At 51.1% G+C, this 922,746-nt stretch carries 838 protein-coding genes, 1 tRNA gene, 6 pseudogenes, 2 riboswitches and 1 other annotated feature (2 of these 848 cut by a window edge); of the genes and pseudogenes, 658 read left to right on the top strand and 187 right to left on the bottom strand.

Annotated features, from left to right (window positions below):
* The 4 genes from qcrB to MKY74_RS25600 all read left to right on the top strand — a co-directional run.
* Positions 1–343 carry the 3' portion of a menaquinol-cytochrome c reductase cytochrome b subunit gene (gene qcrB, locus MKY74_RS25615; protein ID WP_076170115.1) on the top strand. Its footprint begins 329 nt before the window's first position, so the window shows 343 of its 672 coding nt (coding positions 330–672); the start codon falls outside the window, past its left edge; its stop codon occupies positions 341–343.
* Positions 344–362: 19 nt separating this feature from the next.
* Positions 363–1,238, top strand: a complete 876-nt coding sequence (locus tag MKY74_RS25610; protein ID WP_076170116.1) for a menaquinol-cytochrome c reductase cytochrome b/c subunit — start codon at positions 363–365, stop codon at positions 1,236–1,238.
* 151 nt (positions 1,239–1,389) lie between these two features.
* Positions 1,390–2,013, top strand: a complete 624-nt coding sequence (locus MKY74_RS25605) for a DUF1405 domain-containing protein (protein ID WP_076170117.1) — start codon at positions 1,390–1,392, stop codon at positions 2,011–2,013.
* Between the two features lie 61 nt (positions 2,014–2,074).
* A complete protein-coding gene (locus MKY74_RS25600) occupies positions 2,075–2,956 on the top strand; it encodes a sporulation protein YpjB (RefSeq protein ID WP_076170118.1) in 882 nt (293 codons plus the stop codon).
* Between the two features lie 84 nt (positions 2,957–3,040).
* Here MKY74_RS25600 and MKY74_RS25595 read toward each other — a convergent pair whose 3' ends face one another.
* A complete protein-coding gene (locus tag MKY74_RS25595) occupies positions 3,041–3,910 on the bottom strand; it encodes a YitT family protein (RefSeq protein WP_076170119.1) in 870 nt (289 codons plus the stop codon).
* A 187-nt stretch (positions 3,911–4,097) separates the two neighbouring features.
* On the opposite strand from MKY74_RS25595, the gene MKY74_RS25590 reads away from it, so the two are divergent.
* From MKY74_RS25590 to MKY74_RS25460, 27 genes are all read left to right on the top strand, one after another.
* On the top strand, positions 4,098–4,427 hold the full coding sequence (locus tag MKY74_RS25590; RefSeq protein ID WP_076170120.1) for a nucleotide pyrophosphohydrolase: 330 nt from the start codon (positions 4,098–4,100) through the stop codon (positions 4,425–4,427).
* A gap of 50 nt (positions 4,428–4,477) precedes the next feature.
* Positions 4,478–5,014 (top strand): tetratricopeptide repeat protein, encoded by a 537-nt coding sequence (locus MKY74_RS25585; RefSeq protein ID WP_076170121.1) that lies wholly within the window; start codon positions 4,478–4,480, stop codon positions 5,012–5,014.
* Between the two features lie 116 nt (positions 5,015–5,130).
* Positions 5,131–5,931, top strand: a complete 801-nt coding sequence (gene dapB / locus MKY74_RS25580) for a 4-hydroxy-tetrahydrodipicolinate reductase (protein WP_076170122.1) — start codon at positions 5,131–5,133, stop codon at positions 5,929–5,931.
* Between the two features lie 18 nt (positions 5,932–5,949).
* Positions 5,950–6,372, top strand: a complete 423-nt coding sequence (gene mgsA / locus MKY74_RS25575) for a methylglyoxal synthase (protein ID WP_076170123.1) — start codon at positions 5,950–5,952, stop codon at positions 6,370–6,372.
* Positions 6,369–7,082, top strand: coding sequence for a bacillithiol biosynthesis deacetylase BshB1 (gene bshB1, locus MKY74_RS25570; protein ID WP_076170124.1), 714 nt, complete (start codon positions 6,369–6,371; stop codon positions 7,080–7,082). The genes mgsA and bshB1 overlap by 4 nt, the downstream gene beginning before the upstream one ends.
* Positions 7,083–7,281: 199 nt before the next feature.
* Entirely contained in the window at positions 7,282–8,445 is a 1,164-nt protein-coding gene (bshA, locus tag MKY74_RS25565) for an N-acetyl-alpha-D-glucosaminyl L-malate synthase BshA (protein ID WP_076170125.1), read from the top strand.
* Positions 8,446–8,476: 31 nt separating this feature from the next.
* Positions 8,477–9,742: a CCA tRNA nucleotidyltransferase gene (locus MKY74_RS25560; RefSeq protein ID WP_341013163.1), complete on the top strand. Its 1,266-nt coding sequence runs from the start codon at positions 8,477–8,479 to the stop codon at positions 9,740–9,742.
* A complete protein-coding gene (locus tag MKY74_RS25555) occupies positions 9,729–10,703 on the top strand; it encodes a biotin--[acetyl-CoA-carboxylase] ligase (protein ID WP_076170861.1) in 975 nt (324 codons plus the stop codon). Before MKY74_RS25560 ends, MKY74_RS25555 begins: the two co-directional genes overlap by 14 nt.
* A gap of 272 nt (positions 10,704–10,975) precedes the next feature.
* Positions 10,976–11,848: a 3-methyl-2-oxobutanoate hydroxymethyltransferase gene (gene panB, locus MKY74_RS25550; protein WP_076170863.1), complete on the top strand. Its 873-nt coding sequence runs from the start codon at positions 10,976–10,978 to the stop codon at positions 11,846–11,848.
* On the top strand, positions 11,845–12,732 hold the full coding sequence (gene panC / locus MKY74_RS25545) for a pantoate--beta-alanine ligase (protein ID WP_076170866.1): 888 nt from the start codon (positions 11,845–11,847) through the stop codon (positions 12,730–12,732). Before panB ends, panC begins: the two co-directional genes overlap by 4 nt.
* A 3-nt stretch (positions 12,733–12,735) precedes the next feature.
* A complete protein-coding gene (gene panD / locus MKY74_RS25540; RefSeq protein ID WP_076170868.1) occupies positions 12,736–13,119 on the top strand; it encodes an aspartate 1-decarboxylase in 384 nt (127 codons plus the stop codon).
* Positions 13,120–13,254: 135 nt separating this feature from the next.
* On the top strand, positions 13,255–13,884 hold the full coding sequence (locus MKY74_RS25535) for a tetratricopeptide repeat protein (protein WP_076170870.1): 630 nt from the start codon (positions 13,255–13,257) through the stop codon (positions 13,882–13,884).
* Positions 13,885–14,037: 153 nt separating this feature from the next.
* The gene (gene dinG, locus MKY74_RS25530; protein WP_076170872.1) at positions 14,038–16,899 is read left to right on the top strand and encodes an ATP-dependent DNA helicase DinG; all 2,862 of its coding nucleotides are present in this window, start codon (positions 14,038–14,040) and stop codon (positions 16,897–16,899) included.
* Between the two features lie 116 nt (positions 16,900–17,015).
* Positions 17,016–17,702 (top strand): redox-sensing transcriptional repressor Rex, encoded by a 687-nt coding sequence (locus tag MKY74_RS25525; protein WP_076170875.1) that lies wholly within the window; start codon positions 17,016–17,018, stop codon positions 17,700–17,702.
* Positions 17,656–18,990, top strand: a complete 1,335-nt coding sequence (locus tag MKY74_RS25520) for an amidohydrolase (RefSeq protein WP_076170877.1) — start codon at positions 17,656–17,658, stop codon at positions 18,988–18,990. The genes MKY74_RS25525 and MKY74_RS25520 overlap by 47 nt, the downstream gene beginning before the upstream one ends.
* Positions 18,991–19,031: 41 nt before the next feature.
* Complete coding sequence (locus MKY74_RS25515) at positions 19,032–19,550, top strand: cell wall elongation regulator TseB-like domain-containing protein (protein ID WP_076170879.1); 519 nt, start codon at positions 19,032–19,034, stop codon at positions 19,548–19,550.
* A 462-nt stretch (positions 19,551–20,012) separates the two neighbouring features.
* Positions 20,013–20,537 carry a hypothetical protein gene (locus MKY74_RS25510; protein ID WP_076170881.1) on the top strand — a complete coding sequence of 175 codons (525 nt, stop codon included), beginning with the start codon at positions 20,013–20,015 and terminating at the stop codon, positions 20,535–20,537.
* On the top strand, positions 20,537–22,039 hold the full coding sequence (locus MKY74_RS25505; protein WP_076170883.1) for an AAA family ATPase: 1,503 nt from the start codon (positions 20,537–20,539) through the stop codon (positions 22,037–22,039). Before MKY74_RS25510 ends, MKY74_RS25505 begins: the two co-directional genes overlap by 1 nt.
* A gap of 124 nt (positions 22,040–22,163) precedes the next feature.
* Positions 22,164–23,036, top strand: coding sequence for a 3-hydroxyacyl-CoA dehydrogenase family protein (locus tag MKY74_RS25500; RefSeq protein WP_076170885.1), 873 nt, complete (start codon positions 22,164–22,166; stop codon positions 23,034–23,036).
* Positions 23,033–24,241, top strand: a complete 1,209-nt coding sequence (locus MKY74_RS25495) for an acetate/propionate family kinase (RefSeq protein WP_076170888.1) — start codon at positions 23,033–23,035, stop codon at positions 24,239–24,241. The genes MKY74_RS25500 and MKY74_RS25495 overlap by 4 nt, the downstream gene beginning before the upstream one ends.
* Positions 24,242–24,285: 44 nt before the next feature.
* Positions 24,286–25,581, top strand: coding sequence for an asparagine--tRNA ligase (gene asnS / locus MKY74_RS25490; RefSeq protein WP_076170891.1), 1,296 nt, complete (start codon positions 24,286–24,288; stop codon positions 25,579–25,581).
* A gap of 20 nt (positions 25,582–25,601) precedes the next feature.
* Positions 25,602–26,294 carry a DnaD domain-containing protein gene (locus MKY74_RS25485; protein ID WP_076170893.1) on the top strand — a complete coding sequence of 231 codons (693 nt, stop codon included), beginning with the start codon at positions 25,602–25,604 and terminating at the stop codon, positions 26,292–26,294.
* A gap of 284 nt (positions 26,295–26,578) precedes the next feature.
* Positions 26,579–27,466 (top strand): NAD-dependent epimerase/dehydratase family protein, encoded by an 888-nt coding sequence (locus tag MKY74_RS25480; protein WP_076170896.1) that lies wholly within the window; start codon positions 26,579–26,581, stop codon positions 27,464–27,466.
* A gap of 108 nt (positions 27,467–27,574) precedes the next feature.
* Positions 27,575–28,210, top strand: coding sequence for an RNA polymerase sigma factor (locus tag MKY74_RS25475; RefSeq protein WP_076170898.1), 636 nt, complete (start codon positions 27,575–27,577; stop codon positions 28,208–28,210).
* Entirely contained in the window at positions 28,207–28,662 is a 456-nt protein-coding gene (locus MKY74_RS25470) for a hypothetical protein (RefSeq protein ID WP_076170900.1), read from the top strand. The genes MKY74_RS25475 and MKY74_RS25470 overlap by 4 nt, the downstream gene beginning before the upstream one ends.
* Positions 28,663–28,704: 42 nt before the next feature.
* The gene (locus MKY74_RS25465) at positions 28,705–29,931 is read left to right on the top strand and encodes a hypothetical protein (RefSeq protein ID WP_076170902.1); all 1,227 of its coding nucleotides are present in this window, start codon (positions 28,705–28,707) and stop codon (positions 29,929–29,931) included.
* 292 nt (positions 29,932–30,223) lie between these two features.
* The gene (locus tag MKY74_RS25460) at positions 30,224–31,135 is read left to right on the top strand and encodes a phosphotransferase (protein WP_076170904.1); all 912 of its coding nucleotides are present in this window, start codon (positions 30,224–30,226) and stop codon (positions 31,133–31,135) included.
* Positions 31,136–31,269: 134 nt separating this feature from the next.
* Here the strand turns inward: MKY74_RS25460 and MKY74_RS25455 are convergent, their stop codons facing one another.
* The gene (locus MKY74_RS25455; protein ID WP_076170906.1) at positions 31,270–31,650 is read right to left on the bottom strand and encodes a hypothetical protein; all 381 of its coding nucleotides are present in this window, start codon (positions 31,648–31,650) and stop codon (positions 31,270–31,272) included.
* A gap of 183 nt (positions 31,651–31,833) precedes the next feature.
* On the opposite strand from MKY74_RS25455, the gene MKY74_RS25450 reads away from it, so the two are divergent.
* Together MKY74_RS25450 and MKY74_RS25445 are read left to right on the top strand one after the other, a co-directional pair.
* A complete protein-coding gene (locus MKY74_RS25450; protein ID WP_084203925.1) occupies positions 31,834–32,172 on the top strand; it encodes a hypothetical protein in 339 nt (112 codons plus the stop codon).
* Between the two features lie 190 nt (positions 32,173–32,362).
* A complete protein-coding gene (locus MKY74_RS25445; protein WP_076170908.1) occupies positions 32,363–32,905 on the top strand; it encodes a hypothetical protein in 543 nt (180 codons plus the stop codon).
* A 100-nt stretch (positions 32,906–33,005) separates the two neighbouring features.
* Here MKY74_RS25445 and mtnB read toward each other — a convergent pair whose 3' ends face one another.
* The 7 genes from mtnB to MKY74_RS25410 form a co-directional block, all read right to left on the bottom strand.
* Positions 33,006–33,683, bottom strand: a complete 678-nt coding sequence (mtnB, locus tag MKY74_RS25440) for a methylthioribulose 1-phosphate dehydratase (RefSeq protein WP_076170910.1) — start codon at positions 33,681–33,683, stop codon at positions 33,006–33,008.
* Positions 33,684–33,685: 2 nt separating this feature from the next.
* On the bottom strand, positions 33,686–34,360 hold the full coding sequence (locus tag MKY74_RS25435; RefSeq protein ID WP_076170912.1) for a 2-hydroxy-3-keto-5-methylthiopentenyl-1-phosphate phosphatase: 675 nt from the start codon (positions 34,358–34,360) through the stop codon (positions 33,686–33,688).
* Positions 34,357–35,580: a 2,3-diketo-5-methylthiopentyl-1-phosphate enolase gene (locus tag MKY74_RS25430; protein ID WP_076170914.1), complete on the bottom strand. Its 1,224-nt coding sequence runs from the start codon at positions 35,578–35,580 to the stop codon at positions 34,357–34,359. The genes MKY74_RS25435 and MKY74_RS25430 overlap by 4 nt, the downstream gene beginning before the upstream one ends.
* Positions 35,577–36,437 (bottom strand): pyrroline-5-carboxylate reductase, encoded by an 861-nt coding sequence (gene proC, locus MKY74_RS25425; protein WP_076170916.1) that lies wholly within the window; start codon positions 36,435–36,437, stop codon positions 35,577–35,579. The genes MKY74_RS25430 and proC overlap by 4 nt, the downstream gene beginning before the upstream one ends.
* 46 nt (positions 36,438–36,483) lie before the next feature.
* On the bottom strand, positions 36,484–37,731 hold the full coding sequence (locus MKY74_RS25420) for a glutamate-5-semialdehyde dehydrogenase (protein ID WP_076170918.1): 1,248 nt from the start codon (positions 37,729–37,731) through the stop codon (positions 36,484–36,486).
* Positions 37,732–37,768: 37 nt separating this feature from the next.
* Positions 37,769–38,872: a glutamate 5-kinase gene (gene proB, locus MKY74_RS25415; protein WP_144025430.1), complete on the bottom strand. Its 1,104-nt coding sequence runs from the start codon at positions 38,870–38,872 to the stop codon at positions 37,769–37,771.
* Between the two features lie 382 nt (positions 38,873–39,254).
* Positions 39,255–40,466: a pyridoxal phosphate-dependent aminotransferase gene (locus tag MKY74_RS25410; RefSeq protein ID WP_076170920.1), complete on the bottom strand. Its 1,212-nt coding sequence runs from the start codon at positions 40,464–40,466 to the stop codon at positions 39,255–39,257.
* Between the two features lie 175 nt (positions 40,467–40,641).
* On the opposite strand from MKY74_RS25410, the gene MKY74_RS25405 reads away from it, so the two are divergent.
* The gene (locus MKY74_RS25405; RefSeq protein ID WP_076170922.1) at positions 40,642–41,460 is read left to right on the top strand and encodes a carbon-nitrogen family hydrolase; all 819 of its coding nucleotides are present in this window, start codon (positions 40,642–40,644) and stop codon (positions 41,458–41,460) included.
* A gap of 86 nt (positions 41,461–41,546) precedes the next feature.
* Here the strand turns inward: MKY74_RS25405 and MKY74_RS25400 are convergent, their stop codons facing one another.
* On the bottom strand, positions 41,547–42,458 hold the full coding sequence (locus MKY74_RS25400) for a LysR family transcriptional regulator (RefSeq protein WP_076170924.1): 912 nt from the start codon (positions 42,456–42,458) through the stop codon (positions 41,547–41,549).
* Positions 42,459–42,662: 204 nt separating this feature from the next.
* Here MKY74_RS25400 and leuC point away from each other — a divergent pair, with 204 nt between their 5' ends.
* The 22 genes from leuC to MKY74_RS25290 all read left to right on the top strand — a co-directional run bounded on the left by leuC (position 42,663) and on the right by MKY74_RS25290 (position 73,433).
* On the top strand, positions 42,663–44,087 hold the full coding sequence (leuC, locus tag MKY74_RS25395) for a 3-isopropylmalate dehydratase large subunit (RefSeq protein ID WP_076170926.1): 1,425 nt from the start codon (positions 42,663–42,665) through the stop codon (positions 44,085–44,087).
* 14 nt (positions 44,088–44,101) lie between these two features.
* The gene (gene leuD / locus MKY74_RS25390) at positions 44,102–44,704 is read left to right on the top strand and encodes a 3-isopropylmalate dehydratase small subunit (RefSeq protein ID WP_076170928.1); all 603 of its coding nucleotides are present in this window, start codon (positions 44,102–44,104) and stop codon (positions 44,702–44,704) included.
* Between the two features lie 295 nt (positions 44,705–44,999).
* Positions 45,000–46,502: an N-acetylmuramoyl-L-alanine amidase family protein gene (locus MKY74_RS25385; RefSeq protein WP_076170930.1), complete on the top strand. Its 1,503-nt coding sequence runs from the start codon at positions 45,000–45,002 to the stop codon at positions 46,500–46,502.
* Positions 46,503–46,533: 31 nt separating this feature from the next.
* Positions 46,534–47,208 carry a GerMN domain-containing protein gene (locus MKY74_RS25380; RefSeq protein ID WP_076171722.1) on the top strand — a complete coding sequence of 225 codons (675 nt, stop codon included), beginning with the start codon at positions 46,534–46,536 and terminating at the stop codon, positions 47,206–47,208.
* Between the two features lie 280 nt (positions 47,209–47,488).
* Positions 47,489–48,934, top strand: coding sequence for an N-acetylmuramoyl-L-alanine amidase family protein (locus MKY74_RS25375; protein WP_076170932.1), 1,446 nt, complete (start codon positions 47,489–47,491; stop codon positions 48,932–48,934).
* Between the two features lie 31 nt (positions 48,935–48,965).
* The gene (locus MKY74_RS25370; RefSeq protein WP_076170934.1) at positions 48,966–49,673 is read left to right on the top strand and encodes a GerMN domain-containing protein; all 708 of its coding nucleotides are present in this window, start codon (positions 48,966–48,968) and stop codon (positions 49,671–49,673) included.
* A gap of 191 nt (positions 49,674–49,864) precedes the next feature.
* Positions 49,865–52,600: an S-layer homology domain-containing protein gene (locus tag MKY74_RS25365; protein ID WP_076170936.1), complete on the top strand. Its 2,736-nt coding sequence runs from the start codon at positions 49,865–49,867 to the stop codon at positions 52,598–52,600.
* An 89-nt stretch (positions 52,601–52,689) separates the two neighbouring features.
* On the top strand, positions 52,690–53,364 hold the full coding sequence (gene nth, locus MKY74_RS25360) for an endonuclease III (protein ID WP_076170938.1): 675 nt from the start codon (positions 52,690–52,692) through the stop codon (positions 53,362–53,364).
* A 32-nt stretch (positions 53,365–53,396) separates the two neighbouring features.
* Positions 53,397–53,669 carry an NAD/NADP transhydrogenase alpha subunit gene (locus MKY74_RS25355; protein ID WP_076170940.1) on the top strand — a complete coding sequence of 91 codons (273 nt, stop codon included), beginning with the start codon at positions 53,397–53,399 and terminating at the stop codon, positions 53,667–53,669.
* Positions 53,670–53,858: 189 nt separating this feature from the next.
* Positions 53,859–55,586 (top strand): dynamin family protein, encoded by a 1,728-nt coding sequence (locus MKY74_RS25350; RefSeq protein ID WP_341013140.1) that lies wholly within the window; start codon positions 53,859–53,861, stop codon positions 55,584–55,586.
* Positions 55,583–57,529, top strand: coding sequence for a dynamin family protein (locus MKY74_RS25345; protein ID WP_341013138.1), 1,947 nt, complete (start codon positions 55,583–55,585; stop codon positions 57,527–57,529). The genes MKY74_RS25350 and MKY74_RS25345 overlap by 4 nt, the downstream gene beginning before the upstream one ends.
* A 444-nt stretch (positions 57,530–57,973) precedes the next feature.
* A complete protein-coding gene (locus MKY74_RS25340) occupies positions 57,974–59,746 on the top strand; it encodes an ABC transporter ATP-binding protein (protein WP_076170942.1) in 1,773 nt (590 codons plus the stop codon).
* Positions 59,743–61,617 (top strand): ABC transporter ATP-binding protein, encoded by a 1,875-nt coding sequence (locus tag MKY74_RS25335; RefSeq protein WP_076170944.1) that lies wholly within the window; start codon positions 59,743–59,745, stop codon positions 61,615–61,617. Before MKY74_RS25340 ends, MKY74_RS25335 begins: the two co-directional genes overlap by 4 nt.
* A 563-nt stretch (positions 61,618–62,180) precedes the next feature.
* The gene (gene purT, locus MKY74_RS25330) at positions 62,181–63,371 is read left to right on the top strand and encodes a formate-dependent phosphoribosylglycinamide formyltransferase (protein ID WP_076171725.1); all 1,191 of its coding nucleotides are present in this window, start codon (positions 62,181–62,183) and stop codon (positions 63,369–63,371) included.
* Positions 63,361–63,822: a GNAT family N-acetyltransferase gene (locus tag MKY74_RS25325; RefSeq protein WP_234489346.1), complete on the top strand. Its 462-nt coding sequence runs from the start codon at positions 63,361–63,363 to the stop codon at positions 63,820–63,822. The genes purT and MKY74_RS25325 overlap by 11 nt, the downstream gene beginning before the upstream one ends.
* A gap of 248 nt (positions 63,823–64,070) precedes the next feature.
* A complete protein-coding gene (locus tag MKY74_RS25320; protein WP_341013135.1) occupies positions 64,071–65,741 on the top strand; it encodes a response regulator in 1,671 nt (556 codons plus the stop codon).
* Between the two features lie 44 nt (positions 65,742–65,785).
* Complete coding sequence (locus tag MKY74_RS25315; protein ID WP_076171727.1) at positions 65,786–67,540, top strand: sensor histidine kinase; 1,755 nt, start codon at positions 65,786–65,788, stop codon at positions 67,538–67,540.
* On the top strand, positions 67,537–68,517 hold the full coding sequence (locus MKY74_RS25310) for a substrate-binding domain-containing protein (RefSeq protein ID WP_076170950.1): 981 nt from the start codon (positions 67,537–67,539) through the stop codon (positions 68,515–68,517). The genes MKY74_RS25315 and MKY74_RS25310 overlap by 4 nt, the downstream gene beginning before the upstream one ends.
* Before the next feature lie 200 nt (positions 68,518–68,717).
* Complete coding sequence (locus MKY74_RS25305) at positions 68,718–69,767, top strand: galactose ABC transporter substrate-binding protein (protein WP_076170952.1); 1,050 nt, start codon at positions 68,718–68,720, stop codon at positions 69,765–69,767.
* A gap of 95 nt (positions 69,768–69,862) precedes the next feature.
* Positions 69,863–71,374 carry a sugar ABC transporter ATP-binding protein gene (locus tag MKY74_RS25300; protein ID WP_076170954.1) on the top strand — a complete coding sequence of 504 codons (1,512 nt, stop codon included), beginning with the start codon at positions 69,863–69,865 and terminating at the stop codon, positions 71,372–71,374.
* Between the two features lie 23 nt (positions 71,375–71,397).
* Positions 71,398–72,426 (top strand): galactose/methyl galactoside ABC transporter permease MglC, encoded by a 1,029-nt coding sequence (gene mglC / locus MKY74_RS25295; protein WP_076170956.1) that lies wholly within the window; start codon positions 71,398–71,400, stop codon positions 72,424–72,426.
* 257 nt (positions 72,427–72,683) lie between these two features.
* A complete protein-coding gene (locus MKY74_RS25290; protein ID WP_076170958.1) occupies positions 72,684–73,433 on the top strand; it encodes a CAP domain-containing protein in 750 nt (249 codons plus the stop codon).
* A gap of 189 nt (positions 73,434–73,622) precedes the next feature.
* Here the strand turns inward: MKY74_RS25290 and MKY74_RS25285 are convergent.
* Positions 73,623–73,695, bottom strand: a tRNA-Lys gene (locus MKY74_RS25285).
* Positions 73,696–73,824: 129 nt separating this feature from the next.
* Between MKY74_RS25285 and MKY74_RS25280 the strand changes: the two genes are divergently transcribed.
* From MKY74_RS25280 to MKY74_RS25235, 10 genes are all read left to right on the top strand, one after another.
* Complete coding sequence (locus MKY74_RS25280) at positions 73,825–74,736, top strand: GDSL-type esterase/lipase family protein (RefSeq protein ID WP_341013131.1); 912 nt, start codon at positions 73,825–73,827, stop codon at positions 74,734–74,736.
* Between the two features lie 33 nt (positions 74,737–74,769).
* Entirely contained in the window at positions 74,770–75,753 is a 984-nt protein-coding gene (locus tag MKY74_RS25275; protein WP_076170960.1) for an ABC transporter ATP-binding protein, read from the top strand.
* Positions 75,746–76,735, top strand: a complete 990-nt coding sequence (locus MKY74_RS25270) for an ABC transporter permease (RefSeq protein WP_076170962.1) — start codon at positions 75,746–75,748, stop codon at positions 76,733–76,735. Before MKY74_RS25275 ends, MKY74_RS25270 begins: the two co-directional genes overlap by 8 nt.
* Positions 76,736–76,816: 81 nt before the next feature.
* Positions 76,817–78,799, top strand: coding sequence for a DNA topoisomerase IV subunit B (gene parE / locus MKY74_RS25265; protein ID WP_076170964.1), 1,983 nt, complete (start codon positions 76,817–76,819; stop codon positions 78,797–78,799).
* An 11-nt stretch (positions 78,800–78,810) separates the two neighbouring features.
* Positions 78,811–81,276 (top strand): DNA gyrase subunit A, encoded by a 2,466-nt coding sequence (gene gyrA, locus MKY74_RS25260; protein ID WP_076170966.1) that lies wholly within the window; start codon positions 78,811–78,813, stop codon positions 81,274–81,276.
* A 276-nt stretch (positions 81,277–81,552) separates the two neighbouring features.
* Positions 81,553–81,957, top strand: coding sequence for a MarR family winged helix-turn-helix transcriptional regulator (locus tag MKY74_RS25255; RefSeq protein ID WP_076170968.1), 405 nt, complete (start codon positions 81,553–81,555; stop codon positions 81,955–81,957).
* Between the two features lie 93 nt (positions 81,958–82,050).
* On the top strand, positions 82,051–83,271 hold the full coding sequence (locus tag MKY74_RS25250) for an MFS transporter (protein WP_076170970.1): 1,221 nt from the start codon (positions 82,051–82,053) through the stop codon (positions 83,269–83,271).
* Positions 83,272–83,471: 200 nt separating this feature from the next.
* A complete protein-coding gene (locus MKY74_RS25245) occupies positions 83,472–83,816 on the top strand; it encodes a YojF family protein (RefSeq protein WP_076170972.1) in 345 nt (114 codons plus the stop codon).
* Positions 83,817–83,836: 20 nt separating this feature from the next.
* Positions 83,837–84,487, top strand: coding sequence for a bacillithiol biosynthesis deacetylase BshB2 (gene bshB2 / locus MKY74_RS25240; RefSeq protein WP_076170974.1), 651 nt, complete (start codon positions 83,837–83,839; stop codon positions 84,485–84,487).
* 226 nt (positions 84,488–84,713) lie between these two features.
* Positions 84,714–85,571, top strand: a complete 858-nt coding sequence (locus MKY74_RS25235; protein ID WP_244169278.1) for an SAM-dependent methyltransferase — start codon at positions 84,714–84,716, stop codon at positions 85,569–85,571.
* Positions 85,572–85,763: 192 nt separating this feature from the next.
* On the opposite strand, the gene MKY74_RS25230 is transcribed toward MKY74_RS25235, so the two are convergent.
* Positions 85,764–86,495, bottom strand: a complete 732-nt coding sequence (locus MKY74_RS25230) for an RluA family pseudouridine synthase (protein WP_076170976.1) — start codon at positions 86,493–86,495, stop codon at positions 85,764–85,766.
* Positions 86,496–86,498: 3 nt separating this feature from the next.
* Entirely contained in the window at positions 86,499–87,362 is an 864-nt protein-coding gene (locus MKY74_RS25225) for a class I SAM-dependent methyltransferase (RefSeq protein WP_076170978.1), read from the bottom strand.
* Between the two features lie 139 nt (positions 87,363–87,501).
* On the opposite strand from MKY74_RS25225, the gene MKY74_RS25220 reads away from it, so the two are divergent.
* On the top strand, positions 87,502–87,927 hold the full coding sequence (locus MKY74_RS25220) for a hypothetical protein (protein ID WP_076170980.1): 426 nt from the start codon (positions 87,502–87,504) through the stop codon (positions 87,925–87,927).
* Between the two features lie 84 nt (positions 87,928–88,011).
* On the opposite strand, the gene MKY74_RS25215 is transcribed toward MKY74_RS25220, so the two are convergent.
* Positions 88,012–88,761 (bottom strand): GNAT family N-acetyltransferase, encoded by a 750-nt coding sequence (locus MKY74_RS25215; protein ID WP_084203926.1) that lies wholly within the window; start codon positions 88,759–88,761, stop codon positions 88,012–88,014.
* 284 nt (positions 88,762–89,045) lie between these two features.
* Between MKY74_RS25215 and hpaB the strand changes: the two genes are divergently transcribed.
* A complete protein-coding gene (hpaB, locus tag MKY74_RS25210; protein ID WP_076170984.1) occupies positions 89,046–90,503 on the top strand; it encodes a 4-hydroxyphenylacetate 3-monooxygenase, oxygenase component in 1,458 nt (485 codons plus the stop codon).
* A gap of 357 nt (positions 90,504–90,860) precedes the next feature.
* Here the strand turns inward: hpaB and MKY74_RS25205 are convergent, their stop codons facing one another.
* On the bottom strand, positions 90,861–91,763 hold the full coding sequence (locus tag MKY74_RS25205) for a glucose 1-dehydrogenase (protein WP_076170986.1): 903 nt from the start codon (positions 91,761–91,763) through the stop codon (positions 90,861–90,863).
* Between the two features lie 222 nt (positions 91,764–91,985).
* Here MKY74_RS25205 and MKY74_RS25200 point away from each other — a divergent pair, with 222 nt between their 5' ends.
* From MKY74_RS25200 to MKY74_RS25150, 11 genes are all read left to right on the top strand, one after another.
* Complete coding sequence (locus MKY74_RS25200; protein ID WP_076171734.1) at positions 91,986–92,915, top strand: carbohydrate ABC transporter permease; 930 nt, start codon at positions 91,986–91,988, stop codon at positions 92,913–92,915.
* A gap of 65 nt (positions 92,916–92,980) precedes the next feature.
* Positions 92,981–93,847, top strand: coding sequence for a carbohydrate ABC transporter permease (locus MKY74_RS25195; RefSeq protein ID WP_076170988.1), 867 nt, complete (start codon positions 92,981–92,983; stop codon positions 93,845–93,847).
* Positions 93,848–93,927: 80 nt separating this feature from the next.
* Complete coding sequence (locus MKY74_RS25190; RefSeq protein ID WP_076170990.1) at positions 93,928–95,307, top strand: extracellular solute-binding protein; 1,380 nt, start codon at positions 93,928–93,930, stop codon at positions 95,305–95,307.
* Positions 95,308–95,459: 152 nt separating this feature from the next.
* Entirely contained in the window at positions 95,460–96,434 is a 975-nt protein-coding gene (locus MKY74_RS25185; protein ID WP_208629326.1) for a Gfo/Idh/MocA family protein, read from the top strand.
* A gap of 434 nt (positions 96,435–96,868) precedes the next feature.
* Entirely contained in the window at positions 96,869–97,810 is a 942-nt protein-coding gene (locus tag MKY74_RS25180; protein ID WP_076170998.1) for an ArsR/SmtB family transcription factor, read from the top strand.
* A gap of 297 nt (positions 97,811–98,107) precedes the next feature.
* A complete protein-coding gene (locus MKY74_RS25175; RefSeq protein ID WP_076171000.1) occupies positions 98,108–99,463 on the top strand; it encodes an ABC transporter substrate-binding protein in 1,356 nt (451 codons plus the stop codon).
* An 82-nt stretch (positions 99,464–99,545) separates the two neighbouring features.
* Positions 99,546–100,427, top strand: coding sequence for a carbohydrate ABC transporter permease (locus tag MKY74_RS25170; RefSeq protein WP_076171002.1), 882 nt, complete (start codon positions 99,546–99,548; stop codon positions 100,425–100,427).
* Between the two features lie 3 nt (positions 100,428–100,430).
* On the top strand, positions 100,431–101,237 hold the full coding sequence (locus MKY74_RS25165; RefSeq protein WP_076171004.1) for a carbohydrate ABC transporter permease: 807 nt from the start codon (positions 100,431–100,433) through the stop codon (positions 101,235–101,237).
* Positions 101,234–102,253, top strand: a complete 1,020-nt coding sequence (locus tag MKY74_RS25160; protein ID WP_076171006.1) for a hypothetical protein — start codon at positions 101,234–101,236, stop codon at positions 102,251–102,253. The genes MKY74_RS25165 and MKY74_RS25160 overlap by 4 nt, the downstream gene beginning before the upstream one ends.
* A gap of 29 nt (positions 102,254–102,282) precedes the next feature.
* The gene (locus MKY74_RS25155) at positions 102,283–104,034 is read left to right on the top strand and encodes a glycoside hydrolase family 2 protein (RefSeq protein WP_076171008.1); all 1,752 of its coding nucleotides are present in this window, start codon (positions 102,283–102,285) and stop codon (positions 104,032–104,034) included.
* Between the two features lie 247 nt (positions 104,035–104,281).
* A complete protein-coding gene (locus MKY74_RS25150) occupies positions 104,282–104,596 on the top strand; it encodes a hypothetical protein (protein ID WP_076171010.1) in 315 nt (104 codons plus the stop codon).
* A gap of 107 nt (positions 104,597–104,703) precedes the next feature.
* Here MKY74_RS25150 and MKY74_RS25145 read toward each other — a convergent pair whose 3' ends face one another.
* Entirely contained in the window at positions 104,704–105,348 is a 645-nt protein-coding gene (locus MKY74_RS25145; protein WP_076171012.1) for a cysteine hydrolase family protein, read from the bottom strand.
* Positions 105,349–105,557: 209 nt separating this feature from the next.
* Between MKY74_RS25145 and MKY74_RS25140 the strand changes: the two genes are divergently transcribed.
* Entirely contained in the window at positions 105,558–106,526 is a 969-nt protein-coding gene (locus tag MKY74_RS25140) for a LysR family transcriptional regulator (RefSeq protein ID WP_076171014.1), read from the top strand.
* Between the two features lie 104 nt (positions 106,527–106,630).
* Here the strand turns inward: MKY74_RS25140 and MKY74_RS25135 are convergent, their stop codons facing one another.
* Positions 106,631–106,888 carry a hypothetical protein gene (locus MKY74_RS25135; RefSeq protein ID WP_076171016.1) on the bottom strand — a complete coding sequence of 86 codons (258 nt, stop codon included), beginning with the start codon at positions 106,886–106,888 and terminating at the stop codon, positions 106,631–106,633.
* Positions 106,889–106,970: 82 nt separating this feature from the next.
* The gene (locus MKY74_RS25130) at positions 106,971–108,365 is read right to left on the bottom strand and encodes an Asp-tRNA(Asn)/Glu-tRNA(Gln) amidotransferase GatCAB subunit A (RefSeq protein WP_076171018.1); all 1,395 of its coding nucleotides are present in this window, start codon (positions 108,363–108,365) and stop codon (positions 106,971–106,973) included.
* 372 nt (positions 108,366–108,737) lie between these two features.
* On the opposite strand from MKY74_RS25130, the gene MKY74_RS25125 reads away from it, so the two are divergent.
* Genes MKY74_RS25125 through MKY74_RS25100 form a run of 6 tightly spaced genes read left to right on the top strand, consistent with a single transcriptional unit; the run spans position 108,738 to position 115,233 of the window.
* Positions 108,738–109,718, top strand: coding sequence for an ABC transporter ATP-binding protein (locus tag MKY74_RS25125; protein WP_341013111.1), 981 nt, complete (start codon positions 108,738–108,740; stop codon positions 109,716–109,718).
* A gap of 30 nt (positions 109,719–109,748) precedes the next feature.
* On the top strand, positions 109,749–111,368 hold the full coding sequence (locus MKY74_RS25120) for an ABC transporter substrate-binding protein (protein WP_076171022.1): 1,620 nt from the start codon (positions 109,749–109,751) through the stop codon (positions 111,366–111,368).
* 18 nt (positions 111,369–111,386) lie between these two features.
* Positions 111,387–112,331: an ABC transporter permease gene (locus MKY74_RS25115; protein WP_076171024.1), complete on the top strand. Its 945-nt coding sequence runs from the start codon at positions 111,387–111,389 to the stop codon at positions 112,329–112,331.
* A 14-nt stretch (positions 112,332–112,345) separates the two neighbouring features.
* Positions 112,346–113,245, top strand: a complete 900-nt coding sequence (locus MKY74_RS25110; protein ID WP_076171026.1) for an ABC transporter permease — start codon at positions 112,346–112,348, stop codon at positions 113,243–113,245.
* 13 nt (positions 113,246–113,258) lie between these two features.
* Positions 113,259–114,251, top strand: a complete 993-nt coding sequence (locus tag MKY74_RS25105; RefSeq protein WP_076171028.1) for an ABC transporter ATP-binding protein — start codon at positions 113,259–113,261, stop codon at positions 114,249–114,251.
* A gap of 19 nt (positions 114,252–114,270) precedes the next feature.
* Complete coding sequence (locus MKY74_RS25100) at positions 114,271–115,233, top strand: carbon-nitrogen hydrolase family protein (RefSeq protein ID WP_076171030.1); 963 nt, start codon at positions 114,271–114,273, stop codon at positions 115,231–115,233.
* A 143-nt stretch (positions 115,234–115,376) separates the two neighbouring features.
* On the opposite strand, the gene MKY74_RS25095 is transcribed toward MKY74_RS25100, so the two are convergent.
* A complete protein-coding gene (locus tag MKY74_RS25095) occupies positions 115,377–116,315 on the bottom strand; it encodes an aldo/keto reductase (protein WP_076171032.1) in 939 nt (312 codons plus the stop codon).
* 43 nt (positions 116,316–116,358) lie between these two features.
* Entirely contained in the window at positions 116,359–117,357 is a 999-nt protein-coding gene (locus MKY74_RS25090) for a Gfo/Idh/MocA family protein (protein WP_076171034.1), read from the bottom strand.
* A 128-nt stretch (positions 117,358–117,485) separates the two neighbouring features.
* On the opposite strand from MKY74_RS25090, the gene MKY74_RS25085 reads away from it, so the two are divergent.
* Complete coding sequence (locus MKY74_RS25085; RefSeq protein WP_076171036.1) at positions 117,486–118,325, top strand: helix-turn-helix transcriptional regulator; 840 nt, start codon at positions 117,486–117,488, stop codon at positions 118,323–118,325.
* A gap of 191 nt (positions 118,326–118,516) precedes the next feature.
* Here MKY74_RS25085 and MKY74_RS25080 read toward each other — a convergent pair whose 3' ends face one another.
* On the bottom strand, positions 118,517–119,587 hold the full coding sequence (locus tag MKY74_RS25080; protein WP_076171038.1) for a LacI family DNA-binding transcriptional regulator: 1,071 nt from the start codon (positions 119,585–119,587) through the stop codon (positions 118,517–118,519).
* 321 nt (positions 119,588–119,908) lie between these two features.
* Between MKY74_RS25080 and MKY74_RS25075 the strand changes: the two genes are divergently transcribed.
* The 24 genes from MKY74_RS25075 to MKY74_RS24960 all read left to right on the top strand — a co-directional run bounded on the left by MKY74_RS25075 (position 119,909) and on the right by MKY74_RS24960 (position 147,815).
* Positions 119,909–121,222 carry an ABC transporter substrate-binding protein gene (locus MKY74_RS25075; protein WP_076171040.1) on the top strand — a complete coding sequence of 438 codons (1,314 nt, stop codon included), beginning with the start codon at positions 119,909–119,911 and terminating at the stop codon, positions 121,220–121,222.
* A gap of 14 nt (positions 121,223–121,236) precedes the next feature.
* Positions 121,237–122,112, top strand: coding sequence for a carbohydrate ABC transporter permease (locus MKY74_RS25070; RefSeq protein WP_076171042.1), 876 nt, complete (start codon positions 121,237–121,239; stop codon positions 122,110–122,112).
* Complete coding sequence (locus MKY74_RS25065; RefSeq protein WP_076171045.1) at positions 122,099–122,938, top strand: carbohydrate ABC transporter permease; 840 nt, start codon at positions 122,099–122,101, stop codon at positions 122,936–122,938. The genes MKY74_RS25070 and MKY74_RS25065 overlap by 14 nt, the downstream gene beginning before the upstream one ends.
* 30 nt (positions 122,939–122,968) lie before the next feature.
* Positions 122,969–124,648 carry an alpha-glucosidase gene (locus MKY74_RS25060; protein WP_244169280.1) on the top strand — a complete coding sequence of 560 codons (1,680 nt, stop codon included), beginning with the start codon at positions 122,969–122,971 and terminating at the stop codon, positions 124,646–124,648.
* Positions 124,649–124,735: 87 nt separating this feature from the next.
* Positions 124,736–125,635 carry an MTP-1 family protein gene (locus tag MKY74_RS25055; RefSeq protein WP_076171740.1) on the top strand — a complete coding sequence of 300 codons (900 nt, stop codon included), beginning with the start codon at positions 124,736–124,738 and terminating at the stop codon, positions 125,633–125,635.
* 27 nt (positions 125,636–125,662) lie between these two features.
* The gene (locus tag MKY74_RS25050; RefSeq protein WP_076171047.1) at positions 125,663–126,736 is read left to right on the top strand and encodes a BtaManbiosPhlase; all 1,074 of its coding nucleotides are present in this window, start codon (positions 125,663–125,665) and stop codon (positions 126,734–126,736) included.
* A gap of 106 nt (positions 126,737–126,842) precedes the next feature.
* Complete coding sequence (locus tag MKY74_RS25045) at positions 126,843–129,437, top strand: beta-mannosidase (protein WP_076171049.1); 2,595 nt, start codon at positions 126,843–126,845, stop codon at positions 129,435–129,437.
* A gap of 36 nt (positions 129,438–129,473) precedes the next feature.
* Positions 129,474–130,463 carry a zinc-dependent alcohol dehydrogenase family protein gene (locus MKY74_RS25040; RefSeq protein ID WP_244169281.1) on the top strand — a complete coding sequence of 330 codons (990 nt, stop codon included), beginning with the start codon at positions 129,474–129,476 and terminating at the stop codon, positions 130,461–130,463.
* 235 nt (positions 130,464–130,698) lie between these two features.
* Complete coding sequence (locus tag MKY74_RS25035) at positions 130,699–131,553, top strand: hypothetical protein (protein WP_076171054.1); 855 nt, start codon at positions 130,699–130,701, stop codon at positions 131,551–131,553.
* 349 nt (positions 131,554–131,902) lie between these two features.
* On the top strand, positions 131,903–132,673 hold the full coding sequence (locus tag MKY74_RS25030) for a DeoR/GlpR family DNA-binding transcription regulator (protein ID WP_076171057.1): 771 nt from the start codon (positions 131,903–131,905) through the stop codon (positions 132,671–132,673).
* 145 nt (positions 132,674–132,818) lie between these two features.
* Positions 132,819–133,625, top strand: a complete 807-nt coding sequence (locus MKY74_RS25025) for an HAD-IIA family hydrolase (RefSeq protein ID WP_076171059.1) — start codon at positions 132,819–132,821, stop codon at positions 133,623–133,625.
* Positions 133,622–134,791 (top strand): sn-glycerol-1-phosphate dehydrogenase, encoded by a 1,170-nt coding sequence (locus MKY74_RS25020; protein WP_076171062.1) that lies wholly within the window; start codon positions 133,622–133,624, stop codon positions 134,789–134,791. The genes MKY74_RS25025 and MKY74_RS25020 overlap by 4 nt, the downstream gene beginning before the upstream one ends.
* 222 nt (positions 134,792–135,013) lie before the next feature.
* Positions 135,014–135,550: a sigma-70 family RNA polymerase sigma factor gene (locus tag MKY74_RS25015; protein WP_076171065.1), complete on the top strand. Its 537-nt coding sequence runs from the start codon at positions 135,014–135,016 to the stop codon at positions 135,548–135,550.
* Entirely contained in the window at positions 135,534–136,973 is a 1,440-nt protein-coding gene (locus tag MKY74_RS25010; RefSeq protein WP_076171068.1) for a DUF4179 domain-containing protein, read from the top strand. Before MKY74_RS25015 ends, MKY74_RS25010 begins: the two co-directional genes overlap by 17 nt.
* Positions 136,974–137,545: 572 nt before the next feature.
* Positions 137,546–138,460, top strand: coding sequence for an N-acetylmuramic acid 6-phosphate etherase (murQ, locus tag MKY74_RS25005; RefSeq protein WP_076171070.1), 915 nt, complete (start codon positions 137,546–137,548; stop codon positions 138,458–138,460).
* A gap of 34 nt (positions 138,461–138,494) precedes the next feature.
* Positions 138,495–139,916, top strand: a complete 1,422-nt coding sequence (locus MKY74_RS25000) for an ABC transporter substrate-binding protein (protein WP_076171073.1) — start codon at positions 138,495–138,497, stop codon at positions 139,914–139,916.
* Positions 139,917–140,006: 90 nt separating this feature from the next.
* On the top strand, positions 140,007–140,909 hold the full coding sequence (locus tag MKY74_RS24995) for a carbohydrate ABC transporter permease (protein WP_076171075.1): 903 nt from the start codon (positions 140,007–140,009) through the stop codon (positions 140,907–140,909).
* A gap of 132 nt (positions 140,910–141,041) precedes the next feature.
* On the top strand, positions 141,042–141,902 hold the full coding sequence (locus MKY74_RS24990) for a carbohydrate ABC transporter permease (protein ID WP_076171078.1): 861 nt from the start codon (positions 141,042–141,044) through the stop codon (positions 141,900–141,902).
* Position 141,903: 1 nt separating this feature from the next.
* Positions 141,904–143,106: an anhydro-N-acetylmuramic acid kinase gene (locus MKY74_RS24985; protein WP_076171081.1), complete on the top strand. Its 1,203-nt coding sequence runs from the start codon at positions 141,904–141,906 to the stop codon at positions 143,104–143,106.
* Positions 143,107–143,127: 21 nt separating this feature from the next.
* Positions 143,128–144,096 (top strand): GNAT family N-acetyltransferase, encoded by a 969-nt coding sequence (locus tag MKY74_RS24980; RefSeq protein ID WP_076171084.1) that lies wholly within the window; start codon positions 143,128–143,130, stop codon positions 144,094–144,096.
* 4 nt (positions 144,097–144,100) lie between these two features.
* Positions 144,101–144,805, top strand: coding sequence for a PIG-L deacetylase family protein (locus MKY74_RS24975; RefSeq protein WP_076171086.1), 705 nt, complete (start codon positions 144,101–144,103; stop codon positions 144,803–144,805).
* A 99-nt stretch (positions 144,806–144,904) separates the two neighbouring features.
* Positions 144,905–146,044: an exo-beta-N-acetylmuramidase NamZ family protein gene (locus tag MKY74_RS24970; protein WP_076171089.1), complete on the top strand. Its 1,140-nt coding sequence runs from the start codon at positions 144,905–144,907 to the stop codon at positions 146,042–146,044.
* Positions 146,045–146,060: 16 nt separating this feature from the next.
* Positions 146,061–146,987: an N-acetylglucosamine kinase gene (locus MKY74_RS24965; RefSeq protein ID WP_341013090.1), complete on the top strand. Its 927-nt coding sequence runs from the start codon at positions 146,061–146,063 to the stop codon at positions 146,985–146,987.
* Positions 146,988–147,299: 312 nt separating this feature from the next.
* Positions 147,300–147,815, top strand: a complete 516-nt coding sequence (locus MKY74_RS24960) for a DinB family protein (protein WP_076171095.1) — start codon at positions 147,300–147,302, stop codon at positions 147,813–147,815.
* Positions 147,816–147,832: 17 nt separating this feature from the next.
* On the opposite strand, the gene MKY74_RS24955 is transcribed toward MKY74_RS24960, so the two are convergent.
* Positions 147,833–148,441 (bottom strand): DUF1796 family putative cysteine peptidase, encoded by a 609-nt coding sequence (locus tag MKY74_RS24955; protein ID WP_076171098.1) that lies wholly within the window; start codon positions 148,439–148,441, stop codon positions 147,833–147,835.
* 156 nt (positions 148,442–148,597) lie between these two features.
* On the opposite strand from MKY74_RS24955, the gene MKY74_RS24950 reads away from it, so the two are divergent.
* Positions 148,598–149,131 (top strand): hypothetical protein, encoded by a 534-nt coding sequence (locus MKY74_RS24950; RefSeq protein ID WP_076171100.1) that lies wholly within the window; start codon positions 148,598–148,600, stop codon positions 149,129–149,131.
* A gap of 110 nt (positions 149,132–149,241) precedes the next feature.
* Here MKY74_RS24950 and MKY74_RS24945 read toward each other — a convergent pair whose 3' ends face one another.
* The gene (locus MKY74_RS24945; protein ID WP_076171102.1) at positions 149,242–149,445 is read right to left on the bottom strand and encodes a hypothetical protein; all 204 of its coding nucleotides are present in this window, start codon (positions 149,443–149,445) and stop codon (positions 149,242–149,244) included.
* Positions 149,446–149,739: 294 nt separating this feature from the next.
* Here MKY74_RS24945 and MKY74_RS24940 point away from each other — a divergent pair, with 294 nt between their 5' ends.
* Genes MKY74_RS24940 through MKY74_RS24930 form a run of 3 tightly spaced genes read left to right on the top strand, consistent with a single transcriptional unit; the run spans position 149,740 to position 154,040 of the window.
* Positions 149,740–151,986 (top strand): hypothetical protein, encoded by a 2,247-nt coding sequence (locus MKY74_RS24940; protein ID WP_076171105.1) that lies wholly within the window; start codon positions 149,740–149,742, stop codon positions 151,984–151,986.
* A 39-nt stretch (positions 151,987–152,025) separates the two neighbouring features.
* The gene (locus tag MKY74_RS24935; RefSeq protein ID WP_341013086.1) at positions 152,026–153,024 is read left to right on the top strand and encodes an SMI1/KNR4 family protein; all 999 of its coding nucleotides are present in this window, start codon (positions 152,026–152,028) and stop codon (positions 153,022–153,024) included.
* A 2-nt stretch (positions 153,025–153,026) separates the two neighbouring features.
* Entirely contained in the window at positions 153,027–154,040 is a 1,014-nt protein-coding gene (locus tag MKY74_RS24930; protein WP_076171107.1) for a phosphotransferase, read from the top strand.
* 109 nt (positions 154,041–154,149) lie between these two features.
* Here the strand turns inward: MKY74_RS24930 and MKY74_RS24925 are convergent, their stop codons facing one another.
* The 4 genes from MKY74_RS24925 to MKY74_RS24910 all read right to left on the bottom strand — a co-directional run bounded on the left by MKY74_RS24925 (position 154,150) and on the right by MKY74_RS24910 (position 157,318).
* Positions 154,150–154,857, bottom strand: a complete 708-nt coding sequence (locus MKY74_RS24925; RefSeq protein WP_076171110.1) for a hypothetical protein — start codon at positions 154,855–154,857, stop codon at positions 154,150–154,152.
* Between the two features lie 184 nt (positions 154,858–155,041).
* A complete protein-coding gene (locus tag MKY74_RS24920) occupies positions 155,042–155,269 on the bottom strand; it encodes a sulfurtransferase TusA family protein (RefSeq protein WP_076171113.1) in 228 nt (75 codons plus the stop codon).
* A 47-nt stretch (positions 155,270–155,316) separates the two neighbouring features.
* On the bottom strand, positions 155,317–156,384 hold the full coding sequence (locus MKY74_RS24915; RefSeq protein WP_076171745.1) for a YeeE/YedE family protein: 1,068 nt from the start codon (positions 156,382–156,384) through the stop codon (positions 155,317–155,319).
* A gap of 121 nt (positions 156,385–156,505) precedes the next feature.
* Positions 156,506–157,318 (bottom strand): helix-turn-helix domain-containing protein, encoded by an 813-nt coding sequence (locus MKY74_RS24910; protein WP_076171115.1) that lies wholly within the window; start codon positions 157,316–157,318, stop codon positions 156,506–156,508.
* A gap of 211 nt (positions 157,319–157,529) precedes the next feature.
* Here MKY74_RS24910 and MKY74_RS24905 point away from each other — a divergent pair, with 211 nt between their 5' ends.
* Entirely contained in the window at positions 157,530–158,996 is a 1,467-nt protein-coding gene (locus MKY74_RS24905) for a sulfatase family protein (protein WP_076171118.1), read from the top strand.
* 115 nt (positions 158,997–159,111) lie between these two features.
* On the opposite strand, the gene MKY74_RS24900 is transcribed toward MKY74_RS24905, so the two are convergent.
* The 3 genes from MKY74_RS24900 to MKY74_RS24890 all read right to left on the bottom strand — a co-directional run bounded on the left by MKY74_RS24900 (position 159,112) and on the right by MKY74_RS24890 (position 161,827).
* Positions 159,112–160,074 carry a serine hydrolase domain-containing protein gene (locus tag MKY74_RS24900; protein WP_076171120.1) on the bottom strand — a complete coding sequence of 321 codons (963 nt, stop codon included), beginning with the start codon at positions 160,072–160,074 and terminating at the stop codon, positions 159,112–159,114.
* Positions 160,075–160,290: 216 nt separating this feature from the next.
* Positions 160,291–160,881, bottom strand: a complete 591-nt coding sequence (locus MKY74_RS24895; RefSeq protein ID WP_076171123.1) for a YjgB family protein — start codon at positions 160,879–160,881, stop codon at positions 160,291–160,293.
* Positions 160,882–161,029: 148 nt separating this feature from the next.
* The gene (locus tag MKY74_RS24890; protein ID WP_084203950.1) at positions 161,030–161,827 is read right to left on the bottom strand and encodes a lipase family protein; all 798 of its coding nucleotides are present in this window, start codon (positions 161,825–161,827) and stop codon (positions 161,030–161,032) included.
* A 79-nt stretch (positions 161,828–161,906) separates the two neighbouring features.
* Here MKY74_RS24890 and MKY74_RS24885 point away from each other — a divergent pair, with 79 nt between their 5' ends.
* Positions 161,907–162,269, top strand: coding sequence for a DUF488 domain-containing protein (locus MKY74_RS24885; protein ID WP_244169282.1), 363 nt, complete (start codon positions 161,907–161,909; stop codon positions 162,267–162,269).
* Between the two features lie 183 nt (positions 162,270–162,452).
* Here the strand turns inward: MKY74_RS24885 and MKY74_RS24880 are convergent, their stop codons facing one another.
* On the bottom strand, positions 162,453–163,385 hold the full coding sequence (locus MKY74_RS24880) for an AraC family transcriptional regulator (protein ID WP_244169283.1): 933 nt from the start codon (positions 163,383–163,385) through the stop codon (positions 162,453–162,455).
* Positions 163,386–163,441: 56 nt separating this feature from the next.
* On the opposite strand from MKY74_RS24880, the gene MKY74_RS24875 reads away from it, so the two are divergent.
* Together MKY74_RS24875 and MKY74_RS24870 are read left to right on the top strand one after the other, a co-directional pair.
* Positions 163,442–164,749, top strand: a complete 1,308-nt coding sequence (locus MKY74_RS24875) for an ADP-ribosylglycohydrolase family protein (protein ID WP_076171129.1) — start codon at positions 163,442–163,444, stop codon at positions 164,747–164,749.
* Between the two features lie 178 nt (positions 164,750–164,927).
* A complete protein-coding gene (locus tag MKY74_RS24870; protein ID WP_076171132.1) occupies positions 164,928–165,752 on the top strand; it encodes a sugar phosphate isomerase/epimerase family protein in 825 nt (274 codons plus the stop codon).
* Between the two features lie 105 nt (positions 165,753–165,857).
* On the opposite strand, the gene MKY74_RS24865 is transcribed toward MKY74_RS24870, so the two are convergent.
* The gene (locus MKY74_RS24865) at positions 165,858–166,712 is read right to left on the bottom strand and encodes a helix-turn-helix transcriptional regulator (RefSeq protein ID WP_076171135.1); all 855 of its coding nucleotides are present in this window, start codon (positions 166,710–166,712) and stop codon (positions 165,858–165,860) included.
* A 198-nt stretch (positions 166,713–166,910) separates the two neighbouring features.
* On the opposite strand from MKY74_RS24865, the gene MKY74_RS24860 reads away from it, so the two are divergent.
* The 3 genes from MKY74_RS24860 (at position 166,911) to MKY74_RS24850 (ending at position 171,011) form a co-directional block, all read left to right on the top strand.
* Complete coding sequence (locus tag MKY74_RS24860; RefSeq protein WP_076171138.1) at positions 166,911–168,791, top strand: beta-L-arabinofuranosidase domain-containing protein; 1,881 nt, start codon at positions 166,911–166,913, stop codon at positions 168,789–168,791.
* A gap of 211 nt (positions 168,792–169,002) precedes the next feature.
* Positions 169,003–169,896, top strand: coding sequence for an AraC family transcriptional regulator (locus MKY74_RS24855; protein ID WP_244169284.1), 894 nt, complete (start codon positions 169,003–169,005; stop codon positions 169,894–169,896).
* A gap of 104 nt (positions 169,897–170,000) precedes the next feature.
* The gene (locus MKY74_RS24850) at positions 170,001–171,011 is read left to right on the top strand and encodes a phytanoyl-CoA dioxygenase family protein (RefSeq protein ID WP_076171140.1); all 1,011 of its coding nucleotides are present in this window, start codon (positions 170,001–170,003) and stop codon (positions 171,009–171,011) included.
* 119 nt (positions 171,012–171,130) lie between these two features.
* Here the strand turns inward: MKY74_RS24850 and hmpA are convergent, their stop codons facing one another.
* Complete coding sequence (hmpA, locus tag MKY74_RS24845; RefSeq protein ID WP_076171143.1) at positions 171,131–172,351, bottom strand: NO-inducible flavohemoprotein; 1,221 nt, start codon at positions 172,349–172,351, stop codon at positions 171,131–171,133.
* A 274-nt stretch (positions 172,352–172,625) separates the two neighbouring features.
* Here hmpA and MKY74_RS24840 point away from each other — a divergent pair, with 274 nt between their 5' ends.
* The 5 genes from MKY74_RS24840 (at position 172,626) to MKY74_RS24820 (ending at position 176,382) form a co-directional block, all read left to right on the top strand.
* Complete coding sequence (locus tag MKY74_RS24840; RefSeq protein ID WP_076171145.1) at positions 172,626–173,387, top strand: sigma-70 family RNA polymerase sigma factor; 762 nt, start codon at positions 172,626–172,628, stop codon at positions 173,385–173,387.
* A 90-nt stretch (positions 173,388–173,477) separates the two neighbouring features.
* On the top strand, positions 173,478–174,299 hold the full coding sequence (locus tag MKY74_RS24835; protein ID WP_076171148.1) for a VOC family protein: 822 nt from the start codon (positions 173,478–173,480) through the stop codon (positions 174,297–174,299).
* A complete protein-coding gene (locus tag MKY74_RS24830) occupies positions 174,286–175,101 on the top strand; it encodes a VOC family protein (protein WP_076171151.1) in 816 nt (271 codons plus the stop codon). The genes MKY74_RS24835 and MKY74_RS24830 overlap by 14 nt, the downstream gene beginning before the upstream one ends.
* Positions 175,102–175,105: 4 nt before the next feature.
* Entirely contained in the window at positions 175,106–175,885 is a 780-nt protein-coding gene (locus tag MKY74_RS24825) for a VOC family protein (protein ID WP_076171153.1), read from the top strand.
* A 2-nt stretch (positions 175,886–175,887) separates the two neighbouring features.
* Complete coding sequence (locus MKY74_RS24820) at positions 175,888–176,382, top strand: GyrI-like domain-containing protein (RefSeq protein ID WP_076171156.1); 495 nt, start codon at positions 175,888–175,890, stop codon at positions 176,380–176,382.
* 174 nt (positions 176,383–176,556) lie between these two features.
* Here MKY74_RS24820 and MKY74_RS24815 read toward each other — a convergent pair whose 3' ends face one another.
* Positions 176,557–177,366, bottom strand: a complete 810-nt coding sequence (locus tag MKY74_RS24815) for a phytanoyl-CoA dioxygenase family protein (RefSeq protein WP_076171158.1) — start codon at positions 177,364–177,366, stop codon at positions 176,557–176,559.
* 134 nt (positions 177,367–177,500) lie between these two features.
* Between MKY74_RS24815 and MKY74_RS24810 the strand changes: the two genes are divergently transcribed.
* The 5 genes from MKY74_RS24810 (at position 177,501) to MKY74_RS24790 (ending at position 182,764) form a co-directional block, all read left to right on the top strand.
* Positions 177,501–178,319 carry a helix-turn-helix domain-containing protein gene (locus MKY74_RS24810; RefSeq protein WP_244169285.1) on the top strand — a complete coding sequence of 273 codons (819 nt, stop codon included), beginning with the start codon at positions 177,501–177,503 and terminating at the stop codon, positions 178,317–178,319.
* A 151-nt stretch (positions 178,320–178,470) separates the two neighbouring features.
* Positions 178,471–179,625, top strand: coding sequence for a serine hydrolase domain-containing protein (locus MKY74_RS24805; protein ID WP_076171757.1), 1,155 nt, complete (start codon positions 178,471–178,473; stop codon positions 179,623–179,625).
* A gap of 239 nt (positions 179,626–179,864) precedes the next feature.
* On the top strand, positions 179,865–181,049 hold the full coding sequence (locus MKY74_RS24800) for a hypothetical protein (RefSeq protein ID WP_076171164.1): 1,185 nt from the start codon (positions 179,865–179,867) through the stop codon (positions 181,047–181,049).
* Positions 181,050–181,361: 312 nt separating this feature from the next.
* Entirely contained in the window at positions 181,362–181,766 is a 405-nt protein-coding gene (locus MKY74_RS24795; protein ID WP_076171166.1) for a CBS domain-containing protein, read from the top strand.
* 44 nt (positions 181,767–181,810) lie between these two features.
* On the top strand, positions 181,811–182,764 hold the full coding sequence (locus MKY74_RS24790; RefSeq protein WP_076171169.1) for an aminoglycoside phosphotransferase family protein: 954 nt from the start codon (positions 181,811–181,813) through the stop codon (positions 182,762–182,764).
* Positions 182,765–182,863: 99 nt separating this feature from the next.
* Here MKY74_RS24790 and MKY74_RS24785 read toward each other — a convergent pair whose 3' ends face one another.
* Entirely contained in the window at positions 182,864–183,127 is a 264-nt protein-coding gene (locus tag MKY74_RS24785) for a hypothetical protein (RefSeq protein WP_076171171.1), read from the bottom strand.
* A gap of 333 nt (positions 183,128–183,460) precedes the next feature.
* Here MKY74_RS24785 and pdxK point away from each other — a divergent pair, with 333 nt between their 5' ends.
* Positions 183,461–184,273 carry a pyridoxine/pyridoxal/pyridoxamine kinase gene (gene pdxK / locus MKY74_RS24780; RefSeq protein ID WP_076171174.1) on the top strand — a complete coding sequence of 271 codons (813 nt, stop codon included), beginning with the start codon at positions 183,461–183,463 and terminating at the stop codon, positions 184,271–184,273.
* Positions 184,274–184,419: 146 nt separating this feature from the next.
* Here pdxK and MKY74_RS24775 read toward each other — a convergent pair whose 3' ends face one another.
* The 5 genes from MKY74_RS24775 to MKY74_RS24755 all read right to left on the bottom strand — a co-directional run bounded on the left by MKY74_RS24775 (position 184,420) and on the right by MKY74_RS24755 (position 187,036).
* Entirely contained in the window at positions 184,420–184,716 is a 297-nt protein-coding gene (locus MKY74_RS24775; protein WP_076171759.1) for a YxcD family protein, read from the bottom strand.
* A 5-nt stretch (positions 184,717–184,721) separates the two neighbouring features.
* Positions 184,722–185,159, bottom strand: a complete 438-nt coding sequence (locus MKY74_RS24770; protein WP_076171176.1) for a hypothetical protein — start codon at positions 185,157–185,159, stop codon at positions 184,722–184,724.
* A gap of 137 nt (positions 185,160–185,296) precedes the next feature.
* Complete coding sequence (locus MKY74_RS24765; protein WP_076171178.1) at positions 185,297–185,857, bottom strand: PadR family transcriptional regulator; 561 nt, start codon at positions 185,855–185,857, stop codon at positions 185,297–185,299.
* A 243-nt stretch (positions 185,858–186,100) separates the two neighbouring features.
* Entirely contained in the window at positions 186,101–186,664 is a 564-nt protein-coding gene (locus MKY74_RS24760; RefSeq protein ID WP_076171181.1) for a beta-class carbonic anhydrase, read from the bottom strand.
* A gap of 48 nt (positions 186,665–186,712) precedes the next feature.
* Complete coding sequence (locus tag MKY74_RS24755) at positions 186,713–187,036, bottom strand: iron-sulfur cluster biosynthesis family protein (protein ID WP_076171183.1); 324 nt, start codon at positions 187,034–187,036, stop codon at positions 186,713–186,715.
* Positions 187,037–187,159: 123 nt separating this feature from the next.
* Between MKY74_RS24755 and MKY74_RS24750 the strand changes: the two genes are divergently transcribed.
* The 21 genes from MKY74_RS24750 to MKY74_RS24650 all read left to right on the top strand — a co-directional run bounded on the left by MKY74_RS24750 (position 187,160) and on the right by MKY74_RS24650 (position 212,223).
* Positions 187,160–188,677, top strand: a complete 1,518-nt coding sequence (locus MKY74_RS24750; RefSeq protein WP_076171186.1) for a carboxypeptidase M32 — start codon at positions 187,160–187,162, stop codon at positions 188,675–188,677.
* 209 nt (positions 188,678–188,886) lie between these two features.
* Positions 188,887–189,897: an ABC transporter substrate-binding protein gene (locus tag MKY74_RS24745; RefSeq protein ID WP_076171188.1), complete on the top strand. Its 1,011-nt coding sequence runs from the start codon at positions 188,887–188,889 to the stop codon at positions 189,895–189,897.
* Positions 189,898–189,924: 27 nt separating this feature from the next.
* Positions 189,925–190,695, top strand: coding sequence for an ABC transporter ATP-binding protein (locus tag MKY74_RS24740; protein ID WP_076171190.1), 771 nt, complete (start codon positions 189,925–189,927; stop codon positions 190,693–190,695).
* Between the two features lie 26 nt (positions 190,696–190,721).
* Positions 190,722–191,567 (top strand): ABC transporter permease, encoded by an 846-nt coding sequence (locus MKY74_RS24735; protein ID WP_084203930.1) that lies wholly within the window; start codon positions 190,722–190,724, stop codon positions 191,565–191,567.
* A gap of 224 nt (positions 191,568–191,791) precedes the next feature.
* Entirely contained in the window at positions 191,792–192,769 is a 978-nt protein-coding gene (locus MKY74_RS24730; protein WP_076171192.1) for an aromatic acid exporter family protein, read from the top strand.
* A gap of 265 nt (positions 192,770–193,034) precedes the next feature.
* Positions 193,035–193,595: an outer spore coat protein CotE gene (locus MKY74_RS24725; protein WP_076171194.1), complete on the top strand. Its 561-nt coding sequence runs from the start codon at positions 193,035–193,037 to the stop codon at positions 193,593–193,595.
* 114 nt (positions 193,596–193,709) lie between these two features.
* Positions 193,710–194,969, top strand: a complete 1,260-nt coding sequence (locus MKY74_RS24720; protein WP_167372882.1) for a putative amidoligase domain-containing protein — start codon at positions 193,710–193,712, stop codon at positions 194,967–194,969.
* A gap of 63 nt (positions 194,970–195,032) precedes the next feature.
* The gene (gene mutS / locus MKY74_RS24715; RefSeq protein ID WP_076171198.1) at positions 195,033–197,804 is read left to right on the top strand and encodes a DNA mismatch repair protein MutS; all 2,772 of its coding nucleotides are present in this window, start codon (positions 195,033–195,035) and stop codon (positions 197,802–197,804) included.
* Positions 197,805–197,861: 57 nt separating this feature from the next.
* On the top strand, positions 197,862–199,967 hold the full coding sequence (mutL, locus tag MKY74_RS24710) for a DNA mismatch repair endonuclease MutL (RefSeq protein WP_076171200.1): 2,106 nt from the start codon (positions 197,862–197,864) through the stop codon (positions 199,965–199,967).
* A 138-nt stretch (positions 199,968–200,105) separates the two neighbouring features.
* Entirely contained in the window at positions 200,106–200,897 is a 792-nt protein-coding gene (locus tag MKY74_RS24705; RefSeq protein WP_076171202.1) for a class I SAM-dependent methyltransferase, read from the top strand.
* On the top strand, positions 200,887–201,867 hold the full coding sequence (gene miaA / locus MKY74_RS24700) for a tRNA (adenosine(37)-N6)-dimethylallyltransferase MiaA (protein WP_076171764.1): 981 nt from the start codon (positions 200,887–200,889) through the stop codon (positions 201,865–201,867). The genes MKY74_RS24705 and miaA overlap by 11 nt, the downstream gene beginning before the upstream one ends.
* A 19-nt stretch (positions 201,868–201,886) precedes the next feature.
* Complete coding sequence (gene hfq, locus MKY74_RS24695; protein WP_076171204.1) at positions 201,887–202,126, top strand: RNA chaperone Hfq; 240 nt, start codon at positions 201,887–201,889, stop codon at positions 202,124–202,126.
* A 191-nt stretch (positions 202,127–202,317) separates the two neighbouring features.
* Positions 202,318–205,017: a penicillin-binding protein 1A gene (locus MKY74_RS24690; RefSeq protein WP_076171206.1), complete on the top strand. Its 2,700-nt coding sequence runs from the start codon at positions 202,318–202,320 to the stop codon at positions 205,015–205,017.
* A 140-nt stretch (positions 205,018–205,157) separates the two neighbouring features.
* Entirely contained in the window at positions 205,158–205,715 is a 558-nt protein-coding gene (locus MKY74_RS24685) for a DUF402 domain-containing protein (RefSeq protein ID WP_076171208.1), read from the top strand.
* Entirely contained in the window at positions 205,712–206,368 is a 657-nt protein-coding gene (locus MKY74_RS24680) for a YdcF family protein (protein ID WP_084203931.1), read from the top strand. Before MKY74_RS24685 ends, MKY74_RS24680 begins: the two co-directional genes overlap by 4 nt.
* A gap of 84 nt (positions 206,369–206,452) precedes the next feature.
* A complete protein-coding gene (locus tag MKY74_RS24675) occupies positions 206,453–207,445 on the top strand; it encodes an AAA family ATPase (RefSeq protein WP_076171213.1) in 993 nt (330 codons plus the stop codon).
* Between the two features lie 54 nt (positions 207,446–207,499).
* On the top strand, positions 207,500–208,804 hold the full coding sequence (gene hflX / locus MKY74_RS24670; RefSeq protein WP_076171215.1) for a GTPase HflX: 1,305 nt from the start codon (positions 207,500–207,502) through the stop codon (positions 208,802–208,804).
* A 22-nt stretch (positions 208,805–208,826) separates the two neighbouring features.
* Positions 208,827–210,080, top strand: coding sequence for a methionine gamma-lyase family protein (locus tag MKY74_RS24665; RefSeq protein WP_076171217.1), 1,254 nt, complete (start codon positions 208,827–208,829; stop codon positions 210,078–210,080).
* An 87-nt stretch (positions 210,081–210,167) separates the two neighbouring features.
* Positions 210,168–210,581: a MerR family transcriptional regulator gene (locus tag MKY74_RS24660; protein WP_076171220.1), complete on the top strand. Its 414-nt coding sequence runs from the start codon at positions 210,168–210,170 to the stop codon at positions 210,579–210,581.
* 33 nt (positions 210,582–210,614) lie between these two features.
* Positions 210,615–211,943, top strand: coding sequence for a type I glutamate--ammonia ligase (gene glnA / locus MKY74_RS24655; RefSeq protein ID WP_076171222.1), 1,329 nt, complete (start codon positions 210,615–210,617; stop codon positions 211,941–211,943).
* 154 nt (positions 211,944–212,097) lie between these two features.
* Entirely contained in the window at positions 212,098–212,223 is a 126-nt protein-coding gene (locus MKY74_RS24650) for a sporulation protein YjcZ (RefSeq protein WP_143811875.1), read from the top strand.
* Between the two features lie 85 nt (positions 212,224–212,308).
* Here MKY74_RS24650 and MKY74_RS24645 read toward each other — a convergent pair whose 3' ends face one another.
* Positions 212,309–212,692, bottom strand: a complete 384-nt coding sequence (locus MKY74_RS24645) for a DUF1259 domain-containing protein (protein WP_076171225.1) — start codon at positions 212,690–212,692, stop codon at positions 212,309–212,311.
* Between the two features lie 220 nt (positions 212,693–212,912).
* Between MKY74_RS24645 and catA the strand changes: the two genes are divergently transcribed.
* The 6 genes from catA (at position 212,913) to MKY74_RS24615 (ending at position 220,124) form a co-directional block, all read left to right on the top strand.
* Positions 212,913–213,563: a type A chloramphenicol O-acetyltransferase gene (catA, locus tag MKY74_RS24640; protein WP_076171227.1), complete on the top strand. Its 651-nt coding sequence runs from the start codon at positions 212,913–212,915 to the stop codon at positions 213,561–213,563.
* Between the two features lie 227 nt (positions 213,564–213,790).
* Positions 213,791–215,143 (top strand): extracellular solute-binding protein, encoded by a 1,353-nt coding sequence (locus MKY74_RS24635; protein WP_076171230.1) that lies wholly within the window; start codon positions 213,791–213,793, stop codon positions 215,141–215,143.
* Between the two features lie 134 nt (positions 215,144–215,277).
* Entirely contained in the window at positions 215,278–216,168 is an 891-nt protein-coding gene (locus tag MKY74_RS24630) for a carbohydrate ABC transporter permease (protein ID WP_076171233.1), read from the top strand.
* Between the two features lie 15 nt (positions 216,169–216,183).
* Entirely contained in the window at positions 216,184–217,062 is an 879-nt protein-coding gene (locus MKY74_RS24625) for a carbohydrate ABC transporter permease (RefSeq protein ID WP_084203932.1), read from the top strand.
* A gap of 67 nt (positions 217,063–217,129) precedes the next feature.
* Complete coding sequence (locus tag MKY74_RS24620) at positions 217,130–218,959, top strand: sensor histidine kinase (RefSeq protein WP_076171236.1); 1,830 nt, start codon at positions 217,130–217,132, stop codon at positions 218,957–218,959.
* A complete protein-coding gene (locus tag MKY74_RS24615; protein WP_076171238.1) occupies positions 218,934–220,124 on the top strand; it encodes a response regulator in 1,191 nt (396 codons plus the stop codon). Before MKY74_RS24620 ends, MKY74_RS24615 begins: the two co-directional genes overlap by 26 nt.
* A 95-nt stretch (positions 220,125–220,219) precedes the next feature.
* On the opposite strand, the gene lexA is transcribed toward MKY74_RS24615, so the two are convergent.
* On the bottom strand, positions 220,220–220,846 hold the full coding sequence (lexA, locus tag MKY74_RS24610; RefSeq protein WP_076171240.1) for a transcriptional repressor LexA: 627 nt from the start codon (positions 220,844–220,846) through the stop codon (positions 220,220–220,222).
* A 239-nt stretch (positions 220,847–221,085) separates the two neighbouring features.
* Here lexA and MKY74_RS24605 point away from each other — a divergent pair, with 239 nt between their 5' ends.
* The 5 genes from MKY74_RS24605 (at position 221,086) to MKY74_RS24585 (ending at position 223,980) form a co-directional block, all read left to right on the top strand.
* Positions 221,086–221,466, top strand: a complete 381-nt coding sequence (locus MKY74_RS24605) for a LysM peptidoglycan-binding domain-containing protein (RefSeq protein WP_076171243.1) — start codon at positions 221,086–221,088, stop codon at positions 221,464–221,466.
* A 101-nt stretch (positions 221,467–221,567) separates the two neighbouring features.
* Positions 221,568–221,750 carry a DUF896 domain-containing protein gene (locus MKY74_RS24600; protein WP_076171246.1) on the top strand — a complete coding sequence of 61 codons (183 nt, stop codon included), beginning with the start codon at positions 221,568–221,570 and terminating at the stop codon, positions 221,748–221,750.
* 237 nt (positions 221,751–221,987) lie between these two features.
* On the top strand, positions 221,988–222,503 hold the full coding sequence (locus MKY74_RS24595; protein ID WP_076171250.1) for a hypothetical protein: 516 nt from the start codon (positions 221,988–221,990) through the stop codon (positions 222,501–222,503).
* 39 nt (positions 222,504–222,542) lie between these two features.
* Positions 222,543–223,337 carry an HAD family hydrolase gene (locus tag MKY74_RS24590; protein WP_076171253.1) on the top strand — a complete coding sequence of 265 codons (795 nt, stop codon included), beginning with the start codon at positions 222,543–222,545 and terminating at the stop codon, positions 223,335–223,337.
* Between the two features lie 229 nt (positions 223,338–223,566).
* The gene (locus MKY74_RS24585; protein ID WP_076171256.1) at positions 223,567–223,980 is read left to right on the top strand and encodes a FixH family protein; all 414 of its coding nucleotides are present in this window, start codon (positions 223,567–223,569) and stop codon (positions 223,978–223,980) included.
* Positions 223,981–224,070: 90 nt separating this feature from the next.
* Here MKY74_RS24585 and MKY74_RS24580 read toward each other — a convergent pair whose 3' ends face one another.
* Complete coding sequence (locus MKY74_RS24580; RefSeq protein WP_076171258.1) at positions 224,071–224,610, bottom strand: 1,2-dihydroxy-3-keto-5-methylthiopentene dioxygenase; 540 nt, start codon at positions 224,608–224,610, stop codon at positions 224,071–224,073.
* Between the two features lie 205 nt (positions 224,611–224,815).
* Between MKY74_RS24580 and metH the strand changes: the two genes are divergently transcribed.
* The 22 genes from metH to MKY74_RS24470 all read left to right on the top strand — a co-directional run bounded on the left by metH (position 224,816) and on the right by MKY74_RS24470 (position 249,313).
* Complete coding sequence (gene metH, locus MKY74_RS24575; RefSeq protein WP_432206610.1) at positions 224,816–228,232, top strand: methionine synthase; 3,417 nt, start codon at positions 224,816–224,818, stop codon at positions 228,230–228,232.
* A gap of 102 nt (positions 228,233–228,334) precedes the next feature.
* A complete protein-coding gene (gene rnz / locus MKY74_RS24570) occupies positions 228,335–229,267 on the top strand; it encodes a ribonuclease Z (protein WP_076171264.1) in 933 nt (310 codons plus the stop codon).
* A 461-nt stretch (positions 229,268–229,728) separates the two neighbouring features.
* On the top strand, positions 229,729–230,517 hold the full coding sequence (locus MKY74_RS24565; RefSeq protein WP_076171769.1) for a TIGR01457 family HAD-type hydrolase: 789 nt from the start codon (positions 229,729–229,731) through the stop codon (positions 230,515–230,517).
* Positions 230,518–230,589: 72 nt separating this feature from the next.
* Positions 230,590–231,405, top strand: coding sequence for an Fpg/Nei family DNA glycosylase (locus MKY74_RS24560; protein WP_076171267.1), 816 nt, complete (start codon positions 230,590–230,592; stop codon positions 231,403–231,405).
* Positions 231,395–232,252 (top strand): deoxyribonuclease IV, encoded by an 858-nt coding sequence (locus MKY74_RS24555; protein WP_076171270.1) that lies wholly within the window; start codon positions 231,395–231,397, stop codon positions 232,250–232,252. The genes MKY74_RS24560 and MKY74_RS24555 overlap by 11 nt, the downstream gene beginning before the upstream one ends.
* A 40-nt stretch (positions 232,253–232,292) precedes the next feature.
* On the top strand, positions 232,293–232,634 hold the full coding sequence (locus MKY74_RS24550; protein ID WP_076171273.1) for a cyclic-phosphate processing receiver domain-containing protein: 342 nt from the start codon (positions 232,293–232,295) through the stop codon (positions 232,632–232,634).
* Positions 232,631–232,951 carry a thioredoxin family protein gene (locus tag MKY74_RS24545; RefSeq protein WP_076171275.1) on the top strand — a complete coding sequence of 107 codons (321 nt, stop codon included), beginning with the start codon at positions 232,631–232,633 and terminating at the stop codon, positions 232,949–232,951. Before MKY74_RS24550 ends, MKY74_RS24545 begins: the two co-directional genes overlap by 4 nt.
* Positions 232,948–233,721, top strand: coding sequence for an ABC transporter ATP-binding protein (locus MKY74_RS24540; RefSeq protein ID WP_076171279.1), 774 nt, complete (start codon positions 232,948–232,950; stop codon positions 233,719–233,721). Before MKY74_RS24545 ends, MKY74_RS24540 begins: the two co-directional genes overlap by 4 nt.
* A 7-nt stretch (positions 233,722–233,728) precedes the next feature.
* Positions 233,729–234,799, top strand: a complete 1,071-nt coding sequence (locus tag MKY74_RS24535) for an SAM-dependent methyltransferase (protein ID WP_144025432.1) — start codon at positions 233,729–233,731, stop codon at positions 234,797–234,799.
* Positions 234,800–235,015: 216 nt separating this feature from the next.
* Positions 235,016–236,500, top strand: coding sequence for a serine/threonine-protein kinase (locus MKY74_RS24530; protein WP_076171285.1), 1,485 nt, complete (start codon positions 235,016–235,018; stop codon positions 236,498–236,500).
* A gap of 34 nt (positions 236,501–236,534) precedes the next feature.
* On the top strand, positions 236,535–237,563 hold the full coding sequence (locus MKY74_RS24525) for an SAF domain-containing protein (RefSeq protein ID WP_076171288.1): 1,029 nt from the start codon (positions 236,535–236,537) through the stop codon (positions 237,561–237,563).
* Between the two features lie 82 nt (positions 237,564–237,645).
* The gene (locus MKY74_RS24520; protein ID WP_076171291.1) at positions 237,646–238,359 is read left to right on the top strand and encodes a hypothetical protein; all 714 of its coding nucleotides are present in this window, start codon (positions 237,646–237,648) and stop codon (positions 238,357–238,359) included.
* Positions 238,356–239,201 (top strand): hypothetical protein, encoded by an 846-nt coding sequence (locus MKY74_RS24515; protein WP_076171294.1) that lies wholly within the window; start codon positions 238,356–238,358, stop codon positions 239,199–239,201. The genes MKY74_RS24520 and MKY74_RS24515 overlap by 4 nt, the downstream gene beginning before the upstream one ends.
* Complete coding sequence (locus MKY74_RS24510) at positions 239,202–241,109, top strand: ATPase, T2SS/T4P/T4SS family (protein WP_076171297.1); 1,908 nt, start codon at positions 239,202–239,204, stop codon at positions 241,107–241,109. It begins immediately after the preceding gene.
* Complete coding sequence (locus MKY74_RS24505) at positions 241,099–243,174, top strand: hypothetical protein (RefSeq protein ID WP_076171301.1); 2,076 nt, start codon at positions 241,099–241,101, stop codon at positions 243,172–243,174. The genes MKY74_RS24510 and MKY74_RS24505 overlap by 11 nt, the downstream gene beginning before the upstream one ends.
* Before the next feature lie 14 nt (positions 243,175–243,188).
* Positions 243,189–243,671, top strand: coding sequence for an ABC transporter permease (locus tag MKY74_RS24500; protein WP_076171305.1), 483 nt, complete (start codon positions 243,189–243,191; stop codon positions 243,669–243,671).
* Positions 243,672–243,700: 29 nt separating this feature from the next.
* Positions 243,701–244,114, top strand: a complete 414-nt coding sequence (locus MKY74_RS24495) for a hypothetical protein (RefSeq protein ID WP_076171308.1) — start codon at positions 243,701–243,703, stop codon at positions 244,112–244,114.
* Positions 244,107–244,661, top strand: a complete 555-nt coding sequence (locus MKY74_RS24490) for a hypothetical protein (protein WP_076171311.1) — start codon at positions 244,107–244,109, stop codon at positions 244,659–244,661. Before MKY74_RS24495 ends, MKY74_RS24490 begins: the two co-directional genes overlap by 8 nt.
* The gene (locus tag MKY74_RS24485) at positions 244,648–245,640 is read left to right on the top strand and encodes a hypothetical protein (RefSeq protein ID WP_076171313.1); all 993 of its coding nucleotides are present in this window, start codon (positions 244,648–244,650) and stop codon (positions 245,638–245,640) included. Before MKY74_RS24490 ends, MKY74_RS24485 begins: the two co-directional genes overlap by 14 nt.
* A gap of 148 nt (positions 245,641–245,788) precedes the next feature.
* Positions 245,789–247,342 carry an ABC-F family ATP-binding cassette domain-containing protein gene (locus MKY74_RS24480; RefSeq protein ID WP_076171317.1) on the top strand — a complete coding sequence of 518 codons (1,554 nt, stop codon included), beginning with the start codon at positions 245,789–245,791 and terminating at the stop codon, positions 247,340–247,342.
* A gap of 102 nt (positions 247,343–247,444) precedes the next feature.
* Positions 247,445–248,476, top strand: coding sequence for a thiazole biosynthesis adenylyltransferase ThiF (locus MKY74_RS24475; protein WP_076171320.1), 1,032 nt, complete (start codon positions 247,445–247,447; stop codon positions 248,474–248,476).
* A gap of 147 nt (positions 248,477–248,623) precedes the next feature.
* The gene (locus tag MKY74_RS24470) at positions 248,624–249,313 is read left to right on the top strand and encodes a response regulator transcription factor (RefSeq protein WP_076171322.1); all 690 of its coding nucleotides are present in this window, start codon (positions 248,624–248,626) and stop codon (positions 249,311–249,313) included.
* A gap of 43 nt (positions 249,314–249,356) precedes the next feature.
* On the opposite strand, the gene MKY74_RS24465 is transcribed toward MKY74_RS24470, so the two are convergent.
* Both MKY74_RS24465 and MKY74_RS24460 read right to left on the bottom strand, forming a co-directional pair.
* Positions 249,357–249,875, bottom strand: a complete 519-nt coding sequence (locus tag MKY74_RS24465; RefSeq protein ID WP_076171324.1) for a C40 family peptidase — start codon at positions 249,873–249,875, stop codon at positions 249,357–249,359.
* A 276-nt stretch (positions 249,876–250,151) separates the two neighbouring features.
* Entirely contained in the window at positions 250,152–250,793 is a 642-nt protein-coding gene (locus MKY74_RS24460) for a thiamine diphosphokinase (protein WP_076171326.1), read from the bottom strand.
* 178 nt (positions 250,794–250,971) lie between these two features.
* Between MKY74_RS24460 and MKY74_RS24455 the strand changes: the two genes are divergently transcribed.
* Positions 250,972–251,625: a trimeric intracellular cation channel family protein gene (locus tag MKY74_RS24455; protein ID WP_076171771.1), complete on the top strand. Its 654-nt coding sequence runs from the start codon at positions 250,972–250,974 to the stop codon at positions 251,623–251,625.
* 21 nt (positions 251,626–251,646) lie between these two features.
* Complete coding sequence (locus MKY74_RS24450) at positions 251,647–252,111, top strand: low molecular weight protein-tyrosine-phosphatase (protein ID WP_076171328.1); 465 nt, start codon at positions 251,647–251,649, stop codon at positions 252,109–252,111.
* Between the two features lie 195 nt (positions 252,112–252,306).
* On the opposite strand, the gene MKY74_RS24445 is transcribed toward MKY74_RS24450, so the two are convergent.
* A complete protein-coding gene (locus MKY74_RS24445; protein WP_076171330.1) occupies positions 252,307–253,038 on the bottom strand; it encodes an alpha/beta hydrolase in 732 nt (243 codons plus the stop codon).
* Positions 253,039–253,297: 259 nt separating this feature from the next.
* Here MKY74_RS24445 and pdhA point away from each other — a divergent pair, with 259 nt between their 5' ends.
* The 12 genes from pdhA (at position 253,298) to MKY74_RS24385 (ending at position 266,517) form a co-directional block, all read left to right on the top strand.
* Positions 253,298–254,365: a pyruvate dehydrogenase (acetyl-transferring) E1 component subunit alpha gene (gene pdhA / locus MKY74_RS24440; protein ID WP_076171332.1), complete on the top strand. Its 1,068-nt coding sequence runs from the start codon at positions 253,298–253,300 to the stop codon at positions 254,363–254,365.
* Between the two features lie 54 nt (positions 254,366–254,419).
* Positions 254,420–255,400 (top strand): alpha-ketoacid dehydrogenase subunit beta, encoded by a 981-nt coding sequence (locus MKY74_RS24435; RefSeq protein WP_076171334.1) that lies wholly within the window; start codon positions 254,420–254,422, stop codon positions 255,398–255,400.
* A gap of 32 nt (positions 255,401–255,432) precedes the next feature.
* The gene (locus MKY74_RS24430) at positions 255,433–256,752 is read left to right on the top strand and encodes a dihydrolipoamide acetyltransferase family protein (protein WP_076171336.1); all 1,320 of its coding nucleotides are present in this window, start codon (positions 255,433–255,435) and stop codon (positions 256,750–256,752) included.
* Positions 256,753–256,755: 3 nt separating this feature from the next.
* Entirely contained in the window at positions 256,756–258,177 is a 1,422-nt protein-coding gene (gene lpdA / locus MKY74_RS24425) for a dihydrolipoyl dehydrogenase (protein WP_076171339.1), read from the top strand.
* A 293-nt stretch (positions 258,178–258,470) separates the two neighbouring features.
* The gene (locus MKY74_RS24420) at positions 258,471–259,340 is read left to right on the top strand and encodes an AraC family transcriptional regulator (protein ID WP_076171341.1); all 870 of its coding nucleotides are present in this window, start codon (positions 258,471–258,473) and stop codon (positions 259,338–259,340) included.
* A 163-nt stretch (positions 259,341–259,503) separates the two neighbouring features.
* Positions 259,504–260,778 (top strand): ABC transporter substrate-binding protein, encoded by a 1,275-nt coding sequence (locus MKY74_RS24415; RefSeq protein ID WP_244169286.1) that lies wholly within the window; start codon positions 259,504–259,506, stop codon positions 260,776–260,778.
* Positions 260,779–260,841: 63 nt separating this feature from the next.
* Positions 260,842–261,729: a carbohydrate ABC transporter permease gene (locus MKY74_RS24410; RefSeq protein WP_076171346.1), complete on the top strand. Its 888-nt coding sequence runs from the start codon at positions 260,842–260,844 to the stop codon at positions 261,727–261,729.
* Positions 261,730–261,745: 16 nt separating this feature from the next.
* Positions 261,746–262,621 (top strand): carbohydrate ABC transporter permease, encoded by an 876-nt coding sequence (locus tag MKY74_RS24405; protein ID WP_084203934.1) that lies wholly within the window; start codon positions 261,746–261,748, stop codon positions 262,619–262,621.
* Positions 262,622–262,873: 252 nt separating this feature from the next.
* Complete coding sequence (gene thyA / locus MKY74_RS24400) at positions 262,874–263,668, top strand: thymidylate synthase (RefSeq protein ID WP_076171348.1); 795 nt, start codon at positions 262,874–262,876, stop codon at positions 263,666–263,668.
* A gap of 37 nt (positions 263,669–263,705) precedes the next feature.
* Positions 263,706–264,194: a dihydrofolate reductase gene (locus tag MKY74_RS24395; RefSeq protein ID WP_076171350.1), complete on the top strand. Its 489-nt coding sequence runs from the start codon at positions 263,706–263,708 to the stop codon at positions 264,192–264,194.
* A 278-nt stretch (positions 264,195–264,472) separates the two neighbouring features.
* Entirely contained in the window at positions 264,473–265,960 is a 1,488-nt protein-coding gene (locus tag MKY74_RS24390; protein ID WP_076171352.1) for a glutamate synthase subunit beta, read from the top strand.
* Positions 265,961–266,073: 113 nt separating this feature from the next.
* On the top strand, positions 266,074–266,517 hold the full coding sequence (locus tag MKY74_RS24385) for a GNAT family N-acetyltransferase (protein WP_076171354.1): 444 nt from the start codon (positions 266,074–266,076) through the stop codon (positions 266,515–266,517).
* A 122-nt stretch (positions 266,518–266,639) separates the two neighbouring features.
* Here the strand turns inward: MKY74_RS24385 and MKY74_RS24380 are convergent, their stop codons facing one another.
* The gene (locus MKY74_RS24380) at positions 266,640–267,425 is read right to left on the bottom strand and encodes a TioE family transcriptional regulator (protein ID WP_076171356.1); all 786 of its coding nucleotides are present in this window, start codon (positions 267,423–267,425) and stop codon (positions 266,640–266,642) included.
* A gap of 211 nt (positions 267,426–267,636) precedes the next feature.
* Here MKY74_RS24380 and MKY74_RS24375 point away from each other — a divergent pair, with 211 nt between their 5' ends.
* The 3 genes from MKY74_RS24375 (at position 267,637) to MKY74_RS24365 (ending at position 271,936) form a co-directional block, all read left to right on the top strand.
* Complete coding sequence (locus MKY74_RS24375; protein ID WP_076171358.1) at positions 267,637–268,608, top strand: ATP-binding cassette domain-containing protein; 972 nt, start codon at positions 267,637–267,639, stop codon at positions 268,606–268,608.
* Positions 268,605–269,426, top strand: coding sequence for an ABC transporter permease (locus MKY74_RS24370; protein ID WP_076171360.1), 822 nt, complete (start codon positions 268,605–268,607; stop codon positions 269,424–269,426). The genes MKY74_RS24375 and MKY74_RS24370 overlap by 4 nt, the downstream gene beginning before the upstream one ends.
* A 248-nt stretch (positions 269,427–269,674) precedes the next feature.
* Positions 269,675–271,936: a type IA DNA topoisomerase gene (locus MKY74_RS24365; protein ID WP_076171362.1), complete on the top strand. Its 2,262-nt coding sequence runs from the start codon at positions 269,675–269,677 to the stop codon at positions 271,934–271,936.
* A gap of 70 nt (positions 271,937–272,006) precedes the next feature.
* On the opposite strand, the gene MKY74_RS24360 is transcribed toward MKY74_RS24365, so the two are convergent.
* Positions 272,007–272,771 carry an HAD family hydrolase gene (locus MKY74_RS24360; RefSeq protein WP_076171364.1) on the bottom strand — a complete coding sequence of 255 codons (765 nt, stop codon included), beginning with the start codon at positions 272,769–272,771 and terminating at the stop codon, positions 272,007–272,009.
* Positions 272,772–272,784: 13 nt separating this feature from the next.
* Complete coding sequence (locus MKY74_RS24355) at positions 272,785–273,702, bottom strand: ArsR/SmtB family transcription factor (RefSeq protein WP_076171367.1); 918 nt, start codon at positions 273,700–273,702, stop codon at positions 272,785–272,787.
* 121 nt (positions 273,703–273,823) lie between these two features.
* Here MKY74_RS24355 and MKY74_RS24350 point away from each other — a divergent pair, with 121 nt between their 5' ends.
* From MKY74_RS24350 to MKY74_RS24330, 5 genes are all read left to right on the top strand, one after another.
* Positions 273,824–275,011, top strand: a complete 1,188-nt coding sequence (locus MKY74_RS24350) for an MFS transporter (protein WP_208629328.1) — start codon at positions 273,824–273,826, stop codon at positions 275,009–275,011.
* Between the two features lie 117 nt (positions 275,012–275,128).
* Positions 275,129–275,854, top strand: coding sequence for a phosphonate ABC transporter ATP-binding protein (locus MKY74_RS24345; protein WP_076171370.1), 726 nt, complete (start codon positions 275,129–275,131; stop codon positions 275,852–275,854).
* A 44-nt stretch (positions 275,855–275,898) separates the two neighbouring features.
* On the top strand, positions 275,899–277,230 hold the full coding sequence (locus MKY74_RS24340; RefSeq protein ID WP_076171373.1) for an FG-GAP repeat domain-containing protein: 1,332 nt from the start codon (positions 275,899–275,901) through the stop codon (positions 277,228–277,230).
* Positions 277,223–277,921: a response regulator transcription factor gene (locus MKY74_RS24335; RefSeq protein WP_076171376.1), complete on the top strand. Its 699-nt coding sequence runs from the start codon at positions 277,223–277,225 to the stop codon at positions 277,919–277,921. Before MKY74_RS24340 ends, MKY74_RS24335 begins: the two co-directional genes overlap by 8 nt.
* A complete protein-coding gene (locus MKY74_RS24330; protein ID WP_076171378.1) occupies positions 277,918–279,366 on the top strand; it encodes a sensor histidine kinase in 1,449 nt (482 codons plus the stop codon). Before MKY74_RS24335 ends, MKY74_RS24330 begins: the two co-directional genes overlap by 4 nt.
* 71 nt (positions 279,367–279,437) lie before the next feature.
* Here MKY74_RS24330 and MKY74_RS24325 read toward each other — a convergent pair whose 3' ends face one another.
* Positions 279,438–280,658, bottom strand: coding sequence for a glucose-1-phosphate adenylyltransferase (locus MKY74_RS24325; protein WP_076171381.1), 1,221 nt, complete (start codon positions 280,656–280,658; stop codon positions 279,438–279,440).
* A gap of 196 nt (positions 280,659–280,854) precedes the next feature.
* On the opposite strand from MKY74_RS24325, the gene glgB reads away from it, so the two are divergent.
* Complete coding sequence (gene glgB, locus MKY74_RS24320) at positions 280,855–282,960, top strand: 1,4-alpha-glucan branching protein GlgB (RefSeq protein WP_076171778.1); 2,106 nt, start codon at positions 280,855–280,857, stop codon at positions 282,958–282,960.
* A gap of 12 nt (positions 282,961–282,972) precedes the next feature.
* Entirely contained in the window at positions 282,973–284,403 is a 1,431-nt protein-coding gene (glgA, locus tag MKY74_RS24315) for a glycogen synthase GlgA (RefSeq protein ID WP_076171383.1), read from the top strand.
* A 113-nt stretch (positions 284,404–284,516) separates the two neighbouring features.
* Here the strand turns inward: glgA and MKY74_RS24310 are convergent, their stop codons facing one another.
* Entirely contained in the window at positions 284,517–286,265 is a 1,749-nt protein-coding gene (locus MKY74_RS24310; protein ID WP_076171385.1) for an alpha-glycosidase, read from the bottom strand.
* Positions 286,266–286,732: 467 nt separating this feature from the next.
* Here MKY74_RS24310 and MKY74_RS24305 point away from each other — a divergent pair, with 467 nt between their 5' ends.
* The 4 genes from MKY74_RS24305 to MKY74_RS24290 all read left to right on the top strand — a co-directional run bounded on the left by MKY74_RS24305 (position 286,733) and on the right by MKY74_RS24290 (position 290,136).
* The gene (locus MKY74_RS24305) at positions 286,733–287,542 is read left to right on the top strand and encodes a transporter substrate-binding domain-containing protein (protein ID WP_076171387.1); all 810 of its coding nucleotides are present in this window, start codon (positions 286,733–286,735) and stop codon (positions 287,540–287,542) included.
* A gap of 169 nt (positions 287,543–287,711) precedes the next feature.
* A complete protein-coding gene (locus MKY74_RS24300) occupies positions 287,712–288,371 on the top strand; it encodes an amino acid ABC transporter permease (RefSeq protein WP_076171389.1) in 660 nt (219 codons plus the stop codon).
* The gene (locus tag MKY74_RS24295) at positions 288,358–289,080 is read left to right on the top strand and encodes an amino acid ABC transporter ATP-binding protein (RefSeq protein WP_076171392.1); all 723 of its coding nucleotides are present in this window, start codon (positions 288,358–288,360) and stop codon (positions 289,078–289,080) included. The genes MKY74_RS24300 and MKY74_RS24295 overlap by 14 nt, the downstream gene beginning before the upstream one ends.
* Positions 289,081–289,318: 238 nt before the next feature.
* Positions 289,319–289,473, top strand: a riboswitch (cyclic di-AMP (ydaO/yuaA leader).
* Positions 289,474–289,476: 3 nt separating this feature from the next.
* Positions 289,477–290,136: a 3D domain-containing protein gene (locus tag MKY74_RS24290; RefSeq protein ID WP_076171394.1), complete on the top strand. Its 660-nt coding sequence runs from the start codon at positions 289,477–289,479 to the stop codon at positions 290,134–290,136.
* A 73-nt stretch (positions 290,137–290,209) separates the two neighbouring features.
* Here MKY74_RS24290 and MKY74_RS24285 read toward each other — a convergent pair whose 3' ends face one another.
* Positions 290,210–291,052: a polysaccharide deacetylase family protein gene (locus tag MKY74_RS24285; protein WP_076171396.1), complete on the bottom strand. Its 843-nt coding sequence runs from the start codon at positions 291,050–291,052 to the stop codon at positions 290,210–290,212.
* 273 nt (positions 291,053–291,325) lie between these two features.
* Here MKY74_RS24285 and MKY74_RS24280 point away from each other — a divergent pair, with 273 nt between their 5' ends.
* The 7 genes from MKY74_RS24280 (at position 291,326) to mobB (ending at position 297,048) form a co-directional block, all read left to right on the top strand.
* Positions 291,326–292,348 (top strand): NADH:flavin oxidoreductase/NADH oxidase, encoded by a 1,023-nt coding sequence (locus MKY74_RS24280; RefSeq protein ID WP_076171398.1) that lies wholly within the window; start codon positions 291,326–291,328, stop codon positions 292,346–292,348.
* Between the two features lie 244 nt (positions 292,349–292,592).
* Entirely contained in the window at positions 292,593–293,261 is a 669-nt protein-coding gene (locus MKY74_RS24275) for a PspA/IM30 family protein (RefSeq protein ID WP_076171401.1), read from the top strand.
* A gap of 110 nt (positions 293,262–293,371) precedes the next feature.
* Positions 293,372–293,776 carry a DUF350 domain-containing protein gene (locus tag MKY74_RS24270; protein ID WP_076171403.1) on the top strand — a complete coding sequence of 135 codons (405 nt, stop codon included), beginning with the start codon at positions 293,372–293,374 and terminating at the stop codon, positions 293,774–293,776.
* Between the two features lie 49 nt (positions 293,777–293,825).
* Positions 293,826–294,332 (top strand): DUF4178 domain-containing protein, encoded by a 507-nt coding sequence (locus tag MKY74_RS24265; protein ID WP_076171405.1) that lies wholly within the window; start codon positions 293,826–293,828, stop codon positions 294,330–294,332.
* Positions 294,333–294,346: 14 nt separating this feature from the next.
* Positions 294,347–295,108: a DUF4247 domain-containing protein gene (locus MKY74_RS24260; RefSeq protein WP_076171407.1), complete on the top strand. Its 762-nt coding sequence runs from the start codon at positions 294,347–294,349 to the stop codon at positions 295,106–295,108.
* 129 nt (positions 295,109–295,237) lie between these two features.
* A complete protein-coding gene (locus MKY74_RS24255) occupies positions 295,238–296,512 on the top strand; it encodes a molybdopterin molybdotransferase MoeA (protein WP_076171409.1) in 1,275 nt (424 codons plus the stop codon).
* A complete protein-coding gene (gene mobB, locus MKY74_RS24250; RefSeq protein WP_076171411.1) occupies positions 296,509–297,048 on the top strand; it encodes a molybdopterin-guanine dinucleotide biosynthesis protein B in 540 nt (179 codons plus the stop codon). The genes MKY74_RS24255 and mobB overlap by 4 nt, the downstream gene beginning before the upstream one ends.
* 97 nt (positions 297,049–297,145) lie before the next feature.
* Here mobB and xerS read toward each other — a convergent pair whose 3' ends face one another.
* Positions 297,146–298,228, bottom strand: a complete 1,083-nt coding sequence (xerS, locus tag MKY74_RS24245; RefSeq protein ID WP_076171780.1) for a tyrosine recombinase XerS — start codon at positions 298,226–298,228, stop codon at positions 297,146–297,148.
* 186 nt (positions 298,229–298,414) lie between these two features.
* Between xerS and MKY74_RS24240 the strand changes: the two genes are divergently transcribed.
* Together MKY74_RS24240 and MKY74_RS24235 are read left to right on the top strand one after the other, a co-directional pair.
* Positions 298,415–298,903: a GNAT family N-acetyltransferase gene (locus MKY74_RS24240; protein ID WP_076171413.1), complete on the top strand. Its 489-nt coding sequence runs from the start codon at positions 298,415–298,417 to the stop codon at positions 298,901–298,903.
* A 199-nt stretch (positions 298,904–299,102) separates the two neighbouring features.
* Positions 299,103–299,993, top strand: a complete 891-nt coding sequence (locus MKY74_RS24235) for an aldo/keto reductase (protein WP_076171415.1) — start codon at positions 299,103–299,105, stop codon at positions 299,991–299,993.
* Between the two features lie 156 nt (positions 299,994–300,149).
* On the opposite strand, the gene MKY74_RS24230 is transcribed toward MKY74_RS24235, so the two are convergent.
* Positions 300,150–302,489, bottom strand: a complete 2,340-nt coding sequence (locus tag MKY74_RS24230) for a helix-turn-helix transcriptional regulator (protein WP_076171783.1) — start codon at positions 302,487–302,489, stop codon at positions 300,150–300,152.
* 410 nt (positions 302,490–302,899) lie between these two features.
* Here MKY74_RS24230 and MKY74_RS24225 point away from each other — a divergent pair, with 410 nt between their 5' ends.
* Genes MKY74_RS24225 through MKY74_RS24210 form a run of 4 tightly spaced genes read left to right on the top strand, consistent with a single transcriptional unit; the run spans position 302,900 to position 308,191 of the window.
* On the top strand, positions 302,900–303,889 hold the full coding sequence (locus MKY74_RS24225) for an ABC transporter permease (protein ID WP_076171418.1): 990 nt from the start codon (positions 302,900–302,902) through the stop codon (positions 303,887–303,889).
* Positions 303,890–303,919: 30 nt separating this feature from the next.
* Complete coding sequence (locus MKY74_RS24220; RefSeq protein ID WP_076171420.1) at positions 303,920–304,807, top strand: carbohydrate ABC transporter permease; 888 nt, start codon at positions 303,920–303,922, stop codon at positions 304,805–304,807.
* Between the two features lie 39 nt (positions 304,808–304,846).
* Positions 304,847–306,379 carry an extracellular solute-binding protein gene (locus MKY74_RS24215; RefSeq protein WP_084203935.1) on the top strand — a complete coding sequence of 511 codons (1,533 nt, stop codon included), beginning with the start codon at positions 304,847–304,849 and terminating at the stop codon, positions 306,377–306,379.
* A 33-nt stretch (positions 306,380–306,412) separates the two neighbouring features.
* Entirely contained in the window at positions 306,413–308,191 is a 1,779-nt protein-coding gene (locus tag MKY74_RS24210; protein WP_076171422.1) for a glycoside hydrolase family 35 protein, read from the top strand.
* A 173-nt stretch (positions 308,192–308,364) separates the two neighbouring features.
* On the opposite strand, the gene MKY74_RS24205 is transcribed toward MKY74_RS24210, so the two are convergent.
* The gene (locus MKY74_RS24205) at positions 308,365–309,447 is read right to left on the bottom strand and encodes a GntR family transcriptional regulator (protein ID WP_076171425.1); all 1,083 of its coding nucleotides are present in this window, start codon (positions 309,445–309,447) and stop codon (positions 308,365–308,367) included.
* 521 nt (positions 309,448–309,968) lie between these two features.
* Here MKY74_RS24205 and MKY74_RS24200 point away from each other — a divergent pair.
* The 8 genes from MKY74_RS24200 to MKY74_RS24165 all read left to right on the top strand — a co-directional run bounded on the left by MKY74_RS24200 (position 309,969) and on the right by MKY74_RS24165 (position 321,757).
* Positions 309,969–310,886: an ABC transporter permease gene (locus MKY74_RS24200; protein WP_076171427.1), complete on the top strand. Its 918-nt coding sequence runs from the start codon at positions 309,969–309,971 to the stop codon at positions 310,884–310,886.
* Positions 310,887–310,951: 65 nt separating this feature from the next.
* Positions 310,952–311,794, top strand: coding sequence for a carbohydrate ABC transporter permease (locus MKY74_RS24195; RefSeq protein WP_432206611.1), 843 nt, complete (start codon positions 310,952–310,954; stop codon positions 311,792–311,794).
* 81 nt (positions 311,795–311,875) lie between these two features.
* Positions 311,876–313,507: an extracellular solute-binding protein gene (locus MKY74_RS24190; RefSeq protein ID WP_076171432.1), complete on the top strand. Its 1,632-nt coding sequence runs from the start codon at positions 311,876–311,878 to the stop codon at positions 313,505–313,507.
* A 61-nt stretch (positions 313,508–313,568) separates the two neighbouring features.
* Positions 313,569–315,194 (top strand): DUF4185 domain-containing protein, encoded by a 1,626-nt coding sequence (locus MKY74_RS24185; RefSeq protein ID WP_244169288.1) that lies wholly within the window; start codon positions 313,569–313,571, stop codon positions 315,192–315,194.
* Between the two features lie 67 nt (positions 315,195–315,261).
* The gene (locus MKY74_RS24180) at positions 315,262–316,887 is read left to right on the top strand and encodes a hypothetical protein (protein ID WP_076171434.1); all 1,626 of its coding nucleotides are present in this window, start codon (positions 315,262–315,264) and stop codon (positions 316,885–316,887) included.
* Positions 316,888–316,959: 72 nt separating this feature from the next.
* Positions 316,960–317,811, top strand: a complete 852-nt coding sequence (locus MKY74_RS24175; RefSeq protein ID WP_076171437.1) for a sugar phosphate isomerase/epimerase family protein — start codon at positions 316,960–316,962, stop codon at positions 317,809–317,811.
* A 190-nt stretch (positions 317,812–318,001) separates the two neighbouring features.
* Positions 318,002–321,046 (top strand): alpha-mannosidase, encoded by a 3,045-nt coding sequence (locus MKY74_RS24170; RefSeq protein ID WP_076171439.1) that lies wholly within the window; start codon positions 318,002–318,004, stop codon positions 321,044–321,046.
* A 42-nt stretch (positions 321,047–321,088) separates the two neighbouring features.
* Positions 321,089–321,757: an SGNH/GDSL hydrolase family protein gene (locus MKY74_RS24165; protein ID WP_076171442.1), complete on the top strand. Its 669-nt coding sequence runs from the start codon at positions 321,089–321,091 to the stop codon at positions 321,755–321,757.
* A gap of 550 nt (positions 321,758–322,307) precedes the next feature.
* Here the strand turns inward: MKY74_RS24165 and MKY74_RS24160 are convergent.
* From MKY74_RS24160 to MKY74_RS24150, 3 genes are all read right to left on the bottom strand, one after another.
* Positions 322,308–323,894, bottom strand: coding sequence for a PucR family transcriptional regulator (locus MKY74_RS24160; protein ID WP_076171444.1), 1,587 nt, complete (start codon positions 323,892–323,894; stop codon positions 322,308–322,310).
* A 170-nt stretch (positions 323,895–324,064) separates the two neighbouring features.
* Positions 324,065–324,601 (bottom strand): chromate transporter, encoded by a 537-nt coding sequence (locus MKY74_RS24155; RefSeq protein WP_076171446.1) that lies wholly within the window; start codon positions 324,599–324,601, stop codon positions 324,065–324,067.
* Positions 324,585–325,184 carry a chromate transporter gene (locus MKY74_RS24150; RefSeq protein ID WP_076171448.1) on the bottom strand — a complete coding sequence of 200 codons (600 nt, stop codon included), beginning with the start codon at positions 325,182–325,184 and terminating at the stop codon, positions 324,585–324,587. Before MKY74_RS24150 ends, MKY74_RS24155 begins: the two co-directional genes overlap by 17 nt.
* A 267-nt stretch (positions 325,185–325,451) precedes the next feature.
* Between MKY74_RS24150 and ggt the strand changes: the two genes are divergently transcribed.
* The 33 genes from ggt (at position 325,452) to MKY74_RS23985 (ending at position 362,400) form a co-directional block, all read left to right on the top strand.
* Complete coding sequence (gene ggt / locus MKY74_RS24145) at positions 325,452–327,032, top strand: gamma-glutamyltransferase (protein ID WP_076171450.1); 1,581 nt, start codon at positions 325,452–325,454, stop codon at positions 327,030–327,032.
* Positions 327,033–327,221: 189 nt separating this feature from the next.
* Positions 327,222–328,901: a CocE/NonD family hydrolase gene (locus MKY74_RS24140; RefSeq protein WP_144025433.1), complete on the top strand. Its 1,680-nt coding sequence runs from the start codon at positions 327,222–327,224 to the stop codon at positions 328,899–328,901.
* Positions 328,902–329,073: 172 nt separating this feature from the next.
* Positions 329,074–330,441, top strand: coding sequence for an amidohydrolase family protein (locus MKY74_RS24135; RefSeq protein WP_076171452.1), 1,368 nt, complete (start codon positions 329,074–329,076; stop codon positions 330,439–330,441).
* Positions 330,442–330,499: 58 nt separating this feature from the next.
* On the top strand, positions 330,500–331,204 hold the full coding sequence (wrbA, locus tag MKY74_RS24130) for an NAD(P)H:quinone oxidoreductase type IV (RefSeq protein WP_076171454.1): 705 nt from the start codon (positions 330,500–330,502) through the stop codon (positions 331,202–331,204).
* Positions 331,205–331,436: 232 nt separating this feature from the next.
* A complete protein-coding gene (locus MKY74_RS24125; RefSeq protein WP_076171456.1) occupies positions 331,437–332,249 on the top strand; it encodes an ABC transporter ATP-binding protein in 813 nt (270 codons plus the stop codon).
* 91 nt (positions 332,250–332,340) lie between these two features.
* Positions 332,341–333,219, top strand: a complete 879-nt coding sequence (locus MKY74_RS24120; RefSeq protein ID WP_144025434.1) for an ABC transporter permease — start codon at positions 332,341–332,343, stop codon at positions 333,217–333,219.
* 51 nt (positions 333,220–333,270) lie between these two features.
* A complete protein-coding gene (locus tag MKY74_RS24115) occupies positions 333,271–334,053 on the top strand; it encodes a cysteine hydrolase family protein (RefSeq protein WP_076171458.1) in 783 nt (260 codons plus the stop codon).
* Positions 334,050–334,502: a cupin domain-containing protein gene (locus MKY74_RS24110; protein ID WP_076171460.1), complete on the top strand. Its 453-nt coding sequence runs from the start codon at positions 334,050–334,052 to the stop codon at positions 334,500–334,502. The genes MKY74_RS24115 and MKY74_RS24110 overlap by 4 nt, the downstream gene beginning before the upstream one ends.
* A 17-nt stretch (positions 334,503–334,519) precedes the next feature.
* Positions 334,520–335,728, top strand: a complete 1,209-nt coding sequence (locus tag MKY74_RS24105; protein ID WP_076171462.1) for an amidase — start codon at positions 334,520–334,522, stop codon at positions 335,726–335,728.
* A gap of 15 nt (positions 335,729–335,743) precedes the next feature.
* On the top strand, positions 335,744–336,574 hold the full coding sequence (locus MKY74_RS24100; protein ID WP_076171464.1) for a creatininase family protein: 831 nt from the start codon (positions 335,744–335,746) through the stop codon (positions 336,572–336,574).
* On the top strand, positions 336,571–337,452 hold the full coding sequence (locus MKY74_RS24095) for a fumarylacetoacetate hydrolase family protein (protein WP_076171466.1): 882 nt from the start codon (positions 336,571–336,573) through the stop codon (positions 337,450–337,452). The genes MKY74_RS24100 and MKY74_RS24095 overlap by 4 nt, the downstream gene beginning before the upstream one ends.
* Positions 337,453–337,528: 76 nt before the next feature.
* Positions 337,529–338,848 (top strand): FAD-binding oxidoreductase, encoded by a 1,320-nt coding sequence (locus tag MKY74_RS24090; protein ID WP_076171468.1) that lies wholly within the window; start codon positions 337,529–337,531, stop codon positions 338,846–338,848.
* Between the two features lie 93 nt (positions 338,849–338,941).
* Entirely contained in the window at positions 338,942–340,264 is a 1,323-nt protein-coding gene (locus tag MKY74_RS24085) for a 5'-deoxyadenosine deaminase (protein WP_076171797.1), read from the top strand.
* A gap of 61 nt (positions 340,265–340,325) precedes the next feature.
* Entirely contained in the window at positions 340,326–341,285 is a 960-nt protein-coding gene (locus MKY74_RS24080; RefSeq protein ID WP_076171470.1) for an XdhC family protein, read from the top strand.
* Complete coding sequence (locus MKY74_RS24075; RefSeq protein WP_076171472.1) at positions 341,282–341,938, top strand: nucleotidyltransferase family protein; 657 nt, start codon at positions 341,282–341,284, stop codon at positions 341,936–341,938. Before MKY74_RS24080 ends, MKY74_RS24075 begins: the two co-directional genes overlap by 4 nt.
* 194 nt (positions 341,939–342,132) lie before the next feature.
* Positions 342,133–343,095 (top strand): FAD binding domain-containing protein, encoded by a 963-nt coding sequence (locus MKY74_RS24070; RefSeq protein WP_076171474.1) that lies wholly within the window; start codon positions 342,133–342,135, stop codon positions 343,093–343,095.
* Positions 343,089–345,365 carry a xanthine dehydrogenase subunit D gene (gene pucD / locus MKY74_RS24065; protein WP_076171476.1) on the top strand — a complete coding sequence of 759 codons (2,277 nt, stop codon included), beginning with the start codon at positions 343,089–343,091 and terminating at the stop codon, positions 345,363–345,365. Before MKY74_RS24070 ends, pucD begins: the two co-directional genes overlap by 7 nt.
* A complete protein-coding gene (locus tag MKY74_RS24060; protein ID WP_076171478.1) occupies positions 345,362–345,892 on the top strand; it encodes a (2Fe-2S)-binding protein in 531 nt (176 codons plus the stop codon). The genes pucD and MKY74_RS24060 overlap by 4 nt, the downstream gene beginning before the upstream one ends.
* Positions 345,889–346,398, top strand: a complete 510-nt coding sequence (gene uraD, locus MKY74_RS24055) for a 2-oxo-4-hydroxy-4-carboxy-5-ureidoimidazoline decarboxylase (protein WP_076171480.1) — start codon at positions 345,889–345,891, stop codon at positions 346,396–346,398. Before MKY74_RS24060 ends, uraD begins: the two co-directional genes overlap by 4 nt.
* A 16-nt stretch (positions 346,399–346,414) precedes the next feature.
* The gene (gene pucL / locus MKY74_RS24050; protein WP_076171482.1) at positions 346,415–347,395 is read left to right on the top strand and encodes a factor-independent urate hydroxylase; all 981 of its coding nucleotides are present in this window, start codon (positions 346,415–346,417) and stop codon (positions 347,393–347,395) included.
* Positions 347,392–347,751 carry a hydroxyisourate hydrolase gene (gene uraH / locus MKY74_RS24045; RefSeq protein ID WP_076171484.1) on the top strand — a complete coding sequence of 120 codons (360 nt, stop codon included), beginning with the start codon at positions 347,392–347,394 and terminating at the stop codon, positions 347,749–347,751. Before pucL ends, uraH begins: the two co-directional genes overlap by 4 nt.
* Before the next feature lie 22 nt (positions 347,752–347,773).
* On the top strand, positions 347,774–349,195 hold the full coding sequence (allB, locus tag MKY74_RS24040) for an allantoinase AllB (protein WP_076171486.1): 1,422 nt from the start codon (positions 347,774–347,776) through the stop codon (positions 349,193–349,195).
* Positions 349,192–350,451 (top strand): Zn-dependent hydrolase, encoded by a 1,260-nt coding sequence (locus MKY74_RS24035; RefSeq protein WP_076171488.1) that lies wholly within the window; start codon positions 349,192–349,194, stop codon positions 350,449–350,451. Before allB ends, MKY74_RS24035 begins: the two co-directional genes overlap by 4 nt.
* Positions 350,448–351,719: a pyridoxal-phosphate-dependent aminotransferase family protein gene (locus MKY74_RS24030; RefSeq protein WP_279628477.1), complete on the top strand. Its 1,272-nt coding sequence runs from the start codon at positions 350,448–350,450 to the stop codon at positions 351,717–351,719. Before MKY74_RS24035 ends, MKY74_RS24030 begins: the two co-directional genes overlap by 4 nt.
* Positions 351,720–352,022: 303 nt before the next feature.
* A complete protein-coding gene (locus MKY74_RS24025) occupies positions 352,023–353,078 on the top strand; it encodes an ABC transporter substrate-binding protein (RefSeq protein ID WP_076171490.1) in 1,056 nt (351 codons plus the stop codon).
* 280 nt (positions 353,079–353,358) lie between these two features.
* Positions 353,359–354,213 (top strand): ABC transporter ATP-binding protein, encoded by an 855-nt coding sequence (locus MKY74_RS24020; protein WP_076171492.1) that lies wholly within the window; start codon positions 353,359–353,361, stop codon positions 354,211–354,213.
* Complete coding sequence (locus tag MKY74_RS24015; protein WP_076171494.1) at positions 354,206–354,862, top strand: ABC-2 transporter permease; 657 nt, start codon at positions 354,206–354,208, stop codon at positions 354,860–354,862. Before MKY74_RS24020 ends, MKY74_RS24015 begins: the two co-directional genes overlap by 8 nt.
* Positions 354,859–355,224: a GntR family transcriptional regulator gene (locus MKY74_RS24010; RefSeq protein WP_076171496.1), complete on the top strand. Its 366-nt coding sequence runs from the start codon at positions 354,859–354,861 to the stop codon at positions 355,222–355,224. The genes MKY74_RS24015 and MKY74_RS24010 overlap by 4 nt, the downstream gene beginning before the upstream one ends.
* A 259-nt stretch (positions 355,225–355,483) precedes the next feature.
* Complete coding sequence (locus tag MKY74_RS24005) at positions 355,484–357,229, top strand: sensor histidine kinase (RefSeq protein ID WP_432206612.1); 1,746 nt, start codon at positions 355,484–355,486, stop codon at positions 357,227–357,229.
* Positions 357,222–358,652, top strand: a complete 1,431-nt coding sequence (locus MKY74_RS24000) for a response regulator transcription factor (protein WP_076171498.1) — start codon at positions 357,222–357,224, stop codon at positions 358,650–358,652. The genes MKY74_RS24005 and MKY74_RS24000 overlap by 8 nt, the downstream gene beginning before the upstream one ends.
* 180 nt (positions 358,653–358,832) lie before the next feature.
* Positions 358,833–360,509: an extracellular solute-binding protein gene (locus MKY74_RS23995; protein ID WP_076171500.1), complete on the top strand. Its 1,677-nt coding sequence runs from the start codon at positions 358,833–358,835 to the stop codon at positions 360,507–360,509.
* Between the two features lie 93 nt (positions 360,510–360,602).
* Positions 360,603–361,493 (top strand): ABC transporter permease, encoded by an 891-nt coding sequence (locus tag MKY74_RS23990; protein ID WP_076171502.1) that lies wholly within the window; start codon positions 360,603–360,605, stop codon positions 361,491–361,493.
* 22 nt (positions 361,494–361,515) lie between these two features.
* Entirely contained in the window at positions 361,516–362,400 is an 885-nt protein-coding gene (locus MKY74_RS23985; protein WP_076171504.1) for a carbohydrate ABC transporter permease, read from the top strand.
* Between the two features lie 177 nt (positions 362,401–362,577).
* Here MKY74_RS23985 and MKY74_RS23980 read toward each other — a convergent pair whose 3' ends face one another.
* A complete protein-coding gene (locus MKY74_RS23980; RefSeq protein ID WP_076171506.1) occupies positions 362,578–363,954 on the bottom strand; it encodes a serine hydrolase in 1,377 nt (458 codons plus the stop codon).
* Positions 363,955–364,706: 752 nt separating this feature from the next.
* On the opposite strand from MKY74_RS23980, the gene MKY74_RS23975 reads away from it, so the two are divergent.
* The 3 genes from MKY74_RS23975 (at position 364,707) to MKY74_RS23965 (ending at position 367,847) form a co-directional block, all read left to right on the top strand.
* A complete protein-coding gene (locus MKY74_RS23975) occupies positions 364,707–366,038 on the top strand; it encodes an ABC transporter substrate-binding protein (RefSeq protein ID WP_076171508.1) in 1,332 nt (443 codons plus the stop codon).
* A gap of 79 nt (positions 366,039–366,117) precedes the next feature.
* Positions 366,118–367,011, top strand: coding sequence for a carbohydrate ABC transporter permease (locus MKY74_RS23970; RefSeq protein WP_076171510.1), 894 nt, complete (start codon positions 366,118–366,120; stop codon positions 367,009–367,011).
* Positions 367,012–367,013: 2 nt separating this feature from the next.
* Positions 367,014–367,847, top strand: a complete 834-nt coding sequence (locus tag MKY74_RS23965) for a carbohydrate ABC transporter permease (RefSeq protein ID WP_076171512.1) — start codon at positions 367,014–367,016, stop codon at positions 367,845–367,847.
* Between the two features lie 102 nt (positions 367,848–367,949).
* Here MKY74_RS23965 and MKY74_RS23960 read toward each other — a convergent pair whose 3' ends face one another.
* On the bottom strand, positions 367,950–368,861 hold the full coding sequence (locus MKY74_RS23960) for an EamA family transporter (protein WP_076171514.1): 912 nt from the start codon (positions 368,859–368,861) through the stop codon (positions 367,950–367,952).
* Positions 368,862–368,971: 110 nt separating this feature from the next.
* Between MKY74_RS23960 and MKY74_RS23955 the strand changes: the two genes are divergently transcribed.
* On the top strand, positions 368,972–369,865 hold the full coding sequence (locus tag MKY74_RS23955) for an AraC family transcriptional regulator (RefSeq protein WP_076171516.1): 894 nt from the start codon (positions 368,972–368,974) through the stop codon (positions 369,863–369,865).
* A 24-nt stretch (positions 369,866–369,889) separates the two neighbouring features.
* On the opposite strand, the gene MKY74_RS23950 is transcribed toward MKY74_RS23955, so the two are convergent.
* Entirely contained in the window at positions 369,890–370,780 is an 891-nt protein-coding gene (locus MKY74_RS23950; RefSeq protein WP_084203939.1) for a LysR family transcriptional regulator, read from the bottom strand.
* Between the two features lie 111 nt (positions 370,781–370,891).
* Between MKY74_RS23950 and aroC the strand changes: the two genes are divergently transcribed.
* The 6 genes from aroC (at position 370,892) to MKY74_RS23920 (ending at position 377,701) form a co-directional block, all read left to right on the top strand.
* Positions 370,892–371,947: a chorismate synthase gene (gene aroC / locus MKY74_RS23945; RefSeq protein ID WP_076171518.1), complete on the top strand. Its 1,056-nt coding sequence runs from the start codon at positions 370,892–370,894 to the stop codon at positions 371,945–371,947.
* Between the two features lie 65 nt (positions 371,948–372,012).
* Positions 372,013–372,792 carry a hypothetical protein gene (locus MKY74_RS23940; RefSeq protein ID WP_244169290.1) on the top strand — a complete coding sequence of 260 codons (780 nt, stop codon included), beginning with the start codon at positions 372,013–372,015 and terminating at the stop codon, positions 372,790–372,792.
* Between the two features lie 11 nt (positions 372,793–372,803).
* Positions 372,804–373,502, top strand: a complete 699-nt coding sequence (locus MKY74_RS23935; protein WP_076171523.1) for a CD3324 family protein — start codon at positions 372,804–372,806, stop codon at positions 373,500–373,502.
* 9 nt (positions 373,503–373,511) lie between these two features.
* The gene (locus tag MKY74_RS23930) at positions 373,512–374,867 is read left to right on the top strand and encodes an ATP-binding protein (protein ID WP_084203940.1); all 1,356 of its coding nucleotides are present in this window, start codon (positions 373,512–373,514) and stop codon (positions 374,865–374,867) included.
* Positions 374,868–375,032: 165 nt separating this feature from the next.
* Positions 375,033–375,986, top strand: a complete 954-nt coding sequence (mraY, locus tag MKY74_RS23925; RefSeq protein ID WP_076171528.1) for a phospho-N-acetylmuramoyl-pentapeptide-transferase — start codon at positions 375,033–375,035, stop codon at positions 375,984–375,986.
* A 122-nt stretch (positions 375,987–376,108) separates the two neighbouring features.
* Entirely contained in the window at positions 376,109–377,701 is a 1,593-nt protein-coding gene (locus MKY74_RS23920) for an amidohydrolase (protein WP_076171532.1), read from the top strand.
* A gap of 567 nt (positions 377,702–378,268) precedes the next feature.
* Here the strand turns inward: MKY74_RS23920 and MKY74_RS23915 are convergent.
* The 3 genes from MKY74_RS23915 to MKY74_RS23905 all read right to left on the bottom strand — a co-directional run bounded on the left by MKY74_RS23915 (position 378,269) and on the right by MKY74_RS23905 (position 384,171).
* Entirely contained in the window at positions 378,269–382,102 is a 3,834-nt protein-coding gene (locus tag MKY74_RS23915) for a S8 family serine peptidase (protein WP_076171534.1), read from the bottom strand.
* A 392-nt stretch (positions 382,103–382,494) separates the two neighbouring features.
* Positions 382,495–383,127 carry a GyrI-like domain-containing protein gene (locus MKY74_RS23910; RefSeq protein ID WP_076171537.1) on the bottom strand — a complete coding sequence of 211 codons (633 nt, stop codon included), beginning with the start codon at positions 383,125–383,127 and terminating at the stop codon, positions 382,495–382,497.
* A 69-nt stretch (positions 383,128–383,196) separates the two neighbouring features.
* Positions 383,197–384,171: a helix-turn-helix transcriptional regulator gene (locus tag MKY74_RS23905; protein ID WP_076171539.1), complete on the bottom strand. Its 975-nt coding sequence runs from the start codon at positions 384,169–384,171 to the stop codon at positions 383,197–383,199.
* A gap of 168 nt (positions 384,172–384,339) precedes the next feature.
* Between MKY74_RS23905 and MKY74_RS23900 the strand changes: the two genes are divergently transcribed.
* From MKY74_RS23900 to MKY74_RS23885, 4 genes are all read left to right on the top strand, one after another.
* The gene (locus tag MKY74_RS23900) at positions 384,340–384,687 is read left to right on the top strand and encodes a hypothetical protein (RefSeq protein WP_076171542.1); all 348 of its coding nucleotides are present in this window, start codon (positions 384,340–384,342) and stop codon (positions 384,685–384,687) included.
* A gap of 500 nt (positions 384,688–385,187) precedes the next feature.
* Positions 385,188–386,633: an ABC transporter substrate-binding protein gene (locus tag MKY74_RS23895; RefSeq protein ID WP_076171545.1), complete on the top strand. Its 1,446-nt coding sequence runs from the start codon at positions 385,188–385,190 to the stop codon at positions 386,631–386,633.
* Positions 386,634–386,727: 94 nt separating this feature from the next.
* Positions 386,728–387,621 carry a carbohydrate ABC transporter permease gene (locus MKY74_RS23890; RefSeq protein ID WP_076171547.1) on the top strand — a complete coding sequence of 298 codons (894 nt, stop codon included), beginning with the start codon at positions 386,728–386,730 and terminating at the stop codon, positions 387,619–387,621.
* 15 nt (positions 387,622–387,636) lie between these two features.
* Positions 387,637–388,470 (top strand): carbohydrate ABC transporter permease, encoded by an 834-nt coding sequence (locus MKY74_RS23885; RefSeq protein ID WP_076171549.1) that lies wholly within the window; start codon positions 387,637–387,639, stop codon positions 388,468–388,470.
* 195 nt (positions 388,471–388,665) lie between these two features.
* On the opposite strand, the gene MKY74_RS23880 is transcribed toward MKY74_RS23885, so the two are convergent.
* Both MKY74_RS23880 and MKY74_RS23875 read right to left on the bottom strand, forming a co-directional pair.
* Positions 388,666–389,202: a DUF1697 domain-containing protein gene (locus MKY74_RS23880; RefSeq protein WP_076171551.1), complete on the bottom strand. Its 537-nt coding sequence runs from the start codon at positions 389,200–389,202 to the stop codon at positions 388,666–388,668.
* A gap of 68 nt (positions 389,203–389,270) precedes the next feature.
* On the bottom strand, positions 389,271–390,278 hold the full coding sequence (locus MKY74_RS23875; RefSeq protein WP_076171554.1) for a tetratricopeptide repeat protein: 1,008 nt from the start codon (positions 390,276–390,278) through the stop codon (positions 389,271–389,273).
* A gap of 219 nt (positions 390,279–390,497) precedes the next feature.
* Between MKY74_RS23875 and MKY74_RS23870 the strand changes: the two genes are divergently transcribed.
* Together MKY74_RS23870 and MKY74_RS23865 are read left to right on the top strand one after the other, a co-directional pair.
* Complete coding sequence (locus MKY74_RS23870) at positions 390,498–391,073, top strand: TetR/AcrR family transcriptional regulator (protein ID WP_076171557.1); 576 nt, start codon at positions 390,498–390,500, stop codon at positions 391,071–391,073.
* A 2-nt stretch (positions 391,074–391,075) separates the two neighbouring features.
* Positions 391,076–391,894, top strand: a complete 819-nt coding sequence (locus tag MKY74_RS23865; protein ID WP_076171559.1) for a DUF2785 domain-containing protein — start codon at positions 391,076–391,078, stop codon at positions 391,892–391,894.
* Between the two features lie 117 nt (positions 391,895–392,011).
* Here MKY74_RS23865 and MKY74_RS23860 read toward each other — a convergent pair whose 3' ends face one another.
* Positions 392,012–392,953, bottom strand: a complete 942-nt coding sequence (locus tag MKY74_RS23860) for a copper amine oxidase N-terminal domain-containing protein (protein ID WP_076171562.1) — start codon at positions 392,951–392,953, stop codon at positions 392,012–392,014.
* Positions 392,954–393,117: 164 nt separating this feature from the next.
* Here MKY74_RS23860 and MKY74_RS23855 point away from each other — a divergent pair, with 164 nt between their 5' ends.
* Positions 393,118–393,732, top strand: a complete 615-nt coding sequence (locus MKY74_RS23855) for an NADPH-dependent F420 reductase (protein WP_076171564.1) — start codon at positions 393,118–393,120, stop codon at positions 393,730–393,732.
* A 65-nt stretch (positions 393,733–393,797) separates the two neighbouring features.
* On the opposite strand, the gene MKY74_RS23850 is transcribed toward MKY74_RS23855, so the two are convergent.
* On the bottom strand, positions 393,798–394,676 hold the full coding sequence (locus MKY74_RS23850) for a LysR family transcriptional regulator (protein ID WP_076171566.1): 879 nt from the start codon (positions 394,674–394,676) through the stop codon (positions 393,798–393,800).
* 107 nt (positions 394,677–394,783) lie between these two features.
* On the opposite strand from MKY74_RS23850, the gene MKY74_RS23845 reads away from it, so the two are divergent.
* The 12 genes from MKY74_RS23845 (at position 394,784) to MKY74_RS23790 (ending at position 406,472) form a co-directional block, all read left to right on the top strand.
* Positions 394,784–396,070 (top strand): adenylosuccinate synthase, encoded by a 1,287-nt coding sequence (locus MKY74_RS23845; protein ID WP_076171569.1) that lies wholly within the window; start codon positions 394,784–394,786, stop codon positions 396,068–396,070.
* Positions 396,071–396,330: 260 nt separating this feature from the next.
* On the top strand, positions 396,331–397,005 hold the full coding sequence (locus MKY74_RS23840; RefSeq protein ID WP_076171574.1) for an SOS response-associated peptidase: 675 nt from the start codon (positions 396,331–396,333) through the stop codon (positions 397,003–397,005).
* 273 nt (positions 397,006–397,278) lie between these two features.
* Positions 397,279–397,932, top strand: a complete 654-nt coding sequence (locus MKY74_RS23835) for a TetR/AcrR family transcriptional regulator (protein WP_084203943.1) — start codon at positions 397,279–397,281, stop codon at positions 397,930–397,932.
* A gap of 70 nt (positions 397,933–398,002) precedes the next feature.
* On the top strand, positions 398,003–398,530 hold the full coding sequence (locus tag MKY74_RS23830; protein WP_076171577.1) for a hypothetical protein: 528 nt from the start codon (positions 398,003–398,005) through the stop codon (positions 398,528–398,530).
* Position 398,531: 1 nt separating this feature from the next.
* Complete coding sequence (locus MKY74_RS23825) at positions 398,532–398,948, top strand: SRPBCC family protein (RefSeq protein ID WP_076171580.1); 417 nt, start codon at positions 398,532–398,534, stop codon at positions 398,946–398,948.
* A gap of 181 nt (positions 398,949–399,129) precedes the next feature.
* Complete coding sequence (locus MKY74_RS23820) at positions 399,130–399,732, top strand: nitroreductase family protein (protein ID WP_076171583.1); 603 nt, start codon at positions 399,130–399,132, stop codon at positions 399,730–399,732.
* A 175-nt stretch (positions 399,733–399,907) separates the two neighbouring features.
* Positions 399,908–401,179, top strand: a complete 1,272-nt coding sequence (locus MKY74_RS23815; protein ID WP_167372883.1) for a WD40/YVTN/BNR-like repeat-containing protein — start codon at positions 399,908–399,910, stop codon at positions 401,177–401,179.
* Between the two features lie 108 nt (positions 401,180–401,287).
* Positions 401,288–401,719 carry a DUF2500 domain-containing protein gene (locus MKY74_RS23810; protein WP_076171589.1) on the top strand — a complete coding sequence of 144 codons (432 nt, stop codon included), beginning with the start codon at positions 401,288–401,290 and terminating at the stop codon, positions 401,717–401,719.
* Between the two features lie 173 nt (positions 401,720–401,892).
* Positions 401,893–402,642 carry an SDR family NAD(P)-dependent oxidoreductase gene (locus tag MKY74_RS23805; protein WP_076171591.1) on the top strand — a complete coding sequence of 250 codons (750 nt, stop codon included), beginning with the start codon at positions 401,893–401,895 and terminating at the stop codon, positions 402,640–402,642.
* Between the two features lie 219 nt (positions 402,643–402,861).
* The gene (locus MKY74_RS23800) at positions 402,862–404,652 is read left to right on the top strand and encodes a hypothetical protein (protein ID WP_076171594.1); all 1,791 of its coding nucleotides are present in this window, start codon (positions 402,862–402,864) and stop codon (positions 404,650–404,652) included.
* Between the two features lie 88 nt (positions 404,653–404,740).
* Positions 404,741–405,844: a hypothetical protein gene (locus tag MKY74_RS23795; protein ID WP_076171596.1), complete on the top strand. Its 1,104-nt coding sequence runs from the start codon at positions 404,741–404,743 to the stop codon at positions 405,842–405,844.
* A 163-nt stretch (positions 405,845–406,007) separates the two neighbouring features.
* Positions 406,008–406,472, top strand: a complete 465-nt coding sequence (locus MKY74_RS23790; RefSeq protein WP_208629329.1) for an SRPBCC family protein — start codon at positions 406,008–406,010, stop codon at positions 406,470–406,472.
* Between the two features lie 151 nt (positions 406,473–406,623).
* Here the strand turns inward: MKY74_RS23790 and MKY74_RS23785 are convergent, their stop codons facing one another.
* From MKY74_RS23785 to MKY74_RS23775, 3 genes are all read right to left on the bottom strand, one after another.
* Positions 406,624–408,003, bottom strand: a complete 1,380-nt coding sequence (locus MKY74_RS23785; protein WP_076171602.1) for an ABC transporter substrate-binding protein — start codon at positions 408,001–408,003, stop codon at positions 406,624–406,626.
* A gap of 148 nt (positions 408,004–408,151) precedes the next feature.
* Positions 408,152–408,976, bottom strand: a complete 825-nt coding sequence (locus MKY74_RS23780) for a carbohydrate ABC transporter permease (RefSeq protein WP_076171605.1) — start codon at positions 408,974–408,976, stop codon at positions 408,152–408,154.
* Entirely contained in the window at positions 408,973–409,926 is a 954-nt protein-coding gene (locus tag MKY74_RS23775; RefSeq protein ID WP_076171607.1) for a carbohydrate ABC transporter permease, read from the bottom strand. Before MKY74_RS23775 ends, MKY74_RS23780 begins: the two co-directional genes overlap by 4 nt.
* Before the next feature lie 232 nt (positions 409,927–410,158).
* On the opposite strand from MKY74_RS23775, the gene MKY74_RS23770 reads away from it, so the two are divergent.
* The 4 genes from MKY74_RS23770 to MKY74_RS23755 all read left to right on the top strand — a co-directional run bounded on the left by MKY74_RS23770 (position 410,159) and on the right by MKY74_RS23755 (position 414,017).
* Positions 410,159–410,584, top strand: coding sequence for a cell wall hydrolase (locus MKY74_RS23770; protein WP_076171610.1), 426 nt, complete (start codon positions 410,159–410,161; stop codon positions 410,582–410,584).
* A 66-nt stretch (positions 410,585–410,650) separates the two neighbouring features.
* On the top strand, positions 410,651–411,157 hold the full coding sequence (gene gerQ, locus MKY74_RS23765; RefSeq protein ID WP_084203944.1) for a spore coat protein GerQ: 507 nt from the start codon (positions 410,651–410,653) through the stop codon (positions 411,155–411,157).
* 347 nt (positions 411,158–411,504) lie between these two features.
* A complete protein-coding gene (locus MKY74_RS23760) occupies positions 411,505–412,812 on the top strand; it encodes a hemolysin family protein (protein ID WP_076171613.1) in 1,308 nt (435 codons plus the stop codon).
* Positions 412,813–413,099: 287 nt separating this feature from the next.
* Positions 413,100–414,017 carry an ArsR/SmtB family transcription factor gene (locus MKY74_RS23755; protein ID WP_076171615.1) on the top strand — a complete coding sequence of 306 codons (918 nt, stop codon included), beginning with the start codon at positions 413,100–413,102 and terminating at the stop codon, positions 414,015–414,017.
* 163 nt (positions 414,018–414,180) lie between these two features.
* Here the strand turns inward: MKY74_RS23755 and MKY74_RS23750 are convergent, their stop codons facing one another.
* Positions 414,181–414,633 carry an SRPBCC family protein gene (locus MKY74_RS23750; RefSeq protein WP_076171618.1) on the bottom strand — a complete coding sequence of 151 codons (453 nt, stop codon included), beginning with the start codon at positions 414,631–414,633 and terminating at the stop codon, positions 414,181–414,183.
* A 288-nt stretch (positions 414,634–414,921) separates the two neighbouring features.
* Between MKY74_RS23750 and MKY74_RS23745 the strand changes: the two genes are divergently transcribed.
* From MKY74_RS23745 to MKY74_RS23720, 6 genes are all read left to right on the top strand, one after another.
* Positions 414,922–416,676 (top strand): ABC transporter substrate-binding protein, encoded by a 1,755-nt coding sequence (locus MKY74_RS23745; RefSeq protein ID WP_076171620.1) that lies wholly within the window; start codon positions 414,922–414,924, stop codon positions 416,674–416,676.
* Positions 416,677–416,757: 81 nt separating this feature from the next.
* Entirely contained in the window at positions 416,758–417,714 is a 957-nt protein-coding gene (locus MKY74_RS23740; RefSeq protein ID WP_076171622.1) for an ABC transporter permease, read from the top strand.
* Positions 417,715–417,729: 15 nt separating this feature from the next.
* Positions 417,730–418,659: an oligopeptide ABC transporter permease gene (opp4C, locus tag MKY74_RS23735; protein WP_076171625.1), complete on the top strand. Its 930-nt coding sequence runs from the start codon at positions 417,730–417,732 to the stop codon at positions 418,657–418,659.
* 14 nt (positions 418,660–418,673) lie between these two features.
* On the top strand, positions 418,674–419,657 hold the full coding sequence (locus MKY74_RS23730) for an ABC transporter ATP-binding protein (RefSeq protein WP_076171628.1): 984 nt from the start codon (positions 418,674–418,676) through the stop codon (positions 419,655–419,657).
* Positions 419,650–420,615: an ABC transporter ATP-binding protein gene (locus tag MKY74_RS23725; protein ID WP_076171631.1), complete on the top strand. Its 966-nt coding sequence runs from the start codon at positions 419,650–419,652 to the stop codon at positions 420,613–420,615. The genes MKY74_RS23730 and MKY74_RS23725 overlap by 8 nt, the downstream gene beginning before the upstream one ends.
* Positions 420,616–420,793: 178 nt before the next feature.
* Positions 420,794–421,309: a hypothetical protein gene (locus MKY74_RS23720; protein WP_076171633.1), complete on the top strand. Its 516-nt coding sequence runs from the start codon at positions 420,794–420,796 to the stop codon at positions 421,307–421,309.
* A gap of 78 nt (positions 421,310–421,387) precedes the next feature.
* On the opposite strand, the gene MKY74_RS23715 is transcribed toward MKY74_RS23720, so the two are convergent.
* Positions 421,388–422,200 (bottom strand): DUF4367 domain-containing protein, encoded by an 813-nt coding sequence (locus MKY74_RS23715; RefSeq protein ID WP_076171636.1) that lies wholly within the window; start codon positions 422,198–422,200, stop codon positions 421,388–421,390.
* Complete coding sequence (locus tag MKY74_RS23710; protein ID WP_076171639.1) at positions 422,181–422,768, bottom strand: RNA polymerase sigma factor; 588 nt, start codon at positions 422,766–422,768, stop codon at positions 422,181–422,183. Before MKY74_RS23710 ends, MKY74_RS23715 begins: the two co-directional genes overlap by 20 nt.
* Before the next feature lie 281 nt (positions 422,769–423,049).
* On the opposite strand from MKY74_RS23710, the gene MKY74_RS23705 reads away from it, so the two are divergent.
* Together MKY74_RS23705 and MKY74_RS23700 are read left to right on the top strand one after the other, a co-directional pair.
* Positions 423,050–425,332, top strand: a complete 2,283-nt coding sequence (locus tag MKY74_RS23705) for a histidine kinase (RefSeq protein WP_076171642.1) — start codon at positions 423,050–423,052, stop codon at positions 425,330–425,332.
* Positions 425,333–425,392: 60 nt separating this feature from the next.
* The gene (locus tag MKY74_RS23700) at positions 425,393–426,397 is read left to right on the top strand and encodes an aldose 1-epimerase (RefSeq protein WP_076171644.1); all 1,005 of its coding nucleotides are present in this window, start codon (positions 425,393–425,395) and stop codon (positions 426,395–426,397) included.
* Between the two features lie 99 nt (positions 426,398–426,496).
* Here the strand turns inward: MKY74_RS23700 and MKY74_RS23695 are convergent, their stop codons facing one another.
* Entirely contained in the window at positions 426,497–426,979 is a 483-nt protein-coding gene (locus MKY74_RS23695; protein WP_076171647.1) for a zinc ribbon domain-containing protein, read from the bottom strand.
* A 292-nt stretch (positions 426,980–427,271) separates the two neighbouring features.
* Here MKY74_RS23695 and MKY74_RS23690 point away from each other — a divergent pair, with 292 nt between their 5' ends.
* Genes MKY74_RS23690 through MKY74_RS23680 form a run of 3 tightly spaced genes read left to right on the top strand, consistent with a single transcriptional unit; the run spans position 427,272 to position 429,854 of the window.
* A complete protein-coding gene (locus tag MKY74_RS23690) occupies positions 427,272–428,210 on the top strand; it encodes a helix-turn-helix transcriptional regulator (RefSeq protein WP_076171649.1) in 939 nt (312 codons plus the stop codon).
* 21 nt (positions 428,211–428,231) lie between these two features.
* Entirely contained in the window at positions 428,232–428,930 is a 699-nt protein-coding gene (locus tag MKY74_RS23685; protein ID WP_084203945.1) for an AlkZ-related protein, read from the top strand.
* A 24-nt stretch (positions 428,931–428,954) separates the two neighbouring features.
* A complete protein-coding gene (locus tag MKY74_RS23680) occupies positions 428,955–429,854 on the top strand; it encodes a hypothetical protein (RefSeq protein ID WP_341013004.1) in 900 nt (299 codons plus the stop codon).
* Positions 429,855–429,963: 109 nt separating this feature from the next.
* Here the strand turns inward: MKY74_RS23680 and MKY74_RS23675 are convergent, their stop codons facing one another.
* The 3 genes from MKY74_RS23675 to MKY74_RS23665 form a co-directional block, all read right to left on the bottom strand.
* Complete coding sequence (locus MKY74_RS23675; protein ID WP_432206609.1) at positions 429,964–430,728, bottom strand: SDR family NAD(P)-dependent oxidoreductase; 765 nt, start codon at positions 430,726–430,728, stop codon at positions 429,964–429,966.
* Positions 430,729–430,906: 178 nt separating this feature from the next.
* Positions 430,907–432,136, bottom strand: coding sequence for an aminopeptidase (locus MKY74_RS23670; RefSeq protein ID WP_076171651.1), 1,230 nt, complete (start codon positions 432,134–432,136; stop codon positions 430,907–430,909).
* Positions 432,137–432,318: 182 nt separating this feature from the next.
* Positions 432,319–433,551 (bottom strand): aminopeptidase, encoded by a 1,233-nt coding sequence (locus MKY74_RS23665; protein WP_076171653.1) that lies wholly within the window; start codon positions 433,549–433,551, stop codon positions 432,319–432,321.
* A 159-nt stretch (positions 433,552–433,710) separates the two neighbouring features.
* Here MKY74_RS23665 and MKY74_RS23660 point away from each other — a divergent pair, with 159 nt between their 5' ends.
* The 5 genes from MKY74_RS23660 to MKY74_RS23640 all read left to right on the top strand — a co-directional run bounded on the left by MKY74_RS23660 (position 433,711) and on the right by MKY74_RS23640 (position 437,756).
* Positions 433,711–433,983, top strand: a complete 273-nt coding sequence (locus MKY74_RS23660) for a hypothetical protein (RefSeq protein ID WP_076171655.1) — start codon at positions 433,711–433,713, stop codon at positions 433,981–433,983.
* A 56-nt stretch (positions 433,984–434,039) separates the two neighbouring features.
* Positions 434,040–434,708, top strand: coding sequence for a sporulation-specific diadenylate cyclase CdaS (gene cdaS, locus MKY74_RS23655; protein WP_076171658.1), 669 nt, complete (start codon positions 434,040–434,042; stop codon positions 434,706–434,708).
* A gap of 201 nt (positions 434,709–434,909) precedes the next feature.
* Entirely contained in the window at positions 434,910–435,362 is a 453-nt protein-coding gene (gene lspA, locus MKY74_RS23650) for a signal peptidase II (protein WP_240913151.1), read from the top strand.
* 204 nt (positions 435,363–435,566) lie between these two features.
* A complete protein-coding gene (locus MKY74_RS23645; protein WP_167372884.1) occupies positions 435,567–436,820 on the top strand; it encodes a DUF445 domain-containing protein in 1,254 nt (417 codons plus the stop codon).
* Positions 436,821–436,847: 27 nt separating this feature from the next.
* Positions 436,848–437,756 (top strand): aldo/keto reductase, encoded by a 909-nt coding sequence (locus tag MKY74_RS23640; protein WP_076171816.1) that lies wholly within the window; start codon positions 436,848–436,850, stop codon positions 437,754–437,756.
* A 128-nt stretch (positions 437,757–437,884) separates the two neighbouring features.
* Here the strand turns inward: MKY74_RS23640 and def are convergent, their stop codons facing one another.
* A complete protein-coding gene (gene def / locus MKY74_RS23635; RefSeq protein ID WP_076171665.1) occupies positions 437,885–438,400 on the bottom strand; it encodes a peptide deformylase in 516 nt (171 codons plus the stop codon).
* A 28-nt stretch (positions 438,401–438,428) separates the two neighbouring features.
* Positions 438,429–438,668 carry a helix-turn-helix domain-containing protein gene (locus MKY74_RS23630; protein ID WP_076171668.1) on the bottom strand — a complete coding sequence of 80 codons (240 nt, stop codon included), beginning with the start codon at positions 438,666–438,668 and terminating at the stop codon, positions 438,429–438,431.
* Between the two features lie 334 nt (positions 438,669–439,002).
* Here MKY74_RS23630 and MKY74_RS23625 point away from each other — a divergent pair, with 334 nt between their 5' ends.
* From MKY74_RS23625 to MKY74_RS23605, 5 genes are all read left to right on the top strand, one after another.
* Entirely contained in the window at positions 439,003–440,697 is a 1,695-nt protein-coding gene (locus tag MKY74_RS23625; protein WP_076171671.1) for a M3 family oligoendopeptidase, read from the top strand.
* 318 nt (positions 440,698–441,015) lie between these two features.
* Complete coding sequence (locus MKY74_RS23620) at positions 441,016–442,176, top strand: type III polyketide synthase (protein WP_076171818.1); 1,161 nt, start codon at positions 441,016–441,018, stop codon at positions 442,174–442,176.
* Positions 442,163–442,897 carry a methyltransferase domain-containing protein gene (locus tag MKY74_RS23615; protein WP_076171673.1) on the top strand — a complete coding sequence of 245 codons (735 nt, stop codon included), beginning with the start codon at positions 442,163–442,165 and terminating at the stop codon, positions 442,895–442,897. Before MKY74_RS23620 ends, MKY74_RS23615 begins: the two co-directional genes overlap by 14 nt.
* Before the next feature lie 433 nt (positions 442,898–443,330).
* Positions 443,331–444,473: an NAD(P)/FAD-dependent oxidoreductase gene (locus MKY74_RS23610; protein WP_167372885.1), complete on the top strand. Its 1,143-nt coding sequence runs from the start codon at positions 443,331–443,333 to the stop codon at positions 444,471–444,473.
* A gap of 40 nt (positions 444,474–444,513) precedes the next feature.
* The gene (locus MKY74_RS23605) at positions 444,514–446,697 is read left to right on the top strand and encodes an MMPL family transporter (RefSeq protein WP_084203946.1); all 2,184 of its coding nucleotides are present in this window, start codon (positions 444,514–444,516) and stop codon (positions 446,695–446,697) included.
* On the opposite strand, the gene coaA is transcribed toward MKY74_RS23605, so the two are convergent.
* Complete coding sequence (gene coaA / locus MKY74_RS23600) at positions 446,683–447,603, bottom strand: type I pantothenate kinase (RefSeq protein ID WP_076171678.1); 921 nt, start codon at positions 447,601–447,603, stop codon at positions 446,683–446,685. The two genes, MKY74_RS23605 and coaA, sit on opposite strands and share 15 nt — an antisense overlap.
* 285 nt (positions 447,604–447,888) lie before the next feature.
* Here coaA and MKY74_RS23595 point away from each other — a divergent pair, with 285 nt between their 5' ends.
* The 7 genes from MKY74_RS23595 (at position 447,889) to MKY74_RS23565 (ending at position 455,016) form a co-directional block, all read left to right on the top strand.
* Entirely contained in the window at positions 447,889–448,824 is a 936-nt protein-coding gene (locus MKY74_RS23595) for a sugar-binding transcriptional regulator (protein WP_076171822.1), read from the top strand.
* Between the two features lie 240 nt (positions 448,825–449,064).
* Complete coding sequence (gene deoC, locus MKY74_RS23590) at positions 449,065–449,733, top strand: deoxyribose-phosphate aldolase (protein ID WP_076171681.1); 669 nt, start codon at positions 449,065–449,067, stop codon at positions 449,731–449,733.
* 170 nt (positions 449,734–449,903) lie between these two features.
* On the top strand, positions 449,904–451,082 hold the full coding sequence (locus tag MKY74_RS23585; RefSeq protein ID WP_076171683.1) for a NupC/NupG family nucleoside CNT transporter: 1,179 nt from the start codon (positions 449,904–449,906) through the stop codon (positions 451,080–451,082).
* Positions 451,083–451,129: 47 nt separating this feature from the next.
* On the top strand, positions 451,130–452,311 hold the full coding sequence (deoB, locus tag MKY74_RS23580) for a phosphopentomutase (protein ID WP_076171686.1): 1,182 nt from the start codon (positions 451,130–451,132) through the stop codon (positions 452,309–452,311).
* Between the two features lie 49 nt (positions 452,312–452,360).
* On the top strand, positions 452,361–453,068 hold the full coding sequence (gene deoD, locus MKY74_RS23575; protein ID WP_076171689.1) for a purine-nucleoside phosphorylase: 708 nt from the start codon (positions 452,361–452,363) through the stop codon (positions 453,066–453,068).
* A 63-nt stretch (positions 453,069–453,131) separates the two neighbouring features.
* A complete protein-coding gene (locus tag MKY74_RS23570; protein WP_076171692.1) occupies positions 453,132–454,433 on the top strand; it encodes a pyrimidine-nucleoside phosphorylase in 1,302 nt (433 codons plus the stop codon).
* Between the two features lie 142 nt (positions 454,434–454,575).
* Positions 454,576–455,016, top strand: coding sequence for a MarR family winged helix-turn-helix transcriptional regulator (locus tag MKY74_RS23565; RefSeq protein ID WP_076171695.1), 441 nt, complete (start codon positions 454,576–454,578; stop codon positions 455,014–455,016).
* A gap of 136 nt (positions 455,017–455,152) precedes the next feature.
* Here MKY74_RS23565 and MKY74_RS23560 read toward each other — a convergent pair whose 3' ends face one another.
* Both MKY74_RS23560 and MKY74_RS23555 read right to left on the bottom strand, forming a co-directional pair.
* The gene (locus MKY74_RS23560; RefSeq protein WP_076171824.1) at positions 455,153–455,473 is read right to left on the bottom strand and encodes a DUF4190 domain-containing protein; all 321 of its coding nucleotides are present in this window, start codon (positions 455,471–455,473) and stop codon (positions 455,153–455,155) included.
* A 230-nt stretch (positions 455,474–455,703) separates the two neighbouring features.
* Positions 455,704–456,579: an AraC family transcriptional regulator gene (locus MKY74_RS23555; protein WP_076171697.1), complete on the bottom strand. Its 876-nt coding sequence runs from the start codon at positions 456,577–456,579 to the stop codon at positions 455,704–455,706.
* Between the two features lie 233 nt (positions 456,580–456,812).
* Here MKY74_RS23555 and MKY74_RS23550 point away from each other — a divergent pair, with 233 nt between their 5' ends.
* The 3 genes from MKY74_RS23550 to MKY74_RS23540 all read left to right on the top strand — a co-directional run bounded on the left by MKY74_RS23550 (position 456,813) and on the right by MKY74_RS23540 (position 459,661).
* On the top strand, positions 456,813–457,871 hold the full coding sequence (locus MKY74_RS23550; RefSeq protein ID WP_076171700.1) for a Gfo/Idh/MocA family protein: 1,059 nt from the start codon (positions 456,813–456,815) through the stop codon (positions 457,869–457,871).
* Entirely contained in the window at positions 457,868–458,725 is an 858-nt protein-coding gene (locus MKY74_RS23545; RefSeq protein ID WP_076171703.1) for a sugar phosphate isomerase/epimerase family protein, read from the top strand. The genes MKY74_RS23550 and MKY74_RS23545 overlap by 4 nt, the downstream gene beginning before the upstream one ends.
* 63 nt (positions 458,726–458,788) lie before the next feature.
* Complete coding sequence (locus MKY74_RS23540) at positions 458,789–459,661, top strand: sugar phosphate isomerase/epimerase family protein (RefSeq protein WP_076171705.1); 873 nt, start codon at positions 458,789–458,791, stop codon at positions 459,659–459,661.
* Positions 459,662–459,759: 98 nt separating this feature from the next.
* Here MKY74_RS23540 and MKY74_RS23535 read toward each other — a convergent pair whose 3' ends face one another.
* The 5 genes from MKY74_RS23535 to MKY74_RS23515 all read right to left on the bottom strand — a co-directional run bounded on the left by MKY74_RS23535 (position 459,760) and on the right by MKY74_RS23515 (position 470,443).
* Positions 459,760–461,436: a DUF11 domain-containing protein gene (locus MKY74_RS23535; protein WP_076171707.1), complete on the bottom strand. Its 1,677-nt coding sequence runs from the start codon at positions 461,434–461,436 to the stop codon at positions 459,760–459,762.
* Positions 461,433–467,906, bottom strand: a complete 6,474-nt coding sequence (locus MKY74_RS23530) for a DUF7507 domain-containing protein (RefSeq protein WP_244169291.1) — start codon at positions 467,904–467,906, stop codon at positions 461,433–461,435. The genes MKY74_RS23535 and MKY74_RS23530 overlap by 4 nt, the downstream gene beginning before the upstream one ends.
* Positions 467,907–468,358: 452 nt before the next feature.
* Positions 468,359–468,994: a helix-turn-helix transcriptional regulator gene (locus MKY74_RS23525; protein ID WP_076171711.1), complete on the bottom strand. Its 636-nt coding sequence runs from the start codon at positions 468,992–468,994 to the stop codon at positions 468,359–468,361.
* 116 nt (positions 468,995–469,110) lie between these two features.
* On the bottom strand, positions 469,111–469,350 hold the full coding sequence (locus MKY74_RS23520; protein WP_076171713.1) for an indolepyruvate ferredoxin oxidoreductase subunit alpha: 240 nt from the start codon (positions 469,348–469,350) through the stop codon (positions 469,111–469,113).
* A gap of 22 nt (positions 469,351–469,372) precedes the next feature.
* A complete protein-coding gene (locus tag MKY74_RS23515; RefSeq protein ID WP_076171715.1) occupies positions 469,373–470,443 on the bottom strand; it encodes an Mrp/NBP35 family ATP-binding protein in 1,071 nt (356 codons plus the stop codon).
* Positions 470,444–470,897: 454 nt separating this feature from the next.
* Here MKY74_RS23515 and MKY74_RS23510 point away from each other — a divergent pair, with 454 nt between their 5' ends.
* The 5 genes from MKY74_RS23510 (at position 470,898) to mnmH (ending at position 475,423) form a co-directional block, all read left to right on the top strand.
* Positions 470,898–471,263, top strand: coding sequence for a globin domain-containing protein (locus MKY74_RS23510; protein WP_244169299.1), 366 nt, complete (start codon positions 470,898–470,900; stop codon positions 471,261–471,263).
* Between the two features lie 32 nt (positions 471,264–471,295).
* Positions 471,296–471,838 (top strand): NADPH-dependent FMN reductase, encoded by a 543-nt coding sequence (locus MKY74_RS23505; RefSeq protein ID WP_076171717.1) that lies wholly within the window; start codon positions 471,296–471,298, stop codon positions 471,836–471,838.
* 179 nt (positions 471,839–472,017) lie between these two features.
* The gene (locus MKY74_RS23500) at positions 472,018–473,043 is read left to right on the top strand and encodes a M15 family metallopeptidase (protein WP_084203948.1); all 1,026 of its coding nucleotides are present in this window, start codon (positions 472,018–472,020) and stop codon (positions 473,041–473,043) included.
* Between the two features lie 218 nt (positions 473,044–473,261).
* A complete protein-coding gene (selD, locus tag MKY74_RS23495) occupies positions 473,262–474,317 on the top strand; it encodes a selenide, water dikinase SelD (RefSeq protein WP_144025437.1) in 1,056 nt (351 codons plus the stop codon).
* 11 nt (positions 474,318–474,328) lie between these two features.
* Complete coding sequence (gene mnmH / locus MKY74_RS23490; RefSeq protein ID WP_076171720.1) at positions 474,329–475,423, top strand: tRNA 2-selenouridine(34) synthase MnmH; 1,095 nt, start codon at positions 474,329–474,331, stop codon at positions 475,421–475,423.
* A gap of 896 nt (positions 475,424–476,319) precedes the next feature.
* On the opposite strand, the gene MKY74_RS23485 is transcribed toward mnmH, so the two are convergent.
* Together MKY74_RS23485 and MKY74_RS23480 are read right to left on the bottom strand one after the other, a co-directional pair.
* Positions 476,320–477,501: an MGDG synthase family glycosyltransferase gene (locus tag MKY74_RS23485; RefSeq protein WP_076164363.1), complete on the bottom strand. Its 1,182-nt coding sequence runs from the start codon at positions 477,499–477,501 to the stop codon at positions 476,320–476,322.
* 369 nt (positions 477,502–477,870) lie between these two features.
* On the bottom strand, positions 477,871–478,419 hold the full coding sequence (locus MKY74_RS23480) for a TetR/AcrR family transcriptional regulator (protein ID WP_076164366.1): 549 nt from the start codon (positions 478,417–478,419) through the stop codon (positions 477,871–477,873).
* Positions 478,420–478,564: 145 nt separating this feature from the next.
* On the opposite strand from MKY74_RS23480, the gene MKY74_RS23475 reads away from it, so the two are divergent.
* Entirely contained in the window at positions 478,565–479,329 is a 765-nt protein-coding gene (locus tag MKY74_RS23475; RefSeq protein WP_076164369.1) for an SDR family oxidoreductase, read from the top strand.
* Between the two features lie 59 nt (positions 479,330–479,388).
* On the opposite strand, the gene MKY74_RS23470 is transcribed toward MKY74_RS23475, so the two are convergent.
* Entirely contained in the window at positions 479,389–479,562 is a 174-nt protein-coding gene (locus MKY74_RS23470; protein ID WP_167372806.1) for a hypothetical protein, read from the bottom strand.
* A 227-nt stretch (positions 479,563–479,789) separates the two neighbouring features.
* Here MKY74_RS23470 and MKY74_RS23465 point away from each other — a divergent pair, with 227 nt between their 5' ends.
* Positions 479,790–482,189 (top strand): YcdB/YcdC domain-containing protein, encoded by a 2,400-nt coding sequence (locus MKY74_RS23465; RefSeq protein ID WP_076164372.1) that lies wholly within the window; start codon positions 479,790–479,792, stop codon positions 482,187–482,189.
* A 95-nt stretch (positions 482,190–482,284) separates the two neighbouring features.
* Here the strand turns inward: MKY74_RS23465 and MKY74_RS23460 are convergent, their stop codons facing one another.
* Entirely contained in the window at positions 482,285–482,854 is a 570-nt protein-coding gene (locus tag MKY74_RS23460; protein WP_076164374.1) for an LOG family protein, read from the bottom strand.
* 234 nt (positions 482,855–483,088) lie between these two features.
* On the opposite strand from MKY74_RS23460, the gene MKY74_RS23455 reads away from it, so the two are divergent.
* From MKY74_RS23455 to MKY74_RS23445, 3 genes are all read left to right on the top strand, one after another.
* Positions 483,089–483,469: a potassium channel family protein gene (locus MKY74_RS23455; RefSeq protein WP_076164377.1), complete on the top strand. Its 381-nt coding sequence runs from the start codon at positions 483,089–483,091 to the stop codon at positions 483,467–483,469.
* Between the two features lie 147 nt (positions 483,470–483,616).
* The gene (locus MKY74_RS23450) at positions 483,617–485,011 is read left to right on the top strand and encodes a protoporphyrinogen oxidase (protein WP_076164379.1); all 1,395 of its coding nucleotides are present in this window, start codon (positions 483,617–483,619) and stop codon (positions 485,009–485,011) included.
* Between the two features lie 251 nt (positions 485,012–485,262).
* Complete coding sequence (locus MKY74_RS23445; RefSeq protein WP_076164381.1) at positions 485,263–485,805, top strand: HXXEE domain-containing protein; 543 nt, start codon at positions 485,263–485,265, stop codon at positions 485,803–485,805.
* A 104-nt stretch (positions 485,806–485,909) separates the two neighbouring features.
* On the opposite strand, the gene MKY74_RS23440 is transcribed toward MKY74_RS23445, so the two are convergent.
* Positions 485,910–486,935: a hypothetical protein gene (locus tag MKY74_RS23440; protein WP_076164383.1), complete on the bottom strand. Its 1,026-nt coding sequence runs from the start codon at positions 486,933–486,935 to the stop codon at positions 485,910–485,912.
* 122 nt (positions 486,936–487,057) lie between these two features.
* On the bottom strand, positions 487,058–487,933 hold the full coding sequence (locus tag MKY74_RS23435; protein WP_076164385.1) for a TetR/AcrR family transcriptional regulator: 876 nt from the start codon (positions 487,931–487,933) through the stop codon (positions 487,058–487,060).
* 232 nt (positions 487,934–488,165) lie between these two features.
* Between MKY74_RS23435 and MKY74_RS23430 the strand changes: the two genes are divergently transcribed.
* From MKY74_RS23430 to MKY74_RS23375, 12 genes are all read left to right on the top strand, one after another.
* Positions 488,166–488,696, top strand: coding sequence for a sigma-70 family RNA polymerase sigma factor (locus tag MKY74_RS23430; RefSeq protein WP_076169221.1), 531 nt, complete (start codon positions 488,166–488,168; stop codon positions 488,694–488,696).
* A gap of 101 nt (positions 488,697–488,797) precedes the next feature.
* A complete protein-coding gene (locus MKY74_RS23425) occupies positions 488,798–489,229 on the top strand; it encodes an NUDIX hydrolase (RefSeq protein ID WP_076164387.1) in 432 nt (143 codons plus the stop codon).
* Positions 489,230–489,416: 187 nt separating this feature from the next.
* Positions 489,417–490,046: a hypothetical protein gene (locus MKY74_RS23420; protein ID WP_076164390.1), complete on the top strand. Its 630-nt coding sequence runs from the start codon at positions 489,417–489,419 to the stop codon at positions 490,044–490,046.
* Positions 490,043–493,198, top strand: coding sequence for an ATP-binding protein (locus MKY74_RS23415; protein WP_244169116.1), 3,156 nt, complete (start codon positions 490,043–490,045; stop codon positions 493,196–493,198). The genes MKY74_RS23420 and MKY74_RS23415 overlap by 4 nt, the downstream gene beginning before the upstream one ends.
* A complete protein-coding gene (locus tag MKY74_RS23410; RefSeq protein WP_076164392.1) occupies positions 493,198–493,848 on the top strand; it encodes a response regulator transcription factor in 651 nt (216 codons plus the stop codon). Before MKY74_RS23415 ends, MKY74_RS23410 begins: the two co-directional genes overlap by 1 nt.
* Before the next feature lie 217 nt (positions 493,849–494,065).
* A complete protein-coding gene (locus MKY74_RS23405) occupies positions 494,066–495,508 on the top strand; it encodes a hypothetical protein (RefSeq protein WP_076164394.1) in 1,443 nt (480 codons plus the stop codon).
* Between the two features lie 6 nt (positions 495,509–495,514).
* Positions 495,515–496,960, top strand: coding sequence for a hypothetical protein (locus MKY74_RS23400; RefSeq protein WP_144025312.1), 1,446 nt, complete (start codon positions 495,515–495,517; stop codon positions 496,958–496,960).
* A gap of 58 nt (positions 496,961–497,018) precedes the next feature.
* Complete coding sequence (locus MKY74_RS23395) at positions 497,019–497,540, top strand: YEATS-associated helix-containing protein (RefSeq protein ID WP_076164399.1); 522 nt, start codon at positions 497,019–497,021, stop codon at positions 497,538–497,540.
* Between the two features lie 131 nt (positions 497,541–497,671).
* Positions 497,672–498,301: a hypothetical protein gene (locus tag MKY74_RS23390; RefSeq protein ID WP_076164401.1), complete on the top strand. Its 630-nt coding sequence runs from the start codon at positions 497,672–497,674 to the stop codon at positions 498,299–498,301.
* 169 nt (positions 498,302–498,470) lie between these two features.
* Positions 498,471–501,185: a LuxR C-terminal-related transcriptional regulator gene (locus MKY74_RS23385; protein ID WP_076164403.1), complete on the top strand. Its 2,715-nt coding sequence runs from the start codon at positions 498,471–498,473 to the stop codon at positions 501,183–501,185.
* Between the two features lie 297 nt (positions 501,186–501,482).
* The gene (locus MKY74_RS23380; RefSeq protein ID WP_076164405.1) at positions 501,483–502,124 is read left to right on the top strand and encodes a hypothetical protein; all 642 of its coding nucleotides are present in this window, start codon (positions 501,483–501,485) and stop codon (positions 502,122–502,124) included.
* Positions 502,125–502,155: 31 nt separating this feature from the next.
* Positions 502,156–503,124 (top strand): NAD(P)-dependent alcohol dehydrogenase, encoded by a 969-nt coding sequence (locus tag MKY74_RS23375; RefSeq protein WP_076164408.1) that lies wholly within the window; start codon positions 502,156–502,158, stop codon positions 503,122–503,124.
* Between the two features lie 21 nt (positions 503,125–503,145).
* Here MKY74_RS23375 and MKY74_RS23370 read toward each other — a convergent pair whose 3' ends face one another.
* Entirely contained in the window at positions 503,146–503,985 is an 840-nt protein-coding gene (locus MKY74_RS23370; RefSeq protein WP_076164411.1) for a helix-turn-helix transcriptional regulator, read from the bottom strand.
* A gap of 137 nt (positions 503,986–504,122) precedes the next feature.
* On the opposite strand from MKY74_RS23370, the gene MKY74_RS23365 reads away from it, so the two are divergent.
* From MKY74_RS23365 to MKY74_RS23280, 18 genes are all read left to right on the top strand, one after another.
* On the top strand, positions 504,123–506,141 hold the full coding sequence (locus MKY74_RS23365; RefSeq protein ID WP_076164413.1) for a beta-galactosidase: 2,019 nt from the start codon (positions 504,123–504,125) through the stop codon (positions 506,139–506,141).
* Positions 506,142–506,255: 114 nt separating this feature from the next.
* On the top strand, positions 506,256–506,438 hold the full coding sequence (locus MKY74_RS23360) for a DUF2524 domain-containing protein (RefSeq protein WP_076164415.1): 183 nt from the start codon (positions 506,256–506,258) through the stop codon (positions 506,436–506,438).
* 278 nt (positions 506,439–506,716) lie between these two features.
* Entirely contained in the window at positions 506,717–507,685 is a 969-nt protein-coding gene (locus tag MKY74_RS23355; RefSeq protein WP_076164417.1) for a DUF418 domain-containing protein, read from the top strand.
* A gap of 230 nt (positions 507,686–507,915) precedes the next feature.
* On the top strand, positions 507,916–508,929 hold the full coding sequence (locus MKY74_RS23350) for a serine hydrolase domain-containing protein (protein WP_244169117.1): 1,014 nt from the start codon (positions 507,916–507,918) through the stop codon (positions 508,927–508,929).
* Positions 508,877–509,251: a hypothetical protein gene (locus MKY74_RS23345; protein WP_244169118.1), complete on the top strand. Its 375-nt coding sequence runs from the start codon at positions 508,877–508,879 to the stop codon at positions 509,249–509,251. The genes MKY74_RS23350 and MKY74_RS23345 overlap by 53 nt, the downstream gene beginning before the upstream one ends.
* 61 nt (positions 509,252–509,312) lie before the next feature.
* Positions 509,313–509,663, top strand: a complete 351-nt coding sequence (locus tag MKY74_RS23340; RefSeq protein ID WP_076164419.1) for an MmcQ/YjbR family DNA-binding protein — start codon at positions 509,313–509,315, stop codon at positions 509,661–509,663.
* 132 nt (positions 509,664–509,795) lie between these two features.
* A complete protein-coding gene (locus MKY74_RS23335) occupies positions 509,796–509,924 on the top strand; it encodes a DUF6254 family protein (RefSeq protein ID WP_219845392.1) in 129 nt (42 codons plus the stop codon).
* Between the two features lie 258 nt (positions 509,925–510,182).
* Positions 510,183–510,539, top strand: coding sequence for a MarR family winged helix-turn-helix transcriptional regulator (locus MKY74_RS23330; protein WP_244169119.1), 357 nt, complete (start codon positions 510,183–510,185; stop codon positions 510,537–510,539).
* Positions 510,540–510,609: 70 nt separating this feature from the next.
* The gene (locus MKY74_RS23325; RefSeq protein WP_076164425.1) at positions 510,610–511,428 is read left to right on the top strand and encodes an SDR family oxidoreductase; all 819 of its coding nucleotides are present in this window, start codon (positions 510,610–510,612) and stop codon (positions 511,426–511,428) included.
* A 48-nt stretch (positions 511,429–511,476) separates the two neighbouring features.
* Positions 511,477–511,959, top strand: coding sequence for an anthrone oxygenase family protein (locus MKY74_RS23320; protein WP_076164427.1), 483 nt, complete (start codon positions 511,477–511,479; stop codon positions 511,957–511,959).
* A 270-nt stretch (positions 511,960–512,229) separates the two neighbouring features.
* Positions 512,230–513,402, top strand: coding sequence for a cation:proton antiporter (locus MKY74_RS23315; RefSeq protein WP_076169223.1), 1,173 nt, complete (start codon positions 512,230–512,232; stop codon positions 513,400–513,402).
* Positions 513,403–513,867: 465 nt separating this feature from the next.
* Positions 513,868–514,818 (top strand): ABC transporter permease, encoded by a 951-nt coding sequence (locus tag MKY74_RS23310; protein ID WP_076164430.1) that lies wholly within the window; start codon positions 513,868–513,870, stop codon positions 514,816–514,818.
* 18 nt (positions 514,819–514,836) lie between these two features.
* Positions 514,837–515,712, top strand: a complete 876-nt coding sequence (locus MKY74_RS23305; protein WP_084203646.1) for a carbohydrate ABC transporter permease — start codon at positions 514,837–514,839, stop codon at positions 515,710–515,712.
* A 38-nt stretch (positions 515,713–515,750) separates the two neighbouring features.
* A complete protein-coding gene (locus MKY74_RS23300; RefSeq protein ID WP_076164436.1) occupies positions 515,751–517,391 on the top strand; it encodes an extracellular solute-binding protein in 1,641 nt (546 codons plus the stop codon).
* A gap of 257 nt (positions 517,392–517,648) precedes the next feature.
* Positions 517,649–519,502: a cache domain-containing sensor histidine kinase gene (locus MKY74_RS23295; RefSeq protein WP_076164439.1), complete on the top strand. Its 1,854-nt coding sequence runs from the start codon at positions 517,649–517,651 to the stop codon at positions 519,500–519,502.
* Positions 519,495–520,301, top strand: coding sequence for a response regulator transcription factor (locus MKY74_RS23290; RefSeq protein WP_076164441.1), 807 nt, complete (start codon positions 519,495–519,497; stop codon positions 520,299–520,301). The genes MKY74_RS23295 and MKY74_RS23290 overlap by 8 nt, the downstream gene beginning before the upstream one ends.
* Before the next feature lie 21 nt (positions 520,302–520,322).
* Positions 520,323–520,676: a hypothetical protein gene (locus MKY74_RS23285; protein ID WP_144025314.1), complete on the top strand. Its 354-nt coding sequence runs from the start codon at positions 520,323–520,325 to the stop codon at positions 520,674–520,676.
* The gene (locus MKY74_RS23280; RefSeq protein ID WP_076164446.1) at positions 520,654–521,856 is read left to right on the top strand and encodes a macrolide family glycosyltransferase; all 1,203 of its coding nucleotides are present in this window, start codon (positions 520,654–520,656) and stop codon (positions 521,854–521,856) included. The genes MKY74_RS23285 and MKY74_RS23280 overlap by 23 nt, the downstream gene beginning before the upstream one ends.
* A 71-nt stretch (positions 521,857–521,927) precedes the next feature.
* On the opposite strand, the gene MKY74_RS23275 is transcribed toward MKY74_RS23280, so the two are convergent.
* The 9 genes from MKY74_RS23275 to MKY74_RS23235 all read right to left on the bottom strand — a co-directional run bounded on the left by MKY74_RS23275 (position 521,928) and on the right by MKY74_RS23235 (position 530,137).
* Positions 521,928–522,704 (bottom strand): glycerophosphodiester phosphodiesterase, encoded by a 777-nt coding sequence (locus tag MKY74_RS23275; protein WP_076164449.1) that lies wholly within the window; start codon positions 522,702–522,704, stop codon positions 521,928–521,930.
* On the bottom strand, positions 522,646–523,719 hold the full coding sequence (locus MKY74_RS23270) for a CehA/McbA family metallohydrolase (RefSeq protein ID WP_076164451.1): 1,074 nt from the start codon (positions 523,717–523,719) through the stop codon (positions 522,646–522,648). Before MKY74_RS23270 ends, MKY74_RS23275 begins: the two co-directional genes overlap by 59 nt.
* Positions 523,716–524,186, bottom strand: coding sequence for a hypothetical protein (locus MKY74_RS23265; protein ID WP_076164453.1), 471 nt, complete (start codon positions 524,184–524,186; stop codon positions 523,716–523,718). Before MKY74_RS23265 ends, MKY74_RS23270 begins: the two co-directional genes overlap by 4 nt.
* Positions 524,183–525,028, bottom strand: a complete 846-nt coding sequence (locus MKY74_RS23260; RefSeq protein WP_076164456.1) for an ABC transporter permease — start codon at positions 525,026–525,028, stop codon at positions 524,183–524,185. Before MKY74_RS23260 ends, MKY74_RS23265 begins: the two co-directional genes overlap by 4 nt.
* Positions 525,025–526,188 (bottom strand): extracellular solute-binding protein, encoded by a 1,164-nt coding sequence (locus MKY74_RS23255; protein WP_076164458.1) that lies wholly within the window; start codon positions 526,186–526,188, stop codon positions 525,025–525,027. The genes MKY74_RS23260 and MKY74_RS23255 overlap by 4 nt, the downstream gene beginning before the upstream one ends.
* Before the next feature lie 51 nt (positions 526,189–526,239).
* Positions 526,240–527,265, bottom strand: a complete 1,026-nt coding sequence (locus MKY74_RS23250; RefSeq protein ID WP_076164460.1) for an ABC transporter ATP-binding protein — start codon at positions 527,263–527,265, stop codon at positions 526,240–526,242.
* A 33-nt stretch (positions 527,266–527,298) separates the two neighbouring features.
* A complete protein-coding gene (locus tag MKY74_RS23245; RefSeq protein ID WP_076164462.1) occupies positions 527,299–528,123 on the bottom strand; it encodes an ABC transporter permease in 825 nt (274 codons plus the stop codon).
* Positions 528,124–528,157: 34 nt separating this feature from the next.
* Positions 528,158–529,162, bottom strand: coding sequence for a LacI family DNA-binding transcriptional regulator (locus MKY74_RS23240; RefSeq protein WP_076164465.1), 1,005 nt, complete (start codon positions 529,160–529,162; stop codon positions 528,158–528,160).
* Positions 529,163–529,786: 624 nt separating this feature from the next.
* Positions 529,787–530,137, bottom strand: a complete 351-nt coding sequence (locus tag MKY74_RS23235) for a helix-turn-helix domain-containing protein (protein ID WP_076164467.1) — start codon at positions 530,135–530,137, stop codon at positions 529,787–529,789.
* 133 nt (positions 530,138–530,270) lie between these two features.
* On the opposite strand from MKY74_RS23235, the gene MKY74_RS23230 reads away from it, so the two are divergent.
* The 28 genes from MKY74_RS23230 (at position 530,271) to MKY74_RS23095 (ending at position 561,737) form a co-directional block, all read left to right on the top strand.
* The gene (locus tag MKY74_RS23230) at positions 530,271–530,909 is read left to right on the top strand and encodes a nitroreductase family protein (RefSeq protein ID WP_076164469.1); all 639 of its coding nucleotides are present in this window, start codon (positions 530,271–530,273) and stop codon (positions 530,907–530,909) included.
* A 126-nt stretch (positions 530,910–531,035) separates the two neighbouring features.
* Complete coding sequence (locus tag MKY74_RS23225) at positions 531,036–531,410, top strand: winged helix-turn-helix transcriptional regulator (RefSeq protein ID WP_076164472.1); 375 nt, start codon at positions 531,036–531,038, stop codon at positions 531,408–531,410.
* Between the two features lie 72 nt (positions 531,411–531,482).
* Complete coding sequence (locus tag MKY74_RS23220; RefSeq protein ID WP_076164475.1) at positions 531,483–532,031, top strand: cysteine hydrolase family protein; 549 nt, start codon at positions 531,483–531,485, stop codon at positions 532,029–532,031.
* A 347-nt stretch (positions 532,032–532,378) separates the two neighbouring features.
* A complete protein-coding gene (locus MKY74_RS23215; protein ID WP_076164478.1) occupies positions 532,379–533,017 on the top strand; it encodes a glycoside hydrolase family 11 protein in 639 nt (212 codons plus the stop codon).
* A 158-nt stretch (positions 533,018–533,175) separates the two neighbouring features.
* Positions 533,176–534,018, top strand: coding sequence for a formylglycine-generating enzyme family protein (locus MKY74_RS23210; protein ID WP_076164480.1), 843 nt, complete (start codon positions 533,176–533,178; stop codon positions 534,016–534,018).
* Between the two features lie 167 nt (positions 534,019–534,185).
* Entirely contained in the window at positions 534,186–535,052 is an 867-nt protein-coding gene (locus MKY74_RS23205; RefSeq protein WP_076164482.1) for a phosphosulfolactate synthase, read from the top strand.
* Between the two features lie 212 nt (positions 535,053–535,264).
* A complete protein-coding gene (locus MKY74_RS23200) occupies positions 535,265–536,245 on the top strand; it encodes an aldo/keto reductase (RefSeq protein WP_076164485.1) in 981 nt (326 codons plus the stop codon).
* Between the two features lie 168 nt (positions 536,246–536,413).
* Positions 536,414–538,669, top strand: a complete 2,256-nt coding sequence (locus MKY74_RS23195) for an ATP-binding cassette domain-containing protein (protein WP_076164488.1) — start codon at positions 536,414–536,416, stop codon at positions 538,667–538,669.
* Between the two features lie 74 nt (positions 538,670–538,743).
* Positions 538,744–539,628 (top strand): DUF1963 domain-containing protein, encoded by an 885-nt coding sequence (locus MKY74_RS23190; RefSeq protein ID WP_244169120.1) that lies wholly within the window; start codon positions 538,744–538,746, stop codon positions 539,626–539,628.
* A gap of 204 nt (positions 539,629–539,832) precedes the next feature.
* Complete coding sequence (locus MKY74_RS23185; protein ID WP_076164492.1) at positions 539,833–540,129, top strand: putative quinol monooxygenase; 297 nt, start codon at positions 539,833–539,835, stop codon at positions 540,127–540,129.
* A gap of 166 nt (positions 540,130–540,295) precedes the next feature.
* Positions 540,296–541,267 (top strand): helix-turn-helix transcriptional regulator, encoded by a 972-nt coding sequence (locus MKY74_RS23180; protein WP_076164495.1) that lies wholly within the window; start codon positions 540,296–540,298, stop codon positions 541,265–541,267.
* Between the two features lie 74 nt (positions 541,268–541,341).
* On the top strand, positions 541,342–541,758 hold the full coding sequence (locus MKY74_RS23175; protein WP_076164497.1) for a RidA family protein: 417 nt from the start codon (positions 541,342–541,344) through the stop codon (positions 541,756–541,758).
* Between the two features lie 302 nt (positions 541,759–542,060).
* Positions 542,061–542,792, top strand: a complete 732-nt coding sequence (locus MKY74_RS23170) for an AzlC family ABC transporter permease (protein WP_076164499.1) — start codon at positions 542,061–542,063, stop codon at positions 542,790–542,792.
* Positions 542,783–543,109, top strand: a complete 327-nt coding sequence (locus MKY74_RS23165; protein WP_076164501.1) for an AzlD domain-containing protein — start codon at positions 542,783–542,785, stop codon at positions 543,107–543,109. Before MKY74_RS23170 ends, MKY74_RS23165 begins: the two co-directional genes overlap by 10 nt.
* Positions 543,110–543,443: 334 nt before the next feature.
* Entirely contained in the window at positions 543,444–545,198 is a 1,755-nt protein-coding gene (locus MKY74_RS23160) for a sensor histidine kinase (protein WP_076164503.1), read from the top strand.
* A complete protein-coding gene (locus MKY74_RS23155; RefSeq protein ID WP_076164506.1) occupies positions 545,195–546,880 on the top strand; it encodes a response regulator in 1,686 nt (561 codons plus the stop codon). Before MKY74_RS23160 ends, MKY74_RS23155 begins: the two co-directional genes overlap by 4 nt.
* A 212-nt stretch (positions 546,881–547,092) precedes the next feature.
* Positions 547,093–548,757: an extracellular solute-binding protein gene (locus MKY74_RS23150; protein ID WP_076164508.1), complete on the top strand. Its 1,665-nt coding sequence runs from the start codon at positions 547,093–547,095 to the stop codon at positions 548,755–548,757.
* 23 nt (positions 548,758–548,780) lie between these two features.
* The gene (locus MKY74_RS23145; protein WP_076164511.1) at positions 548,781–549,677 is read left to right on the top strand and encodes an ABC transporter permease; all 897 of its coding nucleotides are present in this window, start codon (positions 548,781–548,783) and stop codon (positions 549,675–549,677) included.
* A gap of 16 nt (positions 549,678–549,693) precedes the next feature.
* The gene (locus tag MKY74_RS23140) at positions 549,694–550,578 is read left to right on the top strand and encodes a carbohydrate ABC transporter permease (protein WP_076164514.1); all 885 of its coding nucleotides are present in this window, start codon (positions 549,694–549,696) and stop codon (positions 550,576–550,578) included.
* Between the two features lie 7 nt (positions 550,579–550,585).
* Positions 550,586–553,249, top strand: coding sequence for a glycosyl hydrolase (locus MKY74_RS23135; protein WP_076164516.1), 2,664 nt, complete (start codon positions 550,586–550,588; stop codon positions 553,247–553,249).
* A gap of 5 nt (positions 553,250–553,254) precedes the next feature.
* Entirely contained in the window at positions 553,255–555,684 is a 2,430-nt protein-coding gene (locus tag MKY74_RS23130) for a family 78 glycoside hydrolase catalytic domain (protein WP_076164518.1), read from the top strand.
* Positions 555,681–556,481, top strand: a complete 801-nt coding sequence (locus MKY74_RS23125; protein WP_076164520.1) for a sugar phosphate isomerase/epimerase family protein — start codon at positions 555,681–555,683, stop codon at positions 556,479–556,481. The genes MKY74_RS23130 and MKY74_RS23125 overlap by 4 nt, the downstream gene beginning before the upstream one ends.
* Positions 556,482–556,494: 13 nt before the next feature.
* A complete protein-coding gene (locus MKY74_RS23120) occupies positions 556,495–557,475 on the top strand; it encodes a DUF6528 family protein (protein ID WP_076164522.1) in 981 nt (326 codons plus the stop codon).
* Between the two features lie 109 nt (positions 557,476–557,584).
* Complete coding sequence (locus MKY74_RS23115; protein WP_076164524.1) at positions 557,585–558,082, top strand: DinB family protein; 498 nt, start codon at positions 557,585–557,587, stop codon at positions 558,080–558,082.
* A 210-nt stretch (positions 558,083–558,292) separates the two neighbouring features.
* Positions 558,293–559,204 (top strand): SDR family oxidoreductase, encoded by a 912-nt coding sequence (locus tag MKY74_RS23110; RefSeq protein ID WP_076164526.1) that lies wholly within the window; start codon positions 558,293–558,295, stop codon positions 559,202–559,204.
* 213 nt (positions 559,205–559,417) lie between these two features.
* Positions 559,418–559,981: a TetR/AcrR family transcriptional regulator gene (locus MKY74_RS23105; protein WP_076169224.1), complete on the top strand. Its 564-nt coding sequence runs from the start codon at positions 559,418–559,420 to the stop codon at positions 559,979–559,981.
* Between the two features lie 505 nt (positions 559,982–560,486).
* Entirely contained in the window at positions 560,487–561,368 is an 882-nt protein-coding gene (locus MKY74_RS23100; RefSeq protein ID WP_076164527.1) for an oxidoreductase, read from the top strand.
* A 39-nt stretch (positions 561,369–561,407) separates the two neighbouring features.
* On the top strand, positions 561,408–561,737 hold the full coding sequence (locus MKY74_RS23095; RefSeq protein ID WP_076164529.1) for a putative quinol monooxygenase: 330 nt from the start codon (positions 561,408–561,410) through the stop codon (positions 561,735–561,737).
* A gap of 64 nt (positions 561,738–561,801) precedes the next feature.
* Here the strand turns inward: MKY74_RS23095 and MKY74_RS23090 are convergent, their stop codons facing one another.
* Positions 561,802–562,677 carry a LysR family transcriptional regulator gene (locus MKY74_RS23090; protein ID WP_076164531.1) on the bottom strand — a complete coding sequence of 292 codons (876 nt, stop codon included), beginning with the start codon at positions 562,675–562,677 and terminating at the stop codon, positions 561,802–561,804.
* Positions 562,678–562,846: 169 nt separating this feature from the next.
* Between MKY74_RS23090 and MKY74_RS23085 the strand changes: the two genes are divergently transcribed.
* The 13 genes and pseudogenes from MKY74_RS23085 to MKY74_RS23025 all read left to right on the top strand — a co-directional run bounded on the left by MKY74_RS23085 (position 562,847) and on the right by MKY74_RS23025 (position 578,259).
* A complete protein-coding gene (locus MKY74_RS23085) occupies positions 562,847–563,641 on the top strand; it encodes an SDR family oxidoreductase (RefSeq protein WP_076164533.1) in 795 nt (264 codons plus the stop codon).
* 118 nt (positions 563,642–563,759) lie between these two features.
* Positions 563,760–564,413, top strand: coding sequence for a glycosyltransferase (locus tag MKY74_RS23080; protein ID WP_208629209.1), 654 nt, complete (start codon positions 563,760–563,762; stop codon positions 564,411–564,413).
* A 218-nt stretch (positions 564,414–564,631) separates the two neighbouring features.
* Positions 564,632–565,331, top strand: a pseudogene (gene ric, locus MKY74_RS23075) (iron-sulfur cluster repair di-iron protein).
* A 682-nt stretch (positions 565,332–566,013) separates the two neighbouring features.
* Positions 566,014–569,688 (top strand): nitrate reductase subunit alpha, encoded by a 3,675-nt coding sequence (locus MKY74_RS23070; RefSeq protein ID WP_076164537.1) that lies wholly within the window; start codon positions 566,014–566,016, stop codon positions 569,686–569,688.
* Positions 569,678–571,213, top strand: coding sequence for a nitrate reductase subunit beta (gene narH, locus MKY74_RS23065; protein WP_076164539.1), 1,536 nt, complete (start codon positions 569,678–569,680; stop codon positions 571,211–571,213). The genes MKY74_RS23070 and narH overlap by 11 nt, the downstream gene beginning before the upstream one ends.
* Complete coding sequence (gene narJ / locus MKY74_RS23060; RefSeq protein ID WP_076164542.1) at positions 571,206–571,784, top strand: nitrate reductase molybdenum cofactor assembly chaperone; 579 nt, start codon at positions 571,206–571,208, stop codon at positions 571,782–571,784. The genes narH and narJ overlap by 8 nt, the downstream gene beginning before the upstream one ends.
* On the top strand, positions 571,771–572,463 hold the full coding sequence (gene narI, locus MKY74_RS23055; RefSeq protein WP_076164544.1) for a respiratory nitrate reductase subunit gamma: 693 nt from the start codon (positions 571,771–571,773) through the stop codon (positions 572,461–572,463). The genes narJ and narI overlap by 14 nt, the downstream gene beginning before the upstream one ends.
* 50 nt (positions 572,464–572,513) lie before the next feature.
* Positions 572,514–572,978, top strand: a complete 465-nt coding sequence (locus MKY74_RS23050; RefSeq protein WP_076164546.1) for a GAF domain-containing protein — start codon at positions 572,514–572,516, stop codon at positions 572,976–572,978.
* Positions 572,975–574,060, top strand: coding sequence for a sensor histidine kinase (locus tag MKY74_RS23045; RefSeq protein ID WP_084203648.1), 1,086 nt, complete (start codon positions 572,975–572,977; stop codon positions 574,058–574,060). Before MKY74_RS23050 ends, MKY74_RS23045 begins: the two co-directional genes overlap by 4 nt.
* Positions 574,057–574,704, top strand: coding sequence for a response regulator transcription factor (locus MKY74_RS23040; RefSeq protein WP_076164548.1), 648 nt, complete (start codon positions 574,057–574,059; stop codon positions 574,702–574,704). Before MKY74_RS23045 ends, MKY74_RS23040 begins: the two co-directional genes overlap by 4 nt.
* Before the next feature lie 160 nt (positions 574,705–574,864).
* Positions 574,865–576,418 (top strand): nitrate/nitrite transporter, encoded by a 1,554-nt coding sequence (locus MKY74_RS23035; protein WP_076164550.1) that lies wholly within the window; start codon positions 574,865–574,867, stop codon positions 576,416–576,418.
* A 43-nt stretch (positions 576,419–576,461) separates the two neighbouring features.
* Entirely contained in the window at positions 576,462–577,478 is a 1,017-nt protein-coding gene (moaA, locus tag MKY74_RS23030) for a GTP 3',8-cyclase MoaA (protein WP_076169226.1), read from the top strand.
* 55 nt (positions 577,479–577,533) lie between these two features.
* Positions 577,534–578,259: a YwiC-like family protein gene (locus MKY74_RS23025; protein ID WP_076164552.1), complete on the top strand. Its 726-nt coding sequence runs from the start codon at positions 577,534–577,536 to the stop codon at positions 578,257–578,259.
* 142 nt (positions 578,260–578,401) lie between these two features.
* Here MKY74_RS23025 and MKY74_RS23020 read toward each other — a convergent pair whose 3' ends face one another.
* Positions 578,402–579,295: a ketopantoate reductase family protein gene (locus tag MKY74_RS23020; RefSeq protein ID WP_076164554.1), complete on the bottom strand. Its 894-nt coding sequence runs from the start codon at positions 579,293–579,295 to the stop codon at positions 578,402–578,404.
* 159 nt (positions 579,296–579,454) lie between these two features.
* Between MKY74_RS23020 and MKY74_RS23015 the strand changes: the two genes are divergently transcribed.
* The 3 genes from MKY74_RS23015 to MKY74_RS23005 all read left to right on the top strand — a co-directional run bounded on the left by MKY74_RS23015 (position 579,455) and on the right by MKY74_RS23005 (position 581,176).
* Positions 579,455–580,033: a TetR/AcrR family transcriptional regulator gene (locus tag MKY74_RS23015; RefSeq protein WP_076164557.1), complete on the top strand. Its 579-nt coding sequence runs from the start codon at positions 579,455–579,457 to the stop codon at positions 580,031–580,033.
* A gap of 144 nt (positions 580,034–580,177) precedes the next feature.
* Positions 580,178–580,630: a MarR family winged helix-turn-helix transcriptional regulator gene (locus MKY74_RS23010; RefSeq protein ID WP_076164559.1), complete on the top strand. Its 453-nt coding sequence runs from the start codon at positions 580,178–580,180 to the stop codon at positions 580,628–580,630.
* Positions 580,631–580,657: 27 nt separating this feature from the next.
* The gene (locus MKY74_RS23005; RefSeq protein ID WP_076164562.1) at positions 580,658–581,176 is read left to right on the top strand and encodes a GNAT family N-acetyltransferase; all 519 of its coding nucleotides are present in this window, start codon (positions 580,658–580,660) and stop codon (positions 581,174–581,176) included.
* A 28-nt stretch (positions 581,177–581,204) separates the two neighbouring features.
* Here the strand turns inward: MKY74_RS23005 and MKY74_RS23000 are convergent, their stop codons facing one another.
* Positions 581,205–582,785 carry an MFS transporter gene (locus tag MKY74_RS23000; RefSeq protein ID WP_076164564.1) on the bottom strand — a complete coding sequence of 527 codons (1,581 nt, stop codon included), beginning with the start codon at positions 582,783–582,785 and terminating at the stop codon, positions 581,205–581,207.
* 473 nt (positions 582,786–583,258) lie between these two features.
* Here MKY74_RS23000 and MKY74_RS22995 point away from each other — a divergent pair, with 473 nt between their 5' ends.
* The gene (locus tag MKY74_RS22995) at positions 583,259–584,221 is read left to right on the top strand and encodes a hypothetical protein (RefSeq protein WP_144025315.1); all 963 of its coding nucleotides are present in this window, start codon (positions 583,259–583,261) and stop codon (positions 584,219–584,221) included.
* A gap of 88 nt (positions 584,222–584,309) precedes the next feature.
* Here the strand turns inward: MKY74_RS22995 and MKY74_RS22990 are convergent, their stop codons facing one another.
* The gene (locus MKY74_RS22990; protein WP_076164568.1) at positions 584,310–585,485 is read right to left on the bottom strand and encodes a serine hydrolase domain-containing protein; all 1,176 of its coding nucleotides are present in this window, start codon (positions 585,483–585,485) and stop codon (positions 584,310–584,312) included.
* 208 nt (positions 585,486–585,693) lie between these two features.
* On the opposite strand from MKY74_RS22990, the gene MKY74_RS22985 reads away from it, so the two are divergent.
* Together MKY74_RS22985 and MKY74_RS22980 are read left to right on the top strand one after the other, a co-directional pair.
* Positions 585,694–585,834 (top strand): hypothetical protein, encoded by a 141-nt coding sequence (locus tag MKY74_RS22985; RefSeq protein WP_163875666.1) that lies wholly within the window; start codon positions 585,694–585,696, stop codon positions 585,832–585,834.
* A 228-nt stretch (positions 585,835–586,062) separates the two neighbouring features.
* Positions 586,063–587,445 (top strand): FAD-binding oxidoreductase, encoded by a 1,383-nt coding sequence (locus MKY74_RS22980; RefSeq protein WP_076164570.1) that lies wholly within the window; start codon positions 586,063–586,065, stop codon positions 587,443–587,445.
* A 100-nt stretch (positions 587,446–587,545) separates the two neighbouring features.
* Here MKY74_RS22980 and dgoD read toward each other — a convergent pair whose 3' ends face one another.
* Entirely contained in the window at positions 587,546–588,694 is a 1,149-nt protein-coding gene (dgoD, locus tag MKY74_RS22975; RefSeq protein WP_076164573.1) for a galactonate dehydratase, read from the bottom strand.
* Positions 588,695–588,926: 232 nt separating this feature from the next.
* A complete protein-coding gene (locus MKY74_RS22970; protein ID WP_076164576.1) occupies positions 588,927–589,826 on the bottom strand; it encodes a helix-turn-helix transcriptional regulator in 900 nt (299 codons plus the stop codon).
* Between the two features lie 168 nt (positions 589,827–589,994).
* On the opposite strand from MKY74_RS22970, the gene MKY74_RS22965 reads away from it, so the two are divergent.
* Positions 589,995–592,592 (top strand): glycoside hydrolase family 38 N-terminal domain-containing protein, encoded by a 2,598-nt coding sequence (locus MKY74_RS22965; RefSeq protein WP_076164578.1) that lies wholly within the window; start codon positions 589,995–589,997, stop codon positions 592,590–592,592.
* A gap of 196 nt (positions 592,593–592,788) precedes the next feature.
* Here MKY74_RS22965 and nspC read toward each other — a convergent pair whose 3' ends face one another.
* Entirely contained in the window at positions 592,789–593,916 is a 1,128-nt protein-coding gene (gene nspC / locus MKY74_RS22960) for a carboxynorspermidine decarboxylase (RefSeq protein WP_076169227.1), read from the bottom strand.
* Between the two features lies 1 nt (position 593,917).
* On the bottom strand, positions 593,918–595,156 hold the full coding sequence (locus MKY74_RS22955) for a saccharopine dehydrogenase family protein (protein ID WP_076164580.1): 1,239 nt from the start codon (positions 595,154–595,156) through the stop codon (positions 593,918–593,920).
* 664 nt (positions 595,157–595,820) lie between these two features.
* Here MKY74_RS22955 and MKY74_RS22950 point away from each other — a divergent pair.
* The 4 genes from MKY74_RS22950 (at position 595,821) to MKY74_RS22935 (ending at position 599,069) form a co-directional block, all read left to right on the top strand.
* A complete protein-coding gene (locus MKY74_RS22950) occupies positions 595,821–596,042 on the top strand; it encodes a DNA-directed RNA polymerase subunit alpha C-terminal domain-containing protein (RefSeq protein ID WP_076164582.1) in 222 nt (73 codons plus the stop codon).
* 27 nt (positions 596,043–596,069) lie between these two features.
* Positions 596,070–596,909 carry a helix-turn-helix transcriptional regulator gene (locus MKY74_RS22945; RefSeq protein ID WP_084203649.1) on the top strand — a complete coding sequence of 280 codons (840 nt, stop codon included), beginning with the start codon at positions 596,070–596,072 and terminating at the stop codon, positions 596,907–596,909.
* A gap of 121 nt (positions 596,910–597,030) precedes the next feature.
* Positions 597,031–597,852, top strand: coding sequence for a sugar phosphate isomerase/epimerase family protein (locus MKY74_RS22940; RefSeq protein ID WP_076164585.1), 822 nt, complete (start codon positions 597,031–597,033; stop codon positions 597,850–597,852).
* A 35-nt stretch (positions 597,853–597,887) separates the two neighbouring features.
* Complete coding sequence (locus tag MKY74_RS22935; protein WP_084203650.1) at positions 597,888–599,069, top strand: Gfo/Idh/MocA family protein; 1,182 nt, start codon at positions 597,888–597,890, stop codon at positions 599,067–599,069.
* Positions 599,070–599,218: 149 nt separating this feature from the next.
* On the opposite strand, the gene MKY74_RS22930 is transcribed toward MKY74_RS22935, so the two are convergent.
* On the bottom strand, positions 599,219–600,346 hold the full coding sequence (locus MKY74_RS22930; protein ID WP_076164587.1) for an ROK family transcriptional regulator: 1,128 nt from the start codon (positions 600,344–600,346) through the stop codon (positions 599,219–599,221).
* Between the two features lie 392 nt (positions 600,347–600,738).
* Here MKY74_RS22930 and MKY74_RS22925 point away from each other — a divergent pair, with 392 nt between their 5' ends.
* From MKY74_RS22925 to MKY74_RS22900, 6 genes are all read left to right on the top strand, one after another.
* Positions 600,739–601,671, top strand: coding sequence for an ABC transporter permease (locus MKY74_RS22925; RefSeq protein WP_076164589.1), 933 nt, complete (start codon positions 600,739–600,741; stop codon positions 601,669–601,671).
* 16 nt (positions 601,672–601,687) lie between these two features.
* Complete coding sequence (locus tag MKY74_RS22920; RefSeq protein WP_076164592.1) at positions 601,688–602,569, top strand: carbohydrate ABC transporter permease; 882 nt, start codon at positions 601,688–601,690, stop codon at positions 602,567–602,569.
* 94 nt (positions 602,570–602,663) lie between these two features.
* Entirely contained in the window at positions 602,664–603,455 is a 792-nt protein-coding gene (locus tag MKY74_RS22915) for a sugar phosphate isomerase/epimerase family protein (RefSeq protein ID WP_076164594.1), read from the top strand.
* Between the two features lie 20 nt (positions 603,456–603,475).
* A complete protein-coding gene (locus MKY74_RS22910) occupies positions 603,476–604,606 on the top strand; it encodes a Gfo/Idh/MocA family protein (protein WP_076164596.1) in 1,131 nt (376 codons plus the stop codon).
* Positions 604,606–605,823 carry an MFS transporter gene (locus MKY74_RS22905; protein ID WP_076164598.1) on the top strand — a complete coding sequence of 406 codons (1,218 nt, stop codon included), beginning with the start codon at positions 604,606–604,608 and terminating at the stop codon, positions 605,821–605,823. The genes MKY74_RS22910 and MKY74_RS22905 overlap by 1 nt, the downstream gene beginning before the upstream one ends.
* 113 nt (positions 605,824–605,936) lie before the next feature.
* The gene (locus MKY74_RS22900) at positions 605,937–607,457 is read left to right on the top strand and encodes an ABC transporter substrate-binding protein (protein WP_076164600.1); all 1,521 of its coding nucleotides are present in this window, start codon (positions 605,937–605,939) and stop codon (positions 607,455–607,457) included.
* 31 nt (positions 607,458–607,488) lie between these two features.
* Here the strand turns inward: MKY74_RS22900 and MKY74_RS22895 are convergent, their stop codons facing one another.
* On the bottom strand, positions 607,489–608,235 hold the full coding sequence (locus MKY74_RS22895) for an EcsC family protein (RefSeq protein WP_076164602.1): 747 nt from the start codon (positions 608,233–608,235) through the stop codon (positions 607,489–607,491).
* Between the two features lie 234 nt (positions 608,236–608,469).
* On the opposite strand from MKY74_RS22895, the gene MKY74_RS22890 reads away from it, so the two are divergent.
* Entirely contained in the window at positions 608,470–608,952 is a 483-nt protein-coding gene (locus MKY74_RS22890; protein ID WP_244169121.1) for a DinB family protein, read from the top strand.
* A gap of 289 nt (positions 608,953–609,241) precedes the next feature.
* The gene (gene ppsA / locus MKY74_RS22885) at positions 609,242–611,839 is read left to right on the top strand and encodes a phosphoenolpyruvate synthase (protein WP_076164606.1); all 2,598 of its coding nucleotides are present in this window, start codon (positions 609,242–609,244) and stop codon (positions 611,837–611,839) included.
* A gap of 14 nt (positions 611,840–611,853) precedes the next feature.
* Here ppsA and MKY74_RS22880 read toward each other — a convergent pair whose 3' ends face one another.
* The gene (locus tag MKY74_RS22880) at positions 611,854–613,122 is read right to left on the bottom strand and encodes an FAD-dependent oxidoreductase (protein WP_076164609.1); all 1,269 of its coding nucleotides are present in this window, start codon (positions 613,120–613,122) and stop codon (positions 611,854–611,856) included.
* Positions 613,123–613,230: 108 nt separating this feature from the next.
* Here MKY74_RS22880 and MKY74_RS22875 point away from each other — a divergent pair, with 108 nt between their 5' ends.
* Positions 613,231–613,680 (top strand): MarR family winged helix-turn-helix transcriptional regulator, encoded by a 450-nt coding sequence (locus tag MKY74_RS22875; protein ID WP_076164611.1) that lies wholly within the window; start codon positions 613,231–613,233, stop codon positions 613,678–613,680.
* A gap of 41 nt (positions 613,681–613,721) precedes the next feature.
* On the opposite strand, the gene MKY74_RS22870 is transcribed toward MKY74_RS22875, so the two are convergent.
* Complete coding sequence (locus MKY74_RS22870) at positions 613,722–614,684, bottom strand: helix-turn-helix transcriptional regulator (RefSeq protein WP_076164614.1); 963 nt, start codon at positions 614,682–614,684, stop codon at positions 613,722–613,724.
* Between the two features lie 112 nt (positions 614,685–614,796).
* Between MKY74_RS22870 and MKY74_RS22865 the strand changes: the two genes are divergently transcribed.
* The 4 genes from MKY74_RS22865 (at position 614,797) to MKY74_RS22850 (ending at position 618,399) form a co-directional block, all read left to right on the top strand.
* Positions 614,797–615,276 (top strand): GyrI-like domain-containing protein, encoded by a 480-nt coding sequence (locus tag MKY74_RS22865; RefSeq protein ID WP_076164616.1) that lies wholly within the window; start codon positions 614,797–614,799, stop codon positions 615,274–615,276.
* Between the two features lie 86 nt (positions 615,277–615,362).
* Positions 615,363–615,824 carry a phage tail protein gene (locus MKY74_RS22860; protein WP_076164618.1) on the top strand — a complete coding sequence of 154 codons (462 nt, stop codon included), beginning with the start codon at positions 615,363–615,365 and terminating at the stop codon, positions 615,822–615,824.
* Positions 615,825–616,704: 880 nt separating this feature from the next.
* Positions 616,705–616,974, top strand: coding sequence for a CD3324 family protein (locus MKY74_RS22855; protein WP_076164624.1), 270 nt, complete (start codon positions 616,705–616,707; stop codon positions 616,972–616,974).
* A 453-nt stretch (positions 616,975–617,427) separates the two neighbouring features.
* Positions 617,428–618,399 (top strand): alpha/beta hydrolase fold domain-containing protein, encoded by a 972-nt coding sequence (locus tag MKY74_RS22850; RefSeq protein ID WP_076164626.1) that lies wholly within the window; start codon positions 617,428–617,430, stop codon positions 618,397–618,399.
* Positions 618,400–618,517: 118 nt separating this feature from the next.
* Here MKY74_RS22850 and MKY74_RS22845 read toward each other — a convergent pair whose 3' ends face one another.
* On the bottom strand, positions 618,518–619,048 hold the full coding sequence (locus MKY74_RS22845; RefSeq protein WP_244169122.1) for a TetR/AcrR family transcriptional regulator: 531 nt from the start codon (positions 619,046–619,048) through the stop codon (positions 618,518–618,520).
* A gap of 244 nt (positions 619,049–619,292) precedes the next feature.
* Here MKY74_RS22845 and MKY74_RS22840 point away from each other — a divergent pair, with 244 nt between their 5' ends.
* On the top strand, positions 619,293–620,324 hold the full coding sequence (locus MKY74_RS22840; RefSeq protein ID WP_076164630.1) for an aldo/keto reductase: 1,032 nt from the start codon (positions 619,293–619,295) through the stop codon (positions 620,322–620,324).
* 112 nt (positions 620,325–620,436) lie between these two features.
* Here MKY74_RS22840 and MKY74_RS22835 read toward each other — a convergent pair whose 3' ends face one another.
* Positions 620,437–621,597 (bottom strand): epoxide hydrolase family protein, encoded by a 1,161-nt coding sequence (locus MKY74_RS22835; protein ID WP_076164632.1) that lies wholly within the window; start codon positions 621,595–621,597, stop codon positions 620,437–620,439.
* A 107-nt stretch (positions 621,598–621,704) separates the two neighbouring features.
* On the opposite strand from MKY74_RS22835, the gene MKY74_RS22830 reads away from it, so the two are divergent.
* The 3 genes from MKY74_RS22830 (at position 621,705) to MKY74_RS22820 (ending at position 623,358) form a co-directional block, all read left to right on the top strand.
* Entirely contained in the window at positions 621,705–622,559 is an 855-nt protein-coding gene (locus MKY74_RS22830; protein ID WP_076164635.1) for a helix-turn-helix domain-containing protein, read from the top strand.
* A gap of 99 nt (positions 622,560–622,658) precedes the next feature.
* Positions 622,659–622,967: a hypothetical protein gene (locus MKY74_RS22825; RefSeq protein WP_076164638.1), complete on the top strand. Its 309-nt coding sequence runs from the start codon at positions 622,659–622,661 to the stop codon at positions 622,965–622,967.
* A 19-nt stretch (positions 622,968–622,986) separates the two neighbouring features.
* Positions 622,987–623,358, top strand: coding sequence for an iron chaperone (locus MKY74_RS22820; RefSeq protein ID WP_076164640.1), 372 nt, complete (start codon positions 622,987–622,989; stop codon positions 623,356–623,358).
* Positions 623,359–623,464: 106 nt separating this feature from the next.
* Here MKY74_RS22820 and MKY74_RS22815 read toward each other — a convergent pair whose 3' ends face one another.
* Positions 623,465–623,980 (bottom strand): RrF2 family transcriptional regulator, encoded by a 516-nt coding sequence (locus MKY74_RS22815; RefSeq protein WP_076164643.1) that lies wholly within the window; start codon positions 623,978–623,980, stop codon positions 623,465–623,467.
* A 170-nt stretch (positions 623,981–624,150) separates the two neighbouring features.
* Here MKY74_RS22815 and MKY74_RS22810 point away from each other — a divergent pair, with 170 nt between their 5' ends.
* The 4 genes from MKY74_RS22810 (at position 624,151) to MKY74_RS22795 (ending at position 626,933) form a co-directional block, all read left to right on the top strand.
* Positions 624,151–624,810, top strand: coding sequence for an FMN-dependent NADH-azoreductase (locus MKY74_RS22810; protein ID WP_076164645.1), 660 nt, complete (start codon positions 624,151–624,153; stop codon positions 624,808–624,810).
* A gap of 93 nt (positions 624,811–624,903) precedes the next feature.
* Positions 624,904–625,344, top strand: coding sequence for an AAA family ATPase (locus tag MKY74_RS22805; RefSeq protein ID WP_076164647.1), 441 nt, complete (start codon positions 624,904–624,906; stop codon positions 625,342–625,344).
* Positions 625,345–625,744: 400 nt separating this feature from the next.
* Positions 625,745–626,350, top strand: coding sequence for a TetR/AcrR family transcriptional regulator (locus MKY74_RS22800; protein WP_076164652.1), 606 nt, complete (start codon positions 625,745–625,747; stop codon positions 626,348–626,350).
* 145 nt (positions 626,351–626,495) lie between these two features.
* The gene (locus tag MKY74_RS22795; protein WP_076164654.1) at positions 626,496–626,933 is read left to right on the top strand and encodes a VOC family protein; all 438 of its coding nucleotides are present in this window, start codon (positions 626,496–626,498) and stop codon (positions 626,931–626,933) included.
* 54 nt (positions 626,934–626,987) lie between these two features.
* On the opposite strand, the gene MKY74_RS22790 is transcribed toward MKY74_RS22795, so the two are convergent.
* Positions 626,988–627,830: an AraC family transcriptional regulator gene (locus tag MKY74_RS22790; RefSeq protein ID WP_076164657.1), complete on the bottom strand. Its 843-nt coding sequence runs from the start codon at positions 627,828–627,830 to the stop codon at positions 626,988–626,990.
* 173 nt (positions 627,831–628,003) lie between these two features.
* On the opposite strand from MKY74_RS22790, the gene MKY74_RS22785 reads away from it, so the two are divergent.
* Both MKY74_RS22785 and MKY74_RS22780 read left to right on the top strand, forming a co-directional pair.
* On the top strand, positions 628,004–629,389 hold the full coding sequence (locus MKY74_RS22785; protein WP_084203652.1) for a family 4 glycosyl hydrolase: 1,386 nt from the start codon (positions 628,004–628,006) through the stop codon (positions 629,387–629,389).
* A gap of 324 nt (positions 629,390–629,713) precedes the next feature.
* Complete coding sequence (locus MKY74_RS22780) at positions 629,714–630,898, top strand: serine hydrolase domain-containing protein (RefSeq protein WP_076169231.1); 1,185 nt, start codon at positions 629,714–629,716, stop codon at positions 630,896–630,898.
* A 50-nt stretch (positions 630,899–630,948) separates the two neighbouring features.
* Here the strand turns inward: MKY74_RS22780 and MKY74_RS22775 are convergent, their stop codons facing one another.
* The 3 genes from MKY74_RS22775 to MKY74_RS35745 are packed head-to-tail and all read right to left on the bottom strand — an operon-like array spanning position 630,949 to position 632,682.
* Positions 630,949–631,410, bottom strand: coding sequence for a hypothetical protein (locus MKY74_RS22775; RefSeq protein ID WP_076164659.1), 462 nt, complete (start codon positions 631,408–631,410; stop codon positions 630,949–630,951).
* A gap of 5 nt (positions 631,411–631,415) precedes the next feature.
* The gene (locus tag MKY74_RS22770; protein WP_076164661.1) at positions 631,416–632,207 is read right to left on the bottom strand and encodes a hypothetical protein; all 792 of its coding nucleotides are present in this window, start codon (positions 632,205–632,207) and stop codon (positions 631,416–631,418) included.
* 22 nt (positions 632,208–632,229) lie between these two features.
* Positions 632,230–632,682, bottom strand: a complete 453-nt coding sequence (locus MKY74_RS35745; RefSeq protein WP_076169232.1) for a CBO0543 family protein — start codon at positions 632,680–632,682, stop codon at positions 632,230–632,232.
* Positions 632,683–632,946: 264 nt separating this feature from the next.
* Here MKY74_RS35745 and MKY74_RS22765 point away from each other — a divergent pair, with 264 nt between their 5' ends.
* Positions 632,947–633,354: a hypothetical protein gene (locus MKY74_RS22765; RefSeq protein WP_341012948.1), complete on the top strand. Its 408-nt coding sequence runs from the start codon at positions 632,947–632,949 to the stop codon at positions 633,352–633,354.
* 97 nt (positions 633,355–633,451) lie between these two features.
* Here MKY74_RS22765 and MKY74_RS22760 read toward each other — a convergent pair whose 3' ends face one another.
* From MKY74_RS22760 to MKY74_RS22750, 3 genes are all read right to left on the bottom strand, one after another.
* Positions 633,452–634,672, bottom strand: coding sequence for an MFS transporter (locus MKY74_RS22760; RefSeq protein ID WP_167372861.1), 1,221 nt, complete (start codon positions 634,670–634,672; stop codon positions 633,452–633,454).
* Positions 634,673–635,039: 367 nt separating this feature from the next.
* Positions 635,040–637,232 carry a M56 family metallopeptidase gene (locus tag MKY74_RS22755; protein ID WP_076164667.1) on the bottom strand — a complete coding sequence of 731 codons (2,193 nt, stop codon included), beginning with the start codon at positions 637,230–637,232 and terminating at the stop codon, positions 635,040–635,042.
* Entirely contained in the window at positions 637,229–637,606 is a 378-nt protein-coding gene (locus tag MKY74_RS22750) for a BlaI/MecI/CopY family transcriptional regulator (protein ID WP_076164669.1), read from the bottom strand. Before MKY74_RS22750 ends, MKY74_RS22755 begins: the two co-directional genes overlap by 4 nt.
* A 226-nt stretch (positions 637,607–637,832) precedes the next feature.
* Between MKY74_RS22750 and MKY74_RS22745 the strand changes: the two genes are divergently transcribed.
* The gene (locus MKY74_RS22745; RefSeq protein ID WP_076164672.1) at positions 637,833–638,648 is read left to right on the top strand and encodes a nucleotidyltransferase domain-containing protein; all 816 of its coding nucleotides are present in this window, start codon (positions 637,833–637,835) and stop codon (positions 638,646–638,648) included.
* Between the two features lie 95 nt (positions 638,649–638,743).
* Here the strand turns inward: MKY74_RS22745 and MKY74_RS22740 are convergent, their stop codons facing one another.
* A complete protein-coding gene (locus MKY74_RS22740; protein ID WP_076169233.1) occupies positions 638,744–639,763 on the bottom strand; it encodes an alpha/beta fold hydrolase in 1,020 nt (339 codons plus the stop codon).
* A gap of 138 nt (positions 639,764–639,901) precedes the next feature.
* Between MKY74_RS22740 and MKY74_RS22735 the strand changes: the two genes are divergently transcribed.
* Complete coding sequence (locus MKY74_RS22735; protein WP_076164674.1) at positions 639,902–640,807, top strand: LysR family transcriptional regulator; 906 nt, start codon at positions 639,902–639,904, stop codon at positions 640,805–640,807.
* A 138-nt stretch (positions 640,808–640,945) separates the two neighbouring features.
* Here MKY74_RS22735 and MKY74_RS22730 read toward each other — a convergent pair.
* Positions 640,946–641,821 (bottom strand): annotated as a pseudogene (locus MKY74_RS22730) (aminoglycoside phosphotransferase family protein).
* Positions 641,822–642,011: 190 nt separating this feature from the next.
* Entirely contained in the window at positions 642,012–643,475 is a 1,464-nt protein-coding gene (locus MKY74_RS22725) for an alkaline phosphatase family protein (protein WP_244169123.1), read from the bottom strand.
* A 125-nt stretch (positions 643,476–643,600) separates the two neighbouring features.
* Between MKY74_RS22725 and MKY74_RS22720 the strand changes: the two genes are divergently transcribed.
* Entirely contained in the window at positions 643,601–644,494 is an 894-nt protein-coding gene (locus MKY74_RS22720) for a phosphotransferase enzyme family protein (protein ID WP_076164676.1), read from the top strand.
* 31 nt (positions 644,495–644,525) lie between these two features.
* On the opposite strand, the gene MKY74_RS22715 is transcribed toward MKY74_RS22720, so the two are convergent.
* Positions 644,526–645,422 carry an NmrA/HSCARG family protein gene (locus tag MKY74_RS22715; protein ID WP_076164679.1) on the bottom strand — a complete coding sequence of 299 codons (897 nt, stop codon included), beginning with the start codon at positions 645,420–645,422 and terminating at the stop codon, positions 644,526–644,528.
* A gap of 126 nt (positions 645,423–645,548) precedes the next feature.
* Here MKY74_RS22715 and MKY74_RS22710 point away from each other — a divergent pair, with 126 nt between their 5' ends.
* Entirely contained in the window at positions 645,549–645,881 is a 333-nt protein-coding gene (locus tag MKY74_RS22710; protein ID WP_076164681.1) for a winged helix-turn-helix transcriptional regulator, read from the top strand.
* 23 nt (positions 645,882–645,904) lie between these two features.
* Here MKY74_RS22710 and MKY74_RS22705 read toward each other — a convergent pair whose 3' ends face one another.
* A complete protein-coding gene (locus MKY74_RS22705; protein ID WP_076164683.1) occupies positions 645,905–646,282 on the bottom strand; it encodes a VOC family protein in 378 nt (125 codons plus the stop codon).
* 5 nt (positions 646,283–646,287) lie between these two features.
* Positions 646,288–647,760, bottom strand: a complete 1,473-nt coding sequence (locus tag MKY74_RS22700; RefSeq protein WP_076164686.1) for an MFS transporter — start codon at positions 647,758–647,760, stop codon at positions 646,288–646,290.
* 152 nt (positions 647,761–647,912) lie between these two features.
* Between MKY74_RS22700 and MKY74_RS22695 the strand changes: the two genes are divergently transcribed.
* The 10 genes and pseudogenes from MKY74_RS22695 (at position 647,913) to MKY74_RS22650 (ending at position 655,309) form a co-directional block, all read left to right on the top strand.
* The gene (locus MKY74_RS22695; RefSeq protein WP_076164688.1) at positions 647,913–648,743 is read left to right on the top strand and encodes a helix-turn-helix transcriptional regulator; all 831 of its coding nucleotides are present in this window, start codon (positions 647,913–647,915) and stop codon (positions 648,741–648,743) included.
* 176 nt (positions 648,744–648,919) lie between these two features.
* A complete protein-coding gene (locus tag MKY74_RS22690; RefSeq protein ID WP_076164690.1) occupies positions 648,920–649,285 on the top strand; it encodes a DUF2089 domain-containing protein in 366 nt (121 codons plus the stop codon).
* Between the two features lie 13 nt (positions 649,286–649,298).
* A pseudogene (locus MKY74_RS22685) lies at positions 649,299–649,717 on the top strand (hypothetical protein).
* 6 nt (positions 649,718–649,723) lie between these two features.
* A complete protein-coding gene (locus tag MKY74_RS22680) occupies positions 649,724–650,068 on the top strand; it encodes a hypothetical protein (protein ID WP_144025316.1) in 345 nt (114 codons plus the stop codon).
* A gap of 314 nt (positions 650,069–650,382) precedes the next feature.
* A complete protein-coding gene (locus MKY74_RS22675) occupies positions 650,383–650,712 on the top strand; it encodes a PadR family transcriptional regulator (RefSeq protein WP_076164694.1) in 330 nt (109 codons plus the stop codon).
* Between the two features lie 14 nt (positions 650,713–650,726).
* Entirely contained in the window at positions 650,727–651,590 is an 864-nt protein-coding gene (locus tag MKY74_RS22670) for a pentapeptide repeat-containing protein (RefSeq protein ID WP_076164696.1), read from the top strand.
* A 164-nt stretch (positions 651,591–651,754) separates the two neighbouring features.
* Positions 651,755–652,999 (top strand): serine hydrolase domain-containing protein, encoded by a 1,245-nt coding sequence (locus MKY74_RS22665; RefSeq protein ID WP_432206583.1) that lies wholly within the window; start codon positions 651,755–651,757, stop codon positions 652,997–652,999.
* Positions 653,000–653,443: 444 nt separating this feature from the next.
* Positions 653,444–654,454 (top strand): aldo/keto reductase, encoded by a 1,011-nt coding sequence (locus MKY74_RS22660; RefSeq protein WP_076164699.1) that lies wholly within the window; start codon positions 653,444–653,446, stop codon positions 654,452–654,454.
* 24 nt (positions 654,455–654,478) lie between these two features.
* Positions 654,479–654,595: pseudogene (locus MKY74_RS22655) on the top strand (SRPBCC family protein); the annotation flags it as partial.
* A gap of 174 nt (positions 654,596–654,769) precedes the next feature.
* Positions 654,770–655,309, top strand: coding sequence for an NUDIX hydrolase (locus tag MKY74_RS22650; protein ID WP_076169236.1), 540 nt, complete (start codon positions 654,770–654,772; stop codon positions 655,307–655,309).
* Positions 655,310–655,437: 128 nt separating this feature from the next.
* Here MKY74_RS22650 and MKY74_RS22645 read toward each other — a convergent pair whose 3' ends face one another.
* Positions 655,438–656,328, bottom strand: coding sequence for an AraC family transcriptional regulator (locus tag MKY74_RS22645; RefSeq protein ID WP_076164702.1), 891 nt, complete (start codon positions 656,326–656,328; stop codon positions 655,438–655,440).
* Positions 656,329–656,507: 179 nt separating this feature from the next.
* Here MKY74_RS22645 and MKY74_RS22640 point away from each other — a divergent pair, with 179 nt between their 5' ends.
* From MKY74_RS22640 to MKY74_RS22605, 8 genes are all read left to right on the top strand, one after another.
* Positions 656,508–658,331: a beta-L-arabinofuranosidase domain-containing protein gene (locus MKY74_RS22640; protein WP_244169221.1), complete on the top strand. Its 1,824-nt coding sequence runs from the start codon at positions 656,508–656,510 to the stop codon at positions 658,329–658,331.
* A gap of 29 nt (positions 658,332–658,360) precedes the next feature.
* Positions 658,361–659,782, top strand: coding sequence for a family 43 glycosylhydrolase (locus MKY74_RS22635; protein ID WP_076169237.1), 1,422 nt, complete (start codon positions 658,361–658,363; stop codon positions 659,780–659,782).
* Positions 659,783–659,979: 197 nt separating this feature from the next.
* Positions 659,980–660,963: an ABC transporter permease gene (locus tag MKY74_RS22630; RefSeq protein ID WP_076164706.1), complete on the top strand. Its 984-nt coding sequence runs from the start codon at positions 659,980–659,982 to the stop codon at positions 660,961–660,963.
* A 15-nt stretch (positions 660,964–660,978) separates the two neighbouring features.
* Complete coding sequence (locus tag MKY74_RS22625; RefSeq protein WP_244169124.1) at positions 660,979–661,866, top strand: carbohydrate ABC transporter permease; 888 nt, start codon at positions 660,979–660,981, stop codon at positions 661,864–661,866.
* A 63-nt stretch (positions 661,867–661,929) separates the two neighbouring features.
* Positions 661,930–663,495 (top strand): extracellular solute-binding protein, encoded by a 1,566-nt coding sequence (locus MKY74_RS22620; protein WP_076164708.1) that lies wholly within the window; start codon positions 661,930–661,932, stop codon positions 663,493–663,495.
* Positions 663,496–663,599: 104 nt separating this feature from the next.
* On the top strand, positions 663,600–665,363 hold the full coding sequence (locus MKY74_RS22615) for a sensor histidine kinase (RefSeq protein WP_076164710.1): 1,764 nt from the start codon (positions 663,600–663,602) through the stop codon (positions 665,361–665,363).
* Positions 665,341–666,087, top strand: coding sequence for a response regulator transcription factor (locus MKY74_RS22610; RefSeq protein ID WP_076164712.1), 747 nt, complete (start codon positions 665,341–665,343; stop codon positions 666,085–666,087). Before MKY74_RS22615 ends, MKY74_RS22610 begins: the two co-directional genes overlap by 23 nt.
* A gap of 90 nt (positions 666,088–666,177) precedes the next feature.
* Positions 666,178–668,463: a glycoside hydrolase family 95 protein gene (locus MKY74_RS22605; protein ID WP_144025317.1), complete on the top strand. Its 2,286-nt coding sequence runs from the start codon at positions 666,178–666,180 to the stop codon at positions 668,461–668,463.
* A 70-nt stretch (positions 668,464–668,533) separates the two neighbouring features.
* Here the strand turns inward: MKY74_RS22605 and MKY74_RS22600 are convergent, their stop codons facing one another.
* A complete protein-coding gene (locus MKY74_RS22600; protein WP_144025374.1) occupies positions 668,534–669,397 on the bottom strand; it encodes an AraC family transcriptional regulator in 864 nt (287 codons plus the stop codon).
* A gap of 235 nt (positions 669,398–669,632) precedes the next feature.
* On the opposite strand from MKY74_RS22600, the gene MKY74_RS22595 reads away from it, so the two are divergent.
* From MKY74_RS22595 to MKY74_RS22510, 18 genes are all read left to right on the top strand, one after another.
* Positions 669,633–670,508 carry a fumarylacetoacetate hydrolase family protein gene (locus tag MKY74_RS22595; protein WP_076164716.1) on the top strand — a complete coding sequence of 292 codons (876 nt, stop codon included), beginning with the start codon at positions 669,633–669,635 and terminating at the stop codon, positions 670,506–670,508.
* 21 nt (positions 670,509–670,529) lie between these two features.
* The gene (gucD, locus tag MKY74_RS22590; protein ID WP_076164718.1) at positions 670,530–671,996 is read left to right on the top strand and encodes an alpha-ketoglutaric semialdehyde dehydrogenase GucD; all 1,467 of its coding nucleotides are present in this window, start codon (positions 670,530–670,532) and stop codon (positions 671,994–671,996) included.
* A 16-nt stretch (positions 671,997–672,012) separates the two neighbouring features.
* Positions 672,013–673,989, top strand: a complete 1,977-nt coding sequence (locus MKY74_RS22585) for a YjhG/YagF family D-xylonate dehydratase (protein ID WP_076164720.1) — start codon at positions 672,013–672,015, stop codon at positions 673,987–673,989.
* A gap of 345 nt (positions 673,990–674,334) precedes the next feature.
* Positions 674,335–675,561 carry a copper amine oxidase N-terminal domain-containing protein gene (locus MKY74_RS22580; RefSeq protein ID WP_076164722.1) on the top strand — a complete coding sequence of 409 codons (1,227 nt, stop codon included), beginning with the start codon at positions 674,335–674,337 and terminating at the stop codon, positions 675,559–675,561.
* Positions 675,562–675,674: 113 nt separating this feature from the next.
* Positions 675,675–676,112: an Rrf2 family transcriptional regulator gene (locus MKY74_RS22575; protein WP_076164724.1), complete on the top strand. Its 438-nt coding sequence runs from the start codon at positions 675,675–675,677 to the stop codon at positions 676,110–676,112.
* 498 nt (positions 676,113–676,610) lie between these two features.
* The gene (locus MKY74_RS22570) at positions 676,611–677,831 is read left to right on the top strand and encodes an MFS transporter (protein ID WP_076164726.1); all 1,221 of its coding nucleotides are present in this window, start codon (positions 676,611–676,613) and stop codon (positions 677,829–677,831) included.
* A gap of 126 nt (positions 677,832–677,957) precedes the next feature.
* Entirely contained in the window at positions 677,958–678,812 is an 855-nt protein-coding gene (locus MKY74_RS22565) for an alpha/beta fold hydrolase (RefSeq protein WP_076164728.1), read from the top strand.
* A 403-nt stretch (positions 678,813–679,215) separates the two neighbouring features.
* The gene (locus tag MKY74_RS22560) at positions 679,216–680,406 is read left to right on the top strand and encodes an NAD(P)/FAD-dependent oxidoreductase (RefSeq protein ID WP_076164730.1); all 1,191 of its coding nucleotides are present in this window, start codon (positions 679,216–679,218) and stop codon (positions 680,404–680,406) included.
* A 166-nt stretch (positions 680,407–680,572) separates the two neighbouring features.
* Positions 680,573–681,043 carry a hypothetical protein gene (locus MKY74_RS22555; protein ID WP_144025318.1) on the top strand — a complete coding sequence of 157 codons (471 nt, stop codon included), beginning with the start codon at positions 680,573–680,575 and terminating at the stop codon, positions 681,041–681,043.
* A 67-nt stretch (positions 681,044–681,110) separates the two neighbouring features.
* Complete coding sequence (locus tag MKY74_RS22550; protein ID WP_076164735.1) at positions 681,111–682,295, top strand: NAD(P)/FAD-dependent oxidoreductase; 1,185 nt, start codon at positions 681,111–681,113, stop codon at positions 682,293–682,295.
* Positions 682,296–682,429: 134 nt separating this feature from the next.
* Positions 682,430–682,954 (top strand): DUF5946 family protein, encoded by a 525-nt coding sequence (locus MKY74_RS22545; RefSeq protein WP_076164737.1) that lies wholly within the window; start codon positions 682,430–682,432, stop codon positions 682,952–682,954.
* Between the two features lie 17 nt (positions 682,955–682,971).
* Positions 682,972–683,550, top strand: a complete 579-nt coding sequence (locus MKY74_RS22540; RefSeq protein WP_167372807.1) for an MBL fold metallo-hydrolase — start codon at positions 682,972–682,974, stop codon at positions 683,548–683,550.
* A 305-nt stretch (positions 683,551–683,855) separates the two neighbouring features.
* Positions 683,856–684,122, top strand: a complete 267-nt coding sequence (locus MKY74_RS22535; protein ID WP_076164741.1) for a CD3324 family protein — start codon at positions 683,856–683,858, stop codon at positions 684,120–684,122.
* A gap of 132 nt (positions 684,123–684,254) precedes the next feature.
* Complete coding sequence (locus MKY74_RS22530) at positions 684,255–685,109, top strand: GNAT family N-acetyltransferase (RefSeq protein ID WP_076164744.1); 855 nt, start codon at positions 684,255–684,257, stop codon at positions 685,107–685,109.
* A 169-nt stretch (positions 685,110–685,278) separates the two neighbouring features.
* On the top strand, positions 685,279–685,917 hold the full coding sequence (locus MKY74_RS22525) for an HD domain-containing protein (RefSeq protein ID WP_076164746.1): 639 nt from the start codon (positions 685,279–685,281) through the stop codon (positions 685,915–685,917).
* Between the two features lie 171 nt (positions 685,918–686,088).
* Positions 686,089–686,640: a hypothetical protein gene (locus tag MKY74_RS22520; RefSeq protein WP_244169125.1), complete on the top strand. Its 552-nt coding sequence runs from the start codon at positions 686,089–686,091 to the stop codon at positions 686,638–686,640.
* A 71-nt stretch (positions 686,641–686,711) separates the two neighbouring features.
* Positions 686,712–687,248 (top strand): DinB family protein, encoded by a 537-nt coding sequence (locus MKY74_RS22515; RefSeq protein ID WP_076164748.1) that lies wholly within the window; start codon positions 686,712–686,714, stop codon positions 687,246–687,248.
* Between the two features lie 314 nt (positions 687,249–687,562).
* The gene (locus MKY74_RS22510; RefSeq protein ID WP_076164750.1) at positions 687,563–689,551 is read left to right on the top strand and encodes a Na+/H+ antiporter; all 1,989 of its coding nucleotides are present in this window, start codon (positions 687,563–687,565) and stop codon (positions 689,549–689,551) included.
* Positions 689,552–689,559: 8 nt separating this feature from the next.
* Here the strand turns inward: MKY74_RS22510 and MKY74_RS22505 are convergent, their stop codons facing one another.
* Positions 689,560–690,774, bottom strand: a complete 1,215-nt coding sequence (locus tag MKY74_RS22505) for an MFS transporter (protein ID WP_076164753.1) — start codon at positions 690,772–690,774, stop codon at positions 689,560–689,562.
* 243 nt (positions 690,775–691,017) lie between these two features.
* Entirely contained in the window at positions 691,018–691,863 is an 846-nt protein-coding gene (locus MKY74_RS22500) for an SDR family oxidoreductase (protein WP_076164755.1), read from the bottom strand.
* Between the two features lie 94 nt (positions 691,864–691,957).
* Here MKY74_RS22500 and MKY74_RS22495 point away from each other — a divergent pair, with 94 nt between their 5' ends.
* Positions 691,958–692,371: a MerR family transcriptional regulator gene (locus MKY74_RS22495; protein WP_076164757.1), complete on the top strand. Its 414-nt coding sequence runs from the start codon at positions 691,958–691,960 to the stop codon at positions 692,369–692,371.
* Positions 692,372–692,406: 35 nt separating this feature from the next.
* Here MKY74_RS22495 and MKY74_RS22490 read toward each other — a convergent pair whose 3' ends face one another.
* Together MKY74_RS22490 and MKY74_RS22485 are read right to left on the bottom strand one after the other, a co-directional pair.
* Positions 692,407–693,318, bottom strand: coding sequence for a helix-turn-helix transcriptional regulator (locus tag MKY74_RS22490; RefSeq protein ID WP_076164759.1), 912 nt, complete (start codon positions 693,316–693,318; stop codon positions 692,407–692,409).
* A 205-nt stretch (positions 693,319–693,523) separates the two neighbouring features.
* On the bottom strand, positions 693,524–694,384 hold the full coding sequence (locus tag MKY74_RS22485; RefSeq protein ID WP_076164761.1) for an SDR family oxidoreductase: 861 nt from the start codon (positions 694,382–694,384) through the stop codon (positions 693,524–693,526).
* A 198-nt stretch (positions 694,385–694,582) separates the two neighbouring features.
* Here MKY74_RS22485 and MKY74_RS22480 point away from each other — a divergent pair, with 198 nt between their 5' ends.
* A complete protein-coding gene (locus tag MKY74_RS22480; RefSeq protein WP_076164763.1) occupies positions 694,583–695,176 on the top strand; it encodes a TetR family transcriptional regulator in 594 nt (197 codons plus the stop codon).
* Between the two features lie 94 nt (positions 695,177–695,270).
* Here the strand turns inward: MKY74_RS22480 and MKY74_RS22475 are convergent, their stop codons facing one another.
* Together MKY74_RS22475 and MKY74_RS22470 are read right to left on the bottom strand one after the other, a co-directional pair.
* A complete protein-coding gene (locus MKY74_RS22475) occupies positions 695,271–695,666 on the bottom strand; it encodes a hypothetical protein (protein WP_076164765.1) in 396 nt (131 codons plus the stop codon).
* 384 nt (positions 695,667–696,050) lie between these two features.
* The gene (locus tag MKY74_RS22470) at positions 696,051–697,523 is read right to left on the bottom strand and encodes an MFS transporter (protein WP_084203658.1); all 1,473 of its coding nucleotides are present in this window, start codon (positions 697,521–697,523) and stop codon (positions 696,051–696,053) included.
* A gap of 368 nt (positions 697,524–697,891) precedes the next feature.
* On the opposite strand from MKY74_RS22470, the gene MKY74_RS22465 reads away from it, so the two are divergent.
* The 4 genes from MKY74_RS22465 (at position 697,892) to MKY74_RS22450 (ending at position 702,017) form a co-directional block, all read left to right on the top strand.
* Positions 697,892–698,332 (top strand): DUF5946 family protein, encoded by a 441-nt coding sequence (locus MKY74_RS22465; RefSeq protein WP_076164767.1) that lies wholly within the window; start codon positions 697,892–697,894, stop codon positions 698,330–698,332.
* A 33-nt stretch (positions 698,333–698,365) separates the two neighbouring features.
* The gene (locus MKY74_RS22460; RefSeq protein WP_167372808.1) at positions 698,366–698,512 is read left to right on the top strand and encodes a hypothetical protein; all 147 of its coding nucleotides are present in this window, start codon (positions 698,366–698,368) and stop codon (positions 698,510–698,512) included.
* 304 nt (positions 698,513–698,816) lie between these two features.
* Positions 698,817–700,556, top strand: coding sequence for a Rieske (2Fe-2S) protein (locus tag MKY74_RS22455; protein ID WP_076164769.1), 1,740 nt, complete (start codon positions 698,817–698,819; stop codon positions 700,554–700,556).
* 237 nt (positions 700,557–700,793) lie between these two features.
* Complete coding sequence (locus MKY74_RS22450) at positions 700,794–702,017, top strand: RNA polymerase sigma factor (RefSeq protein ID WP_076164771.1); 1,224 nt, start codon at positions 700,794–700,796, stop codon at positions 702,015–702,017.
* A gap of 80 nt (positions 702,018–702,097) precedes the next feature.
* On the opposite strand, the gene MKY74_RS22445 is transcribed toward MKY74_RS22450, so the two are convergent.
* Positions 702,098–702,547 (bottom strand): MarR family winged helix-turn-helix transcriptional regulator, encoded by a 450-nt coding sequence (locus tag MKY74_RS22445; RefSeq protein WP_076164774.1) that lies wholly within the window; start codon positions 702,545–702,547, stop codon positions 702,098–702,100.
* 134 nt (positions 702,548–702,681) lie between these two features.
* Here MKY74_RS22445 and MKY74_RS22440 point away from each other — a divergent pair, with 134 nt between their 5' ends.
* The gene (locus MKY74_RS22440; protein ID WP_432206596.1) at positions 702,682–703,548 is read left to right on the top strand and encodes an SDR family NAD(P)-dependent oxidoreductase; all 867 of its coding nucleotides are present in this window, start codon (positions 702,682–702,684) and stop codon (positions 703,546–703,548) included.
* A gap of 119 nt (positions 703,549–703,667) precedes the next feature.
* Here MKY74_RS22440 and map read toward each other — a convergent pair whose 3' ends face one another.
* Positions 703,668–704,420, bottom strand: a complete 753-nt coding sequence (gene map, locus MKY74_RS22435; protein ID WP_076164778.1) for a type I methionyl aminopeptidase — start codon at positions 704,418–704,420, stop codon at positions 703,668–703,670.
* A gap of 5 nt (positions 704,421–704,425) precedes the next feature.
* Positions 704,426–705,028, bottom strand: a complete 603-nt coding sequence (locus MKY74_RS22430) for a TetR/AcrR family transcriptional regulator (RefSeq protein ID WP_076164779.1) — start codon at positions 705,026–705,028, stop codon at positions 704,426–704,428.
* 192 nt (positions 705,029–705,220) lie between these two features.
* Between MKY74_RS22430 and MKY74_RS22425 the strand changes: the two genes are divergently transcribed.
* The 6 genes from MKY74_RS22425 to MKY74_RS22400 all read left to right on the top strand — a co-directional run bounded on the left by MKY74_RS22425 (position 705,221) and on the right by MKY74_RS22400 (position 708,423).
* The gene (locus tag MKY74_RS22425) at positions 705,221–705,553 is read left to right on the top strand and encodes an iron-sulfur cluster biosynthesis family protein (protein WP_244169126.1); all 333 of its coding nucleotides are present in this window, start codon (positions 705,221–705,223) and stop codon (positions 705,551–705,553) included.
* A 312-nt stretch (positions 705,554–705,865) separates the two neighbouring features.
* A complete protein-coding gene (locus MKY74_RS22420) occupies positions 705,866–706,174 on the top strand; it encodes a PadR family transcriptional regulator (protein ID WP_279628451.1) in 309 nt (102 codons plus the stop codon).
* Positions 706,171–706,518 carry a DUF1048 domain-containing protein gene (locus MKY74_RS22415; protein WP_076164786.1) on the top strand — a complete coding sequence of 116 codons (348 nt, stop codon included), beginning with the start codon at positions 706,171–706,173 and terminating at the stop codon, positions 706,516–706,518. The genes MKY74_RS22420 and MKY74_RS22415 overlap by 4 nt, the downstream gene beginning before the upstream one ends.
* 12 nt (positions 706,519–706,530) lie before the next feature.
* Positions 706,531–706,881 carry a DUF1048 domain-containing protein gene (locus MKY74_RS22410; RefSeq protein WP_076164788.1) on the top strand — a complete coding sequence of 117 codons (351 nt, stop codon included), beginning with the start codon at positions 706,531–706,533 and terminating at the stop codon, positions 706,879–706,881.
* Positions 706,882–706,896: 15 nt separating this feature from the next.
* Entirely contained in the window at positions 706,897–707,655 is a 759-nt protein-coding gene (locus MKY74_RS22405; protein ID WP_076164790.1) for an ABC transporter ATP-binding protein, read from the top strand.
* Positions 707,656–708,423 carry an ABC transporter permease gene (locus MKY74_RS22400; protein ID WP_076164792.1) on the top strand — a complete coding sequence of 256 codons (768 nt, stop codon included), beginning with the start codon at positions 707,656–707,658 and terminating at the stop codon, positions 708,421–708,423.
* 256 nt (positions 708,424–708,679) lie between these two features.
* On the opposite strand, the gene MKY74_RS22395 is transcribed toward MKY74_RS22400, so the two are convergent.
* Positions 708,680–708,889, bottom strand: a complete 210-nt coding sequence (locus tag MKY74_RS22395; protein WP_076164794.1) for a hypothetical protein — start codon at positions 708,887–708,889, stop codon at positions 708,680–708,682.
* 204 nt (positions 708,890–709,093) lie between these two features.
* Between MKY74_RS22395 and MKY74_RS22390 the strand changes: the two genes are divergently transcribed.
* The 3 genes from MKY74_RS22390 to MKY74_RS22380 all read left to right on the top strand — a co-directional run bounded on the left by MKY74_RS22390 (position 709,094) and on the right by MKY74_RS22380 (position 710,876).
* Entirely contained in the window at positions 709,094–709,426 is a 333-nt protein-coding gene (locus MKY74_RS22390) for a winged helix-turn-helix transcriptional regulator (protein ID WP_076164796.1), read from the top strand.
* 241 nt (positions 709,427–709,667) lie between these two features.
* Positions 709,668–710,396: an NAD(P)-dependent oxidoreductase gene (locus tag MKY74_RS22385; RefSeq protein WP_076164798.1), complete on the top strand. Its 729-nt coding sequence runs from the start codon at positions 709,668–709,670 to the stop codon at positions 710,394–710,396.
* Between the two features lie 21 nt (positions 710,397–710,417).
* Positions 710,418–710,876, top strand: coding sequence for a DUF2269 family protein (locus tag MKY74_RS22380; protein WP_076169243.1), 459 nt, complete (start codon positions 710,418–710,420; stop codon positions 710,874–710,876).
* Positions 710,877–710,924: 48 nt separating this feature from the next.
* On the opposite strand, the gene MKY74_RS22375 is transcribed toward MKY74_RS22380, so the two are convergent.
* Together MKY74_RS22375 and MKY74_RS22370 are read right to left on the bottom strand one after the other, a co-directional pair.
* Positions 710,925–711,236 (bottom strand): Dabb family protein, encoded by a 312-nt coding sequence (locus tag MKY74_RS22375; protein WP_076164800.1) that lies wholly within the window; start codon positions 711,234–711,236, stop codon positions 710,925–710,927.
* Between the two features lie 21 nt (positions 711,237–711,257).
* Positions 711,258–711,827, bottom strand: coding sequence for an NADPH-dependent FMN reductase (locus tag MKY74_RS22370; protein WP_076164802.1), 570 nt, complete (start codon positions 711,825–711,827; stop codon positions 711,258–711,260).
* Positions 711,828–711,994: 167 nt separating this feature from the next.
* Between MKY74_RS22370 and MKY74_RS22365 the strand changes: the two genes are divergently transcribed.
* Positions 711,995–712,903: a helix-turn-helix transcriptional regulator gene (locus MKY74_RS22365; RefSeq protein ID WP_076169244.1), complete on the top strand. Its 909-nt coding sequence runs from the start codon at positions 711,995–711,997 to the stop codon at positions 712,901–712,903.
* Here MKY74_RS22365 and MKY74_RS35740 read toward each other — a convergent pair.
* Entirely contained in the window at positions 712,900–713,154 is a 255-nt protein-coding gene (locus MKY74_RS35740) for an EamA family transporter (protein WP_445671808.1), read from the bottom strand. The genes MKY74_RS22365 and MKY74_RS35740 overlap by 4 nt on opposite strands.
* Before the next feature lie 129 nt (positions 713,155–713,283).
* Between MKY74_RS35740 and MKY74_RS22360 the strand changes: the two genes are divergently transcribed.
* The 13 genes from MKY74_RS22360 to MKY74_RS22300 all read left to right on the top strand — a co-directional run bounded on the left by MKY74_RS22360 (position 713,284) and on the right by MKY74_RS22300 (position 729,673).
* Positions 713,284–713,745 carry a DUF6843 domain-containing protein gene (locus tag MKY74_RS22360; protein ID WP_076164807.1) on the top strand — a complete coding sequence of 154 codons (462 nt, stop codon included), beginning with the start codon at positions 713,284–713,286 and terminating at the stop codon, positions 713,743–713,745.
* Positions 713,746–714,026: 281 nt separating this feature from the next.
* Positions 714,027–715,619: an extracellular solute-binding protein gene (locus MKY74_RS22355; RefSeq protein WP_076164810.1), complete on the top strand. Its 1,593-nt coding sequence runs from the start codon at positions 714,027–714,029 to the stop codon at positions 715,617–715,619.
* Between the two features lie 70 nt (positions 715,620–715,689).
* Positions 715,690–716,652: an ABC transporter permease gene (locus MKY74_RS22350; protein WP_076164812.1), complete on the top strand. Its 963-nt coding sequence runs from the start codon at positions 715,690–715,692 to the stop codon at positions 716,650–716,652.
* A 13-nt stretch (positions 716,653–716,665) separates the two neighbouring features.
* Positions 716,666–717,547, top strand: a complete 882-nt coding sequence (locus tag MKY74_RS22345; protein WP_076164814.1) for a carbohydrate ABC transporter permease — start codon at positions 716,666–716,668, stop codon at positions 717,545–717,547.
* Positions 717,548–717,779: 232 nt separating this feature from the next.
* A complete protein-coding gene (locus MKY74_RS22340) occupies positions 717,780–720,008 on the top strand; it encodes an AraC family transcriptional regulator (RefSeq protein ID WP_341012914.1) in 2,229 nt (742 codons plus the stop codon).
* Between the two features lie 93 nt (positions 720,009–720,101).
* Positions 720,102–721,247 (top strand): enolase C-terminal domain-like protein, encoded by a 1,146-nt coding sequence (locus MKY74_RS22335; protein ID WP_244169222.1) that lies wholly within the window; start codon positions 720,102–720,104, stop codon positions 721,245–721,247.
* A gap of 264 nt (positions 721,248–721,511) precedes the next feature.
* The gene (locus MKY74_RS22330; protein WP_076164821.1) at positions 721,512–722,237 is read left to right on the top strand and encodes a stalk domain-containing protein; all 726 of its coding nucleotides are present in this window, start codon (positions 721,512–721,514) and stop codon (positions 722,235–722,237) included.
* A gap of 173 nt (positions 722,238–722,410) precedes the next feature.
* Positions 722,411–723,571, top strand: coding sequence for a GntR family transcriptional regulator (locus MKY74_RS22325; protein ID WP_076164823.1), 1,161 nt, complete (start codon positions 722,411–722,413; stop codon positions 723,569–723,571).
* A gap of 245 nt (positions 723,572–723,816) precedes the next feature.
* Positions 723,817–724,767, top strand: a complete 951-nt coding sequence (locus MKY74_RS22320) for an ABC transporter permease (RefSeq protein WP_076164825.1) — start codon at positions 723,817–723,819, stop codon at positions 724,765–724,767.
* 33 nt (positions 724,768–724,800) lie between these two features.
* Positions 724,801–725,718 (top strand): carbohydrate ABC transporter permease, encoded by a 918-nt coding sequence (locus tag MKY74_RS22315; protein WP_076164828.1) that lies wholly within the window; start codon positions 724,801–724,803, stop codon positions 725,716–725,718.
* Between the two features lie 93 nt (positions 725,719–725,811).
* A complete protein-coding gene (locus MKY74_RS22310; RefSeq protein ID WP_076164830.1) occupies positions 725,812–727,470 on the top strand; it encodes an extracellular solute-binding protein in 1,659 nt (552 codons plus the stop codon).
* 117 nt (positions 727,471–727,587) lie between these two features.
* On the top strand, positions 727,588–728,571 hold the full coding sequence (locus tag MKY74_RS22305; protein WP_076164832.1) for a Gfo/Idh/MocA family protein: 984 nt from the start codon (positions 727,588–727,590) through the stop codon (positions 728,569–728,571).
* Positions 728,572–728,590: 19 nt separating this feature from the next.
* Positions 728,591–729,673: a Gfo/Idh/MocA family protein gene (locus MKY74_RS22300; RefSeq protein WP_076164835.1), complete on the top strand. Its 1,083-nt coding sequence runs from the start codon at positions 728,591–728,593 to the stop codon at positions 729,671–729,673.
* Positions 729,674–729,776: 103 nt separating this feature from the next.
* Here MKY74_RS22300 and MKY74_RS22295 read toward each other — a convergent pair whose 3' ends face one another.
* Positions 729,777–730,817, bottom strand: coding sequence for an NAD(P)-dependent alcohol dehydrogenase (locus tag MKY74_RS22295; protein ID WP_076164836.1), 1,041 nt, complete (start codon positions 730,815–730,817; stop codon positions 729,777–729,779).
* Positions 730,818–730,964: 147 nt separating this feature from the next.
* Between MKY74_RS22295 and MKY74_RS22290 the strand changes: the two genes are divergently transcribed.
* On the top strand, positions 730,965–731,387 hold the full coding sequence (locus MKY74_RS22290; RefSeq protein WP_076164838.1) for a MerR family transcriptional regulator: 423 nt from the start codon (positions 730,965–730,967) through the stop codon (positions 731,385–731,387).
* 63 nt (positions 731,388–731,450) lie between these two features.
* On the opposite strand, the gene MKY74_RS22285 is transcribed toward MKY74_RS22290, so the two are convergent.
* Positions 731,451–731,996 (bottom strand): TetR/AcrR family transcriptional regulator, encoded by a 546-nt coding sequence (locus tag MKY74_RS22285; protein ID WP_076164840.1) that lies wholly within the window; start codon positions 731,994–731,996, stop codon positions 731,451–731,453.
* Positions 731,997–732,204: 208 nt separating this feature from the next.
* Between MKY74_RS22285 and MKY74_RS22280 the strand changes: the two genes are divergently transcribed.
* From MKY74_RS22280 to MKY74_RS22265, 4 genes are read left to right on the top strand one after another with little or no spacing between them, the layout of a single operon-like run.
* The gene (locus MKY74_RS22280) at positions 732,205–732,597 is read left to right on the top strand and encodes a DUF2255 family protein (RefSeq protein ID WP_076164843.1); all 393 of its coding nucleotides are present in this window, start codon (positions 732,205–732,207) and stop codon (positions 732,595–732,597) included.
* A gap of 25 nt (positions 732,598–732,622) precedes the next feature.
* Positions 732,623–733,378, top strand: coding sequence for a carboxymuconolactone decarboxylase family protein (locus tag MKY74_RS22275; protein WP_244169128.1), 756 nt, complete (start codon positions 732,623–732,625; stop codon positions 733,376–733,378).
* 17 nt (positions 733,379–733,395) lie between these two features.
* Entirely contained in the window at positions 733,396–734,259 is an 864-nt protein-coding gene (locus tag MKY74_RS22270; RefSeq protein ID WP_076164847.1) for an aldo/keto reductase, read from the top strand.
* Between the two features lie 49 nt (positions 734,260–734,308).
* Complete coding sequence (locus MKY74_RS22265) at positions 734,309–734,716, top strand: cupin domain-containing protein (protein ID WP_076164849.1); 408 nt, start codon at positions 734,309–734,311, stop codon at positions 734,714–734,716.
* Positions 734,717–734,803: 87 nt separating this feature from the next.
* On the opposite strand, the gene MKY74_RS22260 is transcribed toward MKY74_RS22265, so the two are convergent.
* On the bottom strand, positions 734,804–735,292 hold the full coding sequence (locus MKY74_RS22260) for a DinB family protein (protein WP_076164851.1): 489 nt from the start codon (positions 735,290–735,292) through the stop codon (positions 734,804–734,806).
* A 267-nt stretch (positions 735,293–735,559) separates the two neighbouring features.
* On the opposite strand from MKY74_RS22260, the gene MKY74_RS22255 reads away from it, so the two are divergent.
* Genes MKY74_RS22255 through MKY74_RS22245 form a run of 3 tightly spaced genes read left to right on the top strand, consistent with a single transcriptional unit; the run spans position 735,560 to position 738,161 of the window.
* Positions 735,560–736,318: a cyclase family protein gene (locus tag MKY74_RS22255; protein ID WP_076164853.1), complete on the top strand. Its 759-nt coding sequence runs from the start codon at positions 735,560–735,562 to the stop codon at positions 736,316–736,318.
* The gene (locus MKY74_RS22250; RefSeq protein WP_076164855.1) at positions 736,315–737,484 is read left to right on the top strand and encodes a hypothetical protein; all 1,170 of its coding nucleotides are present in this window, start codon (positions 736,315–736,317) and stop codon (positions 737,482–737,484) included. Before MKY74_RS22255 ends, MKY74_RS22250 begins: the two co-directional genes overlap by 4 nt.
* 53 nt (positions 737,485–737,537) lie before the next feature.
* The gene (locus MKY74_RS22245; RefSeq protein WP_244169129.1) at positions 737,538–738,161 is read left to right on the top strand and encodes a hypothetical protein; all 624 of its coding nucleotides are present in this window, start codon (positions 737,538–737,540) and stop codon (positions 738,159–738,161) included.
* Positions 738,162–738,196: 35 nt separating this feature from the next.
* Here MKY74_RS22245 and MKY74_RS22240 read toward each other — a convergent pair whose 3' ends face one another.
* Entirely contained in the window at positions 738,197–738,592 is a 396-nt protein-coding gene (locus tag MKY74_RS22240) for a DUF6220 domain-containing protein (protein WP_084203660.1), read from the bottom strand.
* A gap of 161 nt (positions 738,593–738,753) precedes the next feature.
* Between MKY74_RS22240 and MKY74_RS22235 the strand changes: the two genes are divergently transcribed.
* The gene (locus MKY74_RS22235; RefSeq protein WP_076164857.1) at positions 738,754–739,305 is read left to right on the top strand and encodes a dihydrofolate reductase family protein; all 552 of its coding nucleotides are present in this window, start codon (positions 738,754–738,756) and stop codon (positions 739,303–739,305) included.
* A gap of 175 nt (positions 739,306–739,480) precedes the next feature.
* Positions 739,481–740,572, top strand: coding sequence for a hypothetical protein (locus MKY74_RS22230; protein WP_076164860.1), 1,092 nt, complete (start codon positions 739,481–739,483; stop codon positions 740,570–740,572).
* A 181-nt stretch (positions 740,573–740,753) separates the two neighbouring features.
* Here the strand turns inward: MKY74_RS22230 and MKY74_RS22225 are convergent, their stop codons facing one another.
* Positions 740,754–743,039, bottom strand: a complete 2,286-nt coding sequence (locus tag MKY74_RS22225; protein WP_244169130.1) for a glycoside hydrolase family 127 protein — start codon at positions 743,037–743,039, stop codon at positions 740,754–740,756.
* A gap of 223 nt (positions 743,040–743,262) precedes the next feature.
* Here MKY74_RS22225 and MKY74_RS22220 point away from each other — a divergent pair, with 223 nt between their 5' ends.
* Complete coding sequence (locus MKY74_RS22220) at positions 743,263–744,114, top strand: AraC family transcriptional regulator (RefSeq protein ID WP_076164862.1); 852 nt, start codon at positions 743,263–743,265, stop codon at positions 744,112–744,114.
* A gap of 122 nt (positions 744,115–744,236) precedes the next feature.
* Here the strand turns inward: MKY74_RS22220 and MKY74_RS22215 are convergent, their stop codons facing one another.
* Both MKY74_RS22215 and MKY74_RS22210 read right to left on the bottom strand, forming a co-directional pair.
* Positions 744,237–745,007, bottom strand: coding sequence for a MerR family transcriptional regulator (locus tag MKY74_RS22215; RefSeq protein ID WP_076164865.1), 771 nt, complete (start codon positions 745,005–745,007; stop codon positions 744,237–744,239).
* Positions 744,982–745,908 (bottom strand): DUF2268 domain-containing protein, encoded by a 927-nt coding sequence (locus tag MKY74_RS22210; protein ID WP_076164867.1) that lies wholly within the window; start codon positions 745,906–745,908, stop codon positions 744,982–744,984. The genes MKY74_RS22215 and MKY74_RS22210 overlap by 26 nt, the downstream gene beginning before the upstream one ends.
* Before the next feature lie 193 nt (positions 745,909–746,101).
* On the opposite strand from MKY74_RS22210, the gene MKY74_RS22205 reads away from it, so the two are divergent.
* From MKY74_RS22205 to MKY74_RS22175, 7 genes are all read left to right on the top strand, one after another.
* Positions 746,102–747,136 (top strand): aminoglycoside phosphotransferase family protein, encoded by a 1,035-nt coding sequence (locus MKY74_RS22205; protein WP_244169131.1) that lies wholly within the window; start codon positions 746,102–746,104, stop codon positions 747,134–747,136.
* Positions 747,137–747,248: 112 nt separating this feature from the next.
* Positions 747,249–749,120 (top strand): stalk domain-containing protein, encoded by a 1,872-nt coding sequence (locus MKY74_RS22200; RefSeq protein ID WP_076164870.1) that lies wholly within the window; start codon positions 747,249–747,251, stop codon positions 749,118–749,120.
* 116 nt (positions 749,121–749,236) lie between these two features.
* Positions 749,237–749,686: a nuclear transport factor 2 family protein gene (locus MKY74_RS22195; RefSeq protein ID WP_076164871.1), complete on the top strand. Its 450-nt coding sequence runs from the start codon at positions 749,237–749,239 to the stop codon at positions 749,684–749,686.
* A 761-nt stretch (positions 749,687–750,447) separates the two neighbouring features.
* Entirely contained in the window at positions 750,448–750,891 is a 444-nt protein-coding gene (locus MKY74_RS22190) for a MarR family winged helix-turn-helix transcriptional regulator (protein ID WP_076164873.1), read from the top strand.
* A 3-nt stretch (positions 750,892–750,894) separates the two neighbouring features.
* Complete coding sequence (locus MKY74_RS22185) at positions 750,895–752,697, top strand: DHA2 family efflux MFS transporter permease subunit (protein WP_076164876.1); 1,803 nt, start codon at positions 750,895–750,897, stop codon at positions 752,695–752,697.
* A 41-nt stretch (positions 752,698–752,738) separates the two neighbouring features.
* Positions 752,739–753,302 (top strand): NAD(P)H-dependent oxidoreductase, encoded by a 564-nt coding sequence (locus tag MKY74_RS22180; protein WP_076164879.1) that lies wholly within the window; start codon positions 752,739–752,741, stop codon positions 753,300–753,302.
* A 191-nt stretch (positions 753,303–753,493) separates the two neighbouring features.
* A complete protein-coding gene (locus MKY74_RS22175; protein WP_244169132.1) occupies positions 753,494–753,985 on the top strand; it encodes an NUDIX hydrolase in 492 nt (163 codons plus the stop codon).
* A gap of 122 nt (positions 753,986–754,107) precedes the next feature.
* Here MKY74_RS22175 and MKY74_RS22170 read toward each other — a convergent pair whose 3' ends face one another.
* Positions 754,108–754,428: a hypothetical protein gene (locus MKY74_RS22170; protein ID WP_144025319.1), complete on the bottom strand. Its 321-nt coding sequence runs from the start codon at positions 754,426–754,428 to the stop codon at positions 754,108–754,110.
* Positions 754,429–754,507: 79 nt separating this feature from the next.
* On the opposite strand from MKY74_RS22170, the gene MKY74_RS22165 reads away from it, so the two are divergent.
* The 5 genes from MKY74_RS22165 to MKY74_RS22145 all read left to right on the top strand — a co-directional run bounded on the left by MKY74_RS22165 (position 754,508) and on the right by MKY74_RS22145 (position 761,211).
* The gene (locus MKY74_RS22165; protein WP_076164884.1) at positions 754,508–756,817 is read left to right on the top strand and encodes a helix-turn-helix domain-containing protein; all 2,310 of its coding nucleotides are present in this window, start codon (positions 754,508–754,510) and stop codon (positions 756,815–756,817) included.
* Positions 756,818–756,973: 156 nt separating this feature from the next.
* Positions 756,974–757,888, top strand: a complete 915-nt coding sequence (locus MKY74_RS22160; RefSeq protein ID WP_163875335.1) for an ABC transporter permease — start codon at positions 756,974–756,976, stop codon at positions 757,886–757,888.
* A 15-nt stretch (positions 757,889–757,903) separates the two neighbouring features.
* Positions 757,904–758,800 (top strand): carbohydrate ABC transporter permease, encoded by an 897-nt coding sequence (locus MKY74_RS22155; protein WP_076164886.1) that lies wholly within the window; start codon positions 757,904–757,906, stop codon positions 758,798–758,800.
* Positions 758,801–758,825: 25 nt separating this feature from the next.
* The gene (locus MKY74_RS22150; protein WP_076164889.1) at positions 758,826–760,496 is read left to right on the top strand and encodes an ABC transporter substrate-binding protein; all 1,671 of its coding nucleotides are present in this window, start codon (positions 758,826–758,828) and stop codon (positions 760,494–760,496) included.
* A gap of 265 nt (positions 760,497–760,761) precedes the next feature.
* Entirely contained in the window at positions 760,762–761,211 is a 450-nt protein-coding gene (locus MKY74_RS22145; protein ID WP_076164892.1) for a DUF1569 domain-containing protein, read from the top strand.
* 78 nt (positions 761,212–761,289) lie between these two features.
* Here MKY74_RS22145 and MKY74_RS22140 read toward each other — a convergent pair whose 3' ends face one another.
* On the bottom strand, positions 761,290–762,090 hold the full coding sequence (locus MKY74_RS22140) for a Cof-type HAD-IIB family hydrolase (RefSeq protein ID WP_076164895.1): 801 nt from the start codon (positions 762,088–762,090) through the stop codon (positions 761,290–761,292).
* A 35-nt stretch (positions 762,091–762,125) separates the two neighbouring features.
* The gene (locus tag MKY74_RS22135; protein WP_076164897.1) at positions 762,126–762,866 is read right to left on the bottom strand and encodes an SIS domain-containing protein; all 741 of its coding nucleotides are present in this window, start codon (positions 762,864–762,866) and stop codon (positions 762,126–762,128) included.
* Positions 762,867–763,078: 212 nt separating this feature from the next.
* Between MKY74_RS22135 and MKY74_RS22130 the strand changes: the two genes are divergently transcribed.
* The 19 genes from MKY74_RS22130 (at position 763,079) to MKY74_RS22040 (ending at position 787,881) form a co-directional block, all read left to right on the top strand.
* On the top strand, positions 763,079–763,852 hold the full coding sequence (locus tag MKY74_RS22130) for a DeoR/GlpR family DNA-binding transcription regulator (RefSeq protein WP_076164900.1): 774 nt from the start codon (positions 763,079–763,081) through the stop codon (positions 763,850–763,852).
* A 274-nt stretch (positions 763,853–764,126) separates the two neighbouring features.
* Positions 764,127–765,758, top strand: coding sequence for an extracellular solute-binding protein (locus tag MKY74_RS22125; protein WP_076164903.1), 1,632 nt, complete (start codon positions 764,127–764,129; stop codon positions 765,756–765,758).
* Between the two features lie 71 nt (positions 765,759–765,829).
* Positions 765,830–767,572 carry a DUF4838 domain-containing protein gene (locus MKY74_RS22120; protein ID WP_076164905.1) on the top strand — a complete coding sequence of 581 codons (1,743 nt, stop codon included), beginning with the start codon at positions 765,830–765,832 and terminating at the stop codon, positions 767,570–767,572.
* A 54-nt stretch (positions 767,573–767,626) separates the two neighbouring features.
* On the top strand, positions 767,627–768,616 hold the full coding sequence (locus MKY74_RS22115) for an ABC transporter permease (RefSeq protein ID WP_084203662.1): 990 nt from the start codon (positions 767,627–767,629) through the stop codon (positions 768,614–768,616).
* Between the two features lie 16 nt (positions 768,617–768,632).
* Complete coding sequence (locus MKY74_RS22110) at positions 768,633–769,541, top strand: carbohydrate ABC transporter permease (protein ID WP_076164910.1); 909 nt, start codon at positions 768,633–768,635, stop codon at positions 769,539–769,541.
* 22 nt (positions 769,542–769,563) lie between these two features.
* Positions 769,564–770,538, top strand: coding sequence for a BadF/BadG/BcrA/BcrD ATPase family protein (locus tag MKY74_RS22105; protein ID WP_076164913.1), 975 nt, complete (start codon positions 769,564–769,566; stop codon positions 770,536–770,538).
* Positions 770,539–770,592: 54 nt separating this feature from the next.
* On the top strand, positions 770,593–771,321 hold the full coding sequence (locus MKY74_RS22100) for a sugar isomerase domain-containing protein (protein WP_076164915.1): 729 nt from the start codon (positions 770,593–770,595) through the stop codon (positions 771,319–771,321).
* Positions 771,322–771,714: 393 nt separating this feature from the next.
* Positions 771,715–773,970 carry a glycosyl hydrolase family 95 catalytic domain-containing protein gene (locus tag MKY74_RS22095; protein ID WP_076164918.1) on the top strand — a complete coding sequence of 752 codons (2,256 nt, stop codon included), beginning with the start codon at positions 771,715–771,717 and terminating at the stop codon, positions 773,968–773,970.
* 22 nt (positions 773,971–773,992) lie between these two features.
* A complete protein-coding gene (locus MKY74_RS22090) occupies positions 773,993–776,320 on the top strand; it encodes a helix-turn-helix domain-containing protein (protein WP_167372811.1) in 2,328 nt (775 codons plus the stop codon).
* A gap of 153 nt (positions 776,321–776,473) precedes the next feature.
* A complete protein-coding gene (locus MKY74_RS22085; protein WP_076164923.1) occupies positions 776,474–778,123 on the top strand; it encodes an extracellular solute-binding protein in 1,650 nt (549 codons plus the stop codon).
* Between the two features lie 78 nt (positions 778,124–778,201).
* Positions 778,202–779,173, top strand: a complete 972-nt coding sequence (locus MKY74_RS22080; protein ID WP_084203664.1) for an ABC transporter permease — start codon at positions 778,202–778,204, stop codon at positions 779,171–779,173.
* A gap of 13 nt (positions 779,174–779,186) precedes the next feature.
* The gene (locus MKY74_RS22075; RefSeq protein ID WP_144025320.1) at positions 779,187–780,077 is read left to right on the top strand and encodes a carbohydrate ABC transporter permease; all 891 of its coding nucleotides are present in this window, start codon (positions 779,187–779,189) and stop codon (positions 780,075–780,077) included.
* 29 nt (positions 780,078–780,106) lie between these two features.
* Positions 780,107–781,231, top strand: a complete 1,125-nt coding sequence (locus MKY74_RS22070; protein ID WP_076164926.1) for a glycoside hydrolase family 88 protein — start codon at positions 780,107–780,109, stop codon at positions 781,229–781,231.
* 182 nt (positions 781,232–781,413) lie between these two features.
* Positions 781,414–783,642 carry a chondroitinase-B domain-containing protein gene (locus MKY74_RS22065; protein ID WP_076164937.1) on the top strand — a complete coding sequence of 743 codons (2,229 nt, stop codon included), beginning with the start codon at positions 781,414–781,416 and terminating at the stop codon, positions 783,640–783,642.
* Between the two features lie 245 nt (positions 783,643–783,887).
* On the top strand, positions 783,888–784,364 hold the full coding sequence (locus tag MKY74_RS22060) for a GNAT family N-acetyltransferase (RefSeq protein WP_076164940.1): 477 nt from the start codon (positions 783,888–783,890) through the stop codon (positions 784,362–784,364).
* 157 nt (positions 784,365–784,521) lie between these two features.
* Complete coding sequence (locus MKY74_RS22055) at positions 784,522–785,781, top strand: FAD-binding protein (RefSeq protein WP_076164942.1); 1,260 nt, start codon at positions 784,522–784,524, stop codon at positions 785,779–785,781.
* 217 nt (positions 785,782–785,998) lie between these two features.
* Positions 785,999–786,601 (top strand): hypothetical protein, encoded by a 603-nt coding sequence (locus tag MKY74_RS22050; RefSeq protein WP_167372812.1) that lies wholly within the window; start codon positions 785,999–786,001, stop codon positions 786,599–786,601.
* A gap of 223 nt (positions 786,602–786,824) precedes the next feature.
* On the top strand, positions 786,825–787,388 hold the full coding sequence (locus tag MKY74_RS22045) for a sigma-70 family RNA polymerase sigma factor (protein ID WP_076164947.1): 564 nt from the start codon (positions 786,825–786,827) through the stop codon (positions 787,386–787,388).
* Complete coding sequence (locus tag MKY74_RS22040; RefSeq protein WP_076164949.1) at positions 787,378–787,881, top strand: DUF3600 domain-containing protein; 504 nt, start codon at positions 787,378–787,380, stop codon at positions 787,879–787,881. The genes MKY74_RS22045 and MKY74_RS22040 overlap by 11 nt, the downstream gene beginning before the upstream one ends.
* Positions 787,882–787,971: 90 nt before the next feature.
* Here the strand turns inward: MKY74_RS22040 and MKY74_RS22035 are convergent, their stop codons facing one another.
* The gene (locus MKY74_RS22035; protein WP_076164951.1) at positions 787,972–788,529 is read right to left on the bottom strand and encodes a TetR/AcrR family transcriptional regulator; all 558 of its coding nucleotides are present in this window, start codon (positions 788,527–788,529) and stop codon (positions 787,972–787,974) included.
* Between the two features lie 142 nt (positions 788,530–788,671).
* Between MKY74_RS22035 and MKY74_RS22030 the strand changes: the two genes are divergently transcribed.
* From MKY74_RS22030 to MKY74_RS21965, 14 genes are all read left to right on the top strand, one after another.
* On the top strand, positions 788,672–789,940 hold the full coding sequence (locus MKY74_RS22030; protein WP_076164953.1) for an acyl-CoA dehydrogenase family protein: 1,269 nt from the start codon (positions 788,672–788,674) through the stop codon (positions 789,938–789,940).
* Positions 789,937–790,482 carry an NADPH-dependent FMN reductase gene (ssuE, locus tag MKY74_RS22025; RefSeq protein WP_076164955.1) on the top strand — a complete coding sequence of 182 codons (546 nt, stop codon included), beginning with the start codon at positions 789,937–789,939 and terminating at the stop codon, positions 790,480–790,482. The genes MKY74_RS22030 and ssuE overlap by 4 nt, the downstream gene beginning before the upstream one ends.
* A gap of 408 nt (positions 790,483–790,890) precedes the next feature.
* The gene (locus MKY74_RS22020; RefSeq protein WP_244169223.1) at positions 790,891–795,042 is read left to right on the top strand and encodes a carbohydrate-binding protein; all 4,152 of its coding nucleotides are present in this window, start codon (positions 790,891–790,893) and stop codon (positions 795,040–795,042) included.
* Positions 795,043–795,435: 393 nt separating this feature from the next.
* Positions 795,436–796,155, top strand: coding sequence for an endonuclease/exonuclease/phosphatase family protein (locus MKY74_RS22015; protein WP_076164958.1), 720 nt, complete (start codon positions 795,436–795,438; stop codon positions 796,153–796,155).
* 418 nt (positions 796,156–796,573) lie between these two features.
* Entirely contained in the window at positions 796,574–798,058 is a 1,485-nt protein-coding gene (locus MKY74_RS22010) for an Lsa family ABC-F type ribosomal protection protein (RefSeq protein ID WP_076164960.1), read from the top strand.
* A gap of 255 nt (positions 798,059–798,313) precedes the next feature.
* Complete coding sequence (locus MKY74_RS22005) at positions 798,314–799,255, top strand: aldo/keto reductase (protein ID WP_076164963.1); 942 nt, start codon at positions 798,314–798,316, stop codon at positions 799,253–799,255.
* Between the two features lie 540 nt (positions 799,256–799,795).
* Positions 799,796–800,614 carry a DUF2935 domain-containing protein gene (locus MKY74_RS22000; RefSeq protein WP_076164966.1) on the top strand — a complete coding sequence of 273 codons (819 nt, stop codon included), beginning with the start codon at positions 799,796–799,798 and terminating at the stop codon, positions 800,612–800,614.
* A 365-nt stretch (positions 800,615–800,979) separates the two neighbouring features.
* On the top strand, positions 800,980–802,644 hold the full coding sequence (locus tag MKY74_RS21995) for an extracellular solute-binding protein (protein WP_076164969.1): 1,665 nt from the start codon (positions 800,980–800,982) through the stop codon (positions 802,642–802,644).
* A gap of 113 nt (positions 802,645–802,757) precedes the next feature.
* Positions 802,758–803,663 (top strand): ABC transporter permease, encoded by a 906-nt coding sequence (locus MKY74_RS21990; protein WP_186320021.1) that lies wholly within the window; start codon positions 802,758–802,760, stop codon positions 803,661–803,663.
* A gap of 45 nt (positions 803,664–803,708) precedes the next feature.
* Positions 803,709–804,587: a carbohydrate ABC transporter permease gene (locus tag MKY74_RS21985; RefSeq protein WP_076164971.1), complete on the top strand. Its 879-nt coding sequence runs from the start codon at positions 803,709–803,711 to the stop codon at positions 804,585–804,587.
* Between the two features lie 39 nt (positions 804,588–804,626).
* Positions 804,627–806,357 carry a sensor histidine kinase gene (locus tag MKY74_RS21980; RefSeq protein ID WP_076164973.1) on the top strand — a complete coding sequence of 577 codons (1,731 nt, stop codon included), beginning with the start codon at positions 804,627–804,629 and terminating at the stop codon, positions 806,355–806,357.
* 12 nt (positions 806,358–806,369) lie between these two features.
* The gene (locus MKY74_RS21975; RefSeq protein ID WP_076164976.1) at positions 806,370–808,052 is read left to right on the top strand and encodes a response regulator; all 1,683 of its coding nucleotides are present in this window, start codon (positions 806,370–806,372) and stop codon (positions 808,050–808,052) included.
* A 100-nt stretch (positions 808,053–808,152) separates the two neighbouring features.
* Positions 808,153–809,427 carry a Gfo/Idh/MocA family protein gene (locus tag MKY74_RS21970; protein ID WP_076164978.1) on the top strand — a complete coding sequence of 425 codons (1,275 nt, stop codon included), beginning with the start codon at positions 808,153–808,155 and terminating at the stop codon, positions 809,425–809,427.
* Between the two features lie 284 nt (positions 809,428–809,711).
* The gene (locus tag MKY74_RS21965) at positions 809,712–813,233 is read left to right on the top strand and encodes a discoidin domain-containing protein (protein ID WP_076164981.1); all 3,522 of its coding nucleotides are present in this window, start codon (positions 809,712–809,714) and stop codon (positions 813,231–813,233) included.
* Positions 813,234–813,355: 122 nt separating this feature from the next.
* Here MKY74_RS21965 and MKY74_RS21960 read toward each other — a convergent pair whose 3' ends face one another.
* Together MKY74_RS21960 and MKY74_RS21955 are read right to left on the bottom strand one after the other, a co-directional pair.
* On the bottom strand, positions 813,356–814,171 hold the full coding sequence (locus tag MKY74_RS21960) for an alpha/beta fold hydrolase (protein ID WP_076164984.1): 816 nt from the start codon (positions 814,169–814,171) through the stop codon (positions 813,356–813,358).
* 221 nt (positions 814,172–814,392) lie between these two features.
* Positions 814,393–814,974 (bottom strand): DUF6241 domain-containing protein, encoded by a 582-nt coding sequence (locus MKY74_RS21955; RefSeq protein WP_076164987.1) that lies wholly within the window; start codon positions 814,972–814,974, stop codon positions 814,393–814,395.
* A gap of 289 nt (positions 814,975–815,263) precedes the next feature.
* On the opposite strand from MKY74_RS21955, the gene MKY74_RS21950 reads away from it, so the two are divergent.
* The 3 genes from MKY74_RS21950 (at position 815,264) to MKY74_RS21940 (ending at position 816,876) form a co-directional block, all read left to right on the top strand.
* Positions 815,264–815,743: a GyrI-like domain-containing protein gene (locus MKY74_RS21950; protein ID WP_076164990.1), complete on the top strand. Its 480-nt coding sequence runs from the start codon at positions 815,264–815,266 to the stop codon at positions 815,741–815,743.
* Between the two features lie 34 nt (positions 815,744–815,777).
* Complete coding sequence (locus MKY74_RS21945; protein WP_076164992.1) at positions 815,778–816,200, top strand: DoxX family protein; 423 nt, start codon at positions 815,778–815,780, stop codon at positions 816,198–816,200.
* A 196-nt stretch (positions 816,201–816,396) separates the two neighbouring features.
* On the top strand, positions 816,397–816,876 hold the full coding sequence (locus MKY74_RS21940; RefSeq protein WP_076164995.1) for a GyrI-like domain-containing protein: 480 nt from the start codon (positions 816,397–816,399) through the stop codon (positions 816,874–816,876).
* Positions 816,877–817,009: 133 nt separating this feature from the next.
* Here the strand turns inward: MKY74_RS21940 and MKY74_RS21935 are convergent, their stop codons facing one another.
* Entirely contained in the window at positions 817,010–819,286 is a 2,277-nt protein-coding gene (locus MKY74_RS21935; protein WP_076164998.1) for a penicillin-binding transpeptidase domain-containing protein, read from the bottom strand.
* A gap of 451 nt (positions 819,287–819,737) precedes the next feature.
* Between MKY74_RS21935 and MKY74_RS21930 the strand changes: the two genes are divergently transcribed.
* The 4 genes from MKY74_RS21930 (at position 819,738) to MKY74_RS21915 (ending at position 823,121) form a co-directional block, all read left to right on the top strand.
* Positions 819,738–820,262 carry a DUF4362 domain-containing protein gene (locus tag MKY74_RS21930; protein ID WP_167372813.1) on the top strand — a complete coding sequence of 175 codons (525 nt, stop codon included), beginning with the start codon at positions 819,738–819,740 and terminating at the stop codon, positions 820,260–820,262.
* A gap of 175 nt (positions 820,263–820,437) precedes the next feature.
* Complete coding sequence (locus MKY74_RS21925; RefSeq protein WP_076165003.1) at positions 820,438–821,013, top strand: histidine phosphatase family protein; 576 nt, start codon at positions 820,438–820,440, stop codon at positions 821,011–821,013.
* 108 nt (positions 821,014–821,121) lie between these two features.
* A complete protein-coding gene (locus tag MKY74_RS21920) occupies positions 821,122–821,952 on the top strand; it encodes a class I SAM-dependent methyltransferase (RefSeq protein WP_076165005.1) in 831 nt (276 codons plus the stop codon).
* A 245-nt stretch (positions 821,953–822,197) separates the two neighbouring features.
* Positions 822,198–823,121, top strand: a complete 924-nt coding sequence (locus MKY74_RS21915) for a helix-turn-helix transcriptional regulator (RefSeq protein WP_076165007.1) — start codon at positions 822,198–822,200, stop codon at positions 823,119–823,121.
* Positions 823,122–823,434: 313 nt separating this feature from the next.
* On the opposite strand, the gene MKY74_RS21910 is transcribed toward MKY74_RS21915, so the two are convergent.
* Positions 823,435–823,761: a hypothetical protein gene (locus MKY74_RS21910; RefSeq protein ID WP_076165009.1), complete on the bottom strand. Its 327-nt coding sequence runs from the start codon at positions 823,759–823,761 to the stop codon at positions 823,435–823,437.
* 355 nt (positions 823,762–824,116) lie between these two features.
* Between MKY74_RS21910 and MKY74_RS21905 the strand changes: the two genes are divergently transcribed.
* The 6 genes from MKY74_RS21905 (at position 824,117) to MKY74_RS21880 (ending at position 827,509) form a co-directional block, all read left to right on the top strand.
* A complete protein-coding gene (locus MKY74_RS21905; RefSeq protein WP_076165011.1) occupies positions 824,117–824,443 on the top strand; it encodes an ArsR/SmtB family transcription factor in 327 nt (108 codons plus the stop codon).
* 86 nt (positions 824,444–824,529) lie between these two features.
* Positions 824,530–825,531: an NADP-dependent oxidoreductase gene (locus MKY74_RS21900; RefSeq protein ID WP_076165014.1), complete on the top strand. Its 1,002-nt coding sequence runs from the start codon at positions 824,530–824,532 to the stop codon at positions 825,529–825,531.
* A gap of 225 nt (positions 825,532–825,756) precedes the next feature.
* Positions 825,757–826,086, top strand: a complete 330-nt coding sequence (locus MKY74_RS21895) for a helix-turn-helix domain-containing protein (RefSeq protein ID WP_076165016.1) — start codon at positions 825,757–825,759, stop codon at positions 826,084–826,086.
* A gap of 80 nt (positions 826,087–826,166) precedes the next feature.
* Positions 826,167–826,592 carry a hypothetical protein gene (locus tag MKY74_RS21890; RefSeq protein WP_144025321.1) on the top strand — a complete coding sequence of 142 codons (426 nt, stop codon included), beginning with the start codon at positions 826,167–826,169 and terminating at the stop codon, positions 826,590–826,592.
* Positions 826,593–826,774: 182 nt separating this feature from the next.
* On the top strand, positions 826,775–826,990 hold the full coding sequence (locus MKY74_RS21885; RefSeq protein ID WP_076165021.1) for a transcriptional regulator: 216 nt from the start codon (positions 826,775–826,777) through the stop codon (positions 826,988–826,990).
* Between the two features lie 30 nt (positions 826,991–827,020).
* Entirely contained in the window at positions 827,021–827,509 is a 489-nt protein-coding gene (locus MKY74_RS21880; protein WP_076165024.1) for an AAA family ATPase, read from the top strand.
* An 80-nt stretch (positions 827,510–827,589) separates the two neighbouring features.
* Here the strand turns inward: MKY74_RS21880 and MKY74_RS21875 are convergent, their stop codons facing one another.
* Positions 827,590–828,525 carry a S66 peptidase family protein gene (locus tag MKY74_RS21875; RefSeq protein WP_076165026.1) on the bottom strand — a complete coding sequence of 312 codons (936 nt, stop codon included), beginning with the start codon at positions 828,523–828,525 and terminating at the stop codon, positions 827,590–827,592.
* A gap of 260 nt (positions 828,526–828,785) precedes the next feature.
* Here MKY74_RS21875 and MKY74_RS21870 point away from each other — a divergent pair, with 260 nt between their 5' ends.
* Complete coding sequence (locus MKY74_RS21870; RefSeq protein ID WP_144025322.1) at positions 828,786–829,655, top strand: chemotaxis protein; 870 nt, start codon at positions 828,786–828,788, stop codon at positions 829,653–829,655.
* 60 nt (positions 829,656–829,715) lie between these two features.
* Here MKY74_RS21870 and MKY74_RS21865 read toward each other — a convergent pair whose 3' ends face one another.
* Positions 829,716–830,591 carry an AraC family transcriptional regulator gene (locus tag MKY74_RS21865; protein ID WP_076165031.1) on the bottom strand — a complete coding sequence of 292 codons (876 nt, stop codon included), beginning with the start codon at positions 830,589–830,591 and terminating at the stop codon, positions 829,716–829,718.
* Positions 830,592–830,742: 151 nt separating this feature from the next.
* Here MKY74_RS21865 and MKY74_RS21860 point away from each other — a divergent pair, with 151 nt between their 5' ends.
* From MKY74_RS21860 to MKY74_RS21840, 5 genes are all read left to right on the top strand, one after another.
* The gene (locus MKY74_RS21860; RefSeq protein ID WP_076165033.1) at positions 830,743–831,579 is read left to right on the top strand and encodes a phytanoyl-CoA dioxygenase family protein; all 837 of its coding nucleotides are present in this window, start codon (positions 830,743–830,745) and stop codon (positions 831,577–831,579) included.
* A gap of 179 nt (positions 831,580–831,758) precedes the next feature.
* Entirely contained in the window at positions 831,759–831,947 is a 189-nt protein-coding gene (locus MKY74_RS21855) for a hypothetical protein (RefSeq protein WP_076165035.1), read from the top strand.
* Positions 831,944–833,134, top strand: coding sequence for a winged helix-turn-helix domain-containing protein (locus tag MKY74_RS21850; RefSeq protein WP_076165038.1), 1,191 nt, complete (start codon positions 831,944–831,946; stop codon positions 833,132–833,134). The genes MKY74_RS21855 and MKY74_RS21850 overlap by 4 nt, the downstream gene beginning before the upstream one ends.
* Entirely contained in the window at positions 833,131–833,619 is a 489-nt protein-coding gene (locus MKY74_RS21845; protein ID WP_076165041.1) for a GNAT family N-acetyltransferase, read from the top strand. The genes MKY74_RS21850 and MKY74_RS21845 overlap by 4 nt, the downstream gene beginning before the upstream one ends.
* A 317-nt stretch (positions 833,620–833,936) precedes the next feature.
* Positions 833,937–835,031, top strand: coding sequence for an L-dopachrome tautomerase-related protein (locus tag MKY74_RS21840; protein WP_076165044.1), 1,095 nt, complete (start codon positions 833,937–833,939; stop codon positions 835,029–835,031).
* A 276-nt stretch (positions 835,032–835,307) separates the two neighbouring features.
* On the opposite strand, the gene MKY74_RS21835 is transcribed toward MKY74_RS21840, so the two are convergent.
* Complete coding sequence (locus MKY74_RS21835) at positions 835,308–836,042, bottom strand: DUF4241 domain-containing protein (protein WP_244169133.1); 735 nt, start codon at positions 836,040–836,042, stop codon at positions 835,308–835,310.
* Positions 836,043–836,173: 131 nt separating this feature from the next.
* Positions 836,174–837,568, bottom strand: coding sequence for an MFS transporter (locus MKY74_RS21830; protein WP_076165048.1), 1,395 nt, complete (start codon positions 837,566–837,568; stop codon positions 836,174–836,176).
* A 189-nt stretch (positions 837,569–837,757) separates the two neighbouring features.
* Here MKY74_RS21830 and MKY74_RS21825 point away from each other — a divergent pair, with 189 nt between their 5' ends.
* Positions 837,758–838,426 (top strand): TetR/AcrR family transcriptional regulator, encoded by a 669-nt coding sequence (locus MKY74_RS21825; protein WP_445671805.1) that lies wholly within the window; start codon positions 837,758–837,760, stop codon positions 838,424–838,426.
* Between the two features lie 241 nt (positions 838,427–838,667).
* Here the strand turns inward: MKY74_RS21825 and MKY74_RS21820 are convergent, their stop codons facing one another.
* Positions 838,668–839,420, bottom strand: a complete 753-nt coding sequence (locus tag MKY74_RS21820; RefSeq protein WP_076169255.1) for an SDR family oxidoreductase — start codon at positions 839,418–839,420, stop codon at positions 838,668–838,670.
* 164 nt (positions 839,421–839,584) lie between these two features.
* Here MKY74_RS21820 and MKY74_RS21815 point away from each other — a divergent pair, with 164 nt between their 5' ends.
* Positions 839,585–840,484: an AraC family transcriptional regulator gene (locus tag MKY74_RS21815; protein WP_076165050.1), complete on the top strand. Its 900-nt coding sequence runs from the start codon at positions 839,585–839,587 to the stop codon at positions 840,482–840,484.
* Between the two features lie 70 nt (positions 840,485–840,554).
* Here the strand turns inward: MKY74_RS21815 and MKY74_RS21810 are convergent, their stop codons facing one another.
* Positions 840,555–841,949: an MFS transporter gene (locus MKY74_RS21810; RefSeq protein WP_076165053.1), complete on the bottom strand. Its 1,395-nt coding sequence runs from the start codon at positions 841,947–841,949 to the stop codon at positions 840,555–840,557.
* A gap of 116 nt (positions 841,950–842,065) precedes the next feature.
* Here MKY74_RS21810 and MKY74_RS21805 point away from each other — a divergent pair, with 116 nt between their 5' ends.
* From MKY74_RS21805 to MKY74_RS21795, 3 genes are all read left to right on the top strand, one after another.
* Positions 842,066–842,953: a LysR family transcriptional regulator gene (locus MKY74_RS21805; RefSeq protein WP_076165056.1), complete on the top strand. Its 888-nt coding sequence runs from the start codon at positions 842,066–842,068 to the stop codon at positions 842,951–842,953.
* Between the two features lie 172 nt (positions 842,954–843,125).
* Positions 843,126–844,082, top strand: coding sequence for a sigma-70 family RNA polymerase sigma factor (locus MKY74_RS21800; protein WP_076165059.1), 957 nt, complete (start codon positions 843,126–843,128; stop codon positions 844,080–844,082).
* Positions 844,083–844,157: 75 nt separating this feature from the next.
* On the top strand, positions 844,158–844,583 hold the full coding sequence (locus MKY74_RS21795; protein ID WP_076165061.1) for an SRPBCC family protein: 426 nt from the start codon (positions 844,158–844,160) through the stop codon (positions 844,581–844,583).
* An 80-nt stretch (positions 844,584–844,663) separates the two neighbouring features.
* Here MKY74_RS21795 and MKY74_RS21790 read toward each other — a convergent pair whose 3' ends face one another.
* Together MKY74_RS21790 and MKY74_RS21785 are read right to left on the bottom strand one after the other, a co-directional pair.
* Complete coding sequence (locus MKY74_RS21790) at positions 844,664–845,080, bottom strand: VOC family protein (protein WP_076165064.1); 417 nt, start codon at positions 845,078–845,080, stop codon at positions 844,664–844,666.
* A 98-nt stretch (positions 845,081–845,178) separates the two neighbouring features.
* Entirely contained in the window at positions 845,179–845,730 is a 552-nt protein-coding gene (locus MKY74_RS21785) for a TetR/AcrR family transcriptional regulator (RefSeq protein ID WP_076165067.1), read from the bottom strand.
* 148 nt (positions 845,731–845,878) lie between these two features.
* Between MKY74_RS21785 and MKY74_RS21780 the strand changes: the two genes are divergently transcribed.
* Together MKY74_RS21780 and MKY74_RS21775 are read left to right on the top strand one after the other, a co-directional pair.
* Positions 845,879–846,805 carry a ketopantoate reductase family protein gene (locus MKY74_RS21780; protein WP_076165069.1) on the top strand — a complete coding sequence of 309 codons (927 nt, stop codon included), beginning with the start codon at positions 845,879–845,881 and terminating at the stop codon, positions 846,803–846,805.
* A gap of 144 nt (positions 846,806–846,949) precedes the next feature.
* Positions 846,950–847,714 (top strand): alpha/beta fold hydrolase, encoded by a 765-nt coding sequence (locus MKY74_RS21775; protein WP_076165071.1) that lies wholly within the window; start codon positions 846,950–846,952, stop codon positions 847,712–847,714.
* A gap of 100 nt (positions 847,715–847,814) precedes the next feature.
* Here MKY74_RS21775 and MKY74_RS21770 read toward each other — a convergent pair whose 3' ends face one another.
* Entirely contained in the window at positions 847,815–848,621 is an 807-nt protein-coding gene (locus MKY74_RS21770; protein ID WP_076165074.1) for an AraC family transcriptional regulator, read from the bottom strand.
* Between the two features lie 96 nt (positions 848,622–848,717).
* Here MKY74_RS21770 and MKY74_RS21765 point away from each other — a divergent pair, with 96 nt between their 5' ends.
* From MKY74_RS21765 to MKY74_RS21735, 7 genes are all read left to right on the top strand, one after another.
* A complete protein-coding gene (locus tag MKY74_RS21765; RefSeq protein ID WP_167372814.1) occupies positions 848,718–850,646 on the top strand; it encodes a glutaminase domain-containing protein in 1,929 nt (642 codons plus the stop codon).
* A gap of 311 nt (positions 850,647–850,957) precedes the next feature.
* Entirely contained in the window at positions 850,958–851,260 is a 303-nt protein-coding gene (locus MKY74_RS21760) for an IDEAL domain-containing protein (RefSeq protein ID WP_076165080.1), read from the top strand.
* Positions 851,261–851,480: 220 nt separating this feature from the next.
* A complete protein-coding gene (locus tag MKY74_RS21755) occupies positions 851,481–851,963 on the top strand; it encodes a DUF2975 domain-containing protein (protein ID WP_076165082.1) in 483 nt (160 codons plus the stop codon).
* Positions 851,964–852,073: 110 nt separating this feature from the next.
* Positions 852,074–852,952: an EamA family transporter RarD gene (rarD, locus tag MKY74_RS21750; protein ID WP_076169256.1), complete on the top strand. Its 879-nt coding sequence runs from the start codon at positions 852,074–852,076 to the stop codon at positions 852,950–852,952.
* 173 nt (positions 852,953–853,125) lie between these two features.
* Entirely contained in the window at positions 853,126–853,569 is a 444-nt protein-coding gene (locus tag MKY74_RS21745) for a MarR family winged helix-turn-helix transcriptional regulator (protein ID WP_076165084.1), read from the top strand.
* A 96-nt stretch (positions 853,570–853,665) separates the two neighbouring features.
* Complete coding sequence (locus MKY74_RS21740) at positions 853,666–854,646, top strand: aldo/keto reductase (RefSeq protein WP_076165086.1); 981 nt, start codon at positions 853,666–853,668, stop codon at positions 854,644–854,646.
* A gap of 34 nt (positions 854,647–854,680) precedes the next feature.
* On the top strand, positions 854,681–855,559 hold the full coding sequence (locus MKY74_RS21735; RefSeq protein WP_076165088.1) for an NAD(P)H-binding protein: 879 nt from the start codon (positions 854,681–854,683) through the stop codon (positions 855,557–855,559).
* Positions 855,560–855,702: 143 nt separating this feature from the next.
* Here the strand turns inward: MKY74_RS21735 and MKY74_RS21730 are convergent, their stop codons facing one another.
* Complete coding sequence (locus MKY74_RS21730; RefSeq protein WP_076165090.1) at positions 855,703–856,530, bottom strand: helix-turn-helix transcriptional regulator; 828 nt, start codon at positions 856,528–856,530, stop codon at positions 855,703–855,705.
* A gap of 218 nt (positions 856,531–856,748) precedes the next feature.
* Here MKY74_RS21730 and MKY74_RS21725 point away from each other — a divergent pair, with 218 nt between their 5' ends.
* From MKY74_RS21725 to MKY74_RS21715, 3 genes are all read left to right on the top strand, one after another.
* Positions 856,749–857,498, top strand: coding sequence for an SDR family oxidoreductase (locus MKY74_RS21725; RefSeq protein WP_076165092.1), 750 nt, complete (start codon positions 856,749–856,751; stop codon positions 857,496–857,498).
* 397 nt (positions 857,499–857,895) lie between these two features.
* Positions 857,896–858,318, top strand: coding sequence for a hypothetical protein (locus MKY74_RS21720; protein WP_076165094.1), 423 nt, complete (start codon positions 857,896–857,898; stop codon positions 858,316–858,318).
* 286 nt (positions 858,319–858,604) lie between these two features.
* Positions 858,605–860,098, top strand: coding sequence for an alpha/beta hydrolase family protein (locus MKY74_RS21715; RefSeq protein WP_076165097.1), 1,494 nt, complete (start codon positions 858,605–858,607; stop codon positions 860,096–860,098).
* An 88-nt stretch (positions 860,099–860,186) separates the two neighbouring features.
* Here the strand turns inward: MKY74_RS21715 and MKY74_RS21710 are convergent, their stop codons facing one another.
* Positions 860,187–860,897, bottom strand: a complete 711-nt coding sequence (locus tag MKY74_RS21710; protein WP_076165100.1) for an SDR family NAD(P)-dependent oxidoreductase — start codon at positions 860,895–860,897, stop codon at positions 860,187–860,189.
* Positions 860,898–861,000: 103 nt separating this feature from the next.
* Here MKY74_RS21710 and MKY74_RS21705 point away from each other — a divergent pair, with 103 nt between their 5' ends.
* Positions 861,001–861,360 (top strand): MerR family transcriptional regulator, encoded by a 360-nt coding sequence (locus tag MKY74_RS21705; RefSeq protein ID WP_076165102.1) that lies wholly within the window; start codon positions 861,001–861,003, stop codon positions 861,358–861,360.
* Between the two features lie 165 nt (positions 861,361–861,525).
* Here the strand turns inward: MKY74_RS21705 and MKY74_RS21700 are convergent, their stop codons facing one another.
* On the bottom strand, positions 861,526–862,134 hold the full coding sequence (locus MKY74_RS21700; RefSeq protein ID WP_076165104.1) for a TetR/AcrR family transcriptional regulator: 609 nt from the start codon (positions 862,132–862,134) through the stop codon (positions 861,526–861,528).
* Between the two features lie 121 nt (positions 862,135–862,255).
* On the opposite strand from MKY74_RS21700, the gene MKY74_RS21695 reads away from it, so the two are divergent.
* The 5 genes from MKY74_RS21695 (at position 862,256) to MKY74_RS21675 (ending at position 867,837) form a co-directional block, all read left to right on the top strand.
* On the top strand, positions 862,256–862,816 hold the full coding sequence (locus MKY74_RS21695) for a cysteine hydrolase family protein (protein ID WP_076165107.1): 561 nt from the start codon (positions 862,256–862,258) through the stop codon (positions 862,814–862,816).
* 16 nt (positions 862,817–862,832) lie between these two features.
* Positions 862,833–864,035, top strand: coding sequence for a multidrug efflux MFS transporter (locus MKY74_RS21690; protein ID WP_076165109.1), 1,203 nt, complete (start codon positions 862,833–862,835; stop codon positions 864,033–864,035).
* Positions 864,036–864,104: 69 nt separating this feature from the next.
* Positions 864,105–864,755, top strand: a complete 651-nt coding sequence (locus MKY74_RS21685; RefSeq protein ID WP_076165111.1) for an MBL fold metallo-hydrolase — start codon at positions 864,105–864,107, stop codon at positions 864,753–864,755.
* Positions 864,756–865,039: 284 nt separating this feature from the next.
* A complete protein-coding gene (locus MKY74_RS21680) occupies positions 865,040–866,161 on the top strand; it encodes a helix-turn-helix domain-containing protein (RefSeq protein ID WP_076165114.1) in 1,122 nt (373 codons plus the stop codon).
* Positions 866,158–867,837 (top strand): ABC transporter ATP-binding protein, encoded by a 1,680-nt coding sequence (locus MKY74_RS21675; protein ID WP_208629219.1) that lies wholly within the window; start codon positions 866,158–866,160, stop codon positions 867,835–867,837. The genes MKY74_RS21680 and MKY74_RS21675 overlap by 4 nt, the downstream gene beginning before the upstream one ends.
* A gap of 427 nt (positions 867,838–868,264) precedes the next feature.
* Here MKY74_RS21675 and MKY74_RS21670 read toward each other — a convergent pair whose 3' ends face one another.
* Both MKY74_RS21670 and MKY74_RS21665 read right to left on the bottom strand, forming a co-directional pair.
* Entirely contained in the window at positions 868,265–868,633 is a 369-nt protein-coding gene (locus tag MKY74_RS21670; RefSeq protein ID WP_076165116.1) for a MerR family transcriptional regulator, read from the bottom strand.
* A 38-nt stretch (positions 868,634–868,671) separates the two neighbouring features.
* Positions 868,672–869,577: an NAD(P)-dependent oxidoreductase gene (locus MKY74_RS21665; protein WP_076165118.1), complete on the bottom strand. Its 906-nt coding sequence runs from the start codon at positions 869,575–869,577 to the stop codon at positions 868,672–868,674.
* Positions 869,578–870,435: 858 nt separating this feature from the next.
* Here MKY74_RS21665 and MKY74_RS21655 point away from each other — a divergent pair.
* From MKY74_RS21655 to MKY74_RS21605, 11 genes are all read left to right on the top strand, one after another.
* Positions 870,436–870,888, top strand: a complete 453-nt coding sequence (locus MKY74_RS21655; RefSeq protein ID WP_076165121.1) for a DinB family protein — start codon at positions 870,436–870,438, stop codon at positions 870,886–870,888.
* Between the two features lie 271 nt (positions 870,889–871,159).
* A complete protein-coding gene (locus tag MKY74_RS21650; protein WP_076165123.1) occupies positions 871,160–871,837 on the top strand; it encodes a response regulator transcription factor in 678 nt (225 codons plus the stop codon).
* Complete coding sequence (locus tag MKY74_RS21645; protein WP_244169134.1) at positions 871,834–872,730, top strand: HAMP domain-containing sensor histidine kinase; 897 nt, start codon at positions 871,834–871,836, stop codon at positions 872,728–872,730. Before MKY74_RS21650 ends, MKY74_RS21645 begins: the two co-directional genes overlap by 4 nt.
* Before the next feature lie 205 nt (positions 872,731–872,935).
* Complete coding sequence (locus MKY74_RS21640; RefSeq protein ID WP_076165125.1) at positions 872,936–873,649, top strand: ABC transporter ATP-binding protein; 714 nt, start codon at positions 872,936–872,938, stop codon at positions 873,647–873,649.
* On the top strand, positions 873,646–874,395 hold the full coding sequence (locus tag MKY74_RS21635; RefSeq protein ID WP_076165128.1) for an ABC transporter permease: 750 nt from the start codon (positions 873,646–873,648) through the stop codon (positions 874,393–874,395). Before MKY74_RS21640 ends, MKY74_RS21635 begins: the two co-directional genes overlap by 4 nt.
* Positions 874,392–875,147, top strand: a complete 756-nt coding sequence (locus MKY74_RS21630; protein WP_076165131.1) for an ABC transporter permease — start codon at positions 874,392–874,394, stop codon at positions 875,145–875,147. The genes MKY74_RS21635 and MKY74_RS21630 overlap by 4 nt, the downstream gene beginning before the upstream one ends.
* 41 nt (positions 875,148–875,188) lie before the next feature.
* Positions 875,189–877,207: a hypothetical protein gene (locus MKY74_RS21625; RefSeq protein ID WP_208629225.1), complete on the top strand. Its 2,019-nt coding sequence runs from the start codon at positions 875,189–875,191 to the stop codon at positions 877,205–877,207.
* Positions 877,208–877,298: 91 nt separating this feature from the next.
* Positions 877,299–877,556: a hypothetical protein gene (locus MKY74_RS21620; protein WP_208629227.1), complete on the top strand. Its 258-nt coding sequence runs from the start codon at positions 877,299–877,301 to the stop codon at positions 877,554–877,556.
* The gene (locus MKY74_RS21615; protein WP_076165133.1) at positions 877,553–878,515 is read left to right on the top strand and encodes a serine hydrolase domain-containing protein; all 963 of its coding nucleotides are present in this window, start codon (positions 877,553–877,555) and stop codon (positions 878,513–878,515) included. The genes MKY74_RS21620 and MKY74_RS21615 overlap by 4 nt, the downstream gene beginning before the upstream one ends.
* 310 nt (positions 878,516–878,825) lie before the next feature.
* Positions 878,826–879,680: an AraC family transcriptional regulator gene (locus tag MKY74_RS21610; protein WP_244169135.1), complete on the top strand. Its 855-nt coding sequence runs from the start codon at positions 878,826–878,828 to the stop codon at positions 879,678–879,680.
* A gap of 193 nt (positions 879,681–879,873) precedes the next feature.
* The gene (locus MKY74_RS21605) at positions 879,874–880,794 is read left to right on the top strand and encodes an alpha/beta hydrolase (RefSeq protein ID WP_076165138.1); all 921 of its coding nucleotides are present in this window, start codon (positions 879,874–879,876) and stop codon (positions 880,792–880,794) included.
* A gap of 107 nt (positions 880,795–880,901) precedes the next feature.
* On the opposite strand, the gene MKY74_RS21600 is transcribed toward MKY74_RS21605, so the two are convergent.
* Positions 880,902–882,398 carry a monooxygenase gene (locus MKY74_RS21600; protein ID WP_076165141.1) on the bottom strand — a complete coding sequence of 499 codons (1,497 nt, stop codon included), beginning with the start codon at positions 882,396–882,398 and terminating at the stop codon, positions 880,902–880,904.
* Positions 882,399–882,422: 24 nt separating this feature from the next.
* Positions 882,423–882,824, bottom strand: coding sequence for a RidA family protein (locus tag MKY74_RS21595; RefSeq protein WP_076165144.1), 402 nt, complete (start codon positions 882,822–882,824; stop codon positions 882,423–882,425).
* A gap of 298 nt (positions 882,825–883,122) precedes the next feature.
* On the opposite strand from MKY74_RS21595, the gene MKY74_RS21590 reads away from it, so the two are divergent.
* A complete protein-coding gene (locus tag MKY74_RS21590) occupies positions 883,123–884,556 on the top strand; it encodes a PAS domain S-box protein (RefSeq protein WP_076165147.1) in 1,434 nt (477 codons plus the stop codon).
* A gap of 113 nt (positions 884,557–884,669) precedes the next feature.
* Here the strand turns inward: MKY74_RS21590 and MKY74_RS21585 are convergent, their stop codons facing one another.
* Entirely contained in the window at positions 884,670–885,041 is a 372-nt protein-coding gene (locus MKY74_RS21585) for a MerR family transcriptional regulator (RefSeq protein WP_076165148.1), read from the bottom strand.
* Positions 885,042–885,158: 117 nt separating this feature from the next.
* Here MKY74_RS21585 and MKY74_RS21580 point away from each other — a divergent pair, with 117 nt between their 5' ends.
* Together MKY74_RS21580 and MKY74_RS21575 are read left to right on the top strand one after the other, a co-directional pair.
* A complete protein-coding gene (locus MKY74_RS21580) occupies positions 885,159–886,013 on the top strand; it encodes a patatin-like phospholipase family protein (protein ID WP_076165150.1) in 855 nt (284 codons plus the stop codon).
* A 311-nt stretch (positions 886,014–886,324) separates the two neighbouring features.
* The gene (locus MKY74_RS21575) at positions 886,325–887,386 is read left to right on the top strand and encodes a DUF4037 domain-containing protein (protein ID WP_076165152.1); all 1,062 of its coding nucleotides are present in this window, start codon (positions 886,325–886,327) and stop codon (positions 887,384–887,386) included.
* Between the two features lie 189 nt (positions 887,387–887,575).
* On the opposite strand, the gene MKY74_RS21570 is transcribed toward MKY74_RS21575, so the two are convergent.
* The 3 genes from MKY74_RS21570 to MKY74_RS21560 all read right to left on the bottom strand — a co-directional run bounded on the left by MKY74_RS21570 (position 887,576) and on the right by MKY74_RS21560 (position 890,426).
* Positions 887,576–888,493 (bottom strand): AraC family transcriptional regulator, encoded by a 918-nt coding sequence (locus MKY74_RS21570; RefSeq protein WP_076165154.1) that lies wholly within the window; start codon positions 888,491–888,493, stop codon positions 887,576–887,578.
* 117 nt (positions 888,494–888,610) lie between these two features.
* Entirely contained in the window at positions 888,611–889,393 is a 783-nt protein-coding gene (locus MKY74_RS21565) for a phytanoyl-CoA dioxygenase family protein (RefSeq protein ID WP_076165155.1), read from the bottom strand.
* A gap of 193 nt (positions 889,394–889,586) precedes the next feature.
* Positions 889,587–890,426, bottom strand: a complete 840-nt coding sequence (locus tag MKY74_RS21560) for an SDR family NAD(P)-dependent oxidoreductase (RefSeq protein WP_076165157.1) — start codon at positions 890,424–890,426, stop codon at positions 889,587–889,589.
* 173 nt (positions 890,427–890,599) lie between these two features.
* Between MKY74_RS21560 and MKY74_RS21555 the strand changes: the two genes are divergently transcribed.
* Together MKY74_RS21555 and MKY74_RS21550 are read left to right on the top strand one after the other, a co-directional pair.
* Complete coding sequence (locus tag MKY74_RS21555) at positions 890,600–891,511, top strand: AraC family transcriptional regulator (RefSeq protein ID WP_076165159.1); 912 nt, start codon at positions 890,600–890,602, stop codon at positions 891,509–891,511.
* A 415-nt stretch (positions 891,512–891,926) separates the two neighbouring features.
* On the top strand, positions 891,927–893,486 hold the full coding sequence (locus MKY74_RS21550; RefSeq protein WP_076165162.1) for a heparinase II/III domain-containing protein: 1,560 nt from the start codon (positions 891,927–891,929) through the stop codon (positions 893,484–893,486).
* 218 nt (positions 893,487–893,704) lie between these two features.
* Here MKY74_RS21550 and MKY74_RS21545 read toward each other — a convergent pair whose 3' ends face one another.
* Both MKY74_RS21545 and gap read right to left on the bottom strand, forming a co-directional pair.
* Positions 893,705–894,685, bottom strand: a complete 981-nt coding sequence (locus MKY74_RS21545; protein WP_076165164.1) for an NAD-dependent epimerase/dehydratase family protein — start codon at positions 894,683–894,685, stop codon at positions 893,705–893,707.
* A gap of 227 nt (positions 894,686–894,912) precedes the next feature.
* A pseudogene (gene gap / locus MKY74_RS21540) lies at positions 894,913–895,922 on the bottom strand (type I glyceraldehyde-3-phosphate dehydrogenase).
* Positions 895,923–896,143: 221 nt separating this feature from the next.
* Here gap and MKY74_RS21535 point away from each other — a divergent pair.
* From MKY74_RS21535 to MKY74_RS21435, 21 genes are all read left to right on the top strand, one after another.
* Positions 896,144–896,743, top strand: a complete 600-nt coding sequence (locus MKY74_RS21535) for a TetR/AcrR family transcriptional regulator (protein WP_076165166.1) — start codon at positions 896,144–896,146, stop codon at positions 896,741–896,743.
* A 379-nt stretch (positions 896,744–897,122) separates the two neighbouring features.
* Complete coding sequence (locus tag MKY74_RS21530; protein WP_076165168.1) at positions 897,123–898,487, top strand: cytochrome ubiquinol oxidase subunit I; 1,365 nt, start codon at positions 897,123–897,125, stop codon at positions 898,485–898,487.
* Positions 898,484–899,500, top strand: a complete 1,017-nt coding sequence (locus MKY74_RS21525; RefSeq protein WP_076165170.1) for a cytochrome d ubiquinol oxidase subunit II — start codon at positions 898,484–898,486, stop codon at positions 899,498–899,500. The genes MKY74_RS21530 and MKY74_RS21525 overlap by 4 nt, the downstream gene beginning before the upstream one ends.
* Before the next feature lie 101 nt (positions 899,501–899,601).
* A complete protein-coding gene (gene cydD, locus MKY74_RS21520; protein WP_144025377.1) occupies positions 899,602–901,344 on the top strand; it encodes a thiol reductant ABC exporter subunit CydD in 1,743 nt (580 codons plus the stop codon).
* Entirely contained in the window at positions 901,341–903,071 is a 1,731-nt protein-coding gene (gene cydC, locus MKY74_RS21515; RefSeq protein ID WP_076165174.1) for a thiol reductant ABC exporter subunit CydC, read from the top strand. The genes cydD and cydC overlap by 4 nt, the downstream gene beginning before the upstream one ends.
* Positions 903,072–903,137: 66 nt before the next feature.
* Positions 903,138–903,872 (top strand): response regulator transcription factor, encoded by a 735-nt coding sequence (locus tag MKY74_RS21510; protein ID WP_076165176.1) that lies wholly within the window; start codon positions 903,138–903,140, stop codon positions 903,870–903,872.
* Positions 903,873–903,958: 86 nt separating this feature from the next.
* Positions 903,959–904,193 (top strand) — a binding site (T-box leader).
* A 196-nt stretch (positions 904,194–904,389) separates the two neighbouring features.
* Positions 904,390–905,256: a GNAT family N-acetyltransferase gene (locus tag MKY74_RS21505; protein WP_076165178.1), complete on the top strand. Its 867-nt coding sequence runs from the start codon at positions 904,390–904,392 to the stop codon at positions 905,254–905,256.
* 98 nt (positions 905,257–905,354) lie between these two features.
* Complete coding sequence (locus MKY74_RS21500) at positions 905,355–905,990, top strand: TVP38/TMEM64 family protein (protein WP_076165180.1); 636 nt, start codon at positions 905,355–905,357, stop codon at positions 905,988–905,990.
* A gap of 246 nt (positions 905,991–906,236) precedes the next feature.
* Entirely contained in the window at positions 906,237–907,067 is an 831-nt protein-coding gene (locus tag MKY74_RS21495) for a helix-turn-helix transcriptional regulator (RefSeq protein ID WP_244169225.1), read from the top strand.
* A gap of 183 nt (positions 907,068–907,250) precedes the next feature.
* Entirely contained in the window at positions 907,251–908,402 is a 1,152-nt protein-coding gene (locus tag MKY74_RS21490) for a Gfo/Idh/MocA family protein (protein WP_076169258.1), read from the top strand.
* 199 nt (positions 908,403–908,601) lie between these two features.
* Entirely contained in the window at positions 908,602–909,771 is a 1,170-nt protein-coding gene (locus MKY74_RS21485; protein WP_076165185.1) for a dihydrodipicolinate synthase family protein, read from the top strand.
* A 38-nt stretch (positions 909,772–909,809) separates the two neighbouring features.
* Complete coding sequence (locus MKY74_RS21480; protein WP_076165187.1) at positions 909,810–910,631, top strand: sugar phosphate isomerase/epimerase family protein; 822 nt, start codon at positions 909,810–909,812, stop codon at positions 910,629–910,631.
* A 76-nt stretch (positions 910,632–910,707) separates the two neighbouring features.
* On the top strand, positions 910,708–911,949 hold the full coding sequence (locus MKY74_RS21475; RefSeq protein ID WP_076165190.1) for a Gfo/Idh/MocA family protein: 1,242 nt from the start codon (positions 910,708–910,710) through the stop codon (positions 911,947–911,949).
* 868 nt (positions 911,950–912,817) lie between these two features.
* On the top strand, positions 912,818–913,684 hold the full coding sequence (locus tag MKY74_RS21470) for a class I SAM-dependent methyltransferase (RefSeq protein WP_076165192.1): 867 nt from the start codon (positions 912,818–912,820) through the stop codon (positions 913,682–913,684).
* A gap of 393 nt (positions 913,685–914,077) precedes the next feature.
* Complete coding sequence (locus tag MKY74_RS21465) at positions 914,078–914,959, top strand: fumarylacetoacetate hydrolase family protein (RefSeq protein ID WP_076165194.1); 882 nt, start codon at positions 914,078–914,080, stop codon at positions 914,957–914,959.
* Positions 914,960–915,285: 326 nt separating this feature from the next.
* Positions 915,286–915,798 (top strand): NUDIX hydrolase, encoded by a 513-nt coding sequence (locus tag MKY74_RS21460; RefSeq protein ID WP_432206585.1) that lies wholly within the window; start codon positions 915,286–915,288, stop codon positions 915,796–915,798.
* Between the two features lie 232 nt (positions 915,799–916,030).
* The gene (locus tag MKY74_RS21455; RefSeq protein ID WP_167372815.1) at positions 916,031–916,471 is read left to right on the top strand and encodes a DUF4871 domain-containing protein; all 441 of its coding nucleotides are present in this window, start codon (positions 916,031–916,033) and stop codon (positions 916,469–916,471) included.
* Between the two features lie 58 nt (positions 916,472–916,529).
* On the top strand, positions 916,530–916,751 hold the full coding sequence (locus MKY74_RS21450; protein ID WP_244169136.1) for a hypothetical protein: 222 nt from the start codon (positions 916,530–916,532) through the stop codon (positions 916,749–916,751).
* A 15-nt stretch (positions 916,752–916,766) separates the two neighbouring features.
* Positions 916,767–916,955, top strand: coding sequence for a TetR/AcrR family transcriptional regulator C-terminal domain-containing protein (locus MKY74_RS21445; RefSeq protein ID WP_244169137.1), 189 nt, complete (start codon positions 916,767–916,769; stop codon positions 916,953–916,955).
* A 70-nt stretch (positions 916,956–917,025) separates the two neighbouring features.
* A riboswitch (ZMP/ZTP riboswitch) is annotated at positions 917,026–917,106 on the top strand.
* A gap of 120 nt (positions 917,107–917,226) precedes the next feature.
* The gene (locus MKY74_RS21440; protein ID WP_076165196.1) at positions 917,227–917,553 is read left to right on the top strand and encodes an NIPSNAP family protein; all 327 of its coding nucleotides are present in this window, start codon (positions 917,227–917,229) and stop codon (positions 917,551–917,553) included.
* A 131-nt stretch (positions 917,554–917,684) separates the two neighbouring features.
* Positions 917,685–918,116, top strand: coding sequence for a GNAT family N-acetyltransferase (locus tag MKY74_RS21435; RefSeq protein WP_076165198.1), 432 nt, complete (start codon positions 917,685–917,687; stop codon positions 918,114–918,116).
* Positions 918,117–918,219: 103 nt separating this feature from the next.
* Here MKY74_RS21435 and MKY74_RS21430 read toward each other — a convergent pair whose 3' ends face one another.
* A complete protein-coding gene (locus MKY74_RS21430; RefSeq protein ID WP_167372816.1) occupies positions 918,220–918,369 on the bottom strand; it encodes a hypothetical protein in 150 nt (49 codons plus the stop codon).
* A 270-nt stretch (positions 918,370–918,639) separates the two neighbouring features.
* Between MKY74_RS21430 and MKY74_RS21425 the strand changes: the two genes are divergently transcribed.
* Both MKY74_RS21425 and MKY74_RS21420 read left to right on the top strand, forming a co-directional pair.
* Positions 918,640–918,891 (top strand): YolD-like family protein, encoded by a 252-nt coding sequence (locus tag MKY74_RS21425; RefSeq protein ID WP_076165200.1) that lies wholly within the window; start codon positions 918,640–918,642, stop codon positions 918,889–918,891.
* A 402-nt stretch (positions 918,892–919,293) separates the two neighbouring features.
* Positions 919,294–919,452, top strand: a pseudogene (locus MKY74_RS21420) (transposase); the annotation flags it as partial.
* 158 nt (positions 919,453–919,610) lie between these two features.
* Here the strand turns inward: MKY74_RS21420 and MKY74_RS21415 are convergent.
* Positions 919,611–919,751, bottom strand: coding sequence for a hypothetical protein (locus MKY74_RS21415; protein WP_167372817.1), 141 nt, complete (start codon positions 919,749–919,751; stop codon positions 919,611–919,613).
* Between the two features lie 570 nt (positions 919,752–920,321).
* Here MKY74_RS21415 and MKY74_RS21410 point away from each other — a divergent pair.
* Together MKY74_RS21410 and MKY74_RS21405 are read left to right on the top strand one after the other, a co-directional pair.
* The gene (locus MKY74_RS21410) at positions 920,322–921,260 is read left to right on the top strand and encodes an alpha/beta fold hydrolase (RefSeq protein WP_076165204.1); all 939 of its coding nucleotides are present in this window, start codon (positions 920,322–920,324) and stop codon (positions 921,258–921,260) included.
* Positions 921,253–921,969: an HAD family hydrolase gene (locus MKY74_RS21405; protein ID WP_076165206.1), complete on the top strand. Its 717-nt coding sequence runs from the start codon at positions 921,253–921,255 to the stop codon at positions 921,967–921,969. The genes MKY74_RS21410 and MKY74_RS21405 overlap by 8 nt, the downstream gene beginning before the upstream one ends.
* 416 nt (positions 921,970–922,385) lie before the next feature.
* Here the strand turns inward: MKY74_RS21405 and MKY74_RS21400 are convergent, their stop codons facing one another.
* A protein-coding gene (locus MKY74_RS21400) for a LacI family DNA-binding transcriptional regulator (RefSeq protein WP_076165208.1) crosses the window boundary here: on the bottom strand, positions 922,386–922,746 show its final stretch. Its footprint extends 653 nt past the window's final position; only the last 361 of its 1,014 coding nucleotides appear in the window; its start codon lies beyond the right edge, outside the window; it ends in the stop codon at positions 922,386–922,388.

The following is a 922,746-nucleotide window of genomic DNA, read 5'->3' as shown; positions in this document are numbered from 1 at the left end:
GCGCGTGTTCTTCACAGGTTCCTATAAGGCGCCTCGCGAAATGAACTGGGTTGTGGGTATGCTGATTTTCTTTATCATGCTGGGCTTGGGCCTGACAGGCTATCTCCTTCCTTGGGATAACAAAGCCTACTTTGCAACAAAGGTTACGCTGGAAATTGCGAATTCCGTTCCATGGCTTGGGCCGATCATTAAGGAATTCCTGCAGGGCGGTACGATTGTAGGTGCCGAGACGTTAACGCGTTTCTTCGCACTTCACGTCTTTTTCCTCCCGGCCGTGTTGCTCATTCTTCTGGTCGGACATTTTATCATGATCCGCAGACAGGGCATTTCCGGTCCACTATAATAAGAAGGGAGGAATATCGATGGCACACGGTAACAATTCAAAAGAAAAAGTGGTGTATGTTGGCGACTCGCGCGTCCGTAAAGGCAACGGGTTCATTACACCGCCGGACTACACGTCGTATCCAGGCAAATCGGAAGCGTTTATCCCTAACTTTCTTTTGAAAGAATGGATGGTCGGTGTTGTCGTACTTGTCGGATTTCTGGTGCTCACCATTGCGGAGCCGGCTCCACTGTGGTTCCCTGCGAACCCAAGTGCGTCCATTATCCCGATGCCTGACTGGTACTTCTTGTTCTTGTACCAATATCTGAAATTGCCGTACGCATCCGGAAGTTACGTCGTTCTCGGCACGATTGGTGTAAGCGGTGTAGCGTTTGGTTCACTGCTGCTGGCTCCTTTCCTGGACACTGGCAAAGAGCGCCGTTTTTACCGCAGACCGATCGCTTCCTCGCTGATGTTTCTCTCTTTGATCGCCGTGGTGTACCTGACGAACTCCGCATGGCACCACTACAAAGAAGAAATGGCTGCAACCGGTCAAATTCCGGAGAACATCCAGCGTGAAGAGAAAGCTGCCGAAAACAAGGCAAAAGGACTTCCGACGACCAGCGCGAACCAGCAAAAAGAGATCGCGATCGTCGATAAAGAAGATCCGGCAATGGAATCTTATAAAAAAGCTGGCTGCATTACCTGCCACGCAGCGGATATGAAAGGTGCTGCGGGTCCGTCTCTCCGTGGAGTCGGCGACAAACATAACAAAGAAGACATTCTGAAAATCATCAAAGAGGGCTATGAAGGTAAGATGCCTGCCATGTACGACTCAGCAATCGCTGCAGGCCTGACCGACAAAGACATTGATCATTTGGCAGAATGGCTTTCGAAGCAAAAGGCAGAGCAATAAGCGGCCATACTTATGAAAACCTGATCGTATTTACGATCAGGTTTTTTTAAGAGATCAGAAAGTATGCTTACATGCTAAAAACACAATGAACGAAGCTCAATAACCCAGCTTTAGCGGTAAAGGGATCGTGGGAGTACAAGGAGGGACAAGCGTGTCGATCGCTTATTTCTGGAGCCGTTCGCTCCTCGGAAACCGGGGATTTTTATGGCTCCTGTTATGGTGTAACCTGCTCGGAACAGTATACGGTTACTATTGGTATGCGGAACAAATGGAATATACCGTGGCGAACAACCCGTTCTGGCAGGTCATTTTCGTTCCGGACAGTCCGACGGCAAGCTTATTTTTTACGATCGCAGTCTATACGCTGCTGTATCCGCCTAGGACGAAGTTCGGATACGGATTCCGGCTGCTAATTGAGGCGCTGGCCGTCGTCACGTCGGTGAAATACGGCATCTGGGCGGTGAGCATCATATTTGCCGGATATGCACAGGGTTCCCCGCTGGTATGGCAGGACTGGATGCTGGTCCTCTCCCATTCAGCGATGGCCATTGAAGCGCTGCTGTACGTCCGCCTGTTCAAGTTAGGCGAGACGATGCTGATTCCGGCTGTGGCCTGGACATTCCTGAACGATACGGTGGATTATACATACGGGGTATTTCCTTGGCTGCCCGTTCAGCTGATGGACGATATCGCGAGCGTACAATATTTTACTTTCGGTTTGACGCTGTTCAGCGCGCTGCTGGCTTGGCTTGTCATCAGACAGGCAAGGCGCTGACTTGAAGTTCAGTTCTAGGGACATCCCTTCTGCCATACATATACGGTAGGAGGGATGTCCCATGTTACGTAGAGGCACGGCTGCCAGATGGAGCCTGGCGGTCATCGTGGTGCTGCTTGGACTCGGCTGCAGTCTATCCTGGGTGGCGGCGGACGCCGATACGCTGTCGGCTGCAGGAGGCTCAGACGGGAATGCTGAGGCGGTGAAGCAGGCGGAGCAGCTCGATCTGCTGGCCGACTCGCTTTATCAGCATGTACTGGAGGGTAACATCAATCTCGTCCGGCAGGAAATTCTGCAGGCCAGCGATATATTTGAGCATTCATCCTTTCAAGGCTTGACGAGTGTGGAAGGATTTCATGCCTTATCGGAGAGCTTGGTGGAAATGAAGGAAGCGACGAATCAGGCGCAAATCCAGCAGGAACAATGGCAGACGGCTTCGGCCAAATTCCGGTTGGCAGCGGACAGCTTAAGTCACCCCAAACAGCCGATGTGGATGCAGTACTACAAGGTGCTTCGTGAGGACCTGAGCGAAATGAAGGCCCGGGCGGCCGCTGCCGACTCCCGGGGGATGAAAGCGGCTTACGAGAGCCTGCAGAACCATTATGAGATCATCCGCCCGGCCGTGATCATTCAGCGTAAACCGGAGGAAATCACAGCAGCGGATGCCTGGGTATCTTATGCAGGCGGCTTGGTTCAGTCTTCATCGTCCTCGGCTGCCGAAATTCAGGATGTCGTGACTTCCGGCGAGGAAGTGTTTAACGGCTTATTCGGTAAGAAAAAAGACGATAACCCGGCCTTCGCCCCCATTGACGAGGTCAACGGACTGTGGCCGTGGACCTTCTGGGCCGGCTCGTTCATCATCCTGATCCTGACTTATACCGGTTACCGGAAATATAAAGGGGAGCGGGAAAGCTTTAAAAGCGTGAAGCCCAAAGAGCTGTAGTTCATATGGGGTACTGGGCCGCATTTGCTGTCCATTGGAAAAGCCCGCCGGCTTCAACAGCCGGGGGCTTTTTTGTGCTTTTGATTATTCTTCCTTAAAACCTTCGCCGTGAACGTCGTGCACATCACTAATGATGACGAATGCCCGCGGGTCCACCGATTTCACAATATCGTGGAGCCTGCGGATCTCCTGGCGTCCGACGACGCAGTAGGCCATATGCTTGGCCTGCTTGGAGTACGCGCCTATGGCCGGAATCAGCGTAACGCCCCGCTCCATCTCGACCGTGATTTGGTCGGCGATTTCCTGGGCGTGGTCGCTAATAATCGTAAAGGCTTTGGCTGCATAGGCACCTTCCTGGATAAAGTCAATCACCCTGGAGGCGATGAAGACGGCTACGAAGGTGTACAGGATCCGCTCTCTGGGGATGAAGAACAGGGAAGCCCCAATAATGATAATATCGATCACGAGGATAACCCGTCCCATGCTCCAGCCAAATCGCCGGTTGCAAATGCGTGCAATGATATCGGATCCGCCGGTCGTCCCGCCGAAGCGGAATACGACGCCCAGCCCGGCTCCGAGAGTGACGCCTGCATACAGGGAAGCCAATATGTAGTCTCTTTCCGTTTGAAACGGCGTGATCCACCCGGCATCAATCAGCTTTTCGATGAACCACAGAAAAAACGTCAGCGATGCGATCCCGACGCCCGTATAAATCATCTGTCTGCCGCCAAGGATCTTCCAGCCGAGAAGGAAGAGCGGGATGTTCAGTACGAGGGTCGACAGGGAAGGCGGAATGGAAAATGCATAATTCAGGAGGACCGTTACCCCTGTAACGCCCCCTTCCATCAGCTGGTTAGGGATAATGAAATAAAGCAGGCCGAAGGCATATACGGCAGAGCCCAGTATGATGGGCAATACGAGCTTGAGCTGAATAAACAACTTGGATGAACTCATGAAATCCCCCGCAATACCAGAAGTAGGAAGAAAGGTTTTTCTTCGCTCCATTCCATAGTATACCTTTTTCCCCGGCGATTAAAAAATATTTGTTTTCATTTCCGCTTTGCGATAACATATGGAGTAAACTAGCGTCCGGCGTGACGTGAAGCATTGTACATACGAAAGAGGGGGACGGTTCGGTATCATGGAGAAGTCATTGGCAGAGATGCAGCGGGAAGTCGACCGGTACATCTCCCAGTTCAAAGAAGGGTATTTCAGTCCGTTATCGATGCTGGCAAGGATGTCCGAAGAGGTCGGTGAGCTGGCCCGCGAGGTGAACCACCGGTTTGGGGAAAAGCCAAAGAAGCCTTCCGAAGCGGATAATTCCATTGAGCTTGAGCTCGGAGATATATTGTTCATAACGATGTGCTTTGCGAATTCGCTGGGGATCGACCTGACGGAAGCGCATGACAAGGTCATGCACAAATTCAATACGCGCGATAAGGACCGTTGGACGAAAAAGGACACCGATTAGGCGAAATGAACATATGCTGTAGGAAAACCGCCTGAACGGGGGGAGCAGCTATGCAGTCCGAACCTTTTGTCCAAAAGGCTTACCATTGTATTTTGCAGAATGATTTTGAAGAAGCACTTCATTGGTTTGAAGCAGCGATCGCCGAAAACCCCGAGGATGCAGAAATTCATTATAGATGCTCCGTAACCTATGCAAGAAGCAACCGGCTGGATAAGGCCATGGAACGTGCGCTAGAAGCCTCCAGGCTTGCACCCGATAAGCCGGAATACGGTTTGTATGTTCAGCATTTGCAGGCGATGCGCATCGTGCAGGATGCGAAGAAAACGATCGATTCTCCCGATGTAGCACCTGCCAATCAATTGTATGAAACGGTATCTATTTTGAAGGAAGCGGTGCGGCTCGACCCGCTCTACGGGGAGGCGTATATTTGGCTTGCGCTTGCCTACAGCCAGCTGAATGAGCACGCGCTTGCCATATCGGCTATCAAGGAAGTCATCGCCCTTCAACCCCATGACCACGGCCTGCAGGATATGCTGGAGCAGTTAAAAGGCCGGCTAAACTCGTATTTATACGATTCATCCACCTAAATAGAATGAACTAAAGTTTATCTCATGTAATGTCTGGATCCCCGGGTCATTTTTCCGTGTCAGAAAAGGACTTTCTTTAGTTCATTCTATAAATCATGAGAAAGTGGGGAGCTAACATGTCAACCATCAAAGTAGCCGTCGCAGGAGCAGCCGGCAGAATGGGCAAGGAAGTCGTCAAACTGGTACTCGAGGATCCTGATCTGGAGCTGGTTGCCGCCGTCGGACGGTCCGGAGAGGGGACGGACGCAGGCACTTTGGCCGGGCTGCCGGAATGCGGCGTGAAGCTGACCTCCGATCTAGAGATGGCACTGGTCGAAGGAAGGCCGGACGTGCTGGTGGACTTTACGACACCGCAGTTCGCATACCCCAACACGACTTTGGCCGTAGCCCATGGGGTTCGTCCCGTAATCGGCACGACGGGCTTCACCCCGGAACAAATCGAAGAGTTGGACAAGCAGTGCAAGGAGAAGGGGATCGGCGGGCTGATCGCACCGAATTTCTCCATCGGGGCCATACTGATGATGAAATTTGCCGCGCAGGCGGCCAAGTATTTCCCTCATCTCGAAATCATGGAATTCCATGGGGATCAGAAGCTCGACGCGCCTTCCGGCACCGCCATCAAAACGGCTGAGATGATTGCTCAGAACCGCCAGGAGATCCGCCAAGGAAATCCGAACGAGGAAGAGACGATTGAAGGCTCGCGCGGAGGATATTATAACGGTTTCCGCATTCACAGCGTCCGCCTTCCTGGCGTGTTCGCCCAGCAGGAGGTATTGTTTGGAGGCTTTGGCCAAACGCTGAAGATCCGCCACGATTCTTATGAGCGGGCAGGATATATGCCCGGCGTCAAAATGGCGGTCGAGAAGGTTATGACGTACGAGGGTATGGTTTACGGGTTTGACCATTTTATAGAGTAGTTCAGGAGGGGTTACAACATGCTAAAAATCGCATTCATCGCACACGACCGAAAAAAAGACGAGATGGTCAACTTTGTCACGGCTTATGAGCATGTATTTGAGGGACACCAGCTGTATTCCACAGGAACGACCGGACAGCGTATTATGGAGGGCACCAACCTGAAAATCCACCGGTTCATGTCGGGTCCGCTCGGCGGTGACCAGCAGATCGGGGCGCTCGTGGCCGAGAATGAGATGGACCTCATTATTTTCCTGCGGGATCCGCTGATGGCTCAGCCTCACGAGCCGGACATCAATGCGCTTCTCCGTCTTAGTGACGTCCAGGGGATTCCGCTTGCGACTAACATCGCAACGGCCGAAATTTTGGTCAAGGCGCTGGACCGCGGAGATTTTGCCTGGCGCGAGCTGGTACATAAATATAAGCCGGGTGCTGAAATATGAGTGAACGGCTGGATATTCTGATTTTCGGCGCCCATGCGGACGATGCCGAAATCGGGATGGGCGGCACGATCATCAAGCATGTGCAGGCCGGGCTTAAAGTGGGGATCTGCGATTTGACCTATGCGGAAATGTCCTCTAATGGAACGGTCGAGCGCAGGAAGCAGGAAGCGGCAGCCGCGGCTGGTGTTCTTGGTCTTTCCATGCGGAGCAGCCTTGGACTGCCGGACCGTGGACTGTTCATCACTCCGGAACATGTGGAGGCCATCACTGCGGAAATCCGCCGTCATGCGCCGAGGGTCGTCTTCGCTCCGTATTGGGAAGACCGCCATCCCGATCATGTAGCCTGCAGCAGGCTGGTTGAGGAAGCGGTGTTCAACGCCAAGCTGCGCCGGTACATGCCGGACGAGCCGCCTGTACAGGTGGAGCAGCTGTATTTTTACTTCATTAATGATATGGGCAGAGCCGATTTGATGGTGGATATTACCGCACAGCAGGAAATGAAGGAACAGGCGCTCCTGTGTTACCGGTCGCAGTTTGAGATGACTCCGGTTGAAGGAGAAACGGTGGTTACCCCGTTGAATCAGGGATATATCGAACGCGTCAGATCCCGCGACCGGCTGACCGGCCAGCGCAGGCTCATTCCCTACGCGGAAGGCTTTGCGATCAAGTCGCCTTACGTCGTGGACATGTTCATTTCAGGATCCGAATAATGACCGATAGACAGGACTGAAGTCAAGCGCCCAATCTTTAGGCTTGATTTCAGTTCTGACTTTTTATAAGCTGAAAGCGCGCAATCGAAATATCCGGTTGAGCGGTTGTCCGCTGTAAAATGAAACGTCGCCAGACGTTTTTAATATTCTCTGGGTACATAATATAGAGAAGGCATGTAAAGAAGGGGGGACACGAAGCTTGGGTCAATCACTTAAAATTGGCATCACCTGCTATCCGTCACTCGGAGGCTCAGGTGTAGTCGCGACCGAGCTCGGCAAGCTGCTGGCCGAAAAGGGCCACCAGGTACATTTTATTGCCCACAGCATTCCATTCCGGCTGGGAGGGCAATTCCATAAAAACATTTTTTATCATGAGGTTGAAGTCAGTGATTATTACGTATTCCGCTATCCTCCTTATGACTTATCCCTTGCGACCAAAATGGCACAAGTGGCCAATATGCAGCAGCTGGACATTTTACATGTCCATTACGCGGTTCCTCACGCGGTGTGCGCCTTCTTGGCCAAGCAGATGGTAGGAAGCAACCTGAAGGTGGTCACGACGCTTCATGGCACGGATATAACGGTACTGGCGCAGGACGAATCTTTAAAGGATCTGATTCGCCTTGCGATCAACGAAAGCGATGCGGTCACGGCGGTATCCGGAGACTTGATCCGGGAAACCCGTGAAGTGCTGGATATCAGTCGCGATATCGATCTGACGTACAATTTTGTGGATAAGCGCATCTATTATCCGCGCGATACGTCCTCGCTTCGCGGCGACTATGCCGAACCGGACGAGAAAATTTTGATGCATATTTCCAACTTCCGCCCGGTCAAACGCGTCGGTGACGTCGTGGACATCTTCGCCAAAGTCAACGAGCGGATGCCTTCCAAGCTGCTGTTCGTCGGGGAAGGTCCGGAGCTGCCGAAGGTCCAGTGCAAAATCAAGGAGCTCGGACTGGAGCATAAAGTTCACTTTTTGGGCAAACAGGACGAGATCGCACAAGTCATCTCGTTGGCTGACGTGCTTCTGCTTCCATCGGAAAAAGAAAGCTTCGGCCTGGTTGCGCTCGAAGCGATGGCATGCGGCGTTCCGACGGTGGGATCGCTCGCCGGAGGAATTCCCGAGCTGGTGGTTCACGGCGAGACCGGGTTCCTATCCCCGATCGGAGATACGGACCAGATGGCCGATCAAGTGCTGCGGCTGCTGACGGACAGCGATCTTGCCGCACGGTTCCGCGAGGCCTGTCTGACCCGGGCATGCCGGGAATTTTCCGACGCATTAATCACACGCAAGTATGAACAGATCTATTATCGCGTTCTCGGACGCGAGGTGCCCCAGCTGGATGCGGTGTGCAGATAAGAGGTAGTCATTTAGGGGGTCATGGAAAGTTATGAAATGGAAGCAGGCGGATGCCGGGATGGCGGGCTGCGCCGAGCAGGTGCTATCCGTCCTCGAAGCGCATGGGCATGAAGCGTATTGGGTCGGCGGATGCGTGCGTGATGAACTGATGGGCCGGCCGGTCAACGACATGGATATCACGACATCGGCCCGCCCCGATGAAGTGACCCGGCTCTTTGAACGGACGGTGCCTACGGGGATTGAGCACGGAACGGTCACCGTTCTGGTTGGAAACTACGCCTTTGAGGTTACTACATATCGGGTGGAGGGTTCTTACGAAAATCACCGCCGGCCGGCGGAAGTGGCCTTTGTGCGAAATCTGTCCGAGGATTTGCGCCGCCGGGATTTCACGATGAACGCGATTGCCTGTGACCGGCAGGGACGGATCGTTGACCCTTACCATGGTGAAAATGACATTCGAAAAGGGATCATCCGCTGTGTTGGAGAGGCCCGCATCCGCTTTCAGGAGGATGCCCTGCGGATGGTGCGGTGCATCCGATTTGCCTCGGTGTTCGGTTACCGCATTGCCTTTAACACCTGGAAAGGCCTTCTCCTGGAAAGAGAAGGAATTCAGTATATCGCGCTGGAGCGGATCCGGGCGGAGCTCGACAAAATGATGGAGGGCCCTAATCCTTATCTCGGCCTAAGCCTGCTGGGAAGGAGCCGATTGCTGGAAAAAGCCCGGGTACCGTTTACATCTAGCACCGTGGACGCCTCCCTGTCGAGGATCGGCGACATCCCTTCCAAGGAGACCGCTGTCAGATGGGCCCTGCTTATGCTGGCCTGCGGCTTAACCGGACAGGATGCCGGAAACCTGATGCGCCAGTATACGTTTTCCAACGATGCCCGCGAGAAGGTTGAAGCCCTTTTGTTTTTGGACGAAGAGGTAAAAGGGTTGAGTCGCGAGACCCATCTTAGAGAGCAGTGGGTAGGTCTAGTACTGAAATACGGTAAAGAATCTATCCGGCGCTGGCTCCTGCTTTGCTCAGTGCTGCCGCAGGAGAACAGGGGGACGGCAGCGGATGAGCTGCTGGCCCGCGGGCTGGAATGGATGGACGAAATGAGGATTTTCCACCTTCACGAGCTCCAGATCGGCGGCTCCGATTTGATCGCGATTTCGGGCAAGAGGGGCGGGCCTTGGGTGGGAGAACTGCTGAAGCAATTGCTGTTTAAAGCGGCGGCAGGCATGCTGCCCAATACGAAATTGGATTTGACAGAAGAAGTGAAACGGGTGATGGTTACCGATGAAAAAGGCTGAGACCCTTTTGGATATACTGCTGGATGCGGAAGAATTTGTTTCGGGCGAGGAGATCAGCCGGCGGCTGTCGGTCAGCAGAACCGCGGTCTGGAAACAGATCAACAAGCTCCGTGAGGCAGGGTACGAATTTGAAGCGGTTCCTCATAAAGGCTACCGGATTGTCAGCAAGCCGGACCTGCTGGATCAGCAGGAGCTGGCGCAGCGGATACAGTCTAAAGTGATGGGATCGCGGCTGAAAATATTGGGGACGACGGTATCGACGCAGGAAGAAGCGAAAGCGCTGGCTGAGGAGGGGGCGCCGGAAGGCACCCTGGTCATTGCCGAAGAACAGACCGGCGGCAAAGGGAGGATGGGCCGCAAATGGTTTTCGCCCTATGGAAAAGGCATCTGGATGAGCCTGGTCCTTCGGCCCGAGCAGCCGCTCCATTACACACCGCAGCTTACGCTCTTGACCGGAGTGGCGGTGTGCCGGGCGGTCCGCAAGGTGACCGGCGTCATGGCCGGTTTGAAATGGCCGAACGACCTGCTGGTCGACGGGCGGAAAATTTGCGGCATCTTGCTGGAGTCGGCGGCGGAGGACGAGCATGTCCGCTACTGCATTGCCGGCATTGGAATCAGCGCCAACCTGGACCGCGACGATTATCCGGAAGAGCTGACGGGGATCGGAACTTCCCTGAAGATCGAGGCGGGAGAGCCGATCGACCGGATGGCGCTCATCGCCACGGTGATGGAAGAGTTTGAAATGCTGTACGAGCTGTACCGCAAAGACGGATTTCAACCGGTCGCCTCGCTGTGGGAGGCACTGTCGGTAACGTTGGGCAAGCGTGTGTCGATTCAGACCGCACGCGGGCCGATCGAAGGAATGGCCGACGGGCTTGATGCAAGCGGCGCGCTTCGGGTTCGTACCGATGCGGGAGAGCAGATTCCTGTTTTTTCCGGAGATGTCGAACTTAGACGATGAAAATATAATGAATTTTTGGTATAATGACATGTAGAGGCGGTATCGACGGATGATCGAACTGCACTCTGCATGTTTTTGTTTGAAGAACACCCTCATAACTGCAAATGGAATATTGCCGTTACGTTGGATTCTGCTCTGAGCCGGAAGGACCGAGACAGAAGGGACGATCGCAAGTGACCCTTTATGCCCTTTCGGACCTTTTTAGTGACTCACTAAAAGGTTTTTTTGTTTTTATCCTATTTTTCACACCCATCGAAAGGGGAAGAAGCACAATGGCAAACAAACAACCACTGAATATCGTGAAAATGAAAAAGATGAAGGCGGATGGCATCCCGCTCTCCATGGTAACCGCCTATGACTATCCTTCGGCGAGCTTGGCGGAGGAAGCCGGCGTGGACATGATTCTGGTCGGAGATTCGCTCGGGAACGTGGTGCTCGGTTATGATTCCACGCTGCCAGTGACGATCGACGACATGGTGTACCATACGAGATCGGTTGTCAGAGGCGCCGGGCATACATTTATCGTGGCTGATATGCCGTTTATGACGTATCACGGAAGCATCGACAGCACGCTGGACAACGTCAAACGCCTGATGCAGGACGGTCATGCCCATGCCGTGAAAATGGAAGGCGGACGCGAAATCTGCACCGCGGTGGAAACGATCGTCAAAGCCGGCGTTCCCGTGCTTGGCCACATCGGCTTAACGCCGCAGTCGGTGAACCAGATCGGGGGTTACCGCATTCAAGGTAAAGACGAGGCGGATGCCGCCAGATTGCTGGAAGATGCGAAGGCTCTCGAAAAAGCAGGGGCCTTCGGCGTTGTGCTTGAACTGGTAACGGAGGAAGTAGCCCGCTTTATTTCCGAGCAGCTGTCGATTCCGACCATCGGGATTGGCGCCGGGCGGTATGTCGACGGCCAGGTGCTCGTATTCCATGATTTGTTTAAGTACGCATCCCCGTATCGCGACAAGCGTTTTGTCAAAACCTATGGTGACATCGGAACGATCGTTCGCGACGGGATCAGCCAGTACGTTCATGACGTGAAGAGCCGCTCTTTTCCGGATGAGACCCATGTATTTACGGCAGACGATCAGGTCGTCGAGAACTTGTACGGCAAAGGAAAGGAGAAGGTGGGACGCGCATGAAAGCTGTAAGAACGATTGAAGAACTGCGCAGCGGTATACGGGCGCTACAAATAAATTTGGGACCGGAAGCCACGGTCGGCCTGGTTCCAACGATGGGTTATTTGCATGAGGGGCATGCCAGCTTAATCCGCCGTGCCCGCAAAGATAACGGAATTGTCGTCGTCAGCATCTTCGTCAACCCGATCCAGTTCGGTCCGGGCGAAGACTACGAAACTTATCCGCGTGACGAAGCAAGAGATCTGGCACTGGCCGAAGCGGAAGGAGCGGATCTGGTCTTCCTTCCGTCGGTGGAGACGATGTATCCGCAGCCGACCAAGACCAAAATCATGGTGTCGGACATTACGACCCGTTTGTGCGGCGCCTCCCGTCCGGGACATTTTGACGGCGTGACGACGGTGGTGAGCAAGCTGTTCAACATCGTTCAGCCCGATAAAGGTTATTTTGGCATGAAAGATGTACAGCAGGTCGCCGTGCTTCAGCAGATGGTACAGGATCTCAACATGAACGTGGAGATTGTTCCCTGCCCGATCGTACGCGAGGAAGACGGCCTGGCTCTAAGCTCGCGCAACGTGTACCTGAGCGAAGAGGAACGCCGGCAGGCGCTCGTGCTGTCACGCTCTCTGCGCGAGGCTGCGGCCGCTGTGAGCGAGGGGACGGCGGTAACCGCCGGGGACATTCGAAACCTCCTGAAGCGCGTCATCAGCCAGTCTCCGCTGGCCGATATCGAATACGCCGAGGTCGTGTCTTTCCCTGGGCTGCAGCCTTATCCCGATGACGAAGAAATCAGCCGGAAGGACGAGGCCGTCCTGATGGCCCTAGCCGTCCGTTTCGGTCGGACGCGCCTGATCGATAACCGTTTATTTAATCCCAAGGAGGCGAATTGACCGATGTACAGAACGATGATGAAATCCAAAATCCACCGTGCGACCGTAACCGAAGCGAATTTGAATTATGTGGGAAGCATAACGATCGATGAAGATTTGATGGAAGCCGCCGACCTGCTGGAGAACGAAAAGGTCCAAGTGGTGGATAACAATAACGGGGCGCGTCTGGAAACTTATGTCATCCCAGGTCCCCGCGGGAGCGGTGTGATTTGTTTAAACGGGGCGGCAGCCCGCATGGTTCAGCCCGGCGACACCGTCATTATTATATCCTACGCCGTCATGTCCGATGAGGAAATCAAAAGCCACAAGCCGACGGTAGTTTTTGTGAATGAATCCAACAAGCCGATGAACACGATGAGCAAAGAGGTTCACGCCACGATTATTTAAGGACTCGTCGGGTATGCGCGGGGAAGCTAAGACAAGGAATGGCAGCCCGGAGCGGGAATGAAAAAGCCCGGGTTAACAAAAAATGAGTTCAGGTGACCGCACTGATTTCATTTTTGTTTAAGGTGGGATGCAGCCATGTTTCAGCATGTATTCGCGGAAATGAACAACATGTTAGACGAAATCGTGAAACATTACCCCACAGCGCAGGAGGCCCAAAAGCATCAGCTGATCCAAAAGTGGAATTTGCTCAAAACGATGAGCGACGGCATCATAGAAGAATGGTTGTCTTTTGAAGAGAAAATGGGCGCTTTCCGGGAGCAGGCCAAGATCGCGCCTGTATTTCCGCAGCATGAAACGCCCGAGGTCGAGATGGATTCCTTTATCCGGGGGCAGGGATATTTCAAGCTGCTGATGTACAGGCAGGCGGCCCAGCAATTTGCGCAGGTGATCCTCGAATTTCCCGACAGCTATTTGGCCCGGATGTACTTGGCTATGGCGTATTTGCACCTGGAGGAGCCGGCGGAAGCCCGCCATCATTTCCAGTGGATTCTGCCGCTTGCCCAGCATCCCAAGCTGAAGGCGATGGTGCTGAATGCGCTTGGCTGTGTCGAGGCGATGCAAGGGCAGCTTGGCAAGGCCCAGGATTATTTTACGCTGGCGCTTTCGCATGATCCCTCGTTCCCGGATCCGCTAATGAATCTGCAGGTTTGCCAGCAACAGTGTGGTCAGCTTCATTATGGAAGCCAGTTAATATCGCTGATGTAATGCATGTGAGAAGACGATGCCCGCTGCACGGAAAGCGCCGGGTGTCGTCTTTTTCTATAGAACCGGAAGTTCAAGTTTTTCCTTCCTTGAATTTTCAAATGTGAAATCTTCTGTTATGCTGTTAAGGAGACTGGACGAAAGGATTTAGGAATCATGAAATTTGCCGTACTTGACTTCGAAACGACAGGCAACCAGTCCGCAGACGAAATTATTCAAGTTGGACTTGCCATTATAGAAGAGGATGGGACGATTTCAAAGGTGTATGGCTCTTATGTCAACCCGGGTATCGAAATCCCTCCGTTTATTACGGGACTTACCGGCATTACGAATGAGGATGTGGCCGCAGCTCCGGCCCTGGAAGAAATGATGATGGAGCTCGTGCCGCTGCTCGACGATGTGGTCCTGGTAGGGCATAATGTAGCATTCGATTTTAATTTTTTGCAAAACGCACTCGACCGGTGCGGCTATTTGCCGTTCTCTGGGCGGATTCTGGACACGCTCGACCTGCTCAAAATATGCTTCCCTTCGCTGACTTCCTATCAGCTGGGCATGGTGACCGGACACTTCGGTCTTCAGCATGACCGGCCGCATCAGGCCGACAGCGACGCTTTGGCGACGGCATACGTTCTGCTGAAGTGCCTGGATGAGCTGAACAGCCTGCCGTTGATTACGCTGCAGCGGCTGGCCGAGCTGTTTGCCGATGAGGACAGCGACCTCGGCTGGTATTTCGACGGTCTCTGCCAGGAGAAGGAGCGGGAACCCGCTCAAGATCTGAACAGCCACACCTTTTACCGCCAGCTGGCGCTTAAGGTGGAAGACTGGACCGAAATGGCCCCGCCGCGCGACGACGTGGACGACAATCCGCTCAAAGGCGTCGAGTTTAAGGAATATTTGGCCGAGATCGAAAAACGGCTGCGCGATATTATGCCTCATTACGAGGAGCGCGAGCCGCAGACGATCATGTTCGACCAGGTGATGAATGCGCTGGATCAGGACAAGCATCTGCTGATCGAAGCCGGGACCGGGACGGGCAAGTCGCTCGGCTACTTGATCCCCTCGATTTATCAGAGCGTGAAGCAGGACCAGAAGGTGATGGTCAGCACGCATACGATCAACCTGCAGGAGCAGCTCCGGGAGCGGGATATCCCACTCTTGACACAGGTCGTGCCATTTCCTTTCAAGGCTGCCGTGTTCAAAGGCAGACAGCACTATTTGTGTTTGAGAAAATTTGAACATAAAATAAACAGAAGAGACTTTATCAATCCGAAGGAAGACACCATCACAGCCGCCCAGATGATCGTCTGGCTCGCCCAGACCGAATCGGGTGATGACGAGGAGCTGAGCCTCGGCGGCCGTGCGGGAGACTTCTGGGAGACCGTAAGCAGCGACTCGGACTCCTGTCAGGGCCGTGCCTGCCCTTGGTTCCGCAAATGCTATTACCATCGGGCCAAGCATGAAGCCGGAATCGCGGATGTCGTCATAACGAACCATTCCAAGCTGTTTACGGACGTCAAGGCAGGCCATCAGCTGCTGCCATCCTACGAGCGGCTCGTGATCGACGAAGCCCATCACCTGGAAGACGTTGCCGGCAAGCATCTCGGACTTCATTTGAAGTACTTTACGGTCGTCCATACGCTGACACGGCTCTATAAGGACGCCCGGAGCGGGCAGCTGCCGGCGCTTCGCCAGCTGCTTCAATCGTCGGCCTATGAGCAGGCCGGTGAATGGACCGCCGTGATCGACCGGATGAGCGAGGATTTGGTCGATGTCAAAGAGCACTGGGACAAGCTGAGCGAATTGCTCTTCGGCCTGCTTCCGGAACGGAGCGACGCTGCTCCCGGCGACGGCGGCCAGTATACGCTGCGCCTTCAGCCGGGGAAAAAGCCGAAAGAGTGGGAGACGCTGGCGGCGCTCGAAAACCAGATCTTTGTCACGATAGGGGAAATCGTCCGCAAAGGCGAAAAGATGCTGGCCGAATACAAGGAGGAGCAGGATGATTATGGTTCCGACAGCCTGATCACCGATATCGGCGGGCTGCTCAAGGACCTCAGCTCCGAGCGGGAGAATCTCCGCTTCTTTATGACGCTGAACGACGAAACCGTCGTGTACTGGATGGAAGCGAGCGGCCATTTCCGCAGCAAATCGCTCCAGCTGTACGCTGTTCCGGTTGACGTCAGCAAGCAGCTCAAGGAGCTGTTTTTTGATAAGAAAAAGAGCGTCATCCTAACGTCCGCCACCTTATCCGTAGATAAATCGTTCCAGTATATGATCGATAACCTTGGGCTGCAGGAGGACCAGGACAGCGGACGCCTTGTGACGGTCCAGCTTCCGTCCCCGTTCCGGTACAGGGACCAGGCGCTGCTCGTCATTCCGCGGGATTTTCCAAGCGTGAAGGGAAGCGTCGGGGACGCCCTGTTTGTCGAAACGCTGGCCCGCTCACTGGCGGACGCCGCGATCGCGACCCACGGCCGGATGCTGGTGCTGTTCACCTCGTACCGCATGCTGCGTCAGGTATACGAGCCGCTGAAAGAAGCCCTCGCACAAAGCGACATCGCCGTGCTTGGACAGGGCGTAGACAGCGGCAGCCGCACGAAGCTGATCCGGCGGTTTACGGACAGCAGCGCTTCGGTGCTGCTTGGAACGAGCAGCTTCTGGGAAGGCGTGGACATCCCGGGTGAAGCGCTGACTTGCCTGGCCATCGTCCGGCTCCCGTTTCAGCCGCCGAACCATCCGCTGGTGGAAGCGAAGAGCGAGCTGCTGCAGCGCCAGAAGAAGAACCCGTTCATGAAGCTGTCGGTCCCGCAGGCCGTCATCCGCTTCAAGCAGGGCTTCGGGCGGCTGGTCCGCACCGCCCATGACCGGGGCATCGTCATCGTATACGATACGCGCGTTATCGAATCGTATTACGGGAAGTACTTCCTGTACTCGCTGCCTGGACCGAAAATGGAGCATATGCAGACAGACCAGATGGTTCCGCGCATCTCTGAATGGCTTCATCAGGACGGTGTGTCTTAAATGAGTCCATTAGATAGATTGAACTAAAGCGGTTAGAACAGGAAATTCAATGCAAAACTTTAGTTCAATCTATATAACCAAATAAATATTCAAGCCGTTCAATAGGGGGAACATGCATGAAATCGGAGAAAATATCCGAGGCGGTTGTCCGCAGATTGCCTATATATCTTAGATATCTAAATGAGCTGAACAAGCGGGAGGTGGCCACAGTCTCCTCCCAGGAGCTCGGGCAGAAGCTGGATCTCAACCCGGCGCAGATCCGCAAGGATTTGGCGTATTTCGGGGATTTTGGCCGTAAGGGGATAGGGTATGACGTGTCCTATCTCATCGAGAAGATCCGTCAAATTCTGAATTTGGATCAGCAGATCAACGCGGTGCTGGTCGGAGCGGGGAATCTTGGTCAAGCTTTGTCCAACTATAACTTTTACCTGAAGGAAAATATGAAGATCGTGGCCGTGTTTGACGCCAATCCGTCCAAAATCGGCACACGGATCAACACCTTGACGGTACAGGCCATGGATGAGCTGAAAGAAACGATACAAAGCAAAAATATCCGGATCGGGATCATTACCGTCCCGGATTTCGAAGCACAAAACGTCGCCGATCAGCTGATTGCGGCCGGGATCGAGGCGATTCTGAATTTTGCGCCGACGATTCTGAAGGCGCCGGCTAGCATCCGGATCCATGCTGCCGATTTTACGACGGATTTGCTCAGCCTCGCTTATTATTTGAACAACGGAAAGGACGACACGGAAGATGACGGACAATTTGAAGAGCTCCAGCAGCCGGAGCGCCAATCCTAAATGGGCCATCAAGAACGGCAGCTTTGCCGTTTTGCGGCCGGAGCAGCCGGTATTATACGGCTGGATGGTCATTGAGGGCGACCGCATCACCTATATCGGTGAAGAGGAGCCGCAGCTGGAGGAGGGCGTACAGGTCGTCGACGGCACGCATTTATTTTTTATGCCGGGCCTGATCAACACCCATGGACATACCGCCATGTCGCTGCTGCGAGGTTACGGAGATGACATGGTGCTCCAGGAATGGCTGCAGGAAAAAATGTGGCCGATGGAAGCGAAATTCACGTCCAGTGACGTCTACTGGGGGACTTCGCTGTCCGTGCTTGAAATGCTGAAGGGCGGCACGACGACGTTCCTCGATATGTACGATCATATGGATCAGGTGGGCAAAGTGGTGACTGAATCCGGCATGCGCGCTGCCCTGACCCGCGGTGTCATCGGTCTGTGCCCGGAGGATGTGCAGCGGCACAAGCTGAACGAAGCCATTCAGTTCGCCAAGGACTGGCACGGGCAGGCAGACGGCCGGATCACGGCGATGATTTCTCCGCATGCCCCGTACACATGCCCTCCTGATTTTATCGAGAAGTTCGTTCAGGCGGCGCATGACCTGGATCTGCCGATGCATACGCATATGTCGGAGACCAAGGCGGAAGTGGAGCAGAATGTACGCGATTATGGAACGCGTCCGGCGATTCATTTGGAGAAGCTCGGCATGTTCTCACGGCCGACGATTCTGGCACACGCGGTCCATTTAACAGACGAGGAAATCGACATTTTGGCGAAGCATCACGTGACGGTATCACACAACCCTGGCAGCAACCTGAAGCTGGCGAGCGGTGTGGCCCGCGTTACCGACATGATGCAGGCAGGCATTACGGTTTCCCTGGGAACCGACAGTGCGGCGAGCAACAACAATTTGGACATGTTTGAAGAAATGCGCCTTGCCGCTTTGATACATAAGGGCGTCTCGGGAGATCCGACGGCGGTTCCCGCGGCGGAAGCACTGCGTATGGGCACGATCTACGGAGCCCAATCCTTGTTCCTGAAGGGAGTCGGTGCACTTGAGGCCGGGATGAAGGCGGATTTTATCGCGGTGAATACGGATCAGGCTCATTTTCTGCCGCGTACGGACTTCATTTCACACGTCATTTATTCGGCCAGCGCGAAGGACGTTGAGCATGTCTGGGTGGACGGGAAGCAGGTCGTGAAGCACGGCAGCTGTCTCACCCTGGACGAGGAACGCATCCGCAGGGAAGCCCAAGCGGCTTTTGAAGGTCTTCTCTCCCGATAAGACCGGGATGATTAGCTCACCTTTCAGAAAGGAAGTTCAGGTTGAAGAACAAGAAAAAATGGATCTTTCTCGGCATTGTCGCCCTGCTGCTGATCATTTTCGGCGCTTACCGTTATTTTATTTACGTGCTGCAGGATCAATGGAGCGAAAAGGACACCGCTATTGCCAAAGCGAAGCAGGAAGCCGGAATCGTGTCGGTCGCCGATGCCCAAAAGTCGGTGTGGGACCAGAACAGCATCTACTGGGTCGTGGAAGGGACGAACAAGACGGGCCAGGAGGTCATGGTCTGGGTGCAGTTCACCGATCAGGGAAAACCCAAGGAAGGCCAGAATACCGTGCATCAAGAGCTTTTGAGCAGCGGTATGTCCAAAGAGAAGATGAAGGCCAAAATCAAAAGCTCCATTCCCGGCATCAAAGATATGCGCCTCGTACCGGGTGTTTATAACGGAGAATACGTATGGCAGCTGTTCTACAAGGTGAAAGATCACTATTACTATCAATTTTACCGGTTCAGCGACGGAGCGGAAATCGGCAGCCCGTTCACGCTGCCCAATCGATGATTTTGTTTAAACGGCCATATCATGCAGAAAGAACCCCATCCTCAAATGGGGTTCTTTGGCTTACAAAGGATAATATTTAAAATATATTCACACTTTACCTTCGATTTAGTATATACAATGTGATATACTCTTATTTGTATTGAAGAGATATATATGACGAACAGCCCGGATTGTACTATAATTAGAGGATAGCGTTTTTCAGTAAAATTCAGAAGCCCGCTTCAGATTGGAAGAAGATTTTTCTGCTCTTTATTGAAAAACAGGTATATAGAAGTGCGGTCAGATGCGTGTATCAAACGAAGAGATGCTTGTGTTTCGCGACAAGCGCAAAACCATCCATCGAATCGGACTGGAACAAAAGCATGGTGACGACCAATGGACTTGAACCGCTAACGAAATATTTATTTTTGTCATCTAAAGTTTACTTTTTTTTGCTTTACCATTTCGAAAGGGGGACAACAAGTGAAATTGCGTCCATTGCCTATTATTATAACTGTTGTGGTTTCGGTAGCCGTACTGTTTGGCGGCTGGTTCTTTTATCGGCAAACGACCCTGCAGGGTCCGCTGCAAAAAATCGTCAGCAATTATCAGGGCGTGAATAACGCACATATTAATATTACCCGTGATCAGGTGGATTTGAAACTCGATTTGAAGCCGAATGTAAATTTGGCTGATTTGGCGGATAAAATCTCCACTGAAGGCAAATCCGTCGTCGGCACCCGGACGCTGAAGTTCGATTTTGTGGATCATTCATCGGACAAGCTGAACCAGTATTGGGATAAAGCGATGTTCTCTGTAGCCGAAGCGATGGAAAACAAGCGCTATACGGAAATTCCGGTCAAGCTGCAGGATCTGGCTAAGGGTACCGGAATTCAGACGAAAGCCGAAATGGACACGAAAAATGTCTATATCACGCTGACGGACGGCAGCTCAAGCAAGTTTCTTGTTCTGCCCCGTGATCCCGGCAAGATGGGAGTGTGGGAATAATGCCTAAATTGCTGAAGGAAATTTTGATCGGATTTGTGCCGGTATTATTCATCTTTCTAGCTTTTGTAGGGGTCAATGTCATCCCTCTCATTATCGCCGGCCTGATGATAGGCGGACTCCTGTTTATGACCAACATGAGAGGCGGACTGACGGTAGGTGCTGCTTCGGAACGCAAGCGTAAAAAGGGCGGGCCGAAGAAGCTCACTTTTGAAGAAATCGGCGGCCAGGATAATGCCAAGCAGGAACTGCGCGAGGCGCTGGACTTCCTGATCCGTCATGATGAAATCCAGAAGCTCGGCATTCGCCCGTTGAAAGGAATTCTGCTGACGGGACCTCCCGGAACAGGGAAGACGCTGATGGCCAAAGCGGCCGCACATTACACGGATTCGGTATTCGTTGCCGCATCCGGCAGTGAGTTCGTAGAAATGTACGTCGGCGTCGGCGCGGGCCGCGTCCGGGATCTGTTCCGCGATGCGAGAAACCGGGCAGCCAAGGAGAACAAGCAGAGCGCTATCATTTTCATCGATGAGATCGACGTCATCGGCGGCAAGCGCGAAGGCGGGCAGCAGCGCGAATACGATCAGACGCTGAACCAGCTGCTGACCGAGATGGACGGCATTTATTCGTCGGACAGCCCGAGAATCCTTTTGATTGCGGCGACCAACCGCAAGGAGATGCTGGACAGCGCGCTGCTTCGTCCGGGACGGTTCGACCGTCATATTCAGGTGGACCTGCCTGACAAGAAGGGACGCAAGCACATCCTGGAGCTGCATGCGAAGAACAAGCCGCTGCACGAGAATGTCAACCTCGATAAAATCGCCGAGGAATCTTACGGCTTCTCCGGCGCCCAACTGGAGAGCGTTATGAACGAAGCCGCGATCTACACGATGCGTGAAGGTCTGAAAGAGATCGAGCAGCGCCATCTGTCCATGTCCATCGACAAGGTGATGATGGGTGAGCGCACCGACCGTGAATCGACGATCGAAGAGAAGAAACGCGTCGCCATCCATGAGCTTGGACATGCCATCATGGCAGAGCTGGTACGTCCGGGCAGTGTCAGCCAGGTGGCCCTCAGCCCACGCGGCAAGGCGCTCGGTTACGTGCGCCATAACCCGCAGTCGGAGCAGTACCTGTACACGAAATCGTTCCTGGAAGAGCAGATCATGATTGCTCTCGGCGGCGCGGCGTCGGAGGAAATTTTCTACGGCGGACGCAGTACCGGTTCGAGCAACGACTTTGAACAGGCGCTCGACATCGTCAAGACGATGATGAGATCCGGCCTTACGTCTCTTGGCATCGTAAACATGGATATGGTTACGACCGAAGAGCTGATGAAGGTGAACAATGAGATTCTGGAAGACCTGATGGGCAGAACGCGCAGCCTTCTGGAGAACCACCGGATCATTTTCGACAAATCTCTGGATATTTTGCTGGCAGAAGAAACGCTGTCCGGCGAACAATTCCGCAAGCTGTTTCATGAGTTTTCACTACTGCCAGCCTGATGCGCTGGCTCTTTTTTTTACTTTTTTTTAATGCTGCGTTATTATTATAAGTTGGGTCGTAAATGTATTTTTCGACAAGAAGGGTACAATAAATATAGAAGACCATGGAAGGTGGAGCAGAAACATGTACTTTAAAAAAATTGGTGTTATCGGCGGGGGGACGATGGGCCAAGGCATAGCCGAAATGCTGGCCGCCAGAGGCCTGGACGTTCTGCTGGTCGAGAAAACGCCGGAGAAACTCGATTATTCGTACAGCATGATCGAAACGAGTCTCGATAAGCAGCTGGAGAAATGGGCGATCACCCAGGCGGAGAAAAAGCTCATTTTGGGCCGAATCCAAAAGGTGGTCCATTTTGCTGAGCTGGGAAGCTGCGATATGGTCATTGAGACCATTTCGGAGGATCTTGAAGCGAAGAAGGAAGTATTTGCCCAGCTGGATCAAGTGTGTCCTAATCATATTATTCTCGCCAGCAATACTTCTACGCTCAGCTTAACGGAGCTTGCGAGCACGACGATGTATCCGGAGCGTGTCATCGGCCTGCACTTTATCCATCCTGTCAGCAAGGTTGACCTCGTGGAAATTATCCGCGGCTTGAAGACGTCTGATTCCACGTTCGGGGAAACGAAGCGTTTTGTGGAGGAAGTCGTGGACAAGAAAGGGATCATGGTCTATGAGTCCCCAGGCTTTGTGACGAGCCGCATGATCTGCCTGATGATTAACGAAGCGCTGCATATTCTGCAGGAAGGCGTCGCCTCCGCGGAAGATATTGACGATGCTATGCGGATCGGCTATTCGTTCCAGCACGGACCGCTCGAAATGGCGGACCGCTTCGGTCTGGATTCGGTCCTGGCCGCTCTGGAGCGCATGTTCCGCGAGTTCGGCGAATTGAAATACCGTCCGTCCATCGTGCTGAAGAAAATGGTTCGTGCCGGGCATTTGGGCGTGAAAACGGGAGTAGGCTTCTTCAAGTATGATAAGGATGGTGACCGCGTATGAAAATTTTGGTGATTAATGCTGGCAGCTCTTCGCTGAAATACCAGCTGTATGATATGACAGACGAAAGCGTACTTGCAAAAGGACTCGTAGAACGGATCGGCATGGACTCATCCATCGTTACCCATAAACCTACCGGCCGTCCGGACGTGACCGAGGTCAGCGAAATTTTGGAGCATACGACGGCGATCCGCAAAGTGCTTGCCCTGCTGACGGATAAAGAGAACGGCGTGATCGAATCCGTGGATGAAATCCAGGCGGTCGGCCACCGGGTCGTGCACGGGGGAGAATTCTTCAAGGAATCCGCTCTGGTGGATGCGGAAGCTAAGTCTAAAATCCGCCAGCTGTTTGATCTGGCGCCGCTTCATAACCCTGCATCCATGCTGGGGATCAAAGCAACGGAGGCGAATATGCCTGGTGTTCCGCAGGTTGTCGTGTTTGATACCGCCTTCCATCAGACCATGCCGGAGACGGCTTATTTGTATGCCATTCCGAGAGTGCTGTACAACAAATACAAAGTCAGACGTTACGGTATGCACGGCACCTCGCATGATTTTGTCAGCAAAGCTGCGGCTGACTTCCTGGGCCGGCCGCTGGAAGATCTGAAGATCATTACCTGCCACATCGGTAACGGGGCGAGCCTAACCGCCGTGGATGGCGGAAAATCGGTCGACACCTCCATGGGCATGACACCGCTCGAAGGCTTGATGATGGGTACGCGCAGCGGTGACCTGGATCCGGCGATCGTTCCTTACGTGATGAACAAGGAAGAGCTGACGGTCAACGAAGTGAACTCCATGCTGAACAAGCACAGCGGTCTATTGGCCATTTCCGGCATCAGCAGCGACATGCGAGAAATTACCGAAGGGATGGAGAAGGGCGATGCCCATTCCAAGCTGGCCTTTGACATGTACGAATACCGTCTGCGCAAGTACATCGGTTCATACGCAGCCGCGCTGAACGGCGTAGACGTGATCGTCTTTACGGCGGGCGTCGGTGAGAATTCGGTTGTTTTGCGTAAAAAAGTATGCGAAAATTTGACTTACCTGGGCGTGGAATTGGACGAAGAACTGAACGCCGTCCGTTCCGGCGAACCGCGCCGCATTTCTTCCAGGAACTCCAAGGTGGAAGTGCTGGTCGTTCCGACGAACGAGGAACTGGTGATCGCCCGCGATACCAACCGGATCGTTCAATCCTTGAACGCCTAGGCTGAAGGGATACAGGCAAGTAAAGTTAAGGGAGAGATTGAAGCATGGCCACCAAATGTGTAATTCGTGACGTAAGCAAGCACGTGGGCGAAACCGTCACGATTGGCAGCTGGATCAACAACAAGCGTTCCAGCGGTAAAATTCAATTTTTGCAGCTGCGCGACGGCACCGGATACATCCAGGGCGTCGTCGTCAAGAGCGAAGTCACCGATAAAGTGTGGGAAGACGCGAAAAGCTTGACGCAGGAGAGCTCCCTGTATGTCACAGGCGTCGTGCGCGAAGAACCGCGCAGCCCGTCCGGTTATGAAATGACGGTAACGGATGTGGAAATCATTCATCTGACGGAGAACTATCCGATTACGCCGAAAGAGCATGGCGTCGACTTCTTGATGGATCACCGCCACCTGTGGCTCAGATCGTCCAAGCAGCGGGCGATCCTGGTGATCCGCGCCGAAATTATCCGCGCTGTGCAGGAGTTCTTTGACCAGAACGGCTTCACTCTGGTGGACCCGCCGATCTTGACGCCGACGTCGGCCGAAGGGACAACGAACCTGTTCCACACGAAATACTTCGAGGAGGACGCCTATCTCACACAGAGCGGTCAGCTGTACATGGAAGCCGCGGCGATGGCCCTCGGGAAAGTGTATTCGTTCGGACCGACTTTCCGTGCCGAGAAGTCCAAAACCCGCCGCCATTTGATCGAGTTCTGGATGATCGAGCCGGAAATGGCATTTACGGATCACGAAGAGAGCCTTCGTGTGCAGGAGCAGTTCATTACGCATGTGGTGCAGTCCGTCGTCAAAAACTGCCGGGCAGAGCTGGAAGCGGTAGGACGCGATGTATCCAAGCTGGAGAACATCCAGGCGCCGTTCCCGCGCATCACGTACGATGAAGCGATCGAATTTTTGCATGGACAAGGCTTCGATATTCCTTGGGGCGAGGATTTTGGCGCTCCGCATGAAACGGCGATTGCCGAAAATTACGACAAGCCGGTGTTCATTACGCACTATCCGGTCGGCATCAAGGCGTTCTATATGAAGCCGGATCCGAACCGTCCGGACGTCGTGCTGTGTGCCGACATGATCGCTCCGGAAGGATACGGCGAAATTATAGGCGGCTCGCAGCGGATCGACGATCCGGAGCTGCTCGAGGAACGCTTCAAGGAGCATGAGCTGTCCACGGACGCCTACCAATGGTACCTGGACCTGCGTAAATACGGTACTGTGCCGCATTCCGGATTTGGTCTCGGACTGGAACGGACGGTAGCCTGGATTTGCGGTCTGGATCATGTTCGCGAGACGATTCCGTTCCCGCGGACGCTGTACCGCTTGTACCCATAATGCCGGAAGAGGTGGAGCTCATGGACAATGCAGGTTGGAAGACATGGGCCGAGGGAGCATCATCCGGACTCGGGGCAGGCATGGCGGTCATTCCGTATGTGCTGCTTCGCCATTACCGCAAGCTGAAGCTGACGGATAGCGAAGCGATGCTGCTCGTTCACCTGATCGCGTTCAAGCAGGTCGAGCAGAAGGACTTTCCGACGATGGAGGAGCTGGAGGAGGTTACGGGATCCGGCGCCCAGTCGATTGCGGAGTCGCTGCAGAAGCTGATGAGGGCAGGGTTCATCGCCATCGATGAGGAGCTGGACGAGCTGCGCGGTATTCAATATGAACGGTACAACTTGTCCGGTCTGTATCATCAGCTGAGCCTGTGCCTGGCGAGCGAGGAGAAGCAGCGGACCCAGGCTGCGAACAGACGGACGAAGAAGGCGGCCAAGCCGGAGACGGACAGCAGCAATATGTTTACCGTTTTCGAAAAGGAATTCGGCCGTCCTCTCTCACCGATGGAATGCGAAACGATTTCGGGTTGGATGGACCAGGACCGTTACCCTGAAGAGCTCATCCGCATGGCGCTGAAGGAGGCGGTCTTTGCCGGTAAGGTCCATTTTCGGTACATAGACCGGATCCTGCTGGAATGGAGCCGCAACCGGGTGCGTAGTGCCGAGGACGCCAGAGCCTACACGCAGAAGTTCCGCGGCGGCGGCAGAGCCTGACATCAGAGAGTTGAAAGCGTGCCTTTCCGGTTAAACGGAAAGGTACGCTTTTTTAGCGTCTGAACAGAACGATTAGCCGTGTGTTTGAATCTGGTAAGGACAGCTGCTGCTTGGAAGCGGTTTGGTTTCCGTCTGAATATGCGACGGTTCGATGGACGTTTCCATATAAAAAAGGCGGATCGGCGGGCGGCGGGAACATGATCGGCAGGCAGGAGTATGGTACAATATTTCATAGTGTTTAAGAAGCTGGGCTGTAAGCTTTTATAGGTTAAAGGAGGATATCCATGAAGAACATACTGATCCTTGGCGGTACCCGTTTTTTCGGCAAACGGCTTGTTGAGCGGCTGCTGGAGGATGGGCATGAAGTCACCATCGCGACAAGAGGAAACACGCCGGATCCCTTTGGCGACAGGGTAGAGCGGCTGGTGCTGGATCGTGAGAATAAGGAATCTCTGGCCCAGGCCGTGGCAGACGGCAGGGTGTGGGAAGTCGTATATGACAACATCTGCTACTCTCCTCAAGCGGCCCAGGATGCCTGTGACGTATTTCAGGGAAAAGTCAAAAGATACATACTTACCTCGTCTCTGTCGGTGTACGATCCTTCTTCGCACCGGAATCAGGAGAAGGACGTCAATCCGTACATTTATCCGATCACGATGGGAGGCAAGGATGATTTCTCCTATGCGGAAGGCAAGAGGCTCGCCGAGGCTGTCTTTTTCCAAAAGGCCGACTTCCCGGTATGCGCCGTCCGCTTCCCGATCGTGCTGGGGGAGGATGATTACACGGAGCGGCTTGAATTCCATATCCGGCGGATCCAAAGCGGTACGCCGATCGGCATGCCGAATCTGAGCGCCAAGTTAGCGTTGATCGATTCTGAAGAGGCCGCCTCTTTCCTGGGCTGGCTGAGAACCCAGCGTGTGGAAGGGCCAATCAATGCCTGCTCGCAGGGGGATGTCAAACTGTCGGACATCATCGGCTGGATCGAGAAGGAAACGGGACGCAAAGCCATCATCCAGCGGGAGTCGGCGAAAGAAAATGCTTCCCCTTTTGGCGTACCGGAGTCCTGGACGATGGATACCTCCAAGGCGGAACGGCTGGGATATTCGTTTAAGCCGATCCGCTCGTGGGTTCCGGCTTTGATCAAGCAGCTATCTCAGCAGGAGAATGTTTAGAAAATCATTTGCGGCGCTTCAGCTGGCCTGGGGCAGCCAAGCACGGATTCATTCAACCGGCCATTTAGGGCAGCCTCTTCCTTCGGGGAGGGGCTGTTTTTCTTTTGGATGATATTGGCACGAATTTTTTTTGAAAAAGATGCAGGGTTAACCCGGAGGGCCGGCGTCTATAGATACGGGAAGGAGGAGAGAGTTATTGACGAGGAAGCATTGATCGAGCAAATTCGTGATGGCGACCAAAGCGCGTTCCGCACGCTCGTGGAGCGTTACGGACAGCATGTGTTCCATACGGCCTACTCGGTGCTGAAAGATGCCAAGGAAGCCGAGGACGCGGCCCAGGAAGCCTTTATACAAGTGTATAAATCTCTCTCCGAATACCGGTCCCAAGGATTCAAGACGTGGTTGACCCGCATTGCTTTACATAAAGCCATCGATGCTAAAAGAAAGCTGGGCAGGCGCAGGGAAGACCAGCTTGCGGATGCAGAGCAGCTGAACCAGTGGCCTTCCGGTGAAGCGGATCTGCTGGCCCAGCTGGTCAAGAAGGAGAAAAAAGAGACGCTGGAGCGGAGGTTACATCGCCTGCCGCAGCAGCATCGCGAAATTTTGATTCATTTTTATATTCAGGAAAAAAATTACGAGCAGATCGCCAAGGAGCAGGGAATTGCCGTCAAAACGGTGGAATCCCGGCTGTACCGGGCGAGAAGCTGGGTCCGCACCCATTGGAAGGAGGAGGAGTGGAAATGAGTCACAAAGGACGCTCCCAGCCGGTGACGCAGGATTGGGTGGAGTACATTCAGGGGGATTGCTCCCCGGAAAAAGCGGATTCGCTGGAGTCGCTGCTGCTGGAGGACGATTCGGCCCTGGCGGCATACATGCAGGTCATGAATGATCTGGGGCCGAAGCTGCCCGGTCTCGAATATGAGCAGCGGTTCATCGACAACGTCATGGGTGCTCTTCCTTCCGAAGATAAGGATGCGGAGCGCGGAGCAAACGAAAATTGGCGCCGGCGGTGGTACGAGCATCGCATGTTCCATTACGCCGTGGCGGCCTGCATTACGCTCGTATTCCTGTCGACCGGATGGTTCGACAAGCTGGGCCCGGAAACGCTGCACAAGGCGGGGACCGGCGGTCAGCCGACGTATGGTGAAAAGCTCGTTCATGTGACGACAGGCTGGCTGGACCGGCTGAAGCCATAAAAAGAGGGAACAGATGACCATTCAGAACAGAGGAAAGGAACGATGACTTTGTATCCACAACGCAGTAAGATGGCTGCTTTTATTCTCAATTTCATCCCGGGCCTCGGCCACTATTACATGGGACGGAAGCTGAGAGGGGTTATATACCCCATGCTGTTTTTTGGAGGCATTTTGTTTGGAGTAATGGTGGCGATCGCACTGGGTGAAGGCGGCATGTTTTTTGCTTTTACCCTGCTGTGTGCGGCTATACTATGGGGGATCTGCATGCTGGACCTGATCGTGTATCTGGTGCGCATGCCTGCTCTGCAACCGGGGTATCCGCCGCAGCCTTATCCTCCGCATTGGGAACCGGGGGCCGGTCCTTATCCGGGAGGATATAGCGGGCAGGGGCAGCCTGGGTTTCCGGGGAATGGACCCGAATTTGCCCAGGAAGGAATGTATGCGCAGCAGCCGTACCCTCCTTATCCGCAGCCCAGCCCGGAGAACGAGCGCTTCTTTACCATTCTACTCTCCTTTATTCCGGGGCTAGGACATCTTCATATGGGATTGATGCAGCGGGGCCTGTCGTTCCTGATCGCCTTTTTTGGGCTGGGGACCGTCATGTTCTTCCTGACCGGCCTGACCAGCCATGCGTTCTTTATGCTGTTCCTCGGCATCCTGCCGATCATCTGGCTGTACTGCATGTTTGACGCCGTGCAGCTGATCCACCGCAAGCAGGCCGGCGAACGGGTTGAGGACCGCACCCTGTTCGACGAGATGGAGGCCGGCCGGGCGGAAGGACGCCGCAGCAAAGTGCTCGCCACGCTGCTGTCTGCTTTTCCGGGAGCCGGACATATGTATCTGGGCCTGCAAAAAAGAGGGCTGCAGCTGATGGTAATTTTCCTAGGGAGCGTCTACATTTTGGATTTGCTGCGTCTGTCCCTGTTCATGTTTCTCATTCCGCTCATCTGGTTTTACGCCTTCTTCGACGGGCTGCAGCAGACGAGCCGATACGGGCGGGAGCCCCTTATCGACCGGCCTGTCATTGAAGGCATCAAGCTGCACCAGAAGTGGCTTGGCATTGGCCTAATGGCACTCGGCGTGTATTATATCGCCACGAGCCTGATCATTCCCGAGCTTGAAGCACGTTTTCCAGAGTTCCATATCGATTACCGGATTTCGCATTACTTGAAAACAGCCATCGTGGCCCTGCTGCTGATCGGCGTAGGCATCCGGCTGTTAACCGGGCCCAAACCTAGCGGCCGGGAGAGAAGCCAAGGGGATTTTTAAACGGATATTCACTCTAAAATACTGTTCGGCACTTCATGCAGCCTGACTTGAGTCAGGCTGTTTTTTTTATGGGGATTAAAGAGGATAGATATGGTGGCATTGGGGCCTTACGAGCAAATGACTTATAGCGGTAACCAATGGAGCACGATATCGATTGCTTTCCTGTTTCAGGAAATGGTATGATAGCCCATGCTCTAGCATGAGTTCGGGGCGGAATCGGGTATGAAGGTTTCTATCATGGAAGCCCGCAGCTTGCCCAGGACATAACTGAGATGGAGGTGTTATCGTACGTATGAACCAGTGGGATGCCGATATTCACATCACGGACGCTTTGGTCTGCGAGCTGATCGAAAGCCAGTTCCCGGATCTGGCGGGACTTCGGATCAGGCAGATTGGGGAAGGCTGGGACAACGCCGTTTATCGGGTGGGAGACCGCTATACGTTCCGTTTTCCAAGAAGAAGCATCGCCGTAGAATTTCTGCGCACAGAAGGGAGGCTGCTGCCGCTCCTTCGTGATTACATTACGTTTCCCTATCCCAAACCGGTGTTTTACGGACTGGAAAGCGAGGCATATCCGTTTCCGTTTCTGGGTTACACTTATATTCCCGGAACGTTTCCCGTTGGACTGACCGATGAACAGCGGCGTTTATCGGCGGCTTCTTTAGGAAGCTTTCTGCGTAAACTTCATTCGTTTCCGGTGGGAATTGCGAGGGAAGCGGGGGCTTCGGAAGACCACCGGAACCTGACGGACGTAACTTCACGCAAGATGAAAATGGTAGACATCCTGTCCAGCCTGAAGCCTCATCTGCCAAGGGAGGAGCATGATGCCATCCAGAAATATTTGAACCACCATGTTACCGTGGACCGGATTACCCCGAAGGAAGTAATGCTCCATGGCGATCTGCACTTTAAAAATATGCTGGCAGACGAGCGTGGACAAATCAGCGGCGTGATCGACTGGGGAGATCTGAATGTCGGCCATCCGGGCTGCGATCTCAATATCGCTTACAGCTTTTTGGGGCCGGCAGAGAGGCAGTTGTTCTTCGAACAGTATGGCGAAGTGGATGAGGAAACCAGGCTGCTGGCCAAGCTGATCGGCGTGTTTATTCCGATGCTCCTTTTGGCTCAGGCGGTTCAAATCAAGGATGCCGGGGTGGCGGAAGAAGCGCGGGCCAGTATTCGCCGGGCTTTGTCCGGTGATTGAAGCGGCCGATAATGATCCTCGGGAAGCGTATGGTCGTGGTCCAACGGGACGGATGAAACTTTTTTGAAAAGCGCCCCCCAGCCTGTTAAGAATGTTGGTGCCAGCTGCCCCAGTGTTAGGCAGTAAACCTCGACTTAACTGTCGGGGATTTTGGTTAGCTCAAACCGGCTGCCCCATCTTTGGGTAGTGGCGATGAGGGTGCGGTCTCCTTTCGTAAAAAAATAGCCGCTCCCTTCATGCTCCTTATAGTCCCACCCCTGCTTCTCCAGCATGGAAATGATGCGCTGACCATTCTGCTGAGAATTGAGCCGGCTGATATACCAAGTATTTTCCCCATCTGACAGCAGGACAGCAGGCGTATCGCCGGACTGCATGCCCTGATTCCATGCCGTCTTTTTGTCGATCCCTTGAAGCGGAAAAGCCGGGTATAGAAGATGGGTCTGAAGCATGAGCCACAGTATAATGGATAGCAGAACCAAGGCTCCCGACGCACCGATGAACCATGTTTTCAACATTGTATATCCTCCCTCCTTTAAATTATCAAATGAAGTGACTGTGCCAGAATTTTCCTTTGTCCCATTATAGCCCGGATTCTCGATGTCTTAACAGGCCTACATAAAGGAATCAGGCGTTACTTTCCTCTCACTTAAAGCGTTTTATATAAAGAAAATGACGGATCGTTTGAAGGGGGCGCTCTTTTGAAAAGTATAATGACTGCTTTCCTGCTAGTTGTGTTCATCTTAGCGGGCTGCAGTCCAGAGAAAGATACGTTCAGCACCCCGCTGTATCAAGGCCGAAGCTTGAAGATTGGAGTGATCGGCGAAGTTCCGACGGTACGGGAGAGTAATGTTACTTTTAAGCAAATTACGTTTGATGATTTGGAAAAAGGAGGTTCGTTCTTATCCTCATACGACGCCGTTTTTATCATGAAAGAGGAGCTGCCGACAGCCGCATCGCCGCAGTACGCCAAAATATATAAACTTGCTGGAATTCCGTTTTTTTCTTCGAATCTTCCAAATATCTTGCCACCTATATAGATGCTACGATTTCTTACGAGGATTGGCCTGACATGGGGCCCGGTTTCTTCGTACTTGGATACGATGGAGGGACACGGCACCAGTTTGGCACAGGTTTGTACAACGACACCAAAAACGAGACGAATGTCAAAAGCGCTTACTCCGATATCTTCAGGCAGATCGAAACCGGGCTATAGATGGTAATATCGTATTGAATAAGGAGGAACATGTCCTGAAAATCATCGGCTGCTCGCTGTTAGTGCTTCTACTGTTACTTACCGGATGTGCTCCCGTCCCCCAATCTTACAGCATGCCTGAGTATAAGGGCAGAAGCTTAACGATCGGAGTGGTTGGAGGGGCGCCTTCTGTAAGGGAGAACAACGTTAGCTTTGTAACCTTAAATAAAGCAGATCTGGAGAAAGGTACCGCGAATTTAACCCGCTATGATGCCGTTTTTATCATGAAGAAGCATGTGTCTCATTTTGAGGCTCTCATGGAAAAAAATGAACTGAACTTAGAGGACGGCGTTCCGATCTTTTTTTTACAATCTTCGAATATACCGGATCCTCTCTTGAGCGGCGAGGGCTTGCTCCGGAAGAATACTTCCGAATCTAATGAATTTGCGTTAGGTTATGTGAAGAAGGGAGAGCAGAATAAAACATTTTCCTTGGTCTTGGACGAACAAAACGACCCTTTCTCAAACCTGGAGAACGCCTATACCATCCTTTTCAAAACAATCGAATCGGGTATTTAACCGGACAAAAAAATCCTTATTCCGACGCCGGCAGATCCGGTATGGAATAAGGATTTTTTGCTTGTTTCATCAAGAGCAGCAAGGCTGCTTCCGCGGTTGCTTAACGCCGGCCATCCAGCGTAAGCGGGGCGGCACTGTTCTGAAGAAGCATGCTGCGGTACAAATATTCAAAAATGAATTCAAACGCCTCCAGATGCTTTTTCGCTTCAAACGCGTTTTTACCCCACGCATAAATGCCGTGGTTGCGCAGCAGGATTCCCGGTACGGCCGGGTTCAGCACGCCTTCCACGAGTTCGGCAATGCGGGGAATATCCGCATAGTTCGGAAGCACAGGGATGGAAATCGGCGCATTTTCCTCCCAAATGTTGAACGCTTTAATCAACTCGATGCCCTGAGCCGGCACGGCTCCGGCCTCCCCGAACCATTCGCTGATCAGGTTGTTAAAGATCGTATGCACATGGAACACGGCGCCGCAGCCGGTGAGACGGTATATTTCGCAATGGATTTGCGTCTCCGCGCTGGGCTTCAGCGAGGTCGTTTCCACCGCCCGGCCGCTTTTGTCCACGAACAAAAAGTCTTCCGGCGTCGTCAGCGACTTGTCTTTACCGCTCGCCGTAATGGCGAAATAAAAGGCTTCCGGGTCAAATTCGCCCACCCGCATCGAAAGATTGCCGCTGGTCCCCGGGAACCAGTTCTTCGCGGCAAACTGCTGTTTGATCAGGCTCAACTCTCCGAGAACCTGCTGCTTATGCTCCAGGCTAATGCCGGCAAAGGTCATGTCTACAGCACTCCTTGTCGTTGTTTCTTCTTCATGTCCTCGATAATGTCAAAAAAGGTTTCAAAAGGAACATGCTTCACGCCAAGCTCCGCGCATTTGTCCGTCAGGATGGAGCGGGAGTAGACGAGGTCGGCGATTTTGGCGCCTTCGAAGTCGGTAAGGCTGTCGCCGATCAGAATCCGCTCGTATTCGTCTTCCGGGAACCGCCGCATGACCGTCGTTTTGCACATCCCGCAGCCGTTATGGCAGGGATCCTGGCAAGGGTGCGGCCAGAGGATCTTGATCCGCTCTCCGCTGAAATCGGCGCTGTTGCAGAATATATGGTCGGACGGAATTCCGAACGGCTCGAGGAGCGGATCGATAAAAAAGTCCATGCCGCCGCTGGTCACGTAAAAGCCGATATTTTCCTCTCTGGCATAGTCCAGAAATTCACGGAAGCCGTCGCGAATGCCCGCCCGGCTTAAGACGTAGCTGACAATTTCGTCCTTCATCGAAGAAGGCAGCAGGGCGAACATGGCGCCGACGCCTTCGCGCAGGGTGATCTTCTGGCTGACCGTATCTTCCATGATCGGCTTGTACCCGGCCGGGTCAAAATGCTTCATGATCGCCACGATGTTATCCGACAGTGTGATCGTGCCGTCAAAATCGCAAAAGATTACGCGTTTCTTGGCTTTCATCGTTCGCCTCCCCAGGCGTCCAGGGCGGCCTTCAGCTCAGGATGGCCGTCTTCGGCATACTGGGCGAGCGGAATGGACTGCTGCGCCGCAGCAATCGCCTGCACAAACGCCCGTCCGCCAGCCTCCGTACCCATCGGATGGCCGTGAATGCCGCCGCCGGCGTTCACGACGACGTCGGTTCCGAAATCCCGCAGGATGAGCGGCACGAGTCCGGGATGGATTCCCGCCGAAGGCACCGGCATGCTGGCCTTCATTGGCAGTTCCCGGCTGATCAGCTCGTCACGGATCGCCATGTTTTCCGCCTTAGGCATCGTCACGGATCCGTAAGGGGAAGGGAAGAGCACCAGATCCGCGCCGGCGAGCCGCATAAGCTGGCCGAGCAGCACCGAAGCCGAGATACCATAATGCGGCGACGGGTAGAAGGCTCCCGCGAGCGCCGGATGCGCGGCGATCGGTACGTTGATCTCCGGATCGCTGCTCAGTTCATGCAGCACGTCGTAGCCGTAGGACAAAACGTTGAACAGCAGCGCGTTCGCGCCGGCGCCGATCGCCTTCTTCGCTTGGCTCTTCAAGCTGGACGTCGGTCCGGTCAAATTGGCCGCATACAGCAGCTTCTTGCCTGTTTCTTTCTGCGCCGCTTCTGCCGCCTTCAGGCATACTTCCACGCGCTTTTCGATCGGCGTCAGTTCGTTTTCGAACAGGATCTCGTCGTCTTTAATCAGATCGACTCCCGCGAGGGCTTGTCTCAGAAACTGCTCGCGCAGCTCGTCCGCATTCAGGCCGATGACGGACTTGAAAATGCTCATCAGAAGCGGCCGGTCATGGACGCCGAGAATGTCCCGAATGCCGGCGATGCCGAATTTGGGGCCGGGGAAACCCTGCACGAAATGATCTGAAAAGCCGAGGCGGTTCAGCTTGATTTTGCCGTCCATCGAGATTTTGCCGAAAACGGTGACAAGCAGGGCCGGAATGTCGCGGCTGAAGTTGATGTCCGGGTACGCGATGGTGACATCGGCGTACCGCTCGCCGGGTGCGGCGCCTTCCGGCTCATGAACGTCCACCTGAAGCACTTCGCCAAGATGCTTCTGCATCGATTCCCGCTTTGCTTGGGGAAGCTCGGTCCAGCTGCCGACGGTCATGCCGACAGCGATCGATTCGGCCTTTTTACGAAAGTCGGCCTTGTCGTCATACAGCCGGTACGTGGCTGTGCAGCGGCTCATGAAATTCCCTCCTTCAGCGCGGCCCCCATTTCCCGGGAGCGTTCCGCGCAGCGGTTCACGGCAGCGATCACTGTTTCGAAGAAATCACCTTTGTCAAGCGTTTCCAGTGCCGCCTGGGTGGAGCCGTTCGGCGATGTCACCTTCGCCCGGAGGGCGGCAGGCTCTTCGCCAGTCTGCTGCACCATCCGTGCGGCGCCAAGAACCGTCTGCACCGTAAGTTCCTTGCACTGCTGCGGCGTCAGTCCGCCGCGGATGCCGGCAGCCATCATCGCTTCCATCATGTAATAGATATAAGCGGGGCCGCTGCCGGAGATGCCGGTCAAAATTTCCAGCTTGTCTTCTTCCACGACCGTTACCGTACCGACAGCCTGGAACAGCGTCATGACCGTCTGGCGGTCCTGGTCGTTGATTTCCTTGGAGAAGGAGACGCCGGTTGCACCGAGGCCGATGGAGCTGGAGGTGTTCGGCATCGTGCGGGCGACGGGCTGCTTGCGTCCGAGCAGATCCTGGATCGTGCGAATGGTGAGACCTGCGATGACGGATACGATCAGCGTGTTATCGGAGAGCAGCGGACCGAGTTTGCGCAGCACGTTAGCCGCATCCTTCGGCTTGATAGCGAGCACGATAATCGGAGATTCGCGCAAAATTTCCGTCGTTTCCGCCGGGTCATTGTTCGTTTTGACATTGTAGCGGTGCTTGAGCTCTTCGAGCCGCCCCGAGTTGGAGCGGTTCAGCATGGTCAGGCTTCCGGCATTGACGACCGATCTTCCGATCAAACCTCTGACGATGGCTTCCGCCATCGCTCCTGCACCGTAAAAGGTAATGGGCTGGGCAATCATGGCCTGTTGTTGACTCATTATAATTCCTCCTTGCGCGGCAAGCCGGTATTGTAGAGCTCCGGTATTACCCGCGAATTTGTCCATTTCCATGGATGATGTATTTCGTGGAAGTCAGAGCCGGCAGGCCCATCGGGCCGCGGGCGTGCAGCTTTTGCGTGCTGATGCCGATCTCCGCGCCAAATCCGAATTCGAAGCCGTCCGTAAAGCGGGTGGAAGCGTTATGGTATACGGCGGCAGCGTCCACTTCGTGAAGGAAACGTTCGGCATGGCGCTGATCGGCGGTAACGATGCATTCGGAATGCTTGGTACCGTAAGCAGCAATGTGCTGCATGGCCTCATCTATCGATTCTACAATTTTTACGTTCAAAATGTAATCATTGTACTCCGTTGCATAATCTTCTTCTGTGACCGGGAGAGCCCAGTCGACGATTCTGCGGGTTTCTTCGTCGCCGCGCAGCTCGACGCCGGCTTCCTTGAATGTTCCTGCCAGTGCCAAAAGATGTTCCCGGGCAAACGCCTGGTGCACGATCAGCGTCTCCATCGAATTGCAGACCGACGGGCGCTGTACCTTGGCATTGATCGAGATCTCCTCGGCCATCACGGGATCGGCCGTCTCATCCAGATACGTATGGCAGATGCCGGCGCCCGTTTCGATGACCGGCACGGTGGCGTTTTCCACTACGGTGCGGATGAGCGAGCTGCCGCCGCGAGGTATAACGACGTCGAGCAGGCCGTTCAGCTTCAGCATCTCGTCAACCGAGGAACGGTTCGGATCCTCGATCAGCTGCAGTGCCTCCGGCGGAATCGCGGTGGAGGCGAGGGCGCCATGGAGCACCTCGACGATTTTGCGGTTGGAGGAGAGGGCGGAGGAACCGCCCCGCAGCACCACGGCATTGCCTGTCTTCAGACACAGGCCGGCGGCGTCGACGGTCACGTTCGGGCGCGCTTCGTAAATGATGCCGATAACGCCAAGCGGTACGCGGTATTTGCGGATGCGGAGCCCGTTTGGCCGTTCGATATTCTCCAGCTCGTCGCCGACCGGATCGGGGAGCTCGACGATTTGCTCGAGCCCTGCGGCGATGGCGTCGATCCGCTGCGGATTAAGCGCCAGGCGGTCGAGCAGAGAGGATGAAGTTCCCTGCTGGCGACCGCGCTCAAGATCCTCGGCATTGGCCGCGATAATGTCATCCTGCTTCTGACGCAGCGCCTCTGCCATGCGAAGCAGCGCCTGATTTTTCTCGTCGGTGCTCAGCCGGTTTAATACGGCGGCAGCAGCGCCGGCGCGTTCTGCTTTTGATCTTACTTCACTCATATCATAAATGCCTCCTTGTCCTTATTATGTGAGTAACCTATTTTAAGGTAATCCACTCATCCCTATGAATCACTTCGAGCCGGTGAATGGTATCCAGCGTCCGGATCACTTCAGCGCTGCCCAAGCCCTGAATCCGCCTGAGCTGCTCATCGTCATAATTGACGATGCCGCGGCCGCAGACCGTCCCTTCCAGGTTCAGCACCTCGACGACGTCGCCGGCATGAAACTGGCCTTCGACCTGCTTCACGCCAACGGGGAGAAGGCTGTGGCCGCCATGAACGAGCGCTTCCTCTGCTCCCCGGTCCACGTAGAGAGTGCCGAGCGGCGTGGACATGAATCCGAGCCACTGCTTCTTCATCGGCAGCGAGTGCAGCTCGGTGTCGAAGTAGGTTCCTTTGCCGCGGCCTTCCATGGCGCTGCGAAGATCGCCGTTCTCGGTCACGCGGCCCACGAAGACCGGCACGCCGCCGCGGGTGGCGATTTTGGCTGCATCTACTTTGGAACGCATACCGCCCGTACCGACGGATGAACCGGCGCCGCCGGCAATGGAGTAGATCTCCTCGGTAATTTCTCCGACATGGTCAAACCGGATCGCATTCGGATTATTCCGCGGATCGGCCGTATAAAGACCGTCCGTATCGGTCAGGATCAGCAGGTGCTGGGCTTTGACCAGGTTGGCGACGAGCGCTGACAGCGTGTCGTTGTCGCCGAATTTCAGCTCATCAACCGAAACGGTATCGTTCTCGTTGAATATGGGGACCGCCCCCTGCTTCAGCAGCTCCTCGACGGTCATGCTGGCATTGTTCATGCGCTTCCGGCTGCAAAAGTCGGTGCGGGTCAGCAGGATTTGCGCGGCGGTGATGCCGTGCGAGGCGAATGCTTCCTGGTACGCCTGCATAAGCAGCGCCTGGCCGACGGAGGCTGCGGCCTGCTTTTCGTGCAAAAGCTTGGGCCGGAAGCTGTAGCCGATCGCCCGGAAACCGGCCGCGACGGCACCGGAGGTGACGAGCAGCACTTCGCATCCGGCTTTGATGAGTGCTGCAATTTCGCCCGCAAAGAAAGCGACCGCATCGCGGTTCAGTCCGCCTTCAACGCTAGTGAGCGAGCTGCTGCCGATTTTGACGACGACTCGAGATGGCATAGGATATCACGTTCCTTTTCTAATATAAGACTGCTCTGTTTTCCTCATAAAAACTTCCTGGTACAACAAAAAAACTTTCGTCCTTTGGAGTAAAGGACGAAAGTTTATACTTCCGCGGTACCACCTTTATTGATGATTGGATCATCCGGCTTTGGGCCCTGTAACAGAAGGCACTGTCCTGCACACAGGCAGGCCGCTCAGGGGTAGGTTTCGGAAGGGCTCGCGGTAAATTCTTTCAGCCGGTGGAATTTACTCTCTGGGCGCGAGTTGCCGTTCTTACTGGTCCCGTCAACGCGTTTCATTATGTTTCAACGATGCTTCCTTTGGTTCATCCGCTTTATTTTCACCTAGAATACCACGAAGCGGCGGTCTTTGCAAAAGGTTATACGAACAGATTCAGCCGTCCGATCCGCCCGGCAGCTTCCTGCAGCCTCTCCTCGGAGGTCAGCAGCCCGACGCGGACGTAGCCTTCGCCATGCCGGCCGAAACCGATGCCGGGAGCAACGGCCACCTTGGCTTCTTTCAGCAGGAGGTCGGCAAACGACTCCGACGTAAAGCCATTGGGCACCGGCAGCCAGCTGAAGAAGGAACCGCCCGGCTTCTCCGCCGTCCAGCCGATGCGGCCGAGACCGTCGAAAAAGGCGTTGCGACGTAATTCATACCGCTGCACGAGCTGCTGTACGCAGTCCTGGGAGGAGGTGAGCGCCGCAGCGGCCGCGGCTTGGATGCCGCCGAACAGGCTGACGTAGATATGATCCTGCAGGTTGTTGATGAGCGAAATCACGTCCCTGTTGCCCAGCGCAAATCCGACGCGCCAGCCAGCCATGTTGTACGTTTTGGACAGGGTGTAAAATTCGATGCCGACTTCCTTGGCGCCCGGTGCCTGCAGGAAGCTGACGGGGCGCTCGCCTTCAAAGCCGATGGCACCGTAAGCGAAGTCGCTTGCGACGACGATGCCGTTCTCTCTGGCGAAGCGGACCGTGTCCTCATAGAAGCTTAGCGGGGCGACGGCCGATGTCGGATTGTTCGGATAATTCAGGAACATCAGCTTGGCGCGTGCCCGGTCCGCCGGGCTGATCCGGCCGTAATCCGGCAGGAAGGCGTTGTCCGCCAGCAGCGGCATAAACGACATTTCGGCTTTGGCCAGCGCTACGCCGGACCAGTAATCGGGGTATCCCGGATCCGGAACGAGGCACAGATCGCCGGGATTGAGCAAAATCTGCGGGAGCTGCACGAGTCCCGTTTTGCCGCCGAACAAAATGGCAACCTCTTTCTCAGGGTCAAGCTCCACGCCATAATCAACGAGATAGCGCTTCGCGATCGCTTCCTTTAAAAAGGCAAAGCCGGTAAACGGCGAATATTTATGATAGAGCGGGTTGGCTGCCGCCTCCTGCAGCGCGGATACGATGTGTCCCGGCGTGGGTGTATCGGGATTGCCCTGCCCCAGATTGATGACGTCATGCCCAGCGGCGATTTCCCGGTTCACCTTCTGCACGAGGGTAGCGAAAAACTGGGTCGGCAGCTGGGTCATCACTTCGGCGGGTACGATTGGAAAAGCGGATGTCGGACGTGCCTTGTCCTCTGATGAATGCATATCAAATCACTCCGGTCTGGACTCGAGAATAATATGTTTAAATCTATCACGATTTATCAGGGCTGTATAGAGGGAAATGACTGCTTGCACGCGGAATGGGCAGGGACTATGATGGTATACAAATGAGATTTGCGGATCAAGCCGTACGCGCCATGATCCAGGGGAGGAACCAATCATGCCTTTAAATGAACGCGTGGTGCTGCGAGCCGCTTTAATACAGGCCGATATTCAAATCGGCCAGCCGGAGGCGAACCGCCGCCATATGGAAGACCTGCTGGAACGGGCGGTGTCTGCGGAGCCGAAGCCGGAACTGCTGGTGCTGCCCGAAATGTGGAATACCGGTTACGCGCTGGAGCAGATCCAGGAGCTTGCGGATCCGGATGGCAGGGAGAGCCGGGAATGGTTATCGGCTTTTGCCAAGCGGCACGGGGTGACGATCGTTGGTGGCTCCATCGCGGAGAAGAAGGACGGCGGCATCTACAACACGATGTACGTTTTTAATGAACAAGGTGACACGACGGCCCAATATTCCAAGATTCACCTGTTCCGGCTGATGGACGAGGAGAAGCATCTAGAGGCCGGCGATGAAATCGTCAGCTTTACATTGCGTGAGGGCTTTCAGGCCGGCGCTTCAATCTGCTACGACATCCGTTTTCCGGAGCTGGCCCGCACCCAGGCGCTGAACGGGGTAAAGGTGCTGATCGTGCCTGCCGAATGGCCGCATCCGCGCCTTCACCACTGGCGCACGCTGCTGATGGCCCGGGCGATCGAGAACCAGATGTATGTCATCGCCTGCAACCGCGTCGGGGTGAGCGGAAGCACCGAGTTCTTCGGACATTCGCTCATCATCGACCCCTGGGGCGAGATTGTGGCTGAGGGCGGCGAAGGCGAAGAGATCGTGACCGGTGAACTCGATCTTGGGCTGGTCGATGAAGTGAGAGGCCGGATTCCGGTGTTCGAGGACCGCCGCCCCGATATTTACCGTAAACCGTAACCTCAAACCTCAAACCTCAATCATCAAACCGGAAACCGCACATGGAAAAAAGGTCCGGGCTCTCCGCCCGGGCCTTTACACGTTTTTTAGACCAGATCATTCAGCGTATCCTTGAACGTTTCGATAAAAGCCTCCGCGGCTTTGGACAAATACCGTCCGCGCCGGTATGCGACCACAAGTGTCCGGCTCGGCACCGGCTCGGCAAGGGGAAGGTATACCGGCACGAATTCGCTTCGCGGTGCCCGCGCGATAAAACGCGGTACCAGCGTGATGCCCATGCCCGTGGCGACGAGCGACTGGATCGTCTCCATGTTGTTGCTCTCAAAGACGACCTTGGGCTCGAAACCGGCCTGCTGGCACAGGTCGAAGGTTATTTTGCGGAAGCCCTGTCCCTTTTTGAGCACGATAAACGATTCCCCGCTCAGCTCATCGATCCGGACCGGAACCGGCTTCCCGGCTTTGGCTCTGGCAGCGAGCGGATGCGATTCCGGTACGGCGAGGTCGATCTTTTCTTCGCCGATTACCTCGTATGTCAGCGAAGGCTCCTGCAGCGGCAGGGAGAGCAGGCTGAGGTCCGACTTGCCTCCCGCCGTAAGCTTTTCCAGGTTCATGGAGGAGTCCTCCAGCAGGGTGATTTCGATGTCAGGGTACTGGCGTTTGAATGTGGGAAGCACATGCGGAAGCAAGTGCGCGCCTGTAATCGGCATGCTGCCGATGACCACCTTGCCGCTCTTCAGCTGGGATATATCAGCCATTTCCTGGCGCAGCAGCTCCACGGCGTCTATAATTTTTTGGGCCTGCTCCATGAAGGAAGCCCCGGCATGCGTTAGCTCCACTGTGCTTGTATTGCGCTGGAACAGCAGCACCCCGAGCTCTTTCTCCAGCTTGGACAGCTGTTGGCTCAAGGAGGGCTGGGCGATGTGCAGCTTCTCGGCGGCCCGGGAAAAATTTCGCTCTTGGGCGATTTGGAGTGCGTATTGCAGCTGTCTAAGTTCCATGAGACACCTTCCTTTGCTTTCTATAAAGTAGCGGATAAACCACGCTTTGCTTGATAGTTAATTCCTATTACTTTTATAGATATTATATCTTGGATCAATTAAGCTGCAAATGCTATATTTAGTTTAATTCAAGAGGCTGCCGGGCTGAATCGACTTCTGTCCGGCGTCTCTTCCAAGGAACGAAACCATGAAGAGGTGACAGTGATGAGTAAAAGAACGATGTTTGAGAAAATCTGGGATAACCACGTGATTCATCAGGAAGAAGGCAAGCCGAGCATTTTGTACATCGATTTGCACCTCGTCCACGAGGTAACGTCCCCACAAGCCTTCGAGGGCCTGCGCCTGAGCGGCCGCAAGGTGCGCCGTCCGGAGCTAACGTTCGCAACGATGGACCATAACGTACCGACGAAGGACCGCTTTAACATTAAAGACCCGATCTCCAAGCAGCAGATCGACACGCTGTCGCAGAACTGCCGCGACTTCGGCGTCACCCTCTTTGATCTGGATACGATTGATCAAGGGGTCGTGCACGTTATGGGGCCGGAACTCGGTCTGACCCATCCGGGCAAAACGATCGTCTGCGGCGACAGCCACACCTCGACTCACGGCGCATTCGGCGCTCTGGCGTTCGGGATCGGCACAAGCGAAGTGGAACACGTGCTGGCTACCCAATGCTTGCAGCAGGCCAAAGCGAAGACGATGGAAGTGCGCTTCGTCGGCAAGCGCAACCCCGGCGTAACGGCGAAAGACATGATCCTCGGCGTCATTGCCAAGTATGGCACGGATTTTGCTACAGGTTATGTCATTGAGTACACGGGCGAAGCGATTCGCGAGCTGTCGATGGAAGAGCGCATGACCGTCTGCAACATGTCGATCGAAGGCGGTGCGAGAGCGGGCATGATCGCTCCGGATGAAACGACATTCGAATACTTGCGCGGACGCCAATACGTGCAGCAAGGCAGCGACTTTGACCAAGCGGTGGAGCAGTGGAAGCAGCTCGTCACCGACGAAGGCGCAGCATACGACCGCGTTGTAGAGTTTGACGTGGAAACCCTGATCCCGCAAGTGACCTGGGGAACGAGCCCGGGTATGGGTACGGACATTACGTCTCGCGTGCCGGTGCCGGCGGAACTGCCGACCGAAAACGAACGCAAAGCAGCTGAAAAAGCGATTGAATATATGGGCCTGACGCCGGGAACGCCGATGTCGGAAATCGAAATCGACTACGTGTTTATCGGTTCCTGCACCAACGGCCGGATCGAGGATCTGCGCGCTGCGGCCCAGGTAGCCAAGGGGCACAAAGTGTCCGACCGGGTAACGGCGATCGTCGTTCCGGGTTCGGGACGCGTCAAGATCCAGGCGGAGAAGGAAGGACTGGACAAAATTTTCACCGAAGCGGGCTTCGAATGGCGCGATGCCGGATGCAGCATGTGCCTGGCGATGAACCCGGACGTTCTCCAACCGGGACAGCGCTGCGCATCGACGTCCAACCGGAACTTCGAAGGCCGTCAAGGCCGCGGCGGACGCACGCACCTCGTGTCTCCGGCAATGGCTGCAGCAGCAGCGATCAAGGGTCGGTTCACGGATGTCCGTGATTGGAACTTCAAAACGGAAGCGGTCAGCAGCTAAGGAGGAGAATAAACATGGAAGCTTTTACGAAATTAACAGGTCTCGTCGCTCCGGTAGACCGGGTGAACGTGGATACGGATGCCATCATTCCTAAACAATTTTTGAAGCGGATCGAACGTACCGGTTTCGGACAATTTCTGTTCTATGAATGGAGATTCGATGAGCAGGGCAACGACATCCCGCAGTTTTCGCTGAACCAGCCGCGCTATAAAGGAGCTTCGGTTCTGATCTCCAGAGCGAACTTCGGCTGCGGTTCTTCCCGTGAGCATGCGCCATGGGCGATCATGGATTACGGGTTCAGATGCATCATCGCTCCATCGTTCGCAGACATTTTCTACAACAACTGCTTTAAGAACGGCATTCTGCCGATCAAACTGTCGGAAGAGCAGGTGGAAGACCTGTTCCAGCGTACGGCAGCAAATGAAGGCTACGAGCTGAACGTCGACCTGGAAAACAAAACGATCACGGATGCCCAAGGACTGCGTATCGATTTCGACCTGGATGAGCACCGCCGGCAATTCCTGCTGCAAGGCCTGGACGATATCGGCCTGACCCTTCAGCATGAAGACGCCATCTCCGCCTATGAGCAAAAGCACGCGGATCGCTTGTTCGCGTAACTTATCCAGCCGGATGGGCACTGCCCTTCATTATAAGCTCCCATGCTCCGATAAGGAGTGTGGGGGCTTTTTTGCTGGGCGCTGGAGTATACCCGAGGAGCCGAAGGAGTCAAGGGAGGTCGATATTTGGATAAATCGGGAAACAAAACAGGTAAAAATTTGTAAAATCAAGCAGGAATATAAGCTTAGCGCACAGAAATTGTTACAGGTCAAATACCGTTAATGTTTTTTTCATACATACATTCTGCGGCTTGTCACGAGCAGCAGCAAAAAATCAGTTTGTCAGAGGTGGAACATGAAGAAATTTGGCTTTTTACTGTTTTTATTGATGTTCGCCTTTATTGTCGGCGCCCAGGCGCCGTCGGTATCGGCGGCAAGCGGCACGGAGATCGTGCTGGACGGGAAACAACTGGACATGCCTGCAGACGCAGGAGTTGTCAACGTGAACGGGAGCATTATGGTTCCCTTCCGCGTGGTCGGTGAAAATCTTGGATTTGCCGTAGATTGGGAGCAGAAGTCGCAGAAGGTCACGATTCAGAAAGGCAGCACCAAGATGCTGCTTGTCGTCAAGCAGAAATCGGCAACCGTGAACGGCAAAAAGGTGAGCCTGGATCAGCCGCCGCTCCTGCAGAAGGGCAGCGTCGTTGTGCCGATCCGGTTCGTGAGCGAACAAATGGGTCTTGCGGTCAGTTGGGACGGCGTCAACAAAACTGTGTATCTGTCGACGGATGGATCGAATCCGTCGGGAGCCGATCCGGGAACAGGAGCAGGCAGTGGAGGTACGATACCGGTTCCTGATACGGGGAGCGGCAATCCGGAAGGCACCGCTCCGTCAGGCGGTTCTGAAGGATCCGGCGTGACCGGCCAGGAGGGGATTGCCGAGCTGACTGGCATCAGCTTTAGCGACAACCGCCTGATGATCGCTACCTCCGGTAACGGAAATGTGGTCCCGAAAGTGTTTACGATGAAAAATCCGGACCGCATCGTCGTGGATCTGCCGCAGACCCAATTCTCAGGAGCACTGGGCGAGACGCTTCCCTTGAGCGCTGACGCTCAAGGGAAGCTGGACGTCAGCGGGTATCCCGACGTTTCCGGGATCCGGTATTCGTTGTTCAGCAGCAGTCCGTCCACCGTTCGGATCGTGATCGATTTGAACTATGCCAAAAACTATGCCGCATACCCGGATCCGTCCGGAAGCGGGATGTTTATCGTCGATTTGAATTTAGCTTCGGAGACGCCGTCGGTTCCGGTCGGGGGCAGCGGGAAGAAGGTCGTCGTGATCGACGCCGGGCACGGTGCCAAGGATCCCGGGACGATCGGCTATTCGAAAACGAAGGAGAAGGACTTCAACTTGGCGGTTGCCCTAAAAGTCGGACAGCTTCTCGGGAGTGAGCCGAATATCGATTTTGTTCTGACGAGAAGCGATGACACTTTCCTCGAGTTGAAGGACCGTGTTAAAATAGCCAACGATCTGAATGCCGACGTATTTGTATCCATCCATGCGAACAGCGCGGGCTCGTCTGCGGCGAGCGGCAGCGAAACCTATTATCAGCGTGATGCAAGCAAATCGCTGGCGAACGTGCTGCACAAGTATTTGGTTCAGGCTACCGGCCTGGCGGACCGGGGAGTGAAATACGGCAACTTCCACGTCATTCGGGAGACCAAAATGCCGGCTGTTCTCCTGGAGGTTGGTTATTTGAGCAATCCGAAGGATGAGGCAACCTTGTTCTCCGAAAACGTTCAGCAGTCCGTCGCGCAGGGGATCGTGAGCGGCATTAAGGAATATTTGGGATTATAGAATTCGGAACTTGGCTGAAAGGAGTGTTATGGTGAATAAAAAAATATGGTGCGCAGTTCTTCTGTCCGCCGTGATGATTGTAGGAGCAGGCTGCGGTCAGAAAGCGAAGACGGCTCCTCCTCCGCCAGCGAGCGCTTCCGAGCCGAGCTCGGTTCAAGCGGACGAGAGCACATCACCGCCGGTTACGGAAGGTACTGCTCCGGATGACAGTACGGCAGGCAGCAATTCGGGCAATGACAGCAGTGGAGGGACCGGGGAAACCAAGGGTGAATCAACCGGTGAGGCAGCTAAGGATCAACCCAGCTTTCAGAAATTGACCATTGATGTATATTACACCGACCCGCAGGAAATGGAGCTGAAGAAAGCCCAGAAGGAGATCAGCTACCAGGTTCCTCTTGAGAAATACGTTGAGGCGTTCAAAGCGCTTCAAGACAGCGGCAGCACCGACCTCGTTCCGCTGTGGGGTAAAATCGAATTGACCAAAATGTCGCTGGACACAGATACGGGACTGCTGCATATGGATATTCATATCCCGGACGAAGCCCGGCTGGGATCGGGCGGGGAACAATTTGCCCTCGACTCGCTCAAGCAAACGATGTTTCAATTCGACGAAATCAAAGCGATCGACATCCTCGTCGACGGCCAAGCCGTGGAGAGTCTGATGGGCCACATGGATCTCGACCATCCGATCAAGAGAGGCGAGTAGATCATCGTTTCAATCATAACGAACAAGCATGCCGATTCCTATTGGGAGTCGGCATGCTTTTTTGCGGAAACCATGCTTTTCAGCAGGGGTGTTTGAATCGATAATACATAAAATCCCGGTTTTGTCCATCCAAAGTCATAGTAAAACTTTTGCATATAGAGGAATATATTCGCAACTTTTCAGGGGGGCTCGCGTCTAATAAATGTCTGGTGATGTCGAAGATGCCGAAGCCGAAACGTCAAAAAGCAGTTGAAAAATTTGAGAATGGTAGGGGTGAATAATGAAGAAGTTTGGTTTTTTGTTTGCGTTTATATTTGTCTTCATTTTGGCGTTTCCTCATAATGGACAGGCTGCGGCAGGGAGCACAAAGATTTTTTTGAATGACAATGAGCTGAAGCTAACAGGTAATGCAGTGGTTGAAAATGTGAAGGGTAATACGATGATCCCATTTCGCGTGGTCGGAGAGAGTCTGGGATTTGATGTCGCATGGGAGCAGAAGACCGGCACGGTAACCATACAAAAGGGCTCGACAGTCATAAAGCTTGTTGTTAATCAAAAGAATGCTACGGTTAACGGCAGTAAGGTTGCACTTAATATCGCGCCGATTCTGCGCACCGACACGGTCATCGTCCCGCTTCGCTTTGTGAGTGAGCAAATGGGACTGACCGTCAGCTGGGATAATGTGAAGAAAGTGGTATATTTAATTACCCCGGATTCGAATTCCGGAAACAGCGGAAATGCCGGCACCGGTGCTGGCAATGGCGGGACAACCGTACCCGGCAACGGCAGCGGCGATAACGACAGCAGCGTCGGGCTCGTCAATGGACTCAGCTTCAGCGACAACCGGCTGCTGATCGCAACCAGCGGGTCGGTTAAGGCCAGCAGTTTTAAAATGACCGGTCCCGATCGGGTCGTCATCGATCTGACGAACGCGAAATTTTCGGATCAATTCAGCGGTTCTTCTCCGCTGGACAGCAATTATAACGGCTCAATCAACGTCAGCGGCTATCCGGATGTATCCAAAGTCCGTTACTCGCTGTATAACGATAATCCTTCCACGGTACGCGTGGTCATTGATCTGAATTATGCGAAAAATTATAAGCTGACCAATGAAAACGGGATGTATATCATCGACTTGAACACATCAGACAGCGGCACTCCTTCCACTCCAGTTGGCGGAGGCGGCAAAAAAATCGTCGTCATTGATGCAGGCCATGGCGATCAGGATCCTGGCGCATCAGGCGTTTCCGGCAAAAAAGAAAAAGCGTTTAACTTGGCGGTTGCCCTCAAAGTAGGGGCTCTGCTCAAAAATGATCCTAACATCGATGTCGTTCTTACCCGCAGCGACGATACGTTCCTTGAACTGAGCGAACGGGTAAAGATCGCCAACGATTTGAAGGCGGATGTGTTTATTTCCATCCATGCGAACAGTGCAGGCTCCTCTGTGGCAACAGGAAGTGAAACCTACTATCAGCGGGATGCCAGCAAGGCGCTGGCCAACGTGATGCATAAGTACCTGGTACAAGCCACCGGACTGAAGGACCGCGGCGTTCGCTACGGCAATTTCCACGTCATTCGCGAAACGAAGATGCCGGCTGTGCTGCTGGAAGTTGGTTATCTGAGCAACAAAAACGACGAGGCTGCCCTTTTCTCGGAAAGCTTCCAGCAGCGGGTTGCCAAAGGCATTGTCAGTGGTATCAAAGAGTATTTAGGTGTGAAATCATGATGAATCGCAGGAACAAGGAGGCGGGAAGTCAATGAATAAAAAAGTTTGGTGTGCAGGGGTTCTGGCTCTGGCGTTGGTTGCTTTGGCAGGCTGCGGCCAGAAGCCGACCGCCGCACCAGATCAGCAACAGGAGACGGCCTCCGATCAGCAGGTGACTGGAAGCGGCGGAGATACGGCAGCCGGAGAAACGGGAACCGAAGGCACCAACGGTGCCGTTACTTCCGACAGCGGGCAGGACCAAGGTTCAGACCAAGGTCAGACCTCATCCGGTTCGCAAGGGCAAGGACAGGGTCAAGAGGCGACTGGCCAGGGCCAATCCACGTCCACGCAAACGACGAATTCGAACCAAAAAAGCTTGAATATCGATGTCTATTATACGGATCCTGAGGAGCTGGATTTGCACAAAGCCCAGAAGGAAATCAGCTTCAGCAGCGAAGATGAAAAGTATAAGAAGGCGTTCGAAGCGCTGCAGGCCAGCGACAAATCGGACCTCGTTCCTCTGTGGGGCAAGGTGGAACTTAAATCGCTGAGCATGAAGGACGGTCAGCTCACCATCGACATTCATATGCCGGATGAGGCCCGTCTTGGTGCAGGGGGAGAGCAGTTTGCCCTGGACGCACTCGACAACACGCTGTTCCAGTTTGACGAAGTGAAGTCGATCGAGCTGCTGGTTGACGGCGCCAAGGTGGAAAGCCTGATGGGGCATGTCGATTTGGAGCATCCGATGACAAGACACTGATTTTTTTGGGGAAATTCAGGAAATATAGCAGGAGCTCGGCTCCTGGATGTCGAATTATATACAGCTAGAGAAAGGCTGATAGTATCGAACTAAAGTTGGAGCGTCGCGCATCCTTTGTGGGAGCTATGATTCCCGGGGAACGGGCGCCTCCGCTTTAGTTCTTTCTATTTATTTCAGAGAGGGGCACTATCATGGTTCAGAAACGCAGCAATCATTCCTTACCTTCTAAAAAAGTCGTCTCCGCCGTCCTGGTCGGTATGATGGCATTAAGCTCGGGCACAGCCGTATTCGCGGATACCCCGGCCACGACCGGAGCAAGCGTAACAGCAGCTTCCGTCGGCCAGTTCAGTGACGTCAAGAGCGGATTCTGGGCTGAGAAGCATATATACAAGCTTGCTGCCCAAGGCATCATCCTCGGCGATAAAGGGCTGTTCCGTCCAAACGATTATGTGACCCAGCAGGAAGCCGTTACGATGGCGATCCGTTTTGCCGGGCTTCAGAACAAGCTGAGCACGGACACGGCCGTTGCGCTGCCGGAGAATGTCGTCGTAAATAATTATTTCAAGCCATACGTTGCACTCGCTTTCCAGCAAAGCCTGCTGAACAAGGCGTCCGAAAGCGCGGCCACCGGTCAAAAGGGAACCTGGGGCGAGCGGAAGGCGAGCCGGGAGTGGATCACCGAAGTGCTGGTCCGCGCTCTGGGCAAGGAAAGCCAAGCTTCCGCCGCAGCCTCGAAGGCCACAACGTTTGCCGATAACGGCAAAATTTCCGCTTCAAAACGCGGCTTTGTGAACGTGGCGCTGGAGCTGGGCTTGACGAACGGTGTGGATGGTAACCGTTTTGATCCGCAAGGTTCGGTTACGCGTGCCCAGCTGGCGACCTTTTTCAGCCGGGCGGAAGCCTACAACAACATTAAGTACGACAACTCCGCCGAAGGCATCATTACCGGGCTGAGCGATAATAAGCTTGATTTGTATGTAGACGGCAGTGTGAAGAGCTACGCCATTGATGCGTCAACCGGATATTTTACAAAGGATTCGGAAACGAAGATTGCCTTTACGGAACTGAAGCCGTACACCAAAGTGATGGTCATCGGCAGCGGGACGAAGGCAGGGTATGTGGAAGTGACGGATCCAACCGTTCAACTGGAAAGTACGGAAGGAACGTTCCAGAAGCTGTCTCCTGGGAACATTCTCTGGATCGAAACGAACAGCACGTTCCAGCAGTTTACATATGATGCGGGTACGACGTTCCTGGATCAGAACGGTGCGAAGATCGATCCTTCCGCCATCGCGGTCGGCAGCAAGGTATCTGTATCTCGTGAAACGTTTAGCTCCGCCAAGAAAACGGTCATCGTTCAAGTGAAATCGGGGATCGTGAACAAGACGGGCACCGGAACGCTGCAGAGCATCGATACGGCCACCAAGTCGCTCGTCATCAAAAATGACGCGGGCAATCTCGAAAGCTACACTTGGGATGCCAACTCGTTCTTCAGTTACCAGAATGAGATTCTGTCTCCGTCCGAACTGAAAGCGGGTTCGACCATTAATTACACGATCAAGAATAACATGATTCAATCCATTGAATTAAAACAGGGAGTGGAGCGTACGATCCGCGGATCCTTGTATGAGGTTGGAGCAAACGGCTCGACCATCACCTACAAGCGGGACGGCGGAGCACTTGAAGTGAAGCTTCTTGCCAGCAAGCCGGAAATTGTCATCAGCGGCATCAGCGCACCGCTTCTTAGCGATCTGATCGCGGATTCCACCGCTGGCGACCAGGTGCAAATTACGCTGAATCCTGACGAGCAGGTAACCAAAATCGAAGTGCTGAACCGTCAGATGGAGCAAAAACGCGGAGCCTCGGTCGTATCCTATGAACCGAAGACGAAGCTGCTCACGCTGATGGACGCGAACAAAAAACCGTTCGTTGTGACGCTCGACGATAAAACCAAGCTGGTGTACAACACGGCCAATCCGACGCTGTCCGGCATCGAATCGCTGCTGACGACCGGCCGTAAAGTGAACGTCAGCTATCTGACGAACCGGGCGCTGTCGCTTGAGGTCATCTACCAGTACGACGGCAAGGTAACCGCGATCGATACGGCTGCCAAGAAGATGACTGTGGTCACCCCTGGCGGGGAAACACTCGTACTGCCTTACAGTAATCCGGCTGTACAGGCATACGGCAAGAGCAACGCGTCGCTGTCCGACGTGAAGATCGGCAGTGATGTCGCCCTCGTGCTGAATGCGACGCAGGATGCCATTTCGTCCATTCTATTGAAATCGACGGTTCAATTTGAAGTCGTGGACATGAACTATACCAGCAGCCGAATTACGGTGAAGAAGGATGGCGTGACGAGCCAGTTCTATCTGGACAAAGCCGCACTGACAGGAGATAACGGACAGGCGGTGGAGCTGGCGGATATTCGTGCCGGACAGATTCTCAACGTGACGTTTAACGGAACAAACGCGGCTGCCGCACAAATCGTGAAGCTGACGACGGGCCAAATCACGGCGGTGGATTCTTCTGCGGCATCGCCAAGCATTACGGTGAAGGATTATGCCGGCACGACGGAAACGTTCAAGCTGGGAACCGGGTCGAAAATCGTCAATGACGCCGGCAGCGCGCTGAGCCTGGGGAACCTGGCGGCGGGCAACCGCGTCGAAGTCCGCAAGGACGAAAGCGGCAATGCCGTGGTCAAGGTGCTGAATGTAACGACCCAGACCTACTGGAAATATGACAGTTATGCGAAGGAAATATATGTGAAACGGCAAAATGTCAATGATGCCAACCAATACACGCTTTCGCCTGGAGCATATATTCACCAAGGTGACACGATATTGACCGTGCAATCCCTGAAAGAAAATGATACTATTGTATTGTATTTAAACAATGGAACGATTGTAGAAATACAGAAACAATAGTATGCTTTGGGAATGGTCATAAGATACACCGTCTTGATGCGGGGTTCTTACCCGCGTCAGGACGTTTTTTTTTGCAGGAGGTACTTCGCATGAAGGCTGAAACCGTTCGCTATATTTTGGACACGATCGGAGCGATGTTCCCTGATGCGCATTGTGAATTAAACCACAGCAATGCGTTCGAGCTGACGATCGCGGTTCTGTTGTCCGCCCAGTGTACGGACGAAACGGTAAACAAGGTAACCAAGGATCTTTTTCAAAAGTATAAAACGCCTGAGGATTATGTTTCGGTTCCCTTGGAGGAGCTCGAACAGGATATCCGCCGGATCGGCCTGTACCGGAACAAAGCCAAGCACATCCACAATCTGTGCCGCATTCTGATCGAACAGTACGGCGGAGAGGTTCCACGAGAGCATGACAAGCTGGTACAGCTTCCCGGCGTAGGACGCAAGACGGCCAATGTGGTGGTGTCGAATGCTTTTGACGTTCCGGCGATTGCGGTGGATACGCACGTCGAGCGGGTATCCAAGCGGCTTGCTCTGGCGGGCTGGAAGGACTCGGTGCTCGAAGTGGAGAAAAAGCTGATGAAGCGGGTGCCCAAGGATGAGTGGACGATCACGCACCACAGGCTCATCTTCTTCGGCCGGTATCACTGCAAGGCACAGAATCCGAAATGTCAGGTATGTCCGCTGCTCGATGTGTGCCGTGAAGGAAAAAAACGTATGAAGACGTCCCAAATCAGAAAAGATAAGGAACATACAGGATAGGAAGAACAAAGATGGAGAAGGATGGGATTTAGATGAAATGCATTTCGGTGTACACAGACAATTTTGAAATGTTTTCCGATATTTTTGATGCGGTTGTGGAAAGCAAACTGAGCGAAAACGAAGAGAAGGAAGTCGAAGGAATCACGGTGAGCCATTCGGGCGACGTGCCTGAGCATTACCTGGACCGGATGTCCGTTAAGCCTGAAGTCGTTGTCATGAAGGACAAGTCCCGGGGTTTGACGATTTTGCAGCACGGCAAAGTCTTTGAAATTTTGATTCCGGAACTGGAAAGCGCGTCGATTTAACGGCCTGTATATGCAGCGTAAGGCCCAGGATAAAACCGAATGGTATTCGGTTTTATTTTTTTTTGTCCGGCAAAGTGATTTCCAACCCATCGGTGGAATGTTAAAATAAAACTATTTGAATGGGTTTTTCGGCAAAAAGCGTCATGAGCCGCCTCATTCGGTCAATTGACACAAGGGAGAGTAGTCAGCATGTCGTTCACTGTCCAAACTACAGCTAGCCAAGGATCTATTGCGCTGCAGCCTCTGAAGGAGCAGCTTGCCGCTTTGGGCGATGCGAGATCGGCGAGTCTCATCGACGATTTAATACATAAAGCAGACGCCGGGGAAATGACCATCGCCTTTTGCGGCCATTTCTCGGCGGGAAAATCCAGCCTGATCAATTCCTTATGCGGACAAAAGGTGCTTCCATCCGGTCCGGTGCCGACCAGCGCCAACGTCGTCTCCATCCGCAATGGCGAGCCGCGCGCCCTGATCTATCCGGCCGCAGGTGCAGGGGATGAAGCCCCGAAAGAGACCGCGGACCCGCTTCAAGTCTCGCTTAAGGAACTGTACGAGTACTGCACCAACGGTGGTGACTATTCATCGGTGGAGGTGTGGGATCATGTTCCTCTGCTTGGGGAGCACGGCGTCTTCATGGATACACCAGGGGTGGATTCGACGGACGACGGCCATCAAAAAGCGACCCACTCCGCGCTTCATTTGGCGGATGTCGTTCTGTATGTGATGGACTATAACCATGTCCAGTCCGAAAACAATTTGGTGTTTGCCAAGAGTCTGTCGGATTGGGGCAAACCGCTGTACCTGATCGTCAACCAAATCGATAAGCACCGGGAGCGGGAGCTATCCTTTGATACCTACCGCCAGGAAGTGGAGGCGGCTTTCAAGCGGTGGCAGGTGCATTACGAGAATTTGCTGTTTATCTCGCTGAAGAATCCGGAGCATCCGTATAACCAGCGGGCTCAGCTGGATGGCCTGGTGCAGGAGCTGATCGCCCAGCGGGGACCGCTATTGTCTTACAGCATCGACTGTTCCGCTCGTCATATCGCCGAGCAGCATACGGCGCAGTTCGCCGATTCGCTGCAGGAGGACATGGAGCAGCTGCTGCAGGAGATGGGCGGCGCGGAGAAGGCGGCGGAGCTGGAACGGGAGATGGGCGCCCTCAGGGAGGAGATCGACCGGTTAGAGAATATCCGGCAGCTGGAGCGGGAAGCGGTCCGCCGTGAGGCGGAAGGACTGCTCGAGAATGCCAACCTGACCCCGGCCGATCTGCGGGACAGGGCGCAGCTGTTTCTCGAAAGCCGCAAGCCGGGCTTCAAGAAGGGCTTTCTGTTCGCCGGGGCGAAGACGGAGCAGGAGAAGCAGGAGCGCTTGGAAGGCTTTCTGTCTTCGCTGCGGGAGCAGTGCGCCTCCCAGATCGGGTGGCATCTTCAGGAGCTGCTGCGCCGCTGGGGACAGTCCCACCGGATTTGGAACGAGGAACGCGATCAGCAGCTTGCCGATCGGATGCCGGTCATCGGGCCGGAACTGCTGGAGGGCACGGTGGAGCCGGGAGCGGTGCTGTCCGGCGAATACCTGCTGAATTACTGCCGCAAGCTGTCGGCAGAAATCAAGGCGCTGTACCGCCGCGCTGCGCTGGACGCGGTGGAAGAGATGCTGGCGGATGTCGAGGCATCCGCCGCGCCCGCCAAGCAGCGCGCACAGCAGGATCTGGCCGCGCTGCAGGAGCAGTCCGCCGCGATGGCCCGCTACACGGAGCTGGCAGCGGCCATCGCGGCGCGCAAGGAAGCGGCGGCGCGCCTGCTGCCGCCGCACCAGGCGCTCACCCCCGGCACTCTGCCGCGGGTGAGCGCCCCAACCCGGCCGGCTGTGCAGCCGGCCGGGGAAGACGCGGGCGCGCCGCTGGCGGCGCCGCTGTGAAGCCCGCCCCGCATGGCGGGGCGGGGCCGCAGGGCGGCGCGGCCAAGGGCCGCCGCCAGCGGCTTGACGCGGCCGCGGCGCAGCTGCGCGAAGCGGCTGCGCTGCTGGGGCGCCATCCCGCGCTGGCTTCCGCCGCGCGGGGGCTGGAGGGCCGAGCCGAGGCGCTGGCCGGCGGCTCGTTCACGATGGCACTGTTCGGCGCGTTCAGTGCCGGCAAGTCTTCGTTCGCCAACGCTCTGCTTGGCGACAGCGTGCTGCCCGTCTCGCCGCATCCGACGACAGCGGCGATCAACCGCATCCTGGCGCCGGAGGGCGAGTATGCGCACGGGACGGCCAGGGTGCAAATGAAGTCGGCCGAGGCCTTCCAGGACGATTTGGCATATTCCTTCTCGATCCTCCAGCTCAGCAAGCCGGAAGGCGACGGCTGGCTTGAGGCGGTACGTTCCATGAAGCCGGAAGGTGTGCATCCGGCCGGCCTGCCGCATTACGGATTTCTCAAGGCGGCCGCCGCGGGCTGGGAACTGGCGAAACCGCTGCTGGGCAGCGTTCAGACCGTTGATATGCCGGAGTACCGCTCTTTTGTAGCCGATGAGACTAAATCTTGCTTTGTCGACCGGATTGATCTGTATTACAGCTCTCCGTTGACGGAGCAGGGAATCGTGCTCGTGGATACGCCGGGGGCTGACTCACTGCACGCCCGCCATACCGGCGTGACGTTCCAATATATGAAGCAGGCGGACGCCATCGTTTTTGTAACGTATTATAATCACGCGTTTTCCAAGGGCGACAGGCAGTTCCTGACCCAGCTCGGCCGGGTGAAGGACAGCTTTGCCCTCGATAAAATGTTTTTCATCGTCAACGCGGCCGATCTGGCTGCTTCCCCGGAAGAGCTGGAGCAGGTCGTCAAGCATGTGGACGGCAACCTGAAAGCCCGGGGCATCCGGCTGCCGCATATTTACCCCCTCTCCAGCATGACCGCGCTCGAGGCGAAGCTGGGCGGAGATGAAGCCATGCTGGCGCAATCGGGACTCGGCGCATTTGAGGATGCGCTCGGAGTCTTCGCCGGGGAAGAGCTTCCCAAGCTGTCCCTCCAAGCCGCCGCATCCGAGGTGTCGGCTGCGCGGAAAAGGGCGGAGGAATGGGCGCGTCTGTCCCGGCAGGATGCAGGCAGCAGGCAGCGGCGCAAGCAGGAGCTGGTCCGGACAGCCGAGCAGGCCAAGGGGCTTGTCGGGCAGTTTGCTTCAATGCAGCAGGGGAACCTGATTGCACAGGAAACGAAAGAGCTGCTGTTCCACGTCAGACAGCGGATCGGTTTTGGAATGGGTGACTTTTTTAACGAAACGTTTCATCCTTCCGTTCTGCGTGAAGATGCGGGGCAGCTGAAGCGGGTGTTTGCCGGGTGCGGACGCGAGCTGGAACGGACGCTCGTCCGTGAGCTGGAACAGGAGCTGCTGGCCACGACGCTTCGATTGGAGAACAAAGGCAAACAAATCGTGCATGCGGCCGCCGTACAGACGACAGAGGATATATCCGCACTGGATGCCGGTTTGGTTCTGAATCCGCCGGAGGAAAAGGAGTGGGAAACGCCGGAGCTTAAGGAAGTTCAGCTGGAAGGCATCGTCGACTGGAACGCGGCCTGGGGATATTTTAAATCGCCGAAGGCTTTCTTTGAAGGCGGAGGACGCGAAAAAATGCGTTCGGCTGTAGAAGAACAGATCAAAGAAGCGCTGAGCCGCGAAGTATCCGCTCAGGAAGGGCTGCTGACTGATTTTTACGCGCAGCGGATGGGGGATGCCCAGCATAGGCAAGCCGGCGCCCTGCAGGAGCAGCTGAAGGAAACGGTCGATGCGCTGACCGCCTCGCTGGAACAGGGCGAACGGCCGGAGACGTGGGATACCCTCGCAGCCGAACTGCTTCATATTGAGAAACGCATGACATCTTAGGAAACCGCACGGTCACGGAGCAGGACACCGATTCGTGTAAATACTCCATCACCGGCTAGCCGGTAATTTCTATGCCGAAGTCCCTGTTACAGGGGCTTTTTTATTTTCAATATGTAGGGGTGGCAAGTCCAGGTACTGACCGTAACGCTAACCTCTTGAAGACCGTTTCGGACACCGAAAAATGGAAGCTTTCCCCCAAGTCAGGAAGCGCTTTTACAGCACCACCCGGCTTTTTATCGGGAAGCGCAGAGATTGAGAGGATTTGGCATGATTTGATAAGTAAACCCGGATTATATCCAGTTAATGCCGAACCATTGACAAAGCGGCGAAAATATGCGCTGTTATCCTCTTTGCCGCCTCTGAGAGACGGTGTTAAACTTCATAAATGTTCACAACTTACGCGAATGATTTTCAAGCATTCACATGACTCGAAGGAGGAGAACCATGAATGTTCTCAGGCAAATGCAGGGCTTTTTTTGGGTGAAGCGCAGTTTTCTTTATTTATCTATACTCTGCCTCGCCATAGCTACTGCGCTGGGGCTTGTTACCCCGAATTTGCTCCGGAAGCTGATCGACGAAGCGATCGTTCCGCAGCATTTTGAGCTCGTTCCCGCTCTGGCGCTCACCGTCATCGGTGTCGTCACCCTTAAAGCCGTCATGCAGTTTCTAAGCGGCATGCTCGGCGGAAGACTAGGGAACTATCTGGCATACCGTTTGCGTAACGGCTGCTATGAGAAGCTGCAAGTCTTGTCTTTCCGCTATTACGACACGGCCAGAACAGGCGACCTGATGTCCCGTCTGACCGGGGATCTCGAAGCGATCCGGCAATTTATCGCCTTCGGCATCCCGCAAATTTTGAACACGATCCTCATGGTTGTGTTCGGAGCGGTCATGATGCTGTCGATCAGCTGGCAGCTGACGCTCGCTACCATGATCAGCATCCCGTTCCTGGTGTTTGTCGCCCTGAAGTTCGAAGGCAAGATCCACCCGGCGTTCCAGGAAATGCGCCTGGCGCTGAGTGCGCTGACGACTTCGGTACAAGAGAACATTACAGGTGTTCGTACGGTCAAATCATTTGCGCGTGAGCCTCACGAAGTCGACAAGTTTTCCGTGCGTAACGAACGCTACAAAAACAACCAGATCTTCGCTTCAGGTCTGTGGAGCCGCTACTTTCCGGTCATGGAGCTTCTCGCGTCCATCTGCGTTGTGCTGCTCCTCGGTGTCGGAGGCACGCTGGTCATTCACCAATCGCTGTCGCTGGGCGAGCTCGTTGCCTTCTTCAGCTTGATCTGGTACATTATCGGACCGATGTGGAATATCGGTTATCTCATCAACAACTACACGCAGTCGGAAGCTTCGGGGGAGCGGGTGCTCGAACTCCTGAACCAGCCGATTGACGTCAAGGATAAAGACAATGCCGTCGCTCTGTCTTCCGACGAAGTGAAAGGGCATGTCACCTTTGAACATGTTACCTTTGCTTATGGCAATAAGTTGGCCGCCATCCAGGACATTAATTTGGATGCGCCTCCAGGATCGGTCATCGGCCTGCTCGGCGGAACCGGATCAGGGAAATCGACGATCATCCAGCTGCTGATGCATGCGTATAACGTCAATAGTGGCAGCATCAAGCTGGACGGCAAGAACATCAATGATATTCAAGTCCGGAGCCTGCGCAGCCAAATCGCGTCGGTGTTCCAGGAGACGTTCCTGTTCTCGTCCAGCATCCGCAATAACATCGCCTACGGCCTGAAGGACGTAACGATGGACGAGATCATCCGGGCCGCCAAGCTGGCCAAAGCCCACGATTTCATTATGGAAATGCCGGACGGTTACGATACGGTGGTCGGCGAACGGGGCATGGGCCTCTCCGGAGGGCAGAAGCAGCGGATCGCGATTGCGCGCGCGCTGCTGAAAAATCCGAAGATCCTCATCCTCGATGACGCGACGAGCGCCGTCGACATGGAGACCGAGCACGAAATCCAGTCGGGCTTCCAGGAAGTTATGAAGGGACGGACGACGTTCATCATCGCCCACCGGATCTCTTCCCTGCGGCATGCCGACGAGATTCTCGTACTGAACGAGGGCAAAATCGTGCAGCGCGGCAAGCATGAAGAGTTAATCACGGTGCCTGGCCCTTACCAGGATGTATACCATATTCAATATGCAGACCACATTGCCCGGATGAATGGGAATGCAGGAGAGCAGGTGAGCTCATGAATCCCGCAGCGGAAACGAATAAACAGCGGCCGGGAGCCGCAAATAAGAACAACCCGAAGGGGAAGACGCCAGGTGTAACCGGCGAACGCTTCGTGTATCAGGATGACGAAGTCATCGAAAAGCCGTTTAACTGGTCCCAGCTGACCCGGCTGTTCGCTTATATGAAGCCTTATGCCAAGCAAATGCTGCCGCTCGTCCTGCTGATGATGGTCCTCGGGACGATTACGAAACTGACCGTTCCGTTCCTGACCAGTCAGGCGATCGACAAGGCGATCGCGCCGAAAGACGGTAATACGAACCTGACGCTCTTGTATCTGCTTACGGCAGCGGCACTTGTTCTTTACATTATTCAGTGGATCGCGAGTACGTACCGGATCCGCCTGACCAACATTATCGGACAGCGCGTCATCTACGACCTGCGTTCGCATTTGTTCCAGCACATCCAGAAGTTGTCCTTCAACTTCTTTGACAAGCGGCCCGCAGGCTCCGTGCTCGTGCGTATCACCAACGACGTCAACTCCCTGCAGGAGCTGTTCACCAACGGCGTCGTCAACCTGATGATCGACTGTGTCCAGCTGGTCGGGATCGTGGTCATTTTGATGCTGATCAACTGGAAACTCGGACTTGCGGTTGTTCTGACCGTGCCGATCATGTTTTTCATCTCCACAAAGCTGCGGGTCAAGATCCGCCGCGCCTGGCAGGAAGTGCGCATGAAGAACTCCCGGATCAACTCGCATTTGAACGAATCGATCCAGGGGATCCGCGTTACGCAGGCTTACACACAGGAGCAGGAGAACATCAAGTTTTTCGACAAAATGAACATGGACAGCAAAAAGTCGTGGGACCGTGCGTCCACGCTGAACCAAGGGTTCGGCCCGCTGATCGAAATCACAGGGGGCATCGGCACCTTGATCCTGTTCTGGTTCGGGGCTTACCTGATACAGGAGGGCCAGCTGACCGTTGGTCTCCTGGTCGCCTTCTCCAGCTATGTCGGCAACTTCTGGGAGCCGATCAACCGGCTCGGCCAAATGTACAATCAGCTGCTGGTGGCGATGGCTTCCTCGGAGCGGATCTTCGAATTTATCGATGAGAAGCCGCATATCGACGACAAGCCGAATGCCCGGCCGATGCCGAAAATTAACGGCGATATCAAGCTTGAGAACGTCGTGTTCGAATACGAGAAGGGCCGGCCGGCACTCAAGGGTATCAACCTTGACGTCAAGGCAGGTCAAACGATCGCCCTCGTCGGGCATACCGGTTCAGGAAAAAGTACAATCATTAATTTGCTCAGCCGGTTCTATGATATAACAGGGGGCAAAATTACGATTGACGGTCTGGACATCCGGGACGTGAAGCTGGATACGCTCCGCAGCCAAATCGGAATCGTGCTGCAGGACACGTTCATTTTCTCGGGAACGATCCGCGATAACATTCGCTTTGGCCGGTTGGACGCGACCGACGAGGAGATCGAGGAAGTATCCAAGGCCGTCGACGCTCATGAATTTATTATGAAGCTGCCGAACGGTTACGATACGGAGGTCGAGGAGCGTGGGAACATGCTCTCCATGGGGCAGCGGCAGCTGCTGTCCTTCGCCCGGGCGCTTCTGGCCGATCCGCGCATTCTTATTCTTGATGAGGCGACGGCCAGCATCGATACGGAGACCGAGCTGAAAATTCAGGAAGCGCTGAAGGTGCTCCTGAAAGGCCGGACTTCCTTTATCGTCGCGCACCGGTTGTCGACGATCCGCCATGCGGACAAAATCGTCGTACTGGATCACGGCGAGATCAAGGAGGAAGGCAACCACCAGGAACTGATGCAGAAGCAGGGAACGTACCATGGTCTGATCGAAGCGCAGTTCCGGTTTGTCTGAGGATGATATAATATATAAGTTGACCTAAAGAATTCGATGCCAGCAAGGGAGTAAAATGATTCCGAAGAAGCGAAGCGGTCTTAAGAGCTTTCAAAAGGAAAGCTAACATCGGACGCATATGCTTTGGCTTTCGGACTTTCTGCCTCACGTAGGTTCCATAAAATCAAGAAATCCGAAAACAAGAGAGATCGTAGGAACATTTTACGTACTTGCTACCATCATCATTCATTTTTAAAACTTATATAGGCTTTCAGCCGAGCTGAATTGTTCTGGCCGAAAGATAAACTTCCGCATAAAAATGGACTGTCTTCCGTAGGTACATCGTTGGAGATATTATATTTCCCCCGGTCGCCGAAAGTTAACGGTGCGTTTACAGCCAATTAACAAACAACCAAAATTGTAAAATCAAGCAAGCTTCTCCAATGATCGCCATTCAAATAAGGAGAGATTGTGAATTTTGCAGGAAAATGTCGGAGCACTCTTGCATTCTTCCTTCGGAACCCCGAAAATGATAGAGAGGTATACATTTGTGGTATACATTAGTAGGGGGGAATTGGGAAGTGGTGTGGGGTGCTCCTTTTTCTGCACATGCTACAAAACTGCTGCTTCTAGGCAGCGGTGAATTGGGAAAAGAAGTAGTTCTCGAGGCTCAGCGTTTGGGCGTAGAAACCATTGCCGTGGACCGATATGAACACGCCCCTGCGATGCAGGTGGCCCATCGAAGCCATGTCATTGATATGCTCGATCCCGAATCGCTGAAGCGGATTATTCATCAGGAACATCCGGACATCATCGTCCCGGAAATTGAAGCTATAGCTACACAGGCTCTCCTTGAGCTGGAAGAGGAAGGGTACCGCGTCATTCCGACGGCTCGCGCCGCCCGGCTGACGATGGACCGCGAAGGGATTCGCCGCCTTGCTGCGGAAGATCTCGGACTTCCCACGGCGGATTATCGATTCGCCGACAGTCTGGAGGAGCTGCAAGAAGCGGTAGCCGTGCTTGGCACGCCCTGCGTGGTTAAGCCGATCATGAGCTCATCCGGTAAAGGGCAGAGCGTTTGCCGCACACCAGAAGATGCGGAAGAATGCTGGAATGCAGCCCTGGAAGGCGGACGAGCGAAGAGCACCCGCGTGATCGTTGAAGCATTTGTTACGTTTGAGAGCGAAATTACGCTCTTGACGGTCCGCTCTGTGAGCGGAACCACATTTTGCCCGCCGATTGGACATATTCAAAAGGACGGGGATTATGTAGAATCCTGGCAGCCTCATGTCATTAGTGAAGAGCAGCTGCGGGAGGCAGAGTCCATTGCCAAAGCCATCACAGACGAGCTCGGGGGATATGGCATTTTCGGAGTGGAACTGTTTGTTACCAAGCAAGGCATCATATTCAGTGAAGTATCCCCGCGTCCGCATGACACCGGCATGGTGACCATGGTGACGCAGGATTTATCGGAGTTCGCCCTGCATGTCAGAGCGATTCTCGGACTTCCGGTTACGTCGGTTGAACTGCTGACACCGGGAGCTTCGGCAACTTTGAAAGCGGTGAATGCAAGTACGAATTTTGCCGTCAGCGGTGTAGAGGAAGCACTGAGCCTTCCCCGGACACAGGTTCGGATTTTCGGCAAGCCTGAAACGAAGATCGGCCGGAGGATGGCGGTAGCGTTAAGCACTGACCCGGATATTCAGAAAGCACGGAACACGGCTAAGCAAGCCGCCAGTCTTTTAAAAGTGGAGGAATATGATCATGAACAGTAATTTGTCGGCTCCTACTTTGCAAATCCGTAAATCGAACTGCAATTGCGATCTGGAGTCTGTAACGGCGTTAATGCGCGAGCTCAACTATCCAACGACGATCAACGTTATGCGCGAACGGATGGAAGCCTCGGAAGACAATCCGAAACTGTGCACGATGGTAGCAGAGCTGGACGGAGAAGTTGTCGGCATGGTGGCGTTGAATCAGGTTCACTCCTATGCCACAGGCGAGACGGCGACTCAGGTATCCGCTTTGATCGTGTCCGAGAAACACCGCGGCCAAGGGATCGGCAAGCGCCTGATCCGCAGCAGCGAAGAATGGGGAAGAGCCCACGGCAGCCAGGTTCTGTTTTTGACGAGCGGCAACCGTGTGGAACGTGCCCCGGCCCATGCCTTCTATGAACATATCGGTTTTGATAAAGTCGGCTACCGCTTCATCAGAAAGCTGAAATAATACCGATTTCCAACATACCGGCCCCCCTGCAGAGGAGGGCTTTTTTCTATTTTCTGTATCCTTGAGTACCGAAGTATTCTACAAAAATGTTCAATATTTACAATACATATGAATTGATATACAATACGTGAGTGATATTTCGAAAGCGGTTACATTTTTCGACAAGACCAATGAAGTCTGCGGCTGCAGAAGCCGATTGTTCATGTTCTGACAAGTGTGAGTACAAATTTGGAACAGCCGAGGGATGAATGATGTATAAACTGCTGCTTGTGGAAGACGAAGAAGACGTCCGGGATGGGCTGGTCGAAGAAATCAACTGGGAGCTGCACGGCTTTCAGGTGACGGGTACTGCCGAAAACGGACGCGAAGCGCTGGAATGGATGGAAAAGGAGATGCCGGATATCGTCGTGACCGACATCCAAATGCCCTTTATGAACGGCTTGGAGCTGGCCGCGTGGATCCGAGAGCATGCCCCGTCCACCAAAATCATTATTTTGACCGGATACGATGAGTTTGAGTATGCCCAAAAAGCGATTAAGCTGCAGATTGACGAATATGTGCTCAAGCCGTTTTCTTCCCGGGAGCTTGTGGATGTGCTGCTGAAGGTGAAGACGCATATGGATGCCGAGCGGGCTGAAAAGGAAAACGTCCAGCTGCTGATGGAGCATTACCGGAAAAGCATACCTGTACTCAGGGAGCTTTTTTTGTCTTCCCTGGTGACCCGGAGGCTTACGCCTGAGGAATACATCGAGAAAGGAGCCAGTTACGGGATCAGCCTGGAAGGACAAACCTTTATGGCTTCGATCATTCGTCCCGATCCAGTGCAGAGAGAACGGGATGTCCGGGAGGAAGCGGAGGATCCGGCATCAGCGCTGTCGCTAAAATACTCGGAGGACCGGTACCTGCTGCTGTTTGCCGTGTACAACGTGGCGGCAGAGATTTGCCAATTGCGGCAAGGGTTCAAGGCGTTTATTCACCATAACGACTGCGTCCTCCTGTCAGTGCTGCCCGATGCGGATGAGAGTGCGGCGGCGCAGCGGACGCTGGAGCTGCTGGAGGAAATCCGTCTGAACGTGAACAAATATTTGAAGCTGACGGTGACGGCAGGGGCCGGCTCTGTATACCGGTCGTTAGGCGATGTGTTCGATTCTTATGCGGAAGCGTCGCAGGCGCTGGACTATCGTCCTATTCTCGGCAACAACCGGGTCATTTGGATCGATGATGTGGAACAGCGGAAGGCGGATCCGCTCGTATTCGACAGCCAGAAGGAGCAGGAGCTCGTCCGGAGCATCCGCGTAGGCACGGCGGAAGAGCTGGAGGAGACGGTAAGGCGGATGTTTGACGGCCTGGAGTCGTCCAAGGTCAGCGTGCAGGACTGCCAAGTGTATATCATCGGCGTGTTGACCGCCGTCATCCGGGTGGCGAAGGAGTTCGGCATCGAGCTTGAAGAGGTGTTTGGCCGTGGATCGCTGCCGTTCGCCGACATGTACCATTACAACAATTTACAGGAACTGCGGGAGTGGATACACCGGGTATCCTCAAGGCTGATGATAACGATCGCGCAGGGAAGGCAGTCCGGATATAACCAGCTTGTTGAGGATGCCAAAACGTATATTCATGAGCATTACCGGGAAAGCGACATTTCCATCAACAAAGTATGCCGGCATCTGCACATCAGCACCGGGTATTTCAGCAGCATTTTTAAAAAGGAAATGAAGATGACCTTCGTAGCCTACTTGCTGCATGTACGCATGGAAGCGGCCAAGGAGATGCTGCGATCGACGTCGCTGAAAGCGTTCGAAATCGCCGAAACGCTTGGGTTCGCGGATCCGAACTACTTTAGCTTCTGCTTCCGCAAGAAGTTCGGCATTACGCCCAAAGAATACCGCAGCGGCCACGGAGGAGGCGAATCGGCTTGAAGATTCCGCATCGTCGCCTGAAGCCCCGCGCTCCCCGGCTGCCCATGTCCTTCCGGCTGCGGAGCATTCAAACGATCATCACCGCGACCTTTGCCGGTATGACGGTGCTCGTCGTCATCCTGGTCAGCATCATGTTGTACAACAAATTTTCCAAGACGGCTGAGGAGAACGCCTACCTCAATATTCAGCAAATTATCGAGCAGGTCAATTACCACCTGGAGCTGTATGTCAAAGGGATGCAGGATATTTATGCCGTAGTCGAGCAGCAGATTGATCAAACGGCTGACGTCAGCAGCGGGGTGCTCCGCGAGCAGCTGACGACACTGCTTCATACCCGGGAAGACCTTGTATCCGTAGCGCTGTTTACGCCCGAAGGCCGGCTGGTGCTGGACATTCCGAATGCCGAAATGCGCCGGAACACCAAGCTGACCGAACAGAGCTGGTACGAATCGGCCCGGGAGGTGCCGCAGAAGCTGTCTTTTTCCCCGCCGCACATCCAAAATTTATACAAGGGCCAGTACAAGTGGGTCGTATCGTTAAGCCGCATGATCGAATACCGGGACCAGGGAAAAGTAAAGCGCGGAATTCTGCTCGTTGATGTCAACTTCCGGACGATTGATGAGCTGAGCCGCAAAGTGAGCCTTGGCAAGCAGGGTTATGCTTACATCATCGACGAGCTGGGGAACATCGTCTACCATCCGCAGCAGCAGCTGATCTATGCCGGTTTGAAGTACGAAAATCTGGAGCCCGTGTTTGACTATGCCTATGGCAGCTATATCGATAAATCGACCGGCGTGCCGCGGTATATCACGATCCGGACGGTACAGCCCATCGGCTGGAAAATCGTCGGGGTCGCCTTTCCGGACGAAATTGTGACGACCAAGCAGGACCTGAATCAGTTTATTTTCTGGTTTCTCGTGGTCGTCATTACGGCTGTGGTACTCCTCGCTGTCTTCATCTCGGCGAAAATATCCCAGCCGCTCCGCCGCTTGGAGCGGTCGGTCCAAAGCGTCGGACAGGGGGATTTCAGCACGCCGATTTACGTCAGCGGCGCTTATGAAGTGGTGCAGCTGTCCAAGCGGTTTAATTTTATGCTGCACCGCATCCGCCAGCTGATGGACCAGATCATTCACGAGCAGGAAGCGAAGCGGAAAAGCGAGCTGGATGTGCTGCAGTCGCAAATCAATCCCCATTTTCTCTACAATACGCTGAATTCGGTGATCCGGCTGGCGGAAAAAGGCAAAAAGGAAGAGGTCGTGACGACGATCACTTCGCTTTCCAAGTTTTTTCGGATCAGTCTGAGCAAAGGGAACACGATCATCACCGTGGAAGAAGAGCTGGAGCATGTGCGCCATTATTTGATCATCCAGAAGATCCGCTACAAGCATAAGTTCAATTATGAGATTCAGTGTGATGAAGCCGCACGCTCCTGCAGGACGCTGAAGCTGATCCTGCAGCCGATCGTAGAGAACGCCATTTATCATGGAATCGAGAAAATGCCGGACGAAGGCTGGATCTCCATCTCGGCGGCGGTTCAGGGAGAGCAGCTCGTCTTGACCGTCAAGGACAACGGGCTTGGCATGACCCCGCAGGTGATGGATCAGATTCTCAGCGGTAACCACCGCAGCGGCAGCGGATCGGGTGTCGGCGTGAAGAACGTGAACGAGCGCATCCGGCTGTGCTACGGCAAGCCTTACGGTCTGCATTTTGCGAGCGAACTGGAAGAAGGGACAAGTGTTACGATCACGCTGCCGGCGGTATCGGACCGTGCGGAGGAACTGGAGAGGGGGATATCATGAGCTTAAGCCAAGGAATCGTCCGAGCAGCGCTGCTGCTTGCCATCTTGCTCCTCACGGGCTCTTGTTCCTCGTCGCCTCCGAATCTCCGCGCCTCAGGCAAGCCGCGGACCATCGACATGATCGTCAAGATGAACCACGGCGACTACTGGAATACGGTGAAAATGGGCGCCGAGGTGGCGGCCAAAGAATTCAACGTTCAGCTGACGTTTAAGGCGCCTGACAACGAAAGCGATATCGGCGGGCAAATTCAGCTGATGGATCAGTCCATCCAAAACAAGGCGGATGCCATCATTCTGTCTGCGAGCGACTACATGAAGCTGGCCCAGGTGACCGACCGCGCGGCCTATTACAAAATCCCGGTCATCTCAATGGATTCCGAGGTTGCATCGGCCCGGGTCAAAACGTTCGTGGGCACGAACAACTACGAAGCGGGCCAGAAGGCGGCGGAGCGGATGGTCGCCCTAACCGGAACGAACAGCCGCATCGGCGTGATGAATTTTGTGCAGGGCTCCAAAAACGGCGACGAGCGCGAGGAGGGCTTTATGGATTATATCGCCCGGTTTCCCGGGGTTCAGGTCGTGGCCGTGGAATACTGCCAGTCCAATGAACAGCTGGCGCGTGAGCTTACCCGCAAAATGCTGAACGAGCATCCCAATATAAACGGGATTGTGGCGCTTAACGAAGTGGCGTCGATCGGCACCGGAGAAGAGATACAGAAGCTGGGGGCCGGCGGACGCGTGAAGCTGATCACGTTCGACAGCCCGGCGAAAGTGATGGAACTGCTGCAGGAGGGGACCGTGCAGGCGACGGTCATCCAGAACCCGTTTAACAACGGTTATTTGGCTGTGCAGTACGCAGTTGAAGCGATGGAGGGCCTGGACGTCCCTGAGCGCATCGATACCAAGTCCAAAATTATCGATCTCGACAATATGCTCTGGCCGGATAATCAGAAGCAGCTGTTTCCGTTTGTCCGCTGAGCTATTGGTGAACCGAGTGCCGCACCTCCTTAAGCGGCACTTTTTTTGCGTTCATCGCATCATGCTCCCCACGTCATGAGAATTTTCATAGAACACATGAGAATTTTATATTCGAATCCGCCCGCGGATACAGCATAATGTAAACGTATCCAAGAGATACGAGAGGCACGTTAAAGAGAATATCAGGAGGTCTGTGAACGATGAAAAAAATCACTTCCGTCATCCTAGCCGGTGCGCTGCTGGGTACGGTCATGGCCGGCTGCTCGAACTCCGGCGACAAATCCTCGGGGGCTTCGGGCGGCAGCGCGGACAGCGGCAAGGAGCCGTCCATCGGGGTAGCCATTTATAAATTCGACGATACGTTCATGACGGGTGTACGTAATGCCATCAAAACCAATGCGGAAGGCAAGGCAAAGGTGGATATTGTGGACAGCCAGAACTCCCAGCCGACCCAAAACGACAAGGTCGATCTGTTCATTACCAAAAAGACCGATGCGCTGCTGATCAACCCGGTGGACCGCACGGCGGCCGGCGTCATTATCGACAAAGCCAAAACGGCCAGCATCCCGGTCGTCTTCCTGAACCGTGAGCCGCTGCCCGAAGACATGAAGAAATGGGACAAAGTGTATTACGTCGGCGCCAAGGCAGAAGAATCCGGCACGATGTCCGGGGAACTGATCGCGGACTATTGGAAGGCCCATCCGGAAGCGGATAAAAACAAGGACGGTGTCCTGCAGTACGTCATGCTCAAAGGAGAACCCGGACACCAGGATGCGGAGCTGCGCACCAAGTACTCGATCCAGGCGATCGAAGACGCAGGCATCAAGGTCGAGAAGCTGGCGGAAGACACCGCGATGTGGGATCGTGTGAAAGGGCAGGAGAAGATGGCCGCTTTCCTTGGCTCGCATGGTGATAAAATCGAAGCCGTTCTCGCGAACAACGACGACATGGCGCTTGGCGCGATCGAGGCGCTGAAAGCGGCAGGCTACTTCACGGGCGGAAAAACGATGCCGGTTGTCGGCGTCGATGCTACGGCGCCGGCACTTCAAGCACTGCAGGACGGCACGCTGCTCGGCACAGTGCTGAACGATGCGAACAACCAGGGCAAAGCTTCCGTGACGCTGGCCACGCTGCTGGCCAAGGGCGAAACGCCGACCAAGGAGAACGTCGGATTCGACATTACGGATAATCAATACGTGTGGATTCCTTACAAAAAAATTACCAAAGACAACATCGACGATGCGAAGTAAGCCGACAGGCTGGACTTAAACTAACCATCCCCGGAAAGGGCGGACGAGAAGTGCGGTCCGTCCTTTCCTCTGGATGAGGGCAGGGAGCGGAAGTTATGGCTGAGCGTGAATTTTTACTGGAAATGAACCGGATCAGCAAAGAGTTTCCCGGCGTTAAGGCGCTGGACGGGGTTACGCTGCAGGTAAGGCCCGGTACGGTTCATGCCCTGATGGGGGAGAACGGTGCCGGCAAGTCCACTTTAATGAAATGCCTGTACGGCATTTATTCGCCGGACGCGGGCGAAATTCTGCTGGACGGCAATAAGGTCCAGATCAACAATTCCAAGGATGCGCTGAACCTGGGGATTTCGATGATTCATCAGGAGCTGCATCCGGTGCCTTTTCGCAATGTGATGGAAAATATTTGGCTGGGGCGTTTTCCGACAAAGGGCGCGGGATTCATCCGGTTTATCGACCATAAAAAAATGTGCCGGGACACGAAGGAGCTGTTCAAGCAGCTGGACATTGATATTGATCCGGACGTGATGGTCGGCAAGCTGTCGGTCTCCAAAATCCAGTCCATCGAAATCGCTAAGGCAGTATCCTTTCATGCGCGGGTCATCATCATGGACGAACCGACGTCGTCCTTGACTGGTGTGGAAGTCGAGCATTTATTCCGCATCATCCGTGATCTTAAGAAACGCGGGGTGGCCATCATTTACATCTCGCACAAAATGGAGGAAATTTTGCAAATTTCCGACGATGTCACGATTATGCGCGACGGCAGCAAAATCGGCACATGGCCGGCCAGCGAGCTGACCACAGAGATGATTATCGCGAAGATGGTCGGACGGGACCTGACACACCGGTTTCCGGAGAAGGAAAACGTGCCTGGCGAAGTGATTTTGAAGGTTGAGGGCGTGACTTCGCCCATTCCGAAATCGTTTAAAGACATTTCTTTTGAGCTGCGCAAAGGGGAAATTCTCGGCATCGGGGGATTGGTCGGCGCCCAGCGTACCGAGCTGATCGAAGCGCTGTTCGGGCTGAGGGACATCGCCTCGGGCTCCGTTTCCCTGAACGGCAGACCGGTCAAGATCAAGTCGCCGGAGGACGCGAAGAAGCTCGGTATGGCGCTGCTGACGGAAGAACGGCGGGCCACCGGCATCTTCTCCGTTCTGCCTGTGCACGAAAACGCGGCAATCGCCAATTTGGGGAGATATCGCAAAGCGTTGTTCCTGCTGGACGGCAAACGCAAAAAGCAGGAAGCCGATCAAATGGTGGAGAAGCTGCGCACCAAAACGCCGACCACCCGGGCGCTGATCATGAACTTGTCCGGCGGTAACCAGCAGAAGGTGCTGCTGGCCAGATGGCTTTTGACCGAACCCGAAATTCTGCTGCTGGATGAGCCGACAAGGGGTATCGACGTCGGAGCGAAGTTTGAAATCTATACGATCATCAAAGACCTGGCGAAACAGGGGAAAAGCATCATCATGATCTCCTCCGAAATGCCGGAGCTGCTCGGTATGTCGGACCGGATTATGGTGATGTCTGAAGGACGGCTGACCGGCATCGTGGACGGAAGCAGCGCCACGGAAGAAGAAATCATGCGTCTGGCCGCCCAGCATTAGGGAAAGCCGAAGGAGGAACTAACATGCTGAACACCAATAAAATCAACACAGGCAGGAGATTTCAGGGATTTGCCTCGCAGTATGCGATTTACATCGTGCTGGTGCTGCTGGTCATCGGGATTACGATCTACAATCCTTCTTTTCTGTCCGTAAACTCGCTGCGGGACATTCTTATCCAGTCATCGACCCGCGCCATCATCGCGCTTGGCGTTGCGTTCATTTTGATCACAGCCGGAACCGACTTGTCGGCTGGCCGAATCGTCGGCCTGACCGCGGTTATCTCGGCATCGATGCTGCAGAGCTCGGACTATGCTGCGCGTTTTTTTCCGAATCTGCCACATTTGCATGTATTGCTGCCCATTGTCCTGGCCATTATCGTCGGCCTGCTGTGCGGATTGGTTAACGGGCTGGTCGTCTCGAAGCTGAACGTTCCGCCGTTTATCGCAACGCTTGGCACGATGGTTGCCGTGTACGGCCTGAACTCGCTGTATTTTGATATGGAGCCGAATAACTCCCAGCCAATCGGGGGTCTGCGCAAAGATTTCACAGCGATCGGTACAGGATATATCGGCGAAGGGCAATATTCCGTGCCTTATATCGTGCTGATCGCCATTTTCGTGGCGTTCATCGTGTGGGTCATTTTCACGAAAACGAAGCTTGGAAAATACATGTACGCGATCGGCGGCAACATCCAGGCGGCTAAAGTATCGGGCATCAACGTCGCCAAGTACCTGATTTATATCTATGCTATCGCAGGCGCCCTCTACGGGCTGGCGGGAGTGCTCGAAGCCTCCAGAACCGGCGGCGCAACGAACAACTACGGGAATATGTACGAGCTGGACGCCATTGCGGCCTGCGTCGTCGGCGGGGTGTCGACCACCGGCGGCATTGGCACGGTGCCCGGCGTCATGGTGGGCGTGCTGATCTTCACGATCATCAACTATGGCTTGACCTTTATCGGCATCAGCCCTTACTGGCAGCTCATCATTAAGGGATTGATCATCGTAGCGGCCGTCGCTTTCGACATGCGGAAGTATGCTGCCAAAAAGTAATAGGCCATAAAGGAATCGATCTTCTCGTTATGCAAACAAGCTGCGGCATTTCATGCTGCGGCTTATTTGTGCTGGAGCTGGAGTAGTTCGGCTGAAAGAAGGACGGATGGTTGATGTAAGAAGGTTTACCAATATTTGAGGCGTAGCCAGAAGAAACAAACATGTTACAATGTGAGGGTAGATTGTTTACAACTTTGTAACCTGTGTAAACGAAATCAACTTACGATAATTCACTGCGAAAAGGAGATGTTTGCAAGATGAAAAACAGAATGATGAAGACCATCGCCGGAGGAGCTTTCGCTGCCGTACTGGCTGCAGGACTGATCGGGTCCGGATCTGCATCAGCCGCTTCTGCCACCTCCGCTCCTCAAAAACAAGATCTCGGCAGCCTGCAGGCTTACCTGGAGCAGCTGCTGCAAAATAACGGCGGTTCTTTGAATTGGAACTTCGTGTACGAGCTGCCTTCCAATGGGCAAGTAAACGTACCGACAACGGGAACGGACAAGCCAACGACGACCAAACCTTCCACGCCGCAAACAAGCAAGCCTTCGGCTCCACAGACGAGCAAGCCGTCGACGCCAACGACTACGACGCCTTCGACTCCGTCCAACAACAGCGGAAGCAACACGGCTGACAAGTCCGGCTATGCCGCTCAAGTGATCAAGCTGGTTAACCAGGAACGTGCGAAAGCCGGCCTTGGTGCGCTGAAGGAAAATACGAAGCTGTCCGGTATGGCGATGGACAAAGCGAAAGACATGTACAGCAACAATTACTTTGACCACAATTCTCCAACGTACGGATCTCCGTTTGACATGATGAAGAAGTACGGCATTTCTTACAGCTATGCTGGCGAGAACATCGCCAAAGGCCAAAAGGATCCGGCTGACGTCATGAATGCGTGGATGAACAGCGAAGGCCACCGCGCGAACATTTTGAACAGCCATTACACCACGATCGGCGTGGCCTACTATAATGGGGTCTGGGTTCAAGAGTTTATTGCGAACTAATCATTCATATATCATCTAAACAAAAGGGGTGCCCCATGGCCGTTCGGCAGGGGTACCCTTTTATTTTAAGAAAAGTTCGGTCAATCCCTCGGGAATATGGAAAACCGGGTCAGGGCGGTGAGTCCGATGATTGCATAGGAATTGAAAAAAGCAGAACCCGCATGCTTCAGCATACGAATTCTGCTTTGATGGGTTATGCAGGGGTCGAACCTGCGACCTGCCGATTAAGAGTCGGCTGCTCTACCAGCTAAGCTAATAACCCGCGTCGTCTAACAGGGAATATTATAACTCCGTTTCTCCCCGATATCCACTATGTTCACAAAATCGACAAAAAAGACTGGCGTTAAAACCGGGAATATGGCATGATTTGCAAATTGCCGGGAGAAGTTTTATGTTTATGTACATAACGTTTACGGAAACGACCGTTCAGATTGATCTGTGGAGGGATTATGTCTTGAGTTCATCGAAGTGGATTTGGCGGATTATCGGCATTCTGTCCATCGCGGCAACGCTCCTCCTCATCGCCGGCTTCGCATACGCGGTACAGGATATCAACCATCCCCAAGGCAGCAAGCTAAACCTGTCGGCTCCTTCCGCTAAACCTGAAGGAACGGCACCGGGCAATATTGAACAGAAAAAAGAGCTGAAGGCTGCGGTCATTGGAGATTCCCTGGCCAAAGGAACCGGCGACAGCACCGGGAGCGGCTTCGCGCGGCGAAGTGTGACCAAGCTTGCGGAGGCTACGGGCAAAAAGGTGACCCTGCTGAACAATCTTGGCATTAACGGGCTGACCACATCCGGATTGCTTCCGAAGTTAAAGGAACAAGGGACCCGGTACGTGCTTGGCGAGGCGGACATCATTCTGTTGTCCATCGGGGGCAATGATTTGTTCCAGGGGGCGGATCTGCTGTCAGGCAGCCAGACCGGTACCGCGGGCAACGACGGAGAGGCTGCGGATCTGGACCCTGATGAGCTGCTGGAAGCGCTGCCCCAGGCGAAGAAACAGCTGCAGCAAATTTTGGAGCAAATCCGGAAGATCAACCCGGATGCGCTCATCATTTACGTCGGGCTCTATAATCCGTTTGTAGACGTGAAGGATCTTAAAGTGGCCGGTAATCAGGCCGTTTCGGAGTGGAACAGTGCCGCACTCACGGTCATCAATAAATATGACAACATGACGTTTGTTCCGACGTTCGACCTGTTTCAGCACAGTTTGAACAAGTATTTGTCGACGGATCATTTCCATCCGAACGATCAAGGATATGAGCGGATTGCAGAGCGAATTGTACAGGGAATGTTGTGAGAAAGAAGCGGGAAAGGGGCGTCAGGCGCGCATATGTCTGAAGGAAGCATCTTGAAATCGCAGGATGACGTCGTTCTGTCGGTGGAGCATGTGAAGAAGAAGATCGGACGGAAGTGGATCATTCACGATGTCACCTTCGACGTCCGGGAGGGCGAAGTGTTCGGCTTTCTGGGCCCGAACGGGGCTGGCAAAACGACGACCATCCGCATGCTGGTGGATTTGATCAAGCCGACCAGCGGTACCATCCGGGTGTGCGGATACGACGTGAACAAGAATCAGGAGCAGGCGCTCCGGTTTGTAGGCTCGATCGTCGAAAACCCGGAGGCGTATACTTATTTGACAGGATGGGAGAACCTTGAGCATTTTGCCCGGATGCAGCGCGGTATAGACCGTCAGCGTATCCAGGAAGTGGTTGACATCGTCAGGCTCGACCAGCGCATTCATGACAAGGTCAGCACGTATTCGCTCGGGATGAGGCAGCGGCTTGGAATCGCCCAAGCCCTTCTGGGACGGCCCAAGCTGCTGATCCTGGATGAGCCGACCAACGGGCTCGATCCGAAAGGAATCAAGGAGCTGAGACAGTTTATCCGTCAGCTGGCCGATGAAGGGCTCGCCGTATTTGTGTCCAGCCACCTGCTGAGCGAAATTCAGCTGCTGTGCGACCGGGTAGCCATCATCAGCAAGGGTCGCGTACTGGCCGTGGGTCCTGTTGAAGAGCTGGTATCGGAAAATGCCCAATATGTCATATGGGATCTCTCTTCCGTGGGAGAAGGCAGGTCCTTACTCAGCCGGCAGGCAGGCGTAGAGGTGATTTCGGACGCCGAAGAGGTGCTCGATGACGCCATCATCGCCGGTATGGGGCAGGAAGCGATCGTGACCCGGATGGACGAACAGCTTGTCGCCTCCATCGTCAGACAGCTCGTTTCAGCAGGGATTGAAGTCAATGGCGTGCATAAAATTAATCCGACTCTGGAACAGCTGTTCCTCAAAATGACGGAAGGTGAGAGCATTGATTAACCTGCTTCCGCTGGTCAAAAACGAAACGATCAAAATTATCAAAAAGAAACGGTTTTATGTCGTATTGCTCATCCTGGTCGTCCTGGTGCCCATGTTCACCTATGCCCAGATGCGCTCGGCCGAACGGACGCGCGAGAAGTTTCACGGCGATTGGCGGCTTGAAGTTCAGCAGCAGATCACCGATAATGAAAATTCACTCAGCAGCGACCGCGTTCCGGATGAATGGAAAAAGTTCCGGAAAATTTTTATCCAGCAGCTGCAGTATTACCTGGACCATGACGTGAACCCGAACGAGCCGAACGGCGTCACCTTTACCCGCGAGTTTTTGGACAACTCCATTTCCTTGTTCATTCCTCTGTTGGTAATGGCGATCGCCTCGGATATCGTATCGGGCGAGAGGACATCGGGCACGATCAAAATGCTGCTGACCCGGCCGGTCAAAAGGTGGAAGGTGCTGCTCAGTAAACTAATCGCGCTGGTCATGTACAATTCGTTAATCGTCGTGGCGACGGTCATCATCACTTATTTGATTTCGGGCGCGGTATTTGGCTACAAAGGCTTTACGATTCCGGTGTTCACTGGCTTTCTTATCCGCGGCTCGGAAGTGGATATGACCGCCGTTCATGCCGTCCCGCAGTGGGAATACCTGCTGATGCAGGCGGGTCTAGCCTGGTTCGTCAGCCTTGTCGTCGGGGTGCTCGCATTTATGGTGTCCGTGCTTGTCCGCAGTACCGCCGCCAGTATCGTCGTCATGATGGCGGCGCTCATTGCCGGCTCTATATTGACGAACATGGCGTCCGCATGGAACAGCGCCAAATATTTGTTTATGGTCAACCTGCAGCTGACCAACTACCTGTCGGGCACACCGGCGCCGATCGAGGGCATGAGCTTGACGTTTTCCCTCATCGTGCTGACGGTTTGGGGGGCTGCTGCGATTGCAATCTCTTTCCTTGTCTTTACGAAAAGGGATATCTTGAATTAAAATGGACAAGGATAACAAAACATCTGTTTGCATTTTGGATGAAATTCATCCTACATAAAGAAACACAAAGGGGGAGCATGAATGGTCGAGCAGATCGATATGTTTGCAGAGTCATCAAAGGGCGGCCCGAACGGCCAAACCGGATACGATGCTGACGACATTCAAGTGCTCGAAGGCCTGGTTGCGGTTCGCAAACGGCCAGGTATGTATATTGGCAGCACCAGCTCATCCGGACTTCATCATCTGGTATGGGAAATTGTTGATAATGCTGTAGACGAGCATTTAGCCAAATACTGCACGAGAATTGATATTACGGTACACAAAGACGGATCTATCACCGTTTTGGACAACGGACGGGGGATACCGACAGGAATGCACAAGACGGGTATCCCTACGCCGCAGGTAGTATATACCATCCTGCATGCCGGCGGTAAATTTGGCGGATCGGGTTACAAGAAGTCCGGCGGTTTGCACGGAGTAGGCGCTTCGGTGACCAACGCACTGTCGGAATGGCTTGAGGTGGAAATTTACCGGGAAGGCAAGATTCACCGGATGCGTTTTGAATATTGGCAGGACAAGAACGGCAAGGAGCACGTCGGCGAGCCGGTGACCGGCCTGGAAGTGCTGGGCAATACGAACAAGACCGGCACCAAGGTGACGTTTAAGCCTGACGCGCGTGTGTTTCAGGGCGGTATCAACGTAACTTACGATACCCTCGCCGAACGGCTTCAGGAAATTGCGTTCTTGAACTCCGGGCTGCGGATCGTCCTGAAGGACGAGCGTGCGGACCGCCAGGACGAGTTTTTCTATGAAGGCGGCGCCAGCCAGTTCGTCGAATTTCTGAACGAAGGCAAAGACGTCATGCATGACGTCATTCACTTTTATGGGGAAAAGGAAGACGTCGAGGTCGAGGTGGCCCTGCAGTACAACGCAGGATATACCGAAACGATCGCTTCTTTCGTTAACTCGATTCCGACTCGCGGCGGCGGTACGCATGAAACAGGCTTTAAAACGGCCTACACGCGCGTGATGAACGATTATGCCCGCAAAAATCACCTGCTGAAAGAAAAGGACAAAAACCTTGAGGGGAACGATCTGCGCGAAGGCATGATGGCGGTCATCAGCGTTAAGATGGCCGAGGTCGAATTCGTGGGTCAGACCAAGGACCAGCTCGGCAGCGCTTCCGCGCGGAGCACCGTCGATGCGGTCGTTTCGGAGAAAATGCAGATTTTCCTCGAGGAAAATCCGCAGGTGGCGCAGACGCTGATCAAAAAGGCGATCCAGGCCTCCAAAGCGAGGGAAGCCGCACGGAAAGCGCGCGACGACATGCGCAGCGGCAAGAAGCGCAGCGAGAGCTCGAATCTGGGCGGCAAGCTGGCGCCGGCACAGTCGAAGGATTTTACCCGTACGGAGCTGTTTGTCGTGGAAGGGAACTCTGCGGGCGGATCGGCCAAGCAGGGCCGGGATTCCAAAATTCAGGCCATCCTTCCGCTGAAGGGGAAGCCGATGAATCCGGAGAAGGCGAAGCTCGCCGACATTATGAAGAACGAAGAATACCGGATGATCATTTCCGCCATCGGGGCCGGCATCGGCAACGAGTTTGAAATCGAAGACAGCAATTACTCCAAAATTATTATTATGACCGACGCAGACACGGACGGAGCGCACATTCAAGTGCTGCTGCTGACCTTTTTCTACCGTTACATGAAGCCGCTGATCGATGCCGGAAGAGTGTATATCGCTCAGCCTCCGCTGTACAAAATTACGCGGAAATCCGGCAAGCTGGAGACGATCCGTTATGCATATAACGACGAGCAGCTGCAAAACTATCTGAAAGAGTTCGGTAAAAACTACGAGCTTCAGCGCTACAAGGGACTCGGCGAAATGAACCCCGAACAGCTGTGGGAAACGACGATGAACCCGGATACCAGAACGCTGCTGCAGGTGCAGATCGAGGATGCCGCCAAGGCCGAACGGCGCGTCTCCACGCTGATGGGCGACAAGATTGATCCGCGCAAGCGCTGGATCGTGGAAAACGTGGACTTTAGAGAGTTCGAGGAATAGAAGGTGAATGGATGAGCTTATCGGAACAATTTTTGCCGGCCTTTCTGGAGGAGGTCGTCGGCGACCGCTTTGGCCGGTACTCCAAATATATTATTCAGGACCGGGCCATTCCCGACGTGCGGGACGGCCTGAAGCCTGTTCAGCGCCGGATTCTGTATGCAATGTACGATTCGGGCAACACACCGGATAAACCTTACCGCAAATCCGCCAAAACCGTCGGGGACGTCATGGGCAACTATCATCCCCACGGGGACGCGTCCATCTATGACGGCATGGTCCGGATGGCCCAGCCTTGGAAGATGGGGCATGTGCTGGTGGACGGTCACGGCAACTGGGGTTCGATTGACGATGACCCGGCCGCAGCGATGCGTTACACGGAAGCGCGCCTGTCGCCGATCGCCATGGAGCTGCTGCGGGATATTGAGAAGCGCACCGTACAGTTCAAGGACAACTTTGATAATACCGCCAAGGAGCCGGTCGTTCTTCCTTCCAGATATCCGAATCTGCTGGTCAACGGGGTCAGCGGCATTTCCGCCGGTTTTGCAACCGAAATTCCGCCGCACAACCTGCGCGAGGTGATCGACGCATGCATCGCCGTCATGCAGAAGCCGGAAATCGAACTGGACGAGATTATGACCTTTATCAAAGGTCCGGACTTTCCGACGGGCGGCCTGATCATGGGCGGAGACGGAATCAAGGAAGCGTACCAGACGGGCAAGGGGCGGATTTATCTCCGGTCTAAAGCGGACATTGAGTTTTTGCGCGGCGGCAAGCAGCAAATCGTCATTACCGAAATTCCGTACCAGGTCGTCAAATCGCGGCTGGTGACACAAATGGAGAATATTCGACTCGAGAAAAAAATCGAGGGAATTTCGGAGGTTCGTGACGAAAGCGGCCGCGAAGGATTGCGCATCGTTGTCGAAATCAAGAAGGAAGCGGATGCCCAGGGCATTCTGGCGTACCTGCTTAAGAAGACCGATTTGCAGGTGACGTACAACTTTAACATGGTTTCCATCGTCAACAAGGCGCCGCAGCAGCTTGGACTGAAAGCGATGCTGCAGGCCTACATCGAGCATCAGCGCGAGGTCGTGACGTACCGGACGCAGTTTGACCTCGAGAAGGCGGAGGCCAGAGCCCATGTGCTCGAAGGGCTTGTCAAGGCACTGAACATTCTGGACGAAGTCATCGCGGCGATCAAGGCTTCCAGCAACCGTCAGGATGCGCAGAACAACCTGCAGTGGATGTTCGGGTTTACGGAGCGTCAGGCCGATGCGATTCTGACCCTGCAGCTGTACCGTCTGACCAACCTGGAGATCACGACGCTGCAGAAGGAGCTGGACGAGCTGCATAAGAAGATCGCCCAGTACCAGGCGATTCTGGAGAGCGACAAGAAGCTGATCGCGCTGATCCGCAAGGAGTTGCTCGAAATCCGCGATAAGTACGGCGTGGACCGGCGCTCTTCGATCCAGGGCGAGGTTGAAGAAATCAAGGTCAACCTGGAAGTCATGGTCAGCTCGGAGGATGTGCTCGTAACTCTGTCCAACGATGGATACATCAAGCGGACGAGCATGCTGTCGTTTACGCGTTCCGGCGGGGAGCTGGACAGCTCCGGGGTGAAGGAGGGCGATTATGTCAACAGGGTGCTGGAGGTCAACACGCTGGATAATCTGCTGATCTTTACGCAGCGAGGCCAGTTCTTCCTGCTGCCGGTGCATCAGGTGCCGGAGTTCAAGTGGAAGGACCCGGGAACCGCGATCGTCAACGTCATTAACCTGGCGAAGGAAGACGAGATTGTCGGGGCCATCCCTGTCAACAATTTTGATCAGCCGGATAAATCGCTCGTCTTTGTGACTCGCAAGGGCCAAGTGAAGCGGACGGAGCTGAAAGAATACATGACAAACCGCTCCAGCGCGGTTGCCGCTTGCAAGGTCGGCAGCGACGATGCGGTTCTGACGGTAACGATGAGCAATAACGACAAAGACATTTTGCTGGTCAGCAGGGACGGCATGAGCATCCGCTTCAAGGAGCAGGAGGTTAATGCGATGGGCCGCGTATCCGCCGGGGTGCGCGGAATTCAGCTCAAGGAAGGCGATGAGGTCGTATCCGCCCTGTGGGTAGAAGAGGACGAGGGCGAAATCCTCACCCTGACGGATCTGGGCTACGGCAAACGGACGCTGCTGGCGGACTATCTGCCGCAGAGCCGCGGCGGCAAGGGACTGGCTACGTTCGAGTTCAAGGAAGGCAAGCGGGTGAAGCCGAACGGATCCCGCATCGCGGGAGCTTTTTATTGCCGCGAGCCGCTTGAGATCACGGCCATGACCCAAGCCGGCCAAAGCTTCAGCTTCAATTCGGAGCAGGCGCCGCTCGCCGAGCGGAAATCGATCGGCAAGCTGCTCGTGCATGTGGAGAAGAAAGACGAGATTGTCGATTTGCTCGTGACCGGCTCTGAGCCGAGCCGGACGGAGTCCAAATCATAAATTATTGCTCAAAGGGCATCCCGGGCTGCGGGATGCCCTTTGTTTTTAACCGAAAATTTTTAAAAATTTCGAGGCTCCCCGAAAAGGTTCTAAATGGGCACGGGAAGGCCATCGGAGCCGCGTTTTAGGGGATGTTTTTCCTGTAAATTTACACAGTTTTCACGAACCAAGCAAAGAAATTTTTCATGGTGAAGAAGGAATTGCTTTAAATTGCGCGAAACTTAATCATGTAAATCATGACGATTACAAGATACTGAGCGAAAGGAAGGATATACAGTGCAGACTTCCGAATTTGCGAAAATGTGGTCTAAACTAAGCAAAGATTACAAATTACATATGGAAAACGAGCTCGCTCCGGCCCTGACAGAGTCTCAGCTAACTGTACTTGAAGTGCTGAGCGATCAGGAACGGATGAAGCCTTCGGATTTGACCCCGCTGCTGGCGACAAGCCCTGCCGCGGTCACCATGCTGCTGGACCGCATGGAGAAGAACGGGCTGATCCAGCGCGAGCGGGATTTGAACGATCGGCGGATCGTGTGGGTGTCCATTTCGGAAAAGGGCAAGAACGAAGTGCTCCGCGGTCTGCAGATCCGCGATGCGTTCCTGTCCGGCGTGCTGAGCCGAATCTCGCTTCACAACCAGCAGCTGCTGGTGTATCTATTGGGCAAAATCACGGCCTAAACCGCGCCGGGCGTGTTGGAAGGCGCCGTTTAGGGCATCGTATGGATAACGATGCTTGTACCCCTATTATTTCTTCAAGAGGAGTCATCATGGATGAGTAAGTTGGAGCTTTTGCGCCACCCCAAGCAAAGAAAGCTGCTCTTTAGCGCCGGCTTCAGCTGGTTGTTCGACGCTATGGATGTCGGCATCATATCGTTTATCGTAACGGCATTAACAGCCGAATGGAAGCTGTCACCGCAGCAGGTCGGGGTCCTGACCAGCATGAACTCCGTCGGCATGGTCATCGGAGCGGCTGCTGCCGGTTATATGGCCGACCGGTTCGGACGCAAGACGATCCTGCTGTGGACCCTGCTCATTTTTTCGGTGGCGAGCGGCTTGTCCGCGTTGGCTGCAAGCTTTGCCGTGCTGTGCCTGCTGCGGTTTATTACCGGTATCGGTCTTGGCGGCGAGCTGCCGGTGGCTTCAACGCTCGTCTCGGAGTCGATGCCGGCACGTGACCGCGGCAGAGCCGTCGTCCTGCTGGAAAGCTTCTGGGCGGGAGGATGGCTGGTCGCTGCGCTGGTGTCTTACTTCGTCATTCCGAAGTACGGATGGCAGATTGCGTTTGTCATCGGGGCCTTACCTGCGCTGTATGCCATATATTTACGTAAATCCATCGAAGATGCGCCGCGTTTCAAGGAACAGCAGGCAAGCGTCTCCAAGCTGTCCTTCGGGAGCAAATTCAAGTCGATTTGGGCTAAAGAGCACAGCCGCTCTACGCTGATGCTTTGGATTCTGTGGTTTACCGTCGTGTTTTCCTATTACGGCATGTTTTTGTGGCTGCCGTCGGTCATGGTTCTCAAAGGCTTCAGTTTGGTCAAAAGTTTTGAATACGTGCTGATCATGACGATCGCCCAGCTGCCCGGTTATTTTACCGCGGCTTACTTCATCGAGAAGTTCGGACGCAAGTTCGTCATGGTCACTTATTTGACGCTGACGGCGCTGAGTGCGCTGTGGTTCGGTTATGCGGATACCGAAGGCATGCTGATTGCCGCGGGCATCTGCTTGTCCTTCTTCAACCTCGGTGCGTGGGGCGGCATGTATGCCTATACGCCGGAGCTGTACCCGACCCGGGTGCGGTCCACCGGCGTGGGGCTGGCCACCTCGGTTGGCCGGGTCGGCGGCGTAATTGCCCCGCTGCTCGTAGGCGTCATGGTTGGCAAGGGCATCAGCATCGATACCATTTTCGGCATGTTTTTTGTCATTGTGCTGATTGGTGCAATCGGAGTGCTGCTTCTCGGTAAGGAAACCAAAGGCAGGGAACTGGCCGATTAAACGGCAATAAATATGTCATGTGTTGAAGAAGCTGTCATGGGCAGCTTCTTTCCTTTTTCGTCATGCATATTTTTGGACTTTGCCACGCCCGTTCTTCCGCCCAAGATGACTAAATCTACGGGTTTGATTGTGATTTCCCGTTGTTTTGAATTATAATAAATAATGTTGCAGTTAGACGCTATCAGAATGGGGGAAGGAATATGCAGCTGATCAATCCCGGCATGGTCCAGGAGATGCTAGATTCACTGAAAAACCAGGACCTTTATATACACCTTGAAATGACAACGGGTGCTTACGCTTCGCACAACGATTCATCCAAATTTACCGCATCGACGTTTATCCATAACGGCGTCGTCCGATATTCGCAAGGCTCCATCGCCGGCTTTGGCCCTTACCGGGTCGGCCTCAAGATGGAGCAGGGCTGGGTTTATTCCCAAGGCTTGACCCATTTTGAAGAAACGGAAACGGATCGGCTGATCATGGCCGGACATGACAGCGACGGCAAGCTCGTCGTGGCGCTTCAGCTGAGCCGCCAACCATTTTAACGAGAGAGAAGGTTAGACATATGGAAAAACATATCCTTGTGGTGTTTCCCCACCCCGATGATGAGTCGTTCGGCACGTCGGGGACGCTGGCTAAGCATATCCAGGCCGGAACCCAGGTGACGTACGCCTGTTTAACCCTGGGGGAAATGGCCCGCAACATGGGCAATCCCATCTTGGCGAACCGCGTGACGCTTCCCGAGCTGCGCCGGAAGGAGCTGAAAGAGTCCTGCCGGGCGATCGGCATCCAGGATCTTCGCCTCATGGGTCTGCATGACAAGACGGTGGAGTTTGAGGATCAGGAGATGCTCACCAGCCGTCTGCGCGCGCTGATTGACGAAGTGAAGCCGTCGCTGATCATCACTTTTTATCCGGGGTACGCGGTTCATCCGGACCATGACGCGACCGGAGCCGCGGTTATCCGGACCGTGACGGCCATGTCGAAGAAGGATCGGCCGAAAGTGCACTGCCTGGCGTTCTCCAACGGGTGCGAGAAGATCCTTGGCAAACCGGATGTCCTCGTGGATGTGCGCGATTTTTTACCGCAGAAGTTTGCCTCGATCCGCGCCCATCAGTCGCAGTTCCGCTGGGAGACGAGCGGACAGTCGGAGCTGGATAAAGCCGTGCTGGAGCGCTTCAGCCAAGAGCGGTTCTGGACTTATCACTTTGAATAATAGCATGAATTCCAAGACAAGCCGGACGGGCTGCTGCCATCATTGCAGCGCCCGTCTTTTTTTGTGCAGCATTATCGAAGCCGTAGGCCGGCTCTTGTTGCGAAAGCACATCAAGCGCGTCTTGGCCCCAATGGAGGATATTGACAACATGGGGCTCCGGCGGATACAATTTGTGAAATCCTGTTAGGGATTTAACATGTGAGCAGAAAGGTGTGTGGCCCTGGAGATGAGCCGAGAAGAGTTGAGAAGAGCAGAGTTTGCGAGCGGAGATCGTACCGAAGAAGTCGGTACCAGAGAAGAGGGTCCCGGAGAAGCGGCGGCCGTGGCTGAGCCGTTAAACAGAGGGCTGGCCGATGAGGAGCCAAGCCGTGATCAGATTAGCCTTTCCGAAGGAAAGGCGGGGGACATCCGGCTGGAGCGGATCGTCTTCATTGGAAGAACCTATGACGAATATTTGCGGATGTTTCATTTGAATCCCGGGGACTTGAAGGGACGAACCGTCCTGGACTGCCCCGGCGGGGCATGCTCGTTTACGGCTAAAGCGAGGCAGATCGGCATTGAAGCCGTTGCTGTGGATATAGCCTATCAGTTTGACCCTGCGGCACTTGAGGCGAAGGGAAGGCTCGATATCGGGCATGCGGTGCAGCATGTGGAGAGCCTGGGCGATCATTATCGGTGGGACGAATTCGGTGGTCCCGAAGGACTTCGTGCTGAGCGTACGAGGGCATTGAACGCCACAGTCCAGGATATGAAGCAGCACCCTGATCGTTACATTGCTGCGGTTTTGCCGGTGCTGCCGTTTGCAGACCGGCAGTTTGACATGACGCTGTCGGCGCATTTCTTGTTTATGTACAGCGACAAGCTGGATTACGCATTTCATGAGCAGACGGTGGCTGAGTTGATGCGGGTGACGAAGGATGAAATCCGGATTTTTCCGCTGGTGGACCAGAGCAGCTGCAGGTACAAGGACATAGGGAAGCTGCTGACGTTCGCTGCCGGAAACGGATGGTCGGCCGAGGAACGGCCGTCGGACTACGAATTCCAACGGGGGGCTGCCTCAATGCTGGTGCTGACAAGAAGCTGACGGGAAAAAGAATGGCGGAACGAGAAGGTCGTTGGATGCCGGCAAAATGCCGAAGTTGGATCGTAACCGTCTTTTGTCAGTTCCGCAGAACTTATTCTTATTAAATCATAAAAAAGCCGGAGAGCCTGCGTATGCAGGGCTCTCCGGCTTTTATACTGTTTGCGGCCGATTGCAGCCGCCGGGCGGGATGAATTATGATTCCTTGTCCGTCAAAGCGTTCAGGGTCGCTTCCGGCCACAAATTCCAGGGATGCTCGGCAGGCGGAAGCGAGGCAAGAACGATCTCTTCCTTTGTGACGGGATGAGGGACGCCGACGATGACAGACCACAGTGCGATCTGCTGCCCCGGCTTATTTACCCCATTGCCGTATTTCTGATCGCCGTAGAGCGGACAGCCGGCATGGCTCATCTGAACCCGAATCTGATGGGACCGGCCGGTATGGAGCTCCACCTTGACCAAGCTATAGCGGTCCGTCTCTGCGATCACTTCGTAATCCAGCAGCGCTTCCTTCGCGCCGGTTGTTCCCGGCTTCACCACAGACACGGTATTGGTCTTGGCATCCTTGAGCAGGAAGTCTTTCAGGCTTCCTGTCGGCGCAGGCAGCTTCCCATGTACGACGGCCGCGTAAACTTTGCGGAACTTGCGGGAGCGTACCGTTTCCGAAAGCCGAGAGGCGGCCTTGGATGTCTTGGCAAACACCATCGCCCCGCCGACGGGGCGATCCAGCCGGTGCACCAGGCCGACAAATACGTTGCCGGGCTTGTTATACCGGATCTTGATGTCCTCCTTGAGCAGGCTGACCAGATCGGCGTCCCCGGAGGCATCTTCCTGCGTAGGAACGTTGACCGGCTTCACGATGCCTAATAAATGATTGTCCTCATACAAAATCGGAATGCGGACGTCCTGACCATCGGCTCTGCTCATGGTTTAAGACTCCCATCTTCCCAAAATACCGCACGGCAGATTCAGTCCGGAGGCGGTAATCGGCAGTCCGAGCTCGCCGCAGGAAATGCTTCCTCCAAACCGGCGGGCTGCCGTCATGGACAGGATGTTATGCAGTACGGTCGGCGAAATACCGGTCGTATACGAATTAATGAGCATAAACAATGGGTTGTCCGACATGATGCTCATGCAGCTCTCGACGAAGGGATAGAGGCTCTGCTCCAGCTTCCACATTTCCCCGCCGGGTCCACGGCCGTAGGATGGCGGGTCCATGATGATCGCGTCGTATTTATTGCCACGGCGCTGTTCGCGCTGCACGAATTTGAACACGTCGTCCGTTATGAAACGGACCGGACGGTCTCCGAGGCCGGACAGCTGCAGGTTCTCCTTGGCCCATTGAACCATGCCTTTTGCGGCGTCGACATGGACGACTTGGGCGCCTGCGGAAGCTGCCGCCACGCTGGCTCCGCCGGTATAGGCGAACAGGTTCAGCACCTGGATCGGCCGGCCCGCCCCGGCAATCTTGTCCATCATCCAGCGCCAGTTGGCTGCTTGCTCGGGGAACAAACCGGTATGTTTAAAGTTGGTAGGGCGGATATGGAACTTCAGCTTGTCGTAGGAAATGGTCCAGCGGTCGGGGATCGGCTTTTTCATGTCCCATTGGCCGCCGCCCGAAGAGCTTCGGTGGTAATGCCCGTGAACTTGGCGCCACTGCCCCGTTTCGTTGGTGAGCGGCCATATAATCTGCGGGTCGGGTCTGCGGAGAATGACGTCTCCCCAACGCTCCAGCTTTTCCCCGTCCCCGGTATCAATCAATTCATAATCCTGCCAATCGCGTGCTACATACATGAATGCATTCCATCCTTCTGTTCTTTAATTTCATTTAGCTTATATTGTACAACATTTCATACATACAATGCACTTTCTTCATACTCGGTGCGGGTAAAGGTATAATAAAGATAACCCCTCGCGAAAGGAGGACTTGCCGGTGAGCAGCAGACGGAAAATATCGTGGATTCTCACTTGGTTTGGCTTGTTTTGCGGCATTCTTTATGTCAATCTGGCGGTCCGTGGCGGCACGAAGGATTGGTTTGGCTTTCTTGTCTTCGCCGTGCTTCCGCTTGGAATCGGACTTATACTGCGCACGAAAACGAAAAAAGCGAGAGCATGGATGGAGATCACCCCCGAGATGGAGAAGAGCATTCTTCACCTGGCTGCGGAGCAGGAAAACCTGCTGACCGCAGCGGACGTCGCCTTGAATACGACGCTCAGCATGGAGCAGGCCGGCGAGGCGCTGGAAGCGATGCGCCGCAAAGGACAGGTCCATTTACGTGTAGCGGATAACGGGGCGCTGGTCTATGAATTCCAGGCCGTTCTATCGATGGAAGCCAAGCTGAATGCGGAGCGGGTGTAAAACCGCGCCTACTCCGCCCCGCACAACGCAATAAACCGGCTGCGCCTTGGACATGCCAAGCGCAGCCGGTTTTTCTTGTGGCGATTATTGGGACGCCATGTACTCGTAGTAGTCCTGCTGTCTCATCACTTTGAATCCGCAGGACTCATACAGCCGGAGCGCATTGGGGTTCTGAACCGCCACCTCCAGCCATATGTCCCGCCCCCGTGCTATCGCTTCGGATACGATGAGCATCAGTGTGCTGCGGCCGATCCCCTGACCCCGAACAGATGCTTTCACCGCAAAGCCGTATATCCACGTATCGGATCCTGTATCTTCAAGAGATACCTTGCCGACGGTAACCCCATCCCGCTTAATGATGAGCGGCCGGGTTCCCGTTTCCTGCAGCAGCGATGAGTAGATTTCGGCTGATTCCTCCCGGCTCATCTCGAATCCTTCCTGATCGATGGCGATGATGTCCTCCATGTCGGCAAGCTCCGCGCTTCGCAGCTGGACCGACGGGTACGCTTCCGCGACAGTTTGGCCGTCGTCATGCCATTTCATTTGATACTCCGAATGGCAGAACACCCCTCCTTGGGACTCGATGAAGCCTATGCCGCTGGAAGAGGAAGCCGGGGTATTCAGAAGGATGGTCTTATAGGCTGAAACGTTAGCCGAGCGGATGGCGTCCTTCCATAGATTCGTAAATATTCCCTGACGCCGGTAATCCGGATGTACCATGCCGCATACCTCGAGACCGCCGCCGAGCGGATATAAGGCGAGAAAACCGGTCAGCATATCGCCGGAATAATGAAAAAAGTCCAGCTTTGCGTCCGCGGGACGGGACTTCAGCATGCTCCAGTTTAATTTCAGAGTGATGGCATCGGCCCGCTCGCACAGCTCCTGCAGAGCGGAGATATCGCCTAGTTGACTTGGATTAAGAATAGTCTGCTTCCCCCATATTCGTTATTTTCTGCTATCATATCATGTTCCTATTTCGCGTTAAAGAGAGTGAATTGCACTTTATGCAAGGTTTTTTTGTTCATGCGAAGCCTCCATCATTAGGCGGTCATACCTCACTTCATACAGCGGCACGGAATAGGATGAATGTAACATTTCCTAGGAAGGGAGCCATCCGTATGCCGGTGAAAAACGGTAAGGAGTATATAGAGCGGATCGACCAGGCACAGCCGGAGGTTTGGCTTCGAGGTAAGCAAATCCAAGGAAAGCTGTCCGACCATGCGGCTTTCCGCGGGTTAATGAGCACTCAGGCGTCACTGTACGATATGCAGGTCGCGGAGGGGTATGCGCAGCTTCTGACATACACATCTCCGGAAACCGGGGAGCCGGTAGGCTTATCGTACTTACAGCCGAAGACGAAGGAAGATTTGGCCAGACGCAGGAGCGCGATGACGCTGTGGGGTGAGCGGCATTTCGGCCTACTCGGCAGATCGCCGGATTATATGAACACGGCCGTTATGGCCTACGCTGCCGCCTCGGAGCTGCTGGCTGAAGCGGATGCGAAGTATGCGGACAACATGCGGAATTACTACCGGTACTGCTCAGAGAATGACATTACGCTATCCCACGCCTTCGTGCAGCCGGCGGCGAGCCGTACCGCCGAAATGCTTGATGACGGAACGATCGTCAATACCGCGGCACGCATCGTCGACCAGACGACAGAAGGCGTCATCGTGTCAGGCGCGTTTCTGCTGGCGACCCAGGGAGTCACAGCGGATGAAATACTTGTGTATCCGCCGGCATCGTTCGTGTTTCAGGAGGAAGACAATCCTGAAACTTTTGCTTTTGCCGTCCCGAACAACCTGCCGGGGATGAAGTGGATAAGCCGGGAAAGCCTGGTCGGCGGCGATTCGGGTTACGATTATCCGCTCAGCTCGCGATTTGAGGAAATGGACACTCTCGTCATTTTCGATCACGTGCTCGTTCCATGGGAGCGTATATTCATTCTTGGCAACGACAGCCTGTCCATACGCTTCTTTGCACAGAGCGGCTTTCACGTGCATGCAGCGCACCAGGTTTGCTGCCGATACGTGGCGAAGACCGAGTTTGTACTTGGAATCATTCTGTCCATTGTCGACGCACTGGAAAGAACCGGAAGCGTGGTCACCGAACAAGTGACAGAGGTGATCGTAAATCTGGAGTTGCTCAAGGCGCTGCTGCTCGCCTCCGAAGCGGGTGCAAAGGTGGACCGGTGGGGAAGCATGATGCCCGACTATAAGCCGCTCTGGTCCGCTGCCGTCGTCTATCCCCAAATGTATGCACGGATGATGGAAATTATCCAGCTGCTCGGGTCCAGCAACGTCATTATGATTCCGTCAGAGCAGGATTTTGAGGCACCCGGGATTGCTCCCTATTTATCGGCTTATCTCAAAGGCAGCAGCATGGACGCGCGGGATAAGACTGCGCTGTTCCGGCTGGCCTGGGAGCTGAGCAGCAGCGGTTTCGGTGGGCGGCAGCAGCTCTACGAACGCTTTTTCTTCGGGGGACAGCAGGTAACCAGCAACAGGCTGTTTCAAGGCTATTTGGATAAGGAGAAATACAAGGAGCGGGTTCAGCAATTTCTGCGGGATTTATAATCGCCGTTCTATGGATCGGTCATATTCCACCCGGCCCGCTCATATATCTGTAATGGGGAACGTACGCAAGCAGCACGGGAGAGAGAAGCCGTCTGGGAAGAGCCATCCTTGCACAGAGGAGGCGGGCGGCGATGACGATCGATCAGCTGATCGCTTTATTGGCACTTGTCGTCATGATCATTGGACTTGTCAGCGGAAAAGGAAAATCATAAGCTGCAAAAAAAGAGAGCTGTCTTTCAGCTCTCTTTTTTTGCATGCAAACCGCTTGACGCTTCTGACTGACCCAGGACCTCCGTCCCGTAAAGATCGAATTTCATCGATGCTAAAGCGCCGCCTCTTTGCGATGCTGCCTCAGCACTAATCAGTAACCATTTGCCCTCCGTTGATATGGATCGTCGTTCCGGTGATATACGACCCGTCGTCCGAAGCCAGCAGCACATACGTGGGTGCCAGCTCGTAAGGCTGGGCGGCACGCCCCAGCGGCACGTCGCGGCCGAAGACGGCAACCCGCTCAGGAGGTATCGAAGCGGGATTGAGAGGTGTCCATACGGGACCCGGAGCAACCGCGTTAACCCGGATGCATTGAGGGGCAAGATTTCGGGCGAGAGCGCGGGTGAAGCTGACGATCGCACCTTTAGTCGAGGAGTAGTCCATGAGCGTATCATTGCCGAGATACGCAGTCACGGAAGCGGTGTTTACGATGCTGCTTCCCGGCCGGAGGTGGGGGAGGACCGCCTTGGTCAGAAGGATAAAGGACAAAATGTTTACCTCGAACGTATTTCGCAGCTGTTCTTCGGAAATGTCCAGCAGTGAGGTTTGGAAGTACTGAACCCCGGCATTGTTAATGAGAATGTCGATTTTCCCGAATGCCTTCAGAGTGCTGTCTACGATATACGATGCAAAACCCGGCGACCGCACGTCAACGGGAAGCAGAAGGCATTTTCTGCCGAGCTGGCGGATTCGCCGCTCCGTGTCCTGCGCGTCCCTGTGCTCATTAAGATATACGATCACAAGGTCGGCGCCTTCTTTGGCAAAAGCGATGGCGACCGCACGGCCGATACCGCTGTCTCCTCCGGTGATGATCGCCACCTTGCCCTTTAATTTACCGGTTCCGACATAGTTCGGATTCTCAGAGATAGGGAGCGGGTTCATCACATATTCAATCCCCGGCTGCCCGTGCTGGTGCTGATCCGGCGGAAAAGCCACCGGAATGTCCTTGCACTGGTGAATGACGCCATATTTAGCATACGGATAGTTCATCGGCCAATCCTTCCTTAACCTTTTGATGGTACACAGTCTATTCACGGGATGGGCGAGTGTGCCAGTTATTTTTAAGTCTTACATCGAAATAACAAACGAACATAAACGGCTGTCCCGGACATAAATATGTACCAAAGCTGATGATCACCCAATGATGACGCATGTTGTTGGCATTAGGGATCCTTTTGGAAGGAGGAGGGCCGATTGATAGTAAGCAATGAGATGAATGCTGACAAGAGAATGACACCCAAACGAAAAAGATGGTTCACGCGCAATGATTGGACCGGCTATTTGTTCAGCGCCCCATTAATTATCGGCGTGCTCGCATTTGCCATCTATCCGATGTTTGCCGCATTGTTTATCAGCTTTCACCAGACGTCGGGCCTGTCGCTAAACGGAAAGTGGGTGGGGCTCAGCAATTACCGGTATGCCCTGGAGGATCCGGTCTTCTGGCAAGCGCTTACAAATACGTTTTTGATGGGCGTCTTGTCCGTGGTGCTCGGCATCGTATTATCCTTTGTGCTGGCGAGCCTGATCAACAATCTCAAATGGAACTTCGGCAAAAACTTTTTTAAGGCCGTCTATTTTCTGCCGAACGTCGTGTCGGCGGTAGCGACCAGTCTCCTGTTCTCGTTTCTGTTTTTCCCATCGAAAGAAGGGCTGCTGAACTTTGTGCTGAGCTGGTTCGGGGTACACCATCCCATCGGCTGGTTTACGAATCCGGAGGTGTCGCGCTACAGCATCGTGCTGATGAGCCTGTGGGGGGCGCTTGGCTACAACACAATCATTTTTCTGGCAGGCCTGCAAAGCGTGCCGCGCGACCTGTACGAAGCCGCTGAAGTCGATGGGGCGGGCGGGTACAAGAAATGGCTCCATATCACCATCCCTTATTTACGTCCGATCTTCGTCTTTATGCTCATCATGGGCACGATCGGCGGCATGAAGCGGTTCACTGACGTGTGGCTGATCGGCGGTACGGCAGGCAATCCGGGCGGAAGCCTGATGACGGTGGTGCTGTACATATACCGGAACGCATTTTTGGCATCGCAAATGGGTCTGGCCACAGCCGCTTCTTATCTGCTGTTCATCATCATTTTGGTGCTGACCGCAGTTATGATGCTGTTAAACCGCCGCAAAGACAGCCTCGACTGACGCACTAGGGCCAATACCGACGTCATATCAGAACTACATGATACTTAAGCAAAGGAGGTCCCGCCATGATCCAAACGGCCGATTCCAAGGCGCTGCGCCGTAAAAAAATCCCTGTCAGTCAGTGGATTCTCGCCATCGTGCTGTTTCTCGGCTCCTTTATCATGATCGTGCCATTTCTGTGGATGCTCGTGACCAGCTTCGACTGGGGGGCCCGGCTGAACATTACGTTTCCGCCGAAAATTTGGCCGGAAGAGCCGTCCATACGCACGTATGAAGTGGCCTTTACGAACATTAAAATGTTCCGTTATATCATCAATTCCATCATCGTCAGCGCAGGCGTCATCGTTGTCAGCTCCCTGTCCGCGCTGCTGTCCGGTTATGCCCTCTCCAAGCTGCGGTTCAAAGGGGCGAGCCTGGTGCTTCTGCTGGCACTGAGTACGATGATGATTCCGTTTGAAATGACCATGATTCCGCAGTACCTGCTCTTCAGCAAGCTGGGGCTTCTGGACAATTATCTGGCTTTTTATTTACCGGCACTTAACTATGCCTTCGGCACGTTTTTGGCCAAAGCCTTCATCGACCAGCTGCCATCCAGTCTGCGCGAAGCCGCCATTCTCGACGGCGCCGGGGAGTTCACCGTGTTCGGCCGGGTGTATTTGCCGCTCTGCACGCCGATTATCGCCACCATGATCATCCTCCTGTTCCTGGGCGTGTGGAACGAAATGCTGTGGCCGCTGCTGGTGCTGAAGAACGCTGCCAAATATACGATCCAGATCGGCCTGGCGATGTTTACGTATAACAACGGCATCAACCAACAGCCCTCGATCATTATGGCTGCAACGGCGGTCAGTCTCATTCCTGTCGTCGTCGTATATATGTTTTTGCAGCGTTACATTATCGAAAGCATTGCTTTGTCCGGGATCAAGCAGTAAACCCGGCGAAGCGCGGCCTTGGGGCCGCACGGCACCAATGATGATTGCGAACACACTGATGATGAAAAGGGGGAACACGCATGAAAAAATGGCTTCTGCTCCTGCTGTCCTGCACGCTCGTATTCACGCTGGCAGCCTGCTCTGAAGGGTCAGGCAAAGACGTGACCGGCGGCGTGGAAATCAAGCAAGTCTCCGACATGAAAGGAACCGTCCGGGTGGCGCTGGCCGGCTGGCAGCTCGACAACGGCATCAACGCGCAGACGGGCAATCCGACGATCGGGCTGACCGAGTACATGGATAAGACGTTCAAGAAAATGTACCCGAATATCAAGGTGGAGCTGTACCAAATTCCTTGGGAGAACGTAAAGGCCAAGCAAACGGCGATGCTCATGTCGGGGGATGCCGACGTGCTGTACACCGGGGGAGCTTTTGCCTCCCAATGGTATCAGGACGGACTGCTGCGTGATCTGGACGACCTGATCAAAGAAGACACATCGTTTGATCCCGGCATTTATCTGGACGGCATCATGAACAATTCCTACAGCACCAAGTCGCCGGACGGATCCAAGCAGTTCGGCATTCCTGCCGTGCTGGGCCGCCGCATGACGATCTATGACAAAAAGCTGTTCAGCGACTGGGGCGTCGAAGGCTTGACAGAGAAAGCGACCCCGGAAGAAATTTTGGAAAAAGCCAAAAAGATGACCGGCAAAAATCCGAAAACCGGCGAGCAGAACTACGGCGTATACTGGTCGGGCAACTCGCTGAACGGCTCCACTTTTGTGGCGCTGACCCTGGCTTTCGGAGCGAAAGGGGCCGAAGGCTCGCTGAAAGACGTAAAGTCGATCAAATGGCATCTGAACACCCCGGAAATGGTCAAGGTCATGGAATGGCTGAAGGAGGCCGCAAAGCTGCCGCCGGCCGGCTTTATCACAGCCCAGGGAGCGGAAAACTTCGGGCTTGAGAAGAACAACATCGCGATTGCGCTGGACAGCACCGGCGGCGCGACGATGAACGAATTTATCGCAAACAATAACAAGGATTTGCTGGACCGGTTCGAGCCGGTGATGAATATGGGCCCGAAAGGCGAAGGCTGGGTGGCCGTGGATCCGTTCGTCATGGCGAAGAACGCCAAGGACGTGAAAGCTTCCTGGGAAGTTCTCAAATTCCTGACCAGCCCGATGACGCAAAAATATACGTATGAGAACTTCGCGATGACACCGACGATCAAGCAGGCCGATTTTGTGAAGCCGGAAGACAAATATGTGAAAAAGGCGCTGGACATCGCCAATGTCGGGCACTCCGAGCTGATGGATGAAGCCAATCCGTTCTATATGAGCGACATCGTCCCGGCCGTCAACGGCTTTATCAGCAAGGCGGCTTCCGGCAACGCGCCGGACATCCAGCAGTTCCTGGACGAACTGCAGGACCGCGCGGAGAAATGGTCCGCCAATCTGAAGTGACAGGTTAAAGCGAGTGCAGGGCCCTTCACGGGGCCTTTGCACTTCCTTTTTACCAGGAGACGCAAGGACGATATTCGAAATTGTAGCTGCCTAGCGGCAGGAGCAAATGATCCCATTACGTGTGTTTGAAAAACAGTATGTAAGGAGGTCCCATGATGGTTCGTGTTGGTTTGGTCGGGGCAGGCGGAATCGCCTCCGAGCATTTGAAGCATATTGACGATCATGATCAGGCGGAGCTGGTCGCCGTGTGCGATATTTCCGCGAAGCAGGCGGAACAAGCCGTAAAACGGCATGGTGGAGTCGCCTATACGGATATCCGGCGGATGCTGGCGAACGAGCAGCTGGATGCACTCTTTGTATGCGTCCCTCCTTTTGCCCATGGTGATATTGAAGAGCAGGCGGCAGGAAGAGGCATTCATCTGCTGGTGGAAAAGCCGCTGGGTCTGGATATGGGCATTGTACGGCAAAAAGCGGATTTCATCCGGAAAGCGGGCGTCATGACGGCCACAGGCTACTGCCTAAGGTATATGGAGCCGGTACAGAAGGCGAAACAGTACCTGGCCGGCAAAGAAATCGCCATGGTGCGGGCCCACAGGTTCGGCGGGCTGCCGGATACCCCTTGGTGGGTGGATCATGCCAAATCGGGCGGACAGCTGGTAGAGCAGACGACCCATAATGTGGATCTTATGCTGTACTTGGCCGGAACAGTCCACAAGGTCAGTGCTGACATGGCCCTGCTGCTGAACAGAGACGTTCCCGGGATCACGACGCCGGATGCCGCTTCGGTCAACCTGGTGTTCGATTCGGGCGCAATCGGTCACATTGACACCGGTTTTCTACCCCAGCCGGACAGCCGTTCCTCCCTGGAGATCATTGGAAGGGATTTCAGATTGACGCTCGAAGGAACGTCGCTTACCATTCTGGAACCGGAGCAGACGATCATTCTTCGCGGCAATTCCGATTTCTACAAAGTCCAGGACGACGCTTTCATTCGGGCCGTTGCCACGGGTGACCAGAGCTTGATTCTGGCTCCGTATGAAGAAGCGATGCATACGCTGGAAGTGACGCTGGCTGCCAACGAATCGGCACAAAGCGGATTGCCGGTAACCATAACCAAGAGGGGGTAAATCTAGAGCCCCTCCAGGAGCCTGCGGGCTCCTTTTTTGCGTATCCGGATTGCTGTAAGCCGTGCATAAACATATCGATGCCGTGCATAATCACGCCTTTTCCATAATCAGGATATGACGGTGTGATCCAGAATAGAATCTGGTAAACCGTATTCGATCTATCAATTTGGATTTTTTGGATTCAGTGATTGTATACGTCAATTCGATGAAGGAAACAGTCAAAATTAAGCCAATTTGTATCATCATTACGACGGGGACAACGCCTTCTAAAAGAAAAAAATTCCGGATCGAAGGCTCCATTCTCTATCAGGAAACGGGATTCCCGGCTTTCCCTAATTCTTGTTTTCTTGCGAAGATCTTGCTTCTGCTGTCCCAAACAAGGTAAACTCAAACTTAGGCATAAAAAAGAGCTGGAACAAGAAGGAAGGATTAGCATGTTGGATCTGAATGTGAATGAGCCGGATCAGCTGGTTCAGGTTGCTCATGCATTGTCCACCCGGGCGAGGGTGGATATGCTGAAACTGCTCTACACGCGGAGCATGAATATCATCGAAATTTCGGAAGCACTCAAGCTGCCGGTGTCGACAGTGGCGAACAACGTCAAAATTTTGGAGGCCGCCAAGCTGCTGACGACAGAGCTTCTGCCCGCGGCCCGGGGGGCGATGAAGGTATGCACCCGCAGTTATGATGACATCCATATCAGTCTCAACCCGGCGATCCAATCGACCAAGGAAAATTACGGCGTGTATGAGGTCGAAATTCCGATCGGATTGTACAGCGATTGCGAAGTATACCCGACCTGCGGCATGGCGAGCGGCACCGAAATGATCATCCGGGAAGACGAGCCGGCGAGCTTCTACCATCCGAAGCATATCGATGCACAGATCATCTGGTTCCGCAAAGGTTACTTGGAGTACATTTTGCCGCTGGAGCTTCCGCAAAACGTCAAAATCAAATCGCTTGAGCTGTCCATGGAAATCTGCTCGGAGGCGCCCAACTTCGATAACGATTGGCCCTCGGACATATCGGTCTGGGTGAACGGGCTTGAGATCGGGATGTGGACGAGTCCGGGGGATTTCGGGGACCGCCGCGGCAGGCTGAACCCCTCCTGGTGGCTCGATTGGACGACGCAGTACGGCCTCTTGAAAACGTGGCGGGTCGATGAGGACCGGACGACGCTGGATATGAAAAAGGTATCGGATGTAGGCATCAACGATCTTCAGCTGGAAGGGCGTCCGAATTTGCGCCTGCGAATCGGCGTGGATCCAAATGCGGTCCATAAAGGCGGGGTGAACATCTTTGGGCGGCAGTTCGGCGATTATGAGCAGGACATCAAGATGCGTATCCAATATGTTCCCCTCACGGACGAAGCGTAAAACCATTGTTACAACAAGTTTGTAACAATGGTTTTTTTGTTTCTGTTACGGGGCTTGTGGATTTTTATGGGAGAAGAGCATGGTTAGGCAATTTATTCTTGCTGGTAAAGCGACGAAGCCCATTTGATATGCACGAGAATAGAAACAACTCAAAATTTTTATTACAAAAAAATGAAATGAATGCGTTGACAAAATAGAAGTTTAGCCGTAATATAGCCCCATAAGAACAATAAAGTTGTAATAAAACAATAACGTTGTTCTTTAGAACGACTACGGTGACGAAAATGGGGGGTACGTATGAGAAGAAAATTCAGCTTCATGTGGATCACATTACTGTCTCTGACCTTATTGCTCAGCGCCTGCGGCAGCGGTGGCAGCGGCAGCAGTGGCGGGGCGGACAGTGCAGGCGGAGACGCGTCCGGCGGTACTGGTGAAAGCGCTTCGACGGATACGGGCGGCGGCAGCGGCGAGAAAGTGAACCTTTCCTTCTGGACGCTGTTTGACGGCGGAGACGGTGATAACATGCAGGCGATGGTAGACCAGTTCAATAAAGAGCATCCCGATATTCAGGTGAAAAATACGAAGCTCGTCTGGGGCGAGTATTATACGAAGCTGATCACAGCGGTTGGCGCAGGCAACGGACCGGATGTGGGCATCTCCCATATTTCCCGTCTTCCCGACCTGATCAATCAGGGGGTTGCAACCGAACTGGACGATTCGGCAAAGGATGCCAACATCGACTGGAGCACGTTCAACCAGAACATTCTGGAAGCTTCCGTTTACGATGACAAGCATTATGCGGTTCCGATCGATACACATCCGTTTATTATGTACTACAACAAAAAGCTGCTTAAAGATGCAGGGTTGCTCGGCGAAGACGGCAAGCCGGTTCTGGAGCAATCTGGCGAGGGATTCATCAAGTTTCTGACAACGCTGAAAGAGAAGCTTCCGAAAGGCAAATATCCGTTTGCGCTCTCGAGCTCCAACGACGATCCATTCCGTTTCTGGTGGGCACTTTATTCGCAGCAGGGCGGCAATGACGTCGTATCCGACGACCTGAAATCAGCCGACATCGACAAAGAAAAAGCAGTAAAAGCCGCGGATTATATTAAGGACTTATACCATAAGTACAATTTCATCAAGCTGAACGACCCGGATTTCTATAAAACGTTCCAAAGCGGGAATGCGGCGATTATGATGACCGGCGTGTGGGCGACCGGAACGTGGGAGAAAACGAAAGGGCTGGAATTCGGAGCCATGCCGATCCCTAAAGTATTCGATCAGGAAGCGACATGGGGCGATTCGCATACGATCATTCTGCCGGCAACGAGCAATGAAGATCCGGAAAAGCGCAAAGCTGCTCTGATTTTCGCCAACTGGATCGCCGACCACGGAGAAATCTGGGCGAAAGCGGGCCATATCCCTTCGAAGCCGGCCGTATTCGACAAGCCGGAATTCAAAGAGATGCCGTACCGGAGCGACTATGTCTCGGTGGCAAGCACAGTTAAATTCAACAAGCATTCCGACAAGAACTGGCAGATCCGCGATAACGCGCTCTTTAAATATTTGAACGAAGTTTGGTCCAACAAGATGTCGAGCTCGGATGCCGTTGACAAGATGCAGACCGAGATCGGTAAAGTTTTAAGCGAGTAACCATGAGGGTATGATCCATCAGACAGGTTTGGGGCGGCTGGCTCCAAGCCTGCCTGAGCGATGCGGGAGAGGAAGGTGAGTCATGAAGAAGCTTCGGATCGACTTGCAGGCACTGATTTTTTTACTGCCCTTTCTGATTGTGTATGTGTTGTTTACGATCTGGCCGATGATTAAGGGCGCGCAGATGAGCTTTTATAAATGGACCCTGATCCGGAAGATGAAATATGTCGGGTGGGACAATTTCCAGCGCATGTTTCATGACGACCAGTTCTGGGCTGCGGTATGGCATTCTACGATTTTCGTTTTTCTGACGACGCCGACCATGATCGTGCTGGCCATCGCGCTGGCACTTATCGCGAACCGGAAATCCAAGCTGCAGAAGCTGTACCGCAGTGCGTTTTTTCTGCCGAGCATTCTTTCGGTTTCGGTGGCATCGTATTTGGGGTTGTTTATGTTCCAGCCCTATACCGGCTTCATTAACGGGATTCTGCATGGACTCGGCATCCTGGCGGAAGGGAAAGAGATCTTCTGGCTCACTGAGCCGTCGCTGGCCTGGATTGCGGTCGCCGCTCTGACGCTGTGGTGGACGGTGGGGTTCAACTTTATTTTGTATCTGTCCGCCATGCAGGAAATCCCGGACGAAATTTATGAGGCGGCATCGCTGGACGGAGCGGCCAAAGGGCAGATGTTCTGGCGGATCACGCTGCCGATGATGAATTCGATCACACGGATGATTCTGATGCTGCAAATTATCGCTTCCTATAAAGTGTTCATGCAAATTTACATCATTACGGGCGGCGGACCGCTGGATTCGACAAGGCCGATCATCCAGTACATTTACCAGAGCGGTTTCAAAAAAAATGACCTGGGTTACGCGGCGACGATGTCCTATATGCTGTTTGCGATTTTGCTCGTATTGTCGATTATCCAGTATGTCGTTAACAACCGGAAGGAGGCGGCTTAAGGCATGAAATGGGTATACCGGATCGTTTCTGTCATCGCGGCGTGCGTGTTTCTGATACCGCTGGTCTGGATGCTGGTCGTATCGATCAAGCAGGAAGGGATGAAGGTCTCCGGTTTGTTCGACTGGTTTACGCCGCCATATTCTTTCGCGGTGTACGGACAAATTATCAGCGGCACCAAGCTGATGCAGTGGGTATGGAACAGCTTCTTCGTCGCAGGCGTCGTCACGGTTCTGACCGTTCTAGTTGCGGCTATGGCGGCTTATGCGTTGTCCAAAATTCCTTTCCGGTTTAAAGCCATCATGTTCTTTTTCATTTTGGCAGGTCTTCTCGTTCCCGGCGAAGCAACCATCATTCCGCTGTATCAGGTCGCCAAGGACATGCATTTGCTGAATTCGTACCAGGGGCTGATCGTCACAGCGCTGGCTTCGCCGATGGCGGTCATCGTGCTTAAAGGATTTTTTGACGGCATCCCGAACGACCTGATTGAGAGCGTGCAGATGGATGGAGGCGGCGTGTGGAAAATATTCGCGGTGATCATGCTGCCGCTGACCCGGCCGGCGCTCGCGTCGATGGCGATTCTGACCTTTATCGGCTCGTGGAACAATTTCCTATGGCCATTCCTGTCGCTGACAAACGACAAGCTGTTTACGCTGCCGATGGGAATTCCGACCTTGATGAGCCAGTACTCGGAGGATTACGTGAAGCCGATGGTTGTGAACACGCTGTCTTCCATCCCGATCATTATTCTGTTTGTGATCTTTGAACGGCAAATCATCAAGGGGATCAGCCTGTCGGGGATTAAAGGGTGAGCGGCGTTGCCGTAGCCGGGATTGAGCCGAAGCGGCGCGAGCGTGCCATCGATCTGTTCAAAGGAGTGCTGATCGTCGGAATGGTGTACTGCCACACGCTGCAATTTTTCAGCGATCCGGTCGTGTACCCGTCCATCAGCCGCTGGATCGATTTCTTCAACCTCATCACCTTCTCGGGGTTTGTGTTCAGCTTCGGGTATGTATCGCAGCTTGCTTATTATTCCAAGCCGTTTCGCAGCGCTTGCCCGCGGATGTTGGCAGCCGCGCTGAAAACACTGCTGGCCTTTTATGTATCCGGAACGGCGTTCAGGGTGTTCCATGACGGAGCGCCGCTCCAGTGGGACACGATTCGGCCGATCATGCTGCTGAAGGATATCCCGGGCTGGTCTGAGTTCTTGGTGTCTTTTACGTATTTGATGGTCCTCGGCTTGGTGCTGTTCGTTCCGCTGCGCTGGCTATCCGGGCGAAAGTGGCTTGGTTTTCTGGCGGCCGGCCTGCTGCTTGCAGGGACGCTGTTTCCTTATGGAGCGGTTCACATTCCCCAGCTTGGGTTATTGGTCGGCACGAGGGATTTCGCCTCGTTTCCGCCTGTTCAATATTTTCCGTATTACCTGCTTGGGATCTTGTTCGCCAAATACCGGATTCGCTTCGACTGGCTCGTTCTCGCCGGATCGGTGCTTGCAACCGGACTGTTTGCGGCAAATTGGCGGTATGCCGGGGAGCTTCCCTCGCGGTTTCCGCCTTCGTTGTTCTGGATAATCGGTGCTGCCTTCATATTATATGGTTATTATTTGCTGGCCGGGGTATTGGAACGCATTCCGTACGCGTTTGGCTTTCTGGAGTCGATGGGGCGGAACGTGCTTTTGTATCTGGTGCTCAGCAATTTGCTGATTTTTACGGTAAAAAGCAGCCGGCCGGATCTTCTCGTCGGAAGCGGCGGCGGCTTGCTGTACGCGGCAGGATGGCTCGCCGTATGCGGATTTTGCAGCTGGATCGTTACCAAGCGTACGCGCTAAATGTGATTACTTCAAAGGAGTAGAGAGAAATGACAGAGATGCTGCGCGGCGAATATCCTCGCCCACAATTGGTTAGAGCGGATTGGCTCAACCTTAACGGAGTATGGAATTTTGAATTTGATGACGAAGCGGCCGGCGAGAGGGAAAAATGGTACGAGCATCCTTCCTTCTCGCGGACCATTCGGGTTCCGTTTTGCTATCAGAGCAAGCTGAGCGGAATCGGAGATCCTTCGTTCCATGATATCGTGTGGTACCATCGGACCTTTACGGTGCCAACAGCGTACCAAGGCAAGCGGCTGATTTTGCATTTCGGTGCCGTGGATTATGAATGCAAAGTATGGGTGAACGGCAGGCTCGCCGCTATCCACGAAGGCGGTCATACGCCGTTTGATGCGGATATTACGGACCTGCTTCAGGGTGCGGACAACTCGATCGTGGTCAAAGCCGTCGATTACAGCCGGGACGCGGCGCTTCCGCGGGGCAAGCAATACTGGGAAGAAACATCGGCCGGGATCTTCTATACGAGAACGACGGGGATTTGGCAGACGGTGTGGATCGAACCTGTGCATGACCTCCATATCCGTAGGATTCGGCTGACGCCGGATATCGATACGAATGAAGTGTCCCTGCAGGCTTTCGTTCAGGGCTGGGACACCCGGGCCAAGCTTCATTTAAAGTCGGTTATTTCTTTCGCGGGGCAAGTCGTTTCCGAAGATTCCTTTTCGGTGACGGGGAAAGACGAGATGCGCCGCATCCGCCTGCACGATTTTAACGATCATGGCTTGGGGCGCTGGTGGTCGCCTGAACGTCCAAATCTGTACGATTTGGAGCTGACTCTCCTGGTGGACGGAGAAGTGGTGGATACTGTCGCGAGTTACTTCGGCATGCGGAAAATTTCGATTGAGGACGGCGTCGTGCTGCTTAATAACCGCCCATATTATATGAAAATGGTGCTGGACCAGGGGTATTTTCCGGATGGCCTGCTGACCGCTCCTTCCGATGAAGCGCTGAAAAAAGACATTGAGCTGACGAAGGAAATGGGATTCAACGGCGCCCGAAAGCACCAAAAGATCGAAGACCCCCGTTACCTGTACTGGGCGGACCGTTTGGGCCTGCTTGTCTGGGGAGAAATGGCCAACGCGTTCCGGTTCACGGAAACCTATGCCGGGCAGATCACCCGGGAATGGCTGCAGGCGGTGGAGCGGGATTATAATCATCCCTGCATCGTAGCCTGGGTTCCGCTCAATGAAAGCTGGGGCGTAACGAATATATTGGTGAGTCCTGCCGAGCAGCAGCATGCGCTGGCGCTGTATCACATGACTAAATCGCTGGACATGTCACGTCCGGTCATCTCTAACGACGGCTGGGAACTGGTCAAAACCGACCTGGTTACTATTCATGATTACGAATGGCGTAAAGAAGTGCTGGCGGACCGCTATTCGACCGTGGAGCAGGCGCTTCAGGCAAAACCGGGCAACCGCTGGATTCTGGTGCCGGGGTATCCTTATGAAGGACAGCCGCTGCTGCTTACCGAATTCGGCGGAATCTCATTCCAGAAAGGGAACCAGGAAGGGTGGGGTTATTCCGGAGCGTCGAATGAGGAAGATTTCGAACGGCGCCTGGCCGACGTGGTTCAGGGCGCTCTCGCTTCGCCCGTGCTTCAGGGCTTCTGCTACACGCAGCTGACGGACGTCGAACAGGAAATTAACGGTTTGCTGACGTACGACCGGAAGCCGAAGATTCCGCTGGAGAAGATCCGCGAGATTGTGCAGGGACGTTGATACAGCTTTTAAAATAGAGTGGCTAATAAGTAAATAAAGAGTGAAGAGGGCCCCGTTTCGGGGCTTTCTTTTTTTGTAAATGGTGGCATCGCCTAGTTAATCGGTATAAAGACTGTTATAATACAAAAGACAAAGATATGATTGATCAGGATAAAGTGGGCCCTTTCTTTGTTTAGAACCATCGCGTGACCAATGGAACTCAGGGTCCGAACAAAACCATGGTGATACAGGAAAAGGGGAATGAGAAATGGAAATGAAGCTGATTTTTACAAACAAAGGCAAAAATGCCATCGGGAACTTCGAAAACGAGGAGCTGATCGAAGTGTTCACGAGGTACAGTAAGACATTGATGAAAAAGTACGATCTTGTCGTGTCGGTTCCCTCTGAAGATAATCGCGACATTACGGCCGACGGTACCATCAATGTACATCTGAACGACGTTAAATGCGATGTTCAAACGTTTTTCAAGGAACTGGCCAGAGATGTGAAGGTTCCGTTAAAGAAACGGCTGGACGCCGGCGAGACGCTGGATGGCGTGTTTAAAGCGGAGCTGGTCAAATAAGGCATTAGAATAATCGTTAATGAAAAAAAGGGAGCCGGCGGGCTCCCTTTTTTTGATGATCGAGCGAAAACCACACAAATAACAGCTTAGCCTTTTAGAGCGGATATTCATCCGTTCACGGCTGCAGCACCGGCTGTTAATTCCGACCAGACCGCCTTCACGTCTCCGGCATTCATGATTTTTCCGAAGTACTGCCCAATGTTCGATAGGGTCATTTCGTGGGCCTCGGCAGAGGAACCGGCGCAGGCGTCCTCGACGAGCGTCACGTTATAGTCGAGCATGAATGCGTCCCTGGCGGTCGACTCCACGCATACGTTTGTGAGGACGCCGGTCAGGACAACAGATCTGCACCCGAGAGAGCGCAGCATCAAATCGAGGTTGGTGCCGATAAATGCGCTGTACCGATGCTTTTCCACCACGTAATCGCCCTCCTTGGGTTCCAGCCCGTACAGCTCCGTGCCCCAGCTTCCCTTCTCGACGATCCGAAGCGGGTTGCCGTTGGCCGTATGCTGCAGCTCCCATGCCTGGGAGGTAGTGCCCGCATCCAACGTCATTTGTACGTAGATGACCGGCACCCCGCTTGCCCTCGCTTGACCGGTAAGGTCATGGATGGGCCGCACACAAGCCTGGAACGCCGGGATATCGACGATTCCCGCGCGGCCGCAGGCTCCGTTTTCGTGGCAAAAATCGTTTTGCATGTCGATGATGATCAGGGCGGTATCCTCCGGATGAAGCCATGCATGGGTACTCAAATGAAATCCCTCCAAAATAAATATTGTTGTGTTTATGTAAAATAATATAACATTAAAACTCCGAATACAGGATATCGCACTTTTTTATACCCTGAATCACATGAAATATGATATAAATAGGATAATATATGTTATTTATTCTTACACAATCAGGAATTCCTCCGACCTGCTGATCGGTAAAACCAATTTTTATGGAAGGTGGGGATGGAATGGATCTGGAAGGTCTGCATTCATTTGCAACGATCGCCAAGGAGAAGAGCATTTCCAAGGCTGCCCAGACGCTGCATGTCACCCAGCCGACGCTTAGCGCGAGAATACGCAAGCTGGAGGAGGGGATGGGAGTCAAGCTGCTGGACCGGGGGTGGGACGGAGTGAAGCTGACACAGGAAGGGCATTATTTTCTGTATTATGCGATCCAAATGGTAAGCCAGTTCAACAATGCCTCCGCGATGCTGAACAAAGCAGACCTGCTGAAGTTCGATCGTTCCCTTGCCGAAGTGACCCGCATGGACCGGATGGTGATCGGCGTTGACACCGGACTGTCCAGCAGGTTCGTGTACCCTCTGGTTGCCGAATTGCAGCGCATTCGCCCCGATCTGAAGTGCAAGTATGTTTCCCGTTCGTCCATGCTGCTCATTGATCTGATCGAGTACGGGGTCATCGATATCGGGCTGTTTTATGATGTGAAGGAATGCCGCCATTTGCAGCCGGTGCATCTTCTGGACGACGAATGGGTGCTGCTGTGTTCGGAAGAAGCTTACCGGGGCGTGATCCGCAAGGATGATGACCTTATCGATGTGCTCAAGCATGACATGTTCGTGCTGTTCGAAAATCCGATCGCCACCTACGTAAATGTATGGGAGGTGCTGTCCAGACTGTTTGGGTCCACGCCCGATAAGTTCCAAATCGTGGACAGCAGCGATATGATGCTGGGGGTCGTGGCCAACGGCCAGGGATACACGTTCGTACCTAAATGCTACGTCCCTGAGCTGTACCTGGAGGCCTATCCCATCCGAATGATCCCTTTTGGTTCCATGCTGCCGGCTCTGCCGGTATACATGGCATACTCGGAAACCGTCCAGCTCGACGTGCCGATCGGCGAATTGCAGCGCAGGCTGCTTGCCAGATACAAGCCGGGCGCAGGGCACACCGCCGCTTCCGGCGGTTTGAATGGATAAGGAGACAATACAAAATAGGAGCACCCTCCAGGATGAAATGAGCCGGGAGGGTGCTTTTTTGCCTGTGCGGATTCAGACGAAGAAGTTGATCAGGCACGGATTCATCATGATGCGGGTACAGCGAGTGCAGCTGTCATACTGTTTCTGAACATCGGCTGAATGACGGGCTCGATGCCCTCGACATCAATGTCATACAAAGTGCCAAGAAGCGAAAGGAGCGGAATGGCGGCAGACGCTGCCGCTTCTATACGCTCTTTGGCCATCGGGATGCCGATGATCGCTGCCTGCAGAACCTCCGCGGTGCTTTCTTCCGCATCCCTTTCTTTTCGGGTAGTGGCTGTTAGCTTGTATTCGTTATCCATGGTATTCCTCCTCTGGTATGGTATGTAGCGGTCTGATCCGTCTGTCCACTGATCAGGTGATGTACGGAAACCGGTTTTTCGACTAGTCCAGCTCCGGATGATGGAAATGCCAATCGGTGCTTTGTTCATACGCGTGGCCGATGCCGAGCAGTTCCGCTTCGGCAAACGGTTTGCCGATGAGCTGCATGCTGATCGGCATCCCTGCAGCCGAAAAGCCGCAGGGTATGGCGAGGCTCGGCAGGCCGGTTACGTTCGTCGGCATGGTCAGTTCAGCGAAGCGCATGCTGATTTCGACGTCGTGGATGCCGGGCGCAGTTGCCGGGAGGGTCGGGGTAAGCAGGACGTCGGCTGCAGACAGCGCCTGCATATACTCCTGCTGCAGGAGCCGGCGCGCCCGCTGTGCCTGCAAATAGTGGACGGCCGGGATCAGGCGGGCGCCTTCGATCATTCCCCGGACATCCGGTCCGTACTGCTCCGGCTGTTCCCGGTACCACTTCTCGTGAATGGAGGCGACCTCACCCATACAAATGCCGTTGCCGATTGCGCTGACACGGCTTAGGAGCGGGATCTCCACTTCAATGACATTCGCTCCAAGCAGCTTGAACTGTCCCATGGCTGCCTGGAGGGCGGCCTCCACCTCCGGATCAATGCCGTCGTAGTAAAAGGACGAGGGAATCCCGATGGTAATGCCGTGCAGATCGCCGCGCAGCATGCCGGTGAAATCCGGGACCGATACGTCGGCCGACGTATCGTCCAGCGGGTCATACCCCGCCATAGCCTGAAGGCAGATGGCGGCGTCTTGGGTCGAGCGGGTCAGCGGGCCGGCGTGGTCCAGCGACCACGACAGCGGAAAAATGCCATGGCGGCTGACCCTGCCGTATGTCGGCTTCAGGCCGACGATGCCGCAGGCTGCTGCGGGAATGCGGACTGAGCCGCCGGTGTCCGTGCCTGTGCCCATGTAGGCAAGTCCGGCCGCTACGGCCGATCCCGAGCCACCGCTTGAGCCGCCCGGCGATTTCTCCAGGTTCCACGGATTGTGGCAGGGACCGAAATGAGGGCTGTTCGTCAGCGTCCCGGCGGCAAACTCATGGGTCTGCACTTTGCCGAGCAGGACCGCGCCTGCTTCTCCTAGCTTACGGACGACGGTGGCATCCGTATCCGGCACGAATGTTTCGAGGATTTTGGAGCCGACAGCCGTCCGGATTCCCTGGGTATTGTAAATATCTTTGTGGGCGATAGGAATGCCGTGAAGCGGACCTCTGTACTCTCCTTTCATGATTTCAACTTCGGCCGCTTTGGCCTGGGCGAGCGCGAGATCGGCCGTAACCGTTACGTACGCATTCAGCCGGGGATTGAGCGTTTCAATCCGTTCGAGAAGCATCTGCGTAATTTCGACGGGTGAAATGCGGCGGCTGCGGATCCGTTCCGATAAGCCGGCGATCGTATCATACAGCAGCTCCTGATGCAGGGTGGTCATAGATAACATCTCCTTTGCGAAAAAAAATGTGGATGAGTACTCTACCTCTCGAATGACTTGAACAAATGGATTCTTTAAGGATATTCACCCATAGTTGATTTACCTTCAATTTGTGTCATTTCTATGGAAGAATAATGGTCCTCGAACGCAAAAATCCAATCGTTTTTTGTAAATAGGGAGGTAATTGTTAAGAAACATAACATATTTTCACCGAAAAGGGGCTAAAACAAGGTATAGAATGTTTCGATATCCTAACATTGCAGAATTTATGTTAGTATTTATCACACAAGCAGCGTTCCTGGCATGCTACAACAAAACCGATTGATTAAAGGCCGGGAAGATCCATTTTTCTGAAGCTGCGAAGGAGGGAATATGATGTCAAATCTTTTGGAAATCGACAGCCTTGTCACCTCATTTTCGACCAAGAAAGGGATGGTGGATGCCGTCAGGGGAGTCACCCTGCGGGTCAAAAAAGGCAAGACGACGGTTATTCTCGGGGAATCGGGTTCGGGGAAGAGCGTCATGCTCCGTTCCATACTGCGGCTGACGCAGCGCGGTTCGAATGTTGCCGGCAGCGTCCGGCTCGAAGGAGAAGACTTGCTGGGCAAATCGCCGAAAGAAATGGTGGCGATCCGCGGGAACCGGGTGGCGATGATATTCCAGGACGCCCTCTCGGCGCTCGACCCGCTGTACCGGGTCGGCGACCAGCTGAAGGAAACGATCAGGGCGCACCATAAGGTGGGGAGAAGGGAAGCGAAGGATAGGGTCATCGAGCTGTTCCGTAAGGTCGGCATTCCTTCGCCGGAAGAAAGGGTGCGTGCCTACCCGCACGAGATGAGCGGCGGCATGCGGCAGAGGGCGGTCATTGCGATGGCGCTCGGCTGCCGTCCCGATCTGCTTCTTGCCGATGAACCGACCACCGCCCTGGACGTTACCATTCAGGCGCAAATCCTCCGGCTGTTCAAGGAGCTTCAGGCCGAGTTCGGAATGTCGATCGTGCTGGTCACCCATGATATCGGCGTGGCCGCCGAAATGGCCGACGAGATCGCCGTCATGTATGCCGGCAAAATCGTCGAGTATGGATCGGCGGAGGAGGTTCTGACCAGACCGATGCATCCCTACACAGCCGGGCTGATTGCTGCTACGCCTCAGAGCAAGCAAACGGGAAGGCTGTCCACCATCCCAGGACAGCCGCCGCTCATTACGGAAATGCCGCCGGGATGCGCTTTTGCACAGCGCTGTCCTTATGCCGAGAGCCGGTGCACGGAGAGTGTCCCGGATTACGTAAGCGCGGGACGATCGCAGCAGGCGGCCTGCTTCCAGCTTGCCGGCCGGGAAAGATACGCCCAATAAAAATAATGGAACCCTGTGGAGGTGCCGGAGATGAAACCATACTCAAGCTTGAAAAAAACGTACGCCATCACTCTACTGCTGCTTATCCTGTGCCTCTCAATGGTTCTTAGCGGGTGCGGCAGAGGCGGAGCGGCCGCCGAAGGCTCGGCGGCGAAAGGGACTTTGGTGATTGCCATGTCCGCCGCGAACATCCCGGTACCGGACACGATGCCGACCGAAGGTTACGAAGGGATGCGTTTTGTCGGGTATCAGCTGTACGACGCGCTGGTGAAATGGGATTTGACGCAGGGCGACAAGCCGGCCGAACTCACGGGCGGCCTGGCCGAATCGTGGGAACATTCGAACAGCGATCCGACCGAGTGGACCTTTCATCTGCGCCAAGGGGTTGAGTTCCATGACGGAACGCCGTTTAATGCGGATTCGGTCATCTTTGCCCTCGACCGTCTGTTGAAGCCGGATTCCCCGTATTACGATGCAAAAATTGCTGGTTCCACCGGCAGCTCGCTTCGTTTTATCGCGAAGTACGCCAAGGCTGACGAAAACACGGTTCGAATCTATACCAACGGACCATACAGCTTTCTGCTGTACGACTTGGCCAGCATCTTGATACCAAGCCCGGAAGCGGTCAAGAAATACGGCGGGGATTATGCGAATCATCCCACCGGAACAGGGCCCTTTAAATTCGTGAGCATGAAGCAGGGGCAGGAATTGGTTATGGATAAGAACGACAAGTACTGGGGCACGGCCCCGAAACTGGAACGGGTGGTGCTCCGGCCGATCAGCGATCCGTCCGCCCGGCTCGCGGCTATACAGTCCGGGGAGGTCAACTGGGCCGAGATTCCGCCAACCGAATCGATTGAGCAGCTGAAAAGCATGGGATTCCAGGTGCTGACCAATACGTACCCGCACATTTGGCCGTATGTCCTGAACACGGCCGATGGCCCATGGAAAGACAAAAGGGTGCGGCAGGCGGCGAATTACGCCATCGACCGAGAGGGCATGAGCGCCGACTTGCTGGGTGGCGCCTCCATCCCGGCGACGCAGCTGATGTACAAAGGGCATGCTTGGTACAGTTCCGATGCGGAGCCGTATGCCTATGACCCGGACAAAGCCAAGAAGCTGCTGGCGGAAGCGGGTTATCCCAATGGCTTCTCAACCACCTTCCTGGTCCCGACAAGCGGATCCGGCAACATGTGGCCGGTGCAGATGAACGAATACGTTCAGAAGGACCTGAAGGCTGTGGGGATCGACGTGAAAATCGAATCTATCGAGTGGCAGTCGCTGCTGACCCAGTATCTTCAAGGGTTCCCCAAAGACAAGGAGGTGGGCGCAATAAATATTTCCCTTCCGACCATTGCTCCGAACTCCTTCCCGAACTTCTTCTCGTCGGCGGCTCTGTTTCCGAAAGGCTTGAATATCGGCGGATACTCCAATCCGGAGCTGGATCGGATATTGAACGAGGCGCAGACCAGCTTCGACGCCGGTAAGCGGGATGTGCTGCTGAAGCAGGCCTCGGCGATCATTGCGGAGGACGCCCCTTGGATCTTCGTCGTGCATGACCTGAACTTGAGGGTGCTCGCGCCGGATATTCACGGCTTTGTTCAGCCTCAGTCCTGGTTTGCGGATCTGACGGGCATCTCCATCGAGTAAAAAAGGGGGTATACGCGCATGGTTGCTTTTATCAGTAAACGTCTGCTTCTGTTCATCCCCACGCTGTTTGGCGTATCCGTCATCGTGTTTCTGATGCTCCAAATGGTCCCCGGCGATCCCGTCAACACGATCGTTCCTGCGGATGCGACCGAGGAAGAGCGGATGCAGGTAACACGAGAGCTTGGGCTCGACAAGCCGATTTATGTGCAGTTCATCTATTGGCTCGTCCATATGTTTCAAGGGGATATGGGAACCTCTATCATCAAGCGGCTGCCGGTCAGCGAACTGCTGCTCCCGGCTGTAGGAAATACGCTGCTGCTGGCGGCGGCTTCCGCCGTCGTATCGTTCGGCCTCGGCCTGGCCATCGGCGTTTACAGCGCATACCGTCCCAAATCGTGGGCGGCTTCCCTGTTCAACGTGCTGGGACTCGCCGGAATCGGAATGCCGAATTTCTGGGCCGCGCTGATTCTGATTGGGATATTCTCCGTCAGTCTCGGCTGGCTCCCTTCCTCCGGGATGCAGAGTATCGGGGGTGGAGGGCTGCTGGATACCTTCAGACACCTGATCCTCCCGACGATTGCGGCTTCCCTGACGACGCTTGGCGTTATGACCCGGATGGTGCGCAGTACGATCGCGGGTTTGCTCCAGCAGGACTTCGTATTCGCGCTGCAGGCCAAAGGTGCACCGGCAGGCAAAGTGCTGCGCCATGTGCTCAAGAACGGCATGCCGACCATTTTGACGGTGGCCGGGCTCCAATTCGGCTATTTGATCGGCGGCTCCGTCCTGGTGGAAACGGTCTTTGCCTGGCCCGGCATCGGCCAGTTGATCTACCAGGCGATCGGGCAGCGGGACTTTCCCATCGTCCAATCGGGCGTTCTTGTGGTAGCTGTCGCTTTTGTTCTCATCAATCTGGCAGTCGACTCACTGCATGCGGTTCTTGATCCAAGAGTAAGGCATTCTTGAAAGGAGTGGGCAGCATGGCTACCAATGTTCAATCCATTGTTCCCGATGCGGCTTCGGCCGCTAGTTTGCCAAAACAGCCCTCGCAGGCTGCCGAACGATGGCGGGCGTTCTGCAGGCGGAGAGCGGCGCTGGTCGCGCTGGTCATTCTCGCCGCGATCGTCCTCGCCTGCATCGCCGCCCCGTGGCTGTCCCCGTATGATCCTTACGCGGGTAACGTCAAAGAGAGGCTTCTCCCTGTCGGGTCGGCGGGACATCTTCTTGGCACGGATGAACAAGGCAGGGATTTGCTCACCCGGATCTTGTACGGGGGGCGGCTGAGCCTGCTGTCAGGCATCGTCCCGGTCATCATCGCCGTTATCCTAGGAGGCGGGCTTGGAATCATTGCCGGATATTTTAAAGGTATCGTCAACACGCTCATCATGCGCACGCTGGATATTTTGTTCTCGTTCCCGGCGATTCTGCTGGCCATCGGCATCTCCGCTTCGCTCGGTCCGGGCATCAGCAACATCATGATCTCGGCGACGATCGTCTTCATTCCGCCGATTGCCCGCATTGCCGAAACGGCCGTGAAGGAGGTGAAGAAGGAGGAGTATATCGAAGCCGCGCTGTCCAGCGGGGCCGGAACGGGGCTCATCATCCGTTTTCATGTTCTAAACAACATTTTTTCCCGACTTTTTGTCTACAGCACGACCCAGATCGGCATCTGCCTCATGCTCGCGTCCGGTCTGAGCTTTCTGGGACTCGGCGTATCGCCGCCGACGCCGGAGTGGGGATTTATGCTCAACAATTTGAAACAAGTCATATTTATTGAGCCCATCGTTACGATCGTCCCAGGCATCTTTATATTCGTCACATCGCTTGCGCTCAACATCGTATCCGACGCCTTGTCGGATGTACTGGACAGCAAAGGTTAAGGAGGGATAACAGATGGAGCACATTCTTGAAGTGGCCGATGTCAGCAAGACCTTTCCTCTGCGGGGGATGTTCGGACAGAGCAAGGGAGGGGTGTCCGCCGTCAACGGGGTATCCTTCACGCTGAAATCCCAGGGTACGCTCGGCATCGTGGGCGAGTCCGGATGCGGAAAGTCTACTTTGGCCCGGCTGATCATGAGGCTGATTGAGCCTGACCAAGGGCAGGTCCGATACAAAAACGAGGATTTGCTGAAGCTCGGCGGTTCCGATTTGAAGAAAATGAGGAAACGGATTCAAATGGTGTTTCAAAATCCTTATTCTTCGCTGAATCCGAAGCTGACCATTCTGGACAATGTGGCGTTCCCGCTGTGGGCGAATGGAACCGGGCGGGCTGCCGCCAGTACGCAGGCATACCGTTATTTGGATGCGGTAGGCTTGCCCAAATCCTATGCCGCGAAGTATCCGCATCATTTAAGCGGCGGGCAGAGGCAGCGCGTGGCCATTGCCAGGGCGCTTGTGCTCGAACCGGACATCGTCATTGCCGACGAGGCGGTGTCGGCGCTGGACAAATCGGTGCAGGCCCAGGTGCTGAACCTGTTTCAAGATCTGAAAAAGGAGTTCGACCTGTCGCTGATCTTTATTTCCCACGATCTGCACGTGGTGGAATATATGAGCGACGATGTCATGGTGATGTATTTGGGCGGCGTCGTGGAGAAGGGGCCGAAGGAAGAAGTTTTCGCGAATCCACGGCATCCTTACACGCAGGCGCTTCTCAAGTCGGTGCCCTCGGTGGACCTGGCCGTTCGCAAGGCGCCGGAAACCGTGCTGCTGAAGGGTGACCTCCCGAGTCCGCTGAATCCGCCGTCCGGCTGCCGCTTCCGGACGCGGTGCATGTTCACCGAAGCGCGCTGCGCACAGAATGTGCCGGCTCTCGTTGAGGTAGGTGAGGGTCATCACGCGGCGTGCTTGCTGGTACACGAAGGAATGGCGGCCGTTCAAAATTTGTAGAAGGGTGTGTGAATATACGATGACAAATCCAAAGTTCGGCTCTAGCGAGGTTCAGGACATCGTTACGGTAGCTGCGATAAATTTTCATCCCATATGGGGGGACAAGGCGGATAATTTGAAGCGCATGAAAGGCTATGTGCGGACGGCGGCGAAGCAGGGCGCGGATTTGATATTGTTCCCGGAAACCGCGCTGACCGGCTACGGTGTCAAGGATGACGACACTGAAATGCAGAGCAAGAATGCCGAAACGGTGCCCGGCGAATCGACGCTGGCCCTTGCTGAGCTGTCCAAGGAATACGGTGTGTATGTCGTGCTTGGGATGCCGGAGCGGGATGCGGCGGACCCGGATATCATCTACAACTCCGCGGCCGTGATCGGTCCGGAAGGCGTAATCGGCGCCTACCGCAAAATCCATCCGGCAGCCAAGGAGTCGCTGTGGGCGACAAAGGGCAGCGAGCCGCTCATGTTCGACACGCCATGGGGACCGGTGGGGGTCGGCATCTGTTACGATTCCTACTGCTTCCCTGAACTGGTCCGGTATTATACCGCGCTTGGTTCGCGGATATATTTGAATCCGACGGCGATCCACAATGTGGAGGGATGGCAGGACCTGTATTACACGACGCTCAAATCGAGATCGCTGGAGAACGGCACGTTTATCGTCAGCTCGAACCTTGTCGGCCAGGATTACGATTCGTATTTTCCCGGCGGCAGCATGATCGTTGGTCCTGCAAGCCACATCGGCTCGGAATACAAGGGGGCGCCGGTCGAGGACAAGGAGGCGGTCGTGCTGGCGACCCTCGATTTGAGCCAGGCGGGAGGCCGGCTCCCGTTGTTTGAGCACAATCCGCTGACCGGTGTGCCGGACTGGAGGCCTGACATATACCTGCACATGCTGAGCGGCATAACCCGGAACGGCAAGTGGGCCGGCAGCTCGGAAAATAAGCTGCTCCCTAAGCCGCAGGCCGCCGTCATCGTGTAAACTCGTCTGCCGATAACGAACAAAAGCCGCCCTCTGCCTGGTCTGTTAGACTAGGGAGAAGGCGGCTTGTTGTTATGCTTGACATGCTCGTCGTCGGAACGACTTGGATGCCGCGGAACGCAGCTTACCAGCTGCTGTATAGCTTAGCGTTCGTCCGAAGTCAGGTCCAGCCAGTCAAGCTCCGCACGGCTCAGCTGAATCCGGGAGCCCTCATCGCAGGAACGCAGCTCTTCAGCTGACTGGGCGCCGATCAGGGCGCAGGTCGGGAACGGCTGGTTCAGCACGTAAGCGAGGGCGATTTGGATGGCGGTCACGCCGCGCTCCGCGCCGAGCTGCTTCGCACGCTCCAGGCGCTCCCAGTTGGCGTCGCTGTAGAACACGCGGACCAGGTCGGCGTTGTCGCGGACTTCCGGCGTAAACCGGCCGGTAAAGAAGCCTCTTGCCTGGGAAGACCAGGAGAAGAGCGGAAACTGCTCGGCTTCATGCCAGGCGCAGGTTTCGGCATCGGCCGAGACGCAGCCTTTCCAGAACGGCTCGTTCGGCTTGGCAAGGCTGAGGTTCGGGCTGCTGAAGGTAAAGCCGGTCAAGCCTTTCTCGGCCGCGTAATCGTTGGCTTCCTTGATCCGCTGCCAAGTCCAGTTGGAACAGCCGATGGCGCCGACGGTACCTGACTTGACATATTCGTTCAAAATTTCGATCACTTCGCCGGCAGGCACGTTCGGATCGTCCCGGTGCAGCGCGTACAGATCGATAAAATCGGTTTGCAGCCGCTTCAGGCTGGTCGTAATATCGTGCCGGATGGCTTCCTTGTTGACGCGCGGACCGTTCTGGTCGTGATGGGCGCCCTTGGTCAGGATAACGATCTGATCCCGGTTGCCGCGCTCCTTCATGTAACGGCCCAGCACTTCTTCGCTTTCGCCGCCGCAGTAGATGTGAGCGGAGTCGACGGAATTGCCGCCGATGGCCAGATACGCGTCCATGTTGGCAGCGGCTTTATCGTACGAATTGTGGAAAAAGTAGTCCGTGCCTTTCATCAAACGGGAAACCTTTTTATCCAGACCTTTGACGGAAATGTATTCCATGGATAATACCCTCCTAAGCTATTGTGGTTTTTTTTATGGCTCGTTACAGCGCAACCCGGGTATGCTCGCGAGCAGACAGCAAGCAGGCGTCAATCACCTTCATGTTGTTAATCGCATCATCGGGCTGGAACTGCAGCGGCGTTTTGTTCATAATGGCCCGGGCGAGCTGATCGGCCTGCAGGCTGTATGCGTTTACATGAGGAACCTCGATTTCGCTCCGCTCCCCGCGTACGGTCAAGAAGAAGTTGCCGCTGCCCGGCGTCGGTGTAACGTAGGCTGAAGGCACCTCGATGATGCCGTCCGTGCCGAGGATTTCCAGCGGATTGCGCGACGCGGCCCACATGGCGCAGTCGAAGGTCAGTGCGACGGAGCCGTCAAATTCGATGAGGCCGGAGGCCATCATATCGACATCGTCATGCTCCGGTGAGAAGAAGGCGTTCACCGTGACGGCGATCGGTTCCTTGCCGAGCAGCAGCCGAGCCGCGTTGATCGGATAGCATCCGACGTCGTAGATCGAGCCGCCGCCCCAATCCTTGCGGTAGCGGACGTTCGTTTTGTCGCCGGCGTTGTTAAAAGTAAAGGCGCTGCGGATGCCGCGGACTTCGCCGATTTGGCCCGAGTCGATAATCTGCTTAATCTTGTCGTAGCGGGGGTGGTAGCGGTACATGAAGGCTTCGGACAAGTACACGCCCGCTTTGGCGGCGGCTTCAGCCATTTCGGCGGCTTCGCTTTCGGTCAGGGCCAGCGGCTTCTCGCATAGGATATGCTTGCCGGCTTCCGCCGCGCGGATTGTCCACTCTTTATGAAGATGATTCGGCAAAGGAATGTATACGACGTCGATGGACGGATCCTCAAGCAGCTCCTCGTAGCTTCCGTGAGCGACCGGAATATTCAGGTCCGCCGCCGTCTGCTTTGCTTTCTCCTCGTTCCGGCTGGCGATGGCGGCGACTTCATTCAGCTCGGACTGCTGCACCCCGGGAATGACCGAGCGCTTGGCGATGCCCGCGCAGCCCAGTACGCCCCATTTCAATTTCTGGCTCATGTTCGTGTATCATCTCCTCAAGAAGGTTATTTATGATTATATTGCGATTATAGAAGATTGTATTTAAAATTAATATAATACGATTTTGCAATGCATTATAACAATATTGTCATTTGGGGTGAGGACAGGTGAAGCGGCAAAGCCATTTGCTGACCCTTCCGTCGATGCCGTTTTTCTGTTTTCCTGAATCGGTCGGCTTTTACCGGAACGATCCGGGTCACAGCGTATTCCGGGAGGCGGGGGCCTTGAACAATTTCAACATTCATTACGTGGCTGCAGGCAGAGGGTACGTAGAAGTGGAGGATGTGGTCTATGAGCTGGGGCCGGGAGAGGCCGTGCTGTATTTTCCCATGCAGCGCCAGCGGTACTACAGCAGCGAGGAAGACCCGTGGGATATCCGCTGGTTTCACTTCTACGGGAGCGGTCTGCAGGATTATTTGATCGAACGCGGTCTGCATCACAGCCTCTTATGGACGATCCGCCAATCGGCTTCGTTTGAGCAGGCGCACGAAAATTTGCTGCTGGAGGCAGAAGAGCACCGGATGCTCCACCCGGTCCGCCTCTCGACACTTACTTACGCGCTGCTGGCCGAATTTATCGAGCATGCCACTCCGTTGTCTCCGGTCAAATCGAACAATTCGGGCAGCCGGATCCTGGAGCTGCTTCCGGTCATGCAGCAGGAGGCGGTCAAGCCGTTCATCCTGGAGGATTGGGCGGGCAGACTTGGCATATCCACCTACTACTTCTGCAAGCTGTTCCGCAGCGTAACCGAGATGACGCCGATGGAGTTCATCACGCGCTGCCGCCTGCAGATGGCGAAGCAGTGGCTGCTCGAGCGAAAGAGTGCGACGATCGGGCAGATCGCAGAGGACGCGGGATATCCAAGCGTGAGCTATTTCAACAAGCGTTTTATGGAGCATGAGGGGATGACGCCCTCGGCTTACCGGCGGTTATACGGGGGGGCGTAAACGTAGGGGATCGTTCGGCGGTAATCTGCGAGGATAACATTTGTCCCATAATTGAGGTCTTTCCTGCCACCTGACCGAATACCACCGTTACTCCTAGCAATTTTAAAAAGTAAAGCAATAAAGCCGGTCCCTCGCAAGTTGAGGGACCGGCTTTTTTGCTTTGATTTCAGTTCTTCGCTGTCTTTTTACGGTTATTTCCCGTTCCTGTTCGCTGTTTCATAACCCTCCAGCTTCTCCATATCGGCGCTAGGCGCTGGACCGCTGGACCCGCGCTTCAGCAGTTTGGTGGGCAAGAGCAGTTCGGTATACGGATGCTCGGGATGATCCATCCGCCAGAACAGCTGCTCCACGGCCTTGCGTCCGTACAGCTTCAGATCCACATCCATCGTCGTGATTTGGGGCGTGGACACCTGGGACAAATAGCCGTTGTCGAAGCTGACGACGGAGACGTCCTCCGGCACGCTGTAACCCGATTGCTGCAGGGCCGAATTCAGGTAAAAGCCGAGCCCGTCGTTGACGCAGAACCAAGCCGTCGGGAGCTGTGGCAGCGTTTTTATTTTTTGCAAAATATAATCCGTGTTCTCTACAGCATCCTTGATTACCCATGGCTCGTGGATCTCCAGCCCGAAGTCGTTCATCGCCAGTACGTATCCTTCCCAGCGCTCGTAATAACTTGGCGAAAACGAAGTGTTGGCCAGCAGGCCGATCTTTCGATGTCCCAGCTCTGTCAAGTGACGGACGGCCTCATAAGCGCTAAACCGGTTGTTGGTTAAAATGCAGTCAGCATGGATAGAGGGATGGTGATGGTCGATGAGAACCGTCGGTTTACCCATGTTTGTAATGGTATTGATATAGTCAGTTGTAATGTGAGACAGAATGAGGATGCCGTCCACGGATTGATTGAGCAGAAACGAAGGGAGAGCCAGCTTATCAGCCGACTGCTTGCTGACCGATTGGATCAGGAGATTTTTTCCCCTGCGCACCGTTTCCTGTTCGATACTCAAATAAATTTCACCAAAGAAACTTTTCATAGAAAAGGCAAAATCAGAAGCGATCAGCGCAATATTTCCGGTCTGTTCCAGCTCGCCGGAGCGGCGCTTACGACTTTGCGAATACACATATCCCATACGGTGTGCCGTTTCGAGGATCAGCTTCCGCGTATCTTCGCTGACCCCGTCTTTTCCCGACAGCGCCTGGGACACGGAATTCTTCGATATATTCAGCTGCTCTGCAATATCCTGCATGGTTACTTTATCCTTCATATGACACCTCAATCTTTGTTTTGCCTGCATAATTGGAGTTCTTTCTAAGAAACTTAAAAAGAAGCCTGTCTTGCAATAAATCACATTACGATAAATTGTAACGTTACAAGTTCTATAAGTAAAGAGCCTTTATATAAAAAGATTATTCCGTCTTTAATAAAGTGTTGACAAGGTTTTTGTAATGCACAATAATAGGGTTACACAAACGCTTACAAAATATTGAGTAATCTTAATTTGTAACGTTACAAAATAATGTTTCGAGTCTTTGGAATGATGCTTTCAATCTTTCGAGACAATTTTTTTGAGGAGGTCAACGATTCGATGAAAAGAAAAATGCTCGGACTTCTGGCTTTGGTGTTGGTGTTATCCTCCATGCTCGCGGCCTGCGGTTCCAAAAAGCAAAGCGCAACGACGGCGGATGGTGTGACGACCATTGAGTTTTGGGCGGCAGCCAATCCGACGCAGCAAGCCTTCTGGGAGAAGATGGCCAAGGCGTACGAACAGACCAATTCCAAAGTGAAAATCAACGTCAGCGTCATCAAGGAATCTCCAAGCTCCGAGGCCAGCATTCAGGCTGCGATTGCCGGGGGAAGCGCCCCGACCATTTCGGAAAACATCAACCGCGGTTTTGCCGCCCAGCTTGCAAACAGCAAGGCACTGGTGCCGCTTGATACGCTAAGCGGATTTAACGATATCGTCACCACCCGTAATATGAAAAATACGATTGAACCATGGAAGTTCGCCGACGGGCATCAATACGTGCTCCCGATTTACTCCAATGCGATGCTGTTCGGCTGGCGCCTTGACCTGCTGAAGGAACTGGGGTACAACGAGCCGCCTAAAACGTACAGCGAAGCGCTTGAAGTGAATAAGAAGCTGAAAGCGAAATATCCGGACAAATACTTTTGGGCCAAAGCGGACCTCGCCGATCCGACGGCATGGAAGAGATGGTTTGACTTCTTCATGCTGTATAACGCGGCTTCCGGCGGCAATAAATTCATTGAAGGCAACAAGTTCGTCGGGGATGAGAAGGCGGGCGTCGAAACGCTGAAGTTTATTGACGATCTCCGCAAGGACAAGGGCATCCTGGCGCAAAACGTACAGGATCCGTTCGAGACCGGCACAAGCCTGTTTATCGACCTCGGTCCTTGGACCTTTACGAACTGGGCCGAGAAGTTCCCGGACATGAAATACAACCAGAACTACACGCTGAGCATGCCTCCGGTACCTGACGGCGTAGACCCGAAAGATTCCAAAACGTTTGCCGATACGAAAGGGCTTGTGATCTATGCGTCGGCCACCAAGGAGCAGCAGCAGGCGGCGATGGATTTTGTGAAGTGGGTCTATTCGGATGCGAAAAACGACGCCCAGTGGTTTGATGAAACGAAGCTGCCTCCGGCTCGTGACGACCTGACCACCAACGAATCCTTCAAGGCGATTTTGGACAAAAACCCGGAACTGAAGCCTTATGCTGAAAATGTGCCGAATGCGGTGCCGCCGATGGATAATCCGAAATATAACGACCTGCAGACCTTTATTGGACAAGAATGCTGGAATAAAGTCGTCCGCGGGGAGATCGATCCGGCAGCCGGATGGGCGAACATGAAGAAAGCCATTGAAGGGGAACTTCAATAAAAGGAGTCTTCTAAATGAAAGAAAACAATAACCGGTTGGGCTGGCTGTTTGCCAGTCCCTACCTGATTTACTCCCTTGTATTTTTCCTGATTCCGCTCGTTTGGTCTTTTTATTTGTCTTTTACGAACTGGGATCTGATCGCTCCCGAATATGACTTTGTCGGCTTTGACAATTTTGCCAAGGCACTCAAATCGCCCGGCGTGCACGCCGCGTTTTGGGTGACATACAAATTCATGATGGTGTTTGTGCCGCTAGTGATCGTGCTGTCGCTCGTCGTTTCGGTTCTGGTGCACAGTCTTCCGCGTTTGAAAAGCTTATTTCTCATCGGCTTTTTCCTGCCGTACCTGTCTTCCGGCGTCGTATCGGCGCTGATTGTAAAAGGTTTGCTGTCTTTCAACAGCCCGGTCAACACGGCGCTGCGCAAAATCGGCATTAACATCGACTGGCTGGGGACTTCCTGGTCGGCACTTCTGATCGTCGGCATGATTATGGCTTGGAAATTTACCGGGTACTACGCGCTCATTCTGACGTCGGGCCTGGAAAGCATAGATCACGAAGTATACGAAGCGGCTGCCATCGACGGAGTTACCGGCCGGCAGCGCTTCTGGAAAATTACGCTTCCGCTGCTGTACCCTGCGCTCTATACGACGCTGATTCTCGCTTTCGGCGTCACTTTCGGCATCTTCACCGAGGTATACCAGCTGACAGGCGGAGGTCCAAACAATGCCACCAATACGTGGCAGATGGAAATTTACAGCCAGGCGTTCAAAAATCTGCAGGCCGGTTATGCGTCTGCGGTGGCGCTGCTCGCTTCGGTAGCTACCTTTATTTCGATCTTTATCATCCGGAAACTGCTAGAAAAGTGGGGTGCGCGAAATGGTTGGGTCTAAACGCAGCCGCAAGTCCAGTCTGGCCATCCGCTATATCATCGCAGGAGTATTGCTGCTCGTGATGGTGTATCCGTATTTGTACATGGTGCTGAATTCGTTTGCCGACTGGACACAGGTGGATCGAAAGCTGATTCCGAGCTCGTATACGCTGAAGTCGTACACCTGGCTGTTTACAGGCGGGGAGACGGGAATCACGCGGCCCTGGCTGGGCGCTTTTGTAAACAGTATCATCGTGTCGCTGCTGTCGACCTTCCTCATGATGATGTTCGGAGTGATGGTCGCTTATGCCCTTTCGAAGCTGAAATGGCGCGGCAGGGATACCGTCAACAACTTCATTTTGTTCCATATGTTTTTTCCGGCCATCATTCTGCTGATTCCGAGCTTTCTCATTATTCAAAAGCTGGGCTGGTACGACACCTATTGGGCTCTGATCATTCCGAAAGGGGTCAGCCTGTGGGCGATCTTCATGTACACGAACTTCTTCAAGGCGGTGCCATCCGTCTTTATTGAAGCGGCCAAGCTGGACGGAGCAAGGGATTTTCAAATTTTGTACAAAATCATGATGCCGATGTCCAAGTCCATCACCAGCGTCGTCTTCCTGTTCCTGCTGATGGAGCGCTGGACCGAGCTGCTGTGGGATATGATCATGGTTCGCAGCGACGGGATGCTGACGCTGAACGTCCTGCTTTCGCAGATGTTCGGTCCGTACGGATCGTATCCGGGTCCGCTGTACGCGGGATCGGTGCTGCTGTCCCTGCCGATCATCATCCTGTTCATCATCTTCGGCAAAAACTTCCAGAAGGGCATGCAGGTCAGCTTGAAATAAGCGCTGCGCGATAGGAAGGAGCGGATCTCCATGGGGGAGAAGACGGTGGCTGCAGAGACACCCTGGTGGAAAAGCAGCGTTTTTTATGAAATCTACATGCCAAGCTTTTGTGACGGCAACGGGGATGGCACCGGCGATTTCCAGGGATTGACCTCCAAGCTGGATTACTTGCGGGAACTTGGAATCGGGGCCATCTGGCTGACCCCGTTTTATCCTTCGCCGCGCGTAGATAACGGCTATGACATCTCGGATTATTACGGGGTGGATCCGGTGTTCGGTACGCTGGATGACTTTGACCATTTCGTCCGGGAAGCCCACCGCCGCGGCATTCGCGTGATCGCGGATCTGGTGCTGAATCATACATCCGCCGAGCATCCCTGGTTCATGGAGTCCCGGTCATCACGGACGAGTCCAAAGCGGGATTGGTACATCTGGAAGGATGCCGTGGACGGCGGCACACCGAACAATTGGGAGTCCTTTTTCGGAGGGACGGCATGGGAATGGGATGAGGCGACCGGGCAGTATTATTACCATGCCTTCGCCAAAGAGCAGGTAGATCTCAACTGGGCGAATCCCGAGGTCAGGGAGGCCATGAAGGAAGTGATGTCGTTTTGGCTCGGCCGCGGGATTGACGGTTTCCGGCTGGACGTCATTAATTTCCTGAAGGTGTCCGGGCAGTTTAAGGAAAACCCGGTCACGGCGGATGGCGAACAGGATCACCGGTTCGACCAAAATCAGGAGGGCATCGTGGAGGCCATCCGCGATATTTGCGAATTCGTGCGGTCTCAGAACAAAGATGTATTGATGGTAGGCGAAGTCGGTTCCGAGGATATGGAGGTGCTGCGCCGATACAGCGGCGGGGACCTGCTGGACGTGGTGTTTAATTTTAACCTGGGCAGCCGCAAGGAACTGAAGGTCCATGAGATGTTTGCCGAGCTTGTTCGGATGGAGGAGCTTCACCGGCCGGAGCAGGTGCCCACGATTTTCTTCAGCAGCCATGACATGCCGCGGCATTATAGCCGCTTTTCTTCTGGAGACGATTCCGTGGACCTGTGCACCGCCAAGCTGATGGCTGCATTGCTGCTGACCGCCAAAGGCGTTCCCTTCATTTATTACGGTGATGAAATCGGCATGCGGGACTTCGTGCCGGCGGACATCGGGCAAATGCGCGATATTCAGGGGCTGACCGCATACCGGATGGCAAAAGAATCGGGGATGCCCGAGGCCGATGCGCTTGCCGCCGCCATCCTTCGAAGCCGGGATCACTCCAGAACGCCGATGCAGTGGGATGGGAGCCGTTACGGCGGATTTTCACTTCACGGATCGTGGATACCCCTCGGCCCGTCGTCCCGGCAGGTTCACGTCCAGAAGCAGTGGGGGAGCAAGGACTCACTGCTGGAATTTTACCGCTCCCTCATCCGGCTGCGTGGTAAGCATAAGGCACTCCAAACCGGTAAGTACACCTTTTTGAAGCGGAAAGGGGAGTGTATTTACTACGGCCGTCGATCGGAGGAGGAAGAGATTTGGGTTGCGCTTAATTTCGGGAACCGACCGTGCGATTTGAGCCATTTGGCTGCCGACGCGGCTTTGTACCGGTTACTGCTGACCAGCAAAGAAACGTCCGCGGATCCGAATCGCTGTCATTCACTGGTTATTGATCCCTTTGAGGCTGCGGTCTGGGCAACGAACACGAACCATAACATGCAATGAATTTAACTTCGACCAGGTAGGGGGATCATCGTGTTAAACGTGAATAAAACGGAAGTAAAAACATGCCGTGTGCTGCTGGAACAGTACATGGCGGGGCGGGAGAGAACCGCCCCTGCTCACAAGGCGGAGAAGCTGGTTTTTACTGGCGTCGGAGACCGGGATGTATATAACATCACGGCTCCGTTCGAGGATGATGGGCGGACCGTCATCGCGGGCCGGGTGGAATCCCGGGACAGTGAGCATTCCCAGGTCGTGTTCTTCGTGGAAAACGACGGTGCCTGGGTGCCGCTTGAAGGAGCGCCGGTGCTCGAACTGCAGGACCCGTTTCATACCCGTATCGGCGGAGAGCTGATCATGGGCGGAGTTCAGATTTATCCGCACCCGGAGAAAGAGGGAGCGCTCATGTGGCGCACGGCAATTTACCGGGGCGGCCGCATCGCGGATTTAAAGCTGTTTTTCACCGGTCCGGACGGCATGAAGGATCTGCGGCTCACCGGACTTCCGGACGGCGGGATCGGCGTGTTCACCCGCCCGCAGGGCGATAAAGGCGGGCGCGGCCAGATCGGTTATTTCCAGACCACATCACTGGACGACTTGACTGTACAGGCGATTGAGGAAGCCCCGCTCCTGGAAGGCCAGTTTATCCCCGAAGAATGGGGAGGGGCCAATGAAATCCACGTGCTAAGCAACGGCCTTCTAGGCGTGCTGGGACATACGGCCTGTTACGATGCCGAAGGCGATCGTCATTATTATCCCATGATTTTTGTACTCGATCCGCAGACGGCTGCGTTTTCCGATATGATGCTGATTGCGGTGCGGGCTGATTTTCTGCCGGGTCCGGCCAAGCGCGAAGACCTTCAGGACGTCGTATTCAGCGGCGGCATCCTGCGCCGGGGCGACGGGACGGCGGTGCTGTATGCGGGAATAAGCGATGCGGAGGCACAACGTCTGATCATAGCCGATCCTTTTGCGAGATTCGAATCCTAGTTAATACAATGAAGGAGCTTGATCCGAATGAACATTTATCGATATCCTGAAAATCCTTTAATCACCCCTGCCGACGTCAAGCCTCACCGCGAGGGCTTTGAGGTGATCGGTGCATTTAATGCTGGCATCGCCGAGTATCAAGGGGAAACACTGATGCTGCTGCGTGTGGCGGAGCGTCCGGTCAGCGGCGATCCGAACGTCGTCATCGCTCCTGTATTCAATGCGGAGCGTGGTGATCTTGAACTGATTCCTTTCCGCAAAGACGATGACCGGTACGATTTCTCCGACCCGCGGGTGATCCGCAATAAATCCAAAAACGGCACGTTTGAGTATTTGACATCCCTTTCCTACATCCGAATCGCCCGCAGCAGGGACGGCCACCACTTCACGGTGGACGATCAGCCGTTCATTTATCCTTCCAACGAACAGGAAGCGTTCGGCATCGAGGATCCGCGGGTCACGCAGATCGGCGATACTTACTACATTTATTTTTCCGTCGTGTCTCCCGTAGGGATCGGTGAATCGCTTGTGTCGACCACCGACTTTGTGACGACCCGGCATCACGGCATGATCTTCGGTCCGGACAATAAGGACGTGCTCATTTTCCCGGAAAAGATCAACGGCAAATACTACGCTCTCCATCGTCCGACCATGAAAAGCATCGGAAATCCGGAAATTTGGATCGCGGAATCCGACAATTTGCTCTATTGGGGCAATCATAAGCATCTGCTCGGCCTCCGGGACGGGATGTGGGACAGCGGCCGGATCGGCGGCGGCGCCGTGCCGTTCAAGACCGACAAAGGCTGGCTTGAGCTGTATCACGGAGCGACATCGGATCACCGCTACTGCATGGGTGCCGTGCTTCTCGATCTGAACGATCCGACGCGGGTGATCGCCCGATCCGGGAAGCCGGTGATGGAGCCTGAGGCGGAATATGAAAAGCAGGGCTTTTTTGGGGACGTGGTGTTTTCCTGCGGCGCCGTCATTGACGGTGACACGGTGAAAATGTTCTATGGTGTTGCGGACACCTCCATGGCCTGTGCGGAGCTCAGCGTGAAGGAAATATTGGACAGCCTCGAATACCTCGAAGCCAAAGTTTAGGATCGGGACACGGAACGCCAAAACAAATCATTGTTTTGGCGTTCTATTACATCAGGCCCGGACGAGCCGGTTCGGCTTGCAGCAAGGGCGAAGTGAGGGGAACAGCATGATCATCAAAGACCATTGGAAGCTGCGGGATTTCAGGGAAGGGGAGGCGAAGGATCTTGAAGTGGCCTCGCCGCTGTATGACGATTACTTTTGGATGTCGGCGGAGGTCCCGGGCGACGTCCATACCACACTGATTCGCCATGGACTGATCGACGATCCGTTCTATGGGCACAACGACCAGAAGTGCCGGTGGGTGGAGGAGCGGATCTGGTGGTACCGGACCGTTTTTACACTGGACGAGGCACCGCGGCCGGACGACAAAATGCTGCTGGTGTTCGAAGGCCTGGACACCTTTGCGACCGTGTATTTGAACGGTGCGGAGCTTGGTTCGACGGACAACATGTTTATCAGCCATACGTTCGAAGTCAGCCGCGAGCTGAAGCCGGGCAAAAATGTCATCGCCGTCAAATTTGACCCGGTCCATGCGAAAGTGGGCGGGAAGGCCGTCTCCACATTCTGGTCCGGTTTTAGCAAGGAACGGGTCTGGACCCGTAAAAACCAAAGCCATTTCGGCTGGGATTGGGGGCCACCGCTCCTGTGCGCTGGAATCTGGAAGGAAGTCCGGCTCGAGAAATACGATGCTGTCAGAATAGAGCATGTCTATGCTCGGACGGCGGAGGTTGGCGAGATGGAGGCGCTGGTTGATATTTCGGTGGAATTGACTTCATGGGACCGCCGGAAAACATACAGTGTTCTTGTTGAGCTCCTCGACGGGGAGAGCGGGGAGGTGGCGGCTGCAGAAACGTTGGAGATCAGCGGAACCGCCGGCAGCGGGCTGTCCGGATTGGCCGGCGGCATGAGCCTAGCGGGCGGAACGAAACTTCGCGTATCGAAGCCCAAACTGTGGTGGACCCATGATCTCGGCACGCCCCATTTATATGAGCTGCGGATTTCGGTGCACGCGGACGGGATCACCCTGGACAAGCGCAGCCAGAAGCTGGGGATTCGCACGCTGGAGCTGAAGCAGCGGGATGCCGATGGAAAACCTGCCTTTACTTTTATGCTGAACGGCGTTCCTGTATTTTCCAAGGGAGCTAACTGGATCCCGATCGACAGCTTTATCGGCGCGGTGCCGGATGTCCGTTATTCCCGCCTGATCGGCATGGCGAAGGCAGCGAACATGAATATGCTCCGGGTCTGGGGAGGGGGCATTTACGAACGGGATATTTTCTATGATGAGTGTGACCGCCTGGGAATTTTGGTATGGCAGGACTTTATGTTTGCCTGTGCCCTGTATCCCGACTATAACCGCAATTTTATGGATAACGTCGCGGAAGAAGTGCAGCAGGTCGTCAAGCGGCTGCGCAGCCGGACATGCCTGGCCCTGTGGTGCGGCAATAACGAAAATGACTGGCTGTATGAGGCACTGCATGCGAGCGGAGACATCCCGCATCCTTTTTACGGCGAGAAAATCAATCATGAACTGATGCCTGCGCTTCTGGAGCAGCTGGATCCTTCCCGGACATTCTGGCCGAGCTCTCCTTACGGAGGGAACGACCACAATTCCCGTGAGGAAGGGGACACGCATAACTGGCAGGTCTGGCACGGCAATATCGAGCCGAGGGTATTCGGCGAGCCCCAGCTTCAGGACTACAGCGTGGAAGGGTTGTCGTTCAAGAAATTCAAGGAGGACCGCACGAAGTTCGCCAGCGAGTTCGGCATGCATGCTTCCGCCAATTTGTACACGCTGCAGCGGAACGTGCCGCAGACGGAGCTGGTGCTTGGCAGTGCGGAAATGATGAACCGCAACAAGGATATCAATCATCTCAAGGGCGTTATGCTGATGGAGGGATACACCGGGATTCCGGGCAACTTGGAGGAATACATCGATTTTTCCATGCTGACACAGGCCGAAGGCCTTAAATACGGTATCGAGCATTACCGAAGAAACAAGCCGGAGACGAGCGGGGCGTTGTTCTGGCAGTTCAACGACTGCTGGCCCGGCACCAGCTGGTCTGTCATCGACTATTACGGTCTGCCGAAAGCGGCTTACCATTACGCCCGCAAGTTTTATCATCCGCTGTTGTTGACGGCAGAGTATACGCCCGGGGATGCGGAACTCGTGCTGTGGGGCGTGAACGATGCGCGGGAAACTGTATCCAAGACGGCGGAGCTGGTTGTCTACGGCATGGACGGCCGTCAGGTATATGCCCGGACGTTCGCTGCCGAGATTGAGGCATGCGGGAAACAGCGCATCGCAGTGGTGAAGCTGGACGACCTGCTTCAAGGTCTCGACGCCGCTGAAGCCGTCTGCATTGTTCGCTGGATGGACGGCTGCGGGGAAGACAACTTTTATTATTTTTGCGACCATAAAGATATGAACTTCCGGCCCGTTAACTTGAACGTTCAGGTGAATCCCGAGGAAGGGAGCGTAACGGTATCCTCCGACTATGCCGCCCGAATGGTAAGGCTTGAGATGGACGAAGCCTGGCTGGATTGGGAGGATAATTATTTCGACCTGCTGCCGGGACAGACGCGAGTCATCCATGTCGGACAGAAGGAAGGCAAGGAGATTCCGTGGAATACATTGAGGGTATCGGCATTAAACGGCGCGTCGGTCGCGTTGAATAGACGACAGCCGGTTACGGAATGAGGAAGGGGAGAATTGGCGATGAGGGCGGCAGTGCTTATGGAGCAGGAAATAATGGATGTTAAGGAACAGAAGACCCCGGAGGCCGGCACCGGCGAGGTGCTGATTCGGGTGCGCAGCTGCGGCATTTGCGGAACGGACCAGCACATTTACCACGGCCATCCGGGTTCGGCGGAAGTGCATCCGCCGATCGTACTCGGGCATGAGCTGTCCGGCGAGGTGGTGGCGGTCGGGCAGGGCGTTAGCAGCTTAAAGGAAGGGGACCGGGTTTCGGTCGACCCGAATATATACTGCGGAAGCTGCGAATACTGCCGCAGCGGCAGGCTTCACTTATGCGACCGGCTGCAGGCAGTCGGCGTAACGCGGGACGGCGGCATGGCTGAATTCTGTCTTGTCCCTGCGGAAAATTGTTACATCATCCCGGACGCGATGAGCTATGAAGAAGCGGCCCTGCTTGAACCGCTCGGCTGCGTGCTGCACGGGTTTCGCAAGCTCGATATCCGGCCGCAGCATCAGGTGCTGATCATTGGCGGCGGATTTATCGGGCAGATCTTTCTGCAGCTCGTTCGCGAGCGCGGGGTTTCGCGGATTACGGTCAGCGAACCGGCGTCCTACAAGCATGAGACGCTGCGCGGCTTGGGTGCGGATGCGGTCGTATCGCCTCTCGATCCGGATACCGCGGACGTGCTGGCTTCCAGTTCCGATGTCGTGATCGAATGCGTCGGCCGGCCGGATTCTGTACAGACGGCCGTTCGCGCCGCCCGCAAGGGAGGGCAGGTGCTGCTGTTTGGCGTGGCCGCTCCGGATGCGGAGGCCGCCATCCGTCCTTTCGACATTTTTTCGAAGGAGCTGCGGATCATGGGTTCGTTCATCAATCCGTTTACCCACACGGATGCGATCCAGCTGGTATCCCGCGGCAAGGTCCGGCTCGCGCCTCTCATCAGCCACCGCTTCACACTGGAGCAGCTGCCGGATGCGATGCGGAATTACCCTCAGCTGGGGGTCAGCAAAGGCATCGTTCAAATCTAAAAGATGAAAGCGGGTTAGCCGGAATAGACACTGATAGAATCGGTGTCTATTTTTCCATTTTTGGGTAATCTATGATTGTTATCATCAAAAATTGATTTATTGACTGAAAAAAGAAAGATTACCAGCTTTGACCAAGCATTTTTGGTCATTTTTTCACGAACTAACATAATTGACCGTCCGTTAATTTAACTATATACTTCTTATAATATAAAGATTAGCGAAGGAGGAAATCGGATTGGAAGACAGATCCATGACCGTAAAGATTGAGATAGATACGCTGGTAACGATGCTGAAAATGGCCTTCTCCTTTGAGAATTGGGATAACATGATTAAAATTTCTACCGAACTTTATGAGTCCGCTTACGAGATGTATGTCGAACAAAAGGAACGGAATCGACGGCTTCAGGTTACGGAACGCCCGATCGTCTATTATTTCGGGTACAGCCATCTCATGAAGGGGCTTGCCTACCAAAAGAAGAAAATGTACCAAGAGGCTAAACAGTGCATAGCCAACTATGAAGATCTAAGCTACATGTCTGACGGTTCTCCTGCCAACAATCAGGCTGTCGAAAACTTCCGTTTTTTCGCAAGAGCCAATATGTTTACGCTTAACATTCTTTCAGGGAATTTGGACTGCCTGGAGGATTATTCAGCGTTTATACAGGAAAATCCATCCGAAACTCTCCCTGGACTAATCACGATTTTAGAGGCAGCAAATATACATAACTATGACGTCGATCATATCCTGGATATTCTTGTCGTCGAAGATTCGCAGCTCATTCCGATTGACCAAAATCCCGTAGATCTCTCCTATTATATTTCTTTTTTGTATTTGCTGGCGGTTTATAGATTTAAAAAAGAAAATCACGCAGAAGCGCTCGATAGGACTTTACAAGCTTTGACATTATCTGATAAACTTGAAGATGACAAAATTTTCAAAAAATGCGTCGCCTTATTCGAATCTTTCAGATCTTATGCTTCACAGTCTCAACTAGAATCGTACTCGTCTATCCAAAAAAACATTCTCAAAGGAGCGATTGAAGATGAAGAAGGTATTGTTTTCGACGGTAGTAGCATTAGGACTATTTAGTGTTAGTCTGCTGACAGCATCCGCCTTTACGACGCTGAACCACGGTGCCAACTATGATACGGCCAACCATGGAGCCAACTATTCGATCCAGAACCACGGTGCAAACTATTAATCGGTTTTGCTAGCGGAGGTTAAGATACTTTATAGACGATTTAGAAGAACAGCCCGACACCTTGTTGGGCTGTTTTTTTGTTTCCCTTATGCCTGTTTGTGTCGAATGTGGCCCCCGAGCTGTTGAACCATGGAGGGGCATCGAATGCAGACGGCCTGATGCTTCGTTTTGAATTGACGTTTGTTGTTATATCTTGTCATTTGTATTTATAATGAAGAAAAACGGTTGGAGGTTACTATGTTTGCAACCCAGCGAAGAGAAAAAATACTGGAGGCGCTTCAGCGCGATAAGCAAATTGTGGTGAAGCAGCTGGCTCGCGAGCTGCAGGTGTCTGAGGGGACCCTACGGACGGATTTGCGGATGCTGGAAGAAGAGGGCGTCCTGGAGCGTACTCACGGCGGAGCGGTTCCGGCGAGGACCAAACCGGTGCCGGCCGAGCCCCGGTATCCGAGCCGCAGCGAGCTGAACTACGAGGAGAAGCGGGCGATCGGGACAAAGGCTGCCGAACTCGTAACCCGGGGCCAATGCATTATTCTGGATGCCAGCTCCAGCGTGCTGGAGCTGGCAAAGGCGCTGGTGGAGCATGATTATCTCACCGTCGTAACGAATGGACTGGAGGCTGCCACCATCCTGAACCAGAATCCGCGGATCAACGTCATTTTGGTCGGCGGGATCCTCCGCTCCGGCTCCAAAACGATCGAGGGGGTTCTGGGAAAAAGCATTTTGGAAGGGATTCATTCCGACCTGTTCTTTACTTCTGCGGAGGGGCTGAGCGTCAGGGAGGGCATGACCGATTTCAGCCTGTACGAGGCGGAGCTGAAGAAGCTGATGATTGCAAGCTCGAGCAAAACGGTTGCGCTGGTGGACCACACCAAGCTGGGCCGGCGGTCGATCGCCACATCCGCCAAAATGGAGGACATCGACGTGCTCATCACCGATGAAGGGGCAGACCCGGAGTTTCTGCGTCAGCTGGGTACGACGGAAGTGTTGATCGCTCCCTATTTATAATACGGCGGTCCGTGATCGTGTCTGACTGAATTTATATCGTCATTTATTGCCATTTAAAAACGTTCATAAAAGCAAACAATCGTTGACAAACGCTGACAATCACAGGGAGAATGAACATATAAGAACACGGCGGGAGGATCTAAAAATGAGTTTGGAGACGGTGGACGGTTTTATTATTGATTTGGACGGGACGGTATACCGGGGGGCGCAAGCCATTCCGGGGGCCAAGGAGAGCATTGCGCTGCTCCGATCGCAGGGCAAACGGATGGTTTTCCTCAGCAACCGGGGGAACATTTCACGGGCGATGTGCCATCAGAAGCTGCTTTCCATGGGGATCGACGTGCCTGCGGAAGAGATCCTGCTTACTTCCACGGTAACAGCCCGGTACCTTCAGCAGCACCACCCTGGAAGCCAGGCTTGGGTGCTGGGGCCGGACGGACTGCGGGATGAACTGGTACTGGCCGGCATCGGGCTGGCTGAGAAACCCGAGAATGCCGAGTGGCTCGTCATCACGCTGCACGAGGAGCTGACTTATGCGGAGCTGAATCAGGCGTTCCGGGCCGTGCGGAACGGCGCCCGCATCATCGCGACCAATGACGATAAATCGTTCCCAGGGGATGACGGGGAGTGCATCGACGTCGGCGGCATGATCGCCGCCATCGTAGCCACGGCGGGTCAAGAGGTCGAAGTGGTCATCGGCAAGCCGTCGGCCTTGATGGCCGAAGCGGCTTTACAGGTGCTGGGACTGCCGCCGCAGCAGTGCTTGGTGATCGGGGACAGCCTGGGCTCGGACATCCAGCTCGGCCGCCGTGCAGGCATCCGCACCGCGCTGGTGCTGAGCGGATCGGCAACAAGGCTGGATGCGGAGACGGCCGCAGAAGGCCCGGACATGGTCTGGGAGTCGCTGGCCGAGCTTCAGCATCTCTTGAAGGGAAAGGAAGGAATCAAATGACGGATTGGTTGAAGGATATCAGGGAAGCGGCGGGACGTATGGATGACGCGGATGAGCGACTCGCCGACATTTGTCCGGTCGTGCTGGAAAGCGGTGCGATCCGGAAGGCGGGCGCTTTTTTAAAAGATCAGGATTACCACCGCGTAATCGTCACGGCTGACAAGAATACCTTTGCAGCCGCCGGCGAACAGCTGATGGAATCCGTTACGGAAGCAGGGGTTAACGCAAGCGTTACGTTCATTTCCCCTGATGAGCAGGGCGATGTCATCGCCGACGAGCGGTCAATTGTGCAGCTGCTGCTTGACGTGAAATCCACTAAGGCGGATGCGGTGGTTGCGCTCGGATCAGGAACGCTGCACGACGTATCCAGATTTGCCGCATACTCGGCAAGTATCCCGTTTGTATCCGTGCCGACCGCCCCGTCGGTGGACGGATTTAATTCCAAGGGAGCGCCGCTCATTATCCGCGGCGAGAAAATTACGATTCAATCGATCGGCCCGGCGGCGATTTTCGCCGATCTGGATATTTTGACGGCTGCGCCGCGGACGATGGTCGCCGCCGGCTTCGGGGACATGCTGGGCAAATGCACGTCGCTGTTCGATTGGAAATTCGGGAGTCTGACGGCCGATGAGCCTTATTCCGAAATTGTGGCGGAGATGACGACCAAAGCGCTGCAGCAGTGTGTGGATCACATCGATGCGATCGCGGACCGCACGCCGGAAGGAATCCGGGTGCTGACGCAGGCGCTGATCGAGTCCGGTTTTGCCATGCTGCTGTTCGGCCAGTCGCACCCGGCTTCCGGAGCGGAACACCATTTATCCCATTATTGGGAAATGGCGTTTTTACGTGAAGGCAGAAGGGCGGTACTGCATGGGGCCAAGGTCGGCGTCGCCTGTGCGGAAATTTCGCAGTTGTACCACCGGCTGGACGCGGAAAATTCCCTCCCGGTAGCTGAGGAGCAGTTGGAGCGCGTCCGCGCGGAACTGGCCAAGGTGCCGTCACCTGAGACGCTGAGGGCCTGGCTGCGCAAGGTGGGAGGTCCCGCTTCCATTCAGGAGCTGGACATCGATCCGGAGCTGCTGAAGCGAAGCCTCGCGGAGGCCGACCAGATCCGTCCGAACCGCCATACCCTGCTGCGGGCGGTGAATGATCAGCGGCGAAAGTGATTTGTTGGGAAACGTAGCAGTGATCACGGTCGGGTGAAAAAAACGCGTGAATAATTGACTATACTTAAATGAGGGCCGCCGGTATGGCGGCTTTTTTGCGATTTCATTGACCATGGTCTGTTTGTTCATTTGTTTTTGCTCTGGACCGAAAAAAATAAAACGTTTGGAGGACAACCTCCCGTCTATAAGTCAGACAACAAAAATGATTCCAGGGAGGGCGTCATGACAGAACAAGAGCTGGCCGCAGCGGCTTGCGCAGGAGACGAAGAAGCTTTCTTCAGCTTCTTATCCATTCATAAGCGCAAGCTCTACGGCATTGCATACAGCTACATGCACAACGAATCCGATGCGCTAGATATGCTTCAGGAAGGAGCTTATAAAGGGTGGTTGAAGTGCCATACGCTGAAAGACCCGGCAGCCATGCTGCCCTGGCTTATCCGCATCTTGATCCGCTGCTGCATCGAAGAAATCAGGCGGCGAAAACGCAGGCCGCCGATCGTGATGGAGCAAGCGTATCGAAACAGCCCTGAGATGGTAAGCGTGGCAAAGCTCGATATGGAGAATGCGCTGAATCGTCTCAAGCCGAAGTACCGGCACGTGATTATCCTTAGATACTACAATGATATGACTATACCGGAGATTGCCAAGGCCCTTGGGAAGGCCGAAGGAACGGTCAAGACGTGGCTGCATCAAGGTTTGAAACAGCTTCGCGGCAAAATAAATTACGGAGGTGAACTTCGGTATGACCAACAATCATGAGGAATGGATGCTGGAGCAAGAGTGGCAGGAAATGCGGCGGGAAACAGGAAAAGTATCGGATCAAAGGCTGGACGAGGTACTTTGGCAAGGCGTCCGAAAAGCCTCCACCGAACGGGCGCGCCGCTTGTCCAAGCACCGGACCGCAAAAAGGTTACGGATCACCGCTGCGATCTTGGCGGTTGTTGTGGCAGGCGGGGCAAGCGCTGCGGGCAGCCGTATGCTGCATCTGACGCCTGCCAAGGAACAGGAATGGAGTCAAGATCAGCTTCCCTCCTATACAGAACGCATTTTTCAGGAACCCGATAATTTTCTGCAGATGGTCAAGCAAGCCGCCGAACACGGGCTCTATCATGAGATGAACCAATCCGTAAACGCAGGAGGATATACGCTCAAAATCGAAGGGATCGCAGCAGACAGCCGCAGAATCATTATGTTCTACACCGCAGAGAACGGGAACGGGAACCTCCCTTTACGCCTGAGCTATAACCATCCTCCGAAGCTTCTCGACGGGCAGGGAAGAGCATTGCAAGGAACCTTCACTTGGGGTACCTATGCCAAGCTGCCGAAGGATCAGCCTCTGACTCAGGGCGTGATGGTTTTTGATTTCGATACGCCCGGACAGCTGCCGGTGAGTTTCCAGATTGAAACGACGTGGTCACAGCTGAAACCTGAGGGAAGCAAGGAACAGACAAGAACCGAAACGCTTGTGGCCCCAGTTACCCTTCAACAGAGTTTGCATGCAGCGGATTTGGAGGAGCGGCCGATCCATGTCGAAATCAATCAGGGCGAACAGCAGGTCACCTTTACTAAAATGGTGCAGAGTCCCTTGCGCACGGACCTCGTATTCAATTACAAGAGCGATACCGGTACACCGATGGACAAGATCGAGGCCACGCTGGAGCTCGTCTCCAAACAAATCAGCTCAAAGCAGCGCTTGGATTTCCATACCATGCTCAGGTACGATCGTACGCAGCTGACACCTAATGGAGGAACGATTTACCTGACGAGCAACTACTACTCAGAGCATCGAGAATTATGGCTGAACTTTTATTATGCGAGCTTTCAACCCAACCATGAGGTGGAGATTACCGTCGATCCGGACAAGGGGACAATAAGCGACTCCCCGGATGCCAAGATTTTGATCAAGCAAGTGGCGGAGAAAAGCTCTGAGCAATCCTTGGAACTGCGCCTGCTGTACGGATCGAAACAACCGATTGAAGACGGATACTTCGAACTGAAGGATACTTTTACGGATGCGGCGGGACAAAGTCATCCCTTGGTTCAGGAATATCAGGCGGGAAAAGGCACCTACCTCTCGATTCCGAACTACAGGCAGTATCCCGGACCTTACCGCTTCGTCATTCGAAAATATGAGGGTAACGTTGTTCAAATGAAGGAAGCCGAAGAACAGCGTATACGGTGACTGTATGTTTCTGTATATTTCATTCCTCGCCTCAAAGTGTATTCGCTAGGCGTGTAATCTTCTTTAATCTAAGATGCGAAGGGCTCCTTTCTAATAGAGAAAAGAGCCTTTTCTATAGTGAAATATTATTTCACGGACCTAGGAGCGGATTTGTTGTATTCACTCGGTTTGAGGAAAGGACGAGGTAGGGTTTAGCCCCTGAACCTAAGGCAGTGTAGTGTTGCCAGGCAGTGAGTAGGCAGTGAGTTAATACTCACTGCCTTATGTTTTTTCTGTACAGAGCAAAGCGATTGTACAGCAGTATTGCCCCCTACAGCAGCGAGTGTTTGGAGGGTCGAGCGCCTTTGGCTTTGTGCGAAACACAAAACAAGAAAGCGAGACCGGCCAAACAGGAGCAGCCCCCAAACAGGAGCAGCCCCCAAACAGGAGCAGCCTGCACTTTTTTACAATTACCATAAAAGAATATTATTACTTCCGAAATAAAATATTATTTCAAAAACCGTTGACCGGAATGAAATTTATCGTTATTATGAAATCAAGAAATAGAAGTCAACACGGATAGGGGGATGGCTATGGATGAGTATCTGGCGGGGTTAACGACAGAAGGGATCAACGATAAAACATTGAGTATAGATGAATGTTCAACCGAAGAGATGGTTCGCCTGATGAATGAACAGGATTCCAAGGTTCCGGCTGCAGTCGCTGCAGAGATACCGCAAATTGTGAGGGCGGTGGACACACTCCATCATGTGCTGAAGAATGGTGGAAGAATGTTTTACGTTGGGGCTGGATCTTCCGGCAGGCTCGGTGTGCTGGACGCTTCTGAATGTCCTCCCACGTTCGGCGTGGATCCCTTGCTGGTACAAGGACATATTGCCGGAGGAGACGGAGCACTGAGAACTGCTGTTGAGGGTTATGAAGACAATGCTGAGGAGGGGGTCGCTTTAATTGAAAGGTGCGGCGTGACAGACAAGGATGCGGTTATCGGCATCAGCGCCAGCGGAAGCGCGACATTCGTCATCGCTGCCTTGAAGAAGGCAGGGGAAATCGGAGCCGCTACGATCGGCGTCGTCAATAACAAAAATTCCAAAGTGGAGCACGTCTGCGACGTATGCATAGCACCTGTCGTAGGGCCGGAAGTGATCATGGGATCAACCAGATTAAAAGCGGGGACTGCACAGAAAATGGTCCTGAACATGCTGACCACCTGTACGATGGTGAAGCTGGGCAAGACCTACAACAATCTCATGGTGGACTTGAAAGCAAGCAATATCAAGCTGCGGGACCGATCGGTGCGTATCATAAAGACAGCAACCGGGGTCGATGACAAGACGGCACTTTCCTATTTGGAAAGCGCTTCCATGAATTGCAAGCTGGCCATTATGATGATCAAAACCGGCTTGGACGCCAAGGCGGCGGAACAAGCGCTGGATCAAGCCGAGGGGAGCCTGAAGAGGGCGATCCGCAATTTTTCGAAAGTGGTCTAATACCAGAGGATATCCTTGAGGAGGCATGTTGTTCATGAAGAAAAGAATGCGTGTATTAGCATCCGTATTTGCCGTAAGCATGGCGCTGACCACACTGACGGCCTGCGGCGGCAAAGGCGATTCCAAATCGGCCGAAGCGTCCGATCCGAACGCGAAAGATACCATTACGGCGCTGCTGCCGCCGGTATCTGGCAATTTCCAGGACACCTTTGCGGACATTCAAAAGGAATTTACGGAGAAATATCCGAACCTGACGCTGAAAATCGAACCGGCCAGCTGGGAGGACATGACGCAGAAGCTTGATACCCAGGTGAACGCCGGCAGCCCTCCGGACATTGCGTTTATCGGTTCCGACGGCATCTCCAAATACGTTGACCAAGGCATGGCGCTTGACATCAAGGACATCGCCACACCGGAAATGATCAACGATTACGACAAAGGACCGCTGGAATACATGAAGAAGGGCGACGGCCTGTACGGCTTCCCGGCTTATATGGAAGTCCACGCGCTGGGCGGCAACCGCGAGTTCCTCGAGAAGGCGGGCATCGACTGGAAAAAGGTACAGCAGCAAGGATGGACCTTCGATGAGTTCCGTGAAGCCATCAAGAAAGGCGTCGTTTCCGAAGGCGGCAAAACGTCCCGTTACGGCTTCGTATTTGCTACCGCCGGCGTCACTTCGAAAGACTACTTAGGCATTCTGATCAAAAATGCAGGCATGCCTTCCGCATTTACGCAAGATTTGAAATACGCGTACACCAGCAAAAACTATCTTGAAGTACTTAAGGATATCCGCGCATTGATCGACGACGGCTCCATGCCGAAGGAATTGAGCTCCATTGACGCGGGTAAACGTTGGAACATGTTCCTGACCGGCCAAACGATGATTACCGGTAAAGGGATGGCGACCTTCGAAAAATCCGCAAATACGAACAATGAGAAAATCAAAGCCAACGACGGCAGCGCGGTCAAAGGCAGCATTCCTGTGACTTACACGGTTCTCCCGGTTCCATCCTTCCTTGGTGAAAAAGCCGTTTCCAGCGTAGCGGTCGACGGTTACGTCGCATTCCGCGGCAAAAAGGAACCAAGCGAAGCCCATAAGCAAAACGTCGTGAAGGCGCTGTACTTCCTGGCCAGCGGCAAAGTAGCCGCAACCACGAACAACGATCTGTTCGTCGCTCAAATTACGGAAAGCGGCAGAAAAGCGGCGGAAAGCATGCCGGTTGAACGCGACGCGGACAACAAGGCAGCCGTTGAAACGATGCTGAAGAACGCGGCACCGGCCCGCCCGGACATCCCGGCTGAGCTGGAAGCCAAAGCCATCAAGCTGGAGGACGAAGTGATCGTTCCGAAGCTGCAGGCACTCATTGCCGGCGAGATCAAGCCGGAAGAGATGTACGATGCCGTCAAATCCGCCGCAGTTTCCGCGTTCGGTGAAGACGGAGTAGTGAAAGACTAATCCCTGAATTAAGCGGATAGCCGTGTGCGGGTCACGCGGCTATCCGATATATAGGCTGTAAGAAGGGATAGGAAAGGAGTTTCGCAAAAGATGGCTCAACTAGCTAAACCGGCCAAAAGACGCAGAATTAGGGGAGACGGAGCCTGGGCGTATGCTTTTATCGCCGTTGCTTTGGTGGTCTTCGCCATGTTTACCGCTTATCCGGTCGTGAGCGCGTTTATTATCAGCTTCCAGAAATACAAGCCGATCGGCTCGGAGTATGTGGGGTTCGATAACTACATCGCCACATTCAAGGATTCCTTGTTTTGGAAATCAGTGGTCAACACGGTCGTGTACACGATTCTAACCGTCCCCGTATCGTTAATTATCTCCTTCGCCATTGCGATTCTGATCCTGCCGCTGAAGAAAAAGCTGCAGACGACGTTCAAGGCGGTCTATTACCTGCCTGCAGTCGCTTCAGGTGTTGCGCTGTCGGTGGTATGGCTGTGGATCTTCGATCCGATGCCGGAAGGCATTTTCAACAAGCTGATCAGCTTGTTCGGCATCAGCAACCAGAACTGGCTTGGCTCCAGCGCCACGTCGATGTTCTCGCTGGTCCTGATGGCCTGGCTGTCCAGCCACGGCACCAGCATTATCATTTACTTGGCCGCGCTGCTCGGCATCGATTCCAGCTATTATGAAGCCGCCGATTTGGATGGCGCCAACTTTTTTCAGAAGCTGTGGTACATCGTCATTCCGAGCCTGAAGCCGACGACACTGTTCCTGCTGGTTACCGGGGTTATCGGTTCCTTCCAGGTGTTCCAGAATGCGTACCTCATGACAGGCGGCGGCCCGGACAACTCGACGACGATGGTAGGTCTCCTGATCTTTAACAACGCCTTCAAGTACTTCGAATTCGGCAAAGCGGCAGCCCAGTCCCTCGTGCTCGCGGCGATTATCGCCCTGATCTCGCTGGTGCAGTTCAAGTTTATGGGCAAAGACGTGGAATATTAAGAAATACGTCGCTAAGACGTCATTTCACAGAAGACAGACCGCGCTTCGCGGAAGTTTTTCTTGCGAGATCAGGATGCTTAAGCGAAAGAAGTTATACTTTCTGATCTCTTAAGTAAGGAGGAAGATCCGAACATGGCACTTTACAGCGAACATACCGGAAAGCCGGCGGCAAAGCGCGCCAGAAACGGTGTGATCATTATCATTTTGATCCTATTTGCATTAGCAACGATTTTCCCCATTTATTTCATGATCATGTCGTCCTTTGGCGATCCGATCGAAGCGGGGGCGGCGAACTATTCCCTGTTTCCGACCAAATTCACGCTGGACTCCTATAAATTCTTTTTTGATTACAGCGAATATTCGTACCGCTGGCTGCTGAACTCGCTGATCGTGGCGACGACGGTTATGGTATCGAATGTGTTTTTCGCCAGCCTGGCGGGTTACGCGTTTTCCAAAATCAAGTTTAAGGGGAGAACGGTTCTGTTTACGATCCTGCTGATCGCCATGATGATCCCTTATCAGGTGACTCAGGTTCCGCTCTACATTTTGATCGTCAACATTTTCAATATTCAAAACACGTACAGCGCCTTGATTTTGCCGGGCCTGGTCACGGTCTACAACATTTTCTTGGCCAAACAGTTCATGGGCAGCATTCCGGGGGAAATCCTTGAATGTGCCAAAATCGAAGGCTGCAACCAGTTCCAGATTTATTTCCGGATCATTCTGCCATTGTCCAAAACGGTGCTGGCGGTTATGGCCATCCTGACCTTTATGGACAGCTGGAACACGTTCTTCTGGCCGTTCCTCGTGACAAACACGATGGATATGCAGACGATTCAGGTCGGTCTGAAAAACTTCCGGTTTGCGAATACGACCTATTTTGCGCCGATGATGGCGGGTGCCACCATTTCCGCGCTGCCGATGTTCATCCTCTTCTTCAGCCTGCAAAAGTACTTCCTGGAAGGAGTCACGGTGGGAGCCGTGAAGGGCTGATATGGGGACAAAGGGAGAAAAAGCGGAGCTTCGATGTCCCCGGTATGCCGTTGGTCTGATGTCCGGGACGTCGGTGGACGGCATCGATGCGGCAGTCGTGGAAATCAACGGCAATCGGGAGGAGCCTCCAGGCGTGCGTCTGGTCGCTTTTGAAAATTCGCCTTACCCGGCGGGTGTCAGGGAAGACATTTTTGCTTTATTCGATCCATGCAACGCAACCGTTGACCGAGTTGGAAAAATGAATGTGCTTTTGGGAGAACTGTATGCCGAGGCGGCTTTGTCCGTGATTGGAAAGGCGGGGCTGTCCGCCGAGGACGTTTCAGTGATCGGTTCACACGGTCAGACGATCTACCACGCTCCAAGCATGGAGCCGTACCATGGCCGTAACGTGCATTACACCGTGCAGATCGGAGAAGGTGCGGTCATCGCGGCAAGAACAGGGATTCCTTGCGTGTCGGACTTCCGGCCGGCGGACATGGCTGTCGGCGGTCAGGGAGCGCCGCTGGTTCCCTTTACCGAATATTTGCTGTACCGGGAGGAACACCGGACACTGCTGCTGCAGAACATCGGCGGCATCGGGAACATGACGGTGATTCCGGCCGGATGCAGCCCCGGTGAGGTATATGCTTTCGACACAGGCCCGGGAAACATGATCATCGACGGGGTCGTGGAACGGCTGTATCCGGGACAATTAACGATGGATATTGGAGGAGCGATCGCACGGTCGGGCACCGCCGATCCGCGTCTGCTGGGCCGGCTGCAGCAGGAGGCTTACTATTCGCAGCCGCTGCCGAAATCGACGGGCCGCGAGCTGTTCGGTTCCTCTTATATAGATAAGCTTCTGCATGATGCCGAAGCGCTAGGCATGCAGGCGGAAGACATTGTCGCCACAGTGACGATGCTGACCGCCTGGTCGATCGGCGACGCCTATCGCAGATATGTGATGGCAGGCCATCCGGCCGATGCGATGATCGTTGGCGGCGGAGGCAGCTACAATCCGGTGCTCATGGAATGGATCCGCAAGGAGATGGCGAAGGAAGGCGTTCAAGTGCTGACACAGGAGGCCATCGGCCATAACAGCGATGCGAAGGAAGCCGTAGCGTTTGCCGTTCTGGCGGATTATGCGATCACCAACCGGCCGAATAACCTTCCGCATGTGACCGGCGCTTCCAGACCTGTCGTCATGGGCAAAATCAGCTATTAAAGGGATGGAGGAACTCACCAGATGGTTGTAACCACTTGGAGTGACCAATACACCGGTGCTGTCATTGACTTGTGGAACACGGTAGCTGTGCGGGACGGCTACAAGGAGATGACGGAGGCAAGCTTCAGCGGTATATTTACGGATAATCGCTATTTCGATCCAGAGAACACGTTTGTTCTCGTGGAAGAAGGTGAAGTGAAGGGCTTTGCCTGCGGCTGCACCGGCGGTGATCTGCCGCTTGGAGATCATGCGGGGTACATCACCTGCATCGTGCTTGCCGACGAAGCCTGCACGGATGACAACTACAAGATGATGCTGGAGCATCTGGAAGGGCGCTTTCAGTCGCTGGGCAAAAAGCAGGCCGACGTGCTGTTTTTCAATCCGATGATGCTGCCCTGGTACATACCGGATACGCCGCGCCACGAGCATAACAATGCGCCCGGTGTGCCGACAGGCAGCAGGCTCCATTCGTTTTTGCTGGGCCAGGGATACGTCGAGAGGGCGCAGGAATGCGCGATGTACCTTAACCTGTCTTCGTTCTCGATCCCGCAAGAGGTTCGCGGGAAAGAAGAGAAGGCCCATGCCGAGGGATACACGGTGGAGCTGTTTGACCAAGGCAAGCATCACGGCGTTAAGGACATGCTGCAGGGCTTTGATAATCCGCTGTGGCAGAAGGAAATCGCCCAATCGACCGAGGACGGGGTGCCTGTCGTCGTGGCGGCGAACCACGGTAAGGTGGTCGGATTTGCCGGTCCGGTTATCCGCCAGGAGAGCGGGCGCGGCTATTTTGCCGGCATCGGCGTTCATCCCGAGCATGAGGGACACGGACTCGGCAGCATCCTTTTTTTTAAGCTGTGCGAAGCATTTCAGCAGATCGGGACGGATTATATGTCCCTGTATACCGGCAGCACCAATCCGGCCATCCGGATTTACGAGAAGGCAGGGTTTAAGACGGTCCGGACATTTTCGATCATGAGAAGGGAGTTTTAAAGCGATGAGCGAACAGAAATTGACGATTATGGCGATTGGCGGCCATGTTGGGGATGCGGAACTGACGGCGGGCGGTGTGCTTGCCAGCCATTCCTTGAAGGGCGACCGCATCGTCACGCTGGCACTGACGGCAGGAGAACGCGGCGTGCCTGCGGGTCAGGATATGGCGGAGTACCGCCAGCAAAAGGTGAACGAGGCCAAGGTGTTTGCCGACATGCTGGGGGGCGAGTCCATCGTGTTCGACATTCCCGACGGCGAGCTGAAGGATACCGAGGACATGCGTCTGAGAGTATGCGACGAAATCCGGCGCGTGAAGCCGAACATCATCATTACCCACTGGAAGAACAGCATGCACAAGGACCACGCGACGACGCATAACATCGTGAACGATGCGCGCTTTTTTGCCGGCCTGGCGTCCTTTGAGCGGGAACTGCCCGCGTTTTTCGCTTCCAAGCTCTACTATGCGGAAAACTGGGAGGATGCAGTGGATTACAAGCCGTACGTGTACGTGGACTTTTCACAGGAGGCTTTTGACCTGTGGGTGAAAGCGGTATCGCAGCATTGGTTCGTCACGAACAGCAAGTCCTTCCCATATCTCGAGTACTATAAGCATCTGGCACGCGTGCGCGGAATCGAGGCGCGTAAGGAGTACGCGGAAACGTTTATGATTCCGGCGGAAACGATGCGCCTGCGCCAAAGCGAACTGTAAGCGGAGTCAGGCATTTCATGCCCGCTTGTGACTGTGACGATACCTCGGTTACAGTCATTTTTTTAGGGGCGTACACTAATTTCTTACCAGGAGGTCGCAATGATCGCTAACGGAATTGACCGGATCCAAGATTATGCCCATCTGCTCCAAGGGAAGCGGCTCGGGCTGATTACGTCACCGACGGGCTTAAACCGTAAATTTGAATCCACCATTCAAATCCTGCATGAGCGGTTCCAGCTGACGGCGCTGTTTTCGCCGGAACACGGGGTTCGGGGGGATCAGGCAGCAGGGGCGCAGGTTGAAACCTACCGGGACCCGATTACCGGCGTGCCGGTGTACAGTCTGTACCGCAAGGACTCCAAGCGGCTGAGCGCGGAAATGCTGGATGAAGTGGACGCCGTCGTTTACGATATCCAGGATGTGGGCGTGCGCTACTATACGTTCATTTATACGATGCTGTACGCCCTGGAGGATTGCGCCAATGCGGGAAAAGAGTTCATCGTCCTCGACCGGATCAACCCGCTGGACGGGGTGACGGTGGAAGGCAACGTCCTGAAGCCCGGCTTTGAATCGTTCGTCGGCAATTACCCGCTCGCCGTCCGCTATGGCTTGACAGCCGGCGAGGTGGCGTCGATGGCGAACGAGCAAATGGGCTGGAACGCTCAACTGCATGTCGTTCCATGCGGCGGCTGGGACCGGAACATGCTGTTTTCCGAGACGGGAAACCTCTGGGTCATGCCGTCGCTCGGGCTGCCGCGCTTTGACAGCGCGCTCCTCTACCCGGGAACCTGTTTGTTCGAGGGTACGAACCTGTCCGAAGGACGGGGGACGACGGCGCCTTTTGAAATCGTTGGCGCACCGTTTGTTGAGGCAGAGAAGCTGGCGGACGAGATGAACGGCATGAAGCTGCCCGGCGTTATTTTCCGGCCGGTTTATTTCAAGCCGACGTTCTCCAAGCATGAGGGCGAGCAGTGCGGCGGCGTGCAGCTGCATATTACCGACCAGCGGGCGCTTCAGCCGCTTGAGACGGGAATCCGGCTGATGTATACGCTGAAGCGGAACTATGAAGCATTCGAATTTTTGCCGCCGCACAAGGGCAACAAGCTGCCGTTTATCGACCTTTTGGGCGGGGATGATCTGTACCGGAGCGAGCCGCTGGATCTGCCGGCCTTGCTGGAACAGTTCCGTGAGGAAGCCCGCTCGTTTGCCGACATGAAGCAGCAGTATCATATCTATTAGACAGACGAAGGAAGGGATGACGATGCGGTACGTAGCCGGGCTGGATGGCGGCGGAACGAAAACGGCGGTCGCCGTCGCCGATGAGAGCGGCGAAGTAATCGCCGCCTTCGAATCCGGCGGCATCAATTACAACGGACAGGACGAGGCCAGCATCGAAGCCAGCCTGCGCGACATGCTTGGGCGGATCGGCGAGGCCGCCGGCGGGCTGGACCGCTGCGCCTATCTGTGCATCGGTGCCGCAGGGGTTAGCAATCCCGCCGTGAGCGCCCGCCTGACCGCCAAGGTCAGGGAAAGCGGCTATGCGGGCGGCCTCCTGATCACCGGCGATCAGGAAACGGCATTGAGCGGCGCGCATGAAAGCGAGTACGGCATGATCCTGATCGCGGGCACGGGGTCGATCTGTTTCGGCCGCAACGAACGCGGCGAGACCCATCGCACCGGCGGATGCGGTCACCTGATCGATGATGAAGGAAGCGGGTATGCGATCGGCCGGGATCTGCTGTCGGTTCTGGTCCGGGCCCATGACGGCCGGCTGCCGGAAACGGTCATTACGGACCTGGTCTACGGCAAGCTGGGCCTGAAATCGGTACGGGACATCATCGGCTACGTGTACGATCCAGCCCGGAGCAAAAAGGACATCGCCGCGTTGGCGCCGCTGCTGACCCGGGCATGCGAGCTCGGCGACTCTGCTGCTCTGGGCATTGCGCAGCGCAGCGCGGCTTCGCTCGCCGAACTGGTAGCGCCCGTTGCCGAGAAGCTGGCGCTGCAGACAGGGGCGCTGGCCATGGCCGGAAGCGTGCTGCTTAACAACGTGTATATCCGGGACGCTTTTCTGGAGCGGCTGCAGGAACGCTATCCGGAAATCACCTGCATCACGCCCAAAAAAGACGCGGCCAACGGCGCGGTGCTGATGGCGCTGAATCGTCTGCGGGGAGCAAAATAGCCGCATGACCAACGGTGAACCGTGAAGTCGACCGCCAACCGGCGCCAATAGCAAAACCTCCTTTCCTTGCGGCATATGCCGGCATGATAAAGGAGGTTTTTTCGTTGTAACCCTTAAGATAAAGATGCGTTTCTCATACCTTCGTTTGGAAAGGAATCGTCATGCCGGCGGGGCTCCATGTCTGTCCGAACCATCACGACGGACACCTGAACGATCTGCAGAAAGCAGGATATTTCAGCAATACGGAAGAAATAGGTAGGCACGAGGGGCGTATAATGCAAAGGAAAATCGGAATGAGGTGCGCATTTACATATGGATGACTTTGAGTTGATTGAAGGATACCGCCTTGATTTGCAAAAGTATTCCGCCTGGCAGCTGCGGTACATTCCCGGACCCGAGATCTGGTCGATCGGCCAGATGTACGATCATCTGATCGCCGTTGCCATGGAGTACCTCGACTTTGTCCAAATTTGTGCAGAGAGTACGGAGGAACAGCCGCTGGGCAGAACACCGGCTGGAGATGACGTGTTCCGGCGCGGCGGCTTTCCGCCGGTCAAGATCAAGCTGGAAGGAGCGCAGGCCGCCAGTCCGAATAACGCGTTAAGCGGCGAAGAACTGGACGAGGGGCTGGCGAAGGTGATGGCAAGAATGCGGGAGTGGGAGCTGAAATTGGAAGAGATTCATCCGGGCGGCAAAGTCCGGCACGGCGGCTTCGGCTGGCTGAATGCCCAGGAATGGTACCGGCTGATCGGCATGCACTTCCGCCACCATTTGCGGCAGCAAGCGGAGCTGGAAGAGCGGCTGCCAGCGCATCCCGGGGAAATTTAAAAAGGATGATTACCGGGTCAACTGCGGATCGAATAGGGAGCAAGCACCTTTTTCCAAGCTTCGGCATCCCCTTCCCAGGTCGACCCGGCGGGCATCCGAACGATGCGGATCCGCGGGTGTCCCGAATCGATCTCGGCTGTATCCGGATCACTGCTGTGCAATACAAATAAATATCGGAGATGTGGATTGGAGTAGCTGTTCTCGATCGTCTCGAATATGCGGAAGGCATCTTCGGTATGCTTGACCGTCCGGATCAGCAGCACGTCTTGGACGGATGAGAGGCAGCGGTTGAAGCGTTCGATCCGGCGTTCCAGCCTGTCGCGGAATTCTGGATAATCGAAGAGCGGGGGCAACTTTGGATCGTATTTAAAATCGTGAAAGGACAGGCAGTTGCTGGCCTTATCCCGAACATAGTGGCAGTTGACCGAATGGCTGTAGACCTCCAGGTTCGGCAGCAGCATAAACCGTTCAAATCGCGATTCAAGCACCTGGCAGAAGCCCGGGGTTGAGGCGAAGTTGAACCAGTCGAAAGGACCGGCAGCCGTGCGCAGCCCGCTCCTCCGCAGCTGGGAGGCGACCTGGCAGCTGCTGCCTAGACTGAATATGGCATCGAAGGACTTAACCATGGTCAATTCCCCCTTTCTGAGTACAGGACTGAATCTATCATATTCGCGACGCTCTTTATCGGAAACGGCATGAATCTATTTTCTACCAAAATGCTGTGACGATAAATTTGCTATAATACTAGAGATTACACCGATAAAGGAGCCAGAGAAATTAACATGACGGAATCCAAAACGTTGGGAAAAACCCAATTTCAGCAGGTCCGCGAGTTTCATGTGGGCTTTGACTGCCCCGCTCCGGAAGAGCCGCAGGCTTTGAACGACAAGCTGGCGATGAACCGCGCCGCCTTTATTATGGAGGAAGTGATTGAACTGCTGCATGCCACGGCCGGCAATGACGAAAGGTTCCAGGCATTTTTCGCCGAGCTGATGGAACGGGCGCAGGATACATACCGCAAGCAGCAGCAAAAAGCCTATCCGGAGGACAAGCTGATCGGCCAGATCGATGCGTTCACCGACATTCTGTACTTTGCCAACGGCGGATTCGTCGAAGCGGGCGTGGAGCCGGACCGGATTTTTGAGCATGTCCATACCGCCAACATGGGCAAGCTCTTTCCGGACGGAAAGCCGCATTATAACGACGTGGGCAAAGTGATCAAGCCGGACCATTGGGAGCGGGACTTCGCTCCGGAACCGAAAATCGCGGCGGAGATCACCCGGCAGATCGAGCTCGGTCCGAAGCGGTTCAAGTAAGGCTGCAGGGGATTGGGAACCAAGAGAAAAACGGCTCATGGCGGATGGAATATCCGTTCATGAGCCGTTTCCCTTTATCTAAGTATGACCACCAATTATGAAAGTAAAACTTAGTAGTTAGCGCCGTGATTGAACGGCTTGATTGCGTCCTTCGTGTCGTAATTAGCGCCGTGATTAAACGGCTTGATTGCATCCTGTGTGCCGTAGTTTGCACCGTGATTGAACGGCTTGATTGCATCCGCCGAAGCCACCGCCGCTAAGAGTCCGCTAAGAAGTCCAAGCAAGATTACTGTCGAGAGAATCGTTTTTTTCATCTTTTAATTCACTCCCATAGGTAATTTTATTAGACAACGGTGTAGTCAAATCTGCAAACCTCTGATTAGCTTGTCTACGACAATATTATCAGAAAATGTAAAAGTCTGTAAAGGGTTATCGACAAAAAAATTCAACTTTTTCTTTCCGTAATTCGTATAACAAGAAGAATGCTCCGGACAGCTGCAAAAGAAGCCGGAAATTGTCCGGTAGGGCGGTAAAAATATTGTCATTACCTGGCATTCGCAGCCGCGTCTATGATAAGTTCATAGGGAATGGATAAAGGGGAGGAATCGATGAAGAAAAGGATCAACCTGCTGAATCTCGTATTTTTTGTGCCCGCGGTCATTTTGAGCTTCGCGGTTTGGAACGATTACAAGCAGGACGTAGCCCGTGTTGAGGACCGTCTGCAGACGGTGGAGGGTTTGTTTTACCTGGATGGGGGAAGCAAGGTCATCAGCCTGACGGATGGCGCTGAAGGTATGGATGCTATTCTTTATGATGCGGCGACGCATCAGGAAGTAACTACGATCCATTTGCGCTCCAACATACATAATCAGTTTGTAGGCTCCTATCAGATAGGGAATCTTGTGATTGCTACGACGGATGACAGTTCCGGGCTGCAGCTAAACGTCATTGGCCCCGGCGGCCATGTGGAGGAGCTTGTTCAAGGTACGCTGGAATTTGACGGCTTTTTAACATCGGCCGTTCATCATTGGAATGGCCGCATGCTGGTCGGTGGGGAAACGGTAAATGACACCTTCGTCGTTGGCGAGGTGAAGGACGGAGTATTCCAAACGGCTTATCTCAACGAAGACACCGGACTGCCCGCAAGGCCGACGTCAATGTCCGAAGTCATGGGCAGTTTTAACGACAGCCGCGCCGTCCCCCTCTATGAACTGGATCTGAAAGATGGCAGCACCGCGTACGTCAGCGGCCTATTGAATGCACAGCACAAAGCGGCCATACGGATCAGGCCGGAGGGAGGATCTGGCTTTGACGCAGAGGATCTAGCGGAGCAGCAGTTTGCCGCACTTGCCGGTGTGGATCCTGCCCGGCTGTGGAGGACCGAATCCGGTGAACCGAAGCAGGTGCGGACCTACGATGCGGTCAAAGGTGATTGGGGGAGTGTCGTTAATACCCCTGCTCCGATATATCAGGCAGCCGTCTTTCCGCTGAACGACCGCGAGACGCTCATCTTCGGTTCGACGGCAAAGGACGAACGGAAAGGCCGAGTCACCGGATATCTCTACGACCGGCAGACTCGGTCGTTTATAGACTTGTCTCAGCCATTGTCTAGCCTGGAACCGGAGGATGTAAGCAGCGGTACGCTGTCCTTTTTCAAGGAAACCGGAGATGCGACGCTGTACTTTACCGACGGAGAAAAGTCGGCCGGCTGGCTGAACGTTAAAGGGGGCACGCTTACCCGCATGACCGGCGAAGCGCTGCAAACCTGGCAGATGGCCGAAGGCGCCGACCGGATCTCCTGGACAAGCTTCGCTCATTATTTGAAGCGCGGCAATGCGCTTGTCATCAACTGGGCAATTTGGCTGCTGATCCCGCTGGTGCTGTTTGGCGGTCTCGGTCTGCTGATCCGGATCATGACAGCCAGACAGAAGAAGTTTACGGCCGAAGGAACGATTGTGCAGGGAACGGTAACCCGACTGCAAGAGACCGGAACCTACGTAAACGAACAACCGATGATCCGCTTTGACATCCGTTTCGAGGATGAAGGAAGGATGAAGGAAACGAGCATTAAGAAAGTGGCTTCATACCTTCATGCCCCGCGCGTGGGCGATCCCGTGCTGATCAGCTACAGCCGCAAAAAAAATCGCGCGGTATTCGTGACCGATGACGAGCTGCCACAAACCGCGCCCGAGGTCATCCGGGACGCCGTCCTGACGCGGATCGACAGCTATGGCAAGGCAGGCCGCGGTGAAGCGCTATTGCTTCATTTCGATACCGGCGGACAAACTTGGGCCATCCCGGTAGTGCAGGCGAACGGGTTTGTCTACCGGACCGGGGATAAGGCGGATCTCATGCAAATCGGCGGCGTCACCCGGCTGTACAATTACAACAGGACACGTGACATGAGAGGGGCGGACCAGCTGACGCTGGAAGGTGAGGTGATCCGGATCGAGCATATTCCCGTGGAGATCGTGAACAGACAGCTGATACTGTTCGAGCTGCTGCTTTCCCATGGCGATCAACGGTCGCGCAAGGTGAACAGCCAGTTCGTGCCGGTTCGCCTGCCAATTGCGGTAGGTGCCGTCATCCCGGTGTCGGTGAACAAGGGGGAGTATGAACAAGAGCTTCGCCTCCTTCAGGGCAAGCAGGGCAGCGCCAACGTGACGGCAGTACAGTTTGATGGCACCGTCGGCGAACGTCCATTTGCCCGCATTACCGTTACAAAAAACGGAATTTCGTACCGAATTGAGCAGTCCATCGAACCGTTATACGGCGTGGAAGTCGGCGATGACCTTTGGATCGCTTATGATGAAGAGACAAGGGAAGCCGTGATCGTACAATACGCCTCTGCGTAAATAAACATCGCCGGTGTTGGGAGAGGAGAGAGAACGACGATGAATAATGAAGCTGCACAGCTGCTGCTGAAATGCCATGCTTTTACCCATAACCGCATAGAGCATTGGAAAATGGAAAACGGCTTTCTGGGCAGCCTAAGGCCCTTCCGCGGGGAGCTGCGCGAGGGGAACCTTCATGAGGTTATGACCGCCTTGCGCGCGCTGTCGGACGAGCTTGGCCGGGATCAGGTGAACCGGGAACTGATATCCAGCCTGTGGGGCCTCTACCATTTGGCCCGGGCCTGGGCTTTGGAGCCGGAAGGCATGCTGCGTTCGAACGGCCTGCTTTCGAAGGCACAGATCGAAACGATGGAAACGTGGCTGAACCTGATATCCTATGCCGTCATGATCCTGCTGGAAAATGGCGGTGAGGAGGAAGCGTTCCAAGGTTACCGGGAATACGTGCGCAGCCGGGTTCTTCCCCTGAAAAAAGAGCTGGAAGCACTGCTCCCCGGCAAAATCCAGGACGAGGAAATCCTCGGTCTATATGATCAATATAGGGATCATGGCGGGGCGGCACCTTCGCGTCTGGATGAGTTTGAGAAGAAATTCAGCATCCTTCTGCCGGAGGATTTTCGCGCCTTTTATGAACAAAAAGACGGAAGCGGCTATGCCTTTCATATCCTGTATCCGGGTGAGGACGCGGAAGAGGCGGCTCCTTTTTATCTCATGTCCCTCGCCGAAATGGAGGACGTCAAGCGGTATTTCTGCGAGAGGGATGAACTGCTGGAGGAATATTATTCGCCGGAGGAGATCGCCAAGCTGGATCGCGAACTCAAGCCCTACCTGTTCCACCGCCAGTGGTACCCATTTGCGAGCATGGCCGGAGGGTCGCTTTATCTGATGCTGGACCTGGATCCGAGCGATGAGGGGACGTATGGGCAGATCATCAGCTACATCCATGATCCGGATTTCGTGTATTACACGGCCGACTCGTTCACGTCCCTGCTGCGGGAGTCCAACCGCAATCTGGCCCAATTGGAGGAAATCGAATACTGATCATGCTGACATCGATATTAAATAAATATCATTCCTCCTGGAGAGGAGAGATTACACAGGGAGCAAGCGGCTGGAACAATACGACCCGGTTTATTGAAGGAGCGGAGGGGCGCGGCGTCCTGCGAATTTACGAAACGCATCGGGAAATCGATAAAATCCGGTTTGAGCACGCCGTGCTGGCATCGCTTGCCCGGGACAAACTGGACTTCCGCACACCTGTACCGATACCTGCCCTGACGGGCGATACGATCGTCCAGCTGGATGACGGGAGCGGACGTTATGCTTGCCTGTTCAAATACATTGACGGCATCCGACCCGAATCCACCGGTTTTCGGGCCGCGTATTCCTTCGGGGAAGCGGCGGGCTGCCTCTCCGATGCGCTCAGCCGGCTCGTGGTTGCTCCGTCACCCGCCTACCGGCCCTACTATGAGCTGGCACATTCGTATCCGGGGTGCAGCCCGGAGCGGGTGGGGCAGTTTTGCATCGCGCCGCCTGAGCCCTTCCGCGGCTTGGAGGGCCCGCTTCGCAGGATCGGGGAAGCTCACAGAGAGGTCATCCGCGAACTTGAAGGGCTGGAGCGCCTGCCGCAGCAGCTTGTGCACGGAGACCTAAATGCTTCCAATTTGCTGGTGGGTGCAGACAAGCCTGAGCAGGTCACGGCGCTGCTCGACTTTGAATTTTGCACCCGTGACGTTCGGGCAATGGAGCCCGCGGTCATCCTACCGGGGCTGCTTGGGGACGATCCCGATACCGGCATGGAGGCGGCCGTTCAGTTTTGCCGCGGCTTCGGCAGCCGCGTCCGCCTGGCTCCGGATGAAATCCGGGCGATCCCGGTGCTGATGAAGCTGCGGAACGTGGACGTGTTCCTGCATTTTATGACCCGGTATGAAGAAGGTACGGACGGCCCCGAGGTGCTGCACGAGCAGATTCCGGCCATTGGTGCCGAACTCGCACGGCTTGAACGGGACAGAAGAGCGGTTGAAGCTCTGCTGGAACGATACCTGCGCCCGGAATGACAGCAAAGGCGATCTCCCCAGTTAATGGGAAGGTCGCCTTTATTTTCGGGAAGATCATACCTAACTTAAGAACCATTTGCCATTTTGCGATGATTGTAAGGGTCGTTTCCTATTCATGCGGAGCAGCAGACGTTGATGCTTGTCGACCAGGGCCTCGATCGAACGATAGGGATAAAAATTGTTGCGTGTATTTCTGTGCTTCTTCAAACCTCTTCCTGTTTCTGCAGTAGCGGGAAAGCATCATGAGAATCGACAGGTAGATGGTCTGCTCTTCCGGGCGCATATCGTCATGCTGATAAGCATCAAAGCGCTCCGTCAAAGGTGCGATATACTCATCGACGTTAAGCTCCTGGGAAAGGGCACATTCTAAAAGGGTCAGCAATCCGGATAGGGTTTCGGATGGATGTTGATTTAGAAATTGGACGTACTCCTCGATTTTTGTAAGATTTCCTGATAGAAGGTGTACAGACAGAGAATTGGCATAAGCATAAAAAGCATATTGGTCCAGTATCCGCTGGCTGCGTTCGCTTCCGTCCAAAAACCGTCTAAGATCTTTATACTGATCAATACACTTCAGCGATTCCCCGTATTGCTTGTCTTTTTGATAGCCGATTCCCTTCATCAGCAGACTGTATCCTATATAATAAATAATCGGTTTTTGTGCCTGAATATTGTGAATAAAGGATTGATACGCGTCGTTATAGAGCTGATCCGACCGCCGAATCAGAAGTGTCCAATTTTCTAATGAATAGGCGTAGTTCAAGGCGGATACGGCCGTATCCAAATTCATATCTCCATCATTTGCGCAATCGTCCATGGGGTCCTCCTAGCATTCCTATTTCTTCCAATGAGTAGAGTATATAAGGTAGGCCGGTTACGGTCAATTTATTGAAAAAAGAACACCGGGCGTGGTCGCTGCGATTTTTGCGGTTCAACAATCCAATACATGCAAAAAGGCGGCCTCCCCAATATGACGGAAGGTCGCCTGCTTATGCGTTACATTATTTCTTTTGCACCGTAATCGTCCAGGATGCATCGTCGATCTGTTCGAAATTCGTGACGGTGTGGCCGGCTTCTGCTGCCCAGCGCGGTATGGCTTCGGTGGCCTGCGTGCAGTCGAAGTCGATGACCAGCTCGTCGCCGCTGTTCAGCTCTTCGATCGCCTGCTTGGCTTCAATTAACGGGAACGGACAGACCATGCCCAGAACGGCTAGTTTTTGTTGTTTCATGGAAGTAACCTCCTTAAGATGTGACTAGTTTAACGTAAAGCTCCTAATTAGGTTGTCGTGGTTTGCAGCGAAGCGGACTGCTTCAGCTTGGCTTTGGTGCGAGGGCGGACGTACACGAAATAAGAAGCCGTCCATGTGCCCAAAATCATAAACACGAGGGATACCCAGCCCTGCCATGTCATCATGGCGGTCATGACGAGACCGTTACCGATCGAGCAGCCGCCTGCCCAGCTGGCGCCGAAGCCCATCAGGATGCCGCCGGCAAAGCTCGAAACCGCCGTCTTAGCATCCGGAGCGCGGAAGCGGAATTCCCGGCTGCCTTTGGCGGCGATAAAGGATCCGACAAGGATACCCAGCACCAGGAACATGCCCCAGTTCACATACTTATCGCTGTCACCCGTAACCAAGTACTGCAAAATGTTAGCGGAAGGCGTCGTGATCCCAAGACCCGACATGCGTCCGGTCGCCTCGCTCAGCGGCCAGGCCAGCAGGGCGATCAGGCCGACTAGAATGGCGGTAAAGAACGGATGCCAGCGTTTTTCGAACAGCAGATGGCTGAGTCCGGAACGCTTCGGCTTCATCGCCGGAATGGCTACCTTCGGTTTGCGCAGTGTACGGATGACCATCACGATCGTAATGATAGCTAGAAGGACGATAAACGGCCAAACCGAAATGCCGAAGGTGTCCGGAATGGAGTTGGCCGGAGCCTCTACTTTCTTGATTCCGTTATTGAGCGGCGCCAAGGCACCTGATTTCATCGTGGCGCTCATCGCCATATAACCGAACAGGGCGATCCAGCTGCCGATCAGTCCTTCACCGGCCCGGTACCAGGTTCCTGTCGCACATCCCCCGGCTAAAATAATACCAATCCCAAATATAAACGAGCCGACCACGGTAGCCACCCATGGGAACGTGCCGGCGCTGAATTCGATGAGTCCAAGCTGGATCAGCGCAAACACGCCGATGCTCTGAATCGAAATGGCGATCAGCAGGGCATAAAACATGCGGTTGTCCTTGGTCAGATACATGTCCCTGAATCCGCCTGTCAGGCAGAAGCGTCCACGCTGCATGACGAAGCCGAGCAGGGCGCCGCACAGCAAGCCTGTTAACATCAACATGACGTCATTCTCCTCCTTTTCGTATATACGAGTAATTCACTTTGTTTTATAGGTATTTATGATTCTAACAAACGGGCAGGAGAAGTCAATGGAGAAATGTTCCAATGAGGCTGACATATCATGTGATCGTGTTGATGAGCGGAGGCATGCCTGACCGCTGCGACTGTGCAACGTATTCGGTAGGGGAGAGGCCGCAGTATTTTTTGAATACCCGGTGGAAATACGAAGTATCGTAGTAACCGAGGTACTGCGATATGCCCGCGACCGTCATATTTGAGCCCAGCAGCAGGCTGCAGGCCTCCTGCATGCGCAGCTCATGCATATAGCGGATCGGAGAACGGCCATACACTTCTTTGAAGACGGCGGTTACGTAATTGGGGGAGCGGCCGATCAAAGCAGCCAGCCGGGCAATCTCGATCTGCTCCCGGTAATGCTCCAGCAGATAGGCTTTGACCGCTTCGGCATATTTCAGCTTGCTCGGTGTCAGTGCGGGCTGTTCGAGTTCCCGGGCAATCATGCCAAGGAGCTCCTGCAATATTCCAAGACAGATGATGGAACGGTAGCTTTTCCCGCCACGCATCTCTTCGTACAGCCTGTCGCAGCGGTGATAGGCGTATTGGCTTGGGGAGAGCCTGAACTTGATGAAATGTCCTTGATCCACGAACGGAATTCCCGTCTCAGCCCCGGGCTCGCATGTAAATAAAACGGTATGTTTTTGGTGGGGAATGCCGTCCTTGTTCTCTCCTGAACGGCGGGCTCCGCGGGGAATGAAGAGCACGTCCTCCGCCTCGGCGATCACAACATTGCCATTAATCTCGTACCGGACCTGGCCCTGCCGGACGACGACCAGAACGTTGTACGGAATCGTCTCAAGGTTGGTCCTCCATTGGGGGATTTCATTGTCGAAATTTACACTCATGATTTGAAGCATGCGCTGCACCTCTTTATTCCAAAACTTAATAAAACCCTATCATAATGCAGACTTCTCGTAAATTATGCTTCCTTGCAATCGGCATAAATCTTATAAATTGCGATAGAAATATACATCAGATCAATGAAATGTACATGGACGCATATGGAGCGTCACGCCTATAATTCAGCTGCAAAGGCATTTCATATTATCCGGAGAGGACGGATGGACGATGAGAGTGTTACTGCTGGATTTGGATTCAACGAGACCGGACCACCTTGGCTGTTATGGCTACCACCGCAATACGTCGCCGCATATCGACCGGGTCGCGGCCGAAGGCGTACGCTTTGACAACTACTATACATCAGACGCTCCGTGCTTCCCGTCGCGTACGGCATTGATGACGGGCCGTTTCGGCATACATAACGGCGTCGTGGGACACGGCGGGACCGCGGCGGACGTCCGGTATGAAGGCGCTGACCGCGATTTCCACGACAAACTCGCGTCAGAGAGCTTCCCGGCGGTCTTCCGCCGCGCGGGCATGCGGACGGCCCTAGTCAGCCCATTTGGGGAGCGGCATTCTGCCTGGACCTTTTATGCAGGATTCAACGAAATTTACAATACGGGCAAGGGCGGGATGGAGTCGGCCGAGGAGGTCACCCCCGTTGTGCTGGATTGGATCGAGCGGAACGCAGATCAGGAAGACTGGCTGCTGTACGTGAACTACTGGGATCCGCACACCCCTTACCGGGCGCCGGCATCGTTCGGCAATCCGTTTCAGGACGAACCGCTTCCGGAGTGGATCACCGAAGAAGTGCTGGAGCGCCACAAGCAAAAGGTTGGCCCGCACGGCGCGAACGAAATCAATATGTATAACAGCAGCACGTCGCCTCATTTCCCCCGCCATCCCGGCGACATTCAGAACATGGACGATTTGCGGAGGATGATCGATGGCTATGACTGCGGCATCCGGCATATGGATGACAACATCGGGATGATTTTCGATCGTTTGACGGAGAAGGGGGTCATGGACGACCTGGTGATCATCATCACCGCCGACCATGGCGAAAACATGGGCGAGCTCGGCATTTACGGCGAGCACGGTACCGCCGACCAGGGCACCTGCCGGATCCCGATGATCATCCGGTGGCCGGGGATGCAGAAGGGGATTTCTGATGATTCCCTGCACTATCATCTCGATCTGGTGCCGACCGTCGCGGAACTGCTGGGCGTTCAACCTGCGCCTAGCTGGGACGGCCGCAGCTACGCCGGTGCGCTCCGCAGCGAAGAGTCCGGCGGAAGGGAGTACCTCGTCGTCTCGCAGTGCGCCCACGTATGCCAGCGCAGCGTACGGTTCGGGGACTGGCTGTATACCCGCACGTACCATGACGGATATCACCTTTTTGACAAGGAGATGCTGTTCAATATTACCGAGGATGCCCACGAGCAGAACAACCTGGCTCAGGAACGGAGAGACCTGTGCAGGGAAGCGGTCTACTTGCTGAACGAGTGGCATGACGAGATGATGATGACGATGAAGTTTGACGTCGATCCGCTGTGGACGGTCATTCAGGAAGGCGGGCCGTATCATGCGAAAGGGCATCTGCCGATGTACATCGAGCGGCTGGAACAGACCGGGAGAGGGCATGCCGTGGACGAGCTGAAGCGCCGCCATCCGCGGGAGTTTGCACAGAAATAAGCGGCATGCGGCGGGAATGAAGACAAGGGGCTATCGATTGGCGATAGCCCCTTTCTATATTGCCTGTCGGCGCTGACCATGCTGGCAACAGCGGTTTACCATGCATCGGCGCAGCTTAGTTCAAATCTTCGAGCAGCAGCGGTGCGATGAAATCGCGGAACACATTCGCCGGATGCCGCTCTTTTTTACGCTTGTCATCGGTCAGGACCACTACCGTCTCCAGGATGGGGACGATATAGATGAACTGTCCCGCATATCCGCGTGCGTAAAAATAGTCAAATGAAAGCGGGGATGCAGCAGCGGAATGACCACCAAGCCCGGCTCCAAAAGTATCCGTCCACCAATGCCAGCCGTAGAAGCCGCGGTTTGGCGGACCAGCGGGGATGGACGGCTGTACGGACCGGTTCACAAGCTCACGGGGGATCAGCTGCCGCTGCTCCCAGCGTCCCTGCTGCAGATACAGCTGCCCGAACCTCAGCAAATCCCCGGGACGGAGCCATAAGCCGTAGCCTCCGGTGTGGATCCCCTGGGGGTCGGACTCCCAGCGATAGTCTTCGATGCCCAGTGGTCCAAACAGATTTTCCTCGGCGTACCGGGCCGTTGACTTGCCGGCGGCTTGAACCAGGATCGCGGACAGAAGCTGGGAGCAACCCGAGCTGTACTCCATCCGGGTCCCAGGTGTTTCGGAAATCGGCTGCTCGAGCACAAATTCGACCCAATTGCCGGTTCTGGTCATGCGCGGAAACGATTTGATCCCGCCGAATTCGCTCCATTCAAAGCCGGCTGACATCGTCAGCAGATGCTCCAGCGTAATCTCCCGCTTGCGTGGATCGGAAGCGGAACGTAGCTGCGGGAAAAATTCGATGATCGGCGTCTCCGCACCCGGCAGGATGCCTTGGTCCATTGCGATGCAGATCAGGGCTGATAAAAAGCTTTTGGTGCAGGAATTGACCTTCGCCTTTTCGTCAGGGATGCGGGGATGACGGTAGTGCTCAAACACCAGCCTGCCGTTTTGGCTGATCAGGCAGCTTCTCAGGTCGACCGGTGCGATCATTGAAGCGAGTGCAGATATATTCATGGGAATCTTCCTTTGTTAAGTATGGCTTTTGTGGCATGAAGCCGCCTATCCATTATTGCAAACTGACGCCTCCCGGACAAGGTTCGGACGATGCTCCAATGGCTATTTTCGATCGAAGGACCATCACGTATAATGAATACTTAGCCTGCTTGAACCTCATCCATACACGCAAAAAGACAGCGGCTCCAGGTGAACCACTGTCTTCGGCGAAGGCTGTTATTTGGTTAAAAGGTTAACATGATCAAGCTCCGTGCTGCTGTTGAAAATAAACTCAAGTTTATAGTTGCCGCGGTTGTACGTCAGCTTGGTCTGTGTCTTCTTCCCGGTTTTGAAGGTGGACACCGAACTTGGTGCATACCAGTTCTGCTTCAGCATCTTCATCGTAATGCCGCCGATATTGGTCTGGCGTTCGACGTTGGTGCCGAAGTAGCGCATTTCACGGATTTTGCCGAGCTTATAATGGATTGCGTAGCCGGGATTGCCCATATTCGCGCTGTATACATCGAACCCATCGGCATCCTTCATCGGATTTTCGGGTTCCCCGATCTTGTGCAGGACATCCTGCCGGGTGCTCTTACCAACGCTGAGACCGCTAACCGCCCCCGGGAACTGGCCTTTCAGCGCCGGTTTGTAGAAACTGTTCAGCGTCTGGAGTGCCTGCTTGGATGCGTAACCTGCATCGGCTGCCGCAGCAGCGTTTGCTTGATGTACGGAATATGTCGTGCCTGCGCCAACGGCTCCCAGGCCTACCATGCCGGCCACGGTTATGGTCATGATTGCTTTTTTTGCCGGTTTTGTGATGTTCATGCTGTATCCTCTCCTTGTAACTTCTGGGGTCTCTATGTTTTTATTACCCATTCTGCGTAAGATTCAATTCTTCTACAGCATAATAGAACCCGAAGGAGATTGGGTTACGATTCCGTGAAAGAATATGTCAATTTTGACACAGATGGCGTTAAAGGACGCGTTCAGGGAACGGACAGAAGCCAGGATTGGCTGAGGACAGCATCTTGGTATATTCCGGCTGAAGCTTGGATAACTCGTTGAAATAGCTGGAGATGACGTGGTTCCCTCCAAAGGATCCGAGCTGAAAATGCCGGGGTGACAAGTTCTTTACATGGCTGTAATAAAATGATTTGGACCGTTTCGGCAGTTTGTATACGGTAGGGGGCGCATGGGTCACGACATCAAACAGATTGGCGATGCGAAAGCTGTTGGGGACATAGCTGGCACAAGCCTTGGCAAAGGCCGGATCGCCTACCCGCGGTGAACCGAATGTGAACAGGTAAGGGGAGCGGAAGCCGGTGTTGGCTGCAACATCGACCGCGCATAAGGTCGCCAGCGCCGCACCCAGGCTGTGACCGGTAATAAACAGCGTCTTTCCGCGGGATACCTTAGCCAGTGTCGAGATAATGCGGGTCCTTGCGGAGGCATAAATGTCCGTGAAGCCCCGATGCGTCAAACAGTCTTCTTTAATGTATTTGTATTTCTTCTGAGATGCGATCAGGTCCGCGATCCAGTTGGTCGTCGTGCTGGTTCCCCGAAATGCAATGATGACCTCTTGATCCGAATCGAGAATAAAACCGAAGCGTTCCCAATCGTTCGTAATGGACCTGGCCTCAATCGTCTCAAGCCGTGTGTATGGAGAAGGGACGACAAACGACCCGTCCGCATTCTCAAATTGAGCATAGGTCTGTCCGCAGATGGCCGCCAGAAAAATGGTACGCTGCTGCAAATCGTCTGCCTTGCTCATACGCATCCCGCCTTTCACTCCTACACTATATTAAGAGGATGAGGATCGGGTGCTTGGGCATGAATAGTCTAATAAGGAGGTGTCCACCATTCCGATTCGTATCAAACGGGTCTATGAAAAGCCTGAGGCATCAGACGGCAAACGAATCCTGGTTGACCGTCTTTGGCCAAGGGGACTCACGAAAGAGCAGGCCGCGGTCGACGAATGGATGAAAGAGATCGCGCCCAGTCATGAGCTGAGAAAATGGTACGCGCATCGGCTGGAGCATTACGAGAAATTCAAAGAGCTCTACCTGCAGGAGCTGCAGCAGGACAAGCCTTCCCAGCTTTTACGGCAAATCCGGGAGTTGGCGGAGGATTGCACGGTTACGCTGTTATATGCCGCGAAGGATACCACCATGAACCAGGCGGTCGTGCTCAAAGAAATTATTGAAACGTCGTAAGCACCGCGGGCTGGCCGGATCGTTGTAGTAGCTTACTCTCATAAATCATTCCGGTGACCGTCATGGCGCCTCCTTAAACCCAAGGGCTGCAGGGGGCGCCATTTTGAGTTGGTTGAGCCGCACCTCTAATTGCCTGCCAAACACAAATGATTTTGCCGCAGCGCAAAATATTTGCTGCCTCTGTCATCTGTTTTTGGACCGCCATTGGCTCGGGGCTTCGCCCATCAGCCGCTTGAAGTGCCGGTTGAAGCTGGATAAGGTCGCATAGCCGACCTCCTCGGAAATAGCCAAAATGCTGCTGCCGCTATGGCACAGCAGGGCAGCCGCAACCTGAATGCGCACGTTGTTGATATAGTCCAGCGGAGCCATGCCCATGCATTTGTGGAAAATGCGCCGGAAATGGGTGACGCTGAGGCAGCATAGCTCGGCTAACCGGTGGATCGGGACCGGTTCCATATAGTGCTGGGAAATGTACTCGAGCGCTTTTGAAATTTGCTGCATCGCCCGCCGGTCGGCCCCGCCAGCCGCAGTTTCTGCGGTGCCGCTCTCTTGAAGCAGCAGCTGCCTGCCGATCAGCGTCAGGAGCGTCCAGATGTATCCTTTTACAGCCGATTCATATCCCGGCCCGTGTTTCTCCAGCTCTTTCATCGCGCGATCTGTCAGCCAGACGACCTCAGCGTGATCATCCGGGGTGACGATGTTGTTGAACCGGGAATACGTATCGGTTTTGACCCGGTCCCAGAATCCGGAAGACAGCTGGTCAGACGAAAAGAGGGCGTCCGGATCAATAAAGCAGAAATGCCACCTGCTTTCTTTTCCCTTTAAGCTTTGGGCAAGATGCAGCTGATTCGGAAAGATGATGCTCACATCCCCTTGGGTGTAGGGCAGGATTTTGTCTTCAACGAAAAAGACGCCTGAGCCTTCCAGACAGTAGCCGATCTCAATGCAGTTGTGAAAGTGCAAATACGTAATCTCGTTGTCTCCCTGGATATAATTGCTGAGCCAATCCACGGGGAAATCGGAAGGAAGCATATAAAGCTGGGAGACGACTTTATAATCAAATGGTCGATTCTGCACAGTTTTCAGTCCTTTTTCGGCGGAAGTCATTGTTTTCATTATAATAAACTATCCTTGAACGAAAATCATTGATCTTGGGAAAGGAGTTTATTGATATGGCTTATCCTAAGGAACCGAGGATCCACGAACTGGCAGGCAAAATTATTGAGTACGGGCGGCTCGCGCACGAATACGGAGGACGGGGCGTGGCCGATGCCTGGAACGACGTGGAAGAGAAGATGAAAGAAACGTTGGAGAGACTGCAGGGATTACCCATTGACGCCGAGCTTAAGGAGCGGGAGCCGGACGATCTGCCGTCCATTCGAGCGCAGCGAACTGAAGGACCAAGAAGGCTGTGGGGATCGTTTGACAAGGCGGTCTACAAGGAAAAGCTCGAAGGGGCGATGCTCGCCCGTTTTGCCGGATGCACGCTGGGAGCGCCGGTGGAATTCTGGGATGTGAGCGACATGGAGAAATGGGCCGCATATATCGGGGATGCCTTTCCTCCACAGCATTATTGGTCCAAAATCAAAAATCCGAACGATCTCCGTTACGGCAAAAGCACCTTTTATGAATATACCTTGGAAGGCTTATTCCAAGTCCCTGTCGATGACGATATTACTTATACGATCCTCGGACTGCTTATTGCCGAAGAGCATGGCCTCAACTTCACGACAGAGGATGTGGGAAAGAGCTGGCTCAAGTACCTGCCGGTTGCTTGTACTGCGGAGGAGGCTGCGCTCAACAATTTGAAGGCGGGCATCCCGGCGATGCAAGCAGCTGACGTCAACAATCCGTTCTGCCAGTGGATCGGTGCGGATATCCGCTCGGATCCCTGGGCTTACATGGCTCCGGCGTACCCGGCGAAAGCGGCGGAATACGCCTATCGGGATGCTTATTTGAGCCATCGGCGGAACGGGATTTACGGGGAGATGTTTTTCAGCGCTGCGCAGTCCGCGGCGTTCGCCGTCGATCATCCCGATCAGGCGCTCCGCATCGGCTTGACCGAAATTCCGAAGGAATGCAGCCTTTACAAGGATGTGGAGTGGGCGCTTGCCGTAAGCGGTGAAATCCATGATTACAAGGAAGCCAGGGCGGCGGTCGATGAGCGCTTCAAGGGAATGTCGGGCGTGCACACCAACAACAACGCCTGCTTGACGGTGTTCGGCCTGATGATCGGGGGGACCGATGTGTCCAAGGTGATTTCGGAGACGGTTGCCATGGGACTGGACAACGACTGTACGGCTGCGACGGCCGGCAGCATCGTTGGCGCGATCGTCGGGAAATCCGGCGTACCGGAGCATTGGGTTGAGCCGTTTCACGATACGGTCACAACGTATATGACGAACGCGGAGAAGTTTCAGATCAGCGACCTGGTCGACCGATTTACCCTCCTTGCCGGCAAAACGCATCACGAATCGTAACTTGGCGACGTAGGCCGTATTTCTTTGTAAGAACGATCCAGCGTGAATCCGTATGTGATCGAACAAAAGACATATCAAATCCATCCACGAATCATGCCCTTGGATCCATGGACAACTGGCGGAGGATCGGAAACAATGGGGGAAACGGTGTCCAATCAACCGGGAGAGGTGGAAAAGGATGAAACTCAAATTGATCAAGGCGTTGTGGGGCATGGAGGGAACGGGTACATTGGAAGAGCAGGTGGGGCGTATCGCTTCCGCCGGTTATGATGGCGTTGAGGCGCCCCTGCCGGCACCTGACGACGAACAGCGGTTTAAGGAGCTCCTCGCAAGCCATAAACTTGATTATGTAGCGATGATTTTTACCGAAGGGCCGGACCACTATGCTTCTTTCGAAGCACAATTGGAACGGGCAACGTCGTTTGGGCCGATCCATGTTACTGCGCATTCCTTAAAGGACTATGTCCCGCTGGAGGAGCAGATCGATTATTTCCGGCGGGCCGTTCAGCTTGAGCAGCAGCTTGGCGTCAAGGTGGGCCATGAAACCCACCGGGGCAGAGCTTTATTTAATCCCTGGGATACGGGGAAGGTGCTGAATGCGGTCCCTGGACTTGGACTGACGGCCGATTTTAGCCATTGGTGCTGCGTTACCGAATCGACGCTGGAACATTTCGAGAGTGAGCTGGACCTGGCTATCGCCCGCACCGTACATATCCATGGGCGTGTCGGTTATGCGCAGGGCCCTCAAGTTCCGGATCCGCGGGCACCCGAGTACGCGCATGAAGTCGCTCGGCATTTTGACTGGTGGAACCGGATCGCCGATGCGAGGCAGCAAGCCGGTGCCTCCGAATTGACCTTTACGCCGGAATACGGTCCGCCGGGTTATCTTCACACGCTGCCTTTTACCAATCAGCCGGTGACGGATTTGTGGCAGGTATGTAAGTGGACGGTAGAACAATACCGTGAAAACTTTGAACGAACCCAATCCGTGAAAGCCACCTGACAAACATAAGTGAAGCTATGTAAAAGAATGCAAAAAAGGCTGCCGCAGTGCTTCAACCGCATGCGGGCAGCCTTTTGTCATGGATACAGGTACCTCTGGCCGAAATTATTTTCGGTAGAGCTGCCGGAAAGACTTCGGGGTATGACCGGTATATCTCGCAAAGCTCCTAACGAAATAAGGAAAGGATCCGAAACCCGTCTGCTCGGCGACGCGTCCGATCGGATCGTCGGTATGGATTAGAGTTTGCTTGGCCTGCTCGATCCTGTGCCGCGTTAAATACTCCAGCGGCGTACAGCCGAACGTCTTTTTCATACATATAGCGATGTAGTTGGAATGAAAGTGCAGGGCTTCCGACATCCGCTTATAGCTGATGGGCTCCCGGTAATGCCGGCGAAGATATTCGCCCGCCAGTTCCGCCACCTTCAGATGTGGATTCTGTACTTCTCCCCCTTCCGTCTGCTGCAGCATGGACAGCAGGTCCTGAAAGCAGATCTGCTGCTTCCAGCGGGCGGATACTGTTTGTTCCGGGTGCAGCAGCATCAGCCTGCGGAGGAGCTCTTCCACTTGACCTGGGAGAAGCGGAGCTCCTTGCTGGGAAATATAGATTGAGAATTTCTCGATCTGATAGAGGGGATGGCCTTCAAATGCCGGTAAAGAGGAATCCTGCTCGGAAACTTCGTTCCAGCTGCCCAAGGTTTGAAAATGCAGCCAGTAAAAATGCGTTTCTTCCAAACAGGGCCGGGCGGTCCGGTGCGACCGGTCGGGCCGAAGGATGGCGTAATGTCCCGCCGAGACGGTGAGCATCGTAAGCTCTTCCTCCAGAAACAGGCAACCCCTCGTCACGAAGATCAGGTCAAAGACCCCGATGCCGCTGCGGTCCGGATGGATTCCGCCAATCGGGTAGATGTCCTCCCCGCAGGTAATGTAATGGGGCAGAGGCGGAGCGATGAATTGAAACATGGCGATCCTCCTTCCTTCGAATCGAATTGCTTCTATCATAAAGGATTGCATATGGCGAAGCCATATGTTTTGCCTGCATGATGAGGTTGTGATCGGACAAAAACATGTTGATATCCGGTATCGGTAAATAGCGGGGGACATGGTATATTTCATAGCGTTAGCCGAAGTAATCCGAAGATGAAAAGGGAGTGGCGAGCTATGAAATTCGTTAAAACCGCTTTTGAACAACTGCCGCTTGGCGCGGTTAAACCTTCCGGTTGGCTTAAGGAGCAACTGATGATTCAAGCAAAAGGTCTTACCGGGCATTTGGAGGAGCATTGGGCGGATGTCGGGCCCGAAAACGGGTGGATCGGAGGCAGCGGAGAAAGCTGGGAACGCGGACCGTACTACTTGGACGGACTTCTTCCGCTTGCCTATTTGCTAGAAGATGAAAGGTTGATCGCCAAAGCCAACCGGTGGGTTGAATGGTCGCTCGCGAGTCAACAGGACGATGGCCACTTCGGTCCGAAACGGATCGAAACTGTCAACCGTGAGGTCGATAAAAAGCACGATTGGTGGCATTACATGATCATGCTGAAGGTCATGATGCAGCATGAAGAAGCGACGAAAGATGAGAGGATCGTTCCCTTTCTGACGAAATTTTTCGGCTACGTCCGCCGCACCATTGAAGAGAATCCGCTTCAAGGCTGGGCGAAAACCCGGGGAGCAGAAATGCTGCTCTGCCTGGTATGGCTGTATAAAAGGACGCAGGATCCTTTGCTGCTGGAAGTGGCGGAGATCGTGGCCAAGCAGACGACAGACTGGTCCGATATTTTTTACGACTTCCCGTTCTGGCGCAAGGTAGAGGAGTGGGACTGGACGACGCATGTGGTCAATGTGGCGATGGGGATCAAGACGCCGGGTGTTTTGTACGAACTGACCGGAGATGCCGTCTTAAGGGAGGCTGTGCACCGCGGAATCGATTCGCTGATGACATACCACGGTCAGGCACATGGCATGTTTTCGGGTGACGAGTGGCTCTCTGGTACGCACCCGAGTCAGGGTGTCGAGCTGTGCGCCGTGGTGGAATACATGTTTTCGATGGAGCAGCTGACGCGGATATTTGGCGACGGCAGGTTCGGCGACATTCTTGAGAAAGTGGCGTTTAATGCGCTGCCGGCGGCAATCTCTCCGGATTGGACTTCCCATCAGTACGATCAGCAGGTGAACCAGATTTTGTGCAACGTCGCTCCCCGCAGCTGGGTGAACGGGCCTGACGCGAACCTTTTCGGCCTGGAGCCGCATTTCGGCTGCTGCACCGCGAATATGCACCAAGGATGGCCCAAGCTGACGTCGCATTTGTGGATGAAGGACCATGAGGGTGGGCTTGCAGCCGTTTCCTATGCGCCGTGTACTGTCGAGACCCCGGTTGGCAACGGTTCCTTGGCCAAGCTGGCTGTCAGCGGAGAATATCCCTTCCGGGACCGTGTCTCCATTTCAATCACTTTGGAGCGCCCGGAAACATTTACGATTTCCTTGCGGATCCCGTCCTGGTGTACACAGCCTGAAATCCAGATCAACGGTACACTGGTGAACGTTCAGACTGAGAACGGCTATGCCAAAATCAACCGCGAGTGGGCGAGTGGAGACGGGATCGAACTGACGCTGCCGATGACCGTCAACACGACGTCGCGCAACCTTTATGCGGTCAGCGTAGAGAGGGGACCACTTGTCTATGTGCTGCCGGTCCGGGAGCAATGGCAGATGGTGCGGGAGCGTGAAATGTTCCATGATTGGGAACTGTATCCGGGATCGGCCTGGAAATACGGCCTGTTGGCCGATACCGGCTTTGAGGTAACCGAGACGGATATTCCAAGCCAGCCGTTCTCCGCGGATGGAGCCCCCGTGCGGATCACAGCATCGGGACAGCTGGTCAAAGACTGGAAGATGGAAGGCAACAATGCAGGCACACCGCCCATTCATCCCGACTGTAACGGTCAGCCTGTGGCGGAGCTTGAGCTGATCCCTTACGGTAGCGCGCGGCTGCGGATCGGTGAGTTCCCGCTCATCGGCAGCCGGAAGCGGTTCAAGGAGCGATAAGATAAGCTCTGCTAGACAGGGCTTCTCACCCTGCACGGCAAGGCGTGCGGAATCCGTCCCGGGTTCGCTCTAAAGAGAGAGATGCCGCAGGGCATGCGGTCATCTCTCTTTTTTGGGCTGCAGGGCGCGGTTTAATCGTGTATCATGCTATTAAAACGAGCGGTTCCGATCCGGCAGCGAGAGGGCCAGAGACTAGGGAGGTTGTGCATCGTTGCTTACATTACCCGTCATTCATGCTATGGGAGACATCGCCGTGAAGCCGGGATCCGTTCTCGGGATGCGTACGATCGACGATTTCGAATTGGTATACTTCCCGGCAGGAACCCGATCCGTTTACGAAATCGACCGGGGGCCGTTTGCGCTGGACCGTCCGGGAGTCGTGTTCACCTGCCCCGGAGAACCGCACCGGTACCGGTTTGATCCTAGCCTTCCCACAAGGCACTTATTCGTTCACTTCGAATTTGCTGCATTTCGGGAAGCCTTCTGCAGGCCGTACCACGATCGGGAACATTTCCGTGACTGGTCGGTCATTGCCGGAGGGAGCCTGATTCCCTCCATGCTTAAGCAGATGCTGAAGATCGCGCATATCAAGCCGGCCGGCTGGCAGCGAAGGGCGTCCGTTTTGCTGATGGGCGTCCTTGAGGAATGGCAGGCGATTGAGGAAGACGAGTCGATGTCGGCCGCTTCGCTGCCCGCCCCCATCATGCGGGCCATGGATTATATGGAGCAGCAGCTTCACCGCCAGATTACCATTGAAGAAATTGCGGCCAGCTCGGGCTGGACCCATGAGCATTTCACCCGGATGTTCGTCCGCTGGATGGGCATTCCGCCTCAGAAGGCGCTGCTGGAACGCCGCCTCCGGAGAGCTGAACAGCTCCTTATTCAGGCAGAGCGGACCATCAAGCAGATCGCTTACGACGTCGGATTCACCGATGAGCATTATTTCTCCCGCATGTTCAAGCGAACCCGTGGAATGACGGCCCTGGAGTTTCGTGACCGGTTCGCGGATCCGTTGTTCCGGCATTTGGCCGTCATCGAGGAAGAGGAGGCCGCGTATCCTTTGAACCGGCATTTTGTCGTACTGGATCACGGTGATTCCCGGTAAAGCGGATATCAAATCCGTCCACCGTTTTCCGTGTCCTCTCCATTGAGAACGCTTACGAAATCCTTCACACTTAAGATAATCAATGCGTGTGGAGGGGATCAACCATGGGGCAGACGTATGTGCCGAAAGCCAAATTAAGAGAGGACCGTTATTATGTAACGGTGGAAGAGTATAAGCAGTATCACAGGGACGGATTCGTCATCGTCCGGGGGCTGCTGGATCCGAAAGAAATTGAACAGTACGCCGTGTGGGCAGAACGGCTGCGGATCGAGAATGAAGGAAAGCGCAAGCAGGCTTCCGAGGAGGATACCGACCCGCTCAAAGCGGAGTTCGCCGAAAAAACGCGGGTTCATATGATCTCCCGCCTCTACCCGGAAGGGGAGCAGCTGATGCTGCATCCCCGAATACTCGACGTGCTTGAGGCGCTTACGGGTCCGGATGTGTATGCCCTGCAGTCCATGATCTTTTTTAATCCTCCGGGAAAAGGGGGACAGGGATGGCATCAGGACGCATACTACATCAAAACCCATCCCGACACGTTGATCGGAGCCTGGATCGCGCTTGAGGACGCCGATGAAGAGAACGGCTGCCTGTGGGTGGTTCCCGGCTCCAACCATGAGCCGATTTATCCGCCGCCGGGAGATCATGGCGGAAACGTTCACGCCAGGGAGGCGTTTTCCAATCTCCATTCCGTTGAGCATGTCAGTCACCTGGATGACGAAGTCAACACGCTGTCGAAGGTGGTGTCCCATTATCCTGACCCGATTCCGGTTCCGTTAAAGCCTGGGGACGTGCTGTTCTTCCATTCACACCTGTTTCACCGCTCCTACCCGAATCGAACGACGGACCGTTACCGCCGATCGTATGTGTGCCATTACTGCAATGCCCGTTCGTTTGTTCCATGGGACCATGACGGCTACGAGGGTGACAGCGGGAATTACCGCCAAATCTTGGCGCGCGGACGGACGCATCTGGCATATGCCGAACCGCTATTCGATACGCCGGTTGATATTACGCAGCATGATGAGATTTCCGAGTCCACCAGCGTGACGATGATGGGGATGGACGACGGCATGATGATGCCGGTCGTTCAGGAAAAAGGCGAACAGGACTGAATCACGGTACCTGGACTTTTTTGGAGTCATGAATCTAGCCTTCTGTATTTTTCATAAACAAGAGCCCGGCACCTGTGCCGCGCTCTTGTTTGTTTTGAAGGCGTTTGCCCCAAACCCCGCTATTCCTCATCCAGTATGGCGATCGGACTGAAGGCTTCATAATGAATGCGCTCCTTAGGGATTTCCAGCTCTTTCAATGCTTGATTGATCGCTTTCATGAAGGAGACGGATCCGCAGAAATAATACAGCGCCGGCCCGGACGGAAGAATGGAGCGCAGCCACGCTGCATCAACATATCCCTTGTGTGAAAAGCTTTCTGAGCCCAGGTCTTTCTCGGTTGGAGAAGAATACGCCGTGAAGCAGCGCAGGTTCGGGTGGCTGTTGGCCAGCCTGGCAAGATGCTCCTTGAACGGATGGTTGTTCCCGTTCGCGGCCGCTTGCACAAAGGTTACTTCGCGGCCTGGAGATTGATCGGCAACGGTATTGATCATGCTCATCAAGGGAGTAACTCCGATTCCTCCGCCGATGAGGACTAGATGGTCGTCGGTATGGTCCAAGGTGAAATCACCTGCCGGCGCAGAAAAGAGGAGAGAATCCCCTTCTTGAATGCGGTCATGCAGATCGTTGGATACGATCCCGGCCGGCTTCCCCTCGTTCGAACGCTCCCGCTTCACGCTGATCCGGTAATAGCTTTTGCCCGGGGCGTCCGAAAGGCTGTAATGGCGAATGTGCGTATACTTTTCGCCCGGAACTTGCGCTTTGATCGTTAGATATTGGCCGGGTTCAAAGCCAGCAAGAGCCTGTTTGTCCGAAGGCTCTAGGTAGAAGGAGGTCACATCGTCGCTTTCCGCTACTTTCCGGGTAACCGTAAAGCTGCGGAAACCTTCCCATCCTCCGGCTTGTTCTTTTGATTCTTTATAAAGGTCCTGTTCGATTTGAATAAAGGCCTCGGCAATATATTCGTATGCCTTACCCCACGCACCGATAATTTCATCGGTAGCTGCACTTCCGAGCACCTCCTTGACTGCCTCGAGAAGCGTCTCTCCGACCAACGGGTATTGCTCCGGTTTTACGCCGATAGCCCGGTGCTTTTGGGTGACCCTGGTAATGACCGGCATGATGGCATCCAGATTCGTAATATGTTCACCCGCGGCGTATACCGCATAACCCAATGCCTCCTGCTGCAGCCCGCGCTTCTGGTTGGTCTGGTTAAAAAGGTTGTAAAGATCCGGAGCCTTGGCAAACAACAATTCGTAAAACTTTTTTCCGATTTGCTCGCTGTGCTGCTTAAGAACAGGAGCAGTCGATTGAACGATCTCGATCGTTTTAGAGTCAAGCATGTCTGTTGAGCCTCCATCCATATTTCATTGCCAACCATTAGCTTGACCGATTTCATTTTGCATTAATCAAAATTTTTCCAAACGATGGGGGCTGTATGAAAGGCGGTACAGGGAGGGGGCGAGATCAGAATATTTTTTTGAGAAAAAGAGGAAAAAGCAAAACAAAGGTAGAATAACTTGGATAGGAACGTTTGTTTGCGTGTTGTTTTTTTATTAACAATCCCAAATAGGCAGGTCATATGCGGCGTTGGGACAGGGGAGCGAGGTGAGTTATATGACGGAAACAGCCCTTAATTCTTCCTTTCCGGGGGAATTTGCCGGATTATTGGCCGAAGTGAGACCCCAGCTGCTGCAGTACTGCCGATCGCTGACCCATCGGGAATGGGAGGCCGAGGACCTGGTTCAGGATACCATGGTCAGATTGATGAACCGGTGTATACAAATGCCAGAGATGACCCTGAGCAAGCCGTATATGTTTCGCACGGCCCGCAATCTTTGGATCGACCGCTGCAGGTCCAGCCGGAGGCTCGTCACCATGTCGGTCGAACAATTTGAATCGGCTTACGGAAGTGAACCGGAACCCTTCGCGGACAACCTGATCACGCGCGATCTGCTGGAAGAGCTGATGTACCAGCTGAAGCCGAAGGCATTCGTCATGGTTCTTCTGTGCGACGTATTCGGGCTTACCGCCAAGGAAGCGGGAAACTGCATCAACATGGCGGAGGGGGCCGTTCAGGTCGCCCTTTCCCGGGCGCGCAAACGGCTGCGCCTGCTGGCGCTCCATACGCCGGAAGGGATTTGGAGCGATGCACGCTCGCCGCAGAGCCGGCCGGGCGATCCCAAGTCGGCAGCCAAGCTTCTGGAAGCGGTTGCCGCTGCTTTTATCCGCCATGATCCCCACATGATTTATGAAGCTTATCTCCGGGTGTACGAGAACGGCTGCCGCATTGCGGACATCCGGACCCGAGATGGTCGATTTTATTTTACTTTTCAGGATCCGGACGGCAATGTTTTTATGGTGAGCGAAACATTTTAATCATCATCTTAGGCGATTGTGTATGGTTGCAGGCAGCTTCATCGTTATTTACATGTGAGGGCATTTAAGCTAGAGAGGAGGTAGAGATTCATGCCATCAGGCGGCGCTTCATTTGTATGCATCGACAGAGTCTTTCTGCCGGTCCCTGATGCCAAGGCGGCCGCGGAATGGTACATCAACGAGTTTGAATTCAGGATCGGGCGCAGAGGCAGTAAGGAGATCGACTTGCGGATACAAGATGGTGAAACATTGCTTACGCTGACGGAACATTCCGGAAACCAGCGTTATCAGCCGCTTATCCACCTGGACGCCTCTGGCCACATTCCATGCTTCAACTTCTATTGTCATTGGGACGATTTGCACAGCGGCTGGCTTCGTTCCAGGAACATTTCGGTCACGTCAACGATGCAGACGGATCACATGAACGTTTGCGAGATGATCGACCCATACGGAAACGTGACCGGGATCTGCCATGAAAAAAGCAATTCGCTCTTCTACACACCGGCTCCCGGACCGGTTCCCCCGATGTTTCACCGGATTCTCGCCGTTTTTCTTCCCGTTATAGATTTGGAGTCCTCGATCCGATGGTACGTGGATATGCTTGGTTTTGAGCTGGTAAACCATTGGGGGCAGGGGGCGGATCTCAAAATCGGCAGGGGAGAAACGATTGTCACAATGATTGTTATGGACGAAGAGCTGCACCGTCATGCCTTGCTGAGGCTGAACGGCCAGGCTTATTATTCGCTGCAAACGCCCAGCATTCACGATGCTTACCGGCAGCTGTCCCAATTAGGCGTCCCGGCCGGATCATGCCGGGAACAGGATGGAGTCAACAGGTTTCACATTTGTTCTCCGGAAGGTTTAATCATCCGTATATCGGAAAAGGAGCTGATTCAAATTGTCTCAACATGAAGAAATGAATCGCACTACCGCGATCCCGTTCGAGAACCGGATTGCGAGCGTGTTTGTGCATGTCACGAATCTTCGGCAATCTGCCGAGTGGTACAGCCGCCTGCTGGGTCTTCCGATCAAGGAAGAACGGTTAAACGGCGGACCGGTGTATTGGTTTGATTTTCAAGGTACGCATCTCATCCTGGATTCCAATTCGGGGAACAGGCAAAATCCGGATTGGAGGGAAGACATGATGCCGCGCATGATGTTGCCTGCCAAGGATATTGACGCGGCATACCTTTTTATTCGGAAACAAGGCACGCCTCTCTCTGAACCGGAAAGACACGGGCCGATGGCATACTTTAACTTCCGCGATCCGGAGGGGAACGTACAGATGGCATGCTGGGCCGAGAACCGCGAGGAAGACTCATCATTGGCAGGATTAAGCCGAAGTCCGATTTTGCCGAGAATCGGCGGCGTATTTGTTGACGTGAAGCATATGCCTGCGGCTGCCCGGTGGTACTCGGGACTGCTTGGTGTGGAATATGATGAAGCGGCCGCCGAGCAGCGGATTTATTCCGTTCCGACGGCATCCGGTGCCGCGCTTCTGCTTGACCATAACCGTCATCTGAACGGGGAGTCGTTTTCGGAGCTGTTTTATTTCGAAACAGAGGATTTTGACGGGGCACTCCAATTTGTAAAGTCTAACGGCTTTGAGTTGGCCGGTGAACCGCAAATCTTTCCTGACCTGAGCGAGTTCGCCCTTCTGGACCCGGATGGGAACCGGATCGTCATTGCACAAATGAACGAGGAAGGACAATGACGGCATGCCAAAACAAATCAGCAGTTCGCTAACCGTGTTATCCGTTTCGGATGTGGCCCGATCCAGAGCCTATTACCGTGACGTGCTCGGCTTTGACGTGACAGATTGGTGGGCCCAGCGTGACGGATTATCCGGGCTTGCGCTCAAGCTTCATCAATCACCGGATCCTGCCCGGATTTATCCCAATCCTCCGGAACCCGGCTCCGAACTCGGAATCGACGTCTCGGCTTACGTTGACACCTGGGCAGCGCTGGACAGTCTGTATGAGGAGTTCAAGTCCAAAGGGGCCGTCTTCGCCATGGAGCCGACGATTTTTGCGGATGGCGGCCCATGGAAGGAGTTTGTGGTCGAAGATCCGGACGGATATCATCTGGCGTTCGGCGGCGTGGACGGAAGCCGTGCCCACTGCAGCATCGATCCTCATATCCAATCTGTTTTTTTATGTGTGAGGGACCTTAACCGCGCGGTGGAACGCTATTCACAGCTGTTGGGGCTTGAGGTGCGGAAACAGGACCGATATCGCCATCTTCATGTGTTTCGTCTTGACAACGGTTCAGAGCTCATGCTGGATTCCAACGGTATGGAGGATGTTCCTATAGCCGAGAAGGGGCCGGTTCTTTTTAAACTGAGTACATATGACATCGATCAAGCCGCAAAGGAAGCGCAGGAGATCGGTTTCGACATCGTATACGGCATCCAGCGGCTTCCGCAAGTATCCTTCTTCAATATCAGGGATGAGGACGGCAACACGATCATGATTTGCCAGGAGCATACGGGGGTGTAGTCATGAACATAGAAATCGTGGAAAGGCCGGAATTGAAGGCGGCCGTGCTGCAAATTCCGAGAGACGGACGCCTTGTGCGGGATGCCTGGGCCCAAGTGTCTGCAAGGCTTAAACATCACCCTGGGGTTGCGGATCGGGAGCATGGATACGTATTTATTCCGGAGTGGCAGTGGTCAACGGAAGTGACCACGTTATGGGTCGGCATGGTGGTGGACCATTTCGAAGGACTGCCTTCAGAACTTCAGCAAATCACCATTCCGGCGAAACGCTATGCCAAGCTCACCGTCCGTGGGAATCGAACTCATATGGAAGAAGCGTACGGCGCGTTGTTCGGCTGGTTTGAGCAAGGGCCTTATGAAAGGGATGTACGTGATGGCTCATTTGGCTATGAAATGAACCGGCTTCAACCGGTAAATCCCTTTGAGATTCCTGCCGATGACATCGACTACTTTGATTATGATATTTATGCGCCGATCAAGGACGAAACGGAATTATAGATATACTCATACCGATCGTATCGTGATTTCGCGGAACTGAAGGGGCAGACCCTCCAAGCGTTTGCTTGGGGGGATCCGCTGTGAATACCGCCCCTGTCAGCGTGGCCAGAACGGCTGCTAATCTCGTAATTCATCCTGCACGCTTGTTTGCCACATGAAGAATTCATTGATTCATTAGTGCGGGTAAGCGGTGCCGAATTCGATGCCGCAAGGACCGCCGTCCGGATTGACATCGAGATCGACCTCGCTTCCGTCCCTGCGGAACAACGGCCGATAAAATGAACTGATCTGGGTAGCGGAAGCGTTGGCATAATGGCAAATAAAAGCACGCCGGAAACGATTCTGCGATTTGTTGCGGTAAGACCCGTGGATCAGATTACCGTTGAAGAACAGAACGTCTCCCCGGTCCATGATGGCGGGAACGGCTTTCCTGTCTTTTGGCGGCTTGACCAGATGAGTCGTAAACGATTCGCTGGAGTCTGCTTCCTCCGGGCATACCAGCGCATAATCGCTCGTTTTGGGAACGATGAGCATTCCGCCGTTTTCTTCATCCGCCGGGTCGATGGCGGTCCAGGCCGCAATGCAGTTACCCGGTTCGACCTGCAAGTAGAAGTTGTCCTGATGCAGCGCTTGCCCGCGTGAGCCCGGCGGTTTGTAATAAAACATGCTTTGTGCCGCCAATGCCTCCTCGCCGTACAAATCGGCGAGCACATCCATCACGGGTTTATGCAGCATATACTTTTTTGCGGTAGCGTTGAACCGGTGGGGATGCATGACGCGAGGATATCGCTTCAGCGGATCGCCAGCTTCCTGATCGAGCACCGGCTCGAAGTGTCCGGGTACGACGGTGTTGCCGATCTCTTCGAAGGTAGCGTCAATGTCTCTCAATTCTTCCGGCTGAAAAAGCCCCTTTACAATTAAATACCCTTCCGTTTCAAACATTCGCAGCTGTTCTTCCGTCAAAACTTGCGGATTCGTCTGCATGGGGTGTCCCTCCCTGATTCGTAATGGATACTGATTGACAATAGCATACGGTAACTCTATGTTAAGGAGAAGGCTGAAATCTGCTATTAAGTCACGGAATCCTGCTATCATCCGAAATGAGGGGAGGTGCGAATGTGTCAGGGTTTATTCGTCAACCAGACGTCCTTGAAGGTACTGGCGCAGCAATATTCGGTGACCATTTTGAAAAAGATGACACCTACAGACTTCACCGGCCAGACGGGATGCGGGACTGGCTGCTGGTCTATACGCTTAGCGGCGAGGGTTACTTCCTGACACCCGGCGGAAAGAAGAGGTGCGGAGCCGGGCAGCTCGGCCTGCTCCGGTCAGGCGTGCCGCATGAATACGGGACGGTCCGCGGATCATGGTGGAATTTTTTATGGATCCATTATCCCGGACTCCCGGAAAACGCTTATCTGCCCGAAGATGACATCCTGATTGAAACGCTGTCCGAAGAACGCATTAAAGACCGGATCGAGCGGGCGTTTCGCAACGTCCTTCAGGATTCGCGCGACAGATCCGTTTTGTGGAAGCCCTTGTGCGAGAACACGATTCGTGAAGTACTGCTTCTGCTTGCGCAGCGGACGAAGAAACGGTTTGATCCCAGAATCGAACAGACGCTGGGCATCCTCTCCAGCCGGATGAAGGAGGAGATCAGGGTTGATTTGTTGGCCCGGGAGGTGGGGCTGTCCCCTTCACGCCTGGCCCATTTGTTTAAGGCAGAGACGGGCCGCACCATTGTGCAGCATGTCAATCAAATGCGCATCCGTCAAGCAGCTTTGCTGATGAAGCATTCCGGGAGGCTGGCGGTAGAAGCCGCCATAGAGGTCGGTTTCGGTAACTACAACCACTTTGCCGACCAATTTCGCAAATATTACGGAGTTACGCCCCGTGAGTACCGCAATCCGTCCCCTACGATGGACAAGGGCTTTTAACGTTGAAGACCGATGGTTGAATCGGGTAGTAAAAGAGTGGTATATATGAACGAGATAGGCGGCCGCAAGTCGGCGTTCTTGACCCAGCAATGCGGGAGGCGGCATGATGACACACTGCGGAGCGCTACATTTTGTGAAAGGGGAAATGGCTATGAGCAGTTTCGAACGTTTGACCCCGCTGTTCAAAAGGTATATGGAACAGGGAGGACCTGCCGGTTGCGCCTGTTTGGTGATGCGCAGAGGTGAAACGGTCTATGATGAGAAATTCGGATATGCGAATTTGGAAACGAAGCAGCTTATCCAATCGGACACCATCTATCGCATATATTCCATGACGAAAGTCATCACATGCACAGCAGCTCTCCAACTGTATGAACGTGGATTGTACCTGCTTGATGATCCGCTGGAGGAATATTTGCCCGAGTTCAAGAACCCGTCGGTATTTCGTCAAGATGAAAGCGGTAACATGGTGGCCGGCCCAGCAGCGGGTCCGATTCGCATCAGGGATCTCTTTACGATGACGTCCGGTCTCACCTATGGCGGCAGCGGATCGGAAACGGAGCGGTTAACGGGGCCGATTTATCAAAAAGCGCCGACGTCGATGGACGTGCGTGCTTTCACCCGCGCGCTGGCGGAAGTTCCGCTCGCCTTCGATCCCGGAACACGCTGGCAGTACGGCCTGAGCCACGATGTGCTCGGGGCGCTGATTGAAGTGCTGTCCGGACAGACGTTCGAACAATACTTGAAGCGGGAAATATTCGACCCGCTGGGTATGAAAGACACCTCTTTCCGGATTAGTGAAGGCAAGCGGGATCGTCTTGCCGTGATGTACAATCTTGCGGAAGACGGAACGCTAACGCCCAACAACTCGCTCGAAACCCCGTATCAACCGGAATGCCGGTTCGAGAGCGGCGGGGGAGGGCTGTTGTCGACGATCGGTGATTACGCCCGTTTCGCACAGGCTCTCGTTCGTGGCGGGGAACTGGACGGCTACCGGCTGCTGAGTCCAAAGACCGTTCAATTGATGGCGACAAATCATTTAACCCCACAACAGATGAATGATTACAATTGGGGGCATTTAAACGGATATGGTTACGGACTTGGCGTTCGGGTGATGATCGATCCGGCAGCGGGCGGCACAGGCAGCTCGATCGGGGAATGCGGCTGGGCCGGCATGGCCGGTTCCTGGGTTATGATTGACCCGCAGGAAGACTTGACCCTCGTGTATATGCAGCAGATGCTGCCGAGCCGCGAGCCTTATATTGCGAACCGGATCCGCAACGTCGTTTACAGCGCGTTGGATTAAACAACCTAGAGATACGTTTTCGGTCTTTTTAATATTTTTACTGCGGCTTACGTCATCCACTGGACGTAAGCCGTTTCTATTTCCGGGAGATGGCATAGTAGGTACCTTATATTAGTCAAAATGTACTTGTGTATTGGTCAGTTTGGCAGGGGGGCGATCCAGCCCTTTTGCCGCTTGTTGGAGAGCGAATCACCGCCCATAATGGAAACGGGTCCCAATTCTGACAAGGAGCTGATGAAATGATGATGACGATCACTAAACGGTCCAGTAAACCATCGAATGTCCGCAAATGGCTGTTAGGTGCAGCTGTTGGCCTATGGGGCATAATCGCCGGCAGCCATGTATTTGCGGAGCCGTCCGCCCAGAACCCACCGGAGATGCTTTCTTACTCAGACTTGAATGTTCATGCTGGTGAGGTTTTTGAACACGGGACGAATGCGATTTTCTATGCCGGAATTGAAGGAGAACAGGTTGTCGTCCATTCGATCGGCGCCTATGGTCAAATCAAGAAGGAAATCAGCTTTCCCAAACATGAGCTTGAATATATCGCGGAGTTTCATCACACCCAGGATCAGGGGTATATCGCTGGAGGTGGATCACAGATATTAAAGGTAGGAGAAAAAGGGCAAAAGGAGTGGGCTTATACCCTGGAGAAGGCGGACAGTTATATCGTTTCGGTGGATCAACTGAAAAACGGAAAGTATGCGGCTGCAGTGGATACACCTGGAAGCACCTCCAATAGCCATATGCTGCATTGGATCGTATTTTCCGAAGCGGGAAAAGCCTTGCATGAAGGAGATCTGGTAGACGTTGCCTTCGAACGGATTCATTCCGTGCAGCACACGTCGGATGGAGGGTTTCTCGTATCCGGCAGTGAGTACCGGGATGGGGAGAAGGGGCATGTGGTGCTGGCCAAATTCGCTCCATCGGGTCAAGTGAAGTGGAAGCAATCGACCGCGGTGGCAGACGATTCCCAGAACGTTGAAGTTTTGTCGCTCGCCGAAGGACATGACGGCAGTATCGTGGCCGCCGGCTATTATAACCATCCGAACCCGAACGATCCGATCCGGTATTTGACTACAGGTTTTGCGCTGTCGGTGGATCGCAGCGGCACGCTGCAATGGACAACGATACTTGATTCTGCGTTTGACCGCAGCATGGTGAACGATATCCAGCTTGCATCAGACGGCGGATTTATCGCGACGGGGAAGGTGAATGAGGATTGGCACGGGACGGTATCCCGACAAGGGATTTGGGGAATCGGTCCTGACGGGAATGCGACTTGGACGAAAGTGATTAACCGTGCCAGCTACAATGCCGGTGAACTCGTACAGACTTTACAGAATGGGCAGACGCTGCTTATTGGCACTGCGGACGGAGCTTACAAACTAATAAAGCTTGGTGCCGCCGCCCTTCAGAACTAGTGAAATCCGCTGAAGTTTGACGATGTATACGCAAAAAAATGATCAAAACAAAGTGCCCATTCCATGGAGTTATCGACGCCGAATGGGCTTTTTGCTTATGCGGACTCTGTCTGCTTATTAGAGTTGCTCACTTCCCATTTCGAATGTCCGCGGACCGCGGCTTCATTTGTCTTGCGCAGGATCGAAAGTTTTTTCTTTTTTTCGAGTATGCTACACTTACAACAAAGGCACAGAGCGAGCGGCAAATCGCTCCTGTCCACTACAGACGCACTAGCAGCGGCGCAAATTGAATGAGAAGGGAGCTTTTGTTCGATGGAAATATCCGATTTTCTGTTCCCCAAAGACAAAGTGGCTTACATTCATTCTTCTTCCACAATGCAGGAGGCTATGGACAAGCTGGAGCAAAGCCAGTATTCGGCGATCCCCGTCATCGATGAAGAGGGGAAATACGCAGGCACGCTGGCCGAAGGGGATCTATTGTGGAAAATGAAGAATACCCCCGGGCTGAGCTTTCAAAATTTGGATACCGTCAAGGTCCATGAGATTAAGCGCCGGATTAAAAATGAATGCGTTTCAATCCATGCGCATCTGGAAGATATGCTGGAGTTGGCCGCCGACCAAAACTTTGTTCCCGTCGTAGATGAAAACGAGATCTTTATCGGCATTATCCGCCGCAAGGTTATTATAGAGTATTACACGAGTAACATTAGTGATTGATCATTCGGTCAGATCAAGACCGGAACAACGGGTGAATGAATCTTATGAACAAGTTCACTGCCATCCTGAGCAAGTATTACGGACTGGAGCAGGTGGAGGTTCTCCGGCAGAAGGGCGGATGGGCCGCGCTGGCCTATAAGGTGACGGAACCGGAAAGCCGCCGCTCCTACTTTTTGAAGGTATATGAAAAAGACAGATCGTCCACGCCCAAATGGACCGCGCGGATTGATCAATATGTACCCATCACGAGCTGGCTTGAGCAGACTACAGGGCTGCATGGAAAAATACCTGTTCCGATGATGACGACCCATGGCCATTACCGTTGTGAAGATGATTATGGCATCTATCTCCTCTATGACTATATTGATGGTGAGACCATTGGGGACAAACCGCTAACACAGGAACAAATTTGCCAGCTCGCGGCAATTGTAGCCGAGCTGCATAGCTGCGGTAAAGAGCTGCCTGTTCAGTCCGAAAATATCGTGGAAAATTTCGAGCTGCCGTTTGCATTAAGCTTGAAAAATATCCTGATGACTAAGGGTGCCGGTCTTCCAGGCGATGTATATGATCTGCTGGGGCCATACGTTGAAGCGTTAAACCGGATGATCTTCAATGCTGATGAACTATCAGCCGTGCTAAAACAGAGCCACCTTCCGCTTGCGCTGTGTCATACGGATATCCATCCTTGGAATGTAATGCAGTCTCAAAGCCGCCGTCAACTGATGCTAATTGACTGGGAAAGTCTAAAGCTAGCTCCTGTGGAAGCGGACCTGATGTTTGTGGTTGACCAATCCTACTTTAATGAATTTATGCAGATTTACCGGCAATTTCATCCCGATTTCACGCTGAATGGCAGGACACTGACGTTCTACCAAATCAGAAGGAAGCTGGAGGATATATGGGAGTTTATTGAACAGCTGTTATTTGACCGTCAATCACCGTCAGAACGAACATCGACCCTTCAGAGTTTAGAGAAAGAACTGCTGGAAATAAAATGATCCAACGATGACTGAAATTTTCATCTTGGATGTTGATATATTCATACACGAGCTGAAAAGAGGAGGAAGCCAACCGGCTTCCTCCTCTTTCATAAAAGATTAATTGCGCTGCAGCAGCAGGTACCCGCTGATATCGGAAGTCATTTTGCGGAATACGATTTTAAATCCTACATCATGATCCAGTAGACAAGCCAATGCAGTGCTGAGCAGCGCATTGGGTCTTAAGTCTTGCCTGCAGGGAGCGGCGCTGCCAATGACGCGAGCAGCGACGATTCTGCGTGCAGAACTGGGAACCAGCGGGTTTCTGGACCAGCTGATCAGTACAAGGTCCGGCTGCCGGACAGCCTTCACACGACGGGGCATAGCGTCTCACCTCTTTTCTAGTAGTTCGCTATATTCAATGCAGTGGAGATAGAAAACGTACTAGACAGGAACCTCACAAGACACGGGGATCTCTATCGCTTGCTTATATAAGGATAAAAGCTGCAATAGATTGGCATTGCTTTAAGTTTTCAGGGGTAGGTTCATCAGTTCCATACAGCTATTGTTGAGGGGATGCCAACGATCCGGCTATTTTGAATGCTTTGGGTCCATCCTAAAATGGAGGCCGCAGGAATAACGCATTCGACAATTTTCTGGTATAATCAACTCAGTTTCAGAAAATAAGCATTCACGCAGAACAAAGGGGAAATTCACATGCCGAAGATTATGAAGACGTTAACCATTGCCGGCAGCGACTCCAGCGGGGGCGCAGGCATTCAGGCGGATTTGAAAACTTTCGAAGAGTACGGCACTTATGGATTCAGCGCGCTGACCACGATCGTGACTATGGACCCGGACAACGGCTGGCACCATAACGTATATCCGGTGGATTCGGCCTTGGTTGCGGAGCAGCTGAAGACGATCTTTGCCGGTGGACCGGTGGACGCCATGAAGACAGGCATGCTCGGCAGCGTGGACATCGTCCGCGTAGCGGAGCAGGCGATCAAAAGCAACCAGCAGAAAAACGTGGTCATTGACCCGGTCATGGTCTGCAAAGGCGAAGACGAAGTGCTGAATCCCGAAAGCGCAGAGGCGATTCGCGACCTGCTTCTTCCGCTGGCCACGGTGGTTACGCCCAATCTGTTTGAAGCCGGCGTCCTGTCCGGTCTGGGCAAGCTGACCAGCGTCGAGGATATGAAGGAGGCGGCCCGCAAAATTCACGGCCTCGGCGCCCAAAACGTCGTTGTCAAAGGCGGCAAGGCGCTCGGTGGAGACCGTGCGATCGACGTCTTCTTCGACGGCAAGGACTTTACCGTCCTGGAGACGGACAAGATCGAACCGGCCTACAACCACGGTGCCGGCTGTACTTTCGCCGCGGCGATTACGGGCGGACTGGCGAATGGACTATCTGTTGCAGATGCGGTGGCCAAAGCCAAGGATTTTGTGTCGGCGGCCATCCGCAGCGGATACCAGTTCAACGAATACGTGGGGCCGGTCTTCCACGGCGGGTATCGTCTGAACCGGTAATTTCGAAGCCGATGGGCAGCGGCTGCTTTGGAGCAATGAAGAAAAAGGATGCACATTCCCGGAATGTGCATCCTTTTTTATTTTGTTTTTATGACATCAAAAAGAAGGCCGGGCATCCAAAACGGACACCCAGCCTTCGGTATAAATTAATACGCCTGTTCAACCTCAACATCAACGTGAGCCGTGATTTCTTCATCCAAATCCAGCGTCACCTGCTCGCGGTAAGCCCGAATGTTATATTCGCTGTAGAGGTAACGCAGGATGGCTTCAATCATGTTGGACTCGACCAAATACTGGCTCCGTCCCTGTGCCCAAACCTCTGCGGAATATCCCGTTTCCTCGTCCCAGCTCAGCTCCACCTGCACATCCGTCGGACGGATCTGCTTACGCTCGGCGGTATGAAGACAAATCGCGTTCACGATTTCATCCATGGTCAGAATCAACATGATTAATACCGTCCATCATTCGGATTCGGTCGCTTCCGGTTGCGGTACGCTCGGTATCCGGCCCGGATGAGCGAGAAGAGAACGTAAATGGCCAGCAGGTTGATGATCAATCCGAAGAAATCGCCCATGAATCCCATGTTGCTGAACATGCCGCCGAACAGAAGTCCGGCCAATCCGCCGATCATGAGTCCCTTCATAAAGCTGCCGCCGCTGAAGAAGCCGCGTTTTGCCGTTGTGCCGGCTGTACTCGAGGTGTTGTTGGTCGACTTTTTGACGTTGCTGTTCGGCGTCGACTTGCTCGGCGTGTTCGTGTAGGATCTTGTGCCGGATTTAAATCCACCGCCTGCACGTCTGGCGTCCGCGTTATCCGGTACGGTAACGGCGAAGAAGAACGTAAACGCCAAAGCAATCAGCATCCACTTCTGTAAAGATTTTTTCATGGTTTGAAATATACCTCCCTGAGAATGGTGAAAGCATGTCTATCTCATAATACATTACGTACCAAATATCTTAAGGTTTCAAAATTAATTAAATTAATTTTTGCCGATAAAAGATGAATAATGTCAGATCATTCAGTTTACGGTTTGACTAATGCCGGAGGCTCCGAATAATCGCATTCTCTCAATATGCCCAGAACCCAATTGCACCATTCCAAGCCGGCTGCCGCATTAAAGATGCCTTTCTGGATCAGCAGGTGATCGTAAAACTCCCGGGTACCGAATTTCTTATGTTCCTCCGTCACTTTGCCCTGCATCGATTGGAACGATTCCAGCCGGCGGATGAAGTAAGATTTGCGGGTTTCCACGATATCGATGGCGTTATCCCTGTCGGTCATCCACATGCAGAAGGTTTTCATCGATAATTCGTCGCGGGTCACCGGATCGGGAAGCGGTTTGTACATCCATTCCTTGAGCTTGCGGATGCCGCTGTCCGTAATGGAGTATACCTTCTTATCCGGTTTGTCGCATTGTTTCACCCAATGGGAGCTCAGCAGCTCGTTCTCTTCCATCTGCGCCAGCAGCGGATAGATTTGGCTGTGCTTAGCCTGCCAGAACGGCTGAATCTTGAGCATCACATCATATCCTGATCCGGGTTCCCGTGCAAGGAAAGCTAGTAGTCCATAGGAAAGTGTATTCATTAGCATATCTCCTATACGTGAGATGGTCTTTTCAACCAAAGTGTACACTTAAACTGTATGGTTTTCAACCTGAGCTCATGACTGAAAAGCATGGACCGGAACGGAAAAAGAAAATGATGTTCGTCTAACACTGATAAATCGAGTTTAAAGGAGCCGGTTCGGCGCTGGACCGCTGCCCGCTGTTCACAAAATAGAAAAAACACGGATGATGATCATCCGTGTTTTTGCAAATCTAAGCGTATTCTACTTATCGTAACCGTCGACAACCAGCTCGAGATGGCCTGTTTTCGGATCGATGACCATGCCGTGAACGCTGCAGCCCGGCGGAAGAAGCGGGTGATTTTTGATCAGGCCCACGGTTCCTTTTACGCCTTCCTGTACGTTATCGAATCCACGCAGCCAATCGTTCAGATTGATGCCGGAGTTCTCCAGCGTCGACAGCACCTCATCGGAGATGCCGCGCTCCTTCATATGCTCGATCATGACGTCTGCGTTGAGCGCCGCCATGCCGCAGTCCAGATGCCCGACGACGATGACTTCGTCAGCTTTCAGTTCATACAGAGCGACGAGAACGCTCCGCATGACGCTGCCGAACGGATGCGAGATGATCGCACCGGCGTTTTTGATGAGCTTCACGTCGCCGTTGCGGACGTTCATCGCTTTGGGCAGAAGCTCTACGAGGCGCGTATCCATGCAGGTGACGATAACGAGCTTTTTCTCGGGAAACTTGCCGGTAATGTATTTTTCGTACTCTTTACTTTCTACGAATTGCTGGTTAAACTCCAAAATCTGCGAAACGGTTGTCATAATGAATTGCTCCTTCCATAGTTGGGTAATGATGCATGATGTAAGGCGTCAACGCTTATCCACAAGCCTGATGTTTTGACCGTACAGCTGCCCGTCACCGGAAAGCCGGAACGATGGATAGTTTTTTTCGGAGTCAAGGTATAGTTGCTCTTCGAAAAAAACCGCCTGCAGGCGGTGAATAATAAAATGCAGATGATGACTCTGTATTTCCACATCATCGGCTTCTTTGGCGGAAACGATCCAGAGTGCCGGCAGCCCGTTGACGCCGCAGCCGCAGCCTTCGGAATCGTAGGCAAGCCGGATGATGGCTGACTCCGACCCGGCAAGCGACTCGATATGCTTTTTGGCAGTTTCGGTAACTTGGATAACCACGGCGGGTTTCAGGCTCCTTCCCTATGTAAAAAGGATAATAGCGTCTATTAAATATTGATTATACTTTCCAGTAAAAGTATCATCAAGAAGGAAGAAAAAATTCGGCGTGAGGTGAACCTAATTATGGAAAAAGAAGCAAAAGCGACATTGGACTCATTTCTCGGACTGGTCCGCAAAATCAGAAGCTATGACGAAGCCATCGGCTTGATGCACTGGGACTTGCGGACGGGCGCACCTCGTAAAGGAGCAGAGCAGCGTTCCGAGGTGATCGGGATGCTGTCGGCGGAAGATTTCAAACTCCGAATTTCGGATGAAATGGGCTCGTATTTGGAGGCGTTGACCCGACCTGATACATATGAGGGGCTGGACGATATTTCCAGAAGGATCGTTGACGAGTGTAAAAAGGAATATGACGAGAACAAAAGCATCCCGGCGGAAAAGTTTCAGGAATTTATGGTGCTGTCATCCCATTCCCAGACGATTTGGGAGGAAGCGAAGGCGAAGAGCGACTTTGCCATGCTGGAGCCGAACTTGACGAAGCTCGTGGGCATGCTGAAGGAATTCATCGGATATTGGGGCGTCAAAGGAACGCCATATGACACGCTGCTGGACCGTTATGAGCCGGATATGACGGTTGAGAAGCTGGACCAGGTGTTCAGCAAGCTTCGTGACCGGCTGGTGCCGCTCGTGGAGGCGATTGCGGCATCTCCGAACAAACCGGATACGTCGTTCCTGGACCAGCTGTTTGAGCAGGAGCAGCAGGCGAAGATGAGCCGCTTCATTCTGGGCGAAATGGGGTACGATTTCGAAGCCGGGCGCCTCGATGAGAGCGTACACCCGTTTGCGACCGGCTTGAACCCGGGAGATGTGCGGATTACGACCCATTATTTGCAGGACGATGTGACGAGCGCGCTGTTCAGCTCCCTGCATGAAGGCGGCCACGCCCTGTACGAACAAAACGTGAGCAAGGAGCTGGCCGGAACGCCGCTCGCCCAAGGAACGTCCATGGGCATTCACGAATCGCAGTCCCGCCTGTGGGAAAATATGATCGGACGCAGCCGCGCCTTCTGGGAACGCTACTATGCCGATCTGCAGCAGCATTTCCCGCAGCAGCTGAAGGACGTGCAGCTGGATGATTTCTACCGGGCCGTCAACCGCGTGGAGAACTCCCTGATCCGGATCGAATCTGATGAGCTGACGTATAACCTGCACATTATTATCCGCTATGAAATCGAGAAGTTGCTGTTTAATGAAGGGCTTGAGGTCAAGGACCTGCCTAAGGTATGGAACGAGAAGTACGAGCAGTACCTCGGCATTACGCCGCCAAGCGACAGCCTGGGCGTCCTGCAGGACGTGCACTGGTCCGGCGGGGATTTCGGTTACTTCGCCTCCTATTCGCTCGGCAACATGTATGCTGCGCAAATCATGAACACGCTGCGCAAGGAGATGCCAGAGCTGGATCAGCATATTAAGGAAGGCAATCTGGCACCGATCCGCGAATGGCTGACGGAGAAGATTTACCGCTACGGCAAGAGCCGCAAGCCGTCCGAGATTATTTTGCAGGTGACCGGCGAAGAGCTGAACCCGGACTATTTGGCCGATTACCTGGAAACGAAGTATAAGGAAATTTATCAATTGTAATGCAGCGCAGGAACGCTTGACATCAGATCCAACCATCCAAGCGTAAGCACAGAAGCACCCCTGTCACTTCCGTAAAGAAGCCCCGAGGCTGCTTGAGGAAATGGCGGGGGTATTTTTGTGTTCGTCCGTGGCCATGTTTAACCCTTTGCTGGGCGCATGCATAAGATGGCATATGGCTGGAACGCGAAGAAGGATGGAGGACAATGACAATGAGAAAGGGTAAACGTGGATTCGCCCTGGTGCTTGCGGCGGTTCTCCTTTGCGCAGCCGTGCTGTCCGGTTGCTCCGGAAGCAAGGGTGACGTGAAGGTCAAAATCGGCGAAGTGACGCGCTCGGTATTTTACGCTCCGGAATATGTGGCGCTTGGGAAAGGCTTTTTTAAGGAAGAAGGACTGGATGTGGAGCTGCAGACGATTCCCGGCGGTGATAAAACGATGACGGCACTGCTCTCGGGTGCTATCGATGTGGCCCTGGTCGGATCCGAGACCTCGATTTACGTATATCAGCAAGGTTCGGACGATCCCGTGATCAACTTCGGTCAGGTGACGCAGACGGACGGCACGTTCCTCGTCTCAAGGCAGGATGAAGGAGAGCTGGACTGGAATCAGCTGAAAGGGAAAACGTTCCTCGGTCAGCGCAAGGGCGGCATGCCGCAGATGGCCGGCGAGTTTACGCTGAGAAAGCATGGCATCGATCCGCATCAGGATCTGAACCTGATCCAAAACATCGATTTTGCCAATATTGCTTCGGCGTTTTTGTCCGGAACGGGTGAATACGTGCAGCTGTTTGAGCCGCAGGCCTCGATTTTTGAAAAAGAAGGCAAAGGGCATGTCGTCGCCTCATTCGGAGTGGAGAGCGGACATCTGCCCTATACGGTCTTTATGAGCAAGCAGAGCTTTATCAAGAAGAACGGCGAAACGGTTCAGAAATTTACGAACGCCCTCCAGAAAGCCCAAAATTGGGTCCAGCAGCACACTCCCGAGGAGATCGCCGACGTCATTCTTCCTTATTTTAAGGACACCGATAAGGATATCGTTGTCTCGGCGGTCAAACGGTATAAGGATCAGGGAACGTACGCGACAGATCCCGTCGTGGATGAGACGGAGTGGAACAACCTGCTGGACGTCATGAATCAGGCTGGCGAACTGAAAGAGAAGGTGCCTGCCTCCGCCATCGTGGACAACAGTTTTGCCGAAAAGGCCAAATCGTCCGTGAAATAATGGTTATGGAAAGGAGAGATCGTGCGCATGGAGCCGGTAGTCGAACTTAAAAATTTGACGCATGTATACGTTAACGACCGAGAAGCTTCGCTTGCTGTCGAAGGACTGAATCTGACGGTACATCCCGGAGAGTTCATCAGCCTGGTCGGACCGAGCGGATGCGGAAAAACGACGATTCTGTCCATGATCGCCGGGCTCTTGCATCCGACGAACGGCGAGGTGCTTGTCTATGGGCGGAAGGTGGAGGGGCCTTCCCCGGATGTCGGGTATATGCTGCAGCAGGATTATTTGTTCCCTTGGCGCACAATCCTTCAGAACGCGGCCATCGGGCTTGAGGTAACCGGGCGCCTGCAGCGGGAATCGATGGATCACCTGACGCAGCTGCTTGACGAAATGGGACTGGAAGGAACGGGGAGCCTATACCCGCAGCAGCTGTCGGGTGGGATGAGGCAGCGGGTTGCCTTGGTACGGACGCTGTCGACCGATCCCGGACTGCTGCTGCTCGATGAGCCCTTCTCGGCGCTTGACTATCAGACCAAACTGCAGCTTGAAGATTTAATTGCCGGGACGCTGCGGGAAAAGAACAAGACGGCAATTCTGGTCACGCACGATTTATCCGAGGCCGTGGCCGTCAGCGACCGGGTCGTTCTGCTGGGTAAAAATCCCGGCCGAATTCGCCGTACCTTTGAAGTGCCCGGGCACATCCGGGAGACACAGCCTTTCTATGCCAGAAAGGAGGAAGGTTTCAATGAATTGTTTCACGAAATCTGGCGCGAGATGGAGTCGGAGGAAGATTGACATATGGAAGAAGGGAGGCGGCGCGTATGAACAGTGTGCTTAGATCGGATGAAGTGATCCGGAGGGACCGGGGTTCCAGCCTCGATGCTCTGCATCAAGCTTATTTGCGCCGCCAGCGCAAGCTGCGGGCACAGGTCCTGTCCGTTCAGATGGCCATTCTGGTGCTGTTCTTTGCCTTGTGGGAAGTCGCCGGACGTTTGAAATGGATCGACGTGCTGCTGTTCAGCTATCCGAGCAAGGTATTCGCGCAAATTTGGAAGGATGCGGTCAGCGGAGAGCTGTGGGGACATTTGGGCGTGACGGTAGGCGAGACAGTCGTCGGATTTTTGCTGGGAACGATCGTGGGGACGCTGCTTGCTGTCTTAATCTGGTGGTCGCCGTTTCTTTCAAAAGTGCTGGATCCGTATATGGTCGTGTTCAACAGCATGCCGAAGGTGGCGCTTGGTCCGATCTTCATCGTGATGTTCGGGGCAGGCTTTATGGCCATCACCATTACGACGCTGTCGATTACCGTCATTGTGACAACGCTGGTCGTTTATAACGCATTCAAGGAAGTGGACCCGAACCTGGTCAAGGTCGTCCGCACGTTCGGCGGAACCCGGAGGCAGATATTCAACCAGGTCATCCTCCCTGCGTCGTTTCCGACCATCATTTCCACGCTGAAGGTTAATGTGGGCATGGCGTGGGTCGGCGTGATCGTCGGCGAGTTTCTTGTCGCAAAAATAGGTCTCGGTTATTTGATCATTTACGGATTCCAGGTGTTCAACTTTACGCTGGTACTTGCCAGCCTGATGATCATCGCAGTTGTCGCCACGGCTATGTACCAGCTGGTCGTTTATATTGAAAGAAAGCTGCTTGCGCATCGGCAGTAGGGAGCAGCCTGGAAGGGCCGGGACTGCAGGGACGGGAAAGAGAAGATAGGTGCGGATATACTTGCTGTGGCATAGAGCCTTTGCCCTTTCCCGGACCGCAGCCTCACCGGCTTTTGATTAACATTGAATGTATTTCTGAAAATTTCATATCCATGTCACGTTGTGTGAAGCATCAAAATCAAGTACCATGAAATACGTCAACATGTATAGAGAGAGGCGGTTTCATGGGTTTTCGTATTATTAAAACGGCTATTGCGACGCTGATGGCCATTCTGGTCTCGGATGCGTGCGGCGTGACGGGACCGCTGTCGGCGGGGATCCTGGCCGTGCTCGGGGTCGATGTGACGCGAAAAAGGAGCCTGAAGACGGTATCCGCACGTTTTTTCGCCTCGCTGCTTGGACTGTTCTTTGCCTGCATTTTATTTGAACTGCTTGGTTTCCATTACTGGGTGCTCGCGATATATATTCTGATCGCCTTTCCGGCCATCACCCGGGCGAACTTCAAGGAAGGCATCGTTACGAGCTCGGTCGTAGTGTTCCGGGTTTTTGGCAGTGCGGAAGTCAGCACGGATGTCATCGTGACGCAAGTTGAGCTGCTCGTGATCGGGCTTGGCTCGGCCATGCTCGTCAACATGGTGTACATGCCCCCGGCTTCTGAGCAAATGACGTCGATCCGCAGGCGGGTGGATGAGCAGTTTTCAAAAATCTTCAGACAGATCGCACTAACCCTTCGCGACCCTTCCTACGTATGGGACGGGCATGAACTCATCGCCGCGGGAAAAGCGATTCAGAGCGGCAAGGAAGCCGCGAGCCGGGAGATGGAAAACCAGGTGCTGCACCCTGACGAGTCGTGGACCATCTATTTTTATATGAGAAAAGAGCAGCTGGAGTCGATCCAAAATATGCTGCAGCTCATTTCCCACGTCTATCAGAAGCTCCCGCAGGCGGATGACGTGGCCGAGCTGTTCGAACAGCTCAGCCGGGACGTAACGGAGGAAAACTACACGGGACGCACGGAGAAGCTGCTGGTCGCCCTCGAGAAGGAATTTAAGGAAATGGAGCTTCCGGCGACGCGGGAGGAGTTTGAAGTCAGATCGGCCATTTTGCAGCTGATTCGTGAGCTGGGACAATATTTGAAAATCGCGAAAAAAAATAAGACGCCGGCACCGGGCAAGTTGCGAAAACCCTCTGCCGAGTCCTGAAAACGCAAAGAAACCCCTTGGCAGCTGCCAAGGGGTTTTTATACAATGAAAGCCGCATAAAGTAGAGTGACGAAAAGTTTCAGACTAGATTATAAGGGCCGTAAAATGCAGGCCAGCCAAGGTATTTCGGCGCTCGCGTCATAGCATTATTCCTATTCTAGCCGGGCGATCACAATAATATTTCATTCATTTATGCTCGTTTAATCAACAAATGCCTATGTCCTGCATACACTTAAGTGAATGATTGTATGGAGGAGGTTCAAAGATGTCATTAAGCGATAAACATCAATGTAGAGAGATCATCACGAAAGCGATCTGCGGCAAGGGTCGTAAGTTCTCTACCGTAACACATACCGTGACTCCGCCTCATAATCCTACCAGTATTTTGGGGGCATGGATTATAAACCATCAGTACGAAGCGGTTGCCGCAGGCGACGGAATTGAAGTTATTGGTACTTACGATTGCAACATCTGGTATTCCTACGACAAAAACTCCCAAACTGACGTTGCCAAAGAAACGGTATCTTATGTAGAATTCGTACCGCTGTCTTACCTGGATCCGAAACACCGGGCTTCAACCGTCGAAGTCTCTGCGGAGGCCACGCAGGAGCCGAGCTGCGTTGAAGCCAGTGTCTCTTCGGGAGGCGGCAATGTCATCATCCGCGTGGAGCGGGAATTTTCGGTCGAGCTCGTCGCCGAGACCAAGGTGCGTGTTTTGGTGTGCAGCCGCGGCCATGGCGACTACGACGACAAAGAATTCGAGTTCGATGGCGACGATGGGGACTATGAGGATCTCGATCCCGATTCCCTTGATGATGAGCTGTAATTCGTAGAGCAAGGAAAAGAGGTATGATGTACTATATGCCGGGAGAGCGGCGGCGAAGAGGGCGGATGCCCTCCTTTTTTTATTTTATTTTCAGCGGGTGAGGGGGGGATGAGGGTGACAGAGGAGGAAAAAGAAGCCCGGTATGCCGGCTGGCCCGACCGGGTCAAGCATGCCCGTCTGGTCCGTTCCGGCATCAGCTCCCTCCTGCTGCCGGAAGAGGACGCGGCTGCCCGGGAGTCCGCCCGATACCGGCGAAGATACGCCGTTAACGTCACTTGCCTGCAAGCCGTTGACTTGAAGCGCGTCGAGGGAAGCGCAGACGGCTTGCGTGTTCCCGTCGGTTCGGCCCACGCGGGTGAGGCACCGCTCATCGGGCTGTATGCCCGCCTGGAGAAGGCGGCGGTGCGGGCCCTTTATACGCTTGGTCTCGACTCGGGCGAAGTCGTGCTGGCTTCCTCCGGAGAGCGGAAGTTCGGCGTTGAGCGTGTCACGCCTTCCTCCGGAATCAAAGATCCACGCATCAAGGCGCGTTATGACCGGGCGGAGACGGAGCTTGCCCGCCGGCTGCGGCGGGAAGAGGAGGAAGGGATCCGCCTCGTGATGGGCATGGATCCGGAGTTTGTGCTTGTGGATGCGGGCAGCAACGAGATGGTTCCCGCATCCCGGTTTTTGGACCGGGAGGGGGAGGTCGGCTGCGACGCCGTTCACGGCGAGGGCTTTACGACCTTCCCAATCGCCGAGCTTCGCCCGGATCCAAGCGGGGACCCCACCGGTCTGCTGAGGCGCCTGATGTTCACGATGCAGGCCGCCGGCCGGATGATCGGGGACCGGTCGCTCATCTGGCAGGCGGGGGGTATGCCCAGACCCGGTTTGCCGCTGGGCGGGCATCTGCATTTCAGCGGCATTGTGCTTACCCCGGAGCTGCTGCGGGCGCTGGATAACTACTTGACGCTGCCCGTCTCACTGCTCGAAGACGAGAACAGCCGGGCGCGGCGGCCCAAATACGGCTATTTGGGCGACTTTCGCCTCCAGCCGCACGGCGGCTTCGAATACCGCACGCTGCCGAGCTTTCTCGTGTCCCCCCTGCTGGCCAAAGGGGTGGTGTACCTCTCCTATTTGATCGTCAGCCATTACAGAGCGCTGAAGATGCGGCCGCTGGACGCGAGCGAGCGGGTGCACCGGGCGTATTACCGGGGTGACCGCGAGGTGCTGAAGCCAGCTGTTCGGCCGCTGTTCGGTGAGATCCGGCAGCTGCCGGATTACGGCAATTACGCCGGCTCTATCGAACCGCTCCTGGCGCATATCGAGCGGGGAACAACATGGAACGAGAGCAGGGATATCCGGCCGCTGTGGAACATTCCGGTCGAACCTTGATTCCCGCCCACTTACTTTCTGTTATAATAGGGCGTGAGCACAAGTGAAGTCTGGAGGTACCTCATGGCCAAGTATACGCCAATGATTGAACAATATTTGGAAATCAAGCAGCAAGCCCAGGATGCGTTTTTGTTTTTCCGCCTGGGCGATTTTTACGAAATGTTTTTCGAGGACGCCTTAAAGGCCTCCCGGGAACTGGAAATTACGTTAACCGGCCGGGAAGGCGGCGGGGACGAAAAAATCCCGATGTGCGGGGTTCCCTACCATTCGGCTGAGAGTTACATACAGCGGCTGATCGAGAAGGGCTACAAAGTAGCCATTTGCGAGCAGCTGGAGGACCCGGCGGTGACCAAAGGCATGGTCAAGCGCGGCATCGTCCGCGTCGTGACGCCGGGGACGATCATGGAAGGCAAAAACGTAGCCGACAAATCCAACAACTATTTGGTATGCGTGACCGAGACCGACCGCATGATGTCGCTGGCGGCCTGCGATCTGACGACAGGCGAGCTGTACGTGACTTCCATGCCCGCATCCGTGGAGTGGCTGCGCGACGAAATCGGCATCTACGAACCGGCGGAAGTGATCGGGGACCCGAAAATGCTGGATTTGATCAAGGCGGAACAGCTCCAGTGGAGCCGGCCGGTCGTCTACACGTCATGGGAGAAAAGGGAGGAGCAGACGGTCCGCGCGCAGTTCGGCGAATCGGCCTGGGCCCGGCTCGATCCGGAGCGGCAGGCATGCGTGGCCGTGCTTATTTCATACCTGAGCGAGACGCAGCGGCGTTCGCTCGGCCAGTTGACGCAAATTTCGCCCTATGAACCCGGCCATTACATGATTCTCGATCCGTTCACGCGGCGAAACCTGGAGCTCGTCGAGACGGTGCGCGACCGATCCAAGAAAGGGTCGCTGCTCTGGCTGCTGGACCGGACCGAAACGTCGATGGGGGCCCGGCTGCTGCGCAGATGGATTGACAAGCCCCTTCTGCACCGCGGGCCGATCGAAGAGCGCCTGGAAGCCGTGGAGCATCTCTACAACCAGTTTATCCTGCGGGAAGACCTGCGGGCTGCGCTGAAAGACATTTACGATCTGGAGCGGCTGGTCGCAAGAATCGCTTTCGGCAATGCGAACGGGCGGGACCTGAACGCCCTCAAGCTGTCGCTGGCGCAAATTCCTTCCTTGAAGGAGCTGTGCGCGTCGTCAGCGTCTTCCACCCTGCGGAAGCTGGCGGCGGAGATGGACGAATGCCGCGATCTTTATGAAGCGATCGACGCGGCGATCGTCGACGATCCGCCCGTATCTGTGAGGGACGGCGGTTTGATCAAGCCGGGCTATCACGATCATCTGGACGAGCTCAGAGAAGCCAGCGTGAACGGCAAACGCTGGATCGCCGAGCTTGAGGCCAAGGAGCGTGAAGCGACGGGCATCCGCTCGCTGAAGGTCGGATTCAACAAAGTGTTCGGGTATTACATTGAAGTGACCAAATCGAATCTGGGCACCCTCCCGGAAGGCCGGTACGAACGGAAGCAGACGCTGGCCAATGCCGAGCGGTTCGTAACGCCGGAATTGAAGGAGAAAGAGGGGCTCATTCTCGAAGCCCAGGACAAAATGGTGGACCTCGAATATTCCCTCTTCAGCGGACTAAGGGACCGGCTGAGCGCGGAAATCCCGCGGCTGCAGGCACTCGCCGAGAAGGTCGCCGTCACCGACGTCTATCAGTCGCTGGCAGCCGTCAGCGCGGAGCAGGGCTTTGTGAAGCCCAAGCTGACCGAAGGTTATGACCTGGTCGTAGAGAACGGGCGCCATCCGGTGGTCGAGGCGGTGATGAAGGACGCCTCCTTCATTGCCAACGGGACCCGGCTGACCCGGGAGGAAGCGGCGATTCTGCTCATTACCGGGCCGAATATGGCCGGAAAGAGTACGTATATGCGGCAGGTGGCGCTGATCTCGATCATGGCGCAAATCGGGTGTTTCGTGCCGGCCAAGGCGGCGGAAATTCCGCTCGTGGACCGGATCTTTACCCGGATCGGAGCGGCGGATGACCTGATCGGCGGCCAGAGCACGTTCATGGTGGAAATGGCCGACATTCAGGTCATGACCGAAAAAGCGACGCCGCGCAGCTTGATCATTATCGACGAGCTGGGCCGGGGAACGTCGACCAGCGAAGGCATGGCTATCGCCCAGGCGGTGATCGAATATGTCCATGATACGATCGGCTGCAAGGCGCTCGTATCGACCCATTTTCACGAGCTTGCGCATTTGGAGGACAGCCTGCAGAGCCTGCGCAATTACTCCATGGCGGTGCAGGAGAGCGGCGACAAGGTTCACTTCCTGCGGAAGCTGATCGCCGGGCCAGCCGGCAGCAGCTACGGCATCTACTGCGCCCGGCTGGCCGGGCTGCCGTCGTCCATTATAGGACGGGCGTACACGCTGCTGCAGGGCCTTGAGGAAAGCGCAGCCCAGACCGCTGCGGCCGCAGAAGCGACCAAGGCTGAACCGCCGGTACAGCTCAGGGAGCGGGCGGATGCTGGCGAATGGGAACGTTCGCTGACGGATGCGGAAGCAGGGCACGCCGAACCGGCTGTCGGAGCTTCCGTTCAGGAGCCGGCTTCAGGCCGGGGAGAGTTAAGCGTTGCGGAAGTCGTACAGCTCTCGATATTCGGGGATGAAGAGCTGGAGCCGGTGAAACGAAGCGCTGCCGCTCCTGAACCGCAGCCGGTTCATCCAGCGGTAACGCAAATTTTGGAGTCGGTGAAAAGCGCCGACGTCATGAACATGACGCCGCTGCAGGCCATGCAGCTGCTGAACGAGCTGAAAATGAAGGCAAAGGATCTGTAAACAAGTGGGACAAGGCCGATTGTCCGTTCATATCTTTTTTTGAAATGGGGGAACGGTATGGCGAAAATTCGCGTTTTGGACGAGCACATAGCCAACCAGATAGCGGCTGGTGAAGTGGTTGAGCGTCCCGCCTCGGTTGTGAAAGAACTGGTGGAGAACGCCATTGATGCCGGAAGCTCTCGAATCGAGGTCACAGTGGAGGAGGGCGGGCTTGAAAGCATCCGCGTAACCGACGACGGCTCGGGGATCGAGCCGGAGGACGTTAGCACCGCCTTTTACCGCCATGCGACGAGCAAAATCGAAAACAGCAGGGATCTGTTCAACATCACGAGCCTCGGGTTCCGCGGCGAGGCGCTGCCGAGCATCGCCGCCGTGGCCAAAGTGGAATTGGTCACGGCGAGCGCCGATAACGGGCTCGGGCGGCGAATCGTCATCGAAGGCGGCAGGCTCGTGACCGAAGAGGACACGGCGGCGCCGAAGGGTACCGACTTGACGGTCCGGGAACTCTTCTACAACACGCCGGCACGGTTAAAATATATGAAGACGATCCAGACGGAACTGGGGCATATTTCCGATTACATGTACCGCATCGCCCTGTCGCATCCGGAGATCGCGATTACGCTGCGGCATAACGGAAACGTGCTGCTGCAGACCGTCGGGAACGGGGATCTGCTGCAGGTGGTCGCCGCCATATACGGCCGGCAGGCCGCCAAGGCATTGCTGCCGATCCATGCGGAGAACCTGGACTTTACGATCGATGGGTACGTCAGCCGTCCGGATTGGACCCGCTCGAACCGGAATGGGATCTCGATCATCGTCAACGGGAGGTACATCCGCAGCTACGGCCTGAATCAGGCCATTCAGCGGGCGTACCATACGCTGCTGCCGATCAACCGCTACCCGCTCGCCGTCCTGGAAGTCAAGATGCATCCATCCCTGGTGGACGTCAACGTGCATCCGGCCAAGCTGGAGGTGCGCTTCAGCAAAGAGCAGGAGCTGTTCCCGTTCGTGGAGAGCAGTATCCATCAGGTGCTCCGGCAGGAAGTGCTCATTCCGCAGCCGGTTAAGCAGAGCATCGGCGATAAGGATAAAGGATCGTTTATTCAGGAGCAGTTTCACTTCTCCAAAAGCCCGGCCCCGCAGGCCGGTCCGATGGACGGGCTCATGGACGGCGGGGAAGCCCCGCTGCCGCAGGATCCCGGCCCAGCCGGTCACACCGCAAATTCGGTTGCTGACGGCTCCCTCACTCCGGTGAGCGCATCAGGCAGCTTGCCGGTGAAGTCTCCTCTGGCTGCCGGGCCGGAAGGCGCCGGCACGGGCTTCTCCGGCCCGCGTGCACAGGCGCCGGCGCAGCAAGGCTATTCCGGTCAGAGCAGCCCGAATGCAGGAAGCGTGCGCAACCCCGGTGAAGCTGCCTATGCGCAGCAGAAGCTTCCGTATTCTGCGCGCGAAACGGTACGCGAAAATACGGTTCCCGGCTACCGGCTGAACTTGTCGCAGAGCGGGCGGGTATCGCAGAGCTCGAACCCAGCGCTGGCCAGCCGGCTGCTGGCGGGCACAGAGGCGCCGCCCGAAATTCCGCCTTTTCCGGAGCTGACGCTGATCGGCCAGCATCACGGGACGTATCTGATCGCCCAGAACGCGGACGGGCTGTTCCTGATCGACCAGCACGCAGCGCATGAGCGGATCAATTACGAATTCTATTACGAGAAATTCGGCCGTCCGGCTGATGCTTCCCAGGAGCTGCTGCTGCCGATCACGCTGGAGTTTACGCCGTCGGAGTCGGAGCAGCTGACGCAGAAACTGCACTGGTTCGAGCAGGTCGGCGTATATCTGGAGCATTTCGGCGGGCAGACCTTCCGCGTGGTTTCCCATCCATACTGGTTCCCTAAAGGGGAGGAGAAAGCGCTGATCGAAGAGATGGCCGAATGGGTCCTCAGCGAGCGGAGCATCGATCTGGCCAAGCTCCGCGAGACGTCGTCCATTCTCTGCTCCTGCAAAGCTTCAATCAAGGCGAACCAGAAGCTGACCGAGCAGGAAGCGACGACGCTGCTGGACCGCCTTGCGGCATGCCGTCAACCTTATACCTGCCCACACGGACGGCCGATCGTCGTTTCCTTTTCGACCTATGACCTGGAAAAACTGTTTAAGCGCGTTATGTAACGCGGCAGGCGGTTCAACATCGTGGCCAGCGGAAAGTGACGGAGAAGGACGGTTCATAAAACGAATTAAGGTGTATAACTAAACCAACAGCTCATTTGCTTGGCTGGTGCCCGATTTTATACAGGATTGGAGATTGTCATGATTATTACGACGGGGGATAAAGCGGCTGAATCGATCGTAGGCAGGGCGGTCGCCCTGGCCAACGAGACGGGGGGCAAATATGTCCCGAGAAGCCACACCCCATTAACAAGAATGGCCAAAATGCACGGCGATGACGAAATCATCGTCGTGCTGGACGGTGGAGCGAGGCTTGTCAGGCCGGGAAGTCCGCCGATGGAGTTTCATCCCAGCATGGGCTTTGTCCGCGCCAAGCGGCTGCTCAAGGGCGAGAGCGACCCGATGCTGGACGCGGCGTCGATGACTGCGGGGGACACGGTGCTCGACTGTACGGCAGGCCTCGGGTCGGATTCGCTCGTATTTGCGGTCCAAGGAGGGCCCGGCGCGCATGTCACCGCGGTTGAAAGCTCGCCGGCCCTGGCGGCGTTGCTTGCCGAAGGGCTGGCTCACTACCGTTCCGGCCTGGCCGAGGTGGATGACGCCATGCGCCGGATCCGGGTGGCCTGCGGCCATCATCTGGACGTGCTGCGCAAACAGCCGGACAACAGCGTGGACATTGTATACTTCGACCCGATGTTCCGCGAGCCGTTGATGGATTCTTCGTCCATCAGTCCGCTGCGCGGGTTTGCCAACAGCGACCCGCTGCAGCCGGAGAGCATCCGCGAAGCCGTCCGGGTCGCGCGCAAGACCGTTGTGCTGAAGGAGAAAAAAGGCAGCGGCGAATTTGCCCGTCTCGGCTTCGTGCCGGTCGACCGGCCGCATTCAAAAATTTCGTATGGAGTGATATGTGTTGACCGACCGCTTGACAACTGAGACGAAGCCGCGGCTGCTGGTGCTGATCGGCCCCACGGCCGTCGGCAAAACCAAAATGAGCATTGAGATCGCCAAGGCGCTGGGCTGCGAGATTATCTCCGGGGATTCCATGCAGGTCTACCGCCAGATGGACATCGGGACAGCCAAAATTACCAAAGAAGAGATGCAGGGCATCCCTCATCACCTGATCGACATACACGAGCCGGACGAAGCCTACTCGGTCGCCGAGTTTCAGGAAGAATGTTCCCGGCTGATCGCGGATATCCATGCCAGGGGCAAGCTGCCTTTTATCGTCGGGGGAACCGGTCTGTACGTCGAATCGGTCTGCTACGGTTTTCAGTTTGCCGAAGCGGGAGAGGACAAGGCGTTCAGGCAGGAGCAGGCCGACTATGCGGAGCGTTACGGTGCAGAGGCACTTCATGCCCGGCTGGCGGAAGTCGACCCGGAGAGCGCCCTGAGGCTGCATCCCCATGACCAAAGGCGCATTATCCGGGCGCTTGAGATCTATCATTTGACGGGTATCCCTCTTTCGGCCCAGTTGAAGAGCCAAACCCGGGAATCGCCGTATCAATTATGCCTGGTCGGTTTGACAATGGATAGGCAAATGCTATATAAACGTATTGAAGCCCGTATCGATGAGATGCTGGAGCAGGGTTTGGTAGAAGAGGTTTCTTCTCTGCTGGATAAGGGCTACGGACCGGATCTGGTCTCGATGCAGGGACTGGGTTACAAACAGATCATCTCATATTTGCAGGGTGAAGCTACCCTGGAAGAGGCTGTTGCAATTTTGAAGAGAGATACGCGCAGGTTTGCCAAACGCCAGCTGTCCTGGTTCCGCCACATGAAGGAAATCCAGTGGGTGGACGTCACGGACACGGGAAATTTTCTCGCGAATTTCGCCGCAATCCGTGATATAATAGCAGGAAAGTTTCTCTTAAATCTTGAATATACTTCAAAACAATCTAATTGAATCGTTGGGGGTACGGCTAATGAACAAATCCATCAATATCCAAGATACATTTTTAAACCAGCTTCGCAAAGAAAACATCCCTGTCACCATTTTTCTTGTGAACGGATTTCAAATCAGAGGCTTAATCAAGGCGTTTGACAACTTCACCGTCGTGGTGGATACGGACGGCAAGCAGCAAATGCTGTTCAAGCATGCGATTTCAACGGTTACGCCTCAACGCAATGTATCCCTGATGCAGGAAACCCAGAACGAGGTATAATTTAACAGGACAAGCCTCATAGCTGAAACTTTTTCAAATGACTTTCGTTAAAGAGTATAGAATGGCGGGGATGCGGGTAAATCCGTTATAGACGTTCATTCTGTAAGCATAGGAAATGGAGCGGAGCAACCTGCAAGGGTTGTTCTTTTCATTCCGAGCTTAGAAATCAAAAAGGGAGTCAGGAGGGTACCATGGACAACAACAAGCTGTCGAGGTCTGATAGAAACAAAGAACAGCCCAAGACAATGAAAAAGACAACCAAGAATAAAAAGAAAAAAATATCCGGAAAGCGCGTGTTTTGGACGTTATTTTTCACCTGTGCATTTGCTATCTTCTGTGCGCTTGCCGGATATTTGTATATTACGGTCAACGGGGAGCGTCTGCTGCAGGCGAACAAGGATAAGCTGACCGTACACGAAACATCTAAGGTATTCGACCGCAACGGCAATCTGATGGGCGAGCTGTCCCTGCAGAAGAGCGATCCGGTCCAGAGCGAGGATATTCCGAAGCTGCTGAAGGAGGCTTTTGTGGCGACAGAGGACAAACGCTTCTATGAGCACAGCGGCGTCGATCTGTGGTCGATCGGCCGGGCGGCCGTCAAGGACGTCATCGCCAGATCCAAGGTCGAAGGCGGCAGTACCATTACGCAGCAGCTCGCCAAAAACATTTTTCTGACCCGGGACAAAACGTTCTTCCGGAAGGCGACCGAGGTGTCCATCGCCATGGCGCTGGAACGGAACATGAACAAGGACGACATCATTACGATGTACTTGAACCGGATCAATTTCGGCGGGCAAATCTACGGAATCAAGGAAGCGTCGAAGTATTATTTCGGCGTAAGCGATTTGAATCAGTTGAAGGTTTGGCAAATGGCCACCTTGGCGGCTATGCCAAAGGGTCCTTCGAAATACAATCCGGTGCGCAATCCGGACTTGTCTATGCAGCGCCGCGCCGTCGTGCTGAACCTGATGGCCCAGGAAGGGTACATCACGCAGGAAGAGGCCGACGCTGCGAAAAAAGTCGAATATACGTATAAACCGCCGAAAAAACAGCTGCAGTATCAGAACTTCATGGACTATGTCATGAATGAGGCGGAAGACGTTACCGGGCTCAGCGAAGACGATCTGAACATCGGCGGATACAAAATTTATACGACGATGGATGCGAATGCCCAGAAAGTGCTGGAGAAAGAGTTTGCAGACGAATCGAACTTCGAGAAAAGCCCGGATGACCAGCCGGTGCAGGGCTCCATGGTCATCATGAACCAGGAGTCGGGAGCGCTCGTCGCTCTGCTCGGCGGACGGGATTATACGCGCGGCGGCTACAGCCGTGTCACGAACAGCCGCAGGCAGCCGGGGTCGGCCTTTAAGCCGATCGTCTCGTACGCGCCTGCACTGGAAAGCGGCAAGTTTGATATGTACTCGTCGCTCAGCAACAAGAAGCAATGCTTCGGCAGCTACTGCCCAGGCAACCTGCACGGATACTCGGATACGATCGGCATGGCCGAAGCGATCCAGAAATCCGAGAACATTCCGGCTGTATGGCTGCTGAACCAAATCGGGGTAAATACCGGCTTCAAATTCGCGGAATCCCTCGGCATCCAGCTGACCGAAGATGACAAGAACCTTGCGATGGCGCTCGGCGGTATCAGCAAGGGAACGAACACGCTGGAAATGGCTCAGGCGTACAGCGCCTTTGCCAACGGCGGCAAGATGAACGAGGCGTACTCGATCAAGAAGATCGTCGACAGCGACGAAAAGCCGGTTTATGAGCATAAAGACAGCGCCAAGAAAGTCATGAGCGAAAATACCGCATACCAAATGACCGAAATGATGAAAAAGGTCGTTGAAGACGGTACGGGCCGGAAAGCCAGAATCGACCGTCCGGTAGCGGGTAAGACAGGCACAACGCAAAGCGGTTATACCGGTGTCAAATCGAACCGCGACGTATGGTTCGTCGGCTACACGCCTGAACTGACCGCTGCGGTTTGGATGGGTTATGACAAGCCGGACAAAACGCATCTGCTGCACAACAGCAGTCCGCTGGCGGCGGCTTTCTGGGGCAAGGTCATGGACCAGGTCGTGAAGGACTTCCCTCAGAAGGAGTTCCCGGTTCCGGACAAAGTCAAAGATCAGGAGCCGGTGAAGGAACCTGAGCAGGATCAGAACCAGGGCCACGTAAGCGGCTTGAGCGCGGATTACAACATCGACACGCAGACGGTTACGCTGGGCTGGAACGGCGTAGATTCCGGCGACGCCCAGTACCGTATCTACCGCAAAGAATCGTCCGAAGCGAACTACTCGCTGATTCTGGATGGCGTAGCCGGCACGACGGCCCAGGATATGGGAGCACTGCCGGGTATGACGTACGAATACTATGTCACGGCATACTTCCCGGATTCGGGTACCGAGTCGGATCCGTCCAATACGGTGCAGATTACGATCGATACACCGCCTGATGAACAAACCCCGCCTGATCAGAACAACGGAGATAACGGTCAGGACGGAAACGGTAACCCGGATAACGGCAATACCGACAACGGCCAGGGCGGAGATAACGGCGATATGGGTAACGGAAATGGGAGCGATAACGGTAATAATGGAAATTGGAATGACGGCGGCCCGGGCAATAACGGCAATGGAAACGGCAACGGGAACGGCGGTTCCAATGGCAACAACGGCAGTGGCCATGGAGGCGGCGCCAATAACGGCAGCGACGGATCTAGCGGGGATACAACCGGCGATAGCGGCACAGGTACGATAACCCCGCCAGAGAACGGCGGAACGACCGACAATGGCAGCAGTGACGGAACAGGGAGCACCAACGGAACGACCTTCCAAAACCCGGGTGATTCCAGTTCCGGCAGCACAGGAACCGTGACCACTCCGTAACCGAATAGAATAAGTTTTGTTTTAGACCCCTTTCATTTGGGGGTCTTTTTTTTGCTGCCCGCACCTCTGTCAGGCAATATTTTGAGTGTGATTCCCAAATGTGATAAGCTGAAGACACCATATTGGAGAGGGAATTTTCCATGAAACGAAAATTTGGAGATCGAGCGAACTGGCGCCGGATTTCCCGCCGCCGCTTCGCCTGCCGTTATGTTGAGAGCGATGCATTCACAGGCTATATTACGCTGTACACGATTTACAACCTGAAAGAGCCGCTCTGGAAAAACTACGGAAATCACACTTACCGCATCGCGGATAAAGGATACTCATGGCTGCAGTACTTTCCACATAACAGCCATTATATTGTCACGGCGATGTTCGACGAACGGAGCGAAATTATCCAATGGTACATCGACACCTGCAAAACGCAGGGGGTCACGGAACAAGGCGTGCCTTGGTTTGACGATTTGTATCTGGATGTGGTCGTCCTTCGAAACGGAGAGGTGTTCCTGCTGGATGAGGACGAACTGGATGATGCGCTGACCCGTGGGGATATCACCAGGGAAGACTACCAATTGGCAATCTCAACGGCGAAGAACGTAATGAAAGCCATTGATGCGCATCAGTTTCCGTACTTCCTCATGTCCCTTGAGGACCGGAAGCGATTATTTGACAACGGTGAATTCAGGAGGAAGTCATGAACGTCCGCAGCGGGGGGCCGGTGGCCGTAACCAAGCATAAGAAAATGTCCGTGCTTCGAAAGCTGCTCATTGCCTTCGCCGTTCTGGTCCTGCTCGGACTGCTGTGGGTCGGGTATGCATGGCGGCTCATGAACGGGGCCCACAGCTCCGTACCGGCATCGGCAAGCGATGTCGGCATTATTCTCGGCGCATCGATGTGGGGGGACTCGCCGAGCCCCGGTCTCCGGGAACGCTTGGACGAAGGGCTCCGCCTCTATCAGGAAGGCAAGTTTCCGTATATTATCGTCACCGGAGGCCTGGACCGGGCGGATTACAAGTATACCGAAGCCGAAGGCATGCGGAATTACCTGGTGGACCACGGCGTGCCGGCATCCGCTATTATTCTGGAAAACAAGGCGACGAGTACCTATGAAAATTTGCTGTTCAGCCGGGAGATTATGAGAGAACGGGGATGGCAAAGCGCCGTCATCGTTACGCATCAATACCATGGCATGCGCTCATTGGACATTGCGAAATTTTTGGACTACACCCGACCGGCCCTTGGTTTAACAGAGTCCAGAACGCTTCAGATGAAGTATCACAAGCCGCGGGAAGTGCTGGCCTACACCAAATGGAAGCTGGATGAGCTGCTGCTGCTGACAGGCCTGAAATAGATGGGAAACTGCTAATAACGCCTGGGCAAGTAGAATACATTGAATAGAGAATACATCTCTGTAGATAAATGAGGTGATGGATGCATGAACGGGCGTATAGCGGCCGCGAACGGCCGGCCGGAGGGCAGGCCATCCAGACAAATCAATGTGATTTTGCGCAGCCAGGAGCCTCCTGTCGTCAGCAGCGCCGTTCCGGAGAAGGAATCGGTCCCTGCCCAGAAGAATACAGCTCAGCACAGCCTGTATCAGGAAATTCAAAAAGAGCTGGATCAGCTGGTAGGGCTGGACAGCATCAAGGATTTCGTGTTTGAAATTTACGCCATGCTCCAAATCGCCCATATGCGTCAGGAAGCGGGGCTGGCCAGCGGCGGACATGTATATCATATGGTGTTTAAAGGGAACCCCGGCACGGGTAAAACCACAGTAGCACGAATCATCGCCAAGCTGTTTCAAAAAATGGGTGTGCTGAGCAAAGGCCACCTGATCGAAGTGGAACGCGCCGACCTTGTCGGTGAGTATATTGGACATACCGCGCAGAAAACCAGGGACTTGGTCAAGAAGGCGCTTGGCGGCATTCTTTTTATCGATGAAGCGTACAGTCTGGCCAGAGGCGGCGAGAAGGATTTCGGCAAAGAGGCAATCGATACGCTGGTCAAGGCGATGGAAGACCACAAAAATCAGTTCATTCTGATTCTTGCCGGATATTCCGAGGAGATTGACTTTTTTCTGCAAACGAATCCGGGGCTGCCGTCGCGTTTTCCGATTCAGGTCGATTTCCCCGATTATACGATCGATCAGCTGATCCAGATCTCCGAGCTGATGGCCAAGGAGCGGGACTACATCCTGATGCCGCAGGCGATACTAAAATTGAGGCAGCACCTGATTCAGGAGAAAGGCGAAAGCGAGCACGCCTTCAGCAATGCGAGGTACGTACGCAACACGATCGAGAAGTCCATCCGGAATCAGGCTGTGCGGCTGCTGAATCATTATGCGCACAGCAACCCGGGTAAGCTGGAGCTTATGACGCTCCGGACCGAGGATTTTAAGCTGGAAGCCAAAGGCGCGCCCGGCAGTTAGAACTGATCTTTATTTTGCAGCAATGGACGCTGAAGCGAAAAGGAGCAGATCATCATGGCAAACCAAACGTATGACACGAATCATGAAATTCCGGACCGGGCCGTACTGGTCAGCCTGGTGACCGACGAGGTGAAGAGATCCGGCATGAACACGGAGCACTCGCTTCAAGAGCTCGTCCGGCTGGCCGAGACGGCCGGCGTGGAAGTGCTGGAAATGCTAGTGCAGAACCGGGATGTGCCGGATGCGAGATGGTTTATCGGCAAGGGCAAGGTGGAAGAGCTGAAGCAGGCCCTGGAAATGCATGGCGGCAATACGGCCATCTTTGATCAGGAGCTCTCCGGCGCCCAGGTCCGGAACCTGGAGGAGGCCCTCGATGCCAAAATCATCGACCGCACCCAGCTTATCCTGGATATTTTCGCCCAGCGCGCCAAAACGCGCGAAGGGATTATCCAGGTGGAGCTGGCTCAGCTGACGTACCTGCTTCCACGGCTGTCCGGACACGGCAAGAACCTTTCCCGTCTCGGCGGAGGAATCGGGACGCGGGGACCGGGGGAAAGCAAGCTGGAAACCGACCGCCGGCACATCCGCGGTCGAATCGGCGACCTGAAACGCCAGCTTGAAGAGGTTACCAAGCACCGGAAGCTGCACCGCGGCCGCCGGCAGAAGAGCGGGGTGGTCCAGGTCGCGCTGGTGGGCTACACGAACGCGGGCAAGTCAACGCTGCTCAAACAGCTGACCAACGCTGACGTCTATATCGAAAACCAGCTGTTTGCGACGCTGGATCCAACCTCGCGCATCATGAAGCTGCCCGGCGGCAGTGAAGTGATCCTGACCGACACGGTCGGCTTCATCCAGAACCTCCCGCATGACCTCGTCGCCGCGTTCCGCGCCACGCTGGAGGAAGTGAATGAGGCTGATCTCGTGCTGCACGTCGTAGACGCATCGTCGGAGATGCGCGATGAACAAATGCGGGTGGTGGATTCTATTCTGGAAGAGCTGGGGGCGGCTGACAAGCCGCAGCTGATCCTTTTTAACAAAAAAGACGCCTGCACCCCGGAACAGCTGGAGATGCTGCCGTCCGGGACGGGTTATTTAAAAATCAGCGCTTTTGCGGAAGGAGATCTGCTGGCTGTTCGCGAAGCAGTACAGACTAGGTTGACGGGAGATACATTAACCTTCCGCGTACCTGCCGGACGCGGTGATATATTATCCCAGCTGCACCGGGTCGGCGAAGTGATTGGCCAGGATGCCGACAATGATGATATGATTTATACGGTGCAGGTGCACAAGCCTGACTATGAGAAGTACGGTTACATCGTAGAGAGCTATAAAGAACAGGTCAGACCTTCTGACCAATGAGAAGTGAGGAGAAACCGGGAACATGGTAACATTTGCAGATGAACTTATACAGTGGAAAGATACAGCCGAGCGGCGGATCGAAGATCAGCTCCGGACGGTGGACGGAATCGTGGACCATAATCAGTGGAAGGTCATCGAAGCGTTCCAGCGCCATCAGGTGAGCGATTTTCATTTCGCCGGCTCAACCGGTTATGCCTATAACGACCGAGGAAGAGAAGTGCTTGACTTGGTGTATGCGGACGTATTCGGAGCCGAAGCCGCTCTGGTACGCCCGCATTTTGCTTCCGGGACCCATACAATTTCAACGGCCTTGTTCGGGGTGCTCCGCCCTGGCGACGAGCTGTTCTACATTACCGGACGGCCGTATGACACATTACATAAGGTGATCGGCCGCAAAGGGGATGGTACGGGCTCCCTGGCCGATTTCGGGATTACTTACCGCGAAGCTGCCTTGGCTGCGTCAGGAGACGTAGACTGGGAGGCTGTAGAAGCAGGCATTTCCGGCTCAACGAAGGTGATCGGCATCCAGCGGTCGCGCGGATATGACTGGCGTTCCTCGTTCACGGTGGAGCAGATTGGTGAAATGGTCCGGCGCGTAAAGCGAATCAAGCCGGATGTGATCGTGTTCGTGGACAACTGCTACGGCGAATTTACGGAGGAAATAGAGCCGACGCAGGTCGGAGTAGATCTGATGGCGGGCTCGCTGATCAAAAACCCCGGCGGGGGTATTGCCGAAACCGGCGGCTATATTTGCGGCAGACAAGCCCTCGTCGATCTTGCAGCCTATCGGCTGACCGCCCCGGGCATCGGCGGTGAGGTGGGAGCGATGCTGGGAGCGACCCGGGGGATTTACCAGGGACTCTTCTTGGCGCCGACGCTTGTGGGACAAGCGGTCAAGGGCAGCATTTTCGCAGCCGCGATGTTTGAGCAGGCGGGGTTCGAGAGCAAGCCGGCATGGAACGAGAAGCGCACCGACCTGATCCAGGCCATTTCCTTTACCGGACCGGATCATTTGATCGCTTTCGTTCAGGGGATCCAGCGCGCAGCAGCGGTCGACAGCCACGTCGTACCCGAACCGTGGGACATGCCCGGCTACGAGCATCCGGTCATTATGGCGGCCGGGACGTTCATTCAAGGGGGAAGCCTGGAGCTGTCTGCAGACGCGCCGATCCGCGAGCCTTATATCGGATACATGCAGGGCGGACTCACCTATTCACACGTCAAATATGGCGTAATGATGGCGTTACAGACGATGAAAAATCGAAAATTATTGTAAGTTTATCTGACACGTTATTGACGTGTGATATCATGAAATGTACAATGGAACATGAGAAATAGTTCATGTGGAAGGTTGAGATGAGTCATGGGTGATGAAATTCGCAGAAACATGGCATTATTCCCGATAGGTATCGTCATGAAGCTGACCGATTTGTCCGCGCGGCAGATCCGGTATTACGAACAGCACAATTTGATCGTGCCTGCGCGCACCTCCGGCAACCAGCGGTTGTTCTCGTTTAACGATGTGGAGAGATTGCTGGAGATTAAGGCGCTCATTGAGAAGGGCGTCAACATCGCGGGAATCAAGCAGGTCATGAATCCTGTGTCCAAAGAGTCTGAGGAAGCCACTGTCCTTAATGCCGACACCGAGGTAAAGCGCAGAGAACTGTCGGAATCTCAGCTGCACCGTTTGCTGAAGCAGCAGCTGGTATCTGGTAAGAGACCGGGTCAGGTCTCATTGATTCAAGGCGAGCTGTCCCGGTTTTTTAATAAAAAATAACAGGAATCACATGTGAGAAAGGGAGAGGATATCGTGAGTTATACTAAAGAGGATATTCTGCGTATTGCGGAGGAAGAGAACGTCCGTTTTATCCGTCTTCAATTCACGGACTTGCTGGGAACGATCAAAAATGTGGAGATTCCCGTCAGCCAGCTGAAGAAGGCGCTCGACAATAAAATGATGTTCGATGGATCTTCTATCGAAGGTTATGTGCGCATCGAGGAATCCGATATGTACCTGTATCCGGATTTGGACACTTGGGTCATTTTCCCTTGGGTGACGGAAGACCGCGTTGCGCGTCTCATCTGTGACATTTATATGCCGGATGGCACTCCGTTTGCCGGAGACCCTCGCGGTATTCTGAAACGCAACCTGAAAGAAGCGGAAGCGATGGGCTACACGTCCATGAACGTAGGTCCGGAGCCGGAATTTTTCCTGTTCAAGACTGACGAGAAAGGCAATCCGACGACGGAACTGAACGACCAGGGCGGATATTTTGACCTGGCCCCGACAGACCTCGGCGAGAACTGCCGCCGCGAGATCGTATTGACACTGGAAGAAATGGGATTTGAAATCGAGGCTTCCCACCACGAAGTGGCACCGGGACAGCACGAGATCGACTTTAAATACGAGAACGCCGTGAAGGCAGCAGACCAGATCCAAACGTTCAAACTGGTCGTTAAAACGATTGCCCGTCAGCATGGTCTGCATGCGACCTTTATGCCGAAGCCGCTGTTCGGCGTGAACGGTTCCGGTATGCACTGCCACCAGTCGCTGTTCAAAGGCAACGAGAACGCCTTCTACGACGAGTCCGACGAGCTGGGCCTGAGCGCCACCGCCCGCTATTACATGGCAGGCGTGCTGAAGCATGCCCGCGCCATGGCAGCCATCACGAACCCGACGGTCAACTCTTACAAGCGCCTCGTTCCAGGTTATGAAGCTCCGTGCTACGTAGCTTGGTCCGGCAGCAACCGCAGCCCGATGATCCGGATTCCGGCTTCCCGCGGTTTGAGCACACGCGTTGAAGTTCGTAACCCGGATCCTGCAGCGAACCCGTACCTGGCACTTGCCGTTATGCTGAGAGCCGGCCTTGACGGCATCAGCAACGAGCTGAAGCTGCCGGCGCCGATCGACCGCAACATCTACGTGATGTCCGAAGAAGAGCGCATTGAAGAAGGCATCCCAAGCCTGCCGGCCGACCTGAAGGAAGCCCTCGGCGAACTCATTCGCGACGAAGTCATCATCGACGCGCTCGGCGAGCATGCCCTGGCTCACTTCTACGAGCTGAAGGAAATCGAATGGGATATGTACAGAACACAAGTTCATCAATGGGAACGCGATCAATACATCACGCTGTACTAAGAGTGGACAATCCCTGCACCTGACCGGTGCGGGGGATTTTTTTGCGGCTGACAGGCCGCTGCCCAATCTCACTGTTCTTACCATTTAGCCTATACCTCTTTATGCTTTTCGCCATATGAATATGGTGTACCTTATAAATCAAGGAGGTTATCACATGAGCGATGGCGTTGGAGGCGTTGGAGTAGGATACGGTTATGGTGGTTTGTGGGGCGGAGGCGTAGGAGCAATCCTGGTCCTCTTCATCCTGCTGGTCATCATCACAAAAGCCTTTATTTACTAAAATAAAGGAACTGAAAGCCCGTTGGCATCTGCCGGCGGGCTTTTCTTGTCGTGACCGGCATCATCCTTTCAGCGATGCACACAGATCACTTTTTCAGCACATGTAAAGCCGCTCTTAATTTTCTGGCAAACGTAACGGGGTTCTCGACGGTTTCCAAATGAAGGTACATCAATCTCGGCTTTTCAAAGAGCCAGTGATTGTGGATGGCGGTCACTTTAAAACCCTGCTTGCGGGCGGCACTGGTAAAGCGCTGGACTTCCGACTGAAGCAGCGTGATTTCCGCTGTGTTGAGCGTTGTGCCGTTTTTCAAAGATTGAATCGTGATTTCGTGTTCGGTTTCATAGTTTCTGCCGAGAATTTTGGCATTCAGCTTTCTCTCGATCATGATGGAGCAGCTTTTTCCGTCCGACGTGCCTTTTCCCCCGAGAATGGCGGCCAATCGGTCGCACAGCGATTTGGAGATGTTCATAAACGGATTTCTCCTTCCCTCTCTCGTTGCTCTATCTTATGCAATAGAGCGGTTGGAAGGTAAAGCAGGAGTCTATAACTCTATAAAATTGTTTTGTTGTCCTGCGAAATTGGATACAATGGCATAGTAACCAATCCTGTATATGGAGTGAGTGTCGTGGTGAAATCCGTTGATTTACCCTCCTAAAATCGCGAAATACACATTTTAGGAGGGTTCATACATGAAATTTATTCCGATCCAAAACGGGCAGTGGGACAGACAGCCTTATTTTGACCACTATTTCAAACAGAACCGGTGCACCTTCAGCATGACAGCCAACATCGAAATCACCTTGCTGCTGGGCGAGCTGAAAAAGAGGGGGATGAAGCTGTACCCCGCCTTTTTGTACATGCTGTCCAGAATCGTAAATGCGCATGTGGAGTTTCGGATGGATATTCGGGAGGAGAAGGTTGGCTACTGGGAGCAGATGAGTCCGTGTTATACAATTTTTCATCCGGAAAACCATACCTTCTCCGCGATCTGGACGGAGTACAGCAGCAGCTGCCGGAGCTTTATGGAACTTTACCGGGAGGATCAGCTCCGTTATGGGGAGAGTATGGGGCTGTTTACGAAAAAAGACATGCCGCCTCATACCTTCTCCGTATCCATGATTCCATGGGTCAGTTTTACCGGCTTTAACCTGAATCTGGATCATGGCGGAAGCTACCTGCTGCCGATCATCACAGGGGGCAAGTATTTTCGGGAAGGGAAGCACGTTCTGCTTCCGGTTTCGCTGCAGGTGCATCATGCCGTCTGTGACGGGTATCATGCCGGGATGTTCCTGCAAGAGCTGCAGCAGCTCGCCGACACCTGCACCGATTGGATGGATTGAGGGATGTACACGCTATAAATGAGGATGAAAGGATTCTCAGGGGACCCTTACAGGGTTCCTTTTTTTGTCGATTGTTCAGCAATGCCTCGTTTATAATATTGCATTGTCTGGGGCAATCATTTAAGGGGACCTTTAGAAATTAAACCTATTTCCTGAATTTCTCACCTCCCTTTTCGAGTCGAATCGCGGCATAATGAACCCATACCAAACAAAAAGGGGATAACAAGATGGCAAAGATGTCGAAATTATTAAGCATCGTGCTTACAGGCACCTTGGCGCTTAGTCTTACGGCTTGTGGAAGCGGTAACAAGGAGGATTCTGGCAGCAGTGCATCGGGCGCGGCCGGATCCAACAGCAGCACATCCGACACATCGAAGGATAAGAACATTACGATTACTTTCCAAAACATCTATCCGGACCCGACGGATCCGAAGAACAAGATCATGAACAAGATTGTGGACCAGTATGAGAAGGATCACCCGAATATCAAAATCGAACTGGATTCGCTCAACACCGACCAGCAGAAGCTGAAGCTGAAAACGCAGGCGGCCTCCAAGGAAATTCCGGACATTACGGTCGTGAACCCGGCGGCGCAAATGCAGCCTTTTGTCGATGCCAAGCTGCTGGCTCCGCTTGATGATATGCTGGCCGAAAACGGTCTGAAGGACACGTTCCAGGACGGGCTGCTGGACTGGTACAGCTTTGACGGCAGCACGTATGCGGTACCGGATGGCAACAACATCGGCGTGGTGTACTACAATAAAGAACTGTTTGAAAAAGGCGGCGTGAAGGTTCCAAGCACGTTTGAGGAAATGGTCGACGTCGTCAAAACGCTGAAATCCAAAGGCATCCAGCCAATGGCCATCGGCGAGAAAGACACCTGGACGGGTTCGTTCCTGTTCATGAACATGCTGCTCCGCACGAACAACGGCCCTGGATTCCTGAAGGACGTTCTCGACAAGAAAAAGACATTTGAAGATCCAGCCTTCGTAGAGGCGGTAGACGCGTTCCAGAACCTCGTACAGGCTGGAGCTTTCCAGGAAGGTGCAACATCCTTCGACTACAATGCCGGCGAGAACCTGTTCAAAACCGGTAAAGCAGCGATGTACTACATGGGAACGTGGGCAACGGGCGGCATTGAATCGTCATCCGTTAACGGCAAAGTCGGCGTCTTCAAATTCCCGACGATCGGCGGCAAGGGCAACCCGGACGAATTCATGCTGGCACCAGGTAGTGGTTTCGCTATTGCAGCGGACAGCAAGCATCTTGCCGAAACGAAGGAGTTCCTCAACTACTTCATGCTGAACTTCCCGAAAGAAGCCTTTGAAGCTAAAGGCGCGGTCGGGATCGGCCAGAAAGTGGACGGCGACTTCAAGGCTGCAGGATATTCCGACATGGCGATGGACGTGCTGAACATGTTCAAGGATGTCAAAGGCGGAGACCTGGCGTTTGACAACACGATGAATCCGGGCACGGCCCAGGTTCACCTCTCCAGCATTCAAAACCTGTTCGCCCAGAAGAAAAATTCGGCGGACGTGGCCAAAGAGCATCAAGCCGGGTTCGAAGATAACAATCAATAATCAACGGATACAAATCCAGCTTCTTATAGAGAGAACAGGTATTTAAACATGAAGGGGACGCATTTCGGATGCCGTTCCCTTCAATTCCCATGAGGAATATTGCAGCCAAGAAGGAGAAGGAGGAGAGGTAAGTCGTGAACGTGCTGAAGGTCTCCCGCTGGACGATTGCCGCGTTTGTGCTTCCTTGCTTAATCATCTATATCGGTATTGTGTTTGTTCCCATCCTCGTATCCATGTACAGCGGTATGCTGGACTGGAACGGGATCGGCGAATCGACGTTCGTGGGTCTGGCCAATTTCAAAAAGCTGCTGTTCCACGACTCGGTATTTTGGCCGTCGGTGCGGAGAACGTTGATGTTTGCGGTGTTCTCCATGGCCGAGATTCCGATCGCACTGCTTGTAGCCATACTGCTGAAGCGTTACGTGCGAAAACCGAATTTTTTGGTTTCCAGTTACTTTTTACCGGTCATCTTGTCCGTGGTCGTCGTCGGCCAGCTGTGGAAAACGATCTATAACCCGGCTTCGATGGGCGGTATGCTGAATCAAATCCTGGATGCAGTCGGACTGCATTCCTGGGGCAAAGCCTGGCTCACCGATCCTTCGGTCGCCATGTATTCGCTGTATTTCGTCGCCCTGTGGCAGTACCTGGGTTACCACACCCTCATTCAATTTACAGGCATTTCGAATGTCCCGGACGATGTGTACGAAGCGGCCCGTATCGACGGTGCCGAAGGCTTTAAAGCGGATTGGCACATTACGTTTCCGCTGATTGTCCCGATTTTCAAAATTTCCATCGTGCTGGCCTTCATCGGCTCGCTGCAGGCATTCGACATGATCATGGTCATGACGGGCGGCGGACCGGCGCATGCCACGGACGTCATTTCCACGCACATGTACAATATGTCGTTCACGTCCATGAAATACGGTTACGGCAGCTCGATCGCCGCATTCCTGGTGGTGCTCTGTCTGGCCGCCACATTCTGCATCAACTTCATTTTCAACAAACTGGAGAAACGATACTCGTAAAGGAGGAAACCGCCAATGAACACAAGCACAGCCGTCGCTTTGAACAAGCAGGTGGCCGTAACCAGACGCAAACGGTTTTCCGTTACGAAAGCCATCGTGTTTCTGGTGCTGGGCATTCTGTTTGTAACCCAGGTGTATCCACTGTTGTGGCTGCTCCTGTATTCCTTGAAATCCAATGAAGAAATTTTGTCGGGCAGCTTCTTTGCCCTTCCGCATTCGCCGCAGTGGGCCAATTACAGCGCTGCGCTGGAGGGCAACTATTTCCGCTATTTGTTGAACAGCATCTTTGTCACATCCGTGACGATGATTGCGGTCATTATTCTCAGCTCCCTGTGCGCCTATGCGATCAGCCGTTTCCGGTGGCGTTTTGGCGGGGCGGTCATGGTCGTATTCTTGATCGGGATGATGATCCCGATGCAGGCGACGCTGCTGCCGCTCATGATCATTTTCAAAAACATGCATATTCTGAATACGCATCTGTCGATCATTTTGCCGTATGTGGCATTTTCCATGCCGATCGCCATCTTTATTCTGAGCGGGTTCATGAAAACCATTCCGCATGAAATCGAAGAATCCGCGGTGGTGGACGGAGCGGGGATCGGACGCATATTCTCGAGCATCATCCTGCCGATCTCGGTTCCGCCGGTGATGACGGTGTGTATCCTGACATTCATCAACATCTGGAACGAATATATTTTGGCGGCGACGTTTATCTCATCGGAAAAGCTGAAAACACTGCCGTTCGGCGTCAACAGCTTCGTCAGCCAATACTCGGTCAACTACGGGGCCATCGGCGCATTTCTTGTGCTGGGCGCGCTCCCGGTTATCATTATCTACTTCCTACTCGCCGACAAGATCACCCAGGGTATGGTAGCAGGTGCAGTAAAAGGTTAGTAGGGCAAAGACGGTTTCTGTGATAGAATGACAAATGGATGACCGGATACGAAAGGGGATTGTATCTGTGGGGCGACATTTTCGTTCGATTCACAGCCGTCTTTTTCTGCTGTTTCTATGCTGCATGACCGGCATATTGATATTGATCAGCGTTGTGTATTATTACCGCACGATTTCCATTATTCATACCAAGGTGAATGATATCGCCGAGAAGAACATTTCGCAGACCGCCGGACTGTTCAACTCGCTGCTTCAAGGCTACAACAGTCTCTCCAAGTCGCTCAACAGCAACTACGAGCTGACCCGGCTGCTTCAGGAGACCCATGTAAAAGAGACCGTCGCCATCGAAAACGAACGAACGATTACGAATATTATCGGGGCGGCTTACTATTCAAGGAACGATATTACTGGCATCCATATTCTGACCGACAGGGGCAAAGTGTACAGCTATGAGCGCCAGTTCGCCGGGGTCATCGACAACAATTACGCCCAGACGTCCTGGTACAACGAGCTGAACGCCTCGTCGGGCAATATGGTCTGGCTCGGGATGATGCCGGGATCGCCGATCAACACGCTGCAGCAGAAAGAGAACGTCTTTGTGTTCGGCCGGAAGCTGTACGATCTGAACACGCACAAGCAGCTTGGCATCATGGTCATCGAAGCGAATCCTTCGTCCATCATGGAGGCGATGTCCAATGTGACGATCAGCCCGGGAAGCCGCGTGTACCTGATCGATCAGAACAACAACATCATCGCTTCGACCGGTAAAAAAGGGACGGAGGCGCCGCACTTTGCCAGCATTCCGAAGCCGGGTGCCGAGGACGGTATTCTGGTGGATGACAGCTCAAGCCAGCTGGTGGTCGCTGCCAATACGCCTATGGCGGGCTGGACGATCTACGGTTTTACCCCGAAGCACGACATTCAGGCGGAAGTGAACCAGACGACCCAATACCTCGTTATCGTCCTAATCGTGCTGATTATCGTCTCCACGGTTCTGGCCACGCTGGTATCGCGCAACATTGCTTCCCCGCTGAAGCTGCTTATCCGGGAAATGAAAAAGGTGGAGATGGGCAATTTCAGCGGTTCGGTTAATGTCGACTCGTTTGACGAAATCAACAGCCTGGTGTCTTCCTTCAACCGGATGGTGCACCGGATGGATGAGCTGATTGAGACGATCAAGGTCACGACCGTCAGCGAGAAAAACGCGCAGCTGCAGGCGCTGCAGTCCCAGGTGAATCCGCATTTTTTGTACAACACGCTGGACATGATTTACTGGATGCTGGATGAAAAAGGGAATGAACGCCTCAGCAGGGTCATTTTGTCACTGTCGCAAATGTTCCGTTACAGCAGCAACTGGGAAGAGGCTTCCCGGACGACGCTGCGTCAGGAATTGGAACAGATCCGGCATTATTTGACGATTATCGAGAACCGGCTGGAGGATAGGCTTGTACCGAAGATCGATGTGGATCCACAGTGGATGGACGTCACGCTGCCGAAAATGACGATTCAGCCGATTATTGAAAACGCTGTAAAATATGGACTGGAGCCGCTGGATCGGCAGGGCATGCTGCTCGTTACGGCGGAGCAGGTCATGGACGATCTCCATGTCGTCGTTCGGGATAACGGGAAGGGAATGAACGAAGACACGCTGATGCGGGTCAGAAGCTTGCTGGAGGGCGGCAACCGCACGTCGCCCAAAGCGGAGGACAGAGACGGCCCCGTGCTTCGCCGTGGCATCGGTTTGAGCAATGTGCATGAGCGGATCCGAATGATGTTCGGCAGTCCGCACGGTTTATACTTGGACAGTCAAGAAGGGGAAGGAACGACGGTAACCATCCGTTTACCAATCCGGCACCAAGGAGGAATGGAAGATGAACATTTTAGTCGTGGACGATGAGCATGTGATCCGTGACGGAATTAAGCGCACCATCCACCGGGCCTATCCGCAGCATTATGTTCACCTGGCGGCGAATCCGGAGGAAGCGGTACAGCAGCTGCGCAAACACCGGATTGATCTGGTGCTGACCGATATCCTCATGCCGGGAATGACGGGCCTTGAATTGATGCAGCTGTGCCAAGGCAGTTATCCGCATATCAAATGGGTCATTATTTCGGCTTATTCCGAGTTTTCCTACGCCCAGGAAGCCGTCAAGCTTGGGGCTAAGAACTATATGCTCAAGCCGATCGGGAAAGAGCTGCTGCTCTCCATGATATCCGGACTTGCTCAGGAGATGGATCGGGAGAACGAAATCGTGCGCGAGGCGGAGCTGCTGAAGTCTAACCTGAAGTATTTGCGTGAGGCTGTATTTCAGCGCTGGGCGAGCGGACTCGATACCGGGCGCCTTGACGTCGCGTCTATAATTGAGAGCTACCCCGCATTCCAACTGGTGATGGTTAAGATGGAGAGCGACGCACCGGTGCATCTGGAGCATTTTATTATTGAAAATGTGCTTGGTGAGCTGATTGAAGCGCACGGCTGCGGATTTGTGACAAGCATGGACGAAACGAGCCTGATCGGCCTCGTCTCGCTGGGGGAAGAGGGAGGCATGAAACGCCTGACGGATGAGCTGCGCGCTAACTTGAAACGATTCGTCAAGGTGCCTTTCCAGATTCAGTCGACGGGACTCATCACAGACATTCACCGGGTGCCGGAGGAAGTGCGGCGGATGCGCCAGGAATCGGCATCGCTGGAGTACGAATACAACAACCCGGGCGGTAACCGAGCGATCGAGGTTGCGGTGCAGTACATCAAAGCGCACTACCATACGGATCTGTCCCTGGAAAAGGTAGCTTCGGTCGTGTTCCTGAATCCGGTCTACTTCAGCCAGCTGTTTAAGCAGAAGACGGGAAGCGGCTTCAAGGAATACGTCACCAATTTGAGGATCGAACAAGCCTCCAAGCTGCTGCTGCAAACGCATTTAAAGCTGGCCGACATTTCGGACAAAGTCGGATATGTGGACGTCAAGCATTTTACCCAGGTGTTCCGCAAAAAAACGGGAAAAACGCCGACGGAGTACCGTCTGGAGCAAACGGCGGATTCACGTGAGGTGTGTCCCACCTGAATCATCCTGCCTTGATCCCAACGCCGAAAAGAGCCCTTGACCTTCCTGAGTAAGGAAGAGCAAGGGCTCTATTGCTGCTTGTCCAGCATCATCTGCTAGTGAATATCGCGGAACAGCCCGACGACTTTGCCCAGAATGGTGACATGGTTCAGACGCAAAGGTTCGTAAGCCGGGTTCTCCGGTTGGAGCCGGATATGGTCCTTCTCCTTGTAAAACGTCTTCACGGTTGCTTCATCCTCATCCGTCATGGCAACGACGATGTCCCCGTTATCGGCTGTCTGCTGCTGTCTCACGATGACGTAGTCACCGTTATGAATGCCCGCCTCAATCATACTGTCTCCAACGACGGAAAGCATAAATACTTTCTCATCTCCGACATAGTGCTGCGGCAGAGGGAAGTAATCTTCAATGTTCTCCGTTGCCGTGATCGGCACCCCAGCTGTGACCTTGCCTACTACGGGAACTCTGGCGATCGTATGCGTGAACAGATTGCTGCTCTCGGATTCTTCTTGTCCCAACAGTTCAATGGCACGAGGCTTCGTAGGGTCTCTGCGGATCAAGCCTTTCTTCTCCAGTCGGTCCAAATGGCCGTGTACGGTCGAGCTGGAAGCCAACCCTACCGCCTCACCGATCTCACGGACGGACGGAGGATAACCCTTGGCGCGGACTTCATTTCTGATAAATTCCAATATCGCTTGCTGCCGGCTAGATATCTTTGACATTCCCCATCAACCCCATTTAGTAACGTTTGGTAAAATTATAACATAGAACTGCCGTTCGTACAAACATAAGTTCTAAATGATTTTGCTTTGATGGAGCGGGATTTTTACGGCTTCTGAATGAAGGAAACCCGCCTCTAAAAACATAGGAACAATTGTTCGAAAAAAGTATTGAACAAAACAAATGTTCGTGTTATATTGTTCTCATAAAACAAGAACAAACGTTTGGAGGCGTAATATTTATGCTGAAGCACACTACATACCAAAGTATTTATAATAACTCATCCGTTAACCCATCCATCAATGAAGCTATAGCATCTCCTTGGTTGAAGAAAGTACAGTCCTTCGTGCCAGGCCCTGCTTTGATCAAACTGATCTTGGCGGCCCTGATTATTTTGGTGGGATGCACAGGTGTCGTTCGCGTATTCGCGGGAACCTCGGATGATGTTCGGTTAGAGAAAAATGTCATCGTTCAGCAAGGCGATACGCTGTGGGGAATCGCTTCTGCCCATAAGCCGGAAGACATGGATATCCGCGCATACATTATGGCGGTGAAGAAGTATAACGATTTAACCAGCAGCGAAATTCAAGCCGGAGAAGTATTGGCACTCCCACAATATTAATAGAAGATAAATGATCAAGAGCTTGGAAAGGTGTGAACCTTGACAAGCTCTTTTTATCATGGCAAAGTTAGGTATGACTTGAATATTGGAGGAGTAATTGTATGGATATCGACAGCGTTGTAGAGAGAATTAATGAGCTTGCGCGCAAGCAAAAGGAATCCGGTTTAACCGAAGAGGAAATCGAAGAACGGGCCAAGCTTCGTGAGAGATACCTTCAGAATGTCCGCAGAAATTTCAGACAGCAGCTGGACTCGATTGAATGGGTGGATGAAGAGAAGAAATAACACCCGCTGCTGGATTAGACTCATACATTCGATTATGGTATAGACTGACTCAAGGTTTTGTATGGCTCACTACCGAGAACAGAATGCTTCTATGTAAGCGCACCAAGTTTTCCTTCATTTGCTTTCTATTATATAGAATGTGAAACTACAGGAATAATTGCTGTAAGCAGTATTGGGCCGTTATATATGAGGAAGTAAATAACTATATAGCCGAAAGCATTTTGAGGAGGTTCGTGAATGGCCCGTTCATGGGAAAGACAGGTAAGAAAAAATTCAGCGCAGCTGAACAAGCAGAGAAAGAAAGAGGGAAAGCCATCCATCTATAGCACGGGAGGTCCATCGGCTGACATTTATAAAGGAAGAAACTATGTGCTTCCGATTACGATGGTCGCTCTGGCCGCGGTTTACTTCCTGCTCGGAATGCTCGGACAGGAGGGTACGGCGGGAAACAGCGGCATGACCTGGATCATTATGGCCATGTACGTGTTCCTGGGCTTGATGATCTTTTTGCGCAGACCTTTCCTGCGCGTGGAGAAAAACGCCGTATCGACGATCAAGTTCAACCGGGATCGGCGACTGACCGCAGACAATATCGCCAAGATCAAGCTGGCCAAAGGCTCTGTCGTGATTGAGCCGAAGGGCAAAGGCGGCAACTGGGTGTTCACGCGCCTGATCAACCGCTACGATACCGATGCCATAGGGGAACGTCTGGAGCGTTTTGCACAGACCCACAATATCCCTTTGGAAAAATAAACAAATATAAGAGATAGCAGATGGAGAGGATGGAAGAGGATGCCGGTACAAGCTGTTTTTTTCGATTTGGACGATACGCTGTTGTGGGATGAGCGCAGCGTGAAGGAATCCTTTGAAGCGGTATGCGAGACGGCCGCCATGGCGAAGGGCATTGACGCCAAGGAGCTGGAGGAAGCGGTCCGCAATGAGGCAAGGGCGTTATATCAATCCTATGACACGTTTGCCTTTACCCAAATGATTGGAATTAACCCGTTTGAAGGACTGTGGGCCAACTTCAGCGCAGGCGAACAACCTGAATTTCGCAGACTTGAGGAGCTCGCTCCAGGCTATCGCAAGGAATCATGGCGGCGCGGTCTGCTGAAGCTTGGGGTTGACGATGAACAGCTGGCAGGAGAATTGGCCGAGCAATTTGCCGCCGAGCGCCGCTCCCGCCCCCATGTATATGAAGAGACCTTCCAAGTGCTGGACGAATTGAAAGGAAACAAGAAGCTGCTTCTTCTGACGAACGGCTGTCCTGCGCTCCAGCAGGAGAAGATCTCTGGCGTACCTGAACTTGCCCCATATTTTGACGAGATCGTCATTTCCGGCACATTCGGCAAAGGCAAACCGGATCCGACCATCTTCGAACATGCGCTTTCATTACTTGGATTAACACCGGAACAGACGCTCATGGTCGGCGACAAGCAGACAACCGACATCAAAGGCGGAAATAGCGCCGGACTGACCACAGTATGGATCAACCGCACCGGAAAAATGAAAGATCCGTCCATTGAGCCTGATTACGAAATCAAGCATCTGTCTGAACTGCATCGCATCATCGCCGAACGTTCTTGAGTCGGTCTTATATGCTAGCCTGCCCAGAGGGGAATCCTTCGTCCGGCAGGCTTTTAATATTCCTTGTGCATATGAATGCCCTGTTTGCTGAGCAAGCTTGACCGCTTTCCGGTCAATTTGTTCCATTTTGTTAACAGATGGATGGTTTGGGTGAGGCGATAATTATGTATAATGATGAAGAATATGGACAAACAGCATACATAGATAGACGTATAGGGAGTGACTTCGCTTGAGAAAGTACGGTTTTGTTGCTCTGCTGCTGCTGGCGGTATGGAGCATAGCAGGCTGCGGCAGCGGCGGCGGTGGTCATGCGGGCATGGACATGAGCGAGAGCATGATGGATCCGGTGCAGGTGGATCTTAGCTGGACGCCCGAGCAGGCCAAGGTAGGTAACCAAGTTACCATCGAGGTGAACGTAACGCAAAAGGATAAACCAGTCGATAAGGCCGATGAGGTTATGATTGAAATCTCGAAGGAAGGCGACAGCAGCAGCCATGAAAAGGTGGCCGCCCAGAATGCAGGCGGAGGGAAGTATACGCTCGATAAAACCTTCGATCAGGCGGGCACCTACAGCATCACGTCCCATGTTACGGTAGGACCACAGCATACGATGCCGACGAAAAAGCTGACCGTGACGGAATAATCAGCATCATGATTCGTTTGATAACGACAAGCAACCCCCGTTCTTCCTGGCGAAGGCGGGGGTTGCTGCGTATATCGCTATATTTATGGATTAGGACTGAAAGCTTGGGTCCTGAACCGGATGGGCGACCCAGCCGTTTTCCTCGATAAAGAGGCGGACGGCGATAATTTTACGGTTGTCCATCAGCGTAAAGAAGTGGTTTGTATTTTCCGGAACGGAGATGACATCACCGGCTTCGAGCTCGACATTGAAGTAGCCGATGTCGCCTGCGCCCTTGATTACGAATATGCCTTTGCCGCCCACGATCGCCCGGATTTCGTCTTCCGTGTGGGTATGAACCTCTTCGAACTTATTCAGCAGGTCTTCCAGGTTCGGCGTAGCGTCGGACAGCGTGATGACGTCCCAGATCTTGTAGCCGCGGCGGGCGGCCAGATCACGGATCTCCTCATCGTAGGTATCCAGGATTTGCTTTTTCTGCTCGTCGTTCAGTTGAAAATTGGTTTGAAGCTCCAGAGGCAGCTTGGAAGCATCCCATTTTTCATAAAGAACGTTTTGATTGTTGAGGAACTCACGAACATTATCGTCGCCGGTAATCCGTTCGTTCGTATTGCGAATCACGATTTCAGCCATCTCTAAACCCTCTTTTCCACTTGGATTAATTCATATTATAACGAACGATACTTTTGTTGTCGATTATATATTACACGAAAATCAGGAGCAAAACCCTGCCTTAAGGCATTTCTTGCACTTTTCTAATAAGGGCTATTCTGATAAACTAAGATTTAACGTTTGGCAGGGGGGACATACAGTGAACAGACCTGACTTGAAGGAATTAATGAAAGAACGAATATTGATATTGGACGGTGCCATGGGTACCATGATCCAGCAGGTCGACCTTGGCCCTCAGGATTTTGGTGGAGAAGAGCTGGAAGGCTGTAATGAAATGCTGGTCATTACCCGTCCCGATGTGATCGAACAGATCCACGAGAAGTATCTGGAAGCCGGGGCGGATCTCATAGAGACGAATACGTTCGGCGCTACCTCGGTCGTATTGTCTGAATACGATATTCCCGAGAAGGCGCGGGAGATTAATCTGCTTGCTGCGGAAATTGCCCGCAGAGCGGCGGATAAATTCAGCACGCCGGACAAGCCCAGGTACGTGATCGGCGCGATCGGCCCGACGACGAAGACGCTGTCGGTAACCGGGGGCGTAACTTTTGAAGAGCTCGTGAGCAGCTATGAGGAGCAGGCGGTTGCCCTGATCGAGGGCAACGTCGACGCCCTGTTGCTTGAAACGAGCCAGGATACACTGAATGTTAAGGCCGGCAGCATCGGAATCCGGAATGCCTTTGCAAGCACTGGGATCACGCTGCCGATTATGATTTCCGGTACGATCGAACCGATGGGGACGACCCTGGCCGGGCAGAACATTGAAGCGTTCTACATTTCACTGGAGCACCTGAATCCGATTTCGGTCGGCCTTAACTGTGCGACAGGTCCTGAATTCATGCGCGATCACATCCGTTCGCTCGCCTCCATGGCCAAAACGGCGGTCAGCTGCTATCCAAATGCCGGCCTTCCGGATGAGAACGGGCATTACCATGAATCTCCGGAGTCTCTAGCCCGGAAGATGGAAGACTTTGCGGAGCAGGGCTGGCTCAATATTGCCGGCGGCTGCTGCGGAACGACCCCGGATCATATCCGGGCATTGAACGAGGTCATGAAGGGTTACCAGCCGCGTCAAATGGAAGGAAGCCATCCGCCGGCGCTATCCGGGATTGAGCCCGTGTACATTGAGTCGGACAACCGGCCTTATATGGTGGGAGAGCGGACCAACGTGCTCGGCTCCCGCAAATTCAAGCGCCTGATCGTGGAAGGGAAGTACGAGGAAGCTTCGGAGATCGCACGGGCCCAGGTCAAAAACGGAGCTCATGTCATCGACGTGTGCGTGCAGGATCCGGACCGGGATGAAGCGGAGGATATCAAACAGTTCCTGGAGCTGGTGGTGAAAAAGGTCAAAGTGCCGCTCATGATCGACACGACCGATCCGAAGGTCATCGACCTTGCGCTCAAATATTCTCAGGGCAAAGCGATTATTAACTCCATTAACCTTGAAGACGGTGAAGAAAAGTTCGAACATGTGGCTCCGCTCATCCACAAATACGGGGCTGCCGTCGTGGTGGGGACCATCGATGAGAGCGGACAGGCCATTGACCGAAACGACAAGCTGAATGTGGCCAAGCGATCCTACGATCTGCTCGTTCATAAATACGGCATTCCCGCTGAGGACCTGATTTTCGACACGCTGGTGTTCCCGGTTGGTACCGGTGATGAGCAGTACATCGGTTCCGCCAAGGAAACGATTGAAGGGATCCGTTTGATCAAGGAAGCGATGCCGGAGTGCCATACGATCCTTGGCATCAGCAACGTCTCGTTCGGTTTGCCGGAAGCGGGCCGCGAAGTATTGAACTCCGTTTTCCTGTACGAGTGTACGAAAGCGGGCCTGGACTATGCCATCGTGAATACCGAGAAGCTGGAGCGCTATGCCTCGATTCCAGAAGCGGAGCGGAAGCTGGCCGAAGAGCTGATTTACAATACGAACGATGAAACGTTGGCCGCATTTGTGGCGGCGTTCCGGAATAAAAAGGTCGAGAAGAAAGAGAAAATTTCGAACTTGTCGCTGGAAGAACGGCTGGCTACCTATATCGTTGAAGGCACCAAGGAAGGGCTGATTCCCGACCTGGATGCTGCACTGCAGAAGTACGGCGCCTTGGAGATCATCAACGGGCCGCTCATGGACGGCATGTCCGAAGTCGGTCGTCTGTTCAACAACAACGAGCTGATCGTGGCGGAGGTGCTGCAGAGCGCCGAGGTGATGAAAGCGTCCGTGTCCTATCTGGAGCCTTTTATGGAAAAGAACGAAACGTCCGTCAAAGGGAAGATGCTGCTGGCCACCGTTAAAGGCGACGTGCATGATATCGGTAAAAACCTGGTCGAGATTATCCTCTCGAACAATGGTTACCAAATCGTCAATTTGGGTATAAAAGTACCACCGGAGACGATCATCGAGGCTTACCGGAAGGAGCAGGCCGATTTGATCGGACTATCCGGTCTGCTGGTGAAATCCGCACAGCAAATGGTCGTGACCGCGCAGGACTTGAAAAATGCCGGCGTGAAGGTGCCGATTATGGTTGGCGGAGCGGCATTGACCCGCAGGTTTACCAAAACGCGGATCCGGCCGGAGTATGAAGGCATGGTCGTGTACGCGAAGGACGCCATGGATGGGCTTGACCTGGCAAACAAGCTGATGGATCCCGAGCAGCGCAGTCTGATGCAGGCTGAAATGGACGCGGAGCTCGAAGCGCTATTGGCGGAAGCTGAAAAGCCGGTTGAGCTGCCGGAACTGACCCGTGCGGCCAAGTCCAACGTGTCGACGGATGTCCCGGTCTTTAACCCGCCCGATTTGGAGCGGCACATCATCCGCAACTATCCGATCAGCCACATCATCCCATACATGAACATGCAGATGCTGCTTGGACATCATTTGGGGTTGCGTGGTCAGGTCGAGCAGCTGCTGGAGAAAGGTGACGAAAAAGCGCTGGATTTGAAAGCAACCGTCGATGACGTACTGGATCAGGCCGCCCGCGAGGGGATTATCCAGGCGCATGCGATGTACCGCTTCTTCCCTGCGCAGTCGAGGGGCAACGACATTGTCATTTACGATCCGGAGGATCACACCAAGGTACTGCATACGTTTACGTTCCCGCGCCAGCACGTGGCACCGTTCCTCTGCCTCGCCGATTTCCTGAAATCGGTCGACAGCGGTAAGATGGACTATGTCGGCTTCCTGGTCGTCACCGCGGGACAAGGCATTTCGAAGCTGTCTTCGGAGTGGAAGGATAAGGGGGACTATCTGAAGTCCCATGTCCTGCAATCGGTGGCCCTTGAGACTGCCGAAGCGCTGGCCGAGCGCGTTCACCATATGATGCGCGATACGTGGGGCTTCCCTGACCCGGCCGATATGACGATGAAGCAGCGTCACGGGGCAAGGTATCAAGGCATCCGCGTCTCCTTCGGATATCCGGCATGTCCGGATCTGGAGGATCAGGAGCCGCTCTTCAAGCTGATGCAGCCGGAGGATATCGGCGTACATCTGACCGAAGGCTTTATGATGGAGCCTGAAGCTTCGGTGTCGGCGATGGTGTTTGCCCATCCGGAAGCACGGTATTTTAATGTCGACAAGGTAAAATAATATATATTCGGTTCATAGCCGAACCGAAGCAAATGTCAGCAAAACCCTCCGATTGTTCGGGGGTTTTTTGCTGGCGCATTCTTGGAAAGAAGGTATAGCGTTATGGAACTGGAGTTTTTGGGTACCAATGCGGGGGTTCCTTCTCTGCAGCGGAACGTGACATCGATGGCGCTTCGGATGTACGAGGAGCGGCGCAGCTTCTGGATGTTCGATTGCGGCGAAGGCACGCAGCATCAAATTCTGCGGTCTTCATTAAAGCTGAGCAAGCTGGAGAAAATTTTCATTACCCACCTGCACGGTGATCATATATTCGGTCTTCCCGGGCTGCTCTCCAGCAGGTCCAACCAGGGCGGCACCACGCCCTTGCAGCTGTACGGACCGCCGGGGATCAAAAAATACATAGACACGTCACTTACCCTCAGCCAGTCGCGAATCGAGTTTGAACTTGAGGTGAATGAGCACACGGGGGGAGTCATTTTTGAAGACGGGGAGGTCCGGGTTGAATCCCGTCTGCTGGAGCACCGCATTGACAGCTATGGATACCGGATCATGGAAAAAGACAAGCCAGGCAGCTTGGACTTGAAACGGATGGCCGAGTACGGGTTAAAACCGGGGCCGATTTACGGCCGTTTGAAGCGCGGGGAGAGCATCGACCTGGAAGACGGCCGGGTGCTGACACCGGCAGACGTGCTTGGTGCGCCGAAGAAGGGGCGCGTCGTTACGATCTTGGGCGATACCCGCCCTTGTGCCAACGTTCTGCCGCTGGCCGAACAGGCGGATCTGCTCGTTCATGAGGCCACGTTTCTGCATGAGCTTCATGAGACCGCACACAATTATCATCACAGCACGGCGCTTCAAGCCGCAGAAGCTGCCCGCGACGCGGGGGCCAAGGAGCTCATTATTACGCACTTCAGCTCACGTTACAAGGATATGGAGCACCTGCAGCCTCTATTGGCGGAAGCCAGGTCACTCTTTCCAAAAACGCTGCTGGCCGAAGAATTGGTGCTGTTTCCGGTGACCCGCCACGAAGATTAGTGAAGACATAGGGCAGGCGATAATGGTATGAAGGCTCCGGGCGAGCCTTTTTTCTTTAAGATTATAGAATTTATAAATTTCAGCGAAGCTGAACCATTCTATAATCGCAAGAAAAACTTCAGCTAAACGCGGTCTGTCTTCTTTGAAGGTACGTCGATAGACGTTTTTCTTACTGCAGCGGTTCATTTCCCGGATAATCATTATTTTCCGGGAAAGCGCAGGAAATGACACAACTTTGCACAATTGGACTTCCCGTGATAGGTTTCAGGGTAAACGCATGACGAAATAATGGAGATAAACGTCCTTGTCGTCGTGCTTCCGGTTGCCACATTCCTCCGTTTTCTTTTACAATGGAACAAGCTGGGTTACAGGAAGCCTGAAAATCGACTGTTGCAGCGGGAGCCAGGCTTTTCGCAGCCAAAAGTTTTACTAGATGAAACGAGGTATGTCCATTGAACACGCTGAAAACTACCCGCGGTCTGCTGATTGACCTGGACGGAACGTTATATCATGGGAAACATATGATACCCGGAGCGGACATTCTGATTCGAACGCTGCAATCGCGGGAAATCCCTTATTTATTCGTGACGAACAATTCTTCGAAAACGCCGGAAATGGTGGCTGCTCATTTGAACGAAATGGGTGTTCCCGCCGACAAAGAGAAGGTTTGCACCTCGTCACTGGCCGCTGCGCGGTATATCGCTGAAGAATCTCCTGGGGCCAGAGTGGCTATGCTAGGGGAAGATGGGCTTCGGCAGGCTTTGATTGAGGAAGGGCTCAAGCTCGTCGACGATGCGCCTGAATTTGTCGTGCAAGGGATCGACCGCTCTTTTACTTACGATACGCTCGCCCAGGCCGTTCGCTGGATCCGTGAAGGCGCCCGTTCTGTGCTGACCAATCCCGACCTTCTGCTTCCTTCCGATCACGGGCTTGTCCCGGGGGCCGGATCGCTTGGAGCAGCAATTGAAGCGGCTTCCGGTGTCAAACCGGTGATTATCGGGAAGCCTTCGAGCCACTTGATGAAATATGCTACGGACCGGCTGCAGCTGTCCCCGACCGAAGCCACTGTGATCGGTGATAATATGCGTACGGACATTGCGGCAGGGGCTGCCGCGGGATGTCAGACGATTTTGGTCCTGACGGGGCTGACGACGGAGAGCAACTTGCAGATGCACGTCGATGCAGCCGGCATCTCTCCGGACATCATTTGCCGTGATCTGACCGAGCTGACTCAGCTGTTGTGTCCTTGACACCTTCAGGGACCGTTTTATATACATTTACATGAACATCCGTGATGGATTTTGAAAGGATAGATGAACAAGATGCCGGAACTGCCGGAAATGGAAAATTACCGAAGATTGCTGTCAGAACTGATTATCAATGCTCCGATTACGAACGTGGTCGTCAACCGGGAGAAATCCATTAATGTTCCCGTTGAAAGCTTCAAAGAGGAGCTGCTTGGTACGAGAACGATTTTTGTGGAGCGGCGCGGAAAGCACCTCATTTTCCACCTGAACAACGGCCGCAGGCTGCTCCTGCATCTGATGCTGGGCGGCTTGATGTATTACGGAACCGAAGAGGATCGCCCGAAACGTTCTACCCAGATTGAAATTTCGTTTGGAGACCGGACGCTCTATTTTATCGGCCTTCGGCTAGGCCATCTTCATCTGCATTCGGCAAAAGAAGTCGATGAGCTGTTCGCTCCCCTCGGACCGGAACCACTGGACCGCCGGATGACCCCGGAAAAGTTTGCAGGAATATTGCAGGGGCGGCGCGGATCTTTAAAATCGCTGCTGGTCAACCAGCATGTCATTGCCGGCATCGGGAACTGCTATGCGGATGAAATCTCGTATGAAGCCGGTCTTCTGCCTTCGGTGAAGGTTCAGGACTTGACGGAAGCATCGGTTGCGAGGCTGTATGATGCCATGCAGAAAGTGCTGCGGGAAGCCCTTGAAGGCGGGGGCTATATGGATACTCCGTTTATGGTGGGAGACCAGTTAACCGGCGGCTATGACAATCAGTGCAAAGTGTATGACCGTGAAGGGGAAGCATGCTACCGCTGCGGCGGTACGATCAACAAATCCGAATTAAACGGGCGGAAGGTTTTTTATTGTCCGTCCTGCCAGCATGAGCAGTAACCAGCTGCTCATCGGCTGCCATGTCAGCACGCGCGGCGGTTATGGGAGAGCTGCCCGGCGGGCATGGGAAATCGGAGCGAGATCGTTTCAATATTTTCCGAAAAATCCCCGCGGCATGTCGATCAAAACGCTGGATGCAACTGCGGCGGCGGACTGCCTTACCTTTTGCCGGGAGCACGGCATGCCAAGCATCGCCCACACCCCGTATCCGATCAACATCGCAATCGGCGACAGCCGGGGCCGGGAGCTGTACGAGCTGACCGTCAAGTCACTGCAGAACGATCTGATCATCGCCGAGGCTTGCGGCACGGTCGGCATCGTGGTCCACTTCGGACATTTCAAAGGACGCGATGCATTACAAGGCTACAAAAATATAATACAATGTTTAAACGAGACGCTGTCAGGCTGGCAGGGCAGCGCGAAGATTTTGCTGGAAAACCAGGCCGGCACCCCGGGCTCAATGGGCATTACGCTTGATGAGCTGGTAAACATCAGGCGGCTGAGCGATTACCCGGAGAAAATCGGCTTTTGCCTGGATACTTGCCATGCATACGCATCAGGCGTGTGGGATCCGCGTACGACGGATGCCCTCGTTGAGCGGGGCAGAGAGCTTGGATACTGGAGCGATCTGGCCGCAGTTCACCTGAACGATTCCAAATACCCGCTCGGGTCGGGAAAAGACCGCCATGAGCGGATCGGTCAGGGGTATATTGGCGAGGAAGCCTTTCAGGCGCTGCTGTCATATCCGGAATTCCATGGCAAGGCGCTCGTACTGGAGACGGACGCAGGCGAAGACGGTACGCACCGCGGCGATATCGCCAAGGTGAAAAGCTGGCCGCTCGATTAGCCGTTTCGTTTTGTTTTTTTAGGGAAGGAGGGACCCGAGCGTGATCCATCTGTTTTTGGATGACTACCGCCGCTGTCCGCAAGGCTTTACCCTCGCTCGCAATGCGGAGGAATGCCTTCTGATGCTTAAGGAATGCGAGGTTGGCATATTATCGCTTGATTTTGACTTGGGACCCGGGGAAATGACCGGCAAGGACGTGGTCAAGCATATGATTACGGACGCCTTATTCCCGCAGGAGATTTATTTGCATACGTCGAGTATGTGGGGGAAAAAGGAAATGTATGAGCTGCTCTATCATCATAAGCCAGAGCATGTCGTGCTTCATAATGGCCCAATGCCTCCGGATGTGCTTGAGCGGATTGCGGGAGGGGAAACGCAATGAGGCATCTAAGTGAGCAGGAGCTGCTTAAGGAGCTTTGGACTAAGGGGCAGCCGCTGGCCGTCTTTTTGTATACTCCTTTCTGCGGCACGTGTAAAGCAGCCAGACGAATGCTTGAAGTGGCGGAGCATTTGCTGCCGGAGGGCATCGTGGCGGATGCGGACGTGAACATGCTGCCGCAGGTCGTTCAGCAGTATCAGATCCGCAGCGTGCCTGCGCTCCTCGTTACCGACGCGAATCGCAGCGCCAAACCGTCCATCCGGTACAACATGGGCTCCGTGGAGGACCTGCTGCAGGAAATTAGGGGAGTGATATCATGATTTCGATGAAGGACGTGACGCTGAGAAGAGAGGACAACCTCATTCTTGACCATGTGTCTCTCGAAATAAAACCCGGGGAGCATTGGGCGATTCTCGGGAGAAACGGCTCGGGTAAAACGACGATGCTGGAAATGATGACGGGTTATCTTTTTCCCAGCTCGGGTACAATTGAAGTACTGGGTAATGTATATGGCGAGTGCGACGTCCGGGAAGTGCGCAAAGAAATCGGCTATATCAGCCCTTCGCTGATCGAAAGGCTGTCGCTCAGCGACCCGGTTTGGGAAGTAGTGGCGACCGGCGCGTACGCTTTTTTGCGGTTTTATCAGGAGATTCCGGCGGACGTAAAAGAGAAGGCTTATAGTCTGCTGAAGGATATGCACTTGGGAGGACATGCGGAGCATCCCTTCGGCACGCTCTCTCAGGGCGAACGGAAAAAGGTACTGCTGGCACGCTGCTTGATGGCAGACCCCAAGCTGCTGATCATGGACGAGCCATGTGCGGGCCTGGACTTATATGAACGGGAAAAGATGCTGGCCGAGGTTGACCGGCTTCGCCAGCGGAATATGACCGTAGTGTATGTGACCCACCATGTGGAAGAGATCGTGCCTCTATTCACCCATGTGGCGCTGATCCGTGACGGCAAAATCGCCGGTTCCGGTCCAAAGCAAGAGGTGCTGACTAACGAATTGATCAAGCGGACTTACGACATTCCTGCCAAACTGGAATGGGAAGAAGGACGTCCATGGATTAAAGTGATTTCTGGAGGGTAAACCCATTTTGACTGATCATAACTTATCGAATAATGAAAATAGCGAGGAATCGGGAGATTCCATCTCAAGATTTATATGCACGGCAAACCACGGCTTCGCTCCTTATGCCCAGGAAGAGCTGCGCCGCAAATTCGGCAGCCTAAAAAGCCGCGTGCTCGTGTCGGGAGAAGTGTTCCTGTTAACGCTAAATGAAGAAGCCGGCCGGGCCGTAGACATGATTATCAGCAGCCCGCCGATCTTTCTGCGTCACATCCAGCCTGTGCAGCTGGAGCAAAATGCAGAAGACATGGATCAGGCGGTCCGTGAGGTCAGCGCCTTCCTGCGGAACCGGAAGGAGCTTCATGGCGCAGCCGTGTCGCTTCAGGTTCGGAAAGCCGACGACAGCCTGTGGCAGGACAGCGCGGGCAAACTGCGCGAAACGCTGGCCGAGATGCTGAGCGACCTCGGGGCGGATTTCGTCGTGCAGGATCCGGAGTGGATCATTTCTATTTTTGCTGCCGGAAGCATGCTGTACGCCGGGGTTTCACGGCCAGCCGACAACTTGTCGGATTGGAGCGGCGGAGCAATCCGCTTTCAGCGTGAGGAAGGACAGATCTCCAGGGCCAAATTCAAGCTGCTCGAAGCCGAGCACAGCTTTGGCATCGATTTCACCGCTTTTCACAAGGCGCTTGATATCGGAGCGGCGCCTGGAGGCTGGACGTCCTTTTTGCTGGAGCGCGGTTTACAGGTTACAGCCGTGGACCCGGCGGTCATGCATGAGTCGCTGCAGGGGCATCCCGCGCTGCGGATCCTCCGGAAAAATGCCTCAGAGGTACAATTCAAGGATGAGGAATTTGATCTTCTTGTATGCGATATGAGCTGGAGTCCGAAACAGATGGTGAAGCTGGTGAAGGAGCTGCTGCCAAGCCTGGCTGCGGGAGGAACGGCGGTTGTAACGGTGAAGCTGATGCATAAGAAACCGATGGCATTAATTGATGATGTCATTTCGTCGTTTGAGCAGGCTGAGATGCAGGTTCAGAGAGCCAAGCAGCTGTTTCACAATCGGGACGAGATCACACTTTATATGATAAAATATTAAGGTTGTTAATGATGTAGTACCGGTTTGCCAGTATTTGTCGCAATGATGCAGTTTGGAAAATATTTCTTGCGAGATCCGACAATTTATTTTATACTAGAACCAAAATTAACCAAACGATAATATAGGGAAAGCATCCCGGAGTACGATCGTGGCCCAGGCCACGTCGTCATCCGAGGGTGCTTTCCTTTTTTGTCGTTCAGAAAGGTTGTGTATTCGATGAGTCATCCTTCCAGGCTGCGTCCCGGACAAAGGATTGGAGGGAGGTATGAAGTAATCGCCAGCATTGGTGAAGGGGGTATGAGCCGGGTATACCTGGCAGCGGACCTGAAGCTTCCAGGCAAGCAGTGGGCCGTCAAGGAGACACCGTCGAGGCCCGAGCTGCTTCAGGGCTTGCAGGATGAGGCTGAGCTTCTCATCTCATTGAACCATCCCCGTCTCCCGCGAATCGTCGATTTTTTCGCATCGGATGAAGAAGGGTTCGCTTATTTGGTCATGGACTTCATTCAGGGTGTCACGCTCGAGAAGTATTTTAAGGAGAACCAATACAGGCTCCCGGCTGGAACTATTCTGCAGATCGCGAATCAGCTGCTGGAAGTGCTGGAGTATCTGCATGAGCATGAACCCGCGGTCATTTTTCGCGACTTGAAGCCATCCAACATTATGCTTGCCCGCCAGCTGGAAGTCCGATTGATCGATTTTGGGATCGCCAGAAATTACAAGCAGGATCAATATCAGGACACCGTTAAGCTCGGTACGGTCGGATTTGCGGCCCCGGAGCAGTATGGATTGGGGCAAAGCGACGCAAGGTCGGACTTGTACGGCTTGGGCGCCTTGATGCTGTATTTGTCCACCGGCGGCAAATGCAGCGAATGGAAGGAAGGGGTACAGGAACTGATCCGCCCCGATATTCCGAAAGGCATGATCCCTATTATCCGCCGCTTGCTGAGCATTGAACCCGAAGACAGGTACCAATCGGCCAAGGAGGTAAGCTCAGTCCTGGATTCCATCGGGATGCTGGGTACAGGACCGGTGAGACTGAAAGCGGGGAGGAAGCCGGGATTTCCGGGAACGCTGGTGATCGCGGTCATGGGGGCCGGCAGCGGCACGGGGACAACCCATACGGCGATTGCCGTCGCGCATTATTTGGCCCGAAGCTACGGCAAAGTGGCCCTTGTCGAGATGAATCTGCAATCTCCGGCGTTCGGCCGGATTCAGAGAATCGCGGCCGGCAGGACAGATCGCGTGCAAACGGGTGAGCGCAAGTTTGAGGTACAGGGCGTGGATTACTGGCGCCAAACCGGGAGGGCTGACGTGATCTCCCTGCTTGGTGGAAGTTACGACTTTGTGGTGATGGATCTGGGAGCTTATTTCGGTAATGACCGGCTGGAGGAATTTCTGCGTGCGGATATTCCCATTATTGTCGGATCGGGAGCGGAGTGGAAGCACCAGGATTTGGCCGGGCTCGTCCAGCAATTGTCCAGTCATCCGCAGCATAAGTGGATGTACTTTCTTCCGCTCGCACCGCAGGACGCTGTGCACCGGCTGCGGCGTACGCTGGGCACGTCCCGGGTATTTTCCATCCCGCTTCAGGTGGATCCTTTTGACCAATGCGATGAGATGGACCGGGCATTTGTCCGGATATTCCAAGGGCTGCTGCCGGTCGCGGAGCGCAGACGAAAGTTCAGGTTTGGCTTAAGCTGAGAGGCGACGATGAAGGAGGGAGTAATCGGGAAGTATGTCAAAGTTAAGGCAGCGAACGAAACACTTGATTTATGCAGGCCTGGCAGGCGCTTCGGCGATGGGGCTGCTGTTTGCAGGCTATGCGGTCTGGAACACGATGGAGCACAACAAACGGGAGGGAGCGATAGAGCGCCACTACCAGCGGCAAATCGCCGATTTGGAGGAGGCTCAGCTCCAGTCGCAGAAGTCGATGGCATCCGGGTGGACCATCTCCCGCGATGTTGCTCCCGGAGAGACGATCAAGCAGGGCGATCTGATGCAGATCAGGCTTCCGCTCGAGGCTGCCCCTGGCAACCTGATCACGGACAAGGACGGAGCTGCGGGAAGGACGGCCAAGATCGAGCTGGGCAAAGGTACGCCTCTAACCGAAGCGATGCTGTATGAAGGCCAGCCGACCGCACCGGATTTAAGAAACCGGGAGATGAAGGCGGTCTCACTGCCCTCCAACCTGAGGCAAGGGGATTCCGTCGACATACGGATCCAGTTTCCTTCCGGTCAGGACTACATCGTGCTGTCCAAGAAAAAGATAGATAAGCTTGCTTCACCAACGATGTGGATCAAGATGAATGAGCAGGAGATTTTGTCTTTGTCGAGCGCCATGGTGGATGCCTATTTGCATGATGCCGCATTATATGCGCTCACTTACGTTGAACCGGAAATGCAGAGCAGGGCGGTCCCGACCTATCCGGTAAATAAAGCCGTGATGAAACTGATCGCGAGCGACCCTAACATCGTAAATAAAGCGGAGCAGACGCTGGCTGAGGCCGTGCGCACAGCGCTGGAGAGCGACCTTGCCCGCGCGGATGCACAATCTCCAGGGAACGGCTCATTTTCGGCGTCGGAATATTCTTCAGGGTATGGTCAGGCCACAGGATCTTCCTCCGGCACGCCAAGCTCGTTCCAGACGGACGGTTCAACCCCTGCCGGGGAGTCAGAGGACTCGTTTACGTTGGACCAACCGCAGCAGAACAAGCTGCTTGAACAGGCAGTGAAAGAGGGTGGAAGTTCAACGGATCAACCATAGTTAAGAGCAGCCGGAGCTGTATGTAAGTAAAGCCACACGATGCGTGAACTTTTGAAAAAATCGACTGGCCAGGGGTGATGAGGTGAAGACGTGGATCTTTGCCGGGATATGTGACAAGAGCGAGCTTTTGCTCTATGTGTGCATGCTGCTTCGTGCGGCAGGGCAAAAGGTATTGCTGGTGGATGCTACCGAGAAGCATAAATATCCGCTGTATATCGGGCAGCTGGACAAACCGCTGTCTGTAACGGAATTTTCCGGCTTTGATGTCGCTTCAGGTTTTGCGGATGAATCCGAACTGAGGGAACATCTATCGATAGTCGGGACATCGATCGAGCAATACGACGTAGTTGTATTTGATATGGAGCAGGCGGAATTTTGTCCCCGTGATTCCTGGGAAAGCGCCGCTGCGTTGGTATGGGTCAGCGATTATGAGATTTGGACGCTGGAGCAGGGAAGGGATTGGTTGGAAGACCTGCTACGCGGGCATCTCGGCAGTACGCCGCTGGAGTTCTATAAAGTGTACGTCCGGGCAGTGGATGATTTTTTTGACGAAGGGTACGCGGAAGGATATTTCGGCAGCCTCCCTGTGCTATGGAAGGAAGCATCTGTCGTCATCCCGTGGGTCGAGACGGATTATGCTTTGAAGCTGCAGAACGATCATACCCGGAAGGTACGGATCAGACGCCTAAGCCGAATATATAAAAAAAATCTATGCCTGCTGTTGAGACTTCTGACAGATATGGAACCGAAAACAATTCATCGCGCCTTACGGAGCGCAGAAAGGAGCAAAGTATGAGTACAGTAGCATTTTGGAGCCCGTTAGAGGGAGGGAGCGGAAGTTCGGCGCACGCAGCAGCGGCTGCGGCTTGCCTTGGTTTGGAATATCGCCTGCGAGTCCTTCTCGGTCACGGTGGTACGGCGGGGGAACGTGTAGAAGGGGCGTTCCGAAGCAGCAGGCTGGTGCTCGACCATTCCCTCGTGTCGTTTCACGATCACGGTATGGACGCGTTGGAAAGGCTTGCGGTTAACCGGCGTTTATTCAGGGACAATTTCCGGGATTACACGATTCCTGTGCTGCCTGAGCGTCTCGACCTCGTCCAGGGAAATGACCGTCGGGGAGGAACGCTGCCGGGTTATCGCGGGCAATCGGTGCAGTCCATCGTAACGATCGCCAACCAATGTTATGATCTGGTGCTGCTGGATGCCGGGTGCGGGATGGGGGCAGCCGGGGATCCGGGGGACGGGACGATGCTGGAGCAGGCGGATCTGATCGTCATCAGCCTGACGCAGAGCGTTCAGGGATTGGAACACTTTTTCAGCGGGAGACACTATCCCGACCAGTTAAAGGATAAGCCGGTTATCCTTGTCCTTGGGCGCTACGACAAAGAATCCCACTGCACGCTTCACAACATTAAACGCAGATTCGGGTATAAGGGCATTCTTCATGGTGTTCCTTACAATACGGATTTCATGGATGCGTGGAACATGCATGGTGTCATGAACTATATGCAGCGCAGCCGCAATCTAAACGATCGGCACCCAGCGGCACACTTCTACGGCAGCATAAGGCAGCTGGCCAAAGACCTGATGAATATGCTTGAAATACCCGCTTTGAAAATGGTGGGAAGGGGAGCTTGAATGTTTTCCGGACCGCTGTTCAACATATTGTTTATGGCAATCATTCTATTATTTGCAGCTCTTTTCATTTACTTGAGATGGCTTGATCTGCGCAAACGGCCTTCTGTATCCGGGACAACCGGCGTAGAATTTACGATCGAAGCGATGACATCCTTCGTCAAACAGACCCTTCATGAGCTGACCCACAGTCAACTAACCGACCTGGGACTGCATGAAGAAGAATACAAGCGCAGGCTGAATCAGCGCAGTGAACTGCGCAAAGCGCTGAAGAACTGCATTTCCGGAGATGTTCATGAAAAGCAATACGTGAAGCAGTTTATGGCCGATTTGCTGGTCAAAAGTTATGGCGTGACGGAGGGCAACATAGATCAGGCGATTCCGTTTGCGGATCCGAGGCTTTTGAACTTACAGGATCAATTCGAAATCATCTTTTATTTATACAAACTGCAGTATGGCCAGGACGCGCTGTCGATGATGCTCGAACTGCATGGTCTAGCCGACCTGCGCGTGCTTCCTGGTTATGGGGATGAGCCAGTTTATGCTGTAACCGCCAGCGATGTGGAACAAATGTATACTAATGAATCCCGAAGCCTGACGTTTTCGGAGAAGCTGGAGATTGTCGTTCAGCGTATTTACCAGCAGTTTAAAGGGTTTTCGGTTATCGATGAGCTCAGGGATCAGCGGATTGACGGCGTCAGCGGCGGTGTGAGCGGTATTTTGGCTGACGAGTCATTCGCCGCCTCCTATGGACTGGACCCGCTGCGTATGCTGCAAGCTTCGGTTCAGCCGGATCGTAAAGCCAGAATGACCGAAAGCGTGTGGATATTTTACAGGGGCAAAACGATTCATATGGCCTGCCTGTCCTTCGGGACAGAGCTTGAGCTGAAGCGTGTCTGCCAGAACATTTATAAATACAACCACCCCGGCCAGCTGTCGGAAGCTAACGGCTACAAAGTAAACGAAATGAAGGACGGGTCGCGCGTCGTGGTGGTCAGGCCGCCGTTTTCGGAGTCATGGGCTTTTTTCGTCCGTAAGTTTGACATCCGCAGCGCGACGCTGGAGCAGCTGGTCACCGGGGAGAACGCCCAGCTTCCGATCCAAATGCTGCGCTATCTCATGAAAGGGAGCCGAATTACGGCCATCACGGGAGCCCAGGGCTCTGGTAAGACGACGCTGCTGATGGCGATGATCGAGCATATCTACCCGACCTATACACTCCGGGTGCAGGAAATGGCGTTCGAGCTCCACCTCCGGAAGATCTACAGCCGCAGAAACATTTTATCGTTCCGGGAGACAGATCGCATTACCGGACAGGAAGGATTGGACCTTCAGAAAAAGACGGACGGCACGGTCAATATATTGGGCGAGGTGGCCAGCGACGGGGTTTCCTCCTGGATGATCCAAATGTCCCAGGTCGCCAGCTTGTTTACCGTATTTACACATCACGCCAAGACGTTCCGCGATTTGATCTTCTCCCTGCGGAATTCCCTGCTGAAGAGCGGTGTGTTTCACCATGAAGCCGTTGCTGAACAGCAGGTGGTTCAAGTCATCAACTTTGACATTCATTTGAAACGGGATGCTGCCGGCAACCGGTACATCGAACGGATTACCGAATGCATCCCCAAGGAGAAGGAGCCGCTGGGCATGATTGAAGGGGGCACCCACGGGAGTGTCAGGAAGATGCTTGGCCAATTCATGCAACTGCAGGCGGAATATTATCGCCGCGTTCATGACCAGAGCTCCTTTTCCTCCCGGAACATCATCGAGTTTCGCGATGGAGGATATGTGGCCGCAGAACCTATTTCCGATAGGAATTTCAGGGAAATGGCCGAGCAGATGAGCGTGGAAGATGCGGTCATGTTCAAGGATTTTGCTCAGACGAATTGGGGGAATGGGTATGGGAATTAGGCGTCTGCTGTTCCTGATCCTGATCATTTCTCTGGCGTTGTTTGCGGTAGTCTATGCCGTCATGATGTGGCTGAATAACAGGTCGCGGCGAAACCGGCTGGAGCTGCTGAGCGATCCTGCACGTCCGAAGGATGAATTGATGCTGCGCAAACGATGGCAGCAATTTCTTCAAACCGCTTATATCGTAGGTTGTTCTGTACCGCTTCTTTCAGCCTATATACGAAAAGTACGGAAACGGGTAAGCGGCGTTCATGCTTATGAGGAATTTCTTCTCCGCCATGAGGTCATGAAAGTTACGTTTTCCATACTGGGGACACTGGGCATTTCAGTTGCGGTGCTGTTTTTGCTGAACCCAAGCTTAAGTTTCCTTCTGCTGGTTCTGCTTACTGCGGTGGTGATCAACAGCCTGTTGATCGACATGGTGGTTAACCGGCTGGAGCGGCAGCTGCTCGTCCAAATGCTCGATCTGTTTTCAGACATCCGCCACCGGTATCATCAGCACGGGATGGTGGATGAAGCGCTGCAGGAGGCGGCTGAATCGGCAGAGGACGAGGCAGGCCTTCATACCCGAAAAATTGCCGAGGCGCTGATCAGCAACAATCCTTCCGAAGAATTGGAAAAGTACTATGAAGCTGCACCCAACCGTTTTTTAAAAGCATTTGCCGGTATTTCTTACATGATCATGGAGTTTGGCGACAAGGTGAAGGAGCAGGGCTCCATCTATTTGCAGGGACTTAGCGGTCTGACGAAGGAGATCCATCTGGAAATTTTGCGGCGAAGCAAGCTCGATTATTTGTTAAAAGGCCTCAACGTGATCGCGTTAGTTCCCCTATTTTTTACCAAGCCGATCGAGCGATGGGCCAGAAGCAGCTTTCCGGCGATGGATGAGTTTTATATGAGCAAGCTCGGGTATGCGGCCAAAATTCTCATTTATATCGTGATTATCCTGTCGTTTGTTTTGCTGCAAAAGCTTCAGCAGAATGATGAAACTACATACCGGGCGGGAAGAAACAGCCGCCCATGGGAGAAAGCAATATCGCGTGTTCCGTTATTCCGGGTTATGGCCGCATGGGCTGCCCCCCATCCGGGAAGCGCTGATTATTCCAAAGTGGTCCGCTTGATGAAGGAAACCGGAACCGAGCTGACCTATGAATGGTTTTACATCCGGCGGGTCGTCTACAGCCTCATTGTATTTGCGGTTACGCTGACGATGACTTTGTATCTTCATCAGATGTCCAGGAATCACATCATGTACGATCCGGTGGTTCAGGACAGCTTCTTCGGGCAGACCACCATCACCCAGCAAGAGGAAGGCAAGCGTCTCAGCAGCCGGGATCTAGATGTCATGAGAAGGGTGAACATGTCGCCGGAAGCTACCTATGCGGAGATTGCCGAACAGCTGCAGCAGGCTGAAAGCAAAGGTCTCGGCAAAGACGAGCTTGTAGACTCGGCTAACCGGATCCTCGGCAAGCTTCAGGCTTATCACAACGAGTATTTTAAATGGTGGGAGCTTGTGTTGTGCCTCTTCGCCAGCATGCTTGGATACAAATGGCCTTTCTGGCTGCTTCTGTTCCAGAGGAAGCTCCGCTATATGGACATGCGGCATGAAGTCTACCAGTACCAGACTGTCATTTCGATGCTGAGGGAGATGGACCGGATTTCGGTGGAGGAAATTTTAGAGTGGATGGACCGTTTTGCCGTCATATTCAAAATTCCGATTCAGAAGTGTCTCATCCATTATGACCACGGCGGGGAAATGGCTCTCCAGCAATTGAAGGAGGAGGTGCGGTTCACCGAGTTTCAAAGAATCGTGGACAAGCTGCTCCTTTCCGTGGAAAAAATACCGATCAGCCAGGCTTTCGACGATTTGGAAGGCGAGATGTCCTTTTATTTTGAGCAGCGAAAACAGGATTATGAGCGGATCATTGATACAAAAGCGGGTCTTGGCAGGCTGATCGGCTTTGCACCCATGTACTCCTTGATTTTCATCTATTTGGTCATCCCGCTGATTGCGATGAGCTTCATGCAGATGAACATCTATTACGAGCAAATTCAAAAAATATAAGGAGATGTAAACCTATGAACAACGCGTCCAGTGCATTAAAAGTAGCCGCAGGCATTTTTCTGACGATCGCCCTCATTACGATTGTCGTCATTCTGTTTATATCGGCGCAGGAAGCCACAAAAACCGCGCAAAACAATTTCTCGGACATTCAGACCGAGCTGTCCCAGGCTTCGTTTACGGTTTACGACGGAACAAGCATCAGCGGTTCCCAGGTGACGAATGCACTGCGAAAGTTCAAGGATAAGGACCAATTCGGCATTTTGGTGAAAACGGGCAAAAACAGGCAGGGTCAGTGGTACGGCAATCAGCTCAACATCAGCGCCGATATTGCGAGCGACAATTACGGTTCGGTGATCAATACAGGGCAGCGTGTAGGAAACTTGACGGAAACTGCCAACGAGTCGAGCAATGAGTATGTCAATCCAAGCGGAAAGTTTAAGGCAAGTATCGTGAAGGACAGCTCCAATGTGGTACGGGGACTTATATTTGAGCAGTAGGCAGGGACGGTGAAGGAGTGGCTTAGGTTATGAATCAGCATGCAGAAAGCATGATTTCCGTCAGTTTAGCCTTCATTTTGTTTATTAGCGCCTGCATCTTCGCTCTAGGCTTGACCGGAGAACTGAACCGTGCCGTGAACGGGGTAGGGCGCGCCGCCCAGGGACAGTTGAGAAGCGTACAGCCCGTTTTTGAAGCATCGCATGAGGATTGGGTGAGCGGCTCTCAAGTTGTGTTCAGTATAATGGAGCTTAACGATCCGGATGTCCGGATTTCAGTAGACGGTGCAAATGTTCCCGGAGGTCCGTGGGAGGATGGGTTTGATTTCTCAATGATCGGGATCGGCGCGCTGTACTCTGTTGCTTATGAGTGGGACGGCTCCGGCGTCCTGACCGGTATCCATTTTGCAAAGTCGGAGAATAGGGAGAAGACCAGCCATGAGTAACGCCATCTCGAAGTTTGCGGCGGTGCTGCTGGCTGTGGTCGTCATGTATATTTATCCGGCAGCGGAAGCTTCGCAGCGGCAGGACGACCTGGCCCGCATCGTCGTCTATAATGCAGTGACGCAGTTCGTGGATGCCGTAAGGAACAAGGGCTATATCAGTCCGGTGATGTATGAGCAGTTTCTGGAAGAAATTCAGGCGACGGGCAACGAGTTCGACGTGCAGATGGAGCATCTTCACAAGAAATATCATCCGGAATATATCGACGCGGCTGACCCGGGTACGTTTCAAAACAAGTTCAGCACCGTTTATGACGGATATTATACCTCTGACATTATGGATCATATATTTCCCAACACTACGGTTGCCAAAGACGATGAATCGAGAATCTACAAGCTCACGGCCGGAGACTTTTTTAAAGTTACGGTCAAAAATGTGAACCGGACGGCGGGAACGGTTATGTTCGATTTCGTGACAGGGGCATTGACCGGTGAGGCCGCAGTGATCGCTTTTCCGTACGGAGGCATGGTACTTAATGAAGATTACTGATTTTTGCCTCGTATTCATCGTCATATTCTTTCCGGTCTTTTTGATCATGGGTTACCACGTTCAGGATCAGCGTAATGTTCGTTTTACCGAGCTGAAGTACGTTACAGCCTTGAGAACAGCCGTTCAGGACGCGGGGAGCATGCTGAACGTCAATGAGCGGCAGGAGTTTGAGTCAGGCTACGGCTCGGCTAAATTTTTTAAAGCGGATAAGGAGCTGGCCCTTGATACGTTTTACCATACCCTGTATGCCAATTTGGGGATCGAAGAGGATGCGGCTGCCCAGCAGGCGCTGGACCGTTACATTCCGGCCGTAGTTGTGATCGATTACGACGGATACTGGGTGTATGCGGAGGAGGAATATAAGGGAGCTGACGGCATGGCTTATGCCAAGCATCTATGGCTTCCGAAAAAGCCGTATAGTTACAGCGACCGGGCAGGCAATATGGTCCATTTTACGCTCGATAATGTCGTAGAAGCTTATCAAGCCGGCTCGGGCACATGGATCCGGGGACTTCAAAGGGAGCTCGGACCGACTTCGTCCATTCCTTTGCTGCAAGATAGGATCAGGTATGAGCAGGTAAGAAGAACGACTATCGTTCAGGCGATCGAGGACGATCTGGCCAATGTTATTAACAGGCATAATGAAAAGGCAGTCCGAAACGGCGCATCGTACTTGTTTACGCTTCCGCTCATCTCGCAGGAGGAGTGGAATAACTCGATCGACGATATCGGCATCTTGGCGTTTATCCAAGGCATCCCTATTGGCGAGCAAGCACTGAACAATTACGCGCTGGGCAGCGGACGTTTGGTCAGGTCCAACGTTATCAAGGCGGGGGTGGATCACCGAACAGGTATCCGTTATTATTCCCGAGATGACTGCGCCGATGATTTGGACGCTGCGGAGACCTTCACGAGCCCCAAAGAAGCGGCTGCAAACGGCTATTTTGAGAAACCGTGCACACGGGCTTTTGATCCGTAATGGGTTCTTCAATTAAGAAACCATGATTTCGTGGATTTCTGTTTTACGGCCGGCTCCTACTTATGATAAAATGATGTCTTGAATGTCATTTCAATGACTTGATGCTAAAAATGAATTTTTATCATAGATAGGAGCGCAAAAAGCAGCTATGAGCTTATTGACAGTCGAAAACGTCTCCCACAATTTCGGGGAACGCACGTTGTTTAAAAACGTATCCTTCCGCCTCTTGGCCGGCGAACATGTAGGTCTCGTCGGTGCCAACGGTGTCGGAAAGTCAACCTTGATGAATATTTTGACGGGGCAGCTGCTGAAGGACAGCGGCAAGGTGGAATGGACGCCAAAGGTCCGCTACGGCTATCTAGACCAGCATACGAAGCTGACGCCGGGCAAAACGATCCGCGATGTGCTTAAGGATGCCTTCCTGCCACTGCTCGAGCTGGAAAAAGAGATGATGGAGATCACCGAGAAAATGGCCGATGCTTCTCCCGAAGAGCTGGAGCTGCTGCTTGAGCAGATGGGCGATATTCAGGAACAGCTGGATATCGGCGATTTCTACATGCTCGACGTCAAAGTGGAAGAGATGGCAAACGGTCTTGGCCTGAATGCGATTGGGCTGGACAGGGACGTAGCCGCCCTCAGCGGTGGTCAGCGCACCAAGGTGCTGCTGGCCAAGCTGCTGCTCGAGAAACCGAACGTTCTTCTTCTCGACGAGCCAACCAACTATTTGGACGTGGAGCATATCGAGTGGCTGACCCAGTATCTGAAGGATTATCCGCATGCCTTTATCTTGATCTCCCACGATACGGAGTTCATGAACCAGGTCGTCGATGTCATTTACCATCTGGAATTCGCTAAACTGACACGGTATTCGGCCAATTACGAGAAGTTTTTGGAGATGGCGGATATTTCAAAAAATCAGCATATCGACGCCTATGAGAAGCAGCAGGAATTTATCAAGAAGCAGGAAGACTTTATCCAGCGGAATAAGGCGCGTTATTCGACCTCCGGCCGGGCGAAGAGCCGGGAGAAGCAGCTGGAGCGCATCGAGCGGATCGATCGTCCGGAAGAAGCGGCCAAGCCGGTGTTTAACTTTAAAGAGGCACGGGCCAGCGGCAAGACGGTGTTTGAAGGGATCGATTTCGAGATCGGTTATACCCACGCCCTGCTTCCCAAAATGAGCATGACGATCGAACGCGGGGAAAAAATCGCTATCGTCGGCTGCAACGGCGTCGGCAAATCGACGCTCCTGAAGACGATCATGGGTAAAATCCCGCCGATCAGCGGCAAAACGTACCTTGGCGATTTTCTGTATCCGGCGTACTTTGAGCAGGAGGTCCGCCCCGGCAACATCACGCCGATTGACGACGTATGGAATGAGTTCTCGTCTTTGAACCAGCACGAAGTCCGTGCTCACTTGGCCCGCTGCGGCCTGAAGAACGAACACATTACGCGTCCGCTCAATATGCTCAGCGGCGGCGAGCAGGCGAAGGTGCGGCTGTGCAAGCTGATGATGCGTGAAGCGAACTGGATCCTCTTTGACGAACCGACAAACCATCTTGACGTCGTGGCCAAAGCCGAGCTGAAGCGCGCCCTTCAAGAATTTAAGGGGACGGTGCTGCTCGTTTCCCACGAACCGGATTTTTATGAGGATTGGGTCACCAAAATTTGGAACGTGGAAGAGTGGTCCGCGCAGCGGGCTTAACTGCCTTGTAAATATCGAGCACTCGCCACAAACAATAACCAAAAGCATATGATAGCCGCTTTCCTTCGGGATTGCGGCTTTTTATGAAAGGAACGATGAGCGATGCAACATACAGGAGACCGTTACTCCCGGCAGGAGCGGTTTGCCCCCTTGGGCAGGGAAGGCCAGCAGAGGCTGGCGGGCAGCCACGTTCTCATTATCGGCGCGGGGGCGCTTGGCACTTCGATCGTCGAGACGCTGGCCCGTTCCGGGGTGGGGCATCTGACGATCGCCGACAGGGATTACGTGGAATGGAGCAACCTTCAGCGGCAGCAGCTGTTTTCCGAGGAAGACGCCCGGCGGCGGCTGCCGAAGGCGGTAGCGGCCAAGCAGCGCCTAGAGGCGATCAATTCGGAGATTGTCATTGACAGCCACATTATGGATGTGCGCGTCGATGAGCTGGAGGAGCTGGTCCGCGGAGTGGATCTGATCATGGACGGTACCGATAATTTCGATACCCGTCTCCTGATCAACGATCTGGCTCACAAGCATGACCTTCCCTGGATATATGGGGGCTGTGTCGGCAGCTATGGCATCACCTACACCATTCTTCCCGGCAAGACGCCATGTCTGAACTGCTTGCTGGGCACAGTCCCGCTCGGTGGAGACACCTGCGACACAGCGGGCATCATTCCACAGGCTGTACAGATGGTGACGGCCCATCAGACTGCGGAGGCTATGAAGCTATTAAGCGGGCATCCCGAGGCGCTATCGAACAAACTGGTGTCCTTTGACCTATGGCGCAACGAGTGGATCACAATCGGCGTTGACCATGCAAAAATGGAGGATTGCCCGACCTGTGGTCATCAGCGGACATACCCCTACCTGTCAGCCTCGAATCTGGAGAAAACCGACGTACTCTGCGGGCGCGACACCGTCCAAATCCGTCCAGGAAGCAAGCGGTTCCTCGATTTGGCGGAAACGGCCGACAGGCTGTCCAAGCTCGGAGAGGGCATCGTCGACGCCAACCCTTTTCTGGTATCATTTCAATTGGAATCGAAGCGGATGGTCATCTTTGCCGACGGGAGGGTGCTGGTGCACGGCACCAAGGATATTCCCGAGGCCAGGTCGCTGTATCATCGGTATTTTGGGTAGAAGGTATCATTTTCAAATTCAGGCCATTCCGTACTCCGGAATGGTTTTTTATTTTGTGGCCACCCTAAAGGGAAGCAATCGGCGTGCTCGCCGGAGCAAGCGGTACTGACCGCACGTCATTAATACTAAAAAAGTCGGTGGGCTGACATGCACGAAAGCATCCTGGCTATGGGGCTGGCGAGGGAAAGTGAGGTCGTTGACGCTCTTCTGGAAGAGCGGTTCGAAATATATATTGCCGAGGACGAAGAAGAAGCTGCTCAATACGCGCGCAGCCATCCGGTCGACCTGCTGCTCATGGATTTGACCGACTCCGCTGTGCCTTTAACCCGGCTCATTCGCACCGTCCAGCGTGAGCAGAAGGGCCGGCGGTTCCCAGCCGTCGTTTTGACGCCGTCCGATATGGACCTGCCTGTGTCCAGGCTTTTCCGTGCAGGCGCAAACGACGTGCTGAAAAAGCCTGCCGACACCGACGAACTGCTGGCCCGGATCCGCAATTTACTGTCGCTGTTCGGGCTGATCGAAGAGCAGTACGGACAGACGGTCACCATTGCCGACCTGGACATCGAACCCAAGAGCCGGACGGTAACGCGCGGTGGAATCCCTATTGAACTGACCGCAAAAGAATATGACCTGCTGCTGTATCTGGCCAGGCACGTCAACCAAGTGTGCAGCCGTGAGGACATCTTGAAGTATGTATGGGAATTCGAATTTCATATGGTGACCAATGTCGTGGATGTATATATCCGGCATTTGAGGAAAAAGGTTGACCGCGGATTTAAGCAAAAACTGATTCACACCGTGCGCGGAGTGGGTTATATAATAAAAGAAGGCCAATAGTCCTACAGGACTACCAGCCTTCCACGTTGATTTGTATTATAACCTACAGTACGCGGCGTGCTTTCAGATAAGTTCTCTTCCAGTTGCCGGAGTTCAGATTGGAAATCGTTACGCCGGGAGAACCGTACGTGTGCAGAATTTTACCGTTGCCGGCATACACCGCCACGTGAGTTACGTTATGTCCGTTGGCTCTGCTGCCGCTGGAGAAGAATACGAGATCTCCGGGCTTCAGGTTTGCTTTCGATACGGCTTTTCCGACTTTGGATTGCGCCACAGAAGTACGCGGCAAGTTTACGCCGTACTTCTTAAAGATATGCTTCATAAAAGAAGAGCAGTCAAAATTTCTTGTTGTGCTGGTCGAAGCGCCGAACTTGTATGGAGTACCCATATATTGTTTACCGTAATTTACGACTTTTTGACCAGTCGTTGTCGATGTCGTTGCAACTTGAGTGTTAGCTGCAGAGGCTTCCGTTACCTGTGCGGTCGTTGCGATCATTCCACCAAATCCTATAGATGCACATAACCCTACGGTTACTAATTTTTGGATCATTTGTTTGTTCATGTTGTAATACCTCCAAATTTCGTTTTCTTTCAGGCTCGTCTCCGAGTATAACAGCTTTGTAACAGCCTAAATTATGGATGTGGTGTAACAAAACGTTGGGGCTGTAAGAGAAATGGGCTTTTATTAAAAAACGATTAAAAGTTACAAAAAATTAAGAAATACATATACCCACCTTTGAAGCAAATAAAAAACCCTTGATGTATCAAGGGTTTTCATTGTTTTTTGCAATTTTCATTTCGGTTACAAAATTGTTGTCAAACCAAAGCTGCGGCTTTCTTAATCATTGCTTTGGATGACAAGCAGGAGTCCGCCTTCCACGGTAATTGTGCCTTGGGAACCGGTTAATTGGTTGCTGATGCCGAGGGATTCTCCCATTTTAAGCGTGGCGTTATCCAAGGGGTATTGGAATCCTGTTAATGTAATTCCGGTCACTTCGGGGGTCATAGGCAGCAGAGAAACATACTTGTACCCTCTGTCCTGGACCTCAATGGAAGAGCCGGTGAGTGTCATATAATTGTTACGATCCAGCAGGGCGCAGGAGATGTGGTGCTGCAATACCCGGTTCATCATCTGGATATTGGCTAACGTGTGGTCGAGCCTCGATCCTGTCACTCCCATCAGCAGAATGATATCCGGCTGTTCTTTGATAGCAAGGTCCAGCGCAAGCTCCGTATCGGTCAAATCCTTGTCGATGGGATCGCAATCAATGAGCTGCTTGCTGCCGCTCCTAACCTTTTGCAAATCGGCCGGAGATATGGAGTCAAAATCGCCTACAGCCAGATCAGGCTTATAATTGTTTTCTATTAAAAATAACGCTCCCCGGTCGGCACCGATCAAAAAGTCGGAAGGCCTGATTTCCTTCAAGTACTGCTTGTGCAGATCGCCTCCGGAAAAGATCAATACCCGTTTCTGTTCCATCCTATTTACCTCCGATTGTCGCATTGACGGCTCTTGGCAAGCCCTTTAATTCGCTGTTTATCGAAAGGGCTTGGAAGTTATTCTAGTATAAATCAGAATAGATGGTTGCACAATTCGGCCGGCAGCGGCTACAATGGATGACAGCATATGTTAGGGAGAGGTCAGAAATAAAGTGGACATGCACGTTTTTGAACTATTCAGCATGATCGGCACCATCGCTTTCGCCATGTCCGGTGCGCTCGTAGCCATGGAGGAAGAGTACGACATTTTGGGAATCCTGGTTCTCGGCCTGGTGACTGCCTTCGGCGGCGGGGTCATCCGCAATGTGCTGATCGGTGTGCCGGTGACGACGCTCTGGAGCCAGGGACTGCTGATCAAATTGGCGATCGTGGCGGTGATCGTCGCTTTCCTGCTGCCTGTAAACTGGATCAGGCACTGGAAAAGGGCGGAGGCGCTGCTGGATGCGGTGGGATTGTCAGCCTTCGCGATCCAAGGCGCATTGTATGCAGCCAACATGCATCATCCGCTCAGCGCGGTCGTTGTTGCCGCCGTGTTGACAGGCATTGGGGGAGGAATTATCCGGGACCTGCTCGCCGGAAGGAAGCCGCTTGTGCTTCGAGATGAAATATATGCCGTGTGGGCGATGCTGGCCGGGGTAGCCATCGGACTGCATTGGATCCAGACTACACTGGAAGTGATCGTTTTGTTTGCGGCGGTGGTGGTGTTCCGGATGCTGTCTGTTTTCTATAAATGGAAGCTCCCGCGGCGTTCGCTGCAGCCATCTGCCCTACAGCCCGTCATCCGCGACGAACGGCACAAGGAATCAGCATAAAGCTAGGAGGACGAGACTGACATGATTTCCGTTTTATTTGTTTGTTTGGGCAACATTTGCCGCTCACCGATGGCTGAGGCGATCCTGAGACATAAAGTGGGAGAGGCAGGGCTGGAAGGGAAGATCAGCGTGGATTCCGCCGGCACGGGAGACTGGCACCTCGGCAAGATTCCGCATGAAGGAACCCGGCGGATGCTGGATCAGTACAAGATCAGTTATGCGGGAATGAAGGCGAGGCAGGTCGCGAGCAGCGATTTCGAAACTTTCGACTACATCGTCTGCATGGATGACAGCAACGCGGCGAACCTGCGCAAGCTTCCGGGGGGAGAACAGGCGACCGTCCTGAAGTTTATGGACCTGCTGCCGGATCATGAGCTTCGCGAAGTGCCGGACCCTTATTATACGGGGAATTTCGAGCTGGTTTACGAATTGATGGACGCGGGCTGCCAGGTACTTTTGGACAAAATATGCCAAGAAAAGCTATAATAGAAAAGACACGCCCGAACGAGGCTATGATCAAAAAGGAAAGCGGCAGGCGCACTGCCGTTTTTTCAGGCTGGAATTGAAAGCGTAACCACTTGCGGGGATAAAAAAGGTGAACGTCGGCTGAGCTGTGGCTGCTGCATTAGCATTCATACCGGAACATGTTCACCTTTGTGCTGTTCAATAGAGGGTAATGGGTCAGGCGCGAAGAAAATAGAGCAGTGCATCCGGCAGTTCTTTTTGCCAGAAGCCCCAAATATGCTTGCCGTCTTTCTCGGTATACCGAACGGTTGCACCGCGGTCCAACAGCAGTTCTTTCATGCTTCGGTTAATCTCGACGAAGTTGTAGACTCCAAGGTCGCTCTCGAAATGGGTTTCCTGCAGGCCGACGATCATGTAGACATCGAGCCAGGACAAGTCGTCGCTTTCGGCTACGATTTCCTGGGTGTCCGTATAGTAAGCGCCGGACAAGCTGATAATCCGGTGGAACATCTCCGGATAGTTCATAGCCAGGTGGAGCGAAACGCATCCTCCCAGCGAGTCGCCGGCCAGTACGCGCTGCCCGGGGTCTTGCCGCACGGGATATTTTTGCTCGATGAAGGGAATAATTTCTTCGGCAAAGCACCGGGTGTAGGCCTCGAACCGGCTTCCGAACGGCGCATATTCTTCGGTTCGCACGGAGGTGTCGACCTCGACGCCTACGACGATGAAGGGTTCGGCGAGATCGTCCAGAATCAGCTGATTGGCGATGGTCGCGATCCGGCCGAAATTAAAAAATTCCTCGCCATCCTGGCAGTAGACGACCGGATAGCTGACGACCTCGTGGTAGCCAGGCGGGAGATACACGCGCAGGTTACGGCTTTCGTTCAAAAAGCGGCTCTCCAGTTGTTCCTTGTGAATGGTTCGTTTCAAGTATTTTGAATCCGTCATTCATGATCACCTTTCGTGCGGTTAATTTTTGCAATCGGGAAAACAATAAGTTACTATAACCCATGTTTGCCGATTTTGTACCTGTTCCAGTCAAAGCTTTCTGTCTGTTATACAAAATACATTCGCCTGTTATACATACAAAGCGCAAATATTTTGAAATTTAATCCGCAATAGCTTTGACGAAACGAATAAAACAGGTGTATAATAATTCTATAACAGCGGAACTTGATATTCAAATTTTTTTGTTGAGGTGAAGAGAATGAGCAAGGTTCCTTATGAAGTGTACACCGAGGAAGTCGAAGCGCTTTCCGTGCTTTCTCCGGACGGTGAAATTGTTAATGAAGCGAAAATGCCTAAACTTACTGATGATCAGTTAAAAGAAATTATGTACCGTATGGTATTTACACGTACTTGGGATGACCGTGCTGTTAACCTTGGACGTCAGGGCCGTCTCGGCTTTTACGCACCGGTTTCCGGTCAGGAAGCGACGATGGTCGGCAGTGAATTCGCGCTGGAGAAAGATGACTTTATTTGCCCGGGCTACCGCGACATGCCGCAGATCGTATGGCACGGACTTCCGCTATACCAAGCATTCCTGTACTCCCGCGGACATCAAGAAGGCGGCCGCATTCCTGAGGGCGTTAACGTCTTGATGCCACAAATTATTATCGGTGCGCAAATTTTGCACGCGATGGGTATTGCCATGGGCTACAAGCTGAAGAAGCAGAAGCAAGTGGTCATTACGTACACAGGTGACGGCGGATCTTCCGAGGGCGACTTCTACGAAGGCCTGAACTATGCCGGACGCTTCAAACTTCCTGTCATTTTCTTCGTACAAAACAACGGCTACGCCATTACGACTCCTTTCGCAAAACAAACGGCAGCCTTGTCGATCGCACACAAAGCGGTTGCAGCCGGTATCCGCGGCGTAAAAGTCGACGGTATGGACGTGCTTGCCGTTATTAGTGCTGTTCAAGAAGCTGCTGAGCTCGCGCGTAACGGCGAAGGTGCAACTTTGATCGAAGGTGTAACTTACCGGTACCGTCCGCACTCCTTGTCCGACGATGCAACCAAATACCGCACGAAGGACGAAGAAGGCGAATGGAACGCGAAGGATCCGATTACGCGCCTTGGCAAGTACCTGGAGAAGAAAGGCCTGTGGTCGGAAGAAGACACAGCCCGCGTGAAAGAGGAAGCCAAAGCGAAAGTAAACGAAGAGATCAAAAAAGCGGAACAGACGCAAAAAATGACCGTTCCCGGCCTGATCGACAGCATGTTCGAACAAACACCGAAACATTTGGAAGAACAAAAGGCCGATTTCCAATAAATCGTTTGATCCGTTTTGCGTAGTTTAACGAATGTTTAAGGAGGAAATGAAGCAATGGCACAAATGAATATGAAGGAAGCAATCCGCGATGCGCTGCGCGTGGAACTCAAGCGTGACCCGAACGTGATTGTGTTTGGTGAGGACGTAGGTAATGTCGGCGGCGTATTCCGTGCGACGGAAGGGTTGCAAAAAGAATTCGGAGAGGAACGCGTCTTTGACACGCCTCTGGCTGAATCCGCGATCGGCGGCCTGGCTGTAGGCCTCGGTATCCAAGGCTTCCGTCCGGTAGCCGAAATCCAGTTTGTCGGCTTTATCTTTGAAGCGCTCGACCAAATGTTTGTACAGGCAGCCCGCATGCGTTTCCGTTCCGGCGGACGCTACAACGCGCCGATCGTATTCCGCACACCGTTTGGCGGCGGGGTTAAAGCGGCTGAGCTTCACACCGATTCCCTGGAAGGTTTGGCCGTTCAAACACCGGGTATTAAAGTGGTAGTGCCGTCGAACCCTTACGACGCCAAAGGCCTCATGATTGCGGCGATCCGCGACAACGATCCGGTGTTCTTCATGGAGCACTTGAACCTGTACCACGCGTTCCGCGCCGAAGTTCCTGAAGAGGACTACGTCGTTGAGCTGGGTAAGGCTAACGTGGTCCGCGAAGGTTCCGACGTGACGATCATCGCCTACGGCATGATGGTTCATACCGCTACGAAAGCAGCGGAAGAGCTTGAGAAAACAAAAGGCATCAAAGCCGAAATCATCGACCTGCGTACGCTGAATCCTTTGGATATCGATACGATCGTTGCATCGATCAAGAAAACTAACCGTGCCATCGTCGTGCAGGAAGCGCAAAAAACTTCCGGCGTAGCGGCTGAGGTCATTGCTCAAATCAACGAAAAAGCGATTCTTCACCTGGAAGCTCCGGTACTGCGCGTAGCTGGACCTGACACGGTATATCCTTTTGCCCAAATCGAAGATACATGGCTTCCTACACCGGCTCGAGTCATCGCTGCAGTCAACAAAGTCATGGAATTCTAAGAATCGCAGTCATTCAATAGGGAGGTAGTAACGTGGCAAAATTTGAATATCGGTTCCCCGAACTGGGAGAGGGCTTGCATGAAGGCGAAATTATCAAAATGCATATCAAGCCCGGCGATAAAGTAACAGACGACGACATCATTATGGAAGTGCAGAACGACAAGGCGGTTGTAGAAGTGCCTTGTCCGGTGAACGGCACAGTACAGGAAGTATTCACGAAGGACGGACAGGTGTGCCGTGTGGGCGAAGTAGTCGCCATTATCGATGCGGAAGGCGAAGTGCCTGAGCAGGAAGCTCCTGCCGGCGATCACGGCGCCCAAGAAGCAGACGCAGCAAAAGGCAGCGCGGATACAACTTCTTCCCCTGCAGCAAGCAGCCCTGCTGATGCCAAAGAAGGCGGCGCTGACCAAGCTCCGGCTCCTGCAGCTCCGAACAAAGAAGTGCTGGCTACGCCAAGCGTGCGCAAGTTTGCGCGTGAGCAAGGCGTTGACATCACGCAAGTGAGCGGAACGGGCAACAACGGTAAAGTGACTAAAGAAGACGTCGAAGCCTTCAAGAACGGCGGCGGTCAAGCGGCAGCACCTGCAGCAGCTAAGGCTGATGAGAAGGCAGCAGCACCTGCAGCGGCAGCAGCAGCTGCGGATCCGCGTGCTGAAGAAGAGCGCGTACCGTTCAAAGGAATCCGTAAAGCGATCGCTAACGCCATGGTGAAATCGGCTTATACAGCTCCGCACGTTACGATCATGGACGAAGTGGACGTAACCGAGCTGGTGGCATTCCGCACCCGCATGAAACCGATCGCCGAGAAGAAAGGCACGAAGGTCACTTATCTGCCGTTCATCGTCAAAGCGCTTGTGGCGGCCAGCCGTCAATTCCCTGCTTTGAACGCGACGATCGACGAAGAAAACAACGAAATCGTCTACAAGAAGTACTACAACATCGGTATCGCAACCGATACGGATAACGGTCTGATCGTACCGGTCATCAAAGATGCCGACCGTAAGAGTATCTGGATGATCGCTGACGCGATCCGCGACCTCGCGGCACGCGGCCGTGACGGCAAACTGGCTCCGGCAGAAATGAAAGGCAGCACGATCTCCATCACCAATATCGGTTCCGCCGGCGGCATGTTCTTTACTCCGATCATCAACTTCCCTGAAGTGGCGATCCTGGGTACCGGACGCATTACCGAAAAACCTGTCGTGAAGAACGGCGAAATCGTGGCAGCTCCAGTTATGGCCCTGTCCCTGAGCTTTGACCACCGCATCATCGATGGTGCTACAGCCCAAAACTTTATGAACTATATTAAATCACTGCTCAGCAACCCTGAGCTGCTGGTTATGGAGGTGTAAGATATGGTAGTAGGTGACGCTTCTCTCGATATCGATACATTAGTGATTGGTGCTGGTCCCGGCGGTTACGTGGCAGCCATCCGTGCTGCACAGCTAGGACAAAAGGTTCTGATTGTGGATAAATCCGAAGTGGGCGGCGTGTGCTTGAACCGCGGATGTATCCCTTCCAAAGCCCTGATTGCAGCTGCTCATCAATATGAGTCTGCCGTTCACGGCGAATCTTTCGGCGTAACTGCTGAGAACGTGAAAGTGGACTTTAGCAAAACCCAGGAATTCAAAAACGGCGTTGTGAAAAAGCTGACCGGCGGCGTTGCCGGCCTGCTCAAAGGCAACAAGGTTGAAATTTTCAACGGCGAGTGCATGTTCATCAACGAAAACGAGGCGCGCGTGTTCAACGAACACGAGTCCCCTCGCTACCGTTTCAAAAACTGCATCATCGCTACCGGCTCCCGTCCGATCGAGCTCAAAGCGTTCCCGTTCGGCGGCCGCATCCTGTCTTCGACAGAAGCGCTGAGCCTGCCTGAAATTCCGAAGAGCATGGTTGTCATCGGCGGCGGATACATCGGTGCCGAGCTTGGCCAAATGTACTCTAAATTCGGAACAAAAGTAACGATCATCGAAGGACTGGATTCCATCCTGAACGGATTCGATCCGGACATGACGAAGCTCGTTGTGAAGAGCATGACCAAAACCGGCGTGGAAATCATCACAAACGCCAAAGCGGAAAGCGCGACGCAAACCGACAGCGAAGTTACGGTGAAATACTCCGTGAACGGCGAAACGAAAGAAGTGACTGCCGACTACCTGCTCGTTACGGTTGGTCGCCGTCCAAACACCGACGGAGAGCTCGGACTCGACCTGATCGGTATCGAATTGGATGACCGCGGTCTGATCAAAGTCGATCATCAAGGACGTACGAACAAGCCGCATATCTTTGCAATCGGCGACATCGTTAAAGGCCCTGCGCTGGCACACAAAGCTTCCTACGAAGGTAAAGTAGCGGCTGAAGCCATCGCCGGACATCCTTCCGTCGTGGACTACAAAGTCGTCCCTGCCGTAGCATTCGTCGATCCTGAATGCGCGAGCGTAGGCTACACCGAAAAAGAAGCAAAAGAAAAAGGCTATAAAGCAAAAGCAGCGAAGTTCCCGTTTGCGGGCAACGGACGCGCCTTGTCCCTCAATGCTGCGGACGGCTTCGTGAAGCTGGTGTTTGACGAGGAAACTCAGCTTGTGCTGGGATGCCACATCGCCGGGGTGGAAGCTTCCAACCTGATCGCTGAGCTGGGCCTCGCTATCGAAATGGGCGCCACGCTGGAAGATATCGCTTTGACGATCCATGCGCATCCAACGCTGGGCGAAATCGTGATGGAAACCGCCGAGCTTGCGCTGGGCAATCCGATTCACGTGATCGCACCACGCCGCTAAGTTATCATCATAGTATAGAAGTAACTCAAGGAAAGAGCCGCATCATGCGGCTCTTTCTTTTTTTATAGAAGGGACTTCGTCATTTCAGGCATTAGCGCCAAAGGAGCCGGATCCATTAACCGCTGTAAATAATCATCTAGAAGGGGCTGTTTTGCAATCCACCCATATCATATTAAGAGGGATATGTTGTTTTTCTAATTATGGGATCATCTGGGTGATGATGCTGACCGGTCTAGGATTTTGCTACAATAGAAAGAGCAGAACGTTTCATTCTAGGGAAGGTGGGGGATGTTATGGGAACGATGACCTCATTTCTGGAAAGAGGACTGATGGACGAAGATTTTCCGATTCGTGTGGTTCAGACAGAAGAAACGTTTCTTTTTGCGCCGCATTGGCATGAAGAAGTCGAAATTGTATATGTGGCCGAAAGCGGGGCGCGCATCGAACTGAACCATCACTTATGTGAGCTGAAGAAAGGGGAGATTTTGATGATCAAGCCGGGTGAAGTCCATTCTTTTCTGCCCGGCACCGGCAAGCTGCTGATTATCGTATTTCGCATGCACTTTTTAACAGGAACGAACCCCAGCGGCCCGGATGAGCAAAGCTTAAAGTTGCTCGTTTCGCACAATACCGTCATTCCGGCACATCAAGTGCAGAAGGCAAATTTGGCGCTGATGATGAAAGCGATTGCTGAAGAAGAATCGGGCAGGCAGCCCGGTTATAAATGGTCTATGAAAGCAAGGCTGTACGACCTGATCGTTCGTTTGATCCGGCTCAAGCCGGGGCAAATGGAGGATGATTATCCAGGTGGCGCCAGCTCCGAGAGCAAAAAATTCGCCTTTATTGAGGCGGTGTGCGAGTACATGGAAAGGCACTACGACCAGCCGCTGAAGCTGGATGACATTGCCGACCATACGAACTTTAACAAATTTTATTTATGCAAGCTGTTTAAGGAAGCCCGCGGCATGACGGTTATGGATTACTTGAATCAATACCGGATTGCACAGGCTAAATGGGAGCTGCTTGGCGGTTCTGAATCCATTCTGCAGATCGCTGTGCGGAACGGATTTAACAACCTGAACTCGTTTAACCGCATTTTTAAAAAGTACAATGGCTGCACGCCATCCGAATTTCGCAAGCGAAGCGGCAGGACTGCGCAATAAATGAACAATCCAGACCAATATCCGATGAGCCCGGCCGGCAAAAATCCCATAAAATGATAACAAACTTAGATGTAAGCGTTTCCTTTTTAATCGTGGATGAGGGGGGACTAGTTGTTATCCTGGGATTGACCAACATCAAGCGAAAAGCAAAGGACGGGTGCTCATGAGAAGAAATCATTGGGGATATACCTTTATGCTGAGTCTGCTGGGCTTGTCCATCCTGCTGGCCGGGTGTACGGTCTCGGGCAAAGGAACGGGCTCAAGCCAGGAAATTACCGTATGGAGCTTTACCGATGAGGCGAATTACGCCATTGATAAGTTTGAGAAGAAGTACCCCGGGGTCAAGGTGAACTTCGTCAACATCCCCGGCAACTTTTACATCACCAAGCTGAAATCCGCCTTGCAGACGGCTTCCAAAGCACCGGACGTGTTCATGCTCGAAAACGGGAACATCCGTGAGTTGATCGACGTTCCCTACCTGGAGAACCTGTCTGCGGCTCCGTACGATGCAAACAAGCTCATTCCTGAGCAGTATTCCTTCGTGCAAGCCAACGAAAAGGACTCTGAAGGGAACGTCAAGGCACTGGGTTACCAGGCGACACCTGGAGGCATTTATTACCGCCGGGACCTGGCTAAACAATATTTGGGCACAGACGATCCGGAGGAAGTCAGCAAGCAGATTGACTCCTGGGACAAAATTTTCGACATCGGCGAAAGGGTTGCCAAAGAAAGCGGGGGCAAAGTGCACGCCCTGGCGAATTGGAACGCCATTTCCGTCTCATATGAAGGCATTCCATGGGTCAAGGACAACAAGCTTGTCATCAACGACGCTTACCTGAAGGTGCTCGATATGGTGAGGGAAGCGCGGCAGCGGCATGTGCTGGCCGAATTTGACGACGGGAGCGCCGGATATGCCGCTTCCATGCAAAAGGGCGAGGTGATGTTCTATCCGGGCGCAAGCTGGGCGCTGCAATACACGTTCAAGGCGAATGCACCGGATACGTCGGGAAAATGGGGACTTGCGCACGGCCCGGCCTCGTTCAGCTCCGGGGGAACGTATATCGCTATGTACAGCAAAAGCAAAAACAAGGATCTGGCGTGGAAATTTATCCACTTCTACAATTTCGACCACGAGTTTTTGACCGAGCTGGCCCATGACCAAGACTACTTTACGAGCAATCGGGTCGTGGACGACCAGCTGGCTCCGACGCTGACTTCCGCTTACCTGGGGAATCAGAAGCACTTCGAGTTCTTTTCCGAGGAAGCGAAAAACGTGCCGAGCTATCAGCGGACGCCTTTTGATACAGTGATCAACAATGACATTTACAAAAATGTGCTGCAGCTGTACCTGAACAACAAGATGAAGACGAAAGAAGAAGCCATCCAAAGAATTAAACGGGACGTCAAGCTCAGGTACCCCGAGCTGGAGGTGGATTGACGCTTAGCGGTTGATTATTCGGCTGCAACAACGTTGGAACAACCTATACCAGGAGGTGCGTCCATGTTTGCCAAATCGATACGGAAGGACCATTACGGTTATTTTTTCATTGCACCGTTTTTTATCATCTTTCTGCTGTTCGGATTGTATCCGATCCTATACTCTCTGTATATCAGCTTTACGAACTGGGACGGGATCCGGACGCCGGAATTCGTGGGGCTGGGTAACTACGTTGCGGTATTCCACGACCCGATATTTTACAAAACCTTTCTCAACACGCTGTTTATTTGGGGCGTGTCCGTCATCCCTCAGCTGACCGTTTCGCTTGTGCTTGCTTTTATTTTAAACGAGAAGTTCGTCAAGGGAAGAAACATATTCCGTGCCGTCTACTTCTTCCCGCATATCGTCACCGCCGCTTCGCTGGGGCTGCTGGTAAGCCTGATCTTCGACTGGCAGTCGGGCGGGCTGAACCACTTTCTCGTCGAGAGCGGAATCATCCACGATCCGATCAACTGGAAGAACAATGCCTGGTTCATGCGGCTGATCGTGTCCTCGATTTTGTTCTTTCAATACTTCGGCTACTCCATGATCATTTATTTGGCCGGATTGCAGGGAATCGATCCTTCGCTGACCGAGGCCGCCCAAATCGACGGGGCCACGAAAAAGCATGTTTTCCTGCACATTACGGTTCCGATGCTGAAACCGATCATTTTGTTCCAGGTCATTACCTCGATCATCGGCGGGATGCAGATCTTCGATCAGCCCTTTACCCTCACCAATGGCACGGGAGCGCCAGACCGCGCATCCATGACCAGCATCATGTACCTGTACAACGTCGCGTTTCAGAGCACGCGGTTTGGCTACGGAGCCGCCATCGCGTTTTGCCTGTTCATCATTATCATTCTGTTCTCCGTCCTGTCGTTTGTGCTGACGAACCGGAAGAAGGCTTGAGGAAGGAGTCGATAACATGGAAGCGATTAGACCGATCCGGCGGGAACTTCCGTATGCCGCCAAGCCGAAACGCCGCCTGTCCGCCGGCATGGTGCTGCTGTATATTTTTCTGATCGGGTTTGCCATCATCTGTATCATCCCGTTTTATCTCATGCTGATCTACTCCAGCCACAGCAATGCCGACATCGCCTCATCGTTCATCTTTCTGCCGGGGAAGGATCTGTGGGCGAACTACAGCAACATGGCCGCAAAAATCAACATTTGGCGGGGATTCATGAACAGCTTCTTCATTGCGGGGTCCACGACGGTGCTGTCCCTGTACATCGGGGCGCTGACGGCCTACGGCTTCGCCAAATTCCGGTTTAAAGGCAACAAGCAGCTGTTCTTCGCTCTGCTGGCCACGATGATGGTGCCCGGGCAGCTGGCCCTGATTGGGGTATACCGGCTGTTCAGCACATTCGGCCTGCTCGACAGCTACGCGGCTATCATTCTGCCGGCGGCAGCGAACGCCTTTAACGTCTTTTTCATCAAGCAATTTATCGACGGAAGCATTCCGGACGAAATCATCGAATCGTCGCGGGTCGACGGTGCGGGCGAGTTCCGGACATTCAACCAGATCATCCTGCCGATTCTGGGTCCTGCGGTTTCCGCACTCGGCATCTTCACGTTCATCGGCTCCTGGAACAACTTCCTCGGCCCGCTCGTCCTGTTCTTCTCGCAGAGCAAATATCCGCTGCCGGTACTGGTCGCGCTCGTGCAGGGTTATTACGGGATGGACTACGGTCTGTTGTACCTGGGTGTGGCGATTTCCATCGTGCCGATCATCATCGTGTTTGCGGTCTTTTCCAAGCAGATCATCGGGAGCGTGGCGATTGGAGCCGTTAAAGGGTAACGCTGCGTCTGTCATATGAATAATCTCGGGATGATGTAACGGCAACAAGGCTTTGGCATGGCACGGTTCTTGGGGGAAGACCCTGGGAACCGTTTTTTTTGTAGTGAGTTCCCGTACGTGGCAAGCGGGCGGATTCTGGTCACTGGGGATGGACTTTTTTAGGTGTTTATCAACCATGCCCCCACATGGTAAACTAGAATATACACAATCAACAGATATTTAGACATTCGGCATTGAGAGGAAGGATACAAAGTGCGAAACTATTTGGAGCTGCTGCAGGACATACTGGAACACGGTACCCCCAAGGAGGACCGGACCGGAACCGGCACGATTTCCGTCTTCGGACGACAGCTGCGGTTCGATCTGTCCCAGGGGTTCCCGCTGGTGACGACGAAGCGCATCCATTTGAAATCGGTCGTCCATGAGCTGCTGTGGTTTTTGAGCGGCGATACGAATATCCGGTACCTGAAAGAAAACGGCGTTTCCATATGGGACGAGTGGGCTGACGAGAACGGGGATTTGGGACCGGTGTACGGCTCTCAGTGGCGGAACTGGGAGGCACCGGACGGCACCCATATCGACCAGATTGCGAATGTGATCGAATCGATCAAGCGGAATCCGGATTCCCGCAGACATATCGTGAGCGCATGGAATGTGGCGGAGATTGAGAACATGAAGCTTCCTCCTTGCCATTTCGTATTCCAATTCTATGTGGCCGGGGGCAAATTGTCCTGCATGCTGACGATGCGTTCGGTCGACACGTTCCTCGGTCTGCCGTTTAATATTGCCAGCTACGCGCTGCTGACGCACATGGTAGCCCAGCAGTGCGGGCTAGAAGTCGGCGAATTCATTTGGTCCGGCGGCGACGTGCATATTTATTCAAACCATTTGGAGCAAGTCAAAACCCAGCTGGAGCGCGAGCCATTCGAGCTGCCTCAGCTTGTGATCAAACGGAAGCCCGAATCGATTTTCGACTATAAGTTCGAGGATTTCGAGTTCGTGAATTATCAGCATCATCCAGGCATTAAGGCGCCGGTCGCCATCTAGCCGGCTTTCATTTTATGTTGAAGGGAGCTTTTTGACCATGACAATGACGTTTATCTGGGCCATGGGCTCAAACGGAGTAATAGGGCGGGACAACAAGCTTCCTTGGCGGCTTCCGCGGGATATGGCTTTTTTCAAGGAAAAGACGATGGGCAAAACGGTCCTCATGGGCCGCAAAACGTGGGAATCCTTCGGCGGTAAGCCGCTGCCTGGACGCGACAACGTCGTCCTGACCCGCGACCCGGATTACGAGGCACCGGGAGCCCAGATCATTCATACGATAGAAGAAGCGGTTGAGCTCGGCAAGAATAAAGAGATCATGGTGATCGGAGGAGCCGAAATTTACTATAAGCTGCTTCCGGTAGCGGACTGCCTGATCGTCACCCGGATCGACGAGACGTTTGAAGGCGACACCTACTTCCCTGAAGTAGACTTCGGGGACTGGATTCTGCAAGAAGAGATCGAAGGGATCACGGATGAGAAAAACCCGTATTCCTACCGTTTCTGCACCTATATCCGCAAAAGTTAACCGAAATTCATGTTATCATGACATGTGATCTCGATGTGAAATAGTACAAATAATTATGCGGATAATCCATTTAATATTCAAAGTTTCAAATGATACTATAATTGAAATATCTATGTAGAATGAACTTGAGCGTATGATGCTCTAACACGAAAGCTGCGCCGTGGTCAGGGGATAATACATGCACAGGCTCGGGTTCAATCTATCTACGTGTCGTTAATGTGATAGATAGGAAGTAACTTTCAACAAGATAGAAAAGAACGGATGGGGGAAAATGCGTCATGTCAACACCAACAGGCTTTATGGAGTACAGCCGCCAGCTTCCGGCGGATCGCGATCCTGCAGAGCGGATTAAGGATTGGGAAGAGTTCCATAAACATATGTCCGAAGAAGAACTGCGCACCCAGGGCGCACGCTGTATGGATTGCGGAACACCTTACTGTCATACGGGAATCGATATGGCTGGAGGCACCTCGGGCTGCCCGGTCAACAATTTGATTCCGGAATGGAACAACCTCATCTACCGCGGCTTGTGGAGAGAAGCGCTGGAGCGCCTGCATAAAACGAACAACTTTCCGGAGTTCACCGGCCGGATTTGTCCTGCTCCATGCGAAGGCTCTTGTACCGTCGGCCTGATCGGCCAGCCGGTAACGATCAAGACGATCGAGCAGGCCATTATTGATAAAGGATTTGAAGAAGGATGGGTTGTGCCGAACCCACCGGAGAAACGTACAGGCAAACGCGTGGCGGTCGTGGGCTCGGGCCCGGCAGGACTGGCCGCGGCAGCACAGCTGAACAAAGCGGGCCACAGCGTGACGGTGTACGAGCGTGCGGACCGCATCGGCGGCCTGCTGATGTACGGCATCCCGTCGATGAAGCTCGACAAATCCGTCGTTCAGCGCCGTGTGGACCTGCTCGCAGCGGAAGGCATCCAGTTTATTACGAATACCGAAATCGGCAAGGACATTCCTGCACAGCAGCTCGTTGACGACTACGATGCAGTCGTGTTGTGCGGCGGAGCTACCAAACCGCGCGAATTCAACATTGAAGGCAGCGATCTGAACGGGGTTCATTATGCCATGACGTACTTGAACGGTACGATCAAGAGCTTCCTGGACTCGGGTCTTGCCGACGGGAACTACATTTCCGCAGAAGGCAAAGACGTCATCGTGATCGGCGGCGGCGACACCGGTTCGGACTGCGTCGCAACAGCACTTCGTCATGGCTGTGCAAGCGTAACGCAGTTTGGCACCCATGAGAAGGCACCGCTGGAGCGCGATCCGATCAACAACCCTTGGCCGCAGTTCCCGAACGTATACACACTGGATTACGCCCAGGAAGAAGCGAAAGCGGTCTTCGGCAGCGATCCGCGCGAATTTTCCATCATGACTACCAAATTTGTGGGTGATGACGAAGGAAACCTCCAAGAGCTGCACACCGTTCAAATTCAGCGGATGGTGGACGAAACCGGGCGTAAAATCTACCAGCCGATTCCGGGAACGGAGCGGGTATTCAAAGCGCAAATGGCGCTGATCGCCATCGGTTTCGACGGACCGGAGCAGACGATTACCGAACAGCTCGGCCTTGAAACGGACCGCCGCTCGAACGTAAAGGCGCGGAAGGGTAAATACAACACAAACGTGGACAAAGTTTTCGCAGCCGGCGACATGCGCCGCGGCCAAAGCTTGGTCGTATGGGCCATCAACGAAGGCCGCGAAGCTGCCCGTGAAGTGGACAAATATTTGATGGGCTCGACAGTGCTGGTATAAGATCGTCGGCTCATAATCCGGGTATGATAGGACAGCAGCTCCGCATTGTTGGCGGGGCTGCTGTTTTTTCTGTATCAGGTCAAATACCGATGTAAGTTAGGAGGCAGCAATCGATGGGACAAATAACGGCTTATCTGGAAGAGGATCATGATTATTTGGTAGAGTTGTGGTACCGGGCGGTTCGTGAGACGCATGCTTTTTTAACCGAGGCAGATATCGCGTTTTACCGCCGGATTGTAGACGAGCAGGCGCTGAAGCACGTGGAGGTGTGGGTGGAAAAGGATGACAGCGGCGTCCCCTTGGGCTTCATTGGGCTGGACGGCAGTATGGTGGAAATGCTGTTCGTCGATCCCGACCGGCATGGACAAGGCATCGGCACCCGTTTACTCCGGTATGCGGAGCAGCTGAAGGGAAGCCGGCTGCGGGTCGACGTCAACGAGCAGAACGATGGGGCATACGCGTTTTATCAGCGGTATGGATTTGTACGGACGGGACGGTCCGAGCTGGACGGCTCCGGACGGCCGTTCCCGCTCCTGCATTTGGAGCTGAAACGGTAAACGGGCAGGCTCAACCTGCCTCTTTAAAAACATCAAGCTCTCCTAAGGTCAGGGATTATCAAATCGGGAGCTGCTGATACATATTTAAGTTAATAAATGCATCCGAAGTGAGGGCTCCCTTTTCATGGAGCTTCGCCGGGTGCTTTTTCCGCTTTGGCTTTTTGGAAATAATCAAACCACAAGCCTTTAATGTATTCTACCGGATCGATCAGTCCTTCTTCGATGCACAGCTCGACCAGCAAGTGAACCCCGAAGAACTGCCGCCGGTTTCGGTCATGGATACTCGATAATGCCTCCAGCGTCACCTTCTTCGCTTTTTCAACGCTGTGCTGCTCGACGCCATGCACAATTTCTTTCATGTTTTCCAGCACATAAACCGTCTTCCTTAATGTGCGGATCAGCAAAATTTGCCGGACATGCGTGGGGGTAAACAGCCTGTACCCGTTTTCGGGATCCCGTTCCGGCTGGATCAGCCCTTCTTTTTCCCAATGCCGGATCGCCGAGGGCTGCACATCCGTAAGCTCAGCTGCTTCGCCGATCGTCATGCGGCCCTTCAATCGTTTGCCAGAGACAAGCGGCAGTTCGGGATTCTGGAGTAAGGCTAGGGTTTGTTCGGCAACCGTTTTTTCATGCTGGAGACGAGCCTGCTCCTGATTGACGAGCCAGAAGGCTCCGTCCATGTCACGCTGTTGAATCAAGCGAAGCACTTCAGAGGTAATCCCGACGCCGAATCCTGAGAACATAGCCCGCAGGCAGCGGAAATAGGCCAGGTGCAGCTGCGTGTACAGGCGGTACCCGTTATCCGACCGCTCCGGCTCGGGGACGACCCCCCAAGATTCATAGTGGCGCAGGGCGCTTGTGCTGATATACAATTCCCTGGCGATTTCGATCGGCTTATAATAACGCATTTCCCTTCCCCCTTATGCGCTTGGACTATCTTCACTCCCCCAAGGATAACATGCCGGCAAACACTGCACAAAAAGCTTTAAGTGACATGATAATGTTCTGTTGCAGGGTTACTGTGATTTCAAGCGAAAATTTAAGCCTGCCTTCCCATTTGCATGAGTGTTATAAAATTTGGGTGTAAGTTGAATTTCAATCGCAAGTAGGAGGTAGAACATGGAACAAGAAGCAGCCGTTGACGTGCGTGGGCTAAGGAAAGCTTACGGCAATGAGGATGTTCTGAAGGGATTGGACCTGCGGGTTGAGCAGGGAACCGTGTACGGCGTACTCGGCCCCAACGGGGCAGGCAAGACGACGCTGATCAGCATATTGTCCACGCTGCTCGCGCCGGATTCCGGTTCGGTCCGGATCTTTGGACTCGACGTCGTGCGGGAAGCCGATGCCGTGCGCCGAAGGATTGGGCTCACCGGGCAATTCGCCGCGGTGGACGAGGGGATGAGCGGCCGCGATAATTTGGTCCTCTTCGGCAGGCTGGCGGGTTATTCCGCCAAAACGGCCAAAGTGCGGGCCGAACAGCTGCTGGATGCATTTGGCCTGACCGATGCGGCCGGGCGTTCGGCCGGAAAGTATTCGGGGGGCATGCGGAGGAGGCTGGATATTGCTGCGGCGATGCTCGTCGCCCCGGACCTTCTGTTTTTGGACGAACCGACGACCGGTCTGGATCCGCGGAGCCGCAGCGAAGTGTGGGATATCGTGCGCGCTTTGGTGGACCATGGCACAACCGTGGTGTTGACGACCCAGTATCTGGAGGAAGCGGACCAGCTTGCGGACCGCGTGGCAGTGATCGGCGAGGGCGCCGTCATCGCCGAAGGAACGCCCGCCGAACTAAAGGCTTCCATCGGCTCAGGCTCGATTCAAATCCGGCTGGCCGACCCGAAGCAGCGGGGAGAAGCCGAGCAGGTCCTGCGGCGCGTGCTTCAAACAGAAGCCAGGCTTCATGCGAATCCCGCCGAACTGTCGGCTCAAGTCTCCGATCCGCGGCAGGCTGCACTGGCGCTGACGGAACTGAGTGAGGCAGGCATTTATACGCACCAATATTCGCTTGGAGAGCCTAGTCTTGATGAGGTTTTTCTCACGCTGACCGGCAGGAGCGCTCAAGCAGAACCTTTGAAGGAGGAGAACCGATGAGTGAACCACAGTCCAGAATGCTGGCCGCCCTGAACCTGAGGGAGCGTCCGCCGCGGCCGAGCGGGCCGCAGGCGGTAATGACCTTTATTTGGCGCTCATGGCGGAAAACGAGCGGCAACGCGGCATATTTAGCGATCGATTCGATCATTTTCCCGGCGGTCTTTCTGCTGATCTTTACGTATTTGTTCGGCGGCGCCATCTCCGGATCAACGGGAAATTACCTGCAGTATCTGCTGCCGGGCATGATGGTGTATACCGTCACCACCATGACGGTGTACATCGGCATCAATCTCAAAACAGATATCGAACGCGGTGTCTTCAACCGATTCCGAACGCTTCCGTTCTGGCAGCCCGCTGCGATCATCGGCACGATGGCCATCAACCTCATCTCCTTCGCCGTGGGACTCATCACGACGTTAGGGCTCGGAATGCTGCTCGGATTCCGCCCGGAAGCGGGATGGTCTGGGGTGCTGCTGTCCATGCTGCTCGTCATGCTTTATGCTTTCAGTTTCAGCTGGATCTTTGCCTGCCTGGGACTGACCGTACGGAAAACCGAGTCGCTCACGACAATGTCCTATCTCGTGTTGTATCCACTCATGTTTACGAGCAACGTGTTTGCCGATACGTCCACCATGCCGGATTGGCTGGGTCCGGTCGTTGCTTACAACCCTGTCAGCCTGGCTTCTTCATCGGCCCGGGCATTGATGCACGGTACGGCGGATACGGCTGCCCTGACCACCACGCTGATAAGCTTGGGATGTATCATTGCCGTGTTTATGCCGCTTGCATTTCAGCTTTACCGCAAAAAAAGCAAATGACCGAAACCAAAGAAAACATCGCCAGGGAATGGCGACGCTTTGGTTGTAACCCTCCTTGATCCTTGGAGCGGGAAGCCCGCCGCTAAGAGATGACTCTCCAAAGGCTTTCCCGCTTGCATTGAAAAACGGGCCTCCCGTATGCTATCATAATTTAGAGTCAATTCTATCAGAACGTGGAAGTTATCCATGAATAAACCGGCCGGGAGCAGCTATTCTCGGCCTTTTTCCATGCGGGGAGCGAATGATTGTTGAAAACTCTAGTCATAGCAGAAAAACCGGATATGGGGCGCAACATTGCCGCGGTTATTGAGCCGAGGGCGAAGAATGCCCGTTCCTATCTGGAGGGGGAGCAGTATATTATTACCTGGGCCATCGGACATCTCGTCGGTTTGGCAGAGCCGGATGCCTATGATGACCGGTACAAGAAATGGAACTTTCGTGATCTGCCAATTATGCCCGACCAATTCAAAATCGTGCCGCATTATAAAACGAAAGACCAGCTGAAAACGATCGGGGAGCTGGCAAAACGCTGCGACCGGATCGTTAATGCCTGCGACGCGGGGCGGGAGGGGCAGTACATCTTTGCGCTGATTCAGCAGCAGCTGAAGCTGAAGCAGCCCGTCCGGCGGCTGTGGATTTCGGACCTGACCGCGGAGAGCATCGCCCAGGGCTTCAGGGAGCTGCGCGCCGCCGAGGAGTTCGAAAATTTGACGCAGGCCGCCAGGGCCCGCAGCGAGGCCGACTGGCTTATCGGCATGAACGCGACCCGGGCGTTTACGACCAAGCATAACACCCTGCTGTCCGTCGGACGGGTTCAGACGCCCGTACTGGCGCTCATTTATGACCGGCAGAAGGAAATCGAGTCGTTTGAATCGCTGACGTATTACGAGGTGAAGGCTCATTTTCGTCAAGAGGCGCTGGAGTACACGGGAACGTGGCAGGGGGACCGGCTGACCTCCAAGGAGAAGGCCGAGGCGATTGCCGCCAGGGTCAAAGGGAAGGAAGGCAAAATCGCCAAATACGAAGTCAAAGATACGAAGGAGTATCCTTTTAAGCTGTATGACTTGACGCTGCTGCAGCGGGACGCAAACGCCAAGTTCGGCTTCTCCGCGAAGAAGACGCTGGACATCGCGCAGGCATTGTATGAACGGCATAAGGTAATTTCATATCCGCGGACCAACTCCAATTACGTCAATGAGCAAAATATTGAAGGGATGCATAAGGCGCTGCATATGCTGAAATCCACTTCATATAAGGAACAGGCTGAAGGGGCCAACGCATCCCTGGTACACAAGAACAACAAGGCGATCTGCAATCCGGAGAAGGTCGAGGATCACCATGCCATCCTGCCGACGCTTAAGCGGCCCGGCCAGCTGGGCAAGGAGGAACAGCAACTGTACGACCTGATCATTCTGCGGTTTTTGTCCCAGTTCTATCCGCCCGCCTTGTACAAGCAGCATACAGTCCTGACCGAAGTAGAGGGGGACCTGTTCAAAACGAACGTGAAGGAGCTGCTGTCGCTGGGATGGAAGGTGCTGATGCCGAGCACCGATAAGAGCGGGAAGAAAACGAAATCCGCAAAGCAGGAGGAAGAGGAAGAAAATCTGGAGTGGAATGACCGGGCTTTCGATCTGGATCCCGAGAAGCCGGTGAAATGCGGCAAGAGCGAAGCCAAAGAGAAAGCTACGCAGCCGCCGAAGAGCTATACGGAGGGCACCCTGCTGAAGGCGATGGAAAGCGCGGGCCGGACGATTGAAAACGACGAGCTGCGGGACGCGATGAAGGACAGCGGTCTCGGCACGCCGGCCACCCGGGCGGCGACGATCGAACGGCTGAAGAAGGTCGGATATATCGCTATGCAGGGCAAAAAGATCACGATTACCCAGAAGGGCAGGACGGCGGTCGAGCTCATTCGCCAGGCAGGCGTTGAGCTGCTGACTTCTCCCGAGATGACCGGACAATGGGAGCGGCGTCTGCATCAAATATCCAAGGGCGAGGCAGCCTCGGTTAAATTTATGGACAATGTCCGCAAATTTACGGTCTCCATCATCGAGAAGGTTGGTGTCCAGCAGGCGGCGCCATCTTCGCTCTTCGGTACGGATCAGGAGCAGGGCCGGGGAAAGCCGCGCTCAAGGTCGGCGGCAGGGAAGGGCAAACGGGGTACAGGAACCGCTTCGCGAACGGCCCGCACGGAAACGGCCGCTGCTGCCGCGCCCCCCGCACCGCCGGGGGAACGGCTGACACATGGGCCATGTCCGCGGCCGGGCTGCCACGGCCAGATAATCGAAGGCAAAAAGGGTTACGGCTGTACCGCATTCAAAGACGGATGCGGATTTGTGATCTGGAAGGAGTTCTCCGGCAAAAAAATCAGCGCCAACATGCTGAAATCGCTGCTGGCTTCCGGCCGTACGCAGCTGCTGTCCTTCAGCGGAACCGGGGGACCGTATAAAGCGCGGATCGTGCTGCAGGATCGAAGTTCCGGTAAGCTGAACATCGAGCGTTCGACTTAAAACAAACCAAAAAGAACGGACCCTGGCGGGCCCGCTCTTTTTTTGCCTATTTTGTACCGAGGCGGCACATTCACTGTCTCAAGGCGTTTGCAGAAGTTACGATGCTCTTGCTGTGGATAACCTCGGGAACTTCCTCGATGCTTGTGACCGTGTAAAGGGAGCTGTCCGGCTTCTTCTGCAGCTCCACCATGTTATAAATCCATTCGTTCTGCTGTTTGATATAGATGCTATGGATTCCTGCCGATAATGCCGGCATCACATCGGTGCGCAGGGAGTTGCCGATCATCCAGGTGGAAGGACGGTAGAAGCCGCCCTGCTTCAGGATGTTCTCCAGCGTCGCTTCGTTTTTGTGCTGCGTAATGTAGATCCGGTCGTCAAAGTACTGGCTCAGCTTCATCTGGTCAATCTTCCGCTGTTGTATCGCCGTTTCTCCGCCGGTGTACAGGTACAGATGATGTCCCTGTGATTTCAGCGAATCCAGCGTCTCTACCATGCCCGGATAGGGCTCCACTTCCTGCTCGTACACGCTCAAGCCGAGCTCCATCAGCTGTTTTTCTTCGTCCGGCTGAACGGGGCGGTTAAACTTGCGGCTGAAGAAGCGGTATGTTTCGATCAGCGATTTGGGGAAGATGCCGCTGCTGAAGCCAGCTTGGCTGACGGCCGCAACGTCGATCTCGATCTGCTTGCTGCGAATCTCTTCTGTCTTGATCTGGTGGGGCTCAAACCATTGTTGTACCCATTCAAAAAACTCCCCGAGGACGATGCCGAAATACTTGTTGCAGTGGATCAGCGTGTCATCCAGATCGAACAGAATATGCTGCTCAGTTGCTTTCACGTTAGGTCACTCCTTAAAGACGGATGTAGGACTCCAGAAACATCTGAAGCTCCGCCGCTCCGTCCGGACGAATGCTGAATTTCTCGGTGTTGAAGGAACCCAAATGGATGCGCAGCAGACCCGCTACCCTGAGGATCATCAAATGGTGCTTAAGCAGCTCCTGGGTCTGGTTCAGATCCCGCATCATATCGTCCAGGGAACGCGGCTTCTCCGCCGCATACCGCAGCAGGCGCAGCCGCTTCGGATCAGCCAGCGCATGCGTCATGCGCAGCAGGCAGGTCGGCGGCTCATCCTCCTGTTCTTCAGGGACGTCAACAGGATACTGGATCAGCATCATTTTCCGGTAAAAGCAGTAAGCGTTGATCGGGCGGTTGTGAACGGTCGGGAATAACACGATGGTTTCCAGCCCGGGAACATCTTCAACCACCAGTCCGCCGGAAGCGTACTCTACCAGGCTTTGAGGCTCCATCTTGGTCAGCAGCATGCGCTTCTCCTCCGCATCCTCTTCGATCAGCGGGATAATGGCGGGTTCCTCATGCTTGAAATAATGCTCATACCATAACTCGAGCAGCGGTGTATATGAATCACGAATTCGTTCAGCTTCCTTTACGGTTAAAGAAGGCAGGTAAGGGGAGGCGGCTTGGTACAGCACCTCTGCCGGCGTTTCATGCAGGCAATCCAAAAAGGCGCGGACGGTATCGCCGTTTGCGCGGTGAATCGCCCAGGCATACAGCACGTCGTAATCGTCGAATGGCCAAGCTGCGGCCGGGCCTAAGGCGGACGTCACTTCAGGTGGAAGCTTGCCGCTCACTTCACCGATCCATTCGGGCCCGATGTCGAGGTTGCGAATCCATTTCTTCGAAATGTACACCATAAAGCTGCTAAGCAGCTCGTAAATCGGTGAAACGTCAACCTTTACTTCATAGTTCATGAAACCAATAACCTCCTATGAAATCTGTGCGCTCATTCCATTATGGCTTGTTGATAGCAGGGTTGTCCACTATAATGTTCAGGGAGTTTGAACGGATTTGCACTCAAGGAGGATATTTTCATTGTCAACACAGAACGACAGCAATCGCGGATTATCTATTCATTACCTCATTCTGATCACCGTGATCGTTGCGGCAGGGCTCAGTCAGGGGCTGCTGCTGCCGGTCCTGTCCATATTTTTGGAGCAAATGGGCGTATCGTCTTCCGTCAACGGATTAAACGCAGCCGCCCTGTACGTCGGATCGTTCGCCATGACGCTTGTCGCCGAGCGGACGCTGGGCGCGCTTGGCTTTAAGAAGCTGGTGAGCGCCGGCCTCGTGCTCGTGCTCGTCTCCGTCATATTGTTTCCGCTTGTGCCGAGCGTGAAAGTGTGGTTTGTCTTAAGGCTGCTCGTCGGCATCGGAGACAGCGCCGTTCATTATGCTGCCCAATTATGGGTGCTGATGGTCACGCCGGCCGAATACCGGGGCCGAAACCTCTCGCTGTACGGCATGTCGTATGGCCTGGGATTCAGCTTCGGGCCGCTGGGTATCCAGCTCCTGAAGTATGGAAATGCGGTGCCCTTCATCGTGCTGGCGCTGCTGATGCTGCTCGTGCTTGTGCTGGTCTGGGCGAAGCTGCCCGATTTCCGCCCGGAGCGGACGGAAGGGGAGGCGCAGCCTCCGCGGCGCTTCCGCCGAAGCTATGCACTCGCCTGGTACGCCCTTCTACCCGCATTGCTGTACGGGTACATGGAAGCCGGGATTAACAGCAATTTTCCGGTCTACGGGCTACGAACAGGGATGGGCGAGTCCCAGATCGCGTTCCTGCTTCCGTTCATCGGCATCGGCGGATTGATTCTGCAGCTGCCGCTCGGCATGCTGAGCGACCGCTTCGGCCGCAAAAACGTGCTTATCGCCTGCGGCCTCATCGGCGGCGCCGCTTTTATGGCCGTGCCGCTGGCAGGAACGGCGACAGCCTGGCTCGTTCTGCTCCTGTGCCTGGCGGGGGGCATGGTCGGCTCGTTTTTTTCGCTGGGCCTGGCCTACGCGGCGGATATTCTCCCGAAGGCGCTGCTTCCCGCAGCGAATGTCGTCGCATCCTTTCATTTTAATATAGGCAGCATCGCCGGGCCGAACATCGGGGGGATCCTGATGCAGTATGGGTGGAACGGAGGCGTGTTCGTTGTGATGGGCCTCGCCTTCGCCTTATTCGGCGCCGTCGGCACCGCCTTTCGGACTTCGGGTGGACGCAGTCAGGAGCCGCTATAGAATAGTTTTTCCCAAAAGGTTCAATAATGTGCGAAAACTCTATATAATCGATATAATAGAAACGTATTGTTCAAAGCCAAGAAGAGATAGAGATCACAGGACAAGAGGAGAAATGTCATGATACGAATTCAGCATTTAACCAAGTCAGTCGGTGTGGACAGAATTCCGATACTCAAAGGGGTATCCCTCGATATCCAGAAGGGCGAGCTTATCGCCGTTGTCGGTGCCAGTGGAAGCGGCAAGAGCATGCTGCTGCGGTGCCTGGCGCTGAAGGAAAAATGGGACGGAGGGACGTTTGTCATCGACGGCCAGGATGTGCTGAAGGAACCTCTCGGCGGAAAACGAAAAATTAGACGCGAATGGGCATACTTAGAGCAGAATCCTCAGCTCTATCCGAACCGGACCGGCCTGAAGAACGTGCTGATCGGCCAAGCCAGTCAGACGCCGCTTTGGCGCATGGTGACGGGGATGGTCCGCTCGGACGATTATATGGGCGCGATGGACGTCATCGAGCAGATGGGTCTCTTGGATAAAGCCCGTATGAAGGCGGGCACGCTGAGCGGCGGTGAAAAGCAGCGCATCGCCATCGCAAGAGCTTTGGTTCATGGGGCCAAGGTTATTCTCGCCGATGAGCCGGTGGTCGGGCTGGACCCGAAATCGGCGGAAAGCGTCATGGAAACGCTGAAAAATCTGTGCGAGGAGGAGCGCGTCACCGTCATTTCCGTGCTTCCGATTGAGCTCGCCGAAAAATTTGCCACCCGTATCGTCGGGTTGTCTGGCGGGGAGGTCGCATTCGACATCCGCGGCCGCCGTCTGACGATGAGGGAAAAAAATATGATTTAGACTTTGCGCCCGCTTGCGGGCTTGGTATAGAAAAGAGTGATGCAATGCATTTGTTGAAGACAAACTGGATACGTGCTGCAGCTGCGGTCCTGCTGACGTTTGTGCTGGGCGGCTGCACGTTTATCAGCGACCCCGTCAGCTTGATGAAGACGCCGATGCTGTCTGCGGATAAAGAGACGCTGAGCTCGATCATCCACGCGCAGCTTCCCGATGGAGCGGATCTCATCCGCTCGAGGGAAGAAACCGACACCAACCTGATCCATTTCGTCGATCTGGACGGAGACAAGGTCAACGAAGCGGTCGTATTCTACGAAACACCGGATCAGCAGGTGGTCATTCACTGCATGATTTTCAAGTTGGTCAACGGAACGTGGACGAAGGTAACATCTTTCGACGGAGAGGGCAGGGTACTGGAATCTCTTCAGTTCAAGGACCTGAACAATGACGGCAAACCGGATATTATCGCCGGATATTCCAGAAGGGACGAAAACCCTGTGAACCGTTTGTACGTCTATACGTACACGGAGGGCAGCATCAAGAAAGACCTGATGCAGGATTACACCAATTTCGTCATTATGGACCTGAACGGGGACAAAAAGAACGACTTGACGATTATTAGCCTGAAGCAGAATGATCAGGCGTTTGTGGCGACATACCAGTATGAAGAAGGCAGCTATGTCGAAATTGACAAGCTGGATATGGATCCGTACGTTTCGAATTATTACAATATTGTCGCAGGTAATGTCTATAAGGATCCAGAAGGTAAAGCCAAGGAAGGCATTGTGATCGACACCTCGATCGGCGGGGGAGACGCCTCTTATTCCAACATCATCGTGATGGAGGACGGGAAGCTGAAGTCCGTGTTCGGAGGCAATCAGGACACCACGTTCAAGGATCTGCCGGTCAAGAGCGGCGACGTGAACAATGACGGGATCATCGAAATCGGATCCGTAGAGCCGCCGATCGGCTGGAACTATTTCAAGCCGGATGAAATTCCGAACTTCTTCGTATATTCGCAGTGGGACGGCAAACAAGGACTAAAATTCGTCGCCGAGCAATATCGTGATTTACAGAACGGCTTCGAGCTGGGCTTCTTCCCGCCGGAGTGGCATAACAAGGTGACGGTGGACACCAAGTCCATCAAGAACCAGTATTTGCGCTTCGTTATGGTCGATACCGGCAAAACGGTGGCCGAGATCAAATTTTTCACCCTGGCCGAGTGGGATAAACAGCATGATGAATGGAAGTACCTGTACCGGACGAACGACAAGGTGATCGGCTACAAGAAATACGGGGACTTTGATATCGATAACAGCAAGAAGCAGCTGAAGAACGAGGTACCCCCGATTGAAAGGAAGGAAAAGATCAGTGAGTAAAGTTTTAATTTTGGAAGACGAGGATTCCATCCGCAGTTTTATTGTGATCAACTTGAAACGCAACGGCTTCGATGTGCTGGAGGCGGCAAACGGGAACGAGGCGCTCGATAAATTGACGTCCAATCCCGATATCGATATCGCACTGCTGGACGTTATGGTTCCGGGGATCGACGGTTTTGAGGTGTGCCGCCGCATCCGGGAAACGAACGAACGGATCGGTATTATCTTTTTGACAGCGAAAGTGCAGGAACAGGACAAGGTGTACGCTCTGTCCGTCGGCGCGGACGACCATGTGAGCAAGCCGTTCAGTCCGACCGAATTAATCGCACGGATTCAATCGCTGCTGCGCCGGGTGAACGTTCACCGCGAAACGACGGCGAAGGTCAGCTTTCATTCCGGTCCGTTCAGCCTGGACCTGATCTCCAAGCAGTTCAAGAAGAACGGGCATGCGATCGAACTGACGCCGACGGAATTTTCGCTGATCCAATTTTTCCTCGAAAAAGAAAATACGCCTCTCAGCAGGGACGTACTGCTCGATCATGTATGGGGCAAAGAATATATGGGCGATCCTAAGATCGTGGACGTGAATATCCGCCGTCTCCGCCAAAAAATCGAGGAGAATCCGTCGGACCCCGAGTTTTTACAGACCGTATGGGGCCACGGTTATAAATGGAAGGGTCAGGGACAATGATCAAGAAAGGCATACGCAGGCAGATTGTCCTGCACTACTTTATCGTAGTGTTCTCGGCGCTTCTGCTGGCGGAAGTCATTTTTTTATTAGCCATACGAACGTATTATTATGACAGCATTTATAGTCATATTAAAAACCATATCGACAATGTCGAGGATTATTATTACCAGCGGATCAACCCGGGGCTTGACGGGAACCGCGACCTGGCTTCCATGCTGACCTACTACGATCTGAACTCGGCCAATGTGCAAATTCTGGATACCCAGGGTAACGTGCTGATCAACTCTTCCGAGTTTCAGCCCGATATGTCTGTGAAGACGGCCGATATTTCCCAGGCGCTGTCCGGAAACGTCGGCCGTTGGGTCGGGCGTCAGGCCAGCACCGGCGAGAATGTCATGGCCGTGTCGAAGCTGGAGCAGAGTAGCGGGCAGGATGGCTATATCGTCCGTTATGTCACCTCGCTGGAAACGGTCAACGATAAATTGTTTAATCTAACCATGCTGGCCACGGGCGTAGGAGCGGCTGTACTCGCTATCGTGCTCGTATTCAGTATGGGTCTTGCCAACTCCATCGTGCAGCCGTTGAACACGATTACGGCCGTCTCCGCCGAGATGGCCCGCGGTAAGTTCAACCAGCGGATCAAGGGCGACTACAAATACGAGCTTGGCGAGCTGGCATCCACGCTGAACTATATGGCCCAGGAGATCGTCCGGAGCAATCAGGTCAAGGACGATTTCATTTCGTCGATTTCGCACGAGCTGCGGACGCCGCTGACGAGTATTAAAGGGTGGAGCGAAACGATCAATTCGGGAGGCTATGACCCCGAGGAGACCCGGATCGGCATGGAGATCATTACGAAGGAGACTGAGCGCCTGATTGGCCTCGTTGAGGAAATCCTCGACTTCTCCAAACTGCAGCAGAATGAGATGAAGATTGCGATTGGCCGGGTCGACATCAAAGAGCTGCTCCAGGAAATCATGTTGAACCTGTGGACGAAGGCGGAGAGCAGGCAAATCGAGCTCCGGCTGAAGTCCGAGGACAGACCGCTCGTGGCCGGGGACGCGAACCGCTTGAAGCAGGTGTTCCTGAACCTGGTGGACAATGCGATCAAATTTTCGCATGAGCATTCGGCAATCGATCTGGTCGTGTACTTTGAAGGCGACAATGTCGTAACCGAAGTGAGGGATACGGGGATCGGGATCAGCGAGGACCACTTGGTCAAAGTGCGCGACCGGTTCTTTCAGGTGGATCCGCTTAACGGCGGCACCGGTCTTGGGCTTGCCATCTCCCAGCAGCTGGTTGAGCTTCATAAAGGAATTTTGCTCATCCAGAGCACGTTAGGGGAGGGGACGACGATCGTCGTGTCCCTGCCTCGGCTGCCGGAGAATACCGCTCAAACGGACGGTGCACCCGAGCTGCCTCCCGCAGACGAGAAGCTTTCATGAAGTTCATACACATCAAAGAGCGAACTCCCGGAAAAAAGGAGTTCGCTCTTTATATATTCACACATATTGTATTAAGAGGATAAGCCTTCGGCACGCAGGCGTCCGGTTTTCTCGTATACATCCTGCAGGAGTCGGGAAGGCTGGGTACGAATGCTTGGTTTCGGCATAACGGTTTCGTAAGGGCCGACTACCGTCACCTGACCCGGCGTTCCTTTGATGACCGCGCCGTCTTTAATGATCGCTCCTTCGCCAATAATGGCATGCTCGATCTGCACGTTGCGTCCGATCCGGACGTTCGGCATCACGACGCTGTCCTTAATCTCGGACATTTTGCCGACTTCTACACCACAGAACATCACGGATTGATGCGCTATGCCGTCCAACGTGCACGTTTCGGAGATCAGGCAGTTGGTCGCCATCACGCTGCGGTTCCGTGTCGATCCTAGCTTCGTACGCCAAGGACGGGTGTACATTGGCCATTCGCTGTTATGCAGCTTCCAATCCAGATCGTCGGACAGGAGGTCCATGTGTGCTTCCCAGAGGCTGGCAACGGTGCCGACATCTCTCCAATATCCGTCAAAGCGATACGCGAACAGTTCATCCTGATCCGCCAGCATCTTCGGAATAATATCCTTGCCGAAATCATGGCTTGAGGCATCATTCGCAGCGTCCTCCATCAAATGTCTGCGGAGGTACTCCCATTCAAACAAATAGATGCCCATGGATGCCAGGTTACTTTCGGGTTCGGCCGGTTTCTCGGCAAAGTCCGAGATGCGCAGCGATTCGTCCACGCTCATGACCCCGAAACGGCTGGCTTCCTCCCAAGGCACCTCCATGACAGAGATGGTGGCTTTGGCGCCGTTCTTTTGATGAAATTGAAGCATTTGATTATAATCCATGTGGTAAATATGGTCACCGGACAAAACCAGTACATGTTCCGGCTGGTGACGGTCAATATATTCGATATTTTTATAAATGGCATCAGCAGTTCCCAAGTATTCCGAGGATCCTGTATTGTAAGAAGGCAGCAGGGTGATTCCGTCCTCTCCATTTTTTTGGAGGCCCCATGGTTCGCCTTCCCCGATATGCAGATGAAGCGATTCAGCCTCGTACTGCGTCAGCACACCGATGGTGTCAATGCCTGAGTTTACGCAGTTACTGAGAGGAAAATCGATAATACGGTAACGGCCGCCGAACGGAACAGCGGGCTTTGCCAGTTTCGATGTCAGAGGTGATAATCTGCGCCCTTCACCTCCGGCAAGCAACATGGCGATGCATTCTTTTCTCTTCATGTCGTTTCCTCCCATTCAAAATTGTAAATGTAGTACATAAATAAACGACTATCGCCCATCTGAAACGATTATATTGAAATATCACTGAAAAATTACAATTTTATCTTTCAGCGGTCATTTTTATTTTCATTTTGGCTACAATGGGGTAATGGTTTACATGCACTATATTCCTAAAGCAGGTGATCATTTGGAGAACATGAATAAGGCGCCGGGTCAGCCGCTGTCCGCGGAAGACATCTATTTGTTTCATGAAGGGACCTCCTATCACAGTCACAGGATGTTGGGCGCTCATCCTGCTGTGGAAGAAGGCGAGGAAGGCGTCCGGTTCACCGTCTGGGCGCCCCATGCCCAGGCTGTAGGCTTGGCGGCAGACTGGAACAACTGGAACGGAGAAAAGGATTCGTTATATAAGATACCCGATTCAGGTTTTTGGACTCGCTTTTTCCCCGGAATCCGTTCAGGTACTTTTTACAAATATGACATGACCGGACCTGGTGGAGAACGGTTTCTGAAGGCCGATCCTTATGCGTTTCAGTCGGAGCTGCGCCCGGCCACCGCGTCAGTGGTCACGGATCTTGCCGGATATGTATGGAATGACGGTCCCTGGCGTAGAAAGAGAAAAGCACCTTACCGCAAGCCGCTGAACATATATGAGATCCATTTCGGTACGTGGCGGCAGAAAGAGGACGGGACTTTTTATACATACCGGGAAATGGCTGATCTTCTTATTCCTTATTTGAAGGAAATGCACTATACCCATGTCGAGTTTATGCCGCTTGCGGAGCATCCATACGATTTATCTTGGGGATATCAGGGAACGGGCTATTTCGCCGTGACGAGCCGCTATGGGACGCCGCATGACTTTATGTATTTGGTCGACGCCCTGCACCAGGCCGATATCGGCGTCATCCTGGACTGGGTGCCATCCCATTTCGCCAAGGATGCCCACGGACTCCGCCGGTTTGACGGGACGCCGCTGTTTGAATACAGCGATGCCTATAAAGCAGAAAAACCCGGCTGGGGCACGCTCAGCTTTGACTTCGGCAAACCGGAGGTCCGCTCGTTTCTGATTTCCAACGCGTTGTTCTGGCTGGACGTGTTCCACATTGACGGGCTCCGGGTTGACGCGGTCACCAGCATGCTGCGGCTTGATTTCGAAAAGCAGGAAGGACAGTTCCAGCGCAACGAGAACGGTGGTCTTGAGAACACCGAGGCGATCGCTTTCCTGCAGCAGCTGAACACCGTGGTGTTCAGCTATTTCCCAAATACGCTGATGATGGCCGAAGAATCCAGCGCTTGGCCCGGGGTTACCGCACCCGTGCACGAAGGCGGGCTGGGCTTTAATTACAAATGGAACATGGGCTGGATGAACGACACGCTGGATTATGTGGAAACGCCGTTTGAACAGCGGCCCGGGCGGCATCATCTGCTGACATTCCCGATTGCTTATGCTTATTCTGAGAATTACGCGCTGCCTTTATCCCATGATGAAGTTGTTCACGGCAAAAAATCGCTGCTCAGCAAAATGCCTGGGGATTACGGGCAGAAGTTCGCCGGGCTTCGGCTGCTGCTTGGGTACCAGATGACCCATCCAGGGAAAAAGCTGTTGTTCATGGGCGGGGAGTTTGGCCAGTTTATCGAATGGAAGGACCAGGAGCAGCTTGACTGGCTGCTCCTGGATTACGAGAGCCACCGCAGTTTGCATCGGTATACCGCGGAATTAAACCGGCTGTATCTGAACGAACCGGCGCTGTGGGAGCGGGATCATGAGCTTGAAGGGTACCGATGGATCACGCCGCATGACAACACGCAAAGCGTCATTTCGTACCTCAGAAAAGGGAAGAAAGCCGGTGACACCCTTGTCGTCATTATTAATTTTCAACCGGTGCGGCGCGAGCATTACCGAATCGGGATTGCCAAGTCCGGCACGTACGTGCCCGTGTTCTGCAGCGAGGATTCCCAATATGGCGGAAGCGGCGAGTTTAACGCCGAACCCGTGCAGACGGAGAAGATCCCTTGGCATGAACAAACGTGCAGTCTGGAATTAACCCTGCCGCCGCTCAGTATGCTGATATATAAAAGGGAGCAGCCTCGTACGAAAAAGGCGGTTCCGGGAAAAGAGAGTAAGCCAAGCAAGCGAAGTGCCGCGTCAAAGTCCGGCAAATCCGGTGAAACCACCCGGGTGTCGGCGTCCAAAGCCAAGGAAGGGTTAAAGATGCCTACTGCAGAGACAAAGAAAAGATCGGGCAGAGGTACCGGAAGGAAACCGGTGACGGAAGACGGCCCGCGGATCAATGAATAGGAGGCAGGAGAGATGAAAGTCATATTTGCAGCAGCGGAATCGACACCGTTTATTAAAACAGGGGGACTTGCCGATGTCATCGGCGCCCTGCCCAAAGCGCTCAAGCGAAGCGGCGCGGATGTGCAGGTCATTTTGCCCAAACATAAAGGGATACCACAGCAATTTAGGGATGAAATGCAGCATCTCACGGAAATCAAAGTGCCGGTCGGCTGGAGAAATCAATACTGCGGCATCGAAAAGCTCGTGTACGACGGCATTCCGGTATATTTTCTCGATAACGAATACTATTTCGGACGGGATGGCGTGTACGGATACATGGACGACGGCGAACGCTTCGCCTTTTTCAACCGGGCCGTGCTTGAAGTGCTTCCGCTGATCGGTACCGAGCCGGACGTGCTCCACTGCCATGACTGGCATACGGCGCTAATTCCGGTGTTGCTGCAGGCGCACTACCGCCATAACGAGTACTACCAGCACATCCGTACCGTGTTTACGATACATAATTTGCTGTACCAGGGAATTTATCCTTACGAGGTACTTGGCGAACTGCTGGAGCTGGGGCATCAATATTTTACGCCAGAAGGCCTTGAGTTTTACGGAAATGTCAACTTTATGAAAGGCGGGATCGTATACGCCGATCACGTGACGACAGTGAGTCCGACCTACGCCAGGGAGATTCAGACGGCCCATTACGGATATGGGTTGGAAGGGCTGCTGTATTCGCTCGGTGACCGGCTGAGCGGGATCGTAAACGGAGTAGACACGAAGAGTTACAATCCCGCTAACGATACGAGCCTCTATGTAAAATACCGGTCGAACCTGGCGAAAAAGAGAGAAAACAAAGCAGGGCTCCAGCAGGAGCTCGGCTTGCCGGTTAAACCGGACGTGCCGCTCATTGCAATGGTGACCCGGCTGGTGGAGTCCAAGGGACTGGATCTCGTGACGCGGGTGCTGGACGAAATGCTGGATCACGACGACTTCCAGTTCGTCTTGCTCGGCACGGGCGACTCCGCCTACGAGCATTGGTTCCGCGAAGCGGCAGGGCGGCATCCGGACAACATGTCGGCGCAGATTACGTTCAGCGACGCCCTGTCACGCAAAATATATGCAGGCAGCGACATGTTCCTCATGCCGTCGAAGTTCGAGCCATGCGGCATCAGCCAGCTGCTGGCGCTGCGGTACGGCAGCATCCCGATCGTTCGCGAGACCGGGGGGCTGAACGACACCGTGCAGTCTTACAACGAGTTTACGGGCGAGGGCAACGGTTTCAGCTTCACGGCGTTCAACGCCCACGACATGATGCATACGATCCGCCGCGCAGCAGCGTTTTACCAACAGCCGGAGCATTGGAGCAAAATCGTGAAGAATGCCTTTGCCGGGGATTACAGCTGGAACATGTCCGCCAAGGAGTATATGGACATTTATGAACGCGTCACCGTTTAAAGCAAACGGAGCTGGTCCAGGCCGGCTCCGTGGTCATATTCACAGCCGCTAAGAATCCATATGGAAAAAGCCTTCCGGAACTCCGGAAGGCTTTTCGTTATGAAGAAACCGATTTATTTGGTGAGATTTCGGTACAAAATCCGGTACCCGTAAGGGTCCAGACTGACGTTCATCGTTCCGTTCTGTGTAGGCACATTGTCGCCCGATAAGGCGTCCTTCCAGTCATTCGTAACCATCGGGTGGGACAGCACTTGCGGCTTGTCGGTGTTGTTCATCCAGATGGTGAAATGAACCCGGCTGTCCATGCGCTCGTAAATAATGTTGGGATTGCCCGGTTCCGCCTTCAAAAAGCGGAAGCGGCCTTCGCGGAGCGCTTTGTTTTTTTTGCGCAGACCGATGAGCAGCTTGTAAAAATCGTACAGCTCGCGGTCCTGCTTCTTCGGATCCCACTCCATGCATTTACGGCAGTCCGGATCGCCGCCTCCGGTAAGGCCCACCTCATCACCGTAGAAGATGCATGGCGTCCCCATGAACGTGAACAGGAAGACGACCGCCAGCTTCATCCGGCGCTTGTCGTTGCCGACTCGCGTCAAGAGGCGCGGCGTATCATGGCTGCACAGCATGTTGAACACCACTTCGTTCGTCTGCTGCGGATAGCGCATCAGGATGGTGCCCATTTTGTTGGCGAACGTCAGTCCGTCCATGCCTCCGTTGAAAAACTCCAGCACCTTGTCGGCAAAAGGGTAGTTCATGACAGAGTCGAACTGGTCGCCCACCAGCCAGGCGAGGGAATCGCTCCACACTTCTCCGACGATATATGCGTCCGGATTGGCGTTTTTGACGACCATGCGGAAGTCCCGCCAAAAATGGTGGTCGACCTCGTTCGCCACGTCCAGCCTCCAGCCGTCCAGCTTGATTTCCTTAATCCAGTACTCGGCAACGTCCAGCAAATACTGCTTCACCTCGGGATTGGCCGTGTTGAACTTGGGCATATTGCCAAAGAAACCAAACGTGTCATACGTGGCGATCCCGTTCTCAACCCGAGCCGGAAACTGGTTGATATGAAACCAATCGGCGTATTTGGACTTTTCCCCATGCTTCAGGACGTCCTGGAACGGTGGAAACAGTTCGCTGCAGTGGTTGAACACGGCATCGAGCATGACGCGGATCCCTTTGCTGTGACAGGCTTCCACGACCTGCTTGAGCAGCTCGTTGTCCCCAAAATGCGGATCAACCTGCTTATAATCGACGATGTCGTATTTATGGTTCGACGGCGACGTGAACAAAGGTGTGAAATATATCGCATTAATGCCCAGATCGAGTAGGTCGTCCAAATGATCCAGGACGCCCTGCAGGTCGCCGCCGAAGAAATTGTCTGTTGTCGGCTGTCCTCCCCAAGGCTGTGTCCCTTTCGGATCATTGCTTGGATCCCCGTTTGCAAAACGTTCCGGCATAATTTGGTAAAAAATAGCATCCTTTGCCCAATCCGGCACCTTAAATACGTCGATCTCATGTATGTAAGAAAATTCGTAATAGCCGCCCGTCGGCGCCGGACAATTTCGGTACAGCCCGTTGTCGAGCATGTAAATCGTTTCTTTGCCGGAAGTGATCCGGAACGCATAGCTAAGACGCTTGTATTTAGGCAGCACGGCAGCTTCCCAATAATCGAACATCTCGTCGGTCGCGGCTTTTTCCATCGTAATTTCAAAATAGGTCGAATCCCAGTCGTATTTGTCTCCGGTCATCGCAACCACCGTATCCACGTCGTTTCGTTTGGTGCGGACACGCAGATGTATCGTCTTCGGATCGTATGCATAGGCCCATTTGTCCCGGGGGACATGGTATAAAGCTTCCAGCAGCATGACTACACCTCCATCAAATATCTAGCTATTTAATACCTCATTCCCGGAATGATGAACCATGGCTGCCGCCTTAATCTGACGTTTCGGTGAACTTTTTGCGTAGGAGTCCCCATTGCGTGTAATTACATAATAAGAAGCTTTTCTTTCAAAGGGTGCAGGTTTTTGAAGGGATTTATGCATCGGATTAGGAAGGAGACGGGCCTTGAAACGGTAAATACATATTTATTCCGAAAAAGAAGGGGAGGTGACTAAAAGAAACAATAGAACTAGGAATAAATGGTATTAAAAAGCTATAATCCGCATTATTCTGGCTATTTTGAAATGTATTGACCACTGTATGAAAATGTCATTGCATAATCATGCATTTTTATTGTATGATTAGAACCGTGGTTTTTCGGGCTGGGCCGGATACGGATCATGCCTTTGAACAACAATAAGTATCATTGAAATGGACAGGAGAGATAGATATGAAAAAATGGGGTATTCTAACGGCATGCATTCTGCTGGCAGGCTCCCTGCTTGCCGGATGCGGAAGCAAACCTTCGACTGAGGGCAGCACGGCAGCGGGCGAACAGCCGGCCAGCGGCAAGACGATCGTGCTTGGTACTAGCGCGGACTTCCCGCCGTACGAATTTCATAAAATGGTGAACGGCAAGGACCAAATCGTCGGCTTCGATATCGAAATCGCCAAGGAAATCGCCAAAGACATGGGGGCGCAGCTTGAAGTCAAGGACATGAGCTTTGATGCGCTTCTCGGCGAGCTGTCCACCGGCCGGGTAGATTTTGTCATTTCTGGCCTTACACCAAACGAAGAACGCAAGAAACAAATCGATTTTTCGAACAACTACTATAAGGCAGAGCAGGCCGTTGTCGTCAGAGAGGCTGACAAAGACAAATACAGCACGATGAAAGCTCTGGAAGGAGCTTCGCTCGGCATTCAGAAGGGTTCGATCCAGGAGGACATTGCCAAGACGATTCCGGGGGCGAAGATCACCGGCCTGGGCAAAATTTCCGACATTGTGCTTCAGCTGAATTCGAGCCGCGTGGATGCCTCCATCATGGAGAAACCGGTTGCCGAAGCATACATCAAGAACGTCAAAGGTTTGGTAATTGCGGATGCGGTTCCTGATTATAAGGAAGACGGCTACGCGATCGGGATCAAAAAAGGCAACACCGAGCTCGTGAACCAAATCAATAAAACGCTGGACCGTCTGAAATCCGAAAACAAGATTGAGCAGTACGTCGCCGAAGCGAGCGATTTGGCTGCACAGAAATAGAGGTTAAGCTGTCTGTTCTCATTTTATACATCGGATAAAATAGCGAAGCGAATTCGCTATTTTTTCTGTTCAATGATGGGTACCTTGTTTCAAATATGTCCCGATCTGTTGTATACAGGGAAAGGATGGGACAGGCAGGTATGATGACAAAGGAGGTTCTTGGGTCTTTATGAATATGTTCTCCGTTTTTTGGGATTACCGGACGTATTTTGCGACAGGTATCCAGTATACACTGCTCCTGGCGGCCATCGGCGTCTTCTGCGGCTTCGTGCTGGGCATTCTTATATCCTTGATGCGGATGTCCCGCTTTTGGCTGCCGAAGCTAATCGGTTCGGTATGGGTGGAAGTTCTCCGCGGTACCCCGATGGTTGTTCAGCTGTTTATTATTCACTACGGCCTCGTGGCCTTCGGGGTCAAATTTACGCCGATCGAGTCCGGTGCAATTACGCTGTCCATTAACAGCTCCGCGTACCTTGCGGAAGTGTTCCGTGCCGGAATCCAGGGGGTGGACCGTGGCCAGTCGGAAGCGGCCCGTTCCCTCGGAATGACGCGCAGCATGACGATGCGGTACATCGTGCTGCCCCAAGCTGTTAAAAGCGTGCTGCCGGCCATCGGCAATGAGTTTATTACGATTATCAAGGAATCATCCATCGTATCGTTTATCGGCGTCACCGACTTGATGTACCAGTCGGGGGCTATCCAAGGGATTACGTATGATTACCTCAGTCCGCTGCTGGTCATTGCGGCCATCTACTTCATTATGACGTTTACCCTGTCCAAGCTGCTAGGGGTATTCGAAAGGAGGCTGAATACCGATGATCAGCGTTAAAGATCTGCGCAAATCGTTCGGCAAGCTGGAGATTCTGAAAGGGATCGACATCGACATCGCCAAAGGCGAGGTCGTCGTCGTGATCGGCCCCAGCGGCTCGGGGAAAAGTACCTTTCTCCGCTGCCTGAATCTGCTCGAAACGCCAACAGGGGGGCAGATCACGTTTGAAGGCGAGCCGATTACGGACAAACGCCACAACATCAATGCCACCCGCGAAAAAATGGGCATGGTGTTCCAGCATTTCAATCTGTTCCCGCATAAATCGGTGCTGCAGAACCTCATGCTAGCCCCGGTTAAGGTGAAAAAGCAGCCGCCGGCCGAGGCGGAACGGATTGCCCTTGACCTGCTGCGCACGGTCGGATTATCCGACAAGAAGGATGCGTATCCGTCCCAGCTGTCAGGCGGGCAGAAGCAGCGGATCGCCATCGCGCGGGCGCTGGCCATGCAGCCCCACGTCATGCTCTTTGACGAGCCGACTTCGGCCCTGGACCCCGAAATGGTCGGCGAAGTGCTGGAGGTCATGAAGAAGCTTGCGGAGGGCGGCATGACGATGGTCATCGTAACCCATGAAATGGGGTTTGCCCGGGAAGTCGGCGACCGGATCGTCTTTATGGACGGCGGACAAATCGTCGAGCAGGGGACGCCTGCGGAAGTGTTCGGTAACCCACAAAACAGCCGCACGAAAGATTTTCTGAGCAAGGTTCTTTGACAAAGTGCCTGCATATAAAAATGATAAAGCCCTGGACGAGAATATTACTCATCCAGGGCTTTTTATGTACCTTTTCATGAATAAATTGTTAAAATGAATGAGGATTTTGTAACTATTTTAAAAGGAATTGAGCTGCTGCTCCCTTGCTTAAGTCAGCTAACAACCCTAAATAAAGCCTGATAATTCAAGACTTTTGGATTGGTAACATTTTCATGCGCACAGGTTACAAAATTGTGATATATTTGTTGAGCCGAAACTTTTCTAAGGTAAAGTGCGGGGGATGTAATTTGTGTACATAGTACGCTTGGGGTGAATCGCACCAATAGGGCGTAGGGTTGTCTCCTCAATCCGAATCCGACAGCTAACTTCGCAGGCATCACGACTTAAGGAGGAACCATGAAAAGATTTAAAGGAATCAAGACACTTGCAGCCATCATCGGCATTTCTCTGGCGGTACAAGCGGTACCCACGTTTGCGGACTCGGTCCATGTAGCGAAGGATGGAGACACCTTCTATACATTATCTAAACAATATGGCGTTAATTTGAATCAGCTGATGAATGCAAATCCGAGCGTAGAAGCAACCAATATTTATCCAGGCCTGAAATTAAACGTTCCCGGAGCAAGCACAGCCAAGGCATTTGCCGCAGAGGACAACGGCTCCATCATCACAGCAGCTTCCCTGAACGTCAACGGCGATGACAAAGTCGTGGAAGCATGGGGTAAAACCTTCAATTACTCCAAAACGCTGGACGTCCGAGCTACGGCTTATTCATCTGCCGCTAGCGAAAACGGCAAGTGGGGAGCAGTGGACTACTTCGGCAACCCGCTGAAGCTGGGAACGATCGCGGTTGACCCTTCCGTTATCCCGTTGGGAACGAAAGTGCTGGTTACCGGTCACAGCTTCCAAGGCCTTCCGAAGAAAGCCTTCGTAGCGACAGCTAAGGATACCGGCAGTGCGATTAAGGGGAAACGCATCGACATTTTCGTGCCGGGCAGCCCGGAAAGCGTTAGTGCCTTCGGGTTCCAGGACGTTGAGCTGTACTTCATTAAATAGTCAATGCTATTCATAATAACACGGAAAAACCGGCTTTTGTACTCAAGCCGGTTTTTTTTGTACGCTCAGCGCGTTACTTGTCTTTTGGAACGTGAAGTAACCTCGGCAGCGTGACGAATGAATAGCCTTTATTTTTCAAAGTCTGAATAATGTCCGGAAGGGCATCGATCGTACCGCTGAGATTGGACGTGGTTCCGCCTCCCGCATGCTGAAGAATGATCGAGCCTTGCCCAACGGTGGACAGCACGTTGCGCTTGACCGCTTCCTTGCTGATTCCTTTCCAATCCAGCGAATCGACGTTCCAGTTTACGATTTTGTAGCCCTGCTGCTTGGCCCAGCGCAGTTGGCGTTCCGTGATGTCTCCATAAGGCGGCCTGATCAGCTTGGGCTTATAGCCGACGATGCCGTAAAGCGTGTTCTCCGTCCGCTTAATCTCGGCTACATATTCGTCCATCTCCAATTTGTGAAACACGGGATGATTATAGGAGTGGTTTCCGATCACATGTCCTTCACGGACAATGCGCTCGACCAGCTCGGGATGCTTCTTCGCCCGGCTGCCCATCACAAAAAAGGTGGCTTTAATATGATGGGCTTTGAGCACATCCAGGATCTGAGGAGTAAACCTGGGATCCGGCACGTCATCAAAGGTTAGGGCCACCTCTTTGACGCGCGGACCGTGAATTTTGAACGTTTCGGGATATTTTTTGATCAGCTGGCCTAGCGTAAGGATCTGCTGTTCCTTCCGCTTTTCTTTCGCCTCCCGGCTGCTGGTTTCCCGTGCAGGTTCGGAACCTGACGAATGTTCCGGGGGTTCACCGCCTTGAGCGGCGGCTGCCGGCCACCCGGACTGCCAAGGACAGATCAACAACAAGATCAGCAGGGAAGACAGCAATGTGCATAACAGCTTCTTTTTCATCCGTCTCGACTCCTTTCCACCGCGGACAAACAGCGAAAGCATGATTTATCCTTGTTATGTCCATAAGTTGATGCAATTATGTTGCTTTAAATCAGTTGCTGGGCCACATTTTCATATCGTTCGGCAAAGCGTGTATAATAGAACTGATGGATTACGGTCGCTGTTCGTTGGCCGTAACCGCGAGGTATGGACGATTGAACGGCGGCGCTGCAATCATATAACCCTGTTGTCATATAGGCTTAATCACATACAACATAAAGGAGACACGAAGCAATGGCAGATCTATTTACACCTTATGTACTTAAAGGATTATCTCTGAAAAACCGGATTGTTATGCCTCCGATGTGCCAATATTCGGTACAGGCTGAGGACGGGATCCCTAACAATTGGCATTATGTCCATTATGTATCCCGCGCAGTCGGCGGAGCCGGATTGATTATCGTAGAGATGACGGGGGTTCACCCGGACGGACGGATTACGAACCGGGATACGGGAATATGGGATGACGGGCAGATCCCTGCTTACCGCAAAATCGTCGACGAAGTGCACGCCCATGGCGCAAGGATCGGCATCCAGTTGGGCCATGCCGGCCGCAAGGCGGAGGACGCGAACCCGCCCGTAGCCCCATCGGCCATCCGTTTTGACGAGAAATATAAAATTCCGAGGGCTTTGTCCACCGAAGAGGCCCAGAGTCTGGTTACCGCCTATGGGGAAGCGGCCCGGCGCGCGGTGGAAGCCGGCTTTGATACCGTCGAGATACACGGCGCTCACGGCTATTTAATCCATCAGTTCCATTCTCCGCTGACCAACCGAAGAGACGATGCGTATGGAAAAGACCTGGCGTTGTTCGGAGAAGAAGTTGTTAAAGCCGTCAAGAAGGCGGTCCCTGAAGACATGCCTGTTCTGATGAGAGTGTCAGCCAAGGAGTACGTGGACGGCGGTTATGACGTCGATTACTGCGCGGAAATCTGCCAACGATACCGGGATGCGGGCGTGGACGTATTCCATATTTCCTCCGGCGGTGAAGGTCATATCGGATCGAACGGCGGACCGAAGGCCGGCTCGGGGTACCAGGTGGAATTGGCGGAGCAAATGAAGGCAAAGCTGGATGTACCGGTAATCGCTGTCGGCCGCTTGGAAAATTACGAGGAAGCGCAGCAGGTGGTGCTGGAAGGAAAGGCGGATCTGGTCGCAGTCGGCAGAGGCATGCTGAAGGATCCTTATTGGGCGCTTCATGCGGCCCAAGAGTTGAACGGAGAACAGAAGATCCCGAAACAGTACTTGCGCGCTTTTTAACTTAGGCATTGCGGAAATAAGCTAATCAAGCATTCACAACAAAACGCTGGAGTCAGATCCGTAGGATCGGCTCCCGCGTTTTTTAAACGGTAAACATACCCTTGAATGAAGGCTCCTTACTGCTATATTATGGAAGATGAACAAACGCCGAAAAAATTTTGGCGATTTTTGAAACGGTCCTAAAACTGCTGCGTAAAAGAGTATCAAGAAGAACACATTAACCTTTCAGGAGGAACAAGAAACCATGGCTATTTTCAAAAGACTGCGCGATTTAACAATGTCCAATATTAATGCGATTATTGATAAGGCAGAAGACCCGATCAAGATGACGGACCAATACATCCGCGATATGACCGAAGATTTGGAAGACGCGGAGAAGGCTGTAGCCGCTCAAATCGCCATCGAGAAAAAATTCAAGCAGCTGTACGAAGAGCAGCAGGCGCTCGTTGAGAAGCGTACCCAGCAGGCACACACCGCAGCCCAGGCACAGAACATTGAGCTGGCCCGCCGTGCGCTGGAAGAGAAAAAATCGGCTGAGCAGAAAATGAACGAATACAAAGCAAGCTACGACCAGAACAAGGCTTCGGCCGACAATCTCCGTGCCAAGCTTGAGGAAATGCGCAAGCAGCTCACCGAAATGAAGAACAAAAGAGAGACGCTGGTAGCCCGCTATAATGCGGCCAAAGCGCAAACCGAAATCAACAAGGCGATGAACGGCTTCAGCACCGATTCTGCGACGAACGGCATGAAGCGGATGGAAGAGAAGATGCTGCAGATGGAGGCGCAAGCCGAGGCCAGCAACGAAATGTCCGCCAAAGGCAAATCGCTCGACGATGAGTTCGAACAGCTCGGCAAGGACAAAGAAGTTGAAGATGAGCTGGCAGCGCTCATGAAGCAGTACGAGAACAAATAATCTGCCATAAACCGGGTATGATGAATAGCGAAGGGGAACATTTGTCATATTTCTCCTTCGCTTTTATTATGTATGAGTGAGACGTTGAGAAGATGTGGAGGCTAAGGTAGATGGATTTTAATATCATTAAAGGGATTCTGGTATGGACAGGTTCCGGGGCGATCCTGCTCTTTATTTTGATGTTTGTGGATTCGCTGTTTACCAAGTACAAAGATTTTGAAGAAGTGAAGGCAGGCAACATGGCGGTCACCTCGCGCCTGGTCATCAAGCTGCTGTCCCAGGGTTACATTCTGTCCGTTTCGATTCGGACCTCGAATAACCTGCTGGAAGCGCTTGTCGTATCGATCGTCTCCTTCTTGATCTTACTCGTGCTGGAAGCGATCGTGCGCGTCTTGATGAGATGGTGGGCAAAGCTTGACCTGGATACAGGTACACAGCAGGGCAAAGTGGGTTACGGCCTGTTTGCCGGTACGATCCATTTGGTGGGCGCCCTCATCATTACCGCCTGCCTGTAGCACGACCCCAATATATATTAAAGTTTGATTACCTAAGGAGTTATAGCATATGAGTGTATTTAAAAGAATAGGCAACCTGTTTGCCAAGCCGGAACCGCCGAAACCGGAGAAAAGCATGCTGGCGCTGATGCCGGGAGATATTTGCGAGGTATCGCTGGTCACGTACGAAGTCATCGGACGCGTGCACAACCGCGGAAGAAACGCCGTTCTGCTCACGCTCCGGGACGGGAACACGATCGCTTACCTTCATATTGAAGAGCGCGAGACCGTGGAGTATGAATTGTACGCTCCGATCGACGGCCGGCTTGACAATCCTGCAGAAGTACCGACCGAGATCGACCTGGACGACCGGGTTTACTATATGGAAGAAGAATACATCGGTCATGTGTTGATTCAAGGCAAAACCCCGTTTACGCAAGGGGGAGAGCAGCATGTATGGCAGTACCAATCCGACGATTACCATCTGCTGCGGATCGAGTGGCAGAACGGACGCTTTATGCTGTATGAAGGAGAGAAAGTAATCCCAGGTGATGTGAAAGTCATCCGGGCCAATTAGAGGTGGGGCACATGATGGGTAAGAAGAGAAGCAGGTTTCTCGGCCTGAAGCTTCTGCTTGTCGCCAGCCTTGTGCTGTCTCTGCTGACCGGATGCGGCATCGGCTCGCCAAACGTCAAGGAGACCTATCCGCTGGAGTCGGTGAACCGTGACGGTAACGCTACGTCGTATGTGTACAGGGCCGCAGACAAGACGGTTCCCGAGGTTGCGAAGGAGCTGACGGACGAGAAGAAGCCCGACCAGATGTCGCCGGAAGATGCCGACCGGATGTTCCTGGTGTACGGTAACGAATGGTACCATCTGCAGAAAGATACCGCCAAGCCAAGCGATACGCTGATCGAAATCGACTCGCAGCAGTATGTGCAGCGGAATTACGATTCAAGCTTTCTCCAGGGCTATCTGACGGCCGCGCTCATCGGACAACTCTTTGATTCGTTCGGCGGGGGAGGCTCTTACCGGGGGTATACGAGCAGAGACATTTATCAGCCGAAGCAGGGAACGTACCACAAGCCGACGACCAACGATAAAAAAGTGGCGCCGCCGCTGACGGTTGAGAAGAAGGGCTCGATTCTCCGCCGCGGCAAAAACAGCGACACGAATCCGAGCGTCGGTTCCGGAGGCAGCATTTTTGACCGGAAGAAAGATACCAAGACTCCGAGCAGGGGCAGCATTTCAAGGGGCGGCAGCAGCGGCTCCGGCCTGTTTGATGCACCGAAGCGGTCGTATACGAAGCCGAAAACCCGTGTCGGATCTGGCAAGATCACAAGGCGCAGGTGACGGCTGGCCGCAAGCGAATAACCTGATGCCGTGTTCACGGCGGACGAAAACGCACGAAGCATGGATTCGTGCGTTTTTTTGTGTCATGATAGACAGTGGAGACATTCAGCAACGGAAGGATGATACATAATGGATCAGACACGAACCGATTACGATAAATTTCACCGGAAACCGATGCAGGTCAAGGATGCCCAAAGGCTGATCGCCGGGTATGTAGAGGCAGGCGCTGTAGAAACGGTACCGCTGGCGGAGAGCGTCGAACGCTTTCTGGCCGAGCCCGTTACCGCCCCGCATCCGTTTCCGCGGTTCCGCCGCTCCGGAATGGACGGGTACGCGATTCGGTCTGCTGACACGGCTTCTTGCAGCTCGGACGATCCGGTCTGGCTGGAAGTCATTGACGAGATTCCTTGCGGCAGCGTGTCCAGCCAAGTGATCCGTCCGGGGACGGCTGCGCGGATCATGACGGGCGCCGAAGTGCCGGACGGCGCGGACGCCGTCGTCATGCTGGAAATGACGGAGCAGCAGGAAAAGGACGGACGTGCCCGGGTTGGACTGAAGCGAAAAATCCAGGAGGGGCAAAACATAACCCCGATCGGCCTGGAGGTTCAGGAAGGACAGCTGCTGCTGAGCCCGGGGACCCGGATTTCGGCCGGGGAAATCTCGGTGCTGGCGACGTTCGGCATTCACCGTGTCCCGGTGTACCGCAAGCCGCGGATCGCGATTTTCTCGACGGGGTCGGAGCTGCTGTCTGTCGAAGAGCCGCTTCAGCCGGGGAAAATCCGCAACAGCAACACGTACATGCTCGCGGCCCAGGTGCGGGAAGCGGGGGGCGAGCCCTTTATCTTGGAAGCCATTATGGACGATTTGCAGCTGGCACAAGCACGGGTCGAGTCGGCTCTCCGGGAATATGATGCCGTCGTGACCAGCGGCGGTGTGTCAGTCGGCGACTACGACATTATGGGCGACCTCGTCCGCGGCGGCGGGGTGGAGATGCTGTATAACAAAATCGCCATGCGTCCCGGCAGCGTCACGACGGCGGCCGTAAAAGACGGCAAACTGCTCTTTGCGCTGTCGGGCAATCCCGGCGCCTGCTTCGTCGGCTTTGAGCTGTTCGTCCGGCCGACAATCCAGGGCATGATGGGAAGAAAGGATGCCTACCTTAAGGAGTGGACAGCCGTCCTAGACGTCGACTATACGAAGGTGAACGCCTTTACCCGCTACGTTCGCGGAAGAATGGAAGTCCGCGATGGATTGGTGTATGCCGTTCCGGCAGCGGTGGACGAATCGAGCGTCATGGTGACGATCAAGGACAGCGATTGCCTGATCGTCATTCCGCCCGCCAAGGCAGTCACACCGGCCGGATCCAAGGTGCAAATTTTGCTGCTTAAAGAGGGATCGAGATGAGCCGGCAAGATGTGAAACCGCCCGTATGGCAAATCGTCGGGTATAAGAACAGCGGCAAGACGACGCTCGTCTGCAGTCTCGTCGAGAGGCTTGCGGTCAAAGGCATACGGACAGCGGTGATTAAGCATGACGCTCACGATTTCGACATCGATCATCCGGGAACGGACTCGTACCGGCACCGGAAATCGGGAGCAGGTGCAGTCGCCCTAGTGTCCTTGCAGCGTACGGCCGTGATCGAGGAAGCGGAAACCGGGCTGGACGAGCTCATCGGGCGGTTTTCCGCATACGACATGATTTTAGTGGAGGGCTTCAAGCAGGCGGAGTACCCCAAACTCGTGATGGTCCGCAGCCAGGAAGAACATTCGCTCGTTTCCGAATTAACATCCGTGAATGCGATCGTCTCCTGGCTTACCGATGACAAGGTGAAGGGGAACATGGATGTGCATCCGGGTTCCGTTCCGGTATTTGGCGTCAATGACACCGGCCGGATCACAGAATGGCTGCTTCACCATAGTAAGCACGGTACGACGGAATGAACGGAAACTAACCGTTTTGCAATAAAAAACAGCACGCCCATCCTGAATATACCGGATGCGGCAGTGCTGTTTTTTATTGTGACCTCGCCTAAAGCCGTTACGGTTCAAGCCTACGCTCAATCGCCTCGGACATCGTTTTGTCCGTGAGATGGGCGTACACCTCCGTCGTTTCGGTTGAGGCGTGGCCGAGCTGTTCCTTCGTTTTGTAAATATCGTTTTGCAAATAATAGTCGGTGGCAAAGGAATGCCGGAGCTTATGTACGGTGAGATAAGGCTTGCCGAAGCGCTTGGCATACTTGATGATCATCGCCTGGATCGCCCGCTTGGTCATGCGTCCGCCTTCCTGATGCCCGTTCGGAAGCGCTGCAAACAGCGCTTTTTCCCGCTTGGGCACCTTGTATCTGGACTGACGCAGGGTAAGGTACTGGGCCAAATCATCCCTTGCCTGCTCGCGGAAATAGACCGGGGTCTTGAACGTCTCGTCGTTATTGCCTTTCCGGTACACATACAGCATCTTGTTGTTCATGTCCAGATCATCGACATTCAGGTTAACGACCTCGGACACCCGAAGCCCCGAATTCAAAATCAGGCTGGCAATGCAGGCATCGCGTTCCTTATTCAGCTCATGGGCGTAGAGCGCCTGCTTGTTATTGGCGACATCCTTGGCATAGCCGTCCATAATATAACCGATAAACTCCAGCAGCTCGTCTTCCTCGAGGATCTTTCCTTTTAGTTTGGCGGCCGTGTCTTTCGGTTTGTGGATCCGTTTGATCTCCACCTTCGCCATAATGTTGCGCTTCAGGAGCGGATAAAAGTTGTCATCCTCGGCAATTTGGCTTAAGTAATGAAACAGGGAGCGCATGGAAGAAAGCTTGCGGGAGACGGTAATTTTGGAGTTGGCACTCTCCCGGCGGGTCGTTAAATACAAGCGGTAGCTGACGACGTCTTCCATCCGCAGCACCTCCAGCTCTTCCAGCGTTACCTTGCCGTTGTCCGGCGCAGCGGACAATCCTTCGGCACGGAGCCAGTTGAAGAACGTTTCGTAATCCCGGATATATTCAAGCAAAGTGGACGGCGACAGATCAGGCAGCTTGTAATCGATAAATTGCTGGACGTACCAAGGCATGGTCAGCACTTTGTCGTCGAGCTTTTTCCGGTCTTGTTCCTTTTGAACGTTCATCGTCATCCCTCATCTTTCCTTTTCTTCGTATCTTTTTATATTAACACAATGGGCGAACAGATGTCCGCTTCAATTACGTATATGTCAGTAAATCCGTCCGTGTATAACCTTGCCCGTCCGTTGACAAAGTTATATAGTGGAAATGAAGTTTAGGATCGTGAACAGGAAAATAGGAAGGTGAAGTTAATGGAGTTCAGGCTGGACCTGGTTCCGCACAAGCGCAGGCAAGTGATCTACAATTTGATGCAGCTGTATATGTACGATTTTTCCCGCTACCAGGATATCGTGGTGGACGATAACGGCAAATTTCCCGAGTACCCGGGAATCGACGAGTACTGGCGCAGGGGAACCGGCAAGCATGCTTTTTTGATTTCGTACGATAAGGTGCCGGCCGGTTTTGCGCTGGTGGACCGGCTGTACGACCCGATCGAAGGCGACTTTTACATGACGGAGTTTTTTATTATGCAAAAATACCGCCGCACCGGCATGGGAACCTGGGCTGCGCAGTCGCTGTTCGATCGGTTCAAGGGCAGATGGAAAGTGACCCAGATCAAAAACAATCTGCCGGCTCAGGCCTTCTGGCGGAAAGTGATCGGCAGCTACACGAACGAGCGGTATTCGGAAAAGGTTCACCCGCAGTATGGCAATATCAGCCAATATTTTAGCAGTTTATAAATGGAACTGAATACATAGGCTCTCGTTGACTGGGAAGCGAGCATTTCTTGAATCGGAGCGGGCCGGGGAGGAAGAACCGTCCATGCCAGCGGTTTGGCGGCCCTCCGTTTTGGGTAAACATCTCATATACTGCGTAAAAGTCACTTCGTATCTATGAACTATGAACGTATCCAATTATGAAACCAGGGAGGATTTCATTATGGAAAGACGGGCATTCGGCAAGACAGGCATGGAAGTGAGTATTTTGGGCTTTGGCGGCGCGGAGATCGGCAAGGAAACGGACCTTTCCAAAGTCGAGCAGCTGCTGGGCAGCGCGCTTGATGCGGGCCTGAACATGATCGATACAGCGGAGTGCTACGGCGACAGCGAGGAGCTGATCGGCAAAACGATGGCGAACCGCCGCAGCGAATATTATTTATTCACCAAGTGTGGACATGCTTCCGGCTTGGATTATAAAGATTGGGACCCTGAGCTGCTGGAGAAAAGCATCGACCGCAGCCTGAAGCGGCTGCAGACCGATTATGTCGACTGCATCCATCTGCACAGCTGCTCGGAGGATGTGCTGAGACAGGGCGCGGTGATCGAAGTGCTGCAAAAGGCCAAGCAGCAGGGAAAGACGCGGTTTATCGGATACAGCGGCGATTCGATTGACGCATTGTATGCGGTGCAAATCGGCGTGTTTGACAGCTTGATGGTGTCGCTCAATATCGCCGACCAGGAAGTGATCGACCTGACGCTGCCCGAAGCGCGCAAGCGGGGAATGGGGATCATCGCCAAGCGGCCGATCGCCAACGTAGCCTGGACTTACGACAAGCTCCCCGAGAACGCCTACCCGTATAAATACTGGCAGCGGCTGAAGGAGCTGCAGTATGACTTTCTGCGGGACAACGAGCAGGCGGTGGCGGATGCCCTTCATTTTACGCTGGATACACCCGGGGTGGATACCGCGATCGTGGGAACGAACAAGCCGGGGCGCTGGTCGCAGAACGCTGAGATGCTTGCAAGCACGAGCCTGAGTCATGATAAGTACCAAGAGATCCGGGCGCGCTGGAAGGAAGTGGCCCCGCGGGATTGGGTGGGTCTGACGTAAGAGATCGGCTTGACGTAAGGCGTTCCGGGGCTAAATGGCTCATGACGAAGCGCAATTAACCTTAATGAATTGCCCGATAGAGAAGGCTCCCTTGGAACACTTCAAGTTCCGGAAGGGAGCCTTTTTTGCATGCACGGAGACCGGGAGAACCACCCTTTATTCGGCCTTTCCGAGCTTCGTTTCGCTAAATTGAAGACGGTACTGCCCTGGCGTCATCCCCTCAAGCTTTTTAAACATCCGGTTGAAATACGGCGGCTGATAGCCTACCGATTTGGCGATTTCGTTCATTTTGAGGTCGGTCGTCAGCAGAAGCTTTTTGCAGCGGCCGATTTTGAGCGCCGTTAAATAATCAATGTAATTCGAGCCGGTCATTTGGCGGAACGCCTTGCTGAGATGCGACACGCTGACTCCGGCTTCCATGGCGAACGTCTCGAGGGAGATATCACACATGTAATTGTCGTGAATGGTTGCCAGCACCTGATCGACGATATCCTTCATGGCATGCTGGTAGCTCTTGGACAGCATGTCGATGTACGGCCGAATTACCCGTTTGCCGAACCACTGGATACACGCCTCAGCGTCCCTCAGCGTCCTCAGTTCTTCTTCCAGCTGGACGCCGTCAAAGAGGGCGTACGGGTTATGTCCCGACTGCAGCATGGACCGGTACAGGCTGCTCTTCAGGCGCATCAGTCCCTGGTGGACGACCCATTCCGGCGCGCCTTCATTTTTCAGCGCGGTCACGAACCGCTCCAGGATGTCCGCTGCCTCGCGTTCCAGCCCGAGGTTCAGTGTATGCGTAAATTCCTGCTCCAGATCGTACGGAAAATCGACTTCGGGATTCGCCTGCTCCAGCACGGCGGTTGCATCCAGCAGCTGGCTCTCCGACGTAAACGTGCGGTAGCTGAGCGCTTTGCGCGACTGTTCCAGCAGATAAGGAATGTCCATCCACAGCGACGCCGGGCCGTTCACGACGATCGTTGACGGCATGCGCAGCACATGCTCCAGCGCACGGAGCATATCCCTGCCAAGCCGAAGCAGTTCATCCCGCGCATCCATGGCGGAGGTTTCAGGAAATATCAGCACCGCGGCAATCGAACCGTCGAGCAAATCAAGCGTATGCACATAGGTTGCCGACGCCTCCGACATTTCGCCGACGATGTTGATGGCCGCGTAGGTGATGAGCTGGCTGTCCTTTTCTGTCAGGGGGGCCTTGTGACCGTCAAGTCCGTGCAGCTGGCAGACCACGACCGAAAACAGGCAGCCTGTCACGTCGAGCTGCAGGGCGCGAAGCTTTTCGATCATTTCCGTCTCCGATAAATGGGCGGCTTGTCCCAGCACAAACTGGTTGATCAGCGCTTCCCTGACTTTGGGAGTGGATTGATCCAGCCGGCTCTGCAGCGACTCGTTGGCGAACCGGTACTGCTGCCATTTTGCCTCAATGTAGGCCATTTCGTCGGACGGGTCGGCGTCTTCATCCGTTTTGCCGTCCCTGACCAGATCCATCACTTTGCGGAACGGCTGGTAGAAGCGGTTGGACGCAAACCAGCTCAGCCCGAGCGCGGCGATGAGAGACAGAACCCAGTAGACGACCACCACATGCGTATAGGCACTGTTGGGCGCGGTGACTTTGGATGACGGGGTACCCGTCACAAAGGTCCAGATCCGGTTCATTTTCTCAAAAGAAACCGCATTCATGAGGAACTGCTCATGATCCGCACGGATTTGAAAGCGCGACTGGCTGTCATACGTGCGCTTGGTCGAGCCGAGCTGTTCCATGATCCGTGGCAGCAGCTCGGGATACGACTTGGCGGCATCCGACTGACCAATGACCACGTCGCTGCCATCGAGAACATAGGCGGCCTGGTCGGGGGTCACGTTCAATTGGAGCATGGCCGGGTTGACGTACAGGACGAGCGCCCCGTAAGAGGTTTGGCCGTTAAAAGGCAGCTTCATGACGATCGCATGCTTGGAGCCGCTGCGTCCAAACGGCCGGGTGAGATGATTCGTCCAGAAAATACCCTTATCCCCGTTCATGAGACTGTTCCAAACGGCACGATCCGCCGGATCGTCCAGCGTGCGCAGGCCGAGGACCGGCTGCAGCAGCACATTCTGCTTCGGTATGTACAAATAAGCCTGATCGATCAGCGATTCCCCGTTTTCGATCAGCGACATCGTGTCCAGCAGTTCCTGGGTCTTTTCGAACTCATCGACATAGTTCATGTCAGCGATCGCAGGCTTAAAGATGGGGTTGGCCATCATGTGCAGGGCGTACTGTACCAGCTGGGCGAACTGGCCGTCGATTCTGCGCACCGATTCCCGCAGCATGATCTCGTTATTTTGCTGATACTGCTGGATCAGGTACCGGTTGCCGACATACCCGCCAATGCAGCTGACGATCGTGATCGGAATACAGGTCAGCAGGATCGCAAGCGCGATGCTTCTCCAGTATACGGTCCCTTTCGATGCGAACCTTTTCGCCAAGTAGTCTCTCAACATGGTATCCACTCCCGCTTGTTTGCTTCCGCCCTGAATCTTGATCATGACGATAGTATGTCTATCATAACGAACGGCAGCGGGGTTGAATAGACCTGTAACCCATGAATTTCCGCCAGTCAAAAAAGTGCAATCCCCAGAAACGGACACGCGGAAATGATTGATCGAAAGCTTCCTCAGCAGCTTCGCTTAAAGAATTGGACATGACCAAGGGTGTGGCGCCTGTTCTGACGGGAAAGAAAATCGAATTGCCGGAAATCCGGCGGCCCCCTAACATGATTCACATAAGCGGCCGCAGGGCGGCAGGCTCACAACCACCGGATGGATATCAACCCGGGCAGCGGCCAGCCATCCCGATTGCCGCGGACTAGCTAGCAGGGGACCGACATTTTTGAAGAAAGAGAGGGAGCGCGATGAGCGAAACATCGATGGGCGGGCAGTCCGAGGGGCGATCCGCCCCGGGGAAATCTGCTCCGCTAAGGGAGATCACGCTGAAGAAGCGGAGGCTGTGGCCGGATCTTCGGCGCGACAAGTATTTGTATTTACTGGCCATGCCGGGGCTGCTGTTTTTCATTATTTTTAAGTACATCCCCATTACGAATCTGGTCATTGGCTTCCAGGATTATTCCCCTTACCTTGGGATCATGGGCAGCAAGTGGGTCGGATTTGAGCACTTTGTCCGCTTTTTCTCCAACCCCGATTTCTGGATGCTGCTCCGCAATACGCTGGGCATCAGTCTGATGAATCTGGTGTTCTTCTTCCCGGCTCCGATTATTCTGGCCCTGATGATGAACGAAGTGAGAAATCAGATCATGAAGCGGTCGGTTCAGTCGCTGATCTATATTCCGCATTTTCTGTCCTGGGTGCTGATTTACGGGCTGACGTACTTGATGTTCTCCCAGTCAGAAGGGCTGATCAACAAGCTGCTGGAGGCAAGCGGGAGGAGCACCGTCGATATTTTATCGAATCCGCATTATTTCTGGGGCATGCTGACGGTTCAGTCCATTTGGAAGGAAGTAGGGTGGGGCACGATCATCTTCCTCGCGGCGATCGCGGGCGTCGATCCCCAGCAGTATGAAGCAGCTGTCATGGACGGTGCCGGGCGGTTCCGCCGAATGTGGCATATTACGCTGCCCGCGATGCGCAATGTCATTATGATCCTGTTCATTTTGCGCCTCGGCACGATTATGGATACCGGCTTCGAGCAGGTGTACCTGATGATGAACGCGGCGGTAACGGAGGTGGCCGAAGTGTTCGATACCTATGTATACCGGGTCGGCATCCGCCAAGGCGAGTTCAGCTACAGCACGGCCATCGGCCTGTTCAAATCGGTCGTCGGCGTCGTCCTGGTCGTCCTTGCGAACAAGGCGGCTAAACGCCTGGGTCAAGACAGCTTGTATTAAGGTAAAACTTCGAAAGGAGAGTTGCAGCGGATGGAACTGTCCCTGACCTGGAAAGACCGCCTGTTCAGCCTGTCCAACGGCGGGCTGCTGATTTTGTTCAGCCTGGCCATGGTGTTTCCGATTTATTATACGATTGTGCTTTCGTTTACGGACCCGACGGAGTATTATACGAGGGATTTGATTTTGTGGCCGCATCACTGGTCGCTGGACGCGTACCGCTATCTGCTCGGCAACGGCTTGTTCGTCAATTCGGTGCTGATCAGCCTGTTTCTGGCGACCGTGGGCACGCTGCTGAGCTTGCTGGTGACCGGGGGACTGGCCTATGCCATCTCGGTCCGCCGGCTCCGGTTCCGCAAGACGATGATGGTCATGATCCTGATTACATTTTTGTTTACGCCGGGACTTGTGCCGCTGTACATGGTGGTCCGAAACCTCGGCCTGATCGACAGCGTCTGGTCGCTGATTTTGCCGTCGCTGACGAGCGGCTGGTACGTGCTGCTGATGAAAGGCTTTTTCGACAGCATCCCGGACAGCCTGGAAGAGGCCGCGCGGATCGACGGCTGCACCGAAATCAGCGTGTTCTGGCGGATTATCATTCCGTTGTCGCTGCCGGCGGTGGTCGCTTTCGGGCTGTTTTTTGCGGTGGGGTACTGGAACACCTATTTCAACGCGATCATGTTCATGAATGAGCAGAACAAATGGCCGCTGCAGGTGCTCCTGCAAAATATGCTCGTCGATCCGACGACGATGGGCGGCGGCGAGAACGCCAATATCAGCGTTACCATGAACCGGCAGATGCCGACGGAGACGCTCAAAATGGCCGCCGTGGTCATTGCGACGGTTCCGATTATGCTCGTATATCCGTTCCTCCAGAAGCACTTCGCCAAAGGGGCGATGGTGGGCTCGGTCAAGGAATGAAGATATAGTACAGGGTAAATCCAAAGGAGGTTATTCTCTATGAAAAGACAAGCAGAACAGAGAGCAAGGCAATGGTTCATCAAAACGCTCGTTGTGGCGGTGGGCACCAGCCTGCTGCTGTCCGCCTGCGGCGGCGGGGGGAAAAGCGGCTCGGCGGATTCTTCGGCCCCGACCAAGATACAGATGCAAACGCTGAATTACGCGACAGAGTTTATCGACAATACGAATCCGATCTGGAAGGAATTTGAGAAGCGCACGAACACGCAGCTGGATATTACCTGGCTGTCGCCGACAACGTCCGAGGAGAAGATCAACGTCATGCTGGCATCCGGCGATCTGCCGGAGGTGACGTTCGTGGAATCGCTGCTGAATCCGCAGCTGCAAAAAATGATAGGCCAAGGCGTGTTCTGGGATCTGACCCCGTTCATCAAGGATTACCCGAATCTGAGCCAGCCCGCGCTCGCCGAAATGTGGACGGATTCGAAGGTCGACGGCAAAAATTACAGCATTCCCCGCTATTACCCGAGTTATGGAGGAGGGGCGTTCCCGATTCTGCGAAAGGATTGGATGGACAAGTTGGGACTGCAGACCCCGACCACCATGGACCAATTTTTCGACGTGCTGAAGGCGTTCAAGGAGAAGGATCCGAACGGAAACGGCCAGGCGGACGAAATTCCGTATGCCGCCAACAGCGATACGATGGGCTTTGTGTATGGAGTGTTCAATGGCGTGCAGGGTGCCTGGAAGCTGAAGGATGACAAGCTGGTGCCGACGATTACGGAAGACGCGTCGCGGGATGCGCTCCTCTGGATCAAAAAAGCGTATGACGCCGGACTGTTCCCGAAAGATTTCGCGATCCTGAAGTACTCCCAGACGGTCGACCTGATCCGCGGCGGCAAATCGGGCGGCACGTCGCAGTCGATGAACCACGCCTGGGTGACGGGCTCCAAAATCAGGGAAGTGGTGCCGACGGCCGATTACATGCCGATTACCTACCTGCAAAACGCGGAAGGGGAGAAATATACGCCATCCGGATCGCCGTATTACGGCGTGTACCTGATCCCGAAAAAAGTGCCGGAAGCCAAGGTGAAGAAAATCCTTGAATTTTTCGATTACGCGTACGGCAAGGAAGGCAATGAGCTTGCAACTTACGGCATTGAGGGCGTCGACTACACGGTCGAGAACGGCCGCAAAATCCCGACGCCACAGGCAGCCAAGGACCAGGTGGGCGACGGCAACATGAACAACCTGATCCACCTCATCAGCGACGATATGTCGATCGGAGCGGTCGGCATGCCGGACGACGTATACAACCGTAATGTGGAAATCGTCAATGAGCGCAAACAAATCAAAACACCGAACCCGGGCAACGAGCTGTACTCCGAAGCTTACAATAAATACTATCCGGAAATTTCGAAAAAAGTGAGCGATATGCGCACCAAAGTGATCATCGGCAAGGATACGATCGAAAACTACGACAAGCTCATCGAGCAGCTCCGAAGCGATCCGACACTGAAACAGGTTGCGGATGAGATGACAGAGGCTTATCATAAAAAAATGGAAAGCAAGTAACCTCCAAATCCCATTCATGAGAGAGGCGAAACGATGAGTGTACTAAGCGTTCAAGGCAAGCAGTTTGTGTGGGACGGCAAGCCCATCCGCCTGGTTTCCGGGGCGATCCATTATTTTCGGGTCGTTCCCGAGTATTGGCGGGACCGGTTAACGAAGCTCAAGGCTTGCGGCTTTAACACGGTGGAGACCTATGTGGCCTGGAATATCCATGAGCCCAGAAAAGGGGAGTTCGTGTTCGATCACGGGGCGGATCTCGTCCGCTTCGTCGAAACGGCCGGTGAACTTGGCCTGCATGTCATCGTAAGGCCCAGCCCGTATATTTGCGCCGAATGGGAATTCGGCGGTCTGCCCGCCTGGCTGCTCAAGGAACCGGGCATCCGGCTGCGCTGCAATGACCACCGGTATTTGAGCCACGTCGATGCTTATTATGACGTGCTGATTCCGAAGCTGGTTCCGCTGCTCAGCACGAACGGCGGGCCGATCATTGCGATGCAGATTGAGAACGAATACGGCAGCTACGGCAATGACAAGGCGTATCTGAACCATTTGAAGAAAGGGCTTACATCCCGCGGTGTGGACGTGCTGCTGTTCACCTCGGACGGGCCGGGAGATTTTATGCTGCAGGGCGGCATGGTGGAGGGCGTGCTGGAGACGGTCAACTTCGGGTCCCGTGCGGTTGAAGCCTTTCAGGAACTGGAAGCCTATCAGCCGGACAAGCCGTATATGTGCATGGAGTTCTGGAACGGATGGTTTGACCATTGGGGCAAGCCGCATCATACCCGCGATGCGGCGGATGCTGCGCGCGTGTTCGAGGACATGCTGGCGGCCGGCGCTTCGGTCAACTTCTATATGTTCCATGGCGGGACGAACTTCGGCTTTTACAACGGCGCGAACTGCGGGGAAGAAGGGTACGCGCCGACCGTCACCAGCTATGATTATGATTCTCCGCTGAATGAATGGGGAGAGCCGACAGAGAAATTTTATGCGGTCCGGGACGTTCTATCGAAGTACGTGGACCTGCCGGAACTGCAGCTTCCCGATCCGATCGAGCGGAAGAGCTACGGCGAGGTCCGCCTGACCGACCGGGTCGGCTTATTCGACTCGCTCTCCGACCTGTCGAACGCGGTGGAGCGGGCTGTGCCGGAAACGATGGAGCAGCTGGATCAGGACTACGGCTTTATCCTGTACACGACCTTCGTCTCCGGGCCGCGCGGCGAAGCCGACCTGATCCTGCAGGAGGTGCAGGACCGTGCACTCATTTTTGTCGACGGGGAGTACCGGGGCGTCGTGCAGCGCTGGGATGAGCAGCGCAGCCTGAAGCTGACGATTCCGGCCGGCGGCGCGAAGCTGCAAATTTTGGTGGAGAACCTCGGAAGGGTCAATTACGGGCCGTACATGCACGACCCGAAAGGGATTACCGAAGGGGTCCGGTTAGGCAACCAGTTTTTGTTCGGATGGACGATCCACACGCTTCCGCTGAACAACCTGGACCAGTTGGCCTTTGTTCCGCATCTGAAGGAAGAAGAGGCCGCCGGCTTGGATGCTGCAAGCCAGAATACCCCTACATTTTACAGAGGCACCTTTGAGGTAAGCGGAACCGCCGATACCTTCTTGGACGTCACAGGCTGGACAAAAGGCGTCGCTTATATTAACGGGTTTAACCTCGGCCGGTACTGGGAGGTTGGGCCGCAGTCCACACTGTATATCCCGGCACCGCTGCTGCGCGAAGGCCGGAACGAAATCATACTGTTCGAGCTGCACGGTACGCGGCAGCCGTCCGTCACGCTGGCGGATCAGGCAAAGCTGGGTTAAAGCGAACAAAGTTAATTCCTGCGAGAAAGACAGTATTATATGAACTTATCATATAGATCAGGATCATCATCATCTGAACGGGAAAAGGGAACGGCCTTAGGCGGCCGTTCCCTTTTTGATTTGTGGTTAGCTCATTCATTATGTGAAAAATTCATAACAGAAAAAGCAGAGCGTCAGGGCTCTACGTTGGACCGGATCGACTCGCGGATGACGAGCTCCGTGGACAGCAATATTTTTTTGGATCCGCCGGACAAATCTTTGCTGCTCTCAAACAGCAGTTTTGCCCCTTCATAGCCCAGCATCTCGAAGGGCTGATTGACGGTGCTCAAAGATACTTTGGCATATTTCGAGCTTTCTACGTCATCGAATCCCATGATCGATATTTGCTCCGGAATGCTGACCCCTTGCTGCGTAAGCTGCCCGATCACTTCGAGCGCGCGTCTGTCGTTGACGCAAAACAGGGCGGTGAGCTCGCCTCTTTCAATTTGCCGCAGCAGCTTCGCATAATCTAATTCCCGCTGAAGAAACAAGACATCGTCATCCGGCCCGAGCGAAGCGTCTGCCATGGCATGGCGGTATCCGTTGTACCGTTCGACCTCGGTACTCAGATGAAAATCATATGCGGCGAAGCCGATCTTCCGGTGGCCCTGGGCGATTAAATACGCAACAGCCTCATAAGCGCCGTCATGGTTATTGCATGTAATGCAGTTGACCGGATAACCGGCAGGAAAGCGGTCGAGCATGACGAACGGGATCGACTTCTTCCGGATCTCGTTGAGGTACTCCCTTGCCGCGTCGGGATTGGCAGAATAAATCAGCAGCCCGCGGTTCTCGGACTGAATCAGCTTCAGGATCAGCTCCCGCTCCTGTTCGACATCATTTTCCACAAATTCAATGATAAGTTTGCATCCCTGCTGGTTCAGAAAGGATTGCACGCCTTTGATAATCTTCATATACGAACTGTCGTACATATCGTTGCCGGAAATGATAAAGGTCACGTAATTGGACGTTTGGTTGACTGTTTCCGCCGGATTGGCGACAAAGCTGCCTTTTCCCCTGATCCGGTAGATGACGCCTTCATTGACGAGCTCCGCCAGTGCTTTCCTTACTGTAATGGAGCTGACATCCAGCAGCTTGGAGAACTCCGATTCGCTCGGAATCCGGTCATCCTTGCCAAGCTCGTTATTCTCGATTTGCGACAGTACATAATCTTTCACCAGCTGGTACTTGGGCAATGTTGTATCGTTCTTGCTCATGCAGGGTCACCTCTTATATAGACATATACTTACTTATAGTGCGTTGTTTGTTAAATAGTATACCAAGCAGTGCGTACTAACTCAACTTTATTGTATGATTCTGGGTTAAGCAGATGGGGTATCTATGCGATTTATCTTGAAATTTGTTGATTTTATCCGGAAATATCAGATTTGTGCTGGTGTGGATGGATAGTATACTAACAACATTGTGTCAAAATCATAAATCTATATATTGACGACCAAATTAGTATGTGTTATCCTTCGCTTAGCATAAGAACTCCGGGGAAAATGCATATGGTTTTACCTGCTTGATGAGTACGTTTAAGTTATGTCTAACCGTCTTTACCGTTGTAGTGACTCAAGCTTGCACACCTAATTGAAAGCGTTTCGATCTCGGGAAGTAGGTATTTAACAGCATGTATTGAATGCGCTTTCAAAAATGAACGTATCCGATGCGGTTTTTCGGTGAAGAACGGCCGGAGTTCAAGCGATGATTTGAAGTAACTAGAAAAGGGGTGTTTATGTTGGCGGCAACCAATAAAAAGCGATGGTCCAAACTGTGGAAACACCGATATCTGTACCTGATGGTGTTGCCCGGTATGATCACGGTGCTGGTCTTCAGCTACTTTCCGATGTATGGAATCACCATCGCCTTCAAGGATTACAACGCATCAAAGGGGATCATGGGAAGCCCTTGGGTCGGCTTTAAATATTTCACCACGTTTTTTCATGACCCGATGGCCTTCCGCGTATTAAAAAACACGCTGCTTCTGGGGCTGTATACGCTGCTGTGGTCGTTCCCTGCGCCTATTATCCTCGCCTTGTTGTTTAACGAACTGAGGAATAAGCATTTTAAAAAATTCGTCCAAACCGTTTCTTACTTCCCGCATTTTATTTCGGTAGTGATCGTTGCAGGGATGCTGAAGGACTTTACGGCGAGAGACGGCCTCTTCAACCAAATCATTACATACTTCGGCGGCACCCCGATCATGTTTCTGCTGGAGCCGGGTTATTTCCGGACGATCTTCATCTCTTCCGGCATATGGCAGGGAGTTGGCTTTGGAACAATCATCTACCTTGCCGCTTTGAGCGGGATCGATCCGACCTATTACGATGTGGCGGAAGTGGACGGAGCGAGCCGGTGGAAAAAGATCGTGCACATTACCTGGCCCTCGATCAAACCGACGACGATCATCCTGCTGATTTTCGCCTTGGGCGGAATTCTCGGATCCGATTTTCAGAAAATTATTCTGCTGTATTCGCCTGAAACTTACAGCGTGGCTGACGTCATCGGATCGTATGTATACCGTCAGGGGATCCTCGGCGCAAGATACGAGTACACCACGGCCATCGGATTATTTATGTCGGTCATCTCCTTTGTCATTTTGTATATTACCAATTGGGTCAGCCGCAAAGTCTCGGAGACGAGTTTGTTTTAGGGGGGATAATCTTGAGAAAAATCAGCTTCAGTTCCAGAGTTTTTGACGCCTTTAACATTTTCATCATGCTGTTGATCCTTGTCGTTGTGCTGTACCCTATTCTGAATATTATTGCGACCTCCTTCAGCAGCGGAAAGTACATCGCCTCGGGAAGCGTTACGATCTGGCCGAAAGGCTTTACCGTACAGGCTTACGCCGACGTATTTAAAGATTCGCTCATTTATAAGGGGTATCTGAATTCCATCCTTTACGCGGTAGGTTCTACCGGTATTATGCTGCTGTTTACCTCGCTGCTGGCTTATCCGCTGACCATTCCCGGATTTGCGGGAAAGAAATTTATCACCATCTTTCTGATGATTACGATGTTTTTCAGCGGGGGCTTAATTCCTACTTACCTGCTGATGCGCAGTCTGCATCTGCTTGACACCGTTTGGGTCATGATCCTTCCCGGCGCGGTTGGAGCTTACAATGTGTTTTTGTTCCGGACCTTCTTTTCGAATGTGCCGGCAGAGCTGAAAGAATCGGCGGTCATGGATGGAGCCAACGATGTCGTCGTCCTGTTCCGGATCGTCCTGCCGTTGTCGAAGGCACTGCTTGCGACATTTGCCTTGTTTGGTTTGGTAGGAAGCTGGAACAGCTGGTTTGAAGCGCTCATCTATCTGAAGGATCAGGATAAGTATCCGCTGCAAATGATTCTGCGAAACTATTTGTTTGCGCTGGATACCAACGCGATCCAAGGCAGGGTAGGTGCCGGTAACGTGGCCATCAATTCTTCGGGATCCTCGCTTGACCCGAAGGCGATCCGAATGAGCGTGATCATCATTACGATGTTCCCTATTATGGCGATTTACCCATTCTTTCAAAAGCACTTTACGAAGGGCGTATTAGTGGGAGCGATTAAGGGCTGACAACATATGTTCACCATGGATGTAAGAGGAAAAATTCTTTTACGCCATATTAAAATAATCAAATGTACAGGAGGAATTGGGATGGTTAAAAAAGCAAAAATGCTCAGCCTGATCCTGGCTTGCATGCTGGCCTTTTCCGTCACGGCCTGCTCCAAGTCCGACGAGACTTCCAAGGATTCTGCGGATGGCGACACGTTATCTTTTTCCGTAACGCTTCCGTCGAGCGGGGTGGACAACGAGAACAGCATGATCGGCAAGGAATGGAAAAAGCAGATGGAAGCCAAACTGGGCAAAAAACTGAATATTAAGTTTAATTATATTCCGTCATCGGAATATGACGAAAAAGTAAAGCTCATGATTGCGAGCGACGATTTGACGGATTTTTTCGTCACGCCATTATTTTACGATATCACGGACATGGCTGAACAAGGCCAAATTCTTGAGCTCAGCCAGTATAAGGATTTAATGCCCAACTATATGAACTATCTCAGCAAGGTGAAGAACGGCATGGCGCGTGTGACCAACTCTGAAGGAAAAATGTACTCTTTCAAGGAAACTTCGACGCCCAGATTTCCTCAGGATAAAGGCTTGCTGATTCAAAACGTATCCGCCTACAGATACGATGTATTCAAGGAGAAGAACATCAAAATTCCGGAAACGCTGGATGAATTTTATGACGCGGCCAAAAAGCTGAAACAGCTGTATCCCGATAAGTACCCGGTGGATACGAAGTGGAACAGTTTGAGATCGCTCTTCTCGGCGAATCACATCAAGGATGACATTTACTGGGATGGCAGCAAATACGTGTACGGCATTTTTAATGAAGGATATAAAGACGCCCTTCAGTTCGCGAACAAGCTGTATTCGGAGCAGCTGCTGGATCCCGAGTACACGATCGATACGGACGATACGATCCGGAAGAAGGCGATGAATGGCGATACTTTCATGTGGCTGACCCAGTGGTTTACGGAGCCGGGAGATTACACAAGAAACGCGGATGACGGCAAAATATTTGCAGTTTCGCTGTACCCGGACAATCCGAAGTACGGAAAGGCGTGGCAGGAAGCGACAAACGGAAATACACCGGACCTGGGCTGGGCCACGTTCTGCATCAGCTCCAAAGCCAAAAATCCGGAAGAATTAATCAAGCTGATCGATTTACAATATTCCGACGAAAACATCAGGCTCGTGACTTGGGGGATTGAAGGAACGACCTACAAAATCGGAGAAGACGGCAATCCGACCTTTATGGATTCGTTTAAAACGGCGAAGGATCCATGGCTGGAAGGGGATAAGTACGGGATCCGGGCAAGCAAAAATTATAACCCGGGTTTGCAAATGGTGAACGATGCCAGAGCATTCGTAGATTTTGCCGCAACGGATTATACCGTATTTAACGGCAAGTATGAGGAAGTCCCGCTTGAAAAGTCGCCTTATCTGACAAATCTGCCAATGCCGAACAACGATTATGTCCCTTCGTGGTACAGCGAGCCGGCCATCCAGTTCACACCGGACGAAAGCCAGGAAATATCAGAGATCATGAACCCGATCAAGACATTCGTTACGGAAGAGCAGGCAAAGTTTGTCGCCGGGAAGCAGAGCTTTGACAACTGGCCGAAATTTATCGACCAGGTAAAAAAAATGGGCGATATCGACAAAGTGTTGAAAATTTACAACGATGCGGCCCAAAGAGTTCTGTCCAAAACGTCCTAACCAACAGCATCGAGACCATTCCACCAATGACAAATCGACAAGAAGTCGGGAGGAAGCCGAGATGGTAGTGAAGATGAAAATGTGGAAGCAGGCGGGTGTATGGACCTGCGCCGCGCTGCTGTTAGTTACAATGGCACCGGGCGTTACGCCGGTCCAGGCTGCCGGAAACAGCGCCGAGCAAAAAGCAGGCAGCTCGTTAAATCAGGTGCAGGAGCCGTTCATGATCAAAGTCGTGGACGCCGAGACGGGCCGGGGTATTCCGCTGGTGGAGCTGAAGACGACGAATAACATTTTGTATTATACGGACAGCGCAGGCGTCGTGGCATTCGACGAACCGGGGCTGATGGATACGACGGTCTTCTTCCATATGTCCAGCGACGGCTACGAAATTCCCGCCGACATGTTCGGCAACCGCGGGCAGGCAGTCGAGGTTACGCCTGGCGGCAGTGTCACGCTGCAGATGAACCGGGTCAACATCGCCGAGCGGCTGTACCGGGTGACCGGCCAGGGCATTTACCGTGACAGTCTGCTGCTCGGTTTGAATACGCCGATTCAACAGCCCGTCATCAACGGTCTGATTATGGGCCAGGATTCCGTGCAGACGATCGAATACAACGGGAAGCTGTACTGGTTCTGGGGCGATACGGACAGACCCGCGTACCCGCTGGGAAATTTCCGCACGACAGGTGCGACGTCGGAATTGCCGCAAAACGGCGGACTTGATCCGGATGTCGGCGTGAACCTGAAGTATTTTACCAAAGAGGACGGATTTGCCAAGAGCATGGTGCCGACGCTTCCCGACGGGGGAAACATGGCTTGGATTTTCGGTTTGATGACGGCAAAGGACAGCACGGGAAAAGAGCGTCTGCTTACAGGTTACACGACGCTAAATCCGGACATCGTTGCGCGCGGCATCCTGGTCTTCAACGATCAGACGGAGCAGTTTGAACAGGCCGTCCAGTTCCCTTCCAAGGACGATTGGCGCCATCCGGGCGGTCAGGCAACCTATTACGAGGAGAACGGCAAGGGCTACTGGCTGTTTACCGAGCACCGGATTCCGAACTTACGTGTGGCCGCCAGCTACGACGCCATCACCGACTATACTCAATACGAGTCGTTTACGTGCCTGACGCCGGGAGCGGCTTACGACGGCGCGAATACGTCCCTCGAGCGCGACCAGAACGGCAAGTTGGTATGGGGCTGGAAGAAGAACACCCCGGTGCTGACCCAGGATCAAGAAAAAGAATTAATCGGGTTTGGCCTGATCAAGGCGGACGACCCGCGCTACTATCAGCTGAAAGATGCCGATACCGGCGAAGAGGTTTCGCTGGCCCAAAGCTCCGTCGAATGGAATGATTACCGGCAGCGTTACGTGATGATCGGGCAGCAGGTGATGGGCAAAACTTCAGTTCTCGGGGAAATGTGGTACGCGGAAGCAGACTCGCCCCAAGGCCCCTGGACGACGGCGAAGAAGATCATTACGCATAACAACTATACCTTCTATAACCCGGCCCAGCACAAGTTCTTCTTTAAAGACGGCGGACGCGTCATTTACTTCGAGGCGACCTATACGAATACGTATACAGACCATACTCCAACCCCGCGCTACAACTACAACCAGGTCATGTACAAGCTGAATCTTGACGATCCGCGGCTTGGTCTTGAGCCAGTTCAGAACCGCAAGTGACGGCTGATGAGGAAGCGGACATGATTCGCCGATCCCAATAGGGCACTCCGCCCAGGAGGTAAACGAAATGAAATGGAAGCCTTGGAAAAGCGCGGGCATCTGGACCTGTGTCATGCTGACGGTCATGACGGCGCCGGGCGCCGCGATGGCGGCTCAGGCGGAAGGGAATAGCGCCATGCCTGATGTAAGCAGCGCTAAGAAAATGGTTCAGAAGCCGTTTATGATCAAAGTCGTGGATGCCGAGACGGGTCGGGGGATTCCGCTGGTCGAGCTGAAGACGACGAACAATATGTTGTACTATACGGACAGCGCAGGTGTCGTGGCTTTCAATGAGCCGGGCTTGATGGATCAAACGGTCTTTTTCCATATGTCGAGCGACGGCTATGAGGTGCCGACAGACATGTTCGGTTACCGCGGCCAAGCTGTTGAAGTGACGCCCGGCGGAAGCGTGACGCTGAACATGGACCGGGTCAACATTGCTGAGCGGTTATACCGGGTCACCGGTCAGGGCATCTACCGGGACAGCGTCCTGCTTGGCCAGAAGCCGCCGGTCAAGGAGCCGCTCCTGAACGGGCTCGTGATGGGTCAGGACTCTGTCCAAACGATAAAGTACCGCAATCGGCTGTACTGGTTCTGGGGCGATACAGACAGACCCGCTTATCCCCTCGGGAACTTCCGTGTGACGGGTGCCACATCGAAGCTGCCGGAAAAAGGCGGTCTAGATCCCGATACCGGCATCGATCTGGATTACTTTACGAAAGAGGACGGTTTCGTTAAAAGTCTGGTTCCCCAGCTGCCTGACGGTGCCGGCATCGCCTGGGTGTTCGGCTTGATGACCGCCAAAGACGGCAGCGGGCAGGAACGCCTGCTCGCCGGTTACAGCACGCACAATCCCGAGCTCAGCGCCTTCGGCATTCTTGCCTTTAACGACGAGAAGAAGGAGTTCGAGCAGGTCGTTCAATTCCCTTCCAAAGACGATTGGCGCCATCCGGGCGGCCAGGCGGCTTATTACGAGGAGGACGGCAAGGGCTACTGGCTCTTTACCGAACACCGGATGCCGAACCTGCGCGTGGCGGCAAGCTATGATGCCATCACCGACTATACGCAATACGAGTCGTTTACGTGCCTGACGCCGGGAACAACTTACAACGGGGCCCAAACGTCCCTTGAACGCGGCGCGGACGGCAAGCTCGTATGGGGCTGGAAGAAAAACACCCCGCCGCTCACCCAGGTGCAAGAGAAGGAGCTGATCGATGCCGGGCTGATCCAGGCGGACGAACCGACCTACTTTCAATTAAAAGACGCCGATACCGGCGAAGAGGTTCAAATCGCTTCAAGCTCTGTCGAATGGAACGATTACCGGCAGCGTTACGTGATGATCGGGCAGCAGACGCAAGGCAAGTCCTCAGTGCTCGGAGAAATCTGGTACGCGGAAGCTCCCGCACCTCAAGGTCCTTGGACCACGGCTAAAAAGATCGTCACGCATAACAACTATACTTTTTATAATGTGGCCCAGCATAAGTTTTTCAATAAGGAGGGCGGCCGGATCATCTACTTCGAGGGCACGTATACGAATACGTTCACAAATCATGTCCCGACGCCGCGTTATAACTACAATCAGGTCATGTATAAGCTCGACTTGGCCAATCCGAAGCTTGGGCTGACGCCGGTCCAGGGAACGAGTGGTTCATAGAGCGTCGGGCTGCTCAGGCAGATTGCAATGGGATGGAGATTTTTTTCAAACAACAGTGAGGAGGAATATCACATGCTGAAGGGATTGACGCTTGCCGGTTTGGGAGCAGTCGAAAGTGAAGAGAGGTTCATCGAATTGGCGGGTGAGGGCGGTTTTCAAGCGGTTGACATCGATGCCCGGGGATTGATCGAGCGGCTGGGAACAGAGGGGGCTGCGGCTAAGCTTGAGTCGCACGGAGTCGTCATTGGCGCGATCGGCCTGCCTGTGGAATGGAGGGCGGGCGAGGACGAGTTCCTCGCCGGGCTGCCCGGCCTGACGGAAGCTGCTGCCGCAGCCCGGGCGCTGGGCTGTACGCGCTGCTGCACGTACATTCTGCCATCGACCGACGCCAAACCGGCGCACTTCATGGCGGTCGCCACCCGGCGCCTGCGCATCTGCGCCCAAATTCTCGGAGCCTATGGCATCAGGCTCGGACTGGAATTCGTTGGTCCGCATCATCTGCGGACGGCCTGGAAATACCCTTTTATCTGGACGATGGAAGAGACGCTGGACTGGGTCGAAGCGATCGGCGAGCCGAATGTCGGCCTGCTGCTGGATGCGTATCATTGGCATACGAACGGTCTCTCTGTAGACGACATCGAGCGGCTGCAGCCGCAGCAGATCGTTCATGTGCATATCAACGACGCACCGGATCTGCCGGTCGAGGCCGTGCTGGATAACGGGCGCCTGTACCCTGGGGAAGGCGTCATCGACCTGGAGGGCTTTTTAAGAGGGCTGCAGCGCATCGGATATGACGGTATCGTATCGCAGGAAGTGCTGACGCCGGCCATGCCGGAAGACACGCCGGAACAGCTGATTCGCCGCTCCAAAGCCGGGTTCGATCGCGTATTCTCCGCTGCCGGAATCGGTGCGGGAGGCAGATGAATCCGATGGAGCGGGCGGTAACATCGTATTTTGTACACGGATACCACGGCGGGATTAAGGGGCATATGCCCCTTGGATCCTGACCAGACCTCTCGTGTGAACCTGTCGCTGCAGCAGCATGGTCTTGCCACGCTCCGGTACAGCGGCATCCGCTGCAACCCAGATCAATTCATAGGATGTGATCCGTCATTTGGATAAGAGAAAAGAGATTCTATACCATGTTGAGAAGCTGCTGAAAGATAAAAACCGTTACATCTATACCGTGGTCTCGCCGGTCGATTTTACCTGCTTTGTCACGAGGGAGCGGCTATCCTGCGGGGAAATAGAGAGTAAACGATTTGAGGCGATCGAGCCGGGCGACCGGTGGGGCGGAGACTGGACGTATGCATGGCTCCGCTCTTCCGTTACCGCTCCCATGGAAGCCGAGGGCAAACGTTTGGTCATCCGGGCCGATTTCGGTTCGGAGGCGACGGTCTACGTGAACGGAATCGTACGGGGGGCGCTGGATCTTCAGCACCATGACGTGACGTTGACACGCAGCGCTAAGGCCGGCGAGCGGTTTGAAGTCGCTGCCGAGGCGTATGCCGGCCATTCGGGCATCCAGCCGGTGTTTGGCGAATCGCAGCTTTGCCTTTTTGAAGAGGAAATCTATCAATTTTATATCGATTTGGAATGTTTGGTTCAGGTCAGAAATCATATCGATCCGGATTCGCTGCGCGCGGCAGAAATCGACCGCGGGCTGACGGAGGTTGTCCGGACGATCGACTGGGGGCTTGCGAAGGATGCGCTGACGGATAACGTTCGCAAGTGCCGGCAGCGGATGGCGCCGCTCCTGGAATGCGTTAACGGATCGACGGCGCCCTTGCTGTACCTCATGGGGCAGTCCCATCTCGATATTGCCTGGTTGTGGCCGATGGAGGAAACGAAGCGGAAAATCGCCCGGACGATGTCCAATCAGCTTGCCCTCATGGAGGAGTATCCCGATTACCGCTACGTCCAGAGCCAGCCGTACTTGTTCCAGCTTGCCAAGGACCTGTATCCCGAGTTATACGCTCGCATCCAACAAGCGGTGAACGAGGGTCGGATCATTCCGGAAGGCGGCATGTGGGTGGAATCCGATACGAATCTGCCCGGCGGGGAGAGCCTGATCCGGCAAATACTGCACGGCAAGCGCTTTTTCAAGGAGGAGTTCGGCAAGGAAAACGAAATGCTGTGGCTTCCCGATGTGTTCGGATACTCCGGCAACATGCCGCAAATAATGAAGGGCTGCGGGCTCCGGTACTTTGCTTCCGTGAAAATGTTCCAGACGTACGAGAATGTGTCGGACCCGTTTCCGTACAATACTTTTCTTTGGGAAGGGATCGACGGCTCGCAGGTGCTGACCCATCTGCTGGATTATGGCGATTTTCCGATTCGGGTCAATCCGTCGTTTCTCATCAGACAATGGAATGATCGGGTTCAGAAGGACGGCATTGCGACAAGACTCGTACAGTTCGGCCATGGCGACGGCGGCGGCGGGGCGAACCGGGACGACTTGGAATTCCTCCGCCGGCTTGAAAATTTGGAGGGCGTGCCGCGTACGGTGCACGGCTCACCGATCGACTATTTTGAGGATCAGATCGAAAGAGGTGTTCCGGATGCCAAATATGTCGGGGAGCTGTACTATCCGGCGCACCGGGGAACCTATACGACGCAGGCTCAGATCAAGCGGTTAAACCGGAAGGCGGAGGTCGGGCTTCACGAGGCTGAAATGTGGGGTGCCGCAGCCAGCCTGCTTCAGCGCCGGGCCTATCCGTACGAGGAGATGGACCGGTTGTGGAAGAAGCTGCTGCTGCATCAGTTCCATGATATTTTGCCGGGCACGTCCATTCACCGTGTCCATGAGGAAGCGCAGGCTGAGCTGACGGAATTGAACGGGCTCGTCGATGCGATGGCTTCCGGCGCAAGAGAGGTGCTTGCGGGTAGCGGACGTTCCGGTGTTACGGTGTTTAACTCGCTCTCCTGGGCAAGGAAAGAGCTGGTTGCCCTGCCCGAAGGCGTAGAAGGTATCTCGGACCGGGACGGAAAAACGCTCCCTGTGCAGCGGCATGGCGGCAAATGTTACGCGGAAGTCGAAACGCCGTCTGCGGGATGGGCAGCATACTCGGTTACTGCGGATGACGTAACACCGGAAGCGCCGGGACAAGCTGTCCTAACCGCTACGAAGTCGCATCTTGAGAACGAGTACTTAGCCATGGGGATAAATGAATACGGTGAGATCGTCAGCATCCTGGACAAGGAAACCGGAACGGAATGGACGGCGGGACATTGCAACGCCATGAAGATGTACCGCGATCAGCCGTCGGCGTTCGATGCGTGGGAAATCGACCGCGGCTATCAGACTGCTCCAGTCGCGTTGGATGAGAAGGCCGAAGTCTATGTCACCGCAGAAGGGCCCCTGTTTGCCAATATCCGCGTTGAGCGCATGCTTCATCGATCCAAATTAATCCAGGATATCCGGATCCGGGCCGGCAGCCGCCGCGTTGAGTTTCATACGACGGTACATTGGCACGAGAAGAACAAAATGCTGCGCGTCGATTTTCCTGTACGTGTCCATGCGAACGAATCGTTACAGGAAATTCAGTTCGGTTACGTCAAACGGCCAAATCATGCTTCCAGGCCCCACGATGCCGACCGGTTCGAAGTATGCCAGCATAAGTGGGCAGTGCTTGCGGAGACGAACCGCAGCTTTGCGCTACTGAACGATTGCAAGTACGGGATCGCCGTGCAGGACAACACGATGAGCTTGACACTGCTTCGTTCGCCGACGCATCCGGACGAAATGTCGGATCAGGGAACGCACAAGTTTACGTACGGATTCTTTGTATGGAACGGGTCATTTCTGGACAGTCCCGTCGTTCAGGAAGCGTATGAGCTGAACTATCCGGTAAGCCTCGTGCACAGCGGAAACCAGGTGGGTCATAAATCTTTCCTGCAAACGGATCAAGCCAGCGTAATTACAGAGACGGTCAAGCTTGCCGAAGACGGAACGGGAGACTGGATCATCCGGGCCTATGAGTGCAAAGGTGCCACCGTATCATGCGGATTCACCTTTAACCTCCCCGTCAAAACAGCGTACGAAACCAATATGCTGGAGGAAGTGACGGCCGATTTGCCGGTTGCTGAAGGGAAGCTCAAGCTGGATTTCCGCCCTTTTGAAGTGAAAACGATTCGGCTTGTGCTGCTTGATGCGTAGAAGAAGGAGTAAAAGGAACAAAAGACGGGAGGAATGGCGAAGATGAAGATGGACAAAGGACAGCGCCTGGTCATGATCGGCGATTCGATTACGGACTGCGAGCGTAAATTCCCTTACGGGGAAGGGTTGTTTCAAGGCGTAGGCAAAGGGTATGTGTCGCTCGTGGACACCCTGCTTCAGACAGCGTATCCGGAGCTGAACCTGCGGGTCACGAACATGGGAATCGGCGGCAACACGGTCAGGGATTTGAAAGAAAGGTGGCAGACGGACGTACTGGATCTGAAGCCGGATTGGCTGTCCATTATGATCGGTATCAACGACGTGTGGCGGCAGTTCGACCAGCCGGCGATTCCGGAATCGCATGTGCTGTTGGAAGAGTATGAACATACTTTGGTGGAATTGGCGGAGCAGGCGCTCCCCGGCCTCAAAGGGCTTGTCATCATGACTCCGTTTTATATCGAACCGAACTCCGGAGACGGGATGAGACGGCGGATGGATGAGTACGGCCGGGCGGCCCAGAGGGTTGCCGAGCGCGTCGGTGCGTTATTCGTAGACACACAAGCGGTGTTTGAGCCGATGTTGGGCTACGTACATCCTACTGCAATCGCATCGGACCGGGTGCATCCGAGCCTGACCGGCCACATGCTGATCGCACGAGCCTTCCTGCAGGCAATCGGCTTCGATTGGAAGCGTATGAGCGGTGAGGTTTGACTTCGATAACGGTCAGGAGATGAAAGAACAGATTCAGAATCAAGCATCGGGAAGTGATCGCAGCTGGCTACGATGTTAATATAGCATTATGTGAAAAATTCACAACAACCCCAGCTTAAGGGGCGAGCGTATTTCATACGCTTGCCTTTTCCTGCTTATATACTCCGGTTTATTTACTGATAGCTAAAACGGTCATGTTTCTTTGGCGCCGATCACGAAGGAAGAATACGAAACAACGGTGAACGTGCTCAGCCGCTTGATCCGACACATGAACGCGACGATCACTAAGGACTAACCGGATTAAATATATTAAAAAATCAATATATGAAAAATTCATAATAGTAAACATGATCATATTCGTATCTAGACCATACCTGCTTAAACCATCATTTCTGCGGATCTATACCGGTAAAAAAGGCGGCTTGCGCCTGATATTTACCGCCTTATCGCAAAAGCATCCTCCTGACCGGAGCGGCCGGTCTAAGGGGATGCTTTGTTGCGAATTTATAACGTGCTTGCTTGTGGGGCAGCGGGACCGTCCCGCTTCCGTTTACGTGCGCAGCATATCCCGGAACATTAGGACCAGTTTCAGCCGCAGTAGATGGTGATAATCCTTGAAGTCGACCTGAAGCAGCTCACTGATTTTCTCGAGCCGGTAGGCGGCGGTGTTGCGGTGTATAAACAGCTGCTTGGCGGTTTCGTGGATCTGTCCGTTGTTCGCCATGTACAGCTCCAGCGTTCGCAGCAGCTCTTGGGCGGAGTCGGGGGCTCGGTCCTGAAGCGGGGCCAATGCCATTTCGACGAACTGCCGCATTTTATGAACCGGAACGGATTGGAAAATATAAGAGATTTCCACGTTGGCAAACTCGACGACAAAAGCGTCCAGGTTGAGCCGGGCGGCCGTGTCGCGGGCGTTCTGGCATTCACGGTAAGCCGCTTCCAACTGATCGGGCCGGGTTTTGATATGGCTCACCGTCATGCGCAGATGCCTGCCGGCTTTGGCGGCCTGCTCGAAAAAGACACGTGTCAACAGCTGAGGCAGCTTGCCGGAGCTTCGCGGGAGCTCAGAAGGAAAGATCGAGAGAATGGTGTCCTCGAGTTGAAAATGCAAAGGTGATAAATCCTTGAGCATCGGATGATAATGGAATTCCTGCTTGACACTCTTGAGCAGATGGTCGGCCCGGCCGGTGTATTCGGGATCGCATGTGGTAAGCACGCATTGGAAAGAACCGCTGCCGAAAGGGATGCCGTGGCTGGAAGCACAGGCAACGAGCGCTTCGGCGGAGACTTGCTGCTTGAGGTAGTTTTTCAGCATTGCCGCAAATTCGTTCTGGGTCGATTGGGTGAGATCGTTGCGTTCGACCGCGTTCAAATGGTAGCCGATAATTTCGGCCGCCTGATGGTACAGCCCTTCCTCCTCCTTCATCGGAATGCCGGGAGGGAGCCGGAAAATCGCCCGGCTGTTAAAATCATGCTCCTGGCCGGGGCTTTTCAGGGGCACGCACAGCAGTCTTCCCTGCTCGCAGCGGAGCCACTGCGGCGTATCTTTGAGCTGGCGTTTTTTGAGCAGCTGCATTTCGTCTGTGGTCAGGGTGCTGAAGAGCGTTTGGCCGCGCATGCCGGTGACGGCCAGAGGCACGCCGAGAATCTCGCGGATCCGGTCAAACAGGCGGCCCGTATCAACAGGGGATAGGGCGAAGCGGATGAGCTCCTTTTGTTTGTCCAGGACGTTTTGCAGGAGGAGCGTGTTCTTTTGCAGTTCGGCATTGAACAAGCCTTTCATTTGATCCGAGAACGTAAACGGAAAGGGAAGCTCGATGAGGGGAAAACCGAGGCGGTCTGCTTCCTGCAGCATTTCGTCGGGGACCGAAGCCCAGAATCGTCCAAGCTTGATCCCGATTCCCGCCGCCCCTTTGTCAACCAGCTTCTGCAGCAGGCGGACCCCATCCGCGGGATTGTCCTTGATCAAATAAGCCGTCGTGAACAAGATATCCCCTTCCCGGACCCAGTCCGAAATATCGGGTGCATCCATCACGTTGACCGATTTGACGATGCGGTTCAAACCGCTGCGGCCTGCGGTCAGTTTACCTTCAGAAAGCGGGTAAATGGTGAGTGCATCTTCGATGGTCAAATACATACAGTCATCATCCTTTCGCAACTGAACTCTGTCGAAACCCGAAACGTACAAGGTAAGCCCTTAGGGAAGGGCTGTACCGGATTGAATTCAATCATCGGGAAAGGCGGTTACTGCAACAGGGGATAGAATCGGACGGCCGTCCGGGTTCGCCAGGGCTACGGAGGGAAGGACTATCTTCCCAGAAAGATGCCTCCGTAAACAAAAGCGCCCACGATGACGAGCGCGGGATGAACTTTGCGGCGCTGCATCAGCCAGTAAGAGATGAGGGCGATAGCGCCGAATTGGATCCAGCCGATGGAGAGTATCGACTCTTTGGAGCTTTGAATGGTGAGCTGCAGCATCATGACGGCAATGACAGGCTGCACGAGCAGCGTCATGCCCTTGACGGCCTGGGACTGCTTGTATTTCTGCAAAATTCGCATCAATACGATCAGGGCGACCGCGGAAGGCACGACGGTGGCGGCTTCGGCGGCAAGCACCCCCATCCATCCGGCCGCATCATAGCCCACGTAAGCGGCGATCTTCGTCGCGATCGGTCCGGGGAGCGAATTGCCGAGAGCGAGCATGTTGGAAAATTCGGCGCCCGACAGCCAGTGGTAATGCGGCACGATCTCCCGGTACATGAGCGGGATGGAGGAGGGGCCGCCGCCGTAGCCGAATACGTTGGCTAGAAAGAAGCCGATGAGGAGTTCAATCCATGTCTCCATGGCGGCGTTCCTCCTTCCGCTTGCGGGTTTCTTTCAGCTTGCCCATAACTTTAAAGTGTACCGAGCCATAGGCCAGCGCGATTGCAATCAGGATCGCCGGGTGCAGCTGCACCCACTCCAGCAGGACAAACGCGATGACCCCGCAGGCGAGCGCCATATATTTGCCAAGGCCTTTGACTGCCTTTTCGCCGAACTCGTAACACATTTGACCCAGCATGACGGCCACGACCGGAACGACTGCTTCGATCATGCCATGGATGATGCGGGACGAACTGAATACGTCGATAAAGGAGACTAGGGCGATCATCGCAACCGCAGTGGGTAGAATATGGGCGAGCAGCCCGACCAGCGCACCGAGCGTTCCTTTCAGGCGGTAGCCGAGATAAGCGGCCAACTTGGTCGCAATCGGACCGGGCAGCGTGTTGGCGATGGCCAGCACCTCCCCGAATTCCTCATCAGCCATCCACCTGTACCGGGAGACGGCCTCGTGCCGGATGAGGGGGACGGTCGACGGACCGCCGCCATACCCGAGAATTCCGGTCCGGAACATGGCGAGGGATAATTCTGCGTATGTTTTCAGCATGGTGCACTTCCTTCCTTGTCTATCAACTATTCTGACATTTCATCTCGGATTCGGGTAGGATGCGAGGGTCGCATTCTATAGGCACAGCTCTGGCATCATGGGAAAGGGAGCTGGACCGTTCCGATGCTGATGAACATCCGTGCGGCACTGATGTTATTTAAATTTACACTATAACGGTTTTCCTTCAGGATGAAAAGTAGTTATTGCCAAAAAATCCTGCTGCATGTTAATTTAGTTAACAATTTAAGGATGCAGGAGGGATGAGTGATGAGGCAGGCTTCAATCGGCACGAAAACGATGGTGGTCAGCCCCCATGCACTGGCATCGGCCGCAGGTGCCCGAATATTGGAAAAGGGCGGGAATGCCTTCGACGCTGCGGTTGCCGTCAGCAGTACCCTGGCGGTCGTGTATCCGCATATGACCGGGCTGGGCGGCGATTCATTCTGGCTGTTGTACAGTTCCGGAGAGGGTGCAGTCCGGGGTTACAACGGAAGCGGCCGCTCGGGGTATAGGGCAGTGCCGGAAGCATATGCCGGCGAGCAGGCCATCCCGACGCGGGGGATCCGCAGCGTACTGACCGTTCCCGGCATGGTGGACAGCTGGAGCGCTATTCTGCGCGAGTATGGTACCCTGCCGCTTGGGGACGTCCTCGAGCCGGCAATGACTTACGCCGGAGCGGGCTATCCGGTATCCCGCAGCCAGTACGCCAATACGAAGCTGTGCGCCGGGCTGCTGGCAGCGAATCCCTATTCGGCTGCAGCGTATTTGCGAGGCGGCGGTGTCCCGCCGGCAGGCACCCGCTGGATCCAAAGCGGCTTGGCCCAAAGTTTGCGCCGGATCGCGTCGAATGGCCGGGACGAATTTTACCGGGGCGGATTAGCCCGGGACATCACGTCATACATCCGGAAGTCCGGCGGGCTGCTGCTGGCGGACGATTTCGCCGATCATGAGGGCAATTGGGTTACCCCGCTCTCCGGTTCCTATCGCGATCTTGAGCTGTATCAGCTTCCTCCGAATTCGCAAGGGTTTACGGGCATCGTGATCGCCCAAATGCTCGAACATTTTGATTTTAACAGTATTCCGCACGGTTCGGTAGCATTTTACCACGTACTGGTCGAGGCGGTGAAGCTGGCTTTCCGCGACCGCAACCTCGAGCTCACCGATCCGGATTTCCGAAATATTCCGGTGGAGCGATTTCTGGATAAGGCCTACTGCAGGGAATTGGCGGGACGCATAAGCCGCGATTCGGCCGCTCCGCTCACCGCCGAACCGCTCGGCAGCGATACGGCGTATGCCGCCGTAGTGGATGGGGACGGCAACGCCGTTTCTTTTATCCAAAGCCTGTACTTTGAATTTGGATCGGGCGTGACGGCTGGGGAAACGGGCATTCTGCTGCAGAATCGCGGCTCATTTTTCTCCCTGGACGACTCTTCCGCCAACCGGCTTGAACCGCGGAAACGGACGTTTCATACCCTGATGCCTGCCCTCGCGCTCAAGGACGAGAAGCCTTATTTGCTCTACGGCTCGATGGGAGGGGAGGGGCAGCCGCAGACGCAGACGGCGCTCCTGACCCGGATCGTCGATTACCGAATGGACCCTCAGGAAGCGATTAACGAACCTCGATGGGTGTGGGGAAGGACATGGGGCGAAGCCTCCACGGAATTGAAGATGGAAGCCAGGGTGGGGGAGCAGGTGCTCGGCGGGCTTGCCGCCATGGGGCATGAGGTTCGAAAAATCGGCGACTGGGATGCCTTGACCGGGCATGCGCAGGCGATCCTTCTGGACGCTCACGGTTTTCGGATCGGCGGCTCGGACCCCCGCTCCGACGGAGCGGCGATCGGCTGGTAGTTCACCATATCATAAAGAAGTTATGAAATATGACATAGATAAACGGGTTCCTTGTGGCCGATGTCCAAACATCGGCCTATTTATTGTGCTTCGTCACAAAGATGCCTTCCGAACCGTTGTAGACTCCTGTATTGTTTGTTATAAAATGTAACATCTAACGAAAAACAGAATCGCAATGGGGGGACAGCTGTGGAATTCGGACATGTGAAAGTGGAGAGGAAAGCAGCCTGCGTCATGCGGGACGGCATCACGCTGTATGCCGACATTTACCGTCCGGCGGAGGAAGGAACATACCCGGTACTGCTGATGCGGCACCCGTACGGCCGGAAAATCGCCTCAACGGTTACATACGCCCATCCCGTTTGGTATGCTGCGCGGGGGTATATCGTCGTCATTCAGGACGTACGGGGGCGCGGGGATTCGGAGGGAGAGTTCACGCCATTCGTGAGCGAAGCCGAAGACGGGTATGATACGGTCGAATGGGCCGCCGGGTTGGAAGGGGCCAGCGGAAAGGTCGGCATGTACGGCTTTTCCTACCAGGGAGCGACGCAGTGGGCTGCCGCTTCGCAGCATCCGCCGCATTTGGCTGCCATCGCGCCTGCGATGACGGCGGCCGACCTGTACCACGGCTGGATGTACACATTCGGCAGCTTTGATCTGCAGAGCTGCCTGCCCTGGGCCTATCAGCTGGCCAGGGATACGGCGAGAAGGAAGGGCGACACGGAAGCCGAAGCGGCGTGTTCCCGCGTAATGAGCGATCCTTCCGGTGTGCTGGCCCAACTGCCGTTGGCCCAGGGGCACCCACTGCTCGAAGCTTACCTCCCCGCTTATTTCGATTGGCTGGGTCATCCCGCGTATGATGAGTATTGGTCCCGGCTGAACTGGCTGGACGCCTTCAAGGAACAGCCGGTTCCGGCGCTGCATATCGCGGGCTGGTACGATTTTCTGCTGGAAGGTACGCTGCAGTCTTACAATGCACTGCAAGCACAGGAGAGCAGGCCGGACTGCTTTCACCGTTTGGTGGTCGGGCCATGGACGCATATTCCGTGGGGCCGCAAAGCAGGCGGAACGGACTACGGACCGAAGGCGGACGGCAATATCCACCTGGAACAGCTTGCCTGGTTCGACTATTGGCTGAAGGGCGAAGGCGGATCAGCCCTGAAGGAGCGGCAGCCGGTCCGTTATTATGAAGCCGGCAGCGGCGTTTGGGTCGAAGCCGAAGCGTATCCGGCCGGAGTGGAGGGCGACAGCCGGTGGTATTTAACCGGAACGCGGCTGCCTGCGAACGGGGCTTCCGGCGGCGGTCGGCTCGCTGCGGATGCAGGCGTGGAGCCTGGCCGGGCGGCGGACGTGTTCGTCTACGACGCGCGCCTGCCGATGCCGCTTCGCTCGGTGCTGCCGCAGGACCGGAGCGCCCAGCAGGACCGCTTCGAAATCCTGGTGTATACCGGGGAGCCTGCCGGCGCGCCGCTGCGGATCCTCGGCGCCCCTGAGGTAACCGTCTCCTGCCAGGTAATGGACGGTCCTACCGACCTTACCGCCATCCTCACGCAGGTCACACCAGCGGGCGAAGCGAGGTTTCTGTCCGTGGGGCGCACGGAGATCGGCGCATCCGGCGGCATCAGCGGCTGGGAGACGGTGACGATCCGGATGCGGCCGCTGGCCGCCGAGCTCCCGGCCGGTTCGATGCTCCGGCTGGAGCTGAGCGGCAGCGCATACCCGCTGCTGCTTCGCCACCCCAACGGTATTCCGCTGCAGGAAGCCGCAAGCCAAGGGCCGGATGCGCTGCAGATTGCCACAGTGGCGGTGGATGCCAGTGGAGGCGCCTCGTGGCTTCAGCTGCCGATTCTTGGTGACACCTCGGAATAAAGCGGACTATGAAATGAACCTTTGGCGTGACAAACGGAGCGGGAGCCTGCATTCAAACGCTTATTGCCCAGCCGGGTCGAACGCATACGCCCTTTATGTCCTCACAGCCTGGCACACGAGAGTGCAGAAGTAGAAAACATAAATACCGACGGATGAAAGGAGTGGGATTGATATGGAACAAGAAGTGGTGATCTTCAACGCCTCCCTGCCGCTGCAATCGGAGGAGACGCTGTACACGCTGGCCATCGGCGGCGGAAAGTGGACGTCGGTGACGGCCCAAACCGGTGAAGTGGAGGCTCCTGAAGCGGTGTGCCTGGACAAATGGAACGGATCCTCTGCGGATGCGCGGCTGCTGCTCGACGCAAAGGGGAAAATCGTTCTGCCGGGTTTCGTGGATGCCCATATGCATCTGGATAAAGCTTTTTCGCTCCCGCATGTCGGGAATGTCTCCGGCACGCTTGGCGAAGCGGTCGTCAATTACGCCGCAGCCGCCCCAAGGTTTTCCAAGGCAGAGATCAAAGCACGCATCATGCGCTCGGCGCTGCAGTCCATTTCTTATGGAACGGTAGTGCTGCGCAGCCATCTCGATTTTCACATCAAGCATGGAAAAGACGTCGCGATGCGTACCATCGAAGCTGCGCTCGAAGTCAAAGAGGAGCTGAAGCCGTATGCTGAGCTGCAGCTGTTCCCGCTGCTCCCTTATTTTGAGCTCAGTGAAGCGGCGCTGGATACGGCCGAGGAATCTGTTGCGATGGGCGTGACGGGATTGGGCGGCGCCCCTCATCTTTCTCCCAACCCGGAGCCCGACATCGACAGGCTGTTCGCCTTGGCCGATAAGCTGGGCTGCCCGGTTGATCTGCATACGGACGAGAGCGACGATCCGAACCAGCGGACGGCAATCCATATCGCCCGGCGCGCGATGGAATACGGCTGGAGGGGAAAGGTCACGGCAGGGCACTTATGCTCCTTAGCCGCCATGAAGGACGAGGATGCCGCCATGATCATTGGACTTATGGCCGAGGCAGGTATGGGCGCCGTTACGCTTCCCGGCGCGAATCTGTACCTGCAGGGCCGGCATGACGCCTTCCCGGTGCGCAGGGGAGTCACCCGAGTCAAGGAACTGCTTGCGGCCGGCATTCCGCTGGCGGCGGCTTCAGACAATATGCATGACCCGTTTCATCCGTTCGGAAGGGGCGACCTGCTGCTGATCGGCCTGGTTACTGCCTATGCCGCCCATATGGGCAGTCCTGCCGAGATGCGCGAAGTGCTGCGGATGATCACCGAATACCCGGCCAGGGTAACGGGTGCTGACGGTTACGGCATCCTGCCGGGGAACCCGGCCCATTTTGTGGCGCTCGATGCCAGGACGCCGGAGGAACTGCTGACCATGCTGCCGGAACGCCGCTGGGTATGGCGCGGCGGCACCTGTCTGAAAGCAGCCCCGTCGAAGGAGAAATGGAGCTCCGCATTGTTACAGGGCTATTGGGAAGACTCGTGCGAACGGGTCGACTTTGTCCAGAAACGTGCGCTCACGCTTTGATTCGATCCGTTTGAAAGGATGCTCCGTTTCCACCATGCAGCAATGAGGAGGTATGAGGATGAGCCGCACATTGGTTCTTTATTACAGCGCATACGGCCATGTTTTGGACATGGCGCTGGCGGCCGCTGATGGAGCGCGTAGGGCGGGAGCCGAGGTCCGCCTCTGCCGTATTCCCGAGCTGGAATCAGAGCGTAACCGGACCCCTTATCAGGATAAGCACTCCACCGGGGAGCCAGGCGAAACTTCGCAGCTGAAGACCCGTTTTAAGACGGTTGACCGCTTCGCCAAATACGAAGAAACAATGCGCCGGCAGCAGGACATACCTGTGGCCACGAACGAAGATTTAAGATGGGCGGACGGCATCGTCTGGGGATTTCCGACGTATTACGGCTCCATGCCCGCGCAGGTCAAACTGTTTCTGGAATTTGCCGGGGACCTGTGCGCCGACGGGAGCCTGGAAGGCAAACCGGCGGGTCTGCTGACGAGCACCGGATCGATCCATACCGGGCACGAAGCGAATGTGCTGACGTCGATGGTGCCGCTGTTTCATTTCGGCATGATCATGGTCGGGCTGCCCTATTCCGAAAATCCGGAATACTTGACCGCCGATCCGATCGGCTGCTCTCCTTACGGAGCTTCCACATTGGCGGGTCCTGACAGCAGCCTCAAACCGGATGAACGCGAACTGGTGATGGCCGGCCGGCTCGGACGGCGCGTGGCGCTGTGCGCGGAGGCCCTGAAGGCCCAAAGTTTTTTGAAATAACCCGTAAACGGCAGAGGGTGGCATCGAACACCGAGGTATTTCATGAAAGTCCGGATGAATTCCGGGCTTTTTTTGTGTTAGATAACGTTACATAAATGATCATCCCTTTCGTAAATAAACCCAAAAGAATTACGCATTATTGTAATTGACCACAAAAACAACGGATATTTATTGAGCGGCATAGGCATAGATGTTATTTATTATTACATAAAGGATTAGAGGAGGGCTGGAAATGTATACAGCACAGCAAACCGCAGCAAATCCGCGGCGGCCCGGAAGTCCCGGCGCTCCCGAGCTTTTGGTCGGCATGGACCAGATCGGCAAGGTATACCCGAATGGAACGATTGCCGTTCAGCAGGTCAATCTGCAAGCGGGGGAGGGTGAGTTCCTCTGTTTTGTCGGACCGTCGGGATGCGGAAAATCGACCATGTTTAACATGATTGCCGGCTTGACCGAGCCGTCGACCGGCCAGCTTTCGGTCCTCGGTACGACGCCGAGCGAAGCGCGGAAGCAGAACGAAATCGCTTTTGTGTTCCAGGAGCACACCCTGCTGCCTTGGGCGAAGCTTCTGGACAACGTGACGATGCCGCTGACCCTCCGCGGCGTTTCGAAAAAGGCTCGCAACGAAGAAGGCGAACGCGTGCTGGAATTGGTTGGGCTCAAGGATTACCGGAAAGTACTGCCGAGACAGCTCTCGGGAGGCATGAAGATGCGGGCGTCGATCGCCCGTGCGCTCATAGCCCGGCCGAAGCTGCTGCTGATGGACGAACCGTTCGGGGCGCTGGACGAAATCACCCGCCAGACGCTGCAGGATGAACTGCTGGGCATTTGGCGCCAGGATCAGAAGATGACCGTACTTTTCATTACCCATAACGTGTTCGAAGCGGTTTTTCTATCCACCCGGGTTGTCGTCATGACGCCGCGGCCGGGGAAGATTTCCGATATCGTGCCGATTGAGGCGCCTTATCCGCGTACGGATGAATTCCGGACCACGTCCGAGTTCGGCAAATATGTGCGCAGCATAACCGAAGTGCTGAATCACTGAGGCTCGCAGAAGCCGGTGCTTGCTTTCCTGGATAATGGGAAATTTAGAGGTGCATGGAAACATGCCACTTACGAAAGGAGTCGTTGAGGTCATGGAAAAAGCAGCAGTGAGCGCGGTTACCGATGCGGCGAAACAGGCTTCGCCGGCCGCGCCTATGGTCAGGAGGAGTGTCGGCAGCGGCAGCCACGTCTGGGGGAAAATGGTGTCTCGGGTCGTACCGCCGCTGAGCGTATTCGTCTTCGTCGTCTTTGTATGGGAAATGGTACTGCGGCTGACCGGCACCCCGGAGTACTTGCTGCCCAAGCCGTCCGATATCGTTCAAGCGGTGTCGCAGAACGGGCACAATCTGGTGGTGTCGGTGAGCACGACCATCATGGAGGCAGTCTTGGGATTTGCCCTTAGCGCCATTCTCGGCGTGGCCGTCGCGATTTTGCTTGCGCTGTCCAAAACGGTCGAACGGAGCGTGTATCCTTACGCGATCATTTTGCAGACGATCCCGATCGTGGCGATTGCGCCCATTATCGTCATCTGGTTTGGGGCTGGCATGAACGCCATCGTTATTATCGCCTTTCTGATCAGTTTCTTTCCGATTTTGTCCAATACGCTGATCGGGCTAAACTCGACCGAGCAGAACATGAAAAATCTGTTCTATCTGTACAACGCCACGAAGATGCAGACGATCTGGAGGCTCAGACTCCCGGCAGCGCTGCCCTACATTTTGGCCGGCTTCAAAATCTCCTGCTCCCTGTCGGTCGTCGGGGCCATCGTCGGCGAGTATATCGCAGGCATCGGCGGGCTGAACGGCGGGCTCGGTTACGCGATTACGGTCGCGGCGACGCGGATGCAGACGGCGTATTTGTTCGCCTGCGGCTTGTCGGCCGCCGTGGTCGGCATCGTCTTTTTCCTGCTGATCAATGCCCTGTCGAACCGGCTTCTGCGTTCTTGGCATGACTCGGCCATCGCCGGCTAACTGCATCCGCCAAACCGAGCGGCAAGTTTGCAGCAAAGGAGGGGGGTTCCCATGCACAGACTGGGGAATTCGAAAAATTACTGGAACGTGTCGGAGGAGCTGGCCGATTTGTCCAGGAGCGATCCCAAACCGCTCGTCACCGTGACCCTGCCGGCGCTGCCGCAGCGGATCACGCTGGATCTCGCCAAAACCGCCATCGTCATCATTGATATGCAGAACGATTTTTGCAGCCCGGGCGGATGGTTGGACTCGATCGGAGTCAATACCGCCCCGCTGCTGGCTCCCGCCAAGCCGCTTCAGCGGCTGCTTCCGGCCCTTCGCGAACAGGGGGTTCCGGTGCTGTGGGTCAACTGGGGCAATCGGGAGGACCGGATGAATCTAAGCCCTTCGGTGCTCCACGTATATAATCCGGACGGTGTCAGCCATGGGATCGGCAGCCCGCTGCCGGATACAGGCTCGAAGGTGCTGGAACAGGGGAGCTGGGGCGCGGCGCTGATTGATCGGATGGTACCGGAGCCCGGGGATATCCGGGTCGATAAATACCGTATCAGCGGTTTTTGGGATACGCCGCTGGACAGCATTCTCCGCAATTTGGACGTGAAGACGCTGCTGTTTGCCGGCGTCAACCTTGACCAGTGCGTGATGCATACGCTTCAGGACGCCGTATGCCTCGGATATGACGCCATTCTCCTGGAAGACTGCTGCGCGACAAGTTCTCCGGCTTACTGCACGGAGGCCGCCTTATACAATATCAAACAGTGCTATGGCTTTGTTGCCGGTTCCGAGGATCTGCTGCAGGCCTGCACACGAAAAGAAAGGGATGAAGTGATATGATCGATGGTCTGGTTCTGGGGCATTTCGAGCAATGCGAGGTACGCAAAATTTCAAGCAAGGATTCCAACAAGTTTGTCATGCTGTGCGACGGGACACAGGTGCCGTTCGTGTCCGTAGTGGAAATTTTCGACGCCGGCGGACAGACGCCGCCGAACGAGCACAGCGGAGCGTATGAGTATTTTTACGTGCTGGCCGGAGAAGGGATTGCCATCGTTGGCGATATAGAAACCGGGATTCGCACAGGTTCGTTCTTCGTCGTTCCGCCCGGCAACAACCATCAGGTCAAAAATACCGGTGAGGGCAGGCTCTATGTTCTGACGACCATGGTGCCCGACGAGAAGTTTTCCGATTTAATCAAGTCAGGTCCGGCGGCAAGCCTGGACGAGGAGGATTTGGCGGTGCTGCGCGGAGCGGCTTTCCCGGGAGCGGCCGCTCCCGCGAACTCATAACGATTGGAGGAACTTGTATGCAGCCAGAATGCACGCCGTGGATACGGTTGGGAATGGAGGCGAGACACGCGGAAGGCGGTCTCCTTCAAGGGCTCAACTTTGCCGTAAAGGACGTGTTTGCCGTTGCAGGACACACCAATGCTGCCGGCAATCCCGATTGGCTTAACACGCACAAGCCTGCCGTGAAGCATTCGGCCGCCGTGGAACGTCTGCTCGGCAGCGGAGCAAAGCTTCATGGAATGACTCACACCGATGAGCTGATGTTCAGCCTGAACGGGGAAAATGTGCATTACGGCACGCCGCCGAACCCTATCGCTCCAGGACATATTCCCGGCGGTTCCTCAAGCGGCTCGGCGTCCGCCGTTGCCTCCGGGGAAGTGGACTTTGGCCTTGGCACCGATACGGCCGGTTCGGTGCGGATTCCTTCCTCTTTTTGCGGTATTTGCGGATTTCGCCCGACGCACGGCGGCGTGCCCATGGACGGCGTCATCCCGCTGGCTCCGGCCTTTGACACGGTCGGCTGGATGGCACGCCGGGCAAGTAGCTTGCTTCAGGTCGGCCGCGTGCTTCTCGAGGAACCGCTCGATGACGGCGGGGGATTCGCCCGAATGATGCTGCCGGTTGAAGCGTGGGCGGCTGCCGAGCCCGGCTGCGCCGAGTCGCTCCGCGGTGCGCTTGAATCATTCGGATTGCTGGGAGCGTTCGAATCCATCCATTTGACGGACGGGGAACTCGCGGCGTGGGCCGGCATTTTCCGCACGATTCAGGGGTACGAAATATGGTCCGCCCATGGCGCATGGATCACGGCGCAGCATCCCCGATTCGGTCCCGGCATCGCCGAAAGATTTGCCTGGACCGCCACGATTTCCGAGGGAGCGTACCGGGAAGCAAGCCAGCTTCAGCAAGCGATTGCTGCCCGGCTTGAGGCGCTTCTCGGAAGCGAAGGCGTGCTCGTCATCCCGACAGCGCCTTGCGGAGCCCCCGTTATCGGGCTGCCCGGCGAGGAAATTGAAATGACGCGCACACGGATCCTGCAGCTGTCCTGCATTGCCGGGCTGGGCGGGCTGCCGCAGGTTACACTGCCGCTGGCTAAGACGGACGGTCTGCCGGTCGGGCTGTCGCTCATTGCCGGCAGAGGCCAGGACCTGAAGCTGCTTCGATGGGCAGCGGATATCGAGGCGTCGATGCAGCCCGCGGCCGCGACCGTGATCAACCAAATCCAATAGCAAAGGAACATGCCGATGTTTACACGATACGAAGGAGCAGCCTGGGAGGAGAGATTCCTGCCAAGGCTGACCAGCAAACAGGTCAAGGAGCTTCCCAAGGAAAGCACGCTGGTCATTCTGCCGGTCGGCGCGATCGAACAGCATGGACCGCATCTGCCGGTCATGACCGATACGCTGATCGGGGAGGCTACGGTGACCCTGGCGCTCGAAAAGCTGAAGCCCGATGCGCGGGTGTGGCTGCTGCCGCCGGTTTCGTACGGCAAAAGCAATGAGCATCTCGGCCTGCCAGGAACCATTTCGCTGTCGGCAACGACCCTGCAGAGCGTGATCCTGGATATCGCGGAAAGCCTGCGGCTGAGCGGTTTCCATAAGCTGCTGCTGTTTAATACGCATGGCGGCAATACCGACTTGCTGAACGTGGTGTCCCGGGAAATCCGCATTCGCCACGATATGCTCGTCTTTTATTTATCGCCCTCCTCCCTGGGAGGTGCGGAGGATCTCATGCCCGCCGATGAACTGGAATACGGCATTCATGGCGGGGACTACGAAACGTCGATCGTGAAGGCCATCAAACCGGGATGGGTGCAGGATCAATGGCTCGTCTCGGAGACCCCGTCCATGACCGGGCAGAAATTTTTGACCCTTGAGGGGAAAATACGCTTCGCCTGGCGGATGGCGGACATTTCCGACAGCGGTATATGCGGCGATGCGACACAGGCGACGGCAGCCAAAGGCAGCATCATTCAGGAGCGGGTGACCGACATTTTAGCGGAGGTGTTTCGTGAGCTGAGCGAATTCGAGTTCAGCGATCTCCGGGCCAAGGCGAAAGCGGGAGCCGAGCGATGAGGCTCGTAACTTTGGCGGGAAGCGGGCCAGGCAGCGCGGGCATCGTTGCAGGCAATCGGATATTTCCCTTAACCGGGATCAATGAATCGCTTGGAACGGCTTGGCCGACGACCGTTCTGGAACTGCTGCGGACCGGCGAGGCGGCGGCGCTGTCCGGATGGCTGCGGGAACGAGGGCAGGAGGTGCTGACCGCCATTCCCTCCGTTCCCCTGGAGCAGGCAAATCTTGGCCCCTTGTATCATGGTGCGGTCAATGTCTGGGGCGTTGGCGCGAATTTCCGGAAAAAGGCCGCAGATATGGCCGTGGTGCCGCCGGAGCAAGAGCCTATCTGCTTCTTGAAGCCGGCAAGCACGATGATCGGCCCGGGCGAAGCCATTCTTCTTCCGGACGGGGCCGGACGCATTACCGCCGAGGCGGAGATCGGCCTGGTGATCGGTAAGACCTGCAAGCACGTCAGCCCCGAAGAGGCGCCGCACGTACTTGCCGGCATCGTTCCGACGCTGGATATGACTGCCCAGGACATCCACGCCCGCAACCCGCGGTTTCTTGGTCGCTCGAAAAGTTACGACACCTTCTTCAGTTTCGGACCGGAGCTGGTCAGCATGGACGAAATCGGGGATCTGGATGCACTGGATATACAGACCGTGCTTAACGGATCGGTCCGGTACAGAAGTAGTGTATCCGATATGATCTATTCCCCTTGGTTGATTCTCTCGTATTTCTCGCGGATGATGACCCTTTATCCCGGCGACATCATCATGACCGGGACACCGGGATCGGTAGACATCCAGGATGGGGATACGGCCGAATGCCGGATCGGCTCCCTGCTTCCCTTGCGGAATCCGGTCGTTCAGGAACGGATTAGCACCGTTTTTTGAAATCGAAAGATTGTCCTCACGAAATTGTTCTTCTATATGGAGTGAGCTGTGAATACAAAGAAAGCGGGTGGTTCTCATGTCAATGGTATGGAAGCCTGAAATGCCTGAAGCGTTCAGCGCACTGAGGCTGCTTACCGACGAAACGGCGGTCGAAAAGCTGTCGAAGGATTTTTATTGGTATTCCCCCGTGCTGAGCGGAAAACTGAAGGACAAAAAAGCGGATGCCGTTCTCGTGCCAGCTACAGTCGATGAAATCCGTGAAGCGCTGCGGATTGCTTACCGGCATCGGATCCCCGTCACTGTCCGCGGAGCGGGAACCGGGAACTACGGACAGGCGATCCCGCTCGAAGGCGGCCTGGTGCTGGACCTCAGCGGCATGAACGAAATCTTGGAGATTGGCAGCGGCTATGCCCGTGTACAGTGCGGCGTCAAGCTCGGCGTCCTGGAGAAGACGGCCCGGGAGCAGGGACAGGAGCTGCGGATTTACCCGAGCACTTTCGCCAAGGCGACGGTCGGCGGGTTTGTGTGCGGCGGTTCCGGGGGCGTCGGGTCGATTACCTGGGGCGACCTGTGGGACGGCAACGTGCTGGAGGCGACCGTCCTGACGATGGAAGAGGAGCCGCAGGTTTTCCGAGTCCACGGCGAGGAACTCAAGGACTATATTCATAACTATGGGACGACGGGCATCGTCACCGAGCTGGTCATTCCTTTGGCACCCCGGACCGAGTGGGCACAGGTGGTGGTGAACTTCGATCGCTTGGAAGACGCGGTCCGATTCGGGGAAGCGCTGGCGGAGGAAGCGGCCATCCCCAAACGGCTGATCACGCCGATGGAGTGGCCGATTCCCTCCTTCTTCAAGCCGCTGGAAAAAGTGCTCGCACACGGCAAATCGGTGGTTTTTACCGAAATCGCCGGGCATGCTGCCGAAGCGCTGCCGGCACTCGCCGCAGCTTTCGGCGGGGAAATCGGCTATGTCATTGACCCTGAGAAGTACCGCAAATCGATCGGGCTGTCCGATTTTACCTGGAACCATACGACGCTCTGGGCGCTGAAGCGTGATCCGGCTTATACCTACCTGCAAGCAGGTTTCAAGCGGGACTGCTACTTGGAGCAGATCCGGACGCTGAAATCGATGTTCGGGGACGAAATGCTGCTGCATTTTGAATGGATCCGCTCGAGGGGCAAACTCCAGCCGAACGGCCTGCCCGTCGTCCGCTACAGCACGGAAGAACGGCTGTACCATATCATAGACACCTGCCGGTCCATCGGCGTGGAAATTTATGATCCCCATACCTGGCTGCTGGACAATGGTGGACGCGGGGCAATACCCGGCATGCAGGAACGTAAGAGGCATAATGATCCGCTCGGTCTCCTGAATCCGGGGAAAATGGGCTGAGCAGCCCGGCGATACGAGGAAGAATCGTGTCCGGGAGAAGCGGCATCCGTGCGGCATCTCCCGGACTTTCCGTACAAGAAGGGGGAAGCGCCTTTGACAACGACGATCATACGCAATGCCATCATCATGACAATGAATCCGGCCGACGAAATTATCCATGGCGATGTTCGGATTGAGGACAACCGCATTACTCATATTGGACCCGGCGCGCCGAGCGAAGCCGACCGGGTGATCGAAGCCGGGGGCAAAGTATTGCTGCCCGGCTTTGTGCAAACGCACATCCATTTATGCCAGACGCTCTTTCGCGGACGGGCCGACGACCTGGAGCTGATTGATTGGCTAAAACAAAAAATTTGGCCGCTAGAAGCCGCACATGACGAGGAGTCGGTGTACTATTCGGCGCTGCTTGGCCTTGGAGAGCTCATCCGCAGCGGGACGACGACCATTCTCGATATGGAGACCGTACACCATACCTCTATGGCTTTTCAGGCGATCGAGGAAAGCGGCATTCGGGCGTTTTCCGGCAAAGTGATGATGGATCACGGCGATGAGGTGCCCCTGGCGCTGCAGGAGGATACGGATCGTTCCCTCCGGGAAAGCGTCGATTTGCTGCAAGTGTGGGACGGGGCTGCCGGAGGGCGGATCCGTTATGCGTTCTGCCCGCGTTTTGTCGTCTCCTGCACCGAGCGCCTTCTGACCGAAGTCCGGGATTTGGCAGAGCATTACGGTGTTCTGGTGCACACGCACGCATCGGAAAACCGGGGCGAGATCGCCATGGTCGAGGCCGAACGGGGGATGCGGAACGTGATTTATCTGGACCATATCGGCCTTGCCCGACCGAATCTCGTGCTCGCGCACAGCATTTGGCTCGATGACGAGGAAAAGCGGATCATCCGTGAGCGCGGCGTCAAAGTCACCCACTGTCCGGGATCCAACCTGAAGCTGGCATCCGGGATTGCAGAAGTGCCGGAATTGATGCGAAGCGGTATCCCGGTGGGTCTCGGCGCGGACGGAGCCCCGTGCAACAACAACCTTGACATGTTTCAGGAAATGAGATTATCCGCATACATGCAGAAGGTGGAGCACGGCCCGACGGTTATGAACGCGAGGACCGTGCTGCGAATGGCCACGATTGGCGGAGCGGAAGTGCTTGGCATGGAACGGAAGATCGGAAGCATTGAGACGGGAAAACTTGCAGACCTGATTTTGCTGGACCTGGAAGATTATCATGTCTATCCTTCCTTTGACGCGGATTGGTTCTCACGGGTCGTCTATGCCGCCACCCGCGGGGATGTTGAAATGGTGATGATCGACGGTCATGTTGTGATGGAAGGCAGGCAGGTGCTGACCCTGGATAAGCCGCGGGTACTCGACGGAGCGAACCGGGCCTTGCAAAAGCTGCTCCGTAGACTGTAATCCTACTTCAAGGAACAGGATCACTGTATTTATAGGAAAATGCATGTAAGGAGGAGTTCGGATGGAGACGGAAAGCATTCTCCGGTACGTGCAGAAAGAAGAGGGGATGGCGGTGCTTGCGAGCCTGGTATCGGTGCGCGGCCATGCTTACCGCAAGTCCGGAGCCATGATGCTGATGGCCGCGGATGGACACCGCATCGGCAGCATCAGCCCCGGCTGCCTGGAAGCGGATCTCGCTGCTAGGGTTCCCCGGATTCTCGAGCGCGGCCGGTTCGAATGGGTGAGTTATAACACCGAGCCTGGCGTCGACCCGATCTGGGGAGAGGAAATGGGCTGCGGAGGCGAGCTGGTCATATTGCTGGAGCCGATCGAAGGCCGTCTTCAGGCAGTGCTTCTGGATGCGGCCAAAATCGTCCTACAGGGGACGGCTGTCCGGCTCGTTCGGGAACTCCGCCCGGATCAAGAGATGGATTACCGGCTGGAGGAAGACGGCCCCATACAGGATTCGGTTGCAAGGCAGGGAGTGTTCTTCTATGCGACCCGGCTGGCTCCGAGCCGCCGGCTTATCATTTTCGGCGCCGGGGAGGAAGCGGCGGCGCTGGAGGCGATGGCGCGCTCCATCGGATTTGCGACAGTGGTGGCGGATTGGCGCGAGGATTGGTGCAGCAGGGAGCGGTTCCCGCTGGCCCGAACGGTTGTTGGCGATGCCGGCAGGATCGTTGAGGAGCTGCGCATCGGCATCCGCGATTACGTCATCCTTGCCAGCCATCATTTGCGCCGCGACCGGGAGATGCTGCAGCGCCTTCTCCCGCTGCAGCCGGAGTATGTCGGCGTCATCGGCTCTGCACGGAGGATCGGGCTGCTCTTTGGTGAGCTGCCGATCCCGGACTTCGTGGATGCTCCTGCAGGTCTTCCCATTGGTGCGGAAGGCGCCGCCGAAATCGCCGTCAGCATCGCGGCCCGGCTGGTGAAGTGGAAGAGCGGCGCTGAGGCGGCTGTTCGGGAGAGGCGGCATGCATGAGCATCATGGGCGTATACCTTGCGGCGGGAAGCAGCCGGAGAATGGGCTGCCGCAAACAGTCCTTGGAGCTTGCACCAGGTATGCATCTGGCCGGCAGCGGCTTGGCGGCGCTTCGGGACAGCGGCCTGAGCGGGTTGATCGTAGTCGTTCATCCTGAAGACCCGTTGGTATGGCTGGACGCCAGCCTCCTGGCAGACCAAGCGGACGGCCCTAGCATTGTCGTCGCTGTCTGCCTGGAAGCGGATCAAGGCATGGCGCTCTCGCTGCAGTCCGGCATCCGTGCTGCTTCCGATGCAGGCGCCGATGCTGTGCTTGTGGCGTTGGCCGACCAGCCGTACGTGTCGCCGGCTTGGCTGATGCAGCTGATCGACGCGTGGCGATCAGCTCCCGGGCTGGATTATGTGATGAGCGAGGCGGGAAGGGAGGCGATGCCGCCCGCGGTTCTGTCGGCAACAATGTTTGAGGCGGCTGCCGGGCTGAAAGGGGATCAGGGGGCGAAGCGCCTTCTGGATTCTTCACGGTTTCAAGGGCTCCGCTTGGCCCCTGCCGATCCTTTGCTTGTTCTGGATATCGACACGCCGGAAGAGTGGGCGGAGGCAAAACAAATATGGACGCTTCAAACGAACCAGCATCTCCCTGTGTGTAAGAAATGATGACATAATTTTGATGGGTCATGCCCAATTTTGGCATCGGGCACAACGCAAATGAACCGGATTGTGCATGACTCCTAAATCGAAGTTAAGTTTATTTACACAAACACGGTGGCGGCGTATAGTGTGAAAAACCAACCAATCGATTCCATTTAAGCACCAGGATGCATTCAAGACACTGCAAAGGAGAGATGGCCATGGATGCTACCTTCAACCCGGTGATGAGTGCACCGACTGTATGGCATCCGGCAGATGCCCGGGAAGCCTACTTGCTGAAACGCCGTTTTGGTCAGCAAGCGGACTATGTCGCTGGCGGCACACTCCTCCGCACGGAATGGGAAGCCGGAACACGGAGCGTTTCCCCGCATTGGATCGACCTGCAGCGTGTGATCGGCTTACGTGAGGTGTTCATGCAGGCCGGGGGATTGTGCATCGGTTCCCAGGTAACCCTCGGGACATGCCGGAGACATCCGAGCCTAGCGAACCTTTATCCTTTGGTAGGGGAAGCTATCCGCAGCACGGCAGCGTCGTCCGTACGAAACGTGGCGACGCTCGGGGGTAACGTATGCTCCGGCGTGGGGGACGTGCTGCCGGCGCTGCTCCTCTACGACGCAGAGCTGGAATGGCAGGATGAACACGGCCCCGTGGCGCCGCTGCCTTTGACGGAATGGCTGGAGCTTCGTGCCGCCGATGCCGTGGACCCGGACCGGATCCTGCTGACGATCAAGCTTCCTGCAAGGGCGGATGTGACCGGGATCCAACAGGCATCGGGCGTCGATAACAGCTTGCCTTCGCTGCCTCGGATCGCGGTCTACCACAAAGTAGGGAGACGCGAAGCCTTCTCCCCGTCGCTCGTTACGACGGCAGTGTCTGCGGAAATCGATGCCGCCGGCTGTTTCCAGCAGGTGAAGATCGCGACAGGCGGCGGGAAAGCAAAGCCTGCCCGCCTTGGCGCTCTTGAAGCATGGCTGGAAGGGAGCAATGCAGACCAGTGCCGGCTTCCGGACGTTTATGAACGGGTCATGGAAGAGTACAGACCGGCTGGCGATATATTCGCCGGAGAATCCTACCGCCGCAAGACGGCAGCATCGCTGATCACCGCAGCTTTGTGGCAGCTGCTTCAACAGACTGCATCCGAAGGAGGGGAGACGCTATGCTGAACCGATCCAGCAGCGGAACGCGCTGGAGGGTGCGTCCGGACGGCCCGGATAAAGTGACGGGGCAGCTCAAGTATTTGACGGACCTGAGCGCGCCGGATATGCTATACGGCCGGGTGCTGCGTTCGGCTTATCCCCATGCGGCCATCCGGTCCGTGCGGACGGAACGGGCGTTGGCGCTGCCCGGCGTGGAGGCGGTCCTGACCTGGAAGGATGTGCCGGGGCTGAACCGTTTCGGCATCGCCCGCGCCGATCAGCCGGTCTTCTGCGAGGACCGGGTCCGGTATACGGGCGATGCCGTGGCGGCCGTCGCCGCGGCTACGCCGGAAGTCGCCGAATACGCCCTTCAGCTGATCGAGGTGGATTACGAGCCGCTCCGGGTTCTTACCGAGCCCGATGAAGCTTTGGCCGAAGGTGCGCCGCAGCTTCATCAGGACGGCAACCTGCTTCACCGGAGCGAGTACCGCCGTGGCGATGCCGACGAGGCGTTCGGGATGTGCACTCATATCGTGGAGGCGACCTACCGGACGCCGCGCCAGATGCACACCTATATGGAAACGGAAGGCGGGCTGTTCGTTCCGGGAGAAGACGGGAGACTTACCGTCTACTCTCCCACACAGCACGGCCTGATGGACCGGCTGCAGCTGGCGCGGATTTTGGCGGTCCCGCCGGAGTCGATCCGGGTCGTGTCCAGCCCGATCGGGGGCTCCTTCGGCGGGAAGGACGAATTAAACGTCCAGCCGTACGGGGCGCTTCTCGCCAGGGTGACGGGCAAACCGGTGAAGATTCACCAATCCCGCATGGAATCGGTACGGGCCGGCCTGAAGCGCCATCCGATGACCATCCGCATGAAAACCGGTACGGACGCATCGGGACGTATCCTTGCCCATCAGGTCAGGGTTCTGGCCGATACGGGCCCTTACGCCACGCTGGGTGCGGAGGTGCTGAACTTTGCGACGGAGCATGCCGTTGGTTCTTATGCCTTCGGCGCCGTCGATGCCGTAAGCATCTCGGTGTTCACAAACAACGGCATGTCCGGCGAGTTCCGGGGATTTGGCGGCAATCAGGCGCTGTTTGCGCTGGAGGGTCAGATGGACCGTCTCGCCGAGGCGCTCGGGATGGACCCATGGGAATTCCGCCGCATCAACCTGCTTCCGCCGGACGGGACCGGACCCTTCGGTCAGCCGATTTCGGTGACTGGCGGGGCACTCAAAGTATGGAATGCCTTGAAGGAATCACGGTTGTGGCAGGAACGGGAACATCTCACGGAAAGCGGGAACCGGCCGCCCTGGATTCAGACCGGCGTCGGAGCTGCTTTCGTCATGCATGGTGCAGGCCTTGGTTATGGCATTCCCGACCCGTCGGGCGGCCGGCTTCTACTCACGCAAGACGGGAAGGTGGAGGTCGCGTTCGGTTTCGAAGAATGCGGACAGGGACTGCTCGCGACGCTGGAGCAAATGCTGGTCGAGATGTACGGTCTGGACGCTTCCGATCTCAGGCTCGTCATCGGGGATACCGATGCGGTGCCGGACAGCGGCTCCAGCACTGCGTCCCGTGCGACCAGCATGATGTGGCAGGCACTGAAGCGTATGCAGAAGCCGTTTACAGAACGGCTGCTGGCCGCCGCTGCCGAAGCAGCGAGCGTGTCGGCGGAATGTCTCCGGATCGGTAACGGAGGTATTTACGACATTTACACGCAGAAGCGGGTGATGACGTACCAGGAACTGGCCGCCGCCGGGAAGGATCCCATCCGTGCCGAAACGAGCTTTGCATACCCTGTGTCCCCTACCGAGCGGATCGGAGCTCACTATTTATATTCGTATGCCGCGGTTTGTGTCAGGATCGAGGTGAACCGGTTGACCGGGCGCATTCGACTGCTGGACCAGTTCCATGCCGTGGCCGCAGGCCCGGTCATGAACCCGCAGGGCTATCTCGGCCAAATCGAGGGAGGGAGCGGGATGGCGCTAGGCTTTACGCTGAGTGAGGATGCCGTCATGGAGGAAGGAAAATACAAAACCGGCAACCTTGACACCTATCTCATTCCGACCGTAACCGACTTGGCTGGTCCCGTCGAAGTGCTGCCGATCGAGGATCTGCCGGAAGGCGACGAGCACGGACCGAGAGGGGTTGGCGAGATCGGCTCTGTCGGGCTTGCGCCGGCCATCGCAGCCGCTGTCCGGCAGGCGACGGGAGTTTGGCTGGAGAAACTCCCTGCGAATCCGGCTTTGCTTCAAGATGCATCCTTCCTTGGGAGAAAGGGGGAGACGGTATGAAATCCGAAAAGGATCGTATCCGGCTGAAGCCGTGGACCTGCGAGATCAATGGCGGGCGGGTGTCGTTAAACATATCGCCGTCCAGACGGCTCCTCGACATTCTCCGCGACGATTTGGGCATGACCGGAACGAAACGGTCATGCGACATCGGTCGGTGCGGCGCCTGTATGGTGCATATGGACGGCGTGCCGGTCAACAGCTGCCTGATCCCTGCGTATCAGGCGGAGAGCCGGTCCATTACGACGATCGAAGGCATCGGACGGGATGGACTCCATCCCGTACAGCAGGCCTTTTTGGAGGAAGGGGGCTTTCAATGCGGTTACTGCACGCCGGGAATGATCATGACCGTCATTGCGCTGCTTGATGAACATCCCGATCCGGAGCCGGAGCAGGTAGAGGAAGCGCTGTCCGGCAATCTGTGCCGTTGTACGGGATACGCGGCGATTCTAAGGTCGGTCCGGAGAGCATCGGAACGGATCATCTGGGAAAGGCGCGGTCCCGGAGGGAAGGAGGATGCGCGCATATGATCACGATCAACGAACTGAACGAAGGGACGGCCGAATCGTTCGTCCGGCACCTGGGCGGCGTCTTCGAGCATTCGCCTTGGGTGGCACAGCAGGTATGGGAGCTGCGGCCGTTCGCATCGGCTGCGGAGCTGCACGAGCGGATGATGGAGCAGGTGTATGCGGCGTCTGAGTCCCAGGTGCTGGCGTTGCTTCAGGCGCACCCCGACCTTGCCACGCGCATGCAAGTCACAGCATTTTCGGCTCAAGAGCAGCGGGGCGCGGGTTTGGATCAGCTGACCGGAGAGGAATACGAAGCCTTTGCATCCATGAATGCACAGTATGTAAGCAAATTCGGTTTTCCTTTCATTATGGCCGTAACCGGATGCACCAAAGACGACATCGCGCAAGCGATGCGGCAAAGAATGGATCATGATCCGGAGCGCGAATGGACGCAAGCGCTGCGCGAGATTGCCCGAATTACGCGAATCAGGCTGGAGCGGATCGTAACGGATCGCAGCCAGGAATAGAAAGGATGATCTAATCATGCTGAAAATAAACTCCGGACGCACGCTTTATTACGGAAAAGGAGACGTCCTTGTTTACAGGACTTACGCAGAGCCGTTGGAAGCGGCCCCAATACCAGAATCTCCCTTTGTGGGGGAGGATAATATTTTGTTTGCCCATAACATTCGTTTTGCGGTCAGCGGTGACGCTCTGCTGACTTCGTTCACCGACGGGGACAACGCGCAGCTGGTGGCCACCGATTCCATGAAAAATTTTATTTTGCGCCAAGCTGCAACCTTTGCAGGAGGGACGACGGAAGCGCTGCTGCATTTTTTGGCCGTACGGTTTATGGAGACTTACAGCCATATCGACACTGTGCGGCTGTCGGCCAACCGGATTCCCTTTCTTCCTCTGCCGGTGCCGGGCCCCGGAGGGTTTCTGGATAACCGTCTCGTGTACAGGCGTTCCTACAACGATCATGCCTCCGCGGAGATGAAACTGGCGCGCGGCGCCGAGGGGTATGATCTCGACGAGGCGTGGAGTGGCCTGTCGGACCTGCAGCTGATCAAAGTCAGCGGCAGCTCGTTCTATGGCTTTATACGCGATGAATACACGACGCTGCCTGATGCCTATGACCGGCCGCTCTTTATATTTCTCGATATCCGCTGGAGGTATGAAGACCCGCAGGATGCGATCCATCCGGAGGCAGGCAAGCATGTGCCCGTCCAGCAGATACGAGACATTGCGCAGAACGTCTTTTATGAATTTGCGACCCCGTCGATCCAGCATTTAATCTGGTTGATCGGGCAGCGGATTCTGATCCGGTTTCCGCAGCTGGCCGAGGTCCGATTTGAAACGAGCAACCGGACATGGGAGACGGTCGTGGAACCTGCGGACGGCTTGTCATCCGGGGTCTTTACCGAGCCGCGCCCGCCATTCGGCTTTCAGGGTTTTTCGATGACCCGGGAAGATCTAATTGCCGCACCGGAGCCGGCTGAAGGCGCCGTCAGTTCCGGATGAGCGGGCGGATTTCGACACATGTGCTCGATACGTCCCGCGCGGTGCCTGCAAGCGGTCTTAAGGTAGAACTCTGGCTGCTGGGGCGGGATGCGGAAGGGGGACGGCTGCTGGCATCCGGTATAACGGCAGCTGATGGGCGTCTTTCGCAGCCGCTGTGGGACGGCGATTTGGTACCCGGGGGCGAATACGAGCTGACGTTTTGGGTTGGCGATTATTTCCGTCAACAGGCGGCGGCCGACGGGATTTCGTTTCTGGACCTTGTTCCGATCCGGTTCAGGGTGTCTCACGGCAATGAAAATTACCATATTCCGCTGCTGCTGGCGCCGGGAGGGTACAGCACGTACCGCGGAAGCTGATAGAAAAAGGGGTGGGCGAAGCATGGATGCGCACGAAGAATGGATCATACGCGGCGGAAACGTCGTGCTTGAGGACGAAGTCGCAAAGATGGATATCGCCATCCGCGATGGAAAGATCGCCGAAATCAAAGACCGCATCTCGGGGATGTCCGCTTCGAGAATCGTAGAAGCGGACGGCCAGATCGTCATGGCCGGCGTGGTGGATATGCATGTCCATCTCAATGAGCCAAACTTTGGACATTGGGAGGGGTTTGAGACGGGCTCTGCCGCTCTCGCGGCCGGCGGCTGCACGGCGTACGCGGATATGCCGCTGAACGGAAACCCGCCGACGGTTACGCTGGACGCGCTGCGGCACAAAGAACGATTGGCCCAAGGCCGGTCGGCGGTGGATTATGCCTTGTGGGGCGGACTGGTGCCAGGGCGAATGGACCAGCTGCGAGCGCTGGCCGATGCCGGCGTCATCGCATTCAAGGCGTTCATGTCAAATCCCGGCGGGGAAGGGGAGGGACGATTCCGTGAGGTAGGGGCGGACGAACTGAGGGAAGGGATGCGGCGCATTGCCGGTCTCGGTGGCCTCCTTGCACTGCATGCCGAAAGCGACGAAATGACGTCACGCCTGACCACCGAGGCCCTTGCCGCAGGGCGGACCGATGCGGCAGCTTATGCGCTGACCCGCCCGGTCGAAGCCGAGCTCGAGGCGGTAGCCTCCGCACTTGCCCTTGCGGAAGAGACGGAATGCCCCCTGCATTTTGTTCACATCAGCAGCCCTGAAGCGGTGGATCTGATTCAGGATGCCAAACAGCGCGGCCTTGACGTAACGCTGGAGACCTGCCCGCATTATCTGACTTTGAGCGAGGAGGATATGATCCGCATCGGACCGGCGGCCAAATGTGCGCCGCCGCTCCGTTCAGCCTTTCTAATAGAAGGCATGTGGGAACGTCTTAAGGCGGGTGCGATTGATTTCATTGCTTCCGACCACTCACCCTGCCCGGAAGCGATGAAGGCCGTGACCGACGAAGGCGGCTTCTTTGGAGCATGGGGCGGCATCGCCGGTGCCCAGAGCACCCTGCTGCTGATGCTGGAGGAGGGCTGGATCAAGCGGGGAATTCCGCTTCCGCAGCTCTCGAAGCTGTTGTCGGAACGTCCGGCCGGAAGATTTGGCCTTGGCCGCCGCAAAGGCAAAATTCAGGTGGGAATGGATGCCGATTTGGTGCTGATTCAGCCATCGTCTCCGCACGTCTTGCGCAGAGAGGATCTGCTGCAGCGCCACCGGCACAGCCCATATATCGGCAGGATTTTCAGCTGCTCCGTAGCTGCGACTTACTGCCGGGGCCGCCTGGTCTACACGTCGGAAGGAGGAATCGTAAGTCCGGGTGACGGCCGGCGGCTGACACCGCTGAAGCCGCACACTGCCGGCCGCAGCGAGGAGGTTGTGGCGCCATGAATATTGCCGCTGAATCTGGTGCTTTTGCCGATATGATGCGTCTGCTGGAAGATCTGGGCCGGATCGGGCGCGAACCCGGGGGCGGCGTCACCCGGCTGCTGTATTCTCCGTCCTGGCAGGAGGCGCAGCGGCTGCTGGCCGGCCGCATGGCAGATGCGGGGCTGGAGGTGCGTTATGACCGGGTCGGGAACCTCTACGGCCGGCTGCCGGGTACCCGTCCCGATCTACCCGTGGTTCTGACTGGCTCCCACGTGGATACCGTCCGCGCCGGCGGAGACTACGACGGAGCCGGCGGCATCGCCGCCGGTATCGCCGCGCTGTCCTATTTGAAGCGGAGGTTCGGGATGCCTGTCCGTACGCTCGAAGTGGTCTCCTTCTGCGAGGAAGAAGGCAGCCGGTTCCCCTTAACGTACTGGGGCTCGGGCAGTATTGGCGGCCGCTACCGGATCGGCGATGGAACCGGCATTTACGACGCGGAGGGGGTATCGCTGGATGAGGCCATGAAAGCGGCTGGCTTCGGACACGGGAGCCAACCCGACTGCTGCCGAAGGGACATCGGCGATTACGTTGAGCTGCACATCGAACAGGGCGTCGTGCTGGAGGCAGCCGGACGGCGAATCGGCGTGGTCGAATCGATCGTCGGACAGCGCCGGTACGGGATTGCGGTGACGGGCAACAGCAACCATGCGGGAACGACGCCGATGTCCTACCGTGCCGATGCGCTGGCCGGAGCGGCCGACATGATCGTCCGGGTGGAGGAAATGGCGAAGCAGGCCGGTAACGGAGTGGTAGCGACCGTCGGGCGTATCGAAGCCTTGCCTAATACTCCGAACGTCATTCCCGGTGAGGTACGCTTCTCCTTGGATATCCGCCATACCGAGAGTTGGATGCTGAACGAGTTCAGCGAGTCTGCTCTTGAAACGTTCCAACGGATAGCCGCCGCAAGAAAGCTGCTGGTGAAGGCCGACTGCTGGCTGAAGACAGAGCCTGTCCCGATGGACGGTACGCTGGCGGGACGGATCGAGCGGCTGTGCATGGAGGCGGGGCTTCCGTACCTCCGCATGGTCAGCGGCGCGGGTCACGACGCGCAAATGATGGCCGCCGTCAGCCGCGCGGCCATGCTGTTCGTTCCGAGCCGGGGTGGGATCAGCCATGCCAAGGAGGAATACACGGAGCCGGCTTACCTTGCGGAAGGAGCGGCAGTTTTAGCTGCCTGCCTGCATGAGCTTGCCTATACGACAGGAGTGGATGGATGATGAATAGGGTACTCGGAGGAAGCTGGAATGAATTTGTGCCGGTTTCGCGCATCATTATGACGCCGGGACCGGTAGAAGCCGACCCGCGCGTGCTGCGGGCCATGTCTTATCCGATTCTTGGTCAATTCGATCCGGCATTTACGGAGCTGATGAATGAAACGATGGGAATGCTTCGCGAATTGTTTCGCACGGACAACTGGTGGGCGTATCCCGTCGACGGGACGTCGAGGTCCGGGATTGAGGCTGTGATGGCAAGCCTGATCGAGCCGGGGGACCGGGTGCTCGTTCCGATCTACGGGCGTTTCGGCCATCTGCTGCACGAAATCGCCGAGCGGTGCGGCGGCAGGGTTATTACACAGGAGAAGCCGTGGGGTACTGTGTTCGACCCTGCCGAATTGATCGAAGCCATCGGCCGCGAGCAGCCGGATGTCGTCGCCATGGTGCACGGGGAGACTTCCACGGGCAGGATGCAGCCGCTGGCCGGGATCGGCGAAGCCTGTCGTCGCCACGGCGCGCTGCTGATCGTCGACGCTGTAGCAACCATTGGCGGCACGGCGGTCGATACGGACGCATTGCAGCTCGACGCGGTCATCGGCGGCACGCAAAAATGCCTGTCCGTTCCGTCAGGCATGGCGCCGATAACGTATAACGACCGCGCAGAGCGGAAAATTGTTGCCCGCAAACGCATTGAGCGGGGACTGCGCAGCAATACCGCTTCCCTCCCGTTACAGGAGGCTCCGCCGGGGCCTAGTCCTATCCAGAGCAATTATCTGGATTTGGCCCAGCTGCAGGATTACTGGAGCCCCAAGCGGCTGAACCATCATACGGAGATGACCTCCATGCTGTATGCGCTTCATGAAGGGCTTCGCCTGGTGCTGGCCGAGGGACTGGAGGCGCGTTTCAAGCGGCACCGTCTGCACGAATCCGCGTTGATGGCCGGGCTGACCTCGATGGGACTGTCCATGTACGGCGACCCGCTGTCCAAGCTGCCGATGGTGACCTGCGTGCAAATTCCGGAGGGCGTAGACGGGGAGACAGTACGTGCGATGCTGCTGCACCAATTCGGCATCGAAATTGCCAGCTCCTTTGGGCCGCTCGCGGGTCAGATTTGGCGGATCGGCACCATGGGATACAGCTGCAGGCAGACGAATATCCTGCACCTGCTGGGTGCGCTGGAGGCGGTACTGCTCCGGGCCGGCGTCAAGCTGCCGGCAGGTGAAGCGGTGCAGGCGGCATTAGACGCGTATGAAGAAGCGCGAGTGGGTTAGGTTCAGGCACCATCCATCCGTTTGCCTTTCGACTAAGGGTGTCGAAAAGCGCAAACGGTTTTTTGTATTGAGCCAATGGAATTTAAGGGGGCCCGGACGGGTAAAGACAAATACAATTTTGGTCAGGTTCATGTAAGTATAATTCACAAATTAGACGTAGTAATGTTAGTGGATAGGCGTTCGTTACACATTTAATTTGATTTTTTGTTCGTGATTACAAAATGACGGCATATTTGTTGACGCTAATTTGACGTATCTCCTATGATAGGCATAGAAAGTCAAGTCCTAAGGGGGATGGGTAACATGGCAACGAAAATGACAGCGAACAAACGCAGTGTTAAGAAAATGATGGCATTGTCCTTATGCGCCGTATTGATGACGGGAATGCTGGCCGCCTGTTCGGGGAAAACGGCAGCTCCGGAAACAGCATCCTCCGGGGAAAAGACGGGGACGGCTTCCGCAGAGCCGAAGCTGGAGAAATCCACCTTGGTTCTCAACTGGTTCGCCGAACCGGAACACGGCGGCAATTTCGCGGCCGTCCAACAAGGCTTCTATAAGGACGCGGGACTGGACATGACGCTGACACCTGGGGGTCCGCAGGTATCCTCCACACAGATCGTAGCTTCCGGCAAAGCCGATTTCGGCATTGCGAACGGCGACGACATTCTGGTCGCAAGGCAGGAGGGCATTCCGATCGTAGCCATCGCAGCCTCGTTTCAGAAGAGCCCGCAGGTGCTGATTTATCATAAGGAAGCGGGAATCCAGGACTTCTCCAACCTGAACGGACATGCGGTTTACGTCGCTCCGACGGCGAGTTTCTGGCTGTACATGAAAAGCAAATATGAGCTGGATCAGGTCAAGGAGCTGAAGTATACGGGATCGTTGGTCAATTTTGTGAACGATCCTAACGCTTTGACGCAGGGATACATCACATCCGAGCCTTATACTTTGGAAAAACAGGGAGTGAACGTCGGCACGCTGCTGATCGCGGATTCCGGGTATAACCTTTACGCCAACGTCTATTTTACGACCGAGAAGATGATCAAGGAGCATCCGGACAAAGTCAAAGCGTTCGTTGAAGCTACGGTAAAAGGGTGGGATTACTACAAGAGCCACGCCGAGGAAATCAATCCAGCCATCCACGAGCAAAACCCGGATATGGATCTGGATATGATGAAATACAGCGCCGAAAAGGAGATGGATCTCGTATTCAGCGGTGACGCGGCGGAGCAGGGCGTTGGTACCATGACGAAGGAGCGGTGGGAAGAGGTGCAGAAGCAGCTCATCGAAGTCGGCGTTTTGAAGGAAGCGGAGCCGGTCGCCAACGTATTTACCACCGAGTTTTTACCGGCCAAATAAAGCAACTCCGGCCATTCCGCCGTATCCTTCCTCTCGCCAGTCCAGAACAAGGAGCGGCCAATATGATCCCTTTAGACCCAAAGAAAAGCAGTGCCGATGCGGCAATGCTTTTCTTTTTTTTGAATGTGATACAACCTTTGGAGAACGCCGGGCGGTTTTAAATTCATGCCTTTTGGATAAAAATCTTTTCAACATTCCGCCTTCCATCCATTGACTTCATCCAAGGTGCGATGATATATTGTGCATACACGATATACACAATTTATCGAGGAGGAACGGTATGCTGGCATTAGACATTCGAAACTTAAGCAAAACCTATCCGAATTTCCAGTTGAAAGACGTGACGTTTCAGCTGGAAAAAGGTTATATTATGGGTTTTATCGGCGCCAATGGGGCGGGGAAGACGACGACGATCAAATCGATTTTGAATCTGATTCATATCGACAGCGGCGAAGTGCGGATATTCGGCAAGAACATTGCCGAACACGAAATCGAATTGAAGCAGGACATCGGATATGCGTTTGGCGGCATCGATTTTTATACCCGGAGCAAAATAAGAGCCTTGACGGAAGTAGTAAAAAAGTTCTATACCAACTGGGATGATGAAATTTATTCGTATTATTTAAGAAGATTCAAATTGGATGAAAACAAAAAAATCGTCGAGTTGTCGACAGGGATGAGAGTAAAGTACAGTTTGGCCCTTGCCTTATCCCATGGCGCAAAGCTTCTGATTCTCGATGAACCGACAAGCGGGCTGGATCCGATCGCCAGAGACGATCTGCTCGATCTTTTTCAATCGCTCGTCGCAGAGGGTGAAATCAGCATCCTGTTCTCAACGCATATTACATCGGATTTGGAAAAGTGCGCGGATTACATTACCTATATCCATAACGGAAGAATCATCAACAGTGCCGTGAAAGAAGAGTTTATTGAATCCTACCTTTTACTGAACGGTAGCGTGAGTCAGCTGGACCTGGTGAAGGCGCAGCTGATTTCCTACAAAACGAATTCGTTCGGCTTTACGGGATTGATCCATGCCAAAGACTTCGATCCTTCCTTAGATGTGAAAGCGGCCCGGCCCACTCTTGAGGAGATTATGATTTATTTCGCGAAAAAGGAGGATATGTATGTATAACTTGGTAATGAAGGATTTAAAATTGGGGATCAATCCGTTGTTTTTTTTGGTGCCTGTCGTTTTGGGCGCGTTGATGCTCATACCGGGCTGGTTGTATTTTATCGTGCTGCTGTATTTTTGCTGGATCACGGTCCCTAATACATTTGGCCAGTTCCGGTCACAAAACGATTTGATGTTTACTTCGATGATGCCTGTCACCAAAACAGATATGGTCAAGGCCAGGGTGCTTGTCATTGTCATCCTGGAAATGCTTCATATGCTGATGGCCATCATCTTTGGTATCATCAATATTCGTCTCTATGGGGAAATACACAACGTTTTCTTCGGACCGTATCCGGGTTTTTGGGGACTGTGCTTTGTGATGTTTGCGGTTTTCAACGTGTTCTTTATCCCCATGTTTTACAAAACGGCGTATAAATTTGGCGGGGCGGCGCTGGCGGGCATTACCGGAGCGATGGTTTTTGCCGGACTCGCGCAATGGATCGGAATCCAGAATTCCTATGTGTCCAACATGTTTAATGGCAGCGGCGTCCACAATGTGGCACTTCAAGCATCCTTAATGATCGCCGGAATCGTTATTTTCATCGCACTCACTGTGATTGCTTACCGGATTGCGGTTAAACGTTTCCACAAAGTGGAGATCCAATGAACATTGCGATTTCGAACAACTCCGAAAAACCGATCTACCAGCAGCTTTTCGAACAAATCAGCGCCCAAATTTTGAAAGGGGAACTGGAAAGCGGATATAGTTTACCGCCGATCCGGCAAGCGGCCCAGGAGCTGCGTGTTAGCGTCATCACCGTAAAGAAGGCTTGGGAAGAACTCGAGCGATGCGGTTTGATCAACACGGTCACGGGAAAAGGGTGCTTTGTCGCCGATTTCTCACCCGAAGACAAGCTGCGTCTACGCGATGAAATGATTTTGAAGCAGATGGTAAACGATACTGCATACTACAAATCCTTCGGCCTTACCCTGGATGAAGTGATGGAACTGATGAAGAAGATTTATTAAGTACCGCCTGATTGAGCTTGAAAAAAGTCACCGTAAAAGCCCAGCGGAACAGCGAATGAACGATCGCCGTTTCTGCCGGGCTTTTTTGCCGTTGTCTACGCAGTTACCGCATGCAGAGTATTTTCCTGGGCTAACGCGATAAATCGTTAATGCATGCCTGGCTTCGCCTGTGTTAACCTACATCTGATCTTCTCCCATTTCATATTCCAAGACCTGAAGGAGGGGCCAAGCCAAGCATGAGAAAAGAGGGACTGCCATGATGAATGCCATGAAAACAAGGTGGAAGGCACGTATCTATCATTATTTGACCTTGAAACGAAGGATTATGATCATTTTTCTGTTCAGCTCATTGATTCCGTTTGTCAGCATCGTGCTCATCTCGTATTTCACCATTTACTCCATCCTCACCAACAAAATCCAAAACGGTATCCAGAGCAACCTCAAGCAGGTCGAGCTCTCCCTGGAAAACTCCATCAACAACCTCAACCATGTGTCGCAGCAGTTCGCCGTAGGCGGAAGCGTCGGAAACAAGCTGAGTGAAATGCTGTCGGCAGAGGAGCCGTTCGAACGGGCGAAAACGCTCAGCGATTTGAAGGAGGAGCTCGGCCTGATTACGTTCACCAACCCCAGTATCGGACTGGCCATGTATTATTTTATGAACGACCGTCACTATGAACTGGAGAATACGGGCGTCAAGGACAGCTTCGCTCCAGAGAAGCTCCCCCTGCTGGCCCAGTACAGCCAAATTTCGTACTACGGACCGCATGTGAGCAACAGCCGTTTTGACAACCAATACGTGCTTTCGGCCATGCGCAAAGTGGATCTGCCTAACCTGGACGGCGTGTACATTTACATGGAGACCGGCTTCAAGCTGACGCAGAACATATTGAATAATGATGCCGTCGGCGGGATGGCTTCCCATGTGTTTGTGGATAACGACGGGCGGATCGCCTACAGCGACGCCCCGGATTCGTTCCAGGTCGGAACGAAGTTTCCGCATTTCGACCAGGCCAAGTCGTCGGGCACGGAACAAGGCTATTACTGGTTTAAAGAAACAAGCAATCAAGGCTGGAGCATCGTCTCGTTAACGTCCAAGGCGGACTATAACCGCGAAATGAACCGCTGGTTCGTGCAGATCGGCCTGTTTTCGCTGCTGTTTCTCGGCATGAGCCTGCTGCTGGGTTGGCTGTTGTGGAAAATGGTGTACCGCCCGCTTCGCGGCTTTCACCGGGAAATCGAACAGATGGCCGACAGCCGCATCGGCAGTCCGGCCGCCCGCACCCATATTCCGGAATTCGACCTGCTGGTGCGGCGGTTTCAGCAAATGAAGCATCAAATTTGGGAATTGTTCCGGGAAGTCGAGGCCAAGGAAAAACGGCGCGCGGATCTGGAGGTGGAGAAGCTGCTGTATCAGATCAACCCGCATTTTCTGATGAACAGCCTGGATACCGTCCGCTGGATCGCGGTCATGAACGGGCAGGATGAAATCGACAGGCTTGTCTCTTCCTTGAACAAACTGCTTCATTACAATCTGGGAAAGCTCGGCCAGACGTCCACCATTCAGGAGGAGATCGATGCGGTAAAGCAGTACCTGATTTTGCAGCAAATCCGCTACGATTTCCAGTTCGACGTCCATATCCACGTCGATCAGGAGGTGCTGAATGTGCCCATTCCCCGGTTTATTTTGCAGCCGCTCGTCGAGAACGCCCTCTATCACGGATTGGACGACGACGGCTATATCCAGGTGGATGTACGGCAGTCGGATCAAATCGAGATCTCCATCCGGGATAACGGAGCGGGCATTCCCGAGGACAAAATCGAGGCGCTGCTGTCCGCGGAGGGCGGTAACCGGAGTGCCGGCATGGGCATCGGGATGAGTTACGTCAACCGGATCATCGGGATGCATTACGGCGAAAGGGCCAAGCTCGGTGTATCGAGCAGGCTCGGAGAAGGGACGACGATCAAGCTTAGCTTACCTAATGAAGGAGGTGCTGATCATGATTAAAGTGCTCGTGGTCGATGACGATAAACTGGTTCGGAAGGGGCTCATTTCGGTGATGCCCTGGCAGGATTTCGAGATGGAGGTGATCGGGGAGGCGAATAACGGAGCAAAAGCGCTGGAATTTCTGGACAATCATGAAGTCGATCTGCTGCTGACGGATCTGGAAATGCCGGTTATGTCCGGCATGGAGCTGATGCGCTTGGTGCGTGAACGGCATCCGGAGGTTTACATTGCGGTGCTGACCCTGCATCAGGATTTCGAATACATCCAGGAAGCGATCCGGCTGGGAGCGATTGATTATATCGCCAAGGTCCAGCTGGAGAAGGAGCGGTTCGAGGAGGTGCTTGGGCGGATTCATCGCCGCATCACAGAGCAGGAAGGGCGGCTTCGGAAGCTGCGCATACTGCCTGGGGCAAGCAGCCCTGATGAATCCTTTGCGACGGACCGGGGTTATGCGCTGCTGTCAGTGGTTCGCGCTCCGGAACAAGGTGCTGTGGTAGAGTGGGCGGTCCGGCATGCGGAGCATTTTGCTGAATTGGGGCGCCAAGTCTTGTTCTTTACCTTCGGGGGAGGGGAGAAGGGGGAGGAGGGACTGGATGAACTGGTACGATTGGCTTCAGCGGACGCCGGGTGGACGCTGATCCGGTTAAAGGGTATCCAGGGCCGAATGCCTTCCGAAGTGTATGACCAGGTGCGGAGGTACTGCGAAGGGGAGTTTTTTTACGAATATGACCCGGCCGTAAAGGTCATGGATCGATCCTTGTCAGAGCTCGTGCAGAGCGTGAATCCCGTAAATGATGATCTTACACTCACCGTAATGGCCCAGTGGCTCTCGCCGGGCTGGATCTACCGGGAAGGTTTGTTTCAGGCAAATCTGCAGGAGCTGAAAGAACTGCGGCTGCCGCAGGCGGAGCTCTCGGGGCGGCTGTACGTGCTGGCCGACCGGTTGGACCAGCTGGCCGGTAAAACCGGAACGACTCGCATTCGCCTGCCCGCCCCGCTGAATTCCTGGTTCGAGGTCGAAGCGTGGTTTGACGGCGTCCGCAAACAGCTTCGCGAAGAATGGGGCAGGGCGCCGTATTCACCCGAAGTCGTTCAGAGCGTGATGACGGCTGTATCCATGCTGCACGAGGAGCTGGACCAGCCGGTGACGGCGGCGGACATCGCCCGCAGGGTCAGCATGAGCCGCAGCTATTTCAGCCAGTGCTTCAAGGAAATTGTCGGGACCAACTTCAACGCCTACCTGCGACGCATCCGTCTGGATCAAGCCAAACATTACTTGCGGAATACGACCAAAACCGTCCTCTGGATCGCGCAGCATGTCGGCTATGAGGATGAAAAGTACTTCAGCCGGTCTTTCCGGGAGTATACTGGGCTGCTGCCGAGCGAATATCGGAATCAATCGGATCAGGATAGAGAAGGGTAGAGAAATGTCCTCCGGCAAGTAGGAAATTCGTCGAAAACGCTTCAGTGAAACCGCTGACATCCTCCCGATTGAAGTCAATTGTCTATCCCAACCTGAAACTTCCGTCTAACCGGGAAAAGCGGAATCCTGTGTTACCTTAAAGGTGCAAGCAAACCAAGAGCGAAAGAAGGGGCGAAGAAGATGAGAGCAAAATCCATGATGAGCCTGGCGATAGCGGGCCTGATGCTGGTTCTGTCGGCCTGCGGCAGCGGCGGCGCAACGGAGAAGGAAGCCGACGTATCCAAAGATCCGGTGGACCCGTTCGGCAAGTACAGCGAAACCGTTACGATCAACATCGGCAAAGAGGTGGACTCGGCAGACAAGAGCCTTCCACCAGGAGACTCACCGGAAAACAACGTGTATACCCGGTACGTCAAGGACAACCTCAATATCGATACGAAGATTATTTGGCAGGCCGGCGTCGGCAAGGATTATCAGCAAAAGGTAAATCTGGCCATCGCCAGCAACGACCTTCCGGATGCGCTCGTCGTGACGGACACGCAGCTGCGGCAGATGGTCAAGAGCAACCAGCTGGCCGACCTGTCGGAAGTATACGAGCAGTATGCCTCCCCTGTGCTGAAAAAGATCATCGATTCGACGGATGGGCTTGCGATGAAATCCGTCACCTTCGACGGAAAAATGTATGCGCTGCCAAACGTAACGGCGGAATCGGACATGCAGCATATTATGTGGATTCGCAAAGACTGGCTCGACAAGCTCGGTCTCGAGGTCCCGCGTAACGTCGATGAGCTGGAGAAGGTCGCCAAAGCCTTTGTGGAACAGGATCCGGACGGTAATGGCAAAAACGACACCATCGGCATCAGCGGCCCCCAATCCGGCGGACTGCTCAATGCGGATTTCATCAATCCGAACAACAACAACTACGGATTTGATCCGATCTTCGGCGCCTATCACGCGTATCCGGGCTTTTGGCTGAAGGGTGCGGACGGGAATCCAACCTACGGATCCATCGAGCCCGAAACGAAGGAGGCGCTCGCCAAGCTGCGGGACCTGTATGCCAAAGGGCTGATCGATCCGGAAATGAGCATCCGCAAGGACGCGCAGGAGCTGATCAAGAACGGCACATCCGGGATCTACTTCGGCCTGTGGTGGGCAGGAGGGTACGGCCCGCTGGCGGACGCCATCAAAAACAATCCGAAAGCGAACTGGCAGGCCTACACACTTCTCGACAAGAACGGGGAGTTCACACCTCATATGGGAACGCCGTCCAATCAATATCTCGTTGTCCGCAAAGGCTACAAGCATCCGGAAGCTGCGATTAAAATGGAAAACCTTTTGCTCCGCGACGAATCCAAATTCGACGTCAGCGTCGGCATCGGGAATTACCCGCTGCGCATCGTGTTTGCGCCAATGGACGAAATGTACGTGACCTACAACGCGATGAAAGAAGTGCTCGCCGGCACCAAAAAGCCGGAGGAGCTCGATCTGCCGGGTTACAAGCTGCTGAAGGCCGATGCCGAGAACATTAAGAAGGTGAAGCTCGAACCGTACGATAAAATGGACATCCAGTATTGGGACCCGAATGCGGATCTGGGCGCCTGGAAGCGGCTCTACTCCACCTTGGTCGGCATTGCGCCGCTGATGGAGCCCTACAAAAAGACGTACAGCCTGACTTATTCCCAAACGAAAACGATGGAGAGCAAGTGGGCGACGCTCGACAAGATGGAGAAGGAAACGTTCCTGAAAATCATTATGGGAGCAGCCCCGCTGGATACCTTTGATCAGTTCGTGAAGGACTGGCGGAAGCAGGGCGGAGACGACATTCTCAAAGAAGTCGCGGAAATCGCGCAGCAGTAGGCTTTTAACACTCCAAGTAAAGGCGGGTGCCGGGAACCGTTCCGGCGCCTCCCTTATTTAAGCATATGACCCGGAAAAGGAAGGAGCTGCAAGATGATTAACAAGGGATTCGCCAAGCACTATTACTTGATGCTTCTCCCCGGAATGATCTGGCTGACCCTGTTCAGCATCGTTCCGATGTTCGGCATCGTCATGGCTTTTCAGGATTACAACCCGGGCCTCGGAATTCTGCATTCGGAATGGGTCGGTCTTGAAAACTTCAAATATATGTTTTCCTTGAACGACAGCGTCACGATTCTGGTCAACACCCTGGTGATCGCCGTGCTCAAAATTGTAGGTAATCTGGTCATCCCGCTTTTCTTTGCCCTGCTGCTGAATGAGCTACGGCTGCGTTATTTGAAGCGCTGGATTCAGACGATCGTATACCTGCCGCATTTTTTGTCCTGGGTAATCCTTTCGGGGATTCTGCTCGATATTTTCGGCTACACCGGTCCGGTGAACCAAATCCTGTCGGTGTTTCATATCAAGCCGATCCTGTTCTTCGGGCGGGCGGACCTGTTTCCGGCCCTGATCGTGGGAAGCGACGTGTGGAAGGAATTCGGGTTTAACACGATCATTTATTTGGCCGCGCTGACCGGCATCAACCCGGCTCTGTACGAGGCGGCTGCGATCGACGGGGCGACCCGGTTCAAGCGGATGCTGCACGTGACGCTTCCCGGCATCGTCTCGGCGATCGTGCTGCTCTCGGTGCTCAGCCTTGGCAACGTGCTGAACGCGGGCTTTGAGCAGATCTTCAATCTGTACAACCCGCTGGTCTATTCCAGCGGCGACATTATCGACACCTGGGTCTACCGGACGGGGCTGGTCAATCTGCAGTTCAGCCTGGCGACCGCCATGGGCCTGCTCAAATCGGTGGTCAGCTTCCTGATGATCACGATCTCCTATTATCTCGCTTACCGGTTTGCCAACTACCGTATCTTTTGATGACAAAAGGAGTGCATGTTCAATGGTAAAAGACAACACAGCAGGCTCCCGGCTGTTTGATATTGCGCTGATCGTGATCCTGGTAGGCATCGCAATCTTATGCATCCTGCCCATCTGGTACACCCTTGCCGTATCCCTAAGCAACAATGCAGCGGCAAGCTCGGGCCGGGTCGGGCTGTGGCCCGTCGGTTTCAACCTCGGTTCTTACCAGGAGCTGATGGGAGACCGCAAATTTTTTAACTCGTTCTGGATATCCGTGCAGCGAGTCATCCTCGGGGCGGGGCTGAACTTTGTGGTCATTCTGCTGATGGCGTATCCTTTATCCAAAAATGCCAAGGAGCTACCGTATCGCAATGTTCTCATGTGGATCCTCGTGTTTACGATGCTGTTTAACGGCGGACTGATTCCTTGGTACATGACGGTAAAGTCGCTGGGGCTCATCAACAACATTTGGGCGCTCGTTCTCGGCAACAGCGTGCCCGTATTCAGCGTCATCCTTGTCATTAACTTTTTCCGCAATCTGCCAAAAGAGTTGGAGGAGGCAGCGCTTGTCGACGGTGCGGGTCCCTGGCGGATGATGATCCAGATCTTTGTCCCGCTCGCGGGGCCGGTCATTGCTACGGTTACGCTGTTCAGCATCGTGTACCATTGGAACGAATTTTTTAACGGGCTCGTGCTGATGTCGGCGGCGGACCATTATCCGCTCCAGACCTATATCCAGCAGATGGTGGTGGTGATCGATGCCAACACGATGACGGCCGAACAGATTCAGCGGATGAGCGAACTGTCGAACCGGACGCTGAATGCGGCCAAAATTTTCATAGCGATGATTCCCGTGCTGGTCATCTATCCGTTTCTGCAGCGGTTCTTTATTACGGGGATTACGCTGGGATCCGTGAAGGAATGAGGCGGATGCTGGCAAAATGGATCAGGGAACAGCCGCTGATCCAGTATCGTCCTTACGTGCTAAGCCAGACGAAAAAGCAAGGAATAAAGACAAAAGGGATGCCCTTACGCCGATATGACGGCAGGGCATCCCTTTGTGTGTTGAATAAAGCAGCAGCTTAGATGAAGCCTGACCGGATCAGCGAGTAAAGCTCCACATGCCGGTGATGAATCGGGACCCGTCCTGCCGGTTTGCAGGTTGGTCCGTCCTTCGCGCTGCAGCAGGCTCCATCATTCCTAATTGGAGAGCTTGGCTGACATAACCTGCGGCCCAGGAGGGAACGGTGCCTTCGTTAGCTTCGGGAGCTTCCCCTGATGCGGAGGCTTCGCGGTGAATGAACATATAGGCGCGAACCGCAATCGCAGCCATTTCAGCACGAGTGATTGGAGCAGACCCATTGAACAAGCCCTCACCGGTTCCGCGCACGAGGCCAGCTTGACGGGCTGCGGCGATATCGCCTGCAAACGGATTGTCGTCACGGATATCGTGAAATTGGCTGGATTGATCCGCAGCGGATGCCAGGCCAAGTTCCCGGGCGACCAGGGAAGTGAACTCCGCGCGGGTGAGCGGACTGCCGGCGGATGCTTTCTGATCCTTGACCTGCTCGCTGTAGATGGCTCTGGCGGCCTGTTGCACGATGGGATTGCCGATCCGCTGCGCTTCGTCGAAATCTTGGGTTGTCGTTACCTGCAGCAGCACGGAGACGGCGAGCTCATGTCCCGGTACCAGGAAATACCCGGCATCGTGGGTGACGTTGGCGTTTTCCCCGGTTTTATGAGCGATTGGCGCATCAGGCAGCGCAGCTCCAAACTTGGTGTTGACCTCCTGCCGGGCCATCCAGGCGATGATCTGGTTTCTGGAGGAGACGCTGAGGAAGGAACCCTGATAGATTTGGCCGAGCAGCTCCGTCAAATCCGCGGCGTCGATGTAATTGTCCTGGGCGGGGGAGGGGGCAGCCGCAAACATTTTGCGTCCAAGGTGCATCGTCCGCAGGTCCAATTGGTCCATCAGCTGCTGGACCCTGTCCATGCCGACCTTGTCGATGAGCACGTTGGTCGCCGTGTTGTCCGACTGGGTGATCATCAGACGGGCAAGGCGTTCCAGCGTAAGGTCCTGCGGAAAGCTTTCGGTCTGCAGCGATCCGCTGCCGCCCACGACGTCTTCGGGCGTTACCCTGACCTGATCGGCCAGGGACAGCTCGCCCCGGTCAACCTGCTTCATTAATGCGGATACGACGGCAAGCTTGATCGTACTGGCCGGCATGTAGGGTTCTCGCGACCCAAGCAGCAGCGTTTCATGCCCGTAGTAGCCGCTGAGGTCGCGGATGCCGACCGACATGCGAATCCCGTCCTTCTCCGCCTGCTGGAGGATGGGAGTCAGGGCTGACGCGATAGCAGATAAGCCCTTTTCCGGAGAAGCATCGGACGCTGCCGGAAGCAAGCTGGTCAGCAGGGCAGTAGCGGCAATCGTCGTCATCAGGGTTCTTCTTAATACCGGTTTCCGTCTGCGGGTCATCAAACATCCCTCCACAAAAGAAATGTTATATAAAATGACATGATCGGTTGATGTATACCTCTTATTATAAATGGATGTAATATTAGTTTACAATCTGATTTTGTGAGCGTTCACTTTTTGTTCATAACATTCTGTCGATGCCGTGGATTTGACAAAATTACTTACATAAACCCGAAAAAAAGCGGTGCGCAGACTCTGTTTTTTTATTTTACAAAAACATAAAATAGTAGGGACGACAGAAGAAACGTGCGGAAAAATGTCGATTGGTTGGGGTGGAATGCAGACAATGAGGATAACGATCAGCTAAGTAAAGGGATAAAAGAGCTAGTTTGGGCAGCTAAATGAAGAAAAGGACGTATTGGAGCTAAATGTGACTCCTGTTATTATGTTTTAAAAAAATATAAAATGTTTTAGATTTTATATTTACAACTCCATTTCCTGTATGTTATTTTATACTTGCAAACGGATTCATTCAATATGTATTGAATTATTTTAGAAAACATTAAAACCGAGGAGGTCATCTTCGCAGCAACCTATCGAAGCTGCCCCGGTTCAGCTTGCGGGAGTCGCCCGGAAGAATGGTTCCTGAGATGAGGAGCCGCCGGACCCGGCAGGAGAGTTGAAATCAGACACAAATGAAAGCGCTTTATTCATGTTTTTAGGTCACCCGTTCTTGGTCAGTCAGATTTGTTTTGTCCTGCAAGTGCTTGGCGGCAAGAAAAATCATTGAAACTTAAGGGAGGATCCTGGATATGAAGAAAAAATGGCTGATGCTGCTGCTGGTCGTCACGATGACGACGATGTTGTGGGGATGCGGCAAGTCTTCCAATAGTGCGGAAGGCAAAACGTCCGTCCTGGACGGAGGGGCCGGCGACACGGCAACCGAGCTGTCCTATTGGACATTTGTGGAGCTGCACGGGCAGCATTTCAAGAAGATGCTGGAGAAGTGGAACGCGGCGAACCCGGACCGCCAGATCAAGCTGAACGTCACGGTCATGCCGTATGACGACATGCATAACAAGCTCTCGATCGCGGTACAGACAGGCGTTGGGGCACCGGATATTGCAGACATTGAGATCGGCAAGTTTCCCGATTTTCTGAAAGGCACCCCTCAGCTGGAGCCTCTGAACGACGTGGTCGAGCCTTACAAAGATACCATCGTCCAGTCCCAGATCGATATGTACAGCAAGGAAGGAAAGGTTTACGGACTCTCGACTCACGTCGGTGCGTCGGTTGCGTTCTATAACACCGAAATTCTAAAGGAAGCCGGCGTGGACTACAAATCGATCGTCACCTGGGACGATTTCAAGAAGGCAGGCATGCAGGTGTACGAGAAGACCGGCAAATACATGGGCACGGCGGATACGAGCGCCGGTTGGGAGGCATCGATGATGCTGGCTCAGCAGAAAAGCGATTTTACCGATGATGCGGGCAATCCGATCGTCAATTCGGACGCCATGGTTAAAGGATTGAAGGTGCTGAAAGACCTGCAGGATAACAACGTCATCGCTACAATTGCCGGTGGACAGCCTGACACGGAGGAAGCGTACGGCGAGTTTAACGAAGGAAAATATGCGACGGCTTTCATGCCGCTGTGGATGATGTCGCGTTACACGAACTACATGCCTGACCTGTCTGGTAAAATCGCACTTGCGCCGATTCCGGTCATGGAAAAAGGAATGCCGCGCTCTTACGGCGGAGGCGGAACCGGTACCGTCGTCACCAAAACGGCCAAAGACGTTCAGCTGGCCAAAGACTTCATTGCTTACGCCAAGCTGTCCCTCGACGCGAACATCGAAATCTGGAACACGCTCGGCTTTGACCCGATCAATATGGACGTTTGGAATATGAAGGACGTGACGCATAATCCCGAAAACCAATTCGTGAAATATTTCGTCAACAACCCGTTTGACGTGCTGAACGATATCAAGGATGAAATCCGTCTGATCAAATCGACGCCGGCTTCGCCGACGATCAACAACGTGCTGTACACGACGACGCTCAACGAAATTTTCGAAGACGGACGGGACATAAAGGAAGCGCTGGACGATGCGCAGGCACAGATCGAACAGGAACTGAAATAGCCCGCCGGCATGCCCGGAATCAGAGCTGCTCTTGTCTTTTCGGGGAGCGGCTCTTTTTCAAACAGAAAGGAGTAGAGACATGATCAAGCGTTTTATATATTCGCAAAAGGTCGCCCCGTACGTGTTCGTGTTCCCGTTTGTCGCCATTTTTCTGGTGTTCTGGGTTTACCCGCTGCTCAGCTCGTTCGGCATGAGTTTCCAGCATGTCACCCTGGGGCAGGAGGCCGAGTGGACAGGGATGGACAACTATCAGAAGCTGATGGGGGACGGCGTGTTCCTGAAGTCGATCGGCAACAGCGCGCTGTATATGGTGCTGACGCTGGTCATTCTGATTCCGTTTCCGATGCTGCTTGCGGTGCTGATCAACAACAAATGGATGTGGGGCCGCGAATTTTTTAAGTCGGCTTTCTTCTTTCCTGCACTGACATCCGTGGTGGTGGCGGGGACGATCTTCCGCCTGATGTTCGGGGAGATGGAAGGGTCGCTGATCAACAGCGTCCTTGGTGTCTTCGGGATCGAGCCGGTGAAATTTCTGAAAGGGCAACTGACCGGTTTTGTTGCGCTGCTCGCCCTGGCGACCTGGCGGTGGACGGGAGTTAACATCCTTTACTTCCTGTCGGGTCTCAAAAATATTCCGGAGGAATACTACGAAGCCGCCTCGATCGACGGCGCCTCTGCATTCCAGAAATTCACGAGAATCACGATGCCGCTGCTGAAACCGACCACAATATATGTGCTTACGATCAGCATTTATGCGGGACTGGCCATGTTTATCGAAAGCCTCATGCTGTGGAACGGCAACAACTCGCCGAAAAACATCGGCCTCACGATCGTCGGCTACTTGTACCGCCAAGGGATCGAGAAGAACAACCTCGGCTACGCCGCCGCGGTCGGCATTGTGCTGCTCGCCGTGACGATGATCATTAATCTGACGCAGCTGGCGTTCTCCGGCATGTTTAAGAAGGAGGATTAGGGATGAAAAAGAACACCGCGCTCAACATCGTCCTCGTCGTCATTTTCGCCGTCATCTGCTTCCTGATCCTGCTGCCGTTCTACGCTATAACGCTCGCTTCCTTCAAGCCCGGCGAAGAGCTGATCCGGTACGGATTGAACCTGAAGCTTGATTTCTCGGTCATGAGCCTGGACAACTTTGTCTTTTTGTTCACGGGGGATCACGCGTATTTTACGTGGTTCTTCAACTCGCTGCTGCTGACCGTGGTACAGGTCGTTCTGACGCTGCTGGTCAGCGCAACGGTAGCTTACGGCTTTGCCGCTTATGATTTTAAAGGAAAAAATATCCTTTTTATCTGCGTACTGCTGATCATGATGGTTCCCTTTGAAATACTGCTGCTTCCTTTATACACGCTTACTTTTAACCTTGGCATGATGAACTCCTACTCGGCGATTATTTTGCCGGGCATTGCCAATGCGGCGACGATCTTTTTCTTCAGACAATACCTGTCCGGAATCCCTAAAGAGATTATCGCCTCCGGCCGGGTGGACGGTGCGAGCGAGTACGGCATTTACGCCAGGCTGATCCTTCCTGTCATGAAGCCTTCCTTCGCGGCGATGGCCATTCTCAACGGCATGAACAGCTGGAACAACTTTTTGTGGCCGTTTATGGTGCTGAGCGATTCGCACAAGTATACGCTGCCGATCGGTTTGAAGACGCTGCTGACGCCGTACGGCAACAACTATGACCTGCTCATCGTCGGCTCGTTCTTTTCGATTCTGCCGATCTTTATCCTGTTTGTGGCCTTCCAAAAGTACTTCATCGACGGCATGACAGCCGGTGCGGTGAAAGGGTAGATTCGTTTCGGAAATAGCTGCATACGACCCGCGAGTACCGGCAAATTTGCCGGTTTTTCTTTTGAACTACATATGAGAAATTCGATATATGAAAAAATCACACTAGTCGGATGAAGGTTTCTTAACCCATGCCAGAAGCAAAATCAGTCCGATGATACACGCCGTACCCAGCCACTGAAAAAAACCAAAAGGCTCTTTTAACCAAAATACGGTTGTGATCACGGCGGCCAGCGGCTCCAAACTGCCTAAAAGGCTCGTTTCTTTGGGGGATAGGCTTTGTAAGCTTTCGATATAAAACCAAAATGCGACCATCGTGCCGAAAATGACCACGAAACCAAGGTATAGATAGGTGTCGATCGTCAAGCCTGTAAAGTCGGTGTGCCATGGCGGATGGATCACACTTAAGCCCAAACCGCCGATGATCATCGCCCAACCGACAATGACGAGGGAATCGTATTGCTTCAGCAGCGGGACGGCATATAAGGTGTAGAACGCCAAGGCCGCGCCTGATAAAACACCCCAAACTACGGCTGGAACTGGCACGGAAAGCTCCGAGATCGAGCCGTTGGTTAATAAGAAGAAGCAGCCCGCTAAAGCCAGGATCACGGTGAGCAAGTCTTTTCGCGTGAAAACCATTTGCTTCCGCAGCATTAAATAGAGGATGATCATGACAGGCGCCAAATACTGCAGCAGTGTTGCCACAGCGGCATTTCCATGCTGAATCGATGCCATATACGTATATTGAACCGATAGCATGCCAACCCATCCGAAAACAATGAGCCGCAAAGCGGTCCGACGGTTTCTCCATACCCCAACGATTTGCGAGCGGTCTTTGACCCAAAATTGAATGGTTAACAGTAAAATACCGGCGATGAGCAGGCGTACCGTGACCAGTCCGTTAACATCGATTGCGGTTTGCTCAAAGAGCTTTTTGGCGACGGTGCCGCTCACTCCCCAAAATATCGCTCCTGTAATGACAAGAAATAACCCTTTTCTTCTAGCTGTTGGATTCATCGATCGATTCTCCGCTTCTAATATAATAATAGTGTTATAATAGGTAAAAAATCTCGTTCGGAATACCGGAATTGGATATAAAAATATAACAATATTGAGGTGGGGGTTATTTGCAAATTAAAGATTTCAGGATTGGCGGCAATTTGAAGGAATTAACCGAGCACCGGACGGTCGTGCTTCCGGTTGCATGCTACGAAACGACGATTAACCAAAACATACACGGACATATTCCGCTTCATTGGCATGATGAATTGCAATTCGTTCGGGTTGTCCAAGGGGAAGCCGAGTTCCAAATTAACGAAGAGAAGCTCGTTGTTCGGCAAGGGGAAGGGGTCTTCATCAACAGCGGCTGCCTGCACATGGCGGAAGATCGGAACGCATCGGGCTGCGTGTATATTTGCCTCAATGTCTCACCTGACTTTGTCGTATCACGGGAGCTATATGCAGCCTATGTGGCTCCATATATTCAAGCGACCAATCTGCCTTATTTATACATCGACCCTAATCAGGCTTGGGGCGCCAATATTTTAGATGCCTTGGTGAACATTCATCAATGGATTCAGCGTCAACCGCCATACTTTGAACTGGATATGACGATGCAGCTGACTTTCATTTGGAAAAACCTGATCCTGAACGGATTTCAACTGCAATATGACCAGGTGGAAGCTGTAAAAAACGAGCGGATGAAGCAGATGTTGAGCTGGATCGATAACCATTACGCCGAAAAAATCGCGTTAAATGATATTGCCAGAGCCGGTCAATTGAGTCGCTCGGAATGCTGCCGCTATTTTAAGCGAATGCTCCATACGACTCCGCTGAATTATGTGACTGATTATAGACTTCAGAAAAGCGCAGTCCTTCTGCAGCGAGCCGATTCCAGCATTACCGAGGTGGCCTACCAAGTTGGATTTAACAGCACCAGCTACTTTATAGAAAAATTCAGAAAGGCAATGAAGATGACACCACTTGCTTACAGGAAATCAAAAATGGATGCACGTTCATAATCGGAACGGGGCGAGGACAGCCGGTCAAAGAGACCGGCTGCTTTGTATGTTTAAAAAGGCCTCTGCGGCGAGCGACAAAGACGAATGCTTTCTGACAGCTACGCCTACGTGCCGGTCCGGGAGCGGAACTTCCATAGAAAGCTCCAATAAAGCGCCCTCATCGATTTTAGAAGCTACAAACGCTCTCGGCAAAATAGCTGCGCCATACCCCCGCTCGGCAAACTCCGCCAGCATATCCAAGCTGTTCAGCTCGAAATCGGCCGCTGCTTCCACGCCCTGGGATTGAAACCAGGCTTCGATATAGGAGCGGGTCGCACTTCCCTGGGACAGCATTAACAGGGGAAGCTCGGCCAATTGTGCAGCGGACAAGGGGGCTTCTGCCAGAGCGGCAAAGGGTTTCCCCGCCACCACACCATACGGCGAGACAAAAGTATCCACGACCTGAATTTCCGCATCCTTCACCGGAAGATAAACGTAGCCCAGATCAAGTAAGCCCTGCTGTAACTGCTCCAATATCTGACCGGTCTTTTGCTGCGAGACTTGAACCCGGATGTTGGGGTATTGGGACCGGAAAATATCGAGTAGAGGAACGATATAGTCGCGGATGATCGCTCCGTTGGCACCGATCCGCAACCGCCCTTCGTTCAGCTGTCCCAACTGCTTCATGTATCGTTCGGCGTAATCCAGTTTATCGAATACTTGTCTGACTTGATCGTACAAGGCATGCCCTTCTTCTGTTAAAACGATTCCTTTGGATAAGCGGTCGAACAGCTTAACTCCAAGCGCGTCTTCCAGCTGCTTGATCGCATAACTGACGGAGGGCTGTGTCATATTTAAGCGCTGGGCGGCTTTCGTCATATTCAAGGTTTCCGAAGCGTGAAGAAAAATCCGGTACCATTCCGTGTTAATCATCATTTGGCATCAATCCATTCTATGGCAAGAGTCGAATATTACAATTTCATTTATTACAAGTATACCTCTAAACTAGTACATAACGACACTACATGATATATGAGGGGGATTTTTATGCCGGGAAGTACTTTTGGTGAACGGTTTAAAATGACGACGTTTGGTGAATCGCATGGAGAAGCCATTGGCGTCATTATTGAAGGCGTCACTCCAGGCCTTGAACTGAACGAGGACGATATTCAGGTTCAGATGGACCGCAGAAAGCCGGGACAGTCTTCGGTCACAACGCCGCGTAAAGAATATGATAAGGTCCGGATTTTATCCGGTGTGTTTGAAGGCCGGACAACAGGGACTCCGCTCAGCGTGATGTTGAACAATACGGACATGCGTCCGTCCGCATACGATGACATCAAACAGATGTATCGCCCGGGGCACGCGGACTTTTCTTACGATCAGAAATATGGCATTCGGGACTACCGGGGCAGCGGGAGGGCTTCCGGAAGGGAAACTGCGGCACGGGTTGCGGCCGGAGCGGTTGCGCGGAAACTGCTGGAACGGCGGGGAGTCTCCGTCATGGCCTACACGACCGAGGTCGCCGGAATCCGCTGCGAAGCCTTCCATCCCGATGCCATCGAACGAAATCCTGTTCGCGCCTGTGATCCTGAAGCGGCGGCGAAGATGATTGAGCGGATCGAACAACTCGCGGCAGAGGGCGACAGCTGCGGCGGCATCGTTGAATGCCGGATCAGCGGCGCTGCGACAGGGCTTGGGGAGCCTGTGTTTGATAAGCTGGACGCTGATCTGGCCAAGGCCATGCTTTCGATCGGCGCGATCAAAGGGATCGAGTTCGGAACCGGTTTCCAGGCGGCATCCATGCTGGGAAGCGAACACAACGATCAAATGGACGAGAACGGGTTCATCACGAACCATGCCGGAGGCGTTATCGGTGGAATCAGCACCGGGGCAGACATCATTTTCCGGGTTGTCGTGAAACCGACTTCGTCGATTTCCAAGCCCCAGCGAACCGTAGATACGGAAGGAAACGAAAGGGAAATCACCACGATCGGAAGGCATGATCCGTGCATCTGTCCGCGGGTTGTACCCGTGATTGAAGCAATGGCCTGTATGGTGATCGAAGATCACTATAAAAGACAAGCGGCGCTGCTGTACTAGCCTCATTCGCGGGTAAAGTTGACTTAACCTATTCATTGCCTATATCCGTTACATGATCAAGTGGTATGATGACGACAGATCAGGGGCGCGCAGCTGATACTGAAACATCAATCATTTGTGTATGTAAAGGAGATCTGCACATGAGTAAAGATCATATCATTAAGTCCATGCTTTCCGAACAGGTGAGCATGACACCAAACGGATTTCTCGCCGATGCGTTAAATCCGCAGCAATTTGCCAAAGTCTACGAATTGTTTTTTGACAGCATCTTAAAAATCAGCGCATCAGATATAACGGGCGTCGAAGGCTACGGTGAGTTCAATGAGAATTGTAAAACGGAGTACAGCACCTGCAGGGAGTTTCTCGTTGACACATTCGCGGATGATAAAGAAGGATATTGGTATCATTGGAAGGAGCTCTATGATACGACGCTTCTGGATCGTGAATTTGTCGAAAAATACTTGATGGAGATGGAAGCCAGAATCGAGTATTGTGAAGACAGACGTTATTTAGTAAACAATAATACGTTTTTTGAAATTATGATCACCGATGGGAAAACGCAGGTTGGTTTCCCTGACTGGAGCCGGTCGGGTATATGCGATTTCCTTCTGGATTTTGCCATTATGGACTTAAATAAGCCCTATTTGAACATCCCTGAATTGTTATTCGATTATTGCGGTAAACGAAACATCGTCATCCCGGATTTTAAAGAAAGATTTTTATGTATGGCGTATTATAAGGGAATCGATGTGTTGCGGTGGCATGCGTCGATCGATGACGAGGAATCGTGCATGTCCATCATGAAATCCATCAACGAACTGAAGGATCGAATTTACGCTATATAAAAGGTGATCGTATGAAATATGAAAATGCCGGCGAGGTCCTGCCTGAGGAGCTGCTGAAAGAAATCCAGAAATACGCCGCCGGGAAACTGCTGTATATACCGAAGGGTGAGGAGAAAAAAGGCTGGGGAGAAACGTCCGGCTACCGGGATCGCCTGCAGAGGCGAAATGTGATGATCCGCAACAAATATGCCAACGGGATGACGGTTTCGGAGCTTGCGGACGAGTACTTCTTATCCCTGGATTCCATAAAGAAAATCATTTATTCGAAGAAACATGACAGGCATATCACTTATGCTCCGACGGTACGCTCGGCAGTACAATATGCGAATAACGGGCTGCTGGAAGAATGGATTCAGTGCTACCTGATGCTTACGAGGCAGGTGGCTTCGGCTCTGCATGATTATTCAGGAGAGAAGAATCATTATTTTGGCGTCGTCAAGTTTCCATTACGCCTGATCCAGATGGATGGAATAAAGCTAGAGGCAGATGATTCGGCTGAAGCGGATGATCACGCTGCGGATCTTCCGCCTCTTCTTATTGAATATGAAAGTGGCAAATTTTACTGTATCGAACAGAAAGGACTGTTCGCCAGACTAAAACGGCGAAAAGTAAATGCTTATTCCACAATCATTGTCTTAAAGGAATCGGCCGATTATAAAAGGTTCATGAAGCACTATGGTCACGCGCTGTTTTTTATTGATCATGCATAATGAGCGCGGATGCGGAAAAATTTACAATTTAATGAGAAGGAATTTATCCTGGGCCCCGAGAATGCTTATTTACCACAATCGAAGGGGCTACAGGGAATGCATATCGAATCCAACCTAATCCTCAATGTATTCATTATATTACTGCCTATCATGTTCTACCGTTTTGTGTGTAAATCGAATAAAACCGTGCTCTATTTCCTGCTGTTTCTTATACCTATAATTATTACAATGTCATTCCCCGTCAAAGTGTTTAATACGTTTTTAGATTTGCGGGGAATACCGCTTGTGGTGGGCTCCTTATACGGCGGGGTGTACAGCGCCTTACTGTTATTCGCCAGCGCAATTATTTATCGACAAGTATTGGGTGACATTCATATTGTTTATTATACGCTGTCCCTATTGCCTACATTGGTGCTCGTATGCCTGGCGATTCCAGCATTTAACCGTGGGAGCTTCATGAAGCGGATGCTGATCGTGTTGGGCCTTTGCTTTTTTCTACGGATTACCGTCTTAAATATTTATTATTTGCTTGATGGCAATCCATCGTATTTCCTGCACTCCTTTGTGCCATCCTTGCCAATCGTTCTGATGCAGTGCGCGATATCGGTTCTATTGGTGTACATATTGGAAACGGTCCGTCGCGACGTCAAAATTCAAGAAGAGATGATCGAAGCCGAGAAGCTGAAGGTCGTCAGCGAAATCGCCGCATCGGTCGCTCATGAAGTACGAAATCCGCTCACGACTGTGCGGGGATTTGTTCAACTATTGGGTGAGCCGTCCTTAACGGATCAGAAGCGTAAAGAATTTTCCCTCATTACCCTCGTGGAATTGGATCGGGCGGGATCGATCATTTCCGATTACCTGTCGTTAGCCAAACCTCAAAACCAGAAATTGGAGCCGATTTCACTGAACGAAGAGTTTTTGGAAACCTCCCATGTGCTGAGCTCCTATGCTAATTTACAAAATGTGAAAATGGTCACCGAATTTCATTCATCCGGTACCATTTATGGAGACAAATCCAAGTTAAGGCAAGCTATCATTAATCTGTGCAAAAATGCGGTTGAAGCGATGCCTGACGGCGGTACATTAACGATTAAATACTTTGTGGACGAAAGCGACAACAAAGCCAGAATCTATATCTCGGATACAGGTGTAGGCATGACGAAAGAGCAGATTCAAAGACTGGGATCCCCCTATTACTCCACCAAGTTAAAAGGCACGGGGCTCGGAACCATGGTCACTTTCAATATCATACGCGAGATGAATGGACAGATTTCGATTGAAAGCAAAGAAGGCGAAGGAACTACTTTTATCATTACATTGCCGCTGTATACCGTAAAAGAGGACGCTGACCATAGTAAGTAACGGATGATGTAGAAGGGTACATATCAAGGTACATATTTTCCATAGATGGCTTTCACAAGCAAAATGATCGCTAAGAGATTTTGACTTCGGGGAATGTTTGTCTACCTATCCGAATTATTTATAATGTAAGGAAACCATATTTTTCAATGAGAAGGGGTTCGTCATATGTATGGAATTATGGCTGTTTCCGGCTTATCTTTCCTTCTGGTTGCCGTACTGACGCCATTGCTGATTTGGACCTTGCGCAGGCTGAAGCTGACGCAGCCGATCCGCGCTGAGCTTCCGGCAGATCATCAAGCCAAACGTGGTACGCCGCTGATGGCCGGATTAATCCTGCTGATCGGGGTAGCGATTTCGCTGCAATCACAACCGGCATCCCTTATGCTGCTCCTGTGCGCTGCGTTTCTGTTGTTCAGCTCGGTCGGCTTTCTCGATGACTTTAAAAAAGCCTTCTGGCAAGACCCGGCCGGCATCTCCGGTCGTACGAAGCTGGTGCTACAATTTGCTTTTACGGGAATCCTCTTGTATGTATTGCTCCATTCGTTTGGCGTAACGAGTGATATCGCGTTGTTTCAAGGATACCATCTGCAGCTGCCTGTTTACGTATATGTGGCCATCATACTGCTGTTTGTGGTAGGTTCTGCGAATGCGATCAACTTTACGGATGGATTGGACGGGCTGCTGATCAATGTGGCGATCCCGACTTATTTTTTCTTCTTTTTGATTTCGGACAAACCTGAGGTGCAGACTTTTTCGCTGGTCATGATCGGCTGTCTGCTTGGACTTTTTCTTTACAACATCTATCCGGCAAGGGCGTTTATGGGGGACACGGGATCGATGGCGATCGGAGGGTCGCTTTCCATTTTGGCCGTCATTGAAAAGGTTGAAATATTGATCCCGATCCTGTTTTTTATCTATCTTGCGGAGCAGTTGTCGGTCATTTTGCAGGTATGGTATTACAAAAAGACGAAGCTGCGGTTATTTCGAATGACCCCGATCCATTTCCATTTCAGTCTGAAATATGGATGGAGCGAAAATAAAATCGTTACGATCTTCGGTTTTATTTCGTGGATTTGTGTGCTGATATGCTGGCTGATCTGGAAATACATCATGCATTGAGCGATAGATTCATCTAAATGAGGAAGCAGCGGTCAAGGGACCGGCTGCTTTTTTTGTGCTATTCTTGTAGCAGTCAGATATATCGATGATTGAGCAATGTAAGCGATAGAGGAGGGAGCGTCATGGCCAAGTGCTGGACGAACGGAACCATCTACACGATGGAACAGGAACGTAAGACGGTTGAAGCGGTAATGACCGAAGGAGGACGCATCCTTGATGCTGGCGATACACGGGAACTGAAAGAGAGATTTCACGGCCGGATCGACGAGGTGATCGATCTTGGCGGGGGCACCCTGTTCCCTGGATTTGTGGACAGTCATATTCACCTGATCGGTCACGGGGAGACCTTTCTCAAGCTGCAGCTTTCCGGTTTGAAGCACCGGGGCGAGCTGCTGGACAAGATTGCCGGACAAGCCCGGCGCCTTCCGCCAGGCACGTGGATCATCGGGGAAGGATGGAACGAAAATGAGTGGGAGGAAGCGCTTCTCCCGACAAGGGTGGAACTGGACCGGGCCGCCCCAAATCACCCCGTGATGCTGCGGCGCGTCTGCCGGCACGTGCTGACCGTGAATACACTGGCCCTGCAGGAGACCGGCGTTAATGAAGACACAGAGGTGCCAAGCGGCGGCGTCGCGGGAAAAGGCAGTAACGGACGCTTAAACGGTATTTTTAAGGAGCAGGCCCAGGATCTGATCCTGCATCGGATGCCCGGCGTGACTCAGAGCTACCTGGAGACTGCGCTGACAATGGCCATTGAAGACTGCTGGAGACAGGGGATCACCGGCTGCCATACGGAAGATCTGAGCTACTATGGCGGCTGTACCCGAACGCTGCAAGCGTTCCAAAAGGTCATTATGGAGGGGCAAAAGAAATTCAGAACGCATCTTCTGATCCACCATCTTGCGCTCGATGAATGGCTCGAGGAAGGAAGGCACCTTGTGCCGGAATCCGAGTTCCTCGAATACGGGGCGATGAAGCTGTTTGCGGACGGATCCCTGGGCGGAAGAACGGCCTTGCTCAGCCGCCCCTACGCAGATGATCCAGCCACGAGCGGCGTGGCCGTTCATTCGGATGAGGAGCTGGACCGGCTGGTGGCCAAGGCAAGAAGCGCTGGGCTTGCGGCGGCTGCGCATGCCATTGGCGACGGGGCCGCAGAGAAGGTGCTGCACGCATTGGCCGCACATCCATGCCCGGCGGGCAGGAGGGACCGGCTGATTCACGGGCAGATTTTGCGGGATGAGCTGCTGGCGCAGCTGAAGGAGCTGCCTGCTATCGTCGACATTCAGCCGAGCTTTGTCACCTCTGATTTTCCGTGGGTGCTGGACCGGGTCGGCGATGCGAAGGGGCTGCATGTATACGCTTGGCAGACACTGCTTCGCAGCGGGATTCCTTGTGCCGGCGGATCGGATGCGCCGATCGAAAGCGTCTCGCCTCTTCTTGGCATATACGCTGCCGTAACCCGTATGAAGCCGGGGGATGCTCAAAAGACCGTGTATGGTTCAGATGAGCGGCTCAGCATGTTTGAAGCGATCTCGCTGTATACGACAGGCAGTGCCTATGCAGCAGGGCATGAACTAGACCGGGGACGGATTCAGTCGGGATACGCCGCTGATTTTACCGTTCTGGAACGGGACCCGTTCGGCGAACCGCCGGAATCCATTTTGGAAAATAAAGTTCGGATGACGGTTGTCGATGAAACGATCGTATACGGATAGCCTGGTGGGAAGGAACACGGCTGTTGAAGGCGATAGAAGCGTACTTTTGCTGCTAGGTCAACTTAAAACTGAGTAAATTGAAGCTATTTTGTTCCAAAAACTCACTATATGAAAAATTCACAATAGAAAAATCGGCACAACACCGACCCTAGATGATCCGAGCTATATCACCATTACAACGTACTTAACAGCAAATCATTTGGAAAAAGGAGCTGCGAAAAACCATAATTCATATGATGTTAATATAAAGATCAAGCGTAAATGTGGGTACTCGAGCACTCCGATTATAATGGCTTAAATATTCTGATGGAGAAAGGTTCCGAGGGGTACTTTGTTTCACCGTGCTCGACTGGGAGGAGGCATTTGCCTGGAACCGGCATGCGGACCTGGGCAATATGCTGCGTTATGAGGCGGACGATTCGTGGATCGAACAGCTCTTCATAAAGGCTTACGGGGCGGGGGAGAATAAAATATCCACCTTTACAAAAAAAGACACAGGCGTTTTGGAGAGTTACTCCAGGACTGCCTGTGTCTTTTTCAAAAGCGAATCAAGTCTTATTCGAATGTTTACTTTCCTTGGCTTTCAGTATTGGTATCTGCACCGGCTGCTGCATTGCTGTCTGCAGCTGGTGTTTGGTTTGCTGCTCCTGTGTTTGCGCCCTCACCGGCAGGGATTGAACCCTGTTGTGCGCCATCACCCGACTGAGCCGGTTGCTGGCTGTTATCCGGCATCTGGGCAGGATCGGTTTCTGGTGAATCTGGCTGGTTATCATCCGTAACTGGACTTTGATCAGGGCTCTGGGTTCCATCCGTGCTTTGAGAACCATCCGGGCTTTGTGCCTGGTCTGGGCTTTGATCTTCATCCGTTGTTACGTTGTCATCAAGATTTTGTGCATCGTCGGAATTGGAGACTTTGCCAGGTTTTTTGCCGCCGGTGACTTCTACGCTGGTACCGGTCAATTTTCCGGATAGAACGGGCTGCTGATTTGAATCGAGCATCGTGACGCTGCTGATCTCAAAATCGTAGGTGCCTGCATCCGAAGCGGTGAAGGAGAAATCCACCAGGGTACCACTCTTGACTGGTTTGTTGAATTCAATGCCGAACACGGCCCGTTTTTTGCCAGTCTGTGCCAAAGATGCTTCCGCATCGGTTGCCGTGACATCATTTTGGATTTTAACCTGCTTGGAAGAAGGTGTAATCTTGTTTAGTTTTAATTTAGCATCGTAAGTTACCTCAACCGTCATAAATTGCACGGCTTGTTTACCTTTGAATTCGACGGAAACGTTAAAGGGTTTACCTGTTTTGATCTTGCCTTGCTTGGCAGACAATTCTACATCTGTGCTTGGGGTCTCCTCCGGCTTGTATTTATACTTATAGGATTTGGCCGCTTTAGCTGTTCCGTTGCCGGCATCGTCAGAAATATACAGGTCGATGTTGTTCGTTCCGTTCTCAAGCGGAACTTCTACGGTGTAATTACCGTACTCGTCGATTGTTCCCTGATATTCGTTATCTTTGCCTTTTACGGAATTGACCGCCTTCACATGGATCAGATCCTGCAGATTCGTGCCGTCGTAGAAGTAATCCAGCAGCAAATCTCCATTAATCGTTCCTTGAAGCAAGCCGACGTTCGGCTTATCCGGATTGACGACCAGTTCATCCGGCACCGAAGCATCCGGTGCAGTGTTGTCGACCAGGAACTGCGACAGCGAGTCGGTCACTACTTCGGCGGTTTTGTCGCCTTCCTCGACCGTTACCGGAACGATGCCGTATACACCTTCCGGATCAAGGTACACGCGTTTCTTTCCTGGTGTGGTAGCGATATCCACCTTGCCGTCCCATTCATAGGAGTAATAGAACGGGTCCAGCTTGTTCTGGAAGTCGCGGTCATAGATATATCCTACGTACTCGCCGTTCCCTTCGCCATCAAAACGGTAGACGTCGAATTCGTAATCTACCAATTTTTTATTGAGTGCATAATAAAGGGTTGAGCCTTTGCCATCGTTGGTGCTGGACAGATAGATCGGATCGAGTTCTACGTTCGAAATATCGGCTAGGTTATAAGTTTCGCCGACATACACGCTGAACGGCACATGAAGGACATGCCCGTTTCCGGCTTGTGTAAAGATCAGCTGACCGTCATACAGGCCATCTGCGGTTCCTTCCGGAATGTTCAGGGATACGTTCAGATCGGCAGTCGATTGACCTGCGGACAGGCTTACCGATTCCGCTGCCGGTGTCAACACTGGCCCTCCGCCGTGATTCCATTTGACCTCAATCGAATAGGACTGATCCGTATTCGCAATATTTTCCACCGTCAGCTTGCGGGTGACGTCCGCTCCTGCACCCTGCAGACCGAAAGAAATGCTGCCGGAGTACGAGGTTTGGTGGGTATCGTCCTGAAGCTGAGCCGGAAGCGATTCTTCCACCTTAACGATGGCATCCGCCTCGGAAGAATTTTTCAGGTCAACGCGGCCGGCGCCTTGCTCGTTGGTGCCATACTCACGGTTATCCCGGTCTTTAATCAGAACCGCATTGTTCGTAAGCAGAGCCTTCACGTCATCTGGCTTCAGCTGAAGACCTTCTTCGCGCGTCTTCTCCAGCATGAGGGCAGCCGAACCCGCCACATGCGGAGCGGCCATGCTTGTGCCTTGCAGTTCCTCGTAAGCGTTGGTATAGTCACCGCCAAACGCTGGAATGGAAGACTTGATGCCCACGCCAGGTGCGGTAATGTCCGGCTTGATCGTATAATTCGGCAGAGCAGGACCTCTGGAGCTTAGGTCTGCGAGCAGGTCGACTTCGGCTTTATAGCCGAACGTTACGTGGTTATTGCCTTTGGCAATCTCGCTCTTCAGCTTCTTGCCGCTTTCCTGGCTGATCGTGTACGCTGGCACGACATCTTCGGCGCCATTCAGCGTAGCTCCGCCGATTTCGCCTGGCACGTTATTGTAAATAATGACGGCCACGGCGCCGTTGGCGGCCGCGTTTTGCGCTTTCTCAGCGAAGGAGATTTCTCCGCGCTGCACAAACGCCGTTTTGCCCTTGACGTCAATGTTGGCGTAATCGGAAGGACGGCCGAGGCCGGCGTCCACAAGCTCCAGGTCCGCGCCTACCGTTTCCAGCTTCGGCGATGTCGCCGCCAGCTGGGCGTAAGTAATGCCGATGGTGTCGGATGTGAAAATCGGCGTTTGGAGCGGCGGCGTCGAGGCGCCAACGGAAATGGCCAGCTGTGCCGCAGCCGGGCTGCCAACCGTTTCCGCATCCGGTCCTTCATTGCCGTTGGAGATAACGACGGTGACTCCCGCCAGCGCCGCGTTGTCCGCTGCGATGGCATCCGGCGTATACGAGTTGTTCATATTGGAACCCAGCGACAGGTTAATGACATCCATTCCGTCGCTGACTGCCTTTTCAATCCCGGCAATGACGTTTTCGGTCGAGCCGCTGCCATAAGGACCGAGTACGCGGTATACGTACAGATCCGATCCCGGCGCTACGCCGCGGACCCAGCCCTTGCCCGCATCGGGGTGCTCAGGGTCGCCTCGTCCGGCAACCGTTCCGGAGACATGCGTTCCATGATACGTATCATAGGTGTTGCCATTGCTGTCGAGCGGCTTGCTTGGATCCGGGAGCGTCTCCATCGGATCGGCATCGTTGTCGACAAAGTCATATCCGCCTTTGTAGGCGTCCTTCAAGCTGGGATGATTGTAGTCGATACCAGTATCAATGACGCCGACCTTAACGCCTTCTCCGTCATATCCCGAATCCCACATGTCTTCCGCACCGATCAGCGGAGCGCTTTCATCCATGTTCGGCGTCATTTCATGCCCGTCCGCAACCGGCAGGGCGTGCATTTCCTCATTCGGGAAGACCGCTTTGACGTTCGGCAATGTCAGCAGCTTGTCCACTTCGTTCGCCGGGAGCGTCACGGAATAACCGTTAAACACTTTGGAATATTCCCGTTTGAATTTGGCGCCGGTTTTCGATAAAGCTGCCGATTTAAAGGCGCTGTGCTCCTGATTCAAAATGCTGTTGTAACTGCCGAGGGATGAACGGGCCTGTGCTCCCGGTTTGGCCTCATAGACCTTAAGCGGATCGTTCTTCAGCTGAACGATGACCGTTACCGGTTCGCTGCTGTCCGATGGATCTACGAAGTTTTGGGGCTCATCCGGCGCCGCAGCCGCCAGGCTTTGAACAGGGGATGAAGTACCTTGGGCCGGAGGGTTAAGCTTCCAGTCCCCTTGGCGCAGGGAAGATTCCAGATGAATGGCCGAATGGTCGGCCGAACGTAGATCGGGTGCAGCAGCCGCCGACACGCTGGCGTTCGGATAGGCGACACCAATAGCCAGCAAGGCACTTAACAACAGCGTCGAATAAGTACGGATGGTCGATGAACCTTTTTTCAAAAGATGTCCTCCTTTATCGAATGAGATAGGAAATCATGCCGAAAAAACGATCCTCCTTTGCGCGAAACTAATTGAACACTAGTAAAATACATTTTTCATTTTACAATTTTTGCATTCTATTGGGATGAGACAAAAGGTTGATAGGTACTTTGGGCAGGGTGGGCGTTTGCTGTCGAGCAGAGGTGTCGAAATGCTCCAAAACGGCGCTTTCTATGGCATAACGGATATTTTTTGCCTTATCCCATCGGTTAGATAGGTTTATAGAATCGTTATCGTAGGACTAAAGAAAGAGGGAAATGCGAAAGGCTGAAAGACAAAAATCCTCTTGATCTCCCATGAGACGGGAGGCCAAGAGGATCGAAAAGTCCCCCTGCGGGGCTCAGGGGACCTGATCAGTTCTCCTGCTGGGTGACAGGATGCCGCAGGATGGTTCTCATTTTATGGGGGGGTGTTCTGCGCGGATCCGACAAATAAATTTCGTGATGCCGCCCTTTAGGTGTCAGGCGCTGGGCCTCGATATACTCGGAAATCTGGCGGATCGTTTCCGGCTCGGCACTGAACGGACCGACATGCAGCATCTGCACACAATCGCCCTCATACAGGCGTTCGAAGCTCACGAAGCGAAGGGGGGCAAGATGCGGTTTCTTGTTCACTGCCAGCATCCGGGCTTCTTCGAATCGTTCGGCCGATACATAGTCCGGTATCCGGATCAGCAGCTTCCACATCCAATCCTCCCTGGAAGCGTACATGGCGTCTTGTCCGGAATGGGACCTTGCCCACCAAAGCCCTTCGAGTTTGGCCACGGTAAAATCCTGGTCCTCCTGTTTACACATCCCTTTGATGCTATAAGCTACGGTGTAGAGGGCTTCGGTCGCTTCAGCAAATCCTGGTCCGTTTGGATCGCCTTCGCCGTCGATCGTGAGATAGGGAATCTCATCAAAATAGCATTTTTGCGGTTCTCGAGGCGCGGAATAATACGAGGGGTTCGCTTTGGTCAAATCCAGCTTGCGGTTATCCAGTTTCATAAGGTTATACTCCTTTCTTGTATTACAGGATAACCGCATCATACGACAACTTCCCTGACAGCTAGATTGTCAGGGAAGTTTAGGGCTTGTATGATGTTCGGCAATTTCGTGACAAAGTTCGGAGATCCGTTCTCCCAGCAGGGACGGTTCCAGCACAGATACCAGCGTACCGAAGGAAAGAAGAAGGTGGGGCATATAGGTCAGCATCACGGAGGGCGGCATTTCAAACCGAAGCTCCCGGTCCATGTGTTTGGTCAGAAACGGCTGCACGAAATATTGATTCCCGATGGACTCCAATACATCCGAATCGCCGCCAATTCGCACCGTAACCCAGGATGCATCCGTTTTCGAATAACCGGCCAAGGTATCTCTGGCCAGCTCAATAAACGTAACATCCTCCGGCCTCGCAAACGTTTCTTCCGTTACCTCCAGCTGCTCAATCCGGTCGACGCGAAACATTCGGACAGAACCCCGCAGCTCACAGTAAGCAGCGACATACCAGCGGTTCGTCCGGTAAGCCAAGCGGTAGGGATGGATGTGGCGCATCCGCTCAGCATCTCCAGTCGTGTTGGCATATTGAATGCAGCACACACGGGAATGGGCGGCCGCTTCTTCAAGGTCGGAAAGTAACCGCTTAATCTCCCGGCTGGTTGAATAGGGGACGGCTTCCAGCCCGGCCTGATGGCGCCTTAATTGTTCTCCTTGGTCCTCATTCAGCCGGTGGCTGATTTTATCGAGCGCATGTTCCAGAGCGTCCGCAAACGGATACCCTGCCTGGGAAGCGATCCGCGCGCTGTGAGCCATCGCTTTCAATTCATTGGTGTCAAAAAACAGCGGCGACTCCCGAAAGGAGTCCGGAAGCGTGAATCCGCCCCCATGACCCGGTTCCGCGACGACCGGAACGCCGCTCTGACATAGGAGGTCGACATAACGGTAGACGGTGCGGACGCTGATTTCCAACGCTTCGGCCAATTGTTCCGCCGTCATTTTACCCCTCGACCGCAAAAGCCACAGCAGCGACAGCATGTAATCCAGTTTGGGCATATGATGAGCCAGCCTTCCATTTTCATAGTAACAATACAAATAAATGGGATATTCTTCCGTTCCCCGTTTGTATGATATTCCCACAGTACCATGGGCGCGTCCGCGATGCAAAATCCATCCTAAAACCGCTTCGGCGCACATATGGTGTAGGTAGAAGGGAGTGGGAAGATGGACAAGATCGTAGACAGGTATTACCTGCTGAAGCAGCGGCAGAGAGAAACGGAGCAGGAATTGAAGCAGCTTCGCGAAGAAATTACAGCCTATTGTGAGAAGCAGCAGGCCGAGCAGCTGGAGATTGGTGCCTACAAGGTGAAGCTGGTATCGCAAATCCGCAAGGAATACGACGATCAGAAGCTGTACGAAGCGCTGCCGGACCCGGATTTGTGGCGGCTGATGTCCAAAGCGGACGGATCGAAAATTTCCAGTCTGGTCCGCCTGCGTGTTATCCCGGAAGAGAGGCTGGAGGATACGTACGAGGTCAAGCAAATCAAGCTGCTGCATGTGGATAAAATATAACTTCGAGATAGGAGGCTGCCCGGGTAAGGGCAGTCTTTTTCTTGATCCCGTATAGCTTCTCACACCAAGCCAAACAGCCTCTCCGAAGAGAAGCTGTTAGTTGCGTACCATATCGCAATCGATCGCAGCCAGCCGCTTACGACTTCAACAGACGTTACTTCTTCTCAGGCATCCTCCGCTTTTTCAAATGTCAACTAAAATTCATGCCCATTATAGATATCGCTTACATTTGGTGGCAATCAATGATTCGTGCAGCGGGTGTGCAATACGCGGAATTGGGAGAAGGTGTTGAATTTGTTGATGCAGCAGCGGATTGGTTTGTTGAAAGCGGAGATCGAAGAGATTTGCAGGTATCCTGTAAGTGAAATGGTTCTGTCCGGCCATCCCCAAAATGTTGTTATGAAAACCTGAAATGCTAATACACATACATAGTAAAGCGCTTTACTCCAAGGCTTCAAGGCAGAGATCCCAAGGCTTTACATCAAAAAGGAGGGGCAAGCATGGTCAAAGGGAAAAAGAAATGGCTGCTCGGATCCACCGCGCTCTTCTGCGCGTTAACGGTGGCGATGGCAGGCTGCTCAAGCGGCAGCGGCGGCACGAAGACGGCGGAGCCGGGAACGGATACGACGACGACCACGACCACCGGCAATACGGGTTCTTCAGGCGAAGGAACCGCCAAGACGAAAACGACGATATCGATCACTTACCGGGACGACGGAATCGGGGAGAAGGGCACGTTCTACAAATGGCTGAAAGAGCTGTCCGAATCGTATCCGAACAAGGATGTGGAAATCAAGCCGACGCCGATCCAGGCATCCGAGGGGGATTATTTTGCCAAGGTCGCTCTGGCGCTGAAGTCCAAGGATACCGCTCCGGATATCGTTACGGAGGATACATTTATCCTCAATTCCGATGCCAGCGCCGGTTACCTGGAACCGCTGGATGATAAGGTCAAGGCTTGGGAGGACTGGACGAACGGCTCCTTTATCGAGGCGATGAAAAAAGGGGTTACGGCCAGCGACGGCAAGGTGTACGGAGTACCGTACAACACCGATTCGCGGGGACTGTGGTACAACAAAGAGATTTTCAAACAAGCGGGACTTCCCGAGGACTGGCAGCCGAAAACGTGGGACGACGTGCTGAACGCGGCCCGGACGATCAAAGAGAAAACGAAGGATGTCGTGCCGATCTGGATGAACATGGGCAAGGCGACAGGGGAAGCCACCTCGATGCAAACGTACGAAATGCTGCTGTACGGCACCGGGGAGCGTCTCTATGACAACGATACCAGCAAATGGATCATCAAAAGCCAAGGCATCATCGACGCGTTGACTTTCATCCAGACGGTCAACAAGGAGAAGCTCGGACCTCCGCTGTCCAAAGTGCTGAACGGCCAGGCGGGCAACACCGCGTCCCGCGAATATTTGCCGAAAGGCAAGCTGGCGATTTCGCTCGACGGATCGTGGATTACCGGCAACTACTTTGATACCGGAGCTGCGCCTTGGCCGGAGTATAAAGACGTGCTGGGCTTTGCCCCGATGCCGACCAGCAAAGGCCAGGATCCGGGTTCCATCACGCTCGCCGGCGGCTGGGCGCTGTCGATCCCGAGCAACGCGCAGCATAAGGACGAAGCATGGGACTTCATTAAGTACGCTTTGAACAAGGACAACACGAAAAAGCTGGTCATCGCTTCCGGCAACATTACCGTTCGTGCGGACGTCGCCAAGGATCCCGAATATACGGCTCAGCCGTTTAACGGTATCGCTACCGAATACCTGCAGCACGCCGAATTCAGACCGGCGCAGGACAAATATCCGGAAGTGTCCACGCAGATCCAGACGATGGTTGAGAGCGTCGCCACCGGAACCTCTCCTGCGGATGCTGCGAAGAAATACGCGCAGGACGTAACCCGGATTGTCGGTGAGGACCATATCGTAGAGAAGTAACGTATCAAAGCTTGCTCATGCTGCAGCTTCCGGCGGGAAGAGCGCGTGGGCAAGCGGTTTTATTTTCAGCTTAGGGGAAGGAGACGTAACCTGGATGAGCAGTTTGACCGTATCTTCGGTGTACAAAAAAGGAAAGTCGTATACATGGCTCTACTTCCTGCTTCCTTCAATCGCGATCATGCTCGTGTTTTTCATTTATCCGATCCTGTTAACGTTTTTCTATTCATTCACCAACCTGGCGTTGACGGGGGAAGCGGCCAAGGAACTGAAATTCGTCGGCTTCGACAACTATGCCCGCATGTTCCATGACCCCACGGTCCGGGTGAGCATTTGGAACACGCTGATCTTCCTGATCGGCTCGGCTGTCATCGGCCAGCAGGTGCTCGGATTTATCATCGCGCTCTTGATGAAGCACAAAAACCGGCTGTTTCGCCGGGTCATCGGCACGATCGTATTGGCTGGATGGGTCACGCCGGAAATCGTCTGCGCGCTGTGTTTATACAGCTTCTTCGGCGATGAAGGGACGCTGAATGCCATTCTCTCCTTCGTCGGGATCTCCGATGTGACCTGGCTTTATACCGTACCGATGCTGACCATCATTTTAGCGAACATTTGGCACGGCACCGCCTTTTCGATGCTGGTATTCCAGGCTGCACTCGACGACGTGCCGACGGAGATCGAAGAAGCGGCCGTCGTCGACGGCGCCTCCCGGCTGCAAATTTTGTTCCGGATCACCATCCCTTACATAAAGGACACCATTCTGACCAATATGATGCTCGTTACGCTGCAGACGCTGGGCGTTTTTGGCCTGATCTATGCGATGACGGGCGGTGGACCGGGAACGTCGACAACGACGCTGCCGATTTTTATGTACAACCAGGCCTTCGTCAATTACCAGCTCGGGTACGGCACGGCCATATCGCTGCTGCTCCTCCTGCTGGGCATCGTGCTGAGCTTGTTCTACATCCGCTCGATGAAAGAGCAATAAATAAGGAGACTTCGTATGAACGCGAAACAACGCAATCTCATCTACCGTATTTTGCCGTATTTGATCCTTACCGTCATCGGGATCTGCTTTTTGCTTCCGCTGCTGTGGGTGCTGGTCGCGTCCGTCGATTCCAATGCGCTGCAGTCGCTCAAAATGCCAACTCGTTTCACCGGTGCGAACTATGGCGCCGTAATTACGAATGGCGAGAACCAGCGCGCCTTCCTGATCGGTCTCTTCATGTCGCTCGGCCAAGCCGTCATCGTTGTCATTCTCGGTCTGCTGGCCGCCTATCCGCTGTCCCGGTATCAAATGAAGTATAAGAAACCGTTTATGCTGACCATTCTGTTCATGACTTCGCTGCCGATTACGGCGGTCATGGTTCCCGTGTATCAGCTGTTTCTCAGCCTGAAGCTGTACAACAACATCTTTGGCGTCATTCTGTTCTATGTCGCTTCCTCGATGCCGTACGGCATCTGGATGCTGAAAAATTTCATGGATTCCGTGCCGAACGATATGGAGGAGGCCGCATGGGTCGACGGCGCCTCGGTGTTCACCGGCATTCGCAAGGTAGTAGCCCCGCTTATGATCCCCGGGATCTGCACCGTAGCCATCTTTACGTTCTCTGGAAGCTGGGGCAATTTCTTCGTCCCTTACATCCTGCTGCAATCCCCGGAAAACTTTCCGGCGTCGCTCAAGCTGTATCAGTTTTTCGGCCAATACGGCATGGCGGATTATGGCAAGCTGGCGGCATTCTCGGTCCTTTATGCGCTTCCGTCGGTCGTGCTGTATATTTTGTCGCAACAGTTTATGTCCAAAGGATTTGGGCTGCAGGGAGGTACAAAAGGGTAAACGGTGCGTTTTGTATTTAGTTGGGCTGGGTCGAGTCTACTTGCCGGGTCTATGTCACAAGACGTGAAAAAGCAGGCAGCGGAACGGGAACGTTCCTTTGCCTGCTTTTTTTGGTAAAGGGGGGTGTTTCCGGCGTGATAGCTTCTTCATAGCTTCTTCGTTAGATAGATTTCCAGTGGACGGGCAACTGGCTGCTTACAACGTTTTGGCCAGCTCGTTCAGCTTATTCATCGTATTCCAGTTTCGCGACGTAGCCGGAGCGTCAGCCTTGGACAAATTCGCGGCAAGCTTGGAGTCCCGGATACTTTGCCGAAGCATCAGGTATACGACATCGCCGTCGGTGTGGAAGTCATCTCCGCCTTTGTCTAAGGCCGCCAGCTTGTCCAGCGCTTCTTGGCTGGGCTGGGTGGTGCGAATAGAAACATGGATGCTTTCACCTTCGCCCAAAGCAGAGGCGTCATATGGACATCCCGCAATGATCTTCTGCATTTCCTCCGCAGATTTCAGGGCGACCGATACCGGCTTGCCGATCGCCTTTTCTAAAAACTGCTCCATTTTGGACTTCAGTCCAAGCGGCTCTTCATCGCTTTTAAATAAGACGTTCCCGCTTTGAATATACGTTTTAACATCGTGGAAGCCCATGTCCTCGAACATTTTCTTGAGCTCGGTCATTTTTACCAGATTATGTCCGCCAACGTTAATGCCCCGCAGCAGTGCGATATATACTGTCATCCATCGGCCGCCCCCGTTTCGTTTTTTATCCAGTATACCATACATTTACTGGAATTCCGCTTAGGGATTCACGTGTGATCGCTCAGTCGTTCCAGCCTTTCCTCTGCTCTGTGAACGGACAGTGGGAGCTTGAGTTCATGCCCTAAATGGAGAGCTTTTTCATAATAGGTACGGGCGGCATCAACCCTTTGTTGGACGAGTTCAATATCGCCGAGGGTGAGGCAGGAGGAGGACACCGTTCTTAGATATCCCATCTCCTCTCCCAAGCGGATGGCGGTTTCAGCATGCTGCCGAGCCGTTTCGATCTGGCCGCGTTTGAGGTAAATGTCGCTCAGCAGCAAATGATCCAGCGGCAGATGGGGCTTGAACCCTGCTGTTTCTCGCATGAATAAAGCGTGCTGTGCAAACCTTAACGCTTCGTCCAGGTCTCCGGATTGAAACGCATGGAAAGCAAAGTGGCGTGCAGGCTCGCTCTGCTCTAAAGGAAAATGGTGCTCCTCAGCGATTCGGGCTGCCTGGGCGTAATAATTCAGGGCCATCTCTTTCTTTTGCCAGCGTTCATACACGGTACCGATTTGAAAATACGATTCGCTTATACCGCGGTTGTCCTGAAGCTCGACCCTCAGCTGTAATGCCTGCTCATGGTAATTCAGAGCCTCCCTATATTGCCCTGTGGTGTTCTCGATCGTTGAGCTCGCATTCAGTTCAACAAAATAGTGGGCCGTACCAAGGGAACTTAGCGCATCGGCCAGGCCTTTTCGGTCATTGGATTGCTCAGCGAGCAGCTTGGCTTCGTTCAATATGGAAAACATAGCTTCCGGATCGACGTTGGTGTAGACATATTCATTGGCTTGTATTTTGCCAAGCTGCAGCAAAATCGGAAGACGCAGGTCCTGCGCCTCAAGAATGCCGGTTATCGGGAGAAGCTGATTTAGGATGTGCAGCGCCTCCTTGGACCGACCATTCCAAAAGTATGCCGTGGTGATTTCAACAAGTTCTGTTATCGCGTTGTTGAATCTGCCGCCAAGATCACGTTGTGCTTCATACTTTGTGTCCGCTGCATATTCTTCCACCATTAAATTTCCCCTTTCATAGTTGAACGTAGATATTCACAAGAACATAAGGCGATATCCCTTTCTTCGCAGAAGTCAATTGAGATATGATTATTTTAGGTCGGTGCAAGGCAGTGAACCATATACAAATTGCAGCCAGTGTTCAGTTTTGAACAGTAAGGGAGAATTGTTCAGCAGTAGGTCATTGATCATGAACGATATCCAACTATGGGAGTGATAGATATGGCATCCACAGATAAAAACGGTGATCGCAGAATCGAGCGCACACGTCAGCTGCTTCGGGAAGGTTTCGTCGAGATGATTCGGGAAAAGGGCTTTTCCGCCATGAGCGTGCAGGACATCGCGGAAAGGGCGAATGTGAGCCGGGGGACGTTTTACATCCATTACACGGATAAATATATGCTCCTGGAACATGTCATCCGGGACAACTTCGGCAAGCTGCTGATGAATGCCGTTTCGCCGAATTCTCCGTGGAACCGCGAAACAGCACGAAAGATCGTGATTGCCGTTCTTCAGTGCTTTGAGGGTAAATATAGCCACCGGCAGCCATCCAGCAGGGTACCGGTTTCAATTTTGGAGGAGACCATCCATGAAGAATTAACCCGTTATATCTCAGGGTTGATGAGGAATGATCCTGGATATCCGCTTGTTGATCCATTGCAGCTTAAGGCACGGGCAAGGGCCGTTAGTTGGGCTATTTTTGGTCCGGCCATTCAGTGGGCGCGAGAGCCGCGGACTATGTCCGATGAACAGATGGCAGAGGTTATTTTGTCCGTGGTGGAAGTGGGGAGGAGGTAGCCTTGAAAAGGCGGCTTGAGGAGTTAATAGCCATATCAAAGGAGTCGATGACGCTTGAATTGGCCAACGAAATGATCTCCTTTATGCTGGAGAACATCGGTGCGACTGATCCCCGGCTTCGAGAGGAGCTCATATACAGAACACTAGCCCGATGGATACATAACGATTTTTTTAACGAAGACCAACGGGAGCATATGCTTACTAAAGCTATTGATGATAACCATTTATTTTATCAAATTGGTGAAGTGTGCACAGATTCGGTGTTTAAACGTTCATTTTCGGCACTTGCTGCTGCAGCCGTATTACAGAAAGATCAGATTGATGTCCGACTTGACCAAGATACCGTAAGCAGGCTCCTTGAACGGGTCTGCCAGTATCTCGAAATGGAGCAGGATACGAGAGGATATGTGGAAGGGAAGGGTTGGGCTCACGCGATAGCACATGGGGCGGATTTATTGGCAGCGGCCGTAAGACATCCGCTTAGTCCTGTTGATGAAGCAGGTTGGCGAGTCTTAAATGTTGTGGGTCAAACCCTGTTCAAAGGCTACGTTTACTCAGATGACGAGGACGAAAGATTGATCCAAGTTTTAACAGCTCTACTTTATCGAAAAGATAGCGTAGAAGTGAATCTCGGCCTGTGGCTGCAAGGGATCGCTCATGATCTAGTTCGGATTCATGCTGATGAGGGAGCCACGTTATACTTTTTTCGCTCAAGAACGAATGTCATGAACTTTTTCAAGACTTTGTATTTTTATCCGGCTGGTGAGGAGTACCGCAAAAATCTTGAAGGCCATATATTGATGCTTCAAAATATGATTTAAAAGCAAAAGTGCACTTAATCAGCCCAACCGAGCTGAAATTCGGCAGAATGGCTGAGTTCAGTGCACTTTTGCATTAGAGACCGCGCTTAAATACCTACATGTAGCTTATTACAGCGATCATTTCTTCACATCTGTCCGGACCTCATCAGGGAGCTTTAGAGTAAGAGTTCCGGACTGCTCCCGAATCTCTCCGTCTTGCGTCTGCTTATATGCCAGTTTGTTCAGCTTTCCATCCGGATCCAGACGTCCCGCCGTGTACGTATTGATGTTCACAATGCTCCCTTCGCGGTAATAAAAATAGGTCGTATCCTTCCAGGGTAACGGTCCGGTTGCGTCCGTAAATTTCTGCTGTGCAAACAGCTCCTCCACAGGTCTCACGCCCGGCGAGATGTGCGCCTGCCAGGTGACGATCTGCATTCCACCTTTTAACTCGATCCTAGACACCAGGTTGTCGGAGATGACGTAATACCGGGTGCCCACCCCTTGAGGGAAGAGAAGGATGGTGCTGAACCCTTCGGAAGTATGCTCGCTGCTCAAGGCTTCATGCTCATAATGCAGGCGACTGTTCATATCGAGCATCATCCGGCGGGCGTCGGCCAGGTCACCTGAATTCAGCACAGCCAGCTGCATCGGATTCAGCGGAGACTGAAACGATACCGTCGTGCCCTTCACCTCCAGACGGTACCCCAGCCATTCGCTCCACAATCGCAGCGGTACATACATTTGATTGTGAATTTTCTGCATAGGCACATCCAGCTTGATTTTCGTCGACCCATCTCCCTGTTTCACCACAGCTGCGTTTTTACCAAGCGGAATCACTACCTTCTCCGACCATTTGCGGACGGTGGCTGTTTGGGTTTTGGCATCCCAGGATACCGACGCATGGATGGAATTGGCTAAGGTACGCAAGGGGACCAGCACCCGTCCGTCTTTCAGCACAGGTGCTGCATTCGGAACTTCTACATTTTCCATATATACCTTGTCCGGAACAGCCCCATAGACAGACGAGCCTGACATGAGCAAGCATGCCGCAGTGATCACCCCAATGATCTTTTTCATACAAAGTTCACTCCTTTTTATCTAAGACGTCTGAATAGGGGAAGAGGTTACCCGGATTAAAAATGTTGATGTCATGACTTGCGCTGGAGACGGCTCCAGCGATTAGAATGCTTGAGAGAGGGGCTTGCTCCCCCTCAATCTATCCATCGAAAAGGAGAATGACCATGAAAATAGGTGTGATCGGAACGGGACACATGGGTGGAACGCTCGGAAAAAAATGGGCCGCAGAGGGGCATGAGGTAATGTTCGGCACTCGGGATCCGCATCATGAGCGAATTCAAGCTCTGCTTCAGGAGGCCGGCCCTCAGGCACAGGCGGGAACCGTTCGGGAAGCAGCTGCTTTTGGCGAAGTCATCCTGCTGGCCGTGATGGCGGACGATGTGGAAAGGGTGCTGGCGGAAGCCGGGGCTCTGGCCGGCAAAGTTTTGATCAACTGCACCATCCGTTTTGACGGGCAGTCGGCCGATTTGGAGGTGCGTAGACTGGCGCAGGAGGCTAGGGTTGTCCGGGCATTCCATACCCTTACTTGGGAAGTGCTTGCCCAGCCCCGATACGAGGAGGGCAATGCCACCGTTTATATCAGCGGGGAGGATGCCGAAGCAAAGGATACGGTTGCCTGGTTGTCCCGCGACATCGGGTTGGATCCGGTGGATGTCGGCGATTCCGAAAACATGGAACGGATAGATGCCGGGATCGGCATGCTGTGGCAGGCACTGTCGCCCTTGTTCGGACGCGATTTCGGCTTTCGTCTGCTCCGGCGGGAATCGATGGATGCTTAAATCCGGGAGCGGGTCCATCATTACTCATCCGTGAACGGTATATCAGGCAGTATTCCAGTTTTAAGCTACGACAAAAAGCCAATAAACCGTTTGGATGCAGCCGAAAGAGGAACGTTTTTGAGCGTCGCAATCCCGATGTGCCGAAGTGGAATCGGAGGTGTCAAAGGGATCTCCACCAGCTTGCCCGAGGCTAACTCTTCGGTGATGAATTGGCGCGTAATGAAGGTGAGCCCAAATCCGCTCTGGGCAAACTGGACTAAGAGATCGAGGCTGCCAAGCTCGAATTCAGGATGAAGGGTCGTGCCATGCGCCCCGGCGTAGCTGTCAAGAAATCGGCGCGTACTTCCACCCGGTTCCAGAAGCAGCAGCGGATACTGGTGAAGCTCCGCCAAAGGCAGCGGCTGCCGTGCCAATTCCGCATACTTCGGATGCCCGACAAGGCAGTCCTGCTGGGGAGCGCTTGGCCGAAAATCGATTTTGGGATCCTCCGCAGGCAGGTTTACGATCCCGAAGTCGATTTTTCCTTCTTTTAACAATGTGATCGTCTCCGGCGTCGTCCGGTTCGTGACATGCACCCGGATGTCCGGATACTGCTGGTGGAACTGTTCGAGGCATGGCAGCAGGTAGTGTTTGCACAAGGTGTCGCTCGCTCCGATATGGATTTCCCCAAGCAGCAGATTTTGCATCTCGGCCATCTTTTTCTCCCCGATGTCCAGCATCTGCATGGCCTGTTCCACATAGCTGTACAACACTTCGCCTTCTGCGGTTAATGTGACTCCTTTTGCTGACCGGAAAAATAAAGCCCCGCCAAGAGCACCTTCCAATTGCTTTAACGTATGGCTGACCGCAGGCTGGGTAATATGCAGCTGCTCTGCCGCCTTTGTCAAACTGCCAAGCTTGGCCGTCCAGTAAAAAACACGGTACCATTCCATTTGAATATTCATTGTCATTACCTCAATTTATATCAATCATTATTAATATCAATTTTACTTATGTAACTAATCCAAATTATAATGATCGCTGTAAAGGAAAACAAGAGGAGGCCAAACCATTGACCGTAACAGCGATTGTTGGAGCCAACTGGGGCGATGAAGGAAAGGGCAAGATGACGGACGTGCTGGCAGCCAAATCATCTTACGTGGTGAGATATCAGGGCGGAAGCAATGCCGGGCACACGATTATTAACGAATACGGGAAGTTCGGCCTGCATATGCTGCCTTCCGGCGTATTTTATCCGCATGTGACGAACGTGATTGGAACGGGAACGGCGCTGGACGTAAACGTGTTGGTGAGCGAACGGGAAGCTTTGCTGTCAAGAGGCGTCCCCGAACCGAAACTGGCCATATCGGATCGGGCGCAAGTCGTCCTGCCGATTCACCGGCTGCTGGATGAGCTGGAAGAGGAACGGTTGGGGGCACGCAGCTTTGGATCGACGAAGCAGGGGATTGCTCCGTTTTACGCCGATAAATACGCTAAGCTCGGTGTGCAGGTGGCCGATTTGTACGATGAAGAAAGACTTCGGCGCCGGCTGCAACAGATGCTGGAAGCCAAAAATGTTCTGCTGACACATCTTTATGGCCATCAGCCTCTAACTCCGGAGGATCTCATGCCTGAATTACTGGAACAGGGCGAGAAGATTCGTCCGTTCGTGTGCGATACGGCCCAAATGCTGAATGAGGCCTACCGCAAAGGGGAAGGCATTTTGCTGGAAGGGCAGCTCGGAGCGCTGCGGGACCCGGATCACGGCATTTACCCGTTCTCCACGTCCTCCTCAACGTTAGCGGGATTCGCACCGGTTGGTGCCGGCCTTCCGCCGTATGCCATATCCCAAGTGGTGGCGGTGGTCAAAGCTTATTCGAGCTGCGTCGGTGCCGGCCCGTTCGTGACCGAGCTGGCAGGCGAAGAAGCGGAGGAGCTGCGCCGGCGCGGAGGCGATGCGGGCGAATACGGCGTATTAACCGGACGTCCGAGACGCGTGGGCTGGTTCGATGCGGTAGCAACCCGCTACGGCTGCATGATCCAGGGAGCCACCGAGATCGCGTTAACGAATCTGGACGTACTCGGGTACCTGGACCAAATCCCTGTATGCATCGGGTATCAGCTTGCAGACGGGACGGTAACCGACCAGTTTCCAGTGAGTGCTAAGCTGGATGAGGCCAAGCCGGTTCTGCAGCATCACAAGGGCTGGAAATGTGACATTACCGGCATTCGTTCCTTTGAAGAGCTGCCTGAGGCGGCGAAGCGGTATATTGAGATCATCGAAGTGACCGCAAGGGTGAAAGTAAAATACGTATCCGTAGGGCCTAAACGGGATCAGCTGATCACACGTAATCTATAGAGCTTGATCGATCCTCCGATGGAGCTGCTTCAGCCCGAACTCTTTGGGCGGCCTGGAAGCGGCTGCTTCATAAGAAAGATGATAAAGAAAATAATCACGCGAGAACCTGACCGAAACTCCGGCAGTGTTTTCCGAGTAACCAAACGTCAGAACGGTTCCCTCCGCGAAGGGGGCCGTTTTTTTTGCTGTGCAAGCGGCGGGCACATGAATAATTTCCCTCCAATGGCAAACAATACGGGGTAAAGGGAGGCTGATGCTTCATGTGTCAACGTTTTTCCATGGCCGCCGAGCTGCCGGAGGTTCAGGAGCATTTTCAAATCGAACGGGTGATGTATTACTATAAAAACCGCTACAACATCAGTCCGACGCAGCATATGCCGGTGGTGCTCCAGCAGGACGGGGCGCGGATTCTGGATGAATTCCGCTGGGGCTTTATCCCTTATTGGGGAAAAGACGCAATCAATGCGGATCTCAGGAATGTGCACCAGAACCCCAGCTACCGGAAAATGGTGGACAAGCAGCGCTGCGTGATCCCCTGCAACGGATTTTACTACTGGAAGAGAGAAGGCAAGAAGTCTTATCCTGTCCGTGTAGTGATGAAAAACCGCGGCATGTTCGGCGTGGCCGGATTGTATGAAATATGGCGGGATACCCGTGGAGAGCCGCTGCGCACCTGCACGTTGGTCATGACGGATGCCAATCCGCTGATCGGTGAATTCGACGCCCGGATGCCGGCGATTCTATCTCCCGGGGACATGGAGCGCTGGCTGGATGAAAGTACGATGGATCTGGATGCGCTGGATCCGATTCTGCGTACCCATTCGGCGGAAGAAATGCATGCATATGCGGTCACGCCGCTTATCGACAATGACACGCACGACACGGAGGAATGTATTCAGGAAATGAACCTGGAGCGGGCCTGGGTGAAACGATAAGTTTATCACTGCTTACGAAAAAGCCTTGCGGCTGAGCAGCGGGAGGGGATCTATCGCCTTTTCGAGCTGAATCAGCCCTAAGGCTTTTTGAGTTTGCGGCCAATAGCCGGCAAATTGACAACCCGATATGCTTCTCCTATAATTTCGACTAGTATCTATATAGAATGAACTGAAGAAATGAATGTTATAGGCATATTTGGCCGTTATCATAGGATGTTCAATTGCGAATACTTTAGTTCAATCTATCTAAGCCAACGAAAAGGTGGACGTATCATGTCTCCGCGCACCAAAGAACAAAATGAGGAAATCCGCAGGCAGCGGCAGCAGGAAATATTGCAGGCAGCCATGCGCGTGTATGTTGAGAAGGGGTATGCGGCTTCGGAAGTCAGCGACATTGCGGATCGGGCCGGGCTCGCCCACGGACTTGTATTCTATTATTTTAAAAATAAGAAAAACCTGTTCAGAGCGCTGTATGAGCACATGATGGAGGAATCCCGGCGCTACACCGATGCATTTTTTGCACAGAATCTTCCCGTGTTGGAGCTGCTCGAAACCTATGCGCGAATCGTTTGCGAACGGGTTCTGGAAAATCCGGTGATGTCCCGTTTTTACATGCGGATCAGTCACGATATCCATTTCCTCTATACGCCGGATGAGATTTCACCGTTTGATTGGGTGAAGGGATTTATGCTCCCGATGACCCGCACAATTGACAGAGGCATCGCGGAAGGCGAGATCAGGAAGGGTGACGCACACTTGATGGCGATGCAGTTTTGGGGTTCGGTGAGCCAGGGGATGGCTTATTTGGATCAATCCAAGCAGGAGATGGAAGCCCAAGGGATGCCTGATGCCGAGGTCAAAATAAAGCTGACCGGGATGCTCCATCAAATCGTGGATTCATCGGTTTCCTTGATCAAAGGAGGCTGATGTTTTTTTTGATTTTAATATTGACTTATAAATCAGTCAAAAATAAAATGAAGGCAAGGAGAGTGATATTTTGAAATTAGTGGAAATGAAGAAGCAGGCATTTGATGCGTTAACCGATGCGGAGCTTGTTCTGGCTTGTACTGAACCAGCAGTCAGTGCGTTGCAGGGAAAAGAGGGTGCCGATAAGGCAAGTGTGATTCGATCGCTTCATCCGGATCAGCAGCAGGTGTTCATGATCAGGCTGCTGTACCCAGCATGCCATTCGGAACCGGACTTCCAAGCCTGGATCCGGTATTTGCTTGATACACCTGGATACTGGCAGGGCGTTCAAGGCGGATTGCATTTTTTGGGCGAAACCGAACTCATTCGGATGCTGGACAAAGCCAAGGAAGCGATCGAAGGACATGTCCCCCTTTCGCGCACGAATGCCGCGATCCCTCATTCAGAAATCTCTCCTTTATATGAACAATTCCAATCTGCATTCGACGACACCATGCAGCGGATTAGCCGATACATTCGGAGTCATCCGGGTTCATTCGTACAATTCGTTTCCTCGAATGCCCAATCGGCCCAACCATGGAATGGAGGCGGATGCTGAGATGGCAACGATTTATAAAGAAATTTGGATCGAAGCATCTCCGGAACTCGTGTGGGACGTCGTCCGTGACGCCGGCGCCGTGCATAAGCGGTTCGTGCCGGATTACACGGCTGAGACGTATTTTGACGGAGTGAATCGGTTGATCCATTTCAGCAACGGCAATATTGTGAAAGAACTGATCGTCACCCGGGATGATGAGCGGAGAAGAATGGCTTATGCGGTGGTGGAAACGAAAATGCCGCTGCAGCATCATCATGCTTCGTTTCAGGTGTTTGAGGACAGCGGGGGCCGGTGCCGCCTCGTGTGGATTACGGATTTTTTGCCCGATCAGTTGGCAGCAGAAATCCAGATCCGGGTCGACCGGGGGGCAGAGGTTATGAAGCGTACTATTGAAACCGAAGCCCGGAACAACGTGTAACTAACAGGCAGGTCCATTCGTGATATCAGCGGATGGGCCTGCCTTTTTGATACAAACAATCCCAGCGGGTCCGAATATTAAAAAAGCCGGCTGGGAAAGTTAACCGGTAACGGCCAAAGTTCATTTTCCTTGGTCCAGGCACATTGTCGCCAGATATATAACATGGAGGTAAGAGAGAGCGATGCCCAAGGATTTTATCGAAGCACTGAAAAGAAGACGTTCCATCTATACCATCAGCAAACAGAACGTGACCACCGATGAGCGTATTCAGGAAATCGTGGAGGACGCAGTCAAGCATGCGCCTTCCTCGTTCAATTCCCAAACCTCCCGCGCGGTCGTTCTGCTCGGGTCCAACCATGACCGCTTATGGGATATTACGGAGGATATTTTGCGCGAGGTCGTCAACAATCCGGAGGCGTTTAAATCGACTGAGCAAAAGATCGGTTCGTTCCGCAGCGGCTACGGCACCGTTTTATTCTATGAAGACATGGACGTCGTTCGCAAATTTCAGGACCAATTCGCCGCCTACAGCGAAAACTTCCCGATATGGTCCAATCAAACCTCGGGGATGGTGCAGCTGATCGTTTGGACGGCGCTTGAGCTTGAAGGCTTCGGCGCTTCGCTTCAGCATTACAACCCGCTGATCGACGAGCGTGTCCGGGGTGAATGGAACCTTCCCGAATCCTGGAAGCTGATCGCCCAAATGCCTTTCGGCAAACCGACGGCGCCGGCAGGGGACAAGGAGTTCCAGCCGATTGCGGAGCGCGTAAAAGTGGTTCGCTGATCCATTGCGCTCATACTAGTCAACAATGCCCGGTGTCCTTCATGAGGATGCCGGGTATTTTTGTGTACCATTGCATACCAGTCGTATCCGACTGGCGTGAGCACCTCTTTATGTTATAATATTTATTTTAGAAGATGACTTGAGTGTAAGGGTCCTCAGCGAAGGAGGAATGAGAATGAAACGGTGGAAACAATGGACGGGCATGGGTCTCCTGTTCTGTTTATTGCTCTCTGCCTGCACAACAGAGAAGGAAGAACCCGCGTCTGTACCTGTCCCGAATCCCGAGCCTGCAGAGCTGGGGCAAACGCTGACCGTGGTGCCGACAGAATCAGCCAAGGCCGCTGCGGAAGATCCATCCCAATACCAAATACAGACCCGCTTGACGGACTTCCAGCTCCTAAGCGGGACGACGGGCATCGCGTGGGGACTGACGAGAAATGAACTGCGGATGTACCTTACGGAAGACAACGGAAAAACGTGGGTCAACATTTCGCCGGCTTCCAATGTACAATTTCCCGACAATTTAAAATATGGAAGAGACCTGTATTTCAAGGACCGGATGAACGGCTGGGTAGTCCGCAACGCTTCCGGCACGTCGGAGACGATCGTGCTGCATACGTCGGACGGAGGCGGTTCCTGGAAAGTAGCCTCCATCCCGGACAAGAACAAGGTGACCTCGATCTTTTTCGATTCCGATCATGTCGGCTGGATTATGCTGACTGCGGAATCATCGACAGGCAAACAGGATAAAACGCTGTATAAAACCGAAGACGGCGGAGCCAAATGGAAAATGGTGATGCATAATTATATCAGCAGCAATCAGACGTCGACGCAGGGTGCTATTCCGCCGCTCGGCTATGCGATGGGCATGACCTTTACCAGCCCGGCAAAAGGCTTTGCGATGATTCAGGAGCTTGGGGTGCCGAAGCTGTACCGTACACAGGATGGGGGCGGCGAGTGGAGTGAAGGACCGGCGTTTTTTAACCGGGACAAGCTGGCGTCCTGCAGCGGATTTATTCCGTCAAGCCCGGAATTTTTCGATACGTCCAATACGGAAGGCTGGATTCCCGTCGGCTGCCAGGTTGGCGATTCAGCTAAATACAACGGCTTTTTCACGAAAGACCAAGGCCAGACCTGGACTTTTGCCCCTTTTAACCTCGGATGGAATAAGGGGGTAAACCAGTCGCTTCGTCCTTCATTTATTAATTCTACACAAGGCTGGGCTCTGGTCGGCAATCTAATGTACCACACCGAAGACCAAGGGAAGACGTGGATGCCGCTGCCCGCAAGCCGCGTGCTGACCAGTATATTAAAGGAATATCCCGAAGTCGGTAAGCTGCAGTTCAGCTCCCAGCGCGTCGGCTGGATGCTCGTTATGAAAAATGACGAAATGCGATCGCGGCTCCTTCAGACGATTGATGGGGGAATTACATGGAAAGTGCTCTGATCCCGTAAGATTGGCATCAAGTTCTTCAAATGGACGCATATACTGTTAATGACCATGCTATGCGTGTCACTGTGAAGCTTGAAGCTGGTGGATGGAAGGGGGAAGAGCATGGGAGATACGTCTTTCTGGATGTTCGATTTCTTCGGAAAGGTCATGCCGATCTTTTTTGTCGTTGTTATCGGAATTATTGTACTGTCTGCCGGAAAAGGTATTCTGCAGTGGGGGCGCAACAACAAGCAGCCCGTGCTCACCGTGGATTCCCGGATTGTCAGCAAACGCAGTCAGGTCAGCCATCATCAGCATCAAGATACCAATGACCATCTATCCAGCTATACGAAAACGACCTATTACCTTACTTTCGAAGTGGAGAGCGGCGACCGGATGGAATTTACGGTTAGCGGCGAACAGTACGGTTTATGCGCCGAGGGCGACGCCGGCCGACTTACCTTCCAGGGAACGAGATACCTGGGATTTCAGCGCTACATGCGCGTATCCGGAGAAGAAGGCACCCCCGGCGCTTTTCGGAGCATGAACCCATAGTTTCGGAACACGAATCCAAAGCATTGAATGGATGCGTCTTCGGCAGATCGCTCTGCCGTAGGCGCTTTTTTTCTGATTTGAGCAGGCGGCGTGCAGCACGTCCGTTTCTTGATTCCCCGGCTGCGTTAAGGTTAAATAGAGACATTGAGATTAGATCTAAAGGAGGAATGGTCATGTCATTCGAAGGAAAAGTCGTCGTGGTGACCGGGGCGGCGCAGGGAATCGGAGAAGGGGTTGCACGGGCTTTTGCCCGGCATGGCGCGCTGGTCGTCCTGGGTGATCAACATGAGGAGAAAGGTGCGGCGGCTGCTGCCTCCATCCGCCAGGATGGGGGACAAGCTGTGTTCTGCCCGTGCGACGTGCGAAACGAAGCGGATATCAAGCGGCTGATGCAGACGGCGCTGGACGAATACGGGAGACTTGACGTCGTGATCAACAATGCCGGCGTGTCACGCTGGAAGTCGCCGTACGATCTGACGGTGGACGAATGGGATGACGTGCTGAACACGAATGTCCGCAGCTGTTTTCTGGCGACCAGGGAAGCGGCCCGGATTATGAAGGAGAAGGGGAATCATGGATCTGTTGTGAACATGGCCTCGACCCGTTCACTCATGTCGGAGCCGAATTCCGAGGCGTATGCCGCCTCCAAAGGAGCGATCGTGGCCTTGACCCATGCGATGGCCGTCTCCCTTGGGCCGGACGGGGTCCGTGTCAACTGCATCAGCCCGGGCTGGATCGAAACGGGAGACTACTCCGCCCTGCGGGAGGAGGACCACAGTCAGCATCCGGCGGGAAGAGTAGGTAAACCGGATGATATCGCCCGGGCTTGTCTATATTTGGCAGATCCGGACAATTCATTTGTAACCGGGACCCACCTCGTAGTCGATGGGGGCATGACCCGCAAAATGATATATGAACCGTAACTTTTCGACTAATCAAAAGGTACTAATCCTTTCCAATTTTTCTCTATAGCCTTGTAAAAGGAAAAAAATACCTGGAGAATTTAGTTCCTTCTATGCAGTCGGGAAACCTGCTGCCCGAGGTGAGCCCAGCCTAATAAGGACTTGGGCTCATCTCTTTTTTCGACATCAATGCTATAATTACTCCGTTCTGCTAGAGATCTATAGGAATGGAGGGAAATTATGATTGTCAAAAGTTCTCGAATCCTGCTGACCGCGCTGATGTGCCTTTCGGCTTGGCTGCTGATGGGGTTTTCTTCCCCGTCCGGACCGGTCAAAGCCACATGGGTATGGCAGACGGAGCTGATCGAGGATGGCGGGAAGAACCTGCTTGACTTTGCCCAAAACCAAGGAATCAACTTGATTTACTTACAGATTAATCGGGACATGCCGGCAAGCGAATATGAAGCTTTCATAAAAAATGCTCATGCTGACAACATTGCCGTGCATGCGCTCGGTGGTGACCCGGGTTGGGCACAGACCAAGCACCGAGACCGGCTTGTGGGCCTGGTGGATTGGGTAAACGATTACAACAACGCTGAAGCGTCTGACGCCCAGTTCGACGGTATCCATCTGGACATCGAACCTTATGTTCTTCCGGAATGGGGCACCGACGCGGAAGGCGTCATCGGGACATGGATCAATAATATACAAGCCTTCCTGGATGCAGCGCACGCATCCGGCTCCAAGCTGGACCTCGGGATCGATCTCCCGTTCTGGTTTGACGGGTATACCGTCCCGGACCAGGGCGACGAGAAGCTGACCGAATGGTTTATGAAGTCGTTTGACCATGTGACGGTTCTGGCTTACCGCAATACGGTCGATTCGGAGCACGGCATCGTGGAACTGGCCAGGGACGAGATGGAATCCGCCCAGCGGCTCGGCACCAAAGTCCTCGTGGCCGTCAACACGAAGCAAATGCCCGGTGAGGAATATACGTCCTTCTACGGAAGCGGGAAGAGCGAAATGGATCAATCGCTTGAATCGCTGTCGGGCGCGCTGGAATCCTATACCTCGTATGGTGGCATCGCGATTCACGACTTCCGCAACTGGGAGAACATGCCGGACGGTGGAGAGCCGGGAGGCACCAATCCGGATCCCGCACCTAATCCAGATCCGGAGCCTGAGACACCTTCGGACGGCCAAGTGCCGGACCCGGATCCGGTTGACAGGGATAAGCAGGTGCGCGGCACGTACGTATGGGAAGCCAATCAGGTTATGGAGCACGGCCAGGAAATTATCGAATTTGCCAAGGAGAAGAAGCTGAACTGGCTGTTCGTCCGCCTGGACCTTCAGCAGCCGGTCGAAGCGTATCGTTCGTTTGTGAAGGAAGCCTCGGCCGCTGGCATCGAAGTCCACGCCATGGGTGGTCACCCGATTTGGGCACTGACGGAGAGCCGGCCGAAGATGATGAAACTGGTGAATTATGTGAAGAAATATAACCAAGAGGTGGCAGGGGACGAGCGTTTCCATGGTATCCATCTGGATATCGAGCCGTACGTGCTGCCGGAATGGAGAAAGGATCCGGGTCATCTCCTTGAGGAATGGACAGGGAATTTGAGCGCTTTTGTCCAGGAAATCAAAAAGGATTCGAATCTGCAGGCCAGCATGGATTTGGCCGTTTGGCTGGACAAATACAAGGTCCCCGGCACGGAAGAATCCATCAGCAAGTGGATGATCGACAAGATGGATTTTGTATCCCTGATGGCATTCCGCGATACGGCGGGAGGAACGAACGGGATCGCAGCCGTCTCCAAGGAAGAGATTGCCTTTGCCAATGAGCTTGGCAAGCCAATTCTCATCTCTGTCGAAATGAAGGACAGCGGGGAAGGGAACCATATTACTTTTGCCGAGGAAGGATCCGCCTACATGGAGGAAGAACTCGCGAAGCTGCCTAGGCTGCTGGCCGACTCGCCGTCCTATACCGGAAACGTTGTTCACGCTTACGACTACTGGAGAACCGCGAAGCCTTAACCTGTTTCCCTAGGCATTCACACAGATCTGCCGCCATGCATAACATAGGATGTAAACATTTTCGGACGACAAAGGAGTGTTGACCCGTATGGCGGATCAAGTGAAGCATTATTTTGCGAGGGGAAATACGGCGGACGGTTTATATACGCTGTTTGATTCGGTGCTGAGCGGCTTGGATACGGTCTTCGTACTGCAGGGCCGGGCAGGGACGGCGGTCTCGGCATTTCTCTCGGAGCTTGCGGAAGCATGGAGCCAAAAGGGCTGGAGCCTTCATTATATTCATCATCCGTTGAACCGAGACTGGCTGGAAGGCCTCATCCTGAAGGATATCGGCATCGGGGTTGTCGACGGCAACGCCTGGAGCGCCGATCCGGTTCTCGAAGGAACCGAAATCCGCATGATCGATCTGGAGGATGCGATATCCACGGAGCTGCTGAACGAGCATGCCGGCGAAATGGAAGAAGCCGAGCGGCAAACGAGCGCGCTCTACAGCGAAGCCTACGATACGTTCCAAAAAACGCTGCGGATCCATGATGAATGGGAGGCCTTCTATATCCAGAATCTGGACCGGGCTGTCATGGACCGGCTTGCCGAAGAGTGGGCGGAAGAACATCTCGTTCCGATCCAGCCCAGACGCGCCCATGCCGTTCACCGCTTCCTTGGCGCGGCTACCTGTGAAGGGGCTGTCGATTATGTTCTGAATTTAACGGACGGCCTGGAGAAGCGCGTCTTTGTCAAAGGCCGTCCGGGTTCCGGCAAATCGACGCTGTTTAAACGCCTTGCCAAAGCGGCGGAGGAGCGAGGGGTCGACACGGAAATCTATCACTGCGGCTTTGATCCGAACAGCCTGGACATGATTATTTTCCCGCAGCAGAGCCTGGCGATCTTTGACAGCACGGCGCCCCATGAGCATTTTCCGAGCCGTGAGGGCGATGAAATTCTCGATGTTTACGAACTGGCGATTACGGCGGGAACCGACGAACGGTATGAGGATCAGATCGCCGAAATTCGCGGCCGCTACTCCCGCTCGATGAAGGAAGCGATCGCCCTGCTGGCCACAATCAGAGAAGTTCAGGAGCCCGTTCTGCGAATTTATGACCAGGCAGTCGACCGGGAGGCCATCCGCCGTTTGGCTGAAGGAATCTCGGCTGAAGTGGATGCCTTGACGAACTCGTCGGTCGTTGGCGATTAATTACGGTTACCCGCGTCTTTGCATCATAGGAAAGCCCCGGTTTCCAAATCATTGGGAACGGGGCTTTTTGGTGCATGGCTATCCCTCAGCGGCTCTACTTGACTTGCCTATGTCTGCTGTCTATGATGATACAAGCTCCGCAATCCATGAGAAGAGGGAGGAAATGAACCGAATGGACACGCGCTCCTTTGTTTATGTCACCTATATTGCTGCGACGCCCGAGAACCTTTGGCAAGCATTGACCGATGGCGACCTGACCGAGAAATACTTCTTCGGAACACGGGTGGAATCCGAGTGGACAGTCGGATCAGCCGTGAACTATCTGCGAGGCGGCGAGGTAACCGATTATGGTGAGGTGCTGGCGTCTGATGCGCCCAGACAGCTGTCTTTTACTTGGACCTATAAAGGGGACAACACGCCCCGGAACAGCACGGGCGTCGTCACCTTCGAGCTGCAGCCCATGGGTCCGGTTGTGAAGCTGATTCTCCGGCACGAGAACTTGCTGGACAGCGACTTTGTTGATGAAGAACGGACCTTTGAAGGGTATAACAACGGCTGGCCGGCGATTCTCAGCAATCTCAAAACCTTTTTGGAAACAGGTGAGACGATGCCGCCGATTTCTCTATAACGGCTTGCGGACAATAACTCCTTCAAAAGACAAAACGAAAGCCGGAATTCTCGAAAAGAGAACTTCCGGCTTTTCCTGTTTGTTTCTGCTATAAGCGCTGTCTTCGCCAACATAAGAGGGTCATGCTAAGGGTTCAAGCTATTAGTTGACCTTAATGGCCAACCGTTTTGTTATATTCCTCGATCTTGCTCGTAATTTCCTTGGCGGCATCATCCAATGCCTGCTTGGACGTTTTCTTGTTGTTAAGCACTTCCTCGATCGCCGTTTCCGTCAGCTGGCGCGCTTCGGGGAACACACCCATCACCGCGCCCTGGGTAGCGAGGCTTGGTTCGGTTTGGTGCAGCTGATCTACGGCCGTCTGGAACTGCGGGTACTGCTTCATATTGTCTTTCACGTTCTGTTCGTCATAAGCTTTGGTCGTGATCGGGAAGTAGCCGGTATTGATATGCCATTCCGCTTGAGATTTCGGCTCGGCCAGAAATTTAATGAACTCCCAGGCTGCTTTTTGTTCGGCTTCCGGCCGATTGTTCAAGATCCAGTTGCTCGCCCCGCCGACAATGACTCCGCCTTTCGTTGCGGCGTCCGGCTTCGGCAGGAAGGCGGTGCCGACTTCAAACTTGTCCCCAGCAGCCTTAACGATACTGCGCAGCGAAGCTGTGGAATCGAGCGTCATGGCGATTTGGCCGGCGGCAAATGCCTTGGACGTATCATCCGTCTTGCGACCGAGGTTCAAGAGCGACTTGTCGTCCACCATTTGCTTCCACCAATCGAGCGTCTTGACGGCCGCGTCACTGTTCAGCTGCGAGGCGGTGGCCATACTCGTTCTGCCGTTGCCGTTGTTCAGGAGCTCTGCGCCCTGATTGGCCAGCAGCTGCTCCATAAACCAGCCGTAGATCGCGAAGGAACCGCCGGCTTGTCCCTGCTTGGTGAGCTTCTTCGCCGCTTCCGCCACTTCGGCGTACGTGGCCGGCGGCTTCTCAGGGTCCAGTCCGGCTGCTTTGAACGCGTCTTTGTTGTAGTACAAAATCGGGTTGGACGTGTTAAACGGCATGGAGTACAGCTTGTCGTCAAATTTGTAATAGTTCAAAATGTTCGGTTCGAGGCTGGAAATGTCAAATTGGTCCGCATCAATGAACTGCTGTACGGGTGTAATCGCCTTGGTGTCGATCATGAAGCGGCTTCCGATCTCGTACACCTGAATCAGGGAAGGACCGCTGTCCGAGCCGAGCGAAGCTTTGAGCTTGTTCAGGCTCTCGTCGTACGTCCCCTGGTATTCCGCCTGAACGACGATATCTTTATGAGAAGCGTTAAATTCATCCACCAGCTGCTGTGCCGCTTTTCCCACATCCCCGCTCATGGAATGCCACCAGACCACCTTTACAGGGCTGCTGTCGCCGGAAGCGGAAGCCGCGGCATTTGCCTTATCTTCCCCGGAAGCTTGGCCGCCGCTGGATGTTCCGCATGCCGCCGTAAGCAGCATCATGCAGGACAGCAGCATCATGGCGAGTGATTTCTTGCCGAATGGTTTCATCTTCAACAATCTCTCCCTTTTTGAAATCGTTAATTGATATCGGAAATTATAAGCCGGCCGGAACGCCAACCGGCTTATAACAACGATCCGGTTCATTGAGTGCAAATGGACTGAATGTGCGTCGATAGACTTTTTCCTCATGCCACTACTAGCCTTTGAGCGCACCTGCCGTAATACCCCGCACTAACGGCTTCAGACCGATGATCAGGAGCAGGAGGGACGGCAGCAGAAGCACCACGATGCCGGCCATGACGACGTTCCAGGCGGTGACTTCCTCAAACTGCAGCATGCCGATGCCGATCTGTACGGTCCGCATGCTTTCCTTGTTTGTAATGAGCAGGGGCCACAAATAATTGCTCCAATTCGTCAGAAAGGAATAGACGGCAAGGGTCGCCAGGGCCGGCGCCGACAAAGGCAGCACCAACCGGGAAAAGATGCGGAGATGGCCGCAGCCGTCCATTTTTGCCGCCTCGAACAGTTCTTTCGGCAGCTGCAAAAAGTACTGTCTGAGCAGGAACGTGCCGAACGCCGAAGCGATAAAGGGAACGATCAAGCCTTGATACGTATCGACCCAATGCCAGCTGCGGACGGTCAAATAATTGGGAATCATCGTGACTTCCCATGGAATCATCATCGTCGACAGAAACAGGGAGAACAGCAGCGCCTTGCCGGGAAAGCGCAAGAACGCGAAGGCATACGCCGCCAGGCTGGCCGTAATTAGCTGGCCGAGCATGATGGCCGTGGCGACGACGAAGCTGTTGCCGATGAACCGGGCCACCGGAATGGTCTCGAACACCTGAACGAAGTTGGCGAAATGCAGTCCCGACGGAAGCAGCCTGGGCGGGTACGCCGCTGACTCAGCGCTGCTCATGAAAGCTGACGACAGCGTGTACAGCAGCGGAAACAAAACCGCCAGAGACGCCAGGATCAGGAGAAGGTACAGCAGCGGCTGCTGGATTCTGCTAAGGGTCATTGGTAATGCACCTTCTTTTCGCCGAATTTAAACTGCAGGATCGTCAGCGCCGTGATCAAGACGAACAGGATCAGCGCCTGCGCACTGCCGCTGCCGAATCGATAGTTGATGAATGCATCCTGATAAATGTTGTACACGAGCACGTCGGTGCTGTTCATGGGGCCGCCTTTGGTCAAAATGTTGATTTGGGCAAAGGATTGGAACGCGCTGATGATCGACACGACCCCAACGAAGAAAAGGGATGGGGAGATCAGCGGCATCGAGATCCGGAAGAACGTTCGAACCGATCCGGAGCCGTCGATCTTGGCGCTTTCGTACAGGTCGTCCGGAACGCCCTGCAGGCCGCTCAGCAGCACGATGTAGTTAAAGCCGAGGTTCAGCCAGACGGTCATCATCGCGATCGAAGGCAGGGCCCACTTCGGATCGGTCAGCCATTGGATCGCCGGGATACCGAGAAAGCTGAGCCCGTAATTCAGAATGCTGAGGGTCGGGTGGTACAGAATCATCCAGATGACAGAGCCTGTTCCGACCGAGACGGCCATCGGCAGAGAAAAGATGAAACGGAAGATCTTCATGCCTCTAAGCTTCTGGTGGGACAAGGCGGCAAGCAGCAGGGCGGCCGCCGCACCGGTCGGCACGGTGAACAGGATGTATTTTACGGTGACCCACAGGCTGTTATAGAACTGGTCCGAGCTCAACACGGCCTTGAAATTGTCGATTCCGACGAATTCGGCAATCCGGCCCTGCGGATCCGTCAAAAACAAGCTCAGGTAGACGGATTTACCAAGGGGGTAAAACAGGAAGATGCCGAAAACGATCAGAGAAGGAGCCAGGAAGCCATAGGCCAGCAGCCGTTCTTTCCAGCGGGAAACGCGCAGCGATTTCAGCGGGATGGCCCCGGCACGGGCGCGGGATCGGGGAGGATTGGGTAGCGTCATGTCTTTTTCCATCAGCCTGCTTCGACCTCACTTTATAAGGATGTGGACTTTCCTTACCCAGTATAGAGAGGCGTTGTTAACGGGAAATCAGACGAATGTAAAGCTTTCCTGCGGAACGGACAACTTTGTCAAATGCTTGTAAATGAGCTGCAAGAAAGGACAAGAAGCGCAATTTTTCTGGTCACCAACTGGGCGGATGCACATACACTGTAGAGGAAAACATCGAAGCAAGGAGGATGGACCTTTGGCTGTCATCAAAACCAATTCGGAGCAAACCAGGCTTCTGGCACGGCTTATGAGAGCGGAAGCGGAATCTGAGGGAGACCTGGGCATGCTGATGGTCGGCAATGTCGGGGTGAACCGGGTGCTCGGCAACTGCCTGGATTTCAACAATATCCGCAGCATTCGGGATATGGTGTTTCAAAGTCCCGGCGGGTTTGAGTCCACGCAAAAAGGGTACTTCTATCAAAGAGCTAGAGACGCCGACATCAGGCTCGCAAGGCGGTCGATTAACGGTGAAAGAACCTGGCCGGCATCCAATGCGCTGTGGTTCTTCCGTCCGACGGGAGAATGCCCGCCGACCTGGTTCAACCAGCAACAAACCGGACGTTTTAAATCCCACTGCTTCTTCAGCCCAACCGCCGCGGACTGCCCACGAGTCTATGGATAGACCTTCAAGCAGCACATGGGACATGGTTTTCCAATTTGCCATATATAAAGGAGGATGCAAAACACAATGATACCGCAACCGTTCCGACCTGTTACGTATTCTGGAGGAGGTTATCCCGGGGTCTCTGGCATGGGGCCGATGGGCCAGCACGGAATGATGGGTCCAATGGGGCAGCAGGGGATGATGGGTCATCAGGGGATGATGGGACAGCCCGGAACTACGGGAACCGTTCCTCCACCAGTGACCAGCGGCAGCCCGATCACACAGACCGGCGCTGTCATCCAGGCACCGCCTTCCCAGCAGTTTGAGCAGTCGTACGTTGAGAACATACTTCGCCTGAATCTGGGCAAAACGGGCACCTTTTACATGACATACGAAAACAACTCGCAGTGGAATGCAAAAATATTCACCGGCGTCATCGAGGCGGCAGGCCGTGACCACATCATCATCAGCGAACGTTCGACAGGCAAACGGATTATTTTGCTGACGATCAACCTGGACTACATTACATTTGACGAGCCGCTGATCTATCAATATCCGGGTGTTATCGGCAACCCGCCGACAACCCGTTAAACCGCATTACGCCCATAAAACCTATAGCAAATGACGAAAAAGCCGTCCCTGGTGTCTGAATTGACAAGGGACGGCTCTTTTAGCCTGGCAACCGCTCGATTGCTTGAAATATCAGGCCGTCCCTGAATGATGCAGTCATACCTTGCCGTTTGACTGTGTAGTGTATAATTATATAATTAAGTATAGTGTATAAATTAAGCTAAAGATTTCGTTTATTTGAAGGGAGATGAATCCATTGGGAAGTTGACGGCCTATTCGCAGCAGTGGATAACGGTGGTTCACCATTTTAACTTACGAAGGAGGTGTACCTATTTGCCGGTCAAGGATGACGGTGAATAGGAAGCAGATTGGGAGACCCCTTACCGAGTTTGATATGGGTTTTTATACTCGTATTATTGAACGGTTTTTTTGTATCGGTTGAATTTGCCATGGTCAAGGTCCGGAGCAGCCGGGTAGAGACCTTGGTGGAAGAAGGACGACGAGGCGCGGTGTATGCCCGCAAGATCGTCAACAATTTGGATGCGTATTTGTCCGCATGCCAGCTGGGCATTACGCTCGCTTCGCTGGGGCTTGGATGGCTCGGCGAACCGGCGGTCGCGACGCTTCTCAGACCTTTGCTTCATTCGCTAGGTTTTGGCGAAGCAGCTGTACACGGCATTGCGGTCGTCATTGCATTCCTGCTCATTACGATTCTCCATATTGTGCTTGGAGAACTGGCGCCGAAGACGATGGCCATCCGCAAGGCGGAATCGGTCGTGCTCATGTCGTCGGCCATCATGATCTATTTCAACAAATTGATGTACCCGTTCATTTGGGTATTGAACGGATTGGCAGGCAGCCTGCTGCGGGTGTTCCGTGTCGCCCCGGCTTCCGAGTCGGACTCGGCGCATACGGAGGAAGAAATCCGCATTCTGATGAAAGAAAGCAACAAAAACGGACTCATTGACAATACGGAAATGGCACTGGTTGATAACATATTCGAATTTGCGGAAACGACCGGACGGGAAATCATGATTCCCCGAACGGAGATGATCTGTCTGAATACTCAGCTGTCCCGGGAGGAGAATCTCGAGATCGCTTATGAAGGCATGCGGACCCGGTACCCTGTCTGTGACGGGGATAAGGACCATATCATCGGCTTCCTGCACATTAAAGACTTATTACATTCCACAACGCTTGAATACAATACTTTGATACGTCCGATCCTGACTGTGCCCGAATCCATCCAGATCAGCGCATTGCTGAAACTGATGCAGCGGGGCAAAACCCAGATCGCCATCCTGATTGACGAATATGGAGGCACATCCGGGCTGGTTACCCTGGAAGACATTATGGAAGAGATCGTCGGTGAAATTCAGGACGAATTCGACGAGGAACGTCCGGGAATCGAGAAAATCCGCGACGACGAATATTCGATTGACGGATTGATGCTGATTGAAGAAATTAACGAACGCTTTGGTCTGGAGCTGGATACATCCGATTACGATACGATCGGCGGCTGGCTGTACTCACGCATCGAGGCGATTCCTCCGCAGCGAGGACTGTCGGCAGAACTGGACGGCCACATTTTCATAGTGGAAGAAACGGATAATAAGCGCATTTCAAGGATTAAGCTCCTGAAGCCAGAGGTCATGGTCGAGGAAGCGGGCGCGTAGAGTTGTAACATATAGGGAGAAGTTCACGGGAGCAGTCCGCGGATTGGCGGGTGCTTTCTAAAGGGCACAGTGCTGCGGCGCTGTGCTCTTTATATTCACAGGTTGGGTCTTCAATTTTTCTTAGTAAATCGATAAGAAATCCTTATATTGAGTTCCATTATGTGCTGAAAAGGCAGCATTTCGAACGAATGCCGTTTGGACTATCGCACGGTGATTCGTTAAAGGAGTGGAACATCACGGAGCATTCACGTTATAATGATTACTAATTTGAGAGGGGGAACCGAGGATTGGATTACCGCATTGACATCAAATTCGAGCCCGTACATGAATTTATGAACAGCCTTCATACCTATATTTGCCGGGCGTCCTACAAAAAGATCGATCTGTCCCCTTCGTGGGCAACGGCCACCAAAAAACAGCTCAAGCCGGAATTTGCCGCCATGCTGGACGAGATGCTCGTGAATGGCGACTGGTGGAGCTTCGCTTACCTGCTGGGCCTCCTCGTTCCGGAGGGCAGGGGCGTCGAGGGATTCCTGGACTGGCTGGAGAACCTGACGATTCAGGACCTGGTCCAGCTGTTTACGGCGAACGGCAATGAGTTTCCGGACGAGGATCTGGAGGTTTTCCTGGCCCGGACGCGGTCGATGTTTGAGCAGTGGTACGAGCAGTACTTCCGGAACGTGGATCCGGCCATTCTGCAGGCGCTGGAACGGGAGAAAGAGGAGCGGCTGCAGCAGCTGACGGACGCGGACCGGGCGGATTTTGTCGACGAGACGACCAACGGCATGCTGTTCAAACCGGTGGACAGCGCGGACGAGCTGGTGCTCATTCCGCAGTACCATTTTCAACCGGTCAACATGGTGACTCATTATGGACGGAAAATATACTGCCATTATAATTCCCGCATTTATTTGGGAGACGATGATTATATTCCGACCCATGACCTGCGGATGATCCGCAGTCTCGGCGAGAAAAGCCGGCTTAAAATTTTGCGCTTTCTGCATGGAGGACCGCGGACGTTTACGGAAATCGTCAGTCATGTCCAGCTGTCTAAAGGCATTACCCACGACCACATCTCAAAGCTGCGCACCGCCGGGTTGATCTACGCCCATTTTGAAGGGGAGAACCTGACCGAATACAGCCTGAGAAAACGCGCCATCCATCAGATGCAGGAGCGACTGCTCGGGTACATAGAAGAAGGCTGAAGCTTCGATACCAATTGGAACAGCAGAGCATGAGGGACCGGACCATAGTACACGAAGGGGTCATTCGGCAGCAGGGTCGTATAGACAGATACGAGCAGATATCATTATAAAAAATAGCCTGGCCGTAGATGTTACGGAACCAGGCTATTTGTACGTTAACCATTTACGGCCGGCTAAGTATATGATCTTCGGACTCTATTCCCGCTTTGAGCTCGTCCAGCAGCTGAAGCCACGTACGGACATGCCACTGCCTTGCAGCCATGCCTTGCGGGGTATTTTTCCATCCGATATGCATCACGCTAAGGCGGGTAAGGTCCTCCAGCTGTTTGAAATTGACCTGCACCATGGTTAAATCCCCGTCCAGATTCATCGTCTCCGCAAAAATTTCAGGTCCTTTCCACTCAAACTGCAGCACCCGCGGTTTCTCATATTTGAGCAGCTTGCATCCGGTCGGTGTCTGATCATTCGGGTTAGGGTACAGCTCGTATCTGCCGCCTTCCCATGGTTCAATCCGTGCTGCAGGAGCCAGCCACGCCTTAACGCGGTCTTCTTCCGTCCAAGCCCTCCATACCAGATCCAGCTCTTTTTCAATGAGTATTTCGTGTTTAATGGTCACTGTAATGAAGTCTCCTTTGGCCAGTCGTCAATGAATCTATGATTTACCTTATCCTAGCATATTTTTAAGGCCGAAGTCATGCCAAAACGGGAACAAACAGGGGACATCTCCTCAACGTTGAAACGGGCTATTTCCCTTACAGAAAACGCATATGACAAACTTTCAGAAAAAAACTTTTAGTTCTCTATTTACAGAACTCGAAATGGTTTCTATAATAACGATATCATCTACAAATATAAATCATACTTAATTCATCGGAATGGTGAGTAAAAACGGGAGGTTATGATGATGAAAAAAGGAGTGTACTTGCTAACTTCGCTGTTGATCGTCGGATCAATGCTGGTTACGGCATGCTCGAACAATAGTGATGACACGGGTTCATCCAGCGGAACGGCTCAAACGGAGCAGGGTACAAAAGATACAGCGGCTTCGTCCGATGCCGGAGGAACCTCTGCACTGACCGAGCCTTATACGGCAGCCGACTTGTCCAAACTGCCCGATGTGGCCAAGCAGCGTACGGACACGATTATCGTGGCGCTGACCGACCCAAGCGGTGCGTTCACACCTTATTTTACCCAGAGCGGTTATGACGGCAACGTCAACTCCCTGCTGTTCGGTTCGCTGGTGACGGTGGACGATAAGGGATTGCCGGTTCCGGACCTTGCAGAGAAATGGGATATTTCCGAAGATCAGAAGACGATTACATATCATCTGCGGAAGGATCTGAAATTCAGCGACGGTTCGCCAATGACGGCTGACGATGTTGCGTTTACATGGACGATCCTCTTCGACCCGTCCTATGACGGCGATTCGATCATCCCGAGCACGATCGCGATCCAGGGCGCGCAGGATTATAAGGATGGCAAGGCGAAGAGCATTTCCGGCATCAAGGTGGTCGATCCGCAGACGATTTCCGTCACGCTGGATAAGCCGAACGCAACGGCGCTCGTCACGCTCGGCTCGAACATTTTGTCCAAGGCATACTACGGCAAGGATTATAAGTTCGGCAACCTGAGCTACATCAAAAACCTGCATCAAACGCCGGTCGGCAACGGCCCATACAAGCTGGAGAAATTCATTCCAGGCCAGGAAGTCCGTTTTGTCGCCAATGAGAACTACTATAAAGGCAAGCCGAAAACAGAGCACTTCATTTATAAAACGTCCGAAGGCGACGCTTGGCAGTACCTGGAGACCGGAGAAATTGACTACACTTCGTTCCCGGCTACAACCGAAAATATCGAGAAGCTGAAGTCCCTCGGCTTCACCAACATTTTGCCTTACACGGCCAGCAACTACGGTTACCTGCAGGTCAACCTGGAACACGAAGCGCTGAAGGATAAAAAAGTACGCCAAGCGATCGCTTACGGCCTTGACCGTCAAAGCATCTACGTGGACGCGAACGAAGGCGCCGGGGCAGTAGCCAACATTCCGGCTCCGCCGATCTCCTGGGCTTACACCGAAGACGGCATTAACCCGTACAAATTTGATTCGGAAAAAGCCAAGCAGCTGCTGGACGAAGCCGGCTGGAAAGTGGGCGCAGGCGGCATCCGCGAGAAAGACGGCAAGAAGCTGACGATCCACTACCTGGGCTCGAAGAGCAAGCAGACGGATATCTTTATTCCGGTAGCTAAAGAGAACTTCCAGGCGATCGGTGTCGACTTCCAGCCGGAAGTGTTCGCCGACTTCAACTCCCTCGTGTCCAAAGTGGAGAGCGGGGATTACGATCTCGTATCCTTCTCGACTCCGCTGCTGCAGGATCCGTCGGACGGCGTCATGCAGTTTATCGACGGCGAGATCAAAGCCTACGACAATCCGAAGGTGAAAGAGCTCTATGACAAAGCGCTCGCGACTTCCGACATCGAAGAGCGCAAGGCTATCTACAAAGAGCTGTTCCAGCTGCTGAACGACGAGCTGCCGGTCATCTTCACGAACTACAAGAAGACGGTGTACGGTTACAACGGCCGCATCGAGAACCTGAAGGTCAGCCCGTTCGTCGGACTTGCCAACAGCTTGCCTGACTGGTCGCTGAAGCCGGTACAATAATCAGAAGGACCCACAATGGAGTCCCCCGACCGCGAAGCAGCCGCTTCTGCGGCGGGGGACCATGTAATTAGGAGGCGAATGATGGGCACTTATTTGACGAAGCGTATCATTTACATGATCGTCATCCTGTTTGCGGCATCCTTTTTGATCTTCAGCCTCTACGCGCTGACTCCGGGGGATTTCATCAGCAGCAACATCAAGCTGAGCCCGGAACGTAAAGCGGAGTTAAGGGAGATTTACGGACTGAGCAAGCCGCTGCTGGAACGGTACGGCATATGGATGAACAACGTATTTCACGGAGATTTCGGTTTCTCGCTGGCGCAGCAGCAGCCGGTGCTGAAGCTGTTTAACCAGTATATTTGGAACTCCTTCCTGCTGGCGGTCGTATCCACGTTTTTGACCTGGGTTATCGCCGTGATTATCGGGGTCGTTTCCGCTTATAAGCAGTATTCGTGGTTTGACACGATCGTGATGGTGGCTATTTTTGCCGCTATGTCGATCCCTTCCTTCTTCATAGGCCTGTTCCTGATCAAGATTCTGGCCGTCGACCTGAAATGGCTGCCGCCGGGCGGGATGTTAACGACGGGAAGCAACGCGACCGGATGGGCTTATATTAAGGAAGTCATCCATCATATGACGCTGCCTGTGATCGTCATGACGCTGCTCGGCGTCGGCTCGCTGACGCGTTATTTCCGCAGCAATATGATCGATGTCATCAAGCAGGATTATATCCGCACGGCTCGGGCGAAAGGGCTGAAGGAAGACAAAGTGCTGTTCAGACACGCTCTGCGCAATGCGCTCCTGCCGGCCATCACCCTGGTTGGCTTTGAACTGCCGGCCTTGTTCGGCGGATCGATTATTATCGAAAAAATCTTTAACTGGCCGGGGATCGGCCAGCTGTACATGCAGTCCTTCAGCCTGCGGGACTATCCGCTGCTCATGGGCTTCACGATGCTGCTGGCGATTCTGACGGTCATCGGCACGCTGCTGTCGGATGTGCTCTATCACATCGCCGATCCGCGCGTGCGGCTGCATTAGGGAGGGGAGACGCTTATGGCCATTAACAGTACACCAATGACCGATGCCGTTCCGGCTCCAACAACGACGCCGAAGTCTTCCTCCTTATTTAAACAGTCGATGCGGAGACTGCTGCACAACAAGCTGGCGATTTTTGGACTTGTCGTCGTGGTCATCATGTTTATCGCTTGTTTCCTGGGGCCCGTATTTTCGCCTTATGCCGATAACAAGATTCATATGAATGTGATGAACAAAGCGCCAAGCATGAAGCACTGGCTCGGTACCGATGCCCTCGGGCGTGACGTGCTTACGCGGGTACTTCAGGCCGGTCGCATTTCCTTGACGGTAGGTCTGGCTTCCATGTTCCTGTCCGTGTTTATCGGTGCGCTGCTCGGCGCGATCGCCGGCTATTACCGGGGAATCGTGGACCAAATCATTATGCGGATCGCTGATTTGCTCCTGACCATTCCGGGACTGCCGCTGCTGTTTATTTTCGGCGCGCTGCTGTCGGAATGGAAGGTGCCGACGAATTACCGCATGTATATCGTTATGCTGATGCTCGGCCTCGTCAACTGGCCGGGACTTGCTCGGATGGTCCGGGGGCAGATGCTCAGCCTTCGCGAACGCGAATTCATGCAGGCCGCCGTGGTGCTCGGTCTGCGCGACCGCCGCAAGCTGTTCAACCACCTGCTGCCGAATATCGTTCCGCTCCTGATCGTCATTGCGACGCTTAATATTGGCGGTTCGATCCTCAGCGAGTCGGTGCTGAGCTTCTTCGGCCTCGGCGTCATGCCGCCGACACCGACCTGGGGGAATATGATCGACGCGGCGAACAATTTGATCGATTTTCAGGAGCATCCATGGCTGTGGATTCCTCCAGGATTCTCTATTTTTATTACGGTCATTGCCATTAACATATTTGGAGACGGACTCCGGGATGTGCTGGATCCCAAACAGAAGAGGTAGGTGAACAGCGTTCTATGAAAGATCTCATTAAAATCGACCATCTGCGCACGCATTTCTTCAGCGACAAAAACGTGATCAAAGCCGTAAATGACGTCAGCCTCCGCGTCCGGGAAGGCGAAACGGTATGCGTCGTCGGCGAGTCGGGCTGCGGTAAAAGCGTTACCGCCATGTCCATCATGGGTCTGATTGAGGAACCGGGAGGTAAAGTGGTTGGCGGAAGCATTGAGTTTGACGGCCGGGACCTGCTGAAGCTCAGCAAAAACGAGCTGCGTACGATCCGCGGGAATGACATCTCCATGATCTTTCAGGAGCCGATGTCTTCGCTGAACCCGGTTCTGAAAATTGGCCAGCAAATTATGGAGCCGCTTATGGTGCACCAGAAGCTGAGCAAGAAGGAGGCCCGCGCCCGTGCGATCGAACTGATCGAGCAGGTGGGGATCTCGCGGGCGGAGCAAATCGCCGATTCCTATCCGCATGAATTGAGTGGCGGTATGCTGCAGCGGATCATGATCGCGATTGCGATCTCCTGCGGTCCGAAGCTGCTGATCGCCGATGAGCCGACGACGGCGCTGGACGTTACGATCCAGGCTCAAATTCTGGATATGCTGCGCGAATTTAAAAAGAAGTCGAACATGTCGATGATGCTGATCACCCATGATCTGGGCGTCGTGGCCGAAATGGCGGATTACGTCGTTGTCATGTACGCCGGCAAAGTCGTGGAAGAAGGCGAAGTGGTGAAGCTGTTCGAGTCGCCGAAGCATCCTTATACGCAGGGTCTGCTCAAGTCCAAGCCGATCATTAATCAGCGGCAGGATGAGCTGTATTCGATCCCGGGGCAGGTGCCGAATCCGCTGGATCTGACCGAATCGTGCTATTTCCATGACCGCTGTGCGCACTGCATGGACATTTGCAGAACGAAACAGCCGGCGCTTAAGGAAGTTGCGGATCAGCAAAAAGCCGCTTGCTGGCTGTATGAGGAGGCGGTTGTTCATGTCTGATGCATTGCTTGAAATCAGCCATTTGAAAAAATATTTTCCGATCCAGAAAGGCCTGCTGAACCGCACCGTCGGTCACGTGAAGGCCGTTGACGATATCAGCATCACGATCCGGCCGGGTGAAACGTTCGGGCTGGTCGGCGAGTCCGGAAGCGGCAAAAGCACGGTTGGCCGCACGGCCATCCGCCTGATCGAGAAGACGTCAGGAGAGGTCAAGTTTAAAGGCATCAATATTTACGACCTCCCTCCCGAGGAACTGCGCAAGCTCCGGCCGAGCATGCAGCTGATTTTTCAAGATCCGTACAGCTCCCTGAACCCGCGGATCCGCGTCGGAGACGCCATTGGCGAAGCGCTGCTGGATCACGGCCTGGTGCCCAAAGCCGAGATTCGCGACCGGGTGCTGGAAGTGCTCCAATCCTGTGGATTGTCCTCTTACCATATCGACCGGTTCCCGCATGAATTTTCGGGCGGTCAGCGGCAGCGGATCGGAATAGCCCGGGCACTGGTGCTCAATCCGGATCTCATTATTGCCGATGAGCCCGTCTCAGCGCTGGACGTATCCATCCAGGCACAGATCATCAACCTGTTCCGCAAGCTGCAGGAAACGCGCGGGCTGGCGTACTTGTTCATTTCCCACGACCTCAGCGTCGTGGAGCATTTATGCACGCGGATCGGCGTCATGTACCTGGGCTCCATGGTTGAGACGGCGACCCGGGATGAGCTGTTTAAAAATCCGCTGCATCCGTATACGAAGGCGCTGCTGTCAGCCGTGCCGGTTCCGATTCCGAAGCTGAAGCGGGAGCGCATCGTGCTGAAGGGCGACATTCCGAGCCCTTCCAATCCGCCTTCGGGCTGCAAGTTCCACACGCGCTGCCCGTTTGCGGTGGCCCGCTGCAAAGAAGAGGTGCCGGAATTCCGCGATGCGGGCGGCGGTCACTTCGTTGCCTGTCACCTGGTGTAACTGCCCCTTGTTAGGGGAAGGGAAACCCCCGTTTCGATCGAAACGGGGGTTTTTTAGTGCTTTTAATGAAAATGTGAGAAAAACCAAAGAAAATGATGAAAAAATGATGAAACCTCTGAAAGGAGACCGCCGTTAATAGTAGTGAAATTCAATATTTCCTAAAGGAAAGGTGAGAGTCATGACGAAGAAATGGATTAACCACAAACTGCTAGCCATTATTGCCGCCACTACCGTACTCAGTGTGCTTCTCTCGACCGGGGCGGGTGCCGAACCAGCCGGATCCGATGATGCGGACATTTCCGCAGCCGCCGTAAAAGAACCGGGAGCCTTAACCACTCCTCCGCCTCCTGAACACTTCATCACGAGCTTCGCGTCTTTCACATACTTGAACAACTGCTATGCGTCGGCCTCGCTCGTCAATAGCACAACCGTGGCTTTAAAGGCCAGTACTTTCGCCAAACAGAGCGTTGACAAGATTGGTGTCGATCTAACCCTGCAACGCTGGACTGGATCCGCATGGGTCGATATGGAAACGAGACGGTTCCTGGACACTGGAAACAGCACGATATCCGGGGAGTACAACGGCACGGTGATCACGGGATATTATTACCGCGCCAAAGCCTACCATACCGTATATCAAGGATCTGCTTTCGAACAGACCACCACGTATTCCCCACAAGTGTTGGCCAAATAGGATAACAAATAAAAGTGACCGCCTGCGGGCGGTCACTTTTGGGTCACGTTGAATAGGGATATGCCAACAAATTAATCATTAGGGAAGAGGCTCGACCAAGTTGAGAATTTCCTCTTTACTCGCCTTTGTCATGATGATCAGCTGCACCTTATTATATTTCATGATCAGCGAATTCATGTTGCTTTCGGTGTAATAGGCTTCATAACCGTTCTTGAGCTTGATCTTGACAGGTTCACCGTTCGTGAAATAGCCTGTGCCAGAATTCGGGAGAATCCGGCTCACAGTAATGAACAGATTATCGTCTTCCTTTGGCCCGGTATAAAGCATGGTAATTTCGTTATATTTCTTTGTTTCGAGATCTTTTGCTATGACGGTGGATTGCTTGAAATGATAACGCTCGGGAATTCGGCCGCTAAAATCCGGAATGGTAAAGCTCAATTCTTTCTGCACTTCACTGAGCGGGCGCGTTGTTGGGACACCCTGTTCCGAAGAAATGATTTTCCCATCCCCTAGGGGCGGTTCCGGCTCCCCGTCCAGATAATTTGGCGGGGGAGGGGTTTTCGCGATCCCTCCCGTATCAGACTGGTCGTCTTGGAAAAAAACCACATTCTTAACGCCGTCTCCCCAGTCAACAATGGAGTCGAGCAGGGGAGAAATTGCCTTCGTCACGGCTGTGGAGCTAAAAATGACCGCTCCGGCCACGAAAGATGCGGCCACCACACCACCAAGCTGCAGGTGCCGATTACGTCTGCGGGAACGGTTCACTTCGTTCAGCCGGGCTTGAACCTTGTTCCAAGATGCCTTCTTGCTATCTTCGGACGTCAAGGAAGTTGAAGAGGCTGCCTTCTCGAAGGCGGAATCGAACCAATCTTCAAATTTTTCGCTTTTCATCCTTTACCCCCCACTCCTTAAAGAGCATTTTCTTGATACTTTCACGTGCCCGGTACAGACGTTGTTTGACGGCATCCTCGGTAACTTCAAGCAGATCGGCGATTTCCCGGTACGACAGGCCTTTGCGCCAGCGATACTCGACCAGAACCCGGTATTCCGGTTTCAATTCTCTTAAATACTGAATAATCGATTCTTCCATGAATTTCGTTTCTACCGTATTTTCGATCGACACCGTCGGCTGCGCAATCTCTTCTTTATACATAAAGACACCTTCCACATCGACTTGGTTACGGTACTTTTTATTTTTTCGTAAATAATTTATGGTCGTGTTGCGCGTCACGACTTTGAGCCAGGCTTTCAGCTTGGCTTCATTTTCAAACACGGGTTTGCTTTTGATGATCTTAATGAAAGCATCCTGGATAATATCTTCCACCACGGAATGGTTTTTCACGATATACATGATCATGCCATAGGCATAATCGTAGTACTCATAATAGATTTCTTCCTGTAAATCCCGGCTGAGATCGTTGTAATCCGTAGACACAAGAAGCCGGATCATGTTCGGCATGGTTTTCCCCTCTTTCCCATTCGCCCGTCTCTCGTCTGTTTTATCTCATCTTTCCCATTTTACATGATATGTCCAGTTTAGCCTATTCTTTCATGTGAAACGGATACGGAAGAGACAGGGTGAAACAGGCACAAATAGCCGTATTTTCTTCCGAAAAAGACGCTAAATCGGGCAATACCAATACAGGGTGATCCAAAAACGGCGGTGAACGATTTTACAAAGATGACTGTGAACAGGTAAGATTCTCCACATATCAACAATGTGCAGAAGGGGCATGAGCCATGGGGGACTACAGACGCAAATCGCCGGAAGAAATTCTCGAAGAAATCCAAAGACTGCGGCGGGGGCGGCTCAAAATCATCATCGGGGCGGTGACCGGTTCCGGGAAAACCTATCACATGCTCCGCGAGGGTCAAACCCTGAAGTCCCAGGGAATTGACGTCGTCATATGCGCGGTGTCCACGCTGCAGCGTACGGAAACGAAAAAGCAGCTCGCCGACCTGGAGAGGGTGCCCAGCATTCACTGGAATGAAGGAGAAACGGAGCACAAGGATTTGAATCTGCCGGGCATTGTTAGCCGAAATCCTGAAGTTGTGCTTGTGGACGGATTGGCTCATCGAAACCGCAAGGACGCCGAACATCGAACCCGGCTGGAAGATATCCAGTTTCTGCTGAATCACGGCATCAGCGTCATCACGACCGTCAATGTGTATGAAATTGAAAGCATTCATGAACTTGCCCGCAAATGGACCGGGGTAGAGGTCAGGGAAACCGTTCCGCTAACGACGCTGGGTATGGCCGATGAGGTTCGGCTGATCGACGTTTCTCCGGAAACGCTCATCTCTCGGTTGAACGAAGGCCATCTGCAGAGCAGCCGGGACGGGGCGTCATTTACCCGCAAGGATTTGGCCCTCCTTCGGGAGCTTGCGCTGCGCTTGATGGCCGACGATGTGAATCAGTCGCTGGAGAAGTTCCGCGAGCACGAGGGCATCAGCGGTCCTTCCGGTGCCTCGGAGCGTATTCTGGTGGCGGCGCAATACCATTGGAACGGTTCGATCTATGTGCGGCGCGGACAGCAAATCGCAAAGCGCCTGAACGGCGAACTGCTCGTCGTTGTCTTTACGCGGCCCAAGCCGTCACTGTCACGCGAGCAAGAGGCATTTAAGCGTTCTTTGCACAAAATGGCGGACAAGACGGACGCCAAGCTGGAGGAGCTGCCTTTGTCGGCTCCAAGACGGTTTGCCAAGTCGCTGATCCGGTATGCTTTTGATAAAAAAGTGACCCGGATCGTGCTGGGGCATTCCCGGAAAAGCGCTTGGCAGGAACTGTGGCAGGGTTCGGTCACGAACGGCATTCTGAAGCATGCGCATGGCATCGACGTGTTCTGGGTAGCCGACCGCACGGCGCAAGGGGAACCGCGGATTCTGCCGGCCCGCCGAACGCAAAACAAGCAGGGGAAGGGTTATCACCGTCTCAGCCGCGAGGAAATGAACGAGAAAGTGAAGCGGATCGAGCGCGGACGGTTCAAAATTTATATTGGCGCTGCCCCCGGCGTAGGCAAAACGTACACCATGCTTCGTGAGGGGAATGACATATTGGCCAAGGGAACGGATGTGGTTATCGGGTGGCTCGAGACGCATGGGCGCGCGGAGACGGCGGCGCAGGTCGGCAGTTTGCCTGTTATTTCACCGAAGGAGATTACCTATAAAGGCACTACGCTGTACGAAATGGATACTGAGGCGCTGCTGGCAAGAAGCCCGGAGCTTGTGCTCGTCGATGAGCTGCCTCACACCAACATGCCCGGCAGCCGTTTTCGCAAACGGTATGAAGATATTTTGCTTCTGCTGGAGAACGGAATTTCGGTTATAACAACCTTGAATGTTCAGCATCTGGAGAGCCTCAACGATGCCGTCGAGCGCATCGCGGGCATCCGGGTCTCCGAGACGGTTCCGGACACGCTGCTGTCAATGGCCGATGAGGTGGAGCTGATTGACGTTACGCCGCAATCGCTGCAGGAGCGGATGAGGGAAGGGAAAATTTATGCGGCGGACAAGGTCGATCAGGCGCTGGGCTCCTTTTTCCGAACAGGGAACCTGATCGCGCTAAGGGAGCTGGCCCTCCGGGAACTGGCCGACGATGTGGACGAGCGGCTGGAGTCCTGGCAGCGGAATATGTCCCTTCGCGGACCCTGGAGAAAGGAGGAGGTGATCTTTGTGTGTATCCTCCCCGGGACCTCTGCCGAGCGCCTCATCCGGCGCGGATTTCGGATCGCTTACCGCCTCAAGGCCGCGCTTCACGTGACTTGCGTCCGCATGGAAGGCCGGGATTGTGACCTGGGGCGGTGGCAGGGGTTGACCGAAAGCTTGCAGGGGCATTTCGGCATTCTTGAAACAGACGGGTGGAAAGGACTGCCGGCCAAAGTGTTGGGACAGGCCGAACAGATCCATGCCACTCAGATGATTCTAGGACGCTCAGAAGAAGGAATCATGACTAGATATGCACGCCGAAGAATGCTGAAACGGCTGATTCATGGGGCAAGCCGGATCGATGTGCTTCTCGTATAATGCCACAAATGGTATATTAGAAGAACATTCCTTTTTAATCATGAACAGGAGGAGAACAAGTTGACACAATTTGCGGCATTTGAAGGCGATTTTAATGGGGAAAAGGCGATCTGGCTGAAGCATGGAAAATACGAAGCGGCAGTGCTGCCGGAAATCGGCGCCAATCTGATTTTATTCCGGGATACCGAGCAAAACTTCAAGTTTTTGCGGGAACCGGAAGCCGGTGAAATGGAAGATTTCAAGGCGAATCCGGGTGTTTACGGCATTCCGGTACTGTTTCCGCCCAACCGTTACGATGGCGGTAAATTCGAATGGGAGGGCAAAGTCTACCAATTCCCAATCAATGAAGAAGCCACGGGCAACCAGCTGCACGGATACATGCATACGATCCCATGGACCGTGGATTACATAACCAGCGACGATTATGAAAGCGCAGTCGTTGTATCCCAGCGCGTAGGAGAAGGGCATTTGTATAAAAAGTACCTGCCTTTCGATTTCACGATTACGCTGCGATATTCCCTGAACCGGGAAGGGCTGCGGCAGCAGGTCACGATCACCAATGACGGCAAGGAAAAAATGCCTGTGCTTCTGGCGTTCCATACGGCGGTCAATGCCCCGTTCGTGCCGGGAAGCGAAGCGAAGGATTACCGGGTTAAAATTACGATCGGCCAGCGGCGAGAGCTGGATGACCGGATGCTGCCGACAGGTGCTTTCCAGCCGCTGTCTCCGGAAGAGGAGCAGCTCAAAGGAGAAGGCGTGTTCCCTTACTTCACTGAAATGGACTTCCATTATACGGCTGAACCGCAGGACGGACGCAACCGGATGGAGCTCACGGATACACGCACTGGCGACGTGCTGATTTACGACGTAGGTACCAGCTATAAGCACTGGATGGTTTGGAACCAGTTCGCCGGCGGCAAATTTTTCTGCCCTGAGCCTCAGATCAACCTCGTCAACGCTCCGAATATCAAAAACATTCCCGCAGAGGAAATGGGACTGTTCGGCTTGACCCCGGGCGAGAAGTGGGAAGAGACGAGCTTTCTGTATGCGCTCAAAAGAAATTAAGCATCGCGGCCGGGCCTCCTGATCCACTCTTGAATAAACGACAAAACGCCGTGTCCCTGCTGCAGTAAGGGATACGGCGTTCTCTGATTTACAGATAAATTACTCGTGCTGAAGCTTATGACCGCAGCTGCGGCAGAAATGATCTGAAAATGAGGCCGGTTCTCCGCATTTGGTGCAGTAGGCGCTTTTAGGAATCGAGCTCGAAACGGCTGCCGGCTGAACGACCACCGTATGGAACTGCTGTCCGCAGAACGGGCAGTAGGTTGCGTCCGCGGGAAGCATTTTGCCGCATCCGCATTCCTTCAGGTTTTGCAGGTGCTGGATTTTCCGCTGCAGCTCTTCCACTTCTTCTTCCAAGGCAAAAATGGCCTCCCGGTATTTCTGGATCTCCGCGCTGGGGATCGTGCCGTCCGGTTTCTCCAAGGATTGATGGACGATACGGCCGATTTCCGTATAGTTTTTTTCGATTTCCTTTTCCTTCGCCGCCGCTTGAAACTTCAGGGTTGTGGATTCAACCGTGTTCTGCGCTTTCTTGCCGGCATCCGAAACGCCCTGCTTGATTTTGTTGAAAAAGTTGGACATGACGGGTATTCTCCTCCTTACGTCCATGTTCTGATGAAGCCGCCGCGTCGGTCACAGCGTTTCTTCATATCCTGTCCAGTCGTTTGACTCGCTTTTATGCTATTGTATGGCTCTTCCCAATGCATTATAACTGAGCCGAGGCTGAAGGGAAAGTCCCGCCAGCGCCTTAAACGGCGACATTCGACAACTTTTGCATTATGTTGAAAAAGAAAATTCGGCCAAACATTAGTGACATCCAAGTTGTCACCAATAGGCTGATACAATGATTCTACAGCGTGAAGAGGTGAAAAACATGAACCGTATGGACCGCCTGATGGCGATACTCATCGCGCTTCAGCAGGGAAATCAGACGGCTGCGGGGCTAGCCGCCAAGCTTGAAGTGTCGCGGAGGACCATTTTGCGGGATATGCAGGCCCTCTCTGAAATGGGTATCCCGCTTGCCGCGGTGAGCGGCCCCCAAGGCGGCTATTATCTGATGGAGGGCTATCAGCTGCCGCCGCTGCAGCTCAATTCCCGCGAAGCCCTCTGCCTGCTGTTCGCGCTGGAAGGGCTGACCCGTTACGCGGACACGCCATTCAATTCGGAGCGGTGGACCGTAATGGACAAAATCAAGGCCATCTTGCCCCGGGAAACTGCGGAGACGGTCCATCCGATGCTGGATCGCCTGGAAGTGGAGGTGCCCAAGCGTAAGTATACCGTTCCGCACTTGAACGAGCTGCTGGATTATGCCTCCAGCAATCAATGGGTATCGGTGTTTTACCATTCGATGAACAACCGCCGCAGGCTGCTGATCCATCCGCTGAGGATTTACGCCGCCAACGGGTTTTGGTACTGCGATGCCTACTCGCAAACCCACGGGGAGCAGCGGATCTTCCGGATCGACCGGATGACGGAGCTTCGTCCGGAAGACCCGCCTGAAGTTGGTGAAGGCGATGGCGATCGTCATCAAGGAAAGTCGGAGCCGCAGACGGTCCATATCCGGGCGAAGCTAACCTATCGCGGAATGCTTCAGGTCGAGCGGGACGAGCATGTCGGAGAGCAAATCAGCGCGGTCGGAAACGAAGAGTGGCTGGCGGATTTTCATCTGCCGGTGTCGGAGTGGCATTGGGCCGTGCAGCTTTTTTACGCGCTTGGTACGGAGGCGGAGGTGCTTGAGCCCGAGGCTCTTCGCCGGGAGGTTTGCGCCAAGGCTGCGGGTCTGCTGGCTGCCTATGAGGCAAACCATACATAAGACGTTGGAGGAGATGATCAATTGCTCAAGGAAAATGAACAAAAACCGCTGCACATCGAACGCTACGAGGACGCTTGCGATTTGATCGCCCGCATCGGCATCCTGCCGCTGGCCGGCTTGATCCCGGGACATCCGTCCCTGGACGGGGTCACTCCCAAGGAGAATTGGCATACGGGAACCGAACGGGATCCCTGGCTGTGGCGCGCCCGGTTTCCCGGCGACGGGACGGCGGCTTACGGCAAATTCATCAAAAAGAAGGCGGTGCTGATCGCGGCGGATTGGTTTCCGCCGGTGAAACGGGTGCTTGGCAGTGAGGAGGATCCCGAGAAGCTTTACCGGGACGGCTTGCTATCCAAGCCGGCATGGGAGCTGTACCAGCTGATCCGGGACGACGAAGGAATCGAGACGAGGGAGCTGCGGGCCCGCGCGGGCATGAAATCACCGGACCGGAAAAAGGAGTTCGATCAAGCGCTGGCGGAGCTGCAGGGGCAACTCGCCATCGTCATTTCCGGTGTCAAGGAGAAGCGGAACCTGCTCGGAGAGAAAAACGGCTGGAGCAGCACTTCCTACCTGACGGCAGAAGATTGGATGCGTCAGTATGGTATCGAGCGGTTCCGGGGAACGAGAGAGCAGGCGCAGACTGAGCTGAAGATGAAAATGGAGGATGCATGTACACCGGAAGCAGCAGCGTACATGCATAAAGCGTTCGGCATCCGTTAATCAGAATTAAAGGAGGAACTGTTGATGGGAGCAATGGAAGGAAGGGCAGCCCGTCTGGAAAAAGCCAGAGCATTCGTGCTTGCCAACGCGCGGCTGCTGGACCGGCGGCGTTATGAATTGGGGCTCGAAGGAGGTTCCGCGGATGGGGTTATTGCTGCGCTCAAAGCCTATCAAAATCCTGACGGCGGGTTCGGGAACGCCTTGGAGCCTGATATGCGCACATCCGCAAGTCAGCCTGTGGCGGTGGAGCAGGCGCTCTGGATCATGGACGAGGCGAACCGGTTTGATGCGGATATCATCGCGGGAATCGCGGCATATCTCAAATCGATTACCGTCCCGGCCACAGGCGGTTTCCCCCGGGCGCTGCTGTCCGTTAATGATGCTCCACATGCTCCTTGGTGGATAACGGAGGACGACCAGCAGGCATCGCTGAATCCAACCGGAAATATTCTTGGTCTGCTCTACAAGCAGACGGCTGTGAACGATTTCAAGCAAGAGGAATGGTTCACGCGAAGCGCGGAATTCATCTGGAACCGGATTCCCCAGGCTGATCAGACGGATTATCATGACCTGCACCAATGCATTACCTTTTTGCAATATGCCCCCGATCGGGGAAGGGCATCTGCGTTGCAGGAGGAGTTGAATCGCTGGCTACGCCAGCCGGGCGTCATCGAGCTTGACCCCCAGGCGGAAGGCTATGTCCATAAAGTGCTGGACTGGGCGCCTGTTCCGGCCAGCTACGCCGCGGAGCTGATCTCCCCGGCGGATATTGAGCGCCACCTGGACGATTTGGAAAAACAGCAGGAGGCCGATGGCGGATGGAAGGTGTCTTTCCCATCCATCAGCCCGGGCAATGGGACGGAGTGGCGGGGGCTGATCACGGTCAACCGGCTGATCACACTGCAGGCATACGGCAGGCTGTAGCAGCGTCTTTTCATATAGAAAATAGGAATGATATATGACAAACAGTAAAAGGACAGCATCCGGCTGTCCTTTTGCTGTCCATGCTTTGATAAAGTTTAGTATGTAGCATCTAAATGGCCGGCATGACGTTGCCGCCGTTCACCGGAATGTAAGCCCCGGTGATAAAGCTCGACAAGTCGGACGCCAGGAACAGTACCGCATTGGCAATTTCCTGGTCGGTGCCCCGGCGCTTGAGGGGAACGCTGCTCGAATACCCTTCGCTGATCTCGGTGTTATTCTCCCGGTCGCGGTCGCTGATGGTCCACCCGGGAGCGATCTGATTGACCGTGATGTTATGCTCGCCGACCTCCTTCGCAAGCACGCGGTACACGCCGTCCATACCGCGCTTGCCGGCAACGTAAGCGGACTGGCCGGGGAAGTTCTGCATGGAGCACTCGGTGTTGATCCCGATCATCCGACCTTGCTTGCGCTCGATCATGGCCGGGATGAAGGCTTTGGCCAAAAGAACGTTCTGCAGCACGCAGGATTCGAACTGGCTCCGGTAATCCTCGGCCGGCTGATTCAGCACGCTGGTCCATTCATACTGAATGACAGCGTTTGCGACAACGATGTCAATGGCCTGCCACTCTCCCAACAGGCGGTCTCTCATCGCCGTAACTGATGCGGCATCGGTGATGTCGGCCTGAACGGCGATGCAGCGCCGGCCCAGCGCCTCAATTTCCTGCTTCAGCTCCAGCGCTTTCTGTTCGTTGCCGCGGTAGTGGACGGCTATGTCGGCCCCGGCACGGGCCAGTGTACGGGCCATGACCCGTCCAAGCTGGCCGGAGGCGCCGGTGATCAAAGCGTTTTTCCCCGTAAGATCTATGGATATCATTGAACGGATTGCTCCTCTCCCCTGGTAGGTAAATTCGTACAAATCGTACCACCGGGATCCGAGAGCGTCAAATGGAATCCATGTTTATACCTGAACGGGAGGTGGGGAGGGGGCGGCATTTTGTAAACAAAAAAAGCACCCCGTCGGTCATGCGACTGTCAGGGGTACTGCCAGAGAATTAAGCCCAGTTTCCGTTGACAAACACCGGTTCTTCTTTGCCATCATGGGTGATTCCGGTAATGTTCATTTCGGGAGAACCCATCATGAAGTCGACGTGTGTGATGCTCTGGTTCATGCCATGGGACTCAAGCTCTTCCTGGGACATCGTCTTACCACCCTGTATATTGAAGGCGTAAGAGCTGCCGATTGCCAGGTGGCAGGAAGCATTCTCATCAAACAAAGTCGTATAGTACAGGATGTTGCTTTGTGAAATCGGAGACTGGAACGGTACAAGGGCTACCTCGCCAAGATAGTGGGAGCCTTCGTCCATCTCGATCAGGCGTGCGAGCGTGTCCTGGCCTTCTTCCGCTTTGTAATCTACGATACGGCCGTTTTCGAATGTCAGAGTAAAGCGGTCGATGATGTTGCCGCCGTAGCTGAGCGGTTTGGTGCTGCTCACGGTTCCGTTCACGCTGGTTTTGAGCGGGGCTGTAAACACCTCTTCAGTCGGGATGTTGGCGACAAACGCCGTACCCTGCTCATTGACGCTGCCCGCCTGGGCCCAAATATGGCCTTCGGGAAGCTCGATCGTCAAATCCGTGCCCGGCGCCGTAAAATGCAGCTTTTGATACTTTTTGGCGTTCAGCTCATCCGATTTTTTCTGCAGCGTATCGATATGCTCTTCCCAAGCGGCGATCGGATCTTCGCGGTCCGCGCGGCACGCATGGAAGATGGCGTCCCACAACTTGCCGACCTGCTGATCCTTCGGCGCATCCGGGAACACCTTCGCGGCCCAGTCCGGGGAAGGGAAGGCAACGCCCGTCCAGCTCATTTTATCCGCCTGCTGAAACTGGCGGTATTTCGCCATCGCCTGACCATAAGTGCGCTGATAATCGGCGATTCTTCCAGGCTCTACTCCTTTGAGCAGGTCGGGACTGGAGGAGAGAACGGTCAGGAAAGCGGCTCCGTTCTCAGCGAGCTCGGTCATTTCACCCGCATACCAAGTCGGGGCTTCAAGGAAAGATTCCGCCGGTGCCAGATCGTACCGGAGCCGGGTGACCGCCTCGTCGGTATAATTGACTCTGACGAGCTTGGCGCCGATCTCATACGCCTTGCGGACGATCAGGCGAACGAGCGGGGCGGCGTCGATCGTTGCATTCACGACCAGCGTTTGTCCGGGCTGCACGTTTGCACCGATTTTGACGGCAAGCTCGGCATAATTGTTTAATTTGTCTTCGAACGAGAGCATAGGCTCTACCTCCACATATGTATTCAATTCTTCCCCATTATAAATTAACCACTGGATAAATAAAACACCTGACTACAAAAGAGCCCTCCTGTCATCGCTTCAGGAAGGCTCTTGCGGCTCCAATATTTCATCGTATGCAGAACAAGGATTCACAGCATTAATGGACCGATTGGAGTCAGTCCTTAAAATGCCCAGTTTCCGTTTTTAAATACAGGCTCTTCCGAACCGTCGGCGTTAACGCCGAAAATGTCCATTTCCCCCGAGCCGATCATAAAGTCGACATGGGTTACGCTTGTGTTCAGACCGCGCTCAGCAAGCTGCTCCTGATTCATGTCCTTGCCGCCTTCAACACAGAAGGCGTAGGCGCTGCCGATCGCCAAATGGTTGGAGGCGTTTTCGTCAAAAAGCGTATTGAAGTACAAAATGTTCGACTCGGAAATCGGTGATTGATGCGGAACCAGCGCAACCTCGCCGAGGTAGTGCGCGCCTTCGTCCATTTCGACGAGATGCTCCAGCGTTTCCTGCCCCTGTTCGGCGCTGACGCTTACGATCCGGCCATTCTCAAATGTAATGGAGAAGTTCTCGATGATGTTGCCTCCATAGCTCAGCGGCTTGGTGCTGCGCACCGTGCCGTTTACGCCCGTCTTCAGCGGCGCGGTGAACACTTCCTCAGTCGGCATATTGGCGACGAAGCTGTGTCCTTTCTCGTTGATGCTCTCGCCGGCTGCCCAAATATGTCCTTCCGGAAGCTCGATGGTCAGATCGGTTCCCGGTGCGATATAGTGGAGCTTCTTATATTTTTTGGCGTTCAGGATGTTCGATTTATCCTCCAGCGTGGCCAGATGCTGTTTCCAGGCACCGACCGGGTCTTCCTGATCGATGCGAACTGTATGGAAAATCGCTTCCCACAGCTTCTGCACCCGTTCGGATTCGGGAGCGTCAGGGAACACCTTTGCAGCCCATTCCGGCGAAGGGACAGCCACGATTGACCAGCTGAACTTGTCCGCCTGTTGGTAAGCGCGGTAAGGAGCCATCGCCTGGCCGCGTGTTTTTTGGTTCATGGCGATCCGTTCCTGCTTGATCCCCTTCAGCAAATCCGGGTTCTCGGCAATCACGTGCAGCACGGCTGCCCCGTTTTCCACGAGTTCGATCATTTCCCCTGCAAACCATTTCGGTGGAATCGCGAAAACTTCATCGTCGGCCCGTTCATACTGCAGACGGGTAACGATTTCGTCGCTCCAATTGACTTTGACGAGCTTGGCGCCCGCATCATACGCTTTTTCCACAATTAAGCGGACAAATTCCGCCGACTGGATCGATGCGTTGACGACCAGCGTTTGGCCCTTCTGGACGTTGACGCCTACACGGACGGCAAGATCGGCATATTTGTTTAATTGACTGATGAAATCGGTCATGGATTCATCCCTCCAGATACTGGTTATCAACTGACACAAGTAGTATTGTACTAAATTGTTCCGCATAATGAAAACATAAGCTCTGCCGTTTGATGGAAACGGCCGCCTCCATGGTATACTATAGTATCAAATACACCACTTAGAAGGAGCAATGGATTCATGGACTTTACAATTATCGAAGCCGGGATGAAGCTGGACGAGGAACGACACTACGTGGGGCACACCATTTTTACTTTGGAGGGGCATAAGTCCAAGTATGAAGTTACCTTTTTCAGCAAGAAGGGCGATGATTGGGATTATAGCCTGAACTATGCGGACGAGTCGGGCATCGAAGAGGAGATGCTTCAGGCCGATGCGCGGCTGGAAGAGGACGACGACCTGTTTGATGCACTGCTTGATGCCGCGATGGATACGATGGAAGACGCCGAATAGTCGGAAGGCTGAACGGAGCAGTCTATATTTTAAGCCATAAGGAAAGGTGAGCCGACGTGAACAATGAAGATGAGCTGGGTCTGTCTGAAACGATACAGGTCCATCTGAAAAAGAGCCTGTCCACTATTAAGGCGGAAATCGAGAGCATGCTGGCGACGATCGACCAGAAGGAATGCTGTATTTTGAATGAGTTTGAGCAGATCCACAGCGTCTTTACCGACATGCAGATGACGGCCGCATCCTATTATCTGAATGCGTATCTGTCGCCTTATACAGATCGCTACGTAGCGTTGTCCACGGCGCTGCAGCATCTGTCGGAGCGGAATCACGGGGCGCTCATCGTCGTCAAAAGAAACGATGCGCTCCCGCCGCTGGTGCATTCCGGCATACCGGTTGGGGCAGACGTGTCGCATACCCTGCTGGAATCGATTTTTTATCCGGGGGGACCGCTGCACGACGGGGCAGTGCTGGTCGACAAGAACCAAATCGTCTCCGCCGGCAATGTGCTCCCGGTTTCCAAAGCGCTGCGCGAGGGGAAACTTGGAACCCGTCACCGGGCTGCGTTGGGGCTGTCAGAAATATGCGATGCGCTGATCCTTGTCGTTTCGGAGGAGACGGGCAGGGTTTCTTTTGCGCTGAACGGAACGCTCTACCCGGTACGCCCGGGGGAAATGGATTCGCGGCCGGTGTTCAGCCCGGATGTAGCCGTCCCTGGAGGGGATTGAGGCAAGTTCGTGGCAGCCAGCAGATGCAGGATGAGAGTGAAACTTGTGTACGCAGAGCGATCTGACGCATAATGGACATACAGGCATGCTGCATGACTCCATCAGAAAGGGTCAGCATCGGCGTCTCTACCCATTTTGTTCCTTCGCTGAACAAGGGGAAATGAGACAACGGACGCAGAGGGAAAGAGGTGCATCATTATTTTGTTTTACATCATATCGCTGATCGTCATTGCGATCGACCAACTGAGCAAGCTCTGGGTCCGCTCATCCATGGTTGTCGGAGGTTCGAGGCCTTTTCTTGACCCGTACGTTCATTTTGAGTACTACCAAAATACCGGAGCCGCGTTCAGCTCGTTCCAGGGCTACGGCAAGTTATTTGTCGTATTTGCGGTGTTTGTTACGGCCGTCATTATCTATTACCGGACCAAAGGCGTGCTTAAGGGGACATGGATGGAGCTGGCCACGGGCTTTCTCGTCGGCGGGGCGATCGGCAATGCGATCGACCGGGTGCTGTTCGGCAAGGTTACCGATTTTATCGTCCTCGGCCGCATGACAGGCATTATGAATATCGCGGATATCGCGATTAATATCGGCATCGTGGCCATTATTCTGTCCGTGATTTTCCGCCGCGAGCCCAAGCAATCTTATTCCTGATGCCCTGTTAACCGGACATTTGGAATCATGATGTGCAGACAGCAGACTCCCGGGAAGCCGGGAGTTTTTCGCGAGCCCGGGTTTTTCGGCTGTAAACGAAACAAATGGGCTACAATATGGTTAATAGTTTGATAGCGTGATCGGTCATTGAAGCAAGTCGAATCGACGCCATCATGGTATACGTTACATATGGGGGTATGCAGATTGAAATCCAGATACTTGGCCGGGTATTCCCTGGCTGTTATGGGCGCGGGCTTTCTCGTCATGCTTTTCCTGCCGCAAAATTCGTGGGTTAAGCTGCTGCTGGGAGGCTTTGAAGCCGGACTCGTCGGCGGATTTGCCGACTGGTTTGCGGTCACCGCCTTGTTTCGCCATCCGATGGGGATTCCGATCCCCCACACGTCGCTGCTGCTTAAAAACCGCAACAAAATCGTCAATTCGCTCATTTCCGCATTGGAAACCGAACTTTTGAATAAGGAAAGCATCACGTCCAGACTTCGGCAGATGAAGCTGTTCCAGTCTGTGTCGACCGGGCTGTTCAAGCTGATCCGGCGGAAAGAGGTCCGCATGAAGCTCCTGTCTTCGCTGGAGCAGGCCGTTCGCGAACTGCCGCTGGAGAAAGCGGCCCCGCACATCCGGGACATGGTGCTTCGGTACATTCATAGCCGGAACATCACCGAATTGTTAAACCGTGTGGTCAAAGAGACGGAAGCGCACCAATTGGACGAGAAGGTATTGGACTACGGACTGCTGTACGCCGCAGAATGGGTGAACAACCCGGATAACGAAATGATGCTCGGCAAGCTGGCGCATGCCAAACTGGACGAGCTTCAGCTTGGAGGAATGAAGGGCTTTGCCGTGCAGGCGATGCTGGGCTTTATGAATGAGGAGAAAATGGGAGCTATTCTGAAGAAGCTGATCCTCTCGGCATTGCTTGAAGTGGCGAATCCGGAAAGTCCATACCGGGAACGGGTTGTCAAAGGCATCCGGGAGCGTTTGGCCCAAGTAGCCGACAGTCCGGAAACGGAAAGCCGCGTAAAGGGTTGGCTGGATGACAAGCTGAGCTCTGAGAACGCGGAAGTATGGATCGCCGGCCAACTGATCCATTTGCGTGAACGACTGCTGCAGTGGATGGAAGCCGAACGGGAGCGCGGAGGGCGTATATGGATTCGTCTGTTCCGCTGGTGCCATGATTTATTGAAATCCAAGGAAGAGTTAACCCACCGGTGGGAACAAGGGGTTCTGGCAATGATCGTTCAGCTGGTGGAATCCAATTATTACCGGATCGGCGTGCTGGTTCGGGAAAATCTGGACAAGCTGGACGATCAGACGCTCGTCAACATGCTGGAGGAGAAGGTCGGCAGTGACCTGCAGTGGATCCGGGTCAACGGCGCGATTTGCGGATTCGTGATCGGCATCGTGCTGAGCGCCATTCATTTGTTGATTTTAAACGGGTAATTTCAGGGGAAGGGACAGGTGAAATTAATGAAAAGGAACCAATTGGGAACATCGGAACTGAATATCAGCGAGATCGGGCTGGGCTGCATGTCCTTGGGAACCGATGAGGCGCAGGCTGAGCGAATCGTTCATGCGGCGCTGGAGCGGGGCGTGAATTTTTTGGACACCGCGGATCTCTACGACAGCGGCAGAAACGAAGAAATTGTCGGTAAGGCGATCCGCGGACGCCGGCAGGAGGTTGTTCTGGCGACGAAGGTAGGAAACCGGAGAATTCCTGGTAAAGAAGGTTGGGTATGGGACCCTTCCAAAGCGTATATCCGCTCCGCGGTAAAAGAAAGCCTTCGCCGCCTCCAAACGGATTATATCGATTTGTACCAGCTCCATGGCGGTACCCTGGACGATCCGATTGACGAGACGATCGAGGCGTTTGAGGAGCTGAAGCAGGAGGGCGTGATCCGCTATTACGGCATTTCGTCGATCCGTCCGAACGTGATCCGGGAATACGTAAAGCGTTCCGGAATCGTCAGCGTCATGAGCCAGTACAGCATTCTGGACCGCCGCCCGGAGGAAGAGGTGCTGCCTTTACTGGCCGATAACCATATCAGTGTCATCGCCCGCGGTCCGGTGGCTTCCGGTGTCCTGACCGAGCAGGGCGGAGCCAAAGTGGCGAAGGGGTACCTGGATTACAGCCCCGAAGAACTGATCCAGATCCGCGAGCAATTGCAGCGCCTGGTCAAGAATGACCGGAGTATGGGGCAGACCGCGATCCGGTATGCCTTGGCGAATTCGGTCGTGGCGACGGCCATCGCAGGAGCAAGCTCCCTTGAGCAGCTGATCCACAATACTGCGGCTGGAGACGCTCCGGCGCTCACCGACGAGGAGATCGAGCAGATCCGCAGCTTTAGTAAGGCGAATCAGTATACAGCGCACCGTTAATAACATTATTTTTCCTTATAAAAAGGAGCCGTCCCCGGGTCGTGAATGACCTTTGGACAGCTCCTTATTTTTATGTGGGGACTTATAAAGAGACTTTATGGGATGTGAATAAGAGCATAGAAGTGCAGCTAAACGTTCTGAGTCAGCTTTAAGGCAGCCATCAAATCCGCTCTGCGTTCCGTCCGATTGACAAACAGCTCCCCGTTTTGGATATGATCAATGTACAAAATCCCGTCGAGATGGTCCATCTCATGCTGAATGCAGCGTGCCAAATAATCCTCTGCCTCCATTACAATCGTTTTACCCTCACGGGTTAACGTACGGATCTTCACGTATTTCGCCCGCTTCACGATACCGGTATACCCGGGGTAGGATAAGCAGGCTTCCGGTCCGGTCTGCTCCCCGGCTTGCTCGAGCAGCACCGGATTGATCAGCTCAATGAGCCCGTCCCCGCAGTCCATGACGATCACCCTGCGGAGAATGCCGATCTGCGGTGCGGCCAGGCCGGCTCTGCCTTCTTCCGCGTACAGGGTATCTGCCATATCATCCAGCAGCTTGTGAATTCTCGGCGTTATTTCCGTAACGGGTTTGGCTTTTTTGCGGAGAATCGGATCTCCGAAGGGAAGAATTTCTTTTTCCGACATGCTTGTTACCTCCAGTTTCAATCAACGTCTAGGCCCCTCTAACGTTCGATGGGGTATGATGCCATAAGTCGCTAGGAGTGCAGTCGAGAGCCGTGCACAGCGCATCCATCGTATCGGCCTTGATCTGCTTCGGATTGCCGTTCAGCAGGGCGCTGATCGAGGGGGGAGACAGCTCGTAGCCGGCTTTGTCTTTCAGTAAACGGGCCAGTGCGGCTCCCGTCCAAATTCCGCGTTCTGCCATCACTTGGCGCAGCATCCATATGAGCATCGCTTTCAAACCACCTTTTGTATGTTCAGTATATGTATATTCAACCATTTAGGTGATGCCTAATATTTTTAGGTACGAACTAATATAACACAACCGATGGCAAAAGGGAAGAACGAGGATATAAGCATAAGGGCGGTTATTATTGGGCAATTATCGTAACCTTGCTATGGATTCCTCTGTAAAATATAGCCATTCCATGCAGGGAAGCTTGTAGAATTTTGACTAACGGTAAGTGCTTTCACGAACATTAAATTTTTTTTGACGTATCTGTTGTCTAAGCCTGATTCTCTAGTATAATGGTAACGAAAGCCAATCAAGAAGGGATGCGTGATGCATGAAGTTCAGCGAGTACGAATACAAGCGGCCAGACGTGAAAGAAATTGAACAACGGTTTAAACAACTGATCCAGCAGTTCGAGCAGGCGGCTTCCTTTGAAGAGCAGGACAAGGCCATGTCCGATATCAACAAGCTGCGCAGCGAATTCGAAAGCATGGCAGAGATTGCCGTCATTCGCCATTCCATCGATACGAACGATGAATTTTACAAGGCCGAACAAGAATACATCGATGAAGCGAGTCCGGTCTATCAAGAATACATAACCGATTATTATAAAGCGCTGGTAGAGTCCAAATTCAGAAGTGAACTCGAAGCCAAGTGGGGAACGCAGCTGTTCAAGCTTGCCGAGCTGGCGCTTAAGGCCTTCCATCCGGATATCATCGAAGATATGCAGCTCAATAACAAGCTGGCCACCGAGTACAGCCAGCTGATTGCCTCTGCGAAGATTCCGTTCGAAGGCGAGGAGCGGACGCTATCCCAGCTGCTGCCGTTTGAGTTGTCGCCGGACCGCGACCTGCGCCGGAGAGCGTCGGAAGCGAGATATTCCTTCATGGCGGAGCATGAGCAGGATTTTGACCGGATCTACGATGAACTCGTGAAAACCCGGACGCGCATGGCTCAAAAGCTCGGTTATAAAAATTACGTTGAGCTTGCCTATATTCGCATGAACCGTACGGACTATGACGCCGACATGGTGGCCAACTTCCGGAAGCAAGTGCTGGAACACATCGTACCCGTAGCCCAGAAGCTGAAGGAACGCCAGCGCGAGCGGATCGGCGTCGATTCCCTGCGGATCTATGATGACAATTTCAGCTTCAAGACCGGAAATGCGACGCCGAAAGGGGATGCGGACTGGATTCTTGAGCAAGGGAAGAAGATGTACGCGGAGCTGTCTCCGGAAACCGACGAATTTTTCAAATTCATGGTAGACCGGGAGCTGATGGATCTCGTCAGCAAAAAGGGCAAGCAAAGCGGCGGATACTGCACGTTTATCAGCAAATACGAATCGCCGTTCATTTTCTCCAATTTCAACGGCACTTCCGGAGATATTGACGTTCTCACGCACGAAGCCGGCCACGCCTTCCAGGTCTATTCCAGCCGTCATTTTCAGGTGCCGGAATACCTGTGGCCTACGTATGAATCGGCCGAAATCCATTCCATGAGCATGGAGTTCTTCACGTGGCCTTGGATGGATAACTTCTTTAAGGAAGACACGGAAAAATACCATTTTGACCATCTGTCCAGTGCGCTTCTCTTCATTCCATACGGGGTATCCGTAGACGAATTCCAGCACTTCGTGTATGAGAATCCGGACGCGACGCCGGAGGAGCGCAAACGCGCTTGGCGCGAAATCGAGAAGAAGTATTTGCCGCACCGGCAGTACCCGGACAATGAATACCTGGAGCGGGGCGGCTTCTGGCACAAACAGGGGCATATCTTCCAGGCGCCGTTCTATTACATCGATTATACGCTGGCGCAAATTTGCGCGTTCCAGTTCTGGAAGAAGATGAACGAGGACCGCGAAGCGGCATGGGCGGATTACCTGAGACTGTGCCAGGCAGGAGGAAGCCGTTCCTTTACCGGGCTTGTGGAGCTTGCCGGACTGCAGTCGCCGTTTAAAGACGGCACCGTCGCTTCGGTGATCGGCGTCATTGAGAACTGGTTGAACAGTGTGGACGACAAAGCGCTGTAAAAGTACGTAATTGCGATTAAAAATGTAAAAAGCAGGCATGGGGGATTAGCCCTATGCCTGCTTTTTGTGTATGCCGTAATTTGGTGCACACGTTTTCCGCTGTCCGGAATCGGGTAAGCATCAGTAGCAGGAGGGTGGTTTTCCCTTTGAAGCCGGAGATTTCTGTTCAAAGCGATCCAACCGGTTTCTACCACCTAAAGCAGGCAAACAGGTATTTGTCCTCACGGAGCATATGCGTTATTACGGTGAATATACTTGTTCTAAGGCTTATGTGCGTAAATGGGACTTAAATGAATGAATGGAGGTGATCTTTTGACGATGGTCAGTGAACATGGTGCAGGCAGGGCATTGATTCAGGGCATCGGTACGGCGCTTCCGCCTCACCGTCTTTGCCAGGATGACGTATTTGCGAAAATCGAAGCTTCGTTAAGGGAAGATCCTCACGCGCTAAGGTGGGCGAAAAGAATATTTAAGCAGTGCGGAGTCCAGGTCAGGTACACCTGTGAGGAGGATTTCCTCAAACCTGCCGATCAGTGCACGTATCTGTCCACGGACAAGCAGCAGGCTGCCCCTTCGACCTCCAAGCGGATGGAGGTGTACCGGAGAGAATCGGTCCCTTTGGCGGAGAAGGCGGCGGAAGAAGCCATTCGTGATGCGGGTGTTGAAGCTTCCGGAATCACTCACATTCTGACGGTAAGCTGTACCGGTCAATTTCTTCCCGGATTAGACACCGTTTTGATTCATCGGCTTGGATTGTCTGCGCGGATTCAGCGGATCCCGCTTACCTTTCAAGGTTGCGCCGCCGGTTTGAGGGCGATTCAGTTAGCACAGCAAATCGTGTCCGCCAGCCCGGCCGCGACGGTGCTCATCGTTTGCGTCGAACTGTGCACCATCCACTTGCAGCCTTCGGGATCCCGTGAAGCCTTGTTCGGTGCTTCGTTTTTTGGGGACGGGGCTTCGGCATGCATCGTAAGCTCCGGTGAAGCCGACCAACAGGGAGGGTTCCAACTCGGCGGAGGACACTCTGTGCTCCTTCCGGACTCTGCAGACGAAATGATTTGGGAGGTCGGGGACACCGGTTTTGATTTATACCTCTCCCCCAATATCCCCAAGCTGCTCAGAACGTTCCTGCGGGATGAAGTGGACCGGCTGCTGGACGGAGGAGCACTTCCGCCATTATGGGCGATTCATCCGGGAGGACGGGGCATCGTAGATGCCGTCCAGGATTTATTCGGGCTGGAGGACAGCCAGACCGAATTCAGCCGGAACGTGCTGCGGGACTTCGGGAATTTATCTTCGGCGACGCTGCTGTTCGTTCTAAAAGGGATGAGAGAGCGTTTGAGGGAACAAGGCGAGGGTGAACGGTCCGGAGTGGCACTGGCGTTTGGCCCGGGCTTGACTGCAGAACTTCTTCGATTTACGTATGTTCCTTCATTCGTTACGAAACGGGAGTCAAGTTATGAGTATGCCGGCCTTTAAGCGGTTAAACCGGCGGGCCATGGAAGAGGAATACATGGACGACTTCAGCACGGGCGGTGACGAGCTGCTGGAAGCGCTGCGCCATTTGCGACGACTGAACCGGATCTTTGGTGCTTCGTCTCCATCCTTATACGGGTTCAAGCAATTGTGGCGTCAATCCGGCCGACCGGACAGGGTATCGGTGCTGGATATTGGCGCCGGCTCGGGAGATGTGAACCGCCGCATTCTGCGCTGGGCTGCCCGAAACGGGGTCGATGTCCGGATTACATTAGTGGACATTACGGAAGAAGCCTGCGAAGAGGCCAGAAACCTGTACCAAGGGGTACCGAATATTACGGTCAGACGCTGCGATTTGTTTGACCTTCCGGAAGGTAGCGCCGATATCGTCATGTCATCGCAGTTCCTTCACCACTTTGACGACGTCCGGCTTCCCGAAGTGGTCGGGCAGATGCTGAAGGCATCCCGTCTGGGCGTGGTGATCAGCGATATTCACCGGCACTGGATTTCGTGGTCCGCCGTTTGGGTCGTGGCGCACCTGGTTTCAGACAACCGTTATATACGGCATGACGGGCCCCTGTCGGTAGCGAAGGGTTTCAAGTCTTCCGATTGGATCAGGCTGAGACAGCGGCTGCAGGAGCGGGATGGGCAAGCGGACCTGCTGTACAGCTGGAAGCCGTTATTCCGTTATGTGGCCGTTGTTCATAAAACGGGAAAAGTATAAGTACGTGTTCAAAAAGGTCGGTTTTCAGCACCGAGAAGATTGGATGAAGCTAGAGACTGAGGAGCAGAGCGTACGTAGTGGGTACGGTGAGCACCGGAAGGCCCGGCTGAATTCAAGATTCGATGCCGAATCAGCTTCCCGATTTACTTCGTGTTAGATATAGAATTTATTCGTTATCAGCAGAGCTGATGAAATTCTATATCGCAAGAAAACCTACATTTTAATCGCGGTCACTCATCCTTGATTGGCCTCGATTGGTTTTCTTATAATATCAGAAAGTATAAACATCCAGAGCCTTTGCTTCCTGATATTGCAAGAAAAGTTACCTTTAAACGCGGTCTGTCTTCTTTGAAGGTACGTCGATAGACGGTTTTCTTATCAAAAGCGGACTTTTTGAACAACCTCTATAAAACAGCGAAAGGAGATGATTCCCATGCAGGATGCGGTCATCATCGGAGCTGGCCTAGCCGGCTGCAGTTTAGCTATCCGGCTGTCCGCTCAAGGGTGGAAGACCGTGCTCATAGATCGTCAGTATTTTCCCCGTCATAAGCCATGCGGGGAATTTCTGTCTCCGGAGGCGAGGGAGACGCTGGCCAGCCTTGGTGTAGCGGAGGCTGTCGAGCGAATGGAGCCGAATCCGATTGACCGGGCCCGCCTAGTGCTGAGACATGGACAGGTGCTGGAAGCAGCGCTCCCCGGTACAGGCTGGGGCATCAGCCGGTATACGCTGGATGCCGGCCTGCACCGGGCTGCACGGGAGGCGGGCGTGGAAATACGGGACGCGACGACGGTCACAAGCATTCATGCCCGTGAGGATGGAGGCGGATATATCGTCGGGACCCGGACCGGTGGACTCAGCGATACGCTGGAGGCGAGGACGGTCATTGCCGCCTGGGGCTGTCACCGCCGGCCGGATTTGATCGATTATGAAGAAATGGGGCAGGACGGACATGCCTACATCGGGATTAAAACGCATATGACCGGGCTCGCAGGGACGGAAGCCGTGGAACTATATTTGGTTCCCGGAGGCTACATCGGGATCGCCCCTGTGGAAGCGGGCACCTATAATGTAGCCGCGCTTCTGCGCCGGGACCGGTTGAAAGGCGCGGGAGTGAAGATGAAGGAGCTGCTGGATTTTGCAGCAAGCGGCAATCCCCTACTTGCCCGCCGATTGTCGGAAGGAACGCCGACGGACGGGACGATGATCTCGACCGCGCCGGTATATTTGTCCCGCCGGCCTCAGCCTTGGCGGATGATTCCGCATGCCGGAGATGCCTGCGCCATGATTCCGCCGCTCTTCGGAGACGGGATGAGCGCCGCCCTGCGCTCAGGCATTCTGTGCGCCTCTTTTGCAGACCGCTATTTGCGGGGCGAGCTGAGCATGCAGGACTGGGAGCGGCTGTATACCGAGGCTGTGCACCGTGAATTCAGCGGTATTTTGCGAAAAGGGCGCTACTTGCAGGCGATCAGCGGCCGGCCCTCTGCCGGAAGGATTCTGTCAGGCTTTGCCCGGCTGTTCCCGCCTGTCGCCGATTCATTGGTCAAAGCGACGCGGCTGAAGAACACGATGTCTTAGTTAGACTGCAGACCGCCTGCCGACAGGAGGAGGGAATCGGGTGATTTACCGTTTCATAACCGGACTTGCTCTCCGCTATCCTGCGTGGGTGCTGGCGTGCTGGACTGCGCTGCTCGTCCTGTGCGGTTCGGCAGCGATATCACTGCCTTCCATCCTGAAGGATCACGGGCTGCGTACGGAGGGAACTTCCGCACAGGTCGAGCGGATCCTGTCGGAAGATTACCAACTCCCCAGTGAACCGGCCGTTGTCGTCTTCGAACGGGAGCCCGGAGTCTCCCGCGCTTCGTTTGAATCGGGAATCCAGGCGGTATTGGAACATCTCCGTCGGGTGGACGGCAGCCTGACCGTTATTTCACCGCTGGAGCATGAGGGGATGATGGACAACCAGGCCGCCTATGCCCTGTTGGGGTTGAACACCCAGCATCAGACCGCCGGGAAGGGGCTTGACGCCATTCGCTCAGCATTGCCCGAGCCGCCTGGTGTGAAGATCACGCTGACCGGCAAGCCTGTCGTGCAGGACGATGTCAACCGGGCGAGCATGCATGACTTGAAGAGGGCGGAGATGATCGGTCTGCCGCTGGCCTTTCTGATCTTGTTCTACGCGTTCGGCGGCTGGATCTATGCCCTCATCCCGATCGCAGCAGGGTGCACGGCCGTAGGCGTTTCGATGGGGATTCTTTATTGGCTTGGGAGCGGCCTGCAGCTGGAGCTGTCCAACTTCGTGCTGAACGTCATACCCATGGTCGGCCTGGCGCTCGGCATCGATTTTGGACTGATTCTTGTCAGCCGCTTCCGTGAGGAATGGAGGGCATCCAGCGGCCGCGTGGAGCAGGCACTGTCGGTCACCATTAGGCAGGCTGGCAGGGCTGTGCTCTATTCGGCCGCCTGCGTGATCCTGGGGCTCATCGCCATAACATTCATCCGGATGCCGATGTTCCGATCGGTCGCCATCGGGGCGATGGTCGTCGTTTTTGTATCGGCCTTGGTGAACTTAACGCTTGTCCCTGCCTTTTTGACCTTATGGTCACCGGTAATCCCGATTCGGCGGGGTTCCGCAGCGGCAGCAGCCACCTTCAAGCCCGGACTGATGCAGCGATGGACCGGCTACGTCATGCAGAGGCCTGTCCGGATGACGCTGGTGTCCGCAGCGCTTCTGCTGACAAGCATCCTGCCGATACGCTACTTGCAGACCTCCGTTCCAGATGCCGCCTCTCTGCCGTCAAGCTATGCTTCACGGCTTGGTGCCGAACTGGTGGATTTCCGTTTCAACGCCCCCTTTACCTCGGAGATCCCGATGGTGGTGCTGGGACGCGGAGATGTCTTGTCGGCAGTGGAATGGAGCGCAGCTTACGAGCTGTGGCAAAGGTTGAAGACGGACCGGGATGTGCTCCGGGTTGACTCCATCTTTTCCAATATCCCCAAGTTCAATGATCAGCCGGGGGTCTTGTTAAGCCCCAGAATGCTGCAGCAGCTGCCACAGAATACGAGTCAACCGTTCGTTCGTGAGGGCAGCCTGTTGATGTCAGTAACGCTTCGGCCAGGCATGGATGATAAGCAAACCGAGGCATGGCTGCAGAAGTGGGAAATTCAGGGACAGAATGAGAGGGGTATTCGGATACTGATTGGGGGAGAAGCCAAGTACCGGCTGGAAGTAAGCGAAGAGATCAAAGCCAGGCTTCCTTCGGTGCTTTTTTGGATGGCTATAACCAATTTTGTGGTGCTGTTCGCAGGTTTTCGTTCGATTATCATACCGGTCAAAGCACTGCTAATGAACCTGCTCAGCCTTACAGCGTCGTTCGGGGTGTTGGTGTACTTTTTTCAAGATGGAATGCTGGGGGGCGGATCAGGCAGCATCGCTGTCATGATCCCGGTATTTATCTTCGGATTGGTGTTCGGGGTTAGTATGGATTACGGCGTTTTCCTGCTGTCCCGAATGACCGAGGTGTATCATCGCACAGGAAATGCGGAAAAAGCGATAGCTGCGGGACTCTCTTCCACGGGAAAAGTGATCACCTCAGCGGCAGCCATCATGATCGCCGTCACTTTGCCGTTTACCGCAGGGGACGTGGAGGGAGTCAGGCAGCTTGGGTTCGGTATCGCTGCGGCGATCCTGATCGATGCGACCCTGATCCGCTTTATGCTCGTTCCAGCGTTAATGAAGCTGATGGGGCATGTCAATTGGTGGCTGCCGCATCAGCTTCGCCGCTGGTTATTTACGGAGTAACACCTGCTGGATCTGATGATCCGGCCCTTTTTTTAAGATGAGCTTGGCACGCGCCTTCGTAGGCAGAATGTTCTCCATTAAATTTTTCAGATTGATCGTTCTCCAGATTTCCGACGCGTTCTGCACGGCTTCCTCTTCGGAGAGACTGGCAAATTTGTGAAAGTAGGACCTTGGATCTTGAAAGGCGGTATCGCGCAGCAGTTGGTAACGCTCGATATACCAGCTGCGGATATCCTGCTCCTCGGCGTCGATGTAGATCGAGAAATCAAAGAAGTCGCTGATAAAGACCGGCGCCTCCGTATTGACCTGAAGGACGTTAATCCCTTCCAGAATGAGGATATCCGGCTGGTCGATCAGCTGCTCCTCGTCCGCCAGAATATCATAGGCCAGGTGCGAATAGACCGGGGCCTTCAGCGCAGGCTGTCCGGATTTGACGCTGCTGATAAACTGCATCAGCTTTTTGATGTCGTAGCTCTCCGGAAATCCCTTTTTGTTCATGATCCCTTTTTCCTCAAGAACGCGGTTCGGGTACAGAAAGCCGTCCGTTGTGACCAGATCCACGCGCGGATGCTCCTGCCATCTGGACAGCAGCGTTTGCAGCAGGCGTGCGGTCGTGCTTTTGCCTACGGCTACGCTGCCGGCGATTCCGATGATATAAGGCGATTTGGGCGCTCGGATGCCGGTGAAGGTGTTCATCTTTTCTTGAAGCTGCTGGAAAGCACTTACATACAAATGAATGAGGCGGGTCAGCGGAAGATAAATGTCGCGCACTTCCCGCAGCGAAATTTTCTCGTTCAAGCCTTTGAGGCGTTCAAATTCCTCTTCCGTCAGCGGAAGCTTCGAGTCCTCTTGTGCCGCCTTCCAGTCCTTCCGGTCAAATGTATAATAAGGGGAGTATGTGTTCATGGTACACTCGCTTTCTAAACAAAGTAGGGCCATGCCAAACCAGCTCCTGTCGTTTCAAGAGTATGTAAACGGGAAGTGAATCCCAAAATAAACTGTGACATTGCGCGTTACTAATGCGAACTGAATTATAGCATGTTAAGCGGCTTAAATAAACCTTAGGGTTAAAAATGAGATACCAGAAAAACCGTTCAATCGACAAAAGGGTTTGGGCTTTCGGGAACAAGAGGTATAATAGGATCAGTGCAAGCCAAATCATGCGAGAGCGGGACAAGTGAGCTGAAGACGATGGACATTGAAAGACAAAGATTAGCAATTGAGGCAGCCAGACTGTATTACCAGTCCGATTACAGCCAGCAGGATATCGCCGAGCGGCTTGGCGTTTCCAGGCCGACGGTATCGAGATTGCTTCAGCATGCCAAGGAACAAGGATACGTGCGGATCGAAATTGTCGACCCTGGCGAAGATTTAAACGTACTGGGCCGGAAGCTGAAGCGCAAATACGGCTTGGATACGGTACAGGTCTGTTATTCCCCGTTAAATCAATACGAGGAAATCAAGAAGCATATCAGTAAAAAGGCAGCCGAATTCCTCCACGAGATCGTCCAGGACAAGGATATTATCGGGGTCACTTGGGGGACCACCATGCATGCTGTCGCGCTTCAGCTTGCGCCCAAGCAGGTAAAAGGCGTCGAAGTCGTGCAGCTGAAGGGCGGTGTCAGCCATTCCCACGTCAACACCTATGCGGCAGAGACGGTGAATCTGTTTGCAGAGGCGTTCCAGACGGTAGCGAGATACCTGCCGCTGCCGGTCATCTTCGACAACATCGAGCTGAAGCGGATCGTGGAGGAAGACCGGCATATCAGCCGGATCATCGAGCTTGGCAAACAGGCGAACATTGCCGTGTTCACGGTCGGTACGGTGAAGGAAGACGCGCTGCTTTTCCGGCTGGGATATTTTAACGAGCAGGAGCAGGAGCTGCTGAAGAAGTCCGGTGCCGGAGACATCTGTTCACGTTTTTTTGATGAAACGGGCCAGATCTGCAGCGAAGAGATCAATAACCGGACGGTTGGTATCGACCTTCATGAGCTTCAAAAGAAGGAAAAGTCCATTCTGGTTGCCGGTGGAGAACGCAAGGTGGAGGCCATTCAAGCGGCCCTCGCGGGGAATTACGCGAACATTTTGATCACGGATCAGTTTACAGCGCAGGCTCTGATCTCTTAGAAAATCATTCATTTCATATCGATTGCTTCTTTTGAATTCCGTCCGGATTACATAGGGCGGATTTTTTTTGTGCACATTACGGGAGTGGGCAGAACGATTTGTGAACATAATTTCACGATCTATTTACATATGTTCAAGCCGGTGTTATGATAGTCGTGCAGCTTGAAAGAAAAGCTTTTCAATTCCAGGGAATTGGATAAATAAAAGAATAACCCATCATGAATCAAGGAGTGGATCAGAATGACAAATTTGGCGGGAATGATCGATCATACCCTGCTTAAGGCAGATGCCACCCGGGCCGAGATCAGTAAGCTGATTGACGAGGCGAAGAAGTATGAATTCGCATCGGTGTGCGTAAATCCGACCTGGGTCAAATTCGCTGCAGAACAGCTGAAGGATTCCAAAGTGAAGGTTTGTACGGTCATCGGTTTTCCTCTGGGAGCCACGACTTCGGCCGTCAAAGCATTTGAAGCGAAGGACGCGATCGCTGGCGGCGCCACGGAAGTCGACATGGTTATCAATATCGGCGCGCTGAAGGACGGCGAGGACGATTTCGTGGAAGCCGACATCAAAGCGGTGGTAGATGCGGCTGCCGGCAAGGCTCTGGTCAAAGTCATTATTGAAACCTGCCTGCTGACGGACGAAGAGAAGGAACGCGCAAGCCGCTTGGCGGTTAAGGCGGGAGCCGATTTCGTTAAAACTTCGACGGGCTTCTCCACGGGCGGTGCTACGCCGGAAGACGTTCGCTTGATGCGCCAAACGGTAGGCCCGAACATCGGTGTCAAAGCATCCGGCGGCGTACGCAGCCTCGAGGACATGAACAAAATGATCGAAGCGGGCGCAAGCCGTATCGGTGCTAGCTCTGGCGTCAAGATTATGGAGGGCGGCCAATCCTCGGCTTCCTATTAATAAGGAAGAGAAGAATCTCGCGCTGAAGCAAAAGTGTGCATGAAATGAACGGAAGCGGTTCACATCGGAATATGGCAAACCGGGCGGGAAGCTTCCGTTTCTATTAATACCAAGCCTGTAAGCGCTTAATAGATTTGGTTTCATAAAAAATTTCAACTGGGGAGACAGCTATGAAATATTTGATTGCGGTACTAGGGTTACTTGTTGTTTTCGCCCTGTCTTTCGTGGCCAGCAACGACAAGCGGAAGATTCGCTACCGCCCGCTGGTGATCATGATCATTCTCCAGATTATTCTGGGGTACGTTCTGCTCAACACCGTTCTCGGCACCGTGCTGATCAAAGGCTTTTCCGGTATTTTTGAAAAGCTGCTGGTCTATGCCGGAGAAGGGGTCAACTTCGTGTTCGGCGGTATCGCCAACGAAGGACAGGCGCCGTTCTTCCTCGGCGTGCTGCTGCCGATCATTTTCATATCGGCACTGATCGGCATCCTGCAGTATTTTCGCATCCTGCCGTTTATTATCCGGTACATCGGCCTCGTGCTGAGCAAAGTGAACGGGATGGGCAAGCTGGAATCGTATAACGCGGTCGCTTCCGCGATCCTGGGCCAATCCGAAGTGTTCATTTCCGTGAAAAAGCAGATCGGCCTGCTGCCGAAGCACCGGCTGTACACGCTCTGCGCCTCGGCCATGTCCACCGTTTCGATGTCGATCGTAGGCGCCTATATGACGATGATCGATCCGAAATACGTGGTCACCGCGCTGGTGCTGAACCTGTTCGGCGGGTTTATTATCGCTTCGATTTTGAACCCATATAAGGTGACCAAGGAAGAAGATGAACTTGTCGTTCAGGATGAAGAGAAGCAGTCCTTCTTCGAGATGCTGGGCGAATACATTATGGACGGTTTCAAAGTCGCCATTACGGTTGCTGCGATGCTGATCGGCTTCGTCGCCTTGATCGCCCTGATCAATGGCATATTTGACGGCATCTTCGGCATTTCGTTCCAGGAACTGCTGGGCTACATCTTTGCACCATTTGCCTTTGTTATGGGCGTTCCATGGAAGGAAGCGGTGGAAGCGGGAAGCATTATGGCCACCAAAATGGTGTCCAACGAGTTTGTTGCCATGCTGGAACTCGGCAAGCATACCGCATTGTCCGCACGCACGACAGGCATCGTATCCGTGTTCCTCGTTTCCTTTGCGAACTTCTCATCCATCGGCATTATCGCTGGTGCTGTCAAAGGCCTGCATGAGAAGCAGGGTAACGTCGTCGCGCGTTTCGGCTTGAAGCTGCTGTACGGGGCGACGCTGGTCAGCGTCTTGTCCGCGATCATCGCCGGACTGTTTCTATAAAAGACTTGCGTCATGTATACTCAAGGATGAAGGAGTGATAGAAACTTATGCCAAACTTTAAACGTATCCACCTGATTGTTATGGACTCCGTGGGGATCGGCGAAGCGCCGGATGCCGCCCAGTTCGACGATTTTGACGTCGATACCTTCGGGCATATCGCCCGTGAGCGCGGCGGCTTGAACATGCCGAATATGGGCAAGCTCGGCCTGTCCAATATCCGCGAAATCGAAGGGATTGCCAAAGCGGACAAGCCGCTGGCGTATTATACAAAAATGCAGGAAAAATCCGCAGGGAAAGACACGATGACCGGCCACTGGGAGATCATGGGGCTGTACATCGATACGCCGTTCCGGGTGTTCCCCGATGGCTTTCCCGACGAGTTGATTCAGCGTATCGAAGAGAAGACAGGCCGCAAAGTCATCGGCAACAAGCCGGCGAGCGGCACTGAAATTATCGACGAGCTCGGGGAAGAACATATGAAGACGGGAGCGCTCATCATCTACACCTCGGCGGATTCCGTGCTTCAAATCGCGGCTCACGAAGAGATCGTGCCGTTGAAAGAACTCTATGAAATTTGCGAATTCTGCCGGGAAATTACGCTGGACGATCCGTACATGCTGGGCCGGATTATTGCCCGTCCGTTCGTGGGCCAGCCTGGATCCTTCAAGCGTACCGCGAACCGTCATGACTATGCGTTGAAGCCGTTTCATCGCACCGTGATGAACGAGCTGAAGGATGCGAATTTCGACGTAATCGCGATCGGCAAAATATCCGACATTTATGACGGGGAAGGCGTGACCAAGGCGATCCGCACCACATCTAACATGGACGGCATGGACAAGATCATCGGTGTTATGGAAGATGACTTTACAGGACTCAGCTTCCTGAACCTGGTGGACTTTGATGCGCTGTACGGCCACCGCCGCGATCCGCAAGGATACGGGCAAGCCTTGGAAGAGTACGATGCGCGTCTGCCGGAAATGTTTGCCAAGATGTCGGATGACGACCTACTGATCATCACAGCGGACCACGGCAACGATCCGACATACCGCGGCACCGATCATACGCGTGAATACGTACCACTGCTGGTATACTCGCCGCGCTTCACCAATGGCGGCAGTGAGCTTGCGCTGCGGAAGACGTTTGCCGATATCGGTGCAACTGTAGCCGAGAACTTTGGCGTCACGATGCCGAAATACGGCACCAGCTTCCTGGGAGACCTGAAGTAGCACGATTTTACAATATACATGAATCCATGACCTATGGGGAGGAAAAGAAATGAGCACTCATATTGGAGCCAAGGCAGGAGAAATCGCAGAAACGATCCTTTTACCGGGGGATCCGCTGCGGGCCAAATTCATCGCGGAAACGTATTTGCAGGATGTGCAATGCTACAACGAAGTGAGAGGCATGCTCGGTTTTACAGGCACGTACAAGGGGCAGCGTATTTCTGTGCAGGGAACCGGGATGGGGATTCCGTCGATCAGCATATACGTCAATGAACTGATCCGCGAGTACGGTGTTAAAAATTTGATGCGCGTCGGCACATGCGGCAGCATGCAGGAGCATGTTCATGTGCGTGACGTCATCCTTGCGCAGGCTTCCTGCACCGATTCAGGCGCCAACCGCCACCAATTCGGAGGATACGATTTTTCGCCGATCGCAAGCTTTAACCTGCTGAAATCCGCGTACGATAAAGGGATTGAAAAAGGCTTGAAGCTGCATGTGGGCAACGTATTCAGCTCCGACATCTTCTACCGTGACGATAAATCCATCGTTGAGAAGCTGATGGAGCACGGCGTTCTGGCCGTTGAGATGGAAACGACAGCCCTGTACACGCTGGCAGCCAAGTTTGGCGTCAATGCATTGACCCTGCTGACCGTTAGCGACCACCTTCTGACCGGTGAAGAAACGAGTGCCGAGGAGCGCCAAACTACGTTTAACGACATGATGGAAGTGGCTTTGGAAACGGCGATCGGACTGTAAAGGCAGCATTCTTTCATCCCATTCACAGACTAACAATCCCATGGAAAGCGAGGCAGACATCCAATGAGAATGGTTGACTTGATTGAGAAGAAACGGGACGGCGGCGAGCTGTCCACGGAAGAAATTAATTTCATTATTGATGGATATACCAAAGGGGATATCCCCGATTACCAAATGAGCGCGTGGGCCATGGCTGTATTTTTCCAGAACATGACGCAGCGCGAGCGCGCCGATCTCACCATGGCTATGGTGAATTCCGGCGACACGATTGACCTGTCCGCCATCGAAGGCGTTAAGGTCGACAAGCACTCCACCGGCGGTGTGGGCGATACGACGACGCTGGTGCTGGCACCGCTCGTAGCGGCGCTGGACATTCCGGTGGCCAAAATGTCGGGCCGCGGTCTGGGCCATACCGGCGGTACGATCGACAAGCTGGAGGCGATTGAAGGCTTCCACGTGGAGATCGACCGCGAAGAATTTGTTCGCCTGGTGAATCAGGACAAAATCGCCGTCATCGGGCAGACCGGCAACCTGACGCCGGCCGACAAGAAGCTGTATGCACTGCGCGACGTGACCGGCACGGTCAACTCGATCCCGCTGATCGCTTCCTCGATCATGAGCAAAAAAATAGCCGCAGGCTCAGACGCCATCGTGCTCGACGTTAAGACGGGCGCCGGCGCTTTCATGAAAACGGTGGACGATGCCAAGGAACTGGCTCACGCCATGGTCAGCATCGGCAACAACGTCGGCCGCAAAACGATGGCCGTCATCTCCGACATGAGCCAGCCGCTCGGCTTCGCGATCGGCAATGCGCTGGAAGTTAAGGAAGCCATTGATACGCTGCAGGGCAAAGGACCGAAGGATCTTGAAGAGCTCTGCCTCGCCCTGGGCCGCCAAATGGTGTTCCTGGCGAACAAAGCCAGCTCCTTGGAAGAAGCCGAAGAGAAGCTGAAGGAAGTCATCCAGAACGGCAAAGCGCTGGAGAAATTCAAGGAGTTCATCAAGAACCAGGGCGGCAACCCGGATGTCGTCGACCATCCGGAGAATCTCCCGCAGGCCAAATACCAGATCGAAGTACCGGCGAAGGAAGACGGCGTAGTCGCCGAAATCGTCGCCGACGAGATCGGTACAGCGGCCATGTGGCTGGGTGCCGGCCGCGCGACCAAGGAATCCGAGATCGATCTGGCCGTCGGCCTGATGCTGAACAAAAAGATCGGGGATTCCGTGAAGAAGGGTGAGTCGCTCGTCACGATCCATGCGAACCGTGAAAACGTGGACGACGTCATCGGCAAAATTTACGAAAATATCCGAATCTCCGATCATGCCGAAGCGCCAACACTGGTGTACGGCATCATCACAGAATAGGCCCTACAGGCTGGAGCCTGGAACTTGCAGAAGTTCCAGGCTTTTTATATTGCTCCTTGGTTTCATTGACCAAGCCGATAAATCAAGGTATACTTCAGCATATGTAGTTGATTAGTAAACAATTATTTCGAGGTGAAGAGTAATGGAGGAGACAGGCAGTGTTTCCAGGTGGATATCGGTGCTGCACCGCCAGTTTCAAATCTATTTGAACCGGGAATTGAAGGAGTATGACATTAATTCGTCGGAGTACATTTTCCTGGTCAACTTGTATATCGAGGACGGGGTATCGCAGGAGAAGCTGTCGGCCAACCTGTTTATCAACAAAGCGGCGACAGCACGGGCCATCAGCAGGCTGGAGGCGCTCGGTTATGTCAAGCGGATCCGGGATCCTCAGGACAGCCGGGCATATTTGGTGACCCTGACCGAGAAAGGGCTGGAGAAGCGGAAGTTTATCAGGTCGAAGCTGAAGGCGTGGACGGAGATCATTTCGAGCGGCCTGAGCTCCGAGGAGACCGATGACATGATCCGCAAATTAAAAATCATGTCCGCCAATGCGGTCGCGGAGACGAAGGGATTGACATAAATCAGCCGGCCGAGCAACGCTGCGCTCTGACATGGAACGCCAAACAGCGCAGAAAAACGCATAAAATTTTTAAAACAGAAAAAGGAATGGGCTACGGGATGCCTCATTCCTTTTTGTGTACCCGTTTGGACGGGAGTTATGCCGTTTTCACTCTTGGTACGGTAGACATAACGTCATATAAAGTGGACGAGTCGATATCCGACCCGAAGAACGCGACCGCGAGCACGACGAAGAGCAGAATCAGGCCCCATAGGAGCACGCCGATAATACCGCACACGAGCCCGGCAATCGCCATGCCTTTTCCTTGTTCATACCCCCGTTTGAGTTCCTTAAAAGAAAGGGCGGCAAAGATGATCGCCAGAATCCCCAGGATAAATCCTATGTACAAAATCATTACGCTTAGGATGCCGAGCACCATTGAGGCAATGGCTTTGCCATTCGTCTTGGGCGGCGTCATTGGCGGCTGCGGCTGAAAATGTTGATACGGGTCTGGTGAATGTGGATCCAACTGTGATTTCCTCCTCCTGCATTTGGCAGAACGCTTTATGTTTATATATTCTGCTTAACATGTCTATTATCACTTAGCCGGACGTATTTGTCGATATTTTTTCGGACGAAATTCCCAGATTTGACGCACGTTTACCTGTTTTATCTGAACACAGGAAGCATTCATGAAGCCAGTGCTTTCTATACGCTGAAGCTCTTTCGGAGCTCCGAGGGGGATACATGCTTGTATTTTTTGAAGGCCCGGCTGAAATAATAGATGTCCTTGAAACCGGAAGACAGGGCAATCTCCGAAATGTTCATTCTGGAATTGCGCAGCAGGTATTCGGATTTGTTGATCCTAAGCGTATTGACGTATTCAGTTACCGTACGCGCCGTAAGCTCCTTGAATAGGCGGCTGAAATGAAAACGGCTGAGACCGGCCAGTCCGGCAAGCAGATCGACGGACAGTTCTTCTTGGTAATGCTCCTCAATATATTGGAAAATAGGGGTAAACCGCTCCAAATTTTTCAGCCTGTACAGGCTCTCTTCCGGAGAAAGCGTATCTTTGCCGTAGCGGCGCAGCAGTATGGCGAGCAGACGGTACAGATAGGATTTGATCGACAGCTCATAGCCGAGTTCCCGTTCGTCCATTTCCCGGATCAGGGACGTGGCGCACTCGGTAATTTCCGGATCGCCGGAAATTTTGCTGGCGAACATAATCTGGTTCTGCGTAATCGGCGTAATAAACTTCGTTTCGACGGCGTCCGGCGTCTGGCTCTGCAGCAGCTTGATATCGACGATCATCGCATAATAGACCAAATCATCGGACAGGCACACCCCGTAATGCAGGTCGTTGCTGTTCACGACCACCATCTCACCCGCTTGAACTTCATAAGGAACCGAGTTCAGCTCGATGAGCGCGGAGCCTTTGGTAAAATACAGAAACTCCATATGGTTGTGCCAATGGTGGGTAAACAGCGTTTTCCCGTATTCCTTGGCGGTACAATAATGGATCTTCATCGGAAAAAAACGGTCGGGCATATCCATCGGCTCCAGCAGAGCAAGGGGTCTATCCATCCAAGTCACCTCAAAATCGCACAATAAGATAAATTATTAGCATAGCTCTTCATGGCAGTTCCGCCTGTTCTTATTATAATTCAATATATATAGGTTGAACTAATTTTTTTACACCTTAATGGCCTGATCGTGCTTGCCTTTTTATGGGTGACATTCACGCGCAGGAAGGGCTGCACGGGTTCAATCTACATTTGGAAGCCAAATGCGAGAACCAAAAGGAGAGTTGAAAACGCATGGATAAAGTAAGAGTAGCTGTAATCGGAGCAGGGTCCATTTCGGAGTCCCATTTGAACTCGTATCAAAACAACCCGGAGGCGGAGATCGTGGCGATCTGCGATTTGAACGGGGAAAGAGCCAAGGCCGCTGCCCAGAAATACGGAGCTCAGAAAACATATACCGACTATCATGAACTGCTGGCTGACCCTGAAGTCGATGCCGTGAGCATCTGCACGTGGAACAACCAGCATGCCGAAATCAGCATTGCGGCCGCCAAAGCGGGCAAGCATGTCCTGGTGGAAAAGCCGCTGTGCAGAACGGTTGAGGAAGCGCTTCAGATCCAGGAAGCCGCGCATGCCGGCGGAAAGGTGTTCCAAGTGGGCTATGTGCGCCGCTTTGACCCGAACGTCGCAGTGCTGCAGAGCTTTATGGAGAGCGGCGAAATCGGTGAGCTGTACTACGCCAAAGCCTCGCTCCTGCGCCGTGTAGGCAATCCGGGCGGCTGGTTCGCCGACAAGGAGCGCTCCGGCGGCGGGCCGCTGATCGACATCGGCGTGCATGCAATTGACCTGTGCTGGTATATGATGGGCAAGCCGAAAGTGAAATCGGTGTCCGGCAACGTATACCATAAGCTGGGCAACCGCAGCCATGTGAAGAACTATTCTTTTTACAAAGCGGCCGACTATGACGCCAGCAAAAACACCGTAGAAGATATGGCGAACGCCTTGATCCGTTTTGAGAACGGAGCGTCGCTGCTCGTGGACGTAAGCTTTTCCCTGCATGCGAAGCAGGATGAAGCGGCGATCAAGCTGTTTGGTACGAACGGCGGCTTCGAAATCGATCCGGCTCTGGTCATCGTCACGGAGAAAAACGATACGATCCTGAACATCGAGCCGCAGGTGGACCATAAAGGCTTTAACTTTGCCGCCGCGTTCCAAAACGAAATCAATCATTTTATCGAAAATATTAAAAACGGCACGGAGCCGATCGCCACGGTCGACGACGGCGTGGAAATGATGAAGATTCTGAACGGCATTTACGAATCCTCTGAGAAGGGAGTCGAAATTCAGCTATGAAAATCGGAGTAAGCACATACAGCCTGTACCGTCCGATTCAATCGGGTGAAATCACGGTTCTGGGCGCGATTGAGAAAATCGCCGAGATGGGCGGAGAACACGTGGAAATCGTTCCGATCGGATACACCTTGACCGGGAATCCGGAGCTCGTGGATCAGATCGTGGCCAAGGCGAAGGAAGTCGGGATTGATGTATCCAACTATGCGATCGGCGCTAACTTCGCTGTGGACACCGAGGAGGCTTACCGTAAGGAAATCGAGCGCGTCAAAGGAGAAGTGGACATCGCCGCACGCCTTGGCGTGAAGCTGATGCGCCATGACGTAGCCAGCCGCCAAGACACGTCCATCAAACAGTTTAACCAGGAGGTTGGACGTTTGGCGGAGGCATGCCGCGAAATCGCCGATTATGCGGCGCAGTATGGCATTACGACAAGCGTGGAAAACCACGGCTATTATATCCAGGCAAGCGACAGGGTACAGACACTGGTTCAAGCCGTGGACCGGCCGAACTTCCGGACGACGCTGGACGTGGGCAATTTTATGTGCGCGGACGAAGATCCGGTGGCCGCCGTCAAGAACAACATTCCTTATGCTTCCATGGTGCACATCAAGGACTTTTATTTGCGGCCAGCCGCTCTTAATCCGGGTGACGGTTGGTTCCGCACGGCCAGCGGGAATTTCCTGAGAGGCGCCATTGCGGGGCACGGAGACATCAACCTGCGCGAATCGATTCGGATCATCAAGGAATCCGGATTTGACGGGTATTTCTCGATCGAGTTTGAAGGAATGGAAGACAGCTTTCAGGGGACAAAAATCGGCCTGGAGAACGTCAAACGCTTCTGGAACGAGGTATAGGCCAGGAATCAAAGCAGCCAATCTTTTAAATGATTTAGCATAAACAAGGGAGAGGTGACTGGAATGAACAATAAAATCGGCGTTATTGTCGACAGCTTCCGGGTCGGGGTCCGGGAAGGACTGGCCAAGGCGAAGAAGGTAGGAGCGGACGGCGTGCAGATCTATGCCGTGAGCGGTGAAATGGATCCGGCTAACCTGTCTGCGGCGCAGCGCAAGGAACTGAAGAGCTATATCGAGTCCTTGGGACTGGAAATTTCGGCGCTCGTGGGCGACCTCGGCGGATACGGTTTCCAAGATAAGACGGTCAACGCGGAGAAAATCGAGAAGTCCAAGCGGATTCTCGATCTGGCGGTAGAACTCGGAACCAGCGTAGTAACGACGCATATCGGACTTGTACCGGAGGACAAAAACAGCGAAATCTACCAAACGATGCACGATGCATGCGAGGAACTGGCTTCTTATGCCACCAGCATGAACGCTTTCTTTGCGATCGAAACAGGCCCTGAGCCTTCCGCACGACTGAAGGATTTCCTCGACGGACTTGGCTCGAAAGGCGTATCCGTCAACTTCGACCCGGCAAACATGGTCATGGTGACCGGCGACGATCCGGCTGAAGGGGTGCACAACCTGAAGGATTACATCGTACATACCCACGCTAAAGACGGTATCCGTTTAAAAGAAGTACCTGCTTATTACATCTATGAGACACTTGGCTTCGAGCCGCCGGCCAACGAGAACAATACATTTGTTCCCGGGGAAGGGCAGTATTTCCGCGAAGTGCCGCTGGGCGAAGGCAGCGTAAACTGGCAGAGCTATTTGCAGGCGCTGGAAGATATCGGCTATCAAGGATACTTGACCATTGAGCGCGAGGTCGGGGAGGATCCGGAGGCGGACATTTCCAAAGCGGTGCAATTTTTGAAGCAGTTCCGGGGATAATCAGCCACTTGGCAATGTATGAACCACTCCTCGAAAAATGAACGAATGACAAAACAGCGAATGCGATCGATAGGATCGGCATTCGCTGTTTTTTACTTTTATTCATCTTCTGTGTTGACGGCAATGCTGAGCGTCTCGGATACCCATTCCCGTTCATAGACGCATCCGTCGACTTCCGCCAGGGTCCGGAACAGAAAATAGCCGTTTATTTCTTCAAGCTGTCCGTCCACCGGATCGGGAACCTTGGCTGTATACCTGAACGTCAGTGAACCGCCAGGGTCCACGGAGCCCAACAGGACATCCTGGGGAGGATTAACCGCTTTGCCGTTTACGATCACGGTGCCTGCCTGAAAAAGAATGGGATCCTGCATCCAGCCGATGAGAACCACGGACGCTCCTAAGCTTCCACTGTTATACAGTTTGACGGTAATCAGCAGTTCATCCCCTGGCTCAAGTACGTAATGGGCGGCATGAGCCGTTGCGGTCAGGCTGGGGGCCAGCAGCTCAACCATGGCCGTCTCAGGTGAGGTGCGCTGGCGGACGATCCGGCCGTCGGGCAGGTGGAAGGCGTAAGATACGGTTGCTTCGTTTGGTACGCGCAGCGGGGCTGCAGACGGTATAAACGGGTCAACGCTTGCTTCATAAGTGATGCTTACTTGCTGCCCCGGAGAAAGGGTCCCCAGGAAGAGCCCATCCATCAATGGTGACCCTTCCAAGTTTTGACCATTTAGCCGGACGCTGCCCGGAACGAGGGATAATCCCTGGGGAAACGCATCCTGCAGCGTCGCATCTACCGCTTGGTTGCTCGTATTTTGCACCGTACATTCGTAACCGATCATACAGCCGATGGTTGCCCGGTTTCTGTTAGACTTTTTGCTGAGACTGACGTCAGGGTCGATCACGTTCACTTGAAGCTCATTGGCCATGGCCTTATACTCCATCCCATCAATGTAATACTTCAAGCAGCTTTGGATGACCACGGAATCAGTGTCCACCATCCCTACTCTTAAGCTAACCCTGATGCGGATGGAAGCGCCGGGAGCGATCGTTCCGATCGGAATTCCATTTTCGGGCTGCACGTCCGGGTACAGGACGCCATTGATGACGACACTGCCCTGTACAAATGTTAATCCCGGTGGGAGCGTAATAAAGATCACCGCTTGGGATAGCGGTACACTCCCTTGATTTGTCACCAGAAGTTCGTAGAACAGTATATCCCCGATAAACGTTTGGAAGGTGCTGATGTCGGCGATTAGCGATACGGAAGAAGGTAGCACGGACAGCGTCACCGGGTTGGAGGCGATGGAGCCGCGTACCGTTCTTCCCCCGAGGGATTGGAACGAGTACTCAGCACGTCCTTCATTGGTGATTTGCAGCGATGGGGGGATCGCCACCACGATCGCCTGAAACACAACATACACCGAAGCATCAGGCCCCAGCATGCCGAGATCGATACCTAAACCGGGTTGAGCCCCCGGGACGGGGGCGCCGTTCTTCAAGACACTATTCGGAATAAACGACAAACCGGCTGGCAGCGGATCGTACAATATCAAGCCGGCTTCGCGGTTGCCATCATTGCGTATTGAAAAGCTGTAGGTCACCATTTGGTTCAGCGAAACGACGCTATTTTGGACAAACTTGCTGAACTTCAGCAGCGGGCCGATCCATGGCGTATCGACGGTATTGGAGTAGGCTACCGACTCGGCTCCACCAACGCTAAAGCGGACCATGGTTTGATTTTTTAAAATAAAATCAGATGTCAGCCCGGACTTCATAGGGTCGTCACCTGTACCTGGAACGTCACGATCACGGTGTCTCCAGCCCCGATGATGCCGACTGTGATGCCTGTATTCGGATTGGCGGTCGGTCTAGGCGTTCCGGCGACCGTAACACTGCCTGGTACAAACGCCGAACCTGTCGGTACCGGGTCAACAAGCACAACGTTGTTGACGGCTTCGATTCCGTTATTTGTAACGGCAATAGAGTACGTAATGATGTCTCCGACGACCGCGTCAACGGACGGTGTGCTTTTGACGACGGAAACGTCAGGCGACGAGACCGGAATCGTCAGCACGTTGGATAGGGAAGTTCCGGTAACGACCACCCCGTCCGGACGTGTAAAGGAGAAGTTTACGGTTGCTTGGTTCACGAGCTGCTGCGGGTTTGGCAGAGTATCGACCGTCACTTCCATGGTAACGGTCACTTGGACGGTCTGGCCAGGATTGATTGTGCCGACGGAGAATCCGGTTGACGGGTCCGCACCTGGCAGCGGCACGCCATTTACCTGAATACTGTTAGGGACAAAGACAGCTCCGTTCGGAACAGGGTCGGTTAATGTTCCTGCCGCCGCAATGTTACCTGTATTCGTCAGCGTTACCGTGTAGACGATCGTATCTCCAACCGTGGCGTTCGTCGTATTGGCCGTTTTGTTGGCACTGATCATTGCCTGATAGACAGGGACGGACGTAACGTTGGAGAACGCGGTGCCGGTGAATGCGCCAGAGTTGAACGTTACGGACGATTGGTTGGTCAGGTTGCCGTCGTCAGGGATGGACAGGACGGTTACGTTAAACGTCACGGTTACTACTGCACCAGGGGCGATCGTACCCAGCTGAATGCCAGCCGCCGGATTGGCCGAGGGCTGGGCTGTTCCGTTAACCGTTACGCTGCCCGTTACAAACTGGCTCCCTGCGGCGATCATATCCGAGAAGACTGCATTGGTGACATTTTCAATTCCATTGTTGGTTACAGTGATGGTATAAGGAACCACCGTGCCCACCGAAGCTTCAGCAGCACCGGAAGCTTTGACGACGGCGACGTTTGGCGCAGATACCGGAATCGACAGCGTATTGGAGGCAAAGGAGCCATTGATGACCCGGGAGTCCGGGAGCGTGAAGGTAAAGGCTGCGGTCGCTTGGTTGGTCAGCTGCTGGGTCGGCGGTACCGCATCAATAACTGCCGAGAACGTGACGACGGCACCTGTCACGATAACACCAAGGGGAATTCCCGCGGCCGGATCGGCTCCCGGCATCGGCTGGCCGTTGAGAATTACGCTGTTTGGCACAAAAGTCGTTCCGGCAGGAAGTGTGTCCGTTAAGGTGACGGCCGCGCCGAAATTGCCTGCATTGTTCATGCTAACAGTAAATACGACCGTATCACCGACGGTTGCATTGGTCGTGTTGGCGGTCTTTTGCGCAGTGAAGATCGGCTGAAATACCGGAGTGGTAACGGTATTGGAGAAGGTGACCCCAGAGAAGGTACCCGACGTAAAGCTGACCGAAGACGTATTTGCGAGCTGAGCAGGCGTTGGAAGGGAGGTCACCGTGATGTTAAAAGACACAGTAACCGTGGCCCCAGTAGCAATCGTGCCGATGATGATGCCTGTGGCCGGATTGGCCGCAGGCCGGGGTGCACCGTCGACCGTGACGGAACCGGGCACTAAGGCGGCACCTGGCGGAATCGGGTCGGTGAACAAGACACTGCTGACCGTTTCAATACCGTTGTTTGTGATCGTCGTCGTGTAAGTCGCCGTATCGCCGACCGTCAGCGCGGTTGACGGCGTGCTTTTGACGACCGTAACGTTGGGAGCGGATACCGGGATGGTCAGTATATTGGATACGGCTGTCCGGGTAAAGGAACGGCCGTCCGGAAGAATAAAAGTGCCTGAGACGGCGCCTTGGTTTACAATCTGCTGCGGGGATGGCAGCGAAGTGATATTAACCGAAAATACGGCTGTCGCCGCCTGTCCCGGATTGACGACGCCGACAGGTATGCCCGTGCTAGGACTTGCCCCCGGAATCGGTGCCCCGTTAACCAGAACGCTGTTTGCGACGAAAATAGTCCCTGACGGAATGTTGTCCGTTAACGTGATCTGAGCAGGATAATTTCCTGTGTTTCCGATCGAGAACGTATACGTGACGGTATCGCCTACAGTGGCATTTGCGGTGCTTGCCGTCTTGGCCACAGTTGGCACGGCGTTGAATACCGGAGTGGTCACGCTGTTAGAGTTGGCAAGTCCCGAGAAACTCCCTGACGTAAACGTGACAGTTGCCTGATTGCTTATGATCCCGCTGACGGGAACGGAATTTACGGTGATGCTGAAATTTACCGTGATAGTGGCGCCGGGATCTAGTGGTCCGAGCGAAATGCCGGCGGACGGATTCGCTGTTGGGGCAGGCGTGCCGTTAATCGTTACACTGCCGGTCACAAATGACGCGCCCGCCGGAATACTGTCGGTAAACTGGACGTTGTTGACCGTTTCGATCCCTTGATTGGTGACCGCCACAGAGTAGACGATGGTATCCCCAACGGTCGTCGAAGTCGTGGCCGTCGTTTTGACCACACTCACGTTCGGCGCGGATACGGGAATCGTAACGGTGTTGGATAATGCCGATCCACTTAGCGTCCTGCCGTCAGGCGGCGTATACGTAAAATTGGCCGTCGCCTGGTTCGTGATGAATTGCGGGCTCGGCAGCGAGTTGATCACCACCACAAACGTCACAACTGTGCTTGCTCCGGGCGCGAGAGTCCCTAGATCGATGCCGGCTGCCGGGGACGCGCCCGGTATTGGAAATCCGTTTACGATGACGCTGTTGGGAGTAAACGTAGTCGAAGCCGGAATCGTATCCGTCAGCGTAACCGCTGCTCCGAGATTGCCGCTATTACTGACCGTTACCGTGTACGTAACGGAATCCCCGACGGTGGCATTGTTCGTATTGGCACTTTTGGTCACAGCGATTTGCGGTTGTATGATAGGCGTCGTCGTAATGTTCGAAGACGCGGTTCCTGAGAACGTGCCAGATGTAAAGCTTACGGTTGACTGGTTGTTGATTTGCGATGGAATCGGCATGGTTATCCTCACCTCAAAAGTTACGGTAGCCGCAGAACCAGGGGTCAGGGTACCGATTGAAATGCCCTCGGACGGAACTGCTGACGGGCGCGAAGTACCGTTAACAATTACGCTTTGAGGAATAAACGAAGCGTTTGAAGGGACGTTGTCGATCAGATTGACGTTGTTGACATTGGACGTTCCGTTATTCGTGACCGTGCTTGAAAAAGTCAGGACGTCCCCAACGACAACATTCGGCCTCGAGGCTGTTTTGACAACGCTAACGTTCGGAAGCGCTACAGGAATCGTTACTGTATTGGACGCTGCAGATCCCGTAACTTGCCTGCCGCCCGGTAATGTATATGTATAGGATGCCGCCGCCTGATCCGTAAGCTGTCTCGAAGCGGGCAGGGAAGTAATCGTAACAACAAAGCTGACCGTCACCGCAGTGCTTGCCGCGAGAGAACCCAGAGGGATTCCGGTCACGGGACTAACGCCTGGAACGGGATTGCCGTTAATGAGCACGCTGTTTTCAATAAATACGGAGCCAGGCGGAATGTTATCAGTCAGCGTGACGGCAGCAGCCGTGTTGCCGATATTACTTACTTGAAACTGGTAGGAAAACGTGTCTCCGACCGTGGCGTTTAGCGTACTGGCCGATTTCACGATGTTGATGAGCGCCAAGAAGACGGGGATGACCAGCGTGTTGGACAGGGAGGTACCGCCAAAGGTGCCGGACGTAAAAGCGACGCTGGCCCGGTTACTCAGCTGCCCTGTGCCTGTCAGGGAATTGACGCGGACTTGGAACGTTACGACGGCAGAGGCCCCTGCACCCAAAGATCCGACGGACACGCCGCTCGCGGGATTTCCGCCGGGAACCGGGGTTCCGCCTACCGTCACGCTCCCGCTGATCAACGATGTCCCCTCTGGTATCGGGTCCGATACGATGACATTGCTCACAGGCCCGATCCCGTTATTGGTCGCTGTAATGGTGTAGGTTATAACGTCCGATACGGTTGCTGCCGACGTGTTGGCGCTCTTGACCACCGTCACGTTTGGCGCCGAGGCCGGAATCGTCAGCGTGTTGGAGGTCGCCGATCCCGACAGGCTGCGCCCGCTTGGCAGCTGGTAGTTATAACTGGCTGCTGCCGTATTGGCCAGCGACGGCGGAGAAGGGAGCGAGTTCAGCACGACCTGGAAAGTGACGGTAACGGAGCCCCCTGCTCCCACGGTCCCTGCGTTTATGCCTCCGGTTGGAGTGGCCCCTGGCACTGCCGCCCCTCCAACCGTAACCGAGTTCGCTACGAAGCTGGTTCCTGAAGGAATGTTATCGGTTAGTGTAACCTGGGCTGCCCGGTTCCCGCTGTTCCGAACCAAAAGCGTGTACGTAATCGTGTCGCCAACCGTGGCGCTTGAGGTTGAGGCGCTTTTGGCAATCGTGATGACCGGCTGATAGACGGGGGTCGTCATCGTGTTCGACACCGCCGTCCCTTGAAAGGCACCTGAGCTGTACGCTACGATCGACTGGTTCGACAAGGCCCCGGATGCGGGGACGGATTGAACAGCAATCTGAAAAGTTACCGCAACGGAGCTTCCTGCTGCCAGAGTTCCCAGGGATACGCCGCTGGCGGGATTAGCTGATGTCACCGCTGTGCCGCCGACGGTTACACTGCCGGGTACGAAGGCGGCACCGGAAGGGATGGCATCGGTGAATACAGCATTCGTTACGGCTTCTGTACCGTTATTGGCTACTGCAGACGTATAGGAGAGCGTCTCTCCTACAGCAATATCCGAGAAATTAGCGCTCTTCGTAACCGTAATATTCGGCAGGGTTACCGGGAGCGTGAGCGTGTTCGACGATGCAGAACCCGATATCGTTCTTCCCGCTGAAGGCGTGAACGTATATGCAGCAACGGCCTGGTCGACAAACTGCGGTGGAGAAGGCAGAGAGTTCACCTGTACCCGAAACGTTACCGTCGCAGATGATCCCGCACCAATACTGCCAATCGCAACGCCTGCCGCCGGATTCGCCCCTGCAATGACGGTTCCATTAACCGTAAACGTGCCGGTAACGAAGGAACTGCCTGTCGGGATGTTGTCGGTGAGCGTGACATTTGCGGCGATATTTCCGGAATTGGCCACCAAAATGGTGTATGTAACGGTGGAGCCTACCGTCGCATTGGTCCGGTTGGAGCTTTTGGTCAGCGTAAGGGCAGGCGACACGACGGTAACAGTGACCGCATTCGATGGGATTACGCCGGTAATCGTCGACCCGCCGGCAACGCTTTGGAAGGAGAAGGAGGCGTTCGCTGTGTTGACTAACTGGTTGGTGGATGGTTGTGCCGTTACCGTTGCCCGATAAGTGACCGTTACTGAAGTGCCAAAGTTTAACGTCCCTAGCGGTGCTCCTGCAACAATATCGTAGGTCGGGCGGGATACGCCTCCAACCGTTACGCTGCCGCTGACGAAGCTCAGTCCCGCCGGCAGTGTATCCGAAAGGACAACACTGTTGGCATTAGCGGTACCTGTATTGCTTACCGTCACCGTATACGTGATGACATCGCCGACAACGGCAGTCGTCGTGCTGGTGCTCTTGGCTGCGGTGATGGCCGGCGCGTTGATGTCCACTTGAATGGCATTCGCGTTTACCGCATAAGCATCTCCTGAGGTCGTGAGGATCAGTACGGCTGATGACTGGTTGTTGGCAAGCCGGGAGGAGACGTCGACATTCGTGATATCCCAGCCCTGACGTCCCCCAATGATGTTGCTTCCGGGCGCGCCGTTGGTCTGATTGCGGGTCCCGAACGTCCCGGTCGTATTCAATTGGCCAGCATCGTTGTTAATCTGGGATGCGAAAAAGTTGTTGGCAAAGTTGTTGGGGCCTGACAAGGCTGAAGCCGTGTTAGATGTCGGGCCGAACAACGCCTGATCTCCGGTCCGGTTGGCATCGCCTTCCTGGGCACTGAACAGCGCTCTGCCGCCCAGCGCGCCCGAAACCGGGGTAGCAAACCCCGTCAGGGTCGTCGTAACCGGGTCGGAGTTGGCCTGAACCAGGACGGCGCCCGCACGGATCGACATGTTCCGGAAGGGAAGGGAGGGATTCTGGTAAATGACGCCCAGCGTCCATCCGGCGTGATTACCTGTAGGATCGTTAGCGATGACGATGGTTCCCACAACGCCGCCGGTCGTATAAGTACCTGCACCTCCTTGCTGAACCAGCGATGTAACATTCGCGGACCGGACGTACGCCGTCATTCCGTTTCCGAAATCTATGGAATTGGCGGTTGCCGGATCGGGAGTAACGCTGTTCGTTCCTGCCGGCGTAATAAACGTAACGGGATTGTTAATTGAGCTGCTGAGATTAACGCTGCCTGAAATAATGTAAGATCCGCCCCAGATCAGTTCGGCATATAACACCGTACTTCCAGTGGGAAGGGATAATACAGCTGAAGAGCTGTTGCTCTGAAAAGCGTTCGTCGTTCCTGCCGGATAGCTTCCAAAAACCGAGCTGGTGTTGGTCGTCGCAAACGCGCCAATACTGTCGAGCGTTCCCGGAACGCCCGTCGTGTCCGATCGGCTGAGCCCGAGGGTATTCCCGGTAAACGTGATCGCTCCCGTAGCATTGAAAGTTGCTCTAACGATTAGAGGAATATGATCACCCCCTTTGTGTCAAATCCGGAAGAGACGAAAGAAAGGACCTGAATAACAGAATGGCACAATTCAAGGTATGAAGAATGAACCGGGGGTATGTAAAATTGCGGGGCTGAAATAAAAAAACTTATCATTCCGATCGCACAAAAAAGATCCGCAAGCTTATCCACACACAGCGATCTCATCCAAAATGAGAGGTTTGTGGCAGACCTTGCGGATCATCGGTGGGCTTTGCGGATTTTATAGACACATTTTCGGTCGCCCATGGCGAGACACTCGTCGCGGGATACCTCGGCCCCAAGCAGCGATTCGAACAGCTTCAGCTCGCAGGCGCATGCATGATTGTATTTTTTCGCAATTTGCGATATCGGACAATTATGCTCGAATAAGGTATATTCATCTTCATTGTTTTTTTGAAGCTCAACCATATAGCCGTTTTCGTTTTGAATTTCGGCCAGCTGTTCGACCTTTTCGGCAAAGTCCTTGCCTTCCATTTTACCGGTATGGTTTTTCAGCAGCGATTCGCCCCGACGGTCAAAGAGGTGGTTCACCATTTCCGTCCCTGCATCCTGCTCGAGTTCCCCGAGAAGATCCAGCGTAAGCGAATGATACTTGTTGGGAAAAAAATCTTCAGCCTGCTCTGTCAGACGATAGATCGCGGAAGGCCTTCCCATCGGCTGCCGAATCGTCTTGGATTCGATCAAGCCTTCTTTTTCTAGCGTGTTGATATGGCGTCTGACCGCCATGCTGGTGATACCAATAAACTCCGTAATTTCCTTTGCACTGAGTTCGCCTTTGGTTTTCAGCATCTGCAGTATTTTGTCCCTGGTTGAAATATCCAGCTGTTGATTCATGTTAACACCGCCTATTCACTGATCCGGGCCATACATTTCTTTGTAAAAATGAATTCAAAGTATAAACAGCCTGTCGATTTGGAAATCAACAGGCTGAACCAATCGCAAATCGTCAATTATTTGGATTTGTAGAAGTTTTCCGCTTTTTGGATCATATGTTTTTCTTCTTCCGGAAGATCGGTATCATAGTATACCGCACCTACCGGGCAGGCAACTTCGCAAGCACCGCATTCGATGCAAATATCCGAGTCAATAAAATATTGATCCGGACCTTCCTCGATACAATCGACAGGACATACATCCACGCAATCAGCCGCTTTTTCGTCTATGCAGGCCGAAGTAATTACATAAGACATTTGTTTCACCCTTTCAAATTAATTAAATATCATGGTTAATAATTCTCTGAGCCAAATTCATAAAAATACGCCATTGCTCGCTGTCATCCCCGAATACGGCCGGGGACTTCTCCGGGTCCGCCGACTGGCCGGGCGCAGAAAGCGGGATCTCGGCCAGCAGCCTGGTGTTGAGCTGCTCCGCGAGAGCAGCTCCGCCGCCTGTGCCGAACAGATCATGCCGCTGACCGGAGGGGTCGGTAAAATAAGACATGTTCTCGATGACTCCGAGGATCGGATGGTTGGTCTGAATCGCCATCTCACCGGCCCTTGCAGCAACATGATTGGCAGTAGGGTGGGGCGTGGTCACCAAAATTTCCGAGCACTGCGGAATTTTATTGTGAACATCCAAGGCAATATCACCTGTGCCCGGAGGAAGGTCCAACACGATGAAATCGAGCTGACCCCATTCCACTTCATTCAGGAACGTGCTGAGCATCTTGCCCAGCATCGGGCCGCGCCAGACGACGGGCTTGTTGCCTTGTACGAAAAATCCGGTCGAAATAACCTTGATTCCGTGCCGTTCTACCGGTACGATTCGGTTATTATGCTTCTTCGGAAGATCATGAATTCCCATCATTTCCGGAATACTGTAACCATAGACATCCGCGTCGATGATTCCTACGCGTTTACCCTGCTTGGCCAGTGCCGCAGCCAGGTTGACGGTTACCGTAGATTTGCCGACACCGCCTTTGCCGCTGGCGATCGCGATGAACGTTACGCCAGAATCGGCGGCGACGAGCGGGGAATTCATCAGCGTTGGTGCACGGCGTACCGATTTATTCAGCTTAATTGCTATAATATCATTTTTTTCTTCATTTGAAATGGCTTTAAACCGGATATGCACGTCCGCGATGCCGATTCCCTTCAAGGCGCTGACAATCTGTTCCCCGATGCTCTCTTTGCTTGCGGACATGTCGGGATCCAGAAGGACCGATAGAGCGGCATGATCCTTATTGATTGTAATATCGCGGATCAAGCCGAGCTCAGCAAGGGGGCGCTCATGCTCATGGTCTTTCAAATGGGTCAGGGCAGCGACCAGGTCTTCTTTGGTCATGGTTGATCACCTTCATTCTCTATCTATGATAGATTGAACTGGTGCATGAAACGTAAGTTTCTTCAGTCCATTCTATCCCTATTACAGTATGGCTCAAAACAGCAGTACAGACCTCCTGTAGATAAAACCGGCGATTTCGAGCCCTTTTACGGATCTGTTCCCGTCGTGTTTTCCCAATACAGAACAGGTATGTACTATTATCAGAGTAATTGTAGTTCACACGGGTAATATAGTCAACATATATGTATATAAAGTAAAGAATATTTACGGAACAAGTATTGACAAAGGGAACGCTCAATTATAATAATTAGTATACGTTTATGTTTACTAATTAGGTGGTCACACCCGTGAAGGGAGGTTCAATTCCCCATTGGACTCGAATATGAATCAGGATCCCGGACAACGGGCGGATCAGGGGAACCGGGAAGCGCGCCCGACGTCTTTTTATGAGCAAATGGGCGGGGCAGACACGATGAAGGCGCTGGTGGAAGCCTTTTATCCCAAAGTGGTGGAGCACCCGCTGCTTGCTCCGCTGTTTCCGGAGAATATATTGCCTGTCATGAAGAAGCAGGAAATGTTTTTGACCCAGTATTTCGGAGGACCTCAGTTATACACGATGCAGATGGGCCATCCCCGCATGCGGGCTAGGCATCTTCCGTTTGCCATCACGCCAAAGCGCGCGGAAGCCTGGATCGGCTGCATGCAGCAGGCCATGGAAGAGGTTATTGAGGATGAAATGCTGCGCCAGCAAATGATGGAGCGGCTTGCGATGACCGCATTCTTTTTCGTCAATACGGATGAAAGCGAAGTCGAATATTAAGGAAAACTACAAACAGAAAAGGAGTTAACATCATGAAGCTGGTTGGAATATCTGGCGCGATCATCGGCAGCAAGACGGCTCTTGTGGTGAACAAAGTGCTGGAAGAGGTCAAGAAGCAGTATCCCGATGTGGAGACGGAGCTGCTCGATATGAAAGATTACGATGTGCAGTTCTGTGACGGACGCGATCCAGCGGCATATACTGGCGACACGAAAAAAGTGATCGATGCGGTCATTTCCAGCGATTTTTGCTTGATCGGCACACCGATCTATCAGGCGTCGATGTCCGGCGTGCTGAAAAACCTGTTCGACCTGATTCCGGTCACGGCGCTGCAGCAAAAGGTCGTAGGATTCGTCGCCACAGGCGGAACGTACCAGCATTATCTGGTGATTGAGAACCAGCTGAAGCCGATCGCTGGATTTTTCCGTTCTTATGTGGCACCAGGCTATGTCTACGTCCATGATGATCATTTTAACGAATATAAAGAGATTACGGATCCGAACGTGTTGGAGCGGATTGAGCGGCTGGCCCACGAGCTTGTCTTTATGCAAAAACGGCTGAAAGGTTCGGAATAAGGCCTGTCCCCTAAGGAGCGTACATATTTTAGCGTTGGATGAGTCCTGATCGAAAAGATCGGGGCTTTTTTTGTCGTATCTTCCTCCAATATGTCGTATAATAGATCCGGGTATGATAGATTTATAGACTGATAGAAAGCCGTGGTCTTGAATCACGCGGTATTATTTGAGGTGAACAGATGCGAAAATGGGCAACATTGATCGTCGCGGTCATCATTGTCGGCGGCGCGCTGATCTATTTTGCGAACAGCAGAGGAACGGCCAAGGATGAGGCGACCGTACAGAATCCTCCGGCTCTCGCCCAGCAGGGCGGCGGAGACCAAAGCGATAATGGCGGTACAGTAGATCCGGAAGGCACGAGCGGAGACGGAGATACTGCATCGGATAACGGCAGCACATTGGATACGGAAGGCACGAGCGGTACCGGCAGCGATGCAACGGGAGGCGACGGTGACGGCACGACCGGTCAGAATGCCGGACAACCGGATGATGGCAAGGATTCCGCTGCAACCGGCGGCAATTCAGGCCAGGACACTGGAAAGGGAGCAGACGAGCAGACTGGCGGTGCGCCTTCCAGCAGTGATTTTGTCAATACGTACGACGTTGAGCATGTCGTATCCAATCCGACGAGCGATACGGTACTCGTCAACAAAACGTACCGTTTGCCGGAAGGTTACGTTCCGCCGGATCTCGTCTATCCGGATGTGCCTTTCACGTTTTCGGAAAAAATAGATAAGCGCAAAATGCGCAAAGTGGCTGCAGATGCTCTGAAAGAGCTGTTTGACGCTGCCAAGCAGGACGGCGTATACTTGGCCGGTGTATCGGGCTACCGTTCCGAATCCCGTCAGACGACGCTGTATAATAACTATGTGGATCGGGACGGCGTCAAAGCGGCGGATACCTACAGCGCTCGGCCGGGCCACAGCGAGCATCAAACCGGTCTGACCATCGACGTGTCGGGAACCGATGGCAAATGCGCCGCAGAGAGCTGCTTTGCCGGCACGAAGGAAGCGAAATGGCTGGCTGACCATGCTTACGAATATGGCTTTATAATCCGTTATCCGGAAGGAAAAGAATCGATTACCGGCTACAAATACGAGCCGTGGCATATCCGCTACGTCGGCAAAGACATTGCCGAAGACGTGACGAAGAAGGATATCACGCTCGAGCAGTACTTTGGAAGCGCGGTTCCGGTATCCAGATAAAGCAGGCTGCAATAAACAGCAGAAAGTTATGAAGGGAGCCCAGTTTATGCTTCTGATCATGACATTCTGCTGTTCTTTGTTGGGTTTGTCCAAATGGAAGCTGTATCGCACCAGGGCAAGGCTCATTTGCGTTTTTTTTCAGCGATGTGTACGATGGAATTTGCGGGTTTAACAAAATATCAGGCTGATGCCAATGTTGAATATAGAAGGGTTGTGTCATGATTATGGATTCCGATTTGAATATTAAGTTAACATCTTATTCCAGCAAGGGCGGATGCGGCTGTAAAATCGGCCCTGCCGATCTGAGCCAGGTGCTTCGCGGCCTGCCGCCGGCAGCGCATGATCCGAATCTGCTGGTCGGGCTCGATACGAGCGATGACGCAGGCGTATACAAGCTGAATGACGATTTGGCGCTTGTACAGACGCTTGATTTCTTCACGCCGATCGTGGATGATCCGTATTCTTTTGGTCAAATCGCCGCGGCGAATGCGTTAAGCGATATTTATGCGATGGGCGGAAAACCGCTGACGGTGCTCAATATCGTCGCCTTCCCGATCTCCACGCTGGATAAACGCGTGCTGACCGAAATTCTCCGCGGAGCGGGGGACAAAGTCAAGGAAGCGGGCGCCACGCTCGTTGGCGGACATTCGATTGACGACAAAGAGCCGAAATTCGGTTTATCGGTCACCGGACTGGTGCATCCTGATAAAGTAAGAAGCAACGCGGGAGCGCGGCCCGGAGACAAGCTCATCCTGACCAAGCCGATCGGCGTGGGCATCATGACTACTTCAATCAAGAAAGATCAGCTCACCCCGGAAGAAATCCGGCGGGTGACGGAGGTCATGTCGACGCTGAACAAGAAAGCGGCAGAAATTATGGACGGCTATGAAGTCCATGCCTGCACCGATGTCACCGGGTTTGGCTTAATGGGCCACTCGCTTGAGATGGCCAAAGGCAGCGGGGTGGAAATCCGGATTCGCAAGCAGGATGTTCCCGTCCTGCCGCGGGTTCGTGAGCTTGCGGAGCAGGGACTGGTTCCAGGCGGATCCAAAAATAACTATGCGCATGTGCAGGACCATGTGATTTTCCCGGAAGCGATGGACGAGACGGACCGGTACATTTTGTGCGACGCGGTTACCTCCGGCGGCTTGCTCATTTCCGTAGGCCCGGATGAAGCGGAGCGTCTGCTTCAGGAGCTGGTGGATGCCGGCGTGGAAGCGAAACTTATAGGTGAGGTTACCGCAAAACATAGCGGGCAAATTGTGATTGAGTAAGGAGCTGTATCATGTTTCAGGATATACAGATCGAGAAGCTTAATGAACTGAGAGCGAAAAATGAAATCACCGTCATCGATGTCCGGTCCCCGTCCGAGTATGCGGAATCAACGATTCCGGGAAGCATCAACATCCCTTTCTTCAATGATGAAGAGCGGGCGGAGATCGGCACGCTGTACAAGCAGGTGAGCACCCAGGCTGCAAAGGAGCGGGGCCTCGAGATTGTGTCCGCAAAGCTGCCTTCCTTCGTAAAGCAATTTGCTGAAATTCAAGGGAATAAGGCGGTATTCTGCTGGCGCGGCGGCATGCGGAGCCGTACGACGGCGACGGTGCTGTCCCTGATGGGCATTCATGTACACCGGCTTGAAGGCGGCTACCGGACTTACCGGAAATGGGTGGTCGACACGCTTCAGAGCATGGAATTTGCTCCGGACGTGTACGTGATCCATGGCAACACCGGAACGGGGAAAACCTTGATTCTCCGGGAACTGCAGGAGAGGGGCTACCCGGTCGTTGATCTTGAAGGGATGGCGGGGCACCGCGGTTCCATTTTCGGCGAGATTGGCCTGAAGAGCAGCAACCAGAAGACCTTCGATGCCCTGCTGGTGGAGTCCCTGATCCGATATCAGGATTCTCCGTACATTCTGCTTGAGGCGGAGAGCAAGCGGATCGGAAAGGTGGTCCTGCCTGAATTTCTGGTCCAGAAGAAAGAGCTGGGGCGGCATATCGTGCTCGAAGCGCCGGTTGAGCTGCGGGTGAAGCACATTTTGGACGATTACCGCCCGTGGGAGTATCCTGCGGAAAGCCTGCTTGCTTTCTCAAAGATCAAGTCGCGGATTCATACGCCGATCGCCCAGGAAATCGAATTCAGCATGCAGCAAGGAAATTATGGGGCAGCTGTGAGACTGCTGCTGGAATACTATTACGATCCGAGATATGCGCATACTACCGAGGCTTACGGCGAAGCTTTTCATCAGGAACCGGTACTTGCCATCAAGTCGGTTGAGCAGGCGGTACAGCTGGTCGAGGAACGGATTCAGAGAGACCAAGAGCATGTCCAGGCAGCGGCGGAAGATGTACAAGTGAAAAAGCATCAATCCGTATAAAATGTTAGGAATGGGAAGGGCCAGGGGACTGGTTCACCACGTGTACTGCAAAAAGAAGGAATGCGCTGATGAGCGCATTCCTTCTTTGTTTAAGAGATCAGAAAGTATAAGTTTCGGAGCTTCTGCTTCCTGATCTCGCAAGAAAAACTTCAGCTAAACGCGGTCTGTCTTCTTTGAAGTTACGTCGATAGACGTTTTTCTTAAGAGATCAGAAAAGTATAAGTTTCGGAGCTTCTGCTTCCTGATCTCGCACGAAAAACTTCCTTTAGACGCGGTCTGTCTTCTTTGAAGGTACGTCGATAGACGTTTTTTTTAAGAGATCAGAAAAGTATAGGTTTCGGAGCTTCTGCTTCCTGATCTCGCAAGAAAAACTTCCTCTAGACGCGGTCTGACTTCTTTGAAGTTACGTCGATAGACGTTTTTTTTAAGAGATCAGAAAAGTATAAGTTTCGGAGCTTCTGCTTCCTGATCTCGCAAGAAAAACTTCAGCTAAACGCGGTCTGTCTTCTTTGAAGGTACGTCGATAGACGTTTTTCTTAAGAGTTCAGAAAAGTATAAGTTTCGGAGATTCTGCTTCCTGATCTCGCAAGAAAAACTTCAGCTGAACGCGGTCTGTCTTCTTTGAAGTTACGTCGATAGATGTTTTTCTTAAGAGATCAGAAAAGTATAAGTTTCGGAGCTTCTGCTTCCTGATCTCGCAAGAAAAACTTCCTCTAGACGCGGTCTGACTTCTTTGAAGGTACGTCGATAGACGTTTTTTTTAAGAGATCAGAAAAGTATAAGTTTCGGAGCTCTGCTTCCTGATCTCGCAAGAAAAACTTCAGCTGAACGCGGTCTGTCTTCTTTGAAGTTACGTCGATAGATGTTTTTCTTATGATCGTAAGCACGGATCAGCGTTACATGCTGGCCCAGAGACTGCGTCGCAGCTCCGCCGGTCTTGCGCCGGCCGTGCGTGCGTTCAGCAGTTCTACGAGCTCCTCCGCGCACCGTTCCGGCCGGTAAACCTCGCGTGGAGCGGAATGGTACGGGCTCATGCGGAAGCCGTGAGGTGCGGCAGCGGTACCGCCGGAGCTGATGGCATGCAGCCACCGGTCCAGGACAAGCGGGCTCAGGACTTCCCCATAGCCGCCGCTGACAAAATATTCGCAGTTTTTCTCCTCTTGGCCCGGAATCGACTCACAGAACAGCATGGGCAGCCCTTTGGCCATCGCTTCGGTGCAGGTCATCCCGCCCGGCTTTGTAATGAGCAGGTCGGAGGCATCCATCCATTTGCTGACTTCCTTCGTCTGCCCGATCACTACGATATTCGGATGCGAGAATGCAGGCGAGCTCTTTAATTTGGTTAGCAGCTTCTGGTTATTCCCAACACAGAACACGAGCTGTACGCGGTCCTTCCACTGGGCGAGCTGGTAGAACAGCTCCTTGTTTGCGACCAATCCCCAGCCTCCGCCCATAATGAAGACTGTCGGCATGTTTTTCAGCTTCAGCTTCCGCCTTACAATCGCTTTATCTTCCTTCGTCCAAAACGTCGGATGGACCGGGATGCCGGTTACGTTCACGCTGTTTGGATGAACCCCGCGTTTCAACAAAATCCGGCGGACGGATTCCGTCGATACGAGAAACTGGTCCACCTGACGGTTCATCCAGGAGCCGTGTGCGTCGTAATCGGTAATGACAGTGCAGAGCGGAACGTCCAGTCCGGAAGCCTTCAGCCGTCCGATGATTGCGCTGGGGATCGGATGGGTGCAGACGATGAGGTCGGGTCTCAGCTGACGGATCACATCAGCCGTATGATTGTAGAACAATTTATGGAGCGCCAAAGCGGTCAGACGCTTCAGCGGTTTGTCATGCTGTTTTCGATAAAGCATGCCGACAAGGGCCGGATTGGTGCTTACCGTGAGACGGTAGGCCGACAAGATCCATGGAGCTACGGTAGGATTCAGAAAAGAGCCAAGCTCGATTACCTTCGTATGCACATTGGGTTGAATTTCCTTCATGCCAGCAGCCAGCGCATAACCCGCCTGGGTATGACCGCTGCCGAATCCCTCGGATAATATGAGTACACGCTTCTTTTGCACGATTGTTCACCTTCTACCTAGATTAATTTTGGGCTTCGCTAGAGAGCGAGCCTCGTTTCTATAAAAAAGTTTGCTTATGTTATAAGTGGGTAAGCTTATGTAATTGAACCTGCTATAGTAACAGTGTATGCTTTCATGCGTTCAAACAAAACGGCCCGTGGACCAGTCTCAAACTGGACTTAAGTCGGGGGGGCGCTGCTCACGATCCACTTCACTGCCGTTGACCAGTGACATCATATTCATTAGACGCTTGAGAGCCACGGCAGCCCTGCAAATGGATTATAGAAACTGGATTCATAGGTTTGTGATCAAGTTCGGCTAGCATTCATTGAGAAGGGTGCAGAAGGGGATAAAGGTCGGTCCTGCGGGTTACGCCTCCGGCCGATTCAGCGGATACAGCGCGGCGCGCGTGAGCCATAGGGCCATCTCCACAGCCGTTTCTTGCATTTGATGGTTCAGCCAATAGTAGATGAGCCCCATCATCCCGCCGGAGGAGAAGGAAGCCTGGAGCGCGTCTGTCGTGAAAGCGAGCAATTCGCTCTTGATCACCTGGTCCAGCTGGACAGGGAAATCCTTAACATTCATCATGATGGTGTAGAATGCCGCATGCTGACGGATATGCTCAAACAAGGCAACGGCTGAAGAAATCGGTTTACCGGATTCCTCATAATCCTTCCTGGCCGACTCATGGGTATAGGAAGGATTGCGCATCGCGCTGCGAAGCGCCGTAAGAATGCCGGATGCGGTTTGGTTCAACAGGTCATCCTTGTCGTAATAATGAAGATAGAAGGTCGAACGGTTTACGCCCGCTTTTTCCACAATGTTACGGATGGTGATTGATGCGTAGTCCTTTTCCGCCATAAGGCTGATTAAAGCCTCGGATAGATAGTGCTGGGTGTAGGTGACTCGTTTGTTCATATGTCTAATATCCTCCAGATGATATTGAAAACGCTGTAAAATAGACATTTTCGGCCAGATTGACGTTTGATCGCCAAATTGGACGGGCGCTATAATGATTATAGACAATGTGTTGTCTAATTCAAAGGTTGGAGGTAGGTTGGTCATGAAGCTACAAGACAAAGTAACGGTTATTACAGGTGCCGGATCAGGAATGGGAAAGGAAATGGCTCTTTTATTTGCTAAGGAAGGCGCCAAACTGGTTCTCGCTGATATCTCCCAGGCCTCTCTTGACCAAGTCGTTGCAGAAATTCAGCAGCAGGGCGGTACCGCAGTTGGGGTCATCGCGAATGTTGCCAAGGAAGAAGATGTGCAGAATATGATCGATACCGCAGTGAATCAGTACGGATCGCTGGACGTGCTGGTCAACAATGCGGGAATTATGGATAAAATGGTGGCGGCGGCCGAAGTGACCGACGAACTGTGGGAGCGTGTCTTCGCCGTCAATACGACAGGCCCGATGCGGGCGATCCGCAAAGCGCTTCCAATTATGGTCAAGCAGGGAAAAGGCGTCATCGTCAATACGGCATCTGTCGGCGGATTGTTTGGCTCCCGGGCAGGGGCAGCTTATACGGCGTCCAAGCATGCCGTGATCGGTTTAACCAAAAATGTCGGCTACCAGTACGCGAAGCTCGGCATTCGCTGCAACGCGATCGCCCCGGGCGGTGTGGAGACCAACATTATGTCCGATACGCCTAGTATGGATATGAATGCGCTTGGTGTGCAGCAAGCGATGGCCGGCATGGGCGTGAATCCAAGAACCGGCAAGCCGGATGAAATCGCGAAGGTCGCTTTGTTCCTCGCCTCGGACGATTCCAGCTTTGTAAACGGTACGGTTATTACAGCGGACGCCGGCTGGACGGCTTATTAATCCCGCTTCGTCCTGGATGGTTCGATTCATACGCTAAATGTATATTCTCTGATTTCCCATTAAAAAAGCGCCGTCGTCCGTCCTTTTCGGCACCACGATCGGCGCTGTTCTGCTTTCTTATTGCTGACTACCAGTGTCATCGGTTTGCGGCTCCAGGATTTACGCCCCCCGAGAACCGGATCGCTGGAAACCTTTTGCGGCTTCCCGGAATCGATCGTCTTCATTCTTTTCATCTGTAGATTCCTCCATCGTTATCATGTTCGCCTGGAAACCGGTGTCTAACTTCACGGTAAATCTAAGCTTCCGGCGTTCAACTGATTATAGCATAAACGGTCTTTCTGCTTAGCACAAGATGCTGCGGCACAAAATTTTCCTGGAAAATCCAAATTGGCAGCCAATTCTCTAACGTCCCATGTTATAATCAAAATGGTTTATATTGGTATAACAGGGAGGAAGAAGGATGGACGAACAACAACATGCCGCGGGCATGCCAAAAAATCAGGCAAAGGAGAGGAGCTTAAGAAACACATCTGTAGCCAAAAAGGTGCTTGCAGGCACACTTGGACTCAGTCTTCTGCAGGTGCCTTTGTTGGCATCAGCGGATACAGCCAGCGGGACTTCCGTTGTGAAGGATTCCGTAGTTTCAGCGTCCCAGGACAGCGGCTCTACAGCTTCGAAGGGACTCAATCCGGCCGACGCCAAAATTACGAAAGCCCAAGCGGAATCGCGTGTAAAGGATTTGTTCCCGGTGCTCAAGGAGGCAAGACTGGATGGAGTAACCTATGGGGAGCAGAACGTGTCCCCGCCCAACACGAAGAAGGTATGGGTGCAGAATTGGACGATACAGAAGGGAAACCACTCGACGGGCTTCAGTACCGAAGTGGACGCGATTACGGGGGATATCCTGAACTATTATTATCCATATTCGTATCCGTTTGACGATTCCAACACAGCCTATTACCCGCCGGCGGTTTCCGAGCAGGAAGCTCAGAAAATCGCCGAGGCGTTTATACCCAAAGCAGCTCCTTCTATTAAAGCAGGTACGATGAAACCGTCAAACCAGAACCTCTATTTATCCAACAAGGCGTTGTTCGGACCGGTTCAGTATTCATTTTCGTACACGATTGACGTCAATGGGATTCCTGCAGACAATGAGTCTGTGAGCCTGGATGTGGACGGCAACGGAAATATCGTCCGCTTTAACCGCAATACTAACCAGGGGGATTATCCAGCGGCCAAAGCCACCATCAGCAAGGAAGATGCGGAGAAGAGGCTTGAGCAGGGCTTGTCCGTAACGCTTGCATACATACCGTCCACCTCGCTGTACGATACGTCCGCCAACCGGGAATGGAAGATCGGCTATGTTCCTGACCGGACATTGGAGCCGATGGATGCCAATTCCGGGAAGCGGATCGATACCATTTTTGGCAAGGATTTGGATGGCCCAAGCCAAGCGGTTAGCTATACCGCATTAAAGGCTTCCGGTAAATTGTTCACCCCGAATAAAGGCGGGCAGCTGACCTCGGACGAAGTGCTGCAGCGGCTTCAAGGCATTGCCCCGGGCTCGGATTACCAGATCCAATCCAATCTCGGAAATTATTGGGGCGGCACCGGTAAGCAAGCTTGGAGCCTGAACTGGAACAAAAGAACTGCCGGGATATACCGCGATGACAGCAAGTATGCGTACGTGGACGCCGACACAGGGCAGCTGCTGAGCTACCATGAGTTCCAGTATCCGGATGCCGAACCGGCCAAAGCCACCGCTCCGTCCGTGACGGAAGCCCAGGCACAAGCGAAAGCCATTGAGCTGGTGCTGGCCCATTATCCGAATGCCGCCGAAGCTCTGAAACTGTCAGACGCCAAAACGTTGAATACGGCAACAAAGACGGTTTATCAATTTGTGTTCCAGCGTTTCTACAAGGACTTGCCTGTTAACGGAATGACGGTGAACGTCTCTATCGACGGCAGCGGCAAGTTGGTGAACTACAATGCGGATACTTCCCTTTCGGATAAAGATATCAAAGCGTTGGACAATTTGACAGCAAAAGTTGATCCGAAAGACGCACAGCAGCGCCTGCTGGACGATCTCAGCGTGGAGCTGCGGTACATCAGCAGCGGCGGTTACACAGTGGATAACACGTACGTGGAACCGAAAGTTCGATTGGCGTATGTTCCAACGCTGAACGGAGACCGGAACGTAGGATATATCGATGGGGTTACAGGGAAAACCGAAGCATCAAGTCTGCTGCCCGTTTCGAACAAGGACAAGAGCGCTGCGCTTCCGAGCGATGCGGCAAACCACGCGGCAAGCAAGGATTTGGCGACGCTGCTCGAATACCGCGTGTTGTCGCCTGGTGAAGATGGCTTGCTCCATCCCGAAGCGGAGCTGACTTTGGGGGACTGGATCCAAATGATGGCGAAAGGGGTTTACCCAGATCAAGGCTATTATGGGGGCCAGTATCAACCGATCTTTACCGACGTTCCAGCCGACAGTCCGATCTCTGGAGCGGTACAGCTGTTCTTGGATAAAGGCTGGCTGAAAGACGAGAAATCGTCGGAGCTGCATCCGGAGCAGAAGCTGACCCGTGAAGCGGTGGCCACCAGCCTGACCACGGCTCTGCATTACAACCGCCTGTCCAAGTTCTTCCAGCAGGATGCACAGGCGTTGTCCCTATCGGACGCGAATGCGATCCAGGACAAAGGCGCCGTTGCGCTTATGCTGAAGCTCGGACTGATGGACGCCGCGGGGGGCAAATTCGACCCGGCGAAGCCGGTCACCAAGGCTGAAGCGGCGACGATTATGGTCCGCTTGGCACATCTCCAAAGCAAAGTGGATACCCCGCTTAACCAAAGATACTAGTCATTTTACGTGATCGAGCTTGGGGTTGCCATTACCCGTGTGCCTCTTGAACAACAGCCGCAGTCTCCGGACTGCGGCTGTCTGTATGTTAAGGCTTATTTGCCGTAACTTTTAACGGCGGGGGCTTCATATTTACTCATCATGTCCAGCAATACAGACACATTTGGCTCAATGATGGCCATGGATTGGTACTGTGGCTGCATGAACTGTTCCCGTACCATATGCTCAAACAGGGAGATCATCGGATCGTAATAACGATTCACGTTCAGCATGCCAATGGGCTTGCGGTGAATGCCGATCTGGGCCCACGTGAACGCCTCGAAAAACTCCTCCATCGTGCCCGGTCCACCCGGAAGCACGAGGAATGCGTCGGCGAGCTCCGCCATTTTAAACTTCCGGTCATGCATCGTGCCGACCACATGAAGCTCGGTCAACCCTTGATGCGAAATTTCCCGGTCTACCAGCACCTGTGGAATGACGCCGATGGTCTGCCCGCCTTCAGCAATGACCGTATCGGCCAGTACGCCCATGATCCCTACGCTGGATCCCCCATAAACCAGGGTTAACCCGCGCCGGACCATTTCTTTGCCCAGCTCGACTGCTGCTTCCCGATACGCCGGCGACGCACCGTAACTTGATCCGCAATACACAGCTAAATGTTTCATAACATAACTCCCTTCCTACGAGCCTTCTCTGTTTAGGTCTTTTTCATTATAAATGATTTTCCGGACCCATGGTCGTGAAAATCTCCTCCGTTAGGTTAAGCCAAAGTAAAAAACGCTACCCCAAAGTTCGTGCTCAAGTCACGGTTTATTGGATGGCAAAAGGGGAATATTAAGGGAGAATCACCACCCGAACGCGGACTCATTTATCAAAATCTATGACGAGGCGGAATAACCATGATATCCTTTGTCTTGACCTTGAAACGGCTGCTGACCGGACTGTTTCATGCGTTTAAACTGAAAAATTTCCAGGTTTTCTTTGTCTTAATTGTTCTGCTGCTTGTTTCTGGCACGATTTTTTATACCACGGAAGAAAACTTAAGCGTCATAGACGCGCTATATTTCTGTATCACGACGCTGAGTACGGTAGGTCATCCGGACTTCATGCCCAAGACGGGACTCGGCAAAATTTTTACGATGATTTATATCGTGGTAGGCACCGGCACCTTTATGGGGCTGCTCAGTTATGTTGCTTACGGGGTCGTTCAGAGCAATCAAAAGGACGGCGATATTGATACGGAACGTGACCGTTTTAAGAAGAAGGCCAAGCATAAATAATATGAAGCAGGCGAAAATCTCCGCGGGATTCCGCGGTTTTTTTGTACGATTAACGTCACGAATGAGGAAGTCCGGGTACGAAGCACTATGTTATAATTTACGGGAAGGTTGAACATGCAGTCATCTTGGAAGCAGGAGTGAAGCGTCTTGAAAACAGTCGTCATTATCGGCGGGGGGATTACGGGGTTGTCGGCCGCGTATTATTTGCGCCGGACCTTAAATCAATACAGCGGGCAGACGGAGCCGGCGAACATCATTCTCGTTGAAGCGGAACAGACGCTGGGCGGAAAAATGCGGACCGTATACGACGGCGGTTTTACGATGGAATCCGGCGCCGATTCGATCGTGACCCGGAAAACGAATGTGGCTCCGCTGATTCAGGAACTGAACCTGGCGGATCAGGTCGTCTATAATGCGACGGGAATTTCCTACATCTATACGGACGGCAGGCTGAAGCAGATACCGAAGGATGCCGTCTTTGGGATTCCGACCAGCATCGAATCGCTTGCCACAACCGAGCTGGTATCCGCGGAGGGCAAGGTGGAAGCCCTGAAAGACCTGTATACCCCCAATGAGCATTTCACAAAAAATGATTCGGTCGGTGCGTTTCTGGAAGCCTTTCTTGGAAAGGAGTTCGTGGAGAAGCAGATCGCGCCCGTCTTGTCAGGCGTTTATTCAGGCAAACTGAGCGATTTGACGATCGCATCAACGCTGCCTTACTTGATCGATTATAAAAACGAATACGGAAGCCTGATCAAAGGGCTGTCCGAAAATCGCGCAAAATTTCAAAGCGGCGGGCAAAAAAAATTCATGTCCTTCCAAAACGGTGTTTCTGCGTTGATTGATGCCTTAGAGCAGCAGCTGACCGGAACGGAGATCGTGAAGGGGGTACGGGCCGAATCCGTGGCCAAGGATGGAAGCCGTTATGCGGTGACGCTGGCAGACGGCCGCGTGATTGATGCTGACTATGTGGTGCTCGGCACGATGCACTATGCGGCGCAGCAGCTGCTTGCGGATCCGGTATTGGACCAGGAGTTCAACCAGCTGAAGAACAGCTCCATGATCAGTGTTTACGTCGGTTTCGATCTTCCGGATGCCGAGCTGCCTGCAGACGGCACGGGCTTTATTACGGCCGATGGCAGCGACATTACGTGCAATGCCTGCACATGGACAAGCCGGAAATGGGAGCATACCTCCCGTGAACGTAAGCTGCTCGTCAGACTCTTTTACAAAAGCAGCAATCCACGCTACGATGAGCTGGTTCAGCTAAGCGAGGGAGAGCTGCTGAACGTTGCGCTGGAAGATATCCGTAAGAGCCTGGGGATTACCGGCGATCCGGTCACCCACGAGGTCACGAAGTGGCATAATGTGATGCCGAATTATCATATCAAGCACCACAGCATCGTCAAGGATCTGGAACAGAAAATGGCCGAGCGGTTCCCGAACATCTATCTGGCCGGATGTTCCTATTATGGCGTCGGCATTCCGGATTGTATTGCTAACGGCGAGCAAACGGCATATAAAATCGCTGCACAACTGTAAGCTTAAAAACGATCAAAAAGCGAATACAAGCGAATAGAGCGAATATGCGCGAACAGCCGCCCGAAAGGGCGGCTGTTTTAACGATAGACATGCATCCAATTCCATTTTCCCTGCCAAAGTGAATAGAATTCAGCTCTAGCATTGCCTTTCACATCAAAGGCTTGGAGAACGATACGCTGCTTGAGCATTTTCCCGCCTAGCCCGATAATATATTTAGCTAGACTTTGGCAGAAACGGGGGAGAAGCTTGTTATGTTAGAAGCTATCGACGAAGCAGTAAGCATCAATTCGCTCATTTGGTTGTTTCTTGCTGCATTTATGATTCACGATTTTGAAGAAATCATTACGGTGGAAGGCTGGATGAGGCGAAATTATGATCAGGTCAGCCGGATCGTCCCTGACCGCGCGGGCCGGATCCTCAAAGATTTTTCCAATATCACCGGTTCCCAGTTTGCCGTAGCCGTATTTTTCGAGTTTATCTTGTTTATCCCATTTACATACTTGGCCGCCGAGCATCGTTGGATGCTTTTGTTTACAGGCTTTAATACGATTATGTTTATCCATGTATTTACGCATGTGGGGCAGAGCATATACCTTCGGAGATATACGCCTGGCGTGGTGACCGCGGTGCTGGTTACACTGCCATATTCAATGTACTTATTTTACCGCCTGCTGGATGCAGGCTTGGTAAATGGCTCAGACCTCGCCTGGAGCATCCCCGTTGGTGCTGCTACCGTGCTGCCTGTCGTGTGGATCGGTCATCAGTGTGCGCGGCGGATTGCGCCGAACAGGTAAGGGGGATGGACGACTCTGTTAGGGTATTTTGACCTGAGCACGTTCCGTTCTGGCTCATCCGTTCTCTGGCAGCAAAAAAGGAGCCCTAAGGCTCCTGCCGGAGATCAGTTTCGAATCCCGTTCACCGGTGTCATCTGGAGGAAATAAAACTTTCCTTTTTTATTAATCTTTCCGGTAATGGTGGCTGCGCCTTTCTTTGTAAAGATGTATTCGTTCTTCTTGATCTGCACCGAGTACCCTTTCATTTGAATCCCGAACACAGCCTTGGCTTTGGGCTTGATCGCGGAAAGGGCCTGGTTTTTGCTGAGAACGGGCTTGGCAAAGGATTTGGCGAAGTCCTGGTCGTTCGTCCAATCCTGGCCGAGTAAATTTTGGATCTCCCAGACCTTACCGGTTTTTGCCCCGATAACGACGTAATTGTTATCCTCATCGTCCCGGAAGTTCCAGACAAATTTCTTGTCCCCGGTTTTTTCGCGCAGCACATATTCGAACGGTTTGGTGAGGCTGATGCCCAACGTCTTCAGGGACTGATTCGCTTTATTGGCAAGCTGTGCTTTGACGGAGGCTAATGAATAAGTCATGCTGGCCGATATTTGGTTCCCTTGATCCAGATCGATGTACAGGCTCTGATTGTTTCCCCAGAGAACCCAATAATTTCGGGGAGCATTATCCTGGTAAGGGGAGTGAACACGCCAGATGGCTTCTGTTTTGAACTTGTGATCGGTGTCATAGGTTTTCAAGAAGGCAGCCGTTTTATTGGCCAGGGCTGCACCGATAACCGCATTGGTATTCGAAGATTTATAGATGATGCTGGTCGATTCCACCCGTTTCTTTGCCGGATTATACTGCTGGTTAAACTCGGCATCGATTTGACCGCTGAGTTTTCCGTAAATAAACAGGGGCTGGCCGTTTGCATCCTTATCCACGCTCGTAAATTCGATCTTGGTGCTGCCTGAGAGTTTGTTCAGAGCTTTTGTCAATTGAGCTTCAACTGCAGGATCCAAGCTTATGGAAGATGCTTCGATTTGCGCTTCAGCAGGCATGGATGGGGGTGCCGCATAGATCGGGGCAGCAGACAGCAGCAGCGAAAGGGCGGCGGCCGATAGGGTGATAGAACTCCATTTTTTCATTTGTTGTTTTCCCTCCTGTGTCTTGTATCCAAATGGTTTAGGTATTCATGCACTAGACGTCGTGAAATATGAAAATGTTTCAAGATATGGATTTTTTTATAAATATTTATTGAATTTATAGCTTAAATCAAGGGAAGAAGCTGCTTCGCATAAAAGGAAAGCTCGCTTTCCGATTCTAAATCGCGAAGGAGCGCAAGCTGAAGAAAACGTCTCGGCTGGTCCTTCGCGGATTCTTCCCGAAGCATGGCGGCGACCTCCGCCAGTTCATTCTTTCTCTGGTTCGGTACGGCGATATCCGGAATGATCGACGCTATTTTTTGGATCAGCGCATCTTTTCTCCCTTCGCGGGATGCAAACAGGCCCTTGAGATCGATTTGGGAATATTCCGTCATGAGCTCGTCGGTAAGCAGGGAGGGAACCGGCCGTTTTGCCAACCCCTCCATCAGATCGTCCATCCGCTCAGCGATGAACACAGCTAACCTTTTTTTGTCGATTGGCAAATAACCGAACAACAGGTGAAAGGTATACTCTCGAATTAGACCGCTCAGCATTGCAGTGGCATCCCACTTCCACTCCTCGATGCCAGGCCCGTACCGGCGGAGCAGAATATCTTGATAGTACAGGAACATGCTCCTTCTCATTCCGTTCAGAACGCTTTCGATTTTATCGTTATTAACCGGAGGCAGCTCGTTATGGTCACGCGAAATATAGTACCCGTGCTCCATATAAAAATCGAACTGATAGGCAAGCTCCTCCAGGTAGGTTTCTTTCGTCGGCAGCTGCATTTTCCGGATATGATCGACCGCATCGATCATGTCCTGCTGGCGCTTCTCCAATATGCTGATGTACAGTTCCTCTTTCGAACTGAAATGCTTGTACAGCGAGCCTTTGGCGATGCTGCAATCATCGGCGATATCCTGTATTGAAGTCGCCTGGTAACCTTTTTCCGCAAAAAGCCGGATGGCCGACTCCAAAATTTTCTCCTTCAGCACACTCATTCGTGCCGCCTCCTTCGTTGGCGCTCAATCACTACTCATGTCTAGCTCAGATATGTTTCCGAACGCGATGTCCGGTTACGGGAATGACCATAAGGTTCTTGTAAAAACTAATGAGTCACATTACAATTATCTTATCGGCCTACAACATTGGTGTCAAATCCAAGTCACGCTTTATATGGCCGATCCATCTTAATGATGGTGCTTGAAAAGGAGAGAAAACAACTTGCTGGATATGGTAGTGGAAGTCAAAAAAGCTCAAGAGGGCGATCTCGATACTTTTGTCAAGCTTATACGCCAACTGGAATCACGGCTGTATGGCTTGGCCAAGTCTATAGTGAAGCGTGACGAGGATTGTGCGGATGCAATCCAGGAAACGCTGCTTAAGGCTTATAAGTCATTAAATACGTTGAAGAAGCCCGAATTTTTCAATACTTGGATCATCCGGATTTTGATCAACGAATGCAATCAAGTGCTGCGGCTCCGAAAACGAACCATCGTGATGGGGGAGCTGCCCGAAACGAACTACCCAATCGCTGCTCATGGCGCAGATCATCAAACGAGCGACCTGCAGGAGGCGGTTGACCGGTTAAACGATACGCTAAGACTGGTTGTGCATTTGTTTTATTATCAGGACCTGTCGGTCAAGCAAATCGCGGAAATCCTTGAAATTTCGGAAGGCGCCGTCAGGGCAAGGCTGCATCGGGCAAGAGGCGTACTTGCGGATTGGATGAACTCAATGCGAATGAACTTTGCGGGGATTTGAAAAACGATAATAATCACTCAGAAACGGTAAGAATAGATACTTATACAGGAGCATCGTATAGATAAAATAAATGATCCACGCCAGGAAAGGAACATGTTGATATGCCTGCAACATCCGTCGGAGTCATCATCACGAACCGTACCGTATTCCTCGCCTGCCATTCCACGGGCAATACGTTTTACGATCTGCCCAAAGGTATGCCAGAGGAGGGAGAGACACTGGAGCAGACCGCATGCCGGGAAGTTCTGGAGGAAAGCGGCCTTAACATTCTACCCGATCAAATCAAGGATTTAGGCGTGTTCCCGTATAACCGGGCCAAAAACCTTCATCTGTTCTTATGGGAAGCGGAATCTCTCCCCCCGATAGAGGAAATGGCCTGTACTTCTACGTTTATTGACCGGTACAGCGGTCAGGCGAAGCCGGAGGTAGACAGTTACGAATACATCGGTTTCGATCAAGCTGATAACATGATGACAGCGAATATGGCACGCGTAATCCGTGATGCGGAGCAGCGTATTCGGGAAATGTCCTGAGTTTAATCCAGACAACGAAGCCACCTCTAGCAGGCGGCTTTTTTGCTGCGTGATCACGTCCTCTGCGAAGCTTTCTGGAGTAATGGTAACGCCCGGTTCTATCAAGTTATTGACAATTGTCAGGCTGGGTTTACTATAAACATGGAAGGAAAAAATTAGGTATTTCATATACCGGCAGGGGGGCTGGATGAAATTGTTAACGGTTACTTATCAAGACATTGAACCTAAGCTGCAAACGGGGGATATTCTGCTGGCACACGGCGTCGCCAAAGGCAGTCAGCGGATCGAAGAGCTGGAGCATTGTCCATGGTCGCACGTGGCGATGGTGGTCAGGGCGCCGGACGGTGAAGCGCTGCTGTGGGAATCCACATCACTGGATAATCTGGAGGATACTTGGCTGCATGTCAAGAAATCCGGTCCCCAGCTCGTTAAGCTTCGTGACCGCCTGTCTACGGACGTCGGGAACCATTATGACTCGATTTTCGCAATCCGTCAGCTTCAAGCTGATCGTACACCGGAGATGCAGGCTATGCTCGATCGCTTCATTGGAGAAGTGCATGGTGCAGTTTTTCCCGACAAGAAAAGAATGTATTGGGAAATTATAGAGGGAAAGTTCGGGATAACTTCTTCATTCCGCGACTTTTTTTGCAGCAAATTGTTAGCTGAAACGTATATCCGGCTCAAACTGCTGTCCTCCACCAAAGCCCCTAACAGTTACGAACCTAGAGATTTCACATCGAAGCATCGTTTGTCATTGCTTGGAGACGCCAGACTCGGCGACGAAATTTACTTGGACGCCTCTTCGTTTCGTGCATGAGTTGGCGTCGCCGCATCAGAGCTGCCGTCTTTGCTGTGCTGGTCTTCACTGCAGCCTGGAATCCGGCGGTAATCTCCGCTTCGTCTTCGCTGACAGTGAAGAATGGCGAAATGCAGCTCTCCGGATGGGACTTTAGAAGCGATGGATCCATCGAATTGAACGGGACTTGGGAATTTTACTGGAAGCAGCTCTTGTGGCCGGAGGATTTGCAGAGCACAACGTCACCGGAGGTCAGCGGATATGTGGAAGTCCCCGGCTACTGGACGAATCACAGGCTGAACGGATCACCGCTTCCGCCGGACGGCTATGCAACGTATCGTATGGTGATTCGCGGGCTTCACCCGTCGGACGATGTGGCCATTAAACTGCGGAATATGTATTCTTCTTACGCTTTGTGGGTGAATGACGAACTGGAGGCGTCATCCGGACAACCCGGAACGACGCCCGAAAACACATCTCCAAAGTATGGTGCCTCCATCGTCGTACCGGTTAAACCCAGCCCGGAAGGGAGCTTGACACTGCTGATCCAGGTGTCCAATTTCACTTATCCCAAGGGAGGAATCAACAATTCTCTCGAGCTGGGAGATGCCAAGCTGCTTCAGAAGGAGAGGTCAGGAGAGCTGGTTCAGGACAGCCTGGTCATCGGGGCGCTGCTTGTCATGGGAATCTACCATCTGTTCTTGTATGGATTCAGGCGAAAAGATGTGACCCCGCTGTATTTCGGGTTGTTCTGCATGTGCATCGCCTTTCGAACGATGCTGGTCGGTTCGAGATACATTCTGGAGATCCTTCCCGGTTTTTCGTGGGAATGGTTCGCCAAAGCCTCCTATTTAACGGTTTACGTGGGCGAATTTTTCTTGATCTCATTTATTTATTATTTGTTTCCTCAATATTTGTCGCGTTCCGTTCGACGCGTTACCCAAATGTTTACCCTCATCTTGACTTTGCTTGTGCTTACCACGGATATACGGATTTACGACTATTCGCTGCTGCCCTTTGAGATTTATTCGATCGGCCTCGTGCTGTACGCCATTTATGCTTCTTACCGGATCGCCCGTCAGCGCCAGGAAGGGTCTCTGCTGCTCATTCTCGGGTTTAGTTTGATCTTTGTGACCGCACTGAATGATACGCTGAACCGGAAAGGCATTCTCGATACCCCGGCACTGCTGCAATTTGGCGTACTTAGCTTTGTTTTTATGCAATCCCTGCTTATATCCAAAAAATTTTCCCGTGCTTTCTCCCAGGTCGAGAGCTTATCGGAGCGCTTGTTAACGCTGGATAAGCTGAAAGATGAATTTTTGGCCAAAACATCTCATGAACTCCGGACACCGCTGCACGGGATTATCGGACTGGCGGATTCGCTGATCGACGGAAGCTCCGGCAAGCTCCCTCTGCCCGTGATTGAGCTGCTGCGGCTCATGAAAATCAGCGGGCAAAGGCTGGCCCATCTGGTGAACGACATCCTGGATTTCTCCAAGCTCAAACACCAGGAGATTACTTTGCACAAAGTAACGGTGGATTTGCGCCTTGCCGTCGACCTGACTCTTCAAGTCCTTAAGCCTCTGGCCGTAAACAAGGGACTCCATATGGAAAATAAGCTGCCGGACGATCTGTATGTAATAGCCGACGAGAACAGGCTCCAGCAAATATTGCATAACTTGATCGGCAATGCCATTGCGTATACGGAATCCGGAACCGTCACGATCACGGGACGCAAGTCGCACGGTCAAGCCAAAATTCAGATCAAGGATTCGGGAATCGGCATTGCGGAGTCGGACTTGTCCCGCATTTTCGAATCGTTTGAGCAGGTCCGTCCCATGAACGGTCCTCAGCAGGGCGGAACCGGTATTGGGCTGTCTATTACGAAGAAGCTGATTGAACTGCATGAAGGCGAGATCGAAGTGGTGTCCAAATTGGGCGAGGGCTCAACGTTCAGCTTTACGCTTCCGCTGGCGATGCCGCAAACGCCGCGGATTCAGCCGAGGACGGCGCTCACTTCACAGGACACCGGGGTGCAGGATCGGCATACGGATTGGAGCATGATCCGGACTACCGCGGAACCCGCGGAAGCCCAGATGCATCTGCCTTCAGTGCTTATCGTCGATGACGACCCGATCAACGTCCAGGTGCTGCTGCAATTTCTCGGAGGGAAATATGCGCTTAAGTCAACGGGAAGCGGGCAAGAAGCCGTGGAATGGATCAGGAACGGCTACAAGCCGGACATCGCTCTGCTGGATGTGATGATGCCGTTTGTGTCGGGGCTTCAGGTGGGCCAAGAGATACGCCGGCATTACAATTCCGGGGAGCTGCCGATGATTTTCCTCAGCGCTAGGAGTCAAATGACCGACCTCGTTGCAGGCTTTGAGCATGGCGGCAACGATTATCTTGTGAAGCCGGTCGACAAACAGGAGCTGTTGGCCAGGCTGGAATTGCATCTGCAGTTGGTCCGCTGGAACCAGACCCTGGAGCGCGAGGTTGAAGCAAGAACGATTGAGCTGGAGCATTCGCTTGAGGAGCGGGCAAGAGCGATGTCCGAAGTCTCGGTCCTCGCCGAGCGCAACCGGATTGCCGGTGAAATCCACGATCATGTGGGGCATATTCTTACGGCGAGCATCGTTCAGCTTCAAGCCGGTCTGAAAATGTTATCCATGAGCGCCCCTGAATCGGTCGACAAATTGAATCTAGCATCAGAATTGGTTCGCAAAGGGCTCCATGAAATGAGGAAATCGGTACATATGCTGGGCGAGGAAGCAGCGGCCGCATCCTCGTTCCCGGATTCCCTGCTGCAGATCATAGAAGATTCGGAAAAATACGCTGAGGTGACACTGGAGCACATCATTGAAATCACGGATGGCCGTCTTGAGCCGGAAGCGGAAAAGCTGATCCGCCATGCGCTGCAGGAAGGAATCACAAACGGCATCAGGCATGGCCGGTGTACGCATTTTCGGTTCGAGCTGGTGGAAGAGGACGGCTTGGTCCGGTTCACACTGGAGAACAACGGCTTGCCATTTGCATCGGATCGGCTAGGTTTCGGTCTGACCATGATGCGGCAAACGATCCGCCGAAGGGGTGGAACCTTCCGGATCGGCACCAATGAAGGTGCAGGCTGCCTATTGGTGCTCACCCTGCCAAGTAGAAGGGAGGATCAATGATGTCAAAATTAACGATACTTATCGCAGAAGATCAGACGCTTGTGCGGGAAGGCCTTGAGACCATACTTAATCTGGAATCCGACATAGAGGTTGTAGCAACAACCGACAACGGCCAAACCGCCTATGAGCTTACTAAGAGCTTGAGGCCGCAGCTCGTGCTGATGGACATCGAAATGCCGGTGATGAACGGGATTACGGCGACCCGGCTGATTAAGGAGTCGAGCCCGGAGACGATTGTTCTGATTTTAACGACGTTTACCAATGAAGATTATATTATTGAGGGTCTTGCCAGCGGAGCGTCCGGCTACCTGCTCAAAGACTTTTCATCCGACAAACTGATTCACTCATTGAAAGAGGCGGTTCGGGGCGAACTGATGCTGCCCTCCAAGCTGGCGGCCAAGTTTGCTGCCCGTATGCGCACAGCAGCAGCCCCCAGGCAGCCCGGAATCGATTATGGGCTGACCCCGAGGGAGCTTGAGATCGCCAAGCTGATTACGGCACATAAGAACAACCGGGAAATTGCCGATACGCTGTACATCACCGAAGGGACGGTGAAAAACTACATCAGCGTAATTTATGAGAAAATCGGGACGAATGACCGGACCAAGGCCATCCTGCTGCTGAAGCATGCCTTGGAGGCTGTAAACTAAATGAAAATGAAGTTCTCACCAGCACCGTTTCCTCTTCAAAGGAAGCGGTGTTTTTTTATTCCATAAGTATATCGGTGAACCAGGATCCCGTACAGTTACTTTCGTCATATCCCGGTCATATGACAAAATGTACACTTCAGTCACTTATCGACAGTAAGGAATGCCCGTTATGATGGAGGCGTTGAGAGCATAACCGAATCGAAGGAGGAATTTAAAAGTGACGACGGTGAACACCAATTTAAACGGAACGGACGCCGGTTCAATTTTTGATCCAAATACGACGGATCCGGATAAGCTGAAAATGCAGGCGGACGCGATGCTGTTCGTATCTGACCTGCAGGTCAACCAGGTGCTGAAGCAGCAGTGGACTTCGCTCTTGGCCAATATCAAATCGAAAATCGACGAGAATCCCCCGGCCGGCAGCGACAAAGAGACCGTATATAAGGAAAAGCTTAAAATCATCAACAACTTTTTGGCGCAAAAAGGGTATGAAACCACTTCAGTGTATGTGCTTGAGCTAACCCGTACCGATTTTTACGAAGACCATGTGAAGGAAAGCGAACCGAATGCGGAGTCCGACCGTTTCGTCCAGGACATCCTGGCGAAGACCGCGCTTCTGGCCGGCTGGCAGGATGCGATGCAAAAGGCAACGGATACCGATACGTCCGCGCCGGATCAGTTCCTGGCTCAGCACGGCTATAAATGTACCGCGAAGCAGGTCAACGCTTCTTTTAAGGCGATGCGGAATGTAGACATGAAGTTCTGGACAGGTATTTATGGCAATACGGTGATGACCACATCCGACGGCAAAACGGATACGGGACCCGTAGTCATTATTTACGACAGCCTCGACGGGATCTCGATTGGCAGCGATATGCTGGATAAAGATTTGAATAAAGTCACTTACAAGGACGGCATACTCAGCTGGACGAAGGATGACTTTACGGTGAATCATTCGGGTCAGCTGACATTCAGCCAGGTTACCCGGGCAGCCAAAGACGATAAAGATGCATACGTCGGCAATGAGTTTTTCGGTACGATTACGTATTCCAACAGCGACGGCACCGAAAAGAAGGAAAGCATATTTGGACGGATCGGCAAGCCGCCGGAAGGTTCTTCGGGCAGTCACGACGGAAATCGGAAATCGTGCCCTACTCCGCCATCCGTACAACTGTCCGTCGTTGATAAAGCGATGAAATACCTCGGTTACTTTATGGCTGCGGTGTTTGTCGTGGATTTCATCGCCTCTGTACCTAAGCGGTTTAAGGCCATATCAGAATTCGTAGAAAAAATCAAAAAGCCGAACGAACCGAATAAACCGGAAGTCGAGAAGAAGCTCGACAGCACCAAAGAGGAAATCAAGGAATCCAGTGATCCGAAAGCGCTCGAGGAGAACGGTTCGTTTGTGGACAATATCGACAATGTGCAGCCGGAAAATTTCAACAATGAGCAGGGACTCGACTTCATTAATAACGAGCAGCTGCCGCCGGCAAGCGATGTTCAGGCGATGGAGCAAGGCATTGAAAACATGAACGAAAACGGAGAAATCAATCAAAACGAGGAAAATGTTCAAGAGGATCCAAATCCGGTTGACGATAAATTTAAAGGCAATGAGGAAAACGAATTTGAGGGCTTAGCTGAGCTGTTTGGGGAGGCGTAAATGGTGATGAGCAATAATGCGGTGGCACAGGACCAGGCACGTTTTTGGCAATTGTTCGTTCAGGCGATATCCGGGCATCTGCCGGGCAGCGATCCAAAAAATTTCATAGCCGCGGCCGGGCGGGTGGACTCCCATCTCGGCAGCGACGAAGAGGTCGTCGCGCTGACGGACGCCTATAATGTAGGCAATACGATCCCTTCCTGGGGGTTAACGTGGAGCGGCGCGTTCAATAATAAGCTGTTTGATATTTACCAACAATGGGTCCGGGATATCGTCCCTGCCGGCAGCGGCGATTCGGGAAGCGGCGGCTCGTCTTCCGGCGGGGGATCGGCCGATCCGCTGGACACGCAAATCGAGGATCTCCGGTCGAAAATCGCGCTCCTCAGCAGCGACGTTTCCAAAATCAACCAAGGCATCTATTCGGACTGGCTGAACGAAGTTTGTGCGGAGCTCGACTCAACGGGAAAAGCGTGCAGCGTATATTTTACCAACCCGCCGGATCCGACCTGGGCTAACTTCCGTACCCAGCAAATGGGAACCGAAGATTATAAGGCAAAGGTAGAATCGCTGCAAACGACATATGGCGCCCTGCTTGGCGGAATGACTGAACAGCTGAACGCTCTGCTGCTGAAAAAGTTCGGACCCGGCTACCAGGAGCTGGCCGATGCGACCGAAGCGGTCGCACTCGCCGATCCTTTCGAGCCTCATTCAGCGGATGAGCTGCAAAAAACGGCTCAGTTCCAAATGACGATCAAGGAGAACGATACGACAGCAAGCGTTCCCCGGTTTAAAACGAGCGAGCTTAAAGACGTCCGGCAATGGCTTATCAAGCAAAATGGCATCGCTACGAAGAACGGAGGTCCGCTGTTCGCAGAGCAGGCAAACGTACAAATCGCATTAAATGATCAGCAGCAGACCGAAAGGGACAGCTCATGGAAATTCAGTGCCAACGTGGGCATTCCCATCGACTGGTTCTGGCTTGGCGGAAGCACCAATGATTCCGGATCCACACAGTTTAAAGAGGATTATTCTTACGATATTCTGATCACGTATCAAGATGTGATTACCGTGAATATCAACCCGGGGGATTGGTTCTTCGAAGGACTGCTGTCCACGTATAAGGATTACACCAACTGGCCGCAGGGCAGTATGTTTGCAGGTAAACCGCTCTGGGGCGAATCTGGACTCATGAATGTTGTCGTCAAGGGAGTCGTCCTAGGATACGCGCCTTACTTGAGATTCTCATCCAAAGACTGGACCAACACAACGACGCAATCCCAATGGTCCGCCAAAGCAACGTTTGGCATCGGCCCGTTCAACTTCGAGTCGGCGTCCGCTTCCGGTTCCGACTACAGCTCGATGACGACCCAGCTCCAGGACGGTTTCGAAGTACGCGATACGAGCGGAATTCCGAAAATCATTGGTTTAATTGTGGATACCCCCAATGGATGATCCATCCACTCCGATACATGCTCCCTTAGCTTCATCCCCGATGCTGGATTCAGCCCCTATGGCCGTTCAGCAGCCGTCTTCCCAAGAGGCGGCTGCTCCCCAGCCAACGAAGGAGCCGCTATGGCTGATCAATGTCGATGCGGCGTTTAAGGTCGGCTGTCTTGTGGCATTGCTGCTGATCTTGTGGTATTTGGCACGCCTTGTCTTTTTTCAGGCGCTGTCGGAAGGAGAGATTTATTTTCTGACCATGACGCTGTGCGGGTCCGTAGGAGGTGTAACCAGCTTCCTGCTGGTTAAAAACACGGATACCGATACCGGGATGCACTTTAGGGACAATAAGTCGTTCTACCTGCTGGTCACCGCGGTGTTCTGCGGAAATATTGCTTCCTTTTCCGTACCGCTGCTGCTGAATTTCATTCAATTGGAGAATGTGATCAGCACGCAGGTACCGCAAATATTTGTATTCATCGGGGTGTGCCTGATCGCAAGTACGTTTTCCGCACGGATCATAGGCAGCATTTCATCCCGGATCATTAAATTGAATGAACAATCAACGATTAATATCAATAATAGGTGTTAAGTGATAGGAGAGTGCTGGCATGCTGCGGCGCTCTTCTTTTTTTGTCTGCCGTCAGCATCACAGCGGATTCTAATCGGTTTTTAATCTTGTTCTTTTATAGTGAAGTCAATTCTCTATGAAAGGTGCAGCCCATGAAAACAAAAAAGGTCTGGATCCCTGCAATCATAGCAGCTGTTGCTGCCGTCCTGCTCTTAGCTTACTATTTCTATACTTCTTCTTTTCATAGCAATGGTGATCACCTGTTAACATCCCCGGAAGAACGTGCGTTGAGCGTGCATTCACACGGAGAAGAGCGGCCTGAAGGTGGCGCGGAAATTTTTAAGTTCCTGGGAACGCTCGCCGTGTTCCTCGGTGCGGCTAGCTTCTCTTGGGTCTGGTTTAAAAAGAAAATGAAATCCCCTTCGGTGCTGGTGCGTAAAACCGGAAAATGTCTGTACGGCGTGCACAAGCTTTTGGGTTGGATAACCTTAACGATCGTCACGGCTCACGGTTTATATTTTTTGATAACCAAGCCAGATGATCATAAAATATTTACCGGTCTTTCCGCATTCACGATCCTATTGATGATCGCCGGTTACGGGTTCTTCATAAAAAGAATTCGTAACAAGAGGATGCGCGTGGTGCATCGTTATCTCGGCATTCTGTGGGCTCCATTGCTGCTTCTGCACGCCGGCGGATCAGCCATCGTTGCAATCATTGCAACGCTTGCAGTATGGGCAGTGATACGAATGCTGGAAAGAATGCCGCGGTCATCGTCGTAGAACCGTAGAACCATCCACTGAAGATGGTAAAAGCAGCCGTTTATCCGTTTAATTTTTAGTGGTGGAAACATCCGATTAAAGATATCATGATGGATATAAATCATAGAATGGAGCCATCTCGGATGCGGATTGATATGAGCAAAAATGGGTTTAACGAGGGATTATATCCATGAATATTCCGGAACTTCCTGTATTATCTACTAAACTATACATCCCGCAGCCACGAACGAGGCTTGTCGCTAGGCCGCGTCTGATTGAGCGGCTGAAGGCGGGGATGGGGCGCAAGTTGACCTTAATCTCTGCTTCCGCCGGCTTTGGCAAGACGACAATGATCAGCGAATGGGCTGCCGGGTGTGAACGGCCTGTCGCTTGGGTATCTTTAGACGAAAGGGATAAGGATAGTCTGCGTCTGCTTACGCTCCTAGTCGCTGCGTTGCAGACAATAGAGCAGCATTTCGGAGAAGCCGTAATGCGTGCAATCCAATTCCAACCGCCACCGGAAGCCGAATCGATGCTCACAATGCTGCTGAATGAAATTTCAACAATGCCGTTTGAATTCGTCCTTGTGCTGGACGATTATCATGCTGTAGGAGACAGGCAGATCGATTATACCATTGCGTTCCTGGTCGAGCATTTACCACCGCAGATGCACCTGGTGATCGCGACTCGGGAAAACCCGCAGCTTTCCCTCAGCCGGCTTCGCGCCGGCGGCCATTTAACCGAATTGCACGACACGGACCTGCGCTTTACTGCAGGCGAAGCAGCCGAGTTCCTTAATCAGGTGATGGGGCTGCATCTGTCTGCAGAGGATATTGACGCGCTGGAACATCGTACCGAGGGCTGGATTGCGGGGCTGCAGCTCGCGGCTCTTTCGATGCAGGGACGTAATGATATTCCCGCTTTTATCCGTTCCTTCGCCGGAGACAACCGGTACATCGTCGACTATCTGGTCGAGGAGGTTCTTCAGCGTCAGCCGGCCGATGTCCGCAATTTCCTGCTTCAGACCTCGATTCTGGATCGGCTGCATGGCCCGCTGTGCGATGCCGTTACCGGCCAGAACGAAGGGGCAGCTCGGCTTCAATCGCTGGAGCAGGGCAGCTTCTTTATCGTTCCCCTGGATGACAGGCGGCAGTGGTATCGCTATCACCATCTCTTTGGTGAAGTGCTGTCCATACATTTAAGAACGGATCAGCCTGACCTCATTCCTGAACTGCATCGGCGTGCGAGTGAGTGGTATGGACGGCACGGCTCCTACGCTGAAGCAATAGGGCACGCGTTGGCTGCCGAAGACTTCCCCCGAGCGGCGGATCTGATCGAGCAGGCTTGGGCAACCATGCGCAGGAGCAGGCAGGAATCCGCAGTGCTCGGGTGGATTCAGGCGCTTCCCAAGGAAATCATTCGCCATAGGCCCGTTCTCAGCGTTGAATATGCATGGGCGTTACTTGCCGTCGGCCAGGTCGAAGGGGCAGAGGAACGGCTGCGCGATGCCGAACGGTGTCTGGAGAATTCCTCATTGGATAGGACGTCGGAAACTTCAGCAACCGATATGTGTTACGTAGACGAGGAAGAATTTCGCCGTCTTCCGGGCACCATTGCCGGATACCGCGCCGCTTATGCCCAAGCCATGGGGGATATACCCGCCGCCATTACATATTCGAAGAGAGTACTTGAACTCGTTCCAGCGGATGATCATTTAAGGCGCGGCGCGGCAGCCGCGCTCCTTGGTCTTGCGGCATGGACGAGCGGAGATCTTCAGGAGGCGTACCGGATGTTCAGTGAGGGAATGGCGAATGTCCGGCGGGCAGGGAACATCTCAGACGCGATCGGGGGCTCCATTGCTCTGGCCGATATAAACATAGCGTTGGGGCGGCTACGCCAGGCCATGGATATCTTTCAGAATGGATTACTGCTTGCTGCGGAGATGGGTACTCCTGAAACGCGGGGCACAGCGGACATGTACGTCGGAATGAGCGAGCTAAGCCGTGAGCAGGGGGACTTGGACGCCGCTATGCAGCATCTGCATCGAAGTCAGGAGTTGGGTGAGCCAATGGGACTGCCCCAATATCCGTATCGCTGGCGGGTAGCTATGGCGCGTATTCGGCAATCGCAAGGAGACTTGGATGGCGCGCTTGAACTGCTTCAAGAGGCTGAGCAGCGGTATGTCGGTGATTTTTTTCCCAACGTGCGTCCGGTATGGGCCTTGAAAGCACGCGTGTGGCTCGCTCTGAATAGATGGAGTGAGGCTGCGGAGTGGGTACATGAGCAGGGTCTCTCCACAACGGATGACCTGCACTATCTGCGCGAATTTGAGCACATAACCCTGGCCCGGGTACTTTTGCACCGGCATCCAAGTAACCTTGCACCTATTCAGGAAACGTTGGATTTCCTGGAACGCCTATCCCAAGCAGCGGCAAACAGCGGAAGGACGGGGAGCCAGATCGAAATTTTGATCCTTCAAGCCCTTGCTCATCACAGCCGGGGTGACATGTCTTCCGCACTTGCATCGCTGGAACGAGCACTGACACTGGCAGAGCCGGAAAGGTACGTTCGGATGTTTGCAGACGAAGGCCAACCGATGGCCGCATTGCTGGAAGCAGCATGGAATGGAGGGATCTGTCCAAACTATGTGCGGCTTCTTCTGCTATCCTTTGGCAAGGAGGGAAGCGGATCGGCTGCGAAAAAGGCAGTTGGAGAGCCGCTGAGCGAACGGGAGCGGGACGTGCTGCGTCTGCTCAAAACCGATTTGAGCGGGCCTGAAATCGCGCGAGAGCTCCACGTCTCGCTGAATACGCTGCGAACTCATACCAAAAACATTTATGACAAGCTTGAGGTGAACAACCGTCGGGCAGCCGTTAGGCGCGCAGAAGAGCTTGATGACTTGTGACATAGCAATTTCCGTATAGCTCCGGACCTGGAAGAAGGAATAAGCCCAGGATCGGGGCTCTTTTTTATGCCGCTTACTTCGAATGAATGTACCGTGACCTTTTAAAATCACCACATCTGGTGATGCCGTCTCACCACATCATCCTGTATCTTCAATTTAGGAACGGAGCCGCACGATGAAAGGGGACTGACCACGACATCAGATTAATAAAGCACAAGAAGGCTGACAGTAAATATACCGGAGTGAACAGAACTTGCTAATCGTCGACAAGAATAAAAACAAAAAGGAGAAAACGATATGAACATCACAGCTTCTCGCGTCATTCGTTGGAGCGGTTTATCCGCCATCTTGGCTGGCATTCTTTTTATCGTCATCCAGGCAATTCATCCGCCTGAACTTCTATCATCCGTTACCACAAAGGCTTGGGCCATCGTCCATTACTTGACCCTCGCGATGTCTCTGCTCGGACTGCTCGGCATAATCGGAATTTATACAAGGCAAGTCCATGCAGCCGGATGGACCGGATTGGCCGGTTTTCTTCTGTTTGGTCTCTTTTGGACGGCTACAACGGCTTTCACCTTTGTAGAAGCTTTTGTTTTACCGGTTATCGCTGCGGATGCACCGAGTTTCGTGGAGGGGTACTTAGGGATTTTTGCCGGATCATCAGCCGTGTCCAACCTTGGCCTCCTGCCTGGAGTAGCACCTGTAGGTGGTGGGCTGTATGTGCTCGGCGGTCTGCTGCTTGGCATCGCTACGTTCCGCGCCGGGATTCTCCCGCGCTGGACAGCTGTTCTGTTGGCTTGCGCCGCTGTGTCGACTCTGGCTTCATCACTGCTTCCACACCCGCTGGATCGGGTATTGGCGGTCCCAATGGGAATCGCTCTCGCAGGTATGGGTTATGCGGTTTGGTCAGAACGGGGTCTTGAAGCAGCGCAGTGACGGGTCCGAAACCAACACAGGGGGAGAAAAAATGAGAGCCATCGCATATGAACAATACGGACCGCCACATGTGCTTCAGCTCATGGAAATAACCAAGCCGGCCCCTAAAGCCGGCGACATATTAATCAAGGTCTACGCTACAACCGCTGCAGCAGGAGATTGGCGATTACGCAGGGCGGACCCTTTTCTGGCAAGAATGTTCAACGGATTGTGGAGACCAAAGCGCATCCGGATTCTCGGATTTGAATTGGCCGGTGTGGTCGAATCCACGGGATCAAGCGTTACCCGCTTCAAGCCAGGGGATGCCGTCTACGCAGCCTGTGGCAACAGCTTTGGGGCATATGCGGAATACAAATGCCTGCCCGAGGAGGGGAGCGTTGCGCTAAAGCCGGAGAATATGACGTTTGAAGAGGCGGCTGCCGTTCCGGTTGGCGCCCTCACTGCGCTCCAGTTTCTCAGAGCAGGGAAAATAAAAAGCGGCATGCGTGTACTCGTATATGGTGCTTCAGGCAGCGTCGGGACGTATGCCGTGCAGCTGGCAAAGCACTTTGGAGCGGAAGTCACCGGAGTATGCAGCGCTTCGAATGCAGAGCTGGTGACGTCAATCGGAGCCGATCGGGTTTTGGATTATACGAAACAGCAGCTGCCTAATGACGGCCCGCCTTACGATATTATTTTCGACACGGTGGGAAAAAGCCCCTTTAGTGTATGCGTCAAGCTTCTGGCATCAGACGGTGTCTACCTTCGGGCTTATCATGTGAACCCGGTGATCATCGTTCGCGGGCTGTGGGCCAGCTTGACGAGCAGCAAGAAGGTGATTGGCGGAAATATGAAGGAAAACGCGGAAGATTTGGTGTTTCTGAAGGAACGGATCGAAGCGGGTCAGCTCCGGGCGGTTATCGACCGTCGTTACCGGCTGGAGCAAGCCGCCGATGCACATGCCTATGTTGAGCTAGGCCACAAGAAAGGCAACGTAGTTCTAACCGTCTGTGAGGATTGAGGCGTCAGTTAATAACGCGCATCACTTGACGTGAACACCACGAAGTTCCCGAAACTGCTCTGGCGTCATGCCTTCGTTTTTGCGGAAACGCTGAATAAAGTACGTACTGCTGGCAAATCCGACCGTCTCCGCGACCTTTTTCACGGTCCAACCGGTTGAAATCAGCAGGGATTTGGATTGAAGAATACGGCATTCGTTCAAAAATTCGATCGGCGTTTTGCCGAACAAACCGTGAAACTGCCTGCTGAAATGGGAGGGACTGTACTCTGCCTGGTTCGCCATTTGCTCGAGCGTAAGGGGCTGATGGCTGTGAGTGCGAATCCACTGCGCCGTCTCCATCAGCTTGGTGCGCATCCCCGGCTGAGGACGTTCTTCCGAACCGTCTACGTACATGATGAACTCGGCAAGCATCTCGTACAGCATCGCGGACAACCGCGCTTCGCCGTCTTGCAGCGGGTGAATGCCGGTGGCCAGGAGATCCGACCACAGCCGGTCAAGCCGGTCCGCGCCCTCCCACGAAAATACCCATGCCTCCCGTTCACCTCTCCCTTGAAGTAACGTACGAAGACCAGGACCCGTAAAATGAACCCACCGGATATCCCAAGGCTCGTCTTGATCGGCATAATACCGCTGGGGAACACCGGGGCCGCATAGAAAGCCGGTACCTTGGCCAAGTTCCAGCATAGTTTCACCGACTTGAATATATCCTTTCCCACCGCGTACGATATGCCAGTTATAGGTGGAGAGTCCGTGCGTCCGGTTTTCACTGTGTGATGGCTCATCTGCATAATGTCCGAACGACTCGGGATAACAAATGAGGTTCGTGAAGCGCGGGCTCGGAATGAAGTAATTGATTCTCATATCTCAGCTTCCTTTTAGCATAATTGTTATACGTGATTATCAAAATCTTACGATTTAAGCCCTATATGATTAATAATATAATAGGTTCAAGAAGATGTTATCAAGCAAAATATTGATACATATTGGAGGATATGCCCATGTATTTCGGCGTGGATTATTACCCTGAGCATTGGCCCGAAGAACGTTGGGCCGTTGATGCCCGAATGATGCGGGAAGCGAATATCAACATTGTCCGGCTGGCGGAATTCGCCTGGGCCAAACTGGAGCCGGAGGAAGGACGGTACGACTTTGCGTGGCTCGACCATGTCATTGAAGTGCTCGCAAGGGAAGGGATCAAGATCATTTTGGGAACACCGACGGCGGCGGCTCCCAAGTGGCTGATGGACAAATATCCGGATATGTACCCCGTCGATGTCCATGGACTGACCAAAGGCTTTGGTACACGGAGGCATTATTGCGTTAATCATCCGGTGTATCAGAAGTATTCCGCAACCATTGCCCGGGTCATGGCCGAGCATTACAAAGACAATGAGCACGTCGTTGCTTGGCAGATCGATAACGAATTCGGCGGTCCGTGCTACTGCCAGAGCGATCTGCATGCCTTTCGGATCTGGCTCCGCGAAAAGTATGGGACCGTCGACAAGCTAAATGAAGAGTGGGGAACCGTGTTCTGGAGCCATACTTACCGCAGCTGGGAAGAAATTATGCTTCCCACGTATGCCGCAAGCGACGGCTTCAGCCAAGGCGGTTCCGGCGGATTGATGTCTACCCCATATAACCATAATCCGGGTATGCAGCTCGATTACCGCCGATTCTATTCCGATTCGACGGCCGCCTATCAACAGCTCCAAATTGAAGAAATTCGTGCATGCAGCTCCCTGCCGATCACCCATAACTTGATGGGTCATTTCAGCGAGATTGATTACTTCGATTTAGGCAAGGATCTTGACTTTATTTCTTGGGATAACTATCCGAATAATATGTGGGGCAAATCTTCGCCTCTGACCGTGGCCATGGCCCATGATCTGATGCGCGGCATCAAAAATCAAAACTACTGGATGATGGAACAGCAGAGCGGTCCGTGCGGCTGGCACTCGTTGGGCGATACGCCGGAGCCGGGACAACTCCGTTTATGGACCTATCAGGCGATCGCGCATGGAGCGGATGCCATGGTCTATTTCCGCTGGCGGGCCTGCACGGTTGGCATTGAACAGTATTGGCACGGCATCCTTGATCATGACGGCGTCGGCCGGAGACGGTACCGGGAGATCACCGCGATCGGACATGAACTCAAAGAACTGTCACCCCTGTTCGTAGGGGCCGCCAACAACAATACCGTAGCCATCATTAAAAGCTATGATCAGGTGTGGAGCCACCGCGCTCAGCCTCATAACCGGAACTTCAGTTATGAAGCTCTGCTGGCAGGCTACTACGATGCAGTTGCCGGGCAGCACGTCGGCGTAGACGTGGTCAGCGTGGAAATTGACTTTACGCCGTACAAGCTTGTTCTGATGCCGGCATTCAATTTGATGACGGAGGAGATCGCAGACAAATGTGAGGCATATGTGGCAGGCGGCGGTTCGCTGCTCATCACGTTCCGGTCGGGAACACGTACATGGAATAACCGCATGACGACTTTGACACTGCCTGGCTTATTCCGGACACTGGCGGGCGTTGAACTGGAAGAGTATGACTCGGTTAATTTCGGCCGGACCGTATCCGTGAGCGGAGAGTTCGGGGACGGCACCGCTTCCATGTGGTGCGATGTGCTTAAGCTGGAAGGGGCTGAGAGCCTCGCGGATTATGAGAGTCATTATTACAGCGGAACACCGGCAGTTACTGTGCACACCTATGGTAAAGGGAAGGTTTATTACGTCGGGTGCGACCTGGATGACCGGGCGATGGAGAGCTTGATGAAGCTGGTTCTGGAAAGGGAGGGCGCTGTCCCATCCTTGCCCCAAAAATATGATGGAGTCGAGGCAGTAGAAAGAGAAAAGGATGGCAAAAGCTACCTTATGCTGCTGAATCATCGCAGTGAATCCGTCGAAGTAGAACTGGGGAGCACGTATACAGATGCCCTGAGCAAGCAAACCATGGAAGGTCGCATTCTCCTGGAACCATACGCCGTGCATGTGCTTGTAAACCAAGGGATCTAGAGTGTTATTCGTACAGGAACGTAACCCGTTTCTTTGCTGACTCCATTCTGAATAATTTCGGGTGAAACCTCCATAATAGGGAAGTACATCCAAGAGAAAATGGAGGAAAAGCATATGCTCGAAAACCTGGAAAGTAACTATGACTGCAGCAATGCCGGGGAGGATTTGCATCAGCTGAAGCAGGAGCTCGCCTCGCTCCGGGGCATGGGCAAGGAAGACCCCAAGACGCAGGAAGATATTAACCGCCTCGAGAATCAGATCGCATTTATTATGAACAAATGTGACATTAATCATTAGTTTGGCAGCAGCACTCCTAAACCCGGTATGTACCTATACCGTGTCGAGGGGTGCTTTTTTTCATGGATTAAGCTTGCGGAAAATACATCGTTTGCACCCGGCATTGCCGTGATTAAAGACGGTCGTTCCTATTAGGGATGATCGTCTTTTCGTATGAGGAAATGATTCCCTTACTAAAGTGTAAGGCATATGTAAGGCTTTCTCTATTCAAATCATTTTCAAATTAGCTTACATTAGCGAGGTGCGACGGAAGACAGCAAGATGAGGAGTGATACAGGATGAATCAGGATGAGGGGACCAAAAACAGAATAGCAGTGCTGGATGCCTTAAGGGGCTTCGCCATCTTGGGCATTTTACTTGTGAATATAACGAGTATCATGGAGGCGGCGTTCCCCTCAAGAGGTACGTTGGATTGGGGGCTGAGCCGATTTTACGATTATGCGGTAGAGCAGCGGTTCTATGTGATTTTCTCGTTATTGTTCGGAACCGGATTTTATATTTTCATTTCACGGTCAAAGGCGAGGGGGGACAACGCGGTCGTTCTGTTCATGAGGCGGCTTGCCGCGCTGCTGGTCTTCGGAGTCGCTCATTTTATTTTTCAACCGGGAGAAGCGCTGCATGTTTATGCTGTCATTGGCTTTTTATTGATTCCGTTTTATAACGGAAAGCCTGCTTTCAATTTCGCCGCTATGCTGGCCGCTCTTGGGCTGAGCCTCGTTCTGGGTGAATATGCCGTAACGCTAGCGATGTTTTTGCTGGGGCTTTTACTCGGACAAATCGAATTTTTTACGAGGATTGACGAATTTGTGCCCCAATTACGGCTGACGGCATGGGTCTGCCTCGCACTGACACCGGGGGCGATTTACCTGCAGTACAGAACATTCCCGACAATCTGGTATGAAGAAGGAGCGAATGTAGCCGGCTTGGTCATGGCAGCCTTCTATGTCTCGACTTTTCTGCTTTTGTACCGGAACCGGCGCATTCAGCAGTTGCTGAAACCGTTGGCTGCTTTCGGCCGAACAGCATTAACGAACTATCTTGGCCAAACAGCCATCATTGTGGTGATTCTATTCTTGTTTGATCTGAAGCAGAAGGTCAGTGTGTCGGAAACAACTCTCATCGCACTTTGCATCTATGCCGTTCAGATTCCGCTCAGTCTCCTGTGGCTCAAACGGTTTCGTATGGGGCCTATGGAATGGCTATGGCGGCTGCTGACTTACGGTAAAAGGATACCCATCAGAAAATAAGTAAATCGCAATCGACACATGAAGCCAGGCAGATGTCAATGAACTAGGTAGAGAAAAAGAATGAACGCAAATCATGGATCAAAATGGGCTTGTTATTACTTGCAGCCGTTATGACCATCAGCAGTATCGCTCCAGGAATCGTGTGGGCAGAGTCAAACGATAAGATCCGGAAGATCGAACAGTACGTTAAGAACTAGCAAAGCATCAGTAAAATACCCGGAATCTCTTTGGTGATTGTCGAGAAAGGGGAGACGGTGTATCAAAAAGGCTTTGGATACGCGAACGTAAAGACGAAAACTCCCGTAACTTCCGATACCTTATTTGAACTCGGTTCGACGACCAAAGCTTTTACGGGTTTAGCGATTTTGCAGCTGGAGAAGGAAGGGCTGCTGCATCGGACGGATGATGTTCAAAAATACATCCCATGGTTAGAGTTAACTTATCACGGTGAGCCGCAAAAGATAACGATTAACGAGTTGCTGCATCATACCAGCGGCATCCCCTCCAATACGATCACCCGGATCCCTGAAAGCAAAGCGGACAACGCGCTTGAGCTGACGGTAAAAACATTGCAGGGCCAGACGCTGAACCGAAATCCGGGGAGTTCCTTTGAATACGCAACGATAAACTACGACGTGCTGGGCCTAATTATCGAAGGGGTCTCCAACCTGCCCTATGATCAGTACATGAAGCAGTACATTTTAGATCGGATTGGCATGACTAGCTCGTTCGTAGGTGTACCGTCGACTCAACCAGACCATATGGCTTCCGGCTATAAAATCGGATGGATGAATCATAGGCCATTCACATCTCCGATTTATCGGGGCAACACCCCTGCGGGTTATATCGTCAGCAACGCGAATAATATCGCGAAATGGATCAAGCTCCAGCTAAAAAGCGCTCCTGAACAAGTCATCGATCCCAAACTGATTGAAGAGTCGCACAATCCGGACAAGTCGGTAAATCCTTTTGACCAGAATACGTATTATGCCAACGGATGGGCTGTCATGAGCAAAAGCAAGGAAAAAGTTATTTTTCATGCCGGTGAGAATCCGTCATTTACGTCGTATTTTATTTTGCAGCCGGATCAACAGCTGGGTGTGGCGATTCTCGCCAATATGAACACGAGCTTTACAACGGCAATTGGACAAGGTAGGCGTGATGGACTTGTGGAAGGGGCAGGCTCCGGCGGTGAATCATACCGACAGCTATCAACTGCTGGATCGCATCGTGAGTATTCTTGAAATCATCGTCATTTTATTCGGTGTATTATGGGTTGCCTTGTCAGCCCGTATTGTGAGAAAGCTAACCGTTAAACAACGCAGGAGAAGCCCTTTAACCGGAAAAAGAAAGCTGCTGCTCATCCATATTTGTATGGTTGCTGCCGTTCTAATATTTATAAGCATGCTGCCGAACCTCCTGCTTGGAGGATTACCTTGGGCATTCATTCAAGTATGGGCGCCGACGTCTATTCCTGTGTTTCTGTATAGCGTCGTCACGGCGTGCATCCTTTATTTTATCTACGGATTGCTTCTACTCTTCACAAAAAATATGAAAAACCAATAGGGCTCGATTATAATAAGTAATCATGTCAATTGCAAAAAAAATCAAGCAGTGAGGGAAACCCATGACGATCGATGAAATCATTGAATACTGTCTGTCCTATCCGGCCTGTTTTGAAGACCATCCGTTTGGAGCAGAATGGACCGTAATCCGCCATAAAGGGAACAAAAAGAGCTTTGCGCTGATTTTTCATCACAACGATCACTTGTGCGTAAATTTGAAATGCGAACCGAGCCGGGCCGATTTTTTGCGCAGTGTGTTCCAAGAAGTGACGCCGGCGTATCACATGAATAAGGAACACTGGAATACGGTGATTTTGGATGGGGACCTCCAGGATGATGATATCCATGAGATGGTAAAGCACAGCTATGAATTGACGAAGCCCAAGATCCGATTGAGAAAGGCTAAACAATGAAGTGCGCTGCTTGAACGCCGTCATGAGTTGTTCCGGGATTGAGACTGTTTCTTTTCACGAATGAACAGGGCCCTGGAATGACAACATAAGGAAGTGGTATACAACTCACTTTTCCAGAGGAGGATATCTGTCATGGCTCACCAGAAAAGAAGAAATGAAGCAGCCTGGAAGTCACGCAAGCAAGAACAGCATCCCCATGGCAAAATCAAATCGCTGAAGGAATTGTCCAGCGAATATGATGAGGAGCATACTGCGAAGTAGGGAAGAGGAGACTGTACGGGCACCATTGTCCGGCAGTCTTCCTTTTTTTCCACGATGGCAAGAAGGCAATAACGTGCCATTGCTCAAAATGTGCAAGTCACTTGACATTTCCAGTCTTTACAAGTTGGAAAAAGTGTATTATATTTGTTTGTGCAAACATTAATTTGAACATTGAATCGAGGCAGCGACATGTTGGACACTTATTTTAAAGAATGCTTGTATTTCACAGCCAATCGCCTCAGCAGGATTATTACCAAGATGGCCGAAGATGAATTTGCACCAAGTGGACTAAACCCAACTTCTGCATTTCTGATGCTGACGGTGCTGGAGAAGGACGGCATTTCCCAGAAGGAAATCGGCCAAAGCCTCCATCTTAAGCCTTCCACCATTACGCGGCTCATCGAGAGCCTTCAAGCCAAAGGACTTCTCAGCAGCCGCCAGGACGGCAGAATGTCCTTGATTTACGCAACAGACCGGGGAAGAGAGATGGAGAGTCAAATCCACGAATGTTGGCAAAAGCTGCGGCAGCGTTATAACACGATATTAGACAGTCAGGACGATGAACTATCGCTTCAGCTGAACGAGGTAAGCAACCGCTTGGAAAGTGCCGAATGACATGAGCATTCGGTTTTTCAATCGCACAACGTTTGCTTGTGCAACTAAATAAAATATTGGAGGAGATTGAATGAATCAGCCGGTTCTTATCGTAGGTGGTACGGGGAAAACAGGGCGTCGGGTATCAGAGAAGCTGCTGCAAAAGGGAATACCGGTCCGTTCCGGATCACGTTCCGCTGAGCAGCCCTTTGATTGGAGCGATTCGTCCACATGGGAGCCTGTACTGCAAGGGACAAGGGCAGCGTATATTACCTATTATCCGGACTTGGCCGTTCCGGGTGCTGCTCAAGCGATCGGTTCGTTCGCGAGATTGGCCGTAGAAACCGGTGTGCGCCGATTAATTCTTTTGTCCGGCCGTGGTGAGGAGGAAGCCCAGCGGAGCGAACTTGCGCTGCAAAATTCCGGCGCCGACTGGACGATCCTCCGCTGCAGCTGGTTTTGCCAGAATTTCAGCGAGAGCTTCCTGTATGACATGGTACAAGCGGGAGTGGTAGCACTGCCGGCAGGAAGCGTGAGAGAACCGTTCATTGATGCAGACGATATTGCAGATGCAGTCGTCTCGGCTTTGACAGATGACCGGCATATCGGGCAGCGGTATGAATTGACGGGTCCGCAGGCGATTACTTTTGCAGAAGCTGCGTCCTTGATCGCTCAAGCCTGTCAGCGGAATATTCGGTATGTCGAGCTTACTTCCGAACAATTCCTATCCATGCTTACCCAACAACAAGTACCTGATGAGTATATAACACTGCTGTCTTATTTGTTCTCCACCGTGCTGGATGGCCGAAACGAGATTCCGGCGGACGGTGTGGAGCAAATACTAGGAAGAAAGCCAAGGGATTTCTTCGACTTTGCACGGCAAGTGGCTGCAGACGGAGCTTGGGGTTAAAACAGTAGTTTATCAAAGTGGTCCATCAAATCGTAGGAGGACATAACCGTGGTGAATTTTTTATATTATCTGACCTTCGCGTCTACGTTAGGATCCGGATTGCTGGCCGGCGTATTTTTCACCTTTTCGGCATTCGTGATGACGTCGCTTTCCCGGCTTCCAGCAGAGCAGAGCATATCTGCCATGCAGTCGATCAATTCGACGATACTGCAATCGTTGTTTATGCTCGTTTTTATGGGAACCACCATCCTAAGCGTCGTTTTGGGCGTTGCTTCGTTCTTCAAATCGGGCAACCATAGCGCGGTCTATGTCATCATTGGCAGCTTGTTTATTTTTGTCGGAGTGTTTCTGGTAACGGCCATCTTCAATGTCCCGCTTAATAATTCTCTAGCAGCTGTAAGTCCGGGGGTTGCCGCGGGAGCGCAAGTATGGAGCGAGTATATTGCCGGCTGGGTACCCTGGAATCATGTAAGAACGATTTCCTCCATCGCTGCGCTGATTTCCTTTATGATCGCTATCCGTAAATGGTAATCCTGTTCACATCAATGCAATTCCGGGATGATGTGGTTTAACAACAGTTTATTCATTTTGGTGGCAGATTGCATAAATGCCTCAAATCATGTATAATATAAGAAATTCATACATCGGAACACCGGAGGAGCCTGTCACGACAGGCTCTTTCTGCGTTTTTATAGGAGAGCCCTGTCGTTGACGGGCTCTTTTTGTGCTTTTTTCCGGATATGGATGGCTGAATTCAAGGCTGGTCACAATATATTCATACTCGAAGGAGGCGCTTAAATGTTGGAAATTATGCTATACTTGGCTATTATTTTGCTCGCTACCAAACTGCTTGGGGACTTGTTCGTCAGGCTAGGTCAGCCTGCTGTTCTAGGAAAGCTGCTTGCTGGCATTCTTATCGGTCCCGCTGTGCTTGGCTGGATTCATCCAAATGAATTTATATCCATTTTCTCTGAAATCGGCGTACTGCTGTTGATGTTTATGGCGGGTCTGGAAACCGATTTGGAACAGCTGCGAAAAAATTGGAAGTCGGCGTTCGCCGTAGCGGTTGGAGGCATTATACTGCCGTTTATCGGCGGCTATGGAGCCGCATCTGTTTTTGGCCTGAGCAATAACCAGGGACTTTTCCTGGGCTTGCTGCTGTGTGCCACTTCGGTTAGCATATCCGTTCAGACGCTGAAAGAAATGGACCGGCTGAACACAAAGGAAGGCACGACGATCCTGGGTGCAGCGGTTGTGGATGATGTCATCGTCGTCGTCCTGCTGGCTGTGATGATGAGCTTGCTTGGCACCGGTCACGACATCTCCCTTGGCCTGCTCATCGGCAAAAAGCTGCTGTTTTTTGTCGTTGCCATCGTTGTCGGTTGGCTGGCCGTCCCTTGGTTCTTGAAGTTATTTGCACCTCTGCGCGTAACAGAAGCCGTCATCAGCGGAGCGCTTATCGTGTGCTTTGCCTTATCGTATTTTGCCGATCTCATGGGGGTAGCCGCCATTATTGGCGCTTTTGCGGCGGGCATCGCCGTTTCCCAGACTCCTTTCAAGCATGATGTGGAGGACCGTCTGGAGCCGGTGGCTTATTCCATCTTCGTCCCCGTATTTTTTGTCAGCATCGGTCTCAACATTACGTTTGAAGGTGCTGCTAATCAACTGCTGTTCATGGGCGTCATCACAGTCGTGGCCGTTCTGACCAAACTGCTCGGAGGCGGGCTGGGCGCCAAGCTCACCGGGTTTAACGGCCGCTCATCGCTTGCGATTGGGTCGGGAATGATTTCTCGCGGAGAGGTAGCTCTCATTATAGCGGCAACAGGTCTGGAGTCCGGACTGCTGCAGCAGAAATATTTTACCTCCGTTGTCATTGTTGTGATTTTGACGACGCTTATTACGCCGCCTTTGTTGAAGATGTTTTTTTCGGGCGAAAAAAAGAGAGGAAACCAAGCGTCAAAGGAGAATGGATAAATGGAACCTGCATCGCATGGAAGATAACTTTGGAGGTCCCCTAAGGAACTTGATAAGGCTTAAAATGTTGGTCACAAAACGATCCCCGCTTGTTGAGCGGGGATCGTTGCGGTTGGAATCAGGATGACCTGAAGCAGCTGATAATATCTAATTCATATCGTGCTGGCCGTTCAGTCAGGCTGCTATTACTATAATCTTAGAAAATCATTGTCAGATTTCCGACTTTTCCCCGGTATTATCATCCTTCGCTCCGGTTTTCCACGTTCAAGGAAGCCGGTATTCTTAAATATGTAAGCACTTCCATTCTGGAAGGCAGCGGCGGAACAGGAATCGGTGTGCATCCCGCAGACCGCCGTTCTTGCAACGAATGGATTGGCGCAACTGGCAAATTCACAAGCGGCAAGTGTACAACCGGGAGAGGCAAATGCGGATTGCCGGAGCAGAAAGAAGGATGGAGGAGGGACGATGGAAATCGTTACTGCGGGAATTCCCGCTAGAACGGAAAAGCCGCGAAGGCGGCTGCTAATGACGATATGGAAATACAAATGGCTGTACGCCTTGCTGCTGCCTGCACTGGCCTGGGTCATTGTGTTCGATTACTTGCCTTTGTACGGCATCAGCATCGCGTTCATGGACTACAACGTCATCCAGGGATTCGGGGCCAGTAAGTGGGTGGGTTTCGCACATTTCCGGGAGCTGTTTGCGTCGGAGATGTTCCTGAACGCTTTTCGCAATACACTGCTTATCAGCCTGTACAAGATGATCAGCGGATTTATCTGTCCCATTTTGTTAGCGCTGTCGCTCAACGAAATTCGGACCAAGTGGTTCAAGAAGTCGCTGCAGACGGCCGTCTATCTGCCGCGTTTCGTGTCCTGGGTTGTCTACGGCGGTATCATTACGCTGCTGCTTTCGCCGGAGACCGGCGTGATCAACAAAATCGTCGAGTGGTTTGGCGGCAAACCCGTATATCTGCTCGTCGAGCCTGCGTATTTCCGGATCATTCTTGTCGTCACCGATGCCATGAAAGAGATGGGCTGGGCAGCGATCATTTATTTGGCCGCCATCGCCGGGCTGAATCCCGAAGTGTACGAAGCCGCGGTGATGGACGGAGCGACGAGGTTTCAACGCATCATCCACATCACGCTCCCCGGCATATCGAGCACGATTATCGTCATTTTCATCCTCAGGGTCGGCTATCTGATGAGTGCCGGGTTGGACCAGGTGCTCAACCTGTACAACCCGATGGTGTTCGAAGTTGGCGACATTCTCGACACCTACATCTATAGGGTAGGCATCGAGCAGTTCAGCCTCAGTCTCGCGGCGGCGGCAGACGTCATCAAGGGAATCATCGGCTTCGCCATGGTGCTGATCGCCAATCAGATCGCGAAGCGAATCAATGATTCCGGCATTTTCTGACAAAGGAGAATCCGAATCGTGAAGCTCACTCGAGGCGAATCCATTTTTATCGCTACCAACTATTTCGTACTGTCGCTCATTACGCTCATTATCATGATTCCGTTCTGGTATGTTCTATGCGTGTCCGTAACGCCATACTCGATCTTCAGCGAAAAGAACGGTCTGGTGCTGTTTCCGACATCGCTCAGCTTCGATTATTTCGCCTACTTGCTCAAGAAGGGATCTCTCATCTATAACGCTTATGGGGTGACGATCCGTAATACAGCCGCCGGTGTCCTGCTAGCGCTTATGCTCACGGCTGCGGCTGCTTACTCCCTGGCGGAGAAGAAGCTGCCCGGCCGGCGGATCATCATGCTGATCTTCGTGTTCACGATGTTGTTCAAGGGCGGTTTAATTCCGACATATATCACGATCAAAAATTTAGGTCTGCTGAACACGGATTACGTACTGATCTTGGTCATGGCCTATAGCGCCTTTAATATGATCATTATGAAATCCTTCTTCGAAGGTATTCCAGACAGTCTGAAGGAATCTGCTGCAATTGACGGGGCATCCGAGATCAGGACGCTGCGTTCGATCGTTCTCCCGATGTCGATGCCGGTCATTGCCTCGATCGGCTTGCTCTACATGGTGACGTACTGGAACGATTTCTTCAATGCGCTTCTGTATGTCACGGACTGGCACAAAGCGCCGGTGCAGCTCGTATTGCGCACCATCATCGCGAGTTCCAGCCTGCCGCCTGAATTGCTCGAAGCGGCAGGGAGAACGCCGCCGCCCACGATCGGAATCCAGATGGCGGCCATTGTCATCGTAGCGCTGCCGATGATGGTTCTGTATCCGTTCATTCAGAAATATTTTGAACAGGGCATGCTGATCGGTTCAGTTAAAGGGTAATCAACCATTTAAGTGAAATTACAGGGGGATGTCTGTATATGTCAAAGACAGTTAAACATTGGGGTTACGGCGTACTCGCCGCCTTTCTCTTGGGAACGCTTACGCTGTCGGGATGCGGCAGCAACAACGATGGAGGCGGGAGCGCAAGTCCCGAGCCGGGAAATCCGTCAGGTACGTCTGAAGCGACTGCGGAACATTCGCCTTACGAGCTGAAGTGGTTGAAGGCACAGGATATTTCACTGCCATATGACCCTTCTAAGGACGCGGTGAAACAAGCGATCGAGGCCAAGCTGAATATTAAGATCATCCCGGAGATGGTCGATGTCCAGCAATACAAAACGAAGCTGAATCTGAAGATGGCGAGCAGCGACATTCCTGACGTGACGAAGATCGATTTTGCCGATGACTTTCAGAAATACGCGCAGCAAGGCGCTTTCGTTGATCTGACCGACCTCATTAACGAAAAGGACACGCCGAATATTATGAAGGAAGTACCGCCGGATGTGTTCGAGCAGGCGAAAGTGAACGGCCGCATTTACGGGATTCCGTATCAGGGCGGGCCGGGGGCGGGGTATCGCTGGGACCTGGTCCTGCGTAAGGACTACATGGAGCAGGCAGGCGTACCCGTACCAAAGACGCTTGACGAATATTATAACTTGCTGAAAAAGGTCAAGGAGCAGCATCCGGAGGTCATTCCGCTCGGCGGTTATACGTCCCAGATCGGACAGGTAAAATTCGCGAACAATTCCTTCGACAACGTGTTCGGCGCGTTCGGCGTCACACCCGGTTTTTTCACAGAGAAGGATGGAAAATTCAGCAACTATGACATCGATCCCCGGATGCGGGACGCGCTGCTGTTTCTGCAGAAGATGTACAAGGAAGGGCTTATCGACAAGGAGTTTTCAACGATTAAGGAAGAGCAGCTGCGGGCAAAGATTTTCAGCGGCAAGGTGTTCTCCTGGATGGGCTGGTGGTCGACGGCCAGCGATTACGACACGCAGATCGAGACCAATGAGCTGATCAAGAGCGGCAAACTGGCCAAGGACGGATCGCTCCCGAACCAGGCTGAGGAGCCCTTCAAATATTTGACTTTGACCGGGTCACTGCTGGGGACGGACGGTACGGCCGTTGCGCCAATGGGGGCACCGTTCTCGCAGATGAATGCCATTAGCGCAAAAACAAAAGACCCGAAGCGCGTACTGTCGATCATCGAGGATTCGCTATCCGAGGAGAACCAGATGTTGACCGTCTGGGGCATTGAAGGCGAAGACTATTCCCTCGTAGACGGGAAGCTTAAGACGAACACGACCCTCGTCGACCCGAAGACACAGCAGGATCCCGATGGCAACTTTAGAGGCACGCAGAGCTACCTATTTGCTCCTGGCCTGAAGGGCTGGCCGCATTACCTTGAGTCGCTGCCGCTGCGGTTCTCCGAAGCACTCGGCGTCGCGATCAACAATGAGCATCAAATCACCGACGCTTCCAATTACCTTGAATCGCCGACGAAAATCGCCAAGCTGACAGAGCTGGATACGATGCGTGACTCGGTATTCACCCAAATCATTATGGGTGCCGACATCAAGAAGTTCGACGAATTCGTAGAGAAGTGGAAGTCGCAAGGGGGCAATCAAATTTTGAGCGAATTAGAAGCTTCCTATCAGAAAAAAGCAGGCAAGTAAAAACGTAGAACGTCAGCAGCCTTCCTGGTGTAATCCGGCCATGCCGGAAGCATTGGGGAGGTGCTTTGCCGTTTGAATAGAGAACGTCTCGGTTTTGGGGAACGCAGCGGGTAAAAGCCGCCAGCATCTCACGATATTGCAGGAAATTTAGGCGGAGAGAGGGAAGAAGCTAAATAAAGCGTTCCCCTCCACGATGATTACAGATCGTGATTTACTTGGAGGTTAAAGAAAACAATTTGGCAAGGGAGGATTTGGTGATGGTCACGAATAAGCGCCACACCAGCTTGCTGGCCCGGATCAGTCTGCCGGTCTTTGCGCTGGTCGTGACGGTCATCGCCCTGTTCGCCGCTTCGGCAAGCTACATTCTCATCCGGGTGCAAAATGAACACACGCGTCAGATGGCGGAACAATCAATGAAGTTCGTGCACCGCAATCTGGAATATCAGCTGGACACGATGAACAATATGGCCGCGTTTCTGCTGTCCAACCAATCGATCGAAAATTTGCTCGAGACGGAGCATTCAGCGCCCTACGAAGCGGTCAACGACTTCTTCACCCTGCAGACGAATTTGCAGAATCTGTCTCTCTTATCACTGCTGAATGATGCCCATTCCGGCAGTATCGTTCAACAGACATATGTCGTCGCCGTCGCGTTGGAGCCGGAGAGCGGCCTGTATACCCTCGCGACCGACCACTTCGACCCGGTGACCGGCATTTACAAATCGACGGACCTGCTGAACGAGAGCTGGTATCGTGATCTGATCTCCGGAGGGCGTCGCAACGTCTGGTGGGGACAGAAGGCCGGACGTTCGGGGACAGCGATGATCTATTCGGCAACCAAGAAAATTAGCACCAAGGACGGCCGCGTGATCGGCACCGTCATGATCGGGGCGGATACCGGAAGCATCCGGAGCCTGTTCGAGAACGCTGCGCTGACATCAGGCTTTCACCTTTTGGTGGATGAAGAAGGCCGCGTCATTTACAGCGAACGGTATGCATTTCTCGAACCGGCCGGCGGGCTTCCGTTCGTTCGATCGGCCAACTGCGATGGAAGCTCGGCCGACGCGAAAGTCGAAGGGACGGTGCACCGTGTCACGTGCGTAAAAATGGACAATGGCTGGAAGCTTTTGACCGCCGTCCCAAAGAGCCACTTCGGAAGATACACGTTTGCCATCTCGGCGATCGGCGCTTTGGCTGCGATGGCAGCCGTACTGATCGCGGGACTGTGGCTGCGGCGTATCGTCATACGGGTAACCGTTCCGATTACCCGGCTCGTTAACGCTGTTCAGCGTCCCGAAGTGCTTGCATTCCGTGAGCCGCTGCCTAAATTGAAGTCAGGCATTCACGAAGTCGAGACGCTGAACGAGAAATTCGCGTCCATGCTGGTTACGCTTCACGGCCTGATCGAGAAGAGCTTTGAGGAGGAGATTGAGCGCCGCCAGCTTCAGTTGGAACTGCTGAATGCCCAGATCAATCCTCATTTTCTATACAATACACTCGATCTGATCAATTGCCGTGCCATTTTGGCCGGAGACCGGGAGACAAGCGCGATCGTGCGTTCGCTGGCCAATGTGTTCCGATTCGGTTTGAACCGGGGCCGAACGTGGATCTCCTTGGACAATGAGATCAAGCAAGTAGAAGCCTATTTACACATCCAGCAAATGATGCACGACGATCTGCTCGCCGAGTTTCATATTGCTTCCGACCTGCAGGACATCGTCATTCCTCACTTTATTCTGCAGCCGCTTGCGGAGAATGCCATCGTTCACGGCTTTGCCGGGCGAACGGACGATTGCCGTATCGCGATTACCGCACAGGTGGAAGGGAATGCGCTTATTCTGCGCGTAGAAGACAACGGAAAGGGCTGCAACATAGAGGAGCGCAACCGTGTGCTGCGGGAGCAGGAGGCGGGGGAACACAGCTTAACCTCGGACTCGTCTGCCGAGAACGGCTATGGAACGCTGAACGTGCATCGGCGGATACAACTGCACTGCGGGCCAGGCTTTGGCCTGCGCTACGTGCCCGTGGACGAAGGAACATGCGTTGAAGTTGTACTCCCGCTGCGTTCCCATGTTCAAATCGACCCTGAGGAGGAATCGCCTGATGTATAAACTGCTGATTGCCGAGGACGTCAAACTCGTCCGGGAGACGCTGTCGCGCTCCATCGATTGGGAGCGGCTCGGCATTGAACTCGTCGGAGCCGCCAAGAACGGGGAGGAAGCGCTCGAATGGCTGAAGCGCGATCCTCCGGATCTGCTGCTTACCGATATCGGCATGCCGAAGGGGAATGGCCTGGAGCTGATTGAGGCGTTCCGGGCCAGCAAGCCGGACACGAGGTGCATCATCCTGTCGGGGCTGAACGAATTCGAGTACGCGCGGCAGGCGATCAAGCTGCAGGTGCAGGAATACATCATGAAGCCGATTGATCCGGAGGAGATCGAGGAAGTATTTACCAGAATCGTTGCAGAGCTGCACAAGGAGCGGGAGGAACAGCGCGGTGTCGAGCTTATGGAACAAAGGCTTCGAGATCGCCTGCCCAATTTGGCCCAGACATTGCCAATGGCTGAGTGGACCGGCAGCATCAAGAAGAAGAAGCTCGTCGAACAAGCGATCCAGACCATTCGTGAAAATTATTCGCGGAAGGATCTGTCGCTTTGGGACGTTGCAAGTGGGGTTGGCCTTAGCGAGAAGTATGTAAACGCGCTGGTCAAGGAAGTGACCGGCATGACGATCAACCATTGGATCGTCAAACTCCGTATGGAAGAGGCGGCCCGGCTGCTGAAGGATCCCGCAAATCGGATTTACGAGGTGTGTGACCGGATCGGTTATGTTGACCAGGACCATTTTCGCGAAACGTTTAAGAAGCAGTTTGGACTGACCCCTACAGACTATCGAAACAACTACATATAAAGGAGCGAAGAGGGAATGCAAATGGAGCAAACGGACCTGAAGGCTGCGGCGGACCGCGTCTACCGCTATCTGATGTTCAGCAATCCGGAGAGCTGGGGCGGACACGAATGGGCTGAATGGGCGATGGACCGGAATCGCTGGGATTGGCCAGGGGCTCGTTCTGCTGCTGTTTGTGGAGAAGCTGCGGATGATCGCTTCAGCATGACGATGTCGCTGGATGGATACATTAATGACGCGAATAGGCGAAATCTGGTTGACTTGCAGAGCATCCCCAAGAAGACGAGGCTTGTTGAAACAGACCAGCTTACTGACATAGGGTTTACCACTGTAATACAGGAAAGGAGTATTGAATATGGCACGCGTTCTATTTATTAATGCCGGGTCCGAAGGGCATATCAATCCGACGATTGGCGTTGTCCAGGAGCTGACCTCACGCGGGGAAGAGGTTGTGTACTTTTGCATCGAAGCTTATAGGGAGAGGTTGGAGAAAGCGGGAGCGGTCGTACGGACAATTGACGACCAGAAATTTATCAAAGCCTTTATCTCCGGCGGAAGAAACTATTTGCTGGAAAGGGTCAACGGTCTCTTGCTGACGGCTGATGTCGTGATCCCCAGCGTTCTTGAACAGATCCAGGGAGAGCATTTTGACTATCTCATCCATGACTCCATGTTCGGCTGCGGACGTTTGCTGGCGGAGATTCTTAAACTTCCCGCCATCAGCTCTTGCAGTACTTTTGCAGAGTCCAAACCATCTTTCGAACATACGATGGAACAATTTTTCAACGATGTTCCTGAAGAGATCACTAAACCGATCAACGATAAGTATCAAAGCCTGACGGCCATGATCCAGCAAAAATACAGCGTCGAGATCCATTCTCCTTACGAAGCGTTTTGTAATCCTGCATCACTTACGATTGTCTATACAGCAAGGGAGTTCCAGCCGGGAGGGGAAACATTCGATCCGTCGTATAAATTTGTGGGTCCATCCATCACTTCGCGGTCCATGGAAGATGACCTTGACCTTTCTGAAATCCAGGGGAAAAGCCCGATCTACATTTCACTGGGCACCGTCATGAACCAGGCGCTGGATTTCTATAAGCTTTGTTTTGAGGCATTTGGAAATTCCGATCATACGGTTGTCATGTCGATCGGGAGTAAGACCCCGATATCCGATTTAGGAGACATCCCGGATCATTTCATCGTCAAAAGTTATGTTCCGCAAACGGAAGTGCTGCAGCACGCCCAGCTATTTATTACACACGGCGGGATGAACAGTGCCCATGAAGGCCTTTACTTCGGGGTACCGCTCATTGTCCTCCCGCTCAGCGCGGATCAGCCGGTCATCGCGGGGCAAGTCGCCCGGACCGGTGCAGGCTTGACCTTAGACATGCAGAGCTTGACGGCCCATCAGCTGCGGGAAGCGGCAGACCTGGTATTAAGCCGAGGTTCTTTCAAGGAAGCAGCCGCAAGGATGGGCGAATCCTTTCGCAAATCAGGTGGTTACCGGCAAGCGGTCGATGATATTTTCGAATTTAGAGATCGGCATTCGGACTAAGGCGGAAAATCTCCGTATATCTGCTGCGGATGGAGCGGCAAAATGAGATCGTACAGCAAAAGGTCCCGGAATTATTCCGGGACCTTTGTTGTTTCCGTAGTCAGACTTCTCTTGAGCCGGACCAAAGCATCGACGTTCCGCGTTGTAATGGAGGCGATTCCCATACTTGCGAACCGCTCCATCAATGTCTCCTCATTGACGGTCCAGACGAAAACCGGGAGCGAGCGGGCTGCAGCCTGTTCCAACAGTTCCTCCCTGACCAGCTGGTACGGAACATTGAGGCCGATGCAAGCTGCGGCAGCTGCATCCTCACAGGTACGACGGACTGCATCCGTATACTCTTGGGTTAGAAAAAGCTCCGTGTCGACATTGAGCAGCTTTCTAAGCTCCGGATGCGTTTGCTGTACAAGCATGGCCCGGTCGGGTCCGCAGCCTGTCAGCAAGACTTGGTCCGCCATCTTGTAGTGATGAATGAGCGCCGCAGCCGCTTCGACGCTGTCATCGGTTTTGAGATCCAGATTCGCGGTGATACCGGCAGCCTGGACCCTGGCCAGCATCTCATCCAGCCTTGCGATCGTCATCGTCCCGGATTTGCCGGCGTAGTCTACGCTGAGAACCAGCTCCTGCAGTTCTGCTATACTCATTTTCGAAATATGAATGAGCCTGCCGTCCTCCGTTCGCCATTCATCGTCATGGGCAAGCACGGCGATCCCGTCCCTGGTGACCCGGATGTCTTCTTCAATAATGTCCGCACCAAGCCGGATGCCGGTCTCGATCGAGGATAGCGTATTATCGAGCGTATCCATACAGCCGCTGTGTGCCGTGATCAGTGGAAATGGTGCTGTCATTGCGCGTTATTGCACCTCCCGGTTCATCAAAATAAATGGGGTTGGTAAAGGCAATCATCGTGCGGACCCCGCGGATTGTTCCCCACAGCTCCGCACGCACCCACCGCAATCCTTCGCGTGAATGCGTCACATTGCAGCCCTTGCTATCTGCAGCATAGGGGATTTCCGATACCATACCAAGATTGCTGTGAAAGCGCAAGGTATAGATTTGTTCCGGCAGCTCCCAATGCTCTTTCCGTGCCTCGAAATCGGCAGCTGCCTGCAGTTCGATCGTGTGATCAGGCGAAGTTCCTTCTGGGACGGCATCCCCTATGACGTAATGTTGGCCGCAGAAATGGACGCCAAGATCGAGCCGCGGACCAAGGGTGACGGAGGCTCTTCCAGCGGAAAGGGCGGCGACCGCCTTGTCGGTGATCGAGCCACCATGCTCTTCCATAAGCAGATACGTGACGGACAGCGGTTCATCCGTCTGTTCCTGGCGGTGCCAATCCCGGCCGGAAGTCGCCGCGATCCGGAAGCCTTCGTTCAGCTTGTCGGTCCAGAGGCGAAAAGCGCGGGCGTTGTTATTTTTCAACGGGGCAAAGGTCGTGGACCACACTTCGATATAATCAAGGTCATTCCAGTCGCGGAGCTCGAATTCCCAATAGCAGCCGGTGCACATGGGACTGCCGGGGCGAAATGGGTGGGCCATGCCGGCGATCCCGCCTTGCTCGTGCACTCGGGCGAGTCCAGCGTGAATGTCACCAGGACCTACCGGACGCCAATCGATATAGTCCTTCACGCCAAGCGTCACCATATGTCCGAAGAAGGTGGTCCATTCCATGCCTTGAATGATGTTCATGTCCGTCTGCTGCTCAACCGTGTCTTTATTCCATAAGCCGGACATCGTGTTGTGGTCCGTCAGGGCGATGCAGTCAAATCCAAGAGCTTTTGCGCCCGCAGCCAATTCTTTCAGGCTCTGACTTCCGTCACTGTGGAAGGTATGGGTATGAAGCTCACAAGCCATCCAGTTCATCCATGGTCCTCCTCATGCCAAATTTGCAGCGAGTAGCGGCAGTCGTCCGTCACGACGGCATGCAGGCTCAGGGTAACCGTCCACATGCCGGCTTGCAGAGCCCCTTCGCTCAGACCGGGAGACGATTCAAGTCCGGAAATAAACAGATGCTGCTCCGGATCATGGCGGTGGGCAGCCCCGCGGTGACCGAACGGATCGTCAACGGACAGCGTGATCAAATTTTTGAGCGGAAGGTAGGACTGCCATTTGGATTTGGCCTGTTCCCTGAGTTCATCTTCAACATATCGATCAAGGCCCTGCTCAATCAGCATTTTCGCCTTGGCGCCATCCTCTAGATTTTTCGGACTATAGGAAAAGTCGATTTTCATCCGCCCTCCGGTTTTGGCCAGAAAAAAACGGTAAGCGATATGCGTCTTGGAGCACTCCGGCGTTACAGCTCCCTGTACGTTAACGAGTAAAGTATTCATGATGAACGCACGCTTTCTTCTTTGATCATGGAGCGGATATAGAAATATCCGACAAAAGAACAAAGCAGGAAGGTAAAGAAAGCTGTGGCCGCCGCCAGCTGGCGGTCTTGAAACACACTGAAAATTTGCTCCATAGACACGCCCAGCATTTGCGGCGCGTTGGGTCCAATCAGAAAGGGAGCGGTGAAGGAACCGATCACACCCATAAATACAAAGGTAAGGGCGACGAGCAGCGTCTTGAACGTCAGCGGCAGAATGAGCCGGAAAAAGATTCTCATCCGTCCGGCCCCCACATCTTTTGCGCTTTCAATGACTGCATCGGGTACCCCCGACAAGGCCGAGCCGAGCAGCATCGTCGTAAACGGAATATTAAACCAAAGATTCGCGAGAATGATGCCCTTCATGTCAAATATAATCCTTGGAAAGCTGTCCGTACCCAGATGGTACAGGATCCTTGCCATCCAGCCATGGTTGCCGAGAAGCTGAATCAGGCCGTACGTCGCAATGACCGATGGGATAAAGATCGGTATCATGTAGGTGCGCCGGATCCACCGTACCGCAAAGCCGTTATTGAACCGCATATACACAGCCAGCGAATAGCTGATAAGCAAAACCAGGATGGAGGAAACAATGGTAATTTCCAAGGTGAAAATAATGTTGGAGCGCATCAATTTGTCCGTGAACAAATAGGTGTAATTGGATAAATCATACCCGCCGTTATCATTCTTCAAGCTTTCGCGGAGTGAACTAATGATCGGGATGACGACAATCAGCACCAGCACGAGAAAGGAGGGAAGGACCATGGAAATGCCCAGGATCCCTCTTTTGAATGATTTACTCATTGTGCAGCCACTTCGCTTTGCCAGCGTTTGTTGATGTCTTTGTCCAGATCGCCAATATTGAACGAACGGAATCCTTCGGAAGCGCCTTTAAAGGAATCCTGAACCTCCTGAGACATGTTCGTCAGCTTGATGCCCGGGAAGCCGTGCATTTTATCGACGACGACATTCTGGGCTTCAGGCGACAGCACAAAATCAAGGAATTTGTATACGGCGTCTTTCTTCTCGGATAACTTCGGTACCATCAAGTAAGTCGGACCGCCGTTAAATCCAGGTGTGATTTGCGTAATTTTTGTCGTTTCCGGGAGCTGCCCTTTGTCCAGCTGATCCAGTACCATGTCAGACCAGGCCGGAATCATGTCGACTTCGCCGCTCGTCAGCAGATCAAGCGTGCCTTGGTTTTTCTTCGGATAGATGCCCTTGCCGTACATGTATTTGCCCAGATCCTTCAAGAGAGAGAACCCTTGATCCCATTGGCTTTCAATGCTGGGATCCGTGTTGTGAATCGCGTCTTCGGGCAAAAATTTATAGATGCTGGTCGTGACGAAGGAGCTTCCTGCACCGCCTGTCGACGGATCGTTGTAGGCAAACCGCTCCGGATGGCTGCGGATCCACTCATATACGTCGTCCAGCGTTTTCGGCACATCTTTGACGGTTTCGCTGTTATAGGCAAGGACAACCGCCGAGGAGCGATAAGGGATCGCGAGGTTAGACACATCGTTCAGCGTGTTTTGGTCCACGTTGTTCAAATTAGGAATATGGTCCGTGCTTAAATTGTCCCATAAATCGTCCTTTTGCCCTTTGGTCACCACGCCGAGGCCATCTTCAAAGAGGTCAATATCACCCGAGCCTTTGCCGGATTGCTTCGCGGCAAGGATGCGGTCATAGGTCGGCTGCGCTCCGGTACCCGACGGCACGTAGACGGCTTTAACCTTGATGTCGGGATTCTTTTCTTCGAACATCGGAATCAAATTTTTCCACAAATCGTCCACGTTCTGCGATCCGGAATAATAAAACGAAAATTCGACCTGTTTGCTTGACGTACCTGTACCTTCAGCAGCCGAACTCGCGCCGCTGTCCTTACTGCTGCCGCAGCCGGACAGCAGGGAGGCCGCAAGGACAAAGGAAGTAACAAATGCAAATGCCGATTTCTTATTCAACATGGAAGTAAACCCTCCTATAAGTTTGTAAAGTTGGTTGATTCCAATTACGCCTTACGGATACGCGATAACCTTCGCAAACTGAACGGAAACGGACTGCCCGTTAGACAGTTCATTGATTTGATCGCGCGCCTGGAAGGCGCGGATGGTGCCATAACCTTGTACATCGACGGAAACTTCGGCATAATGCCCGAGGATCATGATTTGCTTGACTGTGCCCGGCAGACCGCTGCCGCCGGCCTGATCCAGAATTATATCTTCCGGCCTTACAGCAACCGTGACATTGCCCGAAAGACGGGAGGGGTTCGGGAAGCGGATAGAACCAACCGTAATTTGATCTGCGTCAATCACCCCCTTTACGAAGTTCATTTTCCCAATGAACTGGGCCACATAGAGCGACTTCGGCGCATCGTAGATCTCCTGGGGGGAGGCGATTTGTTCAATGTTGCCGTGATTCATAACGACAATCCGGTCCGAAATCGATAATGCCTCTTCCTGATCGTGGGTGACAAAAACCATGGTCAGGCCGGTATTGGCCTGAATTTCCCGCAGTTCCTCGCGCATCTCGTGCCGAAGCTTCGCGTCCAGTGCCGAGAAAGGCTCATCGAGCAGCAGGACGGCGGGATTCAGCAGGAGCGACCTGGCAACGGCAATCCGCTGCTGCTGGCCTCCGGACAGCTGTGCTGGGAATTTGCTGCCGGCTCCCGGAAGACGAACCAGCTCCAGCACGTCCTGGATCGCTTTTTCCCTGTCCTTTTTTTTGATTTTGCGGATTTTCAGGCCAAACGCGAGGTTATCATGGACCGACATATGCGGCCACAAATTGTAGCCTTGAAATACCATGGAGGTTGGCCGTTTCTCCGGGGGAACCTTGACCACGCTCTTTCCTTCGATTAAGATGTCTCCCGAGTCCGGCTCCAGAAAACCGCCGATGCTGCGAAGCACGGTCGTTTTCCCACATCCGGATGGCCCGAGCAGGGTGATCAACTCTCCTTTCTGCACGTCCAGCGAGATATCCGATACGCCATCGCCGGTTTTATAGCGTTTGGACAGGTTTTGAATCGATAACTGAATGTTCATAGGGACCTCCTTAATACATCTATCGCTATCTATTTATTTGATCTGGAAACCGCTCGCCAGCACGTCCGCACTGACGAAACGCTGGGCAGCCACCAGCAGAATAATGGAAGGCGCTGTTAAAATGATGGAGAACACCGCGCCGGCATACGCCGGGTAATCGCTGATGATCGAATACATGACGATCGGCATCGTTTTGAAATCGGGAATACCGACCAGGAAGGTGCCCTGTGCTTCATCGAGGGAATTCAAAAAAGTAAAGATCGAAGCCACCAGAATCCCGGGCAGGGCCATCGGCAGCGTAATGCTGCGGAACACGCGGAACGGGCTGGCGCCGACGTCTCTCGCAGATTCTTCCTGTGCCGTATGAACGTTCCGGAACGCGGAAGTCGGGATCCAGGTCATGAACATCAGCACATTAATAATGTGGATCAGGATGACTCCAGCCAGCGTGTTCATCAGACCAAACTTATAGAACAGCACGGCGATCGACACGTACAGGCCCATTTTGGGGAAAGCATGGGTGAGGAGGAAGGAGAACAGGAAAAAACGGCTTAACGGAAAACGGATCCGGGCAAATGCGTATGCCGCCGGGATGCAGAGCACAATCGATATGCCCGTCACCAGTGCTGCGATCACAAAGGAAAGCCCGATGGATTTGGCGATGTCCTGCTGCTGAAAGACGAAGGTCCACCATTTGAGCGACCAAACGGAGGGAAGCAGATCGGGATAATTCCATTTGCCTGTAAAGGCCAGAATCGCCAAATTGAGCAGCGGCCCCATAAAAAAGATGACAAACACGACAAGTGCGACAAATTCAAAGATTTTCTTTGGTCCGATGGCTTTGAAATACCAGCGCATGGATCAATCTCCTTTCGAGTTTACTTATATGGATTTAAGTAGATTGACGAATAATCAGTTCGGGCACCAGCTCAATGTCCAGCTCGTTAACCGGCTGCTGATCAATCAGCTTGTCCAGGAGGGTGCAGGCGGTTCTGCCCATCGCTTCCGTGTCCACCTTGATGGTCGTTAGGGAAGGGGTATAAATGGAGGCGACGTCGATGCCATCAAAACCGATAACAGCCACTTGGTCGGGAATGCGGACCGATTGCTCAATCAGAAATTTCATCGCACCGAGCGCAATCATGTCATTCGTCGCAAAGAGGGCCGTATAGCCTCCTGACTTGAAATCAGGCCAATGCTGCCGCATCATTTCGTATCCTTGCTCAAAGGTGGATGCCTGCGGGTAGGCGAGCGATGACGGATCGAGAGGAGATCCATTTCCATTCAAATAATCGCGAAAGCCGTGCAGCCTTAAATAATGGCTCCGGTGGGTCTGCGGTCCGGCCAACACGAAGATTCGCCTGTGCCCTAGACCAGTCAAATATTCGGCTGCCATCATGCCTCCGTCCTGATCCCGGTTAACGACATGTACCACATTGTCGACATCGGTAGATCCGTTCACCATGACGTAAGGAATGCCGAAGTTGTGAATATAATCGATCACATTTTGCTGCAGCCTGCTGATCAAAATGAGTCCGTCCACGCGTTTCTCCAGCATAAAATCGGCGGATCGAAGCGACATCTCATGATCCGTCGTCACAAAAACGGAATAGTTCATGCGGGCCGCGGTCGCCAGAATGGCATCCACAATTTTGCCGTAAAACGGGTGGGAGGCAATCGGGTATTCCCTGCGGTAAATCAGGACTCCGATGTTGTGCGTCCGCTGGGATACCATGGCCCTGGCTACAGCGTTCGGCTTATATTGCAGTTTTTCAATGACTTTAAGCACCGCGTCCCTTGTTTCCGGGTGGATATACCCTTTTCCCGAAATGACTCTGGATACGGTTGACTTGGACACCCCGGCTAGCTGGGCAATTTCCCGGATCGTATGACTCATGTCTAACCCCGCTTTCTGAATGTGAGACCGTTCCCACATCCCAAGATTAACTCGTGAATGTAAGCCGCGTATGAAACGAATTGGCGATCATTATAAAAGCCAATCTCGATGAAAGCCTTTTAATAATCCATATTTAGGGAAAATGACATTAGAACCGCTTCGTTAAGCTTTACATCCGGAAGGAGCAGCATCGTGCCCGGAACGCTTCAAGGCCCAATACATGAATGCTTAAGCTCATTTCGGTTCGATCCGGAACGAGAGGAGCTGGCTAAACGTGGAATTTGTAAATTGTCGAATTGTAAAACATTCGTAAAATGGATTTCTGATGTCGTGGAACCCATTCGATCGAACCAAAACTGTCGATATCGGACCATTCAAAGAGAAGCCAAGGGCTTCCCTTCTATGAATGTTTAGACCAGGTTCGCATTTGAGATGGTGAAATGAAAGTGATATGAAAGGGGGAGTTTACTCTTTGAAAATAAGCATGCCGGGTAAGAGGGAGAATGAAGGAACTGCAGCAGGTAAGGGTAGATGGAGACGAGTTGTATAATGCTGCGAAAAGAGAAAGGAGAAGCATCTAAATCTATCGGAACTCGTTGCGGTAGGAGGCGACCTGATGGTTTGTTACCAGGTGCAGTCCTCTGCCGACTGTAGGGAGTCTTGAAGAAAGTGCTTTGCATCGTCTAATTTTTTCTGTAATTGTTCAATTTCATTCATTTTCTCTTTGATGATATCCAACTGTTGTTCTCGCGCAAGTTCTTTTCGGGAAAGGATATCCTTAATCTCATGAATCGAAAAGCCAGCTGAGAGTAATGATTTTAGACTCATTATGAATGGGATTATTTGTTCGTCATAGGCCCGGTAATTATTTTCATCTCTTACCAAGTAGGTCTCCGGGATAATCCCCTTTTTTTCATAGTATCGGAGGGTTGAAATCGGCAAATCCACCGTTTTGGAAACGTCGCTAATCTTCATCGAAATCACGTCTAATCCTTTCTTGCTATGAACTATAGTTCATAGTTTATGCTTTCCTCATGATAACTTAATAAATTTCAAAGGGTCAAATGAGTTATCAGAATACACATAAAAAAAGAGGAGAGATATCCATATGACCACTACGATGAAAAACAATGGTTTTACCCATATCATGAAAGGGAGACGTTCGATTCGTGCCTATGACCCCGCTTTTAAAATATCCAGAGAAGAGCTTAAAGAGATCATTGAAGAAGCTGCCACGGCTCCATCTTCAGCAAATTTGCAGCCTTGGCGCATCGTTGTCGTTGAAAGCGAAGAAGGGAAAAATACGTTGCGGCCTTTGATCCGCTTCAATACCCAGCAAAATGACACATCATCTGCCATGCTGCTGATCTTTGGGGACATGAAATCGTATGAGTATGCGGAAGAGATTTTCAATACGGCGGTGGAACAGGGGAAGATGCCGCCGGAAGTCCGGGACCGGCAATTGGAAAGCATTCTTACGATTTATCCTACGCTTCCTAAAGAAGTTGTTAATGATATTGTAAAAGTGGATAGTGGATTGCTGGCCATGCAGCTCATGCTCACCGCCAGAGCTCATGGTTATGATACCAATCCCATCGGCGGATTTGAGACGGATCAAATCGCAGCAGCTTTCGGATTAGATCCGGAGAGATATACTCCGGTACTCATTCTTGCCATCGGTAAAGCGGAAGAAGAAGGGTATGAGTCCGTTCGTTTGAGCGCTGATAAGATCACCTTTTGGAAATAAGTAGTTTATGTTTTGCCGTAAAATAAACAAAGGCCTGGGTTACGAATCCAGGTCTTTGTTTGTTAATATGAAGAAGAACGAATGAAGATCTGACCCAGACAGAGAACATGGATGGAGGTGAATTTCATGATGATTCGGGAGCAGTGCACCTGCCCATTAGAGGTTGTCCATGACATCATCAAAGGGAAATGGAAAACGATGATCATTTATCAATTGAAAGACGGAAATACGTCCCTGGCCCAACTGGAACGGGATATTGACCAGATCACCCAAAAGATGCTGCTGCAGCATCTTAAAGAACTGATTTCCAGCGGGATCGTGGATAAAATCAAAACGGAAGGGTACCCGCTGCATGTAGAATATTTTCTGACGGAGCGGGGAAGAAGGCTGTTGGATGCAGTACTCATTATGCAGGAGATCGGAATTGATTATATGGTGGAACGGGGACAGACGGAGCTTCTGGACCGCAAAGGCATCCCATACCCACAAAAAAGTGGGTAATTCACCATTCATGATACCGATATTATAATGCGGTAAGAAACTACTCTTACAAATTAAAGGAGACCATGACCCATGAATACCGCATTCATAATGGTAGACATTCAGAAGGATTATTTTAAAGGAGGCCGAAACGAGTTATTCCGTGCTGAAGAGGCACTAACCCATGCGCAGGAAGCTTTAACTCTGTTCCGGGGCAAGAAGTTACCGATCGTTCATATTCAGTGTATTCTTCTCGATGACAACGCCACATTTTTTCTTCCCGGTACGGAAGGGATTCAACCGCATGAAGGCATTTTACCCGAGCCTGGCGAAAAAGTGATCATCAAGCATACGCCGGACAGCTTTTTCCAAACGGAATTACAGCAGCATCTTGAATCGCTGAATGTAACCCGGTTAGTCATTTGCGGCATGATGAGCCACATTTGTATCGATTCTACGGTAAGAACCGCAAACCGTCTGGGATATGAAGTTCTCGTGCTTGATGATGCCTGCACAACCAGAGATTTACTCTGGGATGGTACCGTGATTCCTGCACAAACCGTTCATCATACGTTTATGGCATCCTTGGATGGCACTTTTGCTCAAGTGATCCCAACCAGCAGTCTCTACGAGCGGATCTAAGCTTCATACATAGACTTTAATTAGTCGACACGTACAATAGATTCAAGGGGTTACCAAAAATATTCTCTATTAACCTGCCCATGGCCCAAAAGCTTGAAAAAGCGTGGTCCATGGGTATTTTTTTGTGCCCATTTTTCCCGGATGGTCCGTTGGTTTCTAAAAATTGTAAGAAAATCTATATATCATGTTTAATTTGCGAAGTGTTATGTAACCACTGTCATTTTATAATTTTCACAGAAAGGAGGAAAGGAAAAAGAGAAGGACTAGCCGTGTTGAGCACAGCAGAGCCAAGAGAATCCAATGGCAGACGGTTGTAAGGTGCAAAAATAAACATGAGGAGGCAGTTTATGTTGAAACGGAGTAAAAAATGGTTAACGGTCGTTCTTGCAGCTTCCATGAGTCTTGGGTTATTTGCAGCTACCTCAAATGCAGCCACGACGGACTATTGGCAAAATTGGACCGATGGCGGGGGCACGGTGAATGCCGTCAACGGTTCCGGCGGAAATTACAGCGTGACCTGGCAAAATTCCGGGAACTTCGTTGTCGGCAAGGGCTGGAATACCGGATCGCCTAACCGGACGATTAACTATAATGCCGGCGTCTGGGCGCCGTCCGGAAATGGATATTTGACGCTCTATGGATGGACGAGAAACTCCCTCATTGAATATTACGTCGTGGACAGCTGGGGAACTTACCGGCCTACCGGAACCTACAAAGGAACGGTGACGAGTGACGGGGGCACCTATGATATTTATACGACCATGCGGTATAACGCGCCATCCATTGACGGCACACAAACCTTCCAGCAGTTCTGGAGTGTCCGGCAATCGAAAAGAGCGACCGGGGTCAATTCTTCCATCACGTTCAGCAATCACGTTAACGCATGGAAGAACGCAGGCATGAATTTAGGCAGCAGCTGGGCTTATCAGGTATTGGCAACGGAGGGATACCAGAGCAGCGGTAGCTCTAACGTAACCGTGTGGTAATCAGCATGAAGCTGCTTTTCATAAGTTATACACTTTAATCAATCCAGACATGTTGAAGGCCGTTTGCCATCAGACGAACGGTCTTCGACGTTGACGGATACCGGCATCGGTCCGCCGCGGTCTGTCTTTTTCCTATTCGTCCTAAAGGAGAAATCCCTATGAGAAAGCTATGGGTTTGTATTTTACTAGCAGCTATGTTTTTGGCCAGCGCTTGTTCACAAGAAGAAACGGGCAAGCAGGAAGATATGGTGTACGTTAAAGGCGGGACTTTTAAGAGCAGTGGCTCCAACTATACTGAAACAAGCATGACCCTTTCAGACTTTTATATCGGCAAATACGAGGTTACACAAGCGGAGTGGGCCAACGTCATGGGCGGCAACCCCTCAGCATTCAAAGGCGATCAGCTGCCGGTAGAGATGGTAAGCTGGTATGACGCCGTGGAGTATTGCAACAAAAGAAGTATCCAGGAGGGCTTAAAACCGTTTTACAACATAGACAAGGATCGTAAAGATCCGAACAACATAAACGAAAACGATCAAATAAAATGGACCGTAACGGTCAATCAAGGCGCGAACGGTTACCGGCTGCCTACAGAAGCAGAGTGGGAATATGCCGCAAGCGGAGGTCTGGAGGGCAAAGGTTTCAAATACAGCGGAAGCAATAAAGCCGAGGATGTCGCATGGTATTGGAGAAACGCCGGGGATAAATATTTATCAGGGGATTGGAACTGGCCGGTCATTGAGAGCAATCATAACCGGACAAAACCGGTCGGCACCCGGAAATCCAACGAGCTGGGTCTTTACGATATGTCCGGCAATGTAAGGGAATGGTGCTGGGACTGGTATGGCGACAGCACGGTTCGTCAAGGCGGTTCCTTCCGGGTGGTGAAGGGGGGCGGCTGGATCGGGGATATCAGCAACACTGAAGTTTCATTTCGAGGCAAATTCGATCCCAACGGGTACGGACCCGATCAGGGTTTTCGTGTCGTCCGCGGGAAATAGGAGGGAAAGCCCTCTTTTTTTGTTGAGGAGCCAACCGTCTAATTCTCCGAAGCATTCGTCATGGAATAGATCACTCGGACCTGGGCACGTGTCATGCGTCTCCCGCATATGATATGCATGTCATGGGATTCAAACGACAAACCAAAAAGAATTGAGGGAGATCCAACATGAACAACTCCATGCGTGCGGTGTGGCCCAGGGAGTTACGTGACCCGAGCGGGACACGCTTCGATTCCGACAAGGAAAAGAAAGATGCAGCCGTCTCTCGGGATCCGGACCGGGGATTGACGATGGTCATCGATAAAGGCCTCGGCAGAAATACGTTCGCAGATGTGATCGAAACCGCCTCACCTTACATCGACTGCATCAAATTTGGATTTGGAACGGCACCGCTGTATAGGACGGATATGCTTCTGTATAAAATCGACCTTGCCAAACAGCACGGCATATCCGTAATGACAGGCGGCACTTTGCTGGAAATTGCCGTTCAGCAGGGTATCGTGCCTGCGTTCTTTGATACGGTGTGCAATCTTGGTTTTAATGCGCTCGAAGTATCCGACGGTACGATTGAACTGTCACGCCAAAAACGCACGGAGCTGATCCAGGAAGGAAAGAAGCGCGGACTGCGGGTCTTTTCCGAATTTGGAAAGAAGCTGTCCGGTTCCTTGATTGATGCCGCTATTCTTGCAGATACTGTGGAATTGGATCTGGCTGCAGGCGCCGAATATGTAACGGTCGAAGCCCGCGAGTCGGGGGTCAGTGTCGGCATTTTCGATAAACACGGGGAATGCAGGGAAGATGTGGTGGACGACATCCTCAAATTCGTTCCGGATCACCGGACACTGATTTGGGAGGCGCCCCTTAAAAACCAACAGGCCATGCTCCTGCACAAATTCGGCTCCAATGTTCACCTGGGAAATATCGCTCCGACCGAAGTCATGGCTCTCGAGACACTCCGGCGCGGACTTCGCCAAGACACGTTTGAATTCGGCCTCAAGGAGAAAACGCCGGATGAATTTTGTTATATGATTTAAAAAGTGCTGCGGCCGCGTAAATCGCGGCTTGTTTTTTTGTGAGGACATCCCTAAATCCTATAAAGACCATAAAAAATAATGAACAATCTCGACAAATCCGTTCAGTATGAAACAAATCCCGTACATTTAACAATTGCAAGTTCGTTCATGGGAATTATAATGGAAGTCGACGATTAGCGCTTACATAACAATCCGAAACGGAGGCCTGATTTATGGATTACATGAAGCTCGGTAATACGGGGATGGATGTCTCGCGGATATGCCTTGGTTGTATGAGCTTCGGCGAAGTGCAGCCGGGAGGGCATCAATGGGTGCTTGATGAGGAGCAAAGCCGCCTGATCATTAAAAGGGCGCTGGAGCTCGGGATCAACTTTTTTGATACAGCGAATGTCTATTCCGGGGGAACCAGCGAAGAGATCACTGGACGCGCATTAAAGGATTATGCGAATCGGGACGAGATTGTCCTCGCTACCAAGGTCTGGGGGCGAATGCATCCTGGCCCCAACGGTGGGGGGCTCTCCCGGAAGGCGATTATGAGCGAAATCGATAAAAGCCTGAAAAGACTAGGCACCGACTATGTAGATCTTTACATTATCCACCGCTGGGATTACAACACGCCGATTGAAGAAACGATGGAAGCCCTGCATGATGTAGTGAAGGCCGGAAAGGCAAGATATATCGGTGCTTCCGCCATGTATGCGTGGCAGTTTCAAAAGGCGCTGTATACGGCAGAGAAGCATGGCTGGATGCGCTTTGTCTCCATGCAAAATCACCTGAACCTCATTTATCGCGAAGAGGAACGGGAGATGATGCCACTGTGCAAAGATCAAAAAATAGCGGTGACCCCTTACAGTCCATTAGCATCGGGAAGGCTGATCCGCGATTGGTCGGAAACGACGCATAGATCGGAGACCGATCAAGTCCAAAAATCCAAGTACGATGCGACGGCGGATGTAGACCGGCTGGTCGTAGAGCGAGTAGCCTCGATTGCAGAGAAACGCGGTGTACCCCGTATCCATATCGCGCTAGCCTGGCTGCTGCAAAAGGAATCGGTAGCTGCTCCAATCATAGGGGCGACGAAAATCGGCCAGGTTGAAGATGCTGTAGGTGCACTATCCGTTAAATTATCTCCGGAAGAGATTGCATTTCTGGAAGAACCGTATGTTCCGCATCCGGTCGTTGGAGCGCAGTAAAAAAAAGAAAAGGCAGCTCACTTGCTGAGCTGTCTTTTTTGTGTGGATCAGCAATTTATTCCATTTAATACGACTCCTTTTGCACGATTCATAGACTTTCTTTGGGCAATGAATGGTACAATACGAATGGAATAAATAGAAATGATCACGAACGGAAGGATGTTAGCCATGAGCGAATCGAATCAGGAATATATCGTCATCTCGGCTGCGAGGGAAAACAATCTCAAAAACGTTTCCCTGCAAATACCCAAACGGAAAATTTCGATATTCACCGGGGTATCCGGATCAGGCAAGTCATCGATCGTTTTCGATACGATTGCCGCAGAATCTACGCGATTGTTGAATGAGAATTTCAGCATGTTTGTACGGACGTTCCTGCCCAAATATCCGCAGCCGGATGCGGATGCGATCGAAAACCTGAGCATGGCTGTCATAGTCGATCAGAAGCGGCTGGGCGGAGGTTCCCACTCCACAATGGGAACCATTACCGATATTTCACCCATACTCCGGCTGCTTTTCTCCAGAGTGGGTCAGCCTTATGTCGGAGGAGCGAACATGTTCTCGTTTAACGATCCGCAAGGCATGTGTCCCGAATGTAACGGAATTGGCCGCAGCCTCGGCATCGACATGAGCAAAGCGGTGGATATGTCCAAGTCGCTCCGGGAAGGGGCCATTATGCTGCCGGGATATACGGTGGACGGATGGGAATGGAACATGCTCATCCAGTCGGGTTCCTTTGATCCGGATAAGAAGCTCAGCGACTATTCGGATGAAGACTTGGATCTGCTGCTGTATGGCAAGGCAAGGAAAGTGAAAATGGATTTCGCCGGTAAGGCAACCAATATTACCGTCGAAGGCATCATTGAGAAGTTCACCAACAAATACATCAAACAGGACGTGAAAACGAAGTCCGAACGCACGCAGCAGACCGTCGCTCCGTTCATGACCGAGGGGCCCTGCTCCAGCTGTCACGGCGCAAGGCTTAGTCAAGCGGCGCTGGGCTGCAAAATTAATGGACACAACATTGCGGAGCTGTCTTCCATGGAAGTCGGGCATCTCATTCGCGTAATTCGCGAGATTGACGATGCCGCGGCGGCGCCGATGGTCAAGTCGCTGACGGAACGGCTGCAGCATCTGGTGGATATCGGCCTTGATTACTTGACGCTGGACCGTGAGACAGATACCTTATCCGGTGGAGAGTCGCAGCGCGTCAAAATGGTGAAGCACTTGAGCGGGAGCTTGGTGGATGTCACTTATATTTTCGATGAGCCCAGTGTCGGACTTCATCCTCGCGATGTGCACCGGTTAAATGAACTGCTTCAGAAGCTGCGCGACAAAGGCAACACCGTCCTGGTAGTTGAGCATGATCCCGATGTCATCAAAGTAGCGGATCATATCGTCGACGTAGGTCCACATGCCGGCAGCCGCGGAGGAACCATCGTCTATGAAGGAAGTTACCCCGGTCTGTTGGAATCCGGCACATTGACGGGTACTCATATGAAGCGTCAGCTCCAGCTCAAGCAAGACTGCAGGCAGCCATCCGGCAAGCTGTCCATCCGGAATGCCAATCCGCATAACTTGCAGAACGTAAATGTCGATATACCAACCGGGGTTCTGAATGTTATAACCGGCGTCGCCGGCTCTGGGAAAAGTACCCTTATTAACGACGTATTCCTCAGTCAGCATCCGGACGCCATCGTCATCGACCAATCGGCGATCGGCGTGTCGACACGCTCAAACCCTGCGACCTATACGGGCATACTGGATGATGTGCGCAAGGCATTTGCTTCCGCGAACAAGGTGAGTCCAAGCTTATTCAGCTTTAACTCCAAGGGGGCCTGCGAGAATTGCCAAGGGCTGGGCGTCGTGTACTTGGATCTATCGTTCTTCGATAGCGTGAAGCTGCCATGCGAAGTCTGCGGAGGGAAACGGTTTAAGGAAGAAGTGCTCGAATACAAGCTGAATGGCAAGTCCATAGCCGAAGTGCTGGAGATGACGGTCGAGCAGGCTTTGGAATTTTTCCAGATCAAAGAGGTCGTCCGCAAGCTCCAGGCCATGAGCGATGTGGGACTGAACTACATCACCCTCGGCCAGCCGCTCAGCACGCTATCTGGCGGGGAATGCCAGCGTATCAAGCTGGCTAGCGAGCTGCACAAGAAAGGCAGCATCTACGTGATGGACGAGCCGACGACCGGCCTGCATATGTCGGATATCGGCCACCTGCTTGGGATCATGAACCGCCTGGTGGATACCGGAAATACGGTGATCGTCATTGAGCATAACCTGGAAGTGATCAGCCAAGCGGACTGGATTATCGATATGGGGCCGGACGGAGGCAGCAAGGGCGGACAGGTGGTGTTCGAAGGCACGCCGCAAGAGATTATCCATGCGGAGCAGTCGATCACGGGAAAATACTTGAGGTAACCATCCAATAAACAAACGACGGCTTGATCATAGGGTATCTAAATAACATCACAGCAATGAGGAGGTGGCAATCGGTGTTAAGTGAGAACAACGAAAATAAACTAAAGCGGGTCATCCATGAACAGCAATTCGGGCATGCATTGGATTATCTAATGGAGACCGTTCGCCAAGGCATTCGTTTGAGTAAAAGTAGGGTAGAAGATTACAAGGCAGCGGGATGTTCCAGGATCGGTGGTGATCCGGATCTCCCGGCTGATGTGGAATGGCCTGTGGATTCAAAGGGGACTCCCATGACGTTCCTTGCCCAGCTTAGGCTGCGTGAGCTGATTGATGATGACGAAGCTTCCCGACTTCCGGCAAACGGCGCGCTTTATTTTTTCATTGGAATCGATGAACCGGCTTATGACATTGAGCATAAAGTGCTCTATTTGCAGGAGGAGCAGCTTCAAGCAGCGCAGCGGCGGCATGCACCGGAAGTGACGGCACTCGAAGATGCATTTACGGGTTATCAGGTGTCGGCAAGGTCCACTCTGGAGCCGCCTAATTACGGTTATGTGGATTACGAACAGGTGGAAGACGATGAGCATGATTACGAGCATTACGAGGAGCTTTGCTTCGAGCTGACCGGATACAGCTCTATTGACCTGGCGACGATGTTCGGCTATCCCGGAACCCAGCATGGCGATTGCGAATACGAAGCGGCACTGAAGCTGTTGACCGGCGAAAAATACAACTATTCCGAAACGGAGGCGCTGAAGCAGATCACCCGGCACCTGAACGGTGATTCGGATCGGGCACAGCAGGAAATCAGGGATACCCTGTTGCTGTTGGCACTAGATTCGGACGATGATGTAGGTTTTTGCTGGTGGGATGCCGGCGAACTGCAGTTTTTCATCCGGAAGGAAGATTTGCTTGCCGGCAATTTTGATCGTACATACTGCTCCCTTTATTCGAGTTAGGGGGCAGCGGTTCGAGTAGAATAAAGCATTGAAATTCGAAAGAAATGACCAAATCCTGCCTGCAGAAGGCTGCGCAAGTCGATGCCTAAAGATTTTAACGATTGGGAAATAGCAAATTTAGAGGATATGCTTACCCGATTGCAGTAATAATATAAGCCAATACTGAATAGGCACTATAAAACATCAAGGAAGGAAGTACACATCATGATCATCGTTCATGCCAAACTTGACATCTTGCCGGAGCAAGAGGAACGCTTTTTGAAGGAAGCCAATAGCCTGCTTGCTGCTACCAGAGCGGAAGAGGGGAATATCAGCTATGAATTGTTCAAATCCGTGGAGCAAGAACACTATTATACAATGGTGGAGATTTGGAAGGATTTTGGAGCCGTTCAGGCGCACAACAGCAGCGACCATTTCCAGGCATTCGTACAGACGGCCAAAACGCTACTGGCTTCTCCAATGGAGTTGAAAGTTTTTCAGGGCGAGCCTGTGCAGGCTTAACGAAAGTGAAGTGAATCAATCCCTAACCTCCCCAATGTGGAGGTTGGGGATTTTTTGTTATCTGTTAAAATGTCATTCAGCGGCAATTCCTTACAAAGAGACTTCCTCCGCACTCATTTCAACGGTATACTTTTGGAAGAATACGGTTTGGAAGGAGTACCTCATCTTGGCAAAATGGGATAATATGCTGTCCATCCTTTGGATGCTTAAATCCAGAAAAAAGCTGACCGCCGCGCAAATAGCGGATCAATTGGAGATCAGCGTCCGGACGGTTTACCGCTATATCGATGCATTAAGCGCCAGTGGCGTTCCGATTGTTGCTGATTCAGGGCATGACGGAGGGTTCTATATATTGGAGACCTTCAGGGAAACGCCTTTATTTTTTCGGTCGGTAGAACTCAAGGCGATCGTAGACGCATCGAAGTTTGCGAAGGGGGTCGGGTATCCGTATACGGATGAACTCGAGCAAGCCCTGGAAAAAATCGAACACAGTTTGAATGAAGAACAAATGCTGGATCTGCAGCGTCTGACGAGCGGCTTCAGTGTAATCTCTTCCGCGTCCCATCCAGGTATTGTTCCTATGCTCCGGCAGTTGGAGCAGGCCATTTTGGACGGACAGACGCTTCTCATCGCTTACCGTAAAGAAAACTCCGATTCGGCCAAAGAGCGGAGTATCGATCCCTATGGGTTGACCTTACGCAGAAACGAATGGTATCTCATCGCATTCTGCCACCAATCTTCCGAAATTCGGACTTTCCGTGTGGACCGGGTCGAGAGTGTATTCCGGACGGAAGCCTTTTTCACCATGCCGGAGAACTTCTCGACTGAGGATTATTTCCGCGAACAATCGCACAAGGAGCGAGAAGCGGAAGGACCGATGGTGTTAATCCGAATTGAAGGAGATACGAGGAGTCTGGATGCGATATGCAGCCACTGGCATATGCATCACTATTTGACGGAACGTACCGACGCCGAAGCGCGGTTCCTCATCGACACCCCAACGATTGACAAATATCTTCCGAGATATCTGCTTACCTTTGGAACAAGCATCCGGGTGTTGGAGCCGATCGCGTTGAAAAATCAAATCAAAGCAATGGCCAGTCAAATCGCCGAACTGTATGCGGATGATGAAAATTGAGCTTCACTGACGGGGGCTGTCAGTGAAGATGCCTATAATGAATGTAAAACATGAATCTTAAAGGAGGAAGATGAATGTCTACATTCAGAATGGAGCATAAAAACCCGGAGGGGTTATTCCAATCCAAAGCATTCAGTCAGGCGATTACAGTAAGCGGAAAGGCAAAGACGATTTATATCGGTGGGCAAAATGCCGTTAATGCGTCAGGCGAACTCGTCGGCCCCGGTGATTTGGAAGTACAGACCAAGCAGGCGCTGCATAATATCGCAACGATTCTAGCATCTGAACATGCAAGTTTCGCCAATTTGGTTAAACTCAATATTTATTTAGTCAGCGGCAGCGATCCCCGAGTTGGCTACAAGGCTTTTCTGGAGATAGCGGGTGAATTAGAACATCCTCCTCTGGTCACGGTTCTATTTGTTTCGGAATTTGCCCGCCCATCCGTTCTCCTTGAAATCGATGGGATTGCCGTCATTGAAGATAACGATTAAGCAGCGGATCAATCAGACTCCGGCTCCATTTCGTACTGGGTACGAAGGGGGGCCGTTTTTTTGATTTTGCTTGGGTTACAGGATCAATAGAAGAGGGGCAGGAAAGCCCGAATGGAATCTGAAATTATCTCAACTCCATCCAAGTTTAATACACCGCACCCGATATATTGTGTGTTATAATGTACAAAAAGGATGGTATAACGCACGAATTGACCGGGCTGTGACCACACTTAGAGACGTATCGTTATTTTATTTTCCGGCTCAACAACGAACATCACAGTAAAGAATTGAGGATAAAAGACGTGTCAGAGAATGTTCAACATCATCAACAAGAAATCGAAGTGAAAGAAGACAGCTTGCTGCAGGGGATCAGAGACTGCATCCCCACGCTGCTGGGTTACTTAAGCATTGGATTCGCCGCAGGTGTTGTAGGCAAAACCTCCGGTTTATCCGTCCTCGAAATTACCTTGATGTCCACCCTGATTTATGCCGGCTCGGCACAATTTATTATGGCGGGCATGATTGCGGCGCATGGGTCGGCGGCAGCCATCATTCTAACGGTATTCATCGTCAATTTGCGCCACCTGCTGCTCAGCGCAGCGATGTCGCCTTATTTCCGCCACCTGTCCGCATTCAAGACGATGTTCGTCGGCGTGCTGCTTACAGACGAAACCTTCGGGGTCGCCATGAATAAGGCGATGAATCGCAGCTCACTCAGTGAAAAATGGATGCACGGCCTCAATATTACCGCATATTTGAATTGGATCATCGCCACCATTGCGGGAGCGTTTTTCGGGAAGTGGATTACCGATCCTGAGAAATACGGACTTGATTTTGCACTGACCGCCATGTTTATCGGACTGCTTGTCCTCCAGATGATCAGCAGAAAGATCATCCGGAAAGATCTCATCGTAGCCGTCTGCGCGGTTCTGATCGTGCTCGGAGCGGGCTCCTTTGTATCCGGGAGTGTGGCCGTTATTATAGCAACCATCGTGGCGGCTGCCATTGGAATGGTGGTGGAAAAATGGAAATAAGATGGCACATCCTGCTGGCGATCATGGGCGCCTCCGTCGTCACGCTTCTTCCGCGCGTTCTTCCGCTCGTGTTGCTGAGCCGTATGCAGTTGCCTGAGTGGACCATGCGCTGGCTCAATTACGTACCTGTTGCCGTTATGGCGGCATTAATCGCGCAGGAGCTGTTCACGACAGACGGAAAGGTCCATATTTTACAGCATTACGTTGAAATTTTGGCTGCCATCCCTACCTTTGCGACGGCGATCCTGACGCGAAGCTTATTAGGAACGGTAGTGGTGGGCATTCTTTCCTTAATGGTACTCCGGTTTGTACTGTAAGCGGATGACGGGGAACGGAACTGCTCAAAGGATAAGACTGTCGGTGATTTTCATTTACCGGCAGTCTTTTTCATGGTCATTTGGCGTATATCCGGAAAGAACTCCAAATCGGACAACAGAACACGAATTATTATTATGGTGATTTTCTGGAACACAATTTACAATGAAGGCGCAAGTCTTGGATTGCAATAAAACAACCTCCGACATCCATCAGCTGGTATACAGCCGGCGGATGTTTCTTTATCTTTTCTAAATATTCCTGCGGCGATAGAATGAATGTTGAGATCCTTACCATCATTGTCCATGGCGGACAAGCTGAAAAGCGGGGGTGCCCATGTCGTTGATCAAACGTCCCAAACTGAGCATTTATTTGAGGCTGGTGCTTACTTTTCTGTTTATCGTGGCTCCTCTCTATGCAGTCAGCGCCCAGATGAACCGGGTCGGGCAGAACTCCGTCAAGGAGGAAATCTCCAGCTCCATGCTGGCTAAAGTACATTTTTACTTGGCTTCGCTGGACCAGGACTTCAGTAAAACGATCAAGCTCGGCAGAGAGTATATTACGGACGATGATATCGGTAAGCTCAGCGTGGCTGCCTCGATCATGCCGGATTACGAGCGCACGAAGGCGATGCTGCGCCTACAGAAGCAGATGCTGCTCCTGAAGGCATCCAGCAGTTACATCACCAATGCAAGCATTCATATTTCGATGCTGGATCGGACCATCTCATCCAACAGTGGTGTGGATATCATCCCCAAGGATGAATTCAACGTGCTGAGCACATCGGAACAACGCGGGTATTCGCCGTTTATCGCCTGGAAAAACCGCTTGTTTATCAGTATGCCTTACCCCGAAAACATTCTGTCCGAAGAAGAACCCTCTTATCTCGTCGATATAGAAATTGATCAAAAGGAGATCGTCAAGGCGCTGGGTGACATGATTGACAACGCTCAAGGCGGCGCCCTGCTGATCGACGACCGCAACCAATGGAGCCTCTCGAGCCTGCATCGTCCTGAGACGGAAACGGGCTTGCGTGATTGGGTTACGGGTAAAATCAGCTCCGGGTCCAAGAAAGGGGTGGAGTCGATTGAAATCGGATCGAAAGTCTATTTTATCAGTTATGAGCACTCCTCGACCATGAATGCTGTCCTTCTTACCTATTTGCCTCAGGACAGCGTACTGGGACCTTTGAATACCTACCGGTTCTGGTTTCGCCTTTTTTCCATCATTTCGATTTTTATCATTGCGTATTTTTCCTATATCATTTACCGATTGATACATCAGCCATTGCGGACATTGGTGAAGGCGTTTCGTTCGGTCGAACACGGGAATTTCAACCACGTAGTTTCCTACCGCTTCAAGGATGAATTTTCATACCTTTACATTCAATTCAATGCGATGCTGGAACATATCCGCGTGTTGATTCACGAAGTGTACGAGCAGAAATACCGGGCAAAGGTGTCGGAGTTCCGGCAGCTGCAGTCGCAGATTAACCCCCACTTTTTATACAACAGTTTCTTTACGCTCTCACGCATTGCCAAAAACGAGGATTACGAAGGTGTGACTACGTTCGCTCAATACTTGGGGCAATACTTCCAATTCGTCACGCGCGACGGCGACGGGGAAGTGACGCTCGAGGCGGAATGGATGTTTGTCAAGACGTATGTCGATATTCAATCGTTCCGGTTTTCGAACCGTATTTCCGTACAGCTGGGTGAGCTGCCGTCTGCTTACAAGAAGCGGGAAGTTCCAAGACTGATTCTTCAACCGATCGTCGAAAATGTGTATAACCATGGGCTAATGAACAAAAAGAAGGACGGCATGATCGAAATCACCTTTGAAGACGCCGCCAATTGCATTGTGATCGCTGTGGAGGATAATGGGGACGAATTGACGGATGAACGTTTAAGAGAGCTGCAGTCCAAGCTTGGGTCGGAACAACCCCCGCTTGAGACGACAGGACTGGTCAATGTCCATCGAAGAATTCAAATCAAATTCGGTGATCGCTATGGTCTCCGGATGTCAAGAGGCAAGCTGGGCGGGTTAAGGGTCGAAATGACAATTCCTTCGGAGGGTGAGGACAGAATATGAATCGTTTGCTGATCGTTGATGACGAACCCATTATCGTTGACGGAATCTATCGTCTTCTGCAGGAGGAAGAAGAACTGCAATTGGATCTGCACCGCGCTTATGGCGGAGATGAAGCCTTGGAGAAGCTGAATGCGATCCGGTTTGACATCGTGCTGTCGGATATATGGATGCCCGGGATGACCGGCCTTGAGCTGCAGGAGCATATCAACGAGAGATGGCCGGCCTGCAAAATCATTTTTTTGACCGGGCACCCGGATTTCAATTACGCGCAGACGGCCATTCGTAATCAGTGTATGGATTACATTCTCAAGACCGAAAGCGACGAAACGCTGCTGCGCAGCGTCCGAAAGGCGATCGAGCTGCTGCAAACCGAACGAATGAATGCCGGATTTCTCGATAAAGCTTCGGAGCAGTTTCAGCTAGCCGTACCGGCGCTGCAGAGAGAAATTCTTCAAGGATTTTGCGAAGGAACCCAGCCGCTGAAATCGCTGAAGCCCGAGCTGCTGAAGAGTCTATCCATACCGCTTACGCTTGACGGGAAGGTCATGCTGGTGATGGGGAGGGTCGACCGCTGGCCTATTCAAATGACAAAAGCTGCGGATAAAGCGCATATGATGTTTGCCATCCATAATATTGCGAAGGAATACCTGTCTTCCTGTGCGCTTCAATCCGTCGATGTAGAGCATAACCGCTTTTTCTGGCTGATCCAGCCTAAAGTGCTGTTGGAATGGGGTTCAACTCATGCAGCAGCCCCTGAGGATGAGTGGTCCCGAACGATCAGGTTTGTTCATGGCACCCTGGAAATGATCCAGTCGACGAGCCTGGAGCTGTTGAAGATTCCTCTTTCGCTTGCGGCTGCAAAAGAAGGGGTGGAATGGAGAGAAATCCCGGCCCGATATCAGAAGCTGCGCGCAGGCCTAAGCCGTGGGCTGGGAATCGGCCAGGAGACCATCCTGATCGAAGGCCAGCAATCGGGAGATTTTTCGGTGGATGAAAGCGAAATTCAGAAGCAAACGATACGTCAATTGATTCGAAAATGGTCGGGGAACGACTATGTCTCCGAAGATGAGAAGCAGGAAATGTATAAGCTGCTTTCCTTACTGTCCGATATGATGGACCCGTTTTACGAGGATGTTGGTTTTTTTCTCGAAATTTACTACGCCATCGCTTCGCATCTGTTGACTCAATTGAATCGGTGGGCTGTGGATCATGCGGCGCTAGAGGAAGTAGAGATGGACCGGGTGTCTCATTATCAGCTGCACGCGACCAGAAAAGACGCATTCCATTATTTAATTCATGCGGCGCTGCGGCTGATCGAAGCGCGTGATGATGAGAAAAAGGAGTTTACGAATCAAGTGGTATCCAGGTTGAACCGCTATGTGGAAGAACATCTGGACTCCGACTTGTCCCTGACGACGCTCTCGGATCTTGTACATCTGAATCCCTATTATATGTCGAGATTGTACAAACAAATGACCGGCGTGAATTTGCCTGATTATATCACCGACGAACGGATCAAAAAAGCAAAAGAACTGGTCGTCGAATCCCATCTGAAGATGCATGAAATCTGCAAAAAAGTAGGGTTTGAATCCCCTGCCTATTTTACGCGGATTTTTAAAAAGAAAACGGGCAGTACGCCCCAGGAGTTCAGAGAAAAGCACCAGCCGACCAGATTTAAATAAATGATGCAGCTGGTGTTTCGCAGCAGTGCTCCATGTCGTGCAATTCGAGCAAGTAATGTGCAATTCTTATTATGGGATGGCTAAATACGTCACTTTATAATATGGGTAAGGCCTAGAATCACCGGTCGACAGGCCGCTTGTCCAGAGCTCGGCAAGTGGTTACCCGTGGATCACGAGGGCTGAAAAGCGATAACAGAAATGGGAGGGTACTCATGAAGTCAGTCAAAGCTATGCTGGCGCTTCTCGCGGTCAGCTCGATGATTGTCGTATCGGCCTGCGGGTCTTCCACAAACGAATCTTCGGATACCAAGCCAGATGCCGGCTCGGATAAGGCTGCTTCCACAGCAGCTTCTGCAGGGCCGCTCAGCAAGTACACGTCGCCAATCGAAGTGACTACGGTGAGAACCGCGGATGCTTCGGTAAAGTTTGCCGGCAGCGATACCCTTGAGAATAACGAGTGGACCCGTGCCTATAAGGACGAACTTGGCATCAATCTGAAATTTAAATGGATCGCTACCAGCGGTGATGATGCGACCCAGAAAATGAACGTCATGATTGCATCAGGAGATCTTCCCGACATTATTCCGGTTAACGCAAATCAGCTCAAACAATTGGTAGACGCCGATATGATCGAAGATTTGTCGAGTGTTTATGAAAAGTATGCAACTCCGCTGGCCAAACAATTTATGGATGGTGCACAGCTCGATTCCGCTAAATTTGATGGTAAGCTGATGGCCATTCCGAATACGAACTCCTCCATTGATGGAGCGAACGTCCTTTGGGTACGGACCGACTGGCTCAAGAAGCTGAAGCTGCCGGAGCCGAAAACGATGGATGACGTCTATACAATCGCAGAGGCCTTTGCCAAGCAGGATCCTGATGGAAACGGAAAAAACGACACCTTCGGACTGGGGATCAACAAGGGCATTGTCGGCGGCGGTATCATGGGTCTGGGCGGCTTCTTTAACGGTTTTCACGCTTATCCCGGAGCGTGGATTAAGGATAGTTCCGGCAGCTTAGTCTATGGTTCCATCCTTCCTGAGACAAGGGAGACGCTGCTGAAGCTGCAGGAAATGTACAAAGCGGGGCTGCTGGATAAGGAGTTTGGCGTGAAGGACGGAAACAAGACGGGCGAGGATGCGGTTGCAGGAAAAATCGGGCTGTATTACGGAGCGATGTGGAACCCGATCAATCCGCTCCAGAAAGGTAAAGACCTGGATCCGCAGATGGAGTGGGAGGCCTATAAAATCGTCTCCGTTGATTCCGATCCGGCAAGGCCCCAAGTCGGAAATCCGGTATTCGCGTATTATGCAGTCAAAAAAGGCGCCAAAAATCCCGAAGCGGTCATGCAGATGGTCAACTTGTTTATCGAAAAGGGTTGGGGCGAGAAGGCGGATTTCAGCCACTTCTTCAGTTCCCCGGATGGCATCGAGCTGTTTAAGCATGCGCCGTTCAATGCCTGGTCTCCAACGAAAAACCTGGATGTACACCTGTCTGTCATCGAGAGCTTAAAAACCGGGGACACATCCAAGCTGAACGGAGAACAACTGACGACTTATGAGAAGATCAAGCAATTTAATAACGGTGACAATAAGCAATGGAATCAGGCGAGGGTGTTCGGCGAGTCCAGCTCATTCGCGGTCATCAACCAATATCAAAAGGAAAACCTGCCGCTCATGAACGAGTTTTTCGGAGCACCGACCAAGAGCATGGGGGACAAGAAAGCGACGCTGGATAAAATGGAACTGGAGACATTTACCAAGATTATTATGGGCGAACCGATCAGTACGTTCGATAAATTTGTCGAGGATTGGAAAAAGCTTGGCGGAACCGATATGACAAATGAGGTTAACGAGTGGGCCAAATCGGTCAAGTAAATCAGAGAAGGGCAGGCGATGAAATGACATTCAAGAAATGGAGGCATGAACTGCCGCTTCACTTTATGCTTCTGCCGGCGCTTGTCCTCCTTGCCGTGTTCAGCTATTGGCCGATGGTAGGCATCGTCATCGCTTTTCAGAAATTTTACCCGAATAAGGGCTTTTTCGGCTCGGATTGGGTCGGCTTAGACAATTTTCTCTATGTGTATCATCTTCCCGGCATCTCCCAAATCGTATTCAACACGATCTTTATTGCCGTCATGAAAATTATCGCAGGCCTTGTGGTTCCGATCACGGTGGCGCTCCTTCTGAATGAGATGGCGAGAGAGAGGATCAAGCGGATGATCCAGACACTGATCTATTTGCCCCACTTTTTGTCATGGGTCATCTTGGGAGGCGTTTTGATCGATGTGTTGTCGCTGAAGGGGATTCTCAATCAGTTTCTCGGATGGTTTGGAATGGACCCGGTTTATTTTCTGGGCGACAATCACTGGTTTCCGTATGTGCTGGTTGCCACGGATACGTGGAAGGATTTTGGCTTCGGTACGATTGTATATTTGGCAGCGCTTACCGGAATTGATCAGTCGCTGTACGAAGCGGCAGAGATCGACGGTGCAAGCCGTTGGCGGCAGACACTGAACATAACGATCCCCGGTATTTTGCCGGTCGTCGTCCTGATGACCACGCTAAGTCTGGGAAATGTGCTGAATGCCGGATTCGACCAGGTGTTCAATCTGTACAGTCCGCAGGTGTATGAAAGCGGGGATATCATCGACACGTTCGTATACCGGATCGGATTGATCGATGCACAATACAGCGTGGCGACGGCCGTAGGCTTATTCAAATCTGTGGTGTCCCTTGTGCTGATCTCTTCATCATACCTGTTGGCTTACCGGTTTGCCGGATACCGGATCTTTTGACGGAGGAGGGGACTTCATGGTTCAAAAACGGGGGATCGGCCGCACCTTGTTTGTGGCTTTCAATTACACGTTTCTTCTCGCTATCTCCGTCCTGTGCCTGCTGCCGCTTGTTCACGTGCTTTCAGTATCATTTAGCTCCAGTGCAGCGGCGATGGGCGGATTGGTCAAATTATGGCCGGTTCAATTTACGCCGAACGCTTACGAATACGTATTGAAAAAGCCCGAATTTCTAACTGCGTTATGGATTACGTTGAAACGTGTCGTGCTAGGCGTATCCATCAGCATGTTTCTCACCATTCTGACCGCATATCCGCTGGCAAAAGAGAAATCGAAATTCAAATGGAGAACGATGTACGCGTGGCTGCTCGTCCTGACGATGCTGTTCAACGGCGGCCTCATCCCCTGGTATATGACGATAAAGTCTCTGGGGATGCTCGATTCGATTTGGGCGCTCGTATTACCGGGGGCGGTTCCGGTTTTTAATGTGATCCTGCTGCTGAATTTTTACCGGGGGCTGCCCAAGGAACTGGAGGAGTCCGCCTTTATGGACGGAGCCGGCCATTGGACGACGCTTTGGCGCATTTATGCGCCGCTGTCTTTGCCGGCGCTGGCGACGATCGGGCTGTTCACAATTGTCAGCCATTGGAACAGCTGGTTTGACGGTCTCATCTTGATGAATTCACCGGAAAATTACCCGCTCCAGAGCTATTTGAGAACTATTATTGTTGGCCAGGACCTCACGATGCTGACTTCAACCGATTTGTCGCTGCTTCAGGATTTATCGGAGCAAACGGTGAAAACGGCCCAGATTTTTCTCGGGGCACTGCCGATCATTCTGGTGTACCCGTTCCTGCAGCGCTTCTTTATTAAAGGGATAGTTATGGGCAGCGTGAAAGGATGACGAAACAATGACAACGAACATGCGTGTACCTGATTCATGGAGCCATCACTTTCTGGAGCCTCCGAAGTTGACGGGAACCTTATTTTGGCTGCATGGCACGGAAAGTCCTGAAGAGCTCCGGAAGACATTCGACTTGGCCGTCGGGTCGGGAATCGGAGAGCTGACGCTGGAGTCGAGACCCCATTGGGACTATCTTGGGCCGAAGTGGTGGTCGGACTTGAAGCTGATTCTGGGATGGTGCCGGGAAGCCGGGGTAAGTGCCTACCTGTTCGATGAAAAATGGTATCCGAGCGGCGTGGCCGGTAATACGATCCAGAAGCTCGACCCGGCGTTTCGGCGCTCGTCGATCCGCCTCCAATATATACGCTACCGCGGGCCGCTGAACCGGGTAAGCCTGATGCCTCCATGGACGCACCGGAGCCGGTCCGTTGTGATGAGCGTCTTTGCCTACCCGATGTCGGAAGGGGTGATCGGTTACGAGCAGGGTGTTGATTTGACCGAACGCCTGCACCGCCCCGATTCACCGCACATGCACGGGATCGTGCACGGCATCCACTGGGACGTCCCTTCGGGAGAGTGGATCGTCTGCTTTGTCATCGAAGATAAGGCCGATAACTACATCGATCCCCTTCACCCGGGAGCCGTGCAAGCTTTCATTGACCGTGTGTATGAATCGTCGAAAAGAGAAGTCGGGGCGTATTTCGGCAATCCGGTCCGAGGTTTTTTCTTTGACGAACCGGCTTATTTCAATCATGAACAGGAAATACCTTGGGGCTATGAGCTGCGTCGACGGTTTATTGAAGCGAAAGGATACGATCCGATACGATTTTTGCCGGCATTATGGTTGAAAGGGGAGAGCAAGGGCAGCGAATATTTCATTTACGATTACTATGATTTTCTGAATAAAGCATACGCGGATACGTACTGCCGACCGATTCACGAATGGTGTCGCAATCATGGGCTGAAATATATCGGGCATTGGTACGAACACGAAGCGAGCCCGAATCATGGGGAAAGGTACATGTTCCATGAGCGGACCACGGAGGGACCGGGCGACTTTTTTGAAGTTTCCCGGTTTGCAGATGAAGGCGGGATTGACGTCGTTTGCAACCAGATTATTCCGGGCCACCGGAATAGGGATTACTGGGGGCTGCCTAAGCTGGCCAGCTCCGCCGCCCATATCTATGGATTGAAAGACGATTTGGCCATGTCGGAGACATTTGGGGCCTACGGCTGGCATCTGGGCCTCAGAATGATGAAGTGGCTGACCGATTGGCAGGCCGTGCGGGGGATCAATCATTTTATACTGCATGCTTTTAACCCGAAGTGGCCCGATCTGGACTGCCCGCCTTATTTCTATGACGGGGGACTAAATCCGCAATGGCCTTATTTTCCGGCCTATATCCAGTATGTGAACCGGCTCTCTTATTTTTTTCGCGAAGGCAAGCATGTCGCATCGCTGCTGCTTCTATATCCAGGGGCTCTCGGCCATGCCGGCGAATCGATCCCGATCGAGGATGTCCAGCAGGTGCTCCAGGAGAATCAATACGACTACGATCTCGTACCACAGGATGAGCTGCTGCTGTCCCGAATCGCCGGGGGCCGGCTGGAGATACGTAGCGAGAGCTACGCAGCGGTCGTTGTTCCCGGGATGGAGGTCGTAACGGAAATGCTGCTTCATAAGCTTCATGAGGTGGTTCAGTCGGGCGTTCCCGTGGTGTTTGTAAATCGTCAACCGATTGGGGTGTTGAAACGTAAGCAGGAAGCAATGCCGCTGTCACCGTTTCTGTCAGGGCCGGGCATGCATCTGGCAGGCGACCCGTCCGATTTGCCGGAATTGCTTCGCCACAGCGGTATATCAGCGCAGCTCTCTTTTGAAGGAAGCGGCCGGGAGAACCTGCGCATCCTTCACCGGATAAGGGAGGACCAATCTCTATGGATGGTCAGCAATGAAGATGTAGAAACCGTTGTTGACGGATGGATCCGCCTGCCAGGGGAACCGGATGTAAACGCCCTGCATGCCTGGGAGCCATTGACTGGCGAACGATGGCATCTGCGGTCACGGATTTCACCAGACACAGCTAATGAGCGGGAATTTCACCTGCGGATTCCGCCTTACCGTTCGCTGATTCTGATTCCGTCTGTGCTCGATGTCCAGGAAGAAGTGCAGGGTCCCGTTCCGGCGGCCTATATCCGCAGCGGGCAGCAACACGGCGTCATCGATATAGACAGCGCGCAGATTCACTTTGACTGGCAGGGAGAAGCGAGGAGCGGGTTACCGCCGTGGCTCCGCTTGGATCCTTCTTATTCCGGTACACTTGCATATTCCTGGACCATGGATATACCGCCGTCCGAGCTGGAGGCTTTGAACCGGGTTATTCTGGATCTCGGTCAGGTGGAGGAAATTGCGGAGGTGGAGGTGAACGGCACATCAGCCGGATTCAGCTTTGTTCCGCCATATCGCTTTGATGTGATGCCATGGCTGGCCCCCGGCTTGAATCGGTTTCAGGTATGCGTAACCAATGTCGTATCGAACCGCATGAGCAAGGCGGAAGTACTCGAGGACGCGGGCCCGGATTGGAAAGAGCGCCGTGAACAGTTCTCGGTCCCGGAGGATGGCGGGCTTCTCGGGCCGGTTCGGCTGGAATTCCATCATATCGATTGGAAGTGAACGCAATGGATATCGTCAGTAAACTTACGGACGCTTGGTGGTTATCTGCCCGGGGCTCGGATGCAGATCACGTAAATAAACATTACGCTGCACGCAACGAGGTTGCCTATTTCCGCCGTTCGTTTTCACTGGTCAAACCGGCCACGCTTGTGCTGTCAATCAGCGCCCACAGCCGCTTCCGCTTATGGATCAACGGGCAAGCCGTTCTTTCAGGTCCTTGCAAGGGGGATCGCTGGCGTCATTACTACGAAACGATTAACGTAAGCTCATATTTGACTGCAGGCGACAACGTCCTTGCCGTAAAAGTGGTGGCATACAGCCCGTATGAAGCACAGCCGCCAGGCTGGGGAGGACCCTTCAGCGTAACGTCCAACGCAGCAGGCCCTTGCCTGATCGCCAGCGGACGCTGCGTTGCGGAAGACGGGGAAATATTGGCGGATCTTGCAACAGGTAAGCCTGGGGACGAATGGCTGGTCTGTTTGGATGACGCGGTTTCCTGGGAAGCGTATGGGCCCACCCATTTTATGGGGGGAATGGAGCGGGTCGATGGCGCGCGGCTGCCTCATCACTGGAACCTTCCGGGGAGTACGGAGAACGGGAAATGGCATATTCCTATCCGAAGATGGAAGGCGGACGGCAGACCTTACGGCATCATTCCGCCGTTTCCGCTGATAGAGCGTCCCATCCCGCTCCTCTATGAGACGAGTCGCCGGTTCAGGAGTGAAGTTGATGTAATGAAAGGGAACGGTGAGCTGTTTTCGTTCATTGAAGGCGCAGCGGAGCCCCAGCCGGCTGTCATCCCCCCGCATTCCAAGCGGAAGGTGGTTCTTGACGCTGGCGAGCTTATGACAGGTTATATCATCCTTCCCTTGTCAGGCGGGCAGGACAGCCGGGTTACACTGTTGTACGCTGAAAGCTTTTCCAAGCACCGGGAAGGCGGCTTCCCGCTAAAGGGCAAGCGGGACGATGCAAAGCGGTATGAACTGATCGGGCAGCAGGATGTGTACCTTCCATCAGGCGGCAGGGAGACTTACGAGCCGTTCTGGTTCCGGACCTTCCGCTTCATGCAAATTGAGGTGGAGACCTGTGACGAGCCATTGGTCATTGACTCTCCGGAGATCCGGGAAACGGGATATCCGTTGAATGTCCAATCATCGGCTGTGTCCTCCACCGCCTGGATTCGTCCATTATGGGACGTAAGCGTCAGAACACTGCAGCGATGCATGCATGAAACCTATGAAGATTGCCCTTATTACGAGCAATTACAGTATGCCATGGATACCCGGCTGCAAATTCTTTTCACCTATGCCGTCAGCGGGGACACCCGCCTAGCCCTGCGGGCGATCGACGATTACCATGCTTCACTTCTGCCGGAGGGGATTCTCCAAGCGCGGTATCCATGCATGGAGTCGCAGGTCATTCCTGCCTTTTCGCTCCATTGGATTTTCATGGTTGAAGATTATTACTGGCAAACCGGTGATCCGTCGGTTGCCGTGCGTTACCGGGCTACGATCGACTCGGTTCTGGACTGGTACGACCGCAAGCTCGGGCCGCAGGGGCTCGTACACCGGTTAGGCTACTGGGAATTTATCGATTGGGTCGAAGCATGGGATGAACTGCACGGCGCGCCGACGGCGACGCTTACCGGTCCTTCTACGATCCATAATCTCCTGTATGTCTATGCGCTGCAGTCCGCGGCAAGATTAAGCCGACTCGGGAATCGCTTTGAGGTTGCAGACGAATATGAGGCGCGGGCCGGGCATGTGCTCCAGGCTTTGCAGCAGTTATGTTGGTCGGAATCTTCAGGATTGTACCGTGAAGGTCCCGAATGCGAACAGTACAGCCAACACGCCCAAATCTGGGCCGTCCTGACCGGCCTCGCTTCCGGAGAGCAGGGACGGCAGTTAATTCGGCGGATGATGGATCGGGATGATCTGCTGCAGTGCTCGTATGCGATGTCTTTTTATTTATTCAGGGCGATAGAGAAGGTAGGACTATACGAAGAGACGGAGCAGATGTGGAAGCCGTGGCGGGACCTGTTGGAACTGAACCTGACCACCTGGCCCGAGGACCCCTTCATGCAGCGCAGTGACTGTCATGGCTGGGGCGCCCTGCCTCTGTATGAATTCACCCGCTGTTTGCTGGGGGTGAAGCCCGGAGCACCCGGCTGGGAAACGATCCGGATCGAACCCCATTGCTTGTCGCTGCAGGATATGCGGGGGCAAGCGATAACCCCAAAAGGAATGGTTCGAGTGAATTGGTTCATCGATGACGGCGCCATTCATATTTCCGGCGAATCGCCGGAAGGTACGCCGCTTCTCGTTGCTATGCCAGATGGCAGCAGCTGCAGTATGCCGCAGGGTGGAGCTTTCCGTCTGTCATGCCCCGCTGCTGGAAATTCTGAAACGAGTTTGGATCGGGAGGGAAATGCATGAACCGCAAACCGGGAAATTGGAAGCTGGGCACCTCGTACAGCCTGGCCAACCCGATCGATTTGAAACAAGCGGCCGAATCTGGGATCCAGTGCATCGAACTGACGTGGCAGCCGCTGGATATTTTCGATCCGGAAGTCAAAATGAAGTGTGATGAGGTGGTAGCCGCTGCCCGGCGTCTTGGAATCGACGTCTGGTCGTTGCACATTCCTTTCGGCACGGCGTGGGACCCGTCCAGTCTGGATCAGGATACCCTGGAACAAGTCGTCGCCAAAGTCCGGCATCTGTTCCGTTATGCTGCGGACTGGGGGATCGGGACGCTGGTATACCACCCTAGCTGGGAGCCGGTTCCACCGGAAGAAAGAGCACTCCGTTTAAAAACTTCCAAACAAACGCTCGCTCTGCTTGCTCAAGAAGCGGCCGCTAGCGGGCTTCGTCTGGCGGCGGAGTGCCTCCCGCGCACTTGTCTCGGGCATTCGGCGGATGAAATGGAGTATTTGACCGAAGAGAATCCGGAGCTCGGCGTATGCTGTGACGTCAATCATTTATTTAAGGAAAAACCGCAGCACTTCATTGAGAAGCTGGGCGGCCGGATTGTGACGACGCATATTTCGGATAATGACGGAACGGACGAAAAGCATTGGATGCCGGGAACAGGTAACCTGGAATGGAATGAAATCCTTAATGCATTTGCTGCAGCAGGCTACCGGGGACCCATGATGCATGAAGTCAGAAACCCGGATCCGGAGGCCATCACAGTTAATTGGCACCATATCCTTGACGCAAGTTCTAACCCATGAGGAGGTTATAAACATGAGTATTCGAAAATTCAGCATTAAGTCCCGCCTGCTGCTTCTGATGATGACCGCGGTAACGTTCACGATGGTGAATCACCATGCTTCAGCCAATCCCGGTCTGCACAAGGATTATTGGATTGCCGTGACGGATCAGGGTTCGGAGGAAATTCGTGTTTACGATCCCGAGAAGGAAGACTGGAACCAGTCCAACGCACTGAAATGGTCTTGGGCGCCCACGGATAAAAACGGTTTTGGCGGACTGCTGCAAGGCTGGGGTCTGCCATCCGACGTGAAGCTGCGGGAAGGTACAACGGGGGGCAAATTTATGGTCGTGACCGACTCCAGAGGGCTTGCAGCGCTTGTTCCGTATCCTTCCGGCAACAGCAGAGCATGGGGCGTCATCGTAGGCGGCAACCCGCATGCAGCCGAGCTGCTGCCGGACGGCAACGTAGCGGTTGCGGCGAGTGCCGGCGGTTGGGTGCGGGTCTATACGGCTTCGCAGGGAGCCGATTCTTCAACGTATACCGAATTTTCACTGCCTGGTGCGCACGGCGTGCTGTGGGATCCGGCTCAAGACGTACTGTGGGCCGTCGGCGACTACGACTTAATTGCCTTGAAAGTGAAAGGAACACCGGCAGCGCCTATTCTGGAGGAAGTTCACAGAAAGCGGCTGCCCACCAATTGGGGCCACGACCTCTTTGCGGTCTATGGAGATACCGACAAGTTGTGGGTGACCTCTAATACGCAGGTGTATCAGTATAGTAAATCCACGGATTCCTGGTCTGAAGATTATCCGGGGGCCGCTGAGATCAATCACCATTGGGTGAAAAGTGTAGGCAACCAGCCTTCCGGGCAAGTGGTGATGACCAACCAGAAGGAAGGAACTAAGTATACTTGGACCACGGATGCGGTTGACTTGTACCAGCCGGCAGATCAGCGTCTCGTTACAGGCGGAGCCTTCTATAAAGCCCGGATTTGGAATTCGGATTATCAATAAAAACGAATGTGCGGGGAGGAGCCAAGAGCTCTTTCCCGCTTTTTACTCTCACCTTTCCTCTTACAGGGTGTTATAGTATGCTTGTCTTATAAGAAAGGAGAGGGAATTCATGGTAAAACAATTGATTATCGGTGATGCAAAACATGAGTTGGCCATTACGCGCCGCATCCTGGAGCGCCTGCCCGAGGAGCATATGACATGGAAGCCGCATGAGAAATCGATGACGCTTGGCGGACTGACCACGCACCTGATCAACCTGCTGAACTGGCAGGTCGCGATTTTTCTTAGCCCGGAATTGGATTTATCGACCGTGCCGCTTCGGCGGGAAGCTCTGACAAGCCGTCAGGACATCCTGGATGAATTTGATGCAAACGTCGTCAAGCTGGAACAGCTGTTAGACGAATGTGACGAACAAGCACTTGGCGAGGAGTGGACCTTGCGTAACGGCGACCATATCATCCTTCGCCAACCTCGTGCCAACGCTCTCCGTACTTTCGGATTAAGCCATATGATCCATCACCGGGCGCAGCTCGGGGTATATTTGCGGCTTCTCGATATTCCGGTACCAGGCCTCTATGGTCCTTCGGCCGACGAAAATGGCAATTAATATAGAAGACTAAGATTGCAGTCGCAGAGCTTCGGCGTGAATCGCCGTACGCTGCGGCTGTTTTTTTGGCCGAATGTTATGATGTCTTCCTGGCGACAATGTAGTTCGTCTCATGCGAAATTCTTCTTTTATATACGACAAGGTTTGACGTAATTGGGATATATCATGGACATTGAACGTTAGATCAACGATAGGAGAGTGATTCGTCATATGAAACCACTACGTGGAAAAGTTGCTTTGGTCGCTGGAGCAACACGAGGCGCCGGCAGAGGCATTGCTGTCGAATTAGGGGCAGCGGGGGCAACCGTATACGTCACAGGAAGAACGACGCGCCAACAACGATCCGAATACAACCGTCCTGAAACGATTGAGGAAACGGCAGAACTGGTAACTGCTGCGGGAGGACAAGGAATAGCCGTTCAAGTCGATCATCTCCAGCCTGAACAGGTCCAGGCCCTTATCGCCCGTATTGAAAAAGAACAGGGAAGATTGGATGTTCTGGTCAATGACGTATGGGGCGCTGAAAATTTGGCAGACTGGAATGTGCCTGTATGGGACCACTCCCTTGAACGTGGATTTCGTATGCTTCGCCTTGGCATCGACACGCATTTGATTACAAGCCACTTTGCACTGCCGTTGTTGATCAGAAATAAGAACGGGCTGGTGGTCGAAATGACGGATGGTACCGCTGAGTACAATTATAAAAATTACCGCATATCGATGTTCTATGATTTAGTCAAGAACTCAGTCATTCGTATGGCACAATCACTTGCGCATGAACTCGCACCCTATCAGTGTACCGCGGTGGCCATGACGCCGGGTTGGATGCGTTCTGAAATCATGCTGGATCATTTCGGTGTGAAGGAAGAAAACTGGCGTGATGCTGCCGAAAAGGAACCCCATTTCATCATATCGGAATCTCCGCGTTATGTAGGCCGTGCGGTTGCAGCATTAGCTGGCGATCCGGAAGCTGCCCGGTGGAATGGGAAGTCTTTGTCAAGCGGTCAGCTCGCAAAAGTCTATGGTTTCACGGACCTCGACGGTTCGCAGCCAGACTGCTGGCGGTACCTTGTAGAAGTTCAGGAGGCAGGCAAACCAGCAGATGCCTCTGGATATCGATAATCGCTGTTAGTTTGATGTCAAGAAAAGCACACTTTAAGAGCCGCATAAACTGCGGCCTTTTTTTCGTTTAACAATATGAGGAATCTCGGATATCCGACATACATCTTGACCCTTCTCGGCAATCATGTCATGCCGCACAACATCGTTATTAGGTGGTGTGAACTTGACATCTCCCTCAAGCCCGTACTAATGTTGTTTCAAGAGGTGGAATACATGAGCAAGAAGCAGGACATAATGGCGGCCACGCTGGATTTGATCCATGAAGAGGGGCTGCAGTCGGTAACCTTTTCCAAAATATTCAAGAAAGCCAACGTAGGTTCCGGCACGGTATATAACTATTTTGCCAATAAAGAAGAGTTGGTGAATGCGGTTTACAAAGAAGCGCGGACACATATGGGGGAGTACCTCCTTCGCGGTTATAACCCGGATGCCAGTCTGTATGAACGATTTAAATGCTTGCAGCTGAACAGGTTGAAGTTCGGCATCGATTCACCCAAAGAGTTTCTGTTTATCGACAGCTTTTCCTTCTCCCCGTATATTTCGCCGGAGCTGCGGAACATGGGCGATGCCCTCCATTCGAGTGACGTGGTCATTTCTTTGATCGTTGAGGGTCAGAAGCAGGGAATCATGAAAGAGATGGACCCCCATTTATGCCATCAGCTCATCCATGGGATCATTTCTTCCATCGTGAAAGGGTACTATATTCAGAAATATCCATTAGACGAGGTCCAGGTTCAGCAAGTGCTGGAAGCCTCATGGAAAGCTATACTCGTGTAGAAACAGCCTTTTTGGACGCTGCGGTCCTTAAAAGGCTGTTTTCATGTTGTCTTGACTCCTCCGATTCATGAATTTCTTATCAAATATAACTTCAGCTGCCCTCATCTGTTATCCACATCGGCTCTTTTTGGGGACTTTACCGTGTCGTTTCCGGCGAACACAAAGTGCTGAGAATCGGAATGTATATTCCAATCTGGGCAATATCAGTACTTTGAAACCAAAACACTTGATTGGAATTTATATTCCATATTTCTTATTTTCCTTATCTACTATGTGGATTGTAATACAATAAAACAGGGGAATGATCCAGCCTTCCACACTTTAAGAACTTACCGTTCATCATGTTTACAGAACAATTTCAGTGATCTAACCTTCGGATTGTAAATAGAGTCAAACTTGTTCGAATGGAATGTATATTCCAAAAACTCTTGACTTACGAAAATGTCTGAGTTATATTTGTTTTGGAACAAACATTCCAAACCTATGTTGAGGAGGCATTTTTGATATGAGTAAAGTTTGGCTGATTACAGGCAGTTCCCGGGGATTTGGACGCAGTCTTGCAGAAGCGGTACTGGCAAAAGGAGATCAGTTGGTGGCAACAGCCCGCAATACAGAACAAATCGCCGATCTTGCAGCACGATATGGCAGCCAAGTCCACATCGTTGAGCTGGATGTAACCCGGTTCGAGCAGGCTGAGGCTGCCGTGCAAGCCGCCTTCGAAACGTTTGGGCGTTTGGATGTACTTGTGAATAATGCGGGATACGGCAATATCTCTTCGATTGAACAAACTCCGATGGATGACTTCCGGGCTCAATTGGAAACGAACCTGTGGGGTGTTATTAACGTAACGAAAGCAGCGCTGCCGCACCTGAGAGAGCAGGGTCACGGACATATTGTCCAGTTCTCCTCGATCGGCGGCCGCATCGGCGCGCCCGGTCTAGGACCATACCAAACGGCAAAATGGGCGGTAGAGGGCTTCTCTGAGGTGCTTTCCAAAGAAGTTGGCCCCCTTGGTGTAAAGGTTACGCTGATCGAACCGGGCGGTTTTCGTACCGATTGGGCAGGTTCATCAATGAAGCATATCGAGCCTATCGACGATTATAAGGACACGGTCGGTAACCATTTGAAGCATGCCCGGGAGACTACCGGCAGGGAGAACGGTGATCCGGATAAAGCTGCGCAAGCGATCATTTCTATTGTTAATGAAGATAACCCGCCGCTCCGCTTACTGCTCGGAAGCGATGCCGTTGCGATTGCGAACGCGGTAGATAAGGGCAAATTGGAAGAAACCAAGCGTTGGGAGAAACTTAGCCTGTCCACGGACTACCGGGCAAAAGAATTGGATCCGGAGGTTTTGCGCATGATTCAAGCGCTTCCGGAGTCATGATATAAGCGAATCCACTTATAACAACAGGGAGTTGACATCTTGACTCAAATATCATGGAATAACCAGGTTCTGACACTGATCAATGTATTTACCGTTGATCCGGCAAATCAGGAACGGCTGATCAAACTGCTGACCGACGCAACGAATGTTTCCGTCCGACACGCCCCAGGATTTATAACATGTATTCTCCATCGAGGTACGGATGGAACGAAAGTTACGATGTATTCCCAATGGAGAAGCGCAGAGGATTATCAAGCCATGCGAAATGACCCTAGGCCGCTTCCGTATCTGCAGGAAGCTTTGAAAATAGCGAAGTTTGAGCCGGGGATGTACGAAATTGTCACGACATTTGAAGCAGCCGGCGAATAAAAAACGATAAAAAAGATACCGTGCACATCGCGGTATCTTTTTTCTGATCCATCAACAACGTCCTTCACTTGGATGCTGTATCCATATACTCAATAAACCTCTTGGCAGCTGGCGATAAATAGTGGTCTTTTCGCCACTTCAGCCCGACTTCCCAATCCCAGCCTTCCTCCTGAATAGGGATCCATACCAGACCGTCTAACATAAGCCCTAATGTTTGCGGCAGCACCGACACGCCCAGACCCGCTTTAATAAAACCGGCGACGGTAATCAAATCTTCGGCGTCATAAGTGGAGGCCAGTTCAAAATTCGTATGCTGAAAACGGGAGGTGATGGTCGCCTTAAGGCCGCAATTTCTCTTGAGTCCCACAAAAGGCTCACCGGATAATTCAAACAAGCTTAGGCTGGAGCGGCTTGCAAAGGGGTGATCTGCGGAAACAACGATAAACAGCGGTAATTTGCGGATCACAATCCACTCATGATTGTCCAGCGTCGTTTCCCTCGAAGTGATCATCATGTCCGCCGTACCCTTATCCAAATACTCATCGATATCCCCGTGATCTCCTTGGTACAGTTCAAAACGGACCTGGGGATGATGAACCTGGTAATCCCGAACCATAGAAGGGACCAAATCCACGCCCAAAATATTCAAATAGGAGATGTGAATCACACCCGTTTCGGGATTGGACCACTCCTCAATTTCCTGTATGCCGTTTTGGATGTTGTTTAAGGCCGTCTCAACCCATCTGCCGAACATTTTTCCATAGCGATTTAATTCGACATTCCGGCCGTTTCGCTCGAAAAGGGGAACTCCCAGTTCGGTCTCCAGCTTGGCAATCGCGTGGCTTAAGGCTGGTTGAGTAATATTCAATGCCTTCGAAGCCATCGTCATATGCTGCAGCCGGGCAACGGTTAAAAAGTATTCGAGTTGTGTCAGCTCCATCTTGGCACCCGCTTATATAAATTTTATTCATAAATTTAATGAAAACTATAAATTAGACGCTGAGGTCCGTCAAGCTTACAATAAGGTTGTTCTCAGGGGACGTTCACTGTATCAAGCGGCGTTCTTGATTTCTAACCAACCCAATCATTTATGCTCAGGAGGAAACAACATGGCTGTAACTTATGCAAATCCAATGACGGAATATCAAGGCAAAAAAGTGCTGGTAACCGGCGGTACAAAAGGGATGGGGGAAGCTATAGCAAAAAGATTTGCATCGGCTGGTGCTGAGGTAATGACAACAGCGCGTTCTGTGCCGGCGGACCTGGCTGATCCGGAACGGTTCGTGGAAGCTGATTTATCCTCAATGGAAGGAACGGCAAAGGTCGTCGAAGCCGTTAAAGAGCGGTTCGGCACGATCGATATCGTCGTCAATAACGTCGGGGGGAGCAGCACACCTCCGGGAGGTTTTCTTGCGGCAAGTGACGAACATTGGCTCGAAGCACTAAACTTGAATCTTTTGGCTGCTGTACGCTTGGATCGGGGACTGCTCCCGTTGATGCTCAAAAAAAGGAAGGGAGTCATCATCCATATCTCATCCATCCAGCGGGTATTGCCCCTGGTTGAATCTACAATTCCTTATGCAGCTGCAAAGGCGGCACTAAGCAACTACAGCAAAAGCCTTTCAAAAGAATTCTCTCCACAAGGCATTCGTGTAAACCGCGTTGCTCCCGGCTTTATTCAAACGACTGCAGCAGACGCGATGATGGAGAATATCGCGCAGGTAACAGGCAGCTTCGAAAGCGCACTCCAATCGGTCATGGATGCATTGGGAGGAATTCCCGTTGGACGACCTGGATTACCGGAAGAGGTTGGCGAACTTGTCGCTTTTCTGGCGTCAGAACGTGCCGCCTCAATTACGGGCGCTGAATATGTCATTGATGGAGGAACTATCCCTACCGTCTAATTAGAAGGAATCAACGAAGCAATCAGAAATGAAGCTGCTCCTCTGTATAAAATCGGGTATTTTTTATCCATATTAAGACAGCCTGATATATTCCAAACGTATAGAGGAGCAGATAACAGTGAAAAACAAACGGCTTAAGGCTTTACTTATAACCTTGACGCTTATTTTCAGCGTGATTCAGATCGCAGCACCTGCACAAGCCATGGTGGATGGGAAGAAGAATCCGGTTTGTATCAGCCCTAAAATGGTGCAGCTGAAAACCGATATGCAGAAAGCTTGGATCGACCATACCATCTGGACGAGAAGTTATATTGTCAGCGCCATATCGAACCGTCCGGATCAGCAGGACGTATTGGACCGGCTCCTGCGGAACCAGCAGGACATCGGAAATGTGATCAAACCCTATTACGGGGAAGCTGCCGGTAATAAGCTGGCTGAGATTCTAAGAGAACATATTCTCATTGCAGGGAAAATTGTCGCCGCCGCCAAAGCGGGTAACCAGGCGGATGTGCAAAAGCTAGAAGCGGATTGGCATCGTAACGCCGACGACATCGCCAAATTTTTAAGCGCTGCGAATCCGAATTGGTCGTTTAAAGAGCTGCAGGATATGCTGTACACGCACCTTCAGCTGATCACGGAAATCGTCCTTGACTGCCTCAAGGGAGACTGGAAAGCGGATATCGCGGCAACCGACAAAAACGAGATCCATATGATTCATTTGGCGGACATCCTGACAGAAGGCATTGTTAAACAGTTTCCCGAGAAATTTTAAACAACCTAAACAGGCGATGCAAATCAATTTAGCTTTTCATATCCTCCGTTCGGGAGGGTGTGGGAAGCTTTTTTTTTCTGCCGTGGATGTTTTCACATTTCGTTTGCTTTTGGTATGACTGGAATCACAAGGCAGGCTTCGAAGATTCCTTATACTGGGGCTGTAAATGAGTTCTGCATCACGATATCGGAATGAATTCACTACAGGAGGTCCTTTCAATGAGTCAATTAACGCTTCAAACGCACGTTGCCGACATCGTCACAGCCGTACCGCAGTCAGCCGATCTGTTCCGCGCATTGCGCATCGATTTTTGCTGTGGAGGCAAAATCCCTCTGGAGGAAGCAGCGATTACACGGAAGCTCGATTCCAGCGCGGTTCTGGATCAAATCCGGACACTGGAGACGAAAGGCGGAGTATCAGGACAGCCGGCCTGGAGATCTGGCGGAACCGGAGCTGATCGAATACATTCAGAACAAGCATCACGCTTTTTTGCGCGAAGAACTTCCCGCGTTAACGCCTTATATGACAAAGCTGGCCCGCGTCCATGGAGAACGTCATCCGGAGCTGCTGCGGGTGCAGAAATTGTTCGCGGATTTGAAAAGTGAACTGCAGGAGCATACGGAGGACGAAGATCACAACGTATTTCCGCAGATCCTGAAATCTATGGCGAATCCGAATCCGCAGCATTTGGAGGAACTTCGGCCGCTGCTGTCCGGGCTGGAGGAGGAGCATGAGCAGGCCGGAAATCTGCTGAAGGAGCTGCGGGAAGTGACCGGCGATTTCGCCCTCCCGGCAGATGCCTGCGGCACGTATCGGCTTGTCTACCAGCGGCTTGGACTGCTGGAAAAGGACACCTTCGAGCACATCCACTTGGAAAATAACGTGCTGTTCGAGCGGATTCGCGAGCGGTGCAGCTGATCCGGATAACGGTGGTTTAGAAGCCCCTTTCTTCACAAGGTGAAGAGGGGCTTTTTTTGGGAGGAAGGGGAGTACTCCATTCGGTTGCCGAAGTTCGCATGAAAGAGCGGGGCTCTGGCATTCTGAGGGATGTCGATAATGAAAAGAGGACTTACGAGGTAGATCAATGGAGTCAATCAAGCAGAAGGTGAACGAAGAATACTACCGGGCGAACAAACGTTCAAGGAAGAGGGAGATCAAGAGGGGAGAAAACCACAGGCAGACGCTCAATTAAGGAACTGCACGAGAAGCCGTAAATGGGTCTAAATTCATTAAAGGTTTTCGCTTTCGTAACTGTATCTCCAAATAGGGAATGGATTCGGGGTGGAAAGTTTACGTGCCGCCTTTGAATCCGTGTTCCTACATCCCTATCAAATCTAGGGAACGCGGATTCAACAGCGGCTGGAACCCGGAATCCATCCCCACCCCATGGACTAAAGTAGAAGACATTTCCCGATCCTTTAATTTCATTCTTCTCGGCAAAAGCGAAGCTCTTCCCCACCAATAAAGGGATTTCTCGCCCCGATATAGGAGTTTCCCTGATACCAAACGCAGCAGCAGGCTCTCATAATTAAGTCATACGAATGGACGACACATTGATTCCCCGATCATGGTCATTCACGTAAAGGAGTTGAACCGTCCTATGAAACGGAAGAAGGGACTGAAGTTCTTCAAACGATTGGAAAGCTATTCGGACAACTGGTCCGTTCTTGAAGAGAAAAGCCGGGACTGGGAGGACATGTACCGCAAGCGCTGGTCCCATGACAAAGTCGTGCGCACGACGCACGGCGTTAACTGTACAGGCTCCTGCAGCTGGAAGGTGTTTGTAAAAAACGGCATCATCACCTGGGAAAATCAGCAGATCGATTATCCGTCCTGCGGACCCGATATGCCGGAATTCGAGCCGCGCGGCTGTCCGCGCGGAGCCTCGTTCTCCTGGTACGAATACAGCCCGCTCCGCGTGAAATATCCGTATATGCGCGGCAAGCTGTGGCACATGTGGAATGAAGCGCTGAACCAGCATGGCGACCCGGTCGCAGCCTGGGCCAGCATCGTGGAAGACCCCGAAAAAGCAAGAACCTACAAAAAAGCGCGTGGCAAAGGCGGTCATGTACGCGTCTCTTGGGCGGATGCGACCAAGCTGATCTCCGCGCAGCTGATCTATACGATCCGCAAATACGGACCGGACCGCATTGCCGGCTTCACCCCGATTCCGGCCATGTCGATGATCAGCTACGCATCGGGAGCGAGATTCATTTCCCTGCTCGGAGGCGAAATGCTGAGCTTTTACGACTGGTATGCCGACCTGCCGCCGGCTTCCCCGCAAATTTGGGGCGAGCAAACCGACGTGCCGGAATCCAGTGATTGGTACAATGCCGGCTACTTGATCATGTGGGGCTCGAACGTGCCTTTAACGCGGACGCCGGACGCCCACTTTATGACGGAAGTGCGCTACAAAGGCACGAAGGTCGTATCGGTAGCGCCGGATTATGCGGAGAACGTCAAGTTCGCCGATAACTGGCTTGCCCCGTATCCGGGAACGGATGCGGCGGTCGCTCAGGCGATGACGCATGTCATTTTGAAAGAGTTTTATCAAGATCGTCAGGAACCGATGTTCCTGAATTACGCCAAGCAGTATACAGACATGCCGTTCCTTCTTCTGCTGGATGAGCATGAGGGCAGATATAAGGCCGGTCGATTCCTGCGCGCAAGCGATCTGGGTGATACGACCCCGCATGCGGAGTGGAAGCCGGTGATTTACGACGAAAACAAAAGTGAAATCACGATTCCGAACGGTACGATGGGACAGCGCTGGGAGCCAGGCAAGAAGTGGAACCTGATGCTGGAACGCGAGGACGGATCGGTCATTGCGCCGGCGCTTTCCGTGGAATCCCTGGGAGCAGAGCGGCAGACGATTTGCTTCCCGTTCTTCGACAATAACGCCAACGGTACGTTCGAACGCCAAATCCCGGCGAAGAAGATTCAGCTCGCCGACGGGACCGAACGCCTCGTGGCAACGGTATACGACCTGATGTTAAGCCAATACGGTATTGTCTCAACCGACAGCGAGTCACATGGGGGCGGATACGACGATGCGGATTCCTTCTACACCCCGGCCTGGCAGGAGAAAATTACCGGCGTGAAGGCTTCGATCGTCGTGCAGATAGCCAGGGAATTCGCGCAAAACGCGCTGGATACCGGCGGCCGTTCCATGATCATCATGGGCGCGGGCATCAACCACTGGTTCAACAGCGACACGATCTATCGCTCGATTCTGAACCTGGTCATTTTGACGGCTTCCCAAGGTGTGAACGGCGGCGGCTGGGCACATTACGTCGGCCAGGAAAAATGCCGCCCGATCGAGGGTTGGTCCACAATCGCCTTCGCCAAAGACTGGCAGGGGCCGCCGCGGCAGCAAAATGCGACGTCGTTCTTTTATTTTGCGACCGACCAGTGGAAGTACGAAGAAATGGGTGCCGATTCCTTGAAATCGCCTACGGGCGGGGACATCCGTTACCAGCATCCGGCGGATTATAACGTCCTTGCCGCGAGACTCGGCTGGCTGCCGTCCTATCCGCAGTTCAACAAGAACAGCCTGGCGTTCGCGGAGGAAGCGGCCAACCGTGGGAAGACGACCAACGAGGAGATCGTGAAGCATGCGTTAACGCAAATCGTCTCTGGAGATACCAAGTTCGCCGCCGAAGATCCCGATGCGCCGGAAAACTTCCCGAGATCGCTGTTCGTATGGCGCTCGAACCTCATTTCCAGCTCCGCCAAAGGGCAGGAGTATTTCATGAAGCATTTGCTTGGCGCTTCGGACAGCCTGCTCTCGACGCCGAACGAAGACGAGAAGCCGGAAGAAATGGTGTGGCGCGAAAACGTGGAAGGCAAACTGGACCTGCTGGTCGCGCTCGACTTCCGGATGACCTCAACGCCGATGTATGCCGACGTGGTGCTGCCGGCAGCGACCTGGTACGAGAAAACCGACTTGTCCTCCACCGACATGCATCCATTCGTCCATCCGTTCAATCCGGCGGTGGATCCGCTGTGGGAATCGCGCTCGGACTGGGACATTTACCGGACGATTGCACAAACCTTCTCGGAGATGGCCAAAACGCATCTTCCCGGCGTATACAAGGACCTCGTGGCCAGCCCGCTGGCGCATGATTCGATCAGCGAAATTGCCCAGCCTTACGGCAGGGTGCTCGATTGGCGCAAGGGCGAGATCGAAGCGGTTCCGGGTAAAACGATGCCGAACCTGACCGTTGTCGAACGCGACTATACGAAAATTTACGATAAATTCGTGACGCTCGGCCCGAGCCTGGCGGCAGGCAAAATCGGGGCGCACGGCGTCAGCTTCTCGGTGGCCGAGGAGTACGAAGAGCTGAAGCGCATGAACGGAAGCTATGACGACGACACGATCAAAAACGGCCTGCCAAAGCTGCATACCGCCAGAAATGCGGCGGACGCCATTCTTCATATCTCTTCGGCGACGAACGGCAAAGTATCACAGCGAGCCTGGGAGTCGGCGGAGAATGACACCGGCGTAAGCCTGAAAGACATCTCCGCGGACCGCGCGGCGGAGCGCATCACGTTTCAGAGCATCACGGCCCAGCCGCGGGAAGTCATCCCGACGCCGGTGTTCAGCGGCTCGAACAAAATGGGGAGAAGATATTCGCCGTTCACGACGAATATCGAGCGGCATGTGCCCTTCCGGACGCTGACGGGCAGACAGCATTTCTATATCGATCACGAAATTTTCCTGCAATTCGGCGAAGCGCTGCCGGTCTATAAGCCGACGCTGCCGCCGATGGTATTCGGTCCGCGCGACAAGCAGATTACCGGCGGTAAAGACACACTCGTGCTCCGCTATCTGACGCCGCACGGCAAATGGAACATCCACAGCACATACCAGGATAACCTGCACATGCTGACGCTGTTCCGCGGCGGGCCGACGGTATGGATCAACAATGACGATGCGGCGGCAAACGACATCCAGGACAACGATTGGCTGGAAGTCTACAACCGCAACGGCGTCGTCACCGCCCGTGCCGTCGTCAGCCACCGGATGCCGAAAGGCACGATGTACATGTATCATGCGCAGGATAAGCACATCAACGTGCCAGGCTCGGAAATCACGAAGGACCGCGGCGGCAGTCACAACGCACCGACGCGAATTCACGTGAAGCCGACCCAGATGGTCGGAGGTTACGCCCAGCTCAGCTATGGATTCAATTACTACGGACCGATCGGCAATCAGCGGGATGTGTACGTGGCTGTCCGCAAAATGAAAGAGGTGGATTGGCTTGAAGATTAAAGCGCAAGTCGCCATGGTCATGAATTTGGATAAATGCATCGGCTGCCATACGTGCAGCGTCACCTGCAAGAGCACCTGGACGAACCGTCCTGGCGCGGAATATATGTGGTTCAACAATGTGGAAACGAAGCCGGGCGTCGGCTACCCGGTACGCTGGGAGGACCAGGAGAAATACAAGGGAGGCTGGACGCTGAAAAAGGGCAAGCTGCAGCTGAAATCCGGCAGCAAGCTGTCCAAAATCGCGCTCGGCAAAATTTTCTACAATCCCGATATGCCGGAAATGAAGGATTACTACGAGCCATGGACCTATAACTATGAGCATCTGACCAACTCCGGTGAGAAGAAGCATCAGCCTGTGGCCCGCCCGAAATCGGCGGTGACCGGCGAAACGATGAACCTAGAATGGGGCCCGAACTGGGAGGATGATCTGGCAGGCGCCCATGTAACGGGTCCGAAGGATCCGAATATCGAAAAGATCGAGGAAGAGATCAAGTTCAATTTCGAGCAGACGTTCATGATGTATTTGCCCCGCCTGTGCGAGCACTGCCTGAACCCCAGCTGTGTAGCGTCCTGCCCTTCGGGCGCAATGTACAAGCGGGACGAGGACGGCATCGTGCTCGTGGACCAGGAAGCGTGTCGGGGCTGGCGCTACTGCATGACCGGCTGCCCATACAAAAAGGTGTACTTTAACTGGAAAACGAACAAGGCCGAGAAGTGCACCTTCTGTTTTCCAAGAATCGAAGCAGGGCTGCCGACGGTATGCTCGGAGACCTGCACCGGCCGCATCCGGTATTTGGGTGTGATGCTGTATGACGCCGACCGCGTGCAGGAAGCGGCCTCGATGCCGGATGAAAAGGATCTGTACCAGGCGCAATGCAGCCTGTTCCTTGATCCGCATGATCCGGCGGTGATCGAGCAGGCGCGCAAAGACGGACTGTCCGAGGAATGGATCGAGGCAGCCCAAAACTCGCCGGTCTATAAACTCGCCATCGAATACAAGCTGGCCTTCCCGCTTCATCCGGAGTACCGGACGCTGCCGATGGTATGGTACGTGCCGCCGCTCAGCCCGATCATGAACTACTTTGAAGGCAGGGATTCGATCGAAAATCCGGACATGATCTTCCCGGCGATCGAGGAGATGCGCACGCCGATTCAGTACCTCGCCAACCTGCTGACGGCAGGGGATACGACAACGGTGAAGGATGCTCTGCAGAAGATGGCAATGATGCGCTCCTACATGCGGGCCCAGTCGTCCGGTGCCGAATTTGACGAAGCGAGGCTGGCGCGGGTCGGCCTGACGGCAGGTCAAATGAAGCAGATGTACCGGCTGCTTGCCATTGCCAAATACGATGACCGGTTTGTTGTACCGACATCGCACAAAGAAAGCCATATGGATGTGTACCGCTCCCAAGGCCTCGAAGGCTTCAGCATGGGCTGCAGCGGCTGCGGACCGGCAAGCCCGCAGGGCAAAACCGGCAAGGAACTGTACGAAGAAAATTTCTATGGGGGGATCTGGCGTGATTAATCTCGAAAAGCTGCAGAACGATCAAACCGTATTCGGATTTTTCGCCCAGATGCTGACTTACCCGGAGAAGCTGGATTTCCACCCGTCTGTGCTGGCGGAGTCGCTGGACTCCAAACATCCGGCCTATCCTTCGGTCCGTACATTCTGGGACCTGATGCATGAATACAGCATGGAGCAGATCGAGGAGATGTACGTTCAGACGTTCGATTTTCAGAAAAAAACGACTTTGTACATGACCTTCCATAAATTTGAGGACAGCCGGGACAGGGGACAAATGCTGGCCAAGCTCAAGGAGACGTATCAGCTGTACGGCCTCGATATCGCCGGCTCCGAGCTGTCCGATTACCTGCCCCTCATGTGCGAATTCGTCTATGCGGCCAACTGGCAGGGGCATGAAAAGCAAGCGGCAGAGAGCCTGGATCTCATGCTGGCGGTCATGGAGGACGGCACCTACCATCTGCTGAAGGAGCTGGAGAAGTCCGGCAGTCCGTACGCTCATCTGATCCGCGGCCTGCGCGAAACATTTAAAGCATGTATCCAGCAGGAAACGGAGGCGCATGAGCATGATTAACCAGTTTCTATGGGTCATATTCCCCTATGTGTGCCTCGCGGTGTTTGTCGTCGGACATATTTACCGGTACCGTACCGACCAGTTCAACTGGACGGCCAAGTCTAGTGAGTTTATCGAGAAAAAGCAGCTGAGGCTGGGCAGCCTGATGTTCCATCTGGGCATCATCCCCGTGATCGGAGGCCATGTCGCCGGCCTGGTTATTCCCCAATCGTGGATGGAAGCAGCGGGAGTCAGCGACCATATGTACCATATCGGCGCGGTATATATCGGCAGCGCCTTTGGCCTGCTGACCTTGGGCGGCATGATTCTGCTGACCTCGCGCCGGTTCACGATCCGTCATGTCCGCAGGCTCAGCTCCGCGTCGGACATGATCGTCAATGTGCTGCTGCTGTTCATTGTGTTCATGGGCATGTACAGTACGCTGGTGACGAACGCTGTCCAGCCGGAGTTCAACTACCGGGAGAGCATTTCTGTCTGGTTCCGGGATTTGTTTATGCTGCGCCCGGATGCGGCGCTGATGGTAAATGTGCCGCTGTCGTTCAAGATTCACATCTTGGCCGGATTCGGGATTTTCGCGCTGTGGCCGTTTACCCGGCTCGTGCACGTATGGAGCGTTCCGTTGAATTATGTAGGCAGAAGATATATCCTTTATAGGAAGCACCGCAATTATGAATCGTAGACCAAAGAAGGCGAACAGCCTTCTTTTCTACATCAAGGGGAGCTATGGCCATGAAGAATCAGCCGAACTATCAATACCAAGCGGAAATCGAAAAGCTCCGGGACCGGTTTCAATTCGATTTCGTGTCCCTGGCTCTGGTTCAGCCGGCTGAGGACCGATTCGTATTGACCTGGCAATATGCCTCCGGCAACATGAACGATCGCTATAAGCGGATTGTCCTGCATTCAGGGAAAGGCATTGCGGGCATCGTGTTCAAAACCGGCAAACCGATGCTGATCCAAAATGTGAACACCGATATCGAATCCCGGGATTTGTTCAATTATCCGATCATCGTGGCGGAGCAGCTGAAGAGCCTCGGGGCCATCCCGCTATGGGAAGCAGCGCGGGTTCAAGGCGTCTTGCTGGTGGGCTACCGTGCGGAGAACCGCCTGACCCAAGCAGCCTTCGACCAGTTCCAGGAGGGACTTGGCAGGGAATTTGGCGCTTTTCATGCGGGGGAGGTGGGACAGCCTTGATTCGGATGACAGATGAACATTTAAATGATCTGCTGAAGAAGATGTATGCGAACAGCATGGAGGCGATCTTTTTTATCAATGAAAAAGGCAGTGTCGTCGCCATGAACCCGGCCGCGGAGAACATTCTGGATATCGACGTGATCGAACGGATGCAGTCCGGCGTCGACGATTCCTTCTGCCAGGCGTGCAAGGGCTACACGGATGAAAAAGACCAGATTTCGTGCTCCAAATGCTATTTGGACTATCCGAAAGGGGATTTTTCCTCGTTCCAGGTCTATCTCCAAACCCGGGGCGAAGGCGTCGTCCCTTATGCAGCCAGCTATCATACCATTGACGAGGAGCGGGGAATCCGCGTGCTCATGCTGTTGGACCTGACTAAACAGCAGAAGACGCAGGAGATGCTCCAGCGCTCGAATCTGCTGAAATACGTCATTAAAGCGCAGGAGGACGAGCGAAAGCGGATTTCCCGGGAACTGCATGACAGTGTCGCCCAGGAGCTGCTCAGCTCGCTTGTGGACCTGCGCGTGGTCAAATATATGGAGGTTGGCGAAGATGTACTGAAGAAGCTGCAGCAGACCGAAGTGTCGCTGACGCGGCTGCTGGACGACATCCGCCATTTGTCCGTGGAGCTGCGGCCGGCCTCGCTCGATGACCTGGGGCTGGAAGCGGCGTTCCGCTCGCATTTCAAATGGATCGAGAAAAACTACGGCCTGCTCGTCGATTTCTCGGCGGAGCTGTCCGCAGCCCGATACGGCAGCGAGATCGAGACCGTGGTCTACCGCGTATGCCAGGAAGCCGTCCTGAACGCGCTGAAATACGCCGGTACCGACGAGGTGTACGTCCGGTTATGCGAAGAGGACGGAGTCCTTCAGCTGACCGTCAAGGATGACGGAACAGGATTCAATATGAATGAGAATGAAGCCAAGGGCACCGGCCTTGGCCTATACGGGATGCGTGAGCGCGCCGAGCTTGTCGGCGGCCAGTTCATGCTGTATTCGGCCATCGGCGGAGGGACAAAGGTGGAGCTGCGCATTCCGTGTTCAGAGGATAACGAGAGGGAGAGGGAGACCGATACACGATGAAAATTGTCATAGCGGATGATCATGCGGTGGTCCGGAGCGGCTTTTCCATGATTCTGAACTACCAGGAGGATATGGAAGTCGTCGCGACGGCCGCTGACGGCATGGAGGCTTACGCCATGGTAGCCAAGCACCAACCGGACGTGCTGCTGATGGACCTCAGCATGCCTCCGGGCGAGAGCGGCCTGATTGCCACGGGCAAGATCAGCAATGATTTTCCGAATACGAAAATACTTATCCTCACCATGTATGATGACGATGACTATTTGTTCCATGTGCTGAAAAACGGCGCCTCCGGTTACGTGCTCAAAAACGCGCCGGATGAAGAGCTGGTCTCGGCCATCCGGATGGTGCACAAGGGAGGAACCTACATCCATCCGCAAATGGCCACGTCCCTGGTTCGGGAGTATATTAAAAAGGACAGCGAGAGCGCGGACAACGATCCGTTTAACAGCCTCTCCCCCCGGGAAATCGAGATTTTGCCGCTCATCGCCAAAGGCTACGGCAACAAAGAGATTGCGGAGAAGCTGTATGTCTCCGTCAAAACGGTGGAGGCCCATAAGGCCAAAATTATGGAGAAGCTGAACCTGAAAAGCCGGCCGGAGCTGGTGGAGTATGCACTAAAGAAAAAACTGCTGGATTTCTAGCATTTTTAAGGATACCGGGTGTTCCAGCCACAGAATATAGGGAAGTTCCCCTGACGAATTCAGGGAACTTCCCTATTATCTTTGTGAATATCGTCACGTACAATAAGGCATGGGGATCAATGAAGTCAGCCATTTATCATGTTCAGAAAAGGTGGTTGAAATGATCAAAAAAGCGCAGCTGCCGCTGCAGACGATGAATTTGGTGCTTGGATTTATGGTATGGGTCATCATTTCCGCATTGCTGCCGTTCATTCGGGAGGACATATCCATCCCGGCCGACCGGCTGGCGATCCTGACCGCGATCCCGGTGGTGCTGGGCTCGGTGCTCCGTTTGCCGCTGGGATACTACGCCAACGTCCTGGGTGCACGGATCGTGTTTATCGCAAGCTTTATTCTGCTGCTGTTCCCGGTTTATTTTATCAGCACGGCCACATCCTTTACGCATCTTGTGATCGGCGGCCTGTTCTTGGGTATCGGAGGAGCCGTCTTCTCGGTAGGTGTCACCTCGCTCCCTAAATATTATTCGAAAGAAAAGCTGGGCTTGGTCAATGGAATTTATGGAATGGGCAATGTCGGTACAGCCATTACCACCTTTGCCGCACCTGTCATTGCTACGCAAATCGGGTGGGAGCGTACCGTCCAGCTGTATTTAATTCTGCTGCTCGCGTTTGCGGTGCTGAACGTATTCCTGGGTGACCGCAAAGAAACGAAGGTCAAAACGCCGCTCATGGAGCAGATCAAAGGCGTCTATAAAAACGATAAGCTGTGGTATTTTTCATTGTTCTATTTCATCACCTTCGGTTCGTTCGTTGCGTTTACGGTTTACCTTCCCAACTTCCTGGTTACGAATTTTGAGCTGGCGAAGGTGGATGCGGGGATGCGCACGGCCGGTTTCATCGTGGTGGCGACCTTCCTGCGACCGGTGGGCGGGTGGCTGGCGGACCGTTTTAAGCCGCTGTTCCTGTTAATGGGTGTATTCGTCGGACTTACGATTGCAGCCATCATCTTGGCGTTCTCTCCGTCGATCGGCCTCTATACCGTGGGTTGCTTAACCATCGCGGTAGGCGCCGGACTTGGCAACGGGATCATTTTTAAACTGGTGCCGCTGTATTTCAACAAGCAGGCGGGGATCGTGAACGGGATCGTGTCCATGATGGGCGGCCTTGGCGGCTTCTTCCCGCCGCTGATGCTTTCCTTCATTCATTCGGTGACCGGGCAGTATTCCATCGGGTTCATGGCGCTATCCCAGGTAGCGCTCGCCAGCCTCGTCATCGTTGTCTGGATGTTTTATCAAGATAAACTGGCCGTTTCCTCGGAGGTGTTCAATTCCACAGGGCAAGGCATTCTCGTGACGGACCTGAGCGGAAAGATCCATGCCGTGAACCCGGCATTCACGAAGCTGACGGGCTACACGGAGGAGGAAGTGATCGGCAAAAATCCGAGCATCCTGAAGTCCGGCCGTCAATCCGGTGATTTCTACAGCACCATGTGGGCGGAAATCAAGGAGCGGGGAAGCTGGCAGGGGGAGATCTGGAACCGGCGAAAAAATGGCGAGGAGTATTTAGAGTTATTAATCATTAATGCAGTTAAAGATGATGCCGGAGACGTTATCCAATATGTCGGAACGTTCAGCGATATTACGAACAAGCCTACAAACGACCGCTATGGAGGCGGAAGCTCAAAGCTGAAAAGCAGTCCGCAGCTGCAAGGATAAAGCGGGCTGAAGCATGTACGGCTATACGAAGGAGGAAGGAAACATGGCGGCGAACCCCCAGTTGGATCAGCTGGCTAGACCGATGCGCGACCTGAGGATTTCCGTGACGGACCGATGCAATTTCCGATGCACATACTGCATGCCGAAGGAGATCTTCGGGGATGATTATGCCTTCATGCCCAAGGAGCAGCTGCTGTCATTTGAGGAAATTACACGGGCAGCCAAGGTATACGCATCGCTTGGCGTGCGAAAGATCCGCCTGACCGGCGGTGAGCCCCTGCTGCGCCGTGGACTTCCCGAGCTCATTCGTATGCTTGCTGCTATTCCGGGGATCGATGATATCGGGCTGACAACGAACGGCCTACTGCTTGGGGGGCAGGCAGAGAGCCTCCATCATGCCGGGCTTCGCCGGGTGAATGTAAGCCTGGATGCGCTCGATCCGGAACGCTTCGGCCTTATCAACGGAAGGGGCATACAGCCGTCTATCATTATCGTCAACATGGAACGCGCTCGCAGCATCGGAATCGAGGTTAGAGTAAATATGGTCGTGCAGAAAGACCTCAACGATCAGGAGATCGTCCCGATGGCGGCTTTTTTTAAAAAACTCGGCATCACGCTCTGCTTCATCGAATTTATGGACGTGGGAAACGACAACGGCTGGCGTATGCAGCAGGTCCTGACGAAGCGGGACATCTTCGAACGCCTAGGTGGCGATGCCGAGCTGACGCCGGTCTCTCCGCGTTATCCCGGGGAAGTATCCAAACGGTACCGCTACAAAGACGGGGAGAGCGAGGTTTGCTTTATCTCGTCCGTATCGGAGGCATTCTGCTCTTCCTGCACACGGGTCCGTTTGTCTTCGGACGGTAAAATGTATTCCTGTCTGTTTGCTTCCAAAGGGTTCGATCTCCGAACCCTGCTGCGATCCGGCGCATCGGATGAACAGCTGCTTGCGGCCATCCGCGGCGTGTGGGAGAAGCGGGAAGACCGGTATTCGGAAGAGCGAACGGAACAAACGGCGATGAGCCGGAAAAAGATTGGTATGTCCTATATCGGCGGCTGAGCGGCCTGAACCCAAAGTCGTGAACAGCCAGCCATGGAAAAGGAGCAGAAGGCGTATGAAAAAAATAAGCATGGTCATTCCACGGGAGCACGGGGGCTGGGCGATGGTCAGCATTCCCTTTATCATCGGCATGATGGCGGCGAACCCCGTTCTTCTGCATCTCCCCTTGTTCCTTGCCTGGCTGTTCCTGTATTTGTCATCCTATCCGCTGCTGCAGGCTTTAAAACAGACGACCAAGCGGACCTGGTTGCTTAAATGGGGGGCAGGTTATGCGGCGGTGGCCCTCCTGTGCCTCATTCCGGTGCTGCTTCAGGAGTTATGGCTGTTCTGGTTCGCTCCGGTACTTATCCTGCTTCTCGCCGTAAATATCTGGCATGTGCGGCGAAAGTCCGAGCGGGCGCTGCTGAACGATGTTTGCGCCATTCTGCTGTTCTGCACCGCTGGCGCGGCGGCTTATCTGCTGGGTGGCGGAACATGGGGCGGGGAACTGGCGGAGGTTCTGCTGTACAACTTCCTGTACTTTATGGGAACCGTTTTTTTCGTTAAATCCGTATTTCGTGAGCGGAAAAATAAACGGTGGACCATCTATGCGAAGGTATATCATCTCATCGCGCTGATACTGCCGCTGCTTTTGCTCAGCCCTTGGATGTGCTTGCCATTTGTTTATCCGCTGATCAAGACATGGATGTACTCCGGCAAACCGTTAAAGCCGATGAGGGTAGGCATCATGGAAATTGTCGGTTCCGTGCAATTTGTAATTCTAACGCTGATCCTGCTGTAAGCGAAAAAAGCCGTCCGAAAACGCAGCAGTACCAATTTCATCTAAAATGCCTATTTGTTATGAAGAGCGGCAGACTAGGGCTCGTAAGTCCTAGACTGCCGCTTCTTGTTGCATGGGATTAACCGGGCTAGCCGACCTGGTGTTATTGCCCCACAGAAAACTTTTCATGAAATTTCTCATCTAACAGCATAATTTCTGCTCTTTGACTGATAGCATGATCCCCGAGCATGACATCAATGATAAAATCATTGCTCAGCATCTGGCGGTACATCGCAGTAAGATCTTGTTCCGGCATTTCCCCCATGGCCTTCGTTTCGGTCGGTATGACCGGGATTCCGGCCAGCTCGACCAAGCGAAGATTTTGTTTAATATCAGCCGCGATCTTGCTGAGCGTGCGTTCGCTTCTTGCAGTCTCCAGATCGACCACACCCTCGTCCGTATAGAAATGCTTGTTGCCCACGGCAACCGCAGCATGCGAAACATGGAATGCATACATATCGTGTTGGATCTCATAATGCAAACCTGCCGTTTCAAGTATTTCGACCAATTCTTTGACCCTTTCGCTCGTCTGCCCATTGATTTCACCAAAAATGGTCCCTTGATGTTTTTCCGAGCCGAATTGGGCGTATAGTACATCCTCTTTCATGTCTCCACCTGCCCCGGGAAATCCGGGGAGCAGCCGGTCACCCACGATATCAAGCCAGGATTCATAACTGACGGTGTTGGTCAAAGTGACAATCGTTTGGCTCTGGTTATTTTTGATCGCAGACAGGGCGGATTCGGCTTGATCAAACCGTACCGGAACAAAGATAAAATCGTAAATATCGTCGTCCTCAAGCTTCCCGATCGTCTTGATCGACATTTGTTTTATCGTGCAGTGATCGTTGTAACGCAGCCCGTTCTTTTGAATGGCGTCCAGCCTCTTTCCCCGAGCCAACAGTGTGACATCCAGACCCGATTGGGCAAACCGGAGCGCGTATATGCTGCCAACGATACCTGCGCCAAATATTAAAAGTCTCTTTTTTATCGTATTCAACAAGATCTACCCCTTCCATGAATTAGTCAGAGATTGCTTAAGCAACATCTGTTGGGTAAGATGATAGTATGGCAAGCTTCTGATTTCAATCGGCAGATGAAGCGGAACGTTGCATAGACAACACATTTTGAAATTTGATGTTTTAACAGGAGGCTGGATATGGTAAATCAGCAGGATCCGAGGGTATTGCGCACACGGCAGTTAATCAGGGAAGCGTTCAGGGAGCTGCTCCGAAAGAAAGATTTTGATTCCATAACCATTAACGATATCGCACAAAGAGCAACGATTAACCGCGCTACCTTCTATGCGCATTATGAAGATAAATACGCTTTGCTGGAAGAAATCACGGAGCAGGCTTTTCGCGATCGAATTCCTGATCAAGTGCTGAATGCACGCGACTTTACGGATGAAATCTGTGACGGGCTGATCATGATGACTTACCACTACATAATGGATTTTTATCAGATATACAGAATGGATTCCAAACCGATTGCATCGCTCGTCGATGAGAAAATCAAGCAGCTGCTGCAGCAATCCATTGAGAACATTTTACGGAGAGGGAATCTTCATTTTATGGAAGACAGACAAACGAAAATCATCTCGGCGATGACTGCCTCTGCGATTTATGGCGCTGCGCATGCTTGGTTAACGGTGGGAGAGAATGACCGAACCGATTTACTTGTGGGCATTGTTCGCCCCTATGTCATGAACGGCCTGGATCTGCCGAAAGCGCCTTAAGGTTACGCTCTAAACAATCTGATGTTGTATTTAACTAATAACTACTTAAATCATTCGCACTTTTCGTTTTGTTGCAAATGCAATAAAAATAATATAATATGGATCAAGAACGATTGATCAGTTGAAAAGGATGAGGAGCTGCCCATGAAAGAAATTCTGCGTGAAATCGGAATGATTGCCAGGGCGTTGGATTCAATTAGCAACATCGAATTTAAGGAATATGACCTGACGAAAGGGCAATATTTGTATCTTGTCCGGATTTGCGAGAGCCCGGGGATCATTCAAGAAAAGTTAGCCGAAATGATTAAGGTAGATCGGACTACTGCAGCCCGTGCCATACAAAAGCTTGAAACGAATGGCTTTATTGAGAAAAAGGCGGACGAGCATAACCGAAAGATCAAAAAACTTTTTCCGACGGAAAAAGGGCAATCGGTGTATCCTTTTATCCAAAGAGAACATGATCATTCGAATCGGGTCGCGTTAGCAGGATTTTCGGAAGAAGAAACAGATACCATTTTTAAACTTCTGCAAAGGGTTAGAAAGAATATCGAAGTGGATTGGGAATACGTCAAAAAGGGGAACAAGAGGGGTTATTGATTTTCGACAAAGGAGCCTTCGACTAACATGACAGTAAGCATAACCAAGTGCAGCCGTGAAGATTTACCGCGGCTCCAGGAAATCAGCATCGAAACATTTACGGACACATTTAAAGACCAGAATTCACCGGAGAATTTGATGGCCTATTTGGAGAAGGCATTTAACGAGGAACAGTTGGAAAAAGAATTGGCTCATAGCTCTTCGGAGTTCTATTTCGTCTATTTCCAAGATGAACTTGCCGGATTATTAAAGGTCAATATGAATGATGCCCAGACCGAACCCATGGGCGATGAGTCGCTTGAAATTGAACGGATTTATATTCGAAGCAAGTTTCAAAGAAAAGGGCTTGGCCAATATTTAATCAACCAAGCGATGGATATCGCTAAAACTCATAACAAAAAGAGATTGTGGCTCGGAGTTTGGGAAAAGAACGAGAACGCCATTCACTTTTACAAAAAGATAGGTTTTGTTCAAACCGGTGCGCACTCTTTTTATATGGGTGATGAAGAACAAACGGATTTTATTATGCAAATAGCCTTGGCCTAATGCCAAGGCTATTCTAGATCATTATTCATTAGAGCAGGGAATGCTCTGTTTCGGGAATACGTTCGGCTTGGACAGGTTGGTTCTCTCCAATCGGCCGTAAGTGACGGAACTGGATCGCGACCAAAACGATGATACCAAGCATGATGACTCCACTAACCGCCGCAATCGCGTGAAACCCGCCCATAAAAGCTTTGCTTGCCCCCTCGACGAGCGAAGTACCGGCTTCCAATGTGAGACTTTTTGCTGTCTCGATCGCCCCGGTCAAACTGTCGCGAGAGAGTTGTGCAGAGGATTCCGGGAGGTTGGCAGGGATCGAGCTCGTCACCTGGCTGCGGTATACGACGGTGCCGATGCTGCCCAAAACGGCAATGCCCAGCGCAAACGCAAATTCTCCGCTTGTTTGCAGCATGGCTGCGGCCGATCCTGCCTTTGCCGGCGAGACCGAGCCGATCACCAGATCGCTGGACAGGCTCGGTAATGGAGCAGCTCCCAAGTTGAACAGCATATACCCGATGACAAGATAGGTGAGTCCGGAATCACTGCCCACCTGAGTGAGGAACAGACATCCTGCCGCGGAGATCAACAGGCCTCCTCCGATCAGGCGAGCCGGGCGCACCAGGCGTGCGGCAAGCGGTGAGAGTAACATCCCGGCCATGGAGGCGATGGCTCCGGGGAGCATAAATAACCCTGCTTCAAGCGGAGACAGCCCCTTTACGAATTGCAAATACTGCCCGATATAGAGCATCGTTGCTCCCGTAAATGTGATGCAGAACATGCCTCCAAGCGCGGAGCTGAATCCCCGGTTCGCAAATAGACGCAGATCCAGCAATGGACTGGTCAACCTTTTCTGCCTCGCAATAAAAAATGCGCCAAAGATTAAGCCAGCGAATACAAGCAGTAATGGTACAATTTGCAGGCCGTATTTGGCTATTTGTTTAAGTCCATAGATGACCGGCAAAATAGTAAGCAACGACAACAAAACACTTGTTACATCCAGAGGGCCGGTTTGGGGATGACGATATTCCGGCAGCAGAACGGGTCCGGTAAGGACCAAAATCAACATGATGGGCAAGGAAAGCAGGAATACCGAGCCCCACCAAAAGTGATTTAACAGCATGCCGCCGAAAACCGGACCAAGCGCCATGCCGCCCATGGAGCACATCATCCATATGCCAATGGCGAGAGAGCGCTGCTTGGGATTGCGGAACATGCTGCTGATTAAAGCTAAAGTCGAGGGAGCGACCGTTGACCCGGCGATTCCCAGCAGCGCACGTGCTCCAATCAGAGTCCAGGCGTTTGGAGCAAAGGCGGCTAATAAGGACGCTGCCGCAAAAGAGATTCCGCCGATCATCAGCAGCTTCCTGCGGCCGATCCGGTCTCCCAGCGAGCCCATCGTGATTAGAAATCCGGAGAGCATAAATCCGTAGATGTCGATGATCCATAATTGCTGAGCGCTATCTGCGCCCAGGTCGGCGCTGATATGCGGCAGCGCGAGGATCATCACGGAGAGATCAATCGAGACCAGAAGGGCGGGCAGAGCCAGTACGGCAAGTCCGATCCATTCCTTTAGGCCGGCGTTCAGCCCATTGCTGTATGATGTGCTGCTCATTTTGAACCCACTCCTCGTCTTGCATCCTTAAAAAACGGTGTGCTGTGTTGAAGTTGCCGTTTCGTCATCATCATCGATCTCCCTTTTTAATTTTTTGCCGGCAATTGAATCTTAGGACATGACGCTGCGTAAGGTTCAAGGAGAAATTTTACATCTGAGTACCAGCTATGAAACGGGTCTGATGATGAGAATACGTTCTGAGGTAACGCTACAAGTATTTTACTTGAATCACAACAACCAGGGGGACAAAAGGATCAGGCCCAGAACTACCCTGATTTAGGACTATAATGACTTGAATGAGCATGGATTCAGGTTAAACTACAATAGAACGATCCATTCCTTGCCGGAATTCCATTAAACAGCTGCTCTATATTATGGAGGTTGGCAGGTAGGAAACTGATTTCATTCATACAGACAACATAACATCAATTTTATGGAGGTGTCCGTGTATGAAGTGGAGGTTTACGGAAAGGATGGCAGCAATAATCCAGATTTGGAGGAGCAGCAAACGTCTGACTTTATTTATCGCTATTCTTCTCTGCGCATCCATGCTGGTGCCTGTTGCAGCCAGTGCAGCATATTACAACACGTATTCCACCGTCGCCACGCTGGGCAATGCCAATGATTGCTATGCCGCTCAGGGATTTGCCGTGGGATCAACCTACGTCTATTCTGTAAAAGTCAATGGCGACAACAATAAAGCGGTCATTTATCGCACCAAAATGAGTGACGGCACCACAACGCTCATGACCAACGGGGATAACGGATCTTCTTACGCAACCTATCTCGGCCATGCCAATGATGTCGTTCTCAGCTCCAACGACGGCAATTATTATATGTTCGTCGTCACCATGAACGCTGGCAGTATGAGTCTCGTGAAACTGAAATATGTAGGAACGACTTACTACAAAGTAGGCAATTACACTATTAAATACGATGGTGCAGACAAGGCGATGTCGGGTGTGAAAATTACGAGCAAAGACGCGAGCAGCATAAACTTTTTATTCAAATCCGGACGAGCCTTGTACAGAGGTTCGCTGCCGCTAACCGCAACCAGTGGAACGATCAATGTCACGAATAGCTTCTCTCTGAATATTGAAGATGCCAAGGTCAACGGCAGCACGATATCCAATATCACTTCGTATGCTTTCCAAGGCTTCGGTTATTATAACAACACGATCTATGTTCCGATGACTTATAAAAACGTCAGCATTGTGCTCGTTTATCGTAATATTTCTACGGCTTCGGGTACTATCCAGGCGGATCCCAATCTATCGTTCCGCGTGACGTCTTCGGCATTTCCTGATCTGTTTGAAATTGAGGGCGTCGGAGTGGCGAACGGAGATAAGCTATGGTTCAGCACCAACCGAAGAACCGCACCCGGCGATACGGCGCATGACGGCGTGCACTATTTTAAAGATTTCAGCGCTTCCTGATGGAGAGCTGTCCACCTTTAGTCCATTCTTCGTGAAAAAATAGAACCGCACATGGAGCTCTGCTCCCGTGCGGTTCTTTCGTTTGCCCTTACAAGGTGCTGAACACGATATTACGCAGCTTGCGTGTAATTGGCATCGTGCCGCCATCTTTTTTCTGGATCATAAACAAGATCGTCAGTCCGTCCCGTGGGCTGTTGCTGAAGTAAGCCCCCAGCCAGCCGTCCCAGCCGTATTCGCCCGGGCTGCCGATAAATCCGGCTTTTCCGGGATCGGTCATGATGCGCATCTGGTTGCCATAGCTGTGGCCGCGCAAGGTGTGCCACGTATCGAAGCCTTTTTGCTGCCACTCGGTTAATGCCGCCGACGTCATATATTGAACCGTTCTTGGCTTTAACAGTTGAACACCGTTGAAGCTGCCTTGATTCATCAGCATCGCCGTGAACTTGGCAGCGTCGTCAATCGTGGATGCCAGGCCGGCTCCGCCGGACTCGAATGCCGGATCACGGTCCAGCTGATGGGCGATGCCTAGGTGGCTGTGCGAGTACAGCTTTAAGCCGCCTTCGCCATCATCCTGATAGGTTTTCACAAGGCGCTGCCTTTTTTCTTCAGGCAGCCAGAATCCGGTATCCTTCATGCCCAGCGGCTCGAATATTTCCTTTTTCAAAAATTGTCCGTACCGCATACCGCTCACCGCTTCTACAACCGCACCAAGCACATCGGCCGACGTTCCGTACTGCCAGTACGAGCCCGGCTCGAACGAAAGCGGGATCTGGCCCAGGCGGTTCGCGAACTCCAGCGTGCTCATCGGGTTATCACCGTTCAACCGGCTGCCCAGCTCCTGGAACAATGCATCCGTTTGCTGTCCGCCTTGGTTGGTTCCGCCATATACCAATCCAGATGTCATATTCAATAAATCGTGAATGTTGACTTCCCGGCCGGCCGGAACCAGTTCGCCGTTTTTCTCAACCTGCTGGTTTTTGAAACCCGGAATGTAACGGCTTACAGGATCGAACAAATCGATAGCCCCACGCTCCAGCAGCATCATGATGGAGGTGGAAGTCACCGGCTTCGTCATCGAATATAACCGGAAAATCGAATCCCTTGTTATCGGGCGCCCCGACTCAAGGTCAGCTAATCCGTCTTCATGGTAAAAAACTTCGTTTCCGTCCTTGAGCACCATGAAGTTCGCGCCGGCGATCTCCTTGTTATCAATACTTGCTTTCAGCGTATTTTTCAATAAGTTGGTGATGTTTGGTTCCAGCATGCCTCTGATGACTCCTTCTCGAATAAGTTCACTGCAACGATTGCGGATTTGAAACAACTCGCTATTGAAAATATTAAGCGCTTTTGGAGCGGTTGTATAGTGCCGGGTTCAAAGCAATCTGCAAAAAGGACCCGATTTTAAGTTCGGATGAAGTAACAGGGTATGAAAACAAGGTCAGGCGCTCATGTTATGGATGGAGGTGAGCGTCATGACTGGAAGAAACAACAAGCCAAAAAACGATGGCCCTGCATCTTCGCCAGAACGGCTGGATCAATTTGGAGAGAAGCTGGCTGAAACCGGGGGAAATCAACCGATGAATCCAGGCAAGAAGAGTGGCAAGAACTGCTGAGTGAAGCAGTACCGCAAAAAAACGGCTTCCGTAAAGCGGAGCCGTTTTTCTTTCCTGCATGTTGATTCGCTAAATACACGACATCAGAGGTGACATGATTTTCGGAAAAAGCTAAGGTTACTATCCAAAGCGCCTATAAGGCAGGTGCCGTTGCCAGGTCAATTGCCCCGACATAGGAATAAGCAGATGAGTACAGCTTACTCCATGATCGAGGATGGTGGACATATAATGACACAAAAGCGGAATACAGCCGGTACCCCATTGACCGGAAGAATCGTGGTACCTGGCAATCCGTCTTACAATGCGGCCAGAATGGAATACAACAGGCGCTTTTCCAAGTTTCCACGGATCATCGTGTTTTGCCAACGAACGCAGGACGTTATCAACGCAGTCAAATGGGCTCGTGAGCGAGGCGTACGGTTTAGAGTCCGCAGCGGGAGGCACAGCTATGAAGGATTTTCGTCTGTTAATGGCGGGTTAATTATCGATGTAAGCGAAATGAACAGCGTGAAGGTGGATCGCAAAAACATGGTGGCCCGCATACAAACAGGCAATCCGCTTGCCCGTGTATACAGAAAACTGTGGGATAAGCGGGTATCCCTGCCGGGTGGAACGGCGCCAGATGTGGGCATTGCCGGCCTTACCCTGGGAGGCGGAATCGGGCTGCTCTCGCGAAAGTACGGACTTACCTGCGATAACCTGAAACAGGTGAAGATGGTTGTGGCTTCAGGACGGCGCGGGGCGAAGCCGATCATCGCCAACGAGAAGAAACATTCCGATCTGTTCTGGGCATCACGAGGGGGCGGGGGAGGGAACTTTGGGATTGCTACCGAATATACGTTTCGGGTAAGACCCATCCAGAACGTCTCCATCTACAGCATCACCTGGAAATGGCGCGATCTGGAGAAGGTATTTCCGGCTTGGCAGCGCTGGGCTCCTGCGGTTACGAACCGCTTAACTTCAACCATCGAGGTCGCCGCGAAACAGGTGGGGACCATCGTGTCTACCGGACAGCTGCTGGGAAGCGCGGAAGAACTGCGGCGATTAATCCAGCCTTTGTTGCAAACAGGAAACCCGGTTAAGGTGATGGTAAGGACAGTACCTTTTATCGAAGCGACCCAATTTTTTGCCCAAGGGGATCTCAATCTGGAGCCGAAGTTTAAAATTACCGGAGCATTCGGGTTTAAGCCGCTGCCTCGCGAAGGGGTGCGAGTGATTCGTGATTTTCTGTCCCATGCGCCTAATCAGCATGCTACTGTGTGGTGTCAAAGCTTAGGCGGGGCAGGAAGTGCGGTAAGCCGGATATCCCCGACTGCGACCGCCTATCCACATCGGAAGGCAGAGACAGTCTATGAGCTGTCGGCAAGATGGAGGAACGACGGCGAGCAGCAGCGGAATATCCAGTGGGTGACAAGGTTCCGCAAAGCGTTACGTCCCTTTGTCAAAGGGGATTATGTAAACTTCCCCGATCTGCAAATCAAAAACTGGCCCAAGGCGTATTATGGAGTGAATGTTAACAGACTGAAGCGGGTCAAGCGGAAATATGATCCCCATAATGTATTTCGTTTTGCCCAAAGTATCCCGGTGGGGAAGAAGTCACGGTCAAACTGAGCATACTCGCCAATTTTGAGACAAATAAAGATCGCCCCCCATCGTGAGAGGAACGATCTTTTTGATTTGTTGATCCACATGAGATTCGCAAGGAGCGGTTCTACCACTCGGCTACGCTTCCGTCCTTGTGGCGCCACAGCGGATTTTGCCATTGATGGCCTATTTTCGCCATTTCGCGCACCTTTTCTTCGTTAATCTCGATCCCTAAGCCAGGGCCGTCCGGGATCTTAACGTAACCGTTTTCATAATGGAAAACAGCGGGATCGATCAAATAATCAAGCAGATCATTTCCTTGGTTGTAGTGGATGCCTAAGCTCTGCTCCTGGATGAAGGCATTGTGGGCGGTGGCATCGACCTGTAAGCAGGCGGCCAATGCAATCGGACCTAACGGACAATGGGGAGCAGCCGCGATATCGTAGGCTTCCGCCATGCTGATGATTTTCTTGCATTCCGTGATGCCTCCGGCATGGGATAAATCAGGCTGAATGATATCCACGTAACCGCCGGACAGCAGATGCTTAAAATCCCATCTTGAGAACATCCGCTCTCCCGTCGCAATCGGAGTGGAGGTTAACGATGCGATCTCTTTTAATGCCTCATTATGTTCAGGTAACACAGGTTCCTCTAAAAACATGGGTCGAAACACTTCGAGCTCTTTAGCCAGTACTTTTGCCATGGGCTTATGTACGCGGCCGTGAAAATCGATTCCGATTCCGATGTGGTTCCCGACAGCGGTCCGAATCGCCGCTACGTTTTCCAACACTTTCTCAACCTTGTCAAAGGAATCGATGTATTGCAATTCTTCAGTTGCATTCATTTTGACGGCTTGAAAACCTTTTTTCACACACTCCAGCGCCATTTGTGCCGTTTCGCTTGGGCGATCCCCGCCGATCCAGGAATACACTTTCATCGAGTCCCGGCAAGCGCCGCCGATCAACTGATAGACTGGTGCATGATAGAACTTTCCTTTAATATCCCACAGTGCCTGGTCTATGCCGGCAATCGCACTCATCAGGATCGGGCCGCCGCGGTAGAATCCGGCACGGTACATCACATTCCAGTGATCTTCAATGCGCAAAGGATCCTTGCCGATCAAATAAGTCATCAGCTCCTCGACCGCCGTTTTTACCGTTGCGGCTTTCCCTTCAATAACAGGCTCTCCCCAACCCGCAATGCCCTCATCCGTTTCGACTTTTAAAAATAACCAGCGTGGTGGTACAAGGAATAATTCATAACCTGTAATTTTCATTCATAACCCACCTTATTTCATATTTTTAATGAGCCGCAGAAAAGATTTGCTTTACGTTATCAGATCATCTCACCTCGCATCATGTCATTCCTGTTAGAGTCGAAATCTGCAAATTACGCTGCGATGAACTTGGCTGTATACCAAGAGTATACTAAAAAGTCCGCCAAAAGCGGTCTTTTTTTAATTAGCATTTCGAACAAGAGGGAGCTCACTGGCAGAGTCACGCCCCTGACTATGGTACAAAAACTTCTACCTGCCTCAATCCCTCGCTGATATAAGCTGCGCGGTACTCTTTTGGCGGCGTTCCCGTTAACTGCTTGAACAGCTTAGAGAAATAATGAACTGACGAGAAGCCGTATTTCTCGGAAATTTCCGTGATGCTCAAATGGGAGAACCGCAGATCATCTTTGGCACGGTTAATCCGGAAATGGTTCATATATTGCGTGGGTGATAAGCCGGTGGCCTGATGGAATTTTTCGAAAAAATAGCCGCGGCTGATGTGAAGGTCCCGGAAATACACTTCCAGCGGCTTCACGCTGCCGGTCATCAGGTCTTGATCCAGCCGTTCTAAAAGATGAAGCATTCGCGGATCGGGGATATTGTTCTCCTTGAGAGCGAAGTTGAGGAAGTACTCCATGAACTGCTGGAAATTGGATTGAATCTTCAGGCCCCGATAATAGGTTCGCTCGTTTATGTATTCATTGTTATTAAAAAAAGTCTCAAACCCATCCATCCAGATTCGCAGCTTGCTTACCGTCATCAATTCGGGAATCGGCACAGGAAACGCAGGCCCAATGAGCGAAGGCTGCAGTTGAGAAAGGTCGAAACAGATCATGTTGGGCGTCGAGAAGGCTTCTCTGCGATCGATATACATCCAATCAAAATAGCAGCAATAGTGAACCATTGGCTCTTCCAAATCTGCATACCAGTCGTGAAGCAAGCCCGGCGGCATGTATACAAGAGAACCGGGAACGACCGGGTGGTCTTCTCCCCGAAAGCGAATGATGCCCTTACCCTCGCTGATCAGATAGAGCGATGAAGCGTAGCAAGTACGCGACAGGCTGTTCTGGCCTTTGGAAAATGGATATAGGCAGGCATGGTAGACGTAAGGATGAAGATTGGCAAAATCCATTACAGACCATCTCCTTTTCTCCGAAAAATAGGCATGACGATTGTATAAAAGATATACGTTTCTGTAAATACGCAGCCTACAGAACTTGATACAATTTTTAAGAGATTTATCATTTAACCCTGAAGATGAAGGATGACGAATGCATAAAGTTTTAGGAGCGTGACAGGAATGGCGAAAATCAAAGAAATATTGTGTTTGCACCATAGTCACCTGGATATCGGCTACACGCATCCCCAGCCGTTACTGCTGGAGCTGCAGAAAGACTATATTGATGAAGCAATCCGGCTGTGTCTTCAATCGGAGCATGAGCCCGAGGACTCAAAATTCCGCTGGACCTGCGAGGCCACGTATCCCGTGATGCAGTGGCTGGAGACAGCCGCCTCTGAGCAAATTTCCGATTTCCGCAGATTGCTGCACAATGGACAGATCAGTATAGCTGCACTTCCTATGCATACGACGCCGCTTGTACATACGGATCAGCTTGCACGAATGCTTCAGCCGGTTCGCGAGCTGCGGGAGCGATTTGGCGTCTCCATCAAAACGGCAATAAATCATGATGTCAACGGGCAGCCATGGCCGCTCAGCCAGGTATTGCTCGATGCGGGAATCGAGTTTTATATTACAGGGATTAACGTCCATTTCGGGGGCATACCGCTGCCACGTCCTGCCGTGTTTAACTGGACAACCCCCGACAACCGCCAGCTGCTGACGTTCCTGGGCGAGCATTATTCTCTGTTCAGCCAGTTTTTCCACACGAGTCAGGATGATACCCAGCTGATGGCGCAAGGGATTAGGGACTATATCGACCGTTTGGAAGGAGGGGACTATCCATACGATTTCGTGTACTTAACGGCTACCAATCCGCCGCTGTATGACAATAACTGCCCGGACCCGAACCTGCTGTCGCTGATCCGCCGATACAATGCAGAAGGACATGACCAGAAGGTGATATTCGCGACCCCGGAGATGCTTCTGGAACGGGTTCGCCGGATGCCGAAAGAACAAATCGAGACTCATTCGGGCGATTGGACAGACTACTGGAATTTCGGTGCGGGAAGTTCCGCGAAAGAAACTAAGATCGTTCGCCAAACGAAGCAAAATCTGAAGAAGGCGGATTTTCTTGAAGCGATCCAAGGGGCGCCAAACCTGCAGTACACGAAAGCGAAAACCGAGGCATGGGAGCAGGCGCTGCTGTATGATGAGCATACCTGGGGTTCTTGGGGCTCGGTTAACCTTCCTGACCATCCGCTTTCGATTTCGATGCAGCTGCACAAGAGGGTGACGGCGTACAAATCGGCAGATCTGTCTGCTTACGTGTATGCCAAACAAATGGAAACGGTTGCAGCGAACCCGCTGCAATCCCATGAGCCTGGCGGAGTCATGCTGGTCAACACCTCAAGTGAAACGCAGTATGCAGAGGTCAAGGTCCCTGAATATTACCTCGGCAGCGGTCGTCATTTAGCCGCTTCGCGCGTCATGGATTTCTTGCCGTACATGCAGGAGGTACAGAGCTATAAATCGTATGGAACGGTAGAGATGGCGCCATTTTCGTGGAAAAAGATCCCTTTTGCCCGGCTAGAAGCCCGGCTGACCGCCTCGTCCAACCGTATTTCGGTCACGGAAGAGATGATCGAAACGCCATTTTACCGGATGACATTCAACCCTGTTAGCGGAAGAATTGTGCAGTTATTCGATAAGATACATCAGTGGCCTATGCTCGACGAAAAGAGCCCATGGACGTTATTTGAGTTTGTTCAGGAGTCGATCGACGGACGCCACAATCCTGAGCATCGAAGCACCTTGTTCCCACGGAATGTCGACAAAGGGAATCGCAGCATATCCGTCTGGAATCATGAATGGAAAGCAAAGCGTGCCGGTGCCAACCGGCTGCAAGCTTATTCGGTCGAACAAACCAGTGATTCGGTGACGTATGTCTTGCAGCTTGAAGCGCCGGGGGTTTCCCGGCTGGAACAGCGGATTACCTTTTCTGCCATCCATCCCCGGATCTGTCTTTACGCGTCCATGAATAAATCGGATATAAGGACGCCTGAGTCGATCTATTTCGCCTTTCCGCTGCAGATGGATCAAGGCTGGCGCGCCCATTATGATACAGCCGGCTTGTTAGTCGAGCTTGACAGGGAGCAGCTTGGCACCGCTTGCCGAGACTGGGTGACCGTTGACCAGACGGTATCCATCTATGATCAGCAGAAGGGGATCACCTTAGCTTGTCCCGATGCACCGCTCGTTCAAATCGGCGATTTTCATTTCGGCAAGGAGAGTAAGCAGATCGACCGCCAGGAAAATCCGCTGCTGCTTGCATGGGCCATGAACAATTATTGGGATACCAACTTCTGGGCCAGTCAACCTGGAGAGATCGTTTTGCATTATGAGCTAAGTCCGTTCGGGCAATTTGATCCCGTTGAGGCATATCGTGCGGGCATAGCCGCTGCGGATCCTATAGCCATGAATGCGGCGGTGATGTGTGATCGGGAGGAAGAAGGGCAGTGGTTTAGCCAGTCAAGCGGTACGGTCGTCCTGCTATACGTGAAACCGGCTGTGGATGGGAATGGGTTTATTCTGACCCTGCGAAATGCCGGAACTGAGCCGTCCGAGTATACCTTTAGCGTAATGGATAGAGAAGTCGAGGCTGCCTGCTTGGTTAATCCGCTGGAGGAAGTGGTTCGCCAGATCCCAAGCAGCGGTAAAGATTCACAAATGATCATGCAGCCAGGGGAATTAGCCTATTTGAAGGTTATTCTTAAGTAAGCCTATACGAGGCTTTATCTTAAAAAGAGAACGTTAAACCAAAAAGCCTTAACCCTCTCACAAGGGTTAAGGCTTTGCTTAAGAGATCAGAAAGTATAAGTTTCGGAGCTTCTGATTCCTGATCTCGCAAGAAAAACTTCCTCTAGACGCGGTCTGTCTTCTTTGAAGGTACGTCGATAGACGTTTTTCTTATTCATCAAGCAAGTCTCATCTTGAAATCCTGATAGCCGAACTCGCGCACGACACGGCAGCTGCCGTCTTTCTCCTGCACGGCGATGGCCGGCAGCGGCATGCCGTTGAAGGTATTCGTTTTGACCATGGAGTAGATCGCCATGTCCTCGAATACCAATCGGTCGCCGCTCTGAAGCGGCTGATCGAAGGAGTAGTCTCCGATGACGTCGCCCGTAAGGCAGGTCGGACCGCCGAGCCGGTAGGTGTACGGCTTCTCACCGGCTTCGCCTGAACCGATCAGCGGCGGACGGTACGGCATTTCCAGCACATCCGGCATATGGCAGGTGGCTGAGGTGTCCACGATGGCGATCTCGATGCCGTTGCGATGGATATCCAGCACGGAAGTGACCATATAGCCCGCATTCAGCGCGATGGCTTCTCCGGGTTCGAGGTAGACTTCCAAGCCGTATTTGGATTGCATTCGAGTAATACAAGCCTCGAGTCTCGGAATATCGTAGTCGTCTCTCGTGATGTGGTGGCCGCCGCCGAAATTGATCCATTCCATTTGCGGCAGCCATTGTCCAAACTTATCTTCGACCGCATTCAGCGTGGTTTCCAAATCGTCGGAGTTCTGCTGGCACAGGGTATGGAAGTGCAGTCCCGTAACACCTTCAAGCAGTTCCGGCTGGAAATCCTCCCGCTTCACGCCGAATCTTGACCCCGGGGAACAGGGATCGTAGATTTCATGTCCCACTTGCGTCGAGCATTCCGGATTGATGCGAATGCCAACTTTTCTGCCGGCTGCAAGAGCTTTATCCTTATACTTTGCCAGCTGGGAGAAGGAGTTGAAAATGATATGGTCGCAAATGGAAACAATTTCGTCGATCTCATCTTCACGGTAAGCGGGGGCAAAGACATGATTCTCTTTGCCCATTTCCTCATGGCCCAGCCGTGCCTCGAATAATCCGCTGGCGGTCGTACCGCTTAAGTATTTTCCGATAAGCGGGTACATCTCGGTCATGGAAAAAGCCTTTTGCGCAAGCACGATCTTGGCTCCCGTACGCTGCATGACACCGTTCAAAATGTTCAGGTTTTTCTCAATGAGTTCTTCACTGACTACAAAACAGGGTGTAGGTAACTCCTCGAACCGCATCTTAACGAACAAGCTCCGGCTCTCTTGCTTCTTCAGGCAAGGCGTCAACAAGCACCGGGTTAAAGTCTTCTACCCATGGCAGTCCCCATTTGTTCAGCTCTTCCATGAATGGATCCGGATCGAACTCTTCGACGTTGTATACGCCCGGTTTGTTCCATTTGCCGGTGAGGACCATCGCAGCGCCGATCATGGCAGGAACGCCAGTTGTATAAGAAATTGCTTGGGAGCCGACTTCTTTGTAGCACTCTTGGTGGTCGCAAACATTGTAGACATAGTAAGTTTTATCTTGGCCGTCTTTTTTTCCTTTGAAAATACAGCCGATGTTGGTTTTGCCCACGGTACGAGGTCCGAGGGAAGCCGGGTCCGGAAGCACGGCCTTCAGGAATTGCAGCGGAATGATTTGTTTTCCTTCGAATTCGATCGGTTCGATGGAGGTCATTCCTACGTTTTCAAGCGCCTTGAGGTGCATCAGGTAGCTTTGGCCGAACGTCATGAAGAAGCGGATGCGCTTCAGTCCAGGGATGTTTTGCGCAAGGGATTCCAGCTCCTCATGGTACAGCAGGTACATATCTTTTTGGCCGACTTCAGCGAAGTTATACTCGCGTTTGATTTCCATCGGTTTCGTTTCGATCCATTCCCCGTTTTCCCAGTAGCGGCCGTTAGCGGACACTTCACGGATGTTGATCTCCGGGTTGAAGTTGGTGGCGAAAGGATAGCCGTGATCTCCGCCGTTGCAATCCAGAATGTCGATGTATTCAATTTCGTCAAAATAGTGCTTGAGCGCGTAAGCCGAGAATACGCCGGTAACACCTGGGTCGAATCCGCTGCCGAGCAGAGCTGTAATACCTGCTTGTTCGAAGCGCTCGCGGTATTCCCACTGCCATTTATATTCAAATTTCGCCGTATCTTCCGGCTCATAGTTAGCGGTATCCATGTAGTGTGTTTTGGTTGCCAGGCAAGCATCCATGATCGTCAGATCTTGGTAAGGAAGGGCCAGGTTCATTACGATATCCGGCTTCACTTCGTTAATCAGAGCGATCAGCTCATCCACGTTGTTGGCATCGACCTGTGCGGTCGTAATTTTGGTTTTTCCACCGTCAAGTTTTGCTTTCAGTTCATCGCATTTGGACTTGGTACGGCTGGCAATGCAGATTTCTTCGAAGACATCGCTGTTTTGAACGCATTTATGAACTGCTACAGATGCTACGCCACCGGCGCCGATGATTAGTGCTTTTCCCATTTTTCAATCAATCTCCTCATCCAATTCAATTTTTTCTGTAAAAACGGCAACAAAAAAGCAAGCGAAACACGCACCATGCGCATCACACTTGCTTGATATAGTCAAATAATAAGAAATTCCAATAAGCATGACCGGACAAACCCCTAGTGTGCTTATCAGTCAGCCATAAAACGTTACGTTTCATGGAAGGGCTCTTAATATTCAAATATACTTTGTTAGGATCAGAGTCTATATAGCAAATAATTACTTTTACCACTCTTATTGACCGTTTCACAAGTTGTGTGCGTCAGCACTGGTTATAAAGTTACCAACTTATAAAATTTGAGCTTTTAACTCAATCAATAAGGCAACGAAAGTTGCCAGTCGGCATTTGACCCGGCTGTCCGTATGGCCTTAACTTCCCGAGGGGAAGTGGTCAAAGTTTATCTGCTTGGAAAGATCCTAATATATCCGAATATTTCGCTTTCCAAAATTTACGCTTCTCCATAATAGCAGGATAGGCAATATTGAGCAAGAGGAAATTTAAAACAAATGAGATCGTTTTACACTGGACAAGCTCTGAACGATGTGTATGAGCGTTGAGAATGAGCAAATCAGAAGAAATTGTTACTCCTAATAAGTGTTAATATTGTGGTGACACAAACGTATCGAAGGGGATGAAACCATGGCGAAAAAACATGAGGAAGAGCGTAACCCTGACCAAGGATTTCTGTCACTGCTCGCTTCACCGGCAAGAAACGCACTGCAGCATCACGGGATCACTTCTTTGGAAGAACTCTCCAAATATACGGAAAAAGAGATTTTAAAAATTCACGGAATGGGGCCGAAATCCTTACCCATCCTTAGAACCGCTTTAGAAGAAAATGGATTGTCATTCAAAAGTTGAGAAAGTCCCTGGATCGGAGGCAGCGATGTGGAACCTGCTTATCTGCTGAAATATGAATATTTAAAACGCGTCCCGGTAACGGCAGGGAATTTTCAATCCCACGATCACTATGAAATCTTTTATTTCCATGAGGGCAAAGGGCAATATTTGATCGGCGACAAAATTCATGTTCTCAAACCAGGTACACTCATCGTGATGCATGGTTTGACTCTGCATATGCCGAAGAGCTTTGAAGGACATCCCTATGTGCGGACGCTTCTGAATTTTGATCCCGGTTACTTTCGCGCTGCATCCGAGCATGTATTCTCGATCAATCCCCTGCAGCCTTTCGAAAGACTTCGAAACTACAAAGTTCAGCTCAGCATGGAGGAGCAGGGTGAATTCGAAGAAATGCTGCGTAAATTGAACCGCTTATATTCCGCACCGGATGCCGTCTCCCATGAGCGGTTTCGGGTCTTGTGTCTGGATGCGCTTTTTTTCATTTGCCAAGTGCTGATGAAGCCGGTGACAGAAGAAGCCGGTTTCCCGTCCGAAAAAGAGCAGCACGTTCAGAACGCGTTGTCCTATATCGAAAATCATTATATGACCGATATTCGTCTCGACCAATTGCAAGAGAACCTGCATATCAACAAGTATTATTTGGTGCGCATTTTTCAAGAAGTGACGGGGATGACGATATTTCATTACATTTACAGAAGACGGATCAATCAGGCCAAAATCCTGTTTCTGCTCGACCCGGAGAAATCGGTGACGGATATTTGTTATGAAACGGGCTTTAAAAATCATTCCCATTTCAGCAAGGTGTTCAAGCAATGGGAGGGTAAAACACCGACGCAGTACAGACGCTTGGTAAAAAGTCAATTTTAGAACATTTAGGATATCAACCTGGTCAACCGGAAAGTACCTTCAGCTGCTCGCCGCCTGCTACACTAATCCATATCGACAGTTAGGCCTAGTCGCTGCGAATTTAAGGAGAGGTGATGCAAGAGTGCTGGTACTAACCGGTTTTGCCGATGAAATTTCCGATCGTTTGGAGGAACAGCTCGACGTGCTCGTGTCCGAAGGTATTTCCTATTTGGAGCTCCGGAGCGTGTATGGTAAAAATGTACTGGAATTGACCGATGAAGAATTGGTCCGATTGAAATCTGCATTAAGCAAAACAAGTATTCGCGTGTCCTCCATTGGCTCGCCAATCGGTAAATACCCGATTCAAGCCCCCTTTGCCCCCGAACTTGAGAAATTGAAGCGCGCATCGGATATCGCCAAACAATTGGATGCCCGCTATATCCGCGTATTTTCTTATTACATCCCCGACAATGAAGAGCCGGAGAACTACCGCGGCGAAGTGCTCTCCCGTATGAAGATGCTGACCAGAACAGCTGAGGAGGAACATATTACGCTGCTGATGGAAAATGATAGCGGCGTTTACGGAGATACCGATGCGCGCTGCTTGAGCATTCTGCAGCATTGTGACTCTCCTTGCCTGAGACTTGCCTTTGATCCCGGCAATTTTGTCATGAACCGGGTGATGCCGATGAGTGAGGCGTACCCGCAGCTGTCAACTTACCTCGAATATGTACATATCAAGGATGCGGACCAACAGTCGCGCATGTTTGTCCCGGCAGGCGAAGGAGACGGCGAGTTTTCAGCGTTTGTTAAAGCACTGAAGGAGAGAAGCTTTTCCGGATTTTTATCCATCGAGCCTCATCTGCACCGTGCATTCCCGGAACAAGAAGGACCCGAGCGATTTAGAATAGCGGCACAAGCCTTAAAAAGGCTGCTGTTAAATGAAGGCTTGGCTTGGTCGTAATCGTATCGAATACTCAAAGGAGAGGGGCTATAAGCATGAGCGTGCAGAAAGTGAAGCTCGGATTGGTCGGTTTAGGAAACATCGGAAGAACGCATATCCATAATATAAAGTCGATGGAGCAAATTGAGCTTGTAGGCTTGTGTGATACGGTTCAAGAGCGGGCGGACAGGTTTGCTGCCGAATGCAGCACAAAGGCCTATTATAGCCATCTGGAGCTGTTTGAGCAATCCGGGCTCGAGGCGGTCATTATAGCGGTGCCGCATTACAGCCACCCGGCCATTGCAAGTGATGCGTTCGAACGCGGAATCCATGTGCTCTGCGAGAAGCCATTGGCCGTTCATGTCAATGACGCCAAGCTCACCATCGATGCTTATGCCGAGGCCAAGGAGAAGTTTCCGGATCTGGTGTTCGGCATGATGTTCCAGGAACGGACGCTTCCCTATTATAAAAAAATCAAGGAAGTGGTTGGCAGCGGTGAACTGGGGCAGCTGACGAGAGCCACTTGGATCAATACTGCTTGGTTCCGATCACAGTCCTATTACGACAGCGGTGATTGGCGTGCGACCTGGGCGGGGGAGGGAGGCGGCATCCTGACCAATCAATGCCCGCACAATCTCGATTTCTATCAATGGGTCTTCGGGATCCCGGCAAGAATCAGCGGACATGCCCATATCGGCAAGTATCACCATATTGAAGTGGAAGACGAAGTCACCGCTTATTTCGAGCATGATAACGGCATGATCGGGCATTTTATCGTGACGACTGCCGAGTCACCGGGTGTGAACCGTCTGGAGATCGTTGGGGAGAACGGAAGACTTCTGTACGAAAACAATAAGCTTCGGATCTACCGCAATCATATTTCCATGCTGAAGCATCTGCGCGAAACGCAGGACGGGTTCGGGAACGTGGAGTATGAAGAAGAGGAGATCGAAGTGGATACAAACGTGGAATCAGGGCATAAGGTGGTCACAGAAAAGTTCATTCAAAGAATAAGCACAGGGGAGGGCGAGCTGATTGCGGAAGGGACGGAAGGGATCCGGTCGGTCACCATCGCCAACGGAATCATCCTCTCATCGTTCACTAAGCAAATGGTAGCCGTGCCATTTGACGCGGATCAATACGAGGAGCTGCTTCGAGAGCTGATTTCGACTTCCAAGTTTCAAAAGTCCGTGTCTAAAGAGCTGAAAACGGATATGACGCAGTCATTTTCCAAATAAGCGAACCTTTTGCAGGACGAGACTAGTGCGCGTTAAAAACAGCAGCAGTCGGCGCAGCGGTTTGATGGTACTTCCTCGACAACGATATGTTCATGTCCGGCAGCGCTGGGCATGAACATATATTGCTGTAAAGGACCGACAGCATAAAGTTATTGTACCGTTTTCTTCTTGAAAATTTCATGCAGTCCAAGCATCGCCGCCCCCAAGGCAGACCCGTACTCTTTCCAGTGGAATACGACGATCGGTGTGTCCCCATAGGGGGAGTGGTCAGCTTCGTGAATCGCATGCACGAGACGGTTGAAAAATGCCGCATTGTCAGTAATCCAGCCGCCCAGAATCATTTTTTGCGGGTTGAGCATTTCCAGCATTTTTCCGCAATAATCGGCAATATCACGGATAATGAGCTCTCCTTGGTCACTGAAGGGCTGGACGCCGGCGAGAACCAGGTCCATAAAGGCATGAACCGTTGCTTCCGGCGACATGGATCCGAATTCCTCCGGATGGTTCGCGCGAAGTCTTTCCGCAAGGATGGGCGTGCAATACGGAGAGAGGTGAGTGGTTCGTCCTGCCGCTCCGCTGGAGCCGTGATAAATCTCCCCGTTCAGGACAAGTCCAGCTCCTGTGCCTTGGCCGATCAGCAGAAAAATAATGGTATGCTCATTTTTGGCGGCTCCGCTGAATCGTTCGGCAAAGCCGGCAGCGTCCAAATCGTTAGTCAGCAGTACTGGAATCGAGAGTTCTTGCTCCAACGCTTGACGCATAGGGAACTGTTCCAGCTGCAAATATTTAGAAGAGATGACGATGCTTTGCGTCTCATCGAGTCTCCCCGGTAGGGAAATGCCGATGCGTCTGATGAGCTCATGGGGAATCCGCTGCTTATGGACGAATTGCTGCAGCTGTTTCACCAGTGAAGTTCGAATTTGGTCCTGGCCGCGCACTGATTCCAGGCTTTGGCTGGCTACCAGCTGACCGTTTAAGTCGAGCAGCACGCAATGCGCCGGCGAGCTTGAAATATCCACGCCAATGACATATCCGCCGTCAGCGCGAATATTCAGCAGGGTCATTTTTCGACCGACACCTTTACCGGCCATACCGGTCTCGTGCACAAGCTGTTCGCGGATGAGCTCCTCGATCAGCACGGAAACGGTCGTTGGGCTCAGCTTGGTTTTTCGCGATAATTCGACACGGGATATCGGTCCATGCTCAAAAATCATATGCAGCAGTGTCGATACGTTGATCTCCCGCAGCATCTGCTGATTTCCTACTTTATTCGTCATCGCATTCTCCTACTTTCGGAAGTTATGATTGGCCGAGTCCCCGTCAGGACAGGAGTGCTGACCCTGGCGGCTAGGCTGAAAGAGGGCATAGGAACGGGAGTGTAGCCTATTGTTGTGTCAATGCGATTATAGAAAAATGTCCATTATGCTGTCAACGAGTCCCAGTCAAGGCGGGGCGGTGGAAGGAATGGTAAATAAAATAAAAAAACACATTGACAGGGCTGTAAAGGCGTCCCTATAATGATCACAAACGTGCCCCAAGGAGGCGTATTTTTTTCGTTAATTAATTCGTCCGGTGGAAAAATTAATCGAAGTGGAGGAGGATGCCGAGTTCAATCTTTGAGAATCCCGCTAGGCGTGCAGCAGTCATTTATTCCGAGGAGGGGTATTACATGACATCCCGGTTGGACCGCACAGTTCTCAAAAAGGCCAAAAAATACAAAATCCTGTACCTGATGATTCTCCCCGGTATTGTCTACTTGCTCATCAATAACTATATTCCCATGTTTGGCATCATCATCGCTTTTAAGGAAATCGACTTCTCCAAAGGGGTCTTCGGCGGGGATTGGATAGGTTTTCGAAACTTCGAGTACCTCTTCAAGACGTCCGAAGCCTACATCATCACCCGGAACACCATCCTCTACAACGTTGTATTCATCATACTCAATCTTGTCTTCGCCGTTGCGCTGGCCATTTTGCTGGCCGAAGTGAAACAGCGGTTTTTAAAGCGATTTTACCAAAGTGCCATTTTGCTGCCCTATCTTATCTCAACGGTCATTGTCGGTTACCTGGTATTTTCGTTATTAAGCATGGAAACGGGTTTCATGAACAAATCGGTCCTTCCGTTTCTCGGACTGGAACCCGTCATGTGGTATACGGAACCGAAATACTGGCCGGTCATCCTCACCATCGTCAAGCTGTGGCACAGCGTCGGCTATTTGTGCATCATTTACTTTGCCGCCATCGTCGGCATCGACCAAGAGTATTATGAGGCCGCCACCTTGGATGGGGCAGGGAAGTTCAAGCAAATTTTTCACATCACCCTGCCGTCCCTTACCCCCGTCATCACCATCATGACTCTAATGCAGATCGGGCGGATTTTCTATGCGGACTTCGGTCTGTTCTACCAAGTGACGCTTGACTCCGGGCCGCTCCTGCCAACAACCAATGTGCTGGATACATACGTATATCGGGCGCTGCTCAAGAGCGGGGACATCGGAATGGCTTCCGCCGCAGGCTTCTACCAATCCGTGATTGGCTTCGCGCTAATCCTCATTACCAATTTTGTTGTGAAGAAGATAAACCCCGACAACTCATTGTTCTAATAAGGAGGCGAAGTCCTTGAGAAGAACACGGATTGAACAAGTCGTTATCCATTTTATTTTCTGGCTGATTGTCGCGTTTTGCCTGGTGCCGTTTCTGCTGCTGATTACGGCCTCGTTCACCGATGAGGATGCGATCATCCGGGAAGGCTACTCGTTTTTTCCCAGTGAATGGAGCCTGGATAGTTATGTATTCATTTTTCAAAAATCGGGGGAGATCCTGAATTCTTACGGCATCTCCGTCGTTGTGACTATTTTAGGTACACTGGCCAGTCTGGTTCTGATGACTTTGCTCGCATATCCGCTGTCAAAGAAGGATTTACCGCTGCGCAATTTCTTTTCATTTATCGTCTTCTTCACGATGCTCTTCAACGGAGGACTTGTTCCGACCTATTTAATCTACTCGAATGTTTTTCATATTACCAATACCTTGCTTGCGCTGATCGTCCCGGGTCTTCTGGTCAGTGCCTTCTATGTTATTTTGCTGCGGACGTTTTTTACCGTATCGGTTCCGGAAGCGGTACTCGAGTCGGCGAACATGGATGGAGCAGGGGAATTTCGGATATTCGTGCAAATGGCGCTGCCTCTGTCTCTTCCCGTGCTGGCAACTGTCGGACTATTTCAGGTGATTAATTATTGGAACGACTGGTTTAACGGACTCATTTACATTTCAGACTCCAGGCTGTACAGCATTCAGGTGCTTCTGAATACCATTTTGCTGAACGTACAATATTTGCTGGATAATGTAGACTATTCTTCAAGGATGGACGGCAGTTCCATCCCGACCCAGGGCGTCCGTCTGGCTATTGCCGTCATCGGCGCGCTGCCGATTGTGTTAACGTATCCGTTCTTTCAGAGATTTTTCGTTAAAGGGCTGACCGTCGGGGCGGTTAAAGGATGATTTCCCTGCAGCATGTTAAGGAGGTGATGAAGAGCTGCCAGAGGTTGCAGGACGTGGTTACAAAAAATAGAAACCAAATCAGGGAGGCAAATCCATGAAAATCAGCATTGGCGGTTTTTCTTTTTTCAATATGATCCGGGAAGGGAAGATGGATACGTTCGGGTACCTGGAATCGTCCAAGTACAGATACCATCTCGATACCGTTGATTTGTGGAACGGGACCTTTGAAGGGGTTAAGGACGACATTTTTTCACTGCCTGATGAAGCTTATATTCAACGTCTGGCCGAAGCGATACGTGAAAAAGAAATGACGATTATCAACATCGCGGTGGACGGGGCGCATTTATGGGATGCAGATCCTGACAAGCGCAGCAGGCTTTATGAAAACGCTGTCGCCTACCTATCCATTGCTGAGAAGCTTGGAGCGCGAACCATCCGCATCGATGCGGGAGATCAAAGCTCGGCGCCCGGGACGGAAGAGCAGTTCGAATATGTTGTGAACAAGTTCGAAGCGTTGAGCCGGAGAGCGGCTGACCTTGGTCTCATCGTCGGGCCTGAAAATCATATGGGAACTTCCAAAGATCCAAAATACTTAAAAAAAGTGGCCGAAGCGGTCAATCACCCGAACTTTGGCATACTGCTCCATATGGGCCGGTGGGAGACGGATGAAGACATTGGCGACACGTTGGTCGCGCCGTGGGTCTATCATACGCATTTTGACGGCAAGACGGTAGGATCACCAAAGGGCGAACACATGGTGAAGACACTGCTGGATGCCGGCTATGACGGATACTGGGGCATCGAGTACAACGCGCCGGACAATCAATACGCAGAGATGGAATGGGCAATCGCTTCCGTGAAGCGGATGTTGAACCGTTTAAATTAAAAAAAGAAGGGATGATCGAAATGGGAAGAACCGTTCGCATTGGCATGATTGGGGCAGGGTTGATCGGCAAAGCTCACCTGAGAAATTACGCGAATATGGAGGATGTTCAGATCGTGTCCATCTGCGACATCAATGAACAGGAAGCCCTCAAGGTGGCGCATGAGTTTCATATTCCCCACGTCTATACCGATTTCAGAGAAATGCTGAAGCGCGATGACATTGAAGCTGTTGATGTCTGCCTGCATAACAATTTGCATGCCCCCGTGACGATTGCCGCTTTCGAGGCAGGCAAGGACGTATACTGCGAGAAACCGATCGCCGGGACTTACCGGGACGGGCTGACCATGCTTGAAGCGGCAGAAGATTACGGCAAGAAGCTGCATATTCAGCTTGGCACCTTGTATCGAAAAGAGACCAAGGCGGCAAAAGCGCTGATCGACGGGGGCATGCTCGGCAAGCTGTATCATGCCAGGGCTACCGGCCATCGCCGGAGAGGACGCCCTTATATTGACGGATATGGCACCCCGGCTTTTCTAAACAAACAAATCGCCGCCGGGGGGGCGCTGATCGACATGGGGGTTTATCATATCGCGCAAATGCTGTACCTGCTTGGCACACCGAAGGTGGATCGGATTTCGGGTAAAGGCTACCGGGAGATGGATGTGGATGCCGGACGTGCCGGGCAGGCGGTCTTTGACGTGGAAGAGCTGGGGCTGGGGTTCATAAAATTCGAAGGCGGCGCGACGCTCGATATTATTGAAGCGTGGAGCATTCACCTTGGAAGCATCGAAGGCTGCTCTGTGGTGGGGGATAAAGGGGGCATCAAGCTGCCGGCCTATTCGGATCAGCAAATAATGGCCCCGTTCAGTTTTCATACGACGATTTGCGATATGGATATCAACGGCAGCGTCAACCTGGATGAGATGGACGGCCGCTGGAATCATTTGAAGCCGAATTATGACGCATACCAGTCCTCGCAGCATCACTGGGTCGCCGCGCTGCAGGGAAGAGTGGAGCTGCTTCCCACGGCCCACATCGCTTCACAGACGATGCTGATTAGCGAAGGCATTTATTTATCCGACCGGCTTGGGCGGGAAGTAAGCAGCGACGAGATTATCGAACAATCCCTGTCGAAAGCGATCCAGCTCTAATGCTGCCTTTAAGGAAGAGGGAGGTCCATCCGGCGGCCGGCCATTCCTCCGGATCGTTGTCGGCACTGAAACGTTTCAACTTTTTCCTGTATGGCACGATTGCGATTTTGACTTCATTCTTTCCCTTATATTTTCAAAACATCGGACTCAGTAAAGTGGAAATTGGCATGATTATGGCCGGTGGGCCCTTCATTTCCATCTTCGCCAATCCATTCTGGGGTTATTGGAGCGACCGGCTGCAGAATGTGAAACGTATTCTCATTTTTCTTCTGACCGGGAATTTGTTAGCGACGATCGTGGTGTTTCAGCTCCGTGAATATGCCGTCATTTTCGCCTTCATGCTGATCTTCTTTTTCTTCAACAGTCCCACGTTCTCGCAGAGCAACAGCCTGATTCTGAATGCCATCGAGAACACGAACCACAAGTTTGGCGCATTTCGCCTTTGGGGTTCGCTGGGATGGGCGATCATCGCCGCGCTGGCCGGACCGGTTCTCAGCTGGATGGGGCTGGTGAATCTTTGGATGTTGTACGGGATCATGATGCTGATCTCACTGGCATTTACCATCGGACTCCCTCAGGGCAGAGTGACTTCCAAGCCGAAGACCGAGAGACAGAGCTATTGGAAAGTGATGCTGTCGAGCAAGCTGTTCTTTGTATTCGTTATCCTTGGCATCCTCATCTCGGTTCCGAACTCGATCAACCAAACGTTCGTCACACTGTACATTTCCAACCTGGGAGGCTCCAACGAATTGATTGGCTGGTCGGTGTTCCTGTCGGCGATTTTTGAAATTCCAGTATTTCTGCTGTTTGACCGGTTCCTGAAAAAGTCGGCAAGGATGATGCTGGGTGGGCTGGTCATCGTAAGTATCCTGTTCGTGATCCGCTGGTTATTGATGTCGGTTGCCGGCGGACCGGTCCAGGTCATCTTTATCCAAGTGCTGCATTGTATTACGTTCGGTGGCTACTATTATATCGGAACCAGTCTGACCGCATTATTAATACCAGCCGAGTACAGAGCCACCGGTCAGGCCATTTATGCCCTGACGTGGGGTGGGATTTCCGGCATCATCGCGGGTCTGTTCGGCGGTTGGATGTTCGATTATTTGGGTCCCCAAACGATGTATTCGATTTGCGCAATCATATCTGTAGCAGGGGTGGCAGGTTTTACGTTCATGTGGATGAAATACCGCAAGCAGTCCGAGTTGGCGGCATCATGAAGATCGGGATCGGACGAATGCCGCTGTGACGCGGCATTCGTCACCCTTTCTGCTGCACATTTAGCTCCAAGCGTGGAGATTCGATATTGAAGATCCTGGGAGGTCAAAAGCCTATGTGGAAAAAGTCGGTTCATTCCTTGTTGTTCTTTGTGCTGGCTGTTACCGTCGTTCTGAGCGGATGTTCAAGCTCCTCTTCGAACGGTGAGAAGAAGCCGTCGTCGTCATCGCAAGAAGGGTCTGGTGACGGTAAACTTGCCCCTTATGAAATTACGATCGCTTTCTGGGGACCGGATCAGCGTGATCTTGGTCTTGTGGAGCAGGAAATCAGCAAGATTACGAAAGAAAAAATCAATGCAACCGTCAAACTGAAACGCATTGAGGCGGCTGCGTGGACACAGCAAAAAGTGCTGATGTTCTCCGGCAATGAGAAACTCGACCTGGTGTTCACTGGGGAAGACCAATATATTTCGGAAGTCGCGCAAAAAAAGCTGCTGCCTGTCGATGACCTGCTTCAGTCCCATGGTCAGGATATCCTTGCTGCCTTCGATCCTGACGTACTGGCTGCGGCAAAAATTGACGGCAAAATATACGGCGTTCCAACGATCCGGGACTTTGCCGCTTATCCGACTATTCTGATGCGAACGGATTGGTTAAAAGAAAGCAATATGGACGTCAGCCAGGTGAAAACAATCGAGGATTTAGAGCCGATTTTTGAAAGCGTTAAAAAGAAGCATCCGGAAGCCAATATGCTGGGTAAAGCGTCAGGGGGAGGTTCCATTGCCTATCCACTGCTGCAGACGACGATTGACCCGCTTGGCGACATGATCGGTGTACTTACCGATCCGAATCAGCTGAAGGTCGTTAATTTGTATGAGAGCGAGGAATATGCGAAGTTCATCGGGGTGATTCGTCAATGGTTCCTGGCAGGATACATCCCCAAGGACATTGCAACGACCTCGCAAACCGGCCGGGATTATATCAAGGCAAACATCGGGTTCGCGACACCGAATAAAGGCAAGCCGGGGATCACGACGCAGACGGGAGCATGGGCCGGCAAGGAGCTGACGGAAGTCGCACTCGCGCCGCCCAAAATGAATACGCTGACGATTATGAACGCAATGCTTGCCATTGCGGCCAAGTCCAAAAATCCCGAGCGCGCGATGATGTTTCTGAATTTGCTCTACTCGGACAAACAAATCATCAATTTGCTGGATTGGGGGATTGAAGGAAAGCACTATCAAGTGAAGGAAGACGGGACGATTGACTTTCCTAGTGGTGTGGATGCGACGAACAGCGGCTACAACATGAGACAAGGTTGGATGTTCGGGAATCAGCTGCTGTCTTATCCGTGGTCGACGGACAGTCCGGATATATGGAAGCAAATGGAGGCGTTTAACCAAAGTGCGGAGAAGTCTGCAGCGCTCGGATTCACCTATAACTCGGAGCCGGTCAAAACCGAATTGGCCGCGATCCAGAATGTCGTTCAGCAATATTCAAAAGCGCTGGAGACAGGAACTCTGGATCCGGATGTCTATCTGCCGAAATTTAACGCAGCATTAAAATCGGCCGGAATCGATAAAGTGATCGCCGAAAAACAAAGGCAGCTGGATGTGTGGGCTGCAAACAATAAGTGAAGGACCTCTCAGTACGAAGAAAAAATATTCATTACGATCTAACCTCGAAATCATCGTGCAATCTGCGCAGGCGGTAAGCGTTCATGGCGGATTCGCGCAGCTCCTCAAGAATGGTGTAATTCGCCCATGCCCCTGCGATCGCGCCGATCCCTGGCAGCATCTGCAGCATTTTCCGGAAATCGATCGCATCGCGATACTCGATCTGAAAAGTCTCCCAGTCCATCGTCCTGGAATATTCGGTATCAGACAGCCATTGTTCCTTTTCTATATGCCAATTTTTGATGGAATCGAGCAGCTTGGCACGGTTATCCGGCCCCGAAAATGTCATTTGAAACACCTTGAGAATAAACACCCGCTCGGAGAAATGTTTCGTGTCATAACCGTAAACATGCGCCAGCTCGAACAAAAATTTCATCTTGATTGCGATGAGAGCCGGAAAGTCTACCATGCCAAGGATGATGCCGCCGGCTCCCGTTCCAGCACCTTCAGCAACCGCAATTTTTTGGTACAGGGCAAACAGGTCTTTGGCTTCTTGATCGGCAGCTTCCAGATCCATCGTACTTTGCACCGGGCGCCTAGGGGTGTATTCCGCGCCGAACAGTGCCGTGCGCACGATCGACCGGATGGTGGTCGTGATGACGTTTTGCACCTTTGGGGGAATCAAATGGTTGATCCGGCCGCCGACGGTTTTCGATGCTTTTTCCACCCATCCCGGCGGCTTGAACATCTTTTGTTCCCAATCGGCAACTTCCCTCTGGACTTTATGTTCGTAATTCATGATCCATCGCTCCTCCAATGTGCTTGCTTTATTCTATTGTAACGAATAACGCCGTCATTTGGACCAGACTGCAGCAGGTTTCTGACCTCGACTAAAGTCCAGCACCGCAAAGAGGTTAGTCATGACCTGACCCTGACATTCACGATTCCGCAATTCTGAAGAAATCTTCCCGCGCATGGCGTTATAGGATGAAGGTATGAATGGCGTTAGCCAGAGGAGGAGATCACCATAAACATGATTGAAGATTGGATTCGTGAATTAAAAAGGGAAGCCGAATCGACACGTTTGCTTCTTGAAAGGCTGCCTGAGGACAAACTTTCTTGGCGGCCGCACCCGAGGTCGATGTCTCTGGGACAGCTCGCCCTGCATGCTGCGGGAGTTCCCGGAGGGCTGGCTCTATTGCTGGACGAAGCGGTCAGCGAGGCTCCGGTTGTTCCTCTGCCGGAGCCGACCACCCGGCAAGAATTGCTTGAGGCACTGGAATTGAGCGTGTCTCTTGCCGGGAGCAAGCTTCGGGAATGGGGAGAAGATGGGCTAAGGAATTCCTGGAAGCTCGTCAGCAAAGGAGAGACCATCTTGGAAGCACCCCGAATCGATATGGCCCGTACGCTGATGTTCAATCACGTGTACCATCATCGGGGACAGTTGACAGTTTATCTGCGACTGCTCGGGATATCCGTTCCTGGGATGTACGGACCCAGCGCGGACGATCAATAACGAAAGTTTAGAGAAGAGTCCTATGGAGAGCAAGGCGATGGAACCCGATGGAACGTCTTGGATGACGATATCGACCCTCGGAGTGGGATGCTGTAAAACAAAAAAAGAACCTGGATAAAATCCCAGGTTCTTTCTTATTGCGCAAAAAAAGACGTGATGATATAATCAGATCACGACTGTTCATGTTATAAAGTTATAAATATCTTATTTTACATTTTAAGTGTAACATGCCAGTTAAACTCTTGTCAAATGTTTTTTTTCTCAATCAAATGGTTAGGGAGATGGTCGAATGAGTTCCATGGTTCTTGGGTTTCATGAAATCGAAAAATCGCAGCTTTATCTCGTTGGCGGAAAAGGGTTGAATTTAGGAGAATTATCTAAAATTGACGGAATCCAGGTCCCCGAAGGATTCTGTATTACAACCGCGGGGTATCAAAAAGCCATCGGACAAAACGAAACGTATCATGCATTACTCCAACAACTAACCATGCTAAACGCAGATGATCGGGACCAAATAGGTGAGATCAGCGGGAAGATCCGGCAGACCATTACTGAAGCAGAAATTCCTTCCGATGTTGTGGAGTCAGTAACTCACTATCTCTCCCGGTTCGGCGAGGAACATGCTTACGCTGTGCGTTCTAGTGCAACCGCCGAAGATTTGCCGCACGCTTCTTTTGCAGGGCAGCAGGATACTTATTTAAATATCATCGGTGTTGATGCCATTCTGCAGCATATCAGCAAATGCTGGGCCTCCTTATTTACGGATCGCGCAGTCATCTACCGTATACAAAATGGATTTGATCACCGTCACATTTACTTATCCGTGATCATTCAAAAGATGGTATTCCCGCATGCTTCGGGAATATTGTTCACCGCTGATCCAATGAGCGGAAACCGGAAGCAGTTGTCCATCGATGCCAGTTTTGGACTTGGGGAAGCACTGGTCTCCGGCTTGGTATCCGCTGATAATTATAAAGTACAAGGAGGGGAAATCGTCGATAAGAAGATAGCAGCCAAAACATTGGCGATCTATGGACGAAAAGAAGGCGGAACCGAAACACGCCAAATCGGTCCGACACAGCAAAAGGCTCAAACCCTTACTGACGAACACATTGTGCAGCTGGAACGGATCGGAAGAAAAGTCGAAGCTTATTTCGGCCAGCCGCAGGACATCGAATGGTGTTTGGCTGATGATACATTTTATATTGTTCAGAGCCGGCCGATTACAACGCTATACCCAATCCCTGAAGCAAATGATCAGGATAATCACGTCTATCTGTCTGTTGGCCATCAACAAATGATGACAGATCCGATCAAACCGTTGGGACTGTCTTTTTATCTGTTAATTACTCCTGCACCTATGCGTACAGCGGGCGGAAGGCTGTTCATTGATATTGCGCCTAGGCTGACTACCACTGCCGGCCGGGAAGCTTTATTAAAAAACTTGGAATCCGATCCACTTTTCATAGGCGCAATCGAAAACGTAATCGAGCGAGACTTTGTCAAATTGGTACCGAATGATCAAACCGCACCCATTCCCGCTAAAAGTAATACAGATAAGCCGGCAGCCTTTGAGAACGATCCATCTATCGTTACTGACTTGATCCAGCGGAATCAAGCCTCGATTGCAGCTTTAAAACAAAAGATCCAAATGAAATCCGGGGCAGAATTGTTCGATTTCATCCTCGAAGACATCCAGGAATTAAAGAGGATTTTATTTGATCCGCAAAGTACGGCAGTGTTTATGTCTGCTATAAATGCTACATTCTGGATCAATGAACATATGAACAAATGGTTGGGCGAAAAAAACGCAGCCGATACACTTTCTCAATCCGTGCCAAACAATATTACTTCGGAAATGGGCTTGGCGCTGCTGGATGTCGCGGATGTGATTCGCCCTTATCCGGAAGTGATTGATTATTTGCAGCATGTAACAGAAGATCACTTTCTGGACGAACTGGTGAAGTTTGATGGAGGAAGGGAAGCCCGGGAAGCGATCTATGATTACTTGAGCAAATACGGCATGCGGTGTACTGGAGAAATCGATATCAGCCGTACCCGTTGGAGCGAAAAACCGATTACGCTGGTCCCATTGATCCTGAGCAACATCAAAAACTTTGAGCCTCATGAGAGCCGCCGGAAATTCGAGCAGGGTCGCCAGGAAGCTTTGGCCAAAGAACAAGAATTGTTAAATCGGCTGAGACAGCTGCCGGATGGCGATCAAAAAGCCGACGAAACGAAACGGATGATCGATCTCGTCCGAAATTTCATCGGGTATCGGGAATACCCTAAATATGGCTGGGTGAGCCGCTACTTTGTTTATAAGCAGGCTTTACTGAAAGAAGCCGAACGACTCGTGCAAGCCGGTGTCATTCATGATATCGAAGATATATACTACCTAACTTTTGAAGAGCTTCACGAAGCCGTTCGCACCAATATGCTGGATGATCGGATCATCAGCAAACGCAAAGACGAGTATAAAGTATATGAAAAACTGACCCCACCGCGTGTCATCACGTCTGATGGCGAAATGTTTAGAGGTTCGTACAAACGGGGAGATCTCCCGGCCGATGCGATTTTAGGTCTGCCTGTTTCTTCTGGAGTGATCGAAGGAAGAGCTCGTGTCATTTTAAGCATGGAAGATGCTGCTTTGGAAGAAGGAGATATCTTGGTTACCGCATTTACGGATCCAAGCTGGACCCCATTGTTTGTATCCATCAAAGGTTTAATTACGGAAGTAGGCGGCCTGATGACCCATGGAGCCGTGATCGCGCGTGAATATGGCCTGCCGGCCGTAGTCGGAGTGGATCATGCGACCAAGCTCATCAAAGACGGGCAGCGAATTCGTGTGAATGGAACAGAAGGGTACATTGAAATATTGGAATAGCTGGCGTCGTCAAGTTATTCTGTTGTTGTTAACGGCTTGTTTTTTAAGGAACGAATCCAGGGCATTGCACGTAACATGACCCAGCTCATGAATGGGTTATGAATGGAGAAGCGCTTCAGCATCGCCTTGGCTGCTTCCACCTCACGAAATGCATACTGGCTCATCTCTGTTTGATAAGATGCAATGGCTTCCTCTAAAGGTTTGCCTCGGGATACTGCTGCTTTAAGTTTTTCAGCGAGAAGAGCTGCATCTCGTAGAGCTGTGTTGCCTCCATGAGATCCAGTGGGTGGCATAACATGTACTGCATCGCCCATTAAAGTGATTCGCGACACCGGCCAGGAAGACGGCTTCCTGGCCGCTTTTAATTTTACCAGCATGGTGCAATCTGTATCGGCTAGATTCACGAACCGCCGCAGCACGGGATGAAAGTCCAGGGCAGTCTCTAGTGCAAAGCGATGCAGTATTTCGGAATCAAGTTTCTCTTGAGATACCGGAAACAATTCTTTGGGCAAGAGAAGAGCCCACATGACATAATCGTCAGAAATGGGAGGTAATTGCTCTGCTCCAAATCGAGAAAAAGCCGCTTGCGGAGCTTCGCGAAAGTTCATCGTCGTAAAGAAAAAGCCTTTACCCGCTTTTCCAATGGCGTATACGCCGCTCGTTTTCAGTGGAGCAGGAACGATGGACTGCCCATTATGCAGAAGAGGCGTGCGACCATAAATTCCCCAGCTGTTCGCATCCTCCGGGTCACAGTCGGGCAGCAGCTGCTTGCGTAATGCCGAGTTTACACCATCGGCACCGATGACGAGTGAAGCATGTGTATAACTTCCGTCAGAAAAGTGAAGGGTGGCGCCATCCGCTGCTGTATCGGCCCGAACCGCCTTTTTTCCATAATGAATCCGATCCTGCAGCCCTTCGAGCATAATCGTACGCAGGGTTTGGCGATCGGTTTGACGCGGCGTTCGTAAATCGGTACCACTCCGATCCCCTTTGAATGTGAGCTTGAAGACCTCTCCAAGGTCTTGATTTGTAACTCGAAAGTAAGAATCTTCGTCAGTGGGCGATGTGGTCGCCAAAAACAACTCGAATAAACGCGGCGGAAGGCACTTTTGAAGTCCTGCCATCCCATACTCGTCTAACGTGACCCGATACCCCTGGCGGCGTGCAAACGGTTCCGGATCACTTTCGTACACTTGCACATCGAACCCGGCACGAAGTAAAGAATGGGCCAAACACAATCCGCTTAACCCGGCTCCAGCAATGGCTACTGAAATTTGGGACATATTTATCAGCCTCTTTTCATTTGCTCTTCGGCAATATTATTGATACAATGAAAGCAGCAAAACATTTTATCTCACGAGATAAGATAAATATAAAAGAGGATGATTTATATGTCAACAAGCAAAAACATCAATATTCTTACTGATGAATTACGGAATAACAGTACGGCCACGATCCTGTTTCACCAAGCCATTGCTGCAAAGTTAGGAATCAATTCCACGGATCACAAATGCTTGGATGTCATTATGAAGAACCAACCGTTAACAGCCGGTCAGCTTGCTGCATTGACTGGATTGACAACGGGAGCGGTCACGGGCGTTTTGGACAGGCTGGAAAAGGTAGGCTATATTTTTCGTGAACAAGATCCGGAAGACAAGAGAAGGGTCAACATTTACATGAACCAAGAAAATGCAGAAAAGAACATTGTCCCGCTCTTCAGTTCATTTGCAGCGGAAATGAATCAACTGCTATCTAATTATGATGATAAGGAACTTGAGTTCATCATTGATTTTATTAGACAGTGCAATCGTGTGTTAATGAAATTTACTGAAAAACACTAATTCGATGCCAGACTGAAAAGAGGGGGCTTTACCGGCTCAGTTTATGGAAGGTACAAGCCCATTCTTTCCTGGATCACCTCCAAGACTTCTTTCGGCATCTCCCTGACCTTGATATCTCCACCCAGAAAAAGCAGCCAATTGGTTAGTTCGGTTATTTCTTCGGCTTTATCGACATGAATATATGTCCTTAAAATGGCTGTCGTCTGGTAAGGATTCGTATAGGAAAGGGATACTTTTATGGGATGGTATTTTCTGAACTGCGCAATCGCTTTTGGACCCAGTTCAATGACCAGGTTGATGATTTCATCCTGCTTACGCAGTTGTTCTTGGATCTTTTTCTTACTTATTCTTTTTTTCAAAGGGTACGGCTCTACATTGGTAAGGTCATCAACAGGAATAATCCTTCTCTTTTCTTCCTTCAAATCAAATCCCTCGATCAGCCACACGCTTTTCTCACGATAGAGGTGCAGGAGATAAATGGGATAGGACTTGATTTCCATCTCTTCTTGGATGGTGATCCATAAATATTCGTCCTTGAGAAGGACTTGGATGAGCTTTTCCAGCATCGGATGGGGGAGGTCCGACAGGTCGAGCAGGTCGGGATTATTGGGGTTGGTTCCTTCAAACAGCAAAATTTGATTCAACAGGACAAGGTCATCCTGCTGGTTTTTTGAAATCAGGCCAAGCAATTTCTCGGCCAGCGATTGGCGGCTTTTCAGATAAGGGAGCTGCTGATTTCTTGTGGCCATGAAGCCAATGAACAAGGCTTTAATTTCGTTATCGGTAAAGCGCACCGTGGGCAGGATCGAGTTGTTCATGACGAAATACCCTCCATCCCTGCCGACTTCTGCAACAAGCGGCATCCCCATCGCTTCGATTTCCCGAATATCCCGGATCGCCGTCGATCGGGAGATGTTAAATTCCCGCATAATTTCGGAAATCGTAAAGTGGGCACGATTGTTGATATACCGCATGATGGTATTAATCCGTTCAACTTTTTTCATAGGAGTCTCCTAAACAGTATCACTTTTTGACATGATTCAAGGTTATTATAAACCTATCAAGTGAAAACACAAATCATTTGAACAAAATTTTAAAAAAGGAAGGTAATCAAATATGGCACAATTTACGTTGGAAGAAAAGGACAGCTTTATCGTTTTAGGGATTGGAACGGAACTGAAGAGCGATTACACAGACTACGCCGGCATCAACAAAGAAAAAGCAGAATTCTGGTCGGCCGTCGAAGAAGACGGAAGGCTGGATACGTTAAAATCCATCGCCGCTAATGATTTCATTTTTGCCGTGAACGAAGCGGTGAACAACAAGATGATGTACTATGCCGGCGTCATGACGGATGCTTCGCTGCCGGAGGCAACGAGAATGATCCAATTCCCTCAGGGCGAATACCTCGTTGTTAAAGGGGAAGCGCCGACATCCAATGATCTGAGCAATCAGCTTGCTGGCTTTGCGTTTGGTCAAGTGCTGCCGGAAGCGAAAGATTATGCTTATGTTGGAGGACCGAATGCAACCGTTGAGATGGGGCAGCGAGACGGCGTCGTATTTGGCGAAATGTGGATTCCTGTTGTAAAGAAGTAAGTATATTCGTGAAGTAAACGGGGCGGATTTTGCCCGAAGTGAGTTCTAAGGTGTAACGCCTTGCAAAACTTTTAGGAGGGATAGAAATGTCGTATATCGTTGATTTTAAAGATGTGTCTACCGTTGGGGTTGAGTCTTCTCCAGTAGCAGAAGCGCTCGCTGGGCTTCGGGCGAATGAGGCCCGTTACTTCATGAACAAGTATAAGCACAAATTTACGGTCGTACCCGCCAGCGAAAGCCAGGAGACTCTGGATTATGTGAACCGGATTTTGAAAGAAGAACGAGAGATCGAGTTTGCAGCCAAGCCTTTGGAAACGTCGCAATTCCAAGTCGAAAATATTCAATTCACCTATGTCTTTTATGAAGATGGTCTGGGGCTCAATGTGATGTATACGGTGGATGACCCGAAGAAGCGGGCCGTTGGTTTTAAGCTTTCGGACGGAATGGAGGAACCGAAGGAGCTGGAAAAGTTTAAGTTTGCCCGGCAGAAGTCTAAATTAGCTGGAACGATCCGGGGCTCGTTTTTTGTCATCAAGAAAGAGTATTAAACTACTTATGAAAAAGCCGTAAAGATGCGGCTTTTTTGCATTTTATTTTACATATACCATTGGATGAAACAGATACTGGATCTAAAAAAAGCGTAGTGCAGTGGGTTGAGTATACATGGATGGACTCCTTTGAATGAGTTCGGTGTAAGTTGTTGTTACGTTCATGGATGATCGCTAGAAGTGCCCGTATTTTCGTAACAGAAGAACGACTACTCCAATCAAAATAAATATGATTCCGCCAAACATTTCAGTGGAACCATTTGAGCGTACTTGTTGGACTTCGGTATCATTCTTGGGAGCACGTCGCAAAAATTTAAGAAGTTTGGAATTCGGATTTTTATAATCGTACAGGCCTAATACAATCATGAATATACCGAGTACAATCATCCCCATTTGATTTTTCTCCTTTTCACGAAAAGTTCCTCCAATCCATAAGTAAAGTTCATATAAAAAAACAACTATATAGATTGAACTAAAGTTTAGCTTTGAACATCCTGTTATACGGTCCCATACGTCTCTATAACAATTAAATTCTTTAGTTCATTCTATCTAACATGTTAAGAAGTTCTTGGTTTTAGGAAAATATCCTTTTTTCTTCAAAGGACCAGACCGTCGCTGATTAAGCGTTATTGGAAAAGAACGGTTGACTAGAAACCATAATGACGGGAACCGCCCATCTGAAATATGGTATACTGTGAACGTTAAGGGGGTGCTTTACTGATGGAGAATCGATCAAGATTGTCTGTGACTTCTTTCACTCATGCAAAGCCAGTATTGGAGAAGCGTTACTTTGCATGGGGCGGAATTTTAACTAACGCTGAATAAGCTTTTCTAATATTTTGGCTTTGCACCTTATTTTCAAAATAAGGAGTGAAGCGAATTGAAATATACGAATGCTAAAAAAATACTACCTGACAAGCTAATTATAGAAATTCAAAAGTATGTCCAGGGAGAGACGATCTACATTCCGAAGCAGCAGAAGGAATATCAGCATTGGGGGAGCTTGAGCGGCGGAAGGCAATGGCTGGATCAGCGAAATGCTGAGATAAGACAGGCATATAAGAATAATAGCAGTATCGAGCAGCTGGCTGAGGACTATTTTCTCTCCATTGAAACGATTAAGAAAATTGTATATTCGGGAAATAAATAACGAACGGCACTGATGAAGATAATCTTCATCAGTTTTTTTAAGAGATCAGAAAGTATAAGCTTCGGAGCTTCTGTTTCCTGATCTCGCAAGAAAAACTTCCTTTAGACGCGGTCTGTCTTCTTTGAAGGTACGTCGATAGACGTTTTTCTTAAGAGATCAGAAAGTATAAGTTTCGGGGCTTCTGTTTCCTGATCTCGCAAGAAAAACTTCCTTTAGACGCGGTCTGTCTTCGTTGAAGGTACGTCGATAGACGTTTTTTTCATGTCGAAAACGATTCTAAGTCATTGTTTACATAGGAATTGCTTAATGCGCTCTTTTAGAATTTGAATAGGCGGAGGAACAATCCGCTGGTGCGGAAGATCGATATAACAACTTATGAAATCGATCCCAACGGGGAATGCTGGACCACATCATCCTTCGAAGGATTCTATAAGAAAGCGGGGAAACGTAACGATGAACGAACAAAAAAGCAGAAGCAGGCATCTGGTCGATCCGGAGATTATAAGTGTACTTGATTTATTTCCAACAAGCGATCTGACTGGTGCAACCCTTATGGAATCACGGGAAAATCAAGCAAAAATGATTCCGCAAATGGATGTAACGCAGCTGTTTCCTGTCACATGGGAAGAAAGAGCGGTGCCGAGTTATTTTGGCGGACCCGATATACGCATAGAAATCATTAAACCTCGTGAGCTCAAGTACGATAAAATGCCGTTATATTATTCGATTCACGGTGGCGGAATGGTTATGGGCAGTACGGTCGGCGATCGCTCAGCGAATGCAGCCTTGGCGGCGCAGCATGGTTTTTGCTGCGTATCTGTGGATTACCGACTCGCGCCGGAACATATTCAGCCAAGTCAGTTGCATGACTGTTATTCAGGACTGAAATGGTGCATTGAACATGCCGAAGAATTAGGGATCGATATTCAGAAAGTCGCGGTTGGTGGGAGCAGCGCAGGTGCCGGGCTTGCGGCAGGGCTAGCCCTATACATTCGCGATCAAAAAGAATTCGACATTCATCATCTAAGGCTGCGCAGCCCGATGCTCGATGACCGTACGAGTATTTCGTCGGATCATCCCTATGCCGGCGAGTTTGTGTGGACAAATCGCAGCAATTATTTTGGATGGAAATCGGTACTAGGGCACGAACCCGGTCAAGAGGGGACCAGCGAGTATTACGTGCCTGCACGTGCGAAATCGTTGGCTGGTTTACCGCCCACGTATATCAGCATTGGCAGCATTGATTTGTTCATAGATGAAGCGATATTATTTGCCAAACAGCTGGCCTTTGACGGTGTCTTGGTGGAGCTGCATGTATATCCTGGATATCATCATTTGGCTCCAGCATTTCCGAATGCGCATTATTCGCAAGAAGGCGCCAAATCCAGTGAATACGCCTTGCTAAAAGCACTGGAGCTAGTTTGATTTTATTTTCTCGAGTATGATCTTAAAAGTAAAAGCAGCAGTTCAAAACTTTGAACCGCTGCTTTTTTTGTTGCATAATATCGGATGCTCAAATCTAACTGCAGGTACCATACAAATTTCAACCTTCGTTATCAAGACATGGTGTATTGCGTATATATCTGGTCAACATTCTCGCTATATCTTCGGGAGGAATGGAACGATCCGCCGTAAACCAATGTTGAATCATTCCAAACTGTGCATTTCCCAAATAAGCAATTGCATAATCCGTAAATAGGTTTTCAGAATGATCGTCTTGATTTCGTTTCAGATTTTCATACAAACGTGTCCCCACTAAATACTGGAGCCGTTCTTTTAACTCTGCTGGAGCATCCGAATGGAATAGCGCTTTAAAAAAGCTGGCATGCTTATGCATGTATTGGAAGGCCTTGGTAATCGGAGGATAAGCTCCCTCATGATCAGGATAGCGCATGAGCTTTTGAAGATTGAGAGGTTCGAATACGCTCAATAATTCTTGAATAAATACAGTTTCCTCAATGAGATGAAAAATATCATTATAATGCAAATAAAAAGTGCCACGATTAATTCCTGCTGTTTCACATAGGTTTTTAACCGTAAGCCCTTTAATCCCTTTATTTTCTAAAATAGACAACAATGCGTTCTCCATTAACGTGCGACTGCGGACGACTCTCAAATCCGTCCTATTTTGGCTCATTTGTTTACCCCCATGATGAATGTTGGTGTTTATCAACAATTTTGACGTTGTATCTATTAATCAACACTTGGCCTTTTATGTTCATTGAACTCCCCGTTATGCCTGATTATAATTGCTTCTATAGCCTTAATCAACACGTGTTCATTACATTTGGGCTGTATCAATTTTAAGGAGGAAAACCATGGAATATAGATATCTTGGAAAAACGGGGACAAAAGTCAGCGCGTTTGCATTAGGCGGATCAAGTTTTGGATCAAGGACAAGTGAAGAAGATAGCATAAAAATGATTGATGAAGCATTGGACTTTGGCATCAATCTGATTGATACATCTAACAGATACGGAAATGGGGAATCGGAACTCATTATCGGAAAAGCGATTAAAGCCAGGCGGCAAAATGTCATATTAGCTTCTAAATTTGGTGCGGAGGCTACTCATGAATTAAATCATAGTGGTGCATCTCGCCGCTCAATACGAGCTGCTGTTGAACAAAGTCTGTTACGTTTGCAGACCGACTATATAGACCTTTATCAACTCCATCTTCCTTTTGAATTTGTTGCTTATGAGGAGATTCTATTAACGTTGAACGATTTGGTGAAAGAAGGGAAAATTCATCATATCGGTACTTCAAATCACCTGGGTTGGCAAATGGTTCAGGCACAAGCCATTAGCGATCGATATCATATTCAGCGATTTGTAAGTGAACAAACACCATATTCTATGATCAATCGGCAAATGGAATTTGAACTTGCTGAAGTCGCTAAACAATATGATCTTTCTCTATTCGTGTACAGTCCCTTATCTGGTGGCTTACTGACAGGAAAGTACAAAGCAGGTCAGGCCGCGCTAAGCGATTCTCGCGCTGCGACATTAAAAGGGTATGCAGATGCGTTAGATCCTGAGCTAGCTGAAAACGAATATAAGTTTAAGATCATTGAAAAGCTGCAACAACTTGCGAATGAAGCGGGGATTCTACTAGCGGATATGGCAGTAGCTTTTACCCAAAGTCATCCATCCGTCACGTCAACTCTCTGGGGACCGCGCACTTCAGAACAATTAAAAGCCTATATTGCCGGTGCAGAATTGAGGCTCGGCACGGATGTGTTGGATGCGATCGATGCGATTGTTCCACCAGGCAAACGGATCGATGACAAAGAGCAAACGTGGAGTCCTGAGTGGATGAGTGCCGAACGGCGCAGACGACACGTTAGTTGAAAAATCATTGGAGAGGAACCTTGCGAAATCAAACAACGGCAGCCGATCACGCGATCGGCTGCCGTTGTTTATCGTAGTATTGGGGAGTGCGCGTTTTGGATCATCATGAATATCAATGATTTATTTTCCCTCTTAACGGCTTATAGAAGGCACGAATGTCTTGTGCCAAGAGCTCGGGTTCTTCCAATGCGGTAAAATGTCCGCCACGGGGCAGCGTAGTCCAGCGGGTTACATTTAGGTTGCGTACAGCCCATTCTCTGGGCGGCAGCAATATATCTGCTGGGAACAACGCGATGCCTGTCGGCACCTCAATGTAGCCCAATGGCGGCAAGGAATGAGAATTCTCATAGTAGATGTTCGCTGCCGACATGGCCGTGTTTGTCACCCAATAAATCATCATATGCGTGATCAATTCATCCTCACTAAATTTTTGCTCAAGATTACCGTTACAATCGCTCCATGCCCGGAATTTTTCAATGATCCAGCTTGCCAAGCCGACCGGTGAATCGGATAGTCCATACGCCAGTGTTTGGGGTCGGGTCGATTGAAGGGACATATAGCCACCTTCTTCAGCAATCCATGCCGATGCGTTTTTCTTATATCGCAGTTCTTCTTCCGACAGCTTTGCCTGATCTGTTGCCGTCATCAGATCTCTAATAATGCCGATATCGGTCAAGTGGATTCCGAATAACAGTTCCGGATGGTTGGCTGCCAGGTACCTTGTAACACCGGAGCCGATATCCCCGCCGGCGGCAGCAAATTTACTGTAACCTAAGTGCTGCGTCATCAGCTTAGCCCACATTTCCGAGACACGAAAATTGTTGACACCGGAGTGTTTAGGGCGGCTTGAGAACCCAAAACCAGGTAATGACGGGACAATCACATCAAATGAGTCTTCAGGGTTTCCGTCGTAGCTGGCTGGATCCGTAAGCAGAGGAATGATTTTTTCATAACGAAGGTAACTGTCGGGCCAACCGTGGGTAAGAATGATGGGCAGAGGGTTAGATCCTTTACCACGCTCATGTACAAAGTGCACATCGATCCCGTCAATATGGCAGCAATACTGGGAAAAGCGGTTCAACTCGGATTCCTTAGCTCGCCAATCATAATGGTCCTTCCAGTACGACACGAGAGACTTTAAGTAACTTAATTCCGTGCCTCGTTCCCATCCATCGTTATCTACTTGTTCCGGCCAGCGAATATGATCCAGTCTGTATTTTAGATCGTCCAAAATTTCGTCTGCGACATGAATGTGAAAACGCTCAATCGTCATCGTGCTTTCCCTCCTTTTGTCGTTGCATCGCCATTATATCCTTTGTGCTGGTATGTTACACTGGCATAAACGAAGCATCTAACTATAAAATTTGATAGGTGATGGCTATGCCGCAAATAGATCGACACAAACATCGTATCGTGAATATTGAGTTTGCCGCCGTGGAGGATCTCAGCATGCTTCCTTATCCTGAGCGTTATACGCTCATTCTCTTCACATCAGGAAGGATGAGCGGGACGTTAAACGAACGGCCGATATCGATTTCCGCTCCTGGTATCCTTTGCTTGGCCGAGGATGATGAGATGGAAGTGACAGAAAAACAAAACGTTGCTGCACAATCCTTTCGTTTTCATCCCGAATTTCTTAACACGATCACTCTCTCTGAAACACGGGACTATTTCCCGACGAGTCCGAGAATACAAGCAGGCCGTTCCCTTTTTCAAAGGGAGGATTCATATACAGCCGTACCCCGTATCACCGAGAAAGCATTCCCGCGATTATTTGAATGGTTTTTCATACTTGGCATGGAAGTGCAGGCGCAAAGCGATGCCCGCTGGGTGTGCAGAATAAAGAAATACCTCATCCAGATTTTAGGTTTGCTCGAGGATTTAAACCGGAATGGCGAACATTCCCCTGTCGATTTGGTGCTAGAGTATATTCACACGAACTATTCCAGAAAGATTTCTTTGGAAGATCTGACGAGCTGCGCTCATTTAAACCGAATAACGCTGAATAAGCTGTTTCAGGAAAGATGCGGTCATACAGCCATGGGTTACTTGCTGTCATACCGTTTAAAAGTTGCAAGTGAACTTTTAACGCACACCGGGATGAAGCTTGATGAAATTGCTCACGCTGCCGGATTTGAGTATGACACTCACTTGATCAAGCAATTTACGGCTAAAAAAGGCATTTCACCTACAAAATACAGGAACATCTCCCGCCAGTTCTCCACGGTTCAATAAAAGACAGAGAGCCTTTGAGCTTCCATTGACAGTGATCCGCTTAACGATTAAGGTAGTGGAGGATATGAAGTAGAAAGTCATTTATTGTGGAGGATATTTATGAATCAACGCTTTCGAATTACGAGATCAATGCAGCCGGACTCCGGTGATCAAGACATTTCATTGGAAGAATGCAAAGCTTATTTTTCAACCAAGGCTGATTTTACTTACCAAACGGTGCTGACTGTACAAGGGGAAGAAAGTACCATGTCGATCGAAGGGGATTTCTTTATGTGGCGGCATGGAGACACCCTCATTCCTTTTAGGCACTATATGGGGGAGTTGTATGCGGCTGTCTCTCATCAAGACGTCGTACCCCTTATGATCGAAATTGCAGGAGATTTGCGGGCGGACATCGTGGAAGGGTAATGGGCATAGGAGGGAGACTATGGAAGTTTTTGAAGAATACTTAACACGGATCGATAACCTCGAGCACCGTGCCCGATTGGAAGAAATACTGGGCTGGATCACGAAAACATTCCCGAATTTAACGCCTAAGATTGCATGGAATCAGCCTATGTTTACCGATCACGGCACATTTATCATCGGCTTCAGCGTTGCCAAGCATCATCTTGCTGTTGCTCCTGAAAGGGCGGGAATTGTACGTTTTTCCGATGAAATGGTACAATCTGGCTATGATCACACCAAGGAGTTGGTGCGGATCCGCTGGGATCGTCCTGTTGATTACTCCTTACTTGAGAAAATGATCAAATTTAACATTATGGATAAAGCAGACTGCACAACGTTTTGGCGGGCATAGCTTATTCATAAAGTGCAAATCACTAGATTTCGAGAATACACATTAGTTAAAAAAGCCGCAGCTGCGCGGCTTTTTTGTATTTTATATCCAATTGCAAAAACCTGTCCTACTTAACCTTGATGTTCTTCTTAAAATAGGCGCGCGCATCTTCCCGGGTTTCCTTGGGCAAGGTGCGCTCCAGTTCCTCGTTCATCCACTGCAGTGTCCGGCTTCGTAAAGAATCCCGCATTTTCTCCTCCGCATCCAGCATGACCATGTTGATCAGGCAATCCGAAGGCGTACAGGAAGCGCACGCATCGTTGTTCTCCTTGCTTCGGTAGAAATAATTTTTATCTTTAATGTTCTGGCATTGAAAAATGGGCTGATCTCCTTCGACGGCCGTGACGACGTCCCAGAAAGTTATCGCATCCGGGGATTTGGCCAGCTTGTAGCCGCCCTTGACCCCTGGTACCGAATCCACAATACCCGCTTTGGACAGCTTCCCGAAAATTTTGGACAAATACGTCTCCGACAAACCTTGGTAGGCGGAAAGTTCTTTGATCCCGATCGGACTGTCCACCGGAAGATCAATCAAATATACGAGGCAATGCAAAGCATATTCGACCCCGATACTATACTGCATGCAAGCCACCTGCCTCCCGACAAATTCACTAACCATAATGTTAAAAGCAAACATTTTTGATGTCAAACGTAACGCGATTGACAAACGGAATGATGCAGGTTATAATGTCGACAGAACCAATCGACGATTGATGTTATCGACAATTATAGATGAGTAGGAGAGGATGCATCATGAATAAAATGCTGGTTCTAAATGCACATCCGGACGTAGAATCCACCACCTCGGTGACTTTAAACGTGCTCGAGTCTTTTTTACAGCGTTACAGAGAGCTTGTCCCGGATGGTGAGGTCGAACAACTCAATCTTTATCGAGACGAGATACCTCTGCTGGATCACGTTGCTCTAGCGGCCCGCAGCAAGTCCGCTGCAGGACAATTGCTCACACCGGAGGAGCAGGCAGTTACGGACCGGACGAACGAACTGCTGCGGCAGTTCAAAGATGCGAAGAACATCGTCATTGCGATGCCGATGCATAATTTCAATATCCCGTCCAAACTTAAAGACTACATGGACGCCATTCTCATTCCGCGGGAAACGTACACGTTTACCCATTCGGGATCCGTAGGCTTGCTCAAAGACGGACGGAGCGTACTCGTTATTCAGGGAAGCGGATCGATATACACCAATAACGACTGGTACACAGAAGTGGAGTATTCCCATCAATATCTGCGATCGATGTTTACCTTTATGGGATTTGACAGCTACGAGATCATTCGCGCGCAGGGAAACGCTGTTTTACCGAAAGAGAACGTATTGGAGCGGGCTAAGCAGGAGGCCCTTCAGGCGGCCGAACGTTTCGCACATCGCATGTCTGGCAGCGTGACGAGATAAGGGCTCGTATTAAAGATCGTGCTGGGGGATACGATAAAGATCAAAGCGGATCTGAAACGCCCCGCCATCTTTAGGCCAGGAAGGAAAACCGTCATGGAATGCGTCATTTTCACTGGGATACAAGCTTCCGGAAAATCAACATTTTACAAGGAAAGGTTCTTTGCAACTCATATGAGGATTAATCTGGATATGTTGAGAACAAGACACCGGGAGAATGTTTTTCTGGAAGCATCCGTCCGAACGATGCAATCCTTTGTGGTAGACAATACGAATCCCACCGTGGAGGATCGGAAAAAATATATCGATTTCGTGAAAAAACATCATTATAAGGTTATAGGGTATTATTTCGAACCTGACTATGAATTATCCCAAGAGCGTAACAACAAGAGAGAAGGGAAAGAAAAGGTTCCTGAGATCGGTATGATAAGCACTTTGAAGAAGCTGCAACGACCGTCCTATTGTGAGGGTTTTGATGAGCTGTATATCGTCAAGTCGCTAAACGATGGGTTTGAAATTCAAAAATTACCTTTATGAAGGATAACGCAATCTACCGTGCGCCGTTAGGCGGCACGGTTTTTTTGCTTTGCTAATCCTTTCCGGTCAACAATCGTCTTCCCAGCTGCAGCCTCGCTTCAAGCTCAATCCGGTTTTTGCAATCCTCGCAGTAATGCATTCCATTTCTGTTTCGTTTCGCGCGGTCGTAAGCTGAGGTGCCCTCGAAGGCGATAAATGCCCTTTTGCACCCATGACAGATCAGTTGCACACGAAATCCTTTAGATTGCTCCTGCACAGAATTCCCCCTTCTGTAATTGATAAAAAGTCCAGCTCCCTTGACTTGGTAACCAAGGCACGGTATAACTGAAAAATGAAATAACACACTGTGCTATTTATTATAATACAGTGTGTTAAAATAAAATCAAGGGGCGTTTTCACCGTGCCAAAAATTGTGGACCATGACCAAAAAAGAAAACTGATCGCCGAATCGGCATGGAAAATTATTGAAACAAAGGGGATCGAGCATGCGTCAATCCGCGCCGTCGCCGCTGCGGCAGGAGTGTCGCCTGGAGCCTTACGTCATTATTTTTCAACGCAGGACGAGCTGCTGTTATTTATCGTGGACTATTATTTAACGAGAGGAGCCGACAGAGCAAAAGGAATCGAGATAAGCCGTATTCCGATGAAAGCCGCACTGGAAGTGGTTTTAGAACTCCTTCCCATGGATTCGGACAAACGAACGGCAGCCGGCGTCTGGTGGGTATTCGCCATCCGTTCCCTCACGAGTTCGGCGTTACAAGATAAAAAGGATGAGCTCACGGACGGGCTTCTTGACCTGAGCAGAACCGTCCTTGATCTTCTGGCTAAGGCAGAGCTTCTTCCCTCATCCATCGACATGGAACTCGAAACCTTGAGATTGGCCGCGGTGATTGAAGGCTTGACGGTCCTCGCGTTGCTTCGGCCGGAGATCTACGCGCCGGAGACCATTGAACGGATCATCGTCCGCCACCTTCAGGAGCTGTGTGGTCAAGCCATGAGTGAGTAAACAAGATGAGGAACTTTTTCACCAAACTCAACTTAGCAATTGAAAAGAAATCACAATCGTTGATATACGTTAATATTAGTTTGAGCTTATTGCGTCATTCTAAAGCGATCTGAATCATTATTCTAGGATGAAGGAGATGTGCGAGATGAAGGTTAATAAAATAGATCATGTAAGTATAAACGTAAATGATCTCTCAGCCGCCAAAGCGTTTTTTCTCGATATAGGCTTTGAGGTGCGAGCGGAATGGGAGATGGAAGGCGAGCTGTTGGATCGGGTCCTAGGGCTCCGCGATGCAAAAACAGCCTGCGTAGCACTGGGGGCACCAGGGAGCCAGGCATGGATCGAGCTGGTCAAATATTATCATCCGTCAGACGAAACCGAAATTCAGCAGTCATATCCATTTACGCTCGGTATCCGGCATATGGCCATTGAGGTTGAAGACATTGAAGCCATCGTATCCACATTGAAACAGAAGGGCACGGAAACCTTCAGTGAGATCCAGCAATATGAACAAAGTTACAAGTTATGCTATGTTCGTGGGCCGGAGGGAATCATTTTGGAGTTGGCAGAGAAGGTCAAATGACGGGAGCTCACGTCTCTGTCGTACGGAAGGGATTGCAGGCGCAGAGAACCAGGGTTACTCGAATTTCGAAGGAGGCACGTTGTAATATTTTTTGAAGGCTTTTGAAAAGGTAAACGGATCAGGATACCCGAGAAAGCCTGCGATCTGTTGGATCGTGTATTTTTTGGCGTAGAGATAGTCTCGTGCCCGGTTCATTTTGATTTGGAAAATGTACTGTCCCGGCGTAATGCCTACGCTTTTCTTGAAAAAGGAGATAAAATACTTCTCGGATACGCCGACAAGCGCAGCTAGCTCATTCATCCGAACGGAACGGTGCAGGTTTGCATCCACGTATTGAAATACGTCCTGCAGCACACTTAGGCTTCCTTCGGTTTTACCCGGTTTCTTTCCTTTGAGGAATGTGCCGGTGTAGGTGCCATGCCCGTGAAGCTCAAGGATCTTTGCAATGACCGCTAGGAGGCATGCTTTCAAGTAAAGCTGATTCCCCGGTGTGCCGCTGACCTGTTTCAACCGGCGATAGGCCTGCGTGAACAATACCGCTTCCTCCTGGATCAGGCAGCTGGGCACGATTCCAGGGAGTTCGAACTTACCTAGTATTCGCTGTTGTTCGCCGATACCGAAATTGAAATGAATGTAAATGAATCGGCAGCCGTCCTCGGTCGTCGAAGCGATATAAGGCATATCGGGATAAAAAAACACCGCATCTCCCGGACCCGCCGTATGTTCGGACCCGCCGATCGTTACCCTCACGAAGCCCGATTGAATGAACCATAGATCGTAATCGGGATGGGACTTGTGCTCGATCCAATTCTTATCGTGAGCTTGTTCTAAATAAGAGCTTATGCCGAGCGTGACATACTCCGAGAGTTCGTTGAGAATACTCATGTTTGCATTCATCGGGTTGCATAACCTCCTCTACCGAATGACATCTAAGATTTTAAACTTAGTATAACAAAGGGCTTGCGAGTTGTTAATGATATTACTTTTTGACATGTACTTGAAACGATCTCACATTCCGTTTTCCGGTCATCCTCCTATAATGGATTTATATCATACGAGGAGGGCTATTTGTGAACGGTGTGAACATGCAGCAGCCGAAGGTCGTCGTCATTGGAGCAGGCAGCCTGTTTTTCGGTCGTCAGTCCATTTGGCAGATGGTCCATTCAGCATACTTGAATCAGGGAACGCTTGCTTTGGTGGATACGGACGAGGAACGATTATCGAAAATGGTCAAACTGGCGGAGATGGTGGCCAGGGAGAACAACGTATCTTTGAAAGTGGAGGGCTCAACGGACCGAAGACAGGTGCTTCCGGGGGCTGACTTTGTCGTACTCAGCTTTGCGGAGCAATCGGTCAAATACCGGGGCATCGACTGCCAAGTGTCATTAAAATACGGCATTCGCATGTGCTCCGGGGACACGATCGGTCCAGGCGGTATATTTCGGGCGATGCGGGAGCTGCCGGTCATTATGGAATGTGCTAGAGATGTTGAAGAGCTGTGCCCCGACGCCTGGGTGATCAACTATATTAACCCGTCTACCGTAAACGGGATCGCTTTACACCGGTATGCGCCGAAGCTGAAATCGTTCGCGCTGTGCGACAGCCACCATATGCCGCATAAAAAAGCCTATTACGCCGTACGGGCGGGAATTATCGGGGACAGAAGCGGGTTCAACGAGGAGATCGACAGGAAGTTCGACTTCCGCGTCGCCGGCGTCAACCATTTCACGTGGCTTTTGAAAGCGGAGTTCGAAGGCAAGGATGTCATGCCCATGATCGCGGAGGCGATGCGCAAAGCGGCTGGCGAGGAGAACAACGGGGGAGACCGCGGGGCAAAGGCGCTTCATAACGACGCCATTACATATGCGCTGTACGATATTTTCGGGTATATCCCTACGTGTACGGCCCATACCAAGGAATACGTCCGTTATTGGCAAGGTCACGGCAAGACGCCGGACGCCATTCCGCCGTTATCGATATGGGAGACGGAGGACCGGTATCAGCGGCACGACGAGATGTGGCGGCAGGTCGACGACTTCCTCACGGGGAATGTTCCGATTGCCGATTACATGAGTACCTTCGGCCCGGATCACGCGACGGACATTATCGAAAATATGGTAGGCAACTTGGGGAAACGGTTCTTCATCAATACGCTGAATCGCGGCGCGGTCACAAATATGAGCGACGACTCGTTCCTGGAACTGCTGTGCGACGTGAGCATGGACGGGGCGAAGCCCGTTCATGTAGGCGAGATGCCGCGGGGAATCCGGGGCATGCAGGAGCTTGTGCTGGATACGCATGAGCTTACGGCAGAGGCCGTCGTGGAGCAGAGCTACGAGAAGTTGAGGAGAGCGATGCTGACGGATCCGCTCGTGAACTCGATCAGCGACGCAGACCAGATCATCAAAGAACTGCTGACACTGGAGCGGGAGATGATCCCTGATGCCTGGTATTAAGCTTGACAATCCAAACCCAAACCAGGTTCAGCGTCAGTATATGTAGGAGAAAGCCGGGCGCAGTAGGCTGAGAAAGTTCCATGATTGAACCTTCGTGCCCGTACAACAACAAGCAAGCGAGCTGGCGCATTATGCGCAGCTCGTTTGTTGTTTATGGATAATCAAGCCTCCGATCGTTCTGGATTTATCGTTTCGGTCTGGGGTACATCACCATCACGCCAATTATACACATGAATCTTTAATAACACCTTATTATATAGAAGATATGTATTCAGATAAAATATGATTGAGGGGTATATAAAGAAGAAGGGATGGTGGAAAATAATGAATTTTACGAAGCTCACTGCGTATCTGGATACTTTTTATAATGAAAAAAACATTCCTGGTTTAGGTGTCGCTATGTATCACAAACACCAGCCTGTTTACGAACATTATACCGGGTTTTCAGACGTAGAGAATCAGGTTCCATTTAGAAGGGACAGCATTTTCAAATTGTATTCTGCAACAAAGGTCGTGACCTGTACAGCACTGCTGCAGCTGCTAGAGCGAGAAAAATATAAGCTCACGGATCCTTTGTATGAGTACATCCCAGAGTTTAAGCACATGCTTGTTCGTCATTCGCTGCCAGATGGAACAGTCGACCTGCTTCCTTCACAAAATCCAATTACCATCGAGCATTTGTTTACAATGACAGCAGGAATCGAAACGATTCATACGGATGCAGTTCATAAGGCTGTAGCCGAGAGCAGCAGTGAGGGCCGGACACTTGCTGTGATCAAGACAGTGGCGCAGGAGCCGTTAGCCTTTGAACCGGGCTCGCATTTTAAATATACGGCGTGCCACGATGTGCTGGGTGCATTGCTCGAGGTCATAACAGGGCGAAGCTTTGGACAATATGTACAGGAGAATATTTTCGATCCGCTAGGGATGAAAGATACCTCATTCCAGCTAAAGGATGAGAGCCGCTTTTGCAAGCTGTACAATCGATTTAATGGTAAGACGCACACGGCAGAAAGCGTTGGAGAAACCTTTAAGCTTAAGCCAGGTCCAGCTTATGAAAGCGGCGGCGGCGGATTATATTCGACAGTGTCAGACTATATTATATTTGCAGAGGCATTATGCAACTACGGATTGGCACCGAATGGCGTGCGCATCCTTAAACCGGACACAGTGGATGCTATGCGAAGCAACCGCCTGTCGCCTACTGCGCAGCAGGATTTTGCCAAATTCGGCGGGGGAAGCAAACTGGGCTATAGCTATGGCTTAGGCGTAAGAACCTTAGTGAATCCTGAAGATAACAATGCACTTAGCCAACATGGGGAATTTGGCTGGGATGGCGCTAGAGGCTGTTACGTTGTCATGGACCCTGAATCGGAAGTCACGCTGTTCTATGCGCAGCAGGAACATGGTTCGGAGTGGTATCGCTGGCACGGTACGATACGGAACTATGCCTATGCGAGCATTTGGGATGCAGGATGCCGCCAACCCAATAACAAAGCCGCCGTTTAGAGGATTTGTGAGGCGAAAAAAGCCGCATGGTTGCGGCTTTTTATGTTTTCTTAAACGACTCTTGCTGTTCCAAATGCATAATGATGCCATAAAATATCTTCCACCGTATCCGCCTGCTCCTCCTCGCACTCAATCAAGAGGATCACTTCCGAATTTTTGCCCCGTAACAGACGCCGCTGCTTTTTAATGACTTTGTAGTAAAACAAGTCGATGCAAACCCCAAGGATAAAACCAGCTGACGTGCCAATCAGGCCGCAGTAGATCGGTCCCCAAGCCAGCTTAAAACCGATACTGGCACCAATGACGGCAAACGCCGTTCCAAGCGCAGCTCCTGTGCTGACCAATGAAATGCCGTCCGCGTTGTGAATGCTGTCAAACAATCGCCGCTCTGTTTTGCGGTTCGTTAAAGGTACAGCGAAAATGTTCTCTTTATGGATTCCGTTTTTCTCCAGAACCGTGATCGCTAATTCCAAATTGGTGGAATGCTCAAACGTTGAAAATATTTGTACCATCCGGTTTATTTCACTACCTTTCCCTTTTTTACTTGAAACGAAGGGCTTTGGTAATGCTTGATCAGGAAGCTCTTCTGCTCGTTGTTAAACAGCTTGTTGTTTTCCACGGTGTTTGCATACGAATCGTACGCTGCGAATCCCCACATAGAGGGCATAAACAGCAGCCATTGTTTGTCAAGCACGGCCGTTGACTCCGTTAATTGACCAAGGAACAGGTATTGGACGGACAGAAGCAGTTTGGAGAAATATAAAAATGCGATCGTCCAAGCAAGTGCGAAAAACGCGGTGACGATGCGGTGAATGTGCAGCTGTCCAAGCCCTGGCATAAATAAGGACCAGATGACCGACATGACGGGTTGCCGTTTATCCAAATAATTAATCTCCATCGCTCCGATGGTAAAAGAGTTAAATGGCGCATTTTCTTTTTCAGCGAGCAAATAAACTTTGTTCATATCGACCGATGTCCGGTAACTGTCCCAAATGCCAAACAGATAAACCGGGATATACATGAGCATCCACCTTGAATCCAGCACCTCTTTCGCTGCCTCAATATTCCCGCAAAACGAATGTACCATCGCCAGATTAATCTTTGCGTTGTAATTGACAATCACTTCCCATATAAACAAGGTGAGCCCACGTAAATATTTGCTTAACAGGAGGTGCCCAAAACCCGGAAATGCTGCAGACCACCAAGCAATGACATACGGATTGCGGATATGAAACTGGGTGGTGCCGGCTATGGAAATATGGGCTTTGTAGCGGCGGAATTTGTTTTCGACATTCCTGTAATTATCCACGAATGATCCTCCATAAATACACTTAACGATTGGCTATTTGCCTTCTCACGAGTTTCAAATTACATACAAGAATTAAGAATATAAAGGGATATAACACAGCTGAATACCACAGCTTCCAACCGTTGTAATAAAAAAAGTCAGTCTGCAAGGTTAGCCATTCAAAGCTGATCGAAAATGCGGACCACGCTAAAATATATATGATTTTGGACCAGTTTCTCTTATGGAAAGGGAAAAAATTCAAGAACAGAAAGCTGACGGACGGGAAATACATGATAATTGCCAACATAGATAACCACTGGAATCCAGGGGATAGATAGCCATAGAGATCATAATGCAGGTCAAACACCACATCCGTGGTAAGACCGAATGCGTAGGCAAAAAAGGAAGTCGCATAAACCTCAATCCTGCTTAAATTTTTGGGGACAAAAAAAGACACAATGTTCAGAAATAAAAAAAATACAAATATATAGACCATGCTTATTGACCACTTCCCATTTTGATCCGGCGCAGTTCTGTGCCTGATTAGCATTATGGGATGATTCAGATGATTATAAACCCCCTTCACTGAAGACAGTAAAAAGCAACTCGGCGATGGTAACAAGGACTTATCGAATTTTTGATAGGCATTACTAGTCTCCCAAAAAGATCATACTTTTGGCCGGGCCGTGTTTCTACCCAAGCATTACCATAGGGACAGCATACATTAATAGAGTCAACTTATGATGATTAAGGAGGAGATATGATGGGGAACAACAATATTCACGGCTGTCCCGCTCCACAGAATATTACATTGGTGCAGCGCTTGCAGGCGCTTGTGGGACGAACGGTTACGGTGTTCCAGCCCGGGTTTCCGAGATTAACCAAAACAACAGGCAAGCTCTCCAATGTGACCAAGTCCTCGTTTACAGTTGGCAAGACTGTAGTCGCAATCCAAACCTCCTTCTATATCGTTACGAACGAAAAGGTTATACGGACGAAACCCTTTGACTTGACAGCCACCGCAGAAGATATCGGCGAATTGAACGGGATTTTAATCCGCGTGGGCCGGGGGTTTGTCGAGTTTGTCCAGACCCCGGGACGAAGAGTGCCTACCATTTTCCCATTGAATATATTTACTGAAGTGATTTGCGAAAGCGAAGAGGAGTAAGAGCCGGACCAAAGCGAAAACCTTCAATCCGTGGCATGGATTGAAGGTTTTTTGAGTTTAGATGCTACTATTAAATTGTAAGATGCAATGCAGTTTTTTACCCTTCTTCCGTCGAGTAGGTCTTCAGGTTCCGAAGAACCGGGAAAAGCCAATACATCCAGATTACGGCAACAGCAAGGGTACCAACGCCGCCGATGATGGTTGCCGGCACGGCACCGACCAACCCGGCCATCGTGCCGGATTCGAATTCGCCGAGCTGATTGGAAGTGCCGATGAAGAGCGAGTTAACGGCATTGACCCGGCCCTGCATCTCTTGGGGCGTGTTCACCTGTACAAGCGTCGAACGGATCACGACGCTGACGACATCGGCTGCGCCGGTGAGAAACAACGCGAAGAGCGAAAGCCAGATACTGCGGGAGATGCCAAACAGGATGGTCGCCAAGGCGAACACCACGAGCGAGGCAAACAGCGTTTTGCCAATGGCTTTCTCAATCGAAATTCGCGTGAGAATTAGCGAAACAACGATCGCGCCGACTGCTGGCGCGGCGCGAAGCAGACCGAGACCGGTCGGACCGGTCTTCAGGATTTCGTCGGCAAAGATGGGCAGCAATGCTGTCGCGCCGCCGAGCAGAACGGCGAACAGATCGAGTGAGATGGTGCCCAGGATGATTTTACGGGCGAATACGAACCGCAGACCGCTGAAAAAGGTGTCGATCCCGACGGCATCCAGCTTTTTAACGAAATGAACGGTCTTCACGAAGAAAATCAATACGACGGATATAAGGAGTGCGACCAGCGTTGTGATGTAGGCCGTAGAGATGCCCCAGATCACGAGTACGCCTCCGAGCGACGGGCCGACGATCATCGCCGTTTGCATTCCCGAGGCGGACCAGGCGGCTGCCTGCGGCAGCTGCTCGCGGTCGACGATATCCGGCACGAGGGCGGCAGAAGCCGGGCCCTCGAAGGTACGGCAAGCTCCAAGTATGGCAGCGGCGATCAACAAATGGACAGAGGTGATCCAGCCCTCAATGCTGCTGATGACGAGAAAGACGACGACAGCGCACTCCATGAGTTGGCAAATATAGACGATGGTACGGCGATCATAGCGGTCCGCCGTCTGCCCGGCCGGCAGCGTCAGCAGCAGCATAGGCAGGAACTGGGCCAGGCCGACAAAGCCGAGCTGAAAGGCGCTGTCCGTCAGTGCGTACATCTGCCAACCAATGACGACGGACAGAATTTGAAACGCGCTGGCCGAGAAAATCCGAGCAATCCATAAGTGCAAAAATGAGCGGTTATGGAGCACGGACGAAGTGTTCACATTCAATGCAAGTCATCCTTTCTTGTTGTGGAAAAATACCGAACGTATAGTTTCGGTAAAGCGAAACTATGTATTTGCTTACATAGTGCTCATTCATTTTATATGAAATGAAAAAAAGAAGGAAGGGAGGGGGAGAAAAACATTCTCAGAACCGCCAAGGGCTGTCTTATACTTGGATGCCACTGGAGATGTGAGGCATGCGTTACTTTGGACGATTCAAAATTTAGGGGATGTTAAAGTAAACCGGATCTTAAGCATCAACGGCGAACTATAATGTGAAGATTACAAGCAAGCCCCTCACGATAATGATCGAGAGGGGCTTGCTTATTATTCGTGCTATTTCCGAAAGTTACCTTTTCCCCAGGGACTATTGCAATGGAGCAGAAATCATAGCTTTCAGGCTGTCTTCCGGGAGTTTGTCCATGCCCCAGAAAACGGCACTATAATAAATATCGTTCTGGTTCCATAAGTAATAAGGAAGTTTAAGGTTATTGTCGGATGATAAGTAGACATGATTCTTATCTTCATAAGCTGAAACTTCCACGCCGTCCACCTCCAGTGTCCGGGTGAGCGAGAGTTGGGACGCGTCGAAAAGCGGCTCTTTGCTCTGATATAGCGAGACACCGGTTGAGGAATCGGAAGGTCCGTGATAAGTTGTCCATAGTGCGTCCGCCGCTGGTCTGAAACCATACCTGGTATTCTGGTCGCCGGCTCTAAGCAGTACCGAACCGCTCAGTTTATGTTCGGGCAATTCCTGAGGGATTTTCACCTTAAAGCCGAGAATGTTCTTCGCCGCAAGCAAATCTTTCTCATCATACAGGGGAAATGAGTTTCCAGCTCCGTCGTAGCGGACATGCTGTACTTCCTTCGGCATGACAAAAGATTGCACCATTTTGGTGAGATCTTCCAGCGACATATACTCGCTATAATAATTGATTGCGTACCATACGTGGTCATCCTGCCAGTAGAAGCTTCTGCCGGTTTCCGGCCTTTTCTTGTCGCGTCTCATTTCCGTGAATAACGTGCCTTTGACATTGCCGACCGTCACAGCTTCCTGTCGGTATTCAAGCGGCTTGTTCGGATTTGGGGGAATCTGAGAATAAGTAGCTCCCTGCAATTCACCTTCCTCCAACAAATTTCCCTTGCCCTTGGAAGCCTTGACCTCTATGGTTTGTTCATTTTTTTGGTCAAAGTTAGATACAAAAGTAACGGATACTCCGTCGATAATAGGATCGGTATCATGAATGTTGGTGACGTTCTTAAAATATAATATATCCTCCAATTGATAACCTTCAGGAAGATAGTCAGGCACTTTATAGTTATACTTCGGAAAATCAAGTGCCCGATCGATACTATGAAACCATCTGAATCTGTCGTTGTATGTAGGATATAGGTTCAAACCCGTGTTTACGGATGGTTCCGCCATATCCAGCCTAGTATCCTTCCCGGCATCCGACGCATTGGTGAGCAAGATGGCTCCCAAGACGATAACCAAAAGAATCGCAGCGGCGGATAGCTTGTACGAACCTTCCTTAAACTTGGCAATCATCATCATTCTCCGTTTCGCTTCATATTTACTGTCCCCAAAATGCGACAGGTTGATGCCAGGAGGAGGTTGTTGGGAAAATGAACGCGACAGCATGAGTAACGTCTTGCCATAAGGCAAAGCTTCACGCTCTCCCAATGTTTCAAGAACTCTTGCGTCGCAGGCCACCTCCTGATCGGCTTTCATTTTTCGAACGGAATGCCACACCAAAGGGTTGTACCAATGCATTCCTACGGAAAGAGCCCACAGAGAGTTGAACCACAGGTCTTTATGCTTGTAGTGAATCAGCTCATGCATCAGGATATGCGTTAGCTGGTTTGAATCAGCGATCGTGCTGACATCTTCGGGCAAATAAATCCTTGGCTTCCATAAGCCATAAAGACAAGGACTGCGAAGATAGCTTGTTTCATAGGCGTATATTCGTTTTTTTATGTTCAGCTTTCGTTTACACGCTTCAAGAACGTCGAGTACTTTAGTGTTCTCAATCTTTATGGAGTTTTCAAATCTTTTTCTGAAAATGAGCGCGCTCAGCAGGTAATGTCCTCCTAAGCATAGAAGCCCTACAAGCCATACCAGCGAGCCGATCGATAGCCAAGTCAGTCCATTCGTAATGCCTGTGGAATGGTCTTGAGAAGAACGTGTTATGAAGGAAGACCCAAGTTCCTCTGCCGGATTTGGAGTGAGTTCAGGAAGCTGGTTTTTTACATCAGTTTCATTGTATTGAATTTCCGTGCTTGATCCGTTCTCACTTTGATGAGTAGGTTGTATACTTTGCTGATCCGAATTTCGTTCCATCGGGAACATTTGCGGCAGCACATTAAACAGGCTCATCGGACTCTGCGGAGCAATGGGAACCAGAAGCTTAATTAACACAAGAAACCACAATATATAAACAACTCTAGGTTTAAGATGCTTTTGGAACAGCTTCCGGATTATAAGCAGCAACAGTAGGATTACTGTCGATGCCACTGACGCTGTGAACAGAAGAGTGAAGGCCGTTTCCAGATACTTCATGACTTCTTCTTGTTCTCCAAGATTTGTTGAAGCTCCTCAATATCTTTCTCCGAAAGTGTCTCTTCTTCGAGAAATTTTGCGCACAGCATCCCTACAGCTCCTTTATAAACTCTATTCAGGAATGAGCGATTCTCGGCTTTCAAGTATTCATCATGCGAAACCAGCGGATAGTAGAGGTAATTCCGGCCGGATTTTTCAAATCGAATGGCCTTTTTCTTGTGAAGCCTATTCAGGAAGGTTTTAACTGTCTGGTCTGACCATTGCATTTGCTGGGTTAATTCGGAAATGATCTCGCTGGCGGACATAGGCTCCTTTTGCCAGAGAAGCTTCATCACTTCGCTTTCGGCTTCGGTAATGTGCGGGGATTCGTGCATAGTATTCACCTTTCTTGTTTTTTGTTTACAGCTGTAAACGATATTTAAAGTTTACAAGTGTAAACGTAACATGTCAAGTTAATTCGAGCCACCTGAAGGCAACAAAATACTCATACTTTTAACGCCCGCATCCTTTGACAACGGAATACAGTTGACGATCCATCTTTGTAAATGTTATTTTGTAATAATACCCATTTTATGGGTCACAAATGAAGGGGTGCTTGGCATGAAGTTACCTTTACACGATCGATTCATTAAACAAGCGATTGAACATGTAAGCAAAGATCAACGTTTTATGGGCCTGCTCGCGGGCGGATCTATGATGTATGGAGAAATGGATGAGTATAGTGATCTGGATTTAATAATCGTCTACGACGATGCTTTTCAAAAAGAGATCATGGAACAACGCATCCCATTTGCCGAAAGGCTTGGTCATTTACTGTCTGCATTCACAGGCGAGCATGTTGGGGAACCCCGATTGCTTATTTGTTTATATGGACCAGCCCCTCTCCATGTCGATTTAAAATTTGTTCATTTGGAAGAGCTCGAATCCCGGATCGAGAACCCACTGATTCTTTGGGAGAGAGGTAGTGGAATTTCAACAATACTCCATAATACAAGTGCATCGTTCCCCTCCCCTCAGCCTCAATGGATCGAAGATCGCTTCTGGGTATGGGTTCATTACTGTGCTGCAAAATTAGGGAGAGGCGAATTATTCGAAGTGATTGATACGATAACATTTATGCGGAATACAGTGTTAGGACCATTGGTACTCATCCACAACGGTCATTCCCCGAGAGGAGTCCGAAAGCTCGAGAAATATGCCCTCAAGGAAATGGAGGAATTACAAGGAACGGTCCCTATCCATAGCTTTGAAAGCTGCTATCATGCGTTAAAAAATACGATCAAGATGTATCAGCGACTACGCCAAGGTTCGGATATTGTGCCAAGGAACGAAGCAGAACGCGTTTCCATCGAGTTTCTTGATGGTATCTATTCAGAAAATTCCAATGGAAGCTCGTTCAACGAACGGAAACTATAGCTCAGCATGAACACAACAGCAGCCGATCCAACGGATCGGCTGCTGTTATTACTGTCACAAGGGTTTGTTCGATGAGGCGTCATGATTTTAATGAACTATTCATTTATACTCATCGCCAACAAGCGTTTGAGATTGTCATCAATAAATTGATTATCGGCAGAGTTGATTCCACGGCCGGCAAAATGGCCCCAGATCGACTCGATCGGTTTAAAAACCGCATGAGGTATAAGCTTAGCCTCATATTCATTATCGTCCGCGGGACAGAAGAGATCTGTACTTCCCGGCATGATGCAGGCATGCGCCTTAATGCTTCCCAGCGCCTTATCGAAATCTCCGTTATAGGAGGGGTTTGCACTAATATCCGCATGTTGGCCGGTCCATAACATGGCTAGTACGTTGTGCGGATCCATCTTCATAAAGCTATCTTCCCAGACGCCAGCCATAAAATCTGCCAAAGAGCTGAATCCCATCTCACGATAAATTTCCTCTCTGTAAAAGGCCTGAGATACGCCCCATCCCGCATAGACATCGCCAACGGCGCGCATGTCAGCAGAAGTCAACCCGTCAAGTTTGCTGGAATCGAACCGGACTGCAGCCATGAGCGCGGCTTTCATTCCGCCCAGGACCACATACGTTTGGGGCCAGGTCTTTGCTACTCCGGCGAAAGGAGCGATTCGTTCCACCATGTCGGGATAGCTTGCCCCCCATTGGTAGGCTTGAATGCCTCCCATGGACCAACCGACAACGAGAGCAATCTTCTCAATGCCGAATTTTTCGGTCACCAGCCGATGCTGGAATGTAACGTTGTCATAGATCGTTACCTGCGGAAAATTCGCCCGGTCGAATGGAGGAGGCGTGTTGCTGGGAGAGGAGGATAATCCGTTGCCCAGCAGATTGGGAACGATGATGAAATATTCTCGCGGATCCAGCGCCATGCCGTCTCCGATCAACCATTCATTTTGAACATGCTGGTCGCCAAATGCCGTTGGATAGACGATGACATTATCTTTATTTTCATTCAATTTTCCATAAGTCTTATAAGCAAGAAAAGCGCTCGGTAACGTCACTCCCGATTGCAAGGTTACGTCACCCAAATCAAAAATTTCATAATCCATCATATCGTTTGCTCCTTTCAAGTTGAAACCAATAGATTGTATTTCTTGTTGTCAGTATAGTTCTGTGTTACTCTCAATAAAAGTGAATAGAATTCAAAGCAGTGTTCAATATTATTGAAAATGAAAGGGGAGCGTGTGATGGAATTGCGCCAGCTGAATACGTTCCGTACGGTTGCATCCACATTAAATTTCAGTCGGGCTGCGGAAGTGCTAAACTACGTCCCCTCCAACGTTACGATGCAAATAAAAGCATTGGAAGATGAGCTTGGGGTTCGTCTCTTTGACCGCTTGGGCAAGCAGCTTGTTCTCACGACGGCGGGGAAACGCTTTTTAACTCACATTCAAGGTGTTCTGGACAAGCTGGACGAAGCTCGCAGCGTGATTCATGACAATGAAGATTTAACCGGCACCCTGACGATCAGTGCCAATGAGGTCGTGTGCGCCTATCGGCTCCCAGCTGTCTTTCAACGATTTCGCTCGCAGCATCCGGGGGTTCGTCTGATATTCCGCTCCGTTCCTAATCTAGAGCTCAAGCAAGCACTATTTGAGGGAACTGCCGACGTCGTCTTTATGCTGGATGAGCCCATTCGCTCGAGCGGACTTGCCGTGGAGCCGTTGGTGGAAGAGAGGTTTCGTCTCTTTGCTGCTCCCGACCATCCTCTCGCCAAAAGAAAACTGCTGCAGCTGGAAGATTTTCACGGAGAAGTGTTCCTGACGAATGAAAAGGGCTGTCCTTACCGAACCATGTTCGACCGGTCATTTGAGAAAGAGGGAATAGATAGTATTACGTATTTAGAGTTTCAAAGTGCTGAAGCGATTAAACAATGTGCCGTTTCGGGAATCGGTATTGCCTTCCTTCCTGAAATCGTAACAGAAGCTGAAGTTGATCGGGGCGACCTTGTTGCTCTTCCATGGGAAATTCCGGATCTGCACGTGTATACCCAGATGTCTTGGCATAAAGACAAGTGGCTTTCACCAATCATAGAATCTTTTATAGGGACGGCAGGAGAAGTGCTTGCAAATTCCCCTATTCATGCCGTGTAGTTCGCAGAACCATTTATTAAACAAAAAAACAAATTCTCGTCTTTTTCGAAAGACAAGAACTTGTTTGGTTAGGATGAATTGTGGGGGAACGTATCATATGGATAGAAGGGATTGGCTAGAGGCACTAAGGTTCTTTCCTTACAACCGCTTGTAGTCCTGGACAATAGTGTCCACCACATGCTTTCCCCAATCCGCAGTTTCCGAGCCCTTTTCATTCCAATCATAAGTGATGAGCCCTTTCCATAGGGCCCAGCCGCGAGCGCGATGAATGGTGTCCTCATCAAAATCCATCCGCTTCAGGAAGTGGCCGCGGCTGGCTTCATCAAAAAAGTTCCAGGCCATCACAAGGTCGCTCGAAGGATCGCCTACGCCCATCGTTCCAAAATCAATAACGCCGCACAGTCGTCCATCCCTCACGAGCAAATTGCCTACGGCAACATCACCATGCAGCCACAGCGGCTCTGATTGGTATCTTGTCGCCAGGGCAAGCTCCCATATTTCCGTTAGCAGCTTGTGATCGTATTGCCCGGATAGCTTTTCGATGATCGTTCTTGTATCATCATCATATACCGCAAGATTTCCCCCACGATGAAAGTTCTGGACCCCTGCCGGGACACCTCGGCTTGCGTCGATCGCCTCCAACTCTTGTAAAAAACTGGCGAGGTCTTCGGCAAATTGGTTGTGATCGGATATGTTGTTGTGCGTGACCGTGTCGCCGTCAATCCAAAGGTTCACGGACCAGGGAAGAGGATATTCGTCCGTGGGCGCTCCTTTGGCAACCGGAACCGGAATGGGGACGGAAAGAAGCGGCTTGAAAACGGGAAGTCAGGTCAGTTCTTTTTCAACAGCCGAGGCGTAGCGTTCATGACTTGGTAAACGGACGGTCATTTCACTGCCCAGCCGGTAAGTACGGTTATCGTGGCCGCTTTTTTCTACAGGCTTTATCTCTAAATTCGCCCATTCCGGAAATTGGCTATCGATTAATCGGCGTACCAGCTCACAGGTAATCTCCATCTTCTCACCGCTTTCTAAAAAATGGTAATTAAATTATAACCTTTCACCTGCATCTCCTCAAGGGTTGGAGAAACCGAGAAATAAGAACGTAAAAAAACCGGGATATGTATAGCCCGGCTAGCGTTATTTTTGATCATGTCTTTATGAAATCAGACCAATCACCTTGGGGCAGAGCAATGTTATAATCAGCTCAAACCTTTAAAAGTTGAAGAAAATAAGATTTTAAATCGACGACCCGCAGTGACTCCGGTTTATGGTCTGTGCCGGCAATTATTAGAGGAACGAGCGACTCCGCTTGACTTATGCCCCCGTGCCCTGCGCCTCCTATATGGGTGGGTGAACTGCCGTACTTCAATTCATATCCCGGCTTTGCGGTTACGACCATGTATTCCCCATGATGTGAATGTAAGGCAGCGGACAATCGCCGGAGGACATCGGGGTAATGTCCATATTCCACCGTATGCTTTTGGGTATTGATTTGTAAATCAAGCACTTCGGGATCTTCGGCCAATGTCCATGATTGATGATAGGGATCAACCAGGTCTCCTTGTGACCGATAGGCGAATTTCTTGGATGATCCAGATCGAACAACGCGAATCCAATCATCATCTTTCCAAGCCAATATATCGATTCTTTCGTCAGCCTTCAATACCTCTGATATTTGCTCAAAAGAATTTTGTGAGGTTAGCTTATACAGATAAGCCATTCTATCATTGATGGCAAGAATAAGCTCGGTCTGGTCCGTGACGGCGCCACCCTGCCGTAAAATACGGTATCCGTTCAAAGCTTGCCCTAAATCAATGACCGGTTGGCGATTTTTCGGGTGGACGTGAGCCATTCCGTTATCCCCCATGATGATGATTACGGCTTTTTCCAGAGCCTCTTCCGGTGAACCAAATGCCTGCAGCAAGGTCTTCAATTGGTGATCGGTGCGGATCACGCCATCCAAATCCGACGGCCCTTTTTTATGTATTTTTTGGTCCAGATCAGGTAAATAGACATACAGAAAATCAGGCAATTGCTCGTTTTGAATGAGATGCGTCACCATTCTGAGCGAATATTCATTGTTAAAGCCGAACTTACCGATGGGGCTCACCGGCAAGCTTTTCACGCTTTTCAGCGGATTTGAAAATGCTCCATAGGCAAACAAATCCGGACCTTTGACCGTGATATTTTTAGGTAATGTTGTCGGCATATGAATCCAAAAAGGAAAATTCAGCTGGTGATCGGCGCTTCCCCGATAGATCAAACCATTAACGGACCCCGATTGTAACCCCATACGGTCCAATTCTTCAAAAATGGTCGGTATTTGCGGATTCAGGTGGTCGCCGTTCATACGGATTAAGGCATCATTCAAATATTGGTTGATTCCGTTCCTGTAGATTTCCCAAAATCCGCTGCCATAATTAATGACTTTTTTGTCTTGTGCTGAGTACCAGACCAGTCCCGGTACACGATGTTCATCCGGATACGTTCCCGTCAGCAGAGTGCAGTCAATCGACACGGACATGGTGGGAAATGAGGTGACGACATTCTTATAGTATTGACCGTGTTCCATCAAGAACTGAAAAGTTGGAAGTTTGTTTTGCCCGATTCCCTTATCAATCGCCTGGCTCATTAACGTATCGACACAAATGAAGATAATGTGCTGCAACCTGTTCACCTGCCAATTTTTTCTGCAAGCCTATTCTTAAGCCACATTATTTGCTTTCAGTATTCAAAATATTCGGCAAGCGGAATGTCATGTAGGATGACATTTGTATCGAAGGGGGAGTAGAAGTGAGCGATCGCGCGGATTTGGCGCTGCCATTGGATAAGCTTTTTGAACAGTTTCATATCAAAGTGGTCTCTCCATTAGGCGGGAGACTCAACCAGCACTGGCTGGTAAATTTCAAGAACGACCACCTTGTATTACGGCGCTGGTACAAAGAAACTCATTTGGATGAGATCGATTATGAGGTGAAATTGCTTAAAAGCATAGCTGAGCTTGGATGGCCTGTGGCTTCCGTTATTGAAGGGCCGTTCGAGATGGATGGGTATATCTGGGGTTTGTTCCCTTATCTTTACGGTGAATCGCCATCTGTCGACAACCGGGCGGCCGAACAGCGTGCAAGGGGGCGGCTTATGGGTCAGTTTCATTCAGACCTTGGCAAACTCAGTGGAATCGGTCAGCGCAAGGATTGGCGGCGGTGCGAAGAGATTCTATTTGACTCTGAGCTGGATCGATTGCTGTCACGAAATGAAAAGCAGCGCCCTGAGGAAATACGGATTCTGTGGTGGCATTTGGAGCGTGCCCGCAGGCGGGTGGAGGAGCTGAAACTTCATTCCAGACCCGGGATCGTGATCCACGGGGATTTTACACCCTGGAACCTGCGATTCCAGGATGGGAAGCTCTCCGGCATACTCGATTTTGAGCTTGCGCACTGGGATCATCGAGTAGGCGACTTTGCTCTTTCTTGGCGGGGAAAGTACGACGAGGTGATTTATGGGTATAATGAAGTATCACCTCTTGAGCTGGAGGAGTGGGAACTGATTACGCCCATATGGTGGGCGGGGTTGATTGAGAATGCATGCAGGCACCTGAAGGAAGGAACTTGGGACGACGGCTGGATTGTCAGGAAATTGTTAGAGCGTTCACCGTTGATGGGGCAGGACGCCGTCCCGTTCCGTTAAATGCGGCTGTTAGACTTCAGGATGATAAACTTTAATTGGTTTGGTTCGTTTGAAAAAGCACTTCGAACATCGCTTTCCCTTTCTTCTCCAGCCAAGTGTCAAAATCCATAAGACCGGGGTGTAAGCTGCGCAATGTTGGATAATCGACTTCGTAGCAATCTCCGTTTAACCATTCATAGATCCGCGCCAAGGTTTCGTTGTGCTGACGTATCGTTTCTATGGGAATTTGGACATAGCTTATCGGTCGGCCTGTCGCACGAGTGATGGCTGCGGCAATGCTAGGCGGAGTCCGTGCGTCACCGGCGATTTCGATCGTCTTACCCAGAAATTTGCCGGGATGTTTGAAGGCCAGTTTGACGAATGCACCGATGTCATCCACAGCTATGCAATGTACAGGCACGTCCGGGTTGGTGGCTTCAGCCAATGTCCCATGCTGAGTACCATAAAATGGACTGGCGTAACTTTCCATAAATCCCGACGGGCGCAAGATCGTTGCAGGAAGGCCAAGCGTCGTAATGTATTGTTCAATTTCCCACTTGGCAAAATAACGAAAGCGGGACTGTACGTCAGCACCGCTATTCGATGAATAAACGAAATGCTGAACCCCGGCATCTTTCGCCGCATCGGCTGCATTTTTACCCCAACGAATTTCTTCGGCCGTTCTTTCATCGCTTGGCTCCCACGTAGGTGGTTGAACGCTGAAGACCCCGTGCACTCCTTGCATGGCAGCATCCAGCGATGCGCGATCTTCCAAATCCCCCCGGAACAATTGAGCACCAGCTTGAGCAAGGGTTTGGGCTGCCTTACTCGAAGGATCACGGGTGAAAGCACGCACCTGCCAGCCATCAGCAAGCAGATGTGACGCTGCCGCACCCCCTTGCTGGCCTGTGGCTCCTAGAACCAAAATCGTCTTCTGAAGTGTAGTCATATGCTTCCTCCTTCAAGGTAATGGAATAACTAATTGAAAGTGTAAATCATATATGATTCCTTTGTAAGGAGACACTTTGTTGAGTTATACTTACGAATAGTAAGTAATTGGTGAGGAAGTGATTGCTTGAACCCAAGTGATAAACAAAAATGCCTATCCGCGGTTAACGAAGCGTTACAAGTAATAGGCAGCAAATGGGCTTTCCTGGTAATCTCTCAATTGTATTATGGTCCTCAGCGCTTTAATCAGCTGCGCCGGAATTTGAGCACCATCAGCATCAAATCTTTAACCGATATTTTGCGGCATTTAGAACATTATAAAATCGTAAATCGTCAGGTTTACCCAACAAATCCTATTAGCGTCGAGTACTCTTTAACGGAAAAAGGGAGAGAGTATAGGGAAGTACTTTTTCAAATGCGCCAATGGGGAGAAAAATGGGGCTCCACCCCAAATGAATAACAAGGTTGTCAACCATCGATGCTTTAATGATTAACTTTCAGGACAGAGTACTTATGTCCATCAGGATCAATAAACCCAAAGAAGCGGCCAAAGTCTTCATTGCGGATGGGTGTAACCGGAACGCCTTTTTCACAAAGAAAGCGATAGAGCCTATCAATTTGATGAGTCTCAAGTCCGATCATAGGAACAGCTTTTCCTTCCGTGCTTATTTTTCCATGGGATGACCTGTTATCAGATCGGGTAAGAATTAATCCTGGACCGCGCTCCAAACGTAATATTCCGATATCGTCATTTTTATATTGAACATCAAATCCGAGAACGGACTGATACCATTCAATCGAATACTCCAGATCTGATACCGGGATATCATTGAAACGGATTTGATTCAGGTAGCTGGCCATACGAATCAACCCCTCTGCCCCGAAGCACTGACAGCTTTTTCAGGGTGCCGTTGCTGTCCCGCTTTCAGTAAGAATATCAGCAGGAATGCATAGATGACGGACAAGATCAGAACAAATTCCAGCGCGATGGTAAAGGCGTGTGCATAACGGGCATGCGAGTCAGGCAAAGCTGAAATATCCAAAGCACGATAGAAGAAGATTCCGACGAAACATACGCCAAGCGCGGTGCTGAGCTGGGTTGCAGTCGTCAAAACACCGGAAGCCGCCCCGATATTCACCTGACGGACTTTGGACAGAATAGTTCCGATGAGCGGCGCCGCGCAGGTGCCTTGCCCAATGCCAATGATAAACAAGCTCGGCCAAAGCGCCATCCAAACCAGATGGCCGCCGTGATGATGGACAATTTCCAGAGTGTAACCGATGCCGCCTGCCGTAATTATAGCTCCGACTAACAGAACAGCCGGTCCGAACCTGCTCACGAGCTTAGGTGATGCCAGTGAAGCGAGGAAGAAGCCGATTCCCAGGGGCAAATAGGTTAACCCCGACGTTAAAGCAGAATAGCCGAAGCCCTGCTGGAGCATAACCGCCAACGTGAAGAACAATGCCGAAGCGATCGCATAAAAGACGAGTATGAGCGATATGCCGAGGCTAAAGGAACGATCCCGGAAAAGTGAAGGAGAGAGCAGTGGCGATTTTCCATTTTCAAGCATTTTGCGCTCATATATAATAAACAGTGTCAAACCTGCCGGGAAGCAGGCAAGCAAGATGAACGACCATGCGGGCCATCCAGCCTCACGGCCTTGAACAAGTGGAAATGCCAGCGCCAACAGGCTTGCTGTTAAAATGATTGCGCCGGCCAGATCAAGCCGTTTGGCTGAAGGGTTGCGCGACTCTTGAAGCAGCGGGATTCCGGCCAGTAATGCAGCCACACCAATGGGGACGTTCACGAGAAACACGGAACGCCATCCCAAGCCGAACAGATTTTGGCTGATAAGGTAACCCCCGAGCAGCTGCCCGGATACGGTGGCGATGCCGATGGTCGCACCATACAAACCGATGGCTTTCGCTTTTTCATGCTCGGGAAAACTCACTTGGATCATAGCGAGCACTTGCGGCATCATGGCCGCCGCCGTTATGCCCTGAAGCACGCGAAACAGGATCAGGTACAGCGAGGAGGGAGCCGCACCGCATAGCGCCGAAGCGACTACGAATCCTAACATCCCTATGAGAAACAGACGTTTTCGCCCAAACATATCGCCGAGCCGGCTCCCGGTAATGAGCAGAACGGCATAAGCCAGCGTATAGCCCGCAAGAATAAACTGAATGTCCGAGGCGCTTGCCCGTAAATCGGCTTGGATGGACGGAATCGCAACGTTAACGATAAACGAATCAAGCAAAGCCATAAATGTCGCTGCCAACACCACCGCCAAAGCCCACCATCTGCGAGAATCGACGCGCTCTCCACTAGTCTTAGTCATTTCAATCACCTTTCTCCATCAAGTTATATCTCTATCCTAGATGAAAAAGGTCTTTTCGTAAGAATACCGTTTATACGATTATAAAAAATAATACCTAGCAGGAATGCACGTGAAAAATAATTTCATATTGCAGATAGAGCGGAGGGAAGAGCATGGAAGAAGATTTGAAACGCCGCAAAGAGTTAGGCGCATTCTTGAAATCGCGCCGAACGCGCATATCCCCGGCCGACCTTGGTATCCAAAGCGCACCGCATCGGAGGGCCAAGGGTCTTCGCCGTGAAGAAGTGGCAGACATCGCCGGGGTCAGCAACATATGGTATACGTGGCTGGAACAGGGACGGGACGTCCGGCCTTCTGCACAGGTTCTTGATAGTTTGGGCAAAGCGCTCCAATTGAACCGGTATGAGCTGCTGCATTTGTATACGCTTGCGGAACACCGTCCACCCGCCAAGGATTGGATGTCCGACATTCACATGGATCCGTCCCTGCAGCGTATGCTGGATAAACTAGAGCCTTTTCCCGCTTACATAAGAGGACCCCGATGGGACACGCTTGCTTGGAATCATGCGGCTTGCGAGCTGTTTGGCGACTTTAACCAAATGAACGTTCTGGAAAGAAACAGTTTGTGGCGAATGTTTGCCCGTCCCGATTACCCCGATTTGCTTCCGGACTGGCCGTATGTAGCCCAGAGCCTCTTAGCCCAATTTCGGACCAGCTACGGACAGCATATTGGCGATCCTTCGTTCGAAGAGTTGGTTGATCTGCTCAAGAAGACGAGCGAAATGTTCAATCAATGGTGGGATCATCATGAAGTGCTCGGTATCCCGCTGGGACTTAAAAGGTTCAATCACCCAAGGCTCGGTGAGCTCGCTTTCGAGCACCAGTCGCTTACGGTTGCCGATTACCCCGACTTGAAAATGACTGTATATATCCCGGTTCAAGTGGATACTTCTCGGGTTGAGAAAGGACCAGGGGAAAGCTAAATATCATGCCTATGGATCCGTGGTGATTTTCAATTTTATTAAAATTAAACTTTAAAATTTTTTTATAAGCACAAAAAAAATCAATAATTTTAACCTAGATATTAAAATTATTGATTTTTTTGGTTTTACAAATTGAACATGTTGTTTTATAATTCAAAAAAAGAAAGGGGTAGAGTATGAAGTATCCCATCATCACACAGTGTCCTGTATGTGACCATCCGCTGCACGCAGTCAAGCTGGAATGTGGACATTGCCGGACGACGATTGAGAACACGTTTGAATTATCAAAGCTGGCTCTACTCTCACCTGAACAGCTCCATTTTGTAATCAACTTTCTTGTGAACAGGGGCAACATCAAGGAAGTAGAGAAAGAGCTCGGCATATCTTACCCGACAGTTCGCGGCAAGCTCAATGATATCATCACGGCCCTCGGTTACGATACGCGCAAGAAGCAGGAAGTCGATGAGAAAAAGGTCATTTCCATGCTGGAGAATGGCGAAATTACCGCAGACGAAGCGGTCAGAATGTTGAAGGATGAATAAGGAGGAAGAAACGATGAGAGAAGAAATCAGCAAAGTGCTCTCCATGATGCAGGAAGGCAAAATTGAACGGAGTTGATTAATGCACTGCAGGAGAAGCAAATGGCATATCCATCGCAAGCCGTGCAGGTACTTGGGAAACCAGACTATTCGAAGAAATTGTCATCGGGTTCCGGCCGTTATTTAGACAAAACGTTGAAAATTCGAGTAACAACTGAAGAAAACGATAATGTCAGCATTAATTTACCGATTAAACTGGTGAAGGCGGTTCTCGGAGCGGGGCACAGCATCGCATCTAATATTCCGCAATCCGCGGAATATGTGAAGAATATCGATATCGATCTGCTGATCGATGCAATCGAAAACGAGCTTGACGGGCAAATCGTTGATGTCCGTATGGGTGACGGGAATACCGTCGCCGTAGTGATTGAGTAATTGGCCATGATAACTGTTAAGGTTAAGAGCAAAGGGTATGCTTTTGTGATTCCGGTCCCTTATGCCGTATTGCGCATGGGAAGTGGTATTCTGACTTCCGGTTTAGTTCAGCGCAAAATGAAGGATTGGATGAACAAGTCTGGCGGACATGCGGGTGGGGACCCGAGCCGGAATCAGGATTTCGATTCGGACGGCAGACGATTCGTGACTGAATTGCTGCTGTCAATTCTTGAGAACGCAAGCACGCAGCAAGCGATCAGGCAGCTCATCAAGGAGCTGCAGCGGTGCAAAGGGACGGTTCTGGTCGATGTCCAGGCTCAGGACGGTACGAAAGTGTTGATTAAATTGTAGGCAAAGCTTTTAATTACAGCATCATCGTGCTAGAGAGAAGTGGCCTATGCTGAATCAAAGCACGTAAGACGACATGAGCATATACGCGTAATAGCCGCGGCGCTGCGGCTTTTTGTGTTTTAACAAGATACGATTTTTCAAAACCGAAAGCAAAGAACAAATATCACGTTGACGAGAAAAAAAACATGGAGCTTATTTGGTTAACCATAATTTAATTATGTAAACCAAGAACTTTGATTGGGAGTGTCTCAATAAATTAATTACCTTGACAGTCATAGTAGTGTATTGTATTATGCAGATATGGAGGTGATTGTATGAGTGACAACAAAATCACATCCGACCTGCTGCGAGGCCATACCGACACGATGATTTTACGATTATTATCCGAAGCGGACCGCTACGGTTATGAAATTGTCAAGCTGATTGCCGAACGTTCGGGAGGTGAGTACGAACTAAAGGAAGCCACGATGTATTCCAGCGTCCGGAGGCTTGAAGGGGACGGAGATATCGAGTGGTATTGGGGTGATGAATCGCAGGGCGGACGGCGCAAATATTTTCGAATTACCGAGAAGGGCAAGGAAACGTACGAGCGCAACAAAAGCAACTGGGAGTACGCCAAGCGTGTGCTTGAGAACTTGTTATAAGGGGAGTCGATGGGGTGAACGAGAAATTGACGAACTATCTGAATGGGGTTTTTGCACCTTACGACGGGGTGAAGAGCGTCAGCGAATTAAAGGCGGACCTGCATTCCGATTTACAGGAGCGGTTCCGTGAATTGAAAGCCGAGGGGAAGGACGATGAAACGGCATTTGAAATGACCATCGACAGTATCGGCGACATTGAACAAACCGTACTGGAGGTGGCAAACCTCTCCCGGTCGCTCGAGCGGAAGGTGCTGACGAACCTCAGTGCGAGCAACTTGAAGGATAGCGACTTTGCGGGTGTTACTGCCCATCAGGGTAATTTTACAGCAAGTGCGCTCCGGGGCTCCGACTTTACGAACGCGGACTTGACCGGCAGTTCTTTTAAGAACAGCGACGTGAGAGAAGCCCGTTTCGACGGCGCCAATCTGACCGACTGCAACTTATCCACCCTGGACCTTGCGAATGCAAGCTTCAATAAATCCATCCTCGTGCGTACGAACTTCAGCAAATCATGGCTGGCCGGAGCAAAATTTACAGGCGTTCATCTGACTGACGTCAACCTGACGATGACGCCTCTCACCAAAACCGTTTTTGAAAACTGTGTTTTCGACGGGGTGGACTTCACGTCCTCCGATCTGACAGGGCAGCGCTTCGATGGTCAAATCTTCGTCGGCGTCAAGTTCGATAAAGCTGGATTGAAAGAAGTTTCATTCAAGGGCGCGACGCTCAAGAATGTATCTTTCCAAGGATCTATGTTGACCAAGAAATATTACCGCGCGATCAAAACCGTTTGTTTTGACGGGGCGACGATGGATAAGCTGACCTTTGCCGCACTCAAAGGCTTCGATGCTAATTTGTCCAAGGTTACGGTGATCTAGTACATATCGCGATTGGATATCCGGAACAGGAGGTGAGCCATCTTTTACTTGCCGATATTTCGTCTCGTTGATGCAGCTAATATACCTTTTTGACAAAGGGCTTTAAAGCATGAATGACAAGAGAGAATCATAGGGCTGATAACAAGTAAAGAGAGGTCATCCAAATGGAAAAGATGATATCGGGAAAAAGCAGCAGCGGCTTCTCCGAAACCGGGCTGCAAAGAATGCGTGACGTGCTGGCGCGGCATGTTGAATCGGGGAAAATTCCCGGGCTCGTTGCCCTGGTCAGCCGGAACGGTGAAACGCACGTCGAAGCGATCGGCACGATGCGCCATGACGGTGGCGTACCGATGCGCCGGGATACGATCTTCCGGATGGCGTCCACTTCCAAGCCGGTCACGATGGCTGCGGCGATGGTCTTGCTTGACGAGTGCAGGCTGCGGCTGGACGATGTGGTAGATCCGTGGCTGCCCGAACTCGCCGACCGGCGGGTGCTGAAGAGAGCCGACGGCCCGCTGGACGATACCGTGCCGGCGCGGCGTCCGATCACCGTAAGGGACATTTTGACTTCCACATTCGGGCTTGGTATGGATATGATGTCGCTGGGCACGCCGATCATGAACGCGATTTTCGAGCAGGGGCTCACGCCTGATCTGCCGGAACCGATGCCCGAGCCGGATGAGTGGATGCGCCGTCTTGGTGCGCTTCCACTGATGCACCAGCCCGGAGAGCGCTGGCAGTACCACATCAGCAACGATCTGCTCGGCGTACTCGTGGCCAGGGTCACGGGTCAATCATTTGAGACATTTCTGCGCGAACGCATCTTCGATCCCCTCGGCATGAAAGACACCAGCTTCCATGTGCCCGCCGACAAGATCGACCGTCTGCCGCCCCTTTATGCCCCCAACCCGCAGACCGGTGAGTTCACCGTGTGGGACGAAGCCGAAGGGGGACGCTACAGCCAGCCTCCGGCGTTCCAGGGCGGCGGAGGCGGACTTTGCTCCACTGTTGATGACTACCACGCGTACTTTCAAATGCTGTTGAATCAGGGGATGCACGGGAACACACGGATCCTGTCCCGGCCCGCCGTTGAGCTGATGACCACCAACCGCCTTACGCCCGAGCAGCAAGCCGCCCGACACGCCATGGCCACGAACAATGTCCACGTGTCATTCGGTCAAGGGCAGCACGGCGGCTGGGGCTTCGGGATGGCGGTGCGCACCTACCGTGGTGACTACGCGCCCATCGGCCAATTTGGCTGGGACGGCGGAAGCGGCACCTCGACCTACGCCGACCCGCACAACCAGCTCACGGGTATTCTTCTCACCCAAGTCGGGATGTCTACTCCGGATTCAGCGCGGCTTATCCACGACTTCTGGACTACGGTCTATCAGGCCATCGAAGACTGACACCTCGGTAACATTAGCCTCGATGTACCACCTCAAGAAAGGGTACAGAGCCTTTCGGAAAATTTTCCATCCATTTGAGATTCCGGGAATCGATCAGCATATTCAATAATGAAGCAGGTTAGAAGGCGGCCGTCATGATAATCGGCTGTCTTTTTATTTGCACGTACGTATCACACTTAGAAGCCGCATCATTGCGGTTATTTGTTTTTTTACGATATACGTTACCGGACAAAACCGAGGACCAGAACAAATAGACGGATGTAGGGAGTAGAGTACTTTTTGGTGCCTATAGTACTTCAAAGTGCGTACTTTCCTTCTCTGTTTAAATGCTTCATAATCTATCTTTGTCAGACGAAAAAATGACATTTGTTGATTTGAATAGGCATTAGTTTCCATATCGATGCACTATCAAATTGAATTATATATACTAGGAGGACATCTTAGATGAGAAATATACTGCAAGGAAAAATTGGATTTGGTACGGCGCCGCTAGGCAATATGTATCGCAATATCCCGGAGGAAGAAGCTATAGCCACTGTAGATGCAGCTTGGGAGAGCGGCATCCGTTACTTTGACACAGCTCCGCTGTATGGATCTGGCTTGGCGGAGATTCGTCTGGGTGAAGCACTGTCGAAAAGAAACAGGGATGAGTACGTTTTAAGTACAAAAGTAGGCCGAATTATTTCGGATGAATTGGAAGATCCATCTGCACGTGATTTAGGGGAAAAAGGGGGACTTTTCGAATTCGGCCGTAAGAATAAAATCATCAACGACTACAGTGCGGATGCGACTCTTCGCTCGATCGAGGATAGTTTGAAACGTTTAAAAACAGATCGTCTGGACTTTGTTTATATCCATGATGTGGCGCAAGACTTTTATGGTGATGAGTGGATTTCGCAATTTGAAGCGGCCCGAACCGGGGCATTCCGTGCGCTCACACGTTTACGTGAAGAAGGAGTCATTAAGGGCTGGGGACTTGGAGTAAACCGGGTAGAGTCGATCGAACTCATGCTGGAATTGGAAGAAGCCAAGCCGGATGTATCTTTGCTGGCTGGTCGGTACACCTTATTGGACCATGAGCGTGCGCTGCAACGAGTTATGCCTGCGGCAGTAAAACATCAGATGGACATTGTTGTCGGCGGACCCTATAGCTCAGGTGTTCTTGCTGGAGGTACCCACTTCGAGTATCAAAAAGCGACACCGGAAATTGTGGCAAAAGTTGAGAACATCAAAAATATTGCAGATCGTCATCAAATCAGCATCAAGGCGGCTGCTTTACAATTTTCGCTGGCTAATCCGGCGGTTGCAGCCGTCATTCCCGGTGCAAGTCGTCCTGAGCGGATTGCAGAAGACAAAGCTGCATTGAATACAGTCATTCCGGCTGCTTTCTGGGAAGAAATGCGCGAACAAAAACTGGTAGCACCCCATGCACCGCTGCCTATCGACATGAAATAAATGGGAGAGTAATGAACATGGCACATACGGCTGTCTGGCAGTTTCACCCCGGCAGGGGTCAGTGATCAAGAGGCTATTGATCTGTTCCATGGGATCTATCAAGACGGCTTAGAGGCATTACGACAAGCATTTTTAGATTGAAGATTTAATAAGTAAAAGAGGCGTGTATCTGAGGCGAAATTTGAACTTGGATACACTCTTTTTTTGTTCGCTCAAATACAGAAGCGTTCATAAAATATGCCCAAGTATGATTTGCTGTGCTCAAGGTTCGAACTTGTGGGTCATATCATCCTTTCCATAAAAGCAGGAAAGTGCATGAAGCAAGAGGAATACATAGACAAATCATCAAGCGAAGGAGGTCATGAAGTGGCGTTTCCGACACATATCGTATCTGCAGGCGGTATTGTAGAAGATGGAAAGGGAAATATCCTATTAGTAAAAGCCCATGACGACGGTTGGGTATATCCTGGGGGAATCACTGAAGTTGGCGAAAACCTGATGGATGGCGTGATCCGTGAAATCAAAGAGGAAAGTGGAATAGACGCCACGGTTAGCCATTTAATCAGTGTGGTTTCAAATACAGCGATCCATAAGTGGTATGACGGTGTAACCGATGTTCCTACGAAGGTCATGTTTGATTTCGTGTGTACAGCTGTGGGGGGAGAGTTAGCGACGTCTGAGGAGACGAGCGAATGCAGGTGGGTTCCCAAAGAAAATGTTTTGGATTTGATCACCTTACCCGCAATCCGCATGCGGTACGAAGCTTATTTGAACTTTAACGGCTCTGTGAATTATATGGAGTACGTCACTGCAACAACGTCTGAATGTCAGGTTAAACTTCAAAGAAACATTTAGTTGTACGTGCCATTAAATCCTTTCATTTGAATAGCCGCATGATTGCGGCTTTTTGAAGTTCTCCTCCTATTGTGCCGGCGCGGCGGCTAAGAACTCAAGGCTAATGTTGAAGAAAGCATCCTACTGTTCTACATTCCGGAATAATAGGATTTAAACTGTGAAGGCGTCATATTCATATAGAACCTGAACCATTTGGAAAAATAACTGACATGCTGATAGCCAGACTCCAGAGCAGCCTCAAGCACATTGTACGATCCTGTGCTCAGCAAATTAGCAGCTTTGTTGATGCGGATAAAATTCAGAAATTCCATCGGCCGCATCCCGGTCTGCGTTTTGAAAAATTTGCAAAAATGGGAGCGGCTGAGAGAAACTACGCCAGCCAACTGGTCCAATGCTAGCTTTTCGTGAGAATGCTCTTCCATAAAAGCCAGCACTTTTTTAATTTGCTGGTTATATTCGTTTCCGGGGCTGTTTCGCGGCTCTGCTCTTTGTTCCATCATTCCGAACTGGCACATATCTGCAATCAGTTGCAGGAGAAGGCCCTTCAAGCTCAGCTCGTAAGCGGGTGAACGGTTCTCGTAACGAACAAGGATCTGTTTTATATAGCCCAACAATTCGGGAGGCGTGCCGCCTGAAACCGATAATAAGTCGGGAAGTCGGAGTTCCCCAAGCAGGATTGGCCCAAGGAATAGCTCCTGGATTCGATCCGCTTGGAGCGAAGACAACCAGGATAACTTAAATACGATCGAGTAATAGCATATCCCCATATCTTGATCGTTAATTCCCGAATGGAGTTCGCCTGGGTGAACGACGAGCGCTTCTCCTTCACGGATAGCAAACTCCCGGCTTTCGATTCGGAATGTGGCCGTTCCCTTGGACAAATAAATGATTTCCATCTCATTATGCCAATGGACGGGGAGAATGGAATGAACCCCGGCTTGATGCTCCACTTTGTATATATACAGGGGGAAGCCGGGAACTCCGTGCAGCTTGTTTTCTCGGTACCGGTGCTCGTACATTTGGGCTCTCCTAAAAATCGTAATATAGTGACGATAGTACGCGATTAAATGCTAGATCATTCAAAAACAACAATAATATCATTATATTAAATCACATCCTTAGGGAAAGGAGTAGTGATATTCATAAAATTCGGGTTTCATACATTTTTATGGTATGGATCATAACCGATGGAAAAGAGGTGACCGGTTTGTTTACCAACTTTCGCCTTGATGAAGTAAGGTTGACAGACAGTTCCTTTGCATTTCGCAGACAACTTGTAAAAAAGTATATTGTTGAATTTGATCTGAACCGGCTTATGCATACGTTCAAAATGAACGCTGGGCTTCCGTCCAACGCGGAGCCCTTGGGCGGGTGGGAAAGCGAAGATGGCGGTCTCCGAGGACATTTCGTTGGGCATTATCTGTCTGCCTGTTCTAAATTTGCCTTTGCCGATCAGGACGAGGGGTTGAAATCAAAAGCAAATGAAATCGTCGATATGATGGAGTTATGCGCTAAGCCTAACGGATATTTGAGCGCTTTCGAAGAGGAGAAGCTCGATACGCTCGAATTCGAGGAAAATCGAAATGTATGGGCGCCGTACTACACCCTGCACAAGATTATCCAGGGGTTAGTCGATTGCTATGCGTATCTCGGCAGTGAAAAAGCCCTGGCTCTTTCCGTAAACCTGGCCCACTACATTCACGGACGTTTTGAAAAGCTTTCCTTCTGGAAAATCGATGGGATTCTCCGTTGTACGAAGGTGAACCCTGTAAATGAGTACGGTGGGATCGGCGATGCCCTGTACACCCTGTATGACATCACCGGCGATGCCAAAATACTTGAGCTGGCCCAACTCTTCGACAGGGATTATTTCCTGGATCATCTTGCGGACGGCAAGGATGTGCTTGAAAATCTGCACGCAAACACTCACCTGCCGATGATTATAGCGGCAATGCACCGGTTTGACCTTACGGGCGAGGAAAAATATCGAACGGCGGCCTTGAATTTTTATGATTACTTAAAGGGAAGAACTTTTGCCAATGGAAACAACAGCTCAAAGGCCACCCATTTTATCAAAGGCGGAGTTTCCGAAAAATCGGAGCACTGGGGAGGCTACGGACAACTGGCAGATGCTTTGACCGGCGGCGAAAGCGAGAGTTGCTGCGCGCATAATACGGAAAGGATTCTGGAGCGGTTGTTTGAATGGTACGGGGCGGTTGAGTATCTGGATCATATGGAATCGCTGAAATACAATGCGGTGTTGAATAGCGCCAGCGATGAAACGGGCCTTTCGCAATACCACCAGCCGATGGGCAGCTGCGCGATCAAAAAATTCAGCGATCCGTACGATTCCTTCTGGTGTTGTACCGCCTCAGGCATCGAGGCAATGAGCGAACTGCAGGAGAACATCTGGTTTAAAAACGGGGATGCTCTGCTGATGAATGCCTTTATTCCATCTGCTGTGGTTTGGAAAGAAAAGCATGTCACAATCACACAGCATACGGAATTCCCCGATGGGCTTACGTCCAAGCTCGTGGTTGATGCAGCTGGACCGTCAGCTTTCAAATTAATGCTCAAGGAAAAAGCAGTTAAAGCTGTAAAAATCAATTCCGCTCCGATCGAACTTATCAGGGAAAACGGGTACGTCGGGATTCAACGTGTTTTTCAGGATCAGGATACGATTGAAATTGAAATAGAGGCTTCCCTGCATTTGGTTCCGCTCCAAGGTTCAGACCGTTTGGCAGCGGTGATGTTTGGCACCGTGTTACTGGCTCAAATCGGGCAAGGTTCGCTTTTGCAAGGGATGTCAAATGCAAATATCAACGAAAGATTCGTCAGGGCGGAAAAGAAGCAACTGGAGTTTGCCCTTGACCATGACCAAGTCAAACAAGCGAAACTCATACCGCTATTCAGAGTTGAGGAAGAAGCGTATTCCGTATATTTGGACTTAGAAGAGGATTCCAGCCTTAACCGCCGTTTTTCCTTTGCTAAAGATGGCAGCTCGGCGTATGAAGAAGCGTGAAGGCATATTTAAAGGAGTGAACATTTATGATGAAAAAACAAGGGCTAAACCCCTATCTCCCATCGTGGGAATACATACCTGACGGGGAACCGTACGTTTTTAACGACAGAGTTTATGTATATGGCTCGCATGACCGCTTTAACGGACATGTGTTTTGTTTAAACGACTACGCTTGCTGGTCGGCACCCGTGAATGATCTAGGCGACTGGCGGTACGAGGGCGTGATCTACACCAAAACGGATGACCCGCTAAATCCTGATGGCAGAATGTGTCTTTATGCGCCCGACGTTACCGTCGGACCGGATGGTCGTTATTATCTTTATTATGTCCTGGATAAGGTTCCGGTTGTTTCGGTTGCCGTCTGCGAAACACCTGCTGGAAAGTATGAATTTTACGGATACGTAAGGTACGCGGACGGTACACGCTTGGGCGAAAGAGAAGGAGACGAGCCCCAGTTTGATCCGGGTGTATTGACAGTAGGGAAGAAGACGTACTTATATACCGGCTTCTGTGCACCCAAGGATAAATCCAGACATGGCGCAATGGCCACGGTGCTTGGTGAAGATATGCTTACCATTGTGGAGGAACCTGTATTTGTCGCCCCAAGTGAACCTTACAGTACGGGAAGCGGGTTTGAAGGGCATGAATTTTTTGAGGCTCCCTCCATCCGAAAGAAGGGTGATACCTATTATCTTGTCTATTCATCGATTGTCATGCATGAATTATGTTATGCCACCAGTAAATTTCCGACAAAAGGCTTCGTTTATCAGGGCGTCATCATAAGCAACAATGATCTTCACATCGATTCCTACAAACCGGCGGACAAACCGATGTATTACGGCGGTAATAACCATGGAAGCATTGTGGAAATGAACGATAGATGGTTCATTTTTTATCATCGCCATACCAACGGTACGGCTTTTAGCCGGCAGGGCTGCATCGAACCGATCGTCATTCGGGAGGATGGAACGATTCCTCAAGTGGAAATGACCTCTTGCGGTCCTAATGACGGCCCGCTTGTGGGTCGCGGTGAATACCACGCCTACTTGGCATGTAATCTGTTCTGTAAAGACGAAGAATTGTATACAGGCGGTTTTGGCTCAGGGGCATGGATGGACAGCCGTTTTCCGAAAATCACGCAGGAGGGAAGAGACGGGGACGAAGAGATCGGATACATCGCAAACATGACAGACTCCGCTACTGCCGGTTTCAAGTATTTCGACTGCCAAGGGATCCGGAAGGTGACAATCAAGGTGCGTGGTTATTGCCAGGGCAACTTTGAAATTAAAACGGCTTGGGACGGCCCGGCTCTCGGTAAAATACCTGTTAACTTTACGAATATATGGACGGAATATTCAACGGATCTCGTCATTCCGGATGGCATACAGGCTCTATATTTTACGTACACAGGCAGCGGAAGCGCGGATCTGGCTTCGTTTATTTTAGAGTAAGCCGCCCGGGAACCAGCTTCCCAAAAAAATACGCAAGCAGTTCCGAGCATTTTCCGGAACTGCTTTTTGGTTTGTGTGATCTTTTAATGATAAAGCCATGGGGGCCGAGTATTAAAAAATGACAACGCTTTCTTAAGAATGTTGGCTTACGAGCAGGTGGGTCAAGAGGATAGACTAGCAATAAAGGAGGAGCGCATATGGATTTGGATGCACAGTTTACGAGAACTGCGGATCACGGCGGCCAGCAGCACCAATTATGGAAGCGGTTCAAAAAGCAAAAAGTACTGCATGTATTTGTAGGGCTGGGTATGATCTTTCTGCTGATTTTCTCGTACACGCCGATGTTCGGTATTCTTATGGCGTTTAAAGACTACAGTATTTCAAATGGTATCAAGGGGATCTTTACCAGCGAGTGGGTCGGTTTGAAATATTTCGATGAATTCATTCATGATTATCAGTTTGCCACGATTGTACGCAACACGCTTGTCCTGAGCTTACTGAAGGTCATCTTCGCTTTTCCCGCACCGATTTTGCTTGCGATCCTGTTGAATGAAGTGAAAAATATGGCGTTCAAGCGATTCGTTCAGACGATCAGCTACCTGCCGCATTTTATTTCCTGGGTTGTTGTCGTCGGAGTATCCTACGCCTTCCTGTCTGCGGATGTTGGCATGGTAAACCGGGCCCTGGTCGAAACCGGGCTGATTGACAAACCGCTCAACATTTTGACGAGTCCGAACTATTTCTGGGGGCTTGCCGTCGGCAGTGCGATTTGGAAGGAAATGGGCTGGTGGACGATCATCTTCCTGGCCGCCATCACCGGGATTAATCCTTCGCTTTACGAAGCTGCCGAGATGGATGGTGCCGGAAGGCTGGCACGGATCCGATATATCACACTTCCGGGAATCAGAGGAACGATCGTCGTCGTGCTGGTGTTGACCATTGGCAGTATTCTCGGAGGCGGCCTGGTTGGCTCCAACTTCGAACAAGCCTACTTATACGGCAACAGTATCAACAATCCGACATCGGAAATTGTTCAGACGTACGCATTCAAGGTTGGTCTGAGTGACGGGCGATTCTCCTACGCGGCAGCAATCGATCTCATTCAGTCCGTCATCTCGGTCATTTTGATATTTTCCAGTAACTTCATTGCCAAGCGGGTGTCAGGGTCAAGCTTATTCTAAAAAGGAGGGCTGGTGGTGCTGAAGAGCCAAAGACAGAAGGATGTTATTTTTGACAGCTTTATTTACATCATGTTGTTTATATTGATGCTCATCATGCTGTATCCATTCTATTATGTATTCATCGCCTCGTTCAACAAAGGCTCCGATACGCTATTGGGAGGCATTTATTTGTGGCCCCGAAACGTAACTCTGGAAAATTACAAAATTTTTCTGGAAGATCCGAAGTGGTATCGAGCCTTTTTGGTCACGGTTGCCCGGACGATATCGGGTACGGCATTGGGACTGCTGCTGACAAGCCTGGTCGCTTACGCCCTTTCGCACCGTGATTTGTTGTTCAGCAAAACGTATTTTACGGTCATCATTTTCGCGATGTACTTTTCCGGCGGATTGATTCCTTATTATGTCGTGCTGCGCTCGATTGGATTGCTTAATTCATTTGCAGTATACATCGTGCCGTCCATGCTCAACACGTTTTTCCTGCTCATTGCCATCTCGTTCTTCCGCGAAATCCCGGGCGAACTCAAAGAATCGGCGCATATCGACGGCGCTGGCGAACTCAAGATCTTTTTTCGGATCATCCTGCCGGTCTCGACGCCGGTACTCGCCACGATGGCGTTATTTATGGGCGTCGGCCAATGGAATTCGTGGCTGGACTCCGCCTATTTCGTGCAATCGGAAAACTTGCGAACGCTTACTTTCCGGATGATGGAAGTGATCAACAAGAGCAACACGCCGCTGGATTCCATTGCCGTAGCAAACAGTGCCTCGGCTACGGCCGGAGTGACGAGCTTCTCGCTGCAGGTGACGGCGATGGTCATCTCCATCGTGCCGATCATATGCGTATACCCTTTTCTGCAAAAATATTTTGTGCATGGAATTATGTTAGGATCTGTGAAAGGGTAAATCGTTGTTTCTATGTTTAACCGCTTACATTAAAATACCAGTATATTCATTGGAGGGGTACACTTGAAAACAATCAAGAGCTATAAGCTGCTCGCTGCGGCACTGTCTGCGGTGCTTGCCTTTACAATGCTGTCTGCCTGCGGCGGCAACGGTAACGGCGGGGACTCGGCCGTGAAGCAGAACGGTGATTCGTCGGCATCATCAGGGGGCGTGAAGGAATTATCGCTGTTCATCGATGCGCCGTGGTATCCGGTTAAGGAATGGAAAGGCCCGGTAGCCGAGAAGATCACCGAAAAGACAGGAGTCAAGCTGAATGTCACTGTAGCAACCGACGATAAGCAGCTGCCGCTGATGATCGCTTCAGGAGATTTGCCGGATCTCGTCTTCACGTATGCTAACATCGATCGGCTGTCGGACTCGAAGCTGTCCTATCCCTGGAATGAGTTGATCGAAAAATATGCACCCGATTTCAAAATCGACAAAACGAGAATCGCGATCCATACGATGGACGACGGCAATTTCTATACGGTGCGGAATTCCTTCGCTACGCAGGAGGAAATGGCTCAAAACAAATATTCGATTGGCAGCGACGGCCATCCAGGTGTTGCCGTTCGGGAAGATATTCTGAAGGAGCTCGGCAATCCGCCGATCCAATCGCTGGACGATTTTGTAAAAGTTTTAGGCATGGTCAAGCAGAAGCATCCGGAGATGGTTCCGCTGGTTCTGGATAAGGAATGGGTTGAGCAGTACTTTATGCAGCAGTTCGGCACGGAAGCACTCATTGACGGCTGGTATGAACGAGACGGCAAAATCGATTATGCGATCAGACAACCGAAGATGCTGGAGTATTTCAAGTTTATGAACAGCTTATATCGCAACGGATACATTCTCGCGGAAAATTTTGCTTTTGCGAATGATCAGATTGACGATCAATATGTGACAAGCGGCAAAGCTTTTGCTCACGGCTACACCGTTTCCGCTGCGGAAGCGGACAACAATAAAATCAAGAGTAACGGGGGCGCCTTTACGTTGAAAATGCTTCCGAGCGCATTGTCGAAGGATGCCAAAGCTGTGAGTACGGGTCTGGGATTTGCGGGTACCTTCATCACGAAGAAAAATAAGGATCCGGAAGCATCCATCAAGTTTATTCAATACCTGGCAAGCGACGAAGGCAAAAAATTGACCATGTTTGGTGTCGAAGGCGAACATTGGACCTGGAATGAAGCGGGTTATCCAAATCTGAAATACGACCCATCGGATGCCGATTTCGTTAACGGCAACGGAATCAAATGGTGGTACTTGTACAATGACGGGGTCACCGAAGGCATGTTGTCCTATGTTCCCGGAGCGCAGAAAACACAGGCGTTAATGGAGACGAAGGCCATCACGACCTATAAACCGGCGATCGGTCTTATCCAAACGCAGCCGGATTCCAAAGAAAAGACGCTCAAAACAAAAATCGACGAGATGATCAAGAATGAGAAGGTCAAGATTTACTTGGCGAAATCCGAAGAAGAGGCGGTTGCCAACTACGAGAACATGGTGAAGACCGCCGAGAATATGGGCTTGCAGCAGCTTGTCGATTGGGCAAATGAGACATACCAGAAGAAGAAAAGTTTGTTTGAGTAACACGATGCCATTAAAAACCGGTAGGGACGTAAAATCTCTACCGGATTTTGCTTGCTCATGGTACGTTTAGTAGAAATAAACCGGCAGCGGGGGGATTCAAGACCGTGAGTATCGTGCGCAAAATTATTATCGGATATATTTTCTTTGTCTTTATCCCGGTCGTTACGTTTGGATATTACTACTACGTACAAATCTACGGCAATCTGACCCAGCAATTCGTAGAAAGCCGGCAAAAGATCCTGGAGCAGGCCAAGGCAAATATGAAAGCGGATTTGACCCGCATCGAATCCGTCCATCGCTTGCTGCAATATAACCCGTATGTCACGGACTACCTGGGCGGAGTTTATGGATCCGACGCCGAAAGCATATATGCCTACAACCGTTATATCAGTCCGATCATGACACAATCGCTATTTGCCAATCCGGAAATCGAGTCGCTTCGAATCTATAAAACCAAGAAACAAGCGCTTCGAATTACCGACCGTTTTCTCGATATGTCATCTCTTGATGCACAGGGCAAGAAGATAGCAAGTTCATTAAAACCCGGTCAAGGAGGATGGATTGTCCAAAATCCGGAGGCTCAAGAACCGCGGCTTGCTTTTTATCAGAACATTTATAACCCGGAGTTTACCGAAATTATCGGGCTTCTGGAGCTGCGCATTGGCGGCAGTCTTATGCAGAAATTTTACAAGGCTATCGGCATAGAAGGTGACTGGGAGGCGATTCTGTTACCGTTTGGTGAGGAGGCAGCGGAGGACACGGCTTCCGGAATGGATGAGGAGACGCTCAAACTGCTCGGCGGAAGTGACAATAAGCCCTTTTTCATTAACCGGAAAACGATCGTGAATCAGCTCGCCTTTGAGGAGCTTGGGGTCAGAGTTGTTGTGATTGGAAAAGTAGACGTCGTGTTTCACGCGATCAAGCGCAAAGAGATGATTCTGATCTCAACCGTCATCGTTTTTTTGGCGGCATTGTCGCTAGCGTATTATGTACTCGCTTCCACAATCACCAAGCGCATTCTTCGCCTGGCCAGACACATGCGTAACCTAGACGACAACAATATGAGACCGTATATCAGCAAGCACGACAGTCCGAACCGTCTGGATGAGATTGGCTTTCTGATCATGACTTACAATTCGATGATTCAGCGGATGGACGAATTGATTAACAATGTCCACCGGGCCGAGCTGCGAAATAAAGAAGCGGCCTATAAAGTGCTTCAGGCTCAAATCAAACCGCATTTTCTTTATAATACGCTCGAAACGATCAGGATGCTGGCCGAGTCCAATAACGATAAGGAGGTAGCCGACATTTCCTTTTGGTTCGGGAAGCTGATGCGTTACAGCTTGTCCTCCAAGGAGGATCATACGGTTCTCGCCCAGGAAATCGAGACGGTCATCTTCTATCTTAAGATTCACAAGATGCGGCTCCGAAACAGACTGAGCTACGATCTGGACATCGATGTGGATGCAGATCGGATTGATTGTCCCCGGTTTATGCTCCAGCCCTTGATCGAGAACAGCATCGTCCACGGAGCTGCAGCAACACTTCGGCCCGTCCATATCAGGCTGCGTGCGTATGAAACGGCTGACGAAGTTCGGATCTCCATATCTGACAGTGGGGCAGGCATGCCGGAGGACAAGCTGTCCAGGCTACGTTCACTGCTCATGGGGAATAGTGACAACTATTCCAGCAGAGAGACCGAGGGCGGTGGTGTGGGCCTGATTAACGTCAGCGAACGGGTGAAATCCTTTTTCGGCGGTGATTCACGGCTGGTTATTGATAGTGAGCAAGGAGTGGGAACATGTCTCACGATCATCATAACGAAAGGGGCGGCGGTTAACGATGAAACTATTGATTGTAGATGATGAGCCGATTATTCTTGAGGGATTAGTCAAGGTCATCAAGGACGCGGCTCCGCTCGGTACGGAGGTGCGAGAGGCAGGCAACGCTTTTGAGGCTCTTGAAGTCATGAAGGGTTTTATGCCGGATGTCACGGTAACGGATCTTCATATGCCGGAAAAAAACGGGTTCGAGTTGATGGAGGAGGCGAAAGGGAACGGGCTGTGTAAGCGGTTTATTATTCTGACTGGCTATGACGAATTTGAATACGTAAGAAGAGCACTGCGCAGCGGCGTCGTGGATTATTTACTTAAACCGCTGGACAAAGACGAAATTGCTAACCTGCTAGCACTTATCGATGAAGAGCTGCCCTCCGAAGCCGATTCCGACTGTGAACGGCACACGAAACGCATTCTTGCTTACACGCAAACGAATTTTATGAACGATCTTTCCTTGGATCACCTTGCCGATTTGATGAACCTTCATCCGAATTACATCAGCAGCCTGTTCAAGAAGGTGACAGGAGACACGTTTATAAATTATTTGAACGCATTTCGGATCAAGGAAGCGCAAAAATTGCTGAGGACGCATCGGCATCTTTCCGTAAGCGAGGTCGGTCGGCGGGCGGGGTTTGAAAATAAACATTATTTCACCAAAGTCTTCAAAAAGTATACAGGGATCACACCGGGTGCCTACCGTGAAACAGATGATATGGATAATATAGAGGTGGATTCTAAGGAAAGCTGCTAAACTGGGAGATGACTCATGGTCATTAAAACGTTGATTGAACTGGATTGAACAAACCATTTTTTCGCCGGTGAGGCGGATTGGAGGAAAAGCATGACGAATATGAATCCCACGGAGACCGTGGAACAGAAACAGCGATTATGGTACCTCAAGCCTGCCGCAGAGTGGAACGAGGCACTGCCGATTGGGAACGGCCGGCTCGGCGCCATGATCTTTGGTGGAATAACCGAGGAGAAGCTGCAGCTGAACGAAGATTCTGTATGGTATGGCGGTCCGCGTGATCGCAATAACGAAGACGCCCTGGCGCATCTGCCGGAAATCCGCAAACTGATTATGGAGGGACGCCTGAAGGAGGCGGAGGCACTTGCGGGGATGACGATGGCGGGGCAGCCCGAATCGCAGAGACACTACTTGCCGCTCGGCGATCTTCTGATTTCGTTCGATCATCATGAGAAGGCCGTGGATTACGTACGGGAGCTGGATTTGGAACGCGGCGTTTCCCGGGTCAGCTACCGGATCGGAGATGTCCGGTATATCCGTGAGCTGTTTGCCAGTTACCCGGATCAGGCGATCATGATGCGGATTTCTGCTGACAAGAAGGGGGCGCTGTCCTTAAAGGCAAGGTTTAACCGCCGAAACTGGAGATACATGGAGAAGACTGAAAAATGGGGCCAGCAGGGACTTGTGATGCAAGGGGAATGCGGAGGTAAAGGAGGCAGCTCGTTCCGCGCCATCGTGAAGGCGCTTCCAGAAGGCGGAGAGTGCAAGACCATAGGCGAATATTTGTTGGTTGAAAATGCGGATGCGGTTACGCTGCTGCTTACCGCAGGTACCACCTTCCGGCATCCCGATCCGGTGTTTTACGGCAAACGACAGTTAGAGGAATTGAGCCGGGTTTCCTATACCGAGCTGCTTGCCCGGCATGTAAAAGATTACTTTGAATTGTTCGGGCGGGTTACCCTGAGGCTGCCGGAAAGTCCAGGCAAAAACGCGCTGCCGACCGATGAAAGACTGAAGCGGTTCCGGGAGGGCGAAGAGGATAACGGGCTGCTCGAAACGTATTTTCAATTTGGCCGATACTTGCTTATTTCCTCCAGCCGGCCGGGTTCCCTGCCTGCGAACCTTCAAGGGATCTGGAACGATAGTTTTACTCCGCCTTGGGACAGTAAATTCACGATTAATATTAACACGCAGATGAACTACTGGCCGGCGGAAAACTGCAATCTGTCCGAATGCCATGAGCCATTGTTCGATTTGATCGAAAGGATGCGTGAGCCCGGGCGGGTCACGGCCAGCGTCATGTATGGCTGCCGGGGATTCGCGGCGCATCACAATACGGATATTTGGGCGGATACGGCGCCGCAGGACACATATCTTCCGGCATCCTTCTGGCCGATGGGCGCTGCCTGGCTGTGCCTGCATTTGTGGGAGCATTATCGCTTCAGCCAGGATCGTTATTTTCTTGCGCGTGCCTATGAGACGATGAAAGAGGCAGCGTTGTTCCTGCTCGATTATTTAATCGAGGATAACGAGGGACGCCTGATGACTTGTCCGTCGGTCTCCCCTGAGAACAGCTACAGACTGCCCAATGGCGAAACAGGAGTTCTCTGTGCCGGAGCCACCATGGATTTTCAGATCATCGAAGCGCTTTTTGACGCTTGTATCCGCAGCGGGGAAATCATTGAAAGAGATGAGGCGTTTCGAGAGGAGCTCGCTGCCGCCTTGAAGCGGCTGCCCAAACCGCAAATCGGCAGACATGGACAAATTCAGGAGTGGATGGAGGATTACGAGGAGGTGGAGCCGGGACACCGCCACATCTCCCATCTATTCGGGCTTTATCCGGGCGAAGGCATTAACGTGGATTCCACACCGGAGCTGGCCGCAGCGGCTCGTACGACATTGGAGCGCAGGCTGGCTAATGGCGGCGGACACACCGGCTGGAGCCGGGCGTGGATCATCAACTTCTGGGCCCGGCTGTTGGATGCGGACAAGGCTTACGACAACGTAAGAGCGATGCTCCAACATTCCACGCTGCCTAACCTGTTCGACAATCATCCGCCGTTCCAAATCGACGGCAATTTCGGCGGCACGGCAGGCATAGCCGAGATGCTGCTGCAAAGCCACGCCGGTTTGATCCGGCTGCTGCCCGCTTTGCCTGACAGCTGGAGTGACGGGGAAGTCAGAGGGCTGCGGGCTCGGGGCGGCTTCACCGTGAATTTCACCTGGACGAAGGGCCAGGTTACTGAAGCGGTCGTAACCTGCGCAGTTTCCGGTCCATGCCGTCTGGAAGCACCTGGTCTTGATCCCGTTTCGTTTGAGGGAGAAGCCGGCCGCTCCTACACGTTCACCAAACGATTGAGTAATGAAGTAACACCTTAATTGCTTGTGACTGTTTAAAAACTTATGACCGGATCATAGAGGAAGGCGATTATAGGATATCGTTAAAGAGTTACTGATCCGGCTCATAAGCTAGAGGCTGCTGCTGGACTTGGTTTCGGTACTCGCTGGGAGCCATCCCCGTCCACCGCTTGAACTGGCGGCTGAAATGCGAATTGGTTTTATACCCGAGAATCATGGCGATATGGTCAATCCCCAAATCGGTTTGCAGCAGCAACCGCTGTGCTTCGTTCAACAGCGTTTCGGACATAAACTTACGCGGGGCTTTCCCGTAGATCTGCTTAAAGATGCGGTTCACTTGCGAAGGACTCATATGAACCGACTTGGCAATGTCCTGAATCCAGGTTCGTTCGTTTTCCCGAATCTCTCCGTGAAGGAGAATGTATTTTACGGAATCTTCTATTTGCTCGGCGATCTGCTGGGCAAGTGATTCCTTTTTGGATCGGGCGACGGTTGCAGTCTCTGACAGTTGGCCAACCAGGGATCCAAGAAGCTCGAAGACAGCTGCATGGACCTTCATCTGTTTGGATGTTGGGAGCGGGCTGCGCAGGTGCTCTGCCGCAAGACGGTACAGCGTCGATAGAGACGGAGACAGCCCCTGGACCAACGACGAGTCTGACGGATAATAAAATTCCTTGCAGCGGTTGAGCTCCTTGCAAAAGGATGTATCGTCTACGCTGAAGTGAACGGAAAAGTAGGTGAAACCCTGGGATCCGGCACGGGTGCAGGAATGCGTCATACCCGGATGGATGAATAGCAGGTCCCCCCGGGACTGCCGGTATTTTCGCCCATTAATCACCATGTCCATTTCTCCCTCCACGACCCAGTGGATCTCGTACATGGGATGCTCGTGGGAAGGATAGGTCCAGCGGGAATCCACTTTTCGCGCATGCAGCCCCAACAGCTGAAATGACATACGGACATCGGGAAGACGGCCAACATAGACTCCGGGAAGCTCGGTCACGGAGATACCCTCCTCTGTATGGTACAAGTTTAGTTGTCAATTTGTTACGATTATAGCTTGATCCTTCCGGAAAAGAAATGCGTGAAAAGGGTAAATCGAAGTGAAGATTAGCGTATCGTCAAGGGTCTTAGGCGATGATATGGTAGTATTATCAACCCTTATAGGGAGAAATTGGGGGCAATATTGAATGCGAATTATTCGATATTTGGACGGACGGCAGACGAGGCTCGCGGCGGTTACGGATGATGAGAGGGCTTATCCATTGCCTCACTCTGATTTGATATCGTTGATCGATGAGGCCAGGGCGAAAGGCGTTTCACCTGTCCGAATTGTTGAAAGCGCTATTACACCGCAAAATGAGCTGACTGCCGCATGGCCGTCATTGCAGCTGCTTACTCCAGTAGATGCGCCGGAGGTCTGGGCAGCCGGCGTTACCTATCAGCGCAGCCGGGAGGCGAGGAATTATGAAGCCACTGGCGGAAGAATGGATGCGGAGACGTTCTACGACAAAGTCTATGACGCCGTGAGACCAGAAATATTTTTGAAATCCACGGCAGCACGCACGGTCGGACCGAATCAGGATGTAACGCTGCGCAGTGATTCGGTATGGCAAATCCCCGAGCCTGAGCTTGGCTTGGTGCTTGCCGGCGACGGGACCATCGTGGGATACACGGCTGGCAATGACATGAGCTGCCGCGATATTGAGGGAGAGAACCCGCTATATCTGCCGCAGGCAAAAATATGGCGGAAGTCCTGCTCGATCGGGCCCGCAATCCGGCTCGCGGATACCGTGGAAGACCCCTACGATTTCAGAATCGTCTGTCAAATTTACCGCGAAGGCCTCGTTGTGGTGGAAAGTGAGGCAAGCACAAGTCAGTTAAACCGCAAGCTGGATGAACTGGTCCGCTTCCTGGCGGCGGACAACGATTTGTTTGACGGTACCGTTCTGTTGACGGGCACAGCTATTGTGCCGCCGGCCGACTTCACGCTTGCTCCCGGCGACCGCATCGAGATCTCGATTAGCGGGATCGGGACGTTGGTGAACCACGTTATATCAAACTAGGTATTTGGGGAGGAGATTGTAATGACATCATTCCAGGGAGAACAGATTTATCGCAATTTCATCAATGGAGAATGGACGGAGGCTTCCACCGGACAAACGGAGCCCAGCATCAACCCCGCTAATCGCCATGAAGTGGTCGGTTATGTACCGGTTTCCACAGAAGAGGATGTGAACCGAGCCGTCGCAGCAGCTACAGCAGCCCGGCGGGCTTGGCGCAGCCTGCCCGGATCGGAACGCGGCAATATCCTGTTTCGTGCGGCCAGCGTATTGGAACGGCGGGCTGATGAGGTTGCCGAGGCAATGACAAGAGAAATGGGCAAGACGCTGGCGGAAGCCAAGGGGGAGACGATGCGCGGAGTCGCTATCTTGCGGTACTACGCCGGTGAGGGGATGCGCAAGTCCGGTGACGTGATACCTTCGACGGATAGCGAGGCGCTGATGTTCACGACCCGGGTGCCGCTGGGGGTTGTCGGTGTGATCGCCCCGTGGAATTTCCCCGTAGCCATCCCCCTCTGGAAGACTGCGCCGGCTCTGATATACGGCAACACCGTTGTGTTGAAACCGGCCCAGGAAACGGCTGTGACCGCAGCCAAATTGGCCGAATGCTTCGAGGAGGCGGGAATTCCGGCGGGTGTCTTCAATCTTGTATGCGGCAGCGGTTCGGTGGTCGGTTCGGCGCTTGTGGAGCATCCGGACGTGGGCGGTATCACTTTCACGGGCTCCAACGAAGTTGGGAAGCGCGTCGGCGCGGCCGCACTGGCCCGAGGAGCCAAGTACCAGCTCGAGATGGGCGGCAAAAACCCGATTATTGTCGCGGCGGATGCCAATTTGGATTTGGCGGTGGAAGCGACGATCAGCGGCGGCTTGAAATCCACCGGTCAAAAGTGCACGGCGACCAGCCGGGTGATCGTTGTACGAGAAGTGTATGAAGCCTTTAAAGCGAAGCTGCTCTCCCAAATCGAGGGCATTCGGCTTGGTGACGGCATGTTGCCCGAGACCTGGATGGGGCCCTGCGCTAATGAAAGGCAGCTGGAAACGGTGCTGCACTACATCCAAAAAGGGCTGGATGAAGGAGCCGTATTGCTGACCGGAGGGGCAAGGGCGAGCGGCCCGGCACTTGAGGACGGGTTCTACGTCCAGCCGACCGTATTTGACGGGGTGACTCCTCAAATGTCCATTGCCAGGGAGGAAATTTTCGGTCCGGTGCTTGCCCTGATTGCCGTGAACAGCCTTGAAGAAGCGATAGCGACGGCCAACGATAGCGATTATGGCTTGAGTGCCTCCATCTATACGCAAAATATAGGCGCCATGCTGTCCTTTATTCAGGACATGGATGCCGGGCTGGTCCGGGTGAATGCGGAAACAGCTGGTGTTGAGCTGCAGGCCCCGTTCGGCGGGATGAAAATGTCGAGCTCGCACTCCAGGGAACAGGGGCAGGCGGCTATCGAATTTTTCACTTCCATCAAAACGGTTTTCGTGAAGCCATAATCTTGGGGAGGGTGCCATGCACAATTCGATCAAGTCGATCATGGGGAAGGATGACCTGGCAAGCGGTGACATTACAACGCATGCCCCCGGGGTACAGGGAAGGCTGCCATTAACAGATGATCTGCTGAGAAATGCTCCAAGCGGAGACCTGTTTGGCATGTCCCAAAACGTCGGGATGGGCTGGAAGCCGGGAGAACTGAACGGAAAGCAGTTTCTGATTCTGAGCACGCAGGGAGGGATTCGCCAAGAGGACGGCAGTCCCGTAGCCCTGGGTTATCACACAGGACACTGGGAGGTTGGCTTGCTGATGAAGGCTGCGGCGGAGGAAATTTCCGGCCGCGGTGGTATCCCGTTCGCCGGCTACGTGAGCGACCCCTGTGACGGCAGGTCACAGGGAACGTCGGGTATGTTCGATTCGCTCCCCTACCGGAACGACGCAGCCCTCGTGTTTCGCCGGCTTATCCGCTCGTTGCCTACGCGAAAAGGTGTTATTGGCGTTGCCACCTGTGATAAAGGGCTGCCTGCCATGATGCTTGCGCTTGCGGGCATGCCGAAGATTCCGGGAATTATCGTACCCGGAGGGGTAACGCTTCCGCCGACCGAAGGGGAGGATGCCGGCAAAATTCAAACGATCGGCGCCAGGTACTCAAGCGGCGAACTCACGCTGGAAGCAGCGGCGGAGCTTGGCTGCCGGGCCTGTGCGACGCCTGGAGGAGGATGCCAGTTTCTCGGTACGGCGGCAACGGCCCAAGTTGTCGCCGAGGCGCTTGGCATGACGGTTCCTCATGCCGCTCTTGCGCCTTCGGGCCAGCCGATCTGGGAGGAAATGGCCCGCCAATCCTCCCGTGCACTGATGGCGATGGAGTCTCAAGGACTGCGGATGGGTGACATCCTCACAGATGCGGCGGTACGAAATGCCATGGTCGTTCATGCTGCGTTCGGAGGCTCGACCAATCTGCTGCTCCACATCCCCGCGATCGCCCACGCTGCTGGATTACAGGTGCCGGCGGTCCAGGATTGGATCCAAGTCAACCGGGATGTACCGCGCATCGTCAGCGTACTGCCGAACGGCCCGGTTTTTCACCCAACCGTTCGGGTATTTATGGCCGGAGGCGTGCCGGAAGTGATGCTGCACCTCAGACGTCTCGGCGTACTGGATGAATCGGTGCTTACAGTAACAGGCTCCTCACTGGGAGAAGTTCTTGATTGGTGGGAATCGTCGGAGCGTCGTCATCGGCTGCGCAAGCAGCTTAAGGAAAAGGACGGAATCGATCCGGACAGTGTCATTATGAGCCCGGAACAATCGAGGCTCCTTGGCATCACTTCCACCGTCACGTTTCCAACCGGGAATATCGCTCCGGAAGGCTCTGTGATCAAATCCACATCAATAGACCCTTCCGTCCTGAATGAGGAAGGCATATATCATCATAAAGGCAGGGCCAAGGTGTTTACAACCGAACGCGACGCGATCCGTGCGATTAAGAACGGGGGTATTCAGGCAGGGGATATCATGGTTCTCATTGGCAGGGGACCGTCCGGAACGGGCATGGAGGAAACGTATCAGCTCACGTCCGCGCTTAAGCACCTGTCCTTCGGTAAATATGTGTCGCTTATCACTGATGCCCGTTTTTCCGGCGTTTCAACCGGCGCGTGCATCGGTCATGTCGGCCCTGAAGCGCTGGCAGGCGGACCGATCGGCAAGCTCAAGGACGGCGATTGGATTGAAATTGTCGTTGACCGGAACCGGCTGGAAGGGCGGGTTGATTTTATCGGAGAAGGGGACCAGGAGATAACGCCGGATGAAGGGGCCCGATTGTTGGCCCAGCGGCCATTTCACCCAGGAATGCGTCCCGATGATGACCTCCCGGACGACACGAAGCTATGGGCTGCTCTGCAAGCCGTCAGCGGAGGTACATGGAAAGGCAATGTATATGATGTGGAGCGAATCGTCACAGCTATCGAAGCCGGAAAAAAGGCGCTTGGTTGGAACTAAAACCTAGTAAACCTGATCAAAATTCTGTAAGGAAATTATGGGATGATCATTGCTTTCATATCAATAGAAGGACTGCTGATTATTTCGGTGGTCCTTTTGTTATTGAAGTAAAGGGCTGTTATTCAAGACAGGGACATCAAGCCTAACGGAGGTAAGGAACAACAGAGATATGCATAGGGGAATAAGAGCTGGCCGAGATAGCTTCTGGTAGAGGTGCTCTTGTGGGTTAAGCGTAATTTGCCCGTTGAGCTTGTTACCAATTATTACATACCGTATAATTTCAATGTGCGGCCAAGTGTGCGCAATGTGGTAAAGAACAAATTTAATAAGATAAGGAAGTCACTCATGAGAAAATGGTTAGTATGCACGTTAGCGATCATGCTGAGCTTAGGTGCATTTTCCCCCGCAATCTACGCTTCTGAAATCCGTGTATCCGTGGATGGGCGTGAAGTACAATTTCCGGACGGACACCCCTATGTCGATCAAAAATCCAGCCTTACGATGGTTCCGCTTGCTTTTGTATCCGACAAGCTCGGAGCGACAACGAAATGGAACGGAAGTTTAAAACAAATCACGATCTCGCTTAACCGTGACATCATTATTTTGGTGATTGGCCATAGTTATGCACTGGTGAATGGGAAAAGGGTGGACTTTGCAGGGTCGGCGGTGCTTAAAAATGGCCGCACGATGGTTCCGCTGCGCTTTATTAGTGAAGCTCTGCACTCCAACGTGGATTGGCAGCCTTCGAGCAATCTGGTGAGCATCATGTCTTCGGTGGCCCGGGTTCCGAAAGGAACATGGATATGGGACAGTCACATTCTCAAACAGGATCAAGATCAAATACTAAATTTCGCAAAAGTAAAAAGTGTAACATCCATTTACCTTCAAATCGACAGAGATCTAGATCCGGCAATTTATGAAGGGTTCATCCGGAAAGCGAAGAAGGAAGGAATTCAAGTGGAGGCACTTGAGGGCCGTCCCGAATGGGCGAAAAAGTCTGCTCAGGGGGATATTCAAAAATTTATAGCGTGGGTGAAAGCCTATAATTCTTCTGTTGGCCCGGAAGCAGGCTTCACGGGATTGCATTTCGATATTGAGCCTTATGGTCTTAGCGAATGGACCACGGACAATAAGACCATTCTTGAAAGCTGGATGGACAATTTGCGACTGATTGAGAAAGAAAGCAAAGGAAGCGGCTTGAACATCGCGATCGACGTTCCGTATTGGCTGAATACGATTAAATTACCGGGAAAGGATTACAGCATGAGTGCATGGATGCTGGAGAAGTTCGATTCCCTTGTTATCATGAATTATCGGAATCATGCGTTGGGCGGTAATGGCATTGTGGAAAATGCACAGGCCATGCTGAGGGAAGCTTCCACGCTGAACAAGAAGATTGTTATTGCTGTCGAAACGGTCAAAAGCAATGAGGGTCCGCGGGTCTCCTTCTATTCCATGAGCAGCGATATGATGGATAAAGAGCTGCAGTCCGCCCATAATCAATTGGCTCATTATGCAAGCTATGCCGGCTTCGCCATTCACGATTTCAAAAGCTGGCAGGATATGAAGTAAGAAGCCAATCCCATTACAAAGTACACCTTATAGCTGCTGAAAAGAGAAAGGGAGCCGTTGACGGGGGGCGTTCAATGAAACTATAATGGTTTTATTGAAAGGGGATGCCGAAAATGGCTATCGTAAGCCGCTACACCGTTGCGCTTCATATATTAACTTGGCTGGCTTATTGGTCGGAGAAGGACGAATTTTTCCCTTCCGACCGGATTGCGAACAGCGTGGGAACGAGCCCGGTTTTTCTGAGACGGATTCTCGGCCAGCTCGCGAAAGCAGGCCTGGTTCTGGTGCAGCACGGAGGGACAGGGGCTGGATGGAAGCTTGCGCGCCTTCCGGAGGAGATCAGCCTGCTGGACGTGTACGAAGCCGTTGTGCAGACGCCACTATTCGAGCTGCATCACAGCCAGCCGAACCCGAGCTGTATTATCGGCCATGGCATTCAGCCGGCTCTGCAATCGGTTTACGAGGACAGCGAGGAAGCGTTGAAGCGCCGGCTGGCACAGGAATCGATCCGTGATCTGGTCACCTCGTCGCTGGAGCAAGGGAAGCGGTGATGCCGCCGCAACGGCAGGCATTCTTCGAGAATCGCTTGCCGGAGTGGGCCAGATTAACGGCCAGCAGCTGCTGGGTCCGAGATTCCGGCCTCCGGAAACCCCGGGTGAGAAAGCTGTCCGGCCGTTTGACAAACCCGCGTGTTTTTTTTGCTCCTCAATGTAACTGATCTAGTTTCAATGAGAGGGGGTGGCAGGCGACTGCTCACGTTCATGTGAGGATGGAAGTGTGGGAAGGCCGTATAGTGAAATAACACCTGCCTGATCGCGGGCGCGAGGGAGAAGCAGGTATGATATTGGACTGTCCTTCAGCTGGTGGTTTGTCCGAGGTGTGTATCGAATCGGCTGGATGTGGGCTCATTACGGTGTTTAATGTAACCGATTCGGTTGTAATGATGATGAGAAAAATTTAAGAAACCGAAATTGAGCTTTTTTTGCTTCTCAATGTAACTGATTCGGTTCTATTGACAAGACGAATCTAAAAAAAAGGAGAGGGTTTTCATGGACAAACGGATTTTTTGGCTGGCGCTTGGGTCGTTTGCGGTCGGCACGGAAGGGTATATGATCGGCGGGCTGCTGCCGACACTGGCGGCGGCAATGCACGTGTCGACGGCGCTTGCCGGACAGCTGGTGACGGCGTTTGCGCTCGTGTACGCTGTATCGTCGCCGCTGTTGACGACTCTGACAGCGAGGATGGAGCGCAGGAAACTGCTATTCGGTTCGCTGCTGCTGCTCACTGTCGGAAACGTGCTGTGCGGGTTCGCCTCTTCTTATGGCTTGATGATGACCGGGCGGATTGTCGCCGCGCTGGGGGCTGGCCTGTTCTCGCCGGGGGCCGTCGCCGTCGCCTCCACGCTGGCCCCGGCTGAGAAAAGAGGGCGTGCGGTGTCGATCGTCGTTGCTGGGCAGACCGTCTCCCTGATCCTGGGCGTCCCCTTCGGGATGTGGGTCGCCCTGACGTTCGACTGGCGTACGACGTTTTGGATCGTCGGCGGGGTGGCGCTGCTCGCCGCACTTGCCATCCGGCTGCTGTTCCCGCAGGTGGCGCCGGGCGCGGCGATCGGCATACGGGAACGCCTTTCGTATCTGAAGAAGCCGGAGCTGCTATCCGCCTTGCTGATTACGCTCGCTTGGGCCACCGGTATTTTTGCGCTCTTTACGTATGTTTCCGAACTTTTTTCCGGCTATGGTGCCGGCGGCCGGACGATCAGCATGGTGCTGTGTCTCTCCGGTATCGCCAGCTTCATCGGGGTGCGGACAGGCGGCTTGGCCGCAGACCGGATCGGACCGAACCGGGCGATTCCGCTGGCGCTGACTCTGCTCACAGCCGCGCTTATCTTGATGTCGGCGTTATACGGTTTCGCCGGCCGGCCTGGTATTCTCGCCATGGCGGTGGCTGCTATGGCACTGTTCGGCTTCAGCGGCTACATGTTCAATCCTGCGCAGCAGCACCGTCTGATCGGGCTGTCGGGGCCTTCGTCCGGCATCGTCCTGTCGCTGCAGTCTTCCGTCCTGTACGTCGGCAGTGCCTTGGGCGCATCGGCCGGAGGAGCTGTTGTGCGCTTCGCTACCGTCGGTGAAATTGGCTATTTCGCAGGGGCTATGACGGCGCTGTCGCTCGTCTTGTTTGCGGTTAGCCTGCGTCTGGAGCGTCGTATGAAGCGGCGGGCAGCCGTAACGGGGCATGCGCACGCTGCAGACGAGTCGGGTGCCGCCGGCTAAGCTCAGCTGGCTTTTACATCCGTCCGCATTTTGTAAATACGATGTGTCAATGGTGACGAGATGTTGTCATATTTTGAATGCTACGATGAAGAGGTGATCAGAAAATTTCGATAGGAGTGAGAAGGTTTGTTCACACACCGGGAAGTACGTGTCAAAGAAGTCCCGATCCATGCAGTCGAAGCCGGTCCCATATCAAAGCCAACTGTGTTTTTGATTCATGGTTGGCCGACCTGTTGGCTGGAATTTGAAGGCGTGATGCATAGGCTTGCCGAAGAGTACCATGTTATCGCCATCGACATCCCCGGGATCGGGAATTCAGTCATTCCTCTGCAGTCATACAGCAAACGCAATATAGCCGAGTATGTTCGGGGAATTATGGATCATATGAATTTACAAGATGTGACGTTGGTAGGGTGTGATGCTGGGGGCCAGGTGACGTATGCTTTTCTGAAGAGCTTTCCTGACAGGTTATCGCGCGCGGTAATTATGAATGTCGCCATTCCTGGAGTTGATCCGTGGAACGAGGTGAAAAGTAATCCTTACATCTGGCATTTTGGTTTTCATAACGTGCCCGAATTGCCCGAGATACTGGTTTCAGGCAAAGAACTTCCTTACTTCTCCTTTTTCTATGACGTGCTGGCCGGAAAGGGCAAGCGAATGAGTGATGCCCGCAGAAAATCATATGCCGAAGCCTATTCCCGTTTGGACGCATTGAAAGCAGGATTTGATTTATACAGAAGTTTTCATGAAGATGAACAGGATAATGCCGCGTTAAAACATGTTGCCGTGTCAACGCCAGTTCTGTACTTACGAGGATCGGATGAAAACGCAGATATTGAAAAATACCTTGCCGGATTTAGGGAAAATGGCCTGCAACATATCCAAGCCACAACCATCGAAAATTGCGGTCATTTTTCAGCAGAAGAACAGCCTGAACGAGTTGCACTGGCCATAAAGGAATTTATCCTTAGTTCTTTGTAACGTTAAATGGCTTGGCTAACAGTACGATGGTACATGGCAAAGTTGTAAGACAACCAGAACAAAAAAAATCACTTAAGAGCCGCATTGTTGCGGCTTTTTATCATTTCTCGGCCTATGATGTGACTTTACCTATAATTTTGCCGCCTCTTGAATCATAAGTTTGCCATTACTTCGTCTAGATTCTTTAGAAACGACCCCCAAATAATCTCAATGCATCCAAAAGCCGAATACTCTCATCTAATGTTCCAAAGCACTTCTTCTGGGGACTGCACATAAATACGGTAAAAGTTAACAGGTAAATTTACTCATTGATTAATCGGGCTCAATAGGGGGAATCGTTTCCGAAGTCACATATCATTGCCTTAGATCGTTATATGTGCAAAACGAGAAGGAGCTGAGGAAAATGAGCGACTTGACTTGTATCATCATCGGAGGCGGCCATGCAGGGCTTGCAGCGCTAAAAGCAATAAAGGAAACGACCCGAGGCATGGCTAACGGGCGGCGGATTCGGTTTGTTCTATTCGACAAGCAGCCCGGTCATGTGCGCAAAATATTGTTATTCCGACCGGCCGCGGGCGGGGAAGAGATTGTAATTCCCTGGACGCATTATGAGTTTTCTGAAGGAGTCGAATTCGTGCACAGTACAGTTATTTCTGTGGATCGTAGGGAAAAACAGATCCGATATGAGGATGTGCAAGGAAAGGATGCTCGCATGCAGTATGACCTTTTAGTCGTGGCGGTTGGCAGCGTCGTTCGGCAACCGGGTCCTGAGCAGGGTGGTATTTCTTTAACCGATCTGCAAACCGCAGCAGTCATCCGGGAGCGCTGGCGTGCCAATTTGCGGCAAGCTGCCCATGAGAAAAATCCGAAAGAACGAAAGCGACTGATGACAGTTGCAGTTACGGGTGCGGGCATAAGCGGCATCGAGACGTCATCTGAACTGGCACTTGAAATGCAGAAGGAAGCCTCGTCACTAGGACTGAGCCCGTCCGATATTTCTGTTTATTTAGTGAGTGGACAGGAACGATTGTTCATGGAAGGACCCAAGAAAGTTGGACGAAAATTGGATCAGATGCTCAGCGAATGTGGAGTGACGGTGGTTTACAACCGTAAGGTGATGCGGGAGGAAGCCGGAGTGGTGACGCTCAACAATGGGGATCGTCTGTCGGTCGGCCTATGCATTTGGACAATAGGTCTGATTCCAAATCCAGCCCTTCGCACGATGGGTTTGCCGCTTACTCCTGATGGCCAAGTGCTGGTGGATGAATCCTATCGCGTTCAAGGGGCGCCGGGTGTATATAGCATTGGCGACTGTGCGAGAATCGTTGACCCAAAAACCGGCAAGGCAGCTCTGATGAGGTGCGCAGAACTTGCTCTACAAGATGATCGACTGGGCAAAATCATGTTGGCAGATCTGGAGGGCCGCCCTGCGCCAGTCCACAAATCAGCGCCAATAGATCTCTACTGCATCGGTCTGGGAAAAAATCGCGGATTGGTATGGGGACGCAAATGGGGACTTAGCATGATTGTAACGGGAAAGCTTGCGTGGAAATTCAGGAAAGTTGCATGGGATGCAGGCAGTAAGCTTCGATAGGAACTAGATACCAACCAACAGCTAGAAATGGCGAGACGGGGATTGGAGGAACGGCGTTTCCTTATTTCAGCCCTTATGGCTCGCATGTATCGCCTGCTCGGCAATCCTTTTTATAACCGTCAGTAAATTATCGATTAAGACCCGAAGAGAGAGCCTGGTATCGAAGTTGCTGCATATCCTGATGGGCGCCGTCACAGCTCTTTTGGTTGGATTCGGACTAACCTTCCTTGCGCATGGAATGCTGGATCTAGATATTCCTAAATTTTCGGATACCGCGCTGTTCTTATCCGTTACGTTTTTCAGTTTTTTCCTTATGATAACAGCTGTATTGTCTATATTGGGGATCAGTGGTGTTGCAATATTTGCCTTATTGCTTTTCTTCGGTGCATCTTTGCTGGCTTTGGCACCAGAAATGATGTCTTCTTTCTATCGCGGGTGGATTCATCCTTGGCTCCCCATGCGCTTTATGGTCGATGGTCTTCGACAATTGTTCTTCTTTGGAAAAGGATTTGGTTGGAATGCTCCCGTAGCCGCTCTTACATGGATCTCATTGGTAAGCGGCATCGTCATTCTGGGCACCGCAGTAAAGGTTCGTGTACAGAAAATCGATAGAACAGCAACGGCTTCAAGGCCATAGTAGCCAGTAAATCATATCGAAACCAAATTTCTTTGAAGATAACGACTTGTTAAGGAGATGCAGAGAGATGAACGACTTGACATGTATTATCATTGGAGGCGGCCATGCAGGGCTTGGTGCGCTCAAAGCTATAAAGAAAGAGACCCGGGGGATGGCGAACGGACGGCGCATTCGGTTTCTTCTAATCGACAAGCAGCCCGGTCATGTACGCAAAGTGATGTTGTTCCGGCAAGCCGCAGACGGGGAAGAGATTATGATTCCCTGGAGTCATTATTGTTCAGAAGGAGTCGAATTCTTGCAAGGTACAGTTACTTGCGTAGATGATGAGGCCAAACGGGTTCAATATACGGATTCACAAGGAAATGATGCCCGAATTCATTATGACCTTTTAGTAGTTGGCGTCGGAAGCATTGTTCGTCGACCTGATCCCGATAAGGGAGGGATCGCCTTGACGGACCCGCAAGCGGCGGCAGACATCCGGGAGCGCTGGCGTGCCAATCTGCGGAAGGCTGCCGTCGAGACGAACCCGGATAAACGAAAGCGACTAATGACAATCGCGGTTGCGGGAGCGGGCATCAGCGGTATCGAAACGTCCGCCGAGCTGATGCTTGCCATGCGAAAGGAAGCAGCGGCGCTGAGTCTGAATTCGTCCGATGCCTCCGTTTATTTGCTCAATGCGCAGGAACAGCTGTTCCCGGAAGGGCCGGAGAAGGTTAGACGGAAGTTGGAGCGGTTGCTCAGCGAATGTGGGGTGACAGTGCTTCACAATAGTAAGGCAATGCGGGAGCAAGCAGGAGTGTTGACGCTAAGCAATGGTGATCATCTGCCGGTTGGCCTATGTGTATGGACGATTGGTCTGATACCGAATCCGGCGCTTCATAGCATGGGCTTGCCACTATCTTCTGGAAGTCAAGTACTGGTGGATGAATGTTATCGCGTCCAAGGGATGTCGGGCGTATACAGCATTGGCGATTGTGCGAGAATCGTCGATCCAGGTACCGGCAAGGCGGATCAGATGACATGCAAAGAAGCTGGACCACAGGCTTTAAGGCTGGGGAAAATCGTAACGGCCGATCTGGAGGGCCGTTCGGCACCGGTTCACAAATCGTTTGTGGATACCTTCGGCTTCGGCCTAGGGCAAAATCGCGGGTTGATCTGGGTACGTAAATGGGGACTTGATATCATCATTACGGGGAAGCTTGCGTGGAAAGTGAAAAAGGTGGGATGGGATTTTGCGAGCTGGCTCCGATAGAAACAAAGGGATCAAGTTGTATGAAACCCGGATAATAGCTTATTGACCTTAACGTTACGTCAACCCTTAAAATGATCACAAAAGGGCGATTCAGATTTTCAGGGGTCTGTGTTCACGAAGGGAAGGTGAGTTCTATGCAAAATATAGAGCGACAAGCCCAGAAAAAGGGGATCGAGTTGAAGGATTACGGCAGATGCCAATTTTGCGGGTCGAATACCAGGGGTGGAGTATTTGAATGCTTTGATGTTTTCAACGATCTGGCAATGACCTTTATGGAAGGAAATCATCTATTCACATTTATATATGCCGATGCACATTGTTTGCAGCATTCGGAGGTTCATGGGGGATGGAACAACAATTTGCATCTCACTAGACAGTATTTAATCCTTGAACAAGCTATAGCATGGGAGTATGCAAAGACAAGCCAGCTGAGCAATATTCTGGATCAATACAAACGGACACACCCGGATATTTTGATTCCTGCATTGCCGCTGCAGCAAAGAGGACATTTAACGGTTACAGACTTAATCGGACTGAAGCAGAAAGAACTTGAATCCATGGTATTCAAGTGGGCAATGGATGTCTACCATTCATATGATCGGTACCATACAAATGCAAAAGTTGTGGGAGACCTATATATCAACAAATATGAACGATAACAATGGGGGAAGGCGAGATGAATGTAATAAATATTGGCTACGGTTCGACCAATTATTATGCGATCGGCTTCCAGGAAAAGTACCTTCTCATTGATGTGGGGTTACCCGGTACGTTGGGGAAGATGGCCAGCCAATTGCGAAAATATAACATCCCATGGAGTGACATTCACTATTTAATGGTTACGCATTTTCACCCTGATCATTGCGGAATCGCACAAGAGATACAATCCATGGGTGTTGAGCTTATTATCAGCCGAACGCAGTCGGATTTTCTTGAAAGTGCAAACGAGACCATGAAAAAGTTCTCCAGTTTTAAAGAAATAAAGGTGGAAGCCCATAATATTATCAATGAACATGATCAGGCCGTCCTCACTAAAAAAATGGGCATTCCAGGATATATTCTTCATACACCCGGTCACTCGGATGATTCCATTAGTATTGTTATCGAGGGGCTGGGTATTTTTACAGGGGATTTACCCTATAACCACCATATGAGTATGGAAACGAATGAAAAGGTTGATCAAAGCTGGTCACGGTTAAGAAATACAAACGAACACAAGGTATTCCCTGGGCATGGCCAGCCCCTCATGCTTTGAAATATGACAGTTAGGCGCAGTTCCAGACATTTACATGAAGTGGAGAAATCGGTAAAATAAACATATTATCGATTGTAATCTTTGGTACTGATTAGACACCGATCATATTTTTGAAAGTGAGGTCTCGAATGATGAGAAAATCTACGATTAGCTCCATGCAAAGTCTTGTACTATAAACAACGGCGGTTGTTTGTATGGAGCTCAGAATTCATTTTTACCGCCTGAATATCAGCGTTCATGATAATTGTTTATAGGATAGGCTTTGCAACCTTAAATTTTAATAAATTTTAAGGAGCAGAGCTATCATGAAGTATGTAAACGCAGATATCGTTTTTCCGGAAGAGCTTTTAAAGGAAATACAGAAATATATCCACGGAAGCATGGTTTACATCCCAACCCCTGAAGGACAACGGAAGAAATGGGGCGAAAATTCAGGAAGCCGAAAACATTTGAGCCTCAGAAACGAAACGATACGTCAGCAATATATCGATGGTGCAACGATCGATGAACTTTCTGATCAATTCTGCCTTTCCATCGATAGTATTAAAAAAATCATTTATTCCAAAATATAAGCCGTAGAAATCACATCATAGGTTATGATGTGATTTTTTGTGTAATGAATGATTCTGAAAGATCTTTTATATATTTATAAACGGTTTCCTTTGCTACGATTGGAGAAACACCATTCAGAGAGGGGCATTTGGATGTCATTACAAGTTCGTCCATATCGTTCTGATTTTGAGGAAACGGTAAAAAACTTAAGTCACAAAGCATGGATCCTTTTTAAATATAATCAAGATTACAATCATCAGAGGATGAGCTGCGTATTTAACGAGGACGGGAATTTAATATGTGTGGGATATTTACGACACGGAATTGCGGATAATCATGATGTATTCGAAGTCGAAATGCCCACGAATGAATTAGCTTTAAACCGCATGGATGAAGTGAGAGCAGCTCTTTTCCCTACTTTTATGGAAACCTGTCAAAAGCTGCGTAATCCTAACAAGAAAACGAAGCTGGTTGCGTGGAAGGACTTTTATGGTGACAGAGCGTTTTACGAAGAGAAGGGCTTTAGCCCTTTTCAAACCTATTACATAGCACGGCGTTCCCTTGAAGAATCCATACCTGAAGTCAGAACGCCTGTTGGAGTGAATGTCCAATACCACCCGATGGAATCCAGAGAAGAAAGAATCCAATATACCGAGCTGGAAAATCAATTTTATCAAGGTGTAGTATACCGGAGTGTAAATATGTTGGAATGGATGATGGGTGGTCCGGAGTTACATACCATTTCTGCCTTTGAAGGTGATGAGCTGGTTGGCAGCGTAATGTGTTGGCAAACCGGGGCAGTCGAGAGGTTATTCGTCATTCCACGTTGGCGTAATAAAGGGCTGGGTAGGGTTCTCATCACGAAGGGATTTGAGTATCACCTGAAGAACGGCCGAAACGAAGCGGAGACGCTGGTTCATGAACAGAACAAGGAAGCTATGTCGTTGTTAGAGTCAATGGGGTATACCTTTCATGTAAAATTAGTACTTATGTCAATGGATATTTAGAAAAAGAATCTGCAGCGCCCCCGGGAATATTCGAATGTCTTAAGGGGATACTGGAAATAGGTAGGAGATCATTCATTTGGTCGATAATGATCATAGAAACACCCGCATTGATCTCCATTCCATGAAACCCTAGTATAAGCTTAACGACATAAATAGGGGGCGCTTAGCGATGTCCATGTCAATCGCAGATATCCAAATACCTGATAGCAAACTGGCCAAGGAAGCGGCCGAATTACTCCGGGAACATGGCGATGATTTGCTGTGGAACCATTCAAACCGGGTATTTCTTTTCGCAGCATTCAAAGGCAACCTGAATCAATTGAAGTATGATCCGGAATTGCTCTATATCAGTTCTCTTTTCCACGATTTAGGCCTTACGCCTGCATTCCGCAGTCCTGATAAGCGCTTTGAAGTCGACGGCGCGAATGCCGCTCGAGATTTCCTGCAAAGCCGTGGCGTGCCGGAAGAATCCATCCGATTGGTGTGGGATGCCGTCGCCCTGCATACTACGATCGGAATCGTCGAATATAAAGAAACCGAAGCGGCCCTGATGAATTTTGGCGTCGGTTACGACGTCGTGGGGAAAAACTTCGAACTGATCTCGGAAGAAATTCGCCGGCAAATCGTTGATGCGTTCCCGCGAAACCGGTTTAAGCACAACATTCTGCGCGCCTTCTTTGAAGGCTTTAAGCATAAACCAGAAACGACCTACGGCACGATTAACGCCGATATATGCGAGCTGTTTCTGCCGGGCTATAAACGGCCTAATTTTTGCCATCACGTGCTTCATTCCAGATGGGATGAATAACAACGCACGTTCAATCAGCCTAAGTCATGGACCTGGACTAGAGCATACACAATTCATAGCCGCGTAACTGCGGCTTTTTGTGTTTTAAGAAGAATGTATGCTGAAGTATGATGCAACAAATTGGAAATTTTTAACGTCTAAGCAGTGACGCTAGGATAGGAGGGGCTGGACATGAAGAGGATTGCCATGCTGATCATTTTGGCTTTTTCGTATATGACTTTAGTTGGCTGTTCGAGCACATTAACAAGCGGTAAGGACGTAGTCGTTGAAAAACAATTAACGGGGGAACCAGAACAAGTACCAGAAAAGCAACCAGAGAGAAAATCAGATTTAAAGAAACCTCCTAAGGCTGACATTGTGATAGGGGAAAGGGTATATCCGACTAAACTCGGCACCTATTGCTGGACCTCAACCAATCAAAGTATATGTGTGGATACCGCTGGACCGGTTGAACTTTTAAAAGATGTAGCTCCTGTTTCCGTACAGCCCGGTGAAGTCGTGAAGTTTGCAATGAATGTTGAGCCTAAGCCCAACAAATATCACGTCACGCAAATGACGGCGGAGGGAAGTTCAATAGACGTTGCGGTGAAAGAGAATAGTTTTCATGCCCCCGCACAAAAAGGGACTTATTATTACTCTTACGGCGTATGGTGGATGGACGAGCTTATCGAAAATCAATCGAATGGTGATGCTTTTTATTGTTTTGTCTTACAAGTCATTTAAAGAATCAGGAGACGATCGTAATCTGTATTAAGACTCCCAAATATGAATCATCGAGGAGAGAGAGAGAGCAAATGAATATGAAACAGATAGATATTTTTCGTATGCAATTTGACTTTGTTTGGGATACGGAGACCTGGTTTTTACCCTTAGAATCAGCTCTTGCGGGTTTAAATTCGACCGATGCAAGCTGGCAGCCCCCTGGAGGAGGGAATACCATTTGGCAAACGGTAAACCATTTAAATTATTACAACGCCCTGCTTGTCAGACAACTTCATGACACAACGCCTGGAACAGAGGCATCTGAACGCAAGCCTACATATGGAGATATCGGAGAACCCCCTGATTCTAAATGGGAGGCCGTTTTGGCGGAAGATACATTTGGAGGGCCTGGGGACCCGGAGGATTCTGACAAATGGGCGGCAACCGTGGCAGAAACCAGCCGAATTTGTGAAGATTTACGTCAATCGCTGGCACAAATGAACGACAGTCAGCTGGATGTGGAGCGTGTTGGGAGGCTGGCCCGTCAAATGCTGCACAACGTATACCACATTGGACAAATCGTATTCATTCGCAAACAGCAAGGTTCTTGGCCAAAGGAGCGGGAATAATTTGTATATTCGTTTATGCGCCCAATAATGAATACCAAAGCCTAATTTTTCACCAAATAACGGGAAATTAGGCTTTTTCACGCTTAATAGCCATATCTGGTGAAGAACAAATGGAAAGTAGGGTGTATTAAAGAAGCTGTCGGTAATTCCGATGATAATACCTATGGGTACTATAGAATATTGCTCTGGGCTTAAGTGCAAAGCGATTCACATACAGTTCATAAATTTACTTTACAATAAGCTGAATCGTTTGTGAGGGCCTTGAATTTACGACAAGTTGATGAATACAGATCGATAATGGAGGTAAGAATCGTTTGGAATTGTTTGAGTTTATTTTGCTAATGCTGGCGGCGGTGTCTTTATCCAATTTAATGAACCGGTTTATCCCCTCGGTCTCCGTGCCTATTATTCAAATCGTGCTGGGGATGTTGATCACTTGGCTGCCGTTACACTTTGAACTGAAATTAAATCCAGAGCTGTTTTTGCTCCTGTTCATTGCCCCGCTGCTGTTCAATGATGGAAGGCATGCGGATAAGGAAGCGCTCTGGAAGCTGAAGAAACCAATCCTTTTGCTGGCACTGGGTCTGGTGTTCGTCACGGTAGCCGTGGTTGGTTATTTCCTGAACTGGCTCCTTCCGGTGATTCCGCTGGCGGCATCTTTTGCACTGGCGGCTGCATTAGCGCCTACTGATGCTGTGGCCGTGGGTGCACTGGAGCAGAAAGTAAAAATCCCTCATCAGACGATGCAAATTCTGGAGGGGGAGTCCTTAATCAATGACGCATCGGGGCTCGTGTCATTTCAGTTTGCCGTAGCCGCGATGATCACCGGTGTGTTCTCTTTCAAAACGGCCAGCATCAGCTTTATTTCCATCTCACTTGGCGGTGTAGTGCTGGGCCTGCTGCTCACGCTTGTCAAATATGCGGTGGTGAAATGGCTGCGCAGATTGGGGATGGAGAATGTTACGCTCCACATGCTGATTGAAATCCTGACCCCTTTTGTGATTTTCATGGCGGCCGAGGAATTAGGGGTTAACGGTATCCTGGCCGTCGTCGCCGCAGGAATCGCCCATTCTTTCGGTTACAAGAAAATGAATCCCGAGGTAGCCAAGCTGCGGGTTGTATCCAAAAGCACTTGGTCGGTCATTGTTTTTGTTCTGAACGGACTGGTTTTCCTGCTGCTTGGCACACAGCTTCCTGATATTATCCAGACGATTTGGAACAGCGCGGAAATCGGAAATCTGAAAGTCATCATGTACACCCTGTTATTGACCGCAGCTGTACTTGGGCTGCGCTTCATCTGGGCGATTCTGATGGATATGGTCGAAGGGACCAAACCGCGCGGCCCTTGGCGGCTCAGGGTTAAGAAGGCCCTGATCCTCAGCCTATCAGGCGTCCGGGGGACGATCACCCTGGCGAGTACGATGTCACTGCCATTATTTCTTCGTGATGGCACCGCGTTTCCGGCGAGGGATCTGATCATTTTCCTTGCGGCTGGCGTTATCGTGTGGTCCCTTCTTGCGTCCAACTATCTGCTGCCGCTTTTATTGGGGAAAGAAACGCAAACGGAGCAGGAAGAGGAGGAGGTTCAGGCAAAAATTGAAATTCTGAGGAATGTGGTGAACGGATTAAACGAACTGAGCACGGATCAGAACCGGCTGGCGATTGCCCAGATCATCAATACGTATACTTCCCGAATCAAATCGCTCAGAAAAGAGGACAAGAACGATAAAGTACAGCGGGCCTTGGGCTTGTCTATCCTGAAATGGGAAAGGGAGAACACGCTGCACGCGGTTCAGAAGAAAGAAGTGAATCCAGTCACAGCGTACCGTTACCTTAAAAGAATAAATCAGCTGTTATTCATGCACACAGGAGATGTCCGTTATAAAAAAGAGCTTTTCCCTGTGAAGCAATGGATTGAAGTGTTCGGAATGCTGCATCCGGCCCGCCTGAGTATCCGAGAGAGACGCGCCGAATTGGCCAAGCTCAGAATTCAAAATACAGCTTACGTCTTAAAGGAGCTGAACGCGCTGCTTGCAAAAGGGGAGACGGATATGGAGTCGGTCAGCTCGCTGATTTTGCAATATGAACGTACGCTGCTTCTTCTGACCCGAAACGAATCGGACACCTACAACCGGGAAGAGTTCGACATCCTGATGCAGGAGCTCGCACGGGTCGGGATTCAGCTGGAGAGAGACAACATCCAAACTATGTTCGAGACCGGACGGATATCCAGACAGGGCATGAAGGAAATGAAACGTGATATTCTCTTCATGGAGCATGACTTGAGAGAAGAGATGGGTTGAGAATCATCCTATTGATTTATGCTGCCTGTTAACGGGTTTGTAGACGCCGATGACGATTTTTTATTCAATTTTCTTACCGAGACTAGACTGCTTGCAAGCAGAACAAATGCGCCAAAAAGATAAGGCAAGTCGATATGAATTTCATATAAGATCCCTGCGAGTAACGGTCCAAAGATCGTACCAAGGCTCGTATAGGCATTATTCATCCCTGCGACGAATCCTTGGTCCTCTCCAGCTTCTTTGGATAGGAGGGTGTTGATGGTTGGACGCAAAATATTATTGAATGAAAAAAATAGCATGGTGATGATCATGACATAATAGTAATTGCCTGAGAAAAGCAATGATGCGAGCGTGAAAGCGGATAGCAAAAGCATGGCGACGATAACCCGCTTTTCCCCGAACCGGCGGGTGATCCGATCGGTCAGGAGCACTTGGTTCAGCGTGCCAATCAAAGAGCATACGGTAAGTAAAATGGCGATTTGCTGCGTAGTGAAACCGTAACCCTGAACGACAAAAAGCGGAAAAATGGCTTCAAAATGCGTCAGACCAAACGTCATGGCGAAAACAATAAGCAGCAGGATAAAATAACGGGATTTTACGGAAAGACCAATTTGACGAAAGATATTGTCTTTCTTGTCCTGCACAGATTGGCGAAGCCGGCGGATCTCAGGCGACAGCGGCTCGGGGAGCATCCACATACTGCATATCATAGCCAGCAGACCAACGGATGCGGAAGCGAAGAAAGGCATTTTGATGCCCCATTCCGCAAGCAATCCTCCTACACCCGGCCCGATAATAAACCCTGAAGTCATCGATGCGCCTAACCAAGACATAGCCTTGCTGCGCTGGGCATCTTCTGTAATATCCGCAACGTAAGCAATAATCGCAGGGACCAGAGCGGCTGACCCGATTCCGCCGATCAGTCTCGACACGAATAATAAGGTTAAATCGCCTGCAAACGCCGCCAGTAAATTAGATATGGCAAATAAAATCAACCCTGTAATGATCATCGGTTTACGACCGTACCTATCGGACAAATTTCCTGCGAAGGGTGAGAATAGAAACTGTGTCAAACCGAAGCAAGAGACGAGATAGCCGGCGGCTTGGCCGCTTGCTGAAAACATTTCGAGCAGTTCCGGCACGATCGGAATGACGAGGCCCATGCTCAGATTGGCGAGAAACATATTCAATAGAAGTAATGGGAATGCGGACCTTGGTAACATCAATGATCTCCTCTGTAGTCAATATATAACGATGGAAACAGGATAAACGGATCCCTTCATTAATGTTAGCATGCATTAGTCCGCTTGAATAATATGAATAATATTTACGACAGGAATCATTTTTATATAGATGGCTATTCATATCCGATGAACAAAAGAGGCATAACAAGCGAATAACGATACCCTTTACTGCAAATAAAAAGGGTGTCCCTAGCCAATTAAGGCGTGGGACACCCTCCTATTTTATGCAAAATAATGCCCTTCCTTGAGATCGGCGATGAGTCCGGGCTGCATCGGTTTCCAACCCAGAAGCTCCCGTGTTGCCTGACTCGCTTGCGCAGTGTTATACAAGCTTGTAATGTCGAGGGCGGCAATGGCACCGAGAAAACCGAAATGGGCGGCAGCTTCTTCAGATGTGATGCTGACCGCCGGCACGTTCAATTGCCGTCCGATGACCTCGGCGATCTCGCGGAGCGGAATGCCTTCATCGCCGGCGCCAAGCAGCCGTGAGCCCGCCGGGGCAGATTCCAGCGCCAGACGGTACAGAACTGCCGCGTCCAGGCGGTGAACCGCCGGCCAGCGGTTCGTTCCATCACCGATGTAGGCGGCGAAGCCCTTCGTCCGGGCGATGCTGATCATCATCGGGACAAAGCCCTTATCGCCTTCGCCGTGTACGGACGGTGCAAGCGAGACGATCGATGCCCGGATACCCCGCTTCGCCATCGCGAGCACGGCTTGATCCACGGCATGGCCATTGGCGTGTGCTGTGGTAATGAACGGCTTCCCGGAGCCTTCGAGTGCCGCTCCCATGACTTCTACAGCCCGCAAATCCAGAGCCAGCGCACCTTCAAAGTCGGAAAAATCGTTGGTGAACGCCAGATGAATCACGCCGTCCGCAGCCGCGGCGGCGCTGCTGAGCGTATCGAGGTCGTCCAGCGTGCCGTACAGCGGTTCGGCTCCCGCTGCCTTTAATCCCGCGGCTTTCTCTTCTGAGCGGCAAAGACCCGTTACGGTGTGTCCTGCACCGATCAGTTCCTTGACAACCGCGGAGCCGACATACCCTGTTGCTCCTGTAACAAAAACATGCATTTTGATATCCTCCTTCATGAGTTGACTGCTTGAACATGTTAAGCATAAACTATGAAGTGAACTCTAGGGCAAGCGGTCCAAAGGAGAAATGACGATGAAAATTCAGGAACTGGCGGATAAGATGGGATTAACGATTCATACGATCCGCTATTATGAAAAGGAAGGCTTGCTGGATGATCGGCATGTCCGCCGAGAAAGCAACAATTACCGCAACTATTCGGATGAGGCTGTCGAGCGGTTGAAGCTCATCAAGAAGTTCCAGTCCATCGGCTGTTCACTGGCTGAACTGAAGGAAGTGCTGCAGGACCACGACGCCAACACGCACACGAACCAGCAGATCATCGATTGGATTCGCGGCAAGAAAAAGGAGATCGAAGGCAAGAAGGAAGAATATGACCAAATGCTGGTCACTCTTAACTGGATGCTGGAGTATCGGACTCTACTCATGGACGATCCGCAAAAAGCACAAGAGATGCTAAAGGCTTGGCATGCTGGCTCATCCGATTGAGCTGCTGACGCGTCTCGTCTCCTTTTGGCGGCCATTTAGGAATATTGATTCACCATGTCAAGTAAATAATTTCGAAATTGTTCAGCATACGATGGGGGCTCCACGACTTTTAGGTTTGTGCCGAAGCTTGCTAAAAATTGAAATCCGATGTGGCTTTGAGGAACGTGGATGGTTGCCAAGAATAAGTCAGAACTATAATTTTCAATACTTTTACGGCCATACCTTTCAATGAATTGATCCTTTACGCTGGGCAAAATCAACGCTCTTACAGCGACCAGTTCCGGTTGGTAACTTGACTCATATTCATGATCTAAGGAATAATCTCTAGGGTTAAACGTTTTTTCATCCACTTGAAGCTGGTCGATCCGGGATAATTTAAACGTTCTATACCTCATGCGATGCAGACAGAATCCTTTCAAATACCAACTCGTTTCGCTAAAATGAAGCTGATACGGCTCGACCATTCTGTCCGTGATCATGCCGTTTTTATCAATATACTCAAATGAAATCAACCGTCTTGCTAATATTGCTTCCTGACACTTCTTCAAGGTTTGACGAATTTCAGACCTGCCCTCCCAATCATAAAATGACAGCTGAACTGAACTTTTGGGAGCCAACGGGCTAACCATGGCCTCTATTTTTTTTATAGTCACATCCACTTCTTCGCTGATCAGAATTTGTTCCAATCCACTGAGTGCCGTTAAAATATTCTCCAAATCGGTGCTGCTTAAAAGGCGTTTATCAACCTTATACTCGTCCATAATACCGTAGCCGCCATGAACTCCGTTGACCGAATAGATGGGGATGTTGGATACACTCAATGTTTCCATATCACGCAGAATCGTTCTTTTGGTAACGTTGAACAATTGTGCGAATTCTGTGGTTGAAACGACATCCTTTTTCAGCAGGATCATGATGATCGATATTAATCTCTCAACCTTTTCCATATGTACTCCTTCTTTTAGATCGTTGATTTATAAATGGTGACATCATACTGTCACCTCTTTGTCATTATACTATATACAAGAAGGAGGTTTTACTACATGTCGGCGATTGTCTATTATAGACAAAAAAATGGAGCAAAGGAAAATTAAATGGTCAAGAACGGATCAGGCCATCCAAAGTGGACAGCCCTTATCCGAGGTTTATCATTTAAGCGTTAATTAAACTGTCTTTTAAAAAATCCGAAAAATTTACTGGGGATCTGCCAATCAGATGTTCCAATGCGGGATTGGTTTGCGAAAAATCTCCGAGTCGACTTGCCTGAAACATCCCCGTAAGCATGTCGACCATCGCTTTCGGCAGTCCCCGGGACACCAAGTGGATCCGATATTCATCATCCGACACGACAATTCGCCGAATGGGTCGATCCAAAGCCTTGGAAGCTATCGATGCGATTCCACTCATGTCCATCGCTTCAGAAGCCGTAAGGGGAGGAGTGATACCGTCATATCTCTGCTCTGTCAGGATGACCGCTGCGGCTTCAGCCAGGTCGGAATGGGTGGTCCAGGCGACTGGACCATCTTCGGGAGCAATCAATTCGCCTGTTTCCAAGGCATCACCCATCCACATGATCGCTGATGCGGCATAAAATCCGTTTCGGAGCGACGTAAATGCCATTCCTGAAGATTGTAGCATCTCTTCTGTAGCAGCATGAACGTTCATGGGAGAAAAGTGTGATGTTGCCGATGAAAACATTTGGCTTGTATACAGCAGTCGACCAACTCCAGCCTTCTTTGCCGCGTCGATTGCGGTTTGATGCTGACGAACAGCAGCTTCTCCCAGGGAGTGGGACGAGATCATGAGAACTTGAGATGCTTCCTCAAAAGCGTAAAGAAGACTTTCGGAATCTTCGAAATTTCCTTGCCGAACACGGACTCCGCGTTCTTGTAGATCACGAACCTTGTCCACATCCCGGACACTGACACCAACATCCCCGGCAGGAAGACGCTTCAGAAGTTCCTCTACGACCTTACGGCCCAATTTTCCATTCGCTCCAGTAACGACAATCATTTCTAACTCATCCTTTCGTCTGCAAATCAGATTAAGCGTTTCTTGCCATACGATTTTGCATGTGCAATCATAATCGTATAAGTTTAGTAAAAAGGAATGAGCCCGTGCGAACAACCTGCAAATCGCTGTTTTTGTCCTGTTCCCAACATAGTTGTCCTTTTGTCTGTTATTTGAGTTCAAGAGAAAGAGGGGGTACACATGTCTGTAAATCCCGAAGATCCGCGTGTTATAAGAACCCGTCAATTGTTCGTGCAGGCATTTAACGATTTGGTAGAGAAAAAGAGAAACCTCTACTCCATATCTGTGCAAGATATCACGAAACAAGCAGCTGTAAATCGAACAACATTTTATGCTCATTTTCAGGACAAATATGACTTTCTTGAATATTGGATGAAGGAAAAATTCCAGATGGCAATTAGGGATAGACTGCCGGAAGAAACAAGATGCAGTGCGAACAATTTGCGAACCCTTCTTCAAACCCTATTCGAGTTTCTTTTGCGGTTTCAACAATGTAGTACGCCGGGAGACAAACCGTTTGAAGCGATGCTTGAAAATGTGATACATCAGGATCTTCATCGACTCCTGCTTAAACGGGTCAATGAAATGGATATACAGGGCTTTTCGCCAGAAAAATTAGAAGCTGCAGCACTCGTTATCAGTTGGGGCATGTTCGGAACGGTTTTACTGTGGAGCCGGAACCCTCAAGATCACTCAGTGGAAACGATGTTTGAAGAGGTTGTTGAGGTTTTATCCGTCAATTTGGCTCCATTTTGGGAGCAAACAGCCAGTTGAAGAGAACCAAAAAGTCATAAACACATCATTGTGTTTATGACTTTTTAGCGTATAGGGGGGATTGAAATGATCCTATCGTCAAAATGGAGACGGCTTAGTAGAGAATATTTGGACTTTTATAGGAGGGGAAGAGTATTTTCCATTTGCCATTAAACTTTTTCAGCGTGAAAGTAATATCTCTGGGGCTTGGTTTATTTTGCCCGGTTAATGCAACTAAGGCAACGTAACTATCTTTTCCTAAAACAAAGAACTTTTTAATGGAGTAGCTCACGATTTGGTTTGAAATCGCATTTCGTTTATAACTTTCGAATGGCTCAGCAAATCCATTTTCAAAAACAATACATTGATAAGCTTCTTCGATATGTAATTGTTTTAGACTTCTAAGGTAGAAATCTAGGGTCTTTTCTGGATCAGACTTATGAATATAATCAAAAAATATAAACGCTATTGCAATAACAATGATGACTCCAATGACTCTTTTAGTTGTCACAACCACCTCCGTTTCAGTGATATCGCCCCATGTGATTATACATAATTTCTTGCATAACTTGTATAAAACTAGAGAAGAGATTGCAAAGAATGGAATACCACTTGAATTCGGTCACACGTTGGAGCAGCAATTGGAGGGTCAAATCGATGCCGGTTTTGTCATTGCCGGGTTTTGCGAAGATACCTTCGGAGGGGAAAAGCTCTTGGACCGCTATACGAACAGCTTTATTGCAACACGAGCCGTAAAACCTAAAGCATAATGGGTGTTTCTATATGTTGTTATAGGGCTAATCGGTGGGCTTTGTTTACGATTACAAGAACCGGATTCTCCTAGGGAAGGGATCCGGTTCTTTACTTTTCTTTTTGTATTTCCTTGTATTTGCGATCATTCAAACTCTATCTTTTCCGAATTTTTAATCGGGCGAATCCCTTGCCGTTTTCTTTGCGTGCCCAGTAAAAACAGTCCAAGCAGGATGGCGAGTGCAAGAAAGGCTGCGAACAACCGAAAACCAACATTCGTCGCATGAATAAGGGCATCCCTTGATGAACTCATGTTATGATTCTGGGCCCCCGACAACAAATGAGAAGCAACGTCGGACTTCGCCACCCATTGAATGATGACGAGAACAAGCGCTTGGCTGATCGCACGGCACATATTGTAAACGGTCCAGAACACTCCTGATGCAGGTCCGGCTTGATTTTGTGGAGCCGCTGACAGCACTGCTTTCGCAAGCGATGGCCAGGAGAGCCCGGTTGCTGCAGATATAATCATAAGCGGAATGATGACAGCTGCTCTCGACATCTCGGGGCCGAGCTGTCCGAGTAATAGGATGGAAAGAACGATTAGAAACGAACCGAGCAATATCATTCTTGCCGGGCCGAAACGGTCCGCAAGTTTGCCTCCTAATGGAGCCGTGAACAGTTGGGGTACGGATAAAGGGATCAACATGAGCCCTGCTTCCAAGGGACTGAGGTGTTGAGCACCTTGCAAATACAGTGTCAATAGAATGGAAACAGCAAAATAACCGATGCAATAGCTCGCCGTGATTCCAAGCCCAATTGTATAATCCCGATAGCCGAGGAGACCTAGATCAAACAAAGGGTGTCGGACTTTTTTCTCAATGAAAACGAATGCGGTCCAAAGGAGAATTCCAAGCGCGAGCAGCCCAAGTGTTATCATCGTTGCCCAACCCCAGGATTGCGCTTCGGACAAGACAATGAGAAGAGCGGTTAATCCTGTCCCATAGGTAAGTAAGCCTGGCCAGTCCGTCCTAGCTTTTTGCAATTCCGCAGATTCTCTTAAAATAAAAAATCCGGCGATCAAGCCCAAGATTCCGAGCGGAACGATAACGTAGAACATGGAGCGCCAGCCGAACCCGCCGATGAGTGCCCCTCCGACAACAGGGCCGAGAAGAGAACCGGTCACCCATGCGATGTTGTTGATGCCAAGGGCTCTTCCAAGTTCTTGGGGAGGAAAGGTCCGCATCAGAATCGGGGTGGATGCTGCCATCGCCATAGCGGCCCCTGCTCCTTGCAGCAGACGAGCGAGGATCAACATCGTACCGGAACCTGCCATACCACAAAGAGCGGTAGCTATAGTGAATAAAGCAAATCCCCATAGAAAAATCCGTTTCGTTCCAAACATGTCTGACCAACGGCCGGAAGGAAGCAAAAATACAGTACTTGTGATGTAGAACGAGGTAAGCGTCCACATTCCAAGTTCCAGCGAAAGATGCAAATCCTCCATGAGTGGTGGGAGACCATTGACCACAATCGTCGCATCCAGATTCGTGATAAAGGACACTAGCGTGACGACAAACAATACGGACCATTTACCCGATTTCCCACGTGTGATCATAAAGGCACCTCCTCGTTGGAATTGTTCCTCCCATGGTCCAGCAGCCAGGATTTTTTTCGATTAGCACCTGATCATACGTATGTTTCAAGTCAGCCGATATCATGCTACTCCTCCTTAACGCTTTTTTCATCTTGCTTGAGGCTTTGCACAATTTTAACACTTCAGAAAATGAATGCCGCCGAAAATGGAGCATCTATTTTTGAGCTGTCTACACGCATTAGCTATTGACTCTCTCGCAAGGTGAAGGTTTATGATTACGGAGAAGGAAGAAGTCAGCGGCATCTAATAATATGATTTGAAAAAATAAGGATTAGAAAGACGCTTAACATTAAGGGGTTATTAATGCGAGTGGATGAGGAGAAAAATACATGCCGAATACTTGTGTTTTATGCAACGCCGTTCTGCCGCAGGGGATTACCTGCGAATCGATTTTCAACGAATTTTTGGCACTTGAATTCAACGATCCCAGCTATGGACGGGTTCACTTTCTCACCGTTGCCTCCTACATGGTCCAACACCAAGGTTATAGCGATGAGATGTACGCTTGGGTCCAATCCGCATTACAGAAGCATTTGGAGGAAGGCTACGCTACGGAGTTGATTCGCCAAGATATGGCCAAAGGACCCGGAAGCACGAAGGGGATTCGAAGGCCATTGGATGCGCAGCCTCTCCCCAAAATATATTGGACCATGACGATCGCTGACGTGGCGGCGCAGATGTATGACGCCGAAAGCTATTGCAAGCTCATCGAGCAGTGGGGACGTACTACGCTGAAAGAGATGGGACCCCTTGTTTTGAAAAAGATTTAAAACTTTTAATCATGAGCTAAGGAAAGCATCTAATTGTCGACATATCTTTTCCCTGTCCAGGACAGCTCCTGTCAGTTCCTGAGCGTATTTACCCCTGACTTGAAGGACGGCTCGGTGGAGCGTCTGGTTATCTTGGCGGATCAGTCGCTGAAGCAAACATCTGCCGTCTTGAAAGGGTAGGAATTGACCGAAAAGAACTTTCAAGGTACTGCAAAGTTTTAAGTGAGCCTGAGAACGATAAATTGCTTGTTAAGATCAGGGTATGAAGAAAGACCAGTTCACAGTTCACGCTGTGAAACTGGTCTTTTTGTTCTGGTGTTGCAAGCTAAGAGAGCAGCATCAGAGGACAAGAGCATGTAGGTTATCTGAAATCAAAATAGTAAAAAATTTATCAACTTTTTAAATAAAAATGTTTAATAAGTGTTTGGAATCATATAATCTGTATACAAGGAAAGCAAATGAATTCAAAAATGGAGGCGTTTTCATGAATGGTTGGATTCAGGCGGGTTCGGTAGAAGAGCTTCGAAATCAAGGGCCGAAGCTGATCAAAGGGGGCATCGTTGTTTTTTATCACGAGGATCAAGTGCATGCGCTTGATAACCGATGTCCACACCTCGGTTTTCCTCTCCATATGGGCAGTCTGTGCAATGGAATTTTGACATGCCACTGGCATCATGCAAGGTTTGATGTATGCAGCGGGGGAACGCTCGACCCTTGGGCGGACGATGTTCCTGTACACGATCTTACCGTTCATGACGGATTGATTTGGGTCAATCCAAGCTCCCGAAACGGCAATCAAGTACAACTGTATAAGGATCGGCTTCTAAGCGGACTTGAGCAAAATATCGGTCTTGTCATCGCTAAGGCCATCGTCGGATTAATGGAGGCGGGCGTTCCGGGGAAGGAAATCGCGGCGGTCGGGATCGAATTTGGAGTCAAACAGCGCAGGGAAGGATGGGGCTCCGGATTAACGATTCTGACTGCGATGACCAACATTCTGCCTAAGCTGGATAAGCAAGGCCAGATCCTTGCGTTGTTTCAAGGATTGCTGCACACGGCGCGCGATTCAGCCGGAAGCGGAACGCGCTTCTTGCTCGATCCGCTTCCGAATACAGACGTCTCCATTGAACGGTTAACAGAGTGGTACTGCGAGTGCATCGAGGTTCGGGATACGCGCGGCGCGGAACGGGTGCTTCTGACCGCCGTTCAGGCGGGGGCGGATGAGAGCCGGTTATTCTCCATGATGAGCATGGCGGCAACGGACCATTTTTATATTAATGGAGGCCACACACTGGATTTCCACAATAAAGCTTTTGAGAGCTTGAAGTATGTCGGACACGAACAGCGTGCGGATGTCCTCGCTTCGCTCGTTCCGATGTTTGGGAACGCATCGCGCAGTGAGGAGCTTCATAGCTGGCAATCTCCAGTCAATTTGGTTCAGCCGTTGAAGGAAGCGTTCGAGGAGTTATCCAGTAAGGGAATTTCATCTGGAAAAGGGGGCCCCGGCATTGGCGAGGAGGAACTGCTTCAAGCGCTGCTCGGAGACGATCCGCTTCGGACGATTCGCTTGTTAAAGGAGGCTTTGCTCGGTGGCGCCTCTCCGGTGCGTATATCACAAATTGCCGCATTGGCTGCGGCTGAACGGATCGTCCGCTTCCATATCCATAACGATTTCGGAGACTGGATTTCGGTACTGCACACGTTCACGCATGCTCACGCGGTTCATGAAGGCTTGATTCGTTCCGCCGATCCAGGGCTGGTTCGGGGGATTTTTCATACGGCGGTTACCATTTACCTCGACCGGTTTTTGAATATCCCGGCTGCCCCGAGACCAAGTGAAGTTAGCGCGAGCGAAGAAGTGCCGCAGCCCTTGGAACTGTTGGAGATTCTCGATAAGCAGCAGCAAGTGGCGCCGGCTGCGGCATGGGTGATCCGTTACCTGCACAGCGGCGGTAAGCCGGAGCCATTATTCAACGTCCTGGGTCATGCACTGCTGCGAGAGGATGCGGAATTCCACTCCTTCCAGATGTACGAGGCAGCCGTAGCGGAATATGACCGTTGGGCATCCGAGTCTGGGCCGTTTGCTGAGAAGGCGTGCGAAACGCTGATCCTTGCAGCTACCCGTTATTTGGCAGCGCATGCTCCGACTTCCCGTGAGCTGCCTCATACAGCGAAAATTGCATGGCGGCTCCATCGCGGAGAGAAATTGTTCGAGGAAGAATAGGTGATTCGGTGACGATGTCATTCCTATAATGTAGAATGAATGGTGCTGAAAATAGGCTTTCGATATCATCGGTGGCCTATTTTCTTTTGTATAGGAAAGAGATCATGTACTATTGAGAGCTGATTTAAGCTGTAAAAGATATAGCGATGTAATTACATAATATTTTTTTGTAATGTACGTGGCTTTTTGGCTCCCTCTGGTGTCTAATTCATTGTAAATCAAGAGGAGGTTCTCATCATGTCAGGAGCTCACGACACAAAACCTGTTTATCCGGATGAACAGGCGATCATCAAAAGCTTTGAAAGGGCGTATGAGCAGTATCGTCAAAGAATCCGCAACTATTTCTCGCTGAAATTAAACCCGATGGTTGCGGATGACTTGACTCAACAGGTATTTTTGAAAGCTGTCGAAAACATTCAGAGCTTTAAAGGCAGCTCTAATTTGTTCACGTGGATATTTAAGATTGCTCAGAATACGGTCAAAAACGAATACCGGAGGTTGTCACGAAAAAAAGAATCTCCTTTTGATTTTACAGAGTATGAGTCTCAGTCGATCTCCCTAGAGTTTACAAAATTTGTTGATTTTCGGATGGATATTGGGGCTGCGCTAAAAGAATTAGATGAGGTTGACCAAGAAATAATTTCACTACGTTTTTTTGTGGATTGTACCTTATCTGAAATCTCCAAAATCGTTGGAATGCGTGAGAGTGCCGTAAAGAACAGATTGTACAGATCACTGGAAAGACTAAAAAAGGAATTGAAAGAATGGGGGGAAATTACCATCATGTCTATTCAAGATTTGATTTCCTTTGTAGATAAGGGTGGCAGTGATAGCACGAGCAAACGTTTGAAAAAGGTTCAACAAGATTTGTTTGCTGAACTCAGCAATAATGTAGAGCGTATCTCGACAAAATACAACCACCATCCATCGCAAAAGATAGTGATTGAAATATACCCGGATCTTCCAACGTTTCATCGAGCTGTAGGCGAAGCCGATGCACCCAAATGGTTTATGGGCACATATGAAGGACATATTCTTAAAATCGTATCACCGTTGAATCCAGGACCTGAGCATACGTATCAATCCATTCTGAAAAGCACGGTCCATCTGTTCACCATGTGGTTAATCAATGAAATTAATCCAGCGGCTCCGAAATGGATAAGGCAGGGGATAGGCGGATACGAAGCGAAACAAATGACTCAAGACTTTATTAAAGGCTCGACAGAAGATGCCATCCGCAATTTGGCGATCCCGTCATTTGATGAGTTAAATAACGATACTTGGGATTTTGAAACGATGAAAGGATTCCAGTTCTCCTATATGTTCGTCGAATTTGTTGTTGAGCAATATGGAATGGATACATTAAACAAAGTGATCCGTTATCCGCATGATTTTAACGGAATTTTTCAATGTTCTGAATTGGAACTGCATAAGAAAATGGTTGAGTATATCAGTGGATGATTGCCCGTATGAGGGTACCATCTGAGGTTGAAAATCACCGGCACGCATGCCGGTGATTTTTTTTTGTTGAGCGTTCTATTTTACAAACCATTAAAGCGCTTAAGCATCTGAATAAAAGCCTCCAGGCTGGAGTCGTCCCAGCCCGAAATGCGGTCATAAAATTCAGCTCCTTTTTCATTCATGGCCAGAACGGCTTTGTCGCGTCCCAAATCAGTTACAGACAGCACGACGCCGCGGCGATCATGGGGGTCAGGTTCACTATGAACATAACCTGCTTTTTTGAGCTGGGCGACGAGTCTGCTTACGGAGCTGCGGTCCATAGCCAAGGAATCAGCCAATGAGGTAGCGCTGGACGGACCGTAGGCTAGAAGCCATCGAACCAGCAGAAACGCAGCGGGCTGCAAATTCGGATCAAATACAGCCGCCGTTTTTACGTGAAGGGCATGGGATGCGCTTAACAGGGCATTTAACTGCTGACCAAGATGAAGTTCCAGCTGCGCTCTCCCGGTTTCGTGATTGTTGTTGTCCATAATAAACTCCCATCGATTCCAAAATAGTTGACATATATCAAATAAATAAATATAGTTGAGATATATCAATTATATGAAAGATATAAGCACTCATCAAGTTCAATGCATCCAAGGAAGGAATCGGGGAGGAATGAATCATGTCAGAGCCAATTATTGCGATAACAGGGGCGACGAGAGGCTTAGGACAATTGGCAGCCATTAGCCTGGCTAAGCAAGGCGCCCATCTCATATTAACGGCGAGGAGCGAAAGGGCAGCGGAAATAACGAGAGATATACTTAGCCAGCATGCCCCCAACGCAAAGGTGGACTTTTTTTTCGGTGATCTTTCACTCATGGACCAAGTCAGACAGGTAGGGGATGAAATACGCTCTGCTTATCCTAAAATTGATGTATTGGTAAACAATGCGGGCTTGCATGGTTTCGAGCAACGTATTACCAAGGATGGATACCCGGAGATGGTAGCGGTCAACTATTTAGCGCCGTGGCTGCTGACGCATCTGCTGCTTCCTTCACTGAAGAATGCTGAGCAAGCAAGAATTATTAATGTAGCTTCCGAAGCCTCCCGCCATCACGGGGAACTTAAGCTGCCCCAAGACCTTACGGACACCGCGGAGTTTTCGCGATGGGGTTCCTCCAAAATCTATGGTAAGACGAAGCTGTTGAATATCATGTTTACGGGTGAAATGTCGCGGCGGTTGGAAGGAACAAGCATCACGGTGAATGCGCTGAATCCCGGTTTCAACGTAACGGGTCTGGGACGTGAGCTAGCGTTTTCGTCAATTCTCGAGAAAGCATTGCCATTTTTAAAAATTGGGGATCCGCGGAGAGGTGCGGGGATCATCGTTCAATTGGTCTCGGATTCAAGGTATCGGGGCGTTACTGGCGGGTATTTTAATGTCGGTTCCGGGAAAGCGATCACTCCAGTGCATCCCAGCGGGGATTCCAACACGCAAAGGCTGTTATGGAATGCCACTGAATCATTGTTAAAGCCCTATTTATAAAAAACTTTGAGATCATCTTGCTGAGATGGTGCGTTTTACAATTACGATGAAAGGGGAAGGGCGATCATTAAGAAAGACGAAAACCCTGCCGGCTATGTGCTGGCAGGGTTTTGTTGAATCTAATTCTTTTGCTCGGTCAATATGATCGGTCCATCCGCAGTGATGGCGATCGTATGCTCGTACTGCGCAGAAAGTGAGCCGTCGGCAGTTCTGGCAGTCCATCCGTCGGCATCAACCGTCATGAATGCTTTTCCGGCATTGATCATCGGCTCAATCGTCATAACCATTCCTTCCTTCAAGCGGAACCCTTTGCCCGGCTTCCCTACATGGGGATAATTAGGTTCCTCGTGCATCTCCCGTCCCACGCCGTGACCGAGCAGATCCCGAACCACCGAGTATCCGTTGCGCTCCGCATGGCTTTGAACCGCGTGCATCACATCGCCGATCCGGTTTCCGACGACGGCCTTTTCGATACCAAGGTATAAGCACTCCTTCGTTACCCGCATTAAATTACGGGCTTCTTCCGATACCTCGCCAACTGCATAGCTCCAAGCCGAATCGCCGATCCAGCCATCCGCTTCTGCGACGATATCGATGGTGACGATGTCGCCTTCCTTGAGCGGCTTAGGGCTTGGAAAACCGTGCGCAATGACGTCGTTGACAGACGCACAAATCGCATACGGATATCCGTTGTAGCCGACCGTATAAGCCCTGGCGTTATTCTCCTTCAGGAACCGCACAGCGAACAACTCAATGTCGAGTGTTGTGACTCCCGGCCGGATCATTCCCGCAATGGCTTGATGAAAAGCAGCGACAATTCGGCCGGCTTTTCTCATTTGTTCAATTTCCGCTTTCGATTTCAGGGTGATCATTCCGTTTATCTCTCCTTTGCCTGTATGCCTGAAAAAATCACGTCAACGATGCCTTCGACATCCATCTCGTTGCGCATATTGTGGTGGATGTTCAATGCTGCACAGCCAACCAGCGAGCCAAATATCAGATTAGCTGTCTTCTCCGATGACTTGGAACCGATTCCTTCACGGATCATTTCCGCAAACGGCATATAGATCCGCTCCTGAAAATGGTCAGACAGCTTGATAAACCGGTTACCAGGGAAGTGATGAAAATTATCCGCAACCGTCTTAAGCAATATAAAGACGGAGGGATCTTGAATGCATTCCTTCAAGAGCAGCCTGGAGAACGATTCCGCTTTATGCAAACTGTTGCCGTCTCCGGTCAAAACGGGCTGTACTGCCGACTCCGTTCGATACAGGGCATCCCATAATAAATCTTCCAAAAGCATGTGCTTATTTTTGTAGTAATGATACACGGTTCCGTAGCCGAGCTCAGCCTTGACCGCAACATCGCGTATTTCCAATTGGATACCCTTCTCCAAATATACTTCCGCCGCTGCCTGCATGATTTGGTTCATCCGCATCTCGCGGATCGCGTCATTCTGTTCTTTGGTACGAGGTGACATGGCTCCTCCTTTTTTAGACCTGCAGTAATGTCAATGTAAAAACAATATACATCATGTGATGGATTTGCGCAATCAGAAAGAAATGCTCACAAAGTCTATTCTGACAACAGACGGCCATAGAAATTCACATCATCTCATGGTACATTGTAAGACGACGAGAACATGAACAGCAGTGCAAGCAGGAGGTCAAATGTGAATATATTAATGGATTCCTATCCGGAAGAAAAATTAGCGCAAAGCTTAGCAGGACGTCCCGGTTTTTTTAAGCTTTTTTATGATACCGAGGACTGCGGGTGTAACGGGGTGCTGGCCATCGAGATTCTTGAGCAGCCGCTTGACACCGATATTAAGGTTACAGTAGAAAAATTTACTTTTCTGGTCGACAGGCAGCAGGAAAGCTTATTCGACAACGTGTTGAAGCTGGAAGCGGACCGAGCATATCCTTCGTTTAAGGTGTCCAGCGATTCGGCATTGTACAGTACCAATGTCAGAATCAGAGACGCCAGGGACAGTGCTGCAAAGTAGTTTTTTGTAGTCTGGATTCAAAAAATGTAAGACGACAAGAACATACACAGAGAATAGCCGCATAACTGCGGCTTTTTTTGTTTTTAACAATGCCTGGGTTACAGGACGTTGTTTCAGCATCCGGAATACCCGACAATAAGAGGCTTCACAGCTTGTGATGGAAAATCAAATGTAAGCCTATTTTTGATAATGCGTCGGGAAACGCGTTGACAATACCAGCTACTACGTGTTACTTTATAGCGGTAGTAAGTATTACTTCATACCAGTCTCACAGAATAGCAAGGAGCGATTGTGTTGGAAAATTTAACGGAAATGCTTAAAGGCGTGCTTGAGGGCTGCGTCCTTGAAATCATAAGCCGCCAAGAAACCTACGGCTACGAAATTACGCGGCAGCTGAACGCCCTCGGCTTCACAGATGTTGTGGAAGGAACGGTATACACCATTCTGATCCGGCTTGAAAAAAACAAGTTGGTGGAGATCACCAAGAAACCCTCCGACATGGGACCGCCGCGAAAGTTTTTCGCGATCAACGACGCAGGGCGTGAGGAGCTGAAGAAGTTCTGGGGAAAATGGGAGTTTGTATCGTCCAAAATAAACGAGTTAAAGGAGAAGAAAAAATGAATTTTTGGGAAAAAATCACCGGCAGCGACATGACCAAAGAAATGAAAGCTTTTGAATCGCGGGCCCAAAAGCTGCCTGCCGATTATCAAGCGGCGTGGAAAAAAATAAATGCCAACCTTTGGGTGCATTCCGACTTCACCGGCCGCAACCTCATGCCGATTCTTGACGGTGTGCTAGGCCTGCTTGAAGAAACTGCGGCGGACGGCCAGAGTGTTCAAGAGGTTTTGGGTGACGATATCCAAGGCTTCTGTTCAGCGCTGGCCGGCGAAGAAGGGGCAAAGTCTTTTCGTGACAAGTGGCGCGAGCAGCTCAACCATAATATCGCCAAAAAATTAGGCAAATAGGAGGAGGATCACATGAGTATACGAGATATCATCGAAGGCAAAAAAGAGTGGCGGGCGCACGTGGCGCGAGTCAAAGCGCTCCCGCGGGATTATCAGATTGTGTATAAGGAGATTCAAAAATATCTCTTTAAAGTAGGCCCTGTTGAGCTAACCGAAGGGACCGGCTTACTCTCGGGAATCGTCGATCTTTTTGAAGAGGGCGCAGCTGTGGGGAAAGGCGTGCTCGAAGTGACGGGAAGAGATGTAGCGGCTTTCTGCGACGATCTCATCAAAGATTCAAAAACTTACGCTGACATCTACCAGGAAGCGGTTGCCCGAGAAAGTAACAAGGCCATAAAAAAGGCAACGGATAAAACAAAGTAAAAGAGGGATATCCGAATGGAAAAACCAATTGAAGTGAAAGGTCTGCGAAAATCTTTTAAGGACACAGAAGTTCTAAAAGGCGTCGATCTTGAAGTGGGGCGAGGTGAGATTTTCGCCCTGCTTGGCTCCAACGGGGCGGGCAAGACGACGATGGTCAGAATCCTCACCACGCTCCTCAAACCGGACGGGGGGACCGCCACCGTAAACGGCTGTGACGTCGCATCAAAGCCCGACCGGGTACGACAATCGATCAGCCTGACTGGACAGTTTGCCGCCGTGGACGAAATATTGACGGGACGGGAAAATCTGATTATGATCGCCAAGCTGCGGCACCTCAAAAATCCGCGCCAGGTCGCGGATAGTATGCTGCAACGCTTCGGCTTGACGGACGCCGCTGACCGCAAGGCATCTACTTATTCGGGAGGGATGCGCCGCAGGCTCGACATCGCTTTGAGCCTTGTGGGCAATCCGCAGATCATCTTCCTCGACGAGCCGACTACCGGACTTGACCCAGAGGCCCGTATCGAAGTTTGGAAAACCGTCAAGGAACTTGCCGGCGGTGGCACGACGATCTTCCTGACCACGCAATATTTGGAGGAAGCTGAGCAGCTCGCCGACCGTATAGCCATTCTGCATGAAGGCCGGATTATTGCGAGCGGCACGCTCTCTGAGCTGAAAAAGCTGTTCCCATCCGCAAAGGTGGAGTATGTAGAAAAACAGCCGACATTAGAAGAGATATTCCTCGCAATCGTTGGAAAGAAGGAGGCTATGTAAATGGAGACAGTCAAAAATCACTTTTTTAGCGATATGGGCGTTATGCTTGGACGTTCCATGCGTCATATATTCCGCAGCATGGACACCATCATTACGGTCTGCATCACACCGATTGCGATGATGCTGCTGTTTGTCTATGTGTTTGGCGGCGCAATTCACACCGGAACGGAAAACTATGTGAACTACCTGCTGCCCGGCATCCTGCTGATTGCGATTGCGAGCGGGATATCCTATACGGCTTACCGCCTGTTTATGGATAAGCAGCGGGGCATCATTGAGCGGTTCCACTCCATGCCGATTTCGCGTTCCGCCGTGCTGTGGGGGCATGTGCTGACCTCGCTGGTATCCAATATGATTTCTCTTGTCGTCATCATACTCGTAGCGCTCATCATGGGCTTTCGTTCCTCGGCAGGGGTTCTGCCATGGCTCGCTGTAACCGGTATACTCTTGCTGTTTACACTGGCTTTGACATGGGTCGCAGCGATTGCCGGATTGTCCGGAAAATCGGTCGAAGGGGCCAGCGCATTTTCCTATCCGCTGATCTTCCTGCCATTTATCAGCTCGGCCTTTGTGCCGACCGATTCGATGCCGAAGGTCGTTCGCGCTTTTGCCGAAAACCAGCCGGTCACCTCTATTGTTGAAACCATCCGTGCACTATTGTCCAATCAACCGGTAGGCAATGATATCTGGATCGCTCTGGCGTGGTGCGTCGGCATTATGCTCGTCGCTTATGTCTTTGCGATGAGGGCGTATAAAAAGCGGGCGTAAATTAGTAATCACCATCCTTTTCTCCGTCGCGAATTTCAGCAAACCCTCCATTAAGACGGAACATTGCATACATTTTTATTCTCGGCTTCTGGGCTGCGGTCTACCAGGTAATCGTAGATTACGGATGGCACTGACGCGGGCTTTTAATAAAACAGCAGCAGTCTGGATTATTGTTTTCTCGTCCTTGGCTGCTGCTTATTTATTGGTGACAATAGGGGGTTTTTGCTTGCGCCCAGGCACCACTGCCGGACATCATTTATCGAATACGGAAGAAAACACCAATGTTTTTCTGTTCCGTAATGACAAACCCGTTTTTAAGCAGACAGAGCACCGCATCTTTTACGGGTGCGCCTACTTTTAAAGTACTGAGGCAAGGGGACGCGCTACCTATAATACGTACTTTGCCGATGTTGGCAAAATTTTTTTTGCTTCTGACGATAATGACCACATCCGGAAAACGGCTCATGATATCAGCTCCTAACTTGAAGTGGATATTATAAGGTATTCCGCTTCATGCAGGAATGCTTGGACACCGTGAAGTACTCGGGATGGGAGGTGCCAATACGGTTCAGACGGTTATGGATTGACTTGATTGTAGAGGCTAATGTAAAATTTTGTTATGTTCATTGTAGTTAATGTACTTACTTACAGGTAAGGGGATGATTCATCAATGATTCATCAGCGTGAATGTCCGATTGAGACCATCATTCATGTATTAAGTGGCAAATGGAAGCCGATGATTTTATGGCTTTTGATTGATTCTACAAAGCGATTCAGCGATCTGGAAAAGCTTATCCCTGATGTTTCGCAAAAAATGCTTGCACAACATCTCCGGGATTTGGAACGAGAAGGCGTAGTCGATCGAACGGTTTACCCGACAGTCCCTCCAAGAGTAGAATATTCCCTTAGTAAATACGGTCAAACCTTGATTCCTGTTGCGGAAGTCATGTGTGCTTGGGGAGAGAATCATAATAAGCGGAAGTATGAAGAGCCGGCGTCATAAAGCGGAATTAATGAACTTGTACACGAATTCAATCCACTCCAAATAAAAGCTGCTACGGGATTTCCGGGCAGCTTTTTGCTTCCCTGCAGTCACACTACTGAAAAAAAGCATGGTATCCCTTTCCGTCATACTTACTTTTAAGTAAGTCCCCTACTTTAAAGTGGGTTCTTAACATCCTTTTGAAGCGATGCTAAGCTTGAGCTAACCAAATATTGGGACCCATGAAGAGGAGGACATAACGATGAAAATCATTGTTTTTGGAGCGACGGGGAATACAGGGAAAAGAGTGTTGGCACAAGGGATACAAATGGGGCATGAAATGACCGCATTTGTGCGAAATGCTGAGAAACTTTACGATCAGCTGGGTGAGCATTCCGCTCAGCATGTAAGAGTGATCGTGGACGATACGATGGACCCGGTGAGCGTTCGTGAGGCACTTGTGGATCAAGACGCCGCTATTATTGCAGCCGGCCATGCGGGGCAGGGAGAAGAGTTTGTCCGTATCGTCGATAACATTGTAAGCCAGTGTGAATTGGAGCCTAGTTTCTCCGGGCGGGTATGGGTTATGGGAGGAGCCGGCCTGCTGGATATTCCATATACTGATTGGATCGGCAACAATTTACCCGGCTTTCCGCCTGAGTATAAAAATCATAACCGGAATTTCGAAAGGCTGCAGCGGACGGACCTCGATTGGACCATGATGTGTCCGGGAACCATGACAGATTCGAGAGAGCATGCAGATTCTGCTCATCTGCATGTCACAACGGAGATCTTGCCCGTTCCGATGCAGGAGACGATCAAGGACTTTTCCGAAGCAGAGGTAGCCGGTCACTTGTTCAGCAGATTTCAAGAACTGAATGTGGCTTATGACGATGTCGTCATGTGTATGTTAGACCATCTTGAACTCGACGGATCGTTTAAAAGAAAAAGGGTCGGTCTAGCCTATCAAAGCAATATTGCAGTGAGCTGAGGAGGAGGGGATGATGGGATGATGGGTCTATTTGGATTCCTGCTCGTTTTGCATATATTGTCTTCGATCGCTTTTATCGGCCCCGCTTTCGTAACGCCCATCATTCGGAGATCCGCCAGAACGGTCGGCCAGCTGCACTTTGTATTAGGTATAACGGCCAAACTGGCCATCATGCCTAAAATTGGCGGAACCGGACTTATTCTGACCGGGGTTGGGCTTATGATCATCACCAAGATGGGGTTATCCCAAATGTGGCTGAATGTATCCATTCTCTTAGCGCTGCTTATGGTTGGACTGATCGACGGATGGATCGAGCCGCGTATGAAAAAGATCAGAAAAACCATTTCTGAGCGTCAAGACCAAAGTAATGACATACCCGCCGAATTCGGACTGCAGTTAAAAAAGATCGTGCCCATCGAGATGGCAGCCATGCTGCTGATGATTGCCGTATTGGTGCTCATGGTCGTTAAGCCATTTTAAAAGCCGCATAACTGCGGCTTTTTTTAATAACAAAATATGTGTATTCTTCTAATCCTGACCTTTCCAGGGGTAGTCCATAACGATGATCCCTTCAACATTTGGGCCAATCGTCTGCAAAAACTCTTGATGCAGGGGATGCTGAATATAGTCCTGGCAAGCCTGTTGATTCTCAAAAGAGACGCGGATTCCCAGCGTATACCCCTGCATATGCTCCTTCTCCTCCGTAACGTTTATTCCAGCGGTAATTTCTGTAATACCCGGAATGTTTCCCTTAAAGTCATAAACTTGCATGACGGCTTCTTCTTTTTTTGCAGTCGAAACATCGGGCTTAAATTTCAATAGTACAATATGCTCAAACATCTTTTTCCTCCAGATTCTCGTTTATACTTGACTTTGCAGCTGCTTTAATCGGGATTGTTCTTTTGCCCATTTCACGAAATTCCCGGATACGAGATCCAGGTACTTAATCGTAGGTTCATCGGTCAACTCACCCTTCTCGTTCATTTTCTCATGCACAAGGCCAATGTATACTTCATTTCCCGGTAACAGCGGCGATGAAATGCCGGAAGAAAACAATATATCACGTAGATGGCCCTGCGCTTTCACCGATCCCAGCAGACCCATGGAAGAGCCTACGATCCAAGAGGGCTTACCGACCATCACTTGGTCAACGCGGGATAACCAGTCAATCGCATTTACCATAACACCTGGAATGGTTGAATTATACTCAGGAGTGACCCATAACACCGCGTCGGCTTCAGCGACTCTGCCCTTGAAATCGATAACCGTCTGCGGCGGAGCGGACTCCGTATCTTGATCGTAAAAAGGAAGATCCCGGATATTCAACACATCCAATTGGAAAAGATGCTTATAACGATGTTGAATATAGTAAGCTAGTTTTAAATTAAAAGATTCCTTGCGGATGCTGCCGACAATGGCGGCTACTTTCATTGTCATCACCTCAATCAGATTGGTTCGAATGGAAAAGAACAGGTTGGGGCGACCACTGTCTTATCCATTCTTGCTTTTCCTCCTATGGAGGACATAAACTGAGTTTAATGAAACCTGAAGAGGCTAGGAAGAGATCTGGTTATCGTAGGATTGGGAATCCTACGTTCATGAATATAGTAGGGGGCATGGGGATTATGTCAAAGAGATTGGACCGATACGAGGAATTATCTCGATTTTTACGCTCACGGCGAGAAAGGATAACACCTAAGCAAGCAGGATTACAGGATTCCGGACGCAGACGTACACCTGGACTTCGCCGAGGAGAGGTGGCTCTGTTGGCAGGTGTGGGATTGGATTGGTATACCTACTTGGAACAGGGGCGTCATATTAACGTATCCGTAGAAGTCCTTGATCGGATAGCAGAAGTGCTCCGGTTAGATGAATCGGAACGCAGACATCTGTACCATCTGGCCCGTAAGCAATATCCCTTGGTTGAAACAAAGAAAACATCTCAGGTTACACCGGAACTGCAACGCTTTCTAGATAGCCAAAACCTGTCCGCGGCAAATGTCATGGATGCTCGTATGAACATCATTGCCTGGAATGAAGCTTATTGCGCGTTGAATGGGGAGCTGGCCGCTGTGTCAGATCGGGAGCGGAATTTCGTATGGATGACGTTTACGTCACCCCGCTTCCGTTACGCTAAAGGAGAACAATGGGAACTGCATGCCAGGCGGATTGTCGCTAATTTTCATGCCGGTTATGCGCGTCACGGTGACGACCCCTGGTGGTCTGAACAGTTCGAGGCTTTGTCTCAAGTTAGCAGGGAGTTTCGGGAGTTTTGGGACGATCATGAAGTACTCGATGCCATAGATGCTCCAAAGACGCTGCACTGTCCGAATCTCGGGAAGTTGAATTTTGATCTTGTTTCGTTTCAGTATTTACATGATCCGAATTTGACCGTTTCCATTCATGTTCCTCATCAAGATGGCACGATGGAAAAAATGCAGCGTTTATTAAGTGATTATCAGAGCAGCAGGCATGCTGAGGCACTTGAAACTTCACGAAGAGTTTAGTTGTGAGGGCCGGGAGCGGTGACGGTTGGCTTTTGCCCATGATTTCCACTCGGCTCCGTTCGTTTTGTCCGTACTGCGGTGACGACACCCAATATGACCATGAAGGTACCGACGACATGAACCCAACCTACCGGCTGCCCCATCAGTACCGAAATCATCAGCGTTACGACAGGAACCAGGTTGAAGAATACGGAGGTACGGTTTGCACCTACTTTCTGCTTTATTTTGTACAAAAGAACCACAGTTGAAATTGAGATGGACCTGCCTGCAAATGCGGAAGCAATCGAAAAGGGGGATGAAATGGATCAAGATCACGGATATAATAAAAGACGTAGATGAATGTGACGAATTTCACTTATTATGCAAGGGTGGGGACACTGATGAAAAATCGATATTTATTAAGCATGGCGCTATTAGCCAGTATAGCTTTTGTTTTATTATCAGCTTGTACTTTCTCACCTAAAAACCATAATGTTTATTTGATTCCTAAAGGCTATACCGGGTGGGTTTTTATTATCTATCACCAAAATAGTGCGTCCGAAATCATTGCGCAAGACGGTACATACCAATACAAGATTGGATCAAACGGAGTTCTTAAAACAGCTACTGAAGATGTAAGGTATGGCATTACTACAGATGATTATTTCTATATTGACGAAGAAAACAACAGGATCGGTTTAGATCCAGATGAGCTCATTCATTCGCATACAGTTACAAAGGCAGAAACTCAAGGGGGACTCCAGTATCCGGCAGTCGAATCTTTTTTTGTTGGAACTGAAGCTCAGTTAAGCAAAAACCCGAAAGTGGTTTATCCCCCAGATGTGAAACCCATAAACGATTAAGATGAAGATAAAAGCCGCACACCTGCGGCTTTTTATTTTTTCACGATAGATGTTCCTGTCAAATCCGACGACAACAACAGGTTACGCAGCCGAAAAAAGACAAGGAAACCAACGCGTTTTCGTCTATATTCATTAATATGGTCGATTCAGTTTTATTTTCGCAAGTAGTCGATCTTAATAACGGCAAACCTTTTCTGATTTTGTACGATTTCGGGAGAAACCACCATCCTTTATGCTAAATATGGCAAAAGCACATCTAAATTGAGGAGGAGCTACGATTGATGCAGATGAGCAGGAAAATAATCAATAAGCTTGCACCCGTTTTATGTTTGGGGCTAGCCGCCATAGCGATGGCCGGCTGCAGCAGTGAGGATACGGCAAAGGGGAGTACGAAATCCGCAGAGACAACCGAACCTTTGAGCCACTTATCGTATTGGAAAGAGATGCATAAGGACGCAGCGGCTATTATGAAAAGCTATGGAGAGATTACCGCTATTAAAGAAATCGAAAAGAACACCGGTGTCACCATCGATTATCAACACCCGGCCCAAGGCCAAGGTGGGGAACAATTCAACTTGATGATGGCCTCGAAATCACTGCCGGATGTCGTGGAGTATTCTTGGAATAACTATCCGGGAGGCGCTCAAAAAGCGATTCGGGATGGTAAGATCATTCCATTAAACGACTATTTGGATGATGCGCCTAACTTCAAAAAGCTGCTGGACGAGAACCCGGAATGGAGAAGGCAAGCATCTACTGACAAAGGTGATATTATCGGCTTCCCGTTCATCCGCCCCGTTAGAAAACTGCAAACCCACGACGGCCCGGTTATCCGTAAAGATTGGCTGGACAAGTTGGGGTTGCCTATTCCTAAAACGATCGACGAATGGTACACCGTTTTGAAAGCGTTTAAGGAGCAAGATCCCAACGGCAACGGGAAGGCGGATGAAATTCCGATCATGGTCGGAGCAGGCGAGCTTGCTTTTACTGGAGTTTTTGGAATCCCGAACGGCTTTTATCATGAAGGAAATACAGTCAAATATGGCCCCGTTCAACCCGAATATAAGGAATACCTTACCACCATGAACCGTTGGTACAATGAGGGCTTGCTGGACAAAGACTTTGCAGCCAATGACAGCAAAATGTACGATGCCAAAATGACAGGCAATCAGGTCGGTGCGGCTGTGATGGCAGTAGGCGGCGGCTTGGGCAGATTTATGGATTTAATGGAGTCCAAGGAACCGCAATTCAAGCTTGTTGCCACACCTTATCCGACATTGAAGTCCGGCGATAAACCGATATTCGGTCAAATGGACAATCAAATTGTAGGCATATTCACGGCTATTACCGGAAGCAACAAGCATGTAAAAGAAACTGTAAAATTCCTCGATTACTTCTATAGTGAAGAAGGACGAATGATCATGAACTTCGGTAAAGAAGGCGTCTCCTATACGATGGAGAACGGTTATCCGAAGTATACGGACTCGGTCATGAACAATCCGGATGGATTGCCGCTTGCGCAATCCCTTAAGCAGCATGTCTTGTCCGCTGATGCCGGTCCGTTCTTGCAGGATGTACGCTACATGGAGCAATATGCGGCCAGACCGGAGCAGCAAGAGGCTTTAACCGTCTGGGCAGAACCTTCGAATGAAAAGAGAATGCCTCCGATCACGATCGCCAGGGAAGACAACAGCCGATATGCCTCGATCATGAACGATGTTGACACCTACAAAAATGAAATGATCGTGAAATTTATTATGGGCGCAGAATCGCTAAATAAGTTCGATGAGTATGTCGCTACCCTGAAAAGCATGGGGCTCGACGATGCGATCAAAATGCAGCAATCCGGATTGGAACGCTACAACAACCGCTAAAAAGCCTACTAAACTGGAGGCGGAAAGCTTACGGCTTGCCGTTCTCCCGTGTTCAAAGAAGGAGTAAGCCATGCCTAATGTACAGGGAAATATGGTGACGACGGCAGCGGGGAACCGGGCAGACACGAAATGGAGCATCATTAAAAGGGACATGATCCGAAATCGCTACATTTATCTTATACTGCTGCCTGTCATTGCCTACTATATCGTTTTTCATTACGGACCGATGTATGGTCTGCAAATTGCTTTTAAAGATTACGGGCTTGCAGACGGCATTTGGGGAAGTCCGTGGGTTGGTTTTGACCATTTTAAAAGCTTTTTTGGAAATTACTATTTTTGGAGACTGATTCGGAACACCTTGTTGATCAATATTTATGAATTGCTGTTCGCATTTCCCGCTTCGATTATCCTTGCGTTATTGCTTAATGAAATTCGGAAGGGCTTTTTTAAACGGATCGTACAGACGATAAGCTACCTCCCGCACTTTATCTCCATCGTCGTTGTGGTAGGGATGATGATCGATTTCTTTGCCCGAGACGGTCTGGTGAATAACCTTCTCCTCATGATTGGACTTCAACCGATTGCTTTCATGCAGGAGCCGGAATGGTTTCGGTTCATGTACATTTCCTCGGGGATCTGGCAGGGAATCGGATGGGGCTCGATCATCTATCTCGCATCCATTGCCAATATCGATCCGACGCTTTATGATGCGGCCCGGATTGACGGAGCAGGGCGATGGAAACAGACCTTGCATATTACCTTAACCGGAATTATGCCAACCATTGTGATCATGTTCATCCTCAATATTGGATCCATGCTTTCCGTCGGGAGCGAGAAAATTATCCTCATGTACAATCCGATAACCTACGAGACGGCCGATGTCATCTCCACCTATGTATACAGAAAAGGTATTCTTGGAGCCGATTTCGGTTATACCGCTGCCGTGGGGCTGTTCAATTCGGTCATCAGCTTCGTTCTGATCGTACTCGCCAATTCCATTAGCAAACGAGTGAGTGAACATAAATTATGGTAAAAGGAGAAACGGTATGCTTCACAAACGCAGCCTGGGTGAATGGATATTTTCCGGCGTCAACACATGCTTCATGATTCTGCTTTGCTTCGTCACGCTTTACCCGTTCCTATACGTATTGTTCGCCTCTTTGAGCGATCCTACAGAAATGGCCCGATTTCGCGGCATGCTGTTTTACCCTAAAGGATTTAACTTGGAGGCATATAAAGCCGTAATGGATAATCCGATGATCCTGACGGGTTACCGAAACACGATTTTTTATGTCGCTGGCGGTACAGCCATCAACTTATTCATGACAACACTTGGAGCCTATGCCCTTTCTCGCCGCAACGTCTATTTCAGCAATTCCATCATGTTCATGATTGTGATCACGATGGTGTTCAATGGGGGGCTCATTCCATCGTTTCTGCTGGTGAACAGTCTCGGCATGCTGGATACGCCTTGGGCACTTCTCTTGCCTGGGGCAGTCAGTTCATTTAACTTGATCATTATGCGAACCGCATTTCAAGCGGTACCCGTAAGTCTGGAGGAATCCGCGCGGATCGACGGAGCGAACGACTGGACCATCATGAGCCGGATCATTGTTCCTCTCTCGATGCCCGTGATAGCCGTCATGATTTTGTGGTATGCCGTCGGACATTGGAATTCGTACTTTAGCGCATTGATTTATTTGCGTGACCGGGAGTTATTTCCCCTGCAACTGGTTCTCCGTGAAATTCTGATCTCCAACAGTACGGACAGCATGACGACCGATGCAGCGGCCTCAGATCGGTTAGACATCGGAATCACGATCAAGTATGCGACAATTATCATTTCTACACTTCCGATATTATGTCTGTATCCGTTTCTGCAAAAGTATTTTGTGCACGGTGTCCTGATCGGTGCGTTAAAAGAATGATCGTCACACGAATCGGTCATCCAACGAAGGGAGTAAGCTTGCTCTTCCCGAATAATAGGGAGTGAGCAAGCTTTTCTATACTAGGAGGATCGCAATGTTTTCATTCATCCGAAAAAAGAATGCCGGGAGCAAAAGAAGAAGCCTATTCATCAGAATGCTCGTATCCAATTGTCTGCTGCTCCTGCTTCCCATCATCATCTGGTTTTTTTTCTATACCCAGTTTGAACATATCATGAAAGCCAATGCGGAACGTTCCAATCTTGGCATGCTGGAGCAAATGCGTCTCAATATAGACAGCAATCTTAGAGATATCGAACATTTATCCAATCAAATGATACTCAATCCTAAGCTGCGTTATTTATTGGATACGCCGAGTAAAAACTTATCCGAACGATATCATCTGGTACAGTTTTCAAGAGACTATTTAAAAATGTACTCCCACATGACCAACAATTTTGTTTACGATTTCTATATTTTTTTGGACCGAAGTGATTCTGTGATCAAACCGAACCTCGTGACCGATTCGCACAGCTTTTACGATAAATATTATAGCTTTGATCATCTTACCTATGAAGAATGGCGTAAACAGATGATCAGCTACCATAGTCAAACTTACCTGCCGGCCGCAACCTTACAGCGAAACAGCAGCCTGAAGAATGATCCTATGAAAGTCATTACCTTTATGCAATCGCTGCCTGTCGAAGACACCTCCACGATTAAAGGGAGTCTTGTCGTTCTGATCGATGAAGCCGAAATTCACGAAATGACACGAAAAATCGAGTCCGCCAACGGGAGCTCCGTTTATATCGTGGACCAAAATCATGAACTCATCAGCAGTACACCCGGTGCCAGCCCTTTATCAAAATCCATATTGAACGAACTGAAGTCGAATACCGGTCTACTCAATACCCATCTGAACGGTCAAGATGTGATGGTATCATTCACCACCTCGGAACAAGTCGGATGGTACTATATTGATGTGATGCCATTGAATTTATATCTGCATAAATTAAAACAAATGGAGCATCTTGCGCTGTGGCTTCTCTTGTTATGCATCCTCGTAGGGAGCGCAGCAGCGTATGGAATCACATATAGAAATTATTTTCCAATCAAAAGAATTGTAGAGGCGATACCGGCCGGAAAGTTCCATCCCCGGAAAGCGGCTGGTGATGAATTCGACTACATCATGGAAATGATGAAGGTTTCCTGGGACGAGGAGAGAAGTATAAAGAACAAGCTTACCCAGCAGCTGCCCTTGCTTCGTTCCAATTATTTGCATCGTGTGCTTCAGGGCTATTACGAGCCTCCAGAGCAAATGAAACAATCGCTGGAATTTATGGGTATCCAGTTTCCGTTTCCTCATTTTGCCGTCATTCTCGTTCAAGTGGACGACTTGACCCGGTTCGCACCGAACCAAAGTGAAAAACAATGGGCATTGGTCCGATTTATTATCTCCAATTTGGCTGAAGATTCGATCTACGACTTGCATACGATACATACTATAGACCTGGAGAAAAACCGGCTGGCCCTGCTCGTCAATCTGTTGCCGGATCAGTTGGGGCACCCGGCTTGCCGGGTTAAGGACATCGTCTCTGAATTGCACCGCATTCTCGAGACCCGATTCAAGCTGGAGATCAGTATAGCCATAAGCGGAGTTCATGAGGGGCAGCATCAGATTGGAGAAGCCTATTTGGAGGCGGCTGCCGCCTTGGAGTACAGGATGGTAAATGGGCAGCTGTCGATCTTTTATTATCATGATATCCGCCAGCAAAAGCTGCAATATTATTACCCCGTCGAAACCGAGCTGCAGTTAATCAATTGTGTTCGAAGCGGTGACAAAGAGCAGGTTGTCCTTCTGCTCAAACAGCTGTTCGATATGAATTTTAGCGACGAATCTATCACTCCTGAGCTGGGGAGATGCCTATTATTCAGTCTCGCCAGTACCCTGCTGCGTATTATGACTTCGGATACTCCGGCGTACCGCAGGCTTACAGAGGGCGACATCCATCCTGTACGTTTCCTGCTCTCCTGTAAAACAACCGATGAAATGTTTGAAAAAGCGAAGGATCTGTATTTATCGGCTGCCGAATCATTCAAACTGGAACGGAGTGACCACAGTGAACAGCTCCTTCTGCAAATACAGGCTTGTATTCAAGCGAATTACGCCGATCCCAACATGAGCCTGAATTTATTGTCTGAGCATTTGCAAATCACACCGCAATATATCTCACAATTTTTTAAAAGGGTAAGCGGGCAGAACTTAAACGACTACCTGACCGTCGTACGGATGGATCACGCCAAGGAACTGATGTCGGATCCCGGGCTGACCAACGCACAGATCGCCAAGATGGTCGGCTATACAAGTGACAGCGTTTTCATTAGAGTTTTTAAGAAAGTCGAAGGGATTACTCCTGGTAAATATAGAGAGAGTATGACGAAATGTGATAGACGAATACCATAGGCTGCTAACCATATAGTCTTTTAATGTGGTCAACGATTTGAATCATTGGGAAATGAAACCGCCGAGTTGATGAAGGAGGGGGATCCTGTGAATATGACGGGTATACAATCGGATTGGATCGTGGAAAAGATCGAATTCGCCAAGTTAAGGGGAGAACGTGCCAGAAACGCCGGGGCCAATGGCAGAATCGGCATTCATGGCAAAAGCTGTACAGTCGATATCGCCAGAATTACGATCGATGGACAAACGGGTTACGGCAGCTCGCTACATATGACGCCGGAGTGGGCCGAAGGCATCATAGGCCGTAGATTGCTTGACTTATTTGATGACAAGGGCAGACTGCGCGAAGCGTATCGCTTGCCATTGGAATATCCGGTGTTAGATTGGTTAGGACGGAGACAAGGCAAACCAGTATATGACTTGGTATCGGATGCCAACCTGGAAAGGGGAGTCCCATTTGTTGTCCCATGTTATGACACCTCTCTATACTTCGACGATTTGCATCTTTCCGATGAGCAGGCAGCCGTCGCATTGATGCAAGAAGAAGCGATACAAGGCTTTGCGAAGGGCCAGCGTCATTTTAAAATTAAGGTTGGCCGAGGCGGACGCCATATGCCGCTTTGGGAAGGGACGAAACGGGATATTGCGATCGTACGCGGGATTGCAGAAGTGGCGGGTCCCACAGGCAAAATTATGATCGATGCTAATAATGCGTATAATTTGAACCTAACCAAAGAGGTATTGGCGGCTTTGTCGGATGTGAACCTGTATTGGCTGGAAGAAGCGTTTCATGAGGATGAAGCCTTGTACGAGGACCTGAAGGAATGGCTCCGGCAACGCGGGCAGAATGTGCTTATCGCAGACGGGGAAGGGCTTGCCTCACCGCATCTCGTGGAGTGGGCGATTCGCGGATGTGTCGATGTGCTACAGTACGATATCATCTCGCCGGGTTTCACACATTGGATGGAATTAGGCGAAAAGCTGGATGCCCATGGTTTGCGGTCCGCGCCTCATTGTTACGGCAATGCTTACGGGATTTACGCGTCGGGGCATTTGTCGGCTGCGGTGCAAAACTTCGAATTTGTGGAATATGACGACATTATCATTGAAGGCATGGATGTATCAGGTTATCGAATCGAAACCGGAGAGATTCATATTCCGGCGACCCCCGGTTTCGGAATCGTCTTCGACGATGAGCTTGTCACCAGCCTGATCCAGCAATCCGGATGGTCCCTTTAAAACCTCAGAATAAGCCGAGAATATATTCAAGTTGCAAGGAGGCTGCCGCATGGCGGCCTTTTTTAGTTCTCTTGATTTCGACCAAAATGTTTACAAGTCGGATACAATTCGGAGATAGTTTGGAGATAAAGTCGCTTTATAGTTAGGTACATAAGGAACCCCCGCCTTAAACAAGATAAACGGGGATATGAAGAAGGTTTGAGTTCTACCAAGGTAAGACATCGCGTTTGCTTCGGCAATAAAACAACAAGGGAGAGAATAATTATGAAAAATCGTGTAAAAGGAACCATTATGGCTGCACTTGTCGTAGGAATGACCGTTTCCGGAGCGGCAGGCGTCTACGCCGGTGCCAACCTGCAGAAAATTTCCGCCTACCTCAATCACAACATCAGTTTCAAAATCGATGGAAAAACGTTTGTACCGACGGATGCAAAAGGGAACAAATTGGCTCCAATCGTATATAACGATTCGACTTATCTTCCGGTTCGTGCCCTGTCTGAGGCATTGAAGGCATCGGTTGATTATAATAGCCGTACCGGTGTCATCACCATTGGTACACCTTCTGCGCCTAACAATGGGAATACAGGAAACCATACAGGAGCCGATCTTGTGGCTGTTACGTATTCGACTTCTCAAATTCAGGCGATTAAGAAAGAATTCGCGAAATTTGACGGCTTTACTACGGCTTATGCGCCAATGCAGGCGGTGAAAAATGATAGTTTCCAGAAAGTAGCTGCTGGTGGGGATTCGGTCAAGTTCACATTTAAGCACATGAACGTAGAGGTATCGCCGCGGGACTACGCTTTCGAATATGATGGTAAAAACGTCACGCTCTCCAATGGGGTGCAGGCTAAATGGTATACACCAAGCGATACTGCGATGCTGACATTTAAACTCGATGACCGATTTGTTACGCTCTACTCGCAGGATCATTCCCTCTCAAACGCGCAGTTGGAGAAGGTAGCCGTATCCGTCGCTAAATTGAAATAAATCATTGATGACGATTTTGTTTAACTTAACAAGCAGATCGATGAAGCAGCAGGCTTCCGAAATATCGGGAGCCTGCTATTTGTGTATCCAACAAAGAATGGACATGGAATAAATCGATCTCGTCATTCGTATTTTATATATTGAATATATTGATATGAAATGTGGTGATTCGGATGAACTCAGCGGACAGAATACCTTTGTATCAGATGGTTCAAGAGTATATACGTGATTTGGTCACGTCCCAGGTATTGAAGGTTGGAGACCGTATCCCTACGGAAAAGGAACTTATGGAGCGTTTCGGAGTAAGCAAAATTACTGTCGTTCATGCCTTATCCGGCTTGGTTAATGAACGAATCATTACAAGAGTTCCCGGAAAGGGGTCCTTTGTAAGCGATCCGGAATATGAAATGCCGACGGTATCTCCTAAAAGTGCGGCACAGCAAACTAATCAAACCAGCGGAGAAATGCAGACGAGGCTGATCGGTCTGATTATGCCCAGCATTTATGATTATTTTACCATTAGACTTGTCCAGGGGATTCAGCAAGCACTAAATGAAAACGATTACCGTTTCGTGATCTATTTATCGGAGGGCAGCATTGAGAAGGAAAAAGAGGCGATCCAGACCTGCAGTAAAATTGGAGTGGAGGGGCTGCTGATTTTCCCGGTGGACGAGGAACTATTCAATGAAGAAATCTTAAGCATGAAATTTGCGGGATTTCCGTTTGTTCTCATCGACCGTTACCTTCCAGGGGTGGAAACTCACTATATCGCATCCGACGGTAGGCTTGGCGCTAACCTGGCTGTCAATTACTTATGGGATCTGGGGCACCGTGAAATCGCCATTTGCTCTGATTCGCCCATACAAACCGTTACCGTTCAAGAGCGGATCGACGGATATATGAATGCCTTAAAGGAAAAGGGATCCCTCATTAACCCGGCCCACATCGTAACCGGTTTTGAAATCGGAAGTCTTGAGCAAGCTGAAGCACATCCACTGTACCGATATATCCAAAATCGAATGGCATCGGCCTATATTACCCTAAACGGAAGTCTTGGTGTGAAAATCCATCAGATGGCACGTCAAGCCGGTTTGAAGGTGCCTGAGGACATATCCATCATCAGTTTTGACGATCCGACTTCCATCATCGAAGGATACAGCACATTCACACATGTTAAACAGTTTGAACGAGATATGGGCTACCGGGCGGCAAACACGCTGCTTGAGGTCATAAACAGTGATGACGGCCAACCCGGAAAATACATTAAAACTCTCGTGGAGCCGGAATTGGTGATTGGCGAGACGACGGGAAAGTACATTTTCTCCACATCATGATATCCGCCCGTCCCCGCCACGGGAACAGCACCATTTTCTGACCTGAAGATAACTTTGATGTGAATGAAGAAATTATGGAATGATTCCTACACCATATTGAATATATTTGAATCATACAAATGAAACCGCTTGCAATAAAGGAGGGGAAACCGTGCGATATGCCTTACGCAAATGTGAGACCGGAATGTGTGAAATCCATGCGATATAAAGCCTGATACGACGAAGATGTAGGAGGTGTTCGGAGAATGGTACCCAAAGGTGCTGTTATCCCTAGATATGAACGACTAAAAAAGAACCGAAAATTAGTTAAAATATGGCAATTTAGATATATATACTTATTTATTCTTCCTGCGATCCTATGGTTTCTGGTTTTTGCCTACTATCCGATGTACGGCATTCTGATCGCGTTCAAAGATTACAAATTCAATCTGGGGATCTTGGGGAGTCCGTGGGCAGGCTTTAAATATTTCGAGCAGTTTTTAAACGATTCCAGCTTTTACGATGTTCTCCGAAATACGTTGTCCATTAGTGCCCTTAAGCTGATTTTCGGATTTCCAGCTCCATTGGTCCTGGCCTTGATGCTTAATGGAATCATGCACAAAAAAATCAAAAGGGTTTTTCAAACGATTTCCTATCTGCCGCACTTCGTGTCGTGGGTCGTCGTCGTTACTTTACTTCAAAAAATCCTGTCTCCGAACGTAGGTCTCATCAATGATATTCGGTACCAGATGGGTTTGGATCCGATCTTTTTTATGGGGAAGCCGGAATTGTTCTATCCATTGGTCATCATTTCCGATATCTGGAAAGGTGTAGGCTGGGGTTCGATCATTTATTTAGCCGCGTTAACGAATATCGATCCGCACCTGTATGAGGCAGCCGAAATCGACGGGGCAGGCCGGTGGAGCAAACTATTTAAGATCACGCTTCCATCCCTTACGCCAACGATCGGCATATTGCTCATATTTTCCCTCAGCGGAATACTGAATGCGGGCTTTGACCAAATCTGGCTGATGCAGTCCCCCGCAACATTAAGCGTCTCGGAGATATTGGACACGTATGTCTTAAAAACTGGCCTGCAGCAAGGGCAATTAGCCTATTCCACGGCCATTGGTTTATTTAAGTCTGCGATCTCGCTGCTTCTCATCGTGGTTGTCAACAAAGTATCCAAACGTGTGAGTGATGTATCGTTGTGGTAAACAGCTGGCGCTGAAGATTGAGGAGGTGTGTGTATGGGGGAAAGAAGGCTGACGCCGGCAGATAAAATGTATGCGACGCTGAACTATTCGGTGCTGCTTTTATTCTGCGCTACGGCACTCTATCCATTTATCTATTTTCTGGCCCTTTCTTTCAATGACGGCTACGACGCGATGAAGGGCGGAATCTATCTTTTTCCTAGAGTGTTTACATTAGAAAACTATGCGAAAGCTTTTAGCAATCCCTTAATCTTAAATTCGTTTTATATTTCCATTTCCCGGACCCTGATCGTAACGGTTGGCTCCGTATTTTTGACGGCGTTATTAGCCTACGCCCTGTCGCGGAAAGGGCTGCCCGGAAGAAAATATATTGTATTCTTCTTTTTCTTCACCACGTTGTTCAGCGGAGGCCTTATTCCGACCTTTATCCTGTACCGGGAACTGCACATCCTGAATACGTTCTGGGTGTTGGTACTGCCGTCTCTGTATAACTTTTTCAATGCGATTATTATGAAAACCTTCTTCGACGGGATCCCGGAAGGTCTGTCGGAATCGGCCCGAATCGACGGAGCAAGTGAGTTGGCGGTATTCGCAAGAATCATCCTGCCTCTTTCGATGCCGGTGCTTGCTACGATTGCCTTGTTTGTCGGGGTTGGCGTGTGGAATGACTGGTTTACCGGTCAGTTTTTCATACAGAACGAAAAACTGCAGCCTGCGGCTACATTCCTGAACAAGATGATCAGCGAAGCGTCTTTCCAGTCGATGACGTCGTCGGGAAATAGCGGATCAGCGATCCAAAACATGACCCAGTCTCAGATGGAGCTGCGAGGTGTAACGCCGGAAGCTTTGCGTATGACCTTCGTCATTATTATCACGACCCCGATCATCTGTGTGTATCCATTCCTTCAGAAATATTTCGTCAAAGGCGTATTGGTAGGTTCGCTTAAGGAGTAGTTGGTATAAAAGGCTAAGCCTTTTATATATAAACTTCCAATGGAAGGGGATTGTAGGATGAGGAAGAACAGGCGGCGTAGGAGCGTTCTTGCGATGACACTAATCGCTTTACTGCTGTTAGTGACCATGACGGCATGTACGGGAACAGGCAAAGAAGAGGACGCAGGCACGGTTGACCCGGGTCCGAATAAGTCAGGTACTGAAGAAATAAAGCCGGTAACCTTGACTTTCCTCAGTGCTTGGAACGGCGGAGGAGCCGGTTTCCCGCAGGACCAGAAAAATAATCCGGTGGCCCAAAAAATCAGGGAAAAAACCGGGGTGACGTTAAACCTGGAATCCATCACGACAAGCGAAGTAGAGAAACTGAATACGATCTTCGCTTCCGGTACGGTCCCGGATATTGTTAACGCACCGTTCTGGTCTACTACAGGAGGAGAAGGGCAAGTCATCAAGAAGGCAGCCATGGAAGGACAGCTTCTGGATTTAACCCCTTATCTCGATAAATACCCGAATATTAAAAGACTGGTGACGACCGGGATTGCGAAGGATTTTGCCGAGTTCGATCTCAATAGTCCCGATTTTGAAGGCAAGACGTATCTCATTCCAACGGAGACCCCGGACGGAACCCCAGAGAGCATTCATAATTGGAATTACGGCCTTTTTGCCAGGGGAGATATCCTGAAAGCTCTAAATGTAAAAGCGGAGGATATTGATACGCAGGATGAACTGTACGATCTATTGGTCAAGATCAGAGATGGCGGTTTCAAAGATATTGGCGGGAAGCCGGTCATCCCGGCCGGAACGATGTGGAATGGATGGGATTACGGGCAGTTCCTTGCCGGATGGTCGGATTATTCGATTTCGGACTTCCGTGAAGTGGACGGAAAACTGATTCACTGGACGCAATCCAAGGATTATGAAGCCAAGTTGTTATACATGAGAAAGCTGCTAAAAGAAGGATTGTTTGATCTTGAAGCCTTCAGCAATACGAGTACGACAGCGAATGAAAAGCTCACGACGGGCAAGATGGCTGTATTCGGTGCCCAACCGATGTTAGCTGATTTACAAAAAACGCTGTATAAGACGAATCCGGAAATGCAATATGAACTACTCGGCCCGATGAAGAATAAGAACGGAGACATTCGAACGCAAGTTGAAAAACCCGGCCGTTCCGGTTTCCCTGTCCTTTTCTTGAGCGCGAACATCAAAGATCCCGATGCGGCATTGCGGTACATTGATTATGTCAACAGCGAAGAAGGGCGATTGCTTGCGTATTTCGGAATTGAAGGAACGCACTATACTATGGAAAACGGGATACCTCAATGGATTCCGGATGTGAAAAAACAATTCGATGAAAACCCGGATCTGAAGAGAGACGCAGGGCTCAATTTTCTTCCAGGAAGATTCATCGGGGCATTCTCCAATGAAGTCACTTGGCCAACGCCCGAAGATCAAAAAACGCAGTGGCAAAAGTTGGAGGAGAGCTTCTCGGCAAAAATGCCTATCAAAATCATAGACAAAGTAAGCGCCAGCTACCTTGCAAGAGAATGGCCCAAATACCAGGATTTTATCAGTAAAACCAGCAGCTTGAATTTCGATGACGAATTTAAGAAAGCACTGTTTGCTTCGTCAGATGAAGAAGCTCTAAATCTTCTTCATAGTGTTCAAGAAAAATATAAAGCCGCAGGCGTGGATGAAATGGCGGAGTTCGTAGCTCAAAAAGCTGCGGAAAGAGATGATGTAGGGTTCTAGATCGTTCAATCTATATCGTGAACCATTTTGGGGTGGCGTTACTGCCATCCCAATTCACTTTCTAACGAATGCTCAAACGCATACGACGACCATTAACCGATTACGGAGGGGAAAAGGATGTTGAACGTTGCGATGTTAAGCAAGTGGCATGTGCATGCAGCTGATTACGCCAGAAGGCTGCAAAATCATGGAAACGTGAAGATTACAGCCGTCTGGGACGAACAGCCTGAACGCGGAAGCGAATGGGCTGCCCAATTGGGAGCGGATTTTGAAGCGGATTTGGACAATTTGCTGAAACGGGAAGACGTCGATGGCGTCGTCGTGGACGCCCCTACAAGCATGCACGCAGACGTCATGGTAGCAGCCGCTCAGGCCGGCAAACACATTTTTACCGAGAAAGCCATGGCTCTTACCGTAGAAGAATGCGACCGGATTTCTGCAGCGGTACGCAAAGCAGACGTCAAGTTTTGCATTTCATTTCCTGCTCTTACAAGACCACACCAATTGTTCGCTAAACAATTGATCGACGACCATATACTAGGGGACATTACGCTTTTACGCATTCGTAACGGCCACGACGGTGCTTTAAACAATTGGCTGCCGGAATACTGGTATGATGAGAAACAAACCGGGGGCGGAGCCATGATGGATTTGGGCTGTCATCCGATGTACATCGCAAGTATGCTGCTCGGTAAGCCCAAAAGAATCACCTCCATGTTTCATTACTTCACCCATCGAGCAGTGGAAGATAATGCGCAGTGCTCGATTGAGTTCATTAGCAACGCGGTCGCCCTTGTCGAAACAAGCCTTGTGACGTTCAAAACTCCTTCCGCCCTTGAGATTTACGGCACGGAGGGCACCTTGATGATCTCAGATGATTCCGTTAGAGTCATCTCGAAGAAGCTAGATTTGCCTTTCTCCGGATGGATTTCTCCGAACCAACTCCCTAAAGAGCAGCCGCTTCCGATCATCCAATGGGCAGATGCATTGCTTCATAACAAGCCGATGCCCTTCGGACTGGAACAGGGGACAAAATTGACGGAGCTATTGGAAGCGGCATACACCGCTCATAAGGAAAACCGGACGGTAGAGTTCAAATAGCGTGGGGGAGGGAATTCAGATGAGAACTGTAAAAGTAGGAATCATCGGCTGCGGCATGATCGCGGGCGGGAAGCATATGCCGTGTTTGTCCAAGTTAGATCATGTACAGATGGTGGCCTTCTGTGACTTGAAGCCGGAAAGGGCCGAGGAAGCGGCGCAAAAATACGGCACGCCAGATGCAAAGGTGTTTACCAATTACAAAGATCTGCTTGCGATAGAGGATATTGAGGTCGTACATGTATTGACACCGAACAGCGCTCACGCGTCGATATCCATTGATGCTCTCGAAAGCGGCAAACATGTCATGTGCGAAAAACCGATGGCAGTCACGGGTGCGGAGGCTAAAGCGATGTACGAAGCCCACTTGCGAACAGGCAAGAAGCTAACCGTCGGGTATCAGAATCGCTCCAACGCGAGAAGCCAGCTGTTAAAAAAGATGATTACCAATGGGGAACTTGGAGATATCTATTTTGCCAAAGCGGTTGCGACCCGGAGAAGAGGCGTACCTACATGGGGCGTGTTCCTGGATAAAGAGAAACAGGGAGGCGGTCCTATGATTGATATTGGAACCCATTCCCTTGATCTGATTCTGTGGTTGATGGATAACTATGAACCGGTTAGTGTCGTCGGCAGCGTCTTCCATAAACTGAAGTATACCGAAAATGCCGCAAACGAATGGGGATCCTGGGATCCAAACGAATTCGAGGTAGAAGATTCGGCGTTCGGGTATGTGAAATTTAAAAATGGAGCGACGGTCATCATTGAAACCAGCTGGGCCCTTAACATTGCAGAAGGTGGCGGCAACCTGTTGTGTGGAACGAAGGGAGGAGCGGATTTTGCTAAAAATGAGCTGCGGATCAATGGCGAGAGGGACGGGAGCCTGTTCCTGAATAAAATCGATGTGAATCCGAATGCGAGAGAACGATTCAGCGGAGAAGCAATGACCGATTTCGAGTATGAAGCCAAGCAATGGATTGACAGTATCGTGAACGATACCGAACCTTTGGTTAAACCGAGGGAAGCGATGGTTGTATCGCAAATCTTAGAGGCGGTGTATATATCCGCAGAAACGGGAAAAACCATTTATTTTGATGAGGAATAAGGACGTGGAATGAAGATCATAGAATAAAGCGAAGGTGCCCAAAAGCTTGCTTTTGAGGCACCTTCAACATGTAATCACTTATGGAACAAATGTGGTACGCAGCTTACATCGTGCTAATATCAATGACGAATCTGTATTTCACATCCGAGGCTAATACACGTTTGTAGGCTTCGTCAATCTGGTCGGCCGAGATCACTTCGATCTTAGGAACGATGCTGTGCTGTGCACAGAAGTCCAACATTTCCTGTGTCTCGCGGATGCCTCCAATCATGGAGCCAGCAAATGAACGCCGATGTCCGATGAGGGACATGACATTCAGCGACAACGGCTCCCCAGGGGCACCGACGTTTACCAAAGTTCCGTCAAGCGTAAGCAGTGAGAAATAAGCATCCATATTGATGCTGGCACTCACCGTATTAATCATCAGATCAAAGCGGCCGGCGAGTTTTTCGAAGGTTTCCGGATCGCTAGTGGCGTAGTAGTGGTCTGCACCCAATTGCAGGCCATCTTCTTTTTTACTTAAGGTTTGGGACAAAACCGTGACCTCGGCACCCATCGCATGCGCAATTTGAACAGCCATATGCCCGAGGCCGCCCATACCGACTACAGCTACTTTTTTGCCTGGGCCGGCCCCCCAATGATTAAGCGGGGAATAGGTAGTAATACCCGCGCAAAGCAATGGCGCCGCGGCATCAAGCTCGATGCTGTCAGGAATTCTGACTACGAAATCTTCAGTGACGACAATGTGGGTGGAATAGCCGCCTTGAGTTGGCTCGCCGTATTTGTCAACACCCGCGTAGGTCGGTACGTTTCCTTTGAGGCAGTATTGTTCTTCCCCTTTACGGCAGTTCTCGCATTCGCCACAGGAATCAACCATACAGCCAACCCCTACACGGTCACCGACTTTGTATTTTGTGACATAAGGGCCAACAGCCGTAACAATTCCTGCAATCTCATGTCCAGGCACAAGCGGATAGTTGACAGGTCCCCATTCGCCGTGAGCCGTATGGATATCGGAATGGCATATTCCCGCAAATTTAATTTCAATTAAAATATCCTGCGAATCCAGATCGCGCCGTTTAATTTCAGCTGCTCGGAACGGTTTGTCAGGACCGTCGACAGCTCTTGCTTTAGCAGTAATCATCTCGAAATCCTCCTATCAATGATTGTTCAAATGTTGCAAAATCAATTTTATTCCCTAGAGTTAACTCTAGGTCAAGCACTGATTTTATGATAATATCAAAAAAGGTATAAACGACAGAGCCATATCGCAAAGAAAGGAAGATCCCTGTTGAAGACATTTTCAATCAGTGAAGCTGCCAAGCAATTGAACCTTACTATATATACGTTGCGTTACTACGACAAAGAGGGACTTTTGCCTTTTGTAGAACGTACAGCCAGCGGAACACGCTTGTTTAAAGAATCCGATATTGAGGCTTTAAAAGTAATCGAATGTTTGAAAACTACGGGGATGCCGATTAAGGAAATTAAAAATTTTATTAATTGGTGTTCAGAAGGGGATACGACTCTGAAACAAAGATATGATATGTTTCTGGAACGGAAAGCTGCTGTAGAGGCGCAGATGGAAGAACTTAAAAAAACGATGGAAGTCATCGAACATAAATGCTTTTATTACAAGACCGCGCTGGATGCCGGAACGGAAGATGTTCATAAGCACAACAAAATTGGGAGTAACTTCGCCTCGACTTATTAATAGAAAACCACCTGTAATCCATAGATTTCTATATGAATTACAGGTGGTTTTGTTATTCAGAGGTTATAAATTTCGATCCAGCAAGATCCCTGTCTGTTCTGCCATGACACGAGGGGGAACAGGCATACCATTCCTGAACCACCATTCCACGGCCCCCACGACGGCTGCCCCGAAAAATTGCAGGATAACTTCTTGATTTAAGCCTTGATTTTTCCCTTCGGTTACATCGACTTCAACTTTATACTCTTGAACGACTAAATCAAGGAAACGGCTGCGGAAATGAGCCGCGCTTTTGGTATTCAGCATAATTGAAAAAAACAAATGATGCTCTGCAAAATATTCGAACCAGACATAATTTCCTTCTTGGAAGCTCATTTCGGATGCAGATCGGCAAAGTTCGCTGAGATTACTGATGTGTTCTTCGATAATTTTATCCAGCAGGTCGTATTTATCCAAATAGTGCAGGTATACCGTACCTCGATTCACATTGGCCCTGTCGGAAATATCACGGATGGTAATGTCATCAAAGTTTTTTTCTGCCATCAGTTCCAGAATGGCCTTCTTGATCGCTTCTTGGGATTTGACTACCCTTCGATCCACTTTAGTCATTTTTATAACGTCCTCCATCTTAAGATAATCGGCAATTATAGATCATTTGTTGAGTAACGCACACATAGTGAGGAAATGACCATTGTAAGCATGGGGGTTCTGTATAAAATTATAAACACGAGTTGATTAAACAATCAATGTTCATTTTTGCTGCTGTAGTTCATTCTATGTGCATGCTTAATATCAAGCTTTAAGGAGGATCCCATTCATGAGTACGTGGCCGAAAGAAGAATTGAACAGGATCGCTGAGTCCGATGATCTTCACATCTCACCTTTCCGGGAAGACGGCGTTACCTATGGTACCCCGACCTGGATTTGGTCTGTTGTGGTTGGCGGCTCACTCTATGTACGCGCCTACTACGGGCAGAACTCCCGTTGGTACCAGGCAGCAGTACAGCAGAAGGCGGGGCGCATCACGGTGGCTGGCATGACGAAGGAGGTTGCGTTTGAACCGGTTGAAGGGGAGATCGGCGACCTCATCGACAATGCATATCGTACGAAATATAAGGGAAGTCCTTATCTGAACTCGATGATCAGTATGCGAGCCCGTTCAGCCACAGTGAAGGTTGTGCCGCTTACCGTACATGAATCATACGTTTGAATTTGTCCCATGGATAGGAGGCTGTATGATGAATCGAATTGAGAAGAGCCAAGAAACGTACAAGCAGCTATTCGGCGATGGAGTGCCTGCCGCATATGCCACGGATCCCGATTTTCAGGATATTTTGAGCCGGTTTATTTTCGGGGAGGTCTTTCATCAAGGCAGCCTGGATGACAAAATGAGGGAGCTCATCACCTTAGTGGTGCTAACCACAAACCAAACCTTGCCTCAGCTCAAGGCACATGTCCATGCCGCCCTGAACGTCGGACTTACGCCGATCGAAATCAAGGAAGCCGTGTATCAATGCGCGCCTTACGTCGGTTTTCCCAAAACGCTGAATGCCATGACGGAGGTCAACGACGTTTTCAATGCAAGAAACATCGCATTGCCGCTGGAGAGTCAACAACAGGTTGAAGAAGAGACACGGTTTGATAAGGGACTTGCCGTGCAGGTGGACATTTTCGGCGACATCATTACCAAAAACCGGGAGAATTCTCCGATCAATCAAAAGCATATTCAGGATTATCTTTCCGCCTTTTGCTTTGGCGACTTCTATACCCGTGGAGGCCTGGATTTGAAAACGCGGGAGCTGCTGACGCTCAGCATCATCAGCGCACTCGGGGGTGCGGATCATCAGGTCAAGGCACATGTACAAGGCAATTTAAATGTCGGCAATGACAAGGAAACGATGATTACCGCCATCACGCATTGTCTTCCTTATATAGGATTCCCTAGAACGTTAAATGCTTTGAGCTGCATCAATGAAATCATTGCGGAATAGTAAAGGAGACAAAACCAATGTTTAACGAAACATTCAAATTATCGAATGGTATTGAAATTCCTAAATTAGGATTGGGCACTTGGCTTCTCGACGATGAACAGGCGGCACAGGCCGTGCGGGATGCGGTATCTCTAGGATATCGCCATATGGATACGGCTCAGGCCTATATGAATGAGGCTGGAGTAGGCGAAGCAATCCGTACCTGTGGTGTCGCGAGAGAAAAACTTTTCATTACGACAAAGGTTGCTGCAGAAGCAAAAAGCTATGATGCCGTTACGCAGTCCATCCATGAGTCCTTAGCCAAGTTGGGACTGGAATACATTGACCTTCTGATTATTCACAGTCCACAACCCTGGACGGAGTTCCGTGAGGAGAAGCGTTACTTCGAGGAAAACAAAGAAGTATGGAAAGCGATGGAGGATGCTTATAGAACAGGCAAAGTAAAGGCCATCGGTCTGTCTAACTTTCTTCAGGATGATATTGAGAATATACTTGCAGCCTGTGAGATCAAGCCTATGGTCAATCAGATCTTGGCACATGTGAGCAACACGCCCTTGGAGCTCATTGAATTCTGCCAAAAGAATGACATCTTGGTGGAGGCATATTCACCCATTGCACACGGTGCAATCCTTGGTAATACTGAGGTTAAGTCAATAGCAGATAAGTATGGGGTATCCGTTGCCCAGCTTTGCCTGCGTTATGATATCCAGCTTGGTCTTGTCGTACTTCCGAAGACGGCAAATCCTGATCACATGAGAAACAATGCAGAGCTGGATTTTGTTATCGGCGATGCAGATATGGAGACATTGAAGAACGCAGAGCAGATCCAAGATTATGGCGAGCACAGCTTCTTTCCGGTATTTGGCGGGAAATTGAAGTAAACAGAGCCAGAGGATACGAATCCTAATAATGTTTAATGGAGGAACCCAAGTGGCCAAACATGAAGAAGTAAAAAACGGCATAATTTTCCCTGTGGGAGAGAAGAACGAAGGATTTGCCAAATATTTTGTCGGACAAAGTTACCTGCAGACGTTGGTTGCCGATCCCAGCGTTCCTGTTGGCGTTGGCAACGTAACCTTTGAACCGGGATGCCGGAATAACTGGCATATTCATCGTGATGGGTATCAGATTCTATTGGTAACCGGCGGCGAAGGCTGGTACCAGGAAGAAGGAAAGGCCGCTCAGTTCCTGAAAGCCGGTGATGTTGTTGTTACGCGTGATGGTGTAAAACACTGGCATGGTGCAGCAAAAGACAGCTGGTTTGAACATATTGCCATCACCGCTGGTAAGCCGGAATGGCTGGAACCCGTTACGGATGAGCATTACGACAAATTGTAATACAGGTGAAGGCTAGGACCACTTGTTCAGGTATAAAAAACGGGATCGTCCGAATTTGGACGCTCCCGTTTTTATTTATGAAGTTTTTTAAAATCTGCGTTTACCTGCCAAAGTTCCCTGCATTTTAGTTAAGAATACAATTTGCCCAATATGATATGCGTCGTGCATTGCTAAACTCTTTAGTTCGAGCACCAATGATCTTTCTCCAGGGATCGGTCTATACAAATCTTCTTCTTCTGATTTTGCTAGTATTTTTTCAAGTTCGCGATGAACGTAAACGTATTCTTGTTTTGTTTCCTTCCAATTTTGAAGCGTTTCAGCTGGTAATCGAAATGTAGATTTATTGTCTTCGGCTTGTGGTTCATTGCCTGTCTCACCAAGAAATCGCATCAGAAGTCTCTTTTCATAGAAAAGTAAATGACAAACTAACTCCCAAATGGAATTCATTGAATCAACGGGTTTCCAAATTGCCTGTTCAAACGTAACATCCTCTAGCACTTTTTCAAGTGGTGGAAACCAGTCTTCTTGATCTAAGCAGCTTGCCCATTGCTGCAGCAAAAGCGTTTTTACATCCATTTTTACCCTCCAATACATTTTATGGTCACAATTCATTTGCGAAGTGTTGCAGGTGGTTATGAAATGAGCCTTATTACGGAACAATGAACGACACATTATTTTGAAAAACTCTGTTACCAATAGATTATCACAAGTTGTGTTTACCAAGAAATAACAACTATCTAGAGTCTTATAGGGATGGGACATACCGCCACGTTGGCCTATCGGTTATATGTACAATTTAGTATAATGTGGATGATTCGAGATGAGAGGGGAGAAATAATCATCATGAAGCTTATTGACTTGAGCGTGCCGATCAGCCCGCGTATCCGCGAGCCGCTGCCGGCGAAAATCGAATATGCGACCCATGAAGATGGTGCGCGGCAAGCAGCCGAGATACTGGGACTGAAGCAGGAGGATTTTCCAGAGAGCAAGGCGTGGGCAACGGAAATGGTGACCCTGAATACGCATTCGGGTACCCATATCGACGCGCCATGGCATTACTGGCCGGTCTCGGAAGGGAAGCAAGCAAGGACGATCGACGAACTGCCGCTCGAATGGTTTTATTCTGACGGCGTGGTGCTCGATTTCAGTGCGAAGCCGCCAGGTTATGAGATTACAACGGATGACTTGATCGCTGAACTGAAACGGATCGAGTATACGCTGAAACCTTTTGATATCGTTCTCATTCGGAGCGATGCGGACAAACGGCTGTATCACGAGCATTATGCATTTCTTCATGCCGGGGTATCGGCTGAAGCTACGCTGTGGCTTCTGGACCAAGGCATCAAGGTAGTCGGCACTGACGGCTGGGGCTGGGATATTCCGCTCAACCTGCAGGCTGAAGCGTATAAAAAGCAGCCGCGGGAAGGCGTACTGTGGGCGGCGCATTACGTCGGCAAGGACAAAGAATATTGCCAGATTGAGAAGCTGGCCAATTTGGACAAAATACCGAAACCGTATGGCTTTAAAGTATGCTGCTTTCCGATTAAGGTTGAAAAGGCAAGCGGCGGCTGGGCCCGGCCGGTCGCCATCGTGGAAGAATGAAACAAGATGGCCGCTATCCCATCAACCTGACAGGTCTTCGCAGCCACACGCTTGTGATGCGACCCGGGGTGGGGAGCTTATCCATTGGCCCGTCGTACTTAGGGAAAAAGGCGGATCTTCACGTCGAGCCCGACGCGCGTATCGATTGGACCGTATTCGATGCCTTTGCTACGCCAGCCGGCTCACCTTGGCCGCGTTATCTGCGCTATACAGGCAGTGACGCAGGCTTCTTGGATTGGGCACAGAAGCGTCCTATTGAAGAAATGACGTGGGCCCCAATCCTGTCGGCAGACACGGTGGCGGATGCCAGCCTGTCCATTTTGCATGGCTTGCACATCGAGTTGGGACCGTCCGGAGGGTGTCTGAACCTAAAACTTCCGATAACGCCTTGCCGCTTGAATGTGTCCGGAAATCTATCACGCCTCTTGGCCACTGGTAACATACCGTCTTCTCTGACACTAGCGCCTCACACAAGTAGACGCAAGAATGATCCCCCCTTCTTGATGCCTGACCTAGGTGAGCTGCACCAGGTGACGAGCCTGGCGTTACAGAATACGCCGATGGGACAGCCGGTCTCGCTGGAGTGTCTGAACCGCTTTCCGAACCTGAATTCACTGAGTTTATGGGGGAACTTCTGCGATATGGACGTGTTGGCCCGTCAGGCCCGGTTAACGAATCTGGAGCTGCGTTTCATGCCGGATCTGGAAGATTTGCCCCCGTTAGACACGTGGCCGATGCTTGATAGGTTTATCGCATACAACGTGGAAGAGATGACGGGTAAACGTCTGAAGCAGCAAATGAAAGCCCGCGCGAAAATCCGGCCGTGGAGCGGTCATGCTTCAGTGAGTCAATTGCGCAAGCCCGAGTGGTGGTCGACCGAGTTCGGGCGTCCATTCTCGTCCTGGCCTAAACGTCTGGCCAAGGTGGCTAACGAGGCTTACAACGTTGCACAGGCAAGCTTATTGCAGGCCCGCAGCTTCGCCGATGCCGAGGCAGCCATTACCGCCTTCACCGTGCGCTTCAATACCCTCAAAGGTATAGAAACGACTGAGAGAGAGGACCTCGGCGAAGCAGTATGGCAGCTCAGCCAGTCCGATCACCTGATCGGCCAGCCTATCACGGAAGAAATGGCTCAACGCTGGTTCGATGCTGCGCGCAATTACTGAAGCATCAACTCCGTATTTTGCTGTGCCAAGTTTATAGAAGGAGTGATGGCGCCATGACTTTAAATCAACAGCATTGTCAGGAATCGATGAGGTACTTAGCGAATGCCCCCTTTCGCGAAAATGATCCGAAGTTTATCGGCGCAATAAATGAAGTAGACTATGAGTTGTTAACAGCAAATGAGGCAGATTTCATAGAGGTGCTGTATTTTAAACTGAAAAATATCGCCCTGCGCAATAGAATTCTGCATGGTTTAATCCGGTGCAAGGAATTGGAGCTGAAGGATTTTTTTCAGAAAGCCTATAAGAAGGAACGATATTTGGACATGAGACTGCTCGCCATCCATGGATTAGCGCATTCTGCCACAGAAGAAGAGATCGACAAGGTCATCGATCATTTCCTTAAGATTTTGATGAAGCGGCCGGAGACTACACCCTACAACTACCAGGAATATGAGTTTTTAAGATCCGCCTTCGGGCTGCCTCTCCTCATTAAAAAATACGGGTATCCCTGTTTTGAGAAAGCACTTCAACAAGTCGAGAAACAATATGATGCTATGCCTGAAGCGTTTAAGGGGCATTTTACCTTTGATGAAAATGGAAAGGCAGTCCAGTTGAGGAGTCCCCACGAAACGAAACAAATGATTGAACGTTTTTTTGCGGCACAGAACGGTCGCTAATCAGCTTATCCGCGGTGTCGTAAAGTGGCTTAATTTTATTTTTTCTTCATTAAAAACGGGTAAGAACTTCGAACCAAGGCAAGAGAGCCCCAAAACAAGGCGAGCGCCAGAACGGGATGCAGCGCGCCTGCAATATGGAGAGCCGTAATATATTGAAGACTGATCAGGGCGAACAGTCCAAGACTTCCCCAGATCATGCTCCGGTTGAGTTTCCCGACGATGCCGAGGATGAACAGGATGAGCGAGATCGATCCAAATAGGGGAACGAACGACCGATGATATTTCCAAAGTTCCGAATCCCCGAACAAAGCCATTCCGGCCAGATATACTTGCACAACGATACAGATCAAAAATACGAACGCAAGGATGGCATACGCCGAGCGGTAATATTTCACTGTGGAAGACTCCTTTTTAATCGCTTCAACGTTCAATGTTCCAGCTCCTTTCATCAGATGTAATGGTCATACGTCAATTTTTGAACTACACATAAGACGCTGAAGGGCTCTGGATTGTGACAGCGGAAACGAACAAGGAAATGAAACCGGCAAGTAGAATAAATAAGGAACATATATTTTTGGGGAGGGATGACTGAATGGCTGAACTGATTTATCATGTTGCCGTTTCATTAGATAACTTTATTGCGGATCAAGGTATGATGGATGGAGATATTCATGAGTCAAGCTTTTTATTTGAAGGGGATCATGTTCCAGACTTTTTAACAGATATTCAACAATACGATGCCGTATTGATGGGTGGAAAAACATATGAGTTTGGGTTTCAATTCGGTGCTAAACCAGGTGAACCGGGTTATAAGGGCATTAAACATTACATATTTTCAAAATCCATGCAATTTGAGTCAAACGAAGAGGTCGAACTTATCCGTGGTGATGCAATAGAATTTATTAAGAATCTCAAACAACAAGGGAACGGTAAAATTTGGCTATGTGGAGGCGGGGAATTAGCGGGGTCGTTGATTAAACATAAACTCATTGATCAATTAGTACTGAAGGTTAATCCAATTATTGTGGGTGAAGGTGTTCCTCTCTTCGGAAGCGTAAAGCCACGTCTTAACTTGAAATTAGTGGACATGAAACAGTACTCTAATGGAGTTACCAAACCGACGTACAACATTATTTATACATAGGATGATTCTGGAGAACTCCTTTGTTAAGCTAGTTTAGCCGGCTGTTTTTCATTTCTCAATATATACAGAGGAAAAAGTGAAGCTTACAAATGGCTGCAACCTATTTGAAGCCGCTTCCGTCTGATGGAGTGTTAGCAGGTAGACGTCATCCATCTGGATCGGAAGGAGCTTTTTTATGAACAAGAAACGAGCTAAACTAACGGTATTATTCACTTTGGCGGGGGTACTCGGCACAACGGCCGCAGTCGAAGCTGACGCTTTAGTTGAAAAGGTTACAGGTTACCTTCAAAAAGATACAAAGGTTCTTATTAATGGACAAGACAGCATGCTTACGCCTGTATCTATTGATGGTAAACTGTATATTCCAGTCCGTGATGCTGCGGCCAAGCTTGGATATACATTAAATTACGATGAAGCGAGCAAAGAAATTGAGCTCGGCGAAGCGGTTGACCTGATGCGTGCCTCCGGTGTAATCGTAAGCGTGCAGGCCCATGAAGACGGGAAGTACCGGATCGAGCTGCTCGGCAGCACATGGGTCATATTGACGGTAGACAAATCGACGGCTATTAAAAGCCTGGACGGCAAAATGCTAACCCCAGCCGATTTGAAAGCCGGCACACAAATCGATGCAGAATTCGGACCAGCTATGGCAATGAGCTTCCCTGGCCAAGCGCAGGCCGTAAGTGTTCAAGTTCACGCAGATCGCGTCGTCAAAGAAGATACCATCAAAGCCGTGAAACACACGGATGACGGCTGGCAGGTTCAATTAGGCGACAATTTGGTATTAAACGCGGGTAAGGAAACGCGTGTCATGACATCTCAAGGGGAGTCCTTGAATTGGGAGGACCTGAAGGCTGGTACGAAAGTAACAGCGTATTACGGCCCACTCATGATGCAAAGCTTTCCTCCACAAAGTCCGCTTTTTCTCCTAGTGGTACAGGCTCAAGCACCTGCTGCAGGCGGACTGAAAATGTCGCCGGAGACAGCGCAGGAATACCGCAACTTGGCATGGGCGCAGGTGAGTGCGCAAGTTTCCCATATTACGACAAAGCAAGACGAGGCACCTGTTCAAATTGTCTCCTCTAAAGAGGTTGGTGTACTAGCTGCTACGGCCGAGCAGAAGAAATTGCTTGAAGTCGTCCAGGCTGCGAACGGAAGCGTTGTGACGGTGACTTACAACACGGACCAAGACGAGCTGCTTGGGCCGCTGACCGCCGTGTTCGATTTCAACACAAAAGCTTTTATCGGATTCAACGCTAGAAGATAAAATGATTTCTAAGCTGCCATGAAATTCAATCGCCTTGAATTTCATGGTTTTTTTATTTACCGGATGAAGTTGTTAAATGAGATGATCTTCTTCATATGTTACGGATATGTATAAAAAGCCTCCCGACAGGAAGGCTTTTCAGGTCATTCGATGTTAAGCATTAGCATGTATAATTAGCTTGTCACAGCTTCACAGACCGTAACATGCCATAGATGCCGTTTAAATTCTGGATCGGGGAGAACTTTACTTCAACCGCTGCTTTGCCTGCGGTCATTTCAGCAGGGATTTCAAACATTTTGTCATAAAAAGCCCTTTTTCTTTCCAACGGAACCGATTCTGTAGCAAGCTGTTTTCCGTCCACCCAAATCTCGACGCCCCCGGCTCTGGACCCGTGGCTGAAAGTAACAGAGAGACCGTTTTTTACTTCCGGGTCTACCTTTAATTCATAGCTGAACCAACCGCCCGGTTCCGCTCTTCTCCCATTCAGGCCTTCCCAAGTTCCGGCATGGGTCCGTTCACCCTTAACTTGATGCTGCAGCTCATATTGGTCGTTTCCAATCTGGATACCGTCGATCGTGGCTTCCCTGATCAGCTGCTCTTGCTGAGATTTCTCCAGGTGTTCGTGCAGGCTGTTCGAATCGGCTTCAACGAACCTCCAATAGATGCCGTATCTCTCGCTATGCTGCTTGAAGTGTGGGGTAAAGATCAATCGATTGTCTTCATCCGTATTTCGGAGCACAAAGGAAAGCTCGCCGTCTTTTTGGATGAAATGCCGGTCGAAGCCCGCAAACCATTCCTGAACGCTCATGCCTTGCGGGATGACGAAATCTTTCATGAGCATTCGCCGGGTAGGGATACTAACGTTAACCCCTGTTTTCGATTCAACCCAATCATCTTGGCCCAATCCGGCACTTAGAACGACCGGACCATAACGAAATCCCACCACATTTGGTGCATCAGGCAAACTGTAGTAATCGGCTTTCATCGGGATGCGGATATGTAACGAGTCGCCATCTTTCCATAACCGATCAATGATTGCATAACCGTCCATGACTTCCGGTTGAATGTTCGCTCCGTTCAGGGATATGGTTGGTTCGCCTGCGGTCCAATAAGGGATGCGAATACGAACGGACAAGCGCCGTTCCTTCTTGCAGGTATCGGTCAGCTCAAAAGACAGTTGAACCGTATCGCTGAATGGAACGTCAGAGTTTTGTGTGATCTTCACCTGCTGCTCCGCCCAATCCAGTGTACTGCTTATAAATTGATTGACATACAACCGGTCACCCGAGTGAAAATAAAGGCTGTCGTTCAATTTGGTGAAGCTCTCCATGCCGGTCCCGGTGCAGCACCAGAAATGCTCAAACGGAGAGCTGTACACCTTGAAATAACCAGTCGCCATCGGCTGAAAATACATCGTCATTCCTGTGTCCGGGTTTTGGGAGGAAAGGATAGCGTTGATATATGTTGTCTCGTAAAAATCAGCGTATTTCACATCCTGGGTAAGCTTGAATAGCTCCCGTGTCAGCTTCAACATATTGTAGCTATTGCAGGTTTCGCATGTGATATCGGACCGTCTGGCATCGAGCTGATCAGGCTGTCCGAAATGCTCGGATTCGCTGTTGCCTCCTGTTATGTAGCTGTGGTGGTATACGACCATGTCCCAGAATCTTTCGGCAGCCTCCCGATAAAAAACTTCGCTTTCTCCCAATGTTAAATATCGGTTCAGGGCTCCTACAAATTTGGGGATCATTGTATTGGCGTGCTTGCCCTTCAATATATCTTTGCCTTCCCAAATGGCCTGAAACAGGTTGATTTCGTCAAATTGATGGGCGGCTTCCGCATGGCGGGGATTTCCGGTCAATTGATACAAGTTGTACAGACAATCGTTCATCCCGCCGTATTCCACAGCAAGCACGGTTGATTGCAATTCTTTGGACCAACGGGAAGTCCGATCCGCTGCCCAATCGCCCAGTTTATTGACGAGGTCATAAGCGGCTTGTATTCGGGTCGATTGATAAACGTCGATGAGTCCGGCGATGATCTTGTGCATCGTGTACCACGGCACCCAAGCGGGTATCCGATTTTCCACGTTATCGAACAGCGTTTCGGGAAATGCTGACAAATACCCGTTATCCAACTGGCAACCGGCCAATTCGGATACAAGATACTCTAAATTAGCGAGGATCCTGTCGTTCCGGCTCTGGGCATAGGCCTGCGCGCATGCCGACAGATAGTGGCCCATGGTATGGCCGCGAATCTCCGTTTTTTCCCAACCAGGGTAAGTCTCGGCTGTGGACGGGAGTCCCGCAACTTCCCGGAATCCGGCCAGCAGGCGATTTGGATCGTAGCTTAATAAATAAGCGACCTCTTTTGTAAAGGCATTCACAAGATAATCTCCAGTCAGCACGACCTGATTCAAACCAAAATCGTGTAATCTCATTTCCCCGATCGGTCCTTTCTGTACCAAGTTTCTCCTTCAGTGGAGAGTACATCAAGTGTACCTTTTCCTCACTTTCCGTTAAATAATAGAAGGTCGCTTTTTGTGTCAAAATGTCAGCAGTTTAAGCATGCATCTGCTTCAGCATGATTTTTAAATTTACTTGAAAATATCATGGATAAACCTATCCAAGTTTGGTATCTTATTCATACGCTTAGTGTATAAAGGTTTGATCGCAAGGGAGAGACCGACGATGAATTATTTTCGCTTCCGGGTGGATGGCCCGGTGAAAATGGTGATGACCGGGAAATTTATGTCTCCGTCTCCGGAGTGGCAGCATATGAACCGGATCTTAATGGAGTATGAGTTGTTTATCCAGACTCGCGGAACGTTGTACATTTCATGCAATGCGAAGAAATTTGCCTTGAGAGAAGGGGAATTCCTGCTGATGCCGCCTCGATCGCATCAATACGGCTATCAGGCGTCGGACTGCAGTTTTTACTGGCTGCATTTCTCGGCGCGCGGGGAAACGGAAAGCATCACTGCCGATGAACTTGAGCAAGCCTGTGATCCTGAGGTCATCGCGATTCCAGAGTACGGCACCCTGCGCAGCCCCAACAAACTGACCGTTATGCTCAAGCAATTGCAGGATTCCGTCAGGAGCTACCGAGAACCAAACTTGAACAATTATTTGACAACAGGTGTCTTGTGTGAGATTTACAATCAGATGTTTTTCGTTCAGAATCAACCCGCCAAACCGGAGAAGCAGCAGCTGTACAATGACATTGTGGATTACATCAAGTGGTATAAGGAAGAAAATTTGAAGGTTGAACATTTGGCCAAGCATTTCGGGTATAACGCCAAATACTTGACGGGCTTGTTTTCTTCCATAGCGGGCATTTCCTTGAAGCAGTACATCATGCAGGAAAAGATGGAGGCGGCCAAGTTTCTGCTAACGGATACGAATCGGAAGATTACCGAAATCGCCAACCAATTGGGATTTTCAAACAGCCATTCGTTCATGAAAGCATTCAAGAAAAAAACAAGTCTGACCCCATCGGAATACCGCAATGCTTACGCTACCCGCTTGCTTTATTATAAGTAAAAAAAATCCGCTCCAGAGCCCTGATGGCTTACTCTATATCAGCAGCAGAGGCGAATTTTATAAATGAAACCGCAAGATATGACATTGATGTCATGCATCCTGCGGTTTCCGTAGTGGACTTATTACTTGTCTGTTTCAGCATCGCTCAACCGATTGACATGGTACATGATTGCACGGTAAAGAAAATCTGCTAAATCCTCAGTACTATATTGATTAAAGTAGCTTGCGAATCGTGTATCGAATTTATAAGTATTGGCAATGCAAGCCAGTAACTCCGCATCACAAGGCATGAATTGCAGTAAAATTTTTTTCCACTCTTCGATGAATCGCTGCACTTCTTCGGAGGAAGGATCCTGATGGATACAAGCCGCCATTTGTTTGAATATTTCCTCCATGGCTGAAAAACGTTCCTCTTTTTCTTCGGGTGAGCATGCTTCCAACGTTTCATTGTACACTTGATACGCCTCTGTCTCACCGTAAATGAATCTTGCCTCATTTGCATATTGTTCTCTCAATGGCAGAGCGGAAGTACTGTTGAAGATTTGCAAATGACTAGTATCATTCCCCGACACATATTCTTCGAGAGCCGCCATGATGTTTTCCAGTCTTTGCTTTTTCGATAATAGGGTTTGTCCTTGCTTCTTTAATATTTGTTTCTGTTCTTGCTTAGTCAGCTTTAAAATGTCGGCAATTTCTTTCAATGAAAAATCCAATTCCTTTAAGAACAAAATCGTTTGTAGTTTTTCCAAACTGCTTCGGTCGTATAGTCGGTACCCTTTTTCCGTAAGATGTGTCGGTTTAAATACATGAATTCTATCGTAATAATGCAGGGTCCGTGCTGTAATGCCTGTAATCTGAACAATATCATTAACCGTTAATAATGGTTTCTTCATCCCAAAATCCTTCGACTTCATCTAGTATTTGAGCAGCGGGCGTTATGGTTGCCTCAAAGATCGTTTTTCCTGTTCTCCTTAAATAATATTGGATTAAATAATATCCGCAAGCGTAACCAGCGCTATAAGGCATATTGACCGGTTTAAAGTTTTGAAGTTTTGCGATCTCGTCGCCGTAAAGATACGGAGCGATTTGATCAAAACCTGTTACGTGCAATTTCTCTCTAATCACAGGCTTAATGTGCCTGTTAAGGGTGTCTGCGTTTGTTTTCGTTACCCAAGGGCCGAGCCATTCTTCACCAAACATGAACGCAGCATAGTTTTCAGCTAATCCTTCACTGACAATGAGCTCGCCTAAATGAACGGTGTGATCCCACTGAATAAATTGATATCTCACATTATGGTTGCATTCGTGCGCCAGCGCAACCTTCATTCGAGGTATGGTGTATTCATTTGGCAAGAGCGTGCCCCAGATAAACCCGGGAATGCCCCCAAAGCCGCTATATCCTTCGTTAATGGTTAGAGCACGGCTTTCCGGATTCCCTAGCTGCACGGTAAACAAATATTCGGATACGGGGAGGTCAATTCCATGCTCTGCAAATAGATCCAGGCTTTTCTTCACAGCATGCTCACATTCTAACCAAAAAGATTCGGACGAAATCTGCTCGATCTCTGCCGTTATCTGAGGGGTAATCTGATCCGGGGATCGATGCATCATGCTGTTAAACGCAATAACGTCAAAACCATTCGCCTCTTCAGCTCTAAAAGGGATCTGTTGAATTTGCCATTGTTTCATAAAGGGAGCCATCATTTCGTTTCTGAATAATTCGAGTTTGTCCTCGGGCAATGCTTGGGCAACTTTCTGATAAATACGATCTGAGCGCAGTGTTCTTATATTCATTTCTCTCACCCCAATTAATTTATAGTGAGAATTATGCACTATGACCTTACGTCATAGTCAAGTACATCGGATCAAAAATCCCCATTCAGGGGAAGTTTTTTTAAAATTACTTTTTCCCTTCATTTGTACAGGAGGGCAGCCTAAACTTGAAGTACGACAAAGGGTTACCTTGTTCAATCGATTGGAGGACTTCATGATGAGTGGGATTAAAGCCGAAACGCTGACAAAAGTTCTAAGCCAAATGCTCGGTACTGAAATCATCTGTGCCGATATCCAGACCAAACCATTAGATGGCGGTACAGTAGGTAATGTACAGCTTGTAACGGGCATTGCCAAAACCACAGATGGCAGTGAAATCACCTATAACATCGTTGTAAAAACGCAGAGAAAATGGGAACGCTACAGGGATCCCGATTCATGGCGCAGAGAATATGATTTTTATAAGTCCAATTTTGGCGCCTTGTTTTCTGAATCATTCCGTTGGCCCGAATGTTATCACGTGGAAATGAACGAAGAAGAGAACGAAACACAGATATGGATGGAATATACCGACGGCATATCGGGTTTGGACCTCACTGGCGATATGTATGAACGGGCAGCCGAGGAATTAGGACGGTTCCAGGGCAAGTTATATGCCGAACAGCCAGCTTTTTTACAAAATATGTCCAATCTGAGCAGAGTGGAGTATATGAAGGATATCTATCTTCATTACCGGTCATGGAATCGAGTGTATGATTATATCCGTTCCGACGATTGCGGTATCCCGAAGCATCTATGTAAAATGCTCATCGACATAGATGAAAGCGCAGACGAAATATTCAACCGTATTGAAAAGCTGCCCATCGTGCTTTGCCATAGGGATTTTTGGGTGACAAACATCATTTATTCAGACGGTAACATTATACTCATCGACTGGGATACTACGGGGTGGGGCTATTTAGGTGAAGATTTGGCAAGCCTTATCGCGGACGAAGCCGATATTGAACACATGGTTGAATACTACCATAGATGTATCCCGGCGTATTACAAGGGCTTTTCGGAACAAGCGGATATTTCGCACATAACGGATAACTGCGTTTATGAGATGATTCTCCTTTTGTTCGGTTATAGGCTGGTAGAAGGTTATATGGATGCAGGATCGGGAGACCAACTCCAGGAAACGGATCATGAAAAAACGCTGCACATTCGTACCCTGCAAAAAATCTTTGAGATCAAAAATGAACAATAGTTTCGCAACAAAGCGGGAGAATGACCGTCTATATGATACATAAAGGGGACAGCGGCGGTTCAGCGCAACCGGCGTAAGGTTCGAATGAATGTGTTTGGAGGCGGGGATATCGATGATGAGGAAGAAAAGTGTGAAGCGGTGGCTGCAGGCTACTGTAGCTACTGCCATACTGATAGCAGTGACTCAAGCGTATAGCGAAACGTCTGTACTTGCTGAACCAAATGGCTATGCGGAAACCATTCAGGGCTATACGGAAAATCCCGAAGATCATGTTACGCTAGAGCCAGGGTTCGGCTACTATAACTATTTTATGAGACCGATGGCTGAACAATTATACCTGCATAGTACGGTTACCGCGTTTTTACCGACCCGGTTGCCGGATTCGGCTTGGCAGTATTACGGTTACAAGAGCCGGCTCACATCGGACGGCTATGAAATACTAGGTTATCGGACGCCGGAGCTGCAGGCGGTTAAAGATACGCTGCCGGTATCGGCAGCGCAAGCCGATTCTGCGAAAGTGCTGCAAGCCCCTAATGTTCTGTTTCGGCTAAAGGCGGGACAAGCCGGATCGGCCAAGCTGCAAATTCCGTCGACGGCCTCGCTGCTGCTCAATAAGGACGGATGGGATTACTATGCGGAGGGAGAGGCTTCTGGTCAAACATTGCAGGCCAGCAGCAATCCGCAGGCCAATCCACTCTATCAAATGTTTAGCAGCCTAGCGAAATCAGGTGCTCCGGTAGCCGGCTCTAAAGGCACGGTACTTATAACGGGACAGGGGACTTCTAACGTCACCTATGCCGCAAGCTGGACCGTGGATGGCTCAACGTTCTACTCCTTTGTATTGACTGGAGCAGTCCAGTCCGATTTTACATCCATGCTGACAAGCTTCCGGCCGGTTATTAATTTGCTGGATTATGCAAGCGTTATTTTGCTTCCGGTGGATAAGCAGCTCAATCTGCAAATTGGGCGCGACCAAATGTTTATGCCTTATGAAAACCGATTTATCCGGCTAGATCATAAACCGGTTGTTTATAATGGATCGGTATTTTTGCCGCTGCGGGATATCGTGCATGTGATCGGTGGCGAAATCCAGTATGTGAGCAATGAAGGAGCCGTCTATTTGTCACAAAACGGTTGGCATAACGAGTTGAAGCTAAATTTAAAGACAGGTGAGGTTGATCGCAGCGGCAAGAAGATCGCCACCCTGCCGATCCGGGTGGAAGCGGGCACGACGCTTGTTCCGCTCCGTTTTATGACCGAGCAGTTCGGCCTGCCGATCGATTACAACGCCGCGCTCAAGCAGATTACGGTTCATGATCGCCACTGGGCTGGGAACTATCGGCTGCTGCAAACGAGCGATCAGGCAGATTATCCGGTCTCCGTGCTCAGCGTCGGAGGGCCTTCCTTTACGTACAGCAACAGCCGCTACAGCCGGGACGGCAGCTGGAATGGCTGGAGTTATGTGCAGCACAAACCGCCGGTTGGCTATAACAGCCTCAAATATAACGTTGCTGATATCAGTATTGCACTGCTTCCCGGCGATAACGAGCTTGTGCTGCAAGATTTGCAGACGAAGCAGGTTATTATGAACGTGCCGATCAAGGCTGATCTTTCGCCGAATCAAATTCCGTTTCGTTATAGCGGTATCCCGTATTATGATGGTTTGAAGACGGAGCTTAAGCTGCAGTCCTCCGACGGTATTGCTTGGCCGGCCGGGTATGCGGAGACGAACGAGTCCGGCTATGTTACCATTCAGGGCAAGCTGAACGGATTATCCTTCGATTCGCTTCGCCTCAGCTACCATGTGGATAAAGTCGATAGTAAGACTGTCACTGTTCCTTTAAAGGATGGTGCTTTCTCGTACCGATTCAAGCCGGAGAAGGGACCCGGAACGTACTACATCACGCTCTATAACCCGCCAAATTCACTGCCGAAGACGGATATGGCGGCGATCGTAACATTCGTTATTGTTGTGAAAAATTAGCTTCTATTTGCTGCACCTTTTTCAATTAGGCGGGATATCACAGCAACAAATCGAAAGATCCTTTGTTCTATAATCACAGATGAAGCGGAGGTTAATATGAACGGAGGATAATATGAATGGATAATACATGGAGTGATAACAACAATAAGGCAATGGAAATATTGGATCGAATGTTTTCAGCCGAAATGGAATTTATGCGTTCGGATGGAAATGACTTTAGCGGTATAACATCTGTTTTTCACCCCGATATCGTTGTTCATGAGCCTGCATCCCTGCCTTATCCGGGCGATTGGTGTGGTTATAAAGATCTTGGAAAACTCTTTAATACGATGCATAATACTTGGAGTTCCATGAATGTTGAGAACATCGTTGCCACATTAGATGGTGACACCCTTTTTATGGGGGGGACTTTAGTGGCAAAGGCTAGACAATCTGAGAAAGAAGTTCAATTACCTTTCGCTCAAATCTTAAAAATTAAGGACGATTTAGTCGTAGAAGCATTTCCTTATTATTTTGATACTTCTTTAATTAACGCAGCACTTGGCCATTCAGAAATTAATAAATAAGCTTTAAGCTAACGGAGGACAATAGACCATACAGCACAACAGCAGCCGGCAAATCTTAGGCTGCTTTTTTTGTTGGTATAAAAGGGCAGTATGGTTCTGATTGCTGATGAATGGGGTAACTGTATGATGACTTGACATGCTGATTGAACAGCAGTCAAACTAACGGGTGCTTTGGTGCTGCCCAAGAATACTGCGGGCACGAAAAGATGTAGTCCCTTTTATCCATGGTGATGGAGTGATACCCAGACACATGACAGTGTCAGGTTACATGGGATCATTTTGAAATTTCTCAAGAGTCTGCAGTAACCTTTTTTACATGGATTTTCCTGCTGAAAATGCTCACATTCTAATGATCATTGGTGTTTTATTTTTTGGCAGATTAGAGATATTAATTCCGTTAAGGGAAATATTAGGATGAATGGAGAGGTGGAAGTGCCTGTATAATAATGTTAGACGACAAGAACATACACGCTGGGTAGCCGCGTAGCTGCGGTTTTTTTTATAACCATAAAACCATTTAGAGCCTTACTTGAACGTGTCATCCTAAGGGTTCATTGCTCCCGTTGATTAAGCCCTTATCCTATCGATTGATACCACATTAAAGTCAGATTTGTCCTATCCAGAAGGTGTAACCTGTACAATGACAGTCATTGTTGAACAGATCGTTCGTGACTACATTTACTACTATGAACTTATTGACATATCGATTAAATGGTTAGATAATAGTTCGCATGCGAAATATTTGCGAAGGGAGCTTAACGTTGCAAGAACAACGGATCCTGGAAATATTCCAAAGCTACCGTGAGGTCCATCAGGCGTTCTTCCAGCTGATGACCAAAGCGGCGAGTAAGCATAAACTCACTGCGCTGCAGCTGATCGTGTTGAGGGTGCTGCGGGAGCACCCTGAGATCCGCCTTTCGGACCTTGCCGAAAAGGTGAAGCTCGGCAACAGCACGACCAGCGGCATCGTCGATCGGATGGTCAAGGCCGGTCTCGTGGACCGGGAGAGGACTGAAACCGACAGGCGAGCGATGACGCTGACCCTTTCCGAGAAAGGGATGGCGCTCTGGCGCGAGACGGAAGCCACCCGCTTGCACATGATGCGGTCCCTGCTTGAGCTGCCTGAGGAAGACCAGAGGGAGCTTGACCGCATCCAGCAAAAAGTACTGCAACTTTTAAGAAATTATAGAGAGGAAGAAGCTTAAGCCATGACCACTATGGTATCCAATCACTTGCGCAAGGGGCCGATCATGGCCTCCTTGCTCATCGCCGCGTTTGTGGCGCTGTTAAGCCAAACGGTGCTTAACGTCGCGCTACCGAAAATGATGGCGGATCTCAATGTAACGGAAAGCACGATCCAGTGGCTGTCTAACGGTTATATGCTGGTTAACGGCGTACTTGTGCCCGTCAGTGCCTTCCTGATTAACCGGTTTACAACCCGGAAATTGTTTCTGGTGGCCTCATCCATGTTTGCACTGGGCACGGTCATCTGTGCGTTATCCGGCGATTTCAGCTGGCTGCTGGCCGGCCGTCTCGTGCAGGCTTGCGGTGCCGGCATTCTAATGCCGCTTATGACGGTCGTCACGCTGACCATCTTCCCGGTCGAGGAACGTGGTAAAGCAATGGGCCTGATGGGGGTCGCAATGATTTTCGCGCCGGCCATCGGACCAACGCTCTCCGGCTGGATCGTCGAGAATTATGACTGGCACGTGCTGTTCTACATCGTGCTGCCGCTTGCGATCATCGCCGTGATTTTCGGCGCCTTCTCGATGAAGGACGTCATCAAGACGTCCCGTCCGAAGCTCGACGTCCTGAGCGTGATCCTGTCGACACTCGGGTTCGGCGGACTGCTGTACGGCTTCAGTGAAGCCGGTACGAAAGGCTGGGACTCGGAGGAAGTCATCATCTGCCTGGCCGTCGGCGCAGTAGCGCTCATCCTGTTCATTGTGCGCTCGATCATGGTGAAGAATCCGCTGCTCGAAATGCGCGTGTTCAAATATTCCATGTTCTCGCTCACGTCCCTGATTAACGCCATCATTACCATGGCGATGTTTTCCGGCATGATCCTGCTGCCAATCTTCTTACAGAACATCCGCCACTTTTCGCCGCTTGATTCCGGTCTCCTGCTGCTGCCGGGGGCTATTCTGATGGGTATCATGTCCCCGATCACGGGCATGGTGTTCGACAAAATCGGCGCGCGCTGGCTGGCCGTCGCCGGTCTTATCATCACAACGATCACGACGTACGAGTTCAGCCATCTGGAAGCCGATTCATCATACAACCATATGATGCTCATTTATACGGCGCGGATGTTCGGGATGTCCATGCTGATGATGCCGATCCAGACAGCAGGCCTCAACCAGCTGCCGCGCCGCCTGAACGCGCACGGCTCGGCGATGTCCCAGACGCTCCGGAACGTATCAGGCGCGCTCGGAACCGCCTTGCTCGTCACGGTCATGACGAACAGAGCAGCCTCGCATGGGAAAGAGCTCGTCATCGCAGGCCATATCAACCCGAAAGACGCGGTCAAGATGGCCGAGGTCACGCAGCAGGCGACCATTTACGGCATCAACCAGTCCTTCGTCGTGGCCACCTGGCTGACTGTCGCTGCGCTTGTCCTGGCGTTCTTCATCCGCAAGGTGAAGCCGCAAGAGGATACGTTGCAGGCACCGGTTAAAGCGCCCGAGGCGAGTGAGTCGACGGCCCAACCGGCGCCAGCTGCAGCTGTAGCCCAACCGGTAGAACAACCGGCACTCGCGGAGGTAGCGGCTCACGCGGACATGCAAAACAAGGATAGCGAATTCCGAAATGCCATTCGAGGGTTTTTAACCCCGTCTCAGCCTGAGAAAGACGAAGGGCAATTCACCGATAAAGAGTACCGGAAGGCGCTGCTGAAACTGAAGGATGCCACTAACCAGGAGGTGGCGGAACCGGATGAAGAAATGTCCCCCGACCAAGCTTACCGGGAAACGCTCAAGAAATTGAACGGGCTCTTAAAGGAAAACAAATAAAGAAGCGCGTTTGAACAGCGATCAAGAGAGGAGATCAATCGATGAAAATCTATATTGTGTATGATAGTGAAGCGGGGCATACAGAACAGCTGGCCCGTTCCATTGCCAAAGGCGCCCAAAGCGTGGAAGGCACGGAGGTGTTCATCAATCACGTAAGTAAGGCAAACGTCAAAGATCTTGCCGATATGGATGCGATTATTTGGGGATGCCCCGGACACTTCGGCACGATTAGCTCCGGCTTAAAGGAGTGGATCGATAAGCTCGGATATTTGTGGGCAAACGGGACGTTGGTTGATAAAATCGGCGCAGTATTTTGTACGACGGCAACCATTCATGGCGGGATCGAGGCGACCTTGCTAAACCTGGTTACACCGATGCTGCATCAAGGCATGATGGTTGTCGGCTTGCCGGCTAATATTCCGGAGAATGCACTGTACGGCAGTTATTATGGGGTCGGAGTGACATCCCCTGTTGAAGATACCCGCGATGACCTGATCCAATCGCTATTTACGAAGGGGCTCGGACTGGGAGAAGCCCTTGGAAAACGTGTGGCGAATACAGCAAACACCATTGCGGCAGGCAAGAAATTGCTGAGTAACCTTTAAGTGACCTAATGCAAGTACCCGCTGAGGACATCCTCAGCGGGCTCATATCAACGAGAGCGCAGTCCCATTGTTATGGACCGCGCTCTTCTTTTTGATTGAACGAGTAAACATTAATCCTCGAGACATTGAACCATGTTAGGCCGAAAATAAAATGGTAGGCATAATTACAGATAGCTTGGGGGAATGGCAGGGTGGCTGAAATCAATGACAATTTTCATCGGCATGTGGGGGTTTATGGAATTTGTACAACTGATCACTGTATCTTAGTTATTCGAAAGGTATTAGGTCCCTACACTGGGAAATATGATTTGCCTGGTGGCCGATTAGAGAAAATGGAGACTTTAGAGCAAGGGATCATAAGAGAACTCCGGGAAGAAACGGGATACACAGTTCGAAAGCTTAAAAATATTGGGGTTTGTGATTTTTCTGTGATGTGGACCTTACAAGATCATACAATAGAACATTTACATCATATTGCCATTCTATATGAAGTTGATGTTGATTCAGAAGAGATCGCTAATGCCATTGAATCGTTTGAAGGACAAGATTCAGAAGGGGCTATTTGGCTGGACTTTGATGAAGTCAATGGTAACAATTCATCGCCTTTGGTATTGCAGGCAATGAAATGGGTACGTACTGGTACCATTGCAGCTGCGGGTGGTTCTTTTGATTATAGAATTTAAGTTTTACATGAAGTACATATTTACCGAAATTTCCATTCTTAAGGGGACAGGAAGAACAAGCAGAAGCCGCAGACAGATTTTATCGTCCGCAGCTGTTACGAATTGGGGTTCTCAAGTTCCTTTCAAATAGCGTCGAAAGCCGGCTTTAGAACCGTTTCGGCCCAATGGCAGAAGCTGGTGGGTGAGGTGTTTTCAGGCGTACGGTGAAGCGCGTTGAAGATCCCGTCCGCTCCGGCTATGTCCATGTCCATCATCCTCTCGGACATGGCCTCCGTATAGCCCACGCCAAGAAATAAATGCTTGTAGCTGTCGAGTGCCATCTGCTCAAAGCGAATCGGCGTTCCGAGCGCCTCGGTCAGAAGCTTTGCCATATCCTCGCAGGAGAGGTCTTCCGGTCCGAGCACAGCCAGGTTGTCCTGTTTCTCCATGCCTTTTCGGTGCATAATCTTCATTAGTAATGACGGGTTACGAGGTTCTTGCTATATTGGAGTTACCGATAACTCTAGAAAGGATGGAACCCATTTGAAAGAAGCATCAGGTAGCCATGCAGTGCTGTTATTCCGCTTATTTGTGCCGTACGCCGTCATTTTATTGGCCTCGCTACTGGTTGGTTGGTTTGCTTATCACAAAACATCCGAGCTGGTTGAGAGTGAATCGCGGGAAAGGAATTCAGCAGTACTGGGCCAAGTCAGGAAATCGCTTGATCGACGGTTTGCCGAAATCGAGACGATCGCTCGGCAAATGTCCAGCGAGTCCAAAGTGCTCTCGTTTCAGTTTGTTAAATCACCCTTTTCCGATACGCATCCCTACAGGCTCTGGGAACTCGAAAAAAGCCTGTTCGATTATCAGGTCTTCAATCATTTTATCGTGGACTATTATATCGCCTACAAAAACAGCGGTATGGTCGTTTCGCCGGGAAAGGTATACACAAGCAGGCAGCTTTATGATCTGCAGCTTCATTATGAAGGGTTATCTTATGAGGATTGGTATAAGCAATTGTTCAATGAATTTCATTATAAGACCTACATGCCTGGAACTGAGGTAAAGTATGAAGGCAAAGCCTATTCAGTAGTGAGTTACATGCAGTCTTTCGGGAGCAGGGACAGCCAGGGAATGATTACGGTGTTAATCGATAATAAGCAGATTCAGGAGATGCTGGGCCACATCGATATAGAGCAAGGGGGCTTTGCTTACATTGCGGATCAGAACGGGAGGGTGATCAGCCAAATTGGAGATGTATTTCCGGATTCAAATTTGAAAGCGCTTGCAGTTAGAGAAGGTTTTTCCAGAGGCCAGTGGAAGGGCGAAGATATGCTGATCACTCAAACAACCTCCGGATACAATGGATGGACCTATGTGGCGGCACAGCCCGAGGCAGTCGTACTCAGAAAGGCACATTACATCAAAGAGCTGACGCTAAGTGTGTTCACGGCGTCGCTGGCTTTGGGGCTTGCCGCGGCCTTTGTTCTGGCTTACCGCAGCAGCACTCCCGTCATCAAGCTCCAGCGGATGCTTCCTTCGGCCGACAGAAGGGGGACGAATCGGAACCGCTTGCTCCGGCTAAACGCGATGGAGGATATCCACCATTCGGTATCTGCGCTGATTGACAGCCGTGAAGAGTTAAGACGCAGGCTGGATGAGCAACTCCCGCTCATGCAAAACGTGTTTTTTGACAGGCTTCTAAAGGGCGGCTTTACCTCTATGGAAGACGTGGAGAACGCTATGGATCATGCCAAGATTTCCATATGCGGCAGCTGCCATACGCTGGCGGTCATCCGGCTGGGGGGATATCAGGCACCTTATAATGAGGGGATGCTCACTGAGCTCGATATTGTAAAGCTGGCGGTCTCCGACCGGATTTCAGGGATGGAACCCGACTCGTTAAAAATTCATGATCTTGGAGAAAACCAGCTTGCCTTATTGCTAAGCAGCCATGCAGACACGGAAGAGCAGTGCCGCGAAGAAGTCAAACGCCGGTTGACCCGTATTTTTGATCAAATCCTTAGTCTGCACCAAGCCGGAATCACCATTGCGGTCGGCGGACAGCAGAGCCGGTTGACGGAAATTTACCGTTCTTTTGGGGAGGCCATATTCGTCCAAAATCATGCCTATTGGGGCGGAACAGAACAGATTATATTTCATGATGACATGAAGTTGACGGTTCCTGCATACTACTTCCCTTCCGACGTAGAGCAGAGGCTGATTCAGATGGTGAAATCCGGGAATTACCAGGAAACTCAACAGCTGATCCAGATGATTCGGGATAAAAACAATGTAGAGTTGCAGCCATCCCTTGCTGTAGAACGCATCCTGTCACAGGAACTCTGTGGAACCCTTTTGAAATGCCGCGAACGGGGGCAGCAGGGACCGGACGATATGATGCCGGAGATAGATACCATTCTGAAGGCAGCCGACCCCCGCATGGATCCGGCTTCTTTGATAGAAATGGTTCAACGGGCACTGCTTGAGCTGTGCAGACAGAACGAGCAGCGTAAAAAAAGCCATAATGATAAGCTCGCCGTCCAACTCGCCTCCTTTATCCACGAACATTTTCATGATCCGGACCTCAGTCTGGCTATGCTGGCGAGGGAGGCACGTACTTCCGAGGCATACGTATCCTACTTTTTTAAAGAGCACATAGGGCTTAACTTTTCCGACTACTTGGAAGATATCCGTATGAACAGGGCCAAAGCCTTACTCGCCGGAGAAAACAGGCCTATTAGTGAAATCGCCCTCTCCGTCGGCTACCTTTCCCTTAATTCTTTCAGTCGTGCGTTTAAACGGGCCAATGGAGTAAGCGCGACCGAATACAGGCGTTTAAATCAAGCCTAATCCTTGCATCACTTGAGATTTGTATAGTCCATAAATCGGGAATAATGCCTTTTCTAAAATTTCGCATAGTCCAAAAAACGTGCAGATTTACCCGGAATTCCTCCCCGTTCTATACTTCGATCACCGGCCGGTACCACATGGCAAAGTAAGGGGGGGATGAAGCTGAAGACGTTGAAGGAGTTGAGAAAAGGCTGGCAGTTGTACGCACTTTTTTTGCTGCCGCTGCTGTATATCATCATTTTTAAATACGTGCCGATGTATGGTGCCCAAATCGCATTCAAGGAATTTAATGTGACCAAAGGGATTACGGGGAGCCCTTGGGTCGGGTTTGGGCAGTTTGAACGATTCTTCCGGTCTCATGAGTTCTGGAGGCTGCTGAAAAATACGCTTTCCATCAGTTTCTACACATTACTGGCGAGCTTCCCGTTTCCGATTGCCCTTGCACTCGGTCTGAATTACGTCAGGAACCGCCGTTTCAAAAATACGGTTCAAATGGTGACCTATGCTCCTTATTTCATTTCACTGGTTGTACTGGTAGGACTGCTGCTGCAGTTCCTCGATCCGCGGACAGGAATGATTAACACGGTGCTTGGATGGGCAGGGCTTGGGCCCTACCATTTTATGGCCAAGGCTTCCTGGTTTCAATCGATCTACGTATGGTCTAACGTATGGCAAAATACGGGTTTTTCCTGCATTATTTACCTGGCTGCGCTTTCAGGGATTGATCCCGCGCTGCATGAAGCAGCCGTGATGGACGGGGCTACCAAGGTTCAGCGCATGCGGCATATCGATCTCCCGGGGATTATGCCCATTGCGGTCATCCTGTTGATTCTGAATACAGGTCAGATGATGGAGACAGGCTTTGAGAAAATTTTGCTTATGCAAAATTCACTGAACCTCCGTTCCTCGGAAGTCATTGACACTTATGTGTATAAAGTCGGCCTGGTCTCGCAGGCCATGAACTTCTCCTATGCAACGGCGATCGGACTTTTCAAGTCTGTCATCGGCTTTATTCTGCTGCTAGTCGTGAATCAGACCGCGAAGAAACTGAAGCAAGAAAGCTTATGGTAGAAGGGGATGCAAGTTATGAAACCATCCATAATGAAGGAAGCTGGGGCCGACCGATGGTTCACCCTACTGAATTATGCCGTGTTATCCATTATTTTGATCGTTGTCCTGTACCCGCTCATATTTGTCGTCAGTGCGTCATTTAGTTCCAGCACGGCTGTTTTATCCGGCAGGGTGTGGCTATGGCCGGTTGAGCCTACTTTAGAAGGCTATCGGGCTGTCTTCAAAAATGCCATGGTCGTTAAAGGCTTTTTGAACACGATGTTTTATACCGTTGCCGGGACCGGGATCAATTTGGTATTCAGTGTGATGGCAGCCTATCCGCTGTCCCGCAAGGATTTTCGAGGAAGAAATGGTTTTATGCTGCTCTTCGTATTCACGATGATGTTTAGCGGGGGACTCATTCCTTCGTATTTGCTTGTCAAAGATCTAGGCATGATCGACACTGTATGGGCGATGCTGCTTCCAGCTGCTCTTTCCGTTTGGAATGTGATCATTATGCGGACTTACTTTCAGACGACGATTCCGGATGAACTCCTCGAAGCATCTCAACTGGACGGGTGCAGCGATTTACGATTCCTGCTCCGCATCGTTCTCCCTTTGTCCGGACCCATACTAGCGGTTATTGCCTTGTTTTATGCAGTAGGCCACTGGAATCAATATTTTAACGCGATGATTTATTTGAAACGGGCGGAATTGTATCCGCTTCAATTGGTTCTCCGCGACATCCTGGTTCAAAACGAGGTCAATATTGACATGCTCGGAGATGCCAAAACCGCTGCTGCACGGCAGGGATTGCGGGAGCTGCTAAAATATTCGCTCATTGTGGTCACATCCTTTCCGCTGCTTGTCGTATACCCGTTTGTGCAGAAATTTTTTGTCAAAGGGGTCATGATCGGATCGTTGAAAGGCTAATACCCCAATATGATGGAGGGCTGTTATGAGGAACTTCGTGAAAAAAACGATTGGTTTGGCTGCAGTTCTGAGCTTGCTGCTGGCAGGATGCTCTACGGAATCTGGATCCAAGCCAGCTGAACCGGATCGGAATGCATCCGGAACGGACATTCAACTGACATCGCCAGGCACCTACCCGCTGGTCCAAGAGAAGACAACACTTAAGGTCATGGTGCGCGGCAACCCGCTGGTCGAAAATTTCGAAACGAACGAATTCACGAAATGGTATGAGGAAAAAACGAATGTGCATATAGAATGGGAAGTCGTCCCGGAGCAAAGCATGCAGGAAAAACTGAACCTTGTACTGGCGAGTGAAGATTATCCCGACGTGATTATGGGCCTGAACATTTCTCCGTCACAGCAAATGATTTATGGCTCGCAGGGCGCTTTTCTTCCATTGAATGATCTGATTGAGAAGCAGGGGCAGCAAACGAAAAAAATGTTTCAAGATAATCCGGAAATTAAATCCATGATCACAGCTATAGATGGAAACATTTATGCACTGCCGGAAGTCAATGACTGCTATCATTGTTCCATGAGCCAAAAGATGTGGATCTACGAGCCTTGGCTCAAAAAATTGAATCTGAAGATGCCTGAAACGACGGAGGACCTGTACCAGGTACTGAAGGCGTTCAAAGAACAGGATCCGAATGGGAACGGCAAAAAAGATGAAATTCCGCTGGCTATCACTCAAAAGTCGTGGAGATCCTCGATCGACGCTTTCCTCATGAACTCGTTTATCTATAACCCGATCTATGGATCAGGCTATAAGCATATGTTCGTCAAGGAGGGCAAGGTCGACGTCGGCTATAACAAGCCGGAGTGGCGTGAAGGCCTTCGGTATATTCAAAAGCTGTACCAAGAGGGCCTGATTGCTCAAGAATCTTTTACCCAGGACGAAAACCAGCTGATTCAGCTGGGCGAAAATCAGGATGCCGTCATCATGGGAGCATCCACGGGCGGGCACCAAGGGGTGTTTACCCAACTGCTTGGCGACAGCGGCCGATGGCTTGAATATAAAGCTGTCCCTCCATTAAAAGGGCCGGAAGGCAAGCGGTTTGCAGCCGTGGATACTACCGCATTGACTCCAGGCGCGTTTGTGATTACGAAAAAAGCGAAGAATCCCGAGCTGGCGATGCGCTGGGCGGATGGGTTATACGAAAAAGAGCAGACACTGCGCAGCGTTTACGGCCGTCCTGGGCAGGAGTGGCGTGATGCGGAGAAAGGGGAGATTGGCATTAACGGCAAGCCGGCGGTATGGTCTGAGCTTAAATCGTTCGGCACCGTGCAAAATGTGAACTGGGCACAGACGGGCCCGGCGCTCCGTACCAATGACTTCCGATTGTCTGCGGTTGCAAAAGGGGACGACGATCTGGAGGTTATATTATATCAGGAAACGAAAAATAAATATGAACCCTATAAGCCGACGGATGTGAGTACACTTCCTCCGCTCTTCTTGACCAATGAGCAGGCAACCGAGGCTGCGGATTTGGCCAAGACGATCAACGATTATGTCGATGAAATGATCGCCCGCTTCGTGATTGGCGATGCAAGTTTGGATCAGGACTGGGATAGCTATGTCAGCCAATTGGATGCTATGAATCTGAAGCGGTATCTCGAAATTTATCAGACGGCATATGATAGCCGCAGTAAATAAAACAGACGAAGAGCATGACCATCGATAAGGGGAAGTACCAAGGGTATATGAAGGTCGGTGAACAATAGCTCATTCATGACACGACGGCAGCCGGCCCAAATCATCGGCTGCCATCGTTATGTTATCAGGCAGTAGACGTTTGCAGGCAAAGGTTGCTGTAATGGAATAGCAATCCCGAAGAAATCGAGTATGCGAATAAAGGTATAATAAGCTTTGTAACTGTCCAGCTGTTCATTTGTCAGTCAATAAATTGAAGGAGTCTGTGATGAAAAACTTCTTTAATCAAACGGACACTATGGAGATCTTGAGCCGAATAGACAAATTGAGTCCAAATTCACGCGCTCAATGGGGTAAGATGGATGTTGCCCAAATGCTAGCTCATTGCTCATCGTTCCATGACATTGCAATGGGCAATACCTTTCCCCCAAGAGGTTGGTTAGGCATATTCATTGGAACGTTCGTGAAACCAATGTTTTATAATGACAAGCCACCAGCCCGTAACATGTCCACGATTCCTACAATTATGATTGTAGAAGAAAAAGAATTTGAAACAGAAAAAGTAAAATTAAAACAAAAAATTGTAACATTCCAAAGCAATGGCCCGGAAAAATGTACGTCTCACCCACATCCCTTTTTTGGAAAACTGACTCCTGAGCAATGGGGAAAAGGATTATACAAGCACCTAGACCATCACTTAAATCAATTTGGTGTTTAGTCATTAACAGAAGTATCAAGGTCTGCCAAGATAAAGCCCTCACCTATCAGGTTATTGTAGGTGAGGGTTTTAACGTGTTTAGATGATAGGATCCATGCGGCATATTCCGAGTTGGGCCAGAGCGTAAGCGACGCCATCTTCTTCACAGTGCCGTGTCACCATATGTGCCCGTTCCTGAACGTAAGCTGGCGCGTTAGCAACGGCTACCGCATAGCCGGACTCGGCAAACATCGGCATATCGTTATCATGGTTGCCGATGGCAAGCACGTCCTCCGTGGCTATCTGAAGATGCTGTTTGAGGAAACGAAGCGCTTCTCCTTTGTTAGCCTTCGCGTTGGTGATTTCAATGTTGTGGTTATCGCTTGGATGGATTTGCAGCGGGAGAGACTGGAGATCTCGGGCAATAGCGGCTAGCTTGTCATCATCATCCTGCACGTAAATTTTATAATAAGTCTCGCTCAGGGGAATCGGACCGATGAAGACAGGCAGGTTCGGATAATCCCTTCGAATTGAATCGACAAGATGGGATTCCTCCGTCGCGAACATGGCATCACGTGTGTACATGCGGTAGAGCGCCCGGTGCTTTTCGATCGTATGTATAATTGGGGGAAGATGCTCCGCTCGAATCGGAAAAGAGATCAGTTCTTTCTGGCCCGGAATATCGTACACGTTAGCACCATTGCTGGCGAACAAGTAGGCTGAGCCTTGAAACCTTTCTGCGAAGGGCAGCGCGGCGGCGAACATTTTTCCTGTTATAATGGCCACGATGCTCCCCTGGCGTATAACGTCGTTTACGGCATCACGGTTTGCGTCGCTGAGATGCAGCCGGCGGTCAATGGTGGTGCCGTCCAGGTCCAGCGCGATCAGCTTGAATTTCATGGTTCCTCCTTGCGTGTAGCAGGCTGCCCGATCGATTATTGGTAATGAATTTGGTTTCGGTATTGCTCCAGCAACCTCATATTGTGCTCATCTCCTCCTTCGAGGTTGGCTGATAGGAAGACCGGTGGAGTCAAGCCTCGATGAATCAACAGCTCGATCGTCTGCGAAATGACCGCATGCATCATCGTAATTCCGGTCACCGTGGAGAGCGGGGCCGTTTTGACCTGCAATCCGTTGATCGACAGCGCCGCATCGCCCTTTTCCCCCATGACGTCCAAAATGAAATCTGCGAGCTCAAACAAGCGCTTGCCGCTGGAATGCCGGCTTGAGACATCGGAAGAATAGGCGATCGACGTAAGCGCAATGACTTTCACGCCATGATTCTTTGCCCACAACGCCAGTTCGACGGGGACGGTGTTGCGCCCGGAGACAGAAGCGATAATGAGCACATCGCCCTGCCTGAGAGGCGTTTCCGATAGCACAGCCTCGGCCAGCCCGGATATGCGTTCGAATTTGGTGGTGCGCGTGGAAGGAAAGGTCTCCAAGGTCATACCCGGTAAAAAAATGGGATTCATCAGAATAAAGCCCCCCGCTCTGTAAAACACCTCCTGCGCGAAGAGGCTTGAATGGCTGCATCCTGTGATATAGATGGAGCCTCCCTGCTCCACGGTGTCCGCCAATACACGCGAGGTCTGCTGCATTGCCTCCTGCTGCTCTTGCAAGACTTGAACCAGGTTATCCGTTACGGCCTGAAAATAACGCATAATTTGCAGCATAGTATATCCTCCCCGTTACACTTCAGCTCAATCATACGATCCAAGCTTCAGTAACTTTCGATTCGCTTTCCTTGTGACTTGATTTTATCTTCGGTTAATTTCATTGTCAAACAGTTTTCTTTCGGTTTATTTCCTGTTATAGTAGTTATATCTGTATATTGAAACGATAAGCAGAACCTATTATATACATAAAACAGAGGTGGAGAGAGAAGATGCATGCTATGCAGCGCAGAAGCGAAATCTTGAAGATGGTGCGAGAGAATGGATTTAAAAGGGTTTCGGAGCTAAGGGATATATTCCAAGTATCCGAGGTGACTATCCGTTCTGATCTGCGAACGCTGGAGGAAGAAGGGAAGATTGAGCGCAGTTACGGGGGAGCGATGGTGAAGGATGAGCAGGAATCACCTACTTTTTCAGAGACCTCCTTGCTTCTGAGCGAAACAAAGTCGGCCATCGCCAAAGCTGCCGTCGATTTGATCCAACCGGGGGACAGCCTTTTTCTGGACGGAAGCTCAACGACAGTACTGTTGGCCAATCTGGCACGGCATATCGAGAATGTGACGATCATCAGCAACTCCATCCCCATATTCGAACAGCTCAAAGAAATGACGACGGCCACGCTTATAGGGATCCCCGGCACGCTAAATCCTAGAACTCAAACGTTCGTTGGACCGTATGCAGAGAAGATGATCAACGATCTTCGAGCTACCAAAACCTTCATCAGTCCCAAAGGTGTCCTGTTGGAGGGATTACGAGACATCACGATGGTGGAGGCGGATATCCGCAAACGGATGATGGATTCCGGCAGCGAGGTCATCGTACTGGCGGACCATAGCAAATTCAACAACAACCGTACCTTGATTGGAATCGACAGCTTCGACGGGGTAAACACCATCATTACCGATCGGCGACCGGATGAATCGTACATGAGTATTTTTGATGAGAAGGCTATACGGGTGATCATCGCAGAGGCGATAGATGAATAACAATGTCATACTTTATTCCATAGGCGTCTGGCCCCTTGAGTACAGGAGTGTACTTAAGGGGTTATTTTTTTCTTGCATTCGCAAAACGAAAAGAAAAAAAGAGGATTTATTTTCGTTAATCTTTCTTTTAAAAATATAAATTTATTCTTATTGACAGTCCGATAAATTCCAATCTATAATCGAAACAAATTCGAAAACAAATTTAATTTTTGGATTTCGTTTATTTTCGAATCCGAAAGTTGTTTTCGAAAAACTGTCCTTAAGGGGGAATAAAATGAAGAAGAAAGCGTTGTTGATCTCTTCCTTTTTTCTGATTGTTGTTCTGACTTTGGTGGGTTGTTCAGGTAAGGACAACACCGAAGATGAAGCGGGTGACCCGGCGAAGAACGACCAACCGGTGGAACAAACCAGCAATATTACAAGCTGGGACAGCCCGGACTTGGCCTGGAAAAAGAGCACCGATCCCGTAGCTTTCGATACATACATCGATTTCGACTGGTACCCCGTCGATACGTGGGGGAAGGATGATGTATCCAAAGAGATCACGAAGAGGACCGGCGTCTCCCTGAACGTAACGAAAGGCAGTGACCTCAACCAGCTCCAGGTATTGATCGCTGCCAATGAATTGCCCGATCTCGTCTTCACTTCCAATCTGGTAGAACGCTTCTACAATACGGACATCGCTTATCCACTCGATGAATTGATCAAGAAATATGCCCCCGAAATGATGAATCTACTTGACCCCGTAGAAATTGCTAACAACACCCAGCCCGACGGACATTTTTACGCCTTAAAAACGCACTATAACAACGACGAAGCCTGGAATGACCCAAGAAACCTCCCATCTCCCGGTGACGCGGGGTTCTACGTCCGGCAGGATATCATGCAGGAGATAGGCAATCCGCCGCTAGAATCTCTTGAGGATTTGCTGAACGTCTATCAGCTGGTCAAGGAAAAGCACCCTGACATGATCATCTACCTCCCACATCCGACATGGACGAACCCGCTGATGGAAATGATGGGATTGACCGACCAGAATCCCTATACAGACGAAGCAGGCAAAGTGCACTTAGGCTTCAGTAACCCCGGGTTCAAGGATTATTTCAAATACATGAACTCACTGTACCGTAGCGGATACTTAAGCGCGGAAAGCTTCGCCTACAAGCCGGAGCAGTTCTCGCAGATCATGAAGAGCGGCAATGTATTTTCGGCTTCCTACAACAGTGGTTTAGCCGATGAAATGAACAAAGTGTATGACGACAATGGAATTCAAGCGCATCTGGTGCCTGTATTGAAAGCGCTCACCTTTAAGGGGGAGGCGAAGCTGAAGCCCGTAGATGCTTCTATTGGCTGGGCCAGCCTGTTCGTTCCAAAAACGAATAAAAATCCTGAGCGCGCAATCCAATACATCGAGTTTCTCAAAAGCCCCGAAGGCGATGCCTTGACACAATGGGGAATCGAAGGCAAGCACTACACCTTGAACGAGGATAAGCTGCTGGTGCGTCCGGAAGGTTTCAATCAATTGAAGGTGACGGATACAGGGATCGGGCCTTGGTATTTCGAGGCGAGCGGGCTCGGGGAAGGCGTTGCCGTTTCCTCGGGGGCGCTCAGTAATCCGAAATACAGCTCTTCTGTTGACTTGCTGAAGTTCAGAAAGGCGCTGTACGTGCGCAATCCGGCACTGGCGTTCGTCAAGCCGAAGGCAGATACGGATGAGTTCAATATCAACGTGAAGCTGTCGGAGCTGTACACCAACGCCAAAGTCGAAATCATCACGGCTGCCAGTGAGGATGAAGCCGCGAAGCGATATGACAAGCTGATGTCCGACGCGAACAAAATCGGTCTGGAACGACTGGAAACCTACATGAATGAAGCTTATCAGGAAGCCTTGAAGAAATACGAGTAGAACAAAGCGGCAAGTACGGGAGGGGACTTTCCCTCCCGTATGATCAGAATTCAGGAAATGAGGGAAGATCCATGAAGAACGAATGGGTAATCATCGAGAACGGCTCGACGGATTGGACGATTGTTATTGGAGAGCAGGCCTCGCCTTCAGAGGTGTATGCAGGGGCTGAACTGCAGGCGTATTTGCGTGAAATTACCGGCGTAACGGTGCCGATCAAAAACGACGACGGTCCGCTCACGCCCCATGAAATCGTCGTGGGCTTCAATCTGCATATGGCCGATCTGGCGTCATCCATCGATTTTGAGAGGTTAGGCAATGACGGGTTCGTAATCCGCACGGCCGGCAGCCGGCTTGTCATTGCCGGCGGAGCGCTGCGCGGGACACTGTACGGAGTGTACACCTTCCTGGAGGATCGCTTAGGTTGCAGATGGTTCAGCTCCAAGGTAAGCCGCATTCCGAAGCGAAGCCGCGTATCGCTGGGCCATATCGATATCGAGCAGGTTCCCGTGCTGGAATATCGCGAACCGTTTTTCTTCTGTGCCTTTGACGGCGATTGGGCGGCGAGAAACAAATCGAACGGCAACTTCCCTGAACTGGAAACCCGTCATGGGGGCAAGACGGAATACACTTCCTTGTTCGTACATACCTTTGATCACTTCATCCCGGTAAAAGAGCATTTCGATGCGCATCCTGAATACTTCTCGGAGGTTGGCGGCGAGCGGATTTCCGAAAAGACGCAGCTTTGTTTGACGAATCCCGAGGTACAGGAGCTGATGATCAACCGGGTCAAGGAGTATCTTGGCCAGCATCCGGAAACCCGCATTCTGTCCGTATCGCAAAATGACTGGTACAATCCCTGCCAATGCGCCGATTGCCGGGCAGTGGACGAATACGAAGACAGCTACAGCGGCAGCCTCATCCGGTTTGTGAATCGGGTAGCCGAAGCCATTGAGCACGAATATCCGGAGGTAGCCATTGATACGCTGGCTTACCAATATACTCGGAAGCCGCCGAAGTATGTACGTCCACGCCATAACGTGATCGTCAGGCTGTGCAGCATCGAATGCTGCTTTTCACATCCGCTGGAATCATGCCAGGAGCTGGCGTCTTTCAAAAGCCGGGCAGAATCCGGGGTTTCATTCGCTCAAGATCTCATTGAATGGGGCAAGGTATGCGGCCGTGTGTATATATGGGATTACGTTACGAACTTCTCGAATTATGTCATGCCATTTCCGAATATTCGGGTCCTGCAGCCTAACATCCAATTTTTCATTCGCAATCAAGTGAAGGGCATCTTCGAACAGGGCAGCTACGAAAAGGGAGGCGGCGGCGAATTTGCCGAACTGAGGGCATACGTGTTATCCAAGCTTCTGTGGAATCCGGATAGCGACGTCGATACGGCGATCAATGAATTTATGACCGGGTATTACGGCATGGCGGCAACGCCGCTGCGCCAATATATCGATATGCTGCATGACAAAGTGGAGCGGGAGCATATCCACACCGGAATTTACGATCCGCCGACGAGCGAGTATTTGTCGAAGGACCTGATCGAGCAAGCGGTGGCGCTGTTCGACCGGGCCGAAATGCTTGCCGATGACGAGGAAATCCTGCACCGGGTTCATGTTGCCAGACTTCCAATTCGCTACGTTCAGCTGTCCGCCATGCCGCAGGATGTCCCGAACCGGCAGGAGCTAATCGATCAGTTCTTCGCCGACGTTCAGGCTGAGGGCATTACCGCCTTATGGGAAGGACGCAGCCTGGAGAAATCCAAACAGATGATGGAAGAGGGATCCGTTTTTGTGCATGCATAGCAGGCGGGACATGAGGAACAATCGATGATCGGTATTGGATTCTGAGTCCAGGAGGTGGGGAGCTTGCCTGCAAATCATCAATCGGAAGTGCTTGCGAATTCGGGCTCTGCGAAACGGGTGTGGAGAACACTTCGGCAGCAAAAGTTCTATCAAATAAGCGTTTTGATCGGCATCGCATATCTGCTTGTTTTTGCCTATGTGCCCATGGTCGGGCTCATCATTGCCTTCAAGAATTTCAAGTTATCGTCGGGAATTCCCGGATTTTTCACCAGTGAATGGGTCGGGTTTAAATGGTTTTTGGAGTTTTACCGCGACATCAGCTTTTGGCAGATTATCCGCAATACGGTCGTCATCAGTCTGCTGAAAATCCTGTTTACTTTCCCGATTCCGATCCTGTTTGCGATAGCGCTGAATGAAGTAAGAAAAGAAGGCTTGAAGCGCTTTGCGCAAACCGCAAGCTATCTGCCTCACTTTATATCATGGGTCGTGGTCTCGGGCATGCTGTTCTCCTTCCTGAACTCCCAAAACGGGGTCGTTAACCAGCTGCTAATGGTTGTCGGTCTGATCGATAAACCGATATCCTTTTTGGCGAGCGCTTCGTATTTTTGGCCGATGCTGGTGCTCAGCGATATTTGGAAGGAGATGGGCTGGTGGACGATCATATTTCTGGCGGCCATAGCCGGAGTCGATCCCACACTGCATGAGGCAGCGGTCGTGGATGGCGCGGGACGCATGCAGCGGATCTTGTACGTGACGCTTCCCAGCATTAAAACAACCATTATCGTCGTGCTGATCCTAGCATTAGGCAACCTGTTCGGCGGCGGGCTGGGCGGATCCAACTTTGAGCAGGCGTATTTGCTGGGGAATCCGGTGAATAACAGCGTTTCGGAGATCATACAGACCTATACCTTAAAAATGGGCCTGGCTCAAGGCAGATACTCATATGCGACAGCGATCGGCCTGATTCAATCCGTGATCTCGCTCACGCTGATTCTGGTCAGCAATTATTCCGCCAAAAAGGCGTCTGGCGTGGGACTTTTCTAACCGGGGGGAATAACCGATGAAACGCGGATTTCGACGTACCAGGGAAGATTACGTGATCGACGGCATCGTGTATACCATCTTGATCGTGGTTATGATCGCAACCATCTACCCATTCTACTATTCGCTCATTATTTCGCTGAATAACGGCATCGATGCCTCGCGGGGCGGGATCTTTTTATGGCCGCGCATGTTTACCTGGGATAACTATGAGGCGGTATTCTCTAATGACCAGCTAATCAAAGCGTACGGAGTCACGATTGCCAGAACACTGATCGGTACCGTATCCAGCCTTGCTTTTACCGCGCTGGTTGCCTACTGTCTCGCTCATAAGGGACTCATGTTCAAAAACTATTATTTTCTATTCTTTATCATTGCGATGTATTTCTCAGGCGGACTTATTCCTTACTTCATTCTGATTAAAAAGCTGCACTTGATGAACACGTTCGCCGTGTATATTATCCCGGACTTATTAAGCGTGTTTAATGTCATCATCATGATGTCCTTCTTTCGTGAACTGCCGGAGGCGCTGAAGGAATCCGCCAGGATCGACGGGGCGAGCGACTTGCGAACTTTTCTCAGGATCATGCTGCCGCTCTCCGCGCCTGTGCTTGCGACCATTGCCCTGTTCAACGGAGTGGGTCATTGGAATGCCTGGTTCGATTCCGCGTATTTCGTGAATGACAAAAGCTTGAAGACGGTATCGTTTATGCTGATGGAGCTGATCAACAAAGCGAACCTCACAGCAGTGACGGGCGCCAATACGGTGGATGCGCAGCGCAGTGCCACTTATGCAGCTCAGACTTTTACCGCGGAATCCATTCGCATGGCCACGATGATTATTGTTGTCATCCCGATTATATGCGTATATCCTTTCCTGCAAAAATATTTCGTCAAGGGCATCATGGTAGGTTCTGTGAAGGGCTGATGCTGGAAAGAGGGGGAGCGCCGTGGGATACTGCCTGAGCGTGGACGGCGGCGGAACGAAAATTATCGCTGTATTGTTCGATCACGATTGGAATTGCCTGGCCGTAGGTCGAAGCGGACCGATTAATCCGAATTTTACGAGGCTCAAAAAGGTCGAGGCCAATATGGAGGCATGCATCCGGGAATGCTTGAAGGAGCATCTACATATCAAGCTGGAGACAGTTTATGCGGCGATGCCCGGTCCAATCGATTTGCTCGCCGATGTCATAGGAAAATATGCACATGTCGGAGAGATGCATGCTTTCAGTGAAGGATATATGTGCTTGCTGGCAGGAATTCAGCGCCGACGAGGTATTGTAGCCTTGGCCGGTACAGGCTCCGGGATATTCGGCGTCAGGGAGGAAATCCAAACCCATCTTGGCGGATGGGGAAGTCATCTTGGCGATGAAGGCAGCGGATACGATATCGGGAGGCAGGGAATGATGGCCGCCATTCAAAGCTTTGAAGGCCGCGGGCCTGTGACGATGCTTCAGGAACTGATCATGCAGCGATGGCAGTTGAAGCATATGGGCGACATCATTTCCGTCATTTATGGCACGTCCGATACCCGTGAAGTCATTTCTTCATGTTCGCTGCTTGTTTCCAAAGCGGCGATGTCAGGGGACGAAGTGGCGCAGGGCATTTTTGCGGCAGCTGGAGAGAGCCTCGCCCTGCAAGTATGCGCGCTGATGAACCGGGACGCGTTCGATGAACAGACATGGGTCATGGCGGCGGGCAGCGTCTGGAAGGGGCATCCGCTCATGTTCACAAGGTTCAGGGAAGTCATTTGGGAGAAGCACCCGAAAACCGTGGCGGAAATGCCGTTGTTTGAGCCCGTCATGGGGGGCGTCGTCCATGAAGCGATGGGTACGGGAGCGGGCGACCCTTTGGATGGTCCGATGCTGCAGTGGTTGAAGTCGGCGTTCGAAGCGTTTCTCTATCAGCCGAAAGATATATAAAGAGCCGTAAGATTCAACCTTACCGCGCTTACTTATGATATGGAGGGGAAGAATATGAGAGGTCAATATTTTCAGAAGCTGAACAGCCTGATTGCCCAAATCGAACAAACCCAGGGGGAGGCCATGGGAGAAGCGGCTCAGGCAATCGCAAACGCGATGGAGGCCGGAAAATGCGTGCATTTGTTCGACACGGGACATATGCTGGATAGCGAGCTCGTCAACCGTGCGGGCGGACTCACCGCTTTTCGGGCTATGCGCTTTCAATTCGACGTGAACAACGAGGTTCGAGAGCGCGAAGAGGAGAAAGAGAAAGACCGCAGCCTCGAAGGGCTGATGGAGTACGTTCTCCGGGCAAGCCGGCTTCTTCCGGGCGATGTGCTCATTGTCGGCAGCGTATCCGGAAAAACGGTCTTTCCGGTCGATATAGCGCTTCATGCAAAGCAGATGGGAGCTTATGTCATCGCCTTAACGAGCATCACTTACTCCTCACTGCTGAAGAGCGAGCATTCCAGCGGGAAAAGATTATTCGAGGTTGCCGATCTTGTGATCGATAACTGCGCTCCTCCGCTGGACGCGATGCTGGAGGTGCCGGAATTAAACGCGTCCATCTGCCCGGCATCCGGTATCGCGGCCGCTTCCATCATGTGGGCCATCGAGGCCGAAGTGGTCGAACTTCTGCTACGGCAAAACTTGAAACCGTCGGTGTTGAAATCCATCAACTTCCCGGGAAGCGCGGAGTATAATGAAACAGCTTATCAAGCCTATGCCGAGACTTCATGTTAAACGGTCTGCGTTTAAAAATTCGAGCCGCCATTGGCGGCTTTTTTATGTTTTCACAATATATGTTCTTGTCAAAACCAGACGACAAGAACATATATGGTTAACCGTAATTGATATAGACTATCTATTACTTTATAAGAAAGCATCCTTAATAGGATAAGACAATGACCTTCAGCAAAAGTGTAAAAAACTCCAAAGAAATTCGTGACTTTTAGGATCCTGATACAAAAACCAAAACTGCCAGTAAACCAGAAGATGTATAATGTATTGGATAAGTAAAACCAACTTGGATGAAGGTCGAGTCTTTTGGGTTGACTGAATATGTAAGCGGATACATATTGTAAGGCAGGTCTTAAAGGTTATTACAACTACCCGAAAATAGAGGAGGAAAAGCAAATGAGCATGTGCATTCAAACCCACATCGATTGGCCCGCATTCTTGTCCCGTCACGATATGTTATGGCAAACCAAACCTATAAGCTGGGATGAAGGAGTTTTTATAGGCAACGGTCTTCTTGGAGCCATGATATATAGCGAGGAGCATCGGGATCAACGACATGTGCTGAGGTTCGTGCTGGGACGGACCGACGTGACGGCTTCGCGTGAAGGAGGGGCTAAGGCGTTTCCTGTACGGGTCCCTATTGGTGAGATCGCGTTGGAAATGGAGGGTTGGATCTATCAGCCTTGTGAGATTCGGCTTGATCTTTGGAATGCTGAAATGCGCGCGGTGATCCCTACGACGAAGGGAGAAGTCAGATTAAGGGCATTGATCCATGCCCTATATCCGGTTCTGGCCATTGAACTTGATAGCGATGAAGGTGAGCAGAGGGCGGAAATGAGATGGTATTCCTATCCTGAGGTCGATCCCATTCTGAAGAATGCCGATGGAATCAACCTGAACCAATACATACCGGAGATCACTGTCGAACGGACGGAAGAGGAAGGGACTGGCATCGGTGTTCAATCCTATGGAAAGGGCGAAGGCTGCACAACGGCTTGGAAGGTGCACAATTACGGAAGAGTGAAGGAAGGTAGCGGAGAATGCGAAAATGATGTGAGGTATCACCGTTTATGCCTGTTGACGGTGGTCAACGGAATATCAAATGAAGACAGGGAAATTGCACGCCATGAACTTGAGAATGTGCCCCAGGAAGATTTGACTTCGTGGATAGCCGAACATCGCCGTTGGTGGCATGACTATTATCCGGCAAGCTTTATCTCGATTCCGGACACGCAGCTCGAGAGCTTTTATTGGATCCAAATGTACAAACTGGCCTCTGCAACAAGAAAAGATCTCCTTCCAATAGATAACCAGGGCCCGTGGATGACCTCAACGCCATGGCCTGGATTATGGTTTAATATGAACGTTCAGATGAGCTATTCACCGGTATATACCGCGAACCGTCTTGAGCTCGGACAATCCCTTATTTCTTCGCTGCGGCAGCATCAGGAGCAATTAATTCGTAACGTTGACGAATCTTTCCGCAGCGATTCGGCTGGCCTGGGGCGAAGCAGCAGCTATGATCTGAACAGCCCGGTTGAAGATGAGGTCGGAAATTTAACGTGGATCATGCATAATTGCTGGAGGCAGTACCGCTATTCGATGGACGAGACGCTGCTCCGTGATTTTGTTTATCCGCTGTTGCGGCGAAGCATCTGCCTCTATATGCATCTTCTGGAGGAAGGTACGGACGGCAGACTCCATCTGCCACCCACGGTATCGCCTGAATACGGCTCGTTTAAACAACTCAAGACCCCCGATGCTCATTACGACCTCTCCCTGCTGCGCTGGGGCTGCGAAACACTGTTGTATGCTGCCAAAAGAATGGGGATCGAAGATCCGCTGCAGGCGCGCTGGGCCGATATTCTTGCCAGGCTAACGCCGCTGCCGGTAGACCAAACAGGATACAAAATCGGAAGGGATCTCAGCCTGGAATTCGGCCATCGTCATTTCAGTCATTTGCTGGCTGTATTCCCGCTGCATATTACCGGAAATTCTGAGGAGGAACGGCAGCTCGCCATTCGTTCCCTCAGACATTGGATAGCCAAGGAAGGTGATCTGCGCGGGTTCAGCTTCACCGGAGCCGCTTCTATTGCAGCAGCCATGGGTCTGGGCGATGAAGCACTAGCCTATTTGCGAAGCTTAATGCATTTGATTAAACCAAATACGATGTATAAAGAGGCGGGTCCGGTCATCGAGACGCCTTTAGCCGGGGCGGAAGCGATTCATGACATGCTGCTGCAAAGTTGGGGGAACATCATTCGGGTATTTCCTGCGGTTCCGGAGACGTGGCAGGAGGCTGTTTTTCACAATTTGCGTGCTGAAGGAGGATTCCTTGTAAGCGCTGCCTCGAAGGCGGGACAAACGGTTTTTATCCGCATCCAGAGTCTTGCCGGGGAGCCATGCAGATTGCTAACAGATCTTGCATATTCGGAGCAAGGGTTTGTGATCGAAGTTCAAGGTAAGAGGGCCCAATATATATTACATGAGGATAGATCGATCGAAATTGTGCTGAAATCTGGCGATGAGGCCGTGCTGTATATTTCAGACGGTGAGGAGCCACGGGTAATTGCACCTGTGCCGGCTGAGCCGGGCATGCAGCACTTTTTTGGAAGCAGGAAGCCATGGCGATTGTATGGATTCCCGAAATAAGCCCAGGGAGGCATGAATGATCATGTTTAAGCAGCTGCGCAAGTACAACCGAAGCGTGATAGTGACTTGGCTCATTTCCTATATTACCGTGTTAATGGTGCCGATTCTCATCAGTATTGTTCTGTACTTCATCACCTATCAACAGGTCAAGACGGAAACAAACCGTTCGAATGCGTTGTTATTGGAACAGATGGAGATGTCGATTGACAGCAAGCTGAAAGGGCTGGAGCAGCTGAGCCTGGAGATTGCTTTAAACCGGAATATCTCCAGCTTCTCGAGTGTCGATCCCCCGCTCAGCGATGCTCATTATTATGATTTGTTCCAAATTTCCGAAAGCCTGCGCACGTATAAAAATGCGAATGATTACATTGAGCAAATTTATGTCATATATACAAACAGTGATACGGTGATCTCCACCTACGATCATATGAACCGCCAGGGTTTGTTTCAAAAGCTGCGCCAGCAGGACGATACCTCTTTTGAACAATGGAATAGCTTATTTGAGCGAAAATATGTAAACGGCTATACGCCGATGACGTTTTGGGATGGAGGGACTTCAACGCCGGTTGTTGTGTTTGCAAGATCCCTTGTTTTTAACACACCGGGGCAGCCGCCGGCAATCGTACTGTTTGTCATGAAGGATTCGAAATTAATCGAAAGCGCCCCGCGGCATCCGGATGCAAGGATGTTCATTCTGGATACAGAGAGCCGGTATATCGCTGCTCGGACAGATCCAGGTCTCCTGCCGCAGCATCTCACCTACGGGGAGCTTCGGGATCAGCAGGGCATCGTGTATAAAGATGTGCAGGAGCAGCAAGCAGCCGTTTCCTATATCACTTCAAAAATAACGGGCTGGAAATACGTTTCCGTATTACCGGCATCCCTCTTTAACGAGAAAATGCAGTATATGCGCAAGCTCATATGGATCAGTATCGGAATGTGCTTCCTGGTTGGAGGCGTAATTTGCGTCCTTTTTCTGCGGAAAAATTATATGCCGATCCAAGTGATGCTCCAAAGTCTTTCGCATAAATTCGGATTGCGTTTTGACGGAGGTTCAAGTGAATATTCCTTCCTACAAGGGGCCATTCAACATTATTTTACGGAGAAGGAAGATATGCGTGCCCGTTTAGACCAGCATCGTAACACGATTCGGGCCCATCTCATCCGCAGGCTTCTTAAGGGATCCATAGAAAAGGAGGCTCTTCTTCACGAATCCCTTGCTGCCCATCATATTGAGTTCTCATCCGACCGCTTTGTGGTCATTCTCATGTCCGTGGACGGTTTCGGGAAATTCGAACAGTACGGCCAGAACGGCCTGTCGGATCAAAAGGAGCAGATGCTGCATTTTATTCTGACAAATGTCCTGGTGGATGCAGCAGCGGATGATGCCGCTATATACACGACGGAAATGAATGATGTTCTTGCATGTATTGTGAATTTTCATAAAAGCGATTCTGAAGAGCGGGAGCGGCTTACTCTGCATCGCATATCCGCTCAGGTTCGTGAATTTATGCAGGAACAGATGCAGGTTGAGCTGACAATCGCGGTTGGAGAGGTTTATTCAGACATCTATGGAATCGCGCAGTCCTATCATGAGGCACTGGATGCCCTGGAGTATCGGATTGTACTTGGAAGCGGACAGTTCATCCGGTATCGGGATACACAATTGAATCAGGCGCCGCCGCATCATTATTATTTCCCACTCAGCGTCGAACAGCAGCTCATCTATGTAGTGAAGAGCGGAAATTACGCGAAGGCTGAGGCACTGATCGAAGATATTTTCCAGAAAAACTTCACGGGACACCCGGTATCCGTTCCACTTGCCAAATGCTTAATGTATAACATGGCCAGCACGATGCTTAATACGGTTGATGAAGTCAGCGTTACCGGCAAACGATCGCTGGAGGCGCATCTCTTGGATGTAGAACCGCTCCTTTCATGTGAGCATGTCCCGCAAATGAAGGAACAATTGAAGGTCAAGCTGAGTCAGGTCTGCAGCTGGATTCAAGCCGAGAAGCGGGATCACCACCGCTATTTAATTGAAGATGTACAGCGCTACATAGAGAACCATCTACACGATCCGAATTTGAATATTTCCATGATCGGAGATGTATTCCGGATGACCCCGTCCTATATCTCGCGTCTTTATAAAGATCATACGGGAGAAGCGCTGCTGGACACGATTAACCGTTCGCGTCTGGCCGAAGCCAAAAACCTCCTGAAGCATAACAAGCTGACCGTCAATGAAGTCGCTGGCCGTGTCGGTTATGCGGATGTCAGCACGTTTGTACGAACCTTTAAAAAGTTTGAAGGCATGACTCCCGGAGCATTCCAAAAGGCGGCGCAATGACGCCGAGGACAGACAAGATCACGGTTTTTTCAAGAATTGCCTATCATTTTATGTTTTGTCTATGTTCACTTTCGCGGATTTGTTGAACAATGGCTTCGGATACTTTGTTTTGAAAGGGTATTCATCATACTATCCTGAATCGGGGGAATGGCAATGGATCGACGTTTGCGGATAGGCAAAATCTTAATAAGGCGTTTTAAAGCGGGTGTCTCTTCTGTCCTGATCATGAGTTTGATCCTGGCGGGATGCTCAACAGGAAGCACCGAGGAGGGTGAACCGAAAGATCAAGCGGGCGCATCCTCAGATATCGGTTCGACCTATCCGCTGAAGACGAGGGAAGGGTTCACATCATGGGAAGCTTTGAACAATAATGCCGTTACCTTCTATTCCAATCTAGCCGAAACACCGTTTGGAAAGGCGCTTGCGGAGAAAACAGGGGTGAACGTGAAGTATGTCCATCCGAATGATCAGCAGACGAAGGAACAATTTAATCTGATGATCGCTTCTGATGAGCTGCCGGATACGGTCGAATATGACTGGACCGGGCGAAGCGCAGGCTCCTATCCGGGGGGACCGGAGAAGGCAATCAAAGATGGGGTCATTCTGGAACTCAATGATCTCATTGACAAGTATGCGCCAAACCTCAAGAAAAAGCTGGAAGCAGACAAGGAACTCGACAAGATGGTGAAAACGGACAGCGGCAAATATTACGTATTTCCGATGATCCGCAATCCGTCCGGGCTGGTGTTCCGGGGTCCGATCATTCGAAAAGACTGGCTCGACGACTTGAATTTGCCTGTACCTACCACAGTTGCGGAATGGGAAACCACGTTAAAAGCTTTCAAAGATCAGAAAGGGGCGAAAGCTCCGCTTAGCGTCACGTACACGGGAGGAAATTTTGAAATCCGGGATGCTTTTATCGGTGCCTATCATACGTCCAACTCATTTTATATTGATGACGAGGGCAAGGTGAAGTATGGCCCGGTCGATCCACAGTACAAGGATTTTCTGGCGTTGTTCCGCAAATGGTTTGCCGAAGGCTTGTTCGATAAGGATTTTGCACTTACGGACGGCAAAGCTCTGGATAACAAGATTTTGACCGGCCAGACCGGAGCAACGGTATCGCTGCTGAGCGGCGGCCTTGGAAAGTGGATGGATGCTATGAAGAAACAGGACCCGAAGTTTAAATTGGTGGGTGCCCCTTATCCAACGATTCAGAAAGGTGAGGTTCCGTTTACGGGTCAGCGTGATTTCAAATACAACCCCGGTCCAAGCAAAGCGATTACAACCGCCGCCAAAAATCCGGAATTGGTCGCAAGGTGGCTGGACTATGCATACAGCGATGAAGGTGCCATGCTGTTCAATTTCGGCATTGAAGGCGAGAGCTATTCGATGGACAACGGAACTCCGGTGTATACCGATTTGATCAAAAATAACGAGAAATACAGCCTGCAGCAAATGGTATCCCAATACTCCAAACCGAATGGTCCGTATGAAGCGGATGAGCGCCGCAATTGGAATACGTTCCCTGAGCAGGATGAGGCCGTTAAAATATGGTCTCAGACAGACGCGGAAAAGCACACACTGCCCGCTTTCCTCACCCCAACGGACGAGGAGAGCAAGGAGCTCGGCAAAATCTTGACGGACGTAAGCAACTATAAGGAAGAGATGTTCGTGAAATTCATCGTTGGGAAGGAACCGATGGAGAATTATGATGCTTACGTCACACAGATTAAGAAGCTCGGGATTGATCGGGCGGTCGAAATCTATCAGAACGCGCTGGATCGGTATAACGAGCGGTAAGTGTTGATCAGCCCGGAGGAGGGCGATAACCGCCCGATTCTTCTGGGCTTTAGATTGATCATGAGGAGTGACAACGGGATGGCGAAACATCCGCCTCAAGAGCAGCATGCGGCTCTATTGACTACTTCCGGAAGCAGGAGCCTGATCCACTGGGGAATTCTGAAGGATATCCGAAGAAATCCTTGGCTCTATATCATGCTGACACCGGTGCTGCTCTATTTCACTATTTTTCACTATTATCCGATGTACGGCGCCCTGATAGCTTTCAAAGATTTTTCCCCGCGATTAGGAATCATGGGAAGTCCATGGGTAGGCTGGGAACACTTCGAGTCCTTTTTTGAAGGCATTTATTTCTGGCGTGTCATTAAAAATACGTTATTAATCAGCTTCTATGAGCTGCTATTTGGATTTCCCGCTCCCCTGATTCTCGCCCTTCTGCTGAATGAAGTGAGAAAGACGGTATTTAAACGGACCGTCCAGACCTTTACCTATATGCCTCATTTTATATCGCTTGTTGTCGTATGCGGCATGATCAAAGAGTTTACGATGAGTGATGGGATCATTAACGACCTGCTGGCGTTGTTGGGCTGGGAGCGGGTTTCTTTACTGCTTGAATCCCAATATTTCCGTACGATCTTTGTCTCATCAGGAATTTGGCAAAATATCGGATGGGGGACCATTATCTATTTGGCGGCGTTAGCCGGTATCGACCAGGAGCAGTATGAAGCGGCAAAAATGGATGGCGCAAGCCGCTGGAAGCAAATGCTCCATGTGACATTGCCGGGAATTATGCCCACCATCATCATCCTGTTCATTCTGGAAATGGGAAGAGTCATGAATGTGGGAGGGGAGAAGATCATTCTCCTATACAATCCGTCCACCTATGAAACCGCGGATGTGATTAGTTCTTATGTGTACCGTGTAGGACTGCAGGAGTTCGATTACAGCTTCAGTTCGGCCGTAGGACTGTTCAATTCCGCCATCAACTTTATGCTGGTCATCTGCTCCAACTGGTTGAGCCGGAAGATGAACAATACGGGCTTATGGTAGGAGGAACTTGCTCATGAAACGAAGAATCGGCCGACCATCCCTAGGTGAGAGAGCATTCGATGCCTTTAACTATACTTTATTAACGGTTATCACCATCTTTACGGTTTACCCTCTGGTCTATGTTTTATTCGCTTCTCTAAGCGATCCGACGCTGTACATGCAGCATTCCGGGATATTATGGAGACCGTTAAAATTCAGTTTCCATGCTTACGAGCTGGTGTTTGAAAACCCGATGATTGTTAAGGGCTATGTCAATACCATCATTATTCTTGCCGGCGGACTTGTCCTCAATATCATCTTAACAGCCTTTGGGGCTTATGCGTTATCGCGCAAGGGACTACGTTATCGTAAGCCGCTCATGCTGTTTATCGTATTTACGATGTTTTTTAATGGAGGCCTGATTCCGCTATATTTCACGGTGAAAGGGCTTGGCCTGACGAACTCGCTGTGGTCTCTGATGATCCCCCAGGCGATTTCGGCCTTTAATCTGATTATTATGAGGACGGCGTTCGAGGCTGTGCCTGACAGCCTGGAGGAATCGGCAAAGATCGATGGGGCGAATGAGTTCGTTATTCTCTTCCGGATCATGATCCCGCTCTGTATGCCGGTGATGGCCGTGATGCTGCTTTACTATGGGGTCAGCCACTGGAATTCATGGTTTAACGCAATGATCTATCTGCAGGACCGATCCCTATACCCGCTTCAGTTGGTACTCCGCGAGCTGCTGCTGCTCAATGATGCCAGCTCCATGGCCACCGGAGCCAGCGGTGGAGAGGTTGCCGTTATCGGTGAAACGCTCAAGCACGCGACGATTATCGTGGCTACCGTTCCGATTCTGCTGGTCTATCCATTTCTGCAGAAGTATTTTGTCAAAGGGGCCTTGATTGGGGCGATTAAGGGATAAAAAAGTTGAGTAGGCAAGGGAGGTTTACGATGAATAAGCTCGGAAGCGTAAATGACAAGTATTTGGAGACATGGTGGAGACAGGCTCAGCAAAAAGTGGAACGTTTGATGCAAAAGGAACCCCTGCTTGCGCCGCATGCGGCAAAATCCGGAGAATACGACGGGTTGACATTGGATAACTGGATATCGGGGTTTTGGCCGGGAATGCTGTGGATTTATTACGATATGACAGGAGATCAAAGGTACCTAGATGCAGCTTGGGACTGGGACATCCGAATGGAGCGGCTGACGCTGGAGGAGAACCGTTTTCATCATGATGTCGGATTTCAATATTTGCCGACCTCGATTCTGAAATATAAGCTAACCGGCGACGCCGATGGCAGAAGGAGGGGTTTGGCAGCTGCCAACTTTCTGGCAGGCCGGTTCAACCTGGCTGGCCAGTACCTGCGGGCTTGGAACCGCGATCTCCCGGGATGGGCAATCATCGATTGCCTCATGAATTTGTCCATTCTGTTGTGGGCGGCAGACGAGAGCGGGGATCCGAGATTCAGCCATATAGCCAAAGCGCATGCCGACATGGCCTTACGGCATATGGTCCGGCCCGACGGTTCTACCTGCCATGTGGCCGTGTTTGATCCCGCGAGCGGCGAGCTGCTGGAATATAAAGGCGGGCAGGGCTATGCTCCGGATTCCTGCTGGTCCAGAGGGAATGCTTGGGCATTATACGGCATGGCAAACCTATACCGGTACACGAGGGAACACGAATATCTGCAGGCATCGCAGCGGGTGGCACATCACTTTATCGCTTCATTGCCGGAGGATATGGTTCCGCCTTGGGATTTCCGTGTTCCGAACCAGGAGACCGAGCCTCGGGATACCTCTGCTGCGGCCATTGCCGCTTCAGGTCTGCTGGAGCTTGCGGAATTAACATCTCCTGAAGTGGGGGCTGTATATCATCATGCAGCCACGCGTATTATCGCTTCTTTATCTGAACGCTATTCCACTTTCGGCGACGATGAGCACGAAGGGATTCTGCATAGCGCGACAGGGCATAAGCCGGAAGGCGTCAATGTCAATGTATCCTTGATCTACGGGGATTATTATTATGTGGAGGCGCTCGCGAAACTACGGGGCTGGTCTCACCGTGTATTTTAGTGCTTTACATCGTTAATTAAAGAAAGAGGTGGAGCGTGTTGAGTACGTTACTGAAAAAAACGATCAGGCAGAGGCTTACGGGCAGAGTAGGGATAGGACTTTTACTGACGTTGTTATTAGGGTCATTAACGTTACAACCTTCACAGGTGAATGGAGCAGCGAATGAAACGGGAGGCAGCCATATGAAACTAGCAGTGAGCGGTGTGACGGCCAGCTCATACCAGCCGAACACGAATTATGTACCTGAAAAGGTCGTGGATGGGATCTGGGGAGAAGACACAGACAGCCAGCAAAGCCGCTGGTCAGCATCCGGGCAAGGGGAATGGCTTCAGTTTGACCTGGGGCAGCCGCAAAAGGTAACTTATGCGAACATCGCTTTTTTAAACTCACGGGAACGGCTTTCCAGCTTTGAAATCACTGCATCGGATACGCCTGATTTCGAGACGGGGACCGTCGTTCTTGGCAGGCAGTCCAGCCGTCAGCTCCAGCCGGAGGAGAGCATCCTGCAGACCTATGTGTTTGATCAGCCGGTGAAGGCGAGATACCTCCGTCTTACGGGATATGGAAACAGTGCCAGCGGAAGCTCGGGAAATTGGAACAGCATTATGGAAGTGGAGCTGTATGCAGGAAACCCGCCAGAGACAGGGGAACCGGCCCCTCCTCCATCTGACGCGGGAAGTGTTAAGGAAGGGGAGGTCAAACCTCCTGAATTCAATCATATTAAGGTCCGGACGGCCAAGGAGCTGCAGTCGGCCCTTGATGAAGCCGTCAGCGGAACATGGATTGAGCTTCAGCATGGCAGCTATGAACAAAATGGCCCGTTCGTCATTAAAGAAAAGCATGGTACCGCAGCGTATCCGATCCGGGTAACGGCAGCGAAATCCGGCAAAGCGGTGATTACAGGGAACAGCTACATGCACATTGAGAATTCCAGCTACATTGAGGTAACGGGACTCCAATTCCGGAATGGCATCGGAGATGAGACGGGAGATCAAACCCTGGTCGAACGCGGATTAGAAAACCGCTCCTTGACGGGTGTCCATCCTGGCGTGCAGCTGCAGAGCTCCAGCCATATCTCCATTGTGGGGAACACCTTCGCGCTCGATGAGACCGGTCAGCCGTACCGGTTCAAGGCAGATAAGCGTTCCGTGTGGTGCCTGGTCAACATCAAGGGGAGCTGCCGCTATGGAGAAAACAGCTATGATCCGAGCGGTGAAGTTTATAGCGGGTCGACACCGTATGAAGATGATAAGCTGCTAACCGACAATGGAACCAACCGACATTATATCCGGGTCGAAGGTACGAGCAGCCATAACCGGATCGCTTATAACGACATCGGTCCCAAGAAGGGATTTGGCGCTGTGGTGATCTATGACGGCGAGGGCCACAGCGGGCAGAGCATTTCGCAATACGATGTGATTGAATACAATCATTTTCACGATATCGGCCCCCGGGTCAGCAACGGCCTGGAAGCGATTCGCCTCGGGTTATCCAGCTTGTCATTATCCTCAGGCTATGTGACAATCCAGCATAATCTATTTGACGGGTTAAACGGCGAAGACGAAATTATTTCGGTAAAAAGCAGCGATAACATTATCCGCTACAATACGGTGCGCAATTCGTATGGCGGGATCGTATCCCGTCACGGGAACCGCAACCGCTTCTATGGCAATTTTATTCTCGGCGATGGAAAAACGGCTGGGCTCAGCGGCTTCCGGATCTATGGCAACGACCATCAAATCTTCAACAATTACATGGAGGGGCTAACGGATAAAATTATCCGCCTTGACGGCGGCACGCATGACGGGGGACCGGAAGGCGGAACGAACCCGACCGTCCGCTGGGGCGGAGAGAATGAACAAACCGCTGTGTTAAACAGCCTTCCGGAAGAGGAAAGAACAGAGCTGCTGCGTGGGCACTGGCGGCAGTATAACGTCCAAATCTACCATAATACGATTGTGAATGTCGGCAACAACACGCCTGTGTTTACCCTCGGTGGAAGAACGTATCAGCCGGTTGGGACGAAGATCTATAACAATCTGATCTTCAGCCATGCGGGCACCATGTTTACTGAGACGGAAGCTATGATGAAAGCACCGGCTCAGGAACGACCCGAATACAAAGGGAACAAGGTAGAAGGCATTGCGCCTATTTCGAACAATTCCGTTGTTGGCGGGGCAATCCGCAAAGAGGATCTGAGGCTGGTCCGCGGTAATGACGGGTTAATCCGGTTGTCGGAATACAGTCCGGCCATCGATGCGGCCATCAGCCCGCTGCTGGCTCTGGACGACATGGGCGGCCAGATGAGATACGCGCCGGATGTGGGCGCAGATGAATATAGCTCCGGCAAATCCATAACCAATCGGCCGCTCACGACCATTGATGTTGGACCCCGGGCATTAATGAAATAACGCGCTTCCAACGGCAAGTAAATGAAATTCCGTAGCAATACAGAATGCAGTTAGTAAATGAAAAGGCCAACTCGGTTAACGAGTTGGCCTTTATTTTTGTAAATCCTTACCACAGCATGTGGTGACACCTATTTGGACACATACATGCCATCCAGACAAAAATGTAACTTGGCCGCTAATCTGCATTATAATCGTCAACCCAGGGTAATAAGAAATATCTGTGCCGTGTAAGGGAGGAACTAGATATGCATTGGAAAATAAGAGAGGCGAAACCGGAGGACTTTGATGCGATCAACGAGCTCGTTGGTCAATTATACAGCATCCATGCAAAGAACCGGCCGGACATCTACAGACCTTGCGATAAACCGCTCGATTACGATTATTATATTTCAATGTTGAACGACGACAACGTAAAGGTCTTCATCGGGGAAGACGGTGACCGAATAATCGCCTACACCATTATAAATTTCATGGATGCACCTAAGAGGGCCGCTTATGTAAAACGAAGATATATCGAATTAGACCATATCTGTGTGTCAGAAGAATACCGAGGGAAGGATATCGGAAGCAAGTTTATCAACTATATTAAAGAGCTCGCAAAATCGCAGCAGTTTAGCAGTATCGAATTGCATGTAGCGGAATTCAATGAAGATGCGATCGGATTTTATGAGGCCAAAGGATTCAAACCGAGAAGCAGGACGCTGGAATTGCCTATCGTATAAATCGCGAGACTAACCAAGTACAAGGTTCGAGTTTAATCATGACTACTACTTTCATAGGTTAATGAAGCTACCGGGCAGGATTGTGGAACGCTATGCCGAATACCTCAATAATCAAGTTGATTCAGACAAAAATTCGCATCTTAAATAGGAGAGTCGTATGGGAGATCAGTTGAACTGGGCCGGGAACTATCGCTACAGCTCGTTGGAGCTGCTTGAGCCTAAAAATCTGGAAGAGGTTAAGGATCTGGTAGTTAACCGCAGAAGCATACGCGTGCTTGGGTCGCGGCACTCTTTTAACGGGATTGCCGATACCGGTGGCAGCCATCTCTCGCTTCGAAAGATGGATCGGGTCATCGATCTCGACCGTGAACAGAACATCGTAACTGTCGAGGGTGGCATTCGGTATGGCGATCTGTGCCGCTATTTAAATGATCGTGGCTGCGCATTGCATAATTTAGCGTCGCTTCCGCACATTAGTGTGGCTGGTGCCGTCGCGACAGCTACCCACGGCTCGGGCGTCCATAATGCAAGCCTGGCGTCTTCTGTCCGTGCTATTGAGCTAATCAAATCGGATGGAGAAGTTACGGTGCTTACGCGAGGGGTTGATCCCGAGTTTGATGGGGCGGTCGTCGGGCTTGGCGGACTGGGAGTCGTCACTAAGCTTACACTGGACTTAGTACCTTCGTTTCAGGTAAGTCAGACCGTATATGAACGTCTTCCTTTTTCTGCACTGGAGAGTGACATCGAAGACATTTTATCTGCTGCATACAGTGTCAGCTTGTTTACGAATTGGGCAGAGCCCATGTTCAATCAAGTGTGGGTAAAACGAAAGCTGGGAGCAAACGGGGAAGATGAGGCACCATCCCATTTCTTCGGGGCTATACCCGCTCCGGAAAAACGGCATATGGTTTCTGGCCAATCTGTCGTAAACTGTAGCGAGCAGTTAGGCGCTCCGGGACCATGGTACGAACGGCTGCCTCATTTCCGCATGGATTTTACCCCCAGTGCGGGCAACGAACTGCAAAGTGAATATTTCATTCCGAGGCGCCATGCGCTCGAAGCGATACATGCGCTAGGCAAATTGCGTGATCGAATTGCGCCTCTGCTCTTCATTTCCGAGATACGAACAATTGCTTCGGACACATTCTGGACGAGCCCATGCTACCATCAAGACAGCGTTGGTTTGCATTTTACATGGAAGCCGGATTGGGAGCGGGTACGCCAGTTACTTCCGCTTATCGAACATGAACTGGAACCGTTTGGAGTACGACCGCATTGGGCGAAGCTGTTTACGATGGAGCCGGAAAGATTACAAGCCCGGTATGAGCGGTTGGCGGATTTCCGTCAGTTGCTGCTTCGATACGATCCAACCGGGAAGTTTCGGAATTCGTTCCTGGATCATTACATTATGAATTAATGTAAAGTATTAATGACTTATCTAGAAAATGTGATTGACCTCCACTTCTTGCAATAAGGGATGGAGGTTTTTGAGTTTGTAAGCTACGAAAGAATCCATTTGATCAATAAGCTAATAGGTAGATGAGTGTAACTTTCTATTATTTGGATGCGTTTAATAATTATTACTACTATAAAGTGAAGAGCGAGGAAATGTTTAGGAGTGAACAAATGTGAGGATGTATTTTACAAGCATTAGAAAAGTGTTTGTTGTTGGTTGTATTGTTTTTGTAGTGGCTAGTGCCATGGTATTCCAAAGCACGGATGCTAAACGTACAATGATTCAAAGCAACACAACTTCTCTGAACTACCCTGAAAATGAACATGGGCAAACATACGGTTCAGCTCAAGAGGACAACTCCGCTGATATGCTGCCTGATTTAATCCATGCAGGAAGTGTGAATGGTATTCAAGGGTATTTGCTGAAAAAAGATTACCTCGGTGAACCTGGCGATGTTCCACTGTATGATGTTGATGGGAAAACGGTAATTGGTACTTTTCATGTTGGCGCCAAGAATTTGAACTTTCCTAAAAATAAACACGGACAGACGTACGGTTCTAGCGCAGATGCTGCTTCTCCTGGTATGGAACCTGAATTAATCAGGGCTATTGGTGTAGATGGCACTGAAGGATATGTGCTGAAGAAAGATTTAGATGGTGAGCTACCTAAATCACCCGAGGAAGCCATTGCGATACAGAACAGTAGATCACCAGATGGTCGTGATATTCCGCTGTATGACGTTGATGGTGAATCCGTAATTGGTGTGTTTCATGTTGATTGAGTGCAACGTTTATTCCGATAAAATTCAAAAGCTTCCGATAAACACATACATATTAAAGCCGCGTAGCAGCGGCTATTTTTGTTTCACAATATAGGTGTGAAAATCCTATAACGGTCATCCTGAAGAATTTCCTATAACATCGCCAAAAAATTTTATTCTCGTACTGAACCTTTTTCCCCATGAGAGCGAATTAAGGGTTGTAACACGTTCAGGAGGGGCCCCCATGAAAGATAATGAGTTACTATCGTGGCTTGAAAAAGCGAAGTTGGGTGACGAGTCGGCCTTTGAGCTTGTTTATCAGGCGACTCACCAAGACGTCTATCGGACGGTTGCTTTTCTCGTCTACAACAAACAGGATATTGAGGATATCGTGAATGAAGTGTACATGAGCATGTGGCGGACGTTTCAAACCTACGACCCGAACCGGCCGTTCCGGTTTTGGCTGCACGGGATTACTGTCCGTCTAGTCCAAGACTGGAAAAGAAAGACATGGCGGCGAATTCGCCTCTTTGAACGAAACCGCCGGATGACATGTGAACATTTCGACGGGACGGACAAAGCTGTGCTGCAGTTCGAGATGCAGCATGAACTTTTCAGCCTTGTCCGCCAATTATCGTACAAATTACGTGTGGTCGTCATCCTTCGCTATTTTCACGACTACGCTCTGGAAGAAATTGCAGACATTCTACAGATCCCCGTTGGCACAGTGAAATCCAGGCATCACCTGGCAATGAAAGAACTCCGGAAACGGATCGAAATGACGGGAGGAGACGCGTATGTCCATTGAGAAGGAATTGCGTGAAGAGCTTCGCCAGGTGGCGGATTCGATGCAGTGCCCACCCGAATTGTATGGTCGTGTCCGACAATCCTATCATCAGTATGCAAACGATAAGAGAGGTAGATCTCCCATGAAAAAACGAGTGCTCGCAGGTATTGCCGCAGTAGCCATCCTGATTCCGTCCGTGGTTTTTGCTTCTTCCTATCTAGCCGATGATCTATTCGGTTCTGTTTCAACCATTGAACAGCACGGCGGCACACAGGAAGATTATCAAGAGATTGAAGGAATGCTGCAGGCAGCAAAAGGCAAGCTTACGGAAGATGAATTTAAGGAGTATCAGGTGCTGATAAAGCAGTTGATTCAATTAAAGCTGAAGATCACCGATGAAAAAGGGGTCAAACATGAGGAGAAGCTGACCCAAGAAGAACAGCAGCGGTTAGAGCAGCTAGCATCTAAACTGGCACCATACTTCGAGAAGATAAACAAAAATGCCAATCCGTAAAAGGAATGAAGTAAGGACCGATCCCATGTGGAGGGGTCCTTTTTTTGTCAGATTGGGAGATTAACCGAACGAAAATAGAACCATTCGAGATTATTCGGCGAAATTCCATCCTGTAAAGATATTCATTTTGGTATATATTTCTTCTTCATCAATAGACATGTTGTTCTCAAACCACCAATTTAGGACACCTAAAACGGCTCCGATATAGGCCTCTATTTTAATTTGTATTTCGATGGAATTTACTTCAATGGCGTGCTGTTCGGCCAAATATTTCTTCATGCCTTTCCCCATATCCCTCCGCAACAAATTCCTTAGGGAATCCCTTTCTTCAAATAGAAGCTGTGAAAATAAGGTTTTATGTTTCGCTGCTATAGAAAACAATTCCCGGAAATTATCCGATGGAGAAAGGGATACTTCGGCAAAGTTCCGAAATTCCTCCTCAGCAATTTGCATCACGGCATGTGAAAGTAAATCAAATTTATCCTGAAAATGCGTATAGAACGTAGTTCGGTGCACCATCGCTAAATCACAAATTTGCTTCACTGTGATTTGTTCGAAGGAGTGTTTTTCCATTAGATCAAACAGAGCATTGTACAGAAGCTTGTGGGTTCTTCGGACTCTGAGGTCGTCCGTTGTTTTGTTAACCATGACAGATTCCTTTCCGTGTATCGTTTTTCGACATATTCGCGATTTTATCGGTTGATGAGGTACATTATACAACATATCATTTAATCTACAAAGGCAGTTTAAATATACATCTGTCTAATTTAATTTTGTAGGAGTGATAAATATGGCCAACTTAAGCACAGATCATCAACTCACTGCACTTGAAAAGCAATTACTAAACAACGCAACAGCGTTAGTTCCCTATCTTCAAAAATTCGGAAGGCTTATAGATGAGGAAAGACATATTCCCGAAGAGGTGATTCAAAAAGTTTCGGATGCAGGTTTGTTTAAACTTGGCACACCCAAAAAGTACGGAGGTCATGAGGTTAGTATTCGTGCCATGGTTGAAATTATTTCGGAGGTAGCTAAGGGGAACGGTTCTGTTGGCTGGGTCGTTCAAATCATCAACGGGAACAATTATACCGCTTCATTATCTTTCCCTTCCCAAGTATTAGACTCGCTCTTCAGCCAGGAAGAGGAGGTGCGTTTTTGTTCTGTCTTAGCAGCACGCAAAGCTGTTGTAAAAAAAGTAGACGGCGGTTATTGGGTAGAAGAGGGCTTTTGGGGATTCGGTTCAGGTTCTAAGCATGCAACCCATGCTTTGTTAAATTTGAATGAAGTGAAGTCCATGCAAGAAAGTGGAAATTTGGGAATGACGTTGGCTATAGTACCGATGAGTGAAGTTACCATTGTAGATGATTGGTATACGATGAGCTTAAAAGGATCTGCAAGTAACAGTTTGGAATTAAAAAATGTCTTTATTCCAGATCAATATGTCGTCACCCAGGACACAGAACAGATAAGTTCTTTGTCTGCCGAATTAAAAGGGCGTGACAGATATAGACCCTATGTTCAGCTTATAACAAGCATTACAACAGGGATCAGCGCGATCCTCGGGCTTGCCAGGGGGGCCGTTGAATATTTTGTTGAAAAGGCGCCACTTAAAGGTATTACGATGACTGTCCATACCTCTCAAGCGGCAGTAGGTCATATTCAGTATAAAGTAGGGCTCGCGGCCATGAAGGTTGAATCCGCGCATCTTCATATCAGTCGGGCGATCGATCATATGGAGCGGCATGTACAAAATGCGGAAATATTCAGTCTAAAAGAGCTTGCTCAGCTTCAAACGGATATGACTTATGCAGCGATGTTATGCTGGGAAGCTGTAGACATGCTAATGGCTGAGAGTGGAGGGAGTGTTATTGCCGATTCCAATCGCTTGTCCCAAATCTTCCGCGACATTCGAGGCGGCTCCAATCATGCGCTGACTACTGCATCCACGGGACTTGAGTTATACGGAAGAGTACTGTTGGGCTTACCGCCACAGCATGGTATGACGTTAGCTTACGTATCTTCTCTAAGAACAACTACTGGAGCTGAAGCAAACTCATGAGTAAAATAGCGATCATTTCCGGAAGTCTCAACCATAAATCCCGAGTAAACGGCATGATCAACTATGCCAAGCTGAAATTGGAGCAACAAGGTTGCGAAGTGGCGATCATTGATGTTTCTTCCTTGCCTCCCGCTGATTTGATGCACGCCAATTTCAATAGCAGACTGATATTAAGTGCACACGCTAAAGTGGAAGAAGCGTCCGGCATCATTATTGCAAGTCCGGTTTATAAAACGACTTATACAGGCGTCCTAAAAGCTTACGTTGATTTATTACCGCAAAACGGCTTTAAAGATAAAATCGTAGCTGCTTTTTTCGTAGGAGGCACCATTTCGAACTTACTTTCGATTGACTATGCGTTAAAACCCCTTTTAGCTTCAATGGGAACGAAGTCTTTTGCGGAAAATGTATTTGCGATCGACAGTCAAATCGAACGGATTGAGGATAGCGAACAAAACACTCGTTTCCAATTGGCTGACGAAATCCAGCAACGAATTGATGCTTCAATGCTGGATCTGGTTTACTACACCAAATGTATCTGACGGAGGTTTATCAAACCTACGAGTACAAAGTTACCGCTCATGGTGAAAGCGGGCTTATGAGTCATGAATGTCTGCCGTACAGGAGTTTTGTTGATGATGTTGATTGATCTTGAAGGAGCTGTCGTGGACAGCTCCTTTTGATATTTGCATGGGTGTAATCACCTACCGTTTAACTGCCCATAGCGATCTCATTTATTACATTAATTTTGTATGATAAGCTAAAAAAACAGATATTTCTTTAAATATTACAAGATAATTGAAATAAACCGTTGACTTTGCCTGGATAATGCCGATATACTCACGATGTATTACAAATATATTGGATGAATGGAGGTGATAGGATATCGGTGGCAGGAGAAGATCGATACGATCATTTTACTATGTAAGCGTTTTAATAAAATCAGTGAGGTGATAAGTTTGATATTAAAACGGAGTATTGCGGTCGTGATGTGTGTGCTGCTCTTGTTTGCCCCTCAGGCGGCATTCGCCTATAAGAACCCGGCATCGCTGCCGGACGAATGGGGGCAATATGGACTTGGCGACCCTTACGTGCTGAAGTTTAACGGTACATATTATTTGTATGTGAGCACAAGAGACACCGATGTCGGGGTCAAAGTGTGGAGCTCTCCTGACCTTGTCAACTGGAGCTATGGAGGACTGGCCACAACCGATCCGGTTACGAAGGGAGCCTACGCTCCTGAAGTCGTTTATTGGAACGGATATTTTTACATGTATACCTCTCCTGCCGGCAATGGTCATTATGTGCTGCGCAGTGAAAGCCCGACGGGTCCGTTCACGGTTCAAACGGGCAATTTGGGACATTCGATTGATGGCAACGTCTTCATTGACGATGATGGCAAGTGGTATTTCTATCATGCGAACGGAGAAGGAATTCTCGCAGCTGAAATGCCTACGCCGACGACGATCGGTAACAGCGTCAATACGGGGGCAAACATGAACGGTTGGACGGAAGGTTCTACGCTGTTCAAACGCAACGGCAAATACTATATGACGTATACCGGCAACCATGTATTCAGCAAAGGCTATCGAGTCGACTACGCGGTCAGCACAAACCCGCTCAAGGGATTCGTGCGTGATACGGACAACCCGCTTCTGATCAGCACGGAAGGTCCGACCGTCGGTCTCGGCCATAATACGGTCGTCGTTGGCCCGAACCTGGATGCCCGCTATATTATTTACCACAATCTCGAAGGAAAAGGCATTGTCGGACCTCTTCGCCATATGGGGATGGACCGGATCGTGTTCAACGGTGACAAAATGTCCGTGCTCGGACCGACGGCAACCGAACAGCCGGATCCGGAGATGCCGGATTTTGAGGACCGGTTCAAAGGTACGGAACTCAGCACGGCGTGGACGAATGCAGACGGTGTTAACTGGAGCATGGATTCGGGACTTCTGCATCAACAAGCTGCCGGTACAAGCAGGCTGTTGACTACTGTTGAGGCCGGAAGCAGCTATACGGCAGAATTTAACCTGCAGCTGGCTGAGTCAAGCAAAGCCGAAGGCCAGCGGCTCGGGGCCGTGTTCTCCTACAAGGGAGATAACGATTTCGGTACAGCGCTGTTAGATCCGGTGAGCAATTCGCTGAAGACACAGTTCCGGGTGAACGGCGCCGATCTGGGATGGGAGGAGAGCACGCTTCCGGAAGGATACGATTATACAAAACTGCATAATATCCGGGTTGAGAAAGCAGGGGACGCGTTCAAGATCTACGTCGACGGCATGCTGAAGCAGACGCGCAGCGCCAAGCTAGGCGGCGGCAGTATCGGTTACGTCACAGAAAATGCGAAGGCTAATTTCGGTTATGTTGCTTTCAGCAACGACGTGAACGGAAGCAGCGATTTTGATGCTGCGAAACCGGTTCCGGGTCAAGTTGAAGCCGTTCATTACCTGCCGGGCGGCGAAGGAGCCGGATATCACGACGAGACGCCGGGTACCATCGGCAAATACCGTGGAGATGGCGTGGATACGGACACAGCAGATGACAGCACTTCACATGTCACCGCTTTCGAGAAAGGCGAATGGCTGCAATACCGGCTGAACATCGCGGAGACAGGCAAATACGATATAGATCTCTCTTATGCAGATGCATCTCTGGGCAGCAAAGTACAGCTCACTTTGGATGGTGGACAGCCGCTGGGCGAGTTTGAGCTGACAGGTGACCCTAACGCTGCTGATGCAGGATGGCAAACCGCGCAGCTGAATGGGGTAGATTTGCCGGCAGGTGAGCATATTTTGAAGGTCACTGCCGCCTCGGGCACGACTTCGCTGGACAAGCTTTCGTTCCACCGGCACGCGGAAGTTCCGGTTCTCTATGATAACTTCGATGATGGACAAGACGACGGCTGGCAGCGGTATGAAGGCTTCTGGAGCGTGAAGTCCGACATTGCCGAGGAGGAGCACGCTTATGACGCCTATCATCCGATCCCGGGTACGATTGGCACGGTCCACTATATCTCTGGTGGAGAGGGTGTAGGTTATCATGAGAATACACTCCAAAACATCGGCGGCGAGTACCGGGGAGATTCGGTCGACATTCGCTCCAATCCGGCCAGCGGCGGTTACAATGTCGGCTGGAACCAGACGGGAGAATGGCTGAAGTTTAACATTGACGTAGCGGAAGCCGGAACCTATAACGCAGAATTCAAAGTGGCTACTACGATGGATGGAGGTCAAATCCGGCTCTGGCTGGACGACACGACGGATCTTACCGGCACCGTAGACATTCCGAAGACCGGTGACTGGAATATCTGGAATGTGGTGCGCAAATCCGGTGTTACTCTGCCGGCAGGCAAGCATACGCTAAAAGCGGAGACGGTCCGCGGAGAATTCGATTTTGCAAGCATAGCGTTAACGAGGAGTGATCAGCCGATACCCGTGCCCGGCGTCGTCGAGGCTGAGCATTACAAGCCCGGCGGTGAAGGCGTAGGCTATCATGACTTGACGCCGGAGAACATTGGGGGCAAATACCGCAGCGATAGCGTCGACATTCGATCCGCTGCAACCGGCGATCAGATCGTAGGCTGGAATCAAACCGGCGAATGGCTGAAGTACAACATCCGCGTCGCGGAAGAGGGATTGTACGATCTCGACTTGTGGGCAGCTACGACGTTTAAGGATGCACAAGTCCGGCTGTGGCTGGATGACACGACCGATTTGACTGGTATACTGAACGTTCCTGCTTCCGGCGACTGGAATAAGTGGAAGTCGGTGACGAAATCCGGTATCCAGCTGCCGGCCGGTGATCATGAACTGAAGGTCGAAATTGTCAAAGGCGAGTTTGACATGACGAGACTATCGCTCACCCAGTTCGATAAGCCGCACGTGCTGCCCGGATTTATCCAGGCTGCTGATTATAAGGCAGGCGGCGAAGGTACGGGCTACCATGATCTGACTCCCGCTAACATCGGTACTGAATACCGAAATGATGCGGTCGACATCCGCCGGAATGCGGGCGGCAGCTACAATGTGGGGTGGAACGCTACCGGCGAATGGCTGGCCTACAACGTAGATGTTGCCAAGGCCGGCGTGTATAACGTCGATTTCGTGACCGCTACATCGATGGATGGGGCGATAGTCAGGCTGTGGCTCGACGATACAACCGATCTGACCGGTGAAGTCAATATCCCGAATTCCGTCACGTGGGAGAACTGGGCGACAACAACGAAGCAAGGCATTTATCTCCCGGCGGGCGCACATACCTTGAAGGTCGAAACTGTGGTAGGTGAATTCGACTTCCAGGGAATACGAATTCATCAGAATCCGATCGAACCGAAAGCTGCTCATGCTGGTGAATATCAAGCAGCGGTCGGCAGCTTCGGGAAAACCTTGATCGGAGACGCCAATTGGTCGGATTACAGCGTGGAGTCTGATATCAAGCTGATTAGCGATACAGGCGACGGAGGCATTCTGATCCGGGCGAGCAACCCGGCTCACGGCAAGGAGCTGAACCAGAACAACGCGGATTTCGTGCAGGGATATGTCGCGTACCTGAACAAACAGGGCGTTCATCTCGGCAAGCTGAATTACGGCTGGACCTATTTGACAGGGGAGCCGCTCGAGGTGAAATCAGGCGAATGGAAGCATGTAAAAGTCGTAGCGCAGGGTGCTCGCATTCAAGTATTTGTCGATGATATGAGCAAGCCGGTTATCGATTATACGGACCGCAGCGGCAGACCATTTACACACGGTAAGGTCGGCATGCGGACGTACATGAATGAAACGAGTTACGACAATTTCACGGTTCTCCCCGCTCCCATTAACGCTCCTGCCATCGGCAAGCTGCTGGAGGAGTTTGGCTCAACCGGACAGTTAGACGAGAAGATCCGGAAGCAGCTGGATAAGGAGCTTGAGCATGCCGCCGATGCGGTAAGCAAGAAGAAGCCGGACTGGAAGCAGGGGATCAAGCATCTGGAGAATTTGCTGAAGCAGCTGAATAAAGAGCAGAAGCAGAATGGCGTTTCTGATCAAGCAAAAACAACGCTCAATCGGAGCGTACAAGCACTTATTGAAATGTGGAGCGCTAATTTGGGCAAGTAGCAGGCCAAGCAATGATCTAATACCGACGTCCCCGTACCGAAAGAGCTTCGGTGCGGGGACGTTTTGCGTTATTTTATCGTGTGCCGAAAAAGACAAGAATACGTATGCCTAGCCGAAATTAAAAGGATTATCAATGGCGTGGTTGGCGCATAAATGTTACTGCAAATCAGGTGAAGGATGTAACGGGTAGGATTGGTGAGGGGAAATATTGAAATCAAAGCCCATTATTAAAGTCCACATGTTTGCAGGCTTTTTTGTTTTCGCTTTAGGTGTACACCCTGATATTTACGGAACATGCTGTTAAGAATAAAATGGAATCATGCACGATTCTGGCCATTGCTACGTTCAACAAACTCAAACGTTCATTTCAAAACAGAAAGACAGGGGATTCAATTGCAGATCAAGGTTGTCACTTTCAATATTCATCATGGGAAAGGGACGGATGGAAAAATAAACCTGAACAGAATTGCCGAAGCTATAGAAGAAAGTGAGCCTGACCTTATCGCTCTAAATGAAGTCGACAGGTATTTTTCCAAAAGAAGCCATTACTTGGATCAAGTATCATGGTTAGCCGGACGATTAAAGATGAATGCGGCTTTTGGGGCAGCGATCACCATCAAGAAAAAGAAGGGTAACATGATCAGACAGTATGGAAATGTCCTTTTGTCTCGTTATCCCATTGTATCGGAGAAAAATCATCCTATGAAATCTGGTATGATCGAAGGCCGATCTTTATTGGAAGCAGATGTACTCATAAATGATAAGCCACTCAAAATGTATGTCACCCATCTCAGTTTGAATCCACGCAGACGTAATAAACAAATTGAATTTATTGCGAGCAAAATTAAGGAGGATCGTTCACCTGTTGTCATTGCGGGGGATTGGAATATGAAACGGGGAGGTAAGGCATGGAGTACCATAGCGGGAATTGTTCAGGATTGTTATATGGCGGCCAAAACGCCTAGCAATACATTTCCGTCGTTACGTCCCGTTTTGCAGCTTGATTACATTTTCACCACCCGGAATATAGAGATTACTTCCGTCGAAGTCATTAACAAGATTCCGGCTGCCTCAGACCATCTACCGTTAATGGCAACATTGAGCCTGAATTGATGCTGTATCCTTAACCGCGCAGAACTTTTTAATAAACAGTTTACTTCCAAAGGAACGGAATCTTGACCTCAGTGAACGGATATGCTAAGTTGTGTTCATATTCATGAGATCTTGAGGGGAGGGATAAAGCGATGTCCGAATTAGAGGTTGTAGATGTTCAAGTGAACCTGTCATATCCGCGTTTTTTTGGCATGGTTCACCGAATAAACAATCAGTTACCGGAGCTTTATCCCCCATGTATACATCTGCCAAGCGATTTTTGAATGAATGTCGCTCGGTTTATTTATTGTATGGTCGGGTTCGTATAAGCGCCGAGAAGCACTGGTTGGACTGGTGTTTTTTCGGCGTTTTTTGTTGGCTTCCGGTAACGGGCAGGAACGGTTTATGTTCTGCCTACACTTAACTGGAGGTTGATTTGATGTCACAGATTTATGTTTCAAACCTGACGTTTGCCTATGAGGGCAGTTATGACAACATTTTTGAGAACGTCCATTTTCAGATCGATACCGATTGGAAATTAGGGTTTACGGGCAGGAATGGAAGAGGGAAAACGACATTTCTCCGTCTGATGCAGGGGCAGCTCGAATACAGCGGGACCATATCCGCGAACGTCGAATTCGATTATTTCCCGTTCGAGGTACAACATAAGGAATACCTTACTATAGACGTAATCAGCGAGGTTTATCCAGACTTTCTTCAATGGAAACTGATTCGAGAGCTGAACTGGCTGAAGGTATCGGAGGATGTGCTGTACCGCCCGTTTAATACGTTGTCGAACGGAGAGCAGACGAAGGTGCTGCTGGCAGCCTTATTCATCAAGGACAACCATTTCTTACTTATTGACGAGCCGACAAATCATCTCGACTCGCATGCGAGAAAGCTGGTCGCCGATTATCTCAACCGAAAGAGCGGGTTTATTTTGGTTTCCCACGACCGGGCCTTTCTGGATCGGTGCGTCGATCATATTTTGTCCATCAACAAAACCAATATCGAGATCCAGAAGGGCAATTTCTCGACCTGGTGGGAGAACAAGCAGAGGCAGGACCAGTTCGAGCTGGCTCAGAACGAAAAGCTGAAACGGGACGTTCAACGCTTATCAGATTCTGCCAAGCGGACGAGCGGCTGGTCGCATGAAGTAGAAAGTACCAAAAACGGCACGAGAAATTCCGGCTCCAAAGTGGACAAGGGGTATATCGGTCATAAAGCAGCCAAAATGATGAAACGCTCAAAAGCAATTCAGCAGCGGCAACTCTCTGCCATTGAGGAGAAAAGTAAGCTTCTCAAAAATATCGAGAACACGGAGAGTCTCCAAATTTCCCCGCTTCCATTTTACAAAGAGCGCCTTGCCGAGCTAGATCATATCTCGGTTTCATACGGGGCGAACCCGGTATGCGAAGACGTGACCTTTGAGATTCAACAAGGGGAGCGGATTGCGCTATCCGGTGCAAACGGTTCAGGCAAGTCCAGTATTTTGAAGCTGGTCTGCGGCGAGGATATCCCATACAACGGAGGCTTCCATAAGGACGCCCAGCTAAAAATATCATACGTAGCCCAGGATACGTCCCATCTTCGGGGCGATTTGTCCGAATATGCGAAAAGCTGCGGGATTGATGAAAGCCTGTTTAAGTCGATATTGCGGAAGCTTGATTTCTCGAGACTGCAATTTGAAAAGGACATCTCAACCTACAGCGGCGGGCAAAAGAAGAAGGTATTGATCGCTAGAAGTCTCAGCGAAAGAGCCCATTTGTATATTTGGGACGAGCCGCTTAATTTCGTTGATGTCATCTCCCGCATCCAAATTGAAGAACTGCTGCTCGAATACACACCGACGCTTCTGTTTGTTGAGCATGACAGCGAATTTGTGAGCAACATTGCCACCAAGGTCGTTGAACTATCCGGGTGATGGATGGATTTATACCGACCCGCCTTGAGAGGAGTTGGCTGGGGATGTAAGGAGACAAGAACAGAACATATTCTCTTCATAGCCGCGTAACTGCGGCTTTTTTTGTTAGCCGTAATGGATATGCTTATCTACTTGCCCTTATAAAATTATCTTAATTCAGCTAACAGGCAGGATCGCTTAATCGATTCGCGAATATGAAAATATAGGTTGTACTCGATCCTGTACATATCGATTCGAGAGAGGAGTAGATGTCTTATGAAGTACGCAAAACTCGGCAGAACAGACATGGAAGTGTCACGCATTACGTACGGCGCAATGGAACTGGGAGGGGGCAATGCCTTCTCAGGCGGATTGACTCGTTGGGAGCTGAAGCCCGAAGAGGACAACATCCGGCTTCTCCGTCAAGCTTTTGAGCACGGGGTCAATTCATTCGATACCGCTGAGCTCTATGGGGCCGGACGTTCAGAGTTTATTGTAGGAAAAGCCTTGGCCAATGTAAGAAAACAGTGCGTAATCGCAACGAAGATAAGCGCTCATCATCTTCGGCCCAAAGATATCCGTACGGCCCTGTGGCAAAGCATGTTCCGGCTGAACACGGACTATATCGACTTGTATTACATCCATACGCCCAGTAACGACATCCCAATCGAGGAAACTATGGGAGAGCTGAGCAAGTTGAAAGAAGAAGGCGTAATTCGTGCAATCGGTGTCTCCAATTTCTCTCTGGCTCAACTGAGAGAAGCGATGCAATATGGACGGGTTGACGCGATCCAGCCGGAGTATCATATGCTCCAGCGCAGCATTGAAGACGAATTGCTTGACTATTGTTTGCAAAACGACATCAGCATCATGAGCTACAACTCCCTCGCTAAGGGGATTTTGACCGGAATTTTCCACAAAGGCAAAGAAGTTACGGATTTTCGCAAGGAGAGGCCTTTATTCCAATCAGAAAACCTGCGGAAGACGGAGGACCTCATCCGTCTCTTAGGGGAAATCGCAGCAGCCAAAGGTGCCACTCTCTCGCAAATCGCAATTAGCTGGCTGCTAGGCCGGAATGGCCTGACCTCGGCCATCGTGGGCACACAGAACGAGAAGCATTTCTTTGAGAACCTGCATTCCACTGACATAGAATTGACCGAAGAGGAAGCGACCAAGCTGGACGACTTAAGTAAACAGACACTAAAAAATCTCGACTAAACATCTAACCATTTGTTCAGCGTAGGCATCGGATTTTCTTATAACTGCTGAATGTACTAATAAGGCGACCAGGGGTTGGTTGCCTTTTTTTTATTATGGAATGAAGATCTAGATTTAAATCAAGCATTGAAATTAATTAAAGGCTAAGGGAGATGTTTGAGAAAGCAAACAAGCAGCCACCAAGGGAGAGGAGAGGACACGCTGATTAAAGTGGATTTGTAAAACGACAAAAACATACACTCTTAATAGCCGCGTAGACGCGGCTTTTTTGTTTTAACTGATATATGTTCTTGAAAAATTATCAGGTTAATTATTTGTCGATCTCACGATCGTCGTTGATCAAGTAATGAGTGTGTTAAGAACCAAAGTCACCGAGTTGATCGAACAAGAACTCATGGAGAGGCTCCGTTAATTTCGAGCTGCTTATGCTACTGATTTTTAAGGAAATAAAAAAACACCTCATCAGCATATTGGAACAAGCAAACGCCATATATTCTGCGTATAATCCGATTCATTGGCCTCTAAGAAGGAGGGATATATTTGCCAGACGTATTTGTAGAACGGTCATTAGACGAAATTCGATTCTGGTCACGTATCATGAAGGAACATTCGTTTTTCCTTCGATTAGGTTTTAGAAGTGAAGATACACAACTAATTAACGAAGCTAACCAATTCCAAGCCATTTTTGAAGATATCGAAAGAAGAGCGTATTCATTTTCTGTAAACACAGATCCTCAAACCATTAGGGAATTCAACGTAGAGGTACACAATGCAGCGGCTCATATTTGGGCATTTAAAAGAAAGGTATTGGGGCTAATCCTGCAGTGCAAGTTGCCAGGACAGAATAATTTTCCTTTACTTGTTGATCATATTAGCCGGGAAGCCAACTATTTTAGAAACCGACTGGAAGAACTGAATTCCGGAAGGCTTGAGCCTTTACATGATGCCATTATTGATGAGAATGTTTTCTTCCTCAAAATCATGGCTGATCACGCTAAATTTATAGGACACCTTCTAGATCCTTCGGAAAGAAAGCTTGTTGAACAAGCTAGAGAGTTCAGCCATGAATTTGATACCCTTATGTACCAAGCGATCGATTTAAGTTCAATGCGGCCCCAATCCCAGACGATTCCATTATTGAGTCAGTTTGTTGATGAGAACCGGGTCTCCGTTAAGTCATTACGGGATTTTAAGAAGACAGCCCGAGATTTAATCGAGGAATGCCGTATAAAAAGTATCATTCATCCCCTGCTGGCAGATCATGTATTTCGGGAAGCTGAGAGGTTTTTGTTTATTCTGGATATGTTTGAACGGTCGCTATCCGGTGAGAAGGTAAACAAAAGGGAAATATTGTTCTAACTCTATTGTTTGATGGCAGCCCTATCGTAAAACAAATCCTTTCATAATATAATCTAAATGGATTTGTTGCTTAGGCGGATCATGAAGCAAAATGTTATAGATAAACACTCGAAAAAGGTCACCGTAATGGTGGCTTTTTTTGCTGAACCATTCCATAATCATCTAAAAAAATCACCGGCACATATGCCGGTGATTTTTTGTTGATACACTTCATTTATTGATTTTTGCCCGGTGTCAAGAGGAGTATACGAAAGTAAAAATCAGTATATAGAACCGCGGGGAGCTTCTTTCTATACTAGGATTATGAAAGCCAGCAGTGCAATTTGCAGCGAAAACTAAAACGAAATATACCGGAGGGGTAAAATGTGAAGAGCAAAAAGGCACTTGCTATCGTCTCCTTGACGCTTGCATTGGCGATGTCAGGCTGCAGCAGCAAAACGTCGTCTGAGACAAACCATTCATCTGGAAATGCCAAGGAACCGATCGAAGCGACAGGCACAGGAAACGGCAATGATATGATAGAGGTTTCAACGGTTTCGCCAAGCGATCCTTACTTGAAATTTGACGAAGGTGAAAGCTTCGACAAAAACTCAGTTTATGATGCTTATGAAAAAGATATCGGTGTCAAAATTACAAACAAATGGGTTGCGGATATAAGCCAATTTAAAGAGAGGGTAAAAATAGCCATCGCATCCAACGATCTTCCGGATTTCTTGCCTGTAAACGCTACACAGCTTAAAGAGCTTACGGAAGCGGATATGATCATGGATTTGACCGAAATTTATGATCAGTATGCTACGGAAGAAACGAAAAAGTTTCTGACCATGGACGGCGGCATGCAAATGAAAACAGCGATGATCGACGGGAAAATGATGGGGATTCCGAGCTCATACAACCCATTCAACTATCAATTTTTGTTCGTTCGTACGGACTGGCTGAAGGAGCTGGGCCTGCCTGAACCTAAAACAATGGATGATTTCTTGAAAATTGCCGAAGCGTTCAAAGCGAAGAACCCTGGCGGCACCAAGGAAGCTTTCGGTATTGCGGTCAGCAAGAGCCCATTTAGTTTAGAGACAGGCGTTACCGGTCTGAGAGCTTTCTTGAACGGCTATCATGCTTATGAAAACATTTGGATGGAAGACGGAAACGGCGGTTTGATGAACAGTGATATTCAGCCCGAGATGAAGAAGGCGCTTGCAGCGCTGCAAGACATGTTCAAAAAAGGGTTGATCGATCCTGAGTTTTCGGTTAAAGATACGGAAAAAGCTGCTGAGCTCATCTACGACGGCAGCATCGGTATGGTATTTGGCGCTTCCTGGACACCGGCGCAGCTTGCGAAAGGGGCTGTGAAAGACGGCAAGGTTGTTCAAGAATGGGGTGTGTTCCCGATCCCTTCAATTGATAACAAGCCTACATTAAATCAAATTGGTCTTGGCGTTGATGAATACTATGTTATCTCTAAACAAGCTAAGCATCCGGAAGGCGTGATCCGTTTGTTAAACCAATGGATCGTCGCTGACAATCATCCGACAGAAGAGCAGAAAGTATATGGGTATGGTAAAGACCGAGTTGAAAAAGGCAACAACTACTGGCTGCTTAATCCGCTTCGAGTCGGCAAACAATTTGACAATAACGGCGAAATCCTGCCCAAAGCCATTGAAAACAAAGACGAAAGCATTCTTGAGACAGCAGACCAAAAAACGCGTTATGCACGCGCCATGCAATACGTTGAAGGCGATACAAGCATGTGGTGGGAGTATATAATCTCTGGTCCTCATGGAGCCTTTTCGCATATTCCAGAAATTCAAAATAACAAGCAATACCTCCAAAACAAATTCTACGGGGCGCCTACTCCGACGATGGCAGACCGTCAAGAAATTTTAACGAAGAAACGTGATGAAATATTCATCAAAATCATAATGAACCAAGTATCCGTAGACGAGTTTGATAAATTCGTTGCAGAGTGGAAGAAGCTTGGCGGCGATGAAATCACGAAAGAAGTTAACGAGTGGTATAAATCGCTTAAATAGGATCTGCAGCGCAGGGAGGGATTGAATCGATGCAATCCCTCTTTTTTTCTGGAATAACCAGGTTCTTGAGCAAGGTATGCACAGCTTGAAAAGTGAATCAGCGAGGTGAAGGTATGTATAGTCTGATGCGAATGTGGAAGAAGGAATGGCCGCTTCATTTGATGCTGCTGCCGGGTTTGGCTCTGATTATTATTTTTAGTTACATTCCGATGACTGGAATTATGATGGCTTTTCAAAAATATGTACCGAATAAAGGACTGCTCGGCTCCCCGTTTATCGGGTGGAGGAACTTCCAATTGTTAATGGATTATCCGGATATCGGCCGTATTTTCTTTAACACGGTATATATTGCTGTCATGAAAATCGTAGCTGGTTTGTTCGTGCCGATCGCCATTGCCATTTTACTTAATGAACTGCGTAGAGAATGGATGAAAAGAACGTTCCAAACCCTGGTCTATCTGCCCCATTTTTTATCCTGGGTCCTGCTGAGCGGTATTTTGATCGATATTTTGTCTCCTTCCTCCGGCATATTGAACCAGGTGCTTGGATGGTTCGGTATGAAGCCGATCTTCTTTCTTGGCGACAATAACTGGTTCCCCTACGTCATGGTCGTCTCCGATGTATGGAAGGAATTTGGATTTGGCACCATTGTATATTTGGCAGCGCTGACCGGAATTAACCCTACGCTATATGAAGCCGCTGAAATGGATGGCGCGGGACGCTGGAAACAAACGCTTCACGTGACGCTGCCGGGCATGATGCCGATCATCGTTCTGATGCTTACACTTAATATCGGGAATGTGCTGAACGCCGGATTTGATCAAATATTTAACTTGTACAGCGCGCCGGTTTATGAAAGTGCCGATATCATTGATACTTTCGTCTACCGCATGGGGATCCAGCAAGCCCAGTTCGGATTTGCCACAGCTGTCGGCTTATTGAAATCAGTCGTATCTTTTATTTTCATTTCCGTATCCTACGTACTCGCATACCGACTAGCGAATTACCGCATTTTCTAAGAGAGTGGAAAAGTCGGTGATTCAGAAAGGAGACAGATCGTAGTCATGAAACCGTCATTCGGAAGAAGGGCTTTTCTAGTTAGCAATCTACTCTTTCTTGTTCTTGTATCTCTTTTATGCTTAATGCCGATTATTCATATTTTGGCGATTTCCTTTAGCTCGGGTTCGGCGGCAGCAGCCGGCAAGGTTGCACTGTGGCCTGTAGAATTTACAACGGCAGCTTATGATAATGTGTTCGGTAAGCCTGAATATTTAAGAGCCTTTGGCGTTTCTATAGAGCGGGTTGTAGCAGGGACGGCATTAAGCATGCTGTTAACGATTGTTACAGCTTATCCTTTATCCAAGGACCGCAATGCGTTTCGTCTAAGAACCGTTTATGCCTGGATCTTTGTGTTTACAATTTTGTTCAACGGAGGACTTATTCCTACTTATTTGACCATTAAAAGCTTGGGACTTATTGATTCTCTCGGGGCGCTGGTGTTACCTGCGGCGATCAATGTGTTCAACGTCATCCTGCTATTGAACTTTTACCGCAATTTGCCCAAGGAGCTTGAGGATGCTTCGCGGATTGACGGAGCCGGGCATTTTGCAACACTTTGGAAAATCTATGTTCCGCTATCGTTGCCTGCACTGGCGACTACGGGGCTTTTCACGATGGTAGGGCATTGGAATAGCTGGTTTGATGGCATGCTCTATATGAATCATCCGGAAAATTATCCGCTGCAAACCTTTTTGCAAACCGTTATTATTAAGATGGATTTTCGATTTATTAAATCAGAAAATGTGGAACTCATGCTCAAGCTGTCTGACCGTACAAGCAGGGCGGCACAAATCTTCGTTGCGGCTTTCCCGATTCTTATTGTCTATCCATTCTTGCAGCGGTTTTTCATTAAAGGCATTGTAATGGGAAGTGTAAAAGAATAGGCAGGAAGGTCGTAGATCTCGGGCACAGGAGAACAAACGATGAAAAGTATATTCTTTTTACAGGATTCCTCTATATTCAAAAAAATAATGGCCGCCTTTTTGGCGGCCTTGCTGCCGCTTATGGCTATTACCTGGATGATGAATGAGCAAGGGGCCGATCATATCCGCAGTGAAATATCCGATTCGATTTTGAATACGACACGGTTTTATCTAGACTCTCTGGATCAGGAAGCAGACCGGATCAGCCGATATTTACCCAACTACGTCATGGACAGGGACTTAATGGAAGTGGCTGCGACAGGTGAGCAGATGAACTTCTATGAGCGGTCTTATAAAATATTGGATATTCAGCACCGCTTGGATTTAATGAAAAATTCCAGTCCGTTTATTCGTGAGTCGAAGGCGTACATTCCGCAGATCGATCGCACGGTGCTGAGCAACAGCTATGAAACCAAGCTGAATGCGGAAGAATATGAAGCGATGCAGCCAGACAAGAAGCTGTATACGGGGCCTTTTATTTATTGGCAGGACCGGTTGTTTATTACGATGCAGTACCCTGCAGGCAAAAAAGACCCGCTCTATGTGGTAGGCGTAGAGCTCTCAACCGGCAAAATTAAAGAGACCTTAGCGCAAATCGGCAATAGCAGGGGAGGACAGACCGTATTGTTTAATCTGGAGCGCGATTGGGAAATCAATAGCGGCCCCGACCTTGAATTGCATGATCTGATGAAGCAGCTGGCTTTTGAGAAGCAGGCAGCGAACGTGGATGAAGGGTATGATACGATCCATTATAAAAGTAAGCGATTTCTAACTGTATTCAAATATTCCAGTCTCTGGAATTGTTACATGGTAACGAGCATTCCGGAAGAGATGATTCTCGGTTCGCTGCAGGTATATAAAGCTTTATTTTGGTGGGCCTGCGTGCTTGCCGTTATTATTGTATTTTTCTTTACCTACTTTTTAATCCGGTTAATCTACCGTCCATTGATCAAGCTGGTGCGTTCTTTCCGCCGCATGCAGCAAAACGAGCTGGAGCCGATCCTGATCGACCGCAGGAAGGATGAGTTCGGCTATTTATACCAGGCTTTTAACGATACGGTGAAATCTTTGAAAACACTGATTGAGGAAAATTATGAGCAGCAAATTCGCACGCAGCGTTCGGAGCTGAAAAGATTGCAATCGCAAATTAATCCTCATTTTTTATATAACTGCTTTTTCGTGCTTTGCCGTTTGATTAAATCCGATACCCAGAAGGAAAAAGCCTACCAGTTTTGTTTATACATCGGGCAATATTTTCAGTTTATTACTCGCCATAATGATGACGACATTCCGCTGGAGATGGAGCTTGAGCATTCCCGCACTTATGTGGAGATGCAGTCGATCTGTTACGGGGATCGAATACAAGTGCTGTTTGACGTCGATGCCCAGCCGATTGAAGTGCCCCGATTGATTTTGCAGCCTATTATTGAGAATGCTTATAAGTACGCGCTCGGCAATATGCTGGGCACGGGTGAGTTATGGGTGCACAGCAAGCTGCGAAATGATGCTTTGTACATATATGTAGAAGATAACGGCGAGTTCATTACGGACGAGGAGATCGAAGCGCTAGGCAAGAAGCTGCGTTATTCAACAAACCAGATGGAGGAGACAACCGGCCTGTTTAATGTTCATCGCAGAATTCAGCTTCGTTATGGAGAAGAGTTTGGGATTACCGTATCGCGCTCTGAGCTTGGCGGGCTTCAAGCTATTATTAAACTGAGCATGAGCTAAGGAGGAATCGCCATGTACAGGCTTCTAATCGTAGATGATCTGCCGATTATCGTTGATGGTCTTCTGGAGTTGTTCGAGAAGACGGACCATTTGGAGCTTGAAGTCATGAAAGCCTATTCAGGCGATGAGGCATTGGAGGTACTATCTCATCACCGAATGGATATTGTGATTTCGGATATTAAGATGTCTGGCATAGAGGGTATTGAGCTGCTGCAGGAAATAAAATCGCAGTGGCCGAAGTGCAAAGTTATTTTATTGACAGGGTACAATGATTTTCACTATGCGAAGAGCGCCCTAACGTTTGGGGCTTTTGATTATTTGCTGAAAGTGGAAAGCGACGAGAAGATTATTCATACCGTTAAACGGGCGATAGAGGAAATTGAAGAGGAACAGGATCAGGCGCAAATGATCATGCGGGCCCAGTCCAAAATGAGAAAAGCGCTGCCCTCCTTGCAGAAGGAATATATTTGGGGCTTATTTCAAGGCAAGATGATGACAGAGCAGCAGCTTCGGGACGCTTTTGCGGAAATGGACATTCCGCTCGACGCATCGCTGCCGGTCTATTTGCTGATTGGCCGGATCGATGCCTGGAAGGAAATATTCACGGCGCCGGACAAGGCTTTGCTCGCTTACGCTCTTCAAAATATCGCTGATGAGTATTTATCCGCCCATTTGCGCTGCTTCTCCGTCGTATTTGACATGAACAAAATGGTATGGATCTTTCAGCCCAAAGCCAGTCCGGAGCTAACGGCGGATACCGGTGCGATGGAATGGACCCGGGCATACCGCTATGTGAGCGGCAATTTGGAGACGATACAGGCTACCAGCAAAAAGCTGCTGAGCCTCTCCGTATCTTTTCTCATTGGCAGCGAGGCCGTTCCATGGAATCGGCTGTCGGATCGTTTTCATGCGATGAAATACGGTCTTATGCAAGGCCGTGGCTTGTTCCATGAAATCATTATGACCGATCAGGATATTCAGAAGTCCGAAGAAAAAGAGAGGGCAAAAAGCTATCATGACGGCATGTTCCACGCTCGAGTACAGCTGCTGATGAGCTGTCTGGAAAATAATCACCGGGAGCAGTTCAATAAACTGTTTGTTGAATTGACAGACAGCTGGAAAGATCCGGATACTCCGGATGGTCGAAAGGTTGAGCTGTACCATTCACTATCTGCGGTATTTCTGGCGCATTTGCACAAAAATAAAGAGATGCGAGATTACATTAATACCCAGATGAATTTGGATTTGCTGTTCCGCCAGGAGAAAACAGCTTCATGGACGGAGCTCATTCTTTACTATTGGCAAATTGCGGACTGCTATTTTGAATGGAATGCGATCAGGGGAACAGAGTTGCCCGCAGAGGTCGTCAATAAAGTGCATCGCTATATAGAGGAGCATATTGCGGATGATATATCCCTTACCGCGCTTGGAGATTATGTCAGTTTGAATCCATCCTATTTATCAAGGCTTTACAAGCAGATCACGGGCATTGGACTGTCTACATACGTAAATGATTACCGCAATGTCATGGCAAAGGACATGCTGCTCAATACATCCATGAAGGTCAATGAAATTGCCGCCAAGCTCGGCTATAATTCAGCGCTTGCCTTTATCCGCTTCTTTAAGAAGCAAAATGATATGACACCTCAGGATTTTCGTACGGCCCGTGCCGAAACGATGCAGCAAGGTCAATAAATGTATATGGGATGTAATCAATGATCTCTTTTGATGCGCGGGGTCACCCCTTACAATGAAATCATGATCGATGCCATTGTATAGGCAAGGGGGAAGAACATTGAAAGCATTAACGGCTGTACTATTAGGCGCAGGCAGCAGAGGAAGATACATCTATGGACCATATGCGGAAAAATTCCCGAATGAGCTGAAGTTTGTTGCAGTTGCCGAGCCGGATGATGAACGCAGACAACATTTTGCCGAGATTCATCAAATCGCTGAAGAGCATGTTTATCATTCATGGGAACAAGCATTCGAGCAGGGAAAAATAGCCGACGTGATGATCATCTGCACGCTTGATCGGATGCATTATATACCCGCATTGAAGGCGCTGGAGCTTGGCTACCATGTCATGCTGGAGAAACCGATGTCACCGAATGTGCAGGAATGCATCGAACTGGAGCAAGCTTCCCTGAAGCATAAGCGTTTGCTGGCGGTCACGCATGTACTTCGTTATTCCCCGTTCTGGTCGGGCATCAAGAAATGCATCGAGGATGGGGAGCTGGGGGCAATAGGCACCATTCAGCTGACAGAGAACGTAGGCTATCACCATATGATTCATAGCTACGTACGCGGCAACTGGCGCAATTCCGAGGAAACAAGCCCGATGATTCTGGCTAAATCCTGCCATGACCTGGACCTCATTTCCTGGCTGATGGATGAGCCGTGCACAGCGGTCAGCTCCTTTGGCTCATTGCTTCATTTTAAAGCCGAGAACGCGCCGGAGGGTGCAGCCGACCGCTGCATCGCTGGCTGCGAAGCAGAGAGGGAATGTGCCTTTTCAGCGATTAAAATGTATTTGGAGCAGCCTGCCGATCATTGGGCGCGCTATATGACGCACGATTTATCACAGGAAGGCATTATCCGGGCCCTTAAAGGAGGACCGTTCGGCCGCTGCGTCTATCGCTGCGATAACAATGTTGTCGACCATCAGGTCGTCAATATGGAATTTGCCAGCGGTGCCAACGCTAGCTTTATTATGTCAGGATTGACCAAGAGCGCTACTCGCCGTGTGCAGATTATGGGCACGCAGGGTGAGATCATTGGCGATATGGATAAGGGCTCATTTACGCTGTACCGCTATACGACGGGAGAAGAGGTTGAAATTAAATGCAGCGTTCAGGGAGACGGTCACGGCGGAGGGGATGAGCGCATGGTGAGTTCCTTCCTCCAAAATGTACATAAGTTTGATCGCAACATGACCCAAGGCCTTACATCGGCTACAGCTTCCCTGCAAAGCCATTTGATGGCCTTCGCTTCCGAACGATCTCGTCTGCAGCAGGGCAGAAGCATCAAGCTGACAGAGATGTATCAGAAGGAAGAAGCGGGCGTTTGATTGTTGAAATCTGTGAGACGATGTGGGAAAGCCTAATATTCAACAGAATCACTCGCTGCGAAGTAATCATGGCGGACATCCGCGGCGTCCGGGCTTGCGAAGTGTGTGCCCAGGATGCTGCGTAAGTTCGCGAGTAAAGAAGGAAATGGGAACGAGAGTTTTCTTTTTTTTGAAAGCGGTTTCAATATAAGGCATGTTCCGAATTCCGTGAAAGGGGGGATCTATTCGTTTGACGAGATAATATAAGGCTTTTCCATCAAACTAAATTATGCATGGAGGGACCAATGAAGAAAACAAAAATGAAAGCCTTTTCTGTACTGCTAGCTGCTGCCGTTTTGCTTACACCTGTCGTTCAACCGACAGCCGCGCTCGCGAAGCCCGTAACTCAGGACATCATGCATGCTTCAGCTGTCGGGCCAAATGATCTGCCGCCTCAACTGCAAGAAGAAAATGGCGATAAGCCCCCAAATGTCACCGATGCCGTTTACGGCGAGGATCCCGGTACGCTCCCACAGGTGCCCCAAGAGGATGAAGCCGCTAGTCTGATGGCTGCATCCTCCACATTCAGCGGAACCAATTTGGCTCTGAATAAACCGGTTTTCGCTTCCGGCAACGAAGTGGACTATTTGAATCCGGAGCTTGCCGTGGACGGGAAAGGAAACACCAGATGGTCTTCCGCAATAGAAGATGACCAGTGGTTTTACGTTGATCTTGGCGAACCGCAGGATATCGACCGCGTCGTCATTCGCTGGCAAACCCCTGCCGACACTTACAAAATCCTCGTGTCAGTTGACGGTGAGAACTGGGAGAACGTCAGGGATAATGACGGCATTATTCAATGCAGAGGTGGCGTCGAAAGTATCGACTTCTCTGTGCGAGAGGCAAGGTACGTAAAATTCCAGGGTGTCAAACGGGCGCCTGTCGAAGGTACGCTGTACGGATACTCTTTTTATGAGTTCGAAGTGTACCAATTACATGATTTGCAAACGATCATCGACAATGTCTCTGCGTCATTGAAAGTCCAGCCTGGACAAACGAAACTCGATTGGTCGGATGTGGACGTGCCCGAGGGTTATCAAGTCAGTCTGTATGGAAGCGACCGCCAGCCTGTTATCGACCAGGACGGCCAAATCCGTACACCGCTGGTGGATGCCAAAGTCAATCTCATCGTACAAGTGGAAGATGAGAAGGACCCGAACCGGAAGCTGATTTCGGGGAATATTCCCGTCGTGGTGCCGGGACTGCATAAGCAAACTCCGGACCGGAACGCCGAACCGGACGTCATTCCGTCCCTGCAGGAATGGTACGGGGATACCGGCGAGTTTAGGCTAAAAAACTCTTCGCGCATCGTCGTGAATCCGCAAGACGAATCCGCTTTGCGGAATACGGCCGAGCTGACCCGCCGGGATTTGCTGGATTTGACCGGATATGATCTCAAGATTGTGGCCGGCAAACCGAAAGCCGGTGATTTGTACTTGTCCATCGATCCATCCCTGACAAGGCTCGGCGAAGAAGGCAACCGTTTCAAGGTCGGCGATTACGTTTCGATCGCTTCCGTGTCCGCCAAAGGAGCGTTTTACGGTACGAGAACCGCGCTGCAAATTATCAAGCAGCATCCGGACCGGACGATTCCGAGAGGCGAAGCCATGGATTATCCGAAATACGCCCAGCGCGGATTGATGATCGATGTCGCGCGCAAGTTTTATACGATCGATTTTCTCCGAAATTACGTGAAATTGTTGTCCTGGTACAAAATGAACACATTCCAAATCCATTTGAACGATGACGTCGGTACACCGTTTGCGGACGGCACGACGGCCGCCTTCCGTCTCGAAAGCACCACCTATCCAGGGCTGGCAAGTCCGAACGGCCATTATACGAAGCAGGAATTTAAGGATCTGCAACTGCTGGGCATGGAATACGGCATAAACATCATTCCGGAAATCGATACGCCGGGACATTCCCGAGCATTCACTTCCTACAATCCGGCGCTTGGAAATGACCGGGGGCTCGATATTACCAAACCGGAAACCGTTCAGTTCGTCAAATCTTTATGGGATGAATATGTGGAAGGAAATGATCCGACGTTCATCGGTCCGGACGTCAACATCGGTACAGACGAATACGGCGGAAATACCGAAGTGTTCCGCGGTTATATGGATACGATGATCAAGCATATCAACAGCAAAGGCAAACATCCGCATTTGTGGGGCGAACTTACACAACATAACGGCACGACGCCGATCAGCACCGACGCTACCATGAACATATGGCATGAACCTTATGGTTCTCCGCAGCAGGCAGTGGATCTCGGCTATGACGTCATCAACACCCAAAACGTATTCCTGTACATCGTCCCTACTCTATACGGAGACTATTTGAATTCCCAATTCATCTACAATGAGTGGGAGCCGGTGAAGTGGGAATCGACGACACTTCCTTACGGCCATCCGCGCGTCAAGGGCGGTATGTTCTGCTTATGGAATGACGTGTCCGAAGCCAACGGCCTGTCGATGGACGATTCGCATGAGCGTTTGCTTCCGGGAATTCAAGCAGTTTCGGAAAAAATGTGGACCGGAACGAGGGATGACCGATCCTATGAGAAATTCGAGCAGCGGGCGAAGGCAATCGCCGATGCGCCAAACGCCGACATGTCCCACAAAATCACCGTAAGCAACAATGATAACAAAGTTATTTCGTATCTTTTTGAGAACAAATTCAAGGACGAATCCGGAAACCGCTTTGACGGCAAGGGCGTGAACGTCAATATGACGGAAGGAAAATACGGCAATGGTGTTCGACTGAATGGCGGGAAGAGCTACATTCAAACGCCGATCGATGCCTTAGGTTTCGGCTGGACGGTTTCGATGTGGATCAAACCTGACAAAAACAACCCCGATAACGCTGTATTGATGGAATCTCCGGCCGGAACGCTAAAATTGAAACAAGGCAGCAGCGGCAAGCTTGGTTTCACAAAGGAGCATTACGACAGTACGTTTAACTACTCGGTTCCGGAAGGCAAGTGGACGCATATCACGCTGAAGGGCGACAAAAAAGGCGTGACACTGTTCGTTAATTTGGACGAATACGTGGAAAGGCTGGAGGAACAATATCCGAAATTATATACGCTTGTGCTGCCGACGCTGCGGATCGGAAGCGAAACGAATGCGTATCAGGGCGTATTGGATAACGTCATGATCTACAATAAACCGATCGAGCTGCTGAGCGGCGATAATTTGGCGCTCCATCAGGCCGCGGAGTCGTCCGAACTCGAATTCCCGTATTACTCTTCTGACAAGGCGGTTGACGGGGATATGTCTCCACTGTCCAGATGGTCGAGCGCTTACGTGGATGACGCGTGGTTTATCGTCGATCTGGGCAAGCCAAAAGACGTCGGCAAGGTCATCATCAAGTGGCAAGGAGCCTACGCCGAAAAATACCAGCTGCTCGTATCTACGGACAAAACGAATTGGACGAATGTGTCCGGCGGTGACGGAGTGATCACCTCTAAGGGCAATCTTCTGGATATCATTACGTTCGATCCGCAGCAGGCGCGTTACGTCAAATTCCAGGGTGTGAAACGTGCCACCGTATTCGGAAACTCCTTCTTTGAATTCGAGGTGTACGGACCCGATCATATTCAGGAGTATAAGCAGCTGATTGCGCAAGTGGAAGATCTGCTGAAGAAAACGGACGACGGAACGCTGCGTAAACTGCTGCTGCAGGTGCTGAATCGTTATCCGTACGACGCGACGGCCGACCTGGGGCCGCTGCGAGATTTGGTGAACCGCATGCATTCCAAATGATTTTATAGAGTTCTTTGTGAGGGTTGAGACACCTTCTTTGACTAACTTGTGCATCATCAGGGAAACGAAAAAACGACAACCGGCATAAAGGCTGTCGTTTTTTCGATTTGCCTATCGTGCTGCTATTGCGGTACCTGCCGCGGGGCGAGCCGTGTATTCCCGACGAACTCCTGCACGACCTCATTAAACTTGTCGCGTTCGTCGTAGAATGAGCCGTGGCCGCTGTACATGAACGGCACAAGCTGCGAATGGGGGATTAACCGCTGCATCTCCTCCGCCTGGCTGAATGGAATGACCTGGTCGTGAATGCCATGCACGATCAGCGTTGGAACCTGGATGTGTGACAGGTCGGCGGTTAAATCAAAGTCCCGCAGCATGATGATGATCGCGGCCGTCGACCACCCGGCAGCCTGCATGCCCATCTGAACAAACCAGTCCGCGAATGGCTTGCTGATGTACCGGAAGAAGAAAATGTCGGTCACGCCACGCATCATGTTTGCCCGGTCGTTTAACGACTGCTTCAGCAGCTGCGCTGCCGTCTCTTTGGTGAAACCGCGCGGCGCGGCCGCGTCGATCAGTACGAGTTTGGATACGCCGCCGCCATTGTACCGCACGACGTATTTGATCGCGATCGCTCCACCGGTCGAATGCCCGGCGAGCACGAAGTCTTTCAGCTGCAGCGCATCAACGACGGCGCGAATATCGTCCGCAAGCCGTTCTAAATGATATCCACCGTAGGGTCGGTCCGACTTGCCGAAGCCACGCCAGTCGATGCCGATGCAGCGGTAACCCATGCCCGGCAGCACGTTGAACTGATATTCGAACTGGTCATGATTAAGCGGCCAGCCATGAAGAAACACGATTGTTTTGCTTCCTGCGGGGTTAATGTCCTCCACGTAGAGTTGTACCCCCGGCTCAACTGTCACATAGTATCCCACTGTCCATGCCTCCGTAAATCATAATCCTTTCCCGATAGGATACGCGCCCAGCGCCCAAACGTGAATGCCCTGTCGCGGCATAGCCGCATGCCGGAAGCATGGCAGAACCGTGGGGTGTATTTTTCGTTCCACTAATGGCTGGATAGACCGATAGTGAGAAGGGGCTGCCTTGCAGAAGACAGCCTTTTTTATGGGCAAAAAAAGGAGCCGCTGAGGGCTCCTTATTCATTATGAAATGTATTCTTGATGAATTCCTGTTCCTCTTTCTCCGTAAGAACGCCTTTCGCTTTCCCGATCGACCCATTTTCGATCATCCAAAAGAAGTTATGATCCTCATCGACGGTAGAAAAGTCGCCGGCCTCCCATTTCTTTGCGATATCGAGCATCCTTGCGTAATTAATCCAACTCGTCCCCTTGACTTGAATGATCTGTTCCAGCAGCTGCACCCGTTCCGGCGTCATTTCGATTGAGATCCACTTTTCCTTGGCTTTTACCTTTTGATGGGTCATATGGTGCATCATATTGACGACGTCACTCTCTGCAACAACGATCTCGGGCTTTAAAGCGTCTTTCAGCAGTAGATCTACTTTGTCATTGTCATCTGTGCGAAGGTTCCCAAGGTCGGTTCGGGTTTGCCCAGGTTTCGGAGAAGGTGCAGGAGTCAGATTCTCGGCTTGTTTACGATCATCCGGGTCACTCACTAGAGCATCTATGAAGTGTTTGACAAAAAGGCCAGTTCCAACAATGACGGCAATGGCTGCCACGACAACAACCGTGATAACCCATTTCTTTTTAGTGGACATTTCAAGATTCTCCCGTTAAGTTTGTGTACTTCGTACATAAATACACTATAGATTTCGGACTATATCCCGTCAATAGCCTGGGAACTTAGAAAAGAAGCTGATGATGTAGCTCTTAAAGTCAATGGAGAGCGCTGTAAGAAGGCAGATTTGTTGGGTCAGGCAGGTCAGAATTGTGGATTTCGTTATCGGGCTCTCTAAACAGTATCATATTATGACATGATTCATCGTTATGATTAACCCATCAAGAAAAACAAATGATTTGATCAAAACAAAAAAAGGAGCTGGGATGATGGCAGCATTTATTCTTGAGGAGAAAGACAGCTTAATCGTGGTAGGGATTGGAACGGAACTGAAGAGCGAGTACACGGACTATGCGGGCATGAACAAGGAGAAGGAAAACTTCCGGCGAACCGTGGAGCAGGATGGAAGGCTTGACACTTTAAAGGCTGTCGCTGCGAACGACTACATCTTCGCTGTAAACGAACTGGTAAACGGCAAGCGGATGTATTATGTCGGTGTCATGACAGAAGCATCATTATCGGAAGAACACAGAGAGATCCAATTCCCTAAAGGACCATACCTCGTCATCAAAGGCGAAGGGAAAACGGCAGACGATTTAACTCGTACGCTTACCGGCATTGCCTTTGGTCAAATCTTACCCGAAGCCGAAAACTTCGCGTATGTCGGCGGGCCCAACGCCACGGTCGAGATGGGGCACCATGACAACCTTGTACATGGGGAAATGTGGATCCCGGTTGTGAAGAAGTAAATAAAACAAAAATAAAACCTTAGGAGGAATGGAAATGAATACGATTACCAGTAATGAAAAAATAACGAAGGTTGAATCCCGTCGGATCGGAAAGACGGCCGCTTATTGGACTGTCACCATCATTCTCGCATTCTCTATTGCATTAAGCGGGATCGGGCAATTGATGCGATTGGGTGGCAATGTCGATTTAGTGACTCATATTGGTTTCCCGTTATATATTACTTACATTCTCGGTACTTGGAAATTGCTTGGAATCCTTGCGATCGTCATACCAGGCTTCCCCCGTCTTAAGGAATGGGCTTATAGCGGTATCTTTTTTCTAATGACAGGTGCGGCCTTGTCTCATGTGTTCGCTCATGATTATGGGGTTGGTGGATTCAATGTAATTCTTCCGCTTTTTTATGCCGCGCTTGGCATGGCCTCCTGGGCGCTGCGTCCGAAAAGCCGCAGACTCTAATTAAGGCGTGACATGACGCTACCTCATTCATGATCCGATAGACTTCCCCTGCCTAATATTAGGTAGGGGAGCTGCGGAGGAGGACAATTGGTTGCCCTCTAAACAGTATCATGTTTTGACATGATTTATGGTTATGATAAGCCTGTCAAGTGATTAAACCAATGAATTGATCCATTCAAAAAAAGGAGCTGGAATGATGGCAACGTATACCTTTGAGGAAAAAGACAGCTTTAGCGTTCTTGGTATTGGAACGGAGCTGAAGAGCGATTACACGGATTATGCAGGCATGAACAAGGAGAAGGAGAACTTTTGGCGGTCCGTGGAACAGGATGGAAGACTTGAAACGTTAAAGGCTATTGCAGCGAACGACTATATTTTTGCGGTAAACGAAGCGGTAAATCACAAGATGATGTATTATGCTGGCGTCATGACAGATTCCTCGATCCCGGAAGAACACAGGGTGATCCAATTCCCAAAGGGACAATATCTTGTCGTTAAAGGCGAAGGGAAGTCGGCTGATGAGTTGAGTAATATACTTACTGGGATTGCCTTTGGTCAAGTTCTGCCAGCAGCCGAACATTACGCTTATGTTGGCGGACCCAATGCAACGGTTGAGATAGGGCAGCGAGACGGTTTAGTATATGGGGAAATGTGGATTCCGGTTGTCGAGAAGTAAACGAGATTAGCAAGAAGCATGAGGAGCTTTCTTATACGCTAAAAAACCCCACTTCTATGAAAAGAAGCGGGGTTAGTTTATTTTTCACTTCACTAGATAATCGCACTAAAGGTTGAGTAATCTGTGCCGCCTATCAGTTATCGCCAGCTTCTTTACCGGCCTTGCCGGCGGCCAAATCGTCAGCTGACGTATCTTCCGAAATGGAACCATCCTCCGTGGAGGTGGATGAAGCATCCTGCGATACCTCTTCATCCTTGACCGGCTTCAGCGTCAGCTGGACGGAACGCTTGCCATTCTTGTCCGTGACGAGCTGCTCGCTGACGTATCCTTCCCCTTGGACGGTAACCGAGCATTTCAGCAAGGTCAAAATATCCAGCGCATCGCGCAGCGATTCGCCTTTTAGGTCCGGCACCGTCATCTTATCGGTCTCCTCCGTGAGCAGGTAGATGCGCTGACCCGGACTCATCGGCGTCCCCGCTGCCGGGAACTGCCGGATGACCGAGGCACCCTTGCCGATCGTTTCGAAGTCGATGCCTGCGTTCAGCAGCTTGTGCTTCGCGTCCTTCACGGCCAGCTTCGCCAGCGTCGGAGCCGCAGGACGTTCCACCGTCGTTTTGCCATCGGACGTTTTTTTGGTGTTTGACTTCGGCACACCCATATACGGCAGGGCCAGGGACACGATTTTTTTGAAAATCGGAGCTGCCACCTTGCCGCCGCCGGCCTTCGGATCGTTTGGCTCGTCCACGATGACAATCAGGGCGATCTTCGGATCGTTCACTGGCGCGAAGCCGATAAAGGAAACGACGGATTTCGTATAATCCGGTTTTAAGTCCGGGCCGTATTTGACCGCAGTACCTGTTTTACCAGCAACGCGGTATCCATCGATATAGGCCTCTCGTCCGGTACCGATCACCCGGTCTGCCACAACCTGCTCCAGATAGCTGCTCGTTTCCTTGGCGGCTTCCGGGGAAATAACCTGCCGGACGACCTCGGTATTGGTAGATTTGATAACTTTGCCATTATCCGGATCTGTGATTTCTTTTATAATATGAGGTTTTAAAAGCTTTCCACCGTTTGCTACCGCGCTGATCGCCGCCAGCTGCTGAATCGGCGTCACGGACACGCCGTGGCCGTAAGAAGCCGTTGCCACTTCGACAGGACCCGGAAGGTTGATCGTCTTGGATATTTCGCCGGGAAGCTCAATGTCTGTCTTCTGGCCGAAACCGAAGTCGTTGATATATTTCAGCAGCCGGTCTTTCCCGAGCATTTCCGAACCCAGCTTGACAAACGCAACGTTACTGGAGCGCTTCACGCCTTCCAGGTACGTGATCTGCCCCCATCCCGAGCGGACTATGTCATGAAGGGGCGTATGAGTCCCTTTGACATAAATTTGTCCGGACTGGTATAGGGCGTTCGGGTTAAACAGTTTCTCCTGCACCGCACCGGCGAGCGTCACGATCTTGAACGTGGAGCCCGGCTCGTACGTAGCCTTTACGGCATAGTTGAAAAAGTCCTTCTGATCCGTCGTGGGATCCCAATACGTATTCGGGTTAAACGTCGGCAGGTTCGCCATCCCGAGAATTTCCATCGTTTTCGGATCGGCCGCAATAACTGTCATGCTGATGGGCTTGTACTGCTCATACGTTTCTTTCATCGCGTCTTCGATATAATACTGGATCGTATCGTCGATCGTCAGCTTTACATTTTTACCATTAACAGCCGGCTTGTACACCATATTTGCTTGGGGAAGCTGGTCTCCTTGCCGGTCGCTCTCGTATTTCATTTCTCCGGGCGTACCTTTGAGGTAATCATCTTTGTATGCCTCAAGACCGGCGACAGCCTCACCGTTCCGGTCGGTATACCCCAAAATATGAGCCGCAAGTGTTTCCTTCGGATAATACCGCTTCTGCTCCTTAAGCAAGCCCAACCCGGTTTCCATTCCTTTTTTTTCTTTCTCAAGATGGTCCATTAACTCTTTGTTGAAATCATCGATCTGAGCCTTTTTCGTTTCGTCAATTTTCCACCCTTCATTCCGAACCTCCCGGCCAGTACGGTATTTCCCATCCTTTTTAGCATTTACAAGTGCCTTAAGCTCGCTTTCATCCTTGCCCAAAATGTTGTGCAGTCCTTCGATAATTTCGTTCTCCAATCCGTTCTCGTGAATGACGGCCGGATTGACGATAACGGTATAGGCCGGAATGTCGGAAGCCAGCACATCGCCGTTCCGATCCGTGATCATGCCGCGGGATGCCGGAATCGTGACATTTCTCGTCCACTGGAATACCGCCCGCTCGTGCCAGTCTTGTCCTTTGACAACCTGCAGCGTAAATACCCGAATCAACAGAACAACAAAGAGAAGGGTAATAAATCCTCCTATGAGCAGCGCGCGAAGCTTTATTCTTTTAATCATACTCAGCCCTCACAAGTTCTGTACCCCCAATGTAAATGTTAAATTTCTCTCCGTGTTTCTTATGAATATCCTTTTGTTCTTTGCAGATCTGGCTTTTGAAATTGCTTTCAGTACGGTTTAATTTTGCCATAATATCACCCCAGGACAATTTTAATAGAAAAATCCCTAATTGGCTATACTTGGAAATCGAGTTTCATCAAAGGCGGACGGAGACACAAAGTAAAACTGGCTTCAGGCATGAAGGTATGTGATAGCGTGTATGTGTAAGAACATCACAGTGTTGGGAATCCTTACTAAATACATGGAGGTCATAGTATACGGAACATTTTAATTCAACAAATAGAATAGTCTAGTGCTCGCGTATGCGATTGAAACATTCATACTCGCTATAGCGTTGTTAAATGTGAGGTGATGATTCATGATCAAATGGGTGTTAATATTAGCAGCTGGGTTGGTTTTGCTATCGGGCTGCAGTGAGAAGTCGGGCGGATCTATCGACAATACGACCACTCCTTCCACTGCTCCTGCACTAGGGGAGACGATTTCACTGCCATCGAAGCCGAAAGCGTTCCCCGCTGTGTCTGACCCTTATGATGCTGACAAAGCAGCCGCGAATGGTGATATCGTGAACGTTCATGGGAAGATGTACAATTTAGAGAAGTGGAAGCTGTTTCTGGGGAATCTCGACATGGGTGTGCCGAATCAGGTGCGCATTACACAGTACACGGATGAAGGCGATCCAATCTTCTATGAACTGGTCTATGATGGGGCCGAGGCAATTGTGTATACGTATGACAATTCGAGGGACGGGTTTGGCAGTGATGCAGGTCGTCCAAGCACGGTGTGCCGTGGTATTGAACTCGAGAAGAATAAAGAGTACGGGTCTCATTACAAGCTAACCGGGTGCGATAATGAAACTAGCGATACGTTCTGGTTCACGGATGTAGAGGAGGAAGCTGAGCAGGGCAGCCAATAAACACATAAAATACATAACTAAGCCGGGGGTTCAGAATTAACTGATCAGTAATAGGGGCGTTTTTTCATTAGTCGGCAGGTGGTCGGCTGCCAGTTTTGTCACAATAATTATGATGTTTTTGTTTGGGTAGGGAGTAAAGGGAAGAAGAGCGCTCAATAAGGAGGGTAGAGCAGGAATGGCAACCACAATAGGGCTCATTCGGCATGGGGTTACCGAGTGGAATAAACTTGGCAAGGCCCAAGGTATATCCGATATTCCTCTAAACGAAACAGGAATAAAACAAGTAACGGCATTGGCCAATAGACTTAAAAGTGAAAAATGGGACATTATTTTCTCCAGTAATCTGATCAGAGCTAGGCAAACTGCTGAAATAATACGGAAATTTTTGGGAGTAGTCTCTGTGTTCACTGATGAACGTATTAGAGAAATAAATTGCGGGCTAATTGAAGGTACCACCGAGGAAGAACGTATTGCTCGGTGGGGAGTGATGTGGCGCGAGCAAAAACTTGAGATGGAAGATTTCAAAATGGTTGCTAAGCGGGGGCTATCTTTTCTCGAAGAAGTGAGTGTCGGTCATGCTGGAAAGAAAATTTTAGTTGTAAGTCATGGAGCATTGATTGGTTTGTCATTGCAACATCTTTTGCCGCAACTGTTCGAGAAAACATATATAGATAACGCTTCATTAACTGTTCTTACGCATGTAGAAAACGAGTGGGAATGTCAATTGTATAACTGCACCAAACACTTTTAGTAACTATGAGAATAATATAACGGTGTTGTTAGGAACTGATCAAAATAACCGATTTTGATAAATTAACGGACGGAGCCAGATTTGAGTTTAAAAATGGGAGGGGAAAGCATGAAGGATCAGCGTTCAACCTACAATATCCAAAGTGCTGTATTAGGGTTTCAAGAGGAAATCGAGCGGTTGAAAGTACAAGCAACGATGGGTTGGCAGAAAGAGTTGCGAGCCTTAAAATGGTATGGATTGCATAATGGTATGAGTGTGTTGGAAGTTGGCAGCGGACCTGGATATATAACTGAGCAATTACTTAATAGCTTACCCGACAGTCATATTACCTCTCTCGAAATCGATAGTACTTTACTCGAACAAGCAAAAAAATTACTAAGTGATGTCCCACCTGAACGAATAAAATTTGTGGAATCGTCGGTTTATCATACGGATCTACCCAATGATTCTTTTGACTTTGTAGTAGCAAGATTAATTTTTCTCCACTTAAACAATCCACTTGAAGCGGCACAAGAGATTTATCGAGTACTAAAGCCTGGTGGAAAACTAGTAATCACTGATATTGACGATGGAATGTTTGGTACGGTAAACCCGGAAATCCCATCATTACATAATATACTAAAGAAAATCTCGGATTATATTGCACAGAAAGGTGGAAATCGATTCATAGGCAGAAGTCTACCACGTCTCTTATTAAAGAGTGGATTTATTGATATAGATATTGATTCAGTAATTCAACATAGCGATGTACATGGTATTGATGGGTTTAAACGACAATTGGATATGAATCGTTTTGTACATTTTTATAAAAATGGTGTAATAAATTCAGATGAATTTGAACAAATGAAACTGGCTTCTGAGGCCATTAATAATAATTCGCCTGATGCATATGTGATGATGAATTTTATTACTGCATGTGGTACAAAGCAGAATTATTAAAAAATGAATAGCAACCAATTGAGCTGAACGGGAACCGAATAGCTTAAGTGGATTTCGCCTGCAGATGATACTGGACATTTGGCTGGCCTCTCCAGCGAATATCAATCCGGGCAATTCTACCGGCAGTTGAATAAAGCGGAGTGTGCCCATTCAACCAACGCTTGATAGGATGACGTTTTTGGAAATGTTATGCTGTTATCGACAGTGCGCACTGTACATTTTGTTTAATCGGAGGTAGGTATACGATGCTCGACTTACGTAAAATTGGAGCTTATATTTCGAAGCTTCGCAAAGACCGTGATCTGACACAATTGGAGCTTGCCGATCAACTGAATGTAAGCCATCAAGCTGTATCGAAATGGGAACGGGGCGACTCGCTACCGGATATCGGAACGCTTCCGCAGTTGGCTAGATTATTCGGCAAAACAGTAGACGACATTTTAAATGCAGGAGATCACACAGAAGTTCGGGAACACCTGCACCTAGGAACGATCGTGGAGGAGATCGCAGAGAATAAGCCGGAACAAGTTGCAGAGAGAGTTAATGCCGGTGAGGTGGAACTGGAAGAGCTTGTAGAAGTAGCGCCGTTTGTAAAAGCAAGCGCTTTGCATAAGGTGACCGAACGATTAGACAGCAGTGTGCTTAAGTTAGACGTGATCTTGAGTCTGGCGCCGTTCCTCGGAACAGATACATTAGATGAACTGGTTCGTCAAGTAGAAGGAAGCGAAATTCTATGGGACGCCATTACAGGACTTGCTCCGTTCGTTAGCAGTGACACATTAAACCGACTTGTAGATAAATCGATTGACGGCTCCATAGAAGTGCATCGTCTTGTTGAAATTGCTCCGTTTCTTGGAAGAGAACAAGTAGATCGGTTGGTACAACATGTCGAAGAGGGTGGCTTGAGCTGGCATTTGATCCAAGAGCTGGCACCTTTCATCAGCAAAGAGACTTTAAATCGTTTGGTAGACCGGGTTGTTGACGGCACCATCGATGCGAACCGGATCGTAAGCCTCGCCCCTTTTCTGGGCAGGGAAAATCTCGAAAAGTTGATTGCTGGAGTCGAAGTTGAACATCTTAGCCCAGATTTGCTGGCGAGTCTTGCTCCTTTTATCGATCAAGGGACATTGAGCAGAATGGTAACAAACTTATTAAATAAAGTAAAATAGCCGCGGAGGTCGGAGCTTATTGATCCAGAGACCGTCGCCGATCCCTAGAGGTACCCGCTTGAAATCCGGTTTTTCATCGATTTTGGATCATTGAACCAGCAAGGTGCTGGTTGGTCAACTAGGTAACCATGTTAAGTTAACGGGGAGCAATACGACGGCATCCGGACAAAATCATCGGCTGCCGTCGCAATGTTAAAAAGGCGTGATCGTACAACATTCGGTTGACGAAGATGTCACGCGCTGAATATAACAACTGGTGCTACAACCGCATAAACCAAGGCGGATCCTGCGTCTCAATCAGATCCTAAATCGTTTAACTTTGCCTACTGTCGGCGGATGTAACTACTTGAATTCGGTATTTTATATCCCTGATCGAATCTGGGTTTATCGCGGGTTCCATTGCACTACGCAAACCATTTTGAATGGCACGATCCCATTCCATTTCATTCTCCTGTAAGTATTTATATACCTCATTCGGGAGATCTACGACTAACTGGACCTGTTTAGGATCCCGGACGGGATTGATTTTAGGCAACCACTCAAGCTCGTTTTCAGATGCATTGATATGGACTGGTTTTTTACGGGATTTAGGCAGGGGTGAGACCCTTTTTGATCGGACCTTATCTTTTTTGTTCGCCATAATCCTTCTCCTCCTTACTCACATTGGATAAATCAGTCTATGCATCCGATGGGATTTTGGGCCGGGCGAGAGGGCTCTTATTGTAACCATGGCATGGACGGGCATGAGGAAGTTGCGGATGCAGTATCACATCCAACGAAAGATAATGACATAAAAGGCCTCCCCCTTAAAGGCATAGAAAGAGGAAAGGCCTTCAAAATAAATTGAAATCGGATGAGTAAAATGGCTCATTCAGATGAAACTTATCACAAAGGCACAAGTTATAGGTGTGGTTTTGCCTCAGCTTGATTTTGTTATTAAAAGCTCTATAATTATGTTTAATAGATTAAACCAATGAACTTAAGGGGTGAATGGCATGAGCCAGCAAACGGAGGATATTCTACAACAATTTAAAGATTGCATCCCTCTATTGGAAGTGCTGACCGATGTAAACCGTCAAGCTATGATTATGCTGTTAGCACAGAACAAATCGGGACTTAATGTGAATACAATAGCAGGGCATATCAATTTGTCCAGACCGGCGGTATCCCATCATTTAAAGGTATTGAAACAGTCTGGTTTTATTAAACCCGAAAAAAAAGGTGTAGAAAACTACTATGTGTTGACTGTCCGTAAACCACTTGAACAACTCAAGTCATTAATTACTGCCGTTGAAGACGAATGCGATGGTCTCAGTGATTAACCAAAAGAGTTAAGTTCTAGTGAGCTTTTTTCAACATTTGGTTCAATCGTTTAAACTAATAATCATATTATTAGGAGTGGTATGAAATGAAGGCTATGACCATTAACAAGTACGGAAAAAATGTTCCATTAGTCATGACAGAACAACCAATGCCGAGTATCGGAGAACATGATGTGCTAGTAGAAATACATGCAGCCAGCTTAAATCCTATTGACTATAAAATTAAGGAAGGGAAAATGAAATTATTATTGAATTACAAGTTTCCTCTAATTTTGGGGAATGATTTCTCAGGAGTTGTAGTCAAGGTTGGCAGCCGGGTCAATACATTTAAACCTGGAGATGAAGTTTACGGAAGACCACGCAAGAACCGGATCGGAACTTTAGCTGAGTTTATTGCAGTTCATGAGGAAGATATTTGTCTGAAGCCGGTGAATCTCACCTTTGAAGAGGCGGCATCGATACCGCTGATTGGACTTACGACTTACCAAGCATTTGTTGATATTTTAAAGCTTCAAAAAGGCCAAAAAATCTTGATTCACGCAGGTTCGGGAGGCGTAGGAACCTTCGCTATCCAACTAGCCAAGCTAATGGGGGCATTTGTTGCTACAACTGCAAGTGAAAAAGGCTATGACTTGGTAAATTCGTTGGGAGCCGATCTGATTATTAATTATAAAAAAGAGAATTTTGAAGAAATCCTTAACGGGTATGACGCGGTTTTTGATACTTTAGGTGGAGAAGCTTTGGACAAATCATTCCGCATACTGAAACCAGGCGGACAAATTGTATCCATTTCCGGCATGCCGAACCCCAGATTTGGAAGAGAGGCGAAACTGGGTTGGGTGAAAACAACCATTTTGTCGATCGCGAGCCGTAGAATCAAAGCCCATGAGAAAAAAAGCCAAACGACGTATCACTTCCTTTTTATGAAACCGAGCGGAGAACAATTAAAGGTAATAAAGGGGTATATTGAAGGCGGACTCATTAAGCCTATTATTGATAAGGTGTATCTTTTGAAAGATGCCGCGCAAGCATTTCATTACCTGGAAAGCGGAAGGGCCAAGGGGAAAGTAGTTATTAGTTTAAAGTAATGTACGATGACAAGAACATAAGCTGGCTCATTTCAGTTTGTTATGAAAACACTTAAGGCGCCCCAATGCCCATTTTGATGTAAGTAAAAAGTTAATAGCTCAAAGCAACGCTTTAGCGGGACAAGGATAATTTTACGGAGCTTACCATGGGACTTTTTCGATTTTTGTGCGTTCTATCTTTAGACGATACAGTCTATAGAATTTCTATGGAGGAGTGGCCGATGCATGGCAAAGACGCAATTGGAGGATATCGCCGTACGTTTACGCAACGCCCGTATTAACCGTAAACTAACGCAAATGGAAGTATTTCGTCTGACGCAGATCAACAATAAAACCTTGAGCGCGTATGAAACCGCAAAGACCGAACCGGATCTGGTATCGCTGTCCAGGCTGGCCGACCTGTACAAGGTGTCCACCGATTGGATTATTACCGGATTTGAGTTCAAAGGAACAGGCAGGTCAGAAGATGCAGAGGCCGAAATTGGCCGGCTCAAGGACAAGCTTAAGGCACGGGAGCGGATCATCCGGGGAATCCGGGAACTTGTCTCGGAGTGAAAATCAAATAATAGTTAGCCTTAATTGAAATGAATTACCAATACAAGGTGGGCGCTTATAACACAGAGGTGAGGTTAAATTTGCTGCGTACTTTACATCTATTCATAATCCTGGTTCTGTTTGCGTCCGTTTCGATTATTGCGGGCTGCCAAGGGGAAAGCAATAAGGATACTTTTCCAGAAGTCGGACAACGTTTGTCCAAAAGTATGAAACAAATGGATAAACAACCTGGCATACTTTTAACGGGGTTCGCTGCCGACCCCAAAGTGAAACTATATAAAGTTGGAATTGAATATGATCCGGGTCAAATAAGCAATGAACAATTAAAACAGATTGTTACTGATTATCTCAGCCATGCGGCTTCAAATTTGTCGCCTCCCAACAATTGGGAAGAGATGCTTAAACCATATCAATTGCGCATTGAAAAGTTAGGTGATGCTCAAAAAACACCCGTGATCGCTGAAAAAGAGATCGGCTCAACAGAAATAAAATGGTTTTTTGAATAGAATAACACTGCTTTACAGATTAAACTAAGGGACGATAGCCCGTCGATGGAACTCACCCTTCCAATTGGGCAAACGAATGTGGAATCTTATCGTTCAGGCCCCATTATAAAGTATACTCTGGCTGGCAATGGACAACGCTTAAGGTTAAATAACTATTTTCTTACGCGGGAGGTCATCGCTAATTGAAATTTGAACTTGGACGTTGCTTGCTGAATGAACGATTGATGGAATCCGGAAAGTCAGCGGAATGGCTGGCGAAAGACTTGCTTTTTAAACCGGAACGGGTTTATGACTTTATGGAAAACAAAAGAGTGATGCCACTCAAAATTGCCATATCGATCGCAGATTCCATCGGCTGTGATGTTCGTGACTTGTATGAATTAATTCCAAACGAATAAGAAGTAAAGGGAGAATGAGAGGGTCTAGCCATGGGCATTAGGAATGATCTGATTGAAGGCGTCTCTGGCACCGGCAAAACTTCGGTCTGCATAGAATTGCAGCGGCGCAGCTACCATGCCATTCATGGTGACCGTGAATTGGCTTATCAAGGCGATCCGGAAACGGGGATACGGACGGATGGTATCACGCATGAGCACCACATTTGGCATGTCGATAAAGTAAAAGCTCTGGTCACCAATCAGGATGAAGCGGCAACATTTTTCTGCGGTGGTTCTAGGAACTTATCGGAATTCATAGATCTATTTGACGGCGTGTTTGTCCTTGATGTCGACCTTGACACATTGAACCGGCGGCTTGACGAGCGACCGGAGAATGAGTGTGGTGGAAAGCCATCCGAACGGAAACTCATTACGAGATTGCACCAAACGAAAGAAGACTTTCCGAAAAACGGAATTATCATTTACGCCACCGCGCCGATCGAGCACGTCGTTGACGAGATCATCTGTCATGTCAAATAAAATAATCGTCGACGAGAGTAAATTACTGACACTTACGGATTGCCATAGACCAATACACCGTCGCACCTGGATACGAATTGTCATAACGATTGCATAACGCTGATGGTAGGTTCAACTATAGTTATTCTATTATTGACTGAATCGAGATTAACCGTTGCGCCAATTGGCAAAGCAGCTTTATAAAAGCCATGACCTGTGGCAAGGTTCGTTATCAGCGGCTTACCGAGAGGTACAACAAATTCGTTGATTAAATCCTCATAGGATTTACCATAAGCCGCCTGGCAGCCTGAGCACTCGCCCATAATAATGCCGATGCAGTCACGAAATTTTCCGGCAAGCTTTAAATGATTCAAGTACCTGTATACGGTATTGGTAGGTTCGTGTGTTTCTTCAAGTACGAGAATTTTATCCCTTGTATCGATTTCGAAAGGCGTACCCAACGTATCGACAAAGGATGTCAGATTACCGCCCACAAGCTGCCCAGTAACGTTGCCCGGAACACGGCTGATCAGTGGCATCCCCGGCGGATTGAAGAGGGTCCGGGTTGATGAATACACGGATGTCGCAGAGAAAAACTGATCGAAATTATAAGCGGGCGTATCGGGTTTGAAGTCAATGAGCAGCAGACTATGGAATGTTATTAAATCTACATATTGATGCATTACGTTTAATAGTACCGTTATATCGCTGTAACCTGTCACAATTTTTGGGTTATTGCGGATCACCGTATAATCAAGGTAAGGAAGAATTCCCGCCACTCCTGTACCGCCTCTGGTGGGTAGGATCATTTTAACCCGGTCGTCTTGGAACATCATCATCAAATCAGAAGCCCGCTGCTCGTCTGTGCCGGCAAGAAACCCGTTTTGTGCATATACATATTGACCCAATACAACATTGAATCCCATTGCTCTCAAAATTTCGATCCGTGCATTAATTACGTCTGCAGCGAGCGGACTCCCCAAAGTAACGACTCCAACAGTATCGCCCCTCTGCAGCATTGGCGGACTTATCGGCATGTGCTGATCTTCCTTCCTGAAAATCGAAGAAGCCATTGTCATATCATATCTTTAGAGTATATTGGCAAAATCCCAAGCACAGTACTGAAAAGGAACTTGAATGAACGAGAAACCCTCTTTCTTCATTTCCGGCCATGCTCCTCGAGCACACAGCCTTTCTCCAGAGCGGCACCTGTTCTTTGTTGGATCGGGCCTCATGCTCTCCCTTATAATTAGAATGATATGGAAGTTGAATTGCGATGAAGGTGGTGGGGAATTCGATGAAAATCGCGGTAGGGTTTGTACACGGCATTGGTAAGCAAAAAGAACATTTTCATGCGGCGATGGCAGGGCTCATTAGCAAGCGGTTAGGTGAAATATGTCCAGCGGTGGAGCTGGTCAGCAAGGGGATTTATTGGGCGGACATCACGGACCGGCTGGAAGATGAGCTCAAGGAAAAGCTTGCGCCTGACCATCTGCACTGGAACAAGTGGATCGATGCTCGGGGGTACGCCATCAGCTTTCTAGGTGACGCGATTGCCTATCAACCGCTGCCCCACAAAGCAGGTGACGATGATCGGAACTACATCTACACCGCAATTCACGAACGATTTTATGAAAAGCTGCAGGAGCTCGCGCAGTGCACAGGACCCAGTGCCCCGCTGTGCATCATAAGCCACAGTCTTGGCACGATCATCGCGAGTAACTTCATATACGACCTGCAAAACGGCAGGCTGCCAAGCGGCAAGCTTGCATCAATAAGTGAGGATCCTTCTGCACTCGTTCGTGGCGATACGCTAACACATTTTTACACAATGGGAAGCCCGATCGCGATCTGGACGATGCGGTATAACGACTTTGGGAAGCCTATTTCTTTTCCTTCGCCTGCTCTTTTGGCCGAAGGGCTCCCATACGGCGAATGGGTTAATTTCTACGATAAAGATGATGTGATCGCCTATCCGCTCAAGCGTCTAAGCGCGGAGTATGATGCGGCCGTGACAGAAGATGTGGAGGTCAGAAACCCGGGTTTTCTGGCCAGCACCCCACTTAATTCACACGGCGGGTATTACCGTTCTAGGACGGTCATCGAGCGGATTGCCAAATCGCTTGCAGAACTTTACGACCAAACAACCCGACAACCGATTCGTTAAGCCAGCGCCGGCAGCCGGTAATGATGAAAGGCTAAGCTATTCCAACGATGGCCAAAAGCGCTATCCATCTCCGCCGGTCCGGCCGTTCATTCGGAATTCCGTCGGCGTGAGTCCTGTCTCCTGCTTGAATTGATAACTGAAATAGTGAAGGCTCTTAAAACCGAATCTTTCCGCGATCCATTCCAGCTTCTCGCCCTGCAGAAGCGCGAGCTTCGCCCGTTTGATCCTTTCTCTGATAATAAAATGCTTCGGTGTCACCCCCATTTCATGTTTGAACAGCTTGGTGAAATGTACCGGATGATAGCCGCACAAGTTCGCAAGTGCGGCAACCGACCAGTTTATGCCGGGCTCATCCTGCATCGCTTGAATGGCCGGTTCGATCTTGTTCCTCGAACCCTGTATGGAGTCGTTTCCGAGCAGCTGTCGACAGATCAGCGTAATCGCCTGCATCATAAGCGAACGCAGTGTCAGCGTATATCCCGGGAGCTCGGATTCGTATTCATTAACCATTTTAGACAGGATCGGTTCCAGTCCGGCAATGGTTAGCAGGGTTGGAACCTTCACTTCTCCGTAAGACGGTATATGAAAAACGGACAGTTGCGGGGCACTGAACGAACCCGGATCGCCATATTTGATTTGGAGTCCGGGATGGACAGGCAAAGGAGAAGAGGCGTGCCAATGGAAATGAACGCTGATATAATCAGTCGTTCGAATAGCCGTCAGCTTCGTTTGGCATTCCGGACCGTAACAAACGCATTCTCCCGGCAAAATGGCTACTTTTTGTCCTCCAATCTCGAGCTCTGCGCAGCCGGACACGACATAGAAAAGCTGATTGTCGGGGATCTTCCGATACCCCCAGTCCGTTCCCGCCTCTGCCGTTGCCCTGGCAGAAAAATTGACCGTTGGCGTAATCATGTCTAATGTTCCAGTATACATGACCAATCTCCTCCGTCTGAAGCTTAAACTTGCAAATACCCAAAAAGATGATGGATTTCGGAAAATACAATAATGAGCACACCATCTATGATAAACCTATAGGAAGGCGTTTACATCCATCATTATAAAACGGGCGGGAGCGTGAGCTAAGTTGCTGAATGCAAATCAATTGGCCGAATTCGAGAAAAACGGTTTTGTGAAGGGCGGCATTGTCTTAAACGACCAGGAAGTGGAGCGACTGCGAGAAGAGCTTGATTTAGTCATGGAAGGGAAGTCGGTGAATAAACCGGTACTGAACCGAAACATGCTCGCGGAAAGCAGCGATTCCCTTCATGAGGGGATGAAAATGACGGTCAGTGAGAAAGTGGTGCAAATCGTCAACATTTGGATGGCCAGCGACGCTTTCTTTCAGCACGCCGCTCACCCAGTCATTTGTGAGGAGATCGCCCAGCTGTGCGGCACCGATACGCTGCGGATATGGCATGATCAAATCCAATACAAACCACCTGTCTCCGGCGGTCCGACACTCTGGCACCAGGACCACCCGCTTTGGCCGATCATTCAGCCCGCGGACTTGGTCAGCGCTTGGGTCGCGCTCGACGATGCGGTCATCGAGAACGGCTGCATGTGGATGGTGCCCGGCAGCCATAAGTGGGGGAATCATCAACACGATTTGGCGAACACGCCCGATTTCATGCCTTACCATCGTCAGCCGGAGCTGCTGCCGAAGGAAGCAAAAGTGGAAGCGGTTCCGTTTGAAATCAAGAAGGGGCAGGTTGGCTACCACCATTGCCTCACTTGGCACGGAAGCCCCCACAACCGTTCGGAGCGCAAACGGCGGGCAATCGCCGTTCACTACATGCCGGGACATACCCGTTACGAACCGGACGGCAGCCATCCGATGCTGTCATATGTCACGGTTAACAAAGGGGACATTCTGATGGGCGATCATTTCCCGGTCGTCTATTCATCAGCTGCCAACGGGTGATGAAGGCTTGGTAATAGAGGTTGAAGGGGCACTCGAAATCGGGTGCCCCTTTTCCTTGGAAGATCCGATCTGACGAGGGTTATTTTTCAATCCATATTGTTTTTATTCTCTAGATAATGGTAAAATATATAGGAACGTGTGTTTGTTTTTTGCGTTTTCCACAGATAGGGGGAATAGGCGTGGTTGGAATCGTTGAAAAAGAGCCATTTTCGGTATTAGGAAGCAGGATTGCAGACGAAGTTCCCGAATGGATTCCGCCATTATGGCAAGAAGTAAATCATGACTATATTGAGATAAGCAACCTCGCCATCCGTCATCTTGTGCACTCGGCTCCCGAATGTTTCGTTAAGGAGTCGATGCGTTCATGATCGAATTGACAAACCGCCAGGCAAGACAATTTCTGTTATTGAAGCACGGGCTCCTAGGTGAATATCAATTTGCTGGAAAGGAGGGAGTATTGGATTTTGTGCGGCAAGTCGGCTGTATTCAATACGATCCCATTGATGTTTGCGGAAAAAACGCCGAATTGGTGCTGCAGTCGCGAATCAAAGGATTCACCAAGAACATGCTCGACGAGCTGCTGTATAAAGATAGATACCTGATCGATTATCCTGACAAGAATCTGGCTATTATACCTCTCGAGGACTGGCCGTATTTTGAGCGGTACAGGCAGGCCGCCCGACAACATGCCAAGCGCTACCCCGGAATGGAAGAGTTGACTGAGCAAGTGCGGGTTCACATCCACAATCACGGTGCACTAAGCTCGGATGATCTACAATTGGATGGGAATTTCTCGTGGCAATCGGCCATCCACTGGAGCAGCGGAAACAATACGTCCCGGTCGGTGCTGGAACAGATGTACTCGACAGGCGAGTTGATTATCCATCACAAAAAAGGAACACGTAAATATTACGATATTGCCGAGAAATACATACCGCCAAATCTGCTGAATGCGCCGGAGCCGCTGATGGCCGAGCTTGATCATCACAAGTGGCGGGTACTGCGCCGGATCGGTGCTGTTGGCCTGTTATGGAATCGGGCATCCGATGCTTGGCTGAACATATGGGGATTGAAAGCGGTGCAGCGTAACGAGGTTTTCCGGCAGTTGTTGGACGAAGCTCGTATTGTTGCTATTGCCGTAGAGCAATTGAAGGATACGCTGTACTGCCGCGCAGAGGACTTGCCGCTCATTGAAGCCGTCCTGCAAAATCCGAATCCGAAATTTCGCTGTGAGCTGATTGCCCCGCTGGACAATTTGATTTGGGACAGAAAGCTGATCAGCGAATTGTTTGGCTTCGATTACACCTGGGAGATTTACACGCCCGCAATCAAACGGAAATTCGGATATTATGTGCTGCCTCTATTATACGGAGAAAGCCTAATCGGACGAGCCGAAATCATCGCGGAGCGAAAAACCGGAACACTCGTTGTTAAAAACATATGGTACGAGAACGGCATACAGCCAACAAAGCAGTTGCGAACAGCAATGAACCATTGTTTCCAACGTTTCGCATTTTTCAACGGATGCGGGACGATTAGTGAGGTGGAAATATGAATAACGAAGTGATATTGCGAGACGTGAATAAAGAGGACTTGCCGATCTTTTTTGAGCAGCAATTGGACAAGACTGCCAACCATATGGCTGCCTTTACTGCCAAAGATCCAACGGACAAGATCGCCTTTATGTCCCACTGGCACAAGATATTAGACGATGATCGGATTATAAAAAAGACCGTGCTTTTTAACGATCAAGTGGCGGGGCATGTTTCGAGTTTTGAACAGTTCGGTGAACCAGAAGTCAGCTACTGGATCGGACGAGAGTATTGGGGAAGAGGTATTGCAACTAGATCCCTTTCTCAACTTCTTGAGTATGTAAGCATTCGTCCTTTATTTGCTCGTGCAGCAAAAGATAATACAGCTTCTATTCGGGTATTGGAAAAATGTGGATTTAAGATTTGTGGTGAAGACAAGGGGTTTTCCAATGCACGCGCTGAGGAAGTCGAAGAATATGTTTTAAAGCTGCCTATTAAGGCAGAGTAGCAATCTCAATATTTCTCAGCTAACGGAATACGTTAGCTCAATGAACATTGAAGGCAGCCGCCCCCAAAAGCCGGCTGTCTTTTTCCTAACTTACAGAAAGATAGAACATGTCTGTTGCCATTAAAAATAACAGCGTTTGCAAAAAAAGACAGATTTGAATTAGCCATTGCAACAGTTGAAAAAAGTGGCTGAAGTTGAACAAAACAAGCAAACCCACAGTATCCATCACGATAGATCAATTTAACAAGAACCAGGCACTACATCAAATTTTCATCATATATAGGTGATATCCGTTTAGATTTGATGAGGAGGATATCATGCAGCCTAAGTTACCTATGGAAAAGTATTTTGGGCAGTTTGAGCTAGTGCATGCTTTTTATGGGGCTATGCCTACTGGTGTCAGTGTTTCGGAAACCGGTCGTATGTTTGTATGCTTTCCAAAATGGGGAGACGATGTCCAATTTACTGTGGCGGAAATTGTAAAGGGTGAGTTGCAGCCTTATCCCAATTTAGAAACCAATTTGGTTAAAACTGCGAATATTACGATGTCTTTCGTCAGTGTCCAAAGTATCGTCGCTGACGGAAGAGGAACACTCTGGGTACTGGATACAGGGGCACCAAATTTTTCTGAACCTATTCAAGGGGGAGCAAAATTAGTTGCTGTTGATTTAAGCACGAACACAATAAGGAGAGTATATACCTTTACTGAAGATGTTGTTTTGCCAACAACTTATCTGAATGACGTCCGTTTGGATTTTCGGGTAGGCAGAGCAGGCTATGCATATATAACGGATTCTTCTTCCAGAGGGCCAGGGGCTATTATCGTCGTGGATTTAGACAATGGAAACGCGTTTAGACGGTTAAATGGGGCAGTATCAACTTCGCCTGATTCTTATTTTTCACCAAAAGTAGAAGGTAGAATTTTGATGAATCGAAACCCGGACGGCTCAACTTCCCCTTTTAGAATGGCTTCCGATAGTTTAGCGATTTCTGTTGATGGCAAGGTTTTATTTTATGCTCCGCTAAGCAGCCGTCAACTGTTCTCGATCTCAACAGAAGCCCTAAGAGACAGAAGGATTCAGGACATGAATTTATCTCAATATGTGCAGTATTGGGGCGAAAAAGGTGCGTCTGATGGAATGATCACCGGCTCAAAAGGAACTGTTTATGCAGGAGACTATGAAAATAATAGCATCCGGAAAATCTTACCGAATGGCGCAATGGAAACCATCGCACATGATCCGAGAATTTTATGGCCGGATACTTTTTCGATTGGCCCCGATCAATACTTATATGTCATTGTGAATCAATTACATCGGCAGGCGAGATTTCATTATGGGAGAGACCTGCGGGAAAAACCATATAGTTTACTTCGGTTCAGAATTGATGAATTCCCTGCTCCTACCTTCTGATAATCATCGTAAACGAGCAAAAGACTGATTTTATTCACAGCATATCCTCTTTGTAAAATCATACCAGTGTATGTGAGGAGTAAGGAGGTCTGGTACATATGTAACAAGCAGGGGTAATCCTCTGTATTCACTGTAGTGATGAATTTATCGAGGCTCCTCATCCGGAATTTTTGGTGTTGTGGCCTCAGCGAAGCTTACGTACAGCAGGTAGCAAGAGGAAGATTCAGTATGACGAGAAGGAGAACGCCTATGACGGCCGTTCTCCTTTGAACTGACTTACATATATGCCAATTGAATGTCAATAAACTGAACGACGATTTGGCAAATTTCACCTGCTTGATCGTATCCCCAATAAACTGGATAAGCGCCATCGCCGAAACCGGATTGAAACATGGGGACATGGTACTCGGTATCAGGGATTGTCCAGTTTAGCCAATCACCACCACTGCGTTGATACTGTGGATTTTCGCGATAACTCTTGGCAAACAGGGCTGCAAAATAATCATCGTAAAGATTGCCATCAGGATGTTCTTGATGCCACCGACTAGCAAAGTCGCAAAAAGCTTGATGCGCCTGCTTATCGCAAATACATGCCAGACCGGCGTCTACATTGAAGCCAAAAAACTCTCCGTCCCCCATCCCTGAAATATCTTCATGTCCAATCAGAGCTTCCTCGAACCGGACGGCAGGAACATCGGAAAATCGCAGACGAACGGCGGCATAACGGGCACAGTCACCATCCTCGTCCGGCTTCACCACACAGGCTTCGGCTGAGTACGTTCCAACGGACGCCGTTTGGAAATAAGGCTGCTCCTTTATACTCCCCAAATAACATAGCGGATCGCGGACAAGAATTTGGCCGGTAGGAATGGAGGTGGGACCGAAATCTATAATTGCCAGCTGCTTGCCTGCTATTTCAGGCAAAATAAAATAATCATTCAAATCTACAGGGCATTTCAATTTGTCACGCTGCTGCTCCCACTGGGACAGCCATTCACTGGTTGGGATCATGGGCATTTACCTCCTGATATAGGCTTGTAAAAGTAGGGCGTTTTGAGAGTATTGAAGTTACAGGCATTAACACCAAAGTGGCATCCTCCCTATGTTAGAACAGCAACTCGACTTGAATCAACTGCACTTTGCTAAGATGAAGATGAAGATGAAGATGTGGCTTTTGGGGCTATTCGTCTTAGGTACAAAAAGGCACACAAATTGGATATAGCCGCCACCACGGCAAGCCCCCAGAATAGGTTGGCATACGTCTGGCTAGGCGGAAGATGCTTTTGCCATTCCATTGCACTGGACATCACCGCAATGCTGAATGCGCCGCCGATAAACTGCATCAGTTGGTACAATCCCGTTCCTGAACCCATCTGAGAAGAGGGAAGTATGCACGAAATTTCGTTAGAAACGCTGCTGCTAATGATAGCAAAGCCTAAATTCATCATCATGTACACAAAAACATTGGCCACCCAAAAGTGGGTGCCCAGTCCTGCGAATAATACGGCCGCCAATAATACGAGCATAGGAGTCGTACGCAGCATTCTGCTGCTTCCCCGCTCGTCGATCATCGCCCCGACCCTTCTTGATAGCAATGTAGACAAAATAGCACCTGGAAAAATAACAAATCCGGCATGACTTGCACTCAAACCAAAATGTTTCAATAGCATTTGCGGTAGCAAAAAAAGCGTTGCAAAGTTGCATAAATAGGCTAAGACCCCGATGAAAGCAAGCATTAGATAGGTTCTGTTAGCTAGTAATGACGGCAGCACAAACGGATGCTTCGCTCGGCGGATATGCAGAGTAAAGACGATTATCCCTGAAATTCCGATCAACAAGGCAACGGGATGATAGTTGGTGAAAAATAGCAGCAGACCTGCTGTTCCTGCACTCAGTGTCACTGCTCCTATTACATCGAAAGACCGTTTGGACTTCGACTCTTTTGGAATCAAACACATTAGGAGCGGGGCAATACACAACAGCGAGGATGTAATGGCAAAAAGATATTTCCATCCGAGATATTGCACCACAAAGCCGCCAATGACCGGGCCAAGTCCAAAACCCAGTGACACGGAGGACATGATGAACGTCATCGATTTCCCCCTGCGTACCTGAGGTATGTAACGGGCTAGGAGCACTATGGACAGGGAGAGTGCCGCCCCGGCCCCGGCAGCTTGCACGATGCGGGCAGTTAGCAGCACCCAGAAATGGTTACTCAGCATCGCCCCAACCGAGGCGCCTCCCGTCAAAACCAGACTCATGCCGAACAATCGGTTAAGCGGAACCAAATCAGACAACCGGCTGTAGGTGGTCGAGGAGATGGCGAACATGATAGAATAGCCGGTGACGGTCAACGAAACGATAGATGAAGGCAGGTTGTAATCATGGCTTAAATCGCTTAATGCCAAATTAAACATGGCCGTATTCATTGTGACTAACACAACAGTAATGCAAAGCAACGTAATAATAAAGCCTTCACGGGGAAGCAAGAGAACTTCATTTTTCTCGGTCTTCGTATTGTGGAGAGCATCCTCCATGAGATTTCCTTCTTTCCTTCTTATATTGTGAGAGGTTACATATCTAGCGATCTAATGCCACTTCTACTCATTGAACACTCCTCCTAAAAAGTTTCTTTATTCCAAACCCAGCGCTATTTCATTTTGGAATGGCTTGCTGTACAATAAAGATACCGAACGGTATCTTTTATATTATCAGGATTCTAGTAAATGACAAGGCCAGATATGTATAATTTATTTAAAACCATTGAAATAAAAGAAGTTCATACGGAGGAGCACATGAAAAAAGGGGATCGAACACGGGAATTTATCATTATGAAATCGGCTGAAATTTTTAACCAGAGAGGATATGCCGGCACATCGCTAAACGATATCATTGCCGACACAGGAATTAAGAAGGGGGGCATCTATCGACATTTTGCCAGTAAAGACGAGATCGCGCTGGAAGCTTACAATTACGCTGCCGGCATGGTCAACAGAAAATTTTCTGAGGCGATCGACCAAGAGCAGTCTGCTTCAGGAAAGTTAATGGCTTTTTTTCGTGTCTATGAGGATGTTGTAAACAATCCACCATTTATCGGCGGATGTCCTATGCAGAATACAGCTGTAGAAAGTGACGATACGCATTCAGAGCTTTGTGGTCGGGCAAGACAAGGTTTGCATACGTTCTTGGATATGATGAAAAGTATCATTCGTGACGGCATTCAAGCTGGGGAGTTTAGAGAGGATCTGGATGTGGATGCGCTAGCATCATTTGCATTCTCCTTGTTGGAGGGAGGGATTTTGCTGAGCAAGCTGGATGGAGATAACAAACACATGCTAATGAATACAAAAATCTTCTCGTCCTATTTGCAGCAGTGCTGCTTAAAGACACATTAATCTGGTGTCTGGCACATCGCAATTTTGAACCGGCTGCTGTTTTGGGAAAGAAGAATTGTTAAATAAGCTGTTATAAAGAAGGGCGTACCGAAACCGCAACGCAGTGCAGTGGTACGTCCTTTTACTGGTAGATGAAACCTGACTCATGTATGTGATCTAAAACTATTCCTTACTTTTGAGCAATTTTAAGGTAACGATAAATGGTGGCTTCCTGATGTTTTTAGTCAGCATGATCCGTCTCCTATCCTTGCGCTGTGGGGCGGACCACGATTTCACTGACATCCACGTCATGGGGCTGCTCAATTGCGAACGCAATAGCTTTAGCGATAGAGTAGGGGGATAACCCAATATTCTGATAAGCTTCGAGTTTGGCTTTCATCTCTGGGTCCCTTATAGCGTCCAGAGCATCCGATTGCATGGATCCAGGTGTGTTTGTGAATCCGGGTGAAACAATCGTTACGCGAAGCTTATCGCCGGCCTCTTGACGCAGACCTTCTGAGATCGCACGAACGGCAAGCTTTGTCCCTGCATAAACCGACATATTAGGCAAAATCCGATAAGCTGCCGTGGAAGCAATGTTAATAAAATGTCCTGAGCCCTGATTCCGAAAAGTGGGTAGTGCCGCTGCTATCCCATATAGAACTCCTTTAACATTGATGTCGATCATGTCTTCCCACTCCTGGACCCGCAGATCGTCAAAGGGAGACAAGGGCATGAAACCCGCATTATTAATAAGAACATCAAGCTTGCCGAATTTCTCGCTTGCCAATTGGACAAGGTTTGAAAGGTCTTCGGACCGCTTCACGTCAGTAACGAGATAAGCAGCCTTACCGCCAGACTTCTCAATCCGGTTAGCTATAGCTTCAAGCTGATCCGATCGCCGCGCGCCAAGTACAACTTGGGCTCCTCTCTCGGCAAGCAGCATTGCAGTTGCTTCACCGATCCCGCCGCTTGCGCCTGTTATTACAATGACTTTATCTTGTATTCCGGACACACTCACCACTTCTTTCTTCTATAATAAATGTCTCTTACACATTTCATTTTAAGAAAAGTGGGTGTTCAACCGGTAGATCATTCATGCCCGTTCCTTGCCTAATCCCGCCAGAGAAGTATAATGGGTTTAACTGATTTTTGAACAAAAGAGGTTGGTGCATAAACTTGAAAGAGCTCATTTCTGAGTTAGTCCGGTACATTGATCATCATACACCGATGGATGGCGTACACAGCATGGCAATTCCTGAGCTTTATTTCAGACGTCAATCTCAGCAGTCAGGGCCAGTGTACAGCAACAGCCATCCTTCCCTTTACATCGTTGTCCAAGGTTCTAAAACGGTGGAATTAGCCGAGGAAAGATATAATGTGGACCCAGGGAGCTATTTGGTCTCTCCGGTACATCTGCCTGTGGTCGGACAAATTACTGAAGCATCGCCAAGCCATCCGTACCTAAGTTTACAACTGACCTTCGATCCGGATCTTCTTCTCGATATATCGAAAACATCCAGTCCTTCGAAGAAGATGACGACTGAACGAGGAATCCTGCTCAATCCGTCTACCTCGGACTTGCTCAAAGCGGTTTTACGCCTTGTAGAACTTCTGGAGACCCCCTCTGATATTGAGGTGCTGGTTCCCTTGATCGTTAAGGAAATATTTTATAGGGTTCTTCAAGGCGAGAAGGGAGAGCTGCTGAAGCAATTTGCCGTGATCGGAAGCTATGCTCAATGTATATCCGAAGCCATACAATGGATCAGAAATCATTATTCCGAGCCTCTAATCATTGAAGAGCTGGCTAAGACGGTCAAGATGAGTCCGAGGAGCTTGCATAGACATTTCAAGAAAGTAACGGCCATGAGTCCGCTTCAATATCAAAAGATCATTCGCTTGCAAACAGCAAGACGACTCCTGCTTACGGAAAACCTGGATGCAGCTAACGCAGGATTCCGTGTTGGATATGAAAGTCCTTCACAATTTAATCGAGAGTACGCCCGGTTATTTGGACGTCCCCCGATAAGGGATATTCAAGACTTGCGTGAATTTTCCTTCAAGAACATACACACTTAACAGCCGCATTGATGCGGCTTTTTTTAGTTTCTGTTGAAGTAACGAAGGGTAAGCTACATCTTTCAGATAACTAGGACTCATGCAGCTGCCCGGACTCCTTGTGACGCCAATTTACGAATACCAAGGACAATGAAATTAACGTGAGGATAATCCCAAGTACTCGAAATCCCTCGAAGCTGAAGTTATCTCCCATTACGCTGCTAATGAGTAATGAAGAGAGAATGGTTCCCAGGTATCTTGAGGTATTAAATATTCCAGATGCTACACCTATAATTTCTTTTGGTGAACTTTGGAATAAGGCCGCTTGCATAGCGACACTGTTTAACCCGTTGCTAATACCGAATGCAGCTAAAGCCACACACACACTGATAACCGGTGAAGTCTGATCCAGTGACATGATCACGATCCATACGGACCCAAATGTCATCAGCACTCCGGACATAAGCAGTGCTGGTCGAGGTCCTGATTTATCGATCCATCGTCCTGCCATCGGAGAAGCAACGAGCGAGCACAAGCCTAAGCTTAGCATGAGCATCCCGGTATGGAACTCGCTGACATGACGTACGATTTGCAAGTAGGAAGGAAGTCCGAAAAAGAGAGAGTAAAAAAGTAAGTTAACGACCATGAATTCGACATTGACCCAAGTCATTGCAGGATATTTAGCGAATGTGCGTAAAGGAAAAAAGGGTGCCTTCGCTTTTAACTCATGTCGCACGAAAGCTGCCAGTCCAACGAAGCCAATCAGCCCGACAATAACGTTACTAAATGAAATTTGACCAGATGATTTTGCGGACAATAATCCAACGAGCAGAGCAACCAGACCCACAGTGAATAGCAGAACTCCTGGCGCATCAATCCAATCAGACCATCTGCGAAAGGACATGTTGCGAGCAACGGATGTCATAGACGGAACATCATTAGGAATATGCCTCCAAGCTAATAAAAAGCTTGTCACTACGAAGGGGATATTAACCAAAAAGATAGCAGGCCAGCCCCACCAGTGAATGATGACCCCGCCAATAAAGGGGCCAATCGCTGCCGCTCCGGATAGGAATATGGACAAGACTGACAGTGCAGTCGCTTGTTTCTCCCTAATATGAATTCGCACAATGGCCATTCCAACCGCAACCATCATGCTTGTTCCGATGGATTGCACAATGCGGAACACGATGAGCCAACCAAAGTTTAGGGATAGTGGAGCTAATAATGATGCAACGAAGGATACAACAAGCCCGCTAAGAAATATCCTCCTCCGACCGAATAAATCGCTGGCTTTTCCCATGATAGGTTGAGCGATAGCACTTGCAATGTAGAAAGAAAAAATGATCCAGGATACCACTGTATAGTCGAGTTGGAACACATGTTGTAGCCTTGGGATAGCAACTGAAACCATTGAAGAATTTAATGGGTTCAATAGAATCCCTAGTCCAACGGAGATCATCAACCACCTATTGCGAATACTCATTTTTATCCCTCCGATCTGTATGTTAGTGTCATCATCGTACTTGAAATCATTTATTTATTCCAACGCATTTTATGTTATGATTTCATTGACTCAAAGGAATAAAAGGAGAGTGTGAAATGGAACTTCTTCAACTGAAATATTTTCTCGAGGTAGCTCGTTTGGAACATATGACTGAAGCAGCACGAAGTCTGCATGTCACTCAATCGTCACTAAGCAAAACGATTGGGCGCTTGGAGGAGGATTTGGGGGTCCCGTTATTCGATCGAATAGGGAGGAAACTGCGATTGAATGAATTTGGAAGCAAATTCTATCGCCGTGCTGAAAGGGCGTTGTTTGAATTGGAACAGGGGAAGCAGGAGATTAGCGATGTGTCCAGACAAGAACATGGCACACTCGAATTGGCGGTGACCACCGCAAGCACATTGCCACAGATCCTTAAAGAGTTTCGGAACAAGCGTCCCGATATCCAATTTCATGTGCAAATGCTCACCACGCAGGAAATGGTTACGCTTCTTCATAGAGGAGAGGTTGATTTTTGCTTGTCCTCACCGCCTATACAAGGGGAAGACATTGAATGTCAAATCATGTTCATCGACCCGATTCTTGTAGCTGTTCCCCAAGGGCATCGGCTTGCTAACCGAAACAGCATATCTTTGACTGAGCTAAGGGATGAATGTTTTGTTGGTGTAAAAAGAGGCTACGGTACTCGTGATCTGGTGGATTCTATATGCAAATCGGTTGGATTTGAACCTACATATGTGTATGAGGGTGACGAACCTGCAAGGCTAAGTTCTCTAGTAGAAGCGGGAATTGGCATAGCCTTTATACCAAGTACGGCAAGGTATTCTGGGGAACATATCAAATATCTCAAAGTAGAGAATCATGAATTGGTTCGGGAGATAGCTTTGTTATGGCACAGGAGTCGGTACATTTCGCGGGCTGCTCTCGAATTCCGTGAGGTAGTTGTGGAATATTTCGGGACGATATCCAAACAAACAAATTAATTATCCTTCATAAAACCCAGAGAAGCAGTTCACCATCATGATCGTCTGCTTTTGTTGAACTAGCGGGCAGGTTAGATTAACAAAGAATGCACAGAAACGTTGATGAATTAGACCGCTTCATTGCATATAATGAAGGTACTGCCCTTCGGGGAGATCGTTAAAGGAGGACACGATGAACGAGAAAGCATTTGACGAACCATTATTTGCAAGCTTGAAGCCGGGCTTAACCTCGTTCTGTTACCGAATGCTAGGCTCCATGGACGATGCGGAAGATGCTGTTCAGGAGACGAGTATTCGGGTCTGGCAGAGCTGGAGCACGTTCAGACAGGATTCCTCGTTCAAAACGTGGGTCTATCGGATTGCCTCCAACCTGTGCTTGGACAAGCTGAGGCAATCCAAACGCCGCGCGCTTCCCGTTGACCTGTTCGACCCGGCCGTCGCCATCGTCGAGCCGCGCCACACGCTGCCAGACTCTGCCTGGATCTGGCCGTCTTCCGACTTTGGGGGCAATCCGGAGGATCGACTCGTCCGCAGAGATACCCTTCAACTGTGCTTCATTGCTCTCCTGCAGACCTTGCCTCCGCGGCAGCGTGCGGTACTCATTTTAAAGGATGTATTTGAATGGTCCTCCAAGCAGATCGCAGAAACGTTGGCGATGTCGCCGGCAGCTGTGAACAGCGCCTTACAGAGAGCACGTGAGACGATGGACCGGGCGCAGCTTCGCTCGGATGAGCTCAGCAGCATGGACGTTCAACCGGAGCAAGAGCTGCTGTCCCGGTATGTGGAGGCCTTCGAGCAATTCGATATTGCTGCGCTCGTAGCGCTGTTCCACGAGGAAGGCTGCATGTCGATGCCGCCCTTCGAGATGTGGATCCACGGCAAGGAAGATTTGTCCGCCTTCTATTCGCTTACTCGCTGGCATTGCGAAGGTTCGCGTTTTGTGCCCATTACGGTGAATGGCGGTTATCCGGCGTTGGCCCAGTATATGCCGGACAAAGACGGCTCCGGCCTGGTTCCCTGGGGCATCCACGTCATCGAAATCAAAGAAAATCAAATCCTGCACGTTCAAAACTTCATCAATACAAAATTATTTTCGCGATTTGGGCTGCCTGAGCGACTCGACCGATGAATTTTGTATTTGGCATTCGTCTATATCATTGAGATTAACCAAACGACGAATATGATGAGAGAGGTGTCCAATCCAATGGAAACGAATCAACCAACGAAAGTAACTGTACAAACCGTCATTCAAGCTCCCGTCGAGAAAGTATGGCGCTATTGGTCCGAGCCGGAGCACATCACGAAGTGGAATCAAGCGTCCGAGGACTGGCATGCGCCGAGAGCGGAAAACGATCTACGGGTTGGCGGCAAGTTTTCGACACGGATGGAAGCGAAGGATGGCAGCATGGGCTTTGATTTTGGCGGCGTCTACGATGTTGTGAATCGGCATGAGGCGATCGGCTACACGATGGAAGACGGAAGAAGAGTAGATATTGCTTTCGTCGATCAAGGGAATGAGACGAAGGTCATTGAAACGTTCGACGCGGAAAGCTCCAATCCCGTTGAGTTCCAGCAAGCAGGCTGGCAAGCGATCATGGACAATTTCAAAGCCTATACCGAACAAAACTAATCATCGCGAAGAAGACGCCGGGGAAGATGCCCGCCGTCTTTTCTTTTTAAACCCTGGTATGAGCATGCTCCCCGTTAGCCTTAACCTTGTGCCGCATCCATGTTCATGTAGTTAATGGCCCACAGATGGCCGTCCAAGTCCACGAAGCCCCAATGATACATGATCCCATGATCTTCAGGTTCAGCGTGCAATTTCCCGCCCAAGGAGAGCGCGGTATTCACGATTTCATCGACCTTTTCCCGGCTCTCGAAGGCCAGCGCGATCGTCATCTGCGCATACTTGCTCGTATCGACGATTTCCCTCTCCGTGAGCGTAGTAAAGAATGCTTGATTGATCAGCATGACCTGCAGGTTGTCGCCGATGATGATGGCTGCCGAGTTCTCGTTATCGGGGAATTGCGGATTGAGATCGAATCCGAGTCCAGTGAAGAACGCTTTCGATTGTGCTACGTTTTTTACAGGCAGGTTGAAGCTCGTGAATGCGGACATTAATGCCATTTTTAAAACTCCTCTTCGTCAAATTAGTTTGTGTTCGTTTACGCCTTCGCTTATATAGACGACAGCCGATCCGGGAATTCATCGGTCTGAATACAGACTCATTCTTTAAAATAGGGCGTAATCCCGCTTGAATATAAGTTCTCCACTAGCTTGAAAAATTGTTCTGACGATAAATCCTTTTGACGCTGGATCCAAAGACGAAATAAAGAAAGGGACGTTGTCAGGTAAAACTCAATGAAGTATGGCGTTAAGGTATGGTTTTGCGGAACGTTTAATTCTAATTGCCCCACAATGATTTCTTTTTTTAAGCGTTTTATAAACCGGGCGCTTCCATAATCTCCTAAAAGAGCATTAAGAACCAGGAGATGTTCTCTTTTGTCCAAACAATAGAGCGTATCTTGAAACGTATGCATCGAGAGCTCTTGATTCGCCAATTCTTTTTTCATGTCATTCAATAAGTCATTTTCAACCGAGTCTAACAATTCGTAAATGTCAGTAAAGTATTGATAAAAGGTGCTGCGGTTATATCCTGACTTATTCGCAATTTCCTGAACCGAAATTTTCTCAATCGGCTTTTGGCTATATAACTCACAAAAAACTTCTATAAACGTTTGTCTTGTTTTCTCCGTTATTTGCGGTTGCTTTTTCATGTTACCCTCCTACTAGCCAATAAAAATATCATCCGACAAATTCTAAAATACTGATGGTTGATCAAGGAATAATAAAGATTTATGATCACATCATACAACACGTTGTCTGATTGTCCAAAGGAAATGTTAATAAGTAGGGGTGGTTTTCATGTCAGCAAAACAAGATAGAATTTTAATTTTTGGTGCAGGTGTCATCGGCAGCATGTACGCAATGAAGTTTATTGAAGCAGGGTTTGATGTTACCCTGTTTGCCCATTCTAAAAGATTTAAATCATTAAGCGAAAATGGTCTGCAGTATAAAGAACAAGGTTCAGTTAAATCGATACAAGTGAAGGTCATTGATACGCTCGAAAATGATGATATTTACGATTTTATTTTCGTCACCGTTCGTTATGACCGGTCCGAATCAGCGTTGTTAGCGCTAAAAGATAATCAAAGCAAACATATCGTTACGATGACTAGTAATTCAATTGGGTTTTCTTCGTGGCTGGATATTGTAGGGGATCGACTTTTACCTGCTTTTCCCGGCTTTGGCGGACAGATGAAAGATGGAGTTTTGCATGCTCGATTTCTACCAAAGATTATAGCGGCAACTGCATTTGGAGAAGTGAATGGTGAAGTGACAGAACGCATCGATAAACTCGCAAAATTATTTAAAACAGCAAAGCTTCCCTACGTTATTAAAAAGGATATGCAAGCTTATCTCATCACACATTCGGTATCCGACATTGCCATGTTGGGCGTTATACATTCTGAGAATAAAATAATTGACAAAAAAACATTCAGAACCAGAAAGACGGCACGCCAAATAACAGTCACTTTAAAAGAGTATCTAAGGGCCATACAAAATGCAGGCGTTTCAATTGATCCACCCATGCTTAAAGTGGTGCTTAAATTTCCAAACTTATTATTGGATCTGTTCTTTATGACATGGCTACGAACTAAAATGGTTCGCGATATGATGTTACCGGACTATGCGAATCGTGCTAACCATGAGATTGTGCAGCTGAGTCGTGATTTAATGAAATTTTTAAGTCAAAAGGATATCAAATCGGCTGCGCATTTATCTGAATAGATGGAAGACGACAAGAACATGGTTGAAGATAGCAATCCAAAAGAACTTGGAAACTTTTGCTGTGATACTATTAAAAATACCAGTCGTCCGTTGGTCGAAACTTGAATGGAATTTCTTACAAATACAACGCTAGGAGGCTTAAGCATGAATGGGAAAAAATGTGGTTACGAGAAAGTAAATGGACTACATATGTATTATGAAATCCATGGGAGTGGTAAACCACTAATTTTGCTCCATGGCCAGTTTGCGACTGCCAGCATGTTCGATCCCATATTACCGGAGTTGGCTCTTCACCGCCAGGTAGTATTAATTGAACAGCAAGGCCATGGTCATACCGCAGACATTAACCGCCCCTTAAGTTTTGCTCAAATGGGTCGTGACACCGCTGAACTTGTGAGTCAGCTAGGAATCACGGAAGCAGATGTGTTTGGATATAGTGCTGGTGGCACAGTCGCACTGCATCTGGCGAAGTCTAATCCTCACCTTGTTCGCAAGCTGGCACTAGCCTCGACTATTTATAGTATGGATGGCTATTTTCCCTATATCGTCGAAGGCATAAAGCATGCTTCTGCCGATGCTTTTCCATTACAGATGAGGCAAGAATACGAACGTGTAGCTCCCCATCCTGATAACTGGTCCAAACTTATTGCCAAAGGTGCAGAAATGGCGAATAACCCGAATACAGAGGATTTTCTTGAGCCGACGCAATTGCAACAAATTACCGCGCCCGTTCTGCTTGTCATTGGAGACAGAGATATTATTCGCCCAGAGTACGCCAATGAAATGGCAGAGCTACTTCACACCAACCTCATCGTAGTGCCTGGAGATCATGTTTCGTATATTTCTGCTCAACCTCAGATTTTGCTCGGTCATCTAATAAAATTTTTCGAGTTATCCCATATCCAGTAAAGCCTAAAGCCTATGGTATCACCGCAGCGGCTTCTGATGATGTCAGGGTTAAATCCGGCGAATCCAGCGATGGGTAGAGAGCCTTGGTCGTCATTCTTTATTATTTAATCTGCCGATACTCTGAAGGGGAAACACCGGCGACAGATTTGAAGACAGAGGAGAAATAATGTTGATCGGCGAAATTTAGCTTGTTTGAAATTTCGTTAATGCTGAGATGGGTATTCAGTAAATATTGCTCGGCCAATTCAATTTTATGTTTGCGAAAATAGGCGTAAGGCGTGATCCCGTACGTTTCCCGAAACATCTTGATCATATGATTTTTCGAATAGCCGAGTTGTTCACTCAGATCGTCCAAATCCACTTTATTCTCGATATTGCCGTCCAGATACGATTTGATCTGCTCGGATACGGTTGGCGCTTTATGTTTTAAATGGTTCTTTAAGCGCAATACGATTTTAAGAAGAAGGACGGTTACTTCGTCTATAAAGCTGGAGTAGTCCATGTGTGTGGCCGACGAAAGACTAATGATTTCATTCATATAGGAGAGAATGTTGCACTCCTTGATGAGATACGTATTTTCAGGGAGATATTGTTTGAATAAAGATTCGGCAAAATCACCATTAAAAATAATCCAAATTTTAATCCAGGGCTGATCTTCGCTGGAATAATAGATATGGTCGCTGTTTTTAGTCAATATGTAAACGTCGTTTTTCTGAGGGTACAGCGTTTGGGAATTAATCTCTAGAACGCCGCTGCCGTCGATGATGTATTCAAACGAGTACAGGTTTTCTCCATGGCGTTCGATCCGGTAATTCTTATCACAGTAAGAGATGCCCGACATGAGCACATTGAGTGGAAGCTTGGAATCATTAAGATGCCAAAAATTGAAAATGGTTTCGTTCATCATGATAATCCTCACATTTACAATGATAAATCCTATTAAATTACGTTTTGGAACATGATAAATTATACACTAAGAAACGCATTAATGGGAGGAATCCAAATGAATCTTCGTGCACCAGCTGTTCCGCTGATTACGGTTGACCCTTATTTTTCCATCTGGTCCATGGCAGACAAGCTCAATGAATCGGACACTAAGCATTGGACGGGCAAACCTCACCGGATGACCGGCACTGTGCTGGTTGATGGGAAAGAATATGTTTTCATGGGCATTAAGCCGGATAGCCTGCTTATGGAGCAGACAAAATTGGATATTCATGCTTTGTCAAGCCAATACGAGTTTGCATGCGATGAGATTCGGCTAACCGTTACGTTCACGACTCCATTGCTGTTGGATGATTTGAAGCTCATGTCCAGACCGGTGTCTTATATACATGTGACAACCGAGTCGAACGACGGGAAAAAACATGACGTCACAGTTGCCATCACTGTAGATGCAGAGTTATGCCAAAACTTGAAATACGAGTTTCCGACCGTGTATACGAATCTGAGCGAACCTGGTTTTACTTGCGGCAAAGTGGGCAGCAGCATTCAGCATCCGTTAACCAGAAGCGGGGATGATCTTCGAATTAACTGGGGCTACGTCTATCTCGCATCCAATCATAGCGGCGCTTCAGTAAGCGCTTCCGAAGATATAAACCTCTACGGAACCGTAAATCATGCCATGGGGCTATCGATCGTTCTGGATACGGAGCAGAATGCAGAAGGGCTTTTTGCAGTCGGCTATGACGATATTAAATCGATCGAATATTTTCACGAAAAGCTGGATGCCTATTGGAGAAAAGACGGGGAGACGATCGAAGAGGCGATAAAGCAGGCGCTAAAAGAATATGATACATTGTATAAAAAATGCGAACGGTTTGCTGAAAAATTGTATCAAGACGCCTCGGCATCGGGAAGCGAAAAGTATGCAGACCTGGTATCCCTCGCTTACCGGCAAGCGATTGCCGCCCACAAAATCGTAGCGGGTCCGGATGGAGAAGTTCTGTTCATTTCCAAGGAGAACTTCAGCAATGGCTGTGCGGCTACGCTTGACGTGACTTACCCATCCATTCCACAATTTTTGCTATATAATCCAGAATTGGTGAAAGGGATGCTTCGGCCGATATTTAAGTACGCATCAACCGATGTTTGGCATTTTGACTTTGCTCCCCACGATGTGGGCACTTACCCGCTTCTGAATGGGCAAGTATACAGCAACGGAACTACGCCCGACTGGCAAATGCCGGTTGAAGAATGCGGCAATATGTTAATATGCGCTGCGGCTGTTGCGATAGCGGAGCAGGATGTTTCATTTGCGCAAGAAAACTGGGGACATCTTGAAACTTGGTGTCAGTACTTGATCCAAAACGGCATCGATCCGGATAACCAGCTGTGTACGGACGATTTTGCAGGGCACCTGGCCCATAACTGCAACTTGTCGCTTAAAGCGATTATGGGTATCGCCAGCTTTTCTATCTTGAACCGCATGGCAGGAAACGAGGAAAAGGCAGAGGAACTCATGGAACTCGCCCGATCGATGGCGGAGCAATGGAAGTCTATGGCTGCAAACGATGACGGTACGTTCCGTCTGGCATTCGATCGCCCCGGCTCTTTTAGCATGAAGTATAATGCCATCTGGGATAAAATCTTCGGCCTGAACTTATTTCCTGAAGATACGTTCAAGGCAGAGACGCAAGCCTATATCGAGAAGCATTCGGGTACCTACGGCCTTATGCTGGACAATCGCAACACCTACACCAAATCCGATTGGATCGTGTGGAGTGCCGCGCTCTGTGAAGACAAGGATGATTTCAATACGATCGTCGATCGGTTATGGCTCGCTTACGATCAATCGGAGAGCCGCGTTCCGATGACCGATTGGTACCAGACGACCGACGCGAAGATGGTTGGTTTCCAGAACAGATCGGTACAAGGCGGGTTATTTATCAAGCTTCTTATGGATAAGGAGATTTGCAAGCTTCAATCGTAGTCAACGACTTGCATTAGAATAGCTAAATAGTCAAATCCCCCTTTGAGTATTTATTCTGAAGGGGGATTTGCTTTCTTCAGAGGACAAGGTAGATATCAGCTGGAAAATCACATTGCGTGCCAAGAAAGCCAATGGTGACAACGTTGATTTGAGTTAGAGATCCGCGTTCCAATAATATAAACTGACCAGACGCTAACCAAAGGTAGCTTGGAATAATAAGGGGCTTTTTTCTAATTTGATGACATGAAGCATAAACATAAACAAAGGCGATCCTTTAATTCTAAGTAACAGATTCATTGGAGGCTGATGGGATGATGACCGAAGGAGATTGGGTATTTGCCAGCTACAGAGGGCAGAAGGTAACCGGCTTTTTGTTGCTGATGCGGGAATCCACGGTTTTGGTTCAAGCCACAATTCCACATGATTTGGGAATTATCGAAGTTTCTACGGATCGGGTTTCTTGGAATAACAACGCTGTAATATGTATCGACGATTTACCGGGACTTATAGATCTCTCCTTGGATTGGAAAGATAAAGAGTGGTTTGAGAAGTGGACACACGAACTATCGTTATGTAAGCGGTTAACGGATCAAAATGTATCAATGAGGTCGTGAATGAGCTGGTCCGGTGTTAAACCGATGCTATATCTGAGCTGCAGGCGTTAAGCTAACGGACAGTTCGTTGAATGAGTTGTAAATTTAACATTTTAAAGGAAGAGCATTTCTTTATAATGAGAAATGCTTTTTTGTTTTTATAAAAACGATATTAATTTATTGTAAAACAATAAATTATGTGGCAAAGTAAAAACTGACATCAAATAAGTGAGGTGCACTTATGAAACGAGGAACAACACTCTTTTTGAAGATGGCTGTTATTATGATTGGGATACCCATTCTCGCATTTTGCATATTTTTAGTGCCTAAGATCGGGAATTTTGCTGGAGAATTGTATCCCAAAATAGCTTATATGAAATCTCTCGTTTTAATGGATATGTACGCAGCAGCGATTCCATTTTACTTTGCTCTGTATCATGCCTTTACACTTTTAAGCTATATTGACAAGAACCAAGCGTTCTCGGAATTATCGGTAAAAGCATTAAAAAATATAAGATACTGTGCCATCACAATCAGTACCCTGTACCTGTTAGGTATGCCACTCTACTATCTCTTGGGAAGGAGAGTTGACCCTCCAAGTTTCATACCTATGGGATGGGTCATTATTTTCGCCTCTTTGGTGATCGCCGTGTTTGCTGCGGTTCTCCAAAGACTTTTACAAGAAGCTATTCATATAAAATCAGAAAATGATTTAACGGTCTGAAGTGGAGCATATGGCGATTTACTTGGGCCAAAATATTAATCCCTTTACTTAAACGATGATCGAGGCGTATAATCCGTTAAGACATAGGAGTAAGGAGAGGGAAGTTGATGATGAACAACGGGTTGGTTAATGCAATTATCGCGTATATCATGTGGGGGGTTCTCCCGCTTTATTGGAAGTTGTTTAACGATGTGCCGGCAGGCGAGATACTGTCACATCGGGTTGTCTGGTCGTTCGTCTTTATGGGTATTTTCGTCGCAGTCCAGCGTCGCTGGGGTGACATGAAACGGATTGCGGCTAGCCGCTCGCTCCTGCTGTCGCTCACCGCTAGCGGACTGCTGATCGCTGCCAATTGGCTCATCTTCATTTGGGCGGTCAACAACGACCATGTCGTTGAGACAAGTCTTGGCTATTATTTGAACCCGTTGGTGAACGTGCTGCTTGCGGTTGTCTTCCTTCGTGAGAAGCCAAACCGTGGCCAATGGCTCGCGATTGCCATTGCTGGCGCCGCGGTGCTCATCATCGCCATCGACTACGGACGGTTCCCATGGATTTCAATCTCACTGGCCGCGACGTTTGGCTTGTACGGCCTCGCGAAGAAGAAGATCGGACAAGACGCTTCTGTAGGCTTGCTGTCGGAGACAGCTGTAGTCCTGCCCGTTGCGCTTGGCTACTGGATCTATTTGGCCGCCGTGGGAAAAACGACGGCATGGACGCTGCCTGTGTCCACATTCGTCGAACTGCTTCTTTCCGGCGTGGTAACAGCGTTACCGCTGCTTTTCTTTGCGCGTGCGGCCGCCCGGATGGCCCTGTCTACACTCGGCTTCGTACAATATATCGGGCCGACGATCATGCTGTTACTGAGCGTATTCGTGTTCAAAGAATCGGTCTCGCCGGTTCTTCTTATCGGCTTTGCGCTCATCTGGACAGCGCTTGTCGTATACGCTACAGCATCGGTTCGCGGCACGAAACTCGCGAAGGCTCGATGACGGCGGCAAAATGTCTACCCGGTACCGTTATATCAGCCATTTCCGTCCGCTGGGGGGAGATGGCTGTTTTCAGTTCGGGGTTAAACGAACGGCGTACAATTCTTACGTGTTATTGACAAAAATAAATACCCCATATATAGTGTAGTCATCTACATGAATTCAAGGAGAAACCTATGCCAAGCGTTTTCGAAATGTACCCCTATAGCCTATACATCAAAGTCATTGCACAACGGGTCCGGGAAATTATCGACCAGCTTCTGAAGGACCACGGCTTGAATAGCTCGCAAGCGATTCTTCTCTCGCATATTCATCAATCCATAGAGGAGCATATAGAGATCAATCGAAAGTATCTTGAAAAAACAATGGCTTTAAGCGGTCCGTCTGTGACGAATTTATTGAACGGTTTGGAAAAGTCCGGATTCATTACGCGTAATAGCAACCCTAAGGATGGACGCAACCTCCGTATTGACATAACAGATAAAGCCAAACAATTTCTTAGCGAGAGGAGTGATGCCTTCTCGAAATCTGAAGAATTGATCACACAAGGGATGTCTGATGCCGAAAAAGCCATGTTTGTTTCTTTGCTGACCCGTGCTTTTGAAAACGTCGAAAAATAGCCGCCGAACGGATGAGTTTACCACATTTGATTATTTTTTTGAACAAATATGTAGACGGCTACATAATTTTATTTTAAAGTTCAGGAGGTTTCCATAATGAATGATCAACCAAGCGGACTGGAGCTATCCGGAATCGGACTCGGCTGCGGCCATATGTCAAATGTCAATGAAGCTGTCAAAAGTGCAGGCGTTGCTGCTATTCATACCGCTTTTGAGAGTGGAATCAATCATCTCAACACTGGGGACTTTTACGGTGCCGGCCGAAGCGAGATGGTCATCGCCGAAGCGCTCAAGGGGTACAAAAGGGATGACTATTTTATATCACTGAAGTTCGGTGCATTGAATACGCCGAGCGGCTCCTTGTACGGACTGGATGTTTCCCCCCATCATGTTAAAAACTTTCTTGCCTATTCGCTCACACGACTCAATCTTGACTATATTGATCTGTATCAGCCCGCAAGAATTGATCTGGGTATTCCTGTAGAAGAAACGATCGGCGCCATTTCCGATCTGGTTAAGGCCGGCTATGTCAGACAGATTGGAGTCAGCCAGGTTGACGCAGAAACGTTGAGAAGAGCGCATGCCACGCATCCGATCAGCTGGGTGGAAGTCGAATACTCGCTTTTTAACCGAAGCATCGAGAAAGAACTTTTGCCGACTGCGAGGGAATTGGGCATCGGCGTAGTTGCTTTTGGGGCATTGGCTCATGGTCTTCTTGCCGGCCAATGGACAGATGAGCGGATCGAAAAGAGCAAGGGCGGCTATGTTCCGTTGTTTTTTGAAGAGAATATAGGAAAGAACGTTGCCCTGGCCAAAAAACTGGAAGAGATCGCCGTAAAAAAACAAATGACGTTATCCCAACTGGCGTTTGCATGGATACTATCCAAAGGGGAAGACATCATACCGCTTATCGGTACCGTATCGCCGGTTCATCTTCAAGAAGCTTTGCGATCACTCGATATTCATTTGACCGAAGAAGATATCAGGGAAATAGAAGATGCAATACCAGAACAGGAGATCGCCGGCGCTTCTTTTCCCAATATGCAATTTAGAAACGGGAAGACTGTTTCCGTATAAACACGATCATACAAATGAAAGGATGTTGTTTGTTATGATTATCGTTACCGGAGCCAATGGGAAAGTGGGGCGGGTCGTGGTAGAACAGCTACTTATGCGTGTACCTGCCGAGGAGATTGGTGTCAGCGTCCGCGATCCGAATCAAGCACAAGAGCTTCGAGAACGTGGAGTTCGTGTCCGTCGGGGCGACTACGACGATGCCGAGAGTCTGCACCATGCTTTTGAGGGGGCGTCACAGGTTCTCATCGTTTCGTCAGGCATCATGGGCGAGGCTGACATCCCGCATGGCATTCAGCAGCATCAAACCGCGATTGACACGGCAAAGAGGGCAGGAGTTACTCGGGTGCTATACACAAGTCATATAGGTTCTTCCCCAACATCACACTTCGCCCCTATGATTCACCATGCGGCTACGGAAAAACTGCTGAAAGCTTCAGGTATGGCCTTCACATCGCTCCGTAATGGCTACTACGCCGCATCGGCACTCCTGTTGATCGGTGGAGCCATAAAAACAGGGGAACTGATCGCTCCTGAGGATGGTCCGGTTGCTTGGACAGCCCACTCCGATTTGGCCGAGGCTGCGGCGGCGATCATCAGCGAGCAGAAACTGGATGGCATAACCCCCAATCTCACGGGATCCGAGGCCATTGACATGGAAGGGATTGCATCAATCGCTTCCGAGGTCTTGGGGCGGACCATCCGCCGAATCGTTGTGTCGGACGAAGAGTTTCGAGACCGCATGATGGCTCAAGGCGTGTCGGAAGCGAGTATAGATATGCGGATGGGGATGTTTCTGGCAAGCCGGCAGGGCGACTTCGCACAAGTCGATCCGGTTCTGGCTGATTTGATCGGCCGGCCTCCGAAAAGTTTTAGAGAGGTCCTGAAAGAGTCGATTTCTCAACAGCAAGGTTGATTGCGTTAAAAATGAAGGAGCAGTTTTGCCGGCGGCAGCTGCTCCTTTATTCAGTTGATGGGCAGAAAAGTTTAAAGATTAGATAGATCATTATTGTAAATGAATTTTGTTCCCAAAGAAAAAACAAAATCGGGATCATGAACTTACTTAAGCAACTCTTCCAACTGTTCTTCGGTTCCCGAGTTTTCAAGTGGCGTGAACACCCTCATTGCAAAAGCGCTGCTTTCAGAAATTGTAAACGTATGGTAACGGAAAGTCAGCTGGCCAGCTTCAGGAAGATGGATTATTTGTTCTCCTTCCAAAATACCGGAAACATCTTGTCGATCCCATAACGTCCTGAACTCCTCGCTCCTGTCATATAACTTGTCGAATAGCTCTTGGAACCACGAATCGTTCATGTACAAGGCAAACCGATTTCTGAAAAAAGCCACCATCGTAGAGGAGACATTCTCCCAGTTAACGATGCGGGACTTGTTGTCTTCGACCTCGAAGACGCGCCAGAGCATATTTCTTTCGAGCTCCGGGGCTCGGTTTAAGTCTCCGCATAACGTACCCGATATTCGGTTCCAAGCAAGAACGTTCCAGTGCCTGTCGATAATGTAGGCCGGGTAAGTTCCCATTCTGTCCAGAATCCGCTGAAGAGAAGTGGGAACGGAATCATCCGTTTTCGGCTGAGGAAGTGAGGAATGATTGGCCAATACGAACAGATGGTTACGTTCGTCGCTGCTAAGCCGTAATGTTCGTACCAAGCTTTCCAAGACTTGTTCAGACACATGAATGTCCCGGCCTTGCTCCAGTGCGGTATACCACGGCAAGGAGATGCCTGATAAGCTTGCCACTTCCTCCCGTCTTAAGCCCGTTATGCGACGGCGCGATGTTTCAACCAGCAACCCCGCCTCTCTTGGGGATAAACGCAAGCGGCGTGACCGGAGAAAGTCAGCCAATTGTTTACGTCTTCTTTCATCATTCATCACGAAGTTCCCTCTCCATATGGTGATAGAATTTATAGCAGTATAAATTCAGATCTATTTGTTGGTACTATGACTCATTATAATCTACTTATCTTCCGTCGTGAAGGAGAGTCGGAGACAAGACAAGCTGTATCGAAATTCGCATTGAGCAGCTGTTCGCGGCTGAAGAGAATCATATTGCAAGGTCGGTCCAACTATTGAAAACGGAGGAGAATATTATGGTGAAATCGGAACAGAACGAACGTAGGCATTGTTTCAAGGGAAAGCGTGTTGTTGTTCTTGGAGGAACGTCCGGAATCGGGTTTGCGGCAGCCGAAGCCGCTGCACGGGAAGGGGCATCCTTGGTCGTAGTGTCCAGTCAAAAAGAAAGAGTGGACCGTGCTGTTTCACGTTTGCCTGAAGGTACCCAGGGATATGCGGTTGATATAACAAATGAGGAACAAGTTCGTCAATTTTTCAGCGAAATCGGGGAATTCGATCACTTGGTCTTTACTGCCGGCGATCCATTGATGGTTGAAAGTCTGGACGCCACCGACGTCGACACAGCGCAACGATGGTTTAACGTGCGATACTGGGGAGCGTTTATGGCCGCCAAATACGGCAGCCGAAATATCAGACGGGGAGGGTCAATCACGTTGACTTCCGGTGTTGCCGGAGTTCGTCCACAGAAGGGATTTACTGTCTCAGCCAGCATATGCGGCGCCGTTGAGTCGCTCACCAGGGCGTTGGCCGTCGAGCTGAGCTCGCTTCGCGTCAACGCCGTTTGCTTCGGACTTATGCGCACCGAGTTGTGGGACGATATTCCTGAGGAACAACGGAACGCAATGTATGAACATACTGGGAAATCATTACCTGTTGGGCGAGTCGGTGAACCGGAGGACGGCGCTGAGGCGTTTCTCTACTTAATGCGCGAGAAATATTCCACCGGTCAGATCATTGTCGTAGATGGCGGTTCTACGCTGGTTTAAGTTACTTGAAATATGAACGGTTAACGTAAGCCTCTTCCATAAAAACCCACCCGGAAGAGGCTTTACCTCAAATTATCTCCGCTTTACTCTTACACAAATCGTTAATTCCCTACGATGTATCGTTAGCTAGAGGGCTCCTGGAAAGTAATTGGAATAAGCATTCAAGTGTTACATTAACTTTCAGGCGAGAGCATTGGCTGAAGGGATATAACGGGTCACAACAAGAAGAGCCCCGGGAAAACCGGAGCTCTTCATCATCACTGCCAATTCCGCTTATAAAGCACAACGTACGCTAACGGGCAGGATAGCGTGATGACTTTCTCGAAATACTTCATCTAAGATTATCTGCCCATACCGTTGAAGCAGAGTAAACAAGGAGGAAAAGATAATAGAGTTTATGAAAAATCAATTAGAACAAGACATTATTTCAACAGCGGAGAGCTTTGCGGAAAATTTTTCGGATCGGGGTCATTTTGATTTTAGTATCCAAAGTCTACGAAAGCTAGACGATATTCTCGAAGAGTTATGTGATTATAAACTGGATAACGACGCATTGAATTCTGTTTCATCTATGGCTGGAAGCTACATCTTTGAAGTGGCAAGAAGGAATTATGGAGGCCAATACTACTGGGTACAGGATAGAGACCAACCGGTTTTGGTTACCGGTGAGCCTGATTATTCAATTTCTATATTTGCATTCGATAAAGTTAAAGGCAGAATCCAGAACGGTAAAGAAGATGAGATTCCATATTATTTTGACGGCTATATTGAGGCAGTTAAAAAAGGTAAGAAAACCGGATACCGTGCTACTATAGTTTAGAACTCATGATCCCAATACAGTACAAGAGTTCGTGGTTACATTCGATATGGATGTGCAAGCGAACAGTCGCAGCAATAGGCAGAGAAACTAGTACCTCATTACATTCAGGGCTTTTACACTGACCTCGATTCATGATCGGGGCTTTTTTGTTTTGTATGGATGATTGCGTAGACAGTAAGCGTCTTACTAATTTGAAAGGGAGATGTAAGGAAAGTCGATAGCTTAGGCCAGCCTCACAGGATAACATTGGAGCAAACGAAAAGATTTTCTTAATGGAGGAATCGAGATGAGGCTGTTTGAACTGTTGCTTTTGTTGTCAAACATCGGCTTGTTTATCATAACAGTCCTATTGAAAGAAGGACGGCGTAGAGTTCCAGTATTCGTTGTAAGCGGGATCGCCACACTTGTACTGGTCATTCATTGGACGGTGGAAGGATACAGAGTTCAGCTCTTATTCTCGTATGGTTTAACGATCATGTTTTTAGCCATATCAGGTTATCGTTATTTTAATAAAAAAGGTCCAAAGAAAATCCCGCGATTTATGATGGGTTCAGTTTATACCGCTATAGTGATCATGCTGGTCGTCACAGCGGGTCTCATGTATGCTTTCCCGGTGTTTAAACTACCTGAGCCGACAGGCAATTTTAAGGTGGGCACGCAAACTTTTCATCTCGTGGATACAAAAAGAGAAGAGATTTTCGACGAAGCTAGAGATCGTAAGAGAGAATTGATGGTTCAGGTATGGTATCCAGCTCAAGAAGGTACTGGCAAATACGCTCCCTTTATTCCCAATACCCCGATTTTACGATATATGGCTGCGAACTATGGCCTTCCCGGGTTTACATTTCAACACCTGAAGTATGTATCCAGTCATGCTTATTCAGATGCTGATATTTCTTCGGCACAGACATCATACCCGCTGATCCTTGCGAATCCCGGCAACGGTTCTTCCAGGTTCCTCCACACGTCGCAAGCCGAAAATCTCGCGAGCCACGGATATATCGTAGCCGTGATCGACCACACCTACAATACATTTGCAACCGAGTTTCCGGACGGTCGAATCACGACCAGCACAACCGACCATTTATTCTCGCCCGACCATGATTACGCGACGGAAAGAGGGAATCGCGACAAGTTGGGAAAAGTGTTAACCGACGATGTGGCTTTTGTGCTGGACCAATTCGAGCTCATCCAGTCGGGGCAGATACCAAGTCAACTACATGGGAGGATTGATCTCGGTCATGTCGGAGTGTTCGGTCATTCCATCGGCGGAGCGACGGCCTATGATGCTGCTTACGATCCGCGCATTGCGGTGGGAATAGACCTTGATGGAGGGCTTTATCGTCTACGTGACAAAGAGAGGCTGCGAAAGCCATTTTTATTCATCAACTCGGAAAGCTATTTCGAACAATTAACAAGGGTGATGAATAACCGGGCCTACACGGATGAAGAGCTTAACCGTATGGGGTCAACAAGAGAGTGGGAGGATCAAGTAGCGGCGGATAAAAAAGTGGAGCTTGAACGGATGCGCGAAACAGTCGAGGAAGGGGGACAAGTCTTCTATATCGAGAATACGGAGCATTTGAATTTTACTGACATACAGTTCATTTCTCCGATTTTTAAGATGCTGGGCATTACAGGAAAGATAGCCCCGGAAAGAGCGAACACCGTTATCAATGCCTATATGCTGGATTTCTTCGATATGTATCTGAAAAATCAAGGCGGAAAGTTAATGAAAGGAGCGGATAGCCGCTTTCCGGAGGTGAACCGGATGCGATAATGAAGAAGGGAAATCCATCTAGGATCTCCCTTCTCTGAACTACATTCTTTAGCCAATGATCTTACTAAACGCAAGGCTTAGAAGTTGATTACCAAGCGTAAATGCCTTTCTCATCCAGAAACTCGCCGTTATGACGTTTGCCATCTATGGCATAACCCACGATAATGGCAGCAGCAGCTTCCTTGGATTTACCGCCTGCGGCATTGCCGTTGAGATCGGTGGTTGTGAACCCAGGCGTTACCGCAAATACTTGGGCACCGCTGTTTCTAACTTCATAAGCCATCGATAAGGTCATGGCATTGTTTGCCGTTTTGGAGGAATTATAATCAAAAGCGTTTAGAGTGGATTCCGCATTTTGCATATGATCCAGGGAGGCCATGTCGGTTGAGACGTTGATGATGGTTCCTTCGTTGTTCTTGATCAACGGGAACAGACGCTGGTTCAAACGGAAAGTACCGAAAAAGTTAACTTCAAAGGCGTTCCGCAAATTCTCCTCTTTAGTATCCGTAAACGAGCGTGAGAATGCACCAGGCATGCCAGCGTTGTTAATCAGCAGCTTCAGGTCAGGATAGTTTTGTTGGATCGTATTGGCAGCTTGTTCGATAGACTCTAAGGATTCCATATCTACTTGTACAAATTCTACGTCGAGCCCTTTGGAAGTCAACTCAGATACGGCTGCTTCGCCGCGTTCGGCGCTGCGGGCGCCTAGAATGACTTTCCAGCCGGCTTCACTCAGCTGCTTAACGATTTCAAATCCGATTCCTTTATTGGCTCCGGTTACGAAGGCGGTTTTTTTCATTCAAATCCCTCTTTCTGTATATTGGTTATGCTACCTGATTTATAAGTTACTATGCTACACTTAGTGTAGGTCAACATAAACTTTTTTATAAATGAGGGGTTATATGCTTACAATCGGAGAAGTAGCAAAATCAGTCGGAATCAACATCGGTGCGATCCGTTTTTATGAGAGAAAAGGACTGCTGGAACCGGCTGCGCGCAGCGAGCAGAATAACCGTTTATATACGGAGAACGAGTTGAATTGGCTGGTGTTTATCAAATGTCTGCGTGAAACCGGAATGAGTGTGGAAGATATCAAAATGTATTATGACAAGGTCAAAGAGGGTACCTCAACCCTTCCGGAACGAATTCAGCTGATTCAAGACCAGAAGCAAAAGCTGCTGGATGACATTGAAGCGAAAAAAAACCAGCTCGTCCATTTGGAGCAAAAGCTGGAACGGTATTATCGCGGGGAAAATTATTAGAACTCTGGGGTGAAAACCAGTATAAGAAAGATACCTTTTGAGGGAAATGAATAAGGAATGGATACGAGCTTTTAGATAAACTGCCCCTAGACTTGAACGTAACTGTTCGAGCGCTAGGGGTTTTTTATTAGGGAGAGCTATTCGGAGGGTTCTCAAGAGTTTTCATCATAAGTGGAACATGAAGCAGATCTGTTCAAATATCGACTCGGGCGAAAGGCCGCGGACATCTCTTTGGATAGAATAAAAGTCACGGCTAAGCACCATCTGGAGCATATCGGCTTTAAAAACACTGTCACTGTCTGCACTTAATGTCTCGGAAGCTGCCATCTTATCGAATAACGACACAAAAATTTTGTTCAGCTCATTGTAGATGGGGCTGCTTGTCCGCGACTTGGGTCGGTTTGTCTGCGAGGAGTCCTCGACGCCGATCAAGAGCTGCGATTTCTTCTCCCGGAACCGGATGAACAAACGGATAAAATATTTCAACTGCTCTTGCGCCGGCTCCGTGCGGTGTTGTTCCAAGTAGGACTCGTATTCCTCGAATAGAAGGTCGGCGCTGTCGCGGATCAAATCCAGGCACAATTCACTTTTGTTTTTGTATCGGCGATAGAGCGTTCCAGGCCCGACCTGCGCTTCCGATGCGATCTGGTTCATGCTGACGGCTTCTACACCATGCTGTTCAAACAGCCGAAGCGCCGCATCCAAGATGCGCTGACGATTCGCCGCCGCGTCGCGGCGTTCGGAACGGGGTGGGGATGTATCGGTTTCTTTCATCTGTACATCACGTCCTTGAATTCGATTTCGATCACGGTTGACAAGTGGAGATGTCTCCGCTTAATATGAAGTGGAGGGTTCTCCGCTTAATCATATCATATGGACTAGGAGTGTTCAACGAATGACACAGATCAATTCTGCTTTGTTAGTTATGGACTTGCAGAACGCTATTGCCGGGCACCTTGGCGACAAGCAAGCGCTGTTCCCGTACAAGATAGCGCTGGAAGCCGCACGCAATCACAACATTCCGGTCATCTTCGTGCGAGTTGCCTTCCGCGAAGGCTATCCGGAGATCAGCCCGATGAACCGAATGTTCGCGAGAGCGGCTCAATACGGCGGCATGACGGTGAACGACGAGACGACGCAAATTCATCCGGAGCTGGCGCCTCAGCCAGGAGAGCCGATCGTTACTAAGAAGCGCGTCAGTGCCTTCGCTGGCAGCGATCTGGAGATGATTCTTCGCGCTAAGGGCATCAACCAGCTTATTCTGAGCGGCATCTCCACAAGCGGCGTTGTACTGTCGACGTTGACGGAAGCAGCGGATAAAGATTATCAGCTTACCGTTCTATCCGATGCTTGCTTCGATCCCGATCCAGAAGTGCACCGCGTTCTGCTCGAGAAAGTATTCACCAAACGGGCGGATGTTGTGACGGTAGACGCGTGGGTCGATACTTTGGTGTAAAGAAGGCGCATTTGTAATGCAGATATGGAAAAGAAATTTATGGGTCTGCTGGTTCGGCATGTTTATGACGGGTGTAGGCATGAGCCAGATCGCGCCTGTTTTACCTCTCTTCATTAAGCAGCTCGGCGTTGAGAACGCATCCTGGATCTCCCAATTGTCTGGCGTCGCATTCGGTGTGACTTATATTATCTCCGCTATATTCTCGCCGATCTGGGGACGCGCGGCAGACAAATATGGTCGCAAGCCTATGCTGCTCAGAGCCAGCCTTGGCATGGCGATCGTCATCGGCTGCATGGGTTTCGCGCCGAATGTCTACTGGCTGATCGGCTTAAGGTTGCTGCAAGGCGTCATTACAGGCTATGGCACGGCCTGCACAACGTTGATCGCGACCCAGACAAGCAAGGAACATTCGGGTTGGGCTCTGGGCACGCTATCAACGGCCAACATCGCGGGCTCCCTGCTCGGACCGTTGATCGGCGGCTTAATCGAAGAGCATTTCGGGATGCAGAACATTTTCTACATCACAGGTGGCTTCATGTTCATCGCCTTCCTGACGACCTTATTCTTCGTGAAAGAGACGTTCGTCCGTACGGAAAAAAAGGTGCCGAGCTTCAAGGAAGTCTGGGCTCAAGTTCCGCAGCCAAGCTTAACGATCACCTTGTTCGTTACGTACTTCGTAATGTCAATCGCCACGTATTCGGTCCAACCGGTGCTTACGGTCTTTGTCGATCAGATTGCACATGATCTGGGCCACGTCGCATTGATCTCAGGAGCGATTTTCTCGGCTTCGGGATTGGCTACTATCATTGCTGCTCCTCGGTTGGGGAAGCTGTCAGATAAGATCGGGGCACATCAGATCATGCTCTTCACGCTGATCGTGGCAGGTATATTGTTCATCCCGCAGGCGTTCGTCCATAATCCTTGGGAACTGATGGCGCTTCGCTTCCTGCTAGGATTGGCGGCAGGCGGGCTAAATCCATCGGTTAACGTCTTACTGAAGAAGATCACGCCGTCCAATCTGACCGGCCGCGTGTTCGGATTGAATATGTCGGCTGCCTATCTCGGCGTCTTTGGCGGTTCGGTGCTTGGCGGTCAAATCGCAGGGCATCTTGGTGTCCGATATGTTTTCCTTGTCACTGGCGGATTGCTGTTGATGAATGCTATTTGGGTTTACTTCAAAGTGTACGGCAAGCTGCAGAGGGGAAAATTACTAGAATAACATCCAGAAACAAAGCTCAGAACAAGGGGCAGAGTCGCGACCCGATAAACGAAAGGAGCGCATAAAATCATGCAGATCAAGTGGTATGGCCATTCGTCATTCCAGTTCACCTCGGACGCCGGAACCAGGATTCTTGTCGATCCCTACTACAAGTTCCTCGGCTACCGCATGCCGATCCCGATCGAATCGGACATCGTCGTCGTGACCCACGATCACGGTGATCACAATAAGATTCAAGCCGCCTCAGGCGATTATTTGGTCGTGAACGAGCCGAAGGAGTACAGTGTAGGAGACGTGGATATTAGCGGCTTCCGCACGTTCCACGACAAGGTGAACGGTCAGAAAAGAGGCCCGAACATCGTGTTCCGCTTCCGGATGGACGGGTTGACGATCTGCCACTGCGGGGATCTGGGCCATCTGCTAACGGAGGAGCAAGCGAACGCCATCGGCCCAGTGGATGTCCTCCTCGTTCCCGTGGGCGGAAGGATGACGCTGAACGGGGCGGAGGCGGCACAGGTGATGCGGCAATTGCAGGCGACCGTGGCGATTCCGATGCACTACAGCACGAAGGCGCTCGGCCTACTCGGACGATTGTTCTTCGCTAAGGAGGATAAGTTTATCCAGGCTGTAGGGGTTAAGACGACTCACGTTCAGACGCTGAACTTATCCAAGGAGAACGTGGCCCAATATGCCGGGATCGTGACGATGGAGTATAAATAGCAGCCAACCAGCTTCCGCGCGGAAGCTGGTTTTTTCCTTTTCCTCAAGCTTGGCTGTTGCCTAGGAATGAACTATGCGAAGATGTGGGGCAACCTTCTAAGCCGATCGGTCTCCCTGATCCCGGCTTTGTTTGAGCTCGATCCTAAGTGAAGCAAGAATTATGGATGCATCGTTCGGTTTAACCAAAGTTTCATGTTAGTTGATTTTTTTAACTGAAATTAATTACGACTCCATTGTCATCATTCCACTCCTTTCGTTAGACTTATTAACGGAAGGTGATGATAATGAGAGAAATCAATATCGCCGAGGTGCTTGCTCGAAAACGAAAAGAAAAGGGCATGACCCAGGAGGATGTCTCCAATTTTATAGGAGTATCGAAAGCCTCGGTCTCCAAATGGGAAACAGGCCAAAGTTACCCGGATATTACAATGCTGCCGCTTCTTGCCTCATTCTTTAATACAACCATTGATGATTTAATGGATTATCGACCGCAATTAGAACCGGATGATATTCGAAAACTATGCGATCAGTTATCCAGTGCTTTCGATTCACAACCATTGGATGAAGCTTTGAACCAATGCCGTGAAATAACGAAGAAATACTGCGCCTGCTTTCCGTTGCTAAAAAAAGTGGGAATGTTGATCCTAAACCACAGTACACTCTTGCAAGATGTTTCTGAGATGAACGTGTTGATCCAAGAGGCAAAGAGGCTTTTTGTACGAGTAAAAGAAGAAAGTGACGACATAGAACTCATCCATCAAGCCGTGTATTTGGAAGCAAGCTGCTGCATGGCCCTTGGCGATCCTAATAAGGCACTGGACCTGCTTGGGGAAATGAACCCGCCACTCATGCCCGTCGAATGGATCAAATCTTTCGCATACCAAATGCTTGGCAACACGGATAACTCGAAAGCTTTCCTGCAAATGGGCATGTACCGGCATGTCACTACATTGTTCGGACTTATGATCTCTTACTTAATGTCTTCGGTGGATCACATTAAAACATTCGAGGAGATCTATCGACGAGCACTTGCCCTAGCGGAAGCCTTCGATTTTAAGCATCTAAACCCTAACCTGTATGCAAACCTTTTTCTTACAGCTGCTCTAGGGTATACGACTCTGGGAGATAAAGAACAGGCGCTGGATAACCTCAAACGATTCACAGAACTCGCAGCTCGTCATCAGAAGCGGACTGCAGCAGGCGGGGACTCCTTTTTTGACTTGATCCATGATCAGTTAGCAGAGTGGGGCTCGGGGATGTGGTTCATGGGCAATACACAGCACCAGCGAAAAAAGATGTACGAAATGATTGCGAATCATCCTGAGCTATCTGCGTTTCTGGATGATCCCCGTTTCAAAAAAGTATTGGAGAAGCTCATCTGCAACGTTTGGGGGGAATTCCGTTGAATTTGACAATCCCCGCAAATGTCATGAGTAGAATCGGACCGTGGAGGAATCTTTTTAAACTAGTTCCCTTTATCGGAAAGTACCGACTGTCCTTTATGTTCGGGGTAGGCGCTGTTCTGGCGAGTTCGATTTTGACAGTTCCCATCCCGTATCTAACAGGGATATTGCTTGATCGGGTTTTATTAAAAGATAAGAACATCAACGACATGTTTTTGTTGTTAGGCATGATGGCTGTTCTATATCTGGTGCAGTATGCATGTTCTCTTTTATCTGGACGGTTGTTTGTAAAAATAAGTTATTCGATCGTTAATGAGTTAAAGTATTTGGTCATGTCAAAAGTATTATCATTGCCAATGAGTTACCTCTCAACCACTGAAAAAGGATACCTTCAGGGACGAGTGGCTGAATGCAATTCAGTTGGAAATGCCTTTTCGCCAGTCATTATCAGTATGGTGCTTAGCGTATTAAATGCCATGTTTGCAGTGATCACGATGTTCGCCATTAATTATAAAATATCTTGCGTAGTTATTGTTTTAGTACCTGTCTTCATTTTTTTATCCAAATCATCCAACAAAAAATTTTTGAACAGCACAAGGGAAATGATGGAGTCGTCCGCTGTTTTAAGCGGGGAAGTCTTTGAATCCATGAATGGCATCGAGGACATTAAAATTCTCGGCGGTAAAGAGACGCAGCTCTTCAAATTTAAATCCAAGATGAATGAGCTGTTTCACCATAGCGTCAAACAAAACAAGTCATTGATTTTTTTAACTGAAAACGTCAGCTTGTTAAACAACCTGTTCACCCTAATCATATTGTTAATCTCCGGCATCCTCATCTTAAAAGGGCAATTTACGGTTGGAATGTACACATCTTTTTCCCTATACACCACAAAAGTGTTTGCCAGTGCACAAAGTCTCACATCCTTAAATACGATTTTGAAACCGGTTTGCTTGAGTGTCGAAAGAATTTACCAGCTATTGGACATGGAGGACGAAAACAGCGGTAAGGTAGTCGAGTTGGATTCAAGGATTGAAACGATAGAATTCCTCCGTGTAGGATATCGGTATCGATCGGATCTTCCTCTGGTCTTTAATGACTTGACTTTCTCGTTCACGAGAGGGGATAAGGTCCTTCTTCTTGGGGATAACGGTACGGGAAAAACGACGCTTATTAAACTTTTATTAGGGTTGTACCAGCCTGCGTACGGAATCATTTCCTTTAACGGTATCCATGCCTCATCGATTCAAAGCGACTCCTTAAGGCAAAGAATTGGTGTGGTATCCCAGAGTACCTTTCTGTTCCGTGGGACTGTGTTAGACAATATTTTATACGGGCAAAATTGTAACCGCAGCACTGTTGAAAACCTGATTGACGAACTTGGGTTGAAAGAGTATATAGACAGGATGCCAAAAGGACTGGATACCGAAATCAATCAAAACACTTCAGGTGTCTCGGGTGGTCAGGCTCAAATCATCGCTTTTATACGAGCCATGCTTGCCGACAAGGATGTATTAATATTAGATGAACCCACAGCTAACGTCGACGAAGAGACTCGACGCATCATAATTCACTCCTTACGGGAACAGCGATATATGGGTATATTGATTGTGATCTCGCATCAAATGGAAGGAATGGACTTTTTCAATAAAACCATTCATTTGACGAAGACCTTATAAAACCGAGAGAACTCCTTAATGGGGCTCATTTACAGAATCAACGGCAATTGGTCAAACAATCAGTTGCCGTTAATAGCCGCGTAAAATGCGGCTTTTTCCGTAGCCGATAAAGTCACTGTGGTGAATAATAGCCTACTCCTGTTACCCGCATAAACGGAGTTACAACGCTAACTGGCTACATGCGTTAAGCTAACGGGCAGGATCGTTCAAGACCATATAGGTAAAAGATCCGAAAATATCGTGGGAATTCATGATGTGGTAGAGAAGTAGTCATAATGTTTTTTTCACTAATGCTGGACAATTTCTAAATGGGTGGACTTAAACAAAAACAAAAAATCCTTTCGAAAGCACGCTCCGAAGGATTTTGATGTCTGTTCTATCGAAGCCTAATTCAACATTATATCAAAGCGAATGCAATCAGTAATGTTTAGCTATATAAGCTTTCCTTCATTTGCCGGACTTGCTCTTCCATCTCTTGCTTGACGACAGCCAATGCATTCATTTTTCTGTTGACTTCTAGCAGCATTTCTTCATACATTTGGATCATTTCCCGACAAACCTTCTCTGCTTCATCTTTATAATACCCGTCCGTACACTTTAAGGTTTTTTCTATTTGTTTTGTCGTCAATCCTAAGTTCAAGTAAGTTTTGATCGTTTTGATGCGCTCTATGGAAGCTTCATCGAACTCCCGAAAACCATTTTTTAGACGGGAAGCAGTGAGTAAATTGGTTGCTTCATAATGTCGGATTGATCGGGTACTAGCGCCGGTTATTTTAGACAATTGGCTTATTTTCATAGAAATGGCTCCTTTCAAGTGGTATGCTCGGACTAACGTTAGTTATCGTGAGGTTTACGAATCAGCTCTGCTAAATACGAGAAATCTTGCTTGCCGTAGCCCAAATCGATCGCCTGACGGACAAGATTTTTCGCGGCGATTAGTACTCCAACTTCGATGCCGCGGGCTTTGGATGCATGGATAATGTTATCCATTACAGCCTCGGTGGAGATGAGGTTGGATTCAATTCCTGGGTAATGGCTGTTGTCGACCTGATTTGCAAATTCAACCATTATATCGGGCATCATGCCGATGATTTTTCTAGCATAAGGCACGAGATCCGTCGCCGTGATATTCTCCGCACTGGCAATGGCAAGGGCGTGGATGTAACCGGTCATCGATGTCCAGAAAATATCCAGTAATGCTACATCGTATGCTGCTGCACGGCCTGGATCAATACTAAGATATGAGGAAGTGCCTCCCAGACTCATTAGTGTTCTCTGGTGTGTAAGATAAGCATTCTCAGAACCGCTGTACAAAATAGACGCTTCCGGTTGACCAACTGCAGGGACTATAATCGCACCGTCGAGGTAGTTAAATCCGCCTTTTGCAGCCCATGCAGCCATTTGCCTCGCTCCATCCGGGGAACCACTGGTGAGATTTACCAAAGTTCGACCTTTCAGAGAAGCAGCCGAATACTCAAGAATAGAGTATACGGCATTGTAATCGAGTACACAAACGATTACCAACGGGCTTGCCGCAACCGCATCGGCAACCGTATCTGCAACAGTCGCTCCTTGGCTGACAAGCTCGTCTGCTTTACCTTTGGTGCGGTTCCATAACGTAGTCGGATGGCCATTTTGTAAAAATGCAGCAGCCAACATTCGGCCCATTGGACCAAGACCAATGACCGTAACCGGAGAGCGATCAGCAGGGGGGTTCATCGTTTGGTTATTATCATACATACAAATATCTCCTCTCCAACTATTGTTCAGAGTTAATTGTAAATTATGACACTAATGTAATAGCAACGGTAAAGTGCGATGTGAAATATCTATCTCAATCAAAGAGGATTATTGGGCCAATGCCTTCTGAAATAGCTTTAATTATTTCTGAGGCAATAAGACAAGGATGGAAACCCAAGGAGCAAGGTGCTTTATTAAGTTCAAACTTTCTGAAAACAAGCTTATGGCGCTAAACTAAGGGAAAAAGTTAGCTGTAGTCCGTTACGCTAACGCAATATGATTACTGAATAATAAGTATAGCATTCACAACCCGACGTTATGGAAATGGCAGCGTCAATACAAACTGTACGGTTGCAAAGGATTGGAGAATCGTAAGCTACAGGCGGTGCTGGATTATAAGGTGGTTTGTCTAAGTACCAGGTTATCGAAAACACTGTCTTGCAGGCAGCCCCAGGAAGCAAGCCAATGCTTCATAGCGACAGCGGTTTCCAATACACATCGCTGGACTTTAAAGCGCTCTTGGACGAAAGCGAACTGTCTCAGAGCATGTCTCGAGTTGGGCGATGCATCGATAATGGCCCCATGCAATCATTTTGGGAAACTCTAAAATGCGAGAAGTATTATTTGCATACGTACCACACTTTTGATGAGATCGAAAAGGACATTATTTCATATATCCACTTTAGGTGAATTAGAAGTTATTTTTTGGGGGACGGAAGTTTTACTGGCATAATAAATCTTTGAATTTGGTAAGGGCAGGATCGTTTATTTATAAGTGATCTCTACTTTTCACTTTAAAACAATAGCGTTGTTAATGGATAAATTATCTTATCCCATATCTGAAATGGAGGTTAATAAATGAGTAATAAAGCAGCTTTAAGTTATGATCGGACAGCAGAAGAAATACTAAAGTATAAAGAATTCGATGAACAACGCCTTCTTGAGCCAATAAGTGAAGGGAAGTGGTCAGTCAAGGAAATCATAGGACATCTATATTATTGGGATAAGTTTATTTTACAGAATCATGTCCCCTATATGAATGAGGGTTCCAACTTGAACGCTTTCCCTAATCATGACTCACATAATAGAGAAGCCATCGAATACATAAGTGTTTTTACAACAACTGGTTCTTTAATAGATGAGTTTGTCCTGAATCGAAGAATATTAATTAAAGCGATATCTGGAATCGACAGTAATGCTAAGTTCACCATTGGTTCTGGAAAACGTCAGTTTACAGTGGATAAATACTTGAAGATATTCATTGACCACGATTTTCATCACCTTAAACAAATGAATGAACGACTAAGCTAACGGGATACCATAGTTAAAAAACTTACAAGTAAGAAGCTGCCGAAAGCTGATCGGCAGCTTCATTTTTGAGGTATCACATGATCCTGATGTATTTGCCCTTCAGAAGTAAAAAACATTTTTGAGGGTGAGGATAATCCCGAAAAATGAATCAGCAGCATTAAAGTAAGAAAACAAGAGTAAGCGAACGATAAGATTGTCTTACCTGGAAACGATTATTTATATTGTGTTAATCTGGCTAGTAGTGTACTCAATATAGAGAGGGGGATGTTACTTGAAAAGAACCGTATTATATATAGAAGATAATGAAAAGATAGGCAGTTTGGTAAAAGAAGAATTGGAAAAACGAGGATTTTCAGTTCAGTGGCTGCTTTCTGGTGAAGGAGCCGAAAAAGAAGTAAATCAGCATGAGATCGTTATATTGGATATCATGTTACCTGGTTTAGATGGTTTTACTGTGGGAAAACGATTAAAAAAGGCAGCTCCTGCTGTTCCTATTTTGCTGTTATCCGCTCGAACATCGATCGATGATAAGGTAGATGGCTTACAATTTGCTGATGACTATTTAACGAAACCATTCCATACGGATGAATTAGTTGCAAGATTGGAAGTATTAATCCGTCGAAGTGGTGTCACACATTCCGAACGCATTTTATTAGGAAATCATATTGAAGTAGATCCGGAAGGCCAAATGGTATTTGACAAACGCACAGGTGAAGAAATTATATTGACGGGGAAACAACATCAAATTTTAATGTATTTCTTACGCCATCCTAATCAAGTTTTACCTAAAGAACAAATTTATGAAGCAATTTGGCAAGAAGCTTATATAACTGGTGATAAAACAGTAATGGTGCATATCCGTCGGCTACGTCAAAAGTTGGAACGTAATCCAGATTCCCCAGAGATTATCGAAACGTTGAAGGGAATAGGCTACCGGGTGAAACTATGAAACAGAACAGATCATTATTTCGTCGGTTTCTAAAAGTACATTTTCTATTTATCTTTCTTCCTCCGATAATGCTGATTTTCATCAGTGCGTTTTTTGGGGTTTCAAATACACATGAAAAAAATGTGAATACGTTAAATCTGTTTTACATTTCCGTGCTATTGTTTGGTTTTATTATGGTCGCATTTGTTATATTATCTTGGCTGTTCTTCTTGAAACTTCAAAAACGTCTCGCTCACTTACAGGAAGTCATGTCATCTTCAGCTAAAAATAACTCATTTCCTAAACCCATATCTGTTCAAGCGGCTCGTATGGATGAGATAGACCAGTTAGGAAGTTCTTTTAATTGGATGATTCAGCGGCTTGAAGACAGTCGTAAGCGGGAATATGAAGAGGAGTTATTACGACATCGACTCATTGCGAATTTATCTCACGATTTACGAACACCACTTACTATTTTGAGAGGACACGTCACCAGATTAAATAAAGAATCTATAAGTTTAGATGGACAGAATTCATTAACAGAGATAAATCATACGATTACTAGAGTCGGAGATCTAATGGATGATTTATTTTCCTACACATTGCTTACATCAGGGAAACATCCTTTTCAATCCACTTCAACAGATATTGGACGTTTAGTAAGAGCATCTGTTGCTGCGTGGTATCCTCTATTTGAAGAAAAAGAAATTCAGCTCGATGTTGATTTACCGACAGAGGAGACTTTTTATTGGGAAGCAGATCCTAAATGGATGACACGAATTCTGGATAATTTATTTCAGAATATTATTCGCCATGCAGCAGAGGGAAAATATATAAACATTGTGGTTGATGTAGAAAAAGAACAGATTATTGTTGCAGACAGAGGTCCAGGTATGGATAACTCATCCTACTAGGGCGGAGCGGGGATTGGTTTATCGACTTCAAATTATATGTTAAAAAAAATGAAGCTGAAAGCTGATTTTACATCCAATGAAAATGGAACAAGAGTAGCTATTGGCAGAGCTTAACCTAGAGTTAACCCAGAAGTAAACAGCATGATAACCGAGATGTAACCTTGCTTCTTTATAATTGGACCATAACAGAAAGGAAGTGTTATGGTTGCTTATCATTAATAACTTAGTCAAACATCGCGGAACTCAAGAAATCTTATCAGGTATCAGTTTTAAAGCTAGACCAGGTAGAGTAACGGGTTTTTTAGGTCCAAACGGGGCAGGTAAAAGTTCTACACTACGGATCCTGCTTGGGTTAGATCGTGCCACCTCAGGAAATGCACTAATTGATGGGAAGCCATTCGCAGAGTTACATAATCCTCTAACAACAATAGGTGCCGCACTTGATGGATCTGGAGCTCATCGTATGCGAACAGGACGGGCGCACTTGCGTTGGATGGCACATGCCGCAGGATTGTCTCGCTCACGTGTTGAAGAAGTGCTGGATATAGTAGGTCTTACGAATGCAGCCGGTAAAAGAGTCGGGAAGTATTCCCTCGGTATGGGGAGAAGACTTGGGATGGCAGCTGCACTGCTTGGCGATCCCAAAATATTGGTTTTAGATGAGCCCGTAAACGGCCTCGACCCGGAAGGAATTCGCTGGATTCGGACATTTTTACGTGAACGTGCTGCGTCTGGTAATACGGTGTTACTATCCAGTCATCTTATGGGAGAGCTTGCAGAGACTGTTGATGATGTGGTGATTATTCATCACGGAAAAATCGTTGCAGATGGAACATTGGAAGAAGTAATAGGTAACCGTTCCACGCTAGAGGAAGCCTTTTTTGCCCTGACATCTGGACTTGCAGGTGATGTTGTATGAGAGCGTTCAACGCGGAATTATCTAAATTGTTCTCCCTGCCGGGCATTTGGCTTGCCTTTCTTATTGGAGCAGTAGCCCCAGCGGTCATTGCTGCTTTGGATAGTACCGCACAAAAAGAAGAGATTATAGCTGGAGTTGGCACACGGCTATCGGAAGTTGGCTACATTGGATTAGGTCTTGGTGTACAAGGCGTCATTATTCTCGGTGTGCTTGCCGTCAGCAGCGAGTATTTGGCAGAGGGCAATGAATCCGGCGGAGGACAGCAGATTACAACAAGTTTAACGGTTGTTTCATCAAGGATTCATTTTTTGTTGGCAAAAGCAGGCGCTGTGACAGTGATCAGCATATTGCTTAGTGTTGTGGCTATTATGACAACGGTGTCTGCTACGCATCTTGTTCTTGGCGAGTACACCCCTGCATTTGAATGGCCTAAACTGCTCGGTGCAGTTTGTTACTGGGCATTCACTGCTCTTTTAGCATTTGGGATTACTGTTCTAACAAAGCATGGCATGATCCCGCTTGCTGTGCTCATCATAAATACATCCTTTGTATCATTCAGCTTCCTTCTTTCTAAGGTTACAAAGTTGGCGTTATACTTACCGGATCGGGCCGGCTTTGAAATGTTTATGTTTCTGAGCAATAGATTTCTCACCCCGTTCACAGGCGGTTTAGTCATGTTTGCCTGGGTCGTCGTTCTTTTCATTGCTGCAGCTATCGTATTCCATAAAAGGGACGTTGCATCATGAGTTTCCCTTCGAGTAAAAAGATAACCCGAATCCTTGGCGCTGAACTGGATAAATTAGTTACACTACCTTCAATATGGCTCACTCTTACAGGTACATTCATTCTTAATTTACTGTTAGCTGCAGCTTTTACTTCTGTTGGTCTACAAGGGGCAGCAGGAACGCAAAGTATACTGAATATAGGACTTGCTTCTATGAGATATCTTCAAGCAGGGTTCATTATTCTTGGTATACTAGCTACTTGTTCGGAGTACACTGGTGGACAGATTCGAACTACTTTAGCTACGATACCTTGGCGGGGGGTTCAATTATCCACGAAGCATTTCGCATTGGCAATTATAACCATTCCTGCGGCATTTATTATGGCTGCTTCAGGTGTTCTATATACTTTTACGATGATGAGAGACACAGCAGTAGTGATTGAAATAGACACGATGATAAAAATACTATTAGGTGCAACAGGTTATCTAACATGTACCACACTTCTTAGTGCAGCTATAGGTGCTTTATTTAGAAGAACCACTCCTGCTTTAGTTGTGCTGCTTGGTTATTATTTCGTTGTCAGTCCATTGACGAGAGATTTTCCTACTATTAGAAATTACTTTCCAGATACAGCAGGATATTATATGTATATGCCGCCTTCCACTGATGAAATAAATTACCTTACACCCATGCAAGGGGCAGGTATTTCAATGTTATGGACACTGATTTTGATTACAGTAGCTATTGTACTTTTCCGTAAACGAGATGCCTAAGTTTTAGGTTTAAGATGAAATATGATGAAAGGCAGCCTACTATGAACAAATTTATCGAAATTAAGGGTGCACGGGTTCATAATTTGAAAAATATCGATCTTCGGATTCCACGGGGTAAATTGACCGTGATAACCGGAGTATCCGGCAGCGGGAAATCCAGTCTTGCATTCGACACATTGTATGAGGAGGGCAAGCGCCGATACCTTATGTTTTCGGGTACGCAGTTTATGGTGGATGCCGCACCGACCTTTGATCAAATCACAGGTCTAGCCCCTACCGTCGCAGTGGAACAAAGAATTATTCGCCAATCCAATCCACGTAGCACGGTTGGAACGCGGACAAAGATTGGCAATATGCTCGCCGTTTTATTTGCTACATATGGCAAGAGAGATCCCAATTACGACGATGGGCTTTCCCTAAGCATGGACATGTTCCTGAGGAACTCACCGAAAGGAATGTGCGTAAAGTGCTTAGGTAATGGAAACGTGTATTCCATTGATGAAGATAAAATATTCTCTGATGGAAGAACACAGTTAAAAGATCTATTAGTCGAACGGTTGCTATATCGGGGAGGAGCCAGAAAGAGGTTGGACGAATTTTGTTCATATCATGGACTGACTGTAACGCAACCGCTTCATACTTTGAACCATGAACAACTGTTAGCTTTAAAATATGGAGACCATGGAAAGACAAGTTTTCAGGGTGTCATTCCTTGGCTGTTGAATGGATTTAAATATGGTGAAATTAGCGGTAGGCAAAATGGCATTTTATCTGAAGCGTACGGAAAGAAGGAACCGTGCAACAAATGTGGAGGAGCCGGCTTGGGTGAACAGGCAATGCATACAACAATAGCCGGAAAAACCATAACAGATCTGGAGAATATGTATATTAGAGATTTGAATGATTTTTTAACAACGGAAAACTCTGAGTTATTCGGTATGACGCTGATCAACGAGATTCATCTTAAGTTGGATTGTATGATTGATGTGGGCCTTCACCATCTTTCATTGTCGCGACCTGTCCCAACCTTGTCGGGTGGCGAAATACAACGCTTGTTCCTCGCTTCCTCTATCATTGCTCAGATGGATTCCATCATCTTTATATTCGATGAGCCGACCATTGGTTTGCATGAAATTGAGAAAGCAAAGCTTATTCAAATTATTCAAAATCTGGTTAATCGGGGGAATACGGTAATAGCTGTTGAGCACGATGAAAATTTTATGCGCGCTGCAGATTATATCATTGATCTAGGACCTGATGCTGGAATTTTTGGAGGTCATCGTATCTTTCAAGGCAGCTTCGACGATTTTATGACATGTGAATTATCGAGAACCTCGCCATATCTAGCCGATCAAAAAAAGCTGCAAGTAAAGCAGACATATTCTAAGATAAACCCGGAAAAAATGCTGACGGTTGAAAATGCATGCCTACATAATCTTCGCCACTTAACTGTACAAATCCCCCTCGGGGTAATGGTAGGGATCGCGGGGGTATCGGGCAGTGGAAAATCGAGTTTAATCTCAGGCACTTTGGTCCCTAAACTAAAAGAGTTTCTTACAATTACAGATGAAGACGAAGAAACGGTATTTTTATCCGATGTAAGGGTAAGTGGAATTGAACATATCAAGAAATGCTTGGTCATTGATCAAAAACCTATAGGAAGAAGCAGAACCTCTTGTCCAGCTACATACACGGGGATATACGATCGGATCCGAAAAATGTTTGCAGGCACGTCTGATTCGATAGAGAGAGGATATGGAGCAGGATTATTTTCACTGAACTCTGAAGGTGGATGCCGTCAATGCAAAGGTGATCAAGTGATTAAATATCATGTGGGCTTTGGAAACTATATCGAACAAAATTGTGACGCTTGCGGGGGAACAGGCTTTATAGAAGAAGCCATGGAAATAACGATTGAAGGCAAAAATATACGGCAAATCCTCGAAATGAGCGTATCGGAAGCGATAGATTTTTTCGGAAATGAGGAAAGTGCCGCATATGATAAGAATATCTGCCATTTACTTTTCACTCTTGAACGAGTAGGACTGGGGTATTATTAAGCTGGGGCAGCAAACACCGACCATTTCCGGCGGGGAGTCTCAAAGAATTAAACTCGCTAAAGAGCTTGGCAAGCAATCGGGTAAGGATCGTTTGTATATTCTCGATGAGCCTACAACCGGCTTATCTTTTTCAGATAGTGAAAAACTAATCCAGCTGATGCTGGAATTAACAGAGAATGGGAATTCGGTCATTGTGACTGAGCATGACCCCGCTGTGTTAAGCAATTGCGATTATATTATAGAATTGGGGCCAGGAGGCGGCAGTGATGGTGGGTTTATTATTGCGCTCGGATCTCCAGAGCAGTTAAAAAGAAACGAAAAATCGATTATCGGCAGGTATTTGAGATGAATTTAGAGTGGCAATATTCCACGCCCCAGGCGGAAGGCATGGATGCGGAGATGTTAGGCGACCTTGATTATTTTATTAAACAAAAGCGATATCGGCTTGTCAACAGCGTCCTTGTTGTGAAAAACGGGAAAATTGTTTTTGAACGATATTACAACAAGTATAATGAAAATACCAGAAATCATATTAAATCGATATGGAAAAGTATTCTTTCTTTACTGATGGGGATTTGTCTCGATAAAGGCATGATTCGAAGCCTGGACGAGCCAATCGGCGATTACTTGCCCGCGTTTCAAAGGGGTGTCCATCCTTATCATAAGGCCATAACGATTCGTCATCTTCTCACCATGTCATCAGGGATTTTCTGGAACGGCGGCGTTCATTATCATTGCCCGATGGTCGAGCAAATGAAGCGGACGAGGGATTGGGTCGCACATGTCGCAGATGTTGCGATGAAGGACTATCCTGGAAGCAGCTACGTGTATAAAGAATGGGACGTGCTATTGTTATCTGCTGTTATTGGAAATGCTTTCGGAAATACATCATATGAACTGTGTGAGGAGTTTTTATATATGCCTCTAGGAATATCGAGTGGAAGATGGGCTGAAAGCCCTTGTGGTGTATCGTATACCGTGATGAAAGGAGAGGAACATTCTAATTTATCTGCCAGAGATCTTGCGAAGATAGGATTTCTAGTTCTAAACAACGGCATTGTAGATGGCCAACGGATTGTTTCTGAACATTACATTAAGGAAATGCTTAGGCCAAACGACAACAACAGCTCATACGGATATTTGTGGTGGATACTGGAAAATGGCTATGCATGCAGGGGATTCGGCGGTCAAGAGATAAATATTCTGCCTAAGCAAAACATGATAACAGTTATCCAGGCTACCCCCACTCCATCAAGCAAAACTTATGGAGATATTCATAAGGAGATTCTTGAGAAATCTGTTGTTTGATTTAGCGCAGTATGTGTTTGCAAAATGGGGAAACAACAATCTAAAACAACACTGCAGCAGCCGGCTGCTAAACGGCTGCTGTTTTTGTTGAACTAACGAGCTGGATCGTTATAAAACACGATCTCAACGTTCCGAAAAACTTAATTTAATAAGTAGATCTTTGCGCTATATAATTAATTATTAGAAACGACATGAATTCTCTTAGGAAACTAAATTGTGCACAAATAGTTGCGATATGAGAACGTAGCATACCTATACTTTTGATAAGAGGAGGGATCAGATGGATTGGCTCACGAGGATGAATCGAGCGATGGATTACATCGAATTGAATCTAACCGGCAAGATCGATTTGAAGGAAGTTGCTCAATGTGCTTGTTGTTCTTCATATCAGTTCCAGAGAATGTTCTCATTTATTACAGATGTGTCTCTTGCGGAATACATAAGGAGAAGACGGCTCACTCTTGCTGCCATTGAATTAAAGAATAGTGATATGAGAGTTGTTGACATTGCGATAAAGTATGGTTATGAATCTCCAGTTTCATTCGCAAGAGCTTTTCAATTGTTGCATGGTGTTAATCCAGCAATGGCTCGAGAAGAAGGGACTGAGCTCAAAGCCTATCCTCGTCTTTCCTTCCTTATTTCAATTAAAGGAGAAAAGGCTATGAACTATCGTATCGAGACAAAAGAACCCTTTCAAGTATTCGGAATCGAAAAATTGTTTCAATTCAACGGTGTAGATACCCCAGCAGAATTATGGAAGCAAAGCCATGCTAATGGAGAGGTTGAAAGGCTTACGGACAATGCAGGTGATCTACCCACTTTTTTAAATCAGAACTATCATAAAGTACATGCTGTTTGTAGCTACAAAAAAACGGAAGAGGGTAGTTTTCCGTATATGCTGTCCGCATTTAAAGGGGATTCAAGTAAAACGGATGGGTACACAATGATAACAATACCAGCTCAAACATGGGCGATTTTCCCCTCTGATCTGTTCACATGGGACAAATTTGATGAAACCATTGAGACATTATATAAACGATTCTTCTCTGAATGGCTTCCTACTGCTGGATACGAGCAGGTCGATGGGATGGAATTTGAAGTTACAGGAGTTAAAGACGGACTTAATTTCGTTGAGCTATGGTTTGCAGTAAGGAAATTAACTTAGGTGTGGTTGTTAAAAACATTTTCTTTGATTTTGGAGGCTGCTAGCTTTTTGGTGAGCTGCACATCGCTCCCTTTAATCGAACATACATTTTGTGTATATTTAACACACACCAATCAAAGGAGGTTAAATATGAGATCAATTGATTTAACAGGAGTTTCCTTCAACAAGTAATAGTTAGAGGTGTAGAAAATCTATGAACGTATTTTTAAAAGGAACAAAAATGGTATATGTATTGCTCATTTTGTTAGTAACGATTACAGGATGCACCACTAAGCCTATATCTCCAGATGAAAATCAATCTCTATCTGATCAACCTCAAAATACGAAACCTATAGAAGATGCTGTAAATGAAACACCAGTTTCCGAAGTGAAGAACATACCATCAAACCCACCGGTTGAGTATGATCCTGCCTGGCCAGATCAAGCGGTACGCTCTTCTAGCGGGCATCTTGTGAACAGTTGTGTTCCTGAAGAGCTACGCGATAAAGCCACTACGTTGACAACCAGTGATGGGGTGCATCTGTCGGCACTTGTGCTTGGCAGCGGAGATAAAGGAGTCCTGCTTGCACACGAGCAAGGCTATAAGTTTTGCTCTTTTCTTGACATGGGAACAGAGCTGGCTGATAGTGGATATCTCGTTGTTATTCCTGAATATCGTAATCATGGTGCCTCACAGAATATTCCGGAGGATAATCAGAATATAGATCGTGATGCAGATGCTGCCTTAAGCGAACTCAAACGATTGGGTGCAAAAAGAGTGTTTTTGGCAGGAGCATCATGTGGCGGTAGTACAGCAATCATTGCAGGCGTTCGTCAAGCGCTGCCGATTGAGGGGCTGATTATTCTTTCTTCTCCTGCACAATGTGGGCCCCTTGATGCCATTCCAAGCGTCGAAAAGATTAAAGCACCATCCGTGTTTGTTTTTTCACCTGGCGATTATGGAGGCTCCATTGAAAAAGAAGTGCGCAAATTATATCAAGCATCCGGAGCAACGGATAAAGAGCTGATTGTAGATGAGAGTGGCTATCACGGAACAGATATGTACCACAAGGGAGAGCATGGTGATATATTAAAGTCCAGGCTAATTGGCTTTGTTAAAAAGGTATTTAATTAAAGTAAATCGGGGCGTAGTGTTGTAAGACGACAAGAACATACATGATTAAAAGCCGCGTAAGAGCGGCTTTTTTTTGTTTTAACGGCAGATTTATGATGCTCGTAGGGCTAATCCGTAATGTCTCCACACCAGCGAGTGATACCTTCATTTATTTTTTGCATTGGATTCGCCTCAGATAGAGAAATCGCCCAGGCAATATGTCCATCCGGACGAATAAGTGCCGTGTGGACGTCGTTCCAATCCGCGTCTGCCTCAGCCAAAGATGCATGTAATACTTGAAGGTTGCTATACGTTTCCCATTGGCCGCTAATCGGTTCATTAGAATGGAACTGCAGCAGAAGAAAAGTACCTTTGTTCAGGAGCGGATAGGAGTTAATCAATTGCCCGTCTTTCAGTTGTAAGCGGAGATCTTTGAACCGTTTCCCGTTTAAAGGATGGGAAGGCGCTTCGGCGTCGGGTGCATAATGTACATCCATGGCGGAAATCTGTGCAGCGATTTGATAATTAGCCTCCGGTATTTGAATCAGATCAGCCAGCATGCTTCGCAGTTCCGTGATGGAAGGAGTCACGTCCAGAAGCAGGGTTTGGACCTCGGTATTCCGGAGCAAGGCCGTATTCCATGGGAAACGTTCGGTATGATAACTGTCCAATAGCCATTCCGGAGCCCAGCCTTTGATGGCTCCTGCAAGCTTCCAGCCTAAGTTCATCGCTTCTTGTAAGCCGACGTTCATTCCCTGTCCACCAGCCGGAAAATGAATGTGCGCCGAATCTCCCGCTAAGAACAATCGACCATTCCGATACCGACCCGCCTGCCGCGTCGCATTTCCGAAACGGGACATCCATTTTACATCGTTCAATCCCAGGTCGCTTCCGGTCGTACGGATGAGTGATGAACGAAACTCTTCCAAGGTAACCTTCTCATCCTTAGAGATGTTACGTCTCTCCATATCGATAATCAAGACCCGATAGATATGATCATTGATCGGCATGATGCTGACCAAACCTTTTTCTGTAATTCGGGATATAACACTCATAGGAGCCAAATCAGATAGAACGGCATCTCCCAGAATAGCTGTAAAGGTCGCATCTGTACCTTCAAAGGATATATTTGCAGATTTGCGAACCAAACTTCTGGCTCCATCCGTACCTACCACATAAGCTGATCTTAACGTTGTTTCTCCATGAGGTCCGGCGATCTTAACGTCGACCCCATCCTCATCCTGATGCACAGATAGAGCCTCAAACCCTCTCCAGACCTCTGCGCCAAGGCTAAGAGCCCATTCCTCCAGCACCTTCTCCGTCTCACTCTGCGGTAAAAAGAGAGTGTGATTGGAAGAAGAATCCAACACAGAGAAATCCAAAGGAGTTTCTAATCCGGCAAAATGTCCTCTCGAAAGTAAGCGGCCTTTACTGATTAGTTGTGATTTCACTCCACGCATATCTAATATTTCAAGGGTTCGTGGATGTACGGTAAGCGCACGTGAATACGGGGTTGTCTCTTTTAATCGCTCAATGACGCAGACCTTTACACCGGCTAATGCCAATTCTCCAGCTAACATCATGCCGACAGGTCCGCCACCGATAAGGATGACTTCAAATTTCATATCAATAACCTCTTTTCTTAAACATTATGGGAAGATTACGATAGCGTCTATTTCGATAAGCCATTCAGGATCGGCTAGTGCTTGAACGCCTATATAGGTACTTGCTGTCTTCGGCCAGTTAGAGCCAAACACATGAAATCCGGCGTCAAAAATAATCGAAATCAATTCCGGGTGGTGGTTTACCACAAAAATGTTCATTTTTGCAATGTACAATGGATCCGCTCGCACGGCTTCCAATGCATATTTAAGATTGGTGAACACTTGAATCGCTTGCGCGTAATAGTCCCTTGAACCGACCAATGCGCCTGTTTCATCTACAGCAACCTGACCTGAGATGAAGGCCAGTTTAGAGGCAGTAGTTACCACGACATGGGAAATGACAGATGTAACTTGATCCGTCAATGTCTTGGGATTCACGATTTCCATAGGCAGGCATGAACCTCCTTCATTAATTATTGTTTCACTTGAATCTTTTTCGATACTTATAAAACAGGGTGTTATAAAAATTATATATAATTTATGTTTCATATGAAACAAAATAATTGTACGCGGTCACTCTTTATCCTGTCAACCCCAATTTCAATATGCGAGTAAGTCTATATTTCTCTGGAAACAATCTGTGATGTGATGTGGCAAATAAGTCGAGGAGCCATTGTGAAGGACTTCCTAAAATGCTTGTCGAATGTGTTCCTATTCGAGCCCTTCTGAAGAGGTGTTGAGACCAATGCTTAGGAAACCATCGGACAAGGATCTAGAAAAGTACTTCCAGGATATTGAGGAAATATTACGAGAGCAGCACGGCATGACCTTCAAATTTATAAATGAAGAGGGACGGTTTGTTCATACTTATTGCGCTGGACAATTAATGTCCAAAATGGGTTTGGAGGAAAGAGACGTCATTGGGAAAGAACTTAAGGACTTTCTCCCAGCTGGGAAAGCGGCAGCCAAGGAACGACACTATGTTAAAGCCTGGGAAGGAAATGAAGGAGTCACGTATGAAGGGGAATCGAAAGGCATCTATTATTTGGCATCGCTGAGGCCAATTCGACGAGATGGTAAGGTCATTGAGGTTATTGCCTCATGCGTGGATATTACGGAACGGAAAAAGGCGGAACAAGAGCTGGAAAGAACTAAGAAATTGCTGGAATCGATCATTGATGACTCGGCAGATGGTATTTGTATCATAGATACAGGGGGAAATGTGATACGTGTAAACCATTCATTTGAAATGTTATATGGTTGGTCTGAAAATGAGTTGATTGGCAGGCAGTTGCCCATTGTCCCGCCGGAGATGGAAGATGAATTCAAATCCATTACCCAAGAAATCCAAGGTGATATGCTGGCAAAGACTTTTGAGACGGTTCGGCGGAATAAAGCCGGAGAGTTAGTACATGTTTCTATAACCCTTTCTCCAATTAAAAATGGCTACGGCGAAATTATTGCATTGACAGGCATTACCCGTGACATCTCTGAGCGCATAAAATCTGAAGAATTTTTCCGGAAAGCAGATAAATTAAATGTTGTTGGACAATTGGCCGCAGGGCTAGCACACGAAATCCGCAATCCTTTAACATCACTAAAGGGCTTTCTTCAGCTTATGAAGGAATCTGATAAGAGAAGAGTCGAGCACTGTGAGATTATGTTATCTGAGGTCGACCGGATGAATAGTATTATCAATGAGCTATTGATATTCTCCAAGCCGCAGCCGAAGGTTTTAAAAAGGAACGATATAGGTACCCTTTTGTATAGTGTAATAAATTTATTAGAAGCCCAAGCTACAATGAATGGGGTTCAAGTTTACATAGAAATACATGGAGATCTTCCTCCAATTTGTTGTTCGGAAGTGGATATTAAACAAGTGTTCGTCAATGTATTAAAAAATGCAATTGAGGCAACTCCGAATGGTGGCAAAATTCAGATCGTCGCCTTTGAGCAATTGAATGAGCTCATAATCCGTATTAAGGATGAAGGTGTTGGGATACCTACTGACAACCTTCATCGGTTAGGGGAACCCTTTTATACGACAAAGGAACAGGGGACAGGGCTTGGTTTGATGATGTGCTATAAAATTATTCATGACCATAAAGGGAACTTGAGCATTCGAAGCGCACTTAATCAAGGAACCACGGTCGATATCAAATTACCTGTAACGGAATAACTACTCTGGAATATCGATCCGGTGGTTTGAGTTTAACAGTAAAAATAGTTTAAGGAAAATAGAGGCGAGAACTATAGCTGAAGTGTATTACGGTAGGAGCATAAACGATTTTCTTATGTTCCCTTCTTCTCCAGCAGCGCCAATTTGTTGTCTAGCATCCGAGCGAGAAGAGACTGCGATTGTTCCAATTCTCTTTTCCTATGGTCCATTTCCTTCATCTTCTTCCGCAAAAATTCTATGGCCTTGGAGAGCTCAAGTTTGTTCTCGTCTTCTTCCTTCAAAATAACTTTGATTTCCCTTATCGTAAAACCCGCAGCCTGAACCCTTTTAATCAGTAAAAGGTGTTCGACCGCTTCCTCGGTATATTCACGATAATTATTGTCCCTGCGCTCAACGTGGCGTCTATCCAGCAATCCTTCCTTCTCGTAATAACGAATGGTCGGCGGATTTAACCCGGTCTTCTGCGCCAGCACATGAATTTTCATACTTCCTCCCGCGTAAGGCTTGACCTTCAAGTATACTTTATAGTTTATACTTTAGAGGTCTAATGGAACCTTGTCAAACCTATTGGCACAATAGTCGATCAGAAGGAGGAGCTGTGAATGAACGCTCAGAAAAGGAATTCACCGACCAGAGCTGTAGTTTTGGGGGGCGGTGGCGTGACGGGGATCGCATGGGAGGTTGGTGTCTTAGCGGGTCTGCTCGAATCCGGAGTAGACCTCCATCGAGCTGACGTGATCATCGGAACGTCCGCCGGTGCCTTTGTCGGAGCAGCCTTGGCCAGTGGATACGACATGAATAATCTGTTTGCCGCCCAGTCGGAGGCGAACGCGGCCGAGTTACCGGTCGCCGCTTCCGATGAATTGAGGCAAGCGTGGTATAGGGCATTTGCCACGGGAGGAAGCGATCCGCGAAAAGTCGGGGCAGAATTTGGCCTTATCGCCAAAAATACTCCCTCCCCCGTGTCGCCTGAACAGCGGCGCGCCGTGGTCGAGAGTCGCCTTGTGAACAGAAAATGGCCGGCGAATCTTAAGGTGACCGCCATCGATGCCGAAACCGGGCAACTTCATACTTTCGATCATCAATCGGGAGTTTCTTTGCTCGATGCCGTGTCAGCCAGCGGAGCCGTTCCGGGAATTTGGCCGCTTGTATCGATCGGTGACCGCTCTTGGACCGACGGAGGAATGGTGTCCACGACCAATTCAAGGCTGGCTGAAGGTTACGATCGGATCGTGATTCTCTCCCCGATGCCAAATGGTTATGGCTCCATCCCGGGAGCGGCGGAGGATGCGGCAAGCATGCGTACAAACGCGGACGTTTATCTTATAACTCCCGATGAACGCAGCGTTGTGGCCATCGGCCCGAATCCATACGACCCGGCCCGCCGCAGCGTAACAGCGATCGCCGGACGGGAGCAGGGATGCTCTATAGCCGAAGCCGTTCTGACTATTTGGTAATGCTATTCAAATTGAATGGGTAGGAATTCTCTGGGTCACTCAGTGTTATGTCGGTTATTTGATTCGAACTATGGACAAAGCCAAGTCAGATGAATGAGTTGGCTTTGTCCATAGGCATTTTTTGACTACATAAGAGTCAAGACATCACGATCCAGCCGTTATAGCTCTTAAGAAGGCTCATTACGCTAACGGGTAGGATAGTTCTCCTATAATGTTTTTTTAACTATACATTGCATCCAGATTATGTTGAAATTATGAGTGAATGGGCTTAAATATGATAATTGTGGTTGATGGACTTGGAGGAATGGGGAATGTCTTTTATCAAAGGAATAGAATTATGCCGTCGATTTCATATCGAAATCGTTGAGCCTGTAATGACGGACAGTTACCCTTTCTTGTCCTATTCATCGGCTCTAATTGGTCCCGGTAGCGAAGTGCTCGGATATGATACGGAAATGTCGACTGATCACGATTGGGTTCCCCGGGTATATCTTTTTCTTAACCAACCAGATATCGGGTATTCCGAACTCATACAATCAACTCTGCAAGAACGAGCTCCAGAACGGTTTTATGGCTTTCCCGTAGATATAGGGAGGAGCGTAATTACCACAGTGCCGAGGTTCATTGAAAGTTACCTGGCTGTAAGCAAAATTGAAGAGTTAGAGCCTGTAGATTGGCTAACCTTTCCTTCGCAGTCACTTCTCGAAATAACACGGGGGGAAGTTTATAGGGACGATAACGGTCAACTTTCCACATTACGCAAACGATTCGCATATTACCCTCACGATATTTGGTTATACCTTATGGCATCCAGTTGGCAGCGAATCGGTCAAGAAGAACATCTGATGCATCGTTCGGGTTTAATAGGGGATGAACTTGGCTCAGCAATTATTGCTTCCCGCCTTGTCCGCGATATTATAAATCTCTGTTTTCTCATGGAGCGTCAATATGCACCTTATCCAAAATGGTTTGGTACTGCATTTAAACGTTTGAAATGTTCTGATCAAATACTTCCTTACCTTTGGACTGCTCAAACAGCGGTTACATGGAGAGAACGCGAGTATGCTTTGAATAATGCTTACAAACATCTATCACATATGCACAACGGACTAAAGATCACTGAAAAGATCCCTGATGAAGTTTCATACTTTTTTGATCGTCCTTTTAAAGTCATGAGCGGTGGAGATATTGCTTGCCTCATCGCAAATCAAATTGTCGATACAGACATTCGACAGTTATCCAAAAAACGTTTGATTGGTAACATTGACCAGATCACAGACAACACGGATTTCAGGAACATGAATAAGTGGTCTGAGGGAGAAGGAGTTTACGCAAGAAAAGCTTTGAAAAAACTATTTAAGCCCGGTTTGTAACTTAAATCCAAATGGCTCCCACGGTGACCGTTAAGAGCCGGGATGAGGCGCTGCAGGCTGTGTTTTCCAGAATCGACCCCTACGGCATTGTGCGAGAAGTTTTGGATGGCACGTTGGTCGAGGATTCCATTGAATATTATAAGCAGAATAAAACTTGCCCGATGTCATACGGCCAATCGATGACGTTGCTTAGGATGGTGGAGACTTAGAAGCATGTGTAGCTGTTGTGGCTGCATTGCGGTATTGGCTGGGTGAGAATCCAACCATATGCTTAAACATTTTATTGAAGAAACTTAAGTCCTCGTAGCCGACATCCTGGGCAACTTCCATAATTTTGCGATCGGACTGCTCCAGCAGCTGCTTCGCCACTCGAATGCGTGTTTCGTTGCGGAATTCAGTGAATGTCTTGCCGATATATTGCTTAAATTTGGTTGAGAATCCGGTCTGACTCATCCGGCACATCTCGCTGACCTGAGCAAGCGTTAACGGCTGTGCGTAATGCTTGCGAATAAACTCGCTGATGTGCAGGATGACCTTCTCGTCAGACGATAATTCCTGCAGGGGGGAATGCTTCCGGTCGTGATGGCAGCGGCTCAAAAAAATAAAGAGTTCAATCAGGCGCGTCTTCGTCAAAATACGATATCCAAGCTTTTTTTCTTTGAAATCGAGAATCAAGCGATGGAGAAGGGATTCCATTTCGATCTGTTCATAAGGCTTCAATCGGAGATTCCCTTGAAAACGTACTGTCTTTCGAAGAAAGGGTTCCAAGTAGAAGAAGTCTACGAAGGAGGCGACATCGGCGAGCGGTTCCAATTCGCGCCGTAACAACTCGGGTTGAAAGAGCACGTTATATACGACCGGGAGATGCGCATGGCCCGCTCGATAAGCATGCTCCTCATCCGGCTCGATCATGAAAACGTCGCCTTCCGCAATATTGTAGTACTCTCCCTTATAGTAATGCTCTCCTTGTCCTTGGGCAACGTAAGCAAGCTCGATGAAGTCATGCGAATGGGAGGGGACGATCTCCCCCGAGTTGAATCGGTAGGGAGCGGCATGAAACAAGAAATCACGGCTTTCTAGGAACTTTCCGCTGTCCATTCGTGTCATGTGATCATCTCCAATATTTTACATAGGCCTAATCATAACTAAATTATAACGCTTTGCAGGCAAACGGGTAAGACAGAAAAGGCGGGCTAGATCGAATGACCCCGCCCGCTTTCGTGTCTATGTCTGTTTGGCGACCAAAGGAAATAAACCGCCGCCGAACGGTTTCCCTCCCTCAAGACCAACATGGTCTGTTACTAGGTGGCTTTTGCCGCTGTAAATGGTCCCGTCAGGCATGTAAATGATTGCCAATACACGTCTTGGTTCGTCGCTTTGATTCGCGTGTGCGAAGTGGAAGGTGAGACCATGGTGGAACGTGCAGCTGCCTCGTTTCAACGGGACCTTCACCGGCTTCGTCTTCTCCAGCTCTGTTCCTTTGATCTGATCATATAAGTCCTGAGGGTCTGCTAAGTTAATCCCCCGCAGCGTGCCTACCTTATGGGAGCCAGGAACAAACATCATGCAGCCGTTATGTTCGTCGACATCATGCATTGGAATCCAGACAGACAAGGCGCCGGGTGCAGTCATCGGCCAATACGGAAAATCCTGATGCCAGGCCGTCGGCTTGGAATCCTGCGGCATCTTCCATAATCCGTGGTCATGGAAGAGGCGAATGCCGCTCGCACCGCTTAGCTTCATTGCCATCTTAGCCAGCTTCGGGTGAAATGTGTAACGGCTCATACCGCCATGATCGCGCCAAAGGTTTACTTTCTGGTTTAATACCTTGTAGTAGCTTTCGCCTTTGACAGAGGTGGCTACCGAATGATTACTTTCCTGTGACATGGCTTCCTCCAAAAACTCGGATAATTCATTCATTTCTTCTTCCGTTAGGGCATTCTCGATTTCAACGAAACCATTCTCCTGATAAAAATCAATTTTGCTTTGCGGTAACAGTACTTCCATCGCGATAACTCCTTCCAACGTATAGGGTGGTCATCTTTGATAACACATTACCAGAGGAATATGTTCTAATTCTTGGTTTTTTCTACAATACAGTAAGGTTATTTTTCAAATAGCTGTATGTGCAAGCAGAAAAAAACGCTCATTAAATGAGCGTCAACCAATCAATGATTACAACGGTTATTGATAACGAAGATTAGTTACTATCCGTTCGTTCACTTATTTTCTTATTTGCCTGCATATCTTCAAGCAGCTTGTTATATTTTTCGGTTGCCCGCTGGTATGCGTCGGATCCTAGAAATAAGCAGGTCGGTGGATTGTCGGATTCTACCAGCTCGATAAAGACTTCAGCAGCCTTTTCCGGATCACCAAGCTGCTTGCCATGATTTGCAGCAAATTGTTTAATACCTTCGTGGAGAGGAAGATAATCCGCTATTTTATAATCCGCGACAACAAGAGATTCGGCTGAGTTAAACTCAGTTCTAAATCCTCCCGGCGCAACAACCGTTACATTAATGCCCATAGATCTAACATCCTGGGCTAACACATCAGACATCCCAATAATAGCCGACTTTGTGGCAGCATAAATACTCCATCCCGTGTGTGGAGCAACTCCAGCGATCGATGAAATATTAATGATGTGGCCATAGCGTTTCGTCCTCATGTAGGGTAGAACACTTTGGATCACGTAAATACTGCCAAACACATTAACTTCGAAGTTTGACATGATTTCTTGTTGTGACAGTTCCTCAATTGCTCCTCCAATTCCGTATCCGGCGTTATTGACCGCCACATCGATTTGTCCGAAATATTCGTATGCCAATTTCACGGATTGATCAATAGACTCGGAACTTTTCAGATCCACTTGCAATGGCAAAAAACGATCCTCGGGGACCTGGCCAACAGCTCGTTTCAGCTCCTCTAAGTTTCTTGATGTAGCAGCGACCCGGTAATTGTTACTTAACAACTTTTTTACAAGAGCAAGTCCAAGACCTTTCGAAGCTCCTGTAACATACCATACCTTTTGATCCAGCAATGATATCTCATCCTTTCATTTAAGATGTGTTTATTATGTATCAGCACCTGCTCTGACCTGTATAAGAAAACTTTCAACATTATGCCTATTCTTGTCATACTATTAACAAACACAATGCTTTACTTTATATTTAAAAGCATGAGAGACATCATATTAGAGCAGAGGTGCTCCGTGTGACCGAAATCGCTTTGCAACAACAAGAGTTAGCGGGACTCATCAAAAAGTTCACCGGAAAAGATGGGGACCATAAAACCCTAATTCCTTCACTCCATCTCATCCAAGACTCCAAAGCAATGGTCCCAATATGTAGGATTCAAAAGCCCTCCTTATGCATTGTGGCCCAAGGTGAAAAAATAATCATTCTGGGCAATGAAAGTTACAAATACGGGGTTAGCGATTATTTAGCTGTGTCTTTAGACGTGCCCATATCGGGACAGGTGATCAAACCTTCACCGGAAGCTCCATTTTTGTCAATCAGGCTTGATCTTGATGCAGGAGAGATTTTTGAAATCATGAAGGAGACCCATCTGTTTCCAGAAAGCATAGAGCATTATCCGAAAAGTTTATTTGTTGGTAAAATGAACATTAATCTTCTTGATGCAGTTATTCGGCTAGTAAGACTATTGGATACCCCAAAAGATATTTTAGCGCTAGCACCATTAATCATTAAGGAAATCATATATAGGTTACTTACTGAAAAGGAGGGGGATGTTTTCAAGCAAATTGCTACATCTGGGAGTCATTTTGCAACGATTGCAGAGGTCGTAGAACGGATTAAAACAAACTTTGACAAACCTTTACGCATTAATGAATTAGCGCAGATCGCCAATATGAGTACTTCATCTCTGTATCGGCATTTCAAGCAAGTCACTGCGATGACACCCGTTCAATATCAGAAACAGCTGCGATTACAAGAAGGGCGGCGACTTTTAATAACTGATAAATACAACGTCGCAGATGTCGCATTTCATGTCGGCTACGAAAGTCCTTCTCAATTCAGTCGCGAATATGCCCGATTATTTGGTTGTCCTCCGTCTACCGATATTTTACGAATGCAGTCCACAACTAATTTGTCTACTAGTTAAAAGATCAGTTGGTTAAATATATTATAAGTTGTTGTATAACAAGTATTCTTCATTGGGCTAATGTAAAAGGCTTTCATCATTGATATATTGGGGAGAGGTTGACGTTCATGTTGGCTGAGCGATTTATTAATGACAATCTTGGAAAGTGTTTGCTTAACCGGGATAATTACCGACCGTTTCCTACAATTGAAGACCGAAATCAATGGAACCAGCTACCATTGAATCTTAGGTCTTATTGGATCAATGAAGCCACAAGTAAGCTTCATTATACATGGCCTACTATAACTGCCACTCAATATATGGATTATAGCAGAACGGGTAATCGGGTCGATTTTGACAATGCTTCGTGGAAAAGAAGAGAGGTGCTGGCTTCTTTAGTCATCGCCGAATGTTTTGAAAAAATCAGGGACGCTTCATGGATGATATCATAAACGAAATATGGTGTATATGTGAAGAAACATTCTGGGGGATCCCTGGCCACGGTTATATGATGAAGAGGCAGGATCCACTTCCAGACATATCGGATCAGATCATTGAATTATTCTCTGCCGAGACGGCCGCGCTGCTTGCATGGAATTATTATCTGCTGAAAACCAAATTGGATGGAATAAGCATTATGGTAAGCGAGCGTATACAGCACGAGGTGAAAAGGAGGATTCTTGATCCTTATTTACAGCGGAATGATTTTTGGTGGATGGGTTTCAATCAGGAGAAGATGCTGAACAACTGGAATTCATGGTGCAATTCAAACTGCTTAGCTGCGTTTTTGTTGTTGGAAGACGACCCCAATCGACGGGAAGCAGCGGTGGTCAAGGCGATGAGAAGCTTAGATATGTATCTACATAGACTCCCTTCAGACGGCGGTTGTGAGGAAGGTCCGAAGTATTGGATGTATGCCGGAGGAACGATTTTTGATAGTCTGGAACTGCTTCACGGCGTTTCCGGCGGTAAAATTGATGTATTCCAAGAACCTCTAATTAGGCACATTGGATGTTATATTTACAAAGCTTTTATCGATGACTCGTATTTTGTCAACTTCGCTGACAGCCAGGCACAAGTCCATATCCCCGCGGAACTTACATATCGATATGGACGCCGTATTGGAGATTCGAGGTTGTGTGAGCTTGGAGCAAGGGTCCAGAGAATGAAGCGGGAAGAAGGGACCCGCTTAGAGTTTTCATCCATGTTTCGCCTTTTGCCGGCTTTATTTAATTATACGGAAGTAGAGCAATATTCCGGAAAATCTCCTTATATTCGAGATGCATGGTTTGACAGCATTCAAATCATGGTGGCACGAGAGCAGGAGGGTTCGTCCAAAGGGCTATTCCTAGCTGCCAAGGGCGGTCATAACGGTGAAAGCCATAATCACAATGACATCGGACAATTCATTGTATATTGTAATGGCTCCCCGATGATAATTGATCCCGGAATAATGACCTATACATCTAAATCGTTTTTCTCGGAGCGGTATACCCTATGGACGATGCAATCCGGATATCACAATCTCCCTATAGTAAATGGCGTTCAGCAACAGGACGGAAGACAATTTAGGGCCGATGAAGTCGAGTATACCCTGAATGATAAAGTTACATCGTTATCCATGAATATCGCGGGAGCCTACCCCGAATTCGCCGGAATAAGAAGCTGGATACGATCAGTTTATCGTGATTTGTCCCCGAATATTAAAATCAGTGATAATTTTCTTCTAAATCAAGTGACGGATGATATCACACAGATTCTAATAACGCCTCACCCTCCTCAAACCCAAGAAAATGGGAATATTATCCTTCAAGATAAAAATCACAATAGGGTAAAAATACAATATGACAGCGAAATGTATGCGTACTCAGTAGAAAAAATATTACTCGAGGACGAAATTATGAGAGAGATATGGGGAGATACCTTGTATCGGATGAAGCTTACAGCCATTATACCTGCCGCTCAGGGTGAGTGTGTAATCAGGATAAGCAGATAGTGGCGTTATGCTAAAATGATGAGCAGGGAACGGAGACTTTAGTTAAACAATAGAGGAGCATATCCTCGTCGGCGACTGCTCCATTTTTTATTGCGCTAAAAGGCTTTTTGATGATCCTGTAGTGCTCATCTTCGTCAGACGCTGCCTACCAAATTGGCCAAAAGAGCCAGTCCAGAGAACAACATACCATCGATTGCCGTCGTTTGCCCTCCAAAACCCTATCGTCGAGCAGATGGTTCCTCATAGCTTTGCAAGCCAGCATCGCGCAAAGTTCTTCCGACAAAGCCCAACTCTCGACGTGCAGCGGTATCGTTGACGGTGAACTCACGCCCAATCATGCGTATCATCGAGCGTGAGATCGGCGGATCGCCGTTTTTCCGCGTGACGGCCCAGATCGTGTCGAACAGCCGGCCAATGGCAGAGACGAGCCAGTAGGGCATCGAACGCACCTTATCGATGGACAGGCCCTGCAAGTTCGCAAGCGAGGCGACGAACTCACGGAAAGTCTGCCCTTCCTGGTCTTTGATGAAGAAGGCATGGCCGCCTTCCCCGCGTTCAAGAGCGCATTGTATGGCTTCAATCACATTGTCCACATGGCAGGTTGAAAAAGGGTAATCGCCGCGGTCGATGAACGCGAACTGTCCAGATCCGACTGCTTCGGGAAGTGCTCGGCTAAACGGATCACCAGGCCCCCAGATAGCCGGTGGGCGAAGCGCGATCGTGCGAAAGCCGGGTTTGTTGGCTGCCAGAACCAATGAGTCGGCCCGTGCCTTGCTCGCCAGGTAGGCGGAGAAGTGGTTCGGGAAAGTCGGCGCGCTTTCATCGGCGTCGCGGATGAGCGTACCGCCGTTATCCATGTGGATCCCCGCCGCGCTGATGTAGACGAATGTCTTCGCACAGGCAGACTCGGCTGCCCTCAGCAAGGCTGCGGTGCCATCGATGTTGGTACGGAAGAAGGGTTCGCGAGGCCCTGAAAAGCGGAAAAGGGCGGCAGCATGCACAACCGCATCGATCATCGGTAACACGATTGGCGTGCTGCTTTCGAGATCGGCATCGACAGGCGTCGCACCCATGGCCTTGAGTATGGCGTGAGATGATACAGAGCGTGTGAGGGCGAATATTTGGTGACCATCCTCCACGAGCTTCGGGATCATGCGGCTGCCGAGCAAGCCGGTGCCTCCCGTGACGAGAATTTTCATTGTGAGTGATCATCCTTTCGGTTCGGAATTCAGGAGAGACCGCATGGCGCCGCCGCGGATTTGCTCAAGAACCGCAGAAGTGGGAGGTTCCACCTTGCGCAGCGATCTGTAACGTGAAGCAGGGATGCAGCGTCCCAGCCTTCGCAGAGCGCTATCACCGAATCGGCATCATCGTATTGTGGGGTGCATCCTTCATAGAATTTTCCTTCTCTCCATCTTTTGAATATTTATCTAGCGATCTTAGCGAAGTGCTCCAGCGTACGAACCAATTGGGCTGTATAAGACATTTCGTTATCGTACCAAGCTACGGTTTTCACCAATTGCTGGTCACCGACGGTCAGAACATTCGTCTGCGTGGCGTCGAAGAGCGAACCGAATGTGATGCCTTTGATATCGGAAGATACAATTTCGTCTTCCGTGTAACCGAAAGTTTCTGGATCGGAAGCTTCTTTCATCGCATCGTTAACTTGCTCAACCGTTACCTTGGTATTCAAAACGGCAACGAGTTCAGTCACGGAACCTGTTGGTACAGGTACACGTTGAGATGCCCCATCCAGTTTGCCCTTCAGTTCTGGAAGAACCAGGCCAATGGCTCTTGCAGCACCGGTGGAGTAGGGAACGATGTTCTCCGCTGAGGCGCGAGCAGCTCGGAAATCGCCTTTTGGATCCGGAGCGTCAAGCGTGTTCTGGTTACCCGTGTATGCGTGAATGGTCGTCATCAGCCCGGATTGGATACCGAACTTGTCGTGCAGAGCTTTAGCCATAGGGGCCAGGCAGTTGGTTGTGCAGGAAGCGCCGGAAATGACGGTTTCCGTTCCGTCCAGGGTGTCATGGTTCACGTTGTATACGATCGTCTTCATGTCGCCTGTAGCAGGGGCGGAAATGACGACTTTCTTCGCTCCGCCTTTCAGGTGAAGCTCGGCTTTTTCTTTTGTGGTGAAGAAGCCTGTACATTCGAGAACAATATCAACGCCAAGCTCACCCCAAGGAAGATCTTCAGGATTCCGCTTAGCAAAACCTTAACCTCTTTGCCGTTTACTTTGAAGGTTCCGTCATGGACTTCAATGTCACCGTGAAAAGTGCCTTGCGTCGTATCATATCTGAGCAGATGTGCTAACATTTTAGCGTTCGTAAGGTCGTTAATTGCTACAACCTCGACGCCTTCCACATCTTGAATTCGGCGAAAAGCGAGTCGTCCGATTCGTCCAAAACCGTTTATACCTACTTTTACAGTCACTGAAAAATCCCCCTATAAGTTTTATTTATTCCAACAAGCCGATGCCTGCAATGGAATAAAAATGACCCAGCGCTATTTCATTCTGGAATGGCTTACTGTATAATGCGAAAAGAGACCGATCGGTATTTTTTATATTAGCATGATATGAGTGAATTGCAAGGACGAATTGGGTAATTCGTTTAAAACAAATGAAATAAAATACGGTTCATACGGAGGAGCTCATGAAAAAAGGGGACAGAACAAGGGAACACATCATTATGAAATCGGCTGAAATTTTTAACCAGAGAGGATATGCCGGTACATCGCTAAACGATATTATTGCCGACACAAGAATTAAGAAGGGGGGCATCTATCGACATTTTGCCAGTAAAGACGAGATCGCGCTTGAAGCCTACAATTATGCTGCCAGTATGGTCGCCAGTAAATTTTCTGAAGCGGTCGATCAAGAGCAGTCTGCGTCAGGAAAGTTGGTTGCTTTTTTTCGTGTCTATGAGAATGTCGTCGACGATCCGCCATTTATTGGCGGATGTCCCATGCAGAATACAGCTGTAGAAAGTGACGATACTCATTCGGAGCTTTGTGGTCAGGCAAGGCAAGGGATGCATACCTTCTTGGATATGATGAAAAGTATTATTCGGGACGGCATTCAAGCTGGGGAGTTTAGGGAGGATCTGGATGTGGATGCGCTAGCATCATTTACATTTTCCTTGTTGGAAGGAGGGATTTTACTCAGCAAGTTGGATGGGGATAACAAGCACATGCTAATGAATACACAAATCTTCTCATCCTATTTGCAGCAATGCTGCCTAAAGACCTGTTAATCTGGTGTACTGGCACATCGGAAGGGAATTGGGCAGCTGTCTTATGCAATAGCCCAAACGGGTGGTTTTTGTATTTTTCACGGAGTTGTAAGAAAGAATTGATTTTTACTTGAACGTTTAGAGGAGAAGGTGTGACCACGATTGCAAGGCTAAACGTCGAATATATAATAAATTTTAAATATCAGGTTTTGTAATCTTTCAACTGCATTTCTCACACATTTGGGGAAATGCCAACTTACTATGTGAAAAAGTTCTCTTTTTATTCACGAAGGAGCAGAGCATAAGTTAGCCCCCGTAGGTCGTAAGGTTTTACGTCTAAACCTGATGTTTTCATTTTTTATTTTGTGTACAGGAACAGCGTGGAAGGGAGGAAGTTAATATGGGAATCGATACGGTGCTATGGAGTAAACTCGTGACTGGAATGACACTAGGATTCCACGCTATTTTCGCGACACTTGGCGTGGGTATTCCATTAATGATTTCACTCGCCGAGTTTATCGGTATTCGTAAGAAAGATCTTCATTATATTCTAATGGCAAAGAGGTGGTCACGAGGGTTCGTTATCTCTGTTGCAGTAGGCGTAGTCACAGGAACAGCAATTTCGTTACAACTCTCCTTGGTATGGCCCAATTTCATGAAACTTGCGGGAAATGTTATTGCGCTTCCGTTGTTTATGGAAGTGTTCGCCTTCTTTTTTGAAGCCATTTTCCTTGGGATATATCTGTACACGTGGGAACGATTTAAAAACCCGATGATGCATTGGTTACTAACGATTCCTGTTGTCGTCGGTGCAGGGATGTCAGCAGTATTTATCACGACAGTTAACGGATTTATGAATCAACCAGGGGGATTTACGTTCGAAGGAGGACAATTCACAGCCGTTGACCCCGTTCAAGCCATGCTGAGTACGGCAACATTCTCCAAAGTGTTTCATGTATTAAGTTCGGCCTATTTAACAGGAGCTGCTCTGCTGGCAGGTGTTGCAGCATTTGCAATACTTCGAAAAGGGGTTTCAGTATACCACAAAAAAGCCTTAAAACTGATGATGGCTGTCGTTTTGTTGTTCAGTTTAGTAAACACATTAGCCGGAGACGTATCCGCTAAGTTTTTGGCCGAACATCAACCTGAAAAACTTGCGGCTGCCGAATGGCATTTTGAAACGGAAAGCGGCGCAGATTTGATATTTTTAGGATGGCTTAATGCTGAGCATGAAATTATAGGAGCACTCCACCTTCCCAAATTTCTGAGTTTCTTGGCTTTTGGAGATTTCAATGCGGAAGTAACGGGTCTTAATGAGTTTCCTATCGATGAACAACCATCACTCGTGGTTCATTATTTTTTCGATTTAATGGCAACCATTGGATTTTTATTCTTAGGCATTTCCTTTCTGTATTTCCTATTTGTATTTTGGAAAAAGCGTAACGAACTCAACAAGTGGATACTGCGAATGATTGCATTAGGAGCACCACTTGCTTTTTTAGGAGTTGAACTGGGGTGGTTTTACGCAGAACTCGGCAGGCAGCCTTGGATTATCCGAGGATATATGCGTGTAGAGGAAGCGGCTACGACATCCCCAAGCGTCAGGATCCTTTTTTTCTTTTTCCTTCTACTATACATCGTATTGGGAACCGTTAGTGTTCTTGTGCTTCGTCGCATGTTCTATAACAATCCGGCTGAAGTTGAGATGGAGACGTGGACGCAGCGTGCAAGCGACAAATCAACATTGAAGGGTGAGCACACATGATGAATTACGAATTGATTGGAATTTCCGTGCTCTGGTTGTTTTTGTACGGATATATCATCATCGCTTCCATTGATTTTGGCGCAGGTTTCTTTGCCTTTTATGCTCGTTTAACCAAACAGGATCATGTCATCAATAAACTGATTTCTCGTTACTTATCGCCAGTTTGGGAAATCACGAATGTATTTTTCGTTTTTTTCTACATTGGCATCATCGGCTTTTTCCCGGAAACCTCCTATTATTATGGATCAGCCATGCTTGTCCCAGGAAGTCTTGCGGTCATTTTGCTCGCTATACGCGGTTCATTCTATGCATTTGAAAATTATGGCTCCAAACATAATATGGTTTATCTGTTTCTGTATGGAGCAACCGGAGTGCTTATTCCTGCTTCCTTGTCAGTGGCGCTGACATTATCCGAAGGCGGATTTATCTTGAAACAAGGAGAGACGGCCTCGTTGGATTACTGGGCACTATTGAGCAGTCCACTGTCTTGGAGCATCGTTGGACTGGCTATCGTATCTGTTTTATTCATTAGCGCTGCTTTTCTCGCTTTTTACGCTTCGCGCGCTGAAGATCATGCTGCATTGAAATTGATGCGAACCTATGCGCTTTTTTGGAGCACGCCTACAATCGTTATCGCACTGACAGCATTTATTTTTTTAGGTCAGCACAATGAGCGGCATTTCCAAAATATGATGGATTTATGGTGGCTGCTCGCGCTCTCCGTTGCCTTTTTCATGATTGCCATGTGGTTATTATACCGAGGATACCGTTACGGGATGGCGTTTATATGCATCATGCTGCAATTCTTCAGTGCTTTTTTTGCTTACGGCATTGGGCAATATCCTTACATTCTTGATCCATACATCACCATTCAAAGCAGTGTCACCTCTTCGTCTATGGGATTCGCACTGGTTGTGGCGTTTATCGGTGGTATGTGTCTCTTAGTTCCTTCATTGATCTTGGTCTTCAGGCTTTTTCTGTTTGATGCGGATTATGTGAAAGGAAACAAATAGAAATAGTACATTGTTTCTTACGGGAATATTCCCTCAAGGCCACTTTCCGGAAGGAGGAGAGTTTTTACGTGAAGAGAAATAAAAACTTCATTGCTCAACACATGTCTGCACAACGAAAATATGTTGTTCTTCTTGGCATCATATCCTTTGCACTTGGTACAGCCATTGTTGGTCAGGCTGCGTTGCTTGCAGAAGCCATTCAGCGTATCTTCGTGGAAAAAGCCTCTTTCTCATCCGTGGCTATGATCCTTGGCATGCTTTTGGCGATGATGGCATTACGAACATTGTTATCATTTGTCAATGGGAGAATTGGTCTTCATATGGCTGCCTCTGCAAAGACCAACATGCGTGAATCTGTTTTGCAAAACTTGACCCGTGTTTCCATGGGTTTAAGTCTTCAGGGACAGACGGGAGAGAGGGTCAGCGTAGCATTGGATGCAGTAGATGAGGCGGATAGTTATTTCAGTCAGTACATCCCGAAAATGGTGGAAGCCATGATCATTCCCATTTTGGTCCTGATCGTTACATTTACTCAACATGCCAACTCAGGTTGGATCATGATGTTTACGGCTCCGTTTATTCCGATATTCATGATCCTGGTGGGGCTAAAGACGAAAAATAAATCGGAAGAAAAATATGCGCAGCTGGCCAACTTTTCCGGTACGTTTTTGGATTCCCTTCAAGGGTTGGTTACATTGAAAATATTCGGGCGAACTCAGCGTCAGCAACAGGAGATAGAGCGCAGTAGTCTCAACTATCGTGACACAACCATGGATATTTTGAAAATCGCATTCATGAATACGTTCATGTTGGAATCCATTGTGATGCTTAGTATCGGTATTGTCGCCCTTGAGTTGGCCATTCAGTTGGTTGTTTTCAAATCAATGGCGTTTCACACGGCTTTACTCGTTCTGTTACTCGTTCCAGAATTTTATAATCTCTTAAAAAATACAGGCACCGCTTTCCATAGCGGGCGGACAAGCATGGGAGCGATCCGTAAGGTTGAGAGTATGCTTGAGAAGAATAGGGTAGAAGCGCATGTAAGCGATAGTAACGATCGGATGCCAAATTTTCAGTTGTCCCATGCAAAGACACTTCCGGTACCCCCTTCGATAGAATTAAAAAATGTACGATTTCAGTATGCTACTGATTCATTTGAATTCCACTCGGGAAGTGTGTTTATTAAACCGGGGGACAACATTGCCATTGTTGGTAAGAGTGGAGCCGGTAAAACGACACTTCTTCATCTTATTGCCGGTTTGCTGAAACCGGATTCGGGGGTCATTCTGGTTAATGGAAACCCACTCTCTCATGATCATGAAGAAGAATGGTTTAAACATGTTAGCTACATCACACAGCACCCTTACATTTTTGCTGGTACATTCGCAGAAAATATTGCGATCGGTGCAGGTAGGGACGTTTCTAGGGCAGAAATCGAGAAGGCCGCAGAGGAAGCCGGACTTACAGCGGTTGCAGCACAATTGGATAAGGGGTTTGATACATTCGTTGGCGAAGGCGGACGTGGGCTATCGGGTGGCGAAAAGCAACGTCTTGCCCTGGCACGCGCATTTTTGAAGCGACCTTCCATCATATTGTTCGATGAGCCTACAGTAGGGCTCGATTTGCGCACCGAAAGCATACTGCAACGTTCCATTTCCACATTGTCGAAAACGTCTACCATGATTACTGTGGCACATCGTTTATATACGATTCAACACGCCACCAACATTTTGTTTGTAGACCATGGATCGATCGTGGATTCAGGGTGTCACGAGGAACTTCTGAAACGCTTGCCCCAATATGCTGAAATGGTCGCTGTTCAACAAAAAGGAGAATTAGCATGAGTGAGCTGGCTATGTTATCGAAAGCGATGTTTCAAGAGCGGAAGGATATTATCTTTTCGATAATAGGAGGGTTTATTGCTGGAATAGCCGGTGTAGCTCTCTTTTCCGTAAGCGGGTATCTGATTTCTCAAACGGTATTTGCGCCACCGCTCTATACATTGATTATCCTTACCTCTCTTGTGAAATTTCTTGGTTTTCTCCGGTCGGTGAGCCGTTATGGAGAACGATTGTATACCCACCGGGCGACGTTCTCCATCCTCAGCCGTTTGCGAACTTCCTTTTTTGCTAAGCTCGTCCCTTTGACACCTGGAATACTGAATAAAAATCGAAGTGGGGACTTACTTGCACGGATCGTTGGAGATGTAGAAAGTTTACAACACTACTTTCTGCGCGTTGCATATCCGCCGCTTGTTGTAATGATGGTGTTTTTGGCAACGGTGCTTTTTACAGCTTCCTATTCCTTCTGGATTGCTGGTTTGCTGGTATTGGGAATGCTGATGACTTCACTGGTCGTGCCTGGAATCGTTCTGTTGGGACAGCGAAAAATTCATGAGCGCGTCCGCGAGCAGCGGTCGAAACTGTCCACGGAAATCACAGAAACACTGTATGGATTTCGTGATTTAAAGATTTATGGGCAGTTGGCACAGCGTGAGGAGCAGCTTCAGCGCTATTCAGCTTCATTGGCAGCTGAACAGCAACGAGCTGCTGTCCAATTGTTACGGGGACAATCCATGCAAGTTTTTGTTACATTTTTTGTTGCTTGGGGTGTGCTGACGCTCAGTGCCTATTTGATTCTGGACGGAAGACTTGCTGGCGTATTTCTTGCCATGCTGGTCATGGCCACGCAAACCGTTTTCGAAGAGGCAGCTCCTTTGGCCGTATTACCTGCATATAAGCAAGATAGCGAACATGCAGCCAATCGGCTGACGGAAACAATACCATCTCAAGCTGCAACATTACGATCAAGTAAGTCTGAGTCTTTGCCAACCGATTTACCTGTATCCATTGAAATAAGCAATGTTACTTTTCAATATGAGGGGGAGTGGCGGCCAGCACTATTGAATTTCTCACTGCAACTTGCTGCAGGTTCTAAAACAGCGATTGTTGGGCCGAGCGGGTCAGGAAAATCTACATTAATCGAGTTGTTGCTCAAACTGCGAACAACAACATCGGGGAATATACGCATAAACAAAGTCTTGATTAACGAATTGGATGAGGAAAACATCTGGGAATTGACAAATGTAGTGTTGCAACAAAGCCATTTTTTCAAAGGGACGCTTCGTGAAAATCTGCTGGAGAATGCAGATGAACATTCTGACGAGGAGCTAATGGAGGTACTTGCTAAAGCCCAATTACCAAATGTTTTGCTAAACCAGGTGGTCTATGAGAAAGGTGAAAACTTATCCGATGGAGAAAAACAGCGTCTTGCCTTAGCACGAGCCATGCTGCGCAAAAGACATCTGTGGTTGCTGGACGAACCAACGTCTTCTCTGGACTATGTAACCGAGCAACGCGTTCTAAAGCAATTGTACGAGCAAGCGAGCGGAGATACACTTCTTCTCATTTGTCATCGCCTCACCGGTTTAGAGAAGATGGATCAGATTGTCGTCATGGAGCAGGGCGAAATTGTGGAGATCGGTTCATTTAAGGAATTGATGGAACAGAAGGGATACTTTTATAAGTTAAAACAGATTGAACTACAGATGATTGGTGAATCTGGGGTTTAAACCGCTTGAGCTCCTGTAAGCTAACTGGTTGATTCCGTTCACTCAGGCGTAGGAGGGCGATTAAAAATGATAACAAACCATAGAAGAGTTTTACTGGTTGATGACGAGACACGCATTCGCAACATTCTACGAATGTATTTGGAGTTCGAAGGATTCATAGTCGAAGAAGCATCGAATGGTACACAAGCCATCGAAAGATATGGTGAGAACCACGCAAATTATGATTTGATCGTGCTGGATTGGTTACTGCCTGACATGAATGGGATCGAGATTTGCAAGTGTATGAAACAAACACAACCTGATATTCCGATTCTGTTGTTATCTGGGCGATCGGAAGAAAAGGACCGCATTGAAGGTTTTGAAGCCGGAGCAGACGATTACGTCATCAAGCCATTTAGCCCGAGGGAAATTGTGCTGCGTATCCAAAACATGATAACCCGTGTATATTCTCCCAGTCCCTATGTTTCTGAAACCGGTGATTTGCTAAATAACGGTTTTAAGATTGGTGAAATTGTGCTTTATCCTTCAGCACGCCGTGTTATGGTGAAACAAAATGAGGTCCATCTGACTCCGAAAGAATATGATCTGCTCTATTTCCTGATCACACATCAAGAAAAAGTTTATTCTCGTGAAGTATTGCATACTGAAATTTGGAAGTCATCGCACAGAGAGATTTACGACCGGCGTACAGTAGATACCCACATTAAACGCCTGCGTGATAAGCTATTCTCCTATTACCCGGAAGGAAATGGATGGATTCAGACATTATGGGGACATGGGTATATGTTCAAAAAAATTTAATTTTTGGGATATCAAATATAAAAAATGCATAAAAAATGTTTGCCGAAAAAGACAAGAACATGTATGGTTAACTTAATTATTAATTACCAAATGCGATGAAGAGGACAAGTAGATCAGGAAACGCCGTTCAGAGAACTGCCGGTTGGTGCGAGGCAGCGGATATCCGAATCAAAAATCACCTCAGAGCTGGCCTCCGAACTATAGTAGATGGGCCCGGGATTCTACCGTTACAAAGAAGCATCGTTGTTGGACGATGGCTAAAGAGGGCGTTTATTATAAACGTCAATCAGGGTGGTAACGCGGAGCAACTCCGTCCCTAATGGGATGGGGTTTTTTTGCGTCTTCATAAAATAATAATTAAATTGGAGGGTTATCGAATGAGTAAATTGATGTTACAGTACGTATGACATTACGGCAACTTGAATTTGATGATGCTGAAGCATTGGGTAGGGATTGGTGTAGTTTAACAGGCTGGGTTAAATATCAGGAATTGAGCAGATGAAAGGGTGATATTGCAATGCAATTCAAGTTGTATACGGATGTGCATGAGTTTTACAATGACACCTATGATGTGCTGATGCGTCATGAAGCACAAAATTTGATTCCTCTTGGCAATATCATCATTGGGCATGAAGGAAAAGACAAAACAGACTGGCGTGACCCTGTAAATTGGCTTATGGCAACTATTTCGGATGCTAAAGGCATACAGCTTACCGCCATAATGACTCCGCCACACAATATTACGCTTTATGCAACAGACAACATCATTAACCCGGATGCGATAAACTGTCTGATAGACGGGCTGAAAGACCGTGAAATTCCAGGTGTGATAACTGAAAAAACCTTGGCAGAATATTTTGCCAAAGAATATACCTTGCGCAAGGGAATAACCTTTAAAACAACCATGAACCAACGTATATATGAACTTACGGCAGTAAACCCAGACATTCAAAAGGTTGGTATCGTTCGATTGCTGGATGAAAAGGATATTCACTTTTTCCCTTACTGGGCTGAAGCATTTTATGCAGCGGGGAGTTTTGGCAAAACAGAAATGTCCATCCCGCAAAATGCAGACCCTTACCTCTACCGAATAGCATCAAAAAAGCTCTATATTTTAGAGGACAACGGGATACCCGTTTCTATGGCAGGATATACAAGGGAAATGCAGACGGCTATTGGCGTGGCATTTGTATATACCCCTCCATATGAGCGCAGGAAGGGTTACGCTACTTCAATTGTAGCGCAAATAAGCCAACTTGCACTGGATAAAGGGTTTACTAAGTGCGTCTTATATACAGACCTAGCAAATCCCACATCTAATAGCATCTATCAAAAGATAGGCTATATGCCAATTTGTGATTCGCTCCAGTTAAAATTTGAATAGTACAATGATGCGGACAGAACTTCTGCTACCTTAGAAAATAAGAGCATCATATAGAGTTATCATGAAATCACTTGGAGTTATAGGGGGAAACACATTCTATGTTAGGCGCTGAGATCAGCATAATGGAGTATTTTACGGAGCAAAACATCGAACTCCTTTTGGAGCGTTTCCGCTCGCTGGGGCCGCTGCCCGGCATTCTGCTAACTTTTCTAAAGTCTTTCGTTCCGCCGCTGCCTACTATCATGATTGTCGGCGCCAATGCCGCCATCTATGGATTGTGGCTGGGTTTTTTATATTCGTGGATCGGCCTTGTAACGGGCAGTTTTCTTACGTTTTGGCTTTTTCGCAAAGCGTCGGATACACCATTTATTCAACGCTGGGCGGTCAGGCCCAAAGTACGGATGGCCATGGTATGGGCGCAGAGGAACGGGTTTAGCTTCGTTTTTCTCTTAAGCATGCTCCCGATAGGACCGTTCGTAGTTATAAACATGGCCGCGGGATTAACGCGAATGCCGACATTTTCCTTTGCGGCAGCCGTAACTCTAGGCAAAGGTGTCATGGTATTCTGCGTTTCCTATATCGGAATGCATCTGTCCGATTTTATTGCCCAGCCCGTCAAGTTAATCGGAGTAGCGTTGTTTATTGCGGCTTCCATATGGTTGAACCGGAGGCTGCAGGCCTATTTTACGTCCTCGGCAGCTGTGGCATCCGAGCCCTCAAACACTATGGAATAAAGCGGGGAGAGAACTTGGAGATAGATTATAAATATTAGAACAATGAAGGGGTATGCTGCCAGATTGATTTGGTCATGTAAGACGCAAGAACATACACGCTTATTAGCCGCGTACCGCGGCTATTTTTATTCAAACGATAAATGTTCATGTCAGCTTCACTTGTTCTAAAATGTTGTATCGAAGCCGCAGATCGCGCTAAAATGGCTTTACATGTAATGCTAAAAAAACGGGGGCTTCGCCGTGACGATGAAATGGATCGACTTGTCCAGGAATGCGATAGATTTATACGAGCAGAAGCATACAGGCGGACATCTCGTGTCCGAGCATTATCACCAGACGTACCAGCTGCTATTTGTGCTGGAGGGAGAAGGCGCTATCCGGTTGGAAGGGGGAGTTCGGAAGCTGGCGGTCGACGATACGGCGCTGATCGTTCCGTATTCCGTCCACTCCGTCATGTCCGACTTCAGGCTGACCTTGTTAGTGTTGGCGTTTGACGAGGCAGTGCTCGATCCGGATATGAGGGCGCAGCTGCTCCACGCATACTTTCCGGCCTCCTGCCTGATGAAGCCGGGATTGTTTGCTGCGAGCGAACTGCGTCAGCTGCTGAGGAAAATGCTGTTCGAGCAGTCCAGGGAGCTGTCGCCGCTCGTCCGGCTTTCGCTCAAAGTCCAGCTGTCTCAGTTGCTGCTCTTGCTGGTTCGATCGGCCGGAACGGAGGCTGCCGGAGCGGGCACCAGCTCCAACAAGCTGCGTGCCGAGAAAATTCGCAGCTATATCGATTCGAAGTATTTTGATCCGCTGACCGCGGGGGACATCGCCTCCAAGCTGGACATCAGCACGCGGCATGTGAACAACATCTTCAAGGAACGGTATAACATGACACCGATGCAATATTTGACCGAGGTACGCATCCGCGTCGCCCAGAAGCTGCTGGTGGAAACGGGTAAGGATATTATATCGATCTGCTTCGAGGTCGGCTACGATTCCGTGTCTACGTTTTACCGGTCGTTCAAAGCGGTCGCCAAGCTGTCACCAAAAACGTACCGGGAGCTGAACGCGCCCACGCAAGCTGAGTAGGCAGGGAGCCTTATTGAAACATATTTTCCCCTTCATCCCCCATCGGATAAGCGCCGGCGGGGGGTTTTGTTTTTTGCTCGAATAATTCGCTTCCAAAATTGAGAATCGTGTTCCCGTAATTGTAAGAAAAGTGGTTTCGCATCGACTACAATACGGTTATACGAAGCGAAGGGAGCGATGAATGTGGCAGTTCGCAACATCGGCATTATTATGAACGGCGTTACCGGACGGATGGGAACCAACCAGCATTTGATCCGTTCGATTCTTGCGATTCGCAAGCAAGGGGGCGTCGCGCTGCCGGACGGAGACGTCATCATGCCCGACCCGATTCTGGTCGGCCGGCAGGAGAGCAAGCTGCAGGCGCTGGCCGCCGCCCACGGCGTCGAACGTTGGAGTACCGATCTTGAAGCATGCCTCGCCGATCCGTACTATGAAATTTATTTCGACAGCCAGACGACGGTGCGCCGCGCCGAAAGCATCAAGCAGGCGATCGCCGCGGGAAAGCATATTTATTGCGAGAAGCCGACGGCCGTCGATTTTGAAGGGGCGCTTGAACTGGCCCGCATCGCCGCTGAGGCAGGGGTGAGAAACGGCGTCGTGCAAGACAAGCTGTTTTTGCCAGGATTGCTCAAGCTGAAGCGTTTAAACGACTCTGGCTTCTTCGGGCGTATCCTGTCCGTGCGGATGGAGTTCGGCTATTGGGTGTTCGAGGGCGACTGGCAGCAGGGTCAGCGGCCATCGTGGAACTACCGCAAGGAAGACGGCGGCGGTATAATCGTCGACATGTTTGCACATTGGCGCTATGTTCTCGAGAATTTGTTCGGGGAAGTGAAGGCTGTTTCCTGTCTTGCCGCTACACATATTCCGAAACGTCTGGATGAGCAGGGCGTTCCGTACGAATGCACGGCGGACGATGCGGCGTACGCCATATTTGAGCTGGAAGGCGGCATTATCGTGCAGGCCAACTCGTCCTGGGCGGTGCGCGTAGACCGCGACGATCTGCTCACGGTTACGGTCGACGGCACCGAAGGCAGCGCCGTGGCGGGTTTGCGGGACTGCAAGACGCAGCATCGGGTTAATACGCCGAAGCCGGTATGGAATCCGGACATTCCGAACCCATTCCGGTTCCGTGACCAATGGGTGGAGGTGCCAGACAACGCATCATACGACAACGCGTTCAAGGTGCAATGGGAACTCTTCTTGAAGCATGTCGTCATCGGCACGCCGTTTCCGTGGGATTTGCTCGAAGGCGCGAAGGGAACCCAGCTTGCCGATCTCAGCTTGCAGTCGTGGCAGGAACGCCGCTGGATCGACGTGCCGAAGCTGAGCCTGTAAAAATAAATACTAAAAAAATCTGCTTTTCAGCACCGAGAAGGTTGGATGAAGCTAGGGACTGAGCAACGCAGCGTAGGTGAGCCTACGTGAGTAGCGGAAGGCCCGGCTGAATTCAAGATTCGACATCGAGTAAGCTTCATAGCTATACTTCGTGATCAGAAGCCGATTTTTTAATTACCTCTTAAGGAGGGGAATACAGATGACCCAATCGCTGCTCCTCCCCCGCGCAGGGGGAGCGTTGTTTGAATATACTCCGGGCAAAGCAGGTTCGTTCTCCGTGCCGGCCAAGCCGTTTACGGGCCGCATTGCCTTCTCGGCCGCCCATGTCGTCTGCGATCCGTTTGCGGACGCAGATCCGCTGCATCATTCGCAGATTGATTGGAACTCGACGCTCGCCTACCGGCACCATTTGTGGTCGCTCGGTCTGGCCGTGGCGGAAGCGATGGATACTGCGCAGCGCGGCATGGGCCTCGACTGGAACCGCTCGAAAGAGCTTATCCGCGCTTCGATCGCGGAAGCGCGCTCGGTCGGTGGCAAAATCGCCTGCGGCGCGGGAACCGACCATCTGTTTCCGGGTCCGTCGGTCACGATCGCCGACGTGGAAGCCGCCTATGAAGAACAAGTCGGCTTCATCGAAGGCGAGGGCGGTCAAGTCATTCTGATGGCGAGCCGTGCGCTTGCCGCTTGCGCGAAAGGGCCCGAGGATTACGAGCGGGTGTATGGTCGCATTTTGGGACAGGTAAAACAGCCGGTCATTCTGCATTGGCTTGGCGACATGTTCGATCCCGCTCTGGCCGGCTATTGGGGATGCAAGGACGATCTGGACGACGCGATGGACGTTTGTTTGCGCGTCATTCGGGCAAACGCGGACAAGGTCGACGGGATTAAAATCTCGCTGCTCGATGCCGGTAAAGAAATCAAGATGCGCCGGCTGCTGCCGGAAGGCGTCAAAATGTACACCGGGGACGACTTCAACTACCCGGAACTGATCAAGGGTGATGAGCAGGGCTACAGCCATGCGCTGCTCGGCATATTCGACGCGATTGCGCCGGCCGCCGCCCAGGCACTTCATGCGCTAGACGCAGGCGATCTGGTCAGTTATGAGGCGATAATGGAGCCTACTGTTGCCTTGTCCCGTCATATTTTCCAGAAGCCGACGTACGCCTACAAGACGGGAATTGTGTTCATGGCCTACCTGAACGGCCGCCAACCGCATTTTCGCATGATCGGAGGAGCGGAAGGATCGCGCTCGATCGTCCATTTGGCCGAGCTGTTCGTCCTTGCCGACCGGGCCGGGCTATTGGCCGATCCGGAGCTTGCCGCCGAACGGATGAAGCCTGTCTTGGCGCTGGCGGGTATTTGGCCATAATCATTTATAGAGATGTTTGAAATCCGGGAGGGATCAGTATGGAACCGCTTCGTTCCATAGACAGACTCAGCTTGAACCAGATTACGACCGATCGGCTGAATATGCGTGAGGCCGTGGAAGCAAGCGTTCGTGCCGAAGTGCCTTGGATCGCGTTGTGGCGGCATAAAGTGGCCGAGACCGGCCTGGCCGAGAGCAAGCGGCTTGTGCGGGACGCGGGCCTGCGCGTCTCCAGCCTGTGCCGTGGGGGTTATTTTCCGGCGGCCACCGCGCCTGCGCGCAAAGAGCGGTTGGACGACAATCGCCGCGCTGTCGAGGAAGCGGCCGAGCTCGGCACCGATGTACTCGTACTCGTTTGCGGACCGGCGCCAGACCGGGATATCGATTTCGCCCGCAAGACAGTCGAAGAAGCGATCGCGGAACTTGTGCCGTTCGCCCGCTCGCACGGAGTCAAGCTCGGCATCGAGCCTTTGCACCCGATGTACGCCGCTGAACGCTCCGTCATCAATACGCTGGCGCAAGCCAACACGCTCGCGGAGCAGCACGACCCGCAAGACGTCGGCGTCGTCGTCGATGCGTTCCATGTCTGGTGGGACCCCGAGCTGTACGCGCAAATTGAGCGGGCCAGGGGGCGTATACTCGGCTTCCACGTCTCCGATTGGATCGTGCCGGTACCCGACCTGCTGATGGGCAGAGGAATGATGGGGGACGGCTTTATCGAGTTGCGCCGGATGCGTCATGCCGTTGAAGCGGCCGGTTACGTGGGGGCGATCGAGGTGGAAATCTTCAACCGGCAGGTATGGGATATGCCGGGAGACGAGGCGCTGACGCTCATCAAGGAACGTTATTTGCAGCATGTATGAATGATAAATTTGCAGCTTTGGCGGGCCGGGAGAATCGTTCCCGGCTCGTCAAGGCATAGCTTTGGAGGGAAGGAATGTGAAGATTTGTCGCACCGCGCTGATCGGGATCGGGGGATTCGGCGCTGAACATGTGAAAGTCATGCAGAAGCTGGTCGAAGAGGGTAGCCTGCAGGTTGCTGCTTTTGCGGAGCCGAATGTCGGCGCTCATCAGGAGTCTTACGACAAGCTGACCGCGCTTGGGGCCGTCCATTATATAGACTACGTGCAGATGCTCACGCAGCATCCGGATATCGATTTTGTCGTCATCGTCACGCCGATCTCCGCCCACAAGCCGATGTGCATCCAGGTGATGCGGATGGGCTTTCACGTGCTGGTGGAGAAGCCCCCGGCGGTAACGATTCAGGACTTGGACGAGATGATCGCGGTGCAGATGGAGACCGGGCGCTTGTGCCAGGTGAACTTCCAGAATACGTCGGGCCAGGCGTTCCGAACGCTGCTGGAAAGGATCAGCTCCGGTGTGCTCGGGCAGGTGGAGCATGTGGTCGGTATTGGCATGTGGAAACGGCTTCGCTCTTACTACGATCGAACCCGCTGGGCCGGTAAACTGATCAGCGACGGCCAGTATGTGCTGGACGGGACGTTCAACAATCCGTTCGCCCACTTGCTGCACCATAGCTTGCTGGCGGCCGGAGGAGGCGCCGCAGACTTGTACCCGGAATCGGTGCAGGCCGAGCTTTACCACGTCAATGACATCGAGGGGGACGATGTCTCCTGTATTCGCGCCGTTATGGCTAACGGTGTGAGCGTTCATTTTTACGCCATGCTTTGTCACGAAGTCAGCGAAGTGCCTTCGATTGCCGTGTACGGAACACGAGGGGAAGCGCATTGGAATTACCAGAACAAGCTGACCATTCGCGCACAGGACACCGAAGAGGATTTGGCGTTTGGTCCGACCGATTTGATGTGCAGCATGTATCTGAACCTGATGGAAGCGATTGAAACCCCAGAGAAACCCCTCTTCTCGCCGCTCAAGGCAAGCCGAAGCTTCGTGCTGGTATCCAACGGCGCCTATGAGTCGGCTCGCGCCGTTCGTGCCATTCCAGGCCGATTCGTGACCGAGCGGGAGGATGGAGAATCCACGGTGCGCTTGCTGCCCAGCTTGTCCGAAAAGATGAGAGACGCGGCAGCGAAGCGGCAACTGTACAGTGAATATCCGCTTCCTTGGGCGACACCGACCCGGCTGTTCCGGATGGAGGGCTACAGCCGATTCGAGCTGCCTGCCACGATGTGCACAAATAACGGTAGACCGACCAATTAGAGGCGTTCCTTCAGGTAGCGACGGCAGCGTTCCGGAGGCTGCTATTACCCGTGAGCAGCTGATCACGCTCCTGTACCGGTATGTCGAGCAACCTGCTGTGGACGGCATCAACAAGAGCTTTCCGGACAGCGGCGAGAATTTCCGCTTGGGAAAAGGATGCCATGAGCTGTGCTACGAAATTGGGATCCTGAACGGCATGCCAGGGAACCTTCTAGACCCTGCCAGTATTGTCTCGCGGGCTGAAGTGTCCGCCATACTCACGCGCTTTATAGCTTGGCTAAAGTAATGCATCTTGGTAGAAATCCGATCTCGGAAGTGTTGTTCCGATTGTTTTACCGAGACAAAACTCGAACGCTTGTTAACAAACGGCGCGTGAGTACATTGGTCAAACCTTCGATATGATTCATCTTATCTTGGTCAGCTCTTCCCATTCGATGCGACCATTCGACACGGTGTCTCGGATTGATGCGTGCTTCAGCTTGAATATGAGAACCGATATCTGCACGGCGGATCTTGAGCGATCGCGACTCGAATATGTTGCTCAAGATCCGCTTAGGTTGTAAGACGACAAGAACATACACGCTTATAAGCCGCTAAACAGCGGCTTTTTTTGTTTTGAAGATATTGTAGTTTTTAGCATTTTATAATACGTGGCTGAGCAGGCTCCAAAGAAGAACCGAGTACGATAAGCTGATGCCCGCAAAAACGGAGTAACAAATTTATAACTGGCTTCAGACATTAAGCTAACAGGCAGGATAGTGCTAATTAGTCTTCAGGAATATCGACAAATTCAACCCCTAACTTTTATCGAAATTTTAATTTATATTGAATTTATGAACAATAAAAGTACGGATAGGAGGGCGAGAAAATGAGTCAAGTCCGGAACTACTACGAGAATTCACAAAATAAAGAAAGCATAAAATCAATTTATAACACAGGTAATAATCTTAGTGCTAAGTATGAGGTCATGGGTAAATACGGAATATCAACAGAAATGTTTGAAACTTGGACCATAGATAAGCTTAACTTGTTGGGCAGTGAACGCGTTCTTGATATTGGAACAGGGAATGGGAGATTCTCGATCCCCACCAGTAAAATTTTGAAGAATAATGGCGGGTTTATGGTTTGTTGTGACTTAACAGAAGGAGTTATGAATTCAGCACGTATTCAGGCAGAACAGGAAGGGCTACCTATCCTCCACATGATTGCTGACGCTGAAAAATTGCCGTTTCTTTCTGATGAGTTTGATGTCGTCATGGCTAATCACATGCTTTACCATCTACCTGATTTGAAAAAAGGATTGAAGGAAATTAGCAGAGTTTTAAGAAATACAGGACAATTTTTAGCTACGACTAATAGCAGCCGGGGAATGCCTGAATTCTTCGCACTGCATCAGGAGACAATGCATCAGTTACATATCCCATTTGAAATTAAAGACGATCCGATTCCTTTTTCCTTAGAAAATGGAGAGGCCATACTGTTAGAGCACTTTAATCGAGTAAAACTACTAACTTATGAGGCAGGATTCAAGGTAACAGATCCAGAGCCTGTGTTAAAATACTATATGGCAACTCAACTCTATCAAGGTCCTTTTCATGACATATCATTAAGCCGCGAACAACGGGAAGCAATTTCACACACTTTCCTTACTCTAACTAGACAAAAAATTGTATCCTGTGGTGGAGAATTGATCATTTCAAAACCAGTTGCGGCTTTTATTTGTGAAATGAATTAACTAACGGGGACGATAGCTCAATTGAAGACTTTTTCTCTAACAGGTAGTTTTCTTGATTCGTGATCATTAAAAAGTAAAAACACCAGCTTTTTAGTTTCAGTTCTTAAGTCGCTCGCCGGAACCCCGGCGTACATCGGAGGCTTCATGCACTTCAAGCAATGCCGACATCAGCGGCGACGGGGCCATTCACGAGGCTGGCCCTGACCAAGTCGATGCAGGTCGACTACGCACCGTACAACATCCTTTATAGTTGCGCAGTCGTAGGCCGATCTGGAGGAAAAGTATGAGGCACTGTTCCATGCCTCCAACGAATCGAAGATCATGATGGACTTGCTTTTCTACATCGATGGCGTCATCGTCTTCAGAAAAAATGCTTAGGGAGGACCATAACCTATGAAACTGCTAACCTATCTTGAAGGCAATACATACCGCCTCGGTGTCGCTACCGAGGTAGGCATCGTCGACGTTGCGGCGGCACTTGGTGACGGCCCGGGACCGCGCACCGTGCACGAAGTGATCGAAGGCGGGGAGGAAGCGATACGGACGCTGCAGCAAGCAGTTAACCACACACTGGCGTCTTGCAGCGACGTCCTGCTCGGAAAATCGGGTCTCAAGCTCGGACCATGTGTTACACATCCGAACAAAATCATTTGCGTCGGCCTTAATTACCGCAAACACGCCGAGGAGACGAACGCGCCAATCCCGGAGTATCCGATTCTATTCAGCAAATTCAGCAACACGTTGGCTGCTGACGGCGAAGACGTGCCGCTGCCGCGCACATCGCAGAAAGTTGATTACGAAGCCGAGCTTGTCATCGTGATTGGCAAGACGGCCAAATATGTCGCCAAGGAAGAGGCGCTGGACTACGTATTCGGCTACTGCGCCGCCAACGATATGTCCGCGCGTGACCTGCAGATGCGCACTCAGCAGTGGCTGCTTGGGAAGTCGTGCGACAAATTTTCGCCGCTCGGGCCGTACCTCGTTACCGCGGACGAGGTCGGCGATCCGAACGCACTAGACATCAAGTGCATAGTAAACGGCGAAGTGCGTCAGCATTCCAACACGTCGGACATGATTTTCCGCTGCGACGAAATCGTCAGCTACATTTCGCACCATATGACGCTCGTGCCCGGCGACATTATTTTGACCGGGACGCCGGAAGGCGTCGTGCTCGGCAAACCGCCGGAGAATCAGGTCTACTTAAAGGCCAGCGACATCGTCACGATTAATATCGAGAAGCTGGGAAGCCTCACGAACCGCATGATATCCGAATAAGCGCGAGAAACCAAGTTATGATGTAATCGCCAGTAACATTGCCTCACAGAGAGTAGCTCATCGATTAGGGTATTTTCCCGCATGGGTTTCTGATTGGCGATGCAATTTTGTAGGACTTGAACAGTAATAGTTTCTTTAAAAAGTTAAGCTACCGGGGAACGATAGCTGAATGAAGACATTTAAGGCAGCCGGCTTTTTGGCCGGATGCTTTTTTTCAAATAACGGGCAGTATAGTATCGCGACATCCAATATATGGTATTGTGGAAAATGAAGTTAATTTCATGTTATATGCTGATTGAGGATAGCTTCTGAATGGGGGGATTTCTTTGGTAGATGCATATTTGCCGCCAAAACATCAGATTTCAGTGTCGGCACTCATTGAGAATAATAAAGGTGAAGTTCTGTTAGTAAAGACTCATTGGCGCTCGGATACGTGGGAATTCCCTGGTGGAAATGTAGAAGAAGGTGAATCACTTGATGATGCAATTACTCGTGAAGTCCTTGAAGAGACTGGAATTCTGATACGTCCCATTGGTGTAACGGGAGTTTATTACAAGGAAACAAGCAATCTATTATCGGTGGTATTTAAAGCAGAACTCATTGATGGACAATTAAAAATTCAGCCCGAAGAGATAATGGAAGCTATGTTTGTAAGGCTGACGGTGAGCAACATAGAACAGTACATTACTCGTCCTCATATGAAGTCACGATCATTAGATGCAATTCGGAGTAAGGGGTTCGTACCGTATGAATTTTGGAAGACAAAGCCGTTTCAACGGATTTCTCGCTTAGACCCTCACGGTGTACAACCTGAAGTGAAGCAAGCTAACGGGAAATGATAGCTCAATGAAGATAATTGAGGGCAGTCGACCTAAAAACTGGCTGCTTTTTCCTCAACTAACGGGCAGGATAACGGGGAGTAGGGGGTTGCTGTTTATTATGTAAGCGACAGGAACATAGACGCTTAATAGCCGCGTAGGAGCGGGCACATTAAGATATTGGGCAGATTACATCAATACGGTTGGAATTTTATAGGGAATATGGTCGTTATAATGTAATGAGCTGAGAGGAGTGATTATTGTAAAATTTCTTTGTACTAGCATATTAATCGTTGGATTGCTGATTTTATTTGGTTGTTCAAATACTTCCGAAAAAGATGCAGAAGTCAGCCCAAAGTTTGTAAGTGAAGGAATCGAAATGCAAGGCATAGAAGGGAAAATCGGTATCTTGGGACCGAATTTCGTGGCGAATCAGGCTAATAAACATATGTGGCACTTATGGGGAAGTAAAGCTGATTTGGACGGGGAATTTAAAGTCGATGCCATGAATATAAAATCCGGTGAGAAGATAAATCCGTTTACTGCTGATATTCCTACATCCTTGTTCGGTCCAAATAACGGTGCAGATGCACATTTACCATCCTCAATGAGGCTACCGAAACCTGGCATTTGGCAGCTTAACGCTTATATTGATGAGAAGTTGTTCGGCAGTATTAATGTCGAAGTCAAATGATTATTGAAACTAACGGGAAACGTTAGCTTCAATAAACCGCCTTTTCACCAAGGCGATTTTGCAAGGGATATCAGACTACCTCCGGGAATTCCAGGATCTGGAGCAGGCGCTCATCTTTTTCTGCGAACAATTCGTAGCTTCTGCGAACGGTTCGTCCGATTACAGCGCTCTGATCCGTCTGGTTACAATGGAAGCCGCCAATCTGCCAGCCACGTTTTTAGAAAAGCTGGATAACGCAACGGAAGAGGGGATTACCAGGAGGTTTACCGAGTTTGGATAAACCGGACTGCTCGATGTGCCAGATCCTGTAATAGCTACAAAGCATTTCGCTGCCTTAACGTTTTTATTGGTATTTGATCAACCGAGAAAAAACGGGACATTAGAGGAGGAACAAACCAAACGTATCATCACTGAAGGCGTACGCGTCTTTCTTTGCGCTTATGGAAAACGCACCGTACAAAACGAAAATCAACCATCAAACTGATAACTTGCTAACATTCCCGACTGATGAGAAGAACTTGGTTACATTCCCCATGATTTCATTGAAGTAAACATTTGGTATGTGTGACTGGCGTAAACGTAGAGACCCACGAGGGAGCACAAATTGTCATATGCCGTACGCCTAGGCAGACGTAAGGGTTAGGTCTCCCTGGTTAAACAGGATGGTCCAGAGAGAATGGCTCGATCTGATTTTTAAAAAGTCGAAACAGATGTGTGCTGGATTACCAATCAGATTCATTCAGGGAGGAAATAACATGCTATATGAGTTGCGAATCTATACGATTTACGAAGGTCGAATGGATGCCATTCAGGACAGATTTAAGGAGCATACGTTTAGAATTTTCACAAGGCTGGGAATGAAGGTCGTGAATTTCTGGATAGATGCAACGGGCCAAAATAAAATATATTACGTGATGGAATATGAGGATATGGCGCAGCGTCAAAGGCTATGGGAGCAGTTCAAGAAAGACATCGAATGGATTCAAGTAAAACGCAATTCGGAAGAAAACGGAGGGCTCATCGTCGAAAAAATTGATGAATATTTTATGAATCAAGCTGAATTTTTCAGATTGGGAAATTGAACTAACGGAAAACGATAGCCGAATAAACGAACAGGAAGAGTTGCCGGTGCTAATCGGCAGCTTTATTACGCTAACGGGCAGTTTAGTTCATTTGTTATACTTGATCTATATAATTAGTGGGGCGAAAAGGAATGGGAATAAGATTAGCAACTAAAAATGAACTCCAATGGGTAAATGAACAGTATCAGAAAATAGGCTTTATGCCGAGTAATTTAGAAAATGAAAAAATTGCAATAGTTACACATCAGGATGAATTTGCAGGCGTTGGAAGGATTGTTTATCTTAATGCAGAAGAAGCTGAAATTGGCGGTATATATATATTGGATAAGTTCAGAGGATTATCGCTTGCAAATGAGTTAGTTGATTACTTGGTAAAGGAAACTAAAAAAAATAATTTAAAAGAAGTGTATTGTCTACCGTTTGAAGAGTTAAAGCATTTTTATCAAAAATTTGGTTTTAAAGAATTTGACTATGAGGGCAAACCAATTAACAATCATATCCTAAAGAAGTTTCAATGGTGTTTAGACACCTATGAGAAGAAGGTTTTATTACTTAAATTATAATAATAACAAAAGCTCAGCTGTAAGACGACAAGAACATATACGCTTAAAAGCCGCATGGCAGCGGCTTTTTTTGTTTTACCGATAATGAGCCAAGATCGGCTCGTCATTTCTCGGGGACTCCGATCAGCGTAGCGGCCGCCTGGTATACTCCCAGCCCGCACAACGCGCTTGCAAGCCCCTCGACTCCTCGCGCGAGGAACCACGTTCCCGGATACGTTTGGCAGATGGCGATGCCTCTCTCGAAATGTGCCAACGCTTCTGTGGGCCTCTGCCGGATTAACGCAATATATCCCAAGGCCCGAAAAGGTCCCGACAACTCCAAGTCGTCTTTTTTGCTTTCTCAAATATCGTGGCATTTTCGACCCAAGTGCTTTTTTATTATTGGGCTTTGTTATATCAGTAATATTGTAGATTTGCGTAACGCTGTTCTTAAGTAACTTTGTAATGTAAAATTATACTAGTTATTAATGTATTGGAGCGCTCTTATGCGGACTGCGAACTTTACAACGAGGAGGAGAGACCGATGATCAAATCAAAAGCTCCCAAGAGACCGACAAGGGATGAATTTGTATTAGAGGAGATAGGCAATCAGCTTACAGAGGCTTATCAAGAAGGGTCAGAAATTCTACTTACTGTGTGGGGTTGGGATGAGCCAGTAAGGGGTCAAATAGATCAAATGGACTCTCGGACTGGAAAAGTACACATCAAAAAGGATGGAGTTATTACCAAGGTCCCTTTTATGGATATCATGGAAATTAACTATCCTAGAGATTAGATTTAGTGAAAGGGAAGATTTGATTTGATTGTAGATTTTTAATTTAGATTTCCAAGCTTAAGCTTCATAGTCATTTTGTTAGGTACCATTACTTGTTTCATTGGATTATGCAGAAAAGATTTACAACTGAAAAGATAAATATAAAGACAAGTGCGGTCCAATGAAAAGGTTAATTGTTACTTTTAGAGTGAGTCGGATAGAGTTGATGAAATGTCAGTACCAATCAGCTATAAGGGTTCAATAGAACAAATGGTGAGAGTCGAATTGACATATTTTGATGTGATGGTTTTTAAAAGTGAAATCCATAGCCAGAAGAGGAGTAAGATAAATAAGTAGGTGTCCTGCGTAGGCTATCGCCGCATTAAGAATTGCCAAATGGAAGTTTACTTACGACTCTGAAAGATTGTTCGAAGCTTCGCGGATGCTAAAGCTCTCCATGGGTTTCGCTATTGCCGTTTGCGCGGACTCTCCAACGTCACGGAACAAGCGTTGATAACGGCCGCCGTGCAGAATATGAAGAAGATGACGATCCACCTGGATTGCCTGGAAAAGAGAGGGTAACCCTTCTTTTTTAGGCTTTTTAGCAACTGCAAATAAAAAAAGAGAAACCCAACGTCTCAAAGACGTGGGTTTCTCGACAATCTGAGGAGCTCTCAATGAGCTCTTTTATTTCGCTATATTGAGAATGTTCAAGATGGGAAGGAATGTCACGCCTACCTCTACATTCTTGACAACGTATCAATCATATTGTCCACTGGTTCTATCGTGCCAAGCGCTTCTTCCGGCTTCGTCGACAGCTCGCCGGCGAAATCGAAGCTGAAGACGTTGTATATCTCGTGGATCAGCGCAATCGCCGACAAAATTGTCGGTCTCTATTAATAAAACATACGATAAAGGCACCTCTACAGGGTGCCTTTATTTACATGCTGAGCGAAAAATCGGGAAGCTTCGGGAGCGCACGATGCTTGTACAGTAGCACAATGGACTAAGGCTTCCTTTGAAGCGATTCGCTGAAAATGGCTATTGACAAATAATTTCAGGTTCCAATATGATGGTAGTGAAAACGTTTAACGTATATCGATTGCATTAAGGAGGGGATCTTACTTATTCGATTGCTGAAAGTGTGTGGGTTTATTGGTGCAAGCCAAAACGACAATAAGAAATACCGAGTTGAGCATGGAGAGGTTGAAGTGAATGGCGATTCAATATGGAATTCTTGCACTCTCCTGGATTGGCGGAATGGTCAAACGAGTCTGGACTGCTTGCGATCCAGCGCGCTTCACGGGCAGGCTACGATCTATTGGAGGTCTCACCGGTAAAGCCTGACACTTTCGACTCGATTTTCGCATATGGGTTGACTTTGCGACAAAAAGGAAAGCGGTCTAATGTTTGCAACGACTTGACAGATCAATATTTTGAGGTGATCCCAAATGAGTGAAGTGAAAGTGAAAACGGTTCGAACGCCGCAGTTGGAAATTGCTTACGAAGAGGAGGGGGCGCCAGACGGCTTCCCTGTTATCCTGATGCATGGTTTCCCCGATGACGTTCGTGTTTGGGATGGGACGGCGTCAATATTGTCTTCGGCAGGCTACCGGGTATTGATGCCGTACTTGAGGGGTTATGGTCCGACTCGATTTATCGATCCGGATACGCCAAGGGTTGGGCAGCAGGCTGCATTGGGGTTGGATTTATTGCAATTCATGGATGCCTTGCGGCTCGAACGGGCGTCTATAGCCGGCTATGATTGGGGATGTCGAGCCTGTTGCGTCGCCGCGATCCTGAACCCGAAACGAATTCGAGCTCTGGTAGCAATCGGCGGTTATGATGTCCACGATGTGATGTCTCCTCCTAAGCCGGCTCCTCCGGCCCTGGAAGCAGAATGCTGGTATCAATGGTACTTTAATACGGAGCGTGGAAAAGCGGGACTGGAAGCTTATCGAAGAGAGATCTGTCGAAAGTTGTGGGAACGCTGGTCGCCTAGCTGGCATTTTGACGATCTTACCTTCGAGCGAACGGCCCATTCATTCGAGAATCCGGATTTTGTACAAGTGGTGATTCAGGAGTACAGGCATGTTCATCGAAATGATAACGGTGATCCTGCATTCGTCGAGACTGAAAAGTATCTATCGACATTACCGCAAATTGAAGTTCCGGCAATGGTGCTGCACGGAGATGAAGATACGGTCCACCCTCTCTTCCGATCGGAGGAACTGATGTCCAAATTTATCGAAGGCACGGAAAGAAGAGTCGTCCGCGGAGCAGGACATTTTCTGCCGCGGCAGCGCCCTGATGCGGTTGCGGAAGCGTTAGAATCGCTGCATCTTCATCATCCCTCACTTGTAAAATCTCGGAGGTATCCGCATGTTTAAAGCAATTGCATTTGATATGGATGGAGTTCTTATCGACACACAATCTTCCGTCAAGGAATTTTGGAACCAGGTCGCCACTGGATGTGGCATCCGCTTGAAACCGTCGGATTTTAATCAATTTATCTATGGGTGTCAAGCTTCCTATACACTGGACCGTCTATTCCCTAAGCTGACTTCTATCGAACGTGCTGTGGTTCTTTCCAAACTTGAATCGCATGAAGCAACGATGACCTATCAGGAAATCATCGGCGTATCAACATTTTTGGCATCCGTACGCGAGGCGGGTGTAAAGACCGCGCTTGTAACGAGTGCTTCTGCGTCAAAGGTGAACGAGGTCATTTACCAGATGAAATGGCAGACTTACTTTGATGTAATCGTTACAGCCGAGCACATCGCTCAAGGAAAACCTGCTCCGGACTGCTATCTTCTGGCTGCCGAACGGTTGAACGTCGACCCCGGCAGTTGCATTGTGTTCGAAGATGCCAGTAGCGGTGTTCGTTCAGCGGTGGCGGCAGGAATGTATGTTGCAGGTGTTGGTGTGGATCGATTATTGAAGGGCGAGGGAGCGGCGGTTGTCGTCGATAACTTCAAATCCGTCAAGCTGGTGAGCAAGAATGGCGGGTCAAGTAAGAGCCATATTCATATTGGGGAAGTCAGCGTGCCAATTCGGACTTCTTATAACCGTACACTGGGTTCCGGAAAGGAATGACTGGATGACTACCATACTTACTGCGTAATGGCGATTCAAACACATGGGGTTATAGTCCCCATACAAATAACAGGTATCCCCGATCAGTCAGTTGGCCTGACATTTTACAACAGTTACTGGGGCCTGATTTCTTAAGAGTAAATTCGGAATGACCGCTGAAGCCATCGCTAAGGGAGCCGGCGAGTTGGCGGACATCAACAAGGCAACCCCCGTTTGGAGCTTGTGACAACCCTCCGGCCTTGATTCTCGTGGTTTCACCGTCTATCGGAAAATTGTGCGAGGCAACCAAATTGTTTTTTTAGGTGCTCAGTTCCGAAGGAGCGATTTGGTGAAGTGTTACAAATTGCGATCGAAATGTTGCGTATTATGGAAGCATCTTAAGAGTCATCCGCAAGCGGACGGACCAAACTTCTCAGCTAGACTCGGGTAGCAGTAGTTTGCCGGATGATTAGTTGCGGCTCGACAACGGATTCGCTTTGCGCAATCGTATCAAGCGTTCCATCGATAAAGCCGGTGAGCAGGTCGATTGCCGTAATGGCAAGTTCTCGCGCTGGTTGCTTCACGGTTGTTAGCGGCGGAAAGGAATCAGCCGCTTCTTCAATATCGTCAAATCCAATAATGGACAGGTCGTCTGGTATTCGCTTGTTTAGATACCAAGCCGCACGGATTGCGCTCAAGGCGTACTGATCCGACGCGCAGAACAGGGCCGAGGGAGTTTTGCGACATTCAAAGAGCGCTTTGGAACGTTCGAAAGCGGTAAACCGGTCGCGAGCGTCT

The organism is Paenibacillus sp. FSL R5-0378, from assembly GCF_038009285.1.
GTDB classification, from domain to species: domain Bacteria; phylum Bacillota; class Bacilli; order Paenibacillales; family Paenibacillaceae; genus Paenibacillus_AQ; species Paenibacillus_AQ favisporus.
This window is presented reverse-complemented; position numbering and strand designations above follow the sequence as displayed.

What these genes read in the sequence shown, in the direction of transcription:
- MKY74_RS25610 (WP_076170116.1), top strand. Translation starts at nt 363, where the DNA reads ATGGCACACGGTAACAATTCAAAAGAAAAAGTGGTGTATGTTGGCGAC.
- MKY74_RS25600 (WP_076170118.1), top strand. Translation starts at nt 2,075, where the DNA reads ATGTTACGTAGAGGCACGGCTGCCAGATGGAGCCTGGCGGTCATCGTG.
- MKY74_RS25595 (WP_076170119.1), bottom strand. Translation starts at nt 3,910, where the DNA reads ATGAGTTCATCCAAGTTGTTTATTCAGCTCAAGCTCGTATTGCCCATC.
- MKY74_RS25590 (WP_076170120.1), top strand. Translation starts at nt 4,098, where the DNA reads ATGGAGAAGTCATTGGCAGAGATGCAGCGGGAAGTCGACCGGTACATC.
- MKY74_RS25585 (WP_076170121.1), top strand. Translation starts at nt 4,478, where the DNA reads ATGCAGTCCGAACCTTTTGTCCAAAAGGCTTACCATTGTATTTTGCAG.
- dapB (WP_076170122.1), top strand. Translation starts at nt 5,131, where the DNA reads ATGTCAACCATCAAAGTAGCCGTCGCAGGAGCAGCCGGCAGAATGGGC.
- mgsA (WP_076170123.1), top strand. Translation starts at nt 5,950, where the DNA reads ATGCTAAAAATCGCATTCATCGCACACGACCGAAAAAAAGACGAGATG.
- bshB1 (WP_076170124.1), top strand. Translation starts at nt 6,369, where the DNA reads ATGAGTGAACGGCTGGATATTCTGATTTTCGGCGCCCATGCGGACGAT.
- MKY74_RS25560 (WP_341013163.1), top strand. Translation starts at nt 8,477, where the DNA reads ATGAAATGGAAGCAGGCGGATGCCGGGATGGCGGGCTGCGCCGAGCAG.
- MKY74_RS25555 (WP_076170861.1), top strand. Translation starts at nt 9,729, where the DNA reads ATGAAAAAGGCTGAGACCCTTTTGGATATACTGCTGGATGCGGAAGAA.
- panB (WP_076170863.1), top strand. Translation starts at nt 10,976, where the DNA reads ATGGCAAACAAACAACCACTGAATATCGTGAAAATGAAAAAGATGAAG.
- panC (WP_076170866.1), top strand. Translation starts at nt 11,845, where the DNA reads ATGAAAGCTGTAAGAACGATTGAAGAACTGCGCAGCGGTATACGGGCG.
- panD (WP_076170868.1), top strand. Translation starts at nt 12,736, where the DNA reads ATGTACAGAACGATGATGAAATCCAAAATCCACCGTGCGACCGTAACC.
- MKY74_RS25535 (WP_076170870.1), top strand. Translation starts at nt 13,255, where the DNA reads ATGTTTCAGCATGTATTCGCGGAAATGAACAACATGTTAGACGAAATC.
- dinG (WP_076170872.1), top strand. Translation starts at nt 14,038, where the DNA reads ATGAAATTTGCCGTACTTGACTTCGAAACGACAGGCAACCAGTCCGCA.
- MKY74_RS25525 (WP_076170875.1), top strand. Translation starts at nt 17,016, where the DNA reads ATGAAATCGGAGAAAATATCCGAGGCGGTTGTCCGCAGATTGCCTATA.
- MKY74_RS25520 (WP_076170877.1), top strand. Translation starts at nt 17,656, where the DNA reads ATGACGGACAATTTGAAGAGCTCCAGCAGCCGGAGCGCCAATCCTAAA.
- MKY74_RS25505 (WP_076170883.1), top strand. Translation starts at nt 20,537, where the DNA reads ATGCCTAAATTGCTGAAGGAAATTTTGATCGGATTTGTGCCGGTATTA.
- MKY74_RS25500 (WP_076170885.1), top strand. Translation starts at nt 22,164, where the DNA reads ATGTACTTTAAAAAAATTGGTGTTATCGGCGGGGGGACGATGGGCCAA.
- MKY74_RS25495 (WP_076170888.1), top strand. Translation starts at nt 23,033, where the DNA reads ATGAAAATTTTGGTGATTAATGCTGGCAGCTCTTCGCTGAAATACCAG.
- asnS (WP_076170891.1), top strand. Translation starts at nt 24,286, where the DNA reads ATGGCCACCAAATGTGTAATTCGTGACGTAAGCAAGCACGTGGGCGAA.
- MKY74_RS25485 (WP_076170893.1), top strand. Translation starts at nt 25,602, where the DNA reads ATGGACAATGCAGGTTGGAAGACATGGGCCGAGGGAGCATCATCCGGA.
- MKY74_RS25480 (WP_076170896.1), top strand. Translation starts at nt 26,579, where the DNA reads ATGAAGAACATACTGATCCTTGGCGGTACCCGTTTTTTCGGCAAACGG.
- MKY74_RS25475 (WP_076170898.1), top strand. Translation starts at nt 27,575, where the DNA reads ATGATATTGGCACGAATTTTTTTTGAAAAAGATGCAGGGTTAACCCGG.
- MKY74_RS25470 (WP_076170900.1), top strand. Translation starts at nt 28,207, where the DNA reads ATGAGTCACAAAGGACGCTCCCAGCCGGTGACGCAGGATTGGGTGGAG.
- MKY74_RS25465 (WP_076170902.1), top strand. Translation starts at nt 28,705, where the DNA reads ATGACTTTGTATCCACAACGCAGTAAGATGGCTGCTTTTATTCTCAAT.
- MKY74_RS25460 (WP_076170904.1), top strand. Translation starts at nt 30,224, where the DNA reads ATGAACCAGTGGGATGCCGATATTCACATCACGGACGCTTTGGTCTGC.
- MKY74_RS25455 (WP_076170906.1), bottom strand. Translation starts at nt 31,650, where the DNA reads ATGTTGAAAACATGGTTCATCGGTGCGTCGGGAGCCTTGGTTCTGCTA.
- mtnB (WP_076170910.1), bottom strand. Translation starts at nt 33,683, where the DNA reads ATGACCTTTGCCGGCATTAGCCTGGAGCATAAGCAGCAGGTTCTCGGA.
- MKY74_RS25435 (WP_076170912.1), bottom strand. Translation starts at nt 34,360, where the DNA reads ATGAAAGCCAAGAAACGCGTAATCTTTTGCGATTTTGACGGCACGATC.
- MKY74_RS25430 (WP_076170914.1), bottom strand. Translation starts at nt 35,580, where the DNA reads ATGAGCCGCTGCACAGCCACGTACCGGCTGTATGACGACAAGGCCGAC.
- proC (WP_076170916.1), bottom strand. Translation starts at nt 36,437, where the DNA reads ATGAGTCAACAACAGGCCATGATTGCCCAGCCCATTACCTTTTACGGT.
- MKY74_RS25420 (WP_076170918.1), bottom strand. Translation starts at nt 37,731, where the DNA reads ATGAGTGAAGTAAGATCAAAAGCAGAACGCGCCGGCGCTGCTGCCGCC.
- proB (WP_144025430.1), bottom strand. Translation starts at nt 38,872, where the DNA reads ATGCCATCTCGAGTCGTCGTCAAAATCGGCAGCAGCTCGCTCACTAGC.
- MKY74_RS25410 (WP_076170920.1), bottom strand. Translation starts at nt 40,466, where the DNA reads ATGCATTCATCAGAGGACAAGGCACGTCCGACATCCGCTTTTCCAATC.
- MKY74_RS25405 (WP_076170922.1), top strand. Translation starts at nt 40,642, where the DNA reads ATGCCTTTAAATGAACGCGTGGTGCTGCGAGCCGCTTTAATACAGGCC.
- MKY74_RS25400 (WP_076170924.1), bottom strand. Translation starts at nt 42,458, where the DNA reads ATGGAACTTAGACAGCTGCAATACGCACTCCAAATCGCCCAAGAGCGA.
- leuC (WP_076170926.1), top strand. Translation starts at nt 42,663, where the DNA reads ATGAGTAAAAGAACGATGTTTGAGAAAATCTGGGATAACCACGTGATT.
- leuD (WP_076170928.1), top strand. Translation starts at nt 44,102, where the DNA reads ATGGAAGCTTTTACGAAATTAACAGGTCTCGTCGCTCCGGTAGACCGG.
- MKY74_RS25385 (WP_076170930.1), top strand. Translation starts at nt 45,000, where the DNA reads ATGAAGAAATTTGGCTTTTTACTGTTTTTATTGATGTTCGCCTTTATT.
- MKY74_RS25375 (WP_076170932.1), top strand. Translation starts at nt 47,489, where the DNA reads ATGAAGAAGTTTGGTTTTTTGTTTGCGTTTATATTTGTCTTCATTTTG.
- MKY74_RS25370 (WP_076170934.1), top strand. Translation starts at nt 48,966, where the DNA reads ATGAATAAAAAAGTTTGGTGTGCAGGGGTTCTGGCTCTGGCGTTGGTT.
- MKY74_RS25365 (WP_076170936.1), top strand. Translation starts at nt 49,865, where the DNA reads ATGGTTCAGAAACGCAGCAATCATTCCTTACCTTCTAAAAAAGTCGTC.
- nth (WP_076170938.1), top strand. Translation starts at nt 52,690, where the DNA reads ATGAAGGCTGAAACCGTTCGCTATATTTTGGACACGATCGGAGCGATG.
- MKY74_RS25355 (WP_076170940.1), top strand. Translation starts at nt 53,397, where the DNA reads ATGAAATGCATTTCGGTGTACACAGACAATTTTGAAATGTTTTCCGAT.
- MKY74_RS25350 (WP_341013140.1), top strand. Translation starts at nt 53,859, where the DNA reads ATGTCGTTCACTGTCCAAACTACAGCTAGCCAAGGATCTATTGCGCTG.
- MKY74_RS25340 (WP_076170942.1), top strand. Translation starts at nt 57,974, where the DNA reads ATGAATGTTCTCAGGCAAATGCAGGGCTTTTTTTGGGTGAAGCGCAGT.
- MKY74_RS25335 (WP_076170944.1), top strand. Translation starts at nt 59,743, where the DNA reads ATGAATCCCGCAGCGGAAACGAATAAACAGCGGCCGGGAGCCGCAAAT.
- MKY74_RS25325 (WP_234489346.1), top strand. Translation starts at nt 63,361, where the DNA reads ATGAACAGTAATTTGTCGGCTCCTACTTTGCAAATCCGTAAATCGAAC.
- MKY74_RS25320 (WP_341013135.1), top strand. Translation starts at nt 64,071, where the DNA reads ATGATGTATAAACTGCTGCTTGTGGAAGACGAAGAAGACGTCCGGGAT.
- MKY74_RS25315 (WP_076171727.1), top strand. Translation starts at nt 65,786, where the DNA reads ATGTCCTTCCGGCTGCGGAGCATTCAAACGATCATCACCGCGACCTTT.
- MKY74_RS25310 (WP_076170950.1), top strand. Translation starts at nt 67,537, where the DNA reads ATGAGCTTAAGCCAAGGAATCGTCCGAGCAGCGCTGCTGCTTGCCATC.
- MKY74_RS25305 (WP_076170952.1), top strand. Translation starts at nt 68,718, where the DNA reads ATGAAAAAAATCACTTCCGTCATCCTAGCCGGTGCGCTGCTGGGTACG.
- MKY74_RS25300 (WP_076170954.1), top strand. Translation starts at nt 69,863, where the DNA reads ATGGCTGAGCGTGAATTTTTACTGGAAATGAACCGGATCAGCAAAGAG.
- mglC (WP_076170956.1), top strand. Translation starts at nt 71,398, where the DNA reads ATGCTGAACACCAATAAAATCAACACAGGCAGGAGATTTCAGGGATTT.
- MKY74_RS25290 (WP_076170958.1), top strand. Translation starts at nt 72,684, where the DNA reads ATGAAAAACAGAATGATGAAGACCATCGCCGGAGGAGCTTTCGCTGCC.
- MKY74_RS25280 (WP_341013131.1), top strand. Translation starts at nt 73,825, where the DNA reads ATGTTTATGTACATAACGTTTACGGAAACGACCGTTCAGATTGATCTG.
- MKY74_RS25275 (WP_076170960.1), top strand. Translation starts at nt 74,770, where the DNA reads ATGTCTGAAGGAAGCATCTTGAAATCGCAGGATGACGTCGTTCTGTCG.
- parE (WP_076170964.1), top strand. Translation starts at nt 76,817, where the DNA reads ATGGTCGAGCAGATCGATATGTTTGCAGAGTCATCAAAGGGCGGCCCG.
- gyrA (WP_076170966.1), top strand. Translation starts at nt 78,811, where the DNA reads ATGAGCTTATCGGAACAATTTTTGCCGGCCTTTCTGGAGGAGGTCGTC.
- MKY74_RS25250 (WP_076170970.1), top strand. Translation starts at nt 82,051, where the DNA reads ATGAGTAAGTTGGAGCTTTTGCGCCACCCCAAGCAAAGAAAGCTGCTC.
- MKY74_RS25245 (WP_076170972.1), top strand. Translation starts at nt 83,472, where the DNA reads ATGCAGCTGATCAATCCCGGCATGGTCCAGGAGATGCTAGATTCACTG.
- bshB2 (WP_076170974.1), top strand. Translation starts at nt 83,837, where the DNA reads ATGGAAAAACATATCCTTGTGGTGTTTCCCCACCCCGATGATGAGTCG.
- MKY74_RS25235 (WP_244169278.1), top strand. Translation starts at nt 84,714, where the DNA reads ATGAGCCGAGAAGAGTTGAGAAGAGCAGAGTTTGCGAGCGGAGATCGT.
- MKY74_RS25230 (WP_076170976.1), bottom strand. Translation starts at nt 86,495, where the DNA reads ATGAGCAGAGCCGATGGTCAGGACGTCCGCATTCCGATTTTGTATGAG.
- MKY74_RS25225 (WP_076170978.1), bottom strand. Translation starts at nt 87,362, where the DNA reads ATGTATGTAGCACGCGATTGGCAGGATTATGAATTGATTGATACCGGG.
- MKY74_RS25215 (WP_084203926.1), bottom strand. Translation starts at nt 88,761, where the DNA reads ATGCTGAAGTCCCGTCCCGCGGACGCAAAGCTGGACTTTTTTCATTAT.
- hpaB (WP_076170984.1), top strand. Translation starts at nt 89,046, where the DNA reads ATGCCGGTGAAAAACGGTAAGGAGTATATAGAGCGGATCGACCAGGCA.
- MKY74_RS25205 (WP_076170986.1), bottom strand. Translation starts at nt 91,763, where the DNA reads ATGAACTATCCGTATGCTAAATATGGCGTCATTCACCAGTGCAAGGAC.
- MKY74_RS25200 (WP_076171734.1), top strand. Translation starts at nt 91,986, where the DNA reads ATGAATGCTGACAAGAGAATGACACCCAAACGAAAAAGATGGTTCACG.
- MKY74_RS25195 (WP_076170988.1), top strand. Translation starts at nt 92,981, where the DNA reads ATGATCCAAACGGCCGATTCCAAGGCGCTGCGCCGTAAAAAAATCCCT.
- MKY74_RS25190 (WP_076170990.1), top strand. Translation starts at nt 93,928, where the DNA reads ATGAAAAAATGGCTTCTGCTCCTGCTGTCCTGCACGCTCGTATTCACG.
- MKY74_RS25185 (WP_208629326.1), top strand. Translation starts at nt 95,460, where the DNA reads ATGATGGTTCGTGTTGGTTTGGTCGGGGCAGGCGGAATCGCCTCCGAG.
- MKY74_RS25180 (WP_076170998.1), top strand. Translation starts at nt 96,869, where the DNA reads ATGTTGGATCTGAATGTGAATGAGCCGGATCAGCTGGTTCAGGTTGCT.
- MKY74_RS25175 (WP_076171000.1), top strand. Translation starts at nt 98,108, where the DNA reads ATGAGAAGAAAATTCAGCTTCATGTGGATCACATTACTGTCTCTGACC.
- MKY74_RS25170 (WP_076171002.1), top strand. Translation starts at nt 99,546, where the DNA reads ATGAAGAAGCTTCGGATCGACTTGCAGGCACTGATTTTTTTACTGCCC.
- MKY74_RS25165 (WP_076171004.1), top strand. Translation starts at nt 100,431, where the DNA reads ATGAAATGGGTATACCGGATCGTTTCTGTCATCGCGGCGTGCGTGTTT.
- MKY74_RS25155 (WP_076171008.1), top strand. Translation starts at nt 102,283, where the DNA reads ATGACAGAGATGCTGCGCGGCGAATATCCTCGCCCACAATTGGTTAGA.
- MKY74_RS25150 (WP_076171010.1), top strand. Translation starts at nt 104,282, where the DNA reads ATGGAAATGAAGCTGATTTTTACAAACAAAGGCAAAAATGCCATCGGG.
- MKY74_RS25140 (WP_076171014.1), top strand. Translation starts at nt 105,558, where the DNA reads ATGGATCTGGAAGGTCTGCATTCATTTGCAACGATCGCCAAGGAGAAG.
- MKY74_RS25135 (WP_076171016.1), bottom strand. Translation starts at nt 106,888, where the DNA reads ATGGATAACGAATACAAGCTAACAGCCACTACCCGAAAAGAAAGGGAT.
- MKY74_RS25130 (WP_076171018.1), bottom strand. Translation starts at nt 108,365, where the DNA reads ATGACCACCCTGCATCAGGAGCTGCTGTATGATACGATCGCCGGCTTA.
- MKY74_RS25125 (WP_341013111.1), top strand. Translation starts at nt 108,738, where the DNA reads ATGATGTCAAATCTTTTGGAAATCGACAGCCTTGTCACCTCATTTTCG.
- MKY74_RS25120 (WP_076171022.1), top strand. Translation starts at nt 109,749, where the DNA reads ATGAAACCATACTCAAGCTTGAAAAAAACGTACGCCATCACTCTACTG.
- MKY74_RS25115 (WP_076171024.1), top strand. Translation starts at nt 111,387, where the DNA reads ATGGTTGCTTTTATCAGTAAACGTCTGCTTCTGTTCATCCCCACGCTG.
- MKY74_RS25110 (WP_076171026.1), top strand. Translation starts at nt 112,346, where the DNA reads ATGGCTACCAATGTTCAATCCATTGTTCCCGATGCGGCTTCGGCCGCT.
- MKY74_RS25105 (WP_076171028.1), top strand. Translation starts at nt 113,259, where the DNA reads ATGGAGCACATTCTTGAAGTGGCCGATGTCAGCAAGACCTTTCCTCTG.
- MKY74_RS25100 (WP_076171030.1), top strand. Translation starts at nt 114,271, where the DNA reads ATGACAAATCCAAAGTTCGGCTCTAGCGAGGTTCAGGACATCGTTACG.
- MKY74_RS25095 (WP_076171032.1), bottom strand. Translation starts at nt 116,315, where the DNA reads ATGGAATACATTTCCGTCAAAGGTCTGGATAAAAAGGTTTCCCGTTTG.
- MKY74_RS25090 (WP_076171034.1), bottom strand. Translation starts at nt 117,357, where the DNA reads ATGAGCCAGAAATTGAAATGGGGCGTACTGGGCTGCGCGGGCATCGCC.
- MKY74_RS25080 (WP_076171038.1), bottom strand. Translation starts at nt 119,587, where the DNA reads ATGAAGGATAAAGTAACCATGCAGGATATTGCAGAGCAGCTGAATATA.
- MKY74_RS25075 (WP_076171040.1), top strand. Translation starts at nt 119,909, where the DNA reads ATGAAAAGAAAAATGCTCGGACTTCTGGCTTTGGTGTTGGTGTTATCC.
- MKY74_RS25070 (WP_076171042.1), top strand. Translation starts at nt 121,237, where the DNA reads ATGAAAGAAAACAATAACCGGTTGGGCTGGCTGTTTGCCAGTCCCTAC.
- MKY74_RS25065 (WP_076171045.1), top strand. Translation starts at nt 122,099, where the DNA reads ATGGTTGGGTCTAAACGCAGCCGCAAGTCCAGTCTGGCCATCCGCTAT.
- MKY74_RS25060 (WP_244169280.1), top strand. Translation starts at nt 122,969, where the DNA reads ATGGGGGAGAAGACGGTGGCTGCAGAGACACCCTGGTGGAAAAGCAGC.
- MKY74_RS25055 (WP_076171740.1), top strand. Translation starts at nt 124,736, where the DNA reads ATGGCGGGGCGGGAGAGAACCGCCCCTGCTCACAAGGCGGAGAAGCTG.
- MKY74_RS25050 (WP_076171047.1), top strand. Translation starts at nt 125,663, where the DNA reads ATGAACATTTATCGATATCCTGAAAATCCTTTAATCACCCCTGCCGAC.
- MKY74_RS25045 (WP_076171049.1), top strand. Translation starts at nt 126,843, where the DNA reads ATGATCATCAAAGACCATTGGAAGCTGCGGGATTTCAGGGAAGGGGAG.
- MKY74_RS25040 (WP_244169281.1), top strand. Translation starts at nt 129,474, where the DNA reads ATGGAGCAGGAAATAATGGATGTTAAGGAACAGAAGACCCCGGAGGCC.
- MKY74_RS25030 (WP_076171057.1), top strand. Translation starts at nt 131,903, where the DNA reads ATGTTTGCAACCCAGCGAAGAGAAAAAATACTGGAGGCGCTTCAGCGC.
- MKY74_RS25025 (WP_076171059.1), top strand. Translation starts at nt 132,819, where the DNA reads ATGAGTTTGGAGACGGTGGACGGTTTTATTATTGATTTGGACGGGACG.
- MKY74_RS25020 (WP_076171062.1), top strand. Translation starts at nt 133,622, where the DNA reads ATGACGGATTGGTTGAAGGATATCAGGGAAGCGGCGGGACGTATGGAT.
- MKY74_RS25015 (WP_076171065.1), top strand. Translation starts at nt 135,014, where the DNA reads ATGACAGAACAAGAGCTGGCCGCAGCGGCTTGCGCAGGAGACGAAGAA.
- MKY74_RS25010 (WP_076171068.1), top strand. Translation starts at nt 135,534, where the DNA reads ATGACCAACAATCATGAGGAATGGATGCTGGAGCAAGAGTGGCAGGAA.
- murQ (WP_076171070.1), top strand. Translation starts at nt 137,546, where the DNA reads ATGGATGAGTATCTGGCGGGGTTAACGACAGAAGGGATCAACGATAAA.
- MKY74_RS25000 (WP_076171073.1), top strand. Translation starts at nt 138,495, where the DNA reads ATGAAGAAAAGAATGCGTGTATTAGCATCCGTATTTGCCGTAAGCATG.
- MKY74_RS24995 (WP_076171075.1), top strand. Translation starts at nt 140,007, where the DNA reads ATGGCTCAACTAGCTAAACCGGCCAAAAGACGCAGAATTAGGGGAGAC.
- MKY74_RS24990 (WP_076171078.1), top strand. Translation starts at nt 141,042, where the DNA reads ATGGCACTTTACAGCGAACATACCGGAAAGCCGGCGGCAAAGCGCGCC.
- MKY74_RS24985 (WP_076171081.1), top strand. Translation starts at nt 141,904, where the DNA reads ATGGGGACAAAGGGAGAAAAAGCGGAGCTTCGATGTCCCCGGTATGCC.
- MKY74_RS24980 (WP_076171084.1), top strand. Translation starts at nt 143,128, where the DNA reads ATGGTTGTAACCACTTGGAGTGACCAATACACCGGTGCTGTCATTGAC.
- MKY74_RS24975 (WP_076171086.1), top strand. Translation starts at nt 144,101, where the DNA reads ATGAGCGAACAGAAATTGACGATTATGGCGATTGGCGGCCATGTTGGG.
- MKY74_RS24970 (WP_076171089.1), top strand. Translation starts at nt 144,905, where the DNA reads ATGATCGCTAACGGAATTGACCGGATCCAAGATTATGCCCATCTGCTC.
- MKY74_RS24965 (WP_341013090.1), top strand. Translation starts at nt 146,061, where the DNA reads ATGACGATGCGGTACGTAGCCGGGCTGGATGGCGGCGGAACGAAAACG.
- MKY74_RS24960 (WP_076171095.1), top strand. Translation starts at nt 147,300, where the DNA reads ATGGATGACTTTGAGTTGATTGAAGGATACCGCCTTGATTTGCAAAAG.
- MKY74_RS24955 (WP_076171098.1), bottom strand. Translation starts at nt 148,441, where the DNA reads ATGGTTAAGTCCTTCGATGCCATATTCAGTCTAGGCAGCAGCTGCCAG.
- MKY74_RS24950 (WP_076171100.1), top strand. Translation starts at nt 148,598, where the DNA reads ATGACGGAATCCAAAACGTTGGGAAAAACCCAATTTCAGCAGGTCCGC.
- MKY74_RS24945 (WP_076171102.1), bottom strand. Translation starts at nt 149,445, where the DNA reads ATGAAAAAAACGATTCTCTCGACAGTAATCTTGCTTGGACTTCTTAGC.
- MKY74_RS24940 (WP_076171105.1), top strand. Translation starts at nt 149,740, where the DNA reads ATGAAGAAAAGGATCAACCTGCTGAATCTCGTATTTTTTGTGCCCGCG.
- MKY74_RS24935 (WP_341013086.1), top strand. Translation starts at nt 152,026, where the DNA reads ATGAATAATGAAGCTGCACAGCTGCTGCTGAAATGCCATGCTTTTACC.
- MKY74_RS24930 (WP_076171107.1), top strand. Translation starts at nt 153,027, where the DNA reads ATGCTGACATCGATATTAAATAAATATCATTCCTCCTGGAGAGGAGAG.
- MKY74_RS24925 (WP_076171110.1), bottom strand. Translation starts at nt 154,857, where the DNA reads ATGGACGATTGCGCAAATGATGGAGATATGAATTTGGATACGGCCGTA.
- MKY74_RS24920 (WP_076171113.1), bottom strand. Translation starts at nt 155,269, where the DNA reads ATGAAACAACAAAAACTAGCCGTTCTGGGCATGGTCTGTCCGTTCCCG.
- MKY74_RS24910 (WP_076171115.1), bottom strand. Translation starts at nt 157,318, where the DNA reads ATGCTTCAAATCATGAGTGTAAATTTCGACAATGAAATCCCCCAATGG.
- MKY74_RS24905 (WP_076171118.1), top strand. Translation starts at nt 157,530, where the DNA reads ATGAGAGTGTTACTGCTGGATTTGGATTCAACGAGACCGGACCACCTT.
- MKY74_RS24900 (WP_076171120.1), bottom strand. Translation starts at nt 160,074, where the DNA reads ATGAATATATCTGCACTCGCTTCAATGATCGCACCGGTCGACCTGAGA.
- MKY74_RS24895 (WP_076171123.1), bottom strand. Translation starts at nt 160,881, where the DNA reads ATGAACATCACAAAACCGGCAAAAAAAGCAATCATGACCATAACCGTG.
- MKY74_RS24890 (WP_084203950.1), bottom strand. Translation starts at nt 161,827, where the DNA reads ATGAGCAAGGCAGACGATTTGCAGCAGCGTACCATTTTTCTGGCGGCC.
- MKY74_RS24880 (WP_244169283.1), bottom strand. Translation starts at nt 163,385, where the DNA reads ATGAAAACAATGACTTCCGCCGAAAAAGGACTGAAAACTGTGCAGAAT.
- MKY74_RS24875 (WP_076171129.1), top strand. Translation starts at nt 163,442, where the DNA reads ATGGCTTATCCTAAGGAACCGAGGATCCACGAACTGGCAGGCAAAATT.
- MKY74_RS24870 (WP_076171132.1), top strand. Translation starts at nt 164,928, where the DNA reads ATGAAACTCAAATTGATCAAGGCGTTGTGGGGCATGGAGGGAACGGGT.
- MKY74_RS24865 (WP_076171135.1), bottom strand. Translation starts at nt 166,712, where the DNA reads ATGTTTCAATTCATCGCTCCGCCTCTGCCCCATTACATTACCTGCGGG.
- MKY74_RS24860 (WP_076171138.1), top strand. Translation starts at nt 166,911, where the DNA reads ATGAAATTCGTTAAAACCGCTTTTGAACAACTGCCGCTTGGCGCGGTT.
- MKY74_RS24850 (WP_076171140.1), top strand. Translation starts at nt 170,001, where the DNA reads ATGGGGCAGACGTATGTGCCGAAAGCCAAATTAAGAGAGGACCGTTAT.
- hmpA (WP_076171143.1), bottom strand. Translation starts at nt 172,351, where the DNA reads ATGCTTGACTCTAAAACGATCGAGATCGTTCAATCGACTGCTCCTGTT.
- MKY74_RS24840 (WP_076171145.1), top strand. Translation starts at nt 172,626, where the DNA reads ATGACGGAAACAGCCCTTAATTCTTCCTTTCCGGGGGAATTTGCCGGA.
- MKY74_RS24835 (WP_076171148.1), top strand. Translation starts at nt 173,478, where the DNA reads ATGCCATCAGGCGGCGCTTCATTTGTATGCATCGACAGAGTCTTTCTG.
- MKY74_RS24825 (WP_076171153.1), top strand. Translation starts at nt 175,106, where the DNA reads ATGCCAAAACAAATCAGCAGTTCGCTAACCGTGTTATCCGTTTCGGAT.
- MKY74_RS24820 (WP_076171156.1), top strand. Translation starts at nt 175,888, where the DNA reads ATGAACATAGAAATCGTGGAAAGGCCGGAATTGAAGGCGGCCGTGCTG.
- MKY74_RS24815 (WP_076171158.1), bottom strand. Translation starts at nt 177,366, where the DNA reads ATGCAGACGAATCCGCAAGTTTTGACGGAAGAACAGCTGCGAATGTTT.
- MKY74_RS24805 (WP_076171757.1), top strand. Translation starts at nt 178,471, where the DNA reads ATGAGCAGTTTCGAACGTTTGACCCCGCTGTTCAAAAGGTATATGGAA.
- MKY74_RS24800 (WP_076171164.1), top strand. Translation starts at nt 179,865, where the DNA reads ATGATGATGACGATCACTAAACGGTCCAGTAAACCATCGAATGTCCGC.
- MKY74_RS24795 (WP_076171166.1), top strand. Translation starts at nt 181,362, where the DNA reads ATGGAAATATCCGATTTTCTGTTCCCCAAAGACAAAGTGGCTTACATT.
- MKY74_RS24790 (WP_076171169.1), top strand. Translation starts at nt 181,811, where the DNA reads ATGAACAAGTTCACTGCCATCCTGAGCAAGTATTACGGACTGGAGCAG.
- MKY74_RS24785 (WP_076171171.1), bottom strand. Translation starts at nt 183,127, where the DNA reads ATGCCCCGTCGTGTGAAGGCTGTCCGGCAGCCGGACCTTGTACTGATC.
- pdxK (WP_076171174.1), top strand. Translation starts at nt 183,461, where the DNA reads ATGCCGAAGATTATGAAGACGTTAACCATTGCCGGCAGCGACTCCAGC.
- MKY74_RS24770 (WP_076171176.1), bottom strand. Translation starts at nt 185,159, where the DNA reads ATGAAAAAATCTTTACAGAAGTGGATGCTGATTGCTTTGGCGTTTACG.
- MKY74_RS24765 (WP_076171178.1), bottom strand. Translation starts at nt 185,857, where the DNA reads ATGAATACACTTTCCTATGGACTACTAGCTTTCCTTGCACGGGAACCC.
- MKY74_RS24760 (WP_076171181.1), bottom strand. Translation starts at nt 186,664, where the DNA reads ATGACAACCGTTTCGCAGATTTTGGAGTTTAACCAGCAATTCGTAGAA.
- MKY74_RS24750 (WP_076171186.1), top strand. Translation starts at nt 187,160, where the DNA reads ATGGAAAAAGAAGCAAAAGCGACATTGGACTCATTTCTCGGACTGGTC.
- MKY74_RS24745 (WP_076171188.1), top strand. Translation starts at nt 188,887, where the DNA reads ATGAGAAAGGGTAAACGTGGATTCGCCCTGGTGCTTGCGGCGGTTCTC.
- MKY74_RS24740 (WP_076171190.1), top strand. Translation starts at nt 189,925, where the DNA reads ATGGAGCCGGTAGTCGAACTTAAAAATTTGACGCATGTATACGTTAAC.
- MKY74_RS24735 (WP_084203930.1), top strand. Translation starts at nt 190,722, where the DNA reads ATGAACAGTGTGCTTAGATCGGATGAAGTGATCCGGAGGGACCGGGGT.
- MKY74_RS24730 (WP_076171192.1), top strand. Translation starts at nt 191,792, where the DNA reads ATGGGTTTTCGTATTATTAAAACGGCTATTGCGACGCTGATGGCCATT.
- MKY74_RS24725 (WP_076171194.1), top strand. Translation starts at nt 193,035, where the DNA reads ATGTCATTAAGCGATAAACATCAATGTAGAGAGATCATCACGAAAGCG.
- mutS (WP_076171198.1), top strand. Translation starts at nt 195,033, where the DNA reads ATGGCCAAGTATACGCCAATGATTGAACAATATTTGGAAATCAAGCAG.
- mutL (WP_076171200.1), top strand. Translation starts at nt 197,862, where the DNA reads ATGGCGAAAATTCGCGTTTTGGACGAGCACATAGCCAACCAGATAGCG.
- MKY74_RS24705 (WP_076171202.1), top strand. Translation starts at nt 200,106, where the DNA reads ATGATTATTACGACGGGGGATAAAGCGGCTGAATCGATCGTAGGCAGG.
- hfq (WP_076171204.1), top strand. Translation starts at nt 201,887, where the DNA reads ATGAACAAATCCATCAATATCCAAGATACATTTTTAAACCAGCTTCGC.
- MKY74_RS24690 (WP_076171206.1), top strand. Translation starts at nt 202,318, where the DNA reads ATGGACAACAACAAGCTGTCGAGGTCTGATAGAAACAAAGAACAGCCC.
- MKY74_RS24685 (WP_076171208.1), top strand. Translation starts at nt 205,158, where the DNA reads ATGAAACGAAAATTTGGAGATCGAGCGAACTGGCGCCGGATTTCCCGC.
- MKY74_RS24680 (WP_084203931.1), top strand. Translation starts at nt 205,712, where the DNA reads ATGAACGTCCGCAGCGGGGGGCCGGTGGCCGTAACCAAGCATAAGAAA.
- MKY74_RS24675 (WP_076171213.1), top strand. Translation starts at nt 206,453, where the DNA reads ATGAACGGGCGTATAGCGGCCGCGAACGGCCGGCCGGAGGGCAGGCCA.
- hflX (WP_076171215.1), top strand. Translation starts at nt 207,500, where the DNA reads ATGGCAAACCAAACGTATGACACGAATCATGAAATTCCGGACCGGGCC.
- MKY74_RS24665 (WP_076171217.1), top strand. Translation starts at nt 208,827, where the DNA reads ATGGTAACATTTGCAGATGAACTTATACAGTGGAAAGATACAGCCGAG.
- MKY74_RS24660 (WP_076171220.1), top strand. Translation starts at nt 210,168, where the DNA reads ATGGGTGATGAAATTCGCAGAAACATGGCATTATTCCCGATAGGTATC.
- MKY74_RS24650 (WP_143811875.1), top strand. Translation starts at nt 212,098, where the DNA reads ATGAGCGATGGCGTTGGAGGCGTTGGAGTAGGATACGGTTATGGTGGT.
- MKY74_RS24645 (WP_076171225.1), bottom strand. Translation starts at nt 212,692, where the DNA reads ATGAACATCTCCAAATCGCTGTGCGACCGATTGGCCGCCATTCTCGGG.
- catA (WP_076171227.1), top strand. Translation starts at nt 212,913, where the DNA reads ATGAAATTTATTCCGATCCAAAACGGGCAGTGGGACAGACAGCCTTAT.
- MKY74_RS24635 (WP_076171230.1), top strand. Translation starts at nt 213,791, where the DNA reads ATGGCAAAGATGTCGAAATTATTAAGCATCGTGCTTACAGGCACCTTG.
- MKY74_RS24625 (WP_084203932.1), top strand. Translation starts at nt 216,184, where the DNA reads ATGAACACAAGCACAGCCGTCGCTTTGAACAAGCAGGTGGCCGTAACC.
- MKY74_RS24615 (WP_076171238.1), top strand. Translation starts at nt 218,934, where the DNA reads ATGAACATTTTAGTCGTGGACGATGAGCATGTGATCCGTGACGGAATT.
- lexA (WP_076171240.1), bottom strand. Translation starts at nt 220,846, where the DNA reads ATGTCAAAGATATCTAGCCGGCAGCAAGCGATATTGGAATTTATCAGA.
- MKY74_RS24605 (WP_076171243.1), top strand. Translation starts at nt 221,086, where the DNA reads ATGCTGAAGCACACTACATACCAAAGTATTTATAATAACTCATCCGTT.
- MKY74_RS24600 (WP_076171246.1), top strand. Translation starts at nt 221,568, where the DNA reads ATGGATATCGACAGCGTTGTAGAGAGAATTAATGAGCTTGCGCGCAAG.
- MKY74_RS24595 (WP_076171250.1), top strand. Translation starts at nt 221,988, where the DNA reads ATGGCCCGTTCATGGGAAAGACAGGTAAGAAAAAATTCAGCGCAGCTG.
- MKY74_RS24590 (WP_076171253.1), top strand. Translation starts at nt 222,543, where the DNA reads ATGCCGGTACAAGCTGTTTTTTTCGATTTGGACGATACGCTGTTGTGG.
- MKY74_RS24580 (WP_076171258.1), bottom strand. Translation starts at nt 224,610, where the DNA reads ATGGCTGAAATCGTGATTCGCAATACGAACGAACGGATTACCGGCGAC.
- metH (WP_432206610.1), top strand. Translation starts at nt 224,816, where the DNA reads ATGAAAGAACGAATATTGATATTGGACGGTGCCATGGGTACCATGATC.
- rnz (WP_076171264.1), top strand. Translation starts at nt 228,335, where the DNA reads ATGGAACTGGAGTTTTTGGGTACCAATGCGGGGGTTCCTTCTCTGCAG.
- MKY74_RS24560 (WP_076171267.1), top strand. Translation starts at nt 230,590, where the DNA reads ATGCCGGAACTGCCGGAAATGGAAAATTACCGAAGATTGCTGTCAGAA.
- MKY74_RS24555 (WP_076171270.1), top strand. Translation starts at nt 231,395, where the DNA reads ATGAGCAGTAACCAGCTGCTCATCGGCTGCCATGTCAGCACGCGCGGC.
- MKY74_RS24545 (WP_076171275.1), top strand. Translation starts at nt 232,631, where the DNA reads ATGAGGCATCTAAGTGAGCAGGAGCTGCTTAAGGAGCTTTGGACTAAG.
- MKY74_RS24540 (WP_076171279.1), top strand. Translation starts at nt 232,948, where the DNA reads ATGATTTCGATGAAGGACGTGACGCTGAGAAGAGAGGACAACCTCATT.
- MKY74_RS24530 (WP_076171285.1), top strand. Translation starts at nt 235,016, where the DNA reads ATGAGTCATCCTTCCAGGCTGCGTCCCGGACAAAGGATTGGAGGGAGG.
- MKY74_RS24525 (WP_076171288.1), top strand. Translation starts at nt 236,535, where the DNA reads ATGTCAAAGTTAAGGCAGCGAACGAAACACTTGATTTATGCAGGCCTG.
- MKY74_RS24515 (WP_076171294.1), top strand. Translation starts at nt 238,356, where the DNA reads ATGAGTACAGTAGCATTTTGGAGCCCGTTAGAGGGAGGGAGCGGAAGT.
- MKY74_RS24510 (WP_076171297.1), top strand. Translation starts at nt 239,202, where the DNA reads ATGTTTTCCGGACCGCTGTTCAACATATTGTTTATGGCAATCATTCTA.
- MKY74_RS24505 (WP_076171301.1), top strand. Translation starts at nt 241,099, where the DNA reads ATGGGAATTAGGCGTCTGCTGTTCCTGATCCTGATCATTTCTCTGGCG.
- MKY74_RS24500 (WP_076171305.1), top strand. Translation starts at nt 243,189, where the DNA reads ATGAACAACGCGTCCAGTGCATTAAAAGTAGCCGCAGGCATTTTTCTG.
- MKY74_RS24495 (WP_076171308.1), top strand. Translation starts at nt 243,701, where the DNA reads ATGAATCAGCATGCAGAAAGCATGATTTCCGTCAGTTTAGCCTTCATT.
- MKY74_RS24490 (WP_076171311.1), top strand. Translation starts at nt 244,107, where the DNA reads ATGAGTAACGCCATCTCGAAGTTTGCGGCGGTGCTGCTGGCTGTGGTC.
- MKY74_RS24485 (WP_076171313.1), top strand. Translation starts at nt 244,648, where the DNA reads ATGAAGATTACTGATTTTTGCCTCGTATTCATCGTCATATTCTTTCCG.
- MKY74_RS24480 (WP_076171317.1), top strand. Translation starts at nt 245,789, where the DNA reads ATGAGCTTATTGACAGTCGAAAACGTCTCCCACAATTTCGGGGAACGC.
- MKY74_RS24475 (WP_076171320.1), top strand. Translation starts at nt 247,445, where the DNA reads ATGCAACATACAGGAGACCGTTACTCCCGGCAGGAGCGGTTTGCCCCC.
- MKY74_RS24470 (WP_076171322.1), top strand. Translation starts at nt 248,624, where the DNA reads ATGCACGAAAGCATCCTGGCTATGGGGCTGGCGAGGGAAAGTGAGGTC.
- MKY74_RS24465 (WP_076171324.1), bottom strand. Translation starts at nt 249,875, where the DNA reads ATGAACAAACAAATGATCCAAAAATTAGTAACCGTAGGGTTATGTGCA.
- MKY74_RS24460 (WP_076171326.1), bottom strand. Translation starts at nt 250,793, where the DNA reads ATGGAACAGAAACGGGTATTGATCTTTTCCGGAGGCGATCTGCACAAG.
- MKY74_RS24455 (WP_076171771.1), top strand. Translation starts at nt 250,972, where the DNA reads ATGCACGTTTTTGAACTATTCAGCATGATCGGCACCATCGCTTTCGCC.
- MKY74_RS24450 (WP_076171328.1), top strand. Translation starts at nt 251,647, where the DNA reads ATGATTTCCGTTTTATTTGTTTGTTTGGGCAACATTTGCCGCTCACCG.
- MKY74_RS24445 (WP_076171330.1), bottom strand. Translation starts at nt 253,038, where the DNA reads ATGACGGATTCAAAATACTTGAAACGAACCATTCACAAGGAACAACTG.
- pdhA (WP_076171332.1), top strand. Translation starts at nt 253,298, where the DNA reads ATGAGCAAGGTTCCTTATGAAGTGTACACCGAGGAAGTCGAAGCGCTT.
- MKY74_RS24435 (WP_076171334.1), top strand. Translation starts at nt 254,420, where the DNA reads ATGGCACAAATGAATATGAAGGAAGCAATCCGCGATGCGCTGCGCGTG.
- lpdA (WP_076171339.1), top strand. Translation starts at nt 256,756, where the DNA reads ATGGTAGTAGGTGACGCTTCTCTCGATATCGATACATTAGTGATTGGT.
- MKY74_RS24420 (WP_076171341.1), top strand. Translation starts at nt 258,471, where the DNA reads ATGGGAACGATGACCTCATTTCTGGAAAGAGGACTGATGGACGAAGAT.
- MKY74_RS24415 (WP_244169286.1), top strand. Translation starts at nt 259,504, where the DNA reads ATGAGAAGAAATCATTGGGGATATACCTTTATGCTGAGTCTGCTGGGC.
- MKY74_RS24410 (WP_076171346.1), top strand. Translation starts at nt 260,842, where the DNA reads ATGTTTGCCAAATCGATACGGAAGGACCATTACGGTTATTTTTTCATT.
- MKY74_RS24405 (WP_084203934.1), top strand. Translation starts at nt 261,746, where the DNA reads ATGGAAGCGATTAGACCGATCCGGCGGGAACTTCCGTATGCCGCCAAG.
- MKY74_RS24395 (WP_076171350.1), top strand. Translation starts at nt 263,706, where the DNA reads ATGACAATGACGTTTATCTGGGCCATGGGCTCAAACGGAGTAATAGGG.
- MKY74_RS24390 (WP_076171352.1), top strand. Translation starts at nt 264,473, where the DNA reads ATGTCAACACCAACAGGCTTTATGGAGTACAGCCGCCAGCTTCCGGCG.
- MKY74_RS24385 (WP_076171354.1), top strand. Translation starts at nt 266,074, where the DNA reads ATGGGACAAATAACGGCTTATCTGGAAGAGGATCATGATTATTTGGTA.
- MKY74_RS24380 (WP_076171356.1), bottom strand. Translation starts at nt 267,425, where the DNA reads ATGCGTTATTATAAGCCGATCGAAATCGCCAGGGAATTGTATATCAGC.
- MKY74_RS24375 (WP_076171358.1), top strand. Translation starts at nt 267,637, where the DNA reads ATGGAACAAGAAGCAGCCGTTGACGTGCGTGGGCTAAGGAAAGCTTAC.
- MKY74_RS24370 (WP_076171360.1), top strand. Translation starts at nt 268,605, where the DNA reads ATGAGTGAACCACAGTCCAGAATGCTGGCCGCCCTGAACCTGAGGGAG.
- MKY74_RS24355 (WP_076171367.1), bottom strand. Translation starts at nt 273,702, where the DNA reads ATGAACTATGAAGTAAAGGTTGACGTTTCACCGATTTACGAGCTGCTT.
- MKY74_RS24345 (WP_076171370.1), top strand. Translation starts at nt 275,129, where the DNA reads ATGATACGAATTCAGCATTTAACCAAGTCAGTCGGTGTGGACAGAATT.
- MKY74_RS24340 (WP_076171373.1), top strand. Translation starts at nt 275,899, where the DNA reads ATGCATTTGTTGAAGACAAACTGGATACGTGCTGCAGCTGCGGTCCTG.
- MKY74_RS24330 (WP_076171378.1), top strand. Translation starts at nt 277,918, where the DNA reads ATGATCAAGAAAGGCATACGCAGGCAGATTGTCCTGCACTACTTTATC.
- MKY74_RS24325 (WP_076171381.1), bottom strand. Translation starts at nt 280,658, where the DNA reads ATGAAGAGAAAAGAATGCATCGCCATGTTGCTTGCCGGAGGTGAAGGG.
- glgB (WP_076171778.1), top strand. Translation starts at nt 280,855, where the DNA reads ATGAATAAGGCGCCGGGTCAGCCGCTGTCCGCGGAAGACATCTATTTG.
- glgA (WP_076171383.1), top strand. Translation starts at nt 282,973, where the DNA reads ATGAAAGTCATATTTGCAGCAGCGGAATCGACACCGTTTATTAAAACA.
- MKY74_RS24310 (WP_076171385.1), bottom strand. Translation starts at nt 286,265, where the DNA reads ATGCTGCTGGAAGCTTTATACCATGTCCCCCGGGACAAATGGGCCTAT.
- MKY74_RS24305 (WP_076171387.1), top strand. Translation starts at nt 286,733, where the DNA reads ATGAAAAAATGGGGTATTCTAACGGCATGCATTCTGCTGGCAGGCTCC.
- MKY74_RS24300 (WP_076171389.1), top strand. Translation starts at nt 287,712, where the DNA reads ATGAATATGTTCTCCGTTTTTTGGGATTACCGGACGTATTTTGCGACA.
- MKY74_RS24295 (WP_076171392.1), top strand. Translation starts at nt 288,358, where the DNA reads ATGATCAGCGTTAAAGATCTGCGCAAATCGTTCGGCAAGCTGGAGATT.
- MKY74_RS24290 (WP_076171394.1), top strand. Translation starts at nt 289,477, where the DNA reads ATGAAAAGATTTAAAGGAATCAAGACACTTGCAGCCATCATCGGCATT.
- MKY74_RS24285 (WP_076171396.1), bottom strand. Translation starts at nt 291,052, where the DNA reads ATGAAAAAGAAGCTGTTATGCACATTGCTGTCTTCCCTGCTGATCTTG.
- MKY74_RS24280 (WP_076171398.1), top strand. Translation starts at nt 291,326, where the DNA reads ATGGCAGATCTATTTACACCTTATGTACTTAAAGGATTATCTCTGAAA.
- MKY74_RS24275 (WP_076171401.1), top strand. Translation starts at nt 292,593, where the DNA reads ATGGCTATTTTCAAAAGACTGCGCGATTTAACAATGTCCAATATTAAT.
- MKY74_RS24270 (WP_076171403.1), top strand. Translation starts at nt 293,372, where the DNA reads ATGGATTTTAATATCATTAAAGGGATTCTGGTATGGACAGGTTCCGGG.
- MKY74_RS24265 (WP_076171405.1), top strand. Translation starts at nt 293,826, where the DNA reads ATGAGTGTATTTAAAAGAATAGGCAACCTGTTTGCCAAGCCGGAACCG.
- MKY74_RS24260 (WP_076171407.1), top strand. Translation starts at nt 294,347, where the DNA reads ATGGGTAAGAAGAGAAGCAGGTTTCTCGGCCTGAAGCTTCTGCTTGTC.
- MKY74_RS24255 (WP_076171409.1), top strand. Translation starts at nt 295,238, where the DNA reads ATGGATCAGACACGAACCGATTACGATAAATTTCACCGGAAACCGATG.
- mobB (WP_076171411.1), top strand. Translation starts at nt 296,509, where the DNA reads ATGAGCCGGCAAGATGTGAAACCGCCCGTATGGCAAATCGTCGGGTAT.
- xerS (WP_076171780.1), bottom strand. Translation starts at nt 298,228, where the DNA reads ATGAACGTTCAAAAGGAACAAGACCGGAAAAAGCTCGACGACAAAGTG.
- MKY74_RS24240 (WP_076171413.1), top strand. Translation starts at nt 298,415, where the DNA reads ATGGAGTTCAGGCTGGACCTGGTTCCGCACAAGCGCAGGCAAGTGATC.
- MKY74_RS24235 (WP_076171415.1), top strand. Translation starts at nt 299,103, where the DNA reads ATGGAAAGACGGGCATTCGGCAAGACAGGCATGGAAGTGAGTATTTTG.
- MKY74_RS24230 (WP_076171783.1), bottom strand. Translation starts at nt 302,489, where the DNA reads ATGTTGAGAGACTACTTGGCGAAAAGGTTCGCATCGAAAGGGACCGTA.
- MKY74_RS24225 (WP_076171418.1), top strand. Translation starts at nt 302,900, where the DNA reads ATGAGCGAAACATCGATGGGCGGGCAGTCCGAGGGGCGATCCGCCCCG.
- MKY74_RS24220 (WP_076171420.1), top strand. Translation starts at nt 303,920, where the DNA reads ATGGAACTGTCCCTGACCTGGAAAGACCGCCTGTTCAGCCTGTCCAAC.
- MKY74_RS24215 (WP_084203935.1), top strand. Translation starts at nt 304,847, where the DNA reads ATGAAAAGACAAGCAGAACAGAGAGCAAGGCAATGGTTCATCAAAACG.
- MKY74_RS24210 (WP_076171422.1), top strand. Translation starts at nt 306,413, where the DNA reads ATGAGTGTACTAAGCGTTCAAGGCAAGCAGTTTGTGTGGGACGGCAAG.
- MKY74_RS24205 (WP_076171425.1), bottom strand. Translation starts at nt 309,447, where the DNA reads ATGAGCAAGAACGATACAACATTGCCCAAGTACCAGCTGGTGAAAGAT.
- MKY74_RS24200 (WP_076171427.1), top strand. Translation starts at nt 309,969, where the DNA reads ATGTTGGCGGCAACCAATAAAAAGCGATGGTCCAAACTGTGGAAACAC.
- MKY74_RS24195 (WP_432206611.1), top strand. Translation starts at nt 310,952, where the DNA reads ATGCTGTTGATCCTTGTCGTTGTGCTGTACCCTATTCTGAATATTATT.
- MKY74_RS24190 (WP_076171432.1), top strand. Translation starts at nt 311,876, where the DNA reads ATGGTTAAAAAAGCAAAAATGCTCAGCCTGATCCTGGCTTGCATGCTG.
- MKY74_RS24185 (WP_244169288.1), top strand. Translation starts at nt 313,569, where the DNA reads ATGGTAGTGAAGATGAAAATGTGGAAGCAGGCGGGTGTATGGACCTGC.
- MKY74_RS24180 (WP_076171434.1), top strand. Translation starts at nt 315,262, where the DNA reads ATGAAATGGAAGCCTTGGAAAAGCGCGGGCATCTGGACCTGTGTCATG.
- MKY74_RS24175 (WP_076171437.1), top strand. Translation starts at nt 316,960, where the DNA reads ATGCTGAAGGGATTGACGCTTGCCGGTTTGGGAGCAGTCGAAAGTGAA.
- MKY74_RS24165 (WP_076171442.1), top strand. Translation starts at nt 321,089, where the DNA reads ATGAAGATGGACAAAGGACAGCGCCTGGTCATGATCGGCGATTCGATT.
- MKY74_RS24160 (WP_076171444.1), bottom strand. Translation starts at nt 323,894, where the DNA reads ATGTATTTGACCATCGAAGATGCACTCACCATTTACCCGCTTTCTGAA.
- MKY74_RS24155 (WP_076171446.1), bottom strand. Translation starts at nt 324,601, where the DNA reads ATGGAGACATGGATTGAACTCCTCATCGGCTTCTTTCTAGCCAACGTA.
- MKY74_RS24150 (WP_076171448.1), bottom strand. Translation starts at nt 325,184, where the DNA reads ATGCTGAAAACATACGCAGAATTATCCCTCGCCATGTTCCGGACCGGA.
- ggt (WP_076171450.1), top strand. Translation starts at nt 325,452, where the DNA reads ATGAGGCAGGCTTCAATCGGCACGAAAACGATGGTGGTCAGCCCCCAT.
- MKY74_RS24135 (WP_076171452.1), top strand. Translation starts at nt 329,074, where the DNA reads ATGGAACAAGAAGTGGTGATCTTCAACGCCTCCCTGCCGCTGCAATCG.
- wrbA (WP_076171454.1), top strand. Translation starts at nt 330,500, where the DNA reads ATGAGCCGCACATTGGTTCTTTATTACAGCGCATACGGCCATGTTTTG.
- MKY74_RS24125 (WP_076171456.1), top strand. Translation starts at nt 331,437, where the DNA reads ATGTATACAGCACAGCAAACCGCAGCAAATCCGCGGCGGCCCGGAAGT.
- MKY74_RS24120 (WP_144025434.1), top strand. Translation starts at nt 332,341, where the DNA reads ATGGAAAAAGCAGCAGTGAGCGCGGTTACCGATGCGGCGAAACAGGCT.
- MKY74_RS24115 (WP_076171458.1), top strand. Translation starts at nt 333,271, where the DNA reads ATGCACAGACTGGGGAATTCGAAAAATTACTGGAACGTGTCGGAGGAG.
- MKY74_RS24110 (WP_076171460.1), top strand. Translation starts at nt 334,050, where the DNA reads ATGATCGATGGTCTGGTTCTGGGGCATTTCGAGCAATGCGAGGTACGC.
- MKY74_RS24105 (WP_076171462.1), top strand. Translation starts at nt 334,520, where the DNA reads ATGCAGCCAGAATGCACGCCGTGGATACGGTTGGGAATGGAGGCGAGA.
- MKY74_RS24100 (WP_076171464.1), top strand. Translation starts at nt 335,744, where the DNA reads ATGTTTACACGATACGAAGGAGCAGCCTGGGAGGAGAGATTCCTGCCA.
- MKY74_RS24095 (WP_076171466.1), top strand. Translation starts at nt 336,571, where the DNA reads ATGAGGCTCGTAACTTTGGCGGGAAGCGGGCCAGGCAGCGCGGGCATC.
- MKY74_RS24090 (WP_076171468.1), top strand. Translation starts at nt 337,529, where the DNA reads ATGTCAATGGTATGGAAGCCTGAAATGCCTGAAGCGTTCAGCGCACTG.
- MKY74_RS24080 (WP_076171470.1), top strand. Translation starts at nt 340,326, where the DNA reads ATGGAGACGGAAAGCATTCTCCGGTACGTGCAGAAAGAAGAGGGGATG.
- MKY74_RS24075 (WP_076171472.1), top strand. Translation starts at nt 341,282, where the DNA reads ATGAGCATCATGGGCGTATACCTTGCGGCGGGAAGCAGCCGGAGAATG.
- MKY74_RS24070 (WP_076171474.1), top strand. Translation starts at nt 342,133, where the DNA reads ATGGATGCTACCTTCAACCCGGTGATGAGTGCACCGACTGTATGGCAT.
- pucD (WP_076171476.1), top strand. Translation starts at nt 343,089, where the DNA reads ATGCTGAACCGATCCAGCAGCGGAACGCGCTGGAGGGTGCGTCCGGAC.
- MKY74_RS24060 (WP_076171478.1), top strand. Translation starts at nt 345,362, where the DNA reads ATGAAATCCGAAAAGGATCGTATCCGGCTGAAGCCGTGGACCTGCGAG.
- uraD (WP_076171480.1), top strand. Translation starts at nt 345,889, where the DNA reads ATGATCACGATCAACGAACTGAACGAAGGGACGGCCGAATCGTTCGTC.
- pucL (WP_076171482.1), top strand. Translation starts at nt 346,415, where the DNA reads ATGCTGAAAATAAACTCCGGACGCACGCTTTATTACGGAAAAGGAGAC.
- uraH (WP_076171484.1), top strand. Translation starts at nt 347,392, where the DNA reads ATGAGCGGGCGGATTTCGACACATGTGCTCGATACGTCCCGCGCGGTG.
- allB (WP_076171486.1), top strand. Translation starts at nt 347,774, where the DNA reads ATGGATGCGCACGAAGAATGGATCATACGCGGCGGAAACGTCGTGCTT.
- MKY74_RS24035 (WP_076171488.1), top strand. Translation starts at nt 349,192, where the DNA reads ATGAATATTGCCGCTGAATCTGGTGCTTTTGCCGATATGATGCGTCTG.
- MKY74_RS24030 (WP_279628477.1), top strand. Translation starts at nt 350,448, where the DNA reads ATGATGAATAGGGTACTCGGAGGAAGCTGGAATGAATTTGTGCCGGTT.
- MKY74_RS24025 (WP_076171490.1), top strand. Translation starts at nt 352,023, where the DNA reads ATGGCAACGAAAATGACAGCGAACAAACGCAGTGTTAAGAAAATGATG.
- MKY74_RS24020 (WP_076171492.1), top strand. Translation starts at nt 353,359, where the DNA reads ATGCTGGCATTAGACATTCGAAACTTAAGCAAAACCTATCCGAATTTC.
- MKY74_RS24015 (WP_076171494.1), top strand. Translation starts at nt 354,206, where the DNA reads ATGTATAACTTGGTAATGAAGGATTTAAAATTGGGGATCAATCCGTTG.
- MKY74_RS24010 (WP_076171496.1), top strand. Translation starts at nt 354,859, where the DNA reads ATGAACATTGCGATTTCGAACAACTCCGAAAAACCGATCTACCAGCAG.
- MKY74_RS24005 (WP_432206612.1), top strand. Translation starts at nt 355,484, where the DNA reads ATGAATGCCATGAAAACAAGGTGGAAGGCACGTATCTATCATTATTTG.
- MKY74_RS24000 (WP_076171498.1), top strand. Translation starts at nt 357,222, where the DNA reads ATGATTAAAGTGCTCGTGGTCGATGACGATAAACTGGTTCGGAAGGGG.
- MKY74_RS23995 (WP_076171500.1), top strand. Translation starts at nt 358,833, where the DNA reads ATGAGAGCAAAATCCATGATGAGCCTGGCGATAGCGGGCCTGATGCTG.
- MKY74_RS23990 (WP_076171502.1), top strand. Translation starts at nt 360,603, where the DNA reads ATGATTAACAAGGGATTCGCCAAGCACTATTACTTGATGCTTCTCCCC.
- MKY74_RS23985 (WP_076171504.1), top strand. Translation starts at nt 361,516, where the DNA reads ATGGTAAAAGACAACACAGCAGGCTCCCGGCTGTTTGATATTGCGCTG.
- MKY74_RS23980 (WP_076171506.1), bottom strand. Translation starts at nt 363,954, where the DNA reads ATGACCCGCAGACGGAAACCGGTATTAAGAAGAACCCTGATGACGACG.
- MKY74_RS23975 (WP_076171508.1), top strand. Translation starts at nt 364,707, where the DNA reads ATGAAGAAAAAATGGCTGATGCTGCTGCTGGTCGTCACGATGACGACG.
- MKY74_RS23970 (WP_076171510.1), top strand. Translation starts at nt 366,118, where the DNA reads ATGATCAAGCGTTTTATATATTCGCAAAAGGTCGCCCCGTACGTGTTC.
- MKY74_RS23965 (WP_076171512.1), top strand. Translation starts at nt 367,014, where the DNA reads ATGAAAAAGAACACCGCGCTCAACATCGTCCTCGTCGTCATTTTCGCC.
- MKY74_RS23960 (WP_076171514.1), bottom strand. Translation starts at nt 368,861, where the DNA reads ATGAATCCAACAGCTAGAAGAAAAGGGTTATTTCTTGTCATTACAGGA.
- MKY74_RS23950 (WP_084203939.1), bottom strand. Translation starts at nt 370,780, where the DNA reads ATGATGATTAACACGGAATGGTACCGGATTTTTCTTCACGCTTCGGAA.
- aroC (WP_076171518.1), top strand. Translation starts at nt 370,892, where the DNA reads ATGCCGGGAAGTACTTTTGGTGAACGGTTTAAAATGACGACGTTTGGT.
- MKY74_RS23940 (WP_244169290.1), top strand. Translation starts at nt 372,013, where the DNA reads ATGATGACGACAGATCAGGGGCGCGCAGCTGATACTGAAACATCAATC.
- MKY74_RS23935 (WP_076171523.1), top strand. Translation starts at nt 372,804, where the DNA reads ATGAAATATGAAAATGCCGGCGAGGTCCTGCCTGAGGAGCTGCTGAAA.
- MKY74_RS23930 (WP_084203940.1), top strand. Translation starts at nt 373,512, where the DNA reads ATGCGGAAAAATTTACAATTTAATGAGAAGGAATTTATCCTGGGCCCC.
- mraY (WP_076171528.1), top strand. Translation starts at nt 375,033, where the DNA reads ATGTATGGAATTATGGCTGTTTCCGGCTTATCTTTCCTTCTGGTTGCC.
- MKY74_RS23920 (WP_076171532.1), top strand. Translation starts at nt 376,109, where the DNA reads ATGGCCAAGTGCTGGACGAACGGAACCATCTACACGATGGAACAGGAA.
- MKY74_RS23910 (WP_076171537.1), bottom strand. Translation starts at nt 383,127, where the DNA reads ATGAAACTGGATAACCGCAAGCTGGATTTGACCAAAGCGAACCCCTCG.
- MKY74_RS23905 (WP_076171539.1), bottom strand. Translation starts at nt 384,171, where the DNA reads ATGCCCAAACTGGATTACATGCTGTCGCTGCTGTGGCTTTTGCGGTCG.
- MKY74_RS23900 (WP_076171542.1), top strand. Translation starts at nt 384,340, where the DNA reads ATGGACAAGATCGTAGACAGGTATTACCTGCTGAAGCAGCGGCAGAGA.
- MKY74_RS23895 (WP_076171545.1), top strand. Translation starts at nt 385,188, where the DNA reads ATGGTCAAAGGGAAAAAGAAATGGCTGCTCGGATCCACCGCGCTCTTC.
- MKY74_RS23890 (WP_076171547.1), top strand. Translation starts at nt 386,728, where the DNA reads ATGAGCAGTTTGACCGTATCTTCGGTGTACAAAAAAGGAAAGTCGTAT.
- MKY74_RS23885 (WP_076171549.1), top strand. Translation starts at nt 387,637, where the DNA reads ATGAACGCGAAACAACGCAATCTCATCTACCGTATTTTGCCGTATTTG.
- MKY74_RS23880 (WP_076171551.1), bottom strand. Translation starts at nt 389,202, where the DNA reads ATGACAGTATATATCGCACTGCTGCGGGGCATTAACGTTGGCGGACAT.
- MKY74_RS23875 (WP_076171554.1), bottom strand. Translation starts at nt 390,278, where the DNA reads ATGGTGGAAGAATATGCAGCGGACACAAAGTATGAAGCACAACGTGAT.
- MKY74_RS23870 (WP_076171557.1), top strand. Translation starts at nt 390,498, where the DNA reads ATGGCATCCACAGATAAAAACGGTGATCGCAGAATCGAGCGCACACGT.
- MKY74_RS23860 (WP_076171562.1), bottom strand. Translation starts at nt 392,953, where the DNA reads ATGAAAAAGATCATTGGGGTGATCACTGCGGCATGCTTGCTCATGTCA.
- MKY74_RS23855 (WP_076171564.1), top strand. Translation starts at nt 393,118, where the DNA reads ATGAAAATAGGTGTGATCGGAACGGGACACATGGGTGGAACGCTCGGA.
- MKY74_RS23850 (WP_076171566.1), bottom strand. Translation starts at nt 394,676, where the DNA reads ATGAATATTCAAATGGAATGGTACCGTGTTTTTTACTGGACGGCCAAG.
- MKY74_RS23840 (WP_076171574.1), top strand. Translation starts at nt 396,331, where the DNA reads ATGTGTCAACGTTTTTCCATGGCCGCCGAGCTGCCGGAGGTTCAGGAG.
- MKY74_RS23835 (WP_084203943.1), top strand. Translation starts at nt 397,279, where the DNA reads ATGTCTCCGCGCACCAAAGAACAAAATGAGGAAATCCGCAGGCAGCGG.
- MKY74_RS23825 (WP_076171580.1), top strand. Translation starts at nt 398,532, where the DNA reads ATGGCAACGATTTATAAAGAAATTTGGATCGAAGCATCTCCGGAACTC.
- MKY74_RS23820 (WP_076171583.1), top strand. Translation starts at nt 399,130, where the DNA reads ATGCCCAAGGATTTTATCGAAGCACTGAAAAGAAGACGTTCCATCTAT.
- MKY74_RS23815 (WP_167372883.1), top strand. Translation starts at nt 399,908, where the DNA reads ATGAAACGGTGGAAACAATGGACGGGCATGGGTCTCCTGTTCTGTTTA.
- MKY74_RS23810 (WP_076171589.1), top strand. Translation starts at nt 401,288, where the DNA reads ATGGGAGATACGTCTTTCTGGATGTTCGATTTCTTCGGAAAGGTCATG.
- MKY74_RS23805 (WP_076171591.1), top strand. Translation starts at nt 401,893, where the DNA reads ATGTCATTCGAAGGAAAAGTCGTCGTGGTGACCGGGGCGGCGCAGGGA.
- MKY74_RS23800 (WP_076171594.1), top strand. Translation starts at nt 402,862, where the DNA reads ATGATTGTCAAAAGTTCTCGAATCCTGCTGACCGCGCTGATGTGCCTT.
- MKY74_RS23795 (WP_076171596.1), top strand. Translation starts at nt 404,741, where the DNA reads ATGGCGGATCAAGTGAAGCATTATTTTGCGAGGGGAAATACGGCGGAC.
- MKY74_RS23790 (WP_208629329.1), top strand. Translation starts at nt 406,008, where the DNA reads ATGAACCGAATGGACACGCGCTCCTTTGTTTATGTCACCTATATTGCT.
- MKY74_RS23785 (WP_076171602.1), bottom strand. Translation starts at nt 408,003, where the DNA reads ATGAAACCATTCGGCAAGAAATCACTCGCCATGATGCTGCTGTCCTGC.
- MKY74_RS23780 (WP_076171605.1), bottom strand. Translation starts at nt 408,976, where the DNA reads ATGACCCTTAGCAGAATCCAGCAGCCGCTGCTGTACCTTCTCCTGATC.
- MKY74_RS23775 (WP_076171607.1), bottom strand. Translation starts at nt 409,926, where the DNA reads ATGGAAAAAGACATGACGCTACCCAATCCTCCCCGATCCCGCGCCCGT.
- gerQ (WP_084203944.1), top strand. Translation starts at nt 410,651, where the DNA reads ATGATACCGCAACCGTTCCGACCTGTTACGTATTCTGGAGGAGGTTAT.
- MKY74_RS23745 (WP_076171620.1), top strand. Translation starts at nt 414,922, where the DNA reads ATGAAAAAAGGAGTGTACTTGCTAACTTCGCTGTTGATCGTCGGATCA.
- MKY74_RS23740 (WP_076171622.1), top strand. Translation starts at nt 416,758, where the DNA reads ATGGGCACTTATTTGACGAAGCGTATCATTTACATGATCGTCATCCTG.
- opp4C (WP_076171625.1), top strand. Translation starts at nt 417,730, where the DNA reads ATGGCCATTAACAGTACACCAATGACCGATGCCGTTCCGGCTCCAACA.
- MKY74_RS23730 (WP_076171628.1), top strand. Translation starts at nt 418,674, where the DNA reads ATGAAAGATCTCATTAAAATCGACCATCTGCGCACGCATTTCTTCAGC.
- MKY74_RS23725 (WP_076171631.1), top strand. Translation starts at nt 419,650, where the DNA reads ATGTCTGATGCATTGCTTGAAATCAGCCATTTGAAAAAATATTTTCCG.
- MKY74_RS23720 (WP_076171633.1), top strand. Translation starts at nt 420,794, where the DNA reads ATGACGAAGAAATGGATTAACCACAAACTGCTAGCCATTATTGCCGCC.
- MKY74_RS23715 (WP_076171636.1), bottom strand. Translation starts at nt 422,200, where the DNA reads ATGAAAAGCGAAAAATTTGAAGATTGGTTCGATTCCGCCTTCGAGAAG.
- MKY74_RS23710 (WP_076171639.1), bottom strand. Translation starts at nt 422,768, where the DNA reads ATGCCGAACATGATCCGGCTTCTTGTGTCTACGGATTACAACGATCTC.
- MKY74_RS23705 (WP_076171642.1), top strand. Translation starts at nt 423,050, where the DNA reads ATGGGGGACTACAGACGCAAATCGCCGGAAGAAATTCTCGAAGAAATC.
- MKY74_RS23695 (WP_076171647.1), bottom strand. Translation starts at nt 426,979, where the DNA reads ATGTCCAACTTTTTCAACAAAATCAAGCAGGGCGTTTCGGATGCCGGC.
- MKY74_RS23690 (WP_076171649.1), top strand. Translation starts at nt 427,272, where the DNA reads ATGAACCGTATGGACCGCCTGATGGCGATACTCATCGCGCTTCAGCAG.
- MKY74_RS23680 (WP_341013004.1), top strand. Translation starts at nt 428,955, where the DNA reads ATGGGAGCAATGGAAGGAAGGGCAGCCCGTCTGGAAAAAGCCAGAGCA.
- MKY74_RS23675 (WP_432206609.1), bottom strand. Translation starts at nt 430,728, where the DNA reads ATGATATCCATAGATCTTACGGGGAAAAACGCTTTGATCACCGGCGCC.
- MKY74_RS23670 (WP_076171651.1), bottom strand. Translation starts at nt 432,136, where the DNA reads ATGCTCTCGTTCGAAGACAAATTAAACAATTATGCCGAGCTTGCCGTC.
- MKY74_RS23665 (WP_076171653.1), bottom strand. Translation starts at nt 433,551, where the DNA reads ATGACCGATTTCATCAGTCAATTAAACAAATATGCCGATCTTGCCGTC.
- MKY74_RS23660 (WP_076171655.1), top strand. Translation starts at nt 433,711, where the DNA reads ATGGACTTTACAATTATCGAAGCCGGGATGAAGCTGGACGAGGAACGA.
- MKY74_RS23640 (WP_076171816.1), top strand. Translation starts at nt 436,848, where the DNA reads ATGAAAAGGAACCAATTGGGAACATCGGAACTGAATATCAGCGAGATC.
- def (WP_076171665.1), bottom strand. Translation starts at nt 438,400, where the DNA reads ATGTCGGAAAAAGAAATTCTTCCCTTCGGAGATCCGATTCTCCGCAAA.
- MKY74_RS23630 (WP_076171668.1), bottom strand. Translation starts at nt 438,668, where the DNA reads ATGCTCATATGGATGCTGCGCCAAGTGATGGCAGAACGCGGAATTTGG.
- MKY74_RS23625 (WP_076171671.1), top strand. Translation starts at nt 439,003, where the DNA reads ATGAAGTTCAGCGAGTACGAATACAAGCGGCCAGACGTGAAAGAAATT.
- MKY74_RS23620 (WP_076171818.1), top strand. Translation starts at nt 441,016, where the DNA reads ATGGTCAGTGAACATGGTGCAGGCAGGGCATTGATTCAGGGCATCGGT.
- MKY74_RS23615 (WP_076171673.1), top strand. Translation starts at nt 442,163, where the DNA reads ATGCCGGCCTTTAAGCGGTTAAACCGGCGGGCCATGGAAGAGGAATAC.
- MKY74_RS23610 (WP_167372885.1), top strand. Translation starts at nt 443,331, where the DNA reads ATGCAGGATGCGGTCATCATCGGAGCTGGCCTAGCCGGCTGCAGTTTA.
- coaA (WP_076171678.1), bottom strand. Translation starts at nt 447,603, where the DNA reads ATGAACACATACTCCCCTTATTATACATTTGACCGGAAGGACTGGAAG.
- MKY74_RS23595 (WP_076171822.1), top strand. Translation starts at nt 447,889, where the DNA reads ATGGACATTGAAAGACAAAGATTAGCAATTGAGGCAGCCAGACTGTAT.
- deoC (WP_076171681.1), top strand. Translation starts at nt 449,065, where the DNA reads ATGACAAATTTGGCGGGAATGATCGATCATACCCTGCTTAAGGCAGAT.
- MKY74_RS23585 (WP_076171683.1), top strand. Translation starts at nt 449,904, where the DNA reads ATGAAATATTTGATTGCGGTACTAGGGTTACTTGTTGTTTTCGCCCTG.
- deoB (WP_076171686.1), top strand. Translation starts at nt 451,130, where the DNA reads ATGCCAAACTTTAAACGTATCCACCTGATTGTTATGGACTCCGTGGGG.
- deoD (WP_076171689.1), top strand. Translation starts at nt 452,361, where the DNA reads ATGAGCACTCATATTGGAGCCAAGGCAGGAGAAATCGCAGAAACGATC.
- MKY74_RS23570 (WP_076171692.1), top strand. Translation starts at nt 453,132, where the DNA reads ATGAGAATGGTTGACTTGATTGAGAAGAAACGGGACGGCGGCGAGCTG.
- MKY74_RS23565 (WP_076171695.1), top strand. Translation starts at nt 454,576, where the DNA reads ATGGAGGAGACAGGCAGTGTTTCCAGGTGGATATCGGTGCTGCACCGC.
- MKY74_RS23560 (WP_076171824.1), bottom strand. Translation starts at nt 455,473, where the DNA reads ATGACGCCGCCCAAGACGAATGGCAAAGCCATTGCCTCAATGGTGCTC.
- MKY74_RS23555 (WP_076171697.1), bottom strand. Translation starts at nt 456,579, where the DNA reads ATGGATAGACCCCTTGCTCTGCTGGAGCCGATGGATATGCCCGACCGT.
- MKY74_RS23550 (WP_076171700.1), top strand. Translation starts at nt 456,813, where the DNA reads ATGGATAAAGTAAGAGTAGCTGTAATCGGAGCAGGGTCCATTTCGGAG.
- MKY74_RS23545 (WP_076171703.1), top strand. Translation starts at nt 457,868, where the DNA reads ATGAAAATCGGAGTAAGCACATACAGCCTGTACCGTCCGATTCAATCG.
- MKY74_RS23540 (WP_076171705.1), top strand. Translation starts at nt 458,789, where the DNA reads ATGAACAATAAAATCGGCGTTATTGTCGACAGCTTCCGGGTCGGGGTC.
- MKY74_RS23535 (WP_076171707.1), bottom strand. Translation starts at nt 461,436, where the DNA reads ATGAAGTCCGGGCTGACATCTGATTTTATTTTAAAAAATCAAACCATG.
- MKY74_RS23525 (WP_076171711.1), bottom strand. Translation starts at nt 468,994, where the DNA reads ATGAATCAACAGCTGGATATTTCAACCAGGGACAAAATACTGCAGATG.
- MKY74_RS23520 (WP_076171713.1), bottom strand. Translation starts at nt 469,350, where the DNA reads ATGTCTTATGTAATTACTTCGGCCTGCATAGACGAAAAAGCGGCTGAT.
- MKY74_RS23515 (WP_076171715.1), bottom strand. Translation starts at nt 470,443, where the DNA reads ATGACCAAAGAAGACCTGGTCGCTGCCCTGACCCATTTGAAAGACCAT.
- MKY74_RS23510 (WP_244169299.1), top strand. Translation starts at nt 470,898, where the DNA reads ATGGGCGGGGCAGACACGATGAAGGCGCTGGTGGAAGCCTTTTATCCC.
- MKY74_RS23505 (WP_076171717.1), top strand. Translation starts at nt 471,296, where the DNA reads ATGAAGCTGGTTGGAATATCTGGCGCGATCATCGGCAGCAAGACGGCT.
- MKY74_RS23500 (WP_084203948.1), top strand. Translation starts at nt 472,018, where the DNA reads ATGCGAAAATGGGCAACATTGATCGTCGCGGTCATCATTGTCGGCGGC.
- selD (WP_144025437.1), top strand. Translation starts at nt 473,262, where the DNA reads ATGATTATGGATTCCGATTTGAATATTAAGTTAACATCTTATTCCAGC.
- mnmH (WP_076171720.1), top strand. Translation starts at nt 474,329, where the DNA reads ATGTTTCAGGATATACAGATCGAGAAGCTTAATGAACTGAGAGCGAAA.
- MKY74_RS23480 (WP_076164366.1), bottom strand. Translation starts at nt 478,419, where the DNA reads ATGAACAAACGAGTCACCTACACCCAGCACTATCTATCCGAGGCTTTA.
- MKY74_RS23475 (WP_076164369.1), top strand. Translation starts at nt 478,565, where the DNA reads ATGAAGCTACAAGACAAAGTAACGGTTATTACAGGTGCCGGATCAGGA.
- MKY74_RS23470 (WP_167372806.1), bottom strand. Translation starts at nt 479,562, where the DNA reads ATGAAAAGAATGAAGACGATCGATTCCGGGAAGCCGCAAAAGGTTTCC.
- MKY74_RS23465 (WP_076164372.1), top strand. Translation starts at nt 479,790, where the DNA reads ATGGACGAACAACAACATGCCGCGGGCATGCCAAAAAATCAGGCAAAG.
- MKY74_RS23460 (WP_076164374.1), bottom strand. Translation starts at nt 482,854, where the DNA reads ATGAAACATTTAGCTGTGTATTGCGGATCAAGTTACGGTGCGTCGCCG.
- MKY74_RS23455 (WP_076164377.1), top strand. Translation starts at nt 483,089, where the DNA reads ATGATATCCTTTGTCTTGACCTTGAAACGGCTGCTGACCGGACTGTTT.
- MKY74_RS23445 (WP_076164381.1), top strand. Translation starts at nt 485,263, where the DNA reads ATGTTAGAAGCTATCGACGAAGCAGTAAGCATCAATTCGCTCATTTGG.
- MKY74_RS23440 (WP_076164383.1), bottom strand. Translation starts at nt 486,935, where the DNA reads ATGAAAAAATGGAGTTCTATCACCCTATCGGCCGCCGCCCTTTCGCTG.
- MKY74_RS23435 (WP_076164385.1), bottom strand. Translation starts at nt 487,933, where the DNA reads ATGAGTGTGCTGAAGGAGAAAATTTTGGAGTCGGCCATCCGGCTTTTT.
- MKY74_RS23430 (WP_076169221.1), top strand. Translation starts at nt 488,166, where the DNA reads ATGGTAGTGGAAGTCAAAAAAGCTCAAGAGGGCGATCTCGATACTTTT.
- MKY74_RS23425 (WP_076164387.1), top strand. Translation starts at nt 488,798, where the DNA reads ATGCCTGCAACATCCGTCGGAGTCATCATCACGAACCGTACCGTATTC.
- MKY74_RS23420 (WP_076164390.1), top strand. Translation starts at nt 489,417, where the DNA reads ATGAAATTGTTAACGGTTACTTATCAAGACATTGAACCTAAGCTGCAA.
- MKY74_RS23415 (WP_244169116.1), top strand. Translation starts at nt 490,043, where the DNA reads ATGAGTTGGCGTCGCCGCATCAGAGCTGCCGTCTTTGCTGTGCTGGTC.
- MKY74_RS23410 (WP_076164392.1), top strand. Translation starts at nt 493,198, where the DNA reads ATGTCAAAATTAACGATACTTATCGCAGAAGATCAGACGCTTGTGCGG.
- MKY74_RS23400 (WP_144025312.1), top strand. Translation starts at nt 495,515, where the DNA reads ATGAGCAATAATGCGGTGGCACAGGACCAGGCACGTTTTTGGCAATTG.
- MKY74_RS23395 (WP_076164399.1), top strand. Translation starts at nt 497,019, where the DNA reads ATGGCCGTTCAGCAGCCGTCTTCCCAAGAGGCGGCTGCTCCCCAGCCA.
- MKY74_RS23390 (WP_076164401.1), top strand. Translation starts at nt 497,672, where the DNA reads ATGAAAACAAAAAAGGTCTGGATCCCTGCAATCATAGCAGCTGTTGCT.
- MKY74_RS23385 (WP_076164403.1), top strand. Translation starts at nt 498,471, where the DNA reads ATGAATATTCCGGAACTTCCTGTATTATCTACTAAACTATACATCCCG.
- MKY74_RS23380 (WP_076164405.1), top strand. Translation starts at nt 501,483, where the DNA reads ATGAACATCACAGCTTCTCGCGTCATTCGTTGGAGCGGTTTATCCGCC.
- MKY74_RS23375 (WP_076164408.1), top strand. Translation starts at nt 502,156, where the DNA reads ATGAGAGCCATCGCATATGAACAATACGGACCGCCACATGTGCTTCAG.
- MKY74_RS23370 (WP_076164411.1), bottom strand. Translation starts at nt 503,985, where the DNA reads ATGAGAATCAATTACTTCATTCCGAGCCCGCGCTTCACGAACCTCATT.
- MKY74_RS23365 (WP_076164413.1), top strand. Translation starts at nt 504,123, where the DNA reads ATGTATTTCGGCGTGGATTATTACCCTGAGCATTGGCCCGAAGAACGT.
- MKY74_RS23360 (WP_076164415.1), top strand. Translation starts at nt 506,256, where the DNA reads ATGCTCGAAAACCTGGAAAGTAACTATGACTGCAGCAATGCCGGGGAG.
- MKY74_RS23355 (WP_076164417.1), top strand. Translation starts at nt 506,717, where the DNA reads ATGAATCAGGATGAGGGGACCAAAAACAGAATAGCAGTGCTGGATGCC.
- MKY74_RS23340 (WP_076164419.1), top strand. Translation starts at nt 509,313, where the DNA reads ATGACGATCGATGAAATCATTGAATACTGTCTGTCCTATCCGGCCTGT.
- MKY74_RS23335 (WP_219845392.1), top strand. Translation starts at nt 509,796, where the DNA reads ATGGCTCACCAGAAAAGAAGAAATGAAGCAGCCTGGAAGTCACGCAAG.
- MKY74_RS23330 (WP_244169119.1), top strand. Translation starts at nt 510,183, where the DNA reads ATGGCCGAAGATGAATTTGCACCAAGTGGACTAAACCCAACTTCTGCA.
- MKY74_RS23325 (WP_076164425.1), top strand. Translation starts at nt 510,610, where the DNA reads ATGAATCAGCCGGTTCTTATCGTAGGTGGTACGGGGAAAACAGGGCGT.
- MKY74_RS23310 (WP_076164430.1), top strand. Translation starts at nt 513,868, where the DNA reads ATGGAAATCGTTACTGCGGGAATTCCCGCTAGAACGGAAAAGCCGCGA.
- MKY74_RS23300 (WP_076164436.1), top strand. Translation starts at nt 515,751, where the DNA reads ATGTCAAAGACAGTTAAACATTGGGGTTACGGCGTACTCGCCGCCTTT.
- MKY74_RS23295 (WP_076164439.1), top strand. Translation starts at nt 517,649, where the DNA reads ATGGTCACGAATAAGCGCCACACCAGCTTGCTGGCCCGGATCAGTCTG.
- MKY74_RS23290 (WP_076164441.1), top strand. Translation starts at nt 519,495, where the DNA reads ATGTATAAACTGCTGATTGCCGAGGACGTCAAACTCGTCCGGGAGACG.
- MKY74_RS23285 (WP_144025314.1), top strand. Translation starts at nt 520,323, where the DNA reads ATGGAGCAAACGGACCTGAAGGCTGCGGCGGACCGCGTCTACCGCTAT.
- MKY74_RS23280 (WP_076164446.1), top strand. Translation starts at nt 520,654, where the DNA reads ATGGCACGCGTTCTATTTATTAATGCCGGGTCCGAAGGGCATATCAAT.
- MKY74_RS23275 (WP_076164449.1), bottom strand. Translation starts at nt 522,704, where the DNA reads ATGACAGCACCATTTCCACTGATCACGGCACACAGCGGCTGTATGGAT.
- MKY74_RS23270 (WP_076164451.1), bottom strand. Translation starts at nt 523,719, where the DNA reads ATGAACTGGATGGCTTGTGAGCTTCATACCCATACCTTCCACAGTGAC.
- MKY74_RS23265 (WP_076164453.1), bottom strand. Translation starts at nt 524,186, where the DNA reads ATGAATACTTTACTCGTTAACGTACAGGGAGCTGTAACGCCGGAGTGC.
- MKY74_RS23260 (WP_076164456.1), bottom strand. Translation starts at nt 525,028, where the DNA reads ATGAGTAAATCATTCAAAAGAGGGATCCTGGGCATTTCCATGGTCCTT.
- MKY74_RS23255 (WP_076164458.1), bottom strand. Translation starts at nt 526,188, where the DNA reads ATGTTGAATAAGAAATCGGCATTTGCATTTGTTACTTCCTTTGTCCTT.
- MKY74_RS23250 (WP_076164460.1), bottom strand. Translation starts at nt 527,265, where the DNA reads ATGAACATTCAGTTATCGATTCAAAACCTGTCCAAACGCTATAAAACC.
- MKY74_RS23245 (WP_076164462.1), bottom strand. Translation starts at nt 528,123, where the DNA reads ATGCGCTGGTATTTCAAAGCCATCGGACCAAAGAAAATCTTTGAATTT.
- MKY74_RS23240 (WP_076164465.1), bottom strand. Translation starts at nt 529,162, where the DNA reads ATGAGTCATACGATCCGGGAAATTGCCCAGCTAGCCGGGGTGTCCAAG.
- MKY74_RS23235 (WP_076164467.1), bottom strand. Translation starts at nt 530,137, where the DNA reads ATGAAGATTAGCGACGTTTCCAAAACGGTGGATTTGCCGATTTCAACC.
- MKY74_RS23230 (WP_076164469.1), top strand. Translation starts at nt 530,271, where the DNA reads ATGACCACTACGATGAAAAACAATGGTTTTACCCATATCATGAAAGGG.
- MKY74_RS23225 (WP_076164472.1), top strand. Translation starts at nt 531,036, where the DNA reads ATGATGATTCGGGAGCAGTGCACCTGCCCATTAGAGGTTGTCCATGAC.
- MKY74_RS23220 (WP_076164475.1), top strand. Translation starts at nt 531,483, where the DNA reads ATGAATACCGCATTCATAATGGTAGACATTCAGAAGGATTATTTTAAA.
- MKY74_RS23215 (WP_076164478.1), top strand. Translation starts at nt 532,379, where the DNA reads ATGTTGAAACGGAGTAAAAAATGGTTAACGGTCGTTCTTGCAGCTTCC.
- MKY74_RS23210 (WP_076164480.1), top strand. Translation starts at nt 533,176, where the DNA reads ATGAGAAAGCTATGGGTTTGTATTTTACTAGCAGCTATGTTTTTGGCC.
- MKY74_RS23205 (WP_076164482.1), top strand. Translation starts at nt 534,186, where the DNA reads ATGAACAACTCCATGCGTGCGGTGTGGCCCAGGGAGTTACGTGACCCG.
- MKY74_RS23200 (WP_076164485.1), top strand. Translation starts at nt 535,265, where the DNA reads ATGGATTACATGAAGCTCGGTAATACGGGGATGGATGTCTCGCGGATA.
- MKY74_RS23195 (WP_076164488.1), top strand. Translation starts at nt 536,414, where the DNA reads ATGAGCGAATCGAATCAGGAATATATCGTCATCTCGGCTGCGAGGGAA.
- MKY74_RS23185 (WP_076164492.1), top strand. Translation starts at nt 539,833, where the DNA reads ATGATCATCGTTCATGCCAAACTTGACATCTTGCCGGAGCAAGAGGAA.
- MKY74_RS23175 (WP_076164497.1), top strand. Translation starts at nt 541,342, where the DNA reads ATGTCTACATTCAGAATGGAGCATAAAAACCCGGAGGGGTTATTCCAA.
- MKY74_RS23165 (WP_076164501.1), top strand. Translation starts at nt 542,783, where the DNA reads ATGGAAATAAGATGGCACATCCTGCTGGCGATCATGGGCGCCTCCGTC.
- MKY74_RS23160 (WP_076164503.1), top strand. Translation starts at nt 543,444, where the DNA reads ATGTCGTTGATCAAACGTCCCAAACTGAGCATTTATTTGAGGCTGGTG.
- MKY74_RS23155 (WP_076164506.1), top strand. Translation starts at nt 545,195, where the DNA reads ATGAATCGTTTGCTGATCGTTGATGACGAACCCATTATCGTTGACGGA.
- MKY74_RS23150 (WP_076164508.1), top strand. Translation starts at nt 547,093, where the DNA reads ATGAAGTCAGTCAAAGCTATGCTGGCGCTTCTCGCGGTCAGCTCGATG.
- MKY74_RS23145 (WP_076164511.1), top strand. Translation starts at nt 548,781, where the DNA reads ATGACATTCAAGAAATGGAGGCATGAACTGCCGCTTCACTTTATGCTT.
- MKY74_RS23140 (WP_076164514.1), top strand. Translation starts at nt 549,694, where the DNA reads ATGGTTCAAAAACGGGGGATCGGCCGCACCTTGTTTGTGGCTTTCAAT.
- MKY74_RS23135 (WP_076164516.1), top strand. Translation starts at nt 550,586, where the DNA reads ATGACAACGAACATGCGTGTACCTGATTCATGGAGCCATCACTTTCTG.
- MKY74_RS23130 (WP_076164518.1), top strand. Translation starts at nt 553,255, where the DNA reads ATGGATATCGTCAGTAAACTTACGGACGCTTGGTGGTTATCTGCCCGG.
- MKY74_RS23125 (WP_076164520.1), top strand. Translation starts at nt 555,681, where the DNA reads ATGAACCGCAAACCGGGAAATTGGAAGCTGGGCACCTCGTACAGCCTG.
- MKY74_RS23120 (WP_076164522.1), top strand. Translation starts at nt 556,495, where the DNA reads ATGAGTATTCGAAAATTCAGCATTAAGTCCCGCCTGCTGCTTCTGATG.
- MKY74_RS23115 (WP_076164524.1), top strand. Translation starts at nt 557,585, where the DNA reads ATGGTAAAACAATTGATTATCGGTGATGCAAAACATGAGTTGGCCATT.
- MKY74_RS23110 (WP_076164526.1), top strand. Translation starts at nt 558,293, where the DNA reads ATGAAACCACTACGTGGAAAAGTTGCTTTGGTCGCTGGAGCAACACGA.
- MKY74_RS23105 (WP_076169224.1), top strand. Translation starts at nt 559,418, where the DNA reads ATGAGCAAGAAGCAGGACATAATGGCGGCCACGCTGGATTTGATCCAT.
- MKY74_RS23100 (WP_076164527.1), top strand. Translation starts at nt 560,487, where the DNA reads ATGAGTAAAGTTTGGCTGATTACAGGCAGTTCCCGGGGATTTGGACGC.
- MKY74_RS23090 (WP_076164531.1), bottom strand. Translation starts at nt 562,677, where the DNA reads ATGGAGCTGACACAACTCGAATACTTTTTAACCGTTGCCCGGCTGCAG.
- MKY74_RS23085 (WP_076164533.1), top strand. Translation starts at nt 562,847, where the DNA reads ATGGCTGTAACTTATGCAAATCCAATGACGGAATATCAAGGCAAAAAA.
- MKY74_RS23070 (WP_076164537.1), top strand. Translation starts at nt 566,014, where the DNA reads ATGAAACGGAAGAAGGGACTGAAGTTCTTCAAACGATTGGAAAGCTAT.
- narI (WP_076164544.1), top strand. Translation starts at nt 571,771, where the DNA reads ATGAGCATGATTAACCAGTTTCTATGGGTCATATTCCCCTATGTGTGC.
- MKY74_RS23050 (WP_076164546.1), top strand. Translation starts at nt 572,514, where the DNA reads ATGAAGAATCAGCCGAACTATCAATACCAAGCGGAAATCGAAAAGCTC.
- MKY74_RS23040 (WP_076164548.1), top strand. Translation starts at nt 574,057, where the DNA reads ATGAAAATTGTCATAGCGGATGATCATGCGGTGGTCCGGAGCGGCTTT.
- MKY74_RS23035 (WP_076164550.1), top strand. Translation starts at nt 574,865, where the DNA reads ATGATCAAAAAAGCGCAGCTGCCGCTGCAGACGATGAATTTGGTGCTT.
- moaA (WP_076169226.1), top strand. Translation starts at nt 576,462, where the DNA reads ATGGCGGCGAACCCCCAGTTGGATCAGCTGGCTAGACCGATGCGCGAC.
- MKY74_RS23025 (WP_076164552.1), top strand. Translation starts at nt 577,534, where the DNA reads ATGAAAAAAATAAGCATGGTCATTCCACGGGAGCACGGGGGCTGGGCG.
- MKY74_RS23015 (WP_076164557.1), top strand. Translation starts at nt 579,455, where the DNA reads ATGGTAAATCAGCAGGATCCGAGGGTATTGCGCACACGGCAGTTAATC.
- MKY74_RS23010 (WP_076164559.1), top strand. Translation starts at nt 580,178, where the DNA reads ATGAAAGAAATTCTGCGTGAAATCGGAATGATTGCCAGGGCGTTGGAT.
- MKY74_RS23005 (WP_076164562.1), top strand. Translation starts at nt 580,658, where the DNA reads ATGACAGTAAGCATAACCAAGTGCAGCCGTGAAGATTTACCGCGGCTC.
- MKY74_RS23000 (WP_076164564.1), bottom strand. Translation starts at nt 582,785, where the DNA reads ATGAGCAGCACATCATACAGCAATGGGCTGAACGCCGGCCTAAAGGAA.
- MKY74_RS22995 (WP_144025315.1), top strand. Translation starts at nt 583,259, where the DNA reads ATGGCAGCAATAATCCAGATTTGGAGGAGCAGCAAACGTCTGACTTTA.
- MKY74_RS22990 (WP_076164568.1), bottom strand. Translation starts at nt 585,485, where the DNA reads ATGCTGGAACCAAACATCACCAACTTATTGAAAAATACGCTGAAAGCA.
- MKY74_RS22985 (WP_163875666.1), top strand. Translation starts at nt 585,694, where the DNA reads ATGACTGGAAGAAACAACAAGCCAAAAAACGATGGCCCTGCATCTTCG.
- MKY74_RS22980 (WP_076164570.1), top strand. Translation starts at nt 586,063, where the DNA reads ATGACACAAAAGCGGAATACAGCCGGTACCCCATTGACCGGAAGAATC.
- dgoD (WP_076164573.1), bottom strand. Translation starts at nt 588,694, where the DNA reads ATGAAAATTACAGGTTATGAATTATTCCTTGTACCACCACGCTGGTTA.
- MKY74_RS22970 (WP_076164576.1), bottom strand. Translation starts at nt 589,826, where the DNA reads ATGGATTTTGCCAATCTTCATCCTTACGTCTACCATGCCTGCCTATAT.
- MKY74_RS22965 (WP_076164578.1), top strand. Translation starts at nt 589,995, where the DNA reads ATGGCGAAAATCAAAGAAATATTGTGTTTGCACCATAGTCACCTGGAT.
- nspC (WP_076169227.1), bottom strand. Translation starts at nt 593,916, where the DNA reads ATGCGGTTCGAGGAGTTACCTACACCCTGTTTTGTAGTCAGTGAAGAA.
- MKY74_RS22955 (WP_076164580.1), bottom strand. Translation starts at nt 595,156, where the DNA reads ATGGGAAAAGCACTAATCATCGGCGCCGGTGGCGTAGCATCTGTAGCA.
- MKY74_RS22950 (WP_076164582.1), top strand. Translation starts at nt 595,821, where the DNA reads ATGGCGAAAAAACATGAGGAAGAGCGTAACCCTGACCAAGGATTTCTG.
- MKY74_RS22935 (WP_084203650.1), top strand. Translation starts at nt 597,888, where the DNA reads ATGAGCGTGCAGAAAGTGAAGCTCGGATTGGTCGGTTTAGGAAACATC.
- MKY74_RS22930 (WP_076164587.1), bottom strand. Translation starts at nt 600,346, where the DNA reads ATGACGAATAAAGTAGGAAATCAGCAGATGCTGCGGGAGATCAACGTA.
- MKY74_RS22925 (WP_076164589.1), top strand. Translation starts at nt 600,739, where the DNA reads ATGACATCCCGGTTGGACCGCACAGTTCTCAAAAAGGCCAAAAAATAC.
- MKY74_RS22915 (WP_076164594.1), top strand. Translation starts at nt 602,664, where the DNA reads ATGAAAATCAGCATTGGCGGTTTTTCTTTTTTCAATATGATCCGGGAA.
- MKY74_RS22910 (WP_076164596.1), top strand. Translation starts at nt 603,476, where the DNA reads ATGGGAAGAACCGTTCGCATTGGCATGATTGGGGCAGGGTTGATCGGC.
- MKY74_RS22905 (WP_076164598.1), top strand. Translation starts at nt 604,606, where the DNA reads ATGCTGCCTTTAAGGAAGAGGGAGGTCCATCCGGCGGCCGGCCATTCC.
- MKY74_RS22900 (WP_076164600.1), top strand. Translation starts at nt 605,937, where the DNA reads ATGTGGAAAAAGTCGGTTCATTCCTTGTTGTTCTTTGTGCTGGCTGTT.
- MKY74_RS22895 (WP_076164602.1), bottom strand. Translation starts at nt 608,235, where the DNA reads ATGAATTACGAACATAAAGTCCAGAGGGAAGTTGCCGATTGGGAACAA.
- MKY74_RS22890 (WP_244169121.1), top strand. Translation starts at nt 608,470, where the DNA reads ATGATTGAAGATTGGATTCGTGAATTAAAAAGGGAAGCCGAATCGACA.
- ppsA (WP_076164606.1), top strand. Translation starts at nt 609,242, where the DNA reads ATGAGTTCCATGGTTCTTGGGTTTCATGAAATCGAAAAATCGCAGCTT.
- MKY74_RS22880 (WP_076164609.1), bottom strand. Translation starts at nt 613,122, where the DNA reads ATGTCCCAAATTTCAGTAGCCATTGCTGGAGCCGGGTTAAGCGGATTG.
- MKY74_RS22875 (WP_076164611.1), top strand. Translation starts at nt 613,231, where the DNA reads ATGTCAACAAGCAAAAACATCAATATTCTTACTGATGAATTACGGAAT.
- MKY74_RS22870 (WP_076164614.1), bottom strand. Translation starts at nt 614,684, where the DNA reads ATGAAAAAAGTTGAACGGATTAATACCATCATGCGGTATATCAACAAT.
- MKY74_RS22865 (WP_076164616.1), top strand. Translation starts at nt 614,797, where the DNA reads ATGGCACAATTTACGTTGGAAGAAAAGGACAGCTTTATCGTTTTAGGG.
- MKY74_RS22860 (WP_076164618.1), top strand. Translation starts at nt 615,363, where the DNA reads ATGTCGTATATCGTTGATTTTAAAGATGTGTCTACCGTTGGGGTTGAG.
- MKY74_RS22850 (WP_076164626.1), top strand. Translation starts at nt 617,428, where the DNA reads ATGAACGAACAAAAAAGCAGAAGCAGGCATCTGGTCGATCCGGAGATT.
- MKY74_RS22840 (WP_076164630.1), top strand. Translation starts at nt 619,293, where the DNA reads ATGGAATATAGATATCTTGGAAAAACGGGGACAAAAGTCAGCGCGTTT.
- MKY74_RS22835 (WP_076164632.1), bottom strand. Translation starts at nt 621,597, where the DNA reads ATGACGATTGAGCGTTTTCACATTCATGTCGCAGACGAAATTTTGGAC.
- MKY74_RS22830 (WP_076164635.1), top strand. Translation starts at nt 621,705, where the DNA reads ATGCCGCAAATAGATCGACACAAACATCGTATCGTGAATATTGAGTTT.
- MKY74_RS22825 (WP_076164638.1), top strand. Translation starts at nt 622,659, where the DNA reads ATGAATCAACGCTTTCGAATTACGAGATCAATGCAGCCGGACTCCGGT.
- MKY74_RS22820 (WP_076164640.1), top strand. Translation starts at nt 622,987, where the DNA reads ATGGAAGTTTTTGAAGAATACTTAACACGGATCGATAACCTCGAGCAC.
- MKY74_RS22815 (WP_076164643.1), bottom strand. Translation starts at nt 623,980, where the DNA reads ATGCAGTATAGTATCGGGGTCGAATATGCTTTGCATTGCCTCGTATAT.
- MKY74_RS22810 (WP_076164645.1), top strand. Translation starts at nt 624,151, where the DNA reads ATGAATAAAATGCTGGTTCTAAATGCACATCCGGACGTAGAATCCACC.
- MKY74_RS22805 (WP_076164647.1), top strand. Translation starts at nt 624,904, where the DNA reads ATGGAATGCGTCATTTTCACTGGGATACAAGCTTCCGGAAAATCAACA.
- MKY74_RS22795 (WP_076164654.1), top strand. Translation starts at nt 626,496, where the DNA reads ATGAAGGTTAATAAAATAGATCATGTAAGTATAAACGTAAATGATCTC.
- MKY74_RS22790 (WP_076164657.1), bottom strand. Translation starts at nt 627,830, where the DNA reads ATGAATGCAAACATGAGTATTCTCAACGAACTCTCGGAGTATGTCACG.
- MKY74_RS22780 (WP_076169231.1), top strand. Translation starts at nt 629,714, where the DNA reads ATGAATTTTACGAAGCTCACTGCGTATCTGGATACTTTTTATAATGAA.
- MKY74_RS22775 (WP_076164659.1), bottom strand. Translation starts at nt 631,410, where the DNA reads ATGGTACAAATATTTTCAACGTTTGAGCATTCCACCAATTTGGAATTA.
- MKY74_RS35745 (WP_076169232.1), bottom strand. Translation starts at nt 632,682, where the DNA reads ATGGTCTATATATTTGTATTTTTTTTATTTCTGAACATTGTGTCTTTT.
- MKY74_RS22765 (WP_341012948.1), top strand. Translation starts at nt 632,947, where the DNA reads ATGATGGGGAACAACAATATTCACGGCTGTCCCGCTCCACAGAATATT.
- MKY74_RS22755 (WP_076164667.1), bottom strand. Translation starts at nt 637,232, where the DNA reads ATGAAGTATCTGGAAACGGCCTTCACTCTTCTGTTCACAGCGTCAGTG.
- MKY74_RS22750 (WP_076164669.1), bottom strand. Translation starts at nt 637,606, where the DNA reads ATGCACGAATCCCCGCACATTACCGAAGCCGAAAGCGAAGTGATGAAG.
- MKY74_RS22745 (WP_076164672.1), top strand. Translation starts at nt 637,833, where the DNA reads ATGAAGTTACCTTTACACGATCGATTCATTAAACAAGCGATTGAACAT.
- MKY74_RS22740 (WP_076169233.1), bottom strand. Translation starts at nt 639,763, where the DNA reads ATGGATTATGAAATTTTTGATTTGGGTGACGTAACCTTGCAATCGGGA.
- MKY74_RS22735 (WP_076164674.1), top strand. Translation starts at nt 639,902, where the DNA reads ATGGAATTGCGCCAGCTGAATACGTTCCGTACGGTTGCATCCACATTA.
- MKY74_RS22715 (WP_076164679.1), bottom strand. Translation starts at nt 645,422, where the DNA reads ATGACTACACTTCAGAAGACGATTTTGGTTCTAGGAGCCACAGGCCAG.
- MKY74_RS22705 (WP_076164683.1), bottom strand. Translation starts at nt 646,282, where the DNA reads ATGGCCAGCTACCTGAATCAAATCCGTTTCAATGATATCCCGGTATCA.
- MKY74_RS22700 (WP_076164686.1), bottom strand. Translation starts at nt 647,760, where the DNA reads ATGACTAAGACTAGTGGAGAGCGCGTCGATTCTCGCAGATGGTGGGCT.
- MKY74_RS22695 (WP_076164688.1), top strand. Translation starts at nt 647,913, where the DNA reads ATGGAAGAAGATTTGAAACGCCGCAAAGAGTTAGGCGCATTCTTGAAA.
- MKY74_RS22690 (WP_076164690.1), top strand. Translation starts at nt 648,920, where the DNA reads ATGAAGTATCCCATCATCACACAGTGTCCTGTATGTGACCATCCGCTG.
- MKY74_RS22680 (WP_144025316.1), top strand. Translation starts at nt 649,724, where the DNA reads ATGATAACTGTTAAGGTTAAGAGCAAAGGGTATGCTTTTGTGATTCCG.
- MKY74_RS22675 (WP_076164694.1), top strand. Translation starts at nt 650,383, where the DNA reads ATGAGTGACAACAAAATCACATCCGACCTGCTGCGAGGCCATACCGAC.
- MKY74_RS22665 (WP_432206583.1), top strand. Translation starts at nt 651,755, where the DNA reads ATGGAAAAGATGATATCGGGAAAAAGCAGCAGCGGCTTCTCCGAAACC.
- MKY74_RS22660 (WP_076164699.1), top strand. Translation starts at nt 653,444, where the DNA reads ATGAGAAATATACTGCAAGGAAAAATTGGATTTGGTACGGCGCCGCTA.
- MKY74_RS22650 (WP_076169236.1), top strand. Translation starts at nt 654,770, where the DNA reads ATGAAGCAAGAGGAATACATAGACAAATCATCAAGCGAAGGAGGTCAT.
- MKY74_RS22645 (WP_076164702.1), bottom strand. Translation starts at nt 656,328, where the DNA reads ATGTACGAGCACCGGTACCGAGAAAACAAGCTGCACGGAGTTCCCGGC.
- MKY74_RS22635 (WP_076169237.1), top strand. Translation starts at nt 658,361, where the DNA reads ATGAAAAAACAAGGGCTAAACCCCTATCTCCCATCGTGGGAATACATA.
- MKY74_RS22630 (WP_076164706.1), top strand. Translation starts at nt 659,980, where the DNA reads ATGGATTTGGATGCACAGTTTACGAGAACTGCGGATCACGGCGGCCAG.
- MKY74_RS22610 (WP_076164712.1), top strand. Translation starts at nt 665,341, where the DNA reads ATGAAACTATTGATTGTAGATGATGAGCCGATTATTCTTGAGGGATTA.
- MKY74_RS22605 (WP_144025317.1), top strand. Translation starts at nt 666,178, where the DNA reads ATGACGAATATGAATCCCACGGAGACCGTGGAACAGAAACAGCGATTA.
- MKY74_RS22600 (WP_144025374.1), bottom strand. Translation starts at nt 669,397, where the DNA reads ATGTCATTTCAGCTGTTGGGGCTGCATGCGCGAAAAGTGGATTCCCGC.
- MKY74_RS22595 (WP_076164716.1), top strand. Translation starts at nt 669,633, where the DNA reads ATGCGAATTATTCGATATTTGGACGGACGGCAGACGAGGCTCGCGGCG.
- gucD (WP_076164718.1), top strand. Translation starts at nt 670,530, where the DNA reads ATGACATCATTCCAGGGAGAACAGATTTATCGCAATTTCATCAATGGA.
- MKY74_RS22585 (WP_076164720.1), top strand. Translation starts at nt 672,013, where the DNA reads ATGCACAATTCGATCAAGTCGATCATGGGGAAGGATGACCTGGCAAGC.
- MKY74_RS22580 (WP_076164722.1), top strand. Translation starts at nt 674,335, where the DNA reads ATGAGAAAATGGTTAGTATGCACGTTAGCGATCATGCTGAGCTTAGGT.
- MKY74_RS22575 (WP_076164724.1), top strand. Translation starts at nt 675,675, where the DNA reads ATGGCTATCGTAAGCCGCTACACCGTTGCGCTTCATATATTAACTTGG.
- MKY74_RS22570 (WP_076164726.1), top strand. Translation starts at nt 676,611, where the DNA reads ATGGACAAACGGATTTTTTGGCTGGCGCTTGGGTCGTTTGCGGTCGGC.
- MKY74_RS22560 (WP_076164730.1), top strand. Translation starts at nt 679,216, where the DNA reads ATGAGCGACTTGACTTGTATCATCATCGGAGGCGGCCATGCAGGGCTT.
- MKY74_RS22550 (WP_076164735.1), top strand. Translation starts at nt 681,111, where the DNA reads ATGAACGACTTGACATGTATTATCATTGGAGGCGGCCATGCAGGGCTT.
- MKY74_RS22545 (WP_076164737.1), top strand. Translation starts at nt 682,430, where the DNA reads ATGCAAAATATAGAGCGACAAGCCCAGAAAAAGGGGATCGAGTTGAAG.
- MKY74_RS22540 (WP_167372807.1), top strand. Translation starts at nt 682,972, where the DNA reads ATGAATGTAATAAATATTGGCTACGGTTCGACCAATTATTATGCGATC.
- MKY74_RS22535 (WP_076164741.1), top strand. Translation starts at nt 683,856, where the DNA reads ATGAAGTATGTAAACGCAGATATCGTTTTTCCGGAAGAGCTTTTAAAG.
- MKY74_RS22530 (WP_076164744.1), top strand. Translation starts at nt 684,255, where the DNA reads ATGTCATTACAAGTTCGTCCATATCGTTCTGATTTTGAGGAAACGGTA.
- MKY74_RS22525 (WP_076164746.1), top strand. Translation starts at nt 685,279, where the DNA reads ATGTCCATGTCAATCGCAGATATCCAAATACCTGATAGCAAACTGGCC.
- MKY74_RS22520 (WP_244169125.1), top strand. Translation starts at nt 686,089, where the DNA reads ATGAAGAGGATTGCCATGCTGATCATTTTGGCTTTTTCGTATATGACT.
- MKY74_RS22515 (WP_076164748.1), top strand. Translation starts at nt 686,712, where the DNA reads ATGAATATGAAACAGATAGATATTTTTCGTATGCAATTTGACTTTGTT.
- MKY74_RS22505 (WP_076164753.1), bottom strand. Translation starts at nt 690,774, where the DNA reads ATGTTACCAAGGTCCGCATTCCCATTACTTCTATTGAATATGTTTCTC.
- MKY74_RS22500 (WP_076164755.1), bottom strand. Translation starts at nt 691,863, where the DNA reads ATGCATGTTTTTGTTACAGGAGCAACAGGGTATGTCGGCTCCGCGGTT.
- MKY74_RS22495 (WP_076164757.1), top strand. Translation starts at nt 691,958, where the DNA reads ATGAAAATTCAGGAACTGGCGGATAAGATGGGATTAACGATTCATACG.
- MKY74_RS22490 (WP_076164759.1), bottom strand. Translation starts at nt 693,318, where the DNA reads ATGGAAAAGGTTGAGAGATTAATATCGATCATCATGATCCTGCTGAAA.
- MKY74_RS22485 (WP_076164761.1), bottom strand. Translation starts at nt 694,384, where the DNA reads ATGATTGTCGTTACTGGAGCGAATGGAAAATTGGGCCGTAAGGTCGTA.
- MKY74_RS22480 (WP_076164763.1), top strand. Translation starts at nt 694,583, where the DNA reads ATGTCTGTAAATCCCGAAGATCCGCGTGTTATAAGAACCCGTCAATTG.
- MKY74_RS22470 (WP_084203658.1), bottom strand. Translation starts at nt 697,523, where the DNA reads ATGATCACACGTGGGAAATCGGGTAAATGGTCCGTATTGTTTGTCGTC.
- MKY74_RS22465 (WP_076164767.1), top strand. Translation starts at nt 697,892, where the DNA reads ATGCCGAATACTTGTGTTTTATGCAACGCCGTTCTGCCGCAGGGGATT.
- MKY74_RS22455 (WP_076164769.1), top strand. Translation starts at nt 698,817, where the DNA reads ATGAATGGTTGGATTCAGGCGGGTTCGGTAGAAGAGCTTCGAAATCAA.
- MKY74_RS22450 (WP_076164771.1), top strand. Translation starts at nt 700,794, where the DNA reads ATGTCAGGAGCTCACGACACAAAACCTGTTTATCCGGATGAACAGGCG.
- MKY74_RS22445 (WP_076164774.1), bottom strand. Translation starts at nt 702,547, where the DNA reads ATGGACAACAACAATCACGAAACCGGGAGAGCGCAGCTGGAACTTCAT.
- map (WP_076164778.1), bottom strand. Translation starts at nt 704,420, where the DNA reads ATGATCACCCTGAAATCGAAAGCGGAAATTGAACAAATGAGAAAAGCC.
- MKY74_RS22430 (WP_076164779.1), bottom strand. Translation starts at nt 705,028, where the DNA reads ATGTCACCTCGTACCAAAGAACAGAATGACGCGATCCGCGAGATGCGG.
- MKY74_RS22420 (WP_279628451.1), top strand. Translation starts at nt 705,866, where the DNA reads ATGCTTAAAGGCGTGCTTGAGGGCTGCGTCCTTGAAATCATAAGCCGC.
- MKY74_RS22415 (WP_076164786.1), top strand. Translation starts at nt 706,171, where the DNA reads ATGAATTTTTGGGAAAAAATCACCGGCAGCGACATGACCAAAGAAATG.
- MKY74_RS22410 (WP_076164788.1), top strand. Translation starts at nt 706,531, where the DNA reads ATGAGTATACGAGATATCATCGAAGGCAAAAAAGAGTGGCGGGCGCAC.
- MKY74_RS22405 (WP_076164790.1), top strand. Translation starts at nt 706,897, where the DNA reads ATGGAAAAACCAATTGAAGTGAAAGGTCTGCGAAAATCTTTTAAGGAC.
- MKY74_RS22400 (WP_076164792.1), top strand. Translation starts at nt 707,656, where the DNA reads ATGGAGACAGTCAAAAATCACTTTTTTAGCGATATGGGCGTTATGCTT.
- MKY74_RS22395 (WP_076164794.1), bottom strand. Translation starts at nt 708,889, where the DNA reads ATGAGCCGTTTTCCGGATGTGGTCATTATCGTCAGAAGCAAAAAAAAT.
- MKY74_RS22390 (WP_076164796.1), top strand. Translation starts at nt 709,094, where the DNA reads ATGATTCATCAGCGTGAATGTCCGATTGAGACCATCATTCATGTATTA.
- MKY74_RS22385 (WP_076164798.1), top strand. Translation starts at nt 709,668, where the DNA reads ATGAAAATCATTGTTTTTGGAGCGACGGGGAATACAGGGAAAAGAGTG.
- MKY74_RS22380 (WP_076169243.1), top strand. Translation starts at nt 710,418, where the DNA reads ATGGGTCTATTTGGATTCCTGCTCGTTTTGCATATATTGTCTTCGATC.
- MKY74_RS22375 (WP_076164800.1), bottom strand. Translation starts at nt 711,236, where the DNA reads ATGTTTGAGCATATTGTACTATTGAAATTTAAGCCCGATGTTTCGACT.
- MKY74_RS22370 (WP_076164802.1), bottom strand. Translation starts at nt 711,827, where the DNA reads ATGAAAGTAGCCGCCATTGTCGGCAGCATCCGCAAGGAATCTTTTAAT.
- MKY74_RS22365 (WP_076169244.1), top strand. Translation starts at nt 711,995, where the DNA reads ATGAATATAGTAGGGGGCATGGGGATTATGTCAAAGAGATTGGACCGA.
- MKY74_RS22360 (WP_076164807.1), top strand. Translation starts at nt 713,284, where the DNA reads ATGAAAAATCGATATTTATTAAGCATGGCGCTATTAGCCAGTATAGCT.
- MKY74_RS22355 (WP_076164810.1), top strand. Translation starts at nt 714,027, where the DNA reads ATGCAGATGAGCAGGAAAATAATCAATAAGCTTGCACCCGTTTTATGT.
- MKY74_RS22350 (WP_076164812.1), top strand. Translation starts at nt 715,690, where the DNA reads ATGCCTAATGTACAGGGAAATATGGTGACGACGGCAGCGGGGAACCGG.
- MKY74_RS22345 (WP_076164814.1), top strand. Translation starts at nt 716,666, where the DNA reads ATGCTTCACAAACGCAGCCTGGGTGAATGGATATTTTCCGGCGTCAAC.
- MKY74_RS22340 (WP_341012914.1), top strand. Translation starts at nt 717,780, where the DNA reads ATGAAAGCCAATGCGGAACGTTCCAATCTTGGCATGCTGGAGCAAATG.
- MKY74_RS22335 (WP_244169222.1), top strand. Translation starts at nt 720,102, where the DNA reads ATGACGGGTATACAATCGGATTGGATCGTGGAAAAGATCGAATTCGCC.
- MKY74_RS22330 (WP_076164821.1), top strand. Translation starts at nt 721,512, where the DNA reads ATGAAAAATCGTGTAAAAGGAACCATTATGGCTGCACTTGTCGTAGGA.
- MKY74_RS22325 (WP_076164823.1), top strand. Translation starts at nt 722,411, where the DNA reads ATGAACTCAGCGGACAGAATACCTTTGTATCAGATGGTTCAAGAGTAT.
- MKY74_RS22320 (WP_076164825.1), top strand. Translation starts at nt 723,817, where the DNA reads ATGGTACCCAAAGGTGCTGTTATCCCTAGATATGAACGACTAAAAAAG.
- MKY74_RS22315 (WP_076164828.1), top strand. Translation starts at nt 724,801, where the DNA reads ATGGGGGAAAGAAGGCTGACGCCGGCAGATAAAATGTATGCGACGCTG.
- MKY74_RS22310 (WP_076164830.1), top strand. Translation starts at nt 725,812, where the DNA reads ATGACACTAATCGCTTTACTGCTGTTAGTGACCATGACGGCATGTACG.
- MKY74_RS22305 (WP_076164832.1), top strand. Translation starts at nt 727,588, where the DNA reads ATGTTGAACGTTGCGATGTTAAGCAAGTGGCATGTGCATGCAGCTGAT.
- MKY74_RS22300 (WP_076164835.1), top strand. Translation starts at nt 728,591, where the DNA reads ATGAGAACTGTAAAAGTAGGAATCATCGGCTGCGGCATGATCGCGGGC.
- MKY74_RS22295 (WP_076164836.1), bottom strand. Translation starts at nt 730,817, where the DNA reads ATGATTACTGCTAAAGCAAGAGCTGTCGACGGTCCTGACAAACCGTTC.
- MKY74_RS22285 (WP_076164840.1), bottom strand. Translation starts at nt 731,996, where the DNA reads ATGACTAAAGTGGATCGAAGGGTAGTCAAATCCCAAGAAGCGATCAAG.
- MKY74_RS22280 (WP_076164843.1), top strand. Translation starts at nt 732,205, where the DNA reads ATGAGTACGTGGCCGAAAGAAGAATTGAACAGGATCGCTGAGTCCGAT.
- MKY74_RS22275 (WP_244169128.1), top strand. Translation starts at nt 732,623, where the DNA reads ATGATGAATCGAATTGAGAAGAGCCAAGAAACGTACAAGCAGCTATTC.
- MKY74_RS22270 (WP_076164847.1), top strand. Translation starts at nt 733,396, where the DNA reads ATGTTTAACGAAACATTCAAATTATCGAATGGTATTGAAATTCCTAAA.
- MKY74_RS22260 (WP_076164851.1), bottom strand. Translation starts at nt 735,292, where the DNA reads ATGGATGTAAAAACGCTTTTGCTGCAGCAATGGGCAAGCTGCTTAGAT.
- MKY74_RS22255 (WP_076164853.1), top strand. Translation starts at nt 735,560, where the DNA reads ATGAAGCTTATTGACTTGAGCGTGCCGATCAGCCCGCGTATCCGCGAG.
- MKY74_RS22250 (WP_076164855.1), top strand. Translation starts at nt 736,315, where the DNA reads ATGAAACAAGATGGCCGCTATCCCATCAACCTGACAGGTCTTCGCAGC.
- MKY74_RS22245 (WP_244169129.1), top strand. Translation starts at nt 737,538, where the DNA reads ATGACTTTAAATCAACAGCATTGTCAGGAATCGATGAGGTACTTAGCG.
- MKY74_RS22235 (WP_076164857.1), top strand. Translation starts at nt 738,754, where the DNA reads ATGGCTGAACTGATTTATCATGTTGCCGTTTCATTAGATAACTTTATT.
- MKY74_RS22230 (WP_076164860.1), top strand. Translation starts at nt 739,481, where the DNA reads ATGAACAAGAAACGAGCTAAACTAACGGTATTATTCACTTTGGCGGGG.
- MKY74_RS22220 (WP_076164862.1), top strand. Translation starts at nt 743,263, where the DNA reads ATGAATTATTTTCGCTTCCGGGTGGATGGCCCGGTGAAAATGGTGATG.
- MKY74_RS22215 (WP_076164865.1), bottom strand. Translation starts at nt 745,007, where the DNA reads ATGAAGAAACCATTATTAACGGTTAATGATATTGTTCAGATTACAGGC.
- MKY74_RS22210 (WP_076164867.1), bottom strand. Translation starts at nt 745,908, where the DNA reads ATGAATATAAGAACACTGCGCTCAGATCGTATTTATCAGAAAGTTGCC.
- MKY74_RS22205 (WP_244169131.1), top strand. Translation starts at nt 746,102, where the DNA reads ATGATGAGTGGGATTAAAGCCGAAACGCTGACAAAAGTTCTAAGCCAA.
- MKY74_RS22200 (WP_076164870.1), top strand. Translation starts at nt 747,249, where the DNA reads ATGATGAGGAAGAAAAGTGTGAAGCGGTGGCTGCAGGCTACTGTAGCT.
- MKY74_RS22195 (WP_076164871.1), top strand. Translation starts at nt 749,237, where the DNA reads ATGGATAATACATGGAGTGATAACAACAATAAGGCAATGGAAATATTG.
- MKY74_RS22185 (WP_076164876.1), top strand. Translation starts at nt 750,895, where the DNA reads ATGACCACTATGGTATCCAATCACTTGCGCAAGGGGCCGATCATGGCC.
- MKY74_RS22180 (WP_076164879.1), top strand. Translation starts at nt 752,739, where the DNA reads ATGAAAATCTATATTGTGTATGATAGTGAAGCGGGGCATACAGAACAG.
- MKY74_RS22170 (WP_144025319.1), bottom strand. Translation starts at nt 754,428, where the DNA reads ATGCACCGAAAAGGCATGGAGAAACAGGACAACCTGGCTGTGCTCGGA.
- MKY74_RS22160 (WP_163875335.1), top strand. Translation starts at nt 756,974, where the DNA reads ATGAAGCTGAAGACGTTGAAGGAGTTGAGAAAAGGCTGGCAGTTGTAC.
- MKY74_RS22155 (WP_076164886.1), top strand. Translation starts at nt 757,904, where the DNA reads ATGAAACCATCCATAATGAAGGAAGCTGGGGCCGACCGATGGTTCACC.
- MKY74_RS22150 (WP_076164889.1), top strand. Translation starts at nt 758,826, where the DNA reads ATGAGGAACTTCGTGAAAAAAACGATTGGTTTGGCTGCAGTTCTGAGC.
- MKY74_RS22145 (WP_076164892.1), top strand. Translation starts at nt 760,762, where the DNA reads ATGAAAAACTTCTTTAATCAAACGGACACTATGGAGATCTTGAGCCGA.
- MKY74_RS22140 (WP_076164895.1), bottom strand. Translation starts at nt 762,090, where the DNA reads ATGAAATTCAAGCTGATCGCGCTGGACCTGGACGGCACCACCATTGAC.
- MKY74_RS22135 (WP_076164897.1), bottom strand. Translation starts at nt 762,866, where the DNA reads ATGCTGCAAATTATGCGTTATTTTCAGGCCGTAACGGATAACCTGGTT.
- MKY74_RS22130 (WP_076164900.1), top strand. Translation starts at nt 763,079, where the DNA reads ATGCATGCTATGCAGCGCAGAAGCGAAATCTTGAAGATGGTGCGAGAG.
- MKY74_RS22125 (WP_076164903.1), top strand. Translation starts at nt 764,127, where the DNA reads ATGAAGAAGAAAGCGTTGTTGATCTCTTCCTTTTTTCTGATTGTTGTT.
- MKY74_RS22120 (WP_076164905.1), top strand. Translation starts at nt 765,830, where the DNA reads ATGAAGAACGAATGGGTAATCATCGAGAACGGCTCGACGGATTGGACG.
- MKY74_RS22110 (WP_076164910.1), top strand. Translation starts at nt 768,633, where the DNA reads ATGAAACGCGGATTTCGACGTACCAGGGAAGATTACGTGATCGACGGC.
- MKY74_RS22100 (WP_076164915.1), top strand. Translation starts at nt 770,593, where the DNA reads ATGAGAGGTCAATATTTTCAGAAGCTGAACAGCCTGATTGCCCAAATC.
- MKY74_RS22095 (WP_076164918.1), top strand. Translation starts at nt 771,715, where the DNA reads ATGAGCATGTGCATTCAAACCCACATCGATTGGCCCGCATTCTTGTCC.
- MKY74_RS22090 (WP_167372811.1), top strand. Translation starts at nt 773,993, where the DNA reads ATGTTTAAGCAGCTGCGCAAGTACAACCGAAGCGTGATAGTGACTTGG.
- MKY74_RS22085 (WP_076164923.1), top strand. Translation starts at nt 776,474, where the DNA reads ATGGATCGACGTTTGCGGATAGGCAAAATCTTAATAAGGCGTTTTAAA.
- MKY74_RS22080 (WP_084203664.1), top strand. Translation starts at nt 778,202, where the DNA reads ATGGCGAAACATCCGCCTCAAGAGCAGCATGCGGCTCTATTGACTACT.
- MKY74_RS22075 (WP_144025320.1), top strand. Translation starts at nt 779,187, where the DNA reads ATGAAACGAAGAATCGGCCGACCATCCCTAGGTGAGAGAGCATTCGAT.
- MKY74_RS22070 (WP_076164926.1), top strand. Translation starts at nt 780,107, where the DNA reads ATGAATAAGCTCGGAAGCGTAAATGACAAGTATTTGGAGACATGGTGG.
- MKY74_RS22065 (WP_076164937.1), top strand. Translation starts at nt 781,414, where the DNA reads ATGAAACTAGCAGTGAGCGGTGTGACGGCCAGCTCATACCAGCCGAAC.
- MKY74_RS22060 (WP_076164940.1), top strand. Translation starts at nt 783,888, where the DNA reads ATGCATTGGAAAATAAGAGAGGCGAAACCGGAGGACTTTGATGCGATC.
- MKY74_RS22055 (WP_076164942.1), top strand. Translation starts at nt 784,522, where the DNA reads ATGGGAGATCAGTTGAACTGGGCCGGGAACTATCGCTACAGCTCGTTG.
- MKY74_RS22050 (WP_167372812.1), top strand. Translation starts at nt 785,999, where the DNA reads ATGTATTTTACAAGCATTAGAAAAGTGTTTGTTGTTGGTTGTATTGTT.
- MKY74_RS22045 (WP_076164947.1), top strand. Translation starts at nt 786,825, where the DNA reads ATGAAAGATAATGAGTTACTATCGTGGCTTGAAAAAGCGAAGTTGGGT.
- MKY74_RS22040 (WP_076164949.1), top strand. Translation starts at nt 787,378, where the DNA reads ATGTCCATTGAGAAGGAATTGCGTGAAGAGCTTCGCCAGGTGGCGGAT.
- MKY74_RS22035 (WP_076164951.1), bottom strand. Translation starts at nt 788,529, where the DNA reads ATGGTTAACAAAACAACGGACGACCTCAGAGTCCGAAGAACCCACAAG.
- MKY74_RS22030 (WP_076164953.1), top strand. Translation starts at nt 788,672, where the DNA reads ATGGCCAACTTAAGCACAGATCATCAACTCACTGCACTTGAAAAGCAA.
- ssuE (WP_076164955.1), top strand. Translation starts at nt 789,937, where the DNA reads ATGAGTAAAATAGCGATCATTTCCGGAAGTCTCAACCATAAATCCCGA.
- MKY74_RS22010 (WP_076164960.1), top strand. Translation starts at nt 796,574, where the DNA reads ATGTCACAGATTTATGTTTCAAACCTGACGTTTGCCTATGAGGGCAGT.
- MKY74_RS22005 (WP_076164963.1), top strand. Translation starts at nt 798,314, where the DNA reads ATGAAGTACGCAAAACTCGGCAGAACAGACATGGAAGTGTCACGCATT.
- MKY74_RS21990 (WP_186320021.1), top strand. Translation starts at nt 802,758, where the DNA reads ATGTATAGTCTGATGCGAATGTGGAAGAAGGAATGGCCGCTTCATTTG.
- MKY74_RS21985 (WP_076164971.1), top strand. Translation starts at nt 803,709, where the DNA reads ATGAAACCGTCATTCGGAAGAAGGGCTTTTCTAGTTAGCAATCTACTC.
- MKY74_RS21980 (WP_076164973.1), top strand. Translation starts at nt 804,627, where the DNA reads ATGAAAAGTATATTCTTTTTACAGGATTCCTCTATATTCAAAAAAATA.
- MKY74_RS21975 (WP_076164976.1), top strand. Translation starts at nt 806,370, where the DNA reads ATGTACAGGCTTCTAATCGTAGATGATCTGCCGATTATCGTTGATGGT.
- MKY74_RS21965 (WP_076164981.1), top strand. Translation starts at nt 809,712, where the DNA reads ATGAAGAAAACAAAAATGAAAGCCTTTTCTGTACTGCTAGCTGCTGCC.
- MKY74_RS21955 (WP_076164987.1), bottom strand. Translation starts at nt 814,974, where the DNA reads ATGTCCACTAAAAAGAAATGGGTTATCACGGTTGTTGTCGTGGCAGCC.
- MKY74_RS21950 (WP_076164990.1), top strand. Translation starts at nt 815,264, where the DNA reads ATGGCAGCATTTATTCTTGAGGAGAAAGACAGCTTAATCGTGGTAGGG.
- MKY74_RS21945 (WP_076164992.1), top strand. Translation starts at nt 815,778, where the DNA reads ATGAATACGATTACCAGTAATGAAAAAATAACGAAGGTTGAATCCCGT.
- MKY74_RS21940 (WP_076164995.1), top strand. Translation starts at nt 816,397, where the DNA reads ATGGCAACGTATACCTTTGAGGAAAAAGACAGCTTTAGCGTTCTTGGT.
- MKY74_RS21935 (WP_076164998.1), bottom strand. Translation starts at nt 819,286, where the DNA reads ATGATTAAAAGAATAAAGCTTCGCGCGCTGCTCATAGGAGGATTTATT.
- MKY74_RS21925 (WP_076165003.1), top strand. Translation starts at nt 820,438, where the DNA reads ATGGCAACCACAATAGGGCTCATTCGGCATGGGGTTACCGAGTGGAAT.
- MKY74_RS21920 (WP_076165005.1), top strand. Translation starts at nt 821,122, where the DNA reads ATGAAGGATCAGCGTTCAACCTACAATATCCAAAGTGCTGTATTAGGG.
- MKY74_RS21915 (WP_076165007.1), top strand. Translation starts at nt 822,198, where the DNA reads ATGCTCGACTTACGTAAAATTGGAGCTTATATTTCGAAGCTTCGCAAA.
- MKY74_RS21910 (WP_076165009.1), bottom strand. Translation starts at nt 823,761, where the DNA reads ATGGCGAACAAAAAAGATAAGGTCCGATCAAAAAGGGTCTCACCCCTG.
- MKY74_RS21905 (WP_076165011.1), top strand. Translation starts at nt 824,117, where the DNA reads ATGAGCCAGCAAACGGAGGATATTCTACAACAATTTAAAGATTGCATC.
- MKY74_RS21900 (WP_076165014.1), top strand. Translation starts at nt 824,530, where the DNA reads ATGAAGGCTATGACCATTAACAAGTACGGAAAAAATGTTCCATTAGTC.
- MKY74_RS21895 (WP_076165016.1), top strand. Translation starts at nt 825,757, where the DNA reads ATGGCAAAGACGCAATTGGAGGATATCGCCGTACGTTTACGCAACGCC.
- MKY74_RS21880 (WP_076165024.1), top strand. Translation starts at nt 827,021, where the DNA reads ATGGGCATTAGGAATGATCTGATTGAAGGCGTCTCTGGCACCGGCAAA.
- MKY74_RS21875 (WP_076165026.1), bottom strand. Translation starts at nt 828,525, where the DNA reads ATGCCGATAAGTCCGCCAATGCTGCAGAGGGGCGATACTGTTGGAGTC.
- MKY74_RS21870 (WP_144025322.1), top strand. Translation starts at nt 828,786, where the DNA reads ATGAAAATCGCGGTAGGGTTTGTACACGGCATTGGTAAGCAAAAAGAA.
- MKY74_RS21865 (WP_076165031.1), bottom strand. Translation starts at nt 830,591, where the DNA reads ATGTATACTGGAACATTAGACATGATTACGCCAACGGTCAATTTTTCT.
- MKY74_RS21850 (WP_076165038.1), top strand. Translation starts at nt 831,944, where the DNA reads ATGATCGAATTGACAAACCGCCAGGCAAGACAATTTCTGTTATTGAAG.
- MKY74_RS21845 (WP_076165041.1), top strand. Translation starts at nt 833,131, where the DNA reads ATGAATAACGAAGTGATATTGCGAGACGTGAATAAAGAGGACTTGCCG.
- MKY74_RS21840 (WP_076165044.1), top strand. Translation starts at nt 833,937, where the DNA reads ATGCAGCCTAAGTTACCTATGGAAAAGTATTTTGGGCAGTTTGAGCTA.
- MKY74_RS21835 (WP_244169133.1), bottom strand. Translation starts at nt 836,042, where the DNA reads ATGATCCCAACCAGTGAATGGCTGTCCCAGTGGGAGCAGCAGCGTGAC.
- MKY74_RS21830 (WP_076165048.1), bottom strand. Translation starts at nt 837,568, where the DNA reads ATGGAGGATGCTCTCCACAATACGAAGACCGAGAAAAATGAAGTTCTC.
- MKY74_RS21825 (WP_445671805.1), top strand. Translation starts at nt 837,758, where the DNA reads ATGACAAGGCCAGATATGTATAATTTATTTAAAACCATTGAAATAAAA.
- MKY74_RS21810 (WP_076165053.1), bottom strand. Translation starts at nt 841,949, where the DNA reads ATGAGTATTCGCAATAGGTGGTTGATGATCTCCGTTGGACTAGGGATT.
- MKY74_RS21805 (WP_076165056.1), top strand. Translation starts at nt 842,066, where the DNA reads ATGGAACTTCTTCAACTGAAATATTTTCTCGAGGTAGCTCGTTTGGAA.
- MKY74_RS21800 (WP_076165059.1), top strand. Translation starts at nt 843,126, where the DNA reads ATGAACGAGAAAGCATTTGACGAACCATTATTTGCAAGCTTGAAGCCG.
- MKY74_RS21795 (WP_076165061.1), top strand. Translation starts at nt 844,158, where the DNA reads ATGGAAACGAATCAACCAACGAAAGTAACTGTACAAACCGTCATTCAA.
- MKY74_RS21790 (WP_076165064.1), bottom strand. Translation starts at nt 845,080, where the DNA reads ATGGCATTAATGTCCGCATTCACGAGCTTCAACCTGCCTGTAAAAAAC.
- MKY74_RS21785 (WP_076165067.1), bottom strand. Translation starts at nt 845,730, where the DNA reads ATGAAAAAGCAACCGCAAATAACGGAGAAAACAAGACAAACGTTTATA.
- MKY74_RS21780 (WP_076165069.1), top strand. Translation starts at nt 845,879, where the DNA reads ATGTCAGCAAAACAAGATAGAATTTTAATTTTTGGTGCAGGTGTCATC.
- MKY74_RS21775 (WP_076165071.1), top strand. Translation starts at nt 846,950, where the DNA reads ATGAATGGGAAAAAATGTGGTTACGAGAAAGTAAATGGACTACATATG.
- MKY74_RS21770 (WP_076165074.1), bottom strand. Translation starts at nt 848,621, where the DNA reads ATGATGAACGAAACCATTTTCAATTTTTGGCATCTTAATGATTCCAAG.
- MKY74_RS21765 (WP_167372814.1), top strand. Translation starts at nt 848,718, where the DNA reads ATGAATCTTCGTGCACCAGCTGTTCCGCTGATTACGGTTGACCCTTAT.
- MKY74_RS21760 (WP_076165080.1), top strand. Translation starts at nt 850,958, where the DNA reads ATGATGACCGAAGGAGATTGGGTATTTGCCAGCTACAGAGGGCAGAAG.
- MKY74_RS21755 (WP_076165082.1), top strand. Translation starts at nt 851,481, where the DNA reads ATGAAACGAGGAACAACACTCTTTTTGAAGATGGCTGTTATTATGATT.
- rarD (WP_076169256.1), top strand. Translation starts at nt 852,074, where the DNA reads ATGAACAACGGGTTGGTTAATGCAATTATCGCGTATATCATGTGGGGG.
- MKY74_RS21745 (WP_076165084.1), top strand. Translation starts at nt 853,126, where the DNA reads ATGCCAAGCGTTTTCGAAATGTACCCCTATAGCCTATACATCAAAGTC.
- MKY74_RS21740 (WP_076165086.1), top strand. Translation starts at nt 853,666, where the DNA reads ATGAATGATCAACCAAGCGGACTGGAGCTATCCGGAATCGGACTCGGC.
- MKY74_RS21735 (WP_076165088.1), top strand. Translation starts at nt 854,681, where the DNA reads ATGATTATCGTTACCGGAGCCAATGGGAAAGTGGGGCGGGTCGTGGTA.
- MKY74_RS21730 (WP_076165090.1), bottom strand. Translation starts at nt 856,530, where the DNA reads ATGAATGATGAAAGAAGACGTAAACAATTGGCTGACTTTCTCCGGTCA.
- MKY74_RS21725 (WP_076165092.1), top strand. Translation starts at nt 856,749, where the DNA reads ATGGTGAAATCGGAACAGAACGAACGTAGGCATTGTTTCAAGGGAAAG.
- MKY74_RS21720 (WP_076165094.1), top strand. Translation starts at nt 857,896, where the DNA reads ATGAAAAATCAATTAGAACAAGACATTATTTCAACAGCGGAGAGCTTT.
- MKY74_RS21715 (WP_076165097.1), top strand. Translation starts at nt 858,605, where the DNA reads ATGAGGCTGTTTGAACTGTTGCTTTTGTTGTCAAACATCGGCTTGTTT.
- MKY74_RS21710 (WP_076165100.1), bottom strand. Translation starts at nt 860,897, where the DNA reads ATGAAAAAAACCGCCTTCGTAACCGGAGCCAATAAAGGAATCGGATTT.
- MKY74_RS21705 (WP_076165102.1), top strand. Translation starts at nt 861,001, where the DNA reads ATGCTTACAATCGGAGAAGTAGCAAAATCAGTCGGAATCAACATCGGT.
- MKY74_RS21700 (WP_076165104.1), bottom strand. Translation starts at nt 862,134, where the DNA reads ATGAAAGAAACCGATACATCCCCACCCCGTTCCGAACGCCGCGACGCG.
- MKY74_RS21695 (WP_076165107.1), top strand. Translation starts at nt 862,256, where the DNA reads ATGACACAGATCAATTCTGCTTTGTTAGTTATGGACTTGCAGAACGCT.
- MKY74_RS21690 (WP_076165109.1), top strand. Translation starts at nt 862,833, where the DNA reads ATGCAGATATGGAAAAGAAATTTATGGGTCTGCTGGTTCGGCATGTTT.
- MKY74_RS21685 (WP_076165111.1), top strand. Translation starts at nt 864,105, where the DNA reads ATGCAGATCAAGTGGTATGGCCATTCGTCATTCCAGTTCACCTCGGAC.
- MKY74_RS21680 (WP_076165114.1), top strand. Translation starts at nt 865,040, where the DNA reads ATGAGAGAAATCAATATCGCCGAGGTGCTTGCTCGAAAACGAAAAGAA.
- MKY74_RS21670 (WP_076165116.1), bottom strand. Translation starts at nt 868,633, where the DNA reads ATGAAAATAAGCCAATTGTCTAAAATAACCGGCGCTAGTACCCGATCA.
- MKY74_RS21665 (WP_076165118.1), bottom strand. Translation starts at nt 869,577, where the DNA reads ATGTATGATAATAACCAAACGATGAACCCCCCTGCTGATCGCTCTCCG.
- MKY74_RS21655 (WP_076165121.1), top strand. Translation starts at nt 870,436, where the DNA reads ATGAGTAATAAAGCAGCTTTAAGTTATGATCGGACAGCAGAAGAAATA.
- MKY74_RS21645 (WP_244169134.1), top strand. Translation starts at nt 871,834, where the DNA reads ATGAAACAGAACAGATCATTATTTCGTCGGTTTCTAAAAGTACATTTT.
- MKY74_RS21635 (WP_076165128.1), top strand. Translation starts at nt 873,646, where the DNA reads ATGAGAGCGTTCAACGCGGAATTATCTAAATTGTTCTCCCTGCCGGGC.
- MKY74_RS21630 (WP_076165131.1), top strand. Translation starts at nt 874,392, where the DNA reads ATGAGTTTCCCTTCGAGTAAAAAGATAACCCGAATCCTTGGCGCTGAA.
- MKY74_RS21625 (WP_208629225.1), top strand. Translation starts at nt 875,189, where the DNA reads ATGAACAAATTTATCGAAATTAAGGGTGCACGGGTTCATAATTTGAAA.
- MKY74_RS21615 (WP_076165133.1), top strand. Translation starts at nt 877,553, where the DNA reads ATGAATTTAGAGTGGCAATATTCCACGCCCCAGGCGGAAGGCATGGAT.
- MKY74_RS21610 (WP_244169135.1), top strand. Translation starts at nt 878,826, where the DNA reads ATGGATTACATCGAATTGAATCTAACCGGCAAGATCGATTTGAAGGAA.
- MKY74_RS21605 (WP_076165138.1), top strand. Translation starts at nt 879,874, where the DNA reads ATGAACGTATTTTTAAAAGGAACAAAAATGGTATATGTATTGCTCATT.
- MKY74_RS21600 (WP_076165141.1), bottom strand. Translation starts at nt 882,398, where the DNA reads ATGAAATTTGAAGTCATCCTTATCGGTGGCGGACCTGTCGGCATGATG.
- MKY74_RS21595 (WP_076165144.1), bottom strand. Translation starts at nt 882,824, where the DNA reads ATGGAAATCGTGAATCCCAAGACATTGACGGATCAAGTTACATCTGTC.
- MKY74_RS21590 (WP_076165147.1), top strand. Translation starts at nt 883,123, where the DNA reads ATGCTTAGGAAACCATCGGACAAGGATCTAGAAAAGTACTTCCAGGAT.
- MKY74_RS21585 (WP_076165148.1), bottom strand. Translation starts at nt 885,041, where the DNA reads ATGAAAATTCATGTGCTGGCGCAGAAGACCGGGTTAAATCCGCCGACC.
- MKY74_RS21580 (WP_076165150.1), top strand. Translation starts at nt 885,159, where the DNA reads ATGAACGCTCAGAAAAGGAATTCACCGACCAGAGCTGTAGTTTTGGGG.
- MKY74_RS21575 (WP_076165152.1), top strand. Translation starts at nt 886,325, where the DNA reads ATGTCTTTTATCAAAGGAATAGAATTATGCCGTCGATTTCATATCGAA.
- MKY74_RS21570 (WP_076165154.1), bottom strand. Translation starts at nt 888,493, where the DNA reads ATGACACGAATGGACAGCGGAAAGTTCCTAGAAAGCCGTGATTTCTTG.
- MKY74_RS21565 (WP_076165155.1), bottom strand. Translation starts at nt 889,393, where the DNA reads ATGGAAGTACTGTTACCGCAAAGCAAAATTGATTTTTATCAGGAGAAT.
- MKY74_RS21550 (WP_076165162.1), top strand. Translation starts at nt 891,927, where the DNA reads ATGGATGATATCATAAACGAAATATGGTGTATATGTGAAGAAACATTC.
- MKY74_RS21545 (WP_076165164.1), bottom strand. Translation starts at nt 894,685, where the DNA reads ATGAAAATTCTCGTCACGGGAGGCACCGGCTTGCTCGGCAGCCGCATG.
- MKY74_RS21535 (WP_076165166.1), top strand. Translation starts at nt 896,144, where the DNA reads ATGAAAAAAGGGGACAGAACAAGGGAACACATCATTATGAAATCGGCT.
- MKY74_RS21530 (WP_076165168.1), top strand. Translation starts at nt 897,123, where the DNA reads ATGGGAATCGATACGGTGCTATGGAGTAAACTCGTGACTGGAATGACA.
- MKY74_RS21525 (WP_076165170.1), top strand. Translation starts at nt 898,484, where the DNA reads ATGATGAATTACGAATTGATTGGAATTTCCGTGCTCTGGTTGTTTTTG.
- cydD (WP_144025377.1), top strand. Translation starts at nt 899,602, where the DNA reads ATGTCTGCACAACGAAAATATGTTGTTCTTCTTGGCATCATATCCTTT.
- cydC (WP_076165174.1), top strand. Translation starts at nt 901,341, where the DNA reads ATGAGTGAGCTGGCTATGTTATCGAAAGCGATGTTTCAAGAGCGGAAG.
- MKY74_RS21510 (WP_076165176.1), top strand. Translation starts at nt 903,138, where the DNA reads ATGATAACAAACCATAGAAGAGTTTTACTGGTTGATGACGAGACACGC.
- MKY74_RS21505 (WP_076165178.1), top strand. Translation starts at nt 904,390, where the DNA reads ATGCAATTCAAGTTGTATACGGATGTGCATGAGTTTTACAATGACACC.
- MKY74_RS21500 (WP_076165180.1), top strand. Translation starts at nt 905,355, where the DNA reads ATGTTAGGCGCTGAGATCAGCATAATGGAGTATTTTACGGAGCAAAAC.
- MKY74_RS21495 (WP_244169225.1), top strand. Translation starts at nt 906,237, where the DNA reads ATGAAATGGATCGACTTGTCCAGGAATGCGATAGATTTATACGAGCAG.
- MKY74_RS21485 (WP_076165185.1), top strand. Translation starts at nt 908,602, where the DNA reads ATGACCCAATCGCTGCTCCTCCCCCGCGCAGGGGGAGCGTTGTTTGAA.
- MKY74_RS21480 (WP_076165187.1), top strand. Translation starts at nt 909,810, where the DNA reads ATGGAACCGCTTCGTTCCATAGACAGACTCAGCTTGAACCAGATTACG.
- MKY74_RS21470 (WP_076165192.1), top strand. Translation starts at nt 912,818, where the DNA reads ATGAGTCAAGTCCGGAACTACTACGAGAATTCACAAAATAAAGAAAGC.
- MKY74_RS21465 (WP_076165194.1), top strand. Translation starts at nt 914,078, where the DNA reads ATGAAACTGCTAACCTATCTTGAAGGCAATACATACCGCCTCGGTGTC.
- MKY74_RS21440 (WP_076165196.1), top strand. Translation starts at nt 917,227, where the DNA reads ATGCTATATGAGTTGCGAATCTATACGATTTACGAAGGTCGAATGGAT.
- MKY74_RS21435 (WP_076165198.1), top strand. Translation starts at nt 917,685, where the DNA reads ATGGGAATAAGATTAGCAACTAAAAATGAACTCCAATGGGTAAATGAA.
- MKY74_RS21425 (WP_076165200.1), top strand. Translation starts at nt 918,640, where the DNA reads ATGATCAAATCAAAAGCTCCCAAGAGACCGACAAGGGATGAATTTGTA.
- MKY74_RS21410 (WP_076165204.1), top strand. Translation starts at nt 920,322, where the DNA reads ATGAGTGAAGTGAAAGTGAAAACGGTTCGAACGCCGCAGTTGGAAATT.
- MKY74_RS21405 (WP_076165206.1), top strand. Translation starts at nt 921,253, where the DNA reads ATGTTTAAAGCAATTGCATTTGATATGGATGGAGTTCTTATCGACACA.